This window comes from Devosia sp. (assembly GCF_024707125.1).
GTDB lineage: Bacteria > Pseudomonadota > Alphaproteobacteria > Rhizobiales > Devosiaceae > Devosia.
In genome coordinates this window covers 171,459-904,264 of sequence record NZ_JANQAH010000009.1, presented here as the reverse complement: position 1 = coordinate 904,264, position 732,806 = coordinate 171,459, and the positions used below count along the sequence as shown (strand labels likewise).

Genomic DNA, 732,806 nt, shown 5'->3' with positions numbered 1-732,806 from the left:
GTGAAGTTCTTTTTCACTGTCAATCGCTTTTTTCGATTTTCTTTTCGGTTCGTTTTGAACTCACCGAGGAGAATTTCGAAGTCACCTCTAAGTCAGATTGCTCTTTCTTTTCAGTGGCTTGCCGCAGTTCGTTTCGCCGTTTGGCGCCTCGCTCTGCAGCGGTGAGCGGGGTTATAGGGATGACCTTTGGGGCTGTAAACCCCCTTTTCCAAACTCCATGACATTTCTGTCGTTCTTGGTGGGGTGGTACTGTGGATATCTAGGTGCAAGTCCCCAGAAAACAAGGGGTTTGACCGCTTGATCGATTTTTTTGGCTGCTCCTGCCAATCAGGACGGCAGGCCTGTGTAATTCTCGGCAAGGCTTTGCTGCGCCGCATGCGAACTGCACAGATAGTCGAATTCGGCCCGCTGGATGCGCCGGCCAAAGGCGCCGGTTTCCGGGAAAGTGTGGAGGAGCGAGGTCATCCACCAGGAGAAGCGCTCGGCTTTCCAGATGCGCTGCAGGACTTTTGCCGAATAGGCGTCAACGCCGGCTTGGGATTTTTCGATTGTCGCCTCTATGAGGGCATCGGCCAGGGTGGCGACGTCGCTCATGGCGAGGTTGAGGCCCTTGGCACCCGTGGGCGGGACGATGTGGGCAGCGTCGCCTGCGAGGAAGAGACGGCCAAAACGCAGGGGTTCGGCGACGAAGCTGCGGAGTGGGGCGATAGACTTCTCTATGGAGGGGCCAGTTTTCAGGGCTTTGGCGGTTTCGGGATTGAGGCGGAGACGCAGCTCGTCCCAGAAGCGGGTGTCGGACCAGTTTTCTACGTTTTCGTCGGCCGGGACCTGCACGTAATAGCGGCTGCGGGTGTGGGAGCGCTGGGAGCAGAGGGCGAAGCCGCGGGCGTTGTGGGCGTAGATAAGTTCATCGGCGACCGGGGGTTGATCGACGAGAATGCCAAGCCAGCCAAAGGGATAGATACGCTCGAAGGTGGTCAGCGCCTTTTCCGGGACGCTTTGGCGGCTAACGCCGTGAAAGCCGTCGCAGCCGGCGATGTAGTCGCAGTCGATGCGATGGGTGATGCCACCCTTCTTATAGGTGACGTGGGGTGAGTGACCATCGAAGTTGTGGAGTTCGACGTCTTCGGCTTCGTAGATAGTGGGGGCTTTTCTCACGTTCATGAGGTCGCGGGTGACCTCGGTCTGGCCATAGATCATGACGTGGCGGCCGATAAGCTTTGTGAAATCAAGGCGGTGGCGATCGCCGTCGAAACTGAGTTCGATTCCGTGGTGGATAAGGCCTTCGGCGTGGAGGCGGGTGCTGGCCTCGGCGCGGTCCATGAGGTCGACGGTGCCCTGCTCCAGCACCCCTGCCCTGATGCGGCCGAGGACGTAGTCGGGGCTTTTGCGCTCGAGGATTATGGCATCGACACCCGCCAGTTCGAGCAGGCGCCCCAGCATCAGGCCTGCGGGCCCGGCGCCGATAATGACAACATTGGTACGCAAAGTGTTCCCCTCTCGTTACCGCCATCATCCGCCTTTCGGCGATTTGGTGAATGGACAGGGTGCGCAATGACTTGCACTATCCGAACATGAGCACGATCCCCGTCTATGCGCTTTACGGCGAACAGGTCGCGACACAGGACTGGCTGCACTGGGAGAGCATCCAGTCGCGCAGTCGGCTCTATGGCTACAAAATAGCGCCGCACCGGCATGAGCAGTTTTTCCAGGTGCTGCACCTCACGGGTGGCTGGGCCGGGGTGACGCTGGATGATGGCAAGTTCGACATCAGGCGCGAAGGCGTGGTCGTGGTGCCGGCGCTGACGGTGCACGGTTTTGCGTTCAGCGATGATGTCGAGGGGATCGTCGTTACGCTGATGGAGCGCGATCTTGTCGGGCTGGGGCTGGAGTTGCCGGGGCCGATGGTTTTGCCGGGGGCGTCGTTCGAGGTGGGCGAGGCGCTGGATCGGTTGATTGCGGAGGCGGATCGACCGGGGGCAGGCCACGAGGCGGCGATGCGAGCGCTGCTTACTTTATTGCTGGTGGCCCTTGCGCGGGCGCAGCGCGAGGGACGGCCGGAAGGCGAAGTGGCCGATCGGGCCTTGCTGCATGCCAAGGCGTTTAGGACGCTGGTGGACCACCAGTTTCGGCAATCGCGCAAGATTGGCGACTATGCCGATCAATTGGGGATCAGCCAGACGCATCTCAATCGGGTGAGCCGGGAGGTGTTGGGGGCTTCGGCGCTGGAGGTGATCGAGCGGCGGATTGCGCTCGAGGCGCGGCGGATGCTGCTGTTCTCGTCGCTCTCGATCAAGGAGATCGGGGCGGAGCTGGGCTATGAGGACCCGGCGTATTTTTCGCGGGTGCTTACACGGGTGCTCGGGATGTCGCCGGCGGCGTTTCGGAAAGAGGCGATGGAGCGATAGGCCCGACGGGCATCGGTCCTTTGCTCCCTCTCCCTTTGGGAGAGAGGGTTTGGGGTGTGGGGGCCTTGCTTGCAGTAGCGATTGCAGCAAGGCGCCCTCACCCGGCGCTTTGCGCCGACCTCTCCCCCGAAGAGAGAGGTGAAGAGATCAGATCGGGTAGTGGATGTGTTCGGCGCCCTGGACGGTTATCCAGCGCAGTTCGGTGAATTCGGCGATGCCGGCCTTGCCGCCGAAGCGGCCGTAGCCGGAGGCTTTTACTCCACCGAAGGGCATCTGGGCTTCGTCGTGCACGGTGGGGCCATTGATGTGGCAGATGCCGGACTCGATGCGGGAGGCGACCGACATGGCGCGGGTGAGGTCCTTTCCGAAGACGGCAGCGGCGAGGCCGTATTCGGTGTCATTGGCGACGCGGATGGCTTCTTCGGTGCTGGCGACGCGGATGACGGCGACGACGGGGCCGAAGGATTCGTCGCGATAGAGCTTCATGCCGGGGGTGACGTTGTCGACAACGGTTGCCTGCATGATGGTGCCATCGATGCCGCCACCGGCGACGACGCGGGCGCCCTTGGCGACGGCATCCTTGATGAGTGCGTCGATGCGCTGGGCGGCTGAGAGATCGACGAGGCAGCCCAGGGGAGTGTCGCCCTTGCGCGGATCGCCGGCCTTGAGGGAGGCAGCCTTGGTGGCGAGAGCGGCGACGAACTCGTCGGCGATCTTGTCGTCGACGACCACGCGTTCGGTCGACATGCAGATCTGGCCCTGGTTCATGTAGGCGCCAAAGGCGGCTGCGGCGACGGCCTCGCCGATATCGGCGTCATCGAGGACGACGAAGGGAGCCTTGCCGCCGAGTTCGAGGAGTGCGGGTTTCAGGTTGCGCGCGGCGACTTCGGCGATGTGGCGGCCGACGCGGGTGGAGCCGGTGAAATTGACGCGGCGCACGCCCTTGTGGGCGATAAGCGCTTCGACGAGTTCGGGCGCATCGGCCGGGGCGTTGGAGACGACGTTGAGAACACCCTTGGGGAGACCGGCTTCAAAGAGCGCATCGGCGATGAGGCGATGGGTGCGCGGGCAGATTTCGCTCGACTTGAAGACGACAGTATTGCCGCAGGCGAGTGGGGTCGCGAGCGAACGGACGCCGAGAATGACCGGGGCGTTCCAGGGGGCGATGGAGAGGACGACGCCGGCGGCCTGGCGGATCCCATAGGCCGTGGAGCCGGGGCGGTTCGACGGGATGATTTCGCCAGTGATCTGGGTCGTCAGGCTTGCGGCTTCGCGCAGCATGTCGGCGGCGAGCATGACGTTGAAGCCGGCCCAACCGGCCGTGGCGCCGGTTTCGTGGCCCATGGCCTCGATGAATTCGGGGGCTTTGGCGGCGAGCTTGTCGGCGGCGGCGAGGAGGATTTTGCGGCGGGCGCCTGGGCCGGTGCGGCTCCATTCGGGGAAGGCGGCAGTCGCAGCGTCGGCGGCGCGCAGCGCGTCATCGACCGTGGCGGCGGCGGCGCGGGTGGCCAATTCGCCGGTGATGGGATTGTTGCGGGTAAAGGTCGCCCCGCCGGTGGCTTGGACTTCCTCGTTGTTTATGAGCAGGCCGAGATCGGTCATGCGGGGTCTCCGATGTGGTTATTCTTGGGATTGAGTGTGGGGCGACACCCCCACCTAACCTCCCCCTCAAGGGGGAGGGATTGGATCGGGTTTGTGGTGAGAACTGGTCTCGCCAAGTTCACGATGTCATCCCCGCGAAAGCGGGGACCTCCGTTTTCAAACAGGGGTTCCCGCTTTCGCGGGAATGACACCGAGCGTGGGTGGGGAATGGTGCTCATGCCACCGCCCCGAGGAATGCGCGTTGTACGGCCGGGTCGGCGCGGAGGCTGTCTGCCGTCCCTGCCCCGGTGATGCGGCCGGCTTCCATGAGGTAGCCGCGTTGGGCGATGGCGAGGGAGGCTTTTACGTTTTGCTCGACGACCAGCATGGCGATGCCGGTTGCGCTGATGCGGCCGAGGGCGGTGAAGAGTTCCGAGGTGACGATGGGTGCGAGGCCGAGGCTTGGTTCGTCGAGCATGAGCAGTTTTGGGCAGCTCATGAGGGCGCGGCCGATGGCGACCATTTGCTGTTCACCGCCGGACATGGTGCGGGCGATCTGGCTTTGGCGTTCTGCAAGGCGCGGGAAAAGGTCGAGGACGAGATCGCGCTGACGCTTTTCGTGCGGACGCGCATGGGGCGGGTGGGCGCCGAGCTGCAGATTTTCGGCGACGGTGAGATCGCCAAAAATGCCGCGGCCTTCGGGGACGAGGGCAATGCCCAGCTCGGGAAAATCATGAGCGGGGCGGCCGAGGATTTTTTTGGTCTCGAAGGTGAGGTCGGCGCCGGGTTCGGGGCGGACCAATCCGCCGAGAACTTTGAGGAGCGAGGATTTGCCGGCACCATTGGCGCCGAGGACGACGACGGTTTCCGCCGGCGCGATGGAGATGCCGACGCCGTGGAGGGCGAGGTGTTTGCCATAGCGCAGAGCGACATTGGTCAGTTCAAGCATGGTCGTCTCCGAGATAGGCGCGGATGACGGATTTGTCGGCCAAGACGTCTGAAGTGGGGCCATCGGCGAGGCGCGAACCGGTGTTCATGACGATGCAGCGGGTGCAGAGCGCCCGCACCGCATCCATAACGTGTTCGACGAGCAGAATGGTGATGCCGCTTTGTCGCAGGCGGGTGATGAGGTCGATGCCGGCGCGTAGTTCCGTCGGGTTGAGGCCGGCGAGCCATTCGTCGAGCAGCAGCAGTTTGGGCTCGGTGGCGAGGGCGCGGGCCAGTTCCATGCGCTTGAGGTCAATATAAGTGAGATTGCTGGCCCGTTCGTGCTGGCGGCCGGCAAGGCCGACGCTTTGCAACAGATTCTCAATCCTGGCTTCCGCTTCGTTGCCCCAGAGGGGGCTTTGCGGAAGGCCAAGGCAGCGAGGACGTTTTCGCCGACTGTCAGGGATGGCAGCGCGCGGACCAATTGAAAAGTGCGGGCGACGCCGCGATGGGCGATGCGCTCGGGGCCCAATGTGCTGATGGTGGTGCCATCAAGCGCGATGGTGCCCGACGTGACGGGCAGATAGCCCGAGATCATATTGAGCGCTGTGGTCTTGCCCGAACCGTTGGGGCCGAGGAGGCCGACGGTCTCGCCTGCGGTCAGGGTGAAGGAGAGATCATTGACCGCGGTGAGGCCGCCAAAACGCTTGGTGACATTGGAGAGAGTGAGAAGGGTCATGCTGATGCCTCCTTGTTCTTGAAGCGGGCGGCAAACTTGTCGGCCGCCGCGAGGACACCATTGGGCAGGAGGAAGACGATGGCGATGAAAAGCAGGCCCAGGATGATGGAGTAGTGGTTGGGGAAATTGGCCGAGAGCCATTCGAAGAGAAGGAAGAGCGGCACGGCGCCGAGAAGGGGCCCGAAGAGTCTGTTGGGGCCGCCGAGGAGGGCCATGATGACGGTGAGGAAGCTGACCGTCGGATTGAAGACGATGGATGGCTCGATATAGGTCCAGCGGGGAGCCTGGATGGCGCCGGCGAGGGTCATGACCACGGCGCTTAGAGAGAAGAGCGCGAGTTTGGTGCGCGTGATGCCTATGCCGAGGTGGGAGGCGACAACGGGATCATCGCCGATAACGCGGAGGGCGAGACCGATCTTGGCGCGGCTGATCCAGAAGGCCAGAGCGAGGGTGACTGCGAGGAGACCGAGGAGCTGCCAATAAATGTGTTCGGGGCCGATGGGCAGGAAGACATAACGGCCAAGGGTGCGCGTGACGTTGACCTCATAATAGGTGACGAGCTGGCGCACGAGTTCGGCGAGGCCGAAAGTGAAGATGACAAAGTAGATGCCGGCGAGGCGCAGGGTGGCGAGGCCGACGAGAACAGCGACGACGAGGCCGATCAGCGCGGCGCAAAGGAGCACCAGCGGATAGGGCATGAGATCGGCGAGGACCGCGACCGTGTAAGCGCCGATGCCGAAGAAGGCGACGGTGGCGAGAGAGATATAGCGCGTCGGGCCGGAAAAGAGGGCCCAGGCAGTGGCGAGGGTGGCGTAGCCCAAAATGCCGATGCCCAAGCCGAGCGGATAGGCGCCGACGAAGAAGGGAACTGCAGCAAGAGCCGCGAGCGCGACAAGAGGGGTCAAAAGTTTCATCGGGCGGCCTTTCCGAAGAGGCCCTGTGGCCGGACGACGAGCACGGCGAGGAAGATGAGATAGGTGGCGGCCAGGGTGAGGCCGGGATCGATGAAGCTCGAAACGAGAGTTTCGACGACACCAAGAATGAGGCCGGCGGCGAGCGCGCCGAGGAGATTGCCGACGCCGCCCATGATGACGACGATCAGCGCCTTCATGGTGAAGATGACGCCCATGGTGGCAGAGAAGGTCAGATACATGGAGACGACGACGCCACCGGCCGCGGCGAGGCCGCCGCCCAAAGCAAAAGCGAGGCGGGCGACGTGATCGACATTGATGCCGACCAATGGGGCGGAGCCAGGATTGGCGGCGACGGCGCGAATGACGGTGCCGAAGCGGGTGCGGGTGAGGAGGAGCCAGAGGCCGACGCCGAAGAGGACGGCGAGCGCGAAGGCGAGGAGACGGTTGGCGGCGATAGTGGTTCCGAGCACGTCTATGGGGACGGCGAGGAAAGAATAGCTTTGGTAATTGGCGCCGAAGAGGACGAGTGCGACGCCCTGGATGACGAAGAGGAGGCCGAAGGTGGCGAGGATGGAGTCACCCTCGAGACGGTCGCGATTGGGCGAGCGGCGGGCGAGTGGCTGGAGCATCAGGGCATAGACGAGCCAACTGAGGGCGAAGCCGAGGGGGACGACTATGAAGAGGGCGATGAGCGGATTGATGCCCGCGGCGGTGAAGAGGAGCATGGCGCCAAAACTGCCGGCGATGATGAGATCGCCATAGGCCAGGTTCATGATGCGGGCGACGCCGTATTGAAGCGTGAGGCCCATGGCGATGAGCGCATAGGTGCCGCCGAGGACGAGGCCGGTGAGGATGGCGCTGAAGAGCATTTTTGCTCCTGAATAGAGTGTGGGCGTGGTTTGAGTGTCGGCGATTGCCGACACCCCCACCCTTCCTCCCCCATCTAGGGGAGGTGTTGCATCGAGTATGGGGCACCATCGTGCGTCGCGCACAGTCCCTGCACCTCCCCCTAGATGGGGGAGGCTGGGAGGGGGTGAACCGGTGCTTTCTTAGCTCGCGGGAACCCAGGCCGGCTTCGGCACGACCGGTTCGCGGGCGGCTTTGCCTTCGGTGTGGGCGAGGCCGACGAATTTGCCGTCTTGCCACTGGCCGACAGTCCACAAGGCGCGGAGCTGGTTGTCGACGAGTTTGACCTTACCGAGGATCGTGTCGAATTCGCCCGAGGCGATTTCGGCTGCGACCGCTGCCTTGTCGAGATCGCCGACGCGGGTGATGGCCTGGCCCAGAATTTCGAGGCTGGCATAGGTGACGGCGCTGGCCCAGCTATCGGGCGCCTGGCCGACAAGGGCGGTGTGGCGCTCGAAATAGGCAGCGATCGCTTCGCTATCGGGGTCGATGCCGCCAACGCCCATGACGCCATTGTGGTTGGGACCGGCGACATTGGGGTAGATCGGGAAGGCGGTGCCGACGCCGAGATAGAAAATCTTCGGGCTGAAATTGGCGACGACCGATTGCTGGGTCAGCGCGAAAGTGTCGGGCGGATAGGAGAAGGCGACGAAGGTATCGACGCCGAGGCCGGAGACTTCATTGATGATGGGGGCGAAGTCGGACGTGCCGAGCGGATAGGTCTTGTCATAGACGAGCTCGAAGCCGGCGGCCTGGAAGGCGGGCGTCGCGGCCTTGGAGAGGTCGATACCAAAACCGTCTGCGACCGAGGCAATGGCGACCTTGTTGTTGATCGCTCCCGCATCACGCTGCTTGACGAGGAGGTCAACCAGCGCATTGGCATAGTCGTGACCGCCGCCGAGGAACCAGAAAGAGTTCTTCCAGCGCTGGACCAGTTGCGGGGCCATGTCGGTGACGGCGGTGCCGGCGAGCTGGGGAAACTGGAAACGGTCGAAGGTTGGGCCGGCGGCAAGGTTGGAGCCGGTGCCCCAGCTGGGCAGGATGAAATCGACATTATCCTGGGTGGCGAGGCGCTCAATGGCGCGGACGGTTTCTTCGGCGGAGGAACGGTCGTCGTATTCGGTGACTTCGAGGGGCAGCGTGACGCCGAGCTTGGACAGCTCGAGGCCGCCGGCCTTGTTCACGTCATCGACCCAGAGAAGATAGTTCGGAATGGTCGAGATGCCGGCGCCGCCAGCATTGGCGCCGGTCTTCGACACGGCATAGCCGATGCGGATAGCGGTGCGATCCTGCGCAAAAGTGGGCAGGCTGGCGAGAGCCGAGGCGAGCGCACCGGCACCCATGGCCTGCAATAGCGTTCTACGAGACAGATCAGTCATGTCGTCCTCCCATGCCCGCTCCCGGCGGGCGTTCCCAAAATTCGGTTCCGGACCCCTGCCTTGGCGGCACTTTTGGGTGTCCGGTTCCGACCCTGAGGAAACGCTAGGCCGGGTTTGACCCAAGCGAAATGGACAAAACTGAGAGAGTTTTGTATTTTTAGCGGCGTTTTTGGGGAGAGGAACGTGCATCAAGCTATAGCGCAGGGCGCGCGCGTCGAGGGGCCGGATGTTGAGGTGACTGACCTTACCGGCAGTCTTGGACCGTCGGAATGGAGTTTTGCCGGAGACCGGGCGCGACGCTCGGCGCATGGGTTTTTGCTCAATGCCGGCGAAGGTGAGGTGCGGTTGGGGGATACCGTTACCGCCGTCCGGGGACCGTGTCTGATCTGGCTGCCCGGTGGGCGAGGCGGGCAGGTGCGGCTGGCGGCGGGCGCGCGCGGGGCCGCGTTGACGGTTTCGGACGGGGCGCTGGCGCGAGTGGTGCCGGCCACCGCCATTGCCGGACCGCTGCGCGAGGGCATGGAAAGACCGCTGCTCGGCGTACCGCTCGATAGCAAGGCGGCGCGGGGGATTGGCGCGGATATTGCGGCGCTAAGCGAGGAATTGTTTGAAGACCTGCCGGGGATGCGCGAGGCGGTGATGAGCCGGCTTTGCCTGGTGCTCATTGCCTTCTGGCGATTGGGCGGCGGGGGGACGCGGCCGGCGCAGAGTTCGCCGCGTATGCTGGTGCAGGGTTTTCTGCAGCTGGTGGAGCTCAATGCGCGACGGCATTGGCGGGTGGCCGATTATGCGCGGGCGATGGGGATTACGACCGATCGGTTGAATACGGCGATCAAGCGGGCGACGGGGGCGACGCCGCTTGATCTGGTACATCGGCGACTGCTGGAAGATGCGGAGGCCTTGCTGGAGCGCTCGGCGCTACAAGTGGGGGAAGTGGCTGATGCCTTGGGGTTTCGCGATGCGGGCTATTTCAGCCGGTTCTTTTCGCAGCGGAAGGGGATTTCGCCGGGACGTTTTCGGCAGCAGGCAGCGCAGAGGCTGGGGCGGCGGGATGGGTCCTATGCGGCCTGGCCGTGACGTGGGCGGTAGTTACGCCCACTGCAAAACTATGCATAAATTAACAATTGAGGTTCAGCATCAAATCATCGGCACGGAGTGTCTTGATGTTGAAGCTACTGGACTGCATTGTACTAGAGCACGACACAGTAACTTTTCTTCTTGCAGCAATAATCTGCTTATCCTCGATGCAGGTCATGTTCCTGCTGCTCCGGCGCGTTGATGAATGCGCGGAGGCCCGAAAACCCCTGTGGCTGATTGCAGCCGCCAGCGTGGGCGGCCTGGGAATATGGGCGACGCATTTTGTCGCCATGCTGGCCTATCACGGTTCGATTGCGGTGAATTTCGACTGGCTGGTGACCGGGCTTTCGGCCCTGGTGGCCGTGGGCGGCGTTCTGGAAAGCCTGCGGCTGGCCAGCCGGAAATCGCTCGTCGGTTCGATCCTCGCGGCCGTGGTCCTCGCGGGCACCGTGGCGGCGATGCATTTCCTGGGCATGATGGCCATGCAGGGACTGACGCGGCAGGAATATGATTTTTCGATGCTGATCGGCGCAGCCGTTTTTGCGGTCGGCGCCTTCTGGCTCGCCTATGTCGGACAGCGGAGCGGCATCAGGGGGCTGCGGCAGGTGGCGCCGGGACTTCTCGTTTCGGCCGGTATCGTCGTGCTGCATTTTTCTGACATGGCCGCCTCGAGCTTTGTCGTCGATGCCACCGTTTCGGCCCATGGCGCGGACGATGCGAGCCGCATCTGGCTCGTGGGCGCCATTTGCGCGATTGCCGCGATTTCGGCCTGCGGCAGTGTGGCGGCCGTGGTGCTCGACCGCTACCTCACCGACCTGCGCGGCATGACCGAAGCCTATATCGAGGGCGTGGCCATAGTGCGGGACAATCGCATCATCGACCTCAATGCGCGGTTTCGCGATATCGTGGCTTTCGACGGCGCGGTTTCGGCAATGACCGGCATGGACCCGGAAAAGCTGCTGCTGCCCGTCGATGGGCAGAAGGTTTTGGGCAATCGCGAGGGCATTGCCGAGGCGACCCTGGTGAATGGCCCGCAGGAACGGAGCCTGGAATTCGCGGTTCGCACCGTGGAATATCGGGGGCGACCGACGCAGGTTTTGGCGGTGCGCGACCTGACGGCCACAAGGCAGGCGCAGCGCCAGATCGAACACCTTGCCAATCATGACCCGCTTACAGGGCTCGCCAACCGGACCCTGCTTAACCTGCGTCTTGAACGGGCCATATCGGTGGCCGGTCGCGCCGATGCGTCGCTGGCCGTGATGGCGCTCGACCTCGATCGCTTCAAGGCAGTGAATGATCTTTTTGGACACAGTGCCGGCGACCAGGTGCTGAGAACCGTCGCTGCGATCCTGCGCGAATGCACCAATGACGTCGATACGGTCGCCCGGATCGGCGGCGACGAATTCATCATCGTGCAGGTGGGCCAGAGCCAGCCCAAGGCGGCCGAGCAATTGGCGAAAAACATCCAGCGCGCTTTCAAGCGCGACTTTAATCCCCATACCAACCCCATGTCGGTCGGGGTCAGTATCGGCGTCGCCCTCTATCCCGACGATGGCGACAATGGGGATGCGCTGCGCCACTGCGCCGATATCGCGCTCTATCGGGCCAAATCCACCGGCCGGGGCATTACGGCCAGCTATTCGACCGAGATGGACCAGGAATTGCGGGAGCGTCGGCGGATGGAAGCCGAACTCCGCCAGGCCATAAGGCGCAAGCAATTGCGCACCGCATTCCAGCCGCTGGTGCGGGCGGAGACGGGTGCGGTCGTGGGCTATGAAGCGCTGTTGCGCTGGCACCATCCGGAACTGGGGGAAGTTCCGCCCTCGGTCTTTATTCCGATCGCCGAGGAGAGCGGGGCCATCAACACGATGGGCGAATGGGTTCTGCGCTCGGCCTGCAGGGCAGCAGCGCAGTGGCGGGAAGAGCTGAGCGTTGCGGTCAATGTTTCGGCCGTGCAATTCCGTCGCCGCAATTTTGCCGATCGCGTCTTTGCGGTGCTGGAGGAAACGGGTCTTGCTGCGCATCGGCTGGAGCTCGAAATCACCGAATCCGTGCTTTTGCAGGACGAAGCGCTTTCCCGCGAAATGCTTCACGCGCTCAAAGCCCATGGCGTGCGGATCGTCATCGACGATTTTGGCACCGGCTATTCCTCGCTGAGCAATCTGCGAACCTTCCAGTTCGACAAGATCAAGATTGACCGCAGCTTCATTGCCGCCATGTCGGAGGACAAGCATGCGCGCGCCATCGTCCGCTCGATTGCGGATCTGGGGCGCAATATCAATGTTCCGGTGCTGGCCGAGGGGGTTGAGAGCAAGGAGCAGCAGGACATGATCGCAGCCGACGGCTGCACCCATGCGCAGGGCTACTTTTTCGGACGCCCCAGCGAGGTTACCGAGGCGCAGGCGGGGAATGTGGTTTCCCTCGATTCTGCGAAGCGGCGGGCTTAGCGGAAACCCGCAGCCACATTGCGGATGGCCTGCATCAGGGCCGTTGTCGCCAAGGTCGGGATGGTGTCGGCGCGTGTCGTAAAGCCGACGGGACCGGTGGTTTCGCTGGTATCGACGGGTAGCAGGGCCAACTGGTTTTCTTCGACATCTTTTGCCACCACACCTTCGGAAATGATCCAGATGGCGTCGGTCTGCCTGACATAGGAGCGGCCGAAGGCATTGGAGACGGTTTCCACCTCGTCGCGGATGTTGGAAATGCCGTGGGCGAGCAGCATGCGGTCGACATGGTGGCGGATGACCGCGTCGGGCGTGGGCATCAGCACCTGGTAGGGTTCAACCAGGCCGAGGTTGAAATCGCTAACACTGAGGAGCGGATGGTCGGGACGGACGACCATGACGACGCGCTCGGAATAAAGATGCTCGAAGGCGAGGCCGATCATGACGTCGGGCTCGGCCATGCGGCCGATGACCAGATCGACATCGCCGGTGCGGAGAAGCGACAGCAGATAATTGTTGGGGCCGGTGATGATGCGGGTGTGGACGCCGGGAGGATCATCTGCAGTGAAGGCGCTGACGGCAGTCGGCAGAATGCGGGCGGAAACGGTGGGCAGCGCACCGACTTTCACCGTCGTCGCCTCGCCACCGGAGCGGGCGGCATCGATGCCCTGGCGGAGGGCAGCGATGGATGTGGAGGCATAGCGATAAAAGGTTTCGCCGAAGGGGGTGAGGAAGAGCTTTCGGCGGGAGCGGTCGAAGAGGGCGTTGCCGAGGAATTCTTCCAATTCCTGCACGGTCTTGCTGGCGGCGGGCTGAGAGATATTGAGGGCATCGGCGGCGTTGACGACGCTCCTGAGCCGCGCGACTTCCAGAAAGCAGGCGATGTGGCGCAGTTTTATGCGGGGGTCGATGATGCGTTGCGCCAAAAAACTTCCTCCGGTTATGTGACTGGCACTTCGGGGCGCATTTTTTGCGCTTCTTAGGGCCATCGATAAGCCAGAGGTTATAACTCGTCCAGAGCTAATCATTTTACTTGGGGTTTTGGGCTGGTTACACCGACACTGAGAGGGAGGCCCCATGAACTTTGCCCGCATCAATGGCGTGCTGCTGCATTATCGTCTGGCTGGACCCGAAGGGGCGCCGGTGGTCGTGCTCGCCAATTCGCTCGGCACGGATGCGCGCATCTGGGACGGGGTGATTTCGCGGCTGGCCGCGACCTATCGCGTCGTCTCCTATGACAAACGCGGGCATGGGCTGAGCGATATTCCGGCTGGTGACTACACGCTGGATGACCATCTCGATGATCTCTTTGGGTTGGTCGATCATCTGGGCATTGGGCGCTTTGCGCTTGGTGGCGTGTCGATTGGCGGGCTCATCACGCAGGGCGCGGCTTTGCGGGCGCCGGAGCGGTTGACTGCACTGGTGATCTGCAATTCGGCGGCGAAATCGGGCGATCATGCATTCTGGACGGCGCGAATGAACGCGGTGCTGGAGAACGGCGTTGCGTCGATTGCCGATGGCATCATGGAGCGCTGGTTCAGCCCGCAGTTTCGCGCGGAGCGGACCGAGGAATTGGCCGGCTGGCGCAACATGTTTCTGCGCTGCGATGCGCGGGGCTATGCCGCGACCTGCGCAACACTGCGCGATGCCGATCTGCGGGAAAGAGTCTGTGCGATTGCGTTGCCGACGCTGTTGGTGGCGGGGGAGCAGGATCTCGCCATGCCGGTGGCGCAGGTTGAGGCCACGGCCGCAGCCGTTACGGGTTCGCGGTTCGAAATATTCCCCGGCGTGGGGCACATTCCATCCATCGAGGCGCCGGAGAAACTGGCCGGCCTGATGCTCGAATTTTTGAAGGAGGCCGGTCATGGCTGATACGACGCTTTACGACCGGGGCATGGCGACGCGCCGCTCGGTCCTGGGCAATGCCCATGTGGACAATGCTTCGGCGAAAATGACCGAATTCGATGCCGACTTTCAGAGTTTTATTACTGAGGGCGCCTGGGGCTCGGTGTGGTCGCGGCCGGGGCTGAGCAAGCGCGAGCGCTCGATGATCACCCTCGCCCTGCTCGCCGCCTTGGGCCATGATGAGGAGGTGGCGATGCATGTGCGGGCAACTGCCAATACCGGGGCTACGCCCGACGACATCAAAGAAGCGCTGCTGCATGTGGCTGTCTATGCCGGCGTGCCGGCGGCCAATCGGGCGTTCAAGATCGCCCGCGAAGAGCTGGCCAAGCGCAAGGAGGGCGCACAATGAGCGGCATTATTCTGCCCGGCGCCGATGGCGCTCTTTATCAGCGCGACCGCGCCTGGCACCCGGCCGCGGATACGCCGGGATATAAGAGCACGACGTTTCGTGCGCCCAAGCATAGCCTGCTGGCACTGGGGCCGACCAAGTCGGAAATGTCGGGACCGACCTTTGGGCACGAAAAGCTTGGGGCCCTCGACAACGATCTCATCCGCAATTTCAGCCAGGACGGCAGTGATGCCATCGGGCAGCGGATGATTGTTTATGGGCAAGTGCTCGACGAGAATGCGCGGCCGGTGCCCCATACGCTGGTGGAATATTGGCAGGCCAATGCCGGCGGGCGTTACCGGCACAAGAAGGAAGGGTATCTTGCGGCGCTCGACCCCAATTTTGGGGGCTTTGGCCGCTCGATTACCGACGAGAACGGATTTTATCATTTTCGGACGGTGAAGCCGGGCGCTTACCCCTGGCCCAATGGCGGCAATGACTGGCGGCCGGCGCATATCCATTTTTCCGTCTTCGGCCATGCCTTTGCGCAGCGGCTGATTACGCAGATGTATTTTGAGGGCGATCCGATGATCTGGCAGTGCCCGATTGTCGCGACGATCAATGACAAGGCGGCCATCGACCAGCTGACGGCGCGGCTTGATCGGCAGAACACGACACCGATGGATGCGCTGGCCTATCGCTTCGATATCGTGCTGCGCGGGCGGCGTTCGACCATGTTTGAAAATAAGCTGGAGGGGAACTGATGTTGCATCCCGTTCCGACGCTGAAGGAAACTCCGTCGCAGACGGCCGGCCCCTATGTCCATATCGGCATGACGCCGAATTTTTGCGATATCCCGGGTGTCTATGCCACCGACATGGGGTCAACCATGATCAATGGCGAAGTCGAGGGCGAGCGGATTACGCTCAATATCAGGCTGATCGACGGGGCTGGCGTGCCGCTCAATGATGGGCTGGTAGAAATCTGGCAGGCCGATGCCAGCGGCAGCTTTGTTTCGCCGACGGCGCCCAATTCCAATTCCGTGCCGGCCTTTACCGGCTGGGGGCGGCAGCCGGCCAATGGTGATGGCGTCGCGGCGTTTGAAACGATCAAGCCGGGGCGCGTGGCGGGGCCGGACGGGAAGCCGATGGCACCGCATGTGTCGCTCTGGATCGTGGCGCGCGGCATCAATATCGGGCTGCAGACGCGGCTCTACTTTGAGGACGAAGCCGAGGCCAACGAGGGCGACTTCGTGCTCAACAAAATCATGGACAAGCGCCGGCGGCAGACGCTGATTGCGCGGAAAGAAAACGCCGGGCGTTATCACCTCGATATCCATCTCCAGGGGGAGAAGGAGACGGTGTTTTTTGATATTTAGGCTGACATGACCGCCCTCCTCTCTGCCCTCACGGGCGACCCGGAAATCGAAGACCTGCTCTCGGACCAGGCGCAGCTTGGGGCCATGCTGGCTTTTGAGCGCGCGCTGGCGGAGGCGAGTGCGGATTGTGGGTTTGTGTCTGCCGAGGCGGCGGGCGCTATCGTCGCTGCGGCGGCGAGCTTTGAGCCAAATTGGGCGGAGTTGGCCGCGGGCATGGCGCGCGATGGCGTGGTGGTGCCGGCGCTGGTCAAGCAATTGAAGGCGGGGGTTCCGGATGAGCACCGCCCTGCCCTGCATAAGGGCGCGACGAGCCAGGATGTCATTGATACAGCGCTGATGCTGCAGGTGGCAAAGGTGCTTGGGGTCTATGAGACGCGGCTTTCTTCCGTTTTGGCGACGCTGGAAGAACTGGCGCACCTCCATGGTGACAAGCCGCTGATGGCGCATACGCGGATGCAAGGTGGCGCTGCCGACGAGCTGGGGCGCGAAGCTGGCGAGTTGGGGCGAGCCATTGCAGCGGCATCTGCGGGCGCTTGCTGGGATGCGGCGGAGCCTGCTTGTCATTCAGCTCGGCGGACCGGTTGGCGATCGCGGGAGCTTTGAGGGTTTTGGCGACACCATTGCAGCTGGGATGGCGAAGCGGCTTGATTTGGGGCTGGCGACGCCGTGGCAGGCGCAGCGCGATCCGATTGCGGCGCTGGGGAATTTGCTGGCGCTGATCGCCGGGACGCTGGGCAAGATGGGCATGGATGTGGCGCTCTTGGCGCAGAACGAGGTTGCGGCTCTGGCGCTCGAAGGCGGCGGCGGGTCTTCGGCCATGGCGCACAAGAGTAATCCGGTGAATGCCGAGGTGTTGGTGGCGCTGGCGCGGCAGGTGGCGGGGCTTTCGGGCACGCTCAATCAGGCGCTGGTGCATGAGAACGAGCGCTCGGGCGCGGCATGGACGCTCGAATGGCTGACGCTGCCGCAGATGCTGGTGTCGACCGGGGCTAGCTTGCGGTTGGCGCAGAAGCTGGTTGAGCAGATCAGGATCGCTTGAACCCCACCCACCGTGTCATTCCCGCGAAAGCGGGAATTCCTGTTCTGAAACGGAGATCCCCGCTTTCGCGGGGATGACACCGAGAGAAATGGGAAATTCAGTTATCGTGAGAGGCATATTTTGGCACATTGGCCGGATTTATGGCACAATGACATAACCCTCAACCTATACATCGTCCCTACCATTTCATTTCCGTCCGCGGGTTTCCGATGGCAAACATGCTTTTGGCCCCAGCCGAAAAGGACAAGACAATGGACAAGACAGTGCCCGATCTCGCCGCTGCCGTAGCGGGGATTGAGGATGGCATGGTGCTGATGGTGGGTGGGTTTGGCGGCTCGGGCGCGCCCATCGAGCTTATTCATGCGCTGATCGATCGGTTCAAGGCGACGGGGAGTCCGAAAAACCTCACCGTGGTCAATAACAATGCCGGCAATGGGCGCATTGGTATTGCCGCGATGATCGATGCGGGGATGGTAGCCAAAATGGTTTGCTCGTTTCCGCGCTCGGCTGATCCGCGGGCTTTTACGGAAAAGTATCTCGCGGGCGAAATTGCGCTGGAGCTGGTGCCGCAGGGCACGCTCGCCGAGCGCATTCGCGCTGGCGGCGCGGGCATCCCGGCTTTTTATACGCCGGCGAGTTTTGGGACCGACGTGGCCAAGGGCAAGCCGGTGGCCGAGTTCGATGGCAAGAGCTATGTGCAGGAGCGTTGGCTCAAGGCCGATGCGGCGCTGATCAAGGCGGAGCTGGCCGATACGATGGGCAATCTCACCTATCGCAAGGCGGCGCGGAATTTTTCGCCCCTGATGGCGGCGGCGGCAAAGCTGACGATCGTGCAGGCGACAAAAATTGTCGCGCCGGGCGAGATCAATCCCGAACAGGTCGTCACCCCCGGGATTTTCGTGAACCGCATTGTGGAAGTGGCTGACGCGAAGCAGGAAGAGGCGCTGATGCGCGAAGGGGTGGCCTACGCATGAGCCAAAAACTTTCCAACGCACAAATCGCCTGGCGCGCGGCGCAGGACATTGCAGATGGCGCCTATGTCAATCTGGGCATCGGCTTTCCCGAAATGGTCGCGAAATTTCAGCCGCCGGGGCGGCAGGCAATTTTTCATACCGAAAACGGCGTGCTGAACTTTGGCGAGGCGCCGCCGGAGGGTGAAGAGGACTGGGACCTGATCAATGCCGGCAAGAAGGCGATCACGCTAAAACCCGGCGCGGCGTTTTTCCATCATGCCGACAGCTTTGGCATGGTGCGCGGCGGGCATCTCGATGTGGCGATCCTTGGGACCTATGAAGTCGCGGAGAATGGCGATCTCGCCAATTGGTCGACGGGGCCGAAGGGCGTGCCGGCCGTTGGCGGGGCGATGGATCTGGTGCATGGCGCCAAGCGCGTGGCTGTTATCACCGACCATGTGACCAAGGACGGAAAACCGAAGCTGGTGAAGCGGTGTTCGCTGCCACTGACGGGGGTGGGCTGCGTGACGCGGATTTATTCGAGCCTGGCGGTGATCGACATCGAGAATAGCCGTTTCGTGCTGCGCGAGAAATTGCCGTCGATGAGCGTCGAGGAATTGCAGGCGGTGACGGGGGCGGAGCTGGTGCTGCCCGATGTGATTGGCGACCTCGTGGCGCCGGAGGTTTCATAAAATGGCTGAGGCTTTTATCTGCGCATTTAAGCGCACGCCGATCGGGCGGTTTGGTGGGTCGCTGTCTTCCGTGCGGCCGGATGATCTGGGGGCAATTCCGCTCAAGGCGCTGATGGCGGAGCAGACTCAGGTCGATTGGGATGCGGTCGACGACGTCATCTTTGGCAATGCCAATCAGGCGGGCGAGGACAATCGCAATGTCGCGCGGATGAGCCTGCTGCTGGCGGGACTGCCGGTGGGGGTGACCGGGACGACGATCAACCGGCTTTGTGGCTCGGGCATGGATGCGGTCATTGCGGCGGCTCGGGCGATCAAGGCTGGTGAGGCCGACCTGGTGATTGCCGGCGGCACCGAGAGCATGTCGCGGGCGCCTTTCGTGCTGCCCAAGGCGGACACGGCGTTTTCGCGCAATGCGGAGATTTATGACACGACCATCGGCTGGCGCTTCGTCAATCCGGCGATGAAGGCGCTTTATGGTGTCGATTCCATGCCCGAGACCGGCGAGAACGTGGCGCAGGAATTTGGCGTGTCGCGGGACGCGCAGGACGCTTTTGCCGTGCGGAGCCAGGACAAGGCTGTGGCGGCGCAGAAGAACGGGCGGCTGGGCCGGGAAATCGTGCCGGTTTCGATTGCGCAGAAAAAGGGCGATCCGGTTGTCGTCGATACCGACGAGCACCCGCGCGCCGGGACGAGCGTGGAAACGCTGGCGAAGTTGCGCCCGCTTTTTCCCAATGGGACGGTTACCGCGGGGAATGCTTCGGGGGTGAATGATGGGGCGGCAGCGCTGATCATTGCTTCGGAGGCGGCGGCCAGGAAGTATGGCCTCACGCCGATTGCGCGGATTCTGGGTGGCGCTACTGCGGGCGTCGAGCCGCGGATCATGGGCATGGGGCCGGCGCCGGCCAGCAAAAAGCTGTTTGCGCGGCTGGGGCTTTCGGCTGGCGATTTCGATGTGATCGAGCTCAACGAGGCTTTTGCGAGCCAGGGTATTGCCGTGCTGCGCGACCTCGGGATTGCCGAAGACGATCCGCGCGTGAACCCCAATGGCGGGGCGATTGCATTGGGGCATCCGCTGGGGATGAGTGGTGCGCGGATTACCGGGACGGCGGCGCTGGAACTGGCGCTTACGGGCAAGAAACGGGCGCTGGCGACCATGTGTATCGGCGTTGGCCAGGGTATTGCCGTGGGGCTCGAACGGGTCTGAGAGCCGGTTTTTGATAGACTTGCTTTCATCACCTAAGCAATTGCAGTAAGGAAGCGTAAACCTTTTGACGGCAGAAGCCGGCATAGTGATCACAATATGCTTGCGCGGCATGGGAACATTGTTCTGCCATCAAGGCGCCGCGATTTGGGCTTAGATGCCGCAATTGAAGCATCCGCAAAAGGACGAAGGCATGACGGCACGAGCCATACCTCTGGCGGGACTTTTGGCGCTGGCGGTCATCGTCTCGGGCTGCTCCATGTCCGGCATCAAGCCGCTTCCGGGCAATAAATCCGCTTCTGCTGCCATTGCTGCCGCTGCCCCCGTAGCGCCAATGCCGACCCCGGCGGGCCATGTGCCCAAGGCGGCGAATGTGCCGCGCGCCGGTTCAGACCTGCTGCTCGGCTTTGCCGCCAGCGAGCGCGGCTCGCTCGATGGGCTGATTTCCCACTATTCGACCCAATACAGCGTGCCGGAAAGCCTAGTGCGCCGGGTGATCGTACGCGAAAGCGGCTACAATCCGGCGGCGCGCAATGGGCCCTATTACGGGCTGATGCAGATCAGCCACGCCACGGCACGCGGCATGGGTTTTTCAGGTGAAGCCGCGGGCCTGCTCGATGCGGAAACCAATCTGCGTTTTGCCGTGCGCTATCTCGCCGGCGCCTATGTGACGGCGGGCGGCAATCACGACCGCGCCATGCAGCTCTATGCCAGTGGCTATTATTACGACGCCAAGCGCCTGGGCCTGCTCGAAAAGTCTGGGCTGCGCTAAGGCGCTTTTCTCCTTTACCTCCTCTTCACCATGAGTGCTGCCGCGTCACAATTGCGACGCAGCGGGGCTGAAGAACTGGCGCGCGGCCAGAAGGCCGGGGGAGATTTTCGTGCGACTGACTTTATTTGCCGCCGCTCTGGCGGGTGTCTTTGCCTTGGCCGTTCCAGCACAGGCGCGGGATATTTGTACACTGATTGCCGATGCGGTGACGCGGACGGTCTTGCACCAAGAAGGCGACTGCGAAACGCGGGTGACGCCGGCTTCGACCTTCAAGGTGGCGCTGGCGGTGATGGCATATGATGCTGGAATCATCACCTCGGCGCATGAGCCGAAACTCCCCTTCAAGGAAGGTTATGCCGACTGGATGGGCGAAGCCTGGCGGCAGGATACGGACCCGACCATGTGGATGGCCAATTCCACGGTCTGGTATTCGCAGCGGTTGACCGAGATGCTCGGGGCCGAAAAGCTGACGGCCTATGCGCAGAAATTTGGCTACGGGAATGCCGATTTTTCCGGCGATCTGGGCAAGGATAATGGGCTTGAACGATCCTGGATTTCTTCGTCGCTGAAGATATCGCCGCTGGAGCAGGCGGGGTTTGTCGCGGCGCTGGTGGATGGCAAGCTGCCGGTGTCGCCGGCGGTGATCTCAGGGACCATGGAACTGGTGCAGCTGGGCGGGACCAGCGACGGCTGGACGCTGCAGGGCAAGACAGGCTCGGCCTTTCCGCGGATGGCGGATGGGAATTTCGACCGGGCGCGGGGCTGGGGTTGGTATGTGGGCTGGGCCGAGAAGGGTGATCGGCGGCTGGTTTTCGTGCGCTTGGCGCAGGATGAGCAGCGGCACCAGAAGAGTGGCGGGCTCAGGGCACGGGACGAACTGGTGGAGGATTGGGCGGGGTTGGTTGCGGGGCTATAGCCGGCCGGCCATCCTTTACCGATCGTCACCCTCGGGCTTGACCCGAGGGCTCTGTACTTACTGCGGCCTCAGCAGGTGAAGTGTCCTCGGGTCAAGCCCGAGGATGACGTTTGGTGGTGGGGAGGTGTCCCCATGTGGTCGTGACGATCTGTTGAGAACCTTACTTCCGGGTGCTTTCGAGGCCGTAGATCTTCTCGATATCGTCGAGCATCAGGTTGGCCGAGTAGATTCCGCCGCCGGTGTTCCAGGTGATTTCGCTGACGCGCTGGGCCTTGCCGGCCTTGACGGCCTCAAGATTGTTCCAGAGCGGATCGGCCAGCCAGTCGGCAAGATTGGCTTCGGGCTCGGCATCCTTGAGATCGCTCGAGAAGTAGAAAATGCGATCGCCGGCCATGTCGGGGATGCGTTCCTTGGTCACTTCCTCGGCGAACTCGTCCTTGTCCTGGGCGGGCGGGCGCTGGAAACCGATCTGGTCGAGGATCAGGCCGCTAAACGTATCCTTGTAATAGATGCGGGTGCGGTTGGGCGAGAAGCGGACCATGGAGATCTGTTCGTTGACGGCATCGCCCAGGGCATCGTGGATCGCCTTGGTGCGGGCGTCGAAGGTGGCGAGAACGGCTTCGGCTTCCGCATCCTTGCCGAGGGCCGCAGCGTAGAACTTCAGGTTTTCCTGCCACTCGCCGCCGATGGTTTCGGTCATGACGGTGGGAGCAATGGCGGACAGCTGCTCATAGATCTTTTCCTGACGCACCTTGGTGCCGAGGATGAGATCGGGTTCGAGCGTTGCCAGCACTTCGAGATCGACGGCCAGTTCGGTGCCGAGGTCGACGGTGTCGACGAGGAGATCGGTCAGGTGTGCGTGCCAGGGATTGCCATCCCAGCTCTGGGCGGCGCCGACGGGCTTTACGCCGAGGGCGAGCAGGGCCTCGGTGCCTTCATTGGTGAGGATGACGACGCGCAGCGGGGCGTCGGGCACTTCGGTTGTTCCCATGGCATGGGTGACTTCGCGGGCAAAAGCCGGCGCGACGAGCGTGGCGGCAGCAACGAAGACGGCGGCCAGGGCAGCGGAGGAGCGGAGAGAGAGCATTCTCGGTTTCCTGTGGTGGGAGTGGTGTTGCCCAACCCGCCGGCTGTCATCCCGGCGAAGGCCGGGATCCATCTTGAGATTTCAGGATGGGCCCCGGCCTAAGGCCGAGGTGACATTGGAGGTTGGGGCGTTTTCGGTGCTTAGCGAGTGCTTGCCAACCCGTAGATCTTTTCGATGTCGTCGAGCATCAGGTTGGCAGCGATATAGCCGCCGGCCGTGTTCCAGATGGCGTCGGAGACGGGGTGGACCTTGCCTGATTTGACCACTTCGAGATTGTTCCAGAGCGGATCGGCCAGCCAGTCCTTGGCCTGGGTGTCACCTTCGCCATTGCCGGTTTCATAGGTGAAGTAGAACAGGCGATCGCCTTCGAATTCAGGGATGCGTTCCTTGGTGATCTCTTCGGCGAACTCGTCCTTGTCCTGGGTGGCAGGGCGCTGGAAGCCGAGTTCGGAGAGAGCGAGGCCCGAAAAACTGTCCTTGAACATGATGCGGGTCTGGCCGGACATGAAGCGGGCGATGGAGATCTTCTCATCGAGCGAGGCGCCGAGCGAGTCGTGGAGCGCGGCGATGCGGCCGTCATACTTGGCGAGAGCCGCCTTGCCGTCTTCGCCCTTGCCGACGGCGTCGGTGTAGAGCGCCATGTTGATTTTCCAGTCGCCGCGGAGACGCTCGGAAACAACGGTCGGGGCGATGGCGGAAAGCTGCTCGTAGATCTTTTCGTGGCGCATCTTGTTGCCCAGGATCAGATCGGGCTCGAGCGAGAGCAGCACTTCAAGGTTCACGGCCGACTCTTCGCCCACGACCACGACATCGGTCATGTCAGCGGCGATGTGATCCCACCACGGATCGCCGACGAAGGATTTTACGGCGCCGACCGGCTTGACGCCGATGGCGAGGAGCGCCTCGGTGCCTTCATTGGTGAGGACGACGATGCGCTGCGGATTGTCCGGCACATCGGTGACGCCCATGGCGTGGGTGATTTCGCGGGCGAAGACCGGGGCGCTCAGCAGCGCCACGGCGGCGACGGCAGTTACGAAACGGTGGAACATGGGAGGAGCTCCTCAGTTGAAAGTCAGCGGGTAGAGGCGAGGCCATAGGTGGCCTCGATGTCGTCGAGAGCGATATTGGCGGCAAAAATGCCGCCGGCGGCGATCCAGGTAGCGTCGTCGACGCGCTTGGCCTGATCGGCCTTCACCGCCTCGAGGCCGAGCCAGAGCGGATCGGCGGTCCAATCGGCGAGATTGGCTTCGGCTTCCTTGTCGGTCGGATCGGGCGAGAAATAGAAGATGCGGGTGGCCGCGAGTTCGGGAATGCGTTCCTTGGTCAGGTCTTCGGCAAAGCCGTCCTTGTCCTGGGTCGCGGGGCGCTTGAAGCCGATGGCGTCAAAGATAGCGCCGGGGAACGAGGCCTTCAGATACATGCGCGTACGTGCGGGCGAAACACGCACGAGGGAGATGGTGTCTTCGACCGAGGTGCCGAGAGCGGCGCGGATGGCGCCGATGCGCTGGTCGAACGCGGCGAGCGCGGCGGCGCCTTCGGACGATTTGCCGACCGCATCAGCGTAGACGACGAGGTTTTCCTTCCAGGGCGCGCCGAGCGTTTCGGTCATCACCGTGGGGGCAATGGCGGAAAGCTGCTCATAGACCTTTTCCTGGCGCACCTTGCTGCCGAGGATCAGATCGGGTTCGAGGCTGGCGATGAGTTCGAGATTGGGTTCGCCCTCGGTGCCCAGAAGGGTGACACCCTCAAGCTGGGGCATCAGGTAGTCGTACCAGGGATCGCCCTTCCAGCTTTCCACCGCACCAATCGGGACGACGCCGACGGCGAGCAGCGCCTCATTGCCTTCATTGGTGAGGACGACGACGCGCTGCGGATTGTCCGGCACATCGGTGACGCCCATGGCATGGGTGATTTCTCGGGCGAAGGTCGGCACGGCAAGCAGGCCCGTCAGGGCCAGCGGCATAAGCAGCAGATGCAGAGACTTCATGTCCCCCTCCCCCATCTTTTCTTGACATCGTTAGTCGGAAATTGGATGGGTGCAAAAAGTCAGAATTTAATTTGACTGTCAACATCAACTATATGGGGGCCCAGTGGTGTCCACACTGGCAATGTCACCACAATCGCAGGGCCTGCGCCTGGGTCCGGTACAGGTCTATGCGGGGCTGATCCTGCTGCTGGCCCTGTCCATGCTGATGAGCCTGACGCTGGGCTATAAGCTCTATTCGCTGGACCAGGTCTGGATGGCGCTTTTCGCCCATGATGGGTCGGAAGTGGCCGTGGTGATCGCGGGGCTGCGACTGCCGCGGGCGCTGATTGCGCCGCTGGCCGGTGCCGCTTTGGGCATGGCCGGGGTGATGGTGCAGACCCTCTCGCGCAATCGCATCGCTTCGCCCGATACGCTGGGGCTCAATGCAGGGGCGTCGCTGGCCGTGGTGGTGGCAAGCATCATGTTCGGCGTGCAATCGCTGGCCGGGTTGTCGCTGGCGGCAGCGTTTGGGGCCTTTGTTACGGCGATCGTGGTTTTTGGCGTAGCCGCGAGCGCGGGCGGGCTTTCTCCATTGAAGATCGTGCTGGTGGGCGTGACTTTTGCCAGCCTCTCGCATGCCTTTGTCGAAGTGCTGCTGACGAGCAACGAGGCGCAACTGCAGCAATTGCTGTTCTGGCTCTCTGGTGCCTTTGTCGATCGGCCGATTGCGCTCTTTTACAATGGGCTGCCGGTGGTGATCGTGGGTGCGGTGATCGGGATCGCGCTGGCGCGGGCGCTCGATGCGCTGCAGGCCGACGATTCAACCGCGGCGGGGCTCGGTGTACCGCTAGCGGCGGTGCGGGGGCTGGCCTTCGTTGCCGTGGCGCTTCTGACAGGCGCGGCTGTTTCCATGGCGGGGCCGGTGGCTTTTGTCGGCCTTGTCGTGCCGCATGCGGCGCGGCGGCTGGTGGGCTTGCGGCATATTCATCAATTGCCGGCGGCGGCCTTGTTCGGCGCGGTTTATGCGACGCTGGCCGATGTGGCGGCGCGCTTCGTGATTTATCCGGTCGAGGCGCCGGTGGGTGCGATCACCGCTGTGGTCGGGGCCATTGTCCTCCTGGTTCTTTTGATGCGGAGAGCGGCATGAGCACTCTGGCTGTCTCTGCCCCCGCCGGGCGCCGCTTTGGCATCGGGGCAATCGTTCTCATCATTGTCGGGCTTTTTGTGCTGCTCACGCTCGCGGCCGTTGGCTTTGGCTCGACCTGGATCCCGCTCGAGACGGTCGCCAATGTCATCCTCGGCGGCGGGGAAAAGACGGAAAAGCTGGTGGTCTGGCAATTGCGCATGCCGCGCGTCATGGCAGCGGCCATTGCCGGGGCAGCCATCGCGTTTTCGGGCTATCTCCTGCAGCGCATCACGCGCAATGAGCTGGCTTCGCCGGGCGTGCTGGGTGTCGTCGATGGGGCGGCGCTTGGCGTCGTGCTGTTCCTCGCCATCTTTTCCAACGAATCCAATGCGCTGACCGTGTCGGTTGCCTGGCAGCCCCTCGCGGCGGCGATCGGGGCGCTGACGGCGATTTCTTTGGTCTTTATTCTGTCGGGGCGGCAATCGTCCTCGGCCATTCGCCTCTTGCTGTTCGGCATTGCCATTGCGGCTGTGGCCAAGGCGCTGACGACGGTCTTCATGCTGGTTGGGCCGGTCTATCAGGCGGCGCAGGCGGCGCGTTGGCTCGCCGGTGCGGTCAATGCCATTTCCTGGAGCGAAATCCAGATCATGGCGATCTGCCTCGTGCCCACGGTGCTGGTGGCGGCGTGGCTGGCCAAGGACTTGCCGCCGGCCGATCTCGACGACGTTTCCTCGCGTAGCATCGGGCTCAATCTGCCGGTCTATCGCATTGCCGTGTTTTTCGTTGCGGCCGTGCTGACCTCGATTGCCGTAGCCTTTGTGGGCGGCGTCGGCTTTCTGGGACTGATCGCGCCGCATCTGGCGCGGCTGCTGGTGGGGCGTTCGCGCTTTGCGGGGATACTCACCTCATGCCTCCTCGGCGCGATGATGCTGATCGGCGCTGACCTTTTGGTGCGCGTCGTCTTTACCCCGCTTGAAGTGCCGGCGGGCACGGTAACCGCCATTGTTGGCGCGCCCTATTTCCTCTTCCTCCTTATGCGCAAGGACAAGACCAATGGCTGACCTCGTTCCGAGCCGCATCGAGGTACGCGACCTCACCCTGACTTACGGGCACGACACGGTGCTCGACGCGCTGAACCTGCCCATTCCGCGCGGCAAGGTGACGGTGCTGGCCGGGCCTAATGGCTGCGGCAAGTCCACGCTGCTGCGCGCCATTCGGCGCCTCCATACGGGCCAGAAGGGGCAGATTTTTCTCGACAATGTCGATATCGCTTCGCTCGGCGCCAAGGACCTGGCGCGGCAGATCGGGCTTTTGGCCCAGAACCCATCGGCGCCGCCCGATATGACCGTGGAGGAGCTGGTGCGGCTGGGCCGCTATCCGCATCAGGCCATGTTGCAGCCCTGGAGCGAGAAGGATGGTGTCGCCGTCAATCGCGCCATGGACGGCACAGGGGTGACGGGTCTGAAGACGCGCCGCATCGGTTCGCTTTCGGGTGGGCAATTGCAGCGGGCCTGGATTGCCATGGTGCTGGCGCAGGAAACTGACGTCATCTGTCTCGACGAGCCGGTCAACCATCTCGACATGGCCCATCAGCTCGATTGCCTCGATCTCGTTTCAAAACTCAATCAGGAAGACGGGCGCACCATCGTGCTGGTGCTGCACGATCTCAATCTGGCGGCGCGCTATGCCGACCAGCTGGTTTTTGTGCATGAGGGACGCGTGCGGGCGCTGGGACAGCCGGAAGAGCTGATGAAGCCAGAACTGCTGGCCGAGGTGTTCGAGGTCGACGCGGCGATCATGACCGATCCGGTACACGGACGGCCGATCTGCATTCCGCGCGGACGGGCCCGGGCCGCGGTGCAGGAACTGGCTTAGGCGCTTTCGGCGAGCTGGATGGGGTCACCACCCATGAGCGCGGAAATCTCGCACCAGCGGGACTGGAACGAGGCGACGCAGGCGGGGTCGAAGTGGCTTCCCGAGCAACGGGCAATTTCGGCATAGGCCTCTTCGAGCGGCCAGGCGCGCTTATAGGGGCGCTCCGAGCAGAGGGCGTCGAAGACGTCGGCCAGGGCGACAATTCGCGCTTCGATGGGAATGGCCGTGCCCGAGATCCTGTTGGGATAGCCGGTGCCATCCCACTTTTCGTGATGGCTCTGGGCGATCAGTTCGGCCGTGCGGATGAGATCACTGTCGGCATCGGCAAGGATGCGGGCGCCGATGGTGACGTGCTCGCGCATGCGGGCCATTTCCTCTGATGTCAGCTTGCCGGGCTTACTCAGGATGGCGTCGGCGATGGCGATCTTGCCGATGTCGTGGAGGGGGGGCGGCGAGGTAGATCATGCGGCATTGCTGCGCGGTGAGGCCGAGGCCCTCGCCGATGATCTTGCTGATCTGGGCGACGCGCGAGACGTGTTCGCCAGTGTCGCCGTCGCGATATTCGATGGCGCGGGCGAGGCGCCAGATGATCTCTTCCTCGCGGGCGAGCAGGTGGGCCGTAGCCTTGGCGACTTCGCGCGTCAGGCGATTGGCGTGATCGGCCAGTTCCACCTGGGCGCCGCGCAGGGCAAGCAGATTGGTGATACGCGCCTTGAGCTCGATGGGGTCGAAGGGCTTGGTCAGAAAATCATTGGCGCCGACGCGGATGGCCTCGATGCGGATGGCCTTGTCGATGTCGGAGGTCACCATGACCATGGGGACGGTGCGATAGTTATCGCAGTTCCGCAGCATTTCGATGAAGTGGATGCCGTCCATTTCCGGCATGATGTGGTCGACGAGCAGCAGATCATACTGCCGCTCCTCGCAACGCTTGAGGGCCTCGAGCGGATTGAGACAAAGCTCGACGCCCTCACCCACTATTTCCCGAACGATCGAGCCCAGTAAGGCCAGACTCGACCGGCTGTCATCCACGATCAGCACGTACACAATACAGCCCCCCGGCCTAATGCGAGGGTGATGATATGGATGAGCCCTTATGCGAAACTTAATGTCTCACATGCATTTAGCAGGACTCTCTTCGATGGTTTATTGCGCCTTTACCGGAGCAATAAATTTGTTCCCGGCAATCGAGGCCGGTTTCATTTCGATCGAGAATCCCGGCAGCTCCGGCGGCATGTAGGCAGCATTCTTGATCACACAGGGATCGATGAAATGCTCATGCAGGTGATCGACATATTCGATCACGCGGCCGGTCTTGGTGCCTGATACGACGAGATAATCGATCATCGAAAGATGCTGCACATATTCGCAGAGGCCGACGCCGCCAGCATGCGGCCAGACGGCCTTTTTGTATTTTGCGGCCATGAGCAGAACCGAGAGCACTTCATTGAGGCCACCGATGCGGCAGGCGTCGATCTGCACCACGTCGATGGCATCGCGGGTGATGAACTGCTTGAAGATGATGCGGTTCTGGCACATTTCGCCGGTCGCGACTTTTACCGGAGCGATGGCGTCGCGGATCTTGCGATGGCCTTCGATGTCGTCGGGGCTCGTCGGCTCCTCGATGAAATAGGGATTGAAGCGCTTGAGCTCATTGACCCACTCGATGGCTTGGTCGACTTCCCAGACCTGGTTGGCGTCGATCATCAGGTAGCGATCGGGGCCCATGATGGAGCGGACGATTTCGAGGCGGCGGATATCGTCGGCGAGGTCGCGGCCGACCTTCATCTTGATATGGGTGAAGCCTTCCGCCACCGCTTCAGTCGCAAGGCGCGTCAGCTTTTCGTTGGAATAGCCGAGCCAGCCGGCCGATGTCGTGTAGCAGGAATAGCCCTCGGCGCGCAGCTTGGCGATGCGTTCGGCCTTGCCGGGTTCGGCGGCCTTGAAAATCGCAAGGGCTTCTTCGGGCGTGATGGCGTCGGTGAGATAGCGGAAGTCGATGATGGAAACGAGCTGTTCGGGGCTCATTTCGGCGACATAGAGCCAGACGGGCTTTTTCGCGCGCTTGGCGAGGAGATCCCAGACGGCGTTGACGACGGCGCCGGTCGCGAGGTGCATGGCGCCCTTGTCGGGGCCGATCCAGCGCAGCTGGCTGTCGCCGGTCATGTGGCGCCAGAAGCGGCCGGGATTTTCTTCGACCCAGTCGAGATCGAGGCCGGTGACGCGGTCGGTCAGCGCGGCGATGGCGGCGCAGACCACCTCATTGCCGCGGCCGATGGTGAAGGTCAGGCCATGGCCTTCAAGGTCGCCATCGGTGCCGAGGACGACATAGGCGGCCGAATAATCGGGATCGGGATTCATCGCGTCGGACCCGTCGAGCGAGGCCGAGGTGGGGAAGCGCAGGTCGTGCGTCGTGAGGGTGGTGATCTTCATTTGCAACTATCCAAAAGGCCCCCTCACCCGTCTCGGCCTTCGGCCGATCCACCCTCTCCCCGCGAGGGAGAGGAACAGGGGGCACCGCGTTCAGGCAGGCGCCGGTTCTATTCTTCTCCCTCTCGGGGAGAAGGTGGCGCGTAGCGCCGGATGAGGGGCCTACGCCGTCCAGCCGCCGTCGATGATGTGGACCTGGCCGGTCGTATAGGTGGCGCCGGCGAGATAGACCGCGAGATCGGCGACTTCATCGGGCCGGGCGATGCGGCCGATGGGCTGGCGGGCGATGAAAGCCTTTTTGGCGCCTTCGAAATCACCGGTGGCGTGCCAGCGATCGTGGAGACTCGGCGATTCCACCGTACCCGGGCAGATGGCGTTCACGCGGATATTGGAGGTCGTGTAGTCGGACGCGATCGACTTGGTGAGGCCGATGACGGCGGCCTTGGAGATCGTATAGGCGGCGCGGTTGGGCACGCCTTTGATCGAGGAGGCAACCGTCGCCATATTGATGATGGCGCCGTCCTTGCGCTCCAGCATTTGCTGCAGAATGGCCTTGATGGTGCGGACCTGGGCGCGAACATTGAGATCGAGCGCGAAGTCCAAATCCTTGTCGCTCATTTCGAGCAGGGTGCCGTTGTGGACCACACCGGCACAATTGAAGAGCACGTCGATGCGGCCGATTTCGGCGACGGCCTGCTGCACGGCCTCATCGGAAAGAACGTCGAGCAGGCGCGTCGTGATATTGGGCGTGCCTTCAAGCTCCTTGAGCTTGGCTTCGTTGATGTCGGTCGCGATCACCTTGGCGCCTGCCTTGGCGAAAGCGCGGGCCGAAGCCTCGCCAATCCCCTGGGCAGCGGCGGTGATGAAGACGATCTTTCCGTTGAGGTCGGCCATATTCTGTTCCTGAAAAGAAGAAGCCGGGCAGTGCAAAGCGCTGCCCGGCCGGTGAAAGTCTTAGTCGTAGAGGACCGCGGCGATTTCCGGGTCAGCCATGTTGGTGGCGTCGTAGTAGTAGAAGCCGGTATCGATGACCTTGGGCAGGGTTTCGCCCTTGAGTGCACCGATGGCGGCCTTGACGGTTTCGTAGCCAATGCCGACCGGGTTCTGGGTGATGGCGCCGGCCATCACGCCCGAGGTGATCATGCCCTTCTGAGCAGCACCGGAGTCAAAACCGATGACGACGATCTGGCTGCCAAGTTCCGTCTTGCCATTGGCAACGCCGATGGCCGAGCCTTCATTGGCACCAAAGATGCCCTTGAGGTCGGGATTGGCGAGCAGGATCGACTTGGTGATTTCGGTCGACTGCAGCTGGTCGCCGCCGCCGTACTGAACCGACACCACTTCGATGTTGGGATAGGCTTCCTTGATGCGGTTGACGAAGCCGTCGACGCGATCGATGCCGGTGCGGCTGGTCTGGTCGTGGGCAACCACGGCAACCTTGCCTTCGCTGCCGATCAGTTCGGCCATCTTGTCGGCCGCGAGAGCGGCAGCGGCGACGTTGTCGGTGGTTGCGGTCGAGAGCGGGATGTCGCTATCGACGCCGGAGTCGAAGGCGATGATCGGAATGCCGGCATCCGAAGCCTGCTGCAGCAGCGGCACGGCGGCCTGGCTGTCGAGGGCGGCAAAGCCGATGGCATCGGGCTGACGCGAGAGAGCGGCGGCCAGCATATCCATCTGGCGGTCGACCTGGGTTTCGCTTTCCGGGCCTTCGAAGGTGACGTTTGCACCAAACTCGGCCGCGGCCTTGTCGGCACCGGCTTTCACGGCCTGCCAGAACTGGTGCTGGAAGCCTTTGGAGATCAGGGCGATGTCATAAGTATCCTGCGCGAATGCGGCGCCGTTGGATGCGGCGAGCATTGCGACGGCGCTGAGCGCGCCGAGCAGGGTGCGACGGTTGAGCATGGTTTTCCTCCCACATGCTGCGTTGAAACTTCTTGGCATTGCTTGAGCCATTTTGTTGGCGCCCCGCGGGGCGCAGGCAGAATCGGCGCCTAAAGTGTGCGGCGCCGCAGTATGTCGGCATAGACAGCCAGGATGATGATGCAGCCGGTCACCACCGTCTGCCATTCCTGAGCCACCGATAGGATGCGCAGGCCATTGGCCAGCACGGATATGATGAGGGCGCCGATCAGCGTGCCGAGCACGGTGCCGCGACCGCCCGAAAGCGAGGTGCCGCCGATGACCACGGCTGCAATGGCGTCAAGCTCATAACCCTGGCCGAGAGCCGGCTGGGCTGAATTGAGACGCGAGGCAATGAGCACGCCGGCAACGCCGACAATGCCGCCGGCCAGCGCATAGACGCCGATCTTCCAGCGATCGACATTGACGCCCGAGAGACGCACAGCTTCTTCATTGGAGCCGAGCGCAAAGGTGTAGCGGCCAAGCGCGGTCTTGCCCAAGACGAAGGCGGCAATCAGCGCCACGGCGAAGAGGATCATCACGCCATTGGGGACCGGTACTGCCGGAATGATCTGGCCGACGACCGAGCCCAAGGCGATCTGATTGAAGCCGGGCGTGTCGTTGAAATAGATCGGGCGCGTGCCGGAGATGACCAGCGAAAGACCCTTCAAAATGAGCATCATGCCGAGGGTGGCGATGAAGGGCGGGACCTTGAGTTTGGCGATGATGGTGCCTGAGATGAGCCCGCAGACGGTGCCGGCGAGGATGGCCCCGACGACGCCGAGGGGCAAAGGCAGGCCGAGATAGGTGAGGATGACGCCGGCAATCACCGCACAAAAGGTCATCAGCGTGCCGACCGAGAGATCGATGCCGCCGGTGATGATGACGAGCGTCGCCGCGATGGCGAGGACGCCGTTGACCGAGGTTGCCTGCAGGATGGCCAGGATGTTCTGGGTCTGCATGAAATTGGGCGAGGCCAGCGAGAAGGCAACGACCAGGGCGATCAGACCCGAAAAGGCGAGCAGCCGATGGAAGGCGCCGGAAATGCGGGGCCCGGATTTTTGGGCTGCGGGGGCTGCGGTATCGGTCATGCCGTCCTCCTTTGGGTGGCGCTTTCGGCCACGCTGCTCTGGCGCTGGGTCGCCAGACGCATGATTTCTTCTTGGGATGCGCCACCGGGCAACATGCCGGTAAGGCGCCCCTCGCACATCACCGCGATACGGTGGGAAAGGCGCAGCACTTCGGGCAGTTCGGAGGAAATGACGATGATCGCCTTGCCTTCGGCTGCCAGTGCATTGAGCAATTTGTAGATTTCGGATTTGGCGCCGACATCGATGCCGCGCGTCGGTTCGTCAAAGATGAGAATGTCGCAATCGCGCAGCAGCCACTTGGCGATGACCACCTTTTGCTGGTTGCCGCCCGAGAGAAGGCGCGCTTCCTGCGTGTCGCTGGGCGTCTTGATGGAAAGCTGGCCGATATAGCCGACGGCTTCCTTCTGCATGCTGGCTTCGTCGAGCACGCCGCCGAGGCCGGTAAAGCGATCAAGGCTTGCGAGCGCAATATTGTTGCGGACGTCGAGCCCGGTCGCGAGACCAAAATGCTTGCGGTCTTCGGAGAGATAGCCGATGCCGGCCTCCACCGCGTCCTTGGGCGAAGCAATGCCGACGCGCTTGCCATGGACCCAGATTTCGCCGCTCTCGCGCCGGTCGGCACCAAAAATGGCGCGGGCGACTTCGGTGCGGCCGGCGCCCATGAGGCCGGCAAAGCCGAGGATTTCGCCCTTCTTTACCGCAAAGCTGACATCGCGGATTTCGCGGCCGCGATTGAGGTTTTTGACCTCAAGGGCAACCGGGGCGTCGGCGGTGTTGGGGATGACCAGCGCCTCATTGCTGAGCGTGCGGCCGACCATCATGGAGATGATGGTTTCGATGGGCGTATCGGCGGCCGGGACGGTGCCGACATATTCGCCATCGCGCATCACGGTGACGCGGTCGGAGATGCGTTTGATCTCGTCCATCTTGTGGGAGATGTAGACGACGCCGACGCCTTCGGCCTTGAGGCGATTGATGATGGTGAACAGCTCGGCGATCTCTGCGTCGTTCAGCGCCGCGGTCGGCTCGTCCATGATGAGGACGCGGGAGCGATAGGAGAGCGCCTTGGCGATTTCCACCATCTGCTGCTTGGCAATGGTCAGGGTTTCGACTTTTACGGTCGGTTCGAGCTTGAGGTTCATCGAGGCGAAGATGGCTGCCGCGTCGCGGTTGAGCTGGCCTTCGTCCAAAATGCCGAAACGGCGCGGTTCGCGGCCGATAAAGATGTTCTGGGCGGCCGTCAGGTCGCGCATCAGCGCCAGTTCCTGATGGATGATGCCGACGCCGAGGGACTGGGCCTGACGCGGCGAAGTGATGTCCACCGGCTGGCCATCGAGCAGCACGGAGCCCGCATCGCGGGTGTAAACGCCCGAAAGAATCTTCATCAGCGTCGACTTGCCGGCGCCGTTCTCGCCCATGAGGGCATGGACTTCGCCGGGCTTGAGCTCGAAGCGCGCCCTGGAGAGGGCCCGAACGCCGGGGAAGGACTTGTCGATGTCGGTCATTTCGACCAATGGGACCGGCGGGTTCGCCAGCGGCACCGCCGCATCCGCTGGGGATGCCGGTGCGAAATGCCCAGCCATGTAAAGTCCTCCCGATGCGTATCGCGGCTCCGTTGCTCCCGAGCCGTCCTCGCAATGTGGGAGGAATGAATGGCAAAACGATCAGGCTGTCAAGTGGTCAGACCAGTAGACATGCAACGAGCGTGGCGCTATGGGTTGAGACAGGGAACGGCATAGCCGCCTCGCTTCAATTAAACGGCTTGGAACCCGCTTCCCCAAAGCGGAAGCAGGTTCTAGGGGGAGAGAATGAAACTTCAGGCCGTATCCAACCGCAAACTCTATATCCAGATTGCCGACCAGATCAGGGATCAGATCCTGGCGGGTGAGGTCGAGGCCGGGCGGCAATTGCCCTCGGAGCGCGACCTGGCGGTGAGCCTGGGGGTGTCTCGCCCGACGGTGCGCGAGGCGCTGATTGCGCTTGAAGTCGCCGGGTTCGTGGAAGTGCGCGTTGGGGTCGGCGCCTTCGTGCGCGACCAGAGCAAGGGCAGCGCCGCCCTGCCCGATGAAGGCCATTCACCCATTGAAATCATGCGGGTCCGGCGTCTGCTGGAGCCCGAAGCTGCGGCGCTGGCGAGCCAGAATATTTCGCCCGAAGGCACGGCGCGGATGGCCGAGGCCATGCGGCGCATGCAGGCCGAGACGACGAACAATCGCTGGTCTTCGGAAAGCGACCGCATGCTGCACCTGACCATTGCCGAAGGCTCGGGCAATACGATGCTGCGCGAAGTGCTGGACCTGCTGTGGAACTCACGCTTCGAAGTCGTCGATACGAAATTTCACGAACATCTCGCGAGCATGAGCGAGGTGCGGACGCACATCATGGATGACCATGCGCGGATCGTTGCGGGCATTGTGCAGGGGAATGCGGAGGCCGCCCGCGAAGCCATGGCGGCGCATCTGGATTTTGTTACCGCGTCGATGCTTGGGGCTTGGGACTAGCTCTGCCACCACACCCACCGCGTGAGAAGAGGGTGAGGTCGGGAGCGGGCCGTTGAGGGCCTAGAACTTCACCAGAATCTTCGTGAAATCACCTGGCCTTGCATGCCAATCAGCCAGTGCCTCGGCAGCCTCATCAAGCGTTGCGGTACGCGTGACGATGAGATCGCCCGCATCGGGGCGCTTGCGCAACTCGTCGATGACATCGTCAAAATCCGAGCGCAGCGCGTTGCGGGAGCCGCGGATGTCGAGTTCCTTGGTAATAAACACCTTGGTTTCATAGGCAATCGCGGACTTGGCGTAGCCGATATAGACGACGCGGCCAGTGGTGGCGACGAGGTCGACGGCCTGGAGGAATGTAGCCTCGGCGCCCACCGCTTCGACCACGACGTCGGGCCCCTCCCCTGTCAGTTCGGCGACCTGGGCTTTGACGTCGGTCGAGGCGTTGATGACCTCATGAGCGCCGAGCTTTTTGGCGACGTCGAGCTTGGCATCGCTGAGATCGACGGCGATGACACGGGCGCCCTGGCGCAGGGCGCCGAGGATGACGCCGAGGCCGATCATGCCGCAGCCGAGGACGACGACGGTTTCGCCCGCGGTCAATTCGGCACGGCGCACAGCGTGAAAACCGACGGCGCAGGGTTCGACCAGAGCCAGATCGCGTTGGGAGATGCCGGTAACTGCAATCACCTTGGCGGCAGGCACGACGATGCGGCCGGTCATGGCGCCTTCGCGCTGCACGCCCATGGTCTGGTTGTGGGGGCAGGCATTGACCCGGCCGGAACGGCAGGCGCGACAGGTGCCGCAATTGAAATAGGGCAGCACAGTTACGGCGGTGCCTGGGGCGAGATTTTCGACCCCCTGCCCCAGTTCGGCAATGGTGCCGGAAATTTCGTGGCCGGGGACGCGGGGATAGCTCACCAGCGGATTGAGGCCGCGATAAGAGGTCAGGTCGGAGCCGCAATAGCCGACAAAGGCGAGATCGATGGCGACTTCGCCGGGGCCGGGCATCGGCACCGGCTTCTCGGTGAGCGCGGCGGTTCCGGGACGCAGGATGGTCAGGGCTTGCATCGGTCGGTTGATCCTTCATCACCGTAACATGTTAGTGCCTTATATCTTCCATACATGACGGGTGACAAGAGAACCTTCGGCTTGTAGACCATGGAAAAGCCAGCAGTTTTGGAAGGACACGCGATGAAGACGCATCTGCCGACACGGGCCTTTGGCCAGACGGGAATGCACATCACCAAGCTCGGCATCGGTGCCTGGGCCATGGGCGGCAATATGTGGGGACCGCAGGACGACCAGGACTCCGTGGCGGCGATTCGGCATGCGATCGATAGCGGCATCAACTGGATCGACACGGCGGCGGTCTATGGCAATGGGCATTCCGAGGCGGTCATTGGTGAAGCACTGGCGGGGCTGCCGGCGGACAAGCGACCGCTGGTTTTCACCAAGGGCGGGATCGTTCGCGACGAGAACGGGCAGAATCCGCGGCGGATCGGCGAGCGGAAGCATCTGCGGCAGGAGCTGGAAAATTCGCTGAAACGCCTCAAGGTCGATGTGATCGATCTCTACCAGATGCACTGGCCTTCGGACGATGTGCCATTGGAAGACTATTGGGCGAGCCTGCTGGAGCTCAAGGCCGAGGGCAAGGTGCGCCATGTCGGGCTTTCCAACCATGACGAGGGGCAGTTGGCACGGGCCGAGGCGATCGGACATGTCGAGACGTTGCAGCCACCGTTTTCGATGATCCGCCGCGAGACAGCGGGCAAGATTTTGCCGTGGTGCGCGGAGCACGGCACCGGTGTCATTTGCTATTCGCCGATGCAGGCGGGGCTGCTGACCGGCACGATGACGGCCGACCGCGTTGCGGCCATGCCCGACAATGATTGGCGCAAGGGCAGCCCGGAATTTCAGGGCGAGAAGCTGACGGCCAATCTAGCACTGGCCGAGAGCCTGAAGCCGATTGCGGAAAAGCATGGAACGAGTGTGTCGAGCGTGGCGCTGGCCTGGTGCCATGCCTGGCCGGGGCTGACGGCGACGATTGTTGGCGCGCGTTCGCCGGCGCAGGTTGATGGCTGGATCGATGCGGCGAGCCTGGAGCTCGATGCAGGGGATGTCGAGGTGATTGCCAAGGCGATCGAGGCTACGGGAGCTGGGCAGGGGCCGGCGCGTGCCTGACACTTGCCGTCACAGCGTCGTTCCCGCGAAAGCGGGAATCTTACTGCCCGAAACAAAGATCCCCGCTTTCGCGGGGATGACGTGGTGGGTGGAGCAAGGACCACCGGTACAAGCCCGGTGGTGACGATGGGGGGTGGGGTCAGGGCCCCACCATTCGAGCGCCGGTTCTTAGCCTTCGATCTCTTCGCGCAGCATTTCCAGTTCAAGCCATTGCTCTTCGGCCTTGGCCTTCTTGGTCGCCGCTTCGCTCAGCGCCGCGGAATCCTTGGCAAAACCTTGGGGGTCACGGGTGTAGTAATTGGCCTGGGCGAGCTTGCGATTGATGGTCGCCATCAGGTCGTCAAGCTTGGCGATCTCCTTGGGCAGGGTTTCGAGGGCGTGCTTTTCCTTGAAACTCAGCTTGCGCTTGGACGCTGCCGGGGCGCTCGAGGGTTCTGATTTCTGCTTTGCGGCCGCTGCCACCTTTTCGACGACGCGGGCCGAAACCCCTGCCCCGCGCTGGGCGACCATGTCGGAATAGCCGCCGGCATATTCGAGCCAGTTGCCGTCGCCTTCGGCCATGATGATGGAGGTGGCGACGCGGTCGAGAAAATCGCGGTCGTGGCTGACGACGATGACGGTGCCCGAATAGTCCGAAACCATTTCTTCGAGGAGATCGAGGGTTTCGAGATCAAGGTCGTTGGTCGGCTCGTCGAGGACGAGGACGTTCGAGGGCAGCGCCAAGGCGCGTGCCAGAGCGACGCGGGCGCGTTCGCCGCCGGACAGCTTGCCGATCGGCGTGTTGGCCTGTTCGGGGGTGAACAGAAAATCCTTCATATAGCCGACGACGTGCTTGTTCTCGCCGTTGATCTTCAAGGTATCGCTGCCGCCGCCGGTCAGCGCGTCCTTGAGGCGCGTTTCCGGATCGAGGCGGGCGCGGCCCTGGTCGAGCATGGCAAGTTCGATGGCCGAGCCCAATTTGATCGTGCCGTTATCGGGTTCGAGCAGGCCATTGAGCATTTTTATGAGCGTGGTCTTGCCCGCACCATTGGGGCCGACGAGGCCGACGCGATCGCCGCGCAGCACGCGGGTCGAGAAATCGCGGACAACCGTGCGCGAGCCAAAAGCCTTGGAGATGTTTTCCGCTTCCACCACCAGCGCGCCAGAAGTGCGGCCTTCGGTGACCTGCATATTGACCGCGCCGGTGACGCGGCGCTGATCGCGGCGGTCCTGGCGCAGATTGGCGAGGCGTTCGAGGCGGCCGACATTGCGCTTGCGGCGGGCGGTGACGCCATAGCGGAGCCAGTGCTCTTCGCGCACGATCTGGCGGTCGAGCTTGTGGCGGTCTTTTTCTTCCTGCTCCAGCACTTCGTCGCGCCAGGTTTCAAAGGAGCCAAAACCCTTTTCGATGCGACGGGTAAGGCCGCGGTCGAGCCAGACGGTGGAGCGGGAGAGATCGGAGAGGAAGCGCCGGTCGTGGCTGATGATCACCATGGCAGACCGCATGGAATCGAGTTCGGCCTGCAGCCATTCGATGACGGGCAGATCGAGGTGATTGGTCGGTTCGTCGAGCAACAGCACGTCGGGTTGCGGGGCGAGAACGCGCGCCAGGGCGGCGCGGCGGCCTTCGCCACCCGAAAGGGTCTTTGGGTCTTCCGTTCCGGAAAGGCCAAGGGCGTTGAGCAGATACTGGGCGCGATATTCATCGTCGCCGGAGGTCATCCCGGCTTCGACATAGGCCAGCGTTGTCGCATAGGCCGAAAGATCCGGTTCCTGCGGCAGGTAGCGGATGGTGGCGCTGGGTTCGGCAAAGCGCTTGCCGGCATCCTGCTGCACCATGCCGGCAGCGATCTTGAGGAGCGTCGATTTTCCCGAGCCATTGCGGCCGACAAGCGCGATGCGCTGGCCGGGCGACACGATCAGCTCGGCGGCTTCGAGCAATTGCGTGCCGCCAAAGGTCAGCTGAATATTCTGCAGAGAAAGAAGAGGAGGCGGGGCCATGGGCAAAAAAGTCCGGGAATTTGCCGCGGATAGAGCACAGGCCCGGCGACATATCAATGTGAGGGAAAAGCAAAGAGGCCGATCAGGACGTTGAGGATCCTGATCGGCCCGGGGAGACGGCAGCAGCAAGCCCCGTCGTTTTGGCGCTGCACCCCACAGGCCCCACGGGGGCGCTGCACCAATGCAACCTAATAACCATGGGCAAACTTGATTGTCAAACTCATATTTGAGTTTTTCAGTCAGATTTACGCAGCGACAATGTCACCGACGATATTGCCGGCGGAATCGGCGTTGACCGCCTCGGTGGCGGACAGACCCAGGCGCTGGCGAATGGAGCGCTTCTTGCTCGCAAGATCGGCAATGGAATAGCCGGCGAGCACTTCAAAGAAGGCGCCAAGCGCTTCGCGCAGCGCGCCATTGAGATCGCATTCGCCGATCAGCGGGCAATCGGCGCCTTCCTCGAAACATTCGGCGAGAGCGAAGTTTTCTTCGGTCAAGCGAATCGTCTCGAGCAGTGTGATCTGGTCAGCCGGCTTGCCCAGCTTGATCCCGCCATGGCGGCCGCGCACGGTCTGCAGCAGGCCATTTTCCACCAGCGGCTTGATCAGCTTGAAGAGGAAGAGTTCGGAGATGCCGTAAGCCCTGGCAATTTCGGCTACGCGGCTCAATTCCGGGTCGTTGACGGCGCAATAGACCAGAGTGCGGATGGCGTAGTTGGATTGGCGAGTCAGTCTCACGAGCGAACGATCCCTTTGCGGTTAACCGGGCCGGCCACGGCTTCGACCCATCCATGGCACGAGCCGTAATTTAAAACCATTCTAAAGAATGTCAATCTTATTCTGAACGTCCTGATCATGTTTAAGGCGACAAAAACCGGACTGGACAGCGACTTAACTTCGGAATATGAAATTATTAGGAGGAGTGTCGCATGTCTACCACCGTCACGCGAGCTATCATCACCGCCTCTGCCAGTGAGGCCACGGGCCTAGCCAAGAACGACGTCACCGCCATTGGCCAGCGTATGTTCGAGTTGATCGGAGATGCGCTCAAGGCCGGAGAAACGGTCAAATTGACCGGCTTCGGCACCCTCGCGGTGCGCTCGAGGGCCGAACGGGTGGGGCGCAATCCCCGCACCGGCACCGAGCACCGGATCACCCCCCGCCATACCGTCACCTTTACGCCCAGCGCGCGCCTGCGCGAGGCGCTGGATGAACTGGCGGATAGCTAGGGCTTTTTCGGGTTCCACGACAAAATATCAGGCCAACAAAAAATCCCGCTTTCGCGGGATTTTGTTTGCCTGGGTGGCGCGCACTAATCGCGGGGTTTTTCGAGCAGATTGCGCGAGAAGAACCGGTGGTAGAGCGGCAGTTCGGCAGCGCCCAGTGCGGGCGCCAGGCGACCGATATGGCCCGAACCAATGCTGACCCGGCGCCGGGCCGGCAGGCGCTCGAAATGGGCGGAAAGGCGCTCGACGAGGCGAACAGTGATCGCCGTGGGCAGGATGGTATCGAGCACGACCAGGCTCGCTTCGACCACGGCATTGGTGTTGAACACGACCAGCGCCAGGGCTTTGGCGCAGTCTTCCAGCCAAGGCTCGACGATGGGTTCGAGCGTGGGCCAGTCCCAGTTTTCGACATCGGCAATATCCACCGCTATGCCGGCGGCGCTCAGCCGCTCGACCAGGGCCGAAGCCGAGGCGATGGCATGGGCCGATAGCGGGCCACTGTCATTGCGATCGACCAGCATGGCGCCAAGATCGGCCGAATGGCCGGTTGGCCCCTGCCACAGCCGGCCCTCGCCGATGAGGCCGGCGGCGAGATAGGTCGAAACGAGAAGATAGATGAAGCTGGCCGGGCGCGGCGCCGGCTGGGCGATCAGTTCGGCCCAGCAGGCGGCATTGCCGTCGTTGAACAGGGTTACGGCAAGCCCGGTCCGCTTTTCGAGATCGGCGGCAAAATCGGCCGGTGAGGGGCCGGACTTGCTGCCGAAACCGTCTTCGAGCGGCCAGGTGGCGGCGTGAATGGAGCCGGGCATGCCCACCCCGATATCGGCCAAGCGCTCGCGCTGCTCCTTTGACCAGTCGCGAGTCATTTCCTCGATCAGCAGCGCCAGTTGCGGGGCGAGCGCGGTGAGATCGGCCTCGGCATAGTCGAGATGGCGATGGGCCACCACCGCACCGTGCAGATTGATGGCCAGGACATCGGCATGGCGCCAGCCGATTTCGACGCCGATGGAATAGGCCCCTTCAGGTTTCAGAAAAATCGGGGTGGCCGGCTGGCCGCGACGGCCGCGCAGCACTTCGCCGCGCACGATCAGGCCAGCCGCCTCCACATCGTTGAGAATGGCCGACACGGTTTGCGGGGCAAGGCCAGACATGCGGGCAATTTCGGCATTGGAGAGGCCGGGATTGAACCCCACGACGGTCAGCACTGCGCGTTCATTGGCCCGGCGCAGGCCATGGTGCTGCAAGCCCTTGGCGCCAAGGTTGAATAGATCGATCGTCGGGACTGCGGAATCGCTCACGCCGGCCTCCCCGTCACATAGTTCTGAATAAAGCAGAGCGAATGGGCTCCCGCGCCGCTCCCTTGGGATGGAGCAGTCATGGGGCCGGTGCCGATTCCAGCTTGTTCGCTTGCCGCATCATGGCCAAGCAAGGCGGCAGTGCAAGCGGCCATTTCGCCGCGCGGGCGATTTGTGCGCGACAAGACGGGCCGCAGGGACCACCGGGACAGGCCCGGTGGTGCCATCAGAGACGCTCTTGCTCTAGGCGCCCGCCTTGGTGAGACGCGCATTGGCATCATCACCCAGAGTAAGCCGCACGCCGCGGGCAAGGCTTTTCACCTGGTCGACCGAGGTTGCCGAGGCGATGGGCGCGCTGACGCCGGGCTGGGCGACAAGCCAGGCGAGCGCCACTTCGGATGGCGTCGCGTCAAGCTCCCCGCCGACGGCATCGAGCGCGTCGAGAATGCCGAGACCCTTTTCATTGAGATAGCTTTCCGCCTTGCCACCGCGAGGTGATTTACCAAGATCAGCCTTGGAGCGGTATTTTCCCGAGAGGAAGCCTGCCGCGAGGCTGAAATAGGTGATGGCGCCAACCTCGTTTTCGAGGAGATAGGGGCGCAGGGCGTCGAACTGCTGGCGGTCGTAGAGATTGTAGAGCGGCTGGGTGACCTCGTAGCGCGGCAGCGATTTCACGATGGCCGTATCCTGCGCCGCCTTCATCATGGCTGCGTCATAGTTTGAGGCGCCGATGGTGCGCACCTTGCCGGCGCGGATCAGCACGTCATAGGCAGCCAGGGTTTCCTCATGGGTGTTTTCGGTCGCAGGCCAGTGGCTGAAATAGAGGTCGACATAGTCGGTCTGGAGGCGTTTTAGCGAATCTTCGATGCCGGTCTTGATCGCTTCGGCGCTGAGGCCCTGGGGCTGGTGCGCGGAATTGACCTTGGTGATGATGTGCACCTTGTCGCGATTGCCGCGCGCCTTGAGCCACTTGCCGATGATGGTTTCGCTCATGCCCGGCGGATTGCCCGGCACCCAATTGGGATAGCCCTGCGCCGTGTCGATGGCGGAGAAACCTTCGTCCACATAGGCATCCAGAATTTCGAAGCCGAGCGTTTCGTCGACCGTCCAGCCGAAGACATTGCCACCGAGAACCAGCGGTTCGATCACGAGTTCACTGCGGCCGAGAGGACGACGATTCATTGCTCTTCTCCAAGTTTGGACGGACCTAGACTTTGATCGTGGTCAACGTCCGAGACTGCGTTTTGTTCTTGCGGCGGCACGCGGGGCGCACACCAGTAGAGCGCCTCGGCGATGGTTTTCATCGACCCCGCAAGATCGATGAAGGCGAAGGGCGCATGCTCGTCCCCGCTATGGCGGAGATAGACGAATGTTCCATGACGGAGCCGATCGAGCAGCAGATCGGCGTCTTCACGAATGCGCGCGCCGTAGGGACTGCCGGATTTTTCGGCAATGAAACTACGGTCCTCGCGGTCGAGCGTCATTTCCCAGGTGCCGGCATCGCCGCCGAAACGGCTCGAATGCACGTGGAGGCCGGTCGAAAAATCGTCCTCGCAGCGGACAACGAGGCAGGTGAAATTCTCTTGCGCCGCCTCACGGTCGCACCCCATGGCAGCGCGATCGCCCTCACCGGACAGGGGCGAAAATTGCCAGCCGGGCGCCTGCGCAAAAGCCGGCTGGGCCATGACCAAAAAGAGGATCAGCCCCGCGGCTCGATGAGGTCCCATTTGTTTCCATAAAGATCGGCAAAGACGGCAACCGAGCCATAGGGCTCGTGGCGCGGCGCTTCGAGAAAGGTCACGCCTTTTTCGCTCATGCGCGCGAAGTCGCCGGCGAAATCGTCGGTTTCAAGAAAGAGCATGACGCGGCCGCCGGCCTGATTGCCCACACTCGCCAGTTGTTCGGCTCCGTCGGCCTTGGCCAGCAGCAAGCGCGCACCATTGCCACCCGGCGGGGCGACCAGAACCCAGCGCTTGTCCGGCCCCAATGGCGTGTCGGCCACAAGGGAAAAACCGAGCTTGTCGCGGTAAAATTCGATGGCGTCGTCATAGTCGGCAACGACAAGGGCGAGAGTGGCAATCTTCTGCGTCATGACTCTATCGTTCATTACCGATAAGACGCGGTCAAGCCATGATTACTTGCCGAACGGATTTGGAATCATCCGTCCATTTCTGTGGAAAGCCATTCGGCCGTCACACGATTGACCAAATGGTCAACTTCGTCATTGCACTTCCTAAAAAACTAGGCTTTGGTGTCGCCCAAGCCTCCAGATGGGAACTCTGGAGAGCATGAATTACTTCGGGAGACAACAATCATGAAATTGATGAAAACCCTGATGGTCGCGACTGCGATGGTGGCTGTGGCCGCCGGCGCCGCCCAGGCCAAGCAGCTGGTTTACTGCTCGGAAGCCTCGCCGGCTCACTTCGATCCCGGCCCGGTGACCGGTGGCAACGACTTCGACGCCTCTGCCCACACGATCTTCGAACGCCTGGTTGAGTTCGCTCCCGGCTCGACCGAAGTCATTCCGGCCCTGGCTGAAAGCTGGGACGTTTCGGCAGATGGCAAGGAATACACTTTCCACCTGCGTCCGGGCGTCAAGTGGCACACCCAGCCCTATTTCACCCCGACCCGCGACCTCAACGCTGACGACGTGATCTTCTCGTTCGAGCGTCAGTGGAAGGAAGACAATCCGTGGCACGCCTATCTCGAAGGCATGACCTGGGACTACTTCCAGGGCATGGACATGCCCAAGTACCTGTCTTCGATCGAAAAGGTCGATGACCTGACCGTCAAGATCACCCTGACCGAGCCGAATGCACCGATGCTGGCAAACCTTGCCATGCAGTTCGCTTCGATCGTGTCGAAGGAATATGCCGACCAGGTCGCTGCAGCCGGTGATCTCGCCGTCTTCTCGACCCAGCCGGTCGGTACTGGCCCGTTCCAGTTCGTCGACTACCAGCTCGACACCGTGATCCGCTATTCCGCATTCCCCGACTACTGGGAAGGCAAGCAGCCGATCGACGACCTGATCTTCGCCATCACCACCGATGCTTCGGTGCGTGCGCAGCGTCTGCTCGCCGGCGAATGCGATATCATGCCCTACCCCGCTCCGGCCGATCTCGAAGCCCTCAAGGCTGACGAGAACCTGACCGTGCAGGAGCAGGAAGGCCTCAATATCGGCTACATCTCCTACAACACGACCGAAGCGCCGTTCGACAATCCGGAAGTGCGCAAGGCCCTGACCATGGCGATCGACAAGTCGGCCATCATCGAGGCCGTCTACCAGGGTGCTGGCCAGGACGCCAAGAACCTGATCCCGCCCACCATGTGGTCCTATGACGATGCCATCGCGGCCGACGTCTATGATCCGGAAGCCGCCAAGGCCGCTCTCGAAGCTGCCGGCGTCACCGGCCTGACGACCGACCTCTGGGCAATCCCGGTGTCGCGTCCCTATAACCCGAACGGCCAGCGCGTTGCCGAACTGATCCAGGCCGACTGGGCCAAGGTCGGCGTCACCGCCAATATCGTGACCTATGAATGGACCGAATATCGCGAGCGCGGCAAGCAGCCCGACCGCAAGGGCCCGTTCATGATCGGCTGGACCGGCGACAATGGCGATCCGGACAACTTCTTCGCGACCCTGTTCTCCTGCTCGGCCATCGGCGTTTCGAACTATTCGAGCTGGTGCAATGACGACTTCGAAGCTGCGATCTCCGCTGCCAAGACCTCGTCTGACCCGGCAGAACGCACCGCGCTCTACACCAAGGCCCAGGAAATCTTCAAGGCTGAAGAACCTGCGATCACCCTGGCCCACAGCCGCGTGTTCATGCCGATGAAGAAGACCGTGCTCAACTATGTCATGAGCCCGCTCGGCAGCCACTCCTTCAAGGGTGTGGACGTTCAGGAGTAAGGTTTTAGCCTTCTCACCAAACAAGGGAGCCTCGATCCGGCAAACACCGGAGCGGGGCTCCGCCTTTTAAGACAGAGCGGGGTTGGATGGGCCAACCAAGGTCCACGGACGCACTCCGCCATAACAGGAAACGGGACCGGCGGGTTCGCCGCATTTGTGCGGCGGGCTTGCGCCCCAGAGGCAAGACCCTCTCATGCTGAACTATGTTTTGCGCAGGATTGCGCTACTGGTGCCGACCATTATCGGCATCTCCATCTGCGCTTTTGCGTTTGTCCGCGTTTTGCCGGGCGATCCCATCCTGGCCATGGCCGGGCAACATGGCGTGACCCCGGAACGCTACGAAATCCTGCGCGAGCAGTTCGGCTATAACCTGCCGATCTGGCAGCAATATTTCAATTATCTGTGGAGCGTGATGCAGGGCGATTTCGGTATCTCGCTCGCCACCAAGCGCCCGGTGATCAATGAGTTCATGGCGCTGTTCCCGGCCACCATGGAGCTGGCCTTCGTTGCGCTGCTCTTTGCCGTCGTCATCGGCATTCCCGCCGGCATCTTTGCCGCCATCAAGCGCGGCTCGTGGTTCGACCAGATCACCATGGGCGTGGCGCTGACCGGCTATTCCATGCCGATCTTCTGGTGGGGGCTGCTGCTCATCATCTTCTTCTCGGGCTATCTCGGCTGGACGCCGGTTTCGGGTCGCATAGCCCTGACCTTCTTTTTGAAGCCCATTACCGGCTTCATGCTGATCGACACGCTGCTTTATGGAAACTGGGCGGCCTTCGTTTCGGCCCTGCGCCACCTGATCCTCCCCGCAATCGTGCTCGGCACCATTCCGCTTGCCGTCATCGCGCGGCAGACGCGCTCGGCCATGCTCGAAGTGCTGGGCGAAGACTATGTGCGCACCGCCCGCGCCAAGGGCATGTCGCCCAATCGCGTGGTCAATGTGCATGCCCTGCGCAATGCCCTGATCCCGGTCGTGACCACGATCGGCCTGCAGGTGGGGCTGCTGCTCGGCGGCGCCATTCTCACCGAGACCATCTTCACCTGGCCGGGCATCGGCAAGTGGATGATCGATTCCATCTCCAAGCGCGACTATGTCGTGGTGCAGTCGGGGCTCCTGATCATTGCTCTCATCGTCATGTCGGTGAACCTGATCGTCGACCTCCTCTACGCGCTCATCAATCCGCGCATCCGGGTGCAGTAACATGGCTACGACCAACACTCCCGCCAGTGCACCGGCCTCGGGCCTGCGTGAATTCTGGTACTATTTCTCCGTCAATCGCGGCGCCGTCATCGGCCTCACCGTCTTTGCCATCCTCGTCTTCGTCGCGATTTTCGCGCCGCTCATCGCGCCCTTTGCGCCCGACGAGCAGTTCCGCGATGCGCTGCTGAAACCCCCGATCTGGGACGCCAATGCCGACCCGCGCTTCATTCTGGGGACCGACCCCGTGGGCCGCGACATGCTTTCGCGCCTCATCCACGGCGCGCGCTATTCGCTGTTCATCGGCTTTTTCGTCGTGGTCGGCGCGCTTGTTGTCGGGGTGATCCTCGGCGTCCTGGCCGGCTATTTCCGCGGCTGGGTCGACGTCCTGATCATGCGCATCATGGACATTATATTGGCTTTCCCGCCGCTGCTGCTGGCCCTGGTGCTGGTGGCCATTCTGGGCCCGGGCCTCTTCAACGCCATGATCGCCATCGCGCTGGTCTTGCAGCCACACTTTGCGCGCCTGGTGCGTGCGGCGGTGATGGCTGAAAAAAGCCGTGAATATGTGACGGCGGCCAAGCTTTCCGGCGCCGGCCATTTGCGCCTGATGATGGTAACGATCCTGCCCAACTGCCTGGGGCCGCTGATCGTGCAGGCAACGCTGAGCTTCTCCAATGCCATTCTTGAAGCCGCCGCGCTCGGCTTCCTCGGCATGGGCGCGCAGCCGCCGACCCCGGAATGGGGCACCATGCTGGCTTCGGCCCGCGAATTCATCCTCAAGGCGCCATGGGTTGTCACATTCCCGGGCCTTGCCATCCTCATCACGGTGCTTGCCATCAATCTCATCGGCGACGGGCTGCGTGATGCGCTCGATCCCAAGCTGAAGAGGAGCTGACGCCATGTCCCTTCTCGAAATCAAGAATCTCACCGTCGCCTTCGACACCTCGGTTGGTCTCTTCAAGGCCGTCGACGGCATCGACATCTCGGTCGACAATCGCGAAGTGCTCGCCATTGTCGGCGAAAGCGGCTCGGGCAAATCGGTGGCGATGCTCGCCACCATGGGCCTGCTTCCAGCAAGCGCCCGCGTCACTGCCGATGTCATGCGTTTTGAAGGCCGCGACCTCCTCAAGATGAGCGACAGCGAAAAGCGGAAAATCATCGGCAAGGACATTGCCATGATCTTTCAGGAGCCGATCGCCAGCCTCAATCCGTGTTTCACGGTCGGCTTCCAGATCGGCGAAGTGCTCGACAAGCATCTCGGCCTCAGGGGCCGGGCGGCGCATGAGCGTGCGGTTCAGCTGCTGAACCAGGTCGGCATTCGCGACGCCGAGGACAAGCTGAAGGCGTTTCCGCATCAGATGTCGGGCGGCCAGTGCCAGCGCGTCATGATCGCCATGGCCATTTCGTGCAATCCAAAACTGCTGATTGCCGACGAGCCGACCACCGCGCTCGACGTGACCATCCAGAAGCAGATTCTTGATCTGCTTGTCGGGCTGCAGCAGCAGACCGGCATGGGGCTGATCATGATCACCCATGACATGGGCGTCGTCGCCGAAACGGCCGACCGCGTCATCGTGCAATATAAGGGGCACAAGATGGAGGAGGCCGATGTGCTCTCCCTCTTTGAAAATCCCCAGTCGAACTATACGCGGGCGCTGCTATCGGCCCTGCCGGAAAATGCCGTGGGCGATCGCCTACCGACCGTTTCCGACATGCTGTTTACCGCCGCCCCGGGAGTTGCCCAATGACGACACCCGTTCTCGAAGTGCGCAATCTCAAGCGCGACTACGTCACTTCCGCCGGCTTTCTGAAGCCGGCCAAGGTGCTGCATGCCGTCAAGGGCGTCAGCTTCACGCTCGAAAAGGGCAAGACACTTGCCGTCGTGGGCGAAAGCGGCTGCGGCAAGTCGACCCTAGCCCGCATGATCACGCTGATCGACGAGGCGACCTCGGGCGAAATTTTTATCGATGGCATCAAGGCCAGCGCGTCGCATGTGACCAAGGAACTGCGCCAAAAAGTGCAGATCGTCTTCCAGAATCCCTATGGCTCGCTCAATCCGCGCCAGAAGATCGGCGACGTGCTCTCCGAACCGCTGCTGCTCAATACCGACATGTCGGCAGCCGAGCGGCGCGAAAAGGCCATGGCCATGCTGACCAAGGTCGGCCTGCAGCCTGAGCACTATAACCGCTATCCGCACATGTTCTCGGGCGGCCAGCGCCAGCGCATCGCCATTGCCCGGGCGCTGATGCTCAATCCCAGCTTCCTGGTGCTCGACGAGCCGGTTTCGGCGCTCGACCTTTCGGTGCAGGCGCAAATCCTGAATCTCTTGAAGGATTTGCAGGACGAGTTCGGGCTGACCTATGTCTTCATCAGCCATGACCTCTCGGTCGTGCGCTACATCGCTGACGAAGTCATGGTCATGTACTTTGGCGACGTCGTTGAACACGGCAGCCGGGACGCGGTGTTTTCGAACCCGCAGCACGCCTATACCAAGACCCTCTTTGCCGCGACGCCGCAGACCGAGGTCGAGCACATCCGTGCCCGTATCGCGCGCAAAAAGGCGGCTGTGGCCTGATCCCATTGTCGCAGCGCCGGCGCGGAGCCAAGCGGCCCGCGTCGGCGTTGTCTGGGAATGCCGACGCGTACGCAGGAACTTCGATCCAAACAGCCAGACCGGGGCCGCAGGGCCACCGCGCCAGTGGGCATTCCCTGGCGCGGCTGGAAGGATATCGCCTATCGGCTGTTCATCGGTTTTAGCGAAAACCGCGTGCTGCTGACGGCCGCGGGCGTTGCCTACTTTCTGCTCTTCGCACTGGTGCCATCGCTGAGCCTCTTCGTCTCGCTTTATGGCCTCCTCAATGATCCCGTCGGTGTGGTCGATCAGCTCAGCCTGCTCGATGGCATCGTGCCGGCCAGCGGCCTCGACATCATCCGCGAACAGCTGGTGCGCCTGACGAGCCAGGATAGCGGCGAACTCGGCATTGCCCTTGTCGTCTCGCTCGTGGCGGCGCTTTGGGGCGCCAGTGCTGGTATCAAGGCTTTGTTCGACGCCATGAACGTCGTCTATGGCGAGCAGGAAAAGCGGAACATCTTTCATATTCACCTGCTCGCCCTCGCCTTCATCTTGGGCGGGTTGATCATGCTGGTGTTGATGCTGGCGGTCATGCTGATCGTGCCCGCTTTGCTGCAGATATTCGCGCTCGGGGGCTATGAGTGGATCGTGCGGGCCGGCGCCTATGTGCTGATGCTCGTAAGCCTCCTCGTCGCGCTTTCGTCGATTTACCGCTGGGGCCCAAGCCGGGCCAAGGCCAAGTGGCGCTGGATCACGCCGGGGAGCCTCTTTGCAACCGTCGGCATCATGCTCATGTCGGCGGGCTATTCCTGGTACGCGGCCAATTTTTCCAGTTTCAACGCCACCTATGGCTCGCTGGGGGCGCTGATCGGCTTTCTCACCTGGATCTGGCTTTCGGTGACCATCGTCATTCTGGGCGGATCGCTCAACTCGGAGAGCGAGCACCAGACGACGGCGGATTCCACCACGGGCGAACCGCGCCCGATGGGCGAGCGCGGCGCCTATGTCGCCGACACGGTGGGTGGGCGCTGGCCAGCCAAGGGCGGGGAAGCCGCCAAGGAGCAGCCGGCCAGCGAGGACGTCGCTAGACGTTGACGCGGCGGCCTTCGCGCGAGGAGGCGATGAGCGCGTCGATCAGCTTGTGCACGGCGAGAGCCGAATGGCCGGTCGAGACCGGCTGCCGCCCCTCCTGCACCGCATCGGCGAAATCCGCGATCTGGGCCATATGCCAGTCGAACGGAAAAGCCATGGGATCAGCGCCGCCACCGGAATTGCTGGCCTCGCCCACATTCTCCTCGCGGCCATCGAACCATTTCAGGTTGAGGTTGCCACCCGCGAGGGTGGCGCTGGCCTTTTCGAAATTGAGCGTGATGCTCTCGGCGCCGCCGGGGAAATTGGCCGTGGTGGCCATCAGCCCGCCCACCGCGCCATGCGCGAATTCCAACCCACCGGCAACGAAGTCTTCTGTTTCCATTCGGTGGAAGCCGGTGGTCGCGGCAAGGGCGGTGACCGACTTCACCGGGCCGGTGAGGCTCAGCATCAAGTCGAGCGAGTGGATGGCCTGGGTGATGAGGACGCCGCCGCCGTCCTGGGCAAATGTGCCGCGACCGGGCTTGTCATAGTAACCCTGCTGCGGGCGCCACCACGGCACGACGAGATGGGCGGCGAAGAGTTTTCCTAAGTCGCCGCTGGCAACCTTCTCGGCCAGCGCTTTCGAGGCGGCGCGGAACCGGTGCTGGAAGATGATGCCCAGGGTCACCCCTGCCCTGTCACAAATCTCGACGATGCGGGCAGCGGCTTCCGTCGTGCGTTCGACGGGCTTTTCCATCAGCACATGCTTGCCGGCCGCTGCCGCCGCGGCGACCAGCGGTTCGCGTGCATTGGGCGGGGTCAGGATGAGAACCGCATCAAGGTTGGGATCGGCCAGCATGGCTTCGTAGCTTTGTGCTGCCGGAAAATCATAAAGGTCGCAAAACTGCTTGAGCGCTTCTGCGTCACGCCGCCAGACGCCGCGGACGTCGATCCGGTCGCGGAGGGCGTCGAGAGCCAGCGCATGCGGCTTTGCCGCCATGCCCGCGCCAACTACGCCCAGCCCAAATTTCCTGCCCAGCGCCATTTCCGCCCTCTCCAAAATCTGTTCCATACAAGATAGACGGAGGGGGTTTAGCGAAATTCGTCTGGTTTGTCGCCTGTTCTAGCTGGCCCGACGCCAGCTTTGTTCGGCAAGGAAGGCTTCGAGCGCCTCGCGCGGCATGGGCTTGGCGAAGGCATAGCCCTGCAGGATGTCGCAACCGAGATCGCGCAGGATTTTCGCGTGTTCCATGGTCTCGACGCCCTCGGCGACGATCTCGATATCCATGGCCTTGCCGATATCGACGATGGAGGCGACGAGCCGACGCTGGCTCGGCTCGGTGATGATCGGATCGACCAATTGTCGGTCGATTTTAAGACGGCGCGGATGCAGCTTTTGCAGCGAGACGATGGAGGCATAGCCAGTGCCGAAATCGTCGATTTCGACATCGATGCCGAGCGCCTTGATCTGCTCGATATTCCAGGCGATGACGCCGTCGCTCTCATCGAGATAGATGGATTCGACGAGTTCAAAGGCGATGCGGCCTTCGGCGATGTCCATTTCCCGCAGCGCGGCGACGAGGTTCTCGTCGTGGAGGCGCCGCTGGGAGACATTGACCGAAACCCGCGGCACGCGCAGTCCCAGGCGGTCCCAGCGTTCGAGATCATGCAGGCTCTGCTGCAGAATGGCGTGGTCGATGGCGGCGACGACGCTCAGCTCCTCGGCAATCTCCATAAAGCTGTCGGGACTGCGCAGGCCCAGCGTCGGATGCCGCCAGCGGGCCAGCGCCTCGACACCGACGACATCGAGCGTTTTGGCGTCGAACTGGGGCTGGTAGTGGGCAATGAAATCCTGGTTCTCGAGGCTGTTGAGGATTTCGTCGGCGACGCGCTTGGTATTGATCACCTCAGCCTGCAGCGCTGCGGAGAAGAATTCAAAACGATTGCGGCCGCGATCCTTGGCGCGATAGAGCGCGATATCGGCATTGATCAGCAATTGCTCGACATCGATGGCCGGCACCATGCCCGTGGCGATGCCGACGCTGACGCCGCAGCGGCATTCGTGCCCTTCATGCATGACCGGCTTGCGCATGGCTTCGACGAGCCGCCCGGCGAGCCGGGCCAGGCCTTCCTCGCCATGGCTATTGCTGGAGACGACGACGAATTCGTCGCCGCCGATGCGGGCGACAAAGTCGGTGTCGCGGCAGCTCTCGCGCAGCACCTTGCTGGCATGGATGAGCATGGCATCGCCCGCGGCGTGGCCGAGCGTATCGTTGATCTGCTTGAAACGGTCGAGATCGATATGGAGCAGCGCGATCGTGCCGGAATCGTCAAACCCTCCGGCAGCATTGCCGCGGAGCATTTCGTCGAGATAACGCCGGTTGGGCAGGCCCGTCAGGCTGTCATGGAGCGCATTGTGCTCGATGCGCACGCGCGCCGCTTCCAGTTCAGTATTGCGCGCTTCGGTCATGGCCTTGGCGCGGCGCAGGTCTTCGCTCAGCGCCACGTCGGCGGTCACGTCCCAATTGATGCCCATGACGCGGTCGTCCTCGCCGGGCGCGCGATAGAGCACGGCGATGGAGCGGATGTGGCGCGTCGTGCCATCGGCCAGCACGATGCGGTAGTCCGATTGATAGCGGCCATTGGCGATGGACTTGCGGAATTCGCTTTCGGCCCGCGCCTTGTCCTCGGGGTGAACCACCTTTTGCCAATGGTCATGCGTGCGCCCGCCGCCATCGGCCGACATGCCGTAGATTTCGTTGGTGCGCGCGTCCCACACTTCCTCGCCGCTCGCCAGGTCCAGCTCCCAAAGCCCGACCTTGGAGGTTTCAAGGGCAAGGTTGAGCCGCTGGGTCTGCTGGGTCAGCTCGGTCTCGCGAGCCCGCAGCTGGGCGATATAGTCGTGGCGCTGGCTGATCATGCGGCCCGCGATGATGAAGGGCAGCAGGATCAGGCAGCCGGCGATGAAGATGGCGCCACGCAGCATGAACTGGCTTGCCATGCTCGATTGCCAGCCGTCCTTGGGCACGGCGGCGATCTGCCAGCTGCCGCTGGGCAGGGTGACATTGGCAAGGACCGGCTGGCGGGCGCTCAGACTGTCGCCGTAAAAGATCTTGCCGTGGCGCCCCTGGGCGTCATGGCCGGTAATGGAAATATCGAGATCAGAAAGCGACGGATCGTAGAGTCCGCTATCTTGATAGAGCCGGTCGACGTCGATGACGGCGGAGACGACGCCCCAGAATTTCTTCCAGCCATCCTCGGTGGTATGGACCGGGAAGCGGCCAACAAAACCGCGTCCGCCCTGGACGAGATCGACCGGGCCGGCCAGCACCATCCTGCCGGTGAACAGCACCTGCTGCACGGCGTCCCACTGGCTGGGGGTCTGGCGATAGTCGAGGCCGATGGCCTTTTCGTTACCGGCCAGCGGATAGGTCATGCGGATGACGAGATCGGGCGCGGCGGCAACCGAGCGCAGCTGGCTGTCTTCTTCGAAGAGATTGCCGACCAGCGCGTCAAAACGGGTCTGATCCATGTCGGGTTCGGTCGAAATGACCGAGACGAGGCCCCGCACCAGCTGGACATTGCTCGAGACATGCCCTTCGAGCTTGGCGCGGATGACGGAAATGCGGCCCAGAACTTCGGAACGGACCCGTTCCTGATTGATGGTTTCGGCCTGGCGGTCGAGCACGACCCCGGCGATGGCGACTACCAGAAATGCCAAAAGGGCAGGCAGGAAGCTCGTCCGCCGCCACTCCCGGTTCTTCTGCTTCGCCCCGCCGAAACCCATATTGCCCATATGCCTGCAAGGACCAATACCGGTCTCTGCAGGTCATAGTAGGGGGCAGAATTGACCAGTTCCTTACCGGACATACGCAATTAGACGCTTGGTAAATATCTGGCAAAGTCTGGCTGGATCAGTCGGCGCGGCGGCCCGTTTCAGTATTGAAGGGGTGCAGCGCATCTAGGGGCAGGACGAAATCGAGCACTTCGCCTTCGCTCAGGCGTGAGCGGCCCTCGACGACGATGATCACGACCTGATCGAGGCCCTCGACGCGGACATAGAGGTGGCTTTCCCCGCCGACCGGCTCGATCAATTCCACCGCGCCCGAGAGCCGCAAGCCGGTGCCGCTTCCGGTCTCGATCCGGTCGGGCCGGATGCCGACAATGTCGGTGCCCGCCGGCAGGGACGCGGCCAGATCCTGACCCGCCGCCCGGCTCAAGGCGTCGAGCTTGAAGAGGTTCATCGGCGGCGAACCGATAAAGCCGGCTACAAAGAGGGAAGCCGGACGATCATAGAGCTCGATGGGTTTGCCCACCTGCTCGATGCGGCCGGCATTCATCACCACCAGCCGATCGGCCAGGGTCATGGCTTCGAGCTGATCGTGGGTGACGTAGACGCTGGTGGTTTTCAGGGATCGCTGCAGGCGGCGGATTTCGATGCGCATCTGCCCGCGCAGTTTTGCATCGAGATTGGAAAGCGGCTCGTCGAACAGAAAGGCCTTGGGCTGGCGGACGATGGCACGGCCCATGGCGACGCGTTGGCGCTGGCCGCCGGACAGCTGGCGCGGCTTTCGATCGAGGAAGGGCGCGATCTCGAGGACGCGCGCCGCCTCGTTGACGCGGCGGTCGATTTCCTCGCGCGGCGTGCCGCGGTTCTTCAGGCCATATTCGAGGTTCTGCCGCACGCTCATATGCGGATAGAGCGCATAGTTCTGGAACACCATGGCGATATCGCGCTCGGCCGGCTCCTTGCGGTTGACCACCTCGCCACCGATGGAAATCGTGCCATCGGTGATGGTTTCGAGTCCTGCGATCATGCGCAGAAGAGTGGACTTGCCGCAGCCCGAGGGGCCGACCAGCACGACCATTTCGCCATCCTCGATATCGAGGTCGAGGCCGTGAATGGCGGTGACATTGCCCTGATAGGTTTTCTTGACTTGGGAAATCTTGATCGGAGCCATGACTTATTTCTCGGTGTCCACGAGGCCTTTGACGAAGAGGCGCTGCATGAAGATGACGATGAGGATCGGGGGGAGCATGGCCAGCACCACGGCGGCCATAATGAGATTCCATTGCGGGTCGGCGTCGGCGACGGCGGCCATGCGCTTCACGCCCATCATGAGCGTGTAATAGTTGCGGTCGGTGGTCACCAGCATGGGCCAGAGATACTGCATCCAGCCGAAGATAAAGAGGATGACGCAGAGCGCAGCGATATTGGTGCGCGAGAGGGGCAGCAGGATGTCGCGGAAAAACTTCATCGGCCCCGCGCCATCGACGCGGGCGGCTTCCATCAGCTCATCGGGAATGGTCATGAAGAACTGGCGGAAGAGGAAAGTCGCGGTCGCCGAGGCGATGAGCGGCACGGTCAGGCCGAGATAGGAATTAAGCATCCCCAGGTTCGCCACCACCGAATAGGTGGGAATGATGCGCACTTCGACCGGCAGCATCAGGGTGATGAAGATCAGCCAGAAGGCCAGGTTTCGGAACGGGAACTTGAAATAGACGATGGCGAAGGCGGAGAGGATCGAAATGACGATCTTGCCCGCGGTGATGATCACGGCCATCCAGAGCGAGTTCCAGGCCATGACCCAGAAGGGCGGCAGGCCGGGCGACTGGTGCGTCAGTGTTGCCACGAGATTGTCGATGAGGTGCGAGCCGGGCCACATGGGCATCATGCCGCTCGACATGGCCGTCGCGTCGTGGGTTGCCGCCACGATGGCGATATAGACCGGAAAGACGATGACGGCGACGCCGACGATCAGCACGAAGTGGGTGAGTAAGGTCAGGAAGGGGCGATTTTCTACCATTTGTCCTTGTCCTCAGTACTGCACGCGCCGCTCGACATAGCGGAACTGGAGGAAGGTGAGCCCGATGACGAAGAGCATGAGGACGACCGACTGGGCCGAGGACGAGCCGAGGTTGAGGCCGATGAAACCGTCGGCATAGACCTTGTAGACGAGGATATTGGTCGCCTGGTTCGGGCCGCCCTGGGTGGTGGCATCGATGGTGCCAAAGGTGTCGAACATCGTGTAGTTGACGTTGACGATGAAGAGGAAAAAACGTCGTCGGCGACAGGAGCGGCAGGACGATGGTGAAGAAGCGTTTCACCGGCCCTGCCCCATCGATGGCGGCAGCCTCGGTTAGCGATTGCGGCACCGATTGCAGGCCGGCGAGGAAGAACAGGAAATTGTAGGAGACCTGTTTCCAGCTCGCGGCCACGATGACGAGGATCATGGCCTGGGTGCCGTTGAGCTTGTGGTTCCAGTCGACGCCGAAAAAGCTCAGCATATAGGGCAGGATGCCCGAGCTCGAATTGAACATGAACCACCAGAGAATGCCGGCGACGACCGGGGCGACGGCATAGGGCCAGAGCAGAAGCGTCGAATAGGCATTGGCGCTGCGCACGAGGCGGCTGACCGCGACGGCCAGCAGCAGGCCCATGCCCATGGAGAGCATGGTGACGGCGACGGCAAAGATCGCCGTGCGGCCGATGGCGTCGAGATAGAGCGGATCCTGGAAGAGGCGCTGATAGTGCAGGAGGCCAACAAAGGTGCTGTTGAGCCCGAAGGGATCTTCGCGCAGGAACGATGACTGGACCGCCTGCCAGGTCGGCCAGATGAAGAAGACCAGCGTGATGACCAGCTGCGGCATGACAAGCGCATAGGGCAGCGTCTTGCTGGGAAAGGTTGTGCGCTTCGTTTCCACGAATGGCCCCGCTTCCAGAAAAGCAAAAGAGACGGAGGGGCAGGCCGGAACGCGCCGGCCTGCCCCGGAGATCAGGATTTACTGAGCGTTGGACGCTTCGAAGTCGCGCAGCAGCTGGTTGCCACGGGAGACGGCGCTGTCGAGGGCTTCCTGGGCGGTCTTGCTGCCCGAGAGCAGAGCCTGGAATTCTTCGTCGACGACGTTGCGGACCTGGGTGAAGTTGCCGAAGCGAACGCCCTTGGAATTGGCCGTCGGCGTGCCGCGGGTGATCTGGTTGATGGCAACGTCAGAGCCGGGGTTCTCGGCATAGTAGTTCTGGCTCTGGCCCAGTTCGAAGGCCTCGTTGGTGATCGGCAGGTAGCCGGTGAACTGGTGCCAGGCAGCCTGGACTTCGGGCTGGCTGAGATAGGTGAAGAACTTTGCGGCGCCCGCATATTCTTCGGTCGACTTGCCGTTCAGCACCCAGAGGGTGGCGCCGCCGATGATCGAGTTCTTGGGCTCAGCGATCACGTCGTCATAATAGGGAAGCGGGGCAAAGCCGACTTCAAAGTCCTTGGCGTTGTTGATGACACCAGCGCGGCCTGCCGAGGAATTCATGATCATCGCGCAGTCCTGCGCATAGAAGAACGGAGCAGCATCCGCTCCACCTTCCGGACCACCATATTTGAACAGGCCAGCATCGGACCAGGTCTTGAGGTTGTTCCAGTGGCGGGCCTGGAGTTCACCGTTGAAGGTGAATTCGGTGTCGAAACCGGCAAAGCCGTTTTCCTTGCTGCCGAAGGGCTGGTCGTGGATGGCCGAGAGGTTCTCGGTCTGGATCCAGGTCACCCAGCCAGTGGTGAAGCCGCAGGTGGCAGCGCCCGATTCAACGATCTTCTTGGAGAAGGCTTCGACGTCAGCCCAGGTCTTGGGGGCGGTTTCGCGGTCGAGACCGGCTTTTTCGAACACGTCCTTGTTGTAGTAGAGGATCGGGGTCGAGGAATTGAACGGAAGCGAGAGAATGTTGCCTTCCGGATCCGAATAGTAGCCCACGACCGGGGCAAGGAACTCGGAGGGATCGAAGGCTTCGCCCTGATCGGCCATGAGCTGGTAGACCGGATAGACGGCGCCCTTGGCAGCCATCATGGTGCCCGTGCCGACTTCAAAAACCTGCACGATGGCCGGCTGCTCATTGGCGCGGAAAGCAGCAATGGCCGAGGTCAGCGTCTCGGCATAGGTGCCCTTGTAGACCGGGGTCACGACATAGTCGGACTGGCTGGCGTTGAAATTGGCGGCGATTTCTTCGAGCTTGGTGCCCAGCTCGCCACCCATGGCGTGCCACCAGGTGACTTCGGTTTGCGCAAAGGCGGCCGAGGTGGAAAGCATCAGCGAAAGGGCAGCAAGCCCGGCAACGCCGTTCAGGTTCTTCATATCTTGTCTCCCGTCGGACCGGATCGGCGCGTGGCCGTCCGGCTCCCTGCCAGACTTTTGAAACGTGAAGCGCCGGATGCTTTCGGGCGGCGGGCTCTGCAAAACTGGCGAAGCCGTTTCGACAAACCGAAAGTTCAAGCGCGCATTCCGGACTCCCCATTCGAAAGGAAGGCGGCGTGCGAGCCCGATCTATTGGCAGCGATTAACGTCCGCGTGACGGTGACATGTCAGTTCGGTGACTGTGGAAAGCACTGCGCCGCGGCCAAAAGGCTGCGGTGGTCCCGTGGGGCCATCAGCAATGCCACGGCCAGACGTTTCGGCGCTCGTTTTCATTCGAAAGCGGCACTTACTCCGAAAACCCCTCAGCGGCGGGTCATGACCAGATTTCGGCCCGATCCGCCGGGGGGAATGGAGAGCGCGATCACAATGTTTGCGGCATCCGCCACATGCGCGGCGCGTTCGGCCCATTCGACGAGAACAAAAGACGTTGAATTGTCGAGCAAACCCAATTCGTCCGCCTCGGCGGCGTCGCCGAGCCGGTAGAGATCGGCATGCAGCACCGGCCCCCTTGGGGTGTCATAGGGCTGCACCAGGGCGAAGGTGGGCGACGGGACTTCGAGGTCCGGATCATTCGCCAGCGCCCGAATGGTGGCGCGGGCCAGAGCCGATTTGCCGGCGCCGAGTTCACCTTCGAGACTGACAATGTCGCCTTGCTGCAGCAGGGCCGCCAGTTCCCGTCCAAAGGCGATCGTCGCCTCATCATCGGGAAGGAAGCGTTCCATTTATTCGGCGACGCCGGCAAGCGCGCTGTCGCGCGGCAGGTTGACGACGATACGGCTGCCGCGCGGTTCGCGCTGCTGGGCCGAAATCGTGCCGCCATGGAGATTGACGAAGGTGCGCACGATGGAGAGCCCCAGGCCCGCGCCACGCAGGCGCCCACCGGCGCTCGGCGTATCGAGGCGGGTGAGGATGGCAGAGCGCAATTCGTCGGTCAGGCCCGGGCCTTCATCCTCGATGATGAACAGCATGCGGTCGGCGCGATGCGTCACGGTCAGCCGGATTTCGCCACCCGGCGGGGAGAAGCGCGCGGCATTGGAGAGGAGATTGTAGAGCACCTGCACGATGCGGGTGCCGTCAGCGATGAATTCGGGCAGGTTCGGCTCGACCTCGACGACGAGGTTGGTGGAATTGCCCGACACTTCGGGGAAACTGGCCGAGAGGCCAGCCCGCGCCTTGTCGATCAACCCCTGCACGCTGAGCGGCTCGGGATTAAGCTCGGCAATGCCGGCATCGACCGAGGCGAGGTCCAAGATATTGTCGATGAGAACGCCGAGCGTCACGGACGAGGCGCGAATATATTCGATATAGGCTTTTTGCCGTTCGTTGAGGCTGTCGCCTTCGGTACCGGCAAGCAGGTCGGCAAAGCCGATGATATTGGTCAGGGGGCTGCGCAACTCATAGGAGACGTTTTCGACGAAAGCGTCCTTGAGGCGGTCGGCGGTGACCAGCGCATCGTTGCGTTCCTTGAGGACCTTTGAGTAGCTCGCGCTCTCGGTCACATCGAGGAAGGTCATCATGGTCTGCCCATCGGGCAGGCGCGTCGTCGCATAGTCGAGCAGGCGCCCATCGGTGCGCTCGATCCGCCCGGCCTTGTCGGTGCGGGTGGGATTGAGGTCGATGATATTGCGCTTGAGATCGGCCCAGATCTTTGCCCCGTCCTGCAGGACCTGGCCTGATGCATCGGCGATCTGGTCGATATGGGGATTGGCGCCGAGCGTATTCATCGGCAGCTTCCACAGCGCGGAAAGCCGCGGGTTGGATAGCGCCAGGCGGCCATTGGTGCCGAACACGGCCACCGCTTCCGACAGCGAATTGATGGTTTCGCGCTGCACATTGGTCATGGCCTTGTTGGCCGATTCCAGTTCCAGACGCTCGGTCAGGTCTTCAAAGACATAGATCACGCCGCCATGTGTTCCAGCCGGAGCCGAAATGACCTTGATGGTGCGTCCATCGGGCAGGTGCCAGGGTTCGGCTTCGAACGGGGCTTTGCGCGCGTAGCTCTCGAGATGTTTGGCGCGCCAGGTGTGGTAGTCGACCTGATTGGGCAGCATGCCCTCGGTGCGCAGCTTGTCGAGAATGGCGCGCTCGTCGAGGCCGGGGGTGAGGAATTTGGGGTCGAGATCCCAGAGCGCAGCATAAGCGGGGTTGAACTGGATCAGCTCGCGCCGCGCATTGAAAATGGCGATCGGGGTGGCGAGGGCATCGATGATCCCCGCGATATGGGCAAAGCTCGGTTCGCCCGCCTTGTCATCGCTGACGACGACAGGCTCGAAATAGCCGGCGCGACCTTCGGCAACCGGCACATCAACCAGTTCGAATTCGCCGCCCTTGCCCAGCGACACGCGCTGGCGCACGGCCTCGTCATTGCCGCGACATTCGGCCAGATGGGCCTGCAATTGTTTTGCATCGAGCAGTTCGGGCGGCGCTTCCCCGCTCACCGGCTTGCCCAGGGTACGGCAGAGGTCGAGATAGGGCTGATTGGCAAAGACGAGACGACCGCTGGTATCGCGCAGGAAAGCGGGCCTGTTGAGCAGGTCCAGCAGTGCCAGCACGCTGTCGCGGTCACTGCCATCGACCACCGGCGCATCCGTACCCGGTTGCGCGAAAGCGGGGCGGAGGCGCAGGGCCGCGCCGCCGCCGGCAAGCCAGCCGGTCGCGCGGACAAGACGCCCATCGAGCGCCTTGACGCTGGCGTTGAAAGGCCGGCCTTCGACGCGCAACTGTTCCACCAATTGGGCGAGATTGTCGGCTTCGCTGCCCGAAAGCCAGGTATCGAAATTGAGCACGCTCTGAGGCTGGCGCCCTGGCGGCAGCACGGCGGCTGCCTGACCCAGCAGGCGCGGCGGCATGCCCGGCTGTTCGGGCCAGATGACGGTCAGTTCGCGACTGCCGCCGATGAGGTTTTCATAATCGTCGACGAGGGCCCGGAGATCGGCGATCTGGCCCTTGGCCTGGCGTTGCGCCAGGCGGCCGTCACGCAGAATGGTGCGCAGCACGGTGACCGCGACAAGGGCGAAGCCGCCCGCGCCGATCACGACCGCGACTGGAACAATGCCGCCCAGATTTGCCGTCGAAGCTCCCTGAGCGAAGGCTGGGACAGCCATCATCAGGGTCAATGGAGCACACGCAGCAACTGCGAATCTCCAATGCTTCCGGAGTGGATCCGGCGCCATAGACAGCCCTCTCTTCTTTTGTTTCGCTGCAAGTCCGGCAAAGCCGGTACGCGTGCACATGAGACAGGCGCCCAAACGCGGAAACCCTCAATGAGGATTCCAGGTGCCCCCGAACCGGTTACGTGTCCCCCGACAACCGAATCGCCTCACCATACCGAGGTGGGGAATCGGGAAAAAGAGTCCTTATGGCTGTGCTTTGCGGGCAAAGCGCGAAGGAAGCGCTTGACCGAGAACGAACTAGAAACGATTTGTTAACCATTCGGGCCTGTTCGGGCTGGACAGGTCACCAATTCGCTACCGAACGACAATTCGGGGCCCGTTGATTCTGCCACCAACAGGCGCAAACGAAAACTCCCCAGCCATGGGCCGGGGAGTAATGTGATCGACAGGGGTCAAAAATCAGAATTCGGACCAGTCGTCGGCTTTCACCGCGGCATTGCCGTGGCTGAGATAGGCTGACGCTGCCTGCTTGACCTTGCCCTGCAGCGCCTTGATGCCATTGGGGCGGGCGGCGGGGGCGGGCTTGGCTGCAACGGCCGCGCGGGCGGCGCGCGACGAGTCGATGGTAAAGACATCGACGATCTGGTCGAGTTCGGTCGCCTGGGCCTCGGTCTGCTCGATGGCCGCATTCACCTCTTCCACCAGCGCCGCATTGTGCTGGGTCATTTCATCCATCTGGCGGACCGCGGTGTTGACCTCGTCAATGGACGATGCCTGTTCGCGGCTGGCCCCGGCGATGTCGTCGAGGAGCGCACTATTGGCACGCACCGCTTCGAGCATGGCCGAAAGTTTATCGGCGGCGCTGGCGACTAGTTTCGAACCGGTGCCAACTTCCTGGGCGCTCTGCTCGATGAGCAGTTTTACGTCCGAAGATGCGGTTGCGGCGGACTGGGCGAGGCGACGCACTTCCACGGCGACCACGGCAAAGCCCTTGCCCGCTTCGCCGGCACGCGCGGCTTCCACCGAAGCGTTGAGCGCGAGCAGATTGGTCTGGAAGGCGATGTCGTCGATCATGCCGATGATATTGGAGATCTTGGCCGAGGACTGGGTGATCCGTTCCATGGCCTGATTGGCTTCGCTCATGACACGGCCGCCATCTTCGGCCACCAGCGACACGGCATTGGCCTTCTGGCTGGCATCAGCGGCCTTCTTGGCGTTTTCCGTCACCGTCTGGGCGAGCTGCTCCATGGTGGCCGAGGTTTCTTCGATCGTCGCTGCCTGGCGCGTGGTGCGCTCGGAGAGATCATTGGCGCCCGAGAGGATTTCGCTCGTTGCCGATTTGAGCGTACCCGAAGTACCGCGCAGCTGACCGACAATGGAAGTCAGCTTGTCGGCCACTTCGTTGACGTCGGACTGGAGCTTGGCAAAGGCGCCGCGATGCTGGCCTTCCATGCGACGGGTGAGATCGGTATTGGCGAGGGCCGAGAGCACCGTGCCGGTTTCATCAAGGCCACGATCGACGCTGTCGACGAGGTTGTTGACGGATTTGGCCAGACCATTGAGCTCGGCATCGGGGAAGGTTGCCGGGACGCGCTTGGAAAAATCGCCATCGATGGCCGAATCCACCACGTCGCCAAAGGCGCGCTGCAGCTCCACCATCATCTTCTGCCGCTCTTCCGAGTCGCGAATGATGCGGGCGGCTTCAGCCTCGGTCATTTCGGCGACCTTCAGGCCATTCTCGCGGAAGACTTCCACAGCGCGCGCCATGGCACCGATTTCGTCCGTGCGGTTGGCCCCGACGACTTCGGTATCGAACTGGCCATCGGCCACCTTGTCCATGACGTCGGTGAGGCGGGCGATCGGATTGGTGATGGTGCGGGCAATAAGGAAGGCGACGCCGGAAACGACCAGGGCGACGACGAGAGCGATCAGCCCGGTTTCGATCAGGCTGCGCTGGGCGGCAGCGCGCAGATCATCGATATAGACGCCGGTGCCGACGACCCAGCCCCAGGGCTCGAACAGTTTTACATAGGTGCGCTTGTCGACCGGGTCGGTGTCGGGAGTGCGGGCCCACTTGTATTCGATGAAGCCCGAACCGTTCTTCTTGGCGATCTCGATCATCTCGGCGACGAATTTCTTGCCGGTGGGATCAGCCATTTCCGACTGGTCCATACCGACCATTTCGGGTTTGACGCCATGCATCAGCATGATCGCGTCCATGCCGTTGATGAACATATATTCGTTGCCGCGATAGCGCAGGCTTTGCAGGGCGCTGATGGCACCGGCCTTGGCGACGTCCTCGGTGAACTCACCGGCCTGGGCGCGCTTGTAGAAACCATCGACGATGGAGACGGCGGAATCGGTGATGGATTGGAGTTCGGCGGCGCGCAGCTGGTCACGCGTTGAATTGATCTGCTGCATGTTCATCCAGCCCATCACGGCCAGCGACACGACAGCGAGGCCGACCAGCAAATAGATGCGGCCCGCGATGTTGAGTTTAAACATTCCTATGCCTTCTCACACCTTCTGGTGTGTCGTTATCCGTGACGCTCACGCGCGGGGATAAAGGCAAGCAGAACCGGGACGCGGTTTCTCCGCGCCGTGTCCGAACCGATGTGCCCCCGCACTTTTCGAGCTGTGGCCGTCCATCCACGTCTCGCCTTCAGTAAGCACAAACAGGGTAAAAATTCCGCTACCGGGCAAAACGAAAGGGGCCCGATGGGCCCCTTTGCAGCATGATGTCTAGCTGAGATCAGAATTCTGACCAGTCTTCCTTAAGGGCGGCATTGCCCTGGGTGAGATAGGCCGCGGCAGCCGCCTTCACCTTGGGCTGGCTCCGCGTCGGCGCCGGACGGGTAGCAAGGCTGGGGCGGGCGTCGAGGGCGAAGACATCGACGATGCGGTCGAGTTCGCTCGCCTGGTTCTCGGTCTGCTCGATGGCGGCATTGACCTCTTCGACCAGCGCCGCATTGTGCTGGGTCATCTCATCCATCTGGCGGACGGCGGTATTGACCTCGTCGATGGCCGAAGCCTGTTCGCGGCTGGCGCGGGCGATGTCATCGAGCAGCGCAGTATTGGCGCGCAGCGCATCCATCATGGAGGTCAGCTTGCCCGCGGCATCGGCCACGAGTTTTGAACCCGTGCCAACTTCCTGCGCGCTCTGCTCGATCAGCGCCTTGACCTCGGACGAGGCATTGGCAGCCGACTGGGCCAAACGCCGCACTTCCACCGCGACCACGGCAAAGCCCTTGCCCGCTTCACCGGCGCGCGCCGCTTCCACCGAAGCGTTCAAGGCAAGCAGATTGGTCTGGAAGGCGATGTCGTCGATCATGCCGATGATGTTGGAGATCTTCGAGGAGGACTGGGTAATCCGCTCCATCGCCGAGTTGGCCTGTTCCATCACCGCGCCGCCTTCTTCGGCGGAACGCGAGACCAGACCCGCCTTCTGGCTGGCGTCCGCCGCCTTCTTGGCGTTTTCGGTGACCGTTTGAGCCAGCTGCTCCATGGACGCAGAGGTCTCTTCGATGGTCGCCGCCTGGCGCGTGGTGCGCTCGGAGAGATCGTTGGCGCCGGAGAGGATTTCACTGGTCGCGGTTTTCAGCGTGCCCGAAGTGCCGCGCAGCTGGCCGACGATATCGGTGAGCTTGTCGGCCACTGCATTGATGTCGATCTTGAGCTTGCCGAAGGCGCCGCGATGCTCGCCCACCATGCGCTGGGTGAGATCGGTATTGGCAAGGGCCGAGAGCACCGAGCCGGTTTCATTGAGACCATGGTCGACGCTGTCGACGAGGCGATTGACCGAATTGGCGAGGTCGTTGAGCTCGGCATCGGGGAACTGGGCCGGCACGCGATGGGAGAAATTACCCTCGACGGCCGAATTGACCACGTCGCCGAAGGAGCGCTGCAGTTCCACCATCATCTTCTGGCGGGCTTCAGAATCGCGAATGATGCGGGCGGCTTCCGCCTCGGTCATTTCGGCAACCTTCAGGCCGTTTTCGCGGAAGACTTCCACGGCGCGCGCCATTGCGCCGATTTCGTCGCCACGGGCCGTACCATCGATCACCGTGTCATAGGCGCCGTCGGCGACCTGCACCATGGCCTTGTTGAGTTCCACCATGGGCTTGGCGATCGAGCGGGCGATGACAACGCCGACGATCAGGATGGCCACGATGATGGCGAGCGTGATCACGCCGCCTTCAAGCGCGGATTGCCAGAAGATCGCGTCCACCTGATTGAACAGAATGCCCGACGCAATGCTCCAGCCCCAGGGCTCGAAACCCTGCGCATAGGAGACCTTGTCGGCCAGCCCGCCCTCGGGCTTGGTGAAGAGATAGGTCTGGAAGGCCGAGCCATTGGCCTTCACGTTCTCCACCATTTCCTTGATGTAGAGCGTGCCATTGCCATCTTTTTCGATGGCGCGGTCCGAGCCCTGCTTTTCGGGCTTGGTCGGATGCATCAGCATCACGAGGTCATAGGTATCGACGAAGAAATACTCGTTACCCTGATAGCGCATGCCGCGCAGGGTTTCGAGCGCCAGGGACTTGGCCTGATCTTCGCTGAATTCGCCCGCCTGCGAGCGGTCGTAAAAACTCTGAACCGTCGAGACCGCGGTCTGCACCACACTCTGCAATTCGGTGCGTTTGAACTCTTCGAGATTCACGCGCTGATTGTAGAGCTGATAGGAGACGACCCCCATCATGCCGACAGCAAAAATAGCCAGCAGGCCATAGAGCCTGCGCGACAAACTACCCGTAAGCCAATTCAACATTTGGGTTCCCTATTCAATGCACCCAAATCTGACGGCAGACGCTACGGCAGTTCGGTGGTTCTACGAGAGCAAAAATGCGGCTTTGTGATTAATCGGGCGTAAAGGATGCCGGGGCGGCCAACTTATTTTGATGCTTCAAGAAAAAAGGGGCCCGCCGAAGCGAGCCCCCTGGTCTGCAACCGGCCCCTGGGGCCGGAAAATCAGTAGCGGTATTCGTTCGACTTGAACGGGCCGTTTTCGCTGACCCCGATATAGTCGGCCTGGGTCTTGCTCAGCTTGGTGAGCTTGGCGCCGAGTTTGGCGAGGTGCAGTTCGGCGACCTTTTCGTCGAGGTGCTTGGGCAGCACATGCACCTTCTTTTCGAGCTTTTCGCCATTGGTCCAGAGTTCGATCTGGGCCAGCGTCTGGTTCGAGAAGGAAGCGGACATGACAAAGCTCGGGTGACCCGTGGCATTGCCGAGGTTCACCAGACGCCCTTCGGACAGAAGGATCAGGCGCTTGCCGTTGGGCTGCTCGATGAGGTCAACCTGCGGCTTCACATTGGTCCACTTGAAGTTGCGCAGGCCCAGAACGTCGATCTCGTTGTCGAAGTGGCCGATATTGCAGACGATGGCCATGTCCTTGAGGTTGCGCATGTCGTCGACCATCAGCACGTCGCGGTTGCCGGTGGCAGTGACGACGATGTCGGCGCGGTGTGCGGCTTCTTCGAGGGTCACGACCTCAAAGCCTTCCATCGCGGCCTGGAGAGCGCAGATCGGATCGACTTCAGTGACGAGCACGCGGGCGCCGGCGCCGCGCAGGGATTCGGCCGAGCCCTTGCCCACATCGCCATAGCCGCAAACGATGGCGACCTTGCCGGCCAGCATCACGTCGGTGCCGCGACGGATGGCGTCGACGAGCGATTCACGGGTGCCGTACTTGTTGTCGAACTTGGACTTGGTGACCGAGTCATTGACGTTGATGGCCGGGAACGGCAGCTCGCCCTTGGCGTGCAGCTGATAGAGGCGCATCACGCCCGTGGTGGTTTCTTCCGAAACGCCGCGGATCGCATCCTTGATCTTGGTGAAGAAGCCGGGAGTCTTTTCGAGACGGCGCTTGATGGTGGCGAAGAAGATTTCCTCTTCCTCATTGCCGGGCTTGGCGAGGACGGAGATGTCCTTCTCGGCCTTGGCGCCATTGAGGATGTACATGGTGGCATCGCCGCCATCATCGAGGATCATGTTGGGGGTGAGGCCATTGCCCCAGTCCATCATGCGATCGGTGAAGTCCCAGTATTCTTCCAGCGTCTCACCCTTGTGGGCAAAGACCGGGATGCCGGCGGCAGCGATGGCGGCAGCGGCGTGGTCCTGGGTCGAGAAGATATTGCACGAGACCCAGCGCACTTCGGCGCCGAGCGCGACCAGCGTCTCGATCAGGACGGCGGTCTGGATGGTCATGTGCAGCGAGCCGGCGATGCGGGCGCCCTTGAGGGGCTGGGCCGCGGCATATTCCTCGCGGATTGCCATCAGGCCCGGCATTTCGATCTCGGCGATCTGGATTTCCTTGCGGCCGAAATCGGCCAGCGAAATGTCCCTAACCGCGTAATCGGTCGTCTGACGAGTCATGCTCGGTCTCCGGAAGAATTTTGGTTGGTCCTCCTATACGCAAGAGACCCGCCGCATTCAACCGGGGATATAAAGGTATGTTTATGTCTTATGAACGGTAGTAGAGGCGCCGGCGGCGGAAAGGCAGCGCGCAGAAGCGGACAAGCCCGGACACAACCAGATAGCCGGCCGCGGCATAAAACAGCCCTTCCATGGTAACGGGTACGGCCGGCTGGTAGTTTTCGAGCGTCCTTCGGCCGATATCGGTGTCGAGGAAAGACGGCAGGTTCTTGAACCGCTCCAGCGGATCGGCGCCCTGGACCTTCTGCAGCGTCGCGCTCAACTGGTCATAGCGCACAAAGGTGCGCTCCATGCTCTCGCCGCGATCGGCGAGGAAGGTGTCGCTGGAGCTCTGATAGCGGTCGAGCGCGCCATCCCGGTCGAGCCCCGCCTCTTGGGCTGCATTGTCAAAATCCGCGGTCACAACACGCAGTTCGTCCACCGCCCCGCCGAGGCGCTGGGTATATTGCTGCGCATATTCAGGAAACTGGCTCAGCATCACCGCCAGCCCGACCCCACCGACACTGGCCAGCATGCGCCGCATGTTTTCATCCCTCTCCTGCCGCACGGGAGCAGTGTGCCCGAGCCGCTATTCGGCGGCAACCTGCCGCCTGGCCGTGTCAGAAACGGGGCGATGGGCCGTCTTGATCCAATCAAAGGGTTTTAGGGTTAAATCAACCAGCGCCCGCAGCGTCGCCCAGGCCGCTGCGATCCAATAGACCGGCAGCAACAATTGCCAGGGGAGGAGCCGCATCTGCCCGGTGCGGATGAGACCCACGATGTGGATGGCAAAGGCGATGCCATAGCCGAGCGCCAGGACCGAAAGGCAGCTTGCCGCCCATAGGTCGAGCCGCAGCAGTTCGCCACGGCCGATGACGAGGGCGAAAAGGCAGGTGAGCAGAAAGCCGGTATGCAGAAGCGGCGACAGGATCATCCCAAAAACCACGATCTCGAACACCAGAAAGCGCCACCAGCCCAGATCCCGGATCAACTGGCGGGGGTGACGATTGTGGACGAGCAGGGTCTGCATCCAGCCCTTCATCCAGCGTCGCCTTTGCCCCATCCAGACGCGCAGCGATTCCGGGGCATCCTCGTAGGTCGCCGAACTGCTGGTGCCGCAGCTGAGCCGCCGCCGCGCCAACCGAACGCCAAGATCAGCATCCTCGGTGACATTGTACGCGTCCCAGCCCCCAATGGCGCGAAGGCTCGCGAGCCTGAAATGGTTCGAGGTTCCGCCCAGGGGCATCACCATGCCCCAGCGCCCCAGGGCCGGCAGGAAGACGGAAAAGAGCGCGGCATATTCGCCGGCAAAGAGCGCCGGCAGGGCCCCCTTCCGGCCATTGGCGATCACCAGTCGCGCCTGAATGCAATGAAGGTGCGGCGCGCGGCGGAACTGGTTGACGACCTGCCGCAATTGCCCCGGTTCCGGGCGGTCTTCGGCGTCGAAAACCACGACGAACTCGCCCCGGCAGAAGGGCAGCGCGAAATCGAGCGCCTTGGGCTTGGTCAGCGGCAAGGCATGGGGCACTTCCACGAGCGAAAAGCGTGCATCGCCCAGGTGCCGGCGCACCCCCGCCACGGTCTTGGGCGAGCGCTGTTCGACCACGAAGATGATATCGAGCCGGTGGGCGGGATAATCGAGTGCCAGAAGACCTCGACACAGCTGGTCGACCATGTCGGCCTCGTCGCGGAGCGGCACCAGCACCGAATAGAGCGGCAGGTCCTGCGGATCGACCCGCGCCTCGGGCGCCGTGGCGCGATTGGGGGTGAAGAGGGACGCAAGGCGAATGAGCGCGGGCAGCAGCATCACCGCGGCCCAGGCCGGCATCGCCCAGGCAGAGGCGAGATAGGGCAAGGCAAGCAGCGTCGCGACGAGGGCCAGCACCAGCGCGCCAAAGGCGAGACGCACGCCCAGCGTCAGTTCAAGACTGGCCGTGGCACTCGGCCAATGACGCACGAGCCCCTGCCGCGCCGCAACAAGCAGATCGGGCGCGGCTTCGGCCGCGAGATATTGGCGCAAGGCGGCGCCCGGCACGATACAGAGCCGCCGGGTCAGCGATGGATCGGTGTCGTGGAGTGCACCGAGCCGCATGAGCCCGTTGAAGTCGGGCGCGGCATAGGCCACTTCCTCGCCCAGCGTCGTCGCCCGCACGAAATGCACATCGGCGAGACGCTCGATCCGCAAGGGTCCGGCCGAACCGCTGCCGGCCGGAATGACGTCGAAAAAGGTCAGCCCGAACGCCGTGGCGCCACGCTCGAGCGCCGTACTGATATCGATATTGAGGGAAAAGGCCGCGTGGAGGAGCGGGTCGACTTCGGTCAGCAGCGCTTCCTCAAGCAGGCGCCTTGCCACTGCCTCGTCGCCGTCCGTCCCGACAATGGCCCGCATGAGCCTGAAGGCGCGCGGCATGGCGCACCGTCAGGCCGTCAGGGCCTCGCCTTGCCCTCGTCGCAGCGCAGAGGCCGGGATGAGCGCATGGCTCATCCCGGTGGCCCGCCGCACATTGTAGAGGGCCTGCTCGGAAACCTCGATCCAGGCGGCGACAGTGGCCTTGCCGTCGACCAGGACTGGTGCTCCGAGCGGGGTAATCCTCCAGCCCACGCTGGTGCCGTGCTCCACCATGGACAGAGAGGAAACGAAAGTGATGAAGGTAAAGCCCTCCGCGAGGGCATATTCCATCATCGCGCAGAAAAGGGCTGCAGACTCGGGTGCGCGCCGCCGGCCTTCGCGTCGATCTGGACGAACATAAAAGCGCGTCCAATCGGCCCCAAGCGAAGGGTCGGCAGGGAGGTCTCCAAGCACAAGCCCGTGAAACACTGTCTGCAGCAAGTTTGGTCTGTTGAGCGGGGTGATACGCGAGCCGCCAACAAGTTCTTCGCCATCGGTGACGAGGATGTGGGTTGCGTCCGCATTGTCGAAATCATCGATGTCGCGCCCATCGGGCCGACGCAAGTCATTCCACCCCTGAAGATCAACGAAAATCTTGTGACGCAGGCGATAGTTCTCCTCGAGAAGCCGAGGATTGTCACCGCTAACCGGCGCGCGGATGATATGCACTTGCATTCCCTTGCCCCCAAGTTGCCTGCATCGTTGCAGAGCATTTGGCACGGTGGTCACGCGGCTGAAAATCGGCAAATCTCCCAATAGCCAGGAGGCCGTTTCCGGCGAAAATACGCGGCTTTTTTCTAAAATTTGAGTCGGCGCGCGACGCGCAAAGGTGCCCTGCAACCAGGCCAGGCAAAGGCTTTGATTGAGCGCTGAAAGAGTCCCACTCTCGATTGTCACCCCAGCGAAGGCCGGTGTGTGATGAGGTGCCCGTGTCAAACGGGATTCAGCAAGAGGAAAAGCGCTAGAGAACGATCAGCTTCTGGCGGATGGCCTCGACCACGGTGTGGAGGCGATTATTGGTGCCGAGCCGCCTTTGGGCGTTTTCGCAATGCTGATTGACGGTCCTGAAACTGAGGCCGGTGATATCTGCGATTTCCGAGGCCGTCTTGCCCACCGCGACCCATTTGAGCACCTCGGCTTCGCGCGGGGTGATGAGCCGCCGGACGGGTGTGCGGTCCATGGTATTGAGGAAGCGCAGCCGCCCATGGGCATAGAGCGCCAGCATGTGCAGTTCCAAGCGCTGCTTTTCGTCGAGCCAGTCGGTTCGGCCGACCAGCGAGACGACACCCTGCATGCCGCCTTCGAGATGGACCGGCACGCAGAGGCCTTCATCCATGCCGAAGTCGCGCGCTTCATCCATCACCCGCCGCGCCGAAAAATCCTCGGCGCGATCATAGGGCGCCGCGGACCAATCGAAGGGCAATGTGGTTGCAAAGCAGTTCCGCGCCACGGGGTCGACATCGACATAGCCAAGATTGGTATAGCGCCGGTACCACTCGTCGTCCCAGCCCGAGAGCAGCACGAAGGGGCGCACATCCATGCCGCGATCGGGGAGGCCGGAAATGATGAAACGTTCGAAGCCATACTTACGGATGGCGTCGAGCACTACCGCATGAATGCCGTGCTGGCTTTCCTGGTTCTGCAGGGCTTCGATCGTCAACATCAAGTCGACATTCATTTGGATGCAGCTCCCCCTGCTGACCCTTATGAGCGCAATTTTGCCGAGGCCCGAAAAAAATTCAAGTCAGGCGCCGAAGAATAGACGACAAATATCTTTTCGGCGCCTGAAAGGTTTAGTGCTTCACCTGAAATTGGTGCGGGTTGAACCGATAGGCGGACGAGCAGAACTCGCAGACGACTTCGATCTCGCCATTGACCGCCATATCCTCGCGCTCTTCGTCGGAGAAATTATTGGCGAGCATTTCCTCGATCCGGTCGGCCGAGCAGGTGCAGCGCTCTTCGAGTGGCAGCGCCGGGAACACGCGCACGCCGGTCTCGTGATAGAGCCGGAACAGCAGGCGCTCGGGCGAGACTTCGGGATCGGCCAGTTCCACATCGGCGACAGTCGCCAGCATGGAGCGGGCTTCGGCCCAGCCGTCCGCTTCCTTGAAGTTGGGGTCGGTGTTCTCGAAATTGCCGTCGCCCGGCAGATCGGCCATGCGCACGAGGCCACCTTCGGGCAGATGCTGGATCAGCATGCCGCCGGCGCGCCAGCGCGGACGATGGTCACCCCGCACCGACATCTGCGCCACGGCGAGGCGCACCTGGGTGGGGATCTGTTCGGACTGCAGGAAATAGGTATGGGCGACCTCTTCGAGGCTATGGCCGTCGAGTGCCACGATCCCCTGATAGCGCTCGGTATGGGCACCCTGGTCGATGGTCATGGCCAGGTGGCCCTTGCCGAGCAGTTCGGCAGGGCTCGTGCGGCCAGCTTCGGCCGCCTTGACCACCATGTCATGATCGAAGCGGGCATAGCCGCGCATGCCGTCGGGCGCGTCGAAATCGACAACGATCAGATTGACCGGACCATCGGTCTGGGTCTGCAGGATCAGCCGGCCTTCGAATTTCAGCGACGAACCGATGAGCGCGGTCAGCACCACGGCTTCACCGAGGAGGCGCGCGACCGGGGCGGGATAATTGTGGCGCGAGAGGATAGCGTCGAGCGAAGCGCCCAGATGCAGGATGCGGCCGCGGGTATCGAGCTTTTCAAGAGTGAAGGGCACCACGGCATCATCGCCGGTTTCAGGGCGATCAAGGCCCATGGCGGAAAGGAAGCTGTCAGTCATGGTCGTCGGTTCCGTGGTCATTCTATAGGCTTTCGAATGAGGCTACGCCCCGGGAGCGAAACGCGCCACATGTCAAAATCAACAACGGCGTCATTCCCGCGAAAGCGGGAATCTCCCTCTCGACAAAAGCGAGATCCCCGCTTCCGCGGGGATGACACTGTGGGTGACTGCAAGCGGCGGCGCGAAAACGCGCCTAGTTCGTTTCAACCCCGAAGGCCCAGCACAAAATGGCTTTCTGGGCATGGAGGCGATTTTCGGCCTCGTCGAACACTACCGACTGGGGACCATCGATCACTTCGTCGGTCACCTCGTCGCCGCGATGGGCGGGCAGGCAGTGCATGAACAGGGCGTCCTTATTCGCCAAGCTCATCAAATTGGTGTTCACCTGATAGGGTTTCAAGACCCGGCGGCGCTCGGCGGCATCGACGTCACCCATGGACACCCAGGTGTCGGTGATGACGAGATCGGCGCCTTCGACGGCTTCGCGCGGATCCTCGATCAGCTTGGCATATTTGCCGGCCCGGGTGATGTCCTGCATCAGGTCCTTTTCCGGGCTATATTCGTCGGGGGTCGCGATGGTCAGCTCGCATTCGAAGAGCTCGGCCGCATTCACCCAGGAGTGCAGGACATTGTTGCTGTCGCCCACCCAGGCAATCTTGGCGCCGCGGATATCGCCGCGATGCTCTTCAAAGGTCATGAGATCGGCCATGATCTGGCACGGATGCGCCCGACGCGTCAGGCCGTTAATGACAGGCACGGTCGCCGCTTCGGACAGTTCCAGCAGATCAGCATGGGAAAGAATGCGGATCATGATGGCGTCGACATAGCGGCTCATCACCTTGGCCGTATCGGCCAGGGTTTCTTCGCGCGAAAGCTGCATTTCCTGGCCGGAGAGCATGATGGTCTCGCCACCGAGCTGGCGCATGCCGACATCGAAGGACACACGGGTACGGGTGGACTGACGTTCAAAGATCATGGCGAGCACCTTGTCCTTGAGGAGCTGTGGCCGATCGCCGTCCTTGAGGCGAGCTTTCAGCGCACCCGCCTGATTGAGCATGCCGCGCAGTTCGGCATAGGAAAGATCGTCGATAGAAAGAAAATGCCTGGGGGTACCGGTCGATGACATGGGCCGGGTTCCTTTTGTGACGCTTATGAAATTGGGGCGGCCGCAGCCGCGGGTTTGCACTCTGCCCTAGTTAGGCGGAGGGAACAAACCGCGTCGGCGACGCCCAAAATGATAAAACGTCAACATGACGATCAGCTCGCCGCCGGCGCCGCAGCCGCTTCCGCCTCGATGGCGTCGAAGGCAGCCGAGATCTTTGCCATGGCCAGTTCGATATCGGCCTCCGAAACGATCAGCGGCGGCAGGAGACGCAGCACATTGTCGCCTGCCCCGATGCAGAGGAACTGATGATCGTCACGCAGGCGCGTGACCATGTCGCGCACCGGGGTCGAGAGCTTGATGCCCGAGAGCAGGCCCTTGCCGCGCAGTTCCAGCACATAGTCCGGATATTTTTGTGCGAGCTGCTGCAGGTGCCAGGAGAGGCGCTGGCCCATGGCGTTGACATTGTCGATGAAGCCCGGCGCCAGAACGCGGTCGAGCACGGCATTGCCCACGGCCGTCGCCAGGGGATTGCCACCATAAGTGGAGCCATGCGTGCCCGGCACCATGGAGGCCGCGACATCGCCCTTGGCAAGGCAGGCGCCAAGCGGGAAGCCGCCGCCAATAGCCTTTGCCACAGCGACGATATCGGGCGTGATGCCAGACCATTCATAGGCAAAGAAGCGACCGGTCCGACCAAAGCCGCACTGCACTTCGTCGAGAATGAGCAGCATGTCATTGTCGTCGCAGAGCTTGCGCAGACCCTGCATGAATTCGCTCGACATGGCGGTGACCCCGCCCTCGCCCTGCACGGGCTCGATAAGGATGGCGCAGGTTTCGGGCGTGATCAGCGCCTTGACGCTGTCGAGATCGCCGGGCCTGGCATGCTTGAAGCCGGGGGCCGGAGGCCCAAAACCTTCGAGATAGTCGGGATTGCCGCCGGCCGCGATGGTGCCGAGCGTCCGGCCATGGAAGGAACCGGAGAAAGCGATGACTTCGTAGCGGTTGCCCTGGCCCTTGGCCCAGAAATAGTGACGCGCCGTCTTGATAGCGCATTCGATGGCTTCGGCGCCCGAATTGGTAAAGAAGACCGCGTCGGCAAAGGTGGCATCCACCAGCCGCTGGCCCAGCCGTTCCTGCTCGGGAATAGTAAAGGTGTTGGCCGTGTGCCAGACCTTGTCTGCGGCAGCCTTGAGCGCGCTCACCAGATGCGCGTCGCCGTGGCCAAGCGCGTTCACCGCCACGCCCGAGTGAAAGTCGAGATATTCGCGTCCATGCTGGTCAAAAAGGCGCATGCCTTCGCCGCGCTCGAACGAAACTTCGGAACGGGCGTAGGTGGCATAGAGCGCAGACATGGATTTCTCCCCTTTCAGGTTCGGGAGGTGGGATAAAAAGCGTGGCAAACCTGCCACACAAATCAAAAACGCGCCCCTCAGGCAGCGCGTTTGGTGGGAAGAAATAGGCGGTTTTTACCCGTCAAGTCAACGCTCTCGGGCCCAAGTGCCTGATTTGACTCAAGGAATGTTAGCGCAAAATTAACCACTGATTTTTGGGGGGAAAATGCCCCCGACTCTTGATCCCGATTCCTGCGATGTCGTAGTGTCTAACTCGTTGGGGAACACGAGATATCGTGTGGCGGACCCACTCAGCATACGAGCTGTAGAGTCGAAAAGGCTGCCAGGCCACTTTGGCGGCATGAGAGAGGATTCTAAGTTGACGATGGTTACCGGAACGCAGCCCAATGGTTGGACCGACGAGCGTGTCGAGCTTCTGAAGAAGCTTTGGATGGAAGGTCTCAGCGCCAGCCAGATCGCCGGCGAACTGGGCGAAGGCGTCACCCGCAATGCCGTCATCGGCAAGGTGCACCGCCTCAAACTTTCGGCCCGCGCCAAGCCCACCAATACCACACCGCGCGCCCGGCCCGCGCCGCGCCAGGCGCCGCGCCGTCCGTCCGGCCCCAGCATTTCTGCCGGTGTCAGCTCGATGGCAGCCGCCGCCAAGCCGCGCCCGCAGGTCATGCAGCGTCCGCAGGTGATGGGCGCCACCGCCCTTGCCATGTCGCCGCAGATCGAAGCCGAGCTCTATGTCGCCCCGGCGAGCCAAGAGCTCTTCATTCCCGAAGACAAGCGCCTCAGCCTGCTGCAGCTCAACGAGCACACCTGCAAGTGGCCGATCGGCGACCCGCTCTCAAAAGATTTTTATTTCTGCGGCCAGCACAGCCTCGAGACCGGTCCCTATTGCGATTTCCACTCGCGCCGGGCCTATCACCAGCTCGACAAGAAGAAGCGCTGAGTTTTTCGGCAGCTTTCAAAAACCCAAGGGCGCCCGCGAGGCGCCCTTTTTGTTTGGCCAGTCTAGAGGGCTTGGCGCTTCGACTGAGCCACGATGACTTCCCTTCCACCGGCTGTCATCCCGGCGAAGGCCGGGATCCATCTTGAGATTTCAGGATGGGCCCCGGCCTTCGCCGGGGTAACTACCGAGGGTAGGGACAGTTCAAATTGGAAGTAAACGTTAGTGTGCCGACGCCCGACTATTGGGATCGCGCCCGACCACCACCGGCAGACCATGCCTTTGGGCAATGACGCGCCGTCCCAGATGCGTCAGCTTCAGGCCCTTCGGAGTGATGACCGCAAGACCGTGGAAACAAAGCCCGCGCAGGATCGACCACTCAACGTCCTTTTGCACGTCCGCCGTCATGGCCAGCATGACGATATGCTCGGGCATCGTCAGTTGCGTCCACCGGATCGGCTCCGCCTTCTGAAAGAGGGCCACTTTTTCCTCCACAACAGCGCCAGGTGTTTCCCCAACGTGCGGGCCGCGAAGGTGGTTGCGCGCATTTGCGTTTCCTGCTGCCGATCAGGCGAGCCAAAAAAGAAGGGCGCCCTGAGGGCGCCCTTTCCATTGCCTGATATCGACCAACCTGCGTCAGGCGGCCGACAGAACCAGCGAGCAGTTGATGCCGCCAAAGGCGAAGGAATTGCTGATGCCGATCTTGCCGGAAATCGGCTGGGCCTTGTTCGGCACGCAATTGATCGCATGCATGGCCGGGTCCGGCTCCAGGAAATTGATCGTCGGCGGGGCAATGCCCTCGTTGAGCGCCTTGACCGTCACGATAGCCTCGATGACACCCGCCGCCCCGATCAGATGACCATGGATCGGCTTGGTGGACGACACGGCAAGATTGCTCATGCCATCGCCGAAAACGCGGGTCAGCGCCTCGGCTTCGGCCACGTCGTTGGCGATCGTGCCGGTGCCATGCGCGTTGCAATAGGCGATCTCGGATGGCGAGACGCCCGCATCCTCAAGGGCCCGGCTGATCGCGGCGGACGAGCGGACCGGATCGGCGCGCAACAGGTCCTTGGCATCGCTCGTCGTACCATAGCCGCGCAGCATGCCCACGATGGGTGCTCCCCGCTCCTGGGCCAGATCGAGACGCTCAAGCACCATGACGCCGGCGCCTTCGCCCATCATCATGCCATCGCGACCCTTGGAGAAGGGACGTTGTGCCGTTGGCGTGAGCACGCGCAGCATTTCCCAGGCCAGCATGGAAGAGGGAATGACCATGGCTTCCGAGCCGCCCACAATGGCGCGGTCGACAATGCCGGCACGGATCAGTTGCAGACCAAGGCCAATGGCCTGAGCCGAAGACGAGCAAGCGCCGGCCGTCGCCAGCAGCGTGCCGGTAATGCCAAAAGCCATGGCGACCTGACAGGCGGCCGCATTGGGCATGATCTTTGGGATCGCCATCGGGTCGCCGCGCGTGCCCGAGGTGAACGAGCCATACATCGAAGCCGTGGTTTCGATACCGCCAATGCCGGTGCCAATGATCAGCGCAACCCGGTCGCCCCATTCGCGAGGCTCTGCCCCGGCAGCCTCGATGGCTTCCTTGGCGGCAACGATGGCAAGGGCGGAAAACCGGTCGAGCGTCCGGGCCTGGTTGGGCGTAAAATGGTCCGCCATGTCGAAGGGCGCACGCGCCGCAATTTTCACATGGCTGCGGGCGAACTCATCTCCCTCGAGCCGGGAAACCTTGGGGTCGCCATCGCGCGCGGCCTGCCAGAGCGCATCAACGCCCAGACCTGCCGCCGTCACACACCCCATGCCAGTAATGGCGACCTGTACGCTCACTGCGCTGCGCCTCCGGCGGCGGCCTTGGGCGCCATGGCGGCCGATGCCGGCTCGGCGGTCTTGATGCGCGCCACAAGCAGGTCCAGCAGCTCGGCCAGCGTGTTGACGGTGCTGAGTTCGCCATCGATCGGCAGATAAATGCCGTACTTTTCCTCGATGCCCATGAGCAGCATCACCACATCGAGCGATTCAAAGCCCAACGAACGGAAGCTGGCCTCGGGCACCAGCTTTTCGCGCTCGACGCTGCGTTCGGTCATGATCAGCTGAATGATTTCTTCGCGCAGGACATCGTCCGACGGCAACACGCGGGGGGTAGAAGCGGGGGTACCCGTTTCGCTCATGATAGCTCCTCAAATAAATCCGGCTCAGCCCCAGATGTGGGAACCGTAAATGCCAAGGACTCACGCATATATATCGGTGGCAACAAACACCTCGATCACAATACTGTCGCCGGGTGCGTCCACACGGTCAATAGGCTGGTGACGAAGTTACGGCAAGCAGAACTCGGCGCCCCAGGCCATGAAGGCTTCAGGCATCGCCGTTTCCGGCAAGGACGCCAGAAAACACCTTTTCGGCAAACCGCCGCCCCATAAGCTTATGTGTGACCCCGTCCGGATGCAGCTCATCGGGCAAGGACAGCCGCACATTGTCGTCCGCGCCATAGAGTTCGAGCCCGTCGAGATAGTGGATATTGGGATCGCTGGCCGAGCGTTGCGCCACGATGTCCCGCATCTTCTGGCGTATGGTCACAAGCGTGAGCTTGCCCTTGGCCACCTCTTCCGCATTGCCCTCGGCGCGGAACAGCAGGCGACCCTCCGCCAAGGCAGAAAAATCGAACTGGCCCGGGCCGGGCGTCGCTTCGTGGATCGGGCAATAGACCGGAGACACCACCACCAGCGGCGTTTCGGGATGCCCCTCGCGGATCGTATCGAGAAAGCCATGCAGCGCCGGGCCGAAGGCGCGCATGCGCATCAGGTCGAGATTGACGAGATTGATACCCATCTTGACGCTGATCAGGTCGGCTTTCGTGTCGCGCATAGCGCGCGCGGTAAACGGATCGAGCAGCGCATTGCCGCCAAAGCCCATATTTATGAGGTCAACTTCCCCCAGCGTCGCTGCCACAACCGGCCAAATGCCGGTCGGCGAGGTGGCGTTGGAGCCCTGGCTGATCGAGCTACCATGATGGAGCCAGGTTTTTCGCGCGGGGACGGCCGCAAGATCGGCATCGGCCCGCAAAGCCACCAGCTCTGTCATCTCGTCATGCGGCAGCCAGATTTCGACGAGCTTGTCCCGCCCCGGCAGGTTTTCGAAGCGCAGCAGTTGCACCTCGCCCGGCTCCAAAACCATGGATGGCGGCGCCATGCCGATACGCATCACGCGCCCGCCGAGCGCGCTTCTTTGCTGTGTCAGTTCGCCATCGATCCGCAGATCGTAGACACCATCGGGTCGCGCCGGCATGCCGGTATAGACACGCTTGGTCGGCAGCACGTCCAATTCCACCACGCTTGCGGCCGTCCGGAATTTCAGCCGCACGCCCGAAGGCTGGCGCTCCGCCATGGAGAAGCCGGCGTCCTCATTCTGCTGCCGCGCTTTTGCGGGCAGGCGATGCGGCTGCAGGCCCGTCTCGGTCCGCTCCAGCTCCTGCGCGCCGAAGACCAGATCCGCGGTAATGGCAAAATTCTTCATGTTGTCGTCCAGCTCTTGAGCGTCAGGTCGAGCGCATCGAGCCCGCGCTGCCAGGAGAGATCGGGCTCGGGCTGGCTATGGGCAAAACTGCCGCCGAGTTCGAGCAGCGAAAAGCCGAGAAAGAAGGAGCCAAGCAACCGCACGGCATGCACCTGGTCGGCCTCGGCAAGCCCATAGCCCCGCAAGGCCGCCAGCATCGCACGCGCCAATCGCGCCCCGCCGCTCCCCACAGCCTGCTCCGCCGAAAGCGGAAACCGCGCTGCCTCGAACAGGCCCGGATGCTCCCCGGCAAAATGCCGATGCACCTCGGCCAGCGCCACCAGGGCCTCTTTCCCCGCGCGCCCCGCAACTGCCTCATCGGCCCGGTCCGCCAGCAGGTCCAGCGCCCGCAGAGCCACGCCAGCCTTGAGGTCATCGGAATTGCGCACATGCGAATAAAGGCTTGCGAGCTTTACCTCGAACATCCGCGCCAGTTCCGCCAGCGTCAGCACCGCAAAGCCCTCCCGGTCCGCGAGGTCGCACCCCGCCTCAACCAGCCTTTCCCGTGTCAGTCCAACCCGCGGCATCGCAGTTTCCTAATGATAATAGTTTCTATCCTACTACCATTAGGTTTTGCGGAGTGGCAAGGGACCATCCGGCGATGGAACCTTCAGCGCATGCTGCGATAGCCGCCTGCGACCCCACTGGGCGAGAGCACCAATTGCCAGAGGTTGATTTTTCGGGCGCGGAACATAGCGGCGAAGCTCGACAGGTAGTAGCGCCACATCCGCCGGAAGCGCTCGTCATATTTCTCGCCCTTCAGCGCCGGCCAGGCGGCATCGAAATTGTCGCGCCAGGCCAGCAGTGTCCGGTCATAGTCGGCGCCGAAATTATGCCAGTCCTCCATGACGAAGAGGCCTTCCACGGCCCTGCCGATCTGGGCAATCGAAGGGAGCATGCCATTGGGAAAAATGTATTTTTCGCTCCAGGGGTCGCCATGGGTCGTCGAAAGATTGCCGCCGATGGTGTGGAGCAGGAAAAGCCCATCGGGCTTGAGCAGGCCAGCAGCCTTTTCAAAATAGGCGCGATAGTTCTTGTAGCCCACATGCTCGAACATGCCGATAGAGACGATCCGATCGAACTGCCCGTCGAGCGCCTGATAATCGAGGAGCCTGGTTTCGACCGGAAGCCCCCTGCTCCGTTCATTGGCGAGTGCCGCCTGTTCCCTGCTGACAGTCACGCCAAGCCCGGAAACCCCATATCGCTCAGCCGCGAATTTCAGGAACCCACCCCAGCCCGAGCCGATATCGAGGATATGCATGCCGGGCGCCAGGCCCAGTTTTCGGCAGATGAGGTCGAACTTGGCCTCCTGGGCCGTTTCGAGATCGGTCGCGTCCCGCCAATAGCCGCAGGAATAGACCATGCGACTATCGAGCATGGCAGCATAGAGATCGTTGCCGATGTCATAATGCTTCTCCCCGACCTCGGTGACCCGCAGGCGCTGGAGATTGAGCAGACGCCCCTTGGCAAGGCTCCACATGACGGCCAGGTCCTTGGGGAAGGCGTCCTGGATATTGCCGCTGACAAGGCGGAACAGGAACTCATCGAGCGCCTCCGCGTCCCACCAGCCGTCCATATAGCTTTCGCCCAACCCCAGCGAGCCATCGCGCAGGAGGCGCGCCCATAATCGGTCGTTATGAACCCGCGGCGCCCAAGGTTCGGGGCCGTTGATTTCGATGCCGACGGCATGGAGCCGGCCGGTGACGAAGTGCTTGGCAGAACTGGACATGGCAACACCATAAGGGGTCGGCAATCAGATGAAGGTATCTCCATCGTTGATTGACGATCAAGTCCCGATGCAACCCGTGCAAAATCCGGGTACCCTCTTTGTTCCCAACCCTTTAAAGTCGCCGCCGGACTTAAGGGGAATCGTCTCATGCATTTGCTGCTCGTCGATGGCTCGGGCTATATTTTCCGCGCCTTCCACGCCTTGCCGCCACTCAGCCGCAAGTCCGATGGCCTGCCGGTCGGCTGCGTGCAGGGGTTCTGCAACATGCTGTTCAAGCTAACGCAGGACATGGAAGGCGAGGAAACGCCCACCCACATGGCCGTCATCTTCGACGCCAAGGGCAAGACGTTTCGCGACGATCTCTACCCCGAATACAAGGCCCAGCGCCCGCCCGCGCCCGAAGAACTCGTCCCGCAATTCCCGCTGACCCGCTCGGCCACCCGCGCCTTTTCCATTCCTTCAATCGAAATGGAAGGTTGGGAAGCCGACGACATCATGGCGACCTATGCCGTGATGGCGCGCGATGCCGGCTGGAAGGTGACCATTGCCTCGTCCGACAAGGACCTGATGCAGCTCGTCGAGCCCGACGGCTCCATTCGTCTCCTCGACACCATCCCCCGCCCCGGCCAGCCGCCGCTGCGCTGGATCGGCCCTGATGAAGTCTTCACCAAATTCGGCGTCACGCCCGACAAGGTCATCGACGTGCAGGCGCTTTGCGGCGACAGCGTCGATAACGTGCCCGGCGTCCCCGGCATCGGCGTCAAGACGGCCGCCGAGCTGATCAATACCTATGGCAATCTCGAAACCCTGCTCGAGCGCGCCACCGAGATCAAGCAGAACGCCCGCCGCGAAAAGCTGATCGCCAATGCCGAACTCGCCCGCATCTCGAAAAAGCTGGTGACGCTGGAACAAAAAGTCCCGGTCGAAATCGACCTCGACGGCCTCATCCGCCAGCCCATGGCGCCCTCGGCCCTGTTCCCTTTCCTCAAGGCCATGGAATTCGCTACGATCACCAAGCGCATGGCGGCGCTGCTCGAAGCCAATCCCGATGATTTTGAAGCCGATCCCGAGCTGAAGGCCGGCGCCGAAACCCCGGTGCCCGGCGTGCCGCAAAAGTCGGCCAACCTCTCCGTCGCCAAGGCAAAGCTTGCCGCCAATGTCGTGCCCGGCTCGGGCCCCGCCCGCTTTGCGGCCGAAGAGCATGCACGCATCAAGGCGATCCCGGTCAATTACGACGACTACGAAACCGTCACCACGCTCGAGCGCCTCGCCGCCTGGGTCGCAAAAATCATCGATGTCGGCCTCGTCGCCATCGACACCGAAACCACCGGCCTTGATCCGCAGACCGCCGATCTCGTCGGCATCTGCCTCTCAACGAAAATCGGCGAAGGCTGTTACATCCCCGTCGGCCATGCGCTCGCCGGCGACCTGCTCTCCGGCGGCGGGCTCGTTGAAGGCCAGTTGCCCATTCGCGACGTGCTCGATGCGCTCAAGCCGGTCATCGAAAGCGCGGCGATCCTGAAGATCGGCCAGAACGTCAAGTATGACATGGAGATTTTCTGGCGCTACGGCATCAACATGGCGCCGATCGACGACACCATGCTCATTTCCTATGCGCTCGATGGCCCGCAATATAATGGCCTCGACGTGCTCGCCGACCATTGGCTCAACCACAAGACCATCACCTTTTCCGAGCTGGCCGGCACCGGCAAGGGCCAAAAGACTTTTGACCAGCTCGATATCCCGGCCGCCGCCCGCTATGCCGGCGAGGACGCCGATATCACCCTCAGGCTCTGGCATGTCCTAAAACCGCGCCTTGCCGCGGAAAATGCCACGACGCTCTACGAAACGCTCGAACGGCCCCTGGCCCCGGTGCTCGCCCGCATGGAAGCGCGCGGGATCACCGTCGATCGCCAGATTCTCGCCCGCCTCTCGGGCGATTTCTCCCAGCGCGCCGCCGCCTTCGAGGCGGAGGCCTATGAGCTGGCCGGCCAGAGTTTTAACCTCGGCTCCCCAAAACAGCTGGGCGAAATCCTCTTCGACAAAATGGGCCTCGAAGGCGGCACCAAGACGAAAACCGGTGCCTGGTCGACCGGTGCCGACGTGTTGGAAGACCTGGCGCTCAAGGGCATTCCCCTTGCCCGCACCATTGTCGATTGGCGCCAGCTGACCAAACTCAAGGGCACCTACACCGATGCCCTCCCCACCTATATGAACCAGCGCACCGGCCGCGTGCACACGTCCTATTCGCAGGCCTCCGTGCTCACCGGGCGCCTCTCCTCCAACGATCCGAACCTGCAAAACATTCCGGTCCGCACCAGCGACGGCCGAAAAATCCGCACCGCCTTCGTCGCAGCGCCCGGAAAAACGCTGATCTCGGCCGACTATTCCCAGATCGAGCTGCGCGTCCTCGCCCATATCGCCGATATCCAGGCGCTCAAGGACGCGTTTGAGGAAGGCCTCGACATTCACGCCATGACGGCCTCGGAAATGTTCAACGTGCCGGTGGAAGGCATGCCGAGCGAAGTGCGCCGCCGCGCCAAGGCCATCAACTTCGGCATCATCTACGGCATTTCCGCCTTTGGCCTCGCCAACCAGCTCGGCATCGCCCGCGGCGAAGCCGGCGACTACATCAAAACCTACTTTGAGCGCTTCCCGGGAATCAAAGACTACATGGACGCCCAGAAGGTGAAGGTGAAAGCCGACGGTTTTGTTACCACCATCTTTGGCCGAAAAATCCAGTTCCCCAATGCCAATTCCGGCAATCCCAGCGAACGCAGCTTTGTCGAACGCGCCAGCATCAACGCCCCCATCCAGGGCTCAGCCGCCGACATTATTCGTCGCGCCATGATCCGCATGGAGCCGGAACTGAAGAAGGCTCGCATTGATGCCGACATGCTGCTGCAGGTCCACGACGAACTGATCTTTGAAGTGCCCGAAGGCACAGAAGATCAGGCGATCCCGGTGATCAAGCGGGTGATGGAGGGCGCGGCCGAGCCGGCCGTCCGGCTAACCGTGCCGATCCAGGTGGACGCGCATGCGGCTAAGAATTGGGACGAGGCGCACTAGCGCCTCATCTCAATCTTCCGGGTCTGTAATTAAGGCCAAACGATATACGGTAAGAGCAGCGCCAACCACTAGGCTGACAGCGTAGACCAGCAAAATCATCCCTGCCGCAGACAGAATAGAGCAGATCGGCCAGACCAATATTTCATATATCGGAGCAACCTTGGCCACATAGCGCGAAAATCCATCAATCTTCAGGCCACCAAACAAAAACGCGTAAAACAAAATCGCCGTTTGCATGAAAATAAAATGGAAGAAGGTCGCATTTATCTCTTCCAAATACGAAATTCCGCGCGAATTTTTAACTGCACGTAGAGCCTTACGCATTCTGTTCGTTATAAGACTAAATAAGATGGCGTAAGTTCCAAGACTAAAACCCAAAAGGCTTGGAATCAGACTGAAAGTCAGATCAACCCACTTCGCACTCACCCAATAAGCGTGCGCCGAAAATCCGACGATGACCGACAGATGAAAGAGAGGCGATCCCCAAATCGCCCTCCATCCTCCGTAGGCGTCGAAGTACCTTTTCAGTCGCTTTGTTAAAGGTTTGAGCTGGCTCACTTCAGTCTTCGTTATGATTTGAAATTAAACTATTGAACGCCTGCTGTTCACTTGTGATTTCGGGATCATATTGTCCACGCAGCACCTTCGGATATTCATTCGTCGAAGCGTCAAACGCCATACCGTCGTTCCTCCCCACAACTCTGACATCACCGTTTGCAAGGGCCACGCTGCCTGCACGTTGAATGTCTTTTGACGGCACTAGCGATTGCCCCGGAACAGCCTCGTAAAGGAGCGTTACCTTTTGCGCCTTTGTTTCGAGGAGATGTTTCTCGATCTCTTCCTCGAAGTCATCGGCGAGAATATCTGAGTTCGGCTTTTCTATTGTAATCTCAATTCTCTTAATTCGATCAATTGAAAAAAGAGCAGCCAATCCATCCTTGTCTTGAACGAGAGAAATTGAAGGTTGGCCAAATTTCTCGACAATTCTTGGATGACCAAATAACCCACGAATCAACTTTAGCGATGAACGCGGCGTTATACTTTTTCCTCGCGAGTAAGTCTCCATATAGAAACGATGGTCGCCAATTGTGAACTTGAAAAAGTAAGTAGCGGCATTTGGAAAGATGCCCGGTGGAATACTTAGGTCAGCAAGCTTTTCATCACTCGCTTCATCCAGCTCCTCCGCGTCGAACCAAGTCCCCTCCTCAGGCAAGTCCGTGAATGTCGTTATGACACCGGACAAAGTTCCTTTGTCTTTCTCCTGAAAACTTGCGCTTGAGATCATCCCGTTGCGATCGCCGTGAACTTGTGCTGGTGACTTGAGTGCGTACACCGCGCGGAATAGTTCTACATATTTATCTGCAGAATGAGGATGAATACGCAGATTAAGGACTGCTGCTGAGACCTTAAGCTTTCTTGCCAATTTGCCCTCCTCGGAATTGTCAAAACATCCGACAAGAAGAAAGAAATAGGCAGAATTCAGCAACGGAACAAAACATGAACATATAGATTAGGCGGCTAATGTCAACAGTATTTTTATCGACAATCAAATCACTGGGTACCTATCTGAGATCCCTCAGCGATCCGATGGCATCCGGCATTAAGGAATTGTCCGCCGACAAATATCCAAGCTGGGACCCGCTCCCGCTACACCCCGCCCCGCATCACCTCCGCCGCCCCCTTCAGCCGCTCCACGCTCGCCTCGTTCCAACTCTCCACCGCCTGCCGCGCCGCCGTCTCTCTCCGCACAAACGCCTCGATCCGTTCCTGCCCGATCTCATCAAGCAGGTGCCTTATGGGCGACCACATGGTCCAGTTGGGATTGACCATCCGCATGTGCAGGCGATCTTCGGTGATATCGAAGGTGACATTGGCCGAGCGCGCCAGGTCGAGAAATTCGGCGACATAGGCGTCGGGCATCGGATCAGGAAAAGCCATGGGGCTGCCTCGTATTTGATACAAATACAATGCACCTCCGCGACACCGGCTCCGGAAAGCCGGTTTTATGGTGAATGAAGGGTTAAGCGGAAAAACTTGTCCCGCTTATTCCCGCCCCCTCGCAGGCGTTGTAATCTCCGTCGTATCCACCCCGCGCGAGCGGCCTGCAGGCGATCAGTGGCGGGGGGAGCCGGTTTGTGGGGAGGTCGCCTTCTCCATGGGTTCGGGAGTCGGTCCCTCGCGACGAGCGATCAAGAGGCGCTGTTGGCTCTGTCCAACTTCGAGATGTGCCGCCAGGCAAATTCGCTCCAGTGGAGCGAATTTAGGCGAGAAGGCCATGAAGGCTAGGCCTGAATGGCCGGCCTCCGGAGCGGCCGTCGCTTCATATACAAATCATCCGAGGCGATTGCCGCTCCGGGGTCCGCTCAAAACCGGAAGCCACATGGCCGTCCGGCGCGCAAACCTGTCCAAAGCTTCATTTGCAAACCATTGCCCCTGCCGCAATTGTGGTTCTGCGGCGCATGACACGCGCCCTGGCCCCAAGAGAAAGTGTCGCTCATGTCCTCAACCACTGCCCCCGCCGGTTATTCCCGCGCCCAGGTCATCCTCCATTGGCTCATTGCCGGGCTGATCCTCTTTCAGCTGCTGGTGCATGACGGCATGGAGGAAGCCTGGCGGGCGCTGCGCCGGGGCACGGAGGATAGCGGCAATCCCCTGCCCCATATCATCGTTGGCAGCGCCATTCTGATCCTGGCCGCCGTTCGTCTCGTCATCCGGCTGCGCCATGGCGCGCCGCCGCATCCGGCGGGGCAACCGGCCGCGCTTGGCCTTCTCGCCAATGTGGTTCACTGGGGCATTTATGCCCTGCTGTTCATGATCCCGATTTCCGGGCTTGTCGCCTGGTTCGGTGGCGTGGAAGGCGCCGCCATGGCGCATGGCGGGCCGCTGCGCCTCGCGCTGATCGGCCTCGTGCTGCTCCACATTGCCGGGGCGCTGGTGCAGCAATTGGTGCTGCGCAGTGGCGTGCTCATGCGCATGCTCAAACCCGAAAGCTGACGCCGGCAGGCGGCACGGCAGAAAATCGGCAGGGCCCACGACATTTTTCGCGGGCGCCGCCTTTTTCTACTTTTGATATATCTGGTTATGCAAAACAGTACTTTGGTACAGAGTTAAGATCTGGCTACGCATTAATACGTGATTCAAACAATTTCCCCACAATAGGTCTGACAATGACTTGAGCGCTTTCTGGGAAGGAAGAGGCGATGATCTTGTCTGAGACCGCCAATATGCTCGCCGATTGCGGGGCGGTTACTTTCGCACCCAATGATGTCAGCGCCAGCGCCCTTGGCACGTTGGCCGCCAAGCTCGGCTTCGGCACGGTGGCGAATTACACCCAGTTCGCCGAGCTGCCGAAAAACCGGCTGACTTATTTTCTGGTCCATGGGCAGCTGCCCGATGGCGCCAAGCAGCGCATCATCCATGGCCTGCGCAGCTCGGACCACGTCTTCCGCCGTTTCGCGCCGATTGTCTGCTTCGTCACCAATGGGCCGCGCCACCAGATCGTGCCGCTGGTGCAGATGGGTTTCGACGAGGTGCTGTTCATCACCGACCCCGTATCCGACATGAGCCACAAGCTCAGCGACCAGTTGCAGCATGAATTGGTCTATGTCGAATCCGACCACTATTTTGGGCCCGACCGCCGTCGCATCGAGCGCATCGATCCCAATGATCCACGCCGCAAGCCCGGCGGCTCGCCCTTCCGCAAAATCCGCGTGGTACGCGATCCACGCATGGGCATCTCCACCATGGACGTCGCCCACTAAGAAAAAGCCCGCAGATCGCTCCGCGGGCTCTTTTGGATTTTAGGCCACGAGGCCCTTGGTCAGTTCCAGCGCCTGCCGCTCGAACAGCCGGCGATAGATTCCACCCTGGAGCCGGATCAGCGCCTCGTGATTGCCCTCCTCGACTATCCTGCCCTTGTCGAAGACCAGCAGGCGATCGAGGGCACGGACCGTCGAGAGACGGTGCGCGATGACCAGCGTGGTGCGGCCCACCATCAGCCGTTCCATCGCCTCTTGGATCATCACCTCGCTCTCGCTGTCGAGGCTCGACGTCGCCTCATCCAGAATGAGCACCGGCGCATCGGCAAGGAACGCCCGGGCAATGGCAACGCGCTGGCGTTCACCCCCGAAAGTTTCACACCGCGCTCGCCCACCATGGTCTCAAAACCCTTGGACAGGCCAATGATGAAATCATACGCATTGGCCTGTTTGGCCGCCTCGATGATTTCAGCCCGGCTGGCTTCCGGCCGACCATAGGCGATGTTCTCGGCCAGCGTCCGGTGAAACAGGATCGGCTCCTGCTGCACGATGGCGATCTGGCCACGAAGGCTTGCCTGCTGATGATCGGCGATGTTCTGCCCATCAATGGTGATGGCACCACCATTGATGTCGTAGAGCCGCTGGATCAGTTTTACGAAGGTCGTCTTGCCCGAACCCGAATGACCCACAAGACCAACCCGTTCGCCCGGCTTGATGGCGACGGAGAAGTCGCGATAAAGCGGGGTGGCGTGGCTGCCATAGCGGAAGGTGACGTGATCAAAGTTGATCGCGCCCTTGCCGATGGCAATCGGCTTGGCCCCGGCTTTGTCCTCGACACCGAGCGGCATGGCGGACAGAGCCACCAGCTCTTCCATGTCATTGACCGAGCGCTGCAGGTTGCGGATGTGCATGCCGACGTCGCGCAGATAGCCCTGCAGCACGAAGAACATGGCGAGGACGAAGGTGATATCGCCGGCCGACGCCAGTCCCTGCGTCCACATATAGAGGCCCGTGCCGAGGATACCGGCCTGCATCAGGGTCATGAGGAGACCCTGGATGGTGCCGTTGAGCGTGCCGCGCTTCCAGGTCCGGCGGGTCCGCGAATCCCACTTGGACATGACATGGCGCAGCCGGTCCTCTTCGCGCGTTTCGGCGCCAAAGGCTTTTACGACCGAGTTGCAGCTCACCGCGTCGGCAAGCGCACCGCCGAGGCGCGTGTCCCAGGCATTGGCAAGGCTTGCGGCCGGGGCGACATAGCCCACCGACATCAGGACGGTGAAGGCGATGTAGATCACCGAGCCACCGGCAACGACGAGGCCCATGACCGGCCAATAGGAGCCGAGCAGGATCGAAGCGCCGACCAGCATGACGAAGCTCGGCAGCAGCGCCACGAGCAGGATGTCGTTGAGCGCATCGAGCGCCCACATGCCGCGCGTCACTTTTCGCACCGTCGAACCGGCAAAGCTATTGGCGTGCCAATCGGTCGAAAAGCGCTGCACCTTGTAAAAGCCGTCGTGCACGATCCGCGCCATCATCTGCAGCGTCAGCTTGATGATGGTCTGGAACACGAAGAAGCGCAGCACCACGCTGGTCACGCCCAGCGCCGCAACCACGGCAAAGGCGCGCACGGCATCGTTGAGCGCCGTATTCTGGTTGCCCGAAATGGCATCAACAATGCGGCCCGAAAACATCGGCACCAGCACTTCGGCAATGGTGGCGACCATGACGAGGCCGGCAATCAGGGCAATGCGCTTGGGCTGGCGGGCCCAGTGGCGGAAGGTAAAGCCGAGCACGCTGCGGAAAGCATCGGCGCGGAAGTCGAGTTTCTTGCGACTCATTTGGCAGTCCGGCCCCGTTCTCCGGCAGCCGGCTCCTCAAAAAGGGCTATGAAAGGCACAAAACTGACCGGGCGAGACAATGACCCTGTCGGGCCGGTCGGGTCTGCAGAAGGGAAGGAAAGAGAAAACCGCGGGCGGCTGGCCTAAACGGCGGGCCGCGGTTGGCAGGGACCTAAGGTCGGCCGATGCCAAACGGGGAAGCGATCATAAATGCTGTCATGCAACGCCTCCCTAGGTTCAAAGAAAATGAAGCGGTGAACGGTTGATAGCCAAACCGTTCGCCTTTGCCAATAGGTTTTGCGATGGAAATTGGCGTGTGGTGCCGCCGGGGCACAGTGGGGCGGTCGGCGACAGGCGTTGCAGCACTGGCGTTGCCGGAGCGCCTTGAAAACTTCTCCGTCGTCATTGCCGGGCTTGTCCCGGCAATCCATCTCGCCTCCGCATGGACCACCGGGACAAGCCCGGTGGTGACGATGATGGGTTGATCGTGGAGGAGGTGGCCGAGAGTTGCGTTAGGCCACCTATTCCGGCTTCTTCGCTCCCGGTGCGAAAATCCCGCGGGTCTGGAATTCGGCATAGGCCATGGCAGCGGCGAAGGCACCGAAGATAATGGCGACGGCAACAATGAGAACGGTCATGGAAAGCCTCCAAAGGTGATGGCTCCATATCCGCCCGCGCCGGGCGGCCAACCTTGATTGAGATCAACGGATTTTACGATTTGCGCGGGTGGCGCGGCGCATTTGGGGACGATAGGCTTCGGCCAACCGATTCAACAAAAAGAAGGCTTTGCCCCGATGAGCAATTCCCCCATCGATCCCACCAAACTCGACAAACTCGGCGAAGTGGCGATCAAGGTCGGCCTGCAACTGGCCGAGGGCCAGGATCTCATCATCACAGCGCCGATGGTCGCGGCGCCGCTGGTGCGCCGCATCACCGAGCATGCCTATAAGGCCGGCGCTGGCCTCGTCACCTCGATCTATTCCGACGAGGAAGCAACGCTCGCCCGCTACAAATATGCCAATGACAAGAGCTTTGATCGCGCCGCGGGCTGGCTCTATGCGGGCATGGCCGAGGCCTACAAGAACAATACCGCGCGCCTTGCCATTTCGGGCGACAATCCGATGATGCTGGCCGGCCAGGACTCGGAAAAAGTCTCGCGCGCCAACCGCGCCAATTCAGCCGCCTATCGCCCGGCGCTGGAGCTGATCACCGGCTTTGATATCAACTGGAACATCGTTTCCTACCCGACCCCGGCCTGGGCCAAGCTGGTCTTCCCAAACGATGCCGAAGACGTCGCGATCGCTAAGCTCGCCGATGCCATCTTCAAGGCGTCACGCGTCGATCAGGACGACCCGATTGCCGCCTGGAAGGCGCACAATGCCAACCTCAAGGCGCGCTGGACCTGGCTCAACGGCAAGAAGTTTTCTTCCCTCAAGTACAAGGGTCCGGGCACTGACCTCACCATTGGCCTTGCCGATGGTCACCGCTGGAAGGGCGGCGCGTCGGAAGCCAAGAATGGCGTCACCTGCAACCCCAACATTCCGACCGAAGAAGTGTTCACGACCCCGCATCGCCTGCGCGTCGAAGGCACCGTGGCTGCCACCAAGCCGCTCTCGCACAACGGCACGCTGATCGAAAACATCCAGGCGCGCTTCGAAGGCGGCGTTCTTGTCGAACTCAAGGCCACCAAGGGCCAGGACGTCTTCAACAAGGTGCTCGACACCGATGAAGGCGCCCGCCGCCTCGGCGAAGTGGCCCTCGTGCCGCATTCCTCGCCGATCTCGGCCTCGGGCATCCTGTTCTACAACACGCTCTACGACGAAAACGCCTCGTGCCACATCGCCATGGGCCAGTGCTATGCCGACTGCTTTGAAGGCGGCAAGGAACTTTCGCCCGACCAGATCTTTGCACAAGGCGGCAATAAGAGCCTCATCCATATCGACTGGATGATCGGGTCGGACCAGATCGACATCGACGGCGTTCATGCCGACGGCACGGTCGAGCCGGTCATGCGCAAGGGTGAATGGGCGTTCTAAACGCCCTCTTCCCCTTGCCCAAACACCACGTCATCCCCGCGAAAGCGGGGATCTCTGTTTCGGCACGGGATTCCCGCTTTCGCGGGAATGACACCGTGGGGGAAGTTGCAAAAAACTAAAACTTCCGCTCAGCCTGCTCTTCCATATAGGCCAGCTCTTCCTTCGTGCTCTCGCGCCCTAGCGGCGCGTTCCGGAAGGGAAAACGCCCAAAGCGGTCGACCGTCTCGCGATGGGCGACCGCATATTTGAGCTGATCCTCGTCCCCCAGCGCCTCATAGAGCCGCACCGAGGCCGACTGGATCGCCGCCGATTCCGCGTGCATGAAGGGCAAATAGATAAAACCCCGCCGCGGCTGCTCGAAGCGCATATCGAGCCCCTGCCCGACCATTTCCTGCGCCAGCACCAGCGCCATCTTGTCCTGTGCGAAGGCGAGCGGCGAATTGCGGAACAGCTGGCGCGAGAACTGGTCGAGCACGATGATCTCGGCCAGTCGTCCGGACGGTTTGGCCCGCCATTCCCAAGCCTCGCCCTTGGAGACATGGGAATGGGTCTGGCCAAAGACCTCCGCGATCTTGGCATCAAACTCGGCCTTGCCGGCAAACCAGTCTTCCGGTCCGTGCTCGACGAACCAGAAGTTCAGGACGTCATCTGCAGTGCGCATGTCTTCCCCCTTGCCCAGCTTGAAGCAAAACGCAGCAGACTGGCTTTTAGTTTGCCAAGACTACGCGAATGCGATTGCCGAAGGGATCCTGCGTTTCAATGCCCTTGTCCAGCCGTTCGATCGGCGCTCCGGCCTTTTCCAGCCGGCCGACAACCGCATCGAAATGCTCGGCCCCAGGCACGGCAATGGTGAACCAGCGCAGGCCCGCCGATCCCGCCGGCGGCAGGCCGGCATTGGGGCCGGACCAGATGTTGAACGCCACGGTATGGGGCATGTAGTCGAGCCCGACATCGCCCATGCCGAAGGAATTGATCAGCAGAAAACCGGCAAAGCCGATGACGTCGCGATAAAAATCCATGGCCATGTTGAGGTCATTCACATGCACATGGATATGCCCGATCCGCGTCCCGGCAGGCATGCGCGGAGCAAGCACCGGTGCCGGGCCCAATTCGCCCAGGAGGCCATCGAGGTCGATGGGTTCGCGTCCCGAATGCGGTTTTCCCTCGGCAGTCAGGGCATAGGTTTCACCCTTTTCGGGATCGCCCAGCGAGCCGCGCCACGGCGTCTCGAAGGTGATCTCGATGCCGTTGCCGTCAAAATCCCAGAGATAGATGGCTTCGCTGACGAGGTGGTCGGTCGGGGAAATGCGCACATTGCGCTGCAGCGCCCGCACCGCCATCTGTGCCAGGTCCACCCGGGCCGGCACATGCACGGCAACATGATAGAGCCCGATGCTGCGCGGCACGGCGGGACGCACGGCACCCGTTTCGAGCACGATCAGCACTTTTCCGCCCGCACCGAGCTGCAAGAGATTGCCCGTCTCGGCGATCAGCTCGAGCCCGACCACATCCTGCCAGATGGCAAGCGCACGGGCGCGATCGGTCACGGCGATATGAACCGGGCCCAGCGTCGTGCTGAGCGGCAATTGAGGTTTTGACTTCACCACTGTCTGAACGGATGTGTCGATCATGCCGACCTCCCAAAAGGGCTGAACTTGAACTGAACTCAATCTAGGCCCGCGGCATCGCAACTTCTATGGAAACGACACCGAAGGCTTCGTTCGCCCAAACCGCCCCAATCAGCAATCTTCCTGATGTCGTCAATCCGTGCTTTGATCGAGCGGGAAGAGGAGGACAGGATGCTCAGAGGGTTTGCCGTGACGCTGGCCATGCTCGCCAGCATGTCGAGTGCATTTGCCAATTGCTATGAAATGATCGGCTGCGACGACAGCGACTATTTCCGGCGCTCGGACCTGCGCCAATTGTCCTGCCAGTCGCTGTGGGAAGTGCGCAACTGGATCTACAAGCAGAACGGCTATTGCTTTTCCACCCAACGCGCCAAGAACGCCTTTGGCAATGAAGGCTGCTTCATCACCAATCAGGCGCAGGTAAAGCTGAACGCGGTCGAGCGGGAGAATGTCGCGACGATTGCCTCGGTCGAAAAATCGCGCGGCTGCAATTGAGCCACCCGGCCGTCACGCTCGGGCTTGACCCGAGGGCCCTGCACGTGCTGCGCCAGAAATAAGTGAAACGTCCTCGGGTCAAGCGCGAGAAAACCTCAAACGCCCTCATTGTCCTCGTCAAAGCCGTTGTTCACCAGCTCGACAATGGCTTCCAGCGCCTCGCGCGCCTGCTTGCCGGTGGCCTGCACCAGAATGGTCGAGCCCGGCCCGGCCCCGAGCATCATCAGGCCCATGATGGAATTGCCGTTGACCGACTGACCGTCCTTGATGACGTGCAACGACGCATCAAAACACTCCGCCGTACGCACGAAGCGCGCCGATGCGCGCGCGTGCAAACCCTTGCGGTTGACGATGGTCAGTTGCTGGGCGACGGCACGATCACCATCCATTTCAGGATGCTCCACCAAGGATGGAATTGGCGACCGTAATATACTTGCGGCCCGCTTCCTGCGCGAGAGCCACCGCATCGGTCAGAGCGAGATCGCCGCGCACGCGCCCGAGCTTGACCAGCATGGGCAGGTTGACGCCCGCGATCACCTCGACATTGCGGTTCTGCATCACTGAAATGGCCAGGTTCGACGGCGTGCCGCCGAACATATCGGTGAGAATGATCACACCATCGCCGCTGTCGGCCCGGTCGATCGCCGCCAGAATGTCCTCACGCCGCGTTTCCGCATTGTCTTCAGGACCGATGGCGATGGTCTCACACTGTTCCTGGGGTCCAACAACATGTTCCAGCGCCAGCTTGAACTCATCCGCCAGCGCGCCATGCGTCACCAGAACCAACCCGATCATGCATTCTCCCCAGACGATGACTGCGCCTTATTCGAGGACGCAACCTCATCCCAGTCCAATAAGCCCCCGCTCCCTGCCTCGGGTGCATTTGGGAGCGGGCGCCAGTCTTGCCCCCGATGACACCGGTTGCAAGCGATAAATTGTCACCCTCCAGAGGGTATAGCGATTGCGCCCAGCGCCTCTTCGATCAAGAGGCGCTGGTGTTCGATTCCTATCACACCCGCCTGTGGTACCGGGCAACGGGCGATTTCGAGGCCCAAAAGCCTGACTTTGAAATCGTGCTCCTCAGGCATCCGTTCAAGGGTCGGCACGAGATCAACCACCAGATCGAGCCTTTTGCCACTTTGATGGGGCCGGCTGACAATGCCGTGACCGCGCAGTTCAATGAGGCCAGCGATGGCGTTTGGGGCGTAGAGCCGGATGGAGGCGCCATCAATTTCGAGGTCGACCCGGTCATCGGAAACCAGCGCGGCATCGCGCCCGCGGGAGCCGAAGACATCGAGGAGATAGAGAGCGAGCAGCGACTTTCCCGAGCCCGAAGGCCCGCGAAGGAGCACACCTTTGCCGTCGAGCAGAATGGCGGTCGCGTGGATGTTTTCGCTGGCGTTCAGCATCGCGCAGACGCCCCCGCCCAGCCTCCCCCATCAAGGGGGAGGTGCAGATCGCGTGTGGGGCACGATTCTAGCCAAAAACTGGATACGCCACCTCCCCCTTGATGGGGGAGGAAGGGTGGGGGTGTGAGAGCCACGATCTCCAAAAATTACCGCCGCGTCTTCGGCAGCGACACGGTAAACAGCGCGCCAGACCGATCCGTCCGGTTCTGCGCCTTGATCGTGCCCTTGTGTGCATCGACGATCTGCTTGGAAATCGACAGCCCGAGCCCGGAGTGATTGCCAAAGCTCTCGGTTTCCGGCCGGTCCGTATAGAAGCGCTGGAAGATGCGGCTGACATCGCCGGTAATGCCCGGGCCCTCGTCGCTGACCGTCACGACGATCATGTCGGTCTCCGTCGAAACCGTCACCGTCACCGTGCCATCGACTGGCGAAAACGACACCGCATTGTCGATCAGATTGGCCAGCACCTGCGCCAGGCGGCTTTCGTGCCCGGTGATCACGGTCGAACCGCGCCCAAGGCGCTTGCCCATGACGACATTGACCTGCCGGCCTGCCGCCACGTCCTTCTGGATGCCGACCATGGCCTCGGCCAGCTTTTCGACATCGACCAGTTCGGCGCTTTCGCGCGCCAGTTCGGCGTCGAGTCGGCTGGCGCTCGAAATGTCGGTAATCAGCCGGTCGAGGCGTTTCACGTCATGCTGGATGATGGCGTTGAGGCGCTCCCGGTCTTCCGGCTTCTTGGCCAGCGGCAGCGTTTCGACGGCCGAGCGCAACGAGGTCAGCGGGTTCTTCAGCTCATGCGCCACGTCGGCGGCAAAGCGCTCGATGGCTTCGATGCGATTATAGAGCGCATCGGTCATGCGCCGCAGCGCGCCTGAGAGATGGCCGATTTCGTCGGGTCGATCGGTCAGGTCTGGAATTTCCGCACGCGCATTGCCCGCCGTCTGCACCCGCTCGGCCGCCGCCGACAGGCGCCGCATCGGGCCGGCAATGGTGCCGGCCAGCAGCAGCGACAGCGCGATCTGCACGCCCGCGGCAATCATGGCGATGCGCAAAATGCTCCAGCGCTCCTGCGCCACCACCGAGTCGATATCGCCCGGCGCCGTCGAGAGCAGGATGGCGCCGACCACAGCGCGCAGGCGCTGCACCGGCACGGCTACGGAAACAACAAGCTGGTTATGCTCATCGACGCGCACGAAATCGGCCGGGGCGCCCTGCAGGGCCGAGGCCACTTCGGGATAGCGCGTCCCCTCGTCGGCCCCATATTCCTGGTATTTTGAGAAATTGTCGCCCGGCGCCCAGGCGATCATGGCGTTCCACCAGTCGAACAGGAAAAAACGCTGCGACTTTGAGGTGTCGATCTGCTGCCGGATTACCTCGCCGCGCGCATAGATATTGTCGCTGTCGAGGATAAGCAGGCCCTGCTGATCATAGATGCGCGCCCGTGTCCGCGTCGGCGTGATCAGGTTGCGCAAGAGAGGCGCGACGCGTTCGGGGCTGATGGGAAATTCCAGCGAGGGATCGAAATAGGAGAGCGGGGAAACATTGCCCGCCTGCAATTCGATCAGTCGGTCGGGATTGATGGAGATGACATCGCTATCGACGGTCGCCGAAGCCGCAATGGCAGCGGCAATGATTTCGCCCTGCACGCGCAGCGATTGCACGCGCGCATCGATGAGGCCTGCACGCCATTGGTTGAGGTACAAAATGCCCACGACCAGCACCAGCAGCCCGGCAAGGTTGAGCACGATGATGCGGCGCGTCAGGCTCGAGAAAATGGTGAAATCGACGAAGCGCCGCAGCGCCACGATGACCTGGCCAAGCGGCTTGAGCGCCATGCGCCAGCCGCGCCTGCTCCCTTTTCCAACAGGAGCAGGCTCAGCGTCCCGCTCGGGACGCCTTCCCTCGACTTGAGGATCGATGGTGGCCACGAAGTTCCTTATTGCTCCTTGAAGCGATAGCCGACGCCATAGAGCGTCTCGATCATTTCAAAGTCGTCGTCGGTCGCCTTGAACTTTTTCCGCAACCGCTTGATGTGGCTGTCGATGGTCCGGTCGTCGACATAGACCTGATCGTCATAGGCCGCATCCATCAGCGCATTTCGCGATTTTACGACACCGGGGCGCAAAGCCAAAGCCTGAAGAATGAGGAATTCGGTGACGGTCAACGTCACGCGCTGGCCCTTCCAGGTGCAGGTGTGGCGCTCTTCGTCCATCACTAGCGAGCCGCGCTCGATCAGCGCCTTGCCCGGCACAGGTTCGCCCGTGGGACCGGCGGCGGCCGAAGGATCACGCGGCGCCGAACGGCGCAGGATCGCCTTGACGCGCTCGACCAGCAGGCGCTGGCTGAAGGGTTTTGTAATAAAGTCGTCGGCGCCCATCTTGAGGCCGAACAGCTCGTCGATTTCCTCGTCCTTGGAGGTGAGGAAGATCACCGGCACATCGGACTTCTGGCGGAGGCGCCGCAGCAGTTCCATGCCATCCATGCGCGGCATCTTGATGTCGAGAATGGCCAGATCAGGCTTGTCGGTGGTCAGGCCTTCAAGGCCCGAGGCCCCGTCGGTATAAGTCGCTACCTGATAGCCTTCCGCCTCGAGGGTGAGGGAAACGGAGGTAAGAATGTTCCGGTCGTCGTCCACGAGGGCGATCTTGGGCATATTCTGCCTTTCTAGTTGCGACGCTTGCATCTTGTTGGGACCAGCGGCCCCTCACGCGACGTTGCAGGCGACAATTACGCGTTAAATAAGGCGGGGCCAAGCCTCTAGCCAGTGCCCGACCCCCTACGAAATGGCTGCGACTTCCGTCTTACGACCGATTTCGGGATGGCTGGCGGGGGATTGGCCTGCCTATTTTTCTCTCCACCTGCTGCCCCGCGCGGCGCCCGATGGAGACGAAAAATGAGTGATTTTGACCACAACACCCTGCGCCGGGCCATCGTCGAAGCCGCACTATCACTCAGCGCAAACGCCATTGCCCCCCAACTGGTTGCCGATGCGCTCGTCCATGGTGGCGCCAAACTGGCGGCTCATGGCGCCCTGTCGGTCGAAACCGGCGCCTTTACCGGCCGCTCGCCCAAGGACAAGTTCATCGTCCGCGATGCCCTGACCGAGGAAAAGGTCTGGTGGGACAATTCGGGTACGCTCACCCCGGCCCAGTTCGACCTGCTCCTCAGCGACATCAAGGCGCACCTTGCTGGCCAGAACCTTTACCGCCAGGACCTCCTCGCCGGGGCCGATCCACGCCACCAATATGGCGTTACCGTACTCACCCCTAGCGCCTGGCACGCCCTCTTCATCCGCAATCTGCTCATCCGCCCGGGAGAAGGTATTGAAGCGTCGGACACGGCCACCCCGGTCACCATCATCCACGCGCCGCTGTTCACGGCAGACCCGGCCCGCCACGGCACGCGCACCGAAACCGTCATTGCCCTCGACGTGAGCCGCAACGTGGTCCTCATCGGCGGCACGCGCTATGCCGGCGAAATCAAGAAGAGCGTCTTCTCGCTCTTCAACTTCCACGCCCCGGCGGACGACGTCCTCCCCATGCACTGCTCGGCCAATCTCGGCCCCGACGGGGAGGCCGCGCTGTTCTTCGGCCTTTCAGGCACCGGCAAGACGACGCTTTCCAACGACCCCGCCCGACCGCTGATCGGCGACGACGAACATGGCTGGAGTGCAGACGGCGTCTTCAACCTCGAAGGTGGGTGCTACGCCAAGACGGTGAAGCTGAGTGCCTCGGCCGAGCCGGAAATCTTCGCGGCCACCCGTACTTTTGGCACGGTGCTAGAAAATGTCGTGCTCGATGCTAACAATGTGCCAGCATTTGACGACGTATCGCTCACCGAAAACACCCGCGCGGCCTACCCGCTCGACGTCCTGCCCTCGCTCGCTCCGGGCAGCGTCGGCGGCACGCCCAAAACCGTGGTCTTCCTCACGGCCGACGCTTTCGGCGTCCTCCCGCCTTTGGCAAAACTGACGCCCGAACAGGCCGTCTACCATTTCCTCTCGGGCTACACAGCCAAGGTCGCCGGCACCGAACGCGGCGTCACTGAGCCGCAAGCCACCTTCTCGGCCTGCTTCGGTGCGCCGTTTATGCCTTTGCACCCAACGGTTTACGGCGACATGCTGGCCGAGCGCCTGCGCACCAGCGGCGCGCAAGCCTGGCTCCTCAATACCGGCTGGATCGGCGGCGCCTATGGCGAGGGTAAGCGCATCGACATCGCGTCCACGCGCCGCCTCCTCACCGCAGCGCTCGATGGCTCGCTCGACGATGCCCCGACCCGCCTCGACCCGCTCTTCGGCTTTGCCGTGCCGGTCACCGTCGCCGGCGTCGATCCGCGCCTCCTCGACCCGCGCCAGTGCTGGGCCGACACCGACGCCTACGACATCCAGGCAACGAAACTCGTCGACCTCTTCCGCAACAATTTCAAGAAGTTCGGCCCCGAGGCCGACGCGGAAGCTGGCCCGCAACTGCTGCAGGCAGCCGAATAAAACAAAGGGCGCCACTGGCGCCCTTTTCGTTTCCCGACCGGGAAAAACTCAGTTCGGCGAATAGAAGATGTGCGATCCGACTTCGGCCACGCGGCTAAAAGTGTAGGACCAGGACGGGCGCACATTGGTGGTGTGGTAGAACAGCACCGAGTCCGGAACCGCACCGATTTCTGCGCCGGTCGCATATTCGGCATAGACGTCCTTGGCGAGCGCCATGGAGCGGGCCCAGGCCTGGCGTTCGCCCGGCGCATCGCCGCGACCATCGCAGGCAAAGGTGAACTGGCAGCGGTAGCGGCCCTGGTTGGCGCCCTGATAGATCACGCCGCAAAGCGAGGACGGATACTTGTCCGAACGGGCGCGGTTGACGATGACATTGGCCACGGCCAACTGACCGGCAGCGCTTTCGCCGCGGGCTTCGTGATAGATCGCCTGGGCAAGGCAATCGCGCTCTGCATTGGCAACTTCAGCGCGCTTGGCGGTCGGCTGGTAGCCGCTGGCCACATAGGCCGCGAGCAGGTCCGGCGTCACCGTCGGCTGATGCGCCGGCGCGGCGGGCTTCATGAAACTGTCGATGGCCGAAAGCGCGGTATTGCCGCCATCGAGTGAGCCGCGGGCGATATAGCCCATCAGCATTTCGGTCGAGAGCGGGGGCTGCACGCCACCCTCGGTCACATCGACCGAGCGAAGCTGCTGCTGGCGCGCGACATAGTTGGAAAGCAGAGCATCGGTCAGCTTCTGCTGGCCCGGCGCGAGCGGCACCATGGTGGCGCCAAGAGCGGGCTGCGTGCGGACCTGAGCGATGGGGGCCGGAATGTCGAGCGGCAGGACGAGGTCGGTTTCGTTGGCATGGACGATGAGGGGCGAGGCGATCACGCCAACGACGAGTGCCGTCGCGGCGAGTGCAGCCACTTTGAAAGCGGCGCGCGAGAACTTGTGCCCCCAGCGTGAAGTCAATGCCCCGTCCTTGCCCCTGAGCCCTACCGTTACCTCCGGCGGGCCTTCTGGTTGGATCGCATTCGCAATCCGTCTTTGCGGGGGCACCCTAGCCAAGCCCGCAGAGAGATGGAAGCCAAAATTTACAGCTGGTTAACCATGCGCCTTAGCTTCTTAAAACACGGTTAATGCGCAAAGCCGATCTTGAAAACCCATGAAATCCATGGGCTTGCAACGTACTGACCAAAGGTTTTCGGAAGAAATTAGAATTTTATGCGCTTTTTAGCGCGTCTGATTCTTAACAGATCGATGCGGCGGGAACACAGGTCTGGCTCCTGCCGTTAACGTCAAGACGGGCGCAAAATACGCCCGTCCAAGACTTTTCCGTCAGTGCGGGAAGGCCGCCTTGTGGACGTGCACGAGGCTTTCCATCACGGAAATGCCGAGCGCCAGAACCTCGTCATTGGGATGGACGAGATCGGGAACCATCACGGTCTGCATACCGGCCGCATGCGCGGCATGGACGCCGGCAAGGCTGTCCTCGAGCGCGAGGCAATTGGCCGGGTCGATCTTCAGCCGGCTCGCCGCGGTCAGATAGGGCTCGGGATGGGGCTTGGGATGGGTCACATCATCGCGCGTGACGATGGTCTCGAACAAGTCGAGCAGACCCGCCGCACTCAGATGGTGCTGGGCATGCGGGTTTCGCGATGAAGTCGCGACCGCGGTAGGAATATTATTGGCGTGGAGCGCCGCGATAAAATCGTGGACGCCGGGCTTTACCGGCACGCCACCATGCGAGCGCTCGCGCATGCTGACGCGGCACTTTTCATCGAACAGGGCATAGGGAAAACTGACGCCATAGGCTTCGAGCAAAAGCTGGTTGGTGCGCTCATGGCTGCCGCCGACCATGGAACGATGGACGTCGTCGGTCATTTCGAAGCCAAGGTCGGTACAGACCTCGAAGACGATGGTCTTGAAGACCGCTTCGGTGTCGAGCAAAGTGCCGTCCATATCGAAGATGGCGGCCTGAAATGGTGCAAGCTGTATCATCTCAAATGATATAGGCCGATTTGACCCGGCACGCCAGACACGAGGGCGCAAGCGAGCCTTGCAGCACGGGCCGAAACATAGAGCCGACATGACCCAGTTTATCCCCGCCAAAAGCCATGCCGACCTTGGCCGCGACTTCTTCGACCCGGTAGCAGCAGCCGATTTTCCCAAGGTAATTTTGCGCCACCGCGACCAGCGCTGGGCCCAACGCATCGGCCTCGGCAAGCTGACGGAGGACGAGTGGCTAAAACACTTTGGCCGCTTCGAACCGCTGCCCGGCTCGCTGCCAAAACCCCTGGCCCTGCGCTATCACGGCCACCAGTTCCGCACCTACAATCCCGACCTCGGCGACGGCCGCGGCTTTTTGTTTGCGCAGTGCATCGACCCGGTGGATGGGCGCCTGCTCGACCTCGCCACCAAGGGCTCTGGCAAGACGCCCTGGTCGCGTGGCGGCGATGGCCGCCTGACGCTCAAGGGTGGCGTCCGCGAAGTGCTGGCCACCGAAATGCTCGAAGCGCTGGGCGTCTATACGTCCAAGAGTTTTTCATTGGTCGAAACCGGCGAAGAGCTTTATCGCGGCGACGAACCCTCGCCGACCCGCTCTTCCGTGCTGACCCGCCTCAGCCACAGCCATATCCGCATCGGCACTTTTCAGCGGCTGGCCTATCTCGAAGACACTGACAATCTCCGTCGCCTCGTCGATCATTCCATCGCCAACTATTATCCGCATCTCATCGGAGCCGCCGATCCGGCCGCGGCCCTCCTCGAAGCCGTGGTCGAAAAGGTCGCCCTCCTCGGCGCACAATGGATCGCTGCCGGCTTCGTCCATGGCGTGCTCAACACCGACAATATCAACATCACGGGCGAGAGCTTTGACTACGGCCCCTGGCGCTTCCTGCCGGTCTACGATCCAGATTTCACCGCGGCCTATTTCGACCAGGCGGGCCTTTATAGCTTTGGCCGCCAGCCCGATACGCTTGCCTGGAACCTCACCCGCCTCGCCGAATGCCTGCTGCCGCTTTCCAATATCGAAGCACTAGAGCCGGCGCTCAACACCGTCTGGCCCATCTTCCGCACGCAGCTTCCCCTCGCCATGCTCCGCCGCCTCGGCCTCTCGCCCCGCGACGAAGACAGCAACAACGCCTTCGTCACGGCGCTCTTCGGCTTCCTCTCGGCCAGCAAGGCGCCCTATGAGCAGTTCTTCTTCGACTGGCGCGGCGGCAGCCTCAGCGCCGAACGGGCCGCACGCAGTCCCTCGGCGGAGTTTTATGCGACGGACGCATTCCGGCCGCTGACGGATCTGTTGGAAACATTCGGGCCCGCGGGCGACGTCAACCTCGACCATCCCTATTTCGCCCGCGAAAAGCCGCGGACGATGCTGATCGATGAAATGGAAGCTATCTGGGCGCCAATCGCCGAGCGCGATGACTGGGCGCTTTTTCACCAGACGCTGGGAGAGATTGCCGAGATGCGCGATGCCTATGGCGTGAAAATCTAGCCGCAGCACCCCCACCCTCGTTCCCTCCCCACAAGGGGGAGGGAGGCGCAGACTGAGGCGCTACGGTTCCATCGTCTCCCTCCCCCTTGTGGGGAGGGATTAAGGGTGGGGGTACCGGCCTCGCCCCTAGCCGAGTAGACTACCCAAAATCACGGAGGACCCCATGCCCATCTACGCCCTCGACGGGATCACGCCGGAAATCACCCCCGAGGTCGGCTGGATCGCTCCAACCGCCGTGCTCATCGGCGCCTGCCATGTCGGCCCCGAAGTCGGCATCTGGTTCGGCGTTGTCGCGCGGGGCGATATCGAGCGCATAACCATCGGCGCGCGCTCCAATGTGCAGGAAAACTGCGTCCTCCATACCGACAAGGGTTTTCCCCTCTTGATCGGCGAAAACTGCACGATCGGCCACAGCGCCATCATCCATGGCTGCACCATTGGCGACAACACGCTGATCGGCATGGGCGCCACCGTGCTCAACGGCGCAAAGATCGGAAAAAACTGCCTGATCGGCGCCAATGCGCTCATCACCGAAGGCAAGGAAATCCCCGACAATTCTCTCGTCGTCGGCGCCCCCGGCAAGGTGATCCGCACGCTCGACGCCGAAGCCATTGCCGGCCTCACGGCTTCTGCCGATCGGTATGTGAAGAATGCCAAACGCTTTGCGGCAGGCCTTGTGGAAGTGCATCCGCCGGGTGATTTCGACCCGGCCTAAACGGCCCTATGGCAGCATAACATCCACGCGCAGGCCCTCGCCGGGCCGGCTCTTGATGGAAATCTGCCCGCGATGCCGCTGGACAATGTGCTTGACGATGGCAAGGCCCAGGCCCGTGCCCTTCTTCTTGCGGCTCGTTTCCACCTCGATGCGATAGAACCGCTCGGTCATGCGCGGCACGTGCTCGGGCTCGACGCCCGGCCCATGGTCAACGACGCTGACGAGGTGCTTGAAGCCACCGCGATCAATCGAGGTCAGCGACACATCCACCGTCTTGCCATCGGCGCCATATTTGATGGCGTTGTCGACAAGGTTTTCGAAAACTTCATAGAGCTGGTTGCGGTCGCCGACCACCGTTACCGGCCCCTCGGGCAGGTCCAGCACCACGTCGAGTTCGGCTGCCTTGGCCTGGGTCTGCAGCCCCTCGCGCACTTCGCGCAAGAGCCCCGCCAGATCCACCGAACCGGTCGGGCGCACATGCTGATACATTTCGATGCGCGACAAGCTCAGCAGATCATCGATCAGCCGGCTCATGCGGTCGGCCTGGCCGCGCATGATGCCGAGGAATTTTTCGCGCGCCACCGCGTCGCGCGCCGCCGGGCCAAGCAGGGTATCGATAAAGCCCAGCAAGGAAGCCAGCGGCGTGCGCAGCTCATGGCTGGCATTGGCGATGAAATCGGTGCGCATGGCATCGACGCGCTTGAGTTCAGTCAGGCTCTGGAAAGTCACCAGCAGGTGCCGATCATCTTCCTCCAGCCAATCGCTGCCGGGGCTGCGAATGGGCGCCACGGTGACGCGGTCCCAGGTTTCGCTCGGCAGCGTCTCGTGCAGCTCAAAACTATGCGGCGTACCGGTGCGCAGGGCCGCATCCACGGCCGCCACCAGTTCGGGATTGCGCATGACGAGGGTAAGAACCTTGCCCCTCTGCACATTGGGATATTGGCTCGCCGCCGCCTGATTGCGATAGGCAACCGCACCGCGCCGATCGAGCACGAGACAGGCCTCGCCCAACGCCTCGGCAAAGGCGGCCATGACATCTTCGCCCGGCCCTTCGGGCAGCACGGGGACGACCGGTGTCTCTACAATCCGCGTGACCGTCCGGACGGGCATGGGCAGGAAGGCAACGAAAGCCAGCGCCACGAGATAGCCGAGCGCTGCAAAATCGGGCCGCAGATTGCCAAAAAGTACCAGCGCGACAAAAAGGCCGGCGAGCCCCAGAAGGAGCCCGGCATAGTTGAGGATGCGCGCCAAGATAGCCTGGCCACGCAGCAATGTCTGGGGCGACTGGGAATCGTCCATTTTTGACTGCCGAATCAAGCGCTTACTCCCGCCACTTGCGCGGGATCGAAACTTCTAGCACGGTACCTGTGACAATGGAGCGACAGCGTGAGCGATCCCCTAACTGGCTTTGACATCAACAATCCCGAGCTACCTTCCGCCATCAAGAAGGCGGCCCTGAAATCGGGCGGCTTTCCCTATGACGACAAGCTCGACGGGGATGAATATGACACGCAGCTTTATGCGCTGCAAAAGCAACTCGTGCTGCTGCAGGCCCATACGGCCAAGGCGGGCGAGCGCATCGTCCTCGTCTTCGAAGGGCGCGATGCTGCCGGCAAGGGCGGCACCATCAAGACGATCCTCGAAAACCTCAACCCGCGCTTCAATCTTATCGCGGCGCTGCCCAAGCCCAACGATCGCGAGCGCACGCAATGGTATTTTCAGCGCTATATCGACTGGCTGCCGGCATCGGGCGAAATGGTGCTGTTTGACCGCTCCTGGTACAACCGCGCCGGCGTCGAGCCGGTCATGGGGTTTTGCACGCCCGAAGAAACCGAACTGTTCCTCGATGAAGCCCCGGAATTTGAAAAGCGCCTGACAAAGGACGGCATCCGCCTCTTCAAGTTCTGGCTCTCGATCGGCCGCGAAATGCAATTGAAGCGCTTTCACGATCGCCGGCACGATCCGCTCAAAACCTGGAAACTATCGCCCATCGATCTCGAAGCGTTGAACAAGTGGGACGATTATTCCAAAGCCAGGGACCGCATGCTGGAGCGCACCGATTGCGCCCATGCGCCCTGGACCGTCATCCGCGCCAATGACAAGCGCCGGCTGCGGCTCAATGTCATCCGCACCGTGCTCAATGGGTTCGACTACGAGGGCAAGGACAAGAAGGCCATCGGCAAGATCGACGACAAGATCGTGCTGAGCGCGGAAGAATTCTTGAAGATGGATGGGGAATAAGGCCCCCTCACCCGCCGGCTACGCCGTCGACCTCCCCCAAAGGGAGAGGTGTCGCTTCGCGACTTTGGCACACTCCGACCTCTCCCTTTGGGGGAGAGGTCGGCCCGTAGGGCCGGGTGAGGGGGCCTTACGGCAAGCACCCTATTTCAAAAACTTCGGCTCCACCAATGCACCCTTGTGGCCAATAACCACACCGGCCACGCGATGCGCCTCTTCCGCCGCCTCACGGATCGACTTGCCGTTGAGCCGGGCCGAGAGATAGCCGCCATTAAAACTATCCCCGGCCCCAGTGGCATCCACCACCTTCTCGGCCGGTTTCGGCGAAATCCGCACCCGCTCGGAGGCCGTCGCAATCAGCGCTTCCTTCGCGCCGTCCTTGACCACCACTTCCTCGACCCCAAGTTCGAGATAGCGCTCAGCCGTCTCATCCACGTTCTTGTCACCAAAGAGCGGCGCCTCGTCCGTGTGCGTCGGCAACACGATATCGCAAAGGCTCGCCGCCGCCGTCAGCACCGAGGCCATGACCCGCGGGCTCGACCACAAGGCCGGCCGCAGATTGGTATCGAAAGCAATCCTGGCGCCATTGTCCCGCGCCTTGACGATAGCCCCCAGCAAACGCCCCCGCGCCTTGGGCGCGAGAATAGCAAGGGTAATGCCGGAGAAATAAACAAGGCTCGCGCCCTCGACCGCCTTTTGCAGCGCCGATTTGTCGTCGGCCAGCAGCTTTGCCGCCGACTGGTCGCGCCAGTAGGTAAAATGCCGGTCGCCCTTGTCCTGGTGGATCATATAGAGCCCCGGCCGCCGCTCGGGAATGGTACCGATATGATCGGTGCCGATGTCATTGGTCTTGAGGAAGGCGCGGATATCGTCGGAATAGCGGTCCTTGCCCAACGCCGTCACATAGTCGACGTCCCAGCCCTTCCCCAAGAGCGCGCGGAGATACCAGGCCGTGTTGAGCGTGTCGCCGGCATAGCCGAGGCGATAGGTGCGATCTTCGCCGCCGCTCATTTCGATCATGCATTCGCCAATGCTGACGATCCGCTTGCCGGCCATGGCCATCCTCCCAATTCCTCCAAAGGCTTATGCCGGGCGCCGCTTGCGCGGACAAGCCTGCAACCCATAAACAAGCGTACCTAGCCGCAACTAGTCTTCCATACAAGATTGGAAGCCACTATGCTGCGCCCGATTTGTCTTCCACGGAGCCGTCATGACCAGCCCGCGCCTCAGCCCCGCCACCCTTGGCTCCCTCAAGCCGGGCATTGGCGTGCCGAACTATGATCGGGCCAAGGTGACCCCCGGCATCGTGCATCTGGGCATCGGCGCCTTCCACCGCGCGCATATGGCCGTCTATGTCGACGACCTCCTCGCCCAAGACCCGAGCTGGGGCATTGTCGGCGCCAGCCTCCGCCGCCCCGACACCAAGGACGCCCTGGAGCCGCAAGGCGGGCTCTACACCATCGCCGTGCGCGATGCCGCGGGCACGCATCCGCGCGTCATCGGCTCCATCCTCTCGGTCATGGACGCCAATACCGAGCGCGACACCCTCCTCGACCTGATGGCATCACCAAATATCCGCATCGTCTCGCTGACCGTCACCGAAAAGGGCTATTGCCACGACCCGGCGACCGGCGAACTCGACCAACGGCATCCCGATATCGTGCATGACCTCGCCAATCCCGCCGCGCCGAAGTCCGCCCCCGGCATGCTGGTCGAAGCCCTGGCTCGCCGCAAGGCCGCCGGCATCGCGCCCTTCACGGTGATGAGCTGCGACAATCTCCCCTCCAATGGCGAAACCGCCAAGCGCATCGTCACCCGCTTTGCCGCCCTGCGTGACGCCGCTATCGGCGAATGGGTCAAAACGGTCGCCTTCCCCTCAACCATGGTCGACCGCATCGTGCCCTCCACGACCGATGCCGACCGCGAAGAAGTGACAAGCCTGATCGGCGCCGAAGACGCCTGGCCGATCATGACCGAGCTTTTTACCCAGTGGGTGATCGAAGACCATTTTCCGTCGGGCCGCCCGGCCTTTGAAAGGGCCGGCGCGCAGCTGGTGCAAAATGTTGAACCCTTCGAGCTGATGAAGCTGCGCATGCTCAATGGCTCGCATTCGACTATGGCGTACCTGGGCTATCTCGGCGGCTACCAATATATCGCCGAGGTCATGGGCGACGCGGCCTACGTAAAGCTCATCCACGGCCTGATGACCGAAGAAGCCATGCCGACACTCGATATGCCCGGCACCGACCTGGGCTTCTATCGCGACCAGCTCCTCGAACGTTTTCGCAACCCGGCCCTAAAACACCGCACCTGGCAGATCGCCATGGACGGCAGCCAAAAACTGCCGCAGCGCCTCCTCGGCACCATCCGCGATCGTCTCAAGGCCGAAAAACCGATCACCCGCCTCGCCCTCGGCGTCGCCGCCTGGATGCGCTATGTCACCGGCATTGACGAGGAAGGCAATGAGATCGACGTCAGGGATCCGCATGCGCTGAAGATGATGGCCATTGCGGCCGATGCCGGGGACGATCCGGTGGCGCTCTATGAGGGGCTGTCGAGCCTGACGGAGGTTTTCGGTACGGACCTGGCCGGAAACGCCGTGTTCCGCGACACGGTCGTGCGCCACCTTGAAAGCCTCTTCGATGAAGGCGCCAAGGCGACTGTGGCCAAGGTCGCTGGCTGATCGGGAAACGGCGCACTCGCTATTCCCACGGCGTCATTCCCGCGAAAGCGGGAATCTCTATTTCCCAAAAGTGAGATTCCCGCTTTCGCGGGAATGACACCGAGAGAGTGGGCGTTCCGGGGCCTAAACCTTGCCCTCCAGCGCCCGATCGAAAATCGCCAGCGCCCGCTCCTTCGTCAGCTCCACGGGATTGCCGCCCGCCGTAGGGTCAACAATGGCCATATCGCCGATCTTGTCCCGCTGGGCATCATCCACGCCAAAATCCCTCAGCGTATGCGGCACTTCCAATCGCAGCCGCAGCCCGATCACTGCATGCAGGAACGCGTCAAAACTCGGCGCCAGCCCGATATAGGCCGCCAGCCGCGCGATCTTGCCTTCGATGGCCGATTTATTCGCCTGCAGCACGTAGGGCATGAAGACGGCATTGGTCATGCCGTGATGCGTGTCGTAGAGCGCCCCCACCGGGTGGCTCAGCGCGTGAATGGCCCCCAGCCCCTTCTGGAAAGCCGTCGCCCCCATGGCCGCCGCACTCATCATATGGCCGCGCGCTTCGATATCGTTGGGATTAGCCGCCACCTTGGGCAGGTTTTCAAAAACCAGCCGAATACCCTCGACCGCAATGCCGTCGGCCAGCGGATGGTATCCCGGCGCGCAATAGGCCTCCAGGCAGTGCGCCAACGCATCCATGCCCGTGCCCACGGTGATGAACTTTGGCATGCCCACGGTCAGTTCGGGATCGGCGATGACGACCTTGGGCATCATCAGCGGATGAAAGATCACCTTCTTGGTGTGCGTCGTCTCGTCGGTGATAACGCCGGCGCGCCCGACTTCCGAGCCGGTCCCCGCCGTCGTCGGCACGGCGACAATCGGGAAAATCCCCTTGGGATCGGCCCGCGTCCACCAATCGCCAATATCCTCAAAGTCCCACATGGGCCGCGTCTGTCCGGCCATGAAGGCAATCACCTTGGCCGTATCGAGCCCGGAACCACCGCCAAAAGCGATGACCCCGTCATAGCCACCCTCGCGCAGCACTTTTGTGCCGGCCTCGACATTGGCCGAAATCGGGTTGGGTTTTACATCAGAGAAAAGCCCGACCTCGATGCCCCCGGCCTTCAAATCCGCCAGCACTTTTTGCGTTACCGGCAATGCCGCCAGCCCCGCATCGGTCACCAGCAGGGGTTTCTTAATTCCTGCCACCTTCAGCGCATCGGGCAATTCGGCAATACGCCCCGCCCCGAAGCGGACGGCGGTCGGATAATTCCAGTTGGCTTTGGTCATGCTTTTGGTCCCTCAATACAACCTACCCACCGCTGTCATCCCGGCGAAGGCCGGGATCCATCCTGAGATCTCAAGTTGGACCCCGGCCTTCGCCGGAGTGACATCGAGCGGGGTGGAGAGTGTCTTCAAACCCGCCGTAGATGAAAACTCTTGGGCTGGGTCAAATTGTGGTAGCCGATCTCGCTCAGGCCCCCGCCCTTGCCAGTATCCTTCACACCCGTCCAAACGAGCGCGGGATCAAGATAGTCGCAGCGATTGGCGAAAACCGTGCCGGTCTCGACCTCGCCGCCAATCCGTCCGGCGGCAGCAATATCTGCCGTCCAAATCGACGCCGTCAGCCCATAGGGACTGTCATTCATCAGCGTGATCGCCTCGGCATCATCAACCACCTTCATGATGCCGACGACCGGCCCAAAACTCTCCTCGCGCATGACGCTCATCTGGTGATTGACGCCGGTAAGCACTTCCGGCGCCAGATAAGGCGAGCCCGCCATATCGCGGGCATCGCCCCAGTTGAGATGCCGCCTCGCGCCGCCGCGCACGGCTTCCTCAGTCTGCTGGCGCACATGATCGGCAAAATTGCCGCGCGCCATTGGCCCGACAATGGTGTCGGGATCGAGCGGATCGCCCAGGGTCCAGCCCCGCGCCTGCTCGATGAACCGTTCGACAAAACCGTCAAACACCTCGGCATGCACATAGATGCGCTCGACGCCGCAGCACGATTGCCCCGAATTGAAAAAGCTGCCGTCGACGAGGTTTTCGGCGGCAAAATCGAGATTGGCATCGGCGCGGACATAGGCCGGGTCCTTGCCACCAAGCTCAAGGCCCAGTGTGGCAAAAGTCCCGGCCGCTGCCCTCTCGATCCGCCGCCCGCCTTCCACCGATCCGGTGAAATTGATGTGGTCGATCTCGCCCGACCCAACGAGTTTTTCCGTGTCCGAATGGCTCAGGACAAGGTTCTGAAAAATGCCCTCCGGTAGCCCGCCTGCTTTGGCCGCGGCGGCAAAGCGCTCGCCGGCCAGCAGCGTCTGGCTCGCATGCTTCAACAGCACCGCATTGCCCGCCACCAGCGCCGGAACGATGGAATTGACTGCCGTCAGGAACGGATAATTCCAGGGCGCGATAACCAGCACCACGCCGAGCGGCTCATGCGCGATATAGCGCACAAAACCCTCTTTCTCGGGCCGCATGGACGGCGCCAGCGTCGTCTCGGCGATGCCAAGCATATGCCGGCTGCGTTCCTCGACCCCCCGCTTTTCCGCGCCAAAGCGGATCGGCCGCCCCATTTGCCAGGCCAGTTCCGGCACGATCTCGTCGTTCATGGCGAGCAGCGCATCGACCATGCGCCCCACCGCCGCAACGCGCTCGGCCACCGCCACCGCGCGCCAGACCCGCTGCGCCGCCTTGGCCCGGCTTACGGCCGCGGCGATGGCAGCACCATCCAGCGTCTGCCGCTCGGCAAAGACGTTTCCGCTCACGGGAGAAATGATCTGGACCGTCTCGGTCATGCTTTTATTCCGTTCAAACTTTGTATCATTGCCGGGTGGCTCTCGAGAGAACCCACCAGCCGCCCCCATTCCTTCGTCACTACCGGGCTTGTCCCGGTAGTCCATGCGGCGGCAAGATGGATTGCCGGGACAAGCCCGGCAATGACGGCGAACCATGGGTGTTGCTGCAAACGGACCTCTTCAGCTCCGCTCGAACCCGCGCTTGCGCTCCCAGTCAGTCACGCGGCGATCATATTCGAACTGTTCCCAATTGCCCGTGTGCACATAGTGCTCCACCACCTCGGCCCCAAAAGCCTCGTTGAGCATTTTTGAGCCTTTCAGTGCCGCCACCGCGTCGCGAAGAGTCTTGTGCACCTCGCGCAGTTTTTCGCCCGAATAGGCATCGCCCGAAAAGGCCGGTTCCAGCGTGAGCTTGTCCTCGATCCCCTTCAAGCCCGCCGCCAGCAGCGCCGCAAAGGCGAGATAAGGGTTTAGGTCGGCACCACCAATGCGGCACTCAACCCGCACACCCTTGGTGTTTTCCCCGCAAAGCCGAAAGCCAGCCGTACGATTGTCACTGCTCCAGATCGCCTTGGTCGGCGCAAAAGTGCCAACCTGGAAGCGCTTGTAGGAATTGATATAGGGCGCAAGGAAATAGGTGATGTCGCCGGCATAGGTAAGAAGACCCGCCATGAAATGCTTCATCAGCCCCGACATGCCCAACGCGTCGCTCTCGTCGACGAACTGGTTCTTTCCGCCCTTTGCCAGCGACATATGGATATGCGCCGAAGACCCGGCGAGATCATAAGCCCACTTGGCCATGAAGGTGACGGCCTTGCCCTGGCCGAAGGCGATTTCCTTGGTGGCATTCTTGATGACCACATGCCGGTCGGCCATGGTGAGCGCCTCGGCATAGCGGACGTTGATTTCTTCCTGGCCCGGCCCCCATTCGCCCTTGGAGTTTTCGACCGGAATGCCCGAGGCATGCAGCTGATTGCGCAGCGCCCGCATCACCCCTTCTTCCTTGGTGGTCTGGAAGATGTGGTAATCCTCGATGTAATATCCGGCCGCCGTCAGGTTCTGATAGCCTTTCTCATGGGCCGAGCGGAACGTCTCGTCGAAGAGATAGAATTCCAGCTCGCTGGCGAAATTGGCCGAAAGCCCCAGCGCCTCCAGCCGCGCCAATTGCTTCTTCAAAATGCTGCGCGGCGCATGCGGAATGGGTTCGTGATGATGGTGGTCGACGAGATCGGCCAGCACCAGTGCTGTGCCTTCAAGCCAGGTGCATTTCATCAGCGTTGAAAGGTCGGGCTTCATGACGAAATCGCCATAGCCCTTGCCCCAGTTTGCCGCCGCGTAGCCGGGCACCGGCTCCATGTCGATATCGTCGGCCAGCAGGTAATTGCAGCCATGGGTTTCATCCATGGCGCCATCGAGAAAGAACTGCGCCTGAAAACGCTTGCCGATCAGCCGCCCCTGCATGTCGGGAAAGGCAACCAGCACCGTGTCGATGCGCCCGGCGGCGACGTCTGCGCGAAGAGTGTCGAGCGAATAGCTCAATTTTATTCCCTCAGTTTCTGTCTCTCCCCAAGCACCGCGTCATTCTCGCGAAAGCGGGAATCTCCCTTTGCGGCGGCTGGGATTCCCGCTTTCGCGGGAATGACGTTGTGGATGGAAGGCGCAGCGGTGCCGCGCCTTCCCAATTTGGTCAGGCCTTTGGTGCCACGGCCGCCGCCACCGCGGCATCGCCGCGATGCTCAAGCGCGAACTCTTCTTCGGGCGAGAGGATCAGCTTGTTGCGCCCCACCAGGGCGAAATAGATGATGCCCACCGCACACCAGGCGATCACCCAGATGACGCCCTTGAAGAAGTTCGGATCCTGCAGCTGGTAGAACAGCGTCACCGTGGCGATGATGATGGTCACCGTGGCCCCGGGCACGCCGAGCGGCGAGCGGAAGGGGCGTTCGATATTGGGCTGGTTACGCCGCAGAAGGATGAAGCTGATCCCCTGCATGATGTAGCTCAGCATGGCGCCGAACACGGCCATATTGAGCAGCACGGTGCCGATGAGATCGTCGCCGAGCTGGGTTTCCCCCGAGCCGCCGCCGCCATTGGCAAACCAGATCACCAGCATGACGGCGAGGCCGAGCAACGCGCCCGAAATCATGGCCACATGCGGGGTCTTGTACTTTTCATGCGTGACCGACAGCCCCGAAGGGAAATAGCCGGCACGGCTCAGCGAATAGACCTGCCGCCCCTGCGCATAGAGAATGGTGTGGAACGAGGCGATAAGCCCCGTCAGCGCCACCAGCCCCAGCACCACCGCACCCGCATCGCCATAGATGGCCCGGAAGCCGTCGAGCAGCGGTTCGAGCGAAGAACCGAGCGCAAAGCTGCCGATGCCGTTCACCGATGGGTTGAGCAGCACGATCATGAAGGCCGAGAGGAGGAGCGTCGCAAATCCGAGCAGAATGCCACGCGGCAGATCGCGCTTGGGATCGACCGATTCTTCGGCGGCCAGCGGCACCTGCTCGATGGCAAGGAACAGCCAGACGGCAAAGGGGAGCGTTGCGAGCACACCCTGCCAGCCGAACGGGAACCAGGAGCCGTTGCCATCGGGCAATTCGACCGCCTTGCCGTCCTCGCCAACCCCGATATTGAGCGCCCAGCGCCCAAAATCCATGTTGGGAATGGCCGAGATCCAGAACACCACCAGCACAGCCAGCGAGATCAGGGTGACGACCAGCGTCACCTTGTAGCTCAGCGCCACGCCATAGATGTTGAGCGCCAGAAACACCGCGAAGAAGACGATCCAGAGGATCGGATAGAGCGCGGTATCCATGCCCGTGATCGAACCAAAATAGCCCGAAATGAAGGTGACGATCACCGCTGGGGTCAGCACATATTCGACATTCTCGAAAAGCCCGGTGACGAAGCCGCCCCATGGGCCCATGGAGGTGCGGGCAAAGGAATAGGCCGCCCCGGTATGCGGCAGTGCCGGGCTCATTTCCGCAATGGAGGAAACGAGGCCCAGATACATCACGGCGATGATGGCGCCGGCCACCAGCATGCCGCCCCAGCCACCGGTGGCAAAACCAAAGTTCCAGCCGGAAAAATGGCCTGAAATCACCGCGCCCACGCCGAGCGCCCAAAGCGACCAGATGCCAGCATAGCGCTGCAGCCCCCGCTTTTCGAAATACGACTTGTCTCGTGTCGCATAAGCGACACTTCCCACCTTCTTGGTATCAGCCATGGTCCCTGTCCCCTTGGTTATGCTGAACCCTGTGTGTCCCGCCTAATGCGTCCGGGCCTGTTGTCGCGCCTCGCGCGCATGCTGCAGGCTCCGCGCGATGAGGCCGGCCCATTGGCCGACCCCGTCTGGCGAGAGAATTTCGTCGTTACGGATTTCGATCATGGTGGCTTCGAGCCCGCGCCCGTCGCCGTGTTTTTCGAGCGTGAGGGTCACGCCATTGAGCGCGGCATAGGGCTCGTTCCAGCCGATATTGAGTTCGGGCCGCTCCGCCGCCATGGCATCGCGAAAAGCGCGGGTAAAGCGGTCGTCCCGCCCATGGATGACGCCGATGGGCCAGGGGCGCTTCTTGCCCAGAAAGACGGGGGTAAAGGAATGCATGCAGACCACGATGGTCTCGACGCCCGCATGGCGGCGCGCTTCGAGCAGGACGTCGATAGCGCCGTGAAAGGGTCGATGATACTGGGCGATACGATAGTCCCGTTCTTCAGGTGTAATGTTTTCATTGGCCGCAATGCGCGTGCGCTCTGAAAGCGTCCAGATCAGGTCCGGCGCATCGAGGGCGCGATTGCAGTCGATGATGAGGCGCGACACGGTGGATTCCACCAGCGGCGCATCGAGCAGTGCCGACAGTTCCCGGCTCACTGCCAACGCGCCCGGGTCCCAGGCGATATGGCTCAGCCTTTCGCTGGCCGACAGGCCGAGATCGCCATAGCGCTCGGGAATACGGTTGGAGGCGTGGTCGCACAGCAGGACGAAGGGCGAAGCCCCCCGCGCATTGGTCACCAGAACCGATTTCTGCGCCTCGCTGTCCATATTCCCTCTATAGGCAAGCGATCAATTTCTGTAACAGTAGTTCCACAACCATAATCTGTGTCAATATTGAAACGCAGAATTCAGGGGGCCGAATGGAGGGCAAGACCGTCGCCGCGCGGATTCACGATCTCGACGAGCAGCTGACCGCTGCCGGGCGAAGGGCCGCGCGCGGGCTTTTGGGCAATTATCCGCTGCTCGGCCTCGCGCCGGTCGCCGAGTTCGCTGCGGGTGCCGGGGTCAGCGCCGCCACCATCGTGCGTTTCGTGGCGCAACTGGGCTTCAAATCCTATCCCGATTTCCAGCGCGCCCTGCGCGAAGAGCTGGAAGAGCGCTCGAAATCCCCGCTGCAGCGGGGCGCGACACCCCCGGGTCATGCCGGCGAAGCGCCCTATCTCTCGGCCTTCCTCGCCCAGTCGGCCCGCCGCATGGAAGAAACCGCGGCCCTGATCTCGCCCGGCGAATTCGAGACCGTCTGCCGGCGCCTTGCCGAAACCAAGCGGGCCTGTTACCTCGCCGGCGGCCGCTTTACCGACTTTCTCGCCGGGTATCTTGAAGCCCATCTCCGACTCATCCGCCCCGGCATCCGCCGCCTCGACGGGCGGCCGGCCACCTCGGCCGACCAGCTTATCGACGTCAAACCGGGCGACCTCGCCATCCTCTTCGACGTCCGCCGCTACGATCCGGCCATGCTCGACATTGCCCACACGCTCTCCCGGCGAAAAGCCCACATCGTCCTCATCACCGACGAGTGGCTGAGCCCCATAGCCCGCCACGCCCGCTATTGCCTCCCATGCCGCACCGAAACCGGCCGCACCTGGGACGCCAATGCGGTATTGCTGGGCTTGGTGGAGGCGATCATTGCAAGGGTGACGGAACTGGGCTGGGAGACGGCCAGCGAACGCATCGGAGCGTTGGAGGGCGAGTAGGCGCTCGTTTGTTGCGCGTGCTTCCATCCGTTGCTACTCGTCTGCGATGAAAAACATCATGCACACGCGTCGGGCATTTATTAGGGACAGTCTCTATTTGTCCGGCGCAGTGCTGGCCGGAGGCGCGTCGCTGATGAGCATTCCTCCCACCTTCGCCCAGAGCAACGGCGCTTCGTGGCGCATGCCCGATGAAGGCGATCCGCATGCCGCAACCTGGATGGCTTTCGGCCCCAGTGCAAAAATCTGGGGCCGCGACCTGTTGCCGGACGTGCGGGAAAACCTCGCCACCATTGCCAGAACGATCGCCGTCTATGAGCCGGTCAACATGCTGGTGCGGCAGGAAGACTTCGACCTCGCCTCGGACCTCTGCGGCCCCTCAGTGAACCTGATCGTCATGCCGATCGACGACCTGTGGATGCGTGATACCGGACCCGTTTTCGTGAGGGATCAGGCGGGCAAGCTCAGCGGCGTCGATTTCAACTTCAATGGCTGGGGCAACAAGCAGGCCCATGCGCGCGACGCCAAGGTTGCGCGCTTCGTTGCCGGGGAAGCGCAGGCACCTGTCCTCAATACCAGGCTCGTGCTCGAAGGCGGCGGCATCGAGGTTGATGGCCAGGGCACGGCAATCTTCACCGAAAGCTGCGTACTGAACCCGAACCGAAATCCCAGCGTCAGCAAGGAGCAGTGCGAGGCCGAATTGTCCCGGCTTCTCGGGCTGGAAAAGATCCTCTGGCTGCCCGGGATCAGGGGCAAGGACATTACCGACGGCCATACTGATTTTTATGCCCGCTTCGCGCGCCCCGGCGTTGTGGTTGCTGGCCTTGATCTCGACCCGGATTCCTTCGATCACCCTGTCACCAAGCGACATCTGGAAATATTGCAGGCCTCTACCGACGCCCAGGGGCGCAGCCTCGAAGTGGTCGCGCTGCCCGGCCCCTCAATCGTGCGGGAGGAATTTGAGACCGACGATTTCGCGGCGGGCTATATCAACTTTTATCTCTGCAACGGCGCCGTGATCGCCCCCGAGTTCGGCGACGACGACGCCGATGGCCATGCCCATGACACGCTGCAAAAGCTGTTTCCGGATCGAGAGATCGTGCAGTTGAACATCGATGCCATTGCCGCCGGGGGCGGCGGCATCCACTGCACGACACAGCAACAGCCTCTCTGAGTGCGGGGTAACCATCCCCCTGTGAACGCCGCAATTTTCTGCTAGCTAGGGCGCAGGAGGACGACCATGCGCATTATCGACACCCACCTTCACCTCATCTATCCCGACCGGCTTTCCTATCCCTGGCTCGGCAATGCTCCGGCCATCAACAAGCCGTGGAGCGTGGAGGCCTATTGGGCCGAGGCAAAGCCACTGGGCATCGAAGCCGCGCTCCATATGGAGGTGGACGTCGCCGAAGCCGATATTTTGGCCGAGACCGAATTCGTCTTCGGCCTCCCCGGCATCACCGGCGCCATCGCCGCCTGCCGTCCCGAAAATCCCGATTTTCCGGCCCAGCTCGAAAAACTGCTCGCTGTTGGAAAAGGCCGGATAAGAGGCCTGCGCCGCATTCTCCACGAAGTGCCGGACGATGTCAGCGAACCCCAACTCTTCGCGGACAATCTGCGGCTTCTCGCCCAGCACGGCCTCACCTTCGACATCTGCCTTCGCGCCGATCAGTTGCATCTCGGCGTCGCGCTGGCGCAACGCGTGCCAGAAGTGACCTTCATCCTCGACCATTGCGGCAATCCTGACATCAATGGCATTGGCCTCGACCCATGGCGGCAGAGTCTCAAGCAAGTCGCCGCCCTGCCCAATGTCATGGGCAAGGTTTCGGGCATCGTGAACCACTGCGATCCGGACTGGACCCATGAAACCCTGCGCCCCTATGTCGAGCATGTCATCGGCAGTTTTGGGTGGGACCGCGTCGTCTGGGGTTCAGACCATCCGGTCGTCACCCTTACCGGCTCGCTCACCCGCTGGGTCGAAGCGGCACGCGAGATTGTTGCGGGCGAAACCACCGAGAACCAGGAAAAGCTCTTTTCCCGCAATGCCGAGCGCATCTATCGCGTGGCGTAGGGTCGGATGACGCTGACCTGACGCTCAGCCGAAAATGGCGGCTTGCGAGAACCCGAGCGGAGCGTACGTTGGTACGTGAGCGCTGGCGTTTGCAGGCGAGTGTCAGGTGAACGTCGCCGACCCTAATCGTTTGTCGCTATAACAAATTGTATTGCAGCCCCTCCAAGTGCGTGAGATTCTGCACAAGGAGGAATTGGGGAGAGACTTTATGGCCCAGAGTGCTGACCGCATCGCGGTCTCCACCTGGTCGTTGCATCGCCTTTTGGGCACGACCTATCCGCATGATTTGACCACCAGCGCCATTGGACCGGGCGATGACACCTATGGAGAAGGCAGCGAGTCGCTGCTTGGCCTACCCTCGGTGCTCGCCAATCATGGCTATCACCGGGTGGAGATCGTCTCCTTCCACATGCGCAGCCGCGACTCCATCTATCTGGCCGAACTGAAGGACCAGCTGAAGGTCTCGGAAGTGACATTGCAGACGCTGCTGATCGACGCCGGGGACATCACCCATCCCGAGAATGGCGCCCGTGACGAAGCCTGGATTGCCGGCTGGCTCGACGTTGCCAATGAACTCGGCGCCGAAAATGCCCGCATCATTGCCGGCAAGCAAAAGCCCACCAGGGCCAATATCGACCACTCCGTCGCTGCGCTCAAACGCCTCGCCGCCGGCAATGCCGGATCATCGGTGCGGCTGGTGACAGAAAACTGGTTCGACCTGCTTTCGACGCCGGAAACCGTGCACGAAGTGCTCGATCGGCTCGAAGGCAAGGTCGGCCTTTTGGGCGATTTCGGCAATTGGGGCGGCGACAGCAAGTACGAGGATCTCGCCTCAATCTTTGCTCGCGCCGAACTCTGCCACGCCAAGGCGAGCTTTGTCGGTGGCCAGCTCGACGAGGCCGATTACGGCGCCTGCGTCGGGGCGGCCGAAGAGGCCGGCTACAGGGGCCCATACACGCTGATCTTCGACGCCGACCAGCCGCACGAATGGGCGGGCCTGGCGCTCGAACGCGATTTCATCCTCTCGCTCATCGAGGTTTGATGGCATGAGCCTCGTGCGCGTTGCGCAACGGCGCGTGACACGGCCACGGCGCACCCAGCGCGCCGTGCCGGTGCTGTCGCGCCTTGCCGAAATCGCGCCGGTCGGCATGCTGGTTACCGGGCTCGATGGCGCGGTGCGCTATCTCAATCCCGCCTTTACCCGCCTACTCGGCCACAAATTTGAGGTCGGTCACAATCTCGATGGTTTTGGCCTCATCCACCCCGACGATACCGGCGCGGCGCGGCAACATCTGGTGCGCCTCGCGCGCGGCGAAGCCGCCCATTATCGCGGCGAACATCGCCTGATCCATGCCGATGGGCACCCGATCTGGGTCATGCTCGCCGCCGCCCTCTCGACGGACGATGACGGCCATCCCGATTGCCTGATCCTGCAGGTCACCAGCATAGAATTGCAGAAGCGTGCTGAAGAGGCCCTCGCCTATTCGGAAAGTCGCTGGAACCACGCGCTCGAAGGTGCAAGGCAGGGTGTCTGGGATCACGATATCCGCAGGGATACGATGTTCTATTCGCGCATGTGGCGAAAGATGCGCGGCATTCCGGCCGACGAAGAGGTCGATGGCGATCAGGTCAAGTGGCTGCAGCGCATCCACCCCGAGGATCGCCCCCATGTCATGGCCAATGTCCACCGGCAGGATCAGGGCGACAATAGTTTCGACGCGCTTGAATATCGCGAGCTGACCCGCGACGGCCGCTATATCTGGATTCTCAGCCGCGGCCGCCCGGTCGAATGGGACGAGGGCGGCGAGCCGCTGCGCACCATCGGTACCGATACCGACATTACCTATCTGAAAACCGTGGAGCAGGAGCTGGCGGCCGAAAAGGAGCGCCTGCGCGTTACCCTCGAAGCCATTGCCGATGGCATGATCGCCACCGACGGCGAAGGCCGCGTGACCTTCATCAATCCCGCCGCCGAACGCTTTACCGGCTTTTCCGCCGCCGAGGCCAAGGGTCTTTTAGCCGAGGCCGTCTTTCCTCTCCGCCATGCCCATTCCAATGAGGCGGCGCCCTGCCCGGCGGTCGCTTGCCTCACCCATCGACAGGCCATGGAAGTGGAAGACGAAGTGGTCCTCGTGTCGCGCGATGGCCAGGCCCGCGACATCCGCTGTTCCGCCTCGCCCGTCACCACGCCCGATGGCAAGGTTTCGGGTGCAGTCCTCGTCTTCCAGGATATTACCCAGAGCCGCGCCCTGCAGCGCCAGCTCGTCCACTCCGCCAGCCACGACGTGCTCACGGGCCTGCCCAATCGCGCCGCCTTTGATCGCGCCATGAGCACCGCCATGACCTCGGCGCGCGATGGGCAGCGGCAGCATTGCCTCCTCTATGTCGATCTCGACCGGTTCAAGCCTGTCAATGACACGGCTGGCCATGCCGCGGGCGATGCGCTCCTCAAGCAGGTGGCTGAAACCATTCGCGGCGCCTGTCGCGGCCACGATCTCGCGGCGCGCCTCGGCGGCGACGAATTCGCCGTCTTGCTGGAAGACTGCCCGCTCGCCAATGGCCGCAAGGTGGCCGAAAAGATCGTGCGCGCCATCGCCTCGCTCGCCTTTTCCTGGAATGGCCGCCTCTATCGGATCGGCGCCAGCATTGGCGTCACCGTCATAAAATCGCGCTCGGAATCGGGCCTTGGCTATCTCGGCGAGGCCGATGCTGCCTGCTATGCGGCCAAGGCCGGCGGTCGCGGCCAGGTCGTGTGCTTTGCGGAAATGACCGTCGATCAGCCGCAATAAGCGCTGATCTCGGATCAGCCGTAGTAAACGCTGATCTCGGATCAGCCGTAGTAAACGCTGATCAGCTGCCCGCCGATTTCATGCACCTTGATATCCATTTCATAAATGGAAGAAAGCACGTCGGGCCGGATCATTTCACCTACCGACCCTTGCGCCGCCACCTTGCCATGCTTCATGGCGACGATGTGGGTGGAGTACCAGGAGGCGAAATTGATGTCGTGCAGCACCAGCACGACGGTCTTGCCCAATTCGCTCGCCGCCCGCTGCAACAGCTTCATCATGCCCATGGCATGCTTCATGTCGAGATTGTTGAGCGGCTCGTCGAGCAGCACATAGTCCGTGTCCTGGCACAGCACCATGGCCACAAAAGCCCGCTGCCGCTGCCCGCCCGAAAGCTCGTCGAGAAACCGCCCCGACAGGGCGGTGAGATCGAGATAGCCGATGGCTTCATCGATATGCACCTTGTCGTCGGCATTGAGCCGCCCCTTGGAATAGGGATAGCGCCCGAAGGAGACGAGATCGTGCACCGTCAGGCGCGCGGTCATGTGATTGTCTTGCCGCAGGATCGAAAGCCGCCGCGCCAGCACATCGCCGGGGGTCTTGCTGACATCGAGCCCGTCGACGGTCACCGAGCCCTTGTCCATCGCCATCAAGCGGCTGACCATGGAGAGCAGCGTCGATTTCCCCGCGCCATTGGGCCCGATGATGGAGGTGATGCCGCCCTTGGGCAGGCTCAGCGACACGCCGTCGACAACAGTGCTTTCGCCATAGGATTTGCTGACATCGGAGGTGATGATCATCGGGCCGATCTCCGCAGCACCAGGACAATGAAAACGAGGCCGCCCAGAAACTCGATGATAATGGACAGGGCCGTATCGAAGGCAAAGACGCGCTCCAGCAGGGTCTGCCCGCCGACAAGCGCAATGATACCGAGCAGGACCGCGGCCGGCAGCACATAGCGATGCTTGGAATTGCCGATCAGCGAATGCGCCAGCGTCGCCACGAGCAGGCCAAAGAAGGTGACGGGCCCCACCAGTGCCGTCGACACCGACACCAGAATGGCGACCAGCACCAGAATAACAGCGACCGTGCGCTTGTAGTCGACCCCAAGATTGATCGCCTGCGCGCGCCCGAGCGAAAGCACGTCATAGGTGTGCATCAGCCGCCAGCCGACAAAGCTGGTGATCGCAACGATCACAGTCGCGATGCCAAGCAAGGTCGGATCGGTCGTCGCGAACGAAGCAAACAGCGTATCCTGCAACACATTGAAGGCGCCGGGATCGAGCATGCGCTGCATCAATTGGGAAAGACTGCGGAACAGAATGCCAAAGACGATGCCGACCAGCACGAGCAGATGAAGGCTCCGCTCTTCGCCCAGAAACAGCCAGCGGAACAGCAGGAAGGAAAAGCCGACCATGACGAAGAGTTCGACGACGAACTGGATCTGGCTATCGATCGACACCAGCGCCGAAACGCCGAAGAAGAACACGACCGCCGTCTTGATCAGCACATAGAGCGCATCAAACCCCATGATCGAGGGAGTCAGGATGCGGTTGTTCGTAACCGTCTGGAACAACACCGTCGACACCGCCACCGAATAGGCGACCAGCACCAGCGAGAGCAGTTTCTTGCCGCGGAAGGAGAGCACGAAACTCCAGCTCCCCTTGGCATCGAGCGTCATGAACAGCGCGATGGAAACGAGCGCGGCAACACCAAGCGCGATCAGCACCAAAGCCGGCCGCGACAGCCGTTTCTTTTCCACGTCGAGAGCCAGGTCAGCTTGCATTGCGCGGTGTCCTCAGCAGGAGATAGAGGAACACGGCGCTACCCACGACACCCATGACCACGGCAATCGGGATTTCGTAGGGGAAGCGGATCAAACGCCCGACAATATCGCAAGCGAGCACAAAGCCAGCACCACCCACCGCCACCCAAGGCACGGTACGACGCATATTGTCGCCGACGACGAGGCTGACGAGATTGGGCACGATCAGCCCCAGGAACGGGATCGAGCCCACAGAAACCAGCACTACGGCGCTGACCACGGAAACGATCACCAGCCCCAGCACCATGACGCGCTTGTAGTTGAGCCCGAGATTGGTGGTGAAATCCTTGCCCATGCCGGCAACGGTAAAGCGATCCGCCGCGATATAGGCGAGAATGCCTCCGGCAAGGCCGAGCCAGAGCAGTTCATAGCGCCCGCGCAAGACGCCCGAGAAATCGCCCATGTTCCAGGCGAGCAGCGAGGCCATGAGATTGGTGCGATAGGCAATGAAGGCGCTCACCGCACCGATGACACCGCCGAGCATGATGCCGACCAGCGGCACCAGCAGCACATCGCGCAGCGGTACCGCGCGCAGGATGCGCAGGAACAGGGCCGTGCCGCCCAGCGCAAAGAGCGCCGAAACCGCCATCTTGGCCATCAGCGGCCATTCAGGCGCCAGAAGCGTAACGACCAGAAAACCCAAAGCTGCCGACTCACTCGTCCCCGCTGTGGACGGTTCGACGAAGCGATTGCGCACGACCATCTGCATGACGAGACCGGCAATGGCCATGGAGGCGCCGGCCAGCATCAATGCCAGGGTGCGCGGTACGCGGCTGATGAAGAAGATTTCGACAGCGCGCGCATCCGCCGTGCCCGACAGCAAAGCGGACAGCGACACATCGCTGACGCCGACAAAGAGGCTGATGAAAGCCAGGATCAGCGTCGCGAGAAAGGCAAGAAGCAGAATGCGCAAGGAGGGGCCTTAAGCAAAGCCGGTGGCCGGATCGCTCCGGCCACCTGTTTAGTCTTTAGCTATTCAGCCCAGCCAGAACCTGGTCGAGCAGCAGCAGCACGCCCTGGTAGCCGTGCATGGAGATGTAGGAGGCCTGCGGATCGACATAGACGATGTGACCTTCCTTGGCGGCCGTCGTCTGGTTGAAGAGTTCGTTGTCGAGCAGGGCCTGGGCAGCGCCAGCGTTTTCGCCGGTGCCGGCATCACGGTCGACCACGAACACCCAGTCCGGGTTCACTTCGAGGAGGAATTCGAACGACACGGAGTCACCACCATGGTCGCCGTCCTTCACGCCATCGAGCGCCGAGGGCATGCCCACTTCGTTGTAGATCCAGGAGACGCGCGAATCCGGGCCATAGACGCCGAGCTTGCCGGCATTGGTCACGAGCACCAGGGCATTGCCCTTGCCTTCGGCCGCAGCTTTCACTTCAGCGACCTTGGCGTCGAGCGCGGCGTTGAGTTCGGTTGCCTTGGCTTCGAGCCCAAAGATGTCGCCGAGCGTCGTCATGTTCTTCTTGACGCCTTCGACGATGGAGCCGTTGTCGACCGAAAGGTCGATGGTGGGCAGAATGTCCTTGGAGGTGCCGATGGCTTCGCGCGACCGGGCAGCGATGAAATAGACATCGGCTTCTGCAGCGGCAATGCCTTCAAAGTCGGGCTCGAACAGGGAACCGATCTGGATTGCATCGGCCGGAATCTTGTCGCCGAGATAGGTCGGCGCGTTGGACGACGGCACGCCGGCAACGGTTACGCCGAGAGCGTTGAGATCGTCGAACACGGCCCAGTCCTGCACCAGCACTTTTGCCGGCACGCCGGTCAGCGTGGTTTCACCCTGAGCATGGGTGATCACCTTGTCCTGGGCAAAAGCCATAGGGGCGAGCACAGCGGCACTGGCAAAGAGGGCCGCGGCGAATGCAGTGGTGCGGAAAAGCGATGTCACGGGAACGATCCAATCGGTTTGCATCAAGGGACACGCCATCGAAATCCTGACAGCGCTTATCAAGGTTCCTAGCCAGCACATTTGGGCGAGTCAAAGGAAAATATGACGCAGCCAATCAGACTTTTGTCAGATTAGAATCGCTTTTATTTTGCGTGGTTTACGCAGCCCGTTGCGAAAACGTTTCAGCTGGAGGGTGCGTATGTCTCGGCGCAGAGCGCAATAAAGCTCTTCATTGCCGCCGAGAGCGGGCTCGACTTGCGTCGCGCCACCAGCAATTGCCGCATGGCCCAGCTTTCCGCCAGCGGCGCGCAGACAAGGTCGGTGCCCGCGAGCAGATGCAGGCTCGTCGAACGCAGGAAGCCGATACCAAAGCCGGCCTCGACCATGCGCACCAGCGCGGGAAAACTTTCCACCCGCAGCGTTTCGGTCAGTTTTTGCCCCTTGGCATTCGCCGCCTCCGAAAGCAGGCGGTCGAGCGAACCGGTATGATGCACCCCGACCATGGCATAGGGCAGCGCCGCATCGAAGGAGATCGCCTTGCGCGGCTCGATCTGCTTTGCCAGCGGGTGATCGGGCGGCGCCAGCACCCAGACCCGTTCATCCTCGAAAGGCCTGATGTCAAAACGGGCAAAATCGTAATTGTCCGAAACGATGGCCACGTCAGCCCGGCCCTCGTCGAGCGCCAGGAGTGCCTTGGCGGCGCCCATTTCGGCAATGGCGATTTCGATGCCCGGAAATTTCTGGGCATAGCGGGCAAGCAATTCCGGCAGGCGACCGGTCAGCGCCGAGCCGGTCGAGGCGAGGCGCAAGCTCCCGCGCAGGCCCGAACCAAATTCGGCCATGACGGCATCGAGATCGGCAATCGAGCGCAGAACCGTGCGGCAGCCTTCGGCATAGGCCTCGCCGGCGCTGGTCAATTTGACGCCCTGCGCCGAACGATCGAACAGCACCACGCCCAGCCGCGCTTCGAGATCGGACACGCGCCGGCTGACGGCCGAAGATGCGATCCCCTCGCGCTCGGCGGCGCGGCCGATCGAGCCCGTTTCAGCCAAAAGCAGGATAAGTCGCGCGGTTACGCTGTCGAAAGGTGCCATGTCGTCTCCCACGCGCACCATAGAGGGCGATTGCGGGAGTTCAAAACCACTCGGCGTATTTTTGGGCATTTGATTGTGCGTAAGCCCGCAAATGAGGGGTTTAGCCAGCGGCCAACGCCATCAACCCACGCGAAAGATAGAAAAGGCCGATGCCGGTGACGATCCAGCGCGTCCATTTGCGGAAATTGTCGTCGGTCAGCCGCTGCAGGATGCGGTAGCCGACATTGGTGCCGAGAATGGCGAAGGGCGCGGCAATGAGGGCAATGGCCCAGTCACCAACACCCACAGCCGAAGCCACAGCGCCATAAAAGACGATCTTGGCGCCATGCGAAAGCACCTGCGCTGCCGCCTTGGTGGCAATGACCGTGCGGCGATCCATCTCGGTCCGAATGAAAAAGATGTCGATGGTCGGTCCGGCAACGCCCACCGCAAGGTTGAGCCCTGACCCGAAGAAACCGCAGAGAAAGCCGTGCAGCGGCTTGCTGGCATCGAGCGCCAGCCAGTCCTTGGGAATCCAGACAAGGATCGGCATCAGCCCCACGGCGATACAGACGGTGATGAAATCGGGCGTATAGCGCACGATGAACAGCAGCGTTGCCGCGGTGATCAATCCCAGACAGATGGTCCCGAGAATCCGCCAGTCGATATATTGGCGGGAGAAAATGGCGCGCGAGCCATTGGCAACAAGCTGGATTACCCCCTGCACCGCAATGGCCGTCGCCACTGGCAGCACAGTCATCAGTGCCGCCAGCAGAATCATTCCACCGGCCATGCCGAAAATCCCCGACAGGATCGAGGTGCAGAAAGTGGCTAGGGCGATAATGGCAAAGAGCAGCGGGGACATGACATCTAAATGACCGAGCATTGCCCCTGTCGCCAGCGATGCTTTGGCAAGGGGTCATGCCGGGCCGGCTTCTTTGGCACCCTTCACCCACCCTCACTCTCCTACAAAGGGGAGGGATCAAGGGTGGGGGTAAACGGGAGGCACGATCAAACTACAATATCCCCGGAAAATAGTCCGCAGCCCCCTTGCCCAAAAACTGCTTCACCTCATCCAGCGGCGCCGAGAACAGATCGCCATTGCATACCGATATGACGTGGGGAAAGCCCGAGAGGGTGAACGTCACCGCATCGCGCTCGCTGAACCGGATGTCGAGATTTTCGGCAATGGCTTGAGGGTTGATACATTCGGACGCAAGCTCGGCATCGAAGAGATCGGAGGGGATGTTGTCCCGCACATAAGCGATAAGGCCAAAACTCGGGCCCCAGAAGTAGGCATCCGGATTGGCCGCGGCCGCCTCGGCATCGGCAACCTCATCGGCCGCCGCGCCCCATTCGCGCGGCACCCAGGCCGAAAACACCTTGGCCAGATCGAGCGGCTCGCCGGTCTCGACGTCAAAGGTATAGCTGTCGATGTGATTGTAGGGATGCGCCCCGGTGCACCAGAGACTGCCCGACTGCACCCAGCTCACCAGTTTTGGCGAAGCATAGCTCAGGGTCACCAGCTCGCCGTCATAGTCGCCCAGCGTGCCGCCCATGGAGCCCATATATTCGCCCTTGCCATAGGTCGCATAGCGGAAGGCGAGGCAATCGAAAGCCGAAAGGTTCATCCGGCCATGACGTTCGGACAGGATGGCATTGACCTTGTCGACCGGCGCGCCATCGGCAAAAGCCGTCACGCGCGGAAAGGCGAATTTGGTGCGCGGATCGGTCACGTCGCGAAAAGTCGCGTCGCCGAGCGCCTGTTCGGGCCCTTCGTCGAATTCAACGTCGAGCAGGCTCATTTCATAGGGTGCAGCGCTCCAGTCGAGCGCGGCACCCTCATGGAAACCGAGGGCCGCGGAACGATCATGAAGCCCAAAGGGCGTCAGGGTCTCGGACGAGTCGAGGTCGCGCCAGGCGAGCACTTCGAGCGTGAGATCGACGGTCTTGGGCTTGCTGTCCAGCGTCGTGCGCTTGCCCGTGGCCATGTATTCCGTCGGGTCATAGGTCAGCTCCCAGACGGCGGCGAGCGGCGGATCGACCGCCTTGCCCTCGTCGTCGGTCTCACAGGTGGTTTCGTCGCAGGGCGCTTCCTCATAGAGCGCAAAGGCATTGCCCTCCTGCGACACGGCCAGCAGCGGCACATCGCCGCCGGTGTCCTTGAATGTGTAGCGCCCCACCACCGGTCCACTCTTCGCATCAGTCAGTTCGACCAGAATTTCTCGCCCATTGAGCGTGCCGAGAAAGGTGCGGACCTCATCTCCCAATGCGGGGGTGGCGGCAAACAGGGCGAGCAGGAAGGCGGCGTGGCGCATGGCAGGGCTCCTCTGCCCCTTGCCCTATCACGGCGCCCTGAACTGCGCCTGAACAATTGCTATTGCGCTGGTGCTTCGAGCAATTCGGGATAGATCAGTGCCGAACATTGCCGGTTGTTCTCGTCGAGCTTTGTCTGCTGCTCCGGGCTCAGCACGCCGGTATAGACCGCATCCCAAAGGTCGTCCGCGTCGAGCCCTTCAAGCCCGCACTGGCAATAGGTCGTGCACATCTGCGCCGTGGTTCCTGCGCTTTCGCAGGTCGATTGGCACGAGCGCAGAAAATCCTGCTCGCGCAGCGCATCCTGGGTACCGAAGAACATCGAGAGCGGCACGATCACCGCCAGCAAGATCGGCTGGTGGATAAGATAGAACGGCAGGCTCCAGCGCCCCAGAAACGCAAAGCCTCGCGGCAGTTTTCCGGTCGGCTGGATAGTCGCCAGCTTCGGCAGGAGCGCGGTCTTGCCCAGCCGCGTCACCAGGACGCCAATCAGCACCGCTCCGAACCACGGGAAAACCGGCACGAGATCATTGGTGATGGGCGGGGTCACCCAGAAGCCGAGCCAGGAGAAAATCTTCTCGTTGAACAGCGGATCGGCAAAGAAGAAGGGCGGCAGGATGAAAGCCAAAGCCACCAGCGCCACGACCACCACCGGCACGAAAAGAAACGGCAGGGCCATGAGCATGAAGAGCGCAATGGCATGCAGCACGCCAAAGTAGACAAAGCTCTCCGGGAAGGCGATCAGCGTGCCGACTGTGATCGCCACGGCCCCGGCAAAGGCAAAAAGCCAGCGCCGCCAAAAGCTTTTCCAGCGTATCCCCTCGCCATGCCCGAGCACGAGGCCCACACCAACGAGGAACAAAAAACTCGCCAGGATCGAGCGGGCAAAAAACACCCAGCGCGGATCAAATCCCACATCGGCCGCCAGAAACCCGAAATACCAGAGGTCCCAACAGAGGTGATAAAAGGCCATGGCGAGAATGGCGACGCCACGGGCAATGTCGATGACCGGAAGACGCGTTCGCTTCCCAACCTCAGCCATCGAAATTCACCACCACCGCCAAAAACGCCTCGCCATAGCGATCGAGCTTGCCCTGCCCGACACCGGGCAGATTGAGCATGTCATGCGGATGCGTCGGCCGCGCCAGCGCCATGGCGCGCAGCGTCGCATCATGGAAAATCACATAGGGCGGCACGCCCTGGCTTTTGGCGATTTTCAGCCGCTCGCTGCGCAGCGCATCGAAAAGCCCCTGCGCATGCTCTGGCAGATTGACCGCCTTGCTGAGCTGCCGCCGCACTTCCACAGCCTTTTTCGGCCGGTCTTTCCGTAGCGTTACGCTGCGCTCTTTCTTGAACACCGCCCGCGCGCCTTCGCCCAGCGTCAGCGCGCCGTGATTGGCATGATCGACGACAATGAGACCCATGGCCGTCAATTGCCGCAGCACCGATTGCCACGCCTTGGCATCGAGCTCCCGACCCTGCCCGAACACCGGCTGGTTCTGGTGGCCAAAACGCTGGACCTTCTCGGTCTCCTTGCCCACCAGCACGTCGATCACATGCGCCGCGCCAAAACGCTGGCCAGTCCGGAAAATCGCCGCCAGCCCCTTGATCGCCGCCTCGGTGCCGTCCCAGCTTTCCACCGGCGAGCGGCAGGTATCGCAATTGCCGCAATTGCCGGCATGCGCCTCACCAAAGTGGTTGAGAATGGCCTTGCGCCGGCACTCCGCCGTTTCGCAGACGCCGAGCAGCGCATTGAGTTTTCCGTGTTCGAGGCGTTTCACCTCGTCGGGCGCCCCGCCCTCGTCGATCATGCGCCGACGCTGCACCACGTCGGCCATGCCATAGCTCATCCAGGCATCGGCTGGCTGCCCATCGCGCCCACCGCGCCCAGTCTCCTGGTAGTAAGCCTCAATCGAAGCCGGCAGATCCATATGAGCCACATAGCGCACGTCCGGCTTGTCGATGCCCATGCCAAAGGCCACCGTCGCCACGAGGCACAGGCCTTCTTCCTTCAAGAACGCATCCTGATTGGCACTGCGCAGTTCTGCCGACATGCCCGCATGATAGGGCAGCGCCCGGATCCCCTTGCCCGAGAGATAGTCGGCCATGTCCTCGACCTTGGCGCGGCTGAGGCAATAGACAATGCCACTCTCGCCCTTGTGGCCGGAAAGGAAATCGAGCAGCTGCTCGCGCGGCTTGTCGCGCTCGACGATGGAATAGGAAATGTTCGGCCGATCGAACGAGGTGGTAAAAACCTTGGCCTGTTCGAGCCCCAGACGTTCAATAATATCTTCGCGTGTCGTCGGATCGGCCGTGGCCGTCAGCGCAATGCGCGGTACGCCGGGGAACAGTTCCACCAGGTGAATAAGCTCGCGATATTCCGGCCGGAAATCGTGCCCCCACTGGCTCACGCAGTGCGCCTCATCGATGGCAAACAGCGCAATATCGACGCCCGAAAGCATATTGGCAAAGCCCGGCGTCGCCACCCGTTCCGGCGCCACATAGAGCAGGTCCAGTTCCCCGGACCGCAATTGCCGGCGCACCAAACTCGCCTCTTCCGGCGAGAGCGAAGAATTGAGCGCCGCCGCCGCAACGCCCGCCTGCTTCAGCGCCTCCACCTGATCGCGCATCAGCGCAATCAGCGGCGACACCACAATGCCGACGCCCGGGCGGCAAATGGCCGGAATCTGGAAGCACATCGACTTGCCGGCGCCCGTCGGGAACAGAACCACCGCGTCACCGCCGGCGACGAGCTGGTCGATCACCTGATCCTGCTGCCCGCGAAACTGCTTGTGCCCAAAAATGTCGCGCAAAACCTCGAGCGGGGTCGGCCGCTCGGCACGGTGGGGCGAAAACAGGTCAATTGAGTCGAGCGCTTGCACGCCTCTCTTGAATCACGCGACTCACCCGCGCGCAACACGCCAGTGGCGACTATCACCTAGTGATGCGTCGCTGCTTTCCTCCGCGCCCGGCCCGAGCCCGACTTCTTGCCCCCGCCATCCTGTTTGTTGACCGTGGCCCAGGCGCGGCTCTCCGCTTCATCCTCGGAAAGGCCCTGCTCCTTGTAGCTTTCCTCGATATGCGCCGCCTTGCGCTTCTGCTTGTCGGTATAGGCGGATTTATCGCCTTGGGGCATTTCTGCCTCCTTCACTTCCAAAAGGAACGAAGGCATAGCGCGGGTGGGACAGAGGCTCGGCTGCCATTTCGTTGGCCGGGCGGGAAACCGGAAAAACCTGCCCGTTCCTCATACCACCGCGTCCGGTTGACGCGCGCTATCCTTTGTCAGAGTGGAACGAATGGGGCAAAGGCCGGTTGCGCGGCGCGCGATCACAAGGTGACTATTTCAGCGGCTTGCTGAGATAGGGCGATCCCCGTTCGACAAACCGCCAAGGCGTCTCGACGCCCTTGGTGATGCCAATGCGCAGCCCAGTCGCCACCTCACGCGGCGCGGTCGCGGCAAGCAATTGAAACGGCTCTTCATCCAGCGCCAAGCCATTCTGCATGAGATCGAGCCCCAGCGCCTCGGCCAGCTTTCCCGGCCCCGAGCACAGCTGCTTGTCGACCACCCCGCCCCGCCGCTCGTGCATGGCGTCAAACCCCGTCGTCGGCCGCAGCGCTCTTATCAGGATGGCGCTCCCCGGCCGGCAAACGAAGTTGAGACAAAAATGGATGCCGTAGATCTTGTAGAGATAGGCATGCCCCGCCGGCCCGAACATGGCGGCATTCCGCGGCGTCGGCCCGCGAAAACTATGCGAGGCCGGATCGCTGTCGTCATAGGCTTCCACCTCGACGATTTCCCCACCCACTCCATCAACAAGCAAAGTCGCGCCGATCAGTTCCGGCGCGACCTCCAGCACGGGGCGGTCAAAGAAGGCGCGGGTGAGCACGCGCTCAGTCCACCCGCCCCCGCGCCGCCACCGGCACCGTCTCAAGCACCTCATCCCCACGCACCAGTGTGACCGTTTCGAAGAGATTGCTCACCGGGCAGCAGTGATTGGGAATGATGCGGATCACGTCCCCAATTTTCGGCTTAACCGCACAAGCCGACACATCTAGCGTGCCGTGCTCCTCGCTCAGCCCGACGATCTTGGCATCGGGGAAATCCACGACATAGCCATGCCCCTGCATACCCAAGAGATCGCTGGTCAGCGTCTTGGTTCCGGCATCGATAACGGCCCGGCCATCCGTCGGCCGCGACACAACCGTTGCCAGCACGGTCAGCGCGCATTGCTCAAAAGTCGCGGCGCCGGCCACAACCTGCGAGCGATCCATATAAATATAGGTGCCCGGCCGATATTCGGTCGCCACGCCCGCTTCGCCCATGTGCCAGATATCGGGCGTACCGCCCGTCGTGATCTCCGGCAGAGCCACACCCGCGCTGTCGAACAGCGCCTTGGCATCAGCCAGCCACTGCTGGGCTTCCTTATATTTCCCCGCAGCCGGATACGTCATCAACCCGGCAAGGCTCAACCCCGGCGCCGCAACGATTTTCTTCGCCAGCTCCAGCGCTGCGGCGGGCGATTGCACACCACACCGCCCCATGCCGGTATCGCATTCGACGAACACACCCAGTGGCTTGCCGGCATCGACAAATGTCTCGGCCAGCCCCGCCACTGTCTCGGCGCTATCGGCAACGACGCGAATGGTCACCCGCTCATGCAGCGCCCTCAGCCGCGCCCGCTTCTTCGCCCCAATGATGTTGAAGGTAAGAAGCAGATCGGCCAGCCCGGCATCGGCCATCACCTCGGCCTCGCCCAGTTTTTGGACCGTAATCCCAACCGCGCCCAGTTCCACCTGGCGCTTGGCAAAGCGCGGCAGCTTGTGGGTCTTGATGTGCGGCCTGAGCTTGATCCCCGCCTTGTCGGCGGCATCCTGCGCGTTTTTCAGGTTCGCTTCGGCCTTGTCCAAATCGACAAGGACAACCGGGGTTTCGAGTTCAAAAATGGAGGTCATTTGCCCCTCAGCACTTCATCGACAAATCTGAGATTACCCGCTGTCAGCCCGGCATCGACCGGCAACAGCGTGCCGGTAATCCCTGAAGCCGCATCCGAGCACAGGAACAGCGCGGCGTTGGCCACTTCCACAGGGGTGACCATGCGTCCCAGCGGATAGTGCGGCAGCACATTGTCGAGCAGGGTCGAATCTGCCGCAAGGCGATGATCCCATGCCGGCGTCCGCACCGAACCCGGTGCCACGACATTGGCACGCACACCTTCCGCCCCACGCTCGACAGCAATACCCTTGGCATAGGCAACCAAGCCGGCCTTGGCCGCCGAATAAGCGGGGTTGCCATAGTGACCCATGGCATTAACCGAAGAGATGAACACCAGCGCGCCACGACCTAGTATGCCCATGGCGGCAATGATCGGATCGGTCAGCGCATAGGCGCCATTGAGATTGATATTGAGTTCGCTGGCCCAGACGGCATCATCGACCATGCCAAAATGCTCGGCCCGGGTGAACCCGACATTGGCAACCACCGCATCATAGACGCCATGCGCTAAAATATCGGCCGAAACCGCAGCCCGCGTCCCGGCCATATCAGCCTGGTCAAACAGCACTTTTCGCACGAGCGGTAGCCCATCGAGCAAGCCTGCCTCACGATCGGCACCGACTATGTTGGCGCCCGCCTCGTGAAACACCGCCACGAGCGACCGCCCGATGCCGCCACCGGCCCCGGTGATGAGCACGGTCTTTCCGTCGAGCCGGAAGGGGGAGGTTTGCGTCATGTCTTGTCCCTTAGTCCTGGGAGTGCGCACCCCTCGCGCGCCATCCCCGATATCTCCACCATCGTCACCACCGGGCTCGTCCCGGTGGTCCACGCCATTCGCAGAATGGCAGGCCATCCACAGGATGGCGGGCCTCCCCAAGATGGATTGCCGGGACAAGCCCGGCAATGACGACACTACAGGGAGCAGCGCATTCAGTGCAAAAGAGAGGCCTCACGGCCCCTTATACGCCACGCAGTCGATCTCGACCTTGCAATCTACCATCATGCGGCTCTGCACGCAGGCGCGGGCCGGCGGATGCTCGCCAAAATAGCTCTTGTAGACGCCATTAAAGCTCCAGAAGTCCCGCGGGTCATCCAGCCACACGCCGACACGCACGATATGCTCCGGCCCGTAGCCAGCCTCTTCAAGAATGGCCAGCACGTTCTTGATCGTCAGGTGCGTCTCTTCAACGATACCACCCCTGACGATCTCGCCATCCTTCATGGCCACCTGGCCCGAAACATAGAGAAAGCCGCCGGCTTCCACGGCACGGGCGAAAGGCAGGTTCTGGCCACCGGCACCGGACTTTTCCGCGCCATAACGCTTGATGGGCATGAGGCCCTCCTCTGAGGCAAAATGAAATTCTATTACTCTTTTGGCGCAGGATTGGCCGAAAATATACCCAAAACCCCCGTCCGCCACCCCAAAGAATGTAAATTTCTTACGTGAAGCCCTGCAAACGATATGCTAGTGTCACAATTGCCGACCTCTCTTTCGGCACCTTCATTTGTTCATTTGCTGGAAGCTTCTCGTGCGCGTTTTCACAGCCGCCCTCGCCACCGAGACCAATACATTTTCCCCCATCGCCGTCGACAAGCGCGCCTTTGAAGCGTCGCTCCATGCCGGCCCCGGCGAACACCCGGCAACCCCGACCCTCTGCACCGCGCCGATCACCGTCGGCCGCGAAGTCTGCGCGAGGGAAGGCTGGACCCTGATCGAAGGCAGCGCCTCCTGGGCCGATCCGGCTGGCCTTGTCGCCCGCACCACCTACGAAGAGCTGCGCGACGCCATTTTGGACCAGCTCCGCGCCGCTATGCCCGTGGACGGCGTCGTCCTCGGCCTCCACGGCGCCATGGTCGCGCAGGGCTATGACGATTGCGAAGGCGATATTCTCTCGCGCGTGCGCGAGATCGTCGGGCCGGACATTCTTGTCTGCGCCGAACTCGATCCGCATAGCCATCTCACCAGGAAGCGCGCCGAAGCAGCCGATTTCTTCGTCTACTTCAAGGAATTCCCGCATACCGACTTCGTCGATCGGGCCCGCGATCTCTGGGACATCGCCGCCCGCGCCCTTAAGGGCGAGATCAAGCCGGTGATGACGGTCTTCGATTGCCGCATGATCGACGTCTTCCCAACCTCGCGCCAGCCGATGCGCGGTTTCGTCGACAAGCTCATGGCGCTCGAAAAATCCGAGCCAGGCCTGCTTTCCCTCTCCGTCGTCCACGGTTTCATGGCCGGCGACGTGCCCGAAATGGGCACCAAGGTCTTGGCTGTTACCGACAACGATCCGGAAAAGGGCGCGGCCCTTGCCGAAAAGCTCGGTCGCGAGCTCTTTGCCATGCGCGGCACCACCATGGTGGCGCAGGTCGATGAGAAGGTCGCTGTCGACGCCGCCCTTGCGGCGACAAAAGGCCCCGTCGTCGTCGCCGACGTCTGGGACAATCCCGGCGGCGGCACGGCGGGCGACGCCACCGTGCTCCTTGCCGAATTCATCTCGCGCGGTGCCACCGACGTCGCCGTCGGCACCATCTGGGATCCGATCGCGGTCCAGATCTGCTTTGCCGCCGGCGAAGGCGCCGAAATCCAACTCCGCTTCGGCGCCAAGTCCGCGCCTGATACCGGCAGCCCCGTCGACAAGCGCGTCACGGTGAAAAAGCTCGTTCGCGACGCCGAAATGCGTTTCGGCGAAAGCTTTGCCCCGTTCGGTGACGCCGCCTGGATTCACTTCGACGGCATCGACGTGATCCTCAATTCAACCCGCGCCCAGAGTTTTGATCCGAGCCTTTACTCGGCCCTCGGCATCGACCCGAAATCGCGGAAAATCCTGCTGATCAAGTCGACCAACCATTTTTACGACTCGTTCTCAAAGATCGCGTCGGAGATCATCTACTGCTCGGCCGGAAAACCCTATCCGAACCGCCCCGCGGAAACGAACTACCGCAAGGCCCGCAAGGATATCTGGCCGATGGTGGAGAATCCCTGGCTTTGAGCCGGCCGTAGGCAAAATCGCTCCAGTGGAGCGATTTTAGGCGAGAAGGCCATGAGAGCTACGCTCGAATGGCGGGCAACGGGGAGCCCCTAACCCCAACCGAATTCGCTATGGCGAATTCGGTGACCCCTCGCCCCTTGCGGGAGAGGGACAGATTTTCTGCGTTCAGAGAAAATCAGGGAGAGGGGTTCTCTCACCACGCGCCGAGCTTGGAGACAAGTCGCATACCCCTCATCCGGCGCTACGCGCCACCTTCTCCCGCAAGGGGAGAAGGAAGATCGGTGGACTACAAAAAACCCTTCGCCGCAAACGTCACGCGCGTCGCCGCGTTGAGGTCATAGCCGGCTAAATCTTCCGGCCGCACCCAGGCGTATTCGTCGAACTCTTCGTTGATCACCACATCCCGGTTCGCCGCGTGGCAATCGAAGATCAGGTAGATCATGTAAATCTCTTCCGTACGCCCGTCGGCGTAAGTCTTGATCCGCCGATCATCGCGAAACCGGAACGGCGTTACCGTCTCGATCACCAGTCGATCGCCCAGCTCCTCGCGGATTTCGCGCCGCAGCGCTTCTTCCATCGTCTCGCCTGGCTCCATGCCGCCACCCGACAGTGCCCACTGGCCCGGAAACACGCCACGGTCCCTCGGCATGCGACAGAGCAGAAATGCCCCATCATTCTCGATGATCGGACAGACAATGGTGCGCTGCTTCATGAAATTCCCCCATTCGGCCAATGGTGACATCAGGTGCTAACAGTCTGTCAGCAAAAAGCCGCCGTTTGACAACGGCGGCTTCTCGTTTTTCAGGCCTTGTTATTCGGCAGCCCAGTTGCCGTACATGATCGGCATCAGCCCGACCATGGACTTGAACCGATCCCAGCTCTTGCGCTCGGGCAGCGTCCAGCCGGCTTCCGCAATGGCCGAAAGACGCGGGAAAACCAGACGGTCGAAGATGGCGCGGTCGGTCATGGATTCGGACCAGATGCAGCTCTGAATGCCGAGGAGATGCTTGAGCCCCTCTTCCGAGAAACCGGCGCGGGCTTCGAACTCATAGGTCTCCTGCGGACCCGACCAGCCGGCCCAGCCGGCGCCCGGTTCGGCCCAGGAAATCCCGTTCGCCATATCAAGGTAGTAGCGCTGGCCGGGCGATACGACGATGTCGAAACCGCGCTCGGCAAGCGCCGCGTTGATCTCCACATTGCGCCAGCCGATGACATAGGAGGTCTTCTTGTCCACGGCATCGCCATGGGCCGCTTCTTCCCAGCCGCCGGTGATCGCGCCCTTGGACGCAATGTACTTGTGCACACGCTTGATGAATTCGGCCTGGATGATCGCCGTCGGCGAGCCTTCGATCTCATCGGCGCCGTGGTGATTACCCAGCTGGTTGAACTGCTTGGCGTGCTTCTCGCGCATCGCCGGGCCCGCGATCTTCTCGATCATATCGAGCGCCAGGGGCGACCCCGACCAGGCGGCCAGCGGCACTTCGTCGGCGCCGAGGTGGAAAATGCCCGCCGGGAACATTTCCAGCACTTCGTCGATGACGGTCTCGACGAACTTGTAGACCGGCTCATGCGCGGGGTTGAGGCTGTTGTTCGGGAACCCCTGAACCGACTGATATTCGCCCTGTTCGTCGGGGTCGCGCAGTTCCGGAAGCGCCTGCAAGGCCGCGTAGAAGTGGCCCGGCATATCGACTTCCGGGATCACGGCGATGCCGAGGCTATCGGCCAGGGCCACGATCTGGCGAATGACATTCTTGGAATAGAACCCGCCCGTCGGCTGCGGGCCGGAGCCGAGCAACGGCGGCAGCGCCTTGCCATGACCGCGCCAGGCGGCAACTTCGGTCAGGGCCGGGTAAGCATCGATCTCGATGCGCCAGGCTTCGTCCTCGGTCAGGTGCCAGTGGAACTTGTTCATCTTGTTCCAGGCCATGATCTTGATGAGCTGGCTGACTTCGCCACCGGTATAGAACTGGCGCGCCACGTCGAGATGGCTACCGCGGAAGGCAAAGCCCGGCTCGTCGGCAATGGCACCGCCTGTCGGGAAGGTAAAAGTGTGCGGATACTGCTTGGCACCGCGCAGGATATGGCCGAGCGTGACCAGACCATAGAACATGCCCTGACGCGTGCTGGCCGAAATGGTGGCGCTGTTTTCGGCAAAGGCCAGTTCATAGGCTTCCGGGCCCATGCCGACCTTCTCGGTAATGTGCACCGGCACGCCGGCTTCCGAAGCCGGACGCACCAGCGCTTCGACGGCAAAAAGATCATGCACAAGGCCGGCAAACGCGGCCGCTGCGCGGTTGGCAGCTTCGCCCTGCGGCTGCAGGTCAAGCCCGGCCGGGGCGATGCGCGCGCCAGTCGTTGCGACCGACTTCGGCCAGGGAATGATCGAGTGCGGCACCGCAGCCTTGGCTGGCACCGGGAATTTTGCCGTGCCCTTCAGCAGCGGCGAATTGTGGCCCTTGCCCTGGGTCGGCTTGGTCGGGATGACGACGGTCTGACCGTTTTCAAGCACGACATAGGCCGAATTGGCGCCGTCGCTCCAGTGACGCAGGCCATAGGAGAGGCCGCGGGCCGTGGAGGTCCAGGTCGCGCCGGGCTCGAGCACATAGCCATCCGGCGGCGCGATCAGGGTGTGGTTGGAGAGGCGCACCAGCAGCTTGCCGTTTTCGAGCGTCGCATGCGGGTCGACGCGGGCGGGGCCGGAAAAGCCGAGCTGAAAATTGGAAACGGGTTCGTCGCCGATATTGGTCAGCTCAAGCCCATAGCCGAGCGGCTCGCTGCCTGCAGCGGGGGTCCAGGTGGTGACGAGGGAAAACTTGGCAGTCATTTGCTTCTCGTTTTTTGGCAAAAGGCGCCGCGCAACCGCGATGCCGTGTCGGGATGGATGGCTGCGGACTGACGTCCGGAATGAGGGTCAGTCCCCGAGGGGCTGGCCGTCGTCGCCGTCGCGATTGACGACGAGCTGATGTTTTATGCGGCGCATACTGGCGACAGCCGATGGGCCGAGACGGGTGGCAACGGTCTGGGCGAGCACGTCGACCGTGGCGAGAAAGGCGTAGCGACCGGGTGTTGGCCGCAGAATGTCGGCATTTTCATGCCAGTTGACCGGCAGCAGAATGTCGGACTGCGCCGAAACCATCGAAGCCGAGCGCGTGGCAACCACGCGCGTCAGCCCATATTCGCCGGCAACGGTCAGCGTCTTGGCGAGCTGCGCATTGTTGCCCGAAAGCGAGAAAGCGACGATCACCGTGCCCGGCGGGGCGGCGGCCACACGCATCAGTTGCAGCTGGTGGTCATCGGTCGAAGCCACCTTAAGCCCCAGCCGGAAGAACCGCGTCTCGATCTCGCCGGCCATCATCGAGGAGGCGCCGCCCGAACCGAACGAGAGAATGAAACTGGACTTGGCGATGCTCTCGGCGGCGCGTTCGACGGCGCCGAAATCGAGATGCTCAAAGGTTTCATAGATGATCGACTGGATGCCGTTGACGACGCCCTGGGCGATTTCGTGCACCGAGGTCGGGCTCGCCGCGGGCGAAAAATAGCGCTGGCCGACAAAGCGCGACTGGGCCAGCCGCACCTTGAAATCAGCATAGCTGTCGCAGCCGAGGCGGCGGCAGAAGCGGGTCACCGTGGGCGGGGACACTTCGGCCTGGGCGGCGAGGTCGACAATGCTCATTTTCAGAACAGAGTCGACATCGGCGAGGACGATGTCCGTAAGGGCCCGTTCGGAGCGGGTAAAGCCGTTCTTCTCGGTCTGCAAGAGGCCGACGATGTCGAGCATTTTCCCTCTCCCCAGCGGGCCCCCTCGGGCTTAGTAGACGGCCAGCCCCCTGGCGTCGAAGAGGTGCGTATGGGCGACAGAAAAGCCCATGTTCAGCGCCTTGCCATCCTCGATCGACGGGTCGCCTTCGAAGAGCCCGATAAAGGGTTCGCCGCCCGGCAGGGTCGAATAGGCAATGGTGTGGATGCCCAGGTGCTCGACGATGTTCGGCGTGATTTCGAGAGTGAATTCGCCATTGCCGAGCTGCATATGCTCGGGACGAATGCCCACGGTTACGTCCTGACCGGCGACGGAGGTGCTGGTGCGCGGCAGCACCAGGGTGCCGAGCGCGCCGAGGTCGATGGTGACCTTGGAGCCATCTGCGCTGCGCACCTTGCCGTTGATGAAGTTCATCTTCGGGCTACCGATGAAGCCCGCGACAAAGAGATTGTCGGGCTTGTGGTAGAGTTCGAGCGGCGAGCCGACCTGGGAAATTTCGCCGGCATTGAGCACGACGATCTTGTCAGCCATGGTCATGGCTTCGATCTGGTCGTGGGTCACGTAGATCATGGTCGAGCCGAGGCGCTTGTGCAGCTCCATCAGTTCGATGCGCATTTCCGAGCGGAGCGCGGCGTCGAGGTTGGACAGCGGCTCGTCGAAGAGGAAAATCTTGGGCTGGCGCACGATGGCGCGGCCGATGGCAACGCGCTGGCGCTGGCCGCCGGAGAGCTGGCCGGGGCGGTGCTGCAAACGGCTTTCAAGCTGGAGCACTTTTGCGGCAGCGCCGACGCGCTTGTCGACTTCGTCCTGCGGCAGTTTTTCGACGCGCAGCGGGAAGGCAATGTTCTCATAGACCGACATATGCGGGTAGAGCGCATAGGACTGGAACACCATGGCGATGCCGCGCTGCACGGGCGGCAGGTCGTTGACGACCCTGCCTGCGATCTCGATGTCGCCGGCCGTCACGTCCTCGAGGCCTGCGATCATGCGCAGCAGGGTGGATTTGCCACAGCCCGAAGGACCGACAAAAACGACGAACTCACCATCGGCGACTTCGAGGTCGATACCCTTGATGATGCGCGCTTCGTTAAAGCTCTTTTCGAGGCGCTTGAGGCTCAGTTGCGACATGGTTCGCGTCTCCGGTCGGCGGGGCGGTTCCCGCGGGCAGGCAATCTGGGATTTTGGTGCCGCCGCCCCGAAGGGCGGCGGCGGGATCAAAGCTGAGGCTTACTTGTACTGCTCGAGTTCGCTGGCAGCCTTTTCAAGGGCAGCCTGCGGCTCGGCAGCGCCGGTCACGACCGACTGAACCATTTCGATCATCACGTTCTGCAGACCGATATAGTCGGTGAACAGCGGTTCCGGACCACCGAATTCGATGCCGTCGAGGAACGGCTTCCAGTACGGCTTTTCGGCAACCAGTTCATCGGAGTGCAGCGGACGGAGCGGGGTCAGACCCTGGGCCATTTCAGCGTCCCACTGGCGGTCGCCGGTGGTGATGAACTTGGCAAGGCTGGTGGCCTGCTCTTCAACGCCGGTGCCCTTGAAGATGGCGAGAGCGTCGGTGATCAGCAGCGTGCCGGGACCCTTGGCATCCGGACCGAGCGGCAGGTTGGCAACGCCCCAGTTCATGCCGGCTTCTTCAGCGCGGATGGCAGCGCCGGGCGAGGCTTCGATCATGGCAACGCCACCATCGAGCCAGATGGCGCGAACTTCGTTCTGTTCGTAAGCGGTCGGGCCTTCTTCGCCATAGGGAACGATGTCCTTGAGGGCGGTGAGAGCGGCCAGAACCTGCGGCGAGTTCAGGACGATATTGCCATCGGCGTCGATGACGAGGCCGTCATTGGTGTAAACCCAGTGCAGGAACTGGTGCATGGTGTTGTCGAAGGTCTTGGCGACAACGCCGTAGCCTGCTGCATCGGTCTTTTCAGTGATCTGCTTGGCGAAAGCGATCTTTTCTTCCCAGGTCTTGGGCGGGGTTTCCGGATCGAGGCCAGCGGCTTCGAACAGGTCCTTGTTCCAGAACAGGGCCTTGGTCGAGAAAGCGACCGGAACGCCCCACTGGGTGCCATCGAAGGTCACGGTGTCGGGAACGTAGTTGTAGTAGGAGGCCTTTTCTTCGTCCGTCATCGGCACCGGAACGATCAGGTCGTTCTGGGCGAACTGCTTGAGGGTACGCGAACCGACATAAGCGAGAGCAACCGGCGTACCGGCAGCAGCAAGCGTCGTCACCTTGTCCTGGCACTGGCCCCAGCCGACGATTTCCGGAACGACCTTGAAGCCGGGATTGGCAGCTTCCCACTCGGCGAAGATTTCGGCATAGCCGGCAGTCAGCTCGTCGCCGCAGTTGATGAAGGAGATTTCCTTCACGTCCTGGGCGAAGGCGCCGGTCGACGCGCTGGCAAGCGCCAGCATCGATACGGCCATCAAACCGATAGTCTTGTTCATTGTAGTCTCCCTTGAATTGGGCCCCCTCGGGCCCTTCTCACTACTGCTTCACGGCTCCGGCGGTCAGGCCGGCGACGAGATAGCGCTGCAGGAATATGATCACGATCATGACCGGCAGGATTCCGACGAAAGACGCTGCCATCAGCTCGTTCCAGATCACTTCCTGCTTGCCGAAGAAGGCGAAGAGGCCCACCGGCAGCGGCATGAATTCGGTCTTGGAGTTGAAGGTCAGCGCGAAAATGAACTGCTGAGCATAGGCACCGATGAAGGTCATGATGGCGACCACGACGATACCAGGCATGGCGAGCGGCAGGATGACGCGACGCAGGGTGTAGAGGCGCGAGGCGCCGTCGACCCAGGCGGCTTCGTCAAGCTCGCGGGGAATGCGCATCATATAGGTGCGCAGGAGCCAGATGGACGACGGGATGAGGAAAGCCGCACCCGGCACGATCATGGCGAAATAGGTGTTGAGCAGCCCCAGGCTCCGCATCAGGCGGAAGAGCGGGATCAGCAGCACCGCGCCCGAGAACATGTTCACGGCAAGGAACATGCCGAGCAGCAGCGCCTGGCCGCCAAAATTGAAGCGGGCGAAGGAATAGGCCGCGGGCACCACGATGGCGACGACGATCAGCGTCACCACCGAGGAGATGAAGAAGGAGTTGAAGATATGCATGCCCAGTGCGGGGACCGAGGTCCACATATTGATATAGGCATCGAACGACCAGGTCTTCGGGATGAAGCTATAGGGCGTCGAAAAGAGCTGGGCCAGCGGCTTCAATGAAACCAGGAACCCTTCGATGAAGGGCGAGAGCACGAAGAACAGGAAGACCGCGATGCCGGCATAGAGGGCGGCAACTTCGTACCACTGGTAGCGGTCGATCATAGCCTTGGCGGGACGCGCTTTCGCCTTGGCCTTGGCTTTGCTGAGTTCGGCGACAGAACTGGCGCTGGCGGCCAGGGGATTGGCACCGGCAGGCAGGGTTACCTTGGAGTCATGAAAGCTCATTTGGCTTCTCCCTGCTGGAGCTTGCGGACGGCACGGAAGTAGGCGAGGCAGAACAGCGACACGAAGATACAGATCACCACGGCGCGGGCGGCGCCTTCGCCGTACTTACGGCTGCCGATAGCGGTCTTGTAGGTGTCGATGATCATGGTCGTGGTCGAGCCCGAGGGACCGCCCTGGGTCAGGATCCAGATGATGTCGAACGAGTTGAACGTGGCGATGAGCGAGAGCAGGCTCATGGTGATGATGGCAGGCACCATCAGCGGCACGGTGATACGGCGGAAGCGGTAGAAGCGACCGGCGCCATCAGTCCAGGCAGCCTCGTAGAGATCCTTGGGGATCGACTGCATGGCAGCAAGGAAATAGATGGTGACCATGGGCACGCCGATCCACACGTCGGTGACGATGGTGGCCCAGAAGGCGGTGTGGCCATAGGCGAGCCAGGCGACGGGACCGTCGACGATGCCGAAATTCTGCAGCAGGCCCGAGATCATGCCGAACTGGCCGTTATACATCCAGCTCCACATATAGATGCCGATAGCCATGGGTACGATCCAGGGCGGCATGGTGAGGATGCGGAACACGGCCTGGCCAGGAATGGCGGCATTGAGCAGCACGGCACCGGCCATGCCGATGATCATCTTGGTTGTGACCGAGAAGAAGGTCCAGATGAAGGTGCGAAGGATCACCTCGGTGAAATTGCCGACGCCGAAAATGCGCTGATAGTTGGCCCAGCCGACGAAATCATAGCCAGCCTTGAGCGAGGCATTGGTGAAGCTGAGAATGATCGTATCGACCAGCGGATAGGCGACGATGGTCAGGATATAGATCAGTGCCGGAGCCAGAAGGGCGAGGGCGAAAATGGTGGCGCTACGCGTACTGGTCATCGGCTAATCCTCCTCAGCCCTGTCGTCCGAGGGCAGTGTCGAAACGCTGCCAGATGGGGGCCATGTCGACCACGGACTTGCTGCGCATGGCTTCATCCATGGCAAGAGCCAGCAGCCCAGCTTCGAGCGCATCGACCACAGAAACCGGCAGCGGCGCGCCATCGACGAGATGCTTCAAAATATCTTCGGCCATCTGCTCGTCGGCACCATAGTGCTGCGACAGCGTGCTCGCCTCATAGGTCTTGTCTTCGAGCCGATCCGAAGTGCGGCTATCGGTGACCTTGAAGTAATTGCGCACGAAGTCGCCTTCGGCCATGCCCTTGGCGCCGATCACGGCAAAGCGCCGGAAATCGTCAGCCACGTTGAGATTGGTGTGGAAGGTCAGCGCCGCGCCGTTTTCATACTGCACGAGAGCGGTCTGGAAATCGATGATGTCGCCATCGCTGTCGAACACCTTGTCCGAACCCATCCAGCCCGAGGGCTTGCGGTGATAGACTTCGAGATCGTTGACGCCGGAAACCTGCGGTGCGTTTTCCGGCACGAAGCTGCGGCGGCCACCAAAGCTTGCGACATAGCGCGGACGGCAGCCCATGACGCCATTGTAGAGGTCGAGGTCGTGGCAGCACTTTTCGAGCATGAAGCTGCCCGAATAGCGGCCATAGCGGCGCCAGTCGCGCATGAAGAAAGCGCCGTGATAGGGCGGAATGGTTTCCGAGGCTTCGATCGAGGCAATATTGCCGATCTTGCCCTCGGCCTGCGCCTTGCGCAGGTCGACATAGAGCGGCGCATAACGCAACACCAGACCGACCATGACATTGTCCGAGCCGTATTCGCCGATCAGTTCGGCAATGGCCATCGTGTCTTCGATCGAGGTCACGACCGGCTTTTCAGCAAACATCTTCATGCCGCGCTCAAGGCCGATGCGGATGTGCTCGAGATGCATGTGATTGGGCGAACCGACCATAAGAAGGTCGAGATTGCCATTGTCGATCAGCGCCTCGAGGCTGTCATATTGCTTACCGACGGAGACACCATGCTCCTTCGTGTAGGGGAGGCCGGCCGGAGCCGGGTCGACATAACCGACGATCTCGAAATCACTCCGGGCAGCGGTAAAAACCCGCGCCAGATAAGCCAAGCGATAGCCAAGGCCGATAATGCCTACCCGCATATTCCCTGTACCCTGTTTTCCGCCAATCTCTTCCGGACTAGTCGGCATTTCTGTAAACGATTTTCAAGACTAGGCGCCTTTATGACACAATGTCAACACAGATTCCGAGCGTTGACAATACCAATTTAAGCCACCTCTTCGTGACGCATTTTTGGGCGGCACTTTGCTGTATTTCTAGGCGTTTGGCAGGGGTTTGGCAGAAAAATCCATGTGGACAAGCCACCGGAAAGCGCGCAGCATGTCGCAATTGGTATCCATGTGGCCTCTTTCAGGAGTGTCACCAGAGATGACATGCCTGAAAATTTCATACAGAGTGCATCGCACGGCCCAAAATGAGGAGCGGGCCGTTCGAAAGATCACGAAAGACCCCTAAAATGAGCCTTTCCACCAACCCCTTCCCCAATGACGCCGACCGCTCTGATATCTGGACCATGCTGGTACCGCGCGATATCGCCGCCTATGTGGCCGCCGACTGGTCCATGGTCGCAGGTGATTTCGTCGCCGAAGACTTTGTCGGTATCAACGGCAACAAGAACGACAATCCCGATGGCTGGACCATCAGCTATCCCACCCTTGCCCACTATAGCGCCGAATGGCTGCGCCAGGCATATGAGGGCCAGAAGCAGTCCTATGCCGAGGATGTGGAAGCCGGCATTCACCGCGCCACGAGCCTGACCGAAATCGAGATCACCGGCGACCGCGCCATCGCGCACAAGAAGTTCAATGGCGAGATCAAGCTCAGCAATGGCGGTGTCGATCGCCTGAACTGGCAGACCCTCTACTTCTGCCGCAAGGTTGCGGGCCAATGGAAGCTGACGGGGTTTGTGGGCTACCTCCCCTATCCCATGGGTAAGCAGGGCTAAGCCCAAGCATTTCGCCCACCCACGGCGTCATTCCCGCGGAAGCGGGAATCTCTCTTGTCCCGAGATCCCCGCTTTCGCGGGGATGACGCGGCGCAGGAAACGAAGCTGAGGGGATTGCGACAACAGACAGAGCCGTGACCATGTCCTTCCTCTCCCCCCAGCGCCTGACCATGCTGGTCTTCTTCCTGCAGCCGATCGCCTTCGGCTCCTGGCTACCGCGCATTCCGGAAATCCAGGCTGGCCTCGGCCTTGGCCCCGCCGCCCTGGCGCTGGCGCTTCTCGGCATGCCCTGCGGCACGCTGCTCACCCTGCCCTTTGCCGGCCCACTAGTGGCCAAGATCGGCGCACGCAGCGCCATCATCTGGGGCTTTGTGTTTTATTCCATCGCCGCCAGCTTGCCGGTTCTCGCCCCGCACCCGATCCTGCTCTTCATCGCCCTGATGCTGGCTGGCTCCGCCATTTCCTTCGTCGAACTCGGCCTCAACGTGCAGGCCGATCTCGTCGAAAAATCGAGCGGCAAGATGATCATGAACACCTCCCATGGCTGCTGGTCGCTCGGCATCATGGCAGGCAGTCTCATCGGTTCCGGCTTTGCCGCCATCGGCGTCATCCCCCAGATCGCCGTGCCGCTCCTCGCCGTTCTGGTCCTGCCCGTGGCAATCGCCGTCGGCTACGCCCTGCCAGTGCTGCATGACGCGCCGGCCGAGGGCCAGGCGCAAAAATCCGCATGGTCGCTGCCGAGCCCAGCCCTGATCGGCATCTGCCTCTTCGTCTTCGGCATCACCATGACCGAAGGCGCCATGGCCGATTGGTCCGCCATCTTCCTCCGCGACGCGCTTTCGGCCGAAGGCGGTCTCGTCGGTCTCGGTTATTCGTTCTTCGCCTTCATGGTCGCCGCCGGCCGCTTTGGCGGCGATACGCTCAAGCGCACCTTTGGCGCCGTGAACACCGCCCGCATCTGCGGCACCCTCGCCGTCCTCGGCGGTGTTTTGCTCTATTTTGCCCCCGGCGTTGAACTCGCCCTTGTCGGCTTTGGCATCATCGGCGTCGGCGTCTCCGTCGGCTTCCCCCTCGCCGTCACTGCCGCCGCCGGCATTGGCGATCGCGCCGCCTCGGCCAATGTCGCCGTGCTGTCCTTCGTAGCGCTGACTGGCTTCCTCATCGGCCCGCCGCTGATCGGCTTTGTCGCCGAACATTCCGGCATTCGCTTCGGCATTGCCTGCGTCGTGCCCTTCCTCTTGGTCAGCCTTTTCCTCACCGGACGCCTCACCCCGCGCCCGGTTAAAACCAATCACAATCCAGAAGCCGAAGTTCCAGGAGTGCTCTGATGCGCATTGCCGTTGCTGGCCTGCATACCGAATGCAGCACCTATAATCCCGTCATCGCCCGCGAGGCCGATTTTCGCGTCTTGCGCGGCCCGAGCATGCTCAAAGATCAATACTTTGATTTCCTGACGCACTTCCCGGCCGAATTCATCACCGTGCTCCACGCCCGCGCCATTGCCGGCGGCCCCGTCGAAAACGCGCTCTACACCAAGTGGAAGGCCGAAATCCTCGACGGCATCAAAGCGGCCCTCCCGCTCGATGGCGTCTACCTCGCCATGCACGGCGCCATGTTCGTTGAAAACATGTTCGACGCCGAAGGCGACTTCATCGCCTCGGTCCGTGACGTCGTCGGCCCCGATGTCATTATCGCGGCCAGCTACGACCTCCACGGCAATGTCAGCCAAAAAATCGTCGACGGCCTCGACATCTTTTCCACCTATCGCACCGCGCCCCATATCGACGTGCCCGATACCATGCGCCGCGCCGTGACCATGCTGGTCCGCGCTCTTCGCACTGGCGTCAGGCCCAAAGTCGCCTGGGCCCCCGTCCCGGTTCTCCTGCCCGGCGAACGCACTTCCACACAGGATGAACCGGCGAAGAGCTTTTACACCCAGCTCCACGAAGTCGAAGAACCGACCGGCATTTGGGATGCCTCCTTCCAGGTCGGCTATGTCTGGGCCGACGAACCCCGCTCCACCGCCTGCGCCGTCATCACCGGCACCGACAAGGCGGCGATTGAAAAAGCCGCCACGAAATTGGCCCAGGACTATTGGGACGTGCGCGAACAGTTTGTCTTCGGCATGGAAGTCGGCCCCATCGACGAATGCGTCGACCGCGCCATTGCCAGCAAGACGGGCCCAGTCGTGCTCGCCGAATCCGGCGACAACCCAACCGGCGGCGGCGTCGGCGACCGCGCCGAAGTGCTCGCCGCTCTCATCGCCCGCAATGCCCAAGGCGTCATTTTTGCCGGCATTGCCGACAAGGCCGCCACCGAAGCGGCTTATGCCGCCGGCGTCAGTGCCACCATCCCGCTCCATATCGGCGCCAGCCTCGACCCATCCTCGACCCCGGTCGATACGACGGCCGAAGTCGTCTTCCTCCTTGAACACGAAAACCCGCTTTTCCGCGAAGCCGTGGTGCGCATCGGCGGCATCGACCTCGTCCTCACCGTCCGCCGCCGCCCCTTCCATAATATCGCTGACTTCACCAAGCTCGGCCTCGATCCGCGCACCGCAAAGATCGTCGCAGTGAAATCGGGCTATCTCTCCCCCGAACTCGGCCCCATCGCCAATCCCGGCATCATGGCCCTGTCGCCGGGCGTCGTGGACCAGTTCGTGGAACGCACCGTGCGCAACCACACACCGCGCCCTAGCTTTCCGTTCGACCGCGATTTTGCGTTTGTGCCGCAAGTGAAGTGGTCGGCGTTGGCGAAATAATTCGTCCCGTCACCGAACGTCATCCTCGGGCTTGACCCGAGGACACTTCACTTGAAGCTGGTTCCGCAAGTACAGAGCCCTCGGGTCAAGCCCGAGGGTGACGACCGAGGAAGGACCACCCTTCCCCCGCCCCCCACTTTCGTTTACTCACAAACCGAAAGCGGTGGGCTCTCATGAATCCCTTAATGCGACAGGCTCAGATCGTCGAACTCGCCCGTAAAAAGGGCGGGGTCACGGTGGAGCAGCTCGTCGAAATCTTCGACGTCACCCCGCAGACCATCCGCAAGGATCTCAACCTCCTCTGCGACCGCGGCGCGCTAAAACGCACCCATGGCGGCGCCATGCACCCCTCGGGCGTCGAAAACGTCGAGTACGAAGCCCGCCGCCAGATCGCGACCGACGAAAAGCAGGCCATCGGCCGCGCCGCCGCGGCGCTGATCCCCGACAATGCCTCGCTCTTCATCAATATCGGCACGACCACAGAAGCCGTTAGCCAGGCGCTCGCCGAGCATCGTGGCCTCATGGTCATCACCAACAATATCAATGTCGCCAATCGCCTGCGCGTCGCGCCCTCCATGGAAGTCGTCATCGCCGGCGGCGTCGTGCGCTCGTCCGATGGCGGCATTGTTGGCGAGGCAGCGGTCGATTTCATCCGCCAGTTCAAGGTCGATTTCGCCGTCATCGGCGTCTCGGCTATCGATGCGGACGGCGCGCTCCTCGATTTCGATTTTCGCGAGGTGAAGGTGGCGCAGGCCATCATCGCCAATGCGCGCCATGTCATCCTCGTTTCGGATTCGAGCAAATTTGCCCGTACCGCTCCAGTGCGCATCGGCCACCTTTCGCAGGCCCATACGTTTATCACCGATCACTGCCCCTATGACTCGATCAGAAAGCTCTGCGCCGATGCAGGGATCACCCTGATCGAAACTGCCGCTTCCTAACCAAACAGGACCCAAAATGACCGCCAGCCAAGAGACTCTCGTAAAGGCCCTGATCGCCGCCCATGATGGCGGCCCGCTGGTGGGGCCGGTTGATGCCGCAGACGTGCCCGCCGACATGACCGCCGTCTACGAGATGCAGAACCTTATCATTGCGGGGATCGGCCCCGTCGGTGGCTGGAAGATCGTTGCCGGTGGCCAGGGCGAACCGCTCTGCTCGCCCATCCCGGCAAATCGCTTCTTTGCCAATGGCGCAGTGCTCGATGCCAAGACGCATCGCCACTTCATCGCCGAGGTTGAAGTTGCCGTGCTCCTGGGTGCTGATCTCTTCGGCAAGCCCAACAAGTTCGAAGTCGAAGCCGCCATTGCCTCGGTCAATCCGGTGCTGGAAATGGTCGCCAATCCCTTCACCGACCGCGACGCCACTCCGCGCAACCTGCAGCTGGGCGATCTCCAGAGCAATGGCGCCGTCGTCGTCGGCCCGGCCGTCTCCAACGACATTCGCGCCGATCTGCCGACCCTGGCGGTGTCGCTCGTCTATGATGGCACCCTCGCCAAGGATGTCGCCACCGGCGCCTCCTGGGACGACATCGTGGCCGCCCTCGTCTGGCTCGCCCCGCATGCCGAAGCGCGTGGTTTCCCGCTCAAGGCCGGCCAGACCATCATCACCGGCGCCCGCGTCGCCGCCCCGCTCGGCACTGCCGATCTCGTCGAAGGCAAGCTCGGCGACTGGGGCAAGGTTTCGGCTCGCTGCACCTATTAGGCGTCTCCGCCCCTCCTCGCCATCGTCACCACCGGGCTTGTCCCGGTGGTCCATGCCTCCCCGAGCTGGATTGCCGGGACAAGCCAGGCAATGATGACAGAATTGACGTTTGATCCAAAACCTTCTGTTGGCGCCCCCAACAAAAAAGGCCCGCTTTCGCGGGCCTTTTTCATTCAGAACATCAGCGCTTCGAGATCCATGTCGTCGCTCGCTTCTTCGACCGGCGCTGCAACCGCGCCACCGAAGAACCGGCTATGAATCTGCCGCTCCGCTTCCATCGTATAGGTTTTGCGCAGGCGTTCGAGCACCGGCACGAGTTCCGCCGCCAGTGCGTCAGGCATGGCCTCGGACGAAAGCCCGGCAATCTGGAGCGCAATATCGTCCATGCTCTCGGCCAGGCGCGACTGCCCATCAATGCCCCGCGCTGCGGCTTGCAACTGCGCGATAACCTTCGGGCCATCGGCATTGAGGCTGGCCATGGCGGCAGACAGGCCCTCGTCCAGCTGCGTCAGCAGCGTCATGGCATGATTGGCCTGCTGTTCGAGCCGCCCGATCTGGCCGGCATTGTCCCCACCTGCAGCTGCGCCAAAGGCACCGGCCAGGGCTGAGGCTTCATCAAGCTGCGCCATGGCAGCTTCCGCCGCGACAACGGTTTCGGTGGTCAATTCGCGCAGCTGCGAAGCGATCACCGTGAGCGAGGCCCCGCGCGGGCCTAGCTGGGCGCAGCGCACCGCCGCGTTGAGCGAGACAAGGCGCATATTGGATTCGATATCCTGCACCGCGGCGACATGGCCGAGAAGAATCGACACTGTCTGCTGCACGGCGGCGGCCACCGCTTCGAGCTTGCTGCGTTCCATTTCGCAGTCGCGCAAAATTTCCGTCGCTACGCGCAACTGCGCACTCAGCACTGTCAGGGCTGAAGCCTCGTTGTCGCCATCGCCGTAGAGATTGCGGCTGCGCGCCATGATGGTGCCGGCATCGCTTGCCAGCGCCTGCAATGCCTGTTCGGCCTCGCCCACTTCGCCAGCAAAGTCGGCGGCGGTTGCACGCAACTGTTCCTGTTCGAGAAGGCTCAGCGCAGTCAGCGCCTGGGCGCTTGCGGCGGCATCAAACTCGGCACCGCCAACGATATCGGCGAGGCAATCCAGTCCTGCTTCCACATGTTCAAGCCGCTGGCGGGTGGAATCGCCCACCTGCAAAGCCATCACCGCACTGCCGATCCGCCCGACGATCTGGCGCGACACGCGGCCCGTCTCGGCCGAGCTTTCCACCGCCGATTGCCGCTGCCGGTCGAGCGCTTCGAGCGTCTCGTCGAGATTATGCGCCAGTTCGGTGAGCGTATGGGCATGGGCCGCATCAAAGCGGTCGCGCTGGCCGGCGGCCTGATCGACCTCGGTCACCAATTGCCGATAGACTTGGCTGAATTCGTGGATGGTCGATCGCGCCGAATCCGACAGCGTCGAGATATCGGTGGTAAAGACCTCGAAATCGTCGCTGTCGCCGACAATACCGGCCGCCGTCACCCGCGCATTGATCGAAACGATGCCGATCATTTTGACCGTGCGCCGCAAGACGCTGATCGGGCCATTGGCGGCCGAAACCACTTCCACGAGGCGCGTCAGATCGGCCTTTTCCTTGGCAAAGTCTTCAGTGAGCTGCAGCGCCGTGCGCGCCACGGCACGCAGCTGGCTCGAGGCTTCGCTCACTTCCTCACCCTGCAGGGCCGCGGGCAGCGCTTCGAACTGCCGCGTCAGCCTGTTGAGCATGGCCGCGCCTTCAGACAGGCGCGAACCGACGGAAACGAAGGCCTCCTCGATTTCCTGCCGCGGCTTGGCGAGAGCCGAAGAAAGTGCGGAAACGTCCCTGGCTTGGGGCTTGTTATTGGTCATGCCATGCCTCCGGTTGGTTTTGGAGCGTTACGGGCAAAGGCGACGATTTCGGTCGCCATGCGAGAGAGTGGCAGCACGCGCACGGCCGCACCGCGCTGGATGGCCTCCTTGGGCATGCCGAAGACGACGCTGCTTTCTTCGTCCTGAGCGACGGTCGGGCTGCCCATCTGCCGCATTTCGAGAAGACCCCGGGCGCCATCGTCACCCATGCCCGTAAGAAGCATGCCGAGCGCATTGCGCCCCGCGGCCTGGGCGGTCGAGCGGAAGAGCACGTCCACGGACGGCCGATGGCGCGACACATGCGGACCTTCGACAATCTTGACGGTGTAGCGCGAACCATTGCGCACGAGCTGCATATGCACATTGCCCGGCGCAATCAGCGCGCGGCCAGCCATCACCAGGTCACCATCCTCGGCTTCCTTGACGGTAATGGCGCAGGTCGAGATCGAGCCGGCGCGCAAAGGCACCGGTGAATTTTTCCGGCATGTGCTGGACGATGAGAATGGCCGGGCTATTGGCCGGCAATTCCTCCAGCACCTCGCGCAGGGCTTCGGTGCCACCGGTCGAGGCCCCAATTGAAACGATCGGCTCGGTCACCGGCATGCGCGCAATCAGGCTATCGCGGCGCATATCCGAAATCGGCGGCACCACGGCGTCTGCCGTCAGCTTGGCTTCGACCTTGAGTTCCGGCGCGGCCTTCTTGAGGCCCTTCATCTTGGCATGCGCGGCGGCCTTGGCCGCATCGCAAATGCGCATGCGCGATTCTTGCAAAAACTGCGCGGTGTCGACACGCGGCTTGGTCACGACATCGACCGCACCCGCTTCCATGCACTGCATCAGGGTATCTGAGCCCGCCTGGGCCAGACCCGAGCAGATGACCACCGGAATGGGGCGCTGGGACATGATCTTCTTGAGGAAAGTCAGGCCATCCATGCGCGGCATTTCGACATCGAGAAAGATCACGTCGGGCACTTCGTGCCGGATCTTCTCGACCGCCACATAGGGGTCCGCCGCCGTCGCCATGACCTCGAGGTCAGGGTCGGCGGAAATGATTTCGCTCAGCGTGGTCCGGACCGAGGCGCTGTCATCGACGATCAGCACGCGGATCTTGTTCATGACTAATCAGCTCTCACACGCGCTGGAAGACGGCAGGCGCAACCTGCCGGACGGGGATCGACGTACCGATCATGGACTCGGAATGACCAAGAAGTAGATAACCGCCGGGCCGCAGATGGCCGACAAGCCGGTTGATCACCTTGGCCTGATCTGCCTTGTCGAAATAGATCAGCACATTGCGCAGGAGGACGATGTCGACATCCTTGTCGAAGGGGTACTTCTCGTCCATCAGGTTGAGCCGGTGGAACTGCACCAGACGCCGCAGTTCAGGCACGATACGCACATCGGGCCGGACGCCGGCCTTGCGCGACCACATCAGATATTGCGCCTGCATGGATTGGGGCACTGGCACGATCTGCTCGGCCGGATAAACGGCCCGCCGGCCCATATCGAGCACGTCGGTCGAAATGTCGGTCCCAAGGATCGAAAAACGGAAATTCTTCTGGGCCTTCATCATGTCGGCCAGAACCATGGCGCAGGTAAAAGCCTCGGCGCCGGTTGAAGACGCCGCGCTCCAGATTTTCAGCACCGGATTGCGCTCGCCGTCTCGCGCCGCCAGCAATTCCGGCACCATCTTGGACCGCATCAGCTCGAAATGCTCGGGCTCGCGGAAAAAGTCCGTCTTGTTGGTCGTCACCACATTGATGAGATAAGGCAGTTCGGCCTTGAGCCCATCCTTGCGGAAAACATAGTCGCAATAGCCGTCAAAGGTCGCGATCTGCAGCGCGCGCAGGCGCCGGCGCAAGCGGCCTTCGACCATCAGGCGCTTGGCCGGCGGCAGGCGGATGCCTGCTTCGGAACCGATCAGGGCCGAAATCTTGGCAAAGTCGGTATGGCTCAGATGGTCTTCGCCATCGGCTTCAAGAATTGGGGCACGCGATACTAGAGCCACTCTGGTCTCCAAGGGGAGAGGGGCCCGCGCCAGGTGTAGCGCGGGTCGGAAAGGTTCAGGCGGCCGAGAGGACGTCAGCCCCCTCACCCAGGAGCTTGTCGAGATCGAGCACGGTCACGAAGGCGCCGTTGCGCCGGCCAATGCCCTCGATGCAGTGGTCCTGCCAGCGCGCATTGAAGTTCGGCGGCGGATCGAGCGTCTCGCTGTCGAGCACCGTCACCTCGAAGACGCGGTCGGCCCGAAGGCCCAGCGTCACCGGCCCCGAAGCGCTGTTGACGCAGAGCACGACGATGCGCGTCGTTTCCGTGTCGGCTGCCGGCTCCATGCCGAGCGTCAGCCGCAGGTCGAGCACGGGCACGCCCTGCCCGCGCACGTCGATAATGCCGAGGAAATTGTCCGGGGCCCGCGGCAGGCGCGAGATGACGCGCATGTCGAGGATTTCCTCGGACCTTGGTCACCGGGGCAGCGAAGAGTTCCTCCGCCACGCCCAGGGTCACATATTGATTGTGGTCGGCCATGGTGCCCTCTTGTTATGCCGAAATACGCGTGAAGCCTTCGTCGATCTCGTCCGACGCGCTGTCGAGCGACAGATCGAAGCCGCCGGCATTCGCCTTGGGCCGGCCGGCCGCCTTGTTCATGTGGGGAGCCGAGGCCATGACGGCGCTCTTGAGATCGCGCTTGGCCTTGGGTGCGCTCGCCTGGGTGGCGGCGGCCTTGTTGAGGCGGAAGTAGCTGATCGCCGCCTGCAGCTGTTCGGACTGGCTCGCCAGTTCCTCGGCGGTCGAAGACATTTCCTCGGCGGCCGAAGTGTTCTGCTGGGTCACCTTGTCGAGCTGCTGGATGGCGGTATTGATCTGGGCGGCGCCGGCATTCTGCTCGCGGCTGCCGGCGGAAATTTCCTCCACCAGTTCCGCGGTGCGCTGGATATCGGGCACGAGCTTGTTCAGCATCTCGCCGGCCGACTGCGCTGCCTTGACCGTCGTGCCCGACAGGGTCGAGATTTCGGCAGCAGCAGCCTGAGAGCGTTCAGCAAGTTTTCTCACTTCCGAGGCAACAACCGCAAAGCCGCGGCCATGTTCGCCGGCGCGGGCAGCTTCCACCGCCGCGTTAAGCGCGAGCAGGTCGGTCTGGCGGGCGATTTCCTGCACCACCATGATCTTCTGGGCGATGGTCTCCATGGCGTTGACGGCGTCGGCGACGGCCTGGCCCGAGGCAATGGCGTCGGCAGCGGACTGGCGCGCGATCTTCTCGGTCTGGCTCGCATTGTCGGCCGACTGCCGGATGGTCGCGGCCATTTCTTCCATCGAGGCGGAGGCCTCTTCGGTGGACGAAGCCTGTTCGGTTGCGCCCTGGCTCAGCTGTTCGGCCGTGGAGGACATTTCCGGGCCCCGGCCGAAACATTGTCGGCCGAGGAGATGGCGTCGGCGATGACCTCGCGCAGCTTTTCAACCATGCGCTCGAGCGCAATGCCCAGCGTGTCCTTGTCCGACAGGCGCTTGGGTTCGACCGTCAGGTCGCCATTGGCGATCTGGTCGGCAAGCGCGGCCGTCCCACGCAGGTTCTCCGTCATTTTGTTGACGGTTTCGACCACGTCGCGGATTTCGTCATTGCTGGTCACCTTGATCGTCTGATCGAGATCGCCAATGGCGACCGCGTCGATGGCCCGCTTGACGCTGGCAAGGCCCCGGGCAACGCCGACCGCGATCCAGAAGGCGGCGACGAGCGCAAACAGCACCGCGCCGATCGAGACGATGATGGTCGTCATCGAGGTCGAGGCATATTGCTGATTGGTGCTTTCATCGGCCTCGCGCAGCATTTCGTCGGCCCGCTCCACGAGCTGCCTGACGGCCTCATCCATCTCGACGGTGACATCGCGCGATTCACCCTTGGAAAGCTGGGTTGCGGCGGTCACATTGCCCGCCTGCACCAGGGCCAGCAGGCGATCGCTGATGGCGTCGAAGCGCTTGCCCACGGCGCTGGCATTCTGCCACAGCGCCTTGCCTTCGGCCGGCACACTGCCTTCGCCGGCCGCCTGGGCCGACCAGAAGGCATCGCGCGCCGCGACCATGGCAGTGGCATATTCCTCTACATCGGCCATGCTGGTGGTCAGCAGCATGCTCTTCTGCTGGCGCACGCTTTCCAGCGTCGCTATCTGCAGGTTCTGGGCCAGCTTGAGACGCTCGACCGGGCCCGTGATGATATTGGTGATTTCCTGGTTGAAGTGGCCGAGATTGAGCATGCCGAACGTGGCGATGCCGGCCATCATGACAATCAGGAGGCCGAAGGCAGCGGCCAGTTTGAGCTTGATCGTTAAACGCATTTGGTTTGTCCGGGCGGAAAGCCGATTGACGATATGACGCTTGGTTCGCCGCCGTGTTCGGGCGTGGGCGATCTTCAGGCGGACGCGCCGGGAAAACGGCGCGTCCGGCTCATGTCAGAAGTCAGGCTGCGCCTGCGCGGGAGAACTCGCTGTCGAGATCATCCGAAGCGCCATCGAGCTCGAGATCGAAACCACCCGTATTGGCCTTGGTCCGCCCGACGGAAGCCGTCATGTGCGGCGCCGAGGCGGCGACAGCGGCGCGCAGATCGCGCTTGGCTGCCGGTTTGCGGGCGGCCTGACCGGCCGTTGCCGAGACGTTGAGGCGGAAGTAGCTGATCGCGGTCTGCAGCTGGTCGGCCTGGCTCGCCAGCTCTTCGGAGGTCGAGGACATTTCCTCGGCTGCCGACGTATTCTGCTGGGTCACCTTGTCGAGCTGCTGGATGGCGGTGTTGATCTGAGCCGCGCCAACATTCTGTTCGCGAGAGCCGGCAGAGATTTCCTCCACCAGTTCCGCCGTGCGCTGAATGTCGGGTACGAGCTTTGAGAGCATCTCGCCGGCCGACTGTGCTGCCTTCACCGTCGTTCCAGACAGGGTCGAGATTTCGGCCGCAGCAGCCTGAGAGCGTTCAGCCAGTTTTCTCACCTCAGAGGCGACCACCGCAAAGCCACGACCATGCTCGCCGGCACGAGCGGCTTCCACCGCGGCGTTGAGGGCGAGAAGGTCGGTCTGGCGGGCGATTTCCTGCACCACCATGATCTTCTGGGCGATGGTCTCCATGGCCGCCACGGCATTGTTCACTGCTTCGCCCGAGGCAATCGCATCGGCAGCGGACTGGCGGGCGATCTTTTCGGTCTGGGCGGCATTGTCTGCCGATTGCTTGATGGTGGAGGCCATTTCCTCCATCGAGGCGGAAGCCTCTTCGGTGGACGAGGCCTGTTCGGTCGCGCCCTGGCTCAGCTGTTCAGCGGTTGCCGACATTTCCTGGGCGCCGGCCGAGACATTGTTGGCCGAAGTGATGGCATCGGAGATCACGTCGCGCAGCTTTTCGACCATGCGTTCGAGCGCAATGCCCAGCGTGTCCTTTTCCGACAGACGGCGCGGCTCGACAGTGAGGTCGCCGGCGGCGATCTTTTCGGCCACGGCAGCCGAGGCGCTGAGGCCTTCGACCATGCGCTGCATGGCCTGGCCGAGCACGTCCTTTTCCGAGAGCACGGTGGGCTTGGCAGAGAGGTCGCCATAGGCCACCTGATCGACCACCTTGGCCGAAGCGCGGAGATTGTCGGTCATGACATTGACGGTGTCGACGAGGTCCTTGATCTCGTCATTGCTCTTGATTTCGACGCGCTGGTCGAGATCGCCGATGGCAACGCCATTGACCACCTGCTTGACCCGATTGAGGCCACGGCTGATGCCCAGAACGATCCAGGTCGCAGCGACGCCGGCGATGATGGCCGAACCAACGAGCAGGCCGAGCAGCAGCATCATGGAATTCTGATAGGTGGCGTTGGCCTGCAGCACACCGTCACGCAATGCGTCGCGGTTGGTCTGGATCATGGTGTCCAGAATGGCGACGGCTTCGAGGCGAATGGCATTGGCCGCATCAACCTGTTCGGTCGCCAGGAGGTCGGCGCGCGTAATACTCATGGCGACGGCCTTGTCCATGGCCAGAACCATTTCTTCGTAGGCAGCCTGGACGGCACCGAAGAGCCCGGCTTCGCTGGCTGGCAAGGCGCGTCCCAGCGTCGGCATCTGCGAGGCGATGGCGGCAACACCATCGAGGTAGTCCGTGTGCCACTTGTCCTGCAGCTCGCGATCCATCGAGGCAAGGAGCACGTTGCGCTGCTGCCGGAAGATGTCCGTCATGGTGAGGAACATGTCCGTGGCCTGCTGATAGGCCGGGAAGGCGCTTGCATCGCCAGCAGCAACGCGGCTCGCCAGCGACTTCTTGAGCGCCCCCATGCTCTCTTCGACCTTGCCCAGGGCGGCGCTGCCCTCGCTGCGGCTGATCGCCAGCGCCTGCAGGTCGCTGTTGACCTGTGCCGGTTCCGAGGCCTGCTTCACGCCTTCAACATAGGCTTCAAACTTGACGGTAAACTGCTCCAGAGTCGCAATGTTTTGCGGATCGATCAGGTTGGCCTCGAGCTTTTCCGTAGCGGCCGAGGCCGCGTTGTAGCTCTCGAGCAGTCGCTCGGTGATGGTGGTCATGGTGGCCGGATCGTCGGTCAGGATCAGAGCGCGCGCACGCGAACCCATCGCTTCCATGTCGGCCTTGAGGTCCGCCATCGTCAGGGAGTTCGTTGCCCGGACATTGACGATGTTCTCGAGCGAGTCGTTGAGCTGACCCAGGTTCTGGATCGCGATCAACATGCTGCCCGCCGAAAGTGCGACGACCGTCGCAAAAGTGGCCGCGAGCTTGGCCTTGATAGTCATTCTCATTTAGATAGTGCCCCTTCTAGGCCGGTCGTGGCGCGTCACAGCGCGGTCGTCGAAATGGATGCCGCGTCGTCCATCGCGGCACCCGGGTTTGCAATCGGTCTCAGGCCGCGCCGCGGCGTGAGAATTCGTCGTCGAGGTCGTCCGAGCCGCCTTCGAGATCGAGATCGAAGCCGCCGGAATTAGCCTTGGCGCGGACCGGAGCCTTGCTCATATGCGGTGCCGTCGCCATGACAGCCGAGCGCAGGTCGCGCTTGGCCTTCTTGGCCGGCGGAGCGGCATGGAGCGCGGCGGCCGCCGTGGCGTCGAGCCGGAAGTAGCTGATCGCGGCCTGGAGCTGCTCGGCCTGGCTCGCCAGTTCCTCGGCCGTCGAGGACATTTCCTCGGCCGCCGAAGTGTTCTGCTGGGTCACCTTGTCGAGCTGCTGGATGGCGGTGTTGATCTGGGCGGCGCCGGCATTCTGTTCGCGAGAGCCGGCGGAGATTTCTTCCACCAGTTCCGCCGTGCGCTGAATGTCGGGCACGAGTTTGCCCAACATCTCGCCGGCAGACTGCGCCGCTTTCACCGTGGTGCCCGACAGGGTCGAGATTTCGGCAGCTGCCGCCTGAGAGCGTTCAGCCAGTTTTCTCACCTCAGAGGCGACCACCGCAAAACCGCGGCCATGTTCGCCAGCGCGGGCAGCTTCCACCGCAGCATTGAGGGCAAGCAGGTCGGTCTGGCGGGCGATTTCCTGCACCACCATGATCTTTTCGGCGATGGTCTGCATGGCGGCGACGGCATTGTTCACCGCTTCGCCCGAGGCGATGGCGTCGGCAGCAGACTGACGGGCAATCTTCTCGGTCTGGGAAGCGTTGTCGGCCGACTGCTTGATGGTGGAGGCCATTTCTTCCATCGAGGCGGAGGCCTCTTCGGTGGACGAAGCCTGTTCGGTCGCGCCCTGGCTCAGCTGTTCGGCCGTGGCCGACATTTCCTGGCTGCCCGAAGCGACATTGCGGGTCGCGGCGGTCACTTCGGACACCACTTCGCGCAGCTTGGCGGTCATGGCGTTGAGCGCCTTGATCAGGTCGCCGACTTCGTCGTCGCCCTTGATGCTGACACTGGCATTGAGGTCGCCGTCGGCCACTTCATTGGCAAGGCGGACAGCGCTCGACAGGGCCTTCGAGATCGACATGACGATCCAGGTGGCCGCGACGGCGGCGATCAGCACGGAAGCGATCAGGAGGCCGATCAGGAGCATTCGGCTCTGTTCATACATGGCATTGGCGTCGGCCACGGTTTCGTCGAGCAGGCTGTCATTGCGGGCAATGATGCCATCGATCAGACCGGCGATCTGTTGGCGCAGGGGGGCAGCCTCTTCAGTGTTGGTCTTGAGCGTCACGAAGTCCGAGCGCTGCATGGAGATGTCGTTACCGGCCCGCATGGCATCGACCATTTCGGTGATAGCGGTGCGAACCTGGGCGAAAGCGGCCTGGTCGGAAGTGCCGATGAGACGTGCGACGCGCTCGACGGTCGGCTCGATATCGCCCACCCCCGCATTGAAGTCGTTCTGCCACTCGTCCTGCTTTTCTGGATTATCCGAGGCGAGCAGGATATTGCGGTGTTGGCGGAAAACGTCGCTGACCATGAGGAAGAGATCGCTGACCCCTTCATAGGCCTGCAACACGTTGACGTCGCCCGAATTGAGGCGCGTTTCGAGGCTGTTGCGCAGATTGCCGAGACTATCTTCCACCGCCGTGATGGCGGCGCTGCCCCGGGTCGTGGTCAGGGTGAAGGCCTCAGTATCGGTGAGCTTGCGGGACGTTTCCTGCATGCGCGTGACCGCTGCGCGGTAGCCCGCTAGCGTGTCGACGATTACCTGCATATCGGCATTGGAAGCTTCTACCGAGAAGTCACCCTGCAGATCCTGAGCCAGCGTGGTGATCTTGGCCAGCCGTTCGTCCATACCGGTAATGGTGGCGTCGAGTTCGGCCTGGTCCTGCGACAGGATGAGCTTCTGCGCATCCGCAGCCATGTTCATCATGTCATATTGCATACCCTTGAGCACCATTGAGCGCTCGACCGGACCATTGATGATCCGGCCCATCTCACTGTTGAGCGTGCCGAGATTGCCAAGGGCCATGAACATGGAGGCGCCCGAGAGCGCCACGACCGTGGTGAACACCGCGGCCAGTTTGGTTTTGATGGTCAGTCTCACGATGCAGCTCTCTCTTCTGGTGCAGCCACGGACGCGCTTCTGCCGCCCGGTGTTTCAAAAATGCGTTCCATGTCGGGAATGATGATGAAGCCGCCATTGCGCTTGCCGATGCCCTTGACGAATTCGGGGCGCCAGCGCATGCCGACCTTGGGTGCCTCTTCGATGGAAGCAGCCTCGATATCGGTCACGTCATGCACCTTGTCGGCCAGGATGCCGGCAATGGTGGGTTCGCCGTCGATATCGACTTCCATGACGACGATGCGGGTATCCTCATCGGGTTCGGGCCGTTCCATGCCGAACATGACCCGCAGATCCGCCAACGGCACGACGCGGCCGCGCACATTGATCAGCCCGCCCACAAATGCCCTGGCGCTCGGCACCTCGGTGATCGGCACGAGATCGAGAATCTCGCGCACGCGGCTCGCCTCGACCGCAAAGAGCTCGTCTTCGAGCCTGATGGTCAGGGCGGTCATAAACTCCTGGTTCTCGCTCATGCGGCCCTCCCCAAATTGCGTTCGACATAGGACTGGCCGGAGGCCACGAGGTGCGCGGTGTCGAGGATCAGCGCCACCGTGCCGTCACCGAGAATGGTGGCGCCGGAGAACGACTTGATGCCCGAATGCAGTTTTGAGAGCTGCTTGATGACCGTCTGGTTGTTGCCGATGATCTGATCGACCACGAGCCCGACACGCCCTTCGCCCGAGGAGACGATGACCACCTTTTCGTGCTCGTCGCCCTGCCCCTTCAAACCGAAGACCTCGCGCAGGCGCAGATAAGGCACGAGGCTGCCGCGGATATCGAGGAAGTTGCGGCCCTTGGCCGAGGCTTCAAGGCCCACCGGCAGTTCGACGCATTCCTCCACCGCCGCGAGCGGGATGGTGTAGCGTCCATCCCCGACCCGGATCAGCATGCCGTCGATGATGGCGAGCGTCAGCGGCAGCCTCAGCGTAAAGACCGAACCCTTGCCCGGCGTTGTCGTCACATCGATGGTGCCGCGCAGTCCATCAATGGTGCGCTTGACCACATCCATGCCAACGCCACGGCCCGAAAGTGCCGTCACCTCTTTCGCCGTCGAAAAGCCCGGGGCGAAAATGAGATGGTTGAGTTCCTGCTCGGTCAGCTTGGCATCGGCAGTGATGAGCCCGTTTTCCTCCGCCTTGGCGCGGATGCGCTCATGGTTGAGCCCCGCACCATCGTCGATGACGGAGATCGCCACTTCAGCGCCCGAATAGACCGCCGAGAGCCGCACCGTGCCCTTGGGCGATTTTCCGGCGGCAATGCGCTTTTCCGCGCTTTCAAGCCCATGGTCGACCGAGTTGCGAATGAGGTGCACCAGCGGATCAGCCAGGCGCTCGATGACGGTCTTGTCCAGTTCGGTTTCTTCACCGGTGGTGATGAACTCGATCTGCTTGCCCAATTCCCCCGAAAGGTCATGCACGAGGCGCCGGAAGCGCGAGAAAATCGTCCCGATCGGCACCATGCGAATGCCCATGGTGGTGTCGCGCAGCCCCGAAGACAGGCGTTCCAATTCCTCGGCAATGGTTTTCAGTGCCGTATCGGAGGAGCTATTGGCGATCTGGCTGAGGCGCGCCTGGGCGATGACCAGTTCGCCAACGCGGTCCATCAGCTCATCGAGGCGTTCGGCCGGCACGCGCAGCGAGGTTGCCGCCGGTTTTTCGGCCTCGGCCTTTTCCGCAGCCTTTGCCTTCTTGGCGGGAGCGGCCTTGGCAACCACCGGCTCGGGCACGAAGGGCGCTTCGGGCATGGCGTCGTCGGACGGGGCCGCAACGGCGATTTCCATCACCGGTGCCGGAGCTTCAGCGACAGCCACTACCGCCTCGCCACCAAGCGGGGCCAGCGTCAGTTCCATATTGTCGCGCAGGAACAGGAAGACATCGTCGATCGCCGCAGTCGGATCGTCCGCCACCTCGATGTCGACCTGCCAGCCAAGATAGCTGACTTCAGGATCGATGATGTCGAGATCGGGAATCCGGTCCGTCAGCGCCAGAACCACTGTCGGGCCGATCCCGGCCAGCTCCTTGAGCAGCAGTTCGGGATTGGTGCCATAGATCAGCGCATCGCTGGGCAGATAGAAGGTCAGGCGCCAGCGCTTTGCACCGCTGTCCGCGGGCTTTGCCGGTTCCGCAACAAAGGCTGCCGGGGCAGGAGCCGGTGCTGCCACCGGCTCGGAAGCGGTTTCCTCATGCCCACCAACCGCAGCGCCATCGACGATAGCGCGCAACTGAACAAGAATCTCGGTGCCGCCATCCACAGGCGCATCCGGGTTCTCGATAAGAAGGTGAATGTGGTCCTTGGCATCAAGCGCCACGCCAATAAGAGCGGTATTGGCCTTGCTCTGGCCCTTGCGCACACGGTCAAAGGCGGTCTCGAATTCGTGCACGAATTCGGCGACCGCCGTAAAGCCGAACATGGCCCCCGAACCCTTGATCGTATGCAGGGCCCGGAAGGTGGAATTGATCAGGTCGTCATTGGAGGGGTCCTGCTCGAGATCGAGCAGGCCGGCCTCGAGCTGATCGAGCAGCTCGCGCGCCTCCTCGGCGGAATGTCTCTGTGGGATCGGAGATGTTCATGCCCCGGTGACCTTCTTGATAACGGCCAGCAACTGGTCCTGCTTGAAGGGCTTTACGATCCAGCCGGTCGCGCCCGCTTCCTTAGCCTGACGCTTGAGTTCCTCGTCGGACTCGGTCGTGAGCAGGATGATCGGGATGCCCTTGCTGGCGGGGTGCTGGCGATATTTGCGAATGAATTCGATGCCGTTGAGAACCGGCATGTTGAGGTCGGTGATGATGGCATGGACCGTATTGGTGGTGGCCTTGTCATAGCCGTCCTGCCCGTTGACGGCTTCGATCACGTCGAGGCCGGCGGCGGTCAGGGTCATGGCCACCATCTGGCGGATGGAGGCGGAGTCATCGATGGTGAGAATTGTCTTGGTCATGCCGTCGCGTCCCGTGGCGTTAAATGTGTTCTGTCCAGAAGCGGGCCGTCGGCTGGGCCGGGTTGAGGAACCCCGCGCCTTCAAGCACAGCTTGCAATTTCGGGCCCGGCGGCCCCTTCAATGTCAGTGATTTGCCCAGGGCCTCGGCCTTGGCGCGCGCCGCCAGAAGTGTCTGGACGGTGGTCACGTCGGCCTGGGCAATGTCCCTGGTGTCGAGCGCAACCGCGGCATGTTCGGCAACCGCCTCCTTGAGGCGGCCAAGCATGTCCTGAGCGGACTTGACCGAAACGTCTCCGGTCAAAACGAGCGTGAAAGTGCTGCTCCCGGTCATGGCAGCGACCTGGTCGGAAAAAATATCAGCGATGTCATAATGCTCTCAGGCGTGGGTTAGTTAACAACCGATGAACGGTTCAAAGTATTCAGGCGGCGTGCGAACCCGTCTGGATAGTCAATGGACGATGTTTGCAGCCGTATTCCCATCCGGCCTGGTTATGATCATTCCTTAAATGGCTTAATCATTGGTTACAGGTAGAAGTTTTTTACTAGTCTAGCTTGCCATCCGTTAGTATAACTCGCGAATAAATACAGACTCTTTGCAAGAGTATCCCGCACCACGATTCTGAGTCCAACCGTAGCGGCGGGGAATCGTGGCAAATAGACTCTTGAACGATTCAGAGTCCTCCGCCGGGCAATATTGATTGATTCATTGGTCCCGCTACTTGCCAGCGGGCCGGAAACGCCAAAATTGATGCAATTTTATGCAGTGCGGCAGGGCACCAGGGCCGGGCGCGCCCTGCCTTTATTTTGCCCTGATTGCGGCAAGGTCAAATCGCGCACGTGCTGAGCGCCAGTTCGCGAAAATGCGAAATGCGACTATTTTCTCATGTCATCAGACATTTGCGCGGCGGACCACGCCGCCGCATTGCCCAGCCATGGAAATCCAGCGGGATCAGGACGCAGCGCGTTCGGTCCAGTGGAGGCTGGGCTTTGCCAGATAGGAAAGCCCCTCGGTCTCGCCGGAAATACGGCGCAGCAATATCTGCCCGAGCTGACGCCCCGCTTCGACAAAGTCCTCGCCCACGGTTTCGGCGGCCGGCTGGAACTGCATGAACATGGAGGATGCCTGCTTGGTCACCACATGAGCGGTCTTGCCCACCACATGGCCGCTATCGGCCAGGCCGCCCAGAATGGCCAGGGCCGAAATCTCGGAGGCGCCGATATAGCCGTCCGGACCATCCGGGCGCTTGGAGCGCTTGATCACATAGTTGCGGATGGCATCGGTGGCACTGTTGAGGTTCACGTCGGCGGCAAATTCATAGGCGATACCGGTCTCGCGCGCCCCACGCTCGATGCCGGACTTGAGATGTTCCGTATAGGTCAGCGCGCTGTCAGGCAGCACGATGGACACTTTCTTGCAACCATGCGCGGCGAGGCGCAGCGTTGCATGATAGGCAAAATCCTCATTGTCGAAATCGACATAGGGATGGGCCTCGGGCCACTGGCTGCGGCCGTGGCTGACAAAGGGGAAATCATTGTCGACGAGGAAGCGGATGCGCTCGTCGAATGTCTCGGCTTTCGAGAAGATCACCCCGTCGGCCATGCGGTTGCGCACGATGTGCCGGATCGGCTCGATCGGCTGCACATTGCGGAACAGCGGGGTGATGACGAGGTGATAGGACGTGTCGCGCAGCGATTCGGTGATCCCGGTCACGAGCGAGGTGCCAAAGCCATAGATCTGCTCATCGGGTTCAAGCACCAGCGCGATGACATTGGTGCGTCCGGTTTTGAGGCGCAGAGCCGCGCGATCGGGCAGATAGCCGATTTCGGCGGCGATGCGCTGCACGCGGTCGCGCGTTTCCTGAGCCAGTTCCGGCGCATTGTTGAGCGCCCGGGAAATGGTGGTCACGGCAAGGCCCGTCATCTGGGCAATGGTCTTGAGCGTCGGCTTGCCGGAAGGCTTCACGCCGCGCTTGCTGCGCCCGGCGGACGGCAAATCGTCTTGCGACACGGAAATATCCCCTCATCCGTCCTTGGGCGGACGACGTTGTGAAGGGAAAACAACATCAGATTGAAGGCAAGAGATCAAGATAAAGCACAAAAGTCCCAACAGGCTCGACGCCCGTGGGATGTGCTCAACGCTTGGGCGGCTGCCAATTCGGCCACCTTTGCGCAGTAAAATCCTCCTGAGGTACGTATGTCAATATGCCGCCGACAATATTTGCGGCAACAGCTCTTAGCCGTTGTCTTGGCCCAAGTTGACATGTCAGAAGCGAGGTGAGGACGCTGCCATACAAGGCAGCGAGGCATTTTGGCGGCGATGACTTTCCCGCGGCAGGAGGAGACAGAAGATGCGCAAGGTCGGCATCGGTATCGTTGGTTTGGGCAATATTTCGGCCGCCTATCTGAAGGCCGCGCAGAGTTTTCCGGTTCTCGACATCAAGGCCGTGGCCGATCTCAATCCGGCCGCCGCTGCGGCGCGCGCCGCCGAGTTCGGCGTCAAGGCGGTCAGCATGGACGAGATCTTTGCCGATCCTGAAATCGAGATCATCCTCAACCTCACCATTCCAAAGGCTCATGTCGAAGTGGGCCTGCGCGCCATTGCCGACGGCAAGCACGTCTATTCGGAAAAGCCGCTCGGCGTCGTCTTTGCCGAAGGCAAGAAGCTGGTCGAGGCGGCCCGCGCCAAAAACCTGCGCGTTGGTTCAGCGCCCGACACTTTCCTTGGCGGTTCGCACCAGACCGCCCGCCGCATTGTCGATGAAGGCCAGCTGGGCCAGGCCGTCGGCGGCACCGCCTATTTCATGTGCCCCGGCCACGAGCGCTGGCACCCCAATCCGGCCTTTTACTATGAAGCCGGCGGCGGCCCCATGCTCGACATGGGCCCCTATTACATCACCGACCTCGTCAATCTGCTCGGTCCGGTCGCAAAAGTTTCCGGCTTCGGTACCATGCTGCGCGATACGCGCACCATCACTGCCAAGGAGCGCAATGGCGAGGTGATCCCGGTTCACGTCGCAACCCACGTCTCGGGCACCCTGGTCTTTGCCAATGGCGCCGTGGTGCAGGTTTCCATGAGTTTTGACGTTGCCGGTCACAAGCATGTGCCGCTCGAAATCTATGGCACCGACGCCACGCTGATCGTTCCCGATCCCAACAACTTTGGCGGTCAGGTCGAGCTCTTCAAAAAGGGCGGCGAGTGGACCAATGTGGACACCGACCAGCCCTATGCCGACGGCAATTATCGCTCGATCGGCCTTGCCGACATGGCCCATGCCATCGTCGAAAACCGCCCTCATCGCTGCAATGGCGACCTGGCGCTCCACGTCCTCGAAGTCATGGAAGCGTTTGAAACGTCCGCGCGTAGCGGCCAGGCCGTCGAAATCACCACCCCCGTCACCCGCCCTGCCCCGCTCGGCACTTCCCTTGTCGACGGCAGGCTCGGGCGCTGAGATTTCGCTTTAGGAATGAAAAAGAAAGCCCCGACGTGGATCGGGGCTTTCTCATTTTCACGGTGTCATTCCCGCGAAAGCGGGAATCTCCGTTCTCTGTCTTGCGGTCGGACTTAGCCCCGCTTCTGCGCCATCAGCGCCAGCGGCCTGCCTTCGAGATCGCCAAAAAAACCCATCCACTCTTCCATCCCATCTTCATGTCGATGGATGAGATGAGGCGTCTGCATGAACTCGACCCCACGCGCCGCGAGCGCCTCATGGGCCGCGTCGATATCGGCAACGCGAAAATACAGCACCGATTCCGGCCCCGCCTCGGTGCTCTCCTGCAGATAGAGCCGCAGCCCACCGCAATCGAAAAAGCTCAAGGCACCGAACTGATAAAGATGCGTCAGACCCAAGACGTCGCGATACCAGGCCGTAGACGCCTCGATATCGAGCACCTGACGCGAGACCTGCCCTACCGCCTGCAATAGTCCTTCATCGGCCATTTTCTCCTCCCCTCCCAAGCCCAACCTAAATTGGCGCCTGCCGGGGAGAAACGTCGAGTCCCAATTGCTGTCGGAGCTTCTTGCTCAGTTTCGTCGCAACCAGCCGATGGGCCTCGACCACATAGGCTTCCACGTCCTCTGGCCCGAGCGGCGAGTTGACCGAAATCGCCACCCAACCCGCCCGCGCAAAATAGGGCGCGGGGCGAATGCCGGGCAGCTCGGTAAGAAGGTCGAAGCTCATGTCCGAGACCTTGCACCAGACCTCGCCGGGGTCGCGATCGAGCAGCGCAAATATCTTGCCGCCGACCTTTGCGACCGAATCGTCGCGCCACTGACGCACCAGCGTCACCGCCGGGAGCGCCTCGACGAAGGCTTCGAAACCTTCGCGTCGCATGATGGAGGGATAGGTGAGGTTCAACGTTAACAGTCTGCTAACAAAAAGCGGCGCGTCAGACACGCGCCGCACAGGGAAGTGACTACTCGGCGGCAACCCCGAGCCCGATGGGGCAGCTCACGCCCGTCCCGTTGAGCCCACAATAGCCATTGGGGTTCTTGGCCAGATATTGCTGGTGATAGGTCTCGGCATAGTAGAACGGACCGGCCTCGTCGATCTCGGTGGTGATTGCTCCCAACCCCTTCTCGCGCAAGGCCTTTTCGTACATGGCCTTGCTCGCAGCCACGGTTTCAGCCTGCTCAGGCGTCGTCGTATAGATGGCCGAGCGATACTGGGTACCCACATCATTGCCCTGGCGCATGCCCTGGGTCGGATCGTGCTCTTCCCAGAAGGTTTTCAGCAGCGTTTCCAATGAGATAGTCTTGGGGTCATAGACCACCTTGACGCTCTCGGTATGGCCCGTACGGCCCGAGCAGACCTCCTCATAGGAGGCATTGGGCGTGTGCCCGCCCTGGTAGCCCACGGCAGTCACGAAAACCCCGGGCAACTTCCAGAACAGGCGCTCAGCGCCCCAGAAGCAACCGAGCCCGAAATAGATGGTCTCGACACCCTCGGGATAGGGCCCCTTGAGAGCGGCGCCATTGACAAAATGTTGTGATACGACAGGCATTTCCATGTCGCGGCCGGGCAGCGCCTCGGCTTCGGTGGGGATGGTAGTCGGCTTGGTGCGGAAGAACATGAGTTTCTCCTTTCGCCGCGTAATATGGGGATTGTCGCCCCCGATTTTTAGATCAGATATCGTCAGCCCGCAAAAACCGCTCCCGCCGCGGCTTGCGCCCCAGAAGCGCCAGCACGATCCCCGGCACGCCGATCACGGCGAAGGCGGGATAGGTGAGAACAGCGTCGAAGACCCGGTCGAGCAGATTGGCAAAGAACCGGCTATGAAAAAACTCCCGAACAATATCAAGGCTTTGCGCATGGATCTGCAGCCAGATATCGCCCAATGACGTCATGACGACGGCATTGGCCGCCAGTGACTTCGTGCCATCAATGACAAGCAAGACCAGCGCCAGGCCAATGAGCCAGGTGCCGACAATTCGCAAGGCTATCCGCATTCACCCCGTCCTGTGCTTGTGGGCGCCGACCGCTGCACCCCTGCACGTCCTTCCTTTTGCCACGCACCGGGGCCGTTTCACAAGAGATCAGCCCAATCACGAAAAACATACGGGACAGGACAAAACTCATGCTTGCGCCCGAAACGTTCATCAGTATATTGCGCCACGCTCGCAACGGCATAACAAGGCCGTGCACAACCTGGTTCCAGGGTTGCAAAGGCGATGCGGAGAGATGGCCGAGTGGTCGAAGGCGCACGCCTGGAAAGTGTGTAGGCGGGGAACCGTCTCGAGGGTTCGAATCCCTCTCTCTCCGCCATTTACCCCAAAGCCAGCACTTTCAATAACTTGGGCACCCGGAAATCTTGCGGACGCATTCGCATGTCTGTCCGCCCTTCAAGACCCTTCCGCCGCAAGGAGAATGGCTTCGATTGCCGCATAACCGCGGTTGCGAGCGTGCTCGAGCGCGGTGACGCCTTCCCTGTCGGCCAGATTGATGTCGGCCCCGGCATCAACGAGCAACCGCACGATCTCTACGTGGCGCTCGCCGCCGTCGCCGAGGATGACGGCCTCCAGAAGTGCAGTCCAGCCGAGGTTATTCACGTGGTCGATGTCTACCCCTGCTTCAATCAGCGTGCGTACGGTCTCGACATGCCCCCGTTCGGCCGCCGGGATGAGCGCGGTGCCGCCATAGCGGTTGGTGCTGCGCAGGTCCGCTCCATGGCTCAGCGTCAGCTTGAGGATTTCCAGATGGCCGCGGGCGCCGGCATAGAGGTAGGGGCTGTCGCTGATGTCGTCCTTGGCATTGACGTCAGCACCAGCTTCGATCAGGGCCTTGGCGGCCTCGACATTGTTGGCGTGGGTGGCGACCAACAGCGCGGTTCTGCCCATGGCGTCGCGTTCGTCGATAGCAACGCCCTCTGCAAGCAGAGAACTGATAGCCGCGGCGTCATTGCTGGCGGCCGCAGTGTGGAGCCCGGTTGTGGTCATTTCTTCACCCAAGACCGGAGAGGCGAGCGCCAGAACCAGCGCGGCAATCGACAGGGGCCTGAACAATCCTGGTTCTCCTCATGACATGGCGCGCTCCAGCGGCACGACGAAGCTGTCGCCCGGAAGCAGTCTGATTTCAGATCAAGACAAGCCTGAGGCGAAGAGGGCGAAACCTGGAGATCGTGGGCGTGTTCGGTTAGCAGACTGGTAGCATCGAGCGTGACCAGAAGCCGTTTTGGTTACACCTGCTCTCGGCCTTGCGGCAAAGAGCAGGTGTCGGGGTTAGTATGGTCGCCGGAAGCGCTACTTGCCGGCGCTTTTCTTGAACTCGGCGTAATATTCTTCCGCCAGCTTGCGCAGCGATTTTCCGATCGCGGCGTATTGGTATTCCTGGAGGTTGGCGAGCGAGGCGCGGCCCGAAGGATGGAGCACGCCGAAGCCGCTGCCGGGAAGCAGGATGACCCCGGTTTCGTCGGCGATGCGGAACAGTACCTCGGTCGGGTTCTGCGTCTTGATGACCCAATCGGCGAAGGCGTTGCCCCAGAGCTTGCGGCAGGTGCCCTCCATATCGACCAGGGTATAGTAGTCGACCGAATTGGGATCGTTTTCCCGCGGCAGGCCGAGCTGGTCATAAAGCGCGGCTTCGCGCCGGCGCACCAGGGTTTTGAGTGCTTCCTTATAGTCCTGCCGCGCATCCATCATGTTGAAGAGCGAGAACAGGACCATCTGCACCTGTTGCGGTGTGGAGAGGCCTGCCGTGTGGTTGAGCGCGACGGCGCGGCTATCGGCCACCAGGCGGTCGATGAACTTGATCTTGCGCGGCTCGGTGGTGAGGGACGAGTAGCGCTCGTCGAGTTCGGTCTTGTCGGCATCGGAAAGTTTGCCGAGAGTCCGGTCGAGCACATTGTCCTTGGAAACGGCGATGACGCCCAGGCGCCAGCCCGTCGCCCCGAAATATTTCGAGAACGAATAGACCAGGATCGTATTGTCCGGGCAGGTGGCAAAGAGCGATTTGAAATCGTTCGCAAAGGTGCCGTAGACGTCATCGGTGAGAAGGATGAGATCGGGGCGCTTGCGCACGATTTCGGCAATGGCCGCAAGGCTTTCATCGTTGAGCTTGACCGAAGGCGGGTTGCTCGGATTGACGAGGAAGAAGGCCTTGATCGCCGGGTCTTCGAGTTTTTTCAGCTCCGATAGCGGATATTGCCACCCCAGATTCGGATCAGCCTCGATCAGCACCTGTTCGAGCTGATATTCGGCAAGCGCCGGAATCTCGAGATAGGGCGTGAAGATGGGGGCGCCGATGGCGATCTTGTCGCCTTTCGAGATGAGCTTGTTCTGCTTCATCGTGTTGAAGATATAGGCCATGGCCGCGGTGCCGCCTTCGACGGCAAAGAGGTCGAAGTTTTCGTGGTCCATGCCCGGTGCGCCCATTTCGCGGGCGATATATTCCTTCACCACCTCTTCGCTGAGGCGCAGCATGCGGTCGGGAACGGGGTAGTTGCAGCCCAGAATGCCTTCCACCATTTCGAGCAGGAATGCATGGGGATCAAGGCCGAGCTGATCCCTGACATAGGACAGCGCCTTGCCCAGAAACACCACGCCGGGTCGGTCGGTATGCTGGGCAATGAACGTGTCGAAGCGCGAGATCAGCCCGTCGCTGCGCGGATAGCCGCCGACCCCTTCAGGCATGAAGGAGAAGGACAGTTCGGATTCGGCGACGGCGAAGAGGCCAAGCTGGAAGAAAGCACGGCGCGGGAGCGTCGCGAGGAAATTGGGATTGCCGCGACCGGCATTGAGCATCAGCCGGTCGCGGTGGCTCGCGGCGAGACTGATCAGATTGTCCTTGAGCTCGAAGGGGCTGAGCTTGGAAAACTGCGAATAGTCGACTTTTGCCATTTCATTACTCCTTCATAATTTAGTCAGTGGCCGGCATGATCACGCAAAGGCGACGATCAGCGGCCCGAGCAGAGTGAGGAAGACGTTCGCCAGCGCATAGGTGATGGCGAAAGGCACGGTGGGGATGGAATTGCCGGCCTTGCCGAGCACTTCGCCAAAGGCGGGATTGGCACTGCGCGAGCCGGAAAGCGCACCGGCAAAGACGGCCGCATTATCGTAGCGCAAGACATAGCGGCCGAAGAGCATGGTGAGCAGCAGCGGCACCAGCGTCACGACGACCCCGATCAGGAAAAGCGACAATCCGCTCTGGGCAATGGTCTGGATGGCCTGCAGGCCGGACTGGAGGCCAACCGCCGCCACGAAACCGGCAAGGCCGAGGTCCTTGAGCAGTTGCGAGGCCGGCAAGGGCATATTGCCCATGGTCTGGTGCCGACTGCGCAGCCAGCCGAAGAGCAGGCCCGACAGAAGGGCGCCGCCGCCGGCCCCGAGCGTCAGCGGAATGCCGGAGATGCGGATGACGATGAGGCCGATGAGGAGGCCCACGACGAGACCCGCGCCATGAAAGATCCAGTCGGTCTTGATGCTGATCGGCAGCGGCACGCCCGCCTCGGTGACGACGCGCTTGATGTCCTGGTCGGTACCATAGACGGTGATGACGTCTCCGACCTTTATGGCCGTCGCGTCCGCCAGGGCTACGCTATCGCCTTCGCGCTTGATGCCGACGACAAAAATGCCGTGCTTGAGGAGAGGCGAGGTCGACGCCTTGATCTCCCCGAGGGTCCGGTTGGCATAGGCCGCATTGCGCAGCACCACGTCTTCGGTGGTCATGACGAGGTCCATGCCGGGCGCGGATTGCAACTCCGCGCCGATCGTGTCCGAAAGCGCCACGACGCCCGGACGCCGCCCGACGATGAGGACAATGTCACCCTCCCGGAGCACGGTGTCGGGCGTGACATCGATAGGATGATCCTTGCGCTTGAGGCGCTCGACGGTGACCGTATTGGCCCCGGCCGAAGCCTCGATGGCAGCGACCGTCTTGCCGGCGGCAGCGCCGACCTTATAGATGCGGCCGACGATCTCGGGCATGGCGGGCTCCTGCCCCGGCCCGAAGACCACGGCGCCCTTGAGGCGCTCGGCCTCGGCCTTGATGGCGTCGTCGGCAATGCCCTTGCCCATGAAGCGGGGCAGGATGTTGACACAGACGATGATGGCGCCCAGTGAGCCGAAAATATAGGTGACGGCATAGCCGATGGCGACGTTGGCCTGCAGGCGCTGCGCTTCGTCGGCGGCGAGACCCAAGCGCGAAATCGCATCGCCCGCCGTACCGATAATGGCCGATTGCGTCATGCCGCCCGCGGCCAGGCCCGCCGCCATGCCTTTATCGAGCGAAAAGAGCTTGGCCATGATGATGACTGTCGTCAGCCCCACCACCGCCATGAACAGGGCCAGAAAGATCTCGCGCAGCGACTGCGGGCCGAGGGATTTGAAGAATTGCGGGCCGCTTTCGAAACCCACGGCATAGATGAACAGCGCGAAGAGGATGGACTTTACGCCATTGTCCACTGGCACGCCGACGAGGCTGAGCAGCACCGCCACCACCAGCGAGCCGGCGACCCCGCCGAGCTGGAATTTGCCGATCTGGAACTGACCGATCCAGAACCCGACGGCGAGCGACAGAAAGAGCAATATCTCAGGGGAATGCCCTATCTGCTCCTTGATCCATTCCATGGTGGCCTCCTGTTGATGGATAAGTTCGACTGGACCGGTGAAATGCCTCGCTATTGCAAGGCCGACGCCATGCCGACGACGACCGGCCCCATCAAGGGCAGCAGGACGTTGGAAATGGCGTAGGTGACTGTGTAGCCGATGACCGGAATCCCGCTTTTGGACTGGGAGACGAGGGCGGTGATGGCTGGGGTCGAGCAATGCTGGCCGGCGATGGCGCCGAGCAGGATCGGGGCTTCGATCTTCATCAGCTTCCAGCCGACGAACAGCGAGACCAGCGCGGGAAGCGCCGAGACCAGCAGCCCCAGAAGCGGCAGTTGCAGCCCATATTCGGCAATCAGGCGAATGGCATCGGGGCCTGCGGACAGACCAACGCAGGCGATGAAGGCGGAAAGCCCAAAATCCTTCATGAACTCGATGGCGGGCACGGGCAAAGTGCCGTGGCGCGGGAAGTGCATGTGCAACCAACCGAAGACCAGGCCGGCGATCAGCGCACCGCCGCCGGTGCCCAGGGTCAGATCGAGCGCCCCAGCCTTGAAACTGAGGCCGCCGATAAAGAGCCCGACGACAATGCCGAGACCGAGGAAGACGAAATCGGTCTGGTCGGTCGGCGGCAGCTTGTGCCCCAGTTCCTTGGCGGCGCGGGTGACCGCGGCCTCGGTGCCATAAAGGGTAAGAATGTCGCCCTGCTGCAGGATGGTGCCGGGCAGGACGGGGATGGCGCGGTCCAGCCGGCGAATGCCCGAAATGAACACGCCGCGCTGCAGTTCGGGGCCGGCGGCCCGGCGCAACTGGCTCACGCTCAGGCCGAACGCATCCTTGCGCATCAGCACCAGGTCCAGCGAGGTGATGGGAACATTGCCGCCATTGGGGACCGGCACTTCCTCGCCGAGCTTGTCCTGCGCGGTGATGATGGATTGGCGGCGGCCCAGGAGGAACAGAATGTCGTCTGCCTCGATGACGGTATCGCGTCCCGCCTCGATGATGTCGCGACCGCGCTTGAGGCGCTCGATGGTCACGAAGTTGTGGCGGCTGCGTTCAAATTCGCCCACCGTACTGCCTGCCACCGGACCGGCGCGAAAGGCGCGCCCGACGAGGGCTGGCAGGCCCGGCTCATATTCGTCGGTGTCGCCCGAGCCCAGCTTTTCGCCCAGCTTGCGCGCTTCTTCCGCGAGGTCGACCTTGAGGATCAGGGGCGCGATCTGGGTGATGAAGACCACGATGGCGACGAGGCCGAAGATATAGGTGACGCTATAGGCCGTCGCGAGGTTGGCCTCGAGCCGACCGGCTTCCGCTGCGTCGAGCCCAAGACGCGAAATCGCCTCCGCGGCGGTGCCAAGCACAGCGGATTCAGTGGCAGAGCCGGCAAAAAGGCCAGCCGCCGTGCCGGCGTCGAAACCGAACATGACGGTGGCCAGGGCCACCAACGCGAGGACGGTGACGACCTCGATGAGCGAGAAGATGCCGTAGCGCCAGCCGGAGCGAATATTGACGAAAAACTGGGGTCCCGCCGAAAAGCCCAGGGCAAAGATGAACAGGGCGAAGGCGGTGTTCTTGAGGTCGTTGCTGACCGTGACGCCCAGTTGTCCGATGGCCAGCGCCACAAAAAGCGTGCCGCAGACGCCACCAAGCTGAACAGGCCCGATGCGGAGGCGCCCGATCAGATGTCCTAGGGCAATGGACAGGAAGAGTGCCGCCGTCGCGTTGGTAAGAAGACCCATAAATCAACTCGATATGAATTGAATGTAAAGACAAGCACTTACGGCATTTATTCTAGAATTTGACTCACCTTGCCACCCATTCTTTGCGAGATCAACGATTTACTTTTGAAGTAATTTGACGAATTTGCCTGGCAATTTCCCTGGGCCGGATATCCGCTGTCCCAAAGGCCAGTCTGGCACCAGAGTGCTCAGGCTTGATGACGGCCGGCGCCACGCATGGCGGTTAGATTGCGTGCTGTTTGACCGGTGTCATCCCAAGGGCGTCTTCGCTGATCTGACCGTGGTCGCTGCGGCCATGGCGGGCATAGGTTTCAAAGGTCATGGAAAGCATCGATTCCAGCGTCAGATAGGCGCGCAACATGCGAAAGAGGATGTAGACCGGGATGTAGCGCAGCGCTTCGAAGCGCAGGTTCACGATGATGGCGATCATGGCATTGATCATCGGGGCGCCCAACAGCAGTGCCAGGTCCGAAGCGATGGTTATCTCGCTGAGCGGATCGGGATGCAGCGCGAGAAAGTTGATGGCGAACAGCAGGAGGGGCCAGGCCATGGCCCGACGCGCCGTATTGGCTAACATGAAGGGGATGATGATGTGCCCGCGCACCGATGGTGCACCGACCCGGAAAAGATGCCGGTTGCGCGCCGTGACGTGAAAGATCGAGCGGAACCAGCGGTGCCGCTGTTCGCGCAGGTGCGCAAAGGTGCGGGGCACTTCGGAGATGAAGGTGGCATCGGGATCAACGACCAGGCGATAGCCGGCCTCGCCGATGCGCAGCGAAATATCTGTGTCTTCCCCGTTCATGCCCTGCGCAAACCCACCCACCAGCCGCGCGGCTTCAGTGTTGTAGCAGGCGAACATGCCGGGAATGCCGAAGATCGAGTCGGCGGCACCGAAAGCCACCTGATCATAGCCGAGCTTGAGCAGGATCTCGATGAGGCGCGCGCCGTCAAAAGGGCCGCCGCCCGGCGCCAGGGCGAGGCCACCCACGGCCCCGACGAAGGGCCGGCCGAAATGCCGGAAGGAGAGCGCAAGCGCCTCGGGGTCGAGGAGGGTATCGGCGTCAAGGCGAGCGAAATAATCCGTTTGCACGGCAGCAAGGCCGCGATTGAGCGCGCGGGACTTGCCCTTTCCCGGCTCGAACAGCAGCTCGCAGCGCATATGCTCGCATTTGGCAAAGGCGGCTTCCGCGGCTTCTGCGGTTCCGTCGGTGGAATTGTTGTCGATGACAATGAAGGTCACCCCGCCCCCATAGCGGGCCGCGGCCGCCTCGGTGCTGGCGATGACGGCGCCAATGGCGTGCTTTTCGTTGAAGGCGGGCACGATAATGGTGATGTCGGGGGCGAAACTGGGCGTCGAGCGGAAAATGTTCTGCACGGCCGCGAGGATATTGAGCAGGAAGAAAAGCAGCGGGATGAGCAGGAAGACGCCCACGCTGACGCCGCCGAGCAGGGCGACGCTGCGCAACTCAGTGACCACCGAGAGGTGGGCCTGCGCCACGAGCGCAGACAGCGTGGCGGCGAGTGCCACCGCCAGCACAATGGTCAGCAACGACACCAATTTGAACCGGGGATGCAGGGGACCATCGACATGGCCGGGCATGTCGGCATTCCGGAGCAGGCAGGTGGCAAAGAGGAAGAAGCCGACGAGGCCCGAGACAATGCCCATGCCGTGCAATGGCATGGCCGTGCCGGTCAGATGCGTGATGATCGCATTGCAGAGGTCAAAGGTGGCGCAGAAGAGCGCAAAGGGCAGGAAGAGGTCGAAAAAGAACCGCAGCCGCAGGAGCCAGCCGGTGTGGATGGCGGAGGCGAAGGCAATATAGAAGCTGATGATGAAAAGGCGGAGCGGCACCGTATGGCCGCCCGCATAGCGGGTCACATAGAGATCGCGCTCGGGAAAGAGCGCCTGCATGGCGGGCACCAGGTTAAAGAGCGCCACCAGCAGGAAGGATGTCACCGAGAACACGGCCAGCACCTGCGGCGCCACGCTGGCGGGAAGCGGGCGGGAGAGGTGGGGCGGCGCGGAATCGATAGAAGCGAACTGATGCTCGGACAGTTCCTGCTGTAGGGCCGCGCGCTGCTCCGTTTCTACCATGAGACTAGCAGCCCCGCGGTGGCCTCGGCCGGCAGAGCGACCGGCTGGGCTTGGGAGCCATAGGGGAGGACCGCGACGCCATCGGCGTCGGCGCTGCGGGATGGCACCACGAGATAGGCGGCCGTGGCGCCCTCCGGCACTGTCGGTGCAGTGCCTTGGGTCAATTGGGCCGTGTCGATGAGCTGGATGGTGACGCCGTCGTTGGCCGCGAAGGCGAGCGGCCGGTCGAGCGGCAGGGTGAGATCGAGGAGCCCGGCGGCGCGGCTCGTTGCACCCAGCGACGCACCCGGTGGCGCGGTTATGGCGATATGCTCGGCGGCGGCGAGATGGGTGACGAGACGCTGCTTGTCATTGGCCGGGGTCGAGGCCGGGTCGAGGCTGGTTTCGGGCAGCAATTGTGCCGCGGCCTCGGGGCCGGCCCGGCAGATCCCGTCATTGGGCGAATTGTCCACGAGGGTGACCACGATCTGATTGGCAAAGCCCTGCGCCTCGGGGGGAAGGGCAATGGCAGCGTCGAGGCGTTCGGACGCGCCCGGATAGGTCGCGGTATGGACGAGGCGCCCGTTGAGCAAAACGCGCAAAGTCCAGCGATTGTCGCCCTGCAATTGGCTGGTTCGCAAAGCAAGGTTCAAGACGGCGGGGGCGCGTCCCCCGGGCAGGTCCGCCACCTTGTAGTCGAGGGTCCAGCGGCTCGAGCCCCGGAACGTGTGCGCCAGAAGGTCGGTCGTCAGTGCTTCGACCGGCAGCGGCCAGGTCCGGCCATAGCTCGATGGCAGGGCCGCCCCGCGCAATAGGCCGATGGCGTCGACCCCTTCGGTCCCGGCGGCGGTAACCCGACCAGCTTCGGACAGGGTGATGGGCGCGTCGGCCGAGGCGACAAGCAGCAGGGTCTGATCGAGTTCTGCCGGCGCCAGTTCTGCGGCGACGCCCTTTCGGGAGAGGTATTGCGTCGCCCAGGCGGCCATGGCCGGAAGCCCGGCGGCATCGAAGGACAAGGGATCGGGCGCCAGCACAACCCTGGTCGCGGCGTCGGACCGGGGCTGGTCCAGTTCGAGAAGGACGCCGCTTGAGGCCAGGACCTCCACCGATGCGCCGAGATTGGTTACATTGGTGGGGCAGATCTGGCCCTGATTGGTCGTGCCATTGCCGGCGAGGCTGACGACGATTTCTCCAGCAGCAATGTCAGCGGGCAGGAGGTCGTAGGTCAGGCGCTGGTGGTCGAGACCGGAAGCCAGCACCAGCGCATCACGCTCGCGTCCGTTGACCAGAATTCTGACGAGCCCGTCGCCCCGTTCGATGAGGTTGGTTTCAAGGTCGAGCTGTAGCTGTCCGCCGATGATCCCTTCGGCGGCGGGAACCGGAAAGCGCAGGCTGGCCTGGGACGGAAAGCCCTGCAGGCCGAGCCAGGTGCCCAGGTGCGGGCGGTAAACGCGGATGACCGTACTGCTTTCGGCGAGGCGCTCGCTGGCGCCTTCTTCCAGTGGATCGATGAGGCCAAGCCGCTGACTGATGCCCTGCGCAAATTCGGGATTGCTGAACAGCAGGGCCAGAGCGGTGATGCCAAAGGTGATGACGGCGAAAGTGATGAGCCTCAGGATTTCGCGCATGCTGGTTTCAATCCTTGACGACGCCCGGCTTGTTGTCGCGCGTCCAGACGGATCGGGCCGCCACCACCGCCGGATTGTACCGGTCCTTGAACCGCTCGACGATTTCGATGGTTTCGTTGAAAAGCTGCTGATCGAGCAGGATGGGCTTGAGCCCGAGAGCGCGGAAGGTTGCGTTTGAGACGCGCAGGTCGTTCTCCGCCGCCTCCTTGCGCGGATTGTCGACATAGGCGATGCGGGCGCCGGTCATCTCGGAAATGGTCTTGGCCAGATCGCGCACGCGCTGCGTCTCGGCCACCTGGTTGAAGATCTTGACCCGATCGCCGCGCTGGGGCGGATGCTCGATCGCCAGGCGAATGCAGCGAACCGTATCCTGGATATTGATGAGAGCTCGCGTCTGCCCGCCGGTGCCGTGCACGGTCAGGGCATGCCCGACCGCGGCCTGCATGAGGAAGCGATTGAGCACGGTGCCATAATCGCCATCATAATCGAAGCGGTTGATCAGATCGTCGTGGAGGCGCGTCTCTTCGGTCTGCGTGCCCCAGACGATACCCTGATGGAGGTCGGTGATCCGCAGCTCGTCATTGCGGGCATAGAACTGGAACAGCAACTGATCCATGGACTTGGTCATGTGGTAAACCGAGCCGGGCGCGGTGGGGAACAGGATGGAACGGGGATAGACCTCTTCGTTCGGCCCCTTCACGACCACATCCAGATAGCCCTCCGGAATTTCAAGGCCCGAGCCGTCATAGCCATAGACCCCCATGGTCCCCAGGTGCACCACATGGATGTCCCGGCCCAGTTCGGAAATGGCGACGAGCAGATTGTGGGTGCCGCGGATATTGTTGTCGACGGTGTAGCGCTTATGCGTCGCATTGGTCATCGAATAGGGCGCGGCGCGCTGCTCGGCAAAGTGCACCACGGCATCGGGTTTGAAGCTGTCGATGGCGTCGCGCAGCCCGGCATAGTCGTTGGCAATGTCGATATGGAAATAGTCGATCGTCTGGCCGGCAACGCCATGCCAGGCCTGCAGGCGCTGGCCGATAGAGGCGATCGGGGTGAGACTGGCCGCACCCAGCTCATCGTCGATATGCCGGCGCGAGAGATTGTCGATGATACCAACGCGATAGCCGTTGGCTGACAGATGCAGGCTAGTCGGCCAGCCGCAAAAGCCATCACCGCCAAGGATAAGAACTGACTTCATCGGTTGCCTCCTCGCCGGTGGAAGAGGCTATCACGACGAAATTCGACCGATACTCCCGGAAGAGGTAGCGGTAACACAACCTTAACTTGGTATTACTGAATCCTTAACATTCGCGGCGGTGGATCAACCGCTCCGACATGGGTCGGGTGCAACGGAAACGCGGCCCGCATTAGCGCGCTGCGGGCACCGGCGGAAGCCGGACCAAGCGAAGAAAGCAGGGAGCAACACACCGCGTCGCTCCCCTGAACGGCCTTAGCGCAGACGACCCGAAAGGTTCGGCACGGCCGCCGGGCGCTCGGCAGCGGGCGCCGTTCTGCCACCCGTGATCCTGCCCAGCGTTGCGCCCCAGGCGTTCTGCGACAGGTGCGAAAGAACCGAAAGGGCACGGCGATGGGAGGGCATGAACCAGGCAAAGAACAGGACGCGGATGACCCAGGCGAGGCGCCCGGTAAACTGCAGGCCCCAAAGCTCGGTGATGCCACGCTGGCCGGCAAGGCCCGCCGCCTGACCAAGGCCGCGGAAGTTGAAGCCCTTGACCGGCTGGCCCTTGATGGTGCGGGCAATGTTGCGACCGACGCAGTCGCCCTGCTTCATGGCAAAGAGCGCATTGGTCGGGCAAGGTTCGCCGGTGACCGGGTGCGGCACGGCCGCGATGTCGCCGGCAACCCAGATATTGTGACTGCCGCGAACACGCAGGTCTTCGTCGGCAATGATCTGGCCAACGCCATTGCGCGGCAGCGATTCAGTGCCAGGCAGGACGCTAAAACTCACCCCGGCCGCCACGACCGACAGATCGGACGCGACGGTCGCGCCGTTGGCGAGTTCGACATGGCCGGCCAGGATCTGCGAGACGCGCACGCCCTGATGGAGCTGTACGCCCTGATCGAGGAGCTGGCGCGTAGCCGTCTCGGCGATATGGGTAAAGTCGGGGCGCAGCGAGGGCAGGAGCTTGTCGCTGGAGGAAACAAGGTGGACATTGACCTTGCCCGAACCCGCGCGACCATAGCGGGCGGCAAGAGCGGAGGCCGTTTCGACACCGGCAAGCCCGCCGCCAACGACCACGACATTGCGCGTCGTCTGGGCAACGGCATCGCGGCTTTCGAGTTCGCCGACGAGCTTTTGCATGTCGCGCGAATTCTTGACGCACCAGCCGTTCTCGGCGAGCCCGGGAATGCGATCGAAGGGATCGACGGACCCGGCGGCGATCACGAGATGCTCGAACTTGATTTCCCGCGGGGCCCCCTCGCCCTGCACGGTCAGCGTCCGGCCGGGCAGATCTGCGGAAACAACTTCGCCCTGCACGAAGCTATTGCCCAGGATCGGCTGGATCGGGGTCAATGTGCTGCCCACAGCCAGATCGCCGGACAGCACTTCACCGGTCCAGCCGTGATAGGTGTGGTGCCCATCGCGCGAGATCAGGGTCAGCTCGACCTCGCCGCGCGCGACCTGGGAACCGAGGCGCGAACGCAGGACGGAAAAGGCGTGCAGGCCGGCATAACCGCCGCCCAGGATGACTATGCGGCGCATATGACCTGCTCCTCTGCGGGTGCGAATGTGCGGGAGGGGGCGTCTTCGATCAGCCGGCCAAAGGACCGGAACGGGGCGAGGTGGAAGCCCAGATGCTCGTGCTCTTTTGCCAGCTTGAGGATGTGCTCTGCCTGATCGAGCTGAGCGTCGCCCATGCAGAAGTGCCCCTGGTGACCAGAGAGGGCGAGCAGCATGGTTTCGGCAAGGCACGCATAGGCAAGCTTGGGCGCCAGCGCGATCGAGCCGCGCAGATCAAAGCCCGGAATTTCAACGAGGCCGCCGTCGACGATCAGAACGTCCGGGCGCTCGGTAAGGAGGCGCTCATCGGTGTTGCGCGGCACGGTGTCATCGAGAACGATGGCGCCGCGCTTGAGGTGTTCGCTGCGCAGCAGGGCATCGGGCGAGGACGTCAGCAGGACGACGAGATCGGCCTTGGCCACATCCGCCATGTCTGTGCTCACGGTGGCTTCGACGCCATCACGACGGACATCGGCAGCCAGCGCTTCCAGACGCTTTTCGTTGCGCGCAACCAGGAGAAGACGGCCGGGGTGCTTGCGGGCATAGAGCCGGGTCAGGCACGAGCCGACACTACCCGTCGCGCCGACCATGGCAATCAGCGGATCGTGGCCAAGCGAGGCGGTCAGCTTTTCAATGGCCTGCAGCGTCATGGCCGCCGTAAAGGCATTGCCATTGGTGACGCCGATATCGCTGCGCTTGGCAAAGGCCTTGCCGCCCACGGAAGCCGGTGCGGTGAGCGCCCCGAGACCCACGACGGAAGCGCCAAGATCGCGTGCCTTGTCGATCGCAGCAGAAATACGGCCCTGCACCTGCGAGCGCGGCAGTGTAAGCAACTGCGTCGGCGTCAGAGGAACAGTAATGATCCTGCCGACAACTTTCCCAGGCAGATCAACCCGAGACATCTTGCCTGTAACCATCGGCGGCACCGGAAGATGCTTCAGCGCGCTACGCCAGATGACCTCTGGAACCAGCGAGAACGGCTTGCCGAACAGTATACCCATATCTGCACGCAGCGTATTTCTTGGGTGCACCAAGAACGCAAACTCAGAATGCATAACAACCCCGCCCTACTCGCGCCGCAACTGGCGACGCCGCAGAAAGGGTTTTAGCACAATTTTAAGAAAAGTTTAACGAACTGTTAGGAGACTTTAAGACTTAGTTAACGCGACCCGTTCAAATGCACGAAAACATGGCAACACACGTTTAAGCCTTTGCCTTTATGATGCTATTTTGGAGTATCTCCGTAGCGCCTAGTGTCAGGCCTGTTGCGAATGGCAGGGTTCCCTGCTCCTCGCCTGAAAATTCAGGGCCTTGCCGCGGGTGGGAAGCAGGGGTTGGTCATGAGTGCAACTGAGCCAGACATTTTCGACCTCAAAGGTCTTACGACCGCTTTGGACGACAAGGCGGAATATTCGCTGAGACGCGCCCTCGAAGCCGTCCGCGTGCATCTTGGGATGCAGGTGGCTTATGTCTCGGAATTCGTCGGCGACCGTTCCTATTTTCGCGAAGTCGATGCGCCGGGGCTGGAGCATGTGATCAAGCCCGGCGACTCCATGCCGCTTGACTATGTCTATTGCCGGCACATTCTCGAAGGCCGTCTGCCCGAACTGATGCCCGATGTGCTCGACGTGCCCTTCGCGGCCGCCATGCCCTTTACCCATGACATGGGTATTCGCGCCCATATGAGCGTGCCCATCAAGCTCCAAGACGGCACGACGCATGGCATGTTCTGCTGCATCAGCACAGAGCCGCAGCCTTCGCTCAATATGCGCGACCTCAAGATGATGCGCGCCGTCGCCGAACTGACGGCCGTGCTGATCGGCCGCGAGATCGATGCTACGACCGAGCACCGGACCAATCTCGAACGCATCCAGCGGGTCCTCGCCAGCGACGAACTTTCGATCGTGGTGCAGCCCATTTACCGGATCGCCGACCACCGGCTGGTCGGGTTCGAATGCCTGTCGCGCTTTGCCAGCCCCGAGGGATGGACGCCTGATATCTGGTTCACCATGGCAGCCTCGGTTGGCCTCGGCATCGAACTTGAAATGATGGCTGTCCAAAAAGGTCTGGCGCTGCTCGATCTCTTCCCCAAGGACATCTACCTGACCTTCAACGTTTCGCCCGAAACGATCATTTCGGGCGCCGTGGCGGAAGCCATTGCGGGCAAGGACGGACGGCGCGTCGTGGTCGAAATCACCGAGCATGCCAGCGTCTCGGACTATGAGGCGCTGGGACGCGCCCTGAACGACATTCGAGTCAACGGCGTTCGTCTGGCCGTGGACGATGCGGGTGCCGGATATGCGAGCCTGCGTCATATCCTGGCGCTGCAGCCCGATATCATCAAGCTCGACATCAGCCTGACCCGGAACATCCAGGACGACCTGGCGCGCCATGCCCTGGCCGCCGCGCTGGTGCATTTCGGCCGCGAGACCAAGAGCCAGATTCTGGCTGAAGGCGTTGAGTCGGCCGTTGAGTTTGAAGCCTTGCGCAAGCTTGGTGTTGAAACGGCGCAGGGATATTTTATCGGCCGGCCAATGCCATGCGCCGAGGCCTGCCTGCTCATTGCCCAGCAGCAGATCGCTGCCTGGCCGCGGCCAAAGCTGGCTACCCCCAGCGTAAAGGCGGCCATGTAAAGCGGCTATCGGCGGGTGGGCATCCTCACCCGTCCGACAGTTGTGCCGCGCGGTCTCCCCCTCAAAATCAGGTTTTTTGGCGCGTTGCGAGCTTCCGGCTTCGCGCTGCGCTTTTGCGCGAGTCGCCGTCCGAACCGGAGCCGCATTCGGGTCGCGGGCATTAGCGACTCTAAATCATCATAAGCAAGATTAAATTGCCTAATCTTCTTGGGGTCGCTAGCGCAGCCGAGCCCAAGCGTTGGGTGGCCCAAATGCGTTGTGCAGAACGCAATTGCGCGGACATCAGGATGTGTCGTTCGCACATGTCGAGGGGGAACGATTGAACTACAATGCCGCAATTCCGGAAGCCAAGCGAGGCTACCAGGCCCTTCCCGCCAATTGGGTATTCATCGGCAATGGCGAACCCGAGCCGCAGAGTTTTCATGTCTCCCGGCGGGTCACCCTCGAGGGTCCGGTCTCGGGGCACCTGATCTCGGAACCCGTTCGACCGGGTGTGGACCTCTTTTCGGTAGAGGCCCGCGCCGAGGCGGGTTTTCATCTGACCATCGACCAGCAGGTCAAACCAGGCACCCTGCATATTGGCTGCGTTGCCACCGGCGAGGGGACGTTCGCGACCTCGCCCGGCAAGCTGGCGCCACAACGCTGGCGCGGATCGGGGACCATCATGACCCTGGTGCCGCCCGAAGATCGGCTGATGTATGAGGTTCAGCTCGATCAGCCCGTGGCCGGCCTTGGGATCAGCGTCGAACCCGAAGCGCTGGGGGCGATGTTCGGGGGCGATGAATTGCCTGGCATCCTGCGCAATATCGTCGAGGGCCGGGTGACGCCGGTGTCGCAGGTGACAAAGGCACGGTTCGACCCGGTTCGCGTCGCCAATGAACTGCTGCGCCCCACATTTACCGGATCCTTGATGAGCCTGCACCGGGAGTCCAAATCCCTTGAATTTCTGGTGCATCTGCTTGGATCGCTGGACGGCGCGCCGCCCGCAGGCGCCGAAGAACTCTCGCGGCGCGTGCTTGCCAGAGTTGAAGAGGCGCGCGACAGGCTGGTATCGGACCTGCGCAACCCGCCCGGGCTGCACGACCTGGCCGCCGCCGTCGGCCTGACGGCCAAGGTGCTCAATCAGGGTTTTAGGGAGCTCTACGGCACGACCGTTTTCGACTATCTGCGCGACACGCGGCTGCAGGCGGCCCGGCGCATGATCGAAGAGGGGCTGAACCTGCCGCTCAAGCAGATCGCCTGGCAGGTCGGCTATGCTCAGGCCAGCAATTTCGTCAGCGCCTATCGCCGCCATTTCGGCACGACGCCGCGCCGGCATGGCCTGCAATACGAAGCCGAAAACTGAGGGCGCGATTATGCGCACGAGCAATGCTTATGCGCGGAAAAATCGACATTGAACCGGTTCACTCCCAATCGCTAACCCTGCCTGCAAAACATCAGGCAGGTACATTTTGCGTAACAATCACCATCGACTCCCCGGCTCGGCCCGGGCCTCAAAACTTCCCCTCGCCGCCCTGGCCCTGATGGGCTGCAGCGCGCTCACGCCTAGCTCGGCCTTGGCCGGCGGCGATGTCGCCTGGTTTCTTGATTGGCTGTCGCCGGCCCGCCTAATGGCCATCTCGGCCGATGGCAAGGTGGTGGGCGGCTATGTCAGCAATGGTGCTTATCCAGTTGCCACCGTCTGGTCGGCCGCGGATGGCCGTGTGGATCTCGGGTCCAATGGCGGCCTGACCAGCGCGGTCCATGCGCTCTCGCCCGACGGGTCAAGTGCAGTTGGGTATTGGGTGACTTCGACCGGCAAGCAATATGCCATGCGCTGGACCAAGACAGGCGGCATGGAAGATTTGGGCTCGCTCGGCGTCGATGGCTTCGCATTCGCCAATGCCATGTCCGCCGACGGCAGCGTGGTTGTGGGTACGTCCGACCACGACAACACCAATCTCATCGACGAACGGCGGGCTTTCCGCTGGGTCGAGGGCGGCACCGGGGGCGATGCCGCCAATCCGCAGATGTATTCGCTCGGCACGCTGGGCGGACAGTACAGCACCGGCACCGGCGTTTCAGCGGATGGCACCATCATCGTCGGGGATTCCGACAATGGCATGGGCTCCATCCTCGCCTATCGCTGGACCGAAGGGACCGGGATGATCGGACTTGGCCATCTGGGCGGCGGCCACAGTTTCGCCAATGCGATTTCCGCCGATGGCAGCACTATTGTCGGCCGATCGCTCGACGCCGAGAATACGGTCGACGCCTATCGCTGGCGTGAAGATATCGGCATGCAGAGCCTCGGCACCCTGGCCGGCGACGTATCCAGCCACGCAACGGCCGTTTCTGCCGATGGCTCGGTGATCGTGGGGCGCTCCTTTAGCCCCGGAACCAATACGGCCTTCCGCTGGACTGAGCAAACTCAGATGCAATCGGTCTCCGACTGGCTCGCGGCCGGCAACGTGTCCGCCCCGGTATGGGATAGGTCCGAAGCCACCGGTGTTTCAGCCGACGGCACGGTGGTGGTGGGCAATAGCGCCGGCGCCGACGGGGTCTGGCATCCCTATATTGCCGGGGTCACCCCGACCACGGCCGGCGTCATCGATCCGACGAAATTTGCCGCATCGCTCTATGATGCGACCCAGACCGCCTATGCGGCGCAGCAGCTTTCCTTCCTGCCGCTCAATGGCGCGCACCACCAACCGTTGATGACACAGCAGAGCCTGGCGGAGGATAGCTGCGTCTGGGCGACGGGCGACATCGGCTATTCCGGCCATGGCCGCGATGGCGGTGCCGGCCTTGCCGAAGTGGGCGCCTGCCACGACTTTGCCGACAATGTCCGGGCCGGGCTCGGGGTGGGCAAGAGCGGCGCCTGGCAGAACCTGGCGCTTGGCGGCAGCATGCGTGCCGATGGTCAATATGTCGTCGGCGAGATCGACTGGGCGCCGGAGGGCACGCCGCTGCTGCTCTCGGCCACGGCCCTTTATGGTGGCTGGGCGACGACCACGCGCCGTGGTTATGCCAATGGCGGCGGCACGGACTATTCGGAAGGCTCGACCCATGCGCGGACCGCCATGCTGCGGGCCCGCATCGACTGGCTGGACGCGGCAAGCCTGGGGGCCACAACGTTCAGCCCCTGGGCCGCGCTCACGCTCTCGCAGACCAATGTGGACGGCTATACCGAACAGGGCGGCGCGTTTCCGGCCCGGTTCGACGCCCTGGCCTATACCGCGGCCGAGCTGCGCGTGGGCCTGACGGCAAAGCGGCCGATCACCGATGCCACCACGCTGACCGGCACGATCGAGGCGGTGCATCGCTTCGATGCCACGGGACCGGCGACTTCGGGCGAAACCCTCGGCTTGTTCGCCTTCAACCTGCCCGGTCAGGCCCAGAACCAGACCTGGCTGCGGGTCGGCGCCGATCTAGAACACAAGTTCTCGGCGTCTGCCGCAGGCTCGCTCTCGCTCCATGCCAGCACCAATGGCCAGGATGCGGCACTCTCGGGCGCTGCCGGACTGCGCTTTAGCTTCTGAGAAAAGAGGGGCCCGCATTGCGGGCCCCTACCCGTTCAGGCAGCGACCCAGTTCATCCCGGCGTCGCCATGGAGAAAACCGTTGGCGAAGGGCGCCTGCGGGTAGATCTCCCGCAGCCGCTCCATGGCCTCGTCGGCGGCAAGCGCGCCATCGCGAACTCTAGCAAAGAGCTGCGCCACCGCCACCATGTCGCAATCCTGCGGCGAGAGGCGGAGATGGGTGACGCCGAGCGCCGCCAGCCCCGGCAATTCGCCGAACAGGACCTGACAATGGCGCGACATCGTCTGCACGCCATTGATGGATAGGAAGGGCTGGCCATCGAGCGTATCGACATCGAGCCCGTCGGGCTCGTCGCCGCAGACGAACTGGCAATTGTCCTTGGCGTGCCCCTTGGCGCGGGCATGGGCACAGCGGGCCGAAATCGCCAGCGGCAGGCGACCAAAGGCAAAGACCTCGTATTCAGCATCCGGCGCGCCGGCGATGATCGGGCCAATCGACGTTTCAGACAATTCGGGACCAAGGCAGAGCCGGACGGCCCCGCGCTTGATGAGCAGGCGCGCCGTAGCGGCATTGTAGACATTGACGAAGGGGCCGACGAGGTGCGGCCTGCCGGCGAGAAGCCGCAGAGCCGAGAGGTCGTTGGCCTCGACAAGACTGCCCGCAGCGGCAAGCTTTCGCGTTGCGGCGACCTCGCGCTCCTGCGTCACCAGGATCAGCGAAGCCAGAGCCACCGCCTTGCCGCTCTTTTCCAGGCGCTCGACGACTTCGGGAAGAAAGGGCCGGGTGAAGTGGTCGCGCTTGGAACAGACCGCTTCACCCAGCGTCACCGCATCAACATGCCCCGAATCGGCGATGCGGTAATAGAAATCGCGCCATTTTTCGCCCGACCACAGATAGGGAACCGGCCCCATGGTGATCTTGAGCGTTTTCGTTTCAGCCATGATCAGCGCCACTTCTTCTCATAGGCCCCGGACGTGGTGCGCTGGCCCTCGCTGAGGCGCCGGAGCTGGGCGAGATGCGCGGGGCGATCGGCGGGCGCGGCCGAAAGCGCCGAGCGCAGCTGCGAAACGACCTGGGCGACATAGGCCTTGCCGCGCTGCCGGCCCTCAATCTTGAGCGCCGTGACACCAGCAGCTTTCAGCGCATCGAGATGATCCATGACATCGAGGCTCACCGGGTCCTCAAAGGCATAGGCGTCCTCGTCGGCAATATGGAACCGCCCCTTGCACAGGGTCGGATAGCCCGCCGGCTCATCGGCGCCAAAGCGATTGATGGTGAAACCGCCCAGTTCGGACACCATCTCCGCCCCGTCCTCGCGATAGCGCACATGGCTCGCCGGCGAGCAGACGCCCTGCATATTGGGGGATTGTCCGGTGATATAGGAGGAGAGCGAGCAGCGCCCCTCGGCCATGACGCAGAGCCCGCCAAAGGCGAAGACCTCCAGTTCGCAATCGACCTGCCGGGCGATATTGGCGATTTCGGGCACGGTGAGCACGCGGGGCAGCACGAGGCGCTTGGCGCCAAAGCTCTCCACCAGGAAGCTGACGGCATCGACATTGGAGGCCGAGGCCTGCACCGAGACATGCAGGCGCTGGCCGGGATGACTGGTCGCCACATGCTCCATCAGTGCAAGATCGGCGAGGATGACGGCATCGGCACCCGCGGCCACCGCGTCGTCGGCCGCCTGGAACCACAGGTCCTCGGCCCCGGCGCGCATAAAAGTGTTGAGTGCCACATAGGTCTGGACGCCGCGGGCATGACCGAAGGCCACGGCTTCCCTAAGTTCGGCGCGGCTAAAATTGAGGCCGGGGAAATTGCGGGCATTGGTTTCGTCCCGAAAGCCGCAATAGACGGCATCGGCGCCGGCTTCGACGGCCTCGCGATAGGCGGCGGGCGTTCCGGCGGGGCAGATCAGTTCCATGGCTCAGACGATCCCGACCAGGGCGCGCTGCCGCACCAGCTCGCCCACCCGGCGGAAGGGCTGCGCAAAGGGGCCGGCCAGACCGGAGAGATCGGCGGGCAGGTCAAAGCCGCAATCATCGAGCCCATTGCGCAGGGCCAGCATGGCCTCCATGTCGCCGGTCACGGTCAGGCTGCGTGAAAAAAGACTGCATCGCCATCGATGCGCCCTTCGAGCAACGCCAGCAGCATCAGCAGGGGGCCGGAAACGGCGGAAGAAACGGGCGGCGCCTTGTCCTTGCGATAGGCGCGGATCGTGCGGCGGGCGGGGTGAATGACGAAGCTGAGGTCGAGGTCGGCGGGGGTAAAGCGAAAGCTCTTTTCCGCCTGGAAACCGAGGCGATCAAAGAGGTCGGGGTGCTGCTGCAAGGCGCGGTGAAAGACCGCGTCGACCACGCGCTGCACGACGCCGAGCGGTACGTGATCGATGGCACGGGAGAGAGGCCGGGGCAGCAACATCGGGCGAGGTCCTGTTCGTGAACGCGGACAAAATCTAGGTCGCGCCAGCCCCCCTCACGTTGATGTGGCGCAAAGATGGGTGGGATTGACGGCGCTAGGGTCTCGCCATGTCCTCTCCCCTGCTCCCGCCGCTGCGCCACCCCACCGCCGACACGCTTCGGGGTTTTCTGGACCTTTTGGAAACACGCGGGCTGCTGAAGCGAATTTCCCAGCCGGTCAGCGCGCGGCACGAGATCACCGAGATCCATCGTCGGGTGCTGGCCGATCACGGGCCGGCGCTGCTGGTGGAAAAGCCCGAGCTCGCCGATGGCACGGCCGCCTCGATGCCCATCCTCGTCAACCTCTTTGGCACGGTTGAGCGCGTGGCGCTGGGGATGGGGCTCGACGCTGCCGATCTGCCGGCTCTGGGGGAGGCGCTGGCAGACCTGCGCTCGCCAAAACCACCGCGCAATCTCAGGGCCGCCTGGGCGCAGCGCGACATGCTGAAGGCGGCGCTGACCCTGCGCACCAAAAGCGTGCAACGTCCCGCCTGCCAGCAGGTGGTTCGCGAAAATGGGGCCATAGACCTGACGCGATTGCCGGTGCAGTGGTGCTGGCCCGGAGAGCCGGCGCCGCTGATCACCTGGCCTTTGGTCATCACCCGGGCGCCGGACGATCCCGATGACATCAATGTCGGCATCTATCGCATGCAGGTCCTGGGGCCGAACCGGGCGATTGTGCGCTGGCTGCCGAGCCGGGGCGGCGCACGGCATCATCGGCTCTGGCAGAAACAGGGCCGCGACATGCCCATTGCGGTCGCCATCGGCGCCGATCCCGCGACCATTCTGGCGGCGGTCATGCCCCTGCCCGACGGCATCAACGAAATGGCCTTTGCCGGCGTATTGCGCCGCCGCGCCAGTCCGGTGGGGCGGGCCACCAGCGTCGACCTGCCCGTGCCGGCCGAGGCGGAAATGGTGATCGAAGGGACGGTTTCGGCCGGTGAAACGGCACCCGAAGGCCCCTATGGCGACCATACCGGCTACTATAATGGCGTCGAACCGTTTCCGGTGATGACGGTTTCGGCCGTGACTTCCCGGCGCGACCCGATCTATCTCTCGACCTATACCGGGCGCCCGCCGGACGAGCCTTCCCGGCTCGGCGAGGCGATGACGCCGCTCTTCGTGCCGCTGGCCAGGCGGCAATTTCCCGAGATCACCGATCTGTGGTTGCCGCCGGAGGCCTGTTCCTATCGCGCCATGGTTGTGGCCGTGGACAAGCGCTATCCGGGCCAGGCGCGGCGGGTGATGATGGGGCTCTGGTCCATGCTGCCGCAATTCAGCATGACCAAGCTGATCATTGCCGTCGATCCCGATATCGATGTGCGCAACTGGGCCGATGTCATCTGGGCTCTCTCCACCCGCTTCGATGCCCCGCGCGACCTGGTTGTCGTGCCCGATACGCCCATCGACTATCTCGACTTTGCCTCGGCGCATCCCGGTCTCGGGGGCAAGCTGGGGCTTGATGCCACCAACAAGATCGGCGCGGAAACCAGCCGCGAATGGGGGCGACCGCTTGCCATGTCGGCAGACGTGGCCGCCCGCATTGACGCTATCTGGCCAAGCCTGGGATTGAGCATATGAGCAAGCAACGCGTCATTGTCGCCCTGACCGGCGCTTCGGGGGCGGCTCTCGGCCTGCGCGCGGTTGAAAAACTGGCGGCGCGTGGCGATGTGGAAACCCATGTCGTGGTTTCGCCCTCTGCCGAGCGGACCTTGCGACACGAAGTGGACGCGGACGCGCTCGAACGATTGCGTCGTCTGGCATTCCAGTTTCACGCCCATGACGATATCGGGGCCAGCATTGCCAGCGGCTCCTTCCGGGTCGCGGGAATGATCGTGGCGCCCTGCTCCATGCGCACGCTCGCCGCCATTGCCTGCGGCATCAGCGACAATCTGATTGCTCGCGCCGCCGATGTGCAGCTCAAGGAGCGTCGGCGGCTGGTGCTTTTGGCGCGCGAGACGCCGCTGCATCTGGGCCATTTGCGAAACATGCTGGCGGTCACCGAAATGGGTGCCACGGTGATGCCGCCCGTTCCGGCCTTTTATCAATTGCCACAGACGGTTGCCGACATTGTCGATCATCTGGCGGCGCGCGCCATTGACCTGCTCGCGCTGCCGGGCGAGCCCGAGGCCCGCCCGTGGACCGGGCAGGGTCTTGCCTAGACCGCCAGCGAGTGGCGCGCGGCGCCCTGGCCGAAATAGCTGTCGAGACGCGCGGCGATGGAGCGCACGAAGGGGCGGCCGCGAGCGGTGACGCGGAATTGCCCCTCGGCCATTTCCACCAGTCCATCCTCATCAACCAGGGCAATGGCCTCTATTTCGTGGAACAGCGCCAGGCCGGCTTCGCCGAAGCCCGAGAGGTCGCGGGGCGAGAGGGTGAATTTGCACAGCAGTGTCATGATGGCATGGGCGCGTAATTTGTCCGCCGGCATCAGGGCAAAACCCTTGGCTATGGCGCCATTGCCGCCTGCGACGGCCTTGCGATACTCGCCGGTCGCGGTGATGTTCTGCACATAGCCCTGCGGCAATTGGCCGATGGCGGAAGCGCCAAGCCCGATCAGCGCATCGGCGCCATCTTCGGTATAGCCCTGGAAATTGCGCCTGAGCCGGCCGGTGCGGGCGGCAATCGCCAGCCCATCGTCGGGCCGGGCAAAATGGTCAAAGCCGATAGCTTCCATGCCCGACGCCTCGAGCCGTTCCGCGGCCAGTTGCGCCTGGGCGAAACGGGCGTGACGATCGGGCAAGGCTGCTTCGGGGATCATCTTCTGGTGCGGTTTCATCCAGGGCACATGGGCATAGCCAAAGAGCGCCACCCGATCGGGCGCCAGGGACAAGGCCGAAGCGATAGTGCTTTCGAGCCCCGCCTCGGTCTGATGCGGCAGGCCATAGAGGAGGTCGAGATTGACCGAGCGGACATTTCGCGCCCGCATGGCGGCGACAACGTCCCGCGTCTGTTCAAACGTCTGCAGACGGTTGATCGCCTGCTGCACCTTGGGGTCAAAATCCTGCACCCCGATGCTGGCGCGGGTCAGGCCGAAATCGGCCATGGCGTCGTAGCGCCCGTCATCGAGATCATTGGGGTCGATCTCGATGCTGATCTGGGCATCAGGCGCGATATTGAAATGCTCCGCGAGTTTTTGCTTGAGCACCACAAAATCCTCGGGCGCAAGCAGGGTCGGCGAGCCGCCACCGAGGTGGATGGCCGTCACCTTGCCACGCCCGCGCAATTGCTGGGAAACCCAGGCGATTTCGTCGTAAAGCGCCAGCAGATAGTCGGCGACCGGCTCATAGCGCAGCGTGTGCTTGGTGTGGCACCCGCAGAACCAGCAGAGCCGATCGCAATAGGGAATGTGGAGATAGAGCGAGATGGTGGCGCGCTCGGGCAGGGCCGCGAGCCAGCGGGCATAGGTTTTCGTGTCGATGCCGGCATGAAAATGCGGCGCCGTGGGATAGCTGGTATAGCGGGGAACCGGCGTTGAATATTTCTCGACCAGAAAAGTGGTTTGGTCCTGCATCGCCGCACCTGATTTGTTTGACCAAGAGCCAGTATCACTCGGGGACGAAAGCGAGATTGATGCGGATCAAACCGGATCGGGATTGCGCGCATGCCTCACCTTCCGGATGGGATGGCCTCGGTTGATCCAGAACAAGTGCAATGGGGGCGAATGCGCCTATTGAGTGCCCATGCCGATGAAAGAGCGCTATGAGGCTGCAATTGTGTTGGACGAGCGCCACCACTCACCCCAGGAAAGCGCGTCGTGGACACAGTGCTTTCCTTCTAGCCGGAGTTAGCCTTGCGTAGCCTAGTCGCCGCCGCGGTTGTCGCGCTCCTGACGATCGTTTTCACGCTGCCGGTCTTTGCCCATGCGAGCCTGCTCAGCGCGCAGCCGGCCGACGGCGCCGTGCTCACTGAAGCGCCGACCGAGCTGGTCCTGACCTTCAACGAACCGGTCAGCCCGCTTGCCGTGCTCCTTGTCGGCCTCGATGGCGCCACGAGCCCGCTCGACACGGTTTCTGCGGTGGGGAACGCCCTCACCATCGAACTGCCCGCCGATCAGGCGGTGGGAACGCGTGTGATCAGCTGGCGCGCGATTTCTGCAGATGGGCATCCCATAGCCGGCACGACGAGCTTTTCCGTCGGCGCTGCGGGCGCCGAACCTGTCGTGGCTGAGGTGACCCCACTCCATTCGGAGGTGGCGACCATGCTTTGGGTGACCCGGATCGTTCTCTTTATCGGTCTTTTCTTCGGGGCGGGCGGCGCGGCCTTTCGGGCGCTATCGCCCGATCTTCCCCAACCGGCCCGGCGCCTGAGCATGGTCACCACGGTTGCGGGCATGGTGGCCGCGCTTTTGGTCATCGGCCTCCAGGGCCTCGATATTCTGGGGCTCGGGCTTGGCAATCTTGCGGAGGGCCGGGTCTGGGTTGTGGGCGTCGCTTCCGTCTACGGGCAGACGAGTCTGGTGGCGCTGGGCGCCCTGGTGATCGCCTTGGTGGGCCTTGGCGCAAAGAGTGACGGCTGGGGCAAAGGCCTGGGCATTGCCGCCATTCTTTTGGTCGGCCTCGCCGTTTCCCTTAGCGGGCATGCAAGCGCTGCCCAGCCGCAATGGCTGATGAAGCCGGCGCTTTTCCTCCATGTGGTCGCCATCGCCTGGTGGGTGGGCGCGCTTTATCCGCTGATCCTGCTGTTGCGCGCCGACCCCGCCGTGGCGACGCTGCCACTCGTCAAATTCTCCCGCGCCATTCCCTTCGCCGTGGTGCCGCTGGTCGCGTCCGGCCTGGTTCTGGCCGTTGTGCAATTGGGCTGGCCCGGTCCCGCCTGGCTCTCGGGCTATGGCGCCATTCTCGGCGCAAAACTGCTGCTGCTGGCCGGGCTCTTTGCCATAGCCTGCTGGAACCGCTGGGCGCTGACCGCGCCCGCCGCGGCGGGGGATGCCGGGGCGATCGGGCGCATGCGCCGGTCCATCCTTGGCGAAATCATCCTGGTCCTTGCCATTCTCTGCCTCGTTTCCGGCTGGCGCTTTACCCCGCCGCCGCGGGCTCTGGCCCTTGAACAGCCGGTGGCGGCCGAACTGACCCTCACCCAAGGCGACTTTGTTGCCACGGTCCAGATTGCGCCGGCAAAAGTCGGACCGGTCGATTTCAGCATCGGCCTCTCGACGGCGGATGGCGAAACAGTCGCCCCCAGGGCGGTGCGGCTTTCGGTGGAGTTGGTCGGCGTCGATCTTGCGCCCATGACGCGTTCGGCCGAGGTGGATGCAGCGGGGACCTGGCACGCCAACGGCATGCCGCTGCCCCTGCCCGGCGCCTGGACGGTGGAGGTCGAGGTGCGCGTCAGCGATTTCGAATTGGTCAAACTCAGCGGCGAGTTCGATCTGGTGCCCTAGGCCAGCAGCGCCGGATTTGTGCAGCCTGTCGCCCGGAACGGCTGCAGGCGATGGGCGGGAACACCGAGCGTTTCAAGCTCGGTGGTCAGCCGCGCCAGAGCCATTTCGTCGAGCAATAGGTCGTGCACCGTGGTACGGATATCGCAGGCAATGCCGCTCGCCAGAACCTTGAGAAGGCTGGCCCGACCCTTGGCGCCGCTGCCGGCAACCCCGGTGACGCGCTGATATTCGGCAAAGGCGGCTTTGACGTCGAAGCCGATCCAATCGATCAGCGGCAGCACCTGCGCCAGCCGGCCCGGATAGGGGCCGGCACTGTGGAGGCCGATCCGAAAACCGAGGCCTCGCACTGCCCTTATCGCCTCGGGCAATGCGGCCTGCAGGGTTGGCTCGCCGCCGGAAAAGACGACACCATCAAGCAGCCCCCGGCGGCTCGCAAGAAAATCCATGACCTCGGACCACGGGATCGTGTCCTCTGAGGTGGGAGGGATGAGGTGGGGATTGTGGCAATAGCCGCAATCCCAGGGGCAGCCCTGGCAAAAAATGGTGGCAACCAGTTCGCCGGGCCAATCGCAGGTGGAGATTTTCGTGAGCCCGCCAACGCGCAGCTCAGCCGAGCGCTGCCTGCTTTTCGCTGAAGAACCGACGCTCATTGTGCTCGCCCTTCTTGCCGCGATTGAAGGAGGAAACGGGGCGATGATAGCCCATGACGCGGGTCCAGACCTCGCAGGGCTGACGCTCTTCTTCGGTGAGGGTGATTTCGGCGCGCAACGGCTTTGTCGTCATCATGTTCATGCGGTTTTCCTTTCAGCATGCGGCGGCCTGCCGCTTGGCTGCGAGCCGTTCGGCGTCGCATTTGGGACAGAAGGCGTGCTCGCCTTCGAGATAGCCGTGGGTGGGGCAGATCGAGAATGTCGGGGTGACGGTGATGTAGGGCAGGCGGAAATTGCTCAGCGCCCGCTTCACCAGCTTTTTGCAGGCCGCGCCCGAGGACAGGCGCGAACCCATATAGAGATGCAGCACCGTGCCGCCGGTATATTTGCGCTGCAATTCGTCCTGCTTTTCGAGCGCCTCGAAGGGGTCGTCGGTGAAGCCGACGGGGAGCTGGCTGGAGTTGGTATAGTAGGGATTTTCGTCGGTTCCGGCCTGGATGATGCCGGGAAACCGCTTCCGGTCCTCCTTGGCGAAGCGATAGGTGGCGCCCTCGGCGGGCGTCGCTTCGAGGTTGAACATGGTGCCGGTTTCTTCCTGAAACTGGGCAATGCGCTTGCGCACATGATCGAGCACGCGCACCGCAAAGGCATGCCCCCAGGCTGTGGTGATGTCTTCGCAATCGCCAGTGAAATTGCGGATCATCTCGTTGACGCCATTGACCCCGAGCGTCGAGAAATGATTGCGCAGCGTGCCGAGATAGCGCCTGGTATAGGGATAGAGCCCTTCGTCCATATAGCGCTGCACTACGTCGCGCTTGATCTCGAGACTGAGGCGCCCGAGATCGAGGAGAGCATCGAGGCGGGCAAAAAGCCCGGCTTCGTCACCGCGATAGACATGGCCCAGCCGGGCGCAATTGACCGTCACAACGCCGATGGAACCGGTCTGTTCGGCGCTGCCGAAAAGGCCATTGCCGCGCTTGAGCAATTCGGTGAGGTCGAGTTGCAGGCGGCAGCACATGGAGCGGATCATGTGCGGCTTGAGCTCGGAATTGAGGAAGTTCTGGAAATAGGGCAGACCGTATTTGGCCGTCATGTCGAAAAGCCGGTCGGCATTCTCGCTGTCCCAGGGGAAATCGGGCGCAATATTGTAAGTGGGGATCGGGAAGGTGAAGACGCGCCCCAGGGCGTCGCCATTGCTCATCACCTCGATATAGGCGCGGTTGATCATGTCCATTTCGGCCTGAAGATCGCCATAGCGGAACTGCATCTCCTCCCCGCCGATCAGCGGCACCTGATCCCTGAGGTCCTCCGGACAGGTCCAGTCGAAAGTGAGATTGGTGAAGGGGGTTTGGGTGCCCCAGCGCGAGGGCACGTTGAGATTGTAGACCAGCTCCTGCATTGACTGCAGGACCTGCCGATAGCTGAGCCCATCCTTGCGGATGAAGGGCGCCATATAGGTGTCGAAGGAACTAAAGGCCTGGGCGCCGGCCCATTCGTTCTGCAGCGTGCCGAGGAAATTGACGATCTGCCCGACGGCGCTCGAAAAATGCTTTGGCGGGCCGGATTCGACCTTGCCCGGCACCCCGTTGAGTCCCTCGGTCAGGAGCATTCGCAGCGACCAGCCGGCGCAATAGCCCGCGAGCACGTCAAGGTCATGGATGTGGATGTCGCCCTCGCGATGGGCCTCTCCGATTTCGGCGGGATAGAGGTGGGACAACCAATAATTGGCGACAACCTTGCCCGAAATGTTGAGGATGAGGCCGCCCAGCGAATAGCCCTGATTGGCATTGGCGTTCACCCGCCAGTCGGAGCGGTTGAGATATTCCTCGATACTCTGGCCAACCGCGACCTGGGGCGCCACTGTCTGCGGATTCACTGGTTTTTCGCGATGCATTTCACAACCCTTAGTATGGCGCGACTGCGAAATGTATAGATGTGGTATGCTTTGACCGTCTTTGCGCTGACGCAAAGATCGGCCCCGACTGGCTAGCACTTCGTGTCCGAACTGGCGGATTGGTTGCTGGACGGTTGACATCGCGCTAACGCGTGGTAACGTTCCCACGAAGGTCATGGCAAATTGACCGCGGAGGATCTGCCGTTGCGCAAGCGCCGGCCTACCATCATCGATGTGGCTGAACGGGCCGGGGTGTCGAAAAGCACCGCGGCGCGGGCGCTTGCGGGCGCGGAAAGCATTCTCGATGAGACGCGCGAGCGGGTGCTCGCGGCGGCCAAGGCGGTGGGCTATGAGCGCAATCACCTGGCGGTGGGGATGCGCTCCGGGCGGTCTGGCATGCTGGGCCTCGTCATTCCCGATATCACCAACCCCTTCTGGGCCGATGTGGCGCGGGGCGCGCAGGATCGGGCGGCGGAGGCGGATGTTTCGCTGCTGGTGTTTTCCTCGGACTGGGACCCGGCCAAGGAAGAGAGCCATTTGCGGGCCCTGCGTCGGGCGCGCGTTGATGGAGCGATCGTCAATCCGGTTTCGGACGCGCTCGATGATCTCGACCGGTTCGGCCTGCCCTTCGTGCTGATCGGTTCGAGCGCGGAGCGCTTTGCCGATGTGTCGAGCGTTGGCTCCGATATTGCCCAGGCAGTGACGCTGGGGCTGAACCATCTGGTTTCCAAGGGACACCATGCGCCGCTGATTATTGCCGGGCCGAAATTCCGCCTGGCGCGCACGCGCTTTCTCAACACTGTGCAGCGTCATTGCATCGAGAGGGATGTGGACCCTGCCCAGCTTGTTGTCGAGGACGGCGAATATACGTTCGAGGGCGGGCGGCAGGCCATGTTGCGGCTACTCGACCGCCCGCATGTCGGCCATATCTGCGTCTTTGCCGCCAATGACATGATGGCGATCGGCGCCATGATGGCGGTGCGCGAGCGCGGGCTGCGCTGCCCTGAAGATGTGTCGATCCTTGGCTTTGACGGCATCCCGTCAGGCGCTTTTACGCTTCCGGGATTGACGACCATTGCCAAGCCCGGCCGGGATATCGGCACGCGGGCGGTGGAGAGCCTTTTCGACGAAATCGAAGGACGGCCGGAACACGGCCGCGTCTATATGCCTTGCCGGCTGATCGATCGGGCCTCGCTCGCCGATCTGTCGCGCGAACCCCGCAAACTGGCGGGGTAGGGAGGATCTGACTGATGGCGGAACCAAGTGCTGGTGGCATTGCTGCACCCAACAATGGGAACGTTCCCAACGCCAATGCCACTACTGGTGGTGCGGGGCAGGAGTTGGGTAACAGACTGCTACCGTCTGGCGTAACGTTCAGGGCGCAAGTGCGACAGTGGTGGCCCTATTACGCCATGATGGCGCCGGGACTGATCTTTTTCATCATCTGGCACTACGTACCGATCTGGGAAGCCAAGATGGCTTTCGAGCAGGTGCGCATCATCCCGCCCAATATCTGGGTCGGGCTGAAGAACTTTCAGGTCCTGTTCTCCTCGCCGATCTTTTATCAGGTGCTCGCCAATACGCTGATCATCTCGGGCATGAAGATCCTCTTCGTCTTCCCCGTGCCAATCATCGTGGCGCTGCTGCTCAATGAAATCCGCAGCGGCAGGCTGCGCGGTACGCTGCAGTCGGCGATCTACCTGCCGCACTTCCTCTCCTGGGTCGTCATCTCGGGCGTGTTCATCGCCCTGCTCTCCCCCACCGATGGCGCGGTCAACCAGATCCAGACCGCGCTCGGCTTCCAGCCGATCAGCTACATGACCAATACCGGCACCATTCGCTGGGTGCTGGTGATCTCGGAAATCTGGCGCTCGGCCGGCTGGGACAGCCTGCTCTATCTCGCCGCCATCTTCGCCATCGATCCGCAGCTCTATGAAGCGGCCGAGATGGATGGAGCCAATCGCTGGCAGAAAATCTGGCACGTCACCATCCCCGGCATCGTGCCGACCATCGCGACGCTCTTCATTCTCAATATGGGCATGTTCCTCAGCGCCGACCTCAACCAGGTCATCAACATGCAGAACGACGTCAACGCTTCGACCATCGATATCCTCGACACCTATGTCTACCGGCTGGGCCTCTCGACGGGCGAATACGCCCTCGCCACCGCCGCCGGCCTCTTCAAGGCCGTCATCGGCATGATCCTCGTGATCACCTCGCATCTCGTCAGCAAGAAGCTGACCGGCAAGGGAGTGTGGTAATGGCTAGCCAGGTGCGTCGCAGCCCGCTTGAGCGGGTCGAATATGTGCTCATCGTTTCAACCCTGCTGCTGCTGGTCGTCTTTACCCTGCAGCCGCTCTTGAACCTGCTTGCCCTGTCGTTCACTGACCCGAGCAAGGTGGCCGGATTCTCGGGACTTTCCATCGTGCCCGATGGGTTCTCGCTCGATGTGTGGATGCTGCTCCTGCAGCACCCCAATGTGCAGCGCGGGCTGTTCAACTCGATCTGGATGACCTCGACCAGCGTGCTGATCGGCGTGATGGGTACGGCGCTGATGGCCTGGGGGCTGTCGCGGCCGGGCCTGCCGGGGCGGCGCCTGATCTTTCTTATGGTGCTCGTCACCATCGTGTTCGAGCCGGGCATCATTCCCGACTACTTTTTGATGAAGCGGCTGGGCCTCCTCAATTCGCCCTGGTCGGTGATCCTCTACAAGGCGGTCAGCGCCTGGTACCTGATCATCCTCGTGCGCTTCTTCGAGGAGATTCCGAAGGAGCTGCTGGAAGCCGCCGAGCTCGATGGCGCCAATCCGTTCCAGACCTTTTTCATGGTTGTGCTGCCGCTGGCGAAGCCCGCGCTTGCCACCATCGCGCTGTTCTATTTCGTGCTGCACTGGAACGAGTTTTTCCGCTCGATGATCTACCTCAACGACCAGACCAAGTGGCCGCTGCAGGTGGTGCTGCGGCAGTTCGTCATCGAGGGCGACAAGATCGCCATCGTCGGGGCGAACAATGCCAACAACAATATCGGGCTGGCGCAGATCAACATTCGCGCGCTGAAGGCCGGGATGATCTTCATCACCATCCTGCCGATCCTGGCGATCTACCCGCTCATCCTCAAATATTTCACCAAGGGCACCATGTCGGGGGCGCTGAAGGGATGACGCTTGGTTCGATCAACATTCTCGATGGTCGTCACCACCCGGCTTGTCCGGGTGGTCCATGGGATGCCTCGGCATCGCTGGATTGCCCGGACAAGCCGGGCAATGACGGCGGGGAGAGGGTCGAGAAGGAGGGCCGCTGGCGGGGAGCCACCGAGCCAAAATTCCAAAAATTCCGCGCAAGCGGTGTGACTAAAAACAACGGAGGAGACTACCAATGACACTGAAGAAACTGCTCCTGGCGACGACGGCTGTTGCCATGCTGGCCGGCATTGCCGCGCCGGCCATGGCCCAGACGACGCTGCGCCTTGTCAGCAAGGACCTGCTTTCGACCAATCCCGATGACGTGAAGGAAATCGAAGCCATCGAAGCCGCGCTCAAGGCGCAGGGCGTCGATGTCGATATCCAGACGATCGACCTGCCGAGCGGCACTTCGGCCTATGGCGAAGCGCTGGGCGTGATGCTGCTCTCGGGCGATATTCCTGACATCATCTACTTCCAGGGCGGCGACCAGAAGATGGCCGACCAAGGGATTCTCGAAGACCTGACGGCCCACATTGAAGGTTCACAGCATGTGAAGGCTGCCCTCTGGCCGCACAATGTCGATCGCCTCGCGAACTATCCGTACCTGCTCTACATCTACCCGCCGCGCGCACCGCAGCCGGTGATCCGCCAGGATTGGCTCGAAAAGCTCGGGCTCGAAGCGCCCAAGACCGTCGAGGACTATGAAGCTCTGTTCCAGGCCATTCACGACGCCGATCTCGATGGCGATGGCACGGCCGGCAATACGCTGGGCCTGACCGGCTTTGGCAATACGGGGGAACTGGACTCCATCTTCAACCAGGCTTTTGGCGTGACCGGCACCTGGATGAAGAATGCCGATGGCCAGTGGGTCAATTCGCGCGTGACCGATGCCGAAAAGGCCAAGATCGAGTTCTATGCGCGGCTCGCGGAAAAGGGCCTCTTCGACAAGGAATATGTCACCAACACTTTCGACGTGAAGGAAGACAAGTTCTACACCGGCAAGGCCGGCGTGGTGTTTGGCTCTTCACCCGAAGTGATCGACATCTATGCGGGCAAGATGCGCCAGGCGCATCCGGGCGAGGACATTTCCCTCACCCTGCTGCCCATCCCCTCGGGCCCAGGCGGCCAGGGTCTGGCAGCGGTCGACGTTTCCAAGGAATCGCGCGGCTGGGCCATTTCCTCGCTCTCCGAGCACAAGGAAGAGGCCTTCAAGGTGCTCGATTTCATGGCTTCCAAGGAAGGCCAGGATATCGACCGCATGGGCTTTGAAGGCACGCAATATACCAAGGACGCGAGCGGCGCGGTGACCTTCACCGACCAAATCTCGACTTGGTATGCGCGCTTCTTCAACGCTGCCAACTGGACCCCGCCGACCCCGCTGCTCTCGGCCACCGCGCAGGAAGCACTCGATACAATCAAGGCGAATTTCGTGGCTGACAATGCCTTTGTCTGGCCGGCCGAATACGCCGCCGATGTCGATGCGACCGAGCAGGTCTATCGCTCGTGGGTTGCCAAGTTCGTGACCGGCGAAGCCGGGATCGACCAGTGGGATGCGTTTGTCGCCGAATACAACGCTGCCGGCGGCGAGCGCATGGCCGAGCACGCCCGGACTGTGTTGGGCGAGTAAGCCAAAGACCGGGCCTGGCGGGATGCTGTCAGGCCCACAGGACGGCACCTCCCCTTGATGGGGGGAGGTTGGGAGGGGGTGCTGGGAGCCACGATGTCGTGGCTCACACCCCCACCCTTGATCCCTCCCCACAAGGGGGAGGGTGTCGACTGAAAGCGTACAGCAAGAGCCGGGTCACAGGCCCGGTAGAAACTAAATAAGCAGAGTCGGAGTCGACATGACCCCATCCTTCCAGTCCCGCATTCGGGCCATGCTTTATGGCATTGCCCTGGGAGATGCGCTGGGCGCGCCGGTTGAAAAACTGTCGGCGGCGCAGATCAGGGCGCGCTATGGCCGCGTAACATCGGTGATGACGCGCTGGCACAAGATGGATCTGCCGCCCGAACAGCGGAACCATCGCGTGCGCGGCGACGGCATCATCACCGACGATACGATGATGACGCTGGCGCTGATGGATATTTATGCCGATACCGGCCGGCATCTCGACGCCTGGGACATGGCCGACGGCATGGTCAAGCAGATCGCCTGGACGCCGCGCTGGGTGCCGGAATTGCAGCGCGAAGCCATGCTGATCGATCGGCTGTTTTATCCCGAAAAGTGGATTTTCCAGCGTCACCAATTGTCCAATTGCGACCCGCGCCAGGGGGATCGGCAATATGGTGAATTGCGGGGCGGCTATGTATATCGCCCCGATCGGGGTCGCCAATGCGGCCAATCCGCGGGCGGCCTATGACGAGGCGATCGCCTTTGCGGCGGGACATCAGGAAAGCTATGGGCTCGAAGCGGCCGGCGTGACGGCGGCGGCGGTGGCTGCGGCCTTTGTGCCGGGAAAGACTATTGAAGGTGTTGTGGAGACCGTCCTGGGCCTCGCCAAGGACGGCACGCGCGATGCGATTGCCGAAATTGCCGACGTGGCCAATCGACTGCGCGGCAGCGGGGCGGAGCATGCAGAAATTTGCGACGCGTTTCATGCTGCCATCGCGCCCTTCTCGGTGATGGGCGACGACGTCAACCACATGCCCGAAAAGGTGGGGCGGTTGACCGATGCCTATCGACCGAGCCGGTTGCAGGCGATCGAGGAATTACCCCTGGCGCTTGGCTTCTGCCTCCTCAACCAGGGGAATTTTAGGACCTCGATCGAGGACGGGATCAATTCGGGGCGCGATACCGATTCCATCGGCGTCATGGCCGGCGCCATTCTAGGGGCGCTGCACGGCGAGGCGGTCATTGATGAGGCTGATCTCGCCCAGCTCAATTCGGCCAATCGCCTCGATCTCATGAATTCGGCTGACGCCTTTGCGGCGACGGCTTCCAAAATCATTGCCGCTGATCGCGCCGCTGCCCGCGCCCGCGAAGAGGCCTTTGCTCAACTCAATCTCGCCTGAAAGTTGCCCATGCTCTCCGAACAACAAATCCTTGAAAAGATCTATGCCGGCTTCATCGCCAAGGCCATCGGCGTGCGGCTCGGCGCGCCCGTGGAGCCGACCATCTGGAGCTATGACCGCATCCAGAAGACCTATGGCGAGGTGACGGAATATCTCCGCGATTTCAAGAATTTCGCCGCTGACGACGACACCAATGGCCCCGTCTATTTCATCCGGGCGCTGCGCGATTATGGGCTCGAGTGCACGGCCGAGGATGTCGGCAAGACCTGGCTCAACTATGCGGCTGAAGAGCATGGCATGTATTGGTGGGGCGGGTTTGGCGTTTCGACGGAACACACCGCCTACAAGAACCTGCAGGCCGGCATTCCGGCGCCGCATTCGGGCTCGATTGCCACCAATGGCACGACGGTCGCCGAGCAGATCGGCGGGCAGATTTTCATCGATAGCTGGGGCTGGGTGAACCCGGGCAATCCCAAGCGCGCGGCCGATATGTCGGCCATGGCGGCATCAGTGGCGCATGATGGCGATGGGCTCAATGGCGCGCGGTTCTGCGCGGCGGCGATTGCGGCGGCGTTTGAAGCCAAGTCGATCGACGAGATCATCGAGACGGCGATGGCGCAGATTGAAGCGAACTCGACTTACGCAAAAGTTTGCCGGGCGGTGATCGATTTCCATAAGGCCAATCCGGACAATTGGCGGGCATGCCGCGACATGCTGACGGCTGACTGGGGCTATGATCGCTATCCCGGCGTCTGCCACATCATCCCCAATGCCGGGGTGACCATCATGTCGATCCTTTATGGTGCGGGTTCGCTGCCGCGCACGGCCGAGATCGCCACCATGGCGGGCTGGGATACCGACTGTAACGCAGGCAATGCCGCGGCCATCGTCGGGACGTTCCAGGGGCTCGACGCGGGCTGGGACAAGTATCGCAAGCCGATCAGCGATTTTCTGATTGCTTCGGGCATCGTGGGCTCGATCAATATCGTCGATATCCCGAGCTTTGCGCGGGAGCTGACGGTGCTGGCGCTGCAACTGGCCGGGCGCGATGTGCCGGCGCTGTGGCTGGAAGATCTTACCCGCCGCGGGCTGCGGTTTGATTTCGACCTGCCGGGTTCGACGCATGGGTTCCGTACGGAAGGCTTCAATCAGATCAGCCTGAAGCACTCGGAAGAGCGGCATGTCGAGGGGTCGCGCGGGTCGCTGGAGATCCAGCTTGATCGGTTGGAGCGTGGACAGGGTGGGCGGATTTTCTGGAAGCCGTTCTATCGCCGCAGCGATTTTGACGACGAGCGCTATCGCCCGATGTTCACGCCGGTGGTGGATGCTGGCCAGGTCGTCAAATTCAAGCTGTGGCTCGATCCGTGGAATGGCGACGGCAATCTGCGGGTGGCGCCCTATGTGCGTCGCGCCATGAGCGGGACGATCGAGGAAACCGGCGCCTGGCATGTGCCTTCGCATGAAGGCTGGCAGGACTATGAATTCGTGGTGCCCGATGGGGTCGAGGCGATCGACGAGATCGGTATTTCGGTCGAGTATTTTGGGCGCCTGAAGTTCCTCGGGCGCCTGTTCCTCGCGGATTTCAGCGTGTCGGGACCGGGGCATCTGACGATTGATCCGGCGACGGAAATCCAGGAATGGGGCGCGATTTCGCGCTTTACCTGGAACCGCGGGCACTGGACCAAGCAGTTTGGCCGTATCCATGGGCATGCGTCGAGCGATGCCGATATGTGGACAGGGCATTATTATAGCCGCGACGTGACCGTGTCGGCCGATCTCGAAGTGCTTGCAGGGCAATCGCAACTGGTGACGGCGCGCGTGCAGGGCACGGGGCGGTTCTATGCGGCCGGGTTCCAGAATGGTGAAGCCGTCATCGTAAAGCATGACTTTGGGCAGACGGTGCTCGCGAGCGTGCCGTTCAAGCCGGAGGCCGGTCGCGTCTATCGCGTCGAGCTTGCTGTTGAGGGCGACAAGCTGGCGCTCTCGATCGACGGCAAGGTTTTGGGGTCCGCAACTGACAAGACCTTTGCCTATGGCATGTCCGGGCTGCGGCTTGGATCGGCGGGCCGCATGGCGGTTGACCGCTTTGCCGTGACGGAAAAGTAGGAGGCAGAAAAATGCCGGAAATCGAACTCCGTAATGTCAGCAAGAACTATGGCGGCGTGACGGTCATCAAGGACCTGTCGCTGACCATGGAAAAGGGCGAGTTCGTGGTGCTGGTCGGGCCCTCGGGCTGCGGCAAGTCCACGCTATTGCGCATGATTGCCGGGCTGGAGCCGATTTCCGGCGGCGAGATCACCATTGGCGGCAAGGTCGTCAACAACATGCCCGCCAAGGAGCGGGACCTCGCTATGGTCTTTCAGTCTTATGCGCTCTATCCGCATATGAAGGTGGCCGACAATATGAGCTTTGCGCTGCGGCTGGCCGGTGTGTCGAAGGCCGAGCGCGACAAGCGCGTGGCCGAGGCGGCGGCAATCCTGGGGCTTGAAAACCTGCTTGATCGATTGCCGAAGGAGCTTTCGGGCGGGCAGCGGCAGCGCGTCGCCATGGGGCGCGCCATCGTGCGCAATCCGCGGGCGTTTCTGTTCGACGAGCCGCTGAGCAATCTCGACGCCAAACTGCGCGTGCGCATGCGCGGCGAGATCAAGGCGCTGCATCAGCGGCTTGGTAAGACCACCGTTTATGTGACGCATGACCAGACCGAGGCCATGACCATGGCCGACACGATCGTGGTGCTGAATGGCGGGAAGATCGAGCAGGCCGGTGCGCCGCTCGAACTCTACAACGATCCCAATAATTTGTTTGTCGCGGGCTTTATCGGTTCGCCGGAAATGAACCTGCTTGCGGTTACCGCGCTCGGGCCTGAAATTTCGAGCGTGGCCCTGGCGGGCGGGGAAAAGCTCCCAATTCCCCGTCCACTGCCGCTGACGGCGGGCACGCCTGTGGTCTATGGCATCAGGCCTCAGCATATCGGGCTGGCAGCAGGTGGCGTTGCCGCCGAAGCCTTGGTGGTGGAGCCGACGGGCGAGGCGCAGGAAGTTCGGGCGCGGATTGGTGGGACCGAGATCAGCGTCGTCATACGCGATGCGGAATTGCTGTCGCCGGGCCAGAAGATTGGTCTCGGGATTGATCCCGCAAAAGTGCTGCTGTTTGACAAGGCGAGCGGGGAAAGGCTCGACCGGTGAATTTTGCGCAGCTTCGGTTTGATGGGACAGCGACGGGGCCGCTGGAGAGCATTCGCGTTATCGACCTGTCTCGGCTGATGGCGGGCAATATGCTCAGCCTGCAGCTTGGCGATTTCGGCGCCGATGTCATCAAGGTGGAGCCGCCCGAGGGCGATCCGCTGCGCGACTGGAAGGAGGATGGGCACTCCTTTTTCTGGAAGGCCTATGGGCGCAACAAGCGATCCATCTGCCTCAATCTGCGCGAAGCGGCGCAGATGGATGTGCTGCTGAAACTGATCGATACGGCCGATGTGTTCATCGAGAATTTTCGGCCGGGGACGCTCGAAAAGATGGGGCTGGCACCGGAGACCTTGCTGGAGCGCAATCCGCGACTGGTCGTGGTGCGGATTTCGGGCTTTGGGCAGACCGGGCCCTATGCGCATTTGCCGGGGTTCGGGACCATCGTCGAGGCAATGAGCGGTTTTGCGGATCGGACGGGGTTTCCGGATCGCGAGCCGGTGCTGCCGCCTCTGGCGCTGGCCGATATGATTGCGGGCGTCTATGGGGCTTCGGCGACGATGACGGCGCTTTATGCCCGCGATGTGCGGGGAGGAAGGGGCCAGGTGATCGATGTGTCGCTGCTTGAATCCATGTTCTCGGTGCTGGGGCCCGAGGCGGGGATTTTTGCGAAAACTGGAAAAATCAAGCAGCGGGTGGGGAGTGCTTCCAACACGGCCTCGCCGCGGAACGTCTATCGCTGTGCCGATGGGGGCTATGTTGCGCTGTCGGGATCGACGCAGACGGTGGCGCGGCGGATTTTCGAGATTATCGGGCGGCCGGACATGAATGATGATCCGCGCTTTGCGAGTAATTCGGATCGGGTGAAGCATCGCGATCTGGTGGATGGAGCGATTTCGGGGTGGTTTTCGACGCGGACACGTGATGCTGCGTTGGCGGAAATGCGGGCCTCGGGGGCGACTGTGGGGCCGGTCTACAATATCGGCGACGCCATGGAGGACGCGCATTTTCAGGAACGCGAGATTGTCGTGGCGCTTGAGGATGAAGAGTTTGGCGATATGCCGATGCACAATGTTCTGCCGCGGCTTTCTGGGACGCCGGGCGGGTTTCGGCGGCCGGCGCCGGGGCTCAACGAGCATGGGGCGGAATTGCTGGCGGAACTGGGGTTTGATGGGGAATTCCGGAGGGTCGCCTGATGCGTTCGCTGCTTTATGTGCCGGCTGATCAGGAGCGGTTCATCGCCAAGGCGCATTTGCGCGGCGCGGATGCGGTTATTCTCGATCTTGAGGACGCAGTGCCCGAGGAGCGCAAGGAGCTTGCGCGGGCGAATTTGTCGGAGGCAGTGAAGAACATACGGCAGGGTTCGGGCGCTGTGGCGGTGCGGGTCAATTCGGGGTCGGAGGCCGATGTGGCGGCGGCGCTGGCGGCGGGGGTGGATCTCCTGGTCTTTCCCAAGGCCAATTCGGTCGCTGTCGTGGATGAACTCGATGCGATGATGCGCCGACATGGCGGGGCCGAGGTGCCGGTGCTAGCGACGATTGAAAGCCCGGCTGGGGTGCTGGATGCGGCGGCGATTTGCCGGCATCCGCGGCTTCAGGCGATCAATTTGGGCAGCGAGGATTTTGCGCTGGAGTTGGGCGGGGTGCCGGACCCGGATGTGCTGCGCATGCCGAAATTGCTGGTGCATTATGCGGCCAAGGCAGCGGGGAAACGCTCGCTGGGGCTGCTGCGCTCGATTGCTGATTATGCAGATACGGAGGCCATTGCCGAGGCGGCGCGGGAGGCGCGGCGGCATGGGTTTGATGGGGCGACCTGCGTGCATCCTTCGGCCGTGCCGCTGCTGAATGAGGCTTTTGCGCCGAGTGCCGCCGAGGTGGAATGGGCGCGGGCGGTGATGGCGACCAAGGGGACCGTGAGCCTTGATGGGAAGATGATCGACAAGCCGTTGCGGGATCGGGCGGCGGCGATTTTGCGGCAGGTGGGGTAGCACCCCGTCTACGGTGGGCGGGAATCTCTGCGCCGAAACGGAGATCCCCGCTTTCGCGGGGATGACACCGTGGGTGCTTAGACGCCGATGCACAAACAGTCGTCATTGCCGGGCTTGTCCCGGCAATCCATCTCGCCTCCGCATGGACCACCGGGACAAGCCCGGTGGTGACGATGGAGGGCTCGTTCCGTGAGTGCCGTCACCCCCTCCCATCCTCCCCCATCAAGGGGGAGGTGCAGTTCGAGTTTGGGGAGGGGTTGGTGCGAGAAACCTAGCGACTAGGCCGGGTTCTTTTGCGGCACATCCCGAAGATGGTCGAGGAGGTAGGCGTGGGTCGACTTGTTGGCGACGACCAGGACGCCGGTTTTTTCGAAGGTTTCCGGGCCGCGGCCCCACCAGTCGGTGACGACGCCGCCGGCTTCTTCCACCAGCAGAATGCCGGCTGCCGTGTCGACGAAACCGGTTTCTTCAAAGTAGCCGGTGAGGCGACCGCAGGCGACCCAGGCGCAGGAATTGGCGGCGCTGCCGACGATGCGGACGGCGCCGATGGGGGCGCGGATGGCATCGAGGCGGGCGTAAGCGCCTGCATGCAATGAGAGATTCGGCGTGGGGAGGCCGGTGCCGACGCACATCATGGCGATGTCGGTCGAGCGGCTGACATGGAGGCGCTCGCCGTTGAGGAAGGCGCCCTGCCCCTTTACGGCGGTGAACATCTCGTCGGCGACGGGGTCGTAGACGAGGCCGCACACCGTCTCGTTGCCGCGGCGGAGGGCGATGGTGATCGTATAGTGTTGACCATTCAAGAAGTTAGTGGTGCCGTCGATGGGGTCGACGAGCCAGCGATGGGTTTCGTCGTCGCGCTCGGCGGGGGCAAATTCCTCGCCGGTCAGGCCCCAGGGATAGCGGGAGAGCAGGCGGTCGCGGATGAGGGTTTCGGATTCGCGGTCGGCATCGGAGACGAAATCGCCGGGGCCTTTGACGCCGATCTCCAGATCGCGAAAACGCTTGAAGTGTTCGAGGGTCAGCGCACCGGCTTCGCGGGTGGTGGCGACCATGTCGGCGAGAATAGCGTTGTAATCGTGAGTCATTTTTCGAGGGCCGCCTTCAGCCCCTCGGGATCGTCGGTGGTGATCTGATCGACTTTGAGCGCCAGGAGGCGCCGGACTTTGGGGATTGTCGTGTCGTCGACAGTGCGAATGGTCCAGGCGTCGATGCGCCGGCCGGAAGCGTGAATGGGCGCCACGATGTCAAAGCCGGCGGCATCGGCTTCGAGGACGATATCGTAGGCGAGGTAGATCATTTCGGCGTCGGGCGCGGTTTTGAGCGCGTCGTTGATGAAGGTTTTGAAGTCGCCTGTGGCTTTCAAGCGTGCGAGAGATTCGCCATAGCAGGGGTCGTAGCCGGTGCGCAGATCGGGGGCCGAGTTCGCTAGCAGACTGATAGCATCGAAGTCGCCGCCCGAGAGAATGAGTGAACGCGCGACTGGGCCGACGGTGGCGCCGAAATTGGCGATCACTTCGGGCGTCAGGGCGGCGGAATCTTCCTTGAAATCAAGCTGCAGCAGCGCATCGGGATGCGGCTGGTTTTGCGCGAGGAGCGCACAGAGATCTTCAAGCAGCATCACCTTGTCGGCGATGGGGTGCCCGTCGGTGCCGCGCAGATGCAATTGGCGCAGAACTGCAGCCGGCGTTTGGCGCACGAGGCCGGACCCGGTGGTCTCTTCCTCGAGCGAGAAGTTATGAAGGATAGCACAGCCGTGGTCGGCGTGGATAACCAGGTCTACCTCGACGCTGGCGCCGAGGCGCATGGCTTCCAAAATGCGGCTGCCAGTAAAGACGGGGTCGGACGCCTTGCGGCGGCCGCGGTGCCATTTGAGCCAGGTGCGGTGACCGCCCTGTTCAATATAGAGCGGGTCGCTCATGCCTCGCTCCGGAAGATCTGCTTGTTATCGCGATAGGCAGCGACGGCGCGGGGGGCGAGATTGACGCCCTGGCCGTGGCTGAACTGGCCGGGGTGGTTCACCATGGCTTTTACGCGGGTGCCATCGGGCAGGTTGAGGTCGAGCAGGCCATGGGTGCCGTAGTCGGTGACGCGATGGACCTTTGCGGCGCCGGGTTCGGCGGCAACGAGATCGAGCGCTTCGGGGCGGATGGCGAGGGTAGCGGGGCCATCGGCGACAGCGAGCGGATGGCTGAAGCTGGCGCGGCTAAAGGTGCCGTTAGCGACCGTGCCTTCGATCAGGTTCATCGTGCCGATGAAGCCGGCGACGAAGGGGGTCTGGGGATCGCGATAGACGACGTCGGGGCGATCGATCTGCTCGGTGCGGCCATCGCGCATGACGACGATGCGATCGGCCATGGAGAGGGCTTCGTCCTGGCCGTGCGTCACGAAAAGCGTGGTGATGCCGACGCGCTGCTGGATATCGCGGACTTCTTCGCGGAGGCGCTCGCGCAGGTGCTGGTCGAGGCTGGCAAAGGGCTCGTCGAGGAGGAGGATCTTGGGTTCGAGCACCAGCGAGCGGGCAAGGGCGACGCGCTGTTGCTGGCCGCCGGAGAGCTGGGTGACGCGGCGAGTGCCGTAGCCGCCGAGGCCCACGAGTTCGAGCACGGCTTCGACCTTGCGCTTGATCTCGTCGGCCGGCAGGCGGCGAAGTTTCAGGCCAAAGGCGAGGTTTTTGAAGACGTCCATGTGGGTCCAGAGGGCGTGGCTCTGGAACACCATGCCGGTGGGACGCTTTTCCGGCGGCAGGTGGGTGATGTCCTGGCCGTCGATGGTGATGAGGCCGGAGGTCGGCTGTTCGAAGCCGCCAACCATGCGCAGGAGCGTCGATTTTCCGGAGCCCGAGGGACCGAGGAGGCAGACGAGTTCGCCATCCGCCACTTCGAGCGAGAAGGAATCCACGGCCTTGGTGCCGCCGGGGAAAAGCTTGGTGACATCTTTGATAGTCAGAACGGACATTTTTATTCCTTCACCTCTCCCTTGGGGGAGAGGTCGGCGCGCAGCGCCGGGTGAGGGGGCCTGCGAGAGGCAAAAGGAGCGCGAGGGGCATCGGATAAAGGGGCGATGCTCGAGAGGAGGTAGCGGGGCGAGGGCAGAGGTTGCCGGAAGGCCCCCTCACCCGAATTGCTGCGCAATTCGACCTCTCCCCCAGAAGGAGAGGTGGGTTGGCCCCGCGAGTTTTGTGGGTGCCGGCACCCCCTCCCAACCTCCCCCGTCAAGGGGGAGGTGCTGGATCGAGTTTGGGGCGAGAAGTGGTGCACGTCCACCGCAGCAGCACCCTCCCCCTTGCGGGGAGGGGGTGGGGAGGGGGGCGGGAGCAGAGATGCTTGAGATGGCCACACTCATCCGCCAAAGCCCTTGGCGAAGGAGCCGGAATTGACGACGCGGCGCGCGAACAAAAGGGCGATGAAGCTGGGGACCCAGAGGAGGACTGAGAGCACGGCGCCATACTGGATGACGGGCTGGTTGTTGATGAAGGAGATCATCAGGACCGGCAGGGTGCGGACCTGGGGCGCGCCGATGAGCCAGGCGCCTTCGGTTTCGTAAAAAGTGCCGACAAAGCTCAGGAGCAGAGCTGCGGCGATGGTCGGGCCGGCCTGTGGCAGGGTGATCGACCAGAAGACGCGGAAGGGCGATGCGCCGACGTCGCGGGCGGCTTCTTCCATGCGGCGGTCGACGGCCTGGAAGGCGGCGACGGGAATCCAGATCATGAACAGCAGCGTGCCCACGAGCTGGATGAGGACGACGCCCCAGAAGGTGCCGATGAGGTTGAGCTGCAGGAAGATGCCGGCGATGGCGACGAGGAGGCCGAATTTGGGGAAGGCGTGGCCGGCGAGGAACGAGAAGAACAGAATATCGCGGCCGGGAAAATCCAGGCGGGCGAAGGCGTAGGCGGCCGGTAGGCAGATGATGGCGGAGAGGACTGTCACCGTGGTGGCCAGCGTCAGGCTCATGGTGATGGAGCTCCAGACGTCGGCGCGGGCCAGGGTCTGGTACCAGAATTTCAGGCCGAATTCCTGCGGGATGACCGAGGGAAAGCGCCAGACATTGGTGAAGGCCCAGGTGCCGACGACGAGCAGCGGCGCGACGATGACGAGGGTGAGGACGACGGCGAAGACGATGCCGGTCCAGTCCACGGGTTGTGCGACTTTGAGAGAGGCGCTCATGTCAGGGCGTCCTGTTCTTGGCGACGGACCGCACATAGAAGAGCCCGAAGAGGATGCAGAAGCCGAAGGTGATGACGGCCTGGGTGATGGCGTTGGTGGGGTCGAACAGGTCGCGGAAGGTGCGCTGCATGAAGGGGCCCATCATTTCCGGCGCGGCGGGACCCAGCACGTAAGGCAGGGTGAAGGCCGAGAAAATGCCGAGGACGGCAAAGGAAATGGCAACGAGGATCGAATTGGAAATGCGCGGCAGGATAATGTGCCAGAAGAGCATGAGGCGCCCTGCCCCGACATCGCGCGCGGCTTCGATGGCCTGATTGGACACATTGCCGAGGCCAGAAAGCAGGATCAGCACCGTCAGCGGGATGTTGTCCCAGACAAGGCCGATGACCGGACCCCAGGGGGTGAGGTAGGGCGACTTGATTTTTGGGAGGCCCACGGAATTGAGCAGCAGATCGACCGTGCCATTGGGGCCGAGCACGCGGATGAACGCAAAGCTCAGGATGATCGAGGGCACGAACATCGGGAAGATGGCGAGGCCCTGCACATAGGCAGCGATCTTTGAATTGGAAAAACGCAGATAGAGCGCGATCGGCAGGCAGATCAGCAGCAGGAAAATGGCGCAGACGCCCGTAGTCCAGAGCGTGATGGCCAGGTTCGCGCGGCTATAGGGATCGTTGGCGAAGAACTCGTAGCTCGAGACCGAAAGGGCGCGCCCGCCATCTGATGTCGGCAGCCAGAGGGTCTGGATCACGGCCGAGATAATCGGCCAGATGATGAGCCAGAGAACGAGCAAAACGGGGGCGGCCACGAGCAAGAGGCCAATCGGCCTCTTGCGTTGCGTGGGTGCGGGCGCCAAAGCGCCCGCGTCTGTCGTGGTCACGAGGCAGGGTCCACGTTCGGAGCAACAGCGCGATACCAGCCGTCATTGAGCGCGGTTTCCCACTTGCCGCCCGGGAAGGTCGGGATCGACGCCGGGATGATGTCGGCAAAGCGCTCGCGCAGGTCGGCCGAGACATAGTCCCAGGCGACGCCGGGGAAGCCACCGAGTTCGGTGAGCACGGCGGACTGGATTTCCTCGGTGAGGAGGAAGTCGGCCAGGAGAATTGCCGAGTCCTTGTTGGCGCCATTGGAGAGCACGGCAATATAGGTGAAGCCGCCGGGCAGGCCGAGGTCCTGAAGCTGGACGAGGCCGGTGGTTTCCGGAAGCACGCCCTGGGCGATGGCCGAGAGCGCCTGATCGGACCAGGCCGGGATCATGGTGACGGCCGACTGGCCGAGCAGCTGCAGCGACTGGGTATTGCCCGACGTATAGGCGCCGCCTTCAAAGAGCGAGGGGGCGAGGTCGTTGAGAATGGCAAAGGCCGGGGTCAGGGCTTCTTCGGCAAATTCGGGGGTGAAATTGTCGACGGTGAACTTCTTGGGATCCTTGCCATTGGCCTCGAGCACGGCGCGGCGCACGAAATTGCCACCCGAACCGCCCTTGTTGGGACGGTTGTAGATGAACTGGCCCGGGTTTGCCTTGATCCAGGTGACGAGGTCGGCCCAGGTCTTGGGCACGGCAGCAGGATCGAGCTTGGTGGTGTCATAGGCGAGCAGCACCTGGCTGCCGCGATAGGCCAAACGGGTCGGGATGTCGTTGGCGAGCGGATTGACCTTGGAATAGTTGGAGAGGCCTGCGGCCGAGAAATCAACGAAGAGACCCTTGTCGATGGCGCCGGCATTGACGCGGGTGTCATAGCCTTCGAAGAGATCGGCCTGCGGATCGGTGCCGCTGGCAAGCGCGGCGAGAGCGCGGTCGCCGATGGCGGCAACGCCCGGGCCGTCGCCACCGTCAACGAGGTTGAGCGTGATGCCGGCATGGGCGGCTTCAAATTTGGGCTTCACCACATTGGTCCAGAAGTCGATGACGTTCTGGTCCGAGGTGAAATAGACGTCGATCACGCCTTCGGCACCGAAGGCCATGCGCGGCATAATCGTCACGCCGGCGGCAATGCTGGCGGCGGAAATCAGGAAATGGCGGCGTTTCATCGTGTTCTCCCATGTGGGCAGCCCCAGAGGGTACCCTAGCTGCGCTGGCGACGGAGTCCATGAGCCGGCAAGGCCGACAAGCAGATGCGCACCAGCCCGCACCCGCAAACTTGATGGAACTCCCCTCCTCGCTGCTTGAGCGCGGCGGGCAATTCCGAATTCTGTGTCGGATATTGCCGGGGCCGCGCCGAGCGCATGCATAGACAACACCGAATGATGCTTGCACACAAGTGCATTTGCATCTCTTTCGGTGAAACTAGATATTTGGCTTCGATAACGCTTTCATGACAGCGCTGTTATTGCGACCGTGTGCAATGCTGTGCAAGGTGCAAGATGGGCCGTTCGGGGGCGTTAGTCCGCTGATGGCCTTACACTTTTTCGCCAGATGGGAATGGGCTCGAAAATCCGCCTTCCGGTTCCGGCTGCAACGGTCTGGCCGAGCAGTTCAACCAGGTGATCGCCCATGGCGGCGAAGGGCTGGGCGAAGGTGGTGAGCTTGTAGGATTGCCAATCGCCTTCGTCGATATCGTCGAACCCGACAAGGCAAAGATCGTTCGGGAGGGAGAGACCGAATTCGTGGCGGGCGGCATCCATGAAGCCTAGCGCCAGGAGATCGGTGACGCAGAAGACGCCATCGGGACCATCGGAGCGGCCGAAAAGGCGGCGGGCACTTTCGTAGCCCGAGGCGTAATTGGTGGGGCCGGCGGCCATGACGGTGACGGCCATGCCGGCTTCTTTGGCGACCTCGACGAAGACGCGCTCGCGTTCGAGGAGGCTCGCGGTGCTGGCCGTTGAGGTGACGAGGGCGAGGCGCTTGCAGCCGGCACGGCGGAGCAGGAAGAAGGCCTCGCGCCCGGCCATTTCGTTGTCGACGCTGAGATTGTGGCAGCCGGTCAGCGGATCGTCGCGATTGATGAGGATGACCTGCTGGCCATTGGCGAGGCTGGTTTCGATCAGTTTTGCTGAGGGCGTGCCGGAAAGGACCACGGTGGCGTCGGCGCGGTAGTTGAGCGTCTGCCGCAGGGCCGCGGCGACGCTTTCCTCGTCGGTGCCGGTATTGATGATCATGATCACCTTGCCAGCAGCCTGCAGTTTTCGCGTCAGGACATCAACGAGGCGGGCGCGGATCGGGGTGGTCATGTCGGCGACGACGAGGCAGACGATGTTGCTGCGCTCGCGAAGACCCCGGGCGAGGTGATTGACGTGGTAGCCGAGCTCGCCGGCGGCTTCGAGCACCTTGCGGCGGGTTTCCTCGGAAACGCTGGCGCCATCGGTAAAGGTCCGCGACACGGCCGAGCGCGACACGCCGGCGCGTTCGGCCACGGTGCGGGCGCTGACGAAGGGGCGGCGTTCCTGCTCGCTCATGGGGCTTTGCTCTTGTTCGACGGCCGCGATAGTGCGGGCATTATGGCGGCCGTCAAGGGCCGTCAGGCTTTGAGGGCCGCCGCGTGGTGGGCGATGTGCTCGCCGATGAAGCTGGCAATGAAGTAGAAGGAGTGATCGTAGCCTGGGCGCAGGTTGAGGGTGACCGGGTGATCGAGGCGCTTGGCTTCGGCGGTGAAGATTTCCGGTTTGAGCTGGGTGAGCAGGAAATCGTCGGCGTCGCCCTGGTCGATGAGGATGGGCAGGCGTTCAGTGGCCGAGGCGAGAAGTGCGGTCGCGTCGTACTGTTTCCAGGTGTCGCGGTCGGGGCCGAGATAGGCGGAGAAGGCCTTTTCGCCCCATGGGACCTGGCTTGGCGCGACGATGGGGGCAAAAGCCGAGACGGCGCGGTAGCGGCCGGGGTTCTTGAGGGCGATGGTGAGAGCGCCGTGGCCGCCCATGGAGTGGCCCATGATCGAGCGGCGGTCACTCACCGGGAAATTGGCTTCAATGAGGGCTGGGAGTTCTTCCACGATGTAGTCGTACATGCGGAAGTGTGCTGCCCAAGGGGCTTGCGTGGCGTTGAGATAGAAACCGGCGCCCTTGCCAAGGTCGTAGGCCGGATCGTCGGCAACGTCATCGCCGCGGGGCGAGGTGTCGGGGGCGACGACGATGACGCCGTGTTCGGCGGCATAGGCCTGGGCGCCTGATTTGGTGATGAAATTCTGCTCGGTGCAGGTGAGGCCCGAGAGCCAGTAGATGACCGGGAGGCGCTCGCCCTCTGCGTGCTCGGGGATGAAAATCCCGAAGTTCATGTCGCAGTTAAGGGTTTTGGACGTGTGCCGGAAAACGCTCTGCGTGCCGCCGAAAGAGGCGTGTTGTTCGATGAGGTTCATTGTTTGGGGTCCTCTGGGAGGGAGGGCTGCAATGGGGCCGCCCTTACCCGCGGCGTCATCCCCACGAAAGCGGGGATCTCCGGTCGGAAAAGAGATTCCCGCTTTCGCGGGAATGACACCGTGAATGGATGGGAGGAAGCGGCTGGGTGCCGACCAAGAGCGCCAGCACCCAGTTGCAAATTAATACTTGATGACGGAGCGGATCGACTTGCCTTCGTGCATGAGGTCGAAGGCGTGGTTGATTTCGTCGAGGCCCATGGTGTGGGTGACGAAGGGTTTGAGGTCGATCTTGCCGGCCATCGCGTCCTCGACCATGCCGGGGAGCTGGGTGCGACCCTTGACGCCGCCGAAGGCGGTGCCCATCCATTTGCGGCCGGTGACGAGCTGAAACGGGCGGGTGGAGATTTCCTGGCCGGCGCCGGCAACGCCGATGATGATCGACTGGCCCCAGCCGCGATGGGCTGATTCAAGTGCGGCGCGCATGACGTTGACATTGCCGATGCACTCGAAGGAGTGGTCGACACCCCAGCCGGTCATTTCGACGATGACCTGCTGGATCGGCTTTTCATAATCTTTCGGATTGATGCAGTCGGTGGCGCCGAACTCTTTGGCGAGATCGAATTTGCCCGGATTGGTGTCGATTGCAAAAATGCGGCCGGCCTTGGCCTGGCGGGCGCCCTGGATGACGGCGAGGCCAATGCCGCCGAGACCGAAGACGGCGACGCTATCGCCTTCCTGCACCTTGGCCGTGTTGTGCACTGCGCCGATGCCGGTGGTGACGCCGCAACCGAGAAGGCAGACGTGCTCGTGATTGGCTTCGGGGTTGATCTTGGCGAGGGAGACCTCGGCGACGACCGTGTATTCGGAGAACGTGGAACAGCCCATGTAGTGGTAGAGCGGCTGGCCGTTATAGGAGAAGCGGGTGGTGCCGTCGGGCATGACGCCCTTGCCCTGGGTGGCGCGGACGGCGGTGCAGAGATTGGTCTTGCCGGACTTGCAGAAGAGGCACTCGCCGCATTCGGCGGTGTAGAGCGGGATGACGTGGTCGCCCGGCTTTACGGAGGTGACGCCTTCGCCGACTTCGACGACGACGCCCGCGCCTTCGTGACCGAGGACGACGGGGAAGAGGCCTTCGGGGTCATCGCCGGACAGCGTGAACGCGTCGGTGTGGCAGACGCCCGTATCGGTGATCTTGATCAGCACTTCGCCCTTCTTGGGCGGGGCGACGTCGATCTCGACGATTTCCAGGGGCTTTCCGGGTGCGAAGGCAACGGCAGCACGGGATTTCATCTGGGGCATCTCCTTTTTGGGCGTCAGTTTCCGTTGGGTACAAGTGGAACCGGGCCGGCGCAAGCCCGGTGGGTGTCCATGGCTGGGTCTGATTGTATATGCTGTGCCAACAGCCCAAGGGAGTGGATCATGCAGCTTAGGGACAAGACACTTTTTCGGCAGGCCGCGCTTGTGGGGGACCGCTGGATCGAGGCGGATGGCTCCGGCATTGCGGTGACCAATCCAGCGACGGGCGACGTGATCGGTCATGTGCCCAAGCTTGGCGCCACGGAAACGCGCGAGGCCATCGAATTTGCCGAGGGCGCGCAAAAGCTTTGGGCGAAGCGGACGGCCAAGGAGCGCTCCAATATCCTGCGGCGCTGGTTCGAGCTGATGATCGAGAACAAGGAGGATCTGGGCAAGATTCTCACACTCGAACAAGGAAAACCCGTGGCCGAGGCGACGGGGGAGATCGTCTATGGCGCAAGTTTCATCGAGTGGTTCGCCGAGGAGGCGCGGCGGGTTTATGGCGACCTGATCCCAGGGCATCGGGCCGATGCGCGGATCATGGTAATGAAGCAGCCGATCGGGGTGGTGGCAGCGATTACGCCGTGGAATTTTCCCAATGCGATGATCACGCGCAAGGCGGGGCCGGCGCTGGCGGCGGGGTGTGCCATGGTGCTGAAGCCTGCTTCGCAGACGCCGTTTTCGGCGATTGCCATTGCCGTGCTGGCGGAACGGGCGGGATTGCCCAAGGGGCTGTTTAGTGTCGTGACCGGCTCCGCTAGAGAAATTGGGGCGGAAATGACCGCCAATCCGATCGTTCGGAAATTGACCTTTACCGGGTCAACCGAGGTGGGCGCCGAGCTCTATAAGCAGAGCGCGCCGACGATCAAGAAACTGGGGCTGGAACTGGGGGGCAATGCGCCCTTTATCGTCTTCGACGATGCCGATCTCGATGCGGCAGTCGACGGGGCGCTGATCGCCAAGTTCCGCAACAATGGGCAGACCTGCGTCTGCGCCAACCGCATCTATGTGCAGGACGGGGTGTATGGCGCCTTTGCCGAAAAGCTCAGCAAGGCCGTGGGGACGCTCAAGACCGGCAATGGGTTTGACGAGGGCGTTATCCTGGGGCCGCTGATCGATGAAGCGGCGCTCGAAAAGGTGGAAGAGCATGTGACCGATGCGCTGGGGAAAGGTGCGAAGGTCTTGCGCGGCGGCAAGGCGCATGCGCTGGGCGGGACGTTCTATGAGCCGACGGTTTTGGCCGATGTGACGGCTGACATGGCCGTGGCGCGGGAAGAGACTTTTGGGCCGGTGGCGCCGCTGTTCCGGTTCAAGGACGAGGCCGATGTGATCGCGCAGGCCAATGATACGGAGTTTGGGCTGGCTTCGTATTTTTATGCGCGGGACCTGAGCCGGGTGTGGCGGGTGGCCGAGGCGCTTGAATATGGGATGGTCGGCGTAAACACCGGGCTCGTTTCCACGGCCGAGGCGCCGTTTGGCGGGGTAAAGCTTTCGGGGCTGGGGCGCGAGGGATCGCGCTATGGCATCGAGGAGTTTGTCGAGATCAAATATGTTTGCCTTGGCCGGATCAGCTGAGGCTGCGCCACCCTATTCTCCACTGCACGACGTCATCCCCGCGAAAGCGGGGATTTTTGTTTTGGGGCACGGAGGCGGGATTCTCGCTTTCGCGGGAATGACGCCGCGTTTGGTGCCCAAAAGAATCTACCTTGCCAATCTCCCGCCTTAACCTTATGACATATGACTTATGACATAAGTTGGAGCGATAGATGTCTGACCTTTTCAGCGTCGCTGGCAAAGTGGTGGTCCTGACCGGTGGTTTGGGGCAGCTTGGTCGCGAATTTACCACTTCGCTGGCCAAGGCCGGTGCCAAGGTGGCCGTATATAGCCGCCGTTCGATCACCCAGGAAAAGTTCGACGAGCTGTTTCCGGGCCTTGGCGAGAATGTCCGCATCTATGAGGCCAGCGTCACCGACAAGGCGGCGATCGAGGCGGCGACCGACAAGGTGATTGCCGATTGGGGCGTGCCGGAAGTTCTGGTCAACAATGCCGGCATCGACTCAAAACCCGATGGCGGCGCCGAGCAGAATGCGCCCTTCGAAGTCTATCCGCAGAAATTCTGGGACGACATTATCGACGTGAACCTGACCGGCGTGATGCTGTGCAGCCAGGTGATCGGCGCGAAAATGGCCGAGAAGGGCCGCGGCAGCATCATCAATGTCGGCTCGATCTATGGGATCGTCTCGCCCAACCAGGCGCTCTATGCCTATCGCGAAAAGCGCGATGGCGTGCCCTTTATCAAGGCGGTGTCCTATGCCGCGTCAAAATCCGGCCTCGTCAATCTGACGCGCTATGTGGCGACCTATTGGGCGGAGAAGAATGTCCGCTGCAACCTGATCTCCTTCGGTGGGGTCAAGACCGGCAGCTTTGACAAGGAATTCGTCGACAACTTTCTCGAGCGCGTGCCGATGCGCCGCCAGGCCGAGAAGGGCGAATATAACGGGGTCATCCAGTTCCTCGCCTCCGATGCCTCGACCTATATGACCGGCTCCAATGTCGTGGTCGATGGCGGGTTTACCGCATGGTGATCTCAGGCGCGTCAGACCGGGAAAAGCTCCACACTTCGGTGGTTGCCGCCATTGAGGCGGAAATCCTCTCGGGCGAATTGAAGGTGGGCGCCCGCCTGCCTTCGGAAGCCGAGCTGGCGCGCCGCTTTTCGATTTCGACGCGCTCGGTGCGCGAGGGGCTGCAGATCCTTGAAACCAAGGGTCTGGTCCGTCGCCGCCATGGCGAGCGCGCCGAAGTCGTGCGCGATGACGTGGACCAGTTTCTGGGTTCGCTCGCAACAACGGTTAAGGCGCTCTTTGCCGAGGACCCGGCCTATCTCGTGCAGCTCATGGATGTGCGCCGCATGTTCGAGCTGGAGGTGGTCGGGCGGCTCGCCGGGGGTGAGGGCAAGGTTTCCGAGGCGGTGGAGGCGGCGCTGGCTGATCTCGCAGATGCCAAGGATTTTGCCCACTATGCCGAGGCCGACGCGAAATTTCACCTCGCGCTGGTGCAGTCGCTGGGCAATGAAATCATGTCCAGCGTCTATGCCAATCTCTATGGGCTGATCACCGACGTGATCCGACTGACGAGCCGCGTGCCGAGCAAGACGCAGGCCGAAGGCGTCGCCGAGCACCAGGCCATCTTCAAATCCATCCGTAGTGGCGATGTTGAACAGAGCCGCGCGCTGATGCGCGAGCATATCGACAATTCCACCACCTATCTCGAACAGGCGATCGACGCCGCAAGAAAGGGACGCTGAGACAATGGCGGCTTATGACTACAACAATACCGATTGGGCAGCGATCAAGCGGCTTTCCCAGTGGTATTCGGGCGATATCCACGACGTGCTCGATGGCCGCGGGCCCTATGGCTATCTGAAGGGTATTTCCCAGTTTGGCGTTCTGGCCCCCGGCCAGGTCGTCTGTGGTCCGGTCTCGACCGTGCTCTATGAAAAGAGCGCGCGTGTTGGCCAGCCGCAGGACGTTTATCACGGCGCCATCGATGCCGTGGTCAAGGGCGGCATTTTGATGGTCGACAGTTCCTGCGCCGAAGGTTCGGGCACGGGCGAACTGATGTCGAGCGGCGCCAAGACCAAGGGCGCGGCAGCGACCGTAGTCAATGGCACGGTGCGCGACCTGGCCGAAGTTCGGAAGCTCGACTATCCGCTGTTCGCCAAGGGCATGAGCCCGGTGGGCGTCTCGGGCCGCATGGAAGCGACCTATTACCAGACCGAACTCAATATCGATGGCGTGCGCATCCGTCCCGGCGACGTGATCTTTGCCGACGTGACCGGTGTGGTGGTCATTCCCTCTGAGCTGGTTGGTGTGATCGCCGATGCGGCTGATGAACTGGGGAAGAATGAAGTGGTTTGCCGCCAGCGGATTTTGGCGGGTGAAGACCTGCAGAAGATCTGGCCGGTGGGGAAGACTGGCGGGCCGGTCTGATCACGAACGAAGCCCGGTTTCCCACTGACTGTCATCCCGGCGAAGGCCGGGATCCATCCTGAGATCTCAAGATGGGCCCCGGCCTTCGCCGGGGTGACATGCGGTGGGTGGAGACGGCCCGGAAGTACGGGCAACCACAGGGCAAAAAGCCCAAAAAAACGCCAACCGGAGGAGGGAGGCGATGACGCAGTTAGCGCACGTAGCCCAGACGCTGGGAAATCAGGTTGGCGTGGTAGATGACGACCTTGTTGAGTTCGTCGACCTCGGCCATGGGCAATTGCCAGGCGGGGGAACTGATGCTGATGCCGGCAAAGACCGCGCCCGACTGGTTGCGGATAGGGGCGCCGATGCACCTGAGGCCCGGCTGGTGCTCGCCATTGTCGATGGCGTAGCCGCGCTGACGGGTGAGGTCGAGTTCGGCGCGGAAGGCGTCGGGTTCGGTGAAGGTGGTTTCGGTAAAGCGCTCGAGACCGGCATCGATCACCCGAGCGATGATTTCTTCGGGCTGGTGCGCGAGGATGGCCTTGCCGACGCTGGTGCAGTGGACCGGCGAATTTTCGACCATGGTATTGCTGAGCATGGGCTCGGCTTCAGTGCGCTGGATGACGACGGCGCGATGGCCGTCGAACACGGCCAGATGCACGGCGCGGCTCGTCAGGCGATGGAGGGCATCGACGATGACCCGGCCTTCGCGATTGAGCTCGAGATTGGCGAGAACGGTATTGCCCAGTTCAAAGAGGCGCAGACCCAGGCGGTAGGCGTCGCGCTCACGCTCCTGCTCGATGAAACCGACCTCACGCATGGCGGCGAGGAGGCGATGGGTGGTGGAGCGCGGATAGCCGGTCTTGGCGCAGATTTCGGCCAGGGTCAGGGCCCGGTGCGCAGTATTAAAGCAGTCGAGCACCCGCGACACCTTGGTGAGCGATTTGAGGCTCTCGTCGCTGCGGGCCGGTTTGGCTGGCGCCAGTGCTTGATCGGTATCGGTCATGTTCTGGGTCTCAACGCTCAGATTGAACAGTCACGCGCGACCGTCAAGCCTGGTTCTATTAGTTCACTTGCGAAGCACTCTCAAGCAACGGACGCACTGTCATGCTGAGGGTTTTGAGCAAGACTGCGGACAATTTCGGCCAGAGCCAGCATGCCGGGATCATCGAGACCCACGCTCTTTTCGGCAAACATGCGGGCGCGGCCCATGGCGGAGGGACGGTTGCGGAATTCGGCAAGGACGTCGTGCATGGCCTTTTCGGCCGCAGCGGCAGTGCTCGCAGCATCCGTCTTGCCCTCGATGCCGCTGGCGAGCGCATCGAGGCCATCGATGATGGTTTTGGCGCCGAGTTCCGCCTTGCCGCGGGCCATGGCGGCGTAGCGGATGGCGGCGATGATGCCGGAGAGGTCCGACCAAGCCAGTTCGCTCTTGCCGGTCGTGGCTTTGCCGGCCGTCATCATGGCGGTGATGATGAGCGTGCCGAGGCTGGAGCCGGTAGAGGCTGCACCGGCCTTGGCGAGGGCCATGAAGCCGGCGCCGAGGTTTTCGGCATTTCTTACGTCCACGGCAGCGAATGTGCAGATGAGGCGGGCCAGCATGGTGCCGGTATCGCCGTCGCCCAATTTGGCGTCGGCGGCGTTGAGCACATCGGTCAGGCTGGACATGGAGGCATTGGCGCGGGCGATGGCGTCGGCCAGGGTTTCAAGCGTGATGGCCATGGTTCAGCCGACCTTCCAGAAGGGGCACTCGGCCGGGGCTGCAAGCAGGGTTTCGATTTCGTCGTCGAGGAAGCAGAGGCTGATCGAGGCGCCGCCCATTTCCATGGATGTCACATAAGGGCCGATCAGCGGATTGACCACGGTGAGGCCGGCGGCGCCGAGCTGCTGGGCGGCGCGGCGATAGAGAATGAAGAGTTCCTCGAAGGGCGTGGAACCCAGCGAGTTGACCAGCACGGCGACACGGGTCGCGCCTTGGGGCTTTTCTGCGAGGATCAGAGAGATCATTTCGTCGACGAGGTCGTCGGCGGGGCGGATCTTGTGGCGCCAGATGCCGGGCTCGCCATGGATGCCCATGCCGAATTCGATCTCGTCATCGGCAATGGTGAAGTTGGGGCCGGCGGCGCCGGGGATCTGGCAGGAGGAGAGCGCGACGCCAATGGTGCGGGTGCGGTCGACGGTCTTCTGCGCGATGGCAGCGACGTCGTCGAGACTGCCGCCCTGTTCGGCGAGGGCGCCGGCGGCCTTGTAGGCAAAGATCAGGCCGGCCACGCCGCGGCGCTTTTGGGACTCTTCGGGCTTGGCGCTGGCGATATCGTCGGTGCCGAGGACCGTGCGGGTTTCGACCCCGTCCATGGCGGCGAATTCGCTCGCCATCTCGAAGTTCATCTTGTCCCCGCCATAGTTGCCGAAGAGGCAGAGGACGCCCGCGCCACCATTGGCGGCCGCAATCGCGTCCTGGCAGGAATTGATGGTGGGGCCTTCAAAGACATTACCGATGGCGCAGGCATCGAGCAGGCCTTTTCCGACATAGCCGGTAAAGAGCGGCAGGTGGCCCGAGCCACCGCCGGAGACGACGCCGACCTTGCCCTGGCGCATCTTGGTGGCGCGGGCCACGGCGCGACGATCATCGCCGACGCGGACAAGGCCCGGATGGGCGAGGCAGAGACCGTCGAGCATCTCGTCGACATAGTTGGCGGGGTCGTTGATCAGCTTTTTCATGTCGTCCTCCCAGGCGTCGTGGTGGAAGGCGGGCCGCTTCTGCGGCGGCCCGCCCGAGATCGATCAGACAGTCGATCAGGCGGCCGACTTGGCGCGCACGCTGGTCAGTTCGAGCACCGGGCCGAGCACGGCATCGATGGCAGCCTTCTGCGCATCGGTGACGCGCTCCATCGGGGCGCGCGGGTGGAAGAGCGGCAGGCCCTGGCGGTGCTGGATGTATTTTACGCAGGCCGGCAGGTTGTCGTGGCGCAGGGCATTCCAGAGCGCGTTGAGGCGGAAGTGGATATCCTTGGCGGTCTTGTGATCGCCCGCCTGGACGGCGTCGAAGAGCTTTACGGTGACGCCCGGCACGGCGCAGGTGAGCGCGCTGATGGCGCCATGGGCGCCCAAGGCGAAGCTGGGATAGAGCAGCGCGTCGATGCCGGTGAGGACGATGTTTTCGGGCTTGGAACGCAGCATGAGGTCGGAAACCGACTTCACGTCACCCGAGGACTGCTTCATGCCGACAACGCCGGGCACGGCTTCCATGATGGCGAGCATGTCGTCGATGGAGAGGTAGTTCCAGGGAATGACGTTGTAGATCAGGATCGGAACCTGGGTCTCTTCCCAGATCGCGCGGAAGTGCTCAATCGTGGCTTCGCGGCCGGGCTTGAAGAGGTAGTGGACCGGGGTGACCTGCAGGGCGTCGATCTTGATGTCGCCCAGCGCCTTGACGCGATCAATGGCTTCGCGGGTCGACTGCACGATGAGACCGACGACGAAGGGCACGCGGCCGGCATTGGCGTCGTGAGCCTCGATCATGGCTTCGGTGAATTCGGTGGAGGAGAGCGTGTGACCCTCACCGGTCGAGCCGCCGACGACGAGCCCGCGCACGCCGGAATCGATCATGAAATCGACCTGGGCCTTGAGCGCGCCTTTGACGAGGTTGCCCTTTTCATCAAACGGCATGGAGAGGGGCGGCAGGATGCCCGTCAGGGTGTTGCGCAGCTTGAGCGCGATGGGGTTGCTCATCGAATTCCTCCAAGGCCTGGACGGGAGCCACCATGGCGATCCTCGTCCGAAATTTTTACAGGATGCGGGCTGCGATTCCAGCGCCGCATTCATGAAATTCCACAATCCGGAACATCATTCCTACATTTGATAGGGGCGATTGCGCTGTCATGTCAACATATTTGGGCCGCATACCGTGCAAATGCACATTTTTGGGGCAGGGAGTTGACATGTTAGTTCCGGAATGTGGTACAGAAGTTTGCAATACGGCAAGCAATGTTCGTATGTCGGAACACCCGACTCACCTGGGAGGACAGAAATGACCCATTTGAAGACGCTCGCTGGCGCCCTGGCGCTCTCGGTCCTGGCAATCGCCCCGGCGGCCGCGCAATATCCTGACCACGCCATCAACCTGATCGTGCCGTGGGCCGCCGGCGGCGGCACCGACGCAACGGGCCGCATCATCGCGACCCTGCTCGAAAAGGAACTCGGCCAGCCGATCAACGTCATCAACCGCACCGGCGGCGGCGGCATTGTCGGCCACACCGAAATTTCCTACTCGCCGCCCGATGGCTATACGCTGGGCGTGATCACCACCGAATTGTCCATGTATCACTGGACTGGCGTGTCGCCGCTCAACTACTCGAACTACGAGCCGATCGCGCTGTTCAACGCCGATCCGGAAGCCGTGTTCGTGCGCGCCGATGGCCCCTCGATCGAAGACCTGCTGTCCGAAATCCGCGCCAATCCCGGTTCGGTAAAGGCATCGGGCGCCAATCTCGGCGGCATGGCGCATCTGGGCTGGGCCGGCGTGCTCGTGACCAATGACATCGACCCGGCTGCCGCCCCCTGGGTGCCCTCGGAAGGCGCTTCGGCCAGCCTGCAGCTTCTGGCTTCCGGCGCCATCAGCGTCGTGACCACCACCATGCCGGACGCGCGTCCGATGGTGGATGCCGGTGAAGTCAAGCCGCTGATCGTTGCCGCCAATGAGCGCGCTACCGCCGCCCCCGACGTGCCGACCGCCGAAGAAGCGCTGGGGAACAAGTGGGCCGCCTATGCATGGCGCGGCATCGCCGCTCCCAAGGGCCTGCCGGAAGACGTCAAGGCGCGCCTCGTCGAAGCCATGGAAAAGGTCGTCAATTCGCAGGAATTCAAGGACTTCATGGCCCAGCGCAATTTCGGCATCGACTATCGCGATGCGGCTGGCTTCGAAGCCTTCCTCAGCGAAGCCGACGCATCCATCGGCAAGGCGCTGCAGGCCGTGGGCCTCGCCAAGTAAGCACTTTGCTTGCCCCGACGGCCGGAATGCACCTCCGGCCGTCATCTCTCCAGAGCGCGAATGATCCCAAGTCCCTCAAGGGATCAGGCGCTCTGGTTTTTCTCTTGGCGCGGCGGCTCTGCCCCGAACAGCCGCGCCCCAGGTCCAGTGCTTTTAGGAGGAGCGCATGAGGCAGTCATTTCCAATGGATAGCGCGCTGGGCGTGGTCTTTGCACTGGGCGGCGCTGCAATCCTGCAGCAGGCGCTCACCATGCAGGCCCTGCCCGGCATGAATGTGGGCCCCGGCCTCTTCCCCTCCATCGTCGGCGCCGGCATGGCCATCATGGGCGTGGCGCTCACCATCCAGGGCTGGATCGTGCGCGATACGCCCGAGGACGAAGCCCAGCCGCTCGTCACTTGGTTTGCCGTGGGCATTGTCGTGGCCCTCGCGGTGACGACCCTGGCCATGCCCTATCTCGGCTTCCTCGTTGCCGGCACCATCTTCTCGGTGGTGATCGTGCTGATGAGCGGCGGCAAGTGGCTCCCCGCCATCATCTTCAGCCCCATCGCCTCGGCAGGCATCTACTACCTGTTCATGTCGGGCTTCCGGGTTCCCCTTCCTCGCGGCATCCTGGGATAGAGATCATGGACGCATTCGCTCTTGCTGTCGGCCTTGTCTTCAATGCCGAAACGCTGATCACCATTTTCCTCGCCGCCGTCTTCGGCCTGTTTGTCGGCGCCATTCCGGGGCTGACCGCCACCATGGCGACGGCGCTCTTGGTGCCCGTCACCTTCTATATGGCGCCCATTCCGGCCATTGCCGCGATCATCTCCTGCACCGCCATGGCGATTACCGCAGGCGACCTGCCGGGTACGCTGCTGCGCATTCCCGGCACGCCGGCATCCGCCGCCTATGTGGAAGATTCCTATCGCCTCGCCCAGAACGGCAAGGCGGGCCTCGCCATCGGCATCGGCGTCGTTGGCTCGGTGCTGGGCGGCCTTTTCGGCTTCCTGTTCCTGCTCTTCACCGCACCCATGCTGGCAAAGGCTGCGTTGGGCTTTTCGAGCTTTGAATATTTCTGGCTGGCCGTGCTCGGCCTCTCCTGCGCCGCCCTCATCTCTTCGGGTGGCCTGGTAAAAGGCGCGCTGGCATTGCTGCTCGGCCTTTTCATCGCCCAGGTGGGCATGGACCCGCTGACGGCGACGCCGCGCTTTACCTTTGGCAATATCGAACTGATGGGTGGCATCAGCTTCATTCCGATCATGATCGGTATGTTCGCCGTGTCCGAAGTGATGCGCGCCGGCCGCCGCGCCATGGCCGAAGTGCCCCAGATCAACCTCAAGAACCCCTTCGAAGGCACGCTGGGGGCGCTGTGGAAATATCGCAAGAACCAGGTGCGCGGCTCGATCATCGGCTCGCTCTTGGGCGCCCTGCCCGGCGTTGGCGGCGATCTGGCGGCCTGGATCACCTATTCGCTGGCCAAGCGCACGTCCAAGGAGCCGGAAAAATTCGGCAAGGGGCATCCTGAAGGGCTCGTGGAAGCTGGTGCCACCAATAATGCGGCACTCAGCGCGTCCTGGATCCCGGCCATGGTGTTCGGCATTCCCGGCGACGCGGTGACCGCCATTGCCGTGGGCGTCCTGGTGATGAAGGGGCTGGATCCCGGGCCGACGCTGATGACGCTGCACCCGGAAAACTTCTATGCGGTGATGATCGTCTTTGCGATCGCCAACATCCTGATGCTGCCGCTCGGCTGGGTGGCCGCGAAATCGGCCCGCTGGATTTTTGAAGTGCCGAGGGCGCTGCTCAATGCCGCCATCCTGCTCTTCTGTATCGTCGGCTCCTATTCAATCAACAATTCCATGTTCGGCGTCTGGCTGATGCTGGGGGCGGGGATCGTGGCCTATGTGCTCGAGGCACGCATGATCGCCATTGCCCCGATCATCCTGGGCATCGTGCTGGGTCCGCTGGTGGAAACCAACTTCACCACCTCGATGATGATCGCCGACGGCAACCTTCTCGGCTTTTTCGGGCGGCCGGTGGCTGCAGTCTTCGGTGTCGTGACCCTGCTGATCTGGAGCGTCGCCATTTTCAGGACCGTTCATGGTCTCGTGCGGCACCAGGAGAACCCGGGAAGCGTGAACCAGCTTCCCTCCTGAGCTGCGACAAATCGCGCCCCGCACCCCGGAAGTCACTGACTTCCGGGGTTTTTCTTTTCCGTCATATGACAGTTTTTTAACGTTTTCTTCATGCGCCAGTCTTTCGCCCCATTTGCCCCTTAGCGAGACCCCGGCCTGCTCATCACGAGACGGTGAAGACGGTTTCAAGGCGGTTTTTAGGCAGCATTGCGCCATGCGTTTGCTGCATGCCCGCCATGCGACAACTTTACCGGCTTGGCGACGTTGCCGGAAATTGATGGATAGCGAAGAACAACAAGCGTCACAAATGCTCACCGCCCCAAATAATCGACTGTCTCGCCGCGCCTTTCTCTCCGGCGCCGCCGCTTCCATCGCCCTTTTGTCTTCAACATCGCTGACCCAGGCTGTCTTTGCGATCGAGCCCATGTCGGGCGCGTTCGACTATGACAGCTTCTCCCAGCGCATGAAGGACCTGGCGGCTCAGCCCTATCAGAGCCCCGTCCTCATCGACTCCGAGGTCTATGCGGGCCTCAACTATGACGGCTATCGCCGCGTGCAGTTCAACACGGACAAGGCACGCTGGCGCGGGGACGATCACGGTTTTCAGATCCAGGCTTTCCCGCCCGGCTGGCTCTTCAAGGAAACCGTCTCGGTCTATGAAATCACCGATGGCGATGCGCATCCCTTCGCCTTCGACAGCGAAGACTTCATCTATCACTTCGATGACGATGAAGAGCGCAAGACGATCGAGACCGCGGAGTTTCCGGGCATTGCCGGCTTCCGTATCAACTATCCGCTCAACACGCCCGATCTCGCCGACGAACTGGTCGCGTTCCTCGGTGCCAGCTATTTCCGCGCCCTTGGCCGCGGCAATATCTATGGGTCGAGCGCGCGAGGCCTCCTCATCAATTCCTGGCGCGAAGGCCCGGAAGAGTTTCCGCGTTTTTCCGAATTCTATGTTGAGCGCCCCACTGGCGATGGCCCGCTGACGGTCTATGCCGCGCTTGAAAGCCCGAGCGTGACCGGCGCCTATCGCTTCCTGATTTCGCCTGCGAACCAGGAGCAGCAGGAAACGGTGATGGATGTCACCGCTCGGCTCTATTTCCGCAGCGATATCGGGGAAATCGGCATTGCGCCGCTGACCTCGATGTTCCTCTTTGCCGAGACCAATCGCCACCAGTTCGACGATTTCAGGCCGCAGGTGCACGATTGCTCTGGTCTCGTCTTCGAACCCGAGGCCGGGCTGCCGCAATGGCGCCAGCTCAACAATACGCCGCAGCTGGGCAATTCCTTCTTCTGGGATGCCAATGTGCGCGCCTTTGGCCTTTATCAGCGCAATCGCAATTTTGACGACTACCAGGATGCCGGCGCCCACTACGAGCGCCGCCCATCCATGCGGGTCGAACCGACCGGCAATTGGGGCCAGGGCCAGGTGCGTCTCATCGAAATTCCGGCCAAGTCGGAAACCGATGACAACATCGCGGCGTTCTGGATTCCGAACGAAGCCCCCAAGGCCGGCCAGGAACGCGAATATGGCTATCGCCTGATCTGGGGTGACCTTGTTCCCAAGGAGAATGCCGAACTGGCGCATGTGGTGGAAACCCGCATCGGCCAGGGTGGCGTCTCCGGCGTCGAAAACGCGGCAACCCTGCGGAAATTCGTCATCGACTTCGATGGCGGGCGTCTCGCGGACCTGTCGCCGGACACGATTTTTGAAGTCGATGCCAAGGCATCGGCCGGTGAAATTACCTCGTCGACCTTCTCGCAGATCGACGCCAATGGACTTTGGCGCCTGGTCCTCGATGTCGAGACCCAAGGTCAGAACCTAATCGAGCTGCGGGCCAGCATTGGTTCCGGCGGCGAACCGCTGACGGAAGCCTGGCTTTATCAGTGGCGCGGAGAAGTTGCATGAAGCACCAGCCCTTTCAGCCCATAGACGGCCTTCCCAATGCCCCGCTCGCCATGCCCAAGCAGACGCTTGAGCGCGGCTCGGCCTTTGGCGGCTTCTTCAAGGCCTTCTTCCTCGTCTGGCAGCGCAACTAGGACTGGTGAATGGGTAATCGGCTAACCACGGGGCGGGCTGGGTGGCTGCGGCTGCTCACGCTGGGCTTCGCCGCGGCCGTGAGCCTGACCGCCGGCACTGCCTTTCTCGACCTGATCGGGGGCAATCGCCCGGTTTTTCTCGACTGGGTGCGCACGATCCTGCTCGTCCTGACTGGCTTCTGGCTGGTCTGGGGCGGCACGATCGGCCTGCTTGGTGCGCTCTCGCCAAGGTCGCGGCGCCTGCCCGACCTGACACGGCCCGAGGGCAAGACGGCCATTCTGGTGCCGATCTACAATGAAGATCCGGTCGAGACCTTTGCGCGCATCGCGGCGATGAACCGGCAGATCGTCGCCAAGGGGCTTGGCGAACATTTTCACTTCGCCATCCTTTCGGACACGACCTCGCTTGAGGTTGCGGCCGAAGAGGCGAGCGAATTCGAACGGCTGATCGTCGAGCCGGAAGCGCCGGGGCGGATTTTCTACCGCCGCCGCGAGCGCAATGTTGGCCGCAAGGCCGGCAATATCGAAGACTTTATTGCGCGTTCGGGCGCGGCCTATGACTATGCCATCATTCTCGATGCCGATAGCTTGATGGAAGCCGACACCATGCTGGCCATGGTGCGGCGCATGGATACCGATCCGCGACTTGGCCTGTTGCAGACCGTGCCGGTGGTGATCGCCGCGCGAACCCTGTTCGGGCGGATGATGGCTTATTCGTCGGCCTATTTTTCGCGCTATTTTGCGCGAGGCGCGGCCCTGTTGCAGGGCGAGGACGGGCCCTATTGGGGGCATAATGCCATTGTCCGCGTGCGCGCCTTTGCCTCGTGCTGCGGCCTGCCGGTGCTGTCGGGGAAGCCGCCCTATGGCGGGCATATCTTGAGCCACGACTATGTCGAGGCGGCCCTTCTGGCCCGTGGTGGCTGGAAAGTGGAAGTTGATCCCGAGCTGGCTGGTTCCTTCGAACAGGGTCCGGAAAACCTCATCGAATATGCCAAGCGCGACCGCCGCTGGTGCCAGGGCAATCTGCAGCATCGCCGGCTGATTGCGGCGCCGGGGCTGAAATTCTGGAGCCGGTTTACCTTCGTCCAGGGCATCATGGCCTATCTCGCCTCGCCGCTCTGGCTGCTGCTGATGGCGGCGAGCCTGCTCTCGAGCCTTATTCCCGATAGTGGCGGGGACCGCTGGGGCGCGACGCCGTGGATCATCGGCATTGGCGTGTTGACGACGCTGCTGCTGCCCAAATTTGCCATTGCGCTGCGCGGCGCCATTGATGGCACCAATGGCGCATTCGGCGGTTGGCGCATCATTCCCTCGGTTTTGAGCGAGATCGTCATCTCGACGATCATGGCGCCGGTGCTGCTCGGCTTTCAGAGCCGCGCCGTGTTCCAGATTCTTTTCGGCATGGATGGCGGCTGGCCGGCGACCGAGCGCGACGCCAAGGCCGTGCCGCTGAAGACGGCTTTTTCGGCCAGCTGGTGGATCGTGCTGGCCGCGCTCGCCGCTTTGATTTTCATGGCCTATGCCGGTCCGGCTTTCCTTCCCTGGCTGCTGCCGGTGGCGGGCCCTGCCCTGCTGGCGCCCCTTGTCATCTGGGCCACGGCGCGCGGCAGCGACCGGCCGGTCAGCACCTGGCTGTTCTCGACCGCCAATGAGCGGGCGCCGAGCCCGATCATCGTTGAAGCCAATGCCATTCTCGCGAGCTGGCGCGCCACCGAGCCGGTGGTGACAATGGGCTTTGCCGAAGTCGCCGCCCATGCTTGAGCGCAAGCCGACCGTCTGGGATCGTATCCCGGGCCTGCGTGCTATTGCAGCGGGCCCTGCTCCGCTGCCCCCCGGCGGGCGCGACGAGCGGCTCGACATGTTCCGCGGGCTGGCGCTGGTGATGATTTTCATCAATCACGTGCCGGGCACGGTGTTCGAGGCTTTTACCAATCGCAATTTCGGCTTTTCCGATGCGGCGGAAGCCTTTGTCTTCATGTCGGGCGTGGCGGCGGGCCTCGCCTATTCGGGCGCGTTTTTGAAGAAGGTGCCGCTTTGGCTCGCCGTGGCGCGGCCCTGGGCGCGCGCCAGACAACTCTATTTCGTGCACCTGACGCTGACCTTCATTTTCCTCGGCACGTTTGCCGCGGCGGCGCACTTTTTTGGGCTCTTTGAGCTGCTGACCACCAATAATCTGAAGGCGCTGGCACAGAAGCCGCTGGAGGTGCTGATTGGCATTCCGCTGCTGACGCATCAGTTCGGCTATCTCAATATCCTGCCGCTTTACCTGACCTTCCTGCTCCTGACGCCGGCACTGATCGTGGCTGGGCTCAAAAAGCCCTATTGGCTGGTGGCAGGGTCGGTGCTGCTCTGGGTGCTGGCGGGTACGTTTCGGCTCAATTTCCCGAATTACCCCAATTCGGGCGGCTGGTTCTTCAATCCATTCTCCTGGCAGCTGATGTTCGTGCTGGGCCTTGTGGCCGGCATGGGCATGAAGCTCGGCAAGCGCGCTTTTCCGGCGCACCCGGTGGCCTTTCTGCTCGCGCTGGGCTTTGTCATCCTCTCGCTCCTGTGGATGAAGGTGCAGCCGGTTGGCGCCATGGGCAATGGCGTTCTGCGCTGGCTCTGGCAGATCGGCGCGCCGTTCCATATCCACTCCTTCGACAAGACCTTTTTGTCCTTGCCGCGGCTGCTGCATGCGCTGTGCCTCTTCTATGTGCTGGCTTCCATTCCGAACATGCAGGCGATTGCGGCTTCGCGCTGGGTTTCACCCCTCCGCGCCATGGGGAGGCAGGGTCTGGCAGTGTTTGCGACCGGCACGGCGCTGAGCCTGTTCTTCCAGGCGGTGAAGGCTGGGGTGCCGGAAAGCGCCCTGACGGATGCGGCGATCCTGGTGGTGGGCCTGTCGATCCAGATCGGGCTTGCCTATGCGCTCAACCATACGGTCAAGATGAAGGCGGCGCTGGCACGGGCCAAGGCCTAAGACACTACCTCCTATTCGCCGTCATTGCCGGCTTGTCCCGGCAATCCATCTTGGGGCGGCTGCCATCCGGCGGATGGCATGGACCACCGGGACAAGCCCGGTGGTGACGGTGGCGGGGATGGTTCGGCGTTTGCCGCCTTAGCCGCTGCGCCAATGCGGCTGGGGCTCCGCCAGGGTCTGCAATTGCTTGACCGGGTCGCCGTCGATGCGGCGCAGAAGCAGGCGGGTCAGTTCGCCGCCGGCGGCGAAGACATCCTCGCGAATGCTGTCCATCTGCGGAAAGAGCGTCGGCAAAATTCCAGAAGTCTGCTTGTAGATCAGTTGCACCTCGCGCCCGAGGGTGACCCCGCCTTCGGTGAGGCCACCCACCAGGGCAATGGTGCGCATTTCGCTGTCGGAAATGATGCCATCGGGGCGATTGGGATCGGCTGCGAGTTCCATGCCGACGCTCCGCATTTCGGCGGGGCTCAGTTTTGCCGTGCCTTCGAGCACCCGCGCCTCGATGCCGGCGCGGGCGGCCTCCTTGCGATAGGAGGTGACGATATTGTGGTAGTTGGTGGTGCTGTCATCGCCGATGACCAGCATGATGTCGCGGCAGCCCTTGCCGGCGAGGCGTCTTACGGCAAGCGCGGCAAAATCCTCGGAATGGAAGTCGTGATAGGCGTGGGGCGTATAGAACTCGGTGCGCCCATGGCTGACAAAGGGGAAGTCGGCATCGATCATCATCTGCACGCGCGGATCGCGTGGGCCGGTATGGGTGATGATCACCCCATCGGCTGTGCGGTTGGAGAGGATGTAGTTGATCGTCTCGGTGCTGTTGTGCCGCTCGAATTCCGGGATCACCGTCAGGTGATAGCGCGTGCCGGCAATGGCATGGCCAATGCCCTGGATCATGTTGCGGGCAAAATCGATGGAATCCTCGGACCCGTCGAGCACCAAGGCAATGACATTGGTCTTGCCGGTGCGCAGGCGCACGCCGGCACGATCGGGCACATAGCCGAGCGCCTTGGCGGCTTCGTTGACCTTGTCGCGGGTTTCCTGCTTGAGGGTCGTGCCGCCCCTTAGAGACAGCGAAACGGTGGAAAGGCTGAGACCAGTCATCTCGGCGATGGTCTTGAGCGTCACGCGCCTGGTGCCACTGGCCATATTGTTTGTCGTCGTCTTGCTGCTCATTGCTTTCCCCGCCCCGATTTTACACGGGCCCGCGCTCAAACCAATGCGAAATTTTTGCAACGTTTTAGAGATATATGGGCGTGATGAAATCGATGCAAACTTTGTAACGACATTGAAATAAAACGACAAAAACTTCGATATGTCAGCATTGATGACGAAAACGGATTTAGAATTGCAACGTTGCATCACATGTGATTACGTTCCTGCGTTCGGGATGAGGAGGTCCCGGGCAATGCCGCACCGATAAGCGGCAGGAGCAGCAGAGGAGGAGTTGATGCTCAGAACTGGCTTTCTGACGACGGTCGCCGCCATATCGCTAATGGCAGCCGCCACCATTCCGGCACGCGCCGAAGTCTCTATTATGTATATGGAATCCTTCGCTGCCCTGATCGAATCGGGCATCGAGAAATTCGAAGCGGAGACGGGCGAGACCGTTAACGCCATCAAGCTGCCAGGCCAGGGCTATGACCAGCGCATTGCGCTCGACCTCAGCGCCGGCACCGCCGCCGACGTCAACCTGATCGACAGCTTTATGGTCAGCGAGCTGGCCGCCGCCGGTTATCTCGAGCCGCTCGGCACCCAATTGGCCGGCTGGGACCAGTTCCAGTACTATCTGCAGGGCCTCTTAGAGGTCGCATCCTATCAGGGCGAGGTCTATGCCCTCCCCACCGATACCGACGTGCGCATGCTCTGGTACGATCTCAGCAACTTTGAAAAGGCCGGTATCGCCACGCCATGGGCGCCCAAGAACTGGGCCGACATTCTCGATGCTGCGACCAAGCTCAAGGAAGCCGGGGTACAATATCCGTTCCAGCTGCCGGCCGGCACCAAGCAGGCGGAAGCGGCCACCATGCAGGGCGTCTATATGGCACTGCTCGGGGCCGATGTGCCCGAGGGGGATCGCAATCGTCTCCTCAAGCGCGATACCAACCAGTGGATCGGCGACAGCCCGGCCCTGCGCCGCGTCTTCGACCTCTATCATCAGGTCTATGTCGCCCAGGAACTGAACCCTGCCGACCTCAACTACGCGACCGATATCGGCGCGGCGGTGCGTGCGGCACTCGCCAATGACCAGCTCGGTATTCTCGCCTCCGGCTCCTGGGAAGATGCGTGCCTCTGGGATTGCAACAATCCGCCGAGCCGCGAGGAACGTGACGCCCAGGTCGGCTGGACGCCATGGCCGGGTTCGGGCGAACCGGGCACCAAGGCCACGACCAATATCTCGGGTGGCTGGACGCTTGGCATCAATGCCAATGCAGCCGACAAGGAAACCGCCTTCAAGCTCCTGACCACGATCTTTGACGAGGAGAATTTCAAGGCCTGGACGCTCGCCAACCACCGCATGGGTGTGCGGACCGACATTTCCGAGTCTGCCGAATATACGGCCGACCCCTTCCTCGCCGAGGCCACGGGTCTTGCCGCTGACACAACCGGCCGCGACACTATTCCGGGCTATCAGACGGTTTCGGCCCTGATCCAGCAGGCAACATCCGATCTTCTGGATGGCGTGTCGGTCGAAGAAGCGATCGAAACCTACCACAATGCCCTGGTGGATGAGTTCGGCGAAGAGAACGTCATCACCTACGAATAAGCAAACCTCCCGACGCGGCGGCGCCCGAAATGTCCTCCGGGTGCCGTCGCGACGGGAGTTTTTGATTATCTCCCGCGTCATTCCCGAAGAGAGATCCCCGCTTTCGAAGGGATGACACCGAGTTTGTGGATGCGTGTTGGCCTGCCGACCGCCCAAGCGAGAAAGCCCATGAAAAACCAGGCCAATCCTTGGCTTACCGGCAATCTCTTCGTCCTGGCGCTTGGCATGTTGCCAGCCATTCTCCTGATCGGGGCCCTGCTTTACTTCACCGCCTGGGCCTTTGCCTTTTCCTTTACCGACCTGGCGCTGGTGGGGAAAAAGAGCGTTGAATGGAGCTGGGTGGGGTTTGAGAATTTCGAGCGGCTGTTTACCCGGCGCGGGTTTCTGGAATCGCTCTGGACCACCGTTATTTTCGTGTTTTTCTCGGCCATTGTCGGGCAGTCGGTGCTGGGCTTTTTGCTCGCAGCAACCCTTCGCGGCACGCAATCGAGTATTCGCGGCGTGGTGGAAGTCTGCATCATGCTCGGCTGGCTGCTGCCCGATATCGTGGCCGCGTTTCTGTGGTCGGCGACGACCAGCCAGACTGGGTTGATCAATCAGCTTTTCGTCGTGCCGTTTGGCTTCAAGCCGATCAACTTCATCAACGATTACGCCCTGCCCATCGTCACCATCGCCAATGTGTGGAAAGGCACGGCCTGGTCCTATCTGCTGTTTTCGGCAGCGCTCGACTCCGTATCGCGCGAAGTGGTGGAGGCTGCAAAAGTCGATGGCGCGACGCCGTTCCAGCGCGTGTGGCTGGTGCAATTGCCGATCATTCGGCCGCATATCGCCACCAACATGCTCTTCATCACCATCTGGACCTTTACCTACTTCCCGCTGATCTTCGCCATGACCGGCGGCGGGCCGGGGCGGCAGACGGAAACGCTGGCCGTGTTCCTCTACAATCAGAGCTTTTCGCGCGGTAATCTCGGCTTTGGCTCGGCCATTTCGGTCGCCATGTTGCTCATTGTCGGCGTGCTCTCGCTCTTCTATCTGCGCATGTTGCGGGAGCCAAAATAATGGAAAACCAGCCTTCCCGCCTGACCGCGATTGCCCTGGCCTTCATGGCCGTCATCTGGGTGAGCCCGTTTTCGTGGCTTGTTCTCAACGCCTTCAATCCGCTCTCGACGGGGCAGCTCGAAATCCCCAAGGCTTTCGGCTTTGATAATTTCGGGCTTGCCGTCAGCGGCAATGCCGGGCGGCAGTTTCTCAACTCGATCATCATCGCGGCGGGCACGGCGACGCTGTCTGTCATCGTCGGCATTTCGGCGGCCTATCCGCTGTCGCGGCTGCGCATTCCAGGTCGCAATGCTTTTTTGTGGACGCTGGTGTTGTTGCGCATGCTGCCTTCGGCCGGCGTGCTGGTGCCGCTCTATTTTGCGGCGCAGCGCTCGGGACTCTTGAACCAGCTCGGCGTCATCGTGGCGCTGACCATTTTGAACCTGCCGTTCACGCTGCTGCTCCTGAAAAACTTCTTCGATACCGTGCCGATCGAACTTGAAGAGGCGGCCTATGTGGAAGGCGCCAGCCTTATTCAGATTGTCACAAAAATCGTGTTGCCCATGTCGCGGGCCGGGATCGCCGTGGTCTGGTTCTTCAGTTTCACCGGAGCCTGGAACGAGTTCCTGCTGCCGCTGATCTTTGCACGCGTGCAGGATGCTTTCCCGATGTCGGTGGGGCTTTACGCGGCTTTCGGGCAGCAGGGCGCCATCAACTATGGCTTCCTCACGGCCTTTTCCATTCTCTACGCTGCGCCGGCGATCGGCGTCTATTTCTTGTTGCGGCGGAACATGAACACAGGGTTCGCCGGTGTCGGAGTCAAAGGATGACCTATTCCAATCCCCAATCTACCAAACTTGGTCTTCTGGATGACGACCTCAAGATGGAAGGAAAGCTCCTCCGTCTCTGCAAGGATCTCGAAACGAAGATCCGCGCGCCGATCGCCAATGTGCCGTTCCAATGGCATGTGCAGCGCGCCGACGGGTTTACCGCTGCGGAGGCGCTGAAGGCCGACTGGAAGACTTGGGAAAAATTCGGCCGCCATACGGTCTGGGCCAAGCACCAGGAACACACCTGGTTTGCCGCTGAAATCACCGTGCCCGAGGAAGCCAAGGGCAAGGTGTTCGTCGCGCACTTTACCAGCCAGTGGCAGGATCGGCCGGGCTCGACCGACCCGCAATGCCTTGCCTATCTCGACGGCAAGATCGCGCAGGCGCTGGACGGCAATCACACCGAACTCGTCATCGAGCGCAATGCCAAGCCGGGCAATAAGCACGTCATTCTGGTCAACGCTTTTACCTTTTTTGACCGGCCGCTGGTGGGGTTCGAGGTCGACTTCTTTGTGCGCAATGAGCGCGCCGAAAAGCTCTACTATGACCTGCAGACGCCGCTCGATGTGGCGGTGCGGCTCTATCAGAATGATCCGCGACGGCAGGCCATTTTGAATATTGTCGAGCGCGCGCTGCGCGCGCTTGATCGGCGTGATGGGCATACGGATGCCTTCGGGGCCGGCCTGCCGGCCGCGGAAAAGATTGCCAAGGAAATCTACGATCTCGTCGATACCGAAGTGCAGCCGCAGATTACGGCTGTCGGTTCGACCCACCTCGACGTCGGTTGGCTCTGGCGCGTGATGCATACGCGCGACAAGACCGGGCGCAGCTTTGCGACGGTGCTCAACCTGATGGAGGAGTATCCGCAGTTTGTCTTCATGTACAACCAGTCGGTGCTCTTCGACTTCCTGAAGCAGGACTATCCCGAGATCTGGGAGCGCATGCTCAAGAAGGTGAAATCCGGGCAGTTCGAGATCGAAGGCGCCATGTGGGTGGAGCCGGACGTCAATATCGCCTCGGGTGAATCTCTTGTCCGCCAGATCATGCGCGGCCGCAAATTCCATATCGAGCATTTCAAGGTGACGCCGAAGACGGTCTGGCTGCCCGATACGTTTGGCTATTCGGCCAACCTGCCGCAGATCATGGAGAAATCCGGGCTCGAATATTTTGTGACGTCAAAACTGAGCTGGAACGATACCGACCGGCATCCCTATGACACGTTCTTCTGGCGCGGCATCGACGGGACCGTCACCAAGGCGCAGCTGATCACCGCGCAAAGGTATGACAGCGAGGAGATCTTCACGACCTACAATGGCGACCTCTCGGTCTCCGAGACCATGGGCGCGTGGAAGCGCTATGAGCCCAAGGCCGCCTACAATGAAGTCGTCATGTCCTACGGTTATGGTGACGGCGGCGGCGGGCCGACCCGCGCCATGATCGAGCGCGGTACGCGTCTGGAGCGCGGTATTCCCGGTGCGCCCAAGGTGAAGCTTGAGGGGATCGTTCCGTTCCTCGATCGGCTGGGCAAGGCGATGGATGCCAACCCCGCGAAATTCCCGACATGGAATGGCGAGCTCTATCTGCAGTACCACCGCGGCACGCTGACGTCGGTCGCCAAGAACAAGGCCAATAACCGCAATGCCGAAAGGCGGCTGCGCGAGCTGGAATTTTTGGGCGCCATGGCGCTGAGCCAGGCGGGGCATGCCTACCCCTCTGAAACCCTAGCGGAATTCTGGGAGCTCGTGCTCATCAACCAGTTCCACGACATCCTGCCGGGCACGTCCATTCCGGAGGTCTATGTCGATAGCGACAACGAATATGGGCGAATTTTCTCGACGCTGAGTTCTCAGAATGGTCCATGGCATGCGGCAGCGCAGGCTTTTGCCAAGCCCGGCAAGGACCAGCTTCGGGTGCTCAATTTCACCAGCCAGAACCGGGCGGAACTGGTCAGTCTCGGCCATGTCGGCGCGGGTAATGGGCTTGCGACGGCCGGCGGCACGGCGCCGATCCAGAAGATCACGCGGGCCGATGGCACGACTGAAAATGTCGCGCCGGTTGGCAATATCGCGGCGCTTGGCTGGACGGCGGCGCAGGTTGTGTCTTCAGCACCTGCCGCCAAGAGCACGTTGTCGGTTTCCGAAAAGCATCTTGAGAACGAGCTGATCAAGGTGAGTTTCGACAAGGCGGGCGAAATCACCTCGCTCTTTGACAAGACGCGGCAGCGCGAAGTGCTGGCGCCGGGCAAGGCGGCCAACCGGCTCATTGCCTATGAAGACAAGCCGATGGAGTGGGATGCCTGGGATATCGACCGCTACTTCGAAGAGCAGTCCTGGCCGCTGGCCGATAGCCCGACGAAGATTTCCGTGGTCGAAACCGGCCCGCATCGTGCTGCGATCCGGGTCGAGCGTAAGTACCAGAAGTCGCTGATCGTACAGGTGATTTCGCTGGCTGCGGGTGCGCGCCAGGTGGAGTTCGACACCTTTATCGACTGGCAGGAGCGGCAGCAGGTCATCAAGGCGCAGTTCCCGTTCGACCTCAACATTTCCGAAATCCGCTCGGAAATTCAGTTCGGCCACGTCAAGCGCCCGACGCATCGCAACACCACTTGGGACCGCGCGCGGTTCGAGGCATCGATGCATCGCTGGGTGGATATTTCGGAGGCCGATTTCGGTGCGGCGCTGATCAATGACAGCAAATATGCCTATGATTGCCATGAGCAATCGGTACGCCTAACGCTGGTGCGTGGCTCGACTTTCCCGAGCCCGGACGCCGATCTTGGCGAACATCGCATTCGCTATGCGCTGTTTGTCCATGAGGGCGTAGCCGATCTGGCGCAGGTGCACCGTGCAGCGGAACGGTTCAACAACCCGGTCGCCGTCATCGGTTCCACTTCTCCCCAGGCGCAGGCTGCCAAAGACTTTGGACAGTTTAGCCTGGCGCAGGTGAAGCGGGGATAACGTCACCATCGAGACGGTGAAGAAGGCTGAAAAATCGGACGAAGTGGTACTGCGCGTCTTCGAGCACGCCAATATTCGCGCCGAGACGACGATCTCGTTTGGCGTGAAGGTCAGCAAAGTCCGGACGGTCAACCTGATGGAAGAGGGACCGAGCAAGCCGTTGGAAATCAAGGACAATAACGTCACCTTGAGCCTGCGGCCCTTCGAGATTGTTACGCTCCTGGTAGAAGTCTGAGGAGGCATTCATGGCCGATGTCACGCTGCGGCAAGTCCGAAAGTCCTATGGGTCGCTCGAGGTGGTCCATGGGGTCGATCTCGACATCAAGAGCGGGGAATTCGTTGTATTCGTCGGGCCTTCGGGCTGCGGGAAATCGACGCTTTTGCGCATGATTGCCGGGCTTGAGCCCATATCGGGCGGCGATATTTCGATTGGCGGGAGGGTGGTCAATGACGTGCCCTCGCCCCAGCGTGGCATCGCCATGGTGTTTCAGTCTTATGCGCTTTATCCGCATATGAGCGTCTACGACAACATGGCCTTTGGCCTGAAGTTGCAGAAGACGCCGAAAGAAGAGGTGGATCAACGCGTTAGGGAGGCTGCGCGGATCCTGCAGATCGATCCCTATCTCGATCGCATGCCCAAAGCCTTGTCCGGCGGGCAGCGGCAGCGCGTGGCGATCGGGCGGGCGATCGTGCGCAATCCAAAGGTGTTTCTGTTCGACGAGCCACTGAGCAATCTCGATGCGTCCCTGCGGGCGCAGACGCGGGTGGAGATTGCCAAGCTGCACGATACGCTTGATGCGACAATGATTTACGTGACGCATGATCAGGTTGAAGCCATGACGCTGGCCGATCGGATCGTGGTGCTCAATTCGGGCGTGATCGAGCAGGTGGGCACGCCGCTGGAGCTTTATCGCAATCCGGTGAACACGTTTGTCGCCGGGTTCATTGCCAGCCAGCGGATGAACTTTGTTCCAGTGACGCCGGAGGCAGGCGGATTGCGGCTTCCGGGTAACAGACTGTTAGCACTTGGGGGCACCGATCTGGCGAGAGTGCGAACGATTGGGGCTCGACCGGAGCATATGGAGCTGGCGAGCCCGGAAACGGCACATCTGAGCGGGACTTTGGCCGTGATCGAGCAGTTCGGGGAATATGCGCTGGCCTATGTCGAGCTGCCCGATGGCGAGACGGTGACGATCAAGCTTGAGGGGGCGCCGGAGCTGGAATTGCACCAGCAGATGCATATTGGGCTGCCGGCTGGGCAGGTGCATCTGTTTGATGAGGCGGGGCGGGCGATCAGGTAGGCGACAGCCCAATAGGTTTGCGCTTGCGGCTCCACCCCCTCCCATCCTCCCCCATCTAGGGGGAGGTGCGCATCGAGTTCTTGGCAGATTTCTTCACCCCACCGGTTGTCATCCCCGCGAAAGCGGGGATCTCCGTTCTAAAACAGGGATTCCCGCTTTCGCGGGAATGACATCGAGTGTGGAGGTATCAGCCAGCAGCGCGCGGCTGAATGCCCGCGGCGCGACGCAGAAAGCCGTCGGATTTTTCCAAGGCGGTTTCGGCTGTGGGGCGGTCCATGCCGGTCAGGGCCATGAGGATGGCCAATTTGACATTGTTGCCGGCGGTGGCGAGCAGACGTTCGGCTTCGTCGGCGCTGCAGCCGGCGACTTCCACGAGGATGCGGATGGCGCGGGCTTCGAGTTTCTTGTTGGAGACCGAGAGGTCGACCATCAGGTTCTGATAGGTCTTGCCGATGCGGATCATGCTGGCCGTGGTCAGCATGTTGAGCACCAGTTTCTGTGCTGTGCCGGACTTCAAACGGGTCGAACCGGTGACGGCCTCGGGGCCGACGACGGGGGAAATGGCGATTTCGGCCTGGCGGGCAATGGTACTGTCCGGATTGCACGAGAGCGCGACCGTGGTGGCACCGACGGACTTGGCATAGTCGAGACCGCCGATGACATAGGGTGTGCGGCCGGAAACGGCGATGCCGACGACAACGTCGCGGGCTTCGAGCTTTACGCGCTCAAGGTCCTTGCGGCCCTCTTCGGGGGAATCTTCGGCGCCTTCAATGGGGTGGCGCAGGGCGTGGTCGCCGCCGGCGATGAGGCCGACAACCATTTCGGGCGGCACGCCAAAAGTCGGCGGGCATTCGGAGGCGTCAAGCACGCCCAGGCGCCCGCTGGTGCCGGCGCCGATATAGATGAGGCGCCCGCCATGGCGGAAGGCCTCGACGATCTTGTCGACGGCCTCCGTGATTTCGGGCAAAACCTTTTCGACGGCTTCGGGGACCTTGTTGTCTTCACGATTCATGGCCGCGAGAACTTCGCGGGTCGACATGAGATCGATCTCGACCGTATCGGGATTGCGGGCCTCGGAAACCAGCGTTTCCAGCTCCGCCATCAGAGCGCTTTTTGCCATGGGTAGTCCCCTCTGTTCGCGCAAAAATGCTAGAAGCGAATATTCCTCTTGTCAATGAAATGTGGAATAGAATATTCCTGTTGATGTGGGATGGCAGTTGATCCCTTGAGGCCCTATCGTCCCGCCCTGCGGACGCGGTTCTTTGGCAGGGCGTTTGCCTTCCACAGACAGCGCGCAGCCCGAGGAATAGAAAATGTCCATCCTCAAAATTCTCGGTGCCAAGATCGAATCCATGACCCAGGCGGATCGCCAGATCGCCCGGTTCATTCTCGACCATCCCGAGCAGATGCTGACCATGTCTTCGGCGGCCTTGGCCGAAGCGACCGGGCGCAGCCAGTCGAGCGTCGTCAAATTCAGCCAGAAGCTCGGCTATGAGGGCTATCAGCAGTTAAAACTCGATGTGAACAAGGCCAAGGCGCAGGAGTTTCATGCGCCGGCCGGGGTCATTCACGGCACAATCGATGCCAGCGACTCCTATATGACGATCCTGCAAAAGCTGATCGGCTCGAAGCTGCTGTCGATGCGCGAGACATCGGCGGTCAATACCGAGGCGACGATTGACTCTGCGCTCGATGCGCTGATGTCGGCGCGGCGGATCCAGCTTGCCGGAGTCGGTGCGTCTTCGTTGGTGGCGCGGGATTTTTCGTACAAGCTCCTAAAACTCGGGCGGACGGTGCTGGTCGATAGCGACAGTCATATCCAGATTTCCAATGCCTCGGCGCTCAATGACCAGGATCTGATCATTGCGCTGTCCCATTCGGGGCGGAGCATGGAAACGCTGCGCATTGCCGAACTGGCGAAGAAGCGCGGAGCGACGCTGCTGTCGGTGACCGGATTGCAGCCCAACCCGCTGCTGGATATTGCCGATATCAGCCTCTTTACGGTGGCAGACGAGGAGCGGGTGCGCTCTTCGGCGATCACCTCGCGCGATGCGCAGCTGATGCTGACGGATATGCTGTTCATCCTGCTGCTGCGGCGGCAGGCGGATGCTTATGACTATATCCACCGCAGCGAGGCGGCGGTGACGGTGCTCAAAGCCTGAGGGCTAGGGCAGATCCCACAACCATTCCCATTGCTGCGACATCCCATGGACCACCGGGACAAGGCCGGTGGTGACGATGGTGGGTCAGATTCAGTTTCCATCCACGAAGTCATTCCCGCGAAAGCGGGAATCCCGGTTATTGAAACAGAGATTCCCGCTTTCGCGGGAATGACACCGAGTGGGTGGGGAGAGCGGTAGTTATTGCCGGAAGCCCCTACCCGCCCGCCATTCGAGCGTAGCTCTCATGGCCTTCTCACTTCAAATCGCTCCACCGGAGCGATTTGCCCTGCGGGACAGTTCGAAGCCTTACCAAAATATGACCTGTCACAGTCCTGATGTAATTTTCTATTCTTGACATGATCAAATTTTGGAATTTAGTATTCCATCCCAAGGTGCTCATGAGGGGGCATCGAGGGATTAGCGGAGGGCATCTTGGCTCGACTATCGCTGCGCGGCATCAAGAAGCGCTTCAAGACCACCGATGTGCTCCATGGCATCGACCTCGAAATCGGGGATCGCGAATTCGTCGTCTTCGTCGGCCCCTCGGGTTGCGGCAAGTCGACCCTGCTGCGCTTGATTGCCGGGCTCGATCCGATTTCGGATGGCGACTTTTTCCTCAATGACCAGCGCATGAACGATGTGCCGCCCTCGCGGCGCGGCATTGCCATGGTGTTTCAGTCCTATGCGCTCTATCCGCATATGGACGTCTACGAGAATATGGCCTTTGGCGCCCGGCTGATGGGGCTGACCAAGGACGAGGTCGAAAAGCGCATTGCCGATGCCGCGCGCATGTTGCGGCTCGATGCGCTTTTGAAGCGCAAGCCACGCGAGCTTTCGGGCGGCCAGCGCCAGCGCGTTGCCATCGGACGGGCACTGGTGCGCAAGCCCGATGTGTTTCTGCTCGATGAGCCGCTGTCGAACTTGGATGCGGCGCTGCGCAGCGATGTGCGTCTCGAAATTGCAAAACTGCACCGCGATATAGGCGGCACCATGATCTATGTGACCCATGATCAGGTCGAAGCCATGACGCTGGCCGACAAGATCGTGGTGATGAATGCCGGCCGCATCGAGCAGGTGGGGTCTCCCCGCGAACTCTATGAAACCCCGGCCAATACGTTTGTCGCGACCTTTATCGGGTCGCCGCGCATGACGCTGGTAGATGTGGCGCGGGATGGTGATCGCCTCGGCGTTGCCAATGGCGGTTCGGTCGCGACCGGCGCCCTGCCCGAGGCAAAGAACTTGAAGCTCGGGCTGCGGCCGGACGCGGTAAAACTGCATCGCGGCCAGAGCGGCGAGGGGCTGTCGGCCACGGTCGTCTATACCGAGTATCTGGGCGACAACGCCTATGTTTATGCGCGCCTCGCCGATGGCACGCTGCTCTCGGCGCGCACAACCCCAAATGATCTCTTTGCGCCTGATGAGGCTGTGACCGTGACGGTCGAGCCGGGATCCGCGCATTACTTTTCCGCCGAGGATGGCCGGCGGCTGACCCCCTAAAAAAGGGCCGGATCAAAACTATCCAGAAGTTTTCAAGGGAAGGGAACACAATGAAGACCAATCTGATCCGCATCGGCGCCGCACTCAGCGCCGTGCTCGTCGCAGCCCCGGCTTTTGCCCAGGAACTGACGTTCTGGAGCTGGCGCCAGGAAGACCGCGCTGCCTATGAAACGTTTATCGATACGTTCGAGGCAGCCAACCCGGGCATCACCGTCAAGTTCGAGACGTTTGAAGCGGCCAACTACAACACCATTCTGTCGACCGCCCTCGCCGGTGGCGTTGGCCCCGACGTGATGATGGTGCGTGCCTATGGCGGCATGGAAAACGTTGCTTCGGCCGGTTACCTCGAAGCGCTGACCACCGAAAGCGTGCCGGCTCTCGCCGATTTCGCTGCCCCGGCAATCGCCGCGGAAAGCATGCGCTCGGACGGCACCACCTATGCCGTGCCCTTCGCCAGCCAGACCCAGCTCGTGATCTACAACAAGGCCCTGTTCGACGCGAACGGCATTGCCGAGCCGCAGACCTGGGACGAGCTGAAGGCTGCGGCCCAGAAGCTCAAGGATGCCGGCGTCATCCCGTTTGCCAACGGCACCGCGACCGCCTGGCAGAATGAAACCGTCACCTTTGGCCTCGGCTCCTCGCTGATGGGCAAGGCGTTCTATGACGAGCTGATGGCCGGCACTGCCGATTTCACCGATGCCCGTTTCACCGGCGCGCTGGGTGAAGTGGCCGCCGTTGCCGCCGAGTACTTCCCGGACGGCTTTATCGGCCTCGACTACCCCTCGGCCCAGCAGCTGTTCTCCTCGGGCATGGCCGGCATGTTCATCGGCGGTTCCTATGAACTGGCGACGTTCAAGACGCAGAACCCGGATATCGAACTCGGCGTTTTCGCGGCTCCCGGCAAGACGGCGGAAGATGCCAAGCTCGTCGGCCTCTATTTCGACGGCGGCTATGCAGCCAATGCCGCCGGCGCCAATAAGGAAGCTTCGGTAAAGTTCCTGAATTACCTCGCGAGCCAGGAATTCGGCCAGGCTTTCGCCAATACGCTGAACAACATCTCGACCATTCCGGGCGTGACGTTCGACAACCCGCTGCTGGCTGAAGTCAACGACCTCAACAAGTCCTCGATCCCCTACCTGATGCTCGCCCACTTCCGTTATGGCGAACCCTCGGGCTCGGTGCTGATCCAGGGCGAAATGCAGAAGCTGTTTGCCGGCGAAACCGCTCCGGAAGCCATCGGTGAAGCCCTGACCACGGGCCTGGCCGCCTGGTACGAGCCGTTCAAGAAGTAAGGCGGATCTCCCTCCGCTGAGGGGGTGGGGCGTAGACCCCACCCTCATTCCCTCCCCACAAGGGGGGTGCGCCGGTGATTGTCTGAAGTCAGGCGTTCTAAATATCGGTTCCTGAGTCCCCCTCCTCCCCGTGGGGAGGGATCAAGGGTGGGGGTAAATTCCCACTCGCTCCATCGCAAAAGCGAGCCCTAAAAGTGCCCCAACTTCGGATGACAGGCCGCGGCCTCTGGATCACCGCGCTCATCGTGCCGCCACTGGCCTTTGTGGCTCTCTTTATCGTCTATCCCATTGTTTCGGCTTTCGCCTATGCCTTCTTCGATTGGCAGGGTCTCAAGCGGCTCGACTTTGTCGGCCTCGAAAATTTCCATACGGTGCTGTTCGTCGAGCCCTATCGCAGCTGGACGATAAATGCCTTCAAGAACAATGTCATCGTCTTCTTCGCGCTGATGGTGCTGCAGAACGGGCTGGGGTTCATCCTCGCCTATGCGCTCTGGCGCGAATTGCCCGGCGCGCGCTTTCACCGGATTGCGGTGTTTCTGCCGGTGGTGCTCTCCACCATCATCGTCGCCTATCTCTTCAAGCTCTTTTACCACCCGCTCTTTGGCGTCGTGAACATCACGCTCAAGGGGATCGGGCTTGGTTGGCTGGCGCAACCGTGGCTCGGGCAATCGGGCACGGCGCTCGGTAGCATCATCGTGGCGCAGGCCTGGCATATGGTTGGTTTTCCCACGCTCGTCTTCCTTGCCGGCATGCAGCGCATCCCGAGCGAAATTCTCGATGCCGTGCGCATGGAGACCGAGAGCGAGTGGGTGAAAATCACGAAAATCGTGTGGCCGCTGGTGGCGCCGAGCGCGACCATTGTGTTCACGCTGCTCTTTGTCGGCGCGTTCAACTGGTTTGAGCTGCCCTATATCATGGGCGGTCTCGATGGCTCGCCGTTTGGCTCGACCGACGTGCTGGGGCTTTATTTCTACCGCACGGCCTTTGGCAATGTGTCGGCCGGGCAGCAGGACTTTGGGCTCGGCTCGGCGCTGGCTGTGTTGATCTTCATCTTCATTGCGATCGTTGCGGGTGTCATCACCACGCGGCTGCGGGCCCGGGAGATCCAGCTATGAGTGCGGCTGCGACCAATTACTATGACCGCAAGGGCCTGTTCGCGACGCTGGGGCGCGACGGCATGCTGCAGATCATCCTGATCGCCAATACGGTGCTGATGCTGGCGCCGATCGTCATCATGGTGTTTTCAGCCTTCAAGACGACGCCGGAGATTTTCAAGTCGCCGTTTGGGCTTCCCGATTTCACGCAGGTGGCCAACTTCGTGAAAATCTGGAGCGAGACGAATTTTCTGCGCTATCTGCTGAATTCGTTCGTCGTGACCGGCGCTTCGATGGTGCTGATCCTGACGCTTGGGACCATGGCGGCCTATGCGCTGGGGCGCTATGCCTTTACCGGCTCCAGTTTCATCCTGATGTTCTTTTTGGCGGGGCTGACGCTGCCGCTAAAACTGGCGATCATTCCGCTGTTCATGCTGATGCGGGACCTGTCCATCCTCAACAATCAGCTCTCGCTGATCTTCGTCTATACGGCCATGGGCCTGCCAACGACCGTGTTCATCATGACCGGCTTTATCCGCAGCCTCCCCAATGAGCTGGAAGATGCCGCCCGAATGGATGGGGCGAGCGAGGCGCGGATCATGTGGGCGATCATGCTGCCGCTGGTGCGCCCGGCCATGGTGATTGCCGGCATCCAGAATGTCGTGCCGATCTGGAACGACTTCTTTTTCCCGCTGGTTTTCATCCAGAACGATAACCTGAAGACGCTGCCGCAGGGTCTGACGACCTTTATGGGCGAATATACCACCGACTGGGGCGTGCTGTTCTCGGGCTTGACCCTCTCGACCGCACCGATCATTCTCATCTATATCGTCTTGTCCAAGCAGTTCATTGCCGGCATGACTTCGGGAGCGGTGAAGTGAATCTTGCGCTGCCCAAAGGCCTGATCGTTTCCTGCCAGGCGCGGGCCGACAATCCGCTCCATGGCCCCGTGTTCATGGGCGCCACCGCGCTGGCGGCGCGCGATGGCGGAGCCAAGGGATTGCGGGCCAATGGGCCGGCAGATATTCGCGCCGTGAAGGGCGCGGACCTGCCGGTGATTGGCATTCACAAGGTGTTTTCGGACGAGTATCCGGTTTACATCACGCCCGATTTCGACGCTGCGGCGGCGATTGTCGAGGCGGGGGCGGAGATCGTGGCGCTCGATTGCACCATGCGGCCGCGCAATGGGGAAAGCCCGGAAGTGCTGGTGCGGCGCATTCGCGAGGAGCTGAAGGCGGAGGTTTTCGCTGACATTTCCACGTTTGAAGAGGGCGTTGCGGCGGCCGATTGGGGCGCGACTTATGTGGCGACGACGCTGTCGGGCTATACGGAATATACCGAGCCCAAGCCGGCGCATCCGGACCTCGACTTGCTGGAAAAGCTCGCTCAGCGGCTGAACGTTCCCGTGGTGGCCGAGGGCCGCTACAATACGCCCGAATGGGTGAAGCGCGGCTTTGAAGCCGGCGCTCACGCCGTTGTGGTGGGCACGATGATCACCAATCCGCGCGAAATCACCAAAATGTTCGTCAGGGATGGCGTGCCGGAATGACGGCCATGCATCTCGGGGTCGATGTCGGCGGCACGGCCAGCCGCTGGGTGGCTTGTGACGATTCCGGCGCTGTCTTGGCGCGCGGAAAGACATCGGGCGCAACGGGGCATCTGTTCAATCCGGTCGAGAAGGAACGGCTGCGCACAGCGCTCGGCGCTATTGCCGGTGACCTCAAGGCGCATGGGTTTTCGGCGAAATCGGCGACGACGGGGCTGACGGGATTTGGGGTCGGGGTTTCCGGATTGCTGCGTGAGCAGTTGGTCGAGTTTTTCGGCGTGGCGGCGGAAAGCTGCATTACCGTCGACGATATGACGCTGGCCTATGCCTCGATCTTCAAGCCGGGCGAAGGGCATCTGATCTCGGCGGGAACGGGGTCGATCGGGCTCCACATCGGCACAGGCGACGCTTATGTGCGCGTCGGTGGGCGGGGAATTCTCATCGATGATGCGGGGTCGGGGAGCTGGATTGCGCTCAAAGCGCTCGATACGCTGTTTCGGCGGCTGGACCATGATGGGTCGTTTACCGGCGTTGTCGTATTGGCGGACGAGATCGCCAAGCGACTGGGCAGTGTCGAATGGCATATGGTGCGCGAATTCGTCTATGGCGGCGATCGTGGGCGGATCGGGACGCTGTCGGTGGCCGTTGGGGCCGCGGCGGAGCGTGGCGATCTGATCGCGCGGGAGATTTTGGCTTCAGCCGGGCGCGAACTGGCGCTGATGGGTTCGGCGCTGACGGGGCGGGTTGGACAGAGGCCGATTGGGTTTGTCGGTGGCGTCTTGGCGCTGCCGGGGATTCGTCAGGCGATTGTCGAAGCGCTGGCGGGACACGAGGTGATTTTCCCCGAGGCCGATGCGGCGCTGGCAGCGGCGCGGATGCAGACGGATGTGTCGTCGGAATGGCGGGCGGCGCTGGCTGGGAATACGGGACTGGCTTGAGGGCCACGGCAACTTAGACTCTCACAGCGTCATTCCCGCGAAAGCGGGAATCTCCGTTTCAAGTGCAGGATTCCCGCTTTCGCGGGAATGACGCTGTGGGTGAGGCTAGTCTGGCAAGATGGATTGCCCGGACAAGCCGGGCAATGACGATGATTGCTGAGCCCAGTCCTATTTCTTCTTCATTGCAGCACTGAGTAGGGCACCAAAGGCGCCCTGATCGCCACCCTTGGGCTTCTGTTCCGGGCGCTGTTGTTGGGGGCGGCCGCCGGCGGGGCGGGTTTGTTCCGGGCGGATTTCGCGGGCCGAAGTGCCGCCGTCGCGGCGCATGGTGAGGCCGATGCGTTTGCGGGGGACGTCGACTTCGACAACCGTCACTTTTACGACGTCGCCTGCCTTCACGACCTCATGCGGGTCTTTGACGAACTTGTCGGCAAGTTGCGAAACGTGGACGAGGCCGTCCTGGTGCACGCCGATGTCGACGAAGGCGCCGAAGGCGGCGACATTTGTGACGGTGCCTTCGAGCTGCATGCCGGGTTTGAGGTGCTTGATGTCATCAACACCGTCGGCAAAGGTCGCCGTCTTGAAGGCGGGGCGCGGGTCGCGGCCGGGCTTTTCCAATTCGCCGATGATGTCGCGGACGGTGGGGAGACCAAAACGCTCGTCGACGAAGACGCGCGGGTCCAAGGTTTTCAGAGCGGAAGAGTCGCTCATCAGGGCGCGGACGTCGCGGCCGCAGGCGGCGACGATTTTTCTGGCAACGCCATAGGCTTCGGGGTGGACCGAGGAAGCGTCGAGCGGTTCGGTGCCGTTGGGGATGCGGAGGAAACCGGCGGCCTGCTCAAACGTGCGCTGACCGAGTCGGGCGACCGAGAGCAGGTCTTTTCGCGTCTTGAAGGGGCCATTGGCATCGCGATGGGCGACGATGGATTCGGCGATGGAGGCGCCGAGGCCGGAGACGCGGGCGAGGAGCGGCGCGGAGGCGGTGTTGAGATCGACGCCGACGGCGTTCACCGCGTCTTCCACCACGCCATCGAGCGATTTTGCCAAACGGTACTGATCGACGTCGTGCTGGTATTGGCCGACGCCGATGCTCTTAGGCTCGATCTTGACCAGTTCCGCAAGGGGGTCCTGCAGGCGGCGGGCGATGGAGACGGCGCCGCGCAAGGACACGTCGAGGCCGGGGAACTCGGCGGCGGCCAATTCGGAGGCGGAATAGACCGAGGCGCCGGCTTCGGAGACGATCACCTTGAGCGGCTTTGGCGCGGGCATGTGGGCCAGCATTTCGGCGACGAGTTTTTCGGTCTCGCGCGAGCCGGTGCCGTTGCCGATGGCGATCAGTTCGACATTGTGAGCGCGGATGAGTTTTGCCAGTTCGACCTGGGTGCCGGTGACGTCGTTGCGCGGCGGGAAGGGATAGACGGTCGAGGTGGCCAGCACTTTGCCGGTGCCGTCGACAATGGCGACCTTTACGCCGGTGCGGATGCCGGGATCGAGGCCCATGGTGGCGCGGGAGCCGGCGGGGGCGGCGAGCAGCAAGTCCTTCAAATTGCGGGCAAAGACGGTGATGGCCTCGTCGTCGGCGCGTTCGCGCAGGTCACGCATGAGATCGAGCGAGAGGTGCACATAGAGTTTGGTGCGCCAGGCCCAGCCGGCGACTTCGAGGAGCCACTTGTCGCCCGGAAGACTGCCGCCGATCTGGTAGGCCGAAGCCACCATGCGGACGGCGGGCTTTACCACCGAGGTGTCGTCGGCATCGACTTCGATATCGACGGAGAGGACTTCCTCGTTGCGGCCGCGCAGCATGGCGAGGGCGCGATGGCTGGGCGCCGTGGCCCAGCGCTCCGTGTGGTCAAAATAGTCGGAGAATTTTGCGCCGGCTTCCTGTTTGCCGTCGATGACTTTGGCGCGGAGGGTGGCGCGGTCCTTCATATAGGTGCGCAGGCGCCCGACGAGGTCGGCGTTTTCGGCCATCTGTTCGACGATGATATCGCGGGCGCCATCGAGGGCGGCTTTTACGTCGGGAATGTCGTCGTTGAGATAGGTGGCAGCGAGGTCGGCGGGGACGAGGCGACGATCGGCAAGGATGGCTTCGGCCAGGGGGCCGAGGCCGCGTTCGCGGGCGATTTCGGCCTTGGTGCGGCGCTTGGGCTTAAATGGCAAATAAATGTCTTCGAGCTCGGCCTTGGTGGGGGCGGCGGCGAGGGCGGCGGCGAGATCGGGAGTGAGCTTGCCCTGCTCGGTGATGGATTTCAGGATCGCGTCGCGGCGAGCGTCGAGTTCGCGGAGATAGCCGAGGCGCTCTTCGAGATTGCGGAGTTGGGTGTCATCAAGGCCGCCGGTCACTTCCTTGCGGTAGCGGGCGATGAAGGGGACGGTGGCGCCGCCATCGAGGAGTTCGATTGCCGCCTTGGCCTGATCGGGCTTGGCGCCGATTTCCTGGGCAATGCGGGTGGCAAGGTTTGGGGTGGGAAGCGCCATGGGTCAGCCAGTCTGGATTCGAGTTGGCGCGACCATAATGGGGATTTGGGCGAAAACCCAATCATGAGGGGGAGAGGGTGTGGAAAGGTGGCATCCGGGCCCGTCACCCTCGGGCTTGACCCGAGGGCTCTGTACTTGCCGCACGCCCGCTAAGTGAAGTGTCCTCGGGTCAAGCCCGAGGATGACGTGTGGTGGCTACACGCTCGACATTTCGCGCAGCAGCAGGGCTGGGCGGATGGAGAGGACGCGGAGGAGCGTCGTGGCGCCGAGGATGGCGGTCATGCCGACGAGGCCGGCGACGACGATGCCGATGGTGGCGGGATCGACTGCGAAGGCGACGTTGAGCAGCACCTGGGTGAGGAGCCAGGCCGTGAAAATCCCGGCGGGGATGGCGATCAGGGCGGCGAAGACGGCGAGGAGAAGGAACTGGATGAGCGCCGAAACGAGGATTTCGCTGCGCTTGGCGCCAAGCACCTTGTTGAGCACGGCGTCGGATTCGCGCTGGCGGCGACCGGCCGCGAGGCTGCCTATGAGGATGAGGAGGCCGTTGAGGACGGCGATGCCACCCACGGCTGCGACGGCGAGTGAGAGCTGGCTCAGGGCTTCGGTGATGCGGGTGAGCGTCGCGCCGATCTCGATGAATTTGATGTCGACATATTCACTGGCGAGGAAGCGTTGCACCTCTTCTTCGCGGCCGGGTTCGGCGGTGACGGCGGCGAGGATGGTCGAGGGGTACATGTCCAGGACGCCGGGGGAAAAGGCGACGAGGAAGTCGATGCCGCCCTGCCAGGCGTAGTCGCGGAAATTGCCCACGGTGGCGGTGACCGTCTCGCCGAAGATTTCGAAGGTGATTTCGTCGCCGATCTTGGCGCCAAGGCCCTGGCGCAGGTTCTGGTGCAGGGAGACGAGGGCGGGACCGGTATAGTCGGCGGGCCACCATTGGCCTTCGACAAGGCGCGAGGCTGGCGGGAGGACCGTGCGATAGGTCATGGGGATTTCGCCCGAGAGCAGGAAGGCGGCTTCCGGGCCGTTGGCGGCAAGGTTCTCGATGGGCTTGCCGGCAATGGTCACAACGGTGCCGCGCAGCATGGGCGTGGCGGTGACCAGGGCAATGCCGTGTTCGGGGCCGACAGAGGCTTCGAGCGTCTGCATTTCGTCGGGGAAGAGATCGGAGGCGACGAGGGTCGGAGCGTCGAAGACCGAAGCGCCGAGGAATTCGTTGCGGAGGTTGATGGCGAGGACCTGCACGACGACGAGGATCACCATGGCGAGGCCAACGGCGGTGACGACGGCCGAGGAATTGCGGGTGGTGCCGATGATGGCGCGGAGCGACTGGCGCAGCGGGCGCCAGCGGACCGCTGGGAGTTTTGCGAGGCCGATGAGGGCGAGGCGGCTGCCGAGCTGGAGGAGCACGGCGGCGCCGATGGCGGAGCCGGCAAAGGCGAGAACCAGAATGAGGTCGTTTGTGAGGACCACGGCCAGCCAGAAGAAAAGGAGCACGGCGATAGCCAAAGGCAGGAGCTCGCCTGACGCCAAAAATTTGCGCCAGTCGATGCGCGGGGCGCCGAGGCCTTTTGAGCGGAAGAGATTGGCCGGGGACACCATCTGCGCCTGGACGAGGGGCAGATAGGAAAAGGCGAAGGCGGTGAGGAGTCCGACGGCGCCGGCGACGAGAACGGCGAGCAGGTCGAGTTCCCTCGCGAGCGGAATGCCGATGGCTTCACCCACTGCGGGGAGAACGACGAGGCCGATGGTGACGCCCACGGCAATGCCGATGCCAACGCCCACGAGGCCGAGGGCGAGCACCTGGACGAGGAAGTGGACCAGCACGCGCCAGCGCGAAGCGCCGAGGCTGCGGAGCACGGCGATGACGCCGGAGCGCTCGCCGATATAGGCGGACATGACGCTCCAGACCGAGACGCCGCCGATGAGGAGCGAGCCGAGGCCCACGACCATCAGGAAGCCGGTGAAGAGTTCATAATAGCGCAGCATGGGGCCGAGGCCGTCGAGGGCGGAGCGGATTTCCCAGCCGGCATCGCCGAGTTCGGCGGTCAGCCGCTCGCGTTCGGCTTCGGTATCGCCGGAGGCGAGAAGAAGCTTGTAGCGGAAATTGGTGCCGAGGCCCGGAAGGGGCGAGGTGCGGTCGGAGACATGAGCAAACCCATCGGTGCTCAGCAGGGCCGAAAGGCCGAGGCGGAAACCGCGGACGGGGCCATCGGGGAGGCCGGTCAGGGTGCCGCGGACTTCGAAATCGGTGCCGCCGATGGAGATGGTGTCGCCCGTTGTGAGGCCGAGCTGGTCGAGCATGACCGGATCGACGAGGGCGCCGAACATGCCGTCGCGCTCTTCAAGGGCATTGAAGGGGGTGACCATGGCTTCGCTATCGCTGGTGCCGACGCCGCCGAGAAGGGGATAGCCGGGGCCAGCGGCGACGAGGTCGACAAAGGCTTCGCCCGTGAAGGATTCGGCGCCGAGATTGGTCTCGACGACGCTGGCGAGCGTGCCGGCCTGTTCGAGGATGGCGAGTTCGGTGGCGTTCGCCGCGCGATCGGAGCGGGTGAATTCGAGATCGCCGCCCATGAGCATGGCGGCGTTCTGGTCGACGGCGCGTGTGATGGCCGAGGAAACCGCAGAGACGCCGGCGATCAGCGCGGTGCCGACGGCGAGGCAGATGATGAGAAGGGAAAAGCGGGCCCAGTCGCCGGCCATTTCCTTGAGGCCGACACGGGCCGCGGCAAGCAAGGCACGCATCAACGGGCGCTCGTGGTTTCGGTCAGCTGACCCTGTTCCATGGTGAAGGTGCGGTCAGTGCGCTCGGCCAGGTGCGCGTCATGGGTGATCATGACGACGGCCGTGCCGTTTTGGCGGGCGAGGTTGAACATGAGTTCCACCACCACGGCGCCCGACTTCTGGTCGAGATTGCCGGTGGGCTCGTCGGCGAGCAGGAGGCGCGGTTTTGTCACCAGGGCGCGGGCGAGGCCGACACGCTGCTGTTCGCCACCGGAGAGGGCCGAGGGGCGGTGATCCAGACGCTTGCCGAGGCCGACGGCGTCGAGCGCGGCGGCGGCTTCCTTGCGCACATCGCTAAGCTTCATCTCGGGGCGAGCGATTTCGAGCGCGAGGCCGACATTGTCGAGGGCCGTCAGCGAGGGAATAAGATGAAAACTCTGGAAGACGATGCCGAGGGTCTGGCGGCGGAAGACGGCCATGGCGTCTTCGTCGAGTTTTGTGATGTCGGTGCCGCCGACCTGGATGCGACCGGCGCTGGCGCGTTCGAGGCCGGCGAGCAGCATCAGGAGCGAGGTCTTGCCGCTGCCCGAGGGGCCGACAATGGCCACCACTTCGGCCGGATTCACCGACAGATCGACACCGCGCAAAATGTTGAGCGGCTTGCCGGCGACTTCGACGCTATAATCGACCTTGCTGGCGATGATGATCGGGCTATTGGCCATGGGCGCCGCTTTCTTGGGATTAGCAGGAGCATCGGAAAGCGGGGACTGTTCAGGCGCGGACACGCTGCCTCCGGCGGTAGTGGTTTACGCGGTGTAAATGCCGCATCTTTGCTCGATCATATTAAACTGGCATTGTTGGATGAAGTATAAAGAAGTCATGCCCGGGGGGCGGACAATTATGACCAAGAGGATTTGACGTGGTGAAGGGTGGGAAGAGCGCCATTGGCGTGGCAATGATGCTGGTAGGGCTGGCCGCAGCGCCAGTGCTGGCGGGGCCGGGCGAGCAGGCGCTGCTGGCTTCCTATGTCGGCAATTGGCGCGGCGAGAGCATTTTGCAGGGCGGCGACAAGCCCGAGCCCTTCCGCTGCCGCCTGGCCGTAAGCCCCGGAAATTCCGGCAAAATCAACTATACCGGCCGCTGCACGCTGGTGAACATGAACCTGTCGGTTTCGGGCACCATCGCCTATGTCGATGCCAAGGGTCAGTATGAAGCCGTGATGACCTCCAATGCCGGCTTTTCGGGCATAGCGGTCGGCAAGCAGGGCGGCAACGAGATCGGCTTTGACCTCGTCGAGCGCCAGAAGGATCGCGGCGGCAATGACGTTGCCATCGGCTCGCGCATCTTCCTCGTGGGCGATTCGATTCGGGTGGATTTCCAGGTGGAATTCAACGATTCGGGGAAACTCCTCACCACCAGCGTGCCTTTCGCGCGCTGATCACAAGGTTTTGCCCGGCCCTTTGTTATGAGGGCCGGCAGATCGATCCCGAGGGATGGAACCGGAGCGCATAATTGCGCGCCGGTGCAATGCCGCTCTTGCAGGATAAAAACATGATGCAATGTGTCATGTTTTTATCACACGACGAAAGTCGAGCACGGTTTTTCGATTTTTTCTCGCTTTGCGCATCACGTCCCACTGGTGAAAACGCAAAAGCTCGCCTATCTTGCCATCGCTGCGCCGCAAATGCCGCGCACTCATACAGTCAACACTCGCAAGGAGAGGAATGACGATGACTACATCGCCGACCATTACCATCCATGCCCTGTGTTCGACCGTAGTAACCCGCCGCACTGACGCCAAACGCTGGCAAGGGTCCTGCTCGAAACGAATGTGATTCCGATCACGTTCACGGTGTGAAGACAGTCACACCACCGTCTCAGAGTTTCGATAAGACCCGCAGCGAAATGGCTCACCGGCGTGGACAGTTCCACCGCCCGTGTTTTCCCATTCGTCGCGCAAGTGGAGATTCCACCCATGCAGGAAAACAGTTTTTCTAAGGCCGAAACGCTCCGGCCAACCGTGATCGAAGTTGGCGGCGAGCCCCAGGGCGTCGTCGTGCCGGCAGAGGGCGGCTTCCGCTTCCTCGCCGTGAAGCTGCCGGCCTTCGTGGTCGACGGCCAGCATTTTGCCTCTGTCGAGATCGCCCATCGGGCGGTGCGCGAGGCCGTGCAGGGTTCTGCTGAAATCTAGGCGCGGTCGGCCCTGGCCGCGCCATCATATCTGCTCGTCCCGATGTCCCCGCGTGAGCGGGGATTTCTGTTTTTTGGGGCCCTGCCCTAGCCGCACTCGATTGTCACGCCGGCGCAGGCCGGGGCCTATCCTGAGATCTCAAGATGGGCCCCGGCCTGCGCCGGGGTGACAGCCGGTGGAAGTGGCGATCATCGTGCCAGCCTGTTTCAGAGCCCCCGCAGGCTGGGAAAAAGCTCCGGCCAATAGGCCAGCGGTTCGAGGACGACGAAGAGGTCGGCATCGATGGGCATGTCGGCCATCATCCGGCAGATGCCGAGGATCAGGTCTGAGGGCGAGGGATTGTCGGGCACGAGGCGCTCGAGGCGTCCTTCGAGGCTGTGCCTCAGGACACCTGCGCAAAGCTCTCCGTTGTGCACGAAGAGGAGAAGGGCCGTCTGGCCCGCCGGAATCTGGTCCGGCGTGACGCGCACATATCCCGGCATTTCCGCACCGCTTGGGTTTTGACCGTGACGCTGCGAAGAGGATCAGGCCCAGGCGGTTGGAACCGCCTTTCCGGCCCCGCGCGCAAAAATGCGGAGCCCCATACGGATTTTGACGGAGCAATCAGCCATCATTGCTCGAATTGAGCTCTTCGGGACGCTGGCCCTCTGCCAGGGGCGGATGGGGATCGAGCGCGCGCAGGACCGCATCGGCCAACGCCTCGACATCAATACGTAGAGCGCCCGCCTTGGCCTGACGCTGCAATTCGGCAGATATGGCCGCGGCGATGGCCGAGCGATGCGTTTCCCTAGCCGTTTCCATCGATGGACACTCCCTGCTCGTCGATCCGCACTTCAATGCCCGGTTGGGATTGCTGCTGCTGATAGGTATAGATCGCAAAGGCGACGACGGCCACGGCGAGCACGGCCACCAGGGCATAAAGTCCGTTTCGGCTCATGGAGAACTCCTGACGCTTGGATAGTCAATTTCCAACGCGACAGGAGGAAAAGGGTTCACTCTTCGGCGAGGGCACGAAGGGCCATGACGAAGGCGGTGACGCCGATGCCGACGGAGCTCGAATTGTCGATCATGACTGGGGAGACATCGGCCGGCAACGCGGCGCCCTCACGGGCGAGGCGGGCGGTGATCTGATCGCGGTTTTCGCGACCGCGCCGGGAGAGGCGCTCGGCACGCAGCGAGATTTCGGCGGTGATCATCACGACGCGGCAATTGGGATATTTGGCAATCGCCGTGGGCACGACATGGCGCGAAACATTGGCGACGACAATGCGGCCCAAAGCCAGATCGGTATCGACGCCGATGGGCAAGGCGTAGTTGAGGCCATGCGCCTCCCAGTGGAGTGCGAGGCGTCCATTGACCAGAGCCTCGGCGAATTCGTCGGGCTCGATGGAGAGATGATCTTCGAGATCGAGGTCGGTGGGACGGGTGACGAGGCGGCGCACGAAGCTGAAACGCTTGTCGGCATCGAGCGCCTGGCGGGCGCCTGTGATCAGCGTGTCCTTGCCGACACCCGAGGGGCCGATGACCAGAACCAGCACTCCGGGCGGACGATCGCTCAACTGACCCTGATCCCCTCTTTCCAGACGGCGCGTACGGCGGGCACGCGCGTCTCACCTGAAACTCGCACCAGATCGGCCCTCTTGCCAATGGCGATCTCGCCCCGGTCCACAAGACCGGCGGCTTCGGCCGGATTTTTGGTGACGGTGAGCAGGGCCTGCGGAAGGCTGACCTCCTGCAAGCGCTGGGGCAGGACGAAGACGGCCTGCAGCAGGGCGAAGGGGACGTAATCGGAACTGAGAATATCGAGAAGGCCGGCAGCGACGAGATCGCTGGCGGAAATGTTGCCCGAATGGGATTTGCCGCGGACGACGTTTGGCGCGCCCATCAGCACGGCCTGGCCGGCATCGTGGGCGGCGGCGGCGGCCTCAAGCGTCGTGGGGAATTCGGCGATGGAAACACCGTCTTCAGCGGCTTCTTCGACCTGCGCCAGGGTGGCGTCATCGTGGCTGGCGAGAGCCAGGCCCAGTTCGTGGGCGCGGGCGACGATGGCTTGGCGATTGGGGGCGGAATAGCGGTCGTGCTCGGCCTGGCGGGCTTCTATATAGGCCAGCATCTGCGCTTCGTTCTGGCCCATATGCTTGGCGTAAAAGCGCTTGTAGTCGTCGAGCGAACGGAACTGGCGCTGGCCGGGCGTGTGGTCCATGACCGAGGCGAGGCGCGTCTGGGAATGGTCGGCGAAAGCCTCAAAGTGTTCGACCACGTCATGGCTCGGCAATTCGCAGCGCAGGTGCAGAAAATGCTCTGCGCGCAGCCAGCCTTGCTCTGGGCCGGCACGGACGGCATCCACGAGATTTTTGGAATGCTCGAACATGCTGGGCAGGTCGACATCGGAACCGATGCGGACGGCATCGAAAACCGTGGTGATGCCGGAGCCGGAAATCTGCACGTCATGGGCGTGAAGCGCGGCCAGCGGATCCCAGAAGACGCCAGGGCGTGGGCGATAGTGGTTTTCGAGATGATCGGTGTGGAGTTCGACGAGGCCGGGGATCAGGTAGTCGCCGCCAAAGTCCTCGCCGGTTCGGGTGTTCTTGGTGTCGACATCAGCGATTTTTCCATCGCGCACAAGGACACTGCCGGTGACGACGTCATCGGCAAGGACCACGCGGGCATTGGAGAGAACGAGTTCGGACACGGTCAAGCTCCCAACTTGTAGTCTTCGAGGCGGCGGAAGGGGCGGCCGCTATCGGGCTCGTGGAACAGCACGAGACGATCGAAAAGGACCGGCTCGGCAATGTCGGGCGCAAACCATGATTCCAGGGCGGTGCTGATTTCGGCGCGCTCGGCTTCCGGCAGGCGATCGGTCAGCGTCATGTGGAAGCGGAATTCGTCGAAGACATAGGGGTAGCCGTAGGAATCGAGCAGTTCTTCCTGACGCGGGGAGAGGCCGCGGGCGGCGCGGGAGGCCCGGTCCTTGATGCTGAGCGGGGCGCGGAAGGGTTCAAATTCTTCCACCACATAGGCGGCAAAATCCTGCAGGGCCTCGTTGGGCTCGGCCGGGATGAGCGCGAGAAAACCATCGAGCGAGGCAATGCGCAGATGGCCCAAAACGAAAGGCGCCTGCTTGCGGGCAAAATCGGCGAGCGCGGTGCGCAGTTCCTCGATGCTCGCCCCTTCGGCCAGGGCCATGGGTGGCTTGATGGTTGCGTGGAAGGCGTAGCGATTGGCCGACTGGGTGAGATTGAGCAGGCGATTGCGCTCGATGCCGGCGACGGCGCCGTCGAAAAGCTGATTGGTCAGGGGATCGCGGCCAAGCCAGGCGGCGGCGCGGTCCCAGAGCGGACTATTGGCGGAGGGCGCGTAATAGATGGCGAATCGTTCGGTCATGAAAACTCCAGAAGCGTGCCGCTAGCGCCTCTATGTGTCTGCCTTTTGACATGACGGCAAGGCTGGACAAGGTGGGCGCCACTCTCCACAAAGACGGCGAGGAATTTTGGGGGTCGGAGGATGACCATGGACCGCGCGCTGCTGCAAACCCTGTTCGAGCTTGCCGTGGAGCGCGCCCAGCCGGCGCTGGCCGTTTCACGGCATTTGCCGCAGAAACCCAAGGGGCGCACGATTGTCATCGGGGCCGGCAAGGCTTCGGCGCAGATGGCGCGGGCTTTTGAAAAGGCCTGGCCGGGCGAGATCACCGGGCTCGTGGTCACCCGCTATGGCTATGGGGAAAAATGCGAGCGGATCGAGATTGTCGAGGCGGCGCATCCGGTGCCGGATGCGGCAGGGTTTGCGGCGGCAAACCGGCTCAAGGAGATCGTCAGCGGGCTGAGCGCGGATGATCTTGTGGTGGCGCTGATTTCGGGCGGCGGTTCGGCGCTGTTGCCGGCGCCGGCCGAGGGGCTGACGCTCGAAGACGAACAGGCGATCAATCGGGCGTTGTTGGCTTCGGGTGCGCCGATTGGCGTGATGAACCTCATTCGCAATCAGTTTTCGACCATCAAGGGCGGGCGGCTGGCGGCACTGGCGGCGCCGGCGCGGGTGGCGACGCTGGTTGTTTCGGATGTGCCGGGGGACGATCCGGCGCTGGTGGCCTCGGGGCCGACCATTTCGCTGGCGGGGACGCGGGCCGACGCACGAAAGTTTGCCGAGCTTTATCGGCTGGAGCTGCCGGAGGCGACGAAGAAGCTCTTGGCCAGTGATGAAAATCCGGCGCCGCGGGCGGATGATGCGCGGTTTGTCGGCAATTCGGTTGTGACCATTGCTTCGGCGGCGCTGTCGCTGACGGCGGCGGCTGAGGAGGCGCGGAAAAGGGGGATTGGGGCCTCTGTGCTGTCGGACTCCATCGAGGGCGAAGCGCGGGATGTGGCGCTGGTGCATGCGGCCATTGCCAAGGAAATTGCGCAGAGAAACCAGCCGTTTGAAAAGCCGGTGGTTTTGCTCTCGGGCGGGGAGACAACGGTGACCCTGCGCGGAAAAGGGCGCGGGGGGCGGAACGGGGAGTTTTTGCTCTCGCTCGCCATTGCGCTTGATGGCGTCGAAGGGGTGACTGCGCTGGCGGGGGATACGGACGGGATCGATGGGTCCGAGGACAATGCCGGGGCGTTTGTCGACGGCACCTCGGCGCGGCGGATGCGCGAGGCGGGGGTGGATCCGCTGGCAGCGCTTGCGAACAATGATGCCTATGGGGCGTTTGAGGCGATTGGGGATCTGTTTGTCACTGGGCCGACGGGGACGAATGTGAATGACTTTAGGGCGATTCTTATTCGTTAGCGCTCCGTCCAACACCGCGTCATCCCCGCGAAAGCGGGGATCTCGACATGGGCAGGGATTCCCGCTTTCGCGGGAATGACGCCGGGTGCAGACTGCATGCCTGTTGGGGTGAGGCGAACCGAGGAGGAGCCAGAGAATGGCAAAGGCACTTGGTATTGGCGGCTTTTTCTTTCGTGCGCGGGACAAGGTCCAGTTGGCGGCCTGGTATGAGCAGCATCTGGGCGTGACGGAGCTCTGGACCCAGGAGGGCGGCCTGACTGTCTTTGCCCCCTTCAAGGACACAACCGACTATTTTCCGCCCGACAAGCAGTGGATGATCAATTTTCGCGTCGATGATCTCGACGCGATGATGACGCAATTGCGGGCGGCTGACATCGCCGTCGAGACGCGGCCGGATGAGTGGGACACGCCCGAGACTGGTCGCTTCGCCCGAATTCATGATCCGGAAGGCAACCAGATCGAGTTGTGGGAGCCTCCGGCGCCACAGTCGGAATAAAAATCATACTTTTGTTGCGAAAGGGCCTTGGCAGGCGGGGGAGAGGTTTGCTCTAACGTGCCGCAAACCGGCTCGGGAGATGGATATGGCCAAGCGCAAAATTGCGGTGATCGGTGTGGGCAAGATCGCCGTGGACCAGCACCTGCCGGTGATCGACGCCTCGGATGATTTTGAGCTGGCAGCGACGGTTTCGACGCGCGGCGTGGGCCACGGCTCGGTGCCGGTGTTCAAGACGCCAGGCGAGCTCTATGCCGCCATGCCCGAAGTTGGTCTCGTTTCCATCTGCACGCCGCCGGGCATTCGCCACACCTACGTTCGCGAGGCGCTCGACGCCGGCAAGGACGTGATGATGGAAAAGCCGCCGACGACGACGATTTCCGAACTCGACGACCTGATCGCGCATGCCAAGCGCCTTGATCGGGTGCTGTATCAGACCTGGCACAGCCAGTTTAACGCGGCGGTCGATCGGGCCAAGGCGATCCTGGCGGACGAAGGCGTTACCTCGGCGCGCATCGATTGGCGCGAAAGCGTGCGCAAGTGGCATCCGGGCCAGGACTGGGTGTGGGAACCCGGTGGGTTCGGCGTCTGCGATCCCGGCATCAATGCCTTTTCGATCTTCACCAAGGTCATGCCGTTCCCGGTTTTTGTCGAAAGCTCAAAACTGACTTTTCCGGCCAATCGGCAGACGCCGGTTGATGCCGATATCGTCTTCAAATCGAGCCAGGCGCATAAGCCCAAGCTCTCCTGCGGGTTCAACTGGCTCGAAGAGTCAGGGGAAATCTGGACCATCCGTTTTGAGACGGGCAAGGGTAACGAGCTCAAGCTTGAGAATGGCGGGCGGAAGCTCGTGGTGAATGGCCAGACGGTTCTCGAGCACGGCGATCTCGAATATTCCGCCATGTATGACCGGTTTGCCGATCTGCTCGACCAGCACCGGAGCGATGTCGACGCGGCGCCGCTGCGCTTGATGTCGGATGTGTTTTTGCTCGGGGCCCGGATCAATGGGCCGGAGTTTGAGTGGTAGGTCGCTCGGTGTCATTCCCGCGAAAGCGGGAATCCCGGCTTTGAAACAGAGATCCCCGCTTTCGCGGGGATGACACGGTGGGTTGGGATGGACAGAGACCAGCCTAAACCCCCTCCAATATCCGCTCGTGGTCCAGTTCCAGACACGTCGACAGATGCGCGCGAGCGTCTTCGGCATTGCCGGCTTCGATGGCCAGGATGACTTTTTCCAGCCCTGCGGCGCTCGCCTCGCAATAGGCGCTGACCGTGCTGGCGTTGCGCGTCAGAGCCACGGCCAGCAACAGTTCAACGACACCGACGACGCCCCTAAGCAGCGTGTTCTGCGAGCTTTCGGCGATCAGGCTGTGGACTTCGAGGCACGCCAGGCCGAACTGTTCGATACTGTCGCCTGAGGTGGCGGCCTGATGCAGCCAGTATTTCATCAGGCGGACGTGTTCGGCCGTGCGATGGCGCGCGGCGCCGGTGACGGCGGGCAGTTCGAGGGCGGCGCGGACTTCGAAGAGGTTTTCGTAAAAGCGCCGGTCCGGCGGGGCGTGAAAATGCCAGGCGAGGACCTGGCTGTCGAAAAAATTCCAGCGGCTTTTGGGGGAGACGCGGGTGCCGACCTTGGGGCGGGCTTCGACGAGGCCCTTGGCTTCGAGGGTTTTGACGGCCTCGCGCAAAACCGTGCGGGAGACGCCGTAGGTTTCCATCATGACGGCATCGCTGGCCAAAACGGAGCCGACCGGGAACTCACCGCTGACGATGGCCCGGCCGATTTCGTTGATCACGAAACTATGGAAATTGCGCGCAGCGTGCCGGCCCGAAAGGGACCGGATAAGGCTGCCAGCTTCGATCATGGTGCGGTCTTGCCTTAGGCCTTTTGGGCTTTTTCTCCAGGTGCGGACGCAACGAATATCAGGCGCTGCAGCACGATGAACAGGAACAATAGAATGCCGATGACGATTTTCGTCCACCAGCTCGAAAGCGTGCCATCGAAGATGATGTAGGTCTGGACGAGACCCAGGAGCATCACGCCGATGAAGGTGCCGAGGACGAAGCCATAGCCACCGGTAAGGAGGGTGCCGCCGATGACAACGGCACTGATGGCGTCGAGCTCGACGCCGACCGCGGCCAGCGGATAGCCGGCGGAGGTATAGAGGGAAAAGACGATTCCTGAAATGGCGGCGAGGACGGAAGAGAGCGTGTAGATGGCGACGGTGGTGCGCGCCACGGGGACGCCCATGAGCGAGGCGGAAACCGGGTTGCCGCCGAGGGCATAGACATAAGAGCCGAACTTGGTCCGGTGGGCGATGAGCGCGCCGATGACGAAGATGGCGACCATGGTGAGGCCAATGAAACTCAGGCGTCCGCCGCCGGGGAGGCGAATGGTGAGGTCGGAAATCCAGTCATAGAATTCGTGATTGATCGGCACGGAATCGCGGGTGATGACCGAGGCACCGCCGCGGGCAAGGAACATGCCGGCTAGGGTGACAATGAAGGCAGGCACCTGCAGATAGTGGATGGCGAGGCCCATGGTGGCGCCGAAGGCGCCGGCCACGAGAATGGCGATGGCAAAGGCCGGGACGGGATGCATCCCGGCCCAGGTGATGAGCACGGCAACGAGCACACCGGTAAAGCCGATCACCGCGCCGACCGAGAGATCGATGCCGCCGGACAAAATGACAAAGGTCATGCCGACGGCGGCGATGCCCAAAAAGGCATTGTCGGTGAGGAAATTGCCGAGGACCCGCGTGGAAAACATCGATGGGAACTGCATGACCGCCAGGGCATAGGCGATGGCAAAGATCAGCGCCGTGGCGAGGAGCGGGCGAAGGGAGCGGTTCATTTCGCTGATACCTTGGCGACGGGTTTTATGCGGGGCGGCGCGAGGCGGCTCGCCAGGGGCGACTGGATGACGAGGACGATGAAGATCAGCCCGGCTTTTACGATCAGATTGAATTCGGGCGGGAAGCCCGAGACCAGGATGCCGGTATTCATCGCCTGGATGATGAGCGCGCCGACGACGGCCAGAGGCACGGAGAAGCGGCCGCCGAGGAGCGAGGTGCCGCCGATGACCACGGCGAGGATGGCGTCGAGTTCGAGCCAGAGGCCGGCATTGTTGGCATCGGCGCCGCGGATGTCACCGGCAACGATGATGCCGGCAATGGCGGCGCAGAGGCCGGAGAGGGAATAGACGAGGAGCAGCAGCATGCGGCTGCGGATGCCGGCAAGGCTGGCTGCGGCGCGATTGACGCCGACGGCTTCGATGAAGAGGCCGATGGCGGTGCGACGGACGACGAGGGTCACGATGACCATCAGCACCAGCGCAATGACGGCGGCCATGGGGAAGCCGAGGAAGGAGCCGGTGCCGATATAGATGAGCAGGGGATCGTTGAAGGTGACGATAAACCCTTCGGTGATGAGCTGGGCGATGCCGCGGCCGGCGACCATGAGCACCAGCGTGGCGATGATCGGCTGGATATCGAGCACGGCGACCAGGATGCCGTTCCAGAGGCCGCAGAGGAGGCCGACGACGAGCGCGGCGACAACGGCGATGGGTGCGGGATAGCCGGCGACGACCATGGTGGCAGCGACGGCGCCGGCTACGGCCATGACGGCGCCAACCGAGAGATCGACGCCCTTGGTGGCGATGACGCCGACCATGCCGACCGCGAGGATGGCGACGGGGGCGCCGCGATTGAGCACGTCAATCAACGAACCGAAGAAGCGACCGTCCTGCCAGGTGACGCGGAAGAAATTGGGGAACAGCAGCCAATTGATCAGCAGCACGCCGATGAGGGCGAGGAGCTGGGGATTGGCGAGTTTGAGGAGCGAGCGGCGGATCATGCCTGCGCTCCGTCTTTGTGATTGGCGATGGCCTGCACGATGACCCCGGGATTGATGTTTTCGCCATTGAGCTCGGCGACCAGTTCGCGATCGCGCATGACGACGATGCGCGAGGAATAGGCGACGACCTCGTCTAGCTCGGAGGAGATGACGACCAGCGCCAGACCCTCATCACGCAGGCGATTGATGGTGCGGACGATTTCGGCATGGGCGCCGACATCGATGCCGCGGGTGGGCTCGTCGAGAATGAGGAAAGCGGGATCGGTGGCGAGCCAGCGCGAAAGAATGACCTTTTGCTGATTGCCGCCCGAGAGCAGTTTTACCGGCATATCGAGCGAGGCGGCGCGGATATCCATGGCCTCGCCGAAGCGGCCGGCGATTTCCATCTGCTCGTCGCGATTGAGCGCGCTGAACCAGCCGAGCTTTCCCTGCAGCGCGATGACGATGTTTTCACGCACGGAGAGATCGCCAAAAATGCCTTCGGCCTTGCGGTCCTCGGGGCAGAAACCAAAGCCGTGGCCGATGGCGTCGGTGGGGCGGGCGATGGAGGTCTGGGTACCGGCGACAGAGACCGTGCCTTCGTCGGCCGCGTCGGCTCCGAACATGATGCGGGCCATTTCGGTGCGGCCGGAGCCGAGGAGGCCGGCGACGCCAACGACTTCGCCCTTGTGGATGGTGAGGTTGAAGGGGTGGACGCTGCGCTTGCGGCCATAATTTTTGAAATCGAGGAGCACATCGCCGAGCGGGCGGTTCTCTTCGAGCTTTGTCGCGCCTGAGAAGGCGATGTCCTTGCCGAGCATAAGGCGGACGACATCGGTGCGCGTCAGGGAGTCGAGGGTTTTGGTGTCGATCAGTTTGCCATTGCGCAGGATGGTTACGCGATCGGCGATGGCAAAAACCTGGTCGAGGAAATGGGTGATGAAGACGACGGCCAGGCCGGTTTTCTTCAGGTCCGCGATGATTTCGAAGAGGCGTTCTACCTCATTGCGGTCAAGCGATGCGGTCGGTTCGTCGAGGATTAGAACCTTGCCCGAGAGTTCGACGGCACGGGCGATGGCGACGATTTGCTGGACGGCGACGGAATGGGCGCCGAGTTCGCTCGATGGGTCGATATTAAGGCCATAACGCGCAAGAACGGCGATGGAATCGCGCTCCATCTTGCGCCGGTCGACGAGGCCGAAACGGGTCGGCTGGTGGCCGAGATAAAGGTTTTCGGCGACGGAGCGGTTGGGCAGGAGGTTGACCTCCTGGTAGACCGTGCCGATGCCATAGGTCTGGGCGTGCTGGGGATTGTTGAGGGTGACCGGGACGCCCTCGGTCAGGACTTCGCCGCCATCGGGCTGATAGGCGCCGGTGAGGATCTTGATCAGCGTCGACTTGCCGGCGCCGTTTTCGCCGAGGAGCGCATGGACCTCGCCGGGCTTTAAGCCAAAATCGACCTTGTCGAGCGCTACGTGGTTGCCAAAGATCTTGACGATCCCGCGCGCTTCAAGCGCGTAGCCGGTCTCCGCCATTGCCCCTCCCCGCCGCCCTTTGGGGCGGTCTAGTCCATTCACTGTCGCCCGTTCCGGTCACGGTGTCATCCCCGCGAAAGCGGGGATCTCCGTTTCAAGACAGGGATTCCCGCTTTCGCGGGAATGACATCGTGGGTGGATGGGCAGGGACGGTGTTTGCCGCTGCCCATCCGTAGTCCATGATTTAGTAGCCGAGGCCCTTGCGGCGCTCGTATTCGCCGGCCGGGTCATTTTCGGCGGTGTAGAGCTTGGACTCGGTGATGATGAACTTTTCCGGCTCCGTGCCATCGGCAAGGTAGGCGGCGAGGGCGTCGAAGGCCGGGCCGGCCATGTTCGGGGTCAGTTCAACCGTGGCATTGGCTTCGCCGGCCGCGATGGCGGTAAAGATATCGGGCACGGCGTCGATGGAGACGACGAGGATGTCGGTGCCGGGCTTGAGGCCAGCGTCCTTGATGGCCTGGATGGCGCCGACAGCCATGTCGTCATTGTGGGCATAGACCGCGCAGATATCGGCGCCGCCATTGGAGGATTTCAGGAACGCTTCCATGACTTCCTTGCCCTTGGAGCGGGTGAAGTCACCGGTCTGGCTCTGGGTGATCTTGACGTTGGCAGCGCTGGCGATGCCTTCCTCAAAACCCTGCTTGCGATTGATGGCCGGGCTCGAACCCACGGTGCCCTGCAGTTCGACCACGTTGCAGTCCTTGCCGGCGACCTGGTTGACCAGCCACTCGCCGGCCGTGCGGCCTTCGAGGACCTGATCGGAAGCAACCGAGGTCAGGTAGAGGTCTTCGGGCGCATCGACGCCGCGATCGAGCAGGACGACCGGAATTTCGGCTTCCTGGGCTTCCTTCAGCACGTCTTCCCAGCCGGTGGCGACCACGGGGGCGATGAGGATGGCATCAACGCCCTGGGCGATGAATCCGCGCAGGGCCTTGATCTGGTTTTCCTGCTTCTGCTGGGCGTCGGCAAATTTCAGATCGACGCCACGGGCTTCCGCTTCTTGCTTCGTCACAGACGTTTCAGCCGCGCGCCAGCCCGATTCCGAGCCGATCTGCGAAAAACCGATAACCTTGCCGGTCAGGTCCTGCGCAAAGGCAGCAGTGGACAAGGCGGTAGCGAGGCCGGCCGCGAGGGCCAGCTTGGTAATGATGCTCACGATGGATCCTCCCAAAAGACCGCCCGGCGTTTCGCTTCGGGCGATGAGAGGACGCTATATAAAGTACTATTATATGTAAAGAGGGTTCGGAACGGGAACAAAAAACGGCGGCCCGAGGGCCGCCGTTTCAGTTGGGAGCTTTCCGGCATGGGACGGAAAGCTCTTGTTTTTGAGATGTTTAGTAGTCGAACTGCTTGGAGAGCGTCACCTTGAAGGTGCGCCCCTTCGAGCGGTCCGAAGCCAGATTGGGGCGGTAGTCGGCATCAAAGACGTTGTCGATCGATGCCTGGAACTGCGTGCCCGCAAACGGACCGGCTTCCGGCTTCCAGGAAGCGAAGAGGTCGAGCGTCTGATAGGCCTCCGCCGGGCCGTCGCCGCCGCTGGAGGTCGGGACGATGTACTCGCCCTTGGCGGCCAGCGTTACCCGAGCGCCGTATTCGAGGTTCCATTCCTGGTTGCGACCACCGACAGTGGCCACGATCTTGTTCTGGGGAACGGTCGTCAGCGGCTTGTTGGTCGTCAGATCGTCGCCGATCGTGAAGGTGTAGGCGAGGTTGGCGAACCAGGCGTCGGAGTTGTATGCGCCTTCGATTTCCACGCCATAAATGCGGGCAGCCGCGATATTGGCGTAGTAGGGAGGGGCGGCGACGCCGAAGGCCGGTGCCGTACCGGTCGAAGCGATCAGGTCGGTCAGATCGCTATAAAAACCGGTCGTCTTGATGCTGGCATTGTCGCCATTCTGAAGCAGGTCATAACCGCTCAGTGCAAAGCCACCTTCAACGGTATTTGCTTGCTCCTTGCGAAGACCAAGGCTCGCAACCTTGCCCGAGCTGCCGGTCGGGTTGGTGCCGGTGGGCCGTACTTCATCCGCGATCGAATAGAGCTCATCGATTGTCGGCAGGCGCTCAGTGTGCGCAAGCGAGCCAAACACCGAAATGTTGTCGTTGATCTCGTAATGCGCTGCGATCTTGGGCGAGAAGGCCGAGCCGTCGATTTCGCGGATGCCAGGCGTCGTTGCCTTCACCCAGTGGAAATCGCTGCGCAGGCCGGCAATGAGCGTCAGGCGCTCGTCGTAAATATACTCGTTCTGAGCAAACAGGCCGAGCTTGTTCTCAGTGCCTTCTGGGTGCGCCGGCAGGGCGAGCGCCGTCGCGGGACGCTTGGCCGTGCGGCCAAGCGTGCTGGCCTGGAAGCCGAAGGTGAAATAATTCTCGAAGTCTTCGCCGATCCATTCAACGGTATTGTCGGCCTGGAGCTGCCAAGTCTTGTAGCCGTAGATCGTGTCGGCCAGGACGTTGGTACCGGTCTGTGCGGTGGGCACACCCGTAGCGCTGCGATGGTTGAACTGATTGTTCTCGGTGTCGGAGAAGGACAGCGAAACATTCATGTCGAGCCATGGATTATCGCTGTCCGGGTTCTCATAGGACAGAACGGCGGTCTGGTCGGTAACCTTGCGGTCGATGATGCCGAACATCTGGTCGATCGTCATCCCGGGCGTGCCGGGCCGACCAACGACCAGGCCACCGCGGCCGCCGGTGCCGGTCTGGGCATAGGACTGGTTGAACGCTTCGCTGTACCAACGCTGGTAGGAAGCACGAATGACCTGCTCATTGTTGTCGCCGAAGCGGACGGTACCCTTGAGCAGCCCCGACCAGGTATCGAACGCAGACCCGGTCAGCGTTGTGCCCTGAGCCTGGGTGGCGTCCTCGGCGCGGCGCCAGATGCCGGTCGCCAACAGATCGACGTTCTCGTTCGCACGATGGGCAAGAACCACCGAGGTGGTCGTACCAAGACCATTGCTGTCAAAAGTTTCCTTGAGACGGACGGCGCCGGTTGCGCCATCGGCGATGAAATCGGAAGCGTCCTTGGTCGTGAAATTGATCACGCCGCCAAGCGCACCAGCGCCATAGAGGGTGGAGGAGGCGGGGCCGCGGAGAACTTCGATCTGCTTGTAAAGCTCGGGATCGGAGAAGAACGAGCCCATACGGTATTGTTCGTTGAACTTGGGCGTACCATCGACGTTGACGATGACGCGCGAGCCGTCCGAGGAGTTTTCCGGCGTGCCGATGCCGCGAATGTTGAACACTTCGCCGAAGGGCCGGACGCTGCCGGTGATGTTCACGCCCGGGACGTTGGCGAAAAGCTCGCCCGTCGTGGAGGCCTGTTCCTTGTCGAGATCTTCCTGATTGAGAACCGTCACGGCCTGCGGCGTGTTGATCGCGACCTTAGGCGCGCCGGCGCCGATGACCAGGCGCTCGAGAAGGGTAATATTTGTTGCGTTGGCATTCTGCGCGACAGCCCCCTGTTGCGCAACAATTGCCAGCGCGACGCCGCCCAAAAGCGCGGCCGCGCGTGACCTGACCAGCCCCATGTCTGTCTCCAGTTTCTTATCGGTTTTTTGTGATCGGTTGGCTGGCGGAAGGCTGGCAGACCGGCTGAAAGAATGCTGACTCTTTCAATCACCTATTGCGCAGATAATTTATTCTGTCTAAAGAAGTCAAGTTTAATTCTCCTGCCGCGACGTTTGTTGATGACGCCGCAACAGACTGACTTCATTGGATAAATTATGCCCGCGAATGATCTCCCATCCACAACAAACCAGTCGAAGATCGTCACCAGTGACGAGATCCTGGGTGGTGGAAACGAGATTCAGATCGAGCACAAGGGCATGATCTATCGTCTGCGGGTCACGCGGCAGGACAAGTTGATCCTCACAAAATAGGCCCTTCCCGTGACCGAGACCGTTGCCAAAACCGCTGAAGACATCCGCAGCCTTCGCGCGCTGCATCCGCAAATGCGTGAGCGCGATTTTGCGCGCATCCACGGCATTACCGAGGGCCAGCTTGTGGCCGCCGAAGTCGGCCGCACGGCCACCCGCATCAAGGCTGACGTGGAAGCCGTGCTGAAGGGTCTGCCGGGCGTGGGCGAAGTCATGGCGCTGACGCGCAATGAAAGCGCCGTGCACGAAAAGATCGGGCCCTACGAAAAGGCTTCGTTCAATCCGCACGCGTCCATCGTCTTGGGCGACCAGATCGACCTGCGCATTTTCCCGAGCCGCTGGGTCCATGGCTATGCCATCGAAAAGACCGCGGAAGACGGTTCTACAAAACGCTCGCTGCAGTTTTTCGATCGCGCCGGCAATGCCGTGCACAAGGTGCATGGGCGCCCGGCGACCGATGTTGCCGCATGGAATGCCCTCGTTGAGACGCTGCGCCATGACGAGCAGGTCGATGTCATCGAGGTGACGCCCTACCCGCCGACCAAGATCGAAGGCGAAGCCGCCAGCATCGATGCGCTGCGCGATGCCTGGTCGGCCATGACCGATACGCACCAGTTCTTCGGGCTGCTGAAGAAGCTCAATTTCCACCGTCTCGATGCCGTGGAAAGCGTGGGCGAGGATTTTGCCTGGCAGCTCGATCACACGGCCGTCGACGCCATGTTCCGCAAGGTGGCGGGCACCGACCTGCCGATCATGGTTTTTGTCGGCAATGACGGCTGCATCCAGATCCATTCGGACCCGATCACCAATGTCAGCGCCATGGGCCCCTGGCTCAACGTGCTCGACGAGACCTTCCACCTGCACCTGCGCCTCGACCATGTCGTGGCGGCCTGGGCCGTGCGCAAGCCGACCAAGGACGGGCACGTTACCTCGGTGGAGCTCTATGACGAGAACCGCGAGCTGATCATCCAGTTCTTCGGCCAGCGCCATGAAGGCGTGGACGAGCGCCCGGAATGGCGCGCCGTGGTCGAACAGCTGCCGCTTTTCTCCACTTCCAACGCCGCTTGAGATCTTTTGCAAATGCGCATTCGCACCCTGACTTCCCTTGCTGCCGCCCTGATGGCGGCCACTTTTGCGGTTGCCCCGGCTTCGGCCGAAGACCTGCACAAGTTCGCCGACACCGCCCGCCTCGTTTCCATCGGCGGCTCGCTCACCGAGATCTTTTATGAGCTCGGCGCCGAGGGCACGCTGGTTGCCCGCGACCAGACCGCGCTCTTCCCCGAAGCTGCAACAAAACTCCCGGACGTGGGCTATATGCGCGCCCTCGCGCCGGAAGGCGTGCTCTCGGTCAATCCGAGCGGCCTTCTCGTCATCGAAGGCAGCGGCCCGCCCGAAGCCCTCGAAGTGCTTTCGCATGCCGGCGTCGAATACCAGACCGTGCCCGAAGGATATTCGGCCGAAGGCGTGCTGGTAAAAGTGCGGGCCGTGGGTCAGGCGCTTGGTCTTGAAGACAAGGCCGAAGCGCTGGCGACCAAGCTTGAGGCCGATTTCGCTGCACTCAAGACCCGCACCGATGCCATCGCAGCTCCCAAGAAGGTGCTGTTCATCCTTTCTAACCAGGGTGGCCAGATCCAGGCTTCCGGCACCGGCACGGCGGCCAATGGCATCATTGCCCTCGCCGGCGCCACCAATGCCATCACCGAATATGAAGGCTATCGCCCGCTTTCCGAGGAAGCCATTACGGCTGCCGCGCCCGACGCTATCCTGCTGATGGATCGTGGTGGCGACCATGGCGCGACGGAAACCGAACTCCTCGCCAATCAGGCTATTGCCCTGACCCCGGCCGGCCAGAACAAGGCGATCTACCGTCTCGACGGCGCTTATCTGCTCGGCTTTGGTCCGCGTACGGCCGCTGCGGCGACCGAGCTGGCTGACCTGCTCGAAGCTGGGGCGCATAACTAAATATGGCTGGCACCATGACTCTACCCGCCAGCAACACACTGGCCCGGCCCGCAGGCGATCGCAGCCATATCGGACGCATCACGGTCATCGGCCTGGTCTTTGCACTGCTGGCAGCCATGGTGCTGTCCATGACGACCGGCGCCTCGGGTGCCTCGGCGATCAATCTCGTCGGGCACTGGCTCGGCTTTGGCACGGATGACGCAGCGGTCTTCAAAGACTATGCGGTGATCGTCAATATCCGCATGCCGCGCATGATCCTCGGCGTGCTCATCGGCGCGGGGCTGGCGGTGTCGGGCCTGCTCATGCAGGGGCTATTCCGCAATCCGCTGGCCGATCCCGGTCTTGTGGGCGTGTCGAGTGGTGCGGCGCTGGGCGCCGTCATTATCATCGTGCTCGGCGGTACGGCGCTGGCGCCATTCACCACCGCGCTCGGCATCTGGTCCCTGCCCGCGGCTGCCTTTGGCGGCGGGCTTCTCACCACTTTCGTGCTCTATCGCGTGGCGACGCGCGGGGGGCAGACGGCGATTGCCACCATGTTGCTGGCCGGTATTGCCATTGGCGCGCTGGCCGGAGCGTTCAGCGGCGTTCTGACTTATATTGCCAGCGAAAATCAACTGCGTGACCTGACTTTCTGGGGCATGGGGTCGCTGGCTGGCGCCACCTGGATCAAGGTTCTGGCGGCCGGGCCGATCATTTTCGTGGCGCTCGCTGCGGCCGGATTTCTGGCCAAGGGGCTCAATGCCATGACGCTGGGCGAAGCCACCGCATCGCATCTCGGCGTGCCGGTGCAGCGGTTCAAACGCATTACCATTGTGGCCGTGGCGGCGGCGACTGGGGCCTCGGTGGCGGTCAGTGGCGGTATCGGCTTTGTCGGCATTGTCGTGCCGCATCTGCTGCGTCTCGTGATCGGGCCGGACCACCGCTATCTGCTGCCGGCGAGCGCGCTGCTGGGCGCGACCTTCCTGCTGTTCTGCGACGCCTTGAGCCGCACCATTGTGGCGCCGGCTGAATTGCCCATCGGCATCGTCACGGCGGCCTTTGGCGGACCGTTTTTCCTCTGGATCCTGCTGCATCGCCGCAGCGCCTTTGCATGGTGAGATCAATGATTGCCATCGACAGCATTGATGTCAGCGTGGGCGGCCGCAAAATCCTGCACGGCGTTTCCATGGAAGCGCCGGCCGGAAAACTGACCGCAATCATCGGGCCCAATGGCTCGGGGAAATCAACGCTGCTGAAGGCGCTGTGCCGGGACTATGCCTATTCGGGCACGATCTTTCTCGATGGGCGCGACATTGCCACCATGAGCCCGGTGGAGATCGCAAGTCTTCGCGCCGTGCTGCCGCAATCGAGCAACCTGCCCTTCCCCTTCACCGTGCGCGAAGTCGTCGCCATGGGCCTCACCGCGGGGCGGCCGGGGGTGCATCCGCGCGCCTTGCAGCACCTGCCGGAAGAGGCGTTGGCGCGGGTCGATCTCGCCGGCTTTGGCGCGCGCTTTTATGGCGAGCTTTCGGGCGGTGAGCAGCAGCGCGTGCAATTGGCGCGCGTGCTGTGTCAGGTGTGGGAGCCGGTCATATCAGGCGTGCCGCGCTATCTCTTCCTCGACGAGCCGGTTTCGAGCCTCGACATCAAGCATCAGCTGATGATCATGGACGTGGCCAAAAGTTTTGCGCGCAGCGGCGGCGGCGTCATTGCCGTGCTCCACGATCTCAACCTGACGGCGCTTTATGCCGATGCGATCACGGCCCTCCGCGAGGGTCAGGTGGTGGCGAGCGGGCGGCCCGAAGCCGTGCTAACCGACTCGGTTTTGGAAGCCGTGTTCGACGTGCCGCTCAAGGTTGGCGCCGCGCCGAGGCCCGGTACGCCATTCGTGCTGCCGCAATCGGTGCAGCTCACAAAATCCATGCAGGTCGCCTGACCGCCCCTATTGCAGGGGCGGCTTGCTCAGAAAGTCGTTGCGATCGGCGGTCTTCACTCGCAGCCAGGATTCACGGCCCGAGCGGACGATACGCAGGGCGAATTCCGAGCCGGCGGGGGATTTGGACCAGAGTTTGCGGTAGAAATCGCCGAGACCTTCGACCTCTTCGCCGTCGAGTTCGGAGATGACGTCGCCGCTTTTGAGGCCGGCCTGCTCGGCCGGGCCGCCATCGGAAACATTCATCACCACGACGCCATTGTTGCGCTCGGCGGAGAAGACGCCGAGCCAGGGGCGAGCTTCGCGACGCGCCTGGCCGCGGGTTACGAGATCGTCGAGAATGGGTTTCAGAAGGTCGATGGGAACGACCATGTTGATGTCGGTGGTGTCGCCGGCCTGCAGCATTTGCAGGCGCAGCGAGCCGATGCCAATGAGATTGTCGTTTTCATCGAGCAGGGCCGCGCCGCCCCAGGAGGGGTGGTAGGGCGCGGTAAAGAGCGCCTCTTCGAGCATATATTCCCAGTAGCCGGCGAATTCCTGCTTGGCGACGATCTCGTTGACGACTTCGTCGCCCTCGCCATCGATGATGCGGCCGACGGCGCGCACCTTTGCGGCAGTGGAACTGCCGAGGCGCAAAGCGGGCAGGTCGAGATCGCCCATGGCCTGGACGAGGCCAAAGCCGGTTTCCTGATCATAGGCGACGACATGGGCCGGCAGGACGCGCTCGTCATGGGTCGTGAGCCAGACTTCCTCGGCTTCGGTGATGAGATAGCCGATGGTGACGATAAGACCTTCGTCATTGATCACCGCGCCGCTGCCTTCGCGCAGCGTGCCCAGAGTATTGGCGGTGAAGGCGGTTTCCGGGACGTGGGCCCTGAGGGCAACGATGGAATGGCGCGCATTGGTGGACATGGTGCATCCCCTGTTTGGCTTTTCCATTAGATATGGCGCATCGCGGCGGAAGCAAGGTTTTCGCGGTGCCGTGAAGTAGCCATTCAAAATTGAATGATAATCGCCTGATTTTGGCGAATTCTATTCGCTACTGAGGGGGCCTATCTTCTTTCCAACACGGAAAGGAATTTTGCCATGAACGGTATTGCTTCGACGAAGGAACGTGCGTCCGCTTTCAATGCCATCGTGCTGCAGAGGCTTGAGGGGCTGGCGGCGCTGGGGTTTGGTATTTTTGCCTATGCCTCACTCGGACAATCGTGGCTGGTCTTCGCGGTGCTGTTCCTGGCGCCCGATTTTTTCATGCTGAGCTATCTGCGCTCGGCGCGGGTCGGAGCGATGACCTATAATCTTGCGCACACCTATGTGGCGCCGGCGCTGCTGGCTCTGCTCGGCTTTCTCGTCGGGCCGCTGGCATTTGGGCTGGCGGCGATCTGGGTAGCCCATATCGGGCTCGACCGGATGCTGGGCTATGGGCTGAAGCTCGATGGCGGCTTTGAGCAGACGCATCTGGGGCTGATCGGAAAGGCGCGGCGGAAGTAGGAAAGGCCTACTTCACAACGCGATAATCCATATGCGTCACGTAGCGGGTAGCGCGGGCGCCGATGGGTTCGAGAGTAGCGGTGAGACCCTCCCAGAGGCGTTCGCCCTGCCCCACGATGAGCGGGACGATCTTCAAATGCAGGGTGTCGACGACGCCGGCATTGAGATAGTGGCGAAGGGTGGAGACGCCACCGGCGATGGAGACGTTGCGGTCGCCGGCTACTTCCCTGGCGCGGGATAGCGCCGCGTCATAGCCCTCGGTGACGAAGTGAAAAACCGTGCCGCCTTGCATTTCCAGGGGTTCGTGCTCGTAATGGGTCAGGACGAAGACCGGCGCGTGATAGGGCGGGTTGTCGCCCCACCAGCCGGTCCATTCCGGCTCCCAGACCGTGTCGCCGGGCGCCGCGAACATGTGGCGGCCCATGATGTAGGCGCCGTAATCGGTGATGGCCGCCACCTCAGCCTCGTTGTTCTCACGGTCCTGAAACATCCAGCGGGCAAGCTGCTGCGGATCGATCGTGCCGAAGGGTTTTTCGCGGGACTGGTGGAGGCCGGTACCAAAGCCATCCAGCGTCAGCATCATATGGGCAGATACGGTCTGGGGCATTTTGGGGCCTCGTAATTGTTAAGTTGTGACTTTAGTATTGGCGCGTGGGGTGGGTTTGTCAAGCTCCGTGTCGTCGCCCTCGGGCTTGACCCGAGGGTGTTGCACTTGCTGCGTCGAAGGTAAGTGAAGTGTCCTCGGGTCAAGCCCGAGGATGACGGCCTGTGGCGCGCGCCGCTAGGCCCGCGGCCTTGGCGTAAGGCCGTGCAAAAACAGCTGTTCGAGATAACGCGCTGCATCCTCGAACCGCCCTTCCCCGCCGCGAGCTTTGCCCAGCACGGCGCGGACCTGGACGTCGAAGTCGGCATAGTGCTGGGTGGTGGCCCAGATGGAAAAAATCAGGTGGTAGGGATCGGTGCGGGCGATCTTGCCCTCATCCATCCAGGTGAGAAGCACCTGGGCCTTTTCGTCGACCAGCGCCTTCAGGTCCACCTCGATCATATCGATGATGTGGGGCGCGCCGCGCAGCATTTCGTTGGCAAAGAGCCGGCTTTGGCGCGGGAAATCGCGGGCCATTTCAAGCTTTCGCCGGATGTAGGAGCGGATTTCGACGAAGGGGTCGCCGTCGGCGCGCATTTCTTCGAGCGGCGCCAGCCAGGTGACCAACAGCTCGGACATCAGGCGGCGATGAATCTCTTCCTTCTTCGGGAAATAATAGAGCAGGTTCGGCTTGCTCATGCCCGCGACCTCGGCGATCTGGTCGATGGTGGAGCCCCTAAAGCCGTGGGCGGAAAACACTTCCAGCGCCGCTTCGAGGATAATGTCCTGTTTCTCGCGCTGGATGCGCGTGAGCGGGCGCGGCTTTGCCGGAGCAGCCGCAGCAGCCTTCGCATCCGCCTTGTGCTGCCGCCTGGCGGAGGTCTGGGTGGGCTCTACTGTTTTCAGCTTTCGGGGCGCCATTTTCGCCTTGCGGGAATGAACAGGAGTGCTAACATTTTTCCAACTGGTCAAAAATCTTGGTTCCGTCGATGCGTGTCAAGCGCCAATCAGGAACGAAACGACCAGAGATGAAAAACGGGAGCGTCTAAGCCGTGTCCACCACAACTGTCGTGCCGAACGATCTCAACGCGTTCTGGATGCCTTTCACGGCTAATCGGCAATTCAAGAAGTCTCCACGCATGTTCGTGGCGGCCAAGGATATGCACTACACGACCTCGGATGGCCGCCAGGTGCTCGACGGCACCGCTGGCCTCTGGTGCTGCAATGCTGGTCACGCGCGCCCGAAAATCGTCGAAGCGATCGCGAAGCAGGCGGCGGAGCTGGATTATGCGCCGGCCTTCCAGATGGGTCATCCCAAGGCTTTTGAGCTGGCCAATCGGCTGATCGACATTGCGCCCAAGGGGCTCGACCATGTGCTCTTCACCAATTCCGGGTCGGAATCGGTGGAGACGGCGCTGAAGGTCGCGCTGGCCTATCATCGCGTGAAGGGCGAGGGCTCGCGCACCCGTCTCATCGGCCGCGAGCGCGCCTATCACGGCGTCAATTTCGGTGGCATTTCGGTGGGCGGCATTGTCACCAACCGCAAAATGTTCGGCACGCTGCTGGCCGGCGTCGACCACATGCCGCATACGCATAACCTTGCCAAGAATGCCTTCTCCAAGGGTCTGCCCGAATATGGCACGGAGCTGGCGGATGAACTCGAACGCATCGTCACGCTGCATGATGCCTCGACCATTGCGGCAGTGATCGTCGAGCCGGTGGCCGGTTCGACCGGTGTGCTCATTCCGCCGCCGGGCTATCTGAAGCGCCTGCGCGAAATCACCAAGAAGCACGGCATTCTGCTTATTTTTGACGAGGTCATTACGGGCTATGGCCGTCTCGGGACGCCGTTTGGCGCCGACTATTTTGACGTCGTTCCCGATATCATGGTCACCGCCAAGGGCCTGACCAATGGCGTCATTCCCATGGGCGCGGTGATGGTTTCGGCCGAAATCCACGATGCCTTCATGAATGGGCCGGAACACGTCATCGAGTTCTTCCACGGCTATACCTATTCGGGCAATCCGATCGCTTCGGCAGCGGGTCTGGCGACGCTCGAAACCTATAAGGACGAGGGCCTGCTTACGCGCGGCGCAGAACTGGCGCCGAAGTGGGAATCGGCGCTACACTCGCTCAAGGGCCTGCCGCATGTCATCGACATCCGCAATATCGGGCTTGTCGGTGCCATCGAGTTGGAGCCGATCGCCGGGCAGCCGACCAAGCGTGCCTTCTCGGCCTTCCTCAAGGCATTCGAGCAAGGCGTGCTCATTCGCACCACCGGCGATATCATTGCATTGAGCCCGCCGCTGATCGTTTCGGAAAGCCAGATCGACCAGATCGTGACCACACTCGCAGGCATCCTCAAAACGCTTGAGTGAAATGGAACAGAAATTCTATAGGTAGAAATATAGAATATTTGTTCCCAAGAAGGAGGGGAGGTTCTGATGCAGATCATCGAGAATGCCGTAGGCGGCAAGCGTTATGTGTCCAGTTCGACGCGGCGCGTACCCGTATTCAATCCGGCAACCGGCGAGCAGAGCGCGGAACTGCCGCTCTCGACGCTGGACGAGCTCAATGAGGCCGTGGCCAATGCGGTCAAGGCGCAGGTTGCCTGGGGCGCCACCCCGCCGATGAAGCGCGCCCGCGTCATGTTCAAGTTCAAGGCGCTGCTCGATCAATATGCCGACGATCTCGCGCGGGAAATTTCGAAGGAGCATGGCAAGGTACATGACGATGCGCTGGGCGAAGTGGCGCGCGGCATCGACTGCGTCGACTTTGCCTGTGGCATTCCGCATCTGCTGAAGGGCGAATTCAGCCGCAATGTCGGGCCGTCGATCGATTCTTATTCGGATCGCCAGCCGCTTGGTGTCGTTGCCGGCATTACCCCGTTCAACTTCCCGGCCATGGTGCCGATGTGGATGTATCCGGCCGCAATCGCCTGCGGCAATGCGTTTATCCTAAAACCGTCGGAGCGCGATCCCTCGGCGCCGATGCTGGCCTGGAACCTGTTCATGGAAGCGGGCCTGCCCGAGGGCATTCTCAATGTCGTTCATGGCGACAAGGAAATGGTCGACGGGATCTTGGACCATCCGGATGTGAAGGCTGTGTCCTTCGTTGGTTCGACCCCGATTGCTGAGTACGTTTACCAGCGCGGCACGAAAGCGGGAAAACGCGTGCAGGCTCTGGGCGGCGCCAAGAACCATATGATCATCATGCCCGATGCCGATCTCGACCAGGCGGCCGATGCGCTGATGGGTGCCGGCTATGGTTCGGCCGGCGAACGCTGCATGGCGATTTCGGTGGCGGTGCCGGTGGGCAAGGCGACGGCAGATGCGCTGGTCGCAAAGCTCAAGCCGCGTGTTGAAAGCCTCAAGATCGGGCCGGCGACCGACAAGGACGCCGAAATGGGTCCGGTGGTCACCAAAATGCACCGCGACAAGATTCTCGGATACATCGACTCCGGTGTCGAACAGGGCGCCGAGCTCGTTGTCGATGGCCGCGGCTTCTCGCTGCAGGGCTATGAGAACGGCTACTATGTCGGCGGCACGCTGTTCGACAATGTCGAGCCGGACATGAAGATCTACAAGGAAGAGATCTTTGGGCCCGTGCTCTCCGTCGTCCGTCGCGACAGTTTTAAGGACGCCGTCGACCTGATCCACGGGCATGAATATGCCAATGGTACGGCGATCTTTACCCGCGATGGCGACGCCGCGCGTGAATTTGCCGACAAGATCGAAGTGGGCATGGTGGGCATCAATGTGCCGATCCCGGTGCCGGTGGCCTATCACTCCTTCGGTGGCTGGAAACGCTCGCTGTTTGGTGACCATTCCATCTATGGGCCCGAAGGCGTGCATTTCTATACGAGGCTCAAAACCGTCACGACCCGCTGGCCCGCCGGCATCAAGGGTGGGGCGGAGTTCACGTTCCCGAGCCTGAAGTAGCGCTACCGGCCCCGCCCTCGCATTGCGACGGCGGGGCTGTTTCTATGACCAACCAGAACTATGAGCAAACCATGACCTCTCCCGGTGAAAACCTTCGTATCAATGGCGATCGGCTCTGGGAGAGCCTGATGGACATGGCCAAGATTGGCCCGGGCATTGCCGGCGGCAATAACCGCCAGACGCTGACCGACAGCGACAAGGAGGGCCGTTCGCTCTTCCAGCGCTGGTGCGAGGAAGCGGGCCTCACCATGGGTGTCGACAAGATGGGCACCATGTTCATGACACGCGCCGGGACCGATCCCGATGCGCTGCCGGTCTATATCGGCAGCCACCTCGATACGCAGCCGACCGGCGGCAAGTATGACGGCGTGCTGGGCGTGCTTGCGGGGCTCGAAGTCGTGCGCTCGATGAATGATCTCGGGATCAAGACAAAACATCCGATCGTCGTGACCAATTGGACCAATGAAGAGGGCGCACGCTTTGCGCCGGCCATGGTCGCCTCGGGCGTTTTTGCGGGCGTCCACACGCTCGACTACGCCTATGGCCGCAAGGATATGGACGGAAAGCTTTTTGGCGATGAGCTGAAGCGGATCGGCTGGGTCGGCGAGGAAGAAGTGGGCGCGCGGAAAATGCACGCCTATTTCGAGTATCACATCGAGCAGGGGCCGATCCTCGAGGCGGAGGAAAAGCAGATCGGTGTCGTCACCCATTGCCAGGGGCTCTGGTGGCTGGAATTCACGCTGACCGGGCGGGAGGCACATACCGGCTCGACGCCAATGACCATGCGCGTCAATGCCGGGCTCGCCATGGCGCGGATCTTTGAGGCTGTGCAGGCAATCGCGATGAGCGAACAGCCGGGCGCCGTGGCGGGTACCGGCCAGGTGAAGTTTTCGCCCAATTCGCGAAACGTGCTGCCCGGCACAGTGGTGTTCACGGTCGATTTGCGTACGCCGAGCCAGGAAAAACTTGATCGCATGCGGGCGACGATCGAGGCCAAGGCGGCGGAGATCTGCGCGGAGCTGGGCGTTGGGTGTTCGGTCGAGGCCGTTGGGCACTTTGATCCGGTGACGTTCGATCCGACGCTGGTCGGCCGCGTGCGCTCGGCGGCGGAGAAGCTTGGGTACAGCCACATGAATATCATCTCCGGCGCAGGGCATGATGCGTGCTGGGCGGCGAAGGTGGCGCCGAGCACGATGGTCATGTGCCCCTGCGTCGGCGGGCTCTCGCACAATGAAGCCGAGGATATTTCCATGGAATGGGCCGCCGCGGGCTGTGACGTGCTGTTCCATGCCGTGGTCGAAACGGCGGAGATTGTGGAGTGAGGTTCAACACCTCCTCACGCGTCGGTCTTACCAGCCACCTCTCCCTTCGGGGGAGAGGTGAAGAAGGAGCCGCAGGCCCATAGGAAACTAATAACAGTCCCACCGAGGCGCTGAGGGGTGCGTGGTGGGGTTGAGAGAATGCAAGGGAACGAAGATATGAGCAAAGTTATCAGGGGCGGCACCGTCGTCACGGCTGATCTCAGCTATGTGGCTGATGTGAAGATCGACGGCGATGTGATCGTCGAGATCGGCCAAAACCTTTCGGGCGACGAAATTCTCGATGCCAGCGGCTGCTACATCATGCCCGGCGGCATTGATCCGCATACCCATCTCGAAATGCCCTTCATGGGCACCTATTCGGCCGACGATTTTGAAAGCGGCACCCGCGCGGCACTGTCGGGCGGCACGACCATGGTCGTGGACTTCTGCCTGCCCAGTCCCAATCAATCGCTGCTTGAAGCCCTGCAGATGTGGGACAACAAGACCGGCAAGGCGAACACCGATTATTCGTTCCACATGGCGGTCACTTGGTGGGGCGAGCAGGTGTTCAATGAAATGGCCGAGGTGGTCGATCGCGGCATTACCTCGTTCAAGCATTTCATGGCCTATAAGGGCTCGCTGATGGTGAACGACGACGAGATGTTCGCCTCGTTCCAGCGCTGTGCGGCGCTTGGGGCCCTGCCGCTGGTGCACGCCGAGAATGGCGATGTCGTTGCAGCGATGACGGCAAAGCTGCTTGCCGAGGGCAACAATGGCCCCGAAGGCCATGCCTATTCGCGGCCGCCTGAGGTCGAGGGCGAAGCGACCAATCGGGCCATCATGATTGCCGATATGGCCGGAGTACCGCTTTATGTGGTGCATACGAGTTGCGAGCAGGCGCATGAGGCCATTCGCCGGGCACGGCAGAAGGGTATGCGCGTCTATGGCGAGCCACTGATCCAGCATCTGGTCTTGGACGAGACCGAATATTTCAATCCCGATTGGGACCATGCGGCGCGGCGTGTGATGTCGCCGCCCTTCCGCAACAAGCAGCATCAGGATTCGCTCTGGGCCGGTTTGCAGGCAGGGTCGCTCTCCTGCGTGGCGACCGACCATTGCTCCTTTACCACCGCGCAAAAGCGCAATGGGGTGGGCAATTTTTCCAAGATTCCGAACGGGACGGGCGGGCTCGAAGATCGTCTGCCGGTGCTGTGGACGGCGGGGGTCAATACCGGCAGGCTGACGCCGAACGAGTTCGTGGCGGTGACATCAACCAACATCGCAAAGATCCTCAACATGTACCCCAAGAAGGGTGCGGTGATGGTTGGCGCGGACGCCGATCTGATCGTCTGGGACCCGAAACGGAAGAAGACGATCACGGCGGCCAAGCAGCAGTCGGTGATCGACTACAATGTGTTTGAGGGCTTTGAGGTGACCGGCCTGCCGCGCTTCGTGTTGAGCCGCGGCAAGGTTTCCATCGTCGAGAACGAGGTGAAGGCCGAGCCGGGCCATGGCAAGTTCGTGGCCCGCGAGGCCAAGAACCCGGTCAACCGGGCTCTCAGCCAGTGGAAGGAATTGGTCGCCCCGCGAAGAGTCGAGCGCGCGGGCATCCCGGCTACGGGGGTGTGATGGCAAAGCCGATCAGTCTGGGCATCATTGTCCTTGTCGCGGGGGCCAGCGCGGCCTCCGCAGCGAGCCTCGTCCTGCCGCATGATCGCTATGGCAACAAGGAAGGTTGCGAATATCTCGCTACCGGCAATGTCGACAGCGATGGGTTGCAGCATCTGACGAAGGATTATCTGGCGACCTATGCCACCGGTTGCATGATTGTCGATGTGCATGCCGATCCCGCCGGCAATCAGCGGGCCGCAGGCATTTGCGGCTATGAAGGCGAGGAAATGCTGGGCGCCGAAGATTTTATCGTCGCCGCGCCGCTCTCTTCCGGAACATTGAAAATTTACACCGCAACGGGCGAGACCTGGGGCGAGTTGGAGCCGTGTTTGTGACGACCCCTACCGTAGTTTCCGCCGAACATCTCGGCCTGACTTTTTCGACCAATGATGGCGATGTCATTGCCCTCAGCGATGTCAACCTGACCATCGAGAAGGGCGAATTCGTTTCCTTTATCGGGCCTTCGGGCTGCGGCAAGACGACGTTTTTGCGCACCATTGCCGATCTCGAACAGCCGACCTCCGGGGCGCTGCATATCAACGGCCAGACGCCGGAAGAGGCGCGAAAGGCGCGCGCCTATGGCTATGTGTTTCAGGCACCGGCGCTTTACCCCTGGCGCACCATCGAGAAGAACGTCGCGCTGCCGCTCGAAATCATGGGCTATTCGGCCGCCGAGCAGGCCGAGCGCATCAAGCGCACGCTGGAACTGGTCAACCTTTCCGGGTTCGAGAAAAAATTCCCCTGGCAGCTGTCGGGCGGCATGCAGCAGCGCGCCTCCATTGCCCGCGCTTTGGCGTTTGACGCCGACCTCCTGCTCATGGACGAGCCGTTCGGGGCGCTCGACGAGATTGTCAGGGATCACCTCAATTCGGAACTTTTGAAACTCTGGGACCGGACGAAGAAGACGATCTGCTTTGTGACGCACTCCATCCCCGAGGCGGTTTATCTGTCGACGAAAATCGTGGTGATGTCACCGCGGCCCGGGCGCGTGACCGATATCATCGAGAGCAACCTGCCCAAGGAAAGGCCGCTCGATATTCGCGAAACGCCGGAGTTTTTGGCGATTGCGGCGCGGGTGCGCGATGGGCTGCGGGCCGGGCATTCCTATGAGGAGGTGGTGTAATGCTTCGAGCCGTCCCTCAGGGCAAATCGGTCCGGTGGACCGATTTGAGGCGAGAAGGCCATGAGAGCTATGCTCTAATGGCTGGCTCACGTCATTCCGCCGAGAGCGTTGGCGCGTGGGGAGAGACACCCCCACCCTGCTCGATCACGGACTTAGCTGACGCCAAGTCCTATCTCGCTTCCCTCCCCACAAGGGGGAGAGTGGGTGGCTCACTGGCCCCTCGGCAGGCGCCTCCCTCCCCCTTGTGGGGAGGGAATGAGGGTGGGGGTTCGCCATGAACCGCGTCCTGCCCATTCTCACCATTTTGGTCGCCATCCTCGCCTTCTGGTATGCGGCGGCGATCTGGATGAACGCGCCCTGGCAGAACATTCTCAATGGGCGCGCCAATCTCGAAAACGTGCCGTTCATGGAATTCGCCGCCCAGACCTGGGCGCAGGACAAGCCAGTGCTGCCGGCGCCGCATCAGGTGGTTTCGGAAATCTGGAACGCCACGATGGGGCTCGAATTCACCTCGCGGCGTTCCCTCGCGCTCCATGCGTGGATCACGCTTTCGGCGACGCTGCTGGGCTTTGTCTTCGGCACTGCGCTCGGTGTCGTCTTGGCCGTCGCCATCGTCCACAATGATGCGACGGATCGCTCGCTGATGCCCTGGATCATTGCGAGCCAGACCATTCCTATTCTCGCCATTGCGCCCATGGTCGTGGTGGGGCTGGGGGCCGTGGGACTGACGGGGCTGGTGCCCAAGGCGCTGATCTCGATGTATCTGAGCTTTTTCCCGGTCGTCGTCGGCATGGTGAAGGGGCTGCGCTCGCCCGAGACGATCCAGCTTGATCTGATGCGGACTTATGACGCGAATCCCTGGCAGGTCTTTTGGAAACTGCGCTGGCCGGCGGCGCTGCCCATGCTCTTTGCCTCGATGAAGGTGGGCATTGCCATTTCGCTGATCGGCGCCGTGGTGGCAGAGCTCTCCAATGCAGCCGGGGGCGGTCTTGGCGTGCGGCTCCTCACGGGCTCGTACAACGGCCAAACCATCCAGATTTGGGCGGCTTTGTTTATCGCGGCCGGGCTGGCGGCGGTGCTCGTCGCGATCGTCGGGGCAGCCGAAAAGTTCGTCAATGCGCGGATCGGGGTGCGGGCGTGATGAAATCTGGTCTCACTCTCCTGCAATCCCTCCTGGCGCTGCTGGCCGGCGGCATGGCGCTGTGCGGGCTCATCGGGGCGGCGATTTCCGCGGATGCGGAAATTCTGCTCACCGTGGCCGTTGGGCTCGGTGCGCTGACGCTGGCCCGGTTTTTCTTCCGACCGATCAGTTTATGGCTCGATGGTCTTGCCGCGGTGCTGATTGCCGTGGCGCTGGTTCTGGCGCTGCCAAGGGGTTCGGCCATGCCGGGCCACTATTGGTTCGCCATGGTGAGTGCCTGGGCCTTTGCCTGGCTCTTTGTCGATCAGCTTTCAGGCGAGATCCGCAAGGGAACAGTGCCGCGAAAGACGATGGGGCTCCTCATCCCCGCCGTGTTCGGCGTGGCCCTGCTTGTCGTGTGGGAAATCGTCACCCGCGGGGCAAATGTGCCGCCGGTGCTTTTGCCGGCGCCTTCGGCCATCGGGGCGCAATTGGCGAACTCGGCGCCGATCCTTTGGGCCGACTTCGTCCAGACATTCATCAAGTCTGTCATCCCCGGCTATATCATCGGCTGCCTTGCCGGGCTTATCGTCGCCATTGCTGTCGACCGTTCGCCCTTCCTCAAGGCCGGGCTGCTGCCGATCGGCAATTTCATGTCGGCGCTGCCGATCATCGGCATCGCGCCGATCATGGTCATGTGGTTCGGGTTCGACTGGCAGAGCAAGGCTGCCGTCGTCGTCGCCATGACGTTCTTCCCCATGCTGGTCAATACGGTGGCGGGGCTCAACGCAGCCTCTTCCATCGAGCGCGACCTCATGCGGACCTATGCTGCCAACTATTGGCAGACGCTGTTGAAGTTGCGCCTGCCCGCTGCGGGGCCCTTCATCTTCAATGCCCTCAAGATCAACTCGACTCTGGCCTTGATCGGCGCAATCGTAGCGGAATTCTTCGGAACACCTGTTGTGGGGATGGGTTTCCGGATTTCGACCGGGGTGGGGCGTCTTGCCATCGACCTGGTCTGGGCGGAGATCGCGGTTGCCGCGATCGCGGGGTCCGCCTTCTACGGGGTGATCGCCCTCATAGAAAGGGGCGTCACCTTCTGGCATCCGTCTGTCCGTGGTGGACGGGCGTAAACTGTTACAGGGAAAAGGGAACGACAGAATGAAGACTTTTATCACTGGTCTGCTTGCCGGCACCATGGCGCTGGCGGCCATGCCCAGCGCCTTTGCAGCCGATGCGCTGACCCTGCAGCTCAAGTGGGTGACGCAGGCTCAGTTCGCGGGCTATCTCGTTGCCGAAGCCAAGGGCTTTTATGACGAGGAAGACATCGACCTGACTATCCTCCCCGGCGGCCCGAACATCGCCCCGGAACAGGTGATTGCTGGCGGCGGCGCCGACATCATCGTCACCTGGATGGCAGCCGGCATGGCGGCCCGTGAATCGGGCGTACCACTGGTCAACATCGCCCAGCCGTTCAAGCGCTCGGGCCTGATGATGATCTGTCCGGTCGAGAAGGAAATCAAAACCGTCGCCGACTTCCCGGGCCATACGCTCGGCGTCTGGTTCTTCGGCAATGAATATCCGTTCTTCGCCTGGATGAACAAGGAAGGCATTGCCACCGACGGTTCGGCCGGCGGCGTCACGGTTCTTCAGCAGAGCTTTGATATCCAGCCGATGATCCAGGGCCAGGCCGACTGCATCTCGGTCATGACCTATAACGAATATGGCCAGGCGCTCGATGCCGGTTATGGCCCGGATAACCTGACCATCTTCAACTATACCGAGATGGGCAATGACCTGCTAGAAGACGGTCTTTATGTCCTCGAAGACTCGCTCTCCGACCCGGCCAAGGTCGACGCCTATACGCGCTTTGTGCGCGCCTCGATGAAGGGTTGGGCCTATGCCCTCGAAAACCCGGAAGAAGCCGCCCAGATCGTTGTCGATAGCGACGAAACCGGCGCTGCTACCCTCGAACACCAGCTCTACATGGTGGGCGAAGTGTCGAAGCTCGTCGACGCAGCTGATCCGGCACTCGACATGACCACCTATGATCGTACCGTAAAGGCCTTGCTCGACCAGTCGATCATCAAGGCCCAGCCGGAAGGCGCTTACACGACCGTCGTCACCGACGCGCTGAAGTAAGTTTTCGTCACCTTATTGAAGCGGGCGGGGAGCGATCCCTGCCCGCTTTTGTCTTTCTGAAAACTTGAAATGGCCACGCTCACCCGGCACAAGGCGCAAAACACCGAGGAGCGCAAAATTCCGACAGAGATCCCGACAGACCCGCTAACCCTCATGGGCCTCGGCATTGGCGCCGTCGTCGTCATCTGGCTCATCTTTTCGGTGGTCAAAAAAGTAGTCGGGATCGCCATCGTGCTGGCTTTGGCCGCAGGCGGCTGGTTCCTGTGGACCAATCCGCAGCATCTGGCGCCGATCATTGCCTATGTCAGGCAGTATACCGGCTAGGCTCTGAGGCTATTCGAAGAATCACTTAAGGCGCTTTAGTTCCTTGTTTTTGTGCATTTCTTTGCCGGAAAGCCGGCAATAGCTTTCGCTCCGCGTCCGGAACGAAATCGCCCTCCCGCCAGTTGAGATGTCACATTTCAATTGCCGGAGGGCATTTTCATGAATTCCATTATTTATCTCGTTGGCCTCGTGGTCATCGTCATGGCCATCCTGTCCTTCATCGGCCTTGCCTGAACGGGGGCCGCAACCATGACTGTTTTACATCCGACCGAAGTCGCTGTTGTCGACGCGTCGTCCACCCGTGAAAGCGCCAGCTATGTCGACTGGTCCGCTATTGTCGCGGGCATCATCTTCGCATCAGCCATTTCACTCCTGTTCATTGCCTTCGGCGCCGCCGTAGGGCTCAACTTCGTCGGTTTTCACGCCCGCGAAGGGGCACCCGGTATCCTGATCGGCATTGCTGCAGCAAGCTGGTTCCTCTGGGTGCAGGTCTCGAGCCTGATGGCCGGGGGCTATCTCACCGGCCGGCTGCGTCGCCGGCATTTTGATGCCACCGAAGACGAAAGCGATGTGCGCGATGGCGCCCATGGACTGATCGTCTGGGCCGGCGCCACCGTCCTCGGCGCCATCATCGCCGTGGGTGGCGTGGGTGCCGTTGCCAATATGGCGGGTTCGGCATTGGCAACGGCTACCACCGCCACCTCTAATGTGGCGGAAGGATCAGCGGACCTGATCGATCCCAATGCCTATTTCACCGATCAGCTGTTCCGTTCCGAGCAGCCGGTGGCCGGTGATACGGAAACCGCCCGTGGCGAGGCCGCGCGCATCTTTGCCCAGGCGGCCCTGGGCGATGGCACGGTGCCGGATGCCGACCGCACCTATCTCACCAATGTCGTTGCCGCCAATACGGGCCTGACGCCCGAGGAATCGGCAGCCCGGGTCGATGCGGTCATTGTTGCCATCGACGGCGCCAAACAGGATGCAGTGGAGGCCGCGCGCATTGCCCGCAACACGGCCATCATCGCCGCCTTCCTGCTCGCCGCGACGACACTCGTGTCCGCGATCGGCGCCTACTGGGCGGCGCAAAAGGGCGGCAACCACCGCGATGAGAACACCGTTCTCACCGACGTATTCCGCCGCTTCTAATCGAGCCGGAGAAAGGAAAACACCATGTTCAAAGGTCTTGCTCTCTGGCTACTCGGCGTGCCGATCTGGCTGATCATCATCATTTTTCTCGTGACGTGACGAGAACGAAAACGGAGCCGAAAGGCCCCGTTTTCTTGTTCCGTGATCGGCGCGACTTACGCGTCCGGATGCTTGAACACCAGGGCGGCATTGGTGCCACCAAAGCCGAAGGAATTGGAGAGCACATAGCCGAGATCGACATTGTCGCGGCGCTGGCGCAGGATCGGCATGTCCTCGAAGGCGGGATCGAGCACGTCGATATTGGCGCTTTCGGCGATGAAGCGGTTCTTCATCATCAGGATCGAATAGATCGATTCATGCACGCCCGTGGCGCCCTGGCTATGGCCGGTCAGCGACTTGGTCGCCGAGATCGGCGGGCACTTGCCTTCATTGCCGAAGACGGCGCGCAGGGCTTCGATTTCCTTGAGATCGCCCACCGGGGTCGAGGTGGCGTGGGGATTGATATAGTCGATCGGCGCCTTGATGTTTTTCAGCGCCATGCGCATGCAGCGCTCCGCGCCTTCGCCCGAGGGCGCAACCATGTCGACGCCGTCCGAGGTCGCGCCATAGCCGACCAGTTCAGCCCAGATTTTCGCGCCGCGCGCCTTGGCGTGTTCGTATTCTTCGAGCACCAGCACGCCGGCGCCGCCTGAAATCACAAAACCGTCGCGGGCCGCGTCGTAGCAGCGCGAGGCCTTTGCGGGGGTCTCGTTATAGTTCGAACTCATTGCGCCCATGGCGTCGAAGAGGTTCGACAGGGTCCAGTCGAGGTCTTCGTGGCCGCCGGCAAAGACGATGTCCTGCTTGCCGAGCATGATCTGTTCCATGGCATTGCCGATGCAATGCTTGGACGTCGCGCAGGCCGCGGTGATCGTATAGTTGACGCCCTTGATGGCAAAGGACGTGGCAAGCGTCGCCGATGCCGTCGAGCCCATGGCCTTGGGCACGGCAAGCGGCCCGATACGCTTTGGCGATTTTTTCTCGCGGGTGACGTCGGCTGCTTCGACGATGGTGCGGGTGGAAGCACCGCCCGAACCCATGACGATGCCGGTCATGGGATTGGAAATGTCTGATTCTTCGAGCCCTGCATCGGCAATGGCCTGCTGCATGGCGAGATAGTTCCAGGCCGCGCCCTTGCCCATGAAGCGAGTGACGCGACGATCGAGGGCTTCAAACGGATCGAGACGCGGGTCGCCCTTGACCTGCGAGCGGAATCCCAATTCGGCATAGTCTTCGGCAAAGACGATACCGGGCTTGGCCAGGCGCAGGCTTTCAGTGACTTCGTCGAGCGAATTGCCGATCGAAGAAATGATACCCATGCCGGTTACCACTACTCGTCTCATAGAATCCTCGCTCTGGTCGTCTGGTGAAGTCGCCATGGGGGCCGGCGCTTCACTCTATATAGTTTCGGTTCGGTACGGCATTAAGGCCGATCAGGCAGACTTCTGCTCGTGGAGCTGCGCATCGGTGAAGAGACCAACGCGCAAGTCCTTGGCTTCGTAGATCAATTTTCCGTCAGCCTTGACCCAGCCATCGGCAATGCCGAGGGTCAGGCGCGAACGCATGACGCGCTTGATGTCGATACCGTATTCGACCAGCTTGACGTCATTGGTCACCTGGCCGGTGAACTTGATTTCGCCGCCGAGAGCGCGGCCCTTGCCCGGCTGGCCGATCCAGCCAAGAAAGAAGCCGGTCATCTGCCAGACGGCATCAAGACCGAGGCAACCCGGCATCACCGGATCGTCGATGAAATGGCACTTGAAAAACCACAGGTCCGGGTTCACATCGAGCTCGGCGCGCACGAGACCCTTACCGAAATCGCCGCCGGTTTCATCGATGTGAGTGATGCGGTCGAACATCAGCATGGGCGGCGCAGGTAGGCGCGCATCCATCTGGCCGGGCAATTCGCCGCGACCATGCGCCAAAAGCTCTTCATAACCAAATGCGTGTTGCCGGTCCGCCATTACCCATCCCCGCTAAGCTCAAGCCTTGTCTCGTATAGAGGTGCGGAAAAGGGGTCAAGCCAGCCCAAAGGACAAGGGAGGCAGGCAGGCCCGCGCTGTGACAGTTCGGCGACTTGTTTCAAACCCCTGGCGCCACTATAACTAGGGTCATATTTTATGGACCAATGAGACGAGTAGCACTGGCCCAATGACCGATTTTGACCTTGCCGACCGTCCTGCGTCCCATACGCCCTGCCTGACGGCGGTGTTGCGCATGGCTGGCCTCCGGCCGACACGGCAGCGCGTTGCGCTGGCCGAACTGCTGTTTGGCGGCCCGCATCGCCATGTCAGCGCCGAGCAATTGCATACCGAAGCCAATGCGGCCGACGTGAATGTGTCGCTGGCAACGATCTACAATACGCTGCACCAGTTCCATGAAGCGGGGCTCCTGCGCGAAGTGGCCATCGACGCCTCGCGCTCCTACTTCGACACCGATACGTCCGACCACCATCACTTCTTTGTGGAAGACGAGCAGCGGATGATCGATATCCCGGCCTCCTCGGTCGAATTCAAGGCCCTGCCCAAGCCCCCCAAGGGCATGGAAGTGGCCCATGTCGACGTGGTCATCCGCGTGCGCAAGGCGGCGGTCTGACTTTCAATCGTCACCCTCGGGCTTGACCCGAGGGCTCTCCACTTGCGGCATCGCTTTCAAGTGAAACGTCCTCGGGTCAAGCCCGAGGATGACGGCCAATGGACGCCGAAGCTGTCGTGCACCCCGTGACAAAAGCCCGTCCTTTCCCCATATAGTGGGGCCCAGGAAACAGCGACAAAGGTGGTCGATGCCCGAAAAGGTCAATCTCAATGCCTATTTCGAGCGAATCGGCTTTGCCGGTTCGATTGCACCCACCATTCAGACCCTGGAACTGCTGCATACCCTGCATCCAGCCGTCATTCCCTTCGAAAATATCGGGCCGCTGACCGGCGAGCAGGTGCTGCTCGACCAGCAGAGCCTTGAAAAGAAGCTGCTTATCGAGAAGCGCGGCGGCTTCTGCTTCGAGCACAATTTCCTGTTCATGCGCATTCTTGCCGATCTCGACTACGAGGTGCGGCCGCTCTTGGCGCGGGTGATCTGGACCAATCCGGAGGCGATCAGTGCGCCGCCGAGCCACATGCTGCTGCTGGTCGATATCAAGGGCGTCAACTACATCGCCGATGTCGGCTTTGGCGGCTTGAGCCTGACGACGCCGCTGCGCCTCAGGGCCGGCGCCGAACAGGCGACCCCGCACGAGACTTTCCGCCTGACCGGTGGCGATCCCAATTGGACGCTGGAGGTCAAGATCGGGGACGAGTGGCGTGGGGTCTATGTCTTTACCACCGACACAGTGGCCGAAGTGGACCTCTGGGACATCAATCGCGATCTCTCGAGCAATCCTGCCTCGCCCTTCACGCTGCAATTGCGCGCCTCCCTCTCGCCCAGCGGGCGGCGGCTAAAAGTGCACAATGACCAGTTCACGGTGCAGCCGACCGGCGGAGCCGCGGAAAAGCGCACCTTGAGCTCGGTTCAAGAAATTCGCACCGTGCTGACCGAGGAGCTGGGCCTGACCCTGCCCGAGAGCGACAAGCTCGATGCCAAGCTTGCCGGGCTCCTCCCGGCGCCACCCGAAACGGTCGAATAGCTCATGGCGCCCGTCACCGTGCCGGTTGAGGCCCTCCGCGAATTTCCTGATTTTCACTCGTTTTACGATTGGCTGGCGCACAATCACGACAGCGCGCCGGAAGTGTGGATCCGCATCTTCAAGAAGGGTGCGGGCAAGCCGACCGTTACCCCGGTCGAGGCGATCGATGCCGTGCTCTGCTGGGGCTGGATCGATGCGATCAGAAAAAGCTGGGACGACGAAAGCTTTGTGCAGCGCTATTGCCCGCGCCGGCCCAAATCGGTGTGGAGCCAGATCAACCGCGACAATGTCGCGCGGCTGACCGAAGCGGGGCTGATGACCGCGCATGGCCTAGCCCATGTCGATCTCGCCAAGGCCGATGGGCGCTGGGACGCGGCCTACAAGACCACTATGGGGCCGCCCGAGGACCTGCTGGAGGCCATTCGCGCCAATGCGGATGCGCTGAAGACCTTTGAGAGACTGACCGCGCAAAACCGCTTCGCGCTGACCTTTCGCGTGCAAAACCTCAAGACCGAGGCCGGCCGCAAGAAGAAGATCGCCAGCCTTGTCGAGATGCTGGCGCGGGGCGAAACGATCTATCCCCAGAGCTAGTTTGGAATTTTCTCCAACCGGCACGCTCGGGTCTGACCTGAGGGCTTTCTACTTGCCGCAGCTTGCTTAAGTGAAGTGTCCTCGGGTCAAGCCCGAGGATGACGATCGGTGGTCTTCGTGGCCAATTCCGCTTCCAGTCCCTCATTGCGCAATTTTAGCGCGGCAACGATGTCAGACAGAAACCGCTCGATGACTTCAATATCACTGCGCGAATAGCCCGCCATGACGGTTTCGCGCAGACGCTGGGCGCTGCGGGAAAGGGGAAGCGCCATGTCCTCGGCGCCCGGGCCGACCCGCAACAATGTCGCGCGGCGGTCATTGGGGTGCTGCTCGCGCAGCACATAGGCGTCCTTTTCCAGCCGATTGATGAGGATGGCCGTGGCGCCCGAGGTCATGCCCAGATACCGGCCGAGAGCCGTCGGCGTCGCCTGGCCCTCCTGATCCCTTACGAAACGGATTGCCATCATGTCGGACATGTTGATGCCGGCCGCTGCCGAGAAGGCGCGATAGCCACGGCTCATCTCGTCGGTCAATTCGCGCATCAATGGTTCGATCCGGTCCTGCATGCCCCCTCCTTTATGCGATTTTTACTATTTTGCAAAGATGCTTTCTTGCAAAGGTATATTTTCGGGACTAGATAGCGTCCCACACCAGCAATCGAAGATATCCAAATGGCCAAGCTTTCTCCTATGACCGAGGGCGACATTCAAGCCGTCCGCGCCGAATCCCGGCCCGCTATTGTCCCGCCCGTTCCGGCCGAGGCCGAGCCCGCCCTGCCCACTATCGTCGCCGAGGAACCCGCAAAGCCCTCACGCAGCCGCAAGAAGGCGCGGATGGTGGGCCTGGGCCTCTTCATCGTGCTGGGCGCCGCCATCGCCTGGTATCCGCTTTCGGACCATAACGCCCCCTTCGCCTCCGGCGGTTCCGTCATGGGCAATGTCACCCAGGTGGCAGCGCGCGTCGCCGGCCCCGTCGCCGAAGTGCTGGTCTCGGACAATTCGAGCGTTAGGGCGGGCGACCCGCTGTTCCGTATCGACGAGACGACGTTCAAGATGGACGTGGCCCAGGCCGAAGCACAGCTTGACCTGACCTCGACCAATATTTCCTCGGCCAGCGCTGCCATTCCGGCGACGCAGGCCAAGCTCAGCCAGGCCGAAGTGGCGCTGGTGACGGCAAAGGACGCCGTCGAACGCACGCGCCAGATGTATGATCGCGGCCTCGTCACCGATGCCCAGAAGACCCAGGCCGAGGGCAATTTCCAGACGGCCGAACTCAATGTCGCCGCCGCCAAGGCCGAACTCGACCGCGTCACCACCTCGGCCGGCGCGCTCGACGACACCAATCCCAATTTCCGCGCCGCCCAGGCCGGGCTTGAAAAGGCGCGCTTTGCGCTCGAAAGCACGACCGTGGTGGCGCCGGCGGACGGGCATGTGTCCAACCTGCTGCTCACCCAGGGTCAGTTCGTCGCGGCCGGCTCGCCGGTCATGACTTTCATTTCCGGCGACCGCGCCAGTGTCCTCGTCGATTTCCGCGAAAACCAGCTGGTCAATGTCGAGCCCGGCGACAAGGCCGTGGTGGTATTTGAAGCGGCGCCCGGAAAACAGTTCGACGCCACCGTCGATTCCATCGCCTGGGGCATTTCGAGCGGCCGCACCTCCACCAATGGCCTGGCGCAATCTTCCACGGACACACGCTGGTTTCCGCCCGCCCGCAAGATTCCGGTGCGCGTGATCATCGACGATCCCGCTTCGCTTCCCGCCAATGTGCGCATCGGCTCAGAAGCCGCAGCCCTGATCCTGCCCGACGAAGGCGGGCTCGTGCCGGTCCTTGCCCGCGCCATGCTGGGCTTTTCGAGCGTGATGTCGGGCTTCAACTAAGATGGAACCGCTGCCGCGCGTCGACCCGCTGGACGATCCCTATCTCGCACTGCGCACCATGCTCTGCGTGGCGGTTCTGTTCGCCTTTGCCGAACCGCTGGGCGTCACCCAGCCCATGCTGCCCATCGCAATCGGCATGAGCATGATTTCCAATCAGCGCGGTGCCCTCAATGGCCGCACCTTTGCCGGTCCTCTCGTGCTGCCCGTCGTGGCCATGCTGTTCGGCTGGCTTGCGGGCCTCACGGTCCACCAGCCGGCCATCTTCATCTTCTGGAACGTGGTGCTCGCCACGGGCGGCATTGCGCTGATGCTGTTCAAGGGCTCGCGCGGCGGCATGTTGCTCACCGTGTTTCCGGCAATGATGTCGATCTCGGCGCTCTACAATGAATATGCGCTGACCGTGATGGCCGAGGGCATGGCGACAGCCGGGCTGATGGTCGGGATCATGGCAATCGTCACCAATCTGCTCTTCCCGCCGCAAACCAAACGCGTCTATGTCGAACAGGTAAAACCCTATGTCGGGCGAAAGCCGGGCGTGGAACTGGCCATTCGCGTCGTGGTCTATCTCGCCGTGCTCATCGCCACCTATGCGACCAATAATCTGAGCCTCTTGATCGCGCCGATCATGATGATCTTCATCTGCGGCGAGGCCGACCATGGCGGACGCATGGAGCAGGTGGTCGATCGCGGCGGCGGCACCATTGTCGGGGCCATTATCGGCGTCGGCGCGCTGATGGTCTACCATCTCGTGCCGCAGTTCATCGTGCTCTTGGCCCTGCTCAGCGCCATTACCTATGTGCTGATCGACAAGATGACGACCGGCGCGGCGCGCCCACAATATTATCAGTATGTCTGCTCGGTCGCGCTGGTGATCGTCCTGTCCTCGATCTATGGCGCCAATTCGGCCGTTGAAGTGGTGGTGCAGCGCGTCGTGCTCACCGTTGGCATCATGCTCTCGGGTATTGTCCTGCTGGCGCTGCTGGAAACCATGTTCGTGCCGCGCGAGGACCGGAGCGAAGAAGTGGCTGAAGCCACCGCCTGAGCCTTCCAATCCCCTGCCGCCCGGTGCTACATCGGGCGGCAGGGTCGAACGCTTGTGGAGGGGCGGGACATGGCTGTGGACGTCGCTTTTCTGCGTGGCATCAACCTCGGCAAGCGCCAGATGAAGATGGCCGAACTAAAGGCCTGCCTCGAAGAGGCGGGTTTTTCAGACGTTAAGACCATCCTTGCCAGCGGCAATGTGCGGTTTCTCAGCAAAGCCGGGCCGGCCGAGAGCAAGGCGCTCCTTGAAAAAACCATCGAGAAAAAGTTCGGCTTTGCCGTGGGCGTGGTGCTGCGGACCGAGGACGAGATCAAGGAAATGCTCGCCGAGCATCCCTTTGACAGGATCGACCCCGCGGCCGATGTGACGCGGCATGTGCTGATGTTCGATGAGCCCCTGCCCAAGGGCTTGGTGATCGAGGACCGGCCCGGCCATACCGAGATCGTCCGCATCGATGCCCGGGAAATCTACATTGCCGGCTATCGCCAGCCCAATGGGCGCTATACGGAAGGCGTCGAGGAGGTGCTGAAGCCGCTTTATGCCAAACTGGGCAAGGGCGTGCTCGACACCATGCGCAACTGGAACACTATCGAAAAGGTCCTGAAGTGATCGTTGTTTTCGGCTCTAGCAATCTCGATCAGGTCGGCACCGTTTCGCGTCTGCCCGAACCGGGCGAAACCGTTGCGGGCGGCACTTTTTCCATGGCGCCGGGCGGCAAGGGTGCCAACCAGGCGCTGGCCGCGCGCCGCGCCGGGGCCGATGTGCGCCACGTTTCCGCCGTGGGCGACGATGCCTTTGCCGATATGGCGCTGAAGCTTTTGCAGGAGGGCGGGGTAGACCTGTCGCAAATGCGAAAAGCGCATGCGGCAACCGGCATTGCCATGATCTTTGTCGATAGCGCCGGCGAAAATGTCATCGCCATCCTGCCGGGCGCCAATGGCACGATGAGCCCGGACGATGCCGACCGGACGCTGGGCAACCTTACTGCCAAGGACACGATCCTGCTGCAGCAGGAAATCCCGCAGGCGGCGACGCGGCGGGCGCTCGACATTGCGCGGACGAAGGGTGCGCGCAGCGTGCTCAATACCGCGCCGTTCCTGGCCGATACGCCGGAGCTGGCGCCGCTGGCCGATATCGTCGTCGCCAACGAAACCGAATTCGCCCTGCTTTCGGGCCGCGGCATCGAGGAACTCGATGCGGCCATGGATGAGTGGGTTGCTAAGACCGGGCGCACCATTGTGGTTACCCTTGGCCCCGATGGGGCGCGGGCGGCTTCGCCGGAAGGAAAATTTGCCGTGCCGGCCTATAAGGTGACGCCGGTCGATACGGTGGGCGCGGGCGATACGTTCTGCGGGTATCTCGCAGCGAGCCTTGATGCCGGGATGACGCTGGAACAGGCCATGCGCCGCGCGGCCGTGGCGGGAAGCCTTGCGTGTCTCAATCCGGGCGCGCAGCCGGCTATTCCGCTCGCTAGGGATGTCGACGCGCTGGTTTAGAGGCGGGTCACGGCGTCATTCCCGCGAAAGCGGGAATCTTCCTTCCCCAAACAGAGATCCCCGCTTTCGCGGGGATGACACCGTGTTTGAGGTTGGGCTTAGTGAAAGACCCGCCGCGGCTTGAACTGACCGAATTCGACCGAGCCTGTCGCCAACACCTTGCCCTTGAAACTGACCCAGCATTCGTCAATCTGGGCCGGGGCCGCCGCGCCGGTAAGAAGTACGGGATTGCCATTGCCCACCGCGCTGGCCTGGCCGGCGTCGAGGCGGATTTCGGGGAGATCGACGAGACCGGCCGACGTCGGGGCCAGCAGCGCGTCGCGCGCTTCGCCCGCTTCGGCGGCTTCCAGTTGTTCCAAAGTCACCGCATCCGCGTCGGAAAAGGGCCCGACCGCAGCGCGGTGCAGGCTGCCGACGTGGCCGCGGGTGCCGAGCACTTCGGCGATGTCGCGGGCGAGCGAGCGCACATAGGTGCCCTTGCCGCAGGTGACTTCAAGCATGCTCTGTTCACTGCCGTGTTCGAGCACGACAAGGGCATCGATCTCGATGGGGCGCTCGGCCAGTTCAACGGTTTCGCCGGCGCGGGCGAGATCATAGGCGCGTTCGCCGTCGATCTTGAGCGCGGAAAAAATCGGCGGGCGCTGCATGATGAGGCCGGTGAACTGCGGCAAAACGGCTTCCAGCGCAGCGCGGTCGGGGCGCACATCCGAAGTGGCGATCACCTCGCCTTCGCGGTCGTCGGTGGTCGTGGCGCTGCCCCAGACAATGGAAAACCGATAAACCTTGGTGCCATCCTGCACCTGCGGCACGGCCTTGGTGGCCTCGCCGAGGGCAATGGGAAGAATGCCGGTAGCCAGGGGATCGAGCGTGCCGGCGTGACCGGCCTTGGCCGCGGAAAACAGCCACCGCACCTTGCCCACCGCCTGGGTGGAGGTGAAGTCATAAGGCTTGTTGAGCACAACCCATCCGGAAATGGGGCGCTTCTTGGATTTCTTCTGTTCGGTCACGGCTATTCTTCGTCGCTGCCGTCGTCTTCGAGATCGCGCTTGACGCGGTCCGAGCGCAGCAATTCGTCGATCCGGCCGGCTTCCTCAAACGTGTCGTCGACGAAGAAGCGAATGTCCGGCGCGTACTTCATGTTGATCTTGGGCGCGACGCGGCCGCGGATAAATTTCGAATGCCGATTGAGCGCGGCGACGATCTCTTCGGCATGCACGCCGCCGAGCGGCATCACATAGGCATTGGCGAGTTTGAGATCGGGCGTCATGCGCACTTCGGGCACGGTGACGACCGAGCCGACCAGCGCTTCGTCCTCGATGTCACCGCGCGCAAAAATGTCCGCCAGCGCGTGGCGCACCAATTCGCCCACGCGCAGCATGCGCTGGCTTGGACCCAGGGGCTTGTTGTCTTTTTTCATGGGCAAGCGGATTAGGCTTTTAGGGCCCTTCCGTCAATCCGCCTTGCTGAACGCGGCCTCGGCCTTGAGCTGGTTTGCCCGGGCCTGAACCACTTCGGTAGCGACCGGCCAGGACTTCGGATCGCCCGGATCGAAGCTTTTGCCGCGCCATTCCTGGTAGATGATGGCAACACCCGTGTCCGAGCGCTGGAAGCTGGCGACCATCACCTCGCCGAGCCCGGCAAAGGTCCTGTACTGATCGGCATAGGCGCCGCAGACAAAGCCGAGCGGGGCCAGGTCATTGTCGCCATTGTCCTGGCCGAGCTGGAAGAAGCCGGTCAGTTCCGGCTTGCAGCTATTGGCGTGCAGCATCATCAGAGCGGCGCGATAGTCGGCCAGGGTTCGCTCGTTTTCGTCGCGGCTGATGCGCGCGCCATAAAGCGTGGTCCAGAGCGCTTCGCTTTCGCCCTTGGGATAAATTTCGAGGAGGGCCTGGCCGTCTTCAGCGAGGAACGAGGTTTCCACCCGGCCGAGCGCCGCATCGTCACCCGTGAGCCAGTCGGGCCGGGGCAGCGACAATTGGTGGCCCAATGCATCGAGAACCAGCTTGCCGCCTTCTTCCACGAGCGGCGGGGTGCTGCGAATCTGTGCCGCAGCCGGCATGGTGGCGACACCCAGCGCGATCAGGACAAAAAGAGCGGTTCTCAACGGCGTCACGGGGCACTCCTTAGCCCAAAGACAGGTGCAGTCCGGCCCAAGCCCCCAAAGGCCAGCTGCTATCGGCACGATTAGAAAGGAAGTTTCGCCCATGCAAGGCGAACGAGTGATGGGCGTGATGATGATGAGGCGGTTGAAGGAAAGCTGCAACACATGGCGTGGTGCATGGGGCGATGGGCAAGCGCCAGCCTACCCTCTTGCACTCCGCGGGAGCGGTGTTTCCGGCAGCAGGCGATGCGGCGGCTGGTGGCCGTCCATAAAGGTGCGGATATTGACGATGACGGTCTCGCCCATCTCGATGCGGGCTTCGAGCGTCGCCGACGCCATATGGCCGGTAAGAACCACCTGATTGGTCTCGGCAAGGCCCAGCAGACGGGGGTTGATCCCCTTGCGATTGTCGAAAACGTCGAGCGCGGCCCCGGCAAGGCGGCCGGCCTCGATGCGCTCGATCAATGCGACTTCATCCACGAGTTCGGGCCGGCTGACATTGAGCACATAGGCGCCCGGCTTCATGCGGTCGAGCCGCTCAGCCGAAAGGATGTTCGTCGTGTCGCGCGTCAGCGGGGTGTGGAGCGAAACGATATCCACCGCTTCGAGCATAGGTTCGAGTTCGGGCCAATAGGTGGCGCCCAGGGGCTCTTCCACGCCCGGCGGCCGGCGATTGCGGGAGAAGTAGTGGATATTGAGCCCGAAGGCGCGGGCACGTTGCGCGACCGCCGTGCCGATGCGGCCCATGCCGACGATCCCCAGCGCCTTGCCGCGCAGGCGATGACCGAGCATGGAGGTCGGCGACCAGCCGGCCCAGGCTCGATCGCGCAGCAGCAATTGCGAGCCTTCCACCAGCCGCCGCGGCAAAGCCAGCATCAGCGCCATGGCCATGTCGGCGGTGTCCTCGGTGAGAACGCTCGGCGTATTGGTAACCGTCAGGCCGGCGGCCCAGGCCGCTTCAAGGTCGATATTGTCCACCCCATTGCCGAACTGGGCAATCAACCGCACGCTTTGGGGCAGGCGGGCGATGAGATCGGCATCGATCCGGTCGGTGATGGTGGAAACCAGCACATCCTTGCCCTCGACGCCGGCCAGAATATCCTCGGCGGTCAGGGTTTGGTCGGTTTCATTGACATCGGTTTCAAAAAGCGTCGCCATGCGCGCTTCGATGGTCTCGGGCAGGCGACGAGTCACCAGAATTTTCGGTTTGCTCGATGTCATGCTTGCCTTGCGACCTGATCACAAAGGGATGGCTTGCGCCTATCCTTTAAGGACCGTTAAGGATCATGCCGTAGTGATAGGGCAATTCCAATCCGTCTGCAAAGTCATGTTCATTTCGCACGCCGCTTCGGGCCGTGTCCGTCTGCTTTTTCCGCGTATTTTCGCAATCCTGCCGCTGCTGTTCGCGAGCCTGTTCGTCAGTGCGCCCGCCGCCTGGGCCCAGGCCGAATCGGTTTCGGGGCTGAAATTGCCGCGTTTCGTGTCCACGCGCTCCAACCCCATCAATGTGCGTGTCGGCCCCGGCACCAAATATGATATTGCCTGGAATTACACGGTTTCGGGCGTGCCGGTCGAAATCGTTCAGGAATTCGACACCTGGCGCAAGATTCGCGACATGGACGGCGAAGAGGGCTGGGTGCACCAGAGCCTGCTCGTGGGCACGCGCGCCGGCTATGTCACCCCCGTCGCCGCAAATGGCGAAGTCGATATGTATGCCTCGCGCTCGACAGAGTCGGGTGTTCGTGCGCGGCTCGCGCCGGGCGTGCGCGTCAACATTTCCGAATGCGACGGGGACTGGTGCACGGTTTCGGCCGGCCAGCCGGGCGAACGCGCCAATTTCTCGGGCTATGTGCGCCAGGAAGAAATCTGGGGCGTCTATCCCGACGAAGTCTTCGACTGATTCTTTGCTAGTCGCGTTTTCGAACCGGAAAAGTGGTGGCCGCTTTTCCTGAAAACGCTCTAGGCGTCGAGTTCGGCCAGAGCCTCGTCGCGCTGCCGGCCCAGACGCACGTCATCCTCCTGCTTGGGGCAGGAGCTGCAATAGGTGGCGGGAAAGGCCAGATAATCGAGGCAGCAGCCTTTTCGGGCCGTGATCAGCACCTGGCGCCCATCGGCAAGGTCGAGCGTCTCCAAATCCCCCTGCCCCACCAGATCCATGGCTGAAAGCCAGAGGCCGCAGATGCGCCGCTGCTCTTGCATGCTCATGCCGGGCACATAGTCCCGCAACCGCAGCATCAGCCCCAGCATGCGATCGGTGAGAAGCCGCAGCGCCGGCACGCGCTTGAGTTTTGTAAGCTCATTGATTTCGGCGAGAAGACCATCGGCGAAGGCGCGGAGGTCCGTGCCGGCGCGCCAGATGAGGTCGTCGAGATCGGCCTTGTGCTGCGGTCCCGGTGGCAGGCGAAACCCGCTGACATCGACCCCCTTGACCTGCTGGCTGACGCTCGACAGCTGCGGCAAGGCGCCATGGACGTGCGCGCCAATGACAGCGAGATAGGCCGGCTGCCAGAAAAGATTGGTGAGGAGGCGCACGGCATAGAAGGGCTGGCCTGCCGCAGGATAGGTCGCTTCGAGCCTTGCATAGAGCTCGCGCAGGAATTGCTGATTGTCCCCGCCCGGCACATACCAGCCCGGCAGAGCTTCACCCGGCGCGCCATTGAGAAAGCCGGTGACCCGCGCGGCGGTTTCAAGAAACCGCGTCAGCGCGACATCATCGCTATCAAGGGCAAACAGAAAATTACGGGCGGCCACAGGGCTTTTCCATGGTTTCGCCCTCCCTATAACCGCATCCGCCCAATATTCAAAGTCCCAAGTATATTGGGAAATATCCGTAAGTACGGTTTTATACTTTTATAACAGATGAAGCGGACAATTACCTGACAACGAACGTATGGGGGCAGTATGCTGCACCACAGCGCTTCTTGTCTACGCAGTAATCATGGCAGTGCGGCAGTAGAATTCGCCATTCTGGCGCCTGTCTATCTATTGATGCTTTGCGGCATGCTGGCCTATGGGCTCTATTTCGGGGCCGCCCATTCGCTGCAGCAGCTGGCTGCCGATGCGGCGCGCATTTCCATTGCCGGGCTCGACAGCGCCGAGCGCGACAGCCTCGTCGGGCGTTATCTCGACCGTCATGCCGGCGACTATATGCTGCTCGATCGGCAATACCTGACCTATGCCATTGGCGATGATCCCGGCGATCCCACCCAATATCGCGTCGCCCTGCGCTATGACGCCATAGAATTGCCGATCTGGAACCTTTATCCGCCCCTGCCCATGCCCAGCCGCTACATGGTCTATGGCGCCACGATCAGGCAGGGCGGGCTGTGATCGCCTCATTCTTTCGCGACAGCAGCGGCAATATGGCGGTGCTGTTCGCCACCGCTTTTTCGCTGTCGGGCGTCATCGGCGCCATCGCCGTCGACGCTGCCGCGCTTTATCACGAGAGGCGTGTCATCCAGTCCACCGTCGACCTTGCCGCCCTCAGCGCCGCGCGCAATCCCGGCCGCGCCGGCGAAATCGCCGCGGAAGTGCTGACCCAGGCCGGTTTTGCCGATCAGGCCGGCCTTGTCGTCACCGTCGGGCGCTTCGAGGCCGATGCGACCCGCGCGCCGGAAGACCGCTTCGTGCCCGGCCGCACGCCGGCCAATGCAGTCAAGGTGCAGTTCGAGCGACCGGGTACGCTGCATTTCGCCGCCAGCTTCACCCAGTCCCCGATGATCGGGGCGACGGGTCTTGCAACCGTCACGCCGGAAGTCTCCTTTTCGTTGGGATCGCGCCTTGCGAGCCTCAATGGCGGCATTGCCAATGCGCTGCTGAGCACATTGCTGGGCACTACGGTCAGCCTTTCCGTCGTCGACTATAATGGGCTTGCTTCGGCGCGCGTGGATGCCCTGAGTTTTCTCGATGCGCTGGCGCTCGAAATGGGCCTCAATGCCGGCAGCTACAATGAAATCCTGTCCTCTGAAGCCTATGCCGGCGACATCGCCGCGGCGCTTGCGAGCCTCGTCACCGGGGCCGAAAAGGCCGCGCTCACGACGCTGGCCAATGCCGGCCAGGGCAATCGCGTGCCGCTCGGCAAACTCTTCGACCTTGGCCGCTACGGTTCCCTGGGCCTCGACAGCGCCGGGGCGGCCCTCAATGCCCGCGTCTCTGCCCTCGAAGTCCTTTCCGCTGCCGCCGCGCTCGCCGATGGCGACAAGCAGATCTGGCTCAGCCTTGGCGGGCATCTGCCCGGCATAGCAGCGCTTTCGGTCGAACTCGCGATCGGCGAACCGCCACAGGGCGGGGCATGGTTCGCCGTTGGCCCGGTCGATACCGTCATCCGCACGGCACAGGTGCGCTTGCGCGTGGATGCGCAATTCCTCGGCGGCCTTGCCTTGCAAGGTGCGGTCATCCGCCTGCCGCTCTGGCTTGATCTTGCCCATGCCGAGGCCCGCGTTGCGGGGGCCTCCTGCCCCGATCGCGACCACCCCAATGGTACCGCCGAGATCGCCGTGCTGCCCGGCGCACTCGAACTTGCCATCGGCCAGGTCACCAATGCGCAGATGCGCGATTTCGGCGCCACCCTGCCGGTCACGCCGGTGCGTATCCTCGATGCCCTGCTCCTGCGCATTTCCGCCGCGGCGCATGTAGAAGTGGCGCAGACGACGCCGGTGCTGCTGGCATTCTCTTCCAGCGATATCGGCACGGCGCGCCTCAAGACGGCAAGAACCACGACGCTGGTGACCTCGCTCGGCCAATCGCTGCTGGCCGACCTCAAGTTGGAGATTTCCGTGCTCGGCCTCGGGCTCTCCCCGCTCAATGTCATTGCCAATGCCCTCAAGGCCGCCATCACCCCGATCGCCGCCCCGCTCGATTCCATCGTCAACACGCTGCTCACCACGCTGGGCCTGGGCATCGGGGAAGCGGATGTGCGGGTCTATGGGGTGCGATGCCTCAATCCGGTGCTGGTGGGATAATTTCGCTCACGGCCAGCAAAAAGCCCGCCCAGCTTGTGCTGGGCGGGCCAAATTTTCAGATCGCTATGGAGCGACCTTCAGCGCTCTTGCAGAACTTACTGCTGAACGAGCGTCAGGTTGATCGCGGACTCGCGGCCATCACGACCGGTCTCGACCTCGTAGGTGACCTTGTCGTTTTCGTACAGGCCATCGACGCCCGAACGCTGAACTGCGGAGATGTGAACGAAGTGGTCCTTGCCGCCATTGTCGGGGGTGATGAAACCAAAACCCTTGGTGGCGTTGAAGAACTTGACGGTGCCGTTGATGGTGGCCATTTCAGTATCCTAAAAGCTCGGAGCCGAAGCGAAGCGAGCGTTTCCCTCCGCAACATGCAAGAGGGCCTACAGACGTTCGCAAAGCGTATCAGTGAGCCAAGACCGGGATTAACCGGGAGAGGCAGCCAACTTCGGCTGAAAACGTATGGGGTGCTTTATGACAGCGGATCGTGGCTAGAGCAAGACCGCAAAGAAAAAACCAAGATCGTGTTTGGGGCCGGGCGAGAAAACGCGTTCCCATTCCGACCTTTATCACCGCTTGACTCGGCGCATTAGTGTGCTACACATGTATCACACTAGATAGGCACGACACATGGATGATTTTCACGCCAGCCAGCCGATCTTCGTGCAGATCCGGCAGCGGCTGATCGAGATGATCCTGCGTGGCGCAGTCGGGGAGGGCGATTCCCTTCCCTCGGTGCGCCAGATTGCAGCAGAACTTTCGGTCAATCCGCTGACGGTCACCAAGGCCTTCGAAGCCCTGGTCGAGATCGGCGTGGTCGAAAAACGGAGGGGTCTTGGAATGTTCGTTACCCAAGGCGCACAAGACAAATTGCTTACCCACGAGCGCGAAAAGTTCCTCAAGGAGGACTGGCCGCGCATCCTCACCCAGATCAAGGCCCTGAACCTTGATCCCAAAACCCTCTTTGCCGAAACCCCGGTGGAGCCCAAGCCATGACTGACACCAATCTCACCCTAGAGCCCGTCGTCACCGCACGGGGCCTGAGGAAAAAATTCGGCCGAAAGGAAATCCTGCACGGGCTCGATTTCGACATTCCCGCCGGCCGCATCTATGGCCTTGTCGGCCACAATGGCGCGGGCAAGACCACGACGCTCAATGCCATGCTGGGGCTCACGAGTTATGAGGGCACCATTCGCGTGCTGGGCGAAGATCCCTTTGCCCGCCGCGCCAAGCTGATGGAAAACGTCGCCTTCATTTCCGACGTGGCGAGCCTGCCGCGCTTCCTCAGGGTGCGCGAACTCTTCGCCCTTCTCTCCAACATCCATCCCAATTTTTCGACCGACAAGGCGCGCAGCTTTCTCGAGGGCACCGACATCAAGCCCGAGATGAAGATCAAGACGCTCTCCAAGGGCATGGTGGCCCAGCTTCACCTCGCCGTGGTCATGGCGATCGATGCCAAGCTTCTGGTGCTCGACGAACCGACGCTCGGGCTCGACATCACCTATCGCAAGCGGTTTTACCGGCGCCTCCTCGAAGACTATATGACCGAGGAGCGCACCCTGATCATCACCACCCACCAGGTGGACGAGATCGAGTTCATGCTCTCCGACATCATGTTCATTCGTGACGGCGACCTGGTCCTCCACATGCAGATGGAGACGGTGAACGAGAAATTTTCGCAGCTCGTGACCAATGAGCCGGAATTACAGGCCCAGGCCCGCGCCCTCGGCCCGGTCTATGAAGAAACGCGCTTCGGCCAGACCGTCTTTATCTTTGACGGCGTCTCGCGGGAAAACCTCGAACCGCTTGGAAAAGTTTCGACACCGACGCTTTCCGACCTCTTCGTCGCGCTGATGCAGCGACCGACTGCCAATCCGGAGACGGCCCGATGAAGGCTTTTGCTGCACTCGTCCATCGCGAATATATCGAGCATCGCGGTGCCTTCTTCATCGCACCGCTGGTCATGGTGGCGATCGTCTTCCTCCTCACCATCTTTGCCTTCAGCGTCGACCGCATCAACACGCGCTTTTCCGGCCAGATGCTGACCGTGATGCCCACCTGGGTTTTTGAGGCCGGCTTTGCCGCGCTTGCTGCCGGCTGGCTCATTTACCTCGGCTTCGTGCTGTTCTTTTACTGCGCCGATGGCTTTGCCGCCGACAAGCGCAACAATGCCATGCTGTTCTGGAAGTCGATGCCGGCTTCGGACCTGAAGGTATTGCTGAGCAAGCTCACCGCTGCCGTAACCATCCTGCCCGGTTCGATCTTTGCCGTGGCGCTCCTCAGCATCGTCCTGATGTTTGGCGTCGCCTATGTAACGACGATGATTGCGGGCCTTGGCAGCGCCACCCTGCTCTGGAGCATTCTGGTCATTTTTGCGCAGATGAGCCTTGTGCTCCTCGTCGTCATCGCCTGCGCCCTTCTGTGGTACCTGCCCTATATGGCTTTGGTGGGGGCCATGGGCACGGCGGCCGGTCGCTGGGCCATCCCGCTGGCCTTGCTTTTGCCTTCGATTCTCTCGGTGCTCGAATGGGTCGTCATGGGCGGGGGCATGCATCCCTTTGCCACGCGCACCTGGGACTATCTCAATTACCGCTCGCAGTTTCCGGTCGCCGTCGACTATCTCGACCGCGTCTGGGAAGGCCAGCAGGCCTTTGACGCCACGGCTTTCACCATCGACTTCCTGCAGAAATTCGACTGGCTGCAGGTCGGGATCGGCGCCGTTTTCGCTGTCGTCGCGATTTACATCGCCAGCGAATATCGCCGCCGCTCCGCCGCCAATTGAGATTTCGTGCGGCTTGACCACCCACCCTTGCCCCCTCTCCACACGAGGTGAGCGCCTCCTCCCCCTTGTGGGGAGGGAATGAGGGTGGGGGTATTTTGGCAGTGCCAAGTCCATGCTAGGGAGCGGTCCGAACAGGACCGCTTCCGATGACCTTGCCTACCATTGTCAGTTTCTGGCACGGCCCTTTGAGCTGGCTCGAAATTCTCTGCATCACCTCCTTTGTCCGGCAGGGACACAAGGTGGAGGTCTATTCCTACGAGCCGATCACTGCCCTGCCTGCGGGCGCCGAATGGCGTGACGCTACAACTGTGCTGCCGCCGGAAAAGCTGGTCTTTTACAAGGGCCGCGGCACGCCCGGCGTCTTTTCCGACCATTTTCGCTACGCGGCACTGAAAGCCGGGCTCGGCGTCTATGCCGATCTCGACATGTATTGCCTGCGCCCCATGGAAGGCCCGTTCGACTATCTCATGGCCTGGGAACGGCCCGGTTCGGTCAATGGCGCCATGCTCTATATGCCGCCCGATGCGCCGCTGCTGGCCGACCTGCTTTCTGTCTTTGAAGAGAAGAAGCGCCCGCTGCTCGAGCCGCACCTGCCGCCACTGCGGCGCTTCGAGGTCGCCATTCGCCGCCTCGTGGGCGACCGGGTAACGCCCGAACACATGCAATATGGCGCAACCGGGCCCATGGCCCTCACCCATTTCGTCGCGGAACACGGCCTCACCGCGCGGGTGCTGCCCTCGGCAACCTTCTATCCCGTGCCCTATGAGGGCATTCCGGCATTGATGACGTCAGGCTCTGACCTCGACGCGGCGATCAAGCCCGAAACCCTCGGCATCCATCTCTGGCGCAGCCAGCTCACCGACCGCGGCCGCGCCGGCCTGCCGCTGCCCGAAGCCGGGAGCGCCTTGGCAAAACTCTGCGCTCGCGAGGGACTTGATCCCGCGAAAGTTGCTTAGCGCCCTAAGCGCAGCTTTTTGAGCCACCACCGCTTCCAGCGGTGTTTTGCAAAGCGATAAAACAGATCATTGGTCATGACGTGGCGATAGAAGCGCGCATAGGCCACGGACTGGAAGGTATGCGCAAAGACGCTCCACGGCTTGGTATCGCCCGTATAGTGGACGATGGCCGGATCGAGCCCGTCATGGGCGTGACGCGCATCGATGGTGTTCCAGCGCCAGGGCAGCTGCAACCACTTGCCACGAAAGATCAGGTTGAGCAGGTCCTGGTCATAATAGATCCGCTGCATGACCCCCGAGGCATAGGCCTCTTCCATGCGCCCCAAAATGTCGGCCTCGCGCCACTTGGCGATATCGATAAGCACCATGCCGGCATTGAAATAGGGATCGGCGGGATCAAAGATATCGCGGTTCTTTTTCAGATCCCGCTGCCCGGTAATCAGCGCCCCGGCAGGGTCGCGCACGGCCGCTATCGCCTTACCCTCAAGGTCGAGATCAAAAAGACGAAAAATATCGTCGCGCACCAGCATGTCGCAATCGAGATAAAGAATGCGCTCGACATCGGGGGCGACCAGACGGTCGATCATCAGCCGCGCATAGACGATATTTGAGAGACGCTTGTTCTCCGGCATGCGGCCGGCGATGTCGCGGAACATGTCCGACTGGTCGAGATCGTACCAGCGCAGCTCGACCGGAAATTCCTCCACGATCTTTTCGAGGTCGGCCCTGTGCTCGGGCGCCAGCGTCCGGTGGCAGAGGTGAAAGACCAGGTCTTCGCGCCTATGCGTGAAGAGGCAGACCGAGCGCATGGTGGCAAAGGCCGGCGCCCAGAAATTGTCATCGAAAGTCAGGCAGACATGCATTTTCATGGGTCAGCGCGCCAGCCGCAGCTTCTTGAGCCAGTATCGCTTCCAGCGGTGCCGCATGAAGCGATAGAAGAGGTCATTGGTCATGACGTGCCGATACCAGCGCGAATAGGCCGACGAGCGCAGCATGCCGGCGAAGAGCCCCCAGGGTTTTGCTTCGCGCGTATAGTGCAGGATGTGCGCGTTGAGCGCCTCATGGGCGAGATGCGCATCAATGGTGTTCCAGCGCCAGGGCAGAGCCTGCCAGCGATTGCGGAAGACCAGATTGAGCACGTCCTGATCGTAGTAAAGCCGTTCGATCCAGCCCTTGCCGGCAATCACGGCGACCTCGGCCTTGACGTTGAGCTCGCGCCATTTGGGCAGGTCGACCAGCAGCATGCCGGAATTGAAATAGGAATCGGCCGTGTCGAAAATCCCGACATTTTGGCGCATGTCGCGCCGGCCCATGATGAAGGGCTGCAGCGAATCCTGCACCGCGCCCAGCGGATGCCCGCCCAGGTCCAGCTCGTAGAGCTTTTCGATCGGCGCCCGCACCAGCATGTCGCAATCAAGATAGATGATGCGCTCGATATCGGTGGGCAGGATATCGGCCATCAGCAGCCGGGCATAGACGATCTTTGGCCAACGGCTGCTGGCCGGCAGTTCGGCAACAAAAAAGTCGAAGAGTTCGGATTTTTCCAGCGGATACCAGCGCAGGCTCGCGCCGAATTCGCGCACTATGCCTTCGATGTCATAGCGATGCTCATCCGATATCGGCATGTGCAGCAGATGAAACACCAGATCCTTGCGCCGATGGGTGGAGAGGCACACCGAGCGCATCACCGTATAGGCGGGCGCCCAGAAATTGTCGTCGAAGGCGAGGACGATGTGGATGGGTGCGCTCATTCCGCTCACAAGCTCAAGATCGAGAGTTTCTCATAAAGGCTCGGCGCGCAAAGGGAAGAGGGTTTGGGTTATCCCGCTAATCCCCGCCCCCTCGGGCGGGTGGAAAATAGGGCAATCTCTCAACAAGGATTGCCAGACATGGACGACACACCCCGCCTCAGCCTGCCGCAGATCATTTCCGGACAGGCGCTGAAACACATCACCCACAACGAAGCCCTCATGCGGCTCGATGCGCTGGTACAGGCCAGCGTCGAAGCGAGCACGCTAACGACCCCGCCCACCACCGCACTCGAAGGCGAAGCCTGGATCGTGCCGGCGGCCGCCACCGGCGCCTGGGCCGGGCACAGCGAGGAAATCGCCGCCTTCCAGGCCGGCGCCTGGAATTTTTACGACCCCGCGCCCGGCTGGCAGGTTTTCGACAAGGCCAGCGGCACGCTCTGCGTCTTTTCCGGCACCGGCTGGATTGCCGTCGCCGCTACCGGCGCCGGCCTGCCGCAGTTCGGGATCAATGCCGACGCCGATACCACCAATCGCCTGTCGGTCGCGGCCGATGCGACGCTCTTCACCCATGATGGGGCCGGGCACCAGCTAAAACTCAACAAGGCGACAGCAAGCGACACGGCCAGCCTGCTCTTTCAGAGCAATTGGTCCGGCCGCGCCGAAATGGGCCTGCTCGCCGACAATGCCTGGCGCCTCAAAATCAGCGCCGATGGCAGCAGCTGGAGCAATGCGCTGGTGGTGGCCAGCGATGGCAGCGCCAGTTTTGCCGGCGCGGTAAAGCCAGCCATCGACAATGCGCAGACCCTCGGCGCCAGCGGCGCGCGCTGGAGCGCCGTATGGTCCGCCACCGGCACGATCCAGACTTCCGACATGCGCCTCAAAACCGATATCTTGCCGACCGACCTGGGCCTTGGTTTCATCCTGGCCCTGAACCCGGTGCGCTATCGCTGGCGCGACAATGCCTTGGACGAGCGCGTGCATTATGGCCTTCTCGCGCAAGAGGTGCTCGCCACCGCCCAGGCCCACGGCGCAGCAAATTTCGGCGGCCATGTGCTGGTCGATGATGACGACGCCGACAGCCAGCAGGCCCTGCGCTATTCGAGCTTCATTTCCCCGCTCATTGCCGCCGTCCAGGCGCTTGCGGAGCGTGTGAAAAAACTCGAGTCAGGTCTTTAGGCCCCTAATCAAGGCCTTGATTGCCTTGCGATAGTCGGCCAGTTCCTCGGCGGGCGCCAGGGCGGCGCGATCAAAAAGCGCGTCGAGGAGCTGGGCGAGCGGCAGGACCGGCAGGTCGCGGATCGCGCCTGCCGCCACCGCGGCCGCAACGCCTTCCACCAAGGTTTTGAGCCCAAAGCGGGAATTGATGGCCTCGAGCCTTTCCCGGGCGATCACGGCCGGCGCTTCGATGAGAAGAATGCGCCGACGGCCGGGATCCTGCATGGCCGCGAGATAGGCATCCCCCCCTCGATGAGGGCCCGGACCGGGCCCGGCTCATCCTCTGCCTCGGCCGCCGCATTGATGGCGAGCGCAAGAAGCGCGTGCTCTTCCTCGACCACCGCCTCGAACAGCGCCTGTTTGTCGGCAAAATGGTGGTAAAGTGCGCCGCGGGTCACCCCGGCTTCGGCCGCAATGGCGGGCGTATTGGTGGCGGCGTAGCCGTTTTCGGCAAATTGCCGCCTTGCCGCTGCGATCAGGGCGCGGCGGGTGGCGTCCCGCCGCTCTTCCTGCGTTCTGCGCTGCACTTGCATACATACACCATGTTTGTTATTGTTACGTACACACAGTATGTTTCTAAACTGTCGTTTTCGCAAGGAGAGACCGATGTTTTCAGCCTATTATCCGCTCCTGCAGGTCCGGGACGTTGCCGGCACAGCCGCGTTTTACAAGGACCTCTTCGGCTTTACCGAGGTTTTCGCCAGCGATTGGTACATGCATCTGCGCGCGCCCAACGGCTCGCAGGAGCTGGCCATCATTGCCCATGACCACGAGACCATCCCGCCCGAAGGCCGCAAGCCGACCAGCGGCCTGATCCTCAGCTTTGAAGTGGCGGATGCCGCTGCAGAGGCTCAGCGTTTTGCCGGCAAGGGCATAAAAATCGCCCAGGAACTGCGCGACGAGGTTTTCGGCCAGCGTCATTTCATTGCCAGCGATCCCAATGGGGTGCTGCTCGACGTGATCACGCCGATCGATCCGGACCCCACCTGGCTCGCCGCGCAGGGCGGTCAGTAATACCAGGTCAGCGCCGCCGCCGTGTCCGCATTGAAATGCAGCGTCACCGTCACGTCGTTGATCGGGTCGGTGACGCCATCGGTAAATTGCCGCTGCAACAGGGTGATGGTCTCGGCTGCGGTGTCCGACCCTTTAAGAATATAGTCGTAGCAGTCGATGCCTTCGCTGCGGCCCTCGCCGATCTGGTTTTTCAGCTCCCAGAGCGGGCGGCCATTCACGGCCGTGCCGTCGGCGCGATTGATGGCGCGCAGCGTCGGGACCCAGTCATAGCCCGTCTCGCAGATATAGCGGTTCTCTTCGAATGTTCCGTGGTCGGTAAAGATCACGTCGTAATCGGCGTCCCAGGCATTGCCGATTTCATAGGTCGCGCCCTCGTCGGTCACCTCGAGATAGATATCGGACCAGGAGCAGCTGCCCTCCTGTTCGATATAGCACCAGCGCTCGGCATTGCGCATCAGCGTGGCAATCTCGGTAATGGGAACCAGCTTGCCGACCTTCATCCGGTCCAGCACGTCCTCAGTTCCTGCATCGAAGGCCAGAGCAGGCGAAATCCCAATAAGACCAACAACAAGGCAAGCGAAGAGACGACGCATATTCTCCCTCCCAAGGGCTGTCCGCGCCGCACTCTAGGTCAAACGCGAAGCGAGCGAAACCTCGGCTTGACATTTGTGTTATGTTATTACATTGCAGTCAATATTGCGACGAACGGAGATCTTTCATGCAGGATGTCATCATCATCGGCGGCAGCTTTGCCGGCCTTACCGCTGCCATGCAGCTCGGCCGCGCCCGTCGAAAGGTCACCGTGCTCGATACCGGCCTCAACCGGAATCGCTATGCCTCACACGCGCACAATATCTTTGGGCACGACGGCACCCCGCCGGGCGACCTGCTGACAGCCGCCAGAGCCCAGGTCGCGCACTATCCGGCCGTCAAGATGATCGAGGCGCGGGCCATCGGTGTTTCCGGCGAGCCGGACAATTTTGTCGTCACCACGGCGTCAGGCGACACGATTTCGGGCCGCAGACTGATCCTGAGCTATGGCATCGTCGATGAATTCCCCGCCATTCCCGGCTTTGCCGAGAGCTGGGGCAAGACGGTCATCCATTGCCCCTTCTGCCACGGCTATGAAGTGGCGGGCACGCGCTGGGGCCTTCTCTATTCCTCGCCCATGTCGCTCCATGGACCTGTGCTCTATGCCAACTGGACCGATGACATCACGCTGATCCTCGATGGGCACGCGATCGTCGACGAGGAGCGCAGCAAGCTCGAAAAGCGCGGCGTTAGAATTGTCGACGGCAAGCTCTCAACCATTCATCACGAGGACGGACGCATTTCCGGCGTCACCATGCAAGACGGCGCGCGGATCGACCTCGAAGCCCTCTATGCCCATCCGCGCAATCGGCCTTCGGCGGACCTGCACCTGCAGCTTGGCCTCGACACCAAGGAGACGCCGACCGGTATCATGCTCGCGGTCGGAGACATGCAATTGACCTCCCGCCCCGGCATTTTTGCCGCCGGCGACCTGGTCACCGGCATGCATTCGGTGACTTTTGCCAACAATACCGGCTCGCTCGCCGCCATGGGCGCGCTGCAATCGATGATGGTTTGAGGTCTTTCGAGACCACCTGACTATCCCAACCACGGCGTCATTCCCGCGAAAGCGGGAATCCCCGTCTCGAAATGGAGATCCCCGCTTTCGCGGGGATGGCACGGGGGAATTCGAGAGTACGGTTGGAACAAAGACGGGCAGCCCCAAGCAGGGCTGCCCCACACCTTCCCCTACCGCAACCAGCCCTGCGGGCGCGGATGCAGTTCCATCTGCCCGCCCTTGGTCGCTTCATCGATGGCGGCAACCTCTTCCGGGCTCAGCTCGATATTGTCGATGACACCCAGATTATCCTTGAGCTGGGCCAGGGTGCGCACGCCGATCAGCGCCGAGGTCACCTCCTTGCGCCGCAGCACCCAGGCGAGCGCCAATTGCACCAGCGACTGGCCGCGATTCCTCGCGATAACGCTGAGCTTGTCGACCGCTTCGAGCACGCGCGGCTCGATATGGCTGGCGCGCAGCGTGCCATTGGGATTGTCGCCGCGGGAGCCATCCGCGTGGCCCGAAGAATATTTCCCCGAAAGCACGCCCTGGGCCAGGGGTGAAAAGGCAATGATGCCGATACCGAGATCGCCACAGGCATCGATCGTCTTGTCATTCTCGATCCAGCGATTGAGCACGGAATAGCTCGGCTGGTGGATGGTCGTCGCAACGCCCATTTCCTTGAGAATTCGATGCGCCTCGCGCGTTTCCTTCTCGGGATAGGAGGAGATGCCGACATAGAGCGCCTTGCCCGAGCGCACCGCATGGGCCAGCGCGCCCATGGTTTCCTCGAGCGGCGTATCGGGATCAAACCGGTGCGAATAGAAGATGTCGACGTAATCGAGCCCCATGCGCTTCAGGCTCTGGTCGAGGCTGGCGAGCAGGTTTTTCCGGCTCCCCCATTCGCCATAGGGCCCCGGCCACATATTGTAGCCGGCCTTGGTGGAAACGATCATTTCATCGCGATAGGGGCGGAAATCGCGGCCCAAAACCTGGCCGAACAGTTCTTCGGCCGAGCCAGCCGGCGGCCCATAATTGTTGGCGAGATCGAAATGGGTGATGCCCTGGTCGAAGGCATAGCCCAGAATTTCCATGGCACCGGGATAGTCGCGCGTGCCGCCGAAGTTTTGCCAGAGGCCAAGGCTGAGCACGGGCAGTTTCAGGCCCGACTGCCCCGAACGGCGATAGTGCATGGTGTCATAGCGTGCGGGATCCGCGCGATAGGTCATGAAAAGTCCTCCCGATGTCTTGCTTGCGGCCGCCCGTGACGCCGGGCTCGGCCAGTGGTATGAGCGCGCCATGACCGCGCTCAATCCAAAATCCGCCGCCACTGTGCAACAGGACAATCATCCATACAAGGTGATGGCGATCTACAAATTCGCCTCCCTGCCCGATGCCGAAGCGCTGAAAACGCCGCTCGCCGCCTTTTGCTGCCACCGCGGCATCAAGGGCACGCTTATTCTGGCGCCCGAAGGCATCAATGGCACCGTGGCCGGCACGCCCGACGCGATCGACGCTCTGGCCGATTTTTTGTTTGTGTCCGGCCCCTTTGGCGCCCGCCTTCTTGGCGCGGAAACCAAATATTCCTTCGCCGATGAAGCCCCGTTCCTGCGCATGAAGGTGCGCCTGAAACCCGAAATCGTGACGCTGCGTGCGCCCGAGGCCGATCCATCCCAACAGGTCGGCACCTATGTCGAGGCCGAAGACTGGAACGCGCTCATCGACCGCAACGATGTCGTGCTGGTCGATACCCGCAACGACTATGAAGTCGGCCTCGGCACGTTTCAGCGCGCGCTCGACCCGAAAACCGCGAGCTTTGTCGAGTTCAAGGACTATGTCGCCAAAAACCTCGATCCCGCCCGGGACAAGAAGGTCGCCATGTTCTGCACCGGCGGCATCCGCTGCGAAAAGGCCTCTTCCTATCTGCTTAGTCAGGGCTTTGAGGAGGTGTTTCACCTCAAGGGCGGCATCCTCAAATATCTCGAAGTGACGCCTAAGGAAGACAGCCGCTTTGCCGGCGAATGCTTTGTGTTCGACGAACGCGTCTCGGTTGGCCACGGCCTTGAACTGGGCAATGCCACCCTCTGCCGCGCCTGCCGCCACCCGCTGACCGAAGCCGATCGCCAGCACAAGGACTTCGCCGAAGGCCTCTCCTGCCCCCACTGCGCCGACGACACGGCCAAGCACGAAGCGGCCGCCGAACGCCAGAAACAGATGGACCTCGCCAAAAAGCGCGGCACCGCGCATCTAGGCGACGCCGTCGCCGAAATCGCCGCCAAGGCCAAGGCGCGCAAGCAGGCGCTGGCCGAAGAATCGCGGGCGCGCAATTCGGAAGACTGACGGCATCTGCGCCATTCAACGCATAGACATGTCCTATGCGAAAACCCATATTCCGGCTTATCGACCGCTCTTGCATAAGCCAATCCTATGGACCTCGACCAGCTTCGCACCTTTGACCGCATCGTTCGCGAGCAGAGTTTTACCAAGGCGGCCGCCTATCTGAACATCACCCAGGCCACCGCCTCGATGCGGATGCGGGCGCTCGAACAGCTTTTAGGCGTCACCCTTTTCGTTCGCGGGCGAACCGTCAGCCTCACCGACCAGGGCATGACCTTCCTGCCCTTTGCCCGCCGCATCATCGGCACCGCGCAGGAGGCGCGCGAAGCCCTGCGCCGGGTTGAGCGCGGCCGCATCGCCATTGCCTCGCTCAGGAGCCTTGTGTCCCCGCTCATCACCGAAAGCCTGCTGCGCTTTCAGGAAAAGTACCCCGCCGTCGACGTGGTGGTGAACGAAGGTCGGCAGGCCCAAATCGCCGAAATGTTGCATGAGCGCGAATCCGAACTCGGCATCCTCTGTTGGCCCAATCTCGAACCGCTCGCCGTCGATCTCGTGCCGCTTCTCACCATGCGCGAGCGTGTGCCGCTGGTGATCTCCGCCGACAAGGCGGCAAAACTCAGCGCCACCCCTGAGATCGAGGAAGTGCTTGCCCTGGTGCCGCGCGCCATTTCGCTGATCTGGTGGCAGGTGGCTCCCGAAGCCTCCACCGCCCTGACCCGGCGCGCGCCGACCAGCGTCGAACTCCCTACTGGCCCCGCGCGACGCCTTGCCATCAAGGGCGAAGGCATCGGCTTTTTCGTCAATTCCGCCGTGGCCGACGACATTGCCGCCGGGCGCCTCGTCGAAATCCAGCCGATCGATATCGAGCCGCTCCATCGCGACACCGCCATGGTGGTGCGTTCACTGGCGGCGCTGGAGCGGCCCATGCTGGTCGATTTCATCCGGGAAATCGCCGTCGAATGCGCGCGAGTGGGCACAATCCTCGATAGCCGACTAGAAGACCTGCTTGCTGCCGCCTAATCTCCCGCCAAGAGGAGATATTATGCCCACATACGACTTCATTATCGCCGGCGGCGGCTCGGCTGCCTCCGTCACGGCCTGGCGCCTCGTGAAAGAGTTCGGCCTTTCCGTCCTGATGCTGGAGCGCGGCCGCGCGCGGACCAATCGCATCATGGCTATGCCCGCCGGCTATATGAAATATCTGGGTCAGGACACGTTCCTCGAAATGCACAAGACCGTGCCGCAGCCCCAGCTTGGCGGCCGCGCACCCATCGTGCCCGTCGCAAAAGTCCTGGGCGGCGGCTCCTCGGTCAATGCCATGGTCTATATGCGGGGCCAGAGGGAAGACTATGACGGCTGGGCCCAAAGCCTCGGCAATGACCCGAGCTGGTCCTATGACGCCATACTGCCCCACTTCAAGGCCGTGGAAGACAATGCGCGCATCCACGACGGTTTTCACGGCAATGGCGGCCCGCTGCGCGTGTCCGACCCGGGCTATACGACGCAAACCACCCACGATTTCATCGCTGCGGCACAGGCGCTCGGCCACAAGCCCAATCCCGATTTCAATGGCGCCACCCAGTTCGGCGCCGGCATCATGCAGCACACCTATGGGCAATGGGGTCGCTACAAGGAACGGTCGGATGCGGTAAAGGCTTTCCTTGATCCGCTGAAGTTGGACGGCAAGCTGACCATCATTTCCGGCGCCCGCGTCGATCGCATCCTGGTCGAAAACGGTCGCGCTAATGGCGTCGCCTATACCAAGGACGGCGAGAGCCACACGGTCCGCGCCGAGCGCGAAGTGCTCGTCGGCGCCGGCACCTACAATAGCGCCAAGCTAATGATGCTCTCGGGCATCGGCCCTGCCGAACATCTGCGCCAACACGGCATCGAGGTCGTCGCCGACATTGCCGGCGTCGGCCAGAACCTGCAGGACCATCACGAGGTCCCGGTTATCGCCACGACCAAAGGCAAATCCGGCTATTTCGGACAGGACCGCGGCTGGAACATGATCCGCAACGGGCTGCAGTACATCCTGACCAATTCCGGCCCCGTCACCACGACCGGCATCGAAGCCTGCATGTTCTTCGATCCCGATGGCGGCAGTCGCCCGACGATCCAGCTCTATTGCGCGCCCATCGTCTACCTCGACCGCGACGTCTCGGCGGCCAAACCCACCTATGGCGTCACTTTTACATCCTGCCTTCTCCGCCCCAAGGCGCGCGGCAGCGTCACCCTGCGCTCGGCCAATCCAGAGGATCAGCCGGTGGTCGATTGCAATTTCTTCGGTGACCCCGACGATTTGCGCCTCACCATCGCGGCGCTGCACGAAGCGCGAAAGCTGCTGAAATCGGCACCCCTAGCGGAAAAGATCGATACCGAACTGCTACCCGGCCAGGCCGTGATGGACGATCCCGAAGCCCTCAACCGCTACTGTGGGCAAACTGTGAAGACCAATTACCACCCCGTCGGCACGCTGCGCATGGGGCGTGATGACGACCCCACCGCCGTGGTCGATGCGGAGCTGAAGGTGCGGGGCATTGACGGCCTGCGCGTGATCGACTGCTCGATCATGCCGCAGATCGTTTCCGGCAATACCAATGCCCCGGCCATGGCTATTGGATCGAAGGCGGCGAGCATTTTGGCAGGCGCTTAGATATCCGCTCTATCGTCACCACCGGGCTTGTCCCGGTGGTCCCCAGCGGAGGCGAGATGGATTGCCGGGACAAGCCCGGCAATGACGATAGTAGGGAAATGGCGCGGCTAGGCACTCCCGATCAGCACACCCGCGGCAAACACCAGCGCACCGCCCAGAACCACCTGCATCACCGCCCGCCAGAACGGAGTCTGCATGTAACGCTTCTGGATGAAGGCGATGGCCCAGAGTTCAAGCACCACCACGAGGCCGGCAATAAAGGTCGCCGTCCAGAAATCATGGATGAGATAGGGCAGCGCGTGCCCCAGCCCTCCCACTGCCGTCATGATCCCCGCGGCAAGGCCACGCTTGATCGGCGAACCACGGCCCGTCAGCTTGCCATCGTCGGAAGCGGCCTCCGTAAAACCCATGGAAATGCCGGCACCCACCGCGGCGGCAAGACCAACCAAAAAAGTCTGGTGCGTATCGCCGGTTGCAAAGGCGGCGGCAAAGACCGGCGCCAGCGTCGACACTGAACCATCCATCAGCCCGGCCAGGCCCGGCTGCACATAGGTAAGAAGGAACTGACGATGCGCCTCGTCCTTCTCTGTGTCGTGGCCGGCGTCGCCCAGCAGTTTTTCGTCGAGCTTTGTCGCCGATGCCGCGTGGCCGCGCTCTGCCCGGGCGAGGTCGCCGAGGAGCCTGCGGATACCCACATCATTGGCCTGCTTGGCCGCCTCGAGATAGAAATGGTAGGCGCTTTCCTCCATTTCCCAGACCTGCTGGCGCGCCTGTTCGAGCGTCAAAGTCTTGAGCAGCCAAACCGGCTTGCGGTTGAGAAGGCCGCGCACATGTTCGCGGCGAATGGGCACCAGGCGTTTGCCGAAACGGTCGACATAGATATCGAGCAGCCGCCGGCGATGATCGTCTTCCTCGGCCGCCATGGCTTCGAGCAGCGCCGCCGTGCCGGGATAAGTCTCGCCCAGCCGCGTCGCCAGTTCGGAATAGATGCGCCCATCCTCTTCCTCTGCGGCGATGGCGAGAGACAGGATTTCACGTTCCGAAAGCGTTGCGAAGGCGCGTCTATTGTCCGGCCAGAGGGTAAACATGTCCGCCTCATAGATTAGAATTATTCCAAACATTGTTTAGAACCGTTCTAATATCTATGCAAGAGGCATTCGGCCCTGCGCCGTTAACGCTCTTTCCCGCTTTGTGGCCTCTGCCGTTGTGACGAGGGCAACGCATTCCCATCTGCTTTCGCTCAAACGGGAAAAAACATGTCCAGCGACAAGCCAGAGCCAGATCACGCCACACTCGAAGCCCAACGACGGCGCTCGAATGTCTACGCGTTTCGCCGGCTGAAATGGGGTGCACCCGAGAAGCTGAGGTCAAGCGCGCCAAAGAGCAGGACGCCGCTACCCTTCTCCAGGCCGGGCAATGGAAGGGCGCTCAATGTCGCCCTCCTCGTCGCCGTGGGTTTTGTCTGCGGCGTGATTGCGGTTGTGGCACTGGGCTAAAGCCGGGCATCTGCGCAACCCGTACCCCCACCCTCATTCCCTCCCCACAAGGGGGAGGGATGCGCAAGCTTCAGTCGTCTCGGTTCCTTCGTCTCCCTCCCCCTTGTGAGGAGGGATCAAGGGTGGGGGTGTCGGCAATCTCTGAAGACAGGCCTTGCTTCCAAGGCCTCTCCCTCAATGTCCGAGGAACCGCTCCATCCGGAACGGCTTTACATCAATCGCCGTCGCTTCCCCAGTCATCATCTGCGCCAACAGCTCGCCCGTCGCCGGCCCCAGCGTAAAGCCGTGATGGGCATGGCCGATACCGGCATAGAGCCCCTCATGCTTTGGCGCCTTGGAAATGATCGGCATCATATCCGGCGTACAGGGTCGCGCCCCCTTCCAGGGTTGCGGATCGACACGTTCACCCAGCGGGAACACTTCCTTGGCCGCCTGCTCGGCCTTGCCCAGCTGCACCGGGGTCGGCGCCGCATCGCGCAGGTTGAACTCCGCGCCCGTCGTCAGGCGAATACCGCGCGCCATGGGCGCCAGCACATAGCCAACTTCCGCATCGAGCAGCAGATGGTTGAGCGCCGCGCCCTCGGCCGGCCTGTAATGCATGTGATAGCCGCGCTTGACGAAGAGCGGCAGGCGATAGCCCAATTTGTCGAGCACTTCCGGCGCCCAAGGCCCCAGCGCAATGACAGCCTGTTTCGCCGTATGCAGCGTGCCACCGACGCGCGTCTGCCAGGTGCCCCCGTCCTGCGTCAGCCCCGAGGCTTCGCCGGAGACAAAAGTGCCGCCCAGCTTTTCAAAGAGCTTGAAATATTCCGTCACGAGCCCACCGGGATCAGTGACGGTCCAGGGATCGGTCCAGTGAATGCCACCGGCCAGCCCGCCGATCAGGCTCGGCTCCAGCGCTTTCAAACCGGCCCAATCCACCACCTCGTGGTGAATGTTGAAGCGCTTCCGGTCTTCCTCCGCCTTGGCGGCTTCGCGCTGCAGCTTTTCGAGCGTGCGGAAAACCAGGTACCAGCCCTTCTTGGAGATCAGCTTTTCCGCATCCGGCCCGGCCTCGGCGATCAATTCCGCATGGGTATCGATCGAGCGGGCAATCAGCGGCGCATAGTTTTCGACCACCTGCCGATAGTGGTCCGGCGAAGAAGCCCACCAATATTTCAGCAATGGCGGCGCAATGCGCGGCAGGGCCAGCGGCTCATAGCGCGCAGCAGTGGACAGATGCAGCCCCACTTGCATCAGCGTATGGAGGTCACGCGGAAAAGCATGCGGCCGCACGCCCTCGCGCTGGATGATACCGGCATTGCCATAGGAGGTTTCGCGGCCGGGCTGGTTCTTGTCGACCAGCGTCACGCTGCGCCCGCGCTTAAGCAGATGGATCCCGGTAGAAATGCCGACAATGCCGGCTCCAAGGATCAGGACGTCTTGCATATTCGCCTCCTTGACGAATTTCCGGTCCCCGCCCGCCTAGCCGGCGTTTGGCGGGGACTGGAACAGATAGCCTCTGGCGCTGGCTGGCACTTCCTCGGCCAACCAGTCGCGAAACAGTTTTAGTTTTTTGGACTCTCGGCGCCCCTTGGCGGTCGCGAGATAGTAGCCATGCCCGCCCTGGACCGGCTTTTCGAAGGGCCGCACCAGCCGCCCGTCACAGACCGCATCGGCGCTCATCATGTCGGCAGCAAGCAGAATCCCCTGGCCGGAAATGGCGGCGTCAAAAGCCAGCGACGCATCGGAATAGACCGGGCCCGACAGTTTTAGTTTCGGGTCGAACCCGGCCGCCCCGAGCCAGAGCGGCCAATCGAGCATGCTCGTCTGGTCGGCGATCACGGGAATTTTCCCAAGGTCTGACATATCGGGAAAACGGCGCAAAAATTCGGGCGCGCAGACCGGCTGGAAATCCTGCCCGCCGATCAGGCTGACGGAAACGCCCGACCAATTGCCATCGCCAAAGCGAATACCGCAATCAAGGTCCGGCCGCGTCAGGTCGAGCATGGCGCCGGTCACGGTCAGCCGCACCTCCAGCCCCGGATGACGCGAAGAGAATTTGTTGACCCGCCAGATCAGCCAGCGCGAGGCAAAGACACTGCCGACGGTGACATTGAGCACGCCCTCATGCGCGCCGGTCAGCGTCGCCAGCCCATCGCGCAGCGAGGCAAAACCGGCCGAGAGCTGCGGCAGGATGTCGATCAACTCCGGCACGGGTTTCAGGCCCTGCGGCGTACGCGAAAAGAGCTCCATGCCCAGCCGCTCCTCTGCCCGCCGCAGGTGCTGGCTGACCGCGCCGACAGTCACGCCCAATTCCTCGGCAGCCGGGGCCAGTGCACCGGCCCGCGCCACGATCTCGATCGCCCGAAGGGCATTGAGCGGAATTGGAAAAGGGCTGCTCATATAGATTTTCTATACTGAGGCAAAAACCTTGTCCATTGCGGCGAAGGGGTCTCGGGCGCAGGATGAAGACACTTCAAAGCTTCCCCGAAACAGCATTCGAACAGGAGACTGCCATGTCCCGCCTGAACGACCTTTTGCGCCTTGTCATTGCCTGGCTCAATGCACCCGCCGTGCCGGCACCGGTGGAGCCGGAAATGAGTTCGAAGGATTGGGCTGACCTGCCCCCGCACCATCCCAGGGCCGACTGCACGCCGTGCTGAGGCCATAATCGGCCTGACAATGGCGGGGAATGTTTTCCGAGCATGGAGTGCCGACATGCCCCGCTTCGCCCTAGCCTTTTCTGTCCTTGCCCTGACCGTTGCCGCCCCTCTGGCGCAGGAGGCCGCACCGGCACCCGCTACCACCCCGACCATAACGGTCGATCCGAGTGCAGTCGTTGATGCCATGCCCAAGCAGGGCCAGCTTCTTACGGGTCTCTATGCCACCCAGGCCACAATTGAGCTCTGCAACATCACTGTCGCCGAGCCGGGCGTCACCGCCATGAATGCGCACCGCCGCCAACTCGAAACCGATTTTCATCTCGAAGGCGAGTCTGCGGTAAAAGCCTATGAGACGGTGAAGGCCGATGTCGAAAAAGCGGGCGTCGATTGCGCCGAAGGCAGCGCCGACCGCCAGCAGACCGACGCCGTCATCGCCGTCTATTCCGGCACCTGATCTTACTCGCAGATCTGCGCCGTGCAGGTCTGTCCATGGCAGCCGAGGTCGAGATGCAGGTGATCTTCATGATCCGCATTGGCCTCGGGCCCAAGGACAGTGGTGAACTTCCCACATGCCGCGCCATGTGACTGCCGCAACAGCTTCGCCTCCGGCGTCGTCGCCGGCAGCCAGTCTTCCTTCACCACAATGCTGCGTCCATCGGCCAGGGTAAAACCAACGATATCAACGGCATTGGCGAAGCCATGTTCCGAGGTGAACTGCTCCGCCCCACCAACGCGGGCCCGGCACATATAGCTCGTGCCCGTCTGCAGCGCTGTGAGCTCGCTATCCAGCGCCGCCTTGGCATAGGCATCCACTTCCCCAGCCCAATCGACCAGCGCCGTCGCCATCTCACAATTGGTCTGGATCGGACTGGTCAGTTCCACAGTCTTCCCATTCAAATTCAGCGCCGTCACTTCAAGCGGTGATTGTGCCATGCACACCCCCTCGGCGATCGGCGGCAGCATTTTGGCCACCACCGCACCTGAAATCACCGCCGGACAAGCCGTCTGATAGATTCTATCATCCACCGCCTCTGCCGCCGCCGGTTCGGGCTCCGGCGCGGCCTCCTCCTCAACCGGCACTTCCGGCTCTTCCTCGCCCAATCCCTCCGGCCGTGGTTTTGGCAGCGGCGGGGGCGTTTCGGCCTCTTCCTCTACCTCCGTTGCCTTAGGCACAGGCTTCGTCGCCGGGGCCCTTTGGGGCACCAGGTCTTCGACGAAATCCTCGAGGGGTTTGAAAAAATCCTGGGCCGGGACGGAGACCGGCAGGAGGACCAAAAGAGCGGCGAGGGTGCGTAGGGGAAAAGTCATGCCCCTGCAAACGCGCTTTCGCATGCAAACGTTGCCGTTTACCGCGCGGAAACCATCTTTCTTGGAGTCCAGCCTTCTGCTATCAGCGCCCCATGACCACGCCGCTCAAGAATATCCGCAATTTCTCCATCGTCGCTCACATCGACCATGGCAAATCCACGCTCGCCGACCGCCTCATCCAGATGACCGGTGGCCTCGACCTGCGCGAGATGAAGGAACAGGTCCTCGACTCGATGGATATCGAGCGCGAGCGCGGCATCACCATCAAGGCGCAGACCGTGCGCCTCAACTACAAGGCGAAAGATGGCGAGGACTACGTCCTCAACCTCATCGACACGCCCGGCCACGTCGACTTCGCCTATGAAGTTTCCCGCTCGATGGCCGCTGTCGAAGGTTCGCTCCTCGTCGTCGACGCCTCCCAGGGCGTCGAGGCGCAGACCCTCGCCAATGTCTATCACGCGCTCGACGCGAACCACGAAATCGTCCCCGTCCTCAACAAGGTCGACCTGCCCGCAGCGGACATTCCGCGCGTAAAACAGCAGATCGAGGACGTCATCGGCATCGACGCTTCCGACGCCGTCGAAATCTCCGCCAAGACCGGCCTCAATATCGAGTCCGTGCTCGAAGCCATCGTCACGCGCCTCCCCGCCCCCAAGGGCGACATCAATGCGCCGCTAAAAGCCCTGCTCGTCGACAGCTGGTACGATACATATCTCGGCGTCGTCGTTCTCGTCCGCATCATGGATGGCGTGATGAAGAAGGGCCAGCGCATCCGCATGATGGCCTCGGGCGCCGTCTACGAACTCGATCGCGTCGCCGTGCAGACCCCCAAACTGCTCGAGGTCAAGGAACTGACCCCCGGCGAACTCGGCGTTTTCACCGCCTCGATCAAGGAAGTCGCCGATACCAATGTCGGCGATACCATCACCGATGATCGCAAGCCCACCGAAAACCCGCTGCCCGACTTCCGCCCGGCCCAGCCGGTGGTGTTCTGCGGCCTCTTCCCGGTCGATGCCTCGGACTTTGACGAGCTGCGCGCCGCCATGGGCAAGCTGCGGCTCAACGACGCCAGCTTCTCCTTCGAAATGGAAACCTCGGCCGCGCTCGGCTTCGGTTTCCGCTGCGGCTTTTTGGGCCTGTTGCATCTCGAAATCATCCAGGAGCGCCTCTCCCGCGAGTTCGATCTCGATCTCATCGCCACCGCTCCTTCGGTGGTCTACGAGGTCCAGATGACCAATGGCGAGACGATCATGCTGCACAATCCGGCCGACCTGCCGGATGTGATGAAGATCGAGGAAATCCGCGAGCCCTGGATCAAGGCGACGATCCTGACGCCCGACGAATATCTCGGCGCGATCCTGAAACTCTGCCAGGACCGCCGCGGCATCCAGAACAACCTTTCCTACGTCGGCAATCGCGCCATGGTCGAATATGACCTGCCGCTCAACGAAGTGGTCTTTGACTTCTACGATCGCCTAAAATCGATCTCGAAGGGCTATGCGAGTTTCGATTATCACCTCGATACCCATCGCGAGGGCGATCTGGTGAAACTCTCCATTCTGGTCAATGCCGAGCCGGTCGACGCGCTCTCCATGCTGGTGCATAGGTCCGTTGCCGAATCGCGCGGCCGCCTGATGTGCGAAAAGCTCAAGGAGCTGATCCCGCCGCATCTTTTTGTGATTCCGATCCAGGCCGCCATCGGCGGCAAGATCATCGCGCGTGAGACTGTGCGCGCGATGCGCAAGGACGTGACGGCAAAGTGCTATGGCGGCGACGCGACGCGTAAACGAAAACTCTTGGACAAGCAGAAAAAGGGCAAGGCCAAGATGCGTCAGTACGGGAACGTCAACATTCCGCAGGAAGCGTTCATCAAGGCGCTGAAGATGGGCGACGAGTGAGTCGACGCTTTTCGCCAGCCTGCGCCTGATCTAGCCGACCGTACAAAACCTGAGAAGGCGAGCTGATCGGCTAGATCTCCTTTTGGAAATCTGTTCCGAAATTTCGAAAACTATTGTCAAGTTGATAGAATCGGCCAAATCTTGAAAGAGATGCGATCTATTCGGAAACAATTTTGGCTAGAACACTTTCTGAGGTTATTGCGGATTCGCTTCCAGTCGAAGGAAAGCTTCCGCTCGTTCATATAGCAGACGCCTTTCACCTCGAAGATATCCTCACATCGGCAAGTCTTCTTCCGACTCGATGCGACGTCTTCGAGGAAGACCTTCTGTATTTTTTCTACGGCCGCCCGGCCTACAAAACCAGGCGAGAAGAAAATGCGAATCTCTTGTTCGATTTTCCGATCGTTTTTGCCCTGCACCCAGGAGCTGCCCCTCTAGTCAGAGAGCGCGCCTTTCCGGTGGATACTGGTGCGTTCAAGAAGGGGCTCTATGCCAACTATTTTCACAAGAAAACTGACTTCGATTCTCTAGAAATACCCAGCGACGACGAGTCCATTCGAAAGTACGTAGGAACGTTCTACTCTGACAATCTGGATTATTATGTCGGCCGTTCGACAAAGAACGTGGAGATTGGATCAACAGAATTCACGCTTCAAGGCCTACACGAGTTAGCCAGACTACCAACAAGTCCAAATATCCAGGGCCGTGTGAGCTACGACGAGCGATCTTCGTCCGTTGAACTACAGTTCGCTTCCGAAATGTCCTTGAAAGGTAACGTTCTGGCCGTGATATTGCCCGGCGTCTTTCTCGGCGAGAAATCCATCAAAGACAAAATCATCGAGATCAATCCCAAGCACCTGGAAACTTACGATACCATGCACGGTATGGGACCACAGGGAGTGGCCGCCATCGTCTACGATAGGCTGCTAACGGTGTATCGGCGAGAAGAACTGGTACCATGAAAGTTTGGGGCTTTGTCCGCCTGCTCCCCTTGGCGCGGTCACCGGTAATTCCCCTCTTCGTTTCTTCCGACGACCAAAGATTTTTCATTCAAGAGGGTTGATAACAAAGGCTTTATCGCCGGGTTTTCGCCAACGCGGAAGCCCGCAGATAGCCGCATTATCATCAAGAACGACCCAAGCATGCCCAACGCAAAATTAGGCGAGCGAGCCATCCTAGCGTTCGACAGGGGAAATCAAGACATCGCCATTCGGCGGAGTGATAAATATAAGGCCGTGATATCTGATTTCTTGCAGAAGAAATTTGAAGATATTAGCCCATTTGCCTGTCTTGAATTATCAATACTTGCCGGAAATGACAAATTAGCACTGCAATCCGCCCGAGAATGCTTGGTTCAGATGGGCGGGTCGCACAGTCAACTGGCACAAAACTGGCTACGGGGTGCAAGCATACCTGATGAAATCAGGTCCACATTGACAGAAACGAGTTCAAACTCGGCTTTCGAAAATACGGATCGCATCTGGACCGTGAATTTTAGAGGGCCGAAGGTTATTGTTAGAGGTCTTACGCAGTTCTGCGGTGAAGTTATGCACCGTCACAGGTCAACAGCGATACGACAGATTTTCAGTCCCTCAAATCGCGACGACCTTCCCCACTCAGAGGACATGGAAGCAATAGTTCAGGCAATTTACGAGCTAGGAAGTTCCGCGACGCAAGAGCACCTTTTTTTGATGCGAACGAGTGAGTCAAGAGGAAGAGTAGCGCTTCCACCAGGCGCTGATCCGAACTGGGTCAACCTTCACTACACCGACTTCCGTCAAAAATACTTCGATTCAAAAATTAGGCGAGATGTCGCGAGGATGGGCATAGATATAAATTCAGAGAGGACTTGCGTACTTATTTATATCTGGGCAACACTTCACCGAAAAACAAAAAGGGCGGCGCCCTACATCAAAGAACTTAACTTCGATGATACTCATGCTTTTTTTGAACTTCGGAATGCAAATGCGGTCGCGGAGCGACTGAGAAATAGAAAGCGGTAGCTTGCATATAGTGTTGCTCGGCCGCCTGAGACGGGAGCCCATGTGCTTATGAGCGCGGCCAAACCGCTCGCAACGTCTGAGGCCGATATGGCTTAAACTCCTCGCCCTTGCCCTCATAAGCCAGCCGCGCCAGCGTGCTTTCCGAGAGCATGCGCTTCTGCTGCGGTCCATTGCGGGGACCACGCCAGTAAAGAAACCGGTCAACCCAACCGGGCGGCTTGGTCTGGTTGGAGAGGGGCGCAATCGGGTCTGAGAGGGATTTGAGGGTCGCCAGTGCAGTCTGGTTGAGGGCAAGGCCCTCGGCTTCGGCGCCTTCCATGATCCAGGCCAGCGCGTCATTGGAGAGGCCCCGAATGTCGCCGCCACCGCCCACCGAGCCATGATCGCCGGGAAACCAGAGCTGGTGATACTTGTCGACGCCTGACGTCGTGGCATTGAGCGTTTCCAAATTGCTCCAGAGGGCCGGCGCAAAGCTCAGGCGGGTTTCGTCTATGGCCACAGCATGCCGGGCGGAGCGCACGGTGCTGGAGAGATCAGTATCGTGGAACTGATATTTCTTGCCGCTGAGAAGCCCGACCAGCGGCAGGTGCTGGGGAATGCCCAGCGCGCCGACAGTGTCCCAGACGCCGACATAGCGGACGATTAGCGGCTTCGCCGCCGCCACGAGATCGGCATCCGCGCCATGGTCGAGACGCCAGTCGCGATCCGCATCCTTGAGGATGATCGCCGGACAAAGGTCCATGCGCCGGCGCTGCGCCTCGTCGCTATCGGGGTGGGTCGCGGCATCCTTATAGAACTCGAAGATCTGTCGGATTTTGCCGGCATGCGTGCGCGGGACGATGCCGCATTTGCGGATAAGGCCGGCCAGCGAGCGGGCCGTATAGGCCCCGCGCGAAAACCCGAAGATGAAAATCTCGTCGCCGGGCTCGTAGTTGAAGATCAGGAAGCGATAGGCGGCTTCGATCTTATCGAGGAGGCCACGCCCAAAAGCGCCGGCCAGAATGGTCGAGATGCGCCCACCGGTCGTGCCGACGCCCTCGTCATAGTAGGTGACCTGCGCCACGCCTGCCGCATCGGCTGGCAGGACCAGCTGGGCCGAGAGGAGCACATTGGTCGGCTGCTCGGCCGACATGCGGTTCCAGGTGCCATCACAGAAGATCGCGATGCGCTTCATTGAAGAATCCTCACGACAATCAGTTTTGCAGGAATATTCCCCGGCAGGCGCGAGATCGGCAAGCCGGTCTTGGGCGACGTGAGTAACGCCTAATTAATCCCCGGCCATCGGGGTGCACTTATTCTCCTCGACGATGACCGACAGGAGACCTTTTTCATGCGCCACGACCTGCCCCAAATCTCCCACTTCCTAGCCGAGCGCCACGAGTCCCTCTGGCTCCGGCTTTCGGCCCTCCACAAGGACATTTGCGCCATCGCCGCCAAGAAGCCGGAGGCGCCGGTGGGAAATACCGAACGAACGGGCCACGGTGGAAGGGTTGATCAGCGATTGCAGGCCGTTTCTCAAGAAGCCGGCCGATCGGCTGCCGGTTGCCGCACAGAACTTTGCCGGGCTCGCGGTGCAACTGGGCCAGGTGCTGGCCATGCTGGAGGATTTTGAGAATCGCCATGCCTTTTGGGATGGCAAGGCGGGTTGTCGGTGCTGGCGCGTTGCCGGTGCGTCCCTGCCGGTGGCCCGGCTGCGCCAGGCGGTGCCGCCCTTCGAGCTCAAGACGTCCAAGGGCCGCGATATGCGCGAGGCGCTGGCAAAGCTGATGGATGCCAAGGAAAGCCGTGTTTATGAGGCGGGTTTTGCCGCCGGGCGTGCCGCGCGGTTGGGGCCGCCTGATATCGAACAGGACCCGTTCTGAAAAAACTTATCCCCGCCCCGGGGCGGGGGCATAGATTAGGGCCATCACCTCGCACGGGCAGGTCTGCATGCGAACTGAGCGGGGTGTGCCGGTCGCGGTCCCGTTCGCATGGGAAAGCGGGTTCGGGCATCGGTCCCTCGCGACGAGCGATCAAGAGGCGCTGTGGATGTCGTCCAAAAACCCGGCCCCCGGGGTGGCTTTTGCCCCGTATGAAATAGTCCCAAGGAGCAAATGCCACCTCGGGGTCTGCCTATCTTTTGGAATTGAACCGGAGGCGGTGACGCCGGCCGGGGTTTGGGCTTGGGCTGAAAACTCCCCAACCACTCGGTGTCACCCCGGCGTTGGGGCTGGGGCCCATCTTGAGATGGTCGGGTGTGGCGCTTTTCGGGGATGGGTCCCGGCCTGCGCCGGGATGACAGCCAGTGGGTGAGGTGGCGCGGAGCCCCCAAAACAAAAGCCCCTCCCCGCACGAGGCGGGAAGGGGCTGAGGCGTAAAAGGCCCAAAAATCAGTTGGGCAGGGCGAAGGCCATGACGTAGTCACCCTTGTCTGCCGAATAGGGCGCGCCGCCCACGGAAATGACCACATATTGCTTGCCCGTTTCGGGGGAAACATAGGTCATCGGCGTGGCGCTCGAGCCGACCGGGAGCGGGTACTTCCACACTTCGTTGCCGTTTTCGGCGTCGTAGGCGCGGATGTAATAGTCCTGGTAACCGGCAAAGAAGACGAGGCCCCCGGCCGTGGCCGAGGTGCCGGCATAGGTCGGCAGGCCCATGGGCATGGGGAGCTTGGTCTTGATCCCCAGCGGCCCGAGCTGTTCGGCGGTACCGGCGGGCACCTGCCAGGCGATCTGGCGGGTGTTCATGTCGATAGCGGTGACAGTGCCGAAGGGCGGGTTGACGCAGGGCACGCCGAGCGGGGAGACCCACATTTCGGTGGCCATGCCATAGGGCGTGCCATGCTGGGGCGAGGGGCCGTGGCCTGAACCATCGGCGTGGACGCTCTTGGCGAAGGCTTCATAGTCGTCGCGGGGCACCAGGGCGAACTTGCTGGGGGCCCGCACGTCGTTGAGGAAGATGCGGTTATTGGGCACGTCGACCGAGACCGAACCCCAGTTGAGGCCGCCGATATTGCCCGGCTGCTGGATGACATAGTCGAGCCCGATGGGGGTGAAGTCACCCTCGTAGCGCAGCTCCTTGAAGGCGATGCGGCACATGAGCTGGTCGAACATGGTCAGCCCCCACATCTTGGCTTCGGTCAGGTGTTCGGCCCCGATCGTGGGCATGCCGACCGAATAGGGCTGGGTGGGGGAGAGATATTCTTCCGGCACATGCCCGGTCTGGGGCACGGGCTTTTCCTCGACATCGGCCAGCGGCTCGCCGGTCGCACGATCGAGAAGGAAGAGCTGGCCGCGCTTGGTGGTCTGCAGGACGGCCGCAACCGTGCCGCCATCGCCATCGGGCAGATCGAGCAGGGCCGGTTGGCTGGGCAGGTCATAGTCCCAGATGTCGTGGTGCACGGTCTGGAACTTCCAGCGTTCCCGGCCGGTATTGATGTCGAGCGCCACAAGGCTGGCATTGTATTCGTCCGCAAAGGGCGGGCGATTGCCACCAAAATAGTCGGGCGTGGAGTTGCCGAGCGGGGCGTAGATCAGGCCCAGTTCGTCGTCATAGGCGGCCGTGGTCCACATATTGGGGGTGCCACGGGTATAGGTTTCGCCCGGCGGGGGCAGTTTTGTGATGGCCTTGTTGCCAAGGTCCCAGGCCCAGTCGAGTTCGCCGGTGACGGCGTTGAAGGCGCGAATGACGCCGGAGGGTTCGCCCACCATCTGGTTGTCGACCACCCAACCGCCGACGACGATCTTGTCGCGGGCGACAAGCGGGGCCGAGGTCTGGAAGTAGAAGCCGGGGATGACTTCGCCCATGTTTTCGCCGAGCGACACGAGGCCATTGGTGCCGAAATCGGGGCAGAGCTGGCCGGTCTTGGCGTCGATCGCAAAGAGGCGCGCATCCACGGTGGTCATGATCAGACGCGTATTGCAGAGCTGGCCATCGACCTGCTGGTCGGCGGGCAGTTCAAAGTAGCCGAGGCCACGGCAGCGTTGCCAGAAGGGAGCGCTGGCCTTGGGGTCGAATTTCCAGACTTCCTCGCCGCTATCGCCATTGAGGGCGATGACGACGTTGGTCGTGGTGCACGAATAGACGAGATCGTCGATTTGCAGCGGCGTGTTCTGGTCAAAACCGATATCACCGCGACCGGTGCGATAGGTCCAGGCGACGTCCAGGTCCTTCACGTTATCGCGGTTGATCTGGTCAAAGGGCGAATAGCGCAGGCCAGCGGTCGTGCGGCCATAGGAGGTCCAATTGGCCGGAGTGTTGTCACCCGTTGCCGGCTGGTAGGCCGGAATATCGGCCGAGGGGCGAATGACGCTTTGCGGCTGGAAAGCGAACGCAAAACCGACGGCAAAAAGCACGGCGGCAAGAGCCGCACCGCCATAATAGGCGCCGCTCTTGGCGGGCCTTGCGACGGCCGGTGTGAAGAGAAGGGCAAAGCCGGCCAAGGCCAGCGGCGCCATGATGCGGGCAAAGAGCGGCCAGAATGCAAAGCCGGCTTCCCAGATGGCCCAGGGCACGGTCAGAACGGCAACGAGAAGGACAAGCTGTCCACCAAGGGCCTTGTCGCGCAGCATCAGCACAGCCGCGACGAGATAGACCAGACCAACAATGGCGTAATAGGCCGAACCTCCGAGAGTAATCAGCCATAGGCCACCACCCGCCAGCCCCACGCCGATCAGCGCGAGGACAATGGCGTATAACCGCGCCAGCAGTTTCATGAATCACCTGTTCTCAAAAATTGACGGCCGAGAGTGACGCTGGGCCGAAAAGGCCTATGCCGCCCCGCCGGATCAGCTTAGCGCCGCCCCGGCCTGACGTATAGGTCAAGACATAAACATGGGTCGCATGCGCCCTGAAACAGGGCCTTGTCAAGTTTTGCGTGCCCGGAGGGAAAGCCCCCTTGCCCATCGGGCAAGGCCGGTCGCGCAGATGATGCCAAAGTAGATACCGGGGTTCGCTGGACATTTCGCCGGCGTTTTGTATCAGGGGTGGCGGGCCCCTCCTGCCCCGTTTCTCGCGGAATCTTTCTCCATGCGCGGCCTTTCCGGCAACTCGCTCGGGATCATCTTGATGGTCCTCTCCACCGCCTGCTTCACCATCAATGACAGTCTGCTCAAATTGGCCATGCATGAATTGCCGCCGTTCGAGGCGCTGTTCCTGCGCGGGCTTGGCTCGACCTTTCTCGGCCTGCCCCTGCTGGCTGCGCTTGGATTTTTGAAATTCGTGCCGCGCATGCTCGATGGGCGGGTGCAGATCCGCAATCTGCTCGAACTCACCGCGGCGATGGGTTTTGTGGCCGGCCTTGCCTATGTGCCGATCGCCGATCTCACCGCTCTGGGACAAACCTCACCCCTGCTGCTGCTCATCGGCGCCATGGTGTTCTTCAAGGAAAAACTGACGGGCCTGCAGATCGGGCTCATTGTGCTCGCCTTTGCCGGGGCACTGCTCGTGGCACAGCCGGGAGCCAGCGGGTTTTCGCCCTATACCCTCTTCGGCCTCTGGAGTGCGGCTGCCGTCGCCGCACGCGATCTCGTTGGCCGCAAGATAAAGCTCGAAATTCCGGGCCTTGTGGTGGCGGTTGGCGCCGGAGCCATTGAAATCATCGGCGCAGGCCTTGCCGGGCTCCTGCTCGAAAGCTGGACCATGCCGACACCGCTGACACTGGCCTTTGCCGTCGGGTCGAGCGTGTTCCTGATCCTGGCGCATTGGCTTTTGCTCAATGCCTATCGCGCAGCCAGCGTCGCAGCGGTCGTGCCCTTTCTCTATATGTCGACCATCTGGGCGCTGATCTCGGGCATGCTGATTTTCGGAACTTTCCCGAACGCCCTGGCTCTGTGCGGCATTGCCGTCATCATGGCGAGCGGGGTGGCCGTCGTGGCGCTGGAGCGCTGGCCGAAGAAATCAGTCATTTCCGACGGCCATCCGCTGTAAAAAAGGGGGCCGTTGGCCCCCTTTTTTGGATCAAGCGACCGACTGATCGGCCAGAACGACGATGGGCGAGCCATTGGGCACGCGATCGTGCAGGTCGATGATGTCATGGAACAAGAGGCGCACGCAGCCCGAGGACACGGCCTTGCCGATCGAATGTACGTCCATATTGCCGTGCACGCGATAGAGCGTGTCCTTGTTGCCCTGATGGATATAGAGCGCGCGGGGGCCGAGGGCGTTCTCGAGACCGGGCGGCTGGCCGTGGCGATATTTTTCGATTTCCGGCTGACGCTCGATCATTTCGGACGGCGGCGTCCAGGTCGGCCATTTGCGCTTATAGGCGATATGGGCGCGGCCATTCCATTCAAAGCCGGCGCGGCCGATGCCGACGCCATAGCGCATGGCGCGGCCATCCGGCATGGTCCAGTAGAGAAAGCGGTTGGCGGTATCGACCACCACCGTACCGGGCTTTTCGCCGGTCACATTGTCCACTTCCTGGCGCCAGTAGACGGGGTCGAGCAGGTGAATGGGCGCGGCTGGAATCGGGAAATCCTCATCGGGCAGCGGTCCATACATGGCGAGCACGTCGGGTGGCACGATGCGGCCGGCCGGTTCCGCCGTCGCGACTGCGGAGCGGGTGGAGCCGGTGGTCGAGCAACCGGCAAGAGCAAGGGCGCCGAGGCTGGCAAGGCCAGCCAGCACGGCGCGGCGCGACGGGTGCGCGCTCACAGCGATAGACATGAAAAGATCCTTGGCCCCGGAAGGGGCTCTTGAACGAAAGGGAAGGGCGGCGCGGGTCTAGGCCGCTATCGGGGGCCGCAAGACCTGGGCGCCGGGCCAGACGGCGACAGTGTCGCATTGGCGCTCGGGTACATCCTCGCCCTCAGGAGCCACCGGCAATTGGGGCGGCAGGGCGGGAATGGCGTGGTGCGAACCACACGGCATGACGATGCCCTCGCCGAGATCGATCTCGCCGCGCTGCACTTTTACAGTGACGCGAATGGGCACGTTCTCGGCATCGACGTGATTGAGCACGACGATGGGGGTCGCCACATAGCGATGCGCATGCGCAGTCGTCACCCCGGCAAGGGTGGCGAAGGCAAAAAGAATCGCGATGGACAAAACGAGACGCTGCATGTCCCCAAGGCTGCTGGGGGTCAATTGCGGCGAGAAGGGGGCAGATGGGGTGATCAGCCGCTATTGCCGGGCGGTTCCCATGCCATGAGCTGCCGACCGTGTGCTTTTAGCCACGCTCGCCCGCGCTCCATGTCCGGCAGGGTGCGCGTAACCGTGGCCCAGAAGGCATCGGAATGGTTCATCTCGACGAGATGGGCAACCTCATGGGCCGCGACATAGTCGAGCACGAAGGGCGGGGCGAGGATGAGCCGCCAATTGTAGTTGATCGAGCCGGTCGAGGAGCAGGAGCCCCAGCGGCTCGACTGGCTGCGCAGTTTTATGTCTTTCACGGTCACGCCAAGCCTTTGCGCATGAAAGGCACTGCGCTCGCTGAGATCAGCAAGGGCTTCGGCCTTCAGCCAATCGAAAAGCCGGCGCGGCTGATGTTCGGGCGTTCCGGGCACGCGCAGTTCAGGCAGATCGACAAGGGGCAGGATTTCCACCCGTCCCCGCGGGACACCTGTGCCGACCACGAGATGCGGCACGCCGCGCAGCGGCACTTCCGTGCCCGCTTCGAGCCGCATGGAACGGACGGTGCGTGGCAGGCGCGCGGCCAGCCAATGGCGATGGCGCAGGAGAAAGGCTTCGGCATCGGCCCAGCGGGATCGCTCCGGCAGGGTCAGCACCGGCCCAGAGGCCGGCAGCGACAGGCGAAAGCTCGACGCGCGCTTGCTCAGTTTGACCGCGACCTCGACCGGCCGGCCGTCGAGTTCGACGGTGACGCTCTTGGGTGCTTTCGGGGTTTGGCGAAGGAATGAGAACATGGAGCCGCAGAATCAATCGAGGCCAGTCTAGTGCGGTTTGCCGGCAATGCCGATCAAACTTATCCGACACCTCGGCGACGCACAAAAAATGGCGCCCTTGCGGGCGCCAGTTCACTTGGGAGGTAAAGGGAGGGCGGGGCCGGCCTTAGCCGTTATTGCCCCAATTGTTGTTGTTCGGGTTGTTGTTGTCGCCAAAACCCTGGCGGGAGCCACGATGCTCGCTCATGAAGCGGTCGAACTCTTCGCGATCCTTGGCCTTGCGCAGGTTGGCCATATAGTCGTGGAAGGCGTCGATTTCGGCGTCGAGCCGGGCGCGTTCTTCGTCGAGACGGCGCAGCTGTTCGGCGCGATAGTCGTCGAAGGCAGCATTGCCCGAGGAAGTGTGTTCACGGCTGAAGCCGCCAAAGTGCTTCTTGTTGTTGCGCATATAGCCACATCCCTTGTTCCAGTAGGCCTGTGCTTTTTCGGCAGAGCCGCCAAACTTCTCACCCCAGAGGATGTAGCCGAGGACGGCCAGGCCAATGGGCCAGAAGATGATGAAGCCGAGTACCATGAGGGCGATGGTCAGTGGCGACCATTGCGGTTTGATGATTGCTGTGTTCATGTCGTTTCGTTTCCCAGTCACGTCGCGATGCGCATAACGTGGCCCTCCATGAGGCAGGATCAAGAATGTGCCTATGGGATTTCTAGGCTTGAAATGACGCTTTTTCCTTCCTATGCGGCGCATAGCCGTTCCCCAAAATCATGAGCGAAGAGAGCCTGTCGATCAGCGACGACACCTCCCATTGGCGGCCGTTGCGCCTGCAGACGCTGGTGCTGCTGCGCTGGCTGGCCGTGGTGGGGCAGACCATTGGCGTGCTCTTTGTCCATTTGGGGCTCGGCTTTCCGCTGCCGCTCTGGGAATGCCTGGCGCTGATCGCGCTTTCGGCCGGGCTCAATGTCGGGCTGTTCCTGCGCTATGGCGCCAAGGGACAGCTTTCCCCGCGATTTGCTGCCATTCAGCTCGCTTTTGACCTCTGCCAATTGGGCGGGCTGCTGGCGCTGACCGGTGGCCTCCTCAATCCCTTCGCGCTGCTGCTTCTCGCCCCGGTCTCGGTTTCGGCCACGACTCTGCCGCCGCGCGAAACCCTACTGATCTCGGCGCTTGCCGCCGTGATCGCCTCGGTGATTTCGGTGCTGCACCTGCCCCTGCCCTGGACCCCGGGCGAAGAACTGGTGTTCAACCGCATCTATGTGATCGGCATCTGGGTCTCGATCATCTGCGGCATTGCCTTTATCGCCGCCTATACGATCCGCGTCGCCCATGAATCGCGTCTGATCGCCGATGCGCTCGCGGCGACGGAACTCGCCCTTTCGCATCGCGAGCAGCTTTCAGCGCTCGATGGCCTCGCCGCCGCAGCAGCCCACGAGTTGGGCACCCCACTCTCGACCATTGCGCTGGCCGCCAAGGAAATGCGGGCCGAGGTCGAAGAGGGCAGCCCCTTGGCCGAAGATGTTGAACTGATCATCTCGCAGGCCGCGCGCTGCCGGGCCATTCTTTCAAAATTGCGAAACCTTGGCAGCGATCCCGCCGATATGTTCGCCAAGGCGCCGCTGACCGATATTCTGGCCGAAGTCGCCCGCCCGCATGAAGGCCGCGGCAAGGTGATTTTGTTTTATTCCGAGCGCGCGACGGGCACCTCTCCGGTGTTTCCACGCTCGGTGGGCCTGCTCTATGGCCTTGGCAATCTCATCGAGAACGCCACCGGCTATGCGCGGGAAACCGTGCGCATCGACACCGAATGGGACCAGTCCGCCATCACCGTCACGGTGACCGATGATGGCCCCGGCTTTGCCCCCGAACTCATCGCCCGGCTGGGCGAGCCTTATCTGACCACCCGCCCGCGCGACCCGCAGGGCGGCGACGCCCACCAGCCCGGCGGGCTCGGCCTCGGCATCTTCATCGCAAAAACCCTCCTGGAGCGCACCGGTGCGCGCCTCAGTTTTGAAAACGAAAAACCCACGGGCCATGCCCGCGTCACCATAACCTGGCCGCGCGCGGCACTGTGATCACACGGCACGCGCTCGATTTTGACGAAAGAGCGGCAAACGCATAAGAAAGCGCCATGAACACGCTCGAAGAACTCCTCGCGGCCGATCCCAGTCTTCTGCTGGTCGATGACGATGCGGCCTTCCTCTCCCGGCTCGAACGCGCCATGGCGCGGCGCGGCTTTGCCGTGCGCACCGCCGGTTCGGTCGCCGCCGGCGTTGCCGCCGTCAATGAACAGCCGCCGGCCTTCGCCGTCGTCGACCTGCGCCTCGAAGATGGCAATGGGCTGGAAGTCGTCTCGGCCCTGCACCAGAAGCGTCCCGATGCCCGCGCCGTGGTGCTCACCGGCTATGGCAATATCGCCACCGCTGTGACCGCGGTGAAACTCGGCGCCATGGACTATCTTTCAAAACCCGCCGACGCCGACGACGTCATCAATGCCCTGCTCGCCACCGGCGAAGACAAGCCCGAGCCGCCTGAGAACCCGATGTCGGCCGACCGGGTGCGCTGGGAACACATCCAGCGCGTCTATGAACTGTGCGACCGCAATGTGTCCGAGACCGCCCGCCGCCTCAACATGCACCGGCGCACGCTGCAGCGCATTCTGGCCAAGCGCGCACCGCGCTAACCAGCACAAACCACCGCGTCATCCCCGCGAAAGCGGGGATCTCTGTTTCCTTAAGCGAGATTCCCGCTTTCGCGGGAATGACGCAGCGCTTGCCGGTCGTCAGACCACAAACAGGTTCGAAAACCCGCCAAAGATCATCCGCTTGCCGTCAAACGGCATGTCGGGGACGTTCTGCATGGCCGGATCTTCCATCATTTTCTTCATCACGACGTCGCGCGTCGCCTTGTCGGGATATTCGATCCAGGAAAAGACGATGACCTCGTCCTCCTTGGCCTGCACGGCGCGCTGAAAGTCCGTCACCTTGCCCGGCGGCACATCGTCGCCCCAGTTCTCGACAGTGCGGGTTGCACCCCACTGCTTGGCGAGCTCCGCCACGCCCCGGGCATGGGTGATGTATTGGTCCTTGTTCGCCCTCGGCACGGCAGCGACATAGCCATCGATATAGGTCATTTCGTCTCTCCTCATTCACTCGAGCAAAACGGCAGAGACACAATCACGGTTGCTCCGCCGCCTCGACTTTGACGAATGGCTGGGGCTAAGTTCGACACCCAACGAGAAAAATCGGGAGTCTTTTCGATGACGGTGACCCTCCATTTCCACGGCGCAGCAGGGACGGTCACCGGATCGTGCTACCGGGTGGTGCATCCTCAGGGGCAATTCCTCGTCGATTGCGGGCTGTTTCAGGGCAACAAGTCGGTGCGCGACCTCAACCTGAAACCCACGCCCTTCAACCCCAAAGAAATCGACTTTTTGCTCCTGACCCACGCTCATATCGACCACGCGGGACTGCTTCCGAAACTCTACGCGGAAGGTTGGCGCGGGCCGATGTGGATGACCGAGCCCACGGCCGGCCTCCTCGAATATCTCCTCCCCGACAGCGCCGGCATTCAGGAAAGCGAAGCCGAGCGCGAGACCAAGAAGCGCGGCCGTCGCGGCGATGAGCCGGCCAAGCCCCTTTACACGATGGAAGACGCCACCGAAGCGCTGCTGCACCGCCAGACCTGCAACTACGGAGAATGGATCAATCCCGGTCCGGGCGTGCGCGCCCGCTACTGGAATGCCGGCCATATCATCGGCTCGGCCTCCATCGAGGTCGAAGTCATCAATGGCGACGGCAAGCCGGTGCGCCTGATGTTCTCGGGCGATATCGGCCCGGACGAAAAGGTGTTTTACAACGAGCCCGAAGGCCCGGCCGGTTTTGACTATATCCTTTCAGAATCCACCTATGGCGGGCGCGAGCGCGAGGACTATACCCTTGCCCAGCGCCGCGAGGCGCTGAAGACCGAGATCAACCTTGCTTTGGGCAAGGGCGGCAATCTCGTCATCCCGGCCTTCGCGGTCGAGCGCAGCCAGGAACTGCTGCACGATATCGGCGTCCTCATTCGCGACGGCGAAATCAATCCGCGCCTCGTCGTGCTCGATTCTCCGCTCGCCAGCAAAGTGACCGGCGTCTATCGCAAATATGCAAAGATGTTCGAGGATACCGAGCTCGCGGCCGACGAGCTCTTCAACGATTCCCGCTTCCGCATCATCGAGGCGGTGGAGGATTCAAAAGCGCTCAATGCCATCAAGGGTGGCGCCATCATTATGTCGGCTTCCGGCATGGCCGATGCCGGCCGCATCAAGCATCACCTCAGAAACAACCTCATCCGCGCCAATGCCACGGTGCTCTTTGTCGGCTATCAGGCGCCGGGCACGTTGGGCCAGATCATTCTCTCGGGCGCCAAGGAAGTACGCATCCACGGCACGCTGGTGCCGGTGCGCGCCACCGTGCGCTCCATGGGCAATTATTCCGCCCATGCCGATCATTCGGAATTGATGGAGTGGATCAAGGAGCGCCTCCCCGCCCATGGCGCCATTTTCCTCACCCATGGCGAGGACGAAGAGCGCACGGCCCTGCGCGCCGCGCTGATGGCCACGGGCCTTGGCGGCGACCAGATCGTCCTGCCGCAACTCGACGACTATTTTGAGCTGACCGCTGCCGGCATTGCCGCCGCCAAGGCACCGGCCGCCCGCCGCGTCGATCTCAGGCAGTTGCCGGCCGATTGGCACAATGCCTTCTCGGATTTTACCATCCGCCTGAGCCAGCGCCTCCACGACCTGCCCGACAGCGAAAAACTGGCGCTGATGACCTCGCTGCAGCGAAAACTCTCGGAACTGGGCGCCGCGCCCAGCCCCACGCCCGTGCCCACGCCGGTCACCCCGGTCGAGACACAGGCCTTCGACGAATAGTTTTCTATGACGCCGGGCGCGGCTTCAGGCGCCCGGCCATCACAAAGGTCAGGACCAGCAAGGGGATGAGCATGGAAAACGCCATGCGCACCCCGAGCCCCTGCGCCACGGCGCCGATCAAGGCGGGCGCGCCGAGATTGACGAGCTGGAAGATCAGCGTCGTCGCGGCCACGTTCTGGCTCGCCGGGCGATCGCCGATCCGTGCAGCAGCCGAGAGCATCAGCGGATAGAGCACGCAGATGCCGATGCCGACGATCACGAAGCCGGCTAGCGCGATGTAGGCATTGGGCGAGAGCACGATGAGGACCATGCCTGCAACGGCGACAGCCGAAAGCAGTCGCGTCACCCGTACCGGCCCAAAGCGGTCGATGACACGATCGGCCAGCAACCTGCCCACGGCCATAGCAGCGAGAAGGGCCGGCAAAGCCAGCGACTCGACAAAGGGCGACACATCAAAACTGTCGCGCAGATAGATAATCGACCAGGCGCGCGAGGCGCCTTCCGTCAGGCCGGCACCGAGCCCGAAGGCAACAAGGCCAAGTGTCGCCAGCGTCGGCAGCGCCAGCTTTTTGACCTTTTCGCCGCTATGCGGGCGCGGCGGCATGACCGGCATGGGCACGACGACAACCAGCAGGAGCACGATCAGCAGCGGCGCCAGCGCCCAGAGGTGAATCGCCGGATCGACATGAAAACCGCGCAGCGTCGCGCCGAGGAGCGAGGTCAGCAAGAATCCGACGCTCCAGACGCCATGACAGGTGTTCATCACCCGCGCGCCGGTCGCCGCCTCTACCCGGTCGGCCTCGACATTCATGGCGATATTGCTGAGCGAGAAGCCGATGCCATTGAAGGCAAGGAGGATGAACAGCGCCGCGGGATGCAGCAACACGGTCGCCAGAGCCGCTGTGATGATGACGATGGGCAGCACCGCCAGAATGGTCCGCCTTGGCCCGAAACGCTCGATGATGGCGCTCGAAAACAGGAACATGGAGAGCGCGCCAAGCGGCTGGCCCATCAGCACCAGGCCCAGCTGGCCCTCCGAAAGCCCCATCGCAACCTGCAGGTCGGGAATGCGCGTATGGATCGCGCCGGCAGCCAGGGCATGGGTGAAGAAGAGCGCGATCACGCGCCAGCGGGCAGAGGTCATTATCTGGTCAGTACTTTAGCGCGGACCGGGGTCCATCAGCACATGGATGCGGTCGGCGCCCAGGCGGGCCAGTTTCAGCATCAGTGCCTTGCGGCGGGCGGGGGCAAGGGGGGGTATCGGGGCTATCGCGCAGAATGGCGCCATCATGCCCGTCGGCAACAATGAGGCCCTCGCTTTCGGGAAAAATTTCCCCATCGAGTTCGGGCGGTTTGGCAAAGAAGAACTTGTCGGAAAATTCGCGATATTCGGGCCATTTTCGATCGACCTGAAAATCGATCAGGCTCGACTTGATCTCGATGATCCAGATCTCGCCTTTTGGCCCCACCGCCAAGACGTCGGCGCGCCGCCCATTGCTGAGCGGCACTTCGGCATAGCACGCCATGTCGTGCCGCTCGCGCAGCATGCGCATGACCCCGCGCTGCACGCGCAGAGCCGTGGCCGATTGTCTCAAATCGACAATGGACGGCAGATCCTCAGCCATGGGCGACCGCTGCAAATCTCCGCGCCGGCAGGGCGCGGATGACAAGGAGCGCGGCAACCAGCAGCGGTACCACCACCCAATAGGACATGCGGATACCGAACTCTTCGGCAACGAGGCCAAGCAGAGGCGGAGCGAGGAAGAAGACCACAAAGGTCATCTGCCCGAGCGAAGCAACATTGACCGAGGCCGGCCGATCCGTGCGCTGCGCTGCCGCCGAGACCGCCAGCGGATAGACGGCGCTGCAACCAATGCCGGTCAGCACGAAGCCGAAGAGCGCCACATATTCATGCGGCGCCGTCGCCACCATGATCAGACCCGTCATGGCGATCAGCAGCAGCGTTGCCGCCACGGCGCGTGGCGAAAAGCGGTCGACGACGCCGTCCATGGAGAGACGCGCGACAGCCATGGCCAGCGAGAAGACAGTGACGCTGAGGCCACCAATAAAGGGTTCGACGTGGAACACGTCGCGCATATAGATCGCCGACCAGTCGATCCCGGCGCCCTCGGCCAGAAGCGGCGCCGCGCCAATGATGCAGAGGGCCGCAAGGCCAATGGTCGGAAAGGCGATGCGCGGCGCTTCCCCGGCATGGGAATCGGGCCGCAGCGGCGCATTCTCGATGCCGCGGAAGACAAAAAGCCCGGCAATCACCACGACGATGAACGCACCCACCAGATGCAGAGTGACCGGCACACCGGCCTGCCGCAGGCCGGAACTGATGAGCGCCGTCACGAAAAAGCCGAGGCTCCACATGCCATGGGTGCGGCTCATGATGCCGTAGCCAAGCTGGGCTTCAAGGCGGTCAGCCTCGAGATTGACGATGATTTCGACCGCACCCGCGCAGATGCCGGCGAAAAACAGCAGCGGCACCACGAAGAGGGCCGAAGGCATGAACGGCACCAGCGCATAGAGCGCCGAAGCGATGAAAATGGTGACGAAGACGCCTGTCCGCGCCGGATAGCGGGCGATGAAGGGACCGGAAAAAGTAAGGCCCACCAGCGCCCCGCAGGACATGGCGATCAACATCAGCCCCAACTGCCCCTCGCTCAGTCCAAACTGGAGCTGCAGGTCGGGCAGGCGCGACAGCATGGCGCCCATCGAGAGCGCGAAAATGAAGAACACCCCGAAAATCCGGTAGTGTGGGCGCATGAAAATTCTCCTTGCCCGGGTTCTGGCGTGCGGCGGCGTCAGAACCCGTCAGCAATCGTCTTTTGCCGGTCAGCCGAGCGGCGTCGGCTCGGGCGGCAGGCCGTGGGGCGCATCCACCTTCTTGGTGCCCAGCGCAAAGCTCGACGCCCAAAGGCCGGCCAGCAGCAGCGGCAGGCAGATGAGATAGGACCAGCGGATGCCCAGGAACTCGGCCACGAAACCAAGCAGCGGCGGCGCCAGGAAGAAAACGACAAAACTCACCTGGCCGATGGCCGCCACATTGACCGCCGCGGGGCGATCGGTGCGCTGCGCCGCGGCCGAAACGGCCAGCGGATAGACGGCCGAGCAGCCTGCGCCCATCAGGGCAAAGCCGACAAGCGCCAATGCTGCCGTCGGCGCCGTGCCGACGAGGAGAGCGCCAAAACTCGCCGCCGTCAGCATGACCATGGCGACATTGCGCGGCCCGAAGCGGGCAACGATGGGATCGGCCGAGAGACGCATCGCCGCCATGAAGAAGGCAAAGAGCGTCAGGCCCATGCCGCCGATGAAGGGCTCCACAGCAAAAACATTGCGCATGTAGATGGCCGACCAGTCGATACCAGCGCCTTCGACGAGGAAGGCAGCAAAGCCGATGAGACAGAGCGGCAGCAGGCCCAGATTGGGGAAGGCAAAGCCATGGCTTTGGCCCTCGACCTTTGCCGGTTTCGGCGCTTCCGTCGCCGAAAACAGCAGGTAACCAGCAACGACAACGACGATCACCGCCACAATGCCCAGATGCAGGCCGGCCGAAAGGCCCGACTGGCGGATCATGGCGCCAAAAAGCGCGGTGACGAAGAAACCGACGCTCCAGAAACCATGGGCGCGGTTCATGAAACGCTGACCAGTCTGCACTTCGAGCCGGTCGATTTCGACATTGAGATTGATCTCGAGCGCGCCAGCCAGAAGCCCTGCCAGGAACAGCACGGCAAACATGGCCGGGGCCACCGGCAGCCAGGGAATGGTGGCAAAAAGCAGCGCCGGGCCGAGCACGGTGAACAGCGCCGTCTTGCGGAAGCCGAGCTTTTCGACCACGGGCGGGCCAAAGGTGAGCGAAATCAACGAGCCGATGGCCATGCCGATCATGGTCAGGCCCAGTTGCCCCTCGGAAATGCCGAAATGGGTCTGGATATCAGGCAGGCGCGCCATCAGCGCGCCCGTCGTCACGGCGAAAAGGAAGAAGCTCGCATAGATGCGGTGCTGGGGCGCAATCATGACGTGGCCTCGCGCAGAACGGGTTTGGGCGCCAGGACATGGGCCGTGGTGAAGCCAAGGAGGACAAGCGGAATACCGACGCCAAAGACCCACTGGATGCCAAAATGCTCGCCGATGAACCCGAGGAGCGGCGGTCCCAAGAGGAAGGCGGTGAAGGAGAACTGCGCGAGCGCCGCCACATTGACGGCGGCAGGGCGGTCGGTCTGCTGCGCGGCGGCCGACATGGCCAGCGGGAAGAGCGCACTGGAGCCGACGCCAATGAGCGCAAAACCGAGATAGGCGACCCAGGCGGCCGGCGCGAAGAAGGCCAGCAGCACGCCGATGCCGAGCACGGTGAGCAGCACGCGGGCAACGAGCACCGGACTAAAACGCTCGACAAAACCGTCGGCAAAGAAGCGCGCTACGCCCTGCGAACCGGCAACGGTTGCCACGGCGAGACCTGCCCAGAAAGGTTCGGCATTGAAGAGATCGCGCATATAGATGGCCGACCAGTCGATCCCTGCGCCTTCCATGAGCATGGCGGAGAGACAGACGGCGACCAGCGCCATGATCGGCAGGGTCGGGCGGGCAAAGCGCGGCGCTTCATCCGTGCTGGTCCCGGCGCGATGCGCGGCCGGCTCGAAGCGGCCGAGGACAAGAAGGGTCGCGACGATGATGACCGGGATCATGATGAGCAGGTGGTAATGCACTTCGAGCCCGGTCTGGGCGATGAAGGAGCCCACCATGCCGGCGGCAAAGAAGCCCAGGCTCCAGAAGGCATGCGCGCGGCTCATGATGCGGCGGCCGATGGCGTGTTCCACCCGGTCGGCCTCGACATTGATGATGACTTCGATGGCGCCGATAGTGAGACCAACCGGCAGCAGCAGCAGGAAGAATGTCAGTGGCGTCTGCGCCCAGCTTGCCAGCGCATAAAGCGCCGAAAGCAGCGGAATGGCAGTCAGCAGCACGCGGCGATAGCCAATGGCTTCGACCACGCGGCCGGCAAAGGTCAGCGAGATCAGCGTGCCGACGGCCGAGCCGATCAGCGCCAGGCCAAGCGCGCCTTCGCCCACGCCCATAGCCGTCTGGATATCGGGCAGGCGCGGGAAAATGCTGCCCATGGCAAAGGAATAAATGAAAAACGCCCCGAAGACCTTGATCTGGGGCGGCAGCTCAATGCCGAATCGCATGATAGGAAAATGCTCTAAAGATCAGTCAGAGGCGACGTTAGGACATTTCACGGCGCAGCGAAATGGGCCCGCGCATGCCCCAATAGAGTTTATTGCAACGTTTGCATTGCTGCCACATCACCGGATGGGCTGGAGAACTCGTCACGCAGCACCGAGACCCCATCGAGCAGATTGCGGACGATTTCGAGCCGCCGGAACGGCCCGCCGACGCGATTGGCGACCGGGTTCGGCTTCAGCGCCGCGACGCGATTGCGCCGGTCGGGACCGAAATAACCGGCAGTCTCGTAAAAAACCATGTTCTGGCCGATCTGCCGGCCGAGGCGCTCGCGCAGTTTCGAGGTCGACTGCGGCAGGGCCACGATGTCGTCAAAACCCATATTGATGCAGGCCATGATGGTGTCGATCGATGGATCCTCGGCACAATAGACCATGGGCGAAAAGCGGATGGTGCGTGAGGCGGCAAAGCGGATCGCATCGGCCACGGGCCGCAATGCGCTGAGATCGGCGACGGGAGAGAAGAGAAAATAGCAGACCGGGGTTTCGCCCGCCTGCTGCACGACCTGGCTGATACCGCGATAGTCCGACACACCGGCAAAGCCGATATTTCCGGCCATGTCGAAAAGCGTCTGCCAGGCCGTGTCCCCCGGCCCGACGACATAGGCGTATGCTTTCATAGCACCGCTGTCCCTGCTGCATTCCCGGAGCGAATGCTAAGCCCAAGGCCCTAATAGGGGCCTAACGAAATCTTCCGGAACTACCCGTAGATCGGCTTTTCCCCGCGAAACAGCGGTCCGTTCTCGTGCATCAGCGCGGCGATGCGCTCGGTGACGGCGCGCACGGCCGGGGTGTGGCGCTCTTCGTGGTGACAGACGAGCCATTGGTCGGTCTCGAGTTCGGGAATGGTGCCCGCCATGCGATCGACGCGTGGATCGCTATCGCCGACAAAGCAGGGAAAGACCGACATGCCAGCGCCTGCTGCCACCAGTTCCAGCACGCTCATGGCGTCATTGCCGCGCGTCGCGATCCGATCGCCATGCCGGGCATGCAGCCAGCGGGCCGAATGGGTCTGGCTGCCGTCGCCAGCGACACCAACGAAGTAACCAGCCGCGACGCCACTAATAAGTTCCGGTCGCGCATAGAGCCCATAGGCAACCTTGCCCACCAAGCGCCCTGCGAGCCACTGCTCGGTCGGCCGCTGGTTGCGGATGCCGATATCGGCATTGCGCCGGCCGATATCGACCTTGTGGTTGGCGGTCACCAGTTCGAGCGCGAAGCGGTCGCCCGCCGTCCAGATTTTTCCGATATTTTTCGCGAGGAAAGCCGAGGTCCAGGGCCCGGCCGAAACGCGGACCACGCGCTCGCCGATGGCACCATCCTTCCAGCGTTTTAGGGACAGCATGGCCCCCTCAACCTCTTCGGCGCGTAGCAGCAGTTCTTCGCCCGAGGGCGTTAGCCGATAGCCGGTCTGGCTGCGCACGAAGAGCGGCTCGCCCACCTGTCGCTCCAGCGCCGTCACGCGCCGGCCGAGGGTCGCCGCCGAAAGGCCCGTCGTTTCCGTCGCCGCGCTCAACCCGCCGAGCCGCGCCACATCCAAAAACAGCCGGAGATCGTCCCAGGAGAAATCCATTTTTCATTCCTGAAAAGCGCCTTGCAGTCTCGACTGTAGCGTAACGGCATACAAAAGCGCAATTATCTCCTCACCGGGTCGCCGAGAGCGGTCCCAGCCTTTGCAGAAAGCACCAGTTTTGAAACGCCTGATCCCAATCCGGCGCCGGGTGTTTGCACGCAAAAATCCGAGGAGACGAAATCATGTTCGAACCCATCACAAGCCGTCTGCGCCGCTGGCACCTGCGCAACGTCACCCGCCGCAAGCTGTCCATGCTCGACGATCGCCTGCTGACCGATATCGGCACCAAGCGCAGCGGCATTGCCGACTTCATTTCCACCCGGACCTGCGAAGGAGAATGACATGATGCAAAAACGCAAACTCGGGCCCTATGGCCCAAAGGTCGGCGCCATCGGCATGGGCTGCTGGGCCATTGGCGGGCATTTTACCCTCGACGGGCGCAATGACGGCTGGGGCCAGGTCGATGACGCGCAATCGGTGCGCGCCATCGAGCTTGCCCTCGACCTCGGTGCCAGCCTCTTCGACACGGCCGATGCCTATGGCACCGGCCACAGCGAGGCCATTTTGGGCAGCGCCCTCAAAGGTCGCCGTGACGAGACCTTTATCGCCACCAAATTTGGCTACACCTATGACGAGAGGGGCAAGGCGCTGGTCGCGACCGATGTCTCGCCGAGCTATATCGACTGGGCCTCGGCCAAATCGCTGAAGCGCCTGGGCACAGACTGCATCGACCTCTACCAGATCCATGTCGGCGATCTCAGCGACGACGTCGCCGACCGGGCCGGCGAGGCTTTGGAAGGCCTTGTCGAAAAAGGCCGCATCCGCGCCTGGGGCTGGAGCACCGACAATGCCGCTGCCGCCCGGCGCATGCTGAAATATCCGCATTTTGCCGCCGTGCAGCAGGAATTGAGCGTACTCTGCGACGGGCCGGACATGCTGGCTCTCTGCGCCGAGGCTGAACTTGCGAGCCTCAATCGTTCGCCCCTCGCCATGGGCATGCTGAGCGGCAAGTTTTCCGCCACTTCGCGCCTTGCCAAGGACGATGTGCGGGCGGCGGGTCACTCCTGGGTGCGGTTCTTCGCCGATGGAAGGCCAAAGCCGGAAACCCTCGCCAAGGTGGACGCCCTACGCGACCTCCTGACATCAGGCGGCCGCACCGTGGCGCAGGGCGCGCTCGGCTGGAACCTTGCCCGCTCGCCCCACACCATCCCCATCCCCGGCTTCAAGACCGAGGCACAGGTCCGCGACAATCTCGGCGCCCTGGAAAAGGCCCCCTGCCCGCCACCGTCATGGCCGAGATTTCGGGCATTCTGAACAAGGAAATCGAACATGTTTGATGCCGATACGCTTGCCGAAACAACCATGACCACCAATCGCCTCGGCCGCTTTGGTCCCGTCAGCCGGCTTACCCTTGGCGGTGGCGGCATCGGCCAGGTCTGGGGCCCGACCTCGGAGGACGAGGCCGTCGCCACGCTCCGCGCCGCCGTCGATGGCGGTATCTCGCTCCTCGATGCGGCGCCCGGCTATCTCATCTGTGAAGCCATGATCGGCCGCGCCTTCGAGGGGAAATTGCCCAAGGGGGTGCGGGTGACAACCAAATACAGCCTCGGCACCGTTCCCGAGGAAGATGTCTATCCCCGCCTCAAAACTTCTCTCCAAAAGAGCCTTGCCGCCATGCGGCTCGAACGCGTGGACATGATGCTGCTCCATAGCGAGATACGCCCGGACGATTATGACTATCCGCCCGGCGAACCACCCAAGAACGAGCGTTCGACCAGTCTCACGCTCTATCGCAATGCGGTGCGCCCGGCCTTTGCGCGCCTCGTGCAGGAAGGCCTCATCGGCGATTGGGGCATTACCGGTATCAACCACGCCGCCGCGACCATCGATGCCCTGTTCTCGGGCCCCCTCCCGGCGGCCGTGCAAGCCATTGCCAATCTGCTCGATAGTCCCGGCGCGATGAATGGCACCGGCCTCGCCCCGCGTCCGCGCGATGTGATCGCGGCAGCACAGGCGGCCGGAGTCGGCGTCATGGGCGTGCGGGCCGTGCAGGCAGGGGCTCTTACAAGCAGCTTCGACCGGCCCGACACCCACGGCCCCGACCGGGAGGATTTTGCCCGCGCCCAATCCTTCCGGGAGCTTTGTGCCCGCTGGGGCGAAGACCCGGCGCTCGTGGCCCATCGCTATGCGCTTGGCATCGAAGGCGTCGATACGCTCGTGCTGGGCGTGAAGAACCGGGAAGAACTGCGTATGGCGCTTGAAGCGGAAAGGCGGGGGCCACTTGATCCCGAACGGCTCGCCGCCATCGAGGTTTTGGGCCTCAGATAACGAAAGGCCGCCCTACGGGGCGGCCTTTTCACTGACGCATGATCAAAAAGGGATCACATGGATTCGAGGCAGACCGAGGTCACACCGCGATTGCGGAAGCCGAGGGCGTTGGCCGCGGCTTTCGAAAGGTCGATGATGCGCTTGCCGTGGAAGGGCCCGCGATCATTGATGACCACTTCAATCGACTTGCCCGAGTTCTGGTCGGTGACCTGAACCTTGGTGCCGAAGGGGAGAGAACGATGCGCCGCCGTCATGGCGTTTTCGTTGAAGATTTCTCCCGATGCTGCCCGCTTGCCGTTAAAGCCGGGGCCATACCAGGAAGCGCCACCACATTGGGCGTAGGCTGCCGTCGAAGTTAGTGCGAGGGCGGCCGCCGCTGCGGCGACGAGAACGGCTCTTCTGATCAATGGTCTATGCTCACTGAAGTTGTCGATGAGCTTTGACTAAAGATGAGGCGCGGCACGATTAAGGGCGGAATCGCGCGAGATTGTGCTGTGTTGCCTCATTGCCGCAGGTTTGGCGGCAGTCATTCATTAACCATTCAGGTGGACTTGATCGATTCTTAGAAACTGAATCTCAAGAAAAGCCGATTCGGCAGGCCCCACGCCCCGATTGGTAAGAATCAGGAAACCACGTTGTGCACTGTGGCCATGAGGCAACGGTTCCAAGGAAGTGACAGAAAAGCCCGGATTTCGGGCGGTCAAGCCTGTGAATTACGAGAATTCCGGCCTTTTCATAAAATGCGAACAATGACTATGGCCCGATTTGGGCAGGCAAAAGGGCAATTGCGGCAAAGAAAATGGGCGATGGAGTGATCCACCGCCCAGTCAGTCAGGGAGAAGACAGATGCCTGTGGCTCAGCCACGCGGCTGAGGCACAATGCGGAGATAGGGCTTCAGTTCCTTCCAGCCCTCGGGATACTTGGCCTTGGCCGCTTCATTGGAAACGGCAGGAACGATGATCACGTCCTCGCCGCTCTTCCAGTTCACGGGCGTTGCCACCTGGTGCTTGGCGGTCAGTTGCAGGCTGTCGATCACGCGCAGCACTTCATCAAAATTGCGGCCGGTCGAAGCGGGATATTCGATCTTGAGCTTTACCTTCTTGTCCGGGCCGACAACGAAGACGGAACGGACGGTCAGGGTATTGTCGGCATTGGGGTGAATCATGTCGTAAAGACGCGCCACCTTGCCTTCGGTATCGGCCAGCAGCGGGAAGTTGAGCGCAGCGCCCTGCGTCTCTTCGATATCCTTGGCCCAGCCGCCATGGTCTTCGAGCTTGTCGACGGAAAGACCCAGAACCTTCACGCCGCGCTTTTCGAATTCGGGTTTCAGCTTGGCGGTATAGCCGAGTTCGGTGGTGCAGACCGGGGTGAAGTTCTTGGGGTGGCTGAACAGCACTGCCCAAGACCCTTCAATGAAGTCGTGGAAGTGAATGGTGCCTTCGGTGGATTCGAGGGTGAAATCAGGGGCGGTATCGCCGATCAGGATCGCCATGTTTGTCTTCCCTTGCCGCCAGCGGGCGGCGCTTAATGTCTGAAAAGAGAATATCGTGCCGCATGCCGCCGTTTGAAGCGGCTGCGAGCGGAACGCTTTTGCCTTGTTTTAGCCAAGACCGGCAAGCCTTTGCCTGGTGAGGGCAGAGGCCGGAATGGCCTATTGCACCATGACCGAGCCGGACACGGCACCAGCGGCGGGCGCGCCATTCTTCCAGGTCACGTCGAGCCCGTTGAGCGGCACGACCGACAGGCTCATCTTGCCCGAGCCCTGCTGGATTTCGCGCGCATGCGCCAGATAGATCAGCGAATTATTCGCCTGATCGTAAATGCGGGTGACGCGCAGCGACTTCCAGATCAGCGAGCGCGCTTCCTTGAAGATTTCCTCGCTGCCGCTCTTCGGAATGTCGCCCACAGTGATCGGGCCGACAGCCGAGCAATCGAGTGCAGAATAGGATGGGTCCTCGAACCAATTGCCCTGGCTGATGCGGTCAATGAAGGAGCGATTGAAGAAGGCCAGGTGGCACACCACACCCTGCACATCGGGGTCGGCCACCGCTTCGATGGAAATATCATTGCCGGTCCAGTCGACCCCGACATTGCCCACCTCACTGCGATTGCCGCAGGCGGCAAGGGCGAGAACGGCGGCTCCGAAAACGGCAAGGCGGGCAAATTTGTGCATTGGGTCCTCCAGCGATGTTTTTACAACATGGTTGGTGTGAAGAGCTGCCGCAAGTGACCTCCCCTCCATCCTCATTGCCGGGCTCGTCCCGGCAATCCATCTCTCCTCCGCTGGGGACTACCGGGACAAGTCCGGTAGTGACGACAGAATGGGGGCGTAGCTTAACCGCGATCTCTTCGCGCCATGAACATTTCGAGCCATCGCACCAAGAGCGAGAGCGAAATCGTCATGGTGAGATAGAGGAAGGCCACGACATTATAGGTCTCGAAAAACTGGAAGCTCGACGAAGCATGCAATTTCCCAAGCTGGGTAATGTCCTGCACCCCGAGCGCTGACACCAGGGCCGAGTCCTTCACCATCGAGACGAAATCATTGCCGAGCGGGGGCAGGATGGTGCGCAGGGCCTGGGGCATGATGACGAGGCGAAAGCACTGGAAGCGCGATAGCCCAAGCGACCGCGCCGCTTCCACTTGACCGCGCCCCACGGCCTCGATGCCGGCGCGAAAAATTTCGGCGATGAAGGCGGAGTAGCAGATGGTCAGCGCCAGGATCGCGCGCCAGACGAAATCGAAGCCGCGCACTGTCGCCGGTTCCATCCAGCCCAGTTGGATGAGCGGGCCAACCACCCAATTGAAGGCGGAAACCAGCGCCGGCGCGCCGACAAAGGCGATGTAGAACAGAAAAACCAGGATCGGGATGCCGCGGATGATTTCGACGTAAAAGGTCGCGATTTCCCGCAGCACGCGGACGTTCGAGGTGCGGGCGAGGGCGATGAGCAGACCCAAAATTGTCGCCAGGCCAAAGGCGACAAGCGTCACCCACAGCGTCGTCAGCACCCCGCCAGAGAGCTTTTGAAAGATATCGGCATAGGTTTCGTCAGCCGTGATGGCCCAAAAGCCGAGCACAAACAGCAGCCCGACAGCGAGCAGCCACCACGGCATACGGGCAAGAATGGAGGGACGGCGCGGGCGGGTGGTCATGTGGGGGAGATAGCCGAAAGCAACGAGTTTGTCGTCACCCCCTCCCAACCTCCCCCATCAAGGGGGAGGTGCCATATCGAGTTGGTGGTACGATCCAGCCAAAACCACCGTTCCTTCACCTCCCCCTTGATGGGGGAGGACGGGTGGGGGTGTTGGCAATCGCCAAAAGCCAAAGGCTTACTCACCCGTATATTCAAAGAACCAATAGTTGATCCGCTCATCGAGCCAGCCTTCGGCCTCGAGCTGGTCGAGCGCGGCATTGAAGGGTTCTACTAGATCTGAGCCCGGGGTCAGGATCAGCCCGAGCGGGTCGGCCTTGATCGCTTCACCCACCTGCTTGAAGGCACCGGGATCGGCGCCGATATAGCCGGCCGAGGCCGCCTGGTCGGCAATCACCGCATCCACGTCGCCGGCCTTAACGGCCTGAACGGCGGCACCAAAGCTATCGAAGACTTTCACCCGCGGGTTGGCTTCATCGCCGTCGAGCACGTCATAAATAGCCGTGTAGAAGGACGAGGTACCAGCCTGGGCGCCGAACAGCAGGTCAGCGTTCTCTGCAAAGCTTTCCTTGCTGGTGATGCGCTCTTCGTCGGCGCGGACCAGAAAATACTGCTCCACCGTGATGAAGGGTTTGGTGAAGTCGATCTGCTCATCGCGCTCTGCAGTGATGGTGATGCCATCGGCGCCGACATCGAACTGGCCGGTGCGGACGGATTCAATCATCACGTCCCAGGCGACGAGGTCCCATTCGACCTTGGCGTTGAGGCGCTTGGCGATCTCGTTGATCACGTCATATTCGAGCCCAATGCCTTCCCCGGTCTTGGGATCGGCGAAATTGAGCGGGTAATAGGCGTTTTCCGTCACCGCATGGATGGTGCGACCAGCCAGATCTGGCAGGTCCTGTGCCGAGGCGGGCAGGCTGATCAAGGCCGCGGCGGCCAAAGCAAGAAAGGAGGAGGTTCTAGACATCGTTGCGTCCCCAAACGTTCTGATCGCCAGACAATATTGCGGTTTGCAGCAAGGGGCGAGGCGCCCCTGCCAATTTTAGTTCCGAAAAGACTGGTGCACGGCAAACAACCACGACGTCATTCCCGCGAAAGCGGAAATCCCTGTTCGCGCAGAAAATCCCCGCTTTCGCGGGGAAGACGCGGTTTGTGCCGGAAAGGCCGGTTGGTGTCGGCAGCCGAGCCCTTAGGCCTCGTCGACAACCTCGGCGCCCGGACCATTCTTTTTCAGCGATTCGATGGCGTTGGTCGCGCTTGATTTCTGCTTGTAGGTCTCGGTGCGCGCCATGGTTTCGTTGTTGGAAGCAACGAAGCGCACGAAGTGCTGGCCATCCTTGGATTCGACGATCTCGAAGCGATAGCCCTTGCCGTCCTCACCCTTGGAGAGATCGACCGTGGCCGCCTCAGGCGCATTCTTTTTCAGCGACTCGACCGCCGATTTGGCCGATGCCTTCTGCTTGTAGTTTTCCGACCAGAAAATCGTCTCGGCATTGTAGACGAAGGCAAACTTGAACTGCTCGTTTGCAGCCGCAGTGATCTTGAACTTGTGAGCCATGACGCCGGGCCTCCCTTGGTTAAGACAAGGAAAGACTAGCGAAAACCGGGCATTTGGAAAGACTTATTTGCTTGCAACGCTATCGATATGGCCAAGGCTGCGCTCGGGATCGATCCGGTCGCGCACCATTTGCTTGAGCACCCGGCTATCGGGAAAGCCGCCATCGCGCTTGCGCTCCCAGACCAGCTCATCGCCAAAATGGATCTCGAAAATGCCGCCGGTGCCCGGCACCAGCGTCACCGATTGCAGTTCGATTGAAAAGGTGGACAGCAGTTCCTGCGCCATCCAGGCCGAACGCAGCATCCAGTTGCACTGCGTGCAATAGGTGATTGTTACGGCCAGTTTCGGCGTCGTCTCGTCGCTCATTTGCGCTTCTTCTTGCCCGTCTCGCTCGGGTCGACCAGGCTTGCGAGGATTTCATCGACGAGGTCGAGATCCTGCCGTTTGCCGGCCGCCTGTTGCTGCAGGTCGACGAGATAGGAAGTGGTGTAATAAAGCCGCCGCGCCAGCATGGTGGCGATATGCAGCGAGAATTCGGGATGCCCATCGAGAAAGGTCAGGGCATCGGGAATTTCATAGGCTTCCACCTCGGACAGGGCCTTTACCGTCGCCGAATGCGGCATGTCGAGCAGCACCGCCATTTCGCCGAAAATCGAGCCTGGCTCGTCCACATGGGTCACCTGCGTGCGCTCGCGGATGATCTCCACCTGGCCCTCAACGAGCACATAGAGTTTTCCGAAGCGCTCGCCTTCGGGCAGGATCACCTGCCCCGACTTGAAGCGCTGTTTTTTCAGATCCTTGCAATAGTCGAGAATGTCGGCCATGGCCCGCCCTCGTTCATCCGCCGCCTTCTAGACTAAAGGCTTTGTGGCGCAAAGCAATCTGGCTCGCGGGCGCCTAAAGCAGCTTCTCGATATCGCCGGCAATATCGGCCGGCTCGGTCGCAGGCGCATAGCGCTCCACCACCTTGCCGTCGCGACCAATGAGGAATTTTGTGAAATTCCACTTGATCGCCTCACTGCCCAAAAGCCCCGGCGCACTTTCCTTGAGCCACTGGTAAAGCGGGTGCGCCGCATCGCCATTGACGTCGATGCGCTCAAAGATCGGGAAGGTGACGCCGTAATTGATCTCGCAAAAGCTGGCGATCTCTTCGCTGGTTCCAGGCTCTTGTCCCGCAAACTGATTGCACGGAAAGCCCAGAACGACGAGGCCGCGATCCCCATATTGCCTATAGAGCGCCTCGAGCCCGGCATATTGCGGGGTCAGACCGCATTGGCTCGCCACATTGACCACCAGCACCACCTTGCCGGAAAAATCGGCAAGATTTTGCGGCGCGCCGCTCAGGAGAGGCAGGGTGAAATCGGCGAGCGTGGTCATGGAATTTTCCGGGTAGGCAGAGGGAGATCGTCTCATGTGCACCCGAAGGTGACCCAGTTCAATGCGGCACAATGAAAAAGGCCCCGGTTTCCCGGGGCCTCAAATCAGTTGCCGAAGAGCAGATCCATCAGCGTGCGCTGTGAATTCTCGTTCTGATAGACCGGCTGCTGGGGCTGCTGGCCCACGGCTGCTGGCGGCGCGAAGGGGCTGGTCGGCTGCACCTGCTGGCCCTGGAACTGCTGCTGGTTGGCCGCAGGAGCGCTCGGCACCCAGACCTGCTGGCCCGTGGCCGGATCGACCACCAGCACCATGGGCAGACCGGTCTGCGGATCGATCGGGGCGGCATTATTCGTGAAGGCCGCGTTCGGATCGGTGGTGAAACCAGCATTGGGATCGGTCTGCAGCGGCAGGCCGGTCACCGGATCAATGGCCTGTCCCTGCGCATCGAACTGCTGCTGGGTCTGGTCAAAACCCCCATTGATCGGCAGGCCCGTCGTGGGATCGGTCATCTGCCCGGTCTGGATCGGTGGGTTGGTAGAGGCCCCCATGCCGACCGGAGCCAGATTCGTATTCGGCAGCCCCGTGGCTGGATCGATGGCCACAACCTGACCCGTCGTCGGATCGGTCATGGTCTGCACCGGCTGGCCGGTGCCGCCATCGACATATTGCACCTGCGGCTGGCCCGTGGTGGGGTCAATCACCGGCTGCCCGGTCACCGGGTCGATCAATTGCTGGGCAATCAACTGGCCCTGATAGGAGCCACCGGGAATGCCAACCGGCGAGCGGCCGGCATGGGCCTTGGTCATGAATTCGGACCAGATCGCCGCCGGCACATTGCCGCCCGACAGTGTCGTCTTGGTGTCATTGTCATTGCCCAGCCACACGCCGGTGACCATGGCCGAGGTATAGCCGACAAAGAGCGCGTCGCGGGCGTTCTGGCTGGTGCCGGTCTTGCCGCCAAAATCCCAACCGCCGAGATTTGCGCCACGCCCGGTGCCGACTTCCACGGCAGTCTTGAGCATGTCGTTCATTTCGCTGAGCACATTGGGATCGACGACGCGGCCGGGGCCGGCATCGGAGGATTCATAGAGCAGCGTGCCATCCTTGGAATTGATCTTGGTGATCACATTGGGGATCACACCCATGCCGCCATTGGCAAAGGGCGCATAGGCCGAGGTCAATTCGAGCAGGTTCACTTCCTGCGTGCCGAGCGCGATGGAGGGCACCGGCGTCATGGGCGAGGAAATGCCCATGCGGGTCGCAACGTCGATGACGGCTTCCGGCGTCACGTCGATGGCAAGGCGTCCGGCAATAGTATTGAGCGAATAGGCAAGACCCTGGCGCAGCGTAACCGTGCCGGCATATTTGCCCGAGGCGTTGCGCGGGCTCCAGCCATTATATTCGAACTGGGCGTCCTCAGCCAAAGTATCGGGCGTATAACCCTTTTCCATGGCGGCCATATAGACGAAGGGCTTGAAGGTCGAGCCGGGCTGGCGTTTGGCGGTCACGGCGCGATTGTACTGGCTTGCCTGATAGTCGACGCCGCCGACCATGGCGCGCACCGTGCCATTGACATCCATGGCCACCAGCGCGCCCTGCGTGAAGCCGCGCTTGGAGCCTTCATTGACCACAGCCTCGCGGACAGCAAACTCGGCGTCCTTCTGCATCTTCCAGTCGATGGTGGTCTGCACCACCACGTCGTCCTTGATCTCGCCGATATAGGCGGTCATCAGGCTTTCGACCCAGTCGGCCACATAGGATTCCGACCCAGCGACCACCGTGCGCACCGTCCCCTGGTCAGACGAAATCTGCGCCGCATCGGCTTCTTCGCGGGTGATATAGCCCTCCTGCGCCATGGAATTGAGCACGAGGCGCTGGCGCTCGATGGCGCGCTGCGGATTGGCTTTTGGATTATAGGCCGAAGGCGCAGGCAGGATGCCGACCAGCATGGCGGCCTGGCCGAGCGAAAGATTGCGCGCGGAAACGCCAAAGTAGGTCTGCGCCGCAGCTTCGATACCGGTGGCGCCGGAACCGAAATAGACGCGGTTCATATAGAGTTCGAGAATTTCTTCCTTGGTGAAATTCTGCTCGAGCCAGATAGCGAGGATCGCTTCCTGCACCTTGCGGCCCAGGGTCTGGTCGGGGGTAAGAAAGAGGTTCTTGGCGACCTGCTGGGTCAGCGTCGAAGCACCGCGCGTCACTTCGCGCGCCTGCACGGATCCGACGGCCACGGCGATGAGACCAATGGGGTCGACGCCAAAATGGCTCATGAAGCGTCGGTCTTCCGAGGCGATGAAGGCTGCGGGCACGTATTGCGGCAATTCGCGGAAAGTGACGGCCTCGCCGCCGGTCTGGCCACGATTGGAGATCAGGCTGCCGTCGGCCGCCAGAATTCGGATATTGGGCGGACGATCGGGAATGGCCCAGCTATTGGACGAGGGAAGCTGCGCGCCGTAGTAGACGATGATGCCGATTACGGCGAGCCCGCCCCAGAGGCAGGCGACAAAACCCCACCAGAGCAGCCCCATGAGAAAGCCGCCCGAGCGCGAACGGCGCTTCTTGGGTTTTGCTGTTTCGGCCTTGCCGCGACGCGGCTCCTTTTCGGCGCGCGCCGGCTTCTTGCCACGCGGCGGCTTGCCGCCATTGCCGCCACCACCGCCGATGGGACCGCCGGAGCGTTCGTCATCGACAAAACCGCCAACGGACTGGCCAAGGCTCGGCTCGACGCGCTGGCCTTTTGCGGCGCGCGCTTGCGGCTTGGCACCCCTATTGGGCTGGGCACCAACGCGATCATCGGCCGAAATGCGGAAGTCCATCGAGCAAACCTGTCCTAGGGAGTCTCATCCCGCTTCTATCCTGTTCTCTCCATGAGGGAAACAAAAGGTAAGCAGGAGGTTAAAGTCCTCTGGCGCGCTGTGGACGGGAATTCCCGTCTCTGCTGCGTCTCGCGTTCGGATGAGACGCTTTTCCGCGGTAAATGTGGCCGGTTTATGGGATTTGCAACGGTGGCGACCCCAGTGTGGCCCCGCCGCCACAGGCCATTTGCTGACCCGATCTGGAACAGCTCTTTTCACCCGGATGACTTCTGCAGTCGGCGGACATAGTCTGAAAACTCCCAAACCCAGCATGAAGAGCGCGCCATGCCCCGCTTTCTCGCCGTCTATACGATGCAGCCGGAAGATCTCGCCCGTTTCCGCGCCATGCCCAAGGCCGATCAGGACGCGGTCGACGACATCGGGCTCAAGAAATGGGCCAAGTGGGAGAAGAAGAATGCTGCCTCCTTCCCCGATCACGGCGGCATGGTCGGCAAGACGCTGCGCGTGACGAAGAATGGGGCGGCGCCGGCGACCAATTCCTTTTGCGGCTATATCGTCGTCGAGGCCGAAACCATCGAGGCCGCGGCAAAGCTCTTCGAGAACCACCCGCATTTTTCCGTCTTTCCCGGCGACGGCGTCGACATCATGCCCTTTCTTACCGGGCCGTCGACCTGATCAGGGCCTTGCGAGCGCCCCAATGAGCGGGCAGAAAGCCGTATGCGCTTCTGCCTCACGCTCCTCGTTTTTCTGCTGGCGACCCTCGCGCCCGCCCGCGCCGATATGATGGACGCGGCCTTCGACCGGGCCATCAGCCAGTTCGAAACCGCGCGCCAAAAACTTCCGGCCGAGCTTTTCGGCGTCGACGTCGCCGCCTATCGCGCCGCGCTGACGTTCAGGAAATTTACCTCAAGCCATTGGGGCGGCACCATCACCATGCGCGTCGAGAACGGCAGCGAGACCAACAATTCCTGTTCGCGCTACGCCGCCTTCGTGCGCCTGCCGCCAAGCGAGGGCGAAGTCAGCCTCGTCCTCTGCCCGCAATTTTCAACCGATGGCGCCGATGCCCTGCGCACCCTCACCATCCTGCACGAACTGGTGCATGTCGTCGCCGGCCCCAACGAATGCCGCGCCATGGCCTTCGCCGCCCACGTCGAGCAGGCGGCGACCGGTCGTTTCACCGATGTGGGCAGCTACTGGCGCGCCAATGGCTGCGAGGGGTCAAGCTTCAGCCTGCCCTAGCGCCAGCCGAGACCCGGCGCCACATGGGTGAGAATGCTCTCGATCACATGGGCATTGTAGTCGACACCGAGCTGGTTCGGCACGGTGAGCAGCAGCGTATCGGCTTCGGCGATGGCTTCGTCGCGCTTGAGTTCCTCGATCAGCTTGTCGGGCTCCGCCGTATAGCCGCGGCCAAAGACGGCGCGCTTTTCCGGCTCGATATAGCCGAACTGGTCTTGTTCGGAGCGGCCCGTACCAAAGAATGCCCGGTCCTCGTCATTGACGAGAGCAAAGATCGAGCGGCTGACCGAAACACGCGGTTCATGGGTGTGGCCCGCTTCCTTCCAGGCGGCGCGATAGGCGCGGATCTGTTCAGCCTGCTGGATGTGGAACGGCTTTCCGCTCTCATCGAATTTCAGCGTCGAGGACTGCAGATGCATGCCCATCTTGGCCGCCCAGATCGCCGTCGCGTCGCTCGCCGCACCCCACCAGATGCGGTTGCGCAAGCCTTCCGAATGCGGCTCCAGCCGCAGCATGCCCGGCGGATTGGGGAACATGGGCTGCGGATTGGGCTGGGCAAAGCCCTTGCCCTTCAAGACTTCCAAAAACACTTCGGCATGCTGGCGCGCCATATCCTGATCGGTCTTGCCCTCTTCGGGGGCAAAACCGAAATAGCGCCAGCCGTCGATCACCTGCTCGGGCGAGCCACGCGAAATGCCCAGCTGCAAGCGCCCGCCGGCGATGAGGTCAGCCGCGCCGGCATCCTCGGCCATGTAGAGCGGGTTTTCATAGCGCATATCGATCACGGCCGTGCCGAGTTCGATTTTTTTGGTTTTTGCGCCAGCGGCCGCCAGCAGCGGAAAGGGCGAAGCCAGCTGGCGGGCAAAATGGTGCACGCGGAAATAGGCGCCATCGGCCCCCAATTCCTCCGCAGCAACAGCCAGGTCGATCGATTGCAGCAGCGCATCGCCCGCCGAGCGCGTGCCCGATTGCGGCGAAGGATTCCAATGCCCGAAGGACAGAAAGCCGATCTTTTTCATTTTTGCCTCATGGGGCCCAATTCATGTTGGGTCATAGCTAGGGCGCGGCACGGTTTGGCACAAGGCGGCCAATCGGAACGGATTGGTCCGCGCGAGTGAACGATAATCCGTTCGTTCCTCGCACCTTGCTGCGGCGGGCCATAGCGGACGCCGGGCTTGGCACGAAGGCTTTCGCCTGCAATAGGAAGGGCATGACCAATTCCAATGATGACTATGTCTATGACGAGGTAGGCGGCGAGTGGCGCCCGGCCTCGGAAGTGACGGCTACGGCGCAAGGCCACGCCCTCGAAGTGCGCGACGCCTCCGGCACCGTGCTCGCGGACGGCGATGCCGTCGTTCTGATCAAGGATCTGAAAGTTAAAGGCGCCGGCCAGACCTTGAAGCAAGGCACGGTCATCAAGTCGATCCGGCTGACCGACAATCCCGAAGAGATCGATTGCCGGCACGACGCGATCAAGGGCCTTGTCCTGCGCACCGAATTCGTGCGCAAGCGTTAGCGCTCATCGTTCCGGCAATCCCGTGGCGTGCACACGCTCGGTCAAATGCTGAACCGTCCAATACATGCACTTTAGCGCCCAGGCCTCGGCCTCATGCATGTTTCGATCCCGTGCCCAGCGCGCCCGTCCCGCCTGCCGCGTCGGCAGATAGGCTGCCAGGTGCGGCACGGTGCAGGAAGGATGGCCGTAGCTCATGCAAAAGAGTTCAAGGCGCCGCAACTGCTCTTGGGGAGAGTAGGCGGGATCGCTAAGATCGAGCCAGGTCCAGGCGCTATAAGAAACATCCCAAAGCCGCGTGCCCGGCGCCACCGTATCGAAGTCGATCATGCCGTAGGGCGTTGCCCCCCGAAATACGGCATTGGCGGGCGTCCAATCGTTGTGGCACAAAATCTCCGCGCCACTGTTCCGGACGGGCGCAAAACTTTCCGTCGCATCGTGGAATTTTCGGAGCAGCGCTGCGGCGGTCGCCAGCTGCGCATCGGAAAAGCCATCGGCTTCGGCTGGCAGGTCGCTCGGCAGGAAGGTCAGGATTTCGCGGCCGAGATCATCGAGCCCCAGAAAACGCGGCGCGCCATCAAAACCCACTGCTTCGAGATGGCGCAGCGCCTGATGGGTCATGGCGCGGTCCCAGGTCATGCTCCGTCGGACCGTGCCGCCAAGGCGGACGACCCTGTTGACCTGCCCACCGCGCAACTCGAACTCCTCGCCGTCCATTGCGTCCCATCCAATGTTCGTGATTGGCCCCAACGTCACTAAAGACAGAAGCGACGGGCCGATACTATGACCGGCGATGGCGCCCATGCTAGGTGCAGCGTGACGCGACACGGAAGAGCAGAAGATGGACGAGTTGACCTATCGCAGCGAACTCATGTCGATCCTTCGCCAGCAGTCGGCCACGGCCATCCAAACCCTGCGCAGTTTTGATGCGGTTTTACCGGAGCAGGCCCGCGCCGTGCAGATTATGGTTCATCCCAGCCAGGATCCGGATGGGATGTTCACTGTTCTGATCCACCTTGATGGGCCGGAGCTGCATGCTCTCAACAAGGCGATCCACGGCTGTCGTACCTTGTTTGAGGTCCGCTATGTCGATGGCAGGCTTCAGCCGGACGTTCCTCTCTTTGATCCCTTTTCCCTGCCGTTCGAAGTCAACGACGTGATTGTCGACACCGCGACGATGTGGGTGGAGGAACTCTGGCCTGCCTTCGGCGGCACCAGCAGGGGCTTGCCAGCTTATATATGCGGAGAAGAGCGCCATGGCACCAGAGGCACGGTTCAACTGACGCCCTGAGCAATGCAGAACCCCTCTTCCTCACCACACAGCAGAAAGGCCCAGGAAGAAGAACTTCCTGGGCCTTTGCGATTGAATTCGTCGTTATGCTTCCGGGAACTTTTAGACGTCCAGATTGCTCACATTGAGCGCATTGTCCTGAATGAATTCGCGGCGCGGCTCCACGAGGTCACCCATGAGCGCAGTAAAGATCTGGTCGGCTTCGCTGGTCTCGTCGATTTCGACGCGCAGCAGGGTGCGGGCATTGGGATCGAGCGTCGTTTCCCAAAGCTGCTCGGCATTCATTTCGCCAAGACCTTTGTAGCGCTGCAGGGAAACACCCTTGCGGCCGGCATCGGTGACCGCCTTGAACAGCGAGCTCGGCCCAAAAATGCTGATCGTGTCGCCCTTGCGCTTGAGCGTCGGTACGCCGCCAAACAGTTCGTCGAGCCGGCCTGCCAGCTGGCGCAGTTTGCGTGCGTCGGCCGATTGCAGCAGCGCCCGGTCGATCTGGTGCGTCTCGGTGACGCCACGCACGGTGCGCGAAAAGGCCAGCGCGTCTTCGTCGGTGATGACACCGCTCCAGCCGCGCTCCAGCTCGTCCGAAATACGGTCAAGGCGGTTGGCGACGCGCTTCAGCGTCTCGGCGCTCTTTTCCGGATCGGCCATGCCATCGGGATCGAGCCCGCCGACAATCGCGGCCTGTTCGACAAGATTGCGATTGTAGCGCGTGTTGAGGTTCTTGATCGCATAGTCGATGTCGCGCGCCTGCTGCAGGATCGACAGGAGGTCGGGCCCGGCATGCTCGACGCCGTCGCGGGTCGTGAACACGGCCTCGTCGAGCCCTGCATCGAGCAGATAGTTTTCGAGCGCGCGCTCGTCCTTCAGATATTGCTCGGAGCGGCCGCGCGTCGCCTTATAGAGCGGCGGCTGGGCAATGTAGATGTGGCCGCGTTCCAAGAGCTCCGGCGTCTGCCGGTAGAAGAAGGTGAGCAGCAGCGTGCGGATATGGGCGCCGTCGACGTCGGCGTCCGTCATGATGATGATCTTGTGGTAGCGCAGCTTGTCGGCGTTGAACTCTTCGCGGCCAATGCCGGTGCCGAGCGCGGTGATCAGCGTGCCGACCTGGTCGGACGAGATCATCCGGTCAAAGCGCGCGCGTTCCACATTGAGAATCTTGCCGCGCAGCGGCAGTACAGCCTGGTTGGAACGGTCACGGCCCTGCTTGGCCGAACCACCTGCCGAGTCACCCTCGACGATGAAGATTTCCGATTTTGCAGGATCGCGTTCCTGGCAGTCGGCCAGCTTGCCCGGCAGCGAGGAGATTTCGAGCGCACCCTTGCGGCGGGTCAGTTCGCGTGCCTTGCGCGCGGCCTCGCGGGCAGCGGCGGCTTCCACCACCTTGCCGACGATGATCTTTGCTTCGTTCGGATGCTCTTCGAACCACTGGCCGAGCTTCTCGTTGACGATGTTTTCGACAACGGGGCGGACTTCGGAGGAAACCAGCTTGTCCTTGGTCTGGCTCGAAAATTTCGGGTCCGGCACTTTGACCGACAGCACGCAGGTCAGGCCTTCGCGCGTGTCGTCGCCGTTGAGCTCGACCTTTTCCTTCTTGGCGATACCCGAGCTTGTCGCATAGCCCGTCACCTGGCGCGTCAGCGCACCGCGCAGGCCTGCGAGGTGCGTACCGCCGTCACGCTGCGGGATGTTGTTGGTGAAGCACAGCACGTTCTCGTGGTAGCTGTCGTTCCACTGCAGCGCCACTTCGACGGTAATGCCGTCCTTTTCCGAGATCATGGTGATCGGCGCCTCGATCACCGGCGCCTTGGACTTGTCGAGATATCGAACGAAGGCTTCGAGACCGCCTTCGTAAAACAGCTCCACCTCAAGCGGCTCGGGATGGCGATGATCGCGCAGCAAAATGCGCACGCCAGAATTGAGGAAGGCCAGTTCGCGCAGGCGGTGTTCGAGCGTCTTGAAGTCGAAATCCACCATGGTGAAGGTGTCGGTCGAGGGCAGGAAAGTGATTTCCGAACCCGAGCGGCCTTCATAGGTGCCCGGCTGCTTGTTCTCGACATAGGTGCCGATCACCTTGAGCGGCGCATCGGCCACGCCATGGGTAAAGCTCATCTCATGGATGGAGCCATCGCGGCGGATATTGAGTTTCAGGAACACCGATAGCGCGTTCACGACGGACACGCCCACGCCGTGGAGACCGCCGGAAACCTTGTAGGAATTCTGGTCGAATTTGCCGCCGGCATGGAGCTGGGTCATGATGACCTCGGCCGCCGAGACGCCTTCAGAGGCGTGAATGCCGGTCGGAATGCCACGGCCATTGTCGTTGACCGAGCAGGAGCCGTCGGCATTGAGGGTGACGGTCACGAGATCGGCATGGCCCGCAAGAGCCTCGTCGATGGCGTTGTCGACCACCTCATAGACCATGTGATGCAGGCCCGAACCGTCATCCGTGTCCCCGATATACATGCCGGGGCGCTTGCGCACGGCATCGAGCCCTTTGAGCACCTTGATGCTGTCGGCGCCATACTCGTTCGGGGTCGGATTTTCGCTATCGCTCATGGGGTCCGAATCACTCGTACTTTTGGTTACTTGGTTCTACCGGAACGGGGCTTGAACCCCAAGAAAATTGCCGGTTTTCGTGGCTTTTGGTGGGCATAAGGGGCACATTTGCCGCCCTTTGCACTAGTCCCGCGCCACGCGGCCCTCGCGCACGGTAAAACGCTGCGCCCGGTCTTCGAGAGCCTCGAAGAGAACGGGGTCGGTCCCGGTCAGAAAACACTGCGTTCCCAACCCGTCGAGCGCCAGAAACAGTGCCCGCCGCCGGTCCGGATCGAGATGGGCAGCAATCTCGTCGAGCAGCAGAAACGGCACGATGCCGGTCCTGAGGCGCACCAGCCGCGCATGGGCCAGGATCAGCCCGATGAGCAGCGCCTTCTGCTCTCCGGTCGACCCCAGAGCCGCAGGCATGTGCTTTTGCGCATGCATGACTTCAAGATCGACCCGGTGTGGACCTGATGTGGTGCGCCCAGCCGCGCGATCAAGGCCGCGTGCCGCATGCCAGCGCTGCGTCAGAAGAGCTTCAAGCTCGGCCGAGGTCGTCGCCTCCGCGCCATCCTCGAAGAGCGGGGTCAGCGACAGCCTTGCCGCGGGGAAACTGGCATCGTCTAGGCTTTCGGCGATCAGCGCCTGAAGATGGGCGAGGCTGTCGGCGCGGTTGAGGTGGATCGATGCGCCGAGTTCGGCCATCTGCACTTCCACGGCATTGAGCCAGCGCGGGTCGGTGCCGTCTTCGAGCAGCTTGTTGCGCTGCCGCATGGCCTTTTCATAGTCGGAAACGGCAGAAGAGTGCGACGGGATCAGCGTCGTCACCAGCCGGTCCAAAAACCGCCGCCGCTCGCCCGCGGGGCCGGAAAAGAGCCCATCCATCGCCGGGGTCAGCCAGAGCACGCGCAGATAGTCGCTCATGGCCTCAATGGAACGCGCATTGGCGCCATTGACCCGCACCCGCCGCCCGCCATCGGGCAAGGCGCCGGTGCCGATATCGGCCGGCCCGTCATCGGTCTCAATGGTTGCCGCCACAGCCCAACCAATATCCGAACCCTGCTGCTGCAGAGTTTCAAAACTGGCACCGCGCAGGCCACGTCCCGGCGAGAGCACCGAAACGGCCTCAAGCAGATTGGTCTTGCCCGAGCCGTTCGACCCGGTCAGCACGACATGGCGCTCATCAAGATCGAGCGCAGCGGAGGCATAGTTGCGGAAGGCAGAAAGCCGAAGCCGGGAGATGTGGCGGATCATTTTTTTGGCCCGCCTAAGGAAGGCCCCCTCACCCGCCGCTTCGCGGCGACCTCTCCCCGAGGGAGAGGTGGGAGTGTGCCAAAGTCGCGAAGCGACACCTCTCCCCTGGGGGAGAGGTCGGCCCGCAGGGCCGGGTGAGGGGGCCTTCACTTCAATAAAATCACACGCGCATCGGCATCAGCACATAAAGTGCATTTGCCTCGCCCTCTTCCTTCACCAGCGTCGGCGAATTGGCGTCGTTGAAGAGGAAGACGGCGCTTTCCGAGCGGATCTGGGTGATGATGTCGAGCAGATACCGCGCATTGAAGCCGATCTCAAAGCTGTCGACGTCGAAATCGACCGCCAGCTCCTCGCTCGCCGTGCCATGGTCCGGATTGGTCACCGACAGTTCCAGCAGGCCATCGTGCGCCTGCAGTTTTACCGCCTTGCCGCCGCGATCGGAGGCAATGGTCGAGACGCGATCGACAGCCACCGCGAAGGCGCCGCGATCGACCAGCATCTGCTTGTCATTGTTCTTCGGCGTCACGCGATCGTAGTCCGGGAACGTGCCCTCGATCAGCTTTGAGAGCAGCACGACCGGACCAACGGTGAAGCGGATTTTCGTGTCCGAAACTTCCACCTTCACATCGCCATCGACACCGTCGAGGAGCTTCTGCACTTCGCCCACGGTCTTTTTCGGCACGATGATGCCGCTCATGCCGCGCGCGCCCTCGGGCGCTGCGATTTCAGCACGAGCCATGCGGTGACCGTCGGTCGCGACAGCGCGGAACAGCGGACCCGTCTGCGAATTGTCGACAGCGTGGAAATAGATGCCGTTGAGATAGTAGCGCGTCTCTTCGTTGGAGATCGCGAACTGGGTGCGCTCGATCAGCTCGCGCAGCAGCGCGGCCGAAACGTCGAATTCATGGGCAAAGGCGCCCGACTTCAGATCCGGGAAGGAATCGGGCGACAGACACGCCAGGTTAAAGCGCGAGCGACCGGAGGTGAGAACCATGTTCTCGCCGCCATCGGTTTCGAGGCGCACTTCGGCGCCGTCAGAAAGCTTGCGGACGATTTCATAGAGCGTATGCGCCGGCACCGTGGTCGTGCCCGACGTGGACACCATGGCAGGCACCGATTCCGTCACCTCGATATCAAGGTCGGTGGCGCGCAGCTCGACATGATCGTCGCTCGCCTTGAACAGCACGTTGGCGAGGATGGGATAGGTGTTGCGGCGTTCCACAACCCGATGCACATGGCTCAGGGACTTGAGCAGATGGTTGCGTTCGAGCGTGACTTTCATATTCGGCATCTATCCCAAAAAAGCGCAGCAATCCGGCCGAGGCCGGGCAGGGACGTTTACATTCTCGTAACCGGTTGGCAAGGCCAGCGAGGCGTTTAGAGCGTGGTGCGGAAAAGTGGGGAGCGGTTTTCCGCAGGAAACCGCGCGACCCACCAATTGCGCCAATCTGTGGATCAGCTCTGGAAGTAGACCGTTACGGAAAAACGCTCATCGGCTTCCGCCCCCAACGCCTCGAGCCCCTCGAACGGCACGCAGCGATCGACCGCCGCCAGAATACTGTCGGTCAGCGCGCCGCGCTTGCTGGCCGCCTTGGCCGATTCCGGCGCCAGCATGGCCTCGCCATCGAGCCGGCCGTCGCCAAAAAAGGCAATGTCGAGCGCCAGGCGCTGATCTTCTTCGCCCGGCGGCACGATCCAGCAGGCCATGAGCTGCTGCTGCACGCGAATGGCGATAGCCTGGTTCTGCTTGGCGATGGCGTCAGCAGAAAGACCTTGCGCAAGGACGGGCGAGGTCAGGAGGAGAGTGGCAAAGAGAACGGCAAATCTGATCATGCGCCCATGGGTGCCGGTCGGCCCGGGCGAGATCAAGGCACAGTTCTGTCAATTTGAAGAGAATTGGAAATTGTCGCGCCGGGGACACAGCGCCCCCGAGCCAAAATGCGAAATCCCCGCTTGCGCGGGGATGACGTCATCGACATGGAAGCCGACGGATAGACCGCCCGACCCCTATTCTTCAAGCATACGCTTCAAAAGTTCGATTTCCTGGCCGAGTTCCAGATCGTCCTTGATCATCTGTTCGACTTTTCGCACCGAGTGCAAAACGGTCGTGTGATCGCGACCGCCGAAGCGACGCCCGATTTCGGGCAGCGAGCGCGAGGTCAGCGCCTTGGCCAGATACATGGCGATCTGGCGCGGACGCACCACATCGCGCGAGCGGCGGGCCGAGAGCAATTCGTTGCGCGGCACCTTGTAGTGGCGCGAGACAATTTTCAAAATATCTTCAATGCGGACGCGCTTGGCGTCGCGGGCACGGATCAGGTCGGCCAGGGTCTTTTCGGCCAGCGGCACGGTGATCAGTTCGCCGGTCAGCTGATTGGCAGCAACGAGGCGATTGACGGCACCGTCGAGGTCGCGGCCGTGGCTGGTGACAGCGCGAGCGACATAGTCGAGAACGGCCGGCGGGAAATGCATGCCGAAGCGGGCGGTCGACTGGTCGGCGCGGCGCTGCACGATGGCGCGGCGCAGGTCCATGTCAAAGGTCGAGATCGGCACGACAAGGCCGCCGGAGAGCCGCGAACGGACGCGCTCATCGAGCATTTCGAGATCGCGCGGCGGCGCATCGCCGGCCACGACAACCTGCTTGGCGCCGGTAAGAAGCGCGCCGAGCGTGTGGCCGAATTCGGTGGCCGACTTGCCCTGCAGGAACTGCATGTCGTCGATCAGCAGCAGATCGACCTTGCGCAACCACTCCTTGAAGCCGAGCGCGGACTGGCGCTGCACGGCGGTAATGAAGTGGTACATGAAATGGTCGGCAGTCAGGTAGACGATGTTTTTCGAACTATCGGCCTGGCTGACGGCATGGGCGATGGCGTTGAGCAGGTGCGATTTACCGAGGCCCACCGTCGAATGAATATAGACGGGGTTGAAGGTGACGGTGTTGTTGATCGCCGCATTGGCGATCTGCTTGGCGACACCGAAAGCCATTTCATTGGCTTCGCCCGACACGAAGGTGTCGAAGGTCATGCGGGAATCGATGGCGCTACCGGCAAGGGCATCGCCCTTCTGGGCCGGCTGTACAAGGCGGGCGACCGGAGCGGCAGAGGCTGCTTCGACGGGCGCCGCCTGGGTGGAAACGGGCTTTGCGGTGGAGGTTTCTTCAACCGGTTCGGCCGCTACGACCGGCGCTGGAGCCAGGCGCGGGCGGGCCTGGCCATTGACGCGCAGGGTTACGTGCAGGCGGGCCGCATCGGGAACGTCGTGGCGGAAGGCTTCGACGATGCGGTCGGAATAATTGGACTGCACCCAGGAGCAGAGGAAGCGCGTGGGGGCGGAAAGGTGCACGAGGTCGTCGACGAGCTCTTCAAGCTCCAGCCGGGCGAACCAGGAGGTGAAGACATCCTCGCCAACGGCCGCTTTGAGGCGGGCACGCACGCGCATCCAGAGATCGCGCTGAATGGCGGCGGGGGAATTTTCACTCATGACAGGGTCGCCACTCTGGTTGACGGAGGAAGAGGAGGGAGAGGCGGCCACCGACCAGTCATCCCGTCCTGCGATTGCCTGTCGCATCATTGTTTTCATGCCCTGTTTCGTTGTGCCCGAACGGTCCGCATGCCGCCGGAGCTTGTTGTTCTTGCGCCCGCCTCTCCACTTAAGAGACGAGCAATTCCTTGCTTCCCCGGAGAGGAGAAGCATCGACCCCAGCAGTCGCCCGCCAGCGGTCCAGACCAATCAATGTCGTGAGTTCGGCCGAACGGCCGAAGGACTAATACGCCGTGCCACCCCGGAGGAATCCGGCAGCACACCGTTCCGTCAAAAAGGTCATAACCAGCCCATGCTGCTCCGGCCTCGTGTGCCGAGACAGCCCCCAAACTCTTGCCCGAAGTGATCGTGTCCGCACCGTGCCGAGGTCTTTTCGAGCCCCGCTTTTCCGTGCTGACCAGTTCACTTTAGGGGGTTGGTTTTGGCCCTGCAACTGGTGAATCGTTGAAATAGGGTCTTGACTCGGAGGCAGAGTTTTAACCCTCGGGCGAGGTCCAAAATTGCCTTTCCACAAGAGCCTGTGACTCAATGCAGAATCGCTTTTTTGCCCCTTTAACAAAGGGTGAAAAAATTATTCTCGTCCCCAGATCTCGCCGATTTTATGTCGATTTGAACGCGGTTTAACGGGAGCGGGTTTCCCCCGGGTAACCCGTTAGATCTGAAGCGCTTTCCAGCTTGCTGCTCAAAGGTGAGGCATTCTACCACACCGTCACGGAAATGAAATGTGACGTCAGCAAGACGAAAAAACTGTCCGTTCGACCACCAAAGAAAAAGGGCTCCTCGCGGAGCCCGTTTCTTCTGTCGCGTCTGCCTTGAGGGCGCCGCTTCAGATCCAGCGCTTAGGCCTGGAGGGCCTTAACGCGGCTATTGAGACGGCTAACCTTGCGAGCGGCGAGGTTGGCATGAACGATGCCCTTGGTCGCTGCGCGGTTGATTTCGGGTTCGGCAGCCTTGAGGGCGGCGAAAGCAACGGCGTGATCGCCGGCAGTGATCGCTTCTTCGACCTTGCGGATGAAGGTACGAACGCGGCTACGACGCGACTTGTTGACCGCGGTGCGGGCTGCGATCTTGCGGGTAGCCTTTTTGGCTGAAGGCGTATTGGCCATAACGGTCCTCTTTAGCGTCCAACCGGCCAACAAGCGTACAAAGTCGCAGGCGTCCGGGATAAAATGAAATCGGCGGCTTTCGACTGCCGCCAAGTTGGGCGGTCTATAGGGGAAAGGCGCCGAGGCGTCAACAGGACTCTGTCGCCAAAGCCGCCCATTAGCGCCCTACTGCGTTCAGGCACCGCCCTCTCCCTGCCATCGTCATTGCCGGGCTCGTCCCGGCAATCCACCTTGCTTCCGCTGGGGACCACCGGGACGGGCCCGGTGGTGAAGATGATGGATGGTATCGCGCCTGCAGCGGGGTATCGTCCCTCAAGGCTGCTTCTGACACACCGGACAAAAGAATGTCGAGCGCCCCGACTGCACGATGCGTTCAATCGTTCCCGTGCACAAAGGCGTGGGGCACGGCTCCCCTTCCCGATCATAGACGGCAAACCGGTGCTGGAAATAGCCCGACCCGCCTTCGGCATTGCGAAAATCGCGCAAGGTCGAACCGCCCACCTCGATGGCTTCGGTAAGAACCTCGCGCACGGCATAGGAGAGATCCTCCAGCGCCTTCTTGGGCTTTTCCGCCTTGGTGACCAGCGTCCGCGCCTCGACCGTGGGGAGGATATGGGCGCGATGCAGTGCCTCGGCGACATAGATATTGCCCAGCCCCGCCACGATGCGCTGGTCAAGCAGCGCCGCCTTGATCGGCGCCTTCTTGCCCCTGAAGGCCGCGGCCATTTCCTCGGCGTTGAAATCATTGCCGAGCGGCTCCGGCCCCAGCCCCTGCAAGTAGGAAGAATCCTCAGGCCGTTCAAAAAGGTCCAAAAATCCAAACCGCCGGGGATCGGCATAGATAAGGTGGCTCTTCCCGTGCTCGGGATGATCAATCGAAAAAATCAGATGATCATGCTTGGGCTCGGTCCCCGGCTCATAATAGCGCGGCGGCTTGTCGATGCCGTGCTCGGCAAAGCGCCAGGAGCCGGTCATGCCCAGATGGCTCAAAACCGTAAGACCATTGTCGAGACCAATAAGAAGGTATTTTGCCCGTCGCCCGACATTGGTCACCGTCGCGCCCGTCACCTTCTCCGCAAGGTTTTGAGGAAAAGGAAAGCGCAGGTCCGGACGCCGCAGCTCCACCTTATCTATACGCGCATGCAGCAGCCAGGGCTCCAGCCCCCTGCGGACGGTTTCGACCTCGGGCAATTCGGGCACTCAAAATCTCCTTCACCCTGCGGTTCTTTGCGCCATGGGCTTTTTCGCGCGCCTTATATATGGTGCGCGCCGATCCCATGTGGATGTTTTACTAGACCAGCAAAGAGGCGTGAGCCATGACCGAGGCGCGCGAAACCACCCATTTCGGCGAACAGACCGTGGCGCTTGAAGACAAGCAGGGCCTCGTCAACAAGGTCTTTCACGACGTCGCAGACCGCTACGACCTCATGAACGATCTCATGAGCTTTGGTATCCACCGCCTCTGGAAGGATGCCATGATCGCCGACCTCGCCCCGCCCCGCGCCGGCAGCCGCGGCTACACGGTGCTTGATATGGCCGGCGGCACCGGCGACGTCGCCGAACGCATCGTCAATGCGTCACACGGCTATGCCGAAGTCGTCGTCTCCGACATCAATTCGGACATGCTGCGGGTCGGCGCCGAGCGCGCAAAAACCTGGCGCTATCCCTCTCAGGCCAGCTTTGTCGAAGCCAATGCCGAAGAGCTGCCCTTCGAGAGCAATTCCTTCGACGCCTATACGATCGCCTTCGGCATCCGCAATGTGCCGCGCATCCAGCAGGCGCTCAACGAAGCCCATCGCGTCTTGAAGCGCGGCGGCCGCATCCTCGTCCTTGAATTTTCCCAGGTCGACGTGCCTGGCTTTGACGCGGTCTATCGCGCCTTTTCCGATACGGTCATTCCACCCATGGGCCGCGCCGTCACCGGCGATGCGCAGCCCTATCAATATCTCGTCGAATCGATCCGCAAATTCCCCGACCCCGCGCGCTTTACCGCCATGCTCGACACGGCCGGCTTCAAGCGCACCAGGCACACGGCTTTTTCGGGCAATATCGCGACGCTGTTTTCGGGCTGGAAGATCTGACGCATGGGTCTTGGCTCTTATTTCCGCCTCGTCAACGCCGGCTGGGTGCTGGCGCGTGAAGGCGCCTTCTCCGTGCTTCCAGCCGAATCCCTGCCGCCCTCGATGAAACTGGGCATTGGCCTGGCGCGTCTTGTCGAGCGGCCGAGCGTGCGCAAAACCGGTCGCGTCGACCGGCTCAATGCCGCCCTCAACAAGCTCGGCCCGAGTTTTGTAAAATTCGGCCAAACCCTTGCCACGCGTCCCGACATTGTCGGCGCCCAGGCAGCCGAAGACCTGTCGGGCCTGCAGGACCGCATGCCGCCCTTCGATCCCACGCTGGTCCCCGGTATTTTGGCGTCCGCCCTCGGCTCCAAGGCCGAACTGCTGACCGAGATCAGCGAGCCCGTCGCCGCTGCCTCCATCGCCCAGGTGCACAAGGCAAAGCTGCGCCAGTCCGGCGCGCTGCCAAAAACCGTGGCGATCAAGATGCTGCGCCCCGGCGTCTCCGAGCGCTTTCACTCCGACACCCAGGCGCTCTATGCCGGCGCCCGCCTCGCCGAAACCTTTGCGCCTTCAAGCCGGCGCCTGAAACCAACCGAGGTCGTCAAAACCCTCGACCATTCGATGCGCATCGAATTGGACCTGCGCCTTGAAGCCGCCGCCATTTCCGAAATGGCGCAAAACATCAAGCAAGATACCGGCTTCGTCATCCCCGATGTCCAGTGGGACCAGGTCGCGCAAAACGTCCTCACCACCACCTGGATGGATGGCATTCCGATCCGCGATCTCGCCGCCATGGACGCGGCCGGGATCGATCGCAAGGCGCTGGCCTCAAAACTGTTGCAGTCCTTCCTGCGCCACGCCATTCGCGACGGTTTCTTCCACGCCGACATGCATCCGGGCAATCTCTTCGCCGATCCAAAGTCAGGTGATGTCATCGCCGTCGATTTCGGCATCATGGGCCGCATTTCCAAGCGCGAACGAAAGTTCCTCGCCGATATCCTCTTCGGCTTCATCACCAGGGATTATCGCCTCGTCGCCCAGCGCCATTTCGACATCGGCTACGTTCCAAAGCACCAGTCGGTCGACGATTTCACCCTCGCCATTCGCTCAATCGGCGAACCGCTGCATGGCCGCACCGCCGCCGACATTTCCATGGCCAAGGTTCTGGGGCAGCTCTTCGTCATCACCGAACTTTTCGACATGCAGACCCGCCCCGAGCTGGTGTTGCTGCAAAAGTCCATGGTGCTGGTCGAAGGCGTCGCGCGAAATCTCGATCCCGATCTCGATATCTGGACCGTCGCCGAGCCCGTCGTGGGCGATTGGCTGCGCCGCGAGGAAGGCCCCATCGGGCGCCTCGAAGATTTTGCCGGCCATTTCACCCGCATGAGCGAGGCCCTCGGCCGCGTGCCCGTCCTCATCGCCGAGGCCGAAATCGCCCTTGCCGAACACCGCGCCATGATGGCCAAGCCGCCCAATCGCTTCATCAACAACGCCCTCGTCGCCGTCTTGATCGCGGCCTTCGTGGTTCTCGTCCTTGCCGGCTGGCGCCTCCTCACAGGTAATTTCTAGCCCAACTTGCCGCTTGGTGGGCAAGTGCCTAGATTGCCGCCAAATCGGCTCCGGGAGACTTTTATGGGTTTGAAGACCATTGCAAAACTGGGCGCCATGCTGACGCTCGGCGCCTCGCTTGCGGGCTGCATCGACGCAACGGTCGATGTCGAACTCACCAGCGAAACCACCGCCAAGGCCACCCTGACCCAGGTCATGTCAGCCGATTTCTACGCCATGATGAAGATGAGCGCCGAGGAAAGCGAAACCGCGACCAGCGAGTTCTGCACCGAAGGCGACCTCGTCGAAAATGCCGATGGCAGCGCCACCTGCACGCTCGTCGAAGAAGGCACGTTTGAAGAACTGGCTGCGCTCGAAGGCGAAGACAACGCCCTCCACTTCACCTCCGCCGGCCCTGGCCTCGTGCGCGTCGCTCTGCCGACGGCCGAACTGACCGGTGAACTCGGCTCCAGCGACGACATGGATGCCGAAACCAAGCAAATGGTTGAAGCCTTCTTCACCGGCCACGCCGTCACCATCCGCATTTCCGGCGCCGAAGTCACCGAAACCAATCTCGAACTGAGCGACGACAAGAAATCGGCCGAGATCGAGATCCCCTTCCTCGACCTCATCAACGGCACTGCCGACCTTCCCCACGAAATTTTTGCCGTGGTGCGCGCCAAGTGACCGCTTCTGTCTCCATCGCCCTGCAATGGCTCCCCCATGGCGTGGGCCTCTTTGTGCCAAAGGTGCAGACCGCCCTCTCGGCCGGAGCCGATCTCTGCGCCGCCGTTGCGGCCGATGCGCCAATCACGCTAAAGCCCGGCGCCCGCGCGCTGATCCCCTGCGGCTTCACCATGGCCCTGCCCGCCGGCTATGAGGCCCAAGTCCGCCCCCGCTCCGGCCTTGCCGCCAAACACGGCGTGACGGTGCTCAATTCCCCCGGTACCATCGACGCGGACTATCGCGGCGAGGTGAAGGTGATCCTCGTCAATCTGGGCGCCGAAAATTTCGTCGTCACCCGCGGCGAGCGCGTCGCGCAGATGGTGGTCGCCCCGGTGGTGCAGCCGGTCTTTGCCGAAGTGGAGGCGCTTGATGAAACCGAACGTGGATCTGGTGGCTTCGGCTCGACGGGTCGCTAGTCTTTTTGGGCTTTTTGGTCTGATGGTCTCACCCGCTCTGGCGGGTGATCGGGCACTGATCGACTTCATCGGCTTTTCGCCCGATGCCAAATATTTCGCCTTCGAGGAATTCGGCATCCAGGACGGCTCCGGCTTCGCCTATTCCAATATTTTCGTCGTCGATCTCGAAAACGACACCTGGCTCGAAGGCACGCCCATTCGCGTGCGCACCGAGGACGAGAACAAGCCGCTGCTGCAGGTTCGCTCCGAGGCCAATAGCGAAGCCATAAAGATCATCGCCGACAAGGAAATTTTTGTACCGGCCGAGATCGCCGTCCTCGTCGGCGACGGCGCGGTCGAAGCCGACGCGCAAAACCTTGCCTTTGGCATCCCGAGCTATGAGCGCGGCGTGGTACAGGACGAACGTCAGCTAGCCCTCAAAACCTTCCCGCTCAAATCCTCCGAGGATTGCGACCTCTGGTTCGATACCCCATCGCAAGGCTTTGAACTGACCCTTACCGGGGGCGAGGCCAGCGTGACGATCCATCGCGACGAGGCCCTGCCAAAATCGCGCGGCTGCGTGCTCGACTACCGGCTCTATGCCGTGGTCATTCCGGGGCTCGATGCGCCGCAGGGCACGGGCGTCGCCATTGTCTCCACCTATCCGGGCGGTTTTGAGGGCCCGGACCGGCGCTTCCTCGCGGTGCCCTTTGCCTTCTGAGATGCCCCTCTCCCCTGAGGAAACGCGCCGCTATGCGCGCCACCTCGTCCTCAAGGGATTTGGCGGCGCCGCCCAGCAAAAACTCAAGGCTGCCAGCGTGCTCGTCGTCGGCGCCGGCGGCCTCGGCAGCCCGGCCGTGGCCTATCTCGCCGCCGCCGGCATTGGCCGGCTGGGGATCATCGACCCGGACACGGTTTCGCTCTCAAACCTCCAGCGCCAGATTGCGCACACCACCGCCAGCGTGGGCTCAGGCAAGGCCGAGAGTGCCAAGACTTTTGCCAAAAACCTCAATCCGCACGTCGCGGTCGACGCGATCCCCGAGGCTGTCACCGATGCGAATGCCGCAAAAATCCTGGCGCCCTACGACCTCATCCTCGACGGCACCGACAATCTCATCACCCGCCGCCTCGTCGCCAAGACATCAACAGCTCAAAAGAAGCCCCTCGTCTCCGGCGCCGTCTCGATGTTCTCGGGGCAAGTGACGGTCTTCGCGCCGCATCTCGGCGGCCCCAGTCATGACGCGCTGTTTTCCGACGAAGCGGACGATGAAAACCTCCCCTCCTGCGAACTCAACGGCATTTTGGGGCCGGTCACCGGCGTCATCGGCACGCTCATGGCCATGGAGGCGATTAAGCTGATCACCGACACCGGCACGCCACTGATCGGCCGCGTACTGGTCTATGACGCGCGAGACGCGCAGTTTTCTGAAATCGCCTACTGAAGTTCGCGCAGTTCCCGCGCGATCCACTCGATCACTCCAGCCAGTCGTCGCGGCACGAATTGGCGCGAGGGGTAGACGGCATTGATAGGTAGGGCGAGCTTCTTCCAGCCCGTCAGCACCTCCACCAGCGCCCCACTCGCCAGATCCTCCTCCACCAGCACGCGCGGCGCATAGGCGAGCCCCACCCCCTCCAGCGCCGCGGCCCGCATGGCCTCGCCATTGTCGACGCCAAAATTGCCCCGGACCGCCGCCGAGACCTCGCGCCCTTCAAAATCCCAAAAGCTCCAGTGGTCGCGCGGCGAGAGATTGAGGCTGATGACGCAGCGATGGTTTCCCAACTCGTCCGGATGCCCCGGCGTGCCCTCGCGCCTCAAATAGCCCGGCGACGCGCAGCAGGCGAAATCATAGGTTCCTATCCGCCGCGCAATGAGGCTCGAAGGTTTGAGATTGCCGATGCGAAAAGCCAGGTCATAGCCTTCCGCCACGAGGTCCACATTGCGATCGAGCAGCCGCATTTCCACCGACACGGCGGGATGCGCATTGGTGAAGCGCGCCAGGGCCGGCGTCAGCAGCTTCACCCCCAGCGTCGTCGAGCCGCTGATCCTGATATGCCCGACCAGGTCCTCGGCCTGCGGATGGGCAATATCGTCCAGCTCCTCCACCTCTTCGAGAATGCGCATGGCCTTGGCGAGAAACATCTGCCCGGTCTCGGTCAGCCGCTGGCTGCGCGTCGTCCGCTCGATCAGTTTTACGCCATAGTCCGCTTCCAGCGCGAGGATACGCCGCCCGACCATGGCCGGGGACACATTGAGCCGCCCTGCCGCCTTCGAAAAACTGCCCGAGGTCGCCGCAGTGACAAAGGCACGCAAATTGACGAGATCGACCATTCGATACTTTTCTGCAATTATCTTGTTCCAACTCAAGACATTCACGCGGCAATAGTCCAGCCCTAAATTCTCTCCATCGAAACCACCACACGGAGAGAAACGAAATGACCACCGCAATCATCGGTCTTGGAAATATGGGTTCGGGCCTCGCCCGTCGTCTTGCCGGCAAGGGCAATGTGGTGCTCGCCGCCCGCAATGAAGCCGCTGCCGCAGCGCTGGCCGCCGAGATCGGCGCCACGAGCGCCTCCATCGAGGCCGCCATTGCTGGTGCCGACACCGTCGTCCTCGCTTTGCCCTATGCTTCGGCGCTCGACCTCGCAAAGTCAGGCGCACTCGATGGCAAGGTGGTTGTCGACATCTCCAACCCGGTAAAGCCGGATTTTTCGGGCCTCTCCATCGGCTTTGAGACTTCGGCCGCCGAAGAAATCCAAAAGGCCGCTCCGGCCGCAAAGGTCGTCAAAGCATTCAACACCATCTTTGCCGGCCTCTTTGCTGCCCCAGCCGATGACACGGCCAATGTGCCGGTCTTCCTCGCGGGTGAAGATGCTGCCGTCGCTCAGGTCGAAACGCTGGTGAAGAACTCCGGCTTCGCCGTCGAAAAGACCGGCACGCTCGACGCTGCCCGTCTCCTCGAACCGGTCGGCATGCTCAACATCCGCTTCGGCTACGGCCTCGGCCGCGGCACGGCAATCGCGCCGGCCTGGTTGAGCGTTTGAGCCTAGTCGCTGAACGTCATCCTCGGACTTGACCCGAGGACACTTCACTTCACGACTGTCCGGCAAGTGCAGAGCCCTCGGGTCAAGCCCGAGGGTGACGGCGTCGGTGGGTAACCCCAAAACAAAAAAGGCGGGCCAAAGCCCGCCTTCTTCAATTCCAAAAATGCCGTCGCCTCACTTGGGCGCCAGCACCATGACCATCTGGCGGCCTTCGGAACGGGGCTGGCTTTCCACCTTGGCGATGGTTTCCATCTGTTCCTTGACCTTGACCAGCAGCGACATGCCGATGTCCTGGTGCGCCATTTCGCGGCCACGGAAACGCATCGTCACTTTCACACGGTCGCCTTCGCCCAGGAACCGTTGCACAGCCTTCATCTTGGTCTCGTAGTCATGGGTGTCGATGTTCGGCCGGAGCTGAACTTCCTTGACTTCGATAACCTTCTGCTTCTTGCGGGCCTCGGCTGCCTTTTTCTGGGCAGCATATTTGAAGCGGCCAAGATCAAGCATCTTGGCAACCGGCGGGGCAGAGTTCGCGGCGATCAACACGAGATCGAGCCCGGCTTCCTGGGCTTCGGCAAGTGCATCGCGCGTTCGAACTATGCCGCGGTTTTCGCCTTCGGCATCGATAAGCTGGACGTCGGGGCTGGTAATGTCCTCATTGGCAAGCGGCCCATCTTTTTGGGGCGCCGTTGGTCTCATTGGACGACGAATGGCAAGCGTTCCTTGTGCTGTTCAAGCGAGGGGGGTGAATTCGGGCCTAAAATCGTGTTAGCGGGGTAAGAAGTCAACAGCCGGATATGGTGATTTTCCCGGTGTTGCGCCCGGGGGACGCTTATCCGTTTGCCGGTAAAGATCGCAAACGACCAAAGAGTTCCGCGTGACTTCCCTTCCACGACAGTTCCTTAGCATTGGCGGGGGCGAAAAGCACCGCAATATCGCCTATGTCCAGCGCCCGGGAAAAACGCCCGGACTTTTCTGGCTCAATGGTTTCCGCTCGGTAATGACCGGTCTCAAGGCCAGCGCACTCGATGCTTTCGGCGCCGAACAAGGCTTTGAGGTGACGCGATTCGACTATTCCGGCCACGGCGAGTCGGGTGGCGATTTCGACCAGGCGACCATTACAAGCTGGCTCGAAGAGACCATTGCCGTCTTCGAGCGGACCCACGGCCCTCAGATCGTCGTCGGCTCCTCCATGGGCGGATGGCTGGCTCTGCTTCTTGCCCGGCACCTGCTACAAACCGGCCAGAAGCGTCTGCAGGGTCTCATCCTCATCGCCCCGGCGGTCGATGCCACGCGCGACCTCATCCCCACCCGTTTTACCCCGGAGCAGTTCTCAACCCTTGCCGAACAGGGTTTTGTCGAACGCCTCAGCAAATATGGCGACGGCGACTATCGCTATACCAAGGCGCTGCTCGAGGACGGCGAAAACCACCTGCTCTTCGGCCGCGTCATCGAAACCGGCTGCCCCGTCCACATCCTGCAAGGCGGCCAAGACCCCGACGTCCCCCCGGCCCATGCGCAAAAACTGCTGACGCACATCCTCCACGATCCGGTGACGTTTACGCTGATCCCAGATGGCGATCACAGGTTGAGCCGGGAAGAGGATCTGGAAAGACTGAGGCAAGCGGTACTCGGGATGATGAACCCCCATCCCTGACACCACCCCACCCACGGTGTCATTCCCGCGAAAGCGGGAACCTCCGTTTCACCAGTTCATCGCAAGCTCGGGATAAAGATCCGTCCACTCCGGATTGCCCTCTTCGATCAGTTCGATCTTCCAGGCTCGTCGCCATTTCTTGAGCCGCTTTTCGCGCAATATGGCTTCATCGATATCCTCGAAGACTTCAAAATGGACAAGGTCGTGGATGTGATAGTGGCTCGTCTGCCCGCACACCAACTCTTCGCGGTGCGTATAAACGCGCCCGATGAGATCGTTGGTCACACCGATATAGAGCGCACCATATTTTCGACTGGCGAGGATATAGACGAAATAAGTCTTCCCCATTGCAGGCCCCAAACAGAGGTTCCCGCTTTCGCGGGAATGACACCGAGTTTGACTGAACTATTGCGCCAACCCACCATCCTGTCATCTCCCCACAAGCGAAAATCTTCAGCTTCCACCCACGGTGTCATCCCCGCGAAAGCGGGGACCTCCGTTTAACTTCGCGCGCCCGCGTTCCGCATCCGGATCATCGAAAACACCAGGCTCGATTCCTTCACCGCATCATGCAGCTCCCACAGCGAAGGCAGCACCTTTAGCGTCACGCCTTCGGCCGCAATCGCCCCCGGCAGGTCATCAAGCACTTCGACCCCCATGGGTTCTATGGCGCCATAGGACACCCAATAGCCGGCACTCTCGTCCTGCAGCACGAAGCCATCATTGGGCATGGCATAGCGATGCAGTTTTCCCGCCCGCAGCCGCTCCGCCCAATCCTCCTCGATGGCGATCACCACCGTCTCATCATCCAGAAACCGCTCGATATCCGCGCCAAGGCTCTCCGCCCCGGCGCGAAAACACACGCGTGGGCAGTCGCGCGGCAGCAGATAATTGGCAATGCGCTGGTCCGAAATCGCCCAGACCACCGGCTCCGCCGTATAGGCCGAAGGCCGTGGTTCGAACCGGGCAATCCCCGGGTCATCGCTGAGATGAAACAGCCTCAACGCGTGACCAGCTTGGTTTTCTGCTGTCCCAGATCGTCAAAATTATCGGGTCTCAGCCAACGCTCATATTCGGCGCGCAAGGCCGGCCATTCGCCGTCGATGATCGAGAACCAGGCCGTATCCCGGCTCTCGCCCTTGACGATGCGATCCTGCCGGAACAGGCCCTCATATTGAAAGCCGAAGCGCGTCGCCGCCGCCTTGGACGGCTCATTGCGATCGTTGCACTTCCACTCGAAGCGCCGATAGCCGAGGTCCTCGAAGGCGTGCCGGGCAAAGAGAAACAGCGCCTCGGTCGCGAGACGCGAGCGCGCCATGGCCGGGCCCCAATAGACGCCGCCGATCTCGATGGAGGCGTGTTCGGGGAAAATGCGCATCCAGCCCTGCCGCCCCTGCGCCTTGCCCGTGGCCTTGTCCACCACCGCTACGAAGCGGTCGGGGCTCGCATTCATGCGTTCGACAAAACTCTCGGCCTCGGTCAGCGACGCGGGTGCATATTCGAACAGCCAGCGAAACCGCTCCGGCACGCCCTCGCCCTGCGCCGCGGCCAGGAGGTCAGCTGCGTGGCCCTTGTCCAGCGGTTCCAATCGCACATAGTGGCCTTCAAGCACGATCCGCTCGGGAGCCGATTTTGCCGGTTTGACGCTCATCGAAAATCCTTCCAGATGGCATCGAGGCCAGCCTGATAATTGGGGTAGAGCATCTCGATCCCGAGTGCCGTCTTGATGGCCTTGTTCGAAACGCGCTTGTTGTCGCGATAAAAACTGCGCGCCATGGGCGTCATCTCAGCCGTGTCGAAATCAATTTCGGGTGGCGGCTCGACGCCCATCTTCTGAGCGGCATAGGTGATCAGATCCTGCGGCGGGCCCGGCTCGTCATCGGCCAGGTTGAAACTGCCGGCAAGGCGACGTTCCGCCGCCAACATGGTGACGCGGGCAATGTCTTCGACATGGATGCGGTTAAACACCTGCCCCGGTTTTATGACCCGCCGCGCCGTCCCATCAGCCAGCTTGTCAAAACTCGACCGCCCCGGCCCATAAATGCCGGCCAGTCGCAAGATGCAGAGCGGCACACCACGCGCCTTGGCATAGTCGATCCACTCTTCCTCGGCGCTGGCGCGCACGCCCGAGCGCAGATTGCGCGGGCTCAGCGGCGCCGATTCGTCGATCCAGGCACCGCCGAAATCCCCGTAGACCCCGACCGTGGAATAATAGCAGAGCCATTGCAGATCAGGCATAGCATCGAGATCGGCCCGGTGGTGACGCAGCACCACATCGCCCGCTTCGTCTGGCGCTACCGAGACGACGACATGCGTGCTTTCCTTGAGCGCAGCGCCCACGTCCGGCCCCGGCGCGGTACCATCGAAGACGACCGCCGAAAGACCCTTTTGCGTTAGCGTATTCGCTTTGTCCGTTGTTCTCACCGTTCCCAGTGTGTCAACGAACTCGTCACTCTTTCGCATGAGTTGCGCACTCGCCTGCGACGAGTAGCCAAGGCCGAAAAAGAATGCGCGCATAAAATTATCCCCGGCCTAAAAATCCAGGTCGGCATAGCCCTTGCTCGGCGGCATGGCAACGACGCGATCGTTGAGCAGGGTCCGAAAAGCCGGGCGCGATTTCAGCCGCGAATACCAGTCGCGCGTCTCGGCGGCCTTGGACCAGTCGATGTCGCCGAGATAGTCGAGCGTCGACAAATGCGCCGCCAAGGCGAAATCGGCGAGGGTCATCTCGTCGCCGGCCAGCCATTTCCGGCTCGCCAGCAGCCAGTTGAAATAGAGCATGTGCTCGGCAAGGTTGGCCTTGGCCGCCCGCAAAACCGAGGGTTCGGGCGTCGCGCCCTTGAGGTCGCGCTTGGCGATCTTTTCCTCGACCAGATAGCGCGTCACTTCGTCGTTGAATTTGACCAGCATCCATTCGACCAACCGCCACATTTCGGCGCGGTCGAGCGGATGGGTCGGCATCAAACCGCCAACAGTTTCAAGGGTATAAATATCTTCCACGACATGGATCGATGCCAGAATGCCGATGATCGGCACCTCGTCGTCGGTGACGAGAATGGGCAGCGTTGCCGCGGGGTTGAGGTCCAGCAGATGCGGTTCACGCAGCCACGGCTTGATCTCCTCCACATCCAGCGGCACGCCATATTCGGCGCACATGAGCCGAATAAGCCGTGAGGCAGGATCAAGAGGATGGTGCACGAGTGTCGGCATGAAGGGGCCCCGGTTGACGCGAAGCTGCCTTGCTTGGTCCCTCGCTTGGCGCAGTGGGCGAACACCGTTAAGAGAGGGGGCAAAACGGCCCAAGAGACGAGTTAGGAGATCAGATGAACGCGGATCAAGGTCTTTTTGTGCCCCTTATTCTGGGAATTCTGGAAGGCCTTACCGAATTCCTACCGGTCAGCTCCACCGGACACCTTTTGTTAGCAGGTCACTTCTTCGGCCTGACCCAGCCAGCGACCTTCGTTGTACTCATCCAGTTGGGTGCAATTCTTGCGATCGTCACCGTCTATTTTGCCAAATTGGGCCTGCTCATCCGCGATGCGCTGACCGGCAAGCGCTACGCCTGGCAGTTCGCCCTCTCGGTCTTTCTCGCCTGTTTCCCCGCGGTCTTTGCCGGCGTTCTCTTGCGCGATTTCATCCAGGGCGACCTATGGGAATCGGCGGCGCTGATCTGCTGGACCCTTCTCATTGGCGGCTTCATCCTGCTGATCGTCGACCGCTTGAAACTTGAGCCAAAGTACGACGATATCTACACTTTTCCTTGGCACCTGGCCCTCATTGTCGGCCTGTTCCAGATGCTGTCGCTGGTCCCCGGCGTTTCGCGTTCAGGCGCGACCGTGGTGGGGGGCATGCTCTTTGGAGCGTCCAAGCGCGCTGCCGCCGAATTCACCTTCTTCGTCGCCCTGCCCATCATGGTCGGCGCCTTTGGCTATGACCTCTACAAGAGCCGCGACCTGATCGACGCTTCCATCGCGCTCAATGTCGCCGTCGGCTTTGCCGCCGCCTTCATCGTCGGCGCTATCGTCGTGCGCTACCTGCTCAACTTCGTCTCCCGCTACGGCTTTGCCCCCTTCGCCTGGTGGCGCATCGCCGTCGGTATTTTTGGGCTCGTCGGTATTTACTTTTTCGGGCGCTGAGGCCTGACGGCCTCGGCCTCTCTTCAGTCGTCATTGCCGGGCTTGTCCCGGCAATCCACCCGCCACAAGCATGGACCACCGGGACAAGCCCGGTGGTGACGACCAAAGTTAGATCAGGTCGCGCCGACGACACCGCAAAACAAAAGGGCCGCCCCAACCGGACGGCCCTTTCTTTCATCCGAACGCTTTATCGCGTCCCCGGCTCGACGCCCTTGTAGGTCGCCGGAATCGAGAAATAGGAGCGCGGAATTTCGACACCCTGCTCCACGTCATAGAGCGAAAAGGTCAGTTCCGAGCCGCTGGGTTCAACCAGGCTCCACTGCGCCAGGTCCTTGGTTTCGACGTCGAAAATCAACGAGACCTGCACCGTGCCGGCCACCGTCTCGTCGATGATGGTAATGGCCATATAGCCATCCGAGGTCGTGATATCGATCACATTGGCATTGAGCAGGTTGATCTGGTCGCCCAAAAACTGGCGCAGCGGGATCGTGTCCTGCGGATAGGCGTAATAGGTCTCTTCCTGGCGGTTGAGCACATAAAAGCCGCGGCCGACCGAGACGATCTCTTCCCGGCTCGGCGGATTGTAGCGGAAACGCACCTTGTCGGGACGCTCGAGGAAGAAGGTTCCTTCCGTGCGCCCGCCATTGGTATCGATCTGCAGGAACCGCCCGACCATGGTGCGGATCGCCGAATTATGCGTGTTGATCTCGGTGATGAGCTGCTGCTCTTCCGGCGTCAGCGTCCGCCCCTGAGCCAGGGCCGGCACGATTGGAGCCAGGACGGCGGCAACACCAAGAAGGAGAGCATGGCGGCGAATCATCGGCGGGATATCCTCGCTGGGTTTTTAGTCTGATAAACTAACCTAGGAAGCAATTGCGGCAAGAGGTGGAAAGTTCCACCCGCTCTGGGGAATGACGATGCGCAAATTGGTGATGTGCTTAACGCTGGCTTTTGCCACCACTCTACCCGCCCTTGCGGCCCTGCCACCACAATATCAGCGGCAAGCCGAACTGACCGCCGTTCTCAATATTGCGACCGAGGTCCTGGGTATTGGCCAGCTCATCGACGGCATCGAACTGAGCGAGCCGGACGTCTACTCCGTGCGCTCGGGCACATGCACGCTCACCGTGCGCATTGTCGACACACCGAAAAAGCGCGAGCCCGGCTGGGCCGGTCCGCGCGAGTTCGAAGCCGTGCCCGATCCCCTTGCCTGCTGAAAATAAGAAACCCCGGACCAATGCCGGGGTTTTTCCAATGCTACGCAGAAATACTTAGTACCCGTCGGAATTGTTTCCGACGAGGATTTCGCGCTTGCCGGCATGATTGGCCGGGCTGATGACGCCTTCGCGCTCCATGCGCTCGATCAGTGTCGCCGCCTTGTTGTAGCCGATGGCAAGGCGCCGCTGCACATAGGAGGTGGACGCCTTCTTGTCCGTAAGAACGACATGGACGGCCTTGTCATAGAGCTCGTCGCCCGAGCCGGCATAATCGTCGCCACCGCTGGAACCACCTGATTCCATGCCGCCGTCATCTTCGTCGGCGGTCACGGAATCGAGATAGTCCGGCGCGCCCTGGCTCTTGAGGTGGTTGACCACCGCTTCGACCTCGGCATCCGACACGAAGGCGCCGTGGAGGCGCTTGGTGCGGCCGCCCGAGGCCATGTAGAGCATGTCGCCATTGCCCAGGAGCTGTTCGGCGCCCTGCTCGCCAAGAATGGTGCGCGAGTCGATCTTGGACGTCACCATGAACGAAATACGGGTCGGGAAGTTGGCCTTGATCGTACCGGTGATGACGTCCACGGACGGGCGCTGCGTGGCAGTGACGATATGGATGCCGGCGGCACGGGCCATCTGCGCGAGGCGCTGAATAGCGCCTTCGATGTCCTTGCCGGCAACCATCATCAGGTCGGCCATTTCGTCAACGATCACAACGATATAGGGCAAGGGTTCGAGATCGAACTCTTCGCTCTCATAGATCGCTTCGCCGGTTTCGCGGTCAAAGCCAGTCTGCACCGTGCGGGTAATGGTGCGGCCTTCCTTGGCCGCTTCCGAAACGCGCTGGTTGAAGCCGTCGATGTTTCTGACACCGATCTTGCTCATCTTGCGATAGCGGTCTTCCATCTCGCGCACGGCCCACTTCAGCGCCACGACGGCCTTCTGCGGATCGGTCACAACCGGGGTAAGCAGATGCGGGATGCCATCATAGATCGACAATTCCAGCATTTTGGGGTCGATCATGATCATGCGGCACTGCTCGGGCGTCATCTGGTAGAGCAGCGAGAGAATGAAGGTATTGATACCCACCGACTTGCCCGAGCCGGTGGTACCGGCGATCAGCAAGTGCGGCATGCGCGCGAGATCGGCGATGATCGGCTCGCCGCCAATAGTCTTACCGAGGCAGATCGGCAGCTTGCCCTTCATCTTCTCGAAGTCGGAAGAGGCCAGCATTTCGCGGAAATAGACGGTTTCGCGCGTCTGATTTGGCAGTTCGATACCAATGGCATTGCGACCCGGAACCACGGCGACGCGGGCCGAAATGGCCGACATCGAGCGGGCGATATCGTCGGCGAGCGAGATGACGCGGCTCGACTTGATGCCCGGTGCGGGTTCGAGCTCGAACAAGGTAACGACGGGACCGGGGCGGACATTGATGATGTCGCCCTTGACGCCAAAGTCGCCAAGCACCTCTTCGAGACGACGCGCCATGGCTTCGAGCCGCTCCGGCGAATGTTCCGCCGAAGGACCCGAACGCTTGGGCTCGGCGAGCAGGCTCAGCGCCGGCAGCTCAAAGCCCTGCGGCTCATCGAGCAGGCTCGGCTGCGCTTCGCGGAAGACGCGCTGGCCCTGGGCCGGGCGCGGCGCGGGCGCCGCGACGCGCGGGGCGGAATGATCGACCGGCTGGAAGCGCGAATCGCCGCGCTGGGTGTGGTTGACCACGGCCGGGTGCTGGGCAATCGGCATATCCGGCACGAACGGGATCGAATCGTCTTCAGCCTCGTCGGGATAGTCGATCTCGGTCTCGTCATAGGAGGGACGCGCATTGATGCGTGGCGAGACCGCGGGCTCTGCGTCGAAAGCGGGCTCGACCGGGGCGTGAATGCGGCGCTGGGAGACGGCGAGCGCCGGCTCCTGCTGGGCGTGAGCGCGCGGGGCCACCGAAACGTCGAGATCGGGCTCCTGGCCGTGCTCGCGCCATTCCTCCTCTTCCTCGTGGCGCGCGGCCTGGGCGGCGCGGGCGCGGCGCCAGGCGGTGCGCAGGGAATAGCCCATATGCACCACGGCGCCGAGCGCCACTTCCATCAGCGGATTGGGTTCGCGCTCGTCTTCCTCTTCCGCCTGGGCCGCGGACTTGCGCGAGCCCTTGGCCGGCATGGCCGGCACGGAGGTACCAAGCCCCATGGCGATCCAGAGGAGGGCCAGAGCGGGCACGGCGATGATGACGGCGAACAGCGCGCCGGTGATCGGCTGCGGCTCGGCGCCGGCAATCATGGCAGCGAGGTTGGTAAAGAGCATGCCGGTGAGGCCACCGAGCCCAGTCGGCAGCGGCCAGGTTTCAGGCGTCGGCAGAAAGGCAAAAACGCCGGTCGAGAGGAGGATGGCGCCGAGCCAGGAGAGCGTGCGCAGCACGACATGGGTCAGCCGGCGCTTTCGCAACAGGGCCCAGCTCCAGAGTGCAAGGGGCACGATGGCGACAATGCCGCCCAGCCCCAGGAACTGGAAGACGAGATCGGCAATGACGGCGCCGGGAAAGCCCAGCCAGTTTTCGGCAATCTTGCTCGTCGCGTAGGACAGCGAGGGATCGTCGACCGACCAGGAGCTCAGCGAGAGCAGCAGGATCGTGACAATGCCCAGAAGCACCATGCCGGCGATTCGAAGCGGAATGCGAATAGCGATGACCGGCGCCGGTTTGGGCATGGAAGCCGTCTTCTGGCGGGCGGCACCACGCGGCGGCACGGGGCGGACATCGTCGAGCGTCGGAACGGGATGGCTGGGCATGACACGCATTACTGTTCGGGGGACACGACCCATTCGCGGTCCCCGTATCGCCTGCCATGCTAAAGGCGTGTGGTTAATTGGGTGCTAACCCTCTCCCAACCGTGCCGCAGGCAAATTCGCTCCAGTGGGGCGATTTTGGGGGCGAAGACCACGAGCGCGGTGCTCGAATGGCCTGGGCGAGGTGCCAAAACTTTCCCGTGGAGTGCGGCCCACCATTGTGCGTGGGAAGCCTCTGTGGCGGGCCAAGAGGAAGCAGGCCGCACACCGCGAGAAAGCTCTTTGAAGAACAGGTGGCGCCGAAGCGCCACCTGAAAGCTCGTTAGCCGTTGTAGGCGCGTTCGCCATGGCTCGTGAGGTCGAGGCCGTCGCTTTCGCCGGCTTCGCTGACACGGGCACCGCCGAAGATGGCCTTGACGATGAGCATGGCGACGAGGGCCACGACGCCGGACCAGACGATGGCGATGACGACACCGGTGAGCTGGACCATGAACTGGCCACCGATCGAGTAGGCAGCAGCATCGCCGAGCGGATAGCCGCCGAGGCCGGGGGCTGCGACGATGGCCGTGCCGAGGGCGCCGACAATGCCACCCACGCCGTGGATGCCGAAGACGTCGAGCGAGTCGTCATACTTGAGGAGCGGCTTGAGGGTCACGACGGCCCACAGGCAGACGATACCGGCAATGGCACCAAGCACGATGGCGCCACCGATACCGGAGAAGCCAGCAGCCGGGGTGATGGCGACGAGACCGGCAATGGCACCGGAAACCGCGCCGAGAGCCGAAGCATGGCCACGGGTGATCTTTTCACCCAGACCCCAGGCAAGAGCGCCGGCGGCAGGAGCGAGAACCGTGTTGATCAGCGCCACGGCAGTCAGGGCATTGGCTTCGAGGTTCGAACCGGCATTGAAGCCGAACCAGCCGAACCACAGCAGGCCCGCACCGATATAGGTCAGGACGAGGTTATGCGGGGGGATCGGTTCCTTCATGAAGCCGATGCGCGGCCCCAGAACGATGGCGGCAACGAGAGCGGCCACACCGGAATTGATGTGAACCACGGTACCACCGGCGAAGTCATAGGCCCCCATTCCAAACAGCAGACCCGGACCGGACCAGACCATGTGCGCGATGGGAAGGTAGGAGAAGGTGAACCAGATGGCGAGGAAGGTCAGCAGGGCGCCGAACTTCATGCGCTCGGCAATGCCGCCCACGATCAGGCTCGCGGTGATGCAGGCAAATGTCAGCTGGAAGGTGACGAAGACCAGCTCGGGCAGTTCGTAGCCGGCCGAGAAGGTTGCCGCGGTCGATTCGAGGGTCACCCCGTTGAGGAAGAATTTCGAGAAGTCGCCGATAAAGGCCGAGAGACCGCCTTCAGCCGGGCCGGCAAAGGCGAGCGAGTAGCCATAGGCCACCCACAGAATGGCGATCAGCGAAAAGCCGAGGAACACCTGGGTCAGAACCGACAATATGTTCTTGGCGCGCACCAGGCCGCCGTAAAAGAGCGCCACGCCCGGAACGGTCATGAAAATGACCAGCGTGGTACAAATGAGCATAAAGGCAGTGTCGCCCTTGTCGACGACGGCAGCAGCTTCTTCGACGACGGGCGCAGCTGCGTCCTGGGCAAAGGCTGGCAGCGCCAGCAGGAGGGAGGCAAGCGCAGCGCCTCCAACGAGCTTATCTATCTTCATCTTGTTTTCTCCCGAAGACGCTTAGAGGGCGGACGCGCCGGTTTCACCGGTGCGGATACGGGTGACCGCGAGCAGGTCGAGCACGAAAATCTTGCCGTCGCCGATGCGGCCGGTCTGAGCCGAGTCGCGAATGGCGTTGCTCACGGAATCGGCGAGGCTGTCGTCGACAGCGATTTCCAGCTTGAGCTTGGGCAGGAAGTGCACGGCATATTCGGTGCCGCGATAGATTTCGGAATGACCCTTTTGGCGCCCGTAACCCTTCACCTCGGTAACGGTCATGCCGTGAACATCGAGCGAGTTGAGCGCCTGCCGGACCTCTTCCAGCCGGGACGGCTTGATGATGGCAACCACCAGTTTCATATGACCCCCTTGGCGCCTTGGGCGCGTGTTGGAACGGGAACATGGAATTCAAGTGCCGTGCCAAACCAAACGGCACGGATTTTCACCATTTTTACAATGACTTAACCAGAAGCCGAACAGCGGCGACTCGGAATTGGGCAGAGCGTCGCCGCTTTTTTGTGCGGATCACTTCGCTTTTGCCTGTTTTTTGGACACAACAAATCGGCCCGCGGCATTGGGTGCACTTGCACGGCGCCACGGCCGGCCCGACAATGGAAGAAGACGCAAGGAGACGGCGATGAGCGCAGCGGGAAAAGATCATTTCGATGTGGCCATCGTCGGCGGCGGGCCGGTGGGCATGACAATGGCGCTGGCGCTGGTCCAGTCCATGCGCGGCATCCGCGTCGCCCTCATTGATCGCCGGCCGCTGAGCGTGCCCAAGGACAATCGCGCCTCGGCCATTGCCGCAGGCGTGCGCCGGGTTTTTGATGCCCTGGGCGTCTGGGCGGAGATGGAGACACAATCCCAGCCGATCACCGCCATGCGCATTACCGATTCGGGGAGCGGGGACATTGCGCGACCGCTCTTCCTGCAATTCGACGGCGAGGTCGCACCCGGCGAGGCCTTTGCCCACATGGTGCCCAATACGGCGAGCCAGGCTGCCCTGCTCGGCGCCATGGGCGACCTCGTTACCGTCATCGCCCCGGCCGAAATCGCCGATTGGTCAGAAGGCCGGCTGACCCTTGCCGATGGCCGCACCATCGTTTCGCCCGTGATCGTTGCCGCCGACGGCGCGCAATCAGCCCTGCGCCAGCGCGCCGGCATCGGCACGTCAGGCCACGACTATCGCCAGACGGGGCTCGTGGCGACCATTACGCATGAACTGCCCCATGACGGGGTCGCCTATGAGCATTTCAGGCCATCCGGCCCCTTTGCGAGCCTGCCGCTCAAGGGCAACCGCTCCTCGCTGGTCTGGACCGAGACGAGCGAAAACGCAAAGTCGTTCCTCGCCATGGACAGCGCCCAACTGGCCCTTGAGATCGAGGCCGTCATGGGATCGAGCCTTGGCGCCGTGACGCTCGAAGACAAGCTGATGGGCTTTCCGCTGCGCCTGCAGGTCGCCCGCGACTTTGTCGGCCCGCGCCTCGCGCTGGTTGGCGACGCCGCGCACGTCATCCACCCCATCGCCGGCCAGGGTCTTAATCTCGGTTTGAAGGATGTCGCGGCGTTGGCCGAGGTGATCGTCGACGCCATCCGCCTCGGGCTCGACCATGGCAGCGACGATGTTCTCGCCAGCTACCAGGCCTGGCGCCGGCTCGACACGGCCAGCATGGTCATGGTGACCGATGGCATGAACCGGCTTTTTTCCAATGACGTGGCGCCGGTGCGCGCCATCCGTGATTTCGGCCTGGGCCTGGTTGACCGCGCCGGACCACTCAAGGACGCCATGATCCGCGCGGCTTCCGGTGTGTCCCAGAGCGGCCCGAAATTGCTGAGTGGCCTACCGATCTAGGGAAACGGGGCCTTCTCTAGTCAGCTGCTTTTTTTGGAAAGTGCCTGAATTTCTTCGGGTTCGACATTGCGCGCCTCTTCGAGGCTCAAAAGCGGCACGCCCTGCACGATGGGAAAAGCCAGCCGCGCGGCGATGGAGATCAGCTCCTTGTGGTCGCTGGACAAGGTCAACCGCGTCTTGGTCAGCGGACAGACCAGCATTTCCAGCACCTGCCGGTCGACGACGTGGCGAGGATCGACCGGGGGTTCTGTCATCAGTTGAGCGGCACGGCGCCTTTGCCGCCGCCGGCCATTTCATATTCGGTCATGGCGATCAGCGTTTCCGCCCGGTCGTTCAGTGTCTGCGCTTCAAGCAGAACCTGTTTTTCCGCCGGCCCATAGGGCGAGACCATGGCGCAGAAATTGACGAGATCAGCAGTGCCGGTGCGCTCGATCTCTTCCCAATTGAGATCGATACTCGCGAATTCGGCATAGTCGCGCATCATTTTCACGAAGCGCGCCCGGTCGACCGCCTCTTCCCCGTCATTGCGGACAAAATCGGCCGCAAAACCTTCGGCAGAAATTTCTGCCAGGCGATAGGGCGTGCCGCGATCGAGATCCTTCTGAATGCGGAACCGCGTCACCCCTTCCAGGATGATGAAATAGCGTCCGTCGCCGCTTTCCTCGAAATGGGTCAACCGGCCGAGACAACCGACCTTATGCAGAGGTACCTGGCCGGCCGGGCTTTCCTCGCTGGCGTCCTCGGGCTGGATCAGCCCGATCAGCCGGTCGGTTGAAAGCGCGAAATCGACCATTTCGATATAGCGCGGCTCGAAAATATTGAGCGGGCGATGGGAATAGGGCAGCAGCAGCGCCCCGGTCAGTGGAAAGATCGGGACCACGTCCGGCACCTCAAGAGGGCTCGCTGGGCGCTGCGGCATAGTTTTTAGTCCCTTAGGAGAAGAGAACGGCAGACAGGAGCCGGCGACCCTTGAGCGTTGCCGGATCCTTGGCGCCCCAGGCCTCGAAGAATTCGAGCAGCTTTTTGCGCGCGCCGTCCTCGTTCCAGGTGCGGTCGCGCTTGAAGATGGCAACGAGAGCCTCGGCCGCCTCGACGCGCTTGCCTTCGGCATTGAGCACCACAGCGAGATCGAATCGGGCCTGGTGATTGTCGGGATTGGCAGCAATAGCCGCTTCGAGCGCCGCCGATTCGGAAAGGCCGGCCGCTTCGTCCTGCAGGCGAATCGTATTGGCGAGGGTCGTATAGGCTTCGCCCTTGCGCTTGTCTTCCGGCACCAGGTCCAGCGTGGCCCGCGCCTGTTCGAATTCGCCAGCCTCGACATAGACGCGGGACAGGCCGATCAGCGCCAGCTCGTTTTCAGGGGAGTGCTGCAGCACCATGCCAAAGATCTGTGCGGCCTGGCCGAGATCGCCTGCGGCCAAGGCCTCTTCGGCCACTTTTAGTGCATCGGCAATCTGGGCTTCGATCGAATCAGCGGGCGGCGCGCCGGCGGGAGCGGCAGCAATGACGCGATCGGCAAATTTGCGCACTTCGCCTTCAGGCATGGCGCCCATGAAACCATCCACCGGACGGCCGCCGGCAAAAGCAAAGACGGCGGGAATCGATTGCACGCCCAATTGCCCGGCAACGCCCGGATGATCGTCGATATTGATCTTCACAAGTTTGATCTTGCCGGCCTTTTCGTTGACCACCTTTTCAAGGGCAGGGGTCAGCTGGCGGCATGGGCCGCACCAGGGCGCCCAGAAATCGACGAGAACCGGAACATCGCGGGAGGCTTCGAGCACGTCGGCACGGAAGCCGGCATCGGAAGATTCGCTGATGAGGCCGACGGGTGCGGCCGGGGCAGCGCCGGCGGCGCCGTTGATGGAAATCGACATAAAGAGCTCTCGCGAATGGGCATTGAGGGAGCAGTCGCGGGCCTTTTTTGCGCCCGCCTCACCCCGGTTGCAAGTCCTAGTTCCCACAGGCTTTCAACAAGATGACAGGAAAGCGAAGAACTGGGGTTGCAATCGGTCTGATGATTAGGCATATAGCGCCTCGTTGAAGCGCTTCAAGGCGCAGCGACGTGGAGCGCGGGTGTAGCTCAGGGGTAGAGCATAACCTTGCCAAGGTTAGGGTCGTGGGTTCGAATCCCATCGCCCGCTCCAATTCTCAAGACTTTGGTTTTGAGAAACAAAGGGTCCTTCGGGACCCTTTTTGTTTTTCTAGCATTGATCTCTCGCACCATTGCCGAGGCGCCCGACTCGCGATCTAGCTGGCCCGCCTTGAGCCCAGAGAATGCGAGACCCTTCATGACCGACCTGTCGAGTTTTCCTATCGCCCAGCGCTGGCCTGCGATCCATCCCGATCGCCTGCAGCTCTATTCCTGGCCGACGCCCAATGGGGTGAAGGTGTCGATCATGCTTGAGGAACTGGGCCTGCCCTATGAGGCCCATGCCGTTCATATCGGTCAGAACCAGACCTGGACGCCCGAATTTCTGTCGCTCAACCCAAACGGCAAAATTCCGGCAATCATCGATCCCCACGGCCCCGGCGGCAAACCGCTGGCCCTCTTCGAATCAGGCGCCATTCTTTTGTACCTAGCTGAAAAGACCGGGCGTTTCCTCCCCGCCGACCCGCTCCGCCGCTACGAAACCATCCAGTGGCTCTTCTTCCAGATGGCGGCGATCGGGCCGATGTTCGGCCAGGTCGGCTTCTTCCACAAATTCGCCGGGCGGGAATTTGAGGACAAGCGGCCCCTGGAGCGCTACCGCGTGGAATCGCGGCGCCTGCTCGAAGTGCTGGAAAGGCGCCTCGAAGCGCGCGAATGGATCATGGACGACTATTCCATCGCCGATATCGCGACGCTGGGCTGGGTGCGCAATCTCATCGGCTTTTATGGCGCGCGCGACCTCGTCGCCTTCGACACGCTCAAGCACGTACCCGCCTGGCTTGAACGCGGCCTGGCGCGCCCCGCCGTGCAGCGTGGCCTGACTATCCCGGCGGCCTAGGCCGGTTTGGGCGCAAGGGCAAGGCGCGACGGGCTCGACGGCGCAACAATATCGGCCAGCGAATAGCGGTTGGCCGATGCCAGGAAATCGGCCAGCGCCGTGTTGAGCACACCGGTCAGCCGGCAATCGGGGGTGTTGACGCAGTGCTCGCCCGCCATGCAGCCGACGAGGGCAAAATCGGGTTCGGAGGCTCTGATGACGTCTCCGACCCGCACCTCTTCAGGCGGCCTTGCCAGCACCAGCCCACCATTGCGGCCGCGACTCGGACTAAGGATGCCCGCACGGGCAAGCCGGCTGGCGACCTTCATCAGATGGTTGCGGGAAATGCCGTGAAACTCGGAGATCTGCTGGATGGTTACCCGCCGGTTGGGCTCGCTGGCCAGAACCATCAGCAGACGCAAGGCATAGTCGGTGAATTGAGTCAGGCGCATTCTTGCCTCCCGCGCAAGAAGGCAACCCCGCCGGAGCGGGGTTGCCAGTGCTTCTATTGCTGGGGCTGGGCCGAGGGCATGGTCATGCCATGCGGGTTCTCGGCATTGGGCCGGTGCGTCAAGAGTTCACCGCTCGGCGCCACGGGCGGGTTGGCCGTGTCGTAGTCGTAGAAGGCGGCGTGGAGACCCCAATAGCTACCCGCGATGATCACCATGGCGGCGAGCAGACCCGCCGGCACCGCGGCGATGGCCGGCACGAGGCTCTTTACCCGCGGTCCCGAGGGCATGGGATCGGCAGCGATCAGGAACAGCGTGCCCATGATCAGGGCGTGGCCCACAAGGTCGATGCGTCCGAAGGGATAGACGGCGGCGGTGAAGATGATGATCAGCGCCACAGCCGAGAGCCGGCGGATCAGCGGCGTCCAGAGGAGGCCAAAGCCCATGGTGAACTCGGCGACACCCGCCATCGGGATGAAAGCATCACGCGGCATGCCGAAGGTCAGGAAGGGCCGTTCTTCCACGAGGGGATAGAACCATTCGGCATAGGCGAACTTTTCAAGGCTCGACCACATCAGCGCGATGGCAACGCCCCAGCGCAGCACGGCGAAGCGATGCTGGTACCATTTGCCTTCGGGATTGCTGGCCAGCACCAGATAGCCAGCAACGCCGACGCCCAGGGCCAGATAGTCGAGCAGGTGGAAGAAATCATAGTCCCTGAGGGCAATGACCCAGAGGCCGATAATGCCGGCTGCGGCCAGCGGCATGGTGCGGCGCGAAAACACCAGCAGCGCAATCAGCAATTGCAGCCACGAAACCCATTCATTGGGCGTCTGCAGGTCCGGCGTCAGATAAACGCCGCCGACGGCGAAGATGGCAACGAAGAAGCCGCCGATAATGGCGCGCATGAAATCGTCCGAGCGCGTCCAGAGCGGTGCGCTGGCCCAATCGAGCGCCCCGCCAATGGTGGTGCCAAGCTTGCTGCGCTCGACGGCGACCGTCACGGCAAAGAAAGCCAGCACGAGGATGATGCCGAGCCAGAACCAGAAATTGGTCAGCGTGCCGGTGATCGGCGCGGGCGAGGCGCCAACCACATAGGGGGCGAACCATTTTACGTGCGCATAGGCCGGCGTTGCGGCGCCCAGGCTCATCAGCGCGAGAACAGGGGGCAGACCGAGAGCGAGCCAGCGCTTCAGGCCGCGCCCCCCGCGGTCTTCGGCTACGTTTTCGAGATGCGTTGTCACTTTGCACTCCATCGGTTCTGCAACAGCTGCAGTCGATGTCGAGGTAAACATGCATCTGACGCGCATCTTTGATCCTGATCAAACCGTCCAAGATTTTCTGGTCCATAGTCATGGCCGAAACGAAATCGGAGAAGTCTTCGAAATGGACGTCATGAAATGGGGCGCTGCGGGCGTGCTGGCTGTAGCCTTTGTCGGCGCACTCCTTGTGCGGGATCAGCCGGCCGAGGCGGTCGCCGTGCTGCCGCTGCCGCCGGTCTGCGGCGATGACATGGCCGATCACGGCGGCATGTCCATGCAGGAGCATATCGACATGATGGCTGCCCATGCCGATGAGAGCCATGCCGCGCTGTTGCAAACCATGGAGCCGATGCATTCGGACATGATGCGCGGCATGACGGCCGAGGATTTCCAGACTGCCTTCGTGTGCTCGATGATTCCGCACCATCAGGGCGCGGTCGAAATGGCCAAGGTGGCGCAGGAGTTCGCCACCGATCCCTGGATCAAGATGTTCGCCCAGGAGATCATCACCACCCAGCAGGTGGAAATCCGCGAGATGCAGGCCTGGCTCGCAAGACTGCCGGCGAAGTAGGCTATACCGCTTGAGCAGTGGCTCCCCACACCCCCACCCATCCTCCCCCATCAAGGGGGAGGTGCCGCATCGAGTGCTTGGCGAGATGCAGTCAAAACCTCCAGCCCTCCACCTCCCCCTTGATGGAGGAGGCCGGGTGGGGGTGTCGGCAATCACCGAAATTGAAGCGACTATCCCCTCGCCGCCGCTTCGAGCGCCGAGATGTCGAATTTCACCTGCTTGAGCATGGCTTCAGTCACGCGCTTCGACACGGCAGGATCAGGGTCCATCATCAGTTCGCCGAGCTGCCTCGGCGCAATCTGCCAGGAAAGGCCCCAGCGATCGCGCAGCCAGCCGCATTGTTCGGTCGCGCCGCCTTCTTTCAGCGCATCCCACAGCCGGTCGATCTCGGCCTGGGTGTCGCATTCAACCATAATGGAAAAACTGTGGTTGAACGGGTCAAGCGGGCCGGCATTGATCGCCATATAGCGCTGGTCGCCAATGGTGAAGGCGGCCATGCCGACACTGCCGGCCGGGCCGCTGGGATTATCTGCCGGAATGGCCGAGACCCATTCGATCTTCGAGCCCGGAATCAGCGACGTGTAAAACTTGATCGCCGCGTCCATATCCTTCTCGAACCAGAGATGCTGGGTGACCTTCATCGTTAGTCCTCCTGTTGAACCGCCTCGAGGGCGCCTGCCTTCAAGACGGTTCAACGCGGGAGACTTCGACATGGTCGCCTAGATTCCTGAAAATCAGGCCGGGCGAATGCGGATCGCCAGATGCGGCCGGCCCGGCAGTTCCACTGCAAAAGCGGCATCGGGTTTTCGCTGCATCACCACCGCCCCGTGCCGGGTCGGATGGTTCTGCGGTGCCGGCACGATCTTTGCCGGTTCGACCGTCATGTTCCAGGTATCGATCAAGTCGACCTGATATTTTCTATCGTCCTTGGGGAGGCCCGAAGCCCAGATCACCGGTTGGTGCTCACCAAAGTAGATGATGGTCGTATCGCCATCCCGCGCGCCCGATACCCGGTTCCAGGGATAGCGCGTCTGCGGGTCGATCGGCTCAAACCCGTGTTTGGCGTCTTCTTCCATGAGATCGCGCAGGAACCCGATGCGCTTCCAGGCTTCGCCATGCAGTTCTCCGCCCTTGGCCCACCAGATGAGATCGTCGGGATTGGAGAACGTTTCGCCGTGCCCGGTATAGCCGCCGCGCATCGCCGTGATCCAGAAGCGGTGTACCAGTTCCTGCGCAGAAATATTGCCCCAGACCTGGATGATATTGCCCTCATATTCGGGCTCGTCATTGACCACCGGCTTTCCATAGGCCAGCCGCCATTCCCCGGTGCGCTTCACGTCCCAGTTCTGGATGCAGACATGGGTCACCCAAGGTTTGCGGTGATCGTAATTGGCCTCCGGGTCGCCGTTGTGGATCGAGCGCAGATGCCCATAGGGGTCGTTCTCTTCCAGAATATGGAAGTAGCGCTCCCACTGGTGCATCGGCTTGGTGTTGAGAAGGAAATCGTATTCGTTGGCGAGCGACCACCAGACGTTGCGATAGGCCGACAGGCGCGCGGCGAGATACTGGACATAGGCATAGTCCTGCGCCTCGCTCATGTCGCAATAGCCCCAGCGATCATAGGGGTGGAAGATGATGATATCGGCTTCGATCCCCATCTCCCCCAGTGCCTTCACCTGGTTCTCAAAATGGCGAAAACTTTCGGGATTGGGCCGGTCGAAGTCGTACTTTCCATCCGCGCCCTTCTGATAGACGTCGTGCAGCGCCTCGTTGACGTTGTAGGGATAGTCCTTGGGAAAGACGCCCATGCGCAGCTTGTTGAAGCGCGTCTGCTTCAACGTTTCGAGCGTCTTGGCCTGTTCGCTCAGCGGCTGATGCGTCCAGGCGTAGCAGGTAGTGCCAAAAGACAGGAACGGCGTGCCGTCGGCATAGGCAAAGTGGAATTTGTTGGTGACCCGCACCGGCCCATGCACGCCCGAACGCGGCGCCGTGGCCGTGAAGCCGCCGGTCTTGCCGTCCAGTTCGGCCGCATTGGACTTGGTCGAAAACGTCCATTCGCCCTCATTGTCCGGCATGAAGCGAACGCGGAAAATGCCCTCGCCGTCATAAAAGCCCGGCACGCGAACGACGCGGCTCTTCTGCTGGAAAAAGGCCTCCAGCGTCACATCGAGGAACGGATTGCCGCCCGGCGGACCAGAAAAGCTGGCTTCAAAAACATCCCATTGCGCTGTTGTCGTCATGCTCATTCTCCGTCGACGCGCTTGAACAGCAGCGCCTGATAGGGCTTTGGCGAGAAGTGCAGCACGTCGCCGCGCTCGACGCTTTCAGCCAGCGTTTTCTCGGTCATTTCCCAGGTGTCGATCAGCGTCGCAGAGTATTTTTCGCCCGGCGGGGTCGCCACCGCGAATTCATTGGGCTGGTTCTCGCCGAGATAGGTCAGGTAATATCGATGTGGCTGGCCGGCCGTCGCGAACCAGGCCTGCACCCGCGGCCAATCTTCTTCGCCCGGCGTGGGCTGGAAGAGCTGGGCCAACACGACATTGTCGAGGCCGCCGGCGATGGTGGTGCGATATGCGCCCGTCGATTTGACGGGATCGAGCCCTTCATCCGGGCCCTCTTCCAGAATTTTCCGCAGGAAGGCGATGCGCTCGACGCTTTCGCCAATCAGCCTGCCGCCCTTGGCCCACCAGAGGTTCTCTTCGTCATTATAATAGGTCTCGCCATGGGTGACGTAGCCGCCATTGACGGTACCATCCCAGAACCGCCGAACCATCTTCCTGGCCGAGATATTGCCCCAGAGTTCGGCAATATCGCCCTCGTAGCAACACTCGTCGATCGAGACCGGCTTGCCATATTTTTCGCGCCACAGTGCCGAGAGATTTGCCCCCGAGCGCTGGATGCTCGAATGGGTAATCCGCGGGTGGTTGTGGTCATAAAAGGCGAAGCAATTGTGCACGCTGAGGAGGTGCCCAAAGGGGTCGTTGTCCGAAGTGATGTGGATGAACCGATCCCAATCCGCCATGGTCTTGGACGGCATCAGGTCATATTCATTGGCCATCGACCACCAGACGTTTGGCAGTGCCGCGAGGCGCGCCACAAGATACTTCAGGTATTGATCGTCCTCGGCCGGGCTCATCTTCGAAAAGCCCCAGCGATCATAGGGGTGGAAGATAATCAGGTCCGCTTCGACGCCAATCTCGGCGAGCTGGTTGATACGCTTTTCGAGGTGCCGAAAATAATCCGGCTCAAACCGCGAAAAATCAAACTCCCAGCCGAAGTCACCACGGAAACTGCCGGTCCATTCGCTTGATCCCTGCTTCACCAGCGGGAAGGGATAGCGCTCGGGCTCGTTCTGATTGTAGCGATAGTGTTTTGGGAACACGCACATGCGGATCTTGGTGAAGGGACCGTCCTTCAGCGTCTGCAGCGTCTCTTCCTCGAGCGCATCGCCCTGCAGGTTCCACACATAGGCCGTGGTGCCGATATTGATGTAGCGGGTGCCATCGGCATAGCGGAAATGGTGGCGGTTGGAGACACGCACCGGCCCATGGTGCCCGGGCTTGGCCGCACCCACCTCAAAGCTGCCGCTCACCCCATCGAGCGCCGAAACATTGCTTCTAGTTTGATAGGTCCAGGTGCCCGTCGTGTCGGGCAGAAAGCGCAGCTTAAAATTGCCGTCGCCGTCATAAAACCCGTTCACCCGCACCAGCCGGTCGCCCTGGCTAAAGGTGGCACGCAGCTCGACGTCCTGGAATGGATTGCCCTCGCTCGGGCCTTTTAGGGTGAGTTCATACGTCGCCCACAGCGACGCGGCGCCGTTGGCAGAAGCAGAATTGGTCATCTTGCTGTCCCGTAGTCTGAAAGTGAGTGGTTCTGAAATTTCCGCTTAACTGGCGATGCGCTTGCGCTCGCGCCAGCGGCTGGTGGTCGTGGGAATCGAGCTGAGCAGCAGGCGGGTATAGTCGTGCTTGGGGTCCGACATGACTTTTCGCGCGGGCCCGAACTCGACCACGCGACCCTTGTTCATCACCGCCACATAGTCGGAGATGTAATAGGCCGTGGCGAGATCGTGGGTGATGTAGACGAAGCTCCGCCCCGCCTCGTCGCGCAGCCGCTTGAAGAGGTTTATGATGATCATGCGGCGCGAAGCGTCGATCATGGAGACGGGCTCGTCGGCCACGATCAGTTTCGGGTCAGGAATCAGCGCCCGGGCCACCGAAATGCGCTGCAATTCACCGCCTGAGAACTGGGCCGTATATTTGCCGCGCACCTCTTCATAGCTGAGGCCGACATTTTTGAGCGCCTCGGTCACGGCGTTTTCGGCCTGGATCCCGTCCATGCCGGCCACGCGCCGCGCCGTCTCTTCGAGATAGACGTCCACCGGCCGATAGCGGCTGAACGCCTCAAAGGGATTTTGAAAGATCGGCTGTACCAATCCCAGAAAATCCTTCTTGGAGGGAATGGCGCCCTGCCCGGCAACGACCTGGTCATAGACGATGGCCCGACCGCTGGTCGGCGTTTCCAGCCGCAGCAGGGTCTTGGCCAGCGTAGTCTTGCCGCTACCCGACTCGCCCACGACGGCGATCACCACCGGCTTGTCGCTCTCGACGGTGATGTTGACGTCGTTGAGCGCCTGGATCGGCTTGGATCGCATGAAGCCGCCGAGGCGGTAGATCTTGTTGAGACCTTCGGTCTGGAGAATGACGCTCATGCCAAAGCTCCTTCCTTTTGCCGCGCCGGCTGGGCCACAAAGTGCCCCGGCTTTACTTCGATGAGGTTGGGTTCGACGCGATAGGCGCGGTCGCCGCCGGCCCCGGCCTGGCTCGCAATGACGCCGCGCATGCTGTCGTCGCCAATGGTGGGAAGAGAGTCGATCAGCATCTTGGTATAGGCGTGCTGCGGATCGGCAAAGACGCTGTCGGTATCGCCATATTCAACGACGCGCCCGGCATACATGATCAGCATCTTGTGGGTGACCTGATAGTGGACGCCCATGTCATGCGAGACGACGAGGATAGTGTTCCCCATCTCTTCCTGCAGCTCCATGAGCAGCATCAAGATGTCCTTCTGCACTACCACGTCGAGCGCCGTGGTCGGCTCGTCGGCAATGATCAGCTCGGGCTGGAAGAAGGTCGCGAGCGCAATCATCATGCGCTGCCGCATGCCGCCCGAAAGCTGGTGCGGATAAGAATCCATCGCCTCCGGCGGCAGGCCGAGCTTTCCGATATAGGCCCGCGCCCGTTCCAGCACCCGCTTCTTGTCGCTGTCGGTCCCCGGAAAATCCACGAACTGCTCACGAATGCGGATCACCGGATTGAGCGAGTTCATCGAGGATTGCGGGATATAGGAAATGGTCTTGAACCATTCCTTGCGCACGTTCTCGGCGGTGACGGGTTTGCCGTCCGTTCCCTTGAGCCCGTAGTCGATGCTGCCGCGGGAGAAAGACATGGGCGACTGGATATCGCCATAGATCGCCTTCATCAGCGTCGATTTTCCGGAGCCGGATTCGCCGGCAATGCCGACGACGCAATTGTCCGGAATAGTCAGGGTCACCCCATCGACGGCATCGATCGTCCTTCCGCCGATGCGATAGCTGATTTTCAGATCGTTGAGCCGGATCATGACACACCACGCTTGCTGGCAAAGGCCTGATTGAACCCTGTGGACGTCAGGAACAGCCCGAGGAAGAGGGTAACGGTCGCGACGATGGGCGCCACGATCCAGGGATATTGCCCGGTGAACAGGGCGTTGTAGCTCAGGGCCCAGAAGATGATGGAGCCGAGCGTCGGCACTTCCACCTTGGACAGGCCGATCACCGCCAGCGTCGCCTCGGTATTGATGGCAAAGAGCACCGTGTTGATGAAGCCGACTAGGATATAGGCCGACACATAGGGGAAGATGTCCTTGGCGAGGATATCGACGGTATTGGCCCCCGAGAACCGCGCCATGTTGATGAATTCGCGTTCGCGCAGAGAGAGCGCCATGGCGCGAACGGTGCGCGCGTCCCAGGCCCAGCCGAAAATGATGATGATCAGCCCGACGGTGAAGAACGAGGTGTTGCCGCGGATCAGCGCACCGAGAATGATCAGGATCGGCAAGAGCGGGATGGTGATGAACGTATCAACGAACAGCATCACGATGCGCTCGAAGGCGCCGCCGATATAGCCGGCGCTGAGGCCGACAATGGTCGCGACAATCGTCACACCGACGGCAACGAGAATGCCGAGCATCAGCGAGTTCTTGATGGCAAAAACCAGGAACCAGAAAATGTCCTGCCCAAGCGCATTTGTGCCGAGCCAGTGGACGCCCGACATGGGCAGATTTCGCATGTAAGTGGCCTGGACCGACGGATCGGCCGGCGCGAAGTAAGGCAGGATAAAACTGCCGAGCCCCATGACGAGCAAGATGACGAGACCCACGGCGAGACGGGCGTTCAGCAGCCAGAGCAGACCACCCTTCCTGCGTCCAGGTTTACCAGCGACAGGCGGCGCGACAACCAGCGCCACCGGATCGGCATTGTTGATGTCCATGCTCATTTCGTGCGGATCCGCGGGTCGAGGAGAGGATAGATGAGATCGATGACGAGGCCGGCCGTCGCCACGGCCAGGATCGAGAGCGTGATCGCGCCATAGAGCACGTTGTAGTCGCCGCCCGTCGCGGCGGTGCGCATGATCAGGCCGATACCAGGATAGGAGAAGATGATCTCGGTGAGCAGCGCGCCGTTGAAGATCATGCCCAGCGACAGCGCCAGCGCCGTCACCTGCGGCAGGAGCGCATTGCGGAACACATAGCGCGTCATGCGCGTCCAGTTCGAAGCGCCCTTCAACCGTGCATAGGTGACATAGGGCTCCTCGGTGGTCGCGACCGCCAGGGCCTTCATCGAGAGAATGTTCCAGCCAAAGCCTGCCAGCACCAGCGTGATCGCCGGCAGCAGCGAATTGTAGATGATCATGCCCACCTTGGCCCAGGTCATCTCGCCGACGGGGAAGGTCGGGGAGAGCGGGAAGATCGGGAAAATATAGGCCAGCAGCAGCAGCACCGTGACCGCCAGAATATAGTAGGGGATCGGGTAGAGCAGGATGCCGACGAATTCGAGCACCGAAGCGGCCTTGTGCTTGTGGAAGTAGCCGGCAACGAGCCCCACCATATTGCCCAGGAGCCAGGCGATCATGGTCGAGGTCAGCAGCAGCCCCAGCGTCCAGGGCAGCGCCGTGACGATCATGGTCGAGACTTCGGTGGGGTAGTAGGTGAAGGACGGGCCGAAATCGAAGTCGATGACGACGCGCTTCAGATAGGAAAAATACTGGGTGAGGATGTCGCCCTTGAGGCCATAGAGCACTTCAAGGTTGGCCCGCATTTCCTCGATGGCCTCGGGGGTGAGCGTGCCATTGGCGCGGCTCTGGATCTGCCCGATATAGCCGTCGACCGGATTGATCGGCATGAGGCGGGGCAGCATGAACGTTATGGTCAGCCCGATAAACAGCACGGCGAGATAGAGGCCGAACCGCTTGGCGACATAGGCGAGAACACCCATCTGTCAGTCCTTCGCAAAAACCTACACGTCGCTTTCGGGGCATATGGCGTTGTGCCGTCTCCTCCCCCGGCTGTCATCCCGGCAATGGCCAGGATCCATCCTGAGATCTCAAGATGGGCCCCGCGGTTTACCCCCGGGCTTGATCCGGGGGCCGGGGCGACAATCGAGGTTGGGAGAACCCAATCGACGTGACCGAGAGAGAAGAAGCGGGGCAGCCAGGAGGACATTGGCCGCCCCGCAAGTCGCTTATTGCTGGCCGGTCGGCTCGATCGACACGACCGTCTTCTTGAAGGAACTCCACCAGGTGTAGGGCGCAGCGTAGAAGTTGTCCTGCTTGGGGAAGTTGGTCCAATAGGTCTTGTTGGTCGGGATCGTGGTCGGAATGTTCATGAGATTGATCATCTGCATGTCTTCCGTCAGGTATTTTGCAATGTCCTGGCCATTGGCGAGGAATTGCGGATCGTCGGTCGGCAGCTGCGCACTATCGGCCACGATGTCGAAGATGCGCTGGTCGGTGACGCGCATGATGTTGCCGTTGAGCGCGTCGGTCGAGTCGACCGGCAGCACATATTTGGCATCGAACTGGCGCCAGGAATTCTGCCAGTTGACGTTATAGGTGCACGACTGCCCCCAGTTGATCATCAGCTCGTTGCGGGCATTGGTGTTCTGGACCGTGGTCCATTCGCCATTGTCCACCTGGCGGGTATTGATGTTGAACCCGGCCTGGCGCCAGCTATCGGCAATCGAGAAACCGATGCGCTGGATGACCTTGTTCCAGTCGCCGGGGATGACGAATTCGATCACCCAGGGCGAGCCGTCTTCAAGCGCAAAGAACCCATCGGCACCCTTCTTCATGCCCACCGATTCCAGCAGCTTTGCTGCCTGGGCCGGGTCGTGCTTCCACCACCCCATGCCGAAGCCTTTTTCCACCGCATCGCCCGTCGGCAGTTGCGAGGCATCGACGCCCTGCGCTGCCAGTGCATCGCTCAGTTCAGCACCAAAATTGGTGTTGTAGGGCTTGTAGCCATCGGCCAGCGTCAGCTCTTCGAGCCAGGACTGGAGCGGTTCATAATAGAGCGGGCCGGTGATCGGGGTATCTGCCAGTGGCAAGGCGCCGGCCTTGAACTGGCCGCTCATCGAGGAAATGCCGACCTGCTGCATGTTGAGCGCCAGCGCCAGGGCCCAGCGGACTTCGGGCTTGTCGTAGGGCGCCTTCTGCAGGTTGATATAGACGCCATAGGAACAGGCGTCGTTCATGTCGTGATAGGGGAAGGTCGGGGAGAAGCTTTCGATATTGGGATTGCGACCCTTGGCGGCCTGGATCGAGTCCGGGCTCATGAACGTGTCGACGTCATACTGGTTCTGCACGAAGGCCAAAGCGCGCGTCTCTTCGGCACCAAAATCCTTGTAGAGCACGAATTTTGGCTTGGGCTGGCCGAGATTACCCCAGCCGGAGCGTTCCCAGTCTTCGCGCAGCTCCCAAAGCTGCCAGGCGCCGTTGGGGTCGAATTCCTTGATCTTATAGGGCCCGAGGGTCACCGCATTGGTGTTCTGGAAGGTGACCACCTGGTCGCCCTGGGGCTCGAAAAATGTGCTTGGGCACGATGACGAACTGGCTGCCCCAGGTATAGACGCCCATCACCGTCTGGAAATCGAAGGACGGACGGGAGGTTTCCACCTCGAACGTATATTTGTCGACCTGCTTCCAGCTCTTGACGAAATTGGCGACCACGGCCACGCGGCCAAGCTGGCTGCGATATTTTGTGTAGGTATCGAGCGAGTAGATGACGTCGTCAGCGGTGAATTCGACGCCGTCGCTCCAGTAGACGCCTTCGCGCAGTTTGACGCGGAACTGGGTATGCTCGTCATTGAGCACTTCCACGGGGCCGGCGGCGAGTTCGGGATAGGATTCGCCGGTGGCGGTGTCCATTTCCCACAGCCAGCTCCAGCCAAGCTCGCGGAAACCGCGCCAGATGGCATAGGAGTTCATCGGGTTCTGGGCGGACGCGTTGGCGGCACGACCATCGAAGGTCTGCACGATCAGCGTTTCGCTGCGCGGCGTGCCGACATCGGTCATGGCGCCTTGCGCAAATGCGGTAGTGGTCAACATGACGCCAAGGACAGACGCCATCAAAGAACGGCCAAGCCGAACCATATTTTCCTCCTTTGCCGGTCGCCAGCCCTCCAGCCGGTCAACCCACGAAACGCGAGGCGCTTAGGGAAGTAGGGACGCGTTTTCAGCCTCGCGCGCCGGGTGCATTCCGGGCGCGACCAGTCTGGCCATAAAACTTTCCGTATCCTCCCGCGCGCTCCCGCAGCGGCCGCAAGATCGTTTTGTTATTTTCGATTTCTTGCGATTACTAACGATTATGTACGGAACCCGAGCTTGTCAATGGCCTTCAAACCACGCGCTACAGGCGTCGAGCTGCGTCAAATCCAGTCAAACTCGCCCCATGGAGGACTCGATGCGCAGCACCATTTCCCCCTCATACCCAACCATGCCAATGAGTTAACAGGCAGCGATGACCAGCAAGGCGATCAGAACCGCGCAGGAATGATCCGAAAACCACAAAATCCGCAAATTTTCCGCATCAGGCGAAAGACAAGAAAATTCGAAAAATTGTTACAACTCGCCACCCCGGGCTGCTTTGCCCGCGTTTTTCCGTCGGGATGAGCCTTTCGCCCCCGTTGGAAAGGTCGGCGCATAGGCCAGACGGCGAGGGGTCTGGTGTTCCCGTCGGCCAAGCGGCAAAAAATCCGCCTAGTGAACCTGGACCGAACCGCGCTGGAAAAACACGGTCAGCAACGGCGCGAGAATATTGGGGTCATATTCGTGGCTCTGATCGGCCAGGGTAATGCGCTCGACATTGTGGAGGCCAGATGCCACCCAATCGGCTCCCGCCGCCATGAAGTGAAAACTCTTGTCTCCGTCGAGCACCAGCACCGGCATGATGGCGTTCTGCCAGCGCTCGGGCGGTGTCTCGCCGGCGCGGGCATCGGCGAGAATGCGGTAGTCGTGTTCCAGGGTCAGGCCGACGGCGGCAAAGGCCGGCCAGGCAGGGCTCGCCTTGAACCCATCCAGCGCCTCCTCGGGCATGCCGACGTCGAGGAGAAAATCGCTCATCATCTCGGCGGCGCGACCCTGGGCTGCCTGCATGGCCATCCGCTGGTGCTCGTCGCGATAGGTGTCGCTGGACCTGTTGGGATCGATCGGCGGTTCATAGAGCGCCAGACCCTTGATCTTGCGGGGCATGGCAGCCGCGGCTTCCAGAGCCAGCACGGCGCCCGAAGACATGCCGAAGACAAAGGCCTCGCCGCCTGCAACCTCAAGCAGGGCGGCGATATCCTCCACTTCTCGCGCCACGGCATAGGGCCATTGATCGCTCGAGTCGCCGCGACCGCGCCGGTCGAAACTGATGACGGTAAAATGCTGCGCCAGAAGGCCGATCAGTATCGGGGTCACCCGGTCCACCGCCCGATACTGGGTGGCACCGGCCACGAGGATTATGGCCGGCCCGTTGCCGGTCACGTCATAGCCGATGGTGACGCCATCCTTGGAAACAACCTGCGGCATGCGAAATCCTCCTCGTGGGGCCACTATGCACGAGGGAGGCAGCCGCCAAAACGGAAATCCCCGCTTGCGCGGGGATCACACGGTATTTCTCCGATGACGGCAGATGTTAGCGGATGGCAATGCCTTCGGCATTGAACACATGCGCCTTGGCCGGATCGATATAGGCCGGGACGGTCGAGCCCAGTTCGACGTGACGCTGGCCTTCGAGCACGACGGTCAGGGCCTGGCCGTCGGTGGTGGTCGCATAGACCACCGTCTGGCCGCCGAGATTTTCGACGAGATCGACGCGCAGGTCGGCAAACTTGGCGCCCGAGCCTTCAACAATGGTGATGTGCTCGGGACGAACGCCCAGCGTCGCCGTGCCGGTCGCGGAACGGCCAAGCGGCAGCGAACCGCTCGCGGTCTTGACCGTCTCGCCATCACCGGTGGCGGTGAGGAAATTCATCTTCGGCGAGCCGATGAAGCCGGCGACGAAGAGGTTGCGCGGATTGTTATAGAGCTCGAGCGGGGCGCCGGCCTGCTCGATGATGCCGGCCCGCAGCACCACGATCTTGTCGGCCATGGTCATGGCTTCGACCTGGTCGTGGGTCACGTAGATCATGGTGTTACCCAGATCATTGTGCAGTTTTGCGATTTCCACGCGCATGGCGACGCGCAGTTCGGCGTCGAGGTTGGACAGCGGCTCGTCGAAGAGGAAAATCTTGGGTTCGCGCACGATGGCGCGACCAATGGCGACGCGCTGGCGCTGGCCGCCGGAAAGCTGCTTGGGTTTGCGTTTCAGCAGCGGTTCGATTTTCAGGATCGCTGCGGCACGCTGCACGCGGCTGTCGATCTCGGCCTTGGGCATCTTTGCCGTTTCGAGACCGAAAGCCAGGTTCTGGTAAACGCTCATATGCGGATAGAGCGCATAGGACTGAAAGACCATGGCGATGCCGCGCTTGGCCGCCGGGACCTCGTTCATGCGCTGACCATCGATGATCAGATCACCGCCGGTGATCGGCTCCAGCCCGGCAATCATACGCAATAGCGTGGATTTCCCGCAGCCCGAGGGGCCGACGAAGACGGTGAAATCACCGGGTTCGATATTGAGATCAACGCCATGGATCACGGCCACGTCGCCGTAGGATTTCTTGATCTGGCGGAGTTGAATGCTGGTCGCCATGGGTGTTCTCCTAAATCTTACCGGAACTCGGCCGGAACCCAGCTCTGGTAGAGCGGGTGGTCGGGGCCCAGGGGCAGAACGACCTCCTGGTGGGTGGAAGAGGAATGATAGAAGGCCGTCACCAGTTCAAGCGAGCGACGCGAGTCGGCTGAGGTCACCGGCAGCGGGATCTTGCCGTCGATGGCATCGTAGAACCGCGCCATCTGCGTCTGGAAGCGGCTCGGCACATGCTGCCAATTGGCCAGCAGCGCATCGATCTTGGCTTTCACCTCGTCATTGCGCGGCAGGATTTTCCAGAGCTCCTTGCCCGGATTATAGGGGGCGTGGTCGCTCTCGATGGTGACGTTTTCGAACTGCAGACGGATACGGGTGATTTCATCCACCGAACCCAAAGTCGCCGTCAGGCTCGCCAGCGCCCCGCTCTTCATTTCAAGCGAAGCGGAGATCGTGTCTTCCACTTCGATTGGGTTGACGCGCGTCGCCACGCGACCAAAGACCCGCGAAATGTCGCCCATCAGGTAAGTAAAAATGTCATGCGGGTGGATGGCATGGCCCATGAGCACGCCGCCCAGTTCGGTCTTCCACTTGCCGCGCCAGGGCACCGCATAATAGGGGGCCTCGCGGCGCCACATGGTTTCGACCGTGCCGGCATAGGGTTTTCCGGCAATGCCGGCATCGATGATTTTCTTGGCCTGCTCGATGCCATCGCCGAAGCGATACTGGAACACCGGCATCAGCTTGCCCTTGGCAGACTTTTCGGCTTCGACGATCTCGTCGATCTGCTGGAGCGAACCGACCAGCGGCTTTTCGCAGACGACATGCTTGCCGGCGGCAAGCGCCTTGGTGACCATGGAGAAATGCACGCCCGGCGGGGTGCAGACGTCGATCACGTCAATATCGTCCATGGTGAGGAGGTCGTCGAAATTGGTGATGCGGCGTTCGACGCCGAATTCATCGCCGATCTTGGCAAGGCGCTCGGGATCGAGATCGCAGAGCGCCAGAACCTTGAATTTATCCGAGTTGGGCAGATAGCCCTCGACGATGTGCGAACGGCCAATGCCGCAACCGACGACGGCGACGTTAAGAACGCGGCTCATTTCACCCACTCCGTACCCTGTTCGGCCTTGGCCTGGGCAGTCAGCGCCATCTTCATGGCATTGTAGCAACGTTCCTGCGGCATGGCGGTCTCGGTGCGGTTCCTGACGTCATCGAGGAACTGGCGGCCGAAAGGCAGGTCGACCTGCGAACAGTCGATATGCTGCACGCCTTTCTTGTCGACGAGGAACAGGTGGTCCTCACCGGGACGGCCGGCGATGTCGACATATTTCCTGAGCTCGATATAGCCCTCGGTGCCCAAAATGGTCAGGCGCCCGTCGCCCCAGGTGGGCAGGCCTTCCGGCGTGAACCAGTCGACGCGGATATAGCCGGTCGTGCGTTCGGTGCGCACATGGGCGTCGCCCACATCCTGCAGGCCCGGGCGGTGGGGATGGTTGCGATTGTAGACGCTCGAAGAGGTCACATCGCCATCATTGGCATTCGAGAAGAACAGGAACTGTTCAAATTGGTGGCTGGCGATATCGGTGAGGATGCCGCCATAGCGATTGCGGGTGAAAAACCAGTCCGGACGGTTGTTGAGGCGCAGCGAGTGCGGCCCAAGGCCCACGGTATTGATCACCTCGCCGATGGCGCCCTTGGCGATGAGGTTGCCGGCTTCGACGGTGGCGGGCACTTCAAAATGCTCGGAATAGAGCACGGAGAAGATGCGGCCCGTTTCCTTCTGCACGCGCTTGATCTCGTCAAGCTGGGCGAGGGTAGTCATGCCCGGCTTGTCGGTCAGCACGTCCTTGCCGTGGCGCATGGCGGCAAGGCAGATATCGGCGCGATCGCCGGGAATGGCGGCAGTCACGACGATCTGGATGGACGCGTCTTCCAGAATAGCGCGCGGATCGGAAACACGCTTGGCTTCCGGATATTTGGCGCCAAACGTGGCGGCCAGGTCGTCTTCCACGGCGTGGAAGGCGACAAACTGGGCGCCCGCGCGCTTGAGACAGTCGACCTGCCCATAGATGTGCGCGTGGTTGATGCCGATGGCGGCGAATTTCAAGTCTGACATAGGCTTAACGCTTCATACCGGTAGTCGCGATGCCCTCGATGAGCAGGCGCTGGAAAACAAGGAAGAAGAGGAAGATCGGCACGATGGAGAGGACGCTCATGGCGAAGAGCCCGCCATAGTCCGACATGCCGGTGGAGTCCGTAAAAGTGCGGAGGCCGAGCATCACCGTGTAGTCGCTCATCCGGTTGAGGTAGATCAGGGGGCCGAAGAAGTCGTCCCAGGTCCAGATGAAGGTGAAGATGGCAGCCGTCGCCAGGACCGGGGTCGAGAGCGGCAGCATGATCTTCCAATAGATGCGCCAGGGTCCGGCGCCGTCCATCATCGCAGCTTCATCCAGTTCGCGCGGAATGCCGCGGAAGAACTGCACCATGAGGAAGATGAAGAAGGCATCGGCCGCGAGGAAGCGGGGCACGACCAGCGGCAGGAAGGTGTCGACCCAGCCGAGCTGGCGGAACAGCACATATTGCGGGATCAACGTCACCTGATAGGGCAGCATCAGCGTCATCAGCATCAGCGCGAACCAGATCTTGCGACCGCGGAATTCGAGGCGGGCAAAGGCATAGGCGGCCAGCGAACAGGCAAAGACATTGCCGATCACCGACAGGGTCGAGATGATGAAGCTATTGGTGAAGAAGACCGAGAAAGACGTCCTCAGCCCGTTCCAGCCGCGGATATAGGCATCGATGCTCCAGGAGGAGGGGATGATGCTGGCCGAGGTAAAAATCTCGTTTTCCGGCCGGAAGGAGGCCGCGAGCATCCAGAGCAGCGGATAGAGCATCAGGATCGATGCACCGATCAGCAACCCATGGCTCACCACCGACAGGAGGCGCTTGCGCCAGATCGGGGCTTCGGCGCCGACAACGGTCAATTTCATGGGGGCATCAGTCATCGTAGTGCACCCAATATTTCGAGGTGAGGAACGAGAAGGCGGTAAAGACGGCGACCAGCGCCAGCAGCACCCAGGCCAGAGCCGAGGCATAGCCCATGCGGAAGAAGCCGAACGCCTCCTGGTAGAGATAGAGGGTGTAGAACAGGGTCGAATTGATCGGATTGCCCGTGCCGCCCGAGATGATGAAGGCCGGCGTAAAGCTCTTGAAGGCCTCAATCGTCTGAATAATCGCGTTGAAGAAGACGACCGGCGTCAGCAGCGGCAGGGTGATCTTCCAGAACTGGCGCCATTTGCTGGCGCCATCAAGGGAAGCGGCCTCATACATGTCCTGCGGAATCTGGCGCAAGCCAGCGAGGAAAATGATCATGGGCGAGCCGAACTGCCAGATCGAGAGCACGATCAGCGTCCAGAGCGAATAATTGGGGTTCGAAATCCAGCTCGGCCCGATAATGCCGAAGAGGGAGAGGAACTTGTTGACGAGACCATCGGCGGCAAAGATCTGGCGCCAGAGAATGGCAATGGCGACCGAAGCGCCCAGAAGGCTCGGCAGATAGAACAGCGAGCGATAGAGGGTGAGACCCTTCATGCCGCGATTGAGCAGCAGGGCGACGCCAAGCGCGAAAGCAAGCTTCAGCGGCACCGAGAAGACCACGAAGAACATCGTCACCCGCATGGAGGCGGCGAATTTCGGGTCATTGGTGAACATGCGGACATAGTTGTCGACGCCGGCCCAGCGGGGCGCCGTCAACAGGTCGAAATGGGTAAAGCTCAGATAGAGCGAGGAGATCATCGGCCCGAGCGTCAGCCCGAAAAAGCCGATGAACCAGGGCAGGAGGAACAGGTAGCCGGGGGCATCCTGTTGCCAGATGCGTCGCCAGACGGAAGGCTTTTCCACCTCTGTCGGCGACGACGTCGCGACGTGTTGCATTGTCATGCTTAGCTCGTCCTCCCCAGGCGCTCGTCACCTGGTCATACAAGGGCAGGGCCGGTAGCGGCCGGTGTCACTGTGCAAGGGCATTCCCGTGCAGCGCAGCGGCCCTTGAAACCGAAAATCGGCCACGCACCCCAATGGGGCGCGTGGCTTTTGCGAGAGATCAGCTCGCGCGTTCGAGAATGGCCGTGGCTTCGGAGACGAAGTACGGACCGGCATCTTCCGGCGTACGGGCGCCGAAGGCCACTTCCTGGCCGATGACGCGCAGCAGCGAGAGGTCGATTTCACCGGCGGCGGCCGGCGGCGGCGGCGGCAGCTTGCCGAGGAGGTCGCCCAGGTTCGCCACGAAGTTCAGCGCGATCTGGTTGGCTTCATCGAGGGTCGGGGCAACGATTTCACGGGTTTCGGGCAGGCAGGGAATGCCACGCTCGACGCCGAGAATTTTTGCCGATTCCGGATCCGAGATGAAGAAGCTGAGGAATTCGGCAGCCTTTTCCTTGGCCGCAGAGGTGCCCGAGACCGAGAAGAACATCGAGGGCTTGCGGTAGTGACCGCCGCCAACGCCAGCCGCAAGACGCGGATAGCCGACCATGTCGAGCTTGTCGGGCACGAGAGCCTGGAAGCCGACGAGCTGGTTCGAGTTCGACGGCATCAGAGCCGACTTGCCCGAAACGAGCATGGTGGTTTCGAGCGGACCGGTGTCGAGGGCCTGCGCATCCGGGGCAACGATGACGCCGGCATCGCGGAAGGTCTTCCAGAGGTTGAACCACTCGGTCATTTCGTCGGCGCCGAAGCCGAGCTTGCCGTCAGCGGTATAGAGCGCAAGGCCCTTCTGGCGCAGCCAGTTGTCGAGCATGGGCTCGGTATAGGAGCCGTCCGACATCATCTTCATGCCATTGCGGATATTGGCCTTTGCGAAGGCTTCACCCTTGGTCATGATGTCGTCGAGCGTCCAGTCATTGGTCGGGGGCTCGACGCCGGCTTCCTCGAAGGCCACGGTGTTGACCAGGGTCGCCACCGAGTTCGCGCCGAGCGAGATGCCATAGAGCTTGCCGTCGACCTTGCCGCCTTCGAGCTGGTCTTCGTCGAAGCCGTCCAGCTTCAAAGCGCCGCCGACGAATTCGTCGAGCGGGGCAATGGCGTTACGCTTGGCGTATTCAACGATGTAGCGGTAGTCCATCTGGATGATGTCGGGGGCGTTGCCGCCGGCAGTCTGGGTGGCAAGCTTGGGCCAGTAATCGTTCCAGGCGAGGAATTCGCCTTCGATCTTGTTGCCCGTTGCCGTCTCAAAGAGATCGGTGACGCCAAAAGTGCGATCGGCGCGGCCCTGGCCGCCCCAGAAGATCAGGCGCATATTGGCGGCCTGGGCCCAGGCGGGGCTGATGCCGGCGACACCGGCAGCCATAAGAGCCGAAGTTCCCATCAGGAACTGACGGCGATCCATACGAAAAGTCATGTGTTTCCTCCCATGAACAGTTGAGGCTCCAGCCTTCCGGAGCAAATTGAACCAGCGACCTCCCCGTCGCTAAATCACCAACCGGTTACTACAGTGAGCAGATCAAGCGCATTGTCAACACCTCTGTGACTGACGCTCTGCGTCCAACCTCTCTTCACAAATAACCAGCCAGTTACCCCTTACCATAGGACCCCGCCGCGGAGCAACAATCCTTGTATGGAAGATTTTTTGCGACTGAAGCGCGCCGTGGCAGCTGTTGCCGCGCGATTCGTCCTGGCGCTGTCCTCCCGGTTTGCCCAGTGGCGGCGCGCATCGCGCTGTCTCGCCGGGGCCTTTGTCGTTGACGCACAGTGGCGCAAAATCGTCTGCTGGAAAACTACAAAATTGCCCGGCATATTATAGAGCAAATCTATAGCAGCACGCCGAGGAGGCCGTTTTGGACAAGTTGCTCACCCAGTTCCTGGCTGTTGCCGATGCCGGCTCGCTCAGCGGCGGCGCTACGACGCTGCTCATTACCCAGCCCACCCTCACCTTCAACATGCGCAAACTTGAGGAGACCATTGGTGCACCGCTTTTCGAGCGCTCCTCGCGCGGCGTGCGGCTGACCCGCTATGGCGAAACGCTCTATGAAAATGCGCGGCTGATGAACCGGCTCTATGACAATACGCTCAGCGCCATTGCCGACCAGCAGCGCGGCACTGAAAGGGGGCTCACGGTGGGCTCGGGCTATTCGTGGTGGGCCATGTTTCTCAAGGATCTGGTCATCGACTATCAGCTCGAATTTCCCAAGGCCCCCGTGCAGGTTAGCCTCGGCAATCAACTGCGCCTTCTCGACCAGATGCTCTCAGGCGATATTTCGCTTTTCCTCGCGCATGAAATTGACGGGCTCAATCCCAGCATCGGCACCGATTTCATCCCCTTGAGCCGGGTCTACAATGCCCATTTCGTCCACCAGGGACACCCGCTTCTCGGTGTTCCGCGCAATCGCGCCGAGATCAACGAATATCCGCAGATCATCAGCTCGCTGGCCGAGAGCCGGCACGAGCGCTTCTTCGATATTTCGCGACGGCGCACGCGGGTCGAAACGGTTTTCGACCGCACCCACTATGCCTTCCGCTCGAACTCGCTCGCCGCCTGCATCGACTATGCCCTCGCCACCGAAGCCGTTCTGACACACACACATGTGATGCGCGACGCCTTCACCAAAAGCGGCCTTTTCGAGGTGGAACAGTCGGAGCCGCCGCGCATCAATGTCGCCGGCATTTATGTGCTCAAGGAAAGGCGCGGCGAAGAGCGCGTCGAAGACCTGATCGCGCGCATCAGCGCCGCCGCCGCGACCACGCTGCCGCCGCTCTGAAAGGCATCACATCGGCGCCAATCGCTCTCGCGCCGCAAAAACTAACATGTTAGCTTCATCGCCATGCAGCAAGCCCCTCTCTTTTCGATCCAGCCTACAGCCCCCACACCCGATCGCCTCGCCGCTGGCGAGCGCGTTGCCGCACGCCTCAAATCCCTGGTCAGCGGCGCCATCCATACCGATCCGCTGATGACCTATGCCTGGAGCGGCGATGCCAGTTCCTATCGGCTGATCCCCGCCGTGGTCGTCTTCGTCAATTCCGAAGACGATGTGCGCGAGGTCTTCAAGGCCGCCCGCGCCGAGGGCCTGCCCGTCACCTTCCGCGCCGCCGGCACGTCCCTGTCAGGTCAGGCCGTTACCGATGGCGTTCTTGCCGTTCTGGGCGATGGCTGGCGCAGGCTCGACATCCAGCCGGGCGCCGACAGGATCACTCTGGGGCCGGCCATCATCGTCGCCGAAGCCAATAGGGCGCTGAAGCCGCATAACAAAAAGATCGGGCCGGATCCGGCGAGCCAGGCGACCTGCAAGATCGGCGGCGTCGTCAACAATAACTCGTCCGGCATGTGCTGCGGTGTCGCGCAAAACACCTATCACACCATGGCTCGCCTGCGGATCGTGCTTACCGACGGCACCATGCTTGATTCCGGTGATGCCGCCAGCCGCGACGCGTTCCGTGCCTCGCATGGCAAGATGCTGTCAGGTCTCCACCAGCTGCATCACGACGTCATGGCTGACGAAGAACTCGTCGCCCTGATCCGGCACAAATACCGGATCAAGAACACAGTGGGCTATTCGCTCAATGCGCTCGTCGATTATCACGACCCGCTCGATATTCTCATCCACCTGATGGTGGGCTCGGAAGGCACGCTCGGCTTCGTTTCGGAAGTCACCTACAACACCGTGCCCGAGCACCCGTTCAAGGCCACCGGGCTGATCCCCTTCCCCGATCCGCAATCGGCCGGCCGCGCCATCATTGAAATGGCCAATGGCGGCGTGCAGGTCACTACCGGCGTCACCGCCGCCGAATATATCGAGCGCCGCGCCCTCGCCACCGTCGAACATCTCGCGCCCATGGCCCCGCTGCTGCCCCGGCTGACGGAAAATTCCCCGGCCGTGCTGATCGACGTCACGGCCCCCGATGCCGCCACTCTCGAAATGGAAGTGGCGAAAGCCAATGCGCTCCTCGCCCGCCATGGCGCGACCCATATCGATCTCTCGACGGACGAGCATCGCAGCCACGCCCTTTGGGACATAAGAAAGGGCTTTTTCACCTCGGCCGGCGCTGCGCGCCCCAAGGGCACGATCATGCTCACCGAGGACGTTGCCGCCCCGATCGAAAAGCTCGCTGAATTCGTCGTTGACCTGCGCACCATGCTCGACGATCACGGCTATACCGATGCCGTCATTTTCGGCCACGCCCTCGCCGGCAATCTTCACTTCCAGATGGGCGACGATTTTTCCAAACCCGGCGCGGCGGAAAAGTTCGACGTCTTCAACCAGGAGCTCAGCACCCTCGTCTCGCTGCGTTATGGCGGCTCCTTGAAGGCCGAGCACGGCACCGGCCGCGCCATTGCCCCCTTTGTCGAGGCCGAATGGGGCTCAAAAGCCTATGCGATCATGCATCGCATCAAGGCGCTCTTTGACCCGGAGCGCCTGCTCAATCCCGGCGTGCTGCTCAATGACGACCCCAAGGTGCACGTCAAGAACCTCAAACTCATGCCGCTGGCCGACGAAATCGTCGACCTCTGCATCGAATGCGGTTTCTGCGAGCCGGCCTGCCCCAGCCACCACATGACGCTGACCCCGCGCCAGCGTATCGCCGTCACCCGTGAACGCGCCCGCCTGCGTGCATCGGGCGAAGATCCCGCGCGGCTCGCCCGCTTTGAAGCCGATTTCCAATATGCCGGCATGGATACTTGTGCGGCCTGCAACCTCTGCTCGCTACGCTGCCCCGTCGGCATCGAAACCGGTACCCTCATCCTGGGCGAACGCGCCCGCCGCCGTGGCGGCACGGCCCATACGGTCGCCCGCCTCGCCGCCGATCATCGCGGCACAGTGGAACGCGCCATGCGCGGCGGCGTCGCCTTTGCCGACGCGGCCCGCACGATCATTCCGGCCCCGGCCGTCGAAGCCATCACCGAAACCGCGCGCCGCCTCACCGGCAAGCGCGTGCCCCGCGTTTCCCGTGCCCTCCATCACGGCCCGGGCGCACCGCGCTCCCGCGACACGCGGCAAGACCCACGCAAAACCGGCTTCCCGGTGCCCATCGCCCAGAGCGCAAGGCCGCAGATCGTCTACTTCCCCGCCTGCCCCAGCCGCATGTTCGGTGCGCCGACAACCGAGCATGACCTGCTCGACACGCCCGCCGCCATGATGGCTCTCCTCGAGCGCGCCGGCTACGACGTCATCGTGCCCGACCACCTGACGGGCCAATGTTGCGGCCAACCCTTCCAGTCGAAGGGTTTTCCCGAACAGGCCGCCGAAGTCGGCAAGGCGCTGAAAGCCGAGCTGTCCACCCTGTCCGATGCCGGTCGGCTCAATGTCGTCACCGACGCCTCCACCTGCGCCAAGCATTTGAAGGAATTCCCCGGCGACGCGCCGGTTGCCGATTCGGCGCAATTCCTCGTCACCCACGTGCTGCCAAAACTGGCGATCACCCAAAAACTGCCGGTGGTCGCGGTGCATCACAATTGCTCGGCGCAACGCCTTGCCGAACAGCCGGCGACGGAAGCCGTTGCGGCTGCCTGCGCCGAAAAGCTCGCCGTGCTCTCCTCGATCACCTGCTGCGGCTATGCCGGGGACAAGGGCCTGTTCCTGCCCGAACTCAATGCCCACGCGACCCGCCGCGTCGGCAATGACATTCCGGACAATTGCACGCTGGGCGTCTCCACCGTCTCGACCTGCGCCTCGGGCCTCACCGAAAGGGCCGAAATCCCCTTCGTGAGCCTTGCGAGCCTTCTCGAATGGGCCAGCCGGCCCTGAACTCGAACAGGGCCCCGGCGCCAAGCCGGGGCCACACTGGACGCCCCGAGGCATCCGCGGCTTTTCAAGCCAACCCGAGCCGCGCTACAAGACGCGTCGCGAAGTGGGGACGAGATGGCTACCTATACCGATATTGCGCGGCGAGTTTACAACCACACCTGGAAGCTCGATCCGATCATCCGCAGCCTGCTCGACACGGACTTTTACAAGCTCCTCATGCTGCAGATGATCTGGGGGCTCTATCCCAAGGTCGATGCCACCTTCTCGCTGATCAACCGCACCAAATCGGTGCGCCTCGCCGAAGAAATCGACATCGACGAGCTGCGCGCCCAGCTCGACCATTGCCGCACTCTTCGCGTCAGCAAGAAAGAGATGATCTGGCTGGCCGGTAACACCTTCTATGGCTCCAAGCAGATTTTCCAGCCCGGGTTCCTGCGCTGGCTCGAAAATTTCCAGCTCCCCGAATATCGGCTGGAAAAGCGCGACGGGCAGTTCGTGCTCGAATTCCCCGGCCTCTGGGTCGAAACCTCGATGTGGGAAATCCCGGCCCTCGCCATCATCAACGAGTTGCGCAGCCGCGCCGCGATGAAGAGCTACGGCCCTTTCACCCTCGACGTCCTCTATGCCCGCGCCAAAGCAAAAATGTGGGAAAAGGTCGAGCGGCTGCAAAAGCTGCCGGACCTCAAAATTTCCGATTTCGGCACCCGCCGCCGCCACTCCTTCCTCTGGCAGCGCTGGTGCGTGGAAGCGCTCAAGGAGGGGATCGGGGAAAATTTCACCGGCACCTCCAATGTGAAGCTCGCCATGGACACCGACCTCGAGGCGCTGGGCACCAATGCCCATGAATTGCCCATGGTGCTGGCGGCCCTGGCGCGTTCCGACGACGAGCTGCGCGAGGCGCCCTATCGCGTGCTGCAGGATTGGAAGAGCTATTATGGCGGGAACCTGCTCATCGTCCTCCCCGACGCCTTTGGCACCGATGCCTTCCTCCGCGATGCGCCCGACTGGGTCGCCGACTGGACCGGCTTCCGCCCCGATAGCGCGCCGGCCATCGAAGGCGGCGAGCGAGATCATAAAGTTCTGGGAGAGCCGCGGCCGCGACCCACGCGAAAAGCTGCTGATCTTTTCCGACGGGCTCGATGTCGACATGATCGAGGAGGCCTATCTTCATTTCGACGGTCGCGTGCGCATGAGCTTTGGCTGGGGCACCAATCTCACCAATGACTTCGAGGGCTGCGCGCCCGCACCCAATCCCGGCCTCGATCCGATTTCCATCGTCGCCAAGGTCAGCGAGGCCAATGGCCGTCCGGCGGTAAAGCTTTCGGACAACCCGGCCAAGGCGACGGGCGAAAAGAACGAAATCGAGCGCTATATCAGCGTCTTCGGCGATGCCGGCCGCGTGGAGCACGCCGTCCGCGTCTGATCCCCTGACATCAATGCCGTGAAGAAACCCGCTTGTGGAGAAACCATGAGCGGGTCGGCGCATTAATGCCTCATGAACCAACTAGGGCCAGTTTCGGCAATGGGGGCTCCCATGGAGCCGAATATGAGTCTTGAACTGATCGACATCGCCCTCTTCGAGCGCCACGACCACCCGCGGCTTGCCAATCGGGTGACGGGCAAGGTGAAAGCGGTCCTTACGGAAACGATCGATGGCCGCGAACAGCGGCACGAATTGCTCATCCCCGCCTGGATCGAGCGGGAGGATGGCATGGACGAGGGCGACATCGACCTCGCCCTCATGGTGAAGGCGGCCAAAATCGTCGGGCGATTGAAGGCGCGGCTGGCGGATTAGTCCTTCGGCCGCGCCGTCCTGGCGATGGACTGCAAAAACATGCGATCCGAGGGCGAAAGGCCCATCGGAATATAGGCCGGGGCCGGCGCAACAGTGCCCGACGCCCGGTGGCGATAGGCGGGAGCCGTCGCGAAATGACGGGCCTGGGCTGATAGTGCGGCAAGTTTCTGCCGCTTCTCGCTGCGCACGAAGGCAAAAAGGGTGACCGCCGCAATCAGCGCGATAGCGATAATTTGCCAATCCATGTCGGCCTCCTTGAACGAGGCCAACATAGCTAACGAAGCGTTAATTCCGAAGCAAAGCCCGGCGTTAAGCCTAATGCCTAAACTTGCGCGGATACCGGCAGCGGCAGGTCGCGATTGAGCGCCACCAGCATGGCGCGCACCTCGTGCTCGGCGGCCTTGGTGACGACCTTGCGGTCGGCACCATGGGCCAAAACCTGCGGCGTACCGAAGGCGACGGTCACGTCCTTCATCGGCCCCGAGAGAATTTCCATGATGTTCTGCTTGACCGACTTGGACTTGATCCAGGCGACCAGCGACCGCTCATTGCGGCTGATGGGCAGGCCGTGGAGTTTTGTATAGGCGACGGTAAGGGGCTGGATGTTCACTTCCGTGGCGCCCGCTGCCTCCATGGCGTGCTGGGCCGCGCCCACCAGGGCCGAGCGGAACGGCAGCACATGGGTGCCGATATCGGACTGGCCTTCGGCAAACAGCACCACGGCATTGCCGTCCGCCATGTGCCTGCCCATGGCTTCAGCGGTGCGCCCCGTGCCGGAGCGGCGGGTGCGGTCGACGAAAATGGTCTTTTGCAGCTTCGCCATCATGCTCACGAAGGGCCATTTGGCGATTTCCTGCTTGGCCACGAAGGTCACCGGCGCGGCCGAGCCGATGGCAATGATGTCGGTCCAGGAAATGTGGTTGGAGACCAGCAGCGTCGGCCTTCCCTTGGCCGGCGTACCGATGACGGTCACCCGCAGGCCCAGGAACAGACACCCCATTTTGTGGAAGAGCTGCGGCAGCACCGGCCAGAATGGCAGTTTCAGCGCGACGATCAGGGCCTGGCTCGGAATCACCACCAGCAGGAAGGGCACAAAGAGAAAAATGAAAAACAGGCAGCGGCGGATCATTATTCGGACTTGTCCTTGCTGCCCGCCTTGTCCGTCAGCGGCACAGCGTAGAGTTCGAGGCGATGGTCGACGAGGCGGTATCCCAGCCGCTTGGCGATCACTTCCTGAATGGCTTCGATTTCCTCGTTGCGGAACTCGATGACCGTGCCCGACCGGATGTCGATCAGATGGTCATGATGCTCGTCGGGAATCAGTTCGAACCGGGCGCGGCCATCCTTGAAATCGTGCTTGGTGACGAGCCCGGCTTCCTCGAAAAGGTTGACGGTGCGGTAGACGGTCGACAGCGAAATTCTGGGATCGGTGGCCGAGGCGCGACGATAAAGCTCTTCGACATCAGGATGATCGGAGCTTTCCTCGATCACGCGCGCGATGACGCGGCGCTGGTCGGTCATGCGCATGCCGCGCGCTACGCAGGCTTCCTCCAGGGTCGGATCGGACGGCGTCTTGCTCAAGCCATGTCTCCTTGCCTAGCCGGTTTCGGCATCGGGTTACCCAAGATCGCGCGTCATGACAAGCGCAGTGGCCGCACTGCCATCGGCCTTGGCATAGTAGCCCTTTCGCGATGAAACCGTCGAGAAGCCAAGCTTTTTGTAGAGTTTGATGGCCGGTTGGTTCTGCTCGTCGACTTCGAGGAACATTTTTCGCGCCGGCGACATCATCAGGTCGGCAAAGACTGCGTCGAGCAGCGCCCTGCCAACCCCCTTGCCGCGCCATTTGGGATCGACCGCGATGGTGAGAAGTTCGCTTTCATCGGCCACGAGCCGGATCAGCGCAAAGCCGGCAATACGGCGCTTGGCGTCACAGGCGACATAAGTGGGTGTCGATTTGTCATCGAGAAACCCCAGAAAATCAGCGACCGGCCAGCCGCGGAAAAAGCCCTGCGCATGCAATTGCGCGAGGCGCTGCGCGTCCTTCAGTTCGGCCGGTTCGATATGCAGCCCATGCGGGGCCATCCAGAGCTTGTCCATCACACCCGCCTCGGAATTTTAGCCGCATCCTGCGGTTTTGCGTCGGCATCGCGGATATAGGCAGCGTGTGGCGGATACAAAAGCGGATCAGCCGACCCGGCAAAGCGCACCATGGCGGCCAGATCGACAAAGGGCTGCTCAATCAGCGTCACACCCGGCACAACACGGCCGCGCGCCTCCTCGAGGGGCAGCAGCATCGGCTCCGTCTCGGCAATGCCCGGCGCCGAAAAAGCCTGAAAATAGGCCTCGCCTCGGCGCGCATCGAGCAAGACGGTCACGGGCCCCGAATCCACGCCCAGTGACAGGGAAAGCAGGCTGGGAATCCCAAGCACAGGCAGCTTTCGCGCCAGCCCCAATCCGCGCGCCGCGGAAAGGCCGATGCGCAGCCCGGTGAACGAGCCTGGCCCGGTCGTGACAGCAATCCGCTCCACATCGGCATGACCAAGACCATTGCGCGCCAGCAGAACTGCGAGGCGATCGAACAAGATTTCGGCATGACCCGTCGCGATATCATCCACGCTGACATCGGTCGCACCATCTGCCCGCAAGACGGCCAATTGCAGGCGCGGCGCGGCAGTATCGATGGCCAGGGTGATGGGCGGTGTCGTCATTCTCGCTCCTCGTCGACAGCGACGTTCGGGCATTCTGGCTCGTAACGCCAGCGCGAGCCTGAGTCCACTGCCTTGACGCCCCCCCTCCCTCGGGGCGACCTTCCCCGGCATGTGCCGTGATTCGCGTCTGCCCCCATCATGATCAAGCCCGTGACCTGGCTGGCCGAAACCACCATGCTCAGCCATGGCTGGCAGCGCTTTTGCATCCTGCTTGTGGCCGGTGCCGTCGCCGGCCTCTCGGTGCCGCCGTTCTTCGTCTTGCCCGCGCTCTTTGTCGCCATGCCCATCTGGGTCTGGGCGCTCGATGGCGCCGAGCGCAAGCGCAACTGGTTCCGGCGAATCTTTGGGCCCGCCTTCACCATCGGCTTTGCCTTCGGCTGGGGCTATTTCCTCGTCGCCTTCCATTGGCTGGGCGCCGCCTTCTTCGTCGATGGCGGTTTTATGCTGGCCCTCATGCCCTTCGCCATCGCCGCTCTCGCGGCCTTGATCGCCCTCTTCTGGGGCCTTGCCAGCGCCCTGGCCCATCTCTTCTGGAGCCACGGCGCCGCGCGCATCGTCACGCTCTCGTCGTTCCTGGCCGTCGCCGAGTTTGCCCGTGGCCATGTGCTCACCGGCTTCCCCTTCGATCTCCTCGGCTATGCGCTGACCGGCACCGACGAACTCATGCAATTGGCCTCGGTGATCGGGGTCTACGGCCTGACCTTCCTCGCCCCGCTCCTCGCCATGACGCCGGCCCTGATCTGGCCCGCCGACGACCGCCCGATGAGCCGCCGGCTCTTTCCATTCTTCCTCGCCCTCGCCGTCATTGCCGGGCAATTGGCCTATGGCTGGAACCGCCTCTCCGGCACCGTTTCCACCGAGCGGCAGGACGTCGCCATGCGCCTCGTCCAGCCCATGGTCTATGAGCATGCCGATTTCGGCAATGTCGACCCGGTGGCGCTGATCGATCGCCTGCTCATGCTTTCGGACATGCGCATGGACCCGACCGATCAGGGCCTTGCCGATATCACCCATCTCGTCTGGCCCGAATCGAGCGTCCCCTTCTTCCTCGAAACCTATCCCGACGCTTTGGCGCGCATCGCCCGCATGCTGCCCGAAAACGCCACGCTGCTCGCCGGCGTCCCACGTCAGATTTTTGGGCTCGACGGCGAAGCGCCGCGAGGCGCGCCCTATAATTCGCTCGTCGCCATCAATACCGATGGCGAAATCATCGCCAGCTACGACAAGTCCCACCTCGTCCCCTTCGGCGAATACCTGCCGTTCCAGGACATTCTTTCCCGCGTGGGCATCAAGCAGTTCGTGCCCGGCGCCGATGGCTGGTCGCATGGCGATGCGCGCCGTCGACTGATGGAATTGCCGGGGACCCCGGCCTTCCTCGCGCTGATCTGCTACGAAGTGCTGTTCTCGGGCGATCTCGGCGACACCGCCAATGCCCAGTTCATTCTCAATGTGACCAATGACGCCTGGTTCGATGGCTCCATCGGCCCGGCCCAGCACGCCCATCACGCGCGCCTCCGCGCCGTCGAGGAAGGCATGAGCCTCCTCCGCGCCGCCAATACCGGTCTGACCTTCGCCACTGACCCACTTGGGCGAGTGACAGCGCAGTTGGTGCCCGGGCAAATGGCGGCGCTCGACGTGCGCCCGCACCAGCGCCTTGCCCCAACCATCTTTGCCCAGCTGCGGCACTATCCGCTCGCCATCGCCATCATCGCCGGCATCCTCATCGGCTTCGTCGCCTCGCGGCGCGGACGCCGGAAACTGCCGGAGTAGCGAAACAAAAAAGCCCCGGAAAACCGGGGCTTCTTTTTTTGCAAACGACAGTCCGGCTTTAGTGCCAGGTCTGACGGTCATACCAGGTGTCGATATCCTTGCGGACCTCGTCCTTGGCCTTGCCGTAGCGCTCCTGAATCTTGCCTTCGAGCTGCTCGCGTTTGCCGTTGATCTCGGTCAGATCATCGTCAGTGAGCTTGCCCCACTGCTCCTTGACCTTGCCCGAGACCTGCTTCCAGTTACCTTCAACGCGGTTCCAGTCCATGAAAAGCTCCTTTGGTTATGAAGGGCTAATCCCTGGACAGAGGAACAGGTTCCGAAACGTGATCGGCCTCGCGCCTCTGTGAGCGTGCCGCGCTGATCTCGTCCTTGGGCACATGACCATGCACGCGAACGCCCTTGAGCAGCAGCCGCAAGGCTTCCCAATGGATGCCGGCGGTCACTTTCAAGGTCATCAGCGGATGGCTGAAAAACAGTTTTAGAAGGTTCGCGTCAGTGAAGTCGCGGCGTGTGCCGGAAAAGGCGGCATAGAGCAGCGGTTCACCCGCCTCGGTTTCATTGATGGCAATGCGAACGCGCTCTTCTGGCGGCACGATCTTGAACTGGTAGCGGCAGTCGAGACCAATGAATGGCGACACATAAAATTCCTTGTCGGCTTCCTGTTTACCACCGACAGGCAGCACGTATGTGTGGCGCTCGCCAAAAGTATTGTGCACTTCGTAGATCGTGGCGATCGGTTTGCCGCTGATGTCATCGCAAAACCAGACGCTGAGCGGATTGAAGACATAGCCGAGAATGCGCGGATAGCAGAGCAGTCGAATTCGTGCTGGCGCGGGCAGGCCCGCCTCCCGCAACTGCGCCGTGGCCCACTCCCGCAGGCCCTGGCCCTGCCCGTGATCTGTCGAGTTAAAGGCAAACAACGCCCTTCGATCCCAGCCGAAGTATTTCAGGCAATCGAGTTCCGGCAGCTCGTCGAGATCTATCAGGATCGAAAACACGCGATAGCGCAGCCTATGCCGCTTCGGCCGGTGCCGTTGATGCACCACCTCCCCGACATAGATGGCCGAGCCCGTCATCACGCAACGAGGCTCGCGAGCGGGGCCAGGGTAATGCGGCCGGAGGGATCTGGCACGATCCAGGGACGCGGCAGCGCCCCCATATCCTCGGCGGCGGCAAGCCCGGCCTGCAGGCCATCCTCGTGAAACCCGCGGCCAAAATGGGCGCCGCAATACCAGGTGTTTTTGTAGCCCTGGATGCGCCAGAGGTTTTCCTGCGCGGCGATCGCCTTGGCGTCGAAAAGCGGGTGCGTATATTCGAACCGGGCGATTTCCTCGCGAGGACTTTCGGGCGGATTAAGGGTCACAAAGAGATCGCGCCCTTCCAGATGCTGCAGCTTGTTCATCCAGTAGGAGACACAAAGCGGGCCCTCTGTGGCGGTCGACGAGATATAGTTCCAGCAGCACCAGACCTTCTTGCGGCGCGGCATATAGCTCGCATCGGCATGCAGCACGGCGAGATTCCTGGTGTACTCAAACGCGCCCAGCAGCTCGCGCTCATCCCTCGCCGGCTCGTCGAGCATGGCCAGCGCCTGATCGGCGTGGGTGGCGATCAGGATACGGTCGAACCGATCTTCATGACCGTTCCGATCCCGCACGGTGACACCACTCGCATCGCGGAAGACTTTTGCGACCGGCGACGACAAGCGCACCTCGCCCGAAAACTGTTTCAGCAGCGCATTGATATAGACCCGGCTGCCGCCCTTCACCGTGCGCCAGAGCGGTCGCGCTGTCAGGAGAAGCAGGCCATGACTTTCGAAAAAGCGCACAAAGGCAAGCAGCGGATAGGAGCGTATGTCATTGGCCGAGGACGACCAGATGGCCGCGGCCATGGGGAGCAGGTGATCGTCGACAAAGGAGCGCGAATAGCGTTGCGCCCGCAAGTATTCGTCAAGCGTCATGCCATGCATATCCGGCCGCTCGAGCACGGAAGGCGCTTCGCGATAAAAGCGGATGAGATCGCGCAGCAACGCCCAGAAGCGCGGGCGAAACGCATTGCGGCGCTGCGCCAGCATGCCGGCAAGCCCCTCGCCGCAATATTCGAACGTGCCTTGATCCAGTGAGGCCGAAAACGACATTTCCGTCGATACGCTCTCGACCTCGAGATGGCGCATCATGGCGACAAAATTGGGATAGTTCCGGTCATTGTAGACGATGAAGCCGGTATCGACCGGCCCCGTCCCGGGCACATCCACGGTATTGGCATGGCCACCGACATAGTTCGCCGCTTCGTAGAGCACCACGTCATTGGATTTTGAGAGCAGCCAGGCCGCTGAAAGGCCGGAAACGCCGCTGCCGATGACGGCAATCCGCTGGCGCGTCGGTTGCGGTCCGGAAAAGGCACCCGCGGAATGAAACATGATCTGGTCCCGTCTGTTTCATGCAGATACGGGTGCCGGAGGATTTTAGATCACTCCAGGGCTCATATTTTTGGCCCAAGCGAAATTTCGTCGCGCCGGTGATCCACGGATTTGATCGCGCCGTAGATTGCGGCATGACACTGGCAATTTACCCACTGACCGGGAAGTGCAACGATGGCGCGGCGATGATGCGCCCCCAACGTGCTGCGCCCCGCAAGGACAAAACCCGGCAGGTCATGACCACGGACCAGAATCAAGACGGCTCCCTCCCCAACGATCTCAGCACCAAGCTCGTGGCCATTGCCGCCTCGGCCGACATGGTCGCCTTCGAAGCGCTGTTCCGCGAGTTTTCGCCGCGCATCCGCGCCTATCTCCTCAAGATGACGCGCGACGCGCAGGCTTCCGAAGACCTGATGCAGGAAACCATGATCGCCATCTGGCGCAAGGCCGGCCAGTTCGACCCCGCGCGCGGTCATGCCTCGGCCTGGATCTATACGATCGCGCGAAATATCTGGATCGATGCCTGGCGGCGCCAGCGCCGGCCGGTCTTCGACCCCGACGATCCGGCGCTGGTCGCCGACCCCGAACCCGATGCCCCAAAGCTCATGGAAGCCAAGGAAAACAGCGCCGCCGTGCATGCGGCGCTCAAGAACCTGCCCAAAGAGCAAGTGGAGCTGATCAAATTGTCCTTCTTCGACGAGGCCTCCCACAGCACCATTGCCGAACGGCTCGGCCTGCCGATCGGCACGGTCAAGTCGCGCATCAGGCTGGCCTTTGGCCGCCTGCGCACGGCGCTGGAGGATCTGAAATGACCATCCGCCATCACATCAACGACGATCTCCTCCTCGCCTATGCCTCGGGCAACCTTGCCGAAGGCTGGTCGCTGGCCGTTGCCTGTCATCTCGCCATGTGCCCCGAATGCCGGCGCAAGCTCGCTGTGGCGGAAGCCACCGCCGGCGCCCTCTTGGAAGAGCTGCCGCCCGAACCCGGTCCCGAAAATTCCTGGGACCGCCTCAAGGCCCGCCTTCTTTCCGAGCCGCAGGAAGCCGCTGAGCCGGTGAAACGTCCAGCCAAGGCCACTCTGCCCGAACCCCTCCGCACCTATCTCGGCGGCGATCTCGACACGCTCAAATGGCGCAGCATGGGCACGGCCAAGCAGATCGTCATCCGCACCAATGACAACGAGACCCAGGTCCGGCTCCTGCGCATCGGCGCCGGCACGCCCGTGCCCGAGCACACCCATGGGGGCCGCGAATTGACCCTGGTTCTCACCGGCCGCTTCCACGACGAGGTCGACAGTTTTGGCCCCGGCGATCTCGAAGACGCCGATGGCTCGCTGACGCATCAGCCGGTGGCGGATCCCGAGGAAGATTGCATCTGCCTCGCCATCACCGACGCGCCGCTAAAATTCCGCTCCCGCTTCATGCGGATCATCCAGCCGTTCCTCGGCATTTAAGGAGAAGACTATGGCTGGCATTTCGCTCCTGACGCTCCTCGCCGCCTATGCCGGCGCCGCCGCGGTTTTCTTCGCGCTCGATTTCCTGTGGCTCTCGGTCATCGCCATCGGCTTTTATCGGGCCGAAATCGGCACGCTGCTGCTCGAACGCCCCAATTTCGTGGCGGCCGGGGCCTTTTACCTGTTCTACGTCGCCGGCATTGTCGGCTTTGCCGTGGTCCCGGCGGTGTCGGCCCAGTCCTGGCTCTGGGCTGTCATTGCCGGTGTCGCCCTGGGCCTGATCGCCTATGGCACCTATGACATGACCAATCTCGCGACCCTCAAGGATTGGTCCTGGAAGGTCAGCGCCATCGACCTTTGCTGGGGCGGCTTCCTCAGCGGGTTTGCGGCCCTGGCCGGCTACTGGGCTGCCCGCCTCACCGCTTGAGTTTTGCCGCGATCGGCAGCGAGATCGCATAGGGCAGAATGCCAAGCAGCCGCAGCGGCCAGATCAGCCGCCGCGGAAAGGCAATTTCAAAACTCTTTCCGTCGAGCCCGCGTACAATGCGCTGGGCCGCATCCTCGGGCTCAAGCAGGGCCGGCATGTCAAAATCGTTCTGATCGGTCAGAGGCGTGCGCACGAAGCCGGGCGTCACGAGCCGCACGTCGACCTCGGGGGCGAGTTCAACGCGAAGACTCTGTGCCAGGTTGACGATGCCCGCCTTGGTCGCCGAATAGACCTGCCCCTGCGGCAGCCCAAAGAGCGCCGCGGCCGAACCGAAAAGCACCAGCTGCCCGCCTTTTCGCAGGTTTCCGGCCGCGCAACGGGCGACATTGAACGTCCCCGTCAGATTGGCCGCAAAAATCGCCTCGGCCTTTTTCTGGTCGGCCTTGAGCACCGGACCCGGATCATAGCCCGCCGCCGTGACGATGACGCGATCAAACGGCCCATGCGCCGCTGCCGCTCGTTCCAGGGAAACGGGATCAACCACATCGGCCACAACAAAAGCGTGCCCGGCGCCAAGCTCGGCAACCACCGTATCAAGCGCGTCCTGCTTGCGCCCAGACACGACGATTCGCGCGCCCCTTCGCGCATAGGCTTTGGCTAGCGCCATACCGATGCCGCTGCCGCCGCCAATGATCCAGATTTTTTCGCCCGTCGCAGCCATGCCAAATCTCCTTGTGTGAAAGAGATACGAGCCGCCAAACCATTTGGATGCGCGAGAAGAAACCCAAAAACACGAAAGCCCCGGACCGGAAGGTCACGGGGCTTTTCGCATCGAGAAATTGGTGCCCAGAAAAGGACTCGAACCTTCACGCCTTGCGGCACACGGACCTGAACCGTGCGCGTCTACCAATTCCGCCATCTGGGCGACGGGCGTGTAACTAGGGCCCAGCCAATTCAAAGTCAACGGGCTTATGACGGTTTTTAGAAGTTTGCCCCATCCCAATGCTTTATCGCGTCCTTTTCGATCCTTGGCGGGTTTTCCAGGCAGTTCACATTGATCATGTACATCGCGTTGCCCTTGCCGTCGGAGCCCCGGGCAAAGGACTCGATTCCGCAGGTCTTGCAGAAGAGATGGTCGATCATTTCGGTGTTGAACCGATAGGTGGTCAGGTTCTCCGCCCCGGAAAGCAGCGTGAAATCGGCCTCCGGCATGGATTGCATGACCCAACCCAGCCGCCGGCAGCGCGAACAGTTGCAATCGCCCAGGCCCGAAAAATCGGTATGGGCTGAAAAGCGCACGGCGCCGCAATGGCACTGGCCCTGATAATCCTGTTTTTGGGGCATGATGTTCTCCTTCTAGAACAAAAGAAGAACAAATCCTGTCAGGAGTCAAGCGCGGGAATATCACGAATTCCTCGACATTGGCGGCTTTGCTGGGATAGAAGCATTCCAAACTTTGTGCCCAAACGCCTTGCCGGAGTCCAAAATGGATCGCTTCTCGCCCAAACTCGCTACTGTCTTCGGCGGTTCGGGATTTGTCGGGACCCATCTGGCCCAGGTTCTGGCCCGCGCCGGTTATCGCGTGCGCCTCGCGGTGCGCCGTCCCGATCTTGCCGGTGACGCCAAAATGCTCGGCGGCGTCGGCCAGATCGTGCCGATCCAGGCCAATATCCGCAACGAAGCTTCCGTGCAGCGCGCCGTTGCCGGTGCCGATGTGGTCATCAATCTCGTCGGCCTTGGCTATGAAGCCGGCAAGCAGACTTTTAAGGCCGTAAACGTCGACGGTGCCGCCACCATCGCCCGCTCCGCCAAGGCAGCCGGTGTCTCCGCGCTGGTTCACCTCTCCGCGCTCGGCGTCGATGTGGCCGCCGAAGTCAGCGCCTATGCCGCCAGCAAGCTTGCCGGCGAAGAGGCCGTCTTGGCTGCCTATCCGCAGGCTGTCATTCTGCGGCCCTCGCTGATGTTCGGCCATGGCGACGGCTTCTTTAACAAGATGGGCGCCCTGGCCCGCGGCCTGCCGGTCATGCCGGTGATTTCGGGTTCCTCGCGCTTCCAGCCGGTGCATGTCGGCGACGTGGCCGAAGCCATCGTCGCTGCCGCCGAAGGCAAGGTTAAGACGGGCAAGGTCTACGAACTCGGCGGCCCCACGGTCGAGACGCACAAGGACCTCCTCGCCCGCGTGCTGCGAGAAACCGGTCGCAATCGTCCGCTCGTCGCCCTGCCCTCCGGCATTGCCAAGCTTTTTGCCCTGCCCTTCGCGATCCTGCCGGTGGCTCCGCTGGTGACTGCGGATCAGATCGAACTGCTCGGCGTCGACAATGTCGTCTCCGACGCGGCCATCAAGGACAAGCGCACCCTTGCCGCCTTCGGCATCGAGCCGACCTCGATGGATGCGATCCTGCCGCAATATCTGTGGCGTTTTAGCAAGCACGGCCAGTTCGACCGCCCCAAGACCGGCGACGTCTCATTGGCAAACAGCCGATAAAAGAATCGTTTTGATCATGTCTTCGTCCCGAAACCGCTAGGCACTTTCGGGAGACATGCTGTAGTTCCGGGGCAGCAAGCCCCGGACTGTCATGACCTCAACCGCCAAAATCGAGTACCTCGGCCATAAGGGCGAGGGCGTCGCCCATATTGATGGCGAGCGCGTTTTTGTTCCCTTCGCCCTGCCTGGCGAGGACATCAACCTTACGCGCGAAGGCGAGCGCGGCACGCTGGTCGAGGTTTTGACCCCGTCTGCCGACCGGCAAGCCCCCTTCTGTCCCCATTACGGCGCCTGCGGCGGCTGCCAGCTCCAGCATATGGCGCCGGAAGCCTATCGCGCCTTCAAGACCAGCCTTGTCGAAACCCCGCTTTTGCAGGCGGGCATAGACGCCAAGGTCGAAAAATTCGTTGATGCGGGCGGAGCCGGGCGCCGTCGGGCGACGCTGCACGCCCGCAAAGACGCTGCCGGCTATATGCGGCTACGTAGTCACGATCTCCTCGATCTCGACACCTGCCCCATTCTCGTGCCGGCGCTGAAACCGGCCTCCGACATTGCCCGCGCCATTGGCGCCATGATCGGGCCTTGCGATGTCAGTCTTACCGCCACCAATACCGGCCTCGATGTCTCGGTAAAGAGCAGCGTGAAGGGGTTGAAAGGCGACCGGCTGATTGCCCTGGGCAATCGCTTCCGTCTCGCCCGTCTCGCCTTCAATGGCGAAATGCTGTTCCTCGCCCAGATGCCGCGGGTCACCATGGGCCGGGGCGATGTCGAACTCCCCGTGAGCAGCTTTTTGCAGGCGACGAGCGAGGCCGAACAGGTTCTCGCCGACTACGTCACTTCGGCCGTCGGCAAGGCCAAATCGGTCGCCGATCTCTTCTGCGGCGTCGGCCCCTTCGCGCTGCGGCTCGCCGAAAAATCGACCGTCTTTGCCGCCGATAGCGACAAGCCGGCTGTCATGGCGCTGGACAAGGCCGTTCGCTATGCCAAGGGTGTTAAGGCCGTAACGGCCAAGACGCGCGACCTCTTTCGCGAGCCCCTCACCCGTTTCGAGCTCAATTACGATGCCGTGGTGCTCGATCCGCCCCGCGCCGGCGCCGAGGCTCAGGTCAAGGAAATCGCCGCCTCAAAACTCAAGCATGTGGTGATGATCGCCTGCGACGCCAAAAGCTTTGCCCGCGATGCGGCCCTCTTGGTGAAGGCCGGATTCGCCCTTTCCGACCTCGTGGCGGTCGACCAGTTCACCTGGTCGACCCATATCGAAATAGCTGCCACTTTCAGGCGCCAAAACCCCTAAATTCCAAGCAATGTCTGGGGCCAGACTAAGGCAAGTGTTCACAAATTTGGCCTTGGCGAGCCATCAAACACCAGCGAAATCACTGACATTTCTCAAGTTTTTACGAAATCTTAGTTTGGCCGATTTTTATGGTTCTATTCACCATGAAACCTTCGGCCGCCATTGGCGTTGGGCCACTACACAAACATGACAAAAGGGTGCTTCTGGCGCGGTGTTGCGTTGCAGCGAGGACATCCTTTCGGAGAGAAACCAATGCTACGTTATGCACTCGCCCTTCCCATTGCCCTCACCTTCCTTGCCTTTCCCGCCGCCGCCCAGAATGTGAACCCCGCCGGTTCCTGGGTGGATAATTTTGGCACCTCCTTTGAATTTTCGCTCTGCGGCGACGGTACCGCGCTTTGCGGCGTCCTCAAGGATATTCAGGGCAAATCCCGCACGCCCGACAATCTTGCTTATGTGAACAAGCAGGTCGTGTCGGCCCAGCAGGTCGCTTCCAATGAGTGGAAGGGCACTGTGGTCTATGATGGCGCCAAGGCTGCCGCGACCGTGAAGCAGGTTTCGCCCGATACGATCAAGATCACCGGCTGCCGCGCCGGCATCTTCTGTCAGACCCTGACCTTTAATCGCGTCTAAAAGACCAAAGCGCGTCGCGCTTTATCGGTCTCGCTCCCTCGGGAGGAGCAAAAGGCCGCGCACCGGAGCCCTCCCGGTGCGCGGCCTTTTGTATTTTTGGGCTTTGAACGCCAGCTGAAATCAGCAGACCGTTGCGACCCGCTCCTTGATGACGGCAAGCACTTCGTCGCCGGGGCGCTTCCACCAGTTGTCCTGGCTGAAAATTTCGACCTCCTGCGGACCAAAGAACCCCGCGTCCTCGATCATTTTCCGAATGGCCGGCAGGTCGATGACGCCGTCACCCATCATGCCGCGATCGAGCAGCATATCCTTGGTCGGCACCAGCCAGTCGCAGATGTGGTGGGCAAAGATACGCTTCATGCGGCCCGCCCGGGCGATAGCCTTTGCAAGGTTCGGGTCCCACCAGACATGGTAGACGTCGATGGCAACACCAACCGTCTCGCCCAGCGTTTCGCAGATATCGAGCGCCTGATCGATCGTGTTCACGCAGGCCCGGTCGGCCGCATACATCGGATGCAGCGGCTCGATGGCGATCTTTACGCCTGACGCCCTGGCATGGGGCAGCATGGCGGCAATGCCATCGGTCACCATCTGGCGCGCCGCCGGCAGGTCTTTTGACGAACCGGGCAGGCCACCGACCACCAGCACGAGGCAATCGGCATTGAGCGCGGCGGCTTCATCGATAGCGCGCAGATTGTCATCGATCTGCTTCTGGCGACCCTCGGCCGTTTCCGCCGGGAACATGCCGCCACGGCAGACACCGGTCACCTGCAAGTTGTTTGCCTTGACGATGCGCGCCGCCTCATCAAGACCGATAGCCGCGATCTGATCGCGCCAGGGCGAAATGGCGGTGATCCCGGCGCGCAGGCACCCGTCCACCGCTTCGGCAAAACCCCATTGCTGACGCGTCGTGGCAAGATTGAGCGAGATTTTTCGGGCGGTCATGCGGACACCCCATGAACAGCGAGGACATCACGCATACGCCTGGTCGCCAGTTCCGGATCAGCCAGCACGCGGGCCTTGTCAGCAAGGCGGAAGAGTTCGCTGAGGTGCTGCAGCGAACGGGTCGATTGCTGCCCGCCGATCATGGCGAAATGGTCCTGCAGCCCGTTGAGATAGGCAAGGAAGACCACGCCGGTCTTATAGAACCGCGTCGGGGCCGCAAAGATATGTCGGCTCAGTGGCACGGTGGGTTCCAGAATATCGAAGAACTCTGCCTTGTCGCCGCGACCGAGCGCCGCGAGACCCGCTGATGCCGCCGGGGCAATGGCATCAAAGATACCGAGAAGGGCATGAGAATAGCCCTGGTCGTCGCCGGCGATGAGTTCGGCGTAATTAAAGTCGTCGCCCGTATACATTTTCACGCCTTCCGGCAGGCGGCGGCGCATGGCGATTTCTTTCTCGGCCGAAAGCAGGGAAATCTTGATGCCGTCGACCTTGTCGGCATTGGCGGCGATAACATCGAGGCAGACATCCATGGCCGCGTCATGGTCGATATTGCCCCAATAGCCCTGCAGGGCCGGGTCGAACATTTCCCCGAGCCAATGCATGATCACCGGCTGTTTTACATTGGACAGCACATGGCCATAGACACGGGCATAATCGTCCGGCGACTTGGCCGCAGCAGCCAGCGCGCGGCTCGCCATCAGAATGACCCGACCGCCTTCGCCCTCGACAAAGCCGACCTGCTCGTCATAGGCGCGCAGAATATCGTCAATGGTCACATCCGGCCCCGGCGCCAGATGATCCGTCCCCGCGCCATAAGCGATCAGGCTATCGTCACGCGTCCGCGCTTCGGCCTGGGCGCGACGAATGAGTTCCTTGGCTTCCGTCCAGGTGAGCCCCATGCCCCGCTGGGCGGTATCCATGGCTTCGGCCACGCCAAGCCCGAGATCCCACATGCGATGGCGGAATTTTAGGGTCGTGTCCCAATCGATCGCCGGCGCAAGCCAGGGATCGTTCACCGCCAGGGGATCGGCCACGACATGCGCCGCCGAATAGGCGATGCGCGGAAAATCGGTCGACTTGAATTTGACGAAAGGGATCGGGTCGCCGGTCAGCGTATAGGGGCTGATGGAGCGGTCGGGATTGGGCAGGTTGATGGTCGGCATGGCGGGCTTCCCCCTCATCCGGCGCTACGCGCCACCTTCTCCCCGAGAGGGAGAAGAATGGTCCGGCGCCTGTTGCAACTCGGTGCCCCCATTCCTCTCCCACCTGGGGAGAGGGTGGATCGGCCGAAGGCCGAGACGGGTGAGGGGGATTTCCCGTCCAGCGCTGATCAAAATTCCAGCTTCGGCACGTCGAGCCAGCGGCGCTCGGCCCAGCTCTTCAAACCGAGTTCGGCCAGCTGCACGCCCTTGGCGCCGGCTTCGAGGCCATAAGGCCACGGCGCGTCCTCGGCCACATGGCGCAGGAACATTTCCCACTGCACCTTAAAACCGTTATCGGCCGGCCAGTTGTCCGGAACCTCTTCCCAATCGTTGAAGAAGTTCATGGTCTGCGGCTGGTCGGGGTTCCAGACCGGCTTTGGCGTGTTGACGCGATGCTGGGTCCAGCACTTGTGCAGACCCGCCACCGCCGAGCCCTTGGTGCCATCAACGTGGAAAGTGACAAGATCGTCGCGGCGGACGCGGGTGGTCCAGCTCGAATTGATCTGGGCGATCACGCCGCCTTCGAGTTCGAAGGTCGCATAGGCCGCGTCATCGGTATCGCACTTGAAGCGCTTGCCCTGTTCGTCGACGCGCTCGGGAATATGCGTCGCGCCGAGGCAGGAGACGGCCTTCACTTCGCCAAAGAGATTGTCGAGCACATAGCGCCAGTGGCAGAGCATATCGAGGATGATGCCGCCGCCATCGTTCTTGCGATAGTTCCAGCTCGGGCGCTGCGCCTTCTGCCAGTCGCCTTCAAACACCCAATAACCGAATTCGCCGCGCACCGAGAGGATGTCGCCGAAAAAGCCGGAATCGCGCAGCATCTTGATCTTCATCAGGCCGGGCAGGAACAGCTTGTCCTGCACCACGCCATGCTTCAGCCCCGAAGCGCGGGCGGTCTTTGCCAGGTTCACGGCAACTTCAAGATCATCCGAAGTCGGCTTTTCGCAATAGACATGCTTGCCGGCGGCCAGCGCCTTTTCGAGGAGGCCCGCGCGCATCAGCGTCGTGCCGGCATCGAAAAAGATCGTGTCATCGGGATTGGCGAGCGCGGCATCGAGATCGCTGCCCCAGCGGGCAATATTGTGCTTCTTGGCGAGGCGCTCGATCTTGTCGGCATCGCGACCGACGATGATCGGGTCAACAACCAGTCGATCGCCATTGGCGAGCGCAATGCCCCCTGATCCCGGATCGCCAGGATGGAGCGCACCAGGTGCTGGTTGTAGCCCATGCGCCCCGTGACGCCATGCATGATGATGCCGATACGCTTTTCCGCCATTCATTCCTCCGGCCGCTTTGCGGTGTAACTGATTGGTTACTTACATATCGCCGGCTCATGGCAGCGTCAAGCCGGATCGTGCCGCAAAATTGCGGGGGAGGGCGCACTCATCATACCACCAGCCGGTTACTTGTACTTGACAGGCATGGGGGTGCCGCCCAAACTTCAACCAATGGTCCGAAGCGGCCGAGGAGACTTTTTCGGGGGGCGTGCGGCCATGGGGCGGAATATTGCTATTGAGCGCCTCTATGGCGCTGCTTTACCGCCCGGAATCCGGCTGCTATTGGCCACACCGACTTTCCGCGCCCAGTAAAAATTTGATCCGGCGGTACCAAGACGTGTCAGACACAAGTTCAACCGCCGCGGCCGAGCCGCCCAGCAGCAAGCCGGAGCCAGCCGCCAAGCGCACCCGCAATTCGGCGAAAACCAAGGCGTCCATTCTCTCGGCTGCCCGCGTCGAATTTGCCGATCGCGGTTTTGAGGGCGCGCGCGTTGACGCCATTGCGGAACGGGCCGGCGCCAACAAGCGGCTGCTCTACCACTATTTTGGCAACAAGGAAGATCTCTACCGGGCCGTGCTGCTCGATGCCTATCAGGAGATCCGCAAGGGCGAGCGCGCCCTGAGCCTCGATCAATATGATCCGGCCCAGGCCATGGACCGCCTGGTGCGCTTCACCTTCAGGCATTTTCTCGCCAATCCCTGGTTCCCGCGCCTGCTCGGCACCGAAAACATCGAGAATGCGCGGTTTTTGAAAACCCTGCCCGACATCAAGGCGCTGCATTCCCCGCTCGTCGGCCAGATCGCCGAAATCATCGCCCGCGGCAATGAAGCCAATATTTTCCGGCGCGATGTCGATCCGGTGCAGCTCTATATTTCCGTCGCGGCGCTGGGCTTTTTCTATGTGTCGAACACGGCGACGCTGTCCGTGATCTTCGAGCGCGACCTCTCCAGCGTCGCCATGGTGCAGGAGCGCGAGGCCCATGCCGTGCAGATGGTCCTCGATTACCTGAAGACCAAGCCGGGGGCCTGAGGCCGTCGCGTATTTGATTTCCTGATTTATCCGTCGTCGTCACCACCGGGCCTGTCCCGGTGGTCCATGCGGAGGCGAGATGGATTGCCGGGATAGGCCCGGCAATGACGACAGCGGAAAGATTTGGTCATTTCGTCCGCTAGAGCGAGACGACGCCGACCTGACGATGGACCTCAGAGGTCCACATCATCCTCGCCCAGCGCATCCACTTCCGCGGCGGCGCGACGCAAAATTTCCGCCGCCCGACGCTGATGCTCTTCCGAGCCATGCCGCGCCTTGCGGATTGCCGCCTTCAACGCCTTTCGCGCCTGATCCAGCTCCGGCACCGCGTCATGCAGCGGCCGATCCTCACCCCCGCGATGCGGCGGTTCATTGCCATCTTCCGGACGACCGCCAAACGGCCAGTCGGCCCGCACAAATTCGCGGAAGCGGTTGAACTGCTCGCCGGTACGGGCCAGGAAATCCAGCGTGGAAGCCACGGCCTCGCGGTTTTCATTCAGATGCGCCCGGCCTTCCTCGGTGATTGTATAGAGCTTCTTGTTGCCCTCGGCCGAAGAGGTGACATAGCCGGCCTCTTCCAGATAGGTAAGCGCCGGATAGACGATGCCCGGGCTCGGTGAATAGACGCCGTTGGACCGCTCTTCGATGGCCTTGATCAGGTCATAGCCATGCCGGGGCTGCTGCTCGATGAGATAGAGCGCCACGAGCCGCACATCGCCCGAAGCGAGCATGCGCCCGACGCGAAAATTGCCGCCGAGCTGGCCGAGATCTTCTTCACTAAAATTCTGGAATTTGCCCCAGCCGCGACGCGCCATCTGCTCAAAACGCCGCCAATTGGGTTCGCCATTGCGCCAGTAAGACATGATGTGTCTCCGATATGTTTTGTTCCTGATCAAGGAGGTCGGAACCAGCGAAGACAGTTTCAAGATATATCTTATGAAAGAATCGTAATGTGATCGGCTTGGGTGCGCGCGGTTTCGCACCTTGCACCTCCCGTCAGGGAGTGTTCGGGATGCCCACTGCCCTTTTTGATTTTCACGGTGTCATTCCCGCGAAAGCGGGAATCTCCGTTTCAAAACAGGGATTCCCGCGGGAATGACACCGTGGACGGAAACCAAGTGCGCGAGTAATCCGAAATTACCACGCGCCCTTGGAGGCTGGGAGGGGGTGTCTCCGGCAGACACTAAACCCCCAGCTGAAACCGCTCAAACCGCCCCAGCTCCGCATCGACCGACGCCTTCTCCTCGGCGCCGATCTCTTCGAGCCAGGTCCATTTCTGCACCAGCAGTTTTCCTGCAGCGCGATCGGTCTTCAAATCCACCGCAGCCACGACCCGATCCCCCAAAAACACCGGCAGGGCAAAGTAGCCGTAGACCCGCTTTGCTGCCGGTAAGTAGGCTTCGAACAGGTGGTCATAGCCGAAGAAAATTTTCAGCCGCTTGCGCTGGATAACAAGCGGATCGAAGGGCGAGAGCACATGCACGCGGCTCGACAGCGCCGTTGCCGCCTCCAGCACGGCCGGCTCGGCCCAATGCGGCACTTTTTCCGCGCCTTCAATGATGACCGGCACCAGTGCCCGGCGCTTCACCCGCGCCTCGATCAATTCGCGCACCGCTTTCTTTGCCGGCGCATTGAGGTGGCAGATGGAATCAAGGCTCACGATCCCCTGGCTCTTCAGCGCCCGATCCAAGAGATAGGCCGTGATTTGCCGTTCCGTCGCCGGTTTCGGACTGCTCTCCCAGCCAAAATGCCGCTCGATCAGGTCATAGGTCTTGAGCATGCCTTCGCGCGCCGAAATCGCCACGTGGCCCTGATAAAACATCAGCTGCAGCACGCGCTTGGACGGCTTCCGGCTCGCCCAGGGATGGTCCTTTTCGACCAGTTCATCATCGTCGATATCGCGGATGGAGAGCGGCCCGCCCTCGCGCAGCCGCTTCTTCATGGCGCTGATTTCTGCGCTGCTGACCGTACCGAACCAGGTACTGGGCTTGTCCCGATAGGCCTTCATCGCCGGCACGAAATATCGCAGGTCCGCCACCGGCACATAGCTCAGCGCATGGGTCCAATATTCGAGGATCGATTTGTCCACGCTCTGCAAATGCGCGAGGTCGGAACGGCGATAGTCGGGAATGCGGGAATAAAGGATATGATGGTGGCAGCGCTCGATCACATTGATCGTGTCGATCTGCACATAGCCCAGATGCGCTATGGCGGCGGCAGAGGCCTCGGGGCCGGCGCCAAACGGAGTTTCCTCATCGAGCCGCTGCGCCTTGAGCCAAATGCGCCGCGCTTTTTCGGCTGAGAGGGTGATGGGTTTTCTGGCCATTTTTGGTCCTTGTCCGGCGCCCGATCGAAGCAATGCCAGAAGGATAGCGGCAGTCAAACCCGATTATGGCAGGAGCATCGCGCCTCAGGTTTGCTTCAATCAGTTTGCCACAACAGGCTGGTTGTGCCGGAACCATCCACCCTCGATCAGCGCGCGCGGCCCATGCCGGGTCAGCTTTGCTTCAAGCGCATCGAGTTCGGCATCGGAAAAACCCTGTGGCTCGGTGACCGCCACCCAGCCATCAAAATAGTCCTGCGGCGCATAGACATGCCCAAAACCGATGGGCGCAGTCTGGGCCAGCGCCATGTCGAGCGCCAGCTGCAGAAAGGTAACGACCGGATACCAGTTGAGCAGCGGCGACACCGAAGGCGCCCGCTCTTCGCTGAGCCACGCCGGCTCGCGATAGAGCAGCGTCCAGTCGAAGAAGACGATGGGGTCAGAGGGATATTGCAGATAGACGATCCGCATCGGCCCCCATTCGCTGCCCTCGTCGAGATCGTCGCCTCTATTGGCAAAGCGCACTGTCGTTTCCTGGCCGATGCGCGGCCGCCAGAAGGGCGAGCCGGGATCGCGATTGGCCGTGGTAGTGCGCCAGGCGGCGCTGGCAAAGGGCGGCCCCACCCAAAGCGCCCCATCGAAGGGATCGCCCAAAATGTCGTAGAGCTGGGCCGAGGCCGCCGAACTATAGGCGCCAAGGCTGAGGCCATGGAGATAAAGCTTTGGGCGCCGGTCATGCGGCATGTCGGTCCAGCGATCATACACGGCATTGAACAGCGCCCGAGCCGTTTCCACCCCGATATCGGGTTCGGACACCAGCGACAGCCAACTCGTGAGATACGAATATTGCACGGCGACGCTGGCAACATCCCCGCCATGGAGAAATTCGAGCGTGTCCACCGCTGCCGGCTCGACCCAGCCGGTGCCCACCGGCATGATCAGCACCAGCACCTTGCGGTCGAAGGCGCCGACCCGGTCCATTTCCGCCAAAGCCAGTTCGGCGCGCTTTTCCGGCGTATCGGCCGAGCGCAGGCCCACATAGACGCGCAACGGCGTCTCCGCCGGTTTTTCGGTGAGCGCGGCAATCTCCTCGGCGGTCGGGCCGGTCTCGACATAAACGCGCGCATCAAGGCCAATGGTGTCCCATCTGACCAGCGATTGCGCGCTGCCCGATTTCAGCGGATCGGTCGGCATGGGTTCGGAAATGCCCACCAGCCGGTCGAAATTGCCGTAAAACCGGTCGGCGGCAAAAAACAGCCCCCGCGCAACGACGCCATCGCCCACGGTGGCGGTAGCAAGACCCACCAGGATCATGGCCCCGACCAGCGCGACGCGCGGCGGGATCAGTTTTCCAAGCCAAATGGCGACGATCCGCACGCCATGGACGATCAGGGTTCCGAGCCCCACCAGCAGGGCTGCCGGCAAGAGGGCAATCAGCGCCACCAGCAGCGGCTGGGTCGCTTCGAGCGGCGCCTCGCCCATGCCGGCGCGGATAGAATTCTGCCAGCCGGTCCAGAACCAGAGAAAGGCAATGGTGAGGACAAGGCACGCCCCGGCACAGAGCCGCCCGGTCCAGCGCGCCACCCTGCGGTTGGGCCAGCGCAGCTCCAGGAAATTCCACAGCCATTCGAGAAAGACCCCGATGCCATAGCCGGCCGCAAAGGCACAGCCGGACAAAATCCCCTGCACCAGCACATTGCGCGGAATAAGCGAGGGCGTCAGCGACAGGGCGGCGAAGAGAAGACCAAAAAGCCAGCCGCCGGCCGAGAGCGTGTCGAGACGCCGTCCGGCGAATCGTACGAGGCGGCGCCAATAAGGTTCGGTCCCGGACGGGGAAGAGGTGACATTGGACGACAAGACGGGCGTCCCGGGCTGGTTCTATCCCATCACTATAGGAAAGCCGGCGCAGGAAACAACCGAACCCCAACGCATTCGCGCCAAAGCGCGGCTCGATGCTACCAGTCTGTCAACAAATTAGGAGGAAATGGTGGAGCCAAGCGGGATCGAACCGCTGACCTCTTGCATGCCATGCAAGCGCTCTCCCAGCTGAGCTATGGCCCCATTCCGTGGGTCTCGGAGGCGCTTGGCCGTCCGAAGCGAGGCGGAACCTAGAGGATGATTCCGGACAACGCAAGTGCCTAAATGACACTTTTTTTCATCCGCCGGGGAAAACCCTCCCCGGCGGAAAAACTCAAATAAAATCAGCGGTCTTCGTCGTCGCCGACGTCAAAGCCGAGGCCATCGTCAGCGTCGTCGTCTTCCTCTTCGAGGAACACGTCTTCTTCATCGTCGCCCAGTTCTTCGTCGACTTCGACATCGTCGACATCTGGGATTTCCTCATCGCCACCGCTCTCTTCGGCGTCGGCATCCTCGAGGCTGACGATTTCGGGAGCGTTGGTGTCCTCGACCTCTTCTTCTTCCTCGACCTCATCCTCATCGTCGACCTTGCGCGACGAAACGGTCGACGCCTTGCCGACTGCCAGGGTGTCGAAATAGGAGCGGGGATAGGACTTGCCGGTATAGGGCGAGACGATCGGATCCATGTTCAGATCGTAGAACTTCTTGCCGGTATCGGGATCGGTACGCTTGGTACCGCGTTCGTTGGCCATTTCACATGCCTCGTCGAAAAGGGAAAATGCCTGTGGCCGACCGCCGCGGCCAAGCCTGATATTCGGCCAGTCCGGTTAGGTGCAAAGCCGGGTTGTGTCAAATCCTAAATGCTGAACAAGCGAGGGTGGCTCCGCCCCGCAAACCCATGCTAAGGCGTCCCGGGATATGCCAAGTGCCAGGGTGAAGGTCATGATCATAGCCGTCGATGGACCGGCCGCTTCGGGCAAGGGCACATTGGCCCAGGGTCTTGCGCGACACTACCAGCTGCCGCATCTCGATACGGGCCTGCTCTATCGCGCCGTCGGCGTGGCCGTCGAAGCCTTTGAAGACACGAGCGAATTTGAAGCCAAAGCAATCGAAGCCGCCCAAAAGCTCGATGCCGCACACCTCACCGATCTCGAGACCCTGACCAGCGCCAAGGCCGGCACGCTGGCTTCAAAAGTCGCCGTCATCGCCGAAGTCCGCAAGGCGCTTTTCGACTTCCAGCGCAATTTTGCCCTGCAACCGGGCGGTGCCGTGCTCGATGGCCGCGATATCGGCACGAAAATCTGCCCCGATGCCGATGTAAAACTTTTCATCCAGGCCGACAGCAAGGCGCGCATGGAGCGCCGGGCCCGCCAGTTCGAGGCGCGCGGCGAGGTGGTTGACCGCTATGCTCTCTATCACCAGATAGAAGAACGGGATGCGCGCGACATGCTCAATCCCAATGGCGGTTTCTACAAGTCCGACGACGCACACTTGCTCGATACGACACAACTGAGTATAGAGGCCGCACTCCGCGCTGCCATCGCGATTGTCGATCAGGCCATGGCGCTCAAGGCAGGGGAACATTTGCTCTCCTAATTTCCTCCTTGAGGCTTTTGGTCCCGACCATCATCCAAAGCCTTGGTCCGGAAACCGACTAAACAAATCGTCCTGTTCGAGAAGCGGTGCTCCGTGCGCCGGCTTTGGCATTTGTGCTGAAGCGGACCCGAATTCTCAATGGGATCAGCAACCCTCAACACGCCGGCGCAACGGAGAAAAAGTTTGGCACAGCAAACTGTGACTAAAGAAGATTTCGAATCGATGCTGCTCGACTCCTTTGTCGACAACGATGCCGCTGAAGGCACCGTTGTTCGTGGCAAAGTCGTTGCCATCGAAAAGGACCTGGCCATCATCGACGTCGGTCTCAAGACCGAAGGCCGCGTCCCGCTGAAGGAATTCGGCGCTGCCGGCCGTGATGGCACCATCACCATCGGTTCGGACGTCGAGGTCTATGTCGACCGCGTCGAAAACGCCATGGGCGAAGCCGTCCTGTCGCGTGAGAAGGCCCGTCGCGAAGAGAGCTGGGTCAAGCTCGAAGAAAAGTACAACGCCAATGAGCGCGTTGAAGGCACGATCTTCAACCAGGTCAAGGGTGGTTTCACCGTTGACCTCGAAGGCGCCGTGGCCTTCCTGCCGCGTTCGCAGGTCGACATCCGTCCGATCCGCGATATCGCTCCGCTCATGAACGTGCCGCAGCCGTTCCAGATCCTCAAGATGGACAAGCGTCGCGGCAATATCGTCGTGTCGCGTCGCGCCATTCTCGAAGAATCGCGCGCCGAACAGCGTTCGGAAATCGTCCAGCAGCTCGAAGAGGGCCAGGTTGTCGACGGCGTGGTCAAGAACATCACCGATTACGGTGCGTTCGTTGACCTCGGCGGCATCGACGGCCTGCTGCACGTCACCGATATCGCATGGCGTCGCGTCAACCACCCGTCGGAAGTGCTCACGATCGGCGAGACCATCAAGGTCCAGATCGTTCGCATCAACCACGAATCCCACCGTATCTCGCTCGGCATGAAGCAGCTCCAGGCTGATCCCTGGGAAGGCATCGAAGCCAAGTACCCGATCGGTGCGAAGTTCTCTGGCCGCGTGACCAACATCACCGACTACGGCGCATTCGTCGAACTGGAACCGGGCATCGAAGGCCTGATCCACGTTTCGGAAATGAGCTGGACCAAGAAGAACGTCCACCCGGGCAAGATCGTCTCGACCTCGCAGGAAGTCGACGTCGTCGTGCTCGAAGTCGATCCGGACAAGCGCCGCATTTCGCTCGGTCTCAAGCAGACCCTGCAGAATCCGTGGGAAGCTTTCGCCGAGAAGAACCCGGTTGGCGCCACCATCGAAGGCGAAGTCAAGAACAAGACCGAATTCGGTCTGTTCATCGGCCTCGAAGGCGATGTGGACGGCATGGTTCACCTCTCCGACCTCGACTGGCAGAAGTCCGGTGAAGTCGCTCTCGACGACTACAACCGTGGCGACATCGTCAAGGCCAAGGTTCTCGACGTCGACGTCGAGAAGGAACGTATCTCGCTCGGTATCAAGCAGCTCGCTGCTGATGACCTCGCCGAATCGAGTGCAGCTGCTGGCGGCGAAGCCGGTGGCCTGCGCAAGAACGCCGTGGTCACCACTGAAGTCATCGAAGTCAACGATGGGGGCATTGAAGTCCGTATCGCCGACAGCGAAGTGACGGCCTTCATCCGCCGCGCCGACCTCAGCCGCGACCGCAACGACCAGCGTCCGGAACGTTTCTCCAAGGGCGAAAAGGTCGACGCACGCGTCACCCAGTACGACCGTAAGACCGGCCGCATCCAGCTCTCGATCAAGGCACTCGAAATCGCCGAAGAACGTGAAGCCGTTGCGAACTTCGGTTCGTCGGATTCGGGCGCTTCGCTCGGCGACATCCTCGGCGCCGCCCTCAAGGGCCGCGACGAAAAGTAAGCGTCACGCTTATTTGCAATCTTTCGGCCCGCGCTTTATCAGCGCGGGTCGTTTTGTTTAGGGAGCACATCGATGCTTTTCAGGGATGTTTCCTGGCGCGCCATGAGCGGCTACGATCTCAACGCCGTCTCGACCATTGCCGAAAAAGTCCATCCCGGCTTTTTTGAATCCGACGCGGTCCTGGCCGAAAAGCACAGCCTCTACCGCAATGGCTGCTACATCCTGGAAGTCGCGGAAAAGCCGGCCGGCTATGTCTTGAGCCACCCCTGGATGCGCGGGTCCCTGCCGGCGCTTAACGCGCTTATCGGTGCGCTGCCCGATCAGCCGGACACTTTTTACATTCACGACCTTGCCTTGCTGCCCGTGGCACGCGGCGTCGGCGCTGCCGGCCAGATCGTTGCCGCCCTCACGAAACATGCACAAGCCATGGGCTTTCCAACCATGAGCCTCGTCGCCGTCAACGGCTCGGTGCCCTTCTGGGAGAGGCAGGGTTTTGTGACGGAAGACCGCCCGGAACTGACGGAAAAGCTCGCAGCCTATGAGGATGCGGCGCGCTATATGGTGAAAGTGCTCTAGATTTTGGCGGGGGCTCATCCGCGCCTCCCGTGATGGGGCATACATTGAACCCCCACACTCACCGCGTGTGTTTTTGAAGCACGCAAAAGTTCGGGCTGAGCCCTCTCCTGATGGGGCCACCGCTGGTCAAAATAATCGACCTATCTGGCCGTTTCGTCTCATCCGTGTATGGTCGCACCAAATTCTGCAGGACCTTGCCGTGACCCACTTCCCCTCCTCCGAAGCCCATGAAGCGCTGGCCGCAGACACTTTCAGGCGCTCGCGCGGGCGCTGGCGCATTTTTGCGCTGGTCGCTGCCGCCGCTGTTGTCCTCGCGCTCTTCGGCCGCTTTGCCATGCCCAGCGTGACCGGAGATGGCGCCATCGCCCGGATCACCATCGACGGCACCATTTCGACCAATGCCGCAAGGCAAAAAATGTTCGAGCAGCTGATCGAGGACGATAAGGTGAAAGCCGTGATCGTCGCCATCAATTCCCCTGGCGGCACCACGGCAGGCGGCGAAGAGCTCTACGAATCCCTGCGCCGGCTCAGTGCCGAAAAGCCGGTGGTTTCGGTGATCAACGAACTTGGCGCCTCCGCCGCCTATATGACCGCCATCGGCACCGATCACATTTTTGCCCGTCGCCTCTCGATCGTGGGCTCAATCGGCGTGCTCTACCAGCACGTCAATGCCGGCAAACTGCTCGATACGATCGGCATCGATCTCGACAAAGTGGCCTCCGGGCCGCTCAAAGCCGAGCCCGATTTCAACGAGCCGCTCGAGGGCGCGCCCCGCGCTTCGCTCGCCGCCCTTGTCGAAGACAGTTTCGTCTGGTTCGTCGATATCGTGGCGGAACGCCGCAATCTCCCGCGCCCCACGGCCCTTGCGCTCGCCGACGGCCGTATCGTCACCGGTCGCGTCGCGCTCGAGAATGGCCTTATCGATGCCCTTGGCGGGGAAACCGAAGCCATTGCCTGGCTCGAAAGCGAGAAGGGCATTGCCGAAGATCTGCCCGTCATTTCCGCCTGGCCGCTGCCCGACGAGGGCTTTGGCTGGGTCGGTCAATTGCTCGGCGGATCGGCGCGTGCGGCATTGGGACTTCCTGCGGAAGGTCCTGTGATGCTTGACGGTTTGGTTTCGCTTTGGCAGGTTGGAACGAACCCCTGAGGCAAGGGGAGCAGCGTCTTGGAGACCGGAGCCTTCCATGATCAAGTCTGAACTTGTCGAGAAGCTCGCCGCAGAGAATCCACATCTGTTCCAGCGCGACATCGAGAACATCGTCAATGCCATTCTCGACCAGATCGGGGATGCCATGGCGCGCGGTGACCGCGTCGAATTGCGCGGCTTCGGCGCCTTTTCCGTAAAGAACCGTCCGGCTCGCGTCGGGCGCAATCCTCGAACCGGCGAACAGGTCGATGTCAAGGAAAAATATGTGCCGCAGTTCAAGGCCGGCAAGGAAATCCGCGAGCGCCTCAATCGCGAGTAAGATCGTGATCGGCGCCTCACGGGCCCTCGAATAGTTCGGAAGACTTATGGTCAGCAAGATCGTTGGTTGGCTGGTTCTGGTGCCGCTTTGCGCGGCATTGGTGGCTTTTGCCCTCGCCAACCGGCAATTGGTTGCCATCAATCTCAATCCCTTCGGCGCGCCCGCTTCTGCCGATGCGGCCGGCTATGGCATTCCGCTCTTTGTCATCCTCTATATCGTGCTGCTGATCGGGGTCCTGCTCGGCGGCACCGCCACCTGGTTTGCGCAAGGGCAGCACCGCAAGCGCGAGCGCCAGTGGCGTCGCGAAGCGCAGGCGCTGAATTCCGAGCTTGAAGCCCAGCGCCGGCGCCAGGGGCAGGGCGGCAGCAACGCCCTTTCCGAAGTCGACGAAATCCTGGACCTGCGGTGAACACCTCATTGTCCCTTTATCCTAGCTCCGACAGCTGAGTTCCGACCACGCGATGGCCGACCCCCTGATCATCAAAATCTGCGGTATCAAGACTTTCGACATGCTTGATGTCGCCATTGCGGCCGGCGCCGACATGATCGGCTTCATGCATTTTGCGCGCTCGCCCCGCCACGTCCCCATCGAATTGCTGGGCGAATTGATCTCGGCCGCGCGCGGGCAGGTGGAAAGCTGCGTGGTGCTGGTCAACCCCGACAATAGCTCGGTCGCCGAAGTCGCCGCGCTTGGTCCTGACTGGATCCAGCTCCATGGCCCCGAAACCCCGCACCGCGTCGAAGCCATTCGCGCCGAAGCCGGCGTCGAGATCATGAAGGCCCTGCCCATCGGCACGGCCGATGACGTGGCGCAGGTTGCCGGTTTTGTCGAGGTTGCCGACCGCATCCTGCTCGACGCCAAGCCGCCCAAAGGCGCCGACCGGCCGGGCGGATTGGGCGAAAGTTTTGACTGGTCGCTCCTCAAGGCGCTTGACCCGTCCGTGCCCTTCATGCTTTCCGGTGGCCTGACGCCGGACAATGTTGCTCAGGCCCTGAGAACTGTCTCGCCATTTGGCATAGACGTGTCTTCGGGCGTCGAGCGGGCACCCGGCGAAAAGGACAAGAGGCTGATCGAAGCGTTCATCCGCAACGCCCGCGCGGCCGTATAGGGATCGCTTGCCGGGTCATCTCGGCGGCGCCGAGAGGAACTCTAATGGACGGCATCAATTCCCTGCGCAATGGCCCGGACGAGCACGGCCGTTTCGGGATCTATGGCGGTCGTTTCGTCGCCGAGACGCTGATGCCGCTGATCCTCGATCTCGAAAAGGAATATCGGGCCGCCAAGGTCGACCCCGCCTACCAGGCCGAAATCAAGAACCTTGCCACCCACTATACCGGCCGCCCGAGCCCGCTCTACTATGCCGAGCGCCTCAGCAAGCATCTTGGCGGCGCAAAGGTCTGGTTCAAGCGCGAAGAGCTGAACCATACCGGCTCGCACAAGATCAACAATTGCCTCGGCCAGATCCTTCTCGCCAAGCGCATGGGAAAAACCCGCATCATCGCCGAGACCGGCGCCGGCCAGCATGGCGTGGCGACGGCAACGGTCTGCGCCAAGTTCGACCTGCCCTGCACCATTTTTATGGGCGCCACCGACGTCGAGCGCCAGATGCCCAACGTCCTGCGCATGAAAATGCTCGGCGCTGAAGTCCGTCCGGTCACCGCCGGCGCCGGCACGCTGAAAGACGCCATGAACGAGGCGCTCCGCGACTGGGTCACCAATGTCGAAAACACTTATTACCTGATCGGCACTGCTGCGGGCCCCCATCCCTACCCAGAGATGGTCAGGGATTTTCAGTCGGTTATCGGTACCGAGCTGAAAGAACAGTTCCGCGAGCTTGAAGGCAAGCTGCCCGATGCCGTGGTCGCCTGCGTCGGGGGCGGCTCCAATGCCATCGGCACTTTTCATGCCTTTCTCGATGATCCGGAAGTCGCGATCTATGGCGCCGAAGCCGCCGGCCATGGCATCGACATCGAAAACGGCCACGCTGCCTCGATGACCGGCGGCCGCCCCGGCGTGCTGCACGGCAACCGCACCTATCTCCTGCAGGACAAGGACGGCCAGATCCTCGAAGGCCACTCCATCTCGGCCGGCCTCGACTATCCCGGCGTCGGCCCGGAGCACTCCTATCTCCACGACAGCAAGCGCGTCACCTATGTGCCGATCACGGACAATGAAGCGCTCGAAGCCTTCCAGCTTTGCACCAAGATGGAAGGCATCATCCCGGCGCTCGAATCCGCGCACGGCCTTGCCCAGGTGATCAAACTGGCGCCGACCCTCGGCACAGACAAATCCGTCGTACTGTGCCTCTCGGGCCGTGGCGACAAGGACGTGGAAAGCGTCGGAAAATATCTGGGGCTGCTGAAATAATGACCACCCGTATCGACCGCGCCTTCGCCGCCGCCAAGGCTGCCAATCGCCCCGCCTTCGTCACCTACCTCATGGGCGGCGATCCTGACCTCGCCACCAGCCAGGCCATTCTCAACGCCCTGCCGCAGGCCGGCGCCGATGTGATCGAACTGGGCCTGCCCTTTTCCGATCCCATGGCCGATGGCGTCGTCATCCAGATGGCGGGCCAGCGTGCGCTGAAGGCCGGACAGACCCTGCTCGGCGTTCTGGGCATGGTCGAAGAATTCCGCCGCAAGGACGAAAATACGCCGATCGTGCTGATGGGCTACTACAACCCCATCTATAGCTTTGGCGTCGAAAAATTCCTCGCGACCGCCAAGGAAGCGGGCGTCGATGGGCTCATCATCGTCGACCTGCCGGCCGAAGAAGACAATGAACTCTGCATCCCCGCCCTCAAGGCCGGGATCAACTTCATCCGCCTGACGACGCCGACCACCGACGACAAGCGCCTGCCGGTCGTGCTCGAAAACACCTCCGGCTTTGTCTACTACGTCTCGATGACCGGCATTACCGGCGCCGCGATCAAGTCGCGCGCCGCCGTTGGGGAAGCCGTCAGCCGGATCAAGGCCCATACCAACCTGCCCGTCGCTGTCGGTTTTGGCATCAAGACCGCCGAAGACGCCGCCGAAATCGGCAAACATGCCGATGGCATCGTCGTCGGCACCGTGCTGGTCGACGCCGTCGCCAAGACGCTCGTTGATGGCAAGGCCACCGACAAGACGGTCTCGGCAGTCCGCGAACTCGTTGCCGACATCGCCGCCGGCGTGAAGCGGGCAAGGACGTGAAATCTCTCCTCTCCCACAGTGTCATTCCCGCGAAAGCGGGAATCTCTGTTTGGGACTTGAGATCCCCGCTTTCGCGGGGATGACACCGCGCTATGAAGGTGGATAGAGCCCAGCCAACCTTTGCCGCGGCCCTTCCCACCTGATAAGAATTGCCACAATTGACGTTTAGGTGACTTGCCAGAGCGTTTCAGAAAAACGCTCTTGAGATCATCGCGAAAGGCCGCGCCATGAACTGGATCGACAATTTCGTCCGCCCCAAAATCCGCTCGTTCCTCAACAACAAGCGTGACACGCCGGAAAACCTTTGGGTGAAAGACCCCGAATCCGGCGAGATGGTGTTCTATCGCGATCTCGAAGCCAATCAGTGGGTCGTGCCGAATTCCGGCTACCACATGAAGATCAAGCCGACCGACCGGCTCAACACCTTCTTCGACGACAGCGCCTATGATCTCGTGCCCGTCGCCTCGGTCCCGGTCGATCCCTTAAAATTCCGCGACCAGAAGCGCTATACCGACCGCCTCAAGGAAAACCGCGCCAAGACCGGTTTCGAAGACAGCGTCATCGTCGCCACCGGCAAGCTCTACAAGCGCGACATCACCGTTGCGGTGCAGGATTTTGACTTCATGGGCGGCTCGCTCGGCATGGCGGCCGGCCAGGGCATTATCACCGGCCTTGAAACCGCCGTGGAGCGCAAGACGCCCTTCGTGCTCTTCGTGTCCTCGGGCGGCGCCCGCATGCAGGAAGGCGTGCTTTCGCTGATGCAGATGCCGCGCACGACGGTTGCCGTGCTGCGCCTGCGCGAAGCAGGTCTCCCCTTCTTCGTCGTCATCACCAATCCGACCACCGGCGGCGTCACCGCATCCTATGCCATGCTGGGCGACGTCCATATCGCCGAGCCCGGTGCCCTGATCGGCTTTGCCGGCCAGCGCGTCATCGAGCAGACGATCCGCGAAAAGCTCCCCAAGGGGTTCCAGCGCTCGGAATATCTCTATGAGCACGGCATGGTCGACATGGTCGTCCACCGCCACAACCTGCGCTCCACCATCGGCTCGCTCGCCAGCATTCTCACGCGCGCCCCGGCCAATGACGAGCTTTCGGGCTCGACCAGCAAGGCCATTGCCGCACAGTCGAGCCTGCGTGACGCAGCCGTGGCCGCGGAAGGCGACGACGATCTCGCACCCGCCGCCGCACATGCTGAATAAGGCCTTTACCGGCACTTAACGGCGTTCGCCTAACCTCGCGCAAACTAGTTCGCCCAGCCGACGGGAATCGGCCGGGCGTGCGCCTTTGCGAGGACACAGATGCGCCGCTTCTCCCTGCCGATCGCCCGTAAATTGCCCCTGGCGCTGCTTGGATCCGCCCTCCTGGTCAGCGTGGGTGTCGGCCTTGCAAGCTACCTCATCGGCTCGCAGGCGCTGCGCGCCTCGGCGGAAAACACCCTCGCCACCCTCGCCTCCGAACGCGCCCGTCAGGTTTCGTCCTATATTCACGGCGTCGAAGAAGATCTCGTTGCCACCTCGCGCTCTGCCGATACCCAGCAGGCCTTGCGCGACTTTGCCGGCGCCTGGCTGCAGTTCAAGGTCGATCCGACCGCCGAAGTCCGAAAACTCTATGTCGACGACAATCCCAACAAGGATAATCTGTCGGCTCTCGACACGCTGGGCACCACCGGCGCCTATGACGTCACCCATACGCGCTTCCATCCGGCCTTCCGCAACAAGGCAATGGCTCGAAGCTATCGCGACTTCTACCTGATGGATTTGAAGGGCTTTGTCGTCTACTCGCTGAGCAAGGGCGAGGAATTCGGCACCAGTCTCGCCGAAGGCAGCCCGCTGGCTTCCACCGGCCTCGGCCGTGTCTTTGCCCAGGCCGTGGCCATCGAAAACGACAATGACATGGCCTTCGCTGATTTCGAGGCCTATGCGCCCGCTGCCGGTCTTCCCGCGAGCTTCTTTGCCAAGCCCGTCTTCAACGCCCAGGGCCGTAAGATCGGCGTCGTCGCCTACCAGTTGCCCTCCACCGTCCTCGACGGCGTTGTGGGCGATCGTACCGGCCTTGGCGAAAGCGGCGAAGTGATCGTCGTCGGCTCCAATGGCCTGCTGCGTTCCGATTCCATCTTTACCGCCGACAACGATGCGCTGGTGACCGGCTTTGCCGGCCCGGTGCTGAGTGCCGCCATCGCGGGCACCCACACGATCGGGGAAACCACCGACTATCGCGCGACACCCATGCTGGTTGCCGGCGCGCCGATTGCCACCAAGGGCGAGCCTTGGGCCGCCGTCGCCGTCATGGCGCAGGACGAGGTTTTGGCTCCCGTCGCCCAGATGCGCAACATGATGTTCGCCATCGGCGCGGGCCTGCTCGCCATTGTCGCCGTGCTCAGCCTTCTCTTCTCGCGCTCCATCACCAAGCCCATCACCCGCCTCACGGGCACGATGGAAACCGTCGCAGCCGGCGATTTCGACGCCGAGGTAACCGGCACCACCCGCAGCGACGAACTCGGCGCCATGGCCCGCGCCGTGGAAGTATTCCGCGAAAACGGCCGCAAGATCAGTCAGCTGACCGAAGCCGAAGCCGCCCAGGCCCTCCGCAACCAGGCCGAACGCGCCGAAATGATGGTGACGCTGCAGCGCGCTTTTGGCGACGTGGTGGAAGCGGCCGTCTCCGGGGATTTCACCCATCGCGTCGAAGCTAAATTCCCCGACGCAGAGCTCAATACCCTCGCCCGCTCGGTCAATCGCCTCGTCGAAACCGTCGACCGTGGCCTCTCGGAAACCGGCTCCGTACTCTCGGCCCTTGCCGACACCGACCTCACCCATCGCGTCAACGGCGACTATCAGGGCGCCTTTGCGCGCCTCAAGGACGATACCAATGCCGTGGCCGAACGCCTCGGCGACATCGTCGGCCAGCTCCGCGCCACCTCCGGCACGCTGAAGCGCGCCACCGGCGAAATTCTTTCGGGTGCGAACGATCTCTCCGAGCGCACGACGCGTCAGGCCGCGACCATCGAAGAAACCTCGGCAACGATGGAGCAACTGGCATCCACGGTGCTCGACAATGCCGGCAAGGCGGAAGCGGCCAGCAAGAAGGCCCGCAACGTCTCCCAAGCCGCCGAAGAAGGTGGCGAGGTGATGAACCAGGCGACCAAAGCCATGGACCGGATCACTGCATCCTCCGCAAAAATTTCCAACATCATCGGGCTGATCGATGACATCGCCTTCCAAACCAATCTCCTCGCCCTCAACGCCTCAGTTGAAGCGGCCCGGGCAGGTGAAGCCGGCAAGGGTTTTGCTGTGGTCGCCGTGGAAGTGCGTCGCCTCGCCCAATCCGCCGCCAGCGCCTCGGCTGACGTAAAACTGCTCATCGAACAGTCGGCCAGCGAAGTGAAGGGCGGCACCCAGCTCGTTGGCGCCGCAGCCGGAAAGCTCGCCGGCATGCTCGATGCCATCCGCGAAAACACGGCCGATCTCGAAGCCATCGCCCGCGGTAGCCGCACTCAGGCCTCCGCCATCGAGGAAGTCACCGTGGCCGTCCGCCAGATGGACGAGATGACCCAGCACAATGCGGCTCTCGTCGAAGAAACCAATGCTGCCATCGAGCAGACCGAAGGCCAGGCCGTTCGCCTCGACGAGATCGTGGAGCAATTCACCGTCTCGGCCTCCCCTGCGCGCGCGGCTGAACCGGCCCGCGGCATCAAGGGGATGCAGGACAAGCTCAAATCGGTCGCCAGCACCTATCTCCGCCGCAGCAGCGGCAACGCCGCGCCCAAGCTGGAAGACTGGTCGGAGTTCTGACACCAGCTCGTCACCCTCGGGCTTGACCCTAGGGCTCTACACTATGGCGTCATCGGTAAGTGAAATGTCCTCGGGTCAAGCCCGAGGATGACGGTCAGTGGTTTCGCGCCACTGGACAAGCACCCCCTGCCCGGTTCTATCCCGGCATGGATACCCCCGAACGATTCCCCGATGTGATGCTGCTGGCCGCAGGCCTCGGCACCCGCATGCGCCCGCTGACCGAGACGCTGCCAAAGCCACTCATTCCAGTGGCCGGCATACCCCTTATCGAACGCGTCATCGGCAATGCTCGGGAAGAAGGGGCCAAGCGCTTCGTCGCCAACGCCCACTATCGCGCCGACCAGGTGCTGGCTCATTTCGGCGGTCTCCTCAAAGTCAGCCGCGAGGACGAACTTCTGGGCACCGGGGGCGGTGTGAAGCGGGCGCTGCCCATGCTCCATTCCGATCCATTCTTCGTCATGAACACCGACGCCTTCTGGCCCGAGGGCAGCGACCAGCCGCTCAAGCGCATGATCGCACGCCATGCCGGCCCCGAAGACATTGTCATGCTCTGCGTCCAGCCGCGCCGCGCCACTGGTTTTTCGCGTAGCCACGATTTCTGCCTCGCCCCCGATGGTCTCGTCACCCGCGACTATGGCGCGCCGGTCATTTATGGCGGCGTGCTGCTGCTCGGCCGCGAAATCTTTGCCGATACCCCGGATGGCGAATTCTCGCTCTACCCGTTGCTTGAAGCCGCTCTGGAGCGCGAAACGCTGAAGGGCGTGGTGCTCGACGCGCCCTGGTACCATGTCGGCGATCCCAATGGCCTTGCCGAAGCCGAACGCCTTCTGGGCGTTTCATGACCATTTTCTCGATCGCTCCGCATTCCCCCTTCCTCCCAACTCTGGCGGAAGCGGTCATGGACGGCCGTCTCCTCGGTGACTGGCAACGAGAAAATCCGTTCTGGCTCAGCGATGTCACCATCATCCTCCCGACCCAGCGCGCCCGCGAGGCCCTGGCGGAAGCATTTGCCAAGCATCCTGGTTTCACCGGCCTCCTACCCGATATCCGCACCTTTGGCGGCGACGAGGGCGATGAAGAACCCTTCCTGCCGCCCTTCGACGCCCCACCGAGCCTACCGGCCGCAACAACGCTGGAACGCCGCCTGATCCTTTCGCGGCTCGTTGCCGCCTGGGCCCACAGCCCAGCCGGTGGCCAGGCCTTTTCGACGCCCCCCACCGCCGCCGAAATCTTCTCCATGGCCGACTCGCTCGCCCATGTCTTTGACGACCTTGCCATTGCCGAACGCGGCCCCGGCGAATTGCGCGCCCTCGGCGACCAGCTCGGCCCGGAACTCGGCGCCTATTGGCAACAGACCCTGACCTTCCTCGATATTGCGCTGACCGCCTGGCCCCACATGCTGGAGGATAGAAAGCGCGCCGACCCCTCGCAGCTCCGTGGCGCCCGGCTCGACCGCCAGGCCGAAGGCGCGCCGCTCATCTATGGCGACCGCCCCGTCATCGCCGCAGGTTCCACCGGCTCCATCCCTGCCACCGCACGCCTCCTCAAGGCTCTCGAACGCCTGCCGCGCGGCGCCCTGGTCCTGCCCGGGCTCGACACGACCATGTCGTCCGACACTCATGCGGCCCTGCTCGACCCCGAACAAAGCCCCCATGGCCATCCGCAATATCACCTCGCAAAACTGCTTCGCACGCTAGGCGCCAGCCCAGTAGAGGTGATCGAACTTGCGCCCGTCGAGCATCCTCGCACAGCGCTCCTCCACCGCGCTTTGGCCCTAACCTCGGAAACCGCCCTCTGGGCCGAGCAACGCCCCGACGCCGAAACACGCGACGCCGCCCTTGCCGGTGTTTCGGTCATCGCCGCCCGTCACGAAGACGAAGAAGCCCGCGCCATTTCCATCGCCGCACGCGAGGCACTCGCCAACAAACAGACTGTCGGCATCATCACGCCTGACCGAAATCTGGCCCGTCGCATCGCGGCAGAACTCGCGCGTTTCGGCGTAGTCGTCGACGACGCCGCCGGCGCCCCGCTGTTCCAGTCGACCATCGGCCGCCTCACCCGCCAGATTCTGACCCTCGCCGTCAATCAGTGCGCGGCCGTCGACCTCGTCTCGCTCCTCCGCAATCGCGCCAGCCTCTTCGGCCGCAGCCGCGGCGAGATTTCCAATCTTGCCGATGATATTGAACTGGCCCTGCTGCGCGGACAAAGACCAGCCCCAGGCCTCGATGGCCTGCGTGCTGCCCTCGCCGAACACATTGTCCAACCTCCCAAAGGCGCCGCACGCCGTCTCAGCGAGTCTCACGCCCCCGCCATCCTCGCCCTGCTCGACGATATTTCGGCCGCTCTAAGGCCGCTCACCCGCCTCCTCGCCACGCCGCTGATTCGCGCCGCCGATCTCGCGGGCGCCATTGTCAGCGCCGTCGACCATGTCGCCGTCGGCGCCCCGGTGCGCGGCCGCGATGAATTGCAGGCTTGGGCCGATGAAATGGCCAAGCTGACCGGCGAAGGCCATGCCTTTGCCCCTGCCGGGCTCGACGCCGTGCTTTCGGCCCTGATGCAGGGTTTTCAGGTCCGCAACCGGCTCGATAGCCGCAAAGATATCGCCATCTGGGGTCAGATCGAAGCGCGCCTGATGTCCCCAGATCTGATGATCCTCGGCGCCCTCAACGAAGACATTTGGCCCGAGCCGGCCGATCCCGGCCCCTGGCTCAGCCGCGGCATGCGCCTCGCCACGGGCCTCGAGCCGCCCGAACGGTTACAGGGCCTCGCCGCTCATGACTTTGCTCAGGCCATGGGCAACGCCCACGTCATCATCGCCTATGCCGACCGGGTCGGCACCAGCCCTTCCTTGCCCTCGCGCCTGGTGCAGCGACTCGATGCCTTTGCCGGCGAAGACGCGGCCAAAGCCATGCGCCAGCGCGGCCGTGGCTGGATCGAAGCCGCCCGCGCCATCGACGCCGTCGAGACGACAACTCCGGCTGCCCGCCCGGCGCCCAATCCGCCCGCCAGCATCCGCCCACGAAAACTGTCGGTCACCGAGGTCGAGACGCTGATGCGCTCGCCCTATGATCTCTATGCCAAGCACGTCCTGAAACTGCGCCAGCTCGATCCCTTGGGCGATGTGCCCGACGCCCGCGAGCGCGGCACCATCATCCACGATGCCTTCGCCCGCTTCGTCGAAGAGGGACACGACCCGACCGCGCCAGATGCCTTCGCAATGCTCATGGCCATCGCCGCCGACGCCTTTTCGGGCCTCGAAGCCATCGGCGAACGCCGCGACATCTGGCTTAAGCGCTTTGGCACCGCCGCCGAACAGTTCCTGGCCTTTGAGCGCGAACGCCACCCCCGCGTGCGGCAGCGCCATGCCGAAATCAAAGGCAAGATGCCGCTTCACCTCGCCGAAGCCTTTGAAATAACGGGCCAAGCTGACCGTGTCGACGAGATGACCGATGGCACCGTCGAAATTCTGGATTTCAAGACGGGTTCGCCGCCCACTCCTGCGATGATGAAAGCCTTTGAGGCGCCCCAGTTGCTGATGGAAGCGGTCATGACCAAGGCCGGCGCCATGACCGGCCTCCCAGCCGTCAAAACCAGCGCCCTCACCTATGTAAAGATTGGCCTCGGCCCAGAAGCCTTCGCGCCCTCGGCCTTCAGGGCGTCAGAAGGCATGCCGCTGATGGAAGCGGCAGACGAGATCAATCGGCGCCTGCAAAGCCATATCGACCATTTCCTTTTCCGCGATACGCCTATGCCGGCGCGCCTGCTGCCGCTCGCCGGCCAGCGCTTTGCCGGCCCCTATGACCATCTGGCGCGCGTCGCCGAATGGACAAGCGTCGATGGCGGGGAGGACGAGGCATGAGTGCGGAACGCGGAGAACTCTCCGTCCCGTTCGACACCAGAAGCGCGCAAAGCCGCGCTACTGATCCCAGCCATTCGATCTGGGTGGAGGCCAATGCCGGTTCGGGCAAAACCTTCGTGCTCACCCGCCGCGTGCTGCGGCTGCTGCTGGCCGGCGTCAAACCGGAATCCATCCTCTGTCTCACCTATACCAAGGCGGCAGCGGCCGAGATGCGCAAGCGCGTCTCGCAGCAGCTGGCCGAATGGGCCGTTATCGCAGAAGGCGAACTGCGCAAGAAACTGACGGACCTTCTCGGCACGCAGCCCGATGCCAAAACGCTCCACGCTGCCCGCACTCTGTTTGCCCGCGCCCTCGAAACCCCCGGCGGGTTGCGCATCCTCACCATCCACGCCTTTTGCGAAGCCGTGCTGCATCGCTTCCCCATCGAAGCCGGCGTGCCCTTCGATTTCTCGGTCATCGAGGAAGACCAGCAGATCCAGCTCATCCTCGCCGCCCGCGAAAGCGTGCTGGCCGAGGGTCTTCGCGGGGGCGCCAATGGCGCCGCCGTCGAAACGCTCTTTCAGCTCCTCAGCGATCATCATATCGGCGAGGCGATCGGGGCTGCGCTGTCAAAGGGCGCACGACTGAAGCCGCTTCTGGCCGACCCTGAAGGCGCCAAGGTGCGCTTGAAACGCCTTGCGGGCGCCGGCAGCGAGAGTGCGACGGACCTCCTCGAAAGCGCAGCGCGCGATACGCTCCTCACCCCAGAAGTCCTGCGCCACCTGGTGTCGGCGCTCGGAGGCAACCCCCACGGCCACCGCAAATGCGTCGACGCCCTCGCCCGGCTCGATCCAGAGCGCCCTGACCGCGAAACGCTGCATGCCGCCTTCTTCACCACCGAGGGCAAACCCCGCACCAGCCTCCTCACCAAGGCCGAGCGACACGCCCACCCGCATGTGTTCGAGACCCTGATCCGGGAGCAGGATCGCCTCATCGCTCTCGACGAGAAAATCCGCGCGGCCCGGCTCGTCGAGCGCAGCAATGCCGTGCTCGACATTCTGGTCGCCATCGCGCGTCGCTATGAAAACGACAAGCGCCGCCGGGCCCTGCTCGATTTCGACGATCTCGTCGACCGCCTCGGCGATCTTCTCGACAATCTCGAGATCGGTCCCTGGGTGCAGTACAAGCTCGATGCCGGCATCGAGCACATTCTGGTGGATGAAAGCCAGGACACCAATGACCAGCAATGGCGCGTGGTGCGAGCCCTCGCCGCTGAATTCTTTGTCGGCGAAGGAGCGACGCGACGCCCGCGCTCGGTCTTTGCCGTGGGCGACCAGAAGCAGTCGATCTATTCCTTCCAGGGCGCCCAGCCGGCCCTCTTCGGCACGACAGGCTACGACTTTGCCCGCCGCGCCGAAGCCGCTGACATGGCCTTTGCCCGCCTGCCGCTCCACACCAGCTTTCGTACGCTCTCGGGCATTCTCGAGGCCGTAGACAAAGTCTGCGCCCGCTCCGACATCCAGTTGGCCCTCCTCGCTACCGATCGGGTTCTGCACACTGCTGCCCGCAGCCAGCCCGGCGGCACCGTCACGCTCTGGCCGCCCGTACAGGCGCAAAAGTCGGAGGCCGGCGATGGCCAATGGCCGCTTGAGCCCTTGGAAGCCGAGCAGAGCGCCGCGCGACAGGTCGCCATGCGTATTGCCCGCGAAATAAGAAGCTGGATCGACAATGGGCGTCCGCTGACCCAGCGCGGTCGTGCCGTTACCGCCGATGACGTCCTCATCCTCGTCCAATCGCGCAGTGCCCTGTTCCAGGAAATCATTCGCGCCCTGCGCCTCTACCACGTGCCGACCCCCGGCGCAGACCGGCTGGCCGTCACCGGCCATATCGCCGTGCTCGATCTCCTGGCGCTGATCGACGTGCTGCTCAATCCAGCCGATGATCTGCAGCTCGCTGCGCTCCTCCGCTCGCCACTCTTCGATTTTTCCGAGGACGATCTTTTCAACCTCGCCAGCACTCGGTCCGACCGCCAGACCCTCTGGTCCGCGCTCCTCGCCTCGGCCCTGCCCGCGGCCCGCGCTGCTGCCGAACGCCTCGCCGCCTGGCGCGCCAATCTCGACTTTGAACGCCCCTTCGAATTCCTGACCAAAGTTCTCTATGCCGATCAGGGCCTCAAACGCTTCCACGCCCGCCTCGGCACGGAAGTCGATGAAGTCATTTCCGAATTTCTGGAATTGGCACTCAACCACGAGCAGAACGCGCAACCCTCGCTCCAGGGCTTTGCCGCCGACATGCGCCAGCGCAATGTCTCGATCAAGCGCGAATTGGCCGAAGGCGGCGGCGGCGTCCGCGTCATGACGGTGCACGGCGCCAAGGGTCTTGAGGCGCCTATCGTCATCATGGCCGATGCAGCGAGCAAACCCGCGGCAAAACAGATCGGCAGCCCGATCTATATCGTCTCGGAAACTCCCGGCCCGCTCCTCATCCACGCGTCCAACAAGGCCCAGCACGTCCCGGCGACGCTGGAGATCAAGGAAAAGACCGACGCGAATCTCGCGCAGGAATATTGGCGAAAACTCTATGTCGCCATGACCCGCGCCGAAGACGAGCTCTATGTCACAGGCGCCCTGACCCAGAACGGCAAGCTCGACGGCACCTGGTATGAGGCAGTGGAATCGGCCCTGTCCGACAATGCCGAAGTTTTGGAACTGGCCGACGGCACTTCTGCCCTCGTCTATCCCATTGTCCGCCCGCAGCCAGCCGCGATAACAGGCTCCACAACCGCAAGCGCAAAACCCGCACGCTGGGTCGAGCCCGAACCTTTGCCGGCCTTCGTTCCGCCGGCCACCACCTCCCCGTCCCGTGCGCATGAAGCCAGCGGCAATGAGCCCGCCCTCGCCACCGCCGCCGAACGCGTGCGAGACGCCGAAACCGCGCGAAAATCCGGCATCGCCCTCCATGCCCTCCTGCAGCATCTGGGCCGAATCGACCGCGGCCTCTGGCCCAATGTGATTCCCCGCGCCCTCGAAGTGCTGCTGCCCGACATGCCCAAGGAGCAGGCGCGCCTCGCCCCAAAGGCCCTATCCATTCTCGATAGCCTGGAATTCGCCTACCTCTTTGGGCCCGACAGCCGCGCGGAAGTGCCGTTTCTCGTAGATGCCATCCGTGACGGGGAACCAATCCGCCTTTCGGGGCGTATGGACAGGCTCGTAGTTGACGACCACAGCGTGTTGGTGATCGACTACAAGTCCGACGCAACGGCGCCGAAAACGGCTGTCGACGTGCCTCCGAGGTACGTTACGCAACTCTCGCTATATGCGCTGGTTGCAAGCCAGCTTTTCCCCGGCCGGACCGTTCGCGCGGCAATTCTATGGACCGAGTTGGAATCATTGATGAATTTGCCGTCCGAGCTTCTCGAACAAGCGCGTGGGAATTTCACCCTGAAGTGAACGATCTTGTCCAAAGGCTGGACTCTCACCAGCTTTGGGAGCAAACAACCCACCGCTTTCAACCCAAAAGGCACAATAAATGACGAAGCACGTTTCCGACGCCACGTTTGGCGAGGAAGTCCTCAACTCCCAAGAGCCCGTTCTGGTGGACTTCTGGGCCGAGTGGTGCGGGCCCTGCCGGGCGATCGCCCCCGTCCTCGATGAGCTTTCCCAGGAACTCTCGGGCAAGGTGAAGATCGTCAAGCTCAATGTCGACGAAAACCCGTCGACCACTGTGAAGTATGGCGTCCGCTCCATCCCGACCATGATTCTCTTCAAGAACGGCGAAGCCGCCGACATGAAGATCGGTGCCGGCACGCCCAAGGCAGGCCTCACCAAGTGGCTCGAAGGCCACGCCGCCTAAGAGCGCGGACTAACTAAAATCCAAGCACCGCCGGACCCATCCGGCGGTGCTTTTTTGTTTGGCGGCTCAAAAGCATAAAACGCCATTTCTTTCCCCAGCCGGCAATCGCGCCTAACTTCATCGCTCAATGCCGATGAAAGGTGACCCATGGCCCTCCATGTCAGCGACAGCAATTTTGCCGCCGAAGTTCTTGAGGCCGACCGTCCGGTGCTCGTCGATTTCTGGGCCGAGTGGTGCCCACCCTGCAAAGCCATGGCACCTACTATCGACGCGCTCGCCGAAGAGCTGGCTGCAGATTTCAAGATCGTCAAACTGGACGTCGACGCCAATCCCGGCATTACCGTCGCCTACAATGTCCGCGCCATGCCGACGCTGATCATCTTCAAGGACGGTGCGCCGGTGGACATCAAGGTCGGGGCCGGGCAGAGCCGCGTGCAGCTCATAAAATGGCTGGAATCGCACGCCGCCTAAGGCTTCTGCGCGCTCCATAGATTCGCCTCACAAAGCCGTGAGGTTGGGCATGGTGGAGCCCTGCGGGCTCTGCTAGCACTATCGCACCGCAAGACTGCCCGTCTGGAGAGAATGCCTTGGCCCCTATCGACTTGTCCGCAGCGCCCTTCAATCTGAATGAGGAGGCCATTGCCTGGGTGCATGCCACGCGCGATGGCCTGGCCCCGCGCGACAAGCTGGCCCAGCTTTTTGTGCTTCTCGTCCGCGGTGATGCCGACCAGGCGCTGGAAACGGTAAAAGCCTTCCGGCCGGGCGGGGTGACCCGCATCTATTCCGATGACCTCGCCAGTGAAATCAGCTTCGCCCGCCAGCTCGATGCCGCCGGCCCCGCGCCCATGCTGGTCAGCGCCGATCTCGAAGGCAGCCGCATGAGCCTGCCTTTTGGCACCTCTGTGCCGAACCCGCTCGGCCTCGCCGCCGTCGACGATGTGGAAGCCACTACGGCCATTTCCACCATCATGGCCGAGGAAGCGCGCGCCGTTGGGCTCAACTGGAGTTTTACCCCAGTCATCGACATCAATGCCGCCTGGCGCAGCGCCATTGTCGGCACCCGCTCCTATGGCAGCGATATCGACAGGATCGAACGCCACGCCCTGGCCCAGATCGCCGCCTTCCAGGCCAATGGCGTCGCCGCCACGGTAAAACATTGGCCGGGCGAGGGTTATGACGACCGCGACCAGCACCTTGTCACCACGGTCAATCCGCTGACCATTGCCGAATGGGAAGAACAATTCGGCCGACTCTATCGCGCCGCCATTGAAGCCGGCGTCCTCAGCGTCATGTCCGCCCACATCGCCTTTCCGGCTTTTGTGCGGGAGCTTGATCCTGAAGCGACCTCGGAAGCCTTCCGCCCGGCTTCGCTCAGCCGCCTCCTCAACGAAACCCTGCTGCGCGAGCGCCTGGGTTTCCAGGGTCTCATCGTGTCCGACGCCACCCCCATGGCCGGCCTCGGCGATTGGGGTCCGCGCGACGAAACCCTGCCCGAACTGGTCATCGCCGGCTGCGACGTCATTTTGTTCTCCGACGATCCCAATGGCGACCTGATGCGCCTCGTAAAGGCCGTTGCCGATGGCCGCCTGACGCAGGAGCGCGTCGACGAGGCCGTAACCCGCATTCTGGCCCTCAAGGCCGCGCTGGGCCTCCATCAGGAGCGCCCCGAGCCCAATCTCGATACGGCCAGCCGCGTGGTCGCGACGCCCGAAAAGCTCGCCAAGGCGAAAGAGGTGACGGCGCGCATGCCGACGCTGGTGAAAGACACGGCCAACCTGCTGCCGCTGTCCCCCGCAAAATACAAGCGCGTGCTGATCTACTCGACCGGCGCCGTGCAGCCCTTTGCCCCTGCGCCGATCCCGCTCTCGCTACCCGATCGCCTGACCGAAGAGGGCTTTGAGGTTACCATCCACACGCCCGAGCTCGCCGCCCGCGCTAGCGATTACGACCTCGTCCTGTATCTGCTGGCGGAAGAAACCCTCCTCACCCGCAGCCGCATTTTCCTTGATTGGAAGGGCCTCACCGGCTCGGTCTTCGGCGCCATGCACCGCCACTGGCACGAAGTGCCGACCCTCATGGTCTCGCTGGGCTTTCCCTACTACCTCTACGACGCCCCGCGCGTGTCGACCTATATCAACGCCTATGGCTCAAGCGACGCCATCCAGGAAGCCGTCCTCGACGCGCTTCTCGGCCGGGTGCCATTCACCGGCACCAGCCCCGTCGATCCGTTCTGCGGTAGTGAGCAGGCGAAGTACTAAAATCGTTCAGTTCGGCGGCGTGCCGTTTTTCGCGAGCACGTCGCCGGCCAGATAGAGCGAGCCGCAGATCAGCACCCGCGCATTGGGCACTTCTGCGGCTGCCTTCAGCGCTGTCACGATGGAACGCAGCGGTCGCGCCTCCAGCCCGACATCGTGCGCCCGCTTGACGATATGAGCCGCTGGGTGGGCGTTCTGCTCCCCCGGAATGGTCAGCGCCAGCACAGAGGGCCTGAAACCGGCAAAAGCCTCCAGGAACTCGCCTGGGTCGCGGGTATTCATCATGCCCATGATCAGCACCAGCGGCGCCGCACGGTTGCGGTCAAATTCGGCAATGGTCCGCGCCAGCGCCTTGGCGCCGTGCGTATTGTGTCCGCCATCGAGCCAGAGTTCGTGGCTCGCCGGCAGCAGCTCGCGCAGTTTGCCCTCGCGGATCGGCTGCATACGCGCCGGCCAGGTTACCTTGCGCAGACCCTCGGCAATCGCCGCCTCATCGACCGGCAATTCAAAATGCCGCGCCGCCGCAATGGCCAGAGCCGCATTGTCGAACTGGTGCGGCCCTAAGAGCGCCGGCGGCGGCAGGTCGAGCATGCCAGCCTCGTCGGTATAGACGAGCCGCCCATCCTGCGCCGACCCATGAAAATCCTCGCCCTGCCAGAGCGGCGTGATCCCCAGCCGATGCGCCGCGCGCTCAAGCACCTTGTGCCCCTCGTCGCGCTGGATACCCATCACCGATTTCGAGCCGCGCTTCAGAATGCCGGCCTTGTTGGACGCAATCTCGGCAATCGTCTTGCCCAGAAAACCCTGATGGTCGAAATCGACCGGCGTGATGATCGTGCCCAGGGGATGTTTTACGACATTGGTGGTGTCGTAAGTCCCACCCATGCCGGTTTCGAGCAGCAGAAAATCGGCCGGCGTTTCGGCGAAAAGCTTGAACGCCGTTACCGTCGTCACCTCGAAAAAGGTGATCCCGGCCCCGGCATTGATCTCTTCCACCTCCTCCAGCGCCGCATTCAGTTTTCGCGTGGAAACCAGCTCGCTCGCCAACCGGATGCGCTCGTTGAAACGCACGAGATGGGGCGAATTATAGACATGCACCTTCTTGCCCGCCGCTTCGAGGAAAGCGCGGAGATAGGCAATGGTCGAACCCTTGGCATTGGTCCCCGCCACATGGATCGTGGGCGGCAGGTGGTCCTGCGGATTGCCCAGCTTTTCCAAGAGCGGCAGCATGCGATCCAGGCTGAGATCGATCAGCTTTGGATGCAGCCCAGACAGGCGTTTCAGAATGGCGTCGGTACGGGACACTGGTTTGTCTCCAATGCAAAAGCGCCCACGGAACTGTCATCCCCGCGAAAGCGGGGACCTCCGTTTCACAACAGAGGTTCCCGCTTGCCGATATGAAGCAGTGGGATTGGACAGGCGAACTACTTCCGCAGTTCGCCGCCGGTCGTCTTGGTCACAGCCGCAACAATCGCCGATGACACCTTTTCGATGTCCTCGTCGGTCAGCGTACGGTCGCGCGGCTGCAGGGTTACTTCGATGGCTACGGACTTTTTGCCCTCGCCAACGTGCGTGCCTTCGAACACGTCGAAAATACCCACATCAGCGATGAGCGCCTTGTCCGCACCCTTCGCCGCCCGCAGGATCGTCGCCGCAGCTACGCCCTTGTCCATCACGAAAGCAAAATCGCGGGAAACCGGCTGGAACTGGCTGAGGTCAATCGCCGGCTTGGTCTTCGTCGCCTTCTTGCGCGCTTCGGGGAGGGCATCGAGGTCGATTTCGAATGCCGCAACCGGCCCCGAAATATCAAGATCCGCCGCCAGCGCCGGATGCAGTTCGCCGAACCAGCCCAGCGTCACTTTTGGGCCAAGCGCAAAGCGCCCGCCACGGCCCGGATGGCTCCAGCTCGCCGCCTCGGGCAGCACCTGCACCTTGTCGACGTCGACGCCGAGCGCATCGAGCACCGCAGCAAGATCGGCCTTGGCATCCCACACAGTCACCGCCTCGGCCTTGCCCGACCAATGGCGACCAGCGCCATCGATCTTGGCCGTGCCGGTGCGCACGCCCGAAGCATAGGTGTGCTGGCCTTCCGGCTTGTCGGAAAGGAAGATCTGCCCGACTTCGAACAGACTCACATCGGCAAAACCGCGATTGGCATTGCGACGTGCACCCGCCAGCAGGCCCGGCAGCAGCGAGGGCCGCATGTCGGTCATGTCGGACGCAATGGCATTGGCCAGCTGCCGATCGTCCGTACCGCCGCCAAAGCGCGTGGCTTCGTCATGGGAAATGAAGCTCCAGGTGACAGCCTCATCCAACCCACGCGACGCCAGAACCCGACGCGCAATGCGACGACGATTCTGGATGGTGGTCAGAATGCGCGGCGCAACGTGATTGAGGCGCGCCAGCGGCTCCACCGGCACATTGTCGACGCCCACCATACGCATGACCTCTTCGACGAGGTCAGCCTTCTGGGTCACATCCGGACGCCAGCTCGGCACTTTTACGGTGCGCTTGTCGCCCGAACCCTCGGCCACGAAACCAAGCGCCGAAAGAATAGCTTCGATCTTCTCCGGAGAGACTTCCAAGCCGGTCAGGCGTCGCACTTCGCCAAGCGGGAATTCCACCGTGGTATTGGCAAAGACGTCCTCGCCCGAGATCGCCGGCTCCATCGGTTCGCCACCGCAGAGTTCAAGCACAAGGCGCGTTGCCAGTTCCATGCCTGGCTCCGTAAGAGCCGGGTCAACCGAACGCTCCAAACGATAGCGCGCATCGGAAACGATCCCGGTCTTGCGGCCGGTACGGGCGATCAGCTCCGGATCCCAGCTCGCGCATTCCATGAGAATATTGGTGGTTTCATCGGTCACACCTGAGCGAATGCCGCCCATGATGCCGCCGAGGCAGAGCGGGCCCTTATCGTCAGCAATAACCGTCATGGTCTCGTCGAGCGTATAGACCTTGTTGTCGAGCGCATCGAACGCTTCGCCGCGCGCATTGCGCAGCACCATCTGGCCCTGAACCTTGTCGGCGTCATAGGCGTGCAGCGGCCGGCCCCAGCCGAGCGAGACGAGGTTGGTAATGTCCACGATGGTGTTGATCGGACGCAGGCCGACAGCGCGCAGACGCGCCTGCAGCCAATCGGGCGACGGGCCGTTCTTCACATTGGCGATATAGCGGCCGGCAAATTTCCGGATCGCCTTGGGCTCATCGCCCGAAAATTGCTGCGGCAGCGGCGCAATCGGGCTTTTGCCCTTGGAAGGGACCGGCGAAAAATCGGTCTTCTTCAGCGTGCCGAGGCCAAAGGCGGCGAGATCGCGTGCCACGCCGTAGACGCCGGTCGCATCGCCGCGATTGGGCGTGATGGAGATGTCGAAAACCACGCCATTGATGCCGGCATAGTCGACATATTTTTGGCCGATCGGCGCATCGTCGGGCAGGGTGATGATGCCGTCATGATCATTGGAAAGCTGAAGTTCGGCGGCCGAACACAGCATGCCGTTCGACGGCGCACCGCGGATGACGACGCCGCCCTTGAGTTCAAAATCCTTGCCCGGAATATAGGTGCCGGGGAAGGCGAAGACGCTCTTCATGCCAGTCCTAGCGTTCGGCGCGCCGCAGACGACGTCGATCAGCTCGCCGGTCCCGGCATCGACCTTGCAGATATTGAGGTGGTCCGAATTGGGATGCGGCTTTGCTTCCACCACATGGGCAATGACGAACTTTTCGAGCGCCTTGCCCTGGCTTTCAATGCCTTCCACTTCAAGGCCGATCATGGTCAGCGCCTTGCCGATCTCTTCGGTCGAGGCCGTGGTCTCGAGATGTTCCTTGAGCCAATCAAGCGTGAATTTCATGTTTTGGGACCTTAGCGGAAGTCACTCTTGCTGCCGTTGATCGACGGCAGCGCGGACGAAAGTTGAAAGAGTTCGACGAGCACATTGGCAAAGCCGCGGGCATCGTCGATGGCTCGGTGGGTATGGGGGATATGGCCGTAGAATTCGGCCGGCAGCTTGCTCATGCCCCAATCGAGATAGGGCGCGCCGCGCAGCGTTCCGGCCATGGTGTAGAGGCAGACGCCACCACCGCGAAAAATCTGGCGCCCCTTGAAGGGACCGCTCAGCGCCCGCGTGCCGGCATATTCATCGAGATAATGGTCCATCCAGAGACCATCGAAAATCATCGGCGCCGCGACAAAGACTTTTGGGCCGGGCAGGCTTTCCACCCAGTCGGCAAAGCGCGGCATGACCACGGCAGGGTCTTCGGCGCCCTCGGTCGCGGCCTTCCAGGCCTCGGGCTGGGTCTTCCACCAGTCCATCGTCATTTCGTTCTGCGTGCGATCGGCCTTTGGCTTCAGCACCGCCTCGAACTCGCCGTGCCGCGTGCCGTCCGCTTCGATAGCCACGGAAGCAAAGCTCAGCATGGAATTGTGCAGCGGCGTCGGCCCATCGGATTCGATGTCGGTCACGACAAAGATCGGCCGGGCCACCCGATTGTAAAGTTCGCGGCCAGCCGGCAGTACCGTCACCAGCCGGAATTTTTCACATACAACCTGCATGTCTGGCGCAAAGCCGCCATTGCGCGAGAAGTAATCCTCGTGCGCCCTGCGCCATTCGGCATAGGGGCCTTCACCTTCAAGATCGGTAAAGCTCGGGGCGACCCTATCGAAAGCCATGATGTCGATAGAGAGCGTCTCGATCACCGCCGCCGGCTCACCCGCGCCGTTGAGCACGACATCGCGCCGCCCGACGACGGGCATGGCTTCCTTGCCCTCTTCATAGTCGCGCAGCGCCCCGCAGGTCGCGGTCTTCCTGCCGGCCAGCACCAGGCCAAGCAATTCCTCATTCAGCTCCGGCGAGTCGCCGAAGCTGAAGGTTATGGCATTGGCATATTCGGGCGGGAGCGGAGCCATGTCAGCTTAGCTCGAAAGCCCACCGAACAGCGTCGGCAGGTCGAGCGGGCGGAACCCGTAGTGCTCGATCCAGCGCTGGTCGGCGTCAAAGAAGGCGCGGAGGTCGGGCATGCCATATTTCAGCATGGCGAGGCGGTCGATGCCCATGCCCCAGGCAAAGCCCTGGTAGACATCGGGATCGAGCCCGGCATTGCGCAGCACATTGGGATGCACCATGCCGCAGCCCAGAATTTCGAGCCAGTCATTGCCTTCGCCGATCTTCACTTCCGAACCCGAACGATCGCATTGCACATCGACTTCCATCGACGGCTCGGTGAAGGGGAAGAAGCTCGGGCGGAAGCGCAGGGTCACGCTCGGGACTTCGAAGAAAGCTTTCAGGAATTCCTCGAGCACCCAGCGCAGCTGGCCAATGTGCGAATCCTTGTCGATGACGAGGCCTTCGACCTGGTGGAACATCGGCGTGTGCGTCTGGTCTGAGTCATTGCGATAGGTGCGGCCAGGCATGACGACACGGATCGGGGGATCCTGCGACGGGGTCAGGTAGGAGGCGGCCGGCTTTTCATTGGTCTTTTGCATCACGCGCACCTGCACGGGCGAGGTGTGCGTGCGCAAAACCTTCTTCACCCCGTCCGGGCCGGGCTTCATGAAAAAAGTGTCGTGCATTTCGCGCGCCGGGTGACCTTCAGGGAAATTCAGCGCGGTGAAATTGAAATAGTCGGTCTCGATATCGGGGCCTTCGGCAATGGCGAAACCCATATCCGAGAAGATCGCGGTGATTTCGTCGATGGCCTGCGAAATCGGATGAATGCGGCCCTTGGCGGTCGGGGCCGGGGGCAGCGGCAGGGTCACGTCGACCGTTTCAGCCTTCAGCCGCGCTTCGAGCGCCGCACCCTTCAATTCCACGCTGCGCGCTTCGATGAGGCCAGCAATGTCGTTCTTGAGGCCGTTGATCGCCGGGCCCGCGCTCTTGCGCTCGTCCGCAGCCATGGCGCCCAGCGTGCCGAGCAGGGCCGAGACCGAACCCTTCTTGCCGAGAGCCGCGACACGCACAGTATCGAGCGCGGCTTCGGTATCGGCAGCGGCGATGGCAGCGCTCAGTTCGGCGCGCAGGGTTTCAATCTGGGTTTCCAAGGACATCGGGAGCTCTCGGTGAAAATTCAGGTGCGGTTAGACCAAAACAAAACGCCCCGCGCCAGCCCCTTTCGGGGTGGCGCAAGGCGCAATTTTTGACCTCAACGAGGTGGGGTTAGCTTAGGCGGTAACGCGGGCGTGGGTAACAGTGTCCACGCTTGCGAGATAAGCCAGAGCTGCCTTGGCCTTGGCGACCAGGGCGCCGAACGCTTCGGGCTGCGTGATCGCGAGATCGGACAGCACCTTGCGGTCGACGGCAACCTCAGCCTTGCTGAGGCCGTCGATAAATCGGTTGTAGGTCAGGCCGTGTTCGCGGACGGCAGCGTTGATACGCTGGATCCAGAGAGCGCGGAAGTTGCGCTTCTTGACGCGACGATCGCGATACGCGTACTGGCCGGCCTTTTCGACGGCCTGCTTGGCGATACGGATCGTAGACTTACGACGGCCATAATAGCCCTCGGCGGCCTTCAAGACCTTCTTGTGACGGGCGTGGGCGGTTACGCCTCTTTTTACGCGTGCCATTCTTTAGTGTCCTTCCAGCTTAGCGGTTGTACGGCATGTACCACTTCACCAGACCCTCGTCGCCCTTGGACAGGATCTTGGTGCCGCGGTTGGTGCGGATGTACTTGGCGTTGTGGCTGATCAGGCGGTGGCGCTTGCCGGCAACGCCGGCCTTCACCTTACCGGTAGCGGTGAAGCTGAAACGCTTCTTTGCGCCGGACTTGGTCTTCATCTTGGGCATTTTGCGGGTCCTTATTGGTCTTAACAGGCTCTTGCGAGCCCGTCGCTTTCAAAGACCGCCACGGCATGCCTTTTGGCCGGGCGATCCGGAGATGGCGCTCTATAGGGGGAATGGCAGGGAAAGGCAAGGGCCTCGGACAGTCGCGCGTGGGAACGATTGAGCTCGCTCGTGGATCACACACAAATCAGTGTTCTGCCTTACCGAACATTCATGAAACCTGGCAGTGGTCTCAAGCGTAACTCCTGCATGCTCCACACCACGGGGCAGCAATTTTGAAACAGGAGACTATCATGCGTTTTGTCAAAGCCATTGCCGTTGCCGCAATCCTTGCCACTTCCGCCAGTGCCGCCATGGCAAGCCCCTTCGATGCCATGGGTTCGGTGCAGTCGCTCGATGACGCCAACTACGCCACCGTGCTGAAGGTCAATGCAGGCGAAGCCCGCTCGCTGGCCATCGACGTCGACATGGCCGCATTGCACCAGCGCATCAAGAACAATCCGGTCATTAGCCGCTCGATCCAGGAACAGGGTTTTACCGTGGACCAGATCGTTGGCATTGATAGCAGCGACGGCGGTGCCGGCGTGACGCTTTACGCGCTCTGAATTCCTGAATCATTTAGGAAGACGGGCGGCCAATCGGCCGCCCTTTTCTTTTGTACCAACTAATGGGCTGATGCCGTGGCTTCGGTGTCGCGATAGCGGCGCAGAGCGAAGAAGACGGCAATAGCCAGAAGCCCGATGAGGCTCGCTGCACTCAACAGCACCATGCCATGCGCGTCCGAAAAGGCCATCCGTGCCGCTTCGACGAGCAGTGCGCCCGCGGGTCCGAGCTGTTCGGCCGCATACATGGTTTCGCCGATCGAATGCGCCGCGCTTTCAGGCAGGCTCTGCGCCAGGTCCGCCGGGATGCGCAGCGCGCTCGAATAGCTCGAGGCCAGCAGCACACCGAAGAAGGTGATGCCGAGCCCAGCGCCCAGTTCATAACCCGTCCCTTCGAGCGAGCCAGCAACACCGGCTTTTTCTGCCGGCGCACTCGACATGATGGCGATGGACGAGGCCGTCAACCCGATGCTGAGCGCGAGGCCCAGCATGACCATCAGGGCCGCAACGCCAATGCCCGGATTGTGAAAATCGCTGACACCGAGGCCGGCAAGACTGAGGGCCGCAACAGCGAGGGACGCGACGGCCACAGTGCGCAGGCCCAATTGCCCGACGGCATAGCCGGCAATCGGCCCGCCAATGCCCGAGGCAATCACCAGCGGCAGCATGAAGAGTCCGGCCTGCAGCGGGGTATGGCCGACGACGAATTGCAGTTCCTGCGCCACGGTCAGTTCAACGCCCGCCAGCGAGCCGCACACGACCAGCGCCATGACCATGCCCATGCTGATCGCCGGACGCGAAAAGAGGCTGAGATCGAGCATGGGTTCGGCCGCGCGCATCTGCTGGCGCACGAACCAGACGAGCAGGCCAAGCCCGGCAACAAGGCTCGCGCCAGTCACAACAGGCGAACTACCCGCCTTGAAGCCAGATTTTATCGCATAGACCGTAGCAATCAGGCCCGCGATCAGCACCAGCGCCTGGCCAATGGTCCAATTGCCGCTGGCCGTCACCGAGCGCTTTGGGATGGTGAAGAAGGCCAGGGGCCAAACCACCATCATCACGGGTACGTTGATGAGGAAGACCGAGCCCCACCAGAAATGTTCCAGCAGTGCACCGCCCGCCAGCGGGCCAAGCGCCGCACCGGCCGAACCAACCGTGCCCCAAAGGCCCAGCGCAAGGGCGCGTTCCTTGGAATCCTCAAAGGTCTGACGAATGATAGCCAGCACATTGGGCATGATCATCGAGGCGCCAAAGGCCAGGGCCACGCGCGCGCCGATAAGGACTGCCGCCGTCGGCGCAAAGGCCGCCGCAACGGAGGCGACCAAAAATACCAGCAGGCCCGTAAGAAGCATCTGCCGATGCCCGACACGGTCGGCCAGCGTGCCCATGGGCACGAGCAGGCCCGCCATCATCAGCGGATAGATATCGATGATCCACAAGATCTCCGTGCCGCTCGCGCCCAGGGCCAATGTCAGGGAGGGCACGGCGATGTGCAGGATCGTCATGTCGATGACGACAGGAAGAAAAGCCAGCATGACGGCCAAAAGCACCAGCCAGCGGTTGCGCGGGGATGACATTTTCAGTTCCTCTTGGCAGACGTACCTATCGCTGCCGGATCGCCGGCTATATAAATCCGTCTGGACGGATTGAAAAGAGGTCGCAATGGGCCGGAAACAAACAATTGATCGCGGCGCCCTGCTCGACGCGGCCGAGCGCGTGGTCCTGCGCGATGGCGCGGGCCAGCTGACGATGGATGCCGTGGCGGCCGAGGCCGGCGTCAGCAAGGGCGGCGTGCTCTATGCCTTCCCCAGCAAGGACGCACTGATCGACGCGCTCTTCAACCGGGCTTTCGCCGCCATGGACGAGATCGGTGATGCCTTCTTGGCGTCAGCCGGCGATACGCCGGAAAACCGCGTTCGGGCCCATGTGCTGGGGAGCAAGGGGGCGAGCGAACTCGTCACCGAGCGCTCCCTGGCCCTGATCGCCAATTTCATGCGCTCACCGCAATATCGCAAAGGCGCCCAGGACTATTATCGTGAGGCCCTGGCTAAACTCGACGTGACGACGCCGTCCGGCCGTCGCGCCCGCCTGGCGCTGCTTGCGGTCGAGGGTGCGGCCACCCTGCGGGGCTTTGACTTTTATCCAATCACCGAAAAGGACTGGCAGGACATCCACGCCGATGTCCTTGATCTTTTGCTCGACTAGGCCCGCGCGGCCTTCAGCATCGGCTCGATGTGGTTTTCAAACAGCAGGCCCGGCTGTTCGGCCAGTGCCGCGCTATAAGCCGCTTCCGCTGCCAGCGACACGCGCAGGAACCGAGCGACACCAGCCACATCCACCGCCGACAGCCCATAAAAGCCCGCTTCAAGCCGCCGCAGGATTTCGGTTTTGCTGGCAATCATCCCCGCCGCCACATCCTTGCCGTTGCTCATCGAGCCATCGCGCTTGATGTAATCGTGCAGCGGTGCGCCGAGATGCATGGAGAGCGGCGCCTTGCCATAGAGCTGCAGCAAGAGTTCCAGGTCGGTCATGTTGCTCAGCGTCGGGTCGTAGCGTCCGTCGGTCTTGGTCCGATCCCACACCACCATGGAATCCATGGATAGGCTGACCCACTTGTGCTCGCCCGGTGTCAACTCCCGATCCGGTCCATCCCCGACATGGCGCAGGTGTTCAAAATCCATGGCCATGACATCGAGCGCCGTCGTCACGATCGCATGGTTTTCCAGCGCCGCAACGGCAAGCTCAAGTTTTTGCGGTTTCAGCCGGTCGTCGGCGTCGAGAATGGCGACATAGGGTACGCTCAATTGCTCCAGCGCCACGTTCCGGGTCCGCGAGGCGCCAGTGCCGACGCCCCCGCTCGTCAGAAAAACCTGGCGCTCATCGCGCAGCCCCTGGCCATCAAGAAACGCCGCATAATCAAACCCGTCATCGGCAATGATCCAATGCTGCCAATCCGCATGGGTCTGGGTGAGCACGCTCTGCACCGTGGTGGGCAATGTGTCCTGCGCGCGGAAAGCGGGGGTGATAACGGCGACGGTTTTCGACTGGGTCATGTAGGCCTCTGATCGCTTCGCTCAGGCCATCCGCTCAGGCTTGAACAGGACGGCCATAGGACCCATATCTGCCTCAGCCTGTCGATGCCAGAGTTTTGGGTCGACAGTATTCGTTGCTTGCTTGAAACAAGGACGGCGTAGATGTCGCGTATATCGGTCTTTTCCGCGCCCTTTCTCCTCGGCTTTGACAGCTTTGAGGAAAGGATCGATCGGCTCGCCCGGTCTGCGGACGGCTACCCCCCTTACAATATCGAGCGCACCGTCGGCGAAGACGGCACGGAACGCTTCATCATTTCCATCGCGGTTGCCGGATTTTCCGAATCCGAGCTCGAAGTGATGAGTGAAGACAACCAGCTCAATGTTCGCGGAAAGCAGAAGGATGAGCCGGGGCGGGAGTTCCTGCACCGAGGCATTGCCGCCAGGCAATTCCAGCGCACCTTCCTCCTTGCCGATGGAATGATCGTGAAAGATGCAACTCTGAGCCATGGCATGCTCGTTATTGCTCTTGAGCGTCCTCGCGCGCCCAAGCTTGCCCGCCGTATCGACATTCGCTCGCTGTAAAGGAAAGGGCTAAAAAATGATGGATAGACGCAATACCGACGCCGTTCCTGCCGACGCGCACCCGCTTCGGCATCTGACCCAGGCCCAGTTCGCGGCCCTGGGTGGCAGTGCCGTGGCCTATATCAAGCCGGTCTCCGGCCTTGTGCTCTCGCACATGATCCACGACGCAGAATTCAATGACACCGAGCTTTACCAGCTCGTCATGTCTGCCGATGGCACCCCGCTGATGGTCGCCGACACGGCTGACGCCGTGGCCGAATGGCTCGGCGACAAGAATCTGGGACTTGCGACCCTGCACTAGGGTCGGCCCCATCCGAAACAAAAACCCCGCGGATCAGTCTGATCCGCGGGGTTTTCAATTTCGGTAACCTGCGCCTCAGGCGGCGCAGGAATCTTCAAGCGGTGTTGTCAGCAGCGCATAGAGCCGCTTCACATCGGTTTCCCGCCGTAGCTGGTCGATGACACTTTCCGTCCGCAGCAGCCGCGCCACGCGCGACAGGGCCTTCAGGTGATCGGCGCCGGCGCCGACAGGCGCGAGCAGCATGATCACCACGTCGACCGGCTGGTCGTCGACCGCGTCGAAGTCGATGGGCGTATCGAGCCGCGCGAAAACGGCGGTTACACCCTTGAGACCATTGAGCTTCCCGTGCGGAATGGCGATGCCATTCCCAAGGCCGGTCGACCCCAATTCCTCGCGGCCAGCAATGGCCGCAAGGATATCGTTCTGGTCCTTGCCGGTGATCTCGGAAGCCTTTTTGGACAAGATGTCAAACAGCTGGCGCTTCGAGGTGACACCCGTACAGTCAAGTACGGCTTCCTCTGCCAGAATGTCAGCCAATTCCATTAGTCTGCCTTGGGCTCTACTTCAGCTTTTCTACGGCAGTCGGGCTAATCAATTTGCCCCAAGCGCGGGATCAATCCAGCCTATATTGCCGTCCGCGCGGCGGTAGACCACATTCAGGCCGCCATGTCCAGCGTGGCGGAACATCACAACATTCTGACCCGACAGGTCGAGCTCCATCACCGCCTCCTCCACACTCATCTGGCGCAGGTTCTTGGTGGTCTCGGCAACCACGGGTGGCGCATAGTCTTCGTCGAGCTCGTCGAACTCGTCCGAGGCCCCGAAAACGGTGTACTGGGCCGTGCCGCCATCGGCGCCATTACCCTTGCGGTGCTGCTTGAGCTTCCGGTTGTAACGGCGCAGGCGCTTTTCGATATTGAGCGCCATGACCTCGAAGGCCGAGGTCGCATCACCGCCCTGGGCGCTGGCTTGTAGAGTGGCGCCGGAATCGAGGTGGACAACGCAGTCGGCACGGAAACCAATTCCGTCTGGAGTGAGGGTCAGATGGCCGTCATAGCCGCCGTCAAAATACTTTCCGACAACGGTGGAAAAGTGATCCTCTGCTTTGCCGCGCAGAGCATCGCCTACATCCATATTCTTTCCCGAAACGCGCAAGGCCATGGCTTCTTCTTCCTTTCGGTCGTGTGTACGACGCAAGAGGTCCCGAAGCCGATCTCCCGACATCCGGGTTCCTGCCTACTGTCACCCATTGCATGTGGGGTGCCAGACATGAGGATGCTAGACCCAGCCAGAGGCAGGGGCAATCCGCATCATGCCCGGCATGTCCAAATGAGAGGGTGACAGAGGGACGCGGCTCAATTAGCCTTCCCGCCGTGAACAAAGGCTGCCGGGCAGGAGCCCAACGCCGCAGCCCCGCTCCGCGGTTCCCGGTTCACGTCAAGAAGCGAGACGATAGGACGCAGCCGCCTCTAGGCAATCTTCTGCAATGCCTTTTTCTGGCGGCGGCGGATCACCGAGGAGGGGATGTTCATGCCCTCGCGATATTTGGCCACCGTGCGCCGGGCCACGTCGATGCCCTGTTCCTTGCGCAGCATTTCGGCGATCGTGTCGTCCGAGAGAATATCGCTCGCCAGTTCCGCATCAATAAGCTGCTTGATCCGGTGCCGTACCGCTTCAGCCGAATGATCACTGCCGCCATCCGCCGAAGAGATGGCCGTCGTGAAGAAGTATTTCATCTCGTAGAGGCCGCGCGGCGTCGCCATATACTTGTTGGCGGTTACGCGACTCACCGTCGATTCATGCATTTCGATTTCTTCGGCGACCATTTTGAGCGTCATCGGCTTCAGATGCGCCACGCCATGGGTCAGAAACCCGTCCTGCTGGCGCACGATTTCGGCGGCCACCTTGGTAATCGTCTGGGCCCGCTGGTCGAGACTTTTGGTCAGCCAATTGGCCGTCTGCAGGCAATCGGACAAAAAGGTCTTTTCCGCCGCGTCGCGGGTCTTCTTGGTCACGCTGGCATAATAGACCCGGTTGACCAGGACGCGCGGTAGCGTCTCGGTATTAAGTTCGATCTGCCAGCCGCCATCGGGCCCGGACCGCACGAAGACATCGGGCACCACGGCTTCGATCGGCGCGCTGTCGAAGGCAAGGCCCGGCCGCGGATCGAGCAGACGCAATTCGCCCAGCATATCGGAGAGATCTTCGCGATCGCAGCCGACGGCCTTCATCAACCCCGCCATATTGTGTTCGGCGACAAGACCAAGATTGTCGAGCAGGCGCTGCATCATCGGATCGAGCCGGTCGCGCTCGCGCAATTGCAGCGCCATGCATTCGGCAACGGACCGGGCAAAGACGCCAATCGGGTCGCAGGTCTGCAGCGCGCCGAGAACAGCCTCGACATCGCCGAGTTCGGCCCCGAGCAGTTCGGCTACCGCGTCGAGTTCAACAGTGAGATAGCCAGCCTCGTTGAGTCCATCGATCAGGTGCTGGCCGATCAGCCGGTCGGCCTGGGTGCGCAGCAGCATCTGCGCCTGGGCTTCTAGATGGTCGGAAAGGCGCGGGCGCGAGGCCACGAACTGGTCAAGGTCGGGCGCTTCGCCACCCTCAAAACTGCCATTGCGGTCGGGCCCGGTGACGCTGCCCATCTCATTGGGATTGGATTCGGGAAAGACGTTCTCGACCGCTGTGTCATAGCCCTCGGCGATCTGGTCGGCATCTTTGATGCGGTCGCCCTGGGCAACCGTGTCTTCATAGGCACTGAGTTCGACCGCTCGTTCGGGGGCTTCGGCCGGCTCGACATCGGCTGCCTCGCCACCCTCTTCGCGTTCGAGCAGCGGATTGCGCAGGAGTTCGGCGTCGACGAAATCATTGAGTTCGAGATGGCTCAATTGCAGCAGTTTGATCGACTGCATGAGCTGCGGCGTCAGCGTCAGGCTTTGGGCCTGGCGAAACTCCAGCCGCGGCGAAAGTGCCATCTATTCAACCTCTTGGCGCGTCACGTGATGCCCCGAAGGGCGGCTTCCCGGCCGCAACATGGCTGATTTCGTCGGCAAGGGCAAGCGCTAGAGCAAGTTCCGTGCCAGTTCAAAGGCTTCTAAAGCTCGAAGCTCTCGCCGAGGTAGACGCGCCGGGCCTCGGGGCTGGCCGAAATGGTTTCGGGCTTACCCTGAATCATCACCGAGCCGCCATGGATGACATAGGCGCGATCGACGAGCCCAAGCGTTTCGCGTACCGCATGGTCGGTGATGAGCACGCCAATGCCGCGCTGGGTCAATTGCCGCACGAGACCCTTCACTTCCGCCACGGCAATGGGATCGACGCCGGCAAAGGGCTCGTCGAGCAGCATGAAGATCGGTTCGGCCGCCAGGGCCCGCGCAATTTCGACACGGCGGCGTTCGCCGCCCGACAGGGACAGGGCATTGGACTTGGCAAGGTGGGAGATGGAAAATTCGTCGAGCAACTGTTTTAGCCGGCGCTTGCGCTCGGCCCTGCCGCTCACGGTATTTTCCAGAATGGCGAGAATATTGCCCTCGACGCTCATGCCGCGGAAAATGGACGGCTCCTGGGGCAGGTAGCCAACGCCGAGCTGGCCACGCTGAAACAGCGGCAAGCGGGTAATGTCATTGCCATCGAGCTGGATGCGGCCCGCATCGGGCCGCACCAGACCCATGATCATGGTGAAAACCGTGGTCTTGCCGGCGCCATTGGGGCCAAGAAGGCCCACGGCTTCCCCGCGGCGCACGGCCAACGAAACATCGCGCACGACCGTGCGCTTGCCAAAACTCTTGGCAAGGCCCTGGGCCACGAGCCAGCCCGACTGGTCTATGCGCGTCTTCTCGCTCATTGGGTGGTGAAGACGCCGGTCACGCGTCCGCCCTGGCTGGCGCTGAAAGTCGAAACATTGGTGGCAAGATTGACCACCAGCTCCTGCGCCTGGACGCTGCCGGCCGTATTGCTGACCTCGACATTGCCGGTCAGACGCAGCAATTGATCGCCCGGCGTGAACACGGCGCGATCGCCCGTCGCCGTCTGCTCGTCGGTTTCGAGCTTCACCTTGCCGGTCGCCTCAAAACTCCTGATGTCGCTGGTGCCACCCTCGCCATAGGTGGCGACGACCTTTTCGGCCCAGACATTGACCGTCGGATGCTTGATCACGACATTGCCGACGAAAACCGCTTCCTTAGTCCCTTCTTCGATGGTGAAGGTGTCGGCCGATATCTGCACATCGGTCTGCGCTAGCGCGGGCGCAGCAAGCAAAGTTGCAAAAACAGCGATCAAAGCGAAGCGACTGAAATTCATTCCTGCTCCTCCCCCGGGGTTTCGGGCAGCGTGACGATCGCCTTGGTGAAAGTCCAGCGGTTGCGATCGGCCTCGTGTACCATGCCCTCGGCGCGCACGGTGGAGCCGTCCGAATAATTGATGGTCACCGGGCCCTTCGATGTCAGGGTCTGGCTCGCCCAGTCGAAAACGGAGTCGCTGAGGCGACCGGAAATGCCGCTGGATTCGCTGATTTCAGTGCCATTCTCGATGCGCACCTGCTGGTTGACCGTGTCGAGAATGGCGTCCACTGCCGATGCCTCGCGGCGAACGCCATCGGTGCGCTCCAGCATTACCTTCACATTGCTCATCGTAATCAGGTCGGTATTGTCGATGGCCGCCGCCGCTTCCTCGGCCCAAACGCGATAGACCGAACCATCGGTCAGCGTGCCGGCATATTCCGGTGTCTCGACCCGAATCCGATCCGGCGTTACTTCGATCTTGCCGATGCCAAAACGCGCGCCAAAACTCGAAATGACAATCTGGATCAAGAGCGCGATCAGTAGTACCGAACCCACGGTCGGCACGGCAAACCGAAGCAGCCCCACCACGCGGTTTCGACGGGTAAGACGCTTGTACTTGCGGGTCCGGCCGGGCTGATCGGCAAAGGCCAAGGGCTGTTCCTCAGCTGTGGGCGAAAATATCCGTCTCTTGCCAACCCATGAGATCAAGGGCGCAACGGGTTTTTACGAAATCGAAGCAGGCCTCTGCCAGTTCCATCCGGTTCTCGCGCTTGAGCATGCGGTCAAGATGGCGCTTGAGGTCATGGAGATAAAGAACGTCGGAAGCGGCATAGTCGAGCTGCGCGTCAGTCAGCTTCTCACTCCCCCAGTCCGAGCTCTGCTGCTGCTTGGAAAGGTCGACATTGAGCAGTTCGCGCGCCAGTTCTTTCAGACCATGTCGATCCGTATAGGTGCGCACGAGGCGCGAGGCGATCTTGGTGCAATAGATCGGCCCGGTGACAACCCCAAAGCGCTGCTGCAAAACCGCGACGTCGAAACGCGCATAGTGAAAAATCTTGGTGACGCCGGGATCGGTTAGGAGGCGAACCAGATTAGGGGCTTCAGTGGCGTTCTGCGGAATCTGGATGACATCGGCGCTGCCATCACCGGGGGAAAGCTGCACCACGCAAAGCCGGTCGCGATGCGGATCGAGTCCCATGGTTTCCGTGTCGATCGCCACCTCGCGCCCGTAGTTGGAGAGGTTTGGCAGATCGCCGCGATGCAGTCTGATGGCCATGGTTTTTCCATTCTTCCCGTTTTGCTTTCATTGGCACAGCAAGACGGCGATGGAAAGGCACTGTGCCAAGGCAAGAATTGCTCAACCCTGCGACCAGGTCATATCAAGCTTTCTTTATATCTCCCTTGACCCAGAGGGCATACAATGTCACAAAACGGTCAGTTTGGCCCATTTTCGGGCATTTTTTGCATTTTCGGAGCAGTTGCGTGGCCCGTTCGTCCTATCACTTCACCTCTGAGTCGGTCTCCGAGGGTCACCCGGACAAGGTCTGCGACCGGATTTCGGACGAGATCGTCGACCTCGTTTTCCGTGAGGCCAAGAAGGTCGGCATGGATGCGAACCAAGTCCGCATCGCCTGCGAGACTCTGGCCACCACCAATCGTCTGGTCATTGCCGGCGAAGTGCGCGTGCCCGATACGCTCCTCAAGAAAGACAAGGACGGCAACGTCCTCAAGGACAAGGCCGGCGCCCCGATCGTCAATCCGTCAAAATTCAAGGCCGCCGCCCGCAAGGCGATCCGCTCCATCGGCTACGAGCAGTCGGGCTTCCACTGGAAGACCGCCAAGATCGAAGTCCTGCTGCATGGCCAGTCCGCGGACATCGCCCAGGGTGTCGATGAAAGCGGCAACAAGGATGTCGGTGCCGGCGACCAGGGCATCATGTTCGGCTACGCCTCGCGCGAAACGCCGGAACTCCTGCCCGCTCCGATCTACTATGCCCACAAGATTCTCGAGACCATTACTGACGCCCGCAAGGCCAATCATGGTCCGGCCGGCAAGCTTGGCCCTGATGCCAAGAGCCAGGTGACGGTGCGCTATGAAGACGGCAAGCCGGTCGGGGTCACCCAGATCGTGCTCTCCACTCAGCACCTCGATGAAAGCCTGACCTCTGCCGACGTCCGCAAGATTGTGGAACCTTATATCCGTGAAGCTCTGCCGGATGGCTGGATCAGCGACGAGACCGTCTGGCACGTAAACCCGACCGGCAAGTTCGTCGTCGGCGGTCCCGATGGCGATGCGGGCCTGACCGGCCGCAAGATCATCGTCGATACCTATGGTGGCGCAGCCCCTCATGGCGGCGGCGCCTTCTCGGGCAAGGATCCGACCAAGGTTGACCGCTCGGCCGCCTATGCCGCGCGTTATCTTGCCAAGAATGTCGTTGCCGCCGGCCTTGCCGATCGCGCGACCATCCAGCTCAGCTACGCCATCGGCGTCGCCAAGCCGCTGTCGATCTATGTCGACCTGCACGGCACCGGCAAAGTCGACGAAGCAAAGTTGGAAAAGGCCTTGGCCGAGGTGATGGACCTGACGCCGCGCGGCATCCGCACCCATCTCGACCTCAACAAGCCGATCTATGCCAAAACCTCGGCCTATGGCCATTTCGGCCGCAAGCCGGGCCGCGATGGCAGCTTCTCCTGGGAGAAGATCGACCTCGTAAAGGCATTGAAGCAGGCCGTCGCCTGATTCACGCCAAAGATTGACCAAAGGCCTCTTTTCCGCGATGCGGGGGAGAGGCCTTCGCTTTTTCGAAATTTTGCATCCATGACCGACCACCAGCTCCCCAAAACCCGTGACGGCGAACCCCGCGCCTTCTTCGGCCGCCGTTCCGGCAAGAAACTGCATGGCGGCCAGAAGGCCATGGTGGATGAGACGCTGCCCGAGCTCGAAATCGCACTCAGCGAGCACCTCGACCCCAAGACGCTCTTTCCGGAGGCAAAACGCCTCGTCATCGAAATCGGCTATGGCGGTGGCGAGCATCTGGCGCGCAAGGCCGAGGAAGAGCCCGAAACCGGCTTTATTGGCTGCGAGGTTTTTACCGGCGGCATCGGCAAGATGGTGCAGGCGGCGATTGCCAGAAACCTGAGCAATGTCAGGCTCTTCACCGATGACGCGCTAAAACTGCTCGTCACCCTGCCCGATGCCAGCATTGACGCGGTCTATCTGCTTTACCCCGATCCCTGGCCGAAGACGCGTCACCACAAGCGTCGCTTCGTCTCGCCGGTGACACTGAAGGAACTGGCCCGCGTCATCGGTCCGGGCGGCACATTCCACTTCGCCAGCGATATCGAGGACTATGCCGACTGGACCCTCGCCCACATCGTGCGCGAGCCCGAATTTACCTTTGCTCCGGATGCGCCCGGCTCTTGGCACACGCCCTATCCGGGCTGGCAGCCGACCCGCTATGAACAAAAAGCGCGGCGCGAAGGCCGCATGATCAGCTTTTATTTCACCTTCGATCGGCGCTGAAATCTTTACCGTTTCGTGACGGTGAACGACAAGTTCGTCCGCTCGCGCTCTGGACCTTTGCCATTCGCTCCCCATATCGGCTGCACGCCGGCGCGCTGCGCCTGATGTTCTTCCGTTGACCGGTTCCGGAGCCTCACAAATGTCCACGACGCTTTCCTTTTCGCACGAGGACAACAGCTTTCTGGCGATGCGGACGGGGAAATGGACGCTGGTGGTGGTGGCCGAACTCAGCGCGGGCACGCGGCGCTTCAATGAATTGCGGCGCTCGATGGACGGTATTTCCCAGAAGACGCTGGCTTCCACCCTGCGCGAACTCGAGCGCGACGGCTTTATTTCCCGCACGGCCTTCGCCACCATTCCGCCGCGAGTGGATTACGAACTGACGGCCCTCGGCCGCGATCTGCTCGATCTCGTCGATGCCTGCCGGGCCTTTGTGGCGCGCAATCGCGACGCCGTCGCCTCAGCACGGCAAAATTTCGATCTCTCCAACAATATCAGCCTTCGCTAGGGAAGGCTTCGGGCGCCGCCGGAGGCCGGCAGCGCCAGGAGCATTGGGCCCGGGGCGCCTTCGGGAAAAGCGGAGACTCTTTTCCGGGTCGAAGGCGCGACGGGCAGGCGCTTAGAGCCCGACGGGCGCCAGCGTGTCGGCGTCGAAGAGCTGCATGGCCTGGGTGCCGTCTTCCTGGACCACGAAGGCGCGGATCTTGCCGTTCCATTCTTCGATCGAGGCGGCGTTGATGCCCTTTTCATGCAGACGGAGCAGCGTATAGTCGTTGGCAACTTCGTCGGTCAGGTAGCTGGTGTCGACATCAGTCGATTCAACCGGAGCCGGTGCTGCAAAGGCTGGCAGGGCAACGCCGGCAACGAGAGCGGCAGTGGTCAGGGCGAGGATGCTGTTCTTGATCATTTGGGTGTTCCTTTCGTTTTGAACACCACAGAAATGGGCCGCCAGAATTCGGCTCCAAGGCACGAAAAACAAGAATCTTGCCCTTGAAAGCGGGCCCATCGCGCCGACGGTTTCACAGGGAAATCAGGTGGTTGGAAAGAAACCCGGTTGTCGCGGGGGAACCGGGTTCCCCCAAGGTGCCCTCAGTTTGGAACCGCCCGGCGGACCATGGTGTTCTGCTGTGGCAGAGGGGAGAAAACCATGCAGATCAGCGTCAATATTCTCGACACCGTTCCCGTCACCCACAATGTCCGCCATTACCGGCTCGAACGTCCCAAGGGCTACAATTTCTCGCCCGGCCAGGCGACCGAGGTCAGCATCGATCGCGACGGCTGGCAGGACAAGAAACGGCCGTTCACCTTTACCTGCCTGCCCGATGCCGAGAATCTCGAATTCACCATCAAGAGCTACTTTGACCATACCGGCGTCACCAATGAACTCTGGTCGCTCGGCGCGGGGGACAAGCTGATCCTGCGCGATGTCTGGGGTACGATCCAATATCGCGGCCCCGGCACGTTCATTGCCGGTGGCGCCGGCGTTACGCCCTTCATCGCCATCCTGCGGCACCTCAATGCCACGGGCAAAATCGCCGGCAATACGCTGATCGTCTCGAACCAGACCGAGAAGGATATTATCCTGCGCGACGAGTTCGAGGCCATGAGCGGCCTCAAGACGCTCTGGACCGTTACCAATGACCAGAAATCAAAGCTGGCCCAGGAACGCATCGACGCCGATTTCCTCAGGCGCCATGTCACCGACTTCAATCAGAATTTTTACCTCTGCGGGCCGGACCCCATGGTGAAAGACCTGCGCGGTTTCCTCGAAGACCTCGGAGCCAACGTCGCCAATGTCACCTGGGAGCGCTAGGCGCCCCCTCAAGAGGCCCGCCAGGCCGACCTTGCCTTTTGCCGAGAGCGGCGCTATATGAGGCCTACATCGTTGCTCTCATACAGAGAGTGGTGCCCTGACCGGCCCCGCTCTTTTTGCTTATCTGGGACCCAATGGCTTTCGATCTTACCGAGAAACGCTACATCAAGGAAACCGGCCTCGAAGCCCGTGTTTCCCGCATCGTCGAGCCGGTCGCCAATGGTCTTGGCTATTCGCTCGTGCGGGTCAAGATCACTCCGGAAAATGGCTGCACCCTGCAGATCATGGCCGAAGACGAAAATGGTCGCTTCAACATCAATGACTGCGAGGCGCTTTCCAAGGACCTCTCGCCGGTTCTCGATGTCGAAGACCCGATCGACCGCGAATATCACCTGGAAGTCTCTTCCGCCGGCATCGATCGTCCCCTCGTGCGCAAGCGCGATTTCGAGCGTTTCGTCGGCCATGAGGCCAAGGTCGAACTGCTCGACATGATCAATGGCCGCAAGCGTTTCCGCGGCGACATCCTTGCCGTGGACGAAGAGGGCGTGACCATCCGCCTGCCCGACGCGCCCGGCGGTACCAATCCCGACCACAAGCTCAGCTTCGTCACTATCGCCGATGCCAAGCTCGTGATGACCGACAAATTGATGGATATGGCGCGCGCCGATCAGGAATTGCATCCGATCGACGACGATGAGACCGAAACGGTCGAATATGCCGATGCCGACAATGACGACGAAAACCTCCCCGAGGAGACGAAATAAATGGCCGTTAGCGCGAATCGCCTTGAGCTTTTGCAGATCGCGGATGCCGTTGCCCGTGAAAAGTCGATCGACCGCATGGTCGTGATCGAGGCGATGCAGGATGCCATGGAAAAGGCCGCCAAGGGCCGCTATGGCGCCGAGACCGAGATCAAGGTCGAGATCAATCCGCGCTCGGGCGAAACCCGCATGTGGCGCCTCTTGGAAATCGTCGACGCCGTCGAAGAGCCGAGCCGCCAGGTTGACCTGAAATTCGCCAAGACCAAGTCGCCCGAAGCCAAGGTCGGCGATTTCCTGACCGAACCGCTGCCGCCGATGGAATTCGGCCGCATCGCTGCCCAGTCGGCGAAGCAAGTGATCGTGCAGAAGGTGCGCGATGCCGAGCGTGACCGCATGTTCGAGGAATATACCAACCGCGTCGGCGAAATCGTCAACGGCACGGTCAAGCGCGTCGAATATGGCAATGTCATCGTCGATCTCGGCCGTGGCGAAGCCATCATCCGCCGCGACGAACTGATCCCGCGCGAAATGTTCCGCTATGGCGACCGCGTCCGCGCCTATATCTATGACGTGCGCCGCGAACAGCGCGGTCCGCAGATTTTCCTCTCGCGCACCCATCCGCAGTTCATGGCAAAACTGTTCATGCAGGAAGTGCCCGAGATCTATGATGGCGTCATCACCATCCGCTCGATCGCCCGTGACCCGGGTTCGCGCGCCAAGATCGCCGTCACCTCGAACGATTCCTCGATCGATCCCGTCGGCGCCTGCGTCGGTATGCGTGGTTCGCGCGTCCAGGCCGTGGTTGCCGAACTGCAGGGCGAAAAGATCGACATCATTCCCTGGACCGACACCATTGCCGATCTCGTGGTTTCTGCGCTGCAGCCGGCCGATGTCGCCAAGGTCGTTCTCGACGAACAGGCCGAACGCATCGAAGTCGTGGTGCCCGACGAGCAGCTCTCGCTTGCCATCGGTCGTCGTGGCCAGAATGTGCGCCTCGCGTCGCAGCTCATTGGCTGGGATATCGACATCCTGACCGAGCAGGAAGAGAGCGAACGCCGCCACAAGGAATTCACCGAACGCTCGACCCTGTTCATGCAGGCCCTTGACGTTGACGAGATGGTTGCCCAACTACTGGCTTCCGAAGGCTTCTCCTCGGTCGAAGAGCTCGCCTATATCGAGCCCAACGAAATCGCCTCGATTGAAGGCTTTGACGAAGAGACGGCCGGGGAAATCCAGAATCGCGCCGCCGAATATCTCGCCGAGATCGAGCGCAAGTTCGACGACGAGCGTATCGCGCTCGGTGTCGATGACGAACTCTACGAAATTCCGGGCCTCAATGCCGCCATGCTGGTGGCGCTCGGCAAGGAAGACATCAAGACCGTGGAAGACTTTGCCGGTTGCGCCGCTGACGATCTCGTCGGCTGGAGCGAACGCAAGGACGGGGAAACCAAGCGCTTCGAAGGCACGTTCAAGGATTTCCCGGTAAGCCGCGAAGAAGCTGAAGACATGATCCTGCAGGCGCGCCTGCGTGCTGGCTGGATCCAGGCCGATGAAGTCGCCGCCGAAGACGGCGACGAAACCGCGGAGGAGGCGGTCTAAGGACCGCCTTCTTCGGAGTGATGTCGTGGCCCGGCGCGAAGAAACCATAAGGACATGTGCTCTCACCCGGCTCGAAAAGCCGGTTGAGGAACTGATCCGTTTCGTGCTCGGCCCCGATGGCACCATCGTGCCCGATACCGATGCCAAGGCCGAAGGCCGGGGCGTCTGGATCAGCCTCAGCTACGAATCCGTTGCCGAAGCTGTGCGCAAGAAGGCTTTTGCGAAAAGCCTGAAAGAAAACGTGACCGTGCCGCCCGATCTGGCGGATCTGACCCGGCTGCGGCTCGAACAAAGATTTTCCTCGGCTCTCGCCATGGCGCGAAAAGCCGGCCAGTTCACCTCCGGCGGCATGAAGGTGAAGAGCGCCATCGAAGGGGGGCAGCTGATCGCGCTGCTTTCAGCGACCGATGGCGCGGCCGATGGCAAGAACAAGATGCTGGGGGCCCTGCGCGCCCTCAATCACGCCCGCCGCGAGGGCAGCGCAGCCGGCAAGCAGGTGCCTCATTTCGAATTGCTCTCAAGCGTGCAATTGGGTTTGGCACTTGGACTAGAAAATGTGATACATGCTGCCCTCATGACAGGGGCGGCAGCCCAATCGGCGCTGGATAAGGCCAATAGACTGGCCCGCTACAACGCCAATCCGACGGATAACGACACCGACCGCCCTGCGGTAACCGGTGTGCTTTTGTCCGTGGAACAGGACGAAAGACGATAGGAAGTATGGCTGATAACGACGACAAGCGTTCTGACGATTCTGGCGCCAAGAAGACGCTGACCCTCAAGGGTGGTCCGGGTCTGGGCAATCGCGCCGGCACGTCGCGCGGTCCCTCGCGTGCGACGGTGGTCGTGGAGAAGCGGACTCGCGTGGTTCCCAAGCCCGCCGGCGTGCCCTCGGGCCCACAGGTAGGCGGCGGCCGTCCCAGCGGTTCGGGTCGCCCCGGCCAGGGTCGCCCCGTGCAGGCCCAGCGTGCACCGCTCGGTCTTTCGGCTGCCGAAGCCGAAGCCCGCCAGAAGGCGCTCGCTCTCGCCGGCGCTCGCGCCGCCGAGGACAAGGAACGCTTTGCGGCCGAAGAAGCGCGCCGCATCGAGGACGACAACCGTCGTCGTCAGATCCGCGAAGAAGCCGCGCGCCAGGAAGAAGAACGCCGTCAGGCCGAAGAAGCCCGTCGCGCCGAGGAAGACGTTGTCGCAGCTCCCGAGCCCGCTGCGAGCGCCGCACCGGCACCGGCTGCCGCGCCTGAACCGCGTCAGCCTTTCGTGCCGGCGAGCCAGCGCAATCCCGGCCCGTCTGCAGTTCGCACCGTTTCGGGCCGTCCCGGCCAGTCGGCGCGCCCGCAGCGCAGCGAGCGGCCTTCGAACGAACGCCCGTCCAACGAGCGTCCGTCCAATACCCGCCCCGATGGCGAACGGCCCAATCCCAATGCCCGTCCGACCGGCGATCGCCGTCCGGCTGGCTCCACCGGCACGCGCCCGGCAGGTACGGCTACCCGTCCCGCTGGTGAACGGCGTCCGGCCGGCGCCGGCATGGCTCCGATCGGCAATGTGCCGCCCGCCGCACCGAGCGAGGCCGATGGCCGTCGCGTTCGTACTGGCGCGCCGCAACAGCGTCCGACCACCGAAGCCGAGCTCGAAAATGCCCGCCGCGCCTCGCGCGCCCAGCCCGAACGGCCCTCGCGCCGCGTCGACGATGGTGCCGCCCGCGGCCGCCTGACGGTTTCGAGCGCCACGACCGAAAGCGATCGTGATCGCGGTCCCTCGCTCGCCGCCATGAAGCGTCGTCGCGACAAGAAGATGGGCCGCAACCAGCAGGATGCGCCCAAGCTGATCCGCGAAGTCGTGATCCCAGAAGTCATTACGGTGGGCGAACTCGCCAACCGCATGGCCGAACGCTCCGTCACCGTCATCAAGATGCTGATGCAGCAGGGCAATATGGCCAAGATCACCGACGTGATCGACGCCGATACGGCTGAACTCATCGCCAGCGAACTCGGCCACACGGTCAAGCGCGTGTCGGAAGCCGACGTTGAAGAAGGTCTCTTCGATCTCCCGTCCGACGACAAGGCCGAGGATTTGACCGATCGTGCGCCGGTCGTGACCATTATGGGCCACGTCGACCACGGCAAGACCTCGCTCCTCGATGCGATCCGCGAAGCCAATGTGGTTTCGGGTGAAGCCGGCGGCATCACCCAGCATATCGGCGCCTATCAGGTCGAAAAGAACGGCACCAAGATCACCTTCCTCGACACCCCGGGCCACGAGGCGTTCACCGCCATGCGTGCCCGCGGCGCCCGGGCAACTGACATCGCGGTGCTGGTCGTGGCGGCCGATGACGGCGTCATGCCGCAGACCATCGAATCCATCAAGCATGCCAAGGCGGCTGGTGTTCCGATCATCGTGGCCATCAACAAGATGGACAAGCCGGACGCCAATCCCCAGCGCGTGCGCACCGAACTGCTTCAGCATGAAGTGTTCGTGGAAACCATGGGCGGCGACGTGCTCGATGTCGAGGTTTCGGCCAAGACCCGTGCCGGTCTCGACAAGCTCCTCGAAACCATCCTGCTGCAGGCTGAAGTCCTCGAGCTCAAGGTCGCCCGCGACGGTCGCGCCGAAGGTATCGTGGTCGAAGCCAAGCTCGATCGTGGTCGCGGTGCCGTGGCCACCGTTCTCGTCCAGCGCGGCACGCTGCGCGTCGGTGACATTCTCGTCGCCGGCACCGAGTTCGCCAAGGTTCGCGCCCTCATCAACGACAAGGGCGAGCAGGTCAAGGAAGCTGGCCCCTCGGTTCCGGTGGAAGTCTTGGGCTTTACGGGTGTGCCCTCGGCCGGCGATCGTTGCTCGGTCGTCGAAACCGAAGCCCGTGCCCGCGAAGTTACCGAATATCGTCAGCGCGCCATCCGTGAAAAGACGGCCGGCGGCGGCGCCACCAGCCTCGAGCAGATGATGAATCAGCTCAAGGCCAATGGCATCGCGAAGTTCCCGCTGATCATCAAGGGCGACGTGCAGGGTTCGGTGGAAGCCATCGTTGCCAGCCTCGACAAGCTCGGCACCGACGAAGTGTCGGCGCAGATCCTGCATCAGGGCGTCGGTGGTATCACCGAAAGCGACGTGACGCTGGCAACGGCCTCCAAGGCCGTCATCATCGGCTTCAACGTCCGCGCCAACAAGCAGGCCGCAGATCTTGCGACCCGCGAAGGCATCGAAATCCGCTACTACAACATCATCTACGACCTCGTGGATGACGTGAAGTCGGCCATGTCTGGTCTCCTGGCGCCCGAGCGCCGCGAAACCTTCATCGGCTACGCGGAAATCCTCGAAGTCTTCCAGATCACCAAGGTCGGCAAGGTCGCGGGTTGCCGCGTCACCGAGGGCCTTGTGGAACGCGGCGCCGGCGTGCGTTTGCTGCGCGACAACGTCGTCATCCACGAAGGCAAGCTCAAGACGCTCAAGCGCTTCAAGGACGAAGTCAAGGAAGTCCAGGTCGGCCAGGAATGCGGCATGGCCTTCGAAAACTACGAAGACATCCGCGCCAAGGACGTCATCGAATGCTTCCGCGTCGAGACCGTGCAGCGCACGCTGTAAGTCTCTGCCAAGCAATAAAGTTGAAGGGCGTGGCCACAGGCCGCGCCCTTTTTGTTTGTGCCATTCGCTGCCATCTTCCTATCAGTGAGGTGCGGAGGAGAGCCAAATGCAGACCATCATGATGGACGTCGACGGCGTCCTCGTTTCCGGCCGCCCCAGGGACGGCGCGGACCTCTTCACAGACCTCGAGGCCGATCTCGGCATCTCGGCTTTGACCCTGCAACGCGAGTTCTTCAAACCGCGCTGGCCAGAGATCATCACCGGACGCAAAGCGCTCCTCCCCGAACTCTCCGAATTCCTCACCGACATCGCGTCAGCCGTCTCCGCTCAAACCCTGATCGACTACTGGTTTGAAAATGACTCGCGGCTTGTTGAGACGGTTGTCGACGACATGGCAAAGCTGCGAGCCCAAGGGCTTCGGGTCTATCTCGCGACAAACCAGGAGCACATGCGCGCCACCTATCTGATGGAGGCTATGGGCCTAGCCCGCCACGTCGACGGCATTTTCTACTCGGCCGCCATCGGCCATCGAAAACCCAGCCGGCCATTCTACCAGCACATCCAGGACACGCTGGGCGGCTCAGCAGAAGACATTACCCTTGTGGATGACACGGAAGACAATGTCATCGCCGCACGGGAGCAGGGATGGAACGCCATTCACTGGCGAGCCCATATGTCGCTTCTCGACGAACTCGCCCGTAGCCCGGCAAATAGCGGCTAGACGTTCTCCCGCCTGAACCGCGCCACCCATTCCTGGCTCGTCGCATCGGCCATCTTGGCCGTCGGCACCGCCATGGCATGGGCAATATCTTGGTCGAGCCCCAGCCGCGCAAAAATCTCCGCCAGCGCCCGCTGTGGCGCGGCCGTAACGCCTTCGTAGGTCAGTCGCAGCGGAGTGATGCCATGGGCCGCAAAGAAGACGTCCCAGGCTCGGTCATCCTCTTCCAGTTCCGCCAGCACCTCGGCAATCCTCTTGCCGTCATAGACCGGCTCCGGCCGCTCCTCTGACCCTTCAAGAACGCTGCCATCGGCATTGAGGTGCCAGAGGCCCGTCTGCTCGGCACGCACCAGCGAAACGGCCTGGCCGAGCTTGTCGCCGCGCGAGAGGTGAATGTAGAGGAGGGGCCCGAACGCCTCCTTGAGGCGCTGGGCCACATCGCCCGGCCCGCCAAGAGCCCGCTCCAGCCGCCGCCCGGCATCGGCGAGGCTGGGATACATCAGCCGCAACCCAATGATCTCCGTTCCCGCCGCGCCCGCCTCCCGCATGGCCGCAAGATAAGCGCGATCGAATGCCGGAGCATCGGTGCCCCCGGCAAGGGATACGCCCCATTCACCCGCCCAGTAGGCAATATCGACCTCGCGAAAATACGAGTTCGGTCGCCCGGCCACGCCGCTGCGATGGAGCATTTCGCAGATCAGCGTACTGCCCGAGCGCGGCGTGCCGCAGATGATGTAGGCGCGCGGAGTTTTGGTCATGAACGGCCTCGAAGTGGACCGCCATCATGCATATCGCTCGCCCGACGAAAAGGCGCTTGTGCCAGATGAGCAGGATCCAAAGACGAAGAGCCCGCTCCTTGCGGAACGGGCCCTGGATGCCGGATGCGGGTGACTACGGTATGGTCCGCAGCCGGCAGTCTATTTGGAGGTCATGGCGAGGGCGCAGCCCTCAGTCACACGATCCGCCAGAAATGTTGCGGCGACATTGCGCCAGGCATGGTCCGGAAAAATGGATACCGGTTTTCCGTGCCTTATGCGTTGATCACCGTCACGCGCGTGCCCGAGGGAACGCGGGAATAGAGATCGATGATGTCCTGGTTCATCAGGCGAATGCAGCCCGAGGAGACATTGGTGCCGATCGTATAGGGCTCGGTGGTGCCATGGATACGGAAAAGCGTATCGGCCCCGTTTTTGTAGAGGTAAAGCGCACGCGGCCCAAGCGGATTGGTCGGACCCGGCTCCATGCCGCCGGCATAGGGGCCGTAGCGGTCGGGTTCGCGGGCAATCATCGACTTGGTCGGCGTCCAGCGCGGCCACTGGGCCTTGCGGCCGATGGTGGCATCGCCGCGGAACAGCAGCGCCTCGTCCTTGCCCACGCCAATGCCGTAACGCAGGGCCCTGCCGTTCTCCATCACGAGATAGAGGTAGTGGGCAGGTGTATCGACCACGATCGTGCCGGGGCGTTCGGTCGTGTAATAGGCCACTTCCTGGCGCCACCATTGCGGATCGACACGGCGCAGGTCCATGGCGTCGACCTGATAGGGCTCGGTGGTCACCGGACCATACATGCGCAGGTAATAGGGATCGATGACCGGCTCCTGAACCACGGGCTGACGCGTGGTCGAACAGGCTGCCAGGGTCGTCGCTGAAAGACCGAGAAGGAAAAGGCGGCGGGAAATCAAAACTGGAACCTCGGGACAGGCAGGGAGAATCGAGAGGGCAGGGAGCGGACTCTCGTCCTTTGCAGTAACGCTTCTCCCGCTTAACGTGGCACGAATGCGGCGGTTCCTCGCCACAATGTGATCATAGTTGGCGCTGTTGCGGAAATCCCACAGGTTTCACGGCTGTGTGATCTCAAGGGCGAGCAATGGCCTCCATGGCCGCCTCCTGGGCGAAAATGGAAAGGCCCGGATCGCTCCGGGCCTTTCGCAATCTTTTTCGGAAGAAGCGCCTTATTCGGCTGCGTCGTCCTTGGCTTCCTTGACCAGTTCCTTGCCGGTTGCCTGGTCGAGCACCTTCATCGAGAGGCGGACCTTGCCGCGCTCGTCAAAGCCGAGCAGCTTGACCCAGACCTTGTCGCCTTCCTTGACCACGTCGGTGGTCTTGGCAACGCGCTGGTCGGCCAGCTGGGAAATGTGGACGAGACCGTCCTTGGCGCCGAAGAAGTTGACGAAGGCGCCGAAATCGGCGGTCTTCACCACGGTGCCCTGATAGATGCCGCCAACTTCGGCTTCATCGGTGATCGAGCGGATCCACTTGATGGCGGCTTCGATCTGAGTGCCGTCCGAGGACGAAACTTTTACGGTGCCGTCGTCTTCGATGTTGATCTTGGCGCCGGTCTTTTCGACGATCTCGCGGATGACCTTGCCGCCGGTGCCGATCACTTCACGGATCTTGTCGGTCGGGATCTTCAGCGTTTCGATGCGGGGAGCGAACTCGCCCACTTCGCCGCGCGAAGCCGAGAGAGCCTTGGCCATTTCGCCCAGGATGTGGATACGACCGTCCTTGGCCTGAGCCAGGGCGATCTTCATGATCTCTTCGGTGATACCGGCGATCTTGATGTCCATCTGCAGCGAGGTCACGCCCGCTTCAGTACCGGCCACCTTGAAGTCCATGTCGCCGAGGTGATCTTCGTCACCAAGGATATCGCTGAGGACGGCGAACTTCTCGCCTTCAAGGATGAGACCCATGGCAATACCGGCCACCGGGCGCTTCATCGGCACGCCGGCATCCATCAGCGCCAGCGAGGTACCGCAAACGGTCGCCATAGAGGACGAGCCGTTGGATTCGGTGATCTCGGACACGATACGGATCGTGTAGGGGAATTCTTCGATCGAAGGACGGATCGGGTTGATGGCGCGCCATGCGAGCTTGCCGTGACCGATTTCGCGACGACCGGGCGAACCCATGCGGCCAGCTTCACCCACCGAGTAGGGAGGGAAGTTGTAGTGCAGCAGGAAGTTTTCCTTGCGGGTGCCTTCGAGGCTGTCGATGAACTGCTCGTCTTCGGCGGTGCCGAGGGTCGCAACAACCAGAGCCTGGGTTTCGCCACGGGTGAAGATGGCCGAACCATGGGTGCGCGGCAGGACGCCGACTTCCGACAGGATCGGACGCACGGTCTTGAGGTCACGGCCGTCGATACGGCTGCCGGTGTCCAGAATGTTCCAGCGAACGATCTTGGCCTGGAGGTTGTGGACGACTTCGCCCAGAACTTCCTTGGTCAGCTCGCCGGCTTCGATCTTGGCGGCAAAAGCCTCCTTGACCTTGGCATTGGCAGCGTCGACCGCAGCGTAGCGCGAGGCTTTTTCGGTGATCTGGTAGGCAGCGCGCAGATCGGCTTCGGCAATGGCCAGAACTTCAGCTTCGAGAGCCGAGAAATCGGGAGCCGTAAAGTCGCGCGGTTCCTTGGCAGCAAGCTCGGCGAGCTTGATGATCGCCTGGATGACCTTGGCGCTTTCGGCGTGGCCGAACATGACGGCGCCAAGCATGACTTCTTCGGAAAGCTCCTGAGCTTCCGATTCAACCATGAGCACGGCGTCCTGGGTGCCGGCCATGACGAGGTCGAGCTTGGAATCGTTGCGGCGATCGATGGACGGGTTCAGCACGTAGGCGCCGTCGATATAGGCAACGCGGGCAGCCCCGATCGGGCCCATGAAGGGCACGCCCGAAATGGTCAGGGCAGCGGAGGCTGCGACCATCGAGAGCACGTCGGGATTGTTTTCCATGTCATGCTGCAGAACGGTGATGACCACCTGGGTCTCGTTCTTGTAGCCATCGGGGAAAAGCGGGCGGATCGGGCGGTCGATGAGGCGCGAAACCAGGGTTTCGTTCTCGGACGGACGGCCTTCGCGCTTGAAGTAACCACCCGGGATCTTGCCGGCGGCAAAATACTTTTCCTGGTAGTTGACGGTCAGCGGGAAGAAGTCCTGGCCGGGCTTGGCGGACTTCGCCGAAACGACGGTGGCGAGCACAACGGTTTCACCCAGCGTCGCGAGCACGGCACCATCCGCCTGGCGGGCGATCTTGCCGGTTTCGAGCGTCAGCGGCTGGCCGCCCCAGTTGAGTTCGACCTTGTGGTGATCAAAATTGATCGACATCTTTTGTCTTTCCATTCTGCCGGAGCGCGGGAACGCGGGATAGGCGAGGGCCCACGAACGCTTCCGGTGTGCCCGCACCGGCGCCGTACCCCATGTACGCACCAGCTCAAAATCAGGCACTGTTTCTGTCTCTGACAGGTTCAGAACATGGACAAGACAACAAGCGGCTCCACAGCGGAAGGCGCCAATAATCCTGCCATGCTCCGGCGCTGCCGGCCTAAGGGGCAATCACCGCCCCAGTATATGCCCGTTCAGTCTGGTCGCGCTTTCGAACCGGAAAAGTGGTGCCCACTTTCCTGAAACCGCTCCTGAAAGGGCAACCGGCGCGGGAGGTAACCCCCGCGCCGGAATTTTTGTCGTCTTAGCGACGCAGGCCGAGCTTTTCGATCAGCGTCTTGTAGCGGTTCTCGTCGACCTTCTTGAGGTAATCGAGGAGGCTACGACGGGTCGAAACCAGCTTGAGGAGACCACGACGGGAGTGGTTGTCCTTGTTGTGGCCCTTGAAGTGCTCGGTGAGGTTGGCAATGCGCTCGGAAAGGATCGCAACCTGCACTTCCGGCGAGCCGGTATCGTTGGCAGTGGTGGCGTATTCCTTGATCAGGGCGGTCTTGCGCTCAGCGGTAATCGACATCGGCAAATCCTTCTAGAATTTTGAGGATGAAAGAGCCCCAGCCAGGATGTCGTCCAGGTAGGGCCTGTTAATAGCGCGGGCAAAGTTGAGCCTGCTGGCGGTCCCTATAGTGCAAAGCACCAGACAAAGCCAGACTTATTGATTCTTGCGCTCTTGCAGCTGCTCGTCCGGCCGCACCGCGGCAAAGGCCGGATCGAGCGCGGTCATGGGAATGTCGATGGTCCACTCCACCCCATCGGCATGCTCGTGCCGTTCCACTTTAGCCCCCAGCGCCCCGCCCACCATGGAGCGCAACACGGTCGTGCCAAAACCTGCCCTCTCGCTGGCCTTGAGCGGTCCCGACAAGGTCTCGCGCCAGCGCATGGCGAGCTGATCCCCATCCTCGACCCAGGTGAGGGTCAACCGGCCCTTTTCGTCGGCAAAGGCGCCATACTGGGTCGCATTGACGGCCAGCTCGTGCACCGCCATCCCCAGGATCTGCGCGCCCTGTGGATTGATCCTGAGATCGGCCCCGTCAACCTTCACCCGCGCGAGCTCCTGCGGCCGGAAGGGCGCCAGGTGCAGGTCAACGAGTTCGCGCAGCGACACCCCGGCCCGTCCATGCGCCAGCAGCAGGTCGGTCGAGCGCGCCAGCCCCATGATGCGGCGCTCCAGCGCCTCGACATAACGCGGCACATCGGTGGCGCCCCGCGCCGTCTGCTTGGCCATGGCAGAAATGACTGCCATCTGGTTTTTCGAGCGATGCGCCAGTTCGCGCATCAAAAAGCGCACATCGCGTTCCGCCGTCTGCCGCTGTCGCGAAGCCTGCACCAGGGCTTTCGACACTTCATCGATTTCCGCCACCGGGTAATAGCGCTCGAACACGGCTTCGCCGCGCCCCAGGCGCTGCGCATCGAGCCTCAGGCCCCGCACCGAGCGGCTAAGCTGCTGGGCGATGAAAACGGCGATCAGCGAGGCCACCACGGCAATGACGAGACCCCAGGCCGCCAGCTGCAACAAGGATTCACCCAGGGGGCGCTTGACCTGCGCGGCCGAGGCCCAGGCGATGATGCGCCAGCCGGTCAGGCCCGAACGCCATTCGGCCGTCACCACTTTTTCATCGTGAAACACCTCTTCGGTCCAGCCCGAAGCCGTGTCCTCGAGATTGCGCCGCATGGGCAGCGTGTCGCCGATGGAGAATTCGTCCCCAGTGGTCGAGGCAATTACCGTATTGGTGCCATCGACCAGCGCGGCGTTCCAGCCCTGCGGCAATTCCCGCGATTGCAGCACCGGGATGAGATCGCGCGCGTTTTGCGTCAAGGCAAGCAGCCGCACCGGCGCGTCCTCGGCGAGCGGCAGCCACACATTATAGACCCAGGTCTGCGCTACCTGGCCGAAGAACAGGTTGGAAACGGTCGGGCGCGCCCGTTCAAGCGCCCGGGCCGCGGTGATCATGTCGGATGTCTGGCCCAGCGGCGCGCCGAATTCCACCCGGCTGTTGACCAGCTGATTGGCATCCTCGTCGATACCGATAATGTAGGATCCGGTGCCGGCCAGGGCGATGGTGGCGCGACGATGGAATTGCTCGAGATCCCCCGCTTCGAGGGACTGATCGGAGGAGAGCACGCGCAGCGTCGTGATCATGCCCGAAATTTCGCGATCCACCGACTGGCCCATGGCCTGCACGGTGGCATTGGTCAGGGATTCAACGACCTTTTCCTGCGCGTCATTGGTGCTGTTGAGCAGGACCAGCGCCACGATCAGCGCCGGCAGGAGAATGACCAGCATGAGCGCAAACAGATAAAGCGCGACCGGCTGGGGCCGTCGCGACTGGAGACTCCTTGCCTTGCCGGAGTCCGCGACCCGGTCGTGGGCATGTGCTGCCATGGCGTCCTGATCCTTGTCGGCTGGCAGGTTAGGCCCAGGCGGGCGGGTCAATACTTTGCGCTAGCGTCGCTGGCCGGAAAACTCTCGTCTACCGCCTCGTCCACCTTATCCCATTTCCGCGGCTTGTCAGCCTGTGCTTCCGCCCCGGCATTGCGCACCTGTACCGGGGAATCGCCGGGGCCGGGCTTTTGTCCATCCCGCATGGCAGCAGCCTGATCCTTTTGTGCTTTGGTCATGACACAGTCCTTTGCTCTCCAGTGACACAACACGCTCGCCCCCATGCCGGTTGCAGGCGGTAGCGTCATACCTGATGGTCTGGTAAATAGCCCGTCATGAACCAGATCGCGCCGAAGAAGCTCTTCATCAAAACCTATGGCTGTCAGATGAATGTCTATGACAGCGACCGCATGGCCGACGCCCTGGCGCCGCATGGTTATGCGCCGACCCAGGACATGGCTGAAGCCGATCTCGTGCTGCTCAATACCTGCCATATCCGCGAAAAGGCGAGTGAGAAGGTTTTCTCCGAACTCGGCCGCCTCAAGGAACTGCAGAACGAAAAGCGCGCCACCGGCGGCGATCTGATGATCGGCGTCGCTGGCTGCGTCGCCCAGGCCGAAGGCGAGGAAATCGCCCGCCGCGCCCCCATGGTCGACATGGTCTTCGGGCCGCAGGCCTATCACCGCCTGCCCGACATGCTGAAGAAGGCCGAAGGCAATCGCCACATGCACCCGGCCCTGCGCCGCGCCGTGGTCGACACCGATTTTCCCGAAGAAGACAAGTTCGCCCACCTGCCGGCGGCCAAGAAGGACGTCACCATCGGTCGTGGCCTCACCGCCTTCCTCACCGTGCAGGAAGGCTGCGACAAGTTCTGTTCCTTCTGCGTCGTGCCCTATACCCGTGGCGCTGAAGTCAGCCGCCCGGTGGCCCAGGTGCTTGAAGAGGCCCGCCGCCTCGCCGATGCCGGCGTCAAGGAAATCACCCTGCTCGGCCAGAATGTGAACGCCTATCACGGCGAAGATTCTGCCGGCCGCGCTGTCGGACTTGGTGAGCTGGCTTATCTTCTCTCTGAAATCCCTGGCCTCGAGCGCCTGCGCTACACCACCAGTCACCCGCGCGACATGGACGACGCGTTGATCGCGGCGCATCGCGACCTCGATTTCCTCATGCCCTATCTGCACCTGCCGGTGCAGTCCGGTTCCGACCGCATCCTGAAAGCCATGAACCGCAAGCACACTGCGGCCGAATACGTGCGCCTCATCGAGCGGATCAAGGACGCGCGCCCCGACATGGCGTTTTCGGGCGATTTCATCGTCGGCTTCCCCGGCGAGACCGACGCGGACTTTGAGGACACGCTGAAAATCATCCGCGATGTCGGCTATTCTTCGGCCTATTCCTTCAAATATTCGACCCGCCCCGGTACGCCCGGCGCCAACCTCACCGAGCAGGTGGAAGAATCTGTGAAGGCGGAGCGCCTCGCGCGCCTGCAGGAGCTGGTCAACAAGCAGACCACCGATTTTCATGCCTCCTGCGTCGGCCGCACGCTCCCCGTCTTAATCGAACGCGTCGGGCGCATGCCGGGGCAGGTGGGTGGCCGCTCGCCCTATCTGCAGGCCGTGCATCTCGAAGGGTCTACCGATCTCATCGGCGGGATTCACGAGGTAGAGATCATCGGCACATCGACCAATTCGCTGGTCGGCCGCCTGCGGCAGGCGGTTGCGGCCTAATTCAGCCGGCGTAGAAGAAGTAGACCCGGCCCCCTTCCGGGTCTACGAGCGTGACGCTGCCCCCTTGCCGTAGGAATAAGCGGCACCCGGCAGGCGCATTGTCTCATTGGCTTTCTCAAGCCACGCCTCGTCCACCTCGATGCTGTAGCCGTATTTGCCCAAATACCCCTCGACGCCAGAAGCCTCCCAGCGGTCAGAATCCCTGGCATAGTCGATGGGCGTGGAATGCCAGGCACCGGAATAGTCGGCGAGCCTGGAGCCTAAATTTGCTCCCTGCTCCAACGCCCATTTCTTGCTGTAGTCGTCTAGTCGGTACACCACGAAACCGGTTTCGGCGTCCCCGGGCCCTCCGATCCCCCAGCTCTCTTCAAGCCGATACTCTATTTCGGTCGCTTCCAAAGGTTTTGGCAGATGTCCAAACAGGAGCGAGTGTTCCCACTGTTTCAAACCCACAAGGGCACGGCGATAAACGCGACCGCGCTGAGGATGATAAAGAGTCGGCCAAGGATCTGGTTGGGGCGGGTGCGGCGCCATCTAAAGACGAGGAAGCGAAAAAACAGCCAAACGACCAATGCCGCCAGGCCCAGGACAATCAGCGGCAAAAGCCCCAGTATTGCCAAGTAAGCTATTTCCATGAGGCGTCCCGCCTGGCGTGATTTATCTGCTCAGCTACAACGAGTTTGCGACCTGGGCCATCCGGCTTTGTCTGGCGCGGCCGAAATACTGCCTAAAGCGCAACAAGCCCAGCTTCCGTCGGTCTGAACCCGCAGGCGCGATAAAACTCGGTGAGATGCGGTTCGAAATCGACGTGGAGCCACTTGGCGCCGCGCGCCCTTGCTGCATCCTCCGCCGCCTTCACGAGCTTGGTGGCAATGCCCAGCCGTCGAAAATCCTGGTGCGTGCAGGTGTCGAGAATGAAGGCATGCATGCCGCCATCCCAGGCGACGTTGACAAAACCCACCAGCGTCTCGCCTTCATACGCCCCGACATGAACGAGGCTGCGCGACAGCACCGGCTGCCAGCTCGCCGGTCCAGCATCGCCCCATGCGGAAAGCCAGAGAACACGCATGATGTCGTCGGCTGGAAATGGATCGACGGCGATGTGGACCATGGTTGTTCTTTACCTCAACTCTATAGCGACTATTTCTAGATGTACCGCGCCAGGCGTGACCACCCACCTCTCCCTTGGGGCCATGAGAGCTATGCTCGCAAGTTCCGCGCGCGAAAAGGCCCCCTCATCCGGCGCTTCGCGCCACCTTCTCCCCGAGAGGGAGAAGAACAGGCCGGCGCAAGAAAGAGCAGCGGTCCCCTCTTATTCCTCTCCCTCTCGGGGAGAGGTGGCTCGGCGAAGCCGAGTCGGTGAGGGGGGCAGATCTATCCATCTTATCCCCACGGTAAAAAACTGTGCCAATCTCTCCCCGTTCCCACCGATAACACGCGGTACCGACGAAGTGCCGGGTGGGAAGTCGGGCCGCTTGAGGTCGCTCAGGCGGATGCGTGGATGCCGACCACCGGCCAAGCGGCGGAGCGCCCCCGTCGTGCTGTCTACGGACAAGCACGTCCGACGGCGCTTCGGACCGTAAAACCCCAAAAGGGGGCCGCTCGAGGCATGCGCAAAAAAATCCCGGACGTGGGAAGCGGCTTTCGCCTCTTCTTTCTACCAAGTTTTGGGGCGAAAGCCGCTTTTCACCGTGCGCCCGAAGGGCATCGCGCTGTGCAACCGCAAAGCCGAAAGGCCGGGGCGGATATTGGCGTTGGGTGCAGCAACGACCTCCCATCGACCCCTAACGCGCCCGCGGCCAATTTCAGCGCGGCAACCGCCTGCCGCCCACGCAACCCCCCAAGCCACCTTGCCCGTCAATGCCCGTTGAAGATCGATCCCAGATCAACCTCATCCAAGTGACTTGCCGACCCCAGTTCCCATGTCCCGCCAAAACACCGATGCCCCTGGGTCAGTGCCGGTCGGGGGTCTATCAGGGGCCGACCCCATCCAGGCGACCTGCCGGCCTCAAGCCCCCAAAGCCCACTCTCTCCATGCCCCTCTCCAAAAGCACCGATGCCCCCGGGTCGACGCCGGTTGGGGATCGATCCCACGTCTACCTCATCCAAGTGTACCAACCTCTAGGCCCCCGGAGCCCGAGTTCCCATGTCCTGCCAAAGCACCGATGCCCTTGGGTCAATGCCGGTCTGCGATCGATCGGAGGCCAACCCCATCCAGGCGACCTGTCGGCCTCAAGCCCCCCAAAGCCCACACTTCTCCACGCCCCTCTCCAAAAACACCGACGCCCCTGGGCCGACGCCGGTTGGGGATCGATCCCACGTCACCCTCATCCGAGTGTACCAACCTCTAGGCCCCCGGAGCCCCATTCCCCATGTCCTGCCAGAACACTGATACCCCCGGGTCAATGCCGGTCGGGATCGATCAGAGGCCAACCCCATCCCCGCCATCTGCCGGCCTCAAGCCCCCAAAGCCCGCTCTCCATGCCCTCCCCAAAAACACCGATGCCCCTCGGGTCGACGCCGGTTGGGGATCGGCCCCGGGCCAACCCCATGCTGGCCACCTGCCGGCCCTCAAGGCCCCCGGACCCCACCCCCCATGTCCTCCCCAAAACACCGATGCCCCTTGGGCCGATGCCAGTGGAGGATCGAGTTTGGCCAAAACCTCACGCCATTCGAGCGTAGCTCTCATAGCCTTCACCCCTCAAATCGCTCCACCGGAGCGATTTGGCCGCTCTTGCGGCCGGGGTGAAGTGTCACAATTTATCTACAGACATCGAACCCAAATCATCCTAGCCTCATTAATGCATGGGCGACGCGCTCCGCGGCGCCCCCTTCGGGAGCCGAGAAAGTTTGAGCAGGCACTTGCCACCCACCGCCGATAACGCCCTCGCATCGCAACTCGAACTCGCCTTTGACGACAATCGCCTGGCTGCCCAGCTCTACGGCGATTTTGACCAGAACCTCGCCCTCATCGAACAGCGCCTATCCGTCTCGGCCACGCCGCGCGGCAATCATGTGCTGTTGAAAGGTTCGGCGTCACGGGTCGACCAGGCACGCCGCGTGCTGGAATCGCTCTACACAAGCCTTGAAGAAGGCCGCAGCGCCGACATCGCCGATGTCGACGCCGTCATCCGCATGGTCGAGACCGAAGATAGCCAGCTGACCCTGCCCACGCTTGAGCGCAAGGGCAAGGTGCGCATGGCCCAGATCGCTACGCGAAAGGCCACCATCGCCGCCCGAACCCCGGCCCAGGACGCCTATATGCGCGCCATGGATCGCTCGGAGCTCGTCTTCGGCGTCGGCCCCGCCGGTACCGGCAAGACCTATCTTGCCGTGGCTCATGCGGCTTCGCTGCTCGAACGCGGCGATATCAACCGCATCATCCTTTCCCGTCCGGCCGTCGAGGCCGGCGAGCGCCTGGGTTTCCTCCCGGGCGACATGAAGGAAAAGGTCGATCCCTATCTGCGCCCGCTCTACGATGCGCTCTACGACATGATGAAACCCGAAAATGTCGAGCGCTGCATCACGTCGGGGATCATCGAGGTTGCTCCGCTCGCCTTCATGCGCGGCCGCACCCTCTCCAACGCGGTCGTCATCCTCGACGAAGCGCAGAACACCACATCCATGCAGATGAAGATGTTCCTGACGCGTCTCGGTGAGAACTCGAAGATGATCGTTACCGGCGACCCGACCCAGGTCGACTTGCCGCGCGGCGAAAAATCGGGGCTGGTGGAAGCCGTCAATCTGCTCGATGGCGTCGAAGGGGTGCATATCAGCCGTTTCAACGACAAGGACGTGGTGCGTCACGCACTTGTTGGGCGGATCGTCAGGGCCTATGAAGCCGATACCGCGCGGCGCCTCGCCCAAAAGGACGGGGACACGGAAGGACTGGCGCGGACACTGGGCAATTTGCCCCGGAGCTGACCCACACCCTTATGCCGCCGATTCCCCCGCTTGAAATCGCAGTCATCCGCAACGCGGATGACTGGCCCGACCATTTTGACGCCCTTGCCGAGCGCGCGGTGCTCGCCGCCTTGGCCGGCGCCAAGCCCAAGGCAAAGGGCGCCGCCGAGATTTCGATACTGCTCACCGATGACGCGGAACAGCGCGAACTCAATGCGCAATATCGGGGCAAGGACGCGTCGACGAACGTCCTGAGCTTCCCGCAAATCGAGCCTTTCGACCCCGTCATCGGCATTCTGGGCGACATTACGCTCGCCCGTGAAACCCTCATCCGCGAGGCCGAAGAACAGGGCACCAGCCTTGAAGATCATTTCACCCATCTCGTTGTGCATGGCTTTTTGCACATTTTGGGCTATGATCACCTCGATGAGGACGAGGCCCAGGAAATGGAAGGCCTCGAAACCCAGATACTGGCCGGGCTCGGCATTGCCGATCCCTACGCCGACTAGGCCGACGAATTTCCGGCCTGGCTGCTTTATTTGTCCATATGAGGATAGCGCGCTGCTTCACGCAGCCTAAGATTGATGAACGACACCGATCGCAAGGGCAACCGGGTGCCTGATAATCCCGAACCTTCCTCTAGTCCCGCCCTCGCTCAGCCGACGCGAGGGCCGAGCCTGATCAACAGACTCAAATCCATCCTGACGCTTCGTCCGGTCAGCCTGCGCAATGATCTGCAGGTGGCGCTCGACGAGAGCGCCGGCGCTGAGACGCAGGACTTTACCGAGAGCGAACGCACGATCCTGCAGAACGTGCTGAAACTGTCAGCCGTCTCGATCGACGACATCATGGTCGAGCGCTCCGATATCCAGGCCGTCGAAGCCGATATCAATCTCGGTACGCTGCTCGCAAAATTCCGCCAGGTTGGCCATTCGCGCCTGCCCGTCTACGAAGACGAACTCGACAAGATCATCGGCTTCATCCACATCAAGGATGCCATGGCCAAGATCACCGAGCCGGTGACCGATCCTGAAAAAGACGTCCCGGTAAAACTGCTCTCGGCCGCGCTGCGCCAGAAGATCAGCAAGCTCGGCATTACCCGCACGGCCATGTTCGTGCCGACCTTCATGCCGGCCGGTGACCTCCTCCAATCCATGCGCGCCTCCCGCGTCCATATGGCCATCGTCGTCGATGAATATGGCGGCACCGATGGTCTTGTGACCATTGAGGACCTCCTTGAAGCGATCGTGGGCAAGATCGAGGACGAACACGACGAAGCCGTCCGCGCCATGGTGCGTAAGGTGGGCGAAGATACCTACATCGCCAATGCCCGCGCCGAATTGGACGAAGTCCGCGCCGTTGTCGGCCCCGATTTCGATCCCGGCGAACACGCCGAAGACGTCGAAACGCTGGGCGGCCTCGTCTTCGACCTCGCTGGCCACGTACCGCGCCGCGGTGAAAAGGTGACCGGGCTCGACGGTTTCGAGTTCGAAATCCTTGCCGCTGACGGCCGCCGCATCAAGCGCCTGCGCATCCGCCGCAAGCGGGGGAGTCAGAGGAAATCCTGGCGATCACCGACCAGCGCCCCGAAGACCAGAAGGCAGCGGCTGAATAGTGGCTATCCATCGTTTCGAAGCCGCGGCGTGGCATAGCGTGCTCGCAAAACTCCCGGCTGCCCTCCATGTGGCTGATGGCGACACCGTGATCACCGAGACGCTCGACGCGGCCGGTGTGGACAAGCACGGTGTCACCCGCGCCCATGGCTCCAACCCGATGAACGGGCCTATCCATGTGGAAGGCACCGAACCGGGCGATGTGCTGCAGGTCGACATCATTCGCATGACGCCGATCCGCGAACACGGCTGGACCCGTGGCGCCCTCGCCGCCAATGTCGTTGACCCCGAGCGGGTCCGCGACCTGCCACCGCGCATAAAAATCGACTGGGTCATCGATGCCAAGGCTGGCACGGTGCGTCTGAAGGAGCCGGTCGAAGGGCTGGAGCAGCTCATTCTGCCCATCGAACCCATGCTCGGCTGTTTTGGCGTCGCTCCGGCCCATGGCCAGGCCATTTCCACCGCCACCAGCGCCGAGAACGGTGGCAATATGGACTATCGCGGCTTTGGCCCCGGCGCCCGCATCTGGCTTCCCGTCTTCGAGCCCGGCGCCCTATTCTTCCTCGGCGATTGCCACGCTATCCAGGGCGACGGCGAAATCGTCGGCACCGGCGTTGAAACCGCTATGGAAGTGGAATTTCGCTTCAGCGTGCTCAAAAACCGCAAACAAGCCTGGCCGCGCGGCGAAACTGCCGAGACGATCTATTCAGTAGGCAATGCTCGGCCGCTGGACCAGGCATTGCAGCACGCGACGACGGACATGTTCGACTGGTTGACCGGCGAATACGGCCTCTCCGCTGTCGCCGCCAGCCACCTTATGGGGCAGGTGGTGCGCTACGAGGTCGGCAATGTCTTCGACCCAGCCTTCACCATGGTCTGCCACATCCCCAAAAAGTACCTGCCGAAAAGTCAAAGGCCCCGATGAAAACTCATCGAGGCCCCTGGCTTGCTGCTTAACTGGTAGTGCGGCTTCGGATCAGACTTGCTGAACCGATTCCACGCCCGGCACGAAGTGACGGAGGAGATTTTCGATACCGCTCTTGAGGGTCGCGGTCGAAGAGGGGCAGCCCGAGCAGGCGCCCTGCATATGTAGGAAGACGGTGCCTTCCTTGAAACCGCGGAAAATGATGTCGCCGCCATCCATGGCCACTGCCGGACGCACACGCGTCGCCAGCAGTTCCTTGATGACTTCGACCATTTCCTTGTCTTCTTCCTCGAAGAACTCTTCGCCGGCGGCAAAATCGGTGTCGACTTCGCTGCCTTCGGAAATGACCGGCTTGCCCGAGAGGAAGTGGTCCATGATCACGCCGAGAATAGCCGGCTTGATATGGGCCCAGTTGGTGTCATCCTTGGTCACCGAGATGAAATCGGAGCCGAGGAAAACGCCGGTGACGCCGGAAATGCCGAAAAGACTGGCGGCCAGCGGAGAGGCTTCGGCGGCATCGAGCGTGCGGAAATCGCGCGGTTCGCCGACCAGCACATCACGACCGGGCAGGAATTTGAGCGTGGCCGGGTTCGGCGTGGCTTCGGTCTGGATGAACATAAACTCTCTCCGTGGAGTAGACTTAGAACGCTTCTAAATTAGAGACGGGTTCGCTGCAAGCCCAATTTGCGCTGCTTTGTCGCGTGGCGCGATATGGCTGCCATGCGCTAGCACCATATCATGATCCGTCTGTTCAGATATATCGGCGTTGCCGAAGGCATTACAACCCTGGCCCTGTTCCTCGTCGCCATGCCGGCAAAGTATTGGTTCGGCTATCCCGGCCTCGTCCCGCCCATCGGACTTATCCACGGGGTCGCCTTCATCGCCTATATTCTGGCGATGACGATCTGCCTGCCAGGGAGGGGATTTGCAGGGTTTGACTGGGTGCGGACGACGCTGGCTGCGTTTGTGCCGTTCGGGACGTTTTTGAATGACCCGTTTTTGAAGCGAAAGCAGTTGGCTGAGACGGCTTAGAAGTCAGGTAGTTCAAACCTCACCGTCGCCGTCATTGCCCGGTTTATCCGGGCAATCCAACTTGCGGCGAGAAGTGGTGGTAGAGGTCCGAGCGCCGGGCCTTGCCCTGCGAGCATAGCTCTTCGGGCCTGCTGCGCTAAAATCGCGCCACTGGCGCGATTTTGCCTGCGGCACGCTTAGCAGATCGCGATAATCTCTTCGTCGCTCATCCGGCCCGGTACGATGGTCAGCGGGATAGGCAGGGCATTGGCGCGACCGGCAAAGTGGGTGACGAGCGGGCCGGGACCTTCACCCGACCGAGACGCCGCCAGTACCAGAATGGCGATGTCGTGATCCTTGTCGATCAACTGCTCGATCTGCTCGGCGCCATTGCCTTCGCGAATGACCGTTTCGGCGCGCACATCACCAATTTCCCTGATGCGGGCGAGACGCGAATCGAGATTGCGCTCGGCCTCCTCGACCGCTTCGGCGCGCAGTACGTCCTCGACGCCCATGCCGATGAATTCGGGCTTGGGGATCACGGTGACCAGCACCACCGTGCCGCCCGTTCGCTTGACGCGAAAGGCGGCAAAGGTAAGGGCGCGGTCGCACTCTTCCGTCTCGTCAATGACAACGAGGAATTTGCGCTTGTATTCGGTATCGTACAAAGGCGCCTCCGAACTAGCGGATGAAACCGACGATGCGGCGCACGTCGTGCATGGTCTTTTCGGCGAGAGCCGCCGCGCGCTCGCCGCCATCGCGCAGGATGGCGTCGATCGTGGTGGTATCCTCGATCAGGCGACGCATTTCGCCAGCCATCGGAGCCAACTGGGCTACGGCCAGATCAGCCAAAGCCGGCTTGAACTTGCCCCAGCCATGGCCACCGAACTCAGCCAGAACCTCAGTCTTGGTCTTGTCCGAGAGCGCGGCATAAATGCCAACGAGATTGTCGGCTTCCGGACGCCCCTTCAGACCTTCGACCTCAACAGGCAATTCGGCCGGGTCAGTGGTCGCCTTCTTGATTTTTTTGGAAATGGCATCGGCATCATCGAGCAGCGAGATGCGCGACTGATCGGACGGGTCCGACTTGCTCATTTTCTTGGTCCCATCACGCAGACTCATGATGCGCGTCGCGGGGCCCGCAATCAGCGGCTCCGTGATCGGGAAGAAATCAGGATCGAGACCCTGTTCGACGATCGAGGCGGCATAGTCATTGTTGAATTTTGCCGCGATGTCGCGCGTCAGTTCCAGATGCTGCTTCTGGTCATCGCCCACAGGCACGGCCGTTGCCTTGTAGAGCAGGATGTCGGCAGCCATCAGGGACGGGTAGGCCAGAAGGCCGAGCGAAACATTCTCGGAATTCTTGCCGGCCTTGTCCTTGAACTGCGTCATGCGGTTCATCCAGCCGATGCGCGCAACACAGTTGAACACCCAGGCCAGTTCAGCATGCTGCATGACCTGGCTCTGGTTGAAGACGATCGAGCGCTTGGGATCGACGCCGGCAGCGATAAAGGCGGCAGCGACTTCGCGCGTGGCGCGGCGCAGGGCGTTGGGCTCCTGCCAGACCGTGATCGCATGCATGTCGACCACGCAATAGATGGTCTCATGCGTGTCCTGAAGGGGCACGAAACGGCGGATGGCGCCGAGATAATTGCCCAGATGCAGATCGCCCGAAGGCTGGATGCCGGAAAAAACGCGAGGAGAAAAGGCCATGGGTCCCAGAAGCGGATGATAGGCAGATGGCCCCGTTCTATACGGAGCCGCGCCGATTGGAAACTATCACCGGGAGCGACGCAGGCGCCGCAACAGCGTGCCAAGGCGTTGCGTGCCGGTGATGTGGACGAGGGTAAAGTAGAAGACCACGCCATAGACGATAAGCGCGCCGACCACGGCAACCTGCCGCCAGAGAGGCGCGCCTGCAGCGATGTGATGGGCACCATGATTGGCGAGAAGCATGAGGCTCAGCCCCATCGCGGCGCTGATCAGAACGATCATGATATGGCCCCACCACTGGTTGCGCGGCAGGGAAAAATGTCCGCGCACGGCCAAAGTAACCGCCAGCAGCACGACATTGATCCAGGACGAGACGGCCGTCGCAATGGCGATACCGACATGGAGCATGCTGGGAAACAGCAGAAGCGAAATGCCGATATTGGCAGCGACGCTGACGCCGGCAAAAATGGTCGGGGTGACCGTATCCTCGCGCGCAAAAAAGCCCGGCTGCAACACGCGGATAAGGACATAGGCGGGAAGGCCCGCCGAGAACGCCACAAGCGCTTCGGCGGTTTGCTTCGTTGCCAAAGCATCGAAAGCACCACGCTCGAAGAGCAGGCGCACAATGGGCTCGGACATGCCGATGAGTGCCGCGGCCGCTGGCATGGTGAGCAACATGGAGATGAACAGCGACTGTTCCTGGCTCGCCAGTGCATCGGCCTCGCGCCCGCCCTTCAAATGGCGGCTGAGCTCGGGCAGCAGCACCGTGCCTATGGCGATGCCGATGATGCCCAGCGGCAATTGATAGAGCCGGTCGGCATAGGAGAGGATGGAAATCGTGCTGTCGGCGCCAGAAGCGATGATGGTGCCGACGAAAATATTGATCTGGGTGATGCCGCCCGTGAGGATCGCCGGCACGGCCAAAACCCAGAAGCGACGGACCTCTGGATCGAACCGGGGGAAGCGAAAATCGGGCCGGAAACCAGTGCGTTCAATGGCCACCCAGACGAGCCAAAGTTGGGCAATGCCGCCGAGCATCGTCGCCAGCGCCACCCAGACCGTGGCGCCCTGCGGATCCTGTATCCAGAAGGTGGCGAGCGGAATCAGCGCGGAAATGTTGACGATATTGAGCAGGACCGGCGCAAAGGCAGCCGCAAAGAAGCGCCCCAGCGAATTGAGGATCGCGCCATAGGCCGCCATCAGCGACATGCAGGCGAGATAGGGGAACATTATTCGCGTCAGCATGACCGTCAGGTCGAACTTTTGTTGATCGTCCACGAAGCCGGGGACGAAAGCGACCATGATCTGCGGCATGAAGATTTCGACCAGGATCGTCACGACGACCAGCATGGCGACGAGCCAGCTCATGATCTTGGAAGCCAGCAGTTTCGCCCCGTCCTCGCCCTGCTGCTCAAGCGCGCCGGAAAACATCGGCACGAAGGCCGTGTTGAAGGCGCCTTCGGCAAAGAGCCGGCGGAAGAGATTTGGAAAGCGAAATGCCGCGTTGAAGGCGTCAGCCGCCGGCCCAACGCCAAGCACCGCCGCCATCAGCGCGTCACGGACAAGGCCAAAGACCCGGCTGACCAGTGTCCAGGCGCCGACCGAGAAAAAATTGCGAAAAAGGCTCAAAGAGGCAGATCAGCCATTCGCCGCCTTCTTCTCCTCGGGGCGTTCGAAGACGTCCATCAGCGCGCCATAGATCTTTCGCTGCCGCTGCTTCACATGAATCTTCTGGCCCGTCAGGTCGGTGACGTAGAAAACGTCGACGGCCTTTTCGCCATAGGTGCCGATATGGGCGGAGCCTATGGTGAGGTTGAGATCGGAGATTTCGCGCGTCAGCGCATAGAGAAGACCGATGCGGTCGAGGCCCGAAACCTCGATGACGGTGAATTTTTCCGAGATAGCATTGGAAACCGACACCTGCGCCGGCAAGGCAAAGGGTTTGAGGCGCTTGTTGTGGCGGGATTCCTTGCCCAGATCGATCAGCACGGTGCGCTTGCCCTGGAGGAGCTGTTTTACCGTATCGATGATGCGGGTGGCGCGGACCTTTTCGTCCTCATCGGAGGTAAACGAGCGGCGCAGCCTAAAAGTGTCGATGGCGCGGCCGTCGCGGGTCGAAAAAGATCTGGGCGCCGATAATGGAGGCGTCCTGCATGGTACAGGCACCGGCGATCAGCGAGAGCAGGCGCGGGTGGTCAGGCGTGTAGAAGCTGACCTCGGTAATGCCTTCAAACGCCTTCACCCGGATCGAGCCGGCAAAAGGCTGGCCGGCTTCGTCGGCCTGCCGGATCATGCGGGCATGCTCGATCTGAAGCTCGGGCTCGGCACGTAGCCAATAGTGGTCATAGTGGCGTGCCGCGTAGGCTTCCACCTCGGCCGGTGCCCATTTGGTGAGCGCCTGAGCGAGCGCTTCCTTGGCGGCCTGCACACGATCGGATTGGCTGACCTGGCTGTGGCCGCCGGAGAGCAGGGGCTCAGTGGCGTAATAGAGCGCGCGAAGGAGCGAGCCCTTCCAGCCGGTCCAGGTGCCAGGACCCACGGCGCGAATATCGCAGGCCGTGAGGATCATCAGCAAGGCAAGACGCTGCGGCGATTGCACCACATCGGCAAAGGCCTTTGCCGTTTCGGGATCCTGGATATCGCGGGCCTGGGCGATCTCGCTCATCAGCAGATGGTACTCGATGAGCCAGGCGACCGTGTCGGTTTCGGCGGCATTAAGGCCAAAGCGGGGGCAGAGCTTTCGGGCGATACGCGCGCCGGCAATGGAATGGTCTTCCGGCCGCCCCTTGGCCACGTCGTGGAGGAAGAGCGCGACGTAGAGAAGCCGCGTATCGTTGAGCTGCGGCAGCAGTTCGTGGGTCAGCGGCAGTTCCTGGCGCAGGCCGCCATTGGCGATATCGGCCATGCAACCCACGGCGCGTATCAGATGCTCGTCCACCGTATAGTGGTGGTACATGTTGAACTGCATCAGCGCGACGATCTTGCCGAAATCGGGCACGAATTTGCCGAGCACGCCGCTTTCGTTCATCTGACGCAGGATGCGCTCGACATAGAGCGGGCTCGTCAGAATGGTCAGGAAATAGCTGTTAGCCTTGGGGTCGTTCCTGAGCTTGTTGTCGATCAGGCTGAGGCTGTCTCGGATATGCTTGATGGCATCGGGATGGAACAGCAGTTCCTCGCGTCCAGCCACCATGAACATTTTGATGAGATTGACCGGGTCCTTCTCGAAAGCATCCGGGGTCGCGACATTGAGGCGGCCGGTATCGATGACGAAATCGGTCTCGCCTTTGATCTTGGTCTTGCCGGCGCGGAAGGGGGCCAGCACGCGACCGACGAGGTCCATATCCTTGGCATGGCGGAATTCGAGGCTGGCACAGATGATGCGGGTGAGATCACCGACATCCTTGGCGACAAGGAAATAGCGCTTCATGAAGCGCTCGACGCCCAACATACCGACGCGCTCGGCATAGCCCATGCGGCGGGCGAGGTCGGGCTGCACGTCAAAGGTCAGCTTTTCCTCGGCGCGATGGGTGACGAAGTGAAGGTGGCAGCGGACTGCCCACAAAAAGTCTTCGGCGCGCTGGAAGAGGCGATATTCGGCGTCGGTGAGGACACCCTTGGCGACCAGTTCGTGGCTGGTCTTGACCTGATAAAAATACTTGCCGATCCAGAAGAGCGTATTGAGGTCGCGCAGGCCGCCCTTGCCGTCCTTGATATTGGGCTCGACGACGTAGCGCGTATTGCCCATCTGCCGGTGGCGCTCGTCGCGCTCGGCCATTTTTGCGGCGATGAATTCCGGGCCCGTCTTGGGCATGATCTCGGTTTCGAAGCGCTTTACCAGATTGTCGAAGAGCGACTTGTCGCCCGTCAGAAACCGCGCTTCGAGGGTGGCGGTGCGCACGGTCATGTCGGCGCGGGCCATGCGAATGCACTCATCGACCGAGCGGACGGCGTGGCCGACCTTTTGGCCGAGGTCCCAGAGCATATAGAGAATATATTCGGTGACCTGCTCGCCCCAGGGCGTCTGCTTGTAGGGCAGGATAAAAAGAAGATCGATGTCCGATCCCGGCGCCAGCGTGCCACGGCCATAGCCGCCGACAGCGGAGAGGGCGATGGCCTCGGCCCCGGAGGGATTGTCGACCGGATAGACGCGCGTCGTTGCGAAGAGATAGACGGCGGTGATGATTTCGTCTTCCGCCGAACAAAGGTTTTGCGCGCAGCGCGTCCCCTTGTTGGTGGCGACCAGTTCAGCCTCGGCGTCTTTCCTCGCCTCCGCCAGGGTCTGGCGCATATGCGCAAGCACTGCCGTGCGGGCCGCCGGGGATTTGGCGGGTTGATCACCCACCAATTCGTCAAGCTCGACGAGAAGGGTATCAGCCGTCTTGAGGGCGAATTGCGCTTTGCGCGGCTTGGCTTCAGCGTCGACGAGCGTCATCGCGTAATTTCTTCAATTCGTAGAGCGCTTCGATGGCTTGCTTGGGCGTCATATCGTCGGGGCGGACGGCATCGAGCGCTTCGTGAATGGGGTCCTTGCTCTTTACTGCCGGGGCAGGCTGATGGGCAAAGAGCGGCAAATCGTCTAGCACGCTGGCTTTCTGGCTGGAAGAGGCGGTGCCCGCCGAGCGCTGCTCGAGCACGTCGAGCACTTGTCTTGCACGGTTGATAACCGGATCGGGGAGGCCGGCAAGCCGGGCCACCTGAATGCCATAGGAGCGGTCGGCAGCGCCGGGACCGACTTCGTGCAGGAAGACGACCTCGCCCTCCCATTCGCGCACTTTCATCGTCACATTGGCGACGCGGGACAGCGTTTTGGCAAGGCTGGTCAGCTCGTGGAAGTGGGTCGCAAAGAGGGCGCGGCAACCGGTGGTTTCGTGCAGGGCTTCAACGGAAGCCCAGGCGATGGAGAGACCGTCAAAGGTCGCGGTGCCGCGGCCGATTTCGTCGAGAACGACCAGGGAATGGCGCGTGGCCCGGTTGAGGATGGCGGCGGTCTCGACCATTTCGACCATGAAGGTCGAGCGGCCGTGGGCGATGTCATCCGAGGCACCGACGCGGGAGAAGAGGCGGTCGACGACGCCGATATGGGCGCTTTCGGCCGGCACGAAGCAGCCCATTTGCGCCAAGATAGCGATAAGGGCGTTCTGGCGGAGGAAGGTCGACTTACCGCCCATATTGGGGCCGGTGACCAGCCACAGCTTGCCGCCACCGGCGTCTTCGCTGCCAGAGAGGTCGGCGTCATTGGCCACAAAGCTCTGGCCTTCGGCCCGTACCATTTGTTCCACGACCGGATGGCGCCCGCCGACAATGGCAAAAGCAAGGCTGTCGTCCACCTGGGGGCGGCAATAAAAGCGCGTGGCGGACACTTCGGCGAGAGCGGTGGTGACGTCGAGTTCGGCGAGGGCATCGGCAAGGCCCTGCAATTCGCCGGTGCGGGCAAGCACCTCTTCGCGCAGCCGGGTGAAGATCCCGAGTTCGATTTCGAGGGCGGCTTCGTGCGCCTTGGCGATGCGGCCTTCGAGTTCGGCCAGTTCCGTCGTCGTAAAGCGCATGGCATTGGCCAGCGTCTGGCGATGGATGAAGATTTCCCGATGCGGCGGCTCGAGCAGTTTTTGGCCATGGCCGGCCGGGACTTCGACGAAATAGCCGAGTACGCCGTTGTGCTTGATCTTGAGGGACCGGACGTCGGTCTCGTCCATCAGGCGCGCTTGGAGGGCAGCGACGACGGCACGGGTTTCCGAGCCCAGAGCACGTTCCTCGTCGAGTTTTCCGTCATAAGCCGCGCGGACGAAGCCGCCGTCACGGGAGAGGAGCGGCAATTCGTCGTCAAGGGCGAGGCCCAATTCGGAGGCAAGGGGCCGCGGAGCGGCGCCGAGGGTTTTGGTCAGGCGCGAGAGAACGTTTGGCAGGTCCGGCTGGCTGCCGAGATTGGCGGCGAGCTCCAGGGCTGCAGCGACCGCCTTGCCAATGGCAGCGAGATCGCGCGGACCGCCGCGTTCGAGCGAAAGACGGGAGAGGGCGCGGGCGAGATCGGGGGCGGCCTTGAGGTCACCGCGCAGGCGGGCACGGAGCAGGGGATCACCGACGAGGCGCTCGACGGCATCGAGGCGGGCATTGATGTCAGCCGAAGCGCGCAAGGGCGCGGCGAGCCGGCTGGCCAGGAGTCGGGCGCCAGGGGCGGTGACGGTGAGGTCGATGGACTGGCGCAGCGAGCCCTTGGCCTGACCGCGCTGGGTCTGCAGGATTTCGAGGCTTGAGCGGGTGGCAGCGTCAATGGCGAGGACGGCGTCGCTCGCTTGCAGGACTGGTGAACGGAGGGGGGCGGTGCGACCTTTCTGGCTTTGGTCGACATAGGCGACGAGGGCGCCCATGGCCGAGCGGCCGGCGCGGGAGAGTGCCGTGGGATCGAAAAGGTCGGCAGGGAAGGTGCGGCGCAGGAGTTGCAGGGCGACTTCGCTATCGGCGGCTTCGGGCGCTATGGTGGTGGCTATGGCGTTCCAGGCGGGAGCGAAGAGGTGTTTTTCCGCGAGAAGCTGTCTTGTGGCATCGGTGAGCAGCAGTTCGGCAGGGGCGATGCGGGCCAGTTCGTCGGCGAGGCGCTCGGCGGGCAGATCGGCCACAAAAGTTTCGCCGGTGGAAATATCGGCCCAGGCGAGGGCGAAGTCGGTATCGCCATGCCGGACCATGGCGAGGGCGGCGAGGTAATTGGCCGAGCGGGCGTCGAGGTGATCGTCCTCGGTGAGGGTGCCGGGGGTGACGAGGCGGACGACGTCGCGTTTGACGACCGACTTGCTGCCGCGCTTCTTGGCTTCGGCGGGATCTTCAACCTGTTCGCAGATGGCGACGCGGTGGCCGAGTTTTATGAGCTTGTTGAGATAGTCATTGGCCGCGTGGATCGGCACGCCGCACATCTGGATGTCTTCGCCAAGATGCTTGCCGCGCTTGGTGAGGACGATGCCGAGGGCCGCGCTGGCGATCTCGGCGTCTTCGAAGAAGAGCTCGTAGAAATCGCCCATGCGATAGAACAGCAGATAGCCCGGATTGACCGCCTTGATCTCGAAATACTGCGCCATCATCGGCGTCAGCGCCGCCGTGGCGGCGCTGTTTTGGGGCTCGAAAGGGGTTTGGTCCATGAGCTCGGCTAATTCGGGGCAAAGGAAGCGCTGAGATTAAGACCTTGAGGTTAAGAAGCCAACTCCTTCGCTTGGGCTTTGCCCCGGTTGTTTATGCCTGCGGCATGTCGCGGATCATCGAGGCAGAAGCGACCGTCTGCCGATAGAGGTGCCAGGTGGCGTGACCCAGAATGGGCAGAATGACCGCGAGACCCACAAACAGGGTAAGAGCTCCAACAAAGACCGACACGCCGACGATAACACCCCAGACGAGCATGGGGATAAGATTGCGCATCACCGCCCTGAACGAGGTTTCCACCGCCACATAGGCGCCGACATCGCGATCGAGCAGCAGCGGGAAGGCGACGACGGAAGTGCAAAGCACGACGAGGGCGAAGCAGGCGCCGACGGCAGTGCCGATAATGGCCAGCGTCATGCCGCCGGGTTCGGAAATGACTTGAGTGAAGAGCCCTTGGAAACTTTGCGGGGGCGTGGAGCCGAAGAGGCTTTCATAGAGCGCCTGGGCGCTGGTGAGCCAAAGGGTGAAGAGCACGAAGAGCATGGCGCCGACGGCGATGATGCTGCCGATAGCGGGGGAGCGGATGACGTTCATGGCATCGCGCCAGGACGGGTCTTCGCCCATTTCGCGCCGCCGCGAGATTTCATAGAGCGGCAGCGCCGCGACCGGCCCGATGAGCGCAAAACCGCCAATCAGGGGATAGAGCAGGGGCCAGGTGTAGAAGCCGTTCATCCAGACGGCGAGGACGATGCCGATGATGGGGTAGATCAGCATCAGCACGACATAGTGGCTGGGCTTGGCCCAAAAATCCTCGGCGCCGCGCCGAAGGGCAATCATCAGATCGGCAGTGGTGATGGTTTGGATGACGGGCATATCCAGCTTGTCGCCGGCGCCGGTCATGACATGCATATGGGCCATGGCAGAACCTCCTCGTGCAAGGAAGCCGCAGAGATGCGAATTGCGCATAACCGGCGCGAGACGCAGAGACTGCGACCGCTAAACACGTAAAGCCTACGCCCCGGGCGGGAGCTTGTCGCCCCCGCCCGGGAAAATTGTGATCACGCCTTGGCGAGAGCCTGTTCGATATCGGCAATGATGTCATCGATATGCTCGATGCCGACCGAAATGCGGACGAGGTCTTCGGAGACACCGGCCTTTTTCAGCTCTTCGGCCGAAAGCTGGCGATGGGTGGTCGAGGCCGGGTGGCAGGCGAGGGACTTGGCGTCGCCGATATTGACGAGGCGCAGGATCATCTGCAGCGCGTCGATGAAGCGGCTGCCGGCTTCCTTGCCGCCCTCGATGCCAAACGACAAAATACCAGAGCCGGAGCCCTTCGAGATCTTTTTGGCCACCGCATTGTAGGGGCTGTCCGGCAGGCCGGCATAGTTGACCCACTGCACCTTGGGGTGGCTCTTCAAATAGTTCGCGACCTTTAGCGCATTTTCCGAGTGGCGCTCGATGCGGAGGCCGAGGGTTTCAAGGCCCTGCAGGATCTGGAAGGCATTGAACGGGGAAATGGCGGCGCCGGTATTGCGCAGCGGCACGACGCGGGCGCGGCCGATATAGGCTGCCGGCCCCAGGGCCTCGGTATAGACGACGCCGTGATAGGACGGGTCGGGCTCGTTGAGGACCGGGAAGCGCTTGGCATTGGCCTTCCAGTCGAACTTGCCTGAGTCCACAATGATGCCGCCGATGGAAGTCCCGTGGCCGCCGATATACTTCGTCAGCGAATGAACCACGATATCGGCGCAGAAGTCGAAGGGGCGGGTCAGGTAGGGCGTTGCCACCGTGTTGTCGACGATGACCGGCACGCCATGGCGATGGGCGATTTCGGCGATCTTTTGGATATCGACGACATTGCCGGCCGGGTTGCCGATGGATTCGAGGAAGATGGCCTTGGTGTTTTCATCGATCGCCTTTTCGAACCCGTCGTAATCGTCATGAGCGACGAGGCGGGCTTCGATGCCCTGGCGCGGGAAGGAATGGACGAAAAGGTTGTAGGTGCCGCCGTAGAGTTGGGCGACCGAGACGATATTGTCGCCGACGCCGGCAATGGTCTGGATGGCATAGGTGATGGCGGCCATGCCCGAGGCGAGGGCGAGGCCGGCAATGCCGCCTTCAAGCTCGGCGACGCGCGCTTCGAGCACGGCGGTCGTCGGGTTCATGATGCGAGTATAGATATTGCCGGCGACCTTGAGATCAAAGAGATCGGCGCCGTGCTGGGTGTTGTCGAAAGTGTACGACGTCGTCTGATAGATCGGCACGGCCGCGGCCTTGGTGGTGGCCTCCGATTCATAGCCGTGATGCAGGGCGATCGATTCCAGTTTCATTTCTTTGCGGCTCCTCTTGTCCACGCGAGGCCAGATTCCGCGGCGGCCAGCGAAAAGACAAGGCTGCGCGGAGATAAGTCGTTCTCCGGGTTTGAGATTTTTTGGAATGCTTTGGGCGCAAACAGATAGTATGGCACCATAGAGTCTTGGTCCCGCCACCTTTTGCTGCAGGGTGTCTTTAGTGGACGGACCCCGGAGCAGCATTCGCCTCGAAGTTTTTTAGTAGATGAAGCGGACACCGCTCCGGAGTGCCCTTTTTTCGGGCGGGAACTATCGGCGACTTTTGATCGCTCGTCGCAAGCGGCCAGCCCCGAACGCGCGATGGAGACGATCCAACGCGGCAGGCCCCCTCGCTACTGTCGTCTGCAGACCGTCCGTGCGAGGTTGGATGGGGGTATTATGAGGGCATAATTGGGGGCGGGGATAAGATGGATATCTCATTTCCACCGCCCAGCACGGTGTCATCCCCGCGAAAGCGGGGATCTCTGTTTCAGAGGCGGGAGATTCCCGCTTTCGCGGGAATGACGCGGTGGAGTGGCCGATTGCCGGGACGAGCCCGGCAATGACGATCGAGGAGGTTGCGAGGACCGAAGAACCCTCACCCGTCTCGGGCTGCGCCCGATCCACCCTCTCCCCGACGGGGAGAGGAATAAGAGGGAACTGAGGGCCTACTGCCCCTTACCGACCAGGCTATCCACCTCATAGCGATCCGAGGGATCGTGCTGGGGGCGATAGGTAAAATAGTCGAAGGTGGCCGGGCTGGCGGTGCCGTTGAGGTCGTGGGCGGCGACGCCGACGAAGGCACCGGTAAAACTGCCATGGGCCTGGTGGCCACCGCATTCGTCCGAGAGGATCGAGGCGTCGAGCACGGGGCCGATGGGCTGCAGTTGCTGGCCTTCAAGGGCGTAGAAGAATTGCAGCTTGCGGCCGCGGATGGTGAGGGCGAGCTTGACCTTGCCGGTGTTGGGAATCTGCACCGGCTCGGCAGGGAAACGCAGATTGCCGTCGGGCCAGGACATCTCCGAACTCATGATCAGCAACTCGCGCTGGCCATCGGAATGGGCTGTTACCGCGAGATAGAAGAAATTGTAGCGGCTGTAATAGGCCGTGAGGCCTGCCATGGTGCGTTCGTCGGTGGCGGCGAAATCGACCAAGGTTTCCGCATCGTAGGAGAAATGCTGCTGCCGACGGGCGACGAGGGCCTGCTCGAACCAGGAGCCGATGCTCTCGCGCCCAAAGAGGGTCAGCTTGCCGCCTTCGGTTGCAAAAATGCGTTCGGTTTCCGGGGTGCGCAGCCACTGGAAGTCGATCGGCAGGCCATTTTCGAAGGTGTAGCGCTTCTCGGCGAAGTACTTTTGTTCGTCGCGGGTGCCGGGCACTTCGACGTGGAGCGAGGGGACGGGGCCGTTTTTCACGTAGAGCCAGTCGTCGTCGCCCCAATAGGCCTCTTGAATCGCGGTTTCGCGGCCGAGGACGCAGCGGCGCTCCTGGGTGGTGGGGCGACCGGTGAGGTGCACGAGATAGGTTTTTCCCTCGGGCGTCTCGACGATATCGCCATGGCCAGCGCGCTGCAGCGGCGCAAGCGGGGCGTCCTTGGAGGTCAGGATGTGCTTGTCGGGGTGGGTCTCATAATCGCCATCGATGGTGCGCGAGCGCGCAAAAGTGCAGGCATGGTCATAGGCCGTGCCGCCTTCGGCGGTGAGGAGGTAGTACCAACCGTTGCGCTTATAGAGATGCGGGCCTTCGACGAGTTTCAGGTCGGTGCCCTTATAGATGTTTTTGATCGGGCCAACGAGCTTGCCGGCCTTGGGATCGAATTCCTGGAGAGCAATGCCGGCAAAAAGCAGCGGGCGCCGACGGTGATCCCACAGCATGTTGACGAACCACTTTTTGCCGTCGTCATCGTGGAAGAGGGAGGGGTCAAAACCCGAGGAATTGACATAGACCGGATCGGACCAGGGGCCCTCGATCTTGTCGGCCCAGACGATGTAATTGTGTGCGTCCTTGAAAGAGCCGTCCTTGCGCTTGACGTCGGTGTAGACGAGCCAGAACTTTTCGCCGTCATGCGTCAAACAAGGGGCCCAGACGCCGCAGCTGTCGGGATCGCCGCGCATGTCGAGCTGGCTCTTGCGGGTCAGTGGGCGGGTGATCAGGTCCCAGTTTGCCAGATCCTTGGAGTGGTGGATCTGTACGCCGGGGTACCATTCGAAGGTGGAGGTGGCGATGTAATAGTCGTCGCCGACGCGCAGGATGGACGGATCGGGATTGAAACCCGGCAGAATGGGATTTGTCAGTTGCGGCATCGCAAAATCCTAGGGTGACAGCGGCATGCGGTACTGGACGAAGCCAGATTGGCTGGCCAGGCGATCATAGAGCTGCATCGCTGTCGCGTTGGTTTCGTGGGTATTCCAATAGAGGCGCGCGCTGTTTCTGGTCCGCGCGTCGGCGGCGACATGCTCGATGAGGGCACGACCATGACCGCCACCGCGCCCCTCGGGGGTGACGAAAAGGTCCTGCAGGTAGCAGTTGTCGGAAATGGCCCAATTGGTACGGTGATAGAGCCAGTGGACGAGGCCGACCGGCTGGCCATCCTGGAGCGCAAAAGCGCCCCAGGTGGGTTCAGCGGGATCGAGCAGGCGCGACCAGGTCGAGGCAAAAACCTCGTCGGAGAGGACGGTTTCGTAGAAGGCCAAATAGGCCTTCCACAATTGCGTCCACGCTTCCCGGTCGCCGGGCTCGATCGGACGGATCATCAGACGAACCGGTTGACCAGGTTTTCGAGATATTCCTGGCGGCCCGAGCGCGGCTGCGGGTTGATGCCTTCGGCCTGAACCTTGGCAGCGATATCAGCAAGGCTCAGCTTGCCGCCGAGAATGTCCTTGCCGATGCCGGAATTCCAGCCGGCATAGCGATCGTCGAGCAGCTTGTCGAACTCGCCATCTTCGATGAGCGCCACGGCGCCCTTGAGGCCGCGGGCGAGGGTATCGAGACCGAGGATATGGCCGTGCAGGAGGTCGGCAGCGTCAAGCGACTGGCGACGCACCTTGGCGTCAAAGTTGAAGCCGCCCTTGCCGAGGCCCCCTGCTTGAGGATGTAGTAGAAGGCCAGCGCCATTTCCCCGGCATTGTTGGGGAAGTGGTCGGTGTCCCAGCCGGACTGCAGGTCATTGCGGTTGGCGTCGACCGAGCCGAGCATGCCAAGCGAGGAGGCAACGGCCAATTCGTGCTCGAAGGAGTGGCCGGCGAGGAAGGCGTGGCCGACCTCGATATTGCACTTCACCTTCTTTTCGAGGCCGTACTTCTGGAGGAAACCGTACACGGTCGCGACGTCGTAGTCGTACTGGTGCTTGCTCGGTTCCTGGGGCTTCGGTTCAATCAGGATCTGGCCCTTGAAGCCGATCTTTTCGGCATGCTCGATGACCAGCGTGAGGAAGCGCGCCATCTGGTCCTGTTCCTGGCCGATCTTGGTGTTGAGCAGGGTTTCGTAGCCTTCACGGCCGCCCCAGAGCACGTAGTTTTCGCCGCCCAGTTCGTGGGTCAGTTCGAGCACGGATTTCACCTGGCCGGCGGCATAGGCGAAGACGGCCGGATCGGGATTGGTGGCGGCGCCAGCCATATAACGGCGGTTGGAGAAGAGGTTCGCAGTGCCCCAGAGCAGCTTCTTGCCCGATTCCTGCATCTTCTTGGCGATGATGTCGCCGATGACGCGCAGGTTCTTGTTGCTCTCGTCGAGCGTGGCGCCTTCGGGGGACACGTCCACATCGTGGAAGGCGAAGAAGGGCACGTCGATGAGGTTTAGGAATTCGAAGGCCACTTCGGCCTTGAGCTTGGCGCCTTCAAGACCCTTGTCGAACCAGGGACGATCGAACGTACGGCCGCCGAAGGGGTCGCCGCCTTCCTGGGCAAAGGTGTGCCAATAGGCGATGGCGGGGCGGATATGGTCTTCCATCCGCTTGCCGGCGATCACTTCGTCCTTGTTGTAGTGGCGATAGGCCAGGGCGTTCTTGCTCTGCGGCCCTTCGAACTTGACTTGGGAAATACCCTTAAAGAAATCCGTCACTTACGTGCCTCCTCGATGGCGGGATAGAGCGCGCGGTATCGCGCATATTGATCGGAATAGGCGGCCGACAGGCTCTTGTCGGGCGCGATGGTCGTTCTTATTGGCGGCATGGCCATGACGTCGGCGGGTTTTGCCCCTTCGGCAGCACAGAGGCCGAGGCGGGCGGCGCCAAGCGCACCACCGAAATCGCCGTCCTCGGGGAGGGCGATTTCCATGTCGAGATTGGTCGCCAGCATCTTCAACCAGAGCGCCGACTTGGAACCGCCGCCGACGGCCAGCAGGCGGTCGATCTTCGTGCCGGCATCGGCAAGAACGCGCTGGCAATCGCGCATGGCGAAGGTGACGCCCTCCATGACGGCCTGGGCCATCTGGGCGGTGTCGGTCGACTGGGACAGGCCGGTGAAGGACCCGCGGGCGCCGGCATTGTTGTGCGGCGTACGTTCGCCCGAGAGATAGGGCAGGAAGATCGCTTCGCCGGGTCCAGTAAACTGGGCTTCGGCTTCGCCGGAGAGTTCGGCCTGCTTCTTGCCGGTGATGCGCGAGAGCCAATTGAGCGAATCGGTGGCCGAAAGGATGACGCCCATCTGGTGCCAGGTATCGGGAATGGCGTGGCAGAAGGCGTGGACCGCGCCTGCCGTGTTGGGGCTGAAGCGTTCGTTGGAGACGAAGAGCACGCCCGAGGTGCCGAGGGATACAAAACCTTCGCCGGGGCGAATGGCGCCGATACCGCAGGCGGCGGCGGCGTTGTCGCCGGCGCCACCGGCAACGATGACGGCGCCGTCCATGCCCCAGCGCTGCGCCAGGTCGCGCTTTAACTGAGCCGAGGGGGCGGAGCCTTCGACGAGGCGCGGCATGTGATCCCTAGTGAGCCCGGTTACGGCCAGGAGATCGTCGGACCAGTCGCGCTTGGCGACGTCGAGCCAGAGCGTGCCGGCAGCGTCGGACATGTCTTCGACATGCTCGCCGGTGAGCAGCAGGCGGACATAGGCCTTGGGAAGAAGGACTTTGGCGATCTTGTCGTAGATCGCCGGCTCGTGCTTGCGGACCCAGGCGATCTTGGGGGCGGTGAAGCCGGGCATGGCGATATTGCCCGACAGCTGGCGCAGGGTCGGTAGCGCGGCTTCCATCTCCAGGCATTCGGCGGCGGAGCGGCCGTCGTTCCAGAGGATGCAGGGCCGCAAAACTTCGTCATTCTTGCCGAGCAGGGTCGCGCCATGCATGTGGCCGGATAGGCCGATGCCGCGGACGGAGGCGAGTTCGGATGGATGGGAAGCCTTGAGCTTGTCCACGGCGGCGAGCGTTGCGGTCCACCAATCGGTCGGGTTTTGCTCGGACCAGCCGGGATGCGGGCGCACGGGCTCGACCGCGGGAGCCGAGGCGTCGCCGAGGGCGCGGCCGTGCTCGTCGATCAGCAGTGCCTTGACGCCGGATGTGCCGATATCAATGCCGAGATAAGTCATGAGGCACGTACCTCATTTTTGAACTCGAACATTTGCGATCCTCCTCCCAGCCCATTTTTGGGCGCACCGCTTTGTTGAATTTTGGCCCTTCGCTTGGCTCAGGGCGTTCGTCTCTCAAAACGGTCCACCGGACCGTTTTGACCCTCCGGGTCGCTTCTCACTGCTTAGCGCAAATTGTCGCGCAGGAAAATGCCAATTTCAATGGGGTCGGTGGCGACGTGACGCGCGGCACCCAGCGCAAGGGAGCGGGCAGCGGCGACGGCCTCGCGGATTTCACCATCCGGGTTCTGGTCCAGCACCACGTCGATGGCGCCAGAACGCAAGCCCTCGCGGGTGGGCGCGGTCAGTTCGTGGGCGATGACGCGGAGCCTTCCGGCACGGCCGGAATTCTTGAGGGCGGCAACGAGGCCCGCATTGCCGGCGCCGAGATTGTAGATGCCGGACAGTTTTGGGTGTTCGTCCAGCAGTTTTGTGACGAGAGTCTCGGTTTCGCCGCGTTCGTCATGACCTTCGAGCGGACCGACAAGTTCGATGCCGGAGAAGTCGGCGGACAAGATCTGACGAAAACCTTCTAGGCGTTCGAGATGGTCGCGCAGGTGCAGCGAGCCGGCGATGACGGCGACGGTGCCGCCCTGGGGCAAAAAGCGTCCGAGGAGGGAGGCGGCGGTGCGGCCGGCGGCGACATTGTCGACGCCGATGAAATGGCGGCGATTGGAGCCGGGCAGGTCCGAAACCAGGGTCATGACGGCAATGCCGCGACGGGTGGCCGAATCGACGGCGGCCAAGATGTCGGGCTCTTCGGAGGTGACGATAACGGCGCAATCGCAGGTTCGTGGGTCAAGCGCGTCGAGGCCGGCGGCCAGGGCGCCGGTATCGAGGGCGCGAATGCGCTCGGTTGTCAGGTGCATGCGATCGGAAAGGGCCTGGCCGACACGGCGGGAGACGGCTTCGGCAAGAGAATCCATGAACTCGTTGGAGCCATCGGGGATGAAGAAAACCACCGTCAGGTCACGCGAGCGGGCCATGAGCGAGGCATTGAGATCGCGGGAGAAGCCGAGGCTTTTTATGGCCTCTTCGACCTTTTCGGTGGTTGTCGCGCGCACACCGGGGCGGCCATTGAGAACGCGGTCGACTGTCGCCAGAGATACCCCGGCTGCGCGCGCCACATCGTGCACCGTTACCCGCCGCCGGGCCGCTTCATCACTCACACTATCCCCCGCAATCGTTTCTTCTTGCCTCGTCGCACAGTTTGCGGAGCATTCCAAAAGGTCAAGAGCGCCGTTGCCCTGCACGGGCAAATAGCGCTAAAGCTCCGCCCCGAGCGAGTGAGGGGATTGTCTATGGGCATCGACGTTTCGACCTTTGGCGAGCATGGCGGCAAGCGCGTCGACCAGTTCCGACTGGTGAGCGATACCGGCGTCACCGTCGATATCATCGGCTATGGTGTGGCAGTGCGTGACTGGCGCGTGCCGGTTGCCGGGGGCGAGCGCAGTGTCGTGCTCGGCTTTGACAATTTTGCCGCCTATCCCGAACACAGCCCGCATTTCGGCTCGCTGGCCGGGCGCGTCGCCAATCGCATCAAGGGCGCCAGCTTTGAAGTGGATGGCGTGACCTACAAGCTGCCGCCCAATGCCGGCGAATTGCAGCTCCATGGTGGGGCCGAAGGCCTTGGCCGCCAGGTCTGGTCGGGCCAGGCCGACAGCGCCAATAATGCCGTGCGCTTCACACATTTTTCGCCCGATGGCGCCATGGGCTATCCCGGCAATGTCAATTTTGCCGCGACCTACAGCCTGCATGGAAACAAGCTGCGGCTGGAACTGACCGCCACGACCGACCGGGCGACGCCGATCAGTCTCGTGCAGCATCAGTATTTCAATCTCGGCACCAGCGAAAACGTGCTCGACCACACGATCCAGGTCAATTCGAGCGCCTATACGCTGCTTGGCGACGATCTGGCGCCGACCGGCGCCATCCTGCCCTCGCGCGGCACGCAGTACGATCTGCGCCAGAAGCGCACCATGCGCGACGCCAATGGCGCGGCGGTCGACTACGACATCGGCATGGTGCTCGATACCGGCCGCAAGCATGCCGATCCGATCGCCACGGTTGTTTCGCCGGCTAAGGATCTGACGCTAAAGCTTTGGTCGGACCGTCCGGGCGTGCAGGTCTACAATAGCGTCTGGACCGATATTCCGGTGCCGGGGCTCAATGGCAAGCATTACGGAAAACATGCCGGCTTCTGCCTCGAAGACCAGAATCTGGCCGACGCGCTGCACAATCCGCACTTCCCCAACATCATCCACACGCCGGAACGGCCCTATAGCCACTGGTGCGATATCGAAATCGCCTGACGCTCCTGACGAGAGCTGACATTTTTGGGCCGCATGATCCGAACATGATCATGCGGCCTTTTTCATTTCCCATGACCAGATCAAAACATGAACGAAATTCATGTTTAGGAATGGATTCAGGGGCAAGAATCTGGCAACCAGATTCGCCTTTGCAGGAGGGGAATGCATGGACAAGACCGAACGGCTTTTCGCCATCATGGACGCCCTCAGGCGTCATCGTCGCCCGATTACGGCCGCCGCTTTGGCCGAGGAGCAGGGCGTTTCGGTGCGCACGCTCTATCGCGATATCCAGACCCTTATCGGCCTTGGCGCGCCGATCGATGGCGAGGCGGGGATCGGCTATATGCTGAAACCCGGCTTTTTCCTGCCGCCACTGATGTTTTCGCCCGAGGAACTGGAGGCGCTGGTGCTGGGCGCCCGATGGGTGGAGACGCAGCCGGACGACGGTCTGGGTGCGGCAGCGCGCAATGCGCTGGCCAAGATTGCGACGGCATCACCAGAAGACCTGCGCGACCGGATCAGCGATACGGCACTCTGGCCGGTGGCCATCTGGGGCGGGCGCAAGCCCATTCCGGTGCTGGGTGACATTCGTCTCGCCATGCGTCAGGAGCGGGCTGTCACGATCGATTACGAGGACGAGCAGGGGCGGGCGACTTCGCGCACCCTTTGGCCGGTGGGCCTGGCTTTTTACGAAGGCAAGCAGACCATCGCCGCCTGGTGCCTGTTGCGACAGGATTTTCGCAATTTTCGGACCGACCGCATCGTCAACCTGATCATCACCGAGGAGCGTTTTGGCAAGCGCCGGGCCGTGCTGGAGCGCGAATGGCGCGATAGCTGGTCGCGGGATCGCCGCGCGCATGAGGGGTAAGGGGTAACCGGACGGATTCACGTGAAACACAGCCCTAGGGCATGATGTTTCTCAGCTCGGCAAACACGTCGGGCGGGATGAAGCCGACGGCAAAGCCGGCAATCCAGAGAAGATGCACGCCTGAAATCAGCAGCGTGGTCGCGACATATCCGGATTTTCGTGTCTTGTGTCGAAAGACATCCTGGCCGAGCAAACCCCCGACCACGCCGAAACAGAGATCGAGGCCAAGCAGCGTCACCTCGGGGATGCGCCATTGGCCAGTTTCGGCGAATTGCTTGTCGCGGCCATAGGCGAAAAACGAGATCACGCCCATGAGGGCATAAAGCGCGGCAAGCGGCCAGGACAGACGGCCGAGCAAAAGACCGACAACGATCAGTACAACCATCAACCCGGCCAACGGCACCCGCCAAGTGGAATGGGCGGGCATTTCCGCCCCTCGGCGCATCTGCGCCAGGGTCGGCTTGGGATTGGCGCCCAGAATCGAGACGGAGCGGGCCTGAAGCCGCCCATCCTGCCCCTTGGCAGGTGCAAAAGACACGAAATCGCCCTGGCGTGGGCGCGTGGCAATTCGGCCAATATTGGAGATGTGAACGAAGTAGCGTTCGCCACCATCGGCCAGAATGAAACCGAAGCCGCGGCTGTCGTTCCACTGCACCAGTTCGCCTCGCAGCAAGGCTTCTCTCCTGTATTTTTCTAGAAGATCGACTGGCGCAGGGGCAATTTGATCGGAGCCGGAAAACCGGTTTTCAGCTCCTCCCAAAAGCGATCGCGCAAAATTTCTGGAAAAACATATCCTTGCGGCAGGTTTTCGCGCGAGAACCAGCCGGCTTCGTTGATGCTCTCGCCTTCTGCCGGATTGGCCGAAACGTCGATTTCCCCCGAGACGTAATCGGCCAGGAACCAGAATTTGACGATGCGGCCCCAGTCGTCGACCAGCTCGTCGATATAGGCCATCGTGCGCGCCCTTACGCGAAGGCCGGTTTCCTCAAAGGCTTCACGCTCAGCTGTCTGCCAGAGTTCTTCGGCGCCTTCGGCACCACCGCCAGGGCCGGCCCAGAAATCGTGCTTGCCGGGACGGAAATGGCGCACAAGCAGGATTTTTTCGTCGCGCAAGGCCAGAACGCCGGCGGAAATGCGGTGTTGCATGGGAACAAAAGACTCCGGAAGATCAGGCGGCGCCGAAATTGAGGCGGTAGCTCAGGGCCTCGGCGATATGGGGCCGGGCCACCTTATCGACGCCGGAGAGATCGGCAAGCGTGCGGGCAACTTTCAGCACGCGGTGATAGGCACGCGCCGACAGATTGAAGCGTTCGGCGGCCTGCAGGAGCAGGGTCTGGCTTTCGCGGTCTGGTTCAACCAGCTTTTCGATCAGGGTGGCGCCGGCTGCGGCATTGGTGAGAATGTCGGGCACACCGGCCGCCTCATAGCGCTGGCGCTGCCGTTCGCGGGCGGCGGCGACGCGCCTGGCGACCGCGGAAGAAGGCTCGGCCGAGCCGGCGGCGCCGATCATGTCGGTCGCGGACACCGCCGGCACATCGATGCGGATATCGATGCGATCGAGGAAGGGGCCGGAAACGCGGGCCTGATAATCGGCAGCGCAGGCATTGCCGCGCTTGCAGATATGACCCGGTGTGCCGGCCATGCCGCATTTGCACGGATTCATGGCGGCGATGAGCTGGAAACGGCTGGGATAGGTTACGCGGGCATTGGCCCGGGCGATGACGGTTTCCCCGCTTTCGAGCGGCTGACGCAGGCTGTCGAGGACGCTGGGGCCGAATTCGGGCAATTCATCGAGGAAAAGCACGCCATTATGCGCGAGGGTCGCTTCGCCCGGCCGCACTTTCAACCCACCGCCGACAAGGGCGGCCATGGAGGCGGAATGGTGCGGCGCGCGAAAGGGACGCCGATCAGAGAGGGCGCCACCGGCCAGTTCGCCCGCGATCGACTGAATCATCGATACGTCAAGCAGTTCGCGGGCGCTGAGCGGCGGAAGGATGGAGGGCAGGCGGGCGGCCAGCATGGATTTTCCGGCGCCGGGCGGGCCGACGAAGAGGAGATTGTGGCCGCCGGCAGCGGCAACTTCGAGGGCCCGGCGGGCGATGGTCTGGCCGCGGACATCGGCAAGATCGGGCAGGGCGGAGGCATCCACAAGCTGCCTTACGGGTTTTGGCCGCGCCTGCAATTGCCGGCCGACAAGATGATTGACGAGCGCGAGAAGGCTATCGGCGGCGACGATGTCGATCTCGTCATTGGCCCACGCGGCTTCTGGACCCGAAGCGGTGGAGCAGATAATGCCCAGATCGCGCGAGGCCGCGGCAATGGCGGCCGGGAGGACGCCATCGACATGGGCAAGGCGCCCATCGAGCCCTAGTTCGCCGAGCACCAGAAAACGATCGAGCGCATCCTGCGGGATGGCGCCCATGGCCGCCATCAGGCCGAGGGCAATCGGCAAATCATAGTGGCTGCCTTCCTTGGGAAGATCGGCGGGCGCGAGATTGATGGTGATGCGTTTTGGCGGCAGGCCGAGGCCGGAGGCAACAAGGGCGGCGCGGACGCGCTCGCTCGATTCTTTCACTGCCTTGTCAGGCAATCCAACGACGAGAAATTTGGAAAGGCCCGGCGCAATCTGCACCTGCACATCGACCGGCACGGCCTCGATGCCCTGGAACGCCACCGTCGCGACGCGCGTCACCATGTGGAATGCCCCCAAATCCCTCTCAACGCTAGCAGAAGGAAAGGGCGAGTCAAGAACGGAGAGCGAACAAAGAATGGTCTATTAACCATGCATGCTGCCACATTGGTTACCCTAAACCTCCGTTAACCGCGCCATGTTGAATCAAAGGCTCAGTTTGTCTTTCTGACCCGAGTGTATTGATGGCCCGCGCCTTCCGTTTGCCCGCTCCTGTTTCCGCTCTATTGCGCAATGCCGTGATGGGCCTGGCGGTCACAGCCCTGGCGGCCTGCGCCGCTGGCGGCGGGCTTTATGGTGCTATTCCCGGTGACAATCGTCCGCATGCGGCGGTCGATCGGGCACGCAGCATGCCGGTGCAGGGCATCGACGTGGCGCGCTATCAGGAAAATGTCGATTTCGCCAAGGCGCGAGCCGCGGGCACGCATTTCGTCTTCATGAAGGCGACCGAAGGCAAGGACTATGTCGATCCCAATTTCCGCGTGAACTGGCAGCGTGCCCGGGATGCCGGCATGCCGCGCGGCGCCTATCACTTCATGACCTGGTGCTCCCTGGCGTCGGAACAGGCCAACTGGTTCGTGCAAAACGTGCCGGCCGATCCCAGCGCCCTGCCGCCGGTGCTTGATCTGGAATGGAACAACCATTCGAGCTGCAAGGTGAAGCCGAACAAGGCGGATGCGCTGGAAAAAATCCGGCTGATGCTCGATGTGATGGAGCGGCATACCGGCAAATTGCCGATCATCTATACGGACATGAATTTCCACCGCGATGTGCTCGCGGGTGAATACTTTCCGAACACGTTCTGGCTGCGTTCGACCGCTGCCGAGCCGCATGAGCGCTATGAAAACCGTCCCTGGACCTTCTGGCAATACACGCAGACCGGCGTTGTTCCGGGCGTGCGCGGCGAGGTCGACCGCAATGTGTTCTACGGCTCGACCAATGACTGGCTGATGTTCCTGTCGACCGGCTGCGACCCGCGAGCTATCGCTGCGCTTGCCCCCACGGGCCGCTGCCAGTTCGCCAAATAGGCTAGCCGCCTAAAAGACCCGAGGCCTTCACGCCATCGAAGACGAACTGCACGGCGAGCGCCGCAAGCAGAATGCCGACGATACGGGAGGCCACGGATAGGCCGGTGAGGCCAAGCAGGCGCTGGATCGGGATGGCGACAAGGAGCGTCACCCAGGCGAGGAACAGGATGACGATGATGGCGGCGATGACCAGCCAGAATTCGGCATCCGAATCCGCACCCGTGGTGAGCAGGATCACGGCGCTGATGGCGCCGGGGCCGGCCAGCAGCGGCATGGCGAGGGGAAACACGGAAATATCGTGAGCGTGGCGCGCCTCGCTCTCTTCCTCGTCGGTGGTGCCGGTGCCGCCCGAGTGGCGGGCAAAGACCATGTCGATGGCAATCAGCAGCAGCAACACGCCGCCTGCAGTGCGCAGGGCCGGAATGGTGATGCCAAAGATGTCGAGAATGACATTGCCGAGGAAGGCGAAGAACAACAGGATCAGCAGCGCGATGACGGCGCCGCGGGTCGCGAAGATCTCGACGCTGCGCCGGCGAATGATCCTTGGTCAGCGCGGCGAAGATGAAAGCGATATCGGCGACGCCGACAGTCGCGAAAAGCGTCGCGAAGGCGACGAGAAAAGCCGAAGTGTCCACGAAGATCCCCGCAAAACCCAAAGCTGACACTTACGGGATTTGCGGGGTGTCGCCAAGCTCGGCTCAGGCGCGGCGCTTTTCGATGGCATCCCAGATGAGGACGGCGATGTCCGGGCCGCCGAAGCGCTTGATTTCGCGGATGCCGGTGGGAGAGGTGACGTTGATTTCGGTAAGGTAGTCGCCGATGACGTCGATGCCGACGAAGATCATGTCACGCTCTTTGAGCGCCGGGGCGATGGCGGCGCAGATTTCCTTCTCGCGCTCGGTGAGCGGGGAAAGTTCGGGGCGGCCGCCAACATGCATGTTGGAGCGGGCTTCGCCTTCGGCCGGGATGCGGTTGAGACCGGCCACCGGCTCGCCATCGATGATGATGATGCGCTTGTCGCCCTTGCGCACGTCCGGAAGATATTTTTGGATCATGAACGGTTCGGGATAGTTCTGCTCGAACAGTTCAATCAGCGAATTGAGATTGTGGTCGCCTTCCTGGATGAAGAAGACGCCGGCGCCGCCATTGCCGTAGAGCGGTTTTACAATGATGTTGCCGTGTTCCCGGCGGAAGGCGTGGATTTCGGCCCGGTCGCGCGTCACCAAAGTCGGCGGCATCAACTGCGGGAAATCGGTCACCAGAATCTTTTCCGGCGCGTTGCGCACGGCGGAGGGCGGATTGACCACCAGCGTCTTGGGGTGCAGACGCTCGAGAATATGGGTGATGGTGATGTAGTTCATGTCGAAGGGCGGATCCTGACGCATCAGGATCACGTCCTGGGTCGACAGATCGACGCGCTTCGATTCACCAAGGGTAAAATGCTGGCCCTTTTCGGCGTCGGTTACCGCGATCGGCTGGACGAGGGCGGTGACCACATTGTCGCGCAAAGACAGGGTATTAGCCGTGTAATGCAGCAGTTCGTGGCCGCGGGCCTGGGCCTCGAGCATCATGGCGAAGGTCGAGTCGCCGCGCGGATTGATGGTGGAGACGTGGTCCATCTGGACGGCGATTTTTAGCGACATTGTTGTCCCTTAGCTTTCGAACGCGTTGATGAGATGGCGTGGCCAGCGACCGGGTGCAAGGAAAATCACGTCGAAGCGGCAGGTCTTTTCAGCCTCGCGGGGGTGGCGCGCAAGCCAATGCTCCGCGGCCCGCACAATGCGCGATGTGTTTACCGCTTCGAGGGCTTCGGCTTCGAGCAAATGGGTGGCGCGGGTTTTCACCTCGACAAAGGCGATGGTGCCATTGCGTTCGACGACGAGGTCGATTTCCCCGATCGGGGTTTTGTAGCGGCGGTTTCTGATGCGGTAGAATTTGAGCTGCAGGAAAAGCGCTGCCAGCGCTTCGCCGCGCTGACCACCGCGTTCGGCAATTTGCCTTTTATTGCTGGGCCTTGAGGGCGAGGGCGGCATCGTAGACTTCTTTGCGTTTCAGGCCGTAGCGCGCCGCGATTTCGTCAACCGCCGAGCGCATCGGCTGATCGGCCATGGCTGCGAGGAGGGCGGCCTGCCAGTCTTCGGCGGCGGGAGCGCTCGGTTCGTCGGCACCAGCGACGACAATGACGGCTTCGCCTTTGGTTTCTTCGCCCGCGAATTTTTCCGCCAGTTCGCCAAGCGTCCCGCGAAAAGTGCGCTCAAAACGCTTGGTCAGTTCGAGGCTGACGGAGGCTTGGCGATCACCAAAGACTTCGGCCATGGCGGCAAGGGTGTCGTCGAGGCGGCGGGGAGACTCGTAAAAGACCAGTGTTTCACGTGAATCCACGTATCTTTCCAAGGCGTTAGTGCGGGCGCCGGATTTGGGCGGTAGGAAACCGTGGAAGGCGAAGGCGTCTGTGGGGAGGCCGGCGACGACCAAGGCGGATAGGAGGGCGGAGGCGCCGGGGATGGGGAAGACGGGCAGATTGGCTTCGGCGAGGGCCCGGATGAGGGGGAAGCCGGGGTCGGAGAGGAGGGGGGGTGCCGGCGTCGGAAATCAGGGCGATGGCTTCGCCAGCGGCGATGCGGGAGACGATTTCCTCGGCGCGGGCGCGCTCGTTATGTTCATGTAATGGCTGGCGTTTTCCGCGGATGCCGTAGTGGTCGAGGAGCTTTGCGGAGGTTCTGGTGTCCTCGCAAAGGACGATGCTGGCGGCGGCGAGGGTTTCCAAAGCACGGACGGTGATGTCGCGGAGATTGCCGATGGGGGTCGAGACGACATAGAGGCCGGCGGCGAGCGGCGGGGCGCTAAAGGGCGAGCCGGCAATGAAATATTCGGCTTTGGATTCGGTCACGCCGGAAGCTCCTCGGGTTGAGACTTGCTTAACGAAATGAGGGCAGTTTGTTAACAGACTGTGAGCATCTCGGACCGCATTCATGAGTTTTGGTCAGGCAAATGCCAAATGGCGGCGCGGCGCGCTCGCGCTCGCGCTCGGCGTGGCTTTGACCTCGTGTGCTCCAGGCACATTTCAAATCGGTTCGCGAACCTTGGGCTGGGGTGATCCGGCTGGCAATGTCGGTGGCGGGAACACTGGCGGCGGCATGCTGGCGCCGGTGCCCATGCAGCAATCGGGTGGCGAGGTGTTTGGGCGCGGGCCTGTGCCGGTGGCGCTGCTGTTGCCGCTTTCGGGGGATCAGTCCCTCGCGGCAGTGGGAACATCGCTCGCCAATGCTTCGAAGCTGGCGGTGGCCTTTATTGAAGCCAATCCGAACATTGCTGAGAACATTACCATCACGCTGCGCGATACCGGGGATAGTCCGGCTGGGGCCATCAATGCCGCCAATGCGGCCGTGGCGGGCGGGGCAAAGCTGATCCTTGGGCCGCTTAGGGGTGACCAGGTGGCGGCGGTGGCCAATGTGGCGCGGGGCGCCGGGGTGCCGCTGATCGGGTTTTCGAACAATCCAAATACGGCCGGGCAGGGGGTGTATTTGCTCTCGGTGTTGCCCGACATGGAGATGAAGCGCGCCATAATTTACGTGAAGGCACAGGGGCGGCGCGGGTTGGCCGGGGCTTTTCCGGCGACGCCCTATGGCGAGGCGCTGGCGACAGCGTTCAGGCAGCAGGCGACAGTGGCCGGGTTTGGGCCGCCGGCGGTTTACACGTTCTCGGGGCCGGGCGAGGCGGCGCAGATCGTCGCGCAGGCCAAGCAACAGATCGATCGCGGCATGATCGATACCTTTTTCATTCCCGAGCGGGCGAGTGCGCCGGCATTTGCGGCGGCGCTGGCGAGTGCGGGTGTGACCGGGGATGCGGTGCAGATCGTGGGGTCGGCGGATTGGGCGGGGGATGCCACGATCAATTCGACGCCGGGATTGGTGGGAGCGATTTATCCGGCGGTCGATGAGGCTGGGTTCAATGCCATTGTCGGGGATTATCAGGCCAAGTTCGGGTCGCGGCCGCATCCGTTGGCGACCATTGCCTATACGGCGACGATTTTGGCCAATGTGAACACGCTGTCCATGGCGAACCCGCCCTATAATCCGGGGCTGCTGACGGGGGCGTCAGGGTTCAATGGGCGGGATGGGGCGTTCCGGTTTTTGGGAAATGGCCGGGCGGAATATGCGCTGGCGGTGAAGAAGGTGGGGGCTGGTGGGGCCGCGACGGTGGATGGGGCGAAGCTCTAAAACCCCCTCATCCGGCGCTTCGCGCCACCTTCTCCCCGACGGGGAGAAGAATAGGCTGGTGCCCGCCTCTTGTTCCTCTCCCCATCTGGGAGAGGGTGGATCGGCCGAAGGCCGAGACGGGTGAGGGGGTCTTTTAAGCCGCCAAATCCGCCACGACAGCATCCAACACCGGAAAACCCTTTTCGGTCACGCGGATATTGCCGTTGGGAAGCGTCTCGACAAAGCCATAACCTTTTAGCGCTTCGATCTGCTTTTCGGCGATGACGCGGCCAGAGATGGACATGAAGCGGGACGGCGAAATGCCTTCCTTGAGACGCAGGCCCATCACGAGGTATTCGTCGCCCTGCTCTTCCCAGGTGAGGACGTCGTTGGTGGTCATGCCGTGGCCGAACTCGTTGACGAGTTTGAGCCAGTCGAAGGGCATTTTTTCGGTGGCGGTGGCGTGGCGCTGGTGGTTGACCAGCAAGCGGCCATGGGCGCCGGGTCCGATGCCGGCATATTCGCCATAGCGCCAATAGAGCATGTTGTGGCGGCTTTCCTGGCCGGGCACGGCATGATTGGAAATTTCATAGGCCGGCATGCCAGCGGCAGCGGTCAGTTCCTGAGTCAGCTCATAAAAATCGGCGCCGAGATCTTCGTTCGGCATTTGCAGCTTGCCGGCATTGAAGAGGTCAAAGTAGCGCGTGCCCTGCTCGATGGTGAGCTGGTAAAGGCTGAGGTGGCCGCGGGCGAGCCAGATGGCTTCCTTGAGTTCGTCTTCCCAATCCTCAAGCGTCTGCTTTGGGCGGGCATAGATGAGATCGAAGCTCGAGCGATCGAAAACCGACTGGGCGATGCGAACGGCGGCCACCGCCTCTTCGACCGTGTGGCGGCGGCCGAGTTCGGCCAGGGGGCCGGGGCGCAGGGACTGGACGCCGAGCGAGACGCGGTTGATGCCGGCGCTACGAAAACCCTTGAAGCGATCGACTTCTACCGAGGTCGGATTGGCTTCGAGGGTGATTTCAGCGTTGCTGTCCACCTGCCAGTGGCCGGCAATGGTGTCGAGAATCGTGCTGACGGCCTTGGGGGACATCAGCGAGGGTGTGCCGCCGCCGAAAAAGATCGACTGGACGAGACGGCCCGGGGAGAGCGCCGCCATATGGGCGATCTCTTTTTTGTAGCCCTCAACGAAGGCGTCTTCGTCGAATGGGCCGCGGTGAACGTGGGAATTGAAGTCGCAATAGGGGCATTTGGCCGCGCAAAAGGGCCAATGCACGTAGACGCCGAACAGGTCGTTCGGGTTAGCGCTCAATCTGGTTCTCCACGAATTGGGCAAAGGCGCGGGCACGATGGGAAAGACCCTGTTCGCCAGGCGACCAGGAATGCTTTTGCTCGGGCGACATTTCGCCGAAGGTGATGTCGTAGCCGTTTGGCTGGAACATGGGGTCGTAGCCGTGACCCTGAGTGCCGCGGGGTGGCCAGATGAGGGTGCCTTCGCACTTGCCGACATAGAGCACGTCGCGCCCATCGGGATGGGCGAGGCAGAGCGTGGCGTTGAAGGCGGCGGTGCGTTGCTCGGGCGTGGTGGCGCCCTTGGCGAGCAATTCATCCTCTACGCGCTGCATGGCATTGGTGAAATTGCGGGGCACGCCGGCCCAATCGGCCGTGTAGACGCCGGGCTGGCCATCGAGCGCGTCGACAGAAATGCCGCTATCGTCGGAAAGGGCCAGCATATTGGCGCCCTTGGCCGAGGCATGGGCCTTGGTGCGGGCATTTTCGGCAAAGGTGGTGCCGTTTTCTTCGGGCTCGGGCAGGCCGAGATCGCCAGCGGAAATCAGCTCAAGACCGAAGGGAGCGAAAAGCTCCTGGAATTCCTTGAGCTTACCGGCGTTGTGGGTGGCAAGAACGAGGCGATCACCGCGGCGGAGTTTTGGGATGGTCATTTGGACTCCAGCGCGCGTTGAATGTCGTTCCAGATGGCGCAGTTGGCTGCCTGGAAAGCACCCTCACCCGTCTCGCCCTTCGGGCGATCCACCCTCTCCCCGAGGGGGAGAGGAATAGAGGCGCGTGCTGGACCATTCTTCTCCCCATCGGGGAGAAGGTGGCGCGCAGCATCACCGAATTTGCCGAGCAAATTCGGTTGGGATGAGGGGGCCTTCTTCAACAGACTGAAAATGCTCATGCTTCGAGCGCCGCCTGTTGCAGGAGCGTCAATTCGGAAATGCCCTTGCCGGCAAGATTCATCAGCGCTTCCAGCTCTTCGCGATCAAAGGGCGCGCCTTCGGCGGTGCCCTGGATTTCGACGAACTTTCCGCTGCCGGTCATGACGAAATTGGCGTCGGTTTCCGCTTCGACGTCTTCGAGATAGTCGAGATCGAGCACCGGAGCGCCGCGATAGATGCCGCAGGAAATGGCGGCGACGCTGTCTTTGAGGACCGGGCCCTTGGTCAGTTTACGCTCTTCGAGCCATTTGATGGCGTCAACGAGGGCGATATAGGCGCCGGTGATGGAAGCGGTACGGGTGCCGCCATCGGCCTCAAGCACGTCGCAATCGAGGGTAATCTGGGATTCGCCGAGGGCGGTCAGGTCGACGACTGCGCGGAGCGAGCGGCCGATGAGGCGCTGAATCTCTTGCGTGCGGCCGGACTGCTTGCCGGCCGTGGCTTCGCGGCGGGTGCGGGTGCCGGTGGCGCGGGGCAGCATGCCGTATTCGGCGGTGACCCAGCCCTGGCCCTTGCCGCGCAGCCAGCCGGGCAGGCTGGTTTCAACCGAAGCGGTGCAGAGCACTTTGGTATTGCCGAAAGCAATGAGGCAGGAGCCTTCGGCTTTCATGGCGACGTTGCGCTCGATGGTGACAGCCCGCATTGCATCAGGGGCGCGTCCGGAAGGCCGCATGCTTTGGTCTCGTTTTTCCTATTTACCGCCTCTTAACCTTCCTAGCCGCGCGGAACAAGCGCTGCGCCGCTTACCGCCCTTGCACTGAACGCTTAAATGAGGGAGCAAGGTTAAAGCCGGTAATTCATATAAAACACCATGGTTCATCCGCACGACGAATTTCTGAGCGTCCTCAATTCGCGCAGCCAGGAAATTTTCAGGCGGCTGGTGGAGCGCTATCTCGATACCGGCCTGCCGGTGGGATCGCGCGATCTTTCGCGGCTGTTGCAGACCGAGCTTTCGCCCGCTTCGGTGCGCAATGTGATGGCGGATCTTGAAGATCTGGGGTTGATTGCCGCGCCGCATACATCGGCAGGGCGCCAGCCGACGCAGCAGGGGCTGCGGTTTTTCGTCGATTCCATGCTCGAAGTCGGCGCGGTCAATGAAAGCGAAAAGCGTAGCATTGCCCAGCACATTGAGGGCCATGCGGGGCGGCGGCAGGTGGAAGACCTGCTTACGGAAGCCAGTTCGCTGCTTTCTGGGCTGAGCCAGGGGGCCGGATTGGTGATTGCCACCAAGGCCGACATGGTGATGCGGCATGTGGAATTCGTGCGGCTCGACAGTTCGCGGGCCATGGCGATTCTGGTCGGCGACGACGGGCAGGTGGAGAACCGCATTCTGGAACTGCCGCCGGGTTTTACGGCCGCGGCGCTGAGCCAGGCGAGCAATTATTTAGCGCACTATGTTGTGGGGCGAACGCTTTCCGAGGCGCGAAAGGCGCTGGATGAGCGGCGGGTGGAGCAGCGGGCGGAGCTCGATGAACTGACGCAAAAGTTGGTCGACGATGGGATTGCGACGCTGGTGCAGGATTCTCCGGCCACCGCGCCCCGAGTGATCGTGCGGGGGCGGGCGAACCTCCTCAATGACGCGATGGCGAGCGATGAGCTCGAGCGCATGCGGCAGCTTTTCGATGAGCTCGAAAGCAAGGAAGGGCTGCTGGAACTGCTGGGCGATGCCGAGAAGGCGCAGGGGGTGCGCATTTTCATCGGCTCGGAAAACAAGCTGTTTTCGCTGTCCGGCTCTTCGGTGATTCTCTCGCCCTATAAGGATGCCAATGACAAGGTGGTCGGGGTGCTTGGGGTGATCGGGCCGACGCGGCTCAACTATGCGCGGATCGTGCCGGTGGTGGATTATACGGCCAATGTGCTGACAAGGCTGATGGCGAGAAAACGCTGAACTATTGAAATGCGCTCCGTTCTGGCCGATATGCGGGGACGAAACTTTAACTACCGAGGCCATGGAAACATGATGAGCGACGAGAACGCCGCCCAGGGCGAAACGCCGGAGACCGAAATCCCGGCCACCGAAACGCCGGAGGTCGATCCCGTCGAGGCCCTGCTTGCAGAAAATGCCGAGCTGAAGGACCGCGTGCTGCGCACGCATGCCGAGATGGAAAACCTGCGCAAGCGCACCGAGCGCGACGTGGCTGACACGCGCAGCTATGCCATTGCCGGCTTTGCCCGCGACATGCTGAGCGCCACCGATGCGCTGAGCCGTGCGCTGCTGGTGATCCCCGAGGAAACGCGGGCGACGGCGGAGGGTACGCTGAAGAGCCTGATCGAAGGCTTGGAGCTGGCCGAGCGCGAAATGCAGCGGCTGCTTGGAAAACATGGCGTGAAGCCGATCGAGGCGGCGGGCCAGAAATTTGACCCCAACAAGCATCAGGCGATGTTTGAAGTACCGAACCCGAACGTGCCTGAGGGCACGGTGGTGCAGGTTGTGCAGGAAGGCTTTGCCATTGGCGAACGCATCTTGCGGCCGGCCATGGTGGGTGTCGCCAAGGGTGGCGGGGCTGCGGCTCCGGCCGAGGGCGTGGACAAGAACGTCTGATTTTTGGGTTTTTGAAGGGGCGCTGCGAGGCGCCCTTTTTGTTTTAGGAAAGATCCCCCTCATCCGGCGCTTCGCGCCACCGTCTCCCCGAGGGGGAGAAGAATGGGCTGGTGGTTTCCTCTTATTCCTCTCCCCATCGGGGAGAGGGTGGATCGCGCGTAGCGCGAGACGGGTGAGGGGGTGTCTAGCCCAATATCTCCCGGCTCATGATGCGCTCGACGCCGGCGTCCTTCAGATCGGCCCAGGCCTTTTCCAAAGAACCGTTCGCATTGATGGCGCGGGTGGCGTCTTCGATGACCGTGACATCAAAGCCGCCGGCGGCGCCGTCGAGGGCGGTCCAGGCGACGCAGAAATCGGTGGCGAGGCCGACGACGAAGAGGCGGCCGACATCGCGCTCGTTGAGGTAGCCGGCAAGGCCCGTCAGGGTTTCGCGGTCGGCCTCTTGGAAGCCGGAATAGGAATCGATGGCTTTGTTGTAGCCTTTGCGGATGACGAGCTGGGCGTGGGGGATGTCGAGATCGGCGGATAGTTCAGCGCCACGAGTGGCCCAGACGCAGTGGTCGGGCCAGAGGACTTGCGTGCCGTAGTCGAGTTCGACGGTTTCGAAGGGCGCCTTGCCGGGATGATTGCTTGCAAAGGAGATGTGGTCGGCAGGGTGCCAATCCTGGGTGAAGACCACATTCTTGAATTTTTTGGCTAGGGCATTGATCAGCGGCACGATTTCGTCGCCGCCTGCAACGGCCAGATTGCCGCCGGGCAGGAAGTCATACTGCACATCGACGACGACGAGCACGTCTTCGGGGCCGATAGTTTTGGTCATCAGGCGGCGTCCTTTGGCTCAAATTGCTCGGCGCGGATGAGGCCGCGCACAGAATTGCCGAGGAAGATTGCATCGGCGGACTGCAAATCGGCAAGGGTGAGAATGGCTTCCTGGACTTTTCCGGTTTCGATGAGTTCGGCACGGAGGGTGCCGGGGAGGAGGCCGGAGGAGAGGGCCGGGGTGAGAAGCTTTTCGCCGCGCTGGATGAAAAGATTGGTGATCGAGCCTTCGGTGAGTTCGCCGCGCTCGTTGAGGAAGACGACTTCGTCGACGCCAAGTTCGTCGTGGGCCTTGATGCGGGGGGAATCGTAGAAGGCGCGGTTGGTAGTTTTGTGGGCGAGCCAGACGGAAGTGGAATCTAGGGTTTCGCTCGCAATGACGAAGCGGAATTTTTCGGGGTTTGGCGGCAGGGGGGCTGATGTCACCTCGATACCCCCATCCGAAAGCGTGAGACGGACGCGCATGGGGGCGGTCCAGTTTGCACTCTCGGCGATGAGGCGCGTGGTGGCTTCGGCGCCGTCGGCACGGAGGCCGAAATAGGTCGCGGAGGACAAGAGCCGGGCGAGGTGGCGGCCGAGGAGGACAAAACCTTCTTCCGAGGACCACTTTATGGTTTCAATCAGGGTGACCGGAGGGGCGGGATCGCTGAGGAAGCGCAATTTGAGCAGGGCCTCGCTGTATTCGGATTGGGCTTCGCTGTCGGCGACGATGCCGCCGCCTATACCGATGGTGCCGTTGCCCTTGGAATCGATGACGGCGGTGCGGATAGCGACGTTGAAGGCGAAATCGCCTGATGGGGCGATGTAGCCGATGGAGCCGGTGTAGAGGCCGCGGGGAGCGTTTTCCACTTCGCGGACGATCTCCATGGCGCGCAGTTTTGGGGCGCCGGTGATGGAACCGCAGGGGAAGAGGTTTTCCAGCACATCCAAGATGCTGACGTCGGGGCGGCGCTTTGCGGTGATGCCGGACGTCATGGTGTGGAGGGTGGAATAGGTCTCCACCGTGAAGAGGTCGGTCACCTTCACCGAGCCGATTTCGGCGATGCGGCCGAGATCATTGCGCAGGAGATCGACGATCATCAGGTTTTCGGCGCGGTTCTTTTCGTCACTGGCAAGGGCGGCGCGGTCGGCGGCGTCCTGTGAGGCGAGGGGCGCGCGGGGCAGGGTGCCCTTCATCGGGCGGGCGGACAGATCTTCGCCGGTGCCGGAGACGAAAAGCTCGGGCGAGCGCGAGAGCACAAAATGGTCGCCGGCATGGATATAGGCGCCATAGGCGGTCTTTTGGCTTTGGGCGAGGCGGCGGTAGAGACCGAGGGGGGGAGCCGGAAAGCTGGAAGTTGGCCTTAAAAGTGAGGTTGACCTGATAGGTGTCTCCCGCGGCTATGTAGTTTTTTACCCTTTCGAAGGCGGCTGCGTAGGCGGGAAAGCTTGTGGCCGGGGCAAGGTTTTCGGCGGAACCATCGGGTGCTTCGGGGAGACCGGCGAAGGGTTTTGGCCCTTCGTAGAGGCCGAACCAGAGGAGCGGGGTCTCGCTGCGTTCGGGCAGGTATTTTGCCAAGCGCTCCTCGAACAGAAAACCGAGTTCGTAGGCAAAATAGCCGGCGGCCCAAAGGCCTTCCTTTCGCGCTTCGGCAATGCGTTTTAGCGCGGTGCGCGCGGTCTCGGCGTCATAGGCGACAAGGACCTCTTTCGGTTCGGAAAAGAGGTGGCTCTGGCCGTGGGGGGAAAGGTTGTCGTGCAGGAGCACGGTGCCTGATGAAAACATGGGAGGGGTTTTAGTGTGTTTGCGCGCGGGGGCGAAGAGGGATTTCTAGACCCTGTGCGCTTGGCCCACCCCCACCCTTGATCCCTCCCCACAAGGGGAGGGAGGCGGTCGGCGCGGTGTCTGCGCTCCTGCTTAAGCGGCGGGATGCCTCTTGGCGGGCGATCACGGGCATGGCAGATAGCGGGCCGTCCGGACGCGATGTGCGCCGGGTTGAGGGATATTCCATGAAGACCAATCTGCTGGGCGCCATTGCCGCCCTGGCGCTTGTGGCTGGCGTGGCGCCGGCCATGGCTCAGACTGTCGAATTTACCATCGTCAACGACAGCTCGCAGGCCCTGCACTATTTCTACACCACGCCCAGCAATGAAAACAGCTGGGGTGAAGACCTGCTCGCCGACGGTACGCTGGAATCGGGCAGCCAGGGCGTTGCCACCATTGGCGATGGTTCGGACCAGTGCCTTTATGACTTCAAGTTCGTGATGGATAGCGGCGCAGAACTGGTCGAACCCGCGATCGATATCTGCCAGCTCGATTCCTATACGATCACCGACTGATTTCTGCCCGGCGCTGCCCCAACCCGGGCGGCGCCTTTCTTTCCTGCAAAGCCATTTCTGGCGCCAGACGCGCTTGAAGCCCCAAGCACACCCCCCTATATACGCCCCGAGGCCCAGAACAGGGCAAATCAACCTACGAGGGACCCGGCCCCTTTGGGGCACAGAGGCTGCTTTGCAAAAAGGGCCTCGCCACAGGGTTCGCTGTAAAGAGAGGCTAGTTTTATGGCAAAAGTCATTGGTATCGACCTCGGTACAACCAATAGCTGCGTCGCCGTCATGGACGGCAGCAATCCCAAAGTCATCGAAAATGCCGAAGGCGCCCGGACCACTCCGTCCATGGTCGCTTTCTCCAAGGATGGTGAGCGCCTTGTTGGCCAGCCGGCCAAGCGCCAGGCCGTCACCAATCCGGAAAATACGCTTTTCGCCGTCAAGCGCCTGATCGGGCGCCGCTATGACGACAAGATGGTGGAAAAGGACAAGGGCCTCGTGCCCTTCAAGATCACCCGCGCCGACAATGGCGACGCATGGGTCGAAGCTTCGGGCGACAAGTTCTCCCCGAGCCAGGTTTCGGCCATGGTGCTGCAGAAGATGAAGGAAACCGCCGAAGCCTATCTCGGCGAGACCGTCACCCAGGCCGTGATCACCGTCCCCGCCTATTTCAACGATTCCCAGCGCCAGGCTACCAAGGACGCAGGCAAGATTGCCGGCCTTGAAGTTCTGCGCATCATCAACGAGCCGACGGCAGCTGCGCTCGCCTATGGTCTCGACAAGAAGAATTCGGGCACCATCGCGGTCTATGACCTTGGCGGCGGTACCTTCGACGTTTCCATTCTCGAAATCGGCGATGGCGTCTTCGAAGTGAAGTCGACCAATGGCGACACCTTCCTCGGTGGCGAAGACTTTGACATGCGTCTGGTCGATTATCTCGCCGATGAGTTCAAGAAAGAGCAGGGCATCGACCTGCGCAACGACAAGCTCGCTCTGCAGCGCCTCAAAGAAGCTGCCGAAAAGGCCAAGATCGAACTTTCGTCCTCGACCCAGACCGAAATCAACCTGCCCTTCATCACGGCAGATGCTTCGGGCCCAAAGCACCTGACGCTGAAGCTCTCGCGCTCGAAACTCGAATCGCTGGTCGACGACCTGATCCAGCGCACCATCGAGCCGTGCAAGCAGGCCATGAAGGATGCCGGCATTTCCGCAAGCCAGATCGACGAAGTCGTTCTCGTTGGCGGCATGAGCCGCATGCCCAAGGTCCAGGAAGCGGTAAAGCAGCTTTTCGGCAAGGAACCCCACAAGGGCGTCAACCCGGACGAAGTCGTGGCGCTCGGCGCTGCGATCCAGGGCGGCGTGCTGCAGGGCGACGTCAAGGACGTGCTGCTGCTCGACGTGACCCCGCTCTCGCTCGGCATTGAAACGCTCGGTGGCGTGTTCACCCGCCTCATCGATCGCAACACCACGATCCCGACCAAGAAGAGCCAGACCTTCTCGACCGCTGAAGACAATCAGTCGGCCGTGACCATCCGGGTCTTCCAGGGCGAACGCGAAATGGCAGCCGACAACAAGCTGCTCGGCAATTTCGACCTCGCCGGCATTCCGCCCGCACCGCGTGGCGTGCCGCAGATCGAAGTGACCTTCGACATCGACGCCAACGGCCTCGTGAACGTGTCCGCCAAGGACAAGGGCACCGGCAAGGAACAGCAGATCCGCATCCAGGCTTCTGGTGGTCTCAGCGACGCCGACATCGAGAAGATGGTGAAGGACGCCGAAGCCAATGCCGAAGCCGACAAGCGCAAGCGCGAAGCGGTGGAAGCCCGTAACCAGGCCGAATCGCTGATCCACTCGACCGAAAAGTCGCTCAAGGATTATGGCGACAAGGTTTCGGCCGAAGACAAGGGCGCGATCGAAACCGCCGTGTCGGATCTCAAGGCTGTCATCGATGGCGACGACGCCGAACTGATCAAGGAAAAGACCTCGGCCCTCGCCGAAGCCTCGATGAAGCTCGGCGAAGCCATGTACAAGGCCAGCCAGGCGGAAGCCGAAGCCAAGGCCAATGGCACCCGCGATGAGGACGACGAAGACGATGTCGTCGACGCCGACTTCGAAGAGGTCAAGGACGACGACAAGAAGTAATTTCTTGGTATTTTTGGATTTTGGGGCTCGGTGGAAACACCGGGCCCTTTTGTTTTTGTGGCGATCCCCCTCATCCGGCGCTGCGCGCCACCTTCTCCCCGAGGGGGAGAAGAATGGGCCGGCGCTTGTCCAAGCACAGCGCCTCTTGTTCCTCTCCCCCTCGGGGAGAGGGTGGATCGGCCGAAGGCCGAGACGGGTGAGGGTCTGTTCCACGTGAATCACTGCCATTCGGTCAGCGCCGTTGCCCCGTTTGCGCACTCTTGCTAAAGCACTTCCAACACGGCCCTGCATCTTGCCGACCCCAGGCCCCTTGCGGGTTGTGGGGTCGATTGCCATCTAGGGACGGAACAACAGACCCCAAGCGGGGCGCGATCCCATGCGCGACCGGCTGTTTCGGAGAAGATTTTTGGCCAAACGCGATTTTTACGAAGTGCTCGGCTGCCAGAAGGGCGCCGACGAGGCGGCCCTGAAAAGCGCCTATCGCAAACTCGCCATGCAGTTCCACCCGGACCGCAATCCCGGCAATGCCGAGGCCGAGAACAAGTTCAAGGAAATCAACGAAGCCTACGACACGCTGAAAGACGGGCAGAAGCGCGCCGCCTATGACCGGTTTGGCCATGCTGCCTTCGAGAATGGTGGCGGGCGCCCCGGTGGCGGTTTTGGGCCGGAATTCACCTCGTCCATGTCCGATATTTTTGAGGACATCTTTGGGGACTTCATGGGCGGCGGCGGCCGTCGCGGCGGGGGCGGTGCTTCAAAACTGCGCGGTTCGGACCTGCGCTATAATCTTGAAATCTCGCTCGAAGAGAGTTTTGAGGGCCGCACGGTCGAGATCGACGTGCCGACGCTGGTTGGTTGCGACACCTGCGAGGGTTCGGGCGCCAAGCCGGGGACCGGTACTCATACCTGCCGGCAGTGCAATGGCCATGGCAAGGTGCGCGCGGCCCAGGGCTTTTTCACCATCGAACGCACCTGCCCCGTCTGCCAGGGCCGCGGCCAGATGATGGACCAGCCCTGCACCGATTGCGCAGGCCAGGGCCGCCGCCAGGAAAATCGTAAGCTTTCCGTCGATATTCCCAAAGGCATCGAGGACGGGACGCGCATTCGCCTTGCCAATGAGGGCGAGGCCGGGGTGCGCGGCGGCCCGCCGGGCGATCTCTATATTTTTATCTCGATCAGGCCGCATGACCTGTTCCAGCGCGATGGCGCGGACCTTTTTGCACGCGTGCCGATTTCCATGACCACGGCGGCGCTGGGCGGAGAATTCGAAGTGCCGACGCTCGATAGCGCGCGGGCCAAGGTGAAGGTGCCAACCGGCACGCAGCCGGGGCAGCGGGTGCGGCTCAAAGGCAAGGGCATGCCTGTCTTGCGCAGCAAGGACGTGGGCGACCTCTATGTGCAGCTCGATATCGAGACGCCGCAGAACCTGTCCAAGCGACAGCGCGAGCTGCTGGAAGAATTTGCCGAGCTCGAAACGAAGGATACCAGCCCGCAATCGGGTGGGTTCTTCGATAAGCTCAAGAAGATGTTTGAGGCTTGACCGCGGCCAGATCGCTCCAGTGGAGCGATCTGAGCGGTCAAGGCCACGAAGGCTATGCCTGAGTGGCGAGGCGGCATCCCCCCATCCCAACCGAATTCGCAAATGCGAATTCGGTGAGCTACGCGCCACCTTCTCCCCGAGGGGGAGAAGAATGGGCCGGTGGCCGCGAATGCGTGAGAGCCCTATTCCTCTCCCCCTCGGGGAGAGGGTGGATCGGCCGAAGGCCGAGACGGGTGAGGGTTACTCGGTCGGCATGCCGGACATGTCCATCCAGACATATTCCCAGACGTGGCCATCGAGATCGGCGACGGCGCGAGAATACATAAAACCCATATCCTGGCGATCGCGCACTTCCTTGCCGCCGGCCTTCAGGCCAGCCTCGGCGATGGCATCCACCGCTTCGCGGCTATCGCGCGAGAGGGCGTAGAGCGCCTGGGTTTCCTTCTTCGCGTCCGAAATCGGCAGGCGGGCGAATTCCTTGAACTTTTCGTGGGTGAGAGCCATCACGAAAATCGTGTCGGAGATGACGATGCAGGCGGCAGTCTCATCGGTGAATTGCGGATTATGGTCGAAACCCAGTGCCTTGTAATAGGCCATGGAGGCCGCAAGGTCGCGAATGGGAAGGTTGACGAAAATCATCGAGGACATGGCTGGCTCCATTAGTTAAGTCTTGTCTTAAGTATAGGAAGATTGCCTTCAGCGAGTCAATCCTCTTGCCTTCGACGGATGAGCCAAGCCATTTTCGACCATGCCTGTATAAATTTGGAGACAGCATGAAGACGGCGCTCACCCTTTCCGGTTCGATCCGTAGGGGTTCTTACAATCGTGTCCTGCAGCAGCATATGGGCCGGGCCCTGACGGCAGCAGGAGTGGAAGTCACCGAACTCGATCTCGGGGATTTTCCCATGCCGATCTTCAACGAGGATCTAGAGGCCGACTCGGTGCCGGAGGCGGCGATAAAACTGGCCGAGATGTGGCGCAGCCATGACATCGTCTTCATCGCGACGCCCGAATATAATGGCGGGGTATCGCCGCTGATCGCCAACACAATCACCTGGATCAGCCGGCAAAGACCGAGCCCGTTCCGACATGCCGTTTTTGGTATCGGCGGGGTGAGTTCTGGAAAATACGGGACCATCTGGAGCCTCAGCCATCTGCGGGATTCGCTCTCCAAGGTTGGGGCGCTGGTGGTGCCGACGCTGCTGGGCATCGGGCCGGCGGAAGAGGCGCTGGACGCAGCGGGCAATCCGGTGGAACCGGCCATCATCCGCAAGGTTGAGCAGATGGTGCATGAATTGACGCATTTTTCGCGAGGATAGACCATGAAGGCGCTCTATCTGACCCATCCGCAGGTACGCATGGACCCGGCCGTGCCGGTGCCGCTCTGGGGCCTTTCGGAAGAGGGTCGGCAGAGAGCCGAGGCTTTTGCCGCCCGCCGGATCGTTCCGGCGGGCACTTTTGTGTTTTCGAGCCGCGAGACCAAGGCGCTGGAACTGGCCGAAGTGGTGGCAGCGCAAGCCGGCACACCGGTGCTGGCCGATCACCAGATGGGCGAAAACGATCGCACCGCCACCGGCTTTCTGCCGCCGGCATTATTCGAGGAGACGGCGGATCGCTTTTTCGCGCATCCGGAGGAGAGCGTTGACGGCTGGGAGCGGGCGGTGGATGCGCAGACGCGGATTGTCGAGACGGTTTTTTCCGCGCTCAAGGGCGTGCCGCCCGATACGCCGGTTATTTTCTGCGGACACGGGGCGGTGGGGACGCTGCTGAAATGCCATCTCGGCAAGCGCAGGATCGCGCGCAGCGAGGACCAGAGCCGGCACGGCCATCGCGGTGGCGGCAATGGATTTTTGTTCGATCCGGCAAGCGGCACGCTGAAGACCGAGTGGATGCCGATGGAAGAACTGCCTGACGAGTGGTGGCTTTAGGCCTTTTTGTCGCTCAGCGCAAAGAGGTCGAGGGCGTCGGCCAGGGCTTCGGTGAGACGATCTAGGCGGGCCGGATCGGTTTCGAGCTGGCGCAGGCGATTGGGGCCGGCAAGGGGGACGGCTCCCACCAGGTCGAGACCTTTTTGGGTAATGGCGACCAAGCGGGCGCGGCGGTCGCGCGGGTCGGTGCGGACGATGCAGAGGTCGAGGCGGCGGAGTTCGTCGATGGACTGGCCCAAGGTGGCCGCGTGCATGTCGAGGCCCTTCCTGAGGGCCGCGAGGGCCATGTGGGGGCGCTCGGCCAGCGTGTGGAGCACGGCGAGCTGCAGGCCGGTAATGCCGTGGCGCTGTTTCAGTTCGAGGTGGAAGGCGGCGATGGCGGAATCGAGCCGCATCCAGGCGACCAGGGTGGAAAGGGCCTGCTGCTGCATTTTGCTTTCGAGAGACAGATGAATCGCGTGTCTTATGACGGCATAGGATTCCTCTCGCAAGGTGCTATGCCGGCATAGGAGCGGCGATTTCGTCTTGCCGTGCGGTCAGCGATATGCGACCCCAGCCCAAATCAGCGACAGAAGGGATTTTGCCATGGCCGGCCATTTGATCGTGGGGCTCGACGTTTCGACGCGCGCCCGTGCCGAAGAAATCGTGACCGCGCTGGGCGATACGGTCGAATATTACAAGATCGGCTATCAGTGCTTTTATGGCGCCGACGGTTTTGCGCTCGGCAAGGAGCTGATCGCGGCGGGCAAGAAGGTGTTCTTTGACCTGAAACTGCTCGACATCGACAACACGGTCGAAAAGGGCGTGGCGGCGATTGCCGCGACCGGCGCGGCGATGCTGACCGTGCATGCCTATCCCAAATGCATGAAGGCAGCCGCCAAGGCAGCGGAGGGTTCAAACCTCTGCGTGCTTGGGGTGACGGTGCTCACCTCGATGGACGATGCCGATGTGAAGGATGCCGGCTATGAGCGCGATGCGGCAGGGCTGGTGGCCCTGCGCGCGCAGCAGGCCAAGGAAGCCGGGATCGGCGGCATTGTCGCTTCTTCGCACGAGGCGGAAATGGTGCGGACGATTCTGGGACCGAAGATGGCCATCGTGACGCCGGGCATTCGGCCGGCAGGCGCGGCGCTCGGCGACCAGAAGCGCGTGATGACGCCGGCCGAAGCGCTGGCGGTGGGGGCGAGCCACCTGGTCGTGGCGCGGCCGATCGTCGAAGCGGCAGACCCGGCGGCGGCGGCACGGGCGATCTTGGCCGAGATGGCTGGTTCCGGGACGCGGTTGGCCTGATGCGGTACTCAGCCTGCATTGAAATGCTGTTCGTGCCGGAAACCCCCGATCCGGTGGAGCGCGTGCGCCTTGCCAAGGCGGCGGGTTTTGAGGCGGTGGAATTCTGGCTGTGGTCGAACAAGGACCTCGATACCGTGGAGCGGGTGCTGGGTGAGACCGGCGTGAAGCTCGCTGGGATCGTGGCGGAGCCCTTTGCCGAACTGATGCGCGAGGGGGATCATGACCGGTTTCTCGCGGGGCTAGAGAAGAGCCGGGATGTGGCGCTGCGGCTTGGGGCGGGTGTGCTCATTTGCCAGTCGGGGCCGTTGCTGCCGGGAATCGAACGGGCGAAACAGCATGAGGGGCTAACGATTGCCATGCAGCGTTCGGCCGAAGTGCTGAAGGGGTCGGGTGTTCGCCTGGGGCTCGAGCCGCTCAATGATCGCGTCGATCATCCCGGCTATTATCTCACCAGCACGGTTGAGGCGCTTGATATCATGGATGCGGTCGATCGGCCGGAGATCGGGATCACCTATGATCTCTATCATTCCATGGTGATGGGCGAGGTGCCCGAAGAGGTGGTTGGGAACCGCGCAAGGCGCATCGTGCATGTGCATGTGGCCGATCATCCCGGGCGCAACCAGCCGGGGAGTGGCGGGCTGGATTTGAAGCGGCCGCTCAAGTGGCTGCAGGGGCAGGGCTATGATGGCTTTGTCGGGCTGGAGTTCCGGCCGACGGCGGGGACGGATGAGGCGCTGACGCAGATGCGGGCGAGTCTCGCTTAGCCCGGAAAAGAGATCCCCGCTTTCGCGGGGATGACGTCGAGTGCTTCTGAGATATTTGCGGTTTAGCCGGCGAGGCCGTGCTGCTTGCTCAGATCCTGCAGGTCGAGCTGTGGCCTGGCGCCGATGTGGGAGATGACTTCGGAGGCGGCAAGGCAACCGGTCTTGAGGGCGGATTCGAGGTTCTGGCCGCGGGCCATGCCGAGGAGGAAGCCGGAGGCAAACAGGTCGCCGGCGCCGGTGGCATCGACGACAGTGTCGATCGGGAAGGCGGGAACCGAGACGACTTCACCATTATATACCGCCATAGCACCCTCGGCGCCCATGGTGATGGCGGCGAGTTCGGCATCCTGGGCGATGGCGCGGACGGCGGTGCCGAGGTCATCGGTTTCGTAGAGCGACTTCAGCTCGTGGACGTTGGCGAAGACGTAATCGATGGTTTTGGAGCGGATCAGGTCCAGAAATTCGGCACGATAACGGTCGACGCAGAACGGGTCCGACAGGGTGAAGGCCGCGGCGCGCTCATGCTTGTGGGCATAGTGGGCGGCGAGGACGAAGGCCTTTTTGGCTTCCACCGGGTCCCACAAAAAACCTTCCATATAGGTGATGGCGGCGCCGCCGATTTCGTCGGGGCGGATATCGGCTTCGGTGAGCTGGTGGCAGGCGCCGAGATAGGTGTTCATGGTGCGCTCGGCTTCCGAGAGGAAGATCATCGAGCGGGCCGTCAGCGCGCCGTTCTTGAGGCGCGAGGTGTTGTAGTAGACCCCGATTGCGTCGAGGTCGTTTTCGAAGACATCGCCCAGGGGATCGTCGGCAACTTTTCCTACGAAGGCGGCGCGGCCGCCGAGCGAGGCGACGCCCGCGGCGGTATTGGCGGCGGAGCCACCCGAAATCTGCTGCCGGCTCAGCGGCATTTTTGAATAGAGGTCTTCGGCCCGATCGGTATCGATCAGGTGCATGATCCCCTCCTTCATGCCTTCGCGCTCGATGAAGCCGGGCTCAACCGGAGCGATGATGTCGACAATGGCATTGCCAATGGTCAGCACGTCGAAGCGGGTCTGGGTCATGCGGGCAGTCCGGGATGAGGAAAATCGGGGCTGGGTTTAGCGCATGAGGGGGGCGGGGGCAATGTTTTGGGTTTTGGGCCCTCGCTCGGCGTCATTCCCGCGACAGCGGGAATCCCCGACAGACGAACAGAGATCCCCGCTTCGCGGGGATGACGTCGTGGAATTTCGTGAGGTCCAGGCGATAGACGCGCTACAGGCTCCCGATAATTTCGGCGATCAGCGCCTCGGTGTCTTCGCCGGCGCGGAGGGCGATCTGGCCGTCGAGGAGCAGGATGGACAGGCCGTGGACTTTGGCCCAAGCGGCGAGGGCTTTGATGCGGCCGGTCTGCATGTCGCCGCCGACGACGTGGCGCAGGGTATCGAAAGCGGCGTCAGCGGCCATGCGCAGGCCGGGGCGGCCGTCTTTCTTGAGCTGGGGCGAGAACATCAGGCGGAAGAGATTGGCGTTGCTGAGGGCGAAGAGGACATAGGTCTTGCCCATGGCGGCCATGGGATCGGCCGGATTGCTTGACGCCACTGCTTCCATGGCGGCGGAGAAACGCTGGAAGCCGGTGACGGCGAGCGCTTCGAGGAGAGCAGCGCGGGAATCGAAGTGGCGATAGGGCGCGGCAGCCGAAACGCCGACGGCGCGGGCAAGGTCGCGCAGACCGAGGCCGGCTTCGCCTTCCTTTTCCAAAATGATCAGCGCGGCTTCGAGCAAAGCCTGGCGCAGATTGCCGTGATGATAGGGCGAATTGAGAGATGTTGACATTGTTTACATGAGGGGAATAGATGTGAGCACCGTTAACACCTGGGTGAGGACAGGGCAATGGACTGGAATCTGATATTGGCTTGCGCCCACCATCTGGCGGTCTTTTTCGCTCGTGGGGATTTTTGCGGCCGAGTTCGCGCTGATCAGGCCGGGGCTGGGCGGGATCAGGCTCGGGCAATTGGCGCGCATTGATGCGGCCTATGGGGCCGTGGCGACCGTGGTGATCGTGGTCGGCATTTTGCGGGTTTGGTTCGGGGGCGTCGATCCCTGGTATTATCTCGGCAACCACGCCTTTTGGGGGAAGATGGCGGCGTTCCTCGTGATGGGGCTGCTTACCATCCAGCCGACCATAGCCATTCGACGCTGGGCGAAGGCGGGCGAGGGGGCGGCGGACTATGTGGTGCCGGAGGGCGAGATCGGGACGAGCCGGCGGTTCGTGCATCTGCAGGCGGGGGTGCTGTTGCTGATCCCGATTTTTGCTGCGGCTATGGCGCGGGGGTATGGGAGCTGAACACACACGTCGTCACCCTCGGGCTTGACCCGAGGGCTCTATACTTGCTGCGTCATCGCCAAGTGCAGTGTCCTCGGGTCAAGCCCGAGGATGACGTTCGGTGGGTTGGGCGTTGCGCCTGCTAGGCCGCCCTTGGCAACGGAGACTTCGGCTCAAAAAGACACCACTCGCTGATCGGGCAGCGCCAGCATTCGGGTTTGCGGGCCTTGCAGATGTAGCGACCGTGCAGAATCAGCCAGTGGTGGGCGTGGAGCATAAAGCGCTCGGGGATCTGCTTTTCGAGGGCCTGTTCCACCGCCAGCGGGGTTTTGCCGGGAGCAAGGCCGGTGCGGTTGCCGACACGAAACAGGTGAGTGTCCACCGCGATGGTCGGCTGCTTGAACCAGATGTTGAGCACCACATTGGCCGTCTTGCGGCCGACGCCGGGCAGGGCCTCGAGCGCCTCGCGATCATCGGGGACTTCGCCACCGTGGAGGTCGATCAGCATCTGGCTCAGGGTAAAGACGTTCTTGGCCTTGCCGCGATAAAGGCCAATGGTCTTGATGAGATCGGTGATCTGTTCGACGCCCAGCGCCACCATGGCGGCCGGGGAGGGCGCCAGTTCGAAGAGACGTTTTGTCGCCTTGTTGACCCCGGCGTCCGTTGCCTGGGCGGAGAGGACGACGGCGACCAGCAGAGTATAGGCGTTGATATAGTCGAGTTCGCCCTTGGGCTCGGGCTCGATCTGATGAAAGCGCTCGAAAATTGCCTCGGCCTGAGCGCGGTTCAGCTTCTTCACTTTTTTAGGACTTGGCATTCTCTCGACCCCGAATCTCTGCCAATATTTCAGGGCGAGTCCATCATGCCAATGCAAACCAGCACAACGACCAGTCCCCTGTTTTCGGCCACCTTGCGGCCGGACAGGTCACTGCGCGCTGCTGGCGGCTGGATTGGCCTGGCAGCGGCCGGAATTCTTGGCCTGCCCTTCGTGATCTCCGTGCCGGAATTTCTGCTGCCGGGCGTTCTGGGTTTTGTCATTGCCGGGGGCGTGCTTGCGGCCTTTTCGGTGAGGCAGGCGCGGCGCTCGCGGCGCACGGAGCAGATTACCGTCTGGCCCGACCAGATTGAAGTGGTCACTTCGGGCCGGGGGCAGGAGCGGCAGATGCGCCGGCTTGACCCCAAGAAGGTGCGGCTGCTGCTCGACCGGGACGAGAACGAGCGCACCACGGCCATGTATCTCAAGCATGGCGATGAACGCATCGAGATCGGCGCCTTTCTCGCGATCAATGACAAGTCGAGTTTTGCTCGCGCCTTTGGCCAGGCGGTGCGCAAGGCACGGCACGGCTAGGCGCGTCAAAACCGGGTCGCGGGCCGCCCTCTTCCGGGACTAAAAAGGGCAAAAGCTCAATTGAAAGATACGGCCATGAACCAGCTTGCCCATATCGCCCCGGCCAGCGACTACGACACCATTCGCGCGGCTATTCGCTATCTCAGCGAGAACGGTCCGGATGCGACCGATCTCGGCAAATTTTCGCGGGCGCTCGGGCTGACCGAGCGGCAGTTGACGGACCTCTTTCGACGCTGGTGTGGGCTCTCGCCAAAAAGCTTTGCCCAGGCGGTGGCGCTCGACCATGCAAAATCGCTGCTGCGCGACAAGGCCAGCGTGCTCGACACCACCTATGAAGTGGGACTGTCTTCCACCTCGCGGCTGCACGATCTTTTTGTCACCTATGAAGCCATGCCGCCGGGGGTGTTTCGCGCTGGGGGTGAGGGTATCGACATGTTCTGGGGCGTGGCGCCTTCGCCCTTCGGGCTCGCGGTGGTGACGGCGACGGAATATGGCATGTCCGGGCTGGGCTTTGCCGATGCGGATATGACGGTGGAGGAGGCTTTTGCCGATCTCGCCAATCGTTGGCCCAAAGCTCGGTTTACGCGGGACGATGCGCGGATTGCGCCGATGGTGGCGCAGGTGTTCGAGCCGGGGCGTTGGTCGCCGGATCGGCCGGTGCGAGTTGTTCTGATTGGGACGGACTTTGAGGTGAAGGTTTGGGAGACCCTGCTTAAAATTCCGTGCGGCAAGGCGGTCACCTATTCGAACGTTGCCAACCATATCGGGCGGCCGACGGCGTCTCGCGCGGTGGGCGCGGCAGTCGGCAAAAATCCGATCAGCTTCGTGGTGCCGTGCCACCGCGTGGTGGGAACGTCGGGCGCGTTGACAGGGTATCACTGGGGCGTGCCGCGCAAGCGGGCTATTCTCGGCTGGGAGGCCGGGGTGGTTTCGGCAGCGCATTAGGCGCCTTCATCCGCGACGCGGAATGCCTCGAAGTTTCACGTGAATCCTCATCCCGGCACTGCGTCATTCCCGCGAAAACGGGAATCCATTTCTCAGTGCCAGAAACAGAGATCCCCGCTTTCGCGGGGATGACGTCGTGGTTTGAGAACAGGCGAGAGCTTAGAGCTTCAGCCGTTCGACCAGCTTTCCATCCGGGCCGATCTTGTAGACCGTTGGTTCGCCGGTGCCGATTTCGCGGGCGAGAATCTCGTCAGGAGTAAGACCTTCGATGGCCATGACGAGGGCGCGGAGCGAGTTGCCGTGGGCGGCGATGAGGACGGTCTTGCCGGCTTTGAGCTGGGGCAGGATTTCTGCTTCATAATAGGGCAGGGTGCGGGCTGCGGTGTCCTTGAGGCTTTCGCCGCCCGGAGGGGGGACGTCGAAGGAACGGCGCCAGATGAGGACCTGCTCTTCGCCCCACTTGGCGCGGGCGTCGTCCTTGTTGAGACCCGAGAGGTCGCCGTAGTCGCGTTCGTTGAGCGCCACGTTGCGGGTGATGGTCACATTGAGGATGCCCATCTCTTCGAGGATGAGATCGAGCGTGTGCTGGGCGCGGCGCAGGGCCGAGGTGTAAAAGAGGTCAGGCGCGAACTTGCCGGCCTTGAGTTCCTTGCCCGTGGCGCGGGCTTCGCCTTCACCCTGTTCGGTGAGGTTGGGATTGCGCCAACCGGTGAAGAGGTTTTTCAGGTTCCATTCGCTCTGGCCGTGGCGGACCAGGATCAGTGTACCGGACATATTTCTTATCCCTAGTGACTAGTCGTTGAGGCCGAGCACGTCGGCCATAGAATAGAGGCCCGCGGGCTGGTGGGTAGCCCAGAGGGCGGCGCGGACGGCGCCGTTGGCATAGATGGTGCGGTCTTGCGCGCGGTGGTTGAGCTCGATGCGCTCGGAGGGGCCGGCAAGGATGACCATATGGTCGCCGATGACATTGCCGCCGCGGAGGGTAGCAAAGCCAATGGTGCCGAATTCGCGCGGGCCGGTGTGGCCGTCGCGAACGCGAACCGAATGGTCCTTGAGCGAAATGTTGCGTCCCCTGGCGGCGGCTTCACCCAACAGAAGCGCCGTGCCCGATGGGGCGTCGACCTTGAGGTTGTGGTGCATCTCAAGCACTTCGACGTCGTAGTCGGGCAGGGCCTGGGCGGCCTTTTCGACGAGGACAGCGAGGGCGACCATGCCGGGGGAGAAGTTTCCGGATTTGACGATGCGCGCGCCAGCGGCACCGGCAGCGGCGATTTCAGCGTCGTCGGCTTCGGAACAGCCGGTGGTGCCGATGAGGTGGACGAGACCCTTGGTCGCGGCGAGTTTTGCCAGCGTGACGCTGGAGGCGGGGGCCGTGAAATCGATGATGACGTCGGCCTGGTCGAGCAGTGGGGAAACATCGTCGGTGATGGTGACGCCGAGTGCGTCGATGCCCGCAAGCGTGCCCGCATCCTTGCCGATCGAGGAGGCGCCGGGGCGATCTACCGCGCCGACGAGTTTGAGACCATGGCTTGCCGCTACTGCCCTGATATTGGCTGATCCCATGCGGCCGCCAGCGCCGGCGACGATGGTTCTGAGCTCGGTCATGCCTAGTCTCCAAATATGGTCGCCAACGCCTATATCAGTGCCATGGCCGGCCGCCAACTCCATGCGGCGATTGGATGATTGCTTCGCAATCGACACAATCGGCGGGAGACTCTAGGCTGGCGCAAAGCGAACACATGGACCCGCAATGACCATCACCAATGCGCTGGCCAGCATTGCCGTCGAAAGCCTGCCTGAATCCCTCGTCTGGTATGAGTATCTGTTCGGCCGGAAAGCCGATGCACGGCCCATGGCCGACGTCGCCGAATGGAAGCTGCCGGGGGGCGGCTGGGTGCATGTGGCGACCGATGCCGACCGGGCAGGGGCGAGTGTGCTGATGCTGATCGTTGATGATATTGCCGACGAGCTGGGGCGGCTGGAGATGTTTGGGATCAAGCCGGTGGCTAAGGCGATCGGAGACTTTTTCAAGACTGCAAAGCTGCGCGATCCCGATGGCAATATGATCGTCTTGAGCCAGCCGCAGCAGGGGACGTATTAAGCCCCTCTCCCGGAAACAGAGATCCCCGCTTTCGCGGGGATGACATGGTGGGTGGGGAAGAGTCGGCGGGCGTCAGACGCGGCGCAGGCTGACATTCTCGATCAGGTGATCTTTTCCCTTTTTGAGGATCAGATCGGCGCGGCCGCGCGTCGGCAGCACATTGTCGATGAGGTTGCGCAGGTTGATCGTGCGCCAGACCATGCGGCCGAAAGAGCCGGCTTCCTCTTCGCTCATTTCGGCAAAACGGCGGAAGAAGGAGGTGGGGTCCTTGAAGGCGGTTTCGCGCAGGCGGAAGAAGCGCTGCATGAACCAGTCTTCGAGGTCGTCATTGTCGGCGTCGATATAGACCGAGAAATCGAGGAAGTCGGAGGCGAACAGGATCGGCTTGCCGGTCTTGGGCAATTCGCCGGCCTGCAGGATGTTGAGGCCTTCGACGATGAGAATGTCGGGACGATCGACTGATATTTCGGTGCCTTCCACCACGTCATAGACGAGGTGGGAATAGACCGGGACTTTGACGTTCGCCTTGCCCGATTTGATATCGGCCAGGAAATTGACGAAGCGGGCGCGGTCGTAGCTTTCCGGAAACCCCTTGCGCTCCATCAGGCCTTTTTCGGCGAGCACAGCATTGGGGTACAAAAAACCATCGGTGGTGACGAGGTCGACACGCGGCGTCGAGGGCCAGCGCGAGAGCAGGGTCTGCAGGATGCGCGCGGTAGTCGATTTCCCCACCGCGACCGAACCGGCGACGCCGATGATGAAGGGCACTTTGTGACCATGCGGGGTTTGGAGAAACCGCGACTGCACGTTGTGAAGACCCTGGATGGCTTCGACATAATAGGACAGCAAGCGCGAAATAGGCAGGTAGACCTCTTCGGCTTCTTCCAATGAGATCGGGTCGGTGAGACCGCGCAGGCGATCGATGTCGCTCTGGTCGAGCGTCATCGGCTGGCCGTCGCGCAGCTTGCTCCATTCGGCCTTGGTGAAATTGTGATAGGGATCGAGCGCGGGGGAGCGAGGCGCCATTACTGCTTTTCCGATCGGGAGGCTTTTTCGGCGAGGCCGGATTGGGCGGTGCGCGCGTCGAGCTCGGCCATGACTTCGGCGAGCGGAATGTCGGCCGCCTTGAGCACGACGAGGAGATGGTAGAGGAGGTCAGCGGATTCCTTGACCAGCTCGGCCCGGTCGCCGGTGACGGCGGCGATGACGGCTTCGGTCGCTTCCTCGCCGACTTTTTGCGCGGCCTTTTTCATGCCGCGGGCGATGAGCTTTGCCGTGTAGCTTTCCTCGGGCGAGGCGGCAGCACGGATGGCGATGCGGGCTTCGAGTTCTTCAAGGGTCATTTTTTTGGTCCTTTGGGCCCGCTTTCACCGCGTCATTTCCGCGTAAGCGGAAATCCCAGTTTCCGTTCCCGAGATCCCCGCTTTCGCGGGGATGACGTTGTGATGGAATGACGTGCCGGGGCAATCCCTACTTAAGCCGCTGCCGCATCGAGCCGCATGGCGATGCCATGATCGGCCATGTAGCGCTTGGCCTCGGGAATCGTAAAAGTGCCGAAGTGGAAGATGGAGGCGGCAAGGACGGCGCTGGCGTGACCCTCGGTGACGCCATCGACGAGGTCCTGCAACTTGCCGACGCCGCCCGAGGCGATGACGGGGACTTCCACCGAGTCGGCAATGGCGCGGGTGAGTTTCAGATCAAAGCCGGACTTGGTGCCGTCGCGATCCATGGAGGTGACCAGCAGTTCGCCGGCACCGCGCTCGACCATTTTGGCGGCAAATTCGACGGCGTCGATGCCGGTGGGGCGGCGACCGCCATGGGTGTAGATTTCCCATTCGGAGCGATTGTCGCCACCGACCTTTGCATCGAGCCGCTGCTTGGCATCGACCGAAACGACGATGCACTGATTGCCGAACTTGTCGGCAGCGCGGGCGATGAAGTCGGGATCGTTCACGGCGGCGGAATTGATCGCCACCTTGTCGGCGCCGGCCAATAGCAGCTTGCGGATATCTTCGATGGAGCGGACGCCACCGCCGACGGTGACGGGCATGAAGCAGTGTTCGGCGGTGCGGGCGACGACATCGAAAATCGTGTCGCGGCCTTCGTGGCTGGCGGTGATGTCGAGGAAGGTGAGTTCATCGGCGCCGGCTGCGTCATAGGCCATGGCGGCTTGCACGGGATCACCGGCATCGATGAGATCAACGAAGTTGACGCCTTTTACGACGCGGCCGCCGGCTACGTCGAGGCAGGGAATGATGCGGGTCTTCAGGGTCATGAGCGTTTGCCCTTCTGCATCTGCCCCCAGGCGATGCGGTGAATGATGAGCGTGGCGAGCCAGACGAAGAAGGCAGCGCCGCCAAGCGGCAGGGTGGCTATGGCGAACCAGCCGAGCACGAAGAGAGTGTAGATGGTCGGGCCCAGATCATTGCCGCCGACCACGCAGGTATTGATGCTGCCCTCGTTGAGAGCGCAGCCATTGCTTTCGGCGATGAAGCCGGCGGTAAGCACCGATATCACCGGCGCGAAGGCGAAGAGCGCGATGACGGCGAGAAAGAGCCAATAGGCCCACCACGGAAATTTGGCAGGCCGGGTTTCGCTCACGCCGCGGCCCTCAGCTTTGCCAGTGCTTCACGTGAATCAATCCGACCATCGTAAAGGGCGCGTCCGGAAATGGCGCCTTCGAGCACCTGATATTCCTTGCGCGTCATGCGCTCGATATCGTCCATTGAGGCGAGGCCACCCGAGGCGATGACGGGGATTGAGGTCGAGCGGGCAAGCTCGAGGGTCGAATCCCAGTTGATGCCGGCGAGGATGCCGTCGCGGTCGATGTCGGTGTAGATAATGGCGGCGACGCCGGCGCCTTCAAAGCGCTTGGCGAGTTCGATGATCGAGAGTTCGGAGGTTTCTGCCCAACCTTCCACAGCCACCATGCCGCCTTTGGCGTCGGTGCCCACGGCGACCTGGCCGGGCCATTTTTTGGCGGCCTCTTTCACCAGCTCGGGATTACGAACGGCGACCGTGCCGAGGATGACGCGAGCCAGACCCTTGTCGAGCCAGGCTTCGATGTGGTCGAGCGTGCGAATGCCGCCGCCGAGCTGGACGGGGAATTTTACAGTTTTGAGGATCTGCTCGACCGCGCCGCCGTTGACGCTCTCGCCGGCGAAGGCGCCGTTGAGATCGACGACGTGCAGATATTCAAAGCCCTGGTCTTCGAACGACTTCGCCTGGGCGGCGGGATCGTCGTTAAAGACGGTGGCCTGGTTCATGTCGCCAAGTTTCAGGCGCACGCACTGACCGTCCTTGAGGTCGATGGCCGGGAACAGGATCATGGCGTCCACCCCATAAAATTCTCGATCAGTTTGAGGCCGAGGGCCTGGCTCTTTTCCGGGTGAAATTGCGTCCCGAAAATATTGTCGCGACCGACGCATGCGGTAACCACGCCACCATAATCGGTGGTCGCGAGGAGGTGCGCCGGGTCATCGGTGAGGAAGTGGTAGGAGTGTACGAAATAGGCGTGGAGGCCATTGGGGCCATCCGGGATGCCGGCGAGGAGGGCGTGGGGTTTTGTCACCGAAATGGTGTTCCAGCCCATGTGCGGAATCTTCAGGTTTGGATCGGTCGGCCTGATCTTTTCGACGGCGCCGGGGATCCAGCCAAGACCTGCCGTGATGACCTTTTCGCGGCCTTCCCCAGCGAGAAGCTGCATGCCGACGCAGACGCCGAGGAACGGCGTGGTGCCACGGATCACGCGCTCTTCCAGAACCTCGGTCATGCCGGCGACGGCATCAAGGCCCGCTTTGCAATCGGCGAAGGCGCCGACGCCGGGGAGCATGATGCGGTCGGCGCGGCGGACCACTTCGGGATCGGCGGTGACGATGATTTCGGGACTGCTTACCAGCGACGCGGCGACGCGCTCGAAGGCATTGGCGGCGGAGCGGAGATTGCCCGCGCCATAGTCGATAATGGCAACTGTGCTCATGGACGAGATTCCATAACGGCGAGACGGGCGAGATCGGCATCGGCGGCGACGCGGTGGCCAAGCGAAGAGAGACCACGACGTTTCAGTGCACGACGCTCGGCGCCCGGTGCGGCAAAGCCGCAGGCGATGGCGAGGAGGATGTAGAGCCAGAGAGTGGCGTCCGGGCCGAGATAGCGCGCGCCAAAAATCAGCGCGACGAGGCCGACGGCAAAAAGGCCCAGGAGATCCCAATGTCGATGGAGGAGCGCATGGACGGGCGGCAGCAGGGCCGCGAACCAGGAGAAGCGCTCGGCGACAGCCACGGGCAGGGCGGTCGGGTCATCGACGGATCGGTAGAGGGCAAAGAGGGTCACGGGGAACTCCCAGGACGGAATGAGGTCCACTTAGTGCAAAAAGCGGAAATGCGAAAGGTCACGACCGCTTGATGCGTCGTCATTGCCCGGCTTGTCCGGGCAATCCATCTCGGGATGCATGGACCACCGGGACAAGCCCGGTGGTGACGACAGCCGGAAGAGCGGCGATAGACTTACAGCGTGCCCTTGGTGCTCGGGACGCGGTCGGCCTGGCGAGGGTCGATTTCGAGCGCATCGCGCAGGGCGCGGGCCACGGCCTTGAACATCGACTCTGCCAGATGATGGTTGTTGTCGAAGTAGAAGTTTTCGATGTGCAGCGTGATGCCGGCATTGATGGCAAAAGCCTGGAAGAACTCGCGGAACAGTTCGGTGTCGATATCGCCGATCTTGTCGCGGTTGAACTCGGCCTTGAAGACGAGGAAGGGCCGGCCCGAAACGTCGAGCGCCGCGCGAGTAAGAGTGCCATCCATGGGCAGGTCGCACGAGGCGTAGCGACGGATGCCCTTCTTGTCGCCGATGGCCTTGGCAATGGCCTGGCCCAGGGCAATGCCGACATCTTCCACCGTGTGGTGGAAATCGATGTGCAGGTCGCCCTTGCAGGTGACGTCCATGTCGATGAGCGAGTGGCGCGAGAGCTGGTCGAGCATGTGATCGAAGAAGCCGACCCCGGTCGCCATTTTATGCGCGCCGGTGCCGTCGAGATTGATCGAGACAGCAATCTCGGTCTCGTTGGTCTTGCGGGCGATGGTGGCGGTGCGCATTGGCGTGTCTCCGAGGGTCGGGGCTCACTAGCAGATATGCGCAAAGGCTTAAAGATCGCGTTGCTTTCAGCTAATGGGCGCGACCAGCATGACGAGATTGCCGTCGGGGTCCTCGACATAAGCCGCGCGCTCGCCCCATGGCTGGTCGATCGGCGGCATGACGATGGGGGCTCCGAGGGCAGCAAGCGTCGCGTCGACGTCATCGACATTGATGCAGAGCTCGATGCGGTGGCCGCTGGCGGGGCGGAGGGGGCGACCGTGAACGCCCTTGTCGGAGAGGACGCCGAGGCCGATTTCGGTTTGGCCGAAGGACAGGGTTAGGAAGACCGGCTCATCTTCGGGCGGAAACTGATAGGCCAGCGTTCCGCCTAATATGGTCTCATAGAAGCGGCGCGACGCGGGCATGTCGGCAACCGAAAGCATGGGCATGACCCGGCTGGCCCTTGGCATTTTTTCGCCTCCTCCGATTTCCTCTTTGCCGTCCAACGCGCATGGCTTGGTTGCCGTTGCGCGGGGCTGGTTGCAAACGGCGGCCTTGCGCCTAAATATCACTCAACAGTTCGGAGTATTTCCCCCCATGAGTGAAAACGCATTTCCCGGCTGGCACGGGACAACGATCGTTTCCGTGCGCAAGGGCAACAAGGTCGTGGTCGCTGGCGATGGCCAGGTTTCCATGGGCCAGACGGTTATGAAGCATACGGCGAAGAAAGTTCGCCGGCTGGCCGGCGGCAAGGTGATCGGCGGGTTTGCCGGTTCGACCGCCGACGCCTTCACGCTGTTCGAACGGCTCGAAGGCAAGCTGGAGCAATATCCTGACAAGCTGATGCGCGCTGCGGTCGAATTGGCCAAGGATTGGCGGACGGACCGCTATCTGCGGAAGCTCGAAGCCATGATGATCGTGGCTGACAAGACCGATACGCTGGTGCTTACCGGCACGGGCGACGTGCTGACGCCTGACCATGGTGTGATCGCCATTGGCTCAGGCGGCAACTACGCGCATTCGGCCGCCTTGGCCCTGCATCAGGCGACCGAGCTTGACGCGGAAGACATTGCCCGTCGCGCCATGAAGATCGCAGAGGAAATCTGCGTCTATACCAATGGCAACGTAACCCTCGAAACCATCGAGCTTTAAGTGACCTTTTCCATTCGGCAACTCGGCGTGAAAGATGCGGCGGCCTATCGGGCCATAAGGCACGAGGCGCTGGCCAATCATCCGGAGGCCTTTGTGTCTTCGGCGGAGAACTTTGCGCAGAGAACTGACGCGGACGTCAGGCAGATGCTGGAGACCCTGACGGTCTTTGGCGCCGAGCTGCCGGATGGATCGATTGGCGGCATCAATGCCTTCATGCGCAATGATGCGGCCAAGGAACGGCACCGGGGCTGGATGATCCAGGTCTATGTGCAGCCAGAGCATCGCGGCAGCGGCATGTCGAAAGCTCTTTGCGAGCACCTGATCCAGCACGCCCGGGAAAAGGTCATCCAGGTCCATCTCGGGGTCTGGGCCGAGAACGAGCCGGCCATCCGCCTCTACAAGCGGCTGGGCTTTGAGACTTATGGGACAGAGCCCCGCTACCTCTTCGTGAACGGTCGATATATCGACGAACACCTGATGGTGCGCTTCCTGGACCGCGAACCGGTCCAACAGCAAGGCACCGATCGAAAGTGACAAAGAAATGAGTGAAACCAATTTTTCGCCGCGCGAAATCGTTTCGGAGCTGGACCGCAATATTGTCGGCCAGCAGGATGCCAAGCGCGCCGTTGCCGTGGCGCTGCGCAATCGCTGGCGCCGGCAGCAGCTTTCCCCCGAGCTGCGCCGTGAAGTGACGCCGAAGAATATATTGATGATCGGGCCGACCGGTGTCGGCAAGACCGAGATTTCGCGTCGCCTGGCGCGGCTGGCGCAGGCGCCATTTGTAAAAGTGGAAGCGACCAAGTTCACCGAAGTCGGCTATGTCGGCCGCGACGTGGAGCAGATTGTTCGCGACCTTGTCGAAGCCGGTATCACTGTGCTGCGCGACAAGCGCCGCCGCGATGTGCAGGCGCAGGCGCACCACAATGCCGAGGAGCGGGTGCTTGATGCACTGGTCGGCACTTCGGCGACGCCATCGACGCGCGACTCGTTCCGCAACAAGCTTCGTAATAACGAGCTTGATGACAAGGAAATCGAGATCGAGATGCAGCCTTCGCCCAATACGGGCGGGTTCGAAATCCCCGGCATGCCCAATGGCGGCATCGGCATGATCAACCTTTCCGACATGTTCAAGTCGGCAATGGGCGGTCGCGGTGTGAAGCGCAAGGTCAAGGTGAAGGACGCCTATGAACCGCTGATCGCCGAAGAGGCCGACAAGCTGCTCGATCAGGAACAGCTCAAGACGGAAGCCATCGAGCTCGTGGAAAACCACGGCATTGTCTTCATCGACGAAATCGATAAGGTCGCGGCCCGCGAGGGTGGCGTATCAGGCGGTCCGTCGCGCGAAGGCGTGCAGCGCGATCTGCTTCCCCTGATCGAAGGCACGACGGTGTCGACAAAATATGGGCCGGTGAAGACGGACCATATCCTGTTCATTGCCTCGGGTGCGTTCCATGTGAGCAAGCCCTCGGACCTGCTGCCGGAGCTGCAGGGTCGATTGCCGATCCGGGTGGAGCTGAAGGCGCTGACCCGCGAAGATTTCATTCGCATCCTCAATGACACCGAGGCGAGCCTGGTGCGCCAATATGTGGCGCTGATGGGCACCGAAGGGGTCACGCTGAGCTTTACGACTGACGCCATCGAGGCGATTGCCGATGCGGCGGTGAAGGTCAATGATTCAGTCGAGAATATCGGCGCGCGGCGTTTGCAGACGGTGATGGAGCGGCTCGTGGAAGAGATTTCCTTCGATGCGCCTGACAAAGCCGGACAGTCGATCGAGATCGACGCCGCCTTTGTTCGCGAAAAGGTGGGCGTTCTCGCCAAAGACACCGATCTCAGCAAGTTCGTGCTTTAGCCTTCGTATGCCCGCCCCAAAAGGGCGGGCATTTTCTAGATCAGCGCGGCGATGCGCGCATCGCTAAGGGCATAGATGCATTCGTTGCGCACCTGGCTCAGCGCCGGGTCGAGAACCCCAGCGACCTTGACCAGCGCCTCATCGATCAGGCGAACGGCGTCGAGGGTAGAGATCTCGATTTCATTGTCGACGCAGATATCACTCGCAGCATAGCTGCTGCTGGCAAGGACACTGAGCACGCCCTGCGGATTGGCGCGAAGCGCCCGCGACAGGGTGATAACAAGGCTTTCCGACGTTCCGGCATCCGTCCCGGCCGCCAGGAGTGGCACGAGGTCGATCCAGCCGCGGTCGCCTGCCTCGACATGGGTGAGAAACGCATTCCAGGATGCTTCGTCGAGCGAGCGCAGCACGACAGTCGCGTCACTCTCTGCGAGGAGCGCGCGAAAATCACCCGGGGTCAGGTCGGCGGAGAGGGCGGGTAGGGACAACGCGGCAAGGATGGCCGCGACACCAATAGTGCGCATGGGAACCTCCTACTGCATGGGCCATAAAATACGCCCATCGAGAGGTGGATTCCAGCGCCGCTTAACCGCGCTTCTTGCCCGCCCGCTTCACCAATTCATCTCGCAAAAATTTGAGGTCTTCGGGCTCGAGACGCTCGATATTGTCGCGCAGGCGATTGGTGAATTCGGTGGCTTCGGGGGCGAGGCCGCCGGTGTCGATGGTCACCTTGGGATCGGAAATTTCGGCGAGGCGCTGCAGCTCTTCGGCTTCGTCCCAGATGACATTGAAGAAGGCAATGATGCGGTGGAGCAGGAAGCTGGTGGGCTGGCCGCGGCGGCCGTGTTCGAGGGCCGAGAGATAGGCGCTCGAGACGTTGAGGGCGGCGGCCATTTCTTTCAGCGAAATGCCGCGGGCCTCGCGAAGCGCCCGGAATTTTGCGCCAAGCGGGGTCATGGGCGCCTGAGGCGCACATACCAGGCGCCCTCCCCACCATGGCCGCGGGCGGCAAGGCTCCAGCCGGAAATCATATGCGACAGGCCCGGCTCGGAAAGCCAGATCGGCAACATGGTGCGCAGGATGCCGCGCTCGGTCATGGCGGCGACATAGTCATTTTCGGTTTTGGCGCCCTTGCCGGTGATGACAAGCAGGGTGCGATCGCCGCGGGCAGCGCGGGCGCCGATATAGCGGCGCAGGGTTTCACGGGCTTCGACCTGGGTCATGCCGTGAAGGTCGATGGTGCCATCGATCTCGATGCGGCCGCGGCGGACCTTTTTGTGGATAGCCGGATCAACGTTTTTCTCCACCACCTGCACCGGCTGGGTGGGCGCCTGATAGGGCGGCAGGAAGGGCTTTTTGGGACTGCCCATTTTGGGCGGCGCCTTGATGGCGGGGGCCGGTTCGGGCTCGGGGATGGGCAGGGTGCCATGCCCCAACTTGAGCAGACCTTTGCGGCGCAGGGGTTCGACCGTGGCAGACACGGTCGTCCACAGGTGAAAATCGTGCGGCAGGCGCTTGGGGTCGCGCTTGGACATGGAAGGGCCTGCCGCAAAAAGATTTTAGTCGAGCTGGCTCGTGGTGATGACCTTCCAATTGGGGTCGCGCGACTTGGGATTGCGCGCAAAGGTCCACTCGTCAGCGATGGTCTGCACCTGGTCGGCATTGCCTTCGACGAGATTGCCGTCCTTGTCGCGGATGGCCGAGACGACTTCGGCATGGAAATCGACGGTCACCAGCACGTTCTTCTTGTCGTATTCGGCCGAGACGATGGCGATCTTGGGCAGACCCACAAAGGTAAAGTCGTTCTTCTGGCCGGCGGCCTCGCGCTCGGTGAGGGCGCGGGCAAAGCTATCGTACACGTCCTTGTCGAGGAGGTTTTTCAGGGTCTGGCGATCGCCCTCGGCAAAGGCGGTGACGATCATCTCATAGGCCTGCTTGGCGCCTTCAAGGAAGGATTTGGGCGTAAAGGTCGGATCAGCTTCGACAACGGCGCGAAGGCCCGTTGCAAGATCAGCATTGCCTGATGCGGCCTGTTCGATCTCCGCCTCGGTCTTGCGGGTGCGGCGCTCGTCATCGAGATTGGGCGCATCGGTGGGACGGGGACGGATCGGCACGACCGTTTCGTCGCCATTGGCGGCCTTCTTCTCGGTCGGGGTCGAGCGAGAGCGGTCGATCGGCGGGCGCTCATTGCCCGTCCGCGTTCCCAGGACCGAGCGGAGGCGGAAGAGCACGAAAACCGCGACCACGATGGCGATGAGAGTAGGCAGATCGAGAAAATCGTCCATGAATCGGTGCACCTGAGAAGTTGGGCGCTCGCCGAGCGCTTTTGTCGTTCCTATATATAGGGAAAGCTTTAGCTCAAAACCAGTTCACACAAGGTAGCGCGATTTGCCGCGCCCTTCACAAACAAAGGATGACCCGGTTGCTCCGCTTCATTCCCCTGCTCCTTCTGGCCTTGCCGCTGATCGAGATTGCGCTTTTCATTCTCGTTGGCCGCGCCATCGGCGTGCTGCCGACGCTGGGTCTTGTCATTCTCGCCGTGGTTGTCGGCGGCTTTGTGTTGCGCCAGCAAGGTCTGGGCGTGCTCAACCGCATGCGCACCAATATGCAGACCGGTACACTGCCAGGACAGACCCTGTTTGACGGCATGGCCCTGGCTCTGGCCGCAGTTTTCCTGATCATCCCGGGATTTTTGGGCGACTTCGTTGCCATTCTGCTGCTGCTTCCGCCCGTGCGCGCCTGGCTCTACAAGACGCTGACGCGCAACGTGACCGTGGTGGAAACCACGACCAGCTATCGCCGCGCATCCCCGGCCGATCCCACCCCGCCCCATCTTAACGGACCGGGAACCATTGACCTCGATGACGACGACTGGCAGCGCAAATAGCGTTGCAAAAGGCCTCTTTGCTTGTTCCTTTGGGGCAAAGATGCTAGCCACCCGCAGGACTGTTCCAACCGGAATATAAAGGGACCAAAGATGGCCGAAGAAAACGAAGGCGCAGCAGCGACCCAGCCCGGCACCGCGCCCAGCATGAACCTTGTGGGTCAATATGTGCGCGACCTTTCCTTCGAGAACCCCGGCGCGCCCGGCTCGATCCTGGCCGGCGGCGGCAATCCGGCCTTCAACGTTTCGATCTCGGTCGGCGTCAAGAAGCAGGCCGACGACCTCTATGCCGTCGAGCTGAACCTCAAGGCCAAGGCCAATCGCGAGGAAACGCTGCTGTTCAACGTGGAACTGGTCTATGGCGGCGTTTTCCGCCTCAAGAACATTCCCGAAGCCCAGCTCAGCGGCCTTCTCATGGTCGAATGCCCGCGCCTGATCTTCCCGTTTGCCCGCCAGGTTCTGGCCAATGTCACCCAGCAGGGCGGTTTCCCGCCGCTGATGATGGAGCCGGTCGACTTCATGGCGATCTACCGCCAGAATCTGGCCGCGCTCGCCGCCAAGCAGCAGGCAGAGGGTGGCGCAGCCGCCGCTCCGGCAACCGACCTGCCAAACTGATTTGGGCTGTTAGAGTTTTGAAGAACCCCGGCGAGAGCTGGGGTTTTTGTTTTTGGGGCCAAATATAGAAGCCACCGTCATTGCCGGGCTTGTCCCGGCAATCCATTCTTGGCGCGGCATGGACCACCGGGACAAGCCCGGTGGTGACGATGGATGGGAGAGTTGAGGTGGGAAAGCGGATTACTCCGCCGCCGCGACCTCGGCATATTGGGCCCAGATCGCGCTTTCGCCCATTTTTCCCACGAAGGCTTCGTGCGCCGCGGCTTCCGCTAATGTCACGCGCGAGGGGAGCGGGGTAGGGCGGGGCAGAGCGGCGATGCGGGTCGCGAGGGCGTCGCTGCCATCGCTTTCGACCTCGGCAATGAGAGCCAGGCTCACCTGCTTGCCGCCGATCAGCTCGAGATAGACTTCAGCCAGAATCTCGCTATCGAGGAGGGCGCCGTGGAGCGTGCGGCGGGAATTGTCGATGCCATAGTGCTTGCAGAGCGCGTCGAGGCTGACGCGGGCGCCCGGGTGCTTCTTGCGGGCGAGCATGACCGTGTCGATGACTTCATTGTCGAGGACGGGCAGGCCGGCCCAGGCAAGCTCGGCATTCAAAAAGCCCATATCGAAGGGGGCGTTGTGAATGATGAGCCGGGCGCCATCGACAAAGGTCCGAAACTCCTCGGCCAGCGTCTTGAAAACCGGCTTGTCGGACAAAAACTCTTCGCTGAGCCCATGAACGCGAAATGCCTCGTCGGGCATGGAGCGCTGGGGGTTGATGTAGACGTGAAAATTCTTGCCCGAGGGTATGTGGTTGATCAGCTCGACGCAGCCGATTTCGACGAGGCGATCGCCCTCGGCATGGGAAAGGCCCGTGGTTTCGGTATCGAGCACGATTTCCCGGATCATATTTTTGGTCCCTTTGCCCTGAGGTCGGCGATCAGAGCCGCGACTTCGGCGTCGATTTCCTCGCGCGGGCGCTCGGTATCGAAGAGATAAGTGGCCCGCTTCTTCTTTTCATCCTGCGGCATCTGGCGGGCAAGCAAGGTATCGCGCTTTTCCACGGTCATGCCCGGCCGGGCCATAATGCGTGCAGCCTGAATCTCGGGGTTGACGAAGGTCACGGCGATGGCGTCAAAGCCGTAATTGAAGCCGCTTTCGAAGAGCAGGGGGACTTCGATGGCCACTGCGATGTTGCCCGCAGCTTCCGCGCGATCCATGAATTCGGCGATCTTCCGCCGGACCAGGGGATGAACCACGGCTTCCAGTTTCTTGAAATTTTGCGGTTCGGCCGCGAGGCGCCGCGCCAATTCCTGGCGGTCTATTTTTTGGTCTCTGGTGACGCCCGGAAAAAGAGCTTCCACCGGGGCAACGGCTTCGCCCTCATAGAGTGCAGCGACCGCGGCATCGGCCGAGAATGTCGGAACGCCGACCTTTTCGAAGGCGGCGAGCAGGGTGGATTTGCCGGTGGCGATCGATCCGGTGACCCCGATCCGCCACATGGTCAGTGACCCAAAGTCGCTTCGATGCGGGCGCGGAGGGCCGGCGTCACTTCCGGCCGCACGCCGAACCAATCGGCAAAACCCGGCACGGCCTGGTGCAGCAGCATGCCGAGGCCATCGACGATTTCGAGGCCATGGGCCTGGGCATCGGCGAGGAGGGGCGTCACTAGCGGGGTATAGACGATGTCGGTGACGAGGCTGGTCTTTGGAAGCAGGCTCATGTCGAGCCAGTCGAAGCGGCTGCCATGCATGCCGATGGAGCTGGTGTTGACGACGATGCCGATCTTTGGCGCGAGCTCGGCAAAGGAATCAAAGCCGTGGGCCTCGAAGGGGCCTTCGATTTCCTCGACCAGCGCTTCGGCATTGGCGAGGGTGCGATTAAGCACATGGACTTTTCCGCCATTGCGCTCGCGCAGGGCAACCAGAATGGCGCGGGCTGCGCCGCCGGCACCGATCACCAGGGCATCGCGCGGGCCATCGGACCAGCCCGGCGCTGCAGCGTCGAGATTGCCGAGAAAACCGAGATAGTCGGTATTGTAGCCGTGTACCTTGCCCCCGCGCACGACCAGCGTATTCACCGCGCCGATGGTTTTGGCGAGATCATCGACGCTGTCGCAAAGGGCAAAAACCGCTTCCTTATGGGGAATGGTGACATTGCCGCCGGCAAATTCGCCCGCGCGCAGACGGTCGAAAAAGGCCGGAAGATCGGCTGGGGCCACGTCGATGGCTTCATAGGAGCCATCAATCCCGTGCTCGGCGAGCCAGGTGCCGTGAATGAGCGGCGAGCGTGAATGGGCGATGGGGTGGCCGATGACGAAAGCTTTGGTGGTCACGTTTGATCAGGCCCTGACGGAAAGAAGCTCCGGAGCGATATCGCGCAAGGCGCCGATCAGGGGCAAGAGCGGCAGCCCGAGAATCGTGAAATAATCGCCGGTAATGGTCTCGAAGAGCCGAATGGACGGACCTTCGAGCCGATAGCCGCCAACGGAGGTCAGGGCGGCAGGTCCCTCAAGATCGAGAACCAGGTCGCGCTCTTCCGGTTCGAACTGGCGCATGGTCAATTCGGCGGTTTCGATATCGGACCACAACAATTGGCCATTGCGCACGAGAGCGACGGCGGCGTGGAGCCGATGGGTCTTGCCGGCGAGATGATCGAGCTGGCGCGCGGCGTCTTCGCGGTTGATGGGCTTGTGGAGCAATTCCGTGCCCAGAGCCAAAGTTTGATCGGCGCCGATCACATAGGCGTCAGGATGGAGTTTTGAGACCGCTTCGGCCTTCGCCTTGGCAAGGAGCCCCGCAAGATCGCGGCCGTCAGCGCCGGCCTCCAAAGCCTGGGCTCCGAGGGCGCGTTCATCGATATCGGCCGGAATGACGGAAAAGGAAAAAACAGCCTTTTCCATCAAGGTTTTGCGGGTCGGACTTGAGGAGGCCAGGATCAGCATGGGAACAAGTTTTTCCACACTGTCATCCCCAGCTCAAGGGCGAACTGGGGGAAAGACTCGTAACTTTCACGAGGCGCGAAACTTGTTCGACCTATTCGATAAAAAGTTAACAATTCCTTTCCGAGGTTCTCGGAAGGGGGCTGGGGAATCTGTGGGGATAAGTTGAAAGGGCGGGAGCAGCTTTTCACACCCCTCATCCACAGGCGTTACCGAATCGTTGACTCGGGAGTCGCCCTGTTAAGCTCCTCTTAAACTCCATTAACGGGGCAGGCCAGCGGGGTCGGCCACAGATGTTAACAGAGCGTTAATGAAGCGCTGTGCTGAAGTGCCGCCATGGGTCCAGATTGTGGAGCGCAATGAATTGCGGATAAACACCACCATAAAGAAGAAGATAGGAAGACTAAGAGTCTCTTTTGGGTTTTCGAAGGGGACGAAAGGGTGAGTGCAGTGACCAAGAAAAGATTGCTCGCAACGGTGCTGGGGGAACGACAGGACACCCCTCCCATGTGGATCATGCGACAGGCTGGTCGCTACCTGCCGGAATATCGCGAGCTCCGCGCCAAGGCCGGAAGCTTTTTGGACCTTTGCTACAATCCCGATTTTGCGACGGAAGTGACGCTGCAGCCGCTTCGCCGGTTCGATCTCGATGCGGCTATTTTGTTCTCTGACATTCTGGTCATTCCAGATGCGCTGGGACAGAAGGTTCGCTTTGAAGCGGGTGAAGGACCAATGCTCGAGCCCCTGGCCGCGACAGACGTGGATCGGCTTGAGCGCGGCGGGGCTTTGGATCATCTGGCGCCTGTGCTGGAGACCGTGCGCCGGCTGCGAGCGGCACTGGCTCCCGAAAAGACCCTGATCGGCTTCTGCGGCTCTCCCTGGACGGTTGCGACCTATATGCTCAATGGCAAGGGATCGCCGGATCAATGGGTGGCGCGGCGCTTTGCCCTGGAACACCCGGCGGCCTTTTCGAAATTGATGGATGTGCTGGTCGAAACCAGCATTGACTATCTCGTTGCCCAGTTTGAGGCCGGCGCCGATGTGGTGCAGCTTTTTGAGAGCTGGGCGCTCAATCTCGACGATGCGGCTTTTGAAACGCAGGTGGTCGCGCCCAATCGGCGGATCGTCGAAGGCGTGCGGGCAAAAGTGCCAAATGCGCCGATCATCGGTTTCCCGCGCGGAGCTGCCGGTAATTTGAAGCGCTATGCGGAAAGGACAGGCGTCAACGCGCTGGGTCTCGACTATGCGACGCCGCTGTCTTTTGCCGATGAATTCCTGCCAAAGACCCTGCCGGTTCAGGGCAATCTCGACCCGCTGCGGCTCGTCATCGGCGGCAAGGCGATGGAAGAACGCGTGATCGAGATCAAGGCCGCGTTTGCGAAGCGCCCGCATATCTTTAATCTCGGCCACGGCATTGTGCCCGAAACCCCGATTTCCCACGTCGAGCGGTTGGTCGAGCTGGTCAAGCAAAGTTGAGAAAATTGAAATGTATGAATGGGTGAAGGCGCTGCACGTCATTTCGGTCATCGCCTGGATGGCCGGCATGCTCTATCTGCCGCGGCTTTTCGTCTATCACACCAAGGCCGAAATCGGCTCCGTGCAGTCCGAGACGTTCAAGGTCATGGAGCGACGGCTCCTCAAGGGGATCATCAACCCGGCGATGATTGCCACCTGGGTTTTTGGGCTCACCATGATCCATCTCGGCGGTGTCGATTGGGGTTCGGGATGGCCCTGGGCCAAGGCTGCCATGGTTCTGGCGATGAGCGGTGTGCATGGCATTCTGGTCGGCCACCAAAAGCGCTTTGCCCGCGATGAGAACGTGAAGGAACAGAAGTATTTCCGGATCATCAATGAAGTGCCGACTGTGCTGATGATCGGCATTGTCATCATGGTGATCGTGAAGCCGTTTTAGGATTGGGGCTCACGGGCGCTGGGCCATTCAAGCACAGCTTTCATGGCCTTCTCAGCTTGAAAGGCTCCACCGGAGCCTTTCATCCGCTGCGCGGAACGCTTCGAAGTTTCACGTGAATCTTCAAAATGTCGCTGTTGCACGGTTCCCATCTTGAAACCGGCTGGCGATCACGCTAAATGAAGCCATCAAGCATCCTTCCTCATGCGCGGCCGATTCCGGCACTGCGCGGTGCATTCCCCAAAAATAAAATCCCTCCTCTACGATTTACCCCAAGGGTCCATCGCATCCATGCAGAATATCAAGCTCAGTGAGCTGAAGGCCAAGTCCCCGGCCGAATTGCTGGCGTTCGCCGAAGAACTCGAAGTCGAGAATGCTTCGACCATGCGCAAGCAGGAGTTGATGTTCGCCATTCTCAAGGAATTGGCTTCGCAGGACATCGACATTGTCGGTGAGGGCGTGGTCGAGGTCCTGCCAGACGGCTTTGGCTTCCTCCGCTCTCCTGACGCAAACTATCTTCCGGGTCCTGACGATATCTATGTCAGCCCCAGCCAGATCCGCCGCTTTGGCCTGCGGACCGGCGACACGGTCGAGGGCGAAATCCGCTCTCCCAAGGAAGGCGAGCGCTACTTTGCGCTCCTGAAGGTCAACACGATCAATTTCGAAGACCCCGAGGCGGTTCGCCACAAGGTCAACTTCGACAACCTGACCCCGCTTTATCCCGAAGAACGGCTCCGCATGGAGTTGCCTGATCCGACCTTAAAAGATCGCTCGGCTCGTCTTCTTGATCTCGTGGCACCGCTCGGCAAGGGCCAGCGCGCCCTGATTGTCGCTCCTCCGCGTACTGGTAAGACGGTATTGTTGCAAAATATTGCACAATCGATCGCGACCAATCACCCGGAATGCTATCTCATCGTTCTGCTGATCGACGAGCGTCCGGAAGAAGTGACTGATATGCAGCGCTCGGTGCGCGGCGAAGTCATTTCTTCGACCTTTGACGAACCGGCTTCGCGCCACGTCCAAGTCGCCGAAATGGTGATCGAAAAGGCCAAGCGTCTCGTCGAACACAAGCGCGACGTTGTTATTCTCCTCGATTCCATTACCCGTCTTGGCCGCGCTTACAACACCGTGGTTCCGAGCTCGGGCAAGGTGCTTACCGGTGGTGTCGACGCCAATGCCCTGCAGCGCCCGAAGCGCTTCTTCGGTGCCGCACGCAATATCGAAGACGGCGGCTCGCTGACCATCATCTCCACGGCGCTGATCGATACCGGCAGCCGCATGGACGAAGTGATCTTCGAAGAATTCAAGGGTACCGGTAACTCCGAAATCATTTTGGACCGCAAGGTTGCGGACAAGCGCATCTTCCCGGCGCTCGACATCACCAAGTCGGGTACCCGCAAGGAAGAGCTGCTGGTCGAGCCCGATATCCTCAAGAAGATGTATGTGCTCCGCCGTATCCTCAATCCGATGGGCACGATCGACGCGATGGAATTCCTCATGGACAAGGTCCGCCAGACCAAGACCAATTCGGATTTCTTCGACTCGATGAACACCTGACATACCAAAATGCTCGCCGGCGATACGATCATGGCGCTCTCTTCGGGCGCTCTTCCTTCCGGCGTTGCGGTTATCCGCCTCTCGGGCCCAAAAGTCCGGGAGGCGTTTTTGTCTCTTGCTGGTGACCTGCCTGCCCCGCGAACCATGGCTTTGCGCCGGATTGGTGCCGACACCCAGCTAGACCAGGGCCTCGTGGTCTGGTTTCCCGGACCCAACAGTTTTACTGGCGAAGATTGCGCCGAGTTTCACGTCCACGGCTCACCTGCCGGGGTCAAGGCGATCCTTCGTAGCCTAAATACTTTTGGTATTCGCCTGGCTGGTCCGGGGGAGTTCACCCGGCGCGCTTTCGAAAACGGAAAGCTGGACCTGATTGCCGTTGAGGGCCTTGGCGACCTTCTCAGCGCCGAAACCGAAAAGCAGCGGCAGCAGGCTCTGGCACGCTATGACGGTCGGCTTACAGAAAAAGTTGAAGCCTGGCGCAATGATCTGCTCGACTTGCGGGCTGAGATTGAAGCGCGGCTCGATTTTTCTGATGAAGGCGATGTTACCGAGGAACTGCCTGCAGAATTTGCCACCGAACTAGCGAAGTTGAAGACCTCGCTCGTGGATGCGCTGGCGAGTTTGAATAGCGGCCGCATTGTTCGTGAGGGCCTGCGCGTGGCGCTGGCCGGTGCTCCGAACGCCGGAAAATCCAGCTTGATCAATGCGCTGTCAAAGTCTGATATCGCCATCGTTTCCGACGAGGCCGGCACGACGCGTGACGTCCGCGAGGTGCCGCTCGATATCGGCGGGCAGCTTTTTGTTCTTTTGGATCTCGCCGGCCTGCGCGAGACTGATAGCCGCGCGGAGGCGGAAGGTATTCGTCGCGCCGAACACGCAATCCAGGACGCCGACATTCTGCTTTGGCTGGAGGCACCCGATACCGATGCAGCTCCTCAACCATCCACGAATGCCACGGTTGTTCGGATTGGGACCAAGTCTGACCTCGGTTCGGGGAGCGGTTACGATCTCCAGATATCGACGACGACCGGGACGGGCCTCGACGTTCTGCTCGATCGCTTGCGCGCCATCGGTGAGAATCTTGCCGGCGGCGAGCCGTCCCTGATCAGCCATGAGCGTGACCGCCTGGGGCTTGAACAGGCAATTTCTGCGGTCGACGAAGCCGTTCTTTATCTCAGCAACTGGGAGCTGGCGGCGGAAGCGCTCCGTCACGCATCGCTCGCGCTGGAACGAATGATTGGTCGCGTAGACGCTGAGCAGGTTTTGGATCGGCTCTTTGCCAGCTTCTGCATTGGCAAATGATTCACGTGAAACATTTCTAGACCACTGGCGCAGCCACCATCTCGTGATTCACGTGAAACACAGCGAGAGGTTTTCTTGGAACCCAAGACGCTGTATGAGAACGTCAAACTTCAATTGACCGCTCTCTTTTCGCTGCGCCGATTTGTGCGCCGTTGAGAGCCGTTCAGGAAAATTCCTATGACTGACTATGCTGTCATTATCGTTGGAGGCGGTCACGCCGGCTGTGAGGCCGCGGCAGCGTCTGCGCGACTTGGCGTTCCCACGGCGCTCATTACTCATTGCTTCGCCACGATCGGTGAGATGAGCTGCAACCCGGCCATTGGCGGTCTGGGCAAGGGTCATCTTGTCCGTGAAATCGATGCGCTCGATGGCCTTATGGGCCGTGTTGCCGATGAGGCCGGTATTCAGTTCCGCGTGCTCAATCGCCGCAAGGGCCCGGCCGTGCGTGGTCCGCGCGCCCAGGCAGATAGAAAGCTCTATCGCAATGCCATGCAGGCAGCCATTTCGGCGCAGGCAAACCTCGACGTGATCGAAGGCGAGGTTGATGATCTTGAGGTGACAGACGGCGCTATTTCCGGTGTCGTGTTGCTCGATGGTCGCCGCTTTTCAACCAAAGCTGTCGTGCTGACCACAGGGACGTTCCTCCGCGGGCTCATTCATCGTGGCGAGGAAACGACGCCGGCCGGCCGGGTGGGCGAAAAGCCGGTGCTCGGCCTTTCGACGCGGCTGGAAAATCTTGGCCTTCAGCTTGGACGGCTGAAGACGGGAACGCCAGCGCGGCTCGACAAGGATTCCATCAATTATTCCGTCCTCGAAGAACAGCCCGGGGACAATCCGCCCGAAGCATTTTCAGCGCTGACCAAGGCGATCACGACCCAGCAGGTGTCGTGCCACATCACCCGGACGACTGCGGAAACGCACAAGATTATCCAGGACAATCTGCATCGATCGGCCATGTATTCCGGGCGAATTCAATCGCGCGGCCCGCGCTATTGCCCGTCCATTGAAGACAAGGTGGTGCGTTTCGCTGATCGTGACAGCCATCAGATTTTCCTGGAGCCGGAAGGGCTTGAGGAGCAGACGGTTTATCCGAATGGTCTTTCTACATCACTGCCGGCAGATGTGCAGGACGCCTTCCTGCGCTCCATGCCTGGGCTCGAAAATGTAAAAATCGTTCGTCCGGGCTATGCCATCGAATATGACTATGTCGATCCGCGCGAGCTGCGGCCGACGCTGGAAGTGAAGCGTCAGCCGGGTCTTTACCTTGCTGGGCAGATCAACGGCACGACCGGCTATGAAGAGGCGGGTGCGCAAGGCCTGCTGGCCGGCGCCAACGCGGCACTGGCGGCCAGTGGCCAGGAGCCGATGATCCTTTCGCGCACCGAGAGCTATCTTGGTGTGATGATCGACGATCTCGTGACCCGCGGTGTTTCCGAGCCGTACCGCATGTTCACCTCGCGCGCCGAATTCCGGCTGCATCTGCGGGCGGACAATGCTGACCAGCGCCTGACGCCGCAGGGTGTCGAAAAGGGCCTGGTCGGCGAAGAACGACGCGAGTTGTTCTCGGCGAAGGTAGTGGCCCTGGCGGAAGGGCAGCAACGCCTCCGGTCTGCAATGGCGTCACCGAGCGAGGCCCGCAGGGTTGGCATTCCCATCAACGAAGACGGTAAGCGTCGGAGTGCCTTCGAGATTTTGTCCTATCCCGACCTTGGCTGGGACGACGTCACAAAACTCTGGCCGGATCTCACGGATATTCCGGAAGCTGTGCGTGAGCAGCTTGGCATTGATGCCCAATATGCCGTCTATCTTGATCGGCAGCAGGCCGACATCGAAAGCATGCGGCGCGACGAGCAGCGGCAGATTCCGGATGAACTCGATTATCAGGCCATTCCGGGGCTCTCGATGGAGCTGCGGCAGAAGCTGACGCAGTTCCGGCCGCAGACGATTGCGCAGGCACAAGCCATGGACGGTATGACGCCGGCCGCGATTACGCTTCTCCTGGCTGTGATCCGTCGCGGTGATCTGCGGAAGGCCGGTTGATGGCAGATTTCAAGGCGATTGCGCCCTACGCGGCGCACTTTGGCCGGTCGCTGGATGAGGTTGGCCGAGACCTGGAATCCTATGCTGCGCTGCTGAAAAAATGGCAGGCCGTGCAGAATCTTGTTTCACGTGAAACGTTGGGTTCGGTTTGGGAACGGCATTTTGCCGACAGCTTGCAGGTATTACCACTGCTGACAGAGAGTGACCGTGAGTTCATGGACCTTGGCAGCGGCGGCGGATTTCCAGCTTTGCCACTGGCGATCGCCAGCAAGGGATTGGACCGGCATTTTGTGCTGGTGGAACCGACGGCACGAAAGGTTAGCTTTCTGCGAACCGTGGCGCGCGAGCTTGATCTCAATGTGACTGTCATTGGCCGGCGCAGCGACGAAATTGATTCACGTGAAACACCCGAGCCGGACGTGATTACGTCCCGGGCGCTGGCTGCTCTGCCGCTGCTTTGTGACTGGATGGAGCCCTTTTTCGCTGCGAAAACAAGGGCGATCCTCCATAAAGGGCGGGAACATGTTGATGAACTCACGGAATCGGGTGCGCATTGGGCCTATGACGTGGTAGTAAACAAGAGTGACACTGATCCGGGCGGCGTGATCCTAGCGATCACGAATCTCAAAAGAAAATCAGCGTCTTAGCGGCACAACTGGAGGCCTGCTCTTGGCACCCCGTATCCTGACCCTGGCAAATCAGAAGGGTGGCGTCGGCAAGACGACCACTGCGATCAATCTGGCGACGGCGCTAGCCGCCATTGGTGAGCGCGTGCTGATTGTCGATCTCGACCCGCAGGGCAATGCTTCCACCGGTCTCGGCATTTCGCGCGACGATCGTGAAGTCTCGTCCTATGACGTGCTGGTGGGCGAAGCCAGCGTGGCGCAGGCGGCAATCATGACCAGCGTGCCGAACGTTGCGATCATACCCTCGACCATGGACCTCTTGGGCGTCGAATTGACCATTGCAGGTCAGGCGGATCGCGCCTTCAAGCTGCGCGACGCTTTCAAGCAGCTTTCGGACCTGCGAATCAACGATCAGGCGGTGAGTTATATTCTCATCGACTGCCCGCCGTCGTTGAACCTTCTTACCGTCAATTCGCTGGTGGCTGCCGATGCCGTGCTGGTGCCCCTGCAGTGCGAGTTTTTCGCGCTCGAAGGCCTTAGCCAGCTTTTACAGACCATTGAACAGATTCGCTCGACGCTCAATCCGCGCCTGTCCATTCAGGGCGTGGTGATGACCATGTTCGACAAGCGCAACAATCTGTCCGAGCAGGTGCTTGCTGACGTGCGCAGCGAAATGGGCGATTTGGTCTATGACACGGTCATCCCGCGAAACGTGCGGCTGTCTGAAGCGCCGTCATACGGAAAACCGGCTTTGCTTTATGATCTGAAATGCGCGGGCAGCCAGGCCTATTTGCGCCTCGCCACCGAAGTCATCCGCCGTGAGCGGCGGCTGGTAGCAGCCTAGGAGTTCTCAAATGAACGACAAACCCACACGTCTTGGCCGGGGTCTGGCTGCTCTCATTGGCGATATGGCTTCCCTGGAAGCAGCACGCGTTACCGATACGGGTTCCGGTGGCAAAAAACTGCCGGTTGATTTTATCATCGCCAACCGCGCCAATCCGCGGCGGACGTTTGATCCCGATCAGCTCGAAGAGCTGACCAATTCGATCCGCGAAAAGGGTGTTATGTCGCCGCTGCTGGTGCGGCCGACCGATGATCCGAACATTTTTGAGCTGATTGCCGGTGAGCGTCGTTGGCGCGCGGCGCAGAAGGCTGGGTTGCATGATGTGCCCGTCATCGTCCGCGAGGTCGATGACAAGGAAGCGCTCGAGCTTGCCATTATCGAGAACGTGCAGCGCGCCGATCTTAATCCGCTCGAAGAGGCCATGGGTTATGGCCAACTCATCGAGCAGTTCGAGTATACGCAGCAGGACCTGGCGCAGGTGATCGGCAAGAGCCGCTCGCACGTGGCCAATACTCTGCGCCTCTTAAAGCTGCCGGAAGATGTGCGGGGCATGGTGTCAAGTGGCACGCTGACGGCCGGGCATGCGCGTGCGCTGATCACAGTAGAAGATCCCTCCGGCCTGGCGCGGCAGATTGTTGATAAGGGGCTTTCGGTGCGTGAAGCCGAGGCCCTGAGCCAGCAGCGCGAAGCGCCGGCGCGCAAAGCTCCTGCCAGCGAACCGGCGCGCGATGCCGATACTGTGGCGCTGGAGCGGCGTCTTTCCGATGTTTTGGGCCTCTCCGTGTCGCTCAACCATTCGGATCGCGGCGGGCGGGTGGAAATCCGCTACAAGACGCTGGAGCAGCTCGATGCGCTTTGCTTGAAGCTGACAGGGCAGCATAATTAGGCTGCTCAGGAATTTTGAAACTTTGGAAACCCCGCGAAAGCGGGGTTTTTGTTTTGTGGGCCTATCTTACGACCGCGCTCTTCGAGCGCTGGTTCGCTTACATTTGGGGAGGGTCTGGCGATCTTGTTTATCGTCGTTACCGCCGGGCTTGTCCCGGCGGTCTATGCCTGTGGCGAGATGGATTGCCGGGACAAGCCCGGCAATGACGATGGAGCAGGTGGCGGCGCTTCGCTGCGGCAATGGCGTTCAGTGTTTCACATGAAACACGTTTGAAATCAATGCGTTGCGGCCATCATGCATAGGGCGAGGGTGGTCCGGTGCAGGATCGCTGTTGCCAAAGCGGGTTTGCGGCGGCTGTCGCTGGTTGCCTGTAGGAGGCGTTCTGAGGCCTGGGCAAGTGCCGGGTCGGTCCAGAGGCGGAGCTGTTGTTCCAGCTGGCCGATGCGCGAAAAGTGCGGTTTGGGCTTTACATTGTCGAGGACGCCGCGCGGGCTTTTGCCGGCGTCGACCTCGACGCGCCAGCGGCGGAGGCTGGCGAAATGATTGGTCAGCATGGCCAGCAATTGCTGGGGATTGACCGACGACGTTAGGGCGCGATTGAGCGCCATTTCCAGCTTTTCGGCATGACCGCCGCCCGTGGCGTCGAGAATTGCGTCAATGGCCAAGGCGCCGTTGTCGGCGCAAAGGGTCAGAACATCCTCGCGCGTTAGGGATTTGGTGCTGGCGGCGAAAAGCGTCAGTTTTTCGAGTTCGCGACGGGTGATTTCGCGATCATTGCCCAGAATCTCGCGCAGGGTGGGGACGACGTCGGAATCGACGCGGATACCGGCCTGATTGAAGGTTTCGCGCATTAGATTGGTGAGCGTTTCGTCGGTATCGGGGTAGCAGGGCAGGGCGCGGCCGAGTTTGGCGGCTTCCACGAGGGCCCGAAGGGCGTCGCGAGGAGCGAGATTGCCCGCTTCGAGCACGATGGCGGTGCCACCCGGATCGTCGCGCAGCTCGGTCAGCGGCATGACGAGGCTTTTGCTGGCATTGCGCACGCGGATGATGCGTTTGCCGCCGAAAAGCGAGGTGCTGCGCGCTTCGGTGATCAGGCGGCCGGGCTCGGCGTCGAGTTCGGGGCCGTCGAAGATGAAAACGTCTGCGGAGGCAGGGTCATCGCCGCTGAGATAGCGAATCAGGCGCTGCGCGGTTTCGCGGACGAGGCCGCCATCGGGGCCGTAAGCCAAAAACACGCCTTCGGTGAGGTCGGGACGCGCCAGGAAGCGCGTGACCTCATGGGCCTTGAGTGCGGTCATCCCTTGGCGAGGGCCGCTAGAACGGCCAGGCGCAGCGACTCAGCCACGGAACGCGCTGCGCGCTCCTGGGCCTCGATGATCGCTGCTTCGTCGGCCAGCACCTGTCCGCTGCGCGTGTGCTGGGCTTTTGCGACCCGGGTAATGGTGATCGGCTTGCTGTCGATGCCATCGCGCGGGGTGATGGTCAGCGTAGCCGAAACAGTCATTTCGCGCGGTTTGTTGGGATTGGCCGTGGCGCTGAGGTAAGGCTCGGCGTCGCTGGCCGACACCGTCACAGAGACGAGCGGCGCCGTGGGGGAGGTGGTCTTGCCGAGGCGGAAGCTCAGTTCAGAATAGACAATCTGTTCCAGCCGCGTTTTTGGTGCCGCATAAGCAAGCTGCAGTTGCGGCTTTTCGGCCAGCGCGCCCGAATAGACGGGCTGGAAGGAACAGGCCCCAAGCCCGGCCGAAGCCAGGGCAAGGGGGACGATCAGGGCGAGGTGCTTGAGCCTAGACAACGACATTGACGATCCTGTCTTGCACCACGACGATTTTCTTCGGGGCCTTGCCCTCCAGAATGCGGACAACTTCGTCGAGTGACAAGACGCGTTGTTCGACTTCGGCGGCGGCAAGACCCTTGGCCACCGAGATTTCGGCGCGGCGCTTGCCGTTGATCTGGATCGGCAGGGTCACTTCGTCGTCGACCAGCAGGGCCGCATCAACGTCCGGCCAGCGGGCGTCGGCGACAAGGCCAGTCTTTCCAAGCACTTCCCAGCAGGTTTCCGAGAGGTGCGGCATCATCGGGCTCAGAAGGATCGTCAGCTTTTCGACGCCTTCGGCGATCGCGGCGCGCTGGGCAGAGCCCAGATTGCTGCCCAGCGCCTTGGTCAGGGCATTGGTCAGCTCATAGATCTGGGCGACGGCGCGGTTGAAGCGCAGGCCTTCGATGTCGTGAGCGATGCCATGAACAGAGCGATGGATGATGCGGCGCAAGCCCAGGGCGTCAGAAGCGTCGCTTGACGAAACAGTCTCCGAAGATTGTTTGGCAATCTCGATCGATTCATTGACCAGGCGCCAGACGCGCTGCTGGAAGCGGCTGGCGCCTTCGACGCCGGCTTCGGTCCACTGCACGTCGCGTTCCGGCGGAGAATCCGAGAGCATGAACCAGCGAGCGGTATCGGCGCCATAGGTGGCGACGATCTCGTCGGGATCCACCACGTTCTTCTTGGATTTGCTCATCTTTTCGACCGAGCCGATGCTGATCGGCGCGCCGGTCTTGAGATCGCGAGCAGTGCGGGTATCGCCATTGGCTTCAATGACGATTTCGGTGGGGTTTACCCACTCGCCTGATTGAGACTTGTAGGTCTCGTGCGTCACCATGCCCTGGGTGAAGAGGCCCTTGAAGGGTTCGCTGATGTCGACGTGCCCGGTTGCCTTCATGGCGCGGGTGAAGAAGCGCGAATAGAGCAGGTGCAAAATCGCGTGCTCGACGCCGCCGATATACTGGTCAACCGGCAGCCAGCGATTGGCGACGGCCGGCACGGTCGGGGTATCGGCCTGGGGTGCGGTGAAACGGGCAAAATACCAGGACGAATCCACAAAAGTGTCCATGGTGTCGGTTTCGCGACGAGCCGAAGCACCACACTGCGGACAGTGGACGTGCTTCCAGGTCGGGTGGTGGTCGAGGGCGTTGCCCGGCTTGTCGAAGGTGACATCGTCGGGCAGGCGGACCGGCAGGTCCTTCTTGGGCACGGGAATGGTGCCGCAGACTTCGCAATGCACGACCGGGATCGGGCAGCCCCAATAGCGCTGGCGCGAAATGCCCCAATCGCGGAGGCGATAGTTCACTTCGACCTTGCCCTGGACCTTGCCGTCGACGGTAAGCGCGCCAAAGTGCTCGGCAATCTTTTTCTTGGCATCGTCGATGGAAAGGCCATCGAGGAAACCGGAATTGAAGATGTTGCCAGCGTCAACATAGGCTTCGTTGCCGACTTCGAACGTTGCCGGGTCAGCGCCGTGCGGCAGCACGACGGGGATGACGCTGAGCCCATATTTGCGAGCAAGGTCGAGGTCGCGCTGGTCATGCGCCGGGCAGCCGAAAATGGCGCCGGTGCCATAATCCATCAGGATGAAGTTGGCGACATAGACGGGCAGGGTCTCGCCTTCGATGACCGGGTGTTTTACGCGGAGACCGGTGTCAAAGCCCTGCTTTTCCGCCTTTTCCAGCGTTTCCGTGGCCGTGCCGTGGCGATGGCATTCGGCGACGAATTCGGCCAGGGCCGGATTGTTAGCAGCCAAAGCAGTCGTCAGCGGGTGGTCAGGCGAGAGGCCGACGAAGGAGGCACCAAAAATGGTGTCCGGGCGCGTGGTGAAGACTTCGATGCTTGTGGCATCGGTCTTGTCCGACGGAGCCAGTTCGAACAGCAGGCGCAGGCCTTCGGACTTGCCGATCCAGTTGCGCTGCATGGTGCGGACTTTTTCCGGCCATTCGGTCAGGGTGTCGAGGGCCTCCAAGAGGTCCTCGGCAAAATCCGAAATCTTGAAGAACCACTGGGTCAGCTCGCGCTGTTCCACCACGGCTCCGGAGCGCCAGCCCCGCCCATCGATGACCTGCTCATTGGCGAGCACAGTCATGTCGACCGGGTCCCAGTTCACCTTGGAATTTTTCCGCGTGATCAGGCCTGCTTCGAGCATGTCGATGAAGAGGGCCTGCTGGTGCTGATAGTATTCGGGCGAGCAGGTGGCGAATTCGCGCGTCCAGTCGATGGAGAGACCCATCGACTTGAGCTGCGCCTTCATCGCCTCGATGTTCTGGTAGGTCCAGGTGCCGGGATGGGTCTTGCGCTCGATGGCGGCATTTTCCGCCGGCAGGCCAAAGGCGTCCCAACCCATGGGGTGGAGCACGTTGCGGCCGCGGGCGCGATAATAGCGCGCCACGACATCGCCCATGGAATAGTTGCGCACGTGGCCCATATGGATGCGCCCGGACGGGTACGGGAACATTTCTAGGACGTAGTAGGGCTCGCGCGGATCGTCATTGGCGGTGACGAAGCTCTTCGCATCGTCCCAGATCTTCTGCCATTTCGGTTCGCTTTCGCGCGGATTGTAGCGTTCGCCGCTCACTTGCTCGTCCTTGAAAATTCTTTGTCCGAAGCGCGCGTTTGACCTCAAAGGGCTGGGCCAGCTTGCGCTTTTGGGGGATTTTGGCTACCGGACCATCACCAGAAATCCCCCTCAAGGTCAACAGAAACGGGGCCTTCTCATGGCCGATCGCGTCAATGGCGCTCGCGCAGCGCTCGACTACATCACAACCCGCATGGAAAAGGCGCGGCGCCGCTTCGGCACGCCGCCTGAAAGCGTCGAACTCATTGCCGTGTCGAAGACTTTTGACGCCGAGGCGGTGCGACCATTTCTGGAGGCGGGGCAGCGCGTCTTTGGCGAGAATCGCGTGCAGGAGGCCAAGGAAAAATGGCCGGGTCTGCGTGAGGCTTTTCCCGATGTGGTGCTCCATCTGATCGGACCGCTGCAGACCAACAAGGCGCGGGAAGCCGTGGCGTTGTTCGATGTCATCGAGACGGTCGATCGTGAGAAACTGGCCGCTGTGCTGGCCGAAGAGATGCAACGCGCCGGAAAGCGCCTGCCCTGCTTCGTGCAGGTCAATATTGGCGGCGAGGAGCAGAAGGTCGGCATTTCCGTGGATGAGGCCGTGGATTTCGTGCGGCGTTGCCGCGAGGTGCATGGGCTCGATATCGTGGGCCTGATGTGCATTCCGCCCGATGGCCAGCCGGCCGGGCCGTACTTTGCGCATCTCGCAGCGCTGGGGAAGCTGGCGGGCGTTGAAAACCTCTCCATGGGCATGAGCGGGGATTTCGAGACCGCCATTGCCATGGGCGCCACCCATGTTCGCGTGGGCTCGGCGCTCTTTGGGCGGCGCACTCAAGTCTGAAGCGCTGCAACTTTTTCCAGGGCCTAGGCGTTACTTTGAGCCGAATAACGTCGATGTGATTGGCGGGCCAAGAACAGGTCGCAATGATGTGATCTTGGTCCGCTGAGTGAAAAAGACCGGAGACTGCAATGAATAAGCGACGCATCCTTGTTGTGGACGACGATGCGGATCTTCGCGAAACCCTGGTCGAACAGCTCAAGAGCCAGCCTGAATTCGACATAGTCGAAGCCGGCACCGCCAATGATGCGCTGAAAGCCCTGCGCGAGAACAATGTCGAGCTGACGATCCTCGATGTCGGCCTGCCCGACATGGATGGTCGCGATGCGGTCAAGCTGATGCGCCAGGAGGGTTTCAAGAGCCCCGTGCTGATGCTGACCGGGCACGACAGCGAAGCCGATGAGATCAAGGGGCTCGATTCGGGCGCCAATGATTATCTCACCAAGCCATTTCGCTTTCCCGTCCTTCTGGCGCGCATCAACGCGGCGCTGCGCCAGCACGACCAAAGCGAGGATGCCGTCTTCACCATCGGCCAGTACAGCTTTCAGCCGGCGGCAAAGCTGCTGGAAAGCAATGACGGCATAAAGGTGCGGCTGACGGACAAGGAAACGTCCATCCTGAAGTACCTATACCGCCAGGGGCCGAAGACGATTACGCGCGACGTGCTGCTCAAAGAAGTCTGGGGCTACAACAACCGCGTGACCACGCATACGCTCGAGACGCACATCTATCGCCTGCGCCAGAAGATCGAGCGCGACCCCTCCAATGCACGGCTTCTGGTGACGGAAGACGGGGGATATCGCCTCGTTCCGTGATGATGCCCGTCAAGGGTGTTCATAAAGTGGAAAAACTGCCCTATAGACAGATGCGTTGACCCGCCGGAAACTTTTCAGCGGGCGGGGCGCATTCGGGTCTGTGGCTGATGAGAATGGACGATGCGGCCGCCATTCTGGGGCGGGCCGATTTCTTCATGATGTGTGACGACGAGCAGCGGCGCATGCTGGGCTTTGCCAGCGATCGCCGCCATGTCGAAGCCGACGAAATCATCTACAAGGCCGGCACGGTGCCCGAGGGCGCCTATGTGCTCATCGAAGGCACGCTCAAGGCGCGCAATGAGGGTGTCGAGGCTGGAAAGCCCTATGCGCTGTCGGAGCCCGGCAGCGTCATTTCGACCATGGCGCTGATTCTCGATAAGCCGCGGCCGGTGACCATCACCGCCGTCACCGATTGCGAATTGCTCTTCGTGCCGCGCACCGCGTTTTTGAAGCTCATTCGGCAATATCCTGAGCTGGCTCAGAAAGCCGCGCAGCGGATCGAGCGGGAGCTGACCGGCTATCTCGGGGCGCTCGACCCGCTCCGGCGGAAGATGAAGAGCAAATAAAACCTCCCAAAATCAGCCGCAAAGCCGGTTCACGCCGACATCATGTGGGGCGCATTTTCTCTTTTCCATTGGCAGAGACAGGGTTCGTTTGCCGGATCGCTGCTGGCACATGGCCTGTTGTTGAGTGCGGTTTTCTGGCTGTCGGTGCCCAAACCGCTGCCCGTGCCACCCTCGCGCGCAATCATGGTCGAGCTCATTTCCGAAGCCGAAATGCCCTCCAGGCCGGTAGATCGGGCCGAAATGGTCTCTGCATCGGGTGTTGAGCGCGAGGCGGTCGCCGAACCGGTCGAGGAATTGGGGCTCCCACAGCCATTGCCCGTACAACAGCAAGCCGATGGCATGGTTGCAGCCACGGATTTTTACGCAGCATCGATTCTCAATGACCCCGCAAACAGCGAGGTGCGGGAGAATTTTCCGCTATTGGCTGATCAGGAACAGATTATCCAGATCTGCAATATCGAGGCGCTGGAGCAATTGCGCGAGGCCGGGCTGGGGGAGCCGCCGGATGCGCTTGTCGGCTATGCCTTCGGGGCGATCGAGGTGAGCGGGCTCGACCTCGTCGCCGATGGCGGCGCGTTCCGCAGCGCTGGCCAATGGCACCACATCCGCTATCGCTGCGCAGTGGCGCCCGATATCCGCAGCGTTGCCGCCTTCGAATATGCGCTGGGTGAGCTGGTGCCGGAAAGTGAGTGGGAAGCTCACTTTCTCAATGCCACCGACGAGTGACGTCAGGGTTTTACGAACCGTGCAATGACCGGCACGTGGTCTGACGGCTTGTCGGTCCAGCCGCGGGCGGGGCGGATGATTTCGGCACCACTGGATTGTTCGGCGACGTCGGCGGTGGCCCAGATGTGGTCGAGGCGGCGGCCCTTGTCGGCCGCATTCCAGTCGGCGCTGCGATAGCTCCACCAGGAATAGAGTTTCTGATCGTAGGGCACGTGCTTGCGTACAACGTCGACCCAGCCATGGCCGCCGCTCAGCAGGCCATTGAGCGCCTCGGTTTCGACCGGCGTGTGGCTGACGATTTTCAGCAGCTGCTTGTGGCTCCAGACGTCGTTCTCGTGCGGGGCGATGTTGAAATCGCCGGCGATGAGATGGCCGCGCTGGAAGACGGGTTCATTGAACCAGGTCTTCAGTTCCGATAGGAACCCCAGCTTGTGCTTGAATTTGGGATTGATCTCCGGATCGGGCTCGTCGCCGCCGGCCGGGATGTAGAAATTGTGCAGCGTGAACGGGCCGTGGCCCATGTCGACCAGCGCCGAGACATGGCGCGATTCCGGAATCTCGCAGAAGACGCGGCTCGATACGTCGGTCAGCGGAAATTTCGAGACGATGGCGACGCCGTGATAGCCCTTTTGGCCGTGCACGGCCATGTGCGGATAGCCGTTCTCGATGAAGGCATTCCGCGGGAACTGGTCATTGGTGCACTTGATCTCCTGCAGCATCAGAACATCGGGCTGATATTGGCGCAGAAAATCGAGCACCATATCGAGGCGCAGGCGAACCGAATTGATGTTCCAGGTGACGACGGAAAGGGTCATGGGGAGATCCGGATTTTTTCCAAGGCTTGGGGCCGAGGCACTTTTAGGACCAAGCCGGGCCGGGGGTAAAGCCGGAAATGGCGGGGCATGACACACTGCTGACGGGAGCTGTCAGGGGCGCCAACAAAAAAGCCCGACCTTGCGGCCGGGCTTTGATCGTTCAAGCTGCGCTAAAAGCTTATTCGCTCTTGGCTTCGCCTTCAGTTGCTGCGGCCTGTTCGGCTGCAGCAGCGGCGGCTGCGGCTTCAGCGTCCTTGGCGGCTTGTTCGGCGGCAAAGGCTTCGGCAGCAGCGATCTTTTCAGCTTCGCGGGCTTCGCGAGCGGCCTGGGCAGCTTCGCGTTCGCCAGCTTCGATCTTGCGGGTACGAGCGTTGGTCGATTCGAAAATACGAGCCGACTTACCGCGACGATCACGCAGGTAGTAGAGCTTGGCGCGACGGACCTTACCGCGCTTGATCACTTCAACTGAAGCGATGTTGGGCGAGTAAAGCGGGAAAACGCGTTCCACGCCTTCGCCGTACGAAATCTTGCGCACGGTGAAGCTTTCGGTGATGCCGCCGCCGGAGCGGGCGATCACCACGCCTTCATAGGCCTGGAGACGTTCCTTGTCGCCTTCGCGAATCTTGACCCACACCTTGACGGTATCGCCATGGGTAAATTCAGGGAGTTCGCGCTTGGCAGCCTGCAGGGCAACCTGCTCGGCATTGAGCTGTTCGATAGTGCTGCTCATTTTCGATCCGTTCTGATCTTTTCTAGGGGCAACTCTGTACGGGCCTTGCGGCCCCGTCGCCCGGTCTTGGTTTTTGACGGAAGGGTAGTCTTTTTGGTCTTGTCGCACGGCCGGGTCCGATCCCGAAGCGCACGAATGGGCGGCTCATAGGAGAAAACGCGCGGAGAGTCCAGCGTTTTGGGTCTTTTGGGACTTTTAGTCCTTCAGCAAATCGGGCCGCCGTACCCTGGTCAGCGCCAGGGGACTGTTCATGCCGCCATTTGGCGATTTTGGCATGGTCACCCGAGGTGAGGACCGCGGGGATATCAGTGCCCTCAAATGTCTGGGGTCGGGTGTAGTGCGGATATTCCAGAAGACCGTTCTCAAAGCTTTCTTCGTCGCGGCTGTCCAGGGCACCGAGAACGCCGGGGATGAGACGCACGACGGCTTCGAGAAGGACCATGGCGGCGACTTCACCACCGGCGAGTACATAGTCGCCTATGGAAATTTCCTCGAGGTTTCGCGAGTCGATGACGCGCTGGTCTACACCCTCAAAACGGCCGCAGACGATGACGGCGCCGGGACCCGTTGCCAGTTCATGGGCGCGGGCCTGGGTGAGGGGTTTTCCGCGGGGGGACATCAGAATGCGTGGGCGCGGATCGCTGGCAGGCGCGATCTCATCGATGGCCTTTGCCAGAATATCGGGCTTTAGCACCATGCCAGCGCCGCCACCCGAGGGGGTGTCGTCGACGGTGCGATGTTTGTCCGTCGCAAAATCCCGCAGATGGGTGGCGCGCAGGGTCCACAACCCATCGGCCATGCCGCGGCCGAGAACGGAAGCGCCGAGCGGCCCCGGAAAGAGATCGGGGAAGAGGGTGATGATATCAGCGGAAAACATTCTTTTGCTTCCGATCAGTCCGGCTCTTCCTCGCCTGGCTCGGCATCGAGCGGCGGGGCGATGACCAAAAAGCCGTCGGCAATGCGGATGGTGGGCACGACGGCCTTGGTGAAGGGATAAAGAAAGGTGTCACCCGAACGCGGATCGCGCACTTCGAGGAGATCGCCGGCGCCATAGTTGAGGAGCGCCGACACTTCGCCGATGCTGACGCCGGTATCGAGCCGAGCGTCGAGACCGATGAGATCGGCGTGATAGAAATCGTCCTCATCATCTGGATCGGGCAGGCGGCTGCGATCGACAAAGAGCGAAACGCCATTGAGCAGCTCGGCCGCATTGCGGTCGCGAACGCCCTTCACCCGGGCCACGAGCACGTTCTTGCTTAGGCGGGCTGTCTCGATGGTGATGGTCAGGCCGGCGCGGTCGGTATCGAGCGGGCCATAGCCGGCGATGGCTTCGGGCTCGCCGGTAAACGTGGTGATGCGGACTTCGCCCTTGATGCCGTGGGCGGCGCCGATCTTGCCCATCAGAATGCGGTTTGCTGGCGCTGCCATTTTCGTCCCTTTTGTTCTTTTGTTCGTTTTGTCCGACGAACAGAAGGGACAATTAGCAGGGTTGCGCCTTGGCGCAAACGGCGGAACCTTGCGCCTCATGGCGCTTTCTTCTCGCAAGGCGATGCCAAGGAGAAGCGTCATGTCCAAAACCCTAACTGACCGCCGCGCCATTCGCGAATGGGTGGAAGCCCGCGGTGGCAATCCCGTGCTCATGGACGTGCCGGATGGCACGGGCATCCGCACTGTGCTGCAGCTCACCTTTGGGCAGGACGCGCTCAATGCCGAGGGCAATGAGGGACCGGACCGGATCGATGGCTTTCAGCTGGTGAGTTGGGAAGAATGGTTCGTGGCGCTGGAAAAGGGACACCTGGCGATCGAGGTGACCGATGATCCCTCGGGTGGCAACGAGGCCGAGTTTACGTTTGTGCCACGGGATTAGGTTTCCTCATCCACGACGCCGAAACAGAGATCCCCGCTTTCGCGGGGATGACATCGTGGTTTCGGATTTTTAGCGTTTCACGTGAATCGCTCTGCCAGGCGCTTACAAGCCACCCATCTTGCACAGCAGCTTCCACTCGGCGTCGCTGACCTTTGAGACCGACAGGCGCGAAAGTTTTACCAGTTCAAGCCCGGACAGCGCTTCTGTAGCCTTGATCTCGGCGAGCGTCACCGGGCGCGGAAACGGTTTGACCGATTGCACGTCGACGCATTCCCACACCACTTCACCCTTGGCGTTGAGGTCGGCCGTCAAATCGGGATGGGCCGGGGCCACCACATGCATGATGCCGACGATCTCCTTGCCGATATTGGAGTGGTAAAAGAAGGCCTGGTCGCCGACCGCCATGGCCTTCATGTTGTTGCGCGCCGCATAATTGCGTACGCCATGCCATTCTTCGACTTCGCCACGGCCGGTCTTGGCGACGAGATCGTCGAAGGAAAACACATCCGGCTCGGATTTCATCAGCCAGTAGGCCATGGGTCCTAAAACTCCGCTGCGGTGTTGTTGATGGCGATGCGCCAGCGCTTGACCTCGTAGCTCGAAAAAACGCCGGCCGGCACGAATGGATCCGCGGCCGCCAGGGCTTCGGCTTCGGCGAGGTTTTCCGCTTCGAAGACCACGATGGAGCCTTCCGGCTGTTCGTCGGCATTGAGCAGCGCGCCGGCAAAGACCAGCTTCTTGCCCAGCGAGTTGAGGTGTTCGAGATGCACCGGGCGGGTATCGAGGCGGGTCTGCAGGGCGCCCGGCGCGTCCTTGGCGATCATGGCATAGAGCATTTTTTCAGTGTTCCCTCTTGAGCGGGCGGGACATCAGCCCCGCAACGATGGTGGCAATATCGGCGCGGCCGGCAACGAATGCATCAACGGCGTGGATGAGCGGGGCATCCACATCGAGACTGGCGGCCAGCGCGGCTGCAACAGGGGCCGTGGCAACGCCTTCGGCGAGCTTGGCGCCACCGGCCAGGATGTCGGCTGTCTTGCGGCCGGCGCCGAGCGCCATGCCGAATTGATAGTTTCGCGATTGCACCGAGGTGCAGGTGAGCGTGAGATCGCCCAGGCCGGCAAGGCCGGTGAGGGTATGGGCCGAGCCGCCAAGCGCGTGCACCATGCGCGCCATTTCGGCATAGCCGCGGGCGATCAGGGCCGAGCGGGCCGAGGCGCCGAGGCTAGCGCCTTCGACGGCGCCGCAGGCGAGGGCATAGACATTTTTCAGTGCGCCGGCGATTTCGACGCCGATCCGGTCATCGGCCGCATAGGGCCGAAAACTGGGGCCGGCGAGGGCAACGGCAAGGTCCGACGTGGAATTGGCATCGTCGCCGGCAAGGGTGACAGCAGTGGGTCGCCCGGCGGCGACATCACCGGCAAAGCTGGGGCCAGAGAGCACGTAGCCGATAGCGTCGGGCGCCATGTCGGCCAGAATTTCGCTCTGGCGCGCGAGGGTGCCGGCCTCGAGGCCCTTGGCAGAAAGGACCACCGGCTTGCCGGCCAGCAGCTGGGGATCGAGCGATGTAAGCAGTGTTCGCGTCGCCTGCGCAGGCACGGCCAGAATAAATATATCGGCCTGTACGGGTTCCACGCTGGCGGTGATGGTTTCCAGCAGGGACTGGCCAGGCAGGGCGGTCTGGTTGATATGGGTGGCGTTGAGCGCATCGGCCTGAGCCTGGTTGCGAAGCACAAGCGTCACACTGCGCCCAGCCATGGCCGCGGCCTGTGCCAGGGCCGTGCCCCAGGCGCCGCCACCCAAAACGGCTACCGTTTCAAGCGCCATGGCTTTTCACCTTCATGTCTTCGTCCTGCAGCGGCCAGCGCGGGCGGGCGGCAATGGCGAGGCTGTCGGTATCATCGAGCGCCAACCGCTCGGCGCCGGCCCAGGCGATCATGGCGCCATTGTCGGTGCAAAGTGCGATGGGCGGCACGATGAGATCGGCGCCGAATTCGGTACAGGGCTTTTGCAGGGCCTCGGCAATGCGGCGATTGGCGGCAACGCCGCCCGCGACGACGAGGCGAATGGGGTCGCCTGGGAATTCTGCCGCAAATTTTTCGAGGGCCTGGCGAGCGCGGAATCCAACAATCTGCGCCACGGTTTCCTGAAAACTTGCGGCGATGTCGGCGACGTCCTGATCGGTCAGCGGGGCCAGCGCCTCGGCCTGTAGGCGCACGGCGGTCTTCAGCCCTGAGAACGAAAAATCGAGACGCTCTTCGCGCAGAAGCGGCTTTGGGAACTTGAAGCGTTTTGGGTCACCCTGCTGGGCAATGCGTTCAACCGCAGGGCCGCCGGGATGACCCAGTGACAGAAGCTTGGCCACCTTATCAAAGGCTTCGCCCAGCGCGTCGTCGATGGTGCCGCCCCAGCGCTCATAGTTGCCGACACCGCGCACCAGCACGAACTGGCTGTGGCCGCCGGAAACGAGCAGCATCAGGTAGGGGAATTTGACGCCGTTGGTCAGCCGCGCGGTAAGAGCATGGCCTTCGAGGTGATTGACGGCGATCAGCGGTTTTTCCAGCGAAGCGGCAAGCGCCTTGGCAGTGGTCAGGCCCACCAGCACGCCTCCGATCAGGCCCGGGCCGGCAGTGGCGGCAACGGCGTCGATGTCATCGAGGCTGATGCCGGCCTCGTCGATTGCCTGCGCGATGATGTGATCGAGCCATTCGACATGGGCGCGGGCGGCCAGTTCCGGCACCACGCCGCCAAAGGCCGCGTGCTCGTCGAGCTGGCTGCGCACCACATTGGAACGAATGGTGCCGTGGCCGGATTGATCCCGCACGACCACGGAGGCGGCGGTTTCGTCGCAGCTAGTCTCGATACCCAGAATGATGGCTTGCGCTTGCCCGGTCACGACGAACTGGTCTACTCCCAAGGGTGAGGCGGCGCGAGGCGCCTTGACGGTTTTCGCTACACTAGGACAGAGCCATAATGCAATCGCCAGCCCCCTTCGCCCGGATCGGAACGCGCGGCAGCCCGCTGGCGCTGGCACAGGCGAAACTGGTCCGGAGCCTGCTTTCATCAGCCCATGGCGTTGGCGAAGACGACATCCATATTGAAGTGTTTTCGACCGGCGGCGACCGCAGTCAGGATGCCAATGTGGCCCTGTCCACCATTGGCGGCAAAGGCGTTTTCACCAAGGAGATCGACGAGGCGCTGCTTTCGGGTCGCGTCGATATTGGCGTTCATTCCAGCAAGGATGTGGCGACAGGCCTGCCCGAGGGCATGGCGCTCGCCGCCTTTCTTGAGCGCGAGGACGTGCGCGACGCTTTTTTATCCCTGAAGGTGGCGGGGATCGATCAGCTGCCCGAGGGCGCGAAATTTGGTACGTCGTCCATTCGCCGGGCGGCGCAGGCGCTGCGGCTGCGGCCTGATCTCAAAATCGTGCCCTTCCGCGGCAATGTGCATACGCGGCTGCAAAAACTGGCTGATGGCGTGGCCGATGCCACATTGCTGGCCATGGCCGGGCTCAACCGGCTGGGCGAGGCGCATCGGGCGACGGCCGTTCTTGATGCCGACAATTTCATGCCCGCGCCGGCCCAGGGGGCCATCGGGCTTGCCGTGCGCAGCGGCGACAAGCGCTTTCTGGACCTGGTGGCGCCGCTTGATCATGCGCAAACCCATGCGCGTATTGCGGCGGAGCGGGCCATGCTGGCCGTGCTCGATGGATCCTGCCGCACCCCGGTCGGGGCTCTTACCCAGGGACAGGGCGGTTCGCTGACCCTCAAGGGCGAAATTTTGAGCCTTGATGGGCAGACGACTTTCCGCGCTGAAGCCAGTGGTGGCGATCCCCAGGCTTTGGGCGAAAAGGTCGGACAGGCTCTGCTCGATCAGGCTGGGCCCGACTGGCTCAAACAGTGGATGGGTTGAAAAACATGCGCATGCTCGTCACCCGCCCGGAGCCCGATGCACAAGCCAGTATCGACCGGCTGGCGGCGCTCGGCATTGAGGCGGTGGCAACACCTCTTCTGACGCGGGCGGCGCTTGATTTCCATCTGCCGGACCTGTCCGGCTTTGCCGCCCTGGCAGTGACCAGTACCAATGCTCTCAGGGCGCTGGAGGACAAGAGCGTGCTCCCGGACCTGCATCACCTGCCGGTCTATGCGGTGGGCGATCGCACGGCGCACGAGGCAAAAAGCCTGGGCTTTAGAGATGTGTTCAGCGCCGGCGGCACATTCGAGCGGCTGACGACCATGCTGGCGCTGGCCCGCATCGAGGGGCCGGTGCTGTATCCGGCCGGGCGGCATCTCAGCGGCGACCTGGCGCAGGCGCTTGCCCCGCATGGGATCATGGTGGTCACCGCGACAGTCTATGACATGGTCGCCGAATCATATTTCCCGAACGGCACGCTGACGGAGCTCGAAAGTGGCGGCCTTGACGCGGTGCTCGTCTATTCCCGGCGAACGGCGGAGATTTTTTGTGCGCTGGTGAGCGAAAAACTCAGCGCGGCAAAAAAGCGCGATCTCGTGCTGTTGTGCCTCTCCGAAAATGTCGCGCAGCCGCTGCTCGGCAGTCACTTTACCCGCGTGCATCTGGCCGACCGGCCGGATGAAGAAGCGATGATGTCCCTGGCGCTGGCTTTTGCCCGCGAGCAATCTGGGTCATGATCGGGCAAGGCAAAAGGAAGGCACATGGCTGATCCCAAGGACAAGGCAAGCGCCGCAACCCCAACCACGCCCGCCGGCAAGTCCGGCGCGGTGAAGCCACCAGTGCTCGAAGGCACGGCGCGCCCGGCCGAATCGGCCAAGCCAAATGCGGCAAAGCCTGAAGCAGAGGCCAAGCCCGAGCCGGCTAAATCGGAACCGGCCAAGACCAGTCCGGCCAGCGCAACGACAAGGCCCGAATCAAAGCCGATCACGCCGCCGCCGGTTACATCAGCCGAATCGGGGGCAGGGACGGCGTGGCTCGCTGGCCTCGTTGGTGGTGTCGTGGGTCTCGGCGCTGCCTATGGGCTGGCGCTGCTGGGCTATTGGCCTGCGGTCGCCCCTGCGCCGCAGCCGGCCGACCCGCGGATATCAACCATTTCGACGGCCGTACCGGAACTTGAAACCGTTACCTCCACCCTGCAGGGCGAGCTGGCGCGGCTGACCGCGCGGGTCGCCGGGCTCGAAACCAATCCTGAAGCGTCCGCCCCGGCGGGCGATTCGACGGCATCGAATCAGCTGGCAGGTGATCTTGCCGCGCTTAGCGCCCGGGTCGATGAGCTCACCACAGCGCCGCAGACCGCCGGTGAAACGGCCGCGCAAAATGCTGCCGCCATTGCCGCGCTCGAAACCGAACTCGCTGCGCTGCGTCAGGCTTCCGCCCAGACCCAGACCGATCTCGATGGTGTCACCGCCAAGGTCGCGACGCTCGAAACCGATTTTTCCGAGGGTACTGCAATCGAAGCGGGGCAGGTGCGCCTGCCGCTCATCGTTTCCGGCTTCGAAACGGCTTTTGCCACCGGCTCGGCTTATGATGCGGAAATTGCCGCCCTCCGGCAGGCGCTGCCCAATCTTGCCGTGCCCGATGCCGTGCTCGCCAATGCCATGACCGGGCTCAAGCGCCCCGATCTCATTGCCCGCGATCTTAATGCCGTGCTGCCCGATGTTTTGGCCGGCAGGCCGGTCGAGGCCGATGCCGGCTGGCAGGAAGCAACGTCGGACTGGTTCCGCGGCATCATAGCGCTGCGCCCCACGGAGGCGGTGGAGGGCGATGGGCCAGAGGCTGTGGTTGCGCGGCTCGAAGGCGCCATTGGGCGCGGCGATTTTGTTGCGGCAAAGACCGAACTCGACGCCCTGCCACCCTCCATGCGAACCGCCACCGGCGCTGTGGCCGACGAAATCGACAAGCAGGCCGCGGCCCAGACCTTCCTTGCAACGCTGCGCCAAGCGGCGCTGGCCGGAGGAAACGGCGCATGATCCGTCTCGCCCTCTGGATCGTCGGTTCACTCGTCGTTGCGGCGCTCGCCGCGTGGTTGATGGCTCTGCCGGGCACGCTGACGTTGGAATTGGCCGGCTATCGCATGCAGCCGCGTCTCGGCACGGCGGTGGTGCTCTTGCTGCTTGCTGCTGCGCTCATCATCCTCGTTTGGGCCGTGCTGCGCCGCATTTTTGGGGCGCCGCGCGCCATGGCCCGGCGTCGCGCCCTGCGTCGTCGCGAACAAGGTGTCGAAGCCCTGTCCGATGCCGTCATTGCCCTGCAATCGGGCGATCCGGCGCGGGCGCGTCTTCTTGCCCGCGAGGCACAAGCCCGGCTGCCCGAAAACAGCGCGGCAAAATTGCTCGAAGCCCGCGCCGATCTTGCAGTGGGCGATATGCCGGCGGCCCGCGAGCACTATCGGGCGCTGATCGCCAGCGACAAGACCGCGCTGGCGGCGTTGACGGGTCTTTATGATCAGGCCCGGACCCAGCAACGTCCGGAAGCGGCGCTGACCTTTGCCCGCAAGGCGCTGAGTCTGGCGCCCGACAGCTCCTGGGCCTCTGAAGCCGTGTTCGACGATCTGGTGCGGCGCGGTCACTGGGCCGAGGCTGTGGCCATGGTCAATGCCGAAGTGCCGCCGGGCCGCGAAGGCCGCGCCAAGAAACGCCGCCGTCAGGCGGTCATTGAAACGGCGCGCGCGAGGGAAGCCGAAACCAGCCAGCCGCTGGTGGCGCTCGAACATGCGCTGACGGCATTAAAACTCCTGCCCGATTTCGTGCCCGCAGCGCTCATTGCAGCACGCGTCCATATCAACCAGGGCGAGAGCCGCAAGGCGATGAGCCTCTTGCGTCGTATCTGGCGGGCGACCGGGCACCCCGATGTCGCCGCGCTATATGGCCACGCTCAGCCCGGCGCTTCGGCGGTGGAGCGTTTGAAGCGCATGCGCGAGATCGTCGATACGCCGCCTGAACACCGTGCGGCCGCCATGGCGCTCGCCCGTGCTGCCATCGACGCCTATGACTGGCCACTGGCTCGGGACGTACTGCTGCCCTATGCCGGGCCCGATCTCACCGAGGGCGTCGCGAGTCTCATGGCCGAAATCGAAGCCGGCGAAACCGGCGATCAGGGCAAGGCGCGCGAATGGCTGGCCCGGGGTCTGCGTGCCGCGCGCGATCCGGCCTGGACAGCCGATGGGCTCGTCAGTGCAGAGTGGGAGCCGATTTCGCCCGTCACCGGCAAGCTCGACGCTTTTGAATGGAAAGTGCCTGTGACCAGCAATGCGCGGCCCCTGCCGCTGCCGGTGGCCTCGGGTGAGCCGGCTGAAGATTTCCCCAAGCCTGCGCCGGTCTTGCCTCTTGCGCCCGCGGAAAACCAACAGTAAAAGACCGCCATCCGTTCGGGCCATGGCCCGCCCGGCGCCGCTTTAGCTCAGTTGGTAGAGCACATCATTCGTAATGATGGGGTCAGGTGTTCGAGTCACCTAAGCGGCACCACTTCCCTTTCCCATTCCGGTCAGAGTTGCTCCGCCATTTCTGCGCGCGCGCTTTCATAGGCGTGGCGGGCCGAGGCGCGGATGCGCAGATGCGTGCCCTGCTTCACCGTCTGGGTGAAGAGTTGCTCGCGCTCGTGGCTGGTCGACAAGAAGAACGGAAAACGCTGGGCGACGCGCGTGCGGATGTTTTCGACCGGGGCGCCGAAGAGGGCCACCGGGAAATGAAGGCCCGGATAGGTCCTCACATCGCTCATGATTTCAGAACCGAAGACGCGCTTGTAAAAGGGCCCATGCTCGGGACGCACCAACGCAAGGCATAGGTCGGCATTGAAATGCACCGAGGCCATGGCGGCAACGCGCAGCGTCAGAAAAGGCAGGGCCGGATAGGCCAGTGACGCCTCGCGATCGGCCGTGAAACGGCTGGGATCGATGAAGGTTTTTCCGGCATCCACCATCGGGGCCAGGATATCGGGACACACTTTCATGCTGGGTGAGCGGCGGTGCTCGGCAGTCAGGTGGTGCAGGCGAATGGAGCTGACCAGTTCGCCCTTGATATAGATGCCAAAGCTCATGGCATTGGGCGTTTCATCGAGATCGTCGATGCAGATTTCCTCTGCATTGTGATCCATGAAACCCTCACGCACATAGGCGCGATAGCGCAATTTGTAGATGGGATCGTCGATGACGCTGGCATCGACCCGTGCATAGCTGACGTCGTCGAGCACGTCGATCAGCGCCGCCGAAAAGCGCGAGGGTTCGCCGGCGCGGGCTGCAGCCGCGCTGTCTTTGTCGATAGCCATGCTGATCTGTCCGCCGCCCAAAATTGCCGTCGCGGGGACGTTAACGATCTATTAACCCTGACAAAAGTTGACATTGCCGACGTGGTTAATTTGCCGGTTTTGCACCCACTAGGTCGAGGAGACCAAGCGCAGCGGCACCGTGTTTTGACGGTAAATCTGCTGTTCGAGCAGGCGCGAGATCGCATCAAAACTCATGGGCGCGCCATAAAGGAACCCCTGGATGAGGTCGGCCCGCGTGTGATTGGTGACGAAGTTGAGCTGAACCTCGGTTTCGACGCCTTCGATCGTGGTCACGAGGTCAAGGTCCTTGCCGATCTGCACCACATTGGTGAGCAGTTTTAGGGCATGTTCGTCGGTTTCGATGCCGGTGAGGAAGGAGCGGTCGATCTTGAGTTTTGTAAAGGGCAGGGCGCTGAGATAGCTCAGCGAAGAATAGCCCGTGCCAAAATCGTCGAGCGCCACGCCGACCCCCTGCTTGCACAGTTTCAGGAGAGCGGCGGCGGCGGCATCGCGCTCTTCGATGACGGTGGTTTCGGTCACTTCGATTTCGAGCCGCGCGGCCGGGAGCCCGCTTTCCTCGAGCGCGCGACTGACCATGTCTTCCACATCGGTGGCGCGGAAATCATGCGCCGAGATATTGACCGCGACATGGGTGCTTCCGGGCCAGGTGTGGCAGTCGCGCGTGGCCTTTGCGAGCACGAAACGCGTCAGATCGGTGATCATGCCGGTTTCTTCGGCGATCGGAATGAAAGTGGCCGGCGAGATCGCGCCAAAAGTCTCGTGATCCCAGCGCGCCAGGGCCTCGCAGCCGACGATGCGGTTTTCGCGCGGGTCGACCACGGGCTGATAGGCAAGGTGCAGTTTGCCTTCGGCAATGGCGGTCTTGAGGTCGGTCTTGAGCTGTTGGCGGAACTGGTACTCGGTATCCATGCGGGTATGGAACTGCATGATGCGGTTCTTGCCGCCCGATTTGGCCGCGTTGAGCGCCAGATCGGCCTTGATCATCAATTGCTCGAAGTCATTGTTGCGGTCCGGGGACGAGACGAGGCCAACACTGACATCAATGTCGAGCCGGCGATTGGGCAGTTGATAGGCCTGGTGCATGCTGGCGATCAAGCGCTCGGCATCGGCTTCGATGCCCGCCGGTCCTGCGGATGAGACATAGAAGGCGATGAATTCGTCGCCGCCCAGGCGTCCGATAATGGCATTTGCGGGCAGGGCGCCGGGCAGGCGCTGGCCGAGCTCGTGCAGCAATTGATCGCCGGCAAGATGGCCGAGCGTATCGTTGATATGCTTGAAGTCGTCGATATCGAGGATCAGCAGCGCCATATCGCCCGCCTCGAACGTATCGAGTCGCGCTTCGAGCGCCTTTTCCACCAGTTCGGCGAAATAGGCGCGGTTGGGCAGGCCCGTCAGCGCGTCATAGCGCGCCATGTAGCTGATGCGCTCTTCGGCCGCGATGCGATCGGAAATGTCTTCGAAGAGCAGGACCGACTTGGTGTCGCGCGAGGAAATCGAGGCTTCGAAATACTGCCCCGCAGCACTGGAGATCAGCACCTTGCCGCTCGATCTTGTTTCGATCAGCAGCTCGATGCGCCGGGTGGCGGCCTGCGGCACGGCGCCGGTGGCCAGGGCGTGTTCAAACAGCTCATAAAGCGGGCGCCCGATCCAGTCGGTGGGATTGTCGATGCCGAAGGCCATGAGCGCGCTGTCATTGGCTACTTCGATCAGGTGGTTCCGGTCGAGCATAAGCAGGCCATGCGCCATGGTGTCGAGCGCAGCATCAAGCTGGCCGGCCAGCGCCGAGGCCTTGGTGCGGCCATGCACGGCGCGCAGCAGCACGTTTCGCGCATTGCCCGCGATTTTTCGCAGCGACAGGAAGAAGGGCAGCAGCAGCAGCGTGAGAAGGGCATAGTAGATATTGCCCACTAGCAGCAGCCCCAGGCACAGGGGCACGGCGATGAGCAGGACCTGGATGGTCATCAGCCTGTCGATGGCGAAATTGCGCTGCGAGACGCCGACCAGCACGGAAACCGAGACGCTGGCAGCAGTCAGTTCGGCAAAGGCATCGTCGACGACCCAGAAGCTGATCAGGCACCAGACGCCGTAGATCAGCGCGATGGCGGCGGCGCCCAGGGTCGCGCGTCCTTCCCAATAGAGCGCGGCTTCGACATCCTCGTCGCCCAGCACCACATCGTCAAAAGCCTTCATGTCGAGGTGGCGCAGGAAGCCCACGACGATGAACATCACCGCAATGCAGCCAAGCTCGGGCGACTGGGCCTCGAGCGCCGCGACGGAGGCGGCGAGTGCCGAGCCATAGGCGCCAAGCAGCATCGACAGCCGGTCCGCATAAAGCGAGCGGATCATCGACACATAGTCGAGAGGGGGCAGCAATTTATGGGCGGCTTGAAACATGCCGGTCCTGTGAAGAGTTCGGATCTTGGGGTGATCCGCCGCCCCGACTCCGGTCGGTGGCAGTTTGGTGTAGTTCGCCACGTTCGTGGCTTATGGCCGCCCATTCTTGGCGTGGCCGTTCTGGTTGACGTTTGAGTTCAACTCAGGTGCGGTTAAGACCGTCTTGAATGTTGGGCGGAAGTTGAACTTCGTCGCCGCTTTCCCGTTGCCAAGGTGAACCCTTGCTTAATGCGGTTCGCTAAAGCGCGTCGGGATTTTGAGGTATTTCGCCTGTCCCGTTTTTCGCTTTGTTTAACTGAGGTTGAGGAGACCGAGATGGCAGACAAGCTCAAGCCCGAGGATATTGCCGCGGCGCGCAGCAAACTGACCGGCTGGACCATCGAGAACGGCGAGAAGGAGCTGAAGCGATCCTTCAAGTTCAAGGATTTTTCCGAGGCTTTTGGTTTTGTGGCGCGCGTGGCGCTGCTGGCCGAAAAGGCAGGACACCATCCCGACTGGTCCAATAGCTACAACAAGGTCGAGATCGTGCTGTCCACCCATGATGCGGGTGGATTGACGCAGAAGGATGTCGACCTCGCCCAGGGGATCAGCGCCCTGGTCTGATTGCCCCCTCAGTGGAAATTCCGACCCTTTGGCATGGCGCCATAGGCCCGGCGGCGGGCCATTTCCACTTCGCGAATGGCATTGCGGTCGCGGCTCTGCGTGCCCGGCGGGCCGGTTTTGCCCTCATCGGCCCGGGCCACGATCCGGTCGCCAAAATCCTTGCCATGGGAGAGATCGAGCAGGTGCGGGGTCAGGTCGACCATGTCCTCGGCAATGATGTGAATGACGAGGCCCTCTTTCTGCAATTGCCCCCGCACGGCCAGCATGCGGCTGGAAAGCAGCGTTTTTCGCATTTCGTCGTTTTCAAACAGCTTTGGCCAGACGACGATATTGGCGACCCCCGTCTCGTCCTCGAGGGTGACAAAGATGACGCCGCTCGCCGTGCCCGGCCGCTGCCGCACCAGCACAAGGCCGGCCACTTCGATGCGGTGTCCCGGCGTCACGGTGTGCAGATTCGCCGCTCGCGTCGTGCCCCGCTCCATCAGCATGGGCCGCAGGAATTGCACCGGATGGCCCTTTAGCGACAGCGACAGGGTCGCATAGTCATGAATGACCTCTTCGCCCGGCCCCATGAGGGGGAGGCCGGCGGGTTCTTCCTTTGCGGTCGTGACGGGAGCTGATGTCCGGAACAGGGGCAAGGTATCGGCGCCGTGGGCGCCAATGAGCCCTTTCACGGCCCAGAGCGCTTCGCGGCGGTTGATGCCCATGGAAGCAAAGGCATCGGCCCGAGCGAGCTTTTCAAGACTCGCAATTGGTACGCCTGTGCGCAGCCATAGATCGCGGACCGAATTGTACGGTTTTGCGCCTCGTCGGGCGACGATGCGATTGATATCTGCCTCCGGCAGGCCCTCGACAAAGTTGAGGCCGAGCCGGATTGCCTTATTGGAGAGTATGTCGTCCGTCATCTCGGCATGTCGCGCCCAGATGGCATCGCGAACTTTACGGCTACCAGCTTCGAGCACACTTTCGAGGTCTGAAAGATTGACGTCTGCGTCCAGGATTTCGACGCCGTGCTCGATTGCATCGCGCACGATCTGGCTCGGCGCGTAAAAACCCATGGGCTGGGAATTCAGCAGCGCGCAGGCAAAGACATCGGGATAATGGCATTTGAGCCAGCAGGAAGCATAGACGAGAAGAGCAAAACTCGCCGCGTGGCTTTCAGGAAAGCCGTATTCGGCAAAGCCTTCAATTTGAGAGAAGCACTGCTCAGCAAACTCGCGGCTATAGTGCTGGTTTGGATTATTCATCATGCCCTCGATGAATCTGCTCTTGAAAATCGCAATCTTGCCGGTTCGCCGCCAGGCTGCCATGGCGCGCCGGAGTTGGTCGGCTTCACCCGGTGAGAAGCCAGCACCCTTGATAGCCATCTGCATCGCCTGTTCCTGGAACAAGGGAATGCCCTTGGTTTCTTTCAAAACCTCATCGAGCTCGTCCCCGGGTCTGGGCGTCCATTTTTCAGTGCCATCACGGCGTTTCAGATAGGGATGTACCATGCCGCCCTGGATCGGACCGGGCCGCACAATGGCGACCTCGATCACCAGGTCGTAGAAGCGGATCGGCTTCAAACGCGGCAGCATGGACATCTGCGCCCGGCTTTCGATCTGGAAGACTCGATCGTGTCGGCGCGGTGGGTCATGGCATAGACCCGGGATTTATCGAGCGGTCCTTCGCCCACCTCTTCGGCGAGCAAGTCAGTCAATTCATAGTCTTTTTTGTAATGCACATGCAGCAGTTCGAACGCTCGCCGCAGACAAGAGAGCATGCCCAAGGCAAGGATATCGACCTTGAGAATGGCCAAGGCGTCGATGTCATCCTTGTTCCATTCGATAATCGCCCGATTATCCATGGCCGATTGACCGATCGGCACCAGGCTTTCGAGACTATCGCGGGTGATGACGAAGCCGCCGACATGTTGACTGAGATGGCGGGGAAAGCCGCGCAGCACTTTGACGACTTCGAACATCTGGGCCAGCACCGGATCATCGGGGCTAAGGCCGATATTGGCGACGTTTTTCAGATCTAGCGACGAGCCCCAGCCCCAGTGAAGCTGGTTAAAAGCACTGATCGCATCTTCCGATACGCCAAAAACCTTGGCGGTTTCGCGAATGGCGCTTTTGGAGCGATAGGAGATAACGTTGGCCGTCAGCCCTGTCCGCCGGCCACCATATTTCTTGTAAACATACTGCATCACCTCTTCGCGTCGCTCATGCTCGAAATCGACGTCGATATCGGGCGGCTCGTTTCGTTCGGTGGAAATGAAACGGCCAAAGACCAGAGTGTTCTTGGTCGGGTCGACCGATGTAATGCCAAGGCAAAAGCAAACTGAGGAATTGGCTGCCGAACCACGTCCTTGGCACATGATCTTGCGCTCGTTCCGGGCATACATGACGATGTCATGGACGGTCAGAAAGTAAGCAGCGTAACCTTTATAGGCGATCAGGCAGAGTTCTTTCCAGAGATCCTCTTTCAGCTTGTTGCTCAAGCCATCGGGAAAGCGCCAGGCGGCGCCCGCCCAGGTCAGGCGTTCCAGAGTCTGTTGCGCCGTTTCTCCGTTGCCAATCGTTTCTTCGGGATAATTGTACTTGAGCTGATCGAGCGAGAAGGCGATGCGGTTTATAAAAATCTGCGTTTGCGTGATCGCGTCGGGATGTTCGGCGAAAAGCCGAGCCATTTCTGCCGGCGGTTTCAAATGTCGCTCGGCATTGGCGGCGAGACGAAATCCGGCCTGGTTGAGGGTGACGTGTTCTCGAATGCAGGTCACCACATCGAGCACCATGCGCCGGTCCGGCTCATGGTAGGCAACATCATTGCTGGCGATCATCCGGGCCCGGTGTCGCTTGGCCAGGAGATCGACCCGGTTGAGGCGTGCCCGGTCCTCCCCGTCGAAGCGCGGTGTTCCAGCAACCCAGATTCGTCCTGGGGCTTTCCTGCTCAACTGGTCGAGGGTTTCTTCCGTCAGTCCCCAGTCGTTTTCGTTGGGCATGAGGATGAAGAGCTGACCTTGGGAAAAATCTTCGGTCGGACCGTGCTGGCTGTCTGAAACAGGGTCGGCAGAGCCGAAAAGGTCGTCGAGGAATAGTTTGGGATTTCCCTTCTCGCCGCGCTGATTGCCAAGGGTGAGCAGCTTGCAGAGCCGCCCATAGGCAATGCGATCGGTTGGGTAGGCCACGATGTCGGGAGTGCCATCGGCAAAGCAAAGGCGAACCCCGACGAGGTAGCGAAAATTGGGATTGCCGTCAGTCTTGGTGTCCCGGGCTGTGACATAGCCGCGAACCACGCCGGCAAAACTATTGCGATCACAGAGGCCGAGCGCCGTCATGCCTAGATGTATCGCGCCAGACACCAGTTCCTCCGGATGCGATCCGCTGCGCAGGAAAGAAAAATTACTGGTGCTTATCAGTTCGGCAAAAGCAGGCGATTGAGCTGGAAGCTGAGCCTGCAAAGCTTTTTCGCGCGAGAGGGAAACGACATTGCTCATGGGAAAAACCCATGCAGATACCAGGCGGGAGGCAGATCACCGTCATAAAAACCTTGCCGAAAAACCCAGAAACGCCTGCCGTCGGTATCTTCCACCAGGTAGTAGTCACGTGTGCTGGCCTCCGGATCGTGTAGGGGCAGAGCGGCGACATAGGGCGGTTGTTTGGCCTTCTCGCCTGGCTCGAGTTCCTCGGGCTCGACCTCTTCGACAAGTTGTAGTCGTTCGCGCTTGCGCCACCATTCGGCACCGAGGCGTTCAGGGCCGGCGCCCTTGATGAGGCGATAAGGCTGACGTCGCCAAATCATGGAAGCGGGAAGACCATCAGGCACTTCGGCATTGATCCTGACCAATTCCGGCATGGGCAGGAGACGCAGGGGACGTCTGGGTCGCGGGCGGGAAAGCGGAGACTCGGTTTCGGCGACAACGGCCGGTGCCAGGCGCGCCGCCCGTTCGGGAATATGGCTCTCGACAAGCTCGACCTTGAGCACGGCGGTCGGGCCCAGCCGACTCGTAAGTCGATCTGTCAGGCGATCGATATCGGCAGCACCATTCTCTGTTTCAAAAGCGCCGAGTTGGGCTACATCGAGTCGATCGAGCGAGCTTGCAGCCAGGCGCACCATGTCGATACCGAATCCCGGATCGAATTCTTCCACTTCGAACCGCTGTGCACGGTGATGAAAAAGACTGACGATATGCTGGGGATCACGCGTCAGTCGCGCTGCATTGAGCGACAGGGTCATGACCTTGTGGTCGACGCGGTAGAGAAAGAGATGAAACGTCTGAGCGCCGAGCCCATCGCTTTCCAATGCAGCGCAGAGTTTTTGCGCTAATTCCCGGGCCGCCGCCAGAACGTCATCAAGTTGGGAAATCGGTTCGTGAAACCGGCGTTCGACAAAATGTTCCACGATAGGCAGGCGTGGAGTCATCCGTTCTTCGATTTCACCATAAGCCTGATCAAGCCGGATAAGGAATGATGCACCGAAGCGCGCCTGCAGCGGTTTGCGGGGGCGTTGCCGCACCTGCCCGATCGTGAGAAGGCCCATCTGGGTCAGTGCCGCGATCTGGTCCCTGCCCAGACGCAGTGCTGGGATGGGCAGGCTGTCGAGCAAAGTTACTATCGTCTTGGGTGTGACGACCCGGTTTCCGACGAAGTGGCTCACCGCCCATGCTGCCCCGATCGTCGGCGCAATAGCGCCCGAAACGGTATAGCCGACCTGCCGCAAACGACTGATCATCATCGACAGCATGATTTTCTCGCCACCGAAAAGATGGGGCACGCCTGTGATGTCGAGGATGAGATCGCCATAGGGCGTCATGTCGGTCAGGACCGAAACAAGAGGACTGGCATTGGAGTGCCAGTCGGCAAAGCTGGCAAAGGCATTTTCCAGCATGGGACGATCGAGTTCACGTATGGCGAGACGCGGCACGAGCGCACGTGCATCGGCTACACTTTGGCCCACGCGCAGCCCTCTTTTAGCTGCCTCTGCATCGATGGCGGCAAGCTGCAAGCCGCCCTTGATCTTCTCGTAGAGCGCGAGCGGCGTGCTTAGTTCAGACTCGCGCCGCTTGAGATAATCCGTCGGCCAATCGGGTAGGAAAAGCGAAAGGAAGCGTCGGCCGGTGCCGGCTTTTACGTCCGGGCTCAACAGGCAAGGTTGCAAAGCCATTTTCGGTCCATTCCAGTAAAAACTGGGTTTGGCGACCCAGTGCGACCCCTTTTTCCAATTCGAGACTCCAGCGTGGCGCGCCGGGTGCCTGTTCATCGAAGCGTTTTCGGCCCGAGCGATGCGGTGTGAGACACCAGCGCAGATGGGCGGCGCTGGCTTGCCGTTCCGCGCCATAGCGCAGCAGAAACAAGGACGTGCCGCTTTCGGCAGCGCGCAGGCTCAGGCGCCGGCTGGCTGTGAAATCGAGTGGCTCGGGGTCGCCGCCGATATCGGCGACGATTCCGGCGACCGCCCGGCAAGCCAGGGATTCTTCGGCGACCCAAAGGAAGTCCCGCATGTCGCTGACCCGCACGATCACCAATTGTGCCGGATCGAAGCCAAAAGATAAAAGCCCCGGCCCATAGGGTAGGCCGAAGAACTGGCCGTCAGAAGTGAGTTGCAGATAGAGCACTGCCATACGCTTGGGCGTCAGCAGTGTTTTGGCCTGACCCAGGGCAAAACCGAGATTGGCCCCACCATTGCGTACGGCATCGGTGAAGACCTCCTGCAGAAGCCCTCCGGGCAGGCGCGGAAAATTGCCGTCCCTGGCATCAAAGGACTTTGCCCGCACCTCCGCCAGTGCCGGCTTGCGCTCGATATCGGCAATGGTGTCCCGCAGCGCGGTGAGGCGCTGTTGGCGATCCGGGGCTGACATGGTGAAACTGCCTTCTAGAACAAAACATGAACATGTTGACTCCGAATCCCTCGGGAGTCGAGTCCCTTTTGCTGGCCTACCTCGGAATCGGGTGTGGCCTTGCTGCATCATCGGCGGTCAAGAGCGCGTGAGCAGTACTTGCGACCATTGAGCAAAACCAGCTTCTGCCCCAGTCTTTGCCTGCGGCCCTCCCGGCTCATTCAAAACCCGTTTCCTTCACCCCGTCCACGAGGCTGAAAGCCATGTTCGAGGCCCTGACCCGTCTGTTCCAAAAAGCCGAGGCCACGGCCGACAGCAATGACCCAAAACTGTCGGTGGCAGCGCTTCTGGTGCACCTCGCCGCGGTCGATGGCACGATGAAGGACGAGGAACGCAAAACCATCCGCGGCGCGCTGATGGATCACTACGATCTCGATGAACCCAGCGTCGATCGCCTGATCAAGCAGGCCGCCGAGAGGGATGCCGAGGCGGTGGATTTTTACCGCTTTACCACCGGCATTACCCAGCTGCCGATGGAAGATCGCGTCGAAATCATCCGCATGATGTGGACCGTGGTTTTTGCCGACCGGCAGAATCACGAGCTCGAGGACAATATGGTCTGGCGCATTGCCGAGCTGATCGGCGTATCGAGCCGCGACCGCACCGTGCTGCGCAACCAGATCCGCGGGCTGCGCGGCGAGGCCGAAGCCTAATAAGCCGAAAACTCCCCGATGACTTCGGGCTCGTCATTGGCGCAGTCGAATTTTCCAGCCTTGTCGGCGGCGGCACGGGCCAGTTCGTTGGCGTCCTTGTTGGCGAGGGCATCGACATAGGCGATGTGGCAGGAATTGCCCTCGGCGATCTGGGTCACCACCAGCACCTGACCCTTGTTCTCGCCGGTTTCAGGGTCGGCGGTGTGATAACGCACGATGGTCGCTACCGGGAAAAAGTAGCCCTTTGCGTTGGACAGTCGCCATTCGAGCTTTGCGCCGAGATTGTTGAAGGGCGGCAGCGTCTGGAAACCGGCCGAATTGGCTTCGGGATCAAAACCGTAGCTGATGGAAAAGCGGAGGTCGCCTTCCTCAACCATGACCGGAAAACCCTTATAGCCCGGGCAGGCCCAGCTGGCGCCGAAATCGTCGGCTTCGAGCACGAGGCACTGAGCGATATCGAGGTCGGTATAGGCGCTGGTAAAGCCCGATTGGGCAAAGGCAGGCGTTGCGCAAGTCACGGTCAGAACCAGAAAAAGACGCTGCAACATGACCGGCCTCCTCGCCGCGATATGATCGAGATCAATTGCCGGACACAATGATCGGGTTATTGTGCTGATAACAAGGAGAAGAGCATGTTCAAATCCCTGCTTATTGCCACCGATGGTTCCGAACTGGGCGACAAGGCCGTTGCGGCCGGCGTCGAACTCGCCAAAGCACACGGCTCGAAAATCCTGGTCCTGACTTCAACGGACCCGGTGGCCACCGGCATCGGCGCCGGCGGTTTTGGCACCATCGATGCGGGCCCGATCATCGCCCAGCTCGAAGAGGATTATGCGGCCGAGGCCAAAAAGCTGCTCGATGTCGCCAAGGCCAAACTCGACGCAGCCGGCATTGCCGCCGAAACCCTGCATGTGCCGCGCCATCGTCCGGCCGATGCCATTCTCGAAGCGGTTTCCGCGCGCGGCGTCGATACGATCGTCATGGGCTCACATGGCCGCCGTGGTCTTGGCCGGCTGCTGCTTGGCAGCCAGGCTTCCGAGGTTCTGGCGCGCTCCAGCGTGCCTGTGCTGATCGTCAAATAGGCTTTTGCAATTTTTCCGAAGCCATTCGTCCTGCGGCGAATGGCTTCGGCGTCTCGCCTATTTACGGCTTGCCTTTGCCGGGGGTTCTGCGGCAGAACGCCTCCGTTCAGCCCCTCCCTGACGCAACGGACACGCCCAAATGAACATCGACGCCATTCCGACCGGCAAGAACCCGCCCGACGACCTCAATGTCATCATCGAAGTCCCCCTTGGTGGCGAGCCGATCAAGTATGAAATCGACAAGGATAGCGGCGCGCTCTTCGTCGATCGCTTCCTCTATACGCCGATGCGCTATCCCGGCAATTACGGCTTTGTGCCGCATACTCTGTGCGGCGATGGCGATCCGCTCGACGTGATCGTGATGAATTCGCGTCCCCTCGTGCCTGGCGCTGTGGTGCGCTCGCGCCCCGTCGGCGTGCTCTTCATGGAAGACGATGGCGGCCAGGACGAAAAGATCATCGCCGTGCCGGTCTCAAAACTGACGCGCATGTACGACAATATCAAAGACATCGAGGATTTCCCGGAAATCCAGCTTGAGCGCGTGAAGCACTTTTTCACGCACTACAAGGATCTCGAGCCCGGCAAGTGGGCCAAGATCGACCGGATCGGCAACCTCGCCGACGCCAAGCGCGTGATTCTGGAATCGATCGAGCGCCACAAGGCTTCCAAGTAATTTTTTTGGTTTTTTGGGGCGGGGGTTTACCCCGCCCTTTTTCTTTTCGGCTCTCGCCTCGAAACGTCTCCACCCTCGATGTCACCCCGGCGCAGGCCGGGCCCATCTTGAGATCTCGGGTGGATCCCGGCGTGCGCCGGGATGACAGCTGGTGGTGATTGACGCCCCAAGCCACTTGCTAAGGCTCGAACGCCCCGCTTTCATGGCGGCATGACGCTTCCCGCCTTCGATACCAGACTTTTCCAGATCGCCACCAAGCCGCTCGACCTCTCAGACTGGCTCGATCCCGATGCGGACATGGCGGCGCAGCTGGCCGAAAAGGCGCGCCTCCACCAAACCCATTTTTCTGAGATTTTTGCCGAACTGCCCGAAAGCCGGCCAGCCCAGGCCGAACTGCTCTCCATGCTGGCAAATTATCTTCCGGAGCGCTTTCCAGACCTCTGGCAAAAGCGCGATGATGCCCTCCTTGTCGTCCCCACCGGCGAAATGGTTGAACTGAGCGGTATTCCCCTGCTGCAGGCCGCAAAGCTGGTGCAGGATGATCTGCTCATCCTCTCCCGCGCCGAACCTGGTTGGCGCCTCGTTGCAGCAAGCCTGAACTTTCCGTCTTCCTGGGTGCTGTCCGAAAAAATCGGAAAGGTGCTCGACGCCATTCATGGTCCGGTACCCGGCTTTGGCCCCGAAACCCGCCCGGCCCAGCTGATGGCGCGCATGTTCGATGCGCTGCGACCCGAAACACCTGTCATCCGCTGGAACTGGTCGCTCTATGGCGACCGGAGACTATTTCATCCCGACGTTTCGGGGCCCGACAAGCCGCGTTTTGGCACGGGCGACGAAGCCGATCCCGTCCTCCTGCGCATCGAGCGGCAAACCCTGCGAAAACTCCCGCAAACCGGGGCGATCGTGTTTACGATCCGGATTTCACTGGTCGATCTCGACAGCTTTGCCCTGCTGCCCGGCGCCAAAAGTTTCGCCGAAACCCTCCATGCCCAGCTTCTCGCGCTCACCCCCGAACAGCTCGGCTACAAGGGCCTGACGCGCGAGCGCGACCGGGTCCTGAAACGTCTCGCAGGCATAAGCTGAAACGCTTGCCCAAATCAGTATGCCGCGCCTAAATGGGAAAAATCCTGAGTAGGCTCAGTATATGAACGAGACCACCGTTGCCGACCAGTTGAACTGGGCTGCCCGTCTTTTGGCGCGCGAGACGGAAACCATGCTGGGACCCATCGGGCTCAATCCCGCCTATGTGCCGGTGCTTCTCGCCCTCTCGGCCGGCGGCGCGCATACGCCAAAAGGGCTTGCCGATGCGGCATCCGTCGAGCAGCCGACCATGACCGCCACCATCCAGCGTATGGAGCGCGATGGTCTCGTCACCCGAAAGCGCAATCCCGACGATGGCCGCAGCGCCCTGATCGGCCTGACCCCGGCTGGCTATGATCGCATCGCCGACATGGACCGCGCCTTGGGCGCGCTCAACGAACTGCTTCTCGAACAATTCACCACGGCTGAGCGCGGGCAATTTCTGGAACTGCTTGGACGGGTGATTTCGGTGCTGGAAGTGCAGACGGGCAGGGCAGGGTGAGGCGCCGCCAAACCGCAAGACGATCGAAACAAAGACCATAAAAATCATGCGCTTCGTCCGCGCCAAAAGGGTGCATTAACGCGCCTCCCCTATGCTCGTGGGCAAAGAGGGAATGATTGAAGTGGCCCAGGTCGATGTGTTTTCGCTCGCCGCCGCTGTCACAGCGCTACTGCTGGCGGTCGCGCTGCTCGTTGCCTATGCGATCAACCGCCGATTGAAGGCCTTTGTCTGGTGGGCCGGCAGCTTTGCCTTGCTGGCCTTGTGGTTGGCGACAGCGACGCTGCGTTTCGAAAAGCCGGTTGTCCCTGTCCTCTGGCTCAGCTGGGGCAGTTTTTACGCGGCGGCCTGCCTCGTGGCCTATGGGCTGTATCGCGAAGGCGCCACCCGCATCAGCCCCCTCGGCCGCATACTCGCCTGTGGAGCGCTTTTCCTCGTGATGGCGACCACGCTGACCGTGCTGCATGCGCGGCCGCATTACTGGTTTCTGATCGGCCCCATTCCCACGGTGATCTTTATGGCCTGGTCGGCCGTGCTGGTCTATCGCGCCGGTGCCTGGGGTTATGGGCTGGTCCTGGTCGTCGGCATCGCCATTGTCAGCCTCTTGTCGCTGATCCATCCGGGAGGGCTCGCCCGCGCCCTGTCACCGCGCCGTCCGCCATCGGCCCTGCGCGGCGGCTTTGGCGAGGCGGGCGATCCTGGGGCACCCATCTCGCTCAATCCGCGCCCGGCCCAGCCTGGACTGCTCGATTTTGCGCCGCCGGCCGGCCCGCATCCGCCGGTCGAGCAGCCCTTGACGGTGACGCTGATCACAGTGGTGGCGCTGCTGGCCATGGCCATAGCATTGGTCATGCGCGACATGCTGAGCGAGCTCGACAGGATGCGGGAACGTTCAAGCATTGATGCCATGACGGGTCTGCTCAATCGGGCGACCTTCGAAGAGACTGCCGTGGGCCTTTTGCGGGTGGCTGGCGCCCGTCCGATCTACATGATCCTGTTCGATATCGACCATTTCAAGCGGGTCAACGATACGGCCGGGCATGCGGCGGGTGACCGGGTTATTTCCCGGCTAGGCCGGATCCTGCGCGACATGTCCGTGCCGCGCGGCATAGCGGGGCGCGTGGGGGGCGAGGAGTTCGCCGTTATCCTTCCGGACTGTGATCTCAGCACAGCACGGCAGTTTGCCGATGCGGTCCGGTCCGGGCTATCGACCTCCGATTTTGGCGACGATATCGGTTGGGGCGTGACCGCAAGCGCCGGCATTGCGCGGCACCTCGTCGACGAAAACCTCGATGGATTGACCGCCCGGGCCGACAAGGCGCTGTACGCCGCCAAGGAAAGCGGCCGCGACAGGATCACCATCGCGCCTGATGCCATGGAGGAGCGCCATTGGCCGGGCCAGAATGTCAGGCTCGCCGGCAGTGCCTAGCTCACGAACGCTAGAGTGGCATTTTTCCAGGAGTCTCAGTCAGCAAACCCATCCCATATTCGCCGCGGAACCGGAATTGGGGGCCATCTCGTCTTTCACGCATTCCCGCCCTGCATTGGCGGCGCTTGTTAAGAGCGCTGTTTTTCTGTAATAGCCGCACCGAAAAGCGCCAGACTGCCCATAATGCAGCTGGCGTTTCCTGTTTTCCGCATGATTTGGCCGTTTGCCTCTGGCGCCGCTGGACCATGCCCAACGCCCCGGTGCCCATGTCCCTGCGCAATATTGCCATCATCGCCCACGTTGACCACGGTAAGACCACCCTGATCGATGTCCTGCTCAAGCAGTCGGGCTCATTTCGCGAAAACGAGCGCGTTGAAGAACGCGCCATGGACAGCAATGATATCGAGCGCGAGCGCGGTATCACCATTCTGGCCAAGGTGACTTCCCTGCTCTGGAAGGACACCCGCATCAATATCGTCGACACGCCCGGCCACGCCGACTTCGGCGGCGAAGTCGAGCGCATTCTCTCCATGGTTGACGGCGTCGTCATCCTCGTTGACGCCGCTGAAGGCCCGATGCCGCAGACCAAGTTCGTGCTTGGCAAGGCGCTGGCCCAGGGCCTGCGTCCGATCGTTGCCATCAACAAGATCGACAAGTCCGACGAGCGCCACCTCGAAGTGCTCGAAGAGATTTTTGATCTTTTTATCGCCCTCGACGCTTCGCCCGAGCAGCTTGATTTCCCGGTTCTCTACGGTTCGGCCAAGCAGGGCTGGATGGCTGCCGAGCCGGAAGGTCCGAAGGAAAGCCTCGGCCCGCTGCTCGACAAGGTCATCGAACACGTGCCGGAGCCGAGCGTCGAAGAAGGCGCCTTCCGCATGCTGGTCACCACCATCGAGCGCAACCCGTTCCTCGGCCGCATCCTGACCGGCCGTATTACCTCGGGTTCCGTCAAGGCCAACGACCCCATCCACACGCTCAACCGTGAAGGCAAGGAAGTCGAAAAGGGCCGCGTTTCCAAGGTTCTCGCTTTCCGTGGCCTTGAACGTACCCCGGTCGATATCGGCGAAGCCGGCGACATCGTCGCCATTGCCGGTCTCGTCACCTCGACCGTGGCCGACACGCTCTGTGCCACTTCGGTGACCAAGCCGATCGAAGCCAAGCCGATCGATCCCCCGACCCTGTCGGTCACCTTCCGCATCAATGACGGCCCGCTGGCCGGCCGCGAAGGCGACAAGGTGCAGTCGCGCGTTATCCGTGAACGCCTGATGCGCGAAGCCGAAGGCAATGTCGCCATCCGCGTCACCCCCGGCGACGACAACGACTCCTATGACGTTGCCGGCCGCGGCGAACTTCAGCTCGCCGTTCTCATCGAAAACATGCGCCGCGAAGGCTTTGAGCTGACCATCGGTCGCCCGAAAGTTCTCATGCAGGACATCGATGGCGCCCGTCACGAGCCGATCGAAGAAGTCATCATCGACGTCGATGACGAATTCACCGGCGCCGTCGTCCAAAAGCTCACCGAGCGCAAGGGCGAACTGACCGACATGCGCCCGTCCGGCGTCGGCCGTACCCGCATCCAGCTGCTGGTCCCCACCCGCTCGCTGATCGGCTACCAGCCTGAACTGCTTTCGGACACCCGCGGTACCGCTATCTTCAACCGCCTGTTCCACTCCTTCGTGCCGTATAAGGGCGAACTGCCTGGCCGTCGCACCGGCGTGCTGATCTCGAACGGCACCGGCCAGTCCGTTGCCTTCGCGCTCTGGAACCTCGAAGACCGCGGCCCGATCATGATCGATGCCGGTGTCGACATCTATGAAGGCATGATCGTGGGCGAGCACTCCCGCGAGAACGACCTTGAAGTCAACGCGCTCAAGGGCAAGCAGCTCACCAATATCCGCACGACCTCCAAGGACGAAGCGGTGCGCCTGACGACCCCGAAGAAGCTGACCCTCGAACAGTCGCTCGGCTATATCGCCGAAGACGAATATGTCGAAGTGACGCCCAAATCGATCCGCCTGCGCAAGATCTGGCTTGATCCCAACGATCGCAAGCGCATGAGCCGCGCCGCCAAGTCGGCCTAAGAGTTTTCTTAAAACTCATCCGCGAATGTCACAGGAATGCCCGGCTTGTCCGGGCATTCTTTTAAGTCCAGTGCAAGGAGTGCCGCATGACCGATTGGATTATCCAGACCATTTCCGAACTCGGATATCTCGGGATCTTCCTCGTCATGCTCGCTGAATCGATCTTTCCGCCCATACCCTCGGAACTGATCATTCCCTTTGCCGGCTTCGCCGCCGCCAATGGCGACCTCAATCTCTTCGGTGTTCTTGCCGCCGCAACTATCGGCGCTGTCGTCGGCATGTTGCCTTGGTATTTTGCCGGCCGTCTTTTCGGGCTCGAACGGGTGCGCTATCTCGCCGATCGCTTTGGGCGTGTCATGGCCTTCAATGCCGACGAGATCGATGTTGCGGTTGGCTGGTTCCGCCGCTTCGGGCCCATCATCGTGCTTTTCGGCCGGCTGATCCCGCTGATCCGCACGCTCATTTCCATTCCCGCGGGCTTGTCGCGCATGAGCCTGCCGGTCTTCCTCCTCGCCTCGACTTCGGGCGCCTTGATCTGGAACACCTTTCTCACGCTCGCCGGCTACATCCTGCATGAGCATTACGAGGTCATCGAAGTCGTGCTCGATCCCCTGAGCTACATTGTCCTCGGCCTTGTGGTCCTGCTTTACCTCGTCAAGGTCGCGACCTGGAAGCCCAGCCAAGCCAAGGCCTGATGCAGTTCTGCCTCGCATTTTGCAACGCGCTTCGCATTTTGCGAAACGGAAAAATAGGAAAAAGGCCAATCGTAACAGGTGCTTAATCTTTGCCCCCGGTTTTGCGGGGCCGCGCACTTGGCACGCTTCATGCAATGGAATTAGTGTCCGGACCCTTGTACTGCATACCGGATGTCAGTCATTTGGGCCCCGTATCGCTTGCCCGGTGCGGGGCTCCGGCTTTTCTAGATGGTCGCGCTTCGGCGAGGGAAAACCGGTACCCACTTTTCCTCGAAGCGCTCGGGGTGGCCTTGTCGCCTTGCCACTAACCCACTAGATAACTCGGAACTTTTCTCGCGGAGACGCCCATGCGCGCCGTTCTCGATATCATTCTCATCCTGCTCCAGCTCTATTGGTGGGTCCTGCTCATCATGATCATCATGAGCTGGCTGATCTCCTTCAACGTGATCAATACCCGCAACCAGTTCGTCGAAGCGGTCTGGCGCGTGCTCAATCAGCTGACCGAACCGGTGCTGCGGCCCCTTAGGCGCGTGCTGCCCAATTTCTCGGGCCTCGACCTCTCCCCGCTGGTGGCCTTCCTGATCATCTTCTTCATCCAGTCGATCATCGGCTACTATATCTATCCAGCCGTTGCCCGCGCCGGCATCTAGCTTCTTCCGACCGACGCCGGAGGGACTCTTATTGTTCCTCCGCGTCACGCCCAATGCCGGGCGCGATGCCATAGATGGTGTCGAGAACCGCGACGATGGCACGTCCGTCCTCCGCCTTCGCGTCAGCGCCGTGCCCGACAAGGGCAAGGCCAATGCCGCCGTGATCGCGCTCCTCGCCAAAACCCTCGGCATTCCAAAATCATCGATAGCCCTCGTCAGCGGCGAGACGGCGCGACAGAAAACCTTGCGCATCGCTCCCCAGACTGACGCGCTGCTGGCGCGCCTTGCCGCACTCTCCGACGCCTGAACACCCTATTCAGGGCGAGTTCAGCGCGCCAGCGACAGTCTTGTGCAACGCCACCAGAACCGCAGGGGTTCTCAAATGTACAGGTTCCTTCTTGCCGCTCTCGCCCTGACCACGCTCTCCGCCGCCTTCATCCCGCCCGCCTTTGCCATGAAGGGGATCGATGCCACGCGCTCATGCAATGCCCAGCCGAGCCGCTGCCGGGCACATATCGACCCATCCGGCTCCGTCGTCATCTCGGTCGATGGCTACATCATCATCTGTCCGGCACCTGATCAGGAATGCCATGTCGACGTCCGGCCTTCTCGCCTGACTGGCAAGGGCGGCGTCGCCAGACCCGCCGACCTGCCGTTCAGCCGCTAGTCTTCTGCCCCGCTCGCAATGCTCTGATGGGCCGCGACAAACCGCCACACTTTCCAATTGCTTAACGGAACAATCCCGGTAATCTTCCCCTTGGGAGGAGGTCCGCCGGAGGGCGGTTGCGGACCGGACAGGGGGCAAGTCGCACCCAAAAAGAGCTGGCCACGACCGGGGCGGGCCTCGAATCTTTTCATTCGAGGAACGGTTTTCATGGATCTGGCACTTTGGCTGATCGTCGCCTGCGGCGGTTTGGCTGTTGTTTATGGCATCGTCACCACGCAGGGCCTGCTCAAGGCTGATGCTGGTTCTGCCCGTATGCAGGAAATTTCCGCCGCCGTACGCGAAGGCGCTTCGGCCTATCTCAAACGCCAATATACCACCATCGCCATTGTCGGCGTGGTCATCCTCATTGCCGCCTGGCTGCTGCTGGGACCGCATGCGGCTATCGGCTTCCTCATCGGCGCCGTGCTCTCGGGCGCAGCCGGCTTTATCGGCATGAACGTTTCGGTGCGCGCCAATGTGCGCGTCGCCCAGGCGGCCATTTCCTCGCTCTCCAAAGGGCTCGACCTCGCCTTCAAATCCGGCGCCGTCACCGGCATGCTGGTGGCAGGCCTCGGCCTCCTCGGGGTGACGCTTTATTTCATCATCCTCACAGGCATGGGCAATGCACCCACGAGCCGCGTCGTCATCGACTCGCTCGTCGCCCTCTCCTTCGGCGCTTCGCTGATTTCCATCTTCGCCCGTCTCGGCGGCGGCATCTTTACCAAGGGCGCTGACGTCGGCGGCGACATGGTGGGCAAGGTCGAAGCCGGTATTCCGGAAGACGATCCGCGCAATCCCGCCACCATCGCCGACAATGTGGGCGACAACGTTGGCGATTGCGCCGGCATGGCCGCCGACCTTTTTGAAACCTATGTGGTCACCATCGTCGCCACCATGGTGCTGGCGGCGATCATCCTGCCCGAAGCGCTCAAACTGACCGGCATGGTGCTGCCCCTCGCCATTGGCGGGGCCTGCGTCATCACCTCCATCATAGGCACCTATTTCGTCAAATTGGGCGCCGACAACAACATCATGGGCGCGCTCTACAAGGGCGTCATAGCCTCGGGTGTTTTGTCACTGGTCGCCCTTTTACCAGTCCTGTGGCTGCTCTTCGGCGATATGAACCTCGCCATCGAAACATCAGACAAGACCTTTACGCCCTGGCACCTCTTCTGGTGCGGCGTCACCGGTCTCGTCATCACCGGGCTGATCATCGTCATCACCGAATACTATACCGGCACCAATCGCCGCCCGGTGAACTCCATCGCCGAGGCCTCGGTCACCGGCCATGGCACCAATGTCATCCAGGGCCTTGCCGTGTCGCTGGAATCGACCGCCCTGCCGGCTCTGGTCATCATCGCCGGCATCATCGTCACCTATTCGCTGGCTGGCCTTTTCGGCATCGCCTTCGCGGTGGCAACCATGCTGGCTTTGGCCGGCATGATCGTGGCGCTCGACGCCTTTGGCCCGGTCACCGACAATGCCGGCGGCATTGCCGAAATGGCTGGCCTCGACAAGGAAGTGCGCCACAATACCGACGCGCTCGATGCGGTAGGCAATACGACCAAGGCCGTCACCAAGGGCTATGCCATCGGTTCGGCCGGCCTTGGTGCCCTGGTGCTCTTTGCCGCCTATACGCAGGACCTGATCTACTTCTCGTCCCTGCCTGATGCGCCGGCCATCTTTGCCGGCATGGGCGCGCTCACCTTCTCGCTGGCCGACCCATATGTCGTCGTCGGCCTCCTCTTCGGCGGTCTTTTGCCATTTCTGTTCGGTGGTATGTCGATGACTGCGGTGGGTCGCGCCGCCCAGTCGGTCGTGGTGGAAGTGCGCCGCCAGTTCAAGGAAAAGCCGGGCATCATGCTTGGCACCGACAAGCCGGACTATGGCCGTGCCGTCGACATGCTCACCAAGGCCGCGATCAAGGAAATGATCGTCCCCTCGCTGCTGCCGGTGCTGTCGCCGATCCTGGTTTTCTTCCTCATCAACTGGATCGCCGGCCCCGCCGCCGGCTTCTCCGCCCTCGGCGCCATGCTGATGGGCGTCATCGTGACGGGTCTCTTCGTCGCCATCTCCATGACCGCCGGCGGCGGCGCCTGGGACAATGCCAAGAAGAGTTTTGAGGACGGTTTTACCGACAGCCACGGCGTCAAGCATTTCAAGGGCTCAGACGCCCACAAGGCTTCCGTCACCGGCGACACCGTCGGCGACCCCTACAAGGACACGGCCGGCCCGGCCGTCAATCCGATGATCAAGATCACCAATATCGTGGCACTGCTGCTGCTGGCCGTGCTGGCGCATATGGGTGGCTAGGCAGACGCAGTCTGCACTGAATTGAAGAAGAAGGCCCGGGAGCAATCCCGGGCCTTTTCGATGGTTTGGGGGGGATATGCCAAAGAACTTATCCCCGCCCCCTCCACTCCGTCATAAAATCAAAAAATTCCCCGCACGGGACGGAGTCGAGACGGACGGCTGCGGGGATGCTGAGCGCACGGGACCGTTCCCGTGTGGGTTCGGGGGCTGGCCGCATGCGACGAGCGATCAAGTGCCGCTAAAAGTCTTGTCCAAAAAACTTCGAACTGTGCCGCAGGCAAAATCGCTCCAGTGGAGCGATTTTTAGAGAGAAGGCCATGTGAGCTATGCTCACATGGCGGGCCCCGAGGCGGTTTCGTCTCACTCACTAAAATACTCAGGGGCGAAGGCGCCTCGGGGTCCGTTCCTTTTGCAAAAACCTGACGCGGAGACGCGGGCAGGGTGGTGGTGCTTCCTATCCACCGGCTGTCACCCCGGCTGAGGCCAGGGCCCATCCTGTGATGGCTTGGTCCGCAGCAGTCGCACATGCGGGAGATCGATCCGGTGTACGCCGGGGCGACAATCAGTGGAAGAGCGCTACCAGCGGGGCAAAAAAACCAAAACAAAAATTGTCGAACTTTCACTTCCTCATTCGTCGCAGCAACGATCGGGCAGGGGGCCCGAGAAAGAAGGGACATACAATGCGTAAAGTGATTGCCGGCCTCTTTCATTCTGTCGATGGCGTTGTCGAGGCGCCCAACGAGTTTCAGTTCGATTCCTTCGATGATGAGCTGGGCCAGGAAATGGGCACCATCATGGGCAATATCGGCACCGTGCTGATGGGGCGGGTGGGCTATTCCGAATGGGCGGGTTATTGGCCCAATGCGAGCCAGGACCTCGATTTTGCCGGCTTCATCAATGGCGTCGAAAAATTCGTCGCTTCGGAAACCTTGAAGCCGTCCGAAGTGAGCTGGACCAATGCCAGCCTGATCGAGGGCGACTTCCTCGACTTTGTCCGCGCGCTCAAAGCAGGCGAAGGCAGCGACGTCTGCGCTATGGGCGGCATTTCGCTGGTGCGACAGCTGGTCTTTGCCGGGCTGATGGATGAATTGACGCTGATCACCCACCCGGTCATCGCCGGCAAGGGGCGGCACCTGTTCGAGCCGGGCGATCCGACGACGCGCCTCGAACTGGTCCGTGCCCGCACCACCTCAAAGGGCAATGTGGTGCAGGTCTATCGGCGGCTGGCCTGATGCCAACCCAAACGCGGTATCATCCCCGCGAAAGCGGGGATCTCTGTTTCAGGCGAAGAGAGATTCCCGCTTTCGCGGGAATGACGTCGTGGGAGAGCAGATCAGCCCTTCACCGATCGGGGCAGTTCGCCTGATTGCCAGAGGCCGAGACCAAAGCCATCCGGGTCCAGAAAGTCGGCGCTCCAGCCGCCGGGGGCTTCGGAAACGGGGGTGACGATATTGACGCCCTTTTGCGCCAGTTCCGCCACCACGTCGTCGATGCCGCCTTCGTCCAGTTCAAAGACGATGGCCGGCGTGTCGCCGCGCTTGCCGTCCTGCTGGAAGAAGATCAGATCCGGGCCCTGCTCGATGCTGCCCTGCAGCCAGAAGGGCTCGGCACCCTCCATGCGCTCGAGACCAAGGCCCAGCGTTTCGTTATAGAAACTTTCGGTGCGAAGGATGTCGCTGACGTAAAAGACAATGCTGACATTCTTGGGTTTGAGGCTCATGGCAGGCTCCAATACTAGTTACATCACCCTATTGCCGCGGCGTGTCCGTTTGTGAGCGCTTTATCAGAAAAAGATGGCCGTCCGGATCGTGGCTCGCAAAAACCCCGCCATGGCGGAGGAGTGCGGGCAAGAGCACGTCGCGGATGCGACCATAGGCCAAGTCCAGGCTAAGCCCGGTCAATTCCTCGGGCGCTGCCAGATTTTTGGCGGTCAGATGCCGTTTGAGCGCCGAAACCCGCTGGCGCAGGGCGGTATCGGGCAGGTGCAGCAGATAGGCGATTTCACGTCGGTTATGCCCGGTCAGCACCAGGGCTGCCAAAATGCGCAAAGCCGGGGGAAGGCCGGCCAGAATATCGTCCGGTTTGGCGTCACTGGTTTTTGCGTCCGGCGCCCGGGCCGCCTGCCAGGCGGTTTCCCGGCCTTTTCGACGCCGTGCCGTGCGCGCCTCCATGCGGGCGCGGTTGCGCACGACGCCGGTGAGCCAGCGGGCATTGTCGGGGTTTTCGATATCGCTGCGGCCTGCGGCGATGGCGGAGATCAGCGCCTCCTGCACCACATCTTCCGCCTCGGCGGTCGTGTGCTCCCGGGCGGCGATGGAGAGCAGCTGCGTGTAAAGGCGGCCGCGCATTTTGGCTAAGAAGCCTTGGCCAGAGCGATTTCTGCGTGAAGCAGGTTCGCCAGCGCCGCGCCGGAAATGGGAGGAGAAAACAAGAAGCCCTGCACCTCGGAAACGCCCTGGGCGCGCACCAGCGCCAGCTGTTCCTCGGTTTCGACCCCTTCCACCGTGGTCGACATCCCCAGCGACTGACCGAGCCCGATCACGGCGCGAATGATCGCCTGGCTGTCGGCGCGGCTGGCAAGATCGCGGATGAAGGAGCGGTCGATCTTGATCTTGTCGAAGGGGAAGGAGCGCAGGTAGGAGAGCGAGGAATAGCCGGTGCCAAAATCGTCCATGGAAATGCGCACACCCATGGCGCGCAGTTCGTGCAGGGCCTTGAGCGTCGATTCGCTGTCGGTCAGCAGCAGGCTTTCGGTGATTTCGAGTTCGAGCCGGCTGGGGTCGAGCCGCGCATTGCTGAGCGCCCGGCGGACCTGGGTGACGAGGTCGCGCTGGCGGAACTGCACCGGCGAGAGATTGACGGCGATGCGCACGGTTTTGGGCCAGCTGGCAGCGGTGCTGCAGGCCTCGTTGAGCACCCATTGACCGATGGCCGAAATCAGCCCGGTTTCCTCGGCTACGGGCACGAATTCGGCCGGTGACACGGTGCGGCCCTCAAAATCCCAGCGCAGCAGGGCTTCGACGCAGGTGACGCGGTTTTCCGCAAGGCCGAGGAGGGGCTGATACATCAGGCGGAATTCATTCCGGCTCAGCGCCAGGCGCAGCCCCGCCTCGATCAGGCGCCGCTGCTGCAGCTCGGCATCCATGCCGGTCTCGAAGAAGTGGTAGGTCGAGCGGCCTTCGCTTTTCGCCTTGTAGAGCGCGAGATCGGCATTTTTGACCAGCGTATCGGTGGTCAGGCCATCACCGGGCCCGACGGCGATACCGACGCTGGCGCCGATCTCGATCTGCTGGCCGCGGATGTTCATGGGGGCGCCCATGGCCTTGATGATGCGGTCGGCAATGCGTGCCGCGGCATCGGCGCTGTCGATGGGACGTAGCAGCAGGGCAAATTCGTCGCCGCCAAGGCGGGCGAGCAGGTCGCTTTCCCGCGTCGTGCCCCAGAGGCGCACGGCGGCTTGCTTGATGACCTCGTCACCCACGGCATGGCCGAGCGTGTCGTTGACGGCCTTGAAGTGGTCGAGGTCGATATAGAGCACCGCCGCCATTTCGCCGCGCTTCAACCCGGCCTCGGTACGGGCCATTTCCTCGAGGAATTCGGCACGGTTGGGCAGGTCGGTCAGCGCGTCGTGGCGGGCGAGATGGTGGATACGCGCTTCGTTCTGCCGCTGCTCGGTAATGTCTTCGTGTGTGGACACCCAGCCTCCATCCTTCATCGGATGGTGCTGCATCAGGATGATGCGGCCGTTGAGCTCGTGAACGTTCTTGCCATATTCGCGCTTGGCGATGACCTCGCGGCGCCAGAGAATATAGTCTTCGCGGTCCCCGCCGGCGCTCATGCCTCCATCGAAGAGATGCCCCAGAATGTCTTCAAGCTGTGCGCCAGGCCGGACGAATTCATCCGGCAGATTGTAGATGCGCGAATAGGGCTCGTTGCAGATGACCAGACGCCCCTTGGCGTCCATCATGCACAGGCCAATGGAAATGTTGTTCACGGCCGCGTCGAGCCGGATATTCTGGCGTTCGAGCTCGAGCTTGCGCTTCTGCACCGTCTCGGACATCTGGATTTCGTCGGTGACGTCTTCATGCGTCACGACCCAGCCGAGCTTTTCGGAATAGACATGGGCGGTCTCGACGATGCGCCCGCCATAGACCACTTCCTGGCTCTTGGTGCGCATGCCGCCGCGATTGGAGAGCAGATCGCTCGTATAGGTTTCGTAGAAAGCGTCAGGGCTCTGGCCGGGGTGATTGCCGAGCTTGTGCGAGAGGTGGACCACCTCTTCGAGCGTCATGCCCTTTCTTATGGCATCTTCGGAAAAACCGTAGAATTCGCGGTAATTCTTGTTCCACATGACCAGCCGGAATTGCGGCGACCAGACACAAAAACCATAGGGGATGTTTTCCAGCGCTGCGTCGAGCAGCAGCGCGTCAGCGACGTCGGTCGTGCCAGCGTCCAGTTCCCCCATCAATCCCCTCGGTGTCATTGCTTTCATGACGCTTTGGTGAAGCTAAAGGCAGGGGCTTAACGCAGACTTAAGTCGATGACGCGGATGAATTCCTGCCCAGGCGTGCAAGTACGGTTTGGGCTGGGGGCGCGGCGAGTAAGGCCGCTACCCGAGCGGCGCCGTCTTCGGACGTCAGCCGGCCCATATCGAGCCTCAGGTCATAGGTCTTGTCGCGGTGCACGGCGTCCTGCCAGCGCAATACTGGTGGCGGTGCAGTGTCTCCGGTCGCGTAAAAACCGCCCTGGGGATCGGCATTGCGACGACGCATGATCTCGTCGAGGTCGCAGTCGATGCCGATCAACACGGCTCCAAGCGGGCCAAGGGTCGATGCGGCGCGGTCGAGAATGCCGAGAGGCGCCGAATAATCCTCGTGCATGCCGAGGTCGGCTACAATGTCGAAGCCAGACTGCGCCTGAAGGCGAATGGTTGCGAAGAGTAGATCATAGAGCTTTGCTACGGCCGGTTCGAGGTCCGGCCGTTCGCCACCGGGGCGAAGACCGATACCGGGCATGAGGGCCGGTGGCAGGGCCGCCATGAAACTGTCGACACCGGTATTGAGCCAGGTGCCGGGAACGGTCGTCTGGATCGCCCCGGCAAGACTGGATTTGCCCGAGCGCGGAGCGCCATTGAGAATGACGACGCGCCCAGTGCGCGGCGCGTCGCCGGAAGCCATTTAGCTGTTTGCCTTCTTGTTGCGAGCGGCCCAGGTCTTGAGACGCAGGCCATTGAGGCGGATGAAGCCGGCCGCGTCCTTGTGGTCATAGGCCACTGCGCCTTCTTCGAAGGTGACAAGGTCCATCGAATAGAGCGAATTGGCCGATGAGCGGGCGATGACGGATGCCGAGCCCTTGTAGAGTTTTACGGTCACTTCGCCCGAAACATATTCCTGGCTCTTGTCGATCAGAGCCTGCAGCATTTCGCGCTCGGGCGAGAACCAGAAGCCGTTGTAGATCAGCTCGGCATACTTTGGCATCAGCTCATCCTTGAGGTGAGCTTCGCCGCGGTCGAGCGTGATCGATTCTATGCCGCGGTGGGCGACGAGCAGGATCGCGCCGCCGGGGGTTTCGTAGAGACCGCGCGACTTCATGCCGACGAAACGGTTTTCGACGAGGTCGAGACGGCCGACGCCATGCTTGCCGCCGAGCTCGTTGAGCTTGGTGAGCAGCGCAGCCGGCGACAACTTGACGCCATTGACCGAGACCGGGTCGCCCTTTTCATAGCCGATGGTGATGATTTCGGGCTCGTTCGGCGCCTTTTCCGGGTCGACCGTGCGCTGGGCGACATAGTCGGGGGCCGGCACTGCCGGGTCTTCCAGTACCATGCCTTCGGACGACGTGTGCAGGAGGTTGGCGTCGACCGAGAAGGGGGCCTCGCCGCGCTTGTCCTTGGCGATCGGGATCTGATTGGCTTCGGCATAGGCGAGGAGCTGGGTGCGCGAGCGCAGGTCCCATTCACGCCAGGGGGCGATCACCTTGATCGAGGGATCAAGCGCGTTGGCGGTCAGCTCGAAGCGAACCTGGTCATTGCCCTTGCCGGTGGCGCCATGGGAAATGGCGTCGGCACCGGTTTCCTGGGCGATTTCGACAAGGCGCTTGGCGATCAGCGGACGGGCAATGGAGGTGCCGAGCAGGTACTGGCCTTCATAGACCGTATTGGCGCGGAACATCGGGAAGACGAAATCGCGCACGAACTCTTCGCGCAGGTCTTCGATGCGGATGTCCTTGATGCCGAACATTTCGGCCTTCTTGCGCGCCGGTTCCAGCTCTTCGCCCTGGCCGAGGTCAGCGGTAAAGGTCACCACTTCGCAATTATAGGTCTCCTGCAGCCATTTCAGGATGATGGAGGTGTCGAGGCCGCCCGAATAGGCCAGCACGACCTTTTTGATTTCATTCGCCATGATGTCGTCCCAAGATCTTTATGGTGACAGGATAGGCCGCCATGTGCGCAATAATCTTGCGATCATCGCAAGTTTTTGTCATTTTCTGGCAGATTATGCCAATTCTTAGATGGGCGGCTGCGAAAAATGCCAGAAATGCTTGACGCCATCGACCGCCGCATTTTGAAAGCATTGCAGCGCAATGGCCGCATGTCCAATGTGGAATTGGCCAATGAGGTCGGGTTGTCGCCGTCCCCCTGCCTTCGCCGGGTAAAACTGCTCGAGGAAAATGGCGTCATCGACCAGTATGTTGCCGTGCTCAATGGGCAGAAATTGGGCCTGGGGCTGACGGTTTTTGCGCGCATCTGGTTCAAAACCCAGGATGCTGAGACAACGAACCAGTTCGCCGAAACCGTACGAAAATATCCGGAAGTCGCAGAGTGCTACCTGACGACGGGGGAGTGTGACGCGATCATGCGCATCGTTACGACCGACCTTCACGCCTATTGGCGGTTCCAGTCGGACTATCTCATGCGCATTCCCAGCGTGCAGAGCGTCAAGACGGATGTGCCGATGGAGACGATCAAGCGCAGTTTTGAGCTGCCACTGGGTTGAAGCCTGTTCAGCACGCCGCGTTAGTGCGATACCGGTCCAACACTCCGCTGCCTCAAGGCCAAACAAGCCATGTCCGCCTTCGTTCCTGACCTGCCCGTAATTTTGGCTTTTGCGCTGGCGACTGTGATACTCGCCATCACGCCCGGCCCCGATATGGCGCTGCAACTGAGCCGCGCCATCAATTATGGCCGTGCCCATGGCGTAGCGGCCATGCTCGGTGCCATGGCCGGTATTCTGGTGCACACGACCCTCGTGGCGTTCGGCATTTCGGTGCTGATCATTGCGGCGCCGCCCCTCTTCCTGGCGCTAAAAATCGTCGGCGCGCTTTATCTGCTGTGGCTGGCCTATCAGGCCATCGTGCATGGCGGTGGGCTGCGGATCGCCGAGGCGGCCAAGAAGCCGCCGACAGTGCGCCAGAGTTTTGCAACTGGCCTTGGCATCAACTTGCTCAATCCCAAGGTCGTTTTGTTCTTCGTGACCTTCCTGCCGCAATTCGTCGATGCGCATGATCCCGGTGCGACCTCGAAGCTGTTCTTCCTCGGCTTTGAATTCGTGCTGCTGTCGATCCCGCTCGGGCTCATTACGGTGCTGGCGGCCGACTGGCTCGCAGCCGCATTCAAGCGCAGCAAATGGGTCGAGCGCATTCTGAACTGGAGCTTTGCGGCAATCTTCACTGCCTTTGCCGCCACTATTCTCACGGCACAGGCGCGCCACTGATGAACTATCGTCACGTCTTCCACGCCGGCAATTTTGCCGATGTGGTCAAGCACACCATTCTCACCCGCATTCTCACCTACTTGATGCGAAAGGATGCGCCTTTTCGCGTCATTGATACCCATGCCGGTGTCGGGCTTTATGATCTCAAGGGCGACAAGGCGGAAAAGACCGGGGAATGGTTTGATGGCATCGGTCGCCTGATTGATCGCGGTCTGCCCCAGCCGGCTCAGGACCTTTTGGCGCCCTATCTCGGCGCGGTTCGCGCGCAGAATCCTGATGGAAATCTGCGATTCTATCCCGGCTCGCCGCTGATCACGCGCCACCTGCTGCGCCAGCAGGATCGGCTGATGGCGTTGGAACTGCATCCGGTCGATGTCGAAGCCCTGCGCGAAAATTTTGCCGGCGATTTTCAGGTTCGCGTCACCCATGTCGATGGCTGGCAGGCCCTCGGCACGCATCTGTCGCCCAAGGAAAAGCGCGGTCTTGTCCTCATCGATCCGCCCTTCGAGGAGCGGAATGAATTCGAGCGCATGGCGCAGAACCTGATCAAGGCTCACAAGCGTTGGCCGACCGGGCTCTATGCCCTGTGGTATCCGATCAAGGACCCCGAGCACGTCGCCGATTTCGTCGACATGCTCGCGGAAGCAGGCATCCCCAAAATCCTGCGGCTCGAGCTGAAGATTCGCGCAGCATCGCTCCCGCCGCGCCTCCATGGCACCGGCATGATCGTCATCAATCCGCCCTTCGTGCTCGAAGAAGAAATGCGCGTGCTGATGCCCGTGCTTTCTGATGTGCTGAGCGACGAGGGCAGGGGGCGCTGGACGATTGACTGGGTGGCGGGGGAATAGCGCCTAGCGCTCCTTTCTGGATTCCCGCCGTTCCTTTGTCATACGCGTCGGTGCATGGAAGCCGGGAGGCTTGGTTTGTACCCAGGCGATGAAAGCAGAAATCTCCGGATCGGCCTTGAGGCTTTCGACGTCTGCTAAACGCTTAGCCAGCTCGGTTTCCGAAAACCGGGCATGAATGGCGCTGTGGCAGATCTGGTGGAGGCGCACCGTGCCCATATGCGTGCCGCCCTTGAGGCGGGGCGTCAGGTGGTGGCGGCTGGATTTGGCGTCGGGGGGAATGGGTCTGCCGCAAAGCGGGCAGGTGGACGGAGCGCGCCGGGCCGCCGCTGCCTCGACGGCAGCGATGGCTTGTTCGACGCGCCGCGCCGAAGGTTTCATCAGACGCCGGCGAGGGCGTCACGATCCTTCTTGGAAAGGCGTTCGCTCTCGCTCTTGAGCTGGCCGCAGGCGGCAAAAATGTCGCGGCCGCGCGGGGTGCGGACGGGGGAGGCATAGCCTGCGCGGTTGACGATATCGGCAAAGCGCTCGATGCGGCTCGAGGGCGAAGTGCCGTAGTTCGAACCCGGCCAGGGGTTGAACGGGATCAAATTGATCTTGGCGGGGATGCCGGCCAGCAGCCGCACCAGTTCCTTGGCTTCGGCATCGGAATCGTTGATGCCGTCGAGCATCACATATTCAAAGGTAATGCGGCGGGCGTTGGAAAGGCCGGGATAGTTACGGCAGGCTTCCAGCAGCTCCTTGAGCGGCCACTTCTTGTTGATCGGCACCAAGACGTCGCGCAGGTCGTCGCGTACGGCGTGGAGCGAAATAGCCAGCATGACGTCGATCTCGCTGCCGGTCGGGCCGATATAGGGCACGACGCCCGAGGTCGAGAGCGTGATGCGGCGCTTGGAAATCGACATGCCGTCGCCAGCGGAAGCGATAAGCAGGGCCTGCTTGACGTTGTCAAAATTGTAGAGAGGCTCGCCCATGCCCATCATCACGATATTGGTGATGGCGCGGCTCTCGCCGCCCGGCACAAGGCCACCGTCATCGGGGCGCGAACCGCCGGGGAAATCACCCAGACGCTCGCGCGCCATGAGGATCTGGCCCAGGATTTCGCCTGCGGTCAGGTTGCGCACCAGCTTCTGCGTGCCGGTGTGGCAGAAGGAGCAGGTCAGCGTGCAGCCCACTTGGGACGAGACACAAAGCGTGCCGCGGTCACTTTCGGGGATGTAGACGGTTTCGACTTCCACGGCCGGAAAGTTTGGGTTCTGCGGATCGCGAAAGCGGAAGAGCCACTTGCGGGTGCCGTCGACGGAAACCTGTTCGGTGACGATTTCGGGGCGATCGAGAATAAACGTGTCGGCCAGCTTCTGGCGCACAGGCTTGGCCACATTGGTCATGCGGTCGAAATCGGTGACGCCATTCACATAGAGCCAGTTCCAGAGCTGGCTCGAGCGCATGCGGCCTTCCTTTTCGCCCACCACGTCATTGGCGACGAGCGCTTCGGCGAGCTGCGCCTTGGAAAGGCCGATCAGCGACGGCCGTGCGGCCGCCTGAGGGCGGATGGCGGTCGAATGGTCGAGGTTTAGCGCGATGCTCATGGCGGCTCAAAAAGGTCAGAAATGCGGGAAGTCCGCGGCCAATAGCATATGGGAGCGAAAAACACAAAGTCACGCCCGCGGGAGGCGGCTTTGCGAAGAGTGCAGGGCGCGGTGCCCAGCACTTTGTCCTGCCCGCGTCTCCGCGTCAGGTTTTTTGTAATTGGAACGGACCCCGAGGCGCCTTCGCCCCTGAATGTTTTAGTAGCGAGACGAAGCCGCCTCGGGGCGCTGATTTTTTGGACAAGACTTTTAGCGGCACTTGATCGCTCGTCGCATGCGGCCAGCCCCCGAACCCACACGGGAACGGTCCCGTGCGCTCAGCATCCCACGCAGCCGTCCGTCTCGACTCCGTCCCGTGCGGGGAATTTTTTGATTTTATGACGGGATGGAGGGGGCGGGGATAAGCTGGATAAGTTGGCGCGCCGGATGGCGGCCGATCAGCACTCGGCGCCGATGGCCTGCTGTGCGGCGGTGGCGCCCGAGAGCGAATAGTTCTGGATCACCTGGGTGCCGGCGGCGTTGACGCCCTGTACGGTCAGCGCAGATCCGGCGCGGATGGCGGCGGCGAGCGCGGCGGACTGGCCGGAATCGTCGAGCCAGGCGGCATCGCCCTGGGTGAAGAGAGCAAAGCTCTGGCCGCCGACGCTGATCGTCGCGACCGAGCCGGTCTGGAACGTGTAGCCGGCCACGATATTGATCTCGCTGACGACATCCTCGCCGGGGCGATTGGTGATGTAGAGATAGCCCTGGCCTTCGGCTGCCGGGTCCGAGGTCTTGGGCTTGGTCATGGCAAAGCAGATCGTGCCCGAACCGTCGTCAGCCGCGTAGCTCGACCAGTCCCGGAAATCCCCCAGCACCCGTGCCGACTGCGCCAGCGCCGGAAGCGCGGTGGCAAGAACCAGGGCGAGGGCGAGAGCGGATTTTTTTCCAAGGGTCATGGATGGGAAACTCGCGGGGTAGGATGGGCAGCGGGCCAAAGCCCGGCGCCCTTTATGGTCTAAATGCAGGAGTGGGCAAAGCCCAAATCACTTGCAGGCGGCGTCGATGGCGTTCATCGCGGCGGTGGCACCGGACAACGAATAGGTGTCGGTGGTATTGGTACCGCGCTGCGATGTGCCCTTGATCAAGAGCTGGCTGCCGGCCTTGAAGGCGGAAACGAAGCCTGCTTCGTCGCCGGTGGAGGCGAGCCAGGCGGCCGAACCTTCGGTGACCATGGGATAGGACTTTCCGTCCACCGAGGCGCTGGCATTGGCCGCGGTCGCATTGAACGGGTAGCCGATCAGGGTCTGGACTTCGTTCTTGGTGCCGAGGCCCTTGCGATGGATGATCATGAAGTGGATCGGGTCGCGATTGGCGCCCGCGGGTTCCGACTTCGTCGGGGTGGCCGAAATGTAGCAGATCTGGCCGCTGGCATCGGTTGCCTGCCAGGCGCTCCAGGCGTTGAACGAGCCCAGTTCGGTGGCTTGCTGCGCCTGGGCGGCCGCTGCAAAAGTTACAAGGGCAGTTACCGCGAGTCCAAAAACGAGACCACCGGTCTTTGTCTTCATTGCCAATTCTTCCTCTTTTCGCTGCCAGTCCGCGGGGGATGCGTCCGCCCAGCATGCCGCAAACATGGTTACCAAGCTGTCAAGCGGGGCCGTCATGCACCGCTTTTGCCTCAAATGCTCGGCAAAGGCGGCGGCAATTTGGCAGGTGCGCGGCACGAAGCCCCGCTTTGAACCCGAACGGTTAAAACGAGGCTAACGCTTGCGTGAGCAGAAGCGGCTTCAGGCGGCGAGGGGATAGGTCTCTTCCACCACATAGGGGCCGCCACCCACCGAATCCCGGCTCGAAAAGAGCGCGAAGCGGGGCACCGAAAAGCTCAGGGGTTCGAAGCGGCCTGCTTCGGCAATAAAGCGGGCCACATCTTCGGCGGCCGTACCGCGCAACCGCGCGAGGCTGACATGGGGGACGAACTTGCGCCCGTCGGGGGGCAGGCCGGCGCGCTGCAACATGCGCTCATGGGCTGATTGCAGACGGTTGAGCGCTTCGCTCGGCTCGACCCCGGCATAGAGGGCGCGTGGCTTGTCGCCGCCAAAAGTCCCAAGATGGGTGAGCCGGATCGGAAAGCTCAGGCTTTCGCTGAGATAGTCGAGATTATCCACGACCTCATTGGCGGTCTGCTTGTCGACATCGCCGATGAACCTCAATGTAATGTGATAGTTTTCCGGTTCGATCCAGCGCGCGCCATTGAGGCCGCCGCGCTTCAGCGACAGGGCAAAGCCGATGTCGGAGGGGATTTCGAGGCCGGTAAAAAGCCGGGGCATGGCAGGTCTCCCAGGCAGGAGCGATGGAATCTTGCGCAAAAGCGCGTCGCGATCTCAAGGATTCGCTTCCGGCGCTTTAGCTCCTTGTTTTTACGCATGTCCTTGTCCCGAAACCGATACCCGCTTTCGGGGAACATGCTCTGGAGCCTAACACAATCGGGTCATCTGGCCAGTCACAGATGTCGCAACGTTCCGTTTCGCCTTGTAAATCAACAGGTCCGAATCCATATTTGCACTCAAGTGGCAAAAGCCAATTGCCCCCGGCGGTGATATCGACCGCGATTTTCCAAGGGAAAGGGAATTAGAATGGCTGAATATGACCGTCAGACCCTCGGTGCGCGGGCCGGCTCGGCCTTGGCCATCGACGAGGGCCTTCGCAGCTATATGCTGCGCGTCTACAATTACATGGGCCTTGGCCTCGTGGTAACCGGCCTTGTGGCCTATTTCACCAGCCAGTGGGCCATGTCGAGCCAGGCGAATGCCGAGCTGCTTTATGCAAGCCCGCTTGCCTGGGTGATCATGCTCTCCCCGCTGGCTTTCGTGCTGGTGCTGAGCTTTGGCATCAACAAGCTCTCCGTTGGCGCCGCACAGGCCATTTTCTGGGCCTTTGCCGCCGTCATGGGCCTGTCGCTGTCGTCGATCTTCCTCGTCTATACCGGCGCCTCGATCGCCAAGGTGTTCTTCATCACCGCCGCTACCTTCGGCGCGATGAGCCTTTACGGCTACACCACCAAGCGCGACCTGACCGGCATGGGCAACTTCCTGATGATGGGCCTGATCGGCATCATCATCGCCTCGATCGTCAATATCTTCATGCAGTCCTCGATGATGGATTTCATCATCTCGGTCGTCGGCGTGCTGATCTTCACCGGTCTCACCGCCTATGACACGCAGAAGATCAAGGAAAGCTATTCGGACGCCTATGGCGCCGACGTCATGGCCAAGAATGCCATTATGGGCGCCCTGTCGCTCTACATGGACTTCATCAACCTGTTCCTGATGCTCCTGCGCCTGTTCGGCAATCGCGAGTAATCAGCAGGTTCCTTGATCCAGGAATCAAGGAATTTGGTTGGACTGATATTCGGACCGCAGCTTACAAAGGCTGCGGTCCTTTTCCTTTGTAAGCCGCCATGTCCGATTTTTCCCTCCGCCCGTTTGCCTGGTCCGATGTTCCCGCCATCACCGCGATCTATCGCCACTATGTCGAGAACACCGCCATCACCTTCGATACCGAAGCGCCGGGCGAGGAAGGCATTGCGGAGAAATATGCGGGCCTCTTGAAACTGGGTCATCCGGTCATCATCGCCGAACGCGCCGGCAAGGTGCTGGGCTATGCCTATGCGAGCTTTTATCGCCCCCGCGCCGCCTATCGGTTCACCTGCGAAGATCTGATCTATCTCGATCCCACCGAGACCGGGAAGGGTCTGGGCAAGGCGCTGCTGACCGAATTGCTCGTGCAATCGAAAGCACATGGTTTCAAGCAGATGTTGGCCGTCATCACCGCCGATACGGCCAATTCCATCGCCATCCATGAAAAGTTCGGGTTCGAGCATGTCGGCTACTACAAGTCGGTGGGCCTCAAATTCGATCGCTGGCACGATATCGTGCACCTGCAAAAGGCGCTTTGAAGCGGTGGCCCTGCTCATGCTGATGGTGGGCCTGCCCGGTTCGGGCAAGACGACGCGGGCCAAGGCGCTTGCAGCGGAGACTGGCGCCCTGCGCCTGACGCCGGACGAGTGGCAGACGCGGCTTTTTGCCGACGACATGCATCACCCCGACCACGACCTGCGGCACAACACAGTGGAAGCGATCATGTGGGACGTCGCGGCCCATATCCTGGCGGGTGGTGGCGACGTCATTCTCGATTTCGGCTTTTGGAGCCGGGCCGAGCGGATCGACTTTGCGCAGCGGGCGCGGGCGCTCGGGGCGGATTGCCGGGTGCAGTTTGACCATGTGCCGCTCGAGGAGCTGGAGCGTCGGATTACCGGGCGCAACGAAGGGGCGGAAGGGGGCCATTTTGTCATCCCGGTGACGACTTTGCGCGAGTGGGCCGAACTTTTCGAGGCACCTGACGCCGCCGAACTGGCCGGAAATTTCAGCCCGCCAGCACCTTCTTCATCGGATAGCCGTTGACCACGCGGCCACTTGCCTGCGGGCCGTCGCGGTGCCAGCCGGCGCGCTCGTAAAAGCGCTGGGCGGTGGCCGTCGCTTCAAGCCGCCCCTCTTCAAATCCAAGCGCCTGCAACTCGGCCTCGAGCCGCGCCAGCAATGCCTTGCTGAGCCCAAGAAAGCGCATGTCCGGTGCCACATAGTTGAGGGCGATTTCGCCGGTGCGCGTCACGGCGCCGACAGCGCCAATCACGCCCGCCGCCTCGGCGACGAACATCAAGAGATTGGCATTGGCCAGCATGGTGGCCACGCCTTCAGGCGACTTGTTGCGCGTCCAGGCGGCAATCGCGGTGGGATCATTGCCGTGATCGGCAGCGCAGAGATCGATGATGGAGGCCGTCAGAATGCGGCTCATGGCCGGCACGTCGTCCGGCTCCGCCGGGCGAACGAGAATGCTCATCCAACCACGGCCAGATCGGGGTCGAGTACGCGCAGGACCTGCGAAAGGTCGTGGCCGCGCTTGAGGATGCGGCCCTGCTGGTTGGTGACCATGTATTGGCCCTGCCTGGCGCGCAATTTCGGGTTTTTCTCGACCACGAAAAGCGGGCGTTCGGAGACGCGGGCATAGATGGAGAAGAGCGCGCGATCCTTGAGAAAATCCATGGCGTAGTCGCGCCACTCACCTTGTCCGACCTTGCGGCCATAGACCGAAAGTATCTGCATCAGTTCGCGGCGGTCGAAGGCGACGATGGGCTGGACGGGGCGGGCCGGCTGGTTCTGCGGTTCGCCCACATGCACCAGCGACAGATTGGCCAGAGACTCATTTGGCTGACGACCCTGCACGCGACCTCCACCGAGATTCATGTCATCGGACAGTCATGATCGGCATATTCCGATGGCTTGGCAAGGACGAAAAAATCCAATTTCGGCCACGATTCGTCCCTCAAGACGCCCAATTGGCCGGGCATCTTTTCACCATTGCCTCCAGCGGCTGGCAACCGGACCGACCGAGCCCCCAACCATGACGTCCGGTTGCCAGTCTCCTATCTGACCTCCAAGTCAGTCACGCCTGCTCCAAGCCCCCGGAGCAGGCGTTTTCTTTGTCCGGCTGTCAGGGTTCGTAGGCGCCGGCGGCGAGAATGGCGCCGGGCAGACCGCCACGCTCCTGCTGAACGACGATTGCGATGCCGGTATTGGCTGCGCCCAGCACTTCGCCGAGCGGCAGTTTCAGTTCGGCCCCGGTCTCGCTCTCCCACATGCCCAGTACCTGCCGTCCGGTCACCACCTGGGTATAGACCATCGACTTGCCGGCATTGTCGCCGCTGTCGATCTTGACGTCGGCGCGGTTCATATAGGTCACGAGCCAGACGACGGCGTCGGAGAAATCGGCCTTGGGTGGCACGGAAATTTTGAGCATGTCGCCGCTGAGCGTCAGGTCCATGGCGAGCGGCAGGCTGGCGCGGTCGACGGCCTGCTGCACCTCATTGCGGCGCGAGCCGACCACGGCCTTGGCGCCATTGACGACGATCTGCGGAGTATAGATGCGCGAGGAGCCCCAGCTCTTGGCATAGGCGCGCTGGCGGTCGGAATAGGCTTCCTGGGCGAAAGTGTCCTTCCAGCCCACATAGTCCCAATAGTCGACGTGAAAGGCGAGGGCGACGACGTCGTCGCGTTCGGCAAGGGCAGTCAGCAGCGCATCGGCCGGCGGGCAGGACGCGCAACCCTGGCTCGTGAACAATTCCACCACGGCCTTGGGTTCTATGTGCTGCTCCTCGGACGAGGCGCTGCCAAGCACGACAAAATTAGCCGCCAGCGCGAATGCGAGGCCGATGAGGGGTCTTGAGATCATGGGCAAGGTTGTATTCTGGCCCAACGCCCACTGCCTAGTCAAAAGAGGGTGAGAAGGGGTGGATTCACCGCAGACCGCCCCCGAAACGAAAATGGCGGCCCGAGAGCCGCCATTTCATTGGGTTTGGTTGGCACTAGGCCGCGACGAGGCTACGCAGCACGTAGTGCAGGATGCCGCCGTTCCGGAAATAGTCGAGCTCGTTGGCCGTATCGATGCGGCAGCGGGTTTCCACGTAGAGCACCGAGCCATCGGCGCGGGTGATCTTCACATTGACGGTGGCGCGCGGTTCGATCTGTTCGACGCCGGCAATATCGACGGTTTCGGTGCCGTCGAGGCCGAGGCTCTGCCAGCTTTCGCCATCCTTGAACTGCAGCGGAATGACGCCCATGCCGACAAGGTTCGAGCGGTGGATGCGCTCGAAAGACTGGGCGATGACGGCCTTTACGCCGAGCAGGTTCGTGCCCTTGGCGGCCCAGTCACGCGAGGAGCCGGTGCCGTATTCCTTGCCGGCAAAGATCACCAGCGGCGTGTTCTGGGCCTGATAGGCCATGGCGGCATCATAGATGGCCATTTGCGAGCCATCGGGGCCTCTGGTGAAACCGCCTTCGACGCCGTCGAGCATCATGTTCTTGATGCGGATATTGGCGAAGGTGCCGCGCATCATGATTTCATGATTACCGCGACGGGAGCCGTAGGAGTTGAAATCCTTCGGCGCGACCTGACGCTCGGTCAGATATTTGCCGGCAGGCGTGCCGGCCTTGAACGAACCGGCCGGAGAAATGTGGTCGGTGGTGATGGAATCAAGGAACAGCGCCAGAACGCGGGCCGAAACCACGTCGGTGACGGGTTTTGGTTCGATGGTAAGGTCCTCAAAATAGGGCGGGTTCTGCACATAGGTGGAGGAGCCGTTCCAGCCATAGGTCTCGCCGCCTTCGACGGAGATGGCCTGCCAGAGCTTGTCGCCCTTGAACACGTCGGAATAGCGCTTGCGGAACATGTCGGCATTGACGTGTTTCCGAACGATCTCTGCGATCTCGTGGTTGGAGGGCCAGATGTCCTTCAGATAGACCGGCTTGCCATCCTTGCTGGTGCCGAGCGGCTCGGTGGTGATATCGACATTGAGCGTGCCGAGGAGGGCATAGGCGACCACCAGCGGCGGGGAGGCGAGATAGTTGGCCCGCACGTCGGGGTTCACGCGGCCCTCAAAATTGCGGTTGCCCGAGAGCACGGAGGCCGCGACCAGCTTGTTCTCGTTGATCGTGTCGGAAATGGCCTGGGGCAGCGGGCCGGAATTGCCGATGCAGGTGGTGCAGCCATAGCCGACAAGATTAAAGCCGATGGCGTCGAGATCGGCCTGCAAGCCTGCCGCGGTCAGGTAGTCGGTGACGACCTGCGAGCCGGGCGCAAGCGAGGTTTTCACCCAGGGTTTTGAGTTGAGGCCGAGGGCGCGGGCCTTGCGGGCAACGAGGCCGGCGGCCACCAGCACCGAAGGGTTGGAGGTGTTGGTGCAAGAGGTGATTGCGGCGATGACAACCGAACCATCGGTAATGTGGTAGTCGGTGCCTTTTACCTCAAAGGCGGCTTCCTCTGGGATGTCGTGAACGCCGCTGGCGCCTTCGTCAACAAAGCGGCTTTCCTGCTTGTCGGCCGGAAGACGGGTGCGCTCGATGCGGCCGCCGGAAAGGTCCGGCAGGGCCGCGTCAAAGGCACGGGTGACGTCCTTGAGGGCGACACGATCCTGCGGGCGTTTTGGCCCCGAGAGCGATGGCACGACGGTGGACAGATCGAGTTCGAGCGTCGAGGTGAAGGTCGGGTCGGGCGTATCCGTGGTGCGGAACATGCCCTGGGCCTTGGAATAGGCCTCTACCAATGCCACGCGATCGGGATCGCGGCCGGTGGTGGAGAGGAATTTCAGCGTGTCGGCGTCGACAGGGAAATAGCCGCAGGTGGCGCCATATTCGGGGGCCATATTGGCAATGGTCGCCTGGTCTTCGAGGCTCAGGTAATCGAGGCCCGGCCCAAAGAATTCGACGAACTTGCCGACCACGCCCTTCTTGCGCAGCATTTCGGTGACCGTCAGTACCAAGTCGGTGGCGGTGATGCCTTCATTGATTTTTCCGGTGAGCTTGAAGCCCACGACTTCGGGGATCAGCATGGTGATCGGCTGGCCGAGCATGGCCGCTTCGGCCTCGATGCCGCCGACGCCCCAGCCGAGCACGGCAAGGCCATTGACCATGGTCGTGTGCGAGTCGGTGCCGACGAGCGTATCGGGATAGGCGACGGTTTCGCCATCCTCATCCTTGGTCCAGACGGTCTGGGCCAGATATTCCAAGTTCACCTGGTGGCAGATACCTGTACCGGGAGGAACCACGCGAAAATTGTCGAAGGCCGACTGGCCCCAGCGCAGGAATTCATAGCGCTCGCCATTGCGCTCATATTCGAGTTCGACATTCTGCTGGAAGGCGAGGGGGGTGCCGAAGGAATCGACCATCACCGAGTGGTCGATGACGAGATCGACGGGCACGAGCGGATTGATCTTTTGCGGATTGGCGCCGAGTTTTGCGGTGGCGTCGCGCATGGCGGCGAGGTCCACGACGGCGGGAACGCCGGTAAAATCCTGCATCAGCACGCGGGCCGGGCGATACTGGATTTCATATTCCGAGGTGCGGGTGACGAGCCATTCGGCGATGGCCAGAATGTCTTCCTTCTTCACCGTGCGATTGTCTTCAAAACGCAGCAGGTTTTCGAGCACGACCTTCATCGAGCCGGGAAGCTTTGAGACGCCCGCCAGACCGTTCTTTTCCGCCTCTAGAATGGAAAAATAGGTATAGGTCTTGCCACCGACCGTCAGGGTCGACTTGGATTTGAAGCTGTCTAGTGAGGCCACTTGCTCCGCCCTTTGCTGCTGTAACGCTGCCTACCGGAGAGCAATGGGGCCGCCGGTAAAACCGCGCTTTGCTGGAATGACTCTAATCTATGTCCTTTATAGTCAATCGGAAAAGCCCTTGCCAGTCTCGCCCCTCGTTCAATACGAGATGGGGTCATGACTGAAGGGCACGTCCATTCTTCGCTCTGCCTCAGGACCTTCGCGCTGGGCGTCGGTCGCGGCGAGACCATGCTTGCGCGCGACATTGCGCTATCCGTTGCCGCGGGCAGCGGGTTGATGCTGCGCGGCCCCAACGGCGCCGGCAAATCCACCCTGCTGCTTACTCTTGCGGGCCTGCTTACACCGCTCGAAGGGTCGGTGGTGCTTGAGGGTCATGACGAGGATTTTGGTCCTGCTTTCCATCATTGCGGCCATCGCAATGCCATCCGCCCCCCGCCTGACAGCGATTGAAACGCTGGAGTTCTGGCGTGGGATCAACGGCAATCCTGCCCTGCCGGTTGCCGAGGCCCTCGATCGTGTCGGTCTCAAGCGCCAGGCCAAGCTCGATGCCGCCTATCTTTCGGCTGGGCAGCAACGCCGCCTGGCCCTGGCCCGGCTGCTTGTCTCCGCCCGTCCCGTCTGGCTTCTAGACGAGCCAACATCCGCGCTCGATACGGAGGGGCAAAAGCTGCTGGCGGGGCTGATCGGCGACCATCTTGCCTCCGGTGGCATAGCCGTGATTGCCAGTCATGATGCTATCGCGCTCGATAGTCTTGCTGTCTTCACGCTGGAGCGCAGCGCATGAGCGGCTTTATCTCGGTCCTCTCCCGCGAAATCCGCCTGAGCCTCCGCGGTGGCGGGGAAATTCTCACCCTTGTCCTGTTCTTCGTCATCGTCGGCGCGGTGGTGCCCTTTGCCGTGGGGCCGGACAAGGCGCTCCTGGCACGCATCGCGCCGGGCATTGTCTGGATCGCGGCCTTCCTCGCCATGCTGCTCGGCCTCGAAAAACTCTTCGGGCCCGACAGGGCCGATGGCACGCTGGCACTCTACCGGCTTGCCGATATCCCGCTTTCGGCCGTGGTTGCCGCAAAAGTGATTGCCCATTGGCTGACCGCGGCCCTGCCGCTGATCCTGGCTTCACCGGCTTTGGCATTGCTCCTCGCCATGGATGGCGAAACATTTGGGCGCACGGTGCTGTCGCTTCTCCTCGGCACGCCCGCTTTGGCCGGCTTTGGGGCGATCGGCGCTGCGGTGACCGTGGCCACCCGGCGGGGTGGGCTTCTTGCGCCCATCCTCATCGCCCCGCTCTCCGTGCCCGTCCTGATCTTCGGGGTCGGGGCCATTTCCGCCAGTGGCGGACCCGACCAGGCGCAGGCCGCCGCGCTCCTGCTTGCGGCACTCAGTCTCATGGTGGTGGTGCTGTCTCCCTTCGCGGCGGCCCTTGCGATAGACTGGGGCGAAGACTAGAGCGTACTGCTCCCACTGCGACATGCGTTCCGAAGGCCCCCGGCAAGTATGACGATCGACACGACACCCAAAATGACCTGGTGGAACCGGCTGTCCCATCCCGGTCAGTTCGTCGCCCTGACGCGACCGCTCGTCCTGCCGCTGGCGCTGCTCACCGGAGTGCTGTTCGCGGTTGGCCTCTGGTATGGCTTGTTCTCCTCGCCGCCCGAAAAATACATGGGGGACACGGTGCGCATCATGTATGTGCACGTGCCCACGGCCTGGCTCAGCCAGTTCGTCTACGCCACCATGGCCGTTTCGGCGCTGGGCACGCTGGTCTGGCGCCACCCCATGGCCGACGTGTCGATGAAAGCGGCTGCCCCGCTCGGGGCCGCCTTCACCGCCATGGCGCTCTTTACCGGCTCGCTCTGGGGCCGCCCCACATGGGGCACCTTTTGGGAATGGGACGGGCGCATGACGTCCACCCTGGTGCTTCTCTTCATCTATCTCGGTATCGTCGCTCTCTGGCGCGCCTTTGACGATCAGTTGCGCGCCGCCCGTGTCGTGGCGGTCTTTACCCTTGTGGGTGCGGTCAACATTCCGATTATCAAATTCTCGGTCGATTGGTGGAGCACGCTGCACCAGCCGGCCAGCGTTTTCCGTCCCGATGGCCCGACCATGCCAGGCGAGATCCTGACGCCGCTCTTCGCCATGTTTTTTGCTTTTACGTTTTTGTTCGTCACGTTGCAGCTTGCCGCCATGCATACCGAAGTGCGCCGCCGCCGCATCACCACGCTGGAGCGCCGCGCTGCCAGGGGAGACCTCAAATGATCGCGCTGGGGGCCCATGCCGAATTCATCATTTCCGCCTATGCCGGGGTGTTTATCGGCCTTGCCGCGCTCGTCGGCTGGACGATGCTTGCCGCGCGCCAGACGAAACGCCGGCTTGAGGAGCTGGGGGATGGTCAGCGGGCGAGCAGTTCAGCGCAATGAAGAAGCTTCTCTTTGCCGCGCCGCTGCTGCTGCTCGTGGGGCTGATCGCGGTCTTTGCCTCGACGATCAATCGCGACCCTAATCTGGTTCGTTCGGTGCTGATCGACAAGCCGGCGCCCGAATTCGCCCTGGCCGCGATCGAGGGCATGGATGTGCCCGGTTTCGATACGGCAGCACTCAAGGGCGAGCCGACCGTGGTCAATGTCTTTGCCTCCTGGTGCATTCCCTGTCGGGACGAGCATCCGCTGCTCGAAGCTCTCAAGGCCGAAACCGGCGTTCGCCTCTTCGGCATCAACCATTCGGATGCACCCGAGAATGCCCGGGCCTTTCTGGCTGAACTGGGAAATCCCTATGACGCCATAGGAGCCGATCGCGACCGGCGCGTTTCTATTGACTGGGGCGTTTATGGCGTGCCGGAAACTTTTGTCGTCGATGGATCAGGCAAGATCGTTTTCAAGCATGTCGGTCCGCTGACAGCGGAAGCCATTGAGGGCGAATTGCTCCCCGCCTTGGAAAAGGCGCGGCTCTAGCGCACACTCGTTCCTCGCGAGGAGGAACGACCATGAGCCGAACCGACAGCGCCAGCCGCATCATGGATGCGACGCCCGAAGCGGTCTATGCCGCCATGACCGACCCTGCCGCCATGGTGGTCTGGCTGCCGCCCCAAGGCATGCGTGGGCAGATGCTGGAGTTCGATCTGCGCCCCGGTGGACATTATCGCATGGTGCTGCGCTATGAGGACAGCAGCATCGCGGGCAAGACCGGCGAGAATTCCGACGATGTGGCGGTGCGCTTTCTCGATCTTGTGCCCGGGGCGCTGGTTTCGCAAGCCGTCGACTTCGTCTCCGACGATCCTGCCTTTGCTGGGACCATGGTGATGAACTGGATCCTGCGGCCGGTGCCGGAAGGCACGGAGGTGACTATTCGCGCCGAAAACGTGCCCAGCGGCATCAGTGCCGAGGATCATGCGGAGGGCCTGGCGGCCTCGCTGGAAAACCTGGAAAAGTTTGTGGAAGGCTAAGGATTCTATGGCGTCATAGGATCGTGAGCCGGCTAAAGCAGTTCGCGCCGCGCGGCTTCGACCACGGCATTGGTCAATTCGGAAAACTGACCGGCCGCGAGACGGCTGACCTGCCAGTGCAGCGATATATCAAGCACGGCGCCGGGCACCAGTTCGACAAGGCGCCCGCTCGCCAGGTGATCGCGCACCAGATGGACGGGGTTGAGGCACCAGCCCATGCCAAGCAGGCACGCCTCCACAAAACCCTGCGTCGAGGGCAGGAAATGGCTGGGGCCGCTGACCGCCGCGCCGAAGACTTTTACGACCCAGTCGCGCTGCAACAGGTCCTTCTGGTTGAAGGTCATGGCGGGCGCATGGGCCAGAGCTTCGCTCGTCACCCCGTGGGGAAAATGACGACGCATGAAATCCGGACTGGCGGTTGCGAGATAGCGCAGGCGCCCGAGGGGAATGGTGCGGCAGCCGGCCACCGGCTCGGCCAGCGCAGTGACGGCGGCCAGCACACGCCCCCGGCGCAGCGCTTCGGCCGTGTGCTCCTGGTCGTCGACCGCGATATTGAGCACCACGGTGGAGTTTTGCGCAAAGGCCGCAGCGGCGGGCAGGAACCAGGTGCCCAGACTATCGGCATTGACGGCGATATCGACGGTGGTGGGGCCCGCCTGCTGGTCTCCAAGGCTCGGCAGGTGTTTTAGCAGATCGTTTTCCAGCATGCCGACCAGTTCCATATGGCGGCAGAGCCAGGCGCCCTTTTCGGTCGCGATACAGGGCGTGCCGCGCTCGATCAGCACCGTGCCCATGCGCTCCTCGAGTTGCCGGACGCGCTGGGAGATGGCCGAGGGGGTGACGTTGAGCGCGCGGGCGGCTTTTTCGAAACTGCCGGTCTGCACGACCCTGGCAACGGCAAGCGCGGCGGAATAGTCGATCATGGTTAGCTCAGCTAATTCGATGTAAGGCAGATTAAATTGCCTAATCATGCCCCGTCGTTTAGCGCAAGCGAATGGATATTCCGGTTTTCATCGCGGGCCTCTCCATCGGCCTCAGCCTCATCGTTGCCATCGGTGCGCAAAATGCCTTTGTGCTGCGACAGGGGCTCAAGGGCGAACATGTCTTTGCCGTCTGTCTCGTCTGTGCGCTTTCGGATGCGGCACTGATCGTCCTGGGGGTGACGAGTTTTGGACGCATCGCCGCCCTGCTGCCGTGGATCGATCCGGTGATGCGCTTTGGCGGCGCGGCGTTTCTCGTCTGGTATGGGGCGCGAAGCCTGCTTTCCGCGCTAAAATCCCATGGCGCCTTGTCGGTCAGCGAGGCCGACACGGCCAAGCCCTTGCTGACGACGCTTCTGGCCTGCCTCGCCATCACCTGGCTCAACCCGCACGTCTATCTCGATACGGTGGTGCTGCTTGGTACCATTTCGACGCAATTTGCAGGACGCGAGGTGCATTTCGCCGCCGGCGCCATCACCGGGTCTTTCGCGTTTTTCTTTGCCCTTGGCTATGGCGCTGGTTTTCTGCGACCCATCTTCGCCAAACCGTTTGCCTGGCGTATTCTTGAGGGGATCATCGCCGTGATCATGTGGGCCATTGCCCTAAAACTGATCCTTGGCGGCTGAGATTTTTCCGTGAGGCGCCTATGTATCTGCCCGAGCATTTTAAGGAAATCGATCAGGAAGAGATCGCGGCGGTGATCGCTGCGGCGCCGCTCGGCTGCGTGGTCGCGAATACGGCCGAGGGCCTGATTGCCAATCACATGCCGATCCTCGTCGACAAGCGCGGGGAACTTGTCGGGCATATTGCCCTTGCCAATGACATGCATCGGCTGATCGCCGAGGGCGAGGAGGTTCTGGTGATCTTCCGCGGCGTCGACGGCTATGTCTCGCCTAACTTTTATCCCAGCAAGGCCGAGCACCACAAACAGGTGCCGACCTGGAACTATCAGGTCGTGCATGTGCATGGCACGATCAGCTTTCAGCATGACGAGACCAGCAAGCGTGCAGCAGTGGGGCTTCTTACCCGCGAGCATGAGCGCCGGATCAATGGCGAAAAAGGCGTGGCGCATGGCCGATGCGCCGGCTGACTACATGACCGATATGCTGGGCAAGATCGTTGCTTTCCGCATTGCCGTGGCCAGGACGGTCGCCAAGTCAAAACTCAGCCAAAACCGCGATAGCAGGGATTTTGAGGGTGCCGTTGACGGTTTGAAGTCTTCGGGGCAGGAGGCGCTGGCGACGCGCATGGCGGCCCTTCCAGGCAGGGACTGAGTTCCAGAATCGGGAAAAATGCGCCAGCTTCCGGCCAAAGCGAAGGAAGCTTCATGGACGGCAAAGTCACCCTTATCGGTTCGGAAACGCTCTCGGATGAGTGGGGTACGCTGACGCGCGTGACGCTGGACTATCGTCGTGACGACGGCACGGTGCAGCGCCTCAGCCGCGAAAATTACGACCATGGCAATGCCGCTTCCATCGTCCTCTTCAACGCGGAAAAGCGCACGGTGCTGCTGGTACGGCAGTTCCGCTATCCGGTGCTCGCCAATGGCGATGCGGCCTTTCTGCTCGAAGCCTGTGCGGGCCTGCTCGATGGAGACGATCCCGAAACCTGCGCGCGCCGCGAGGCCTTTGAGGAAACCGGACATGAGCCGCGCGACATTGTCCATGTCAGCGACGTCTACATGTCGCCCGGTTCGGTGCAGGAAAAGGTCAGCCTCTTCGTCGGTCGCTATGGCGAGGACACCTATCGTCACTTTGGCGGCGGGCTTGTCGAGGAGGGCGAGGAGCTCGAAGTCGCCGAAATGGACCTCGATGATGCCATTGTCGCCTGTCGCGACGGACGCATCATCGACGGCAAAACCGTCATCCTGCTGCAGCATCTATACTTGGGAGAAATGACGATAGACCGTAAAGCCTGAAGCGCTCTATCCTCGTTGCACCGGACGCAGGAGGAGACGACCGTGGTGTCGAGATCTATAGCTGGATGGATAGTGGGACTGTTTCTGGTCCTGACGAGCGGCGCCATGGCGCAGGACGCTTCGACGCGAGTGCTGGTGCCCGATGCGCCAGGCGGCAGTGCGCTGGTGGCGGGCTGCTATCAGGCCGATCGCAATCTCTATGGCGCCAACCGCCTGACCTTCTGCCTCGAACGGCGCGGCAGCTATTCGGTGCGCGGGCAGGGTGTGCGCTGCGAGGGCCGGCTCGACTGGCGCGCCTCGGGCCGGGACGTGACCATCGACCTCCGGCGCCAGAGCTGCAGTGGCGGCATGGCCTGGGCGGCAGCCACCATTACCTGCCGGCCGCGCGGGCTGATCGATCTCATTCTCTCGGAAATTTTCAAGAACCAGACGCAGAACAATGAACGCGTGCTGGTGCCCGACCATCCGCAGGTCGGCTCGCTCCGCTGCACCTATTGGCCCACCGTGCCGGGCGCACCCAATGCCACCTTCGTGGCGCGGCGCATCTAAAAGCCGGGGCCGGTTTTTACCGGCCCCGCCAAGATCAGAAATCGATGAGCTTTTTTTCCGGATCGTAGGGCTGGTCCTTGGCGACGCGGGTCACAGCCTGGCCGCAGCGCATTTTTTGCTGACGGCGTCGAAGGCATAGGTGGGGCTGCCGTGTAGCTGCCAGCCCTCGGACAGCGCCTTGGTGACCTTGTGGCAAAAGGCGGAATCGTCTTCGCCCGTCAGGAAGCGATAGATAAGCATGCATACCCCCATTGCGGCGCGAGCCCAGCGCCGAGATTGATTCTCTTGCCTCTTAGCGCTAATCGAGACGGCATGCACAGCTTTCCGCAAGAACTGCTCGACGGTCACGCAAACTTTCTAGCCGGGCGCTATGTCCGCGAGAAGGAACGCATTCGCGACCTCGCCGAGGCCGGCCAGAAGCCGACCACCATGATCATTGCCTGCTGCGACAGCCGCGCGGCGCCCGAGATGATTTTCGACTCCGGGCCGGGCGAAATGTTCGTGCTGCGAAACGTCGCCAATCTGGTGCCGACCTATCAGCCTGATGGTGGCCAGCACGGTACCTCGGCGGCGATCGAATTTGCCGTCAAGGCGCTGGGTATCGCCAATATCGTGATCATGGGCCATGGCCGCTGCGGTGGCATCAAGGCAGCGCTCGATCCGGACCTGAAGCCGCTCGATTCGGGCGATTTCATCGGCAAGTGGATGGCTATGCTGGGCGAATTGCCGAGCCAGCTCGGCCAGAACAGCCTTCTCACCTCGACCGAACGGCAGACGGCGATGGAGCGGATTTCGATCCGCAATTCCATTCGCAACCTGCGCACCTTCCCCTATGTGGCCGATCTCGAAGCCGAAGGGAAAATCGCCGTGCATGGGGCCTGGTTCGATATTTCGACGGGCGAATTGTGGGTCATGGACCACGACGGGGACTTTGTTCGCCCCGAACTCTGAGCGGTCCCGACGCTCGCATCGCAGGAACCACGCGGACGGGCCGCGTGGTGATGGCGGGGACATGCAATTGGCTTGGGCATCTTCACTTGTCCGTGATCAATTGCCCCCTTTTTGCCTTCAAGTTGATCTTGCACTGCTGAAATCGTGATCAGTTCCTGGCGTCATCGCCAGGAAAGAAACTGTAGTCGTCTTGCAGTTGTCTCGCAGAACATTCCAAAAGCATTGATCTTCCAGCGCGTTTCCATTGCCCGGAAATGGCCCAGACATCTGCTCGATCACGCCCTTGTGTGGTCCGGAGCGAGACACATTGCCTCGCCAGTCTTTGCTCACGGGCCGCAGGAGAGCTGCCCGTCGTTGGGAGACCAATCTCCCATCGCACGTTCCCGAAAACATGGAGCTAACCCCATGAAGAAGATCGTTCTGTCCTCCCTTATCCTTCTTGGCCTTTCCGGCGCCGCCATGGCGCAGGCGGCCACTGATTTCGCCTCGGTCGATACCGATGCCAATGGCGGCGTTTCGCTGGTGGAAGCACAGGTCGCCTGGCCTGACCTGACCCAGGAAGCCTTTACGGCGGGTGACGTCGACGGCAATGGCGAACTCAGCGCGGAAGAATATGACGCCCTGGTTGCGGCCGCTGCCGCCCCGGCCAGCTAAGCCTTCGCCCGCTTTTCGGGCAGCACGCCACCCCGACCCTTACGGGGTGGCGTCCTTATTTTGCGACCACGTCGCCCATCCTTTGACCATAGGACTTTCTCCCATGCGCAAGATCGCCCTCGGCCTTGTGGCCGCTACTCTTTTCGCTGCGCCTGTCATGGCGCAGACGCCCCTGACCTTTGCCGATGTCGACGTCAATGCCGATGGCCGCCTCAGCTTTGAGGAATTGCAGGTTGTCTGGCCTGACCTGACGCCGGAAGAATTTGCCACGGCCGATATCGAAGGGGCCGGTGGCCTGACGCCGGAACAGCTCAATGCGCTGCAGCCAGCCAGCGTGCCGGCGCCGGCAGAGGCCGTACCAGTCCCGCTTGATGCGCCAGCCGACATCCCGGCAGATGTCCCCACCGATGCGCCAGTAACGCCCGACGCCTTGGTGCAATAATTCAAAAATTCAGTCGAGCCGGATTGCCGGCTCGGCTGATTTCGATTTCCGCAGGGTGACGACGAGGCCCGCGATGACCAGCAGGCCGCCCACAATCTCGATTGCGGTGATGGTTTCGCCCAGCACCAGATAGCCCGACAACAGGCCGGTGATCGGGACGAGCAGGGTGAAAGGCGCGACGACCGAGGCCGGATGGCGCCCGAGTAGCCAGCTCCAGATGCCGCCGCCGAGCAGGGTAGCCGGATAGGCGAGGAAGGCGATCAGCGCTGCGTCGGACCAGGAAAAACCCGCAAGAGCATTGAGAATCGTGTCGCCTCCTTCGGTGACGAAGGACAGGGCGAAGAGCGGCAGCGGCGCCGCCAGCGAGCCCCAGACCGTGAAGGCAATGGCGTTGACCTTGCCGGCTTTCTTCGTCAGCACATTGGCAAGGCCCCAGGCGACGGCCGCGAGCAGCACCATCAGCAGCGGCACGAAGCCGGCGCCCTCGATGCGTTCGAAGGCAATAACGCCGATGCCGAGAAAGGCGATCCCCGCTCCGATGACCTGAAACCTGCTTGGCCGTTCGCCGAGCAGCACGAAGGCCATGGCCATGGTGAAAAAGGCCTGGGTCTGCAGCACCAGCGAGGACAGGCCCGCCGGCATGCCCCAGGCGATCGAGAGGTTGAGGAAAGCGTAGAGCGCAAAGCCGAAGGAGAGGCCGAAGGCTATCACCAGCCAGGCCGGCGCCTTGGGCGGTTTTACGAAGAGAATGGCCGGGAAAGCGGCCGCGGAAAAGCGCAGCGCGGCCGCCAGAATGGGCGGCAGCGCCTCGACGCTCAATTTGATGACGACAAAGTTGAAGCCCCAGATGGCAACGACCAGAAGGGCGAGAAGAATATGGCGGATGGGCATGGAGTAACTACCGGTACGGTAGTCTTGTACGCCTGTGTGCCCCCGGGCTCAACCGGCATCTTGCTCACGCCGTCACCCTCGGGCTTGACCCGAGGGCTCTACACTTGTCATCCGCAGATTAAGTGAAGCGTCCTCGGGTCAAGCCCGAGGATGACGATCGAATTTGGTACGGCGTCGGTGATCCACCGACGCCAGGGTGTCGATCAGGCGGCGAGAGCGCGGGCCTTGTAACCCTTTTCGATCAGCGCTTCGGCGATCTGGATGGTGTTGAGCGCGGCGCCCTTGCGCAGGTTGTCGGAAACAACCCACATGGCGAGACCGTTCTCGACCGTAACGTCCTCGCGGATGCGGCTGACGAAGGTGTCGTATTCACCAACGGATTCGATCGGGGTCGCGTAGCCACCGGCTTCGCGCTTGTCGAGGACCGAAATGCCCGGGGCTTCACGCAGGATATCGCGGGCTTCGTCGGCCGAGATCGGCTTTTCGAATTCGAGATTGACGGCTTCCGAGTGGCCCACAAAGACCGGCACGCGCACGGCGGTGCAGGTGACCTTGATCTTGGGATCGAGGATCTTCTTGGTCTCGGCGAGGACCTTCCACTCTTCCTTGGTGTAGCCGTCTTCCATGAACACATCGATGTGCGGGATGACGTTGAAGGCGATCTGCTTGGGGAACTTTTGCGGGGTCGGCGAATCGTTGACGAAAATGCCCTTGGTCTGGTTCCAGAGCTCGTCGACGCCTTCCTTGCCGGCGCCCGAGACCGACTGATAGGTCGAGACGACAACGCGCTTGATGGTCGCGGCATCATGGAGCGGCTTCAGCGCCACGACGAGCTGGGCGGTGGAGCAGTTCGGGTTGGCGATGATGTTGTTGCGCTTGGCGTCGGCGAGCCAGCGATCGAGCACATGGCCGTTCACTTCCGGCACGATCAGCGGCACGTCCGAGTGATAACGCCAATAGGACGAGTTATCGATGACGATGGCGCCGGCCGCGGCAATGCGCGGGGCCCAATCCTTGGAAATGGCGCCGCCGGCCGACATGATGGCAAAGTCGACATTGGAAAAGTCGAAGTGCTGCAGGTCCTTGGCCTTGAGCACCTTGTCGCCGTAGGAAATTTCCTTGCCGATCGAGCGGGACGAGGCGAGAGCAAAGACCTCGTCAGCCGGAAAATTGCGCTCGGCGAGGATATTGAGAACTTCGCGGCCCACATTGCCTGTGGCCCCGACGACAGCGACGCGATAACCCATTTTGGAACTCCGGTCCCTTTACCTTTTCCGCCCCCGCGCGATGGTCTTGCCATCGCGGTCAGTGCTTTGAGCCTCTCCCCGGCGGGAGGGAACCCGGGGAAAAGCGTCAGGCGGTTTTAGTGGTTTTGGTCATGACGACAGCGCCCCCGGCGGTAGGCCGGGTGGGCATAAGAACGGCGATGTGGCCGAAGCTGCGCATGAAAATCGATGCTCTCAGGTGAAAAGCAGGACTTCTCATACTCTCAAATAGGAAAGAGTCAATGAATTTGGAGTGGCGCCGGGCCTGCCGGAACGATACGGGAAGGCAAAGAGCGGCGAGAGGCCCGAAATGACCGATTTTGACATCATCATCCTGGGCGCGGGCGCCGCCGGCCTCATGGCGGGCATCGAGGCGGGGCGCCGGGGGCGGCGGGTGCTGGTGGTGGATCATGCCAAGAACCCCGGCGAGAAGATCCGCATCTCCGGTGGCGGGCGCTGCAATTTTACCAATATCAATGCGACGCACGTTTTGGGACGTGAGCGTTTCCTGAGCAGCAATCCGCGCTTTGCGCTGTCGGCGCTGTCGCGCTTCACGCCGGATATGTTCATCGAGCGGGTGAAGAAGCGCGGCATTGCCTTCCACGAAAAGACGCTGGGGCAGCTCTTTTGCGATGGGCCGGCGACGCAGATCGTCTCCATGCTGATCGACGAGTTGCGACAGGCCGGTGCCGCAATCTGGACGGGGCGTTCCGTCGGCTCGGTCGAAAAAGATCGACGAGGGTTTTAAGGTTCTCGTCGGCGATGGTTTCGTCACCTGCGAAAGTCTGATCGTTGCCACCGGCGGCAAGTCGATCCCGAAAATGGGAGCGACCGGCTTTGCTTATTCGCTGGCGAAGCAATTCGGGCTGGCTGTCACAGAGACGCGTCCGGGTCTCGTGCCGCTGACTTTTGAGGAAGGCAAGCTGGAGGAGCTGAAGGAATTGGCTGGTGTTTCGACCGACGCAATTATCAGCCACGGCAAGACCAAATTCCGCGAAGCACTGCTCTTCACCCATCGCGGGCTTTCGGGGCCGGCGATTCTACAGATCTCTTCCTACTGGCGCGAGGGCGACAGCATTTCCGTCGATCTCCTGCCCGAGCAGGATGCGATGGGCCTTTTGCAGGCGGCGCGCAAGGAACAGCCACGCAATCACATTCAGACCGTGCTGGCGGGACACCTGCCCAAGCGTCTGGCCCAATTGCTGGGTGAACTGATCAACCAGCCGGGCATGATCGGCGATTTTTCGGACAAGAAGCTGCAACCAGTGGCGGATCAGGTCAGCCGCTGGACGTTGAAGCCGGTGGGTTCGGAAGGTTATCGCACGGCGGAAGTGACGCTGGGCGGCATCGACACGACCGGGCTCGACGCCAAGACGATGATGGCACGCAATGTGCCGGGCCTTTATTTCGTAGGCGAAGCAGTCGATGTCACCGGTTGGCTCGGCGGCTACAATTTCCAGTGGGCCTGGGCCTCAGGCTGGTCGGCGGGGCAGGTGGCCTAGAACTTCCAGCCGAGGCGGATGCCCATATTGGTGAGGCCGCGATTGTCCTGGCAGAGATTGGCATTGGAGGCATGCTCGATCGTGGCCATGATCGAGGCATTTGCCGAGAGCTGAATGCCGATACTGGCCGCCTCGTGGAACAGCACCGAGCAACCGAGACTACGCGCGGGCATAGGCGTGGGGCCGATATTATTGCCCGTGTGCACGGCGCCGCCAAAGGCGGCTTCGACGAAAACAGGCGAGTCGAAGACGGGCACAGTCCAGCTCACGCCGGCATAGACCATGTTTTCAAGTCCCCCCAGGCTCAGCGTGGCGCCAATATGGGGGCGCAGTTCGCCGAGCGTGACCCATTCGGTCAGGCTTGGCGTGTCGAACAGCAGCTCGACATTGATGTCGTGGACGCGCTCGGCATTGAGCATGCCCATAAAGGTCCCGGGTTCATCGACGCTGTGGGAGAAAATCCCGCCGCGGATTTCGGACAAGCCAAAATCCTGCGCAAGCGCAGAAACTGAAAACAACAGATACGCCGCCAAGACGACAGAGGTGTTTCCAGAAATCTTCATAAAGAAAATATCCGCCAGGGCCTGGGGATATTATGCGCACGAAAAAGTTTAGAACTTCCAGCCTAGGCGAACGCCGAAGTTCGAGAGGCCGTCATTGGCCTCGCAGTAGCTATTATTGGACGTGTGCTCATAAGTAACGGTCGCCGTCACATTGTCCGACAGGTTGGCACCAATACCGAAGCGCTCATAGAAATTCACGCGGCAGCCAAAATTCTTCGCCGGCGCCGGCGCGCCGGTGAGGGCGCCGTCGTGAATGGCAGCGCCAAACGTGCCTTCGAGGTAAATCGGCGTGTCAAAGATCGGCAATTGCCAGGTGAGACCGGCATGGAGGAGATTTTCCTTGCCGCCGAGATTGATGGTGGTCCCGATCTCGGGCCGGGGCGAGCCGATCCAGCGGAAGGCGTCAATGTCGGGAGAGACGAACAGCACGTCGAAACTGAGGCTTCTTACTTCCGTAATCTGCCACTCATTGACGAGAAAGGGCAGCATGGCGTGGTGCACATTGTAGGCGTGCAGGCCAAAGCGAAGCTCATCCACGACGCCTGCGAGGGGATGTGGATCGAGCAGATTCTGCGCATTTGCAGTCCCGGTTCCACAGGCACCCAATAGGATAGTCAGGAAAATAGCACGCCGCACAGCATAACCCTCATTCACCCCAGGCTAGCACAAAAGCACGCTTTGCGTAAGCCTCTGGAAATCCATCGGCAAGTACCGATATAAGCGGCGCAACCTTTTGGAGTTCCCCATGCCCGCCAATTTCAAGCTTTCCCTGCAGGATCTCGCCCCGATCGCCCAGGGCAGTTCGACGGAAGAGGCCATGGCGGAGACGATAAAGCTGGCGCAGGCGGCCGACGGGCTGGGCTATGAGCGGCTCTGGTATGCAGAGCATCACGGCATGCCCTCCATCGCCTCCTCGGTGCCGGAAATTCTCATCGGCAGCGCCGCGGCCGCGACCAAAGGCATTCGCGTCGGTTCGGGTGGCGTCATGCTGCTCAACCATGCGCCGCTGCGCATCGCCGAGGCCTATCGCACGCTCGAGGCCCTGCATCCGGGTCGCATCGATCTCGGGCTTGGCCGCGCCCCGGGCGGGGATGGCTACGCCATGCGCGCCCTGCGTTCCGGCGGTGGCGAGGAATTTTCCAATTATCTCGCCGAGCTGATGGCTTTCGACGAGGACAATTTTCCCTCCGACCATCCGTTTTCGCGCGTCCCGGTTTCGCCGGGCGGTGTGCGGCTGCCGCCAAAATGGCTGCTCGGTTCGTCGGGCGCCAGCGCTCAAGCAGCGGGGCAGATCGGCTTTGGTTATGCCTTTGCCGCACATTTTTCGCATACGCCCGCGGCGCCCGCCTTTGCGTCCTATCGCGCCGCCTTTGAACCCTCCGCGGATTTTCCCGAGCCGCGCACCATCCTTTGCCTCTCGGTGATTGCCGCTCCGACAGAGGAAGAGGCAAAATTCCTCGCTACCTCGCAGGCGGTGAACTGGGCGCTGTTCGTGACCGGCGAGCAACGCCGGTTGACGCCGCCGGAGGAAGCGCTGGAGCGCGCCAAAACCCTGACGCCCCAACAGCAGCAGGTGATCGCCCATCAGGGCGCGCTCTGGATGGTGGGCAGCGCTGAGCGGATGGCAGAAGAGATTAGCCAGAAGGCGCGGGAAGCGCAGGCCGACGAGGTGATGATCACCACCACCATCCACTCTTATGAGCTGCGCCGGCGCTCCTTTGCGCTGCTGGCCGAGGCACTTGGAGTCGCGCCGCGGGCCTAGCACCGGGCCTCCGGCCAGAATCTTAACGGAGTTTTACGGAAGCTCGGGGAGACTGAGCCGGTTATTCTCGCCGGAAGCTTCCATGAGCGCAGCAGGCTTCGTGCTGGCCATCAACCTCTTTATCGCGGGGTTGTTCGCCACCGCCTTTGGCATTGTTGCCGCCTACTATCGCGGTGCCATTGGCGCCCGATGGCTGGCTCTGGGTTATGGCCTTGGCATTGCCAATGGGGCGCTGGAATTCATCCTGCCCTATCAGACCGATGCGCGGCCGGTCAGCTTTGCCATCTTCGCGGTGTTCCTGTCGGCTCTGACCCTGTGCAATATCGGCATTGCGCGCCACTATGGCGTCAGGCCGCCCTGGCTGGTGCTGGGCGGCCTCTATGTCGGTGCGCTGGTGGTCAATCTGCTGATCCTCGATATGCCGCGCGATTCGTTGTTGCGCGGCATGCTCTACCAGGCCCCCTATGCGCTGATGCATCTGGTTGGGATAAAGATCATCCTGTCGCGGCAGTCCAATCGGGCGCTCGACATGGCCCTTCTGGCCCTTTTCGGGCTCAGCGCCGCCAACTTTGTCACAAAACCCTTCCTTGCCGTGATGCTCGGTTCGGGCGGCTCGCCGCAGGGCTATCTCGGCAGCAGCTATGCGGCCATCTCGCAGAGCACAGGCGCGGTGCTGCTGATCTCTAATGGCCTGCTTATGCTGCTCATCATCGTGCGTGACATGATCGCAGACATGACGGCGCGGTCGGAGACCGATCCGCTTTCGGGCCTGCTCAATCGCCGTGGTTTTGAGGACCAGGCCGACAGGGCGCGCCTTCTGGCGGTGCGCGCTGGTGCCCCGGCAGTGATGGTGGTGGCCGATCTCGATCATTTCAAACGGATCAACGATTCCTACGGCCACGCTGCAGGTGACCAGGCGATTGCCGCTTTTGGCCGGGTGCTGAAGGAAAGCTTTGATTTTCGCGCCGTCATCGGGCGGTTGGGCGGGGAAGAATTCGCCGTGCTGCTGCCGGGCGCCGATCTTGGCGTGGCTCGGGGCGCAGCGGAAACGGCGAGGCGGCTGCTGCGGGAACTCTCAAGCCAAGAACGCGGCTTGGAGCAACAGATCACCTCCTCGTTCGGGATTGCCGCCATGGAGCCGGGCGAAAGCCTGGCCGACCTGTTGCGGCGCGCCGATACCGCGCTTTACGAAGCAAAATCCCGAGGCCGCGACCGAGTTTGCGTGGCGCCGGTCACGGCCGTCGGGATTTCGAGGGATGGACCCGAGCAACAGGCCCGGGCCTGATCTAGTTCATTGCAGCGCGCGGGACGAGTTCGCACTCCCCGCCTTGCGTCACTTTCAGCGCCAATTGCTGACGATCGAGTTCGGCGAACCAGGCGGTCCATGAGCATGGGCTCATGCCGTCGTCGGTCGAACCGCCCTGGCTGCGGACGAAGCGCAGCAGCAGCTTCGATTTCTCCTCACCGAAACGATTGCGGATACGCGCGACAGCGGGAATGCCCTTGCGATCGGTGACCCAGCTCTGGATATCGCTGTGTCGCGTCAGAGTATGCGTAGCGGACATGGGTAGCCTCCTCCACGAGGTATTTTGGGCACTTTTGGCCCTTACCCGCCTAACGGCCCCGGTCCTCCACCGGTTCCTGGCAGGCGTTCAATTCTCGATGAATTGCGTGACAAGCTTCAGACGCTGCATCTCCTCTCCTGAAAAATAGTAGAGCCGGTCGGGCGGCGTATCGAGCGCATGCAGCCAAAGGGCAGGGTCGACGCCGCTTTTTGTCAGGTGCCGGGTGATCTCGGCCGTGGTCGATTGCGCATCGGCCATGGCAATGCCCGCCACGGCAAAAGCGTCGCGCGACGCCTCACCAAGCGACGCGGCATAGATCTGGTGCACGCCAATGGCAGAGTCGGCGCTGGCTATCCGCTCGGCGCCGGAGGCGAAAATGATGGGGCAGGAGGAGGCACAGAGGTTTCCGGCGGCGACCTTTGTCGCGAGGCCTTTTTCCTGGATGAGGGCGCCGATCTCCAGCGCGTCCATCACTGATCCTCCGGGCGAATCAAGAACTACAGTCTTCACGTATTCGCCGCGCTGTTCAATCTCCGTCCTAAAACGGACTGCAGCGCCTGGATCGATGGTGCCGGACAGTTTTAGGTCACCGCCACTTTCGAGCGCGATGGCGAGTGGTGCATCAAGGATTTCGGGTGATGAGGTGATATGCGGCATGGGCCGGCCCTCGACCCCGCTGCTGGGGTCTGCCGGGGGCAGAATGGGCGTCAAGGTTGGCGTCAGGGCAGCCGGTTCGCTGAGGGCCAGTTCGCGAAAATCGACATAGAGCACGCTTGCCGTGCCGAGCAGCAGGGCGAAGAAGGCCACGCGGATGATATTGCCATCATCGATGGCGGCGAGCCGGGCGATGATCCCCGGACTGGCAGAAGACGCGCGGTGGTTTGCCTCAGTCTTCATGCCGGGCGCGGCCCGTCGGTGCGTTTGCGCTGGGCGGCTTCAATCGGTGTGACGGTGCTATCGTCGGGTGGTAGCTCGGCTGCCGCAGGCAAGTCTTCGGTGGGCGCCTGCGGTTCTGGCTTGGGCTGGCCGGTCGCGACATCAATCCCGGCGGCTTCCATGCGGCGATAGAGCGCCAGAGCCCGCAGCATTTCCGCCGCCGTGATGTTTTCGGCTTCCTCGAGCGAGGACGAATCCTTTCGCATTGCGTCGTTGACGATCATCAGCACCAGAACGAGCACCACCGGCAGGAGATCGATGGAGATGGCGCCGGCCCAGGAGGGAATGAAATCCTGCCAATAGCGGATAACGGCTTCGGCGCTGGAGAGCGGCACATAGCGGCGTTGCTCCACGGACGGGGTCGCGAGGATTTCGTCGGCGGCGGCGCTGAGGGCGGCGGATTGCGCGGCAACGGAAGCGCGCACCGTTTCCATCACCTGGTCCTGCCGATTGGCGAGATCGGCGGAACGGCCATCGGCCACCGGGGCGATGAAGCCGGCCGACAGATCGGCCGAGGCGCGTTTGACCGAGGCAGCAACGCCGGTCTGCTGCAGCGAGGCGATGACGGCGGAAAGCTGCACCGCTTCGGTCTGGAAGGCGTCGGCGCGCGGTTCGATCTGGCCGGGCGTGGAAACCAGTTCGCGCATGGCGGCGAGGCGCGCCGAACCCTGTTCGAAGAGCGCGGCCACTTCTGCGCGGCTACCGGTAATGGTTGATGCCAGCTGGTTCATCTGCGAGCCCATCTGGGTGAGCAATTGCACGACGCTGCCCGAGCCGGTGGTGCCGGTCAGGGCGCCGGATTCGCGCTCGTCGGCGGCGAGGCCCGAAAAGCGTTCGGCGGCGCGCTGCACGTCGGGGAGGAGGCTCTGGGCGGCCAATGCATTGGCATGGGCCTGGTCAAGGTCTTCGGCATAGCCCTGCAGAGTGACAGCCATATGCTGTTCGGTGGCGGCCGAACCGGCAAGGGCAGCGGCATTGAGCCAGGACGACATGGCAATGATCATGGCGCAGCCGATGGCCATGGTGACGAAAAGGCCGATGCGTTGCACGCCCGAAGTCACCAGCGGCACGAAGCGGAGCATAAAGCTCCAGAAGGCATAGATGGCGACGGAGACAGCGGCCGAATAGATGATGGCGGCAAAGAAGACGAAGGTGGCCGAGCCATCGAGAATGCCGCGGACGCCGAGATAGGTGTAGACGCCCGACGCCAGGGCCAGCACCGCGAGAGCGAAGCGGGTCATGGTCTCCACCCCGCGCACCGTTTCGTTGAGACGGAAGGCGTTGGGCTTGAGCTGCATCTCTGGTCCCCCTTGCGGCCCGGGCGGGCCGATTAAGCCGACGTTAACACAGCGATCCCGGCAAGAAGGAGGCAGTATTTTATGAGGTTAATGCCGGGGCGATGACAGTGCCGTGAGCGCGCTTTCCGCTTGCGGCGCGGCAGGGGAGGGCGCTAGGCCAGTCCGGGTAGGACAAGGGAGATGAGAATGACGAAGAAAGTGCGCTGGGGGATTTTGTCTACCGCCAATATCGGCATGGCCAAGGTGACGCCGGCCATCCAGAAGGCGGAAAATTGCGAAGTGGTGGCCATCGCCTCGCGCGATCTCAAAAAAGCGCAGGAAGCGGCCGGCCAGCTTGGCATTGCCAGGGCTTACGGCTCCTATGAGGAGCTTTTTGCCGATCCCGAAATCGACGTCATCTACAATCCCCTGCCAAACCATTTGCACGTGCCTATGACGCTCGCGGCAACACGGGCGGGAAAACATGTGCTGTGCGAAAAGCCCATCGCCATCACGGCCGGGGAAGCCGAGGAGCTGCGCCAGGTGCCTCCGGGGCGCTTGGTCATGGAAGCCTTCATGATCCGCTTTCATCCGCAATGGCAGCGGGCGCGGGACATCATCCGCTCGGGTGAGCTGGGCGAGGTCCGCGCCATCGATGCGGTGTTTTCCTATTTCAATGCCAATCCCGACAATGTGCGCAACCAGGCCGATATCGGCGGCGGCGGCATTCTGGATATTGGCTGCTATCCGATCACGTCCGGCCGGTTCCTCTTCGAAAGCGAGCCGCAGCGCGTGGTCTCGCTGGTTGAGCGCGATCCCAATTTCGGCACCGACCGGCTTGCCAGCGTGATGATGGATTTTGGTGCCGGCAAGCGACTGACCTTTACCTGCTCGACCCAATTGGTGCGCCACCAGCGCGTCCAGGTCTTCGGCACAAAGGGCAAGCTCGAGATCATCATCCCCTACAATGCCCTGCCCGATGAGCGCAGTGCCATCACCGTCGACACCGGCTCGCCGCTTGATGGCTCGCTGGCGCGGCGGGAAATCATCGGCGAATGCGACCAATATACCGAGCAGGCCGAAGCCTTTGCCAGGGCTGTGCTGGGCGAAGCGCCGCTGCCCTATGGCGTCGAAGATGCCATCGCCTCGATGAAGGTGCTCGACGCGATCTTTGCCAGCGAAAAGTCCGGCGCCTGGGAAAAAGTCTAGTTTTCGGGCAGTTCCGGCGCGATCAGCCGCTCGGCCAGAACCGGCAGGGCGGCGCGCACCGAGGCCTCTTCCAAAAGCTTGCGGGCGACGCCATAGGCCGCCGCCTGCACCAGCCGATTGAGCTCCACCGGCTCGCGCACCCCCGCCTGGCGCAGCGCCTCGACCATGGTCTCGCTCATCTCTGCATCGAGCGCCCGAAAGCGCAGGGAAAAGCGGCTATGGGTGGCGTAAAGCTCTTCGGCAAAGGGCGAGCTCTCGACCACTGCGGCGATCACGCCATATTTGCCCGCCAGCGCTGCGCCGATACGCTGGGCAACCGTGCCGGGCCCGGCCATGCCCGCCTCGAAGGCGGCGGTCAGCGCGTCCGACAGGTCGTCGAGCAGTGCGGTGAACACCGCGTCCTTGTCGGAAAAATAGCCATAGAGCGTGGGCTTGGCGACGCCGGCGGCGCGCGCCAGCGCCTCCATGGTGGTGCCCCGCAAGCCATCGCGTACGAAGAGCAGCCGCGCCGCATCGAGAATGCGGCGACGCTTTTCGGCGGCGCGATCGAGGGCGGGTTCTGTCACCTTTCACTCCACATCTTGAACAAATTGAACGATTGCACTATATATCGTTCAATTCGTCAGGAGAACAACCATGACCGATCGTGTTCTGCTCACCGGCATTTCCGGCTTTCTCGGCGGCCATGTCGCCCTTCAACTGCTGAATTCTGGCTACACCGTCCGCGGCAGCGTGCGCAACCTCCAGCGTGCCGACAAGGTGCGCGAAACGCTTCGGCGCCATGGCGCTGATGTCTCGCGCCTCGAATTCGTGGCGCTTGACCTGATGCGCGATGCGGGCTGGGACGAAGCCATGGAGGGCGTTCGCTATCTCCAGCACACGGCGTCCCCGTTCCTGATCCAGATCCCCAAGGACAAGATGGAGCTGATCGGCCCGGCCGTTGAAGGCACCGAACGGGCCCTCAATGCTGCCAACAAGGCCGGCATCGAGCGCATCGTTCTCACCTCGTCCATGGCCGCCATCGCCTATGGGCATGACAAGAGCCGCAACACCCCCTTCACGGCCAAGGACTGGACCGATCTTAATGGTCGCGCGGTCAATTTCTACCAGGAATCCAAAACCCTGGCGGAAAAGCGCGCCTGGGAAATCATGGATGCCGCCGGCCGTCACGATGCGCTGGCGGTGATCAATCCGAGCGCTATTTTCGGGCCCTTGCTCGATGATGATCCCGGCACGTCCGCTGTCATTGTGCAGCGCCTCCTCGATGGGTCCATCCCGGCAGCGCCGCGCATTCCCATGACCATTATCGACGTGCGTGATATCGCCGCCGCCCATGTTGCTGCCATGAGCGCGCCCGATGCCGGCGGCAAGCGTTTTCCGATGGGCGAGCGCACGGTCTTTTTCCTCGAAGCGGCAAAAATCCTGCGTGAGCGCTATCCGGAGCGGCGTATCCCAAGCTTCGGCATGCCCGATTGGGCCGTCCGCCTCTACGCGCTTTTCGACCGCGACATGCGCGACAATATGGGGGAGCTCGGCTACATCAAGCGGCTCGATTCGAGCGACGCCATTGCCCTTCTCGGCCGGCCGCTCCGCACCGCTCCCGAAGCCCTTTTGGCAACTGCCGACAGCCTCATTTCGCAGCGCCTCGTTTGAGGTCATCTGGGGGCAGGGGCGATCCATGATCCCCCTTGCCCTATCAGCGATTTATGTCCATATCTCAGCCATTGGTGCGGGGCTGTAGCTCAGTTGGGAGAGCGCGTCGTTCGCAATGACGAGGTCAGCGGTTCGATCCCGCTCAGCTCCACCAAACGCCTCCCAAAGCCCCGAAAGATGCTTGGCCTTTGAATCAAAGGCTTGCAGGATCATCTCGCTGATCTGCGCTACAATGGGGCATGGACCAGACAGAGCGTCGGCTTCGACCCAGAGAGAACGTCCGCCTTGATGCTACCCTCGTGCTCGAGGATGGCCTCGTCAGACTGCCTGCCCTGTTGCGCAATGCCTCGCCCTTTGGCGCCAAGATCGAAATGCTGGAAGATTGGCCGACGCCCGAGCGCTTTTACGTGCTGTTCGGGCATCGGCTGGAACTGTGCCGCGTCATCTGGCGCGACGAGCGGCTGATGGGCCTCGCCTACGAGGACTGAGCCTCAAGCCAGAAGGTCGTTCCATTCGGGATGACGGCGGAACTGCACCACGACATAGGGGCAGACCGGGGTGATCCTGAATCCTTCAGCCCGCGCATCGGCAATGGCGGCCTTGACCAGTTCAAGCGCAATGCCGCGACCTTCATATTCCTTGGGCACGCCGGTGTGGTCGACGATGATGCGGCCATCGTCGCGGCGATAGGTCATTTCGGCCTCGGCGCCGGGCGCCAGGTCAATGACATAGCGGCCGCGGGTTGGCCCTTCTTCGCGTCGGATCTTGTAATCCGCCATGGTCACGCCGCAAGGCTCTCGGCCGCCGAAACGCCGAGCATGAGATTGAGGTTCTGGACGGCAGCGCCCGAAGCGCCCTTGCCCAGATTGTCATAGACCGCGACCACGGCGGCCTGGGCGCGCGCGTCGTTGGCAAAGACATGCAGGGTCAGCGTATTGGTGCCGTTATGCGCCTGCGGATCGAGCGCCGGGCTCTTGCCGAGCGCCGGATCATAGGGGGCTACCTTCACAAAACTGTCTTTGATGTCGGCAAAATGGTCGGCAATGGCGGCGTGGATTTCGGCGCCGGTCGGAATTTTGTTCAGCGTACCCAATTGCAGCGGCAGGGCCGTGGTCATGCCCTGGGCGAAATTGCCGACGACGGGCTCGAACAGCGGCTCGCGCTTGAGGCCGGTGTAAAAGGTCATTTCGGGCACGTGCTTGTGCTGGAAGGTCAGGCCATAGGGCATGAACTGGCTGGCCTTGTCGCCCCCGGCCACGTATTCCTCGATCATCGGGCGGCCACCGCCGGTATAGCCGGAAATGCCGTGATAGATGACCGGGTGATCGGCCGGGATGAGGCCGGCAGCGATCAGCGGCCGCAGGCCGGCGATCAGACCCTGCGGCCAGCAGCCGGGATTGGCGACAAAGCGCGCATTGGCGATCCTGTCGGCCTGGCCCTTGTCCATTTCGGCAAAGCCATAGGCCCAGTTGGGGTCGACGCGATAGGCGGTCGAAGCGTCGATGATGCGGGTCGTACCATTGTCGATCAGCCTTACGCTTTCCTTGGCCGCCTCGTCGGGCAGGCAGAGGATGGCGACATCGGCAGTGTTGAGCAGGCGCTTGCGCTCGTCCTGGTCCTTGCGCTTTTCCGGGGCAATGGAAATGACCTCGAGATCGCGACGGCCAGCCAGGCGCTCGCGAATCTGCAGCCCCGTGGTTCCAGCTTCCCCGTCGATAAAGATCTTCGCGACCATGTCCTTGGCTCCCGCGCAAAATTGCTGGTGTTAAATGGGGCTCAGGCCCCGCGCCGTCAAGCGTCTAGCGTGGGCAGAATATCACGCCGTTCGATGACATCCTCTATGCCGGCGAGGAGGGCGATCCAGCCTTTCTCGGTCTGGGGCAGCCAGTCTTCCCACTGAGCATCCATGGTGTTGTAGAGCGTGACGACGCTACCCGGCCCGTCTGGCTCGGGCTCGATGATCATGCACACAATGCTTGGATCGTCCTCTTCGCTCTCGTCGACAATCCAGGAGAAGGAAATCTTTGTGGGGCGATCGAGCGCCAGAAACGTGCCCCAGTGACGCGCCTCGCCTCCCTCGCGCTCGTCGACAAGGATGAAATTGCCGCCGACGCGGGGATCGAGTTCTGATCGTGTCGCCCGGCCTGCCAGGCCGGACCGCTTGAGCCAGGCGACCTGCCAGCGGCGGGCGAGTTCGGGATCGACGAAGACATCGAAGACCCGTTCGGGACTGACGCGGAAACGATGCGTGACTTTGGCTTCGATTCTATCGGACATCGTCGACCTCCGGGCTTTGCTTTCAATAGAATGCGCGGGCCGGGACGGCCGTTCCGTGCCGAGGATTGTCAAGGCGGGCGACCAGTGGCAATGCTCGGTGGCATTGGAACAGAGGAGATCAGCATGACCCCGCACAATCACGCCAAAGAGGGCGACTATGCCGAGGCCGTGCTGCTGCCCGGTGATCCCTTGCGCGCCAAATGGATCGCGGAAACGTTTTTCGAAAATCCAAAACTGGTCAATTCGGTGCGCAATTGCCTTGGCTATACCGGCACCTGGAAGGGCAAGCCGGTTTCGGTGCAGGCCTCGGGCATGGGCCAGCCTTCGCTCTCGATCTATGTGCATGAGCTGATCAACGTTTACGGCGCCAAGACCCTGATCCGCGTCGGGACCTGCGGTGGGCTCAATGCCAAGGTAAAGGTGCGCGACGTCATCCTCGCCCAGGCGGCGTCCACGGACAGCGCCATCGTCAAGGGCCGTTTCGGCGCCTTCAATTTTGCGCCCATCGCCGATTTTGGCCTTCTGCGCTCGGCTGCCGACAAGGCCGACGCAAAAGGACTAAAATTCCACGCGGGGAATATGCTGTCCTCGGACATTTTCTATCATGCCGACGGCTTTGCCGGTTACGACAAGCTGCCCGACCACGGCGTCATCGGCGTCGAGATGGAAGCGGCCGCGCTCTATACGCTGGCGGCGCGCTTTGGCGTCAAGGCGCTCACCATCTGCACCATGACCGATTGCCTCATTACGCACGAGGAAATCAGCGCCGATGCGCGGCAGACTTCGCTCAAGGACATGGTCGAGCTGGCGCTCGACGTGGCGGTGGAAGCGTGACGATCGCCGATCGGCTGGCTGGGGCGCTGGACCGCCGCGACGAGGAGCCCAATGTGGCCCTGGCCGAGGAACTGGCCAATTCGGGCGACAAGCAGGGCATTGCCGAACTGGTGGAGATCGTACGCTCCGGCACGGTGCGCCAGCGTAACGATGCGATGAAGGTGCTTTACGAGATCGGCGCGCGCAGTCCCGATCTCATCGGCTATTATTGCCCTGCCTTCATCGACGCGCTGGGGAGCGGCAATAATCGCCAGGTCTGGGGCGCCATGACGGCACTCGATGCAGTGGCGGAAATCCGTGCCGATGAAATCGCGGCGGAGCTGCCCAAGGTGATCGAGGCTGCCGACCGCGGTTCGGTCATCGCCAAGGATCGCTGCACCTCGCTGCTCGTGAAACTGGCCCGCTCGGGCTATGCGGAAAAGGCTGTGCCTATTCTCGTCGAGCGGCTGAAGGATGCCGCGCCGAACCAGTTTCCGACCTATGCCGAGGAAACGGCCAGCGTCATCACGCCGGAAGAAAAGCCGGGCCTGCTCGCCATTATTCGCGAACGGCTCGATGGCATGATGCAGAAATCCAAGCGCGACCGCATGGAAAAGCTGCTGCGCAAACTCAACGGCTGACGGGCCGACAACAACCAGGAGGGACCGAGCATGACGCTCGTAGCCAATGTGCTGACCGGGCTCGTCGCCCTGATCCATATCTATATCGTGCTCTTGGAAATGGTCTGGTGGACCAGCCCGCGCGGCCAGAAGGCTTTTGGACTGACGCCAGAATTTGCTGAGCAGACGAAGGTCCTTGCCGGCAATCAGGGGCTCTATAACGGTTTTCTCGCCGCCGGCCTGATCTGGGGTCTTGTGCATCCCGACCCGGCCATGGCCTGGCAGATCAAGCTTTTCTTCCTCGCCTGCGTCGCCGTCGCCGGGATTTATGGCGCTGCGACGGCCAGCCGGAAGATCCTGTTCATCCAGACCCTTCCGGCTGTTCTTGCGATCATCGCGCTGGTCTTCGCTTAGCTCTAAAGCGGCGCCTAAGTACACCGAGCTTATTTTCCGTCATCACCGGGCTTGTCCCGGTGGTCCACGCCAGCCGCAGACTGGCAGGCTTCCCCAAGATGGATTGCCGGGACAAGCCCGGCAATGACGATGGATGGGGGCAGCGGTAGCGCGCCAGAAGAAGCCTTACTTCGACAGCGCCGCCAGCACGTGCACCCACGAACGAATGCCACGATGAAAACTGTCGAGGTCGTATTTTTCGTTGGGGCTGTGGATCTGGTCGTCCACATGCGCAAAGCCGATGAGCAGCGTGTCGAGGCCAAGGATGGACTTGAATTCGCCGGCAACCGGGATCGACCCGCCGGAGCCGGTGATCACCGCCTGCTTGCCCCATTCGGCCGAAAGTCCGGAAAGCGCCTTGCGCAGGAATTCGCCATCGGCGGGAACGGTGATGGCGGGCGAGCCGCCATGCGGAATGAATTCCACCGAGCAATCGGCCGGAATCATTTTTTCCACATGGGCGCGGAAGGCGGCGCGGATCTTCTTGGGGTCCATGCCGGAAACGAGGCGGAACGAAATCTTGGCCGAGGCCTTGGCGGGAATGACAGTCTTGAAACCGTCGCCGGTATAGCCGCCGCTCATGCCGTTGATCTCGCAGGTCGGGCGCGACCAGAGCATTTCGAGGACGGAACGGTTCTGCTCGCCGGCCGGCACGGATAGGTCGACGCTGCCGAGGAAGGCTTTTTCATCAAAGCCCAGACCCTGCCACTGCGCCTTGAGTTCGGGCGAGATTTCGGCAACGTCGTCATAAAAGCCGGGAAGCGTCACGGAGCCATCGGGGGCGCGGAGGCTGGCGATGATCTCGGCGACCACCTGATTGGGATTGCGTGCCGCATTGCCGAACATGCCGGAGTGAAGATCCTTGTCGGCGGCGGTGACGACGATCTCGTCGGCCACAAGGCCTCGCAGCATGGTGGTGATCGACGGTGTCTGGCGGTCCCACATATCGGTGTCGCAGACCAGAGCAATGTCGGCCTTCAGTTCTTCGGCATTGTCGCGCATGAAGGGCGGCAGGTTCTTGCCGCCGGATTCTTCTTCGCCTTCGAGCATCAGCGACACCTTTACCGGCAGGCTGCCGGTGACGGCCTTATAGGCGCGGCAGGCTTCGATGAAGGTCAGCATCTGGCCCTTGTCGTCCGAGGCGCCACGGGCGACGATGATCTTGCGGCCCGAAGCGTCTTGCTTGATCTGGGGATCGAAGGGATCGGAATTCCACAGGTTCAGCGGATCGACTGGCTGCACGTCGTAGTGGGCATAAAACAGCACATGCGGGCCGGCCTGGTCGGGACCATGGGCGACGACGACCGGATGGCCCGGCGTCGGCCGGGCGCTGGCGGCAAAGCCGAGGCCGTTCAATTCCGTTGCCAGCCAGTTCGCTGCCTTCTGGCATTCGGCCGCAAAAGCCGGGTCGGTCGAGATCGACTTGATGCGCAAAAGATGAAAGAGCCGATCGAGGCTTTGGTCGAGGCCCGCATCCACATGAGCAAGAACGGCATCGAGTTGGGCTTGGTCGGTCATGGTAAAATCCTGCGGCGAATTCACGAAATTTGCTGGGCGCACCATGGCGAGCCCAAGCCGCTCTGTCCAGCCTCGGGTGGACGCCCAATATTGTCATACTTATCTGCCTGTGCTTAGGTCGCCCGACCATTCGGCAAGGAGCCATCCAGCATGGATCGATCAGGCGGCAGAGCGCGCCATTCCGGCGACCTCATCGCTGCCCTGTCGGGCCGCAATCTGGCGCACAACCTGCATTCCGACGTGCTCTGGGACATGGGCTTTGCCATTGTCTCGGGCCAATATGCGCAGGGCTCGATCCTGCCGCCCGATACGGAACTGCTCGACCGGTTCCGCGTGTCGCGCACGGTGTTGCGCGAGGCGCTGAAGACGCTGGCGGCCAAGGGCCTGATCGAAGCGCGGGCGCGCATCGGTACGCGTGTCTTGCCGCGCAATCGCTGGAATCTCTTTGATGCCGATGTGCTGGCCTGGCATTTTGAGCTGGGGCCGGAAGTCAGCTTCCTGCAGAGCCTTGCCGAAGTGCGCATCGGCATCGAGATCGAAGCGGCCGCGCTGGCCGCCGAGCGGCGCACCGACGAGCAGGCAAAACTCCTCCTTGCCGCGGTGGACCGCATGGCAGCGGCGAGCACGCCGGAGGATTTTGCCCGGCACGATCTCGACTTCCACAAGGCGGTGGCCAATGCATCCGGCAATCCCTTCATGGCGTCCATCAGTGCGCTAGTGGAAATGGCCCTGACGGCAGCCTTCACCATTTCCTCGCCGGTCAATGAGCCCGAGGCCTTGATCCAGACGGTGGCCGTGCATCGCGCCATCGCCCAGGCCATCCTCGACAAGAACCCGCAGGGCGCGCGCGAAGCCATGCGTATCGCCATTGCCGAAGGCTTTGCCCGCGCCGCGGGCCGCATGGAAGGTGTCTGAACAAGCGCCTAGAGCGAGATGGCGAGCTTTCCCGTCAGGGTGCGGTGAAAGGTTACCCCGCCCCTGGTAAGGGCCTGGGTCAGCCGCTCCGCGGTGCGCCGCCGCGCCACTTCAATCACCGGCGCGGTCGCTTCCTCGATCCGCATGATGGTCGACGCCGAAACGCCCGACTGTTCGGCCAGCACCGGAATGGTCCAGCCCAGAAGATTACGCGCCGCGCGCAAGAGGGGACCATTGAGCAGTTCTTCGCTCGCCGCCGCATTCGCTTCGAGCCCGCCGCGCCCCGGTTCGACAAGGGTTGTCAGCCCCAGCCATTCGATGGTTTCCCCCGTCTCGTTGAGGACGGGCTGGCGCACGGTGCGCATGGGAACATATTGGCCCGGCGCCCGCTCGACGCGCGCTTCGGTGACGCTTTGTCCGGGGTGATCGAGGCCGGCAAGCACCTGGGCCCGGTCGTCCGGATGCACGGACGAAAACCAGCTGTCGAGGGTAAAGAGCGAGGTATCGGGCAGATGGGCATTCTCGGACTGCTTGACCCGCTCGATCACCCTGCCATTGGGCGAACTGAACCAGGCAAGGTCCACATCGAGCCGCTCGAGTACTGCCCGCAGGCGCTGGCGCATGAGCACCAGGTTCTTTTTGAGGCTCTCTTCCTCCGTGCGGTCGAGCACGCAGATGATCCAGCCCACCGGCCGGCGCGCTTCGTCGGCCATGCGCTCGAAACGCATTTCGAGGCGCCGCTCTGTGCCATCCTCGCGCAGGATGCGCAGATCACGCCGGGTTGGCAGCGTATCGCGCATCAACATGTGAAAGCTCTCGATGAGACTGGCCCGGTCGTCGGGATGGGTGCGCGCCTCGATGAATTCAATGCCGATCGGCTGGCCCACCTGATCGAGCGTCCCCGCCAGAACAAGCAGGCCATCGGATGGCCGCACCTTCCCATCAGCGAAAGACAGGGTAAAAAACCCCACGCCTGCCATGGTTTCGAGCGCCCGCAAAAGCTGGCGTGATGTCGGCTGATAGGATTTCGTCTGGCCAAGTTCAGGCACAGGAGGCACTGGTCCCTGCATCACCCGCCCCCCGAGCGCAAGTTGAAGGTAAGACCGTTCAGGGCGTCAGGAGTAGACAAACGGAGTGCCTGAGGTCAAGCGCCGAACGCTTTCGTCCAGAGCCGACTTGACCCCGACCCCGGTTTGGCCCAAAGACCCAAGGCAAAGCGAGGTTTTCCGATGGAAAAATTCACCACATTGACGGGTGTCGCGGCGCCGTTGCCGATCATCAACATCGACACCGATATGATCATCCCCAAGCAGTACCTGAAGACCATCAAGCGGACCGGCCTCGGCACCGCCCTGTTTTCGGAAATGCGCTACAATGAAGACGGTTCGGAAAATCCCGAATTCGTTCTCAACAAGCCGGCCTATCGCCAGGCGAAGATCATCATTGCCGGCGACAATTTTGGTTGCGGCTCCTCGCGCGAGCACGCCCCCTGGGCCCTGGCCGATTTCGGCATTCGCTGCGTTGTTTCCACCAGCTTTGCCGACATCTTTTATAACAACTGCTTCAAGAACGGCATTCTGCCGCTGGTGGTTTCGGCCGAGCAGCTCAAGCTCCTGCTCGATGATGCCGAGCGCGGCTCGAACGCGACGCTGACCGTGGATCTCGAAGCCCAGACCATCAAGGGTCCGGATGGCGGCACGCTGCATTTCGATATCGACCCGGCGCGCAAGCACATCCTGCTCGAAGGTCTCGACGATATCGCCGGCACGCTAAAATCCGATCCGGCCATTTCGTCCTTTGAGGGCAAGATGGCATCCGCACGGCCCTGGCTCTAAGGACGAAAAATGGTTCAACGCGTCTCCACCGGTTCGCCCTTTGAAGCGACCTTTGGCTATTCCCGTGCCGTTCGCCACGAAGACACGGTCTATGTGTCGGGCACGACGGGCTACGATTATTCGGTCATGAAGATGCCCGAAGGCGTCGGTGCCCAGGCGAAAAATGCCCTAGCCACCATCGACAAGGCGCTCAAGGAAGCCGGCTCCTCGATCGAGGACACGGTTCGCGTCGTCTACTATGTTGGTGACCGCTCCTATGTGGATGAAGTCGTCGCCGCCGTCGGCCCGGTCTTCAAGGACATCCGCCCGGCTGCCTCCATGCTCATCGTCGCGATGATCGAAGAAGGCATGAAGATCGAGATCGAAGTGACCGCCCGCATCGGCGCCGCCAAGAGCTGATTCTTTTTCGCGACCAGAAAATGCAAAAACAGCGCTCTCAAAGGGAGCGCTGTTTTTTTGTGCCTTTGCCCATGGGGCAAAAACCTTAGCGGGTGGAAACCATCAGGTGCGCCGGGCGCGGTAGCGGCACGGGGGCCACGTTCACCGGCTTGTTGCCGAGCGACAGACCGGGCGTGAGAACCATCGGGGTCGGGAAAATCTTGTCGCACTCGTTCATGCCGGTATTGGCGCAGCTCTGGGCATGGTTGCCCTTGTTGCAGGCGGCAATGACCCGGTCGTAACATTCGGGCAGGGACTGCACCCCGGCAAAGGCCTGGACGACGCCCACAGTGGTGATGGCGGCAAAAGCGGTCAGGCGGATCAGTTTGAGCATTTTGTTCTCCTCGTTTGCGCCGGCCCCTCGCCGGCTTCGATGGCCCGCCTTTTGCCCTCCCTGCCTTGAACGCGTCGTGATCTCGATGTTCACAGTGTGTTAACCGATTGGGGACGTGAACGCCCGCTCGGTTACACGTCGAACGCTAGTCCGGCACGGTCGGCAGACAGACCCGGCATATGGCATCGATATGCCGATGGTCGGTGCCGCAACATCCACCGATCACCCTTATATTGGGCAGAAGGGGCAAGAGACGCTGATAGCGCTGCGCCAGATCCTGCCAATCCCCGATATCGAGTTCGGGGCTTTCATCGAGCTCGGCGTGGCTTTTCATCGAGGCATTGACCCTGAGGCCGCCGATCCGATCCACCCAGTCGCCGCCATGGCGAATGGTGCTGGCGAAATGGATCGGGTGCACGCAGTTGATCATGTAGTAGGCCGGGTAGGCGTTGGTCGCCTCCTCGACCGCCGTGATGGCCTCGCCCAGCGGCTTGCCGCCAGGCAGGCGCCCATCTGTCTCGAGCGTAAAGGAAATTACGCAGGGCAGGCCGGCCTCTTCCGCCAGACGAGCAACGCCAATCGCCTCGGGCACATTGGTGAGGGTCAGGATCGTCACGAGGTCCGCCTTCGCCTCGGCAAAGGCCGCGACCTGCGGGGCGTGATAGTCGAAGGCTTCTGAAATGCTCATCACACCATCATATTGCCAGGCGTCGCGCCGAGGGCCCATGGCGCCACTGACCAGGGTCTGAACCCCGGCCATTTCGAAGTTCCTCGCGATGTCACGGCAAAGCTCGACGGCCCCGATATTGATGCGGCGCAACCCGTCCGCATCATAGCCAACCAGCGCCCCCCAGTCCGGATTGGCCCGCCAGGTATTGGTGTCGAACACAAAGCCATGTCCGGCGCGCCGCGCAATGTCGAGATAGGGGGCATAATAGGCTCGCAAGGCCTCGGGACCGCCTTCGCGATCCAGCAGTTCGAAAACCGTGAAGTAAGGAAAATCGAACCCCTCATTGAAGATGAGGTGGGTTTCGATGCCGCCGTCGGCGACAAACATCCTGCCTTGCTGCTGCGGCAGTAGAGGTACTGAACCGGTCATGGAGAACTCCCCTTGCGGTCGCCTCTTCCGCAAGCGGCACATCAATGCGCGCCGCCGGGAACCGAGGCTTGCCTAATGCTCACCGCATGAGCCTAGCAGAGGCCGAGCGATCACGCTCCAAATCTCTGAAGACCTAGGCCTGACGATTCCGCGCGGACGGTCCTTGCGCAAACTCCCCAAAACCCGCTATGTCGGCACCAATTCAAGGTGTACCCACCAGTACGGCGAGGAGTTTTCCAGAAATGGCCACCCATTCCCTCTTTCTTCTGCCCGGCGACGGCATCGGCACGGAAATCATGGTCGAGGTCGAAAAGATCATCGCCTGGACCAATGCCGAAGGCCTGACCGATTTCTCGCTCGATCGCGGCCTTGCCGGCGGTGCAGCCTATGACAAGCACCAGGTCGCCATCACCGACGAAGACGTCGCCAAGGCCAAGGCTGCCGACGCTGTCATCTTCGGCGCCGTGGGTGGTCCCAAGTGGGACAATGTCGCTTATGAGCACCGCCCGGAGGCCGCTCTCTTGCGTCTCCGCAAGGAACTGGCCGTTTTCGCCAACCTGCGCCCCGCCATCTGCTATCCGGCGCTGGCCGAAGCCTCCTCGCTCAAGAAAGAGCTGGTTGAAGGCCTCGATATTCTCATCGTCCGCGAACTGACCGGCGGCGTCTATTTTGGCGAGCCGAAAACCATTACCGATCTTGGCAATGGCCAGAAGCGCGCCGTGGACACCCAGGTCTACGAAACCTACGAAATCGATCGCATCGCTCGGGTCGCCTTCGATCTCGCCCGCACCCGCAAGAACAAGGTGCATTCGGCCGACAAGAAGAACGTGATGAAGTCGGGCGTGCTCTGGGACGAAGTGGTCAAGGGCGTCGCCAAGGACTATGCCGATGTGGAACTCCACCACATCCTGGCCGACAATGCCGCGATGCAGCTGGTGCGCACGCCAAAACAGTTCGACGTCATGGTCACCGACAATCTTTTTGGTGACATTCTCTCCGACGTTGCGGCCATGCTGACCGGCTCGCTGGGCATGCTGCCCTCCGCCTCGCTCGGCGCGCCCGATGCCGCTACCGGCAAGCGCAAGGCTTTTTATGAGCCCGTCCACGGTTCGGCCCCAGACATTGCCGGCAAGGGCATTGCCAACCCCATCGCCATGATCGCCTCGCTCGCCATGGCGCTGCGCTACTCGTTCAACATGATCGAACTGGCCGACAAGGTTGAAGGCGCGATTTCGGCTGTGCTCAGCGATGGCCTGCGCACCGGCGACATTGCCCAGGACAACCGCAAGACCATTGGTACCGAAGAAATGGGCGCCGCGATTCTGAGCAAGCTCAAGGCTTGACGCCATCCCGAAGGGCAAATCGCTCCGGTGGAGCGATTTGAGGCGGCAAGGCCATGAGCGCTATGCGCGAATGGCGGGCAGCCTCGCTCACCCTTCCATCGTCACCACCGGGCTTGTCCCGGTGGTCCATGCCTCCTCGAGGTGGATTGCCGGGACAGGCCCGGCAATGACGACGATCTGGAATGAAGCGCAACAAAAAAGCCCCGGTCGCGAGACCGGGGCTTTTGCATTCCAGGGACCAAACGATCCCGAAAATTACTCTGCAGCGCCTTCGGCGGCAGCGGCGGCCTTGGCGGCCTTTTCTTCAGCGCGTTCCTTGGCCTTTTCGCCGGGAACGGCCTTTTCCGGGTTGTTGCGCGGTGCGCGCTTCAGCAGGCCTGCTGCGTCGAGGAAACGGGCAACGCGGTCGGTCGGCTGGGCGCCAACGGAAACCCAGTGCTGAGCGCGTTCGGTGTTGAGCACGACGCGGTTTTCAGCAGTCTTGTCGAGCAGCGGGTTGAAGGTGCCGAGCTTTTCGATGAAGCGGCCATCGCGCGGCGAACGGGCGTCAGCGATGACGATGTGGTAGAACGGGCGCTTCTTGGTGCCAGCGCGGGCAAGGCGGATCTTGAGGGACATCTTTTATTCCTAAGGGTGTCGGTTGAAAGTTCGGGTTATTTCTTCTTGCCCAGGCCCGGAAGGCCAGGGAAACGGGGAGCACCGCCGAGGCCGGGAAGGCCCGGACCACCAGCGGATTTCAGAAGCTTGTTGACGTCGGTAGGCAGCTTGTCGGTCATCGGCAGATCGGCCGAGGGCAGGCCCTTGAGCTGGTCCGGATTGATGCCGGCCTGACGGGCCATCTGTTCGAGCTGCTTGGGGTCCATCTTGGAGAGGTCGGGCATGCCACCGAGCATGCCGCCCATCTTGCCGCCGAACATGCCGGCCAGCGACCCCATGCCGCCCTTGGAAACCTTCTTCATCATGTCCGCCATCTGGCGGTGCTGCTTGGAAAGCTTGTTGATTTCCGAGACTTCGACGCCGGCGCCCGCGGCAATGCGCTTGCGACGGGAGGCATTGAGCAGGTCGGGATTGGCCCGCTCTTTCTTGGTCATGGAATTGATGATGGCGATCTGACGGTCAAAGACCTTCTCGTCGACATTGGCCCCGGCCATGGCCTTCTTGATCTGGCCTGCGCCGGGCAGCATGCCCATCAGACCGCCCATGCCGCCCATCTTCTTCATCTGCAGCAGCTGGGCGCGCAGATCGTCGAGGTCGAAGGAGCCCTTCTTGAGCTTCTGCGCCATCTTCTGGGCGTCTTCGGCCGTGACGTGCTCGGCGGCCTTTTCGACGAGCGAGACGATGTCGCCCATGCCCAGAATACGGTCGGCAATGCGCGAGGGATGGAAATCCTCAAGCGCATCCATCTTTTCGCCGACGCCGATCAGCTTGATCGGCTTGCCGGTGGCCGCGCGCATGGAAAGCGCCGCGCCGCCGCGACCATCGCCATCGACGCGCGTCATGACGATGCCGGTCACATCGAGACGCTGGTCGAAGCTGCGCGCGACGTTGATCGCGTCCTGGCCGGTCAAAGCGTCGACGACGAGCAGGATTTCGTGCGGCTTTGCGATCTCCTTGATGGAGACCGTTTCGACCATCAGTTCTTCATCGATATGGGTGCGGCCGGCCGTATCGAGAATGAGAACGTCATAGCCACCGAGACGGCCTTCACGCTCGGCGCGGCGGGCAATTTCAACGGGGGTTTCAGTCGCAACGATCGGTAGCGTATCGACGCCGACCTGTTCGCCGAGCACACGAAGCTGCTCCATGGCGGCCGGGCGGCGGGTATCGAGGGAAGCAAGAAGAACCTTTTTCTTCTGGCGATCTTTCAGACGCTTGGCGATCTTCGCCGTGGTCGTCGTCTTACCAGAACCCTGCAAACCCACCATGAGCAGGGTGACGGGCGCCGGGGCATTGAGATCGATGGTGACGGCATCGGAACCGAGAACGGCAACCAGCTCGTCATTGACGATTTTTACGACCTGCTGGCCCGGAGTCACCGAGCGGGTGACTTCGGCACCAACAGCGCGCTCGCGGACTTGCTCAACAAAAGCGCGTACAACTTCGAGCGAGACGTCAGCCTCGATCAGCGCCCGGCGGATTTCGCGCATGGCCGCATCGACATCGGCAGCGTTCAGCGCGCCGCGTCCACGAAGACCATCGAAAATTTTGCCAAGCCGGTCTGAGAGGCTCTCGAACATACTATTTCCTTTTCGCTCGCGGAGACGATCTCCGGAGAGATAAGTACCAAAAGGCCAAACGCAAAACCCACCCGCGGGCGCAACGCGCTGGCGGATGTTGGCCTCCGGGATCGTGGTACCCGTTTGGGGTCCCGGTCGGCTGGTCAGGAGCAAAAGCCTGATGAACAGGGGGCGTTTATGACAGATGCTCTATTGAGTCAAGGAAAGTCCGGCAAATCTGCCGCGGAAAGCGGGGTGGCATCGTCGATGATAAGCACCGCCCCCGGCGCGAGTGCTGCCTTCAGCCGACCCAAGGCCTGGGCTTCGAGTTCGGAGTGACGTCCGTCCAGCGCGCCCACCCGCATGGCAAAGGCGAGGTCGAATTGCGGTTCGCCTGTCTCGAGGACGAAATCTTCTATCGCGACACAGCGAAAGGCGAGCCTGCCGGTCGCGATCTCCTCCTCTGAGCCGGCAATCGCCGCCGCGATGGCTTTTTCCGAGCGGTCGATGGCAAGGATCATTCCTGTTTTCAGCTTCTGGCTGACAAGGCGGGCGGCAACGCCAGGGCCGCAGCCGATCTCCAGCACCCGCATATCCCCGCTTATGGGCAGGGCAGCGACGGCATTCGCAATGCGGGATGAAATTCGATCAGCCATGCGCCAACCTTCCAATCAGACCACGACAGAACCCGTCAGCATAGCAAACGCTCCCATGCAGCGCCTGCACTGGCAATTGCCGGCCAGTTCCGCCATATAGGGTTCGACACAGATACAGGCGAAACGCTTTGAGCAACGCACCCTTTCTCAAGATGAACGGGCTGGGCAACCAGATCATCGTGGCCGACATGCGCGGCCGCCGGGATCGCGTCACGGCCGAAGCTGCCATATCAATCAATGCTCGCGCCGAAACCAAGTTCGACCAGATCATGGCCATCCATGACTCTCGTACGCCCGGCACGGCCAACTATATCGAGATCATCAATTCCGACGGCTCGCGCGCCCAGGCCTGCGGCAATGGCATGCGCTGCGTGGTGCAGACGCTGAGCGTCGAGCAGGGCCGCCAGCGTTTTACGTTTGAAACCGTCGCTGGAATTCTCTTCGGCGAGGAAGCCGAAAACGGCCTCATCACCGTCGATATGGGCACGCCCAAGTTCGCCTGGTTCGATATTCCGCTGGCCGAAGAGTTTGCCGACACCCGCAAGATCGAGCTGCAGATCGGGCCCATCGATGCGCCGGTGCTGCATTCGCCATCGGTCATGTCCATCGGCAATCCGCACGCCACCTTCTGGGTGAAGGATGATGTCTGGTCCTATGCTCTCGACCGGTTTGGGCCGCTGCTCGAAAACCACCCGATTTTCCCCGAGCGCGCCAATATCGGCATCGCCCAGGTCACTGCACCCGACAAGATCATCTTGCGCGTTTGGGAGCGCGGTGCCGGGATTACCGAGGCCTGTGGCACTGCGGCCTGCGCGGCATTGGTCAATGGCGCCCGTACTCGCCGAACCGAGCGCAAGGCGACTGTCACTCTGCCGGGCGGCGATCTCGTCGTCGAATGGCTGCCGGATGATCATGTTACCCTGACCGGCCCGGCCGAATTCGAATGGCGCGGAGAGTTTGATCCGGCAACCGGCGCCTGGACGCGCAGCGAGGCGGCCTGATGGCGGTTCGCACCCTGACATTCGGCTGTCGTCTCAATGCCTATGAAGGCGAAGTGATGAAAGCCGAGGCCGAAAAGGCCGGGCTTGAAGACGCCATCATCATCAATACCTGCGCCGTAACGCAGGAAGCCGTCGCCCAGGCCCGGAAAGCGGTGCGAAAAGCGCGGCGCGAAAATCCGCAAAGCCGCATCATCGTCACCGGCTGTGCCGCCCAGACCGAGGCGCGCTCTTTTGGCGATATGGAAGAGGTCGATCTCGTCATCGGCAATGCCGACAAGCTCCAGGCAGAGAGCTACAGGCCCATGACCTTCGGCGTGCCGCTCAATGACAAGGTGCAGGTCAACGACATCATGAGCGTGCGGGAAACCGCCGGCCATCTCATTGAAGGCATGGACGCCCATACGCGCGCCTTCGTGCAGGTGCAAAATGGCTGCGATCACCGCTGCACGTTTTGCATCATTCCATTCGGCCGTGGCCCCTCGCGCTCGGTGCCGATGGGGCTGGTGGTCGAGCAGATCAAGAAACTGGTGGGCAATGGCTATCAGGAAATCGTGCTCACCGGCGTCGACATCACGTCCTATGGTCCCGACCTGCCCGGTGCCCCGACGCTGGGCCTGCTTACCCAGGCGATCCTCAAGCATGTGCCTGATCTGCCGCGGCTGCGCATTTCGTCCATCGACTCCATCGAGGCCGACGCCGCGCTCTACGAGGCGGTAGCTGATCCGCGGTTGATGCCGCATCTACATCTGTCGCTGCAATCGGGCGACGATCTCATCCTCAAGCGCATGAAGCGGCGGCATCTGCGCGACGACGCGCTTGCTGTTGTCGCAAAACTCCGCGCCATCAGGCCCAACATGGTTTTTGGCGCCGACATCATTGCTGGTTTTCCAACTGAGACCGACGAGATGTTCGAAAACACGCTGCGCTTCATCGGCGAGGCCGGGATCACCTATATCCACGCCTTCCCCTATTCGCCCCGCCCCGGTACACCGGCTGCGCGCATGCCGCAGGTGAGCAAAGCGATCGCCCGTGAGCGTGCGCGCCTTTTGCGCGTTGAAGGCGAAAAGCAATTTGCGGCGTTGTGCGATACGCGCCTCGGGCGCGTCGAAACTGTGCTGATGGAACGCGGCGGCCTCGGGCGCACCGAACAATTCGTGCCGGTCAGCGTTGCAGGTATGGAGCCGGGCGAGCTTGTGGCGGTGGAAATTACCGGCCGTGGCCCCGATGGGCTCGTGGGCGAAAAGCTGCGTATTGCCGCCTGAGGCGGCGAGGGAAAGACCAAAAGATATGACCGACAAGAAGCCCGGCTTTTTCCAGCGCCTCTTTGGCAATCAGCCGGCCCCCGTGCCTCCAGCGCCGCCCGAGACGCAGCCCGAAACCCCGGCCGTCGTGTCGGAGCCGGTTGCTCCGACGCCCGAGCCCGTTCCCGAGCCGGTCAAGCAACCCGAGCCTCTTGATACGCCGCCCCCTCCCGGTCCGCCGGAAACCACGCCCGACTATATCGAGGCAGTAGAAGAGCAATTCGTCACGCCGCCTGCTGTCGTTCCGGCCCCGGCCCAACGCCAGAGCTGGTTTTCGCGGCTCACCTCGGGCCTGAAACGCTCGTCGGACAATCTTACCAGCTCGATCACCTCGGTCTTCACCAAGCGCAAGCTCGATGCGGCAACGCTCGATGAGCTTGAGGACGTTCTTATTCAGGCCGATCTCGGGCTCGAGACGGCCATGTCCATCACCGAGACCCTGCGCCGCGACCGGTTTGATCGCGAAATTTCCGATAGCGACGTGCGCGCCGTTCTGGCTTCGGAAGTCGAAAAGGTGCTTGGCCCCGTCGCGCGTCCGCTGACCGTGGACGTGACCCAAAAGCCCTTCATCATCCTGATGATCGGGGTCAATGGCTCGGGCAAGACCACGACCATTGGCAAGCTGGCGCAAAAGTTCGCGGCCGAAGGAAAATCTGTGATGCTGGCGGCCGGTGATACCTTCCGCGCCGCCGCCATCGAGCAGTTGCAGGTCTGGGGCCAGCGCACCGGCGCACCGGTGATCACCAAGCCAGCAGGCGCCGACGCCTCGGGTCTCGCCTTCGATGCTGTTACCCAGGCCAAGGCCGAGGGGCGTGATGTCCTGATCATCGACACGGCCGGACGCCTGCAAAACCGTGACGAGCTGATGAACGAGCTCGAGAAGGTCATTCGCGTCATCAAGAAGGTCGAACCTTCAGCGCCGCATGCGACGCTCCTCACCCTCGATGCGACGACTGGCCAGAATGCCCTAAAACAGGTCGAAATCTTTGGTCAGCGTGCCGGCGTGACTGGTCTCGTTATGACCAAGCTCGATGGCACCGCCCGCGGCGGCATTCTCGTCGCCATCGCCAAAAAATTCGGGCTACCGGTGCACTTCATCGGCGTCGGCGAGGGTGTCGACGATCTCGAACCCTTCGAAGCCAAGGATTTTGCCAGCGCAATTGCCGGGCAAGACTGAGGTTTCGGTCAAAATCTAACCACTCTTGCTGGCTATTCGGCTTGCATCAGGTGGCTCATGCCATCACATTGGCAGGATACGCCATGGAACGTTCAATGACCGACAAAGCCGAAGCAGACGTCAATTGGGACGAGCTGCGCCCGCAGATCACCAAACTCGCCTTGGAGCTAGGACCGCTGGTGGTGTTCTTCATCGCCAATGCGCGCGCCGACATTTTTGTCGCGACCGCCTGGTTCATGGGCGCCATGGTGATCTCGCTGCTGCTCTCCTGGCTGATCCTCAAAAAGGTCGCCGTCATGCCGCTGGTCACCGGCGTCGTGGTGCTGGTCTTTGGCGGGCTGACGCTCTGGCTGCAGGACGACACTTTTATCAAGATCAAGCCGACCATCACCAATGTGCTCTTCGGCTCGGTCCTGCTCGGCGGCCTGCTCTTTGGCCAGTCGCTGCTGAAATATGTCTTTGGCGAGGTCTACAAGCTGCGGCCCGAGGGCTGGTGGCGCCTGACCCTCAACTGGGGCATTTTCTTCTTCGTGCTTGCCGTGATCAACGAAGTGCTCTGGCGCAATTTTTCGACCGAGATCTGGATCGCCTTCAAGGTCTGGGGCGTCATGCCGCTGACGGTGCTGTTTTCGATGAGCCAGCTGCCGCTTCTCAGCAAATATGCGCCGCCCAGCGAACCGCAGACCGCCGTGGCCGAAGGCTGACTTTTAGTCTTTCAAGATCATTCAAAGACACGATGTCATCCCCGCGAAAGCGGGGATCTTTGTTTGTGCGCCCAAAACGGGGATTCCCGCTTGCGCGGGAATGACACAGTGAGGGTTAGGCGGCGACCGGTCCGAAGAGGCCGATGACAATGCCCTGAATGACAAGCACCCCCAGCACATGGGCGCTGTCGATCAGGGTCAGCGACCATTTCATGCCTTCATAGCGGTGGTTCATGATCATCACGGTGAGCACGAAGCCGAACCAGCAGAGAAAGCCCGTCAGCGCGCCCGCGCCGATATCCACCGTGCCCATCAGGGCCGGGGTGAAGAGCGCAATGAAATAAGCCATGACGAATTCGACGGCGACCGACCAGATGAACGGCGTATAGCTGGGATCAAGCTGGTCCCTGGTCTTGCCAAGCGCGGTCATCCATTGCTTGGACAGGCTCATGTACCAGACGGCGCCAAAGGCGAAGCTGGCGACGGTGGCCAGCACGACGGCCAGCCAATTGACGGCAAGAAATGACATAAAACTCCCCCGAAAGCGCTGGATGCGCTTGAGGTAATCTATGCCTTTTCAAGCAGGTAGGGAACGCGGTCAGTCTTCCGCGTCGGCGCGGGCTTCGATCTCTTCCATGTCCTCGTCGGAAAACCCAAAATGGTGGCCGAGTTCGTGGATGAGAACATGGGTGACGACTTCGCCGAGCGTATTGTCGTCATTCTCGGCCCAATAATCGAGAATGGCGCGGCGATAGAGGAAGACCGTATTGGGCATTTGCCCGGTCTGGGGCACGGCGCCGTCTTCGGTGAGGCCGATGCCGGTGAAAAGACCCATCAGTTCGAACGGGCTTTCCATCTCGAAATGTTCGAGAATGTCGTCTTCGGCAAATTCGGCCACCGAACAGGTGACATCGGCCGCGAGCGACTTGAAGGGCTCGGGGAGGTTGGCGAGCGCGTGGCTCGCCAAGGCCTCGAAATCATCGAGGGTCGGAGCATAAAGCCCCGACCAGTCGGTGCCTTTTACTTCCACTCGCGAATATCGACGAAGTGGCCGGCAATGGCGGCAGCGGCAGCCATGGCGGGGGAAACGAGGTGCGTGCGGCCCTTAAAGCCCTGGCGACCTTCAAAATTGCGGTTCGAGGTCGACGCGCAACGTTCCTCGGGTTTGAGCTTGTCCGGGTTCATGGCGAGGCACATGGAGCAGCCCGGCTCGCGCCATTCAAAGCCGGCATCCTTGAAGATCACGTCGAGACCTTCTTCCTCGGCCTGCGCCTTCACGAGGCCCGAGCCCGGCACGATCATGGCCGAGACGTGGCTCGCGACCTTACGACCGCCAATGACAGCGGCTGCAGCGCGCAGATCCTCGATACGGCCATTGGTGCACGAACCAACAAAGACACGGTCGAGCTTGATGTCGGTGATCTTGGTGCCGGGTTTTAAGCCCATATAGTCGAGCGCACGCCATTTTGAGGCACGCTTGGTCTCGTCGGCGATTTCATCGGGATTGGGCACGACGCCCTGAACCGAAATGACGTCTTCCGGTGAAGAACCCCAGGAAACGATGGGCGGCAGTTTTGCGGCGTCGAGGATGACGACCTTGTCGTAGTGTGCGCCTTCGTCGGTATAGAGGGTCTTCCAATAGTCGACGGCCATATCGAACGCTTCGCCCTTGGGCGCGCGTGGACGGTCCTTCACATAGGCAAAGGTCGTTTCGTCGGGCGCGATCAGGCCGGCGCGGGCGCCGCCTTCGATGGTCATGTTGCAGACCGTCATGCGGCCTTCCATCGAGAGGGAGCGGATGGCTTCGCCCGCAAACTCGATCACGTGGCCATTGCCGCCGGCCGTACCGATTTCACCGATGATGGCGAGGATGATGTCCTTGGCGGTGACGCCGGGCGGCAGCTGACCGTCCACGCGCACCAGCATGTTCTTGGCTTTTTGCTGGATCAGCGTCTGGGTGGCCAGAACGTGTTCCACTTCGGAGGTGCCGATGCCGTGGGCCAGGGCGCCGAAGGCACCGTGGGTGGAGGTGTGTGAGTCACCGCAAACGATGGTCATGCCCGGCAGGGTAAAGCCCTGTTCGGGGCCGACGATGTGGACGACGCCCTGACGCTTGTCGAAGGGGTCGTAATATTCGATGCCGAAATCGCGGGTGTTTTCGGCCAGCGTCTCGATCTGGATCGCGCTTTCCGGGTCCGGGTTGGGCAGCGAACGATCGGTGGTCGGAACGTTGTGATCAACCACGGCCAGTGTGCGCTCGGGATGACGGACCTTGCGACCGTTTATGCGCAGGCCCTCAAAAGCCTGCGGGCTCGTCACTTCGTGGACGAGGTGGCGGTCGATGTAGAGAAGGCTCGTGCCGTCCGGATTGTTCTGAACCAGATGGTCGTCCCAGATCTTGTCGTAAAGCGTGCGGGCCTTGGTCATTCGTCTTGTTCCGAGGGGCAGGAATGGAAGTTTGGATTGGTTCTAAGCCCAGAGGGGCTTTTGGGTCAAGAACAACCGTACTCTTGGGTACGCTCTTGCCGAAATCAGTTTGCCGAGGCGTCGCGTAAACGGCTGACGGCGAGGGCGCCCAGAAGACTGGTATCGAGGCCGATGCGGTAGCGGCACCAGAGGGCTATGGCGATCTGGGCTAGAATGCGGGCGCCCATATTGACCGCAGCGGCGCCAACAATGCCCCAGATCGGGATCACGGCGATTTGCACCAGAAAGCCGATGCCCATGATGGCGCCGAAGATGGCGACATAGGCGCGCTCGTGCCCGGTCATCATCATGACAATCTTCGAGGGGCCGGTGACGGCATCGAAAAGGAGGCCAAAGGCGAGGAGAAGGAGGACTAGCGTGCCCTCGGCATAGGAGGGGCCGAAGAGGGAAAGGATGAATTCGCCGAAGAACAAAAACAGCGCAAAGATCACGAGCGAGAAGACAAAGCCCGCCCAGGCGCAGAGCGCGGTAATGGCCTGGGCTTTTCGCATGGCGCCGGAATGGTAGTGCTCGGCCACCATGGGGGCGATCACCAGTTCGATGGCGAAGGTGAAAAGCGTCATCAGCCCGGCGGTGCGGAAGGCGTTGAAATAGAGGCCGGAGCTTTCGAGATCGAGCATGAGGCCGACGAGAATGACGTCGGCATTGAGCGTAAAGGTCTCGATGAGGGCGCCAAGCAGCATCCAGTTGCTGAGGCTGCCCCAGCGCTGCCAATGGGTGCGCACGGGAGCGATACGCGGGAGGATGGTGTAGTTGCGCTTGAGCGCCACGCTTGTCTGCAGCACCAGCGCGCCGATTAGCAAAGCGGCCGACAGCGTCAGCGCATCGGGCCCGCTCAAAACGATGCCGACGGCAAAGAGCGCGATGACCGCGGCAGGCAGGGCCAGGCGCCAGACGATGTCGCGCGGTAAGAGGGCCGTCCATAGCGATCCCTGCGCTCGCAGCACCGAGGAATTGTACTCCGCCAGCGCCATGGGGAGGATAAGGAAGGCGGCGCCGATGAAATGATTGATGGTTTCGCGCGGCGGCAGGAAGGGAATGCTGGCGACGGCCAGAACGCAAAGAAGCCCGGCAAGGATCAAGCTGGCGCCAATCGTGATGGCCGAACCGGCTGCGACCACCGTTTCAGCGTCGCTGTTTTCGCCTTTGGCACGCAATTGGGGCCAGAGGCGCAGCACGGCCGTCGACTGGCCCATGCCGGCGAGAATGGCGAGCACGGTTGCCAAAGCGAGGCCAAAAGCAAAGTGGCCATATTCGCTCTCGGTCTGGGTGCGTGAGAGAACGACATAGGTGATGTAGGTGAGGCCGGCTGTCGCGACCTTGATGCCGAGCGAGCCCACCGAGCGCAGAAGGCCGGTGGAGAGCAGGGCAGAAAGATCGGTTGGAACGGCCAGCCGCATGAAGGGTCCTCGCGCCGGCCCAAATGCCGAGCGGGCAGAGAGTGCCAGAACCCCGTCAAGAAGGTCTTACCGTGAGGGCGTTTAGGCCCTCACGGCACCGTGTTTGCCTAGTGCCGGAAGTGGCGCATGCCGGTAAGAACCATGGCGATGCCGGCAGCGTCGGCGGCGGCGATGACTTCGTCGTCACGCATGGAGCCACCGGGCTGGATGACGGCCGTGGCGCCGGCGGCGACAAGGGCTTCAAGGCCATCGGCGAAGGGGAAGAAGGCGTCGGAGGCGACGACCGAACCGACCGTCAGCGCGCCTTCGATGCCGGCAGCTTCGGCGGCGTCGATCGACTTGCGATGCGCAACGCGGGCGGAGTCCACGCGGCTCATCTGGCCGGCGCCAATGCCGGCGGTGGCGCCGTCCTTCACATAGATGATGGCATTGGATTTGACGTGCTTGGCGACCTTGGCGGCGAGTTTCAGGTCAGCCAGTTCCGCTTCGGTCGGGGCGCGCTTGGTGACGACCTTCAGTTCGCAATCATCAACATTGCGATTGTCGCGGCTCTGAACCAGCAGACCACCGGCCACGGATTTGACCTGCAAGCCTTCGGCCTTTGGATCAGCGAGGCCGCCGGTGAGGAGAAGACGCAGGTTCTTCTTGGCAGCAATGATGTCCTGCGCTTCCTGCGTAGCGGAAGGAGCAACGATCACTTCGGTGAAGACCTTCACGATCTCGGTGGCCGTCTCGGCGTCGATTTCGCGATTGGTGGCGACAATGCCGCCAAAGGCGGAAACCGGATCGGTGCGCAGGGCCTTCTTGTAGGCCTCGGTCAGGTTCGATCCGGTGGCAACGCCGCAGGGATTGGCGTGCTTGATGATGGCGACAGCAGCGGTTTCCTTGGGGTCGAACTCGGAAACCAGTTCGAAGGCCGCGTCAGTGTCGTTGATATTATTGTAGGAGAGCGTCTTGCCCTGAACCTGCGATGCGGTCGCAACGCCCGGGCGGTTTTCGCCCGTGCCGTAGAAGGCAGCCCACTGATGCGGGTTTTCGCCATAGCGCATGACTTCGCGCAGCGTGCCGGCAAAGCTGCGATAGTTCACATCGGCAAAGTCGATCTCCCTAGCGAACCAGCTTGAGATCGCGCTGTCGTAGGCGGCGGTGCGGGCATAGGCCTTGGCGGCGAGTTTCTGGCGCAGTTCGTAGGGAATGCCGCCATTGCGGATGGCTTCCAGAATTGCCGGATAGTCGGCGGGGTCGACGACCACGGTCACATAGGCGTGGTTCTTGGCCGCCGAACGCACCATGGCGGGGCCGCCAATGTCGATGTTCTCGATTATCTCGTCATACGAGGCGCCGGAGGCGACCGTCTTTTCAAACGGGTAGAGATTAACGGCAACGAGATCGATGGGGCCGATCTCGTGTTCGTCCATGCTCGCCTTGTGCTCGGGATTGTCACGAACCGAGAGCAGGCCGCCATGCACTTTTGGATGCAGCGTCTTGACGCGGCCATCCATCATTTCGGGAAAGCCGGTCAGGTCGGAAATCTCGCGCACCGGCAGGCCGGTTTCGGAAATCAACTTGTGCGTACCGCCGGTCGAAACCAGCTCCACACCGGCTTCGGAAAGCCCGCGGGCAAAATCCGCCATTCCCGATTTGTCGAATACCGAAAGCAGTGCCCGCCCGACCGTGACCGTCTTGCCCATGAGTTTTTGCTCGCATTGGAGGAGATTTCGCGGCTCCGCTAGCACGAACGGGCCGCGGAGTCCAAGCTCAACCGTGTTCGCGCGTCAGGATCCAGCCCACTTCCACGCCCGGGGCGAGATCGGCCTCGAGCACGAGCTGGATGGTGCGGTTGAAACCGAGATAGGCCGATTGGCGGACGCTGTCGTCCTGGCGCAAGGTCGCGCCTTCCCAAAGAAAGCTCCAGACCTCGCCATTGGGCAGGGTCAGCCGGCGCATGCCTTCTCCCACCGGGGCATGAACGGAAATGCCCGGGGCGAGGTGGAAGCGGATGGAAAACTGCCCCTCGGGCGTGCCTTCGGCAATGACCCGATCCTGCCCGACCAGCGTCGTGCCATCACCAAGCAGGGTTAGCCGGCGCTCGATCTCGGCGCCAAAACGGGTGGCATAGCCGATGGAAGAGACGGCCATCATGTGCTCGGCTGGCACCAGTTCCATATCGGGCACGGCGGGCGGCTTTGCACGAAATCCCTTGGGGGGCACGAAGGCGTCTTCGTCCTCGATGGTGGGCGAGGAATGGGCGATGGCCTGGCGGAAGAGATCGCGCGTTTCCGGCATGTCCGACGGGGCGGGGCCGCAGGAGCCGAGAATAAGCTCGCTGCCATGAGAAAATTCGAAGGCGAGGGCGCCGGCATGGGCTTCGGCATCGAAACCCGGCTCCGGGCGCAGGCCTGAATCGGCGATGACGACGGCGCGGCCGCTGCGCAGAATGCCGTAGCCACCGAGAATCCGCGAACGCCGCGCCGGGGTTGGGCCATTGGCCTGAACGGCGACCAGCACGTCATGCGGCACCTGTCCGCAGCCGTTGAAATAGGCAAGTTCGCCGCTCGACAGGGTAACGGCGTCGAGCGCTTCGTGCATGCGATCGATGCGATTGGAGAGCGAAGCGAAGGTCGGGCTGCCGTGGCGGTTGGCGGCCTGCCGCAGGCTCGAAAGCTCGACCAAGAGATTAAGCTGGATGCGCGGATTGCGGCTCTTGTGGAGGCCCTCTTCATCAAGCTGTTCGGCAAGGGCTGCGTCGAGCTGTATGAGGCGCGCTTCGACATCGGCCGAGTCTTCCGGCTCGCAGAGTTCGGCGCCCAAAATGCCCATGGCGGCAAAGAGCCGGTCGACAGGATCGGTCGCGAGCTTTCCGCGGACGCGAAGACTTTGCACCTGCGTACCGAGGCTGCGTTGCAGAGTCTTTGCTTGATCAGGCGTCGCGCCATCGAGAAGCAGCGGCAGGTGGCGGAGCCAGTTGAGCACGCGCTGGCCGGTCAGCGGCAGCGACCAGCTTTCCGGATCGAACTTTCCTTCGCGTCCTATCCAGTCGAGCACCAGCGTGCGGGCAAAGAGCTTTTCGCCGGGATCGCGCACATCGCGGAAATGCCGGAGCCAGGAAAAGCTCTGCAGATTGTTCCACCAGTCGGGGAAATCGACATCGATGGAAAAGGGCGAGGTGCCGCCGGTTTCGATAAGTTTGGAGGCCAGCAGGTAGCGCCCCGACATCATTTCGCGGACTGCGTCTCGGTCGGTGGGCCGGAATTCGGGGAGTTCGCCCTTATAACCCTGCTCGGCTAGGCCCTGCCAGGTCCAGCGGATAAGCCGCGTGGTCACGATGGCATCGGCAAGGCGCAATCCGAAGCGCCGGGAGGTCGCACCGAACCGCCCGCTCAACTTCTGCCTCCGCGCGAAAAACCTACGCGGGCAGGTCGGTCGCTGCCCTCAAAATCCACCGAGATTGAACCTTCCAAGACGCGGCATCGGCCGCTCGATGTTGAAGCGTCTAGTGAATTTGCCGTGATTTGCCCAGCCGGGGATAGATTTCGCGCTGGAAAACTTCGCCCCTCACAGACTTAGCTCGCCCGCTGGCGACAACCTAACGGTTGCGCCGGCGACAAGCTAGGGCTTGCGCCGGAAACGCGCCACAAAGAAACCATCCATGCCGCCTTCGACGCCATTGGGCGCCATTGAGGGCAGGGTGCGGACCAAACCGGCCGGCGTGACGGCGTCTTCGAGGCCGGGAAGTTCGCTCGGGGCAATGGGGTGGAGTTCGAGGTTGTGGAAGGCTTTCAGGGCCCAATCCACGATGGCCTCGCCCTCTTCGGGCTCGAGCGAACAGACGCAATAGACAAGGCTCCCGCCGGGCGCGAGGTTCTTCACGGCGCGGGCAAAGATGCCTTGCTGCAGTTTTACCCGGCCCTCGATATCTGCGGCATTGCGGTGCCAGAGAACTTCGGGGTGACGACGGAAGGTGCCGGTGGCCGAACAGGGCGCGTCCAGCAAAATGCCGTCAAATGGTTCGGCTGCGATGTAACTCGTTGCGTCGGCTTCGATCACGGTGGGCTCGTAGCCCAGACGCTGCATATTGGTCTTGAGGCGTTCAAGCCTTGTGCCGTCGCTATCGAGCGCGGTCACGACATAGCCGGCCTTTGCCAGCTGAGCCGTCTTGCCGCCGGGCGCGGCGCATAGGTCGAGCACGGTGCCACCAGCCTTGGCGGCGAGAAGACGGGCGGGCAGGGCGGAGGACACGTCCTGTACCCACCAGCGGCCCTCGTCATAAAAGGGCAGGGCGTCGACGGGGCGATCGCGGGTTTCGACGCGGATGGAGTCAGCAATGAGCTTGTCGCCGCCCAGCGCTTCGACCAGCGCCGGGTCCTCATCCTTGAGAGTGAGATCGAGCGGGGCGCCATCGACGAGGCCATCGACAAAGCGGGCAACCGCGTCGGCGCCATAGGCGGCTTCCCACTTCCGACGGAAGGTTTCGGGGAGCAGAAGATCGTCTTCGAGCAGGCCATAGCGGGCCGAATTGGCCTGGGCACGGCGCAAGACGGCGTTCATCAGGCCCGAAAGGTGCCGCGCCTTGGCATCGCGCTTGGTCGCTTCGACGGCGAGGAACAGGGCACTATGAGCGCCGATATCGGGCAGGAAAACCAGCTGGGCCAGCGACAGGCGCAGCACGGCTTCAAAGGTCCCCGACTTTGCCGGCATGCCCTTTTCGAGCAGTTCTGCAATCATCAGGTTGATCTGGCCCTGGCGGCGCAGGGCGGTGTTGATCAGGCGGTTGGCGAGCGAGCGATCGCGGCCATCGGGCAATTCGGCCGCCGACAGGGGCACAAAATGCTCGCCGCCCAGAACGGCGCGAAGCCTCTGGGCGGCAATGAGACGCAGGCCAAGGCCAGCCGGATCAGGTTTTTTGCTCAATCAGCACTCTCTTTGCGTCGCTGAACGGGAAACCGCACGACACATCTATCCCCATGGACCGCGCACGCCGCTATCGTCTTCGCCACGGCCTGCGCTCGGCACCCGCCAGCCGCCACCGGTATCGCGACCGCTGGAAGCGGTCTGCGGGCGGGGCGCGGGTCTGCGGCCCTTATCGTCCACGCGCATCTCGCCTGCAAGCCTCTGCAAGGCGGCGATACGGTTGCCAGTATCGGGGTGGGTGGAAAAGAGATTGTCCATCCGGGCGCCCGAGAGCGGGTTGATGATGTACATATGGGCCATGGCCGGGTTGCGCTCGGCCGCGACATTGACCTGGCGACCGGCCAGGGTCGCGATCTTGTTGAGCGCCGAGGCGAGGGCAAGAGGATCGCCGGAGATTTCGGCGCCGTCCTTGTCGGCTTCATATTCGCGAGTGCGGCTGACCGCCATCTGCACCATCATGGCCGCGACGGGGGCGAGGAAAACCATCAGCAGCGCGCCGATGCCGCCGAGCGGATTGTCCCTGTTATTGCTGCCACCAAAGAAGAGGCCGAACTGGGCAAGGGCCGAAACGGCACCGGCCAGCGTTGCCGTGATCGTCATGGTCAGCGTGTCGCGCGAGCGGATATGGGCCAGTTCGTGGGCGACGACGCCGGCGACTTCGCGCGTTTCGAGTTGGCGCAGAAGGCCGGTCGAGACGGCCACGGCGGCGTTTTGCGGATTACGGCCCGTTGCAAAAGCGTTGGGCTGGTCGGACTGGATGACATAGACGGCCGGCGTCGGGATGCCGGCGCGCTTGGAGAGCGTGTCGACCATGTCATAGAGCTCGGGCACGCGGGAGCGTTCCACCGGAACGGCGTTCTGCATGCGCAGCACGACCTTGTCCGAGTTCCAGTAGGCAAAGAGATTGGTGCCGGCTGCAAAAAGCAGGGCAATCATCATGCCGCCGGTGCCGCCGATGAAATAGCCGACCACCATGAACAAGGCGGTCATGGCCGCGATGAGAACAAAGGTGCGGAAGGCGTTGAACATCAAAAACCCTTGGGTTGGTATCTTCGAACAATTATGTTGTGTGGCGAAGCGTTCCCTGCAAGCGCATGACCATATTGTAATGCGAACCCGACCATGACCGATAGCACAACGCCGGAAGAACTTCCGGTAGAAGCCGAACCCAAAATTCTCACTCCCGCCGCCAAGCGCGCCCTTGCCGAGGCTGAGGCGCGCCGCAACGAGATCGACGCCGCCAGCGCCATGGCGCCCAAGGAAAAGGGCGGTCGCGGTGGCCTGGAGCCCGGTCGCTATGGCGATTGGGAGATCAAGGGGCTTACCAGCGATTTCTAGAGGGTCCTATGGCGCCATAGGGGTTTTGCTGCGGGCCAACTCCTCAACCAATCAGTCGCCCCCCCAACCTCGCTATCTCCCGGCGTAGTCTGAGCCCTATCTCTCGCGATCGCCAAAAACGGCCGTCACCCTCGGGCTTGACCCGAGGGCTCTCCACTTTCTGTGTCATCGCCAAGTGAAGTGTCCTCGGGTCAAGCCCGAGGATGACGAGCGGTGGGCTAAGTCGGACACAGGCGCTCTTGGCCGACCGCTTGGCGCCCTCACCAAGATTCCGATCTCCTTACCCCCCTCCCCGCGCGTCCCGCGAACATCCTGTGCGATATACGAACAAAGTGCGGTATTCGCCACCAATGCGGCGCGCGTGCCGGAAACGTCTTTGATTTCGTAACAATTGGCCGCTAGTAATCTCGAACTATTCCAAACTGGACGTTGCCCCCGGCGTCCACCCAAGGCCCCGGAAAGTCCCATGTCGGTCAGAGCCCGCCCCACATCTCCGCACCTGCAGATCTATCGCTGGACCATTACCATGGCCATGTCGATCTTCCATCGCGCTACCGGCATTGCCAACTATGCCGGCATGGCCCTCTTGGCGATCTGGCTGGTTGCCGCTGCTGCCGATCAGGAAGCGCTTAATCTCGTCAATCTCATCTATGGCAGCTGGTTCGGCCAGCTCGTGCTTTTCGGCTTCACCTGGAGCCTCGTGCATCACATGCTCGGTGGCCTGCGCCATTGGGTCTGGGATTTTGCCGCGATGATGGAGCCCGGCCAGCGCGAATTGATGGCCTGGGCCACGCTCGCCGCCTCGGTGGTCATCACCCTTCTTATCTGGACCGTCTTTGTGTGGATGGCTTGAACATGCGTGAAACCGTCATCACCCCCGCTGTGATCGCCAATCCCAAGACCCATTACGGCGATGCGAAAGCCTCGACGCGCCACTTTATTACCCAGCGCGTCACCGGCCTGATCAATGTGCTCTTCCTTGGGTTTCTGCTGTTCATCGTCGTGCGCCTTGCCGGGCAAGACCGCGCCGACATGATTGCCGTGATCGGCAATTTCTGGATCGGCGTGCCGCTGGCTGCGCTGATCGCCATTGCTGCCGTGCACATGCGCAATGGCATGCGCGATACGCTGGAAGACTACTTCCATGGCTCCATGTATCGCCTGACCATGCTGCTCAACACGCTCTTCTGCCTGATCGTCGGCCTCGCCGGCGCCGGCGCCGTGCTTAAAATCGTCTTCTGGGGTTGATCAAAATGGCCAATTACGAACTGATCGACCACGAATTCGACGTGGTGGTGGTTGGCGCGGGCGGCGCGGGTTTGCGCGCCACGCTCGGCATGGCCGAGCAGGGTTTTAATACTGCCTGCATCACCAAGGTTTTTCCCACGCGCTCGCACACAGTAGCGGCCCAAGGTGGCATTGCCGCTTCGCTGCAGAACATGGGCCCCGATAGCTGGCAGTGGCACATGTACGACACCGTGAAAGGGTCGGATTGGCTGGGCGACAACGATGCCATGGAATATCTGGCGCGTGAGGCCCCGGCTGCCATCTACGAACTTGAGCACTACGGCGTGCCGTTCAGCCGTACTCAAGATGGAAAGATTTATCAGCGGCCGTTCGGCGGCCACATGACCGAATTCGGCGATGGCCCGCCGGTGCAGCGCACCTGCGCCGCCGCCGACCGTACCGGCCACGCCATCCTCCACACGCTTTATGGCCAGTCGATCAAGAACGACGCGCAGTTCTTCATCGAGTATTTTGCGCTCGACCTGATCATGGGCGAAAACGGCGAGTGCCAGGGCGTCATCGCCTGGAAGCTCGACGACGGCACGCTGCACCGTTTCCGCGCCAAGATGGTGGTGCTGGCGACCGGCGGCTATGGCCGCTCCTATTTTTCCGCCACCTCGGCCCATACCTGCACTGGCGACGGCAATGGCATGGTGGCCCGTGCCGGCCTGCCGCTGCAGGACATGGAATTCGTGCAGTTCCACCCCACCGGCATTTATGGCGCCGGCGTTCTCATCACCGAGGGCGCGCGCGGCGAGGGCGGCTATCTCACCAATTCCGAGGGCGAGCGTTTCATGGAGCGCTATGCGCCCAACGCGAAAGACCTCGCCTCGCGCGACGTTGTCTCGCGCTGCATGACGCTTGAAATCCGCGAAGGCCGTGGTGTTGGTCCCAACAAGGACCACATCTACCTGCACCTCGATCATCTTGATCCAAAGGTGCTGCATGAGCGCCTGCCCGGGATCACCGAATCGGCAAAAATTTTCGCCGGCGTAGATCTGACCCGCGAGCCGATCCCGGTGCTGCCGACCGTGCACTACAATATGGGGGGCATCCCCGCGAACTATCACGGTGAAGTCCTCAACCCGACGCCGGAAGATCCCAACCGCATCGTGCCGGGCCTGATGGCCGTGGGCGAAGCCGCCTGTGCCTCGGTGCATGGCGCCAATCGCTTGGGTTCGAACTCGCTCACCGACCTCGTGGTCTTTGGCCGCGCCGCCGCCATCCGCGCCGGTCAGGTCATGGACAAGGCCGCCCCGATCCCCGGCATTAATGCCGCTTCGGATGCGAAAATTCTTGCCCGCTTCGATCGCCTACGCAACGCCAATGGCAGCCAGCCGACGGCAAAACTGCGCGACGAGATGCAGCGCACCATGCAGGCCGATGCCGCCGTGTTCCGCACCGATGCCTCGCTCAAAAATGGCGTCACCGCCATGACCGAGATCTATTCGCGTCTTGGCGATGTGAAGGTGACGGATCGCTCACTGATCTGGAATTCCGATCTCGTCGAAACGCTCGAACTCGAAAACCTCATGGCCTGCGCCATGGCGACGGTGGTTTCGGCCGAAGCCCGCCACGAAAGCCGCGGTGCCCATGCCCATGAGGATTTCCCGAGCCGTGACGACGTCGAATGGCGCAAGCACACGCTGGCCCTCGTTGATATCGAGACCGGCAAGGTGGAGCTCTCCTATCGTCCGGTGATCGTCGATCCGCTGACCCCCTACGACCAGGGCGGCATCGACCTCAAGAAGATCGCGCCCAAGGCGCGCGTTTACTGAGGACATAAAGCATGTGCCAGCAGTGCCAGGGTTTTGACGACGACGACGATATCGACGCGCTCGCTCATGCCTTTGTGCTGCGCCACGGCAAGGCGGAGCCGGCAAAACCGGCCCCGCCGAATCAAAACCATGCATTGCTCAATCACAAGGGCGCGCCTCAGGCCGCCCCTGCCGCAAAGAAAGTAGCGCGCTAGTCATGTGCCACCTCTGCGAAGAGCGCAGTTATGACGGGTTTCGCCATTCGGCGCCGCATCAGGCGCCCGGAGGCAAGGCCAAGCCTGCTGCCCAGGGCGAAGCGTCCGGGCGCACGCCGGATAGGCCACCAGCGGGCGGGGCGGCGAAATGATCCGCACGCTTCTCGCTTTCGGTGCGCTTCTGACGCTGGCTGGTTGTTCCACCGGCTCCTTTTCCATGGCGTCCAATGCGCCACCGGCTCCCGGAAATTTCGGCCAGACGCAGCAGACCGCGTTTGGCAGCAATGGCATGGCGACCACCAATAGCCAGATCGATCCGGTGACGGGCCAGCGCGTTGTCACCGGCGGCAGTTTTTCCGTCGGTACGGCCCCCGCCTCGCCGGCCATGACCAATGCCATGATCGGCAACTGGACGCTGTCGGACAGCTATTCGCGCAATTGCACCCTGTCCTTCAGCGTCACGCCGCTGGCCGGTGCTTCGGGAGCGCTGCAGGCCAATCAGACCGGTTTCTGTTCAAACGAATTTTCCGCCCTCGCCGGCTGGATGGTCGCTGGCAACGGCGTCGTCCTCACCGACGCTTCGGGGCAGTTGCGCGGCCAGTTGGTTGCCGACAATGCCGGGGCGTATCTGGGCACGGTCAACACCATGTTCGGGCCGACCACGGTCAAACTCAGCCGGGGCGGGGTTTGAACATGAGTGGTCTGGCAGGATATTCAGGCACGCCATTGGCGCAAAAACTGGGTTTGAAGGACGGGTTCCGTGCCCTCTTCATCGACCTGCCCGCTTCCCTCGCCGATCTCCCGACCTCGCGCGCCTTTGCCGAATCCTCGCGCATCACGATTGAGCAGCTCGGCGACGCGCAGCAGGGCTACAACTTCATCCATCTCTTCACCGCCAGCCGCGCCGTGCTCGAGAAGCTGGCGCAGCCGTTGATGGGGCTGATCGCTCGCGATGGCATGATCTGGGTGAGCTGGCCGAAAAAGGCCAGCAAGGTCGAAACGGACATTACCGAGGACACCATTCGCCAGATCGTGCTGCCGCTTGGACTCGTCGACGTAAAAGTCTGCGCGGTGGACGAGATCTGGTCCGGCCTCAAACTCGTGATCCGGAAGGACGCGCGATGAATTTTCCCACGCTCCATGGAGTGACCATGCACAAGCTGATCCTGGCCCTGCCGCTTCTCGTTGCCGGCGCGCTGCCCGCCTTTGCCGCGGCGCCGACTGCGGCACAGAAGGAAGAGTTTTATTCGGTCTGCATGGGCATCGCCCAGGACGCGACGCTCTGCGGTTGCAAAGCCGATGCCGCCATGACGCTGATCGACGAACGGTTCATGGGCGTCGTCATTGCCTCGATGAAGGGCGGCTCGCCCGCTGCCGGGGAATATGACGCCTACAATACCTACGTCGCCAAATCGAACCAGGTCTGCAAGCCCAACTACTGATTGCGACCCCACTGCCGCCCCAAAAGGGCAGCGAGACGAAATTGAAGTGCCGGGTTGAGCGGCGTTTCGGAAGGAAGAGTTGAGAAAATGGCCGAACTGACTTTGGGCAAGGCCGACCGGCCGCAAAAGGGCAAGACCTGGGCGAAGCCCGAAGGCGCCACGCGCCTCCGCGAGTTCCACATCTACCGCTACGATCCGGACAAGAACGAGAACCCGCGCATCGATACCTATTTCGTTGATCTCAACGATTGCGGCCCGATGATCCTCGACGCGCTGCTCTATATCAAGAACAAGGTCGATCCGACCCTGACCCTGCGCCGCTCCTGCCGCGAAGGCATTTGCGGCTCGTGCTCGATGAACATCAACGGGCTCAACACCCTGGCTTGTACCAAGGGCATGGACGACTCTTCGGGCCCGGTGAAGATTTACCCGCTGCCGCATATGCCGGTGGTGAAGGATCTCGTGCCCGACCTCACCAATTTCTACGCCCAGCACCGCGCCATCGAGCCGTGGCTCAAAACCACCTCGCCCACGCCGCAAAAGGAATGGACGCAGTCAGTCGAAAACCGCGCCAAGCTCGACGGGCTCTATGAGTGCATCCTCTGCGCCTGCTGCTCGACCTCGTGCCCGTCCTATTGGTGGAATGGCGAAAAGTATCTCGGTCCCGCTGCATTGCTGCAGGCCTATCGCTGGCTGATCGACAGCCGCGACGAAACCACCTCCGAGCGCCTCGACAATCTTGAAGACCCCTTCAAGCTCTATCGCTGCCACACCATCATGAACTGCGCCAAAGTTTGCCCCAAGGGTCTCAACCCCGCCAAGGCGATCGCCCAGATCAAGAAGATGATGGTCGAGCGCAAGGCTGCGTGATTTTAAGGTTTTTTGGATTTGAGGCCCGCGGCGATGCTGCGGGCTTTTTTGTTTTGTGGACACTGAGAGCGCGTCCATCACCCTACCGTTCTCCCTCCGTCGTCATTGCCGGGCTTGTCCCGGCAATCCATCTCGCCTCCGCATGGACCACCGGGACAAGCCCGGTGGTGACGACCAAAAGGAGCGGAGCTGCCTGCACCTCGCTCCAAACAAAAAGCGGCGGAGCTTTCGCCCCGCCGCTCAAATTTCCGAACTGAAAAACCTCAGCTCTCAATAAGCACGATCGTGCCGGCTTCATAAGCCGCCTTGCAGTCGTCGGCGTCGGCCAGGCGATCGCTGTCGAGCAGGGTCGTTGCCGTGCCTGGACCTTCAAAGCGCGGATCGTCGCATTCATCGTCATTGGCGTAGGACGAAGAATTGTCGCCAAAGTCGATGTCCGAGCCGTCATAGGGCGCGCCGGCCGCGTATTCGGGCGTGTAGACGAGGCGGATCGCGATCGCGCCTTCCTCGAGCAGAGTCCGGCAGTCGGTGGCGTCGCCCATCACGTCTTCCGAGAGCAGTTTCTTGTCAACGCCAGCGCCTTCAAAGCGCAGGTCGTCACATTCGCCATCATTGGCCCACTTGGAAAAGTCGGAACCAAAATCGAAGGCAGCGGCCTGCTGTTCGCCATTATAGGTGGCGCGGCCCGCTTCGACGGCCTCGCGGCAGTCGGTGGCGTCCTTCTTGATGTCTTCGGCGAGCGTGGTGCTGGCAACGCCCTTGCCAGTGAAACGTGGGTCGTCGCATTCGCCGTCATTGGCCCATTCGGAGGAGTCGTTGCCATAGTCGATAGCGGCAACGGTGGAGGAACCGCCGTCCTTGAGGGTGACCGTGCCAGCCTCGAAGGCGGCCTGGCAGTCGGTCGCGTCCTTCATGCGGTCGGCATCGACCAGTTCGTCAGCGGTGCCGGTGCCTTCAAAGCGCGGATCGTCGCATTCGCCATCCTTGGCCCATTCCGAGGAATCGTCGCCAAAGTCGATATCGGCCAGGGTCGCGACCGCGGTCGAGTCGCCATCCTTGAGGGTGACAGTGCCAGCGTCGAAGGCGGCCTTGCAGTCCGTTGCGTCTTTCATCAGATCGGCATCGACCAGTTCGGTCGCTGCGCCTTCACCGACAAAGCGCGGGTCGTCGCATTCGCCATCCTTGGCCCACTCCGAGGAATCATCGCCAAAGTCGATCTCGGTCGTGGCGACGGCGGTGGTCGGCCCACCATCCTTGAGGGTGACCGTGCCGGCCTCAAAGGCGGCCTGGCAGTCGGTTGCGTCCTTCAGGCGGTCGGCATCGACCAGTTCGTCCGCGGTGCCGGTACCCTCAAAGCGCGGGTCGTCGCATTCGCCATCCTTGGCCCATTCCGAGGAATCATCGCCAAAATCGATCTCGGTCGTGGCAACAGCCGTGGTCGCGCCGCCATCCTTGAGGGTGACCGTGCCGGCTTCGAAGGCCGCTTTACAGTCGGTGGCGTCCTTCATCAGGTCGCTATCAACCAGTTCCGATGCAGAGCCCTCGCCGGTAAAGCGGGGATCGTCGCACTCCCCGTCCTTGGCCCAGTCGGAGGAATCATCGCCGAAATCAATCGTCGACGCAGCATTGGTAGAGTGTTTCTGGGCCAGGCTCGGCATGGTCATGCCGGCCATCAAGGCGAGGCCAAGCAAGCTTCCCGCCATGACGTGACTAATCGCGCGCATCGGTTGTCCCTCCGGTTTTGCACCCTCGTTCTGCGGCGAGATTACAGCGGCTTTGCGGCAGTCCAAAGCGCAAATGCTGTCGATTTATTCTGCGCGCGAGCGACTTTGCCTATCCGTGCGGGCAAAGAGCCAGGAGCCGAGCAGAACCAGGCCCGTGCCCAGGGCATGGACCCAGGTGAAAGCCTCACCAAGCACCGCTACGGCCAGCACAATGGTGACCACGGGACCGAAGGACGCGGTGGACGAGGTTGCCCTTGCCCCGATCCGCGCAATGCCGCCATTGAGCAGGAAGGAGGGCAGCACCGTGCCAAAGATGCCCAGCATCAGGCCGATGCCCCAGATGTTGGGAGTGAAGCCGGCATAGGTAGCTGGTCCGTCGACGACAAGACTCTGGCCGATGGCGAGCACGGCAGCGGTCGACATGCCGACGCAGGTGAAAAGCATGGTGCCGAGCACCAGCATCTGCCGCTTGGCGAGGTGCTGGTAAAAGGCAAAGGTCAGGGCCGAACCGAGCACGAGCAGCGTGCCGAGCACCAACCCATCCGGCTCGACGCTCAGATTCCAGGCAAAGATCACCATCAGGCCCGAATAGCTCACCAGCATGGCCGGCACGAGCTTCCAGCTCATCCGGTCGCCGAAGAACCAGACCCCGAACAGCAGCACGAAGAAGGGATAGGTGAAGAGCACCAGCCGCTCATACTGCGCCGAGACGAAATTGAGGCCCGCAAAATCGAGATAGCTCGAGAGATAGTAGCCCAGCGCGCCCACGCTCATGGCGCCGAGCAGTTTTCCGGCTGTCATCATTCCGCGCAGCTTTGTGTTGCGCAGCAGCAGCATTGCCAGAATGACGAGATAGATCGGCAGCGCCATCATCATGCGCAGGGCAAGGGTTGCTTCCACCGACACGCCCTGAGCAAAGGCGAGTTTTATGAAAACGCCCTTGGTCGAAAACAGCGCCGCGCCGGCAAAGGCGAGGCCATAACCGAGCAGGTCGATTCTTGGCTGGGTTTCGGCTGTCGATGGAGAGGCAGTCTCGGGGGCACTCATGGAGGTTGCTCTTTTCTGGCCCGCCTCGAGGTCTCCTGCCGGACACCGCAAGACGCGGGCCGGGTTGCCAAATGCTGGATGTCAGCCTTCGGTCCGCGCCCTGATGGGTCGGATAAGCGAAATCAGCGAAAGCGAAATCTGCGGGCGCGAAGACATTTTTATTCCTATAGTACCGGTGGGTACGGCTGGAAAGGCGGACTATGGCAAATCCGTCCAGCCCAGCGCTTTAGCCGCGCGGATGCGCCTTGGCATAGCTTTCCATCAGCCGCTCGGTGTCGACCGCGGTATAGATTTGTGTCGTCGAGAGGCTCGCATGGCCCAGCAATTCCTGGATGGCGCGCAGGTCGCCGCCTTTTCCCAGAAGGTGCGTGGCAAAGGAGTGGCGCAGCGCATGCGGTGTCGCCGAAGGCGGCAGGCCGAGGGCAGAGCGCAATTGCTCCATGCGCTTCTGGATCAATCGTGGGGAGAGAACGCCGCCGCGCACGCCGCGAAAGAGCGGGTCCTCAGGCCAGAGCTTGAAGGGGCTGAGTTTGAGGTACTCTTCAATCGACTGCCGCACCGGAGAAATCAGCGGCACCATGCGGATTTTGCCGCCCTTGCCGGTTACCCGTAGCACATCGCTTTCGAGGTCGCCCTTGGTCAGCGCCAGCGCTTCGGAAATACGCAGACCTGCACCATAGCAAAGCGAAATCACCGCCATGTCGCGCGCTGCGACCCATGGCTCGGCTTCCATTGCATCGACCGCGGCAATGGTGTTCTTCGCTTCCACGACTGTGAGAGCCTTGGGCAGCGAGCGTGGAATTTTGGGTGTGCGAATGGCATTAAAAGCTTCGGTCGCCAGCACGCCCTCGCGCTCCAAAAAGGCAAAAAAGCTTTTGAGCGCCGAAAGCACCCGCGCCAGCGAGCGCGAGCCCAGAGTTTCGGCGCGGCGCTGCGCCATGAAGGCCCTGACATCGGCGGCGCGCAGGTCTTTCAGCGATTGCAGCGTTATCGGCCCGCCCATATGGCCGGCGAGGAAACTCATGAACTGGCCGAGATCGCGGCCATAGGCTTCGAGCGTGTTTTCCGCCAGGCGTTTGACCGATCCCAGCTCGCGCATCCAGTGCGAAATCTGGGATTGGACAAAGGCATCGGTGGCAAAGGCGCTGTCGGTCATGGGGGGAGTCTATACCCAGCGGGTTACCGATCTCTAGCCGCACAGTCTAATGCGGCCAGCGCGGCTCGTCGGGCGGCGGCGGTAGGCCCAGGTCACTTCGCAGCCGCGACGGCACCGGCAGGCGGCGCGGCCGGGCCATATTGATCAGCCAGTCATAAAGGCTGGCATTGCGGGCAATGGCAACGAGATCGCCGGCCTCACGCCGATTTTCACTTCCAATCATGACGTCCTCCTGTTCTTTTCCTCCCAAGAACATTAAGTGAACGCTGTGACAGGGTCTGTCAGCATGACAAGGCGGGCCGAATCGCTTGCAATTCCCATGGGTCGATGCGAACCGAACGCTAGAGATGCAGACGCGGATGGACATTGTTGCGGTAATGGTGGGGGTGGCTGTCGACGGCCCCTATAGCTATCGCGTGCCCGAACACATGGTGGTCGAGCGCGGCTCCATCGTCGCCGTGCCGCTCGGGCCGCGTCTCATCCTCGGCGTCGTCTGGGGTGCTCCCAAGGACAATTTTGCGCACAACCGCCTGCGCGACATTGCTCAGGTCTTTGATGTGCCGCCGCTGTCCGAAGAGCTGCTCAAGCTCGTTGAATGGGTGGCCAAATATACGATCACGGCGCCCGGACAGGTCCTGCGCGGCGTGCTGCGTTCGCCCGAAGCGCTCGATGCACCAAAGCCGGTCATTGCCTATCGCCGCACGGGTATCGAACCCGAAAAGCTGACGCCGGCCCGTCTCCGCGTGCTCGACGCGCTGATGGACGACATGGCCTGGCCCAAGGCGGCTCTGATTGGAGCCTCAGGGGTTTCGACCTCGGTCATCGATGGCCTCGAGCGGGCAGGGGCTTTGGAAAAACTCGAAATGCCGGCCCCACCCGTGGTCCTGCCGCCCGATCCCGACGGGACGCCGTCAAAACTCAATGCCGAGCAGCAGGCCGCGCTCGACAATATTCTGACGCTGGATCCACACCGGTTCGGCGTCGCTCTTCTCGATGGCGTCACCGGCGGTGGCAAGACGGAAGTCTTCTTCGAAGCCGTGGCCGACACTCTCCGCGCCGGCCGGCAGGCTCTCATCCTGCTGCCGGAAATCGCGCTCACCAACACATTCATTGATCGCTTCACGCGCCGCTTCGGCACCCGCCCGGCCGAATGGCATTCGGACATGACGCCGGTGCAGCGCGCAAAAGTCTGGCGCGGTGTGCTGGAGGGGACCGTTCGCGCCGTGGTCGGCGCGCGTTCAGCGCTGTTCCTGCCGTTCCGCGAACTGGGCCTGCTGGTGCTCGATGAAGAGCATGACGGCGCCTACAAACAGTCTGAAGGTTTTACCTATCACGCCCGCGACATGGCGGTGGTGCGGGCCCAGTTTTCGCAGGCGCGCGTCGTCCTGTCGTCCGCGACCCCCTCGGTCGAATCGCGAAACAATGCCAATCAGGGGCGCTATGCGCATGTGCGGCTTGAAAGCCGTTTTGCCGAAGCGGCCATGCCCGACATTACCGCCATCGACATGCGGATCGACGGGCCCGAAAAGGGCTCCTGGATCGCGCCGATCCTCGCCCGCGAGGTTTTTGCCGCGCTCGATCGCGGCGAACAGGCGCTGCTGTTCCTCAATCGCCGCGGCTACGCCCCTCTTACGCTCTGCAATGCCTGCGGCCACCAGTACAAATGCCCGGACTGCTCGTCCTGGATGGTCGAGCATCGGTTCCGTGGCGTCCTCATGTGCCACCACTGCGGCCACGAAGTGCGGACGCCAAAGCACTGCAGCGAATGCGGGCAGGTCGATAGTCTCGTGCCCGTCGGCCCCGGCATCGAGCGCGTCGCCGAAGAAGCGGCCGCCCGTTTCCCCAATGCCCGTCGTGTCCTGCTCTCCACCGATATGGGTAGCCACGCCCAGCTGCGCGAACGCTTTGCCGAGGTCGAGCGGGGTGAATACGACCTCATCATCGGCACGCAGCTGGTCTCAAAAGGCCATCATTTCGAAAAGCTCTCGGTCGTCGGCGTGCTCGATGCCGATCTCGGCCTTGCCCATGGCGATCCGCGCGCTGCAGAAAAAACCTTCCAGATCCTGACCCAGGTCGCCGGCCGCGCCGGTCGTGCAAGCCGCCACGGCAAGGCATTTTTACAGACCTATCATCCCGATCATCCGGTGATGAAGGCTATGGTCTCGGGCGATCGCGAGGCTTTTTACGCCCAGGAAATTCTCGCGCGCGAAGCCGGTGGCATGCCACCCTTCGGGCGCCTCGCGGCGCTGATCGTCTCGGCCAATGAGCACGACAACGCCACCAATTTTGCCCGCCTGCTGCTCTCGGCGGCGCCCATGGCGGATGGCGTCAGGCTGTTCGGCCCGGCCGACGCGCCTGTTGCCATGATCCGCGGCCGCCACCGGGTGCGGCTCCTCGCGCAATCGGGGAAGGATTTCGATCTCTCGGGCTATGTCCGCTTCTGGCTCCAGAGCGCTGAAAAGCCCAAGGGGGACCTTAAAATTCAGGTCGATATCGACCCCATGAGTTTTATGTAGTTGGTCGCCGGAAAAAGCCTACTTGTCCCCATGACAAGCCTGCGACATTTTCGCCGCAATTGAATCGTGCCACCCAGCCTTGCAAGGCCCGCTTGGCTTGTGTTAGAGCGAGCCCGACTTGAAGGGGTCCGGCTAGGGGTAGTCCGACTTGGGCCTCATTTCCGGACACGTCCAAAGCGTTGAATAAGCCGTCCTGATCCATGTTCAGGGAACGGCAACAGAGAGGGTGAAGCGACATTGGCAGCGCAGAATTCAGTGCTTACCCAGATCGCGCGGCCATATGCGTCGGCGCTGTTTGACCTCGCTCAGAGCGAGAATCAGCTGGCCTCGGTCGAAACCGGCCTTTCCGATATTTCCCGCCTCATCGGCGAAAGCGACGATTTCTCGCGCTACCTGCACTCCCCGGTCATTTCGGGTGACGTGAAGGCTGCTGCGCTCGACGCGATCCTCGGTAAGGCCAAGGTCAACCCGCTGGTTGCCAACTTCCTGCGCCTTGTGGCGCGGAATGGTCGCCTCTTCGCGCTCGACAATATCATTGTCGGTTTCCGCGAGCTGGCCGCTGCGGCCCGTGGCGAAACCACTGCCGAAGTCACTTCGGCGACCCCGCTGACGGCGGACCAGGCTGCGGCCCTGAGCGAGACGCTCAAGACCAAGCTCGGTAAAACCGTCACGCTTAATCAGTTTGTCGATCCCTCGCTGATCGGCGGCCTTCAGGTGAAGGTCGGCAGCCAGATGATCGATTCTTCAATCAAGACAAAACTCGCTGCGATGAAGATCGCCATGAAAGAGGTCGGATAATGGACATCAAAGCCGCGGAAATTTCTGCGATCCTCAAGGACCAGATCAAGAATTTCGGCCAGGAAGCCCAGGTTTCGGAAGTCGGTCAGGTGCTCTCCGTCGGTGACGGTATTGCCCGCGTCTACGGCCTCGACAAGGTGCAGGCCGGTGAGCTCGTCGAGTTCCCGGGTGGCATCAAGGGCATGGCGCTGAACCTCGAAACCGACAATGTCGGCGTCGTGATCTTCGGCAATGACCGCTCGATCAAGGAAGGCGACGTCGTCAAGCGTACCGGCGCCATCGTGGACACCCCGGTTGGTCCGGGCCTCCTCGGGCGCGTCGTCGACGGCCTCGGCAACCCGATCGACGGCAAGGGCCCGATCGTTCACACCGAACGTCGCCGCGTCGACGTCAAGGCTCCCGGCATTCTGCCGCGCAAGTCGGTTCACGAACCGATGTCGACCGGCCTCAAGGCCATCGACGCGCTGATCCCGATCGGCCGTGGCCAGCGCGAGCTCGTCATTGGCGACCGCCAGACCGGCAAGACCGCCATCATTCTCGACACCTTCCTCAACCAGAAGCCGGCCCACGATGCCGACGCTTCGGACACCGACAAGCTGTTCTGCATCTATGTCGCCGTTGGCCAGAAGCGTTCGACCGTCGCTCAGTTCGTGCGTCAGCTCGAAGAATCGGGTGCCCTGCAGTACTCGATCGTGATCGCTGCTACCGCATCCGATCCGGCTCCGCTCCAGTACATCGCGCCGTTCACCGGCTGCGCCATCGGCGAGTGGTTCCGTGACAACGGCAAGCACGCCGTTATCGCCTATGACGATTTGACCAAGCAGGCCGTTGCCTACCGTCAGATGTCGCTGCTGCTGCGCCGTCCGCCGGGCCGCGAAGCTTACCCGGGCGACGTTTTCTATCTCCACAGCCGTCTGCTCGAACGCGCTGCCAAGATGAACGAAGACCACGGTCTTGGTTCGCTGACCGCTCTGCCTGTGATCGAAACCCAGGCAAACGACGTGTCGGCCTATATTCCGACCAACGTGATCTCGATCACCGATGGCCAGATCTTCCTCGAAACCAACCTGTTCTTCCAGGGCATCCGTCCTGCCGTGAACGTGGGTCTCTCGGTTTCGCGCGTTGGTGGCTCGGCTCAGGTCAAGGCCATGAAGCAGGTTGCGGGCTCCCTCAAGGGCGAACTTTCGCAGTATCGCGAAATGGCCGCCTTCGCCCAGTTCGGTTCGGACCTCGACGCTGCAACGCAGCGCCTCCTCAACCGTGGTGCGCGTCTCACCGAGCTGCTCAAGCAGCCCCAGTTCTCCCCGCTCAAGACGGAAGAACAGGTTGCCGTGATCTTTGCTGGTGGCCAGGGCTATCTCGATAGCGTTGCGGTCAACAAGGTCCAGGACTTCGAAAAGCATGTTCTGTCGAACCTGCGCTCCAAGCACGCCGACCTGTTGAAGACCATCGCGGTCGAAAAGCAGCTCAGCGACGACACCCGTGCCAAGCTGAAGTCGGCTCTTGACGATATCAAGAAGACCTACGCGGCCTGAGCCTGAAGGAGACGACAGGCAATGCCGTCGCTAAAGGACCTTAAGAATCGGATCGACTCGGTCAAGTCGACCCAGAAGATCACCAAGGCCATGCAGATGGTCGCGGCGGCAAAGCTCCGTCGCGCCCAGGAAGCTGCCGTGGCGGCCCGCCCCTATGCCGAGCGCATGGAGCAGGTGCTCTCGAGCCTGGCTGCCGTCTATGACGGCCAGGCCGATGCGCCCGTCCTGCTGGGCGGCAATGGCAAGGACCAGGTGCATCTTCTGATTGTGGCGACCGGCGAGCGTGGCTTGGCGGGCGGCTTCAATTCGTCGATCGCGCGTCTGGCACGTGACCACGCCCTCAAGCTTCTGGGCGAAGGCAAGACCGTCAAGTTCCTGACGGTTGGCCGTAAGGGTCACGATATCCTCAAGCGCCAGTTTGCCGATAAGATCATCGAGACCATCAGCTATCGCGAAGTCAAGAATATCGGCTTTGCGCAGGCCTCTGAAGTCTCCCAGAAGGTGCAGGCCCTGTTCGCTGCTGGCGAATTCGACATTGCGACCCTGTTCTTTGCCAAGTTCAACTCGGTGATCAGCCAGGTGCCGCAGGCCGTGCAGATCATTCCGGCAAAGATCGAAAAGACCGAAGGCCAGGGCGATGCGTCCGCCGCCGTCGTCTACGAATACGAGCCGAGCGAAGAAGCGATCGTGGAAGACCTGCTGCCGCGCAATATCAGCGTGCAGATCTTCCGGGCCATGCTCGAGAACGGCGCTTCCTTCTACGGTGCGCAGATGTCCGCCATGGACAATGCGACCCGCAATGCCGGCGAAATGATCAACAAGCTGCAGCTGAGCTACAACCGCCAGCGTCAGGCCCAGATCACCAAAGAACTCATCGAAATCATTTCTGGCGCGGAAGCGCTCTAACCCATCAGCGAGGACGAACAAATGGCAGAAAAAAAGGCCGGTCGCGTTTCGCAGGTCATTGGCGCCGTCGTTGACGTGGTGTTCGACGATCACCTGCCCGCCATCCTGAACGCACTTGAAACCACCAACAACGGCCAGCGCCTTGTGCTGGAAGTTGCCCAGCACCTCGGCGAAAACGCCGTGCGCACCATTGCCATGGACACGACCGAAGGTCTGGTTCGCGGCACTGAAGTGACCGACACCGGTTCGGCTATCACCGTGCCCGTGGGCGACGCCACGCTCGGCCGCATCATGAACGTGACCGGCGAGCCGATCGACCAGGCCGGCCCGATCACGACGACCGACAAGCGCGAAATCCACCAGGAAGCGCCGTCCTTCGCCGAACAGTCCCCTGAAGCCCAGGTGCTCGTCACCGGCATCAAGGTCGTCGACCTCATCGCTCCCTATGCGCGTGGCGGCAAGATCGGCCTCTTCGGCGGCGCCGGCGTGGGCAAGACCGTTCTCATCCAGGAACTGATCAACAACGTCGCCAAGGCGCACGGTGGTTACTCGGTGTTCGCTGGCGTTGGTGAACGTACCCGCGAAGGCAACGATCTCTATCACGAAATGATCGAATCGGGCGTGAACAAGGACCCGCATGAGAACGGTGGCTCGGCCGCTGGTTCCAAGTGCGCCCTCGTGTTCGGCCAGATGAACGAGCCCCCCGGCGCCCGTGCCCGCGTTGCTCTGACCGGTCTGACCGTTGCAGAAAACTTCCGCGACCAGGGCCAGGACGTGCTGTTCTTCGTGGACAACATCTTCCGCTTCACCCAGGCCGGTGCCGAAATGTCGGCTCTGCTTGGTCGTATCCCGTCCGCCGTGGGTTACCAGCCGACGCTGTCGACCGACATGGGCGCGATGCAGGAACGCATCACCACCACGAACAAGGGTTCGATCACCTCGGTGCAGGCCGTCTACGTGCCCGCCGACGACTTGACCGACCCTGCGCCGGCAACGACCTTCGCTCACCTTGACGCGACGACCGTTCTCAACCGCGCCATCTCGGAAAAGGGTATCTACCCGGCCGTTGACCCGCTGGCTTCCAACTCGCGTATTCTCGATGCCAACGTTGTCGGCGTCGAGCACTACGAGACCGCCCGCCAGGTTCAGGCGATCCTGCAGAAGTACAAGGCTCTGCAGGACATCATCGCCATCCTCGGCATGGACGAACTCTCCGAAGAAGACAAGCTGACCGTGGCCCGCGCCCGCAAGATCGAGCGCTTCATGTCCCAGCCCTTCGACGTGGCTGAAGTCTTCACCGGTTCGCCGGGCGTGTTCGTGCAGCTCGAAGACACCATAAAGGGCTTTGCTGGCCTCGTGAAGGGTGACTACGACCACCTGCCCGAAGCTGCCTTCTACATGGTCGGCACCATCGAAGATGCCGTCAAGAAGGCCCAGAAGCTCGCCGCTCAGGCTGCTTAATTTTTGCAACTTGGGCTCGCCGCTCGCGGCGGGCCCAGCGCATAAGCCCGATGTTTCGGGTTTTCTCCGCTTAAGGGACCAAAAAAATGGCTGAAGGCCTCAAGATCGAGATCGTGTCGCCCGAACGTCTGCTGGTTTCGCAGACCGTGCAGTCGGTCAGCGTGCCGGGTACCGAGGGCTATTTCACCGTCATGGCCGACCACGCGCCCTTCATGACCACGCTGCGTCCCGGTTTCATCACCGTGACCGGTGATAATGCATCGGAAGTTTTCTTCGTCCGCGGCGGCTTTGCCGACGTCTCGCCCGCCGGCCTGACAATCCTGGCCGAAGAATCCGTGCCCTTCTCCGAATTCGACCATTCGGACCTGCAGGCGCAGATCAAGGCTGCCGAGGAAGAACTCGCCCGGGCCGAAACGCCCGAGGACAAGTCCTATGCCCAGCAGTTCGTCAGCGCGCTGCTGAACCTGGCGCTCGAAGCCCAGCAGCTCAATGAAGGTCACGTCCACTAAGGGACGCCGACTGGATACAGTTTTTGAAGGGCCGCCCGCAGGGGCGGCCCTTTTTGCTTCCCTCTTTTGCGCGTTATGCCTAGAATTTGAGCAAGCCATTGGCGCTGCGTGATTTTGCGCCTTAGGCAAGCTTCAGTTAACATTTCTATCGCAGTCTTTTCCGCAACGGCGTTGGGACGCCGATGTCTTGCGGGGACCTGCATGTTTTCCATCCTCAGCCATCTGCGACTGACCGTGGTTATTGCGGCCATGTCGATCATCGGCATTCTGCTCGCCGGCGTCACCATTCTGGGCGCACTCTTTGTCACGCTTTCGAGCACAGTCAGCAGCGATGCCGAGGACGCCATCCGCTCCTCGACCCGCATTGCCGCGCAAATCTTTCAGGTCAATCTGCCCAATCTCGAAGTGGTCGTGGACGGCTCGGGCAATGTCGAGACGCTGACCGGCCGCAGCATGCCGCGCTTCCGCACCAATGACATGATCGATGCCATTGCCGGCGTCGCCGGGCAGGATGTCGCCATCTATGTGTTTGACCCCGAGCAGTCTCCCGACCTTGTCGTTGGCACGACCAGCCTCATTGACGATACGGGCGAGCGTCTGCTCGATCAGCCCATCGCCGCAGGAACCGCGCTCCATGCCGCGCTCCTCGCCAATAGGGCCGTGACCGAAAGCGGCGAGATCGCCGGCGCGGGTTACTTTCTTCGCTACCAGCCGATCGCCAAGGAGGACGGCACGGTCATCGGCGCGCTGATGGTTGCCGTGGCCCGTGCGCCCATCGAGGCGGTGCTCAATCGCTCCATGCTGGTGCTGGCGGGCATCGTGGCGCTGGCCGTGCTGGTCCTCGGTCTTGCCGCTTTTCTGGTTTCGCGCGCCATTACCCGGCCAATTCCGCGCCTCTCCGAAGCCATGGCGGCGATCGCCGAGGGCGATCTCGCTCATGCCATTCCCTATCTCAGGAATGGCAATGAACTGGGCCTGATGGCGCGCACGGTCGAGGTTTTTCGCGCCAATGCGGCTGAAAAAGCCGTGCTGGACGCGCAGGCCCGTCAGCACCTCGCCGAGGCCGCCGACCATACCGGGCAATTGCAGGCCATCTCGCGCTCGCAGATCGTGGTGGAATTCAATCTCGACGGCACGGTGGCCGGTGCCAATGCCAACTTTCTCAGTCTGCTCGGCTATCGCCTCGAGGATATTGCCGGCCAGCCCAATGCGCTCTTTCTCTTCGATACCGATCCCAGTAGCCAAAGCTACAGGCAGTTCTGGCTCGATCTGGCAGGCGGAGAATTCAAAAGCGGCGAATATCGCCGTCGTAGCCGCGAAGGACGCGAAGTCTGGATCCAGAGCACTTTTACCCCGATCTGCGACGAAACCGGCCGGGCCTACAAGATCGTGCAGTTCGCAACGGACGTAACCGCGCGGAAGCAATCGGTGGCGGCGCTCGGGGCTGGGCTGAAGCGTCTTGCCGATGGCGATCTGACCGGTGGCATTGCGACGCCATTCCCGGTCGAGTTCGAAGACCTGCGCCTGGCGCTCAACGCGACTGTGGAGCGCTTTGCCGATGTCATGCACCAGTTGCAGACAACAGCCAGATCGCTGCGCGTGGCCGGTGGCGAGCTGCTGAGCGGGGCCAACGACCTTTCCGACCGCACGACCCGCCAGGCCGCCACCATCGAGCAGACGTCGGCGGCCATGGAAGCGCTGGCCGGTACGGTGGTCGAGAATGCCGGCCGCGCCGAGGAGGCTGCTCACAAGACCGCCTCGGTCGCCAGCGTGGCCCAGCAGAGCGGCGCCGTCATGAGCGAAGCGACGGAAGCCATGCAGCGGATCACCCACTCTTCCGGCCAGATTGCCAATATCATCGGGCTGATCGACGACATCGCCTTCCAGACCAATCTTCTCGCGCTCAATGCTTCGGTCGAAGCGGCGCGGGCTGGCGAAGCGGGCAAAGGGTTTGCCGTCGTGGCCGTCGAAGTGCGGCGCCTCGCCCAATCGACCGCCCAGGCCTCGTCCGAGGTCAAGCAATTGGTCGAAAAGAGCGGCAGCGAGGTTCGGAGCGGCGAGGAACTGGTGGCGGCCGCCGGCAACAAGCTGATGCAGATGCTCGACGTCATGCAGCAGAATACTACACTTGTCGGCGCCATCGCCAAGGCCAGCCGCGAGCAGGCCGCCGCCATCGGCGAGGTCACCGTGTCCATTCAGACGCTCGACGAGGTGACCCAGCACAATGCGGCCCTGGTGCAGGAAACCCATGCCGCCATCGAGCAGACCGAGGCCCAGACCCAGGCCCTCGACCGCATCGTCGATATTTTTCAATTGGAGACGCCTGCGCCGTCACGCAAGCAGCGCGCAGCGTGACTTAGGCCAGCGCCGCGCCCACCAGTGCGCGAGCGTGCAGGTCTGTCGTATCGAAGACCGGCAAGGGGCTGACGGAATCGTCGATCAGCATGCCGATCTCGGTACAACCCAGAATGACCGCCTCGGCGCCCCGCGCGGCGAGGCGGCTGATGGCGTCGACATAGATTTTTCGCGACTCCTCGCGGACGATGCCGCGGCAGAGTTCGTCATAGATGATGCCGTTGAGATTGGTGCGGTCCACCTCGGGAATGAGCGCGGTAAGGCCGCGCTGTTCCAGCCGTTCGCGATAAAAGCCCATTTCCATGGTGAAGCGCGTGCCCAGAAGGCCAACCGTCGAATAGCCATCCGCGAGCAAGGCATCCGCCGTCGGATCGGCAATGTGCACGAAGGGTGCATCGACGCCGGCCATCATCTTCTCGGCAACCAGATGCATGGTGTTGGTCGCAAGCCCGATCACCTCGGCCCCGGCTGCTTTGAGCCGCAGTGCCGAGCGATTGAGCAGCGCACCCGCCTCGTCCCATTTTCCCGCTGATTGCAGCTCCGCAATGGGCGCGAAATCGAGCGAATCCACGAGGACCGGCGCCGAATGGAGACCACCCAGCCGCGCCGCCGTCTCCTGGTTGAGAATGCGATAATAGTGTGCCGTCGATTCCCAGCTCATGCCGCCGATAAGGCCAATGGTCTTCATGATTTTTCTACGCGTGGGTAAAGCGCTGCGGGATGTCGATGAAAGCCTCGACGACCTTTTCATAGGCCTCGCGCTTGAACGGCACGATCAGCGACGGGGTGCGCGACAGGCGCTCCCAGCGCCAGGCGTCGAATTCGGCGTGGAATTTGCCGCCGCCGGGCGCGGAAACGTCGATGTCACTATCGGCGCCGGTAAAGGCGAAGGCGAACCAGCGCTGGCGCTGGCCACGATACTTGCCCTTCAGCGCCTTGCCCAATTGCTCGTCGGGCAGGTCGTAATAGATCCATTCCGGCGCCTCGGCGAGGAGGCTGACGGACGAGATACTGGTTTCCTCATAGAGCTCGCGCAGCGCGGCGCGCAGCGGATCTTCGCCGGCATCGATCCCGCCCTGCGGCATCTGCCAGGGGGCGTCATAGTCGGCCGATTTTTCCGGATCGTCGGCCTTGCGGCGGCCGACGAATACATTGCCCTGGGCGTTGAACACGGCAATGCCGACGCAGTCGCGATAGGGGAGGGATTCTCGGTTCGGAATAGACGACATGATGTTTCGGTCAGTTCTGTTGGCGCCCAGCGGGCCAAAGCTAGCCTGTCTCTGAGACGCTATTGCATCAGGGCGCTGGCAGGAACCAGCGCAATACCCTTGCCATCAAGGCCCGCCGACCATTCCGAGACGGCCTGGATGGAAATGGGCAATGCGCTGACAATACCAATTGCGCTGCCATGTTCCATGGCTTCGGCTTCAAGGCTGTCCAGCGCTGAGAGAATAGATGAGCGCGCCGGATTGGCGTCGATCAGCATGCTGGCCCGTGCATAGGGCACCTTGTTGGCGCTGGCGAGCTGGGCCGAAACCGAGCGGTTCGAAGAACCATCGTCGATATAGCCGACGCCGCGCGCGCCAAGCTCTTCCATCACCGGGCCAAAATCACCGGCGGAAGCGGTGAAGCGCGCGCCCATATTGTTGATGATGCCAAAATAGCCGCCAAAGCGCGCCATCAGCCAGAACAGCTTTTCGAGGTTTTCACGCGGCGGCTCGCCCGTAAGCAGCGTATGCGGGCCGGGATCGTTCTGCGGGAAGTCGAAAGGCTCAAGCGGCACTTCGAGCATGACTTCGTGGCCGCCGCCGCGGGCGACAGTGACGGTCTTTTCGAGCGCCTTACCATAGGGCGCGAAGGCCAGCGTCACAAGGTCGGGCAGCTGCGCAATGGCGTCGAGCGAACCCTGCTCGTTGATACCGAGGCCAGTGACGATCAGCGCGATGCGCGGCCCGGTCCCGGCGCTCGCTGCTTCGAATGGGTGGTGATAGGTGGCAAAGGGAGTCTGGCCGGTGCCGGAAATGCGCGGAATCGGGCCATTGGCCGTCTCTTCGCTCAATTCGGGTACGATGCCGGAACTATCGGGCGCCAGATGCGCCTCCGCGGTCGCCGTATCAGCGGCGGGGCCGGGAACGGCGATGATCGAGCCATCGGCCGGATATTGCTGCGGGTCGGCCGTGATGGTGGCGGGGCCGGAGGCGACCGTATCGGCGACGCTATTGCCGACCTGGGAATTGATGATGCCCGCTTCCTGGCTGGGCCTTCCGCCCGTCGGGTCATCAACCAGAACCAGTCGCGCCACCGTGCCCACGGCGATGACGCCGATCAGGCCGAAAAGGATGCGCGCGATAGGCAGGTGCGGACGCCCCAAGGCATTCTTGAGGCGCTGTCTGCGGCCGGTCAGGGGCGTACTCAAATCATTGGCCATCGGCAGTCCGGCCCTACCCGAGAGAGAAGAAAATGGGGGCGCAACGGCGAATCAACCCGCTGCGCCCCCAGTCTAGCACGGCTCAGCCGTTACTCCGCCTTTGGCGGGAAGGCGGCATTCGTCTCCTCGCCATTGATCAGCTTGATCGCATATTGCAGCTGCGCGTCATCGGCAGCTTCCTGCGGCACATAGACCGAGGAACCGACAGTGCTTTCTTCCTGGCCTTCGATGGTGATGTGACCGGCAAGGCCGGCTTCGCCGACGATCTCGTCACGACCCTGGAATTCGGCGGGGACCACCTGGCGGATCTCGATATCGGGCGTGATGCCGAGCGCCTGGATGGAGCGGTTGTCCGGGGTGTAGTAGCGGGCCGTCGTCAGGCGCATGGCGCCATCGGGCCCGAGCGAAATGATCGACTGCACCGAACCCTTGCCGAAGGAGCGGGTCCCGACGAGCGTTGCGCGCTTGTGGTCCTGCAGGGCGCCGGCGACGATTTCGGAGGCCGAAGCCGAGCCGCCATTGATCAAGACGACCAGCGGCACGTCGACGAGCTGTTCGTCGAGCGGATCGGGCTCGGCGTCATAGCGGGCGCTTTCCTGCTCGGTCCGGCCACGGGTCAGAACGACCGCACCTTGCTTGAGGAAGGCGTCGGCGACATAGACGGCCTGATCGACGAGACCGCCGGGATTGTTGCGCAGGTCAAGGATGATGCCCTTGGGCGCCACGCCATCGCGTTCGGCATAGATATCGCGAATGGCATTTTCGATGCCGATATAGGCCTGGGCCGAGAAGCGGGCGAGGCGCAGCACGGCGACATCGCCCTCCATGCTCCAGCGCACGGCGCGCATGGCGATGGTGGCGCGGGTCAATTTGAATTCGAGCGGCTTGTCGACGCCTTCGCGCGCCACGGTCACGGTGATGTCCGTGCCCACCGGCCCACGCATCTTTTCGACGGCTTCGTCGAGGGACAGGCCCTGGATGGAAACGCCATCGAGCTCGATGATGAAATCATTGGCCAGAATGCCGGCGCGGGCGGCCGGGGTCTCGTCGATGGGCGAGATGACCTTGATGGTCCCCTCTTCCATGGTGACTTCGATGCCGAGACCGCCGAATTCGCCAGAGGTGTCCTGGCGCATTTCGTCGTAATCGGCCGGCGGCAGATAGCCCGAATGCGGGTCGAGCGAGGTTAGCATGCCCTGGATGGCAGCGCGGATCAGCTCCTGCTCGTCCGGGGGATCGACATATTCGGCGCGGATGCGGTCAAAAATCTCGCCGAAGAGATTGAGGTCGGCATAGATTTCCAGGGGATCGCGCGGCTCCTTGTCGAGCTCTTCGGCCGTGGGCTCGGGCTGCTCGCCACTCGGATTGGGCTCTTCCACCGGCGTTTCGGGGGCTGGCGGCGTGTCCTGTGCCAAAACCCCGACGGTCGGGATGAGCAGCGCCACACCAAGGGCGGCGGCGCGAAGGGTGGTCAAGCGCATGGATTACTATCCCGTCTGTTGTTCGTTCGGGGCCCACCAGCTTTCCGGGTCGATGGGCTCGTTGTTCTGTCGCAATTCTATATAAAGCGTCGGCTGGGCGTTGCCAGCATTGGTGGTCACGGTCCGCCCAATTGTGCGTGATCCCATCTGTCCCAAGGGTTCGCCCAGAAGGACGAACTGCCCGATATCGACGGAAATGGTATCCAGTCCGGCTAAGAGGGTCGTGAAACCCTGCCCGGTATTGAGGATGACGATCTGGCCATAATTGAGGTAGGGCCCTTTATAGAGCACCCAGCCATCGGCTGGCGCCACCACCTGCGCTTCGGCGCGGGTAACAATGGACTGGCCCTGCGAAATGCCGCCAAAGCCGTCCCCGGCGCCAAACTGCACCACGGTGACACCATTGGCCGGCTGGGCAAGATAGCCGCGCGCCAGCGGAAAGGGCACGGCCGGCTCGGTGCGCGCCGCATTGGCAAAGGCGAGCTGGATGGCTTCGGGCGAGAGCTGCGGCACATCCGTCTGCGTTGGCGTGCCGGTCTGGGTCTGGTTGGCGCGGGCCGAGAGGGCGTCGATGAGTTCGCGAAGCGTGCTGGCGCGTTCGGCGAGGTCAACGGCTGCCTGCTCTTCGCTGCTGAGTTGGGCGCCGACCTGCTCGATGCCCTGCTTTCGCGCCGCGATCAGGGTGGCGATGCGCAGCTGCTCTTCCTCGAGCACGGCATAATTGGCTTTCAGCGTCGCCTCTTCGGCAAGCGCCTGTTCCTTGATGCCCATCAGCGTCTTGAGATCGGTGCTGACCGTGTCGGCGCGGTTGCGCAGCTGCGGCACGATGGCGGCGATCAGCATGGCGCCGCGGGCTGAACCGAGCGCGTCGCTGGGGTCAACGATGAGGGCCGGCGGCGGATTGAGCGAAATGCGCTCGAGCGCTGCCAGCACATTGGCGATTTCGGCATCGGCGCCATCGAGCCGGCCGCGGACTTCCAGTTCCTCGACGATAAGGTTGGAGAGGCGCTCCTCGACATCGGCCACTTCGATTTCGGCCAGTTTTACGCGTTGGCCAGCGGCGATGAGGGCGGCGTTCTGGCGGGTGCGGTCACCCTCCATTTCGGCGATCTCGGCTTTGAGCGCATCGATGCGCTCGCGGCTCAGCTGCAGCGAGGCTTCCACTTCCTCAAGATCAGCCGCATTGCTGCGCGCCGTTTCTTCGCCATCGGCTGGAGGAGTGGTCTCGGCGGCCGGCGCTGCGTCCACTGCCGGCGCTGTTTCAGTGGGGGCCGGGGTAGTCGGCGTGGTGGCCGCAGGTGGCGTCGTCGCTGCGGGAGGCGTCTCGGTCTGGGCGAGGAGGGGCAAGGCAAAACCCCCGGCAAGCACGATGCCGCCGAGCGTTGCTCTGACGATGCTGTCCGGCCAAACCGGCATGAAAACTCCTGGGCCCAGCGGCTTGCCCGCATGGCGCACCGAATCACTCAGAGGCGAGATTAGCAAAGGGCAGGAAAACTGCAGGTTAACGTTGCTTAACCATAATTTTCTGCACCCGTTCGCGCTGCCTATGGGGCGGAGGTGCCGGAATTGTGGCGTACTACCCTGTGCATGTCTTCATCCCGGAAGCGGCGGTCACTTTCCGAAGACGTGCTTAGTCGCCGCGATGATAGGGATGACCCGATAGAATCGTGGTGGCACGATAAAGCTGTTCGGCCAGCATGATGCGCACCAGCTGGTGCGGCCAGACCATGGGCGAAAAGCTCAGCGACAGGTCGGCGCCACGCACGAAATCGGGGTCGATGCCATCGGCTCCGCCGATGACGAAGGAGACCGCGGGCCTCCCCTCATCGCGCCAACGCCCAAGCAGATTGGAAAAGGCCTCGGAGCCCAATGATTTGCCGCGCTCGTCGAGCGTCACCAGAATGCCATCGGGCAGGGCGGCGCGCAGGCCCTTGGCTTCCTCAGTTTTGCGGGAAGCAGCCGAGCCGGCGCGGGATTCATTGAGTTCGGTGACGTCGAAGCCAGTGAGCGCCAGTGGTTTGCCTGACGCAATGGCCCGATCAAGATAGCGCGAGACAAGCTCGCGCTCGGGGCCGGACTTCATCCGGCCCACGGCCGCAATGGCTATGCGCATGGTTTTTTCCTATGCGCCGGCACACAGGAGCCGGCGCCTAACCACCATTTCAATGTTTCGGGGAAACATTGAAATGGTTGAGATCAGTGAGCGTCGGCAGAAAAATCCGCCTGCCACATCTTCTCGATATTGTAGAATTCGCGCACTTCCGGGCGGAAGATATGGACGATCACATCGCCCGTATCGACCAGTACCCAGTCGCAATGGGGCAGGCCTTCCACGCGGGGCTTGCCAAAACCATTTTCGCGCAGGGCGCGGATGATCTGGTCTGCCACAGCGCCGACATGGCGCTGCGAGCGGCCCGAAGTCACGATCATGTGGTCGGCGAGCGAGGACTTGCCGGTGATATCGACCGACACGGTCTCTTCCGCCTTGGCGTCATCGAGCACGTTGAGGATCAGTTCGACGGCCGATTCGACCGAAGGCGCAGCAGCTGCTGCAGGGGCGGAAACAGTGTTATTGGGCAGCGCGGCCATCAGAAACGGCCTTCCGCCCATGCGTGAGCATGAGTCATGCGATTAGTCAGCATCCTTGGTTGTTGATCGGAATATTGCGGCGTCTTGGCAAACGGCAAGCCGTCAGTTCCTGTTCCGAAAACAGCGATCATTTCCCTGAATATGCGCGTTTTCCGTCATTTCTGCAAGACGAAGGCTACAAGTCTAGGAATTCCGGGGTTTTGACGCCCGAATTGCACTTGAAGACAGGCTCGATTGACGTCCGTGGAGATAGACCCAGGCAGGCGGCGGCAGGCTCGCAAGCACAGGCGCATCCTCCTGGTCGATCTGCCCATGGGCCAGGGCGAGAGCCGCGCGCGAGGCCAGCGCGCGGTTGGATGAGCCGGGCCGCGCATAGACCGCGATGGGCAGGGTTTTCGCAATGTCCTGCCAGCGTTCCCAGCGATGGAAGTCAGCCAAACTGTCGGCGCCCATGATCCAGACAAAGCGCCGATCCGCCAGAGAATGCGTCAGGAAGCGCACGGTCTGCCAAGTGTAGCGAAAGCCTTTTTGGGCCTCAAAGCCGGTGACACGAATACGCGGATTGTTGATCAGCGCCCGTGCCGCCTGCACCCGGTCGGCCAGCGGGGCGAGTTCGGAATGGTTTTTCAGCGGATTGCCGGGGGTCACCAGCACCCAGAGCGCATCGAGCTCCAGCCGACGCATGGTCTCTTCCATCACCAGCACGTGGCCGGCATGGATGGGATTGAAACTGCCGCCGAACAGGCCAATGCGCATGCCGCCGCCGGAAGGCGGCAGGTCGGTTATGCCGGGAATGCGGATGGCAGCACGCAAGGTCACGTCAGGGTCGGAGCTGCCCATTGCCGCGGACGCGGTATTTGAAGCTGGTCAATTGCTCGACGCCCACCGGCCCGCGTGCATGCATTTTGCCCGTCGCAATACCGATCTCGCCGCCAAAACCGAATTCGCCGCCATCGGCAAATTGCGTCGAGGCGTTGTGGACGAGAATGGCGCTATCGATCTCGTTGAAGAATTTTTCGACCGCCACCGGATCCTCGGCAATGATCGCCTCGGTGTGGTGGCTCGAATAGTGCTCGATATGGGCAATGGCCGCTTCGACGCTGTCGACCACCTTTACGGAGATGATCGCATCCTCGTACTCGGTCTTCCAATCCTCTTCCGTCGCTGGCTTTGCTTCGGCGATCAGCGACTGCACCGTCGCATCGCCGCGAATTTCGCAGCCTTTTGCGACGAGCGCATCGATGATCGGCTCGAGGTGGGTAGAAACCACGTCCTTGTGGACGAGCAGCGTTTCGGCAGCCCCACAAATGCCGGTGCGGCGCATCTTGGCGTTGAGCGTCACAGAGACGGCTTTCTCGAGATCGGCCGAGCGGTCGATATAGACGTGCACAAGGCCTTCGAGGTGCGCGAAGACCGGTACGCGGGCCTCGGACTGCACCCGAGCCACGAGCGACTTGCCGCCGCGCGGTACGATCACGTCGATAGCGCCGCCGAGACCCCCCAGCAATTCGCCCACGGCGGAGCGGTCGGTTGTCGGCACCAGCTGCACGCCGTCTTCCGGCTGGCCGGCGAGTTTCAAGCCCAGCCGCAGGCAATCGACCAAAGCGCGCGAGGAATGCACGCTGTCGCTGCCGCCGCGAAGGATGACCGCATTGCCCGACTTGAGGCACAGCGCGCCAGCATCCGCCGTCACGTTCGGCCGGCTCTCATAGATGACGCCGATGACCCCAAGCGGGGTCCGCACGCGCTCGATATGGAGACCATTGGGCCGGTCCCATTCGGCAATGATCCCGCCAACGGGATCGGGTAGTTCGGCAATGGTGCGCAGCGCATCGATAATCCCGTCGAGCCGCGCTTCGGTCAGCAGCAGCCGATCCTGAAACGCCTTGGTCATGCCCTTGGCCTGGGCATTCTCCATGTCCAGGGCATTGGCGGCGAGAATATCAGCCTTGTGATTGCGCACGGCCTCGGCCGCGCCAATTAGCGCCGCATATTTGCGTTCGGCGCTTGCGGTCGCGAGCTTGCTCGCCGCAGCCCTAGCCTTGCGGCCCAGCTCAAGCATCAGCGTCGGAATGTCATTGGAGGCGACTTCAGCGAGGCTCATTGGTTCATTTCCTCCATGGCCGCCGTCAGCACCAGATTATCACGATGGATCATGGCCGCACGGCTACCGGCGCCCAACAGTTCGATCACCACATCGCTGCGCTTGCCGATGATGAGGCGCGCATCGTCGCTGTCGAAACCCGAGAGACCGCGTGCGATTTCGCGTCCATCGGGATCGGTAATGGCAACGGTGTCGCCCCGCTCGAACTCGCCGGTGATTTTGGTCACGCCAATCGGCAGCAGGGAGCGGCCCTGATTAAGAGCCCGCGCTGCGCCAGCATCGACCTGTATCGTACCCGCAACTGTGAGCGTCCCCATGATCCAGCGCTTTCGCGCCTGCGCCCGCGAGCGGGCAGGGTGGAAGAGGGTATGGCGGCCGCCTTCGGTGAGCACCTTCAGCGGATGAGTTTCCGTACCCTTGGCAATCACCATCGCGGTGCCAGCCAGCGTCGCGATCTTGCCGGCTTCCACCTTGGTAGTCATGCCGCCGCGCGACAGATGGCTCGCCGCGCCGCCCGCCATGGCTTCGATGGCAGGGGTAATACTTTCCACCACCGGAATATGCTGCGCATTCGGGTCCTTGGCCGGCGGCGCCGTGTAGAGCCCGTCAATATCAGAGAGCAGCACGAGGCAGTCAGCCTCGATCATGGTCGCAACGCGGGCCGAGAGGCGGTCATTGTCGCCATAGCGGATTTCCGCCGTTGCCACGCTGTCATTCTCGTTGAAAATCGGAATGGCCCCCAGGCCAAGCAGCGTCGTCACCGTGGTCCGCGCATTGAGATAATAGCGCCGCTCTTCGGTGATGTTGGGGGTGATCAGAATCTGCCCCGTGACGATATTGTGCCGCGCCAGCGCCTCGGCCCAGGCCTGCGACAGGGCAATCTGCCCCGCGCTCGCCGCCGCCTGCGATTGTTCCAGCGTCAGCGACACCGCCGACAGCCCCAAGAGCCCGCGCCCCAACGCAATGGCGCCCGAGGAGACGACGACGATATCGCGCCCCTCGGCCTTCAATGCGGAAATATCCTCGGCGAGATCGTCGAGCCATGCCTTGCGCAGTTTACCAGCCTTGTCGACCAGCAGCGCCGAACCAATCTTGATGGTAATGCGCCGATAGGGCGCCAGCGCATTGGCTGACATCAGGGGGTCCACTTCTCTTCGGTCTTGGGCGCGAGGGCTGCGGCCTCTTCGGCGCGGCTCTCGTCGATCACGCCGAGCACGTCATAGAGCACCTGCTCGACGCCTTCGCCCGTCGCACCCGAAATGGCACGCACTTCGGCCTTGCTGACCTTTTTCAGCGCCTTCATCTTGGCCTTGAGCTCTTCGGGCGTCAGGGCATCGATCTTGTTGAGCACGACGATTTCGGGCTTTTCCGCCAGGATGTCGGCATAGGCCGCCAGTTCATAGCGCACGGCCTTATAGACATGGGCCACGTCTTCATTGGTGCCGTCGATGAGGTGAATAAGAACACCGCAGCGTTCGATATGGCCGAGGAAGCGATCGCCGATGCCGATACCCTCGCTGGCGCCTTCGATCAGGCCCGGAATATCGGCCAGGACGAATTCGCGCTCGCCCGCCCGCACCACGCCAAGATTGGGGTGCAGCGTCGTAAACGGATAGTCCGCAATCTTGGGTTTGGCCGCCGAAACAGCCGCCAAAAAGGTCGACTTGCCGGCATTGGGCTGGCCGACCAGACCCGCGTCCGCGATCAGTTTCAAACGTAGCCAGATGCCTTTTTCCAAGCCCGGCTGGCCGGGATTGGCATGGCGCGGCGCCTGGTTGGAGCTGGTCTTGAAATATGCATTGCCAAAGCCGCCATTGCCGCCCTGCAGCAGCACGACGCGCTGGCCGATCTCGGTAAAATCGGCGATCAGGGTTTCCTGATCTTCCTCAAAAATCTGCGTGCCCTTGGGCACGCGCAGCACGATGTCCTCGCCATTGGCGCCGGCGCGGTTCTTGCCCATGCCATGCACGCCCGTCGGCGCGCGAAAATGCTGGGCATAGCGGAAGTCGATCAGCGTGTTGAGGCCATCGGCACAGACCGCCACGACATCGCCGCCGCGTCCGCCATTGCCGCCATCGGGGCCGCCGAACTCGATGAATTTTTCGCGGTGAAAGCTGACGGCGCCGCCGCCGCCATCGCCGGACTTGATGTAGATCTTGGCCTGATCGAGAAATTTCATGTGCGTCGTGCCTTCCAGACGCCAAGCGTCAGTTCTGTGTCGATATGCTCCACCTCGGCGTCGCGCGCAAGGCAGAGCAACCAGCTTCGTCCGCTTTGGGTAAAGCCCAGCTTCTGCTGGATCGCGAGGGAAGCGAGGTTGAAGTGAAAAACGCCGGAATAAACCACCGGCGTATTGGTGGTGTCGAAGAACCAGTCGAGGCAGGCAATCGCCGCCTCGGTCATGATCCCGCGACCCCAAAACGGTTTGCCGAGCCAATAGCCGATCACCGGTCCATCGGGGCCGGGATGAAAGCCGATATGGCCCACATAACCCTCGCCCTTGACCTCGATGGTAAAATTGGCGTCGTCGGGCTCGACATCGGGATGGCGTGTCCGCAGCCACGCCTTGGCATCGGAGAGATGATAGGGAAACGGCACGCGCGCAAGATTGCCCGCCACCTCAAAGTCGTTGAGATAACGCGCAATAGGTTCGGCATCCTGCGCACGCGGGGTGCGCAGGATCAGCCTCTCCGTCTCGATGATCGGCAGCATCATCGGCAAAAATACTCCGTCAGGCGCATAGATCATTCCTTCTCGCCCGCCAGTCCGCACGGCTCAACGCCGTCGTTACGTGCTCGACATTGTGCTGCAGCGCCTGGGAAAAGCGCATTTCCTTGCTAGTCGCGACAAAGCCGAGCTTGGCCTTGAGTTTTAGGGACGCGACATTGTTGTGGTGGGCGCTCGAGCGGATGCTTTCCGCGCGCGTCCCGTCAAAATGCCAGTCGATCAGGGCCGAAGCCGCTTCCATCCCATAACCCCTGTGCCAATGCGGGCGCGATATCCAGAAGCCGAGTTCGGAGACCAGCGTCACGCAACCGATCAGCCCCTTTTTCGGATGCTCGATGATGAAGAAGGCTTTTTCGGGCGTCGGCGCCGGGGCCATGCGCAAAAACTCCTGCGCCATGGAAAGCGTATAGGGCCATGGTACCGGGGTCAGCCATTTGGCCACGGCGAACTCGCTGACGCCCAAGGCATAGCAGGGCGCGTCCTCGGGTCTTGGCGCCCGCAGGATCAGTCTATCGGTAACAAGCTCGGTCATCTCTCGCCAAACTCCAACCGCATGAGCACCATGGTCTGGCCGGCAAGATTGTTTGCCGCCTCGATCGCTTCGCCGGTTTCGGTGAAGCCGGCTTTGCGCAGGACATTGCGCGAGCCGGCATTTTCCTTGAGCGCGCGTGAGCGCAGGGCGGTGGCGCCCGCCGCTCGGGCCTCTGCCACCAATGCTTGTGCCGCTTCGCTGGCATAGCCCTGGCCCCAAAAAGCCTCGCCCAACCAGTAGCCGAGCTCAGGAACCTGACCATCGGCAAAATGAAGGCCGACCACGCCGATAAATGTGCCGTCTGCCTCGATGGCAAAGCACGCTTCCTCGGCCGTAGGTACGATCTCTTCAATGAAAAATTCGGCGTCGCTCAGCGCATAGGGAAAGGGGAGCCGCGCCATCCAGCGATGGACGTTTTTGTTATTGGCCAGTTGGGCGATTGCTGGAGCATGGGCCATGGTCGGCACGGTCAGCACCAGGCGTTCGGTGCGGATCGAGGCGGGCAGGCGGTCCTTGATGGTGGTCATGCTAATGCTCCAGAAACGAAAAGGGGAACCGGTTGACCGGTTCCCCTTCGCAAGTCTGGTGTGTCGCCAAACGCCGCCGGGAACTGGTCACCGGCGGGTTAGTCGAGCCTGCCGGGTTATTCGGCGGCCTCTGCCGGGATGACAGACACGTGTACTTTATTGTTCGCGCGGGTGCGGAACGCGACGCTGCCATCAACCAGAGCATAGATCGTGTGATCCTTGCCGAGGCCAACACCGGTGCCGACAGCCCACTTGGTGCCGCGTTGACGGATGATGATGTTGCCGGCGACGACAGCTTCGCCACCGAACTTCTTCACGCCGAGACGACGGCCAGCGGTATCACGACCGTTGCGGGATGAACCGCCTGCTTTCTTATGTGCCATGGTCTAGCTTCCTCTTATTCCTGGTCGGCCTTGGGAGCGGCCTTCTTGGCCGGGGCCTTCTTTGCCGGCTTTTCAGCGGCTTCGCCTTCAGCAGCGGCCTTCTTGGGCGCAGCCTTCTTCGGTGCGGCCTTGGCTTCGGTTGCTTCGGCAGCGTCAGCCTTGGCAGCCTTCTTGGCCGGGGCCTTTTCGGTCACGGCGTCTGATGCTTCGGCCTTGGCGGCAGCCTTGATCGTCGGCTTGGCGCCGCCGGTCAGAATTTCGGTGATACGAACGGTGGTCAGCAGCTGGCGGTGACCGTTGCGACGACGCGAATTGTGGCGGCGACGCTTCTTGAAGATGATGACGGTCTTCTGCTTCTTGGTCTCGACCAGCTCGGCAGCAACGAGTGCGCCTTCAACCAGCGGAGCGCCGATCACGTCGCCAACCATCAGGACTTCGTC

General features: G+C 62.0%; 720 protein-coding genes, 6 tRNA genes and 19 pseudogenes (1 of these 745 only partly in view). 326 read left to right on the top strand and 419 right to left on the bottom strand.

From position 1 onward, the window contains the following. On the top strand, nucleotides 1-221 hold a 221-nt coding region (locus NVV77_RS14440), incomplete at its 5' end, for a hypothetical protein (protein ID WP_295414416.1). 106 nt (nucleotides 222-327) lie between these two features. Here NVV77_RS14440 and pobA read toward each other — a convergent pair. Further along, the gene (gene pobA / locus NVV77_RS14435; protein WP_295414414.1) at nucleotides 328-1,488 is read right to left on the bottom strand and encodes a 4-hydroxybenzoate 3-monooxygenase; all 1,161 of its coding nucleotides are present in this window, start codon (nucleotides 1,486-1,488) and stop codon (nucleotides 328-330) included. 86 nt (nucleotides 1,489-1,574) lie between these two features. Between pobA and NVV77_RS14430 the strand changes: the two genes are divergently transcribed. Then, the gene (locus NVV77_RS14430) at nucleotides 1,575-2,408 is read left to right on the top strand and encodes a helix-turn-helix domain-containing protein (protein WP_295414412.1); all 834 of its coding nucleotides are present in this window, start codon (nucleotides 1,575-1,577) and stop codon (nucleotides 2,406-2,408) included. A 147-nt stretch (nucleotides 2,409-2,555) separates the two neighbouring features. Here the strand turns inward: NVV77_RS14430 and NVV77_RS14425 are convergent, their stop codons facing one another. The 6 genes and pseudogenes from NVV77_RS14425 to NVV77_RS14400 form a co-directional block, all read right to left on the bottom strand. Further along, nucleotides 2,556-4,010 (bottom strand): aldehyde dehydrogenase, encoded by a 1,455-nt coding sequence (locus tag NVV77_RS14425; RefSeq protein ID WP_295414410.1) that lies wholly within the window; start codon nucleotides 4,008-4,010, stop codon nucleotides 2,556-2,558. A gap of 214 nt (nucleotides 4,011-4,224) precedes the next feature. Further along, nucleotides 4,225-4,938, bottom strand: a complete 714-nt coding sequence (locus tag NVV77_RS14420) for an ABC transporter ATP-binding protein (RefSeq protein ID WP_295414407.1) — start codon at nucleotides 4,936-4,938, stop codon at nucleotides 4,225-4,227. Further along, nucleotides 4,931-5,655 (bottom strand): annotated as a pseudogene (locus tag NVV77_RS14415) (ABC transporter ATP-binding protein). The gene NVV77_RS14420 and the pseudogene NVV77_RS14415 overlap by 8 nt, the downstream one beginning before the upstream one ends. Then, nucleotides 5,652-6,569 (bottom strand): branched-chain amino acid ABC transporter permease, encoded by a 918-nt coding sequence (locus tag NVV77_RS14410; protein WP_295414406.1) that lies wholly within the window; start codon nucleotides 6,567-6,569, stop codon nucleotides 5,652-5,654. The pseudogene NVV77_RS14415 and the gene NVV77_RS14410 overlap by 4 nt, the downstream one beginning before the upstream one ends. Then, a complete protein-coding gene (locus NVV77_RS14405; protein ID WP_295414404.1) occupies nucleotides 6,566-7,438 on the bottom strand; it encodes a branched-chain amino acid ABC transporter permease in 873 nt (290 codons plus the stop codon). The genes NVV77_RS14410 and NVV77_RS14405 overlap by 4 nt, the downstream gene beginning before the upstream one ends. Nucleotides 7,439-7,618: 180 nt before the next feature. Continuing rightward, nucleotides 7,619-8,854, bottom strand: coding sequence for an amino acid ABC transporter substrate-binding protein (locus NVV77_RS14400; RefSeq protein ID WP_295414402.1), 1,236 nt, complete (start codon nucleotides 8,852-8,854; stop codon nucleotides 7,619-7,621). Nucleotides 8,855-9,037: 183 nt separating this feature from the next. Here NVV77_RS14400 and NVV77_RS14395 point away from each other — a divergent pair, with 183 nt between their 5' ends. Both NVV77_RS14395 and NVV77_RS14390 read left to right on the top strand, forming a co-directional pair. Next, nucleotides 9,038-9,931 carry a helix-turn-helix domain-containing protein gene (locus NVV77_RS14395; RefSeq protein WP_295414400.1) on the top strand — a complete coding sequence of 298 codons (894 nt, stop codon included), beginning with the start codon at nucleotides 9,038-9,040 and terminating at the stop codon, nucleotides 9,929-9,931. A 176-nt stretch (nucleotides 9,932-10,107) separates the two neighbouring features. Then, complete coding sequence (locus NVV77_RS14390; RefSeq protein ID WP_295414399.1) at nucleotides 10,108-12,378, top strand: EAL domain-containing protein; 2,271 nt, start codon at nucleotides 10,108-10,110, stop codon at nucleotides 12,376-12,378. On the opposite strand, the gene pcaQ is transcribed toward NVV77_RS14390, so the two are convergent. After that, complete coding sequence (gene pcaQ / locus NVV77_RS14385) at nucleotides 12,375-13,289, bottom strand: pca operon transcription factor PcaQ (RefSeq protein ID WP_295414481.1); 915 nt, start codon at nucleotides 13,287-13,289, stop codon at nucleotides 12,375-12,377. The genes NVV77_RS14390 and pcaQ overlap by 4 nt on opposite strands. 163 nt (nucleotides 13,290-13,452) lie before the next feature. On the opposite strand from pcaQ, the gene pcaD reads away from it, so the two are divergent. The 11 genes and pseudogenes from pcaD to blaOXA all read left to right on the top strand — a co-directional run bounded on the left by pcaD (nucleotide 13,453) and on the right by blaOXA (nucleotide 21,559). Continuing rightward, a complete protein-coding gene (pcaD, locus tag NVV77_RS14380) occupies nucleotides 13,453-14,247 on the top strand; it encodes a 3-oxoadipate enol-lactonase (RefSeq protein WP_295414397.1) in 795 nt (264 codons plus the stop codon). Then, nucleotides 14,240-14,629 carry a 4-carboxymuconolactone decarboxylase gene (pcaC, locus tag NVV77_RS14375; protein ID WP_295414396.1) on the top strand — a complete coding sequence of 130 codons (390 nt, stop codon included), beginning with the start codon at nucleotides 14,240-14,242 and terminating at the stop codon, nucleotides 14,627-14,629. The genes pcaD and pcaC overlap by 8 nt, the downstream gene beginning before the upstream one ends. Further along, nucleotides 14,626-15,372, top strand: coding sequence for a protocatechuate 3,4-dioxygenase subunit beta (gene pcaH / locus NVV77_RS14370; RefSeq protein WP_295414395.1), 747 nt, complete (start codon nucleotides 14,626-14,628; stop codon nucleotides 15,370-15,372). Before pcaC ends, pcaH begins: the two co-directional genes overlap by 4 nt. Continuing rightward, a complete protein-coding gene (gene pcaG, locus NVV77_RS14365; RefSeq protein WP_295414393.1) occupies nucleotides 15,372-15,986 on the top strand; it encodes a protocatechuate 3,4-dioxygenase subunit alpha in 615 nt (204 codons plus the stop codon). Before pcaH ends, pcaG begins: the two co-directional genes overlap by 1 nt. 6 nt (nucleotides 15,987-15,992) lie before the next feature. Beyond that, nucleotides 15,993-16,589 (top strand): lyase family protein, encoded by a 597-nt coding sequence (locus NVV77_RS14360; RefSeq protein ID WP_295414391.1) that lies wholly within the window; start codon nucleotides 15,993-15,995, stop codon nucleotides 16,587-16,589. Beyond that, nucleotides 16,498-17,025: a lyase family protein gene (locus NVV77_RS14355; RefSeq protein ID WP_295414390.1), complete on the top strand. Its 528-nt coding sequence runs from the start codon at nucleotides 16,498-16,500 to the stop codon at nucleotides 17,023-17,025. The genes NVV77_RS14360 and NVV77_RS14355 overlap by 92 nt, the downstream gene beginning before the upstream one ends. Nucleotides 17,026-17,276: 251 nt before the next feature. Continuing rightward, nucleotides 17,277-17,999 carry a 3-oxoacid CoA-transferase subunit A gene (locus tag NVV77_RS14350; protein ID WP_295414388.1) on the top strand — a complete coding sequence of 241 codons (723 nt, stop codon included), beginning with the start codon at nucleotides 17,277-17,279 and terminating at the stop codon, nucleotides 17,997-17,999. Then, nucleotides 17,996-18,670: a 3-oxoacid CoA-transferase subunit B gene (locus NVV77_RS14345; RefSeq protein ID WP_295414386.1), complete on the top strand. Its 675-nt coding sequence runs from the start codon at nucleotides 17,996-17,998 to the stop codon at nucleotides 18,668-18,670. The genes NVV77_RS14350 and NVV77_RS14345 overlap by 4 nt, the downstream gene beginning before the upstream one ends. 1 nt (nucleotide 18,671) lies before the next feature. Beyond that, the gene (pcaF, locus tag NVV77_RS14340) at nucleotides 18,672-19,874 is read left to right on the top strand and encodes a 3-oxoadipyl-CoA thiolase (RefSeq protein ID WP_295414385.1); all 1,203 of its coding nucleotides are present in this window, start codon (nucleotides 18,672-18,674) and stop codon (nucleotides 19,872-19,874) included. 427 nt (nucleotides 19,875-20,301) lie between these two features. Continuing rightward, a pseudogene (locus NVV77_RS14335) lies at nucleotides 20,302-20,643 on the top strand (transglycosylase SLT domain-containing protein); the annotation flags it as partial. Nucleotides 20,644-20,752: 109 nt separating this feature from the next. After that, entirely contained in the window at nucleotides 20,753-21,559 is an 807-nt protein-coding gene (gene blaOXA / locus NVV77_RS14330) for a class D beta-lactamase (RefSeq protein WP_295414383.1), read from the top strand. 160 nt (nucleotides 21,560-21,719) lie between these two features. Here the strand turns inward: blaOXA and NVV77_RS14325 are convergent, their stop codons facing one another. The 3 genes from NVV77_RS14325 to NVV77_RS14315 form a co-directional block, all read right to left on the bottom strand. Then, nucleotides 21,720-22,646, bottom strand: coding sequence for an ABC transporter substrate-binding protein (locus tag NVV77_RS14325; RefSeq protein ID WP_295414381.1), 927 nt, complete (start codon nucleotides 22,644-22,646; stop codon nucleotides 21,720-21,722). Nucleotides 22,647-22,786: 140 nt separating this feature from the next. Continuing rightward, nucleotides 22,787-23,695, bottom strand: a complete 909-nt coding sequence (locus tag NVV77_RS14320; protein WP_295414380.1) for an ABC transporter substrate-binding protein — start codon at nucleotides 23,693-23,695, stop codon at nucleotides 22,787-22,789. Between the two features lie 23 nt (nucleotides 23,696-23,718). Then, nucleotides 23,719-24,633 (bottom strand): ABC transporter substrate-binding protein, encoded by a 915-nt coding sequence (locus tag NVV77_RS14315; RefSeq protein ID WP_295414379.1) that lies wholly within the window; start codon nucleotides 24,631-24,633, stop codon nucleotides 23,719-23,721. 106 nt (nucleotides 24,634-24,739) lie between these two features. On the opposite strand from NVV77_RS14315, the gene NVV77_RS14310 reads away from it, so the two are divergent. From NVV77_RS14310 to NVV77_RS14300, 3 genes are read left to right on the top strand one after another with little or no spacing between them, the layout of a single operon-like run. Next, on the top strand, nucleotides 24,740-25,759 hold the full coding sequence (locus tag NVV77_RS14310) for an iron ABC transporter permease (RefSeq protein ID WP_295414378.1): 1,020 nt from the start codon (nucleotides 24,740-24,742) through the stop codon (nucleotides 25,757-25,759). Next, entirely contained in the window at nucleotides 25,756-26,799 is a 1,044-nt protein-coding gene (locus NVV77_RS14305; RefSeq protein WP_295414377.1) for an iron ABC transporter permease, read from the top strand. Before NVV77_RS14310 ends, NVV77_RS14305 begins: the two co-directional genes overlap by 4 nt. Next, nucleotides 26,792-27,613 carry an ABC transporter ATP-binding protein gene (locus NVV77_RS14300; RefSeq protein ID WP_295414376.1) on the top strand — a complete coding sequence of 274 codons (822 nt, stop codon included), beginning with the start codon at nucleotides 26,792-26,794 and terminating at the stop codon, nucleotides 27,611-27,613. The genes NVV77_RS14305 and NVV77_RS14300 overlap by 8 nt, the downstream gene beginning before the upstream one ends. Here the strand turns inward: NVV77_RS14300 and NVV77_RS14295 are convergent. The 7 genes from NVV77_RS14295 to NVV77_RS14265 all read right to left on the bottom strand — a co-directional run bounded on the left by NVV77_RS14295 (nucleotide 27,610) and on the right by NVV77_RS14265 (nucleotide 34,538). Continuing rightward, nucleotides 27,610-27,999: an HD domain-containing phosphohydrolase gene (locus NVV77_RS14295; RefSeq protein WP_295414480.1), complete on the bottom strand. Its 390-nt coding sequence runs from the start codon at nucleotides 27,997-27,999 to the stop codon at nucleotides 27,610-27,612. The genes NVV77_RS14300 and NVV77_RS14295 overlap by 4 nt on opposite strands. 10 nt (nucleotides 28,000-28,009) lie before the next feature. Continuing rightward, nucleotides 28,010-28,660: a response regulator gene (locus NVV77_RS14290; protein ID WP_295414375.1), complete on the bottom strand. Its 651-nt coding sequence runs from the start codon at nucleotides 28,658-28,660 to the stop codon at nucleotides 28,010-28,012. Between the two features lie 99 nt (nucleotides 28,661-28,759). Then, nucleotides 28,760-30,046: an L-fuconate dehydratase gene (locus tag NVV77_RS14285; protein ID WP_295414374.1), complete on the bottom strand. Its 1,287-nt coding sequence runs from the start codon at nucleotides 30,044-30,046 to the stop codon at nucleotides 28,760-28,762. Between the two features lie 159 nt (nucleotides 30,047-30,205). Then, nucleotides 30,206-30,937 carry an SDR family oxidoreductase gene (locus NVV77_RS14280; protein ID WP_295414373.1) on the bottom strand — a complete coding sequence of 244 codons (732 nt, stop codon included), beginning with the start codon at nucleotides 30,935-30,937 and terminating at the stop codon, nucleotides 30,206-30,208. A gap of 60 nt (nucleotides 30,938-30,997) precedes the next feature. Then, nucleotides 30,998-31,945 carry an ABC transporter substrate-binding protein gene (locus tag NVV77_RS14275; protein ID WP_295414371.1) on the bottom strand — a complete coding sequence of 316 codons (948 nt, stop codon included), beginning with the start codon at nucleotides 31,943-31,945 and terminating at the stop codon, nucleotides 30,998-31,000. 89 nt (nucleotides 31,946-32,034) lie between these two features. Further along, nucleotides 32,035-33,033: an ABC transporter permease gene (locus NVV77_RS14270; protein ID WP_295414370.1), complete on the bottom strand. Its 999-nt coding sequence runs from the start codon at nucleotides 33,031-33,033 to the stop codon at nucleotides 32,035-32,037. Further along, the gene (locus NVV77_RS14265; RefSeq protein ID WP_295414478.1) at nucleotides 33,030-34,538 is read right to left on the bottom strand and encodes a sugar ABC transporter ATP-binding protein; all 1,509 of its coding nucleotides are present in this window, start codon (nucleotides 34,536-34,538) and stop codon (nucleotides 33,030-33,032) included. The genes NVV77_RS14270 and NVV77_RS14265 overlap by 4 nt, the downstream gene beginning before the upstream one ends. 303 nt (nucleotides 34,539-34,841) lie before the next feature. Between NVV77_RS14265 and NVV77_RS14260 the strand changes: the two genes are divergently transcribed. Continuing rightward, entirely contained in the window at nucleotides 34,842-35,534 is a 693-nt protein-coding gene (locus NVV77_RS14260) for a FadR/GntR family transcriptional regulator (protein WP_295414369.1), read from the top strand. A 60-nt stretch (nucleotides 35,535-35,594) separates the two neighbouring features. Here NVV77_RS14260 and NVV77_RS14255 read toward each other — a convergent pair whose 3' ends face one another. After that, nucleotides 35,595-36,602: a zinc-binding alcohol dehydrogenase family protein gene (locus NVV77_RS14255; RefSeq protein WP_295414367.1), complete on the bottom strand. Its 1,008-nt coding sequence runs from the start codon at nucleotides 36,600-36,602 to the stop codon at nucleotides 35,595-35,597. Between the two features lie 123 nt (nucleotides 36,603-36,725). Between NVV77_RS14255 and NVV77_RS14250 the strand changes: the two genes are divergently transcribed. Then, nucleotides 36,726-37,715, top strand: coding sequence for an aldo/keto reductase (locus NVV77_RS14250; protein WP_295414365.1), 990 nt, complete (start codon nucleotides 36,726-36,728; stop codon nucleotides 37,713-37,715). A gap of 168 nt (nucleotides 37,716-37,883) precedes the next feature. Here the strand turns inward: NVV77_RS14250 and NVV77_RS14245 are convergent, their stop codons facing one another. Then, the gene (locus NVV77_RS14245; RefSeq protein WP_295414363.1) at nucleotides 37,884-39,695 is read right to left on the bottom strand and encodes an ABC-F family ATP-binding cassette domain-containing protein; all 1,812 of its coding nucleotides are present in this window, start codon (nucleotides 39,693-39,695) and stop codon (nucleotides 37,884-37,886) included. A gap of 245 nt (nucleotides 39,696-39,940) precedes the next feature. After that, on the bottom strand, nucleotides 39,941-40,432 hold the full coding sequence (rirA, locus tag NVV77_RS14240) for an iron-responsive transcriptional regulator RirA (RefSeq protein ID WP_295414361.1): 492 nt from the start codon (nucleotides 40,430-40,432) through the stop codon (nucleotides 39,941-39,943). Between the two features lie 191 nt (nucleotides 40,433-40,623). Here rirA and NVV77_RS14235 point away from each other — a divergent pair, with 191 nt between their 5' ends. Next, nucleotides 40,624-40,923, top strand: coding sequence for an HU family DNA-binding protein (locus NVV77_RS14235; RefSeq protein WP_295414359.1), 300 nt, complete (start codon nucleotides 40,624-40,626; stop codon nucleotides 40,921-40,923). An 83-nt stretch (nucleotides 40,924-41,006) separates the two neighbouring features. Here the strand turns inward: NVV77_RS14235 and NVV77_RS14230 are convergent, their stop codons facing one another. The 4 genes from NVV77_RS14230 to NVV77_RS14215 form a co-directional block, all read right to left on the bottom strand. After that, the gene (locus NVV77_RS14230) at nucleotides 41,007-42,218 is read right to left on the bottom strand and encodes an ROK family transcriptional regulator (protein WP_295414358.1); all 1,212 of its coding nucleotides are present in this window, start codon (nucleotides 42,216-42,218) and stop codon (nucleotides 41,007-41,009) included. A 240-nt stretch (nucleotides 42,219-42,458) separates the two neighbouring features. Beyond that, on the bottom strand, nucleotides 42,459-43,397 hold the full coding sequence (locus NVV77_RS14225; protein WP_295414356.1) for an aldo/keto reductase: 939 nt from the start codon (nucleotides 43,395-43,397) through the stop codon (nucleotides 42,459-42,461). After that, a complete protein-coding gene (locus NVV77_RS14220; protein ID WP_295414355.1) occupies nucleotides 43,394-43,942 on the bottom strand; it encodes a hypothetical protein in 549 nt (182 codons plus the stop codon). The genes NVV77_RS14225 and NVV77_RS14220 overlap by 4 nt, the downstream gene beginning before the upstream one ends. Then, nucleotides 43,915-44,307: a VOC family protein gene (locus NVV77_RS14215; RefSeq protein ID WP_295414353.1), complete on the bottom strand. Its 393-nt coding sequence runs from the start codon at nucleotides 44,305-44,307 to the stop codon at nucleotides 43,915-43,917. Before NVV77_RS14215 ends, NVV77_RS14220 begins: the two co-directional genes overlap by 28 nt. Before the next feature lie 222 nt (nucleotides 44,308-44,529). On the opposite strand from NVV77_RS14215, the gene NVV77_RS14210 reads away from it, so the two are divergent. The 6 genes from NVV77_RS14210 (at nucleotide 44,530) to NVV77_RS14185 (ending at nucleotide 50,993) form a co-directional block, all read left to right on the top strand. After that, complete coding sequence (locus NVV77_RS14210; RefSeq protein ID WP_295414351.1) at nucleotides 44,530-46,125, top strand: ABC transporter substrate-binding protein; 1,596 nt, start codon at nucleotides 44,530-44,532, stop codon at nucleotides 46,123-46,125. Nucleotides 46,126-46,318: 193 nt separating this feature from the next. After that, nucleotides 46,319-47,326, top strand: a complete 1,008-nt coding sequence (locus NVV77_RS14205; protein ID WP_295414349.1) for an ABC transporter permease subunit — start codon at nucleotides 46,319-46,321, stop codon at nucleotides 47,324-47,326. A gap of 1 nt (nucleotide 47,327) precedes the next feature. Continuing rightward, on the top strand, nucleotides 47,328-48,221 hold the full coding sequence (locus NVV77_RS14200; RefSeq protein WP_295414347.1) for an ABC transporter permease subunit: 894 nt from the start codon (nucleotides 47,328-47,330) through the stop codon (nucleotides 48,219-48,221). Nucleotides 48,222-48,225: 4 nt separating this feature from the next. Further along, the gene (locus NVV77_RS14195; RefSeq protein WP_295414346.1) at nucleotides 48,226-49,074 is read left to right on the top strand and encodes an ABC transporter ATP-binding protein; all 849 of its coding nucleotides are present in this window, start codon (nucleotides 48,226-48,228) and stop codon (nucleotides 49,072-49,074) included. Further along, the gene (locus tag NVV77_RS14190; protein ID WP_295414345.1) at nucleotides 49,071-49,901 is read left to right on the top strand and encodes a dipeptide ABC transporter ATP-binding protein; all 831 of its coding nucleotides are present in this window, start codon (nucleotides 49,071-49,073) and stop codon (nucleotides 49,899-49,901) included. Before NVV77_RS14195 ends, NVV77_RS14190 begins: the two co-directional genes overlap by 4 nt. A 123-nt stretch (nucleotides 49,902-50,024) precedes the next feature. Further along, the gene (locus NVV77_RS14185; RefSeq protein WP_295414343.1) at nucleotides 50,025-50,993 is read left to right on the top strand and encodes a YihY/virulence factor BrkB family protein; all 969 of its coding nucleotides are present in this window, start codon (nucleotides 50,025-50,027) and stop codon (nucleotides 50,991-50,993) included. Here the strand turns inward: NVV77_RS14185 and NVV77_RS14180 are convergent. From NVV77_RS14180 to NVV77_RS14095, 18 genes and pseudogenes are all read right to left on the bottom strand, one after another. Beyond that, entirely contained in the window at nucleotides 50,983-52,014 is a 1,032-nt protein-coding gene (locus NVV77_RS14180) for a Gfo/Idh/MocA family oxidoreductase (RefSeq protein ID WP_295414342.1), read from the bottom strand. The genes NVV77_RS14185 and NVV77_RS14180 overlap by 11 nt on opposite strands. 78 nt (nucleotides 52,015-52,092) lie before the next feature. Next, nucleotides 52,093-54,765, bottom strand: coding sequence for an EAL domain-containing protein (locus NVV77_RS14175; protein WP_367178625.1), 2,673 nt, complete (start codon nucleotides 54,763-54,765; stop codon nucleotides 52,093-52,095). A gap of 118 nt (nucleotides 54,766-54,883) precedes the next feature. After that, nucleotides 54,884-55,930, bottom strand: coding sequence for a sn-glycerol-3-phosphate import ATP-binding protein UgpC (locus tag NVV77_RS14170; protein WP_295414341.1), 1,047 nt, complete (start codon nucleotides 55,928-55,930; stop codon nucleotides 54,884-54,886). A gap of 3 nt (nucleotides 55,931-55,933) precedes the next feature. Then, nucleotides 55,934-56,776, bottom strand: coding sequence for a sn-glycerol-3-phosphate ABC transporter permease UgpE (gene ugpE / locus NVV77_RS14165; RefSeq protein WP_295414340.1), 843 nt, complete (start codon nucleotides 56,774-56,776; stop codon nucleotides 55,934-55,936). 12 nt (nucleotides 56,777-56,788) lie between these two features. Beyond that, nucleotides 56,789-57,620 (bottom strand): annotated as a pseudogene (gene ugpA, locus NVV77_RS14160) (sn-glycerol-3-phosphate ABC transporter permease UgpA). A 132-nt stretch (nucleotides 57,621-57,752) separates the two neighbouring features. Beyond that, nucleotides 57,753-59,084, bottom strand: a complete 1,332-nt coding sequence (gene ugpB / locus NVV77_RS14155; RefSeq protein WP_295414338.1) for a sn-glycerol-3-phosphate ABC transporter substrate-binding protein UgpB — start codon at nucleotides 59,082-59,084, stop codon at nucleotides 57,753-57,755. 362 nt (nucleotides 59,085-59,446) lie between these two features. Beyond that, nucleotides 59,447-59,866: a tRNA (adenosine(37)-N6)-threonylcarbamoyltransferase complex ATPase subunit type 1 TsaE gene (tsaE, locus tag NVV77_RS14150; protein ID WP_295414336.1), complete on the bottom strand. Its 420-nt coding sequence runs from the start codon at nucleotides 59,864-59,866 to the stop codon at nucleotides 59,447-59,449. Further along, nucleotides 59,867-62,248: a PAS-domain containing protein gene (locus NVV77_RS14145; RefSeq protein WP_295414334.1), complete on the bottom strand. Its 2,382-nt coding sequence runs from the start codon at nucleotides 62,246-62,248 to the stop codon at nucleotides 59,867-59,869. It lies immediately after the preceding gene. Between the two features lie 468 nt (nucleotides 62,249-62,716). Continuing rightward, nucleotides 62,717-64,762 carry a methyl-accepting chemotaxis protein gene (locus NVV77_RS14140; RefSeq protein WP_295414332.1) on the bottom strand — a complete coding sequence of 682 codons (2,046 nt, stop codon included), beginning with the start codon at nucleotides 64,760-64,762 and terminating at the stop codon, nucleotides 62,717-62,719. A gap of 247 nt (nucleotides 64,763-65,009) precedes the next feature. Then, a complete protein-coding gene (locus tag NVV77_RS14135; RefSeq protein WP_295414330.1) occupies nucleotides 65,010-67,025 on the bottom strand; it encodes a methyl-accepting chemotaxis protein in 2,016 nt (671 codons plus the stop codon). A 200-nt stretch (nucleotides 67,026-67,225) separates the two neighbouring features. Continuing rightward, nucleotides 67,226-68,629 carry an adenosylhomocysteinase gene (gene ahcY, locus NVV77_RS14130; protein ID WP_295414328.1) on the bottom strand — a complete coding sequence of 468 codons (1,404 nt, stop codon included), beginning with the start codon at nucleotides 68,627-68,629 and terminating at the stop codon, nucleotides 67,226-67,228. An 88-nt stretch (nucleotides 68,630-68,717) separates the two neighbouring features. Then, nucleotides 68,718-69,212 carry a DUF2937 family protein gene (locus tag NVV77_RS14125; RefSeq protein ID WP_295414326.1) on the bottom strand — a complete coding sequence of 165 codons (495 nt, stop codon included), beginning with the start codon at nucleotides 69,210-69,212 and terminating at the stop codon, nucleotides 68,718-68,720. 45 nt (nucleotides 69,213-69,257) lie between these two features. Further along, on the bottom strand, nucleotides 69,258-71,078 hold the full coding sequence (locus NVV77_RS14120; RefSeq protein ID WP_295414324.1) for a glycosyltransferase family 2 protein: 1,821 nt from the start codon (nucleotides 71,076-71,078) through the stop codon (nucleotides 69,258-69,260). 9 nt (nucleotides 71,079-71,087) lie between these two features. Then, nucleotides 71,088-71,954, bottom strand: a complete 867-nt coding sequence (locus tag NVV77_RS14115) for an acyl-homoserine-lactone synthase (RefSeq protein ID WP_295414322.1) — start codon at nucleotides 71,952-71,954, stop codon at nucleotides 71,088-71,090. Nucleotides 71,955-72,018: 64 nt separating this feature from the next. After that, a complete protein-coding gene (locus NVV77_RS14110) occupies nucleotides 72,019-72,735 on the bottom strand; it encodes a LuxR family transcriptional regulator (RefSeq protein ID WP_295414321.1) in 717 nt (238 codons plus the stop codon). A gap of 115 nt (nucleotides 72,736-72,850) precedes the next feature. Further along, nucleotides 72,851-73,843 carry an Hsp33 family molecular chaperone gene (locus NVV77_RS14105; protein ID WP_295414475.1) on the bottom strand — a complete coding sequence of 331 codons (993 nt, stop codon included), beginning with the start codon at nucleotides 73,841-73,843 and terminating at the stop codon, nucleotides 72,851-72,853. 193 nt (nucleotides 73,844-74,036) lie between these two features. Next, nucleotides 74,037-74,969, bottom strand: coding sequence for an ornithine carbamoyltransferase (gene argF, locus NVV77_RS14100; protein ID WP_295414319.1), 933 nt, complete (start codon nucleotides 74,967-74,969; stop codon nucleotides 74,037-74,039). Between the two features lie 131 nt (nucleotides 74,970-75,100). Then, the gene (locus NVV77_RS14095; protein WP_295414317.1) at nucleotides 75,101-76,300 is read right to left on the bottom strand and encodes an aspartate aminotransferase family protein; all 1,200 of its coding nucleotides are present in this window, start codon (nucleotides 76,298-76,300) and stop codon (nucleotides 75,101-75,103) included. Between the two features lie 364 nt (nucleotides 76,301-76,664). On the opposite strand from NVV77_RS14095, the gene NVV77_RS14090 reads away from it, so the two are divergent. Beyond that, nucleotides 76,665-77,237: a GcrA family cell cycle regulator gene (locus NVV77_RS14090; RefSeq protein WP_295414473.1), complete on the top strand. Its 573-nt coding sequence runs from the start codon at nucleotides 76,665-76,667 to the stop codon at nucleotides 77,235-77,237. 219 nt (nucleotides 77,238-77,456) lie between these two features. On the opposite strand, the gene NVV77_RS14085 is transcribed toward NVV77_RS14090, so the two are convergent. From NVV77_RS14085 to cfa, 6 genes are all read right to left on the bottom strand, one after another. Continuing rightward, nucleotides 77,457-77,717 carry a hypothetical protein gene (locus NVV77_RS14085; RefSeq protein ID WP_295414315.1) on the bottom strand — a complete coding sequence of 87 codons (261 nt, stop codon included), beginning with the start codon at nucleotides 77,715-77,717 and terminating at the stop codon, nucleotides 77,457-77,459. A gap of 153 nt (nucleotides 77,718-77,870) precedes the next feature. Then, nucleotides 77,871-79,073, bottom strand: a complete 1,203-nt coding sequence (locus NVV77_RS14080) for a beta-ketoacyl synthase (protein ID WP_295414313.1) — start codon at nucleotides 79,071-79,073, stop codon at nucleotides 77,871-77,873. Next, entirely contained in the window at nucleotides 79,070-79,414 is a 345-nt protein-coding gene (locus NVV77_RS14075) for a phosphopantetheine-binding protein (protein ID WP_295414311.1), read from the bottom strand. The genes NVV77_RS14080 and NVV77_RS14075 overlap by 4 nt, the downstream gene beginning before the upstream one ends. A 187-nt stretch (nucleotides 79,415-79,601) precedes the next feature. Beyond that, on the bottom strand, nucleotides 79,602-80,759 hold the full coding sequence (locus NVV77_RS14070) for an SGNH/GDSL hydrolase family protein (RefSeq protein ID WP_295414309.1): 1,158 nt from the start codon (nucleotides 80,757-80,759) through the stop codon (nucleotides 79,602-79,604). Then, complete coding sequence (locus NVV77_RS14065) at nucleotides 80,756-81,325, bottom strand: TetR/AcrR family transcriptional regulator (RefSeq protein WP_295414308.1); 570 nt, start codon at nucleotides 81,323-81,325, stop codon at nucleotides 80,756-80,758. Before NVV77_RS14065 ends, NVV77_RS14070 begins: the two co-directional genes overlap by 4 nt. An 83-nt stretch (nucleotides 81,326-81,408) precedes the next feature. Beyond that, nucleotides 81,409-82,527 (bottom strand): cyclopropane fatty acyl phospholipid synthase, encoded by a 1,119-nt coding sequence (cfa, locus tag NVV77_RS14060; protein WP_295414306.1) that lies wholly within the window; start codon nucleotides 82,525-82,527, stop codon nucleotides 81,409-81,411. A gap of 147 nt (nucleotides 82,528-82,674) precedes the next feature. Between cfa and polA the strand changes: the two genes are divergently transcribed. Beyond that, a complete protein-coding gene (polA, locus tag NVV77_RS14055; protein WP_295414304.1) occupies nucleotides 82,675-85,596 on the top strand; it encodes a DNA polymerase I in 2,922 nt (973 codons plus the stop codon). Between the two features lie 9 nt (nucleotides 85,597-85,605). Here the strand turns inward: polA and NVV77_RS14050 are convergent, their stop codons facing one another. The 3 genes from NVV77_RS14050 to NVV77_RS14040 form a co-directional block, all read right to left on the bottom strand. Beyond that, a complete protein-coding gene (locus NVV77_RS14050) occupies nucleotides 85,606-86,154 on the bottom strand; it encodes a hypothetical protein (protein ID WP_295414302.1) in 549 nt (182 codons plus the stop codon). A gap of 1 nt (nucleotide 86,155) precedes the next feature. After that, nucleotides 86,156-87,019, bottom strand: a complete 864-nt coding sequence (locus tag NVV77_RS14045; protein ID WP_295414300.1) for a DUF4747 family protein — start codon at nucleotides 87,017-87,019, stop codon at nucleotides 86,156-86,158. A gap of 224 nt (nucleotides 87,020-87,243) precedes the next feature. Next, entirely contained in the window at nucleotides 87,244-87,534 is a 291-nt protein-coding gene (locus NVV77_RS14040) for a hypothetical protein (protein WP_295414298.1), read from the bottom strand. Between the two features lie 558 nt (nucleotides 87,535-88,092). Here NVV77_RS14040 and NVV77_RS14035 point away from each other — a divergent pair. Continuing rightward, nucleotides 88,093-88,590, top strand: a complete 498-nt coding sequence (locus tag NVV77_RS14035) for a cytochrome b/b6 domain-containing protein (RefSeq protein ID WP_295414296.1) — start codon at nucleotides 88,093-88,095, stop codon at nucleotides 88,588-88,590. 206 nt (nucleotides 88,591-88,796) lie between these two features. Then, nucleotides 88,797-89,357: a hypothetical protein gene (locus tag NVV77_RS14030; RefSeq protein ID WP_295414295.1), complete on the top strand. Its 561-nt coding sequence runs from the start codon at nucleotides 88,797-88,799 to the stop codon at nucleotides 89,355-89,357. 39 nt (nucleotides 89,358-89,396) lie between these two features. Here the strand turns inward: NVV77_RS14030 and NVV77_RS14025 are convergent. After that, nucleotides 89,397-91,192, bottom strand: a pseudogene (locus tag NVV77_RS14025) (ABC transporter ATP-binding protein). Nucleotides 91,193-91,506: 314 nt separating this feature from the next. Here NVV77_RS14025 and NVV77_RS14020 point away from each other — a divergent pair. Further along, nucleotides 91,507-91,677, top strand: a complete 171-nt coding sequence (locus NVV77_RS14020) for a hypothetical protein (protein WP_295414293.1) — start codon at nucleotides 91,507-91,509, stop codon at nucleotides 91,675-91,677. A gap of 309 nt (nucleotides 91,678-91,986) precedes the next feature. Continuing rightward, nucleotides 91,987-93,228: an aminopeptidase gene (locus NVV77_RS14015; RefSeq protein ID WP_295414291.1), complete on the top strand. Its 1,242-nt coding sequence runs from the start codon at nucleotides 91,987-91,989 to the stop codon at nucleotides 93,226-93,228. 115 nt (nucleotides 93,229-93,343) lie between these two features. On the opposite strand, the gene NVV77_RS14010 is transcribed toward NVV77_RS14015, so the two are convergent. Further along, nucleotides 93,344-93,889, bottom strand: coding sequence for a DUF924 family protein (locus tag NVV77_RS14010; RefSeq protein WP_295414289.1), 546 nt, complete (start codon nucleotides 93,887-93,889; stop codon nucleotides 93,344-93,346). Nucleotides 93,890-93,935: 46 nt separating this feature from the next. Then, complete coding sequence (locus tag NVV77_RS14005) at nucleotides 93,936-94,859, bottom strand: VOC family protein (protein WP_295414287.1); 924 nt, start codon at nucleotides 94,857-94,859, stop codon at nucleotides 93,936-93,938. A gap of 168 nt (nucleotides 94,860-95,027) precedes the next feature. On the opposite strand from NVV77_RS14005, the gene NVV77_RS14000 reads away from it, so the two are divergent. Further along, the gene (locus NVV77_RS14000; protein ID WP_295414285.1) at nucleotides 95,028-95,351 is read left to right on the top strand and encodes a YARHG domain-containing protein; all 324 of its coding nucleotides are present in this window, start codon (nucleotides 95,028-95,030) and stop codon (nucleotides 95,349-95,351) included. 95 nt (nucleotides 95,352-95,446) lie between these two features. Here NVV77_RS14000 and NVV77_RS13995 read toward each other — a convergent pair whose 3' ends face one another. The 5 genes from NVV77_RS13995 to NVV77_RS13975 all read right to left on the bottom strand — a co-directional run bounded on the left by NVV77_RS13995 (nucleotide 95,447) and on the right by NVV77_RS13975 (nucleotide 99,416). Beyond that, a complete protein-coding gene (locus NVV77_RS13995) occupies nucleotides 95,447-95,740 on the bottom strand; it encodes an HPr family phosphocarrier protein (protein ID WP_035079451.1) in 294 nt (97 codons plus the stop codon). 1 nt (nucleotide 95,741) lies between these two features. Continuing rightward, nucleotides 95,742-96,146, bottom strand: a complete 405-nt coding sequence (locus NVV77_RS13990) for a PTS sugar transporter subunit IIA (protein ID WP_295414283.1) — start codon at nucleotides 96,144-96,146, stop codon at nucleotides 95,742-95,744. Between the two features lie 143 nt (nucleotides 96,147-96,289). Beyond that, complete coding sequence (locus NVV77_RS13985) at nucleotides 96,290-96,760, bottom strand: serine/threonine protein kinase (protein ID WP_295414282.1); 471 nt, start codon at nucleotides 96,758-96,760, stop codon at nucleotides 96,290-96,292. 146 nt (nucleotides 96,761-96,906) lie between these two features. Continuing rightward, a complete protein-coding gene (locus NVV77_RS13980; RefSeq protein ID WP_295414280.1) occupies nucleotides 96,907-98,598 on the bottom strand; it encodes a sensor histidine kinase in 1,692 nt (563 codons plus the stop codon). 101 nt (nucleotides 98,599-98,699) lie between these two features. After that, nucleotides 98,700-99,416: a response regulator transcription factor gene (locus NVV77_RS13975; protein ID WP_295414278.1), complete on the bottom strand. Its 717-nt coding sequence runs from the start codon at nucleotides 99,414-99,416 to the stop codon at nucleotides 98,700-98,702. A gap of 165 nt (nucleotides 99,417-99,581) precedes the next feature. On the opposite strand from NVV77_RS13975, the gene pckA reads away from it, so the two are divergent. Next, nucleotides 99,582-101,249, top strand: a complete 1,668-nt coding sequence (gene pckA / locus NVV77_RS13970; protein ID WP_367178624.1) for a phosphoenolpyruvate carboxykinase (ATP) — start codon at nucleotides 99,582-99,584, stop codon at nucleotides 101,247-101,249. Nucleotides 101,250-101,297: 48 nt separating this feature from the next. Here pckA and NVV77_RS13965 read toward each other — a convergent pair whose 3' ends face one another. Both NVV77_RS13965 and NVV77_RS13960 read right to left on the bottom strand, forming a co-directional pair. Further along, nucleotides 101,298-102,203 carry a cell wall hydrolase gene (locus NVV77_RS13965; RefSeq protein WP_295414275.1) on the bottom strand — a complete coding sequence of 302 codons (906 nt, stop codon included), beginning with the start codon at nucleotides 102,201-102,203 and terminating at the stop codon, nucleotides 101,298-101,300. Between the two features lie 366 nt (nucleotides 102,204-102,569). Further along, the gene (locus tag NVV77_RS13960; protein ID WP_295414273.1) at nucleotides 102,570-103,232 is read right to left on the bottom strand and encodes an HAD family phosphatase; all 663 of its coding nucleotides are present in this window, start codon (nucleotides 103,230-103,232) and stop codon (nucleotides 102,570-102,572) included. Between the two features lie 88 nt (nucleotides 103,233-103,320). Here NVV77_RS13960 and NVV77_RS13955 point away from each other — a divergent pair, with 88 nt between their 5' ends. Next, a complete protein-coding gene (locus NVV77_RS13955) occupies nucleotides 103,321-104,730 on the top strand; it encodes a protein adenylyltransferase SelO (protein WP_295414271.1) in 1,410 nt (469 codons plus the stop codon). A gap of 163 nt (nucleotides 104,731-104,893) precedes the next feature. After that, the gene (locus tag NVV77_RS13950) at nucleotides 104,894-105,445 is read left to right on the top strand and encodes a gamma carbonic anhydrase family protein (RefSeq protein WP_295414269.1); all 552 of its coding nucleotides are present in this window, start codon (nucleotides 104,894-104,896) and stop codon (nucleotides 105,443-105,445) included. 6 nt (nucleotides 105,446-105,451) lie between these two features. On the opposite strand, the gene NVV77_RS13945 is transcribed toward NVV77_RS13950, so the two are convergent. Continuing rightward, nucleotides 105,452-106,744: an ATP-binding protein gene (locus NVV77_RS13945; protein ID WP_295414267.1), complete on the bottom strand. Its 1,293-nt coding sequence runs from the start codon at nucleotides 106,742-106,744 to the stop codon at nucleotides 105,452-105,454. An 87-nt stretch (nucleotides 106,745-106,831) separates the two neighbouring features. Here NVV77_RS13945 and ppk2 point away from each other — a divergent pair, with 87 nt between their 5' ends. Further along, a complete protein-coding gene (gene ppk2, locus NVV77_RS13940) occupies nucleotides 106,832-107,686 on the top strand; it encodes a polyphosphate kinase 2 (protein ID WP_295414266.1) in 855 nt (284 codons plus the stop codon). Nucleotides 107,687-107,827: 141 nt separating this feature from the next. Here the strand turns inward: ppk2 and NVV77_RS13935 are convergent, their stop codons facing one another. Continuing rightward, the gene (locus tag NVV77_RS13935) at nucleotides 107,828-108,739 is read right to left on the bottom strand and encodes a sugar kinase (RefSeq protein ID WP_295414264.1); all 912 of its coding nucleotides are present in this window, start codon (nucleotides 108,737-108,739) and stop codon (nucleotides 107,828-107,830) included. 154 nt (nucleotides 108,740-108,893) lie between these two features. On the opposite strand from NVV77_RS13935, the gene NVV77_RS13930 reads away from it, so the two are divergent. Beyond that, the gene (locus tag NVV77_RS13930; protein WP_295414262.1) at nucleotides 108,894-110,366 is read left to right on the top strand and encodes a mannitol dehydrogenase family protein; all 1,473 of its coding nucleotides are present in this window, start codon (nucleotides 108,894-108,896) and stop codon (nucleotides 110,364-110,366) included. Nucleotides 110,367-110,489: 123 nt separating this feature from the next. On the opposite strand, the gene NVV77_RS13925 is transcribed toward NVV77_RS13930, so the two are convergent. The 5 genes from NVV77_RS13925 to NVV77_RS13905 form a co-directional block, all read right to left on the bottom strand. Continuing rightward, entirely contained in the window at nucleotides 110,490-111,644 is a 1,155-nt protein-coding gene (locus tag NVV77_RS13925; protein ID WP_295414261.1) for an iron-containing alcohol dehydrogenase, read from the bottom strand. Nucleotides 111,645-111,769: 125 nt separating this feature from the next. Beyond that, complete coding sequence (locus NVV77_RS13920) at nucleotides 111,770-113,152, bottom strand: aldehyde dehydrogenase family protein (protein ID WP_295414259.1); 1,383 nt, start codon at nucleotides 113,150-113,152, stop codon at nucleotides 111,770-111,772. A 180-nt stretch (nucleotides 113,153-113,332) separates the two neighbouring features. Next, the gene (locus tag NVV77_RS13915) at nucleotides 113,333-114,691 is read right to left on the bottom strand and encodes a glutamine synthetase family protein (RefSeq protein WP_295414257.1); all 1,359 of its coding nucleotides are present in this window, start codon (nucleotides 114,689-114,691) and stop codon (nucleotides 113,333-113,335) included. Nucleotides 114,692-114,839: 148 nt separating this feature from the next. After that, complete coding sequence (locus tag NVV77_RS13910; RefSeq protein WP_295414256.1) at nucleotides 114,840-116,384, bottom strand: amino acid permease; 1,545 nt, start codon at nucleotides 116,382-116,384, stop codon at nucleotides 114,840-114,842. Nucleotides 116,385-116,426: 42 nt separating this feature from the next. Further along, nucleotides 116,427-117,197 carry an N-formylglutamate amidohydrolase gene (locus NVV77_RS13905; protein ID WP_295414255.1) on the bottom strand — a complete coding sequence of 257 codons (771 nt, stop codon included), beginning with the start codon at nucleotides 117,195-117,197 and terminating at the stop codon, nucleotides 116,427-116,429. A 92-nt stretch (nucleotides 117,198-117,289) separates the two neighbouring features. Between NVV77_RS13905 and NVV77_RS13900 the strand changes: the two genes are divergently transcribed. The 5 genes from NVV77_RS13900 to NVV77_RS13880 all read left to right on the top strand — a co-directional run bounded on the left by NVV77_RS13900 (nucleotide 117,290) and on the right by NVV77_RS13880 (nucleotide 122,980). Next, nucleotides 117,290-118,123 carry a MurR/RpiR family transcriptional regulator gene (locus NVV77_RS13900; RefSeq protein WP_295414253.1) on the top strand — a complete coding sequence of 278 codons (834 nt, stop codon included), beginning with the start codon at nucleotides 117,290-117,292 and terminating at the stop codon, nucleotides 118,121-118,123. A 133-nt stretch (nucleotides 118,124-118,256) separates the two neighbouring features. Beyond that, on the top strand, nucleotides 118,257-119,294 hold the full coding sequence (locus NVV77_RS13895; protein ID WP_295414252.1) for an agmatine/peptidylarginine deiminase: 1,038 nt from the start codon (nucleotides 118,257-118,259) through the stop codon (nucleotides 119,292-119,294). Nucleotides 119,295-119,360: 66 nt separating this feature from the next. Next, nucleotides 119,361-120,191: an amidohydrolase gene (locus tag NVV77_RS13890; RefSeq protein ID WP_295414250.1), complete on the top strand. Its 831-nt coding sequence runs from the start codon at nucleotides 119,361-119,363 to the stop codon at nucleotides 120,189-120,191. A gap of 208 nt (nucleotides 120,192-120,399) precedes the next feature. Next, nucleotides 120,400-121,233 carry a TIM barrel protein gene (locus NVV77_RS13885; protein ID WP_295414249.1) on the top strand — a complete coding sequence of 278 codons (834 nt, stop codon included), beginning with the start codon at nucleotides 120,400-120,402 and terminating at the stop codon, nucleotides 121,231-121,233. A gap of 4 nt (nucleotides 121,234-121,237) precedes the next feature. Continuing rightward, nucleotides 121,238-122,980, top strand: coding sequence for a PAS domain S-box protein (locus tag NVV77_RS13880; protein ID WP_295414247.1), 1,743 nt, complete (start codon nucleotides 121,238-121,240; stop codon nucleotides 122,978-122,980). A 41-nt stretch (nucleotides 122,981-123,021) separates the two neighbouring features. On the opposite strand, the gene NVV77_RS13875 is transcribed toward NVV77_RS13880, so the two are convergent. The 14 genes and pseudogenes from NVV77_RS13875 to NVV77_RS13810 all read right to left on the bottom strand — a co-directional run bounded on the left by NVV77_RS13875 (nucleotide 123,022) and on the right by NVV77_RS13810 (nucleotide 136,412). Further along, nucleotides 123,022-123,780, bottom strand: coding sequence for an ABC transporter ATP-binding protein (locus NVV77_RS13875; protein WP_295414245.1), 759 nt, complete (start codon nucleotides 123,778-123,780; stop codon nucleotides 123,022-123,024). Next, on the bottom strand, nucleotides 123,777-124,661 hold the full coding sequence (locus tag NVV77_RS13870) for an iron chelate uptake ABC transporter family permease subunit (protein WP_295414471.1): 885 nt from the start codon (nucleotides 124,659-124,661) through the stop codon (nucleotides 123,777-123,779). The genes NVV77_RS13875 and NVV77_RS13870 overlap by 4 nt, the downstream gene beginning before the upstream one ends. Before the next feature lie 94 nt (nucleotides 124,662-124,755). Further along, nucleotides 124,756-125,718, bottom strand: coding sequence for an ABC transporter permease (locus NVV77_RS13865; RefSeq protein WP_295414244.1), 963 nt, complete (start codon nucleotides 125,716-125,718; stop codon nucleotides 124,756-124,758). Nucleotides 125,719-125,773: 55 nt separating this feature from the next. After that, nucleotides 125,774-126,697, bottom strand: a complete 924-nt coding sequence (locus NVV77_RS13860; protein WP_295414242.1) for a siderophore ABC transporter substrate-binding protein — start codon at nucleotides 126,695-126,697, stop codon at nucleotides 125,774-125,776. Nucleotides 126,698-126,879: 182 nt separating this feature from the next. Continuing rightward, nucleotides 126,880-127,791 carry a LysR family transcriptional regulator gene (locus NVV77_RS13855; protein ID WP_295414240.1) on the bottom strand — a complete coding sequence of 304 codons (912 nt, stop codon included), beginning with the start codon at nucleotides 127,789-127,791 and terminating at the stop codon, nucleotides 126,880-126,882. 100 nt (nucleotides 127,792-127,891) lie between these two features. Then, entirely contained in the window at nucleotides 127,892-128,656 is a 765-nt protein-coding gene (locus tag NVV77_RS13850; protein ID WP_295414238.1) for a sulfite exporter TauE/SafE family protein, read from the bottom strand. 130 nt (nucleotides 128,657-128,786) lie between these two features. Beyond that, on the bottom strand, nucleotides 128,787-130,088 hold the full coding sequence (locus NVV77_RS13845; protein WP_295414236.1) for a hypothetical protein: 1,302 nt from the start codon (nucleotides 130,086-130,088) through the stop codon (nucleotides 128,787-128,789). A gap of 59 nt (nucleotides 130,089-130,147) precedes the next feature. Beyond that, entirely contained in the window at nucleotides 130,148-131,128 is a 981-nt protein-coding gene (locus NVV77_RS13840) for a heparan-alpha-glucosaminide N-acetyltransferase (RefSeq protein WP_295414234.1), read from the bottom strand. After that, complete coding sequence (gene recQ, locus NVV77_RS13835; protein ID WP_295414233.1) at nucleotides 131,121-132,968, bottom strand: DNA helicase RecQ; 1,848 nt, start codon at nucleotides 132,966-132,968, stop codon at nucleotides 131,121-131,123. Before recQ ends, NVV77_RS13840 begins: the two co-directional genes overlap by 8 nt. 86 nt (nucleotides 132,969-133,054) lie before the next feature. Continuing rightward, nucleotides 133,055-133,222: pseudogene (locus tag NVV77_RS13830) on the bottom strand (plasmid stabilization protein); the annotation flags it as partial. A 202-nt stretch (nucleotides 133,223-133,424) separates the two neighbouring features. Further along, nucleotides 133,425-134,027: a DNA-3-methyladenine glycosylase gene (locus NVV77_RS13825; RefSeq protein ID WP_295414231.1), complete on the bottom strand. Its 603-nt coding sequence runs from the start codon at nucleotides 134,025-134,027 to the stop codon at nucleotides 133,425-133,427. Next, nucleotides 133,978-135,039: a D-TA family PLP-dependent enzyme gene (locus tag NVV77_RS13820; RefSeq protein WP_295414229.1), complete on the bottom strand. Its 1,062-nt coding sequence runs from the start codon at nucleotides 135,037-135,039 to the stop codon at nucleotides 133,978-133,980. Before NVV77_RS13820 ends, NVV77_RS13825 begins: the two co-directional genes overlap by 50 nt. Next, on the bottom strand, nucleotides 135,036-135,815 hold the full coding sequence (locus tag NVV77_RS13815) for an SDR family oxidoreductase (protein WP_295414228.1): 780 nt from the start codon (nucleotides 135,813-135,815) through the stop codon (nucleotides 135,036-135,038). Before NVV77_RS13815 ends, NVV77_RS13820 begins: the two co-directional genes overlap by 4 nt. Nucleotides 135,816-136,028: 213 nt before the next feature. After that, nucleotides 136,029-136,412 carry a RidA family protein gene (locus NVV77_RS13810; protein WP_035079531.1) on the bottom strand — a complete coding sequence of 128 codons (384 nt, stop codon included), beginning with the start codon at nucleotides 136,410-136,412 and terminating at the stop codon, nucleotides 136,029-136,031. Between the two features lie 196 nt (nucleotides 136,413-136,608). Here NVV77_RS13810 and NVV77_RS13805 point away from each other — a divergent pair, with 196 nt between their 5' ends. Then, nucleotides 136,609-138,066: a M81 family metallopeptidase gene (locus NVV77_RS13805; protein ID WP_295414226.1), complete on the top strand. Its 1,458-nt coding sequence runs from the start codon at nucleotides 136,609-136,611 to the stop codon at nucleotides 138,064-138,066. Nucleotides 138,067-138,352: 286 nt separating this feature from the next. On the opposite strand, the gene nudI is transcribed toward NVV77_RS13805, so the two are convergent. From nudI to NVV77_RS13765, 8 genes are all read right to left on the bottom strand, one after another. Continuing rightward, nucleotides 138,353-138,778 carry a nucleoside triphosphatase NudI gene (gene nudI / locus NVV77_RS13800; protein ID WP_295414224.1) on the bottom strand — a complete coding sequence of 142 codons (426 nt, stop codon included), beginning with the start codon at nucleotides 138,776-138,778 and terminating at the stop codon, nucleotides 138,353-138,355. 99 nt (nucleotides 138,779-138,877) lie between these two features. Further along, entirely contained in the window at nucleotides 138,878-140,890 is a 2,013-nt protein-coding gene (locus tag NVV77_RS13795; RefSeq protein ID WP_295414222.1) for a beta-N-acetylhexosaminidase, read from the bottom strand. 87 nt (nucleotides 140,891-140,977) lie between these two features. Next, complete coding sequence (locus NVV77_RS13790) at nucleotides 140,978-141,844, bottom strand: MurR/RpiR family transcriptional regulator (protein WP_295414219.1); 867 nt, start codon at nucleotides 141,842-141,844, stop codon at nucleotides 140,978-140,980. 30 nt (nucleotides 141,845-141,874) lie between these two features. Further along, a complete protein-coding gene (locus NVV77_RS13785; protein ID WP_295414217.1) occupies nucleotides 141,875-142,951 on the bottom strand; it encodes an ABC transporter ATP-binding protein in 1,077 nt (358 codons plus the stop codon). 99 nt (nucleotides 142,952-143,050) lie between these two features. Further along, nucleotides 143,051-144,247: an extracellular solute-binding protein gene (locus NVV77_RS13780; protein ID WP_295414469.1), complete on the bottom strand. Its 1,197-nt coding sequence runs from the start codon at nucleotides 144,245-144,247 to the stop codon at nucleotides 143,051-143,053. Nucleotides 144,248-144,308: 61 nt separating this feature from the next. Beyond that, a complete protein-coding gene (locus NVV77_RS13775; RefSeq protein ID WP_295414468.1) occupies nucleotides 144,309-145,151 on the bottom strand; it encodes a carbohydrate ABC transporter permease in 843 nt (280 codons plus the stop codon). Nucleotides 145,152-145,270: 119 nt separating this feature from the next. Then, entirely contained in the window at nucleotides 145,271-146,158 is an 888-nt protein-coding gene (locus NVV77_RS13770) for a carbohydrate ABC transporter permease (protein WP_295414216.1), read from the bottom strand. A 13-nt stretch (nucleotides 146,159-146,171) separates the two neighbouring features. After that, entirely contained in the window at nucleotides 146,172-147,326 is a 1,155-nt protein-coding gene (locus tag NVV77_RS13765; RefSeq protein WP_295414214.1) for a Gfo/Idh/MocA family oxidoreductase, read from the bottom strand. Nucleotides 147,327-147,700: 374 nt separating this feature from the next. Between NVV77_RS13765 and NVV77_RS13760 the strand changes: the two genes are divergently transcribed. The 5 genes from NVV77_RS13760 to NVV77_RS13740 all read left to right on the top strand — a co-directional run bounded on the left by NVV77_RS13760 (nucleotide 147,701) and on the right by NVV77_RS13740 (nucleotide 152,651). Continuing rightward, a complete protein-coding gene (locus NVV77_RS13760; RefSeq protein ID WP_295414212.1) occupies nucleotides 147,701-148,189 on the top strand; it encodes a hypothetical protein in 489 nt (162 codons plus the stop codon). Between the two features lie 140 nt (nucleotides 148,190-148,329). After that, the gene (locus NVV77_RS13755) at nucleotides 148,330-149,517 is read left to right on the top strand and encodes an MFS transporter (RefSeq protein ID WP_295414210.1); all 1,188 of its coding nucleotides are present in this window, start codon (nucleotides 148,330-148,332) and stop codon (nucleotides 149,515-149,517) included. Further along, nucleotides 149,517-150,950 carry a M81 family metallopeptidase gene (locus NVV77_RS13750; RefSeq protein WP_295414208.1) on the top strand — a complete coding sequence of 478 codons (1,434 nt, stop codon included), beginning with the start codon at nucleotides 149,517-149,519 and terminating at the stop codon, nucleotides 150,948-150,950. The genes NVV77_RS13755 and NVV77_RS13750 overlap by 1 nt, the downstream gene beginning before the upstream one ends. Before the next feature lie 185 nt (nucleotides 150,951-151,135). After that, entirely contained in the window at nucleotides 151,136-151,891 is a 756-nt protein-coding gene (locus NVV77_RS13745) for a DeoR/GlpR family DNA-binding transcription regulator (RefSeq protein WP_295414206.1), read from the top strand. A gap of 16 nt (nucleotides 151,892-151,907) precedes the next feature. Next, nucleotides 151,908-152,651, top strand: a complete 744-nt coding sequence (locus NVV77_RS13740; protein ID WP_295414204.1) for a fumarylacetoacetate hydrolase family protein — start codon at nucleotides 151,908-151,910, stop codon at nucleotides 152,649-152,651. A 173-nt stretch (nucleotides 152,652-152,824) separates the two neighbouring features. On the opposite strand, the gene NVV77_RS13735 is transcribed toward NVV77_RS13740, so the two are convergent. The 12 genes and pseudogenes from NVV77_RS13735 to NVV77_RS13680 all read right to left on the bottom strand — a co-directional run bounded on the left by NVV77_RS13735 (nucleotide 152,825) and on the right by NVV77_RS13680 (nucleotide 168,460). After that, complete coding sequence (locus tag NVV77_RS13735) at nucleotides 152,825-154,540, bottom strand: hypothetical protein (RefSeq protein ID WP_295414203.1); 1,716 nt, start codon at nucleotides 154,538-154,540, stop codon at nucleotides 152,825-152,827. Continuing rightward, nucleotides 154,537-155,656: pseudogene (locus tag NVV77_RS13730) on the bottom strand (chemotaxis response regulator protein-glutamate methylesterase). Before NVV77_RS13730 ends, NVV77_RS13735 begins: the two are co-directional and overlap by 4 nt. A 13-nt stretch (nucleotides 155,657-155,669) precedes the next feature. Beyond that, nucleotides 155,670-156,548 (bottom strand): protein-glutamate O-methyltransferase CheR, encoded by an 879-nt coding sequence (locus NVV77_RS13725; RefSeq protein ID WP_367178623.1) that lies wholly within the window; start codon nucleotides 156,546-156,548, stop codon nucleotides 155,670-155,672. A 55-nt stretch (nucleotides 156,549-156,603) separates the two neighbouring features. Further along, on the bottom strand, nucleotides 156,604-156,978 hold the full coding sequence (locus tag NVV77_RS13720; protein ID WP_295414201.1) for a chemotaxis protein CheW: 375 nt from the start codon (nucleotides 156,976-156,978) through the stop codon (nucleotides 156,604-156,606). 100 nt (nucleotides 156,979-157,078) lie between these two features. Next, nucleotides 157,079-158,868: pseudogene (locus NVV77_RS13715) on the bottom strand (methyl-accepting chemotaxis protein). Between the two features lie 121 nt (nucleotides 158,869-158,989). Next, nucleotides 158,990-161,305, bottom strand: coding sequence for a methyl-accepting chemotaxis protein (locus NVV77_RS13710; RefSeq protein ID WP_295414198.1), 2,316 nt, complete (start codon nucleotides 161,303-161,305; stop codon nucleotides 158,990-158,992). A gap of 100 nt (nucleotides 161,306-161,405) precedes the next feature. After that, a complete protein-coding gene (locus NVV77_RS13705) occupies nucleotides 161,406-163,496 on the bottom strand; it encodes a methyl-accepting chemotaxis protein (RefSeq protein ID WP_295414196.1) in 2,091 nt (696 codons plus the stop codon). Then, on the bottom strand, nucleotides 163,493-163,990 hold the full coding sequence (locus NVV77_RS13700) for a chemotaxis protein CheW (protein ID WP_295414194.1): 498 nt from the start codon (nucleotides 163,988-163,990) through the stop codon (nucleotides 163,493-163,495). Before NVV77_RS13700 ends, NVV77_RS13705 begins: the two co-directional genes overlap by 4 nt. Further along, nucleotides 163,987-166,014, bottom strand: coding sequence for a chemotaxis protein CheA (locus NVV77_RS13695; protein ID WP_367178628.1), 2,028 nt, complete (start codon nucleotides 166,012-166,014; stop codon nucleotides 163,987-163,989). Before NVV77_RS13695 ends, NVV77_RS13700 begins: the two co-directional genes overlap by 4 nt. Before the next feature lie 69 nt (nucleotides 166,015-166,083). Then, the gene (locus NVV77_RS13690; protein ID WP_035079565.1) at nucleotides 166,084-166,452 is read right to left on the bottom strand and encodes a response regulator; all 369 of its coding nucleotides are present in this window, start codon (nucleotides 166,450-166,452) and stop codon (nucleotides 166,084-166,086) included. A 19-nt stretch (nucleotides 166,453-166,471) separates the two neighbouring features. Then, on the bottom strand, nucleotides 166,472-166,783 hold the full coding sequence (locus NVV77_RS13685; RefSeq protein ID WP_295414192.1) for an STAS domain-containing protein: 312 nt from the start codon (nucleotides 166,781-166,783) through the stop codon (nucleotides 166,472-166,474). Nucleotides 166,784-167,401: 618 nt separating this feature from the next. After that, the gene (locus tag NVV77_RS13680; RefSeq protein WP_295414190.1) at nucleotides 167,402-168,460 is read right to left on the bottom strand and encodes a LacI family transcriptional regulator; all 1,059 of its coding nucleotides are present in this window, start codon (nucleotides 168,458-168,460) and stop codon (nucleotides 167,402-167,404) included. Between the two features lie 340 nt (nucleotides 168,461-168,800). On the opposite strand from NVV77_RS13680, the gene NVV77_RS13675 reads away from it, so the two are divergent. Further along, entirely contained in the window at nucleotides 168,801-169,901 is a 1,101-nt protein-coding gene (locus tag NVV77_RS13675) for a Gfo/Idh/MocA family oxidoreductase (protein ID WP_295414188.1), read from the top strand. A gap of 113 nt (nucleotides 169,902-170,014) precedes the next feature. Here NVV77_RS13675 and NVV77_RS13670 read toward each other — a convergent pair whose 3' ends face one another. From NVV77_RS13670 to NVV77_RS13655, 4 genes are read right to left on the bottom strand one after another with little or no spacing between them, the layout of a single operon-like run. Next, the gene (locus NVV77_RS13670; protein ID WP_295414186.1) at nucleotides 170,015-170,389 is read right to left on the bottom strand and encodes a VOC family protein; all 375 of its coding nucleotides are present in this window, start codon (nucleotides 170,387-170,389) and stop codon (nucleotides 170,015-170,017) included. 25 nt (nucleotides 170,390-170,414) lie between these two features. Further along, nucleotides 170,415-170,807, bottom strand: coding sequence for an MmcQ/YjbR family DNA-binding protein (locus NVV77_RS13665; protein WP_295414185.1), 393 nt, complete (start codon nucleotides 170,805-170,807; stop codon nucleotides 170,415-170,417). Between the two features lie 58 nt (nucleotides 170,808-170,865). After that, nucleotides 170,866-171,522 carry a peptide-methionine (S)-S-oxide reductase MsrA gene (gene msrA / locus NVV77_RS13660; RefSeq protein WP_295414184.1) on the bottom strand — a complete coding sequence of 219 codons (657 nt, stop codon included), beginning with the start codon at nucleotides 171,520-171,522 and terminating at the stop codon, nucleotides 170,866-170,868. Nucleotides 171,523-171,574: 52 nt separating this feature from the next. Beyond that, the gene (locus NVV77_RS13655) at nucleotides 171,575-171,898 is read right to left on the bottom strand and encodes a hypothetical protein (protein ID WP_295414182.1); all 324 of its coding nucleotides are present in this window, start codon (nucleotides 171,896-171,898) and stop codon (nucleotides 171,575-171,577) included. 226 nt (nucleotides 171,899-172,124) lie between these two features. Here NVV77_RS13655 and NVV77_RS13650 point away from each other — a divergent pair. Next, nucleotides 172,125-172,214 (top strand) — tRNA-Ser (locus NVV77_RS13650). Nucleotides 172,215-172,291: 77 nt separating this feature from the next. On the opposite strand, the gene NVV77_RS13645 is transcribed toward NVV77_RS13650, so the two are convergent. The 9 genes from NVV77_RS13645 to NVV77_RS13605 form a co-directional block, all read right to left on the bottom strand. After that, entirely contained in the window at nucleotides 172,292-172,885 is a 594-nt protein-coding gene (locus NVV77_RS13645) for an ankyrin repeat domain-containing protein (protein ID WP_295414465.1), read from the bottom strand. A gap of 303 nt (nucleotides 172,886-173,188) precedes the next feature. Beyond that, entirely contained in the window at nucleotides 173,189-174,784 is a 1,596-nt protein-coding gene (locus NVV77_RS13640; RefSeq protein WP_295414180.1) for a bifunctional aspartate transaminase/aspartate 4-decarboxylase, read from the bottom strand. Between the two features lie 39 nt (nucleotides 174,785-174,823). Beyond that, nucleotides 174,824-176,512, bottom strand: a complete 1,689-nt coding sequence (gene aspT, locus NVV77_RS13635) for an aspartate-alanine antiporter (protein ID WP_295414178.1) — start codon at nucleotides 176,510-176,512, stop codon at nucleotides 174,824-174,826. A 50-nt stretch (nucleotides 176,513-176,562) separates the two neighbouring features. Then, entirely contained in the window at nucleotides 176,563-178,230 is a 1,668-nt protein-coding gene (gene aspT / locus NVV77_RS13630; protein ID WP_295414176.1) for an aspartate-alanine antiporter, read from the bottom strand. A 223-nt stretch (nucleotides 178,231-178,453) separates the two neighbouring features. Then, nucleotides 178,454-180,325 carry a glycosyltransferase family 2 protein gene (locus NVV77_RS13625; RefSeq protein WP_295414175.1) on the bottom strand — a complete coding sequence of 624 codons (1,872 nt, stop codon included), beginning with the start codon at nucleotides 180,323-180,325 and terminating at the stop codon, nucleotides 178,454-178,456. Beyond that, nucleotides 180,319-181,932: a cellulose biosynthesis cyclic di-GMP-binding regulatory protein BcsB gene (locus NVV77_RS13620; protein ID WP_295414174.1), complete on the bottom strand. Its 1,614-nt coding sequence runs from the start codon at nucleotides 181,930-181,932 to the stop codon at nucleotides 180,319-180,321. Before NVV77_RS13620 ends, NVV77_RS13625 begins: the two co-directional genes overlap by 7 nt. Before the next feature lie 7 nt (nucleotides 181,933-181,939). Then, nucleotides 181,940-183,133: an NAD-dependent epimerase/dehydratase family protein gene (locus NVV77_RS13615; RefSeq protein WP_295414172.1), complete on the bottom strand. Its 1,194-nt coding sequence runs from the start codon at nucleotides 183,131-183,133 to the stop codon at nucleotides 181,940-181,942. Nucleotides 183,134-183,385: 252 nt separating this feature from the next. Further along, nucleotides 183,386-184,660: an FAD-dependent oxidoreductase gene (locus tag NVV77_RS13610; protein ID WP_295414170.1), complete on the bottom strand. Its 1,275-nt coding sequence runs from the start codon at nucleotides 184,658-184,660 to the stop codon at nucleotides 183,386-183,388. Continuing rightward, entirely contained in the window at nucleotides 184,648-185,679 is a 1,032-nt protein-coding gene (locus NVV77_RS13605) for a polysaccharide biosynthesis protein (protein ID WP_295414169.1), read from the bottom strand. Before NVV77_RS13605 ends, NVV77_RS13610 begins: the two co-directional genes overlap by 13 nt. Before the next feature lie 339 nt (nucleotides 185,680-186,018). On the opposite strand from NVV77_RS13605, the gene NVV77_RS13600 reads away from it, so the two are divergent. The 3 genes from NVV77_RS13600 to NVV77_RS13590 all read left to right on the top strand — a co-directional run bounded on the left by NVV77_RS13600 (nucleotide 186,019) and on the right by NVV77_RS13590 (nucleotide 190,832). After that, the gene (locus NVV77_RS13600) at nucleotides 186,019-187,311 is read left to right on the top strand and encodes an EAL domain-containing protein (protein WP_295414167.1); all 1,293 of its coding nucleotides are present in this window, start codon (nucleotides 186,019-186,021) and stop codon (nucleotides 187,309-187,311) included. 319 nt (nucleotides 187,312-187,630) lie between these two features. Beyond that, the gene (locus NVV77_RS13595; protein ID WP_295414165.1) at nucleotides 187,631-188,656 is read left to right on the top strand and encodes an AraC family transcriptional regulator; all 1,026 of its coding nucleotides are present in this window, start codon (nucleotides 187,631-187,633) and stop codon (nucleotides 188,654-188,656) included. A 106-nt stretch (nucleotides 188,657-188,762) separates the two neighbouring features. Continuing rightward, on the top strand, nucleotides 188,763-190,832 hold the full coding sequence (locus NVV77_RS13590; RefSeq protein ID WP_295414163.1) for an autotransporter domain-containing protein: 2,070 nt from the start codon (nucleotides 188,763-188,765) through the stop codon (nucleotides 190,830-190,832). A gap of 35 nt (nucleotides 190,833-190,867) precedes the next feature. On the opposite strand, the gene NVV77_RS13585 is transcribed toward NVV77_RS13590, so the two are convergent. Genes NVV77_RS13585 through NVV77_RS13570 form a run of 4 tightly spaced genes read right to left on the bottom strand, consistent with a single transcriptional unit; the run spans nucleotide 190,868 to nucleotide 193,250 of the window. Further along, entirely contained in the window at nucleotides 190,868-191,773 is a 906-nt protein-coding gene (locus NVV77_RS13585) for a U32 family peptidase (RefSeq protein ID WP_295414161.1), read from the bottom strand. Between the two features lie 2 nt (nucleotides 191,774-191,775). Beyond that, complete coding sequence (locus tag NVV77_RS13580) at nucleotides 191,776-192,753, bottom strand: peptidase U32 family protein (RefSeq protein ID WP_295414160.1); 978 nt, start codon at nucleotides 192,751-192,753, stop codon at nucleotides 191,776-191,778. A gap of 3 nt (nucleotides 192,754-192,756) precedes the next feature. Beyond that, nucleotides 192,757-192,918 (bottom strand): hypothetical protein, encoded by a 162-nt coding sequence (locus NVV77_RS13575; RefSeq protein ID WP_295414158.1) that lies wholly within the window; start codon nucleotides 192,916-192,918, stop codon nucleotides 192,757-192,759. A gap of 2 nt (nucleotides 192,919-192,920) precedes the next feature. Beyond that, a complete protein-coding gene (locus tag NVV77_RS13570; RefSeq protein WP_295414157.1) occupies nucleotides 192,921-193,250 on the bottom strand; it encodes a hypothetical protein in 330 nt (109 codons plus the stop codon). Between the two features lie 107 nt (nucleotides 193,251-193,357). Here NVV77_RS13570 and NVV77_RS13565 point away from each other — a divergent pair, with 107 nt between their 5' ends. Then, nucleotides 193,358-194,869, top strand: coding sequence for a UbiD family decarboxylase (locus NVV77_RS13565; protein WP_295414155.1), 1,512 nt, complete (start codon nucleotides 193,358-193,360; stop codon nucleotides 194,867-194,869). Beyond that, on the top strand, nucleotides 194,866-195,450 hold the full coding sequence (locus NVV77_RS13560) for a UbiX family flavin prenyltransferase (protein WP_295414153.1): 585 nt from the start codon (nucleotides 194,866-194,868) through the stop codon (nucleotides 195,448-195,450). Before NVV77_RS13565 ends, NVV77_RS13560 begins: the two co-directional genes overlap by 4 nt. On the opposite strand, the gene hemN is transcribed toward NVV77_RS13560, so the two are convergent. Then, entirely contained in the window at nucleotides 195,447-196,802 is a 1,356-nt protein-coding gene (hemN, locus tag NVV77_RS13555; RefSeq protein ID WP_295414151.1) for an oxygen-independent coproporphyrinogen III oxidase, read from the bottom strand. The two genes, NVV77_RS13560 and hemN, sit on opposite strands and share 4 nt — an antisense overlap. A 279-nt stretch (nucleotides 196,803-197,081) precedes the next feature. Here hemN and NVV77_RS13550 point away from each other — a divergent pair, with 279 nt between their 5' ends. Then, on the top strand, nucleotides 197,082-198,671 hold the full coding sequence (locus NVV77_RS13550) for a copper resistance protein CopC (protein ID WP_295414150.1): 1,590 nt from the start codon (nucleotides 197,082-197,084) through the stop codon (nucleotides 198,669-198,671). Here the strand turns inward: NVV77_RS13550 and NVV77_RS13545 are convergent. Further along, on the bottom strand, nucleotides 198,668-199,321 hold the full coding sequence (locus NVV77_RS13545; protein ID WP_295414148.1) for an anaerobic ribonucleoside-triphosphate reductase activating protein: 654 nt from the start codon (nucleotides 199,319-199,321) through the stop codon (nucleotides 198,668-198,670). The two genes, NVV77_RS13550 and NVV77_RS13545, sit on opposite strands and share 4 nt — an antisense overlap. After that, nucleotides 199,278-201,197 (bottom strand): annotated as a pseudogene (locus NVV77_RS13540) (ribonucleoside triphosphate reductase). The gene NVV77_RS13545 and the pseudogene NVV77_RS13540 overlap by 44 nt, the downstream one beginning before the upstream one ends. A 201-nt stretch (nucleotides 201,198-201,398) precedes the next feature. On the opposite strand from NVV77_RS13540, the gene NVV77_RS13535 reads away from it, so the two are divergent. The 11 genes from NVV77_RS13535 (at nucleotide 201,399) to NVV77_RS13485 (ending at nucleotide 212,577) form a co-directional block, all read left to right on the top strand. Next, nucleotides 201,399-202,451 carry a LacI family DNA-binding transcriptional regulator gene (locus NVV77_RS13535; RefSeq protein WP_295414146.1) on the top strand — a complete coding sequence of 351 codons (1,053 nt, stop codon included), beginning with the start codon at nucleotides 201,399-201,401 and terminating at the stop codon, nucleotides 202,449-202,451. A gap of 14 nt (nucleotides 202,452-202,465) precedes the next feature. After that, the gene (locus NVV77_RS13530) at nucleotides 202,466-203,476 is read left to right on the top strand and encodes a sugar ABC transporter permease (RefSeq protein ID WP_295414144.1); all 1,011 of its coding nucleotides are present in this window, start codon (nucleotides 202,466-202,468) and stop codon (nucleotides 203,474-203,476) included. Next, nucleotides 203,476-204,375 carry a carbohydrate ABC transporter permease gene (locus NVV77_RS13525; protein WP_295414142.1) on the top strand — a complete coding sequence of 300 codons (900 nt, stop codon included), beginning with the start codon at nucleotides 203,476-203,478 and terminating at the stop codon, nucleotides 204,373-204,375. The genes NVV77_RS13530 and NVV77_RS13525 overlap by 1 nt, the downstream gene beginning before the upstream one ends. Beyond that, complete coding sequence (locus NVV77_RS13520) at nucleotides 204,372-204,593, top strand: hypothetical protein (RefSeq protein ID WP_295414139.1); 222 nt, start codon at nucleotides 204,372-204,374, stop codon at nucleotides 204,591-204,593. The genes NVV77_RS13525 and NVV77_RS13520 overlap by 4 nt, the downstream gene beginning before the upstream one ends. Continuing rightward, nucleotides 204,590-206,023, top strand: a complete 1,434-nt coding sequence (locus NVV77_RS13515; protein ID WP_295414137.1) for an extracellular solute-binding protein — start codon at nucleotides 204,590-204,592, stop codon at nucleotides 206,021-206,023. The genes NVV77_RS13520 and NVV77_RS13515 overlap by 4 nt, the downstream gene beginning before the upstream one ends. Nucleotides 206,024-206,240: 217 nt before the next feature. Next, complete coding sequence (locus NVV77_RS13510; protein ID WP_295414135.1) at nucleotides 206,241-206,756, top strand: ADP-ribosylglycohydrolase family protein; 516 nt, start codon at nucleotides 206,241-206,243, stop codon at nucleotides 206,754-206,756. Next, a complete protein-coding gene (locus tag NVV77_RS13505; RefSeq protein WP_295414132.1) occupies nucleotides 206,701-207,408 on the top strand; it encodes an ADP-ribosylglycohydrolase family protein in 708 nt (235 codons plus the stop codon). Before NVV77_RS13510 ends, NVV77_RS13505 begins: the two co-directional genes overlap by 56 nt. A 9-nt stretch (nucleotides 207,409-207,417) precedes the next feature. Further along, the gene (locus tag NVV77_RS13500; protein WP_295414130.1) at nucleotides 207,418-209,514 is read left to right on the top strand and encodes an ADP-ribosylglycohydrolase family protein; all 2,097 of its coding nucleotides are present in this window, start codon (nucleotides 207,418-207,420) and stop codon (nucleotides 209,512-209,514) included. Nucleotides 209,515-209,525: 11 nt separating this feature from the next. Beyond that, on the top strand, nucleotides 209,526-210,593 hold the full coding sequence (locus NVV77_RS13495; RefSeq protein WP_295414128.1) for an ABC transporter ATP-binding protein: 1,068 nt from the start codon (nucleotides 209,526-209,528) through the stop codon (nucleotides 210,591-210,593). After that, on the top strand, nucleotides 210,590-211,786 hold the full coding sequence (locus NVV77_RS13490; RefSeq protein ID WP_295414127.1) for a CoA transferase: 1,197 nt from the start codon (nucleotides 210,590-210,592) through the stop codon (nucleotides 211,784-211,786). The genes NVV77_RS13495 and NVV77_RS13490 overlap by 4 nt, the downstream gene beginning before the upstream one ends. Continuing rightward, nucleotides 211,786-212,577 carry a CoA ester lyase gene (locus NVV77_RS13485; protein WP_295414124.1) on the top strand — a complete coding sequence of 264 codons (792 nt, stop codon included), beginning with the start codon at nucleotides 211,786-211,788 and terminating at the stop codon, nucleotides 212,575-212,577. Before NVV77_RS13490 ends, NVV77_RS13485 begins: the two co-directional genes overlap by 1 nt. Nucleotides 212,578-212,855: 278 nt before the next feature. Here NVV77_RS13485 and NVV77_RS13480 read toward each other — a convergent pair whose 3' ends face one another. From NVV77_RS13480 to NVV77_RS13440, 9 genes are all read right to left on the bottom strand, one after another. Next, a complete protein-coding gene (locus NVV77_RS13480) occupies nucleotides 212,856-213,665 on the bottom strand; it encodes an inositol monophosphatase family protein (RefSeq protein WP_295414121.1) in 810 nt (269 codons plus the stop codon). Continuing rightward, the gene (locus NVV77_RS13475; RefSeq protein WP_295414119.1) at nucleotides 213,662-214,498 is read right to left on the bottom strand and encodes a glycerophosphodiester phosphodiesterase family protein; all 837 of its coding nucleotides are present in this window, start codon (nucleotides 214,496-214,498) and stop codon (nucleotides 213,662-213,664) included. Before NVV77_RS13475 ends, NVV77_RS13480 begins: the two co-directional genes overlap by 4 nt. After that, nucleotides 214,495-215,535, bottom strand: coding sequence for an ABC transporter ATP-binding protein (locus NVV77_RS13470; RefSeq protein WP_295414117.1), 1,041 nt, complete (start codon nucleotides 215,533-215,535; stop codon nucleotides 214,495-214,497). The genes NVV77_RS13475 and NVV77_RS13470 overlap by 4 nt, the downstream gene beginning before the upstream one ends. 383 nt (nucleotides 215,536-215,918) lie before the next feature. Further along, entirely contained in the window at nucleotides 215,919-216,743 is an 825-nt protein-coding gene (locus NVV77_RS13465; protein ID WP_295414115.1) for an ABC transporter permease, read from the bottom strand. A gap of 1 nt (nucleotide 216,744) precedes the next feature. After that, a complete protein-coding gene (locus NVV77_RS13460) occupies nucleotides 216,745-217,623 on the bottom strand; it encodes an ABC transporter permease (protein WP_295414112.1) in 879 nt (292 codons plus the stop codon). Next, a complete protein-coding gene (locus NVV77_RS13455; protein WP_295414109.1) occupies nucleotides 217,620-218,771 on the bottom strand; it encodes an extracellular solute-binding protein in 1,152 nt (383 codons plus the stop codon). Before NVV77_RS13455 ends, NVV77_RS13460 begins: the two co-directional genes overlap by 4 nt. A 351-nt stretch (nucleotides 218,772-219,122) precedes the next feature. After that, nucleotides 219,123-220,136, bottom strand: a complete 1,014-nt coding sequence (locus NVV77_RS13450; RefSeq protein WP_295414107.1) for a substrate-binding domain-containing protein — start codon at nucleotides 220,134-220,136, stop codon at nucleotides 219,123-219,125. Between the two features lie 62 nt (nucleotides 220,137-220,198). Then, a complete protein-coding gene (gene fghA, locus NVV77_RS13445; protein ID WP_295414105.1) occupies nucleotides 220,199-221,029 on the bottom strand; it encodes an S-formylglutathione hydrolase in 831 nt (276 codons plus the stop codon). 180 nt (nucleotides 221,030-221,209) lie between these two features. Next, nucleotides 221,210-222,319: an S-(hydroxymethyl)glutathione dehydrogenase/class III alcohol dehydrogenase gene (locus NVV77_RS13440; RefSeq protein WP_295414102.1), complete on the bottom strand. Its 1,110-nt coding sequence runs from the start codon at nucleotides 222,317-222,319 to the stop codon at nucleotides 221,210-221,212. Nucleotides 222,320-222,448: 129 nt separating this feature from the next. Between NVV77_RS13440 and gabD the strand changes: the two genes are divergently transcribed. From gabD to NVV77_RS13420, 4 genes are all read left to right on the top strand, one after another. Next, nucleotides 222,449-223,900, top strand: coding sequence for an NADP-dependent succinate-semialdehyde dehydrogenase (gene gabD / locus NVV77_RS13435; RefSeq protein WP_295414099.1), 1,452 nt, complete (start codon nucleotides 222,449-222,451; stop codon nucleotides 223,898-223,900). Between the two features lie 191 nt (nucleotides 223,901-224,091). Then, nucleotides 224,092-224,910, top strand: coding sequence for an SDR family oxidoreductase (locus tag NVV77_RS13430; RefSeq protein ID WP_295414097.1), 819 nt, complete (start codon nucleotides 224,092-224,094; stop codon nucleotides 224,908-224,910). Then, nucleotides 224,904-225,629, top strand: coding sequence for a FadR/GntR family transcriptional regulator (locus NVV77_RS13425; RefSeq protein ID WP_295414095.1), 726 nt, complete (start codon nucleotides 224,904-224,906; stop codon nucleotides 225,627-225,629). The genes NVV77_RS13430 and NVV77_RS13425 overlap by 7 nt, the downstream gene beginning before the upstream one ends. A 4-nt stretch (nucleotides 225,630-225,633) precedes the next feature. Then, nucleotides 225,634-226,314, top strand: coding sequence for an RraA family protein (locus NVV77_RS13420; RefSeq protein ID WP_295414092.1), 681 nt, complete (start codon nucleotides 225,634-225,636; stop codon nucleotides 226,312-226,314). A gap of 190 nt (nucleotides 226,315-226,504) precedes the next feature. On the opposite strand, the gene NVV77_RS13415 is transcribed toward NVV77_RS13420, so the two are convergent. The 4 genes from NVV77_RS13415 to NVV77_RS13400 all read right to left on the bottom strand — a co-directional run bounded on the left by NVV77_RS13415 (nucleotide 226,505) and on the right by NVV77_RS13400 (nucleotide 230,028). Continuing rightward, nucleotides 226,505-227,302: an IclR family transcriptional regulator gene (locus NVV77_RS13415; protein ID WP_295414090.1), complete on the bottom strand. Its 798-nt coding sequence runs from the start codon at nucleotides 227,300-227,302 to the stop codon at nucleotides 226,505-226,507. An 80-nt stretch (nucleotides 227,303-227,382) separates the two neighbouring features. Next, nucleotides 227,383-228,018 (bottom strand): DAK2 domain-containing protein, encoded by a 636-nt coding sequence (locus tag NVV77_RS13410; protein WP_295414087.1) that lies wholly within the window; start codon nucleotides 228,016-228,018, stop codon nucleotides 227,383-227,385. Nucleotides 228,019-228,021: 3 nt separating this feature from the next. Further along, nucleotides 228,022-229,017, bottom strand: coding sequence for a dihydroxyacetone kinase subunit DhaK (locus tag NVV77_RS13405; protein ID WP_295414084.1), 996 nt, complete (start codon nucleotides 229,015-229,017; stop codon nucleotides 228,022-228,024). A 75-nt stretch (nucleotides 229,018-229,092) separates the two neighbouring features. After that, nucleotides 229,093-230,028, bottom strand: coding sequence for a dihydrodipicolinate synthase family protein (locus NVV77_RS13400; RefSeq protein ID WP_291405793.1), 936 nt, complete (start codon nucleotides 230,026-230,028; stop codon nucleotides 229,093-229,095). Nucleotides 230,029-230,326: 298 nt separating this feature from the next. Here NVV77_RS13400 and NVV77_RS13395 point away from each other — a divergent pair, with 298 nt between their 5' ends. The 7 genes from NVV77_RS13395 to NVV77_RS13365 all read left to right on the top strand — a co-directional run bounded on the left by NVV77_RS13395 (nucleotide 230,327) and on the right by NVV77_RS13365 (nucleotide 238,409). Next, nucleotides 230,327-231,286, top strand: a complete 960-nt coding sequence (locus tag NVV77_RS13395) for a tripartite tricarboxylate transporter substrate binding protein (protein WP_295414079.1) — start codon at nucleotides 230,327-230,329, stop codon at nucleotides 231,284-231,286. A 166-nt stretch (nucleotides 231,287-231,452) separates the two neighbouring features. Beyond that, nucleotides 231,453-231,905, top strand: a complete 453-nt coding sequence (locus NVV77_RS13390; protein WP_295414077.1) for a tripartite tricarboxylate transporter TctB family protein — start codon at nucleotides 231,453-231,455, stop codon at nucleotides 231,903-231,905. A gap of 5 nt (nucleotides 231,906-231,910) precedes the next feature. Further along, complete coding sequence (locus NVV77_RS13385) at nucleotides 231,911-233,425, top strand: tripartite tricarboxylate transporter permease (RefSeq protein WP_295414076.1); 1,515 nt, start codon at nucleotides 231,911-231,913, stop codon at nucleotides 233,423-233,425. Nucleotides 233,426-233,711: 286 nt separating this feature from the next. Continuing rightward, nucleotides 233,712-235,316, top strand: coding sequence for a glucan biosynthesis protein (locus NVV77_RS13380; protein ID WP_295414073.1), 1,605 nt, complete (start codon nucleotides 233,712-233,714; stop codon nucleotides 235,314-235,316). After that, a complete protein-coding gene (locus NVV77_RS13375) occupies nucleotides 235,313-235,447 on the top strand; it encodes a hypothetical protein (RefSeq protein WP_295414070.1) in 135 nt (44 codons plus the stop codon). The genes NVV77_RS13380 and NVV77_RS13375 overlap by 4 nt, the downstream gene beginning before the upstream one ends. Before the next feature lie 9 nt (nucleotides 235,448-235,456). Beyond that, nucleotides 235,457-237,208, top strand: a complete 1,752-nt coding sequence (gene mdoH, locus NVV77_RS13370) for a glucans biosynthesis glucosyltransferase MdoH (protein WP_295414067.1) — start codon at nucleotides 235,457-235,459, stop codon at nucleotides 237,206-237,208. After that, nucleotides 237,201-238,409, top strand: a complete 1,209-nt coding sequence (locus NVV77_RS13365; RefSeq protein WP_295414064.1) for an OpgC family protein — start codon at nucleotides 237,201-237,203, stop codon at nucleotides 238,407-238,409. Before mdoH ends, NVV77_RS13365 begins: the two co-directional genes overlap by 8 nt. Before the next feature lie 138 nt (nucleotides 238,410-238,547). Here the strand turns inward: NVV77_RS13365 and NVV77_RS13360 are convergent, their stop codons facing one another. Further along, nucleotides 238,548-239,582 carry a LacI family transcriptional regulator gene (locus NVV77_RS13360; protein ID WP_295414062.1) on the bottom strand — a complete coding sequence of 345 codons (1,035 nt, stop codon included), beginning with the start codon at nucleotides 239,580-239,582 and terminating at the stop codon, nucleotides 238,548-238,550. A 274-nt stretch (nucleotides 239,583-239,856) separates the two neighbouring features. On the opposite strand from NVV77_RS13360, the gene NVV77_RS13355 reads away from it, so the two are divergent. The 6 genes from NVV77_RS13355 (at nucleotide 239,857) to NVV77_RS13330 (ending at nucleotide 247,299) form a co-directional block, all read left to right on the top strand. Continuing rightward, on the top strand, nucleotides 239,857-241,173 hold the full coding sequence (locus NVV77_RS13355; protein WP_295414060.1) for an extracellular solute-binding protein: 1,317 nt from the start codon (nucleotides 239,857-239,859) through the stop codon (nucleotides 241,171-241,173). A gap of 168 nt (nucleotides 241,174-241,341) precedes the next feature. Further along, complete coding sequence (locus NVV77_RS13350; protein ID WP_295414058.1) at nucleotides 241,342-242,232, top strand: carbohydrate ABC transporter permease; 891 nt, start codon at nucleotides 241,342-241,344, stop codon at nucleotides 242,230-242,232. Next, on the top strand, nucleotides 242,232-243,041 hold the full coding sequence (locus NVV77_RS13345) for a carbohydrate ABC transporter permease (protein WP_295414057.1): 810 nt from the start codon (nucleotides 242,232-242,234) through the stop codon (nucleotides 243,039-243,041). Before NVV77_RS13350 ends, NVV77_RS13345 begins: the two co-directional genes overlap by 1 nt. Next, nucleotides 243,038-245,998 (top strand): glycoside hydrolase family 38 C-terminal domain-containing protein, encoded by a 2,961-nt coding sequence (locus NVV77_RS13340; RefSeq protein ID WP_295414055.1) that lies wholly within the window; start codon nucleotides 243,038-243,040, stop codon nucleotides 245,996-245,998. Before NVV77_RS13345 ends, NVV77_RS13340 begins: the two co-directional genes overlap by 4 nt. Before the next feature lie 7 nt (nucleotides 245,999-246,005). Then, on the top strand, nucleotides 246,006-246,233 hold the full coding sequence (locus NVV77_RS13335) for a glycosyl hydrolase-related protein (RefSeq protein ID WP_295414463.1): 228 nt from the start codon (nucleotides 246,006-246,008) through the stop codon (nucleotides 246,231-246,233). Between the two features lie 10 nt (nucleotides 246,234-246,243). Further along, a complete protein-coding gene (locus NVV77_RS13330; protein WP_295414052.1) occupies nucleotides 246,244-247,299 on the top strand; it encodes an ABC transporter ATP-binding protein in 1,056 nt (351 codons plus the stop codon). A gap of 187 nt (nucleotides 247,300-247,486) precedes the next feature. On the opposite strand, the gene murQ is transcribed toward NVV77_RS13330, so the two are convergent. Beyond that, nucleotides 247,487-248,419 carry an N-acetylmuramic acid 6-phosphate etherase gene (gene murQ / locus NVV77_RS13325; RefSeq protein ID WP_295414050.1) on the bottom strand — a complete coding sequence of 311 codons (933 nt, stop codon included), beginning with the start codon at nucleotides 248,417-248,419 and terminating at the stop codon, nucleotides 247,487-247,489. A 193-nt stretch (nucleotides 248,420-248,612) separates the two neighbouring features. On the opposite strand from murQ, the gene NVV77_RS13320 reads away from it, so the two are divergent. The 7 genes from NVV77_RS13320 to NVV77_RS13290 all read left to right on the top strand — a co-directional run bounded on the left by NVV77_RS13320 (nucleotide 248,613) and on the right by NVV77_RS13290 (nucleotide 255,828). Then, entirely contained in the window at nucleotides 248,613-249,461 is an 849-nt protein-coding gene (locus NVV77_RS13320) for a MurR/RpiR family transcriptional regulator (RefSeq protein ID WP_295414049.1), read from the top strand. Nucleotides 249,462-249,893: 432 nt separating this feature from the next. Next, complete coding sequence (locus tag NVV77_RS13315; protein ID WP_295414046.1) at nucleotides 249,894-250,958, top strand: ABC transporter ATP-binding protein; 1,065 nt, start codon at nucleotides 249,894-249,896, stop codon at nucleotides 250,956-250,958. A gap of 50 nt (nucleotides 250,959-251,008) precedes the next feature. Next, nucleotides 251,009-252,250, top strand: coding sequence for an extracellular solute-binding protein (locus tag NVV77_RS13310; RefSeq protein ID WP_295414044.1), 1,242 nt, complete (start codon nucleotides 251,009-251,011; stop codon nucleotides 252,248-252,250). Nucleotides 252,251-252,444: 194 nt separating this feature from the next. Beyond that, nucleotides 252,445-253,365, top strand: a complete 921-nt coding sequence (locus NVV77_RS13305; RefSeq protein WP_295414041.1) for a carbohydrate ABC transporter permease — start codon at nucleotides 252,445-252,447, stop codon at nucleotides 253,363-253,365. After that, nucleotides 253,362-254,225, top strand: a complete 864-nt coding sequence (locus tag NVV77_RS13300; protein WP_295414039.1) for a carbohydrate ABC transporter permease — start codon at nucleotides 253,362-253,364, stop codon at nucleotides 254,223-254,225. Before NVV77_RS13305 ends, NVV77_RS13300 begins: the two co-directional genes overlap by 4 nt. Next, on the top strand, nucleotides 254,222-254,893 hold the full coding sequence (locus NVV77_RS13295) for an N-acetylmannosamine-6-phosphate 2-epimerase (protein WP_295414036.1): 672 nt from the start codon (nucleotides 254,222-254,224) through the stop codon (nucleotides 254,891-254,893). Before NVV77_RS13300 ends, NVV77_RS13295 begins: the two co-directional genes overlap by 4 nt. Then, entirely contained in the window at nucleotides 254,890-255,828 is a 939-nt protein-coding gene (locus NVV77_RS13290; protein ID WP_295414035.1) for an N-acetylglucosamine kinase, read from the top strand. Before NVV77_RS13295 ends, NVV77_RS13290 begins: the two co-directional genes overlap by 4 nt. A 168-nt stretch (nucleotides 255,829-255,996) precedes the next feature. On the opposite strand, the gene NVV77_RS13285 is transcribed toward NVV77_RS13290, so the two are convergent. The 3 genes from NVV77_RS13285 to NVV77_RS13275 all read right to left on the bottom strand — a co-directional run bounded on the left by NVV77_RS13285 (nucleotide 255,997) and on the right by NVV77_RS13275 (nucleotide 261,821). After that, nucleotides 255,997-258,306: a Tex family protein gene (locus NVV77_RS13285; RefSeq protein ID WP_295414032.1), complete on the bottom strand. Its 2,310-nt coding sequence runs from the start codon at nucleotides 258,304-258,306 to the stop codon at nucleotides 255,997-255,999. Nucleotides 258,307-258,501: 195 nt separating this feature from the next. Beyond that, entirely contained in the window at nucleotides 258,502-261,057 is a 2,556-nt protein-coding gene (locus NVV77_RS13280) for an FtsX-like permease family protein (RefSeq protein ID WP_295414030.1), read from the bottom strand. Beyond that, nucleotides 261,057-261,821: an ABC transporter ATP-binding protein gene (locus NVV77_RS13275; RefSeq protein WP_295414028.1), complete on the bottom strand. Its 765-nt coding sequence runs from the start codon at nucleotides 261,819-261,821 to the stop codon at nucleotides 261,057-261,059. The genes NVV77_RS13280 and NVV77_RS13275 overlap by 1 nt, the downstream gene beginning before the upstream one ends. 137 nt (nucleotides 261,822-261,958) lie before the next feature. Between NVV77_RS13275 and NVV77_RS13270 the strand changes: the two genes are divergently transcribed. Beyond that, on the top strand, nucleotides 261,959-262,474 hold the full coding sequence (locus NVV77_RS13270) for a hypothetical protein (protein WP_295414025.1): 516 nt from the start codon (nucleotides 261,959-261,961) through the stop codon (nucleotides 262,472-262,474). 126 nt (nucleotides 262,475-262,600) lie between these two features. Here the strand turns inward: NVV77_RS13270 and NVV77_RS13265 are convergent, their stop codons facing one another. Then, entirely contained in the window at nucleotides 262,601-262,792 is a 192-nt protein-coding gene (locus tag NVV77_RS13265) for a hypothetical protein (RefSeq protein WP_295414022.1), read from the bottom strand. 219 nt (nucleotides 262,793-263,011) lie between these two features. Between NVV77_RS13265 and NVV77_RS13260 the strand changes: the two genes are divergently transcribed. Next, on the top strand, nucleotides 263,012-263,227 hold the full coding sequence (locus NVV77_RS13260; protein ID WP_295414020.1) for a hypothetical protein: 216 nt from the start codon (nucleotides 263,012-263,014) through the stop codon (nucleotides 263,225-263,227). Between the two features lie 206 nt (nucleotides 263,228-263,433). Here NVV77_RS13260 and NVV77_RS13255 read toward each other — a convergent pair whose 3' ends face one another. The 6 genes from NVV77_RS13255 to NVV77_RS13230 form a co-directional block, all read right to left on the bottom strand. Next, on the bottom strand, nucleotides 263,434-263,709 hold the full coding sequence (locus NVV77_RS13255) for a hypothetical protein (protein ID WP_295414018.1): 276 nt from the start codon (nucleotides 263,707-263,709) through the stop codon (nucleotides 263,434-263,436). 121 nt (nucleotides 263,710-263,830) lie between these two features. Beyond that, on the bottom strand, nucleotides 263,831-264,028 hold the full coding sequence (locus NVV77_RS13250) for a hypothetical protein (RefSeq protein WP_295414016.1): 198 nt from the start codon (nucleotides 264,026-264,028) through the stop codon (nucleotides 263,831-263,833). Continuing rightward, the gene (locus NVV77_RS13245; protein WP_035079779.1) at nucleotides 264,015-264,164 is read right to left on the bottom strand and encodes a hypothetical protein; all 150 of its coding nucleotides are present in this window, start codon (nucleotides 264,162-264,164) and stop codon (nucleotides 264,015-264,017) included. Before NVV77_RS13245 ends, NVV77_RS13250 begins: the two co-directional genes overlap by 14 nt. A gap of 55 nt (nucleotides 264,165-264,219) precedes the next feature. Further along, on the bottom strand, nucleotides 264,220-264,786 hold the full coding sequence (gene phnN, locus NVV77_RS13240) for a phosphonate metabolism protein/1,5-bisphosphokinase (PRPP-forming) PhnN (RefSeq protein ID WP_295414012.1): 567 nt from the start codon (nucleotides 264,784-264,786) through the stop codon (nucleotides 264,220-264,222). Then, nucleotides 264,783-265,919, bottom strand: coding sequence for an alpha-D-ribose 1-methylphosphonate 5-triphosphate diphosphatase (locus tag NVV77_RS13235; protein WP_295414010.1), 1,137 nt, complete (start codon nucleotides 265,917-265,919; stop codon nucleotides 264,783-264,785). Before NVV77_RS13235 ends, phnN begins: the two co-directional genes overlap by 4 nt. Before the next feature lie 2 nt (nucleotides 265,920-265,921). Then, nucleotides 265,922-266,611, bottom strand: coding sequence for a DUF1045 domain-containing protein (locus NVV77_RS13230; protein WP_295414008.1), 690 nt, complete (start codon nucleotides 266,609-266,611; stop codon nucleotides 265,922-265,924). Nucleotides 266,612-266,731: 120 nt separating this feature from the next. Here NVV77_RS13230 and NVV77_RS13225 point away from each other — a divergent pair, with 120 nt between their 5' ends. The 3 genes from NVV77_RS13225 to NVV77_RS13215 all read left to right on the top strand — a co-directional run bounded on the left by NVV77_RS13225 (nucleotide 266,732) and on the right by NVV77_RS13215 (nucleotide 269,511). Then, nucleotides 266,732-267,991 (top strand): glycerate kinase, encoded by a 1,260-nt coding sequence (locus NVV77_RS13225; RefSeq protein WP_295414005.1) that lies wholly within the window; start codon nucleotides 266,732-266,734, stop codon nucleotides 267,989-267,991. A gap of 136 nt (nucleotides 267,992-268,127) precedes the next feature. Further along, entirely contained in the window at nucleotides 268,128-268,487 is a 360-nt protein-coding gene (locus tag NVV77_RS13220; protein WP_295414002.1) for a VOC family protein, read from the top strand. 85 nt (nucleotides 268,488-268,572) lie between these two features. Next, on the top strand, nucleotides 268,573-269,511 hold the full coding sequence (locus tag NVV77_RS13215) for a Gfo/Idh/MocA family oxidoreductase (RefSeq protein WP_295413999.1): 939 nt from the start codon (nucleotides 268,573-268,575) through the stop codon (nucleotides 269,509-269,511). Between the two features lie 103 nt (nucleotides 269,512-269,614). Here NVV77_RS13215 and NVV77_RS13210 read toward each other — a convergent pair whose 3' ends face one another. The 6 genes from NVV77_RS13210 to NVV77_RS13185 all read right to left on the bottom strand — a co-directional run bounded on the left by NVV77_RS13210 (nucleotide 269,615) and on the right by NVV77_RS13185 (nucleotide 277,380). Next, the gene (locus NVV77_RS13210) at nucleotides 269,615-270,349 is read right to left on the bottom strand and encodes a FadR/GntR family transcriptional regulator (RefSeq protein WP_295413997.1); all 735 of its coding nucleotides are present in this window, start codon (nucleotides 270,347-270,349) and stop codon (nucleotides 269,615-269,617) included. Between the two features lie 14 nt (nucleotides 270,350-270,363). Next, nucleotides 270,364-271,338, bottom strand: a complete 975-nt coding sequence (yjfF, locus tag NVV77_RS13205; protein ID WP_295413995.1) for a galactofuranose ABC transporter, permease protein YjfF — start codon at nucleotides 271,336-271,338, stop codon at nucleotides 270,364-270,366. Beyond that, on the bottom strand, nucleotides 271,335-272,339 hold the full coding sequence (locus tag NVV77_RS13200; RefSeq protein WP_295413992.1) for an ABC transporter permease: 1,005 nt from the start codon (nucleotides 272,337-272,339) through the stop codon (nucleotides 271,335-271,337). Before NVV77_RS13200 ends, yjfF begins: the two co-directional genes overlap by 4 nt. Next, complete coding sequence (locus NVV77_RS13195) at nucleotides 272,336-273,853, bottom strand: sugar ABC transporter ATP-binding protein (RefSeq protein WP_295413989.1); 1,518 nt, start codon at nucleotides 273,851-273,853, stop codon at nucleotides 272,336-272,338. Before NVV77_RS13195 ends, NVV77_RS13200 begins: the two co-directional genes overlap by 4 nt. A 184-nt stretch (nucleotides 273,854-274,037) precedes the next feature. Next, entirely contained in the window at nucleotides 274,038-275,009 is a 972-nt protein-coding gene (ytfQ, locus tag NVV77_RS13190; RefSeq protein ID WP_295413988.1) for a galactofuranose ABC transporter, galactofuranose-binding protein YtfQ, read from the bottom strand. 178 nt (nucleotides 275,010-275,187) lie between these two features. Continuing rightward, a complete protein-coding gene (locus NVV77_RS13185) occupies nucleotides 275,188-277,380 on the bottom strand; it encodes a TonB-dependent receptor (protein ID WP_295413985.1) in 2,193 nt (730 codons plus the stop codon). A gap of 195 nt (nucleotides 277,381-277,575) precedes the next feature. Between NVV77_RS13185 and hemP the strand changes: the two genes are divergently transcribed. Genes hemP through NVV77_RS13160 form a run of 5 tightly spaced genes read left to right on the top strand, consistent with a single transcriptional unit; the run spans nucleotide 277,576 to nucleotide 281,605 of the window. Then, nucleotides 277,576-277,731, top strand: coding sequence for a hemin uptake protein HemP (hemP, locus tag NVV77_RS13180; protein WP_295413983.1), 156 nt, complete (start codon nucleotides 277,576-277,578; stop codon nucleotides 277,729-277,731). Between the two features lie 9 nt (nucleotides 277,732-277,740). Next, nucleotides 277,741-278,796 (top strand): ChuX/HutX family heme-like substrate-binding protein, encoded by a 1,056-nt coding sequence (locus NVV77_RS13175; protein WP_295413980.1) that lies wholly within the window; start codon nucleotides 277,741-277,743, stop codon nucleotides 278,794-278,796. 12 nt (nucleotides 278,797-278,808) lie between these two features. Continuing rightward, complete coding sequence (locus NVV77_RS13170) at nucleotides 278,809-279,690, top strand: hemin ABC transporter substrate-binding protein (RefSeq protein ID WP_295413977.1); 882 nt, start codon at nucleotides 278,809-278,811, stop codon at nucleotides 279,688-279,690. Nucleotides 279,691-279,704: 14 nt separating this feature from the next. Then, on the top strand, nucleotides 279,705-280,787 hold the full coding sequence (locus NVV77_RS13165; RefSeq protein ID WP_295413976.1) for an iron ABC transporter permease: 1,083 nt from the start codon (nucleotides 279,705-279,707) through the stop codon (nucleotides 280,785-280,787). 5 nt (nucleotides 280,788-280,792) lie between these two features. Further along, nucleotides 280,793-281,605, top strand: coding sequence for a heme ABC transporter ATP-binding protein (locus tag NVV77_RS13160; RefSeq protein WP_295413974.1), 813 nt, complete (start codon nucleotides 280,793-280,795; stop codon nucleotides 281,603-281,605). Nucleotides 281,606-281,611: 6 nt separating this feature from the next. Here the strand turns inward: NVV77_RS13160 and NVV77_RS13155 are convergent, their stop codons facing one another. Next, nucleotides 281,612-282,514 (bottom strand): S1C family serine protease, encoded by a 903-nt coding sequence (locus NVV77_RS13155; protein ID WP_295413972.1) that lies wholly within the window; start codon nucleotides 282,512-282,514, stop codon nucleotides 281,612-281,614. 174 nt (nucleotides 282,515-282,688) lie between these two features. Between NVV77_RS13155 and NVV77_RS13150 the strand changes: the two genes are divergently transcribed. Further along, entirely contained in the window at nucleotides 282,689-283,093 is a 405-nt protein-coding gene (locus NVV77_RS13150; protein WP_295413969.1) for a DUF4260 domain-containing protein, read from the top strand. Between the two features lie 7 nt (nucleotides 283,094-283,100). On the opposite strand, the gene NVV77_RS13145 is transcribed toward NVV77_RS13150, so the two are convergent. Then, nucleotides 283,101-283,700: a dihydrofolate reductase family protein gene (locus tag NVV77_RS13145; RefSeq protein WP_295413967.1), complete on the bottom strand. Its 600-nt coding sequence runs from the start codon at nucleotides 283,698-283,700 to the stop codon at nucleotides 283,101-283,103. Nucleotides 283,701-283,874: 174 nt separating this feature from the next. Continuing rightward, a complete protein-coding gene (locus NVV77_RS13140; protein WP_295413964.1) occupies nucleotides 283,875-284,597 on the bottom strand; it encodes a TetR family transcriptional regulator C-terminal domain-containing protein in 723 nt (240 codons plus the stop codon). Nucleotides 284,598-284,773: 176 nt separating this feature from the next. Here NVV77_RS13140 and NVV77_RS13135 point away from each other — a divergent pair, with 176 nt between their 5' ends. The 11 genes from NVV77_RS13135 to NVV77_RS13085 all read left to right on the top strand — a co-directional run bounded on the left by NVV77_RS13135 (nucleotide 284,774) and on the right by NVV77_RS13085 (nucleotide 296,444). Beyond that, complete coding sequence (locus NVV77_RS13135) at nucleotides 284,774-286,054, top strand: aspartate aminotransferase family protein (protein WP_295414462.1); 1,281 nt, start codon at nucleotides 284,774-284,776, stop codon at nucleotides 286,052-286,054. A gap of 66 nt (nucleotides 286,055-286,120) precedes the next feature. Further along, entirely contained in the window at nucleotides 286,121-287,617 is a 1,497-nt protein-coding gene (locus NVV77_RS13130) for a CoA-acylating methylmalonate-semialdehyde dehydrogenase (protein WP_295413962.1), read from the top strand. A gap of 71 nt (nucleotides 287,618-287,688) precedes the next feature. Then, the gene (locus NVV77_RS13125; RefSeq protein ID WP_295413960.1) at nucleotides 287,689-288,939 is read left to right on the top strand and encodes a Zn-dependent hydrolase; all 1,251 of its coding nucleotides are present in this window, start codon (nucleotides 287,689-287,691) and stop codon (nucleotides 288,937-288,939) included. 156 nt (nucleotides 288,940-289,095) lie between these two features. After that, a complete protein-coding gene (hydA, locus tag NVV77_RS13120) occupies nucleotides 289,096-290,547 on the top strand; it encodes a dihydropyrimidinase (RefSeq protein ID WP_295413959.1) in 1,452 nt (483 codons plus the stop codon). Further along, complete coding sequence (locus NVV77_RS13115) at nucleotides 290,547-290,924, top strand: hypothetical protein (protein ID WP_295413957.1); 378 nt, start codon at nucleotides 290,547-290,549, stop codon at nucleotides 290,922-290,924. Before hydA ends, NVV77_RS13115 begins: the two co-directional genes overlap by 1 nt. Continuing rightward, nucleotides 290,915-291,712, top strand: coding sequence for an ABC transporter ATP-binding protein (locus tag NVV77_RS13110; protein ID WP_295413956.1), 798 nt, complete (start codon nucleotides 290,915-290,917; stop codon nucleotides 291,710-291,712). Before NVV77_RS13115 ends, NVV77_RS13110 begins: the two co-directional genes overlap by 10 nt. Nucleotides 291,713-291,986: 274 nt before the next feature. Next, nucleotides 291,987-292,853 (top strand): ABC transporter permease, encoded by an 867-nt coding sequence (locus tag NVV77_RS13105; protein WP_295413955.1) that lies wholly within the window; start codon nucleotides 291,987-291,989, stop codon nucleotides 292,851-292,853. Further along, complete coding sequence (locus NVV77_RS13100; RefSeq protein WP_295413952.1) at nucleotides 292,853-293,965, top strand: ABC transporter permease; 1,113 nt, start codon at nucleotides 292,853-292,855, stop codon at nucleotides 293,963-293,965. Before NVV77_RS13105 ends, NVV77_RS13100 begins: the two co-directional genes overlap by 1 nt. Nucleotides 293,966-293,993: 28 nt before the next feature. After that, entirely contained in the window at nucleotides 293,994-294,974 is a 981-nt protein-coding gene (locus tag NVV77_RS13095) for an ABC transporter substrate-binding protein (RefSeq protein ID WP_295413949.1), read from the top strand. 69 nt (nucleotides 294,975-295,043) lie between these two features. Beyond that, the gene (locus NVV77_RS13090) at nucleotides 295,044-295,298 is read left to right on the top strand and encodes a hypothetical protein (protein WP_295413946.1); all 255 of its coding nucleotides are present in this window, start codon (nucleotides 295,044-295,046) and stop codon (nucleotides 295,296-295,298) included. Between the two features lie 249 nt (nucleotides 295,299-295,547). Next, entirely contained in the window at nucleotides 295,548-296,444 is an 897-nt protein-coding gene (locus NVV77_RS13085; RefSeq protein WP_295413944.1) for a hypothetical protein, read from the top strand. Between the two features lie 155 nt (nucleotides 296,445-296,599). On the opposite strand, the gene fabB is transcribed toward NVV77_RS13085, so the two are convergent. After that, nucleotides 296,600-297,826, bottom strand: coding sequence for a beta-ketoacyl-ACP synthase I (fabB, locus tag NVV77_RS13080; RefSeq protein ID WP_295413942.1), 1,227 nt, complete (start codon nucleotides 297,824-297,826; stop codon nucleotides 296,600-296,602). 90 nt (nucleotides 297,827-297,916) lie between these two features. Beyond that, nucleotides 297,917-298,447, bottom strand: a complete 531-nt coding sequence (gene fabA / locus NVV77_RS13075) for a 3-hydroxyacyl-[acyl-carrier-protein] dehydratase FabA (RefSeq protein ID WP_295413939.1) — start codon at nucleotides 298,445-298,447, stop codon at nucleotides 297,917-297,919. Between the two features lie 187 nt (nucleotides 298,448-298,634). On the opposite strand from fabA, the gene irrA reads away from it, so the two are divergent. From irrA to NVV77_RS13060, 3 genes are all read left to right on the top strand, one after another. Then, entirely contained in the window at nucleotides 298,635-299,078 is a 444-nt protein-coding gene (irrA, locus tag NVV77_RS13070) for an iron response transcriptional regulator IrrA (protein WP_295413936.1), read from the top strand. Between the two features lie 187 nt (nucleotides 299,079-299,265). After that, the gene (locus tag NVV77_RS13065) at nucleotides 299,266-300,102 is read left to right on the top strand and encodes an arylamine N-acetyltransferase (protein WP_295413933.1); all 837 of its coding nucleotides are present in this window, start codon (nucleotides 299,266-299,268) and stop codon (nucleotides 300,100-300,102) included. Between the two features lie 3 nt (nucleotides 300,103-300,105). Beyond that, nucleotides 300,106-300,693 (top strand): YdeI family protein, encoded by a 588-nt coding sequence (locus tag NVV77_RS13060; RefSeq protein WP_295413930.1) that lies wholly within the window; start codon nucleotides 300,106-300,108, stop codon nucleotides 300,691-300,693. An 86-nt stretch (nucleotides 300,694-300,779) separates the two neighbouring features. Here the strand turns inward: NVV77_RS13060 and NVV77_RS13055 are convergent, their stop codons facing one another. After that, nucleotides 300,780-301,259, bottom strand: a complete 480-nt coding sequence (locus NVV77_RS13055; RefSeq protein WP_295413928.1) for a MarR family transcriptional regulator — start codon at nucleotides 301,257-301,259, stop codon at nucleotides 300,780-300,782. A 105-nt stretch (nucleotides 301,260-301,364) separates the two neighbouring features. Here NVV77_RS13055 and NVV77_RS13050 point away from each other — a divergent pair, with 105 nt between their 5' ends. The 4 genes from NVV77_RS13050 to NVV77_RS13035 all read left to right on the top strand — a co-directional run bounded on the left by NVV77_RS13050 (nucleotide 301,365) and on the right by NVV77_RS13035 (nucleotide 305,108). Continuing rightward, complete coding sequence (locus NVV77_RS13050; protein WP_295413925.1) at nucleotides 301,365-302,570, top strand: HlyD family secretion protein; 1,206 nt, start codon at nucleotides 301,365-301,367, stop codon at nucleotides 302,568-302,570. Between the two features lies 1 nt (nucleotide 302,571). After that, nucleotides 302,572-303,612, top strand: a complete 1,041-nt coding sequence (locus NVV77_RS13045; RefSeq protein WP_295413922.1) for an FUSC family protein — start codon at nucleotides 302,572-302,574, stop codon at nucleotides 303,610-303,612. A 69-nt stretch (nucleotides 303,613-303,681) separates the two neighbouring features. Next, on the top strand, nucleotides 303,682-304,221 hold the full coding sequence (locus tag NVV77_RS13040; protein WP_295413920.1) for a DUF1697 domain-containing protein: 540 nt from the start codon (nucleotides 303,682-303,684) through the stop codon (nucleotides 304,219-304,221). Next, entirely contained in the window at nucleotides 304,218-305,108 is an 891-nt protein-coding gene (locus tag NVV77_RS13035) for a ribokinase (RefSeq protein ID WP_295413918.1), read from the top strand. The genes NVV77_RS13040 and NVV77_RS13035 overlap by 4 nt, the downstream gene beginning before the upstream one ends. 98 nt (nucleotides 305,109-305,206) lie before the next feature. On the opposite strand, the gene truB is transcribed toward NVV77_RS13035, so the two are convergent. The 4 genes from truB to NVV77_RS13015 all read right to left on the bottom strand — a co-directional run bounded on the left by truB (nucleotide 305,207) and on the right by NVV77_RS13015 (nucleotide 308,430). After that, nucleotides 305,207-306,115 carry a tRNA pseudouridine(55) synthase TruB gene (gene truB, locus NVV77_RS13030; protein WP_295413915.1) on the bottom strand — a complete coding sequence of 303 codons (909 nt, stop codon included), beginning with the start codon at nucleotides 306,113-306,115 and terminating at the stop codon, nucleotides 305,207-305,209. Nucleotides 306,116-306,117: 2 nt separating this feature from the next. Continuing rightward, complete coding sequence (gene rbfA / locus NVV77_RS13025; RefSeq protein WP_295413913.1) at nucleotides 306,118-306,525, bottom strand: 30S ribosome-binding factor RbfA; 408 nt, start codon at nucleotides 306,523-306,525, stop codon at nucleotides 306,118-306,120. A 33-nt stretch (nucleotides 306,526-306,558) separates the two neighbouring features. Next, nucleotides 306,559-307,221 (bottom strand): hypothetical protein, encoded by a 663-nt coding sequence (locus tag NVV77_RS13020; protein ID WP_295413911.1) that lies wholly within the window; start codon nucleotides 307,219-307,221, stop codon nucleotides 306,559-306,561. A 189-nt stretch (nucleotides 307,222-307,410) separates the two neighbouring features. Next, a complete protein-coding gene (locus NVV77_RS13015) occupies nucleotides 307,411-308,430 on the bottom strand; it encodes a D-glycerate dehydrogenase (protein ID WP_295413908.1) in 1,020 nt (339 codons plus the stop codon). A 106-nt stretch (nucleotides 308,431-308,536) separates the two neighbouring features. Here NVV77_RS13015 and NVV77_RS13010 point away from each other — a divergent pair, with 106 nt between their 5' ends. Then, entirely contained in the window at nucleotides 308,537-309,109 is a 573-nt protein-coding gene (locus NVV77_RS13010) for an SH3 domain-containing protein (RefSeq protein WP_295413906.1), read from the top strand. Between the two features lie 59 nt (nucleotides 309,110-309,168). Here NVV77_RS13010 and NVV77_RS13005 read toward each other — a convergent pair whose 3' ends face one another. Then, nucleotides 309,169-309,960: a siderophore ferric iron reductase gene (locus NVV77_RS13005; RefSeq protein ID WP_295413903.1), complete on the bottom strand. Its 792-nt coding sequence runs from the start codon at nucleotides 309,958-309,960 to the stop codon at nucleotides 309,169-309,171. 150 nt (nucleotides 309,961-310,110) lie between these two features. Here NVV77_RS13005 and NVV77_RS13000 point away from each other — a divergent pair, with 150 nt between their 5' ends. Both NVV77_RS13000 and NVV77_RS12995 read left to right on the top strand, forming a co-directional pair. Beyond that, on the top strand, nucleotides 310,111-310,539 hold the full coding sequence (locus NVV77_RS13000) for a TadE family protein (RefSeq protein WP_295413900.1): 429 nt from the start codon (nucleotides 310,111-310,113) through the stop codon (nucleotides 310,537-310,539). Beyond that, complete coding sequence (locus tag NVV77_RS12995; RefSeq protein ID WP_295413897.1) at nucleotides 310,536-312,170, top strand: TadG family pilus assembly protein; 1,635 nt, start codon at nucleotides 310,536-310,538, stop codon at nucleotides 312,168-312,170. The genes NVV77_RS13000 and NVV77_RS12995 overlap by 4 nt, the downstream gene beginning before the upstream one ends. Before the next feature lie 95 nt (nucleotides 312,171-312,265). On the opposite strand, the gene NVV77_RS12990 is transcribed toward NVV77_RS12995, so the two are convergent. Beyond that, nucleotides 312,266-312,484 (bottom strand): cold-shock protein, encoded by a 219-nt coding sequence (locus NVV77_RS12990; RefSeq protein WP_056312801.1) that lies wholly within the window; start codon nucleotides 312,482-312,484, stop codon nucleotides 312,266-312,268. 313 nt (nucleotides 312,485-312,797) lie between these two features. Here NVV77_RS12990 and NVV77_RS12985 point away from each other — a divergent pair, with 313 nt between their 5' ends. The 4 genes from NVV77_RS12985 (at nucleotide 312,798) to NVV77_RS12970 (ending at nucleotide 315,905) form a co-directional block, all read left to right on the top strand. Continuing rightward, complete coding sequence (locus tag NVV77_RS12985; RefSeq protein WP_295413890.1) at nucleotides 312,798-313,163, top strand: GntR family transcriptional regulator; 366 nt, start codon at nucleotides 312,798-312,800, stop codon at nucleotides 313,161-313,163. Then, complete coding sequence (locus NVV77_RS12980; RefSeq protein ID WP_295413887.1) at nucleotides 313,160-314,059, top strand: ABC transporter ATP-binding protein; 900 nt, start codon at nucleotides 313,160-313,162, stop codon at nucleotides 314,057-314,059. The genes NVV77_RS12985 and NVV77_RS12980 overlap by 4 nt, the downstream gene beginning before the upstream one ends. After that, nucleotides 314,056-314,949 carry a hypothetical protein gene (locus tag NVV77_RS12975; RefSeq protein WP_295413885.1) on the top strand — a complete coding sequence of 298 codons (894 nt, stop codon included), beginning with the start codon at nucleotides 314,056-314,058 and terminating at the stop codon, nucleotides 314,947-314,949. The genes NVV77_RS12980 and NVV77_RS12975 overlap by 4 nt, the downstream gene beginning before the upstream one ends. Nucleotides 314,950-315,095: 146 nt before the next feature. Beyond that, entirely contained in the window at nucleotides 315,096-315,905 is an 810-nt protein-coding gene (locus tag NVV77_RS12970) for a glycosyltransferase (protein ID WP_295413882.1), read from the top strand. Here NVV77_RS12970 and NVV77_RS12965 read toward each other — a convergent pair. Both NVV77_RS12965 and NVV77_RS12960 read right to left on the bottom strand, forming a co-directional pair. After that, nucleotides 315,902-316,774: a glycosyltransferase family 8 protein gene (locus NVV77_RS12965; protein ID WP_295413879.1), complete on the bottom strand. Its 873-nt coding sequence runs from the start codon at nucleotides 316,772-316,774 to the stop codon at nucleotides 315,902-315,904. The genes NVV77_RS12970 and NVV77_RS12965 overlap by 4 nt on opposite strands. A gap of 3 nt (nucleotides 316,775-316,777) precedes the next feature. After that, complete coding sequence (locus tag NVV77_RS12960) at nucleotides 316,778-317,656, bottom strand: glycosyltransferase family 8 protein (RefSeq protein ID WP_295413877.1); 879 nt, start codon at nucleotides 317,654-317,656, stop codon at nucleotides 316,778-316,780. A gap of 138 nt (nucleotides 317,657-317,794) precedes the next feature. Between NVV77_RS12960 and NVV77_RS12955 the strand changes: the two genes are divergently transcribed. Next, the gene (locus NVV77_RS12955) at nucleotides 317,795-318,832 is read left to right on the top strand and encodes a DUF2793 domain-containing protein (protein WP_295413874.1); all 1,038 of its coding nucleotides are present in this window, start codon (nucleotides 317,795-317,797) and stop codon (nucleotides 318,830-318,832) included. Here NVV77_RS12955 and NVV77_RS21990 read toward each other — a convergent pair. Together NVV77_RS21990 and NVV77_RS21985 are read right to left on the bottom strand one after the other, a co-directional pair. Beyond that, on the bottom strand, nucleotides 318,821-319,096 hold the full coding sequence (locus NVV77_RS21990) for a hypothetical protein (RefSeq protein ID WP_367178622.1): 276 nt from the start codon (nucleotides 319,094-319,096) through the stop codon (nucleotides 318,821-318,823). The two genes, NVV77_RS12955 and NVV77_RS21990, sit on opposite strands and share 12 nt — an antisense overlap. Continuing rightward, on the bottom strand, nucleotides 319,045-319,404 hold the full coding sequence (locus NVV77_RS21985; protein WP_367178621.1) for a helix-turn-helix domain-containing protein: 360 nt from the start codon (nucleotides 319,402-319,404) through the stop codon (nucleotides 319,045-319,047). The genes NVV77_RS21990 and NVV77_RS21985 overlap by 52 nt, the downstream gene beginning before the upstream one ends. Nucleotides 319,405-319,477: 73 nt before the next feature. Here NVV77_RS21985 and NVV77_RS12945 point away from each other — a divergent pair, with 73 nt between their 5' ends. Then, complete coding sequence (locus tag NVV77_RS12945; RefSeq protein ID WP_295413872.1) at nucleotides 319,478-319,885, top strand: VOC family protein; 408 nt, start codon at nucleotides 319,478-319,480, stop codon at nucleotides 319,883-319,885. Here the strand turns inward: NVV77_RS12945 and NVV77_RS12940 are convergent. Continuing rightward, a complete protein-coding gene (locus NVV77_RS12940) occupies nucleotides 319,879-320,478 on the bottom strand; it encodes a hypothetical protein (RefSeq protein WP_295413871.1) in 600 nt (199 codons plus the stop codon). The two genes, NVV77_RS12945 and NVV77_RS12940, sit on opposite strands and share 7 nt — an antisense overlap. Before the next feature lie 125 nt (nucleotides 320,479-320,603). Between NVV77_RS12940 and NVV77_RS12935 the strand changes: the two genes are divergently transcribed. Further along, the gene (locus NVV77_RS12935; protein ID WP_295413869.1) at nucleotides 320,604-321,494 is read left to right on the top strand and encodes an NAD(P)/FAD-dependent oxidoreductase; all 891 of its coding nucleotides are present in this window, start codon (nucleotides 320,604-320,606) and stop codon (nucleotides 321,492-321,494) included. Nucleotides 321,495-321,664: 170 nt separating this feature from the next. On the opposite strand, the gene NVV77_RS12930 is transcribed toward NVV77_RS12935, so the two are convergent. Next, nucleotides 321,665-322,702, bottom strand: a complete 1,038-nt coding sequence (locus NVV77_RS12930) for an aldo/keto reductase (RefSeq protein ID WP_295413866.1) — start codon at nucleotides 322,700-322,702, stop codon at nucleotides 321,665-321,667. Nucleotides 322,703-322,772: 70 nt separating this feature from the next. On the opposite strand from NVV77_RS12930, the gene NVV77_RS12925 reads away from it, so the two are divergent. The 3 genes from NVV77_RS12925 (at nucleotide 322,773) to NVV77_RS12915 (ending at nucleotide 326,466) form a co-directional block, all read left to right on the top strand. Further along, nucleotides 322,773-323,813 (top strand): rhodanese-related sulfurtransferase, encoded by a 1,041-nt coding sequence (locus tag NVV77_RS12925; protein ID WP_295414460.1) that lies wholly within the window; start codon nucleotides 322,773-322,775, stop codon nucleotides 323,811-323,813. 87 nt (nucleotides 323,814-323,900) lie between these two features. Continuing rightward, the gene (locus tag NVV77_RS12920) at nucleotides 323,901-324,830 is read left to right on the top strand and encodes a LysR family transcriptional regulator (protein ID WP_295413864.1); all 930 of its coding nucleotides are present in this window, start codon (nucleotides 323,901-323,903) and stop codon (nucleotides 324,828-324,830) included. Nucleotides 324,831-324,852: 22 nt separating this feature from the next. Continuing rightward, a complete protein-coding gene (locus NVV77_RS12915) occupies nucleotides 324,853-326,466 on the top strand; it encodes a GMC family oxidoreductase (protein WP_295413861.1) in 1,614 nt (537 codons plus the stop codon). Nucleotides 326,467-326,573: 107 nt separating this feature from the next. On the opposite strand, the gene mbfA is transcribed toward NVV77_RS12915, so the two are convergent. Next, the gene (gene mbfA / locus NVV77_RS12910) at nucleotides 326,574-327,554 is read right to left on the bottom strand and encodes an iron exporter MbfA (RefSeq protein WP_295413857.1); all 981 of its coding nucleotides are present in this window, start codon (nucleotides 327,552-327,554) and stop codon (nucleotides 326,574-326,576) included. A gap of 168 nt (nucleotides 327,555-327,722) precedes the next feature. Here mbfA and NVV77_RS12905 point away from each other — a divergent pair, with 168 nt between their 5' ends. Next, nucleotides 327,723-327,962 (top strand): hypothetical protein, encoded by a 240-nt coding sequence (locus NVV77_RS12905; protein ID WP_295413856.1) that lies wholly within the window; start codon nucleotides 327,723-327,725, stop codon nucleotides 327,960-327,962. Nucleotides 327,963-328,136: 174 nt separating this feature from the next. On the opposite strand, the gene NVV77_RS12900 is transcribed toward NVV77_RS12905, so the two are convergent. Then, nucleotides 328,137-329,390: an FAD-binding oxidoreductase gene (locus tag NVV77_RS12900; protein WP_295413854.1), complete on the bottom strand. Its 1,254-nt coding sequence runs from the start codon at nucleotides 329,388-329,390 to the stop codon at nucleotides 328,137-328,139. A 36-nt stretch (nucleotides 329,391-329,426) separates the two neighbouring features. Further along, nucleotides 329,427-330,347 (bottom strand): LysR substrate-binding domain-containing protein, encoded by a 921-nt coding sequence (locus tag NVV77_RS12895; RefSeq protein WP_295413851.1) that lies wholly within the window; start codon nucleotides 330,345-330,347, stop codon nucleotides 329,427-329,429. A 113-nt stretch (nucleotides 330,348-330,460) separates the two neighbouring features. On the opposite strand from NVV77_RS12895, the gene NVV77_RS12890 reads away from it, so the two are divergent. Together NVV77_RS12890 and NVV77_RS12885 are read left to right on the top strand one after the other, a co-directional pair. Next, the gene (locus NVV77_RS12890) at nucleotides 330,461-330,607 is read left to right on the top strand and encodes a hypothetical protein (RefSeq protein ID WP_295413848.1); all 147 of its coding nucleotides are present in this window, start codon (nucleotides 330,461-330,463) and stop codon (nucleotides 330,605-330,607) included. A 55-nt stretch (nucleotides 330,608-330,662) separates the two neighbouring features. Beyond that, nucleotides 330,663-331,061, top strand: coding sequence for a hypothetical protein (locus tag NVV77_RS12885; RefSeq protein WP_295413845.1), 399 nt, complete (start codon nucleotides 330,663-330,665; stop codon nucleotides 331,059-331,061). Nucleotides 331,062-331,063: 2 nt separating this feature from the next. On the opposite strand, the gene NVV77_RS12880 is transcribed toward NVV77_RS12885, so the two are convergent. Then, nucleotides 331,064-331,915 (bottom strand): extensin family protein, encoded by an 852-nt coding sequence (locus NVV77_RS12880; protein WP_295413842.1) that lies wholly within the window; start codon nucleotides 331,913-331,915, stop codon nucleotides 331,064-331,066. 92 nt (nucleotides 331,916-332,007) lie between these two features. Between NVV77_RS12880 and lepA the strand changes: the two genes are divergently transcribed. The 3 genes from lepA (at nucleotide 332,008) to NVV77_RS12865 (ending at nucleotide 335,816) form a co-directional block, all read left to right on the top strand. Further along, nucleotides 332,008-333,813: a translation elongation factor 4 gene (gene lepA / locus NVV77_RS12875; protein WP_295413839.1), complete on the top strand. Its 1,806-nt coding sequence runs from the start codon at nucleotides 332,008-332,010 to the stop codon at nucleotides 333,811-333,813. Between the two features lie 173 nt (nucleotides 333,814-333,986). Then, nucleotides 333,987-334,775 carry a hypothetical protein gene (locus NVV77_RS12870; RefSeq protein WP_295413837.1) on the top strand — a complete coding sequence of 263 codons (789 nt, stop codon included), beginning with the start codon at nucleotides 333,987-333,989 and terminating at the stop codon, nucleotides 334,773-334,775. A 180-nt stretch (nucleotides 334,776-334,955) separates the two neighbouring features. Beyond that, nucleotides 334,956-335,816: a hypothetical protein gene (locus NVV77_RS12865; RefSeq protein ID WP_295413834.1), complete on the top strand. Its 861-nt coding sequence runs from the start codon at nucleotides 334,956-334,958 to the stop codon at nucleotides 335,814-335,816. 46 nt (nucleotides 335,817-335,862) lie between these two features. On the opposite strand, the gene NVV77_RS12860 is transcribed toward NVV77_RS12865, so the two are convergent. Next, nucleotides 335,863-336,990, bottom strand: a complete 1,128-nt coding sequence (locus NVV77_RS12860) for a DUF2235 domain-containing protein (RefSeq protein ID WP_295413833.1) — start codon at nucleotides 336,988-336,990, stop codon at nucleotides 335,863-335,865. A gap of 307 nt (nucleotides 336,991-337,297) precedes the next feature. Between NVV77_RS12860 and NVV77_RS12855 the strand changes: the two genes are divergently transcribed. Next, a complete protein-coding gene (locus tag NVV77_RS12855) occupies nucleotides 337,298-337,678 on the top strand; it encodes a hypothetical protein (RefSeq protein ID WP_295413830.1) in 381 nt (126 codons plus the stop codon). A 507-nt stretch (nucleotides 337,679-338,185) separates the two neighbouring features. Here the strand turns inward: NVV77_RS12855 and NVV77_RS12850 are convergent. Continuing rightward, nucleotides 338,186-340,510 (bottom strand): membrane-bound PQQ-dependent dehydrogenase, glucose/quinate/shikimate family, encoded by a 2,325-nt coding sequence (locus tag NVV77_RS12850; protein WP_295413827.1) that lies wholly within the window; start codon nucleotides 340,508-340,510, stop codon nucleotides 338,186-338,188. A gap of 313 nt (nucleotides 340,511-340,823) precedes the next feature. Between NVV77_RS12850 and NVV77_RS12845 the strand changes: the two genes are divergently transcribed. Beyond that, a complete protein-coding gene (locus NVV77_RS12845; RefSeq protein WP_295413825.1) occupies nucleotides 340,824-341,723 on the top strand; it encodes a DMT family transporter in 900 nt (299 codons plus the stop codon). 30 nt (nucleotides 341,724-341,753) lie between these two features. Here the strand turns inward: NVV77_RS12845 and NVV77_RS12840 are convergent, their stop codons facing one another. The 4 genes from NVV77_RS12840 to NVV77_RS12825 all read right to left on the bottom strand — a co-directional run bounded on the left by NVV77_RS12840 (nucleotide 341,754) and on the right by NVV77_RS12825 (nucleotide 344,264). After that, nucleotides 341,754-342,461: a L,D-transpeptidase gene (locus NVV77_RS12840; RefSeq protein ID WP_295413822.1), complete on the bottom strand. Its 708-nt coding sequence runs from the start codon at nucleotides 342,459-342,461 to the stop codon at nucleotides 341,754-341,756. Nucleotides 342,462-342,518: 57 nt separating this feature from the next. After that, nucleotides 342,519-342,857 carry a hypothetical protein gene (locus NVV77_RS12835; RefSeq protein WP_295413819.1) on the bottom strand — a complete coding sequence of 113 codons (339 nt, stop codon included), beginning with the start codon at nucleotides 342,855-342,857 and terminating at the stop codon, nucleotides 342,519-342,521. 53 nt (nucleotides 342,858-342,910) lie between these two features. After that, nucleotides 342,911-343,660, bottom strand: coding sequence for a M48 family metallopeptidase (locus NVV77_RS12830; protein WP_295413816.1), 750 nt, complete (start codon nucleotides 343,658-343,660; stop codon nucleotides 342,911-342,913). Between the two features lie 145 nt (nucleotides 343,661-343,805). After that, a complete protein-coding gene (locus NVV77_RS12825; protein WP_295413813.1) occupies nucleotides 343,806-344,264 on the bottom strand; it encodes a DUF2852 domain-containing protein in 459 nt (152 codons plus the stop codon). Between the two features lie 140 nt (nucleotides 344,265-344,404). Between NVV77_RS12825 and NVV77_RS12820 the strand changes: the two genes are divergently transcribed. Further along, nucleotides 344,405-345,709 (top strand): ActS/PrrB/RegB family redox-sensitive histidine kinase, encoded by a 1,305-nt coding sequence (locus NVV77_RS12820; protein WP_295413811.1) that lies wholly within the window; start codon nucleotides 344,405-344,407, stop codon nucleotides 345,707-345,709. Between the two features lie 56 nt (nucleotides 345,710-345,765). Beyond that, nucleotides 345,766-346,317, top strand: coding sequence for an ActR/PrrA/RegA family redox response regulator transcription factor (locus NVV77_RS12815; RefSeq protein WP_295413808.1), 552 nt, complete (start codon nucleotides 345,766-345,768; stop codon nucleotides 346,315-346,317). Nucleotides 346,318-346,416: 99 nt separating this feature from the next. Here the strand turns inward: NVV77_RS12815 and NVV77_RS12810 are convergent, their stop codons facing one another. Further along, complete coding sequence (locus NVV77_RS12810; RefSeq protein WP_295413805.1) at nucleotides 346,417-346,767, bottom strand: DUF1428 domain-containing protein; 351 nt, start codon at nucleotides 346,765-346,767, stop codon at nucleotides 346,417-346,419. Between the two features lie 126 nt (nucleotides 346,768-346,893). On the opposite strand from NVV77_RS12810, the gene NVV77_RS12805 reads away from it, so the two are divergent. Beyond that, the gene (locus tag NVV77_RS12805) at nucleotides 346,894-348,549 is read left to right on the top strand and encodes an MBL fold metallo-hydrolase (RefSeq protein WP_295413803.1); all 1,656 of its coding nucleotides are present in this window, start codon (nucleotides 346,894-346,896) and stop codon (nucleotides 348,547-348,549) included. 4 nt (nucleotides 348,550-348,553) lie between these two features. Here NVV77_RS12805 and NVV77_RS12800 read toward each other — a convergent pair whose 3' ends face one another. The 8 genes and pseudogenes from NVV77_RS12800 to NVV77_RS12770 form a co-directional block, all read right to left on the bottom strand. Next, nucleotides 348,554-349,693 carry an MFS transporter gene (locus NVV77_RS12800; RefSeq protein WP_295413800.1) on the bottom strand — a complete coding sequence of 380 codons (1,140 nt, stop codon included), beginning with the start codon at nucleotides 349,691-349,693 and terminating at the stop codon, nucleotides 348,554-348,556. A gap of 15 nt (nucleotides 349,694-349,708) precedes the next feature. Further along, complete coding sequence (locus NVV77_RS21980; RefSeq protein WP_367178627.1) at nucleotides 349,709-349,837, bottom strand: MmcB family DNA repair protein; 129 nt, start codon at nucleotides 349,835-349,837, stop codon at nucleotides 349,709-349,711. A 103-nt stretch (nucleotides 349,838-349,940) separates the two neighbouring features. Beyond that, nucleotides 349,941-350,096 (bottom strand): annotated as a pseudogene (locus tag NVV77_RS21975) (MmcB family DNA repair protein); the annotation flags it as partial. A gap of 70 nt (nucleotides 350,097-350,166) precedes the next feature. After that, nucleotides 350,167-351,321: an MFS transporter gene (locus NVV77_RS12790; protein ID WP_295413797.1), complete on the bottom strand. Its 1,155-nt coding sequence runs from the start codon at nucleotides 351,319-351,321 to the stop codon at nucleotides 350,167-350,169. Nucleotides 351,322-351,390: 69 nt separating this feature from the next. Then, the gene (locus tag NVV77_RS12785) at nucleotides 351,391-352,572 is read right to left on the bottom strand and encodes an MFS transporter (protein WP_295413795.1); all 1,182 of its coding nucleotides are present in this window, start codon (nucleotides 352,570-352,572) and stop codon (nucleotides 351,391-351,393) included. Further along, entirely contained in the window at nucleotides 352,569-353,741 is a 1,173-nt protein-coding gene (locus NVV77_RS12780) for an MFS transporter (RefSeq protein WP_295413794.1), read from the bottom strand. Before NVV77_RS12780 ends, NVV77_RS12785 begins: the two co-directional genes overlap by 4 nt. Nucleotides 353,742-353,830: 89 nt before the next feature. Beyond that, nucleotides 353,831-354,415, bottom strand: a complete 585-nt coding sequence (locus tag NVV77_RS12775) for a hypothetical protein (RefSeq protein ID WP_295413791.1) — start codon at nucleotides 354,413-354,415, stop codon at nucleotides 353,831-353,833. 80 nt (nucleotides 354,416-354,495) lie between these two features. Beyond that, nucleotides 354,496-355,368 carry a LysR family transcriptional regulator gene (locus NVV77_RS12770; protein ID WP_295413789.1) on the bottom strand — a complete coding sequence of 291 codons (873 nt, stop codon included), beginning with the start codon at nucleotides 355,366-355,368 and terminating at the stop codon, nucleotides 354,496-354,498. 182 nt (nucleotides 355,369-355,550) lie between these two features. Here NVV77_RS12770 and NVV77_RS12765 point away from each other — a divergent pair, with 182 nt between their 5' ends. The 3 genes and pseudogenes from NVV77_RS12765 (at nucleotide 355,551) to NVV77_RS12755 (ending at nucleotide 357,696) form a co-directional block, all read left to right on the top strand. Beyond that, the gene (locus NVV77_RS12765; RefSeq protein ID WP_295413787.1) at nucleotides 355,551-355,709 is read left to right on the top strand and encodes a DUF1127 domain-containing protein; all 159 of its coding nucleotides are present in this window, start codon (nucleotides 355,551-355,553) and stop codon (nucleotides 355,707-355,709) included. Between the two features lies 1 nt (nucleotide 355,710). Continuing rightward, nucleotides 355,711-356,705: pseudogene (locus NVV77_RS12760) on the top strand (aldo/keto reductase). Continuing rightward, a complete protein-coding gene (locus tag NVV77_RS12755; protein WP_295413784.1) occupies nucleotides 356,698-357,696 on the top strand; it encodes an aldo/keto reductase in 999 nt (332 codons plus the stop codon). Before NVV77_RS12760 ends, NVV77_RS12755 begins: the two are co-directional and overlap by 8 nt. 53 nt (nucleotides 357,697-357,749) lie before the next feature. On the opposite strand, the gene NVV77_RS12750 is transcribed toward NVV77_RS12755, so the two are convergent. From NVV77_RS12750 to NVV77_RS12700, 11 genes and pseudogenes are all read right to left on the bottom strand, one after another. Next, nucleotides 357,750-358,100, bottom strand: a complete 351-nt coding sequence (locus NVV77_RS12750) for a septal ring lytic transglycosylase RlpA family protein (protein WP_295414458.1) — start codon at nucleotides 358,098-358,100, stop codon at nucleotides 357,750-357,752. A gap of 453 nt (nucleotides 358,101-358,553) precedes the next feature. After that, nucleotides 358,554-359,189: a peroxiredoxin gene (locus NVV77_RS12745; protein ID WP_295413781.1), complete on the bottom strand. Its 636-nt coding sequence runs from the start codon at nucleotides 359,187-359,189 to the stop codon at nucleotides 358,554-358,556. A 159-nt stretch (nucleotides 359,190-359,348) separates the two neighbouring features. Further along, nucleotides 359,349-359,870: a CreA family protein gene (locus NVV77_RS12740; protein WP_295413778.1), complete on the bottom strand. Its 522-nt coding sequence runs from the start codon at nucleotides 359,868-359,870 to the stop codon at nucleotides 359,349-359,351. A gap of 161 nt (nucleotides 359,871-360,031) precedes the next feature. Beyond that, the gene (locus NVV77_RS12735; RefSeq protein WP_295413776.1) at nucleotides 360,032-360,850 is read right to left on the bottom strand and encodes an amino acid ABC transporter permease; all 819 of its coding nucleotides are present in this window, start codon (nucleotides 360,848-360,850) and stop codon (nucleotides 360,032-360,034) included. 177 nt (nucleotides 360,851-361,027) lie between these two features. After that, nucleotides 361,028-361,819: an ABC transporter substrate-binding protein gene (locus NVV77_RS12730; protein WP_295413774.1), complete on the bottom strand. Its 792-nt coding sequence runs from the start codon at nucleotides 361,817-361,819 to the stop codon at nucleotides 361,028-361,030. Between the two features lie 222 nt (nucleotides 361,820-362,041). Next, nucleotides 362,042-362,203 (bottom strand): YegP family protein, encoded by a 162-nt coding sequence (locus NVV77_RS12725; RefSeq protein WP_295414456.1) that lies wholly within the window; start codon nucleotides 362,201-362,203, stop codon nucleotides 362,042-362,044. A 24-nt stretch (nucleotides 362,204-362,227) separates the two neighbouring features. Continuing rightward, nucleotides 362,228-362,410, bottom strand: a pseudogene (locus NVV77_RS12720) (YegP family protein); the annotation flags it as partial. Nucleotides 362,411-362,473: 63 nt separating this feature from the next. Continuing rightward, a complete protein-coding gene (locus NVV77_RS12715; protein ID WP_295413772.1) occupies nucleotides 362,474-362,776 on the bottom strand; it encodes a SelT/SelW/SelH family protein in 303 nt (100 codons plus the stop codon). Next, on the bottom strand, nucleotides 362,773-363,234 hold the full coding sequence (locus NVV77_RS12710; RefSeq protein WP_295413769.1) for a Crp/Fnr family transcriptional regulator: 462 nt from the start codon (nucleotides 363,232-363,234) through the stop codon (nucleotides 362,773-362,775). Before NVV77_RS12710 ends, NVV77_RS12715 begins: the two co-directional genes overlap by 4 nt. A 73-nt stretch (nucleotides 363,235-363,307) precedes the next feature. Next, complete coding sequence (locus NVV77_RS12705) at nucleotides 363,308-363,787, bottom strand: glutathione peroxidase (RefSeq protein ID WP_295413768.1); 480 nt, start codon at nucleotides 363,785-363,787, stop codon at nucleotides 363,308-363,310. A 104-nt stretch (nucleotides 363,788-363,891) separates the two neighbouring features. After that, nucleotides 363,892-366,603 carry a transglycosylase domain-containing protein gene (locus tag NVV77_RS12700; protein ID WP_295413765.1) on the bottom strand — a complete coding sequence of 904 codons (2,712 nt, stop codon included), beginning with the start codon at nucleotides 366,601-366,603 and terminating at the stop codon, nucleotides 363,892-363,894. A 324-nt stretch (nucleotides 366,604-366,927) separates the two neighbouring features. Here NVV77_RS12700 and NVV77_RS12695 point away from each other — a divergent pair, with 324 nt between their 5' ends. Both NVV77_RS12695 and NVV77_RS12690 read left to right on the top strand, forming a co-directional pair. Beyond that, entirely contained in the window at nucleotides 366,928-367,278 is a 351-nt protein-coding gene (locus NVV77_RS12695; protein WP_295413762.1) for a hypothetical protein, read from the top strand. 42 nt (nucleotides 367,279-367,320) lie between these two features. Beyond that, nucleotides 367,321-367,842 (top strand): hypothetical protein, encoded by a 522-nt coding sequence (locus NVV77_RS12690; RefSeq protein WP_295413759.1) that lies wholly within the window; start codon nucleotides 367,321-367,323, stop codon nucleotides 367,840-367,842. Here NVV77_RS12690 and NVV77_RS12685 read toward each other — a convergent pair. Then, nucleotides 367,839-368,861, bottom strand: a complete 1,023-nt coding sequence (locus NVV77_RS12685; RefSeq protein WP_295413757.1) for an LLM class flavin-dependent oxidoreductase — start codon at nucleotides 368,859-368,861, stop codon at nucleotides 367,839-367,841. The genes NVV77_RS12690 and NVV77_RS12685 overlap by 4 nt on opposite strands. Before the next feature lie 191 nt (nucleotides 368,862-369,052). Between NVV77_RS12685 and NVV77_RS12680 the strand changes: the two genes are divergently transcribed. After that, nucleotides 369,053-369,358 carry an alkylphosphonate utilization protein gene (locus NVV77_RS12680; protein ID WP_295413756.1) on the top strand — a complete coding sequence of 102 codons (306 nt, stop codon included), beginning with the start codon at nucleotides 369,053-369,055 and terminating at the stop codon, nucleotides 369,356-369,358. Between the two features lie 3 nt (nucleotides 369,359-369,361). Here the strand turns inward: NVV77_RS12680 and NVV77_RS12675 are convergent, their stop codons facing one another. Further along, a complete protein-coding gene (locus NVV77_RS12675; RefSeq protein WP_295413753.1) occupies nucleotides 369,362-370,072 on the bottom strand; it encodes a phosphotransferase in 711 nt (236 codons plus the stop codon). A 124-nt stretch (nucleotides 370,073-370,196) separates the two neighbouring features. Here NVV77_RS12675 and NVV77_RS12670 point away from each other — a divergent pair, with 124 nt between their 5' ends. Further along, nucleotides 370,197-370,646: a DUF6389 family protein gene (locus NVV77_RS12670; protein WP_295413750.1), complete on the top strand. Its 450-nt coding sequence runs from the start codon at nucleotides 370,197-370,199 to the stop codon at nucleotides 370,644-370,646. A 102-nt stretch (nucleotides 370,647-370,748) separates the two neighbouring features. On the opposite strand, the gene gyrB is transcribed toward NVV77_RS12670, so the two are convergent. From gyrB to mutM, 7 genes are all read right to left on the bottom strand, one after another. Continuing rightward, a complete protein-coding gene (gene gyrB / locus NVV77_RS12665; RefSeq protein ID WP_295413747.1) occupies nucleotides 370,749-373,202 on the bottom strand; it encodes a DNA topoisomerase (ATP-hydrolyzing) subunit B in 2,454 nt (817 codons plus the stop codon). Nucleotides 373,203-373,325: 123 nt separating this feature from the next. Next, nucleotides 373,326-374,438 carry a DNA replication/repair protein RecF gene (gene recF / locus NVV77_RS12660; protein WP_295413745.1) on the bottom strand — a complete coding sequence of 371 codons (1,113 nt, stop codon included), beginning with the start codon at nucleotides 374,436-374,438 and terminating at the stop codon, nucleotides 373,326-373,328. 160 nt (nucleotides 374,439-374,598) lie between these two features. Then, nucleotides 374,599-375,720 carry a DNA polymerase III subunit beta gene (dnaN, locus tag NVV77_RS12655; protein ID WP_295413743.1) on the bottom strand — a complete coding sequence of 374 codons (1,122 nt, stop codon included), beginning with the start codon at nucleotides 375,718-375,720 and terminating at the stop codon, nucleotides 374,599-374,601. 173 nt (nucleotides 375,721-375,893) lie between these two features. Then, a complete protein-coding gene (locus NVV77_RS12650; protein ID WP_295413741.1) occupies nucleotides 375,894-376,307 on the bottom strand; it encodes a hypothetical protein in 414 nt (137 codons plus the stop codon). Nucleotides 376,308-376,445: 138 nt separating this feature from the next. After that, nucleotides 376,446-377,918 (bottom strand): chromosomal replication initiator protein DnaA, encoded by a 1,473-nt coding sequence (gene dnaA, locus NVV77_RS12645; RefSeq protein WP_295413738.1) that lies wholly within the window; start codon nucleotides 377,916-377,918, stop codon nucleotides 376,446-376,448. 899 nt (nucleotides 377,919-378,817) lie between these two features. Continuing rightward, on the bottom strand, nucleotides 378,818-379,084 hold the full coding sequence (gene rpsT / locus NVV77_RS12640; RefSeq protein WP_035080045.1) for a 30S ribosomal protein S20: 267 nt from the start codon (nucleotides 379,082-379,084) through the stop codon (nucleotides 378,818-378,820). Nucleotides 379,085-379,396: 312 nt separating this feature from the next. After that, nucleotides 379,397-380,284, bottom strand: a complete 888-nt coding sequence (mutM, locus tag NVV77_RS12635) for a bifunctional DNA-formamidopyrimidine glycosylase/DNA-(apurinic or apyrimidinic site) lyase (RefSeq protein WP_295413736.1) — start codon at nucleotides 380,282-380,284, stop codon at nucleotides 379,397-379,399. Nucleotides 380,285-380,400: 116 nt separating this feature from the next. On the opposite strand from mutM, the gene ubiE reads away from it, so the two are divergent. The 6 genes from ubiE (at nucleotide 380,401) to NVV77_RS12605 (ending at nucleotide 385,258) form a co-directional block, all read left to right on the top strand. Further along, the gene (gene ubiE / locus NVV77_RS12630; protein ID WP_295413733.1) at nucleotides 380,401-381,165 is read left to right on the top strand and encodes a bifunctional demethylmenaquinone methyltransferase/2-methoxy-6-polyprenyl-1,4-benzoquinol methylase UbiE; all 765 of its coding nucleotides are present in this window, start codon (nucleotides 380,401-380,403) and stop codon (nucleotides 381,163-381,165) included. Between the two features lie 3 nt (nucleotides 381,166-381,168). Further along, nucleotides 381,169-382,716, top strand: coding sequence for a 2-polyprenylphenol 6-hydroxylase (gene ubiB, locus NVV77_RS12625; RefSeq protein ID WP_295413730.1), 1,548 nt, complete (start codon nucleotides 381,169-381,171; stop codon nucleotides 382,714-382,716). Nucleotides 382,717-382,779: 63 nt separating this feature from the next. Further along, complete coding sequence (locus NVV77_RS12620; protein WP_295413727.1) at nucleotides 382,780-383,382, top strand: hypothetical protein; 603 nt, start codon at nucleotides 382,780-382,782, stop codon at nucleotides 383,380-383,382. Continuing rightward, complete coding sequence (dut, locus tag NVV77_RS12615) at nucleotides 383,379-383,837, top strand: dUTP diphosphatase (RefSeq protein ID WP_295413724.1); 459 nt, start codon at nucleotides 383,379-383,381, stop codon at nucleotides 383,835-383,837. The genes NVV77_RS12620 and dut overlap by 4 nt, the downstream gene beginning before the upstream one ends. Then, a complete protein-coding gene (locus NVV77_RS12610; RefSeq protein WP_295413723.1) occupies nucleotides 383,791-384,537 on the top strand; it encodes a DUF2259 domain-containing protein in 747 nt (248 codons plus the stop codon). Before dut ends, NVV77_RS12610 begins: the two co-directional genes overlap by 47 nt. A 1-nt stretch (nucleotide 384,538) precedes the next feature. Beyond that, nucleotides 384,539-385,258, top strand: a complete 720-nt coding sequence (locus NVV77_RS12605) for a molybdopterin-synthase adenylyltransferase MoeB (protein ID WP_295413720.1) — start codon at nucleotides 384,539-384,541, stop codon at nucleotides 385,256-385,258. Here NVV77_RS12605 and NVV77_RS12600 read toward each other — a convergent pair. Continuing rightward, on the bottom strand, nucleotides 385,252-386,145 hold the full coding sequence (locus tag NVV77_RS12600) for a LysR family transcriptional regulator (protein ID WP_295413717.1): 894 nt from the start codon (nucleotides 386,143-386,145) through the stop codon (nucleotides 385,252-385,254). The two genes, NVV77_RS12605 and NVV77_RS12600, sit on opposite strands and share 7 nt — an antisense overlap. A gap of 11 nt (nucleotides 386,146-386,156) precedes the next feature. Between NVV77_RS12600 and NVV77_RS12595 the strand changes: the two genes are divergently transcribed. Then, nucleotides 386,157-386,861 (top strand): NAD(P)-binding domain-containing protein, encoded by a 705-nt coding sequence (locus NVV77_RS12595; protein WP_295414454.1) that lies wholly within the window; start codon nucleotides 386,157-386,159, stop codon nucleotides 386,859-386,861. A 174-nt stretch (nucleotides 386,862-387,035) separates the two neighbouring features. Here NVV77_RS12595 and infC read toward each other — a convergent pair whose 3' ends face one another. Then, nucleotides 387,036-387,572, bottom strand: coding sequence for a translation initiation factor IF-3 (gene infC / locus NVV77_RS12590; protein WP_295414453.1), 537 nt, complete (start codon nucleotides 387,570-387,572; stop codon nucleotides 387,036-387,038). A gap of 166 nt (nucleotides 387,573-387,738) precedes the next feature. Here infC and NVV77_RS12585 point away from each other — a divergent pair, with 166 nt between their 5' ends. Next, nucleotides 387,739-388,518 carry an alpha/beta hydrolase gene (locus NVV77_RS12585; protein ID WP_295413716.1) on the top strand — a complete coding sequence of 260 codons (780 nt, stop codon included), beginning with the start codon at nucleotides 387,739-387,741 and terminating at the stop codon, nucleotides 388,516-388,518. 48 nt (nucleotides 388,519-388,566) lie between these two features. Here NVV77_RS12585 and NVV77_RS12580 read toward each other — a convergent pair whose 3' ends face one another. The 5 genes from NVV77_RS12580 to NVV77_RS12560 form a co-directional block, all read right to left on the bottom strand. Further along, the gene (locus tag NVV77_RS12580) at nucleotides 388,567-388,866 is read right to left on the bottom strand and encodes a GIY-YIG nuclease family protein (RefSeq protein WP_295413714.1); all 300 of its coding nucleotides are present in this window, start codon (nucleotides 388,864-388,866) and stop codon (nucleotides 388,567-388,569) included. Between the two features lie 152 nt (nucleotides 388,867-389,018). Further along, nucleotides 389,019-389,522, bottom strand: a complete 504-nt coding sequence (locus tag NVV77_RS12575) for a DUF6886 family protein (RefSeq protein WP_295413711.1) — start codon at nucleotides 389,520-389,522, stop codon at nucleotides 389,019-389,021. Continuing rightward, nucleotides 389,519-390,169 (bottom strand): GNAT family protein, encoded by a 651-nt coding sequence (locus NVV77_RS12570; RefSeq protein WP_295413708.1) that lies wholly within the window; start codon nucleotides 390,167-390,169, stop codon nucleotides 389,519-389,521. Before NVV77_RS12570 ends, NVV77_RS12575 begins: the two co-directional genes overlap by 4 nt. After that, complete coding sequence (locus NVV77_RS12565) at nucleotides 390,166-391,035, bottom strand: SDR family oxidoreductase (RefSeq protein WP_295413705.1); 870 nt, start codon at nucleotides 391,033-391,035, stop codon at nucleotides 390,166-390,168. Before NVV77_RS12565 ends, NVV77_RS12570 begins: the two co-directional genes overlap by 4 nt. A gap of 15 nt (nucleotides 391,036-391,050) precedes the next feature. Beyond that, the gene (locus NVV77_RS12560) at nucleotides 391,051-391,728 is read right to left on the bottom strand and encodes a glutathione S-transferase family protein (protein ID WP_295413703.1); all 678 of its coding nucleotides are present in this window, start codon (nucleotides 391,726-391,728) and stop codon (nucleotides 391,051-391,053) included. A gap of 113 nt (nucleotides 391,729-391,841) precedes the next feature. Here NVV77_RS12560 and NVV77_RS12555 point away from each other — a divergent pair, with 113 nt between their 5' ends. After that, nucleotides 391,842-392,654, top strand: coding sequence for an undecaprenyl-diphosphate phosphatase (locus tag NVV77_RS12555; protein ID WP_295413700.1), 813 nt, complete (start codon nucleotides 391,842-391,844; stop codon nucleotides 392,652-392,654). Between the two features lie 187 nt (nucleotides 392,655-392,841). Here NVV77_RS12555 and NVV77_RS12550 read toward each other — a convergent pair whose 3' ends face one another. Beyond that, nucleotides 392,842-393,474 (bottom strand): outer-membrane lipoprotein carrier protein LolA, encoded by a 633-nt coding sequence (locus NVV77_RS12550; protein ID WP_295413697.1) that lies wholly within the window; start codon nucleotides 393,472-393,474, stop codon nucleotides 392,842-392,844. A gap of 97 nt (nucleotides 393,475-393,571) precedes the next feature. Here NVV77_RS12550 and NVV77_RS12545 point away from each other — a divergent pair, with 97 nt between their 5' ends. Further along, nucleotides 393,572-393,871 carry a hypothetical protein gene (locus NVV77_RS12545; protein WP_295413696.1) on the top strand — a complete coding sequence of 100 codons (300 nt, stop codon included), beginning with the start codon at nucleotides 393,572-393,574 and terminating at the stop codon, nucleotides 393,869-393,871. 54 nt (nucleotides 393,872-393,925) lie between these two features. Here NVV77_RS12545 and NVV77_RS12540 read toward each other — a convergent pair whose 3' ends face one another. The 3 genes from NVV77_RS12540 to NVV77_RS12530 form a co-directional block, all read right to left on the bottom strand. Further along, a complete protein-coding gene (locus NVV77_RS12540) occupies nucleotides 393,926-396,568 on the bottom strand; it encodes a DNA translocase FtsK (protein ID WP_295414451.1) in 2,643 nt (880 codons plus the stop codon). A 400-nt stretch (nucleotides 396,569-396,968) separates the two neighbouring features. Beyond that, nucleotides 396,969-398,333 carry an ammonium transporter gene (locus NVV77_RS12535; protein ID WP_295413693.1) on the bottom strand — a complete coding sequence of 455 codons (1,365 nt, stop codon included), beginning with the start codon at nucleotides 398,331-398,333 and terminating at the stop codon, nucleotides 396,969-396,971. Nucleotides 398,334-398,354: 21 nt separating this feature from the next. After that, complete coding sequence (locus tag NVV77_RS12530; protein WP_295413691.1) at nucleotides 398,355-398,693, bottom strand: P-II family nitrogen regulator; 339 nt, start codon at nucleotides 398,691-398,693, stop codon at nucleotides 398,355-398,357. Between the two features lie 277 nt (nucleotides 398,694-398,970). Here NVV77_RS12530 and NVV77_RS12525 point away from each other — a divergent pair, with 277 nt between their 5' ends. After that, nucleotides 398,971-400,185 (top strand): FAD-dependent monooxygenase, encoded by a 1,215-nt coding sequence (locus NVV77_RS12525; protein ID WP_295413689.1) that lies wholly within the window; start codon nucleotides 398,971-398,973, stop codon nucleotides 400,183-400,185. Between the two features lie 20 nt (nucleotides 400,186-400,205). Here the strand turns inward: NVV77_RS12525 and NVV77_RS12520 are convergent, their stop codons facing one another. The 3 genes from NVV77_RS12520 to NVV77_RS12510 are packed head-to-tail and all read right to left on the bottom strand — an operon-like array spanning nucleotide 400,206 to nucleotide 402,062. Beyond that, nucleotides 400,206-400,439, bottom strand: coding sequence for a Trm112 family protein (locus tag NVV77_RS12520; RefSeq protein WP_295413688.1), 234 nt, complete (start codon nucleotides 400,437-400,439; stop codon nucleotides 400,206-400,208). Then, nucleotides 400,439-401,104 carry an LON peptidase substrate-binding domain-containing protein gene (locus NVV77_RS12515; protein WP_295413685.1) on the bottom strand — a complete coding sequence of 222 codons (666 nt, stop codon included), beginning with the start codon at nucleotides 401,102-401,104 and terminating at the stop codon, nucleotides 400,439-400,441. The genes NVV77_RS12520 and NVV77_RS12515 overlap by 1 nt, the downstream gene beginning before the upstream one ends. A gap of 13 nt (nucleotides 401,105-401,117) precedes the next feature. Beyond that, nucleotides 401,118-402,062: a co-chaperone YbbN gene (locus NVV77_RS12510; protein WP_295413682.1), complete on the bottom strand. Its 945-nt coding sequence runs from the start codon at nucleotides 402,060-402,062 to the stop codon at nucleotides 401,118-401,120. Nucleotides 402,063-402,257: 195 nt separating this feature from the next. Between NVV77_RS12510 and NVV77_RS12505 the strand changes: the two genes are divergently transcribed. Continuing rightward, nucleotides 402,258-402,332, top strand: a tRNA-Gly gene (locus NVV77_RS12505). Between the two features lie 144 nt (nucleotides 402,333-402,476). Then, nucleotides 402,477-403,175: a glutathione S-transferase N-terminal domain-containing protein gene (locus tag NVV77_RS12500; protein ID WP_295413662.1), complete on the top strand. Its 699-nt coding sequence runs from the start codon at nucleotides 402,477-402,479 to the stop codon at nucleotides 403,173-403,175. Here NVV77_RS12500 and NVV77_RS12495 read toward each other — a convergent pair. Continuing rightward, entirely contained in the window at nucleotides 403,172-403,606 is a 435-nt protein-coding gene (locus NVV77_RS12495; protein WP_295413661.1) for an Rrf2 family transcriptional regulator, read from the bottom strand. The genes NVV77_RS12500 and NVV77_RS12495 overlap by 4 nt on opposite strands. A gap of 53 nt (nucleotides 403,607-403,659) precedes the next feature. After that, nucleotides 403,660-404,847 (bottom strand): hypothetical protein, encoded by a 1,188-nt coding sequence (locus NVV77_RS12490; protein WP_295413660.1) that lies wholly within the window; start codon nucleotides 404,845-404,847, stop codon nucleotides 403,660-403,662. A gap of 142 nt (nucleotides 404,848-404,989) precedes the next feature. On the opposite strand from NVV77_RS12490, the gene NVV77_RS12485 reads away from it, so the two are divergent. Then, nucleotides 404,990-405,436: a DUF305 domain-containing protein gene (locus tag NVV77_RS12485; protein ID WP_295413658.1), complete on the top strand. Its 447-nt coding sequence runs from the start codon at nucleotides 404,990-404,992 to the stop codon at nucleotides 405,434-405,436. Between the two features lie 170 nt (nucleotides 405,437-405,606). Here NVV77_RS12485 and NVV77_RS12480 read toward each other — a convergent pair whose 3' ends face one another. The 9 genes from NVV77_RS12480 to NVV77_RS12440 form a co-directional block, all read right to left on the bottom strand. Continuing rightward, nucleotides 405,607-406,077 (bottom strand): VOC family protein, encoded by a 471-nt coding sequence (locus NVV77_RS12480; protein ID WP_295413655.1) that lies wholly within the window; start codon nucleotides 406,075-406,077, stop codon nucleotides 405,607-405,609. A 93-nt stretch (nucleotides 406,078-406,170) separates the two neighbouring features. Then, nucleotides 406,171-407,682, bottom strand: coding sequence for a DUF5060 domain-containing protein (locus tag NVV77_RS12475; protein ID WP_295413653.1), 1,512 nt, complete (start codon nucleotides 407,680-407,682; stop codon nucleotides 406,171-406,173). Next, nucleotides 407,679-409,277: a DUF5060 domain-containing protein gene (locus NVV77_RS12470; RefSeq protein ID WP_295413650.1), complete on the bottom strand. Its 1,599-nt coding sequence runs from the start codon at nucleotides 409,275-409,277 to the stop codon at nucleotides 407,679-407,681. The genes NVV77_RS12475 and NVV77_RS12470 overlap by 4 nt, the downstream gene beginning before the upstream one ends. Nucleotides 409,278-409,322: 45 nt before the next feature. Next, nucleotides 409,323-410,147: an ABC transporter ATP-binding protein gene (locus tag NVV77_RS12465; protein ID WP_295413647.1), complete on the bottom strand. Its 825-nt coding sequence runs from the start codon at nucleotides 410,145-410,147 to the stop codon at nucleotides 409,323-409,325. Further along, the gene (locus tag NVV77_RS12460) at nucleotides 410,144-411,058 is read right to left on the bottom strand and encodes an ABC transporter ATP-binding protein (RefSeq protein ID WP_295413644.1); all 915 of its coding nucleotides are present in this window, start codon (nucleotides 411,056-411,058) and stop codon (nucleotides 410,144-410,146) included. Before NVV77_RS12460 ends, NVV77_RS12465 begins: the two co-directional genes overlap by 4 nt. Beyond that, a complete protein-coding gene (locus tag NVV77_RS12455; protein ID WP_295413642.1) occupies nucleotides 411,055-411,972 on the bottom strand; it encodes an ABC transporter permease in 918 nt (305 codons plus the stop codon). The genes NVV77_RS12460 and NVV77_RS12455 overlap by 4 nt, the downstream gene beginning before the upstream one ends. Continuing rightward, entirely contained in the window at nucleotides 411,969-412,970 is a 1,002-nt protein-coding gene (locus tag NVV77_RS12450) for an ABC transporter permease (protein WP_295413640.1), read from the bottom strand. Before NVV77_RS12450 ends, NVV77_RS12455 begins: the two co-directional genes overlap by 4 nt. 246 nt (nucleotides 412,971-413,216) lie before the next feature. Then, nucleotides 413,217-414,536 (bottom strand): ABC transporter substrate-binding protein, encoded by a 1,320-nt coding sequence (locus NVV77_RS12445; RefSeq protein WP_295413639.1) that lies wholly within the window; start codon nucleotides 414,534-414,536, stop codon nucleotides 413,217-413,219. Beyond that, a complete protein-coding gene (locus NVV77_RS12440) occupies nucleotides 414,490-415,077 on the bottom strand; it encodes an ABC transporter substrate-binding protein (RefSeq protein WP_295413637.1) in 588 nt (195 codons plus the stop codon). Before NVV77_RS12440 ends, NVV77_RS12445 begins: the two co-directional genes overlap by 47 nt. A gap of 285 nt (nucleotides 415,078-415,362) precedes the next feature. Between NVV77_RS12440 and NVV77_RS12435 the strand changes: the two genes are divergently transcribed. Continuing rightward, nucleotides 415,363-415,644: a hypothetical protein gene (locus NVV77_RS12435; protein WP_295413636.1), complete on the top strand. Its 282-nt coding sequence runs from the start codon at nucleotides 415,363-415,365 to the stop codon at nucleotides 415,642-415,644. A gap of 87 nt (nucleotides 415,645-415,731) precedes the next feature. Here NVV77_RS12435 and NVV77_RS12430 read toward each other — a convergent pair whose 3' ends face one another. The 7 genes from NVV77_RS12430 to NVV77_RS12400 all read right to left on the bottom strand — a co-directional run bounded on the left by NVV77_RS12430 (nucleotide 415,732) and on the right by NVV77_RS12400 (nucleotide 423,095). Then, nucleotides 415,732-416,544 carry an alpha/beta hydrolase gene (locus NVV77_RS12430; RefSeq protein ID WP_295413635.1) on the bottom strand — a complete coding sequence of 271 codons (813 nt, stop codon included), beginning with the start codon at nucleotides 416,542-416,544 and terminating at the stop codon, nucleotides 415,732-415,734. Between the two features lie 106 nt (nucleotides 416,545-416,650). After that, nucleotides 416,651-417,706, bottom strand: coding sequence for an ABC transporter ATP-binding protein (locus NVV77_RS12425; protein ID WP_295413632.1), 1,056 nt, complete (start codon nucleotides 417,704-417,706; stop codon nucleotides 416,651-416,653). 17 nt (nucleotides 417,707-417,723) lie between these two features. Further along, nucleotides 417,724-418,803 carry a Gfo/Idh/MocA family oxidoreductase gene (locus NVV77_RS12420; RefSeq protein WP_295413629.1) on the bottom strand — a complete coding sequence of 360 codons (1,080 nt, stop codon included), beginning with the start codon at nucleotides 418,801-418,803 and terminating at the stop codon, nucleotides 417,724-417,726. Next, complete coding sequence (locus tag NVV77_RS12415; RefSeq protein WP_295413627.1) at nucleotides 418,800-419,819, bottom strand: Gfo/Idh/MocA family oxidoreductase; 1,020 nt, start codon at nucleotides 419,817-419,819, stop codon at nucleotides 418,800-418,802. Before NVV77_RS12415 ends, NVV77_RS12420 begins: the two co-directional genes overlap by 4 nt. A 4-nt stretch (nucleotides 419,820-419,823) precedes the next feature. Then, nucleotides 419,824-420,693, bottom strand: coding sequence for a carbohydrate ABC transporter permease (locus NVV77_RS12410; RefSeq protein ID WP_295413624.1), 870 nt, complete (start codon nucleotides 420,691-420,693; stop codon nucleotides 419,824-419,826). Nucleotides 420,694-420,700: 7 nt separating this feature from the next. Next, nucleotides 420,701-421,642 carry a carbohydrate ABC transporter permease gene (locus tag NVV77_RS12405; RefSeq protein WP_295413621.1) on the bottom strand — a complete coding sequence of 314 codons (942 nt, stop codon included), beginning with the start codon at nucleotides 421,640-421,642 and terminating at the stop codon, nucleotides 420,701-420,703. A gap of 160 nt (nucleotides 421,643-421,802) precedes the next feature. Further along, nucleotides 421,803-423,095, bottom strand: a complete 1,293-nt coding sequence (locus NVV77_RS12400) for an extracellular solute-binding protein (RefSeq protein WP_295413619.1) — start codon at nucleotides 423,093-423,095, stop codon at nucleotides 421,803-421,805. A gap of 436 nt (nucleotides 423,096-423,531) precedes the next feature. On the opposite strand from NVV77_RS12400, the gene NVV77_RS12395 reads away from it, so the two are divergent. From NVV77_RS12395 to NVV77_RS12380, 4 genes and pseudogenes are all read left to right on the top strand, one after another. Continuing rightward, nucleotides 423,532-424,452, top strand: coding sequence for a LysR family transcriptional regulator (locus tag NVV77_RS12395; protein WP_295413616.1), 921 nt, complete (start codon nucleotides 423,532-423,534; stop codon nucleotides 424,450-424,452). A gap of 63 nt (nucleotides 424,453-424,515) precedes the next feature. Next, nucleotides 424,516-427,434 (top strand): FAD-binding and (Fe-S)-binding domain-containing protein, encoded by a 2,919-nt coding sequence (locus tag NVV77_RS12390; RefSeq protein WP_295413614.1) that lies wholly within the window; start codon nucleotides 424,516-424,518, stop codon nucleotides 427,432-427,434. A 114-nt stretch (nucleotides 427,435-427,548) separates the two neighbouring features. Further along, nucleotides 427,549-428,857: pseudogene (pncB, locus tag NVV77_RS12385) on the top strand (nicotinate phosphoribosyltransferase). A gap of 123 nt (nucleotides 428,858-428,980) precedes the next feature. After that, a complete protein-coding gene (locus NVV77_RS12380) occupies nucleotides 428,981-429,229 on the top strand; it encodes a hypothetical protein (RefSeq protein ID WP_295413611.1) in 249 nt (82 codons plus the stop codon). Here NVV77_RS12380 and NVV77_RS12375 read toward each other — a convergent pair. From NVV77_RS12375 to tsaB, 5 genes are all read right to left on the bottom strand, one after another. Then, a complete protein-coding gene (locus NVV77_RS12375; RefSeq protein WP_295413609.1) occupies nucleotides 429,226-429,474 on the bottom strand; it encodes a hypothetical protein in 249 nt (82 codons plus the stop codon). The genes NVV77_RS12380 and NVV77_RS12375 overlap by 4 nt on opposite strands. Before the next feature lie 77 nt (nucleotides 429,475-429,551). After that, nucleotides 429,552-430,358, bottom strand: coding sequence for a 1-acyl-sn-glycerol-3-phosphate acyltransferase (locus NVV77_RS12370; protein ID WP_295413607.1), 807 nt, complete (start codon nucleotides 430,356-430,358; stop codon nucleotides 429,552-429,554). Beyond that, nucleotides 430,358-430,756, bottom strand: coding sequence for a Fur family transcriptional regulator (locus NVV77_RS12365; RefSeq protein ID WP_295414449.1), 399 nt, complete (start codon nucleotides 430,754-430,756; stop codon nucleotides 430,358-430,360). The genes NVV77_RS12370 and NVV77_RS12365 overlap by 1 nt, the downstream gene beginning before the upstream one ends. A gap of 90 nt (nucleotides 430,757-430,846) precedes the next feature. Beyond that, nucleotides 430,847-431,326, bottom strand: coding sequence for a ribosomal protein S18-alanine N-acetyltransferase (gene rimI / locus NVV77_RS12360; protein WP_295413604.1), 480 nt, complete (start codon nucleotides 431,324-431,326; stop codon nucleotides 430,847-430,849). After that, entirely contained in the window at nucleotides 431,326-431,937 is a 612-nt protein-coding gene (gene tsaB / locus NVV77_RS12355; protein WP_295413602.1) for a tRNA (adenosine(37)-N6)-threonylcarbamoyltransferase complex dimerization subunit type 1 TsaB, read from the bottom strand. Before tsaB ends, rimI begins: the two co-directional genes overlap by 1 nt. Nucleotides 431,938-432,075: 138 nt before the next feature. On the opposite strand from tsaB, the gene lnt reads away from it, so the two are divergent. Beyond that, complete coding sequence (lnt, locus tag NVV77_RS12350; protein ID WP_295413599.1) at nucleotides 432,076-433,707, top strand: apolipoprotein N-acyltransferase; 1,632 nt, start codon at nucleotides 432,076-432,078, stop codon at nucleotides 433,705-433,707. 58 nt (nucleotides 433,708-433,765) lie between these two features. Here lnt and NVV77_RS12345 read toward each other — a convergent pair whose 3' ends face one another. From NVV77_RS12345 to NVV77_RS12335, 3 genes are read right to left on the bottom strand one after another with little or no spacing between them, the layout of a single operon-like run. Then, nucleotides 433,766-433,972 (bottom strand): CsbD family protein, encoded by a 207-nt coding sequence (locus tag NVV77_RS12345; protein WP_295413596.1) that lies wholly within the window; start codon nucleotides 433,970-433,972, stop codon nucleotides 433,766-433,768. Between the two features lie 25 nt (nucleotides 433,973-433,997). Continuing rightward, nucleotides 433,998-434,783 carry a DUF1365 domain-containing protein gene (locus NVV77_RS12340; RefSeq protein ID WP_295414448.1) on the bottom strand — a complete coding sequence of 262 codons (786 nt, stop codon included), beginning with the start codon at nucleotides 434,781-434,783 and terminating at the stop codon, nucleotides 433,998-434,000. Next, nucleotides 434,783-436,123 carry an FAD-dependent oxidoreductase gene (locus tag NVV77_RS12335; RefSeq protein ID WP_295413594.1) on the bottom strand — a complete coding sequence of 447 codons (1,341 nt, stop codon included), beginning with the start codon at nucleotides 436,121-436,123 and terminating at the stop codon, nucleotides 434,783-434,785. Before NVV77_RS12335 ends, NVV77_RS12340 begins: the two co-directional genes overlap by 1 nt. 134 nt (nucleotides 436,124-436,257) lie before the next feature. On the opposite strand from NVV77_RS12335, the gene NVV77_RS12330 reads away from it, so the two are divergent. The 3 genes from NVV77_RS12330 to NVV77_RS12320 are packed head-to-tail and all read left to right on the top strand — an operon-like array spanning nucleotide 436,258 to nucleotide 438,006. Beyond that, nucleotides 436,258-436,935: a sigma-70 family RNA polymerase sigma factor gene (locus NVV77_RS12330; protein ID WP_295413591.1), complete on the top strand. Its 678-nt coding sequence runs from the start codon at nucleotides 436,258-436,260 to the stop codon at nucleotides 436,933-436,935. Further along, complete coding sequence (locus tag NVV77_RS12325) at nucleotides 436,932-437,579, top strand: ChrR family anti-sigma-E factor (RefSeq protein WP_295413589.1); 648 nt, start codon at nucleotides 436,932-436,934, stop codon at nucleotides 437,577-437,579. The genes NVV77_RS12330 and NVV77_RS12325 overlap by 4 nt, the downstream gene beginning before the upstream one ends. Before the next feature lie 10 nt (nucleotides 437,580-437,589). Beyond that, on the top strand, nucleotides 437,590-438,006 hold the full coding sequence (locus NVV77_RS12320) for a DUF2177 family protein (RefSeq protein WP_295413586.1): 417 nt from the start codon (nucleotides 437,590-437,592) through the stop codon (nucleotides 438,004-438,006). On the opposite strand, the gene NVV77_RS12315 is transcribed toward NVV77_RS12320, so the two are convergent. The 3 genes from NVV77_RS12315 to NVV77_RS12305 all read right to left on the bottom strand — a co-directional run bounded on the left by NVV77_RS12315 (nucleotide 437,996) and on the right by NVV77_RS12305 (nucleotide 439,350). Next, nucleotides 437,996-438,727 (bottom strand): SDR family NAD(P)-dependent oxidoreductase, encoded by a 732-nt coding sequence (locus NVV77_RS12315; RefSeq protein ID WP_295413583.1) that lies wholly within the window; start codon nucleotides 438,725-438,727, stop codon nucleotides 437,996-437,998. The two genes, NVV77_RS12320 and NVV77_RS12315, sit on opposite strands and share 11 nt — an antisense overlap. A 119-nt stretch (nucleotides 438,728-438,846) precedes the next feature. After that, a tRNA-Leu gene (locus NVV77_RS12310) sits at nucleotides 438,847-438,931 on the bottom strand. A 56-nt stretch (nucleotides 438,932-438,987) separates the two neighbouring features. Beyond that, nucleotides 438,988-439,350: a GFA family protein gene (locus NVV77_RS12305; RefSeq protein WP_295413580.1), complete on the bottom strand. Its 363-nt coding sequence runs from the start codon at nucleotides 439,348-439,350 to the stop codon at nucleotides 438,988-438,990. Nucleotides 439,351-439,492: 142 nt separating this feature from the next. Here NVV77_RS12305 and NVV77_RS12300 point away from each other — a divergent pair, with 142 nt between their 5' ends. The 3 genes from NVV77_RS12300 (at nucleotide 439,493) to NVV77_RS12290 (ending at nucleotide 442,418) form a co-directional block, all read left to right on the top strand. Continuing rightward, a complete protein-coding gene (locus NVV77_RS12300) occupies nucleotides 439,493-440,491 on the top strand; it encodes a complex I NDUFA9 subunit family protein (protein WP_295413577.1) in 999 nt (332 codons plus the stop codon). 91 nt (nucleotides 440,492-440,582) lie between these two features. Then, entirely contained in the window at nucleotides 440,583-441,785 is a 1,203-nt protein-coding gene (locus tag NVV77_RS12295; RefSeq protein WP_295413574.1) for a class I SAM-dependent RNA methyltransferase, read from the top strand. A gap of 252 nt (nucleotides 441,786-442,037) precedes the next feature. After that, complete coding sequence (locus NVV77_RS12290) at nucleotides 442,038-442,418, top strand: hypothetical protein (protein WP_295413572.1); 381 nt, start codon at nucleotides 442,038-442,040, stop codon at nucleotides 442,416-442,418. A 120-nt stretch (nucleotides 442,419-442,538) separates the two neighbouring features. Here the strand turns inward: NVV77_RS12290 and NVV77_RS12285 are convergent, their stop codons facing one another. The 3 genes and pseudogenes from NVV77_RS12285 to NVV77_RS12275 all read right to left on the bottom strand — a co-directional run bounded on the left by NVV77_RS12285 (nucleotide 442,539) and on the right by NVV77_RS12275 (nucleotide 445,847). Further along, nucleotides 442,539-443,363, bottom strand: a complete 825-nt coding sequence (locus NVV77_RS12285) for a sugar phosphate isomerase/epimerase (protein WP_295413570.1) — start codon at nucleotides 443,361-443,363, stop codon at nucleotides 442,539-442,541. Then, nucleotides 443,360-444,529: a dihydrodipicolinate synthase family protein gene (locus tag NVV77_RS12280; protein WP_295413567.1), complete on the bottom strand. Its 1,170-nt coding sequence runs from the start codon at nucleotides 444,527-444,529 to the stop codon at nucleotides 443,360-443,362. The genes NVV77_RS12285 and NVV77_RS12280 overlap by 4 nt, the downstream gene beginning before the upstream one ends. Nucleotides 444,530-444,696: 167 nt before the next feature. Next, nucleotides 444,697-445,847, bottom strand: a pseudogene (locus NVV77_RS12275) (Gfo/Idh/MocA family protein). 338 nt (nucleotides 445,848-446,185) lie between these two features. Here NVV77_RS12275 and NVV77_RS12270 point away from each other — a divergent pair. Continuing rightward, complete coding sequence (locus NVV77_RS12270) at nucleotides 446,186-446,878, top strand: TetR/AcrR family transcriptional regulator (RefSeq protein WP_295413546.1); 693 nt, start codon at nucleotides 446,186-446,188, stop codon at nucleotides 446,876-446,878. A 173-nt stretch (nucleotides 446,879-447,051) separates the two neighbouring features. Here the strand turns inward: NVV77_RS12270 and NVV77_RS12265 are convergent, their stop codons facing one another. From NVV77_RS12265 to NVV77_RS12245, 5 genes are all read right to left on the bottom strand, one after another. Beyond that, nucleotides 447,052-447,741 (bottom strand): PadR family transcriptional regulator, encoded by a 690-nt coding sequence (locus tag NVV77_RS12265; protein WP_295413544.1) that lies wholly within the window; start codon nucleotides 447,739-447,741, stop codon nucleotides 447,052-447,054. 320 nt (nucleotides 447,742-448,061) lie between these two features. Beyond that, on the bottom strand, nucleotides 448,062-449,204 hold the full coding sequence (locus NVV77_RS12260; RefSeq protein ID WP_295413541.1) for a crosslink repair DNA glycosylase YcaQ family protein: 1,143 nt from the start codon (nucleotides 449,202-449,204) through the stop codon (nucleotides 448,062-448,064). 99 nt (nucleotides 449,205-449,303) lie between these two features. Beyond that, entirely contained in the window at nucleotides 449,304-451,058 is a 1,755-nt protein-coding gene (locus NVV77_RS12255) for an alpha/beta-hydrolase family protein (protein WP_295413538.1), read from the bottom strand. Between the two features lie 128 nt (nucleotides 451,059-451,186). After that, nucleotides 451,187-451,262, bottom strand: a tRNA-Ala gene (locus NVV77_RS12250). A gap of 140 nt (nucleotides 451,263-451,402) precedes the next feature. Continuing rightward, nucleotides 451,403-451,810: a TIGR02300 family protein gene (locus tag NVV77_RS12245; RefSeq protein WP_295413536.1), complete on the bottom strand. Its 408-nt coding sequence runs from the start codon at nucleotides 451,808-451,810 to the stop codon at nucleotides 451,403-451,405. A 190-nt stretch (nucleotides 451,811-452,000) separates the two neighbouring features. Between NVV77_RS12245 and NVV77_RS12240 the strand changes: the two genes are divergently transcribed. The 17 genes from NVV77_RS12240 to NVV77_RS12160 all read left to right on the top strand — a co-directional run bounded on the left by NVV77_RS12240 (nucleotide 452,001) and on the right by NVV77_RS12160 (nucleotide 473,529). Further along, nucleotides 452,001-452,654, top strand: a complete 654-nt coding sequence (locus tag NVV77_RS12240) for a d(CMP) kinase (RefSeq protein ID WP_295413534.1) — start codon at nucleotides 452,001-452,003, stop codon at nucleotides 452,652-452,654. Nucleotides 452,655-452,837: 183 nt separating this feature from the next. Then, complete coding sequence (rpsA, locus tag NVV77_RS12235) at nucleotides 452,838-454,553, top strand: 30S ribosomal protein S1 (protein ID WP_295413531.1); 1,716 nt, start codon at nucleotides 452,838-452,840, stop codon at nucleotides 454,551-454,553. Between the two features lie 72 nt (nucleotides 454,554-454,625). Beyond that, complete coding sequence (locus NVV77_RS12230; protein ID WP_295413528.1) at nucleotides 454,626-455,129, top strand: GNAT family N-acetyltransferase; 504 nt, start codon at nucleotides 454,626-454,628, stop codon at nucleotides 455,127-455,129. A 199-nt stretch (nucleotides 455,130-455,328) separates the two neighbouring features. Continuing rightward, nucleotides 455,329-456,276, top strand: a complete 948-nt coding sequence (gene sppA / locus NVV77_RS12225) for a signal peptide peptidase SppA (protein WP_295413526.1) — start codon at nucleotides 455,329-455,331, stop codon at nucleotides 456,274-456,276. A 37-nt stretch (nucleotides 456,277-456,313) separates the two neighbouring features. Continuing rightward, complete coding sequence (locus tag NVV77_RS12220) at nucleotides 456,314-456,595, top strand: integration host factor subunit beta (RefSeq protein WP_295413523.1); 282 nt, start codon at nucleotides 456,314-456,316, stop codon at nucleotides 456,593-456,595. Nucleotides 456,596-456,641: 46 nt separating this feature from the next. Then, complete coding sequence (locus NVV77_RS12215) at nucleotides 456,642-457,004, top strand: LapA family protein (RefSeq protein WP_295413521.1); 363 nt, start codon at nucleotides 456,642-456,644, stop codon at nucleotides 457,002-457,004. A gap of 52 nt (nucleotides 457,005-457,056) precedes the next feature. After that, on the top strand, nucleotides 457,057-457,704 hold the full coding sequence (locus tag NVV77_RS12210) for a phosphoribosylanthranilate isomerase (protein ID WP_295413520.1): 648 nt from the start codon (nucleotides 457,057-457,059) through the stop codon (nucleotides 457,702-457,704). Nucleotides 457,705-457,748: 44 nt separating this feature from the next. Further along, the gene (gene trpB, locus NVV77_RS12205) at nucleotides 457,749-458,963 is read left to right on the top strand and encodes a tryptophan synthase subunit beta (protein WP_295413518.1); all 1,215 of its coding nucleotides are present in this window, start codon (nucleotides 457,749-457,751) and stop codon (nucleotides 458,961-458,963) included. Next, nucleotides 458,963-459,787, top strand: a complete 825-nt coding sequence (gene trpA / locus NVV77_RS12200) for a tryptophan synthase subunit alpha (protein ID WP_295413515.1) — start codon at nucleotides 458,963-458,965, stop codon at nucleotides 459,785-459,787. Before trpB ends, trpA begins: the two co-directional genes overlap by 1 nt. Nucleotides 459,788-460,014: 227 nt before the next feature. Continuing rightward, nucleotides 460,015-460,989, top strand: coding sequence for an acetyl-CoA carboxylase, carboxyltransferase subunit beta (gene accD, locus NVV77_RS12195; protein WP_295413514.1), 975 nt, complete (start codon nucleotides 460,015-460,017; stop codon nucleotides 460,987-460,989). A gap of 99 nt (nucleotides 460,990-461,088) precedes the next feature. Further along, nucleotides 461,089-463,581, top strand: a complete 2,493-nt coding sequence (locus NVV77_RS12190) for a methyl-accepting chemotaxis protein (RefSeq protein ID WP_295413512.1) — start codon at nucleotides 461,089-461,091, stop codon at nucleotides 463,579-463,581. 146 nt (nucleotides 463,582-463,727) lie between these two features. Continuing rightward, nucleotides 463,728-464,423, top strand: a complete 696-nt coding sequence (locus NVV77_RS12185) for a nucleotidyltransferase family protein (RefSeq protein WP_295413510.1) — start codon at nucleotides 463,728-463,730, stop codon at nucleotides 464,421-464,423. After that, a complete protein-coding gene (addB, locus tag NVV77_RS12180; RefSeq protein ID WP_295413509.1) occupies nucleotides 464,420-467,440 on the top strand; it encodes a double-strand break repair protein AddB in 3,021 nt (1,006 codons plus the stop codon). Before NVV77_RS12185 ends, addB begins: the two co-directional genes overlap by 4 nt. After that, complete coding sequence (addA, locus tag NVV77_RS12175) at nucleotides 467,437-470,868, top strand: double-strand break repair helicase AddA (protein WP_295413508.1); 3,432 nt, start codon at nucleotides 467,437-467,439, stop codon at nucleotides 470,866-470,868. The genes addB and addA overlap by 4 nt, the downstream gene beginning before the upstream one ends. Nucleotides 470,869-470,947: 79 nt before the next feature. After that, nucleotides 470,948-471,271, top strand: a complete 324-nt coding sequence (gene trxA / locus NVV77_RS12170; RefSeq protein ID WP_035084460.1) for a thioredoxin — start codon at nucleotides 470,948-470,950, stop codon at nucleotides 471,269-471,271. A gap of 147 nt (nucleotides 471,272-471,418) precedes the next feature. Beyond that, nucleotides 471,419-471,742 carry a thioredoxin gene (trxA, locus tag NVV77_RS12165; protein WP_295413506.1) on the top strand — a complete coding sequence of 108 codons (324 nt, stop codon included), beginning with the start codon at nucleotides 471,419-471,421 and terminating at the stop codon, nucleotides 471,740-471,742. Nucleotides 471,743-471,858: 116 nt separating this feature from the next. Further along, the gene (locus NVV77_RS12160) at nucleotides 471,859-473,529 is read left to right on the top strand and encodes a glycoside hydrolase family 3 N-terminal domain-containing protein (RefSeq protein ID WP_295413503.1); all 1,671 of its coding nucleotides are present in this window, start codon (nucleotides 471,859-471,861) and stop codon (nucleotides 473,527-473,529) included. A gap of 6 nt (nucleotides 473,530-473,535) precedes the next feature. Here NVV77_RS12160 and NVV77_RS12155 read toward each other — a convergent pair whose 3' ends face one another. The 6 genes from NVV77_RS12155 to rpmI form a co-directional block, all read right to left on the bottom strand. Then, the gene (locus NVV77_RS12155) at nucleotides 473,536-474,831 is read right to left on the bottom strand and encodes a folylpolyglutamate synthase/dihydrofolate synthase family protein (protein ID WP_295413500.1); all 1,296 of its coding nucleotides are present in this window, start codon (nucleotides 474,829-474,831) and stop codon (nucleotides 473,536-473,538) included. 119 nt (nucleotides 474,832-474,950) lie between these two features. After that, nucleotides 474,951-477,374 (bottom strand): phenylalanine--tRNA ligase subunit beta, encoded by a 2,424-nt coding sequence (gene pheT / locus NVV77_RS12150; protein WP_295413497.1) that lies wholly within the window; start codon nucleotides 477,372-477,374, stop codon nucleotides 474,951-474,953. 11 nt (nucleotides 477,375-477,385) lie between these two features. Next, nucleotides 477,386-478,429 carry an ASCH domain-containing protein gene (locus NVV77_RS21970; protein WP_367178619.1) on the bottom strand — a complete coding sequence of 348 codons (1,044 nt, stop codon included), beginning with the start codon at nucleotides 478,427-478,429 and terminating at the stop codon, nucleotides 477,386-477,388. A 6-nt stretch (nucleotides 478,430-478,435) separates the two neighbouring features. Beyond that, a complete protein-coding gene (gene pheS / locus NVV77_RS12140; RefSeq protein ID WP_295413494.1) occupies nucleotides 478,436-479,566 on the bottom strand; it encodes a phenylalanine--tRNA ligase subunit alpha in 1,131 nt (376 codons plus the stop codon). Nucleotides 479,567-479,680: 114 nt separating this feature from the next. Then, complete coding sequence (rplT, locus tag NVV77_RS12135; RefSeq protein WP_295413491.1) at nucleotides 479,681-480,082, bottom strand: 50S ribosomal protein L20; 402 nt, start codon at nucleotides 480,080-480,082, stop codon at nucleotides 479,681-479,683. Between the two features lie 19 nt (nucleotides 480,083-480,101). Continuing rightward, nucleotides 480,102-480,302: a 50S ribosomal protein L35 gene (rpmI, locus tag NVV77_RS12130; protein WP_046105910.1), complete on the bottom strand. Its 201-nt coding sequence runs from the start codon at nucleotides 480,300-480,302 to the stop codon at nucleotides 480,102-480,104. 290 nt (nucleotides 480,303-480,592) lie between these two features. Between rpmI and NVV77_RS12125 the strand changes: the two genes are divergently transcribed. Next, the gene (locus tag NVV77_RS12125; RefSeq protein WP_295413483.1) at nucleotides 480,593-480,904 is read left to right on the top strand and encodes a hypothetical protein; all 312 of its coding nucleotides are present in this window, start codon (nucleotides 480,593-480,595) and stop codon (nucleotides 480,902-480,904) included. A gap of 59 nt (nucleotides 480,905-480,963) precedes the next feature. Here NVV77_RS12125 and NVV77_RS12120 read toward each other — a convergent pair whose 3' ends face one another. Next, on the bottom strand, nucleotides 480,964-482,478 hold the full coding sequence (locus NVV77_RS12120) for an MFS transporter (RefSeq protein WP_295413480.1): 1,515 nt from the start codon (nucleotides 482,476-482,478) through the stop codon (nucleotides 480,964-480,966). An 85-nt stretch (nucleotides 482,479-482,563) separates the two neighbouring features. Between NVV77_RS12120 and NVV77_RS12115 the strand changes: the two genes are divergently transcribed. Next, entirely contained in the window at nucleotides 482,564-483,106 is a 543-nt protein-coding gene (locus NVV77_RS12115) for a TetR/AcrR family transcriptional regulator (protein ID WP_295413478.1), read from the top strand. Here the strand turns inward: NVV77_RS12115 and NVV77_RS12110 are convergent. After that, complete coding sequence (locus tag NVV77_RS12110; RefSeq protein WP_295413476.1) at nucleotides 483,103-483,954, bottom strand: glycosyltransferase family A protein; 852 nt, start codon at nucleotides 483,952-483,954, stop codon at nucleotides 483,103-483,105. The two genes, NVV77_RS12115 and NVV77_RS12110, sit on opposite strands and share 4 nt — an antisense overlap. Nucleotides 483,955-484,095: 141 nt before the next feature. Between NVV77_RS12110 and NVV77_RS12105 the strand changes: the two genes are divergently transcribed. Together NVV77_RS12105 and NVV77_RS12100 are read left to right on the top strand one after the other, a co-directional pair. Continuing rightward, nucleotides 484,096-484,515 carry an Hsp20 family protein gene (locus tag NVV77_RS12105; RefSeq protein ID WP_295413473.1) on the top strand — a complete coding sequence of 140 codons (420 nt, stop codon included), beginning with the start codon at nucleotides 484,096-484,098 and terminating at the stop codon, nucleotides 484,513-484,515. Nucleotides 484,516-484,531: 16 nt separating this feature from the next. After that, a complete protein-coding gene (locus tag NVV77_RS12100; protein WP_295413472.1) occupies nucleotides 484,532-484,816 on the top strand; it encodes a DUF1150 family protein in 285 nt (94 codons plus the stop codon). Nucleotides 484,817-484,891: 75 nt separating this feature from the next. Here the strand turns inward: NVV77_RS12100 and NVV77_RS12095 are convergent, their stop codons facing one another. The 7 genes and pseudogenes from NVV77_RS12095 to NVV77_RS12065 all read right to left on the bottom strand — a co-directional run bounded on the left by NVV77_RS12095 (nucleotide 484,892) and on the right by NVV77_RS12065 (nucleotide 490,375). Continuing rightward, nucleotides 484,892-485,359 carry a PTS sugar transporter subunit IIA gene (locus tag NVV77_RS12095; protein WP_035084483.1) on the bottom strand — a complete coding sequence of 156 codons (468 nt, stop codon included), beginning with the start codon at nucleotides 485,357-485,359 and terminating at the stop codon, nucleotides 484,892-484,894. A 48-nt stretch (nucleotides 485,360-485,407) separates the two neighbouring features. Continuing rightward, nucleotides 485,408-485,977, bottom strand: coding sequence for a ribosome-associated translation inhibitor RaiA (gene raiA, locus NVV77_RS12090; RefSeq protein WP_295413467.1), 570 nt, complete (start codon nucleotides 485,975-485,977; stop codon nucleotides 485,408-485,410). Nucleotides 485,978-486,285: 308 nt separating this feature from the next. Then, on the bottom strand, nucleotides 486,286-487,794 hold the full coding sequence (rpoN, locus tag NVV77_RS12085) for an RNA polymerase factor sigma-54 (RefSeq protein ID WP_295413464.1): 1,509 nt from the start codon (nucleotides 487,792-487,794) through the stop codon (nucleotides 486,286-486,288). Between the two features lie 119 nt (nucleotides 487,795-487,913). Further along, nucleotides 487,914-488,627: pseudogene (gene lptB / locus NVV77_RS12080) on the bottom strand (LPS export ABC transporter ATP-binding protein); the annotation flags it as partial. 32 nt (nucleotides 488,628-488,659) lie between these two features. Next, a complete protein-coding gene (locus tag NVV77_RS12075) occupies nucleotides 488,660-489,118 on the bottom strand; it encodes an LptA/OstA family protein (protein WP_295413463.1) in 459 nt (152 codons plus the stop codon). Further along, complete coding sequence (locus tag NVV77_RS12070) at nucleotides 489,115-489,750, bottom strand: hypothetical protein (RefSeq protein WP_295413460.1); 636 nt, start codon at nucleotides 489,748-489,750, stop codon at nucleotides 489,115-489,117. Before NVV77_RS12070 ends, NVV77_RS12075 begins: the two co-directional genes overlap by 4 nt. Nucleotides 489,751-489,760: 10 nt before the next feature. After that, the gene (locus NVV77_RS12065) at nucleotides 489,761-490,375 is read right to left on the bottom strand and encodes a ribonuclease D (protein ID WP_295413457.1); all 615 of its coding nucleotides are present in this window, start codon (nucleotides 490,373-490,375) and stop codon (nucleotides 489,761-489,763) included. Nucleotides 490,376-490,581: 206 nt separating this feature from the next. Between NVV77_RS12065 and metK the strand changes: the two genes are divergently transcribed. The 3 genes from metK to NVV77_RS12050 all read left to right on the top strand — a co-directional run bounded on the left by metK (nucleotide 490,582) and on the right by NVV77_RS12050 (nucleotide 493,129). Next, on the top strand, nucleotides 490,582-491,838 hold the full coding sequence (gene metK / locus NVV77_RS12060; RefSeq protein WP_295413454.1) for a methionine adenosyltransferase: 1,257 nt from the start codon (nucleotides 490,582-490,584) through the stop codon (nucleotides 491,836-491,838). Between the two features lie 78 nt (nucleotides 491,839-491,916). Further along, nucleotides 491,917-492,621: a tRNA (guanosine(46)-N7)-methyltransferase TrmB gene (gene trmB, locus NVV77_RS12055; protein WP_295413452.1), complete on the top strand. Its 705-nt coding sequence runs from the start codon at nucleotides 491,917-491,919 to the stop codon at nucleotides 492,619-492,621. Nucleotides 492,622-492,760: 139 nt separating this feature from the next. Further along, on the top strand, nucleotides 492,761-493,129 hold the full coding sequence (locus NVV77_RS12050; RefSeq protein ID WP_295413449.1) for a helix-turn-helix domain-containing protein: 369 nt from the start codon (nucleotides 492,761-492,763) through the stop codon (nucleotides 493,127-493,129). Nucleotides 493,130-493,240: 111 nt separating this feature from the next. On the opposite strand, the gene NVV77_RS12045 is transcribed toward NVV77_RS12050, so the two are convergent. After that, nucleotides 493,241-493,528: a hypothetical protein gene (locus NVV77_RS12045; protein ID WP_295413447.1), complete on the bottom strand. Its 288-nt coding sequence runs from the start codon at nucleotides 493,526-493,528 to the stop codon at nucleotides 493,241-493,243. A 240-nt stretch (nucleotides 493,529-493,768) separates the two neighbouring features. Between NVV77_RS12045 and NVV77_RS12040 the strand changes: the two genes are divergently transcribed. From NVV77_RS12040 to NVV77_RS12015, 6 genes are all read left to right on the top strand, one after another. Continuing rightward, a complete protein-coding gene (locus NVV77_RS12040) occupies nucleotides 493,769-494,434 on the top strand; it encodes a flavodoxin reductase (RefSeq protein WP_295413444.1) in 666 nt (221 codons plus the stop codon). A gap of 134 nt (nucleotides 494,435-494,568) precedes the next feature. After that, a complete protein-coding gene (gene rimP / locus NVV77_RS12035; RefSeq protein ID WP_295413441.1) occupies nucleotides 494,569-495,198 on the top strand; it encodes a ribosome maturation factor RimP in 630 nt (209 codons plus the stop codon). Next, entirely contained in the window at nucleotides 495,199-496,794 is a 1,596-nt protein-coding gene (nusA, locus tag NVV77_RS12030) for a transcription termination factor NusA (RefSeq protein ID WP_295413439.1), read from the top strand. Nucleotides 496,795-496,819: 25 nt separating this feature from the next. Continuing rightward, on the top strand, nucleotides 496,820-497,509 hold the full coding sequence (locus NVV77_RS12025) for an RNA-binding protein (RefSeq protein WP_295413437.1): 690 nt from the start codon (nucleotides 496,820-496,822) through the stop codon (nucleotides 497,507-497,509). A gap of 5 nt (nucleotides 497,510-497,514) precedes the next feature. Then, nucleotides 497,515-500,373 carry a translation initiation factor IF-2 gene (gene infB, locus NVV77_RS12020; protein ID WP_295413434.1) on the top strand — a complete coding sequence of 953 codons (2,859 nt, stop codon included), beginning with the start codon at nucleotides 497,515-497,517 and terminating at the stop codon, nucleotides 500,371-500,373. 106 nt (nucleotides 500,374-500,479) lie between these two features. After that, complete coding sequence (locus tag NVV77_RS12015; protein WP_295413432.1) at nucleotides 500,480-501,094, top strand: HAD-IA family hydrolase; 615 nt, start codon at nucleotides 500,480-500,482, stop codon at nucleotides 501,092-501,094. On the opposite strand, the gene NVV77_RS12010 is transcribed toward NVV77_RS12015, so the two are convergent. The 6 genes from NVV77_RS12010 to NVV77_RS11985 form a co-directional block, all read right to left on the bottom strand. After that, nucleotides 501,091-501,849, bottom strand: a complete 759-nt coding sequence (locus NVV77_RS12010) for a Stf0 family sulfotransferase (protein ID WP_295413430.1) — start codon at nucleotides 501,847-501,849, stop codon at nucleotides 501,091-501,093. The two genes, NVV77_RS12015 and NVV77_RS12010, sit on opposite strands and share 4 nt — an antisense overlap. Before the next feature lie 272 nt (nucleotides 501,850-502,121). Further along, entirely contained in the window at nucleotides 502,122-502,772 is a 651-nt protein-coding gene (locus tag NVV77_RS12005; protein WP_295413428.1) for a L,D-transpeptidase, read from the bottom strand. Nucleotides 502,773-503,042: 270 nt separating this feature from the next. Continuing rightward, nucleotides 503,043-505,187, bottom strand: a complete 2,145-nt coding sequence (gene pnp, locus NVV77_RS12000; RefSeq protein ID WP_295413426.1) for a polyribonucleotide nucleotidyltransferase — start codon at nucleotides 505,185-505,187, stop codon at nucleotides 503,043-503,045. Nucleotides 505,188-505,548: 361 nt separating this feature from the next. Continuing rightward, nucleotides 505,549-505,818, bottom strand: a complete 270-nt coding sequence (rpsO, locus tag NVV77_RS11995) for a 30S ribosomal protein S15 (RefSeq protein WP_035084587.1) — start codon at nucleotides 505,816-505,818, stop codon at nucleotides 505,549-505,551. A 135-nt stretch (nucleotides 505,819-505,953) separates the two neighbouring features. Continuing rightward, a complete protein-coding gene (locus NVV77_RS11990) occupies nucleotides 505,954-507,684 on the bottom strand; it encodes a sensor histidine kinase (protein WP_295413422.1) in 1,731 nt (576 codons plus the stop codon). Between the two features lie 47 nt (nucleotides 507,685-507,731). After that, entirely contained in the window at nucleotides 507,732-507,920 is a 189-nt protein-coding gene (locus NVV77_RS11985; protein ID WP_295413420.1) for a hypothetical protein, read from the bottom strand. Between the two features lie 96 nt (nucleotides 507,921-508,016). On the opposite strand from NVV77_RS11985, the gene miaB reads away from it, so the two are divergent. Continuing rightward, entirely contained in the window at nucleotides 508,017-509,408 is a 1,392-nt protein-coding gene (gene miaB, locus NVV77_RS11980) for a tRNA (N6-isopentenyl adenosine(37)-C2)-methylthiotransferase MiaB (RefSeq protein WP_295413418.1), read from the top strand. A 42-nt stretch (nucleotides 509,409-509,450) separates the two neighbouring features. On the opposite strand, the gene NVV77_RS11975 is transcribed toward miaB, so the two are convergent. The 3 genes from NVV77_RS11975 to NVV77_RS11965 form a co-directional block, all read right to left on the bottom strand. After that, nucleotides 509,451-509,807, bottom strand: coding sequence for a hypothetical protein (locus NVV77_RS11975; protein WP_295413415.1), 357 nt, complete (start codon nucleotides 509,805-509,807; stop codon nucleotides 509,451-509,453). Between the two features lie 44 nt (nucleotides 509,808-509,851). After that, nucleotides 509,852-510,043: a hypothetical protein gene (locus NVV77_RS11970; protein WP_295413412.1), complete on the bottom strand. Its 192-nt coding sequence runs from the start codon at nucleotides 510,041-510,043 to the stop codon at nucleotides 509,852-509,854. 92 nt (nucleotides 510,044-510,135) lie between these two features. Beyond that, nucleotides 510,136-510,519 (bottom strand): GNAT family N-acetyltransferase, encoded by a 384-nt coding sequence (locus tag NVV77_RS11965; RefSeq protein ID WP_295413411.1) that lies wholly within the window; start codon nucleotides 510,517-510,519, stop codon nucleotides 510,136-510,138. Nucleotides 510,520-512,270: 1,751 nt separating this feature from the next. Here NVV77_RS11965 and NVV77_RS11960 point away from each other — a divergent pair. From NVV77_RS11960 to NVV77_RS11945, 4 genes are all read left to right on the top strand, one after another. Then, entirely contained in the window at nucleotides 512,271-513,332 is a 1,062-nt protein-coding gene (locus NVV77_RS11960; RefSeq protein WP_295413408.1) for a PhoH family protein, read from the top strand. A gap of 11 nt (nucleotides 513,333-513,343) precedes the next feature. Further along, entirely contained in the window at nucleotides 513,344-513,820 is a 477-nt protein-coding gene (gene ybeY, locus NVV77_RS11955; RefSeq protein WP_295413405.1) for an rRNA maturation RNase YbeY, read from the top strand. 75 nt (nucleotides 513,821-513,895) lie between these two features. Next, nucleotides 513,896-514,963: a hemolysin family protein gene (locus NVV77_RS11950; protein WP_295413402.1), complete on the top strand. Its 1,068-nt coding sequence runs from the start codon at nucleotides 513,896-513,898 to the stop codon at nucleotides 514,961-514,963. After that, complete coding sequence (locus NVV77_RS11945; RefSeq protein ID WP_295413399.1) at nucleotides 514,926-515,849, top strand: acetamidase/formamidase family protein; 924 nt, start codon at nucleotides 514,926-514,928, stop codon at nucleotides 515,847-515,849. The genes NVV77_RS11950 and NVV77_RS11945 overlap by 38 nt, the downstream gene beginning before the upstream one ends. A 51-nt stretch (nucleotides 515,850-515,900) precedes the next feature. Here NVV77_RS11945 and NVV77_RS11940 read toward each other — a convergent pair whose 3' ends face one another. Further along, on the bottom strand, nucleotides 515,901-516,467 hold the full coding sequence (locus tag NVV77_RS11940) for a NifU family protein (protein ID WP_295413396.1): 567 nt from the start codon (nucleotides 516,465-516,467) through the stop codon (nucleotides 515,901-515,903). Between the two features lie 120 nt (nucleotides 516,468-516,587). Between NVV77_RS11940 and NVV77_RS11935 the strand changes: the two genes are divergently transcribed. Then, entirely contained in the window at nucleotides 516,588-516,881 is a 294-nt protein-coding gene (locus tag NVV77_RS11935; protein WP_295413393.1) for a DUF3817 domain-containing protein, read from the top strand. 176 nt (nucleotides 516,882-517,057) lie between these two features. Here the strand turns inward: NVV77_RS11935 and NVV77_RS11930 are convergent, their stop codons facing one another. The 13 genes and pseudogenes from NVV77_RS11930 to NVV77_RS11870 all read right to left on the bottom strand — a co-directional run bounded on the left by NVV77_RS11930 (nucleotide 517,058) and on the right by NVV77_RS11870 (nucleotide 534,758). Next, a complete protein-coding gene (locus NVV77_RS11930) occupies nucleotides 517,058-517,528 on the bottom strand; it encodes a universal stress protein (protein ID WP_295413390.1) in 471 nt (156 codons plus the stop codon). Nucleotides 517,529-517,541: 13 nt separating this feature from the next. Further along, the gene (trpS, locus tag NVV77_RS11925; RefSeq protein WP_295413387.1) at nucleotides 517,542-518,573 is read right to left on the bottom strand and encodes a tryptophan--tRNA ligase; all 1,032 of its coding nucleotides are present in this window, start codon (nucleotides 518,571-518,573) and stop codon (nucleotides 517,542-517,544) included. A gap of 66 nt (nucleotides 518,574-518,639) precedes the next feature. Then, complete coding sequence (gene murJ, locus NVV77_RS11920; protein ID WP_295413384.1) at nucleotides 518,640-520,202, bottom strand: murein biosynthesis integral membrane protein MurJ; 1,563 nt, start codon at nucleotides 520,200-520,202, stop codon at nucleotides 518,640-518,642. A 9-nt stretch (nucleotides 520,203-520,211) separates the two neighbouring features. Further along, nucleotides 520,212-520,562 carry a hypothetical protein gene (locus NVV77_RS11915; protein ID WP_295413382.1) on the bottom strand — a complete coding sequence of 117 codons (351 nt, stop codon included), beginning with the start codon at nucleotides 520,560-520,562 and terminating at the stop codon, nucleotides 520,212-520,214. A 94-nt stretch (nucleotides 520,563-520,656) separates the two neighbouring features. Next, nucleotides 520,657-523,008, bottom strand: a complete 2,352-nt coding sequence (locus NVV77_RS11910; protein WP_295413380.1) for a [protein-PII] uridylyltransferase — start codon at nucleotides 523,006-523,008, stop codon at nucleotides 520,657-520,659. Next, nucleotides 522,989-525,703 carry a DNA mismatch repair protein MutS gene (gene mutS, locus NVV77_RS11905; protein ID WP_295413377.1) on the bottom strand — a complete coding sequence of 905 codons (2,715 nt, stop codon included), beginning with the start codon at nucleotides 525,701-525,703 and terminating at the stop codon, nucleotides 522,989-522,991. Before mutS ends, NVV77_RS11910 begins: the two co-directional genes overlap by 20 nt. A 91-nt stretch (nucleotides 525,704-525,794) precedes the next feature. After that, the gene (locus NVV77_RS11900) at nucleotides 525,795-526,619 is read right to left on the bottom strand and encodes a DUF2189 domain-containing protein (protein WP_295413375.1); all 825 of its coding nucleotides are present in this window, start codon (nucleotides 526,617-526,619) and stop codon (nucleotides 525,795-525,797) included. A gap of 140 nt (nucleotides 526,620-526,759) precedes the next feature. Then, nucleotides 526,760-528,031 carry an aminotransferase class I/II-fold pyridoxal phosphate-dependent enzyme gene (locus NVV77_RS11895; protein WP_295413373.1) on the bottom strand — a complete coding sequence of 424 codons (1,272 nt, stop codon included), beginning with the start codon at nucleotides 528,029-528,031 and terminating at the stop codon, nucleotides 526,760-526,762. Between the two features lie 668 nt (nucleotides 528,032-528,699). Then, nucleotides 528,700-530,334 (bottom strand): glycoside hydrolase family 43 protein, encoded by a 1,635-nt coding sequence (locus NVV77_RS11890; protein ID WP_295413371.1) that lies wholly within the window; start codon nucleotides 530,332-530,334, stop codon nucleotides 528,700-528,702. 9 nt (nucleotides 530,335-530,343) lie between these two features. Then, on the bottom strand, nucleotides 530,344-530,784 hold the full coding sequence (locus NVV77_RS11885) for a GNAT family N-acetyltransferase (RefSeq protein WP_295413368.1): 441 nt from the start codon (nucleotides 530,782-530,784) through the stop codon (nucleotides 530,344-530,346). Next, nucleotides 530,784-532,090 (bottom strand): annotated as a pseudogene (gene xylA / locus NVV77_RS11880) (xylose isomerase). Before xylA ends, NVV77_RS11885 begins: the two are co-directional and overlap by 1 nt. Then, on the bottom strand, nucleotides 532,087-533,550 hold the full coding sequence (gene xylB / locus NVV77_RS11875) for a xylulokinase (RefSeq protein ID WP_295413366.1): 1,464 nt from the start codon (nucleotides 533,548-533,550) through the stop codon (nucleotides 532,087-532,089). The pseudogene xylA and the gene xylB overlap by 4 nt, the downstream one beginning before the upstream one ends. Nucleotides 533,551-533,714: 164 nt before the next feature. Beyond that, complete coding sequence (locus tag NVV77_RS11870; protein ID WP_295413363.1) at nucleotides 533,715-534,758, bottom strand: LacI family DNA-binding transcriptional regulator; 1,044 nt, start codon at nucleotides 534,756-534,758, stop codon at nucleotides 533,715-533,717. Nucleotides 534,759-534,890: 132 nt separating this feature from the next. Between NVV77_RS11870 and NVV77_RS11865 the strand changes: the two genes are divergently transcribed. Then, on the top strand, nucleotides 534,891-535,901 hold the full coding sequence (locus tag NVV77_RS11865; RefSeq protein ID WP_295413361.1) for an aldose epimerase family protein: 1,011 nt from the start codon (nucleotides 534,891-534,893) through the stop codon (nucleotides 535,899-535,901). Between the two features lie 166 nt (nucleotides 535,902-536,067). Next, nucleotides 536,068-536,769, top strand: a complete 702-nt coding sequence (locus NVV77_RS11860; RefSeq protein ID WP_295413355.1) for a YafY family protein — start codon at nucleotides 536,068-536,070, stop codon at nucleotides 536,767-536,769. Nucleotides 536,770-536,803: 34 nt separating this feature from the next. On the opposite strand, the gene NVV77_RS11855 is transcribed toward NVV77_RS11860, so the two are convergent. From NVV77_RS11855 to NVV77_RS11845, 3 genes are read right to left on the bottom strand one after another with little or no spacing between them, the layout of a single operon-like run. After that, nucleotides 536,804-537,442, bottom strand: a complete 639-nt coding sequence (locus NVV77_RS11855) for a DUF1294 domain-containing protein (protein WP_295413353.1) — start codon at nucleotides 537,440-537,442, stop codon at nucleotides 536,804-536,806. A 20-nt stretch (nucleotides 537,443-537,462) separates the two neighbouring features. Further along, nucleotides 537,463-537,915: an NUDIX hydrolase gene (locus NVV77_RS11850; protein ID WP_295413351.1), complete on the bottom strand. Its 453-nt coding sequence runs from the start codon at nucleotides 537,913-537,915 to the stop codon at nucleotides 537,463-537,465. 22 nt (nucleotides 537,916-537,937) lie between these two features. Continuing rightward, complete coding sequence (locus NVV77_RS11845; protein WP_295413349.1) at nucleotides 537,938-539,464, bottom strand: YifB family Mg chelatase-like AAA ATPase; 1,527 nt, start codon at nucleotides 539,462-539,464, stop codon at nucleotides 537,938-537,940. 179 nt (nucleotides 539,465-539,643) lie between these two features. Between NVV77_RS11845 and NVV77_RS11840 the strand changes: the two genes are divergently transcribed. After that, entirely contained in the window at nucleotides 539,644-540,486 is an 843-nt protein-coding gene (locus NVV77_RS11840) for a GH25 family lysozyme (protein WP_295413346.1), read from the top strand. A gap of 1 nt (nucleotide 540,487) precedes the next feature. Here the strand turns inward: NVV77_RS11840 and NVV77_RS11835 are convergent, their stop codons facing one another. After that, complete coding sequence (locus tag NVV77_RS11835; RefSeq protein ID WP_295413344.1) at nucleotides 540,488-540,961, bottom strand: MarC family protein; 474 nt, start codon at nucleotides 540,959-540,961, stop codon at nucleotides 540,488-540,490. A gap of 16 nt (nucleotides 540,962-540,977) precedes the next feature. Between NVV77_RS11835 and NVV77_RS11830 the strand changes: the two genes are divergently transcribed. Further along, the gene (locus NVV77_RS11830) at nucleotides 540,978-541,148 is read left to right on the top strand and encodes a hypothetical protein (protein WP_295413342.1); all 171 of its coding nucleotides are present in this window, start codon (nucleotides 540,978-540,980) and stop codon (nucleotides 541,146-541,148) included. 36 nt (nucleotides 541,149-541,184) lie between these two features. Here the strand turns inward: NVV77_RS11830 and gshB are convergent, their stop codons facing one another. From gshB to NVV77_RS11810, 4 genes and pseudogenes are all read right to left on the bottom strand, one after another. After that, nucleotides 541,185-542,129 (bottom strand): glutathione synthase, encoded by a 945-nt coding sequence (gene gshB / locus NVV77_RS11825; RefSeq protein ID WP_295413339.1) that lies wholly within the window; start codon nucleotides 542,127-542,129, stop codon nucleotides 541,185-541,187. Nucleotides 542,130-542,138: 9 nt separating this feature from the next. Beyond that, nucleotides 542,139-542,519 carry a YraN family protein gene (locus NVV77_RS11820; protein WP_295413337.1) on the bottom strand — a complete coding sequence of 127 codons (381 nt, stop codon included), beginning with the start codon at nucleotides 542,517-542,519 and terminating at the stop codon, nucleotides 542,139-542,141. Further along, nucleotides 542,488-543,006 carry an SAM-dependent methyltransferase gene (locus tag NVV77_RS11815; RefSeq protein WP_295414446.1) on the bottom strand — a complete coding sequence of 173 codons (519 nt, stop codon included), beginning with the start codon at nucleotides 543,004-543,006 and terminating at the stop codon, nucleotides 542,488-542,490. The genes NVV77_RS11820 and NVV77_RS11815 overlap by 32 nt, the downstream gene beginning before the upstream one ends. 115 nt (nucleotides 543,007-543,121) lie before the next feature. Next, a pseudogene (locus NVV77_RS11810) lies at nucleotides 543,122-543,460 on the bottom strand (SAM-dependent methyltransferase); the annotation flags it as partial. Between NVV77_RS11810 and NVV77_RS11805 the strand changes: the two are divergent. Beyond that, nucleotides 543,459-544,706 (top strand): penicillin-binding protein activator, encoded by a 1,248-nt coding sequence (locus NVV77_RS11805; protein ID WP_295413334.1) that lies wholly within the window; start codon nucleotides 543,459-543,461, stop codon nucleotides 544,704-544,706. The pseudogene NVV77_RS11810 and the gene NVV77_RS11805 sit on opposite strands and share 2 nt — an antisense overlap. A 133-nt stretch (nucleotides 544,707-544,839) precedes the next feature. On the opposite strand, the gene hemW is transcribed toward NVV77_RS11805, so the two are convergent. Genes hemW through rph form a run of 4 tightly spaced genes read right to left on the bottom strand, consistent with a single transcriptional unit; the run spans nucleotide 544,840 to nucleotide 547,580 of the window. Then, nucleotides 544,840-545,997, bottom strand: a complete 1,158-nt coding sequence (gene hemW, locus NVV77_RS11800; protein WP_295413332.1) for a radical SAM family heme chaperone HemW — start codon at nucleotides 545,995-545,997, stop codon at nucleotides 544,840-544,842. Further along, a complete protein-coding gene (locus NVV77_RS11795) occupies nucleotides 545,987-546,628 on the bottom strand; it encodes a non-canonical purine NTP pyrophosphatase (RefSeq protein ID WP_295413330.1) in 642 nt (213 codons plus the stop codon). The genes hemW and NVV77_RS11795 overlap by 11 nt, the downstream gene beginning before the upstream one ends. Then, complete coding sequence (locus NVV77_RS11790; protein WP_295413327.1) at nucleotides 546,625-546,867, bottom strand: hypothetical protein; 243 nt, start codon at nucleotides 546,865-546,867, stop codon at nucleotides 546,625-546,627. Before NVV77_RS11790 ends, NVV77_RS11795 begins: the two co-directional genes overlap by 4 nt. Then, nucleotides 546,864-547,580, bottom strand: coding sequence for a ribonuclease PH (gene rph, locus NVV77_RS11785; RefSeq protein ID WP_295413325.1), 717 nt, complete (start codon nucleotides 547,578-547,580; stop codon nucleotides 546,864-546,866). The genes NVV77_RS11790 and rph overlap by 4 nt, the downstream gene beginning before the upstream one ends. Nucleotides 547,581-547,718: 138 nt before the next feature. Between rph and hrcA the strand changes: the two genes are divergently transcribed. Together hrcA and grpE are read left to right on the top strand one after the other, a co-directional pair. Next, nucleotides 547,719-548,795 carry a heat-inducible transcriptional repressor HrcA gene (gene hrcA, locus NVV77_RS11780; protein WP_295413322.1) on the top strand — a complete coding sequence of 359 codons (1,077 nt, stop codon included), beginning with the start codon at nucleotides 547,719-547,721 and terminating at the stop codon, nucleotides 548,793-548,795. Between the two features lie 72 nt (nucleotides 548,796-548,867). Next, nucleotides 548,868-549,449 (top strand): nucleotide exchange factor GrpE, encoded by a 582-nt coding sequence (gene grpE / locus NVV77_RS11775; protein WP_295413321.1) that lies wholly within the window; start codon nucleotides 548,868-548,870, stop codon nucleotides 549,447-549,449. Between the two features lie 184 nt (nucleotides 549,450-549,633). Here the strand turns inward: grpE and pncA are convergent, their stop codons facing one another. Together pncA and NVV77_RS11765 are read right to left on the bottom strand one after the other, a co-directional pair. Then, nucleotides 549,634-550,269, bottom strand: a complete 636-nt coding sequence (gene pncA / locus NVV77_RS11770; RefSeq protein ID WP_295413318.1) for a bifunctional nicotinamidase/pyrazinamidase — start codon at nucleotides 550,267-550,269, stop codon at nucleotides 549,634-549,636. After that, nucleotides 550,269-551,633, bottom strand: a complete 1,365-nt coding sequence (locus NVV77_RS11765; protein ID WP_295414445.1) for a bifunctional chorismate-binding protein/class IV aminotransferase — start codon at nucleotides 551,631-551,633, stop codon at nucleotides 550,269-550,271. Before NVV77_RS11765 ends, pncA begins: the two co-directional genes overlap by 1 nt. Before the next feature lie 624 nt (nucleotides 551,634-552,257). Between NVV77_RS11765 and NVV77_RS11760 the strand changes: the two genes are divergently transcribed. The 3 genes from NVV77_RS11760 to dnaJ all read left to right on the top strand — a co-directional run bounded on the left by NVV77_RS11760 (nucleotide 552,258) and on the right by dnaJ (nucleotide 556,257). Beyond that, on the top strand, nucleotides 552,258-552,587 hold the full coding sequence (locus NVV77_RS11760; protein WP_295413315.1) for a hypothetical protein: 330 nt from the start codon (nucleotides 552,258-552,260) through the stop codon (nucleotides 552,585-552,587). A 222-nt stretch (nucleotides 552,588-552,809) separates the two neighbouring features. Continuing rightward, nucleotides 552,810-554,717, top strand: a complete 1,908-nt coding sequence (gene dnaK / locus NVV77_RS11755) for a molecular chaperone DnaK (protein ID WP_295413313.1) — start codon at nucleotides 552,810-552,812, stop codon at nucleotides 554,715-554,717. A 406-nt stretch (nucleotides 554,718-555,123) separates the two neighbouring features. After that, a complete protein-coding gene (gene dnaJ, locus NVV77_RS11750) occupies nucleotides 555,124-556,257 on the top strand; it encodes a molecular chaperone DnaJ (RefSeq protein WP_295413311.1) in 1,134 nt (377 codons plus the stop codon). Nucleotides 556,258-556,497: 240 nt separating this feature from the next. On the opposite strand, the gene NVV77_RS11745 is transcribed toward dnaJ, so the two are convergent. After that, complete coding sequence (locus NVV77_RS11745) at nucleotides 556,498-556,905, bottom strand: VOC family protein (RefSeq protein ID WP_295413308.1); 408 nt, start codon at nucleotides 556,903-556,905, stop codon at nucleotides 556,498-556,500. Nucleotides 556,906-557,030: 125 nt separating this feature from the next. Between NVV77_RS11745 and NVV77_RS11740 the strand changes: the two genes are divergently transcribed. Both NVV77_RS11740 and NVV77_RS11735 read left to right on the top strand, forming a co-directional pair. Beyond that, on the top strand, nucleotides 557,031-557,576 hold the full coding sequence (locus NVV77_RS11740) for an NADPH-dependent FMN reductase (protein WP_295413306.1): 546 nt from the start codon (nucleotides 557,031-557,033) through the stop codon (nucleotides 557,574-557,576). Nucleotides 557,577-557,579: 3 nt separating this feature from the next. Further along, nucleotides 557,580-558,185 carry a histidine phosphatase family protein gene (locus tag NVV77_RS11735; protein WP_295413303.1) on the top strand — a complete coding sequence of 202 codons (606 nt, stop codon included), beginning with the start codon at nucleotides 557,580-557,582 and terminating at the stop codon, nucleotides 558,183-558,185. On the opposite strand, the gene NVV77_RS11730 is transcribed toward NVV77_RS11735, so the two are convergent. Next, entirely contained in the window at nucleotides 558,182-558,616 is a 435-nt protein-coding gene (locus NVV77_RS11730; protein WP_295413302.1) for a MarR family transcriptional regulator, read from the bottom strand. The genes NVV77_RS11735 and NVV77_RS11730 overlap by 4 nt on opposite strands. Nucleotides 558,617-558,770: 154 nt before the next feature. On the opposite strand from NVV77_RS11730, the gene pyrF reads away from it, so the two are divergent. Together pyrF and NVV77_RS11720 are read left to right on the top strand one after the other, a co-directional pair. Beyond that, nucleotides 558,771-559,472 carry an orotidine-5'-phosphate decarboxylase gene (pyrF, locus tag NVV77_RS11725; RefSeq protein WP_295413299.1) on the top strand — a complete coding sequence of 234 codons (702 nt, stop codon included), beginning with the start codon at nucleotides 558,771-558,773 and terminating at the stop codon, nucleotides 559,470-559,472. Next, entirely contained in the window at nucleotides 559,469-560,236 is a 768-nt protein-coding gene (locus NVV77_RS11720) for a TIM barrel protein (RefSeq protein ID WP_295414444.1), read from the top strand. The genes pyrF and NVV77_RS11720 overlap by 4 nt, the downstream gene beginning before the upstream one ends. Before the next feature lie 62 nt (nucleotides 560,237-560,298). On the opposite strand, the gene NVV77_RS11715 is transcribed toward NVV77_RS11720, so the two are convergent. Together NVV77_RS11715 and NVV77_RS11710 are read right to left on the bottom strand one after the other, a co-directional pair. Beyond that, entirely contained in the window at nucleotides 560,299-561,300 is a 1,002-nt protein-coding gene (locus NVV77_RS11715; protein WP_295413298.1) for an adenosine kinase, read from the bottom strand. A gap of 190 nt (nucleotides 561,301-561,490) precedes the next feature. Then, nucleotides 561,491-562,051 carry a TetR/AcrR family transcriptional regulator gene (locus tag NVV77_RS11710; protein WP_295413296.1) on the bottom strand — a complete coding sequence of 187 codons (561 nt, stop codon included), beginning with the start codon at nucleotides 562,049-562,051 and terminating at the stop codon, nucleotides 561,491-561,493. A 112-nt stretch (nucleotides 562,052-562,163) separates the two neighbouring features. Here NVV77_RS11710 and NVV77_RS11705 point away from each other — a divergent pair, with 112 nt between their 5' ends. Continuing rightward, nucleotides 562,164-562,562: a DUF2214 family protein gene (locus NVV77_RS11705; RefSeq protein WP_295413293.1), complete on the top strand. Its 399-nt coding sequence runs from the start codon at nucleotides 562,164-562,166 to the stop codon at nucleotides 562,560-562,562. A 121-nt stretch (nucleotides 562,563-562,683) separates the two neighbouring features. Here the strand turns inward: NVV77_RS11705 and nth are convergent, their stop codons facing one another. Then, a complete protein-coding gene (nth, locus tag NVV77_RS11700; RefSeq protein ID WP_295413291.1) occupies nucleotides 562,684-563,358 on the bottom strand; it encodes an endonuclease III in 675 nt (224 codons plus the stop codon). Nucleotides 563,359-563,403: 45 nt separating this feature from the next. On the opposite strand from nth, the gene NVV77_RS11695 reads away from it, so the two are divergent. Together NVV77_RS11695 and NVV77_RS11690 are read left to right on the top strand one after the other, a co-directional pair. Continuing rightward, nucleotides 563,404-563,889, top strand: a complete 486-nt coding sequence (locus NVV77_RS11695) for a DUF2244 domain-containing protein (RefSeq protein ID WP_295413289.1) — start codon at nucleotides 563,404-563,406, stop codon at nucleotides 563,887-563,889. A gap of 75 nt (nucleotides 563,890-563,964) precedes the next feature. Then, nucleotides 563,965-564,834: a bifunctional helix-turn-helix domain-containing protein/methylated-DNA--[protein]-cysteine S-methyltransferase gene (locus NVV77_RS11690; RefSeq protein ID WP_295413286.1), complete on the top strand. Its 870-nt coding sequence runs from the start codon at nucleotides 563,965-563,967 to the stop codon at nucleotides 564,832-564,834. 159 nt (nucleotides 564,835-564,993) lie between these two features. Here the strand turns inward: NVV77_RS11690 and NVV77_RS11685 are convergent, their stop codons facing one another. Next, the gene (locus NVV77_RS11685) at nucleotides 564,994-565,608 is read right to left on the bottom strand and encodes a 2,3-bisphosphoglycerate-dependent phosphoglycerate mutase (protein ID WP_295413284.1); all 615 of its coding nucleotides are present in this window, start codon (nucleotides 565,606-565,608) and stop codon (nucleotides 564,994-564,996) included. Between the two features lie 18 nt (nucleotides 565,609-565,626). Then, nucleotides 565,627-566,439 carry a 4-hydroxy-tetrahydrodipicolinate reductase gene (gene dapB, locus NVV77_RS11680; RefSeq protein ID WP_295413282.1) on the bottom strand — a complete coding sequence of 271 codons (813 nt, stop codon included), beginning with the start codon at nucleotides 566,437-566,439 and terminating at the stop codon, nucleotides 565,627-565,629. Between the two features lie 145 nt (nucleotides 566,440-566,584). Between dapB and NVV77_RS11675 the strand changes: the two genes are divergently transcribed. Beyond that, the gene (locus NVV77_RS11675) at nucleotides 566,585-566,935 is read left to right on the top strand and encodes a VOC family protein (protein ID WP_295413280.1); all 351 of its coding nucleotides are present in this window, start codon (nucleotides 566,585-566,587) and stop codon (nucleotides 566,933-566,935) included. A 72-nt stretch (nucleotides 566,936-567,007) separates the two neighbouring features. Here the strand turns inward: NVV77_RS11675 and coaA are convergent, their stop codons facing one another. The 9 genes from coaA to NVV77_RS11630 all read right to left on the bottom strand — a co-directional run bounded on the left by coaA (nucleotide 567,008) and on the right by NVV77_RS11630 (nucleotide 572,478). After that, complete coding sequence (gene coaA / locus NVV77_RS11670; RefSeq protein ID WP_295413279.1) at nucleotides 567,008-567,961, bottom strand: type I pantothenate kinase; 954 nt, start codon at nucleotides 567,959-567,961, stop codon at nucleotides 567,008-567,010. Then, entirely contained in the window at nucleotides 567,961-568,278 is a 318-nt protein-coding gene (locus NVV77_RS11665) for a phosphoribosyl-ATP diphosphatase (protein ID WP_295413276.1), read from the bottom strand. The genes coaA and NVV77_RS11665 overlap by 1 nt, the downstream gene beginning before the upstream one ends. A gap of 131 nt (nucleotides 568,279-568,409) precedes the next feature. Further along, nucleotides 568,410-569,210, bottom strand: coding sequence for an imidazole glycerol phosphate synthase subunit HisF (hisF, locus tag NVV77_RS11660; RefSeq protein WP_295413275.1), 801 nt, complete (start codon nucleotides 569,208-569,210; stop codon nucleotides 568,410-568,412). Further along, nucleotides 569,207-569,536 (bottom strand): hypothetical protein, encoded by a 330-nt coding sequence (locus NVV77_RS11655; protein ID WP_295413272.1) that lies wholly within the window; start codon nucleotides 569,534-569,536, stop codon nucleotides 569,207-569,209. The genes hisF and NVV77_RS11655 overlap by 4 nt, the downstream gene beginning before the upstream one ends. Next, nucleotides 569,533-570,264 (bottom strand): 1-(5-phosphoribosyl)-5-[(5-phosphoribosylamino)methylideneamino]imidazole-4-carboxamide isomerase, encoded by a 732-nt coding sequence (gene hisA / locus NVV77_RS11650; RefSeq protein WP_295413270.1) that lies wholly within the window; start codon nucleotides 570,262-570,264, stop codon nucleotides 569,533-569,535. Before hisA ends, NVV77_RS11655 begins: the two co-directional genes overlap by 4 nt. Then, a complete protein-coding gene (gene hisH / locus NVV77_RS11645; RefSeq protein ID WP_295413268.1) occupies nucleotides 570,261-570,914 on the bottom strand; it encodes an imidazole glycerol phosphate synthase subunit HisH in 654 nt (217 codons plus the stop codon). Before hisH ends, hisA begins: the two co-directional genes overlap by 4 nt. Further along, the gene (locus tag NVV77_RS11640) at nucleotides 570,911-571,267 is read right to left on the bottom strand and encodes a hypothetical protein (protein WP_295413266.1); all 357 of its coding nucleotides are present in this window, start codon (nucleotides 571,265-571,267) and stop codon (nucleotides 570,911-570,913) included. The genes hisH and NVV77_RS11640 overlap by 4 nt, the downstream gene beginning before the upstream one ends. Nucleotides 571,268-571,440: 173 nt before the next feature. After that, entirely contained in the window at nucleotides 571,441-572,028 is a 588-nt protein-coding gene (gene hisB, locus NVV77_RS11635) for an imidazoleglycerol-phosphate dehydratase HisB (protein WP_295413263.1), read from the bottom strand. Between the two features lie 66 nt (nucleotides 572,029-572,094). After that, entirely contained in the window at nucleotides 572,095-572,478 is a 384-nt protein-coding gene (locus NVV77_RS11630; protein ID WP_295413261.1) for a VOC family protein, read from the bottom strand. 127 nt (nucleotides 572,479-572,605) lie between these two features. Between NVV77_RS11630 and hslV the strand changes: the two genes are divergently transcribed. From hslV to hslU, 3 genes are read left to right on the top strand one after another with little or no spacing between them, the layout of a single operon-like run. Then, nucleotides 572,606-573,160 carry an ATP-dependent protease subunit HslV gene (gene hslV / locus NVV77_RS11625; RefSeq protein ID WP_295413259.1) on the top strand — a complete coding sequence of 185 codons (555 nt, stop codon included), beginning with the start codon at nucleotides 572,606-572,608 and terminating at the stop codon, nucleotides 573,158-573,160. Beyond that, entirely contained in the window at nucleotides 573,161-573,694 is a 534-nt protein-coding gene (locus NVV77_RS11620) for a GNAT family N-acetyltransferase (protein ID WP_295413257.1), read from the top strand. 7 nt (nucleotides 573,695-573,701) lie between these two features. Continuing rightward, nucleotides 573,702-575,012 carry an ATP-dependent protease ATPase subunit HslU gene (gene hslU / locus NVV77_RS11615; protein WP_295413254.1) on the top strand — a complete coding sequence of 437 codons (1,311 nt, stop codon included), beginning with the start codon at nucleotides 573,702-573,704 and terminating at the stop codon, nucleotides 575,010-575,012. Nucleotides 575,013-575,047: 35 nt separating this feature from the next. Here the strand turns inward: hslU and NVV77_RS11610 are convergent, their stop codons facing one another. From NVV77_RS11610 to NVV77_RS11595, 4 genes are all read right to left on the bottom strand, one after another. Beyond that, complete coding sequence (locus NVV77_RS11610) at nucleotides 575,048-575,536, bottom strand: hypothetical protein (RefSeq protein WP_295413252.1); 489 nt, start codon at nucleotides 575,534-575,536, stop codon at nucleotides 575,048-575,050. Nucleotides 575,537-575,597: 61 nt separating this feature from the next. Then, a complete protein-coding gene (locus tag NVV77_RS11605; RefSeq protein ID WP_295413249.1) occupies nucleotides 575,598-575,969 on the bottom strand; it encodes a helix-turn-helix transcriptional regulator in 372 nt (123 codons plus the stop codon). Further along, a complete protein-coding gene (locus NVV77_RS11600) occupies nucleotides 575,966-576,547 on the bottom strand; it encodes a Smr/MutS family protein (protein ID WP_295413247.1) in 582 nt (193 codons plus the stop codon). Before NVV77_RS11600 ends, NVV77_RS11605 begins: the two co-directional genes overlap by 4 nt. A 24-nt stretch (nucleotides 576,548-576,571) precedes the next feature. Beyond that, nucleotides 576,572-577,297, bottom strand: a complete 726-nt coding sequence (locus NVV77_RS11595; protein WP_295413245.1) for a Tim44/TimA family putative adaptor protein — start codon at nucleotides 577,295-577,297, stop codon at nucleotides 576,572-576,574. 128 nt (nucleotides 577,298-577,425) lie between these two features. Between NVV77_RS11595 and NVV77_RS11590 the strand changes: the two genes are divergently transcribed. Together NVV77_RS11590 and secB are read left to right on the top strand one after the other, a co-directional pair. After that, nucleotides 577,426-577,899 (top strand): FxsA family protein, encoded by a 474-nt coding sequence (locus NVV77_RS11590; protein WP_295413243.1) that lies wholly within the window; start codon nucleotides 577,426-577,428, stop codon nucleotides 577,897-577,899. 90 nt (nucleotides 577,900-577,989) lie between these two features. Beyond that, nucleotides 577,990-578,511 (top strand): protein-export chaperone SecB, encoded by a 522-nt coding sequence (gene secB / locus NVV77_RS11585; protein WP_295413240.1) that lies wholly within the window; start codon nucleotides 577,990-577,992, stop codon nucleotides 578,509-578,511. Between the two features lie 180 nt (nucleotides 578,512-578,691). Here secB and dnaQ read toward each other — a convergent pair whose 3' ends face one another. The 4 genes from dnaQ to NVV77_RS11565 are packed head-to-tail and all read right to left on the bottom strand — an operon-like array spanning nucleotide 578,692 to nucleotide 581,455. Then, entirely contained in the window at nucleotides 578,692-579,399 is a 708-nt protein-coding gene (dnaQ, locus tag NVV77_RS11580; protein WP_295414443.1) for a DNA polymerase III subunit epsilon, read from the bottom strand. Further along, complete coding sequence (gene coaE / locus NVV77_RS11575) at nucleotides 579,399-579,995, bottom strand: dephospho-CoA kinase (RefSeq protein ID WP_295413238.1); 597 nt, start codon at nucleotides 579,993-579,995, stop codon at nucleotides 579,399-579,401. Before coaE ends, dnaQ begins: the two co-directional genes overlap by 1 nt. Nucleotides 579,996-579,997: 2 nt before the next feature. Further along, complete coding sequence (locus NVV77_RS11570) at nucleotides 579,998-580,828, bottom strand: shikimate dehydrogenase (RefSeq protein WP_295413235.1); 831 nt, start codon at nucleotides 580,826-580,828, stop codon at nucleotides 579,998-580,000. A 6-nt stretch (nucleotides 580,829-580,834) separates the two neighbouring features. Next, a complete protein-coding gene (locus NVV77_RS11565) occupies nucleotides 580,835-581,455 on the bottom strand; it encodes a Maf family protein (RefSeq protein WP_367178618.1) in 621 nt (206 codons plus the stop codon). A 429-nt stretch (nucleotides 581,456-581,884) separates the two neighbouring features. Here NVV77_RS11565 and hemE point away from each other — a divergent pair, with 429 nt between their 5' ends. The 8 genes from hemE to NVV77_RS11525 all read left to right on the top strand — a co-directional run bounded on the left by hemE (nucleotide 581,885) and on the right by NVV77_RS11525 (nucleotide 590,598). Next, nucleotides 581,885-582,910, top strand: a complete 1,026-nt coding sequence (hemE, locus tag NVV77_RS11560) for a uroporphyrinogen decarboxylase (protein ID WP_295413232.1) — start codon at nucleotides 581,885-581,887, stop codon at nucleotides 582,908-582,910. Nucleotides 582,911-582,920: 10 nt separating this feature from the next. Then, a complete protein-coding gene (gene hemJ / locus NVV77_RS11555) occupies nucleotides 582,921-583,346 on the top strand; it encodes a protoporphyrinogen oxidase HemJ (protein WP_035084755.1) in 426 nt (141 codons plus the stop codon). A gap of 288 nt (nucleotides 583,347-583,634) precedes the next feature. Next, nucleotides 583,635-584,900: a transcription termination factor Rho gene (gene rho, locus NVV77_RS11550; RefSeq protein ID WP_035084758.1), complete on the top strand. Its 1,266-nt coding sequence runs from the start codon at nucleotides 583,635-583,637 to the stop codon at nucleotides 584,898-584,900. Between the two features lie 9 nt (nucleotides 584,901-584,909). Further along, entirely contained in the window at nucleotides 584,910-586,202 is a 1,293-nt protein-coding gene (gene mnmE / locus NVV77_RS11545; RefSeq protein WP_295413229.1) for a tRNA uridine-5-carboxymethylaminomethyl(34) synthesis GTPase MnmE, read from the top strand. Between the two features lie 177 nt (nucleotides 586,203-586,379). Further along, nucleotides 586,380-588,242, top strand: a complete 1,863-nt coding sequence (gene mnmG, locus NVV77_RS11540; protein ID WP_295413226.1) for a tRNA uridine-5-carboxymethylaminomethyl(34) synthesis enzyme MnmG — start codon at nucleotides 586,380-586,382, stop codon at nucleotides 588,240-588,242. Then, complete coding sequence (gene rsmG, locus NVV77_RS11535; protein ID WP_295413223.1) at nucleotides 588,242-588,889, top strand: 16S rRNA (guanine(527)-N(7))-methyltransferase RsmG; 648 nt, start codon at nucleotides 588,242-588,244, stop codon at nucleotides 588,887-588,889. Before mnmG ends, rsmG begins: the two co-directional genes overlap by 1 nt. A gap of 22 nt (nucleotides 588,890-588,911) precedes the next feature. Next, nucleotides 588,912-589,712, top strand: coding sequence for a ParA family protein (locus NVV77_RS11530; protein ID WP_295413222.1), 801 nt, complete (start codon nucleotides 588,912-588,914; stop codon nucleotides 589,710-589,712). Between the two features lie 10 nt (nucleotides 589,713-589,722). Continuing rightward, on the top strand, nucleotides 589,723-590,598 hold the full coding sequence (locus tag NVV77_RS11525) for a ParB/RepB/Spo0J family partition protein (RefSeq protein WP_295413219.1): 876 nt from the start codon (nucleotides 589,723-589,725) through the stop codon (nucleotides 590,596-590,598). A 275-nt stretch (nucleotides 590,599-590,873) separates the two neighbouring features. Here the strand turns inward: NVV77_RS11525 and holA are convergent, their stop codons facing one another. The 3 genes from holA to leuS are packed head-to-tail and all read right to left on the bottom strand — an operon-like array spanning nucleotide 590,874 to nucleotide 594,998. Continuing rightward, nucleotides 590,874-591,896 carry a DNA polymerase III subunit delta gene (holA, locus tag NVV77_RS11520; RefSeq protein WP_295413216.1) on the bottom strand — a complete coding sequence of 341 codons (1,023 nt, stop codon included), beginning with the start codon at nucleotides 591,894-591,896 and terminating at the stop codon, nucleotides 590,874-590,876. Beyond that, the gene (locus tag NVV77_RS11515; RefSeq protein ID WP_295413213.1) at nucleotides 591,893-592,399 is read right to left on the bottom strand and encodes a hypothetical protein; all 507 of its coding nucleotides are present in this window, start codon (nucleotides 592,397-592,399) and stop codon (nucleotides 591,893-591,895) included. Before NVV77_RS11515 ends, holA begins: the two co-directional genes overlap by 4 nt. Further along, on the bottom strand, nucleotides 592,386-594,998 hold the full coding sequence (gene leuS, locus NVV77_RS11510; protein WP_295413210.1) for a leucine--tRNA ligase: 2,613 nt from the start codon (nucleotides 594,996-594,998) through the stop codon (nucleotides 592,386-592,388). Before leuS ends, NVV77_RS11515 begins: the two co-directional genes overlap by 14 nt. A 139-nt stretch (nucleotides 594,999-595,137) precedes the next feature. Between leuS and NVV77_RS11505 the strand changes: the two genes are divergently transcribed. The 4 genes from NVV77_RS11505 (at nucleotide 595,138) to NVV77_RS11490 (ending at nucleotide 597,925) form a co-directional block, all read left to right on the top strand. Beyond that, a complete protein-coding gene (locus NVV77_RS11505; protein WP_295413207.1) occupies nucleotides 595,138-595,821 on the top strand; it encodes a YggS family pyridoxal phosphate-dependent enzyme in 684 nt (227 codons plus the stop codon). Between the two features lie 128 nt (nucleotides 595,822-595,949). Further along, entirely contained in the window at nucleotides 595,950-596,633 is a 684-nt protein-coding gene (locus NVV77_RS11500) for a response regulator transcription factor (protein ID WP_295413204.1), read from the top strand. 113 nt (nucleotides 596,634-596,746) lie between these two features. Then, a complete protein-coding gene (locus tag NVV77_RS11495; RefSeq protein WP_295413201.1) occupies nucleotides 596,747-597,199 on the top strand; it encodes a Crp/Fnr family transcriptional regulator in 453 nt (150 codons plus the stop codon). Nucleotides 597,200-597,382: 183 nt separating this feature from the next. Then, nucleotides 597,383-597,925, top strand: coding sequence for a DUF930 domain-containing protein (locus NVV77_RS11490; protein ID WP_295413197.1), 543 nt, complete (start codon nucleotides 597,383-597,385; stop codon nucleotides 597,923-597,925). Between the two features lie 2 nt (nucleotides 597,926-597,927). Here NVV77_RS11490 and NVV77_RS11485 read toward each other — a convergent pair whose 3' ends face one another. The 4 genes and pseudogenes from NVV77_RS11485 to rimM all read right to left on the bottom strand — a co-directional run bounded on the left by NVV77_RS11485 (nucleotide 597,928) and on the right by rimM (nucleotide 600,898). After that, nucleotides 597,928-598,740, bottom strand: a complete 813-nt coding sequence (locus tag NVV77_RS11485; RefSeq protein ID WP_295413194.1) for an exodeoxyribonuclease III — start codon at nucleotides 598,738-598,740, stop codon at nucleotides 597,928-597,930. A 178-nt stretch (nucleotides 598,741-598,918) separates the two neighbouring features. Continuing rightward, on the bottom strand, nucleotides 598,919-599,470 hold the full coding sequence (gene rplS, locus NVV77_RS11480; RefSeq protein WP_295413191.1) for a 50S ribosomal protein L19: 552 nt from the start codon (nucleotides 599,468-599,470) through the stop codon (nucleotides 598,919-598,921). 195 nt (nucleotides 599,471-599,665) lie between these two features. Beyond that, nucleotides 599,666-600,347: pseudogene (gene trmD, locus NVV77_RS11475) on the bottom strand (tRNA (guanosine(37)-N1)-methyltransferase TrmD). 14 nt (nucleotides 600,348-600,361) lie between these two features. After that, nucleotides 600,362-600,898: a ribosome maturation factor RimM gene (gene rimM, locus NVV77_RS11470; protein WP_295413188.1), complete on the bottom strand. Its 537-nt coding sequence runs from the start codon at nucleotides 600,896-600,898 to the stop codon at nucleotides 600,362-600,364. A 139-nt stretch (nucleotides 600,899-601,037) separates the two neighbouring features. On the opposite strand from rimM, the gene NVV77_RS11465 reads away from it, so the two are divergent. Then, entirely contained in the window at nucleotides 601,038-601,337 is a 300-nt protein-coding gene (locus NVV77_RS11465) for a hypothetical protein (protein WP_295413185.1), read from the top strand. A 102-nt stretch (nucleotides 601,338-601,439) separates the two neighbouring features. On the opposite strand, the gene NVV77_RS11460 is transcribed toward NVV77_RS11465, so the two are convergent. Genes NVV77_RS11460 through tsaD form a run of 4 tightly spaced genes read right to left on the bottom strand, consistent with a single transcriptional unit; the run spans nucleotide 601,440 to nucleotide 604,212 of the window. Continuing rightward, nucleotides 601,440-601,874, bottom strand: coding sequence for an EVE domain-containing protein (locus NVV77_RS11460; RefSeq protein ID WP_295413183.1), 435 nt, complete (start codon nucleotides 601,872-601,874; stop codon nucleotides 601,440-601,442). 5 nt (nucleotides 601,875-601,879) lie between these two features. After that, nucleotides 601,880-602,173, bottom strand: a complete 294-nt coding sequence (locus NVV77_RS11455; protein ID WP_295413180.1) for a YciI family protein — start codon at nucleotides 602,171-602,173, stop codon at nucleotides 601,880-601,882. A gap of 4 nt (nucleotides 602,174-602,177) precedes the next feature. Continuing rightward, nucleotides 602,178-603,164, bottom strand: coding sequence for an NAD(P)H-dependent glycerol-3-phosphate dehydrogenase (locus NVV77_RS11450; RefSeq protein WP_295413177.1), 987 nt, complete (start codon nucleotides 603,162-603,164; stop codon nucleotides 602,178-602,180). After that, nucleotides 603,154-604,212: a tRNA (adenosine(37)-N6)-threonylcarbamoyltransferase complex transferase subunit TsaD gene (gene tsaD / locus NVV77_RS11445; protein WP_295414439.1), complete on the bottom strand. Its 1,059-nt coding sequence runs from the start codon at nucleotides 604,210-604,212 to the stop codon at nucleotides 603,154-603,156. The genes NVV77_RS11450 and tsaD overlap by 11 nt, the downstream gene beginning before the upstream one ends. A gap of 98 nt (nucleotides 604,213-604,310) precedes the next feature. Between tsaD and hemC the strand changes: the two genes are divergently transcribed. The 5 genes from hemC to NVV77_RS11420 all read left to right on the top strand — a co-directional run bounded on the left by hemC (nucleotide 604,311) and on the right by NVV77_RS11420 (nucleotide 608,773). Further along, nucleotides 604,311-605,249 (top strand): hydroxymethylbilane synthase, encoded by a 939-nt coding sequence (gene hemC, locus NVV77_RS11440; RefSeq protein ID WP_295413174.1) that lies wholly within the window; start codon nucleotides 604,311-604,313, stop codon nucleotides 605,247-605,249. Nucleotides 605,250-605,254: 5 nt separating this feature from the next. After that, nucleotides 605,255-605,986 (top strand): uroporphyrinogen-III synthase, encoded by a 732-nt coding sequence (locus tag NVV77_RS11435; protein ID WP_295413171.1) that lies wholly within the window; start codon nucleotides 605,255-605,257, stop codon nucleotides 605,984-605,986. A gap of 24 nt (nucleotides 605,987-606,010) precedes the next feature. Continuing rightward, a complete protein-coding gene (locus NVV77_RS11430) occupies nucleotides 606,011-607,279 on the top strand; it encodes a hypothetical protein (protein ID WP_295413168.1) in 1,269 nt (422 codons plus the stop codon). Beyond that, a complete protein-coding gene (locus tag NVV77_RS11425) occupies nucleotides 607,276-608,661 on the top strand; it encodes a heme biosynthesis HemY N-terminal domain-containing protein (protein WP_295413165.1) in 1,386 nt (461 codons plus the stop codon). Before NVV77_RS11430 ends, NVV77_RS11425 begins: the two co-directional genes overlap by 4 nt. A gap of 36 nt (nucleotides 608,662-608,697) precedes the next feature. Continuing rightward, nucleotides 608,698-608,773, top strand: a tRNA-Thr gene (locus tag NVV77_RS11420). Nucleotides 608,774-608,792: 19 nt separating this feature from the next. Here NVV77_RS11420 and NVV77_RS11415 read toward each other — a convergent pair. After that, nucleotides 608,793-609,572, bottom strand: coding sequence for an acetyltransferase (locus tag NVV77_RS11415; protein WP_295413162.1), 780 nt, complete (start codon nucleotides 609,570-609,572; stop codon nucleotides 608,793-608,795). A 108-nt stretch (nucleotides 609,573-609,680) separates the two neighbouring features. Continuing rightward, on the bottom strand, nucleotides 609,681-611,987 hold the full coding sequence (locus tag NVV77_RS11410; RefSeq protein WP_295413161.1) for an EAL domain-containing protein: 2,307 nt from the start codon (nucleotides 611,985-611,987) through the stop codon (nucleotides 609,681-609,683). Between the two features lie 315 nt (nucleotides 611,988-612,302). Here NVV77_RS11410 and NVV77_RS11405 point away from each other — a divergent pair, with 315 nt between their 5' ends. Beyond that, a complete protein-coding gene (locus NVV77_RS11405) occupies nucleotides 612,303-612,590 on the top strand; it encodes a 4a-hydroxytetrahydrobiopterin dehydratase (RefSeq protein ID WP_295413158.1) in 288 nt (95 codons plus the stop codon). 8 nt (nucleotides 612,591-612,598) lie between these two features. On the opposite strand, the gene NVV77_RS11400 is transcribed toward NVV77_RS11405, so the two are convergent. From NVV77_RS11400 to NVV77_RS11385, 4 genes are read right to left on the bottom strand one after another with little or no spacing between them, the layout of a single operon-like run. Continuing rightward, nucleotides 612,599-614,167: an OB-fold nucleic acid binding domain-containing protein gene (locus NVV77_RS11400; protein WP_295413156.1), complete on the bottom strand. Its 1,569-nt coding sequence runs from the start codon at nucleotides 614,165-614,167 to the stop codon at nucleotides 612,599-612,601. Further along, nucleotides 614,152-616,068 carry a PHP domain-containing protein gene (locus tag NVV77_RS11395; protein ID WP_295413154.1) on the bottom strand — a complete coding sequence of 639 codons (1,917 nt, stop codon included), beginning with the start codon at nucleotides 616,066-616,068 and terminating at the stop codon, nucleotides 614,152-614,154. Before NVV77_RS11395 ends, NVV77_RS11400 begins: the two co-directional genes overlap by 16 nt. After that, the gene (locus tag NVV77_RS11390; protein ID WP_295413153.1) at nucleotides 616,065-617,735 is read right to left on the bottom strand and encodes a DNA polymerase Y family protein; all 1,671 of its coding nucleotides are present in this window, start codon (nucleotides 617,733-617,735) and stop codon (nucleotides 616,065-616,067) included. The genes NVV77_RS11395 and NVV77_RS11390 overlap by 4 nt, the downstream gene beginning before the upstream one ends. Continuing rightward, nucleotides 617,620-618,540: a hypothetical protein gene (locus tag NVV77_RS11385; protein ID WP_295413150.1), complete on the bottom strand. Its 921-nt coding sequence runs from the start codon at nucleotides 618,538-618,540 to the stop codon at nucleotides 617,620-617,622. Before NVV77_RS11385 ends, NVV77_RS11390 begins: the two co-directional genes overlap by 116 nt. A gap of 131 nt (nucleotides 618,541-618,671) precedes the next feature. Here NVV77_RS11385 and NVV77_RS11380 point away from each other — a divergent pair, with 131 nt between their 5' ends. After that, nucleotides 618,672-619,121, top strand: a complete 450-nt coding sequence (locus NVV77_RS11380) for a TerB family tellurite resistance protein (protein WP_295413147.1) — start codon at nucleotides 618,672-618,674, stop codon at nucleotides 619,119-619,121. Here the strand turns inward: NVV77_RS11380 and NVV77_RS11375 are convergent. Further along, nucleotides 619,118-619,669 carry a hypothetical protein gene (locus NVV77_RS11375; protein WP_295413145.1) on the bottom strand — a complete coding sequence of 184 codons (552 nt, stop codon included), beginning with the start codon at nucleotides 619,667-619,669 and terminating at the stop codon, nucleotides 619,118-619,120. The genes NVV77_RS11380 and NVV77_RS11375 overlap by 4 nt on opposite strands. 84 nt (nucleotides 619,670-619,753) lie before the next feature. Here NVV77_RS11375 and NVV77_RS11370 point away from each other — a divergent pair, with 84 nt between their 5' ends. The 12 genes from NVV77_RS11370 to NVV77_RS11315 all read left to right on the top strand — a co-directional run bounded on the left by NVV77_RS11370 (nucleotide 619,754) and on the right by NVV77_RS11315 (nucleotide 631,561). After that, nucleotides 619,754-620,203, top strand: a complete 450-nt coding sequence (locus NVV77_RS11370; protein ID WP_295413142.1) for a universal stress protein — start codon at nucleotides 619,754-619,756, stop codon at nucleotides 620,201-620,203. A gap of 139 nt (nucleotides 620,204-620,342) precedes the next feature. Beyond that, nucleotides 620,343-620,876, top strand: coding sequence for an inorganic diphosphatase (gene ppa / locus NVV77_RS11365; RefSeq protein WP_295413139.1), 534 nt, complete (start codon nucleotides 620,343-620,345; stop codon nucleotides 620,874-620,876). A 210-nt stretch (nucleotides 620,877-621,086) separates the two neighbouring features. Next, nucleotides 621,087-621,959 (top strand): DUF3445 domain-containing protein, encoded by an 873-nt coding sequence (locus tag NVV77_RS11360; RefSeq protein WP_295413135.1) that lies wholly within the window; start codon nucleotides 621,087-621,089, stop codon nucleotides 621,957-621,959. 61 nt (nucleotides 621,960-622,020) lie between these two features. Beyond that, nucleotides 622,021-622,458 carry a MarR family transcriptional regulator gene (locus NVV77_RS11355; protein ID WP_295413132.1) on the top strand — a complete coding sequence of 146 codons (438 nt, stop codon included), beginning with the start codon at nucleotides 622,021-622,023 and terminating at the stop codon, nucleotides 622,456-622,458. A gap of 112 nt (nucleotides 622,459-622,570) precedes the next feature. Next, complete coding sequence (locus tag NVV77_RS11350) at nucleotides 622,571-623,884, top strand: diguanylate cyclase (protein WP_295413129.1); 1,314 nt, start codon at nucleotides 622,571-622,573, stop codon at nucleotides 623,882-623,884. 266 nt (nucleotides 623,885-624,150) lie between these two features. Further along, on the top strand, nucleotides 624,151-625,965 hold the full coding sequence (typA, locus tag NVV77_RS11345; protein ID WP_295414438.1) for a translational GTPase TypA: 1,815 nt from the start codon (nucleotides 624,151-624,153) through the stop codon (nucleotides 625,963-625,965). 86 nt (nucleotides 625,966-626,051) lie between these two features. Beyond that, nucleotides 626,052-626,660 (top strand): DedA family protein, encoded by a 609-nt coding sequence (locus NVV77_RS11340; RefSeq protein ID WP_295413126.1) that lies wholly within the window; start codon nucleotides 626,052-626,054, stop codon nucleotides 626,658-626,660. Between the two features lie 347 nt (nucleotides 626,661-627,007). After that, nucleotides 627,008-627,310 (top strand): YggT family protein, encoded by a 303-nt coding sequence (locus NVV77_RS11335; protein WP_295413124.1) that lies wholly within the window; start codon nucleotides 627,008-627,010, stop codon nucleotides 627,308-627,310. Then, nucleotides 627,291-627,617 (top strand): DUF167 family protein, encoded by a 327-nt coding sequence (locus tag NVV77_RS11330; RefSeq protein WP_295413121.1) that lies wholly within the window; start codon nucleotides 627,291-627,293, stop codon nucleotides 627,615-627,617. The genes NVV77_RS11335 and NVV77_RS11330 overlap by 20 nt, the downstream gene beginning before the upstream one ends. A gap of 75 nt (nucleotides 627,618-627,692) precedes the next feature. Beyond that, nucleotides 627,693-627,977: a hypothetical protein gene (locus tag NVV77_RS11325; protein ID WP_295413118.1), complete on the top strand. Its 285-nt coding sequence runs from the start codon at nucleotides 627,693-627,695 to the stop codon at nucleotides 627,975-627,977. A gap of 207 nt (nucleotides 627,978-628,184) precedes the next feature. Further along, nucleotides 628,185-630,329: a sodium-translocating pyrophosphatase gene (locus tag NVV77_RS11320; protein ID WP_295413115.1), complete on the top strand. Its 2,145-nt coding sequence runs from the start codon at nucleotides 628,185-628,187 to the stop codon at nucleotides 630,327-630,329. A gap of 680 nt (nucleotides 630,330-631,009) precedes the next feature. After that, the gene (locus tag NVV77_RS11315; RefSeq protein ID WP_295413113.1) at nucleotides 631,010-631,561 is read left to right on the top strand and encodes a dihydrofolate reductase family protein; all 552 of its coding nucleotides are present in this window, start codon (nucleotides 631,010-631,012) and stop codon (nucleotides 631,559-631,561) included. A gap of 101 nt (nucleotides 631,562-631,662) precedes the next feature. Here NVV77_RS11315 and NVV77_RS11310 read toward each other — a convergent pair whose 3' ends face one another. The 5 genes from NVV77_RS11310 to NVV77_RS11290 all read right to left on the bottom strand — a co-directional run bounded on the left by NVV77_RS11310 (nucleotide 631,663) and on the right by NVV77_RS11290 (nucleotide 636,730). Further along, the gene (locus tag NVV77_RS11310; RefSeq protein WP_295413110.1) at nucleotides 631,663-632,049 is read right to left on the bottom strand and encodes a VOC family protein; all 387 of its coding nucleotides are present in this window, start codon (nucleotides 632,047-632,049) and stop codon (nucleotides 631,663-631,665) included. A gap of 28 nt (nucleotides 632,050-632,077) precedes the next feature. Next, nucleotides 632,078-632,677, bottom strand: coding sequence for a sigma factor (locus NVV77_RS11305; RefSeq protein ID WP_295413107.1), 600 nt, complete (start codon nucleotides 632,675-632,677; stop codon nucleotides 632,078-632,080). 5 nt (nucleotides 632,678-632,682) lie between these two features. Beyond that, on the bottom strand, nucleotides 632,683-634,794 hold the full coding sequence (locus tag NVV77_RS11300) for an EAL domain-containing protein (RefSeq protein WP_295413104.1): 2,112 nt from the start codon (nucleotides 634,792-634,794) through the stop codon (nucleotides 632,683-632,685). A gap of 67 nt (nucleotides 634,795-634,861) precedes the next feature. Further along, nucleotides 634,862-635,506, bottom strand: coding sequence for a chloramphenicol phosphotransferase (locus tag NVV77_RS11295; RefSeq protein WP_295413103.1), 645 nt, complete (start codon nucleotides 635,504-635,506; stop codon nucleotides 634,862-634,864). Then, complete coding sequence (locus tag NVV77_RS11290) at nucleotides 635,507-636,730, bottom strand: argininosuccinate synthase (protein WP_295413101.1); 1,224 nt, start codon at nucleotides 636,728-636,730, stop codon at nucleotides 635,507-635,509. It abuts the gene before it with no gap. 126 nt (nucleotides 636,731-636,856) lie between these two features. On the opposite strand from NVV77_RS11290, the gene NVV77_RS11285 reads away from it, so the two are divergent. The 3 genes from NVV77_RS11285 (at nucleotide 636,857) to NVV77_RS11275 (ending at nucleotide 638,889) form a co-directional block, all read left to right on the top strand. Next, nucleotides 636,857-637,324 carry an Lrp/AsnC family transcriptional regulator gene (locus NVV77_RS11285; RefSeq protein WP_295413098.1) on the top strand — a complete coding sequence of 156 codons (468 nt, stop codon included), beginning with the start codon at nucleotides 636,857-636,859 and terminating at the stop codon, nucleotides 637,322-637,324. 69 nt (nucleotides 637,325-637,393) lie between these two features. Beyond that, nucleotides 637,394-638,041: a LysE family translocator gene (locus NVV77_RS11280; RefSeq protein WP_295413095.1), complete on the top strand. Its 648-nt coding sequence runs from the start codon at nucleotides 637,394-637,396 to the stop codon at nucleotides 638,039-638,041. Further along, entirely contained in the window at nucleotides 638,041-638,889 is an 849-nt protein-coding gene (locus NVV77_RS11275) for a 23S rRNA (adenine(2030)-N(6))-methyltransferase RlmJ (protein WP_295413094.1), read from the top strand. The genes NVV77_RS11280 and NVV77_RS11275 overlap by 1 nt, the downstream gene beginning before the upstream one ends. A gap of 3 nt (nucleotides 638,890-638,892) precedes the next feature. On the opposite strand, the gene NVV77_RS11270 is transcribed toward NVV77_RS11275, so the two are convergent. The 5 genes from NVV77_RS11270 to thpR all read right to left on the bottom strand — a co-directional run bounded on the left by NVV77_RS11270 (nucleotide 638,893) and on the right by thpR (nucleotide 642,781). Then, entirely contained in the window at nucleotides 638,893-639,267 is a 375-nt protein-coding gene (locus NVV77_RS11270) for a restriction endonuclease (protein WP_295413091.1), read from the bottom strand. Then, on the bottom strand, nucleotides 639,267-640,475 hold the full coding sequence (rlmN, locus tag NVV77_RS11265) for a 23S rRNA (adenine(2503)-C(2))-methyltransferase RlmN (RefSeq protein ID WP_295413088.1): 1,209 nt from the start codon (nucleotides 640,473-640,475) through the stop codon (nucleotides 639,267-639,269). Before rlmN ends, NVV77_RS11270 begins: the two co-directional genes overlap by 1 nt. Nucleotides 640,476-640,912: 437 nt before the next feature. Next, entirely contained in the window at nucleotides 640,913-641,413 is a 501-nt protein-coding gene (locus NVV77_RS11260) for an invasion associated locus B family protein (RefSeq protein ID WP_295413086.1), read from the bottom strand. 87 nt (nucleotides 641,414-641,500) lie between these two features. Then, on the bottom strand, nucleotides 641,501-642,022 hold the full coding sequence (locus tag NVV77_RS11255) for an invasion associated locus B family protein (RefSeq protein ID WP_295413085.1): 522 nt from the start codon (nucleotides 642,020-642,022) through the stop codon (nucleotides 641,501-641,503). Between the two features lie 219 nt (nucleotides 642,023-642,241). After that, on the bottom strand, nucleotides 642,242-642,781 hold the full coding sequence (thpR, locus tag NVV77_RS11250; RefSeq protein ID WP_295413082.1) for an RNA 2',3'-cyclic phosphodiesterase: 540 nt from the start codon (nucleotides 642,779-642,781) through the stop codon (nucleotides 642,242-642,244). 306 nt (nucleotides 642,782-643,087) lie between these two features. Here thpR and NVV77_RS11245 point away from each other — a divergent pair, with 306 nt between their 5' ends. From NVV77_RS11245 to NVV77_RS11235, 3 genes are all read left to right on the top strand, one after another. Then, on the top strand, nucleotides 643,088-643,813 hold the full coding sequence (locus NVV77_RS11245) for a Bax inhibitor-1/YccA family protein (RefSeq protein WP_295413079.1): 726 nt from the start codon (nucleotides 643,088-643,090) through the stop codon (nucleotides 643,811-643,813). 98 nt (nucleotides 643,814-643,911) lie between these two features. Next, nucleotides 643,912-644,409: a GNAT family N-acetyltransferase gene (locus NVV77_RS11240; RefSeq protein ID WP_295413076.1), complete on the top strand. Its 498-nt coding sequence runs from the start codon at nucleotides 643,912-643,914 to the stop codon at nucleotides 644,407-644,409. 4 nt (nucleotides 644,410-644,413) lie between these two features. Continuing rightward, complete coding sequence (locus NVV77_RS11235) at nucleotides 644,414-644,914, top strand: ATP-binding protein (RefSeq protein ID WP_295413073.1); 501 nt, start codon at nucleotides 644,414-644,416, stop codon at nucleotides 644,912-644,914. Here the strand turns inward: NVV77_RS11235 and NVV77_RS11230 are convergent. The 4 genes from NVV77_RS11230 to acnA form a co-directional block, all read right to left on the bottom strand. Beyond that, nucleotides 644,877-645,350: a GNAT family N-acetyltransferase gene (locus NVV77_RS11230; RefSeq protein WP_295413070.1), complete on the bottom strand. Its 474-nt coding sequence runs from the start codon at nucleotides 645,348-645,350 to the stop codon at nucleotides 644,877-644,879. The two genes, NVV77_RS11235 and NVV77_RS11230, sit on opposite strands and share 38 nt — an antisense overlap. Next, on the bottom strand, nucleotides 645,347-645,697 hold the full coding sequence (locus NVV77_RS11225) for a DUF2794 domain-containing protein (RefSeq protein WP_295414436.1): 351 nt from the start codon (nucleotides 645,695-645,697) through the stop codon (nucleotides 645,347-645,349). Before NVV77_RS11225 ends, NVV77_RS11230 begins: the two co-directional genes overlap by 4 nt. Before the next feature lie 304 nt (nucleotides 645,698-646,001). After that, the gene (locus tag NVV77_RS11220) at nucleotides 646,002-646,739 is read right to left on the bottom strand and encodes a thioredoxin family protein (RefSeq protein ID WP_295413068.1); all 738 of its coding nucleotides are present in this window, start codon (nucleotides 646,737-646,739) and stop codon (nucleotides 646,002-646,004) included. Nucleotides 646,740-646,872: 133 nt separating this feature from the next. Continuing rightward, nucleotides 646,873-649,626, bottom strand: coding sequence for an aconitate hydratase AcnA (gene acnA / locus NVV77_RS11215; RefSeq protein ID WP_295413066.1), 2,754 nt, complete (start codon nucleotides 649,624-649,626; stop codon nucleotides 646,873-646,875). Nucleotides 649,627-649,782: 156 nt separating this feature from the next. Between acnA and NVV77_RS11210 the strand changes: the two genes are divergently transcribed. Genes NVV77_RS11210 through NVV77_RS11180 form a run of 7 tightly spaced genes read left to right on the top strand, consistent with a single transcriptional unit; the run spans nucleotide 649,783 to nucleotide 653,064 of the window. Beyond that, entirely contained in the window at nucleotides 649,783-650,076 is a 294-nt protein-coding gene (locus tag NVV77_RS11210; protein ID WP_295413064.1) for an ATP-binding cassette domain-containing protein, read from the top strand. Further along, nucleotides 650,045-650,410, top strand: coding sequence for an ATP-binding cassette domain-containing protein (locus NVV77_RS11205; protein ID WP_295413062.1), 366 nt, complete (start codon nucleotides 650,045-650,047; stop codon nucleotides 650,408-650,410). The genes NVV77_RS11210 and NVV77_RS11205 overlap by 32 nt, the downstream gene beginning before the upstream one ends. Further along, nucleotides 650,407-651,072: a heme exporter protein CcmB gene (ccmB, locus tag NVV77_RS11200; RefSeq protein WP_295413060.1), complete on the top strand. Its 666-nt coding sequence runs from the start codon at nucleotides 650,407-650,409 to the stop codon at nucleotides 651,070-651,072. The genes NVV77_RS11205 and ccmB overlap by 4 nt, the downstream gene beginning before the upstream one ends. A gap of 48 nt (nucleotides 651,073-651,120) precedes the next feature. Beyond that, on the top strand, nucleotides 651,121-651,882 hold the full coding sequence (locus NVV77_RS11195) for a heme ABC transporter permease (RefSeq protein WP_295413058.1): 762 nt from the start codon (nucleotides 651,121-651,123) through the stop codon (nucleotides 651,880-651,882). Then, nucleotides 651,879-652,043: a heme exporter protein CcmD gene (gene ccmD, locus NVV77_RS11190; protein ID WP_295413056.1), complete on the top strand. Its 165-nt coding sequence runs from the start codon at nucleotides 651,879-651,881 to the stop codon at nucleotides 652,041-652,043. Before NVV77_RS11195 ends, ccmD begins: the two co-directional genes overlap by 4 nt. Further along, a complete protein-coding gene (locus NVV77_RS11185) occupies nucleotides 652,040-652,573 on the top strand; it encodes a DsbE family thiol:disulfide interchange protein (protein WP_295413054.1) in 534 nt (177 codons plus the stop codon). The genes ccmD and NVV77_RS11185 overlap by 4 nt, the downstream gene beginning before the upstream one ends. A 32-nt stretch (nucleotides 652,574-652,605) precedes the next feature. Further along, the gene (locus tag NVV77_RS11180) at nucleotides 652,606-653,064 is read left to right on the top strand and encodes an SRPBCC domain-containing protein (RefSeq protein WP_295413053.1); all 459 of its coding nucleotides are present in this window, start codon (nucleotides 652,606-652,608) and stop codon (nucleotides 653,062-653,064) included. A gap of 32 nt (nucleotides 653,065-653,096) precedes the next feature. On the opposite strand, the gene NVV77_RS11175 is transcribed toward NVV77_RS11180, so the two are convergent. Beyond that, nucleotides 653,097-653,987 (bottom strand): LysR family transcriptional regulator ArgP, encoded by an 891-nt coding sequence (locus tag NVV77_RS11175; protein ID WP_295413051.1) that lies wholly within the window; start codon nucleotides 653,985-653,987, stop codon nucleotides 653,097-653,099. A 71-nt stretch (nucleotides 653,988-654,058) separates the two neighbouring features. Here NVV77_RS11175 and NVV77_RS11170 point away from each other — a divergent pair, with 71 nt between their 5' ends. The 5 genes from NVV77_RS11170 (at nucleotide 654,059) to NVV77_RS11150 (ending at nucleotide 656,511) form a co-directional block, all read left to right on the top strand. Further along, nucleotides 654,059-654,670 (top strand): LysE/ArgO family amino acid transporter, encoded by a 612-nt coding sequence (locus NVV77_RS11170; RefSeq protein WP_295413049.1) that lies wholly within the window; start codon nucleotides 654,059-654,061, stop codon nucleotides 654,668-654,670. A 20-nt stretch (nucleotides 654,671-654,690) separates the two neighbouring features. Next, nucleotides 654,691-655,134, top strand: coding sequence for an FMN-binding negative transcriptional regulator (locus NVV77_RS11165; protein ID WP_295413048.1), 444 nt, complete (start codon nucleotides 654,691-654,693; stop codon nucleotides 655,132-655,134). Continuing rightward, nucleotides 655,115-655,318 carry a hypothetical protein gene (locus tag NVV77_RS11160; RefSeq protein WP_295413046.1) on the top strand — a complete coding sequence of 68 codons (204 nt, stop codon included), beginning with the start codon at nucleotides 655,115-655,117 and terminating at the stop codon, nucleotides 655,316-655,318. The genes NVV77_RS11165 and NVV77_RS11160 overlap by 20 nt, the downstream gene beginning before the upstream one ends. Before the next feature lie 53 nt (nucleotides 655,319-655,371). Continuing rightward, a complete protein-coding gene (locus NVV77_RS11155) occupies nucleotides 655,372-655,962 on the top strand; it encodes an NUDIX domain-containing protein (protein WP_295413045.1) in 591 nt (196 codons plus the stop codon). A 72-nt stretch (nucleotides 655,963-656,034) separates the two neighbouring features. Then, nucleotides 656,035-656,511 carry a hypothetical protein gene (locus tag NVV77_RS11150; RefSeq protein ID WP_295413043.1) on the top strand — a complete coding sequence of 159 codons (477 nt, stop codon included), beginning with the start codon at nucleotides 656,035-656,037 and terminating at the stop codon, nucleotides 656,509-656,511. A gap of 34 nt (nucleotides 656,512-656,545) precedes the next feature. Here the strand turns inward: NVV77_RS11150 and NVV77_RS11145 are convergent. Continuing rightward, nucleotides 656,546-656,751 (bottom strand): annotated as a pseudogene (locus tag NVV77_RS11145) (DUF1737 domain-containing protein). A 72-nt stretch (nucleotides 656,752-656,823) separates the two neighbouring features. On the opposite strand from NVV77_RS11145, the gene NVV77_RS11140 reads away from it, so the two are divergent. From NVV77_RS11140 to NVV77_RS11130, 3 genes are all read left to right on the top strand, one after another. Further along, entirely contained in the window at nucleotides 656,824-657,462 is a 639-nt protein-coding gene (locus tag NVV77_RS11140) for a carbonic anhydrase (protein WP_295413041.1), read from the top strand. 405 nt (nucleotides 657,463-657,867) lie between these two features. Next, complete coding sequence (locus tag NVV77_RS11135; RefSeq protein WP_295413039.1) at nucleotides 657,868-658,116, top strand: hypothetical protein; 249 nt, start codon at nucleotides 657,868-657,870, stop codon at nucleotides 658,114-658,116. Nucleotides 658,117-658,219: 103 nt separating this feature from the next. Beyond that, the gene (locus NVV77_RS11130; protein WP_295413038.1) at nucleotides 658,220-658,558 is read left to right on the top strand and encodes a hypothetical protein; all 339 of its coding nucleotides are present in this window, start codon (nucleotides 658,220-658,222) and stop codon (nucleotides 658,556-658,558) included. A gap of 9 nt (nucleotides 658,559-658,567) precedes the next feature. Here the strand turns inward: NVV77_RS11130 and NVV77_RS11125 are convergent, their stop codons facing one another. Next, nucleotides 658,568-659,449 carry an EamA family transporter gene (locus NVV77_RS11125; protein WP_295413035.1) on the bottom strand — a complete coding sequence of 294 codons (882 nt, stop codon included), beginning with the start codon at nucleotides 659,447-659,449 and terminating at the stop codon, nucleotides 658,568-658,570. A 203-nt stretch (nucleotides 659,450-659,652) separates the two neighbouring features. After that, nucleotides 659,653-660,696, bottom strand: coding sequence for an aspartate-semialdehyde dehydrogenase (locus NVV77_RS11120; RefSeq protein WP_295413032.1), 1,044 nt, complete (start codon nucleotides 660,694-660,696; stop codon nucleotides 659,653-659,655). Between the two features lie 328 nt (nucleotides 660,697-661,024). On the opposite strand from NVV77_RS11120, the pseudogene NVV77_RS11115 reads away from it, so the two are divergent. Beyond that, a pseudogene (locus tag NVV77_RS11115) lies at nucleotides 661,025-662,216 on the top strand (NAD(P)/FAD-dependent oxidoreductase). Here the strand turns inward: NVV77_RS11115 and NVV77_RS11110 are convergent. Next, entirely contained in the window at nucleotides 662,213-662,698 is a 486-nt protein-coding gene (locus tag NVV77_RS11110) for an acyloxyacyl hydrolase (RefSeq protein WP_295413030.1), read from the bottom strand. The pseudogene NVV77_RS11115 and the gene NVV77_RS11110 sit on opposite strands and share 4 nt — an antisense overlap. A gap of 129 nt (nucleotides 662,699-662,827) precedes the next feature. Further along, nucleotides 662,828-663,316 (bottom strand): acyloxyacyl hydrolase, encoded by a 489-nt coding sequence (locus NVV77_RS11105; RefSeq protein WP_295413027.1) that lies wholly within the window; start codon nucleotides 663,314-663,316, stop codon nucleotides 662,828-662,830. Between the two features lie 208 nt (nucleotides 663,317-663,524). Here NVV77_RS11105 and NVV77_RS11100 point away from each other — a divergent pair, with 208 nt between their 5' ends. Continuing rightward, a complete protein-coding gene (locus NVV77_RS11100; RefSeq protein WP_295413025.1) occupies nucleotides 663,525-664,541 on the top strand; it encodes an LLM class flavin-dependent oxidoreductase in 1,017 nt (338 codons plus the stop codon). An 82-nt stretch (nucleotides 664,542-664,623) separates the two neighbouring features. After that, entirely contained in the window at nucleotides 664,624-665,826 is a 1,203-nt protein-coding gene (locus NVV77_RS11095; RefSeq protein WP_295413022.1) for a diguanylate cyclase, read from the top strand. Nucleotide 665,827: 1 nt separating this feature from the next. Here NVV77_RS11095 and NVV77_RS11090 read toward each other — a convergent pair whose 3' ends face one another. The 3 genes from NVV77_RS11090 to NVV77_RS11080 form a co-directional block, all read right to left on the bottom strand. Then, nucleotides 665,828-666,106 carry a hypothetical protein gene (locus NVV77_RS11090; protein WP_295413019.1) on the bottom strand — a complete coding sequence of 93 codons (279 nt, stop codon included), beginning with the start codon at nucleotides 666,104-666,106 and terminating at the stop codon, nucleotides 665,828-665,830. Nucleotides 666,107-666,193: 87 nt separating this feature from the next. Next, nucleotides 666,194-667,003, bottom strand: a complete 810-nt coding sequence (locus NVV77_RS11085) for a hypothetical protein (protein WP_295413017.1) — start codon at nucleotides 667,001-667,003, stop codon at nucleotides 666,194-666,196. After that, the gene (locus tag NVV77_RS11080; protein ID WP_295413015.1) at nucleotides 667,000-668,340 is read right to left on the bottom strand and encodes a hypothetical protein; all 1,341 of its coding nucleotides are present in this window, start codon (nucleotides 668,338-668,340) and stop codon (nucleotides 667,000-667,002) included. Before NVV77_RS11080 ends, NVV77_RS11085 begins: the two co-directional genes overlap by 4 nt. Nucleotides 668,341-668,526: 186 nt before the next feature. On the opposite strand from NVV77_RS11080, the gene NVV77_RS11075 reads away from it, so the two are divergent. After that, nucleotides 668,527-669,528, top strand: coding sequence for a Gfo/Idh/MocA family oxidoreductase (locus tag NVV77_RS11075; RefSeq protein WP_295413013.1), 1,002 nt, complete (start codon nucleotides 668,527-668,529; stop codon nucleotides 669,526-669,528). Here the strand turns inward: NVV77_RS11075 and NVV77_RS11070 are convergent. Then, entirely contained in the window at nucleotides 669,525-670,094 is a 570-nt protein-coding gene (locus tag NVV77_RS11070; RefSeq protein ID WP_295413012.1) for a TetR/AcrR family transcriptional regulator, read from the bottom strand. The two genes, NVV77_RS11075 and NVV77_RS11070, sit on opposite strands and share 4 nt — an antisense overlap. Before the next feature lie 70 nt (nucleotides 670,095-670,164). Between NVV77_RS11070 and NVV77_RS11065 the strand changes: the two genes are divergently transcribed. From NVV77_RS11065 to NVV77_RS11055, 3 genes are all read left to right on the top strand, one after another. Next, the gene (locus NVV77_RS11065; RefSeq protein WP_295413011.1) at nucleotides 670,165-671,181 is read left to right on the top strand and encodes an NAD-dependent epimerase/dehydratase family protein; all 1,017 of its coding nucleotides are present in this window, start codon (nucleotides 670,165-670,167) and stop codon (nucleotides 671,179-671,181) included. 78 nt (nucleotides 671,182-671,259) lie between these two features. Beyond that, nucleotides 671,260-671,335, top strand: a tRNA-Ala gene (locus tag NVV77_RS11060). An 85-nt stretch (nucleotides 671,336-671,420) separates the two neighbouring features. Further along, complete coding sequence (locus tag NVV77_RS11055; RefSeq protein WP_295413009.1) at nucleotides 671,421-671,669, top strand: hypothetical protein; 249 nt, start codon at nucleotides 671,421-671,423, stop codon at nucleotides 671,667-671,669. A gap of 3 nt (nucleotides 671,670-671,672) precedes the next feature. Here NVV77_RS11055 and NVV77_RS11050 read toward each other — a convergent pair whose 3' ends face one another. From NVV77_RS11050 to NVV77_RS11040, 3 genes are read right to left on the bottom strand one after another with little or no spacing between them, the layout of a single operon-like run. Continuing rightward, on the bottom strand, nucleotides 671,673-671,960 hold the full coding sequence (locus NVV77_RS11050; RefSeq protein WP_295414434.1) for a GNAT family N-acetyltransferase: 288 nt from the start codon (nucleotides 671,958-671,960) through the stop codon (nucleotides 671,673-671,675). A gap of 2 nt (nucleotides 671,961-671,962) precedes the next feature. Continuing rightward, nucleotides 671,963-672,916 carry an N-acetyl-gamma-glutamyl-phosphate reductase gene (gene argC / locus NVV77_RS11045; RefSeq protein ID WP_295413007.1) on the bottom strand — a complete coding sequence of 318 codons (954 nt, stop codon included), beginning with the start codon at nucleotides 672,914-672,916 and terminating at the stop codon, nucleotides 671,963-671,965. Nucleotides 672,917-672,972: 56 nt separating this feature from the next. Then, on the bottom strand, nucleotides 672,973-673,458 hold the full coding sequence (locus tag NVV77_RS11040) for an SRPBCC family protein (protein ID WP_295413003.1): 486 nt from the start codon (nucleotides 673,456-673,458) through the stop codon (nucleotides 672,973-672,975). Between the two features lie 123 nt (nucleotides 673,459-673,581). Between NVV77_RS11040 and deoD the strand changes: the two genes are divergently transcribed. Genes deoD through NVV77_RS11025 form a run of 3 tightly spaced genes read left to right on the top strand, consistent with a single transcriptional unit; the run spans nucleotide 673,582 to nucleotide 675,305 of the window. Further along, nucleotides 673,582-674,292 (top strand): purine-nucleoside phosphorylase, encoded by a 711-nt coding sequence (gene deoD, locus NVV77_RS11035; protein WP_295413001.1) that lies wholly within the window; start codon nucleotides 673,582-673,584, stop codon nucleotides 674,290-674,292. Further along, entirely contained in the window at nucleotides 674,289-674,912 is a 624-nt protein-coding gene (locus NVV77_RS11030) for a hypothetical protein (protein WP_295412999.1), read from the top strand. Before deoD ends, NVV77_RS11030 begins: the two co-directional genes overlap by 4 nt. A gap of 30 nt (nucleotides 674,913-674,942) precedes the next feature. Beyond that, on the top strand, nucleotides 674,943-675,305 hold the full coding sequence (locus tag NVV77_RS11025; protein WP_295412996.1) for a DUF1304 domain-containing protein: 363 nt from the start codon (nucleotides 674,943-674,945) through the stop codon (nucleotides 675,303-675,305). Between the two features lie 165 nt (nucleotides 675,306-675,470). On the opposite strand, the gene NVV77_RS11020 is transcribed toward NVV77_RS11025, so the two are convergent. Beyond that, the gene (locus NVV77_RS11020; protein WP_295412994.1) at nucleotides 675,471-676,862 is read right to left on the bottom strand and encodes a M20/M25/M40 family metallo-hydrolase; all 1,392 of its coding nucleotides are present in this window, start codon (nucleotides 676,860-676,862) and stop codon (nucleotides 675,471-675,473) included. Nucleotides 676,863-677,012: 150 nt separating this feature from the next. Between NVV77_RS11020 and NVV77_RS11015 the strand changes: the two genes are divergently transcribed. Further along, nucleotides 677,013-677,777 carry a FadR/GntR family transcriptional regulator gene (locus NVV77_RS11015; RefSeq protein ID WP_295412991.1) on the top strand — a complete coding sequence of 255 codons (765 nt, stop codon included), beginning with the start codon at nucleotides 677,013-677,015 and terminating at the stop codon, nucleotides 677,775-677,777. An 8-nt stretch (nucleotides 677,778-677,785) separates the two neighbouring features. On the opposite strand, the gene NVV77_RS11010 is transcribed toward NVV77_RS11015, so the two are convergent. Then, nucleotides 677,786-678,835 (bottom strand): helix-turn-helix domain-containing protein, encoded by a 1,050-nt coding sequence (locus NVV77_RS11010; protein ID WP_295412989.1) that lies wholly within the window; start codon nucleotides 678,833-678,835, stop codon nucleotides 677,786-677,788. Nucleotides 678,836-679,006: 171 nt separating this feature from the next. Here NVV77_RS11010 and leuD point away from each other — a divergent pair, with 171 nt between their 5' ends. Both leuD and NVV77_RS11000 read left to right on the top strand, forming a co-directional pair. Further along, nucleotides 679,007-679,612 carry a 3-isopropylmalate dehydratase small subunit gene (gene leuD / locus NVV77_RS11005; protein ID WP_295412986.1) on the top strand — a complete coding sequence of 202 codons (606 nt, stop codon included), beginning with the start codon at nucleotides 679,007-679,009 and terminating at the stop codon, nucleotides 679,610-679,612. Nucleotides 679,613-679,621: 9 nt separating this feature from the next. After that, nucleotides 679,622-680,011, top strand: a complete 390-nt coding sequence (locus tag NVV77_RS11000; RefSeq protein ID WP_035085205.1) for a RidA family protein — start codon at nucleotides 679,622-679,624, stop codon at nucleotides 680,009-680,011. A gap of 85 nt (nucleotides 680,012-680,096) precedes the next feature. Here the strand turns inward: NVV77_RS11000 and NVV77_RS10995 are convergent, their stop codons facing one another. Together NVV77_RS10995 and NVV77_RS10990 are read right to left on the bottom strand one after the other, a co-directional pair. Continuing rightward, nucleotides 680,097-680,384 carry a hypothetical protein gene (locus tag NVV77_RS10995; RefSeq protein WP_295412983.1) on the bottom strand — a complete coding sequence of 96 codons (288 nt, stop codon included), beginning with the start codon at nucleotides 680,382-680,384 and terminating at the stop codon, nucleotides 680,097-680,099. 145 nt (nucleotides 680,385-680,529) lie between these two features. Next, complete coding sequence (locus tag NVV77_RS10990; protein WP_295412982.1) at nucleotides 680,530-681,483, bottom strand: homocysteine S-methyltransferase family protein; 954 nt, start codon at nucleotides 681,481-681,483, stop codon at nucleotides 680,530-680,532. Between the two features lie 242 nt (nucleotides 681,484-681,725). Between NVV77_RS10990 and leuB the strand changes: the two genes are divergently transcribed. Beyond that, the gene (leuB, locus tag NVV77_RS10985) at nucleotides 681,726-682,826 is read left to right on the top strand and encodes a 3-isopropylmalate dehydrogenase (RefSeq protein ID WP_295412979.1); all 1,101 of its coding nucleotides are present in this window, start codon (nucleotides 681,726-681,728) and stop codon (nucleotides 682,824-682,826) included. A gap of 255 nt (nucleotides 682,827-683,081) precedes the next feature. Here leuB and rpsP read toward each other — a convergent pair whose 3' ends face one another. The 3 genes from rpsP to NVV77_RS10970 all read right to left on the bottom strand — a co-directional run bounded on the left by rpsP (nucleotide 683,082) and on the right by NVV77_RS10970 (nucleotide 685,698). Beyond that, complete coding sequence (gene rpsP / locus NVV77_RS10980; protein WP_295412976.1) at nucleotides 683,082-683,444, bottom strand: 30S ribosomal protein S16; 363 nt, start codon at nucleotides 683,442-683,444, stop codon at nucleotides 683,082-683,084. Nucleotides 683,445-683,479: 35 nt separating this feature from the next. Beyond that, on the bottom strand, nucleotides 683,480-685,063 hold the full coding sequence (ffh, locus tag NVV77_RS10975) for a signal recognition particle protein (RefSeq protein ID WP_295412974.1): 1,584 nt from the start codon (nucleotides 685,061-685,063) through the stop codon (nucleotides 683,480-683,482). A gap of 197 nt (nucleotides 685,064-685,260) precedes the next feature. Then, nucleotides 685,261-685,698 carry a trans-aconitate 2-methyltransferase gene (locus tag NVV77_RS10970; RefSeq protein WP_295412971.1) on the bottom strand — a complete coding sequence of 146 codons (438 nt, stop codon included), beginning with the start codon at nucleotides 685,696-685,698 and terminating at the stop codon, nucleotides 685,261-685,263. 152 nt (nucleotides 685,699-685,850) lie between these two features. Here NVV77_RS10970 and dapF point away from each other — a divergent pair, with 152 nt between their 5' ends. The 4 genes from dapF (at nucleotide 685,851) to NVV77_RS10950 (ending at nucleotide 689,881) form a co-directional block, all read left to right on the top strand. After that, nucleotides 685,851-686,699, top strand: a complete 849-nt coding sequence (gene dapF, locus NVV77_RS10965) for a diaminopimelate epimerase (protein ID WP_295414433.1) — start codon at nucleotides 685,851-685,853, stop codon at nucleotides 686,697-686,699. Beyond that, nucleotides 686,699-687,961, top strand: coding sequence for a tRNA (N(6)-L-threonylcarbamoyladenosine(37)-C(2))-methylthiotransferase MtaB (gene mtaB, locus NVV77_RS10960; protein WP_295412969.1), 1,263 nt, complete (start codon nucleotides 686,699-686,701; stop codon nucleotides 687,959-687,961). The genes dapF and mtaB overlap by 1 nt, the downstream gene beginning before the upstream one ends. A gap of 25 nt (nucleotides 687,962-687,986) precedes the next feature. Next, nucleotides 687,987-689,177 carry a signal recognition particle-docking protein FtsY gene (gene ftsY / locus NVV77_RS10955; protein ID WP_295412966.1) on the top strand — a complete coding sequence of 397 codons (1,191 nt, stop codon included), beginning with the start codon at nucleotides 687,987-687,989 and terminating at the stop codon, nucleotides 689,175-689,177. 83 nt (nucleotides 689,178-689,260) lie between these two features. Continuing rightward, nucleotides 689,261-689,881 carry a septation protein A gene (locus NVV77_RS10950; protein ID WP_295412963.1) on the top strand — a complete coding sequence of 207 codons (621 nt, stop codon included), beginning with the start codon at nucleotides 689,261-689,263 and terminating at the stop codon, nucleotides 689,879-689,881. A 115-nt stretch (nucleotides 689,882-689,996) separates the two neighbouring features. Here the strand turns inward: NVV77_RS10950 and NVV77_RS10945 are convergent, their stop codons facing one another. From NVV77_RS10945 to htpX, 8 genes are all read right to left on the bottom strand, one after another. Continuing rightward, a complete protein-coding gene (locus NVV77_RS10945) occupies nucleotides 689,997-690,410 on the bottom strand; it encodes a DUF1761 domain-containing protein (RefSeq protein ID WP_295412960.1) in 414 nt (137 codons plus the stop codon). A 69-nt stretch (nucleotides 690,411-690,479) separates the two neighbouring features. Beyond that, complete coding sequence (locus NVV77_RS10940) at nucleotides 690,480-690,911, bottom strand: metallopeptidase family protein (protein WP_295412958.1); 432 nt, start codon at nucleotides 690,909-690,911, stop codon at nucleotides 690,480-690,482. Next, complete coding sequence (gene leuC, locus NVV77_RS10935) at nucleotides 690,902-692,308, bottom strand: 3-isopropylmalate dehydratase large subunit (protein ID WP_295412955.1); 1,407 nt, start codon at nucleotides 692,306-692,308, stop codon at nucleotides 690,902-690,904. The genes NVV77_RS10940 and leuC overlap by 10 nt, the downstream gene beginning before the upstream one ends. Before the next feature lie 104 nt (nucleotides 692,309-692,412). Beyond that, entirely contained in the window at nucleotides 692,413-693,768 is a 1,356-nt protein-coding gene (locus NVV77_RS10930; RefSeq protein WP_295412954.1) for an oligosaccharide flippase family protein, read from the bottom strand. A gap of 107 nt (nucleotides 693,769-693,875) precedes the next feature. After that, entirely contained in the window at nucleotides 693,876-695,459 is a 1,584-nt protein-coding gene (gene purH / locus NVV77_RS10925) for a bifunctional phosphoribosylaminoimidazolecarboxamide formyltransferase/IMP cyclohydrolase (RefSeq protein WP_295412951.1), read from the bottom strand. Between the two features lie 67 nt (nucleotides 695,460-695,526). Next, nucleotides 695,527-697,152 (bottom strand): heparinase II/III family protein, encoded by a 1,626-nt coding sequence (locus NVV77_RS10920; protein ID WP_295412948.1) that lies wholly within the window; start codon nucleotides 697,150-697,152, stop codon nucleotides 695,527-695,529. Nucleotides 697,153-697,377: 225 nt separating this feature from the next. Continuing rightward, nucleotides 697,378-698,679 carry an RsmB/NOP family class I SAM-dependent RNA methyltransferase gene (locus NVV77_RS10915; RefSeq protein ID WP_295412947.1) on the bottom strand — a complete coding sequence of 434 codons (1,302 nt, stop codon included), beginning with the start codon at nucleotides 698,677-698,679 and terminating at the stop codon, nucleotides 697,378-697,380. Between the two features lie 45 nt (nucleotides 698,680-698,724). Then, on the bottom strand, nucleotides 698,725-699,708 hold the full coding sequence (gene htpX, locus NVV77_RS10910) for a zinc metalloprotease HtpX (protein WP_295412945.1): 984 nt from the start codon (nucleotides 699,706-699,708) through the stop codon (nucleotides 698,725-698,727). A gap of 93 nt (nucleotides 699,709-699,801) precedes the next feature. Here htpX and NVV77_RS10905 point away from each other — a divergent pair, with 93 nt between their 5' ends. The 9 genes from NVV77_RS10905 (at nucleotide 699,802) to NVV77_RS10865 (ending at nucleotide 705,588) form a co-directional block, all read left to right on the top strand. Next, nucleotides 699,802-700,017, top strand: coding sequence for a DUF1674 domain-containing protein (locus NVV77_RS10905; protein ID WP_295412942.1), 216 nt, complete (start codon nucleotides 699,802-699,804; stop codon nucleotides 700,015-700,017). A gap of 466 nt (nucleotides 700,018-700,483) precedes the next feature. Then, nucleotides 700,484-700,870, top strand: a complete 387-nt coding sequence (gene sdhC / locus NVV77_RS10900; RefSeq protein WP_295412939.1) for a succinate dehydrogenase, cytochrome b556 subunit — start codon at nucleotides 700,484-700,486, stop codon at nucleotides 700,868-700,870. 2 nt (nucleotides 700,871-700,872) lie between these two features. Beyond that, a complete protein-coding gene (gene sdhD / locus NVV77_RS10895) occupies nucleotides 700,873-701,265 on the top strand; it encodes a succinate dehydrogenase, hydrophobic membrane anchor protein (RefSeq protein WP_295412936.1) in 393 nt (130 codons plus the stop codon). Nucleotides 701,266-701,270: 5 nt separating this feature from the next. Then, nucleotides 701,271-703,082 (top strand): succinate dehydrogenase flavoprotein subunit, encoded by a 1,812-nt coding sequence (sdhA, locus tag NVV77_RS10890; protein WP_295412934.1) that lies wholly within the window; start codon nucleotides 701,271-701,273, stop codon nucleotides 703,080-703,082. An 11-nt stretch (nucleotides 703,083-703,093) separates the two neighbouring features. Next, complete coding sequence (locus tag NVV77_RS10885; RefSeq protein WP_295412931.1) at nucleotides 703,094-703,276, top strand: hypothetical protein; 183 nt, start codon at nucleotides 703,094-703,096, stop codon at nucleotides 703,274-703,276. Nucleotides 703,277-703,424: 148 nt separating this feature from the next. Next, nucleotides 703,425-703,967 carry an AprI/Inh family metalloprotease inhibitor gene (locus NVV77_RS10880; protein WP_295412928.1) on the top strand — a complete coding sequence of 181 codons (543 nt, stop codon included), beginning with the start codon at nucleotides 703,425-703,427 and terminating at the stop codon, nucleotides 703,965-703,967. 2 nt (nucleotides 703,968-703,969) lie between these two features. Further along, nucleotides 703,970-704,401, top strand: coding sequence for a DUF3052 domain-containing protein (locus NVV77_RS10875; RefSeq protein WP_295412927.1), 432 nt, complete (start codon nucleotides 703,970-703,972; stop codon nucleotides 704,399-704,401). Further along, nucleotides 704,398-704,718, top strand: coding sequence for a hypothetical protein (locus NVV77_RS10870; RefSeq protein ID WP_295412925.1), 321 nt, complete (start codon nucleotides 704,398-704,400; stop codon nucleotides 704,716-704,718). Before NVV77_RS10875 ends, NVV77_RS10870 begins: the two co-directional genes overlap by 4 nt. A gap of 87 nt (nucleotides 704,719-704,805) precedes the next feature. After that, nucleotides 704,806-705,588: a succinate dehydrogenase iron-sulfur subunit gene (locus tag NVV77_RS10865; RefSeq protein ID WP_295412924.1), complete on the top strand. Its 783-nt coding sequence runs from the start codon at nucleotides 704,806-704,808 to the stop codon at nucleotides 705,586-705,588. 263 nt (nucleotides 705,589-705,851) lie between these two features. On the opposite strand, the gene NVV77_RS10860 is transcribed toward NVV77_RS10865, so the two are convergent. The 4 genes from NVV77_RS10860 to NVV77_RS10845 form a co-directional block, all read right to left on the bottom strand. After that, nucleotides 705,852-707,312 (bottom strand): hypothetical protein, encoded by a 1,461-nt coding sequence (locus NVV77_RS10860; protein WP_295412923.1) that lies wholly within the window; start codon nucleotides 707,310-707,312, stop codon nucleotides 705,852-705,854. Nucleotides 707,313-707,396: 84 nt separating this feature from the next. Then, nucleotides 707,397-708,359, bottom strand: coding sequence for a DMT family transporter (locus NVV77_RS10855; RefSeq protein WP_295412921.1), 963 nt, complete (start codon nucleotides 708,357-708,359; stop codon nucleotides 707,397-707,399). A gap of 226 nt (nucleotides 708,360-708,585) precedes the next feature. Then, on the bottom strand, nucleotides 708,586-709,515 hold the full coding sequence (locus NVV77_RS10850; RefSeq protein ID WP_295412919.1) for a tyrosine recombinase XerC: 930 nt from the start codon (nucleotides 709,513-709,515) through the stop codon (nucleotides 708,586-708,588). 46 nt (nucleotides 709,516-709,561) lie between these two features. Next, complete coding sequence (locus NVV77_RS10845; protein ID WP_295412918.1) at nucleotides 709,562-709,738, bottom strand: hypothetical protein; 177 nt, start codon at nucleotides 709,736-709,738, stop codon at nucleotides 709,562-709,564. A gap of 136 nt (nucleotides 709,739-709,874) precedes the next feature. On the opposite strand from NVV77_RS10845, the gene NVV77_RS10840 reads away from it, so the two are divergent. The 7 genes from NVV77_RS10840 (at nucleotide 709,875) to NVV77_RS10810 (ending at nucleotide 719,595) form a co-directional block, all read left to right on the top strand. After that, nucleotides 709,875-712,031 carry a primosomal protein N' gene (locus NVV77_RS10840; protein ID WP_295412916.1) on the top strand — a complete coding sequence of 719 codons (2,157 nt, stop codon included), beginning with the start codon at nucleotides 709,875-709,877 and terminating at the stop codon, nucleotides 712,029-712,031. Nucleotides 712,032-712,268: 237 nt separating this feature from the next. After that, the gene (locus NVV77_RS10835) at nucleotides 712,269-712,829 is read left to right on the top strand and encodes a F0F1 ATP synthase subunit delta (RefSeq protein ID WP_295412914.1); all 561 of its coding nucleotides are present in this window, start codon (nucleotides 712,269-712,271) and stop codon (nucleotides 712,827-712,829) included. Then, the gene (gene atpA / locus NVV77_RS10830; RefSeq protein WP_295412913.1) at nucleotides 712,829-714,364 is read left to right on the top strand and encodes a F0F1 ATP synthase subunit alpha; all 1,536 of its coding nucleotides are present in this window, start codon (nucleotides 712,829-712,831) and stop codon (nucleotides 714,362-714,364) included. Before NVV77_RS10835 ends, atpA begins: the two co-directional genes overlap by 1 nt. A gap of 21 nt (nucleotides 714,365-714,385) precedes the next feature. Next, nucleotides 714,386-715,270, top strand: a complete 885-nt coding sequence (locus NVV77_RS10825) for a F0F1 ATP synthase subunit gamma (protein ID WP_295412910.1) — start codon at nucleotides 714,386-714,388, stop codon at nucleotides 715,268-715,270. Between the two features lie 21 nt (nucleotides 715,271-715,291). Next, nucleotides 715,292-716,731 (top strand): F0F1 ATP synthase subunit beta, encoded by a 1,440-nt coding sequence (gene atpD / locus NVV77_RS10820; RefSeq protein WP_295412909.1) that lies wholly within the window; start codon nucleotides 715,292-715,294, stop codon nucleotides 716,729-716,731. A gap of 86 nt (nucleotides 716,732-716,817) precedes the next feature. Then, nucleotides 716,818-717,240, top strand: coding sequence for a F0F1 ATP synthase subunit epsilon (locus NVV77_RS10815; protein WP_295412906.1), 423 nt, complete (start codon nucleotides 716,818-716,820; stop codon nucleotides 717,238-717,240). Between the two features lie 201 nt (nucleotides 717,241-717,441). Beyond that, the gene (locus tag NVV77_RS10810; protein ID WP_295412899.1) at nucleotides 717,442-719,595 is read left to right on the top strand and encodes a methyl-accepting chemotaxis protein; all 2,154 of its coding nucleotides are present in this window, start codon (nucleotides 717,442-717,444) and stop codon (nucleotides 719,593-719,595) included. 1 nt (nucleotide 719,596) lies between these two features. Here the strand turns inward: NVV77_RS10810 and NVV77_RS10805 are convergent, their stop codons facing one another. From NVV77_RS10805 to rplU, 16 genes are all read right to left on the bottom strand, one after another. After that, entirely contained in the window at nucleotides 719,597-720,283 is a 687-nt protein-coding gene (locus NVV77_RS10805) for an aspartate/glutamate racemase family protein (RefSeq protein ID WP_295412898.1), read from the bottom strand. A 7-nt stretch (nucleotides 720,284-720,290) separates the two neighbouring features. Next, a complete protein-coding gene (locus tag NVV77_RS10800; protein ID WP_295412896.1) occupies nucleotides 720,291-720,824 on the bottom strand; it encodes an RNA pyrophosphohydrolase in 534 nt (177 codons plus the stop codon). Between the two features lie 59 nt (nucleotides 720,825-720,883). Further along, nucleotides 720,884-722,023 carry a divergent polysaccharide deacetylase family protein gene (locus NVV77_RS10795; protein WP_295412894.1) on the bottom strand — a complete coding sequence of 380 codons (1,140 nt, stop codon included), beginning with the start codon at nucleotides 722,021-722,023 and terminating at the stop codon, nucleotides 720,884-720,886. 89 nt (nucleotides 722,024-722,112) lie between these two features. After that, nucleotides 722,113-723,504, bottom strand: coding sequence for a S41 family peptidase (locus NVV77_RS10790; RefSeq protein WP_295412892.1), 1,392 nt, complete (start codon nucleotides 723,502-723,504; stop codon nucleotides 722,113-722,115). Nucleotides 723,505-723,510: 6 nt separating this feature from the next. Continuing rightward, nucleotides 723,511-724,920 carry a peptidoglycan DD-metalloendopeptidase family protein gene (locus NVV77_RS10785; protein ID WP_295412891.1) on the bottom strand — a complete coding sequence of 470 codons (1,410 nt, stop codon included), beginning with the start codon at nucleotides 724,918-724,920 and terminating at the stop codon, nucleotides 723,511-723,513. A gap of 214 nt (nucleotides 724,921-725,134) precedes the next feature. Next, entirely contained in the window at nucleotides 725,135-725,617 is a 483-nt protein-coding gene (gene rlmH / locus NVV77_RS10780) for a 23S rRNA (pseudouridine(1915)-N(3))-methyltransferase RlmH (RefSeq protein WP_295412890.1), read from the bottom strand. 83 nt (nucleotides 725,618-725,700) lie between these two features. Next, nucleotides 725,701-726,093, bottom strand: a complete 393-nt coding sequence (rsfS, locus tag NVV77_RS10775; protein WP_295412889.1) for a ribosome silencing factor — start codon at nucleotides 726,091-726,093, stop codon at nucleotides 725,701-725,703. 183 nt (nucleotides 726,094-726,276) lie between these two features. Further along, nucleotides 726,277-726,912, bottom strand: a complete 636-nt coding sequence (locus tag NVV77_RS10770; protein WP_367178616.1) for a nicotinate-nucleotide adenylyltransferase — start codon at nucleotides 726,910-726,912, stop codon at nucleotides 726,277-726,279. Nucleotide 726,913: 1 nt separating this feature from the next. Continuing rightward, nucleotides 726,914-728,197, bottom strand: coding sequence for a glutamate-5-semialdehyde dehydrogenase (locus tag NVV77_RS10765; RefSeq protein WP_295412888.1), 1,284 nt, complete (start codon nucleotides 728,195-728,197; stop codon nucleotides 726,914-726,916). Next, on the bottom strand, nucleotides 728,194-729,333 hold the full coding sequence (gene proB / locus NVV77_RS10760; RefSeq protein ID WP_295412883.1) for a glutamate 5-kinase: 1,140 nt from the start codon (nucleotides 729,331-729,333) through the stop codon (nucleotides 728,194-728,196). The genes NVV77_RS10765 and proB overlap by 4 nt, the downstream gene beginning before the upstream one ends. Beyond that, a complete protein-coding gene (gene obgE / locus NVV77_RS10755; protein WP_295412880.1) occupies nucleotides 729,333-730,376 on the bottom strand; it encodes a GTPase ObgE in 1,044 nt (347 codons plus the stop codon). Before obgE ends, proB begins: the two co-directional genes overlap by 1 nt. After that, nucleotides 730,373-730,945 (bottom strand): GNAT family N-acetyltransferase, encoded by a 573-nt coding sequence (locus tag NVV77_RS10750; RefSeq protein WP_295412878.1) that lies wholly within the window; start codon nucleotides 730,943-730,945, stop codon nucleotides 730,373-730,375. Before NVV77_RS10750 ends, obgE begins: the two co-directional genes overlap by 4 nt. Beyond that, on the bottom strand, nucleotides 730,929-731,456 hold the full coding sequence (locus NVV77_RS10745) for a GNAT family N-acetyltransferase (protein WP_295412876.1): 528 nt from the start codon (nucleotides 731,454-731,456) through the stop codon (nucleotides 730,929-730,931). The genes NVV77_RS10750 and NVV77_RS10745 overlap by 17 nt, the downstream gene beginning before the upstream one ends. Further along, nucleotides 731,453-731,983: a GNAT family N-acetyltransferase gene (locus NVV77_RS10740; protein WP_295412873.1), complete on the bottom strand. Its 531-nt coding sequence runs from the start codon at nucleotides 731,981-731,983 to the stop codon at nucleotides 731,453-731,455. Before NVV77_RS10740 ends, NVV77_RS10745 begins: the two co-directional genes overlap by 4 nt. Before the next feature lie 116 nt (nucleotides 731,984-732,099). Next, on the bottom strand, nucleotides 732,100-732,366 hold the full coding sequence (rpmA, locus tag NVV77_RS10735) for a 50S ribosomal protein L27 (protein WP_092426362.1): 267 nt from the start codon (nucleotides 732,364-732,366) through the stop codon (nucleotides 732,100-732,102). A gap of 14 nt (nucleotides 732,367-732,380) precedes the next feature. Next, nucleotides 732,381-732,806: the 3' portion of a 50S ribosomal protein L21 gene (gene rplU / locus NVV77_RS10730; RefSeq protein ID WP_295414430.1), read on the bottom strand. 108 nt of this gene lie beyond the right edge of the window; the window shows 426 of its 534 coding nt (coding positions 109-534); its start codon lies beyond the right edge, outside the window; it ends in the stop codon at nucleotides 732,381-732,383.

What these genes read in the sequence shown, in the direction of transcription:
- NVV77_RS14430 (WP_295414412.1), top strand. Translation starts at nt 1,575, where the DNA reads ATGAGCACGATCCCCGTCTATGCGCTTTACGGCGAACAGGTCGCGACA.
- NVV77_RS14425 (WP_295414410.1), bottom strand. Translation starts at nt 4,010, where the DNA reads ATGACCGATCTCGGCCTGCTCATAAACAACGAGGAAGTCCAAGCCACC.
- NVV77_RS14420 (WP_295414407.1), bottom strand. Translation starts at nt 4,938, where the DNA reads ATGCTTGAACTGACCAATGTCGCTCTGCGCTATGGCAAACACCTCGCC.
- NVV77_RS14410 (WP_295414406.1), bottom strand. Translation starts at nt 6,569, where the DNA reads ATGAAACTTTTGACCCCTCTTGTCGCGCTCGCGGCTCTTGCTGCAGTT.
- NVV77_RS14405 (WP_295414404.1), bottom strand. Translation starts at nt 7,438, where the DNA reads ATGCTCTTCAGCGCCATCCTCACCGGCCTCGTCCTCGGCGGCACCTAT.
- NVV77_RS14400 (WP_295414402.1), bottom strand. Translation starts at nt 8,854, where the DNA reads ATGACTGATCTGTCTCGTAGAACGCTATTGCAGGCCATGGGTGCCGGT.
- NVV77_RS14390 (WP_295414399.1), top strand. Translation starts at nt 10,108, where the DNA reads ATGTTCCTGCTGCTCCGGCGCGTTGATGAATGCGCGGAGGCCCGAAAA.
- pcaD (WP_295414397.1), top strand. Translation starts at nt 13,453, where the DNA reads ATGAACTTTGCCCGCATCAATGGCGTGCTGCTGCATTATCGTCTGGCT.
- pcaC (WP_295414396.1), top strand. Translation starts at nt 14,240, where the DNA reads ATGGCTGATACGACGCTTTACGACCGGGGCATGGCGACGCGCCGCTCG.
- pcaH (WP_295414395.1), top strand. Translation starts at nt 14,626, where the DNA reads ATGAGCGGCATTATTCTGCCCGGCGCCGATGGCGCTCTTTATCAGCGC.
- pcaG (WP_295414393.1), top strand. Translation starts at nt 15,372, where the DNA reads ATGTTGCATCCCGTTCCGACGCTGAAGGAAACTCCGTCGCAGACGGCC.
- NVV77_RS14360 (WP_295414391.1), top strand. Translation starts at nt 15,993, where the DNA reads ATGACCGCCCTCCTCTCTGCCCTCACGGGCGACCCGGAAATCGAAGAC.
- NVV77_RS14350 (WP_295414388.1), top strand. Translation starts at nt 17,277, where the DNA reads ATGGACAAGACAGTGCCCGATCTCGCCGCTGCCGTAGCGGGGATTGAG.
- NVV77_RS14345 (WP_295414386.1), top strand. Translation starts at nt 17,996, where the DNA reads ATGAGCCAAAAACTTTCCAACGCACAAATCGCCTGGCGCGCGGCGCAG.
- pcaF (WP_295414385.1), top strand. Translation starts at nt 18,672, where the DNA reads ATGGCTGAGGCTTTTATCTGCGCATTTAAGCGCACGCCGATCGGGCGG.
- NVV77_RS14325 (WP_295414381.1), bottom strand. Translation starts at nt 22,646, where the DNA reads ATGCTCTCTCTCCGCTCCTCCGCTGCCCTGGCCGCCGTCTTCGTTGCT.
- NVV77_RS14320 (WP_295414380.1), bottom strand. Translation starts at nt 23,695, where the DNA reads ATGTTCCACCGTTTCGTAACTGCCGTCGCCGCCGTGGCGCTGCTGAGC.
- NVV77_RS14315 (WP_295414379.1), bottom strand. Translation starts at nt 24,633, where the DNA reads ATGAAGTCTCTGCATCTGCTGCTTATGCCGCTGGCCCTGACGGGCCTG.
- NVV77_RS14305 (WP_295414377.1), top strand. Translation starts at nt 25,756, where the DNA reads ATGAGCACTCTGGCTGTCTCTGCCCCCGCCGGGCGCCGCTTTGGCATC.
- NVV77_RS14300 (WP_295414376.1), top strand. Translation starts at nt 26,792, where the DNA reads ATGGCTGACCTCGTTCCGAGCCGCATCGAGGTACGCGACCTCACCCTG.
- NVV77_RS14285 (WP_295414374.1), bottom strand. Translation starts at nt 30,046, where the DNA reads ATGAAGATCACCACCCTCACGACGCACGACCTGCGCTTCCCCACCTCG.
- NVV77_RS14280 (WP_295414373.1), bottom strand. Translation starts at nt 30,937, where the DNA reads ATGGCCGACCTCAACGGAAAGATCGTCTTCATCACCGCCGCTGCCCAG.
- NVV77_RS14275 (WP_295414371.1), bottom strand. Translation starts at nt 31,945, where the DNA reads ATGCTCAACCGTCGCACCCTGCTCGGCGCGCTCAGCGCCGTCGCAATG.
- NVV77_RS14270 (WP_295414370.1), bottom strand. Translation starts at nt 33,033, where the DNA reads ATGACCGATACCGCAGCCCCCGCAGCCCAAAAATCCGGGCCCCGCATT.
- NVV77_RS14265 (WP_295414478.1), bottom strand. Translation starts at nt 34,538, where the DNA reads ATGACCGACATCGACAAGTCCTTCCCCGGCGTTCGGGCCCTCTCCAGG.
- NVV77_RS14260 (WP_295414369.1), top strand. Translation starts at nt 34,842, where the DNA reads ATGAAACTTCAGGCCGTATCCAACCGCAAACTCTATATCCAGATTGCC.
- NVV77_RS14255 (WP_295414367.1), bottom strand. Translation starts at nt 36,602, where the DNA reads ATGCAAGCCCTGACCATCCTGCGTCCCGGAACCGCCGCGCTCACCGAG.
- NVV77_RS14250 (WP_295414365.1), top strand. Translation starts at nt 36,726, where the DNA reads ATGAAGACGCATCTGCCGACACGGGCCTTTGGCCAGACGGGAATGCAC.
- NVV77_RS14245 (WP_295414363.1), bottom strand. Translation starts at nt 39,695, where the DNA reads ATGGCCCCGCCTCCTCTTCTTTCTCTGCAGAATATTCAGCTGACCTTT.
- NVV77_RS14235 (WP_295414359.1), top strand. Translation starts at nt 40,624, where the DNA reads ATGTCTACCACCGTCACGCGAGCTATCATCACCGCCTCTGCCAGTGAG.
- NVV77_RS14225 (WP_295414356.1), bottom strand. Translation starts at nt 43,397, where the DNA reads ATGAATCGTCGTCCTCTCGGCCGCAGTGAACTCGTGATCGAACCGCTG.
- NVV77_RS14220 (WP_295414355.1), bottom strand. Translation starts at nt 43,942, where the DNA reads ATGGGACCTCATCGAGCCGCGGGGCTGATCCTCTTTTTGGTCATGGCC.
- NVV77_RS14215 (WP_295414353.1), bottom strand. Translation starts at nt 44,307, where the DNA reads ATGACGCAGAAGATTGCCACTCTCGCCCTTGTCGTTGCCGACTATGAC.
- NVV77_RS14210 (WP_295414351.1), top strand. Translation starts at nt 44,530, where the DNA reads ATGAAATTGATGAAAACCCTGATGGTCGCGACTGCGATGGTGGCTGTG.
- NVV77_RS14205 (WP_295414349.1), top strand. Translation starts at nt 46,319, where the DNA reads ATGCTGAACTATGTTTTGCGCAGGATTGCGCTACTGGTGCCGACCATT.
- NVV77_RS14200 (WP_295414347.1), top strand. Translation starts at nt 47,328, where the DNA reads ATGGCTACGACCAACACTCCCGCCAGTGCACCGGCCTCGGGCCTGCGT.
- NVV77_RS14195 (WP_295414346.1), top strand. Translation starts at nt 48,226, where the DNA reads ATGTCCCTTCTCGAAATCAAGAATCTCACCGTCGCCTTCGACACCTCG.
- NVV77_RS14190 (WP_295414345.1), top strand. Translation starts at nt 49,071, where the DNA reads ATGACGACACCCGTTCTCGAAGTGCGCAATCTCAAGCGCGACTACGTC.
- NVV77_RS14180 (WP_295414342.1), bottom strand. Translation starts at nt 52,014, where the DNA reads ATGGCGCTGGGCAGGAAATTTGGGCTGGGCGTAGTTGGCGCGGGCATG.
- NVV77_RS14175 (WP_367178625.1), bottom strand. Translation starts at nt 54,765, where the DNA reads ATGGGCAATATGGGTTTCGGCGGGGCGAAGCAGAAGAACCGGGAGTGG.
- NVV77_RS14170 (WP_295414341.1), bottom strand. Translation starts at nt 55,930, where the DNA reads ATGGCTCCGATCAAGATTTCCCAAGTCAAGAAAACCTATCAGGGCAAT.
- ugpE (WP_295414340.1), bottom strand. Translation starts at nt 56,776, where the DNA reads ATGGTAGAAAATCGCCCCTTCCTGACCTTACTCACCCACTTCGTGCTG.
- ugpB (WP_295414338.1), bottom strand. Translation starts at nt 59,084, where the DNA reads ATGAAGAACCTGAACGGCGTTGCCGGGCTTGCTGCCCTTTCGCTGATG.
- tsaE (WP_295414336.1), bottom strand. Translation starts at nt 59,866, where the DNA reads ATGGAACGCTTCCTTCCCGATGATGAGGCGACGATCGCCTTTGGACGG.
- NVV77_RS14145 (WP_295414334.1), bottom strand. Translation starts at nt 62,248, where the DNA reads ATGGCTGTCCCAGCCTTCGCTCAGGGAGCTTCGACGGCAAATCTGGGC.
- NVV77_RS14140 (WP_295414332.1), bottom strand. Translation starts at nt 64,762, where the DNA reads ATGTTTAAACTCAACATCGCGGGCCGCATCTATTTGCTGGTCGGCCTC.
- NVV77_RS14135 (WP_295414330.1), bottom strand. Translation starts at nt 67,025, where the DNA reads ATGTTGAATTGGCTTACGGGTAGTTTGTCGCGCAGGCTCTATGGCCTG.
- ahcY (WP_295414328.1), bottom strand. Translation starts at nt 68,629, where the DNA reads ATGACTCGTCAGACGACCGATTACGCGGTTAGGGACATTTCGCTGGCC.
- NVV77_RS14125 (WP_295414326.1), bottom strand. Translation starts at nt 69,212, where the DNA reads ATGCGGCGCATGCTGGCCAGTGTCGGTGGGGTCGGGCTGGCGGTGATG.
- NVV77_RS14120 (WP_295414324.1), bottom strand. Translation starts at nt 71,078, where the DNA reads ATGCCGCGCGCCTTCAGGCTCATGCGGGCCATTGTCGGGACGGACGGC.
- NVV77_RS14110 (WP_295414321.1), bottom strand. Translation starts at nt 72,735, where the DNA reads ATGAATGTCGACTTGATGTTGACGATCGAAGCCCTGCAGAACCAGGAA.
- NVV77_RS14105 (WP_295414475.1), bottom strand. Translation starts at nt 73,843, where the DNA reads ATGACTGACAGCTTCCTTTCCGCCATGGGCCTTGATCGCCCTGAAACC.
- argF (WP_295414319.1), bottom strand. Translation starts at nt 74,969, where the DNA reads ATGTCATCGACCGGTACCCCCAGGCATTTTCTTTCTATCGACGATCTT.
- NVV77_RS14095 (WP_295414317.1), bottom strand. Translation starts at nt 76,300, where the DNA reads ATGTCTGCGCTCTATGCCACCTACGCCCGTTCCGAAGTTTCGTTCGAG.
- NVV77_RS14090 (WP_295414473.1), top strand. Translation starts at nt 76,665, where the DNA reads ATGGTTACCGGAACGCAGCCCAATGGTTGGACCGACGAGCGTGTCGAG.
- NVV77_RS14075 (WP_295414311.1), bottom strand. Translation starts at nt 79,414, where the DNA reads ATGAGCGAAACGGGTACCCCCGCTTCTACCCCCCGCGTGTTGCCGTCG.
- NVV77_RS14070 (WP_295414309.1), bottom strand. Translation starts at nt 80,759, where the DNA reads ATGAAGAATTTTGCCATTACCGCGGATCTGGTCTTCGGCGCGCAGGAG.
- NVV77_RS14065 (WP_295414308.1), bottom strand. Translation starts at nt 81,325, where the DNA reads ATGCCGCGGGTTGGACTGACACGGGAAAGGCTGGTTGAGGCGGGGTGC.
- cfa (WP_295414306.1), bottom strand. Translation starts at nt 82,527, where the DNA reads ATGTCCAGTTCTGCCAAGCACTTCGTCACCGGCCGGCTCCATGCCGTC.
- polA (WP_295414304.1), top strand. Translation starts at nt 82,675, where the DNA reads ATGCATTTGCTGCTCGTCGATGGCTCGGGCTATATTTTCCGCGCCTTC.
- NVV77_RS14040 (WP_295414298.1), bottom strand. Translation starts at nt 87,534, where the DNA reads ATGGCTTTTCCTGATCCGATGCCCGACGCCTATGTCGCCGAATTTCTC.
- NVV77_RS14035 (WP_295414296.1), top strand. Translation starts at nt 88,093, where the DNA reads ATGTCCTCAACCACTGCCCCCGCCGGTTATTCCCGCGCCCAGGTCATC.
- NVV77_RS14030 (WP_295414295.1), top strand. Translation starts at nt 88,797, where the DNA reads ATGATCTTGTCTGAGACCGCCAATATGCTCGCCGATTGCGGGGCGGTT.
- NVV77_RS14015 (WP_295414291.1), top strand. Translation starts at nt 91,987, where the DNA reads ATGAGCAATTCCCCCATCGATCCCACCAAACTCGACAAACTCGGCGAA.
- NVV77_RS14010 (WP_295414289.1), bottom strand. Translation starts at nt 93,889, where the DNA reads ATGCGCACTGCAGATGACGTCCTGAACTTCTGGTTCGTCGAGCACGGA.
- NVV77_RS14005 (WP_295414287.1), bottom strand. Translation starts at nt 94,859, where the DNA reads ATGATCGACACATCCGTTCAGACAGTGGTGAAGTCAAAACCTCAATTG.
- NVV77_RS14000 (WP_295414285.1), top strand. Translation starts at nt 95,028, where the DNA reads ATGCTCAGAGGGTTTGCCGTGACGCTGGCCATGCTCGCCAGCATGTCG.
- NVV77_RS13995 (WP_035079451.1), bottom strand. Translation starts at nt 95,740, where the DNA reads ATGGATGGTGATCGTGCCGTCGCCCAGCAACTGACCATCGTCAACCGC.
- NVV77_RS13990 (WP_295414283.1), bottom strand. Translation starts at nt 96,146, where the DNA reads ATGATCGGGTTGGTTCTGGTGACGCATGGCGCGCTGGCGGATGAGTTC.
- NVV77_RS13985 (WP_295414282.1), bottom strand. Translation starts at nt 96,760, where the DNA reads ATGCTGAACGCCAGCGAAAACATCCACGCGACCGCCATTCTGCTCGAC.
- NVV77_RS13980 (WP_295414280.1), bottom strand. Translation starts at nt 98,598, where the DNA reads ATGGCGCTCAAGCCGCTTGGCCAGGTCATCGTGGCGCTGCGGCGCTTC.
- NVV77_RS13975 (WP_295414278.1), bottom strand. Translation starts at nt 99,416, where the DNA reads ATGCCCAAGATCGCCCTCGTGGACGACGACCGGAACATTCTTACCTCC.
- pckA (WP_367178624.1), top strand. Translation starts at nt 99,582, where the DNA reads ATGGCTGGCGGGGGATTGGCCTGCCTATTTTTCTCTCCACCTGCTGCC.
- NVV77_RS13960 (WP_295414273.1), bottom strand. Translation starts at nt 103,232, where the DNA reads ATGATACAGCTTGCACCATTTCAGGCCGCCATCTTCGATATGGACGGC.
- NVV77_RS13955 (WP_295414271.1), top strand. Translation starts at nt 103,321, where the DNA reads ATGACCCAGTTTATCCCCGCCAAAAGCCATGCCGACCTTGGCCGCGAC.
- NVV77_RS13950 (WP_295414269.1), top strand. Translation starts at nt 104,894, where the DNA reads ATGCCCATCTACGCCCTCGACGGGATCACGCCGGAAATCACCCCCGAG.
- NVV77_RS13945 (WP_295414267.1), bottom strand. Translation starts at nt 106,744, where the DNA reads ATGGACGATTCCCAGTCGCCCCAGACATTGCTGCGTGGCCAGGCTATC.
- NVV77_RS13935 (WP_295414264.1), bottom strand. Translation starts at nt 108,739, where the DNA reads ATGGCCGGCAAGCGGATCGTCAGCATTGGCGAATGCATGATCGAAATG.
- NVV77_RS13930 (WP_295414262.1), top strand. Translation starts at nt 108,894, where the DNA reads ATGACCAGCCCGCGCCTCAGCCCCGCCACCCTTGGCTCCCTCAAGCCG.
- NVV77_RS13925 (WP_295414261.1), bottom strand. Translation starts at nt 111,644, where the DNA reads ATGACCAAAGCCAACTGGAATTATCCGACCGCCGTCCGCTTCGGGGCG.
- NVV77_RS13920 (WP_295414259.1), bottom strand. Translation starts at nt 113,152, where the DNA reads ATGACCGAGACGGTCCAGATCATTTCTCCCGTGAGCGGAAACGTCTTT.
- NVV77_RS13910 (WP_295414256.1), bottom strand. Translation starts at nt 116,384, where the DNA reads ATGGCTGATACCAAGAAGGTGGGAAGTGTCGCTTATGCGACACGAGAC.
- NVV77_RS13905 (WP_295414255.1), bottom strand. Translation starts at nt 117,197, where the DNA reads ATGGACAGCGAGGCGCAGAAATCGGTTCTGGTGACCAATGCGCGGGGG.
- NVV77_RS13900 (WP_295414253.1), top strand. Translation starts at nt 117,290, where the DNA reads ATGGAGGGCAAGACCGTCGCCGCGCGGATTCACGATCTCGACGAGCAG.
- NVV77_RS13895 (WP_295414252.1), top strand. Translation starts at nt 118,257, where the DNA reads ATGAGCATTCCTCCCACCTTCGCCCAGAGCAACGGCGCTTCGTGGCGC.
- NVV77_RS13890 (WP_295414250.1), top strand. Translation starts at nt 119,361, where the DNA reads ATGCGCATTATCGACACCCACCTTCACCTCATCTATCCCGACCGGCTT.
- NVV77_RS13885 (WP_295414249.1), top strand. Translation starts at nt 120,400, where the DNA reads ATGGCCCAGAGTGCTGACCGCATCGCGGTCTCCACCTGGTCGTTGCAT.
- NVV77_RS13880 (WP_295414247.1), top strand. Translation starts at nt 121,238, where the DNA reads ATGAGCCTCGTGCGCGTTGCGCAACGGCGCGTGACACGGCCACGGCGC.
- NVV77_RS13875 (WP_295414245.1), bottom strand. Translation starts at nt 123,780, where the DNA reads ATGATCATCACCTCCGATGTCAGCAAATCCTATGGCGAAAGCACTGTT.
- NVV77_RS13870 (WP_295414471.1), bottom strand. Translation starts at nt 124,661, where the DNA reads ATGACGCTCGATGCCAAGGGGAGCTGGAGTTTCGTGCTCTCCTTCCGC.
- NVV77_RS13855 (WP_295414240.1), bottom strand. Translation starts at nt 127,791, where the DNA reads ATGGCACCTTTCGACAGCGTAACCGCGCGACTTATCCTGCTTTTGGCT.
- NVV77_RS13850 (WP_295414238.1), bottom strand. Translation starts at nt 128,656, where the DNA reads ATGCTCGGTCATTTAGATGTCATGTCCCCGCTGCTCTTTGCCATTATC.
- NVV77_RS13845 (WP_295414236.1), bottom strand. Translation starts at nt 130,088, where the DNA reads ATGCGCCACGCCGCCTTCCTGCTCGCCCTGTTTGCCGCCACCCCCGCA.
- NVV77_RS13840 (WP_295414234.1), bottom strand. Translation starts at nt 131,128, where the DNA reads ATGGCTGAGGTTGGGAAGCGAACGCGTCTTCCGGTCATCGACATTGCC.
- NVV77_RS13825 (WP_295414231.1), bottom strand. Translation starts at nt 134,027, where the DNA reads ATGAGGTGCTTGAGACGGTGCCGGTGGCGGCGCGGGGGCGGGTGGACT.
- NVV77_RS13820 (WP_295414229.1), bottom strand. Translation starts at nt 135,039, where the DNA reads ATGACCTCCATTTTTGAACTCGAAACCCCGGTTGTCCTTGTCGATTTG.
- NVV77_RS13815 (WP_295414228.1), bottom strand. Translation starts at nt 135,815, where the DNA reads ATGACGCAAACCTCCCCCTTCCGGCTCGACGGAAAGACCGTGCTCATC.
- NVV77_RS13810 (WP_035079531.1), bottom strand. Translation starts at nt 136,412, where the DNA reads ATGCCCATCAAGCGTTATGGCGCGGAAAAGTCCGGTGCCGGTGGCCAG.
- nudI (WP_295414224.1), bottom strand. Translation starts at nt 138,778, where the DNA reads ATGAAGCAGCGCACCATTGTCTGTCCGATCATCGAGAATGATGGGGCA.
- NVV77_RS13795 (WP_295414222.1), bottom strand. Translation starts at nt 140,890, where the DNA reads ATGACTGCCAAGTTTTCCCTCGTCACCACCTGGACCCCCGCTGCAGGC.
- NVV77_RS13790 (WP_295414219.1), bottom strand. Translation starts at nt 141,844, where the DNA reads ATGCTCGACATCGTCGGCCTCTTGCAGACCGAGAAGAACGGCTTTACC.
- NVV77_RS13785 (WP_295414217.1), bottom strand. Translation starts at nt 142,951, where the DNA reads ATGTCGCAACTGAGCCTCAAGCGCCTCGAAAAGAGCTTTAACGAAGCG.
- NVV77_RS13780 (WP_295414469.1), bottom strand. Translation starts at nt 144,247, where the DNA reads ATGGCCGTATCGATGCTGGCGCTTGCCAGCGCGTCGACCGGCGCCTTC.
- NVV77_RS13775 (WP_295414468.1), bottom strand. Translation starts at nt 145,151, where the DNA reads ATGATCGACCGCTACCAGTGGTACGAAGTTGCCGCCCTCTATGCCGGC.
- NVV77_RS13770 (WP_295414216.1), bottom strand. Translation starts at nt 146,158, where the DNA reads ATGACCAGTACGCGTAGCGCCACCATTTTCGCCCTCGCCCTTCTGGCT.
- NVV77_RS13765 (WP_295414214.1), bottom strand. Translation starts at nt 147,326, where the DNA reads ATGCGGGTAGGCATTATCGGCCTTGGCTATCGCTTGGCTTATCTGGCG.
- NVV77_RS13760 (WP_295414212.1), top strand. Translation starts at nt 147,701, where the DNA reads ATGAGCCTTTCCACCAACCCCTTCCCCAATGACGCCGACCGCTCTGAT.
- NVV77_RS13755 (WP_295414210.1), top strand. Translation starts at nt 148,330, where the DNA reads ATGTCCTTCCTCTCCCCCCAGCGCCTGACCATGCTGGTCTTCTTCCTG.
- NVV77_RS13750 (WP_295414208.1), top strand. Translation starts at nt 149,517, where the DNA reads ATGCGCATTGCCGTTGCTGGCCTGCATACCGAATGCAGCACCTATAAT.
- NVV77_RS13745 (WP_295414206.1), top strand. Translation starts at nt 151,136, where the DNA reads ATGCGACAGGCTCAGATCGTCGAACTCGCCCGTAAAAAGGGCGGGGTC.
- NVV77_RS13740 (WP_295414204.1), top strand. Translation starts at nt 151,908, where the DNA reads ATGACCGCCAGCCAAGAGACTCTCGTAAAGGCCCTGATCGCCGCCCAT.
- NVV77_RS13735 (WP_295414203.1), bottom strand. Translation starts at nt 154,540, where the DNA reads ATGACCAATAACAAGCCCCAAGCCAGGGACGTTTCCGCACTTTCTTCG.
- NVV77_RS13720 (WP_295414201.1), bottom strand. Translation starts at nt 156,978, where the DNA reads ATGCGCGTCATCTCGCGCCTGCCGCGGGCCCCGGACAATTTCCTCGGC.
- NVV77_RS13710 (WP_295414198.1), bottom strand. Translation starts at nt 161,305, where the DNA reads ATGAGAATGACTATCAAGGCCAAGCTCGCGGCCACTTTTGCGACGGTC.
- NVV77_RS13700 (WP_295414194.1), bottom strand. Translation starts at nt 163,990, where the DNA reads ATGAGCGAGAACCAGGAGTTTATGACCGCCCTGACCATCAGGCTCGAA.
- NVV77_RS13690 (WP_035079565.1), bottom strand. Translation starts at nt 166,452, where the DNA reads ATGACCAAGACAATTCTCACCATCGATGACTCCGCCTCCATCCGCCAG.
- NVV77_RS13685 (WP_295414192.1), bottom strand. Translation starts at nt 166,783, where the DNA reads ATGACCGGGAGCAGCACTTTCACGCTCGTTTTGACCGGAGACGTTTCG.
- NVV77_RS13675 (WP_295414188.1), top strand. Translation starts at nt 168,801, where the DNA reads ATGCGCAAGGTCGGCATCGGTATCGTTGGTTTGGGCAATATTTCGGCC.
- NVV77_RS13670 (WP_295414186.1), bottom strand. Translation starts at nt 170,389, where the DNA reads ATGGCCGATGAAGGACTATTGCAGGCGGTAGGGCAGGTCTCGCGTCAG.
- msrA (WP_295414184.1), bottom strand. Translation starts at nt 171,522, where the DNA reads ATGTTCTTCCGCACCAAGCCGACTACCATCCCCACCGAAGCCGAGGCG.
- NVV77_RS13655 (WP_295414182.1), bottom strand. Translation starts at nt 171,898, where the DNA reads ATGCGGATAGCCTTGCGAATTGTCGGCACCTGGCTCATTGGCCTGGCG.
- NVV77_RS13645 (WP_295414465.1), bottom strand. Translation starts at nt 172,885, where the DNA reads ATGACCACAACCGGGCTCCACACTGCGGCCGCCAGCAATGACGCCGCG.
- NVV77_RS13640 (WP_295414180.1), bottom strand. Translation starts at nt 174,784, where the DNA reads ATGGCAAAAGTCGACTATTCGCAGTTTTCCAAGCTCAGCCCCTTCGAG.
- aspT (WP_295414178.1), bottom strand. Translation starts at nt 176,512, where the DNA reads ATGGAATGGATCAAGGAGCAGATAGGGCATTCCCCTGAGATATTGCTC.
- aspT (WP_295414176.1), bottom strand. Translation starts at nt 178,230, where the DNA reads ATGGGTCTTCTTACCAACGCGACGGCGGCACTCTTCCTGTCCATTGCC.
- NVV77_RS13625 (WP_295414175.1), bottom strand. Translation starts at nt 180,325, where the DNA reads ATGGTAGAAACGGAGCAGCGCGCGGCCCTACAGCAGGAACTGTCCGAG.
- NVV77_RS13620 (WP_295414174.1), bottom strand. Translation starts at nt 181,932, where the DNA reads ATGCGCGAAATCCTGAGGCTCATCACTTTCGCCGTCATCACCTTTGGC.
- NVV77_RS13615 (WP_295414172.1), bottom strand. Translation starts at nt 183,133, where the DNA reads ATGAAGTCAGTTCTTATCCTTGGCGGTGATGGCTTTTGCGGCTGGCCG.
- NVV77_RS13610 (WP_295414170.1), bottom strand. Translation starts at nt 184,660, where the DNA reads ATGCGCCGCATAGTCATCCTGGGCGGCGGTTATGCCGGCCTGCACGCC.
- NVV77_RS13605 (WP_295414169.1), bottom strand. Translation starts at nt 185,679, where the DNA reads ATGGGTATACTGTTCGGCAAGCCGTTCTCGCTGGTTCCAGAGGTCATC.
- NVV77_RS13600 (WP_295414167.1), top strand. Translation starts at nt 186,019, where the DNA reads ATGAGTGCAACTGAGCCAGACATTTTCGACCTCAAAGGTCTTACGACC.
- NVV77_RS13585 (WP_295414161.1), bottom strand. Translation starts at nt 191,773, where the DNA reads ATGGCTGAAACGAAAACGCTCAAGATCACCATGGGGCCGGTTCCCTAT.
- NVV77_RS13580 (WP_295414160.1), bottom strand. Translation starts at nt 192,753, where the DNA reads ATGGAACTGATCTGCCCCGCCGGAACGCCCGCCGCCTATCGCGAGGCC.
- NVV77_RS13570 (WP_295414157.1), bottom strand. Translation starts at nt 193,250, where the DNA reads ATGTTGCTGCCCCGGCCTCTCTCCCGTGCCATCGATCACGTACCGCTC.
- NVV77_RS13565 (WP_295414155.1), top strand. Translation starts at nt 193,358, where the DNA reads ATGTCCTCTCCCCTGCTCCCGCCGCTGCGCCACCCCACCGCCGACACG.
- NVV77_RS13560 (WP_295414153.1), top strand. Translation starts at nt 194,866, where the DNA reads ATGAGCAAGCAACGCGTCATTGTCGCCCTGACCGGCGCTTCGGGGGCG.
- hemN (WP_295414151.1), bottom strand. Translation starts at nt 196,802, where the DNA reads ATGCAGGACCAAACCACTTTTCTGGTCGAGAAATATTCAACGCCGGTT.
- NVV77_RS13545 (WP_295414148.1), bottom strand. Translation starts at nt 199,321, where the DNA reads ATGAGCGTCGGTTCTTCAGCGAAAAGCAGGCAGCGCTCGGCTGAGCTG.
- NVV77_RS13530 (WP_295414144.1), top strand. Translation starts at nt 202,466, where the DNA reads ATGGCGGAACCAAGTGCTGGTGGCATTGCTGCACCCAACAATGGGAAC.
- NVV77_RS13525 (WP_295414142.1), top strand. Translation starts at nt 203,476, where the DNA reads ATGGCTAGCCAGGTGCGTCGCAGCCCGCTTGAGCGGGTCGAATATGTG.
- NVV77_RS13520 (WP_295414139.1), top strand. Translation starts at nt 204,372, where the DNA reads ATGACGCTTGGTTCGATCAACATTCTCGATGGTCGTCACCACCCGGCT.
- NVV77_RS13515 (WP_295414137.1), top strand. Translation starts at nt 204,590, where the DNA reads ATGACACTGAAGAAACTGCTCCTGGCGACGACGGCTGTTGCCATGCTG.
- NVV77_RS13510 (WP_295414135.1), top strand. Translation starts at nt 206,241, where the DNA reads ATGACCCCATCCTTCCAGTCCCGCATTCGGGCCATGCTTTATGGCATT.
- NVV77_RS13505 (WP_295414132.1), top strand. Translation starts at nt 206,701, where the DNA reads ATGTATATCGCCCCGATCGGGGTCGCCAATGCGGCCAATCCGCGGGCG.
- NVV77_RS13500 (WP_295414130.1), top strand. Translation starts at nt 207,418, where the DNA reads ATGCTCTCCGAACAACAAATCCTTGAAAAGATCTATGCCGGCTTCATC.
- NVV77_RS13495 (WP_295414128.1), top strand. Translation starts at nt 209,526, where the DNA reads ATGCCGGAAATCGAACTCCGTAATGTCAGCAAGAACTATGGCGGCGTG.
- NVV77_RS13485 (WP_295414124.1), top strand. Translation starts at nt 211,786, where the DNA reads ATGCGTTCGCTGCTTTATGTGCCGGCTGATCAGGAGCGGTTCATCGCC.
- NVV77_RS13480 (WP_295414121.1), bottom strand. Translation starts at nt 213,665, where the DNA reads ATGACTCACGATTACAACGCTATTCTCGCCGACATGGTCGCCACCACC.
- NVV77_RS13475 (WP_295414119.1), bottom strand. Translation starts at nt 214,498, where the DNA reads ATGAGCGACCCGCTCTATATTGAACAGGGCGGTCACCGCACCTGGCTC.
- NVV77_RS13470 (WP_295414117.1), bottom strand. Translation starts at nt 215,535, where the DNA reads ATGTCCGTTCTGACTATCAAAGATGTCACCAAGCTTTTCCCCGGCGGC.
- NVV77_RS13465 (WP_295414115.1), bottom strand. Translation starts at nt 216,743, where the DNA reads ATGAGCGCCTCTCTCAAAGTCGCACAACCCGTGGACTGGACCGGCATC.
- NVV77_RS13455 (WP_295414109.1), bottom strand. Translation starts at nt 218,771, where the DNA reads ATGAAACGCCGCCATTTCCTGATTTCCGCCGCCAGCATTGCCGCCGGC.
- NVV77_RS13450 (WP_295414107.1), bottom strand. Translation starts at nt 220,136, where the DNA reads ATGAGCGAGCAGGAACGCCGCCCCTTCGTCAGCGCCCGCACCGTGGCC.
- fghA (WP_295414105.1), bottom strand. Translation starts at nt 221,029, where the DNA reads ATGAACCTCATCGAACAACACGCCTCTTTCGGCGGCACGCAGAGCGTT.
- NVV77_RS13440 (WP_295414102.1), bottom strand. Translation starts at nt 222,319, where the DNA reads ATGAAATCCCGTGCTGCCGTTGCCTTCGCACCCGGAAAGCCCCTGGAA.
- gabD (WP_295414099.1), top strand. Translation starts at nt 222,449, where the DNA reads ATGCAGCTTAGGGACAAGACACTTTTTCGGCAGGCCGCGCTTGTGGGG.
- NVV77_RS13430 (WP_295414097.1), top strand. Translation starts at nt 224,092, where the DNA reads ATGTCTGACCTTTTCAGCGTCGCTGGCAAAGTGGTGGTCCTGACCGGT.
- NVV77_RS13425 (WP_295414095.1), top strand. Translation starts at nt 224,904, where the DNA reads ATGGTGATCTCAGGCGCGTCAGACCGGGAAAAGCTCCACACTTCGGTG.
- NVV77_RS13420 (WP_295414092.1), top strand. Translation starts at nt 225,634, where the DNA reads ATGGCGGCTTATGACTACAACAATACCGATTGGGCAGCGATCAAGCGG.
- NVV77_RS13415 (WP_295414090.1), bottom strand. Translation starts at nt 227,302, where the DNA reads ATGACCGATACCGATCAAGCACTGGCGCCAGCCAAACCGGCCCGCAGC.
- NVV77_RS13410 (WP_295414087.1), bottom strand. Translation starts at nt 228,018, where the DNA reads ATGGCCATCACGCTTGAAACCCTGGCCGACGCCATCGCCCGCGCCAAT.
- NVV77_RS13405 (WP_295414084.1), bottom strand. Translation starts at nt 229,017, where the DNA reads ATGAAAAAGCTGATCAACGACCCCGCCAACTATGTCGACGAGATGCTC.
- NVV77_RS13400 (WP_291405793.1), bottom strand. Translation starts at nt 230,028, where the DNA reads ATGAGCAACCCCATCGCGCTCAAGCTGCGCAACACCCTGACGGGCATC.
- NVV77_RS13395 (WP_295414079.1), top strand. Translation starts at nt 230,327, where the DNA reads ATGACCCATTTGAAGACGCTCGCTGGCGCCCTGGCGCTCTCGGTCCTG.
- NVV77_RS13390 (WP_295414077.1), top strand. Translation starts at nt 231,453, where the DNA reads ATGAGGCAGTCATTTCCAATGGATAGCGCGCTGGGCGTGGTCTTTGCA.
- NVV77_RS13385 (WP_295414076.1), top strand. Translation starts at nt 231,911, where the DNA reads ATGGACGCATTCGCTCTTGCTGTCGGCCTTGTCTTCAATGCCGAAACG.
- NVV77_RS13380 (WP_295414073.1), top strand. Translation starts at nt 233,712, where the DNA reads ATGCTCACCGCCCCAAATAATCGACTGTCTCGCCGCGCCTTTCTCTCC.
- NVV77_RS13375 (WP_295414070.1), top strand. Translation starts at nt 235,313, where the DNA reads ATGAAGCACCAGCCCTTTCAGCCCATAGACGGCCTTCCCAATGCCCCG.
- mdoH (WP_295414067.1), top strand. Translation starts at nt 235,457, where the DNA reads ATGGGTAATCGGCTAACCACGGGGCGGGCTGGGTGGCTGCGGCTGCTC.
- NVV77_RS13365 (WP_295414064.1), top strand. Translation starts at nt 237,201, where the DNA reads ATGCTTGAGCGCAAGCCGACCGTCTGGGATCGTATCCCGGGCCTGCGT.
- NVV77_RS13360 (WP_295414062.1), bottom strand. Translation starts at nt 239,582, where the DNA reads ATGAGCAGCAAGACGACGACAAACAATATGGCCAGTGGCACCAGGCGC.
- NVV77_RS13355 (WP_295414060.1), top strand. Translation starts at nt 239,857, where the DNA reads ATGCTCAGAACTGGCTTTCTGACGACGGTCGCCGCCATATCGCTAATG.
- NVV77_RS13350 (WP_295414058.1), top strand. Translation starts at nt 241,342, where the DNA reads ATGAAAAACCAGGCCAATCCTTGGCTTACCGGCAATCTCTTCGTCCTG.
- NVV77_RS13345 (WP_295414057.1), top strand. Translation starts at nt 242,232, where the DNA reads ATGGAAAACCAGCCTTCCCGCCTGACCGCGATTGCCCTGGCCTTCATG.
- NVV77_RS13340 (WP_295414055.1), top strand. Translation starts at nt 243,038, where the DNA reads ATGACCTATTCCAATCCCCAATCTACCAAACTTGGTCTTCTGGATGAC.
- NVV77_RS13330 (WP_295414052.1), top strand. Translation starts at nt 246,244, where the DNA reads ATGGCCGATGTCACGCTGCGGCAAGTCCGAAAGTCCTATGGGTCGCTC.
- murQ (WP_295414050.1), bottom strand. Translation starts at nt 248,419, where the DNA reads ATGGCAAAAAGCGCTCTGATGGCGGAGCTGGAAACGCTGGTTTCCGAG.
- NVV77_RS13320 (WP_295414049.1), top strand. Translation starts at nt 248,613, where the DNA reads ATGTCCATCCTCAAAATTCTCGGTGCCAAGATCGAATCCATGACCCAG.
- NVV77_RS13310 (WP_295414044.1), top strand. Translation starts at nt 251,009, where the DNA reads ATGAAGACCAATCTGATCCGCATCGGCGCCGCACTCAGCGCCGTGCTC.
- NVV77_RS13300 (WP_295414039.1), top strand. Translation starts at nt 253,362, where the DNA reads ATGAGTGCGGCTGCGACCAATTACTATGACCGCAAGGGCCTGTTCGCG.
- NVV77_RS13290 (WP_295414035.1), top strand. Translation starts at nt 254,890, where the DNA reads ATGACGGCCATGCATCTCGGGGTCGATGTCGGCGGCACGGCCAGCCGC.
- NVV77_RS13285 (WP_295414032.1), bottom strand. Translation starts at nt 258,306, where the DNA reads ATGGCGCTTCCCACCCCAAACCTTGCCACCCGCATTGCCCAGGAAATC.
- NVV77_RS13280 (WP_295414030.1), bottom strand. Translation starts at nt 261,057, where the DNA reads ATGCGTGCCTTGCTTGCCGCGGCCCGTGTCGGCCTCAAGGAAATGGCC.
- NVV77_RS13265 (WP_295414022.1), bottom strand. Translation starts at nt 262,792, where the DNA reads ATGGTAATGGTCGGCGATGTAGTCATCGTCATTCCTCTCCTTGCGAGT.
- NVV77_RS13260 (WP_295414020.1), top strand. Translation starts at nt 263,012, where the DNA reads ATGCAGGAAAACAGTTTTTCTAAGGCCGAAACGCTCCGGCCAACCGTG.
- NVV77_RS13255 (WP_295414018.1), bottom strand. Translation starts at nt 263,709, where the DNA reads ATGCCGGGATATGTGCGCGTCACGCCGGACCAGATTCCGGCGGGCCAG.
- NVV77_RS13250 (WP_295414016.1), bottom strand. Translation starts at nt 264,028, where the DNA reads ATGGAAACGGCTAGGGAAACGCATCGCTCGGCCATCGCCGCGGCCATA.
- NVV77_RS13245 (WP_035079779.1), bottom strand. Translation starts at nt 264,164, where the DNA reads ATGAGCCGAAACGGACTTTATGCCCTGGTGGCCGTGCTCGCCGTGGCC.
- NVV77_RS13230 (WP_295414008.1), bottom strand. Translation starts at nt 266,611, where the DNA reads ATGACCGAACGATTCGCCATCTATTACGCGCCCTCCGCCAATAGTCCG.
- NVV77_RS13225 (WP_295414005.1), top strand. Translation starts at nt 266,732, where the DNA reads ATGACCATGGACCGCGCGCTGCTGCAAACCCTGTTCGAGCTTGCCGTG.
- NVV77_RS13220 (WP_295414002.1), top strand. Translation starts at nt 268,128, where the DNA reads ATGGCAAAGGCACTTGGTATTGGCGGCTTTTTCTTTCGTGCGCGGGAC.
- NVV77_RS13215 (WP_295413999.1), top strand. Translation starts at nt 268,573, where the DNA reads ATGGCCAAGCGCAAAATTGCGGTGATCGGTGTGGGCAAGATCGCCGTG.
- NVV77_RS13210 (WP_295413997.1), bottom strand. Translation starts at nt 270,349, where the DNA reads ATGATCGAAGCTGGCAGCCTTATCCGGTCCCTTTCGGGCCGGCACGCT.
- yjfF (WP_295413995.1), bottom strand. Translation starts at nt 271,338, where the DNA reads ATGAACCGCTCCCTTCGCCCGCTCCTCGCCACGGCGCTGATCTTTGCC.
- NVV77_RS13200 (WP_295413992.1), bottom strand. Translation starts at nt 272,339, where the DNA reads ATGATCCGCCGCTCGCTCCTCAAACTCGCCAATCCCCAGCTCCTCGCC.
- NVV77_RS13195 (WP_295413989.1), bottom strand. Translation starts at nt 273,853, where the DNA reads ATGGCGGAGACCGGCTACGCGCTTGAAGCGCGCGGGATCGTCAAGATC.
- NVV77_RS13185 (WP_295413985.1), bottom strand. Translation starts at nt 277,380, where the DNA reads ATGGGGCTGGTCAGGTCACGCGCGGCCGCGCTTTTGGGCGGCGTCGCG.
- hemP (WP_295413983.1), top strand. Translation starts at nt 277,576, where the DNA reads ATGCCCGCGAATGATCTCCCATCCACAACAAACCAGTCGAAGATCGTC.
- NVV77_RS13170 (WP_295413977.1), top strand. Translation starts at nt 278,809, where the DNA reads ATGCGCATTCGCACCCTGACTTCCCTTGCTGCCGCCCTGATGGCGGCC.
- NVV77_RS13165 (WP_295413976.1), top strand. Translation starts at nt 279,705, where the DNA reads ATGACTCTACCCGCCAGCAACACACTGGCCCGGCCCGCAGGCGATCGC.
- NVV77_RS13160 (WP_295413974.1), top strand. Translation starts at nt 280,793, where the DNA reads ATGATTGCCATCGACAGCATTGATGTCAGCGTGGGCGGCCGCAAAATC.
- NVV77_RS13155 (WP_295413972.1), bottom strand. Translation starts at nt 282,514, where the DNA reads ATGTCCACCAATGCGCGCCATTCCATCGTTGCCCTCAGGGCCCACGTC.
- NVV77_RS13150 (WP_295413969.1), top strand. Translation starts at nt 282,689, where the DNA reads ATGAACGGTATTGCTTCGACGAAGGAACGTGCGTCCGCTTTCAATGCC.
- NVV77_RS13145 (WP_295413967.1), bottom strand. Translation starts at nt 283,700, where the DNA reads ATGCCCCAGACCGTATCTGCCCATATGATGCTGACGCTGGATGGCTTT.
- NVV77_RS13140 (WP_295413964.1), bottom strand. Translation starts at nt 284,597, where the DNA reads ATGGCGCCCCGAAAGCTGAAAACAGTAGAGCCCACCCAGACCTCCGCC.
- NVV77_RS13135 (WP_295414462.1), top strand. Translation starts at nt 284,774, where the DNA reads ATGCCTTTCACGGCTAATCGGCAATTCAAGAAGTCTCCACGCATGTTC.
- NVV77_RS13130 (WP_295413962.1), top strand. Translation starts at nt 286,121, where the DNA reads ATGCAGATCATCGAGAATGCCGTAGGCGGCAAGCGTTATGTGTCCAGT.
- NVV77_RS13125 (WP_295413960.1), top strand. Translation starts at nt 287,689, where the DNA reads ATGACCTCTCCCGGTGAAAACCTTCGTATCAATGGCGATCGGCTCTGG.
- hydA (WP_295413959.1), top strand. Translation starts at nt 289,096, where the DNA reads ATGAGCAAAGTTATCAGGGGCGGCACCGTCGTCACGGCTGATCTCAGC.
- NVV77_RS13115 (WP_295413957.1), top strand. Translation starts at nt 290,547, where the DNA reads ATGGCAAAGCCGATCAGTCTGGGCATCATTGTCCTTGTCGCGGGGGCC.
- NVV77_RS13105 (WP_295413955.1), top strand. Translation starts at nt 291,987, where the DNA reads ATGAACCGCGTCCTGCCCATTCTCACCATTTTGGTCGCCATCCTCGCC.
- NVV77_RS13100 (WP_295413952.1), top strand. Translation starts at nt 292,853, where the DNA reads ATGAAATCTGGTCTCACTCTCCTGCAATCCCTCCTGGCGCTGCTGGCC.
- NVV77_RS13095 (WP_295413949.1), top strand. Translation starts at nt 293,994, where the DNA reads ATGAAGACTTTTATCACTGGTCTGCTTGCCGGCACCATGGCGCTGGCG.
- NVV77_RS13090 (WP_295413946.1), top strand. Translation starts at nt 295,044, where the DNA reads ATGGCCACGCTCACCCGGCACAAGGCGCAAAACACCGAGGAGCGCAAA.
- NVV77_RS13085 (WP_295413944.1), top strand. Translation starts at nt 295,548, where the DNA reads ATGACTGTTTTACATCCGACCGAAGTCGCTGTTGTCGACGCGTCGTCC.
- fabB (WP_295413942.1), bottom strand. Translation starts at nt 297,826, where the DNA reads ATGAGACGAGTAGTGGTAACCGGCATGGGTATCATTTCTTCGATCGGC.
- fabA (WP_295413939.1), bottom strand. Translation starts at nt 298,447, where the DNA reads ATGGCGGACCGGCAACACGCATTTGGTTATGAAGAGCTTTTGGCGCAT.
- irrA (WP_295413936.1), top strand. Translation starts at nt 298,635, where the DNA reads ATGACCGATTTTGACCTTGCCGACCGTCCTGCGTCCCATACGCCCTGC.
- NVV77_RS13065 (WP_295413933.1), top strand. Translation starts at nt 299,266, where the DNA reads ATGCCCGAAAAGGTCAATCTCAATGCCTATTTCGAGCGAATCGGCTTT.
- NVV77_RS13060 (WP_295413930.1), top strand. Translation starts at nt 300,106, where the DNA reads ATGGCGCCCGTCACCGTGCCGGTTGAGGCCCTCCGCGAATTTCCTGAT.
- NVV77_RS13055 (WP_295413928.1), bottom strand. Translation starts at nt 301,259, where the DNA reads ATGCAGGACCGGATCGAACCATTGATGCGCGAATTGACCGACGAGATG.
- NVV77_RS13050 (WP_295413925.1), top strand. Translation starts at nt 301,365, where the DNA reads ATGGCCAAGCTTTCTCCTATGACCGAGGGCGACATTCAAGCCGTCCGC.
- NVV77_RS13045 (WP_295413922.1), top strand. Translation starts at nt 302,572, where the DNA reads ATGGAACCGCTGCCGCGCGTCGACCCGCTGGACGATCCCTATCTCGCA.
- NVV77_RS13040 (WP_295413920.1), top strand. Translation starts at nt 303,682, where the DNA reads ATGGCTGTGGACGTCGCTTTTCTGCGTGGCATCAACCTCGGCAAGCGC.
- rbfA (WP_295413913.1), bottom strand. Translation starts at nt 306,525, where the DNA reads ATGAAAAAAGACAACAAGCCCCTGGGTCCAAGCCAGCGCATGCTGCGC.
- NVV77_RS13015 (WP_295413908.1), bottom strand. Translation starts at nt 308,430, where the DNA reads ATGACATCGAGCAAACCGAAAATTCTGGTGACTCGTCGCCTGCCCGAG.
- NVV77_RS13010 (WP_295413906.1), top strand. Translation starts at nt 308,537, where the DNA reads ATGTTCATTTCGCACGCCGCTTCGGGCCGTGTCCGTCTGCTTTTTCCG.
- NVV77_RS13000 (WP_295413900.1), top strand. Translation starts at nt 310,111, where the DNA reads ATGCTGCACCACAGCGCTTCTTGTCTACGCAGTAATCATGGCAGTGCG.
- NVV77_RS12990 (WP_056312801.1), bottom strand. Translation starts at nt 312,484, where the DNA reads ATGGCCACCATCAACGGCACCGTCAAGTTCTTCAACGCCACCAAGGGT.
- NVV77_RS12985 (WP_295413890.1), top strand. Translation starts at nt 312,798, where the DNA reads ATGGATGATTTTCACGCCAGCCAGCCGATCTTCGTGCAGATCCGGCAG.
- NVV77_RS12980 (WP_295413887.1), top strand. Translation starts at nt 313,160, where the DNA reads ATGACTGACACCAATCTCACCCTAGAGCCCGTCGTCACCGCACGGGGC.
- NVV77_RS12975 (WP_295413885.1), top strand. Translation starts at nt 314,056, where the DNA reads ATGAAGGCTTTTGCTGCACTCGTCCATCGCGAATATATCGAGCATCGC.
- NVV77_RS12970 (WP_295413882.1), top strand. Translation starts at nt 315,096, where the DNA reads ATGACCTTGCCTACCATTGTCAGTTTCTGGCACGGCCCTTTGAGCTGG.
- NVV77_RS12965 (WP_295413879.1), bottom strand. Translation starts at nt 316,774, where the DNA reads ATGAAAATGCATGTCTGCCTGACTTTCGATGACAATTTCTGGGCGCCG.
- NVV77_RS12960 (WP_295413877.1), bottom strand. Translation starts at nt 317,656, where the DNA reads ATGAGCGCACCCATCCACATCGTCCTCGCCTTCGACGACAATTTCTGG.
- NVV77_RS12955 (WP_295413874.1), top strand. Translation starts at nt 317,795, where the DNA reads ATGGACGACACACCCCGCCTCAGCCTGCCGCAGATCATTTCCGGACAG.
- NVV77_RS21990 (WP_367178622.1), bottom strand. Translation starts at nt 319,096, where the DNA reads ATGCAGGATCCCGGCCGTCGGCGCATTCTTCTCATCGAAGCGCCGGCC.
- NVV77_RS21985 (WP_367178621.1), bottom strand. Translation starts at nt 319,404, where the DNA reads ATGCAAGTGCAGCGCAGAACGCAGGAAGAGCGGCGGGACGCCACCCGC.
- NVV77_RS12945 (WP_295413872.1), top strand. Translation starts at nt 319,478, where the DNA reads ATGTTTTCAGCCTATTATCCGCTCCTGCAGGTCCGGGACGTTGCCGGC.
- NVV77_RS12940 (WP_295413871.1), bottom strand. Translation starts at nt 320,478, where the DNA reads ATGCGTCGTCTCTTCGCTTGCCTTGTTGTTGGTCTTATTGGGATTTCG.
- NVV77_RS12935 (WP_295413869.1), top strand. Translation starts at nt 320,604, where the DNA reads ATGCAGGATGTCATCATCATCGGCGGCAGCTTTGCCGGCCTTACCGCT.
- NVV77_RS12930 (WP_295413866.1), bottom strand. Translation starts at nt 322,702, where the DNA reads ATGACCTATCGCGCGGATCCCGCACGCTATGACACCATGCACTATCGC.
- NVV77_RS12925 (WP_295414460.1), top strand. Translation starts at nt 322,773, where the DNA reads ATGACCGCGCTCAATCCAAAATCCGCCGCCACTGTGCAACAGGACAAT.
- NVV77_RS12920 (WP_295413864.1), top strand. Translation starts at nt 323,901, where the DNA reads ATGGACCTCGACCAGCTTCGCACCTTTGACCGCATCGTTCGCGAGCAG.
- NVV77_RS12915 (WP_295413861.1), top strand. Translation starts at nt 324,853, where the DNA reads ATGCCCACATACGACTTCATTATCGCCGGCGGCGGCTCGGCTGCCTCC.
- mbfA (WP_295413857.1), bottom strand. Translation starts at nt 327,554, where the DNA reads ATGTTTACCCTCTGGCCGGACAATAGACGCGCCTTCGCAACGCTTTCG.
- NVV77_RS12905 (WP_295413856.1), top strand. Translation starts at nt 327,723, where the DNA reads ATGTCCAGCGACAAGCCAGAGCCAGATCACGCCACACTCGAAGCCCAA.
- NVV77_RS12900 (WP_295413854.1), bottom strand. Translation starts at nt 329,390, where the DNA reads ATGCAAGACGTCCTGATCCTTGGAGCCGGCATTGTCGGCATTTCTACC.
- NVV77_RS12895 (WP_295413851.1), bottom strand. Translation starts at nt 330,347, where the DNA reads ATGAGCAGCCCTTTTCCAATTCCGCTCAATGCCCTTCGGGCGATCGAG.
- NVV77_RS12890 (WP_295413848.1), top strand. Translation starts at nt 330,461, where the DNA reads ATGTCCCGCCTGAACGACCTTTTGCGCCTTGTCATTGCCTGGCTCAAT.
- NVV77_RS12885 (WP_295413845.1), top strand. Translation starts at nt 330,663, where the DNA reads ATGCCCCGCTTCGCCCTAGCCTTTTCTGTCCTTGCCCTGACCGTTGCC.
- NVV77_RS12880 (WP_295413842.1), bottom strand. Translation starts at nt 331,915, where the DNA reads ATGACTTTTCCCCTACGCACCCTCGCCGCTCTTTTGGTCCTCCTGCCG.
- lepA (WP_295413839.1), top strand. Translation starts at nt 332,008, where the DNA reads ATGACCACGCCGCTCAAGAATATCCGCAATTTCTCCATCGTCGCTCAC.
- NVV77_RS12865 (WP_295413834.1), top strand. Translation starts at nt 334,956, where the DNA reads ATGCCCAACGCAAAATTAGGCGAGCGAGCCATCCTAGCGTTCGACAGG.
- NVV77_RS12860 (WP_295413833.1), bottom strand. Translation starts at nt 336,990, where the DNA reads ATGAAGCGCATCGCGATCTTCTGTGATGGCACCTGGAACCGCATGTCG.
- NVV77_RS12850 (WP_295413827.1), bottom strand. Translation starts at nt 340,510, where the DNA reads ATGAAACTGCTGGCGCGGTTATACGCCATTGTCCTCGCGCTGATCGGC.
- NVV77_RS12845 (WP_295413825.1), top strand. Translation starts at nt 340,824, where the DNA reads ATGCGCGGCCTTTCCGGCAACTCGCTCGGGATCATCTTGATGGTCCTC.
- NVV77_RS12840 (WP_295413822.1), bottom strand. Translation starts at nt 342,461, where the DNA reads ATGTCTATCGCTGTGAGCGCGCACCCGTCGCGCCGCGCCGTGCTGGCT.
- NVV77_RS12835 (WP_295413819.1), bottom strand. Translation starts at nt 342,857, where the DNA reads ATGCAGCGTCTCGTTTTGTCCATCGCGATTCTTTTTGCCTTCGCCACC.
- NVV77_RS12830 (WP_295413816.1), bottom strand. Translation starts at nt 343,660, where the DNA reads ATGTTCTCATTCCTTCGCCAAACCCCGAAAGCACCCAAGAGCGTCACC.
- NVV77_RS12825 (WP_295413813.1), bottom strand. Translation starts at nt 344,264, where the DNA reads ATGAACACAGCAATCATCAAACCGCAATGGTCGCCACTGACCATCGCC.
- NVV77_RS12820 (WP_295413811.1), top strand. Translation starts at nt 344,405, where the DNA reads ATGAGCGAAGAGAGCCTGTCGATCAGCGACGACACCTCCCATTGGCGG.
- NVV77_RS12815 (WP_295413808.1), top strand. Translation starts at nt 345,766, where the DNA reads ATGAACACGCTCGAAGAACTCCTCGCGGCCGATCCCAGTCTTCTGCTG.
- NVV77_RS12810 (WP_295413805.1), bottom strand. Translation starts at nt 346,767, where the DNA reads ATGACCTATATCGATGGCTATGTCGCTGCCGTGCCGAGGGCGAACAAG.
- NVV77_RS12805 (WP_295413803.1), top strand. Translation starts at nt 346,894, where the DNA reads ATGACGGTGACCCTCCATTTCCACGGCGCAGCAGGGACGGTCACCGGA.
- NVV77_RS12800 (WP_295413800.1), bottom strand. Translation starts at nt 349,693, where the DNA reads ATGACCTCTGCCCGCTGGCGCGTGATCGCGCTCTTCTTCACCCATGCC.
- NVV77_RS21980 (WP_367178627.1), bottom strand. Translation starts at nt 349,837, where the DNA reads ATGGCGCCATTCTGCGCGATAGCCCCGATACCCCCCCTTGCCCCCGCC.
- NVV77_RS12790 (WP_295413797.1), bottom strand. Translation starts at nt 351,321, where the DNA reads ATGCGCCCACACTACCGGATTTTCGGGGTGTTCTTCATTTTCGCGCTC.
- NVV77_RS12785 (WP_295413795.1), bottom strand. Translation starts at nt 352,572, where the DNA reads ATGATTGCGCCCCAGCACCGCATCTATGCGAGCTTCTTCCTTTTCGCC.
- NVV77_RS12780 (WP_295413794.1), bottom strand. Translation starts at nt 353,741, where the DNA reads ATGCGATTCGGCATTGAGCTGCCGCCCCAGATCAAGGTCTTCGGGGCG.
- NVV77_RS12775 (WP_295413791.1), bottom strand. Translation starts at nt 354,415, where the DNA reads ATGAAAGCATACGCCTATGTCGTCGGGCCGGGGGACACGGCCTGGCAG.
- NVV77_RS12770 (WP_295413789.1), bottom strand. Translation starts at nt 355,368, where the DNA reads ATGGATTTCTCCTGGGACGATCTCCGGCTGTTTTTGGATGTGGCGCGG.
- NVV77_RS12765 (WP_295413787.1), top strand. Translation starts at nt 355,551, where the DNA reads ATGTTCGAACCCATCACAAGCCGTCTGCGCCGCTGGCACCTGCGCAAC.
- NVV77_RS12755 (WP_295413784.1), top strand. Translation starts at nt 356,698, where the DNA reads ATGTTTGATGCCGATACGCTTGCCGAAACAACCATGACCACCAATCGC.
- NVV77_RS12745 (WP_295413781.1), bottom strand. Translation starts at nt 359,189, where the DNA reads ATGGCGATCCTGATCGGCGATACCGCCCCTGATTTCACCCTCGAATCC.
- NVV77_RS12740 (WP_295413778.1), bottom strand. Translation starts at nt 359,870, where the DNA reads ATGCACAAATTTGCCCGCCTTGCCGTTTTCGGAGCCGCCGTTCTCGCC.
- NVV77_RS12735 (WP_295413776.1), bottom strand. Translation starts at nt 360,850, where the DNA reads ATGACCACCCGCCCGCGCCGTCCCTCCATTCTTGCCCGTATGCCGTGG.
- NVV77_RS12730 (WP_295413774.1), bottom strand. Translation starts at nt 361,819, where the DNA reads ATGTCTAGAACCTCCTCCTTTCTTGCTTTGGCCGCCGCGGCCTTGATC.
- NVV77_RS12715 (WP_295413772.1), bottom strand. Translation starts at nt 362,776, where the DNA reads ATGAGCGACGAGACGACGCCGAAACTGGCCGTAACAATCACCTATTGC.
- NVV77_RS12710 (WP_295413769.1), bottom strand. Translation starts at nt 363,234, where the DNA reads ATGGCCGACATTCTCGACTATTGCAAGGATCTGAAAAAACAGCGCTTC.
- NVV77_RS12705 (WP_295413768.1), bottom strand. Translation starts at nt 363,787, where the DNA reads ATGACCACGCTCGCCGATTTCACCCTGCCTCTCCTGAGCGGCGCGCCG.
- NVV77_RS12700 (WP_295413765.1), bottom strand. Translation starts at nt 366,603, where the DNA reads ATGGACTTCCGCATTTCGGCCGATGATCGCGTTGGTGCCCAGCCCAAT.
- NVV77_RS12695 (WP_295413762.1), top strand. Translation starts at nt 366,928, where the DNA reads ATGCCCCGCTTTCTCGCCGTCTATACGATGCAGCCGGAAGATCTCGCC.
- NVV77_RS12690 (WP_295413759.1), top strand. Translation starts at nt 367,321, where the DNA reads ATGCGCTTCTGCCTCACGCTCCTCGTTTTTCTGCTGGCGACCCTCGCG.
- NVV77_RS12685 (WP_295413757.1), bottom strand. Translation starts at nt 368,861, where the DNA reads ATGAAAAAGATCGGCTTTCTGTCCTTCGGGCATTGGAATCCTTCGCCG.
- NVV77_RS12680 (WP_295413756.1), top strand. Translation starts at nt 369,053, where the DNA reads ATGACCAATTCCAATGATGACTATGTCTATGACGAGGTAGGCGGCGAG.
- NVV77_RS12675 (WP_295413753.1), bottom strand. Translation starts at nt 370,072, where the DNA reads ATGGACGGCGAGGAGTTCGAGTTGCGCGGTGGGCAGGTCAACAGGGTC.
- NVV77_RS12670 (WP_295413750.1), top strand. Translation starts at nt 370,197, where the DNA reads ATGGACGAGTTGACCTATCGCAGCGAACTCATGTCGATCCTTCGCCAG.
- gyrB (WP_295413747.1), bottom strand. Translation starts at nt 373,202, where the DNA reads ATGAGCGATAGCGAAAATCCGACCCCGAACGAGTATGGCGCCGACAGC.
- recF (WP_295413745.1), bottom strand. Translation starts at nt 374,438, where the DNA reads ATGATCCGCCACATCTCCCGGCTTCGGCTTTCTGCCTTCCGCAACTAT.
- dnaN (WP_295413743.1), bottom strand. Translation starts at nt 375,720, where the DNA reads ATGAAAGTCACGCTCGAACGCAACCATCTGCTCAAGTCCCTGAGCCAT.
- dnaA (WP_295413738.1), bottom strand. Translation starts at nt 377,918, where the DNA reads ATGAGTGAAAATTCCCCCGCCGCCATTCAGCGCGATCTCTGGATGCGC.
- rpsT (WP_035080045.1), bottom strand. Translation starts at nt 379,084, where the DNA reads ATGGCCAATACGCCTTCAGCCAAAAAGGCTACCCGCAAGATCGCAGCC.
- ubiE (WP_295413733.1), top strand. Translation starts at nt 380,401, where the DNA reads ATGACCGAGGCGCGCGAAACCACCCATTTCGGCGAACAGACCGTGGCG.
- ubiB (WP_295413730.1), top strand. Translation starts at nt 381,169, where the DNA reads ATGGGTCTTGGCTCTTATTTCCGCCTCGTCAACGCCGGCTGGGTGCTG.
- NVV77_RS12620 (WP_295413727.1), top strand. Translation starts at nt 382,780, where the DNA reads ATGGGTTTGAAGACCATTGCAAAACTGGGCGCCATGCTGACGCTCGGC.
- NVV77_RS12610 (WP_295413723.1), top strand. Translation starts at nt 383,791, where the DNA reads ATGAAACCGAACGTGGATCTGGTGGCTTCGGCTCGACGGGTCGCTAGT.
- NVV77_RS12605 (WP_295413720.1), top strand. Translation starts at nt 384,539, where the DNA reads ATGCCCCTCTCCCCTGAGGAAACGCGCCGCTATGCGCGCCACCTCGTC.
- NVV77_RS12600 (WP_295413717.1), bottom strand. Translation starts at nt 386,145, where the DNA reads ATGGTCGATCTCGTCAATTTGCGTGCCTTTGTCACTGCGGCGACCTCG.
- NVV77_RS12580 (WP_295413714.1), bottom strand. Translation starts at nt 388,866, where the DNA reads ATGGGGAAGACTTATTTCGTCTATATCCTCGCCAGTCGAAAATATGGT.
- NVV77_RS12570 (WP_295413708.1), bottom strand. Translation starts at nt 390,169, where the DNA reads ATGAGCGTCAAACCGGCAAAATCGGCTCCCGAGCGGATCGTGCTTGAA.
- NVV77_RS12565 (WP_295413705.1), bottom strand. Translation starts at nt 391,035, where the DNA reads ATGCGCGCATTCTTTTTCGGCCTTGGCTACTCGTCGCAGGCGAGTGCG.
- NVV77_RS12560 (WP_295413703.1), bottom strand. Translation starts at nt 391,728, where the DNA reads ATGCCGACACTCGTGCACCATCCTCTTGATCCTGCCTCACGGCTTATT.
- NVV77_RS12555 (WP_295413700.1), top strand. Translation starts at nt 391,842, where the DNA reads ATGAACGCGGATCAAGGTCTTTTTGTGCCCCTTATTCTGGGAATTCTG.
- NVV77_RS12550 (WP_295413697.1), bottom strand. Translation starts at nt 393,474, where the DNA reads ATGATTCGCCGCCATGCTCTCCTTCTTGGTGTTGCCGCCGTCCTGGCT.
- NVV77_RS12545 (WP_295413696.1), top strand. Translation starts at nt 393,572, where the DNA reads ATGCGCAAATTGGTGATGTGCTTAACGCTGGCTTTTGCCACCACTCTA.
- NVV77_RS12540 (WP_295414451.1), bottom strand. Translation starts at nt 396,568, where the DNA reads ATGCCCAAACCGGCGCCGGTCATCGCTATTCGCATTCCGCTTCGAATC.
- NVV77_RS12535 (WP_295413693.1), bottom strand. Translation starts at nt 398,333, where the DNA reads ATGAAGATAGATAAGCTCGTTGGAGGCGCTGCGCTTGCCTCCCTCCTG.
- NVV77_RS12530 (WP_295413691.1), bottom strand. Translation starts at nt 398,693, where the DNA reads ATGAAACTGGTGGTTGCCATCATCAAGCCGTCCCGGCTGGAAGAGGTC.
- NVV77_RS12525 (WP_295413689.1), top strand. Translation starts at nt 398,971, where the DNA reads ATGAGCGCAGCGGGAAAAGATCATTTCGATGTGGCCATCGTCGGCGGC.
- NVV77_RS12520 (WP_295413688.1), bottom strand. Translation starts at nt 400,439, where the DNA reads ATGACAGAACCCCCGGTCGATCCTCGCCACGTCGTCGACCGGCAGGTG.
- NVV77_RS12515 (WP_295413685.1), bottom strand. Translation starts at nt 401,104, where the DNA reads ATGCCGCAGCGCCCAGCGAGCCCTCTTGAGGTGCCGGACGTGGTCCCG.
- NVV77_RS12510 (WP_295413682.1), bottom strand. Translation starts at nt 402,062, where the DNA reads ATGTCGATTTCCATCAACGGCGCCGCCGGCGCTGCCCCGGCCGCACCC.
- NVV77_RS12500 (WP_295413662.1), top strand. Translation starts at nt 402,477, where the DNA reads ATGACCGACCTGTCGAGTTTTCCTATCGCCCAGCGCTGGCCTGCGATC.
- NVV77_RS12495 (WP_295413661.1), bottom strand. Translation starts at nt 403,606, where the DNA reads ATGCGCCTGACTCAATTCACCGACTATGCCTTGCGTCTGCTGATGGTT.
- NVV77_RS12485 (WP_295413658.1), top strand. Translation starts at nt 404,990, where the DNA reads ATGGACGTCATGAAATGGGGCGCTGCGGGCGTGCTGGCTGTAGCCTTT.
- NVV77_RS12480 (WP_295413655.1), bottom strand. Translation starts at nt 406,077, where the DNA reads ATGAAGGTCACCCAGCATCTCTGGTTCGAGAAGGATATGGACGCGGCG.
- NVV77_RS12475 (WP_295413653.1), bottom strand. Translation starts at nt 407,682, where the DNA reads ATGAGCATGACGACAACAGCGCAATGGGATGTTTTTGAAGCCAGCTTT.
- NVV77_RS12470 (WP_295413650.1), bottom strand. Translation starts at nt 409,277, where the DNA reads ATGACCAATTCTGCTTCTGCCAACGGCGCCGCGTCGCTGTGGGCGACG.
- NVV77_RS12465 (WP_295413647.1), bottom strand. Translation starts at nt 410,147, where the DNA reads ATGAGCGTCATTCTCCAGACCGAAGGTCTCAACAAGATCTACCGCCTC.
- NVV77_RS12460 (WP_295413644.1), bottom strand. Translation starts at nt 411,058, where the DNA reads ATGATCCGGCTCAACGATCTGAAAATCAGCTATCGCATCGGCGGAAGG.
- NVV77_RS12455 (WP_295413642.1), bottom strand. Translation starts at nt 411,972, where the DNA reads ATGAGCATGGACATCAACAATGCCGATCCGGTGGCGCTGGTTGTCGCG.
- NVV77_RS12450 (WP_295413640.1), bottom strand. Translation starts at nt 412,970, where the DNA reads ATGGGTGTTCTCGCCTATGTCGCCAAGCGGTTCGGCCTCTATCTCGCC.
- NVV77_RS12435 (WP_295413636.1), top strand. Translation starts at nt 415,363, where the DNA reads ATGGCCTTCAAACCACGCGCTACAGGCGTCGAGCTGCGTCAAATCCAG.
- NVV77_RS12430 (WP_295413635.1), bottom strand. Translation starts at nt 416,544, where the DNA reads ATGCCGCAGGTTGTTTCCAAGGATGGCGTCACCATCGGCTATGACGTG.
- NVV77_RS12425 (WP_295413632.1), bottom strand. Translation starts at nt 417,706, where the DNA reads ATGGCGACCAGCATTCAACTCCGCCAGATCAAGAAATCCTACGGCGAC.
- NVV77_RS12420 (WP_295413629.1), bottom strand. Translation starts at nt 418,803, where the DNA reads ATGAGCCGCGTTCTTAACGTCGCCGTCGTCGGTTGCGGCATTGGCCGT.
- NVV77_RS12415 (WP_295413627.1), bottom strand. Translation starts at nt 419,819, where the DNA reads ATGTCAGACTTGAAATTCGCCGCCATCGGCATCAACCACGCGCACATC.
- NVV77_RS12410 (WP_295413624.1), bottom strand. Translation starts at nt 420,693, where the DNA reads ATGAAATTGACCGTTGTCGGCGCCGAAGCCCCGATCTGGCGCAAGCGC.
- NVV77_RS12405 (WP_295413621.1), bottom strand. Translation starts at nt 421,642, where the DNA reads ATGACAATGCAACACGTCGCGACGTCGTCGCCGACAGAGGTGGAAAAG.
- NVV77_RS12400 (WP_295413619.1), bottom strand. Translation starts at nt 423,095, where the DNA reads ATGACTTTTCGTATGGATCGCCGTCAGTTCCTGATGGGAACTTCGGCT.
- NVV77_RS12390 (WP_295413614.1), top strand. Translation starts at nt 424,516, where the DNA reads ATGCAGCAAGCCCCTCTCTTTTCGATCCAGCCTACAGCCCCCACACCC.
- NVV77_RS12380 (WP_295413611.1), top strand. Translation starts at nt 428,981, where the DNA reads ATGAGTCTTGAACTGATCGACATCGCCCTCTTCGAGCGCCACGACCAC.
- NVV77_RS12375 (WP_295413609.1), bottom strand. Translation starts at nt 429,474, where the DNA reads ATGGATTGGCAAATTATCGCTATCGCGCTGATTGCGGCGGTCACCCTT.
- NVV77_RS12370 (WP_295413607.1), bottom strand. Translation starts at nt 430,358, where the DNA reads ATGATCCGCCGCTGCCTGTTTTTCATTTTTCTCTTTGTGCCCTTCCTG.
- NVV77_RS12365 (WP_295414449.1), bottom strand. Translation starts at nt 430,756, where the DNA reads ATGCGCATGACCGACCAGCGCCGCGTCATCGCGCGCGTGATCGAGGAA.
- rimI (WP_295413604.1), bottom strand. Translation starts at nt 431,326, where the DNA reads ATGGACAAGCTCTGGATGGCCCCGCATGGGCTGCATATCGAACCGGCC.
- tsaB (WP_295413602.1), bottom strand. Translation starts at nt 431,937, where the DNA reads ATGACGACACCGCCCATCACCCTGGCCATCGATACTGCCGCGCCGCGC.
- lnt (WP_295413599.1), top strand. Translation starts at nt 432,076, where the DNA reads ATGATCAAGCCCGTGACCTGGCTGGCCGAAACCACCATGCTCAGCCAT.
- NVV77_RS12345 (WP_295413596.1), bottom strand. Translation starts at nt 433,972, where the DNA reads ATGGACTGGAACCGCGTTGAAGGTAACTGGAAGCAGGTCTCGGGCAAG.
- NVV77_RS12340 (WP_295414448.1), bottom strand. Translation starts at nt 434,783, where the DNA reads ATGACGGGCTCGGCCATCTATGTCGGGGAGGTGGTGCATCAACGGCAC.
- NVV77_RS12335 (WP_295413594.1), bottom strand. Translation starts at nt 436,123, where the DNA reads ATGTTTCATTCCGCGGGTGCCTTTTCCGGACCGCAACCGACGCGCCAG.
- NVV77_RS12330 (WP_295413591.1), top strand. Translation starts at nt 436,258, where the DNA reads ATGACACTGGCAATTTACCCACTGACCGGGAAGTGCAACGATGGCGCG.
- NVV77_RS12325 (WP_295413589.1), top strand. Translation starts at nt 436,932, where the DNA reads ATGACCATCCGCCATCACATCAACGACGATCTCCTCCTCGCCTATGCC.
- NVV77_RS12320 (WP_295413586.1), top strand. Translation starts at nt 437,590, where the DNA reads ATGGCTGGCATTTCGCTCCTGACGCTCCTCGCCGCCTATGCCGGCGCC.
- NVV77_RS12315 (WP_295413583.1), bottom strand. Translation starts at nt 438,727, where the DNA reads ATGGCTGCGACGGGCGAAAAAATCTGGATCATTGGCGGCGGCAGCGGC.
- NVV77_RS12305 (WP_295413580.1), bottom strand. Translation starts at nt 439,350, where the DNA reads ATGCCCCAAAAACAGGATTATCAGGGCCAGTGCCATTGCGGCGCCGTG.
- NVV77_RS12300 (WP_295413577.1), top strand. Translation starts at nt 439,493, where the DNA reads ATGGATCGCTTCTCGCCCAAACTCGCTACTGTCTTCGGCGGTTCGGGA.
- NVV77_RS12295 (WP_295413574.1), top strand. Translation starts at nt 440,583, where the DNA reads ATGACCTCAACCGCCAAAATCGAGTACCTCGGCCATAAGGGCGAGGGC.
- NVV77_RS12290 (WP_295413572.1), top strand. Translation starts at nt 442,038, where the DNA reads ATGCTACGTTATGCACTCGCCCTTCCCATTGCCCTCACCTTCCTTGCC.
- NVV77_RS12285 (WP_295413570.1), bottom strand. Translation starts at nt 443,363, where the DNA reads ATGACCGCCCGAAAAATCTCGCTCAATCTTGCCACGACGCGTCAGCAA.
- NVV77_RS12280 (WP_295413567.1), bottom strand. Translation starts at nt 444,529, where the DNA reads ATGCCGACCATCAACCTGCCCAATCCCGACCGCTCCATCAGCCCCTAT.
- NVV77_RS12265 (WP_295413544.1), bottom strand. Translation starts at nt 447,741, where the DNA reads ATGTCTTACTGGCGCAATGGCGAACCCAATTGGCGGCGTTTTGAGCAG.
- NVV77_RS12260 (WP_295413541.1), bottom strand. Translation starts at nt 449,204, where the DNA reads ATGGCCAGAAAACCCATCACCCTCTCAGCCGAAAAAGCGCGGCGCATT.
- NVV77_RS12245 (WP_295413536.1), bottom strand. Translation starts at nt 451,810, where the DNA reads ATGGCCAACGAACGCGGTACCAAGCGTACCGATCCCGATACCGGCAAG.
- NVV77_RS12240 (WP_295413534.1), top strand. Translation starts at nt 452,001, where the DNA reads ATGATCATAGCCGTCGATGGACCGGCCGCTTCGGGCAAGGGCACATTG.
- NVV77_RS12230 (WP_295413528.1), top strand. Translation starts at nt 454,626, where the DNA reads ATGCTTTTCAGGGATGTTTCCTGGCGCGCCATGAGCGGCTACGATCTC.
- NVV77_RS12220 (WP_295413523.1), top strand. Translation starts at nt 456,314, where the DNA reads ATGATCAAGTCTGAACTTGTCGAGAAGCTCGCCGCAGAGAATCCACAT.
- NVV77_RS12215 (WP_295413521.1), top strand. Translation starts at nt 456,642, where the DNA reads ATGGTCAGCAAGATCGTTGGTTGGCTGGTTCTGGTGCCGCTTTGCGCG.
- NVV77_RS12210 (WP_295413520.1), top strand. Translation starts at nt 457,057, where the DNA reads ATGGCCGACCCCCTGATCATCAAAATCTGCGGTATCAAGACTTTCGAC.
- trpB (WP_295413518.1), top strand. Translation starts at nt 457,749, where the DNA reads ATGGACGGCATCAATTCCCTGCGCAATGGCCCGGACGAGCACGGCCGT.
- trpA (WP_295413515.1), top strand. Translation starts at nt 458,963, where the DNA reads ATGACCACCCGTATCGACCGCGCCTTCGCCGCCGCCAAGGCTGCCAAT.
- accD (WP_295413514.1), top strand. Translation starts at nt 460,015, where the DNA reads ATGAACTGGATCGACAATTTCGTCCGCCCCAAAATCCGCTCGTTCCTC.
- NVV77_RS12190 (WP_295413512.1), top strand. Translation starts at nt 461,089, where the DNA reads ATGCGCCGCTTCTCCCTGCCGATCGCCCGTAAATTGCCCCTGGCGCTG.
- NVV77_RS12185 (WP_295413510.1), top strand. Translation starts at nt 463,728, where the DNA reads ATGGATACCCCCGAACGATTCCCCGATGTGATGCTGCTGGCCGCAGGC.
- addB (WP_295413509.1), top strand. Translation starts at nt 464,420, where the DNA reads ATGACCATTTTCTCGATCGCTCCGCATTCCCCCTTCCTCCCAACTCTG.
- addA (WP_295413508.1), top strand. Translation starts at nt 467,437, where the DNA reads ATGAGTGCGGAACGCGGAGAACTCTCCGTCCCGTTCGACACCAGAAGC.
- trxA (WP_035084460.1), top strand. Translation starts at nt 470,948, where the DNA reads ATGACGAAGCACGTTTCCGACGCCACGTTTGGCGAGGAAGTCCTCAAC.
- trxA (WP_295413506.1), top strand. Translation starts at nt 471,419, where the DNA reads ATGGCCCTCCATGTCAGCGACAGCAATTTTGCCGCCGAAGTTCTTGAG.
- pheT (WP_295413497.1), bottom strand. Translation starts at nt 477,374, where the DNA reads ATGAAATTCACGCTTGATTGGCTCAAGGAACATCTCGAGACCACGGCC.
- NVV77_RS21970 (WP_367178619.1), bottom strand. Translation starts at nt 478,429, where the DNA reads ATGGCTCCGCTCCCGCCCGAATATGCCAATGCCATAACCTTCAGCTTC.
- pheS (WP_295413494.1), bottom strand. Translation starts at nt 479,566, where the DNA reads ATGTCCTTGGAAACCCAGATTGAAACCCTGCGCGCCGAACTGAGCGCT.
- rplT (WP_295413491.1), bottom strand. Translation starts at nt 480,082, where the DNA reads ATGGCACGCGTAAAAAGAGGCGTAACCGCCCACGCCCGTCACAAGAAG.
- rpmI (WP_046105910.1), bottom strand. Translation starts at nt 480,302, where the DNA reads ATGCCCAAGATGAAGACCAAGTCCGGCGCAAAGAAGCGTTTCAGCTTC.
- NVV77_RS12125 (WP_295413483.1), top strand. Translation starts at nt 480,593, where the DNA reads ATGCGTTTTGTCAAAGCCATTGCCGTTGCCGCAATCCTTGCCACTTCC.
- NVV77_RS12120 (WP_295413480.1), bottom strand. Translation starts at nt 482,478, where the DNA reads ATGTCATCCCCGCGCAACCGCTGGCTGGTGCTTTTGGCCGTCATGCTG.
- NVV77_RS12115 (WP_295413478.1), top strand. Translation starts at nt 482,564, where the DNA reads ATGGGCCGGAAACAAACAATTGATCGCGGCGCCCTGCTCGACGCGGCC.
- NVV77_RS12110 (WP_295413476.1), bottom strand. Translation starts at nt 483,954, where the DNA reads ATGACCCAGTCGAAAACCGTCGCCGTTATCACCCCCGCTTTCCGCGCG.
- NVV77_RS12105 (WP_295413473.1), top strand. Translation starts at nt 484,096, where the DNA reads ATGTCGCGTATATCGGTCTTTTCCGCGCCCTTTCTCCTCGGCTTTGAC.
- NVV77_RS12100 (WP_295413472.1), top strand. Translation starts at nt 484,532, where the DNA reads ATGATGGATAGACGCAATACCGACGCCGTTCCTGCCGACGCGCACCCG.
- NVV77_RS12095 (WP_035084483.1), bottom strand. Translation starts at nt 485,359, where the DNA reads ATGGAATTGGCTGACATTCTGGCAGAGGAAGCCGTACTTGACTGTACG.
- raiA (WP_295413467.1), bottom strand. Translation starts at nt 485,977, where the DNA reads ATGGCCTTGCGCGTTTCGGGAAAGAATATGGATGTAGGCGATGCTCTG.
- rpoN (WP_295413464.1), bottom strand. Translation starts at nt 487,794, where the DNA reads ATGGCACTTTCGCCGCGGCTGGAGTTTCGCCAGGCCCAAAGCCTGACG.
- NVV77_RS12075 (WP_295413463.1), bottom strand. Translation starts at nt 489,118, where the DNA reads ATGAATTTCAGTCGCTTCGCTTTGATCGCTGTTTTTGCAACTTTGCTT.
- NVV77_RS12065 (WP_295413457.1), bottom strand. Translation starts at nt 490,375, where the DNA reads ATGGCCATCAGACTGCATCGCGGCGATCTGCCAAACCTCTCCAACTAC.
- trmB (WP_295413452.1), top strand. Translation starts at nt 491,917, where the DNA reads ATGACCGACCACCAGCTCCCCAAAACCCGTGACGGCGAACCCCGCGCC.
- NVV77_RS12050 (WP_295413449.1), top strand. Translation starts at nt 492,761, where the DNA reads ATGTCCACGACGCTTTCCTTTTCGCACGAGGACAACAGCTTTCTGGCG.
- NVV77_RS12045 (WP_295413447.1), bottom strand. Translation starts at nt 493,528, where the DNA reads ATGATCAAGAACAGCATCCTCGCCCTGACCACTGCCGCTCTCGTTGCC.
- NVV77_RS12040 (WP_295413444.1), top strand. Translation starts at nt 493,769, where the DNA reads ATGCAGATCAGCGTCAATATTCTCGACACCGTTCCCGTCACCCACAAT.
- rimP (WP_295413441.1), top strand. Translation starts at nt 494,569, where the DNA reads ATGGCTTTCGATCTTACCGAGAAACGCTACATCAAGGAAACCGGCCTC.
- nusA (WP_295413439.1), top strand. Translation starts at nt 495,199, where the DNA reads ATGGCCGTTAGCGCGAATCGCCTTGAGCTTTTGCAGATCGCGGATGCC.
- infB (WP_295413434.1), top strand. Translation starts at nt 497,515, where the DNA reads ATGGCTGATAACGACGACAAGCGTTCTGACGATTCTGGCGCCAAGAAG.
- NVV77_RS12015 (WP_295413432.1), top strand. Translation starts at nt 500,480, where the DNA reads ATGCAGACCATCATGATGGACGTCGACGGCGTCCTCGTTTCCGGCCGC.
- NVV77_RS12010 (WP_295413430.1), bottom strand. Translation starts at nt 501,849, where the DNA reads ATGACCAAAACTCCGCGCGCCTACATCATCTGCGGCACGCCGCGCTCG.
- pnp (WP_295413426.1), bottom strand. Translation starts at nt 505,187, where the DNA reads ATGTCGATCAATTTTGATCACCACAAGGTCGAACTCAACTGGGGCGGC.
- rpsO (WP_035084587.1), bottom strand. Translation starts at nt 505,818, where the DNA reads ATGTCGATTACCGCTGAGCGCAAGACCGCCCTGATCAAGGAATACGCC.
- NVV77_RS11990 (WP_295413422.1), bottom strand. Translation starts at nt 507,684, where the DNA reads ATGGCAGCACATGCCCACGACCGGGTCGCGGACTCCGGCAAGGCAAGG.
- NVV77_RS11985 (WP_295413420.1), bottom strand. Translation starts at nt 507,920, where the DNA reads ATGACCAAAGCACAAAAGGATCAGGCTGCTGCCATGCGGGATGGACAA.
- miaB (WP_295413418.1), top strand. Translation starts at nt 508,017, where the DNA reads ATGAACCAGATCGCGCCGAAGAAGCTCTTCATCAAAACCTATGGCTGT.
- NVV77_RS11970 (WP_295413412.1), bottom strand. Translation starts at nt 510,043, where the DNA reads ATGGAAATAGCTTACTTGGCAATACTGGGGCTTTTGCCGCTGATTGTC.
- NVV77_RS11965 (WP_295413411.1), bottom strand. Translation starts at nt 510,519, where the DNA reads ATGGTCCACATCGCCGTCGATCCATTTCCAGCCGACGACATCATGCGT.
- ybeY (WP_295413405.1), top strand. Translation starts at nt 513,344, where the DNA reads ATGCCGCCGATTCCCCCGCTTGAAATCGCAGTCATCCGCAACGCGGAT.
- NVV77_RS11950 (WP_295413402.1), top strand. Translation starts at nt 513,896, where the DNA reads ATGAACGACACCGATCGCAAGGGCAACCGGGTGCCTGATAATCCCGAA.
- NVV77_RS11940 (WP_295413396.1), bottom strand. Translation starts at nt 516,467, where the DNA reads ATGTTCATCCAGACCGAAGCCACGCCGAACCCGGCCACGCTCAAATTC.
- NVV77_RS11935 (WP_295413393.1), top strand. Translation starts at nt 516,588, where the DNA reads ATGATCCGTCTGTTCAGATATATCGGCGTTGCCGAAGGCATTACAACC.
- trpS (WP_295413387.1), bottom strand. Translation starts at nt 518,573, where the DNA reads ATGGCCTTTTCTCCTCGCGTTTTTTCCGGCATCCAGCCTTCGGGCGAT.
- NVV77_RS11910 (WP_295413380.1), bottom strand. Translation starts at nt 523,008, where the DNA reads ATGACGCTCGTCGACGCTGAAGCCAAGCCGCGCAAAGCGCAATTCGCC.
- mutS (WP_295413377.1), bottom strand. Translation starts at nt 525,703, where the DNA reads ATGGACCAAACCCCTTTCGAGCCCCAAAACAGCGCCGCCACGGCGGCG.
- NVV77_RS11900 (WP_295413375.1), bottom strand. Translation starts at nt 526,619, where the DNA reads ATGGCCCATATGCATGTCATGACCGGCGCCGGCGACAAGCTGGATATG.
- NVV77_RS11895 (WP_295413373.1), bottom strand. Translation starts at nt 528,031, where the DNA reads ATGAAACTGGAATCGATCGCCCTGCATCACGGCTATGAATCGGAGGCC.
- NVV77_RS11890 (WP_295413371.1), bottom strand. Translation starts at nt 530,334, where the DNA reads ATGCCGCAACTGACAAATCCCATTCTGCCGGGTTTCAATCCCGATCCG.
- NVV77_RS11885 (WP_295413368.1), bottom strand. Translation starts at nt 530,784, where the DNA reads ATGATCCGTCCGATCGAGCCCGGCGACCGGGAAGCGTGGACGCAATTG.
- xylB (WP_295413366.1), bottom strand. Translation starts at nt 533,550, where the DNA reads ATGACTTATCTCGGCATTGATATCGGCACATCCGGCGTCAAGGCACTG.
- NVV77_RS11865 (WP_295413361.1), top strand. Translation starts at nt 534,891, where the DNA reads ATGGGCATCGACGTTTCGACCTTTGGCGAGCATGGCGGCAAGCGCGTC.
- NVV77_RS11860 (WP_295413355.1), top strand. Translation starts at nt 536,068, where the DNA reads ATGGACAAGACCGAACGGCTTTTCGCCATCATGGACGCCCTCAGGCGT.
- NVV77_RS11850 (WP_295413351.1), bottom strand. Translation starts at nt 537,915, where the DNA reads ATGCAACACCGCATTTCCGCCGGCGTTCTGGCCTTGCGCGACGAAAAA.
- NVV77_RS11845 (WP_295413349.1), bottom strand. Translation starts at nt 539,464, where the DNA reads ATGGTGACGCGCGTCGCGACGGTGGCGTTCCAGGGCATCGAGGCCGTG.
- NVV77_RS11840 (WP_295413346.1), top strand. Translation starts at nt 539,644, where the DNA reads ATGGCCCGCGCCTTCCGTTTGCCCGCTCCTGTTTCCGCTCTATTGCGC.
- NVV77_RS11830 (WP_295413342.1), top strand. Translation starts at nt 540,978, where the DNA reads ATGACGGCGCCGCGGGTCGCGAAGATCTCGACGCTGCGCCGGCGAATG.
- gshB (WP_295413339.1), bottom strand. Translation starts at nt 542,129, where the DNA reads ATGTCGCTAAAAATCGCCGTCCAGATGGACCACGTCTCCACCATCAAT.
- NVV77_RS11820 (WP_295413337.1), bottom strand. Translation starts at nt 542,519, where the DNA reads ATGCCGCCCTCGCCCTCAAGGCCCAGCAATAAAAGGCAAATTGCCGAA.
- NVV77_RS11805 (WP_295413334.1), top strand. Translation starts at nt 543,459, where the DNA reads ATGAGTTTTGGTCAGGCAAATGCCAAATGGCGGCGCGGCGCGCTCGCG.
- NVV77_RS11795 (WP_295413330.1), bottom strand. Translation starts at nt 546,628, where the DNA reads ATGACCATCCCAAAACTCCGCCGCGGTGATCGCCTCGTTCTTGCCACC.
- NVV77_RS11790 (WP_295413327.1), bottom strand. Translation starts at nt 546,867, where the DNA reads ATGAGCATTTTCAGTCTGTTGAAGAAGGCCCCCTCATCCCAACCGAAT.
- rph (WP_295413325.1), bottom strand. Translation starts at nt 547,580, where the DNA reads ATGCGGCCTTCCGGACGCGCCCCTGATGCAATGCGGGCTGTCACCATC.
- hrcA (WP_295413322.1), top strand. Translation starts at nt 547,719, where the DNA reads ATGGTTCATCCGCACGACGAATTTCTGAGCGTCCTCAATTCGCGCAGC.
- grpE (WP_295413321.1), top strand. Translation starts at nt 548,868, where the DNA reads ATGAGCGACGAGAACGCCGCCCAGGGCGAAACGCCGGAGACCGAAATC.
- pncA (WP_295413318.1), bottom strand. Translation starts at nt 550,269, where the DNA reads ATGACCAAAACTATCGGCCCCGAAGACGTGCTCGTCGTCGTCGATGTG.
- NVV77_RS11760 (WP_295413315.1), top strand. Translation starts at nt 552,258, where the DNA reads ATGAAGACCAATCTGCTGGGCGCCATTGCCGCCCTGGCGCTTGTGGCT.
- dnaK (WP_295413313.1), top strand. Translation starts at nt 552,810, where the DNA reads ATGGCAAAAGTCATTGGTATCGACCTCGGTACAACCAATAGCTGCGTC.
- NVV77_RS11745 (WP_295413308.1), bottom strand. Translation starts at nt 556,905, where the DNA reads ATGTCCTCGATGATTTTCGTCAACCTTCCCATTCGCGACCTTGCGGCC.
- NVV77_RS11740 (WP_295413306.1), top strand. Translation starts at nt 557,031, where the DNA reads ATGAAGACGGCGCTCACCCTTTCCGGTTCGATCCGTAGGGGTTCTTAC.
- NVV77_RS11735 (WP_295413303.1), top strand. Translation starts at nt 557,580, where the DNA reads ATGAAGGCGCTCTATCTGACCCATCCGCAGGTACGCATGGACCCGGCC.
- NVV77_RS11730 (WP_295413302.1), bottom strand. Translation starts at nt 558,616, where the DNA reads ATGCAGCAGCAGGCCCTTTCCACCCTGGTCGCCTGGATGCGGCTCGAT.
- pyrF (WP_295413299.1), top strand. Translation starts at nt 558,771, where the DNA reads ATGGCCGGCCATTTGATCGTGGGGCTCGACGTTTCGACGCGCGCCCGT.
- NVV77_RS11715 (WP_295413298.1), bottom strand. Translation starts at nt 561,300, where the DNA reads ATGACCCAGACCCGCTTCGACGTGCTGACCATTGGCAATGCCATTGTC.
- NVV77_RS11710 (WP_295413296.1), bottom strand. Translation starts at nt 562,051, where the DNA reads ATGTCAACATCTCTCAATTCGCCCTATCATCACGGCAATCTGCGCCAG.
- nth (WP_295413291.1), bottom strand. Translation starts at nt 563,358, where the DNA reads ATGCCAAGTCCTAAAAAAGTGAAGAAGCTGAACCGCGCTCAGGCCGAG.
- NVV77_RS11695 (WP_295413289.1), top strand. Translation starts at nt 563,404, where the DNA reads ATGCCAATGCAAACCAGCACAACGACCAGTCCCCTGTTTTCGGCCACC.
- NVV77_RS11690 (WP_295413286.1), top strand. Translation starts at nt 563,965, where the DNA reads ATGAACCAGCTTGCCCATATCGCCCCGGCCAGCGACTACGACACCATT.
- NVV77_RS11685 (WP_295413284.1), bottom strand. Translation starts at nt 565,608, where the DNA reads ATGTCCGGTACACTGATCCTGGTCCGCCACGGCCAGAGCGAATGGAAC.
- dapB (WP_295413282.1), bottom strand. Translation starts at nt 566,439, where the DNA reads ATGACCGAGCTCAGAACCATCGTCGCCGGCGCTGGCGGCCGCATGGGA.
- NVV77_RS11675 (WP_295413280.1), top strand. Translation starts at nt 566,585, where the DNA reads ATGACCATCACCAATGCGCTGGCCAGCATTGCCGTCGAAAGCCTGCCT.
- coaA (WP_295413279.1), bottom strand. Translation starts at nt 567,961, where the DNA reads ATGGCGCCTCGCTCCCCCGCGCTCGATCCCTATCACAATTTCACCAAG.
- NVV77_RS11665 (WP_295413276.1), bottom strand. Translation starts at nt 568,278, where the DNA reads ATGACCCTTGAAGAACTCGAAGCCCGCATCGCCATCCGTGCTGCCGCC.
- hisF (WP_295413275.1), bottom strand. Translation starts at nt 569,210, where the DNA reads ATGACCCTGAAGACCCGCATCATTCCCTGCCTCGACGTAGCCGGCGGC.
- hisA (WP_295413270.1), bottom strand. Translation starts at nt 570,264, where the DNA reads ATGATCCTGTTCCCGGCCATCGACCTCAAGGACGGTCAGTGCGTGCGC.
- hisH (WP_295413268.1), bottom strand. Translation starts at nt 570,914, where the DNA reads ATGAGCACAGTTGCCATTATCGACTATGGCGCGGGCAATCTCCGCTCC.
- hisB (WP_295413263.1), bottom strand. Translation starts at nt 572,028, where the DNA reads ATGCGCACCGCCACCATCGCCCGCAAGACCAACGAGACCGAGATTGCT.
- NVV77_RS11630 (WP_295413261.1), bottom strand. Translation starts at nt 572,478, where the DNA reads ATGCCAAGGGCCAGCCGGGTCATGCCCATGCTTTCGGTTGCCGACATG.
- hslV (WP_295413259.1), top strand. Translation starts at nt 572,606, where the DNA reads ATGAGTGAAAACGCATTTCCCGGCTGGCACGGGACAACGATCGTTTCC.
- hslU (WP_295413254.1), top strand. Translation starts at nt 573,702, where the DNA reads ATGAGTGAAACCAATTTTTCGCCGCGCGAAATCGTTTCGGAGCTGGAC.
- NVV77_RS11610 (WP_295413252.1), bottom strand. Translation starts at nt 575,536, where the DNA reads ATGCGCACTATTGGTGTCGCGGCCATCCTTGCCGCGTTGTCCCTACCC.
- NVV77_RS11605 (WP_295413249.1), bottom strand. Translation starts at nt 575,969, where the DNA reads ATGACCCCGCTTGGCGCAAAATTCCGGGCGCTTCGCGAGGCCCGCGGC.
- NVV77_RS11600 (WP_295413247.1), bottom strand. Translation starts at nt 576,547, where the DNA reads ATGTCCAAGCGCGACCCCAAGCGCCTGCCGCACGATTTTCACCTGTGG.
- NVV77_RS11595 (WP_295413245.1), bottom strand. Translation starts at nt 577,297, where the DNA reads ATGGACGATTTTCTCGATCTGCCTACTCTCATCGCCATCGTGGTCGCG.
- NVV77_RS11590 (WP_295413243.1), top strand. Translation starts at nt 577,426, where the DNA reads ATGACCCGGTTGCTCCGCTTCATTCCCCTGCTCCTTCTGGCCTTGCCG.
- secB (WP_295413240.1), top strand. Translation starts at nt 577,990, where the DNA reads ATGGCCGAAGAAAACGAAGGCGCAGCAGCGACCCAGCCCGGCACCGCG.
- coaE (WP_295413238.1), bottom strand. Translation starts at nt 579,995, where the DNA reads ATGTGGCGGATCGGGGTCACCGGATCGATCGCCACCGGCAAATCCACC.
- hemJ (WP_035084755.1), top strand. Translation starts at nt 582,921, where the DNA reads ATGTATGAATGGGTGAAGGCGCTGCACGTCATTTCGGTCATCGCCTGG.
- rho (WP_035084758.1), top strand. Translation starts at nt 583,635, where the DNA reads ATGCAGAATATCAAGCTCAGTGAGCTGAAGGCCAAGTCCCCGGCCGAA.
- mnmE (WP_295413229.1), top strand. Translation starts at nt 584,910, where the DNA reads ATGCTCGCCGGCGATACGATCATGGCGCTCTCTTCGGGCGCTCTTCCT.
- mnmG (WP_295413226.1), top strand. Translation starts at nt 586,380, where the DNA reads ATGACTGACTATGCTGTCATTATCGTTGGAGGCGGTCACGCCGGCTGT.
- rsmG (WP_295413223.1), top strand. Translation starts at nt 588,242, where the DNA reads ATGGCAGATTTCAAGGCGATTGCGCCCTACGCGGCGCACTTTGGCCGG.
- NVV77_RS11525 (WP_295413219.1), top strand. Translation starts at nt 589,723, where the DNA reads ATGAACGACAAACCCACACGTCTTGGCCGGGGTCTGGCTGCTCTCATT.
- holA (WP_295413216.1), bottom strand. Translation starts at nt 591,896, where the DNA reads ATGACCGCACTCAAGGCCCATGAGGTCACGCGCTTCCTGGCGCGTCCC.
- NVV77_RS11515 (WP_295413213.1), bottom strand. Translation starts at nt 592,399, where the DNA reads ATGTCGTTGTCTAGGCTCAAGCACCTCGCCCTGATCGTCCCCCTTGCC.
- NVV77_RS11505 (WP_295413207.1), top strand. Translation starts at nt 595,138, where the DNA reads ATGGCCGATCGCGTCAATGGCGCTCGCGCAGCGCTCGACTACATCACA.
- NVV77_RS11500 (WP_295413204.1), top strand. Translation starts at nt 595,950, where the DNA reads ATGAATAAGCGACGCATCCTTGTTGTGGACGACGATGCGGATCTTCGC.
- NVV77_RS11495 (WP_295413201.1), top strand. Translation starts at nt 596,747, where the DNA reads ATGGACGATGCGGCCGCCATTCTGGGGCGGGCCGATTTCTTCATGATG.
- NVV77_RS11490 (WP_295413197.1), top strand. Translation starts at nt 597,383, where the DNA reads ATGGTCGAGCTCATTTCCGAAGCCGAAATGCCCTCCAGGCCGGTAGAT.
- NVV77_RS11485 (WP_295413194.1), bottom strand. Translation starts at nt 598,740, where the DNA reads ATGACCCTTTCCGTCGTCACCTGGAACATCAATTCGGTTCGCCTGCGC.
- rplS (WP_295413191.1), bottom strand. Translation starts at nt 599,470, where the DNA reads ATGAGCAGCACTATCGAACAGCTCAATGCCGAGCAGGTTGCCCTGCAG.
- rimM (WP_295413188.1), bottom strand. Translation starts at nt 600,898, where the DNA reads ATGGCAGCGCCAGCAAACCGCATTCTGATGGGCAAGATCGGCGCCGCC.
- NVV77_RS11465 (WP_295413185.1), top strand. Translation starts at nt 601,038, where the DNA reads ATGTCCAAAACCCTAACTGACCGCCGCGCCATTCGCGAATGGGTGGAA.
- NVV77_RS11460 (WP_295413183.1), bottom strand. Translation starts at nt 601,874, where the DNA reads ATGGCCTACTGGCTGATGAAATCCGAGCCGGATGTGTTTTCCTTCGAC.
- NVV77_RS11455 (WP_295413180.1), bottom strand. Translation starts at nt 602,173, where the DNA reads ATGCTCTATGCCATGATCGCCAAGGACGCGCCGGGCGCCCTGCAGACC.
- NVV77_RS11450 (WP_295413177.1), bottom strand. Translation starts at nt 603,164, where the DNA reads ATGGCGCTTGAAACGGTAGCCGTTTTGGGTGGCGGCGCCTGGGGCACG.
- hemC (WP_295413174.1), top strand. Translation starts at nt 604,311, where the DNA reads ATGCAATCGCCAGCCCCCTTCGCCCGGATCGGAACGCGCGGCAGCCCG.
- NVV77_RS11435 (WP_295413171.1), top strand. Translation starts at nt 605,255, where the DNA reads ATGCGCATGCTCGTCACCCGCCCGGAGCCCGATGCACAAGCCAGTATC.
- NVV77_RS11430 (WP_295413168.1), top strand. Translation starts at nt 606,011, where the DNA reads ATGGCTGATCCCAAGGACAAGGCAAGCGCCGCAACCCCAACCACGCCC.
- NVV77_RS11425 (WP_295413165.1), top strand. Translation starts at nt 607,276, where the DNA reads ATGATCCGTCTCGCCCTCTGGATCGTCGGTTCACTCGTCGTTGCGGCG.
- NVV77_RS11415 (WP_295413162.1), bottom strand. Translation starts at nt 609,572, where the DNA reads ATGGCTATCGACAAAGACAGCGCGGCTGCAGCCCGCGCCGGCGAACCC.
- NVV77_RS11410 (WP_295413161.1), bottom strand. Translation starts at nt 611,987, where the DNA reads ATGTTTCAAGCCGCCCATAAATTGCTGCCCCCTCTCGACTATGTGTCG.
- NVV77_RS11405 (WP_295413158.1), top strand. Translation starts at nt 612,303, where the DNA reads ATGGCAGACAAGCTCAAGCCCGAGGATATTGCCGCGGCGCGCAGCAAA.
- NVV77_RS11400 (WP_295413156.1), bottom strand. Translation starts at nt 614,167, where the DNA reads ATGCTGCCGCGTTTGAAGCCGATCCGCTTCTACGACCTGGTGATCGAG.
- NVV77_RS11395 (WP_295413154.1), bottom strand. Translation starts at nt 616,068, where the DNA reads ATGAGCAATGTCGTTTCCCTCTCGCGCGAAAAAGCTTTGCAGGCTCAG.
- NVV77_RS11390 (WP_295413153.1), bottom strand. Translation starts at nt 617,735, where the DNA reads ATGGCTTTGCAACCTTGCCTGTTGAGCCCGGACGTAAAAGCCGGCACC.
- NVV77_RS11385 (WP_295413150.1), bottom strand. Translation starts at nt 618,540, where the DNA reads ATGATGCAGCAAGGCCACACCCGATTCCGAGGTAGGCCAGCAAAAGGG.
- NVV77_RS11380 (WP_295413147.1), top strand. Translation starts at nt 618,672, where the DNA reads ATGTTCGAGGCCCTGACCCGTCTGTTCCAAAAAGCCGAGGCCACGGCC.
- NVV77_RS11375 (WP_295413145.1), bottom strand. Translation starts at nt 619,669, where the DNA reads ATGTTGCAGCGTCTTTTTCTGGTTCTGACCGTGACTTGCGCAACGCCT.
- NVV77_RS11370 (WP_295413142.1), top strand. Translation starts at nt 619,754, where the DNA reads ATGTTCAAATCCCTGCTTATTGCCACCGATGGTTCCGAACTGGGCGAC.
- ppa (WP_295413139.1), top strand. Translation starts at nt 620,343, where the DNA reads ATGAACATCGACGCCATTCCGACCGGCAAGAACCCGCCCGACGACCTC.
- NVV77_RS11360 (WP_295413135.1), top strand. Translation starts at nt 621,087, where the DNA reads ATGACGCTTCCCGCCTTCGATACCAGACTTTTCCAGATCGCCACCAAG.
- NVV77_RS11355 (WP_295413132.1), top strand. Translation starts at nt 622,021, where the DNA reads ATGAACGAGACCACCGTTGCCGACCAGTTGAACTGGGCTGCCCGTCTT.
- NVV77_RS11350 (WP_295413129.1), top strand. Translation starts at nt 622,571, where the DNA reads ATGATTGAAGTGGCCCAGGTCGATGTGTTTTCGCTCGCCGCCGCTGTC.
- typA (WP_295414438.1), top strand. Translation starts at nt 624,151, where the DNA reads ATGTCCCTGCGCAATATTGCCATCATCGCCCACGTTGACCACGGTAAG.
- NVV77_RS11340 (WP_295413126.1), top strand. Translation starts at nt 626,052, where the DNA reads ATGACCGATTGGATTATCCAGACCATTTCCGAACTCGGATATCTCGGG.
- NVV77_RS11335 (WP_295413124.1), top strand. Translation starts at nt 627,008, where the DNA reads ATGCGCGCCGTTCTCGATATCATTCTCATCCTGCTCCAGCTCTATTGG.
- NVV77_RS11325 (WP_295413118.1), top strand. Translation starts at nt 627,693, where the DNA reads ATGTACAGGTTCCTTCTTGCCGCTCTCGCCCTGACCACGCTCTCCGCC.
- NVV77_RS11320 (WP_295413115.1), top strand. Translation starts at nt 628,185, where the DNA reads ATGGATCTGGCACTTTGGCTGATCGTCGCCTGCGGCGGTTTGGCTGTT.
- NVV77_RS11315 (WP_295413113.1), top strand. Translation starts at nt 631,010, where the DNA reads ATGCGTAAAGTGATTGCCGGCCTCTTTCATTCTGTCGATGGCGTTGTC.
- NVV77_RS11310 (WP_295413110.1), bottom strand. Translation starts at nt 632,049, where the DNA reads ATGAGCCTCAAACCCAAGAATGTCAGCATTGTCTTTTACGTCAGCGAC.
- NVV77_RS11305 (WP_295413107.1), bottom strand. Translation starts at nt 632,677, where the DNA reads ATGCGCGGCCGCCTTTACACGCAGCTGCTCTCCATCGCCGCCCGGGAG.
- NVV77_RS11300 (WP_295413104.1), bottom strand. Translation starts at nt 634,794, where the DNA reads ATGGGGGAACTGGACGCTGGCACGACCGACGTCGCTGACGCGCTGCTG.
- NVV77_RS11295 (WP_295413103.1), bottom strand. Translation starts at nt 635,506, where the DNA reads ATGGCTTCCGGCGACGCGCCGCGCACTGGGCGCGTCGTCATTCTCAAT.
- NVV77_RS11290 (WP_295413101.1), bottom strand. Translation starts at nt 636,730, where the DNA reads ATGGCGAATGAAATCAAAAAGGTCGTGCTGGCCTATTCGGGCGGCCTC.
- NVV77_RS11285 (WP_295413098.1), top strand. Translation starts at nt 636,857, where the DNA reads ATGCCAGAAATGCTTGACGCCATCGACCGCCGCATTTTGAAAGCATTG.
- NVV77_RS11280 (WP_295413095.1), top strand. Translation starts at nt 637,394, where the DNA reads ATGTCCGCCTTCGTTCCTGACCTGCCCGTAATTTTGGCTTTTGCGCTG.
- NVV77_RS11275 (WP_295413094.1), top strand. Translation starts at nt 638,041, where the DNA reads ATGAACTATCGTCACGTCTTCCACGCCGGCAATTTTGCCGATGTGGTC.
- NVV77_RS11270 (WP_295413091.1), bottom strand. Translation starts at nt 639,267, where the DNA reads ATGAAACCTTCGGCGCGGCGCGTCGAACAAGCCATCGCTGCCGTCGAG.
- rlmN (WP_295413088.1), bottom strand. Translation starts at nt 640,475, where the DNA reads ATGAGCATCGCGCTAAACCTCGACCATTCGACCGCCATCCGCCCTCAG.
- NVV77_RS11260 (WP_295413086.1), bottom strand. Translation starts at nt 641,413, where the DNA reads ATGACCCTTGGAAAAAAATCCGCTCTCGCCCTCGCCCTGGTTCTTGCC.
- NVV77_RS11255 (WP_295413085.1), bottom strand. Translation starts at nt 642,022, where the DNA reads ATGAAGACAAAGACCGGTGGTCTCGTTTTTGGACTCGCGGTAACTGCC.
- thpR (WP_295413082.1), bottom strand. Translation starts at nt 642,781, where the DNA reads ATGCCCCGGCTTTTTACCGGCCTCGAAATCCCCTCCGACATCGGCTTT.
- NVV77_RS11245 (WP_295413079.1), top strand. Translation starts at nt 643,088, where the DNA reads ATGGCTGAATATGACCGTCAGACCCTCGGTGCGCGGGCCGGCTCGGCC.
- NVV77_RS11240 (WP_295413076.1), top strand. Translation starts at nt 643,912, where the DNA reads ATGTCCGATTTTTCCCTCCGCCCGTTTGCCTGGTCCGATGTTCCCGCC.
- NVV77_RS11230 (WP_295413070.1), bottom strand. Translation starts at nt 645,350, where the DNA reads ATGAGCATTCTCGTTCGCCCGGCGGAGCCGGACGACGTGCCGGCCATG.
- NVV77_RS11220 (WP_295413068.1), bottom strand. Translation starts at nt 646,739, where the DNA reads ATGATCTCAAGACCCCTCATCGGCCTCGCATTCGCGCTGGCGGCTAAT.
- NVV77_RS11210 (WP_295413064.1), top strand. Translation starts at nt 649,783, where the DNA reads ATGACTGAAGGGCACGTCCATTCTTCGCTCTGCCTCAGGACCTTCGCG.
- NVV77_RS11205 (WP_295413062.1), top strand. Translation starts at nt 650,045, where the DNA reads ATGCCATCCGCCCCCCGCCTGACAGCGATTGAAACGCTGGAGTTCTGG.
- ccmB (WP_295413060.1), top strand. Translation starts at nt 650,407, where the DNA reads ATGAGCGGCTTTATCTCGGTCCTCTCCCGCGAAATCCGCCTGAGCCTC.
- NVV77_RS11195 (WP_295413058.1), top strand. Translation starts at nt 651,121, where the DNA reads ATGACGATCGACACGACACCCAAAATGACCTGGTGGAACCGGCTGTCC.
- ccmD (WP_295413056.1), top strand. Translation starts at nt 651,879, where the DNA reads ATGATCGCGCTGGGGGCCCATGCCGAATTCATCATTTCCGCCTATGCC.
- NVV77_RS11185 (WP_295413054.1), top strand. Translation starts at nt 652,040, where the DNA reads ATGAAGAAGCTTCTCTTTGCCGCGCCGCTGCTGCTGCTCGTGGGGCTG.
- NVV77_RS11180 (WP_295413053.1), top strand. Translation starts at nt 652,606, where the DNA reads ATGAGCCGAACCGACAGCGCCAGCCGCATCATGGATGCGACGCCCGAA.
- NVV77_RS11175 (WP_295413051.1), bottom strand. Translation starts at nt 653,987, where the DNA reads ATGATCGACTATTCCGCCGCGCTTGCCGTTGCCAGGGTCGTGCAGACC.
- NVV77_RS11170 (WP_295413049.1), top strand. Translation starts at nt 654,059, where the DNA reads ATGGATATTCCGGTTTTCATCGCGGGCCTCTCCATCGGCCTCAGCCTC.
- NVV77_RS11165 (WP_295413048.1), top strand. Translation starts at nt 654,691, where the DNA reads ATGTATCTGCCCGAGCATTTTAAGGAAATCGATCAGGAAGAGATCGCG.
- NVV77_RS11160 (WP_295413046.1), top strand. Translation starts at nt 655,115, where the DNA reads ATGGCCGATGCGCCGGCTGACTACATGACCGATATGCTGGGCAAGATC.
- NVV77_RS11155 (WP_295413045.1), top strand. Translation starts at nt 655,372, where the DNA reads ATGGACGGCAAAGTCACCCTTATCGGTTCGGAAACGCTCTCGGATGAG.
- NVV77_RS11140 (WP_295413041.1), top strand. Translation starts at nt 656,824, where the DNA reads ATGCACAGCTTTCCGCAAGAACTGCTCGACGGTCACGCAAACTTTCTA.
- NVV77_RS11135 (WP_295413039.1), top strand. Translation starts at nt 657,868, where the DNA reads ATGAAGAAGATCGTTCTGTCCTCCCTTATCCTTCTTGGCCTTTCCGGC.
- NVV77_RS11130 (WP_295413038.1), top strand. Translation starts at nt 658,220, where the DNA reads ATGCGCAAGATCGCCCTCGGCCTTGTGGCCGCTACTCTTTTCGCTGCG.
- NVV77_RS11125 (WP_295413035.1), bottom strand. Translation starts at nt 659,449, where the DNA reads ATGCCCATCCGCCATATTCTTCTCGCCCTTCTGGTCGTTGCCATCTGG.
- NVV77_RS11120 (WP_295413032.1), bottom strand. Translation starts at nt 660,696, where the DNA reads ATGGGTTATCGCGTCGCTGTCGTCGGGGCCACAGGCAATGTGGGCCGC.
- NVV77_RS11100 (WP_295413025.1), top strand. Translation starts at nt 663,525, where the DNA reads ATGCCCGCCAATTTCAAGCTTTCCCTGCAGGATCTCGCCCCGATCGCC.
- NVV77_RS11095 (WP_295413022.1), top strand. Translation starts at nt 664,624, where the DNA reads ATGAGCGCAGCAGGCTTCGTGCTGGCCATCAACCTCTTTATCGCGGGG.
- NVV77_RS11090 (WP_295413019.1), bottom strand. Translation starts at nt 666,106, where the DNA reads ATGTCCGCTACGCATACTCTGACGCGACACAGCGATATCCAGAGCTGG.
- NVV77_RS11085 (WP_295413017.1), bottom strand. Translation starts at nt 667,003, where the DNA reads ATGAAGACTGAGGCAAACCACCGCGCGTCTTCTGCCAGTCCGGGGATC.
- NVV77_RS11080 (WP_295413015.1), bottom strand. Translation starts at nt 668,340, where the DNA reads ATGCAGCTCAAGCCCAACGCCTTCCGTCTCAACGAAACGGTGCGCGGG.
- NVV77_RS11075 (WP_295413013.1), top strand. Translation starts at nt 668,527, where the DNA reads ATGACGAAGAAAGTGCGCTGGGGGATTTTGTCTACCGCCAATATCGGC.
- NVV77_RS11065 (WP_295413011.1), top strand. Translation starts at nt 670,165, where the DNA reads ATGACCGATCGTGTTCTGCTCACCGGCATTTCCGGCTTTCTCGGCGGC.
- NVV77_RS11055 (WP_295413009.1), top strand. Translation starts at nt 671,421, where the DNA reads ATGGACCAGACAGAGCGTCGGCTTCGACCCAGAGAGAACGTCCGCCTT.
- NVV77_RS11050 (WP_295414434.1), bottom strand. Translation starts at nt 671,960, where the DNA reads ATGGCGGATTACAAGATCCGACGCGAAGAAGGGCCAACCCGCGGCCGC.
- argC (WP_295413007.1), bottom strand. Translation starts at nt 672,916, where the DNA reads ATGGTCGCGAAGATCTTTATCGACGGGGAAGCTGGAACCACGGGGCTG.
- NVV77_RS11040 (WP_295413003.1), bottom strand. Translation starts at nt 673,458, where the DNA reads ATGTCCGATAGAATCGAAGCCAAAGTCACGCATCGTTTCCGCGTCAGT.
- deoD (WP_295413001.1), top strand. Translation starts at nt 673,582, where the DNA reads ATGACCCCGCACAATCACGCCAAAGAGGGCGACTATGCCGAGGCCGTG.
- NVV77_RS11025 (WP_295412996.1), top strand. Translation starts at nt 674,943, where the DNA reads ATGACGCTCGTAGCCAATGTGCTGACCGGGCTCGTCGCCCTGATCCAT.
- NVV77_RS11020 (WP_295412994.1), bottom strand. Translation starts at nt 676,862, where the DNA reads ATGACCGACCAAGCCCAACTCGATGCCGTTCTTGCTCATGTGGATGCG.
- NVV77_RS11015 (WP_295412991.1), top strand. Translation starts at nt 677,013, where the DNA reads ATGGATCGATCAGGCGGCAGAGCGCGCCATTCCGGCGACCTCATCGCT.
- leuD (WP_295412986.1), top strand. Translation starts at nt 679,007, where the DNA reads ATGGAAAAATTCACCACATTGACGGGTGTCGCGGCGCCGTTGCCGATC.
- NVV77_RS11000 (WP_035085205.1), top strand. Translation starts at nt 679,622, where the DNA reads ATGGTTCAACGCGTCTCCACCGGTTCGCCCTTTGAAGCGACCTTTGGC.
- NVV77_RS10995 (WP_295412983.1), bottom strand. Translation starts at nt 680,384, where the DNA reads ATGCTCAAACTGATCCGCCTGACCGCTTTTGCCGCCATCACCACTGTG.
- NVV77_RS10990 (WP_295412982.1), bottom strand. Translation starts at nt 681,483, where the DNA reads ATGACCGGTTCAGTACCTCTACTGCCGCAGCAGCAAGGCAGGATGTTT.
- leuB (WP_295412979.1), top strand. Translation starts at nt 681,726, where the DNA reads ATGGCCACCCATTCCCTCTTTCTTCTGCCCGGCGACGGCATCGGCACG.
- rpsP (WP_295412976.1), bottom strand. Translation starts at nt 683,444, where the DNA reads ATGTCCCTCAAGATCCGCCTTGCCCGCGCTGGCACCAAGAAGCGCCCG.
- ffh (WP_295412974.1), bottom strand. Translation starts at nt 685,063, where the DNA reads ATGTTCGAGAGCCTCTCAGACCGGCTTGGCAAAATTTTCGATGGTCTT.
- NVV77_RS10970 (WP_295412971.1), bottom strand. Translation starts at nt 685,698, where the DNA reads ATGGCTGATCGAATTTCATCCCGCATTGCGAATGCCGTCGCTGCCCTG.
- dapF (WP_295414433.1), top strand. Translation starts at nt 685,851, where the DNA reads ATGAACGGGCTGGGCAACCAGATCATCGTGGCCGACATGCGCGGCCGC.
- mtaB (WP_295412969.1), top strand. Translation starts at nt 686,699, where the DNA reads ATGGCGGTTCGCACCCTGACATTCGGCTGTCGTCTCAATGCCTATGAA.
- ftsY (WP_295412966.1), top strand. Translation starts at nt 687,987, where the DNA reads ATGACCGACAAGAAGCCCGGCTTTTTCCAGCGCCTCTTTGGCAATCAG.
- NVV77_RS10950 (WP_295412963.1), top strand. Translation starts at nt 689,261, where the DNA reads ATGGAACGTTCAATGACCGACAAAGCCGAAGCAGACGTCAATTGGGAC.
- NVV77_RS10945 (WP_295412960.1), bottom strand. Translation starts at nt 690,410, where the DNA reads ATGTCATTTCTTGCCGTCAATTGGCTGGCCGTCGTGCTGGCCACCGTC.
- leuC (WP_295412955.1), bottom strand. Translation starts at nt 692,308, where the DNA reads ATGACCAAGGCCCGCACGCTTTACGACAAGATCTGGGACGACCATCTG.
- NVV77_RS10930 (WP_295412954.1), bottom strand. Translation starts at nt 693,768, where the DNA reads ATGCGGCTGGCCGTTCCAACCGATCTTTCTGCCCTGCTCTCCACCGGC.
- purH (WP_295412951.1), bottom strand. Translation starts at nt 695,459, where the DNA reads ATGGGCAAGACGGTCACGGTCGGGCGGGCACTGCTTTCGGTATTCGAC.
- htpX (WP_295412945.1), bottom strand. Translation starts at nt 699,708, where the DNA reads ATGTTCAACGCCTTCCGCACCTTTGTTCTCATCGCGGCCATGACCGCC.
- NVV77_RS10905 (WP_295412942.1), top strand. Translation starts at nt 699,802, where the DNA reads ATGACCGATAGCACAACGCCGGAAGAACTTCCGGTAGAAGCCGAACCC.
- sdhC (WP_295412939.1), top strand. Translation starts at nt 700,484, where the DNA reads ATGTCGGTCAGAGCCCGCCCCACATCTCCGCACCTGCAGATCTATCGC.
- sdhD (WP_295412936.1), top strand. Translation starts at nt 700,873, where the DNA reads ATGCGTGAAACCGTCATCACCCCCGCTGTGATCGCCAATCCCAAGACC.
- sdhA (WP_295412934.1), top strand. Translation starts at nt 701,271, where the DNA reads ATGGCCAATTACGAACTGATCGACCACGAATTCGACGTGGTGGTGGTT.
- NVV77_RS10885 (WP_295412931.1), top strand. Translation starts at nt 703,094, where the DNA reads ATGTGCCAGCAGTGCCAGGGTTTTGACGACGACGACGATATCGACGCG.
- NVV77_RS10880 (WP_295412928.1), top strand. Translation starts at nt 703,425, where the DNA reads ATGATCCGCACGCTTCTCGCTTTCGGTGCGCTTCTGACGCTGGCTGGT.
- NVV77_RS10875 (WP_295412927.1), top strand. Translation starts at nt 703,970, where the DNA reads ATGAGTGGTCTGGCAGGATATTCAGGCACGCCATTGGCGCAAAAACTG.
- NVV77_RS10870 (WP_295412925.1), top strand. Translation starts at nt 704,398, where the DNA reads ATGAATTTTCCCACGCTCCATGGAGTGACCATGCACAAGCTGATCCTG.
- NVV77_RS10865 (WP_295412924.1), top strand. Translation starts at nt 704,806, where the DNA reads ATGGCCGAACTGACTTTGGGCAAGGCCGACCGGCCGCAAAAGGGCAAG.
- NVV77_RS10860 (WP_295412923.1), bottom strand. Translation starts at nt 707,312, where the DNA reads ATGCGCGCGATTAGTCACGTCATGGCGGGAAGCTTGCTTGGCCTCGCC.
- NVV77_RS10855 (WP_295412921.1), bottom strand. Translation starts at nt 708,359, where the DNA reads ATGAGTGCCCCCGAGACTGCCTCTCCATCGACAGCCGAAACCCAGCCA.
- NVV77_RS10850 (WP_295412919.1), bottom strand. Translation starts at nt 709,515, where the DNA reads ATGACCGACAGCGCCTTTGCCACCGATGCCTTTGTCCAATCCCAGATT.
- NVV77_RS10845 (WP_295412918.1), bottom strand. Translation starts at nt 709,738, where the DNA reads ATGATTGGAAGTGAAAATCGGCGTGAGGCCGGCGATCTCGTTGCCATT.
- NVV77_RS10840 (WP_295412916.1), top strand. Translation starts at nt 709,875, where the DNA reads ATGGACATTGTTGCGGTAATGGTGGGGGTGGCTGTCGACGGCCCCTAT.
- atpA (WP_295412913.1), top strand. Translation starts at nt 712,829, where the DNA reads ATGGACATCAAAGCCGCGGAAATTTCTGCGATCCTCAAGGACCAGATC.
- NVV77_RS10825 (WP_295412910.1), top strand. Translation starts at nt 714,386, where the DNA reads ATGCCGTCGCTAAAGGACCTTAAGAATCGGATCGACTCGGTCAAGTCG.
- atpD (WP_295412909.1), top strand. Translation starts at nt 715,292, where the DNA reads ATGGCAGAAAAAAAGGCCGGTCGCGTTTCGCAGGTCATTGGCGCCGTC.
- NVV77_RS10815 (WP_295412906.1), top strand. Translation starts at nt 716,818, where the DNA reads ATGGCTGAAGGCCTCAAGATCGAGATCGTGTCGCCCGAACGTCTGCTG.
- NVV77_RS10810 (WP_295412899.1), top strand. Translation starts at nt 717,442, where the DNA reads ATGTTTTCCATCCTCAGCCATCTGCGACTGACCGTGGTTATTGCGGCC.
- NVV77_RS10805 (WP_295412898.1), bottom strand. Translation starts at nt 720,283, where the DNA reads ATGAAGACCATTGGCCTTATCGGCGGCATGAGCTGGGAATCGACGGCA.
- NVV77_RS10800 (WP_295412896.1), bottom strand. Translation starts at nt 720,824, where the DNA reads ATGTCGTCTATTCCGAACCGAGAATCCCTCCCCTATCGCGACTGCGTC.
- NVV77_RS10795 (WP_295412894.1), bottom strand. Translation starts at nt 722,023, where the DNA reads ATGGCCAATGATTTGAGTACGCCCCTGACCGGCCGCAGACAGCGCCTC.
- NVV77_RS10790 (WP_295412892.1), bottom strand. Translation starts at nt 723,504, where the DNA reads ATGCGCTTGACCACCCTTCGCGCCGCCGCCCTTGGTGTGGCGCTGCTC.
- NVV77_RS10785 (WP_295412891.1), bottom strand. Translation starts at nt 724,920, where the DNA reads ATGCCGGTTTGGCCGGACAGCATCGTCAGAGCAACGCTCGGCGGCATC.
- rlmH (WP_295412890.1), bottom strand. Translation starts at nt 725,617, where the DNA reads ATGCGCATAGCCATTGCGGCCGTGGGCCGGATGAAGTCCGGCCCCGAG.
- rsfS (WP_295412889.1), bottom strand. Translation starts at nt 726,093, where the DNA reads ATGGCCGCGCTGCCCAATAACACTGTTTCCGCCCCTGCAGCAGCTGCT.
- NVV77_RS10765 (WP_295412888.1), bottom strand. Translation starts at nt 728,197, where the DNA reads ATGAGCCTCGCTGAAGTCGCCTCCAATGACATTCCGACGCTGATGCTT.
- proB (WP_295412883.1), bottom strand. Translation starts at nt 729,333, where the DNA reads ATGTCAGCCAATGCGCTGGCGCCCTATCGGCGCATTACCATCAAGATT.
- obgE (WP_295412880.1), bottom strand. Translation starts at nt 730,376, where the DNA reads ATGAAATTTCTCGATCAGGCCAAGATCTACATCAAGTCCGGCGATGGC.
- NVV77_RS10750 (WP_295412878.1), bottom strand. Translation starts at nt 730,945, where the DNA reads ATGATCTATGCGCCTGACGGAGTATTTTTGCCGATGATGCTGCCGATC.
- NVV77_RS10745 (WP_295412876.1), bottom strand. Translation starts at nt 731,456, where the DNA reads ATGACCGAGCTTGTTACCGATAGACTGATCCTGCGGGCGCCAAGACCC.
- NVV77_RS10740 (WP_295412873.1), bottom strand. Translation starts at nt 731,983, where the DNA reads ATGACCACCATCAAGGACCGCCTGCCCGCCTCGATCCGCACCGAACGC.
- rpmA (WP_092426362.1), bottom strand. Translation starts at nt 732,366, where the DNA reads ATGGCACATAAGAAAGCAGGCGGTTCATCCCGCAACGGTCGTGATACC.